Origin of the sequence: Variovorax palleresanus (assembly GCF_051144945.1) — a bacterium.
Classification (GTDB): domain Bacteria; phylum Pseudomonadota; class Gammaproteobacteria; order Burkholderiales; family Burkholderiaceae_C; genus Variovorax; species Variovorax paradoxus_S.
This window is the reverse complement of sequence record NZ_JBJNVP010000002.1, coordinates 3,067,605-3,968,003: the sequence shown is the minus strand read 5'-3', so window position 1 is coordinate 3,968,003 and position 900,399 is coordinate 3,067,605. Positions and strand designations below refer to the sequence as shown.

At 66.6% G+C, this 900,399-nt stretch carries 808 protein-coding genes, 7 tRNA genes, 1 other RNA gene, 3 pseudogenes and 1 riboswitch (2 of these 820 running past the window's edge); of the genes and pseudogenes, 332 read left to right on the top strand and 487 right to left on the bottom strand.

The window, feature by feature from the left end:
- The 5 genes from ACJ7Z0_RS22425 to ACJ7Z0_RS22405 form a co-directional block, all read right to left on the bottom strand.
- Positions 1-3,371: the 5' portion of a prealbumin-like fold domain-containing protein gene (locus tag ACJ7Z0_RS22425; RefSeq protein WP_434791594.1), read on the bottom strand. 1,882 nt of this gene lie to the left of the window's left edge; 3,371 of the gene's 5,253 nt are visible here — the first part of the coding sequence; it begins with the start codon at positions 3,369-3,371; its stop codon lies beyond the left edge, outside the window.
- Between the two features lie 65 nt (positions 3,372-3,436).
- Complete coding sequence (locus ACJ7Z0_RS22420) at positions 3,437-10,627, bottom strand: hypothetical protein (RefSeq protein WP_434791593.1); 7,191 nt, start codon at positions 10,625-10,627, stop codon at positions 3,437-3,439.
- A 252-nt stretch (positions 10,628-10,879) separates the two neighbouring features.
- Positions 10,880-13,786: a beta strand repeat-containing protein gene (locus ACJ7Z0_RS22415; RefSeq protein ID WP_434791592.1), complete on the bottom strand. Its 2,907-nt coding sequence runs from the start codon at positions 13,784-13,786 to the stop codon at positions 10,880-10,882.
- A 138-nt stretch (positions 13,787-13,924) separates the two neighbouring features.
- Complete coding sequence (locus ACJ7Z0_RS22410; protein WP_434791591.1) at positions 13,925-14,518, bottom strand: hypothetical protein; 594 nt, start codon at positions 14,516-14,518, stop codon at positions 13,925-13,927.
- 455 nt (positions 14,519-14,973) lie between these two features.
- Positions 14,974-15,867 carry a LysR family transcriptional regulator gene (locus tag ACJ7Z0_RS22405; RefSeq protein WP_434791590.1) on the bottom strand — a complete coding sequence of 298 codons (894 nt, stop codon included), beginning with the start codon at positions 15,865-15,867 and terminating at the stop codon, positions 14,974-14,976.
- 369 nt (positions 15,868-16,236) lie between these two features.
- Between ACJ7Z0_RS22405 and ACJ7Z0_RS22400 the strand changes: the two genes are divergently transcribed.
- Positions 16,237-16,926: a FadR/GntR family transcriptional regulator gene (locus tag ACJ7Z0_RS22400; protein WP_434791589.1), complete on the top strand. Its 690-nt coding sequence runs from the start codon at positions 16,237-16,239 to the stop codon at positions 16,924-16,926.
- On the top strand, positions 16,923-18,203 hold the full coding sequence (locus ACJ7Z0_RS22395) for a CynX/NimT family MFS transporter (protein ID WP_434791588.1): 1,281 nt from the start codon (positions 16,923-16,925) through the stop codon (positions 18,201-18,203). The genes ACJ7Z0_RS22400 and ACJ7Z0_RS22395 overlap by 4 nt, the downstream gene beginning before the upstream one ends.
- 57 nt (positions 18,204-18,260) lie before the next feature.
- On the opposite strand, the gene ACJ7Z0_RS22390 is transcribed toward ACJ7Z0_RS22395, so the two are convergent.
- A complete protein-coding gene (locus ACJ7Z0_RS22390) occupies positions 18,261-19,055 on the bottom strand; it encodes a hypothetical protein (protein WP_434791587.1) in 795 nt (264 codons plus the stop codon).
- Between the two features lie 119 nt (positions 19,056-19,174).
- Between ACJ7Z0_RS22390 and ACJ7Z0_RS22385 the strand changes: the two genes are divergently transcribed.
- Complete coding sequence (locus ACJ7Z0_RS22385) at positions 19,175-19,765, top strand: NADPH-dependent FMN reductase (RefSeq protein ID WP_434791586.1); 591 nt, start codon at positions 19,175-19,177, stop codon at positions 19,763-19,765.
- 27 nt (positions 19,766-19,792) lie between these two features.
- Here the strand turns inward: ACJ7Z0_RS22385 and ACJ7Z0_RS22380 are convergent, their stop codons facing one another.
- Entirely contained in the window at positions 19,793-20,410 is a 618-nt protein-coding gene (locus ACJ7Z0_RS22380; protein ID WP_434791585.1) for a DUF4329 domain-containing protein, read from the bottom strand.
- A gap of 111 nt (positions 20,411-20,521) precedes the next feature.
- Between ACJ7Z0_RS22380 and ACJ7Z0_RS22375 the strand changes: the two genes are divergently transcribed.
- Positions 20,522-21,271, top strand: coding sequence for an SDR family oxidoreductase (locus ACJ7Z0_RS22375; protein WP_434791584.1), 750 nt, complete (start codon positions 20,522-20,524; stop codon positions 21,269-21,271).
- 22 nt (positions 21,272-21,293) lie between these two features.
- Here the strand turns inward: ACJ7Z0_RS22375 and cynS are convergent, their stop codons facing one another.
- The 7 genes from cynS to ACJ7Z0_RS22340 form a co-directional block, all read right to left on the bottom strand.
- Positions 21,294-21,737, bottom strand: a complete 444-nt coding sequence (gene cynS, locus ACJ7Z0_RS22370; protein WP_093018895.1) for a cyanase — start codon at positions 21,735-21,737, stop codon at positions 21,294-21,296.
- A gap of 44 nt (positions 21,738-21,781) precedes the next feature.
- Entirely contained in the window at positions 21,782-22,609 is an 828-nt protein-coding gene (locus tag ACJ7Z0_RS22365; RefSeq protein ID WP_431123859.1) for an ABC transporter ATP-binding protein, read from the bottom strand.
- A gap of 22 nt (positions 22,610-22,631) precedes the next feature.
- Positions 22,632-23,492, bottom strand: coding sequence for a nitrate ABC transporter permease (gene ntrB / locus ACJ7Z0_RS22360; RefSeq protein WP_434791583.1), 861 nt, complete (start codon positions 23,490-23,492; stop codon positions 22,632-22,634).
- Positions 23,493-23,498: 6 nt separating this feature from the next.
- Entirely contained in the window at positions 23,499-24,857 is a 1,359-nt protein-coding gene (locus ACJ7Z0_RS22355; protein WP_434791582.1) for a CmpA/NrtA family ABC transporter substrate-binding protein, read from the bottom strand.
- 147 nt (positions 24,858-25,004) lie between these two features.
- Positions 25,005-25,673, bottom strand: coding sequence for a response regulator transcription factor (locus ACJ7Z0_RS22350; RefSeq protein WP_369652921.1), 669 nt, complete (start codon positions 25,671-25,673; stop codon positions 25,005-25,007).
- Positions 25,674-25,683: 10 nt separating this feature from the next.
- The gene (locus tag ACJ7Z0_RS22345; protein WP_434791581.1) at positions 25,684-26,871 is read right to left on the bottom strand and encodes a sensor histidine kinase; all 1,188 of its coding nucleotides are present in this window, start codon (positions 26,869-26,871) and stop codon (positions 25,684-25,686) included.
- Positions 26,872-26,917: 46 nt separating this feature from the next.
- Positions 26,918-27,340, bottom strand: coding sequence for a nuclear transport factor 2 family protein (locus ACJ7Z0_RS22340; protein ID WP_434791580.1), 423 nt, complete (start codon positions 27,338-27,340; stop codon positions 26,918-26,920).
- A 96-nt stretch (positions 27,341-27,436) separates the two neighbouring features.
- On the opposite strand from ACJ7Z0_RS22340, the gene ACJ7Z0_RS22335 reads away from it, so the two are divergent.
- The 3 genes from ACJ7Z0_RS22335 to ACJ7Z0_RS22325 all read left to right on the top strand — a co-directional run bounded on the left by ACJ7Z0_RS22335 (position 27,437) and on the right by ACJ7Z0_RS22325 (position 30,251).
- Positions 27,437-28,039 (top strand): TetR/AcrR family transcriptional regulator, encoded by a 603-nt coding sequence (locus tag ACJ7Z0_RS22335; protein WP_434791579.1) that lies wholly within the window; start codon positions 27,437-27,439, stop codon positions 28,037-28,039.
- A 20-nt stretch (positions 28,040-28,059) separates the two neighbouring features.
- Positions 28,060-28,944 (top strand): LysR substrate-binding domain-containing protein, encoded by an 885-nt coding sequence (locus ACJ7Z0_RS22330; protein ID WP_434791578.1) that lies wholly within the window; start codon positions 28,060-28,062, stop codon positions 28,942-28,944.
- 149 nt (positions 28,945-29,093) lie between these two features.
- On the top strand, positions 29,094-30,251 hold the full coding sequence (locus tag ACJ7Z0_RS22325) for an alpha-hydroxy acid oxidase (RefSeq protein WP_434791577.1): 1,158 nt from the start codon (positions 29,094-29,096) through the stop codon (positions 30,249-30,251).
- 13 nt (positions 30,252-30,264) lie between these two features.
- Here ACJ7Z0_RS22325 and ACJ7Z0_RS22320 read toward each other — a convergent pair whose 3' ends face one another.
- Entirely contained in the window at positions 30,265-31,617 is a 1,353-nt protein-coding gene (locus ACJ7Z0_RS22320) for an alpha/beta hydrolase family protein (protein ID WP_434791576.1), read from the bottom strand.
- An 87-nt stretch (positions 31,618-31,704) separates the two neighbouring features.
- Positions 31,705-32,265 (bottom strand): putative glycolipid-binding domain-containing protein, encoded by a 561-nt coding sequence (locus ACJ7Z0_RS22315; protein ID WP_434791575.1) that lies wholly within the window; start codon positions 32,263-32,265, stop codon positions 31,705-31,707.
- A 70-nt stretch (positions 32,266-32,335) separates the two neighbouring features.
- Between ACJ7Z0_RS22315 and ACJ7Z0_RS22310 the strand changes: the two genes are divergently transcribed.
- Both ACJ7Z0_RS22310 and ACJ7Z0_RS22305 read left to right on the top strand, forming a co-directional pair.
- A complete protein-coding gene (locus tag ACJ7Z0_RS22310) occupies positions 32,336-32,503 on the top strand; it encodes a C40 family peptidase (RefSeq protein ID WP_434791574.1) in 168 nt (55 codons plus the stop codon).
- 86 nt (positions 32,504-32,589) lie between these two features.
- A complete protein-coding gene (locus tag ACJ7Z0_RS22305) occupies positions 32,590-33,228 on the top strand; it encodes a hypothetical protein (protein WP_434791573.1) in 639 nt (212 codons plus the stop codon).
- A gap of 50 nt (positions 33,229-33,278) precedes the next feature.
- Here ACJ7Z0_RS22305 and ACJ7Z0_RS22300 read toward each other — a convergent pair whose 3' ends face one another.
- Both ACJ7Z0_RS22300 and ACJ7Z0_RS22295 read right to left on the bottom strand, forming a co-directional pair.
- Entirely contained in the window at positions 33,279-33,557 is a 279-nt protein-coding gene (locus ACJ7Z0_RS22300) for a contact-dependent growth inhibition system immunity protein (protein WP_434791572.1), read from the bottom strand.
- Between the two features lie 19 nt (positions 33,558-33,576).
- Positions 33,577-34,422: an RNase A-like domain-containing protein gene (locus tag ACJ7Z0_RS22295; RefSeq protein ID WP_434791571.1), complete on the bottom strand. Its 846-nt coding sequence runs from the start codon at positions 34,420-34,422 to the stop codon at positions 33,577-33,579.
- Between the two features lie 123 nt (positions 34,423-34,545).
- Here ACJ7Z0_RS22295 and ACJ7Z0_RS22290 point away from each other — a divergent pair, with 123 nt between their 5' ends.
- The 3 genes from ACJ7Z0_RS22290 to ACJ7Z0_RS22280 all read left to right on the top strand — a co-directional run bounded on the left by ACJ7Z0_RS22290 (position 34,546) and on the right by ACJ7Z0_RS22280 (position 37,894).
- Positions 34,546-35,796: a Y-family DNA polymerase gene (locus tag ACJ7Z0_RS22290; RefSeq protein WP_434791570.1), complete on the top strand. Its 1,251-nt coding sequence runs from the start codon at positions 34,546-34,548 to the stop codon at positions 35,794-35,796.
- A 7-nt stretch (positions 35,797-35,803) separates the two neighbouring features.
- A complete protein-coding gene (locus ACJ7Z0_RS22285) occupies positions 35,804-36,493 on the top strand; it encodes a TIGR02117 family protein (protein ID WP_434791569.1) in 690 nt (229 codons plus the stop codon).
- Positions 36,494-36,601: 108 nt separating this feature from the next.
- Positions 36,602-37,894, top strand: a complete 1,293-nt coding sequence (locus ACJ7Z0_RS22280) for a DNA topoisomerase IB (protein WP_434791568.1) — start codon at positions 36,602-36,604, stop codon at positions 37,892-37,894.
- Here the strand turns inward: ACJ7Z0_RS22280 and ACJ7Z0_RS22275 are convergent.
- From ACJ7Z0_RS22275 to ACJ7Z0_RS22255, 5 genes are all read right to left on the bottom strand, one after another.
- Positions 37,840-38,517 carry a hypothetical protein gene (locus ACJ7Z0_RS22275; protein ID WP_434791567.1) on the bottom strand — a complete coding sequence of 226 codons (678 nt, stop codon included), beginning with the start codon at positions 38,515-38,517 and terminating at the stop codon, positions 37,840-37,842. The two genes, ACJ7Z0_RS22280 and ACJ7Z0_RS22275, sit on opposite strands and share 55 nt — an antisense overlap.
- A 238-nt stretch (positions 38,518-38,755) precedes the next feature.
- Entirely contained in the window at positions 38,756-38,935 is a 180-nt protein-coding gene (locus ACJ7Z0_RS22270; RefSeq protein ID WP_431123909.1) for a DUF3606 domain-containing protein, read from the bottom strand.
- Between the two features lie 113 nt (positions 38,936-39,048).
- Entirely contained in the window at positions 39,049-40,545 is a 1,497-nt protein-coding gene (locus ACJ7Z0_RS22265) for a class I adenylate-forming enzyme family protein (RefSeq protein WP_434791566.1), read from the bottom strand.
- Positions 40,546-40,548: 3 nt separating this feature from the next.
- The gene (locus tag ACJ7Z0_RS22260; RefSeq protein WP_434791565.1) at positions 40,549-41,550 is read right to left on the bottom strand and encodes a Bug family tripartite tricarboxylate transporter substrate binding protein; all 1,002 of its coding nucleotides are present in this window, start codon (positions 41,548-41,550) and stop codon (positions 40,549-40,551) included.
- A 44-nt stretch (positions 41,551-41,594) separates the two neighbouring features.
- Positions 41,595-43,922, bottom strand: coding sequence for an acyl-CoA dehydrogenase family protein (locus ACJ7Z0_RS22255; RefSeq protein WP_434791564.1), 2,328 nt, complete (start codon positions 43,920-43,922; stop codon positions 41,595-41,597).
- Between the two features lie 106 nt (positions 43,923-44,028).
- On the opposite strand from ACJ7Z0_RS22255, the gene ACJ7Z0_RS22250 reads away from it, so the two are divergent.
- The 3 genes from ACJ7Z0_RS22250 to ACJ7Z0_RS22240 are packed head-to-tail and all read left to right on the top strand — an operon-like array spanning position 44,029 to position 47,355.
- Positions 44,029-44,814 (top strand): citryl-CoA lyase, encoded by a 786-nt coding sequence (locus ACJ7Z0_RS22250; RefSeq protein ID WP_434791563.1) that lies wholly within the window; start codon positions 44,029-44,031, stop codon positions 44,812-44,814.
- 6 nt (positions 44,815-44,820) lie between these two features.
- Positions 44,821-45,984 carry an acyl-CoA dehydrogenase family protein gene (locus ACJ7Z0_RS22245; protein ID WP_434791562.1) on the top strand — a complete coding sequence of 388 codons (1,164 nt, stop codon included), beginning with the start codon at positions 44,821-44,823 and terminating at the stop codon, positions 45,982-45,984.
- A 9-nt stretch (positions 45,985-45,993) separates the two neighbouring features.
- Positions 45,994-47,355, top strand: coding sequence for an MmgE/PrpD family protein (locus tag ACJ7Z0_RS22240; protein WP_434791561.1), 1,362 nt, complete (start codon positions 45,994-45,996; stop codon positions 47,353-47,355).
- A 23-nt stretch (positions 47,356-47,378) separates the two neighbouring features.
- Here the strand turns inward: ACJ7Z0_RS22240 and ACJ7Z0_RS22235 are convergent, their stop codons facing one another.
- The 6 genes from ACJ7Z0_RS22235 to yaaA form a co-directional block, all read right to left on the bottom strand.
- Positions 47,379-48,269, bottom strand: coding sequence for a LysR family transcriptional regulator (locus ACJ7Z0_RS22235; RefSeq protein ID WP_431123929.1), 891 nt, complete (start codon positions 48,267-48,269; stop codon positions 47,379-47,381).
- Positions 48,270-48,362: 93 nt separating this feature from the next.
- Positions 48,363-49,268 (bottom strand): SDR family NAD(P)-dependent oxidoreductase, encoded by a 906-nt coding sequence (locus ACJ7Z0_RS22230; protein WP_431123931.1) that lies wholly within the window; start codon positions 49,266-49,268, stop codon positions 48,363-48,365.
- 111 nt (positions 49,269-49,379) lie between these two features.
- Positions 49,380-50,255: an NADPH-dependent 7-cyano-7-deazaguanine reductase QueF gene (gene queF, locus ACJ7Z0_RS22225; protein WP_434791560.1), complete on the bottom strand. Its 876-nt coding sequence runs from the start codon at positions 50,253-50,255 to the stop codon at positions 49,380-49,382.
- Positions 50,252-51,151, bottom strand: coding sequence for an alpha/beta fold hydrolase (locus tag ACJ7Z0_RS22220; protein ID WP_434791559.1), 900 nt, complete (start codon positions 51,149-51,151; stop codon positions 50,252-50,254). Before ACJ7Z0_RS22220 ends, queF begins: the two co-directional genes overlap by 4 nt.
- 13 nt (positions 51,152-51,164) lie before the next feature.
- Complete coding sequence (locus ACJ7Z0_RS22215) at positions 51,165-52,007, bottom strand: 2OG-Fe(II) oxygenase (RefSeq protein ID WP_434791558.1); 843 nt, start codon at positions 52,005-52,007, stop codon at positions 51,165-51,167.
- Position 52,008: 1 nt separating this feature from the next.
- Positions 52,009-52,791: a peroxide stress protein YaaA gene (gene yaaA / locus ACJ7Z0_RS22210; RefSeq protein ID WP_434791557.1), complete on the bottom strand. Its 783-nt coding sequence runs from the start codon at positions 52,789-52,791 to the stop codon at positions 52,009-52,011.
- Positions 52,792-52,917: 126 nt separating this feature from the next.
- On the opposite strand from yaaA, the gene ACJ7Z0_RS22205 reads away from it, so the two are divergent.
- A complete protein-coding gene (locus ACJ7Z0_RS22205; RefSeq protein ID WP_434791556.1) occupies positions 52,918-55,815 on the top strand; it encodes a valine--tRNA ligase in 2,898 nt (965 codons plus the stop codon).
- 109 nt (positions 55,816-55,924) lie between these two features.
- A complete protein-coding gene (gene galU, locus ACJ7Z0_RS22200; protein WP_434791555.1) occupies positions 55,925-56,815 on the top strand; it encodes a UTP--glucose-1-phosphate uridylyltransferase GalU in 891 nt (296 codons plus the stop codon).
- A 43-nt stretch (positions 56,816-56,858) separates the two neighbouring features.
- Here the strand turns inward: galU and ACJ7Z0_RS22195 are convergent, their stop codons facing one another.
- The 3 genes from ACJ7Z0_RS22195 to cysM are packed head-to-tail and all read right to left on the bottom strand — an operon-like array spanning position 56,859 to position 58,572.
- A complete protein-coding gene (locus tag ACJ7Z0_RS22195) occupies positions 56,859-57,086 on the bottom strand; it encodes a sulfurtransferase TusA family protein (RefSeq protein WP_431123950.1) in 228 nt (75 codons plus the stop codon).
- Positions 57,076-57,654, bottom strand: a complete 579-nt coding sequence (locus ACJ7Z0_RS22190; protein WP_431123953.1) for an NUDIX hydrolase — start codon at positions 57,652-57,654, stop codon at positions 57,076-57,078. The genes ACJ7Z0_RS22195 and ACJ7Z0_RS22190 overlap by 11 nt, the downstream gene beginning before the upstream one ends.
- 15 nt (positions 57,655-57,669) lie before the next feature.
- On the bottom strand, positions 57,670-58,572 hold the full coding sequence (gene cysM, locus ACJ7Z0_RS22185) for a cysteine synthase CysM (RefSeq protein WP_337317029.1): 903 nt from the start codon (positions 58,570-58,572) through the stop codon (positions 57,670-57,672).
- Positions 58,573-58,614: 42 nt separating this feature from the next.
- Here cysM and ACJ7Z0_RS22180 point away from each other — a divergent pair.
- Positions 58,615-58,699, top strand: a tRNA-Leu gene (locus tag ACJ7Z0_RS22180).
- Between the two features lie 128 nt (positions 58,700-58,827).
- On the opposite strand, the gene ACJ7Z0_RS22175 is transcribed toward ACJ7Z0_RS22180, so the two are convergent.
- Positions 58,828-59,760 (bottom strand): SDR family oxidoreductase, encoded by a 933-nt coding sequence (locus ACJ7Z0_RS22175; RefSeq protein WP_434791554.1) that lies wholly within the window; start codon positions 59,758-59,760, stop codon positions 58,828-58,830.
- 63 nt (positions 59,761-59,823) lie between these two features.
- Here ACJ7Z0_RS22175 and ACJ7Z0_RS22170 point away from each other — a divergent pair, with 63 nt between their 5' ends.
- Both ACJ7Z0_RS22170 and ACJ7Z0_RS22165 read left to right on the top strand, forming a co-directional pair.
- The gene (locus tag ACJ7Z0_RS22170) at positions 59,824-60,888 is read left to right on the top strand and encodes a CDP-6-deoxy-delta-3,4-glucoseen reductase (RefSeq protein WP_434791553.1); all 1,065 of its coding nucleotides are present in this window, start codon (positions 59,824-59,826) and stop codon (positions 60,886-60,888) included.
- Between the two features lie 38 nt (positions 60,889-60,926).
- Positions 60,927-61,901, top strand: coding sequence for a Bug family tripartite tricarboxylate transporter substrate binding protein (locus tag ACJ7Z0_RS22165; protein ID WP_434791552.1), 975 nt, complete (start codon positions 60,927-60,929; stop codon positions 61,899-61,901).
- Between the two features lie 12 nt (positions 61,902-61,913).
- On the opposite strand, the gene ACJ7Z0_RS22160 is transcribed toward ACJ7Z0_RS22165, so the two are convergent.
- From ACJ7Z0_RS22160 to ACJ7Z0_RS22125, 8 genes are all read right to left on the bottom strand, one after another.
- Positions 61,914-62,696, bottom strand: a complete 783-nt coding sequence (locus tag ACJ7Z0_RS22160; protein ID WP_434792708.1) for an ABC transporter ATP-binding protein — start codon at positions 62,694-62,696, stop codon at positions 61,914-61,916.
- Positions 62,697-62,712: 16 nt separating this feature from the next.
- Positions 62,713-63,486: an ABC transporter ATP-binding protein gene (locus ACJ7Z0_RS22155; protein ID WP_431123969.1), complete on the bottom strand. Its 774-nt coding sequence runs from the start codon at positions 63,484-63,486 to the stop codon at positions 62,713-62,715.
- Between the two features lie 19 nt (positions 63,487-63,505).
- Positions 63,506-64,702, bottom strand: coding sequence for an ABC transporter permease subunit (locus ACJ7Z0_RS22150; RefSeq protein ID WP_434791551.1), 1,197 nt, complete (start codon positions 64,700-64,702; stop codon positions 63,506-63,508).
- A 13-nt stretch (positions 64,703-64,715) separates the two neighbouring features.
- Entirely contained in the window at positions 64,716-65,645 is a 930-nt protein-coding gene (locus tag ACJ7Z0_RS22145) for a branched-chain amino acid ABC transporter permease (protein WP_055803923.1), read from the bottom strand.
- Between the two features lie 238 nt (positions 65,646-65,883).
- Positions 65,884-67,176, bottom strand: a complete 1,293-nt coding sequence (locus tag ACJ7Z0_RS22140; protein ID WP_434791550.1) for a replication-associated recombination protein A — start codon at positions 67,174-67,176, stop codon at positions 65,884-65,886.
- Between the two features lie 20 nt (positions 67,177-67,196).
- Entirely contained in the window at positions 67,197-67,841 is a 645-nt protein-coding gene (gene lolA / locus ACJ7Z0_RS22135) for an outer membrane lipoprotein periplasmic chaperone LolA (RefSeq protein WP_434791549.1), read from the bottom strand.
- A 153-nt stretch (positions 67,842-67,994) separates the two neighbouring features.
- The gene (locus tag ACJ7Z0_RS22130) at positions 67,995-70,397 is read right to left on the bottom strand and encodes a DNA translocase FtsK (protein WP_434791548.1); all 2,403 of its coding nucleotides are present in this window, start codon (positions 70,395-70,397) and stop codon (positions 67,995-67,997) included.
- Between the two features lie 90 nt (positions 70,398-70,487).
- On the bottom strand, positions 70,488-71,162 hold the full coding sequence (locus tag ACJ7Z0_RS22125) for a Crp/Fnr family transcriptional regulator (RefSeq protein WP_093020152.1): 675 nt from the start codon (positions 71,160-71,162) through the stop codon (positions 70,488-70,490).
- Between the two features lie 186 nt (positions 71,163-71,348).
- Between ACJ7Z0_RS22125 and trxB the strand changes: the two genes are divergently transcribed.
- The 3 genes from trxB (at position 71,349) to rpmG (ending at position 72,898) form a co-directional block, all read left to right on the top strand.
- A complete protein-coding gene (trxB, locus tag ACJ7Z0_RS22120; RefSeq protein WP_431123980.1) occupies positions 71,349-72,308 on the top strand; it encodes a thioredoxin-disulfide reductase in 960 nt (319 codons plus the stop codon).
- Positions 72,309-72,479: 171 nt separating this feature from the next.
- Positions 72,480-72,713, top strand: a complete 234-nt coding sequence (gene rpmB, locus ACJ7Z0_RS22115; RefSeq protein ID WP_007830293.1) for a 50S ribosomal protein L28 — start codon at positions 72,480-72,482, stop codon at positions 72,711-72,713.
- Positions 72,714-72,724: 11 nt separating this feature from the next.
- Positions 72,725-72,898 (top strand): 50S ribosomal protein L33, encoded by a 174-nt coding sequence (gene rpmG / locus ACJ7Z0_RS22110; RefSeq protein WP_007830291.1) that lies wholly within the window; start codon positions 72,725-72,727, stop codon positions 72,896-72,898.
- A gap of 217 nt (positions 72,899-73,115) precedes the next feature.
- On the opposite strand, the gene ACJ7Z0_RS22105 is transcribed toward rpmG, so the two are convergent.
- From ACJ7Z0_RS22105 to ACJ7Z0_RS22095, 3 genes are all read right to left on the bottom strand, one after another.
- Positions 73,116-74,330, bottom strand: a complete 1,215-nt coding sequence (locus tag ACJ7Z0_RS22105; protein WP_431123983.1) for a DesA family fatty acid desaturase — start codon at positions 74,328-74,330, stop codon at positions 73,116-73,118.
- 133 nt (positions 74,331-74,463) lie between these two features.
- Complete coding sequence (locus ACJ7Z0_RS22100) at positions 74,464-75,735, bottom strand: RsmB/NOP family class I SAM-dependent RNA methyltransferase (protein WP_431123985.1); 1,272 nt, start codon at positions 75,733-75,735, stop codon at positions 74,464-74,466.
- A 28-nt stretch (positions 75,736-75,763) separates the two neighbouring features.
- Positions 75,764-77,617 carry a M48 family metalloprotease gene (locus ACJ7Z0_RS22095; protein ID WP_434791547.1) on the bottom strand — a complete coding sequence of 618 codons (1,854 nt, stop codon included), beginning with the start codon at positions 77,615-77,617 and terminating at the stop codon, positions 75,764-75,766.
- A gap of 46 nt (positions 77,618-77,663) precedes the next feature.
- Between ACJ7Z0_RS22095 and ACJ7Z0_RS22090 the strand changes: the two genes are divergently transcribed.
- Positions 77,664-77,909, top strand: a complete 246-nt coding sequence (locus tag ACJ7Z0_RS22090) for a DUF1653 domain-containing protein (RefSeq protein ID WP_434791546.1) — start codon at positions 77,664-77,666, stop codon at positions 77,907-77,909.
- Between the two features lie 2 nt (positions 77,910-77,911).
- On the opposite strand, the gene ACJ7Z0_RS22085 is transcribed toward ACJ7Z0_RS22090, so the two are convergent.
- Positions 77,912-78,241: an I78 family peptidase inhibitor gene (locus tag ACJ7Z0_RS22085; protein WP_434791545.1), complete on the bottom strand. Its 330-nt coding sequence runs from the start codon at positions 78,239-78,241 to the stop codon at positions 77,912-77,914.
- A 35-nt stretch (positions 78,242-78,276) separates the two neighbouring features.
- A complete protein-coding gene (gene purN, locus ACJ7Z0_RS22080; protein WP_434791544.1) occupies positions 78,277-78,873 on the bottom strand; it encodes a phosphoribosylglycinamide formyltransferase in 597 nt (198 codons plus the stop codon).
- A gap of 172 nt (positions 78,874-79,045) precedes the next feature.
- On the opposite strand from purN, the gene ACJ7Z0_RS22075 reads away from it, so the two are divergent.
- From ACJ7Z0_RS22075 to ACJ7Z0_RS22060, 4 genes are all read left to right on the top strand, one after another.
- Entirely contained in the window at positions 79,046-80,227 is a 1,182-nt protein-coding gene (locus tag ACJ7Z0_RS22075) for an acyl-CoA dehydrogenase family protein (protein WP_434791543.1), read from the top strand.
- A gap of 12 nt (positions 80,228-80,239) precedes the next feature.
- Positions 80,240-81,355 carry an acyl-CoA dehydrogenase family protein gene (locus ACJ7Z0_RS22070; RefSeq protein ID WP_434791542.1) on the top strand — a complete coding sequence of 372 codons (1,116 nt, stop codon included), beginning with the start codon at positions 80,240-80,242 and terminating at the stop codon, positions 81,353-81,355.
- 84 nt (positions 81,356-81,439) lie between these two features.
- Complete coding sequence (locus ACJ7Z0_RS22065; RefSeq protein WP_434791541.1) at positions 81,440-82,792, top strand: alpha/beta fold hydrolase; 1,353 nt, start codon at positions 81,440-81,442, stop codon at positions 82,790-82,792.
- A gap of 11 nt (positions 82,793-82,803) precedes the next feature.
- Positions 82,804-83,592, top strand: a complete 789-nt coding sequence (locus tag ACJ7Z0_RS22060; protein ID WP_434791540.1) for an enoyl-CoA hydratase — start codon at positions 82,804-82,806, stop codon at positions 83,590-83,592.
- Positions 83,593-83,600: 8 nt separating this feature from the next.
- On the opposite strand, the gene ACJ7Z0_RS22055 is transcribed toward ACJ7Z0_RS22060, so the two are convergent.
- Positions 83,601-84,161: an HNH endonuclease gene (locus tag ACJ7Z0_RS22055; RefSeq protein WP_055804374.1), complete on the bottom strand. Its 561-nt coding sequence runs from the start codon at positions 84,159-84,161 to the stop codon at positions 83,601-83,603.
- A 166-nt stretch (positions 84,162-84,327) separates the two neighbouring features.
- Here ACJ7Z0_RS22055 and ACJ7Z0_RS22050 point away from each other — a divergent pair, with 166 nt between their 5' ends.
- The 10 genes from ACJ7Z0_RS22050 to ACJ7Z0_RS22005 all read left to right on the top strand — a co-directional run bounded on the left by ACJ7Z0_RS22050 (position 84,328) and on the right by ACJ7Z0_RS22005 (position 96,636).
- Positions 84,328-85,365 (top strand): bifunctional riboflavin kinase/FAD synthetase, encoded by a 1,038-nt coding sequence (locus ACJ7Z0_RS22050; RefSeq protein ID WP_431124007.1) that lies wholly within the window; start codon positions 84,328-84,330, stop codon positions 85,363-85,365.
- Positions 85,366-85,486: 121 nt separating this feature from the next.
- Positions 85,487-88,336: an isoleucine--tRNA ligase gene (gene ileS / locus ACJ7Z0_RS22045; RefSeq protein ID WP_434791539.1), complete on the top strand. Its 2,850-nt coding sequence runs from the start codon at positions 85,487-85,489 to the stop codon at positions 88,334-88,336.
- The gene (gene lspA, locus ACJ7Z0_RS22040; protein ID WP_093020126.1) at positions 88,336-88,848 is read left to right on the top strand and encodes a signal peptidase II; all 513 of its coding nucleotides are present in this window, start codon (positions 88,336-88,338) and stop codon (positions 88,846-88,848) included. The genes ileS and lspA overlap by 1 nt, the downstream gene beginning before the upstream one ends.
- A gap of 155 nt (positions 88,849-89,003) precedes the next feature.
- Complete coding sequence (locus ACJ7Z0_RS22035; protein WP_434791538.1) at positions 89,004-90,014, top strand: LacI family DNA-binding transcriptional regulator; 1,011 nt, start codon at positions 89,004-89,006, stop codon at positions 90,012-90,014.
- Between the two features lie 42 nt (positions 90,015-90,056).
- Entirely contained in the window at positions 90,057-91,070 is a 1,014-nt protein-coding gene (locus tag ACJ7Z0_RS22030) for an ABC transporter substrate-binding protein (protein ID WP_434791537.1), read from the top strand.
- Positions 91,071-91,367: 297 nt separating this feature from the next.
- Positions 91,368-92,189, top strand: coding sequence for an ABC transporter permease (locus ACJ7Z0_RS22025; protein WP_434791536.1), 822 nt, complete (start codon positions 91,368-91,370; stop codon positions 92,187-92,189).
- A 12-nt stretch (positions 92,190-92,201) separates the two neighbouring features.
- Positions 92,202-93,002 carry an ABC transporter permease gene (locus ACJ7Z0_RS22020; RefSeq protein WP_434791535.1) on the top strand — a complete coding sequence of 267 codons (801 nt, stop codon included), beginning with the start codon at positions 92,202-92,204 and terminating at the stop codon, positions 93,000-93,002.
- A complete protein-coding gene (locus tag ACJ7Z0_RS22015) occupies positions 92,992-94,053 on the top strand; it encodes an ABC transporter ATP-binding protein (protein ID WP_434791534.1) in 1,062 nt (353 codons plus the stop codon). The genes ACJ7Z0_RS22020 and ACJ7Z0_RS22015 overlap by 11 nt, the downstream gene beginning before the upstream one ends.
- Complete coding sequence (locus tag ACJ7Z0_RS22010; protein ID WP_434791533.1) at positions 94,050-94,910, top strand: phosphodiesterase; 861 nt, start codon at positions 94,050-94,052, stop codon at positions 94,908-94,910. The genes ACJ7Z0_RS22015 and ACJ7Z0_RS22010 overlap by 4 nt, the downstream gene beginning before the upstream one ends.
- A gap of 64 nt (positions 94,911-94,974) precedes the next feature.
- Positions 94,975-96,636 carry a Na/Pi cotransporter family protein gene (locus ACJ7Z0_RS22005; protein WP_431124022.1) on the top strand — a complete coding sequence of 554 codons (1,662 nt, stop codon included), beginning with the start codon at positions 94,975-94,977 and terminating at the stop codon, positions 96,634-96,636.
- A gap of 6 nt (positions 96,637-96,642) precedes the next feature.
- On the opposite strand, the gene ACJ7Z0_RS22000 is transcribed toward ACJ7Z0_RS22005, so the two are convergent.
- Both ACJ7Z0_RS22000 and ACJ7Z0_RS21995 read right to left on the bottom strand, forming a co-directional pair.
- Positions 96,643-97,023: a response regulator gene (locus ACJ7Z0_RS22000; RefSeq protein WP_431124025.1), complete on the bottom strand. Its 381-nt coding sequence runs from the start codon at positions 97,021-97,023 to the stop codon at positions 96,643-96,645.
- Positions 97,024-97,149: 126 nt separating this feature from the next.
- Positions 97,150-98,133, bottom strand: coding sequence for a quinone oxidoreductase family protein (locus ACJ7Z0_RS21995; protein ID WP_434791532.1), 984 nt, complete (start codon positions 98,131-98,133; stop codon positions 97,150-97,152).
- A 103-nt stretch (positions 98,134-98,236) separates the two neighbouring features.
- On the opposite strand from ACJ7Z0_RS21995, the gene ACJ7Z0_RS21990 reads away from it, so the two are divergent.
- Positions 98,237-99,145, top strand: coding sequence for a DMT family transporter (locus tag ACJ7Z0_RS21990; protein WP_434791531.1), 909 nt, complete (start codon positions 98,237-98,239; stop codon positions 99,143-99,145).
- A gap of 25 nt (positions 99,146-99,170) precedes the next feature.
- On the opposite strand, the gene ACJ7Z0_RS21985 is transcribed toward ACJ7Z0_RS21990, so the two are convergent.
- Genes ACJ7Z0_RS21985 through ACJ7Z0_RS21970 form a run of 4 tightly spaced genes read right to left on the bottom strand, consistent with a single transcriptional unit; the run spans position 99,171 to position 103,578 of the window.
- Positions 99,171-99,974 carry an SDR family oxidoreductase gene (locus tag ACJ7Z0_RS21985; protein WP_434791530.1) on the bottom strand — a complete coding sequence of 268 codons (804 nt, stop codon included), beginning with the start codon at positions 99,972-99,974 and terminating at the stop codon, positions 99,171-99,173.
- A gap of 27 nt (positions 99,975-100,001) precedes the next feature.
- Complete coding sequence (locus ACJ7Z0_RS21980; protein WP_434791529.1) at positions 100,002-100,952, bottom strand: DMT family transporter; 951 nt, start codon at positions 100,950-100,952, stop codon at positions 100,002-100,004.
- A 24-nt stretch (positions 100,953-100,976) separates the two neighbouring features.
- On the bottom strand, positions 100,977-102,590 hold the full coding sequence (locus tag ACJ7Z0_RS21975) for a gamma-glutamyltransferase family protein (protein WP_434791528.1): 1,614 nt from the start codon (positions 102,588-102,590) through the stop codon (positions 100,977-100,979).
- 13 nt (positions 102,591-102,603) lie between these two features.
- Positions 102,604-103,578, bottom strand: a complete 975-nt coding sequence (locus ACJ7Z0_RS21970; RefSeq protein ID WP_431124039.1) for a Bug family tripartite tricarboxylate transporter substrate binding protein — start codon at positions 103,576-103,578, stop codon at positions 102,604-102,606.
- 95 nt (positions 103,579-103,673) lie between these two features.
- Between ACJ7Z0_RS21970 and ACJ7Z0_RS21965 the strand changes: the two genes are divergently transcribed.
- Entirely contained in the window at positions 103,674-104,600 is a 927-nt protein-coding gene (locus tag ACJ7Z0_RS21965) for a LysR family transcriptional regulator (protein ID WP_434791527.1), read from the top strand.
- Between the two features lie 51 nt (positions 104,601-104,651).
- On the opposite strand, the gene ACJ7Z0_RS21960 is transcribed toward ACJ7Z0_RS21965, so the two are convergent.
- From ACJ7Z0_RS21960 to ACJ7Z0_RS21930, 7 genes are all read right to left on the bottom strand, one after another.
- Complete coding sequence (locus ACJ7Z0_RS21960) at positions 104,652-106,166, bottom strand: tripartite tricarboxylate transporter permease (RefSeq protein WP_434791526.1); 1,515 nt, start codon at positions 106,164-106,166, stop codon at positions 104,652-104,654.
- Between the two features lie 12 nt (positions 106,167-106,178).
- Positions 106,179-106,667: a tripartite tricarboxylate transporter TctB family protein gene (locus ACJ7Z0_RS21955; protein WP_434791525.1), complete on the bottom strand. Its 489-nt coding sequence runs from the start codon at positions 106,665-106,667 to the stop codon at positions 106,179-106,181.
- A gap of 119 nt (positions 106,668-106,786) precedes the next feature.
- Positions 106,787-108,583, bottom strand: coding sequence for a type IV pilus assembly ATPase TfpB (gene tfpB, locus ACJ7Z0_RS21950; protein WP_434791524.1), 1,797 nt, complete (start codon positions 108,581-108,583; stop codon positions 106,787-106,789).
- Positions 108,580-109,362: a class I SAM-dependent methyltransferase gene (locus tag ACJ7Z0_RS21945; RefSeq protein WP_434791523.1), complete on the bottom strand. Its 783-nt coding sequence runs from the start codon at positions 109,360-109,362 to the stop codon at positions 108,580-108,582. Before ACJ7Z0_RS21945 ends, tfpB begins: the two co-directional genes overlap by 4 nt.
- Entirely contained in the window at positions 109,362-109,889 is a 528-nt protein-coding gene (locus ACJ7Z0_RS21940) for a DNA-deoxyinosine glycosylase (RefSeq protein WP_431124052.1), read from the bottom strand. The genes ACJ7Z0_RS21945 and ACJ7Z0_RS21940 overlap by 1 nt, the downstream gene beginning before the upstream one ends.
- Positions 109,890-109,968: 79 nt before the next feature.
- Entirely contained in the window at positions 109,969-110,361 is a 393-nt protein-coding gene (locus ACJ7Z0_RS21935) for a hypothetical protein (protein WP_434791522.1), read from the bottom strand.
- 130 nt (positions 110,362-110,491) lie between these two features.
- Positions 110,492-111,352: a TatD family hydrolase gene (locus ACJ7Z0_RS21930; protein WP_434791521.1), complete on the bottom strand. Its 861-nt coding sequence runs from the start codon at positions 111,350-111,352 to the stop codon at positions 110,492-110,494.
- Between the two features lie 91 nt (positions 111,353-111,443).
- On the opposite strand from ACJ7Z0_RS21930, the gene ACJ7Z0_RS21925 reads away from it, so the two are divergent.
- The 4 genes from ACJ7Z0_RS21925 to ACJ7Z0_RS21910 all read left to right on the top strand — a co-directional run bounded on the left by ACJ7Z0_RS21925 (position 111,444) and on the right by ACJ7Z0_RS21910 (position 115,547).
- Entirely contained in the window at positions 111,444-112,466 is a 1,023-nt protein-coding gene (locus ACJ7Z0_RS21925) for a S1C family serine protease (RefSeq protein WP_434791520.1), read from the top strand.
- Positions 112,467-112,529: 63 nt separating this feature from the next.
- Positions 112,530-113,543 (top strand): AAA family ATPase, encoded by a 1,014-nt coding sequence (locus ACJ7Z0_RS21920; RefSeq protein WP_369653001.1) that lies wholly within the window; start codon positions 112,530-112,532, stop codon positions 113,541-113,543.
- Positions 113,524-114,513, top strand: coding sequence for a DUF58 domain-containing protein (locus tag ACJ7Z0_RS21915; protein WP_434791519.1), 990 nt, complete (start codon positions 113,524-113,526; stop codon positions 114,511-114,513). Before ACJ7Z0_RS21920 ends, ACJ7Z0_RS21915 begins: the two co-directional genes overlap by 20 nt.
- Entirely contained in the window at positions 114,510-115,547 is a 1,038-nt protein-coding gene (locus tag ACJ7Z0_RS21910) for a VWA domain-containing protein (RefSeq protein WP_434791518.1), read from the top strand. The genes ACJ7Z0_RS21915 and ACJ7Z0_RS21910 overlap by 4 nt, the downstream gene beginning before the upstream one ends.
- Here ACJ7Z0_RS21910 and ACJ7Z0_RS21905 read toward each other — a convergent pair.
- Both ACJ7Z0_RS21905 and ACJ7Z0_RS21900 read right to left on the bottom strand, forming a co-directional pair.
- Entirely contained in the window at positions 115,531-116,190 is a 660-nt protein-coding gene (locus tag ACJ7Z0_RS21905) for a TetR/AcrR family transcriptional regulator (RefSeq protein ID WP_434791517.1), read from the bottom strand. The two genes, ACJ7Z0_RS21910 and ACJ7Z0_RS21905, sit on opposite strands and share 17 nt — an antisense overlap.
- Positions 116,191-116,255: 65 nt before the next feature.
- On the bottom strand, positions 116,256-116,858 hold the full coding sequence (locus tag ACJ7Z0_RS21900) for a phenylacetic acid degradation protein PaaY (protein ID WP_434791516.1): 603 nt from the start codon (positions 116,856-116,858) through the stop codon (positions 116,256-116,258).
- 149 nt (positions 116,859-117,007) lie between these two features.
- Between ACJ7Z0_RS21900 and ACJ7Z0_RS21895 the strand changes: the two genes are divergently transcribed.
- From ACJ7Z0_RS21895 to ACJ7Z0_RS21825, 15 genes are all read left to right on the top strand, one after another.
- The gene (locus tag ACJ7Z0_RS21895) at positions 117,008-117,811 is read left to right on the top strand and encodes an enoyl-CoA hydratase-related protein (protein WP_434791515.1); all 804 of its coding nucleotides are present in this window, start codon (positions 117,008-117,010) and stop codon (positions 117,809-117,811) included.
- Positions 117,812-117,815: 4 nt separating this feature from the next.
- Complete coding sequence (gene paaI, locus ACJ7Z0_RS21890; protein ID WP_434791514.1) at positions 117,816-118,259, top strand: hydroxyphenylacetyl-CoA thioesterase PaaI; 444 nt, start codon at positions 117,816-117,818, stop codon at positions 118,257-118,259.
- 12 nt (positions 118,260-118,271) lie between these two features.
- Positions 118,272-119,588 (top strand): phenylacetate--CoA ligase PaaK, encoded by a 1,317-nt coding sequence (gene paaK / locus ACJ7Z0_RS21885; protein ID WP_434791513.1) that lies wholly within the window; start codon positions 118,272-118,274, stop codon positions 119,586-119,588.
- A gap of 43 nt (positions 119,589-119,631) precedes the next feature.
- Entirely contained in the window at positions 119,632-120,645 is a 1,014-nt protein-coding gene (gene paaA, locus ACJ7Z0_RS21880; RefSeq protein ID WP_434791512.1) for a 1,2-phenylacetyl-CoA epoxidase subunit PaaA, read from the top strand.
- Positions 120,642-120,938, top strand: coding sequence for a 1,2-phenylacetyl-CoA epoxidase subunit PaaB (paaB, locus tag ACJ7Z0_RS21875; protein ID WP_434791511.1), 297 nt, complete (start codon positions 120,642-120,644; stop codon positions 120,936-120,938). Before paaA ends, paaB begins: the two co-directional genes overlap by 4 nt.
- A 172-nt stretch (positions 120,939-121,110) precedes the next feature.
- Positions 121,111-121,890, top strand: coding sequence for a 1,2-phenylacetyl-CoA epoxidase subunit PaaC (gene paaC, locus ACJ7Z0_RS21870; protein WP_434791510.1), 780 nt, complete (start codon positions 121,111-121,113; stop codon positions 121,888-121,890).
- A gap of 26 nt (positions 121,891-121,916) precedes the next feature.
- On the top strand, positions 121,917-122,420 hold the full coding sequence (gene paaD, locus ACJ7Z0_RS21865; RefSeq protein WP_434792707.1) for a 1,2-phenylacetyl-CoA epoxidase subunit PaaD: 504 nt from the start codon (positions 121,917-121,919) through the stop codon (positions 122,418-122,420).
- Positions 122,421-122,423: 3 nt separating this feature from the next.
- A complete protein-coding gene (paaE, locus tag ACJ7Z0_RS21860; protein WP_434791509.1) occupies positions 122,424-123,518 on the top strand; it encodes a 1,2-phenylacetyl-CoA epoxidase subunit PaaE in 1,095 nt (364 codons plus the stop codon).
- Between the two features lie 35 nt (positions 123,519-123,553).
- On the top strand, positions 123,554-124,699 hold the full coding sequence (locus ACJ7Z0_RS21855) for an ABC transporter substrate-binding protein (protein WP_434791508.1): 1,146 nt from the start codon (positions 123,554-123,556) through the stop codon (positions 124,697-124,699).
- 192 nt (positions 124,700-124,891) lie between these two features.
- Positions 124,892-125,920: a branched-chain amino acid ABC transporter permease gene (locus ACJ7Z0_RS21850; protein WP_434791507.1), complete on the top strand. Its 1,029-nt coding sequence runs from the start codon at positions 124,892-124,894 to the stop codon at positions 125,918-125,920.
- Positions 125,917-127,821: a branched-chain amino acid ABC transporter ATP-binding protein/permease gene (locus ACJ7Z0_RS21845; protein WP_434791506.1), complete on the top strand. Its 1,905-nt coding sequence runs from the start codon at positions 125,917-125,919 to the stop codon at positions 127,819-127,821. Before ACJ7Z0_RS21850 ends, ACJ7Z0_RS21845 begins: the two co-directional genes overlap by 4 nt.
- Positions 127,818-128,549: an ABC transporter ATP-binding protein gene (locus ACJ7Z0_RS21840; RefSeq protein WP_434791505.1), complete on the top strand. Its 732-nt coding sequence runs from the start codon at positions 127,818-127,820 to the stop codon at positions 128,547-128,549. The genes ACJ7Z0_RS21845 and ACJ7Z0_RS21840 overlap by 4 nt, the downstream gene beginning before the upstream one ends.
- 155 nt (positions 128,550-128,704) lie before the next feature.
- Complete coding sequence (paaZ, locus tag ACJ7Z0_RS21835; RefSeq protein WP_434791504.1) at positions 128,705-130,756, top strand: phenylacetic acid degradation bifunctional protein PaaZ; 2,052 nt, start codon at positions 128,705-128,707, stop codon at positions 130,754-130,756.
- A gap of 80 nt (positions 130,757-130,836) precedes the next feature.
- A complete protein-coding gene (locus tag ACJ7Z0_RS21830; protein WP_434791503.1) occupies positions 130,837-131,397 on the top strand; it encodes a methyltransferase family protein in 561 nt (186 codons plus the stop codon).
- Between the two features lie 125 nt (positions 131,398-131,522).
- Positions 131,523-132,326, top strand: coding sequence for a CPBP family intramembrane glutamic endopeptidase (locus ACJ7Z0_RS21825; RefSeq protein ID WP_434791502.1), 804 nt, complete (start codon positions 131,523-131,525; stop codon positions 132,324-132,326).
- 120 nt (positions 132,327-132,446) lie between these two features.
- On the opposite strand, the gene ACJ7Z0_RS21820 is transcribed toward ACJ7Z0_RS21825, so the two are convergent.
- From ACJ7Z0_RS21820 to ACJ7Z0_RS21780, 9 genes are all read right to left on the bottom strand, one after another.
- A complete protein-coding gene (locus tag ACJ7Z0_RS21820) occupies positions 132,447-132,881 on the bottom strand; it encodes a styrene oxide isomerase (protein ID WP_434791501.1) in 435 nt (144 codons plus the stop codon).
- Between the two features lie 55 nt (positions 132,882-132,936).
- Entirely contained in the window at positions 132,937-134,406 is a 1,470-nt protein-coding gene (locus tag ACJ7Z0_RS21815) for an N-acyl-D-amino-acid deacylase family protein (protein WP_434791500.1), read from the bottom strand.
- Positions 134,403-135,314, bottom strand: coding sequence for a MurR/RpiR family transcriptional regulator (locus ACJ7Z0_RS21810; protein WP_431124118.1), 912 nt, complete (start codon positions 135,312-135,314; stop codon positions 134,403-134,405). The genes ACJ7Z0_RS21815 and ACJ7Z0_RS21810 overlap by 4 nt, the downstream gene beginning before the upstream one ends.
- Before the next feature lie 10 nt (positions 135,315-135,324).
- Entirely contained in the window at positions 135,325-136,638 is a 1,314-nt protein-coding gene (locus ACJ7Z0_RS21805) for an amino acid deaminase (protein ID WP_434791499.1), read from the bottom strand.
- Positions 136,635-137,612, bottom strand: coding sequence for an ABC transporter ATP-binding protein (locus ACJ7Z0_RS21800; RefSeq protein ID WP_431124122.1), 978 nt, complete (start codon positions 137,610-137,612; stop codon positions 136,635-136,637). Before ACJ7Z0_RS21800 ends, ACJ7Z0_RS21805 begins: the two co-directional genes overlap by 4 nt.
- Before the next feature lie 139 nt (positions 137,613-137,751).
- Positions 137,752-138,786, bottom strand: a complete 1,035-nt coding sequence (locus ACJ7Z0_RS21795) for an ABC transporter ATP-binding protein (protein WP_434791498.1) — start codon at positions 138,784-138,786, stop codon at positions 137,752-137,754.
- Complete coding sequence (locus ACJ7Z0_RS21790; protein WP_434791497.1) at positions 138,786-139,625, bottom strand: ABC transporter permease; 840 nt, start codon at positions 139,623-139,625, stop codon at positions 138,786-138,788. The genes ACJ7Z0_RS21795 and ACJ7Z0_RS21790 overlap by 1 nt, the downstream gene beginning before the upstream one ends.
- 10 nt (positions 139,626-139,635) lie before the next feature.
- Complete coding sequence (locus ACJ7Z0_RS21785) at positions 139,636-140,577, bottom strand: ABC transporter permease (RefSeq protein ID WP_431124128.1); 942 nt, start codon at positions 140,575-140,577, stop codon at positions 139,636-139,638.
- A 30-nt stretch (positions 140,578-140,607) separates the two neighbouring features.
- Entirely contained in the window at positions 140,608-142,182 is a 1,575-nt protein-coding gene (locus ACJ7Z0_RS21780) for an ABC transporter substrate-binding protein (protein WP_434791496.1), read from the bottom strand.
- A gap of 190 nt (positions 142,183-142,372) precedes the next feature.
- Here ACJ7Z0_RS21780 and ACJ7Z0_RS21775 point away from each other — a divergent pair, with 190 nt between their 5' ends.
- On the top strand, positions 142,373-142,759 hold the full coding sequence (locus ACJ7Z0_RS21775) for a RidA family protein (protein WP_055803740.1): 387 nt from the start codon (positions 142,373-142,375) through the stop codon (positions 142,757-142,759).
- 12 nt (positions 142,760-142,771) lie between these two features.
- Here ACJ7Z0_RS21775 and ACJ7Z0_RS21770 read toward each other — a convergent pair whose 3' ends face one another.
- The 3 genes from ACJ7Z0_RS21770 to ACJ7Z0_RS21760 all read right to left on the bottom strand — a co-directional run bounded on the left by ACJ7Z0_RS21770 (position 142,772) and on the right by ACJ7Z0_RS21760 (position 145,416).
- Positions 142,772-143,365, bottom strand: coding sequence for an ATP-dependent Clp protease proteolytic subunit (locus tag ACJ7Z0_RS21770; RefSeq protein WP_434791495.1), 594 nt, complete (start codon positions 143,363-143,365; stop codon positions 142,772-142,774).
- Positions 143,366-143,459: 94 nt separating this feature from the next.
- Positions 143,460-144,167 carry a lipoprotein-releasing ABC transporter ATP-binding protein LolD gene (gene lolD / locus ACJ7Z0_RS21765; protein WP_431124134.1) on the bottom strand — a complete coding sequence of 236 codons (708 nt, stop codon included), beginning with the start codon at positions 144,165-144,167 and terminating at the stop codon, positions 143,460-143,462.
- Complete coding sequence (locus ACJ7Z0_RS21760; RefSeq protein ID WP_431124136.1) at positions 144,160-145,416, bottom strand: lipoprotein-releasing ABC transporter permease subunit; 1,257 nt, start codon at positions 145,414-145,416, stop codon at positions 144,160-144,162. The genes lolD and ACJ7Z0_RS21760 overlap by 8 nt, the downstream gene beginning before the upstream one ends.
- Positions 145,417-145,527: 111 nt before the next feature.
- Between ACJ7Z0_RS21760 and ACJ7Z0_RS21755 the strand changes: the two genes are divergently transcribed.
- Both ACJ7Z0_RS21755 and recJ read left to right on the top strand, forming a co-directional pair.
- Entirely contained in the window at positions 145,528-146,496 is a 969-nt protein-coding gene (locus ACJ7Z0_RS21755) for a hypothetical protein (RefSeq protein WP_434791494.1), read from the top strand.
- A pseudogene (gene recJ, locus ACJ7Z0_RS21750) lies at positions 146,493-148,216 on the top strand (single-stranded-DNA-specific exonuclease RecJ). Before ACJ7Z0_RS21755 ends, recJ begins: the two are co-directional and overlap by 4 nt.
- A gap of 16 nt (positions 148,217-148,232) precedes the next feature.
- Here the strand turns inward: recJ and ACJ7Z0_RS21745 are convergent.
- A complete protein-coding gene (locus tag ACJ7Z0_RS21745; protein WP_434791493.1) occupies positions 148,233-148,844 on the bottom strand; it encodes a DUF1003 domain-containing protein in 612 nt (203 codons plus the stop codon).
- A 195-nt stretch (positions 148,845-149,039) separates the two neighbouring features.
- Between ACJ7Z0_RS21745 and ACJ7Z0_RS21740 the strand changes: the two genes are divergently transcribed.
- Positions 149,040-150,053, top strand: coding sequence for an SDR family oxidoreductase (locus ACJ7Z0_RS21740; protein ID WP_434791492.1), 1,014 nt, complete (start codon positions 149,040-149,042; stop codon positions 150,051-150,053).
- Between the two features lie 26 nt (positions 150,054-150,079).
- Here ACJ7Z0_RS21740 and ACJ7Z0_RS21735 read toward each other — a convergent pair whose 3' ends face one another.
- Positions 150,080-150,904, bottom strand: coding sequence for a YoaK family protein (locus ACJ7Z0_RS21735; protein ID WP_434792706.1), 825 nt, complete (start codon positions 150,902-150,904; stop codon positions 150,080-150,082).
- A 155-nt stretch (positions 150,905-151,059) separates the two neighbouring features.
- On the opposite strand from ACJ7Z0_RS21735, the gene ACJ7Z0_RS21730 reads away from it, so the two are divergent.
- Positions 151,060-151,458, top strand: a complete 399-nt coding sequence (locus tag ACJ7Z0_RS21730) for a hypothetical protein (protein ID WP_434791491.1) — start codon at positions 151,060-151,062, stop codon at positions 151,456-151,458.
- Positions 151,459-151,477: 19 nt separating this feature from the next.
- On the opposite strand, the gene ACJ7Z0_RS21725 is transcribed toward ACJ7Z0_RS21730, so the two are convergent.
- From ACJ7Z0_RS21725 to petA, 6 genes are all read right to left on the bottom strand, one after another.
- A tRNA-Thr gene (locus ACJ7Z0_RS21725) sits at positions 151,478-151,553 on the bottom strand.
- 69 nt (positions 151,554-151,622) lie between these two features.
- The gene (locus ACJ7Z0_RS21720) at positions 151,623-152,204 is read right to left on the bottom strand and encodes a ClpXP protease specificity-enhancing factor (RefSeq protein WP_434791490.1); all 582 of its coding nucleotides are present in this window, start codon (positions 152,202-152,204) and stop codon (positions 151,623-151,625) included.
- A 30-nt stretch (positions 152,205-152,234) separates the two neighbouring features.
- Positions 152,235-152,846: a glutathione S-transferase N-terminal domain-containing protein gene (locus ACJ7Z0_RS21715; protein WP_431124154.1), complete on the bottom strand. Its 612-nt coding sequence runs from the start codon at positions 152,844-152,846 to the stop codon at positions 152,235-152,237.
- A gap of 95 nt (positions 152,847-152,941) precedes the next feature.
- Positions 152,942-153,715 (bottom strand): cytochrome c1, encoded by a 774-nt coding sequence (locus ACJ7Z0_RS21710; protein ID WP_434791489.1) that lies wholly within the window; start codon positions 153,713-153,715, stop codon positions 152,942-152,944.
- Positions 153,716-153,744: 29 nt separating this feature from the next.
- Positions 153,745-155,181, bottom strand: coding sequence for a cytochrome b (locus ACJ7Z0_RS21705; RefSeq protein ID WP_431124160.1), 1,437 nt, complete (start codon positions 155,179-155,181; stop codon positions 153,745-153,747).
- Between the two features lie 14 nt (positions 155,182-155,195).
- Entirely contained in the window at positions 155,196-155,813 is a 618-nt protein-coding gene (gene petA, locus ACJ7Z0_RS21700; RefSeq protein WP_431124163.1) for a ubiquinol-cytochrome c reductase iron-sulfur subunit, read from the bottom strand.
- 282 nt (positions 155,814-156,095) lie between these two features.
- Here petA and ACJ7Z0_RS21695 point away from each other — a divergent pair, with 282 nt between their 5' ends.
- The 3 genes from ACJ7Z0_RS21695 to ACJ7Z0_RS21685 all read left to right on the top strand — a co-directional run bounded on the left by ACJ7Z0_RS21695 (position 156,096) and on the right by ACJ7Z0_RS21685 (position 160,236).
- Positions 156,096-156,398, top strand: a complete 303-nt coding sequence (locus ACJ7Z0_RS21695) for a hypothetical protein (RefSeq protein ID WP_431124166.1) — start codon at positions 156,096-156,098, stop codon at positions 156,396-156,398.
- 134 nt (positions 156,399-156,532) lie between these two features.
- Positions 156,533-157,153 carry a YjbF family lipoprotein gene (locus ACJ7Z0_RS21690; protein ID WP_434791488.1) on the top strand — a complete coding sequence of 207 codons (621 nt, stop codon included), beginning with the start codon at positions 156,533-156,535 and terminating at the stop codon, positions 157,151-157,153.
- Positions 157,150-160,236: a YjbH domain-containing protein gene (locus tag ACJ7Z0_RS21685; protein ID WP_434791487.1), complete on the top strand. Its 3,087-nt coding sequence runs from the start codon at positions 157,150-157,152 to the stop codon at positions 160,234-160,236. The genes ACJ7Z0_RS21690 and ACJ7Z0_RS21685 overlap by 4 nt, the downstream gene beginning before the upstream one ends.
- Positions 160,237-160,317: 81 nt before the next feature.
- Here the strand turns inward: ACJ7Z0_RS21685 and ACJ7Z0_RS21680 are convergent, their stop codons facing one another.
- The 9 genes from ACJ7Z0_RS21680 to ACJ7Z0_RS21640 all read right to left on the bottom strand — a co-directional run bounded on the left by ACJ7Z0_RS21680 (position 160,318) and on the right by ACJ7Z0_RS21640 (position 171,055).
- Positions 160,318-161,544, bottom strand: coding sequence for a lipopolysaccharide biosynthesis protein (locus ACJ7Z0_RS21680; RefSeq protein WP_434791486.1), 1,227 nt, complete (start codon positions 161,542-161,544; stop codon positions 160,318-160,320).
- A gap of 3 nt (positions 161,545-161,547) precedes the next feature.
- On the bottom strand, positions 161,548-162,828 hold the full coding sequence (locus ACJ7Z0_RS21675; protein WP_434791485.1) for a glycoside hydrolase 5 family protein: 1,281 nt from the start codon (positions 162,826-162,828) through the stop codon (positions 161,548-161,550).
- Complete coding sequence (locus tag ACJ7Z0_RS21670; RefSeq protein WP_434791484.1) at positions 162,828-163,898, bottom strand: glycosyltransferase; 1,071 nt, start codon at positions 163,896-163,898, stop codon at positions 162,828-162,830. Before ACJ7Z0_RS21670 ends, ACJ7Z0_RS21675 begins: the two co-directional genes overlap by 1 nt.
- A gap of 11 nt (positions 163,899-163,909) precedes the next feature.
- Positions 163,910-165,058 (bottom strand): polysaccharide pyruvyl transferase family protein, encoded by a 1,149-nt coding sequence (locus ACJ7Z0_RS21665; RefSeq protein WP_434791483.1) that lies wholly within the window; start codon positions 165,056-165,058, stop codon positions 163,910-163,912.
- A gap of 14 nt (positions 165,059-165,072) precedes the next feature.
- Entirely contained in the window at positions 165,073-165,786 is a 714-nt protein-coding gene (locus ACJ7Z0_RS21660) for a sugar transferase (RefSeq protein WP_434791482.1), read from the bottom strand.
- Between the two features lie 341 nt (positions 165,787-166,127).
- Complete coding sequence (locus ACJ7Z0_RS21655; protein ID WP_434791481.1) at positions 166,128-168,380, bottom strand: polysaccharide biosynthesis tyrosine autokinase; 2,253 nt, start codon at positions 168,378-168,380, stop codon at positions 166,128-166,130.
- Positions 168,377-168,832 carry a low molecular weight protein-tyrosine-phosphatase gene (locus ACJ7Z0_RS21650; protein WP_431124188.1) on the bottom strand — a complete coding sequence of 152 codons (456 nt, stop codon included), beginning with the start codon at positions 168,830-168,832 and terminating at the stop codon, positions 168,377-168,379. Before ACJ7Z0_RS21650 ends, ACJ7Z0_RS21655 begins: the two co-directional genes overlap by 4 nt.
- Positions 168,829-169,992 carry a polysaccharide biosynthesis/export family protein gene (locus tag ACJ7Z0_RS21645; protein WP_431124191.1) on the bottom strand — a complete coding sequence of 388 codons (1,164 nt, stop codon included), beginning with the start codon at positions 169,990-169,992 and terminating at the stop codon, positions 168,829-168,831. Before ACJ7Z0_RS21645 ends, ACJ7Z0_RS21650 begins: the two co-directional genes overlap by 4 nt.
- A gap of 418 nt (positions 169,993-170,410) precedes the next feature.
- On the bottom strand, positions 170,411-171,055 hold the full coding sequence (locus tag ACJ7Z0_RS21640; protein WP_434791480.1) for a phosphatase PAP2 family protein: 645 nt from the start codon (positions 171,053-171,055) through the stop codon (positions 170,411-170,413).
- Positions 171,056-171,241: 186 nt separating this feature from the next.
- On the opposite strand from ACJ7Z0_RS21640, the gene mscL reads away from it, so the two are divergent.
- Positions 171,242-171,673: a large conductance mechanosensitive channel protein MscL gene (mscL, locus tag ACJ7Z0_RS21635; RefSeq protein WP_434791479.1), complete on the top strand. Its 432-nt coding sequence runs from the start codon at positions 171,242-171,244 to the stop codon at positions 171,671-171,673.
- A 10-nt stretch (positions 171,674-171,683) separates the two neighbouring features.
- Here the strand turns inward: mscL and pdxA are convergent, their stop codons facing one another.
- The 3 genes from pdxA to ACJ7Z0_RS21620 are packed head-to-tail and all read right to left on the bottom strand — an operon-like array spanning position 171,684 to position 174,858.
- On the bottom strand, positions 171,684-172,748 hold the full coding sequence (pdxA, locus tag ACJ7Z0_RS21630; protein WP_434791478.1) for a 4-hydroxythreonine-4-phosphate dehydrogenase PdxA: 1,065 nt from the start codon (positions 172,746-172,748) through the stop codon (positions 171,684-171,686).
- Positions 172,745-173,518, bottom strand: a complete 774-nt coding sequence (locus tag ACJ7Z0_RS21625) for a Nif3-like dinuclear metal center hexameric protein (protein WP_434791477.1) — start codon at positions 173,516-173,518, stop codon at positions 172,745-172,747. Before ACJ7Z0_RS21625 ends, pdxA begins: the two co-directional genes overlap by 4 nt.
- A complete protein-coding gene (locus ACJ7Z0_RS21620; protein ID WP_434791476.1) occupies positions 173,515-174,858 on the bottom strand; it encodes an MFS transporter in 1,344 nt (447 codons plus the stop codon). The genes ACJ7Z0_RS21625 and ACJ7Z0_RS21620 overlap by 4 nt, the downstream gene beginning before the upstream one ends.
- 281 nt (positions 174,859-175,139) lie before the next feature.
- Here ACJ7Z0_RS21620 and ACJ7Z0_RS21615 point away from each other — a divergent pair, with 281 nt between their 5' ends.
- Entirely contained in the window at positions 175,140-176,300 is a 1,161-nt protein-coding gene (locus tag ACJ7Z0_RS21615; protein WP_434791475.1) for a trypsin-like peptidase domain-containing protein, read from the top strand.
- Between the two features lie 4 nt (positions 176,301-176,304).
- Here the strand turns inward: ACJ7Z0_RS21615 and tatC are convergent, their stop codons facing one another.
- From tatC to ACJ7Z0_RS21570, 9 genes are all read right to left on the bottom strand, one after another.
- A complete protein-coding gene (tatC, locus tag ACJ7Z0_RS21610; protein ID WP_434791474.1) occupies positions 176,305-177,114 on the bottom strand; it encodes a twin-arginine translocase subunit TatC in 810 nt (269 codons plus the stop codon).
- Positions 177,115-177,193: 79 nt separating this feature from the next.
- A complete protein-coding gene (gene tatB, locus ACJ7Z0_RS21605) occupies positions 177,194-177,652 on the bottom strand; it encodes a Sec-independent protein translocase protein TatB (protein ID WP_307638773.1) in 459 nt (152 codons plus the stop codon).
- A 13-nt stretch (positions 177,653-177,665) separates the two neighbouring features.
- Complete coding sequence (tatA, locus tag ACJ7Z0_RS21600) at positions 177,666-177,917, bottom strand: Sec-independent protein translocase subunit TatA (protein WP_434791473.1); 252 nt, start codon at positions 177,915-177,917, stop codon at positions 177,666-177,668.
- 62 nt (positions 177,918-177,979) lie between these two features.
- Positions 177,980-178,339: a histidine triad nucleotide-binding protein gene (locus ACJ7Z0_RS21595; RefSeq protein ID WP_093019972.1), complete on the bottom strand. Its 360-nt coding sequence runs from the start codon at positions 178,337-178,339 to the stop codon at positions 177,980-177,982.
- Entirely contained in the window at positions 178,329-178,718 is a 390-nt protein-coding gene (locus tag ACJ7Z0_RS21590) for a DUF4870 family protein (protein ID WP_434791472.1), read from the bottom strand. The genes ACJ7Z0_RS21595 and ACJ7Z0_RS21590 overlap by 11 nt, the downstream gene beginning before the upstream one ends.
- Before the next feature lie 11 nt (positions 178,719-178,729).
- Entirely contained in the window at positions 178,730-179,110 is a 381-nt protein-coding gene (locus ACJ7Z0_RS21585) for a phosphoribosyl-ATP diphosphatase (protein ID WP_431124222.1), read from the bottom strand.
- On the bottom strand, positions 179,107-179,496 hold the full coding sequence (gene hisI, locus ACJ7Z0_RS21580) for a phosphoribosyl-AMP cyclohydrolase (RefSeq protein WP_369653062.1): 390 nt from the start codon (positions 179,494-179,496) through the stop codon (positions 179,107-179,109). Before hisI ends, ACJ7Z0_RS21585 begins: the two co-directional genes overlap by 4 nt.
- 31 nt (positions 179,497-179,527) lie before the next feature.
- The gene (gene hisF, locus ACJ7Z0_RS21575; protein WP_434791471.1) at positions 179,528-180,313 is read right to left on the bottom strand and encodes an imidazole glycerol phosphate synthase subunit HisF; all 786 of its coding nucleotides are present in this window, start codon (positions 180,311-180,313) and stop codon (positions 179,528-179,530) included.
- A 24-nt stretch (positions 180,314-180,337) separates the two neighbouring features.
- Entirely contained in the window at positions 180,338-181,174 is an 837-nt protein-coding gene (locus tag ACJ7Z0_RS21570) for a D-hexose-6-phosphate mutarotase (RefSeq protein ID WP_434791470.1), read from the bottom strand.
- 189 nt (positions 181,175-181,363) lie between these two features.
- Between ACJ7Z0_RS21570 and ACJ7Z0_RS21565 the strand changes: the two genes are divergently transcribed.
- Complete coding sequence (locus tag ACJ7Z0_RS21565; RefSeq protein WP_434791469.1) at positions 181,364-182,671, top strand: dicarboxylate/amino acid:cation symporter; 1,308 nt, start codon at positions 181,364-181,366, stop codon at positions 182,669-182,671.
- 8 nt (positions 182,672-182,679) lie between these two features.
- The gene (locus ACJ7Z0_RS21560; RefSeq protein WP_491851338.1) at positions 182,680-183,600 is read left to right on the top strand and encodes an amino acid ABC transporter substrate-binding protein; all 921 of its coding nucleotides are present in this window, start codon (positions 182,680-182,682) and stop codon (positions 183,598-183,600) included.
- Between the two features lie 15 nt (positions 183,601-183,615).
- On the opposite strand, the gene ACJ7Z0_RS21555 is transcribed toward ACJ7Z0_RS21560, so the two are convergent.
- The 33 genes from ACJ7Z0_RS21555 to ACJ7Z0_RS21395 all read right to left on the bottom strand — a co-directional run bounded on the left by ACJ7Z0_RS21555 (position 183,616) and on the right by ACJ7Z0_RS21395 (position 216,772).
- Entirely contained in the window at positions 183,616-184,803 is a 1,188-nt protein-coding gene (locus ACJ7Z0_RS21555) for an AAA family ATPase (RefSeq protein ID WP_434791468.1), read from the bottom strand.
- A 22-nt stretch (positions 184,804-184,825) separates the two neighbouring features.
- The gene (gene hisA / locus ACJ7Z0_RS21550) at positions 184,826-185,569 is read right to left on the bottom strand and encodes a 1-(5-phosphoribosyl)-5-[(5-phosphoribosylamino)methylideneamino]imidazole-4-carboxamide isomerase (RefSeq protein WP_431124237.1); all 744 of its coding nucleotides are present in this window, start codon (positions 185,567-185,569) and stop codon (positions 184,826-184,828) included.
- Between the two features lie 63 nt (positions 185,570-185,632).
- Positions 185,633-186,289: an imidazole glycerol phosphate synthase subunit HisH gene (gene hisH, locus ACJ7Z0_RS21545; protein WP_431124240.1), complete on the bottom strand. Its 657-nt coding sequence runs from the start codon at positions 186,287-186,289 to the stop codon at positions 185,633-185,635.
- A gap of 19 nt (positions 186,290-186,308) precedes the next feature.
- Positions 186,309-186,932 (bottom strand): imidazoleglycerol-phosphate dehydratase HisB, encoded by a 624-nt coding sequence (hisB, locus tag ACJ7Z0_RS21540; RefSeq protein ID WP_434791467.1) that lies wholly within the window; start codon positions 186,930-186,932, stop codon positions 186,309-186,311.
- On the bottom strand, positions 186,929-188,017 hold the full coding sequence (hisC, locus tag ACJ7Z0_RS21535; protein ID WP_434791466.1) for a histidinol-phosphate transaminase: 1,089 nt from the start codon (positions 188,015-188,017) through the stop codon (positions 186,929-186,931). Before hisC ends, hisB begins: the two co-directional genes overlap by 4 nt.
- A complete protein-coding gene (locus ACJ7Z0_RS21530; protein ID WP_431124249.1) occupies positions 188,014-188,388 on the bottom strand; it encodes a hypothetical protein in 375 nt (124 codons plus the stop codon). The genes hisC and ACJ7Z0_RS21530 overlap by 4 nt, the downstream gene beginning before the upstream one ends.
- Positions 188,389-188,392: 4 nt before the next feature.
- Entirely contained in the window at positions 188,393-189,160 is a 768-nt protein-coding gene (locus tag ACJ7Z0_RS21525) for a hypothetical protein (RefSeq protein ID WP_434791465.1), read from the bottom strand.
- Positions 189,161-189,266: 106 nt separating this feature from the next.
- Complete coding sequence (gene hisD, locus ACJ7Z0_RS21520; protein ID WP_434791464.1) at positions 189,267-190,589, bottom strand: histidinol dehydrogenase; 1,323 nt, start codon at positions 190,587-190,589, stop codon at positions 189,267-189,269.
- Positions 190,590-190,607: 18 nt separating this feature from the next.
- Positions 190,608-191,258 carry an ATP phosphoribosyltransferase gene (hisG, locus tag ACJ7Z0_RS21515; RefSeq protein ID WP_093019943.1) on the bottom strand — a complete coding sequence of 217 codons (651 nt, stop codon included), beginning with the start codon at positions 191,256-191,258 and terminating at the stop codon, positions 190,608-190,610.
- A 28-nt stretch (positions 191,259-191,286) separates the two neighbouring features.
- Complete coding sequence (gene murA, locus ACJ7Z0_RS21510; RefSeq protein WP_434791463.1) at positions 191,287-192,576, bottom strand: UDP-N-acetylglucosamine 1-carboxyvinyltransferase; 1,290 nt, start codon at positions 192,574-192,576, stop codon at positions 191,287-191,289.
- Positions 192,577-192,618: 42 nt separating this feature from the next.
- Positions 192,619-192,861 (bottom strand): BolA family protein, encoded by a 243-nt coding sequence (locus ACJ7Z0_RS21505; protein WP_055803616.1) that lies wholly within the window; start codon positions 192,859-192,861, stop codon positions 192,619-192,621.
- A gap of 18 nt (positions 192,862-192,879) precedes the next feature.
- Positions 192,880-193,644 (bottom strand): ABC transporter permease, encoded by a 765-nt coding sequence (locus tag ACJ7Z0_RS21500; protein WP_431124263.1) that lies wholly within the window; start codon positions 193,642-193,644, stop codon positions 192,880-192,882.
- Positions 193,641-194,588, bottom strand: coding sequence for an ABC transporter ATP-binding protein (locus ACJ7Z0_RS21495; protein ID WP_434791462.1), 948 nt, complete (start codon positions 194,586-194,588; stop codon positions 193,641-193,643). Before ACJ7Z0_RS21495 ends, ACJ7Z0_RS21500 begins: the two co-directional genes overlap by 4 nt.
- A gap of 88 nt (positions 194,589-194,676) precedes the next feature.
- A complete protein-coding gene (locus tag ACJ7Z0_RS21490) occupies positions 194,677-194,949 on the bottom strand; it encodes an STAS domain-containing protein (RefSeq protein WP_093019937.1) in 273 nt (90 codons plus the stop codon).
- A gap of 4 nt (positions 194,950-194,953) precedes the next feature.
- Positions 194,954-195,613 (bottom strand): MlaC/ttg2D family ABC transporter substrate-binding protein, encoded by a 660-nt coding sequence (locus ACJ7Z0_RS21485; RefSeq protein ID WP_434791461.1) that lies wholly within the window; start codon positions 195,611-195,613, stop codon positions 194,954-194,956.
- A 173-nt stretch (positions 195,614-195,786) separates the two neighbouring features.
- Complete coding sequence (locus ACJ7Z0_RS21480) at positions 195,787-196,533, bottom strand: MlaA family lipoprotein (protein ID WP_434791460.1); 747 nt, start codon at positions 196,531-196,533, stop codon at positions 195,787-195,789.
- Positions 196,530-197,027 (bottom strand): outer membrane lipid asymmetry maintenance protein MlaD, encoded by a 498-nt coding sequence (gene mlaD / locus ACJ7Z0_RS21475; RefSeq protein ID WP_434791459.1) that lies wholly within the window; start codon positions 197,025-197,027, stop codon positions 196,530-196,532. The genes ACJ7Z0_RS21480 and mlaD overlap by 4 nt, the downstream gene beginning before the upstream one ends.
- Before the next feature lie 37 nt (positions 197,028-197,064).
- Positions 197,065-197,847 (bottom strand): lipid asymmetry maintenance ABC transporter permease subunit MlaE, encoded by a 783-nt coding sequence (gene mlaE / locus ACJ7Z0_RS21470; protein ID WP_434791458.1) that lies wholly within the window; start codon positions 197,845-197,847, stop codon positions 197,065-197,067.
- A gap of 82 nt (positions 197,848-197,929) precedes the next feature.
- Entirely contained in the window at positions 197,930-198,787 is an 858-nt protein-coding gene (locus tag ACJ7Z0_RS21465; RefSeq protein ID WP_434791457.1) for an ABC transporter ATP-binding protein, read from the bottom strand.
- A gap of 66 nt (positions 198,788-198,853) precedes the next feature.
- Positions 198,854-200,332, bottom strand: coding sequence for a glutamate synthase subunit beta (locus tag ACJ7Z0_RS21460; protein WP_434791456.1), 1,479 nt, complete (start codon positions 200,330-200,332; stop codon positions 198,854-198,856).
- Between the two features lie 37 nt (positions 200,333-200,369).
- Positions 200,370-205,136, bottom strand: coding sequence for a glutamate synthase-related protein (locus ACJ7Z0_RS21455; protein ID WP_434791455.1), 4,767 nt, complete (start codon positions 205,134-205,136; stop codon positions 200,370-200,372).
- A 186-nt stretch (positions 205,137-205,322) separates the two neighbouring features.
- Positions 205,323-206,018 (bottom strand): transposase, encoded by a 696-nt coding sequence (locus tag ACJ7Z0_RS21450; protein WP_434791454.1) that lies wholly within the window; start codon positions 206,016-206,018, stop codon positions 205,323-205,325.
- A gap of 34 nt (positions 206,019-206,052) precedes the next feature.
- On the bottom strand, positions 206,053-206,934 hold the full coding sequence (locus tag ACJ7Z0_RS21445) for a class I SAM-dependent methyltransferase (protein ID WP_434792704.1): 882 nt from the start codon (positions 206,932-206,934) through the stop codon (positions 206,053-206,055).
- Positions 206,934-207,509, bottom strand: coding sequence for a DUF1415 domain-containing protein (locus tag ACJ7Z0_RS21440; protein WP_434791453.1), 576 nt, complete (start codon positions 207,507-207,509; stop codon positions 206,934-206,936). The genes ACJ7Z0_RS21445 and ACJ7Z0_RS21440 overlap by 1 nt, the downstream gene beginning before the upstream one ends.
- A complete protein-coding gene (locus ACJ7Z0_RS21435; protein ID WP_434791452.1) occupies positions 207,506-208,771 on the bottom strand; it encodes an MFS transporter in 1,266 nt (421 codons plus the stop codon). The genes ACJ7Z0_RS21440 and ACJ7Z0_RS21435 overlap by 4 nt, the downstream gene beginning before the upstream one ends.
- Positions 208,772-208,833: 62 nt before the next feature.
- Positions 208,834-209,964, bottom strand: a complete 1,131-nt coding sequence (locus tag ACJ7Z0_RS21430) for a deoxyguanosinetriphosphate triphosphohydrolase (RefSeq protein WP_434791451.1) — start codon at positions 209,962-209,964, stop codon at positions 208,834-208,836.
- Between the two features lie 22 nt (positions 209,965-209,986).
- Positions 209,987-211,099: a 3-dehydroquinate synthase gene (gene aroB, locus ACJ7Z0_RS21425; RefSeq protein WP_434791450.1), complete on the bottom strand. Its 1,113-nt coding sequence runs from the start codon at positions 211,097-211,099 to the stop codon at positions 209,987-209,989.
- Between the two features lie 33 nt (positions 211,100-211,132).
- Positions 211,133-211,681: a shikimate kinase gene (locus ACJ7Z0_RS21420; protein ID WP_434791449.1), complete on the bottom strand. Its 549-nt coding sequence runs from the start codon at positions 211,679-211,681 to the stop codon at positions 211,133-211,135.
- A 23-nt stretch (positions 211,682-211,704) separates the two neighbouring features.
- A complete protein-coding gene (locus ACJ7Z0_RS21415; RefSeq protein ID WP_434791448.1) occupies positions 211,705-213,849 on the bottom strand; it encodes a type IV pilus secretin PilQ in 2,145 nt (714 codons plus the stop codon).
- The gene (locus ACJ7Z0_RS21410) at positions 213,846-214,391 is read right to left on the bottom strand and encodes a pilus assembly protein PilP (protein ID WP_434791447.1); all 546 of its coding nucleotides are present in this window, start codon (positions 214,389-214,391) and stop codon (positions 213,846-213,848) included. Before ACJ7Z0_RS21410 ends, ACJ7Z0_RS21415 begins: the two co-directional genes overlap by 4 nt.
- The gene (locus ACJ7Z0_RS21405; protein WP_434791446.1) at positions 214,388-215,068 is read right to left on the bottom strand and encodes a type IV pilus inner membrane component PilO; all 681 of its coding nucleotides are present in this window, start codon (positions 215,066-215,068) and stop codon (positions 214,388-214,390) included. The genes ACJ7Z0_RS21410 and ACJ7Z0_RS21405 overlap by 4 nt, the downstream gene beginning before the upstream one ends.
- 7 nt (positions 215,069-215,075) lie before the next feature.
- On the bottom strand, positions 215,076-215,696 hold the full coding sequence (locus ACJ7Z0_RS21400; RefSeq protein WP_434791445.1) for a PilN domain-containing protein: 621 nt from the start codon (positions 215,694-215,696) through the stop codon (positions 215,076-215,078).
- Positions 215,693-216,772: a pilus assembly protein PilM gene (locus tag ACJ7Z0_RS21395; RefSeq protein ID WP_431124316.1), complete on the bottom strand. Its 1,080-nt coding sequence runs from the start codon at positions 216,770-216,772 to the stop codon at positions 215,693-215,695. Before ACJ7Z0_RS21395 ends, ACJ7Z0_RS21400 begins: the two co-directional genes overlap by 4 nt.
- Positions 216,773-217,010: 238 nt before the next feature.
- On the opposite strand from ACJ7Z0_RS21395, the gene ACJ7Z0_RS21390 reads away from it, so the two are divergent.
- Positions 217,011-219,419 carry a penicillin-binding protein 1A gene (locus tag ACJ7Z0_RS21390; RefSeq protein ID WP_434791444.1) on the top strand — a complete coding sequence of 803 codons (2,409 nt, stop codon included), beginning with the start codon at positions 217,011-217,013 and terminating at the stop codon, positions 219,417-219,419.
- A gap of 16 nt (positions 219,420-219,435) precedes the next feature.
- Here ACJ7Z0_RS21390 and cyaY read toward each other — a convergent pair whose 3' ends face one another.
- Entirely contained in the window at positions 219,436-219,768 is a 333-nt protein-coding gene (cyaY, locus tag ACJ7Z0_RS21385) for an iron donor protein CyaY (protein WP_055803549.1), read from the bottom strand.
- A 36-nt stretch (positions 219,769-219,804) separates the two neighbouring features.
- Here cyaY and lptM point away from each other — a divergent pair, with 36 nt between their 5' ends.
- Both lptM and lysA read left to right on the top strand, forming a co-directional pair.
- Positions 219,805-220,068, top strand: coding sequence for an LPS translocon maturation chaperone LptM (lptM, locus tag ACJ7Z0_RS21380; protein WP_434791443.1), 264 nt, complete (start codon positions 219,805-219,807; stop codon positions 220,066-220,068).
- Positions 220,068-221,345, top strand: coding sequence for a diaminopimelate decarboxylase (gene lysA, locus ACJ7Z0_RS21375; RefSeq protein ID WP_434791442.1), 1,278 nt, complete (start codon positions 220,068-220,070; stop codon positions 221,343-221,345). Before lptM ends, lysA begins: the two co-directional genes overlap by 1 nt.
- An 8-nt stretch (positions 221,346-221,353) precedes the next feature.
- On the opposite strand, the gene msrQ is transcribed toward lysA, so the two are convergent.
- The 5 genes from msrQ to ACJ7Z0_RS21350 all read right to left on the bottom strand — a co-directional run bounded on the left by msrQ (position 221,354) and on the right by ACJ7Z0_RS21350 (position 227,437).
- On the bottom strand, positions 221,354-222,013 hold the full coding sequence (msrQ, locus tag ACJ7Z0_RS21370) for a protein-methionine-sulfoxide reductase heme-binding subunit MsrQ (RefSeq protein ID WP_434791441.1): 660 nt from the start codon (positions 222,011-222,013) through the stop codon (positions 221,354-221,356).
- 28 nt (positions 222,014-222,041) lie between these two features.
- Entirely contained in the window at positions 222,042-223,052 is a 1,011-nt protein-coding gene (msrP, locus tag ACJ7Z0_RS21365; RefSeq protein WP_093019885.1) for a protein-methionine-sulfoxide reductase catalytic subunit MsrP, read from the bottom strand.
- Between the two features lie 117 nt (positions 223,053-223,169).
- On the bottom strand, positions 223,170-224,486 hold the full coding sequence (ccsB, locus tag ACJ7Z0_RS21360) for a c-type cytochrome biogenesis protein CcsB (RefSeq protein ID WP_434791440.1): 1,317 nt from the start codon (positions 224,484-224,486) through the stop codon (positions 223,170-223,172).
- The gene (locus ACJ7Z0_RS21355) at positions 224,483-226,651 is read right to left on the bottom strand and encodes a cytochrome c biogenesis protein ResB (protein WP_434791439.1); all 2,169 of its coding nucleotides are present in this window, start codon (positions 226,649-226,651) and stop codon (positions 224,483-224,485) included. Before ACJ7Z0_RS21355 ends, ccsB begins: the two co-directional genes overlap by 4 nt.
- A gap of 117 nt (positions 226,652-226,768) precedes the next feature.
- Positions 226,769-227,437, bottom strand: coding sequence for a c-type cytochrome (locus ACJ7Z0_RS21350; protein WP_434791438.1), 669 nt, complete (start codon positions 227,435-227,437; stop codon positions 226,769-226,771).
- A 70-nt stretch (positions 227,438-227,507) separates the two neighbouring features.
- On the opposite strand from ACJ7Z0_RS21350, the gene yihA reads away from it, so the two are divergent.
- Entirely contained in the window at positions 227,508-228,257 is a 750-nt protein-coding gene (gene yihA, locus ACJ7Z0_RS21345) for a ribosome biogenesis GTP-binding protein YihA/YsxC (RefSeq protein ID WP_434791437.1), read from the top strand.
- 80 nt (positions 228,258-228,337) lie between these two features.
- Positions 228,338-229,249, top strand: coding sequence for an alpha/beta fold hydrolase (locus ACJ7Z0_RS21340; RefSeq protein ID WP_434791436.1), 912 nt, complete (start codon positions 228,338-228,340; stop codon positions 229,247-229,249).
- Between the two features lie 18 nt (positions 229,250-229,267).
- Here ACJ7Z0_RS21340 and ACJ7Z0_RS21335 read toward each other — a convergent pair whose 3' ends face one another.
- Both ACJ7Z0_RS21335 and ACJ7Z0_RS21330 read right to left on the bottom strand, forming a co-directional pair.
- Entirely contained in the window at positions 229,268-230,152 is an 885-nt protein-coding gene (locus tag ACJ7Z0_RS21335) for an LpxL/LpxP family acyltransferase (protein WP_434791435.1), read from the bottom strand.
- Positions 230,149-231,045, bottom strand: a complete 897-nt coding sequence (locus ACJ7Z0_RS21330; protein WP_434791434.1) for a lysophospholipid acyltransferase family protein — start codon at positions 231,043-231,045, stop codon at positions 230,149-230,151. Before ACJ7Z0_RS21330 ends, ACJ7Z0_RS21335 begins: the two co-directional genes overlap by 4 nt.
- A 220-nt stretch (positions 231,046-231,265) precedes the next feature.
- Between ACJ7Z0_RS21330 and metK the strand changes: the two genes are divergently transcribed.
- Positions 231,266-232,447, top strand: a complete 1,182-nt coding sequence (metK, locus tag ACJ7Z0_RS21325) for a methionine adenosyltransferase (RefSeq protein ID WP_055803515.1) — start codon at positions 231,266-231,268, stop codon at positions 232,445-232,447.
- Positions 232,448-232,519: 72 nt separating this feature from the next.
- Here metK and ACJ7Z0_RS21320 read toward each other — a convergent pair whose 3' ends face one another.
- The 3 genes from ACJ7Z0_RS21320 to ACJ7Z0_RS21310 are packed head-to-tail and all read right to left on the bottom strand — an operon-like array spanning position 232,520 to position 236,037.
- Positions 232,520-232,699, bottom strand: coding sequence for a hypothetical protein (locus tag ACJ7Z0_RS21320; protein WP_434791433.1), 180 nt, complete (start codon positions 232,697-232,699; stop codon positions 232,520-232,522).
- Entirely contained in the window at positions 232,696-233,904 is a 1,209-nt protein-coding gene (locus tag ACJ7Z0_RS21315) for a PepSY-associated TM helix domain-containing protein (protein ID WP_434791432.1), read from the bottom strand. Before ACJ7Z0_RS21315 ends, ACJ7Z0_RS21320 begins: the two co-directional genes overlap by 4 nt.
- 30 nt (positions 233,905-233,934) lie before the next feature.
- On the bottom strand, positions 233,935-236,037 hold the full coding sequence (locus ACJ7Z0_RS21310; protein ID WP_434791431.1) for a TonB-dependent siderophore receptor: 2,103 nt from the start codon (positions 236,035-236,037) through the stop codon (positions 233,935-233,937).
- A 337-nt stretch (positions 236,038-236,374) separates the two neighbouring features.
- On the opposite strand from ACJ7Z0_RS21310, the gene ACJ7Z0_RS21305 reads away from it, so the two are divergent.
- The 7 genes from ACJ7Z0_RS21305 (at position 236,375) to groL (ending at position 245,008) form a co-directional block, all read left to right on the top strand.
- Complete coding sequence (locus ACJ7Z0_RS21305) at positions 236,375-238,612, top strand: LamG-like jellyroll fold domain-containing protein (RefSeq protein ID WP_434791430.1); 2,238 nt, start codon at positions 236,375-236,377, stop codon at positions 238,610-238,612.
- Positions 238,613-238,728: 116 nt separating this feature from the next.
- Positions 238,729-240,330, top strand: a complete 1,602-nt coding sequence (locus tag ACJ7Z0_RS21300; RefSeq protein WP_434791429.1) for a phospholipase D family protein — start codon at positions 238,729-238,731, stop codon at positions 240,328-240,330.
- A 90-nt stretch (positions 240,331-240,420) separates the two neighbouring features.
- Entirely contained in the window at positions 240,421-241,146 is a 726-nt protein-coding gene (locus ACJ7Z0_RS21295) for a ubiquitin family protein (RefSeq protein ID WP_434791428.1), read from the top strand.
- 32 nt (positions 241,147-241,178) lie between these two features.
- Positions 241,179-242,039 (top strand): fatty acid desaturase family protein, encoded by an 861-nt coding sequence (locus tag ACJ7Z0_RS21290; RefSeq protein ID WP_431124373.1) that lies wholly within the window; start codon positions 241,179-241,181, stop codon positions 242,037-242,039.
- Entirely contained in the window at positions 242,036-242,767 is a 732-nt protein-coding gene (locus tag ACJ7Z0_RS21285; RefSeq protein ID WP_434791427.1) for a metal-dependent hydrolase, read from the top strand. The genes ACJ7Z0_RS21290 and ACJ7Z0_RS21285 overlap by 4 nt, the downstream gene beginning before the upstream one ends.
- A gap of 268 nt (positions 242,768-243,035) precedes the next feature.
- Positions 243,036-243,326, top strand: coding sequence for a co-chaperone GroES (locus tag ACJ7Z0_RS21280; protein WP_021005834.1), 291 nt, complete (start codon positions 243,036-243,038; stop codon positions 243,324-243,326).
- A gap of 29 nt (positions 243,327-243,355) precedes the next feature.
- Entirely contained in the window at positions 243,356-245,008 is a 1,653-nt protein-coding gene (gene groL / locus ACJ7Z0_RS21275) for a chaperonin GroEL (protein ID WP_021005833.1), read from the top strand.
- A 165-nt stretch (positions 245,009-245,173) separates the two neighbouring features.
- Here the strand turns inward: groL and xylB are convergent, their stop codons facing one another.
- From xylB to tal, 13 genes are all read right to left on the bottom strand, one after another.
- On the bottom strand, positions 245,174-246,646 hold the full coding sequence (gene xylB, locus ACJ7Z0_RS21270; protein ID WP_434791426.1) for a xylulokinase: 1,473 nt from the start codon (positions 246,644-246,646) through the stop codon (positions 245,174-245,176).
- A 44-nt stretch (positions 246,647-246,690) separates the two neighbouring features.
- Positions 246,691-247,629: an AraC family transcriptional regulator gene (locus ACJ7Z0_RS21265; RefSeq protein ID WP_434791425.1), complete on the bottom strand. Its 939-nt coding sequence runs from the start codon at positions 247,627-247,629 to the stop codon at positions 246,691-246,693.
- A 12-nt stretch (positions 247,630-247,641) separates the two neighbouring features.
- Positions 247,642-248,610, bottom strand: a complete 969-nt coding sequence (locus ACJ7Z0_RS21260) for a carbohydrate kinase family protein (RefSeq protein WP_434791424.1) — start codon at positions 248,608-248,610, stop codon at positions 247,642-247,644.
- 20 nt (positions 248,611-248,630) lie between these two features.
- Positions 248,631-249,302, bottom strand: coding sequence for a transaldolase family protein (locus tag ACJ7Z0_RS21255; RefSeq protein ID WP_434791423.1), 672 nt, complete (start codon positions 249,300-249,302; stop codon positions 248,631-248,633).
- Between the two features lie 33 nt (positions 249,303-249,335).
- Positions 249,336-250,124, bottom strand: coding sequence for an L-iditol 2-dehydrogenase (locus ACJ7Z0_RS21250; protein WP_434791422.1), 789 nt, complete (start codon positions 250,122-250,124; stop codon positions 249,336-249,338).
- Positions 250,121-251,518 (bottom strand): D-arabinitol 4-dehydrogenase, encoded by a 1,398-nt coding sequence (gene dalD, locus ACJ7Z0_RS21245; RefSeq protein WP_434791421.1) that lies wholly within the window; start codon positions 251,516-251,518, stop codon positions 250,121-250,123. The genes ACJ7Z0_RS21250 and dalD overlap by 4 nt, the downstream gene beginning before the upstream one ends.
- A gap of 86 nt (positions 251,519-251,604) precedes the next feature.
- Positions 251,605-252,642, bottom strand: a complete 1,038-nt coding sequence (locus ACJ7Z0_RS21240; RefSeq protein ID WP_434791420.1) for an ABC transporter ATP-binding protein — start codon at positions 252,640-252,642, stop codon at positions 251,605-251,607.
- A 17-nt stretch (positions 252,643-252,659) separates the two neighbouring features.
- Positions 252,660-253,484 carry a carbohydrate ABC transporter permease gene (locus tag ACJ7Z0_RS21235; protein WP_431124399.1) on the bottom strand — a complete coding sequence of 275 codons (825 nt, stop codon included), beginning with the start codon at positions 253,482-253,484 and terminating at the stop codon, positions 252,660-252,662.
- A gap of 10 nt (positions 253,485-253,494) precedes the next feature.
- Complete coding sequence (locus ACJ7Z0_RS21230; RefSeq protein WP_434791419.1) at positions 253,495-254,352, bottom strand: carbohydrate ABC transporter permease; 858 nt, start codon at positions 254,350-254,352, stop codon at positions 253,495-253,497.
- A 136-nt stretch (positions 254,353-254,488) separates the two neighbouring features.
- Positions 254,489-255,799: an ABC transporter substrate-binding protein gene (locus ACJ7Z0_RS21225; RefSeq protein ID WP_434791418.1), complete on the bottom strand. Its 1,311-nt coding sequence runs from the start codon at positions 255,797-255,799 to the stop codon at positions 254,489-254,491.
- Between the two features lie 235 nt (positions 255,800-256,034).
- On the bottom strand, positions 256,035-256,364 hold the full coding sequence (locus ACJ7Z0_RS21220; protein WP_431124408.1) for a DUF805 domain-containing protein: 330 nt from the start codon (positions 256,362-256,364) through the stop codon (positions 256,035-256,037).
- 125 nt (positions 256,365-256,489) lie between these two features.
- On the bottom strand, positions 256,490-258,052 hold the full coding sequence (pgi, locus tag ACJ7Z0_RS21215; RefSeq protein ID WP_434791417.1) for a glucose-6-phosphate isomerase: 1,563 nt from the start codon (positions 258,050-258,052) through the stop codon (positions 256,490-256,492).
- Between the two features lie 2 nt (positions 258,053-258,054).
- A complete protein-coding gene (tal, locus tag ACJ7Z0_RS21210; RefSeq protein WP_434791416.1) occupies positions 258,055-259,014 on the bottom strand; it encodes a transaldolase in 960 nt (319 codons plus the stop codon).
- Positions 259,015-259,255: 241 nt separating this feature from the next.
- Here tal and ACJ7Z0_RS21205 point away from each other — a divergent pair, with 241 nt between their 5' ends.
- A complete protein-coding gene (locus ACJ7Z0_RS21205; protein WP_431124417.1) occupies positions 259,256-259,936 on the top strand; it encodes a lipocalin family protein in 681 nt (226 codons plus the stop codon).
- Here ACJ7Z0_RS21205 and ACJ7Z0_RS21200 read toward each other — a convergent pair.
- From ACJ7Z0_RS21200 to ACJ7Z0_RS21185, 4 genes are read right to left on the bottom strand one after another with little or no spacing between them, the layout of a single operon-like run.
- Positions 259,923-260,564 (bottom strand): HAD family hydrolase, encoded by a 642-nt coding sequence (locus tag ACJ7Z0_RS21200; RefSeq protein ID WP_434791415.1) that lies wholly within the window; start codon positions 260,562-260,564, stop codon positions 259,923-259,925. The two genes, ACJ7Z0_RS21205 and ACJ7Z0_RS21200, sit on opposite strands and share 14 nt — an antisense overlap.
- 12 nt (positions 260,565-260,576) lie before the next feature.
- Positions 260,577-261,629, bottom strand: a complete 1,053-nt coding sequence (locus tag ACJ7Z0_RS21195; RefSeq protein WP_434791414.1) for an ABC transporter ATP-binding protein — start codon at positions 261,627-261,629, stop codon at positions 260,577-260,579.
- 15 nt (positions 261,630-261,644) lie between these two features.
- Entirely contained in the window at positions 261,645-263,906 is a 2,262-nt protein-coding gene (locus ACJ7Z0_RS21190; protein ID WP_434791413.1) for an ABC transporter permease, read from the bottom strand.
- The gene (locus tag ACJ7Z0_RS21185; protein WP_434791412.1) at positions 263,907-264,920 is read right to left on the bottom strand and encodes an ABC transporter substrate-binding protein; all 1,014 of its coding nucleotides are present in this window, start codon (positions 264,918-264,920) and stop codon (positions 263,907-263,909) included.
- A 143-nt stretch (positions 264,921-265,063) separates the two neighbouring features.
- Between ACJ7Z0_RS21185 and zwf the strand changes: the two genes are divergently transcribed.
- Positions 265,064-266,530: a glucose-6-phosphate dehydrogenase gene (zwf, locus tag ACJ7Z0_RS21180; protein WP_434791411.1), complete on the top strand. Its 1,467-nt coding sequence runs from the start codon at positions 265,064-265,066 to the stop codon at positions 266,528-266,530.
- Positions 266,531-266,540: 10 nt separating this feature from the next.
- On the opposite strand, the gene ygiD is transcribed toward zwf, so the two are convergent.
- From ygiD to ACJ7Z0_RS21140, 8 genes are all read right to left on the bottom strand, one after another.
- Entirely contained in the window at positions 266,541-267,476 is a 936-nt protein-coding gene (gene ygiD, locus ACJ7Z0_RS21175; protein WP_434791410.1) for a 4,5-DOPA-extradiol-dioxygenase, read from the bottom strand.
- Between the two features lie 59 nt (positions 267,477-267,535).
- A complete protein-coding gene (locus ACJ7Z0_RS21170) occupies positions 267,536-268,567 on the bottom strand; it encodes an ABC transporter ATP-binding protein (protein WP_434791409.1) in 1,032 nt (343 codons plus the stop codon).
- Positions 268,564-269,634: an ABC transporter ATP-binding protein gene (locus ACJ7Z0_RS21165; RefSeq protein ID WP_431124440.1), complete on the bottom strand. Its 1,071-nt coding sequence runs from the start codon at positions 269,632-269,634 to the stop codon at positions 268,564-268,566. Before ACJ7Z0_RS21165 ends, ACJ7Z0_RS21170 begins: the two co-directional genes overlap by 4 nt.
- Positions 269,635-269,659: 25 nt before the next feature.
- Positions 269,660-270,571 carry an ABC transporter permease gene (locus ACJ7Z0_RS21160; RefSeq protein ID WP_307580062.1) on the bottom strand — a complete coding sequence of 304 codons (912 nt, stop codon included), beginning with the start codon at positions 270,569-270,571 and terminating at the stop codon, positions 269,660-269,662.
- 82 nt (positions 270,572-270,653) lie between these two features.
- Entirely contained in the window at positions 270,654-272,243 is a 1,590-nt protein-coding gene (locus ACJ7Z0_RS21155; protein WP_434791408.1) for an ABC transporter substrate-binding protein, read from the bottom strand.
- A 34-nt stretch (positions 272,244-272,277) separates the two neighbouring features.
- Positions 272,278-273,546 (bottom strand): M20 aminoacylase family protein, encoded by a 1,269-nt coding sequence (locus ACJ7Z0_RS21150; RefSeq protein ID WP_434791407.1) that lies wholly within the window; start codon positions 273,544-273,546, stop codon positions 272,278-272,280.
- A gap of 1 nt (position 273,547) precedes the next feature.
- On the bottom strand, positions 273,548-274,528 hold the full coding sequence (locus tag ACJ7Z0_RS21145; RefSeq protein ID WP_028259794.1) for an ABC transporter permease: 981 nt from the start codon (positions 274,526-274,528) through the stop codon (positions 273,548-273,550).
- A gap of 194 nt (positions 274,529-274,722) precedes the next feature.
- Positions 274,723-275,967 carry a porin gene (locus ACJ7Z0_RS21140; protein WP_434791406.1) on the bottom strand — a complete coding sequence of 415 codons (1,245 nt, stop codon included), beginning with the start codon at positions 275,965-275,967 and terminating at the stop codon, positions 274,723-274,725.
- Positions 275,968-276,247: 280 nt separating this feature from the next.
- On the opposite strand from ACJ7Z0_RS21140, the gene coq7 reads away from it, so the two are divergent.
- Positions 276,248-276,877 (top strand): 2-polyprenyl-3-methyl-6-methoxy-1,4-benzoquinone monooxygenase, encoded by a 630-nt coding sequence (gene coq7 / locus ACJ7Z0_RS21135; RefSeq protein WP_431124453.1) that lies wholly within the window; start codon positions 276,248-276,250, stop codon positions 276,875-276,877.
- Between the two features lie 12 nt (positions 276,878-276,889).
- On the opposite strand, the gene ACJ7Z0_RS21130 is transcribed toward coq7, so the two are convergent.
- Positions 276,890-277,339: an OsmC family protein gene (locus ACJ7Z0_RS21130; protein ID WP_431132309.1), complete on the bottom strand. Its 450-nt coding sequence runs from the start codon at positions 277,337-277,339 to the stop codon at positions 276,890-276,892.
- A 274-nt stretch (positions 277,340-277,613) separates the two neighbouring features.
- On the opposite strand from ACJ7Z0_RS21130, the gene ACJ7Z0_RS21125 reads away from it, so the two are divergent.
- Entirely contained in the window at positions 277,614-278,726 is a 1,113-nt protein-coding gene (locus tag ACJ7Z0_RS21125; protein ID WP_434792703.1) for a porin, read from the top strand.
- A 95-nt stretch (positions 278,727-278,821) separates the two neighbouring features.
- Here ACJ7Z0_RS21125 and ACJ7Z0_RS21120 read toward each other — a convergent pair whose 3' ends face one another.
- The gene (locus tag ACJ7Z0_RS21120; RefSeq protein ID WP_434791405.1) at positions 278,822-279,952 is read right to left on the bottom strand and encodes a site-specific integrase; all 1,131 of its coding nucleotides are present in this window, start codon (positions 279,950-279,952) and stop codon (positions 278,822-278,824) included.
- A 50-nt stretch (positions 279,953-280,002) separates the two neighbouring features.
- On the opposite strand from ACJ7Z0_RS21120, the gene ilvA reads away from it, so the two are divergent.
- Positions 280,003-281,616, top strand: coding sequence for a threonine ammonia-lyase, biosynthetic (ilvA, locus tag ACJ7Z0_RS21115; RefSeq protein ID WP_434792702.1), 1,614 nt, complete (start codon positions 280,003-280,005; stop codon positions 281,614-281,616).
- A 27-nt stretch (positions 281,617-281,643) separates the two neighbouring features.
- Here ilvA and ACJ7Z0_RS21110 read toward each other — a convergent pair whose 3' ends face one another.
- Entirely contained in the window at positions 281,644-282,270 is a 627-nt protein-coding gene (locus ACJ7Z0_RS21110; RefSeq protein WP_434791404.1) for a type II secretion system protein N, read from the bottom strand.
- Between the two features lie 49 nt (positions 282,271-282,319).
- Here ACJ7Z0_RS21110 and gspG point away from each other — a divergent pair, with 49 nt between their 5' ends.
- From gspG to ACJ7Z0_RS21035, 15 genes and pseudogenes are all read left to right on the top strand, one after another.
- On the top strand, positions 282,320-282,760 hold the full coding sequence (gene gspG / locus ACJ7Z0_RS21105) for a type II secretion system major pseudopilin GspG (RefSeq protein ID WP_307580078.1): 441 nt from the start codon (positions 282,320-282,322) through the stop codon (positions 282,758-282,760).
- Entirely contained in the window at positions 282,735-283,199 is a 465-nt protein-coding gene (locus ACJ7Z0_RS21100) for a GspH/FimT family pseudopilin (RefSeq protein WP_434791403.1), read from the top strand. The genes gspG and ACJ7Z0_RS21100 overlap by 26 nt, the downstream gene beginning before the upstream one ends.
- Positions 283,196-283,570: a type II secretion system minor pseudopilin GspI gene (gene gspI / locus ACJ7Z0_RS21095; RefSeq protein ID WP_431124468.1), complete on the top strand. Its 375-nt coding sequence runs from the start codon at positions 283,196-283,198 to the stop codon at positions 283,568-283,570. Before ACJ7Z0_RS21100 ends, gspI begins: the two co-directional genes overlap by 4 nt.
- A complete protein-coding gene (locus tag ACJ7Z0_RS21090; RefSeq protein ID WP_434791402.1) occupies positions 283,570-284,253 on the top strand; it encodes a PulJ/GspJ family protein in 684 nt (227 codons plus the stop codon). The genes gspI and ACJ7Z0_RS21090 overlap by 1 nt, the downstream gene beginning before the upstream one ends.
- Positions 284,250-285,263 (top strand): type II secretion system minor pseudopilin GspK, encoded by a 1,014-nt coding sequence (gene gspK / locus ACJ7Z0_RS21085; protein ID WP_434791401.1) that lies wholly within the window; start codon positions 284,250-284,252, stop codon positions 285,261-285,263. Before ACJ7Z0_RS21090 ends, gspK begins: the two co-directional genes overlap by 4 nt.
- A 136-nt stretch (positions 285,264-285,399) precedes the next feature.
- On the top strand, positions 285,400-286,611 hold the full coding sequence (gspL, locus tag ACJ7Z0_RS21080) for a type II secretion system protein GspL (protein ID WP_434791400.1): 1,212 nt from the start codon (positions 285,400-285,402) through the stop codon (positions 286,609-286,611).
- A complete protein-coding gene (locus tag ACJ7Z0_RS21075; RefSeq protein WP_434791399.1) occupies positions 286,608-287,141 on the top strand; it encodes a type II secretion system protein M in 534 nt (177 codons plus the stop codon). Before gspL ends, ACJ7Z0_RS21075 begins: the two co-directional genes overlap by 4 nt.
- An 11-nt stretch (positions 287,142-287,152) precedes the next feature.
- Complete coding sequence (gene gspN / locus ACJ7Z0_RS21070) at positions 287,153-287,953, top strand: type II secretion system protein N (RefSeq protein WP_434791398.1); 801 nt, start codon at positions 287,153-287,155, stop codon at positions 287,951-287,953.
- Between the two features lie 2 nt (positions 287,954-287,955).
- Positions 287,956-290,280, top strand: a complete 2,325-nt coding sequence (gene gspD, locus ACJ7Z0_RS21065) for a type II secretion system secretin GspD (RefSeq protein WP_434791397.1) — start codon at positions 287,956-287,958, stop codon at positions 290,278-290,280.
- 7 nt (positions 290,281-290,287) lie between these two features.
- Entirely contained in the window at positions 290,288-291,679 is a 1,392-nt protein-coding gene (gene gspE, locus ACJ7Z0_RS21060) for a type II secretion system ATPase GspE (protein WP_434791396.1), read from the top strand.
- Positions 291,680-291,697: 18 nt separating this feature from the next.
- Positions 291,698-292,933, top strand: coding sequence for a type II secretion system inner membrane protein GspF (gene gspF, locus ACJ7Z0_RS21055; RefSeq protein ID WP_434791395.1), 1,236 nt, complete (start codon positions 291,698-291,700; stop codon positions 292,931-292,933).
- 24 nt (positions 292,934-292,957) lie between these two features.
- On the top strand, positions 292,958-293,857 hold the full coding sequence (locus tag ACJ7Z0_RS21050; RefSeq protein ID WP_434791394.1) for a 5'-nucleotidase: 900 nt from the start codon (positions 292,958-292,960) through the stop codon (positions 293,855-293,857).
- 196 nt (positions 293,858-294,053) lie between these two features.
- On the top strand, positions 294,054-294,254 hold the full coding sequence (locus ACJ7Z0_RS21045) for a hypothetical protein (RefSeq protein WP_434791393.1): 201 nt from the start codon (positions 294,054-294,056) through the stop codon (positions 294,252-294,254).
- A 55-nt stretch (positions 294,255-294,309) separates the two neighbouring features.
- Entirely contained in the window at positions 294,310-296,496 is a 2,187-nt protein-coding gene (locus tag ACJ7Z0_RS21040; RefSeq protein ID WP_434792701.1) for a phosphocholine-specific phospholipase C, read from the top strand.
- A 13-nt stretch (positions 296,497-296,509) separates the two neighbouring features.
- Positions 296,510-298,752, top strand: a pseudogene (locus ACJ7Z0_RS21035) (phosphocholine-specific phospholipase C).
- A gap of 5 nt (positions 298,753-298,757) precedes the next feature.
- Here the strand turns inward: ACJ7Z0_RS21035 and ACJ7Z0_RS21030 are convergent.
- The 7 genes from ACJ7Z0_RS21030 to ACJ7Z0_RS21000 form a co-directional block, all read right to left on the bottom strand.
- A complete protein-coding gene (locus tag ACJ7Z0_RS21030; RefSeq protein ID WP_434791392.1) occupies positions 298,758-300,023 on the bottom strand; it encodes an MFS transporter in 1,266 nt (421 codons plus the stop codon).
- A 103-nt stretch (positions 300,024-300,126) separates the two neighbouring features.
- The gene (locus ACJ7Z0_RS21025) at positions 300,127-300,261 is read right to left on the bottom strand and encodes a hypothetical protein (RefSeq protein ID WP_431124502.1); all 135 of its coding nucleotides are present in this window, start codon (positions 300,259-300,261) and stop codon (positions 300,127-300,129) included.
- 72 nt (positions 300,262-300,333) lie between these two features.
- A complete protein-coding gene (gene phnX, locus ACJ7Z0_RS21020) occupies positions 300,334-301,161 on the bottom strand; it encodes a phosphonoacetaldehyde hydrolase (protein WP_434791391.1) in 828 nt (275 codons plus the stop codon).
- A 10-nt stretch (positions 301,162-301,171) separates the two neighbouring features.
- Complete coding sequence (locus ACJ7Z0_RS21015) at positions 301,172-302,308, bottom strand: TIGR03364 family FAD-dependent oxidoreductase (RefSeq protein WP_434791390.1); 1,137 nt, start codon at positions 302,306-302,308, stop codon at positions 301,172-301,174.
- A complete protein-coding gene (locus ACJ7Z0_RS21010; protein ID WP_434791389.1) occupies positions 302,308-304,023 on the bottom strand; it encodes a putative 2-aminoethylphosphonate ABC transporter permease subunit in 1,716 nt (571 codons plus the stop codon). Before ACJ7Z0_RS21010 ends, ACJ7Z0_RS21015 begins: the two co-directional genes overlap by 1 nt.
- Before the next feature lie 3 nt (positions 304,024-304,026).
- Positions 304,027-305,100 carry an ABC transporter ATP-binding protein gene (locus ACJ7Z0_RS21005; RefSeq protein ID WP_434791388.1) on the bottom strand — a complete coding sequence of 358 codons (1,074 nt, stop codon included), beginning with the start codon at positions 305,098-305,100 and terminating at the stop codon, positions 304,027-304,029.
- 22 nt (positions 305,101-305,122) lie between these two features.
- Positions 305,123-306,157 carry a putative 2-aminoethylphosphonate ABC transporter substrate-binding protein gene (locus tag ACJ7Z0_RS21000; RefSeq protein WP_434791387.1) on the bottom strand — a complete coding sequence of 345 codons (1,035 nt, stop codon included), beginning with the start codon at positions 306,155-306,157 and terminating at the stop codon, positions 305,123-305,125.
- 220 nt (positions 306,158-306,377) lie between these two features.
- On the opposite strand from ACJ7Z0_RS21000, the gene ACJ7Z0_RS20995 reads away from it, so the two are divergent.
- Complete coding sequence (locus tag ACJ7Z0_RS20995; RefSeq protein WP_434791386.1) at positions 306,378-306,938, top strand: phosphonate degradation HD-domain oxygenase; 561 nt, start codon at positions 306,378-306,380, stop codon at positions 306,936-306,938.
- 107 nt (positions 306,939-307,045) lie between these two features.
- Entirely contained in the window at positions 307,046-308,836 is a 1,791-nt protein-coding gene (locus ACJ7Z0_RS20990; RefSeq protein WP_434791385.1) for an ABC transporter ATP-binding protein/permease, read from the top strand.
- Here the strand turns inward: ACJ7Z0_RS20990 and queC are convergent.
- From queC to ACJ7Z0_RS20975, 3 genes are all read right to left on the bottom strand, one after another.
- Positions 308,833-309,537, bottom strand: a complete 705-nt coding sequence (queC, locus tag ACJ7Z0_RS20985) for a 7-cyano-7-deazaguanine synthase QueC (protein ID WP_434791384.1) — start codon at positions 309,535-309,537, stop codon at positions 308,833-308,835. The genes ACJ7Z0_RS20990 and queC overlap by 4 nt on opposite strands.
- A 101-nt stretch (positions 309,538-309,638) precedes the next feature.
- Positions 309,639-310,127: a cyanophycin metabolism-associated DUF1854 family protein gene (locus ACJ7Z0_RS20980; protein WP_434791383.1), complete on the bottom strand. Its 489-nt coding sequence runs from the start codon at positions 310,125-310,127 to the stop codon at positions 309,639-309,641.
- Positions 310,127-312,406, bottom strand: a complete 2,280-nt coding sequence (locus ACJ7Z0_RS20975) for a cyanophycin metabolism-associated ABC transporter (RefSeq protein WP_434791382.1) — start codon at positions 312,404-312,406, stop codon at positions 310,127-310,129. Before ACJ7Z0_RS20975 ends, ACJ7Z0_RS20980 begins: the two co-directional genes overlap by 1 nt.
- Positions 312,407-312,545: 139 nt before the next feature.
- Between ACJ7Z0_RS20975 and ACJ7Z0_RS20970 the strand changes: the two genes are divergently transcribed.
- From ACJ7Z0_RS20970 to ACJ7Z0_RS20950, 5 genes are all read left to right on the top strand, one after another.
- Complete coding sequence (locus ACJ7Z0_RS20970; protein ID WP_434791381.1) at positions 312,546-314,789, top strand: cyanophycin synthetase; 2,244 nt, start codon at positions 312,546-312,548, stop codon at positions 314,787-314,789.
- A gap of 13 nt (positions 314,790-314,802) precedes the next feature.
- Complete coding sequence (cphA, locus tag ACJ7Z0_RS20965) at positions 314,803-317,370, top strand: cyanophycin synthetase (protein WP_434791380.1); 2,568 nt, start codon at positions 314,803-314,805, stop codon at positions 317,368-317,370.
- A 170-nt stretch (positions 317,371-317,540) separates the two neighbouring features.
- Positions 317,541-317,948, top strand: coding sequence for a hypothetical protein (locus ACJ7Z0_RS20960; RefSeq protein ID WP_431124540.1), 408 nt, complete (start codon positions 317,541-317,543; stop codon positions 317,946-317,948).
- 82 nt (positions 317,949-318,030) lie between these two features.
- Positions 318,031-318,555: a hypothetical protein gene (locus ACJ7Z0_RS20955; RefSeq protein ID WP_434791379.1), complete on the top strand. Its 525-nt coding sequence runs from the start codon at positions 318,031-318,033 to the stop codon at positions 318,553-318,555.
- A 172-nt stretch (positions 318,556-318,727) separates the two neighbouring features.
- On the top strand, positions 318,728-318,982 hold the full coding sequence (locus ACJ7Z0_RS20950) for a hypothetical protein (RefSeq protein WP_012746204.1): 255 nt from the start codon (positions 318,728-318,730) through the stop codon (positions 318,980-318,982).
- Between the two features lie 41 nt (positions 318,983-319,023).
- Here the strand turns inward: ACJ7Z0_RS20950 and ACJ7Z0_RS20945 are convergent, their stop codons facing one another.
- The 10 genes from ACJ7Z0_RS20945 to ACJ7Z0_RS20900 form a co-directional block, all read right to left on the bottom strand.
- Positions 319,024-319,941 (bottom strand): dihydrodipicolinate synthase family protein, encoded by a 918-nt coding sequence (locus tag ACJ7Z0_RS20945; RefSeq protein ID WP_434791378.1) that lies wholly within the window; start codon positions 319,939-319,941, stop codon positions 319,024-319,026.
- Between the two features lie 10 nt (positions 319,942-319,951).
- Positions 319,952-321,703, bottom strand: a complete 1,752-nt coding sequence (locus ACJ7Z0_RS20940; protein ID WP_434791377.1) for an IlvD/Edd family dehydratase — start codon at positions 321,701-321,703, stop codon at positions 319,952-319,954.
- A 39-nt stretch (positions 321,704-321,742) separates the two neighbouring features.
- Positions 321,743-322,771 (bottom strand): galactofuranose ABC transporter, permease protein YjfF, encoded by a 1,029-nt coding sequence (yjfF, locus tag ACJ7Z0_RS20935; RefSeq protein ID WP_434791376.1) that lies wholly within the window; start codon positions 322,769-322,771, stop codon positions 321,743-321,745.
- Between the two features lie 61 nt (positions 322,772-322,832).
- Positions 322,833-323,879, bottom strand: coding sequence for an ABC transporter permease (locus ACJ7Z0_RS20930; protein ID WP_434791375.1), 1,047 nt, complete (start codon positions 323,877-323,879; stop codon positions 322,833-322,835).
- Between the two features lie 172 nt (positions 323,880-324,051).
- Entirely contained in the window at positions 324,052-325,572 is a 1,521-nt protein-coding gene (locus ACJ7Z0_RS20925; RefSeq protein WP_434791374.1) for a sugar ABC transporter ATP-binding protein, read from the bottom strand.
- 4 nt (positions 325,573-325,576) lie between these two features.
- Complete coding sequence (gene mmsB / locus ACJ7Z0_RS20920) at positions 325,577-326,794, bottom strand: multiple monosaccharide ABC transporter permease (protein ID WP_434791373.1); 1,218 nt, start codon at positions 326,792-326,794, stop codon at positions 325,577-325,579.
- The gene (gene mmsA, locus ACJ7Z0_RS20915) at positions 326,781-328,340 is read right to left on the bottom strand and encodes a multiple monosaccharide ABC transporter ATP-binding protein (RefSeq protein WP_434792700.1); all 1,560 of its coding nucleotides are present in this window, start codon (positions 328,338-328,340) and stop codon (positions 326,781-326,783) included. Before mmsA ends, mmsB begins: the two co-directional genes overlap by 14 nt.
- An 8-nt stretch (positions 328,341-328,348) precedes the next feature.
- On the bottom strand, positions 328,349-329,419 hold the full coding sequence (gene chvE, locus ACJ7Z0_RS20910) for a multiple monosaccharide ABC transporter substrate-binding protein (protein ID WP_434791372.1): 1,071 nt from the start codon (positions 329,417-329,419) through the stop codon (positions 328,349-328,351).
- A gap of 12 nt (positions 329,420-329,431) precedes the next feature.
- On the bottom strand, positions 329,432-330,397 hold the full coding sequence (locus ACJ7Z0_RS20905; RefSeq protein ID WP_434791371.1) for an ABC transporter substrate-binding protein: 966 nt from the start codon (positions 330,395-330,397) through the stop codon (positions 329,432-329,434).
- Positions 330,398-330,451: 54 nt separating this feature from the next.
- Entirely contained in the window at positions 330,452-331,903 is a 1,452-nt protein-coding gene (locus ACJ7Z0_RS20900; protein WP_434791370.1) for an aldehyde dehydrogenase family protein, read from the bottom strand.
- Positions 331,904-332,049: 146 nt separating this feature from the next.
- On the opposite strand from ACJ7Z0_RS20900, the gene ACJ7Z0_RS20895 reads away from it, so the two are divergent.
- Positions 332,050-333,009, top strand: a complete 960-nt coding sequence (locus ACJ7Z0_RS20895; RefSeq protein ID WP_055801935.1) for a LysR family transcriptional regulator — start codon at positions 332,050-332,052, stop codon at positions 333,007-333,009.
- Here ACJ7Z0_RS20895 and ACJ7Z0_RS20890 read toward each other — a convergent pair whose 3' ends face one another.
- Complete coding sequence (locus ACJ7Z0_RS20890; protein ID WP_434791369.1) at positions 333,010-333,786, bottom strand: SDR family NAD(P)-dependent oxidoreductase; 777 nt, start codon at positions 333,784-333,786, stop codon at positions 333,010-333,012.
- A gap of 136 nt (positions 333,787-333,922) precedes the next feature.
- Here ACJ7Z0_RS20890 and ACJ7Z0_RS20885 point away from each other — a divergent pair, with 136 nt between their 5' ends.
- Entirely contained in the window at positions 333,923-334,876 is a 954-nt protein-coding gene (locus tag ACJ7Z0_RS20885; protein WP_434791368.1) for an SMP-30/gluconolactonase/LRE family protein, read from the top strand.
- Here ACJ7Z0_RS20885 and ACJ7Z0_RS20880 read toward each other — a convergent pair.
- From ACJ7Z0_RS20880 to ACJ7Z0_RS20845, 8 genes are all read right to left on the bottom strand, one after another.
- Entirely contained in the window at positions 334,873-335,979 is a 1,107-nt protein-coding gene (locus tag ACJ7Z0_RS20880; RefSeq protein ID WP_434791367.1) for an aldose epimerase family protein, read from the bottom strand. The genes ACJ7Z0_RS20885 and ACJ7Z0_RS20880 overlap by 4 nt on opposite strands.
- A 20-nt stretch (positions 335,980-335,999) precedes the next feature.
- Positions 336,000-336,929, bottom strand: coding sequence for a prolyl oligopeptidase family serine peptidase (locus ACJ7Z0_RS20875; RefSeq protein WP_434791366.1), 930 nt, complete (start codon positions 336,927-336,929; stop codon positions 336,000-336,002).
- Positions 336,930-336,964: 35 nt separating this feature from the next.
- Complete coding sequence (locus tag ACJ7Z0_RS20870; protein WP_434791365.1) at positions 336,965-340,219, bottom strand: CapA family protein; 3,255 nt, start codon at positions 340,217-340,219, stop codon at positions 336,965-336,967.
- Positions 340,220-340,289: 70 nt separating this feature from the next.
- Positions 340,290-340,826 (bottom strand): GNAT family N-acetyltransferase, encoded by a 537-nt coding sequence (locus ACJ7Z0_RS20865; RefSeq protein WP_434791364.1) that lies wholly within the window; start codon positions 340,824-340,826, stop codon positions 340,290-340,292.
- Position 340,827: 1 nt separating this feature from the next.
- Positions 340,828-341,415, bottom strand: a complete 588-nt coding sequence (locus ACJ7Z0_RS20860) for a helix-turn-helix domain-containing protein (RefSeq protein WP_434791363.1) — start codon at positions 341,413-341,415, stop codon at positions 340,828-340,830.
- Positions 341,416-341,452: 37 nt separating this feature from the next.
- Positions 341,453-343,111 (bottom strand): alpha/beta fold hydrolase, encoded by a 1,659-nt coding sequence (locus tag ACJ7Z0_RS20855; protein ID WP_434791362.1) that lies wholly within the window; start codon positions 343,109-343,111, stop codon positions 341,453-341,455.
- 39 nt (positions 343,112-343,150) lie between these two features.
- Complete coding sequence (locus ACJ7Z0_RS20850) at positions 343,151-344,413, bottom strand: putative Na+/H+ antiporter (protein ID WP_434791361.1); 1,263 nt, start codon at positions 344,411-344,413, stop codon at positions 343,151-343,153.
- A gap of 123 nt (positions 344,414-344,536) precedes the next feature.
- Entirely contained in the window at positions 344,537-345,868 is a 1,332-nt protein-coding gene (locus ACJ7Z0_RS20845; protein WP_434791360.1) for a lytic murein transglycosylase, read from the bottom strand.
- A gap of 145 nt (positions 345,869-346,013) precedes the next feature.
- Here ACJ7Z0_RS20845 and ACJ7Z0_RS20840 point away from each other — a divergent pair, with 145 nt between their 5' ends.
- The 3 genes from ACJ7Z0_RS20840 to ACJ7Z0_RS20830 all read left to right on the top strand — a co-directional run bounded on the left by ACJ7Z0_RS20840 (position 346,014) and on the right by ACJ7Z0_RS20830 (position 347,321).
- Positions 346,014-346,214, top strand: coding sequence for a hypothetical protein (locus ACJ7Z0_RS20840; protein ID WP_434791359.1), 201 nt, complete (start codon positions 346,014-346,016; stop codon positions 346,212-346,214).
- A 158-nt stretch (positions 346,215-346,372) separates the two neighbouring features.
- On the top strand, positions 346,373-346,933 hold the full coding sequence (locus tag ACJ7Z0_RS20835) for a DUF4142 domain-containing protein (RefSeq protein WP_434791358.1): 561 nt from the start codon (positions 346,373-346,375) through the stop codon (positions 346,931-346,933).
- 58 nt (positions 346,934-346,991) lie between these two features.
- Entirely contained in the window at positions 346,992-347,321 is a 330-nt protein-coding gene (locus ACJ7Z0_RS20830; protein WP_431124598.1) for a four-helix bundle copper-binding protein, read from the top strand.
- A gap of 31 nt (positions 347,322-347,352) precedes the next feature.
- Here ACJ7Z0_RS20830 and ACJ7Z0_RS20825 read toward each other — a convergent pair whose 3' ends face one another.
- Positions 347,353-347,745, bottom strand: coding sequence for a hypothetical protein (locus ACJ7Z0_RS20825; RefSeq protein ID WP_434791357.1), 393 nt, complete (start codon positions 347,743-347,745; stop codon positions 347,353-347,355).
- Between the two features lie 135 nt (positions 347,746-347,880).
- Between ACJ7Z0_RS20825 and ACJ7Z0_RS20820 the strand changes: the two genes are divergently transcribed.
- Entirely contained in the window at positions 347,881-348,162 is a 282-nt protein-coding gene (locus tag ACJ7Z0_RS20820; protein ID WP_434791356.1) for a hypothetical protein, read from the top strand.
- On the opposite strand, the gene ACJ7Z0_RS20815 is transcribed toward ACJ7Z0_RS20820, so the two are convergent.
- From ACJ7Z0_RS20815 to ACJ7Z0_RS20800, 4 genes are all read right to left on the bottom strand, one after another.
- Complete coding sequence (locus ACJ7Z0_RS20815; protein WP_434791355.1) at positions 348,111-349,331, bottom strand: dihydrolipoamide acetyltransferase family protein; 1,221 nt, start codon at positions 349,329-349,331, stop codon at positions 348,111-348,113. The genes ACJ7Z0_RS20820 and ACJ7Z0_RS20815 overlap by 52 nt on opposite strands.
- Positions 349,332-350,345: an alpha-ketoacid dehydrogenase subunit beta gene (locus ACJ7Z0_RS20810; RefSeq protein WP_093019698.1), complete on the bottom strand. Its 1,014-nt coding sequence runs from the start codon at positions 350,343-350,345 to the stop codon at positions 349,332-349,334.
- 5 nt (positions 350,346-350,350) lie between these two features.
- A complete protein-coding gene (locus tag ACJ7Z0_RS20805; RefSeq protein ID WP_434791354.1) occupies positions 350,351-351,592 on the bottom strand; it encodes a 3-methyl-2-oxobutanoate dehydrogenase (2-methylpropanoyl-transferring) subunit alpha in 1,242 nt (413 codons plus the stop codon).
- A 125-nt stretch (positions 351,593-351,717) separates the two neighbouring features.
- Positions 351,718-351,984, bottom strand: a complete 267-nt coding sequence (locus tag ACJ7Z0_RS20800) for a GIY-YIG nuclease family protein (RefSeq protein WP_434791353.1) — start codon at positions 351,982-351,984, stop codon at positions 351,718-351,720.
- Positions 351,985-352,025: 41 nt separating this feature from the next.
- On the opposite strand from ACJ7Z0_RS20800, the gene ACJ7Z0_RS20795 reads away from it, so the two are divergent.
- On the top strand, positions 352,026-352,295 hold the full coding sequence (locus ACJ7Z0_RS20795) for a helix-turn-helix domain-containing protein (RefSeq protein ID WP_434791352.1): 270 nt from the start codon (positions 352,026-352,028) through the stop codon (positions 352,293-352,295).
- 118 nt (positions 352,296-352,413) lie between these two features.
- Positions 352,414-352,725: a hypothetical protein gene (locus ACJ7Z0_RS20790; RefSeq protein ID WP_434791351.1), complete on the top strand. Its 312-nt coding sequence runs from the start codon at positions 352,414-352,416 to the stop codon at positions 352,723-352,725.
- A gap of 12 nt (positions 352,726-352,737) precedes the next feature.
- On the opposite strand, the gene ACJ7Z0_RS20785 is transcribed toward ACJ7Z0_RS20790, so the two are convergent.
- Positions 352,738-353,229 carry a low molecular weight phosphatase family protein gene (locus ACJ7Z0_RS20785; RefSeq protein WP_434791350.1) on the bottom strand — a complete coding sequence of 164 codons (492 nt, stop codon included), beginning with the start codon at positions 353,227-353,229 and terminating at the stop codon, positions 352,738-352,740.
- An 86-nt stretch (positions 353,230-353,315) separates the two neighbouring features.
- On the opposite strand from ACJ7Z0_RS20785, the gene ACJ7Z0_RS20780 reads away from it, so the two are divergent.
- Positions 353,316-353,534 (top strand): hypothetical protein, encoded by a 219-nt coding sequence (locus ACJ7Z0_RS20780; protein WP_434791349.1) that lies wholly within the window; start codon positions 353,316-353,318, stop codon positions 353,532-353,534.
- Between the two features lie 159 nt (positions 353,535-353,693).
- On the opposite strand, the gene ACJ7Z0_RS20775 is transcribed toward ACJ7Z0_RS20780, so the two are convergent.
- The gene (locus ACJ7Z0_RS20775) at positions 353,694-354,617 is read right to left on the bottom strand and encodes a DUF3616 domain-containing protein (protein WP_434791348.1); all 924 of its coding nucleotides are present in this window, start codon (positions 354,615-354,617) and stop codon (positions 353,694-353,696) included.
- A gap of 95 nt (positions 354,618-354,712) precedes the next feature.
- A complete protein-coding gene (locus ACJ7Z0_RS20770) occupies positions 354,713-355,693 on the bottom strand; it encodes a YML083C domain-containing protein (RefSeq protein WP_434791347.1) in 981 nt (326 codons plus the stop codon).
- Positions 355,694-355,722: 29 nt separating this feature from the next.
- Here ACJ7Z0_RS20770 and ACJ7Z0_RS20765 point away from each other — a divergent pair, with 29 nt between their 5' ends.
- Both ACJ7Z0_RS20765 and ACJ7Z0_RS20760 read left to right on the top strand, forming a co-directional pair.
- Positions 355,723-357,513, top strand: coding sequence for a SulP family inorganic anion transporter (locus ACJ7Z0_RS20765; RefSeq protein WP_434791346.1), 1,791 nt, complete (start codon positions 355,723-355,725; stop codon positions 357,511-357,513).
- A 65-nt stretch (positions 357,514-357,578) separates the two neighbouring features.
- Complete coding sequence (locus ACJ7Z0_RS20760; protein WP_434791345.1) at positions 357,579-357,869, top strand: DUF1330 domain-containing protein; 291 nt, start codon at positions 357,579-357,581, stop codon at positions 357,867-357,869.
- Between the two features lie 150 nt (positions 357,870-358,019).
- Here the strand turns inward: ACJ7Z0_RS20760 and ACJ7Z0_RS20755 are convergent, their stop codons facing one another.
- Positions 358,020-358,478 carry a hypothetical protein gene (locus ACJ7Z0_RS20755; RefSeq protein ID WP_434791344.1) on the bottom strand — a complete coding sequence of 153 codons (459 nt, stop codon included), beginning with the start codon at positions 358,476-358,478 and terminating at the stop codon, positions 358,020-358,022.
- A 17-nt stretch (positions 358,479-358,495) separates the two neighbouring features.
- Positions 358,496-358,891: a hypothetical protein gene (locus tag ACJ7Z0_RS20750; RefSeq protein ID WP_434791343.1), complete on the bottom strand. Its 396-nt coding sequence runs from the start codon at positions 358,889-358,891 to the stop codon at positions 358,496-358,498.
- Positions 358,892-359,273: 382 nt separating this feature from the next.
- Between ACJ7Z0_RS20750 and ACJ7Z0_RS20745 the strand changes: the two genes are divergently transcribed.
- Entirely contained in the window at positions 359,274-359,675 is a 402-nt protein-coding gene (locus ACJ7Z0_RS20745) for a hypothetical protein (protein WP_434791342.1), read from the top strand.
- Positions 359,676-360,198: 523 nt separating this feature from the next.
- Positions 360,199-360,501, top strand: coding sequence for a hypothetical protein (locus ACJ7Z0_RS20740; RefSeq protein WP_431124640.1), 303 nt, complete (start codon positions 360,199-360,201; stop codon positions 360,499-360,501).
- A 15-nt stretch (positions 360,502-360,516) separates the two neighbouring features.
- On the opposite strand, the gene ACJ7Z0_RS20735 is transcribed toward ACJ7Z0_RS20740, so the two are convergent.
- The 3 genes from ACJ7Z0_RS20735 to ACJ7Z0_RS20725 form a co-directional block, all read right to left on the bottom strand.
- Positions 360,517-360,990 carry a GFA family protein gene (locus ACJ7Z0_RS20735; RefSeq protein WP_434791341.1) on the bottom strand — a complete coding sequence of 158 codons (474 nt, stop codon included), beginning with the start codon at positions 360,988-360,990 and terminating at the stop codon, positions 360,517-360,519.
- Positions 360,991-361,165: 175 nt separating this feature from the next.
- Entirely contained in the window at positions 361,166-362,287 is a 1,122-nt protein-coding gene (locus ACJ7Z0_RS20730; protein WP_434791340.1) for an ABC transporter substrate-binding protein, read from the bottom strand.
- A gap of 108 nt (positions 362,288-362,395) precedes the next feature.
- Complete coding sequence (locus ACJ7Z0_RS20725) at positions 362,396-362,782, bottom strand: hypothetical protein (protein WP_434791339.1); 387 nt, start codon at positions 362,780-362,782, stop codon at positions 362,396-362,398.
- Positions 362,783-363,363: 581 nt separating this feature from the next.
- On the opposite strand from ACJ7Z0_RS20725, the gene ACJ7Z0_RS20720 reads away from it, so the two are divergent.
- Together ACJ7Z0_RS20720 and ACJ7Z0_RS20715 are read left to right on the top strand one after the other, a co-directional pair.
- The gene (locus tag ACJ7Z0_RS20720; RefSeq protein ID WP_434791338.1) at positions 363,364-363,885 is read left to right on the top strand and encodes a hypothetical protein; all 522 of its coding nucleotides are present in this window, start codon (positions 363,364-363,366) and stop codon (positions 363,883-363,885) included.
- A gap of 3 nt (positions 363,886-363,888) precedes the next feature.
- Positions 363,889-364,695, top strand: a complete 807-nt coding sequence (locus ACJ7Z0_RS20715) for a DUF1266 domain-containing protein (RefSeq protein ID WP_434791337.1) — start codon at positions 363,889-363,891, stop codon at positions 364,693-364,695.
- Positions 364,696-364,765: 70 nt separating this feature from the next.
- On the opposite strand, the gene glmS is transcribed toward ACJ7Z0_RS20715, so the two are convergent.
- Positions 364,766-366,646 carry a glutamine--fructose-6-phosphate transaminase (isomerizing) gene (gene glmS, locus ACJ7Z0_RS20710; RefSeq protein WP_434791336.1) on the bottom strand — a complete coding sequence of 627 codons (1,881 nt, stop codon included), beginning with the start codon at positions 366,644-366,646 and terminating at the stop codon, positions 364,766-364,768.
- Positions 366,647-366,784: 138 nt separating this feature from the next.
- On the opposite strand from glmS, the gene ACJ7Z0_RS20705 reads away from it, so the two are divergent.
- On the top strand, positions 366,785-367,270 hold the full coding sequence (locus ACJ7Z0_RS20705) for an Lrp/AsnC family transcriptional regulator (RefSeq protein ID WP_434791335.1): 486 nt from the start codon (positions 366,785-366,787) through the stop codon (positions 367,268-367,270).
- A gap of 30 nt (positions 367,271-367,300) precedes the next feature.
- Here ACJ7Z0_RS20705 and glmU read toward each other — a convergent pair whose 3' ends face one another.
- Positions 367,301-368,740, bottom strand: coding sequence for a bifunctional UDP-N-acetylglucosamine diphosphorylase/glucosamine-1-phosphate N-acetyltransferase GlmU (gene glmU / locus ACJ7Z0_RS20700; RefSeq protein ID WP_434791334.1), 1,440 nt, complete (start codon positions 368,738-368,740; stop codon positions 367,301-367,303).
- Between the two features lie 31 nt (positions 368,741-368,771).
- On the opposite strand from glmU, the gene ACJ7Z0_RS20695 reads away from it, so the two are divergent.
- Complete coding sequence (locus ACJ7Z0_RS20695; RefSeq protein WP_434791333.1) at positions 368,772-369,617, top strand: DUF6279 family lipoprotein; 846 nt, start codon at positions 368,772-368,774, stop codon at positions 369,615-369,617.
- 19 nt (positions 369,618-369,636) lie between these two features.
- Here ACJ7Z0_RS20695 and ACJ7Z0_RS20690 read toward each other — a convergent pair whose 3' ends face one another.
- Positions 369,637-370,338 carry a Crp/Fnr family transcriptional regulator gene (locus ACJ7Z0_RS20690; RefSeq protein ID WP_434791332.1) on the bottom strand — a complete coding sequence of 234 codons (702 nt, stop codon included), beginning with the start codon at positions 370,336-370,338 and terminating at the stop codon, positions 369,637-369,639.
- A gap of 160 nt (positions 370,339-370,498) precedes the next feature.
- Here ACJ7Z0_RS20690 and ACJ7Z0_RS20685 point away from each other — a divergent pair, with 160 nt between their 5' ends.
- A complete protein-coding gene (locus ACJ7Z0_RS20685) occupies positions 370,499-370,903 on the top strand; it encodes a BLUF domain-containing protein (protein WP_434791331.1) in 405 nt (134 codons plus the stop codon).
- A gap of 51 nt (positions 370,904-370,954) precedes the next feature.
- Here ACJ7Z0_RS20685 and ACJ7Z0_RS20680 read toward each other — a convergent pair whose 3' ends face one another.
- Entirely contained in the window at positions 370,955-371,275 is a 321-nt protein-coding gene (locus ACJ7Z0_RS20680) for a DUF2917 domain-containing protein (protein WP_434791330.1), read from the bottom strand.
- 166 nt (positions 371,276-371,441) lie between these two features.
- On the opposite strand from ACJ7Z0_RS20680, the gene ACJ7Z0_RS20675 reads away from it, so the two are divergent.
- Complete coding sequence (locus ACJ7Z0_RS20675; protein ID WP_431124659.1) at positions 371,442-372,425, top strand: LysR substrate-binding domain-containing protein; 984 nt, start codon at positions 371,442-371,444, stop codon at positions 372,423-372,425.
- A 6-nt stretch (positions 372,426-372,431) separates the two neighbouring features.
- On the opposite strand, the gene ACJ7Z0_RS20670 is transcribed toward ACJ7Z0_RS20675, so the two are convergent.
- Positions 372,432-373,049 (bottom strand): 5-formyltetrahydrofolate cyclo-ligase, encoded by a 618-nt coding sequence (locus ACJ7Z0_RS20670; protein WP_434791329.1) that lies wholly within the window; start codon positions 373,047-373,049, stop codon positions 372,432-372,434.
- A 36-nt stretch (positions 373,050-373,085) separates the two neighbouring features.
- On the opposite strand from ACJ7Z0_RS20670, the gene ACJ7Z0_RS20665 reads away from it, so the two are divergent.
- The 7 genes from ACJ7Z0_RS20665 (at position 373,086) to otsA (ending at position 381,946) form a co-directional block, all read left to right on the top strand.
- A complete protein-coding gene (locus ACJ7Z0_RS20665) occupies positions 373,086-375,089 on the top strand; it encodes a lytic transglycosylase domain-containing protein (RefSeq protein ID WP_434791328.1) in 2,004 nt (667 codons plus the stop codon).
- A 1-nt stretch (position 375,090) separates the two neighbouring features.
- The gene (locus ACJ7Z0_RS20660; RefSeq protein WP_434791327.1) at positions 375,091-375,648 is read left to right on the top strand and encodes an MgtC/SapB family protein; all 558 of its coding nucleotides are present in this window, start codon (positions 375,091-375,093) and stop codon (positions 375,646-375,648) included.
- Between the two features lie 124 nt (positions 375,649-375,772).
- Complete coding sequence (locus tag ACJ7Z0_RS20655; RefSeq protein ID WP_434791326.1) at positions 375,773-376,456, top strand: glutathione S-transferase family protein; 684 nt, start codon at positions 375,773-375,775, stop codon at positions 376,454-376,456.
- Between the two features lie 45 nt (positions 376,457-376,501).
- Positions 376,502-377,761, top strand: coding sequence for a multifunctional CCA addition/repair protein (locus ACJ7Z0_RS20650; RefSeq protein ID WP_434791325.1), 1,260 nt, complete (start codon positions 376,502-376,504; stop codon positions 377,759-377,761).
- Positions 377,762-377,865: 104 nt separating this feature from the next.
- On the top strand, positions 377,866-378,642 hold the full coding sequence (gene otsB, locus ACJ7Z0_RS20645; protein WP_431132321.1) for a trehalose-phosphatase: 777 nt from the start codon (positions 377,866-377,868) through the stop codon (positions 378,640-378,642).
- Positions 378,639-380,564 carry a glycoside hydrolase family 15 protein gene (locus tag ACJ7Z0_RS20640; protein WP_434791324.1) on the top strand — a complete coding sequence of 642 codons (1,926 nt, stop codon included), beginning with the start codon at positions 378,639-378,641 and terminating at the stop codon, positions 380,562-380,564. Before otsB ends, ACJ7Z0_RS20640 begins: the two co-directional genes overlap by 4 nt.
- Positions 380,561-381,946: an alpha,alpha-trehalose-phosphate synthase (UDP-forming) gene (gene otsA / locus ACJ7Z0_RS20635; protein ID WP_093019650.1), complete on the top strand. Its 1,386-nt coding sequence runs from the start codon at positions 380,561-380,563 to the stop codon at positions 381,944-381,946. Before ACJ7Z0_RS20640 ends, otsA begins: the two co-directional genes overlap by 4 nt.
- 23 nt (positions 381,947-381,969) lie before the next feature.
- Here the strand turns inward: otsA and ACJ7Z0_RS20630 are convergent, their stop codons facing one another.
- On the bottom strand, positions 381,970-382,311 hold the full coding sequence (locus tag ACJ7Z0_RS20630) for a hypothetical protein (protein ID WP_431124672.1): 342 nt from the start codon (positions 382,309-382,311) through the stop codon (positions 381,970-381,972).
- Between the two features lie 174 nt (positions 382,312-382,485).
- Here ACJ7Z0_RS20630 and ACJ7Z0_RS20625 point away from each other — a divergent pair, with 174 nt between their 5' ends.
- The gene (locus ACJ7Z0_RS20625) at positions 382,486-384,006 is read left to right on the top strand and encodes an aminotransferase-like domain-containing protein (RefSeq protein ID WP_434791323.1); all 1,521 of its coding nucleotides are present in this window, start codon (positions 382,486-382,488) and stop codon (positions 384,004-384,006) included.
- Here ACJ7Z0_RS20625 and ACJ7Z0_RS20620 read toward each other — a convergent pair.
- The 3 genes from ACJ7Z0_RS20620 to hisN are packed head-to-tail and all read right to left on the bottom strand — an operon-like array spanning position 383,979 to position 385,949.
- A complete protein-coding gene (locus ACJ7Z0_RS20620; protein ID WP_434791322.1) occupies positions 383,979-384,905 on the bottom strand; it encodes an ROK family protein in 927 nt (308 codons plus the stop codon). The two genes, ACJ7Z0_RS20625 and ACJ7Z0_RS20620, sit on opposite strands and share 28 nt — an antisense overlap.
- A 47-nt stretch (positions 384,906-384,952) precedes the next feature.
- Positions 384,953-385,147 (bottom strand): DUF2905 domain-containing protein, encoded by a 195-nt coding sequence (locus ACJ7Z0_RS20615; RefSeq protein WP_431124678.1) that lies wholly within the window; start codon positions 385,145-385,147, stop codon positions 384,953-384,955.
- Between the two features lie 19 nt (positions 385,148-385,166).
- Complete coding sequence (gene hisN / locus ACJ7Z0_RS20610; RefSeq protein ID WP_434791321.1) at positions 385,167-385,949, bottom strand: histidinol-phosphatase; 783 nt, start codon at positions 385,947-385,949, stop codon at positions 385,167-385,169.
- 101 nt (positions 385,950-386,050) lie between these two features.
- Here hisN and ACJ7Z0_RS20605 point away from each other — a divergent pair, with 101 nt between their 5' ends.
- Positions 386,051-386,449, top strand: coding sequence for a DUF5329 family protein (locus tag ACJ7Z0_RS20605; RefSeq protein WP_434791320.1), 399 nt, complete (start codon positions 386,051-386,053; stop codon positions 386,447-386,449).
- A 24-nt stretch (positions 386,450-386,473) separates the two neighbouring features.
- Here ACJ7Z0_RS20605 and ACJ7Z0_RS20600 read toward each other — a convergent pair whose 3' ends face one another.
- Together ACJ7Z0_RS20600 and ACJ7Z0_RS20595 are read right to left on the bottom strand one after the other, a co-directional pair.
- Positions 386,474-387,358 carry a TauD/TfdA dioxygenase family protein gene (locus ACJ7Z0_RS20600; RefSeq protein WP_434791319.1) on the bottom strand — a complete coding sequence of 295 codons (885 nt, stop codon included), beginning with the start codon at positions 387,356-387,358 and terminating at the stop codon, positions 386,474-386,476.
- A 685-nt stretch (positions 387,359-388,043) separates the two neighbouring features.
- On the bottom strand, positions 388,044-389,156 hold the full coding sequence (locus ACJ7Z0_RS20595; RefSeq protein ID WP_434791318.1) for a class I SAM-dependent methyltransferase: 1,113 nt from the start codon (positions 389,154-389,156) through the stop codon (positions 388,044-388,046).
- A gap of 26 nt (positions 389,157-389,182) precedes the next feature.
- Between ACJ7Z0_RS20595 and ACJ7Z0_RS20590 the strand changes: the two genes are divergently transcribed.
- Genes ACJ7Z0_RS20590 through ACJ7Z0_RS20570 form a run of 5 tightly spaced genes read left to right on the top strand, consistent with a single transcriptional unit; the run spans position 389,183 to position 392,674 of the window.
- The gene (locus tag ACJ7Z0_RS20590; RefSeq protein ID WP_434791317.1) at positions 389,183-389,968 is read left to right on the top strand and encodes an SDR family oxidoreductase; all 786 of its coding nucleotides are present in this window, start codon (positions 389,183-389,185) and stop codon (positions 389,966-389,968) included.
- A gap of 7 nt (positions 389,969-389,975) precedes the next feature.
- Positions 389,976-390,350: a dihydroneopterin aldolase gene (locus ACJ7Z0_RS20585; protein ID WP_431124691.1), complete on the top strand. Its 375-nt coding sequence runs from the start codon at positions 389,976-389,978 to the stop codon at positions 390,348-390,350.
- 54 nt (positions 390,351-390,404) lie between these two features.
- The gene (gene ttcA / locus ACJ7Z0_RS20580) at positions 390,405-391,337 is read left to right on the top strand and encodes a tRNA 2-thiocytidine(32) synthetase TtcA (protein WP_434791316.1); all 933 of its coding nucleotides are present in this window, start codon (positions 390,405-390,407) and stop codon (positions 391,335-391,337) included.
- Between the two features lie 46 nt (positions 391,338-391,383).
- On the top strand, positions 391,384-392,004 hold the full coding sequence (locus ACJ7Z0_RS20575; protein ID WP_434791315.1) for a DUF4136 domain-containing protein: 621 nt from the start codon (positions 391,384-391,386) through the stop codon (positions 392,002-392,004).
- A gap of 22 nt (positions 392,005-392,026) precedes the next feature.
- Positions 392,027-392,674, top strand: a complete 648-nt coding sequence (locus ACJ7Z0_RS20570; RefSeq protein ID WP_434791314.1) for a histidine phosphatase family protein — start codon at positions 392,027-392,029, stop codon at positions 392,672-392,674.
- On the opposite strand, the gene ACJ7Z0_RS20565 is transcribed toward ACJ7Z0_RS20570, so the two are convergent.
- Together ACJ7Z0_RS20565 and ACJ7Z0_RS20560 are read right to left on the bottom strand one after the other, a co-directional pair.
- A complete protein-coding gene (locus ACJ7Z0_RS20565; protein ID WP_434791313.1) occupies positions 392,671-395,847 on the bottom strand; it encodes an efflux RND transporter permease subunit in 3,177 nt (1,058 codons plus the stop codon). The genes ACJ7Z0_RS20570 and ACJ7Z0_RS20565 overlap by 4 nt on opposite strands.
- Positions 395,844-396,974, bottom strand: a complete 1,131-nt coding sequence (locus ACJ7Z0_RS20560; RefSeq protein WP_431132324.1) for an efflux RND transporter periplasmic adaptor subunit — start codon at positions 396,972-396,974, stop codon at positions 395,844-395,846. Before ACJ7Z0_RS20560 ends, ACJ7Z0_RS20565 begins: the two co-directional genes overlap by 4 nt.
- Positions 396,975-397,343: 369 nt before the next feature.
- On the opposite strand from ACJ7Z0_RS20560, the gene ACJ7Z0_RS20555 reads away from it, so the two are divergent.
- The 9 genes from ACJ7Z0_RS20555 (at position 397,344) to ACJ7Z0_RS20515 (ending at position 407,484) form a co-directional block, all read left to right on the top strand.
- Entirely contained in the window at positions 397,344-397,694 is a 351-nt protein-coding gene (locus ACJ7Z0_RS20555; protein WP_431124701.1) for a hypothetical protein, read from the top strand.
- Positions 397,695-397,788: 94 nt separating this feature from the next.
- Positions 397,789-399,153, top strand: a complete 1,365-nt coding sequence (gene miaB / locus ACJ7Z0_RS20550; protein ID WP_434791312.1) for a tRNA (N6-isopentenyl adenosine(37)-C2)-methylthiotransferase MiaB — start codon at positions 397,789-397,791, stop codon at positions 399,151-399,153.
- The gene (locus tag ACJ7Z0_RS20545) at positions 399,153-400,580 is read left to right on the top strand and encodes a sensor histidine kinase (RefSeq protein ID WP_431124705.1); all 1,428 of its coding nucleotides are present in this window, start codon (positions 399,153-399,155) and stop codon (positions 400,578-400,580) included. The genes miaB and ACJ7Z0_RS20545 overlap by 1 nt, the downstream gene beginning before the upstream one ends.
- Before the next feature lie 68 nt (positions 400,581-400,648).
- Positions 400,649-401,308 carry a hypothetical protein gene (locus ACJ7Z0_RS20540; protein ID WP_434791311.1) on the top strand — a complete coding sequence of 220 codons (660 nt, stop codon included), beginning with the start codon at positions 400,649-400,651 and terminating at the stop codon, positions 401,306-401,308.
- Positions 401,309-401,339: 31 nt separating this feature from the next.
- The gene (locus ACJ7Z0_RS20535) at positions 401,340-402,728 is read left to right on the top strand and encodes a sigma 54-interacting transcriptional regulator (RefSeq protein ID WP_055801777.1); all 1,389 of its coding nucleotides are present in this window, start codon (positions 401,340-401,342) and stop codon (positions 402,726-402,728) included.
- Positions 402,729-402,921: 193 nt separating this feature from the next.
- Positions 402,922-403,125 carry a hypothetical protein gene (locus ACJ7Z0_RS20530; RefSeq protein WP_055801774.1) on the top strand — a complete coding sequence of 68 codons (204 nt, stop codon included), beginning with the start codon at positions 402,922-402,924 and terminating at the stop codon, positions 403,123-403,125.
- A gap of 7 nt (positions 403,126-403,132) precedes the next feature.
- The gene (mdoH, locus tag ACJ7Z0_RS20525; RefSeq protein WP_434791310.1) at positions 403,133-405,148 is read left to right on the top strand and encodes a glucans biosynthesis glucosyltransferase MdoH; all 2,016 of its coding nucleotides are present in this window, start codon (positions 403,133-403,135) and stop codon (positions 405,146-405,148) included.
- A gap of 300 nt (positions 405,149-405,448) precedes the next feature.
- The gene (locus tag ACJ7Z0_RS20520; RefSeq protein ID WP_431124712.1) at positions 405,449-406,348 is read left to right on the top strand and encodes an RNA ligase family protein; all 900 of its coding nucleotides are present in this window, start codon (positions 405,449-405,451) and stop codon (positions 406,346-406,348) included.
- Positions 406,345-407,484: an AAA family ATPase gene (locus ACJ7Z0_RS20515; protein ID WP_434791309.1), complete on the top strand. Its 1,140-nt coding sequence runs from the start codon at positions 406,345-406,347 to the stop codon at positions 407,482-407,484. Before ACJ7Z0_RS20520 ends, ACJ7Z0_RS20515 begins: the two co-directional genes overlap by 4 nt.
- A gap of 66 nt (positions 407,485-407,550) precedes the next feature.
- Here the strand turns inward: ACJ7Z0_RS20515 and ffh are convergent, their stop codons facing one another.
- Positions 407,551-408,939, bottom strand: coding sequence for a signal recognition particle protein (gene ffh, locus ACJ7Z0_RS20510; protein WP_021005679.1), 1,389 nt, complete (start codon positions 408,937-408,939; stop codon positions 407,551-407,553).
- Between the two features lie 116 nt (positions 408,940-409,055).
- On the opposite strand from ffh, the gene ACJ7Z0_RS20505 reads away from it, so the two are divergent.
- The 8 genes from ACJ7Z0_RS20505 (at position 409,056) to ACJ7Z0_RS20470 (ending at position 419,345) form a co-directional block, all read left to right on the top strand.
- Positions 409,056-409,865 (top strand): cytochrome C assembly family protein, encoded by an 810-nt coding sequence (locus ACJ7Z0_RS20505; protein ID WP_434791308.1) that lies wholly within the window; start codon positions 409,056-409,058, stop codon positions 409,863-409,865.
- Entirely contained in the window at positions 409,862-410,122 is a 261-nt protein-coding gene (locus ACJ7Z0_RS20500) for a PP0621 family protein (RefSeq protein WP_431124718.1), read from the top strand. The genes ACJ7Z0_RS20505 and ACJ7Z0_RS20500 overlap by 4 nt, the downstream gene beginning before the upstream one ends.
- A gap of 17 nt (positions 410,123-410,139) precedes the next feature.
- Positions 410,140-411,837 (top strand): two-component system sensor histidine kinase NtrB, encoded by a 1,698-nt coding sequence (locus tag ACJ7Z0_RS20495; RefSeq protein ID WP_434791307.1) that lies wholly within the window; start codon positions 410,140-410,142, stop codon positions 411,835-411,837.
- 4 nt (positions 411,838-411,841) lie between these two features.
- Positions 411,842-413,410, top strand: coding sequence for a sigma-54-dependent transcriptional regulator (locus tag ACJ7Z0_RS20490; protein WP_434791306.1), 1,569 nt, complete (start codon positions 411,842-411,844; stop codon positions 413,408-413,410).
- A complete protein-coding gene (gene ampD, locus ACJ7Z0_RS20485; protein WP_434791305.1) occupies positions 413,397-414,014 on the top strand; it encodes a 1,6-anhydro-N-acetylmuramyl-L-alanine amidase AmpD in 618 nt (205 codons plus the stop codon). Before ACJ7Z0_RS20490 ends, ampD begins: the two co-directional genes overlap by 14 nt.
- A 350-nt stretch (positions 414,015-414,364) precedes the next feature.
- The gene (locus tag ACJ7Z0_RS20480) at positions 414,365-417,277 is read left to right on the top strand and encodes a ribonucleoside-diphosphate reductase subunit alpha (RefSeq protein ID WP_434791304.1); all 2,913 of its coding nucleotides are present in this window, start codon (positions 414,365-414,367) and stop codon (positions 417,275-417,277) included.
- Between the two features lie 180 nt (positions 417,278-417,457).
- Positions 417,458-418,636, top strand: coding sequence for a ribonucleotide-diphosphate reductase subunit beta (locus ACJ7Z0_RS20475; RefSeq protein ID WP_434791303.1), 1,179 nt, complete (start codon positions 417,458-417,460; stop codon positions 418,634-418,636).
- Positions 418,637-418,832: 196 nt separating this feature from the next.
- The gene (locus ACJ7Z0_RS20470; protein WP_093021970.1) at positions 418,833-419,345 is read left to right on the top strand and encodes a histone H1-like DNA-binding protein; all 513 of its coding nucleotides are present in this window, start codon (positions 418,833-418,835) and stop codon (positions 419,343-419,345) included.
- Between the two features lie 83 nt (positions 419,346-419,428).
- On the opposite strand, the gene ACJ7Z0_RS20465 is transcribed toward ACJ7Z0_RS20470, so the two are convergent.
- From ACJ7Z0_RS20465 to ACJ7Z0_RS20435, 7 genes are all read right to left on the bottom strand, one after another.
- Complete coding sequence (locus ACJ7Z0_RS20465; protein ID WP_431124733.1) at positions 419,429-420,331, bottom strand: carbohydrate kinase family protein; 903 nt, start codon at positions 420,329-420,331, stop codon at positions 419,429-419,431.
- Between the two features lie 57 nt (positions 420,332-420,388).
- Entirely contained in the window at positions 420,389-421,786 is a 1,398-nt protein-coding gene (locus ACJ7Z0_RS20460) for a zinc-ribbon and DUF3426 domain-containing protein (protein WP_434791302.1), read from the bottom strand.
- 73 nt (positions 421,787-421,859) lie between these two features.
- Entirely contained in the window at positions 421,860-422,744 is an 885-nt protein-coding gene (gene prmA, locus ACJ7Z0_RS20455) for a 50S ribosomal protein L11 methyltransferase (protein WP_434791301.1), read from the bottom strand.
- A 13-nt stretch (positions 422,745-422,757) separates the two neighbouring features.
- Entirely contained in the window at positions 422,758-424,107 is a 1,350-nt protein-coding gene (gene accC, locus ACJ7Z0_RS20450; RefSeq protein ID WP_012746099.1) for an acetyl-CoA carboxylase biotin carboxylase subunit, read from the bottom strand.
- Between the two features lie 2 nt (positions 424,108-424,109).
- Positions 424,110-424,571, bottom strand: coding sequence for an acetyl-CoA carboxylase biotin carboxyl carrier protein (gene accB, locus ACJ7Z0_RS20445; protein ID WP_434791300.1), 462 nt, complete (start codon positions 424,569-424,571; stop codon positions 424,110-424,112).
- 98 nt (positions 424,572-424,669) lie between these two features.
- A complete protein-coding gene (locus tag ACJ7Z0_RS20440) occupies positions 424,670-425,215 on the bottom strand; it encodes a TlpA family protein disulfide reductase (protein ID WP_431124742.1) in 546 nt (181 codons plus the stop codon).
- A complete protein-coding gene (locus ACJ7Z0_RS20435) occupies positions 425,216-425,812 on the bottom strand; it encodes a hypothetical protein (RefSeq protein WP_431124745.1) in 597 nt (198 codons plus the stop codon). It abuts the gene before it with no gap.
- A gap of 100 nt (positions 425,813-425,912) precedes the next feature.
- Here ACJ7Z0_RS20435 and mpl point away from each other — a divergent pair, with 100 nt between their 5' ends.
- Entirely contained in the window at positions 425,913-427,316 is a 1,404-nt protein-coding gene (gene mpl / locus ACJ7Z0_RS20430) for a UDP-N-acetylmuramate:L-alanyl-gamma-D-glutamyl-meso-diaminopimelate ligase (protein WP_434791299.1), read from the top strand.
- Positions 427,313-427,822: a cupin domain-containing protein gene (locus ACJ7Z0_RS20425; RefSeq protein ID WP_434791298.1), complete on the top strand. Its 510-nt coding sequence runs from the start codon at positions 427,313-427,315 to the stop codon at positions 427,820-427,822. Before mpl ends, ACJ7Z0_RS20425 begins: the two co-directional genes overlap by 4 nt.
- 11 nt (positions 427,823-427,833) lie before the next feature.
- On the opposite strand, the gene ACJ7Z0_RS20420 is transcribed toward ACJ7Z0_RS20425, so the two are convergent.
- The 6 genes from ACJ7Z0_RS20420 to ACJ7Z0_RS20395 form a co-directional block, all read right to left on the bottom strand.
- Positions 427,834-428,952, bottom strand: a complete 1,119-nt coding sequence (locus tag ACJ7Z0_RS20420) for a 3-deoxy-7-phosphoheptulonate synthase (protein WP_434791297.1) — start codon at positions 428,950-428,952, stop codon at positions 427,834-427,836.
- Between the two features lie 224 nt (positions 428,953-429,176).
- Positions 429,177-429,713, bottom strand: a complete 537-nt coding sequence (locus ACJ7Z0_RS20415; protein WP_434791296.1) for a hypothetical protein — start codon at positions 429,711-429,713, stop codon at positions 429,177-429,179.
- Between the two features lie 44 nt (positions 429,714-429,757).
- Complete coding sequence (gene tldD, locus ACJ7Z0_RS20410) at positions 429,758-431,218, bottom strand: metalloprotease TldD (protein WP_055801721.1); 1,461 nt, start codon at positions 431,216-431,218, stop codon at positions 429,758-429,760.
- Between the two features lie 39 nt (positions 431,219-431,257).
- Positions 431,258-432,412: a rod shape-determining protein RodA gene (gene rodA / locus ACJ7Z0_RS20405; RefSeq protein WP_434791295.1), complete on the bottom strand. Its 1,155-nt coding sequence runs from the start codon at positions 432,410-432,412 to the stop codon at positions 431,258-431,260.
- Positions 432,413-432,444: 32 nt separating this feature from the next.
- Positions 432,445-434,289, bottom strand: coding sequence for a sensor histidine kinase (locus ACJ7Z0_RS20400; RefSeq protein ID WP_434791294.1), 1,845 nt, complete (start codon positions 434,287-434,289; stop codon positions 432,445-432,447).
- A 17-nt stretch (positions 434,290-434,306) separates the two neighbouring features.
- On the bottom strand, positions 434,307-435,035 hold the full coding sequence (locus ACJ7Z0_RS20395; RefSeq protein ID WP_434791293.1) for a response regulator: 729 nt from the start codon (positions 435,033-435,035) through the stop codon (positions 434,307-434,309).
- 367 nt (positions 435,036-435,402) lie between these two features.
- On the opposite strand from ACJ7Z0_RS20395, the gene ACJ7Z0_RS20390 reads away from it, so the two are divergent.
- From ACJ7Z0_RS20390 to mtgA, 5 genes are all read left to right on the top strand, one after another.
- Complete coding sequence (locus tag ACJ7Z0_RS20390) at positions 435,403-435,996, top strand: YqiA/YcfP family alpha/beta fold hydrolase (RefSeq protein WP_369653270.1); 594 nt, start codon at positions 435,403-435,405, stop codon at positions 435,994-435,996.
- Positions 435,997-436,062: 66 nt separating this feature from the next.
- Positions 436,063-438,126: a ribonuclease catalytic domain-containing protein gene (locus ACJ7Z0_RS20385; RefSeq protein ID WP_434791292.1), complete on the top strand. Its 2,064-nt coding sequence runs from the start codon at positions 436,063-436,065 to the stop codon at positions 438,124-438,126.
- Positions 438,127-438,211: 85 nt separating this feature from the next.
- Positions 438,212-439,063 carry an energy transducer TonB gene (locus ACJ7Z0_RS20380; protein ID WP_434791291.1) on the top strand — a complete coding sequence of 284 codons (852 nt, stop codon included), beginning with the start codon at positions 438,212-438,214 and terminating at the stop codon, positions 439,061-439,063.
- A 28-nt stretch (positions 439,064-439,091) separates the two neighbouring features.
- The gene (gene aroE / locus ACJ7Z0_RS20375) at positions 439,092-439,949 is read left to right on the top strand and encodes a shikimate dehydrogenase (RefSeq protein ID WP_434791290.1); all 858 of its coding nucleotides are present in this window, start codon (positions 439,092-439,094) and stop codon (positions 439,947-439,949) included.
- Positions 439,946-440,689, top strand: coding sequence for a monofunctional biosynthetic peptidoglycan transglycosylase (gene mtgA, locus ACJ7Z0_RS20370; RefSeq protein WP_434791289.1), 744 nt, complete (start codon positions 439,946-439,948; stop codon positions 440,687-440,689). The genes aroE and mtgA overlap by 4 nt, the downstream gene beginning before the upstream one ends.
- Here the strand turns inward: mtgA and ACJ7Z0_RS20365 are convergent.
- The gene (locus ACJ7Z0_RS20365) at positions 440,634-441,071 is read right to left on the bottom strand and encodes a ribosomal maturation YjgA family protein (protein ID WP_434792699.1); all 438 of its coding nucleotides are present in this window, start codon (positions 441,069-441,071) and stop codon (positions 440,634-440,636) included. The genes mtgA and ACJ7Z0_RS20365 overlap by 56 nt on opposite strands.
- Positions 441,072-441,078: 7 nt before the next feature.
- On the opposite strand from ACJ7Z0_RS20365, the gene ACJ7Z0_RS20360 reads away from it, so the two are divergent.
- From ACJ7Z0_RS20360 to ruvC, 3 genes are read left to right on the top strand one after another with little or no spacing between them, the layout of a single operon-like run.
- Positions 441,079-441,972: a lysophospholipid acyltransferase family protein gene (locus ACJ7Z0_RS20360; protein WP_434792698.1), complete on the top strand. Its 894-nt coding sequence runs from the start codon at positions 441,079-441,081 to the stop codon at positions 441,970-441,972.
- Position 441,973: 1 nt separating this feature from the next.
- Positions 441,974-442,963 (top strand): phosphatidate cytidylyltransferase, encoded by a 990-nt coding sequence (locus ACJ7Z0_RS20355; RefSeq protein WP_434791288.1) that lies wholly within the window; start codon positions 441,974-441,976, stop codon positions 442,961-442,963.
- A gap of 1 nt (position 442,964) precedes the next feature.
- Positions 442,965-443,513: a crossover junction endodeoxyribonuclease RuvC gene (ruvC, locus tag ACJ7Z0_RS20350; protein WP_013539450.1), complete on the top strand. Its 549-nt coding sequence runs from the start codon at positions 442,965-442,967 to the stop codon at positions 443,511-443,513.
- A gap of 1 nt (position 443,514) precedes the next feature.
- Here ruvC and ACJ7Z0_RS20345 read toward each other — a convergent pair whose 3' ends face one another.
- A complete protein-coding gene (locus ACJ7Z0_RS20345; RefSeq protein ID WP_434791287.1) occupies positions 443,515-444,837 on the bottom strand; it encodes an alpha-methylserine aldolase in 1,323 nt (440 codons plus the stop codon).
- A gap of 111 nt (positions 444,838-444,948) precedes the next feature.
- Here ACJ7Z0_RS20345 and ACJ7Z0_RS20340 point away from each other — a divergent pair, with 111 nt between their 5' ends.
- Positions 444,949-445,977, top strand: coding sequence for a LysR family transcriptional regulator (locus ACJ7Z0_RS20340; RefSeq protein ID WP_434791286.1), 1,029 nt, complete (start codon positions 444,949-444,951; stop codon positions 445,975-445,977).
- On the opposite strand, the gene ACJ7Z0_RS20335 is transcribed toward ACJ7Z0_RS20340, so the two are convergent.
- The 21 genes from ACJ7Z0_RS20335 to dksA all read right to left on the bottom strand — a co-directional run bounded on the left by ACJ7Z0_RS20335 (position 445,913) and on the right by dksA (position 470,067).
- Entirely contained in the window at positions 445,913-446,089 is a 177-nt protein-coding gene (locus tag ACJ7Z0_RS20335) for a hypothetical protein (protein WP_434791285.1), read from the bottom strand. The genes ACJ7Z0_RS20340 and ACJ7Z0_RS20335 overlap by 65 nt on opposite strands.
- 14 nt (positions 446,090-446,103) lie before the next feature.
- Positions 446,104-447,027: a UDP-3-O-acyl-N-acetylglucosamine deacetylase gene (gene lpxC, locus ACJ7Z0_RS20330; protein ID WP_307638897.1), complete on the bottom strand. Its 924-nt coding sequence runs from the start codon at positions 447,025-447,027 to the stop codon at positions 446,104-446,106.
- A 204-nt stretch (positions 447,028-447,231) separates the two neighbouring features.
- Entirely contained in the window at positions 447,232-448,458 is a 1,227-nt protein-coding gene (gene ftsZ, locus ACJ7Z0_RS20325) for a cell division protein FtsZ (RefSeq protein WP_434791284.1), read from the bottom strand.
- Between the two features lie 169 nt (positions 448,459-448,627).
- The gene (gene ftsA / locus ACJ7Z0_RS20320) at positions 448,628-449,857 is read right to left on the bottom strand and encodes a cell division protein FtsA (RefSeq protein WP_007832444.1); all 1,230 of its coding nucleotides are present in this window, start codon (positions 449,855-449,857) and stop codon (positions 448,628-448,630) included.
- Positions 449,858-449,880: 23 nt separating this feature from the next.
- Positions 449,881-450,669, bottom strand: a complete 789-nt coding sequence (locus ACJ7Z0_RS20315; protein WP_431124786.1) for a cell division protein FtsQ/DivIB — start codon at positions 450,667-450,669, stop codon at positions 449,881-449,883.
- 2 nt (positions 450,670-450,671) lie between these two features.
- Entirely contained in the window at positions 450,672-451,643 is a 972-nt protein-coding gene (locus tag ACJ7Z0_RS20310; RefSeq protein WP_434791283.1) for a D-alanine--D-alanine ligase, read from the bottom strand.
- The gene (gene murC, locus ACJ7Z0_RS20305; RefSeq protein WP_431124790.1) at positions 451,640-453,070 is read right to left on the bottom strand and encodes a UDP-N-acetylmuramate--L-alanine ligase; all 1,431 of its coding nucleotides are present in this window, start codon (positions 453,068-453,070) and stop codon (positions 451,640-451,642) included. Before murC ends, ACJ7Z0_RS20310 begins: the two co-directional genes overlap by 4 nt.
- Positions 453,067-454,128 (bottom strand): undecaprenyldiphospho-muramoylpentapeptide beta-N-acetylglucosaminyltransferase, encoded by a 1,062-nt coding sequence (murG, locus tag ACJ7Z0_RS20300; protein WP_434791282.1) that lies wholly within the window; start codon positions 454,126-454,128, stop codon positions 453,067-453,069. The genes murC and murG overlap by 4 nt, the downstream gene beginning before the upstream one ends.
- Positions 454,125-455,423: a putative lipid II flippase FtsW gene (gene ftsW, locus ACJ7Z0_RS20295; RefSeq protein ID WP_434791281.1), complete on the bottom strand. Its 1,299-nt coding sequence runs from the start codon at positions 455,421-455,423 to the stop codon at positions 454,125-454,127. The genes murG and ftsW overlap by 4 nt, the downstream gene beginning before the upstream one ends.
- Entirely contained in the window at positions 455,420-457,534 is a 2,115-nt protein-coding gene (murD, locus tag ACJ7Z0_RS20290; RefSeq protein WP_434791280.1) for a UDP-N-acetylmuramoyl-L-alanine--D-glutamate ligase, read from the bottom strand. Before murD ends, ftsW begins: the two co-directional genes overlap by 4 nt.
- A gap of 7 nt (positions 457,535-457,541) precedes the next feature.
- Positions 457,542-458,720: a phospho-N-acetylmuramoyl-pentapeptide-transferase gene (gene mraY, locus ACJ7Z0_RS20285; RefSeq protein WP_093021885.1), complete on the bottom strand. Its 1,179-nt coding sequence runs from the start codon at positions 458,718-458,720 to the stop codon at positions 457,542-457,544.
- Between the two features lie 15 nt (positions 458,721-458,735).
- Positions 458,736-460,166 (bottom strand): UDP-N-acetylmuramoyl-tripeptide--D-alanyl-D-alanine ligase, encoded by a 1,431-nt coding sequence (locus ACJ7Z0_RS20280; RefSeq protein ID WP_434791279.1) that lies wholly within the window; start codon positions 460,164-460,166, stop codon positions 458,736-458,738.
- Positions 460,163-461,716, bottom strand: a complete 1,554-nt coding sequence (locus ACJ7Z0_RS20275) for a Mur ligase family protein (protein ID WP_434791278.1) — start codon at positions 461,714-461,716, stop codon at positions 460,163-460,165. The genes ACJ7Z0_RS20280 and ACJ7Z0_RS20275 overlap by 4 nt, the downstream gene beginning before the upstream one ends.
- Before the next feature lie 2 nt (positions 461,717-461,718).
- The gene (locus tag ACJ7Z0_RS20270) at positions 461,719-463,467 is read right to left on the bottom strand and encodes a peptidoglycan D,D-transpeptidase FtsI family protein (protein ID WP_434791277.1); all 1,749 of its coding nucleotides are present in this window, start codon (positions 463,465-463,467) and stop codon (positions 461,719-461,721) included.
- Positions 463,464-463,811, bottom strand: coding sequence for a cell division protein FtsL (gene ftsL, locus ACJ7Z0_RS20265; protein ID WP_434791276.1), 348 nt, complete (start codon positions 463,809-463,811; stop codon positions 463,464-463,466). The genes ACJ7Z0_RS20270 and ftsL overlap by 4 nt, the downstream gene beginning before the upstream one ends.
- 1 nt (position 463,812) lies before the next feature.
- Positions 463,813-464,736 carry a 16S rRNA (cytosine(1402)-N(4))-methyltransferase RsmH gene (gene rsmH, locus ACJ7Z0_RS20260; RefSeq protein WP_434791275.1) on the bottom strand — a complete coding sequence of 308 codons (924 nt, stop codon included), beginning with the start codon at positions 464,734-464,736 and terminating at the stop codon, positions 463,813-463,815.
- An 8-nt stretch (positions 464,737-464,744) separates the two neighbouring features.
- The gene (gene mraZ, locus ACJ7Z0_RS20255) at positions 464,745-465,173 is read right to left on the bottom strand and encodes a division/cell wall cluster transcriptional repressor MraZ (RefSeq protein ID WP_055801648.1); all 429 of its coding nucleotides are present in this window, start codon (positions 465,171-465,173) and stop codon (positions 464,745-464,747) included.
- A gap of 268 nt (positions 465,174-465,441) precedes the next feature.
- The gene (hslU, locus tag ACJ7Z0_RS20250; protein WP_434791274.1) at positions 465,442-466,770 is read right to left on the bottom strand and encodes an ATP-dependent protease ATPase subunit HslU; all 1,329 of its coding nucleotides are present in this window, start codon (positions 466,768-466,770) and stop codon (positions 465,442-465,444) included.
- A gap of 2 nt (positions 466,771-466,772) precedes the next feature.
- Positions 466,773-467,318, bottom strand: a complete 546-nt coding sequence (hslV, locus tag ACJ7Z0_RS20245; protein WP_026283873.1) for an ATP-dependent protease subunit HslV — start codon at positions 467,316-467,318, stop codon at positions 466,773-466,775.
- 59 nt (positions 467,319-467,377) lie between these two features.
- Complete coding sequence (locus tag ACJ7Z0_RS20240; protein WP_434791273.1) at positions 467,378-469,111, bottom strand: STAS domain-containing protein; 1,734 nt, start codon at positions 469,109-469,111, stop codon at positions 467,378-467,380.
- A gap of 50 nt (positions 469,112-469,161) precedes the next feature.
- On the bottom strand, positions 469,162-470,067 hold the full coding sequence (gene dksA, locus ACJ7Z0_RS20235; RefSeq protein ID WP_431132329.1) for an RNA polymerase-binding protein DksA: 906 nt from the start codon (positions 470,065-470,067) through the stop codon (positions 469,162-469,164).
- 469 nt (positions 470,068-470,536) lie between these two features.
- Here dksA and ACJ7Z0_RS20230 point away from each other — a divergent pair, with 469 nt between their 5' ends.
- On the top strand, positions 470,537-472,003 hold the full coding sequence (locus ACJ7Z0_RS20230; protein ID WP_434791272.1) for a YdgA family protein: 1,467 nt from the start codon (positions 470,537-470,539) through the stop codon (positions 472,001-472,003).
- A 144-nt stretch (positions 472,004-472,147) separates the two neighbouring features.
- On the opposite strand, the gene ACJ7Z0_RS20225 is transcribed toward ACJ7Z0_RS20230, so the two are convergent.
- The 11 genes from ACJ7Z0_RS20225 to ACJ7Z0_RS20175 form a co-directional block, all read right to left on the bottom strand.
- Positions 472,148-473,194, bottom strand: a complete 1,047-nt coding sequence (locus ACJ7Z0_RS20225; protein WP_431124821.1) for a CobW family GTP-binding protein — start codon at positions 473,192-473,194, stop codon at positions 472,148-472,150.
- Between the two features lie 83 nt (positions 473,195-473,277).
- Positions 473,278-474,498, bottom strand: coding sequence for a class I SAM-dependent rRNA methyltransferase (locus ACJ7Z0_RS20220; protein WP_434791271.1), 1,221 nt, complete (start codon positions 474,496-474,498; stop codon positions 473,278-473,280).
- Positions 474,495-475,520: a tyrosine recombinase XerC gene (locus ACJ7Z0_RS20215; protein ID WP_434791270.1), complete on the bottom strand. Its 1,026-nt coding sequence runs from the start codon at positions 475,518-475,520 to the stop codon at positions 474,495-474,497. Before ACJ7Z0_RS20215 ends, ACJ7Z0_RS20220 begins: the two co-directional genes overlap by 4 nt.
- The gene (locus tag ACJ7Z0_RS20210) at positions 475,504-476,139 is read right to left on the bottom strand and encodes a YdcF family protein (RefSeq protein ID WP_434791269.1); all 636 of its coding nucleotides are present in this window, start codon (positions 476,137-476,139) and stop codon (positions 475,504-475,506) included. The genes ACJ7Z0_RS20215 and ACJ7Z0_RS20210 overlap by 17 nt, the downstream gene beginning before the upstream one ends.
- Positions 476,136-476,837, bottom strand: coding sequence for a DUF484 family protein (locus tag ACJ7Z0_RS20205; protein WP_431124830.1), 702 nt, complete (start codon positions 476,835-476,837; stop codon positions 476,136-476,138). Before ACJ7Z0_RS20205 ends, ACJ7Z0_RS20210 begins: the two co-directional genes overlap by 4 nt.
- Positions 476,834-477,718 (bottom strand): diaminopimelate epimerase, encoded by an 885-nt coding sequence (gene dapF / locus ACJ7Z0_RS20200; protein WP_434791268.1) that lies wholly within the window; start codon positions 477,716-477,718, stop codon positions 476,834-476,836. Before dapF ends, ACJ7Z0_RS20205 begins: the two co-directional genes overlap by 4 nt.
- A gap of 119 nt (positions 477,719-477,837) precedes the next feature.
- Complete coding sequence (locus ACJ7Z0_RS20195) at positions 477,838-478,686, bottom strand: glycosyltransferase (protein ID WP_434791267.1); 849 nt, start codon at positions 478,684-478,686, stop codon at positions 477,838-477,840.
- 131 nt (positions 478,687-478,817) lie between these two features.
- Complete coding sequence (locus tag ACJ7Z0_RS20190; protein ID WP_434791266.1) at positions 478,818-480,416, bottom strand: glycosyltransferase family protein; 1,599 nt, start codon at positions 480,414-480,416, stop codon at positions 478,818-478,820.
- Complete coding sequence (locus ACJ7Z0_RS20185) at positions 480,413-481,867, bottom strand: FkbM family methyltransferase (protein WP_434791265.1); 1,455 nt, start codon at positions 481,865-481,867, stop codon at positions 480,413-480,415. Before ACJ7Z0_RS20185 ends, ACJ7Z0_RS20190 begins: the two co-directional genes overlap by 4 nt.
- Before the next feature lie 427 nt (positions 481,868-482,294).
- Complete coding sequence (locus ACJ7Z0_RS20180) at positions 482,295-482,948, bottom strand: 2-hydroxychromene-2-carboxylate isomerase (protein ID WP_434791264.1); 654 nt, start codon at positions 482,946-482,948, stop codon at positions 482,295-482,297.
- Positions 482,949-482,970: 22 nt separating this feature from the next.
- Positions 482,971-483,348: an I78 family peptidase inhibitor gene (locus tag ACJ7Z0_RS20175; protein ID WP_434791263.1), complete on the bottom strand. Its 378-nt coding sequence runs from the start codon at positions 483,346-483,348 to the stop codon at positions 482,971-482,973.
- 233 nt (positions 483,349-483,581) lie between these two features.
- Between ACJ7Z0_RS20175 and ACJ7Z0_RS20170 the strand changes: the two genes are divergently transcribed.
- Complete coding sequence (locus ACJ7Z0_RS20170) at positions 483,582-484,148, top strand: hypothetical protein (RefSeq protein WP_434791262.1); 567 nt, start codon at positions 483,582-483,584, stop codon at positions 484,146-484,148.
- Positions 484,149-484,164: 16 nt separating this feature from the next.
- Here ACJ7Z0_RS20170 and ACJ7Z0_RS20165 read toward each other — a convergent pair whose 3' ends face one another.
- Positions 484,165-484,455 (bottom strand): putative quinol monooxygenase, encoded by a 291-nt coding sequence (locus ACJ7Z0_RS20165; protein ID WP_434791261.1) that lies wholly within the window; start codon positions 484,453-484,455, stop codon positions 484,165-484,167.
- 132 nt (positions 484,456-484,587) lie between these two features.
- On the bottom strand, positions 484,588-485,529 hold the full coding sequence (locus tag ACJ7Z0_RS20160) for an AraC family transcriptional regulator (RefSeq protein ID WP_434791260.1): 942 nt from the start codon (positions 485,527-485,529) through the stop codon (positions 484,588-484,590).
- A 369-nt stretch (positions 485,530-485,898) separates the two neighbouring features.
- On the opposite strand from ACJ7Z0_RS20160, the gene ACJ7Z0_RS20155 reads away from it, so the two are divergent.
- Positions 485,899-486,735: an alpha/beta hydrolase gene (locus ACJ7Z0_RS20155; RefSeq protein ID WP_434791259.1), complete on the top strand. Its 837-nt coding sequence runs from the start codon at positions 485,899-485,901 to the stop codon at positions 486,733-486,735.
- A gap of 42 nt (positions 486,736-486,777) precedes the next feature.
- On the opposite strand, the gene ACJ7Z0_RS20150 is transcribed toward ACJ7Z0_RS20155, so the two are convergent.
- The 8 genes from ACJ7Z0_RS20150 to ACJ7Z0_RS20115 all read right to left on the bottom strand — a co-directional run bounded on the left by ACJ7Z0_RS20150 (position 486,778) and on the right by ACJ7Z0_RS20115 (position 496,047).
- On the bottom strand, positions 486,778-487,815 hold the full coding sequence (locus ACJ7Z0_RS20150; protein WP_434791258.1) for a diguanylate cyclase: 1,038 nt from the start codon (positions 487,813-487,815) through the stop codon (positions 486,778-486,780).
- Positions 487,812-488,852, bottom strand: coding sequence for a chemotaxis response regulator protein-glutamate methylesterase (locus tag ACJ7Z0_RS20145; protein ID WP_434791257.1), 1,041 nt, complete (start codon positions 488,850-488,852; stop codon positions 487,812-487,814). The genes ACJ7Z0_RS20150 and ACJ7Z0_RS20145 overlap by 4 nt, the downstream gene beginning before the upstream one ends.
- Positions 488,849-491,092 carry a hybrid sensor histidine kinase/response regulator gene (locus ACJ7Z0_RS20140; protein ID WP_434791256.1) on the bottom strand — a complete coding sequence of 748 codons (2,244 nt, stop codon included), beginning with the start codon at positions 491,090-491,092 and terminating at the stop codon, positions 488,849-488,851. Before ACJ7Z0_RS20140 ends, ACJ7Z0_RS20145 begins: the two co-directional genes overlap by 4 nt.
- Positions 491,089-491,787, bottom strand: a complete 699-nt coding sequence (locus tag ACJ7Z0_RS20135; protein WP_434791255.1) for a chemotaxis protein CheW — start codon at positions 491,785-491,787, stop codon at positions 491,089-491,091. Before ACJ7Z0_RS20135 ends, ACJ7Z0_RS20140 begins: the two co-directional genes overlap by 4 nt.
- A gap of 3 nt (positions 491,788-491,790) precedes the next feature.
- Positions 491,791-493,056: a CheR family methyltransferase gene (locus tag ACJ7Z0_RS20130; protein WP_434791254.1), complete on the bottom strand. Its 1,266-nt coding sequence runs from the start codon at positions 493,054-493,056 to the stop codon at positions 491,791-491,793.
- Complete coding sequence (locus tag ACJ7Z0_RS20125; protein WP_434791253.1) at positions 493,053-493,517, bottom strand: chemotaxis protein CheW; 465 nt, start codon at positions 493,515-493,517, stop codon at positions 493,053-493,055. The genes ACJ7Z0_RS20130 and ACJ7Z0_RS20125 overlap by 4 nt, the downstream gene beginning before the upstream one ends.
- A 20-nt stretch (positions 493,518-493,537) precedes the next feature.
- On the bottom strand, positions 493,538-495,166 hold the full coding sequence (locus tag ACJ7Z0_RS20120) for a methyl-accepting chemotaxis protein (RefSeq protein ID WP_434791252.1): 1,629 nt from the start codon (positions 495,164-495,166) through the stop codon (positions 493,538-493,540).
- Positions 495,167-495,303: 137 nt separating this feature from the next.
- Entirely contained in the window at positions 495,304-496,047 is a 744-nt protein-coding gene (locus tag ACJ7Z0_RS20115) for a hypothetical protein (RefSeq protein WP_434791251.1), read from the bottom strand.
- 172 nt (positions 496,048-496,219) lie between these two features.
- On the opposite strand from ACJ7Z0_RS20115, the gene ACJ7Z0_RS20110 reads away from it, so the two are divergent.
- Positions 496,220-496,744, top strand: a complete 525-nt coding sequence (locus tag ACJ7Z0_RS20110; RefSeq protein WP_434791250.1) for a glycine zipper domain-containing protein — start codon at positions 496,220-496,222, stop codon at positions 496,742-496,744.
- Between the two features lie 69 nt (positions 496,745-496,813).
- Here the strand turns inward: ACJ7Z0_RS20110 and ACJ7Z0_RS20105 are convergent, their stop codons facing one another.
- A complete protein-coding gene (locus ACJ7Z0_RS20105; protein WP_431124866.1) occupies positions 496,814-497,047 on the bottom strand; it encodes a hypothetical protein in 234 nt (77 codons plus the stop codon).
- Positions 497,048-497,205: 158 nt separating this feature from the next.
- The gene (locus ACJ7Z0_RS20100) at positions 497,206-498,216 is read right to left on the bottom strand and encodes a Bug family tripartite tricarboxylate transporter substrate binding protein (protein WP_434791249.1); all 1,011 of its coding nucleotides are present in this window, start codon (positions 498,214-498,216) and stop codon (positions 497,206-497,208) included.
- 119 nt (positions 498,217-498,335) lie between these two features.
- Between ACJ7Z0_RS20100 and ACJ7Z0_RS20095 the strand changes: the two genes are divergently transcribed.
- The 5 genes from ACJ7Z0_RS20095 to ACJ7Z0_RS20075 all read left to right on the top strand — a co-directional run bounded on the left by ACJ7Z0_RS20095 (position 498,336) and on the right by ACJ7Z0_RS20075 (position 503,138).
- Positions 498,336-500,012 carry an MBL fold metallo-hydrolase gene (locus ACJ7Z0_RS20095; RefSeq protein WP_434791248.1) on the top strand — a complete coding sequence of 559 codons (1,677 nt, stop codon included), beginning with the start codon at positions 498,336-498,338 and terminating at the stop codon, positions 500,010-500,012.
- Positions 500,009-500,719 (top strand): RNA pseudouridine synthase, encoded by a 711-nt coding sequence (locus tag ACJ7Z0_RS20090; RefSeq protein WP_434791247.1) that lies wholly within the window; start codon positions 500,009-500,011, stop codon positions 500,717-500,719. The genes ACJ7Z0_RS20095 and ACJ7Z0_RS20090 overlap by 4 nt, the downstream gene beginning before the upstream one ends.
- 45 nt (positions 500,720-500,764) lie before the next feature.
- Complete coding sequence (locus ACJ7Z0_RS20085; protein ID WP_434791246.1) at positions 500,765-501,328, top strand: hypothetical protein; 564 nt, start codon at positions 500,765-500,767, stop codon at positions 501,326-501,328.
- A 155-nt stretch (positions 501,329-501,483) separates the two neighbouring features.
- On the top strand, positions 501,484-502,578 hold the full coding sequence (locus ACJ7Z0_RS20080; protein WP_434791245.1) for a hypothetical protein: 1,095 nt from the start codon (positions 501,484-501,486) through the stop codon (positions 502,576-502,578).
- 38 nt (positions 502,579-502,616) lie between these two features.
- Positions 502,617-503,138, top strand: a complete 522-nt coding sequence (locus ACJ7Z0_RS20075; protein WP_434791244.1) for a hypothetical protein — start codon at positions 502,617-502,619, stop codon at positions 503,136-503,138.
- Positions 503,139-503,222: 84 nt separating this feature from the next.
- Here ACJ7Z0_RS20075 and rnpB read toward each other — a convergent pair.
- An RNA gene (rnpB, locus tag ACJ7Z0_RS20070) (RNase P RNA component class A) lies at positions 503,223-503,570 on the bottom strand.
- A gap of 103 nt (positions 503,571-503,673) precedes the next feature.
- Between rnpB and cysK the strand changes: the two genes are divergently transcribed.
- The 5 genes from cysK to ACJ7Z0_RS20045 all read left to right on the top strand — a co-directional run bounded on the left by cysK (position 503,674) and on the right by ACJ7Z0_RS20045 (position 508,326).
- Positions 503,674-504,591 carry a cysteine synthase A gene (gene cysK, locus ACJ7Z0_RS20065; protein WP_434791243.1) on the top strand — a complete coding sequence of 306 codons (918 nt, stop codon included), beginning with the start codon at positions 503,674-503,676 and terminating at the stop codon, positions 504,589-504,591.
- Positions 504,592-504,742: 151 nt separating this feature from the next.
- A complete protein-coding gene (locus ACJ7Z0_RS20060) occupies positions 504,743-506,383 on the top strand; it encodes an NAD(P)/FAD-dependent oxidoreductase (RefSeq protein WP_434791242.1) in 1,641 nt (546 codons plus the stop codon).
- 12 nt (positions 506,384-506,395) lie between these two features.
- Positions 506,396-507,019: a flavin reductase family protein gene (locus ACJ7Z0_RS20055; protein WP_434791241.1), complete on the top strand. Its 624-nt coding sequence runs from the start codon at positions 506,396-506,398 to the stop codon at positions 507,017-507,019.
- Between the two features lie 51 nt (positions 507,020-507,070).
- The gene (locus tag ACJ7Z0_RS20050; protein WP_434791240.1) at positions 507,071-507,880 is read left to right on the top strand and encodes a ProQ/FINO family protein; all 810 of its coding nucleotides are present in this window, start codon (positions 507,071-507,073) and stop codon (positions 507,878-507,880) included.
- Between the two features lie 26 nt (positions 507,881-507,906).
- Positions 507,907-508,326, top strand: a complete 420-nt coding sequence (locus tag ACJ7Z0_RS20045) for a hypothetical protein (RefSeq protein ID WP_434791239.1) — start codon at positions 507,907-507,909, stop codon at positions 508,324-508,326.
- A 100-nt stretch (positions 508,327-508,426) separates the two neighbouring features.
- Here ACJ7Z0_RS20045 and htpX read toward each other — a convergent pair whose 3' ends face one another.
- From htpX to pyrC, 4 genes are all read right to left on the bottom strand, one after another.
- The gene (htpX, locus tag ACJ7Z0_RS20040) at positions 508,427-509,302 is read right to left on the bottom strand and encodes a protease HtpX (protein WP_431124887.1); all 876 of its coding nucleotides are present in this window, start codon (positions 509,300-509,302) and stop codon (positions 508,427-508,429) included.
- A 151-nt stretch (positions 509,303-509,453) separates the two neighbouring features.
- Entirely contained in the window at positions 509,454-510,197 is a 744-nt protein-coding gene (locus ACJ7Z0_RS20035; RefSeq protein WP_434791238.1) for a DUF3025 domain-containing protein, read from the bottom strand.
- Positions 510,194-511,003: an NYN domain-containing protein gene (locus ACJ7Z0_RS20030; RefSeq protein ID WP_434791237.1), complete on the bottom strand. Its 810-nt coding sequence runs from the start codon at positions 511,001-511,003 to the stop codon at positions 510,194-510,196. Before ACJ7Z0_RS20030 ends, ACJ7Z0_RS20035 begins: the two co-directional genes overlap by 4 nt.
- Positions 511,000-512,031, bottom strand: a complete 1,032-nt coding sequence (pyrC, locus tag ACJ7Z0_RS20025) for a dihydroorotase (protein WP_434791236.1) — start codon at positions 512,029-512,031, stop codon at positions 511,000-511,002. Before pyrC ends, ACJ7Z0_RS20030 begins: the two co-directional genes overlap by 4 nt.
- 145 nt (positions 512,032-512,176) lie before the next feature.
- On the opposite strand from pyrC, the gene ACJ7Z0_RS20020 reads away from it, so the two are divergent.
- The 9 genes from ACJ7Z0_RS20020 to ACJ7Z0_RS19980 all read left to right on the top strand — a co-directional run bounded on the left by ACJ7Z0_RS20020 (position 512,177) and on the right by ACJ7Z0_RS19980 (position 521,436).
- On the top strand, positions 512,177-513,121 hold the full coding sequence (locus ACJ7Z0_RS20020; RefSeq protein WP_434791235.1) for a LysR family transcriptional regulator: 945 nt from the start codon (positions 512,177-512,179) through the stop codon (positions 513,119-513,121).
- 55 nt (positions 513,122-513,176) lie between these two features.
- Positions 513,177-513,953, top strand: coding sequence for a 2-amino-5-chloromuconate deaminase CnbZ (gene cnbZ, locus ACJ7Z0_RS20015; protein ID WP_434791234.1), 777 nt, complete (start codon positions 513,177-513,179; stop codon positions 513,951-513,953).
- Between the two features lie 85 nt (positions 513,954-514,038).
- Positions 514,039-515,700: an ABC transporter substrate-binding protein gene (locus ACJ7Z0_RS20010; RefSeq protein WP_434791233.1), complete on the top strand. Its 1,662-nt coding sequence runs from the start codon at positions 514,039-514,041 to the stop codon at positions 515,698-515,700.
- 150 nt (positions 515,701-515,850) lie between these two features.
- Positions 515,851-516,804 (top strand): ABC transporter permease, encoded by a 954-nt coding sequence (locus ACJ7Z0_RS20005; protein WP_434791232.1) that lies wholly within the window; start codon positions 515,851-515,853, stop codon positions 516,802-516,804.
- 22 nt (positions 516,805-516,826) lie between these two features.
- Complete coding sequence (locus ACJ7Z0_RS20000; protein ID WP_434791231.1) at positions 516,827-517,729, top strand: ABC transporter permease; 903 nt, start codon at positions 516,827-516,829, stop codon at positions 517,727-517,729.
- Between the two features lie 11 nt (positions 517,730-517,740).
- Complete coding sequence (locus ACJ7Z0_RS19995) at positions 517,741-518,781, top strand: ABC transporter ATP-binding protein (RefSeq protein WP_434792697.1); 1,041 nt, start codon at positions 517,741-517,743, stop codon at positions 518,779-518,781.
- A gap of 35 nt (positions 518,782-518,816) precedes the next feature.
- Positions 518,817-519,806: an ABC transporter ATP-binding protein gene (locus tag ACJ7Z0_RS19990; RefSeq protein WP_431132335.1), complete on the top strand. Its 990-nt coding sequence runs from the start codon at positions 518,817-518,819 to the stop codon at positions 519,804-519,806.
- Positions 519,807-519,834: 28 nt separating this feature from the next.
- Positions 519,835-521,016: an amidase gene (locus tag ACJ7Z0_RS19985; RefSeq protein ID WP_434791230.1), complete on the top strand. Its 1,182-nt coding sequence runs from the start codon at positions 519,835-519,837 to the stop codon at positions 521,014-521,016.
- Positions 521,017-521,085: 69 nt separating this feature from the next.
- Positions 521,086-521,436 carry a TfoX/Sxy family protein gene (locus tag ACJ7Z0_RS19980; protein ID WP_434791229.1) on the top strand — a complete coding sequence of 117 codons (351 nt, stop codon included), beginning with the start codon at positions 521,086-521,088 and terminating at the stop codon, positions 521,434-521,436.
- Here ACJ7Z0_RS19980 and ACJ7Z0_RS19975 read toward each other — a convergent pair.
- Positions 521,433-521,951 (bottom strand): ureidoglycolate lyase, encoded by a 519-nt coding sequence (locus tag ACJ7Z0_RS19975; protein ID WP_434791228.1) that lies wholly within the window; start codon positions 521,949-521,951, stop codon positions 521,433-521,435. The two genes, ACJ7Z0_RS19980 and ACJ7Z0_RS19975, sit on opposite strands and share 4 nt — an antisense overlap.
- Before the next feature lie 114 nt (positions 521,952-522,065).
- On the opposite strand from ACJ7Z0_RS19975, the gene ACJ7Z0_RS19970 reads away from it, so the two are divergent.
- Positions 522,066-522,293 carry a hypothetical protein gene (locus ACJ7Z0_RS19970; RefSeq protein WP_434791227.1) on the top strand — a complete coding sequence of 76 codons (228 nt, stop codon included), beginning with the start codon at positions 522,066-522,068 and terminating at the stop codon, positions 522,291-522,293.
- Here the strand turns inward: ACJ7Z0_RS19970 and ACJ7Z0_RS19965 are convergent.
- Positions 522,278-523,198 (bottom strand): LysR family transcriptional regulator, encoded by a 921-nt coding sequence (locus ACJ7Z0_RS19965; protein ID WP_431124915.1) that lies wholly within the window; start codon positions 523,196-523,198, stop codon positions 522,278-522,280. The two genes, ACJ7Z0_RS19970 and ACJ7Z0_RS19965, sit on opposite strands and share 16 nt — an antisense overlap.
- A gap of 145 nt (positions 523,199-523,343) precedes the next feature.
- On the opposite strand from ACJ7Z0_RS19965, the gene ACJ7Z0_RS19960 reads away from it, so the two are divergent.
- The 12 genes from ACJ7Z0_RS19960 (at position 523,344) to ACJ7Z0_RS19905 (ending at position 538,731) form a co-directional block, all read left to right on the top strand.
- Positions 523,344-525,476: a 3-hydroxyacyl-CoA dehydrogenase NAD-binding domain-containing protein gene (locus tag ACJ7Z0_RS19960; protein WP_434791226.1), complete on the top strand. Its 2,133-nt coding sequence runs from the start codon at positions 523,344-523,346 to the stop codon at positions 525,474-525,476.
- 74 nt (positions 525,477-525,550) lie between these two features.
- Positions 525,551-526,741, top strand: a complete 1,191-nt coding sequence (locus ACJ7Z0_RS19955) for an acetyl-CoA C-acyltransferase (RefSeq protein ID WP_434791225.1) — start codon at positions 525,551-525,553, stop codon at positions 526,739-526,741.
- Positions 526,742-526,751: 10 nt separating this feature from the next.
- Positions 526,752-527,960, top strand: a complete 1,209-nt coding sequence (locus tag ACJ7Z0_RS19950; protein WP_434791224.1) for an acyl-CoA dehydrogenase family protein — start codon at positions 526,752-526,754, stop codon at positions 527,958-527,960.
- A 13-nt stretch (positions 527,961-527,973) separates the two neighbouring features.
- A complete protein-coding gene (locus tag ACJ7Z0_RS19945; protein WP_434791223.1) occupies positions 527,974-529,116 on the top strand; it encodes an acyl-CoA dehydrogenase family protein in 1,143 nt (380 codons plus the stop codon).
- On the top strand, positions 529,113-529,928 hold the full coding sequence (locus tag ACJ7Z0_RS19940; RefSeq protein WP_434791222.1) for an oxepin-CoA hydrolase, alternative type: 816 nt from the start codon (positions 529,113-529,115) through the stop codon (positions 529,926-529,928). The genes ACJ7Z0_RS19945 and ACJ7Z0_RS19940 overlap by 4 nt, the downstream gene beginning before the upstream one ends.
- A gap of 82 nt (positions 529,929-530,010) precedes the next feature.
- Positions 530,011-531,213: a CaiB/BaiF CoA transferase family protein gene (locus ACJ7Z0_RS19935; RefSeq protein WP_434792696.1), complete on the top strand. Its 1,203-nt coding sequence runs from the start codon at positions 530,011-530,013 to the stop codon at positions 531,211-531,213.
- A 36-nt stretch (positions 531,214-531,249) separates the two neighbouring features.
- The gene (locus ACJ7Z0_RS19930) at positions 531,250-532,251 is read left to right on the top strand and encodes a Bug family tripartite tricarboxylate transporter substrate binding protein (RefSeq protein ID WP_434791221.1); all 1,002 of its coding nucleotides are present in this window, start codon (positions 531,250-531,252) and stop codon (positions 532,249-532,251) included.
- Positions 532,252-532,298: 47 nt separating this feature from the next.
- On the top strand, positions 532,299-534,245 hold the full coding sequence (locus ACJ7Z0_RS19925; protein ID WP_434791220.1) for an acyl-CoA synthetase: 1,947 nt from the start codon (positions 532,299-532,301) through the stop codon (positions 534,243-534,245).
- A 54-nt stretch (positions 534,246-534,299) separates the two neighbouring features.
- A complete protein-coding gene (locus ACJ7Z0_RS19920; RefSeq protein WP_434791219.1) occupies positions 534,300-535,304 on the top strand; it encodes a Bug family tripartite tricarboxylate transporter substrate binding protein in 1,005 nt (334 codons plus the stop codon).
- Between the two features lie 120 nt (positions 535,305-535,424).
- Positions 535,425-536,006 carry a TRAP transporter small permease gene (locus tag ACJ7Z0_RS19915; RefSeq protein WP_434791218.1) on the top strand — a complete coding sequence of 194 codons (582 nt, stop codon included), beginning with the start codon at positions 535,425-535,427 and terminating at the stop codon, positions 536,004-536,006.
- Complete coding sequence (locus tag ACJ7Z0_RS19910; RefSeq protein WP_434791217.1) at positions 536,003-537,301, top strand: TRAP transporter large permease; 1,299 nt, start codon at positions 536,003-536,005, stop codon at positions 537,299-537,301. Before ACJ7Z0_RS19915 ends, ACJ7Z0_RS19910 begins: the two co-directional genes overlap by 4 nt.
- A gap of 392 nt (positions 537,302-537,693) precedes the next feature.
- Positions 537,694-538,731, top strand: a complete 1,038-nt coding sequence (locus ACJ7Z0_RS19905; RefSeq protein WP_434791216.1) for a DctP family TRAP transporter solute-binding subunit — start codon at positions 537,694-537,696, stop codon at positions 538,729-538,731.
- 34 nt (positions 538,732-538,765) lie between these two features.
- On the opposite strand, the gene ACJ7Z0_RS19900 is transcribed toward ACJ7Z0_RS19905, so the two are convergent.
- Positions 538,766-539,746 carry a GlxA family transcriptional regulator gene (locus ACJ7Z0_RS19900; RefSeq protein ID WP_434791215.1) on the bottom strand — a complete coding sequence of 327 codons (981 nt, stop codon included), beginning with the start codon at positions 539,744-539,746 and terminating at the stop codon, positions 538,766-538,768.
- Positions 539,747-539,872: 126 nt separating this feature from the next.
- Between ACJ7Z0_RS19900 and ACJ7Z0_RS19895 the strand changes: the two genes are divergently transcribed.
- Together ACJ7Z0_RS19895 and ACJ7Z0_RS19890 are read left to right on the top strand one after the other, a co-directional pair.
- Positions 539,873-540,685, top strand: a complete 813-nt coding sequence (locus tag ACJ7Z0_RS19895) for a dienelactone hydrolase family protein (protein WP_434791214.1) — start codon at positions 539,873-539,875, stop codon at positions 540,683-540,685.
- 69 nt (positions 540,686-540,754) lie between these two features.
- Positions 540,755-541,723 carry a nucleoside hydrolase gene (locus ACJ7Z0_RS19890; RefSeq protein WP_434791213.1) on the top strand — a complete coding sequence of 323 codons (969 nt, stop codon included), beginning with the start codon at positions 540,755-540,757 and terminating at the stop codon, positions 541,721-541,723.
- A gap of 72 nt (positions 541,724-541,795) precedes the next feature.
- Here ACJ7Z0_RS19890 and ACJ7Z0_RS19885 read toward each other — a convergent pair whose 3' ends face one another.
- The 6 genes from ACJ7Z0_RS19885 to ACJ7Z0_RS19860 form a co-directional block, all read right to left on the bottom strand.
- Positions 541,796-542,533, bottom strand: coding sequence for an amino acid ABC transporter ATP-binding protein (locus ACJ7Z0_RS19885; protein ID WP_018903696.1), 738 nt, complete (start codon positions 542,531-542,533; stop codon positions 541,796-541,798).
- A gap of 37 nt (positions 542,534-542,570) precedes the next feature.
- Entirely contained in the window at positions 542,571-543,260 is a 690-nt protein-coding gene (locus ACJ7Z0_RS19880) for an amino acid ABC transporter permease (RefSeq protein ID WP_021005559.1), read from the bottom strand.
- A gap of 1 nt (position 543,261) precedes the next feature.
- A complete protein-coding gene (locus ACJ7Z0_RS19875; protein WP_434791212.1) occupies positions 543,262-543,993 on the bottom strand; it encodes an amino acid ABC transporter permease in 732 nt (243 codons plus the stop codon).
- Between the two features lie 124 nt (positions 543,994-544,117).
- The gene (locus ACJ7Z0_RS19870; protein WP_434791211.1) at positions 544,118-545,020 is read right to left on the bottom strand and encodes an amino acid ABC transporter substrate-binding protein; all 903 of its coding nucleotides are present in this window, start codon (positions 545,018-545,020) and stop codon (positions 544,118-544,120) included.
- Between the two features lie 173 nt (positions 545,021-545,193).
- Positions 545,194-546,645, bottom strand: a complete 1,452-nt coding sequence (locus ACJ7Z0_RS19865; protein WP_431124960.1) for an aspartate ammonia-lyase — start codon at positions 546,643-546,645, stop codon at positions 545,194-545,196.
- 187 nt (positions 546,646-546,832) lie between these two features.
- Complete coding sequence (locus tag ACJ7Z0_RS19860) at positions 546,833-547,819, bottom strand: LysR substrate-binding domain-containing protein (protein ID WP_093021696.1); 987 nt, start codon at positions 547,817-547,819, stop codon at positions 546,833-546,835.
- Between the two features lie 61 nt (positions 547,820-547,880).
- Here ACJ7Z0_RS19860 and ACJ7Z0_RS19855 point away from each other — a divergent pair, with 61 nt between their 5' ends.
- The gene (locus ACJ7Z0_RS19855) at positions 547,881-549,323 is read left to right on the top strand and encodes an amidase (protein ID WP_434791210.1); all 1,443 of its coding nucleotides are present in this window, start codon (positions 547,881-547,883) and stop codon (positions 549,321-549,323) included.
- A 111-nt stretch (positions 549,324-549,434) separates the two neighbouring features.
- Here ACJ7Z0_RS19855 and ACJ7Z0_RS19850 read toward each other — a convergent pair whose 3' ends face one another.
- A complete protein-coding gene (locus ACJ7Z0_RS19850) occupies positions 549,435-550,373 on the bottom strand; it encodes a 2-hydroxyacid dehydrogenase (protein WP_434791209.1) in 939 nt (312 codons plus the stop codon).
- Positions 550,374-550,419: 46 nt separating this feature from the next.
- Entirely contained in the window at positions 550,420-552,285 is a 1,866-nt protein-coding gene (locus ACJ7Z0_RS19845; protein ID WP_434791208.1) for an ABCB family ABC transporter ATP-binding protein/permease, read from the bottom strand.
- A gap of 42 nt (positions 552,286-552,327) precedes the next feature.
- On the opposite strand from ACJ7Z0_RS19845, the gene ACJ7Z0_RS19840 reads away from it, so the two are divergent.
- Positions 552,328-552,747, top strand: a complete 420-nt coding sequence (locus ACJ7Z0_RS19840; protein WP_434791207.1) for an acyl-CoA thioesterase — start codon at positions 552,328-552,330, stop codon at positions 552,745-552,747.
- A gap of 10 nt (positions 552,748-552,757) precedes the next feature.
- On the opposite strand, the gene ACJ7Z0_RS19835 is transcribed toward ACJ7Z0_RS19840, so the two are convergent.
- The 13 genes from ACJ7Z0_RS19835 to ACJ7Z0_RS19775 all read right to left on the bottom strand — a co-directional run bounded on the left by ACJ7Z0_RS19835 (position 552,758) and on the right by ACJ7Z0_RS19775 (position 566,247).
- Positions 552,758-553,915, bottom strand: coding sequence for an ABC transporter substrate-binding protein (locus ACJ7Z0_RS19835; protein WP_434791206.1), 1,158 nt, complete (start codon positions 553,913-553,915; stop codon positions 552,758-552,760).
- A gap of 153 nt (positions 553,916-554,068) precedes the next feature.
- Positions 554,069-554,833 (bottom strand): enoyl-CoA hydratase, encoded by a 765-nt coding sequence (locus ACJ7Z0_RS19830; protein WP_431124969.1) that lies wholly within the window; start codon positions 554,831-554,833, stop codon positions 554,069-554,071.
- A gap of 39 nt (positions 554,834-554,872) precedes the next feature.
- Positions 554,873-555,466, bottom strand: a complete 594-nt coding sequence (locus ACJ7Z0_RS19825; protein WP_434791205.1) for a 2-hydroxychromene-2-carboxylate isomerase — start codon at positions 555,464-555,466, stop codon at positions 554,873-554,875.
- 39 nt (positions 555,467-555,505) lie between these two features.
- A complete protein-coding gene (locus ACJ7Z0_RS19820; RefSeq protein ID WP_434791204.1) occupies positions 555,506-556,246 on the bottom strand; it encodes an SDR family oxidoreductase in 741 nt (246 codons plus the stop codon).
- A gap of 11 nt (positions 556,247-556,257) precedes the next feature.
- On the bottom strand, positions 556,258-557,088 hold the full coding sequence (locus ACJ7Z0_RS19815) for an acyl-CoA thioesterase (protein ID WP_434791203.1): 831 nt from the start codon (positions 557,086-557,088) through the stop codon (positions 556,258-556,260).
- Between the two features lie 28 nt (positions 557,089-557,116).
- A complete protein-coding gene (locus tag ACJ7Z0_RS19810; protein WP_434791202.1) occupies positions 557,117-558,013 on the bottom strand; it encodes an alpha/beta hydrolase family protein in 897 nt (298 codons plus the stop codon).
- 156 nt (positions 558,014-558,169) lie between these two features.
- Positions 558,170-559,366 carry an acetyl-CoA C-acyltransferase gene (locus ACJ7Z0_RS19805; RefSeq protein ID WP_434791201.1) on the bottom strand — a complete coding sequence of 399 codons (1,197 nt, stop codon included), beginning with the start codon at positions 559,364-559,366 and terminating at the stop codon, positions 558,170-558,172.
- Positions 559,367-559,394: 28 nt separating this feature from the next.
- Complete coding sequence (locus ACJ7Z0_RS19800; protein ID WP_434791200.1) at positions 559,395-559,847, bottom strand: endonuclease domain-containing protein; 453 nt, start codon at positions 559,845-559,847, stop codon at positions 559,395-559,397.
- A 13-nt stretch (positions 559,848-559,860) separates the two neighbouring features.
- Positions 559,861-562,284, bottom strand: coding sequence for a 3-hydroxyacyl-CoA dehydrogenase/enoyl-CoA hydratase family protein (locus ACJ7Z0_RS19795; RefSeq protein WP_434791199.1), 2,424 nt, complete (start codon positions 562,282-562,284; stop codon positions 559,861-559,863).
- A gap of 36 nt (positions 562,285-562,320) precedes the next feature.
- Entirely contained in the window at positions 562,321-562,755 is a 435-nt protein-coding gene (locus ACJ7Z0_RS19790) for a DUF2147 domain-containing protein (RefSeq protein ID WP_434791198.1), read from the bottom strand.
- 41 nt (positions 562,756-562,796) lie between these two features.
- Positions 562,797-564,593 carry an acyl-CoA dehydrogenase C-terminal domain-containing protein gene (locus ACJ7Z0_RS19785; protein ID WP_434791197.1) on the bottom strand — a complete coding sequence of 599 codons (1,797 nt, stop codon included), beginning with the start codon at positions 564,591-564,593 and terminating at the stop codon, positions 562,797-562,799.
- A 62-nt stretch (positions 564,594-564,655) separates the two neighbouring features.
- Positions 564,656-565,357, bottom strand: a complete 702-nt coding sequence (locus ACJ7Z0_RS19780; protein ID WP_434791196.1) for a TetR/AcrR family transcriptional regulator — start codon at positions 565,355-565,357, stop codon at positions 564,656-564,658.
- Positions 565,358-565,488: 131 nt separating this feature from the next.
- Positions 565,489-566,247, bottom strand: a complete 759-nt coding sequence (locus ACJ7Z0_RS19775; RefSeq protein WP_434791195.1) for an SDR family oxidoreductase — start codon at positions 566,245-566,247, stop codon at positions 565,489-565,491.
- A 136-nt stretch (positions 566,248-566,383) separates the two neighbouring features.
- On the opposite strand from ACJ7Z0_RS19775, the gene ACJ7Z0_RS19770 reads away from it, so the two are divergent.
- Positions 566,384-567,268 carry a LysR family transcriptional regulator gene (locus ACJ7Z0_RS19770; protein ID WP_434791194.1) on the top strand — a complete coding sequence of 295 codons (885 nt, stop codon included), beginning with the start codon at positions 566,384-566,386 and terminating at the stop codon, positions 567,266-567,268.
- 72 nt (positions 567,269-567,340) lie between these two features.
- Here the strand turns inward: ACJ7Z0_RS19770 and ACJ7Z0_RS19765 are convergent, their stop codons facing one another.
- Genes ACJ7Z0_RS19765 through ACJ7Z0_RS19755 form a run of 3 tightly spaced genes read right to left on the bottom strand, consistent with a single transcriptional unit; the run spans position 567,341 to position 569,699 of the window.
- Entirely contained in the window at positions 567,341-568,189 is an 849-nt protein-coding gene (locus ACJ7Z0_RS19765) for a fumarylacetoacetate hydrolase family protein (RefSeq protein ID WP_434791193.1), read from the bottom strand.
- A 32-nt stretch (positions 568,190-568,221) separates the two neighbouring features.
- Entirely contained in the window at positions 568,222-568,968 is a 747-nt protein-coding gene (locus ACJ7Z0_RS19760) for an SDR family NAD(P)-dependent oxidoreductase (protein ID WP_434791192.1), read from the bottom strand.
- Entirely contained in the window at positions 568,965-569,699 is a 735-nt protein-coding gene (locus tag ACJ7Z0_RS19755) for an SDR family oxidoreductase (protein WP_434791191.1), read from the bottom strand. The genes ACJ7Z0_RS19760 and ACJ7Z0_RS19755 overlap by 4 nt, the downstream gene beginning before the upstream one ends.
- Positions 569,700-569,830: 131 nt before the next feature.
- Between ACJ7Z0_RS19755 and ACJ7Z0_RS19750 the strand changes: the two genes are divergently transcribed.
- The 3 genes from ACJ7Z0_RS19750 (at position 569,831) to ACJ7Z0_RS19740 (ending at position 573,325) form a co-directional block, all read left to right on the top strand.
- Entirely contained in the window at positions 569,831-570,538 is a 708-nt protein-coding gene (locus ACJ7Z0_RS19750; RefSeq protein WP_434791190.1) for a FadR/GntR family transcriptional regulator, read from the top strand.
- 56 nt (positions 570,539-570,594) lie between these two features.
- Positions 570,595-572,121: a UxaA family hydrolase gene (locus ACJ7Z0_RS19745; protein ID WP_434791189.1), complete on the top strand. Its 1,527-nt coding sequence runs from the start codon at positions 570,595-570,597 to the stop codon at positions 572,119-572,121.
- A 145-nt stretch (positions 572,122-572,266) separates the two neighbouring features.
- Positions 572,267-573,325, top strand: coding sequence for a malate/lactate/ureidoglycolate dehydrogenase (locus ACJ7Z0_RS19740; protein ID WP_434791188.1), 1,059 nt, complete (start codon positions 572,267-572,269; stop codon positions 573,323-573,325).
- Positions 573,326-573,345: 20 nt separating this feature from the next.
- On the opposite strand, the gene ACJ7Z0_RS19735 is transcribed toward ACJ7Z0_RS19740, so the two are convergent.
- The 4 genes from ACJ7Z0_RS19735 to slmA all read right to left on the bottom strand — a co-directional run bounded on the left by ACJ7Z0_RS19735 (position 573,346) and on the right by slmA (position 576,542).
- Entirely contained in the window at positions 573,346-574,233 is an 888-nt protein-coding gene (locus ACJ7Z0_RS19735) for a DMT family transporter (protein ID WP_434791187.1), read from the bottom strand.
- Positions 574,226-575,041: a DUF2182 domain-containing protein gene (locus ACJ7Z0_RS19730; RefSeq protein ID WP_434791186.1), complete on the bottom strand. Its 816-nt coding sequence runs from the start codon at positions 575,039-575,041 to the stop codon at positions 574,226-574,228. Before ACJ7Z0_RS19730 ends, ACJ7Z0_RS19735 begins: the two co-directional genes overlap by 8 nt.
- Positions 575,038-575,640, bottom strand: a complete 603-nt coding sequence (locus ACJ7Z0_RS19725; RefSeq protein ID WP_055801402.1) for a DUF1326 domain-containing protein — start codon at positions 575,638-575,640, stop codon at positions 575,038-575,040. The genes ACJ7Z0_RS19730 and ACJ7Z0_RS19725 overlap by 4 nt, the downstream gene beginning before the upstream one ends.
- Positions 575,641-575,885: 245 nt before the next feature.
- Entirely contained in the window at positions 575,886-576,542 is a 657-nt protein-coding gene (gene slmA, locus ACJ7Z0_RS19720) for a nucleoid occlusion factor SlmA (protein WP_434791185.1), read from the bottom strand.
- Positions 576,543-576,664: 122 nt separating this feature from the next.
- On the opposite strand from slmA, the gene galE reads away from it, so the two are divergent.
- From galE to ACJ7Z0_RS19705, 3 genes are all read left to right on the top strand, one after another.
- Positions 576,665-577,702, top strand: coding sequence for a UDP-glucose 4-epimerase GalE (gene galE / locus ACJ7Z0_RS19715; RefSeq protein WP_434791184.1), 1,038 nt, complete (start codon positions 576,665-576,667; stop codon positions 577,700-577,702).
- A 264-nt stretch (positions 577,703-577,966) separates the two neighbouring features.
- Positions 577,967-579,766 carry a glycosyltransferase gene (locus tag ACJ7Z0_RS19710; RefSeq protein WP_434791183.1) on the top strand — a complete coding sequence of 600 codons (1,800 nt, stop codon included), beginning with the start codon at positions 577,967-577,969 and terminating at the stop codon, positions 579,764-579,766.
- A gap of 59 nt (positions 579,767-579,825) precedes the next feature.
- Positions 579,826-584,223 carry a class I SAM-dependent methyltransferase gene (locus tag ACJ7Z0_RS19705; protein ID WP_434791182.1) on the top strand — a complete coding sequence of 1,466 codons (4,398 nt, stop codon included), beginning with the start codon at positions 579,826-579,828 and terminating at the stop codon, positions 584,221-584,223.
- A 30-nt stretch (positions 584,224-584,253) separates the two neighbouring features.
- Here the strand turns inward: ACJ7Z0_RS19705 and argB are convergent, their stop codons facing one another.
- Positions 584,254-585,147 (bottom strand): acetylglutamate kinase, encoded by an 894-nt coding sequence (gene argB, locus ACJ7Z0_RS19700; RefSeq protein WP_431125029.1) that lies wholly within the window; start codon positions 585,145-585,147, stop codon positions 584,254-584,256.
- A 59-nt stretch (positions 585,148-585,206) separates the two neighbouring features.
- Positions 585,207-586,304, bottom strand: coding sequence for a glycosyltransferase family 4 protein (locus tag ACJ7Z0_RS19695; protein WP_431125031.1), 1,098 nt, complete (start codon positions 586,302-586,304; stop codon positions 585,207-585,209).
- 45 nt (positions 586,305-586,349) lie between these two features.
- On the opposite strand from ACJ7Z0_RS19695, the gene ACJ7Z0_RS19690 reads away from it, so the two are divergent.
- A complete protein-coding gene (locus tag ACJ7Z0_RS19690; RefSeq protein WP_434791181.1) occupies positions 586,350-587,105 on the top strand; it encodes a glycosyltransferase family 2 protein in 756 nt (251 codons plus the stop codon).
- 82 nt (positions 587,106-587,187) lie between these two features.
- The gene (locus tag ACJ7Z0_RS19685; RefSeq protein WP_434791180.1) at positions 587,188-589,206 is read left to right on the top strand and encodes an acyltransferase family protein; all 2,019 of its coding nucleotides are present in this window, start codon (positions 587,188-587,190) and stop codon (positions 589,204-589,206) included.
- 42 nt (positions 589,207-589,248) lie between these two features.
- Here ACJ7Z0_RS19685 and ACJ7Z0_RS19680 read toward each other — a convergent pair whose 3' ends face one another.
- Genes ACJ7Z0_RS19680 through ACJ7Z0_RS19670 form a run of 3 tightly spaced genes read right to left on the bottom strand, consistent with a single transcriptional unit; the run spans position 589,249 to position 593,191 of the window.
- Positions 589,249-590,301 carry a glycosyltransferase family 2 protein gene (locus ACJ7Z0_RS19680; protein WP_434791179.1) on the bottom strand — a complete coding sequence of 351 codons (1,053 nt, stop codon included), beginning with the start codon at positions 590,299-590,301 and terminating at the stop codon, positions 589,249-589,251.
- 47 nt (positions 590,302-590,348) lie between these two features.
- Complete coding sequence (locus ACJ7Z0_RS19675) at positions 590,349-591,371, bottom strand: glycosyltransferase family 2 protein (RefSeq protein WP_434791178.1); 1,023 nt, start codon at positions 591,369-591,371, stop codon at positions 590,349-590,351.
- Complete coding sequence (locus tag ACJ7Z0_RS19670; RefSeq protein ID WP_434791177.1) at positions 591,368-593,191, bottom strand: glycosyltransferase family 2 protein; 1,824 nt, start codon at positions 593,189-593,191, stop codon at positions 591,368-591,370. Before ACJ7Z0_RS19670 ends, ACJ7Z0_RS19675 begins: the two co-directional genes overlap by 4 nt.
- Before the next feature lie 94 nt (positions 593,192-593,285).
- On the opposite strand from ACJ7Z0_RS19670, the gene ACJ7Z0_RS19665 reads away from it, so the two are divergent.
- The 3 genes from ACJ7Z0_RS19665 to ACJ7Z0_RS19655 are packed head-to-tail and all read left to right on the top strand — an operon-like array spanning position 593,286 to position 596,254.
- Positions 593,286-594,704 carry a mannose-1-phosphate guanylyltransferase/mannose-6-phosphate isomerase gene (locus ACJ7Z0_RS19665; RefSeq protein ID WP_434791176.1) on the top strand — a complete coding sequence of 473 codons (1,419 nt, stop codon included), beginning with the start codon at positions 593,286-593,288 and terminating at the stop codon, positions 594,702-594,704.
- On the top strand, positions 594,701-595,507 hold the full coding sequence (locus ACJ7Z0_RS19660; RefSeq protein ID WP_434791175.1) for an ABC transporter permease: 807 nt from the start codon (positions 594,701-594,703) through the stop codon (positions 595,505-595,507). The genes ACJ7Z0_RS19665 and ACJ7Z0_RS19660 overlap by 4 nt, the downstream gene beginning before the upstream one ends.
- A 3-nt stretch (positions 595,508-595,510) precedes the next feature.
- Positions 595,511-596,254 carry an ABC transporter ATP-binding protein gene (locus ACJ7Z0_RS19655; protein ID WP_434791174.1) on the top strand — a complete coding sequence of 248 codons (744 nt, stop codon included), beginning with the start codon at positions 595,511-595,513 and terminating at the stop codon, positions 596,252-596,254.
- A 48-nt stretch (positions 596,255-596,302) separates the two neighbouring features.
- Here ACJ7Z0_RS19655 and ACJ7Z0_RS19650 read toward each other — a convergent pair whose 3' ends face one another.
- Positions 596,303-600,355, bottom strand: a complete 4,053-nt coding sequence (locus ACJ7Z0_RS19650) for a glycosyltransferase (RefSeq protein ID WP_434791173.1) — start codon at positions 600,353-600,355, stop codon at positions 596,303-596,305.
- 402 nt (positions 600,356-600,757) lie between these two features.
- Between ACJ7Z0_RS19650 and gmd the strand changes: the two genes are divergently transcribed.
- The 3 genes from gmd (at position 600,758) to ACJ7Z0_RS19635 (ending at position 607,278) form a co-directional block, all read left to right on the top strand.
- Positions 600,758-601,795, top strand: coding sequence for a GDP-mannose 4,6-dehydratase (gmd, locus tag ACJ7Z0_RS19645; RefSeq protein ID WP_434792695.1), 1,038 nt, complete (start codon positions 600,758-600,760; stop codon positions 601,793-601,795).
- A complete protein-coding gene (locus ACJ7Z0_RS19640) occupies positions 601,792-602,673 on the top strand; it encodes an NAD-dependent epimerase/dehydratase family protein (RefSeq protein ID WP_434791172.1) in 882 nt (293 codons plus the stop codon). Before gmd ends, ACJ7Z0_RS19640 begins: the two co-directional genes overlap by 4 nt.
- A gap of 276 nt (positions 602,674-602,949) precedes the next feature.
- Positions 602,950-607,278 (top strand): glycosyltransferase, encoded by a 4,329-nt coding sequence (locus tag ACJ7Z0_RS19635; RefSeq protein WP_434791171.1) that lies wholly within the window; start codon positions 602,950-602,952, stop codon positions 607,276-607,278.
- Positions 607,279-607,366: 88 nt separating this feature from the next.
- On the opposite strand, the gene rfbC is transcribed toward ACJ7Z0_RS19635, so the two are convergent.
- Genes rfbC through rfbB form a run of 4 tightly spaced genes read right to left on the bottom strand, consistent with a single transcriptional unit; the run spans position 607,367 to position 610,835 of the window.
- Positions 607,367-607,915, bottom strand: coding sequence for a dTDP-4-dehydrorhamnose 3,5-epimerase (rfbC, locus tag ACJ7Z0_RS19630; RefSeq protein ID WP_434791170.1), 549 nt, complete (start codon positions 607,913-607,915; stop codon positions 607,367-607,369).
- Positions 607,912-608,814, bottom strand: a complete 903-nt coding sequence (gene rfbA / locus ACJ7Z0_RS19625; protein ID WP_434791169.1) for a glucose-1-phosphate thymidylyltransferase RfbA — start codon at positions 608,812-608,814, stop codon at positions 607,912-607,914. The genes rfbC and rfbA overlap by 4 nt, the downstream gene beginning before the upstream one ends.
- 51 nt (positions 608,815-608,865) lie before the next feature.
- Complete coding sequence (gene rfbD, locus ACJ7Z0_RS19620; protein WP_434791168.1) at positions 608,866-609,756, bottom strand: dTDP-4-dehydrorhamnose reductase; 891 nt, start codon at positions 609,754-609,756, stop codon at positions 608,866-608,868.
- Complete coding sequence (gene rfbB, locus ACJ7Z0_RS19615) at positions 609,753-610,835, bottom strand: dTDP-glucose 4,6-dehydratase (RefSeq protein ID WP_434791167.1); 1,083 nt, start codon at positions 610,833-610,835, stop codon at positions 609,753-609,755. Before rfbB ends, rfbD begins: the two co-directional genes overlap by 4 nt.
- 255 nt (positions 610,836-611,090) lie before the next feature.
- A riboswitch (glycine riboswitch) is annotated at positions 611,091-611,196 on the top strand.
- A 91-nt stretch (positions 611,197-611,287) separates the two neighbouring features.
- On the opposite strand from rfbB, the gene ACJ7Z0_RS19610 reads away from it, so the two are divergent.
- On the top strand, positions 611,288-612,589 hold the full coding sequence (locus ACJ7Z0_RS19610) for a D-amino acid dehydrogenase (protein ID WP_434791166.1): 1,302 nt from the start codon (positions 611,288-611,290) through the stop codon (positions 612,587-612,589).
- A 27-nt stretch (positions 612,590-612,616) separates the two neighbouring features.
- On the opposite strand, the gene ACJ7Z0_RS19605 is transcribed toward ACJ7Z0_RS19610, so the two are convergent.
- The 3 genes from ACJ7Z0_RS19605 to ACJ7Z0_RS19595 form a co-directional block, all read right to left on the bottom strand.
- Positions 612,617-613,897 (bottom strand): FIST signal transduction protein, encoded by a 1,281-nt coding sequence (locus ACJ7Z0_RS19605; protein WP_434791165.1) that lies wholly within the window; start codon positions 613,895-613,897, stop codon positions 612,617-612,619.
- A gap of 50 nt (positions 613,898-613,947) precedes the next feature.
- A complete protein-coding gene (locus ACJ7Z0_RS19600) occupies positions 613,948-614,688 on the bottom strand; it encodes a PhaM family polyhydroxyalkanoate granule multifunctional regulatory protein (protein WP_434791164.1) in 741 nt (246 codons plus the stop codon).
- Positions 614,689-614,789: 101 nt separating this feature from the next.
- Positions 614,790-616,205 carry an aminotransferase-like domain-containing protein gene (locus ACJ7Z0_RS19595; protein ID WP_434791163.1) on the bottom strand — a complete coding sequence of 472 codons (1,416 nt, stop codon included), beginning with the start codon at positions 616,203-616,205 and terminating at the stop codon, positions 614,790-614,792.
- 102 nt (positions 616,206-616,307) lie between these two features.
- On the opposite strand from ACJ7Z0_RS19595, the gene ACJ7Z0_RS19590 reads away from it, so the two are divergent.
- Genes ACJ7Z0_RS19590 through ACJ7Z0_RS19545 form a run of 10 tightly spaced genes read left to right on the top strand, consistent with a single transcriptional unit; the run spans position 616,308 to position 624,372 of the window.
- Positions 616,308-616,907 (top strand): LysE family translocator, encoded by a 600-nt coding sequence (locus ACJ7Z0_RS19590; RefSeq protein ID WP_434791162.1) that lies wholly within the window; start codon positions 616,308-616,310, stop codon positions 616,905-616,907.
- The gene (locus tag ACJ7Z0_RS19585; protein ID WP_434791161.1) at positions 616,904-617,851 is read left to right on the top strand and encodes a DMT family transporter; all 948 of its coding nucleotides are present in this window, start codon (positions 616,904-616,906) and stop codon (positions 617,849-617,851) included. The genes ACJ7Z0_RS19590 and ACJ7Z0_RS19585 overlap by 4 nt, the downstream gene beginning before the upstream one ends.
- Before the next feature lie 41 nt (positions 617,852-617,892).
- Positions 617,893-619,122 carry an aminotransferase-like domain-containing protein gene (locus ACJ7Z0_RS19580; protein WP_431125085.1) on the top strand — a complete coding sequence of 410 codons (1,230 nt, stop codon included), beginning with the start codon at positions 617,893-617,895 and terminating at the stop codon, positions 619,120-619,122.
- A 23-nt stretch (positions 619,123-619,145) separates the two neighbouring features.
- Complete coding sequence (locus ACJ7Z0_RS19575; protein ID WP_434791160.1) at positions 619,146-619,778, top strand: DJ-1/PfpI family protein; 633 nt, start codon at positions 619,146-619,148, stop codon at positions 619,776-619,778.
- 22 nt (positions 619,779-619,800) lie between these two features.
- Positions 619,801-620,472 carry a LysE family translocator gene (locus ACJ7Z0_RS19570; protein ID WP_434791159.1) on the top strand — a complete coding sequence of 224 codons (672 nt, stop codon included), beginning with the start codon at positions 619,801-619,803 and terminating at the stop codon, positions 620,470-620,472.
- Between the two features lie 4 nt (positions 620,473-620,476).
- Positions 620,477-621,118 (top strand): glutathione S-transferase family protein, encoded by a 642-nt coding sequence (locus ACJ7Z0_RS19565; RefSeq protein ID WP_434791158.1) that lies wholly within the window; start codon positions 620,477-620,479, stop codon positions 621,116-621,118.
- A 5-nt stretch (positions 621,119-621,123) separates the two neighbouring features.
- Positions 621,124-622,047: a PhzF family phenazine biosynthesis protein gene (locus ACJ7Z0_RS19560; protein WP_434791157.1), complete on the top strand. Its 924-nt coding sequence runs from the start codon at positions 621,124-621,126 to the stop codon at positions 622,045-622,047.
- 11 nt (positions 622,048-622,058) lie between these two features.
- Positions 622,059-622,751 carry a VOC family protein gene (locus tag ACJ7Z0_RS19555; protein WP_434791156.1) on the top strand — a complete coding sequence of 231 codons (693 nt, stop codon included), beginning with the start codon at positions 622,059-622,061 and terminating at the stop codon, positions 622,749-622,751.
- Between the two features lie 5 nt (positions 622,752-622,756).
- A complete protein-coding gene (locus ACJ7Z0_RS19550; RefSeq protein ID WP_434791155.1) occupies positions 622,757-623,389 on the top strand; it encodes a LysE family translocator in 633 nt (210 codons plus the stop codon).
- Positions 623,390-623,400: 11 nt separating this feature from the next.
- Positions 623,401-624,372 (top strand): threonine dehydratase, encoded by a 972-nt coding sequence (locus tag ACJ7Z0_RS19545; protein ID WP_434791154.1) that lies wholly within the window; start codon positions 623,401-623,403, stop codon positions 624,370-624,372.
- Between the two features lie 9 nt (positions 624,373-624,381).
- On the opposite strand, the gene ACJ7Z0_RS19540 is transcribed toward ACJ7Z0_RS19545, so the two are convergent.
- Positions 624,382-625,209, bottom strand: a complete 828-nt coding sequence (locus ACJ7Z0_RS19540) for a creatininase family protein (protein WP_434791153.1) — start codon at positions 625,207-625,209, stop codon at positions 624,382-624,384.
- A gap of 91 nt (positions 625,210-625,300) precedes the next feature.
- Here ACJ7Z0_RS19540 and ACJ7Z0_RS19535 point away from each other — a divergent pair, with 91 nt between their 5' ends.
- On the top strand, positions 625,301-626,098 hold the full coding sequence (locus ACJ7Z0_RS19535; protein ID WP_431125101.1) for an SDR family oxidoreductase: 798 nt from the start codon (positions 625,301-625,303) through the stop codon (positions 626,096-626,098).
- Here the strand turns inward: ACJ7Z0_RS19535 and ACJ7Z0_RS19530 are convergent.
- Positions 626,095-627,003 carry a LysR family transcriptional regulator gene (locus ACJ7Z0_RS19530; RefSeq protein ID WP_434791152.1) on the bottom strand — a complete coding sequence of 303 codons (909 nt, stop codon included), beginning with the start codon at positions 627,001-627,003 and terminating at the stop codon, positions 626,095-626,097. The two genes, ACJ7Z0_RS19535 and ACJ7Z0_RS19530, sit on opposite strands and share 4 nt — an antisense overlap.
- Positions 627,004-627,090: 87 nt before the next feature.
- Between ACJ7Z0_RS19530 and ACJ7Z0_RS19525 the strand changes: the two genes are divergently transcribed.
- Together ACJ7Z0_RS19525 and ACJ7Z0_RS19520 are read left to right on the top strand one after the other, a co-directional pair.
- Positions 627,091-628,101: a zinc-binding alcohol dehydrogenase family protein gene (locus ACJ7Z0_RS19525; RefSeq protein ID WP_434791151.1), complete on the top strand. Its 1,011-nt coding sequence runs from the start codon at positions 627,091-627,093 to the stop codon at positions 628,099-628,101.
- Positions 628,102-628,114: 13 nt separating this feature from the next.
- Positions 628,115-628,678, top strand: a complete 564-nt coding sequence (locus ACJ7Z0_RS19520) for a GNAT family N-acetyltransferase (RefSeq protein ID WP_434791150.1) — start codon at positions 628,115-628,117, stop codon at positions 628,676-628,678.
- A 20-nt stretch (positions 628,679-628,698) separates the two neighbouring features.
- Here the strand turns inward: ACJ7Z0_RS19520 and ACJ7Z0_RS19515 are convergent, their stop codons facing one another.
- Positions 628,699-630,057, bottom strand: a complete 1,359-nt coding sequence (locus tag ACJ7Z0_RS19515; RefSeq protein WP_434791149.1) for a PQQ-dependent sugar dehydrogenase — start codon at positions 630,055-630,057, stop codon at positions 628,699-628,701.
- A 136-nt stretch (positions 630,058-630,193) separates the two neighbouring features.
- On the opposite strand from ACJ7Z0_RS19515, the gene ACJ7Z0_RS19510 reads away from it, so the two are divergent.
- The 6 genes from ACJ7Z0_RS19510 (at position 630,194) to priA (ending at position 639,224) form a co-directional block, all read left to right on the top strand.
- Positions 630,194-630,943, top strand: a complete 750-nt coding sequence (locus tag ACJ7Z0_RS19510; protein ID WP_434792694.1) for an alanyl-tRNA editing protein — start codon at positions 630,194-630,196, stop codon at positions 630,941-630,943.
- A 53-nt stretch (positions 630,944-630,996) separates the two neighbouring features.
- Positions 630,997-633,225 carry a protein-disulfide reductase DsbD family protein gene (locus ACJ7Z0_RS19505; RefSeq protein WP_434791148.1) on the top strand — a complete coding sequence of 743 codons (2,229 nt, stop codon included), beginning with the start codon at positions 630,997-630,999 and terminating at the stop codon, positions 633,223-633,225.
- Between the two features lie 93 nt (positions 633,226-633,318).
- Entirely contained in the window at positions 633,319-634,011 is a 693-nt protein-coding gene (locus tag ACJ7Z0_RS19500) for a thioredoxin family protein (protein ID WP_431125115.1), read from the top strand.
- A 105-nt stretch (positions 634,012-634,116) separates the two neighbouring features.
- Positions 634,117-635,463 (top strand): MFS transporter, encoded by a 1,347-nt coding sequence (locus ACJ7Z0_RS19495; RefSeq protein ID WP_434791147.1) that lies wholly within the window; start codon positions 634,117-634,119, stop codon positions 635,461-635,463.
- 74 nt (positions 635,464-635,537) lie between these two features.
- Positions 635,538-636,641 (top strand): uroporphyrinogen decarboxylase, encoded by a 1,104-nt coding sequence (hemE, locus tag ACJ7Z0_RS19490; protein WP_434791146.1) that lies wholly within the window; start codon positions 635,538-635,540, stop codon positions 636,639-636,641.
- A 483-nt stretch (positions 636,642-637,124) separates the two neighbouring features.
- Positions 637,125-639,224: a replication restart helicase PriA gene (priA, locus tag ACJ7Z0_RS19485; protein WP_434792693.1), complete on the top strand. Its 2,100-nt coding sequence runs from the start codon at positions 637,125-637,127 to the stop codon at positions 639,222-639,224.
- Between the two features lie 18 nt (positions 639,225-639,242).
- Here the strand turns inward: priA and ACJ7Z0_RS19480 are convergent, their stop codons facing one another.
- Positions 639,243-639,455 (bottom strand): hypothetical protein, encoded by a 213-nt coding sequence (locus ACJ7Z0_RS19480; RefSeq protein ID WP_434791145.1) that lies wholly within the window; start codon positions 639,453-639,455, stop codon positions 639,243-639,245.
- 237 nt (positions 639,456-639,692) lie between these two features.
- Between ACJ7Z0_RS19480 and ACJ7Z0_RS19475 the strand changes: the two genes are divergently transcribed.
- Positions 639,693-640,346, top strand: coding sequence for a hypothetical protein (locus ACJ7Z0_RS19475; RefSeq protein ID WP_434791144.1), 654 nt, complete (start codon positions 639,693-639,695; stop codon positions 640,344-640,346).
- 25 nt (positions 640,347-640,371) lie between these two features.
- Here the strand turns inward: ACJ7Z0_RS19475 and ACJ7Z0_RS19470 are convergent, their stop codons facing one another.
- Positions 640,372-641,400, bottom strand: coding sequence for an AEC family transporter (locus ACJ7Z0_RS19470; RefSeq protein ID WP_434791143.1), 1,029 nt, complete (start codon positions 641,398-641,400; stop codon positions 640,372-640,374).
- Between the two features lie 121 nt (positions 641,401-641,521).
- Between ACJ7Z0_RS19470 and ACJ7Z0_RS19465 the strand changes: the two genes are divergently transcribed.
- From ACJ7Z0_RS19465 to ACJ7Z0_RS19455, 3 genes are read left to right on the top strand one after another with little or no spacing between them, the layout of a single operon-like run.
- Positions 641,522-643,627 carry an ATP-dependent helicase gene (locus ACJ7Z0_RS19465; protein WP_434791142.1) on the top strand — a complete coding sequence of 702 codons (2,106 nt, stop codon included), beginning with the start codon at positions 641,522-641,524 and terminating at the stop codon, positions 643,625-643,627.
- A complete protein-coding gene (locus tag ACJ7Z0_RS19460; protein WP_434791141.1) occupies positions 643,624-644,088 on the top strand; it encodes a hypothetical protein in 465 nt (154 codons plus the stop codon). The genes ACJ7Z0_RS19465 and ACJ7Z0_RS19460 overlap by 4 nt, the downstream gene beginning before the upstream one ends.
- Positions 644,085-645,257: a phospholipase A gene (locus tag ACJ7Z0_RS19455; RefSeq protein ID WP_434791140.1), complete on the top strand. Its 1,173-nt coding sequence runs from the start codon at positions 644,085-644,087 to the stop codon at positions 645,255-645,257. The genes ACJ7Z0_RS19460 and ACJ7Z0_RS19455 overlap by 4 nt, the downstream gene beginning before the upstream one ends.
- A 33-nt stretch (positions 645,258-645,290) precedes the next feature.
- On the opposite strand, the gene ACJ7Z0_RS19450 is transcribed toward ACJ7Z0_RS19455, so the two are convergent.
- The 4 genes from ACJ7Z0_RS19450 to ACJ7Z0_RS19435 form a co-directional block, all read right to left on the bottom strand.
- Positions 645,291-647,219, bottom strand: a complete 1,929-nt coding sequence (locus ACJ7Z0_RS19450; RefSeq protein ID WP_434791139.1) for a PAS domain-containing hybrid sensor histidine kinase/response regulator — start codon at positions 647,217-647,219, stop codon at positions 645,291-645,293.
- A 124-nt stretch (positions 647,220-647,343) separates the two neighbouring features.
- The gene (locus ACJ7Z0_RS19445; RefSeq protein ID WP_434791138.1) at positions 647,344-650,133 is read right to left on the bottom strand and encodes a sensor domain-containing diguanylate cyclase; all 2,790 of its coding nucleotides are present in this window, start codon (positions 650,131-650,133) and stop codon (positions 647,344-647,346) included.
- Positions 650,134-650,162: 29 nt separating this feature from the next.
- Entirely contained in the window at positions 650,163-653,135 is a 2,973-nt protein-coding gene (locus ACJ7Z0_RS19440) for a bifunctional diguanylate cyclase/phosphodiesterase (RefSeq protein WP_434791137.1), read from the bottom strand.
- On the bottom strand, positions 653,132-654,226 hold the full coding sequence (locus ACJ7Z0_RS19435; protein ID WP_434791136.1) for a TRAP transporter substrate-binding protein: 1,095 nt from the start codon (positions 654,224-654,226) through the stop codon (positions 653,132-653,134). The genes ACJ7Z0_RS19440 and ACJ7Z0_RS19435 overlap by 4 nt, the downstream gene beginning before the upstream one ends.
- Positions 654,227-654,409: 183 nt before the next feature.
- On the opposite strand from ACJ7Z0_RS19435, the gene ACJ7Z0_RS19430 reads away from it, so the two are divergent.
- Positions 654,410-655,318, top strand: a complete 909-nt coding sequence (locus ACJ7Z0_RS19430; RefSeq protein ID WP_431125140.1) for a LysR family transcriptional regulator — start codon at positions 654,410-654,412, stop codon at positions 655,316-655,318.
- Positions 655,319-655,404: 86 nt separating this feature from the next.
- Here ACJ7Z0_RS19430 and ACJ7Z0_RS19425 read toward each other — a convergent pair whose 3' ends face one another.
- Together ACJ7Z0_RS19425 and ACJ7Z0_RS19420 are read right to left on the bottom strand one after the other, a co-directional pair.
- Positions 655,405-655,782, bottom strand: a complete 378-nt coding sequence (locus tag ACJ7Z0_RS19425; protein WP_093023274.1) for an HU family DNA-binding protein — start codon at positions 655,780-655,782, stop codon at positions 655,405-655,407.
- Positions 655,783-655,936: 154 nt separating this feature from the next.
- The gene (locus tag ACJ7Z0_RS19420; protein ID WP_434791135.1) at positions 655,937-656,851 is read right to left on the bottom strand and encodes a LysR family transcriptional regulator; all 915 of its coding nucleotides are present in this window, start codon (positions 656,849-656,851) and stop codon (positions 655,937-655,939) included.
- Positions 656,852-657,036: 185 nt separating this feature from the next.
- Between ACJ7Z0_RS19420 and ACJ7Z0_RS19415 the strand changes: the two genes are divergently transcribed.
- A complete protein-coding gene (locus ACJ7Z0_RS19415; RefSeq protein WP_434791134.1) occupies positions 657,037-658,020 on the top strand; it encodes a Bug family tripartite tricarboxylate transporter substrate binding protein in 984 nt (327 codons plus the stop codon).
- Positions 658,021-658,136: 116 nt separating this feature from the next.
- Positions 658,137-659,672, top strand: coding sequence for an amidase (locus ACJ7Z0_RS19410; RefSeq protein WP_434791133.1), 1,536 nt, complete (start codon positions 658,137-658,139; stop codon positions 659,670-659,672).
- A 68-nt stretch (positions 659,673-659,740) separates the two neighbouring features.
- On the opposite strand, the gene ACJ7Z0_RS19405 is transcribed toward ACJ7Z0_RS19410, so the two are convergent.
- Entirely contained in the window at positions 659,741-660,487 is a 747-nt protein-coding gene (locus ACJ7Z0_RS19405) for a carbonic anhydrase (RefSeq protein WP_434791132.1), read from the bottom strand.
- Positions 660,488-660,678: 191 nt separating this feature from the next.
- Here ACJ7Z0_RS19405 and ACJ7Z0_RS19400 point away from each other — a divergent pair, with 191 nt between their 5' ends.
- The 3 genes from ACJ7Z0_RS19400 (at position 660,679) to ACJ7Z0_RS19390 (ending at position 664,458) form a co-directional block, all read left to right on the top strand.
- Entirely contained in the window at positions 660,679-662,904 is a 2,226-nt protein-coding gene (locus tag ACJ7Z0_RS19400; protein ID WP_434791131.1) for a copper-transporting P-type ATPase, read from the top strand.
- Positions 662,905-662,991: 87 nt separating this feature from the next.
- Positions 662,992-663,207, top strand: a complete 216-nt coding sequence (locus ACJ7Z0_RS19395) for a hypothetical protein (protein WP_434791130.1) — start codon at positions 662,992-662,994, stop codon at positions 663,205-663,207.
- A 147-nt stretch (positions 663,208-663,354) separates the two neighbouring features.
- Positions 663,355-664,458, top strand: a complete 1,104-nt coding sequence (locus ACJ7Z0_RS19390; protein ID WP_434791129.1) for an SMP-30/gluconolactonase/LRE family protein — start codon at positions 663,355-663,357, stop codon at positions 664,456-664,458.
- A gap of 22 nt (positions 664,459-664,480) precedes the next feature.
- Here ACJ7Z0_RS19390 and ACJ7Z0_RS19385 read toward each other — a convergent pair whose 3' ends face one another.
- On the bottom strand, positions 664,481-666,733 hold the full coding sequence (locus ACJ7Z0_RS19385; protein ID WP_434791128.1) for a LamG-like jellyroll fold domain-containing protein: 2,253 nt from the start codon (positions 666,731-666,733) through the stop codon (positions 664,481-664,483).
- Positions 666,734-667,015: 282 nt separating this feature from the next.
- Here ACJ7Z0_RS19385 and ACJ7Z0_RS19380 point away from each other — a divergent pair, with 282 nt between their 5' ends.
- Positions 667,016-668,329, top strand: coding sequence for a hypothetical protein (locus ACJ7Z0_RS19380; protein WP_434791127.1), 1,314 nt, complete (start codon positions 667,016-667,018; stop codon positions 668,327-668,329).
- A gap of 66 nt (positions 668,330-668,395) precedes the next feature.
- On the opposite strand, the gene ACJ7Z0_RS19375 is transcribed toward ACJ7Z0_RS19380, so the two are convergent.
- The 29 genes from ACJ7Z0_RS19375 to trpE all read right to left on the bottom strand — a co-directional run bounded on the left by ACJ7Z0_RS19375 (position 668,396) and on the right by trpE (position 696,710).
- The gene (locus ACJ7Z0_RS19375) at positions 668,396-668,779 is read right to left on the bottom strand and encodes a DUF427 domain-containing protein (protein ID WP_431125160.1); all 384 of its coding nucleotides are present in this window, start codon (positions 668,777-668,779) and stop codon (positions 668,396-668,398) included.
- Complete coding sequence (locus ACJ7Z0_RS19370) at positions 668,776-669,438, bottom strand: dienelactone hydrolase family protein (protein WP_434792692.1); 663 nt, start codon at positions 669,436-669,438, stop codon at positions 668,776-668,778. Before ACJ7Z0_RS19370 ends, ACJ7Z0_RS19375 begins: the two co-directional genes overlap by 4 nt.
- Positions 669,439-669,661: 223 nt before the next feature.
- Positions 669,662-669,737 (bottom strand) — tRNA-Phe (locus ACJ7Z0_RS19365).
- An 18-nt stretch (positions 669,738-669,755) separates the two neighbouring features.
- A complete protein-coding gene (locus ACJ7Z0_RS19360; protein WP_093023379.1) occupies positions 669,756-670,457 on the bottom strand; it encodes a response regulator in 702 nt (233 codons plus the stop codon).
- Positions 670,458-670,550: 93 nt separating this feature from the next.
- A complete protein-coding gene (locus tag ACJ7Z0_RS19355) occupies positions 670,551-672,881 on the bottom strand; it encodes a sensor histidine kinase (protein ID WP_434791126.1) in 2,331 nt (776 codons plus the stop codon).
- Complete coding sequence (locus tag ACJ7Z0_RS19350) at positions 672,878-673,525, bottom strand: DUF4390 domain-containing protein (RefSeq protein ID WP_434791125.1); 648 nt, start codon at positions 673,523-673,525, stop codon at positions 672,878-672,880. The genes ACJ7Z0_RS19355 and ACJ7Z0_RS19350 overlap by 4 nt, the downstream gene beginning before the upstream one ends.
- Positions 673,506-674,834, bottom strand: coding sequence for a 16S rRNA (cytosine(967)-C(5))-methyltransferase RsmB (gene rsmB / locus ACJ7Z0_RS19345; protein WP_434792691.1), 1,329 nt, complete (start codon positions 674,832-674,834; stop codon positions 673,506-673,508). The genes ACJ7Z0_RS19350 and rsmB overlap by 20 nt, the downstream gene beginning before the upstream one ends.
- Positions 674,835-674,966: 132 nt before the next feature.
- Entirely contained in the window at positions 674,967-675,590 is a 624-nt protein-coding gene (locus ACJ7Z0_RS19340) for a LemA family protein (protein ID WP_434791124.1), read from the bottom strand.
- 104 nt (positions 675,591-675,694) lie between these two features.
- Entirely contained in the window at positions 675,695-679,924 is a 4,230-nt protein-coding gene (gene rpoC, locus ACJ7Z0_RS19335; RefSeq protein ID WP_434791123.1) for a DNA-directed RNA polymerase subunit beta', read from the bottom strand.
- A 20-nt stretch (positions 679,925-679,944) separates the two neighbouring features.
- On the bottom strand, positions 679,945-684,069 hold the full coding sequence (gene rpoB, locus ACJ7Z0_RS19330; protein WP_431125170.1) for a DNA-directed RNA polymerase subunit beta: 4,125 nt from the start codon (positions 684,067-684,069) through the stop codon (positions 679,945-679,947).
- Between the two features lie 294 nt (positions 684,070-684,363).
- Positions 684,364-684,735, bottom strand: a complete 372-nt coding sequence (gene rplL / locus ACJ7Z0_RS19325; protein WP_198789614.1) for a 50S ribosomal protein L7/L12 — start codon at positions 684,733-684,735, stop codon at positions 684,364-684,366.
- 46 nt (positions 684,736-684,781) lie between these two features.
- Positions 684,782-685,324: a 50S ribosomal protein L10 gene (rplJ, locus tag ACJ7Z0_RS19320; protein WP_093023395.1), complete on the bottom strand. Its 543-nt coding sequence runs from the start codon at positions 685,322-685,324 to the stop codon at positions 684,782-684,784.
- Between the two features lie 248 nt (positions 685,325-685,572).
- A complete protein-coding gene (gene rplA / locus ACJ7Z0_RS19315) occupies positions 685,573-686,271 on the bottom strand; it encodes a 50S ribosomal protein L1 (RefSeq protein ID WP_434791122.1) in 699 nt (232 codons plus the stop codon).
- On the bottom strand, positions 686,272-686,703 hold the full coding sequence (gene rplK, locus ACJ7Z0_RS19310) for a 50S ribosomal protein L11 (protein WP_055801191.1): 432 nt from the start codon (positions 686,701-686,703) through the stop codon (positions 686,272-686,274).
- A gap of 137 nt (positions 686,704-686,840) precedes the next feature.
- Complete coding sequence (nusG, locus tag ACJ7Z0_RS19305) at positions 686,841-687,461, bottom strand: transcription termination/antitermination protein NusG (RefSeq protein WP_434791121.1); 621 nt, start codon at positions 687,459-687,461, stop codon at positions 686,841-686,843.
- Positions 687,462-687,845 carry a preprotein translocase subunit SecE gene (gene secE / locus ACJ7Z0_RS19300; RefSeq protein ID WP_007831049.1) on the bottom strand — a complete coding sequence of 128 codons (384 nt, stop codon included), beginning with the start codon at positions 687,843-687,845 and terminating at the stop codon, positions 687,462-687,464.
- A gap of 137 nt (positions 687,846-687,982) precedes the next feature.
- Positions 687,983-688,058, bottom strand: a tRNA-Trp gene (locus tag ACJ7Z0_RS19295).
- Positions 688,059-688,079: 21 nt separating this feature from the next.
- Complete coding sequence (gene tuf, locus ACJ7Z0_RS19290; RefSeq protein WP_012745744.1) at positions 688,080-689,273, bottom strand: elongation factor Tu; 1,194 nt, start codon at positions 689,271-689,273, stop codon at positions 688,080-688,082.
- Positions 689,274-689,346: 73 nt separating this feature from the next.
- Positions 689,347-689,421: transfer RNA gene (locus ACJ7Z0_RS19285), tRNA-Thr, on the bottom strand.
- A 40-nt stretch (positions 689,422-689,461) separates the two neighbouring features.
- Positions 689,462-689,535: transfer RNA gene (locus tag ACJ7Z0_RS19280), tRNA-Gly, on the bottom strand.
- A 69-nt stretch (positions 689,536-689,604) separates the two neighbouring features.
- A tRNA-Tyr gene (locus ACJ7Z0_RS19275) sits at positions 689,605-689,690 on the bottom strand.
- A 107-nt stretch (positions 689,691-689,797) separates the two neighbouring features.
- Positions 689,798-690,505, bottom strand: coding sequence for a uracil-DNA glycosylase (locus tag ACJ7Z0_RS19270; protein ID WP_434791120.1), 708 nt, complete (start codon positions 690,503-690,505; stop codon positions 689,798-689,800).
- Positions 690,502-691,302, bottom strand: a complete 801-nt coding sequence (gene trpC, locus ACJ7Z0_RS19265; RefSeq protein WP_434791119.1) for an indole-3-glycerol phosphate synthase TrpC — start codon at positions 691,300-691,302, stop codon at positions 690,502-690,504. Before trpC ends, ACJ7Z0_RS19270 begins: the two co-directional genes overlap by 4 nt.
- A 29-nt stretch (positions 691,303-691,331) precedes the next feature.
- A complete protein-coding gene (trpD, locus tag ACJ7Z0_RS19260) occupies positions 691,332-692,354 on the bottom strand; it encodes an anthranilate phosphoribosyltransferase (protein WP_434791118.1) in 1,023 nt (340 codons plus the stop codon).
- 21 nt (positions 692,355-692,375) lie between these two features.
- The gene (locus tag ACJ7Z0_RS19255; protein ID WP_434791117.1) at positions 692,376-693,038 is read right to left on the bottom strand and encodes a LysE family translocator; all 663 of its coding nucleotides are present in this window, start codon (positions 693,036-693,038) and stop codon (positions 692,376-692,378) included.
- 18 nt (positions 693,039-693,056) lie between these two features.
- On the bottom strand, positions 693,057-694,115 hold the full coding sequence (gene ltaE / locus ACJ7Z0_RS19250; RefSeq protein WP_434791116.1) for a low-specificity L-threonine aldolase: 1,059 nt from the start codon (positions 694,113-694,115) through the stop codon (positions 693,057-693,059).
- Between the two features lie 122 nt (positions 694,116-694,237).
- The gene (locus tag ACJ7Z0_RS19245) at positions 694,238-694,822 is read right to left on the bottom strand and encodes an aminodeoxychorismate/anthranilate synthase component II (protein WP_434791115.1); all 585 of its coding nucleotides are present in this window, start codon (positions 694,820-694,822) and stop codon (positions 694,238-694,240) included.
- On the bottom strand, positions 694,819-695,211 hold the full coding sequence (locus tag ACJ7Z0_RS19240; protein ID WP_434791114.1) for a GxxExxY protein: 393 nt from the start codon (positions 695,209-695,211) through the stop codon (positions 694,819-694,821). The genes ACJ7Z0_RS19245 and ACJ7Z0_RS19240 overlap by 4 nt, the downstream gene beginning before the upstream one ends.
- Positions 695,208-696,710 (bottom strand): anthranilate synthase component I, encoded by a 1,503-nt coding sequence (gene trpE / locus ACJ7Z0_RS19235; protein WP_434792690.1) that lies wholly within the window; start codon positions 696,708-696,710, stop codon positions 695,208-695,210. Before trpE ends, ACJ7Z0_RS19240 begins: the two co-directional genes overlap by 4 nt.
- Before the next feature lie 327 nt (positions 696,711-697,037).
- Here trpE and ACJ7Z0_RS19230 point away from each other — a divergent pair, with 327 nt between their 5' ends.
- A complete protein-coding gene (locus tag ACJ7Z0_RS19230) occupies positions 697,038-697,643 on the top strand; it encodes a chalcone isomerase family protein (RefSeq protein ID WP_434791113.1) in 606 nt (201 codons plus the stop codon).
- A gap of 15 nt (positions 697,644-697,658) precedes the next feature.
- Here ACJ7Z0_RS19230 and gph read toward each other — a convergent pair whose 3' ends face one another.
- Both gph and ACJ7Z0_RS19220 read right to left on the bottom strand, forming a co-directional pair.
- Positions 697,659-698,387, bottom strand: a complete 729-nt coding sequence (gene gph, locus ACJ7Z0_RS19225; RefSeq protein WP_434791112.1) for a phosphoglycolate phosphatase — start codon at positions 698,385-698,387, stop codon at positions 697,659-697,661.
- Positions 698,388-698,508: 121 nt separating this feature from the next.
- Positions 698,509-699,426: a LysR family transcriptional regulator gene (locus ACJ7Z0_RS19220; RefSeq protein WP_434791111.1), complete on the bottom strand. Its 918-nt coding sequence runs from the start codon at positions 699,424-699,426 to the stop codon at positions 698,509-698,511.
- Between the two features lie 71 nt (positions 699,427-699,497).
- On the opposite strand from ACJ7Z0_RS19220, the gene ACJ7Z0_RS19215 reads away from it, so the two are divergent.
- From ACJ7Z0_RS19215 to ACJ7Z0_RS19190, 6 genes are all read left to right on the top strand, one after another.
- On the top strand, positions 699,498-700,907 hold the full coding sequence (locus tag ACJ7Z0_RS19215) for an aminotransferase family protein (RefSeq protein ID WP_434791110.1): 1,410 nt from the start codon (positions 699,498-699,500) through the stop codon (positions 700,905-700,907).
- A 47-nt stretch (positions 700,908-700,954) separates the two neighbouring features.
- The gene (locus ACJ7Z0_RS19210) at positions 700,955-701,932 is read left to right on the top strand and encodes a Bug family tripartite tricarboxylate transporter substrate binding protein (RefSeq protein WP_434791109.1); all 978 of its coding nucleotides are present in this window, start codon (positions 700,955-700,957) and stop codon (positions 701,930-701,932) included.
- Positions 701,929-704,244: a N,N-dimethylformamidase beta subunit family domain-containing protein gene (locus ACJ7Z0_RS19205; protein ID WP_434791108.1), complete on the top strand. Its 2,316-nt coding sequence runs from the start codon at positions 701,929-701,931 to the stop codon at positions 704,242-704,244. The genes ACJ7Z0_RS19210 and ACJ7Z0_RS19205 overlap by 4 nt, the downstream gene beginning before the upstream one ends.
- 94 nt (positions 704,245-704,338) lie before the next feature.
- Positions 704,339-705,964 carry a sensor histidine kinase gene (locus tag ACJ7Z0_RS19200; protein WP_434791107.1) on the top strand — a complete coding sequence of 542 codons (1,626 nt, stop codon included), beginning with the start codon at positions 704,339-704,341 and terminating at the stop codon, positions 705,962-705,964.
- Positions 705,961-706,644, top strand: coding sequence for a response regulator transcription factor (locus ACJ7Z0_RS19195; RefSeq protein WP_434791106.1), 684 nt, complete (start codon positions 705,961-705,963; stop codon positions 706,642-706,644). Before ACJ7Z0_RS19200 ends, ACJ7Z0_RS19195 begins: the two co-directional genes overlap by 4 nt.
- A gap of 156 nt (positions 706,645-706,800) precedes the next feature.
- A complete protein-coding gene (locus ACJ7Z0_RS19190) occupies positions 706,801-707,286 on the top strand; it encodes an SgcJ/EcaC family oxidoreductase (RefSeq protein WP_434791105.1) in 486 nt (161 codons plus the stop codon).
- Between the two features lie 67 nt (positions 707,287-707,353).
- On the opposite strand, the gene ACJ7Z0_RS19185 is transcribed toward ACJ7Z0_RS19190, so the two are convergent.
- The 12 genes from ACJ7Z0_RS19185 to nac all read right to left on the bottom strand — a co-directional run bounded on the left by ACJ7Z0_RS19185 (position 707,354) and on the right by nac (position 717,230).
- Positions 707,354-708,196 carry an ABC transporter substrate-binding protein gene (locus ACJ7Z0_RS19185; protein ID WP_434791104.1) on the bottom strand — a complete coding sequence of 281 codons (843 nt, stop codon included), beginning with the start codon at positions 708,194-708,196 and terminating at the stop codon, positions 707,354-707,356.
- Positions 708,197-708,243: 47 nt separating this feature from the next.
- Positions 708,244-708,978, bottom strand: coding sequence for an amino acid ABC transporter ATP-binding protein (locus ACJ7Z0_RS19180; RefSeq protein WP_055801160.1), 735 nt, complete (start codon positions 708,976-708,978; stop codon positions 708,244-708,246).
- 81 nt (positions 708,979-709,059) lie between these two features.
- The gene (locus ACJ7Z0_RS19175) at positions 709,060-709,818 is read right to left on the bottom strand and encodes an amino acid ABC transporter permease (protein ID WP_434791103.1); all 759 of its coding nucleotides are present in this window, start codon (positions 709,816-709,818) and stop codon (positions 709,060-709,062) included.
- Between the two features lie 3 nt (positions 709,819-709,821).
- Positions 709,822-710,523 carry an amino acid ABC transporter permease gene (locus ACJ7Z0_RS19170; protein ID WP_319443232.1) on the bottom strand — a complete coding sequence of 234 codons (702 nt, stop codon included), beginning with the start codon at positions 710,521-710,523 and terminating at the stop codon, positions 709,822-709,824.
- Between the two features lie 38 nt (positions 710,524-710,561).
- Complete coding sequence (locus ACJ7Z0_RS19165; protein ID WP_434791102.1) at positions 710,562-711,314, bottom strand: SDR family oxidoreductase; 753 nt, start codon at positions 711,312-711,314, stop codon at positions 710,562-710,564.
- 179 nt (positions 711,315-711,493) lie between these two features.
- Entirely contained in the window at positions 711,494-712,261 is a 768-nt protein-coding gene (locus tag ACJ7Z0_RS19160) for a LamB/YcsF family protein (RefSeq protein ID WP_434791101.1), read from the bottom strand.
- Between the two features lie 16 nt (positions 712,262-712,277).
- Entirely contained in the window at positions 712,278-712,691 is a 414-nt protein-coding gene (locus tag ACJ7Z0_RS19155) for an acetyl-CoA carboxylase biotin carboxyl carrier protein (RefSeq protein ID WP_434791100.1), read from the bottom strand.
- 1 nt (position 712,692) lies between these two features.
- Complete coding sequence (locus ACJ7Z0_RS19150) at positions 712,693-713,682, bottom strand: 5-oxoprolinase subunit C family protein (protein ID WP_434791099.1); 990 nt, start codon at positions 713,680-713,682, stop codon at positions 712,693-712,695.
- On the bottom strand, positions 713,679-714,347 hold the full coding sequence (gene pxpB / locus ACJ7Z0_RS19145; RefSeq protein WP_434791098.1) for a 5-oxoprolinase subunit PxpB: 669 nt from the start codon (positions 714,345-714,347) through the stop codon (positions 713,679-713,681). The genes ACJ7Z0_RS19150 and pxpB overlap by 4 nt, the downstream gene beginning before the upstream one ends.
- Positions 714,344-715,696 carry an acetyl-CoA carboxylase biotin carboxylase subunit gene (gene accC, locus ACJ7Z0_RS19140; RefSeq protein WP_434791097.1) on the bottom strand — a complete coding sequence of 451 codons (1,353 nt, stop codon included), beginning with the start codon at positions 715,694-715,696 and terminating at the stop codon, positions 714,344-714,346. Before accC (ACJ7Z0_RS19140) ends, pxpB begins: the two co-directional genes overlap by 4 nt.
- Positions 715,697-715,709: 13 nt before the next feature.
- Complete coding sequence (locus tag ACJ7Z0_RS19135) at positions 715,710-716,144, bottom strand: acetyl-CoA carboxylase biotin carboxyl carrier protein (protein ID WP_434791096.1); 435 nt, start codon at positions 716,142-716,144, stop codon at positions 715,710-715,712.
- A 147-nt stretch (positions 716,145-716,291) separates the two neighbouring features.
- The gene (gene nac, locus ACJ7Z0_RS19130; protein ID WP_055802116.1) at positions 716,292-717,230 is read right to left on the bottom strand and encodes a nitrogen assimilation transcriptional regulator NAC; all 939 of its coding nucleotides are present in this window, start codon (positions 717,228-717,230) and stop codon (positions 716,292-716,294) included.
- Between the two features lie 163 nt (positions 717,231-717,393).
- On the opposite strand from nac, the gene ACJ7Z0_RS19125 reads away from it, so the two are divergent.
- Both ACJ7Z0_RS19125 and ACJ7Z0_RS19120 read left to right on the top strand, forming a co-directional pair.
- Positions 717,394-718,602 (top strand): aspartate transaminase, encoded by a 1,209-nt coding sequence (locus tag ACJ7Z0_RS19125; protein WP_434791095.1) that lies wholly within the window; start codon positions 717,394-717,396, stop codon positions 718,600-718,602.
- Positions 718,603-718,632: 30 nt separating this feature from the next.
- Positions 718,633-719,304: an RraA family protein gene (locus ACJ7Z0_RS19120; RefSeq protein ID WP_434791094.1), complete on the top strand. Its 672-nt coding sequence runs from the start codon at positions 718,633-718,635 to the stop codon at positions 719,302-719,304.
- 64 nt (positions 719,305-719,368) lie between these two features.
- Here the strand turns inward: ACJ7Z0_RS19120 and ACJ7Z0_RS19115 are convergent, their stop codons facing one another.
- On the bottom strand, positions 719,369-719,848 hold the full coding sequence (locus ACJ7Z0_RS19115) for a ferritin-like domain-containing protein (RefSeq protein WP_434791093.1): 480 nt from the start codon (positions 719,846-719,848) through the stop codon (positions 719,369-719,371).
- Between the two features lie 318 nt (positions 719,849-720,166).
- Here ACJ7Z0_RS19115 and ACJ7Z0_RS19110 point away from each other — a divergent pair, with 318 nt between their 5' ends.
- Positions 720,167-720,394, top strand: a complete 228-nt coding sequence (locus ACJ7Z0_RS19110) for a hypothetical protein (protein WP_431125230.1) — start codon at positions 720,167-720,169, stop codon at positions 720,392-720,394.
- 13 nt (positions 720,395-720,407) lie between these two features.
- On the opposite strand, the gene ACJ7Z0_RS19105 is transcribed toward ACJ7Z0_RS19110, so the two are convergent.
- Positions 720,408-720,860, bottom strand: a complete 453-nt coding sequence (locus ACJ7Z0_RS19105; RefSeq protein ID WP_434791092.1) for a DEAD/DEAH box helicase family protein — start codon at positions 720,858-720,860, stop codon at positions 720,408-720,410.
- Between the two features lie 154 nt (positions 720,861-721,014).
- On the bottom strand, positions 721,015-722,412 hold the full coding sequence (locus ACJ7Z0_RS19100; protein ID WP_434791091.1) for an aminotransferase-like domain-containing protein: 1,398 nt from the start codon (positions 722,410-722,412) through the stop codon (positions 721,015-721,017).
- A gap of 342 nt (positions 722,413-722,754) precedes the next feature.
- Here ACJ7Z0_RS19100 and ACJ7Z0_RS19095 point away from each other — a divergent pair, with 342 nt between their 5' ends.
- From ACJ7Z0_RS19095 to ACJ7Z0_RS19065, 7 genes are read left to right on the top strand one after another with little or no spacing between them, the layout of a single operon-like run.
- Positions 722,755-723,237, top strand: a complete 483-nt coding sequence (locus ACJ7Z0_RS19095) for an MSMEG_0572/Sll0783 family nitrogen starvation response protein (protein WP_431125235.1) — start codon at positions 722,755-722,757, stop codon at positions 723,235-723,237.
- A 15-nt stretch (positions 723,238-723,252) separates the two neighbouring features.
- Positions 723,253-724,308: a Nit6803 family nitrilase gene (locus ACJ7Z0_RS19090; RefSeq protein ID WP_434791090.1), complete on the top strand. Its 1,056-nt coding sequence runs from the start codon at positions 723,253-723,255 to the stop codon at positions 724,306-724,308.
- Complete coding sequence (locus ACJ7Z0_RS19085) at positions 724,271-725,353, top strand: MSMEG_0568 family radical SAM protein (RefSeq protein WP_434792689.1); 1,083 nt, start codon at positions 724,271-724,273, stop codon at positions 725,351-725,353. Before ACJ7Z0_RS19090 ends, ACJ7Z0_RS19085 begins: the two co-directional genes overlap by 38 nt.
- Positions 725,354-725,355: 2 nt before the next feature.
- Positions 725,356-725,916, top strand: a complete 561-nt coding sequence (locus ACJ7Z0_RS19080; protein WP_431125238.1) for an MSMEG_0567/Sll0786 family nitrogen starvation N-acetyltransferase — start codon at positions 725,356-725,358, stop codon at positions 725,914-725,916.
- Positions 725,913-726,911, top strand: coding sequence for a sll0787 family AIR synthase-like protein (locus tag ACJ7Z0_RS19075; protein ID WP_434791089.1), 999 nt, complete (start codon positions 725,913-725,915; stop codon positions 726,909-726,911). The genes ACJ7Z0_RS19080 and ACJ7Z0_RS19075 overlap by 4 nt, the downstream gene beginning before the upstream one ends.
- Positions 726,902-727,186 carry an MSMEG_0570 family nitrogen starvation response protein gene (locus ACJ7Z0_RS19070; RefSeq protein WP_434791088.1) on the top strand — a complete coding sequence of 95 codons (285 nt, stop codon included), beginning with the start codon at positions 726,902-726,904 and terminating at the stop codon, positions 727,184-727,186. Before ACJ7Z0_RS19075 ends, ACJ7Z0_RS19070 begins: the two co-directional genes overlap by 10 nt.
- A gap of 32 nt (positions 727,187-727,218) precedes the next feature.
- Positions 727,219-728,553, top strand: a complete 1,335-nt coding sequence (locus tag ACJ7Z0_RS19065; protein WP_434791087.1) for an MSMEG_0569 family flavin-dependent oxidoreductase — start codon at positions 727,219-727,221, stop codon at positions 728,551-728,553.
- Here the strand turns inward: ACJ7Z0_RS19065 and ACJ7Z0_RS19060 are convergent.
- On the bottom strand, positions 728,550-729,233 hold the full coding sequence (locus tag ACJ7Z0_RS19060) for a response regulator (RefSeq protein WP_431125246.1): 684 nt from the start codon (positions 729,231-729,233) through the stop codon (positions 728,550-728,552). The genes ACJ7Z0_RS19065 and ACJ7Z0_RS19060 overlap by 4 nt on opposite strands.
- A gap of 245 nt (positions 729,234-729,478) precedes the next feature.
- On the opposite strand from ACJ7Z0_RS19060, the gene ACJ7Z0_RS19055 reads away from it, so the two are divergent.
- Together ACJ7Z0_RS19055 and ACJ7Z0_RS19050 are read left to right on the top strand one after the other, a co-directional pair.
- Positions 729,479-730,807, top strand: a complete 1,329-nt coding sequence (locus tag ACJ7Z0_RS19055; RefSeq protein WP_434791086.1) for a DotU family type IV/VI secretion system protein — start codon at positions 729,479-729,481, stop codon at positions 730,805-730,807.
- 29 nt (positions 730,808-730,836) lie between these two features.
- Entirely contained in the window at positions 730,837-731,961 is a 1,125-nt protein-coding gene (locus ACJ7Z0_RS19050) for a type VI secretion system protein (protein ID WP_434791085.1), read from the top strand.
- A 17-nt stretch (positions 731,962-731,978) separates the two neighbouring features.
- On the opposite strand, the gene tssJ is transcribed toward ACJ7Z0_RS19050, so the two are convergent.
- Positions 731,979-732,491: a type VI secretion system lipoprotein TssJ gene (gene tssJ / locus ACJ7Z0_RS19045; protein ID WP_434791084.1), complete on the bottom strand. Its 513-nt coding sequence runs from the start codon at positions 732,489-732,491 to the stop codon at positions 731,979-731,981.
- A 71-nt stretch (positions 732,492-732,562) separates the two neighbouring features.
- Here tssJ and tssA point away from each other — a divergent pair, with 71 nt between their 5' ends.
- The 5 genes from tssA (at position 732,563) to ACJ7Z0_RS19020 (ending at position 736,957) form a co-directional block, all read left to right on the top strand.
- On the top strand, positions 732,563-733,594 hold the full coding sequence (gene tssA, locus ACJ7Z0_RS19040; RefSeq protein ID WP_434791083.1) for a type VI secretion system protein TssA: 1,032 nt from the start codon (positions 732,563-732,565) through the stop codon (positions 733,592-733,594).
- Between the two features lie 69 nt (positions 733,595-733,663).
- Positions 733,664-734,179, top strand: coding sequence for a type VI secretion system contractile sheath small subunit (gene tssB, locus ACJ7Z0_RS19035; RefSeq protein ID WP_093020920.1), 516 nt, complete (start codon positions 733,664-733,666; stop codon positions 734,177-734,179).
- Positions 734,180-734,211: 32 nt separating this feature from the next.
- Positions 734,212-735,708 (top strand): type VI secretion system contractile sheath large subunit, encoded by a 1,497-nt coding sequence (tssC, locus tag ACJ7Z0_RS19030; protein WP_093020918.1) that lies wholly within the window; start codon positions 734,212-734,214, stop codon positions 735,706-735,708.
- Positions 735,709-735,846: 138 nt separating this feature from the next.
- Positions 735,847-736,329: an Hcp family type VI secretion system effector gene (locus ACJ7Z0_RS19025; protein ID WP_431125257.1), complete on the top strand. Its 483-nt coding sequence runs from the start codon at positions 735,847-735,849 to the stop codon at positions 736,327-736,329.
- Positions 736,330-736,396: 67 nt separating this feature from the next.
- The gene (locus ACJ7Z0_RS19020) at positions 736,397-736,957 is read left to right on the top strand and encodes a hypothetical protein (RefSeq protein WP_434791082.1); all 561 of its coding nucleotides are present in this window, start codon (positions 736,397-736,399) and stop codon (positions 736,955-736,957) included.
- Positions 736,958-737,001: 44 nt separating this feature from the next.
- On the opposite strand, the gene ACJ7Z0_RS19015 is transcribed toward ACJ7Z0_RS19020, so the two are convergent.
- The 35 genes from ACJ7Z0_RS19015 to phnD (ACJ7Z0_RS18845) all read right to left on the bottom strand — a co-directional run bounded on the left by ACJ7Z0_RS19015 (position 737,002) and on the right by phnD (ACJ7Z0_RS18845) (position 786,172).
- Positions 737,002-737,826 carry a PP2C family protein-serine/threonine phosphatase gene (locus ACJ7Z0_RS19015; protein WP_431125261.1) on the bottom strand — a complete coding sequence of 275 codons (825 nt, stop codon included), beginning with the start codon at positions 737,824-737,826 and terminating at the stop codon, positions 737,002-737,004.
- Between the two features lie 32 nt (positions 737,827-737,858).
- Positions 737,859-739,607 carry a type VI secretion system-associated FHA domain protein TagH gene (gene tagH / locus ACJ7Z0_RS19010; RefSeq protein WP_434791081.1) on the bottom strand — a complete coding sequence of 583 codons (1,749 nt, stop codon included), beginning with the start codon at positions 739,605-739,607 and terminating at the stop codon, positions 737,859-737,861.
- 144 nt (positions 739,608-739,751) lie between these two features.
- Positions 739,752-741,005, bottom strand: coding sequence for a TIGR02270 family protein (locus ACJ7Z0_RS19005; RefSeq protein ID WP_434791080.1), 1,254 nt, complete (start codon positions 741,003-741,005; stop codon positions 739,752-739,754).
- 11 nt (positions 741,006-741,016) lie between these two features.
- Entirely contained in the window at positions 741,017-741,727 is a 711-nt protein-coding gene (locus tag ACJ7Z0_RS19000; RefSeq protein ID WP_434791079.1) for a hypothetical protein, read from the bottom strand.
- Positions 741,699-742,610, bottom strand: a complete 912-nt coding sequence (locus ACJ7Z0_RS18995) for a type VI immunity family protein (RefSeq protein ID WP_434791078.1) — start codon at positions 742,608-742,610, stop codon at positions 741,699-741,701. Before ACJ7Z0_RS18995 ends, ACJ7Z0_RS19000 begins: the two co-directional genes overlap by 29 nt.
- Positions 742,611-742,621: 11 nt before the next feature.
- Positions 742,622-743,494, bottom strand: coding sequence for a DUF4150 domain-containing protein (locus tag ACJ7Z0_RS18990; RefSeq protein WP_434791077.1), 873 nt, complete (start codon positions 743,492-743,494; stop codon positions 742,622-742,624).
- Between the two features lie 3 nt (positions 743,495-743,497).
- Complete coding sequence (locus ACJ7Z0_RS18985) at positions 743,498-744,565, bottom strand: hypothetical protein (protein ID WP_434791076.1); 1,068 nt, start codon at positions 744,563-744,565, stop codon at positions 743,498-743,500.
- Positions 744,566-744,567: 2 nt separating this feature from the next.
- On the bottom strand, positions 744,568-745,623 hold the full coding sequence (locus ACJ7Z0_RS18980; RefSeq protein ID WP_434791075.1) for a DUF2169 family type VI secretion system accessory protein: 1,056 nt from the start codon (positions 745,621-745,623) through the stop codon (positions 744,568-744,570).
- A gap of 13 nt (positions 745,624-745,636) precedes the next feature.
- Positions 745,637-746,125 (bottom strand): DUF6484 domain-containing protein, encoded by a 489-nt coding sequence (locus ACJ7Z0_RS18975; RefSeq protein ID WP_434791074.1) that lies wholly within the window; start codon positions 746,123-746,125, stop codon positions 745,637-745,639.
- Between the two features lie 3 nt (positions 746,126-746,128).
- The gene (locus tag ACJ7Z0_RS18970; RefSeq protein ID WP_431125278.1) at positions 746,129-748,474 is read right to left on the bottom strand and encodes a type VI secretion system Vgr family protein; all 2,346 of its coding nucleotides are present in this window, start codon (positions 748,472-748,474) and stop codon (positions 746,129-746,131) included.
- A gap of 100 nt (positions 748,475-748,574) precedes the next feature.
- Positions 748,575-748,970, bottom strand: a complete 396-nt coding sequence (locus ACJ7Z0_RS18965) for a DUF4150 domain-containing protein (protein WP_431125279.1) — start codon at positions 748,968-748,970, stop codon at positions 748,575-748,577.
- 23 nt (positions 748,971-748,993) lie between these two features.
- Positions 748,994-749,656 (bottom strand): DUF3540 domain-containing protein, encoded by a 663-nt coding sequence (locus ACJ7Z0_RS18960; protein WP_434791073.1) that lies wholly within the window; start codon positions 749,654-749,656, stop codon positions 748,994-748,996.
- A gap of 31 nt (positions 749,657-749,687) precedes the next feature.
- Entirely contained in the window at positions 749,688-750,740 is a 1,053-nt protein-coding gene (locus ACJ7Z0_RS18955; RefSeq protein ID WP_434791072.1) for a pentapeptide repeat-containing protein, read from the bottom strand.
- Entirely contained in the window at positions 750,737-753,331 is a 2,595-nt protein-coding gene (locus ACJ7Z0_RS18950; RefSeq protein WP_434791071.1) for a DUF2169 family type VI secretion system accessory protein, read from the bottom strand. The genes ACJ7Z0_RS18955 and ACJ7Z0_RS18950 overlap by 4 nt, the downstream gene beginning before the upstream one ends.
- 11 nt (positions 753,332-753,342) lie before the next feature.
- Positions 753,343-756,132, bottom strand: coding sequence for a type VI secretion system Vgr family protein (locus tag ACJ7Z0_RS18945; protein WP_434791070.1), 2,790 nt, complete (start codon positions 756,130-756,132; stop codon positions 753,343-753,345).
- Positions 756,133-756,155: 23 nt separating this feature from the next.
- Positions 756,156-758,885 (bottom strand): type VI secretion system ATPase TssH, encoded by a 2,730-nt coding sequence (tssH, locus tag ACJ7Z0_RS18940; RefSeq protein ID WP_434791069.1) that lies wholly within the window; start codon positions 758,883-758,885, stop codon positions 756,156-756,158.
- A 69-nt stretch (positions 758,886-758,954) separates the two neighbouring features.
- Positions 758,955-760,289: a methyltransferase domain-containing protein gene (locus tag ACJ7Z0_RS18935; RefSeq protein ID WP_434791068.1), complete on the bottom strand. Its 1,335-nt coding sequence runs from the start codon at positions 760,287-760,289 to the stop codon at positions 758,955-758,957.
- Positions 760,286-761,365, bottom strand: coding sequence for a type VI secretion system baseplate subunit TssG (tssG, locus tag ACJ7Z0_RS18930; RefSeq protein ID WP_434791067.1), 1,080 nt, complete (start codon positions 761,363-761,365; stop codon positions 760,286-760,288). The genes ACJ7Z0_RS18935 and tssG overlap by 4 nt, the downstream gene beginning before the upstream one ends.
- Positions 761,341-763,233: a type VI secretion system baseplate subunit TssF gene (tssF, locus tag ACJ7Z0_RS18925; protein WP_434791066.1), complete on the bottom strand. Its 1,893-nt coding sequence runs from the start codon at positions 763,231-763,233 to the stop codon at positions 761,341-761,343. Before tssF ends, tssG begins: the two co-directional genes overlap by 25 nt.
- Before the next feature lie 27 nt (positions 763,234-763,260).
- The gene (tssE, locus tag ACJ7Z0_RS18920; RefSeq protein WP_431125296.1) at positions 763,261-763,773 is read right to left on the bottom strand and encodes a type VI secretion system baseplate subunit TssE; all 513 of its coding nucleotides are present in this window, start codon (positions 763,771-763,773) and stop codon (positions 763,261-763,263) included.
- Positions 763,766-764,608, bottom strand: a complete 843-nt coding sequence (locus ACJ7Z0_RS18915; protein WP_434791065.1) for a type VI secretion system accessory protein TagJ — start codon at positions 764,606-764,608, stop codon at positions 763,766-763,768. Before ACJ7Z0_RS18915 ends, tssE begins: the two co-directional genes overlap by 8 nt.
- 22 nt (positions 764,609-764,630) lie before the next feature.
- Complete coding sequence (locus ACJ7Z0_RS18910) at positions 764,631-765,188, bottom strand: hypothetical protein (RefSeq protein ID WP_369653544.1); 558 nt, start codon at positions 765,186-765,188, stop codon at positions 764,631-764,633.
- 25 nt (positions 765,189-765,213) lie between these two features.
- On the bottom strand, positions 765,214-767,268 hold the full coding sequence (locus tag ACJ7Z0_RS18905) for a caspase family protein (protein ID WP_434791064.1): 2,055 nt from the start codon (positions 767,266-767,268) through the stop codon (positions 765,214-765,216).
- 125 nt (positions 767,269-767,393) lie between these two features.
- Positions 767,394-768,539 carry a hypothetical protein gene (locus ACJ7Z0_RS18900; RefSeq protein WP_434791063.1) on the bottom strand — a complete coding sequence of 382 codons (1,146 nt, stop codon included), beginning with the start codon at positions 768,537-768,539 and terminating at the stop codon, positions 767,394-767,396.
- Positions 768,540-768,567: 28 nt separating this feature from the next.
- On the bottom strand, positions 768,568-769,317 hold the full coding sequence (locus ACJ7Z0_RS18895) for a hypothetical protein (RefSeq protein ID WP_431125307.1): 750 nt from the start codon (positions 769,315-769,317) through the stop codon (positions 768,568-768,570).
- 34 nt (positions 769,318-769,351) lie between these two features.
- Entirely contained in the window at positions 769,352-770,959 is a 1,608-nt protein-coding gene (mltA, locus tag ACJ7Z0_RS18890) for a murein transglycosylase A (RefSeq protein WP_434791062.1), read from the bottom strand.
- A gap of 53 nt (positions 770,960-771,012) precedes the next feature.
- Complete coding sequence (locus ACJ7Z0_RS18885; RefSeq protein ID WP_434791061.1) at positions 771,013-772,920, bottom strand: protein kinase domain-containing protein; 1,908 nt, start codon at positions 772,918-772,920, stop codon at positions 771,013-771,015.
- 625 nt (positions 772,921-773,545) lie between these two features.
- On the bottom strand, positions 773,546-774,166 hold the full coding sequence (tagF, locus tag ACJ7Z0_RS18880; protein ID WP_434791060.1) for a type VI secretion system-associated protein TagF: 621 nt from the start codon (positions 774,164-774,166) through the stop codon (positions 773,546-773,548).
- Complete coding sequence (tssM, locus tag ACJ7Z0_RS18875) at positions 774,163-777,762, bottom strand: type VI secretion system membrane subunit TssM (RefSeq protein WP_434791059.1); 3,600 nt, start codon at positions 777,760-777,762, stop codon at positions 774,163-774,165. The genes tagF and tssM overlap by 4 nt, the downstream gene beginning before the upstream one ends.
- On the bottom strand, positions 777,759-779,087 hold the full coding sequence (locus ACJ7Z0_RS18870) for a DotU family type VI secretion system protein (protein WP_434791058.1): 1,329 nt from the start codon (positions 779,085-779,087) through the stop codon (positions 777,759-777,761). Before ACJ7Z0_RS18870 ends, tssM begins: the two co-directional genes overlap by 4 nt.
- 32 nt (positions 779,088-779,119) lie before the next feature.
- Positions 779,120-780,451, bottom strand: coding sequence for a type VI secretion system baseplate subunit TssK (tssK, locus tag ACJ7Z0_RS18865; RefSeq protein ID WP_431125319.1), 1,332 nt, complete (start codon positions 780,449-780,451; stop codon positions 779,120-779,122).
- Between the two features lie 103 nt (positions 780,452-780,554).
- Positions 780,555-783,524 carry a zeta toxin family protein gene (locus tag ACJ7Z0_RS18860; RefSeq protein WP_434791057.1) on the bottom strand — a complete coding sequence of 990 codons (2,970 nt, stop codon included), beginning with the start codon at positions 783,522-783,524 and terminating at the stop codon, positions 780,555-780,557.
- Entirely contained in the window at positions 783,521-783,871 is a 351-nt protein-coding gene (locus tag ACJ7Z0_RS18855) for a hypothetical protein (RefSeq protein WP_434791056.1), read from the bottom strand. Before ACJ7Z0_RS18855 ends, ACJ7Z0_RS18860 begins: the two co-directional genes overlap by 4 nt.
- A gap of 235 nt (positions 783,872-784,106) precedes the next feature.
- Positions 784,107-785,150, bottom strand: coding sequence for a phosphate/phosphite/phosphonate ABC transporter substrate-binding protein (gene phnD, locus ACJ7Z0_RS18850; protein ID WP_434791055.1), 1,044 nt, complete (start codon positions 785,148-785,150; stop codon positions 784,107-784,109).
- 8 nt (positions 785,151-785,158) lie between these two features.
- The gene (phnD, locus tag ACJ7Z0_RS18845; RefSeq protein WP_434791054.1) at positions 785,159-786,172 is read right to left on the bottom strand and encodes a phosphate/phosphite/phosphonate ABC transporter substrate-binding protein; all 1,014 of its coding nucleotides are present in this window, start codon (positions 786,170-786,172) and stop codon (positions 785,159-785,161) included.
- 257 nt (positions 786,173-786,429) lie between these two features.
- Between phnD (ACJ7Z0_RS18845) and ACJ7Z0_RS18840 the strand changes: the two genes are divergently transcribed.
- The 4 genes from ACJ7Z0_RS18840 to ACJ7Z0_RS18825 all read left to right on the top strand — a co-directional run bounded on the left by ACJ7Z0_RS18840 (position 786,430) and on the right by ACJ7Z0_RS18825 (position 792,334).
- On the top strand, positions 786,430-788,319 hold the full coding sequence (locus tag ACJ7Z0_RS18840; RefSeq protein ID WP_434791053.1) for an ATP-binding response regulator: 1,890 nt from the start codon (positions 786,430-786,432) through the stop codon (positions 788,317-788,319).
- 170 nt (positions 788,320-788,489) lie between these two features.
- Positions 788,490-789,551: an ABC transporter substrate-binding protein gene (locus tag ACJ7Z0_RS18835; protein WP_434791052.1), complete on the top strand. Its 1,062-nt coding sequence runs from the start codon at positions 788,490-788,492 to the stop codon at positions 789,549-789,551.
- Entirely contained in the window at positions 789,548-791,539 is a 1,992-nt protein-coding gene (locus tag ACJ7Z0_RS18830) for a hybrid sensor histidine kinase/response regulator (RefSeq protein WP_434791051.1), read from the top strand. The genes ACJ7Z0_RS18835 and ACJ7Z0_RS18830 overlap by 4 nt, the downstream gene beginning before the upstream one ends.
- Before the next feature lie 27 nt (positions 791,540-791,566).
- The gene (locus ACJ7Z0_RS18825) at positions 791,567-792,334 is read left to right on the top strand and encodes a hypothetical protein (RefSeq protein WP_434791050.1); all 768 of its coding nucleotides are present in this window, start codon (positions 791,567-791,569) and stop codon (positions 792,332-792,334) included.
- 3 nt (positions 792,335-792,337) lie between these two features.
- Here the strand turns inward: ACJ7Z0_RS18825 and ACJ7Z0_RS18820 are convergent, their stop codons facing one another.
- The 5 genes from ACJ7Z0_RS18820 to ACJ7Z0_RS18800 all read right to left on the bottom strand — a co-directional run bounded on the left by ACJ7Z0_RS18820 (position 792,338) and on the right by ACJ7Z0_RS18800 (position 802,596).
- Positions 792,338-796,153 carry a two-partner secretion domain-containing protein gene (locus tag ACJ7Z0_RS18820; RefSeq protein ID WP_434791049.1) on the bottom strand — a complete coding sequence of 1,272 codons (3,816 nt, stop codon included), beginning with the start codon at positions 796,151-796,153 and terminating at the stop codon, positions 792,338-792,340.
- Position 796,154: 1 nt separating this feature from the next.
- On the bottom strand, positions 796,155-797,867 hold the full coding sequence (locus tag ACJ7Z0_RS18815) for a ShlB/FhaC/HecB family hemolysin secretion/activation protein (RefSeq protein ID WP_434791048.1): 1,713 nt from the start codon (positions 797,865-797,867) through the stop codon (positions 796,155-796,157).
- Positions 797,868-797,926: 59 nt separating this feature from the next.
- Complete coding sequence (locus tag ACJ7Z0_RS18810; RefSeq protein WP_434791047.1) at positions 797,927-799,972, bottom strand: CHAT domain-containing protein; 2,046 nt, start codon at positions 799,970-799,972, stop codon at positions 797,927-797,929.
- 246 nt (positions 799,973-800,218) lie between these two features.
- Positions 800,219-802,405 carry a catalase HPII gene (gene katE, locus ACJ7Z0_RS18805; protein ID WP_434791046.1) on the bottom strand — a complete coding sequence of 729 codons (2,187 nt, stop codon included), beginning with the start codon at positions 802,403-802,405 and terminating at the stop codon, positions 800,219-800,221.
- Complete coding sequence (locus tag ACJ7Z0_RS18800; RefSeq protein ID WP_431125345.1) at positions 802,402-802,596, bottom strand: hypothetical protein; 195 nt, start codon at positions 802,594-802,596, stop codon at positions 802,402-802,404. The genes katE and ACJ7Z0_RS18800 overlap by 4 nt, the downstream gene beginning before the upstream one ends.
- A gap of 305 nt (positions 802,597-802,901) precedes the next feature.
- On the opposite strand from ACJ7Z0_RS18800, the gene ACJ7Z0_RS18795 reads away from it, so the two are divergent.
- Positions 802,902-803,720, top strand: a complete 819-nt coding sequence (locus ACJ7Z0_RS18795) for a transglutaminase-like domain-containing protein (RefSeq protein WP_434791045.1) — start codon at positions 802,902-802,904, stop codon at positions 803,718-803,720.
- 10 nt (positions 803,721-803,730) lie between these two features.
- Here the strand turns inward: ACJ7Z0_RS18795 and ligD are convergent, their stop codons facing one another.
- On the bottom strand, positions 803,731-804,630 hold the full coding sequence (ligD, locus tag ACJ7Z0_RS18790; protein ID WP_434791044.1) for a non-homologous end-joining DNA ligase: 900 nt from the start codon (positions 804,628-804,630) through the stop codon (positions 803,731-803,733).
- A gap of 187 nt (positions 804,631-804,817) precedes the next feature.
- Positions 804,818-805,834, bottom strand: a complete 1,017-nt coding sequence (locus ACJ7Z0_RS18785; RefSeq protein ID WP_434791043.1) for a M14 family metallopeptidase — start codon at positions 805,832-805,834, stop codon at positions 804,818-804,820.
- Between the two features lie 201 nt (positions 805,835-806,035).
- On the opposite strand from ACJ7Z0_RS18785, the gene ACJ7Z0_RS18780 reads away from it, so the two are divergent.
- Entirely contained in the window at positions 806,036-806,308 is a 273-nt protein-coding gene (locus ACJ7Z0_RS18780) for a hypothetical protein (protein WP_431125353.1), read from the top strand.
- A gap of 7 nt (positions 806,309-806,315) precedes the next feature.
- Here the strand turns inward: ACJ7Z0_RS18780 and rpe are convergent, their stop codons facing one another.
- Positions 806,316-807,011, bottom strand: a complete 696-nt coding sequence (gene rpe, locus ACJ7Z0_RS18775) for a ribulose-phosphate 3-epimerase (protein WP_434791042.1) — start codon at positions 807,009-807,011, stop codon at positions 806,316-806,318.
- Between the two features lie 71 nt (positions 807,012-807,082).
- Between rpe and apaG the strand changes: the two genes are divergently transcribed.
- The 4 genes and pseudogenes from apaG (at position 807,083) to ACJ7Z0_RS18755 (ending at position 810,305) form a co-directional block, all read left to right on the top strand.
- Positions 807,083-807,478 carry a Co2+/Mg2+ efflux protein ApaG gene (gene apaG, locus ACJ7Z0_RS18770; RefSeq protein ID WP_093020830.1) on the top strand — a complete coding sequence of 132 codons (396 nt, stop codon included), beginning with the start codon at positions 807,083-807,085 and terminating at the stop codon, positions 807,476-807,478.
- Positions 807,479-807,660: 182 nt separating this feature from the next.
- Positions 807,661-807,814 (top strand): annotated as a pseudogene (locus ACJ7Z0_RS18765) (hypothetical protein); the annotation flags it as partial.
- A complete protein-coding gene (locus tag ACJ7Z0_RS18760; protein ID WP_431125357.1) occupies positions 807,811-809,082 on the top strand; it encodes a cation:proton antiporter in 1,272 nt (423 codons plus the stop codon). The pseudogene ACJ7Z0_RS18765 and the gene ACJ7Z0_RS18760, both read left to right, overlap by 4 nt.
- Complete coding sequence (locus tag ACJ7Z0_RS18755; RefSeq protein WP_431125359.1) at positions 809,079-810,305, top strand: YbdK family carboxylate-amine ligase; 1,227 nt, start codon at positions 809,079-809,081, stop codon at positions 810,303-810,305. The genes ACJ7Z0_RS18760 and ACJ7Z0_RS18755 overlap by 4 nt, the downstream gene beginning before the upstream one ends.
- Before the next feature lie 10 nt (positions 810,306-810,315).
- Here ACJ7Z0_RS18755 and ACJ7Z0_RS18750 read toward each other — a convergent pair whose 3' ends face one another.
- Positions 810,316-811,293, bottom strand: coding sequence for a GlxA family transcriptional regulator (locus ACJ7Z0_RS18750; protein WP_434791041.1), 978 nt, complete (start codon positions 811,291-811,293; stop codon positions 810,316-810,318).
- Positions 811,294-811,396: 103 nt separating this feature from the next.
- On the opposite strand from ACJ7Z0_RS18750, the gene ACJ7Z0_RS18745 reads away from it, so the two are divergent.
- Positions 811,397-812,026 carry an isochorismatase family protein gene (locus tag ACJ7Z0_RS18745; protein ID WP_434791040.1) on the top strand — a complete coding sequence of 210 codons (630 nt, stop codon included), beginning with the start codon at positions 811,397-811,399 and terminating at the stop codon, positions 812,024-812,026.
- Positions 812,027-812,051: 25 nt separating this feature from the next.
- On the top strand, positions 812,052-813,011 hold the full coding sequence (gene thiL, locus ACJ7Z0_RS18740; RefSeq protein ID WP_434791039.1) for a thiamine-phosphate kinase: 960 nt from the start codon (positions 812,052-812,054) through the stop codon (positions 813,009-813,011).
- On the opposite strand, the gene ACJ7Z0_RS18735 is transcribed toward thiL, so the two are convergent.
- Both ACJ7Z0_RS18735 and ACJ7Z0_RS18730 read right to left on the bottom strand, forming a co-directional pair.
- The gene (locus ACJ7Z0_RS18735) at positions 813,012-813,722 is read right to left on the bottom strand and encodes a DUF3053 domain-containing protein (protein ID WP_434791038.1); all 711 of its coding nucleotides are present in this window, start codon (positions 813,720-813,722) and stop codon (positions 813,012-813,014) included.
- 96 nt (positions 813,723-813,818) lie between these two features.
- Positions 813,819-814,715, bottom strand: coding sequence for a LysR family transcriptional regulator (locus tag ACJ7Z0_RS18730; RefSeq protein ID WP_431125369.1), 897 nt, complete (start codon positions 814,713-814,715; stop codon positions 813,819-813,821).
- A 102-nt stretch (positions 814,716-814,817) separates the two neighbouring features.
- Between ACJ7Z0_RS18730 and ACJ7Z0_RS18725 the strand changes: the two genes are divergently transcribed.
- Positions 814,818-815,834 carry a Bug family tripartite tricarboxylate transporter substrate binding protein gene (locus ACJ7Z0_RS18725; RefSeq protein ID WP_434791037.1) on the top strand — a complete coding sequence of 339 codons (1,017 nt, stop codon included), beginning with the start codon at positions 814,818-814,820 and terminating at the stop codon, positions 815,832-815,834.
- Between the two features lie 15 nt (positions 815,835-815,849).
- Entirely contained in the window at positions 815,850-817,553 is a 1,704-nt protein-coding gene (locus tag ACJ7Z0_RS18720) for an FAD-dependent oxidoreductase (RefSeq protein WP_434791036.1), read from the top strand.
- Positions 817,554-817,566: 13 nt separating this feature from the next.
- Here ACJ7Z0_RS18720 and ACJ7Z0_RS18715 read toward each other — a convergent pair whose 3' ends face one another.
- The gene (locus tag ACJ7Z0_RS18715) at positions 817,567-819,045 is read right to left on the bottom strand and encodes an MFS transporter (RefSeq protein WP_434791035.1); all 1,479 of its coding nucleotides are present in this window, start codon (positions 819,043-819,045) and stop codon (positions 817,567-817,569) included.
- A gap of 182 nt (positions 819,046-819,227) precedes the next feature.
- On the opposite strand from ACJ7Z0_RS18715, the gene ACJ7Z0_RS18710 reads away from it, so the two are divergent.
- From ACJ7Z0_RS18710 to ACJ7Z0_RS18695, 4 genes are read left to right on the top strand one after another with little or no spacing between them, the layout of a single operon-like run.
- On the top strand, positions 819,228-819,752 hold the full coding sequence (locus ACJ7Z0_RS18710) for a phosphatidylglycerophosphatase A family protein (RefSeq protein ID WP_431132354.1): 525 nt from the start codon (positions 819,228-819,230) through the stop codon (positions 819,750-819,752).
- Complete coding sequence (locus tag ACJ7Z0_RS18705) at positions 819,746-820,300, top strand: CinA family protein (RefSeq protein WP_434791034.1); 555 nt, start codon at positions 819,746-819,748, stop codon at positions 820,298-820,300. The genes ACJ7Z0_RS18710 and ACJ7Z0_RS18705 overlap by 7 nt, the downstream gene beginning before the upstream one ends.
- A 1-nt stretch (position 820,301) precedes the next feature.
- Positions 820,302-820,796 (top strand): nuclear transport factor 2 family protein, encoded by a 495-nt coding sequence (locus ACJ7Z0_RS18700; protein WP_434791033.1) that lies wholly within the window; start codon positions 820,302-820,304, stop codon positions 820,794-820,796.
- Positions 820,793-821,107, top strand: a complete 315-nt coding sequence (locus tag ACJ7Z0_RS18695) for a GNAT family N-acetyltransferase (RefSeq protein WP_431125381.1) — start codon at positions 820,793-820,795, stop codon at positions 821,105-821,107. Before ACJ7Z0_RS18700 ends, ACJ7Z0_RS18695 begins: the two co-directional genes overlap by 4 nt.
- On the opposite strand, the gene ACJ7Z0_RS18690 is transcribed toward ACJ7Z0_RS18695, so the two are convergent.
- Positions 821,097-822,284, bottom strand: coding sequence for an MFS transporter (locus ACJ7Z0_RS18690; protein WP_434792688.1), 1,188 nt, complete (start codon positions 822,282-822,284; stop codon positions 821,097-821,099). The two genes, ACJ7Z0_RS18695 and ACJ7Z0_RS18690, sit on opposite strands and share 11 nt — an antisense overlap.
- Positions 822,285-822,330: 46 nt before the next feature.
- Positions 822,331-823,113 carry a UPF0149 family protein gene (locus tag ACJ7Z0_RS18685; protein ID WP_434791032.1) on the bottom strand — a complete coding sequence of 261 codons (783 nt, stop codon included), beginning with the start codon at positions 823,111-823,113 and terminating at the stop codon, positions 822,331-822,333.
- A gap of 60 nt (positions 823,114-823,173) precedes the next feature.
- Here ACJ7Z0_RS18685 and ACJ7Z0_RS18680 point away from each other — a divergent pair, with 60 nt between their 5' ends.
- Entirely contained in the window at positions 823,174-824,871 is a 1,698-nt protein-coding gene (locus ACJ7Z0_RS18680) for an FMN-binding glutamate synthase family protein (RefSeq protein WP_434791031.1), read from the top strand.
- Positions 824,868-825,782, top strand: coding sequence for a BUD32 family EKC/KEOPS complex subunit (locus tag ACJ7Z0_RS18675; protein WP_434791030.1), 915 nt, complete (start codon positions 824,868-824,870; stop codon positions 825,780-825,782). The genes ACJ7Z0_RS18680 and ACJ7Z0_RS18675 overlap by 4 nt, the downstream gene beginning before the upstream one ends.
- On the opposite strand, the gene ACJ7Z0_RS18670 is transcribed toward ACJ7Z0_RS18675, so the two are convergent.
- Entirely contained in the window at positions 825,779-826,222 is a 444-nt protein-coding gene (locus ACJ7Z0_RS18670; RefSeq protein ID WP_434792687.1) for a putative toxin-antitoxin system toxin component, PIN family, read from the bottom strand. The two genes, ACJ7Z0_RS18675 and ACJ7Z0_RS18670, sit on opposite strands and share 4 nt — an antisense overlap.
- 124 nt (positions 826,223-826,346) lie before the next feature.
- Here ACJ7Z0_RS18670 and ACJ7Z0_RS18665 point away from each other — a divergent pair, with 124 nt between their 5' ends.
- On the top strand, positions 826,347-826,769 hold the full coding sequence (locus ACJ7Z0_RS18665) for a surface-adhesin E family protein (protein ID WP_434791029.1): 423 nt from the start codon (positions 826,347-826,349) through the stop codon (positions 826,767-826,769).
- 28 nt (positions 826,770-826,797) lie between these two features.
- Here ACJ7Z0_RS18665 and ACJ7Z0_RS18660 read toward each other — a convergent pair whose 3' ends face one another.
- Positions 826,798-828,048: a THUMP domain-containing class I SAM-dependent RNA methyltransferase gene (locus ACJ7Z0_RS18660; protein ID WP_434791028.1), complete on the bottom strand. Its 1,251-nt coding sequence runs from the start codon at positions 828,046-828,048 to the stop codon at positions 826,798-826,800.
- An 84-nt stretch (positions 828,049-828,132) separates the two neighbouring features.
- Here ACJ7Z0_RS18660 and ACJ7Z0_RS18655 point away from each other — a divergent pair, with 84 nt between their 5' ends.
- The 4 genes from ACJ7Z0_RS18655 (at position 828,133) to ACJ7Z0_RS18640 (ending at position 831,901) form a co-directional block, all read left to right on the top strand.
- Positions 828,133-829,932, top strand: a complete 1,800-nt coding sequence (locus tag ACJ7Z0_RS18655; RefSeq protein ID WP_434791027.1) for an ATP-binding response regulator — start codon at positions 828,133-828,135, stop codon at positions 829,930-829,932.
- Between the two features lie 90 nt (positions 829,933-830,022).
- Positions 830,023-830,637 carry a cytochrome b gene (locus ACJ7Z0_RS18650; RefSeq protein ID WP_434791026.1) on the top strand — a complete coding sequence of 205 codons (615 nt, stop codon included), beginning with the start codon at positions 830,023-830,025 and terminating at the stop codon, positions 830,635-830,637.
- Positions 830,634-831,212, top strand: coding sequence for a YceI family protein (locus ACJ7Z0_RS18645; protein ID WP_434791025.1), 579 nt, complete (start codon positions 830,634-830,636; stop codon positions 831,210-831,212). The genes ACJ7Z0_RS18650 and ACJ7Z0_RS18645 overlap by 4 nt, the downstream gene beginning before the upstream one ends.
- 56 nt (positions 831,213-831,268) lie before the next feature.
- Positions 831,269-831,901 carry a YceI family protein gene (locus ACJ7Z0_RS18640; RefSeq protein ID WP_434791024.1) on the top strand — a complete coding sequence of 211 codons (633 nt, stop codon included), beginning with the start codon at positions 831,269-831,271 and terminating at the stop codon, positions 831,899-831,901.
- Positions 831,902-831,919: 18 nt separating this feature from the next.
- On the opposite strand, the gene ACJ7Z0_RS18635 is transcribed toward ACJ7Z0_RS18640, so the two are convergent.
- The 7 genes from ACJ7Z0_RS18635 to argS form a co-directional block, all read right to left on the bottom strand.
- On the bottom strand, positions 831,920-833,524 hold the full coding sequence (locus tag ACJ7Z0_RS18635; RefSeq protein ID WP_434791023.1) for a phospholipase D family protein: 1,605 nt from the start codon (positions 833,522-833,524) through the stop codon (positions 831,920-831,922).
- Between the two features lie 10 nt (positions 833,525-833,534).
- Entirely contained in the window at positions 833,535-835,130 is a 1,596-nt protein-coding gene (gene rpoN, locus ACJ7Z0_RS18630; protein ID WP_434791022.1) for an RNA polymerase factor sigma-54, read from the bottom strand.
- Positions 835,131-835,147: 17 nt separating this feature from the next.
- Positions 835,148-835,942 carry an LPS export ABC transporter ATP-binding protein gene (gene lptB / locus ACJ7Z0_RS18625; protein WP_434791021.1) on the bottom strand — a complete coding sequence of 265 codons (795 nt, stop codon included), beginning with the start codon at positions 835,940-835,942 and terminating at the stop codon, positions 835,148-835,150.
- On the bottom strand, positions 835,939-836,667 hold the full coding sequence (gene lptA / locus ACJ7Z0_RS18620) for a lipopolysaccharide transport periplasmic protein LptA (RefSeq protein WP_431125405.1): 729 nt from the start codon (positions 836,665-836,667) through the stop codon (positions 835,939-835,941). The genes lptB and lptA overlap by 4 nt, the downstream gene beginning before the upstream one ends.
- A gap of 154 nt (positions 836,668-836,821) precedes the next feature.
- Positions 836,822-837,469: a thiol:disulfide interchange protein DsbA/DsbL gene (locus tag ACJ7Z0_RS18615; RefSeq protein WP_431125407.1), complete on the bottom strand. Its 648-nt coding sequence runs from the start codon at positions 837,467-837,469 to the stop codon at positions 836,822-836,824.
- 174 nt (positions 837,470-837,643) lie between these two features.
- Positions 837,644-838,381 (bottom strand): SPOR domain-containing protein, encoded by a 738-nt coding sequence (locus tag ACJ7Z0_RS18610; protein WP_434791020.1) that lies wholly within the window; start codon positions 838,379-838,381, stop codon positions 837,644-837,646.
- A gap of 7 nt (positions 838,382-838,388) precedes the next feature.
- The gene (argS, locus tag ACJ7Z0_RS18605) at positions 838,389-840,074 is read right to left on the bottom strand and encodes an arginine--tRNA ligase (RefSeq protein ID WP_434791019.1); all 1,686 of its coding nucleotides are present in this window, start codon (positions 840,072-840,074) and stop codon (positions 838,389-838,391) included.
- A gap of 129 nt (positions 840,075-840,203) precedes the next feature.
- Here argS and ACJ7Z0_RS18600 point away from each other — a divergent pair, with 129 nt between their 5' ends.
- Positions 840,204-840,644 (top strand): PsiF family protein, encoded by a 441-nt coding sequence (locus ACJ7Z0_RS18600; RefSeq protein ID WP_434791018.1) that lies wholly within the window; start codon positions 840,204-840,206, stop codon positions 840,642-840,644.
- Positions 840,645-840,715: 71 nt separating this feature from the next.
- Here ACJ7Z0_RS18600 and ACJ7Z0_RS18595 read toward each other — a convergent pair whose 3' ends face one another.
- The 5 genes from ACJ7Z0_RS18595 to ACJ7Z0_RS18575 all read right to left on the bottom strand — a co-directional run bounded on the left by ACJ7Z0_RS18595 (position 840,716) and on the right by ACJ7Z0_RS18575 (position 846,390).
- The gene (locus ACJ7Z0_RS18595) at positions 840,716-842,758 is read right to left on the bottom strand and encodes a spermidine synthase (protein WP_434791017.1); all 2,043 of its coding nucleotides are present in this window, start codon (positions 842,756-842,758) and stop codon (positions 840,716-840,718) included.
- Positions 842,759-842,765: 7 nt separating this feature from the next.
- The gene (locus ACJ7Z0_RS18590; RefSeq protein WP_434791016.1) at positions 842,766-843,218 is read right to left on the bottom strand and encodes a DUF2214 family protein; all 453 of its coding nucleotides are present in this window, start codon (positions 843,216-843,218) and stop codon (positions 842,766-842,768) included.
- A gap of 74 nt (positions 843,219-843,292) precedes the next feature.
- Entirely contained in the window at positions 843,293-844,219 is a 927-nt protein-coding gene (locus ACJ7Z0_RS18585) for a LysR family transcriptional regulator (RefSeq protein WP_434791015.1), read from the bottom strand.
- A 37-nt stretch (positions 844,220-844,256) separates the two neighbouring features.
- Positions 844,257-845,459, bottom strand: coding sequence for a CaiB/BaiF CoA transferase family protein (locus ACJ7Z0_RS18580; protein WP_434791014.1), 1,203 nt, complete (start codon positions 845,457-845,459; stop codon positions 844,257-844,259).
- Positions 845,452-846,390 (bottom strand): hydroxymethylglutaryl-CoA lyase, encoded by a 939-nt coding sequence (locus ACJ7Z0_RS18575; RefSeq protein WP_434791013.1) that lies wholly within the window; start codon positions 846,388-846,390, stop codon positions 845,452-845,454. The genes ACJ7Z0_RS18580 and ACJ7Z0_RS18575 overlap by 8 nt, the downstream gene beginning before the upstream one ends.
- A 114-nt stretch (positions 846,391-846,504) precedes the next feature.
- Between ACJ7Z0_RS18575 and ACJ7Z0_RS18570 the strand changes: the two genes are divergently transcribed.
- Entirely contained in the window at positions 846,505-847,245 is a 741-nt protein-coding gene (locus ACJ7Z0_RS18570) for an IclR family transcriptional regulator (RefSeq protein ID WP_434791012.1), read from the top strand.
- 229 nt (positions 847,246-847,474) lie between these two features.
- Complete coding sequence (locus ACJ7Z0_RS18565) at positions 847,475-849,649, top strand: malate synthase G (RefSeq protein ID WP_434791011.1); 2,175 nt, start codon at positions 847,475-847,477, stop codon at positions 849,647-849,649.
- Between the two features lie 54 nt (positions 849,650-849,703).
- Here ACJ7Z0_RS18565 and ACJ7Z0_RS18560 read toward each other — a convergent pair whose 3' ends face one another.
- The 3 genes from ACJ7Z0_RS18560 to ACJ7Z0_RS18550 all read right to left on the bottom strand — a co-directional run bounded on the left by ACJ7Z0_RS18560 (position 849,704) and on the right by ACJ7Z0_RS18550 (position 851,027).
- Entirely contained in the window at positions 849,704-850,501 is a 798-nt protein-coding gene (locus tag ACJ7Z0_RS18560; protein WP_434791010.1) for a hypothetical protein, read from the bottom strand.
- Positions 850,502-850,503: 2 nt separating this feature from the next.
- Positions 850,504-850,722: a hypothetical protein gene (locus ACJ7Z0_RS18555; protein ID WP_434791009.1), complete on the bottom strand. Its 219-nt coding sequence runs from the start codon at positions 850,720-850,722 to the stop codon at positions 850,504-850,506.
- 113 nt (positions 850,723-850,835) lie between these two features.
- Positions 850,836-851,027: a hypothetical protein gene (locus ACJ7Z0_RS18550; protein ID WP_434791008.1), complete on the bottom strand. Its 192-nt coding sequence runs from the start codon at positions 851,025-851,027 to the stop codon at positions 850,836-850,838.
- Between the two features lie 93 nt (positions 851,028-851,120).
- On the opposite strand from ACJ7Z0_RS18550, the gene ACJ7Z0_RS18545 reads away from it, so the two are divergent.
- Positions 851,121-851,693 carry a fasciclin domain-containing protein gene (locus ACJ7Z0_RS18545; protein ID WP_434791007.1) on the top strand — a complete coding sequence of 191 codons (573 nt, stop codon included), beginning with the start codon at positions 851,121-851,123 and terminating at the stop codon, positions 851,691-851,693.
- Positions 851,694-851,730: 37 nt separating this feature from the next.
- On the opposite strand, the gene ACJ7Z0_RS18540 is transcribed toward ACJ7Z0_RS18545, so the two are convergent.
- Positions 851,731-852,657, bottom strand: a complete 927-nt coding sequence (locus tag ACJ7Z0_RS18540) for a LysR substrate-binding domain-containing protein (protein WP_434791006.1) — start codon at positions 852,655-852,657, stop codon at positions 851,731-851,733.
- Positions 852,658-852,739: 82 nt separating this feature from the next.
- On the opposite strand from ACJ7Z0_RS18540, the gene ACJ7Z0_RS18535 reads away from it, so the two are divergent.
- From ACJ7Z0_RS18535 to ACJ7Z0_RS18510, 6 genes are all read left to right on the top strand, one after another.
- Positions 852,740-853,063: a DUF2917 domain-containing protein gene (locus tag ACJ7Z0_RS18535; RefSeq protein ID WP_434791005.1), complete on the top strand. Its 324-nt coding sequence runs from the start codon at positions 852,740-852,742 to the stop codon at positions 853,061-853,063.
- A gap of 130 nt (positions 853,064-853,193) precedes the next feature.
- A complete protein-coding gene (locus ACJ7Z0_RS18530; protein WP_434791004.1) occupies positions 853,194-854,372 on the top strand; it encodes an acetyl-CoA C-acetyltransferase in 1,179 nt (392 codons plus the stop codon).
- Positions 854,372-855,178: an enoyl-CoA hydratase-related protein gene (locus tag ACJ7Z0_RS18525; RefSeq protein WP_434791003.1), complete on the top strand. Its 807-nt coding sequence runs from the start codon at positions 854,372-854,374 to the stop codon at positions 855,176-855,178. The genes ACJ7Z0_RS18530 and ACJ7Z0_RS18525 overlap by 1 nt, the downstream gene beginning before the upstream one ends.
- A gap of 99 nt (positions 855,179-855,277) precedes the next feature.
- Complete coding sequence (locus tag ACJ7Z0_RS18520) at positions 855,278-856,441, top strand: acyl-CoA dehydrogenase family protein (protein WP_434792686.1); 1,164 nt, start codon at positions 855,278-855,280, stop codon at positions 856,439-856,441.
- A 48-nt stretch (positions 856,442-856,489) separates the two neighbouring features.
- The gene (locus tag ACJ7Z0_RS18515) at positions 856,490-857,746 is read left to right on the top strand and encodes a 6-phosphofructokinase (RefSeq protein ID WP_434791002.1); all 1,257 of its coding nucleotides are present in this window, start codon (positions 856,490-856,492) and stop codon (positions 857,744-857,746) included.
- Entirely contained in the window at positions 857,746-857,985 is a 240-nt protein-coding gene (locus ACJ7Z0_RS18510; RefSeq protein ID WP_434791001.1) for a cysteine-rich CWC family protein, read from the top strand. The genes ACJ7Z0_RS18515 and ACJ7Z0_RS18510 overlap by 1 nt, the downstream gene beginning before the upstream one ends.
- On the opposite strand, the gene ACJ7Z0_RS18505 is transcribed toward ACJ7Z0_RS18510, so the two are convergent.
- Positions 857,976-859,370, bottom strand: coding sequence for a zinc-binding metallopeptidase family protein (locus ACJ7Z0_RS18505; protein ID WP_434791000.1), 1,395 nt, complete (start codon positions 859,368-859,370; stop codon positions 857,976-857,978). The genes ACJ7Z0_RS18510 and ACJ7Z0_RS18505 overlap by 10 nt on opposite strands.
- Before the next feature lie 127 nt (positions 859,371-859,497).
- Here ACJ7Z0_RS18505 and ACJ7Z0_RS18500 point away from each other — a divergent pair, with 127 nt between their 5' ends.
- From ACJ7Z0_RS18500 to ACJ7Z0_RS18490, 3 genes are all read left to right on the top strand, one after another.
- Positions 859,498-860,976 (top strand): MFS transporter, encoded by a 1,479-nt coding sequence (locus ACJ7Z0_RS18500; RefSeq protein ID WP_434790999.1) that lies wholly within the window; start codon positions 859,498-859,500, stop codon positions 860,974-860,976.
- A gap of 79 nt (positions 860,977-861,055) precedes the next feature.
- Complete coding sequence (locus ACJ7Z0_RS18495; RefSeq protein ID WP_434790998.1) at positions 861,056-862,195, top strand: ABC transporter substrate-binding protein; 1,140 nt, start codon at positions 861,056-861,058, stop codon at positions 862,193-862,195.
- A gap of 50 nt (positions 862,196-862,245) precedes the next feature.
- A complete protein-coding gene (locus ACJ7Z0_RS18490; RefSeq protein WP_434790997.1) occupies positions 862,246-863,013 on the top strand; it encodes a class II glutamine amidotransferase in 768 nt (255 codons plus the stop codon).
- A 12-nt stretch (positions 863,014-863,025) separates the two neighbouring features.
- On the opposite strand, the gene gshB is transcribed toward ACJ7Z0_RS18490, so the two are convergent.
- Complete coding sequence (gene gshB, locus ACJ7Z0_RS18485; protein WP_434790996.1) at positions 863,026-863,979, bottom strand: glutathione synthase; 954 nt, start codon at positions 863,977-863,979, stop codon at positions 863,026-863,028.
- 217 nt (positions 863,980-864,196) lie between these two features.
- Between gshB and ACJ7Z0_RS18480 the strand changes: the two genes are divergently transcribed.
- Together ACJ7Z0_RS18480 and ACJ7Z0_RS18475 are read left to right on the top strand one after the other, a co-directional pair.
- Complete coding sequence (locus ACJ7Z0_RS18480; RefSeq protein ID WP_434790995.1) at positions 864,197-864,631, top strand: nuclear transport factor 2 family protein; 435 nt, start codon at positions 864,197-864,199, stop codon at positions 864,629-864,631.
- A gap of 10 nt (positions 864,632-864,641) precedes the next feature.
- Complete coding sequence (locus tag ACJ7Z0_RS18475; RefSeq protein WP_434790994.1) at positions 864,642-865,565, top strand: polysaccharide deacetylase family protein; 924 nt, start codon at positions 864,642-864,644, stop codon at positions 865,563-865,565.
- 39 nt (positions 865,566-865,604) lie between these two features.
- On the opposite strand, the gene ACJ7Z0_RS18470 is transcribed toward ACJ7Z0_RS18475, so the two are convergent.
- The 6 genes from ACJ7Z0_RS18470 to leuS all read right to left on the bottom strand — a co-directional run bounded on the left by ACJ7Z0_RS18470 (position 865,605) and on the right by leuS (position 874,785).
- A complete protein-coding gene (locus ACJ7Z0_RS18470) occupies positions 865,605-867,476 on the bottom strand; it encodes a potassium transporter Kup (RefSeq protein ID WP_434790993.1) in 1,872 nt (623 codons plus the stop codon).
- 180 nt (positions 867,477-867,656) lie between these two features.
- Entirely contained in the window at positions 867,657-868,967 is a 1,311-nt protein-coding gene (gene gshA / locus ACJ7Z0_RS18465) for a glutamate--cysteine ligase (RefSeq protein ID WP_431125465.1), read from the bottom strand.
- A 121-nt stretch (positions 868,968-869,088) separates the two neighbouring features.
- A complete protein-coding gene (locus tag ACJ7Z0_RS18460) occupies positions 869,089-870,381 on the bottom strand; it encodes a glutamate-5-semialdehyde dehydrogenase (protein WP_434790992.1) in 1,293 nt (430 codons plus the stop codon).
- A gap of 134 nt (positions 870,382-870,515) precedes the next feature.
- On the bottom strand, positions 870,516-871,601 hold the full coding sequence (gene holA / locus ACJ7Z0_RS18455) for a DNA polymerase III subunit delta (protein WP_434790991.1): 1,086 nt from the start codon (positions 871,599-871,601) through the stop codon (positions 870,516-870,518).
- A gap of 20 nt (positions 871,602-871,621) precedes the next feature.
- Positions 871,622-872,143, bottom strand: coding sequence for an LPS-assembly lipoprotein LptE (locus ACJ7Z0_RS18450; RefSeq protein WP_434790990.1), 522 nt, complete (start codon positions 872,141-872,143; stop codon positions 871,622-871,624).
- A gap of 11 nt (positions 872,144-872,154) precedes the next feature.
- Positions 872,155-874,785 (bottom strand): leucine--tRNA ligase, encoded by a 2,631-nt coding sequence (leuS, locus tag ACJ7Z0_RS18445; protein WP_434790989.1) that lies wholly within the window; start codon positions 874,783-874,785, stop codon positions 872,155-872,157.
- 160 nt (positions 874,786-874,945) lie between these two features.
- On the opposite strand from leuS, the gene ACJ7Z0_RS18440 reads away from it, so the two are divergent.
- Together ACJ7Z0_RS18440 and ACJ7Z0_RS18435 are read left to right on the top strand one after the other, a co-directional pair.
- Positions 874,946-875,923, top strand: a complete 978-nt coding sequence (locus ACJ7Z0_RS18440) for a Bug family tripartite tricarboxylate transporter substrate binding protein (RefSeq protein ID WP_434790988.1) — start codon at positions 874,946-874,948, stop codon at positions 875,921-875,923.
- 117 nt (positions 875,924-876,040) lie between these two features.
- Complete coding sequence (locus ACJ7Z0_RS18435; RefSeq protein ID WP_434790987.1) at positions 876,041-877,117, top strand: NAD/NADP octopine/nopaline dehydrogenase family protein; 1,077 nt, start codon at positions 876,041-876,043, stop codon at positions 877,115-877,117.
- Here ACJ7Z0_RS18435 and ACJ7Z0_RS18430 read toward each other — a convergent pair.
- The 3 genes from ACJ7Z0_RS18430 to ACJ7Z0_RS18420 are packed head-to-tail and all read right to left on the bottom strand — an operon-like array spanning position 877,112 to position 879,729.
- Complete coding sequence (locus ACJ7Z0_RS18430; protein ID WP_434790986.1) at positions 877,112-877,708, bottom strand: peroxidase-related enzyme; 597 nt, start codon at positions 877,706-877,708, stop codon at positions 877,112-877,114. The two genes, ACJ7Z0_RS18435 and ACJ7Z0_RS18430, sit on opposite strands and share 6 nt — an antisense overlap.
- Entirely contained in the window at positions 877,705-878,226 is a 522-nt protein-coding gene (locus ACJ7Z0_RS18425) for a CMD domain-containing protein (protein ID WP_434790985.1), read from the bottom strand. Before ACJ7Z0_RS18425 ends, ACJ7Z0_RS18430 begins: the two co-directional genes overlap by 4 nt.
- Before the next feature lie 27 nt (positions 878,227-878,253).
- On the bottom strand, positions 878,254-879,729 hold the full coding sequence (locus tag ACJ7Z0_RS18420; protein WP_434790984.1) for an FAD-dependent oxidoreductase: 1,476 nt from the start codon (positions 879,727-879,729) through the stop codon (positions 878,254-878,256).
- A gap of 147 nt (positions 879,730-879,876) precedes the next feature.
- Between ACJ7Z0_RS18420 and ACJ7Z0_RS18415 the strand changes: the two genes are divergently transcribed.
- The 6 genes from ACJ7Z0_RS18415 (at position 879,877) to ACJ7Z0_RS18390 (ending at position 891,248) form a co-directional block, all read left to right on the top strand.
- On the top strand, positions 879,877-881,562 hold the full coding sequence (locus tag ACJ7Z0_RS18415; RefSeq protein ID WP_434790983.1) for an alpha-amylase family glycosyl hydrolase: 1,686 nt from the start codon (positions 879,877-879,879) through the stop codon (positions 881,560-881,562).
- A gap of 5 nt (positions 881,563-881,567) precedes the next feature.
- A complete protein-coding gene (gene glgB, locus ACJ7Z0_RS18410) occupies positions 881,568-883,739 on the top strand; it encodes a 1,4-alpha-glucan branching protein GlgB (RefSeq protein WP_434790982.1) in 2,172 nt (723 codons plus the stop codon).
- A 4-nt stretch (positions 883,740-883,743) separates the two neighbouring features.
- A complete protein-coding gene (gene glgX / locus ACJ7Z0_RS18405; RefSeq protein WP_434790981.1) occupies positions 883,744-885,822 on the top strand; it encodes a glycogen debranching protein GlgX in 2,079 nt (692 codons plus the stop codon).
- Between the two features lie 86 nt (positions 885,823-885,908).
- Positions 885,909-887,213, top strand: coding sequence for a glucose-1-phosphate adenylyltransferase (gene glgC / locus ACJ7Z0_RS18400; RefSeq protein ID WP_434790980.1), 1,305 nt, complete (start codon positions 885,909-885,911; stop codon positions 887,211-887,213).
- A gap of 17 nt (positions 887,214-887,230) precedes the next feature.
- Positions 887,231-888,712: a glycogen synthase GlgA gene (glgA, locus tag ACJ7Z0_RS18395; RefSeq protein WP_434790979.1), complete on the top strand. Its 1,482-nt coding sequence runs from the start codon at positions 887,231-887,233 to the stop codon at positions 888,710-888,712.
- Positions 888,713-888,764: 52 nt separating this feature from the next.
- Positions 888,765-891,248, top strand: coding sequence for a glycogen/starch/alpha-glucan phosphorylase (locus tag ACJ7Z0_RS18390; protein WP_434790978.1), 2,484 nt, complete (start codon positions 888,765-888,767; stop codon positions 891,246-891,248).
- Between the two features lie 30 nt (positions 891,249-891,278).
- Here the strand turns inward: ACJ7Z0_RS18390 and ACJ7Z0_RS18385 are convergent, their stop codons facing one another.
- Positions 891,279-891,722 (bottom strand): Lrp/AsnC family transcriptional regulator, encoded by a 444-nt coding sequence (locus tag ACJ7Z0_RS18385; RefSeq protein WP_369653640.1) that lies wholly within the window; start codon positions 891,720-891,722, stop codon positions 891,279-891,281.
- Positions 891,723-891,856: 134 nt separating this feature from the next.
- Here ACJ7Z0_RS18385 and ACJ7Z0_RS18380 point away from each other — a divergent pair, with 134 nt between their 5' ends.
- The gene (locus ACJ7Z0_RS18380) at positions 891,857-892,759 is read left to right on the top strand and encodes a DMT family transporter (RefSeq protein WP_434790977.1); all 903 of its coding nucleotides are present in this window, start codon (positions 891,857-891,859) and stop codon (positions 892,757-892,759) included.
- 19 nt (positions 892,760-892,778) lie between these two features.
- Here the strand turns inward: ACJ7Z0_RS18380 and ACJ7Z0_RS18375 are convergent, their stop codons facing one another.
- From ACJ7Z0_RS18375 to ACJ7Z0_RS18360, 4 genes are all read right to left on the bottom strand, one after another.
- Entirely contained in the window at positions 892,779-893,258 is a 480-nt protein-coding gene (locus tag ACJ7Z0_RS18375; protein WP_431125501.1) for an ExbD/TolR family protein, read from the bottom strand.
- Positions 893,259-893,278: 20 nt separating this feature from the next.
- On the bottom strand, positions 893,279-893,986 hold the full coding sequence (locus ACJ7Z0_RS18370; protein ID WP_434790976.1) for a MotA/TolQ/ExbB proton channel family protein: 708 nt from the start codon (positions 893,984-893,986) through the stop codon (positions 893,279-893,281).
- Between the two features lie 10 nt (positions 893,987-893,996).
- Positions 893,997-894,821, bottom strand: a complete 825-nt coding sequence (dapB, locus tag ACJ7Z0_RS18365) for a 4-hydroxy-tetrahydrodipicolinate reductase (protein WP_434792685.1) — start codon at positions 894,819-894,821, stop codon at positions 893,997-893,999.
- A gap of 134 nt (positions 894,822-894,955) precedes the next feature.
- Positions 894,956-895,516 carry an outer membrane protein assembly factor BamE gene (locus ACJ7Z0_RS18360; protein ID WP_431125505.1) on the bottom strand — a complete coding sequence of 187 codons (561 nt, stop codon included), beginning with the start codon at positions 895,514-895,516 and terminating at the stop codon, positions 894,956-894,958.
- 88 nt (positions 895,517-895,604) lie between these two features.
- Here ACJ7Z0_RS18360 and fur point away from each other — a divergent pair, with 88 nt between their 5' ends.
- Positions 895,605-896,024, top strand: coding sequence for a ferric iron uptake transcriptional regulator (fur, locus tag ACJ7Z0_RS18355; RefSeq protein ID WP_055800769.1), 420 nt, complete (start codon positions 895,605-895,607; stop codon positions 896,022-896,024).
- A gap of 13 nt (positions 896,025-896,037) precedes the next feature.
- Here the strand turns inward: fur and hprK are convergent, their stop codons facing one another.
- The 4 genes from hprK to ACJ7Z0_RS18335 all read right to left on the bottom strand — a co-directional run.
- Positions 896,038-896,997, bottom strand: a complete 960-nt coding sequence (gene hprK, locus ACJ7Z0_RS18350) for an HPr(Ser) kinase/phosphatase (RefSeq protein ID WP_093020694.1) — start codon at positions 896,995-896,997, stop codon at positions 896,038-896,040.
- 82 nt (positions 896,998-897,079) lie between these two features.
- Positions 897,080-897,547, bottom strand: coding sequence for a PTS sugar transporter subunit IIA (locus tag ACJ7Z0_RS18345; protein WP_055800763.1), 468 nt, complete (start codon positions 897,545-897,547; stop codon positions 897,080-897,082).
- Between the two features lie 184 nt (positions 897,548-897,731).
- Complete coding sequence (gene hpf / locus ACJ7Z0_RS18340; protein ID WP_012745566.1) at positions 897,732-898,061, bottom strand: ribosome hibernation-promoting factor, HPF/YfiA family; 330 nt, start codon at positions 898,059-898,061, stop codon at positions 897,732-897,734.
- Between the two features lie 339 nt (positions 898,062-898,400).
- On the bottom strand, positions 898,401-900,399 hold the 3' portion of the coding sequence (locus ACJ7Z0_RS18335; protein ID WP_434790975.1) for an ATP-dependent helicase. It continues 98 nt past the right edge of the window; only the last 1,999 of its 2,097 coding nucleotides appear in the window; the start codon falls outside the window, past its right edge; its stop codon occupies positions 898,401-898,403.

Below are 900,399 nucleotides of genomic sequence, written 5' to 3'. Positions count from 1 at the left end.
GTGCACGAAAGCGGCCTGCCGTACTGCACGCTGGCTGCGGGAATCGTGTAGGTGCGCGCATTGGTGCCGGTGCCCAGGCTGCCGACCGGCGTGCCGGCATCGGTACAGACCGCGCCCGCCAGGTTCCAGCCCGGCACCGCCGGCTCGGCAATGGTGATCGCGGCGCCCTGGGCCGTGGCCGAGAAGGGCTGCGTACCGGCCGTCGCCGTGTTGCCGTCGACCTGCACCGCCGTGCCCGCCGCCACGGTGCTGACCACGCCGTTGGTCTGGGTGGTGTTGCTCAGCGTGAAGTTGAAGGGGCCGCCAGCGCCGCCGGTGGTGGTCTTCGACAGGGTCAAGGTGGGTGGAGCGCAAACCGCGGTGGTGGTGGCCTGCGCCAGGAAGCCTTCGGCGTTCGCGCCGCTCTTGATGTGCACCACCACGGTGTTGCTGCCGGTGCGCCAGTTGCTGGACAGCGTCGCGCTTGCCTGGCTGCCCGCCAGGTACCCGCGAAAATTGTAGGGATCGCTGCCGCCTTGCGGCACGCCGGGCACGCTCTGCAGCACGCCGTTGACGAACACCTCGGCCACCGAGTTGTCGGAATAGAAGTCCAGCTTCAGCGAGAAGCTCGCCGGGTTCACCGACGCCGCCATGTTGAAAGTGAAGCGGTGGTAGACGTCGACGTTGCCCGTGTGGTTCGGGTCGTAGTTGGAATTCCAGTTGGCGTTGCCAAAGGGCGAATTGACCCAGGCGGTGGGAGCCTTGTTGCCCACGTAGGCACGCTGCCACGAGGCGACGGTGCCCGGGCCGCCGCTGGCAGCGCCCACGCCCGACTCCCACACCGTGTCGCGGCCGCTGGTGAGCGGCGGGCCGTTGACGCCGTTGTAGGCGGTGTTGAAGATCGCGGCGTTCGAGAGGCAACTCAACGTCGGTGGAATCGGCGGCGAGGTGGCGTCGGTGGCGCCGGTGTTGGTGAAGGTGCAGACCAGGTTGGCGCCCGGCGCGGTGGCCGCGGCATTGAGCGTGAGCGTGCGGCCCGAGAGCGTGGCGGTGCCGCCGGAAGGCAGGCCGGTGCAGGAGGCGCCCGTCAGCGTGTAGCCTGCCGGCGGCGCACTCTCGGTGATGGTGGTGGCGGTGCCCGCGGCCGTGAGCGTCTGCGGCGCCGCGCTGGCGGCGGTGCCGGCCACGGTGGTGGTGATGCTCTGCGCGGCCAGGCCGTTGTTGCCGGTGAAATCGAAAGTGCCGACGCCGTTGACCGAAATCGTGCGGATGGTCACCGTCGGCAGCGACAGGAACCTGTAGGCCTGCGGGCTCGGCAGGTAGCTGTTGCCGCTGGCCGTGAAGGTTCCGCCCAGTGCCACGCCGCCCAGCGTGACCGCGGTGGTGCTGTAGGTCGCGGCCACGGTGCTCGTTGCCGTCACCTGGCAGAGGCTTGAGGCGGTGGTGGTGCAGCTGGCCGCCGCGCCCACGGTGCCGCCGTTGAAGGCCACGTTGGGCGTGGCGCCGAAGCTCACGACCACGCCGGCGCCGACCGGGTTGCCGTTCGCATCGCGCACGAAGGCCTCCAGCACGTCTTGTGCGCTGCCGTTGGCCAGTTGGCCGTCGGTGGCGATGCGCAGACCCGACTGCGCGGCGCTCGGCGTGCCGACCACGAAGCTGTAGGTCGCCGGGCTCGCGCCGTAGCTCTGGCCGTTCGCGGTGAAGACGCCGGTCAGCGTGCCGGCCGGAATGCTGACCGCGGTGCTCTTTGCACCTGGCACGGTGCTGGTCGCGTTGACCTGGCAGATGCCGTTGGCGGCGGTAGTGCAAGTGCCGGCCGCGCCGACCGCGCCGCCGTTGAAGGCCACGCCGGTGGTGGCGACGAAGGTCACCACCGTGCCCGCCACCGGGTTGTCGGCCGCGTCGCGCACGATGGCTTCGAGCACGTCCTGCGCGCTGCCGTTGGCCACCTGGTTGTCGGTGGCGGTGCGTTCGCCCGAACGCGCCAGGGCGGCTGCGCCGGCGACCACGGTGGTGGCGGCGCTGGCGCAGCTCACGGTGGTGTTGGACACGCAGGCCGCGCCGGGCGCCGTGGCCGGCGTTCCGCTGCCGGCCACGTTGCTGTTCGCATAGTTGGTGAGCACCGTGCCCGCCGCCACCAGTGGCGCCGTGGCATTGAGCGTGAAGCTGCGAACCCCGCCGCTGGCGGGAATGCCGGCGGTAGGCAGCGTCATCGTGCAGGTCAGCAACGCGCCGGCTGCGCTCGGCATCGTGCCGCAGCTCACGGAGGTGACGCCGGTGCCGGCCGTGGCCCCAGTGGCGATCACGCCCGGCGGAAGCTGCTCGCGCACGACCACCGAAGTGCCGGTGGCGGCGGGGCCGCTGTTGGTCAGGCTCAGCACGTAGGCGATGGCCGCGCCCGGCGCCACCGTGGCCGGCGCGGTCTTGCTCAGCGTGATCGACGGCGGCGCGTTGAACTGGATCACCACCAGACCGTTGCCGCCGCTGGCATCGCCGCCTCCGCCAGTGCCGATGCCGGCCGCATAGTGAGCGTCGCCAGTGGTGGCCGCTGCGCCGCCGACATTGTCGGACGTCGAATTCAATCCCACGGCCGTGGTCGGACTGGTGACGCCACCGGTGTAGCCGGATCCGCCGCCGCCCATGCCGTTGGGTGAAGTCCCCTGGCACAGGCCGCCGCCGCCGCCGAAGAACCCGCCCCCACCACCGCCGCCGCCTTCGTTCTGGTTCTCGTTGGTGGAGCCGCCATTGCCGCCCTGCAGCGCGGTGCCGCCCGTCGGCGCGCCGAGGTTGCAGGTGCCGCCCGTTCCCGCCGCGCCGCCCGCTGCCTGGGTGCCGGGCCGCCCGCTGGCAGCCACGTTGTCGTCGCGTCCACTCGCACCGCCGCCGCCGCCGGCGGAGGGCGTGCCCACGTCCGCGCCCGGCGACGAACCGCCGCCGCCGCCGGCAATGAGCCGCGCGTTGCCCTGGGTGTAAGTCGTGGTGGCGAACACACCCGACAGGCCGCCGCCGCTTGCGCCGATGGCCGTGGCCTGCGCGTTGCCGCCCGCACCGCCGCCGCCGTAGGTCGTGGAGGCGTCGTTGACACCGCCGCCCTCGCCGACCCGAACGCCCAGCGCCGTGCCCGCCGTCACCGCCAGCGTGCCGGAGGAAAACCCGCCGCCGCCGCCGCCGCGCTGCGTGGGGTAGTAGCTGGTATTGGGTCCGCCGCCGCCGGCGCCCCAGGCCTTGATGAATACCGAGGTCACGCCGGCCGGCACGGTGAAGGTCTGGTCGCCGCCGGAGTAAGTCACCCGCACGCACGAGTTGAAGCCCGACTGCGGCGTGCAGGCGGTTTGTGCGGCCAGCGTCGGCGCCGACACGAACGACGCCAGCAGCACCAGCAGAACGCGCATGCGCCGGGCGATCGAAGATGGAAATCGAGTCATCTGTTCTGCCACTGCGGCCGAATCAATTCTTGTCATTTGGCGTTCGCCGAGGCCGCAGCGCCGGCAGAGGCGAAGCCCAGCCCCGTCTCGTCGAACTTGAAGCGCAGGCGGATGTAGGCGCCCTTGCTGGTGTACTCGTTGGCCGTGAGGTCGCGGTCCTTGAGTCCGACGAAGTTATAACCGGCCGACACCCACAGGTCCTTCATGACCTGGTAGCCCACCTCGGCGCCCAGCGTCTTCTGCAGCGCGCCGCCCTTGCCGTGGAGCAGGCCGGCCTGGATGCCGAAGTCCCAGTCCCTGTTGATGTCCTGCGTGTAGCGCGCCTGCAGCAGGTGGGCCCGGTAGGTGCTCTTGAGCCAGCCGTCGTCGGCGCGCGACCACTTGGCCGCATAGCGTCCGTTGATCACGGTGCCGGGCCGCGGGTTGTAGTTGAAGTGGGCCGAGACGATGTCGGCGCCCGTCGTGCCGGGCAGGCTGGCGTTGCCGGAGCCCGCGCCGAAGACGCTCGAACCGTCGAGCGCACCGGTCGTGCTGCCCGCGCCCACCACGCGCTCCGAACGGCGCTCGTAGCGCATCAGCGCGTTCCAGCGGTCGGTATCGACGGGGCGGTACGCCAGGCCGACCTGGTGGCGCGCGAGGTGGTGCGCGTTGCCGGCGTTGGTGCCCTGCCCTTCGCTGTCGCTCATCACGCTGCGCGCGAGCAGGCTCCACGAGCGGTCGATCTTGTAGCCGAAGCCGGCGCTGAAGAGCCGCGTGTTCGCATCGTCGCCGCGGCGGCCTTCGAGCACGCCGCTCGCCTTGATGCGCTCGGCGATGTATTCGACGCCGCCGGTGATGGCCGTCGACTGGCCGAGCCCGCCCGAATAGCCCGTGCCGGTGTTGCCGCTGTTGCGCAGGCCGCCGAGCTGGCGCGTGTGCTCGATGCCGCCGGTCAGGCGCCACTGGTCGTTGAGCTTGAAGGTGTTGCGCACGCCGGTGGCCGCCTGCGCGGCGCGGCCGTCGATGCTGTCGGCCAGGCGGTACTCGCTGTACACGCGCCCGCCTTCCATGTAGCTGCTCTCGACGCCCAGGATGCCGACGTTGTTCGAACCGGTCGTGCCGAGCTGGTCCTGGCTGTAAAGGCTGGAGACCAGCTCGTAGCGGCCGTAGATGCGGGTCTTGTCGGTCACGGCATAGTTGCCACCGACGGCCAGCACATGGCGGTCGGACTTGCGGATGTCCTGCTCGCCCTCGACGAACACGTTGGCCTGTGGCAGTCCCGGCACCTGCGCCGACAGGCGCGCACGCACGGTCGTCAGGTCTTCGGCATTCGCACTGGCGTTCGCGCTTGCCGCGCTGCCCAGCGCGGTGACGTTGCTGGCACCGACGCCGCTGCCGAGGTTCCCGCTGTAGGTCGAGATCTGGCCGTAGTCGAAGCCCGAGCTGGTGCCCAGGCCCGCGCCGCTCTGGCCATGGCGCAGGCCCACTTCGGCGGCCATCTGCTCGCCGAATTTCTTCTGCACGCTGGCGGTGAAGCCGCGCCGGCTGCCACCCTGCAGAGCGTCCTGGCTGAAGAGCGCTTCGCCGCGCACCGCGGTGGTGGCGTCGATGCGGTACTCGGCGCGCGCGGAAGCTTCGGTGCGGCCGGCGGAGAAGCTCGCGCCGGGGTTGTCGAAGCCGGGGCTGGTCTTGCTGGCAAGCGCGACCACGGCGAGGTCTTCGGTCTGGTGGCGCAGCTCGGCGCGGCCGCCGTTGCCCTTGCCGTTCTTGTCGGACTCGGTGCGCACCCACTCGCCGGCCATGGTGGTGTTGTCGCCCAGGCGCGCCACCGCGGTGAGCGCGCCGAGCTTGCGGCGGTTCTCGGGGTTCTCGTCGGTGCTGGCGACCACGCCCAGCTGCAGGTTGTCGCCGACCTTCACCTGCACGTCGGTACCGGCCACGTTGAACTTCGGCCCACCGGCATCGATTTCGTAGGTCACGCGGATCGACTGCGGATTGAGGTTCGCATCGACCGACGAGATCGCATGCGTGAACAGGATGCGGCGCGTGAGCGGCTCGATGGTGTAGTCCACGAAGCGTGCCACCGTCGTGCGCTGCAGCACCAGGTTGGGCTGGTTGCGGTCGCGCACCACAACCTCGACCTGCTCGCTGTTGTCGACGAACTCACCGCTCGTGGCGCTCAGGTAGTACGGGCCCGAGGTGCCGACCGCGCGGAACTCTTCCACCTGCTGCGTCTGCGCGGTGCGCGAGAAGAAGCTGGTGGCACGCACGGTGCCGTCGTCGTACACATGCTTGAGGCCGGTGAGCGCACGGTTGCTCTGGCTCAGGTTGCGCACCTCGGTGCTGCTGGCGGTCGTGAAGTCGCCGTACAGCAGGTAGGAGCGGTTCTTGTCGATGCGCACGTACAGCTTCTGCGTGCTCTGCGCGTCGAAGCCCTTGACCGAGGAATCGCCGTACACCGGGTAAAACTCGTCGGGGCGGATGTCGCGGAACAGGCGGTCGTCGCGCGTCTTGTTCGAGTCGTAGGCGGCCGTGAGCAGGTACTCGCCCTTGACGGTGCCCTTGAAGAAGAAGGCGGTGCGAGCGGCGGCGCGGCGGTTGCTGTTGCTCTCGTCGGCCAGGCCGGTGAGTTCCGCCTCGAAGGCGGCGCCCGCAGGCATCGCGCCCAGGGGCACGCCGCCGCGCCTGGTGAGATCGAGCACACCTTCGACGATGCCGACTCCGATCATCGGCCGCATCTCGGGCAAGAGCGCGAGGCGCACTTCCTTCACGAAGCTGCCTGCCGTCACGCGCAGACGTGCATCGCCGGGCTCCCCGGGCGGCAGCAGGCGGAACTCGGCCGCGCCGCCTTCCATGAACACCTGGGTGCCGGGTTCGGCGGGATTCAGGTCTTCGTCCAGCCAGCGGCCGCGGTCGGCTTCGAGCGTGAGCTGGGTGCGTGCGGTCACCGGCACGCCGGCCGCGTCGGTCAGGCGCACCTTCACGATCACCGGCGTGCGCAGGTCGGCCTTCGCCGATTCGGGCACGTCGATCCGGATGGCGCCGAGCTTGTCGGGCGCGATCACGCCGATCTGCTGCGCCGTGCCGCGCGCGTTGCCGAACGGGTCCACGCCCTCGAGCAGCAGGCGGTTGGCGCCGGGCTGCAGCACCACGCCGATGTATTCCCAGGCGCCGAGCTTCTTGCCGGCCAGCTCGGTCTTCTTGCCGACGCGGCGCTCCTCGATGGCCTTGCCGTTGACCGTGAGGCGCAGCGCCAGGCCGGCCTGGCCCTTGACGCGCACGTTGACCGACTGGCCCGGCAGCGTGTCGCCGTCCTTCAGGTCGATGAAGCCGAGCGCGTTGTCTTCGATCTGCGGCAACAGGGCTTCGAGTTCGACCGGGCTGGGCACGGCCTGCGGCAGCAGCGGTGCCACCGCGTTCTGGCGCGGCTCGAGCATGGCGGTGTTCGTGTTGACCGGACGGCTCGCGAATGCGCCCACGCCGGTGGCGCCGCCGCCCGTGGCCGATGCGCCCTGCGCGTTGGTGGGCAGGCCGCTCAGCGCCGCGAACAGGCTGCCTGCGGGCGTGGGCGCCGGTGCCGCACTGGCGCCGAGCGTGCCACTCAAGGTGCTCGATGCGCCGTTGACGAAGCTGCTCGCGTTGGCGGGCGCCACGGGCATCGCGATCAGCGGGGCCGAGTTGGAGAGCGTCGAGCCGGCGCTGCCTGTGCTGCCCGTCGCGAGCGCCTGGCCGCTGGCGGGCAGCGAGCGCGCGTCGCCCACCGGCACGATCTTGCCTTCGGGGTCGAGCCGCATGCGCACCTGCGCCTCGGCTTCGGTGTCGGGAATGGCGGCGATGGCGGCACGGCGTGCCGCCACCTCGTCCATCACCCCGGGCGTGTCGCAGTTGGCGACGATGAAGTTGGCTTTGTGGAACTCGCCCTTCTTCAGGTCGACGAAGCGGCTCTCGGGACGGCCGGCATTGCGGTTGTCGAGCGCCTCGAGCCGCGCGCCGGCGGGCAGCGTGGTCTGGTCGACGCGCAGCACGTGGGTGATCGGCTTCAGGCCGTAGAGGCTCCACTTGCCTTCCACGTCGGTGATGACGTGGGTGCCGTCTTCCATGTAGAGGCGCACGCCGGGCACGCCGATCTCGTCGTCACCCTCTTGCCGGCCGTCGCGCTTGCAATCCATGTGGACCTTGCCGAACAGGAAGGCGTCGTCGGAAAACACGCCGCCGGTCACGCGCACGGTCCAGTTGGCCAGGTTCGACTGCATCGGACCCGAACTCGCACGGGCGCGGTTGACGGCGTCGCCATTGGTGGGCGCGCCCACGCCGATGCGGACGCGATAGCGCACCGTGGCCGATTGGTCCACGCCCAGCGCCAGCGCCGGGTAGTCGAAGACCAGCTGCGGGCCCGCGCCGCCGGCCGGGTTGACCGCGGCCGAACCGTTCAGGCGCGCGCTGTTCGCAACGTAGGCAAAGCCCGGCGGCAGGCTGTCGGCCAGGCGCACGCCGGTGACCGGGAAGCCCGTCTTGTTGGTGACGACCAGGGCGTAGTCCATGAAGTCGCCGAACTCGACCTGGCGCTTGCTGCCTTCCTTGCGCAGCACCAGCCCGAGCACATTGCCCGGGTCGAGCGGGATGTGGTTGTGCACCACGTCGCAGGCGGCGCCGGATGCGTTGAAGCCCGCGTTGACCGAGAAGTAGTAGGTGGTCGGGTCTGCGCCCTGCGGCGGGCCGGCATTCGGCACGATGGCGCCGCAGCTGTTGAAGGTGCCGGCCGTGACCGGAATGAGCTGCGACGGCGTCACATAGCCGCTGGCTGCAGGCGGCACCACGCCGAGGGCGTAGGTGCACGAGCCGGTGACCGGCGGCGACTGCAGGAAGAACTGGTAGCCGCCGTCGGCGCCGGTGGTCATGGAGACGCTGCCGTTGGCGTTGACCGTGTAGATGCCCGACGAGCCGCCATACAGCTCTTCCGCGGTGATCGGCGTGACCGGCCCGCTGCTGCACGACTGGCGCGTGAAGGTGACGACCGCACCGGCCACGGGCTGGCGCGTGACGGCGTTGTAGACGGTGCCCTGCGGGTCGGCCAGCAGCGACTGCGCCGAGCTGGCGCTGGCGGCCACCAGCATGGCCGGCGTGACGTTGACGGTGTTCTGGTCGAAGGCCGCCGCCCAGGCCTTGTTGGTAAGCGCCATTCGGCCGCCGACGATTCCAGGCTTCTGCGTGACGCGCACGGTGAAGGAGAGTTCTTCGCTCTGGCCTGGCGCGAGCGGGCGGCTGCCGTCGGTGACGCTCAGCACGGCTTCGGTCGGCAGCCTGAAGGGATCGCTGCTTGCGAGCGCTTCGCGGTCGCAGGGGGCACGGCCGGTGAAGCCACCCGCGGCATGGAGGATGCCGTTGCGCGCCTTCGGCGGAGCGGCCAGTTCCCAGGCGGCAACGAGGCCGTCGGGCTTGTCCATGTCGAAGGTGCAATTGAGGTTGTCGATGATGCGCACGTTCGGCGCCGAGGCCACGCCGGTGTTGCTCACCTTGAGGCGGTAGTCGAGCTCGTACACGCCCTGCGACACGCGCCGCGGCGCCGAGGCGGTCTTGGCCAGCGTGAGCGCGGGCAGTTGCGTGGACACCGGCGTCGGCGAGCTGTCGTTGTTCGGATTGCCGTCTCCGTCGGCGTCGGGGTTGCTGCCGTTGACCGAGTCGTCGAAGGCCGCCGGCGAGCCGCCGGCGGTGAGCGCGCCCTGGGCGCGCACGGTGTTGTAGAGCGTGCCGGCGCGGCCGCCGACGTTGAAGCGCACATCGAAGCGCACGGTGAACTGCCCGCCCACCGGCAGAACGGCACCGGGCGCCAGCAGGTTCTGCGCGGCGGCGGTGCCGTTGAACGCGCTGTCGGCCGCGGCCACGGTACCACCCACGCCATTGCCCTGGTTGCCCGCGATGGCCAGCGTGCCGGGCACGATGGTGTACTGGTTGGCGGCGGGCACCGCGGCCGACGTGTAGGTGCCGAACTGCGTGGCGCCGCTGCCTTCGAGCAGGTCGGTCGCCTGCACGCCGTAGAGCCACACGGCGCCGTAGTTGCGCACGTTGACGCTGAAGCTCACGGTGGCGGTGCCGTCGAGCTGGCCGTCGGTGCCGCGGTTCAGGCGCGGCGTCGAGGCCGCCTTGGCCACCCCGATGCGGCTCTGGCTGGGGGTGATGACCACCGTGTTCGACGGCGACACCGCGGGCGCTGCGCCGTCGTTGTAGTAGCCCTGCGCGGTGTTGCGGATGTCGCCGCTCTGGTCGGCCTTGACCTGCACCGCGAACTGCATGGCGATCGATGCGTTGCGCGACAGCGCGGTCGGCACGCCGATGGCCACTTCGACGGCCGAGGCGTCTTCGGCGGTGCGGTAGCTGAAGTCCGGATCGCCCGGCAGGCGGAACAGGCGCACCGCGCCGGCTGCCGTGCTTTGCAGGCTGCCGGCGATGTAGCGCGTGCCCGCGGGCACGAGGTCGCGCAACAGCAGCAGGGGGGTGGGCGTGCCGTTCACCAGCACCGGCGTTCCGGCGGGTGCGGCGGTGTTGCCAGGGCGTGCGTCGCGCGCGCCGATGTTGGTGCCCGACACGGTGAAGTCGATGCGCGTGGTGCCCGGAACCACGAAGCCCGGATAGCTCGCGGACTTGGTGATGGCCAGCACCGCCACGTCGCCCACGGTGACGGTGTCGCGGTTGACCGCGCTGAGCTTCTGCAGCGCGGTGGTGGCGGTGAGCGCCACGCAGGCATTGCCGCTGGCCGCGGCAGGGACGGTGCCCTGCACCAGCAGCGCTGCGGTCTCGCCGGACTGCAGCGCGATGGCGCCGCCGGCGCCGAGCGGCAGCACCGGGTCGGCCGCATCGGCCACGCCGTTGTTGTTGGTGTCGCGCACCACGCGCAGCGCCGACATGTCGAGCGCGCCGGCCGGGCAGCCCGCGCCGCCGTTGACAAGGCCGATGGTGTAGCTCGACGGCACATTGCCGGTGTTGGCGAGCAGGTGGCTCAGCGTGACGACGACGGCCGGCGGACGGCTGACCGACTGGTCCTGCGTGAGCACCAGCGCCTCGACCGGCAGCACGGTGGCGCTGACGCCATTGGAGCTCGACGTCTCGGTCTGCGAAAGGCCGGCCGGCACGTAGGTGGCGGTGGCGACGTTGCGGATCACGGTGCCGCCGGACGGGGGCGCGGCGTGCGCGGCAGTTCCGGCGAGCGTGCAGCCGAGGACCGCCGTCGCCACGACGGCTGCGGCCATGCCGCCTCGCCATCGCTGCGAGCAGGTGCTCAGATACGCCAGAAGAAATTGCACGCCACGAACCTTCCGTCGGCCCGCGCGCGGCGCGGGCCGTCTAAACCTCAAAGAACTTTTTCCTCTGCCGCCTGCTGGTCAGGCGCGGTCGCGTGCTGGGTGAAAGCGGCAAGGGAAAAAAGCGAGGCATGCCGACAGGCAGCGCCTCGCGAAAAGCCGACGGACCCCGAGGCCCGCCAGCGACTCAAACCCTTGTCGTCACTCGTTGATCTTCACGGCGAAGGTCAGCGTGGCCGTGCCGCTCGGGGCCACGGTGTTGGCGGCGCTGCCGCAGCTCACCGCGGTGGCGGTCTGTGCGTAGACGAGCGCCGTGCCGGTCACGCCGGTCGAGGTGCATCGCGACGCGGCCGCGGGTTGCGTGGCGCTCAGCGAGGTGTACGCAGGCACCGCATCGTTGATGGCGATGTTGGTGACCGATGCCGTGCCTTCGTTGGTGGCGACGACCTTGTAGACGATGCACTGGCCGGGCTTCAGCGACAGCGGAGCTGCCGCGAATGCGCCGTCCGCCGTGCCATCGCAGGTGAGGTCGGCTGCCTGCGTCTTGAGGACGCGGATCTGGCCGGTGATCACGGTGCTGATGTCGGTGGCCGACGGTGCGCCGCAGCTCGCCGCGTCGGTGAAGGTCGCGGTCACGGTCGTGGTGTCGGTTGCGCCGGCGCTGGCGCCGCCCGGTGCGAACACGCGCACCAGCAGCTTCTGCGATGCGCCCACGGCCAGCGGGCCGGCTTGCGGGCCGGTCACCAGCGTGTCGCCCGCGTCGATCTGGCCGTCGCCGTTGACGTCCAGGTAGATCGCGGTGGTCCAGCCGAGCGTGGCGTCGGCCGCAGGCACGGTGGCCGTCAGCGTGTACGCACCGCAGCTCTGGTTGCCGGTGTTGGTCAGCGTGTGCGGGTACACCACGGTGCCGCCCGGTGCGACCTGGCCGCTGTTGTTCGGCGTGAGCGTGGCGCTCAGCGTCTGTGCAGCGGTCACGGTCACGGCGTCGGTCTTCGTGTCGGAAACGATCACACCGGTCGAAGCCACGGCGGTGGACTGCACCTGGAAGTAGACCTTCTGTGCGGTGACGGGCAACTGCGTGGCAGGCGGCGTCACGCAGGCAGCGACCTGCGCTTGTGCGCCGGCATTGACGGCCACGCTGGTGATCGCTGCCGATGCGCAAGTGCCGCCCGAGGCCACGAACTTCACCGTCCAGCCGGTCGGCAGGGTGCCGGGGAAGCTGGTCGACTGGCTGGCAGCCAGGTTGTAGGTGTTGTTGACCGAGTCGTTGTTCTTGACGAACAGCGCGAACACCGTGCCGGTGCCGGCATCCGTCGAGTTGGTCGTGGTCGGGTTCGGGCTCGGGCCAGGGCCGAGGTCGCCGCCTGCCGCCGAGCCCGTGCCCGTGCCTGCCGCGGTGTTGGTCAGGTCGACCAGCGAGCCGACGACGATGGTGACCGTGTCGCGCGTGGCGTCGATCTTGGTGGTGTCGCCCGCAGAGCGACCCGTCACCGTGGCCGAGAACGGACCCGCACCCACCGCCGTGGCGGAGGGCACGTTGGCCTGCACCACGATGTTGACGCTGCCGCCGGCCGCGATAGGGCCGGTGTCGGGCACGCCGTCACCGGTGGTGTCGAGCAGCGGCGTGACGCCGTCGGCCGCGAACAGCACGAAGGTCGTGCCCGCCGGGAAGGTGCCTGTTGCGATCGTGAGGTTCACGGTGTCGGTACCGGTGCCCGCGTTGAACACGGACTGCGCGAACTTGACGCTGCCGCCGGCCACGACCGAAGGACGCGTGGTCAGGTCGGCTGCGGTGCCGTTGGGCGTGCCGGCCGTCGTGTCGACGGCGGTGGCGGCGGTCGACGGGTTGGTACCGACCGCGATGCTGTAGCTCGCCACGACCGTGTAGGCCGACGGGTTGGTGCTGGAGCCAAGGGTGCCGATGGCCGCTGCGGTGGCCGTGGGCGAATCCGCCGGATTGAACTGGCCCACGTTGGTGGTGGTGGACGTGCCGATCGCGGCGGTGCTGTTCACCAGCACCACGAAGCTCACGGTCTGCGTCACGTTCTGGCCCAGCGACTTGATCACGGCATTCACGGTGTTGCCGCTGGCCTGAAAGTCGATGCCAGGTTGAGTGGCGGGAATGTCGCCATTGACCAAGCCCTTGCCGGGCAAGCTGCTCCACACCGCGGAACCCGCGACGTAGGTCATGCCGCTCGGCAGCGTGTCGGACATCGCGAACTTGCCTGCGGCGCCGCCCGTGTTGTTGAAGGTGAGCGTGTAGACCGTGTACTGGCAGGTCGCGCTGGAAGCGAGGCCGGCCGACCAGGTCGCGGCGCAAGTTGTCGAGGTCGAGCGCGGACCGCCGTTGGTCGCGGTCGGCCAGGCGCCATTGCCCGGACCGGCCACAGAAGGAATGCCGATCGACTTGGTGACGTTGAACGCCGCCGCTGTCGTCAGCGTGATCTGGTCCTTGTCGGCCGCCGAGGTATTCGGCGCGGTGTACAGCGCCGCGGTACCCGGAGTGGCGGTGATGGTCGCCGTGTCGAAAGCGCCGGCGCCGCTGCTGGCCGTACCGGGAATCGTGTAGGCCACGACGAAGCGGAACACGCCGTTGTTGCCGGCCACGCTCTGTGCGGGCACGGAGCAGACGCCCGCGGCTGCGGCCGTGCACAGCGGGGTGGTGCCGTCGGGCACGCCGTCGCCGTTGGCGTCGGGGTAGACCTCGACCTTGGAGAACTTGTCGGTGTCGGCATCGACCGTCAGCGTGAAGGTGTCGGTGCCGTTGCCGGTGTTGGTCAACGTGTGCGGTGCGTAGACGATGGAGCCTGCCGCGCCGATCTTGGTGTTGACGATGGCCGTCGTGACCTGGTTGACCGAGTCGAGCGTGAACGACCCTACCTGCTGAACCGTGGTCTGAACCAGGTTGGACGTGGCCAGCTGGGTGGTGCCGGCTGCGTCGGAATAAGTGGCCGAAGCCTGGTTACCGATGACGGTATTGGCTGGTGGTGCAGCGGCCAGTGCGGTCGAACTTCCGAACAGGAAGCCCAGCGTCAAGGCTGCGGCGCCGGCCCACGACGCAGACGGCCTGAGGCCGATGCTGCGCCGGGTTGGCAGGGTGGAAATCACGTGGTTTCTCCTCGGTTGTCAAAAAAGGTCAGGAACAGGAAAAAACCCGGCTGCCGTGTTTCGTTGCTCGAAAACGCGGCGAGCGGGTTGCACTCGAAAGAAATCAGATGGCACGGGTGGACGGAGCGAAGTGCCGGATCAGCGCGCAGCGCCGGACGCGGCCTGCACCGCCACAGCGGGCGGCGGCACAACCACCTCGACCTTGGCGCGCGCGCTCACGGCGGTGCTGCCGTTGGCGGGCAGTTGGCCCAGCGTCCAGCGCAGCGACCGGTAGTCGGCATAGGGCACCGGCTCGGACTTGTTGCCAGCGGCCTTGCGCATCAGCGGCTCGGCGCCGAACACGGCGTCCTTCGTCGCGGCCTGCACCAGGCCTGCGCCCGGCTTGGCGCTGCGCGGCTGGTACTCCAGGCCTTCGGGAATCGGAAGATCCGCCACAAGACCGGTGACCGGCTTGCCGGTGTTGTTGGTGTAGGTGGCCCGGTACTCGACGACATCGCCGGGCTTGACCGAGCTGGCGTCCACCAGCTGTTCCTTGCCCTGTGCGTCCTTCACCACCTTGGACTGGGTGAGGACGACGGCAACGGCCTTCTTCTGGGCGGCCTCGGCGGCGGCGGGTGCGGACTGGGCCGCGGCAGCACCGGCGAAACCGGTCAGCCCGGCCAGCAGGAACGCGCTGGCGCCCAGGCCGGCAAGGCGGCAATTCAGGATTTGAGTCAGTTTTTTAATAAACATGGTTGCTCCAGATTCAAGACACACAGGAGTTCACCCCGGCGCATGCCGGCATGAAATAAGCGGCTCGGGCCGCGGGAGGAATCGCCGGCATTGCAAGCGCCGGCATTTGGATGAGCGATCAGCGCCTTTTCGATTTGCATCGCTGCGGCGCTGCCCTCTGGACTGCTGCGATTTCTCTGTCGCGGTCAGTCGATCAACTGTTACCAACTATCGCTTTTTGGTTACTAAGTGTAGTTCAAAACTGATACTTTGGTACCAATCGAAACCGACAACCGTGCATTCGGAACAACAGTTCCGGTTTCGACAACCGGAGGCCGAGGGAGCCTCGCTTTCCCCTCGGAAGGCCATACGCGAGCGACCGAAAACCCTCTCGCGGCGTTCGACGGGATGCAAAGAAAAATGGGAAAAAAGCCCATGCCTGGCTCAGCGGTTGCGAGCCAATCGTCCTTGCCGTATCAAGAAAACTTGAAGATATTCAAGACGTAATCGACAAAAACCTTGATCTTTGGAGAATTGCGGCGAGACGGCAAATAGACAAGATTGATTTCCTGCGGCTTCAATTTGATCGCCGGCAGCACGGAAACCAGAAGTCCGCTGTCGATGTGCGGTTGGGCGATCGCCAGAGGGACCAGCCCGATGCCTTTGGCGGCTATTGTCAATTTCAGGATCAATTCCAGATCGTCGGATTGGAATACGCTGCCCGCGCGCACCCGGTGGATCTTGCCCGCGGTCGAAAGGCTGATTTCCTTTTTGCGTCCCTCGCCCTCGGTGACCAGAAAGGCATGCGACGCCAGATCGGGAACCCCCTCGAGGACGGGGTGCGCTGCGAGGTAATCGGGGGCGGCGCACAGCACCATCGGCTCGTTCTTCAGATGGCGCGCCACCATCTCGTCGCAGCCTTCCCGTCCGCGCCGGATGGCCACATCGGCCTCGTCGCGATACAGATCGGCCCTGTCATTGCCCGTTTCGACCACGACCTCGAGCTGCGGATAGGCGGCCATGAAATCGGGCAGATGCGCCCCGAGCAGTTCCCTGCCGTAGTAGTGAGGAACCGCCACGCGCAGCCGCCCGCCCACCGTACCGCTGCCGGAGGATAGGTTCAGCATGACGTCATCGAGGATGGTCAGCACATGCTGGGCCGCGACCAGAAACTCCCGGCCCTCCTCCGTGAGCGCGAAGCGCGTGGAGCCGCGATGCAGCAGCTGGTGTCCGACCGTCGCCTCCAGCCGCTGGAGCTGGCGCGATGCGGACGCCTTGGGCACGTTCAGCACGTCGGCTGCCGGAGTCAGTCCTCCGAGCTGGGCGGCTTTGGTGAAAAGCCGGACATCCGACAAAGAAAAATCCTTCATTTCGACTTCCGGGAACCCTGTTTGTTTTCTTAATGAACGCTCTCATCGGCGTTTTGGGCGGCCGCGCCGCTTCGCAAATGAAGCCCTCACGCAATAAGCGCAGCGGCCTTTAGTATCATTTTCGAACGATAAGACAAGATTGGTTAACCTTTGTAAACAAGGCTTTGCCGATCCGGGAATAGTTCACTGTTTGGCGGCAATTGTGTAAATCGCACTTGCAGAAGCCTCGGTGTCTGAGGCTGAAAAGCGACCGCACCGGCTGGAGCTCCCATCCCTGCGCCGGTCCCCAAACCCCTGCGGCCGACTGCGACAATCCATCTGCGCGAAAATTCGTCAAATGATTCAATGAATTAGGCCTTTCTTATTCATATGCTCCTCCAAGCTCCCCGCACCTCCCTGGCCGACAGCGCCGCCGACAGCATCCGCGCCGAGATCGCAGCCGGCCGGTGGACGGTCGGTTCGCGCATTCCCATCGAACCGCAACTGGCCCTGCTGCTCGGCGTGAGCCGCGGCACCGTGCGCGAAGCGGTCAAGACGCTGGTCTCGCGCGGCCTGCTCGAGGTGCGGCAGGGCTCCGGCACCTACGTGCGCTCCGGCTTCGACCCTTCGCTCAGCTTGCAGAAGATGCGGCGCGCGAGCCTGCGAGACCAGTTCGAAGTTCGGCGCGCGCTCGAGGTCGAGGCCGCGCGCCTGGCAGCGCTGCGCCACACCGCCAAGGACTTGCGCAACCTGAAAACCCTGCTCGAAAAGCGCGGCGTGCCCGACCCAAAGGACGGCGGCGCGAGCTTCATCGAGCGCGACCTGGCCTTTCACCTGGCGATCGTCGACATCTCCGGCAATCTCGCGCTGGCCGAGACCTGCCGCTTCATCGCCGGCTACATCAAGGAGACCATTGCGAGCACGATGAACACCGGCCTGCCGGAACCCGACACGGCCGTGCACACCACCATCGTCGAAGCCATTGCAAGCCGCGACCCCGACCGCGCCGCGGAGGCGGTGCGTGCCTTCATGTCGCCCATGATCGACGCGCTGGCGCAGGACGCGGCGCCCGTCCGATGAGCGCAGTGCCGATCGGGGCAGGCCGCGCGGCCGACGACCTGCTGATCGACGCCGAGGCCGACAGCATGCCCGCGCCGCGCGCCACGCCGGCGGGCAGCCTGGGCCGGCGCATCCTGCTGGGCGCAAGCGTGGTGCTGATCGCATTCAACCTGCGGCCGGTGTTCGCCAGCCTGTCGGTGGTGCTGCCCGAGATCATCGCGGCCACCGGCCTCTCCGCCACCGCCGCGAGCCTCTTGACCACGCTGCCCATCGTCTGCCTGGGCGTGTTCGCGCCGCTGGCGCCGGGCCTTGGCCGGCGCTTCGGCACCGAGCGCACGCTGCTCGCCTGCATGGTGCTGATCCTGGTGGGCACGCTGCTGCGGGGCACGGGCAACATCCCGCTGCTGTTCCTGGCCTCGGCCATCGCGGGCAGCGGCATCGCGGTGTCGAACGTGCTGCTCTCCGGCCTCGTGAAGCGCGACTTCGCCAGGCAGGCGGCGCTGATGATGGGCCTCTACACCATGGCGGTATGCGGCGGTGCGGCCAGTGCCGCGGGCCTCACGGTGCCGCTCGAACATGCGCTCGGCGGGAGCTGGACCTATGCGCTCGCCATGTGGGCGGTGCCGGCCTTGCTCGTCACGCTGATCTGGGCGCCGCAGGCCCTGCCCCTCAGGCCGGTGGCCAGCGAATCGGGCTTCACCGTGCGCGGGCTGTGGCGCGATCGGCTGGCATGGCAGGTCACGTTCTTCATGGGGCTGCAGTCGGCCCTGGCGTACATCGTGATGGGCTGGCTCGCGCCCATCCTGCGCGAACGCGGGCTCGGCGGCGAGACCGCGGGCTACGTGGTGTCGCTGTCGGTCATGACGCAGGTGGTGACCTGCCTCGTGGTTCCGGCCGTGGCGGTGAGGCTGCGCAACCAGCGCGGGCTGGCGGTGGTGCTGGCCGCACTCACCGTGGCCGCCATGCTGGCCATGCTGTTCGCGCCGCTCGGCGGCGTGTGGTTGTGGGCCGTGCTGCTGGGCATTGCGCAGGGCGGCACCTTTGCGCTGGCGCTCACGCTGATCGTGCTGCGCTCGCCCGATTCGCACGTGGCGGCGCACCTCTCGGGCATGGCACAGGGCGTGGGCTATGTCGTGGCGGCCTGCGGCCCGCTGATGGCCGGCCTGCTGCACGGATGGACCGGCAGCTTCCGCGCGTCGTCATGGCTCTTCATCGGGCTGGGTATCGCGCTGGTGATGGCCGGCATCGGCGCGGGGCGCACCATGCACGTGGGCACGGTCACGATTCCGCGGCACTGAAGAAGAAGAGGGAAGAAACGCAAGCGCGCCGCGCCGGGCAAAGCGGCCACCCGGCCGCTACTGCGGACCGCCGCAGAACCCCGCACGTTCGGTGGTCCTGGCGGCGAAATGCAGGCGCGTGGTGGTCGCGGCGCTCGCGGGCGTGTGCGCCGGCCAGTCGCTTTGCAGCCACGTGAATTGCCAGTTGTAGGGCTCGCCCGGCCGGGCAGGTTCGCCATAGGCGATGCGCAGGCTGCCGCTGCTCTCGTCGTGGCAATGCTTCGACTGCTTGTATTCCTTTTCGCTGAAGCAGGCACGGACCATCTTCGAGCAGGAAAAGGGAATGTCGTCGTACGCGGCCTTGCTTTCGCCGAGCGGAACGAAGTCGGCCTTGGTGAACGAGGCGCCGCCGCCCGAATACATCTCGGACACCGTCTGGAGCACGGCCACGGCCCATTGCCCTTCGGCCAGCGGGTAGAGGGCCGGCGCGAGCGAGACACGCGCCTCGGGCATGCCGGCGCCGTCTTTCTTCAACGCGGCGGCATAGCTGCTGAAGTCATGCAGGCGAGCCAGCTGCCAGGTTCTGGAATCTGCGCCGCGCTTGATGCGCACCATCGCCATGGCCAGCGGTTCGTCGGACAACACCGCGTAGTCGCCCGCGGCAGCGCCACGCGGCCGGTACAACCCAAGGGACTGCGGATCGCAAGGCTGCGGCAGCAGCGCACACAGACGGGCGCGCCATTCGGGGTCGACGGACTCCGGCTTCCTGACCACGTCGAACGGCTGCGCGGCGGGTGCGGCAAAGACCTGGCCGGCCAGCAGCAGGGCGAGCATCGGGGCGACGGTGCAAAGGGCTGGCGGCGGCTTTTTCATGGACGGGAATGGTAGCCAGACTGCCTGGAAGAAGCTGCTACCAAATGACCCATGAGGGAGGGCCTCGATGCTGTAGCCTTCGCTGCGTGGCCGCCCCCGGCCTCTCGAACGGAGCGAAGATGGCTGACAAGATCCTGGTGTTCTATGGCTCGTATCGATCGGACCGCATGGGCATTCGCCTGGCGGACTACGTGGTGGCCGGCCTCACCGCGCGCGGCGCCGAGGCCGAACTGATCGACGCCCAGGCCGTCGGCCTGCCGATGCTCGACCGCATGTACAAGGAATATCCCAAAGGTACCGCGCCCGCGGCGATGGAAGCGCTGGCGCAGAAGATACGCGGCGCCGATGCTTTCGTCTTCGTGACCGGCGAATACAACTGGGGCCCGCAGCCCGGCTTGAAGAACCTGACCGACCACTTCCTGGAGGAATGGTTCTGGCGTCCCGCCGCTGTGGCCAGCTATTCGGCGGGGCGTTTTTCGGGTGTGCGCTCGGGCACCTTGTGGCATTCGATCCTGTCCGAGATGGGAATGGTCGTCATCTCGAGCACCCTGGCCGTCGGCCCCATCTCGCAGACGCTGGATACGGACGGCAAGCCCACCGGCGGCCCGGGCGAATCGCTCGAGCGCTCGTTCGGCCGATTCGCCGACGACCTGGCCTGGTGGACCGAAGCCGCGCGCACGCAGCGGGCGCAGAAGGCTCCGCCCTATTGACCGGCGGCAGTGGGTTTTCGGTTGCGGCTACGTGGCGTTCAGCCGTGCACGCGTCCTCGATCTGGGCGTGACCTTGGGCGGATCGCGCAGGATCATTTCATCCCGGCAGTTCTTCAGCCTCGGCCCCGCGACTGCGGTCTTCTTCGTCCTGTGGTCGTATTTGAGGAACAGGCCCGACACGCTGCCGACATAGGCATCGATTCCGAAATCGTCCGCCACGCCCCGGTCTTCCGGTGAGAACTTGTTGGGCTCCATCTTGAAGCCGGCGCCTTTGACCGCGGGGTGCGTGTGGTAGTAAGCCACGGCGCTGGTGCCTTCGGGGCAGCCCTTGTTGCCACCGCGGTGGCCCACGTCGACGGTGTTGGTGTCTCCCTCGCGTGGGGGCATGGCGAAGTATTTGGTGCCCCACTGGCAGATCATGCCGCCGAACTCCTTGCGCCGTTCGATGGACTCGATGAGCACGGCTTCGAGCGCCGCGCGCGCGGCTCCGGTCGGCGTGTCGAAGAGTTGGATCTCGAAAGGGAATGGGGGCGGTGCGGTATCCATGCCCGGAGTGTCGCGGCTGCGCGCGCACGCGGCCATCTGCCAGAAAGCGTATGACACCCGGCCGGCCGCGGCGGGCACCACTTCTGCAGGATCAGGCAAGAACCTTGTTCGATCCGGATAACGCCCGAAGCACCATCCGCGCGAGACTTGCCTCCATGCCCGGCGCAGCGTTGCGCCATGGTTCACACCAACCCGCACGAGGAGTTTCTCATGAGCGCAATCCAGGAAAAAGTCGTCCTCATCACGGGCGCGAGCGGTGGCATCGGCGAGGCGGCCGCGCGGCTCTTGGCACGTCGCGGCGCCAAGGTGGTGCTCGGCGCGCGCCGCACGGAGCGGCTCGAGGCACTGGCCCACGACATCACGGCCGCCGGTGGAACGGCGAGCTTCCAGCGGCTCGACGTCACCTATCGGCCCGACGTGGAAGCCTTTGCCGAGTTCGCACTCGAGACGCACGACCGCATCGACGTGCTGGTGAACGCGGCGGGCGTGATGCCGCTCTCGCCGCTGTGGTCACGCAAGGTCGACGAGTGGGAACTGATGATCGACGTGAACCTGCGTGGCGTGCTGCTGGGCATTGCGGCGGTACTGCCGACGATGCAGGAGCAGGGCTGGGGCCACATCGTCAACGTGGCGCCGGTGCCCGCGCATGGCGTGTCGCCGAATTCAGCGGTGTATTGCGGCACGCAGTACGCAGTCGACGCCATTTCGGAAGGGTTGCGGCAGGAGCATGCGGGCCGCGTGCGCGTGACGGTGGTACGCCCCGACGTGAGCGAGGCGGACCGCACGCTGGCCGATCGCATCGCGGCCTGCAGCTCGTTCGAGCGCATGGTCACGCGGCGGCGCATCGCGGTGCCGGTGGAGGCCGTGGCCCGCTCGATTGCGGGCGCCATCGAAGGCAGCAGCATCTCGGCGCCCCGGCGCACGGCATGGCGCCCGCGGCCGGCCGAGCACGCGTTCTGAGGGGCCGCGTCAGTAGGTCTTATCAGTAGGTCTTGTAAGGCAGGAACTTGCCCGAGAGCACCACATTGACGCGGTCGCCCTTCGGGTCGGCCTGGCGCTGGATGTCCATGCTGAAATCGATGGCGCTCATGATGCCGTCGCCGAATTCTTCATGGATCAGTTCCTTGATGGTGGTGCCGTACACGCTCACCACCTCGTACCAGCGGTAGATGAGCGGATCGGTCGGCACGGGCGTGGGCAGCGAACCCTTGTAGGGCACCACCTGGAGCCACTTCTGCTCTTCGACGGTGAGGCCGAAGATCTTGCCGATGATCTTGGCCTGCTTGTCGTCGAGCGTCATCTGGCCGAGGCATGCGGCGGTGGTCCACTCTTTCGAGAGGCCCACCTTCCTGGCCACGTCGGCCCACTGGATGCCCTTGGACACCTTCACGGTGATGATCTTCTCGGTAACGTCGTTGCGGTTCATGCGGGTTGGCTCCTGATGAGTTGGATGAATGAATGAGGTGGGAATCACGACGCCTTGGCGCGCGTGACAAGAAAATCGACGATGTGGTTGCGCAGCGCGTAGTAGCCATCGAGGTGGTGCAGCGAAGCCCGCGTGCGCTCGCGCGGCAGCGGGTTGACCACGGTCTCGGCGATGTTGCCGGGCCGCCAGCCGCCACCCGGCTGGTCGACGCCGTTGGTCATCAGCAGGATGCGGTCGGCCAGCAGGATGGCTTCGTCCACGTCGTGCGTGATCATGAAAACGGTCTGCTGCGTCCGGCGCACGATGGCCATGAGCTCGTCCTGGATGGTGCCGCGCGTGAGCGCGTCGAGCGCGCCAAAGGGCTCGTCGAGCAGCAGCATCTTGGGCTGTATGGCAAAGGCGCGCGCAATGCCCACGCGCTGCTTCATGCCGCCCGAAAGCTGCGAGGGCTTCTTGTCGATGGCCGCCTGCAGGCCCACCATGTCCACGAAGCGTTCCACCTGCGTGTTGACCTGAGCGGCCGACCAGTCGGGCCAGCGCGAGACCACCGCGAACGCGATGTTCCTGCGCACCGTGAGCCATGGCATGAGCGCATGGCTCTGGAACACCACGCCGCGTTCCAGGCTCGGGCCGGACACCTCGCGGCCGTCCATGAACACGTGGCCCGCGCTCGCTTCGTCGAGGCCGGCCAGCACGTTGAGGATGGTGGTCTTGCCGCAGCCCGAGTGGCCGATGATGCAGACGAACTCGCCGCGGTCGAGCGTGAACGACACGTCGGCGAACACCGGCCGCGCGGGCGCGAAGGCCTTGGCCAGCCGCTCGATGCGCAGGAAGCCGCCGGCGGCGGGCAAAGGGGCGGGAACAGGTGTCATGAGAGCGCCTTGTGCCAATCGATCACTCCACATAGGTGACCTTTCTCTGCAGCCCGGCAAAGGCCTGGTCGAGCAGCATGCCGACGACGCCGATCACCAGGATCGCGAAGATCACGTTGGTGAGCGAGAGGTTGTTCCATTCGTTCCACACGAAGTAGCCGATGCCGGTGCCGCCCACCAGCATCTCGGCCGCCACGATGACGAGCCACGCGATGCTCATGCTGATGCGCATGCCCGTGAGGATGGTGGGCGCGGCCGCCGGCAATATCACGCGGAACGCGCGGCGCAGCGGCTTCACTTCGAGCGTGCTGGCCACGTTGAGCCATTCGCGCTTGACCGAGGCCACCCCGAAGGCGGTGTTGAGCAGCATCGGCCACACCGAGCAGATGAAGATCACGAAGATGCCGCTGACCGACGAATCCTTGATGGTGTAGAGCGCGAGCGGCATCCACGCCAGCGGCGAGATCGGCTTGAGCACCTGGATGAAGGGATCGAAGGCCTTGTGCAGCAGCGGCGACATGCCGATGACGAAGCCGAGCGGCACCGCCACCGCGCAGGCCAGCAGGAAGCCCAGCGCCACGCGGCCGAGCGACCAGGCAAGCTGGATCGCGATGCCCTTGTCGTTCGGGCCGTTGTCGTAGAACGGATCGGACAGGTGCCGCCAGGCCGCCCCGCCCATCTCGGCCGGCGACGGAAAGCCCGAGCTCTTCACCTGGCCCGGGTCCTTGCCGAGCATCTTCTGGTATTCGATCTGCTCGGCGGTCATGCCGGCGGCGGCCGTGGTGCCGGCAGCCGGCAGGGTGGCGAGCTGCCACACGGCCAGCACCAGGCCGAGCAGCAGCACCGACAGCAGCGCCGCCTTGAGCGTGAGGTTCTTGCGCATGGCGTGTCAGGCCGCCAGCTTGCTGATCGCAAAGCTCTTGACGTAGTCGTCCGGCTTCGCAGGGTCGAACACCTTGCCCATGATGGTGAACTTGGGGTATGCCCCCTCGGGCACCGGCTGGCCCAGCGCCTTCATCTGCTTCTTGGCATCGGTCAGCAGGAACACCTTCTCCGCGATCTGCTTGTAGTCGACGTCGCCCTTCACGTAGCCCCAGCGCTTCATCTGCGTGAGCATCCAGACGGCCATCGACTGCCAGGGAATCGGATCGAAGTCGGCGCGGTTGGGCACCGTGCGGATGTTGCCGAGTCCGTCCGCGAACTTGCCGGTCAGCACCTGGCTGATCACGGTCTCGGGCTGGTTCAGGTACTGCGCCGGCGCAATTACCTTGGCGATCAGCTCGCGGTTCTTCGGGTCGCGCGCCATGGCCGATGCGGTGAGCACCGAGCGAACCAGCGCCGCGAAGGTGTTGGGGTTCTTCTGGATGAATTCGGTCGAGCTGCCGAAGGCGCAGCAGGGGTGGCCGTCCCAGAGGTCGCGGGTCAAGAGGTGCAGGAAGCCGATTTCCTCGAACACGGCGCGCTGGTTGAACGGGTCGGGGCCCAGATAGCCGTCGATGTTGCCGGCGCGCAGGTTGGCCACCATCTCGGGCGGTGGCACCACGCGGATCTGGATGTCGGTGTCGGGGTTCAGGCCCGCCTCGGCCACGTAGTAGCGCAGCAGGAAGTTGTGCATGCTGTACTCGAAGGGAACGGCAAACTTCATGCCCTTCCACATCTTCGGGTCGCGCTTGTCCTTGTGCTTGTTGGCCAGCGTGATCGCCTGGCCGTTGGTGTTCTGGATGGTCGCGACATTCATCGGCACCTGGTTGGAGCCGGCCCCCATCGAAATGGCCAGCGGCATGGGCGACAGGAAATGCGTGGCGTCGTATTCCTTGTTGAGCATCTTGTCGCGGATGAGCGCCCATCCTGCCGTCTTGACCACGTCGACGTTGAGCCCCTGCTTCTGATAGAAGCCCAGCGGGTGCGCCATGATGAGCGGCGTGGCGCAGGTGATCGGAATGAAGCCGATCTTGAGGTTGGTCTTTTCGAGCGGCGCCTTGTCTTGCGCCATGGCCTGCAGCGCGCCCAGCGGCAGCACGGAAGCAATGGCGGCGCGCGCGGTGTTGGCACCCACGGCGCGCAGGAAGTTGCGGCGCACGCTGTCGACCGGAAACAGCGCCTTCATGAGGCTGGCCTCGAGCTTGTCGTCGGGGCTCACCTCGATGTCGGCGCCGCGGCCGTGGCTGCGGCCGCAGGCGCATCGCATGTTCAGTGGCCGGTCGGCATCGTAGAGATCGCAGGCGGTCGAATCGGATGGGCTGGACATGGTGGTGCACCTCGGTGAAAAGATGCTTGCACGATGCAAGGGCCGGGCCGAAAGCGAGGCCCAAAGGCTTGCCGACCGCAGATCGTGCCGCGCTTGTCGAGGCCTTGTAGGGCTGGCACTACAAGGCGATGCCCGCCGGCTTCGTTTTCATGCTGCGGGCGCCGCTTTGCCGTGGCGCTCGGCATACAGCGCGAGCTCCACGTCGTTCTTGGTGCCGGTCTTTTCGAGGATGCGGGCGCGGTAGGTGCTGACCGTGTTGGGCGCCAGGCCCAGCTGCGCACCAATTTCGCTCACGCTGTGCCCGGCGCTGAGCAGCCGGTACACCTGGTGTTCGCGATGCGAGAGCTGTTCGGGTCCCTGCCCCACGTTGCGGCCCACTGCGGCCGCCAGCGCTTCCGCCGTGGCCGCCGATACATAAAGGCCGCCCGCCGCCACCTTGCGCACGGCGCTCACCATGTCGTCGGCATCGGCGCTCTTGTTCAGGTAGCCCGAAGCGCCAAGCTTGATGCAGCGCACCGCGTACTGCTTCTCGGGATAGGTGCTGAGCATCAGCACCGGCAGCGTGGGCCAGTCTTTCCGCAGGGCCTGCAATACGTCGAGGCCGTCGCGCCCCGGCAGCGCGATGTCGAGCAGCACCACGTCGAGGCCCTCGGGGCCGCCGAGTTCCTGCACGGCGGCCAGCACCTCGGGGCCGGTCTGCGCTTCCGCGCGAACGGCCATCGAGGGCAGTCCGTTCGACAAATCGCCCAGCATCTGCTTCAGGCCCTCGCGCACGATGCGGTGGTCGTCGCCGATGAGCACGCGGATCTCGTTCATGCCGCCAAGCCTACACCGGCAGCGGAAGCGGCAGTTGCAGGCGGAAGGTGCTGCCCTCGCCCACCTGGCTGTGGATGTCGATGCGCCCGCCGAAGTGGCGCGCGCGCTCGCGCATGCCCAATACGCCATAGGAGGTGGCCGCTTCGAAGGCCTCTGCCGGTGCGCCAATGCCGTCGTCGCGCACGCTGATGTTCAGTTGCCGCTGTTCCACGCCGACGCGGATGTCGAGGCTGCGCGCCTTCGCATGGCGCCCGACGTTGCTGAGCATTTCCTGGAAGATCCGGAACACCGCAATGGCCGCAGGCTCGGGCAGCTCCACGCCCGCAGGCACGTCGAAGTGCCATTGCAGCGCCAGTTCAGCAGACTGCACGAACTCGTGCGCCTGCCATTCGAGCGCCGCCCACAGGCCCTGGTGGTCGAGGATGCTGGGGCGCAGGTCGGTGATGATGCGGCCCACGTTGTCGACCGCGCGCTCGATCAGCTGACTCATGTTGCCGCACTTGCCGCGCATCTGGTCGCGCATGGCCTGCGCGGCATCGGGTGCGCGCTCCTGCTGCTCGCCCAGGCGCTTGCCGATCCAGTTGACGTCCATCTTGAGCGCCACCAGCAGGCTGCCGAGTTCGTCGTGCACCTCGCGCGCGATGCGCGTGCGTTCGTCTTCGCGCACCTTGTCGAGCCAGGCCGAGAGCTCGCGCAATTGCACCAGCGCATCGCTGAGTTCGCGCGTGCGCTCCTGCACGCGCAGGCCGAGTTCGTCCTTGGCCTGCTGCAGCGCCTCAGCCTGGCGGCGGCGCTCGGTGATGTCGACAAAGGTGATGACGGCGCCGCGCACCTGCGCGCCGTCCATGATCGGATGGCTCGAATACTCCACCGCAAAGGCGCTGCCGTCGCGGCGCCAGAACACCTCGGTGTCGATGCGGCACGGCAGGCCGCGGCGAAAGGCATTGAAGATGGGACAGTCCGTGTCGGCGTAGTGCGAACCGTCCGGGTGCGAGTGGTGTGTGAGCTCGTGCATGTTGCTCCCGATCACGTCGCGCGCCTCGTGGCCCAGCATCTCTGCCCCGGCCCGGTTGATGAACATGCAGTGCCCGTCGAGGTCGACGCCGAAGATGCCCTCGCCGGTGGACTCCAGCAGCAGCCCCAATTGGTGCTGCCAGAGCGGGTGGCTGGCGGTGGGGTTCAGTACGGGCGTTTCCATGCACCAAAAGCAAGCAACAAATGTTCCTGAAGAAGGACAGGGCCGATCAGCGCTCCCAGCGGAACTTGCGCTCGGACTCCTCGATGGGCTGGTCGTTGATGCTCGCAAAGCGCTTTTGCATCAACCCGTTCTCGGCGAATTCCCAGTTCTCGTTGCCATGGCTTCGAAACCACTGCCCGGCCTCGTCGTGCCATTCGTATTCGAAGCGCACCGCGATGCGGTTGTCCATGAAGGCCCAGAGCTGCTTCTTCAGGCGGTAGTCGTGCTCGCGCTCCCACTTGCGGGTGAGAAATTCGACCACCTGCTCGCGGCCGTTGACGAAGTCGGCGCGGTTGCGCCACTCGGTATCGGGCGTGTAGGCCAGGCTCACGCGAACCGGGTCGCGCGTGTTCCAGGCGTCTTCGGCGGCCTGGACTTTCTTCGTGGCGCTTTCGAGGGTGAAGGGAGGCAGCGGCGGGCGGGATTCCATGAGCGTCTTTCGTTGAAGCGGAGTGGATGAAGGAGCGGTGCGAGCCCGCAATGTGCCACATGTAGACAGATCTGTCTACATGCCTACAATAGCGCCATGGACATCTCCGCACTGCCCGCACGCGAGCGCATCCTGCACACGGCGCACGACCTCTTCTATGCAGACGGCATCCGCGCCACCGGCATCGACCGCGTCATTGCCGAATCGGGCGTGACCAAGGTCACCTTCTACCGGCACTTCCCGTCGAAGGACGACCTGGTGCGCGAATTTCTCGACCATCGCCACGCGCGGTGGATGGCCTGGTTCGTCGACGCACTGGGACGCCGCGGCGCGCACGAACGGGCCGGCGATGCCGGGGCCTTGCTTCTGCTCGCCGACGTGATGGCCGAATGGTTCGCCGACCCGGTGTTTCGTGGCTGCGCCTTCATCAACGCGGTGGCCGAGGTGGGCGGCAGCGTCGAAGGTGCAGCGCAGCGTGCGCGCGAACACAAGCGCGAGATGGTGGAAGTCATCGCGGGCCTTTTGCCCGCGGAATCACCCTCGCGCATGGCGCTTGCACAGGCCGCCGCGCTCGGCGTGGACGGCGCCATCGTCAAGGCGCAGATGGGCGACGCGGCCCTGGCGCGCGAAGCCATCGACGACTTGCGGCGCCTTCTCCAGGCATTGGCCGCCGCGTCACACCCCGCAGTGCCCCGATAAGATCCAGCCCGGAACGACACATGGCTTCAACGCGACTCCCCTCGACCCAGGGCCTGCAGGCTTTCGAGGCCGTGGCACGGCTGCGCAGCGTGAACCTGGCGGCGGAAGAGCTCAGCGTGACGCCCAGTGCCGTGAGCCACCGCATCCGCCAGCTTGAAACGCTGCTCGAACTCAAGTTCTTCGTGGGCAACGACTTCAGCCTGAGCGCCGATGGCGTGGCCTACCTGGCCCGCGTGCGCGAGGCCATTGCGGCGCTGCAGCAGGTGCCCGGGCGAGAGCCCGCATCGCAGGTGCGGCGGCTGCGCGTGGCCGTGACGCCCACCTTCTCGCGCCAGATGCTGCTGCCCCGGCTGGCCGTGTTCCGCGATGCCTATCCCAACATCGAACTGATGCTGCAGGTGACCACGCCGGTGCGCAACATGACGGCCGAAGAGGCCGATATCGAGCTGCGCTTTGGCACCGGGCCCTTTCACGACCGGGAGTTTTTCCAGCTGCTGGCCGACGAGGTCTCGCCCGTGTGCAGCCCGGCCTACCTGGAGCGGCACGGCCCCTTCGACGGCTTTGCCACCGATGCGGAAATCTCGCGCGCCCAGTTGCTGCGTACGCCGCTGGAATCCTGGCGCACCTGGTTCAAGGCCTGCGGCATCGGCCTGCCCGAGCCGGCCACGGGCCACCAGTTCAACGACCTGGGCCTGGCGCTCGACGCGGCGGCCGAAGACTTCGGCGTGGTGCTCATGCACCTGAAGCTCGGCAGCGCGTGGCTCGACAGCGGCCGCCTCGTGCGGCTTTCGCCACGCAGCGTGCCCTCGCCCAACGCCTACTTCATCTGCTGGCGGCCGGGCGCCATGGAGCGGTGGGAGTGCGCGACCTTCGCCGAATGGCTGCGCCAGGCGCTGCGCGATTGAACTGAACTGAATTCTTTTCAGCCGCGGACCGGGTAATTTTCATATCGGCCGTGGCCGCGCGCATCACACTCGGGCCGCTGCGGGCCTGCCCATAATGGCGGGCCTTCGCAAAAAAACGAACAACCGAAGACCCCTCAGGAGACCGCCTCGTGCCAGACCTTTCCAAGATCACCTGCATCGAAGACCTGCGGGTGGTCGCCAAGCGGCGCGTGCCGAGAATGTTCTACGACTACGCCGACTCCGGCGCGTGGACCGAGAGCACCTACCGCGCCAACGAGAGCGACTTTCAAAAGATCAAGCTGCGCCAGCGCGTGGCCGTGAACATGGAAGGCCGCTCCACGCGCACCACCATGATCGGCCAGGACGTGGCCATGCCGGTGGCCATTGCACCCACCGGGCTCACCGGCATGCAGCACGCAGACGGCGAGATCCTGGGCGCGCGCGCGGCCAAGGCCTTCGGCATTCCGTTCACCCTGTCGACCATGAGCATCTGCTCGCTGGAGGATATTGCCGAGCACACCGGCCGGCATCCGTTCTGGTTCCAGCTCTACGTCATGAAGGACCGCGACTTCATCGAGCGGCTGATCGAACGCGCGCGCGCCGCGAACGTGTCGGCGCTGCAGCTCACGCTCGACCTGCAGATCCTCGGCCAGCGCCACAAGGACATCAAGAACGGCCTCTCGACGCCGCCCAAGCCGACCATCGCCAACATGATCAACCTGGCGACCAAGCCGCACTGGTGCATGGGCATGCTGGGCACCAGGCGCCGCACCTTCGGCAACATCGCGGGCCATGCCAAGGGCGTGAAGGACCTGTCGTCGCTCGCGTCGTGGACGGCCGAGCAGTTCGACCCGGCACTGAGCTGGGCCGACGTCGAATGGATCAAGAAGCGCTGGGGCGGCAAGCTGATCCTCAAGGGCATCATGGACGTGGAAGATGCGCGCCTTGCCGCCGCGAGCGGTGCCGATGCGCTCATCGTCTCCAACCACGGCGGCCGCCAGCTCGACGGCGCGCCCTCTTCCATCGCGGCGCTGCCCGCCATCGTCGATGCCGTGGGCAGCGAGATCGAGGTGTGGATGGACGGCGGCATCCGCAGCGGCCAGGACGTGCTCAAGGCCCGCGCGCTCGGCGCCCGCGGCACGCTCATCGGCCGCAGCTTTCTGTACGGCCTGGGCGCCTACGGCCAGGCGGGCGTGACGCGCGCGCTGCAGATCATCCACAAGGAACTCGACATCACCATGGCCTTCTGCGGTCGCACCGATATCGAGAACGTGGATTCGAGCATCCTGCTGCCGGGCACGTTCTAGGCCCGGGGGAAAATCAGGGAGCCCGCGCAGGCACGCGGGTTTCGAGCGCGGGCGCCTGCCACTCGGGCTTGATGTGGCAGCCGTTCTTGCCGTCGGTGTCGTAGCGCGGCATCAGCGCCGCGCAACGTTGCGCCAGGCTCGCGGGCGTGGGTTTTTCGCCCTTGTCGATCCAGTCCATCAATGCATCGAAGAGCGCCGGGTATTCCGAATCGCTCAGGTAGCTGTGCTCGCGCTCGGCGCTGAAGCTTTGCACCAGGGTGCCACCCGTGCCCGCAGCATCGCGAATGCGCCGGTAGGCGTTCTCGAGTTCGACGAAAGCCGTGGGGTCGTCGATGGCGTGCAGGGCCACGGTGGGCAGCGCGGTGCGGCCGGTGGGCTGGCTGTCGGCGGCGAGCGCGCCCTTGGCCTGCGGATCGGCGGCATAGCGCGCCACGCCGGCGTTGAGCGTCGCATCGTCCGCCGAGCCCTGATAGACCACGCCGATGTTGCCGAAGGGATTGCGTCCGCCCAGGCGCTGCTGCACCAGGTCCTGGAACAGCCAGGTGGCCCAGTTCAGGTGGCCCTGCAGCGAGCGCTCCTGGATCTTCACCACCGACAGGATGGTCTTGAGCCGCGCCGCCTGCTCCGGCGTGCGCTGCGCGGCGGGCAGGCCGACACCGGTGCACTCCTTGACGCGTGCAGCCAGTTCGGCGCGCGTGAGCTGCGAATCCATGGGGAGGCCCTGCCACAAGGGGTATTGCGGCTCGTCGGGCTTTGGATGGTTGCGGCACACGTACTGGTAGACCACGCGCAGGTCGAGCCGGAAATCGTAGGCACTGTTGCCCCCGCCGAGCACGCCGCTGGTGAGCAGCAGGCCGTCGTACGGGCTCTTCGCATCGCCCGCCGGCGCATGGAGTTCAGCGGCCTTTGCGGCCACGCCCGCGCCGTAGCTCTGGCCATGCAGCAGCGTGCGGCGCGGTGGGCCGAAGCGCTGCACGAAGATGCGGCGCAGGCGCTCGGTGTCCTCCGCGGCCATGGTCACGCCATAGCCGCCGCGCCGGTAGGTGGAGCCGGCCCATGCGTAGCCGGCTTTCACGGTGACGGCCCAGCGCTTCAGGTCTTCCTCGCTTCGCGACAGCTTGGGCGGACCGGTCTCGGGACCGCCATGGGCGTGCATCACGAGCACGCGGTTCCAATCCTTGGGGATCGCGATCCAGTAGAAGGCGCCCGTGCCGTCTTCGCCGGTATAGCAGCGCGTGGCCTCGGGCACCGGCGCCGGACAGGCCGTGGGCTTGGGCCCCCAGGCGGCGGCCTGGGCCGCCAGCGGGGCCAGGGTGCCGAGCAGCGCGAAAGCGAAGGTGCGAAGAAGTGGTTTGCCGTGACTCATCAATGATGTCAATGTCCTGCTCCGGGTTCCAGCGCCATGGCGGCCCCCGATGCGGAGACGAAGCCAGGCACCAGTTCGACCGAGGCGCTACGCCTCGGCGATCCAAAGGCCCGGATAGTCACGCACGAAGCTGTCCGCCGTGACGCGCAGTGTCGCCGCATAGTCGAAGCGCTTGGCCTCGTAGGCGTACGTGTCGTCTGCGGTCCGCTCGTAGTGCTGCATCAGTTCGCTGAGCACGCCGCCGTCAATATCGACCCAGGCGGCCGGCGCATCGGCGCCTTCGCCCTTGGCAAGATTGAGCCGGCGCAGCTGCAGCAGGTTGGTGGCGGGGGTGAAGCCCAGGTCGAGGTCGACGCAATGCGACAGGTCCGGCACGGCCTCGTCGTTGAGCTTCCAGTGGCCGCGCGCATCGCGAGCAATGGACAGGTCGATAGCGCTGCCGCCGATCCAGCCGCGCACCGTGCCCCACTGCGTGTGCCAGTGCTGGTCGCAGCGAACACGGTAGTGCAGTTGCGCGATACGGTGGTCCTCGAGGCGGAACACGGCAGCTCCGTCGAGCTGCCACGCGGTCGCGTTGCGCTCGAGCCGGCAGGCGTCATGGCCCGGTGCATCGAGCCTGCGCCACAGAATGGAAGCGACGGTTTGCATGGCGCGGATGATGACCCCAGCGGGCGCAACAGGCAAGCCTTGTCACAATGCCCCGGATCATGAAGAAGGCGTGCGCATCGGCGAACTGCAGAAGATTCGCAGCTTCAACCTGGACGACCCCGCGGTGCGCGCCAAGATGCGCGAGCGCTACGGCGACAAGGTGCCGATGGACGAGCCCGTGATCTCGCCAGTGGCGATGTTCGACTCGCCGCTGCTGACGACGGTGGAGACGCGCTGAGCGCAGGGCGGTCTCGCCGAAAGCCCCGTTCGCATCATCATGGAGAGCTGACGTTCGTAGGCTCGACCATTCAGAGGAGCACGCAAGTGGAACCCTGGTTCGCCCATGCCAAGCTGATCAACTCGCTGGAGCCGGAGATCGCGTTTCTTTTGTGGGACGAATTTCGTCCCGCGCCGGGCCATCAGCCCGAGCCGCTCGCCTTGCCGGAATTCCCGCGCGCTTCGCGCCTGCTGGCGCGCACCTCCGAGGCCATTGGGCACGAGGCGGAACTTGCCGCGTATTACGGCCGGGTGGCCACGCTGGCCCAGCAGCACGCGCTGAAACTCCATCAGGTGCGCCAGTATTTCTGGATGGATCTGCGGCTCGACAACGAGGAGGCGGACGTTCACCTGTCGTTCCCCTGGTACGACACCTTCGCCGCAATGGACCATTTCCTGGCCGCCGTGGCCGGGAATGACCAAGGCATGGTCTACGACGACCAGGACCAAGGGTGGGCGGTGGAGGTCTGGGCCTGCAACGGCACGCTCTACATCCGGGAGAGCAACCCCGATTCCGACGATGAGCCCGGCCAAGCCGTTGCACTGCCCAGGGCCGGTCTGCAGGCCCGCATTGCCCCGCTGCGCAAGCGCACCGCGAAGCTCGTGGCCTGTCTGGCGAAAGAACTTGGACCGGATGTGTGGCTTGGCGGCGAGGTGCAACCGGCCGGGACACTCGATCTGCGCTGATGAAAATTGCCCGCACCGCGCACCAAGGCAATCGGATGGGGCGCCCGCCGCTATTTCAGTGCGGCGAGCACGCTGTCCAGGAATTCGCGTATGGTGGTTCCGAAGTCCTCCGGCTGGGCTGGCCGCTCGAACCGGCGCGGGAAGTCGGTTTCCAGGTCCGGGTGCGAGCGCATGAAATCGACGATCTCGACGCGCAACGCCTCAAGTTCGGCGGGCGTGCAGGCCTTCCGGTATTCGGCCATGACTTCGGCACCGGTCTCGCCGAAGTATTCGTAATCCTGGCCGAAGTAAACCTTGGTGAGGTTGTCGATGAGTTCGTAGCGCTTCATGGCAATCCGGCTGCTGGTTTCAGAAGGGGTGCGCCGTGAGGATGTAGTACGGCATTCCGTTGTAGCTCTTCATGTTCAGGATCACGCGCACGTTGGTCAGCTGGCTGACGGTGGTGGCGCCCCGCTGCACGCCGATGCCCACCACGCTGCCCACGTTGTGGTCGAACGCCACGGGCTTGGAGCCCACGGCGGCCGAACGCGACCACGCCCTGATGGCTCTGGCGTTGGCACGAACAGTGGCGCTGATGGCGCGCTCTGCGACGTCGAGATTGTGGAACGACGACACTTTGGGCAGCGACGGCTTGTTCGCCAACCTCTGGAAAAGTTCCGCCTCGGTCTTGCCGACATGTTCCCGGATCGCGTGGCCGCCGATCTTTGTGCCTGGCGGTCCTTCATGCAGCCGCAGATTGACTGGCTCCAGGCGAAACCTGCTGGCGCGCACCGCGATCACGCGCGCGGCGACCAGCCCGGAAGCCACGACCAGCGGCACCGCCACATCCACCGCAAGGCCGATGCCGTCGGCCGTTTCGCGCGAGGCGCCCAGCGCCTCGGCCGCCGCGCTGGCAGTGACGGCGGTAGCCGTACGCTGCGGGGTGCCGGTCCAGACCTGGCGGCTCGAGGTTGCCAAGGTATCGTAGCCGTGCACGCCCAGCACCACGCAGCCGGCCTTGGTCACCATGGTGGGCTCGGGCGCCAGGCAGAGCACGCCGGCGCCGACCAGTTCCACCACCCCGCCCACCAGCCCGACGGTCCCCCAGAGCCGGTTGCTCAGGCTCGCGGATTCGGGCACGTCCTGCCCGCCCAGCACCGCCGCCATCTGCACCGGCGTCAGCGCGATGCTCAATCCTTCGACTTCGTCATCCATGCCAGATCCCCTTCCTTCCCATGTCGCAATTGCCATCGGACGGTCAAAAACCGCGGTCCGCCGCATTCTGGCATGCGTGCCCCGCGCGGGCGGACACAGCCCGGCCGCGAGACAATCGCAGCCGTGAGTTCCCAGCCCGTGACCAAGCCTCCGATCCGCCGCATCGCCCACCTCGACATGGACGCCTTCTTCGCGTCGGTCGAACTGCTTCGCTATCCGCAGCTCAAGGGCTTGCCGGTGGTGATCGGCGGCGGGCGGCGCAGCGTGGACGAGGCGATCCGCCATGTGCCCGAAGGCGGCACGCTGGCCGACATTCCGGTCGACGCCTTTCCGCGCCTACGAGACTACGTGGGCCGCGGCGTGATCACCACCGCCACCTACCCGGCGCGGCAGTTCGGCGTGGGCTCGGCCATGGGGCTCATGAAGGCCGCCAAGCTCTGCCCGCAGGCCATCATCCTGCCGGTGGATTTCGACGAGATCCGCAAGTATTCGCGCGCCTTCAAGCAGATGATCAGGGAGATCGCGCCGCTGATGGAAGACCGCGGCGTGGACGAGGTGTACATCGACTTCACCGACGTGCCGGGCGGCCAGCGCGAAGGCGGGCGCTCGCTGGCGCGGCTGATTCAAAAAGCGATCTTCGACGCCACCGGCCTCACCTGCTCGATCGGCGTGGCGCCCAACAAGCTCATCGCCAAGATGGCGAGCGAGTTCAACAAGCCCAACGGCATCTCGGTGGTCTACGAGAACGACCTGCAGACCCGCATCTGGCCGCTGCCCTGCCGCAAGGTGAACGGCATCGGGCCCAAGGCCGACGAGAAGCTCAAGCGCTTCGGCATCGAGACGGTGGGCGAACTCGCGGCGCGCGACCGCGACTGGCTGATCCAGAATTTCGGCAAATCCACGGGCGCGTGGATGCACGAGGTGGCCTGGGGCCGCGACGACCGGCCGGTGGTGACCGAAAGCGAGCCCGTGTCGATGAGCCGCGAGACCACCTTCGACCGCGACCTGCATGCCGTGCGCGACCGCGCCGAGCTTGGCGCCATCTTCACCCACCTGTGCGAGAAGCTGGCCGAAGACCTGCAGCGCAAGGGCTACGTGGGCAAGACCATCGGCATCAAGCTGCGCTATGACGATTTCAAGATTGCCACGCGCGACCAGACCATCGACCGCTTCACCGCCGACGGCAAGACGATTCGCCAGATCGGCGGGCTGTGCCTGAAGCGCGTGCCGCTCGAGCGGCCGCTGCGGCTGCTGGGCGTGCGCGTGGGCGCGCTCGCGAAGGCGGGAAGCCCGGAGGCGCTGGCACCGGCCGCCAGCAGCCCGGCCTCCCGCGCGTCCGTGGAGTCGACTTCGACCACGGCCTCGCTCTTCTGAAGCCGTGATGAAACGCTGGCTCCGGCGTCTCGCATTCACGCTGCTGGGGTTCACGGTTGCGGTATGCCTGTATGCGGCCGTGGCTTGCGCGATGGTGTTCTGGCCGGCCAATGCAAAACCCTCGGCGCAAGCACCCGCGGAGGCACCCGCCGTGGAGGCCTGGGTGCTGAGCAACGGCCTGCACACCGATCTGGTGTTCCCGATCCGCTCGGCGACCATCGACTGGCGGCAGCTCTTTCCGTTCGCGCATTTCAAGGCCGTGCCGCCCGATGCGGAATTCATCGCCATCGGCTGGGGCGACCGCGAGTTCTACCTGCACACGCCCACCTGGGCCGACCTGACGGCCGCGCGCGCCTTCGGTGCGCTGTCTGGCGGCAACCGTGCGCTGCTGCACGTGACCTACCTGCGCCGCGCGCAGCTGCGGCACGGCGCCTACCAACTGCCGCTCTCGCAGGCGCAGTACACGCAGCTCGTGGACTACGTGCGCACCTCGCTGCCCTCGGGCCGCGCGGTGCCCATTGCGGGCGCGCACTACGGCAACGACGACGCCTTCTATGAAGCCGAAGGCGGCTATCACCTCTTCGAGACCTGCAACACCTGGACCGGCCGCGGCCTGCGGCGCGCGGGTGTCACGGTGAGCCGCTGGACGCCGTTCGACTTCAACGTGACGTGGCACCTGCAGCCGGTGCGGCCCTGACGCACGGGAACAAAGAGCCTCCATCGCACCAGCGTCGATTGCGGCGTCCTACAGGAAGCAATGGCCGGTGCAGGCACAAGCGCTGGGTACAGTCACCACCCGAACCACATGCCGGCCCGCTCCACACCGCTCTCGTCGCCCACACCGCCTTCGAAGCCGACGCCGATCGCCAATGGCCTGGTCTACGTGAATCCGGACATGCCGGGCATCCGGCGCCTGAAGCAGGGCGACCGCTTTCGCTACCGCGATGCGGAGGGCCGCTGGGTGCGCGATGCGGACGAGCTCTCGCGCATCCGCATGCTGGCGATTCCGCCGGCCTACAGCCAGGTCTGGATCTGCCCGCTGCCCAACGGCCACCTCCAGGCCACCGGCATCGATGCCCGGGGGCGCAAGCAGTACCGCTACCACGCCGACTGGCGGCTCTTCAAGGACGAGACCAAGTTCGAGCGCCTCGAGGCCTTCGGGCTCGCGCTGCCGCGCATCCGTGCCCGCGTGGCGCGCGACCTGCAGGAAGGCGCGGGCGCGGCCACGTCGGCGCCCGGGCGCCAGCAGGTGCTGGCGGCGCTGGTACGCCTGCTCGACACCACGCTGCTGCGCGTGGGAAACGAGGAGTACGCGAGCAGCAACGGCTCCTACGGCCTGACCACGCTGCGCAACCGGCACGCGGCCGTGCGGGGGGCGGCGCTGCGGCTGCGCTTTCGGGGCAAGAGCGGCGTGATGCACGAGGCCCTGCTCGACGATCCGCGCGTGGCGAAGGTGGTGCGCCAGTGCCAGCAGTTGCCCGGCCAGGCGTTGTTCCAGTACCAGGAAGAAGAAGACGGGCAGCTGCGCAGCGTGTCGTCCACCGACGTGAACGACTACATCGCCGAAGCCTCGCCCGGCGAGCGCTTCACGGCGAAGGACTTCCGGACCTGGCACGGCACGGTACAGGCGCTGGAACTCACGCGGCTGGCCTGCGAGCCGGACCGTGTGGCCGCCGACGGCAACCGCTACAGCGCCAAGGAGATCCTGGCCGCGGTGGCCAGGCAGCTCGGCAACACACCCGCCGTGTGCAAGAAGGCCTATGTCCACCCGGCCGTGCTGGCGCTGGGCAGCGCGCTCGCGGGCGACCGCGAAGACGCCTCGTCGGAAGTGCTGCGAAAGATGACGGCCCGCAGCGCGGCACGCAAGGCGCGCGGACTCCACGCCGCGGAACAGCGCTTGCTCGCCTTCTTGCGGATGCATCGGCACACCCAGGCGCGCGAGCTTCGTGAACTTGGCAAGACGCAGAGGGCCAGCGCCAAGCGCAGCCCAAATCGCAGCGCAAAGGCCGCGCCGCCCGGGAGGCAAAGCGGAGCGCCGAGGCTTCAGGCCGTGGCGAGCGGGAACCGCACGCTGTCGCGCTCGAGCGCCACGGTGTAACCCAGGTCTTCGGCCAGGCTTTGCAGCGCGATCGCATCGATGGCCAGTGCGCGCGGTGCGCGGTGCGCGTCGAGCACGGGGCTCACGCCGCTGGACTCGCGCGGCAAGGCGCTCAACCGGAGCGCATCGTCACCGTCGGCCTCGATGCGGATTGCACCGGCGTCGGACGCGCCATCGTGCAGATAGCCGAGCCCGCCCAGGAACAGATAGCGCAGCGCAGCCCCTTGCGGCCGTCGAGGTTCGTGCGCCTGCGGTTCGAGCGCGGGGTCCACATCGAGCGCCACGCCGTGCATGTCGAAGGCAGCCCGCATCAGGCCCACGCATTGCGACACCAGCGCGCTGCGCGTGATGCCGTCGTCCACTGTGGCCAGCTCCCAGTCGCGCAGCGAACGGATGCCTTCCACCAATTCGGACACCTGGTTGTCGATGAGCGCGACGCGTTCCTCGCAGGCGGCCACATCGATGGACGGCGCGCTCATCTGGCGCTTGAGCATGAGCAGGGCCATGCGTACCACGGAGACCGGCGCCGCCATGTCGTGCCGCAATGCCGGCAAGGCGCGGGTGAGCAGTTCGTGCCGCACGCCAGCTGCAATCCAGCTGCGGGCTCCGGGCGAGGCCTTCATTGCGCGGCGGGAGACGAAGGCTTCGCCTCGTTGGGTGGGCAGGCCTGCAGGCGACCGGGGCCTGTGGGTCGGGGGTCGGCAATGGGCACGTTCGGCACGTTCACTTTTTCGCGTCCTGAAGCGGGGATGCAAGAAGTATCGGCCCCCCCTCCCTGACCGAGTGTAGGAGCGTACCTACGTATTCGGAAGCTGGGATCGCTCGAGGCTGCAGATCCGCGGCAAATGACCGCGATCGTGGTCAGGTCTTGCCGAGATAGACCCGCACGTCTTTCACTTCGACACCCGCGGCCGCGACGGCCGAGCGCAGCTGCGCCTCGGTCACGCCCAGCGTCTGGGTCCAGTAGCGCACCTCGTGCGGCTCGTTGACATTGATGCGGGTCCGGTCCTCGGGGCCGCGCTTGTTCGGGTCGTCTGCCATGGCGTGCGTCCTGTGTCTCCTGTATCGATGCACGAACGATGCGCGCTCTTCCTCCGCGGCACTGGCGGACGGCGGCGCGGCTCCTTGCAGGAAATGTCCGAAACCAGCGCGGGCTAACGACAGCGTGCCTGCAGTTCGCGCTTGAGCACCTTGCCGTTGGCCGTGGTGGGCAACGCCTGGACGGTCTCTATGCGCGCGGGCCGCTTGTACGGCGACAGATGCTCCGCCAGGTAGGCGCGCAACGCCGGCTCGTCCAGCACCGTGCCGGGCTTCATCTCGATGAACGCGACGATCTGCTCGTTGCCGTCGGCCTCGGGCACACCCACCACTGCGCAAAGGTGCACGCCTGCGAAGCGGCCGATCACGGTCTCGATCTCCGCGGGATACACGTTGAAGCCCGACCGGATGATCATCTCCTTGAGCCTGCCCACCACGAACAGCGCGCCGTCCGCATCGAAGCGGCCGAGGTCGCCGCTCGCATACCAGCCGCCCGGGCGCATGACCAGCGCGGTGGCCGCGGCATCGCGGAAGTAGCCCAGCATGAGGCCGGGTCCACGCAGCCATATCTCGCCCGTTTCGCCCGGCGCGACATCCTTGCCGCCGGGGCTCACGATGCGGGCTTCTCCACCTTCGACCACGTAGCCCGCCGACGTGTCCGCGCGCGGTGCCTCCACGCGCGTGAGGAACACCGAGCCCGCGTACTCCGACAGGCCGTAGCCATAGTGCAGCGGCTGGCCGAACAGTGCCTCCACGCGCTGCTTGAGCCCCAGGTCGAGCGGCGCCGAACCGGTATACACATAGCGAAGCGCCGGAAGGCGCGGCACGATGCGCTCCGCCTCGACGTGGGCCAGGAGGCGCGCATACATCGTGGGCGGCCCCAGCAGGTTCGACACCTCTTCATGCGCCAGCGCGTGCAGCATGTCGGCCGGCGAGAAGCTCGCGCGCAGCACCAGCGCGGCACCGCCGGTGAGCGCGGCCATGAGCACCGTCCCAATGCCGAAGATGTGCGTCATCGGCAGGAAGGCGTAGACCCGGTCGCGTTCAGTCAGCGAGCGCACGGCGGCCGATACGCGGCCGAAATGCAGCAGGCCGCAGTGCGACACCATCACGCCCTTCGGCGTGCCGGATGTGCCTGACGTGAAGATGATGGCGGCCGTATCCGCCAGCGCGGGGTCGGCTTCGGGCCGGGCCTCGGCGCGCACGGCCGAGCGCATCACGCCGGGCAGCGCGGAGGGCACCGCGCCGGCGCGGCCGGCATGCTGGCGCGCGGCGTCCGATGCGGCGGTGGTGAAGTAGCACAGCCGCGCGTCGGCGCGCTCGGCAATGGCCACGATCTCGCCGGGCGACATGCGCGCGTTGACGCCGCACGACCACGCACCGACGCGGCTGCACGCCATGAGCAGCGCAATGTGCGCGGCGCAGTTCTCGGCCACCAGCAGCACGCGGTCGGTCGGCCGCACGCCGGCGGCCAGCAGGTCTTGCGTGGCCGCTTCGGCCATGGCCTGCAACCCGGCATACGACACGCCGCCCGCCGGTTCGAAGAGAAAGACCTCTTCGGGCGTGCGCGAAGCGCGTGCCTCGAGCAGTTCGTGGATTCGCGTGATTGCCATCGGCTATTCCGCCTCGATGCCCTTGGACGCGGTAGCCCAGAGCTTGCGGTCGGCCTGGCCCTTGGCCGCGAGCAGGTCCGCACTGCCGCTCCAGACCTCGTAGCCCTGTTCGCGCAGGCGATTGGCAATGTCCTCGCGCGCCAACGCCTTGTGCGCGGCCGCGTTGATGCGGGCGACCAGCGCCGGATCCAGGCGCGCAGGGCCATAGAGGCCGAACCAGCCGCCCACGTCGTAGCCGGCCACACCCGACTCGATCATCGTCGGCACCTCGGGCAGCATGCGGTTGCGCTGGCGCGAGGTGACGGCCAGTGCGCGCAGCTTGCCCGACTGGATGAACGGCCGCGAGGTGGCGATGATGTCGAACATCATGGTCACGGTGCCGCCCATCACATCGGCCAGCGCAGGTGCGCTGCCCTTGTACGGCACGTGCGTCAGCTGCACGCCGGTCATCTTCTCGAGCAGTGCGCCGCTCAGGTGGTTCGATGCACCGATGCCGGCCGAGCCATAGAACACCTTGCCCGGCCGCGCCTTCGCATAGGCCAGCAGCTCGGCCACGCTGTGCACGGGCAGGTCCTTGTTGACCACCAGCACGTTGGTGTAGTCGACCAGCGGGGCGATGGGCACCAGGTCTTTCATCGGGTCGAAGGGCATCTTGCGCTGGACGTTCGGATTGATGGTGATCGTCGGGCTCGCGCCGAAGAAAAGCAGCGCGCCGTCGGGCGCGGCCTTGGCGACTGCATCGCCGCCCACCGAACCGCTGGCGCCGGGGCGGTTGTCCACGATGACCTGCGTGCCGAGCTCCTGGCCCAGCGCCGGCGCGAGCAGCCGTGCGGCGCCGTCCACCGGGCCGCCCGCGGAGTAGCCGACCACGAGCTTGATGAGCGGCGGCAGCTGCTGTTGTTGCTGCTGCTGCTGTGCCAGGGTGCGCGACGGCATTGCGGCCACCAGTGCGCTGCCTGCCAGCGCGGCCATGGCATGACGGCGTGTGAAGTCGATCGATTGCATGAGCGTTGTCTCCTGTTGTGTATTTCTTCAGCGGCTCGCATCGCTCAGGCCGGCAAGTCCAGAACCTGCCGCGCGAGGATGTTGCGCTGTATCTCGTTGGTGCCGCCGTAGATCATTGCGGCCGTCGAGCCGATCAACGGGGACAGCACGTTGAAGCTCTGCCCGTCCAGCACCTGGTCGCCGGCTACGGCCCCCTGCTCTTCGCCCGCCTCGACCAGCAGTGCGCCAATGCGGTGGTAGGTTTCGCTGGCCCAGATCTTCAGCAGCGAAACCGAAGCCGGCAGCGGCTTGCCCGCGCGCACGATGTCGGCAAAGCCCGTGTACGCCGCCGACAGGTCGAGCACGTCGAGCCGCAACGCCGCAAAGCGCTGCGCGAACACGGGGTCGGCAAAGAGACGCCTCGCCTCTGCCAGCCGCGCGAGCTGGCCCAGCGCGTACTGCGACTGCTTGGGACTGCCGAGAAAGATGCGCTCGAAGCCCAGCAAGGCCTTGGCAATGGTCCAGCCGCCGTGCAGCTTGCCCACGAGGTTCTCGGCCGGCACGCGCACGTTGTCGAAGAACACCTCGCAGAACTGGGGCTCGCCCGCGAGCGTGTGGATGGGCCGCACCGTGATGCCCGATGTGCGCAGGTCGCACAGCAGGAAACTGATGCCCTCCTGCTTGCGCGCGGCCTTGTCGGTGCGCACGAGCATGAAGATGTGGTTGGCATCCTGCGCGAGCGTGGTCCAGATCTTCTGGCCGTTGACGATGAAGTGATCGCCCTCTGCATCGCGCCCGGCCACGGCCTCCGTGCGCAACCCGGCCAGGTCGGAGCCCGCGTTGGGCTCCGAATAACCCTGGCACCACACATGCTCGCCACTCACGATGCGCGGCAGAAAGCGTTGCTGCTGTTCGGGCGTGCCGTGCTGGATCAAGAGCGGCCCGATCATCACGATGCCCTGGTCCGGAGCGCGCGCGACGCCGTACTGCTCGAGTTCCTCGATCCATGCAATGAGCTTGTCGGCCGGCAGCCCCATGCCGCCATGCGCCTGAGGCCAGGCCGGCGCGATCCAGCCCTGCCCCGACAGCGTGAGATACCACTCGCGGATCTCGCTCCAGCGCGCGCGGTGCGAGAGGTAGCGCAGCTGCTGCGGATAGCGCTGCTGCAGAAAGGCGCGCACCATGCGCCGGAACTCGGCTTCGGGCATCGCGGCCCAGTCGGCGCTGCGTGGGAACTCGCCCTCCCATACGGCGGTGGCCGGCCGCGCTTCCGCGCCATCGGCCAGCGCGGCATGGCGACGCTGGTGCGCGGCGACATTGCCGAGCCACGCTGCAAGGCACAGCGTGCGCTTGTAGTACAGGCTCAGGTCGCACTCCTGCGTATAGCCGATGGCGCCATGCAACTGCACCGCCGTGCGCGAGGCCTGCAGCGCCGCAGCGGTGCAGCGCGCATTGACGCGGCTGGCTTCGGCTTCGAGCCGCTCGGCGGAGAGCGCCTGGCCCGCCAGTGCCAGCACCTCGTCGAGCGCGGCCTGCGCCACTTCGAGATGAATGAACATGTCCACGCAGCGGTGCTGCAGCGCCTGAAAGCTGCCGATGGGTTTGCCGAACTGCGAACGGGTGCGCAGGTAGGCCAGCGTCTGCGCGAGCATGGCTTGCCCCACGCCCAGCAGCTCTGCCGCCTGCAGGATCTGGCCCGCCGCGAGCGCATGGCGCAGCGCGTCCTGCGCGGCCGGGCCTTCGGCCAGCACCGATTCCGCCGGCAGCGCCACCTGCTCGAAGCGCAGGTTCGCGGCCTGGCTGCCGTCCACCAGCGGCACCAGCGTTTCGCTCACGCCCTCTGTGCCGCGCGGCACCCACAGCAACACCGCATCGTCGCTGCCGCGCGCCGACACCAGCCAGCCACTGGCCGCCGCGCCGGGCAGCACCATGAGCTTTTCGCCCTGCAGCAGCACGCCGCCGGCGTGCCCCGCGCGCGGCTCGCAGCCGCAGGCCAGAGGCACCGCGCTCAGGTCGCCCGCGCTCTCCTGCCAGGCCAGTGCCGGCAGGCTGCGGCCCGCGACGAGTTCCACCAGCAGCGCGTGCGCGCCCGGTGTGCCGAGCCGCGCGAGCAACAGCGCGCTCAGGCCGGCCACCGCCAACAGCGGCTCGGGCGCGACGTGCTCGCCCGCGGCGCGGAGGATTTGCGCGGCGCCCGCCAGCTCCAGGCCCAGCCCGCCCGCGGACTCAGGTGCCAGCATGCCGGTCCACCCCAGTTCGGCGATGGCGCTCCAGCCCTGCGCCTCGTCGGCATCGGGCCGCTCCATGCGCTCGCGCCGCCGCTGGATCGAACGGCTGCGCACGAAGTAGTCGAGCGCGGCGTCGCGCATGGCTGAGAGTGATTCGATATCCATCGCCGCAGCGTGACAGAACACCCCGCCGCGCGGCATTTGCATTTGCCGAAGGGAGGGTTTCGCAATCACAGACCCACCTCGCGCGAGAGCGGCATAGATTCGGCGCATGCCTACAAAGATCAAGAAATCCCTGCACACCGAACTCGGCCACAGCACGCCCGACAAGATCACCGTGCGCGGGCGCGACCTGCCCTCCGAGATCCTCGGCCACCTGAACCTCGGCGACATGGCCTTCCTGGAGCTGACCGGCCGCATCCCGACGCCGCAGGAATCCGTCACCTTCAACGCCATCGTCGTCACGCTGGTCGAGCATGGCGTGACGCCGAGCGCGCTGGCCGCACGCCTCACCTATGCGGGTGCGCCCGAAGCCTTGCAGGCCGCCGTGGCAGCTGGCCTGTGCGGGCTGGGCACGGTGTTCGTGGGCAGCACCGAGGGCGCGGCGAAGATGCTCTACGAGGCCATTCCCTTCGGCGAGAAACCGACGCGGCCGCTCGCCGAGATGGCGCAGGAGATCGTCGGCGACCATCGCGCGCGCAAGCAGATCGTGCCGGGCCTCGGGCATCCGCTGCACAAGCCCATCGATCCGCGCACGCCGCGCCTGTTCCAGATTGCCGAGGAGAACGGCCTCTCGGGCCACTACGTGGCGCTGATGCAGGCGGTGCAGCAGGAGGCCGAGCGCGTCTCGGGCAAGTCGCTGCCCATCAACGCGACCGGCGCCATCGGCGCCATTGCCGCCGAGTTCGGCTTTCCGTGGAAGATCATTCGCGGCTTCGGCGTGATGGCGCGCGCCATCGGGCTCGTGGGCCACATCCTCGAGGAGATCGACGACCCGATGGCGATCGAGATCTGGCAACGTGTAGAAAAGGAAGCCGGCGGCCCGCGCCAGGATTGAGCACCCATGAACAGCCACAACGACACCCGCTTTGCCGACATTCGCGACGCCGTGCGCGACCTGTGCGCGCAATTCCCGAACGAATACTTCCGCAAGATCGACGAGGCGCGCGGCTATCCCGCCGAGTTCGTCGATGCGCTCACCCAGGCCGGCTGGATGGCCGCGCTCATTCCGCAGGAATACGGTGGCTCCGGTCTCGGGCTCACTGAAGCCTCGGTGATCATGGAAGAGATCAACCGCTCGGGTGGCAACTCCGGTGCCTGCCACGGCCAGATGTACAACATGGGCACGCTGCTGCGCCATGGCAGCGAGGCGCAGAAGCGCAACTACCTGCCGCGCATTGCCACCGGCGAGCTGCGGCTGCAGTCGATGGGGGTGACCGAACCCAGCACCGGCACCGACACCACCAAGATCAAGACCACGGCCGTGAAGAAGGGCGACCGCTACGTCGTCAACGGGCAGAAGGTGTGGATCTCGCGCATCCAGCATTCGGACCTGATGATCCTGCTGGCGCGCACCACGCCGCTCGCGGACGTGAAGAAGAAGTCCGAGGGCATGTCGATCTTCATCGTCGACCTGCGCGAAGCCATTGGCAACGGCATGACGGTGCGGCCCATCCTGAACATGGTGAACCATGAGACCAACGAGCTCTTCTTCGAAAACCTCGAGATCCCGGCGGAGAACCTGATCGGCGAGGAAGGCCAGGGCTTCAAGTACATCCTCGACGGACTCAACGCCGAGCGCACGCTGATCGCGGCCGAGTGCATCGGCGACGGCTACTGGTTCATCGACAAGGTAACGGCCTACACCAAGGAGCGCGTGGTGTTCGGCCGGCCCATCGGGCAGAACCAGGGCGTGCAGTTTCCGATCGCCGAGGCCTTCATCGAGATCGAGGCCGCGAACCTCATGCGCTACGAAGCCTGCAGACTGTTCGATGCGCGCGAGCCTTGCGGCGCGCAGGCCAACATGGCGAAATACCTCGCGGCCAAGGCCAGCTGGGAGGCGGCCAATGCCTGCCTGCAGTTCCATGGCGGCTTCGGCTTTGCGTGCGAATACGACATCGAACGCAAGTTCCGCGAGACGCGGCTCTACCAGGTGGCGCCGATCTCGACGAACTTGATCCTCAGCTACGTCGCCGAACACATGCTCGGCTTGCCACGTTCGTTCTGAAGGCCTCTCATGACTTCATCGAATCATCCCAGCCAAACCCTGGCCACTTTCGCTGCCGAGCTGAAGTTCGCGAACATTCCCGCCCCGGTGCTGCGCCGCGCCGAAGACCTGATGCTCGACTGGCTGGGCTCTGTGCTCGCGGCGCGCACGGCGCGGCCGGTGCGCAGCATCGAGCGTTTCGCGCAGATGATGGGGCCCGCCGAAGGGCCGAGCGAAATACTCACTTCGCGCCGCACCAGCTCGCCGGTGTTCGCCGCGCTGGTCAACGCGGCGGCTTCGCACTACGTGGAACAAGACGATGTGCACAACGGCTCGGTGTTCCACCCCGCGGCCGTGGTCATCGCGCCCGCGCTGGCCGTGGCGCAGAGCCTGGGTGCAAGCGGTGCGCAGTTGCTGACCGCCGTGGTCGCAGGCTACGAGGTCGGCATTCGCGTCGGCGAGTTCCTGGGCCGCTCTCACTACAGGACCTTTCACACCACCGCGACGGCGGGCACGCTGGCCGCCGCGGCTGCCGTGGGCAGCCTTCTCAAGCTCACGCCGCAGCAGATGCTGCACGCCTTCGGCTCGGCCGGTACGCAGTCGGCCGGCGTGTGGGAGTTCTTGCGCGATGCGGCTGATTCCAAGCAGCTGCACTGCGCGCATGCGGCCGCGAGCGGACTGATGTCGGCCTATCTTGCGCAGGATGGTTTCACCGGTGCGGCCAAGGTGCTCGAAGGTGCGCAGGGCCTCGGCGTGGGCATGTCGAGCGATGCCGATCCCGCGAAGCTTACCGACGGCCTCGGCACGCGCTGGGCGCTGGCAGAAACCTCGTTCAAGTACCACGCCTCGTGCCGCCACACGCATCCGGCGGCCGACGCGCTGCTGCAGGTGATGGCGCAGAACAACCTGAAGCACGATGACGTGGCGCACGTGACCACGCATGTGCATCAAGGTGCCATCGACGTGCTCGGCCGTGTCGCGGTGCCGGCCACCGTGCACCAGGGCAAGTTCTCGATGGGCACGGTGCTGGGGCTCATCGCAGTTCACGGCCGCGCGGGCCTGGGCGAATTCGACCGCGACTTTCTCGCGCCCGAGGTGGCCGCTTTCCGCGACAGGGTGGCGATGGAACTCGATGCCGAGGTCGACACCGCCTACCCCGCGCGCTGGATCGGCAAGGTCAGCGTGCAGACCCGTGACGGCCGCACGCTGCAAGGCCGCGTGGACGAGCCCAAGGGCGACCCGGGCAACAGCCTGAGCCGCGCAGAGCTCGAGGACAAGATGCAGCGCCTGGCGCACTACGGCGAAGGCGCCACGGCCGACGAGGCCAAGGCCTTGTGCCGGCGCATCTGGCAGCTGGCCGACGCACCGCGCGTGGAACGCTGGCTGCCCTGAGGGCAGCACGGCACAAGCGCCGGCTAAGGCGCGACGAGATGATCGAACAGCTCGCGCGCCGAGGCGGGCAGCTGTTCGCGGTCGCGCGCAATGAGCTTGAGTTCGCGCTCGGCCCATGCATCGCTGAGGGCGACGGTCGAGATCCGCATCGCCATCGACAGCCGCTGCGCGGATGAGGCCGGCAGCACGCCGACGCCCACGCCCGCCTCGATCATCAGGCAGATCGCCTCGAAGCTGCTGACCTGGATGCGCGGATTGAAGCCGCGGCCGGCCAGCTCGGCACGGCGCTGCAAGAAGCGGTGAATCGCGCTGCCGTGGTGCAGGCCCACGTGCTGCTCGTCGAGCGTGTCGGCAAAGGCCACCGAGGGTGCGCCCGCAAGGTGGTGGGTGACGGGCACCACCAGCACGAGCTGGTTGCGGCCGAAGGGGCGCGCATCGAATTCTCCGGTGTGAACGTCGCCGGCCAGGATGCCGATGTCGGCCTCGCCGTCGGCCACCGCGCGCACGATTTCTTCGCTCAGGTATTCACGCAAATCCACCTGCACGGCCGGATGCTGGGTGAGAAAGCCGGCCAGCTTTTGCGGCAGGTATTCGGTGATCGAGGTGGTGTTGGCGAACACGCGCACATGGCCCTTGATGCCCTTGCCGAAGTCCTGCATGTCGCAGCGCAGGTGCTCCATCTGCTGCATCACGCGCTTGGCGTGGTAGAGCACCGCCTGGCCCGCGGCCGTGAGGCTCACGCCCTGTGCGCTGCGGTGCAGCAGCTTGCCGCCCACGGCTTCTTCCATCTGCTTGATGCGCGTGGAGGCGGCCGCGAGCGAGATGCAGGCTTTTTCGGCGCCGCGCGTGAGGCTGCGCGCCTCCGCCACGTAGACGAACAGTTTCAGGTCGAACAGATCGAAGTGCAGGTTCACCGGACGAGCGCGCCAGAAAGAAAGGGAGCGTGCATTGTCCGGCGAATGGCGTTGTCTGCGCCCTTCTCAGGGTTTGACCTCAGATGCCGGGCTTCAGACGGGGTCCCAGCTGAACACGTCCGCCGAGCGGTCCAGCGGATAGAAGCTCGCGCGCATGGCGGGCATGGCGTGCTCGGCAATGCTCTCCGGCGTCCAGCCTTCGGAGCGATGAATGGAGCGCACCGGCCGCGGCTGGCTGATGAGCGAGATCTCGTTGTTGCGCACCGAGAAGATCTGGCCGTTGACCGCGCTGGCCGCCTCGCTCGCCAGGTACACCGCGAGCGGCGCCACCTTGGCGGGCGTCATCTGCTTGATCTTGTCGACGCGGGCGCGCTGCTCGTCGGTGTCGGTGGGAATGGCGCCGATCATGCGGCTCCACGCGAAGGGCGCGATGCAGTTGGAGCGCACGTTGAACTTGAGCATGTCGAGTGCAATCGACTTCGACAGCGCCACGATGCCGAGCTTGGCCGCCGCGTAGTTGGCCTGGCCGTAGTTGCCGATGAGGCCCGAAGTGGAGGTCATGTGCACCAGGGCGCCCGAGTTCTGCTCCTTGAAGTGCGTGGCCGCCGCACGGCTCACGTAATAGGCGCCGTAGAGATGCACCTTGAGCACAGCGTCCCACTCGTCGACCGACATCTTGTGGAAGAAGCGGTCGCGCAGGATGCCGGCGTTATTGACCACGGCGTCGATGCGGCCGAAGCTCTCGACCGCGCATTCGACGATGCGCGCCGCGCTGGCCGCATCGGCCACGCTGTCGGTGTTTGGCACGGCCTGGCCACCGGCGGCGCGGATCTCGTCCACCACCTGCTGCGCCGGGCCGGCGCTGCCGCCCTCGCCGTCGAGCGCGGCGCCGATGTCGTTCACCACCACCTTGGCGCCGTGGCTGGCCATGGCCAGCGCAATGTCGCGCCCGATGCCGCCGCCCGCGCCGGTGACGACGACTGTTTTTCCTTCAACCATGTGTGTCTGCTCCGGAAATCCGCCCGCGGTTCACGGGCAGATCCAGAATGCCACAGGGCCGGGACTGCGAGTTTCTGATTTCCGAAGAGGGGCTTCGGCGACGCGCTTTGCTTATTGCCGCGCGGTGCGGATGTTTGGCGGCAGCGCCTGCGGCCAGCTGGTGCGAAACGGATTGATGTCGAGCCCGCCGCGCCGCGTGTAGCGTGCGTACACGGCGAGCTTGTTGGGCTGGCACTGGCGCCAGATGTCGGTGAACATGCGCTCGACGCAGGGTTCGTGAAACTCGTTGTGGTTGCGAAAGCTCACGATGTACGCCAGGAGGCCGGCCTGGTCGATGGCCGGGCCGCTGTAGCGGATCTGCACGCTGCCCCAGTCGGGCTGGCCGGTGACGAGGCAATTGCTCTTGAGCAGGCGGCTGGTGAGCGTTTCGTTCACCGGCGGCTGGGTGGTGTCGCTGGACAGCAGTTCGGGCGCGGGCTGGTAGTGCGTGCACTCGATGTCGAGCCGGTCGAGATCCAGGCCGTCGAGTTCGTGCACCGGCTCGCGGTCGAACATGTCGGGCGCCAGCAGCTTCACGCCGATGCCGGCGGACTGGTCGCTGCCGCGCCAGAGCGCTTCGGACAGGTCGATGCGCAGGCGGTCGCGCACGGCATCGAGGCTCGCGAAAGCGGTGCTGTTGAAGCTGTTGAGGTACAGCTTGAACGACTTGCTCTCGACGATGTTGGGCGTTTCGCAAGGCACGGTGAAGTGCGCAATGGCCAGCTGCGGCTTACCGCGCAGGTTGAGCCAGCTCACCTCGAAGGCGGTCCAGAGATCGGCGCCGAAGAAAGGCAGCTGGGCGCCGATGATGCCCATGGCCTCGCGCTGGGTGGCGCGCGAAATCGGAAAGAGCAGCGAGGGGTCGTACTTGTCGGCGTAGGCCGAGGCACGGCCCAGTTGCGACTGCTCGGGGGTGTTGGGGTTGTCGGGGGCGTTGTCGAGGCTCATGGCTTTTCCTTGGCGTCCACGGCATGCGCGAACGGGGCAATGTGGTTGGCGAGGATGGTGCAGACCTGCGGCGGCAGGTCGTGGCCCATGCCGGGAATGCCGATGAACGTCGAGCCCGGAATGCGCTCCGCCGAATCCTTGCCGCAGGCAATGGGCACGAGGGCATCGGCTTCGCCGTGCAATACCAGCGTGGGTCTCTGGATGCGCGGCAGGATTTGCGGGCGATCGTCATCGGCGCCAATGGCCAGCATCTGCCGCATCAGCCCGGCCGGGCGGTACGAACGGCGCATGCTGAAGGTGAGGCGTTCGGCCAGCTCTTCGTCGGTCTGGGGATAGGCCGGGCTCTGGATCAGGCGCAGGAGCTTGATGCTGTGCGCCACGAGCTCGGCCTCGCTGCGGCCCAGGGGCCGGCGCATGAGCATGGCCGTGACTTCGCGGCGCGGGCCGGGCAGGCCGCGCGCGCCGCTCGAACTCATGATGCTCACGAGGCTGGCAGTGCGCTGCGGCGCACTGGCGGCAAGGCGCTGCGCGATCATGCCGCCCATGGAGGCCCCGACGATGTGGGCCTTGGCAATGCCCAGCGCGTCGAGCACGCCGATCGAGTCCTGCGTCATGTCCTGCAGGGTGTAGGGCGAGCGCACCTTCAGCCCGAGGCGGTGGCGAACGGTTTCCCAGACGATGTTGCCGGTACCGGCATGGTCGAAGCCCTGGCTCAGGCCGATGTCGCGGTTGTCGTGGCGCACCACGCGAAAGCCCGCGTCGACCAGTTGCCGCACGAAGCCGTTCGGCCATGCGACCAGCTGCATGCCCAGGCCCATGATGAGCAGGACGACGGGTCGTCCCTCGCCGCCGGTATCGTCGACCTCGATCTGCAGCCCGTTGGCGGTGACTTTCATCGGTTCCTTGCGGCTATTTGAATTCGCGTTCGCGCAGCCACTTGGTGGCAACCCACTTCTCGCCCGCGAGCACGGGCGCGCCGCCATGCAGCGTGCGGGTGGCGGGGTCGGGTTCGTCGTAGCTGAAGAACACGCCGGTGCCGCGCACGGGCGCCACTTCCAGGCCCACGTCGGGGAAGGTGGTGGCACCGCCCTGCTCGGGCTCCTGCAGGTACATCACGAGCGTGGCCACGCGCTGGCCGCCGCGCTTGAGGATGGTGGGCGTGCCGGGCTCGCCCGGGTCGAAGTAGTCGTAATGCGGGCGGTACTGGGCACCGGGCGCATAGCGCAGGATCTGCAGGCCTTCGCCGAATTCGACCGGCCAGCGCAGCAATGCGGCAATGCGCTGCTCCAGGCGCGCGACGATCTCGTTCTCGCCGCGCTCGAAGAACATGCCTTCGCTGGTGCGGTCGACGTTCAGCACTTCGCCGCCGGTGCGGGTTTCGACCGTGAGCGAGCGCGCCAGACGCACCCGCGCGGCGGCAATCAGGCCTTCGCATTCCTCGGGCGAGAGCAGGTTGCCGAACACCACCACGCGCGGATGCCGCATGGTGTGCAGCACCTGCACGCGGCGGTCGCCCGCATCGATGTAGAGCGGCGCGCCTTCGAGGTCGGGGCCGGGCATGTCGGTGCGCGGTGTCTTCGCAGCCACTTCCAAGTGCGGAAAGCCGGCTTCGAGCTGAGCCAGCGCGAGATCGGTGGCCGCATCCTTCCAGCCGGCGGCGCGCATCGACGCGCGCAGCGCGGGCACCGAATGCCCGGCCGCTAGCTGCGACACCAGCCACTCCCTCAGCTCGGGACTGATCGCCTGTGACATATCAAGCCTTCCTCCTGAACACCAGCCTTTCGGCCGTTGAAGCCTTGGCATCGAAACCATAACCCTCGAGATCGAATTTTTCCAGCGCCTTGGGCGTGGCCGCCTTGTGCAGCACCGCCCAGCGCGCGAGCAGGCCGCGGGCGCGCTTGGCGTAGAAGCTCACGATCTTGTACTTGTCGCCCTTCCATTCCTCGAACACGCATTCGACCACGCGGGCCTTGAGCGTCTTCAGGTCCACCGACTTGAAGTATTCCTGCGAGGCGACATTGACCACGACAGGCGTGCGGTCTGCCGCCAGGCGCTCGTTGAGGTGTTCCGCAATGCGCGAGCCCCAGAAGGCATACAGGTCCTTGCCATGGCGGTTGGCCAGTGCCGTGCCCATCTCCAGCCGGTAGGGCTGCAGCAGGTCCAGCGGACGCAGGAGGCCGTAGAGTCCGCTCAGGATGCACAGGTGCTCCTGCGCCCAGGCCAGCTGGGTGGGCGTGAGCGAGCGGGCATCGAGGCCGCCGTACACGTCGCCGTCGAATGCGAAGGCGGCCTGGCGGGCATTCTTCGGCGTGCTCTTGCCGGCCCAGGCCTGGTAGCGCGCCACGTTGAGGGCGGAGAGCTTGTCCGACAGGTGCATGAGCTCCGAAATCTGCAGCGGCGACTTCTCGCGCAGCAGCTTGATCAGTTCGACCGAAGGGCCGCGCGGGGATTCGAAATGGGGTTGGGTGGCGGGGATTTCGGCGGGAACGGGGGTGTCGTAGTCGAGCGACTTCGCAGGGGAAAGCAAGAAGAGCATCCCGGAATTATGTGGGGTGGGGCTCGCCCGGGGCCGCCCCGGTAAAATCGCCGGCTATCCCACCCTTGTCTCCACGGCTCCCCCGAAGGCGCCGTTCTGCATCTCCCTGCATCTCCTGCATCTCCAATGAGCGAATCCACCACCCCTTCCGCCCAGCCTGGTCTGGACAGCCTGTCCAAATCGTTCGAACCCGCCGCCATCGAGGCGGACTGGGGCCCGGAGTGGGAAAAGCGCGGCTATGCCAAGGCCGGCTTCCGCGGCACCCAGGAGCCGAAGGAAGGCGCCGATTCGTTCGCGATCCAGCTGCCGCCGCCCAACGTGACGGGCACGCTGCACATGGGCCATGCGTTCAACCAGACCATCATGGACAGCCTCGCGCGTTACCACCGCATGAAGGGCGACAACACGCTGTGGTTGCCGGGCACCGACCATGCAGGCATCGCAACGCAGATCGTGGTGGAACGGCAGCTGCAGGAGCAGAAGATCAGCCGCCACGACATGGGCCCGACGCCCGCCGAGGCCCGCAAGAACTTCGTCGCCAAGGTGTGGGAGTGGAAGGAAAAGAGCGGCAACACCATCACCGGCCAGATGCGCCGCATGGGCGATACGGTCGACTGGAGCCGCGAATACTTCACGATGGACGACGACCTTTCGCAGGTCGTGACGCAAACCTTCGTCTCGCTTTATGAAGAAGGCCTGATCTACCGCGGCAAGCGCCTGGGCAACTGGGACCCGGTGCTCAAGACCTCGGTGAGCGACCTCGAAGTCGAAAGCGAAGAGGAAGACGGCTCGCTCTGGCACATCGCCTATCCGCTGGCAGATGGCAGCGCCACGCTGACCGTGGCCACGACGCGGCCCGAGACCATGCTGGGCGACACGGCTGTGATGGTTCACCCCGAAGACGAGCGCTACAAACACCTGATCGGCCAGCGCGTGAAGCTGCCGCTGGTGGACCGGTTGATTCCCATCATTGCCGACGACTACGTCGACAAGGAGTTCGGCACCGGCGTGGTCAAGGTGACGCCCGCGCACGACTACAACGACTACGCCGTCGGCCAGCGCCACAAGCTCGAGGTGATCGGCATCCTCACGCTGGACGCCACCATCAACGACAACGCGCCTGAAAAATATCGCGGCATGGACCGCTTCGTCGCGCGCAAGGCCATCGTGGCCGACCTCGATGCACTCGGCCTCCTGGTCGAGGTGAAGAAGCACAAGCTGATGGTGCCGCGCTGCGCGCGCTCGGGCGCCATCGTCGAGCCGATGCTCACCGACCAGTGGTACGTGGCCATGACGCGGCCCGGCGCCGACGGCACCTCGATCGCGCAGAAGGCCATCGACGTGGTGAAGACCGGCGAAGTGCGCTTCGTGCCCGAGAACTGGGTCAACACCTACAACCACTGGATGGAGAACATCCAGGACTGGACCATCTCCCGCCAGCTCTGGTGGGGCCACCAGATCCCGGCCTGGTACGACGACGAAGGCAATGTGTACGTGGCGCACGACGAAGCCGAAGCGCAGGCCAAGGCCCCGGGCAAGACCCTGCGCCGCGACGAAGACGTGCTCGACACCTGGTACTCGGCGGCCCTGGTGCCTTTCTCCACCCTCGGCTGGCCCGAGAAGACGAAGGACCTGGAGCTGTACCTGCCCTCGAGCGTGCTGGTGACGGGCTACGACATCATCTTCTTCTGGGTCGCCCGGATGATCATGATGACCAAGCACTTCACCGGCAAGGTGCCGTTCAAGGACGTGTACATCCATGGCCTGGTGCGCGATGCGCAGGGCAAGAAGATGAGCAAGTCGGAAGGCAACGTGCTCGACCCGGTCGACCTGATCGACGGCATCGCATTGCCCGAGCTGCTCGACAAGCGCACGCAGGGCCTGCGCAAGCCCGAGACCGCGCCCGCGGTGCGCAAGAACACGCAGAAAGAATTTCCCGAAGGCATTCCGGCCTTTGGCGCCGATGCGCTGCGCTTCACGTTCGCTTCGCTGGCGTCGCTCGGCCGAAGCATCAACTTCGACAGCAAGCGCTGCGAGGGCTATCGCAACTTCTGCAACAAGCTCTGGAACGCCACGCGCTTCGTGCTGATGAATTGCGAAGGGCAGGACTGCGGCCTGCGCGAGCACACCAAGGAAGAGTGCGCGGTCGGTGGACCGGCCCACGGCTACCTCAAGTTCAGCCGCGCCGACTTCTGGATCGCCTCGCAGCTGCAGCGCGTCGAGGCCGAAGTGGCCAAGGGCTTCGAGGAATACCGGCTCGACAACGTGGCCAACGCCATCTACCAGTTTGCGTGGGACGAGTTCTGCGACTGGTACCTGGAGATTGCCAAGGTGCAGATCCAGACCGGCGACGATTCGCAAAAGCGCGCCACGCGCCGCACGCTGATCCGCACGCTCGAAGCACTGCTGCGCCTCGCGCATCCGGTGATTCCGTTCATTACCGAAGAGCTGTGGCAGAAGGTCGCGCCCGTCGCAGGACGCGAGGGCGAATCGATCATGGTGGCGGCCTATCCGAAGAGCCAGCCCGAGAAGATCGACGAAGCGGCCGAAGCGCACGTGGCGCGCCTGAAGGCGCTGGTGGATGCGTGCCGCACGCTGCGCGGCGAAATGAACGTGTCGCCCGCGGTGCGCCTGCCGCTCTATGCGGTGGCCGACGATGCCGAGGGCGCGGCTTTCTTGCGCGATGCGGCACCGGTGCTGCAGGCCCTGGCCAAGCTCAAGGAAGTGAAAGTGTTCGACGACGAGGCCTCATGGTCGGCAGCGGCCGAAGCGGCGCCCGTGGCCGTGGTGGGCACGGCACGGCTGTGCCTGCACATGGAGATCGACAAGGCCGCCGAGCGTGCGCGCATAGGCAAGGAAATTGCTCGCATCGAAGGCGAGATCCTGAAAGTGAACGGCAAGCTCGGCAATGAAGCCTTTGTAGCTAAGGCACCACCGGCTGTCATCGAACAGGAGCGCAAGCGCCTGAGCGATTTCAGTGCAACGTTGGAACGTCTTCGCGATCAGCTTGTGCGTCTTGGCTGACACACATGGATCGGGGCAGGGTTTAGCATGACAAAGACGGTATTTCGGTACCGTTTGCTGACTGTAAAACCTTCTTCTTCAACTGAACGAACAGACGCCCAAATTGTCCATGCCCACTCCCTCGACACGCATCCGCAAGGCCGTATTTCCTGTTGCAGGTTTCGGCACCCGCTTTCTGCCCGCTACCAAGGCGCAGCCAAAGGAAATGCTGCCGGTTGTCGACAAGCCACTCATCCAATACGCGGTTGAGGAAGCCTACGCGGCGGGCATTCGCGACATGATTTTCGTAACGGGCCGAAACAAACGTGCCATCGAAGATCACTACGACACCGCCTACGAACTCGAGAGCCAGCTCGAGGCCAGCGGCAAGCTCGAACTGCTCAACATCGCGCGCTCGGTCATGCCCGACGACATGACCTGCTCCTACGTGCGCCAGCCGCGCATGCTGGGGCTCGGCCATGCGGTGCTGTGCGCCGAACACCTGGTGGGCAACGAACCCTTCGCCGTGCTGCTGGCCGACGACCTGATGGTCGGCCCCGTGGGCGGTGCACCGGTGCTCGCACAGATGACCGCCGCCTTCGGCAAGCTCGGCGCCTCGCTGCTCGCGGTGCAGGAAGTGCCGCTCGAGCACGTGAAGCGCTACGGCATCGTGGCGGGCGAATCCATCGGCGACGATCTCGTGAAGGTCGATCGCATGATCGAGAAGCCCTCGCCGGACAAGGCCCCCTCGCGCCTTGGCGTGGCGGGCCGCTACATCCTCACGCCCGGCGTGTTCGACGAAATTCGCAACCAGCCCAAGGGCGCGGGTGGCGAGATCCAGCTCACCGACGGCATTGCGGCGCTGATGAAGAAAGAATCGGTCTATGCCTATGCCTACAAGGGCATTCGCTACGACTGCGGCAGCAAGGAAGGCTTTCTGCAAGCCTCGGTGGAGCTTGCGCTGGCGCACCCCGAAGTGGGCGCGCAGTTCCGCGAGTATCTGAAGAGCCTGGAGCTCTGAAAAAAAAGGGCCCCAACCGGGGCCCTTTTCTTTTTCTTTCTGGTCAGCGCCTCTTCAGCACATGGATGAAGTCGCTGCCGATGGTCTGCTGTTCGACCAGCTCGTTGCCGGTCTGGCGCGCAAAGGCCTGGAAGTCGCGCACCGAGCCCGGGTCGGTCGACACCACCTTGAGCAACTGTCCGCTCGCCATGTCGTTGAGCGACTTCTTCGCCTTGAGAATGGGCAGCGGGCAGTTCAGCCCGCGCGTATCGATTTCGCGATCAGCTTCCATGCTTGGGCTCCTCGGGCGGCAGATTGAGCCCGCGGCGGCGGTCGTCGTTCTCGGCTGCGGTGAAGAACACAGGCTCGTGGCCCCGCGTGCGCAGCCAGTCGGCCAATGCATAGCCGGTGCCCGCCGGCCAGCACTTGAGGTCGGGCAGGTCGTAGAGGCGATAGTCCACCAGCTCGGGCGAGAGCCTGACCTCGCCATCGGCCACCACATGGTAGGCGATGATGATCTGGTTCATGCGCTGGAAGTCGTACGCGCCGACGAGCTTGGCCGCGCTCACGTCGAGGTTGGTTTCTTCCTTGACCTCGCGCGCAATGCCTTCCTCGGGCGTTTCGCCGGCCTCCATGAAGCCGGTGATCAGCGCATACATCTTGACGGGCCAGGCCGCATTGCGCGCCAGAAGCACCTGGCCGCGGTACTCGACGATGGCCGCGAGCACGGGCGTGGGATTGTTCCAGTGCGTGTGGCCGCAGGACGGGCAGCGCAGGCGCTCCTTGGGACCGCCGTCTTCCATCAGCGCGATCCATTCGAGGGGCGTGGCGCAGGCCTGGCAGAACTTGGGATGGGGCATGGGGTTGTGGCTTTATCAGGCGGGGAACACGCCGGTCGACAGATAGCGGTCGCCGCGGTCGCACACGACGAACACGATGGTGGCGTTCTCCACCGTCTTGGCCACCTCGAGCGCCACCCATAGCGCGCCGGCCGCGGAGATGCCGCCGAAGATGCCTTCCTCGCGCGCGAGGCGTCGGCACATTTCTTCGGCGTTGTCCTGGCTCACGCTGATCTCTTCATCGACGCGGCTCGCATCGTAGATCTTGGGCAGGTATTCGGCCGGCCATTTGCGAATGCCCGGAATGCGTGAGCCCTCGGCCGGCTGCGCGCCGATGATGCGCACCGCGGGGTTCTTTTCCTTCAGGAAGCGCGAGACGCCGGTGATGGTGCCGGTGGTGCCCATGGCGCTCACGAAATGCGTGATCTTGCCCTTGGTGTCGGCCCAGATCTCGGGGCCTGTGGTCTCGTAGTGGATGCGCGGGTTGTCGGCATTGGCGAACTGGTCGAGCACGCGGCCCTTGCCCTGCGCCACCATCTGTTCGGCAAGGTCGCGCGCGTATTCCATGCCGCCGCTCTTGGGCGTGAGCACCAGCTCGGCGCCGAAGGCCTTCATGGTCTGGGCGCGCTCGACGGACAGATCCTCCGGCATGATCAGCACCATGCGGTAGCCCTTGATGGCCGCGGCCATGGCCAGCGCGATGCCGGTGTTGCCCGAGGTGGCTTCGATCAGCGTGTCGCCAGGCTTGATTTCGCCGCGCTCCTCGGCGCGCTTGATCATCGAGAGCGCCGGACGGTCTTTCACCGAGCCTGCGGGATTGTTGCCTTCCAGCTTGCCGAGGATCACGTTGCCACGCTTGGCATTTTCGGCCGCATCGATGCGTTGCAGTGCCACCAGGGGGGTCTTGCCGATGGCGTCTTCGATCGTCGGATAATTCATGGCAGCCACTGTGCCATAATTTTGGGCTTGCTTCAGAACCCTGCCCGGGTGGTGAAATTGGTAGACGCAGGGGACTCAAAATCCCCCACCGAAAGGTGTGCCGGTTCGATTCCGGCCCCGGGCACCACACTTTGACTCGCCCCCAGGCTGCGCGCACTTCGTGTCGCTTCGCCAACCCCCTACCGGGGGCGATACCGGCGGCCCGGCGAAGCCGGTTCCTCGGTATCCCTGAAAAAAGACCCCTTCCCTGGTAGCTCAGGCTTCCTCGCGCAGTCCCGTGTGCACCGTCGGATGCACAAGCCGCACGCGCAATTCGCGCTTGAGCCGCGTGTTGTCGAGCCGGCGCGATTCCCCCATGAAACTCAGCAGTTGCAGCGGCAGTTGGCGCTGGGCTTCGTCGCGCGCCACGCGTGGGGGACGCGGCATGCCGTAGAGGTCTGCGGCCAGGTCGATGTAGTCGCCCATGCGCAGCTCGGTGTCGTCCGAGGCGTGCACGATGCGCTGGGGCCGGCCGCGGAACAGCGCCGCCACGCAGGCGCGCGCCAGGTCGTCGGCATGAATGTGGCTGGTGAACACGTCGTCCTCGCGCCGCAGCACGGGCGTGCCGCGCGCAAGCCGCTGGCGCGGCGTGCCGCCTTCGCGGTCTGGCGCATAGATGCCCGGGATGCGCAGGATGCTCGCGCGCACGCCGGCGCTGCGGCCGAGCCAGCGCACCGCGCGCTCGGCATCCACGCGGCGATGGGCGCGGGGCGTGTCGGGCCGCACGGCCCGCGTCTCGCTCACCCGCGCGCCGCCGCAGTCGCCATAGACGCCGCTGGTGGAACCGTAGACGAATGCCAATGGCGTGGAGCGCAGCCGCAGCGCCCGGGCCAATGCGGTGGTGCGCTGGTCGCGCCACCACGAAGCGCCGCCGTCGCGCGCCGGCGGCGCCAGGTGCAGCACGCGGGTAGCCACGCCGGCCAGCCGCCGCAGCGTGGACGGGTCGTCGAGGTTGCCTACGAGCGGGCGGATGCCGGCTGCCCGCAGCGCCGGCACCCGGTTGGCCGACGAAGTGAGCGCCACCAGCTGCATGCGGCCGCGCAGGTCGCGTGCCACGCGCTGGCCGACGTCGCCGCAGCCGACGATCAGCAGGCGTTCGCGGCGGAAGCGGGCCGGCAGCGCGCCGGAAGGGCTATTGATTGAAGGCAAAATCCGGGTTCCTTTCCCTTTTTCTCTTTTCTGCTACAGGCTGAAACAAGCCGAAGAATACCGATGACTGTTGCAGCGCCGCATGACGCGGGCTTTTCCATCACCGTCGAGCCCAGCGGGCGTCACTTCGTGGTGCATGGCGATGAAACCATTCTCGCGGCCGGGATCCGGCAAGGCATCGGGCTCCCCTATGGGTGCAAAGACGGCGCCTGCGGCTCCTGCAAGTGCAAAAAGCTCTCTGGCGAAGTCGAGCTGGGCCCGCACCAGAGCAAGGCACTGAGCGCCGAAGAGCAGCTGGCGGGCTTCGTGCTGACCTGCTGCGCCCACGCAAAGAGCGACGTGGTGCTCGAGTCGCGCCAGGTCACCGAGGCCGGCGCCCTGCCGATCCGCAAAATGCCGGTGCGCGTGCTGGCGCTCACGCGGCTGTCGCACGACGTGATGAAGCTGCGCCTGCAATTGCCGGCCGGCGAACCGCTGCAGTTCCATGCGGGGCAGTACGTGGAATTCATCCTGCGCGACGGCGCGCGCCGCAGCTATTCGATGGCGAATGCGCCGCACACGCTGGCCGAGCCGGGCACGGGCATCGAACTGCACCTGCGGCACCTGCCGGGCGGCAAGTTCACCGACCACGTGTTCGGCGTGATGAAGGAAAAGGAAATCCTTCGCATCGAAGGCCCCTACGGCAGCTTCTTCCTGCGCGAGGACTCCGCCAAGCCGATGATCTTCCTGGCCTCCGGCACCGGCTTTGCGCCGATCAAGGCGCTGCTCGAGCACATGAAGTTCAAGCGTATCGACCGGCCCGCCACGGTCTACTGGGGCGGTCGCCGGCCCGAAGACCTCTACATGGACGGCTGGATGCGCGAGCAGCTGAAGGAGATGCCGAACCTGCGCTACGTGCCGGTCGTTTCCAATGCCACGCCCGAAGACAACTGGACCGGCCGCACGGGCTTCGTGCACCGCGCGGTGCTGGAAGACTTTGCCGACCTTTCCGGGCACCAGGTGTACGCCTGCGGCGCGCCGATCGTGGTCGACTCGGCCAAGCATGACTACGTGGCGCTGGCCGGCCTGCCCGAAGACGAGTTCTTTGCCGACGCATTCACCACCGAGGCCGACAAAGCGCTTCCCTGATCTCCGATCCGATTTCCGCGAGACGACAGAACGAAAAAATGAAAACGAGACACTTCCTTCTTGCACTGCTTGCCAGTGCCACGCTGATTGCCACCGGCCAGGCGGCGGCCCAGCAGCAACGCCCGATCCGCCTCGTGGTGCCCTACGCCGCGGGCGGGCCGATCGACGTCACGGCCCGCATGCTGGCCGAACGCGTGAAGGACACGCTGGGTACGGTCATCATCGACAACAAGCCCGGTGCGGGCGGCAACATCGGCGCAGACATCGTCGCCAAGGCCGCGCCCGACGGCCTCACCATCGGCATTGCGGCCACCGCCACCCATGCGGTGAATCCGTGGCTCTACAGCAAGATGCCGTTCAACGCGGCGAGCGACTTTGCGCCCATCACGCAGATGGTGCGCGTGCCGAACGTGCTGGTGATGAATGCAGAGACGGCGCAGCGCCTGAAGATCAATACCGTGGCCGACCTGGTTCGCTACGCCAAGGCGAACCCGGCCAAGCTCAACTACGGAAGCGGTGGCAACGGCAGCGCCGGCCACCTGGCGGGCGAGCTGTTCAAGAAGCAGGCCGGCATCTTCGCGCTGCACATTCCGTACAACGGCGGCAATCCGGCGCAGTTGGCGCTGCTCTCGGGCCAGGTCGATTTCAACTTCGACAACCTTGCCACCGCGGCGCCCAACATCCGCTCGGGCAAGCTCAAGGCCATTGCCGTCACGACCTTGCAGCGCAGCAGCGCCATGCCCGACGTGCCGCCGGTGGCCGACACGCTCAAAGGCTTTTCGATCGACACCTGGTGGGGGCTGGTGGCACCGGCCGGCACGCCGCACGACGTGGTCGTGAAGCTCAACCAGGCCTTCGTCGCGGCGCTGAATGCACCGGAAACGAAGACCCGTTTTGCCACGCTGCTGGCCGAGCCCGTGGCCAGTTCGCCCGAGCAGTTCGGCACGTTCATGAAGAGCGAGCTCTCCAAGTACGAAGCCGTCGTGAAGGCGACCGGCGCCAGGGTCGATTGACCCCTTCGAAGGTTATTCGCCGAGGTAGGCGGCCCGCACGCGCGGGTCGCGCAGCAGTTCCTTGGCGTCGCCGTCCATCGTGATGAGCCCGGACTCCATCACGTAGCCGCGGTCGGCCAGCTGCAGCGCGCGGTTGGCGTTCTGCTCCACCAGCAGAATGGTCACGCCCTGCGCGGCCACGGTCTGCACCACCTCGAAGATCTTGTCGCACATGATGGGCGACAGGCCCATGGTCGGCTCGTCGAGCAGCAGCACCTTGGGGCGCGCCATGAGCGCGCGGCCCATGGCCAGCATCTGCTGTTCACCGCCCGACATGGTGCCCGCGAGCTGGTCCTTGCGCTCGCGCAGGCGCGGGAAGGTCACGAACACGCGCTCCATGTCGCTGGCGATCTCGGCCTTGTCCGTGCGGATGTAGGCACCGATCTGCAGGTTCTCGGTGATGGTCATGCGCGTGAACACGCCGCGCCCTTCGGGCACCATCACGAGGCCCTCGCCCACCAGGTCCCACGCACCGCGGCCCTTGATGTTGCGGCCCAGGAATTCGATGGTGCCCGCCCCGGCCGGCAGCGTGCCGGTGATCGCCTTCATGGTGGTGGTCTTGCCGGCGCCGTTGGAGCCGATGAGCGACACCAGTTCGCCTTCGTGAACCTCGAAGTCCACGCCTTTCACCGCCTGGATGCCGCCGTAGCCGACCTTGAGGCCGCTGACCTTGAGCAGCGTCTTGCCGGTGGCCGTGGCCGCGGTCTTCGGCGGGGTTGCAGTTGCCGTTGCTGTTGTTTCTTCTGCGCTCGTCATCGTCGTCGTGGTCATTTCAGTGTCCTCCGGTGCCGAGGTAGGCCTCGATCACCTTCTCGTTCTTCTGCACGTCGTACGGCGTGCCTTCGGCAATCTGCTTGCCGTAGTCGAGCACGGTGACGCGATCGCACAGGCCCATGATGAGCTTGACGTCGTGTTCGATGATGAGAATGGTGCGGTCGTCCTTGCGGATGCGGTCGATCAGCTCGCGCAGCAGCACCTTCTCGGTCGTGTTCATGCCGGCGGCGGGCTCGTCCAGCGCAATGAGCTGCGGGTCGGTGGCCAATGCGCGCGCAATCTCGAGCCGGCGCTGGTCGCCGTACGACAGCGTGCGCGCCTTGTAGTCGGCGAACTTGCCGATGCCCACGTAGTCGAGCAGTTCCTGCGCGCGCTCGGCAATGGCCTTTTCCTCGGCCTTGAACGAACCGGTGCGCAGCATGGCGCCGAACACGCCCGAATGGGTACGGATGTGGCGCCCCACCATGACGTTCTCGAGCGCCGTCATTTCGGAGAACAGGCGGATGTTCTGGAAGGTGCGCGCGATGCCGGCCTTGGCCACTTCATGCACGGCCGTCGGCTGGTAGGGCTTGCCGGCGAGCTCGAAGCTGCCGCTGTCGGGCGTGTAGAGCCCGGTGATCACGTTGAAGAAGGTGGTCTTGCCGGCGCCGTTGGGGCCGATCAGGCCATAGACCTGGCCGCGCTTGATGGTGATGCCGACGTCGGAGAGGGCTTGCAGGCCGCCGAAGCGCTTGGAAATTCCGCGAACGTCGAGGATGGTGTCTGTCGTCATGTTGATTGCTTCCTTCGGCTCACGGATTGATCGACATGGGACGCGAAGCCGCACCCGGCAATTCGTCGGCGGGTGTCTCGATGCCGGGCGCATGGGTCTGGAGCGAACCCGGTGCCACGGGGGCGTCTGGGGCCACGCCCTTGCGCTGCAAGGTCTTGCCGTGCTCGGGCGAAGGCCAGAGGCCGCGCGGACGCATCAGCATGATGACGATCATGGCCAGCGCAATGAAGAGCTGGCGCAGGATGGACGCATCGAGGCGGCCGTCGGTCATGGCCTGGAGCGGACCGGCCACGTAGCGCAGCACTTCGGGCAACGCGGCCAGCAGCACGGCACCGAGAATCACGCCCGGCAGGTGGCCGATGCCGCCCAGCACGACCATGGCGACGATCATCACCGACTCCATGAGGCTGAACGACTCGGGCGACACGAAGCCCTGGAAGGCCGCGAACATGGCGCCCGACACGCCGCCGAAACTGGCACCCATGCCGAAGGCCAGCAGCTTCATGTTGCGGGTGTTGATGCCCATGGCCTTGGCGGCGATCTCGTCTTCGCGGATGGCCATCCAGGCGCGGCCGATGCGGGACATCTGCAGGCGGTGCGAGATGATGATGGTGGCGACCACCAGCGCAAGGAACAGGTAGTAGTAGAGCGTGACCGAGGAGATCGTGAAGCCGTCGAACTTCCATGCCTTGCCGAGGTCGAGTCCCCAGAACTTGACGGAGTCGATGGCGGTGATGCCCTTGGGCCCGTTGGTGATGTTGATCGGCTGGTCGAGGTTGTTCAGGAACACCCGGATGATTTCGCCGAAGCCGAGCGTCACGATGGCCAGGTAGTCGCCGCGCAGCTTGAGCGTGGGCGCCCCGAGCATCACGCCCAGCACGCCCGCCACCGCCAGCGCCAGCGGCACCACGATGAGCAGCGAGGTGTGCAGCCCGTTCGGGAACATGGCCTTGAACCACGGGAAGGTGTCGGACAGGTGGGACGAGCCCATCAGCGCGTAGAGGTAGGCCCCCACGGCAAAGAAGGCGACATAGCCCAGGTCGAGCAGGCCGGCGTAGCCGACGACGATGTTCAGGCCGAGCGAGAGCATCACGTAGAGCAATGCGATGTCGGCGATGCGCACCCAGGCGTTGCCCTGGCTCTGCAGGAAGATGGGCAGGGCGAGCACGGCGACGACGCCGAGCACGTAGAGAGCGAGGTTCTTGCTGTTCTTCATGGTGTTCTGCTCCTCAGGCCCGATCCGCCACGCGCTCGCCGAGCAGGCCCGAAGGCCGCAGCGTGAGCATGACGATCAACACGATGAACGCGAAGATGTCGCTGTAGTTGCTGCCCAGCACACCGCCGGTCAGCGAACCGATGTAGCCCGAGCCGATGGCTTCGATCAGCCCGAGCAGGATGCCGCCGACCACGGCGCCGGCCAGGTTGCCGATGCCGCCGAACACCGCCGCGGTGAAGGCCTTGAGGCCGGGCAGGAAGCCCATGGCGTGCTGCGCGATGCCGTAGTTGGAGGCGTACATGACGCCGGCGATGGCCGCTAGCACGGCGCCGATGATGAAGGTGGCCGAAATGACCATGTCGGGCCGGATGCCCATGAGCGCCGCGACGCGCGGGTTCTCGGCGGTGGCGCGCATGGCGCGGCCGAGCTTGGTGTAGTTGACCAGCCACATCAGCACCACGAGCGAGAACGCCGTGACGCTCAGGATCATGACCTGCGTGGGCGAGATCACCGCGCCGCCCACCTCGATGGGGGTGGTCGACAGCAGGTTGGGATAGGCCTTGTTGGTGGGCTTCCAGATGATCATGGCCAGCGTCTGCAGCAGGATCGACATGCCGATGGCCGTGATGAGCGGCGCGAGCTTGGGGCTGTTGCGAAGCGGCCGGTAGGCGACCTTCTCGATCACGAAGTTGAGCGTGGCGGCCACCACGCAGGCAATGATCAGCGCGATGATGAGGATCAACCAGCCGGGCGTGCCGGGCATCGATTCCTTCATGAGGCCGATGATGGTCCAGCTCGTGAGCGCCCCCACCATCAGCACTTCGCCGTGCGCAAAGTTGATCAGGTTGATGATGCCGTACACCATGGTGTAGCCCAAGGCTATCAAGGCATACATGCTGCCGAGAACCAGACCGTTGATGATCTGCTGCAGCAAAATTTCCATAACGCGTTCCTATTTGTTGCACCGTTGCGGGGTGCCGTTCACCCAGCGTGGCACCGGTTTGGCACCTTGGCTTGATAAGCAAAAAACCAGCCAGCATGTGTCGCTGGCTGATTTGTGGGCGGGATTGTAAGCACCCACCAGCGCCGATTTGGTGCGCCTTCACCGGGGTTTACCCGCTCACGCCATGCTGTATGCGAGTGAAGTCATGCAGGGCGTGCCCGCAGTGTGAAAAGACGTATCACCCTTCGCGCTGGGTGTTGAGCCGGCGGAGTTCGCGCAGCTTTTCTGCGATGCGGATTTCGAGTCCGCGTTCGACGGGCTGGTAGAAGACCTGCCCTTCGAGACCCTCCGGCAGGTAGCGCTCGCCGGCCGCAAAGCCGCCTTCCTCGTCGTGCGCATATCGGTAGCCCTTGCCGTAGTCGAGGTCCTTCATGAGCGTGGTGGGCGCATTGCGCAGGTGCATCGGCACCGGGCGCGTGCTGTCCTTCTTGATGAGGGCACGCACTGCGTTGTAGGCGGTGTAGACGGCGTTCGACTTGGGAGCGATGGCCAGGTAAACGACGCACTCGGCCAGCGCGAGTTCGCCCTCTGGCGTGCCGAGCCGTTCATAGACCTCGGCCGCATCGAGCGCCAGCCGGAGCGCGCGCGGATCGGCCAGGCCGATGTCTTCGCTGGCCATGCGCACCAGCCGGCGCGCCATGTAGCGCGGATCGGCACCGCCATCGAGCATCCGCACGAACCAGTAGAGCGCGGCGTCGGGGTCGCTGCCGCGCACGGATTTGTGCAAGGCGCTGATGGTGTCGTAGAACTGCTCGCCGCCCTTGTCGTAGCGCCGCATGCGCTCGCCGAGCACGCGCAGCAGCCATTCGTCGGCGATGTTGTCGAGCTTCTCGGCACGGGCCGCCACGGCCAGTGTTTCGAGCGTGTTGAGCAGGCGCCGCGCGTCGCCGTCGGCGTAGGCGACAAGCCGGTCGATGGCCGTGTCTTCGATGGCGGGAACCGCCTGGATGGCCTGTGCCTTGGCGACGATCTGCTTCAGATCACCCTCCGTGAGCGGCTGCAGCACGTACACCGCCGCGCGCGAAAGCAAGGCCGAGTTGACCTCGAACGAAGGGTTCTCGGTGGTGGCGCCGATGAAGGTGAACAGCCCCGATTCGACGTGCGGCAGGAACGCATCCTGCTGGCTCTTGTTGAACCGGTGCACCTCGTCGACGAAGACGATGGTGCGCTGCTGCTCCAGGCCGTCCCGTGCGGCCGTGGCGCGCTCCACCGCTTCGCGGATGTCCTTCACGCCGCCGAGGACGGCGCTGATGCTGAGAAATTGCGCATCGAAGGCATCGGCCATCAGCCGCGCGATGGTCGTCTTGCCCGTGCCGGGCGGCCCCCAGAGAATGCACGAATGCGGTTGGCCCGACTCGAAGGCGATGCGCAGCGGCATGCCCGGCCCCAGCAGGTGCTGCTGGCCAATGACCTCGCCGAGCGTCTTCGGACGCAGGCGTTCGGCAAGGGGTTGATGCGAACTGTTGGCCAAGCCTGCCTGTCGGGTTGCTGCTATTGCTTGATGACGTCGGCCCCGGCGGGCGCCTTGAATTCGAACACGGTGGCAGGGAGCGCCGGGTTCACTTCGACCTTGCTGAACTTGAGCACCGAGCGCTGGCCAAAGCTGTCGAGAATCTCGAGCGCGGCCAGCGCGTCGCCCTGGAAGCCGACATGCACGTTCTGCAATTGGCCGTCCTTGTTCTTGGGCGTAGCCTTGACCCACTGGAGCCCATCACGTTCGGGCGCGGCCTCGAGCGTGAAGTCGGCCTGCAGCGCACGCAGGTCGGGGGCCGCGGCAATCAGTGCCGCAGGCGTCGAGCCCAATGCCTGCGACTGGGCACGCTGCGTGACCTGGTTCAGGTCGGCGTCGTACAGCCAGAGCGTCTTGCCGTCGGCCACGATGCTCTGGGCAAACGGCTTCTGGTAGTCGAACTTGAATTTGCCCGGGCGCTGGAATTCGAAGGTGCCGTTCGATGTCTTGGCGCGGCCCGGCTGCCCTTCACGCGGCGGTGCGGTCACGGTCTGGGTGAATTCCGCGCGGCCCGACTTGACCGTCTTGACGAAGGTCTCGAGGCTTTCGAGGCCGCCGGCCCAGGCGTTGGCCGTTGAGAGAAGGGATGAGAGAAGGCCGATCAACAGCCAATGACGCATTTTCATTTTGGATTCCTTCAGCAAGCGATGCCGTTGACATGACCATACCCCGCGGCGCGTTGCGCCATGTGCGGGGCTTGATGAAGTTTTGCAACGCTAGCGCAGCTTTTGCAACGAGCTTGTCAGCGCGTAACTTCCGGGACGGCGGGTTTTCGCCGCCTATTCGGCGCGCGCCGGCACCAGGATCTCGCGCTGGCCGCTGCCGCTCATGGCACTGACGAGGCCCGCCTTCTCCATGTCTTCGACCAGCCGCGCCGCGCGGTTGTAGCCGATTTTCAGGTGGCGCTGCACGAGCGAAATACTGGCCTTGCGGTTCTTGAGCACCACTTCCACCGCCTGGTCGTACATCGGGTCTTTCTCGGCGTCGCCGCCCTCGCCCAGCATGTCGCCGTCGCCATCGACCGTGCCGCCTTCGAGCACGCCCTCGATGTAGTCGGGCTCTCCCTGGCTCTTGAGATACGCCACCACGCGGTGCACTTCCTCGTCGCTCACGAACGCGCCGTGCACGCGAATCGGCAAGCCGGTGCCGCTCGGCATGTAGAGCATGTCGCCCATGCCAAGCAGCGCTTCGGCGCCCATCTGGTCGAGGATGGTGCGGCTGTCGATCTTGCTCGACACCTGGAACGCAATGCGCGTGGGAATGTTGGCCTTGATGAGGCCGGTGATCACGTCGACGCTGGGCCGCTGCGTGGCAAGGATCAGGTGGATGCCGGCGGCGCGCGCCTTCTGCGCGAGACGGGCAATGAGTTCTTCGATCTTCTTGCCGACCACCATCATCAGGTCGGCCAGTTCGTCGATCACCACCACGATGTGCGGCTCGCGCTTGAGCGGCTCGGGATCGTCGGGCGTGAGGCTGAAGGGGTTGTAGATGAACTCCTCGCGCGCCTTGGCTTCGTCGATCTTGGTGTTGTAGCCGGCCAGGTTGCGCACGCCCAGCTTGCTCATGAGCTTGTAGCGGCGCTCCATCTCGGCCACGCACCAGTTCAGGCCGTGCGCGGCCTGGCGCATGTCGGTCACCACGGGCGCCAGCAGGTGCGGAATGCCTTCGTAGACCGACATTTCGAGCATCTTCGGGTCGATCATGAGCAGGCGAACGTCGCGTGCCTCGGCCTTGTAGAGCAGCGAAAGAATCATTGCGTTGATACCGACCGACTTGCCCGAACCGGTGGTACCGGCCACCAGCACGTGCGGCATCTTCGCGAGGTCGGCCACCACGGGGTTGCCGATGATGTCCTTGCCGAGACCCATCGTCAGGAACGACTTGCCCTCGTTGTAGACCTGCGAACCGAGAATTTCGCTGAGCTTGATCGACTGGCGCTTGGCGTTCGGCAACTCCAGCGCCATGTAGTTCTTGCCCGGAATGGTTTCCACCACGCGGATCGACACCAGCGAGAGCGAGCGCGCGAGGTCTTTGGCCAGGCCGACGATCTGCGAGCCCTTGACGCCGGTGGCCGGTTCGATTTCGTAGCGCGTGATCACCGGGCCGGGCGAGGCAAGCACCACGCGCACCTCGACACCGAAGTCCTTGAGCTTTTTCTCGATCATGCGCGAGGTCATCTCGAGCGTGTCGGCCGACACCGTTTCCTGCCGCACCTGCGCGGCGTCGAGCAGGTCGACTTGCGGCAGCTTGCTGTCCGGCAGTTCCTTGAAGAGCGGCTTCTGGCGCTCCTTGACGACGCGATCGCTCCTGGGCACCTCGGTCATCGCGGGCTCGATCTGCACCGGCGGCGACGGCGCCCGGCGCCTTGGGCGCGGCTCGATGCGCAACTCTTCATCGCCTTCGAGGCCTGTCGGCTCGATACTGCCGGCGGCTCCATGCGAGAACGGCGGCTCCTCGGCCTCGGCGCGTTCGCGTGCGGCTTGCTTGCCCAGGGCGATGTCAGCGGCCATCTCGCGCTTTTCGCGGCGCGACTCGAACAGCGAATAGGCCCGCGCGCCAATACGCTCGGCAATCTGGGTCCATGAAAAACGGAACACCAGCGCCGAGCCGATCACGCCGGCGGCAATGGCCACCAGCGCCGAGCCGGTAAAGCCCATCCAGCGCACGCTTGCGGGACCGACCAGGTAGCCCAGCGCGCCGCCGCCCGAGCCCGGCAGATGGGATTCGAGCCGATACAGCCGCGACCACTCGAGCACGGCGCTCGCGCACAGCAGCAGGACGAGGCCGAACCAGAACGCCAGTCGGCTGCGGTTGAAACGGCCGCGCACCGGTTGCTCGGCAGGCGCGGTCTCGCCGCCGCGCAGCCAGTTGGCGAGCGAGGAGAGCCACGCGCGCAGGCCCGCCGCAAGGCACCACCACACCGAATAACCGGCCAGGAAGTAGCTGCCGTCGGCCAGCCAGGCGCCGATGCGGCCGCCCCAGTTCTTGATTTCGCCTCCGGTGCCGGAGGTGGACCACGCCGCATCGGAAGGCGTGAAGCTCAGCATGGCCAGCAACCAGAACAGCAGCCCCGCGAATCCCGCGATCAGCGTGATTTCGTGGGCAAAGCGCATGGCGCGCATGCGCACCGGTTGCCCCTCGGCGGCGGAAGAAGATTGAAGCGTATTGAGCGAATAGGTCATGAAAAACACGGCATCCAGCCTTCGAAGTGGCGGCTGGAGGCCTGAACACTACAACAAAAGGCGGCCGCTGGAAGCGCCCGCCCCGTCGGCTCAAGTCAAAGACAGGAGCCGTTCCTTGACGATCATGGAGCCGTCGTCCTGGGACTGGACGAATCCGCGCTCCTCGAGATCCTTCATCACGCGGCTCACCATCTCGCGCGAAGCACCCACCATTTTCGCGAGATCCTGGCGCGAGATCTTGTCGCGCACCTTGAAATTGCCCGCGCCGTCGTCGATGGCGAACTCGAGCAGCGAACGCGCCACGCGCCCATAGACGTCCATCAGCGCCAGCGACTCGATCTTGCGGTCCGCATGGCGCAGGCGCTGCACGAGCCCGCGCATGATGTTGTAGGCCATCGAGGAGTTTTCGGGCAGGCAGCGTGCGAATGCGTCGCGGCCCAGCATGAGGACGTCGCACTGGATTTCGGTGCGCACCGTGGCCGAATGCGGCTCGTCGTCGATCAGGCTCATCTCGCCGATGTAGTCGCCGGTGTGTAGCGTGGCAAGGATCACTTCGCGGCCGCGGGTGTCGGCGCTCGTGACGCGCGCCCGCCCGGTCAGGATGATGTAGAGGGCATTGGACTTCTTGCCCTGCTCGACAATGACTTCCGCTCGCTTGAAGCGCTTTTTGATGATCGCATCCGCAATGCTTGCAGATTGCGAGGATGTCAGCGAGGCGAACAACGGAACGCGCCGCAACAGCTCAAGATTGGAAAGCATCGACATTTATCAATCCCTGATACCGCACGTGCAAGCCCTCCCCACCTTCGGTTTTCGATGGATTACTACAATCGCGCGCATTGAAAACACCGTGCACCCGGGCATTGAACCGGGCGGTGATACTCCATATATATCGGCTACCACCCTGAAAATGTACACGCTGACGCAGCGCAAATACTAGGCTTTCCAATCATGTCCGCTCCCCAACACGCCAAGGTTTTGATCCTCGGCTCCGGCCCTGCCGGCTATACCGCTGCGGTTTATGCAGCACGCGCAAATCTGCAACCCCTGCTCATCACCGGCATTGCCCAAGGCGGCCAATTGATGACGACAACAGAAGTTGACAATTGGCCGGCCGATGTGCACGGCGTCCAGGGTCCGGAGCTGATGCAGCGCTTTCTCGAACACGCCGAGCGGTTCAAGACACAGATCGTTTTCGACCACATCAACAAGGTCGACCTCGGCAAGCGCCCCTTCACCCTGACCGGCGACAGCGGCACCTACACCTGCGATTCGCTCATCATTGCCACCGGCGCTTCCGCCAAGTACCTGGGCCTCGATTCCGAACAGAAATTCATGGGCCGCGGCGTTTCGGCCTGCGCAACCTGCGATGGCTTCTTCTACCGCGAGCAAGAGGTGTGCGTGATCGGCGGCGGCAACACGGCCGTCGAGGAAGCGCTGTACCTCGCCAACATCGCGAACAAGGTCACGCTGGTCCATCGCCGGGACAAGTTCCGCGCCGAGCCCATCCTGATCGACAAGCTCCACGAAAAGGTCGCCGAAGGCAAGATCGTGCTGAAGCTGCACAAGGAACTCGACCAGGTGCTGGGCGACGACACGGGCGTGACGGGTATCCGCATCAAGAGCACGCAGAACGGCGAGACCGAGCAGATCGACCTCAAGGGCTGCTTCATCGCCATCGGCCACCACCCCAACACCGACATCTTCCAGGGCCAGCTGGAGATGAAGGACAACTACATCCTGACCCGCTCCGGCCTGCAGGGCTTCGCCACGATGACCAGCATTCCGGGCGTCTTTGCCGCCGGCGACGTGCAGGACAACGTGTACCGCCAGGCCATCACGAGCGCGGGCACCGGCTGCATGGCCGCGCTGGACGCCCAGCGCTTCCTTGAGCAGGACGGCACGCTCTAGACCGGGCTGCGGCCAAAAGGGCTATAATTCAAGGCTTTGCCGAAACAGCACCACTCCCCGTGGGTTCGGCAAGCCGGGGTACCGCCACCCGTTTCTGGCGAGGTCAAGCTGCAAAACACCTGCAATCTTCACGGTTGCGCCGGTGCCAGCTGTTCAAGAAAGAGTGTCCTCATGGCACGCGTATGCGACGTAACGGGCAAAGGCCCGATGGTCGGAAACAACGTTTCCCACGCCAACAACAAAACCAAGCGCCGGTTCCTGCCGAACCTGCAATATCGCCGTTTCTGGGTCGAGACTGAAAACCGCTGGGTTCGCCTGCGTGTTTCGAGCGCTGCACTGCGCCTGATCGACAAGAACGGCATCGACGCCGTGCTCGCAGACCTGCGCGCACGCGGCCAAGCTTAAGGAGCTGAATCATGGCAACGAGCAAAGGCGGACGCGAAAAGATCAAGCTGGAATCCACCGCGGGTACCGGCCACTTCTACACGACCAGCAAGAACAAGAAGACGATGCCTGAAAAGATGTCGATCATGAAGTTCGACCCCAAGGCACGCAAGCACGTCGAATACAAGGAAATCAAGCTGAAGTAATTCAGCGCTGGTTTACCCAAACAAAAAACCCCCGCCAGGCTTGCCCGGCGGGGGTTTTTTGTTGCCCGTCGATCCCTCATTTCAACTCGCGGGTTCTTCTATTTCTTTGCCCTCCCGCTCTCGCGCAGGAAAAAGACGGGCGTAAAAAAGCCGGCCTGGAAGCCGGCTTTTCAGGGAGCGCAGGTGCTGCGCGAGTCGCGCGATTCTTGAAGGACTCTCAGGCCCGCGCTGCGCGCAGGCGGGTCGAGAATTCGCGCAGGCCGGCAATGCCGCTGGCTTCCGCACGGTGGCACCAGGCCGCCAGATCGGCCGCCAGTTGCTCGCGCGACTGCGACGTGTTGAGCCACAGCTGGCGCAGTTCTTCGCGCATCGTGACCATCTTGTCGATGACCGGGTGGGCGGCGCGCGCCTGCACGAGGTGCGTGCGGGCCGATGCCGGCACCTTGTCGTCGTCGCGGTGCAGCCAGTTCTTGGCTGCCTTGAGCACCGAGATGTCGCCGCCCTTGGTCTTGAGCGCAACCAGCTCCGCCTTGGTGACACGGCGCATTTCGCGCGCATAGCCAGCCATGACTTCGTAGCGGTTGGCAATGACGGCCTCGAGCGTCTTCTCGTTGGCCACGGGCTGGATGTCGCCCATCTGCATCTTCGGCGGCACCTTCTTGACCTTGGCCCAGCCGATCTTCTGCATCATCTGGATATAGACCCAGCCGATGTCGAATTCGTACTTCTTGACCGAGAACTTGGCCGAGGTGGGATACGTGTGGTGGTTGTTGTGCAGCTCTTCGCCGCCGATGATCAGGCCCCAGGGCGAGACATTGCGGCTGGCGTCTTGCGCCTCGAAGTTGCGATAGCCCCAGTAGTGGCCAATGCCATTGATGATGCCGGCCGCCGTGATGGGGATCCAGAGCATCTGCACGGCCCAGACCGTGAGGCCCAGCCCGCCGAACAGCGCCAGGTTGATGACCAGCATCAGGCCCACGCCTTGCCAGCTGTAGCGCGTGTACAGGTTGCGTTCGAGCCAGTCATCGGGCGTGCCGTGGCCGTAGCGCTCCATCGTTTCCTTGTTCTTCGACTCGGCGCGATACAGTTCGGCGCCGCGCCAGAGGACTTCGTCGATGCCCTTGACCTGCGGGCTGTGCGGGTCGTCTTCGGTTTCGCACTTGGCGTGGTGCTTGCGGTGAATGGCCACCCATTCCTTGGTCACCATGCCGGTGCCGAGCCACAGCCAGAAACGGAAGAAATGCGAGGGGATCGGCCCCAGATCCATGGCCCGGTGCGTCTGCGTGCGGTGCAGGAAGATCGTGACCGCGGCGATCGTGATGTGCGTGGTGACGAGCGTGTACAGCACGACTTGCCACCATGTGAGGTCCCACAAGCCGTGTCCGAGCCAGTCGATGGCCGCGCTCAAAACGGCAGAGTCAGGAATCAACATTGAATTAAGTGCTCCATGGCCACACGAAGGTGCAACCTTTCAGTTAACCTGCGATTTTAAGGGGACAAGGCCAAAATGAGGCCTTTTGTCCTTCCACAAAAGCGCAGATTTACCCTAGTTTGGAGTGCCGCGCCTATTTGCGGTTCCACACCGCCGCAAAGAAGCCGTCGGTCGCATGGCGATGGGGCCAGAGCCGCAGGAAGCGGCGGCCGTCCGGCCCGCCGGCGCAGAGCTTCTCGAAACCCTCCACCTTGAGGCCCTGCAGCAGTTCCGCCGCGTCCTGCGGCACGAAATCCGGGTTGGCCGCGCTGAAAGCCTCGGCAATGGCCTCGTTTTCTTCCGGCAGCACGCTGCACGTGGCATAAATCAGACGACCGCCGGATTTCAGCAGGCGCGCCGCGCTTTGCAGGATGGCGGCTTGCTTGACCGTCAGTTCCTCGACCGATTTGGGCGACTGGCGCCATTTCAGGTCCGGATTGCGGCGCAGCGTCCCCAGGCCCGAGCAGGGTGCGTCGACCAGCACCCGGTCGATCTTGCCGGCCAGGCGCTTGATGCGATCGTCGCGCTCGTGCGCGATGGCGGCCGGATGGACGTTGGAGAGCTTGCTGCGCGCAAGCCGCGGCTTGAGCGCATCGAGCCGGTGCGCCGAGGTGTCGAAAGCATAGAGCCGGCCGGTGTTGCGCATGGTGGCACCAATCGCCAGCGTCTTGCCGCCCGCGCCGGCGCAAAAATCGACCACCATTTCGCCGCGCTTGGCGTCCAGCAGCAGCGCGAGCAGTTGGGAGCCCTCGTCCTGCACCTCGACGGCGCCGCGCGCAAAAGCATCCAGCTTGGTCAGCGCCGGCTTGCCTTCGATGCGCAAGCCCCAGGGCGAAAACGGGGTTGCTTCAGATTTGATAGCAGCCTTGGCAAGCTCCGCCTTCACTTCTGCCCGCTTGTCGGTCAGTGCATTGACCCGGAGGTCAAGCGGAGCGGGCTGCTGCAAACTCTCGACCAACGGCCAGAAGCCGTCGCCCAACTGGGCCTTGAGCGGCGTGACCAGCCATTCGGGCAGGTTGTGGCGGTGGCGCTCCAGCAGGTCTTCCTGCTTGACGGCATCGCAGTTGTCGAGCCAGCGTTTTTCGGTGTCGTTGAGGGCGCTCTTCAAGAAGTCGCGCGGGCCGTAAAAGCCCAGGATCGCCATGCGGCGCTCTTTTGAACCGGTGCCCGAGGGCGAGAGATGGTCGAACAGGAGCTTCTTGCGCAAGACGGTGTAGACGGTCTCGGCAAGCGTGGCTCGCTCGCGCGGGCCGAACTCGCGGTGGTCGCGGAAAAAGCGCGAAACGACCTGGTCGGCCGGGTGATCGAATTTCAGGACAAGGCCGACCAGATCGGCGGTGGCCTCCAACAGGGCTTTGGGGTGCATGCCCCGATTGTCTCAGCCGGGCGGCTCCCTACGCCGTGCGCGTCCAGATCGTCCCGAAAGCCTGCCGTTCAATGTCCTCCAGCGTCGGCGAATGGCCGGCCCAGAGAACCAGCGCCGCCCCCGGCAGGCTCAGGGTCTGCTCGAGTTGCCGGCAAAGCTGCCAGCGGTCGTCGTCGTCCATGCCGGGCAGGTCGACGAACACGATGTAGGCCCGGCGCCACGGAAACTCGCGCAAAGTCTTGCGCACCAGCCAGGCCCTCGAGATCGGGAGGCAGCGCGACAGGTCAGCCCGCAATTCGCCCAGCTCATGGTCGTTCAGGTCATGCCGGACGATCTGGCTGAAGAAAGGCGTTTCGGTGATTTCTTCCCAGGCACGCGCCTCGGCTTCTTCGGCCTCCTTGAGCCGGCCGCGCCACAGCTTGAGGGCTTCCTCGTCGTGCGCCCCCGCATCGGGATCCTCGAGCGCCGCCACGGCGTTTTTCGCAGCCCACCAGCGGCTGGCCGCACTGGATCCGTGCAAGCGGTCGAGCACCGCCAGGCGCGCATCGCGGTCTCGCGTGGGCAGCATCTGGGCCACCCCCCGCAAGGCACCGGGATGTTCGGGGGCGAGCCGCAGCACGCGTTCATAGCGCTCGCGCACCGGCGCGGCCGGATCGAGCCGGCGTTCGGAATCGGCCCACTCGACCATTTCGTCGGGCGTGTTGCGCTCGCCCCGAGCGGCAAGAAGTTCGATGCGTTCGCGGATGCGCGTCCGGTGCGCATGGTGCTGCTTCCAGTCGCTGGCGTGGGCGCGGCGCCATTGGTTGTCGAAGTGCTCGATCCACTTCGCGCTGTCGGCGAGCATGCCCAGCGCCGGTTCGGTGGACCACGGCGGCACCACGGCTTTCTGGCCGAGCGCCTCGAGGCGGTCACGCAAGACGGGGTGGGTGTCGTCGAGGTCGCTGACGCGCCGCATGGCTTCGCGCAGGGCCTGGCGCGCGAATTCACTGCTGGGCGGCGTTGCGGCAAGCTCCCGCAGCGCCTTGAAGGGACCGGGCGGCTGAGGCTCGCGTTCGGCGCGTGCCCAGTGCGAAGCCCAGAATTCATTGGCGTACCAGTTGCCCTTGATGGCTATTTCCGTCAGCGCGGCCGCTGCCACGGGCGTGCCCAGGAGCCGCCCGGAAATGCGGTCGGCTTCGTACTCATCCTGCCGGGCGAGCGCAAAGGTCCGGGCCGCAAAGCGCGGAAAGTACCAGCGGAAAAAAGCCTGCGACACGAGCGCCATCACGCTTTCGTCGCGCTGCAGGCTGGCGTCCAGCTTGAGCCACGACAGCCGCGTGCGGTAGATCCAGGCACTGAGCCTGCCGTGGTTGCCGCGCAAGTGCCCGTACTCGTGTGCGAGCACCGACAGCAGCCGCCGCCGGTCCAGCATCATCAAGAGCGGCAAGCCGATGGAGAGGGAATTGACGGCCCCGCCGAACAGGCCGAAGCGCGGCACCTGCCGAATGCTGGCGTTGAACTCGTCGTCCAGGTAGACGCGATGGACCGGCGGCCCCTTGATCTTCTTGCGGATGCGGTCGAGTGCCTCGAACAGCGCCGGCGCATCCGCGCGCGAAAGCTCGCGGCCGTCGGGTTCGTCGAACCGCACCCACAAGGCGCGCAGCGTGGCCCAGAGAAGGCCGAAGGCAAACAGCAGCAGCCAGCCGCGCGAGAAACCGAAGCGTCCGCGCCCGGCGGCCAGCGCCACCCAGGCAATGATGCCGATCGACAGCGCCAGGCAGGCCATCACCCAGGCATAGCCGAGCGCTGCAAACGCCGCGACGTTGCGCCGGTAGCGCGCGCTGTCGTCAGCGCTGGCATGCTCGCTCAGTCGGACGAGGTGAACAAAATCAGCGCGATCCATCCGTCTTTCCTCCAACCGGACACCACAGTTTGAAAGAAGCAACGCCGTGAATGACAACGACCTGCCACCCCTGATAGAGACGCCTCCCGGCCGCTATCGCCACTACAAGGGCGGCGAATACGAGGTGCTGGGCACCGTGCGCCATAGCGAGACCCTGGAGCCGATGACGCTCTACCGCGCGCTTTATGGCGCCCGGGGACTCTGGGTCCGCCCGGCCGCGATGTTCGGCGAAACCGTGGAGATCGAGGGAATTCGCCAATTGCGCTTCGCCCCGGTCCAGATCCTGGCGTAGCCTCAGCCGCAGCGAACGTCGGTCACCCGGCCGCGCGCATCCACGTCGAGGTTGAGGCGTCCGCCGTTGAGTTCCATCGTGACCACTTCGCCGGGCTTCAGTGCCCGCACCGTGCCCGCACCGGCGCGCACGCGGGCGGCGGCTTCGAGTTGCGGTGACAACGGCTGTCCGACAGCGAACCGTGCGCCATCCGCATTGCACTGGTACACCGGCTCGGCCGCCGCCGCGGCGGATGCGGATGTGGATGCAGCGGTGGGTGCAGGGGCTGGCGCGGCGCAAGCCGCCAACAAGACGGCGGCGGCGACCGTGGACAGTAGCGATTGGGTTTTCAATGGATGCTCCCGAAAACCCGCGAATATAAACAAATTTAAGGTATGTGACTTGATGTATCGGCAAGCCATTCCGCAATGGCGCGTGGATACAACTGATGCTCTTGCGCGAGCACCCGGCCGGCCAGCGTGGCCGCAGTGTCGTCCGGCAGCACCGGCACCACGGCCTGGGCCAGGATCGGGCCATGGTCGAGTTCGGTGGTCACCTGGTGCACCGTGACGCCGGCCACCTTGCAGCCGGCGTCGATGGCCCGCTGGTGCGTGTTGAGCCCCGGAAATGCCGGCAGCAGCGAGGGATGGATATTGACCAGGCGGCCCGAATAGCGGCCGACGAAGGCGGGCGTCAGGATGCGCATGAAGCCCGCCAGCACCACCAGCGCGGGCGAATGCGCATCGACGACCTTCGCCAGTGCCTCGTCGAAGGCCTCGCGGCTCGGATAGTCCCTGTGCGGGACCACGGCGGTTTCGATGCCGTGCGTCTTGGCGAGCGCAAGCCCTCCCGCCTCGGCCTTGTTGCTGACGACGGCGGCAATGCGCGCACCAAAGCGCTCGGACCAGCGGTCGCGCTCGGCGGCGCGCACGATGGCCGCCATGTTGGAGCCGCCGCCGGAGATCAGGATCACGATGTTCTTCATGGGAGGCCGGGATTATCTGTGCTCCGCCTGGCGCGCCCGAAAAACGGTGCGAGGGGCTGCTTGTCGCCGCGCGGACACCGTTTCACAGCACGACCGTGCTAAAACTCGAAACCCCGGAGACAAGCCGCTTTTCTTCGCGATGGCGGCGACCGATCAACACAGCGAGGCACGCATGGATTTGAGCTTCACGCCCGAAGAACAGCAGTTCCGCGAAGAAATTCGCGCCTGGGTCAAGGAAAACCTTCCCAAAGAGATTTCGCACAAGGTGCACAACGCGCTCGAACTGACGCGTGACGATTTGCAAGGCTGGGCCAAGATCCTCGGCAAGAAAGGCTGGCTCGGCTACGGCTGGCCGAAGGAATTCGGCGGCCCCGGCTGGACCGCCATCCAGCGCCACCTGTTCGAGGAAGAAACCGCCCTTGCCGGCGCGCCTCGCATCGTTCCGTTCGGCCCGGTGATGGTCGCTCCGGTGATCATGGCCTTCGGCAACGCCGAGCAGCAAAAGCGTTTTCTTCCTGGCATTGCGAGCGGTGAAGTCTGGTGGAGCCAGGGTTACAGCGAACCGGGTTCGGGCTCCGACCTTGCATCGGTCAAGACCAAGGCCGAGCGCAAAGGCGACAAGTACATCGTCAACGGCCAGAAGACCTGGACCACGCTCGGCCAGTACGGCGACTGGATGTTCAACCTCGTGCGCACCAGCAACGAGGGCAAGCCCCAGACCGGGATCAGCTTTCTGCTGCTCGACATGAAGTCGCCCGGCGTCACGGTGCGGCCCATCAAGCTGCTGGACGGCGGCCATGAAGTGAACGAGGTGTTCTTCGACAACGTCGAAGTGCCGGCCGAGAACCTGATCGGCGAAGAGAACAAGGGCTGGACCTACGCCAAGCACCTGCTTTCGCATGAGCGCACCAACATCGCCGACGTGAACCGCGCCAAGCGTGAACTCGAGCGGCTGAAGCGCATCGCCAAGAGCGAAGGCGTGTACGACGACCTCCGTTTCCGCGACGAGATCGCCAAGCTCGAAGTCGACATCGTCGCGCTCGAGATGATGGTGCTGCGCGTGCTCTCGGCCGCTACGTCGGGCAAGAACTCGCTCGACGTCGCGGGCCTGCTCAAGATCCGCGGCAGCGAAATCCAGCAGCGCTACAGCGAACTGATGATGCTGGCCGGCGGCGCCTATTCCCTGCCTCTCATCCGCGAAGCGATGGAAGCCGGCTGGCAAGGCGACTTCCCCGGCGGCAACCCGGCCCTTGCGCCGCTCGCATCGACCTTCTTCAACATGCGCAAGACCACCATCTACGGCGGCTCGAACGAAGTGCAACGCAACATCGTTGCTCAAACCGTTCTCGGCTGAGGAGACAAGAACATGGATTTCAATTTCTCGGACGACCAGGAACAACTGCGCGACGCCGTTCGCAAGTGGGTCGACAAGGGCTATGACTTCGAGCGCCGCCGCAGCATCGAGGCCGGTGGTGGCTTCTCGCGCGAGGCCTGGGACGATCTGGCCGAACTCGGCCTGGGCGGCCTCTACATCGCCGAAGAAGACGGCGGCCTGGGCATGGGCCCCGTGGCGGGCATGGTCGTGATGGAAGAACTGGGCCGTGGCATCGTGCTGGAGCCCTTCGCGCAGACGCTGATTGCCGGCGCGGTGCTCAGCGGCTATGCCGGCGAGGACATCAAGGACAACTGGCTGCCCCGCATTGCGGGCGGCCAGGCCATCGTGGTGCTGGCCTACCAGGAGCGCAAGGCGCGCTATCGGCTCGACGTGTGCGAAGCCAAGGCCGTGAAGGCCGGCGATGGCTGGTCGCTGACCGGCGCCAAGAGCGTGGTGCCCGTGGGCGACGAAGCCGATGCCTACATCGTGCCCGCGCAGGCCGACGGCAAGATCGCCCTCTTTCTCGTCGAACGCAGCGCCAGCGGTGTCGAGGCCCGCGGCTACGGCACGCAGGACGGCAGCCGTGCGGCCGAGGTCGTTTTCGACAAGGCAGACGCCACGCTGATCACCATCGACGGGCTGGCGGCACTCGAGTACGCGGTCGACGTCGGCATTGCGGCCACTTGCGCCGAAGCCGTTGGCGTGATGGACAAGACGCTCGCCCTGACGGTCGACTACATGAACCAGCGCAAGCAGTTCGGCGTGACCATCTCCACCTTCCAGGCACTGCGCCATCGCGTGGCCGACATGAAGATGCAGCTAGAGCTCGCACGCTCGATGAGCTACTACGCCACGCTCAAGCTCAACGCGCCGGCCGAAGAGCGGCGCCAGGCGCTGGCGCGCGCCAAGTACCAGTTGGGCGTGTCGATGCGCTATGTCGCCGCCAACTCGGTGCAGCTGCACGGCGGCATCGGCGTGACGGACGAATACATCGGCAGCCATTACTTCCGCAAGCTCACGCAGCTCGAAATGACCTTCGGCGATTCGCTGCACCACCTGGGCGAAGTGTCTGCCCGTATGCAGGACACCGCTGGCGTCTTCGCCTGACGATGTTTTTCTCATAGCATCCAACGCCCGCCCGCTTTGCGCCGGCGGGCGTTTTTACTTGGACCTTCAGCCAGGAACAAAAACATGCCATCACGCCGCACCCTTCTTGCCCTCGGGCTCGCATCGACCGCCATGCTGACGGCCTGCGCCACCGCGCCCTCGCCCTCTTACAGCGAGCGCCCGCCGATCGTTTTCATGCATGGCAACGGCGACTCGGCCGCGCTCTGGCAGACCACGATCTGGCGTTTCGAATCGAACGGCTGGCCGCGCAACCGGCTCTTTGCGGTCGACCAGCCCTATCCGTTGGCGCGCGACGACGACGCCGTGGCGCAGCCGGGCCGCAGTTCGACGACCGACTCGGCCGTCTTCCTGAAGGCCGAGGTCGACAAGGTGCTGAAGGCCACGGGCGCCAGCAAGGTGGTGCTGATCGGCAACTCGCGCGGCGGCAACACGATCCGCAACTACGTGCAGAACGGCGGCGGCGCGGATGCGGTGAGCCACGTGGTGCTAGGCGGCAATCCGGCGCACGGCATCTGGGTCGTGAAGGGCTTTCGCGAGAACAACGAGTTCTCGGGGCTCTCTGGCTTCATGCAGCAGCTCAATGCGCCGAAGGGGCCGAACGGCGAGGAGGTCACGCCGGGCGTGAGATGGCTCACGCTGCGCTCCGACAACAACGACAAGTACGCGCAGCCCGACGGACTGTGGATCGGCGTGCCGGGCCAGCCGACGAACATCGGCTTCGACGGGCCTGCGCTCAAAGGCGCAACCAATGTCGTGCTGCCGCGCGTCGATCACCGCGAGACCTCGTTCTCCCCGGCCGCCTTCGCGGCGACATGGCAATTCCTCACGGGCGAGCCGCCACGCAGCACGGCGATTGCGGCCGACGCGAACGTCGTGCTCGACGGCCGCGCGATCGGTGCGGAAAACCTGTCGCTGAATGGCGGCCAGGTCACCGTCTATGCCGTCGACCCCGCCACGGGTGCACGTCGCGGCAACGCCGTGCACAGCAGGAACATCGGCGCCGACGGCCGATGGGGCCCTTTCAGCGCGCGCGGGGACACGTCCTACGAGTTCGTTCTTAGCGCGCCGGGCTATGGCATCACCCACATCTACCGCAGCGCATTTCCACGCAGCAGCGGTTGGGTGAACCTGCGCCCCGAGCGCCTCACGCCCGCCGATGCCAATGCCCAGGCGGTCGTCGTCTTCACGCGCCCTCGCGGCTATTTCGACGCGCAGCGCGACACCATGCGTCTCGACGGCCAGAGCCCGCCAGCGGGCGTGCCGCCCAAGGGTTCCGGCGTGTCGAGTTCCAGGTTGCGCATTGCCGCCGCGGAGCCCCAGCGCGCGGTGACCGGTGAGTTCAACAGCGAGCGCATCACCGGCCTGACCTGGCCCGCCGCGCAACAGCACGTGACGGTGCTCGAGTTGACCTACTGAGGGCTGCGGACATGAACGATGCGGCCTCCCCCTTCGTGCTGAAAGCGCGCGATGCGCGCGGCGTGGTTACGCTGACGCTGAACCGCCCGGCCTCGTTCAACGCACTCTCGGAGGGCATGCTCGGCGCGCTCGAGCAAGCCATTGCAGACATCGCGGCGGACGAGAGCGTGCGTGCGGTCGTCATCGCGGCAGCAGGCAAGGCCTTCTGCGCGGGCCACGACCTGAAGGAAATGCGCGCGGAGCCCTCGCTCGGCTACTATCAGCGGCTCTTCGAACGCTGCGGCGCCATGATGCTGTCGATCCAGCGCCTTGCCGTGCCCGTGATTGCGCGCGTGCACGGCATCGCGACGGCCGCGGGCTGCCAGCTGGTCGCGGTGTGCGACCTGGCGGTGGCCTCGAGCGAAGCACGCTTTGCGGTCAGCGGCGTGAACGTGGGGCTGTTCTGCGCCACGCCGAGCGTCACGCTGTCGCGCAACCTCGGGCGCAAGCAGGCTTTCGAGATGCTTGTGACGGGTGAGTTCATCGATGCGCAGGAGGCCAAGCAGAAGGGCCTAGTCAACCGGGTTGCCGCGCCGGCCGAACTCGATGCCGCAGTCGAAGCGCTGGTCGCCAGCATCGTCGCCAAGCCGCGCCAGCCGCTTGCGCTGGGCAAGGCCCTCTTCTACCGCCAGCTCGAAACCGGCATCGAAGCCGCGCTGGCCGACGCCAGCCAGACCATGGCCTGCAACATGATGGACGAGAGCGCGCTCGAAGGCATCCAGGCCTTCATCGAGAAGCGCTCGCCGGACTGGAAGCGCTGAGCGAGCTGCTAACTGTCGTGCAGCCGCGAGCTCTGCGGCAGGTGCGCCATCAAGAATTCCATCTGGTCCGCCAGGATGCGGCGGTTTCGCAAAATGAAATCTTCCCAGAGGCTGGGCACATAGGGCGCATACAGGAGCGGCATGTTCGCCTGCTCGGGCGTGCGGCTGCTCTTGCGGTGGTTGCAAGGCTTGCAGGCCGTGACCACGTTCATCCAGGTGTCGATGCCCTTCTGGGCGAACGGAATGATGTGCTCGCGCGTGAGCTCGTCTTCGTGGAAATGCCCGCCGCAGTAGGCGCAGACGTTGCGGTCGCGCGCAAAGAGCTTGCTGTTGGTGAGCCCCGGGCGTTGCGTGAAAGGATTGATGCGCGGCACGCCCTTGGTGCCGATGATGCTGTTGATCGCAATCTGCGATTGCTCGCCCGTGATGGCGTTGTGGCCGCCACGGAACACAGCCACCTGCGCGCCCACCTCCCAGCGGACTTCGTCCGCTGCATAGTGGATGACCGCCTGTTCGAGCGATATCCATGACTGGGGCAGCCCTTGGGCCGACAGCTTCAAGACCTTCACCACACGCCTCCTCAAAAAGGGAAGAATCACGGAAAGACCAGGGACACGGAGCGCGCCGGAGACCACTTCAGGCAACGCACTGAGTCACAATATACCGGCTTTGTGACAAAACGGCCTGATTCGCCCAATTGACGGGCGCGAGGCGCTATCAAAAAGATATCCACCCATGCAGGTTTTCCGTGGCTTCCGGCACCCGGGCGTGGCTCCGGCCTGCGCCCTCACCATTGGCAATTTCGACGGCGTGCACCGTGGCCACCAGGCCATGCTGGCGCTGTTGCAGACCGAGGCGCGCCACCGCGGGCTGCCCAGTTGCGTGCTTACCTTCGAGCCCCACCCGCGCGACTATTTCGCCGCCGCCACCAAGAAACCCGACCTGGCGCCGGCGCGCATCGGCACGCTGCGCGACAAGCTGACCGAGCTCGCGGCCTGCGGCGTGGCGCAGACCATCGTGCTGCCCTTCGACGGCCGGCTGGCCTCCCAGTCGCCCGAGCAATTCATCCAGAACGTGCTGATCGACGGCCTGGGCGCGCGCTACGTGCTGGTGGGCGACGACTTTCGTTTTGGCGCCAAGCGGGCCGGCGACTACGCCATGCTCGACGCAGCCGGCGATACGCATGGCTTCGACGTGGCGCGCATGAACAGCTACGAGGTGCATGGCTTGCGCGTTTCCAGCTCGGCCGTGCGCGATGCGCTGGCCGAGGGCCGCATGGCCGACGCCCAGCATCTGCTCGGCCGGCCGTACACGATCTCGGGCCACGTGGTCCATGGCCGCAAGCTCGGCCGCGCGCTGGGCGCCTCGGCCCCGGGCAGGGATGACGGGTTTCGCACCCTCAACATGCGCTTCAAGCACTGGAAGCCGGCCGCCAGCGGCATCTTCGCGGTGCTGGTGCACGGCCTGGCCGACCAGCCGCTGCCCGGCGTGGCCAACCTCGGCGTGCGCCCCTCGCTGGACGCCAACGACGTCAACGCGGGACGGGTGTTGCTGGAGACGCATTGCCTGGAGTGGCCCTCGCATCTGGGAGCCGAAGGGGCCTACGGTAAAATCGTCCGCGTGGAACTCCTGCACAAACTGCACGACGAATTGCGCTACACCAGCCTCGAGGCCCTCACTGCGGGCATCGCGAAGGATGGGCGCGACGCGCGCGCGTTCTTTGCATCGACCCACGCCGAAACCCATCGCCAGACGACGCGCGACCGAATTTAGCCCTGCACGCACCGTGCTGCCGCCCTTCGACAAGCTCAGGGCGAACGGCTTTTCTTCCGCACCGACCGCTCAATGCAGTTCGGGCTGAGCCTGTCGAAGCCCCTCTGTTTCGCACCCCAACATGTCTGACGCCGCTTCCCCCACCGACTACCGTTCCACGCTGAACCTGCCCGACACCCCCTTCCCGATGCGCGGCGACCTGCCCAAGCGCGAACCGGGCTGGGTGAAGGAATGGAACGACGAAGGCCGCTACCACCGCCTGCGCGACGCCCGCCACGGCGCCCCCAAGTTCATCCTGCACGACGGCCCGCCGTACGCCAACGGCCAGATCCACATGGGCCACGCGGTGAACAAGATCCTGAAGGACATGATCACCAAGGCGCGCCAGCTCGAAGGCTACGACGCCCTCTACGTGCCCGGCTGGGACTGCCATGGCCTGCCGATCGAGAACGCCATCGAAAAGCAGTACGGCCGCAACCTGAGCCGCGACGAGATGCAGGCCAAGAGCCGCGCTTACGCCACGGAGCAGATCGCGCAGCAGATGCTCGACTTCCAGCGCCTGGGCGTGCTGGGCGAATGGGACCATCCCTACAAGACGATGGATTTTGCGAACGAAGCCGGCGAACTGCGCGCGTTCAAGCGCGTGATCGAGCGCGGCTTCGTGTACCGCGGCCTGAAGCCGGTGTACTGGTGCTTCGATTGCGGTTCGTCGCTGGCCGAGTTCGAAATCGAATACGCCGACAAGAAGAGCCAGACCCTGGACGTGGCCTTCAAGGCGCACGAGCGCGAGAAGGTGCTCAAGGCCTTCGAGACCGACCACACGATCCTCGGCGACATCTTTGCCGTGATCTGGACCACCACCGCGTGGACCATCCCGGCCAACCAGGCGATCAACCTGAACCCGGAGATCGAGTATTCGCTGGTCGACACCGAGCGCGGCCTCCTGATCCTCGCCAATTCGCTGGTCGAGATGTGCATGACGCGCTATGCGCTCGACGGCAAGGTGCTGGCCACGGTCAAGGGCGAGAAACTCGGCGGCCTGGAGTTCGAGCATCCGTTGTACGACGTGGATGCTGGCTACAAGCGCCTGTCGCCGGTGTACCTGGCCGACTACGCCACCGCCACCGACGGCACGGGCCTGGTCCACTCCTCGCCTGCCTACGGCGTGGACGACTTCAACTCCTGCATCGCCCACGGCGTCGCCTACGACGACATCCTGAATCCGGTGCAGGGCAACGGCAGCTACGCGCCCGACTTTCCGCTCTTCGGCGGGCAGAACATCTGGAAGGCGGTGCCGGTCATCATCTCGGCGCTGCGCGACGCCAACCGCCTGCTCACCACCGAGACCATCACCCACAGCTACCCGCACTGCTGGCGCCACAAGACGCCGGTGATCTACCGTGCTGCGGCGCAGTGGTTCGTCCGCATGGACGAAGGCGAGGGCGTGTTCACCAAGGACAAGGCGCCCAAGTCGCTGCGCCAGACCGCGCTCGAAGCCATCGAGCAAACGAGCTTCTATCCGGAGAACGGCAAGGCGCGGCTGCACGACATGATTGCCAACCGGCCCGACTGGTGCATCAGCCGCCAGCGCAGCTGGGGCGTGCCGATCCCGTTCTTCCTGCACAAGGACTCGGGCGAGCTGCATCCGCGCACGATGGAAATCCTCGACCAGGCCGCCGACATCGTCGAGAAGGGTGGCATCGAGGCCTGGAGCCGTGTCACGGTAGAAGAAATCCTGGGTGCCGAAGACGCGCCGCACTACACCAAGAGCACCGACATCCTCGAGGTGTGGTTCGACTCGGGCTCGACCTTCCATCACGTGCTGCGCGGCACGCACCCCAACGTGCACCACGAGACGGGGCCTGAAGCCGACCTGTATCTCGAAGGCCACGACCAGCATCGCGGCTGGTTCCACTCGTCGCTCCTGATCGCCTGTGCGCTGGAAGACCGCGCGCCGTACCGCGGCCTGCTCACGCACGGCTTCACGGTGGATGCCAAGGGCATCAAGATGAGCAAGTCGCTCAAGAACGGCATCGACCCGCAGGAAATCAGCAGCAAGCTGGGCGCCGAAATCATCCGCCTCTGGGTGGCTGCGAGCGACTACTCGGGCGACATCGCGGGCGACGACAAGATCCTGGCGCGCGTGGTCGACTCGTACCGCCGCATCCGCAACACGCTGCGCTTCCTGCTTGCGAACACCAGCGATTTCGACATCGCGAAGGATGCGGTGCCGCTGGGCGAGCTGTTCGAGATCGACCGCTATGCGCTTGCGCGCGCGGCGCAGTTCCAGGCCGAGATCCTCGCGCACTACAAGGTGTACGAGTTCCACCCGGTGGTGGCCAAGCTGCAGATCTACTGCTCTGAAGACCTGGGCGGGTTCTATCTCGACATCCTGAAGGACCGGCTCTACACCACGGCGCCGGGCTCGCTCGCTCGCCGCAGTGCGCAGACGGCGCTCTGGCACATCTCGCAAGCGATGCTGCGCTGGATGGCACCGTTCCTGAGCTTCACGGCCGAAGAGGCGTGGAAGTTCGTGAGCACGGGCAAGCCGGGCGAGTCGATCTTCGCGCAGACGTACAGCGAATTCGCGGCGCCCGACGAAGCCCTGCTCGCCAAGTGGAGCCGCCTGCGCGAGATCCGCGACGTGGTGAACAAGGACATCGAGGCGGTGCGCGCCGAAGGCAAGGTCGGCTCGTCGCTGCAGGCCAACCTGCAACTCAGCGCACCGGCGGACGACCTTGCGCTGCTGGGCACGCTCGGCGACGACCTGAAGTTCGTCTTCATCGCTTCCGCCATTGAACTGGCGGCGAGCGAAACCCTGTCTACCGTGGTGACGCCGAGCACGGCGCAGAAGTGCGATCGCTGCTGGCACTACCGCGACGACGTGGGCCACGACCCGGCGCATCCGACGATCTGCGGCCGTTGCACGAGCAACCTGTTCGGCGCCGGCGAATCGCGGAGCTTTGCCTGATGGCGGCCGCACGCACCATGTCGGCATCGCGTTCCCGCAGCGGCAGCATCTGGCCATGGCTCGGGCTGGCGGCGATCATCCTGATCATCGACCAGTTCACCAAGACGCTGATCTTGGGCTATTACAAGCTCGGCGACGCGACCTATGTGACGAGCTTCTTCAACGTGGTTCGCGCGCACAACACGGGCGCCGCGTTCTCGTTCCTGGCCGACCATTCGGGATGGCAGCGCTGGTTCTTCACGGCCATTGGCGTGGCGGCTGCGGTGTTCATCGTCTGGATGCTGAAGTCGCACGCGGGGCAGAAGCTGTTTTCGTTCTCGATGGCCTGCATCCTGGGCGGCGCGATCGGCAACGTGATCGACCGGATGATGCACGGCTATGTCGTGGACTTCCTGAGCTTCCACGCCGGCAACTGGTACTTCCCGGCGTTCAATGCGGCCGACAGTGCAATCACGCTGGGTGCCATCTGCCTGATCCTGGACGAGATCCGGCGGGTTCGGCGGGGGAAGTAGTTGGTCATTCGTTAGAGGCCGCCTGCCCTCACCCCAACCCTCTCCCAGAGGGAGAGGGAGCAAACCCCACGCGAGGGTTTTTCCCGGCTTTCTTGCCTGTCATAGCGGGGTCATACTGCCGCGGTGAAATGTAATCGATTACATAACACCGCACGATGAGCATTCAATCCGTCGCAGCCAAGGCTGGGGTCTCCGTGGCCACCGTGTCGCGGGCCTTCAATTTCCCCGACAAGGTCACGCCCGCTACAAGGGAGTTGGTGGAACGCGTCGCACGCGAGCTTCACTATGTGCCGAATGCCAGCGCGCGCACTTTGCGCACCCAGCGCAGCCGTGCATTGGGTGTCGTGCTTCCCACGCTTCTGAATCCGACCTTTGCCGAGTGCCTGCAAGGCATCGCACGTGCCGCCATCGCAGGCGGCTACGCGATCATTCCTGTGACCACGGGCTACCAGCTCGACGAAGAAGAGCGTGCAGTCCACCTGCTGCTTGCCGGCAATGTCGACGGGCTGATCCTCGTGGTCTCCAACCCCTCCACTTCGGCGGCCCTCGCACGGCTTCGCACCACCGACACGCCTTATGTGCTGGCCTACAACCGGCATCCCGACCATCCCTGCGTGACCGTCGACGGCGAAGCTGCCGTAGCGGATGCCGTCGCACGCCTTGTGCTTCTGGGGCATCGCCGGATTGCGATGGTCAGCGGCACGCTGGCCGCGTCCGACCGCGCGCAACAGCGCTACCGGGGTTATCAAAAAGGCATGGCCGATGCCGGGCTCGATGCGCCGCCGCTCATCGAAGTACCTTTTGTCGAAAGCGCAGTGGACATGCTCGCGCACTTGCTGCAGGCCAAGACCCGTCCCACCGCGCTGATCTGCTCGAACGACCTGCTCGCCATCCGCAGCATCAGGGCCGCGCACCTGAGCGGCCTCTCGGTGCCCCACGATCTCAGCGTGGTCGGCTTCGACGGCATTGCGCTCGGCGAAGACCTCACGCCGGCACTCACCACCATCGCGCAGCCCAACAGCGACATCGGCCGCCACAGCGTCGAGTTGCTGATCCAGGCCATGGCCGGCGGTACCGCGCTGCAGGCCGATGCGAGTCTGCTGCTGCCTCACTTCTTCCGCGACGGCGAATCGTGCGCATCCGCGTGCGACATCGCCACCGACTGATCACCCCGCTTCCGCCTCTCACATCCATCCAAGGAGTTCTTCATGTCCCTCCGCATCTCCCGCATGGCCCGCCTGGGCTTGCTCGCCGCCACGCTCGTTGCCGCAGGCAGCGTCATGGCCCAGACCGCCATCTGCTACAACTGCCCCACCGAATGGGCCGACTGGGGCACGCAGCTCAAGGCCATCAAGGCCAAGACCGGCATCACCGTGCCGGCCGACAACAAGAACTCGGGCCAGTCGCTCGCGCAACTCGTGGCCGAAAAAGGCAGCCCCGTGGCCGACGTCACCTACCTGGGCGTGACCTTCGCGGTGCAGGCGCAGAAAGAAGGCGTGGTCGAGCCCTACAAGCCGGCCGCCTGGAAAGACATTCCCGATGGCCTGAAGGACCCTGCCGGCAACTGGTTCACCATCCACTCCGGCACGCTCGGCTTCATGGTCAACGTGGATGCGCTCAAGGGCAAGCCGATTCCGAAGTCGTGGGCCGACCTGCTCAAGCCCGAATACAAGGGCCTCATCGGCTATCTCGACCCCGCCTCGGCCTTTGTCGGCTATGTCGGCGCGGTGGCCGTGAACGAGGCGCGCGGCGGCACGCTCGACAACTTCGGCCCGGCCATCGACTACTTCAAGGCACTGCAGAAGAACGAGCCCATCGTGCCCAAGCAGACCTCCTACGCGCGCGTGCTGTCGGGCGAGATCGCGATCCTGCTCGACTACGACTTCAACGCCTACCGCGCCAAGTACAAGGACAAGGCCAATGTCGCCTTCGTCATCCCGAGCGAAGGCACGCTGGCCGTGCCCTACGTGATGAGCCTCGTCGCCAAGGCGCCGCACGCAGCCGAAGGCAAGAAGGTGCTCGACTTCGTGCTGTCCGACGAAGGCCAGGCGATCTGGGCCAAGGCGTACCTGCGGCCGGTACGCGCCGGTGCAATGCCGAAGGACGTAGAAGCGCAGTTCCTGCCTGCTACCGAATATGCCCGCGCAAAGAGCGTCGACTACGCGCGCATGGCTGAGGCGCAACGGTCGTTCTCTGATCGGTATCTGAAGGAAGTGCGCTGATCTTGTTGTGTTCAGGGCGCGCTCCCGCCGACGGCGTACCTTTCTCCGCGAATGTCCCCCGCCCTTCGGGCTCCTCCTTTATTTCGCTGCGCAAGGCACCCCGCCAGCGGGATCGTTGTTCAGGGCACTGGTTGATCGGCCAGCACGACAGCCGCGCCCGGCGTGCACAGGGCGCCGGGGGCTCCCCGCAGCGAAATAAAGGAGGAGCCGAAGGCGGGGGACATTCGCGGAGGGGAGTACCCGGTGGCCTTCACACGCGCCCTGAACAGCAGCACTCCAAACACAAGCACAGCTGAAATGAAACCCGACAACGCCTGGAACCCACGCTGGCGCCTGCTCGCTTGCTCAGCGCCCGCAGCCGTGTTCTTCGCGGCCTTCTGGCTGCTGCCAGTGGTGCGCCTGCTCACATTACCTGCAACCAAAGGGTGGGCCACTTACTTTGCAGTGCTCACCGACGCGCGCTACCTGCAGAGCATGGCCAACACCGTGGCGCTGTCGGTGGGCGTAACGCTCGCAACGCTGGTGCTCGGCGCGGCCGTGGGCATCTATCTCGCGCGCCATGCCTTCACGGGCAAGCGCATGCTGCTGTCGCTGCTCACGCTGCCACTGTCCTTTCCGGGCGTGATCATCGGCTTCTTCGTGATCCTGCTCGGCGGTCGGCAAGGGCTGGTGGCCGACATCGGCGACAGCCTGTTCGGCGAGCGCATCACCTTTGCCTACGGCCTGCTCGGGCTGTTCCTGGCCTACCTGTACTTTTCGCTGCCGCGCGCCATCGCCACCTATGCGGCAGCGGCCGAGGCGATGAACGTGCAGCTCGAAGAGGCAGCGCGCTCGCTCGGCGCCTCGCGCCTGCGGGTGGCGCGCGACGTGTGGATGCCAGAGCTCGCGCCCACCACGCTCGCCTGCGGCGCGATCCTGTTCGCCACCTCGATGGGCGCCTTCGGCACCGCGTTCACACTGGCCAGCAAGTTCGAGGTGATTCCGATCACCATCTACAACGAGTTCACCAACTACGCCAACTTCGCGCTCGCCGCGTCGCTGTCGATCGCGCTGGGCCTCGTGACCTGGCTGGTGCTGTTCGCGGCGCGGCGCTTCGGCGCCAATCCGGTGGCGCGCTGAAGGAAACGCTTCATGCGAAAGAACATGCAACCCAAGGCACCCTTCCTCCTCGCCGTGACCGTGCTGGTGAGCCTCTTCATGATCGCGCCGATGCTGCTGTCGGTGATGGCAGGCCTGGTCAACAACTACAGCGCGGGCCTGAAGAGCGGGCTCACGCTGCGCTGGCTCGGCGAGGTGTGGGAGAACTACGGCGGCACCGTCGGCTGGTCGCTTGCACTCGCGCTGGCCTGCGTGGTCGGCACCGTGCTGCTGGGCGTGCCCTGCGCCTACGCGCTGGCGCGCAGCCGCTCGCGGGCCGCGCACATCTTCGAGGAGCTGCTGACGCTGCCGGTCGCGGTGCCGGGCCTCGCGACCGCGCTGGCGCTCATCCTCGCCTACGGCCAGCTCACCGCCTTCCGCCAGAGCTTCGCCTTCATTCTCGTGGGCCACATGGTGTTCACGCTGCCGTTCATGGTGCGCACGGTGAGTTCGGCCTTCCAGCGTGACGACCTGCTCGCGCTGGAGGAAGCGGCCCGCTCGCTCGGCGCGAACTTCCGCCAGCGCTTCATGGGCATCCTGGTGCCCGCCGTGTTCCCGGCCATCGTGGCCGGCAGCCTGATGGTGTTCACGCTTTCGGTGGGCGAGTTCAACCTCACCTGGATGCTGCACACGCCGCTCACGCGCACCCTGCCCGTGGGGCTGGCCGACAGCTATGCGTCGATGCGCATCGAGATCGGATCGGCCTACACGCTGGTTTTCTTCGCAGTCATTCTCCCGATGCTGTGGGGCCTGCAATATCTTGCCAACCTGATGCAGAAACGCCATGGAACTTGAACGCATTCCCATCGACATCTCGCGCTGCGCCAAGACCTATGCCGACGGCACGCGCGGCCTGTTGCCGACCGACCTGCACGTGGAGGCCGGCGAGGTGCTCGCCCTGCTCGGCCCCTCGGGCTGCGGCAAGACGACGCTGCTGCGGCTGATCGCGGGGCTCGAGGCACCCGACGAAGGCAGCCGCATCTTGTTCGGCGGCCAGGACGTCACCGACCGGCCGGTGGAGCACCGCGGCGTGGGCATGGTGTTCCAGAGCTACGCGCTCTTTCCGCAGATGACGGTGGCGGCCAACATCGGCTATGGCCTGCGCATCCGCGGCGTGGCGCCGGAAGAAGAAAGGCGCGCGGTCGGCGAACTGGTCGACCTGACGCGGCTCGACGGCCTGGAGAACAAACGCCCCGCCGAGCTTTCGGGCGGCCAGCGGCAGCGCGTGGCGCTGGCGCGCGCCGTGGCCGTGCGTCCGCGCGTGCTGCTGCTGGACGAGCCCTTGGCCGCGCTCGACGCCAAGCTCAAGGAGTCGCTGCGAGATGAACTGGCCGAGCTACTGCGCCGGTTGCACATCACGGCCATCCACGTCACGCACGACCAGCAGGAGGCACTGGCCATTGCCGACCGGCTGGCGGTGATGAGTGCCGGGCGCATCGTGCAGATCGGCCGCGGCGAGGATCTGTACCGCGCGCCGGCGCATCCCTTCGTGGCGGAGTTCCTGGGCCGGGTCAACCGGCTGGAACGCGAGGCCGACGCCATTGCGCAAGGCATTGTCCGACTCGGCGGAAGCACCCTGCCTTGCCCACCCGCCTGGCAGAGCCATGCGATGCTTCTGGTCCGACCCGAAGACGTCGAAGTGAGCGCGCCGCGGCCCGACTGGGGTGCGGCCACGGTCGAACGCCGCACCTTCCTCGGCGACCGCGTGCAATTGCAACTGCGCCTGCAGGACCAGCCCTTGCTGACGGCCGATGTAGGCCGCGACACGCCGTTCGGCCCGGGCGATCCGGTCGGGCTTCGCATCCAGCCCGACCGCCTGATGACGTCGCAGGAGACCAGCGTATGACGACAACGGCAGAAGACAACAGCACTTTCCTCGTGCAGCTCACCGACCTGCACATCCGCGAGCCGGGACGCCTGGCCTACGGCCGCATCGACACCGCGCCCTACCTGGAGCGCGCGGTGCAGTCGGTGCTGCGGCTGCCGCAGCGGCCCGACGCCGTCGTGATCACCGGCGACCTGAGCGACTTCGGCCGCGCCGCCGAATACGAGCACCTGGCGCGCCTGCTGGCGCCGCTCGCGATGCCGGTCTACCTGATGCCCGGCAACCATGACGACCGTGACCAGTTGCGCCGCAGCTTTCCCGGCCACGCCTATCTGACGCCGGGCGTGGGCACGGCCGGCTTCATCCAGTATTCGGTGCGCGTGGGCGCGCTGCGCCTGCTCACGCTGGACACCTGCGTCCCGGGCGAGAGCCACGGCGCCCTGTGCGACGAGCGCCTGGCCTGGCTGGAACAACAGCTCGACGCCAGCCGCGGCGAGCCCGTCGTCATCGCCATGCACCACCCGCCTTTCCAGACGCTGATCGGCCACATGGACGAGATCGGCCTGCTGCAGGGCGCCGAGGCTCTGGAAGCGCTGGTTGCGCGACATGGCAACGTCGAGCGCGTGATCTGCGGCCACCTGCACCGTGCCATCGACGTGCGCTTTGGCGGCACCATCGCATCGACCTCGCCCGCGCCGGCGCACCAGGTCTGCCTGGACCTTTCGGCCAACGCGCCCTCGGCCTGGACACTGGAGCCGCCCGGCTTCCGGGTCCACGCCTGGTCCGCACGGAACCGAAGGCTTGTGACCCATTTGGCGGCTTCCGGCACGTTCGAGGGCCCTTTTCCGTTCCATGACAACGGCGCACTGATCGACTGAGCCCACAGATGTGGAAAATGGGGTCGAAAACGAACCGAAACGAAAAGGATAGAACCCGCCCCCCATGAAGCATCTCCTGAACCTGCTGGCCGCCGTTGCATTGCTGGTGTGGGGCACGCACCTCGTGCGCACGGGCGTGCTGCGCGTGTTCGGCGCCAACCTGCGCAAGATCCTGGTGCAGAGCATGCGCAACCGCTTCACGGCCGCGCTTTCGGGCATCGGCGTCACGGCCCTGGTGCAGTCGAGCACCGCCACCTCTCTGATGACTTCCTCCTTCGTGGGGCAGGGGCTGGTCACGCTGCCGGCGGCACTGGCGGTGATGCGGGGGGCCGATGTGGGCACAGCCCTCATCGCGGTGCTGTTCTCGGCCGACCTGTCCTGGCTTTCGCCGATGTTCATCTTCGTGGGCGTGGTGCTGTTCATTTCGCGCTCGGCCAGCATGGCGGGCCGGGTGGGCCGGGTGCTCATCGGCCTGGGCCTGATGCTGCTGGCGCTGCAGCTGGTGGTGGAAGCCACCGAACCCCTGTTCTCCGCGCCGGCCATGCGTGCGTTGCTGGCCTCGCTCACCAGCGACGTGCTGCTCGAAATCACCATCGGCGCCGCGCTGGCCATCATGGCGTACTCGAGCCTGGCCGTGGTGCTGCTGGTGGCGGCCATGGCCAGTTCCAACGTGGTGCCGCTGGACGTCGCGCTCGGGCTCGTGCTCGGCGCCAACCTTGGCAGCGGCCTGCTGGCGGTGCTGACCACGGCCAAGTCGGCCGTGTCGGTGCGGCAGGTCACGATGGGCAACCTGCTTTTCAAGGCGCTGGGCGTTGCCATCGTCACGCCATTCGTCGGGCTCTGGCTGCGCTACGTGCAGCCGCACGTGCCAAATGCAACCCACGGCGTGGTGCTGTTCCACCTGGCGTTCAACGTGGTCATCAGCGTGGGCTTCATCGGCCTCACGCAATGGGTGGCCACGCTGGTCACGAAGATGCTGCCGGTGCCGCAGCAGCCTGCCACTTCCATGCGGCCGCACCACCTCGATCCGTCGGCGCTCTCGACGCCTTCGCTCGCCATTTCGAATGCCGCGCGCGAGGCGCTGCACCAGGCCGACGTGGTGGAGACCATGCTCATCGGCATGCTCGACGTGATCCGCCACAACGACCTGCGCCTGGCGCAGGAACTGCGGCAGCTCGACGACACGGTGGACGAGCTCTACTCGGCCATCAAGTACTACATGACGCGCATCTCGCGCGAGGCACTGGGCGAGGAAGAAAGCCGGCGCTGGACCGACATCATCAGCTTCACCATCAACATGGAGCAGATCGGCGACATCATCGAGCGCGTGATCATCGACATCGAGGACAAGAAGATCAAGCCGCAGCGCAACTTCTCCGAAGCGGGCATGGCGGAAATCGTCGAACTGCATGGGCGGCTGGTGGCCAACCTGCGGCTGAGCATGAGCGTCTTTCTCAACGGCAATGTGCGCGATGCGCAAAAGCTGCTGCAAGAAAAAGCCCGCTTTCGCGACCTCGAACGGGCCTATGCCACCACCCACCTGGACCGGCTCTCCGACCGCACCACGCTGAGCATCGAAACCAGCTCGCTGCACATCGACCTGATCAGCGACCTGAAGCGGATCAACTCGCACATCTGCTCCATCGCCTACCCTATCCTGGAGACGGCGGGTGCACTGGCCCCAAGCCGGCTGCGCGAATCGCGGCTGGGAAAAATAGAAGGCTGACCGGCTTCAAGATTCCTGCCGGCGGCGCAGGCAGAAGTCGACCAGGTCATCGATCTCGGTGGCCTTGTCGAACACCCCATCGGCGCCCAGCTGCGTGCATTTGCGGCGCGTCTCCGGCGTCAGGTGGTTGCTGAGCACCACCATCTTCTGCGTGGGCTCGCGGTTGCGGCAGGCTTCGAGCACGCTGAAGCCCGTGCCGTCCTTCAGGAACAGGTCGACGACGGCCAGATCCCACTGCGACAGATTGCTGGTGAGCCAGCGTATGCCTTCGAGTTCCGTCTCAGCCTGACCCACCGGATCGACCCGGGCCACTTCGCGCAACGTGCCGGCCAGGGCTTCGCGGATGGCCGGGTTGTCCTCGACGATGAAGGTTCTGACGGTGTCCATGGCGCTGGCCTTCCCAACTTTGTTGAAGGCTACAAAGTGCACTCTTGGCAAGACGAAGGCATGACACCCCACCGAGGGTAGGACAAGGCTGGCCCGCCGCCATCGGCGCGCCAGCCGTGCACGGCTTCAGAGCGTGAGGATGGTGCAGCCGGTGGTCTTGCGCGCTTCCAGGTCGCGATGCGCCTGCTGTACGTCGGCCAATGCATAGCGCTGGTCGATCGGTATCTTCACCGCGCCGCTCTGCACCACGGCAAACAGGTCGTCGGCCATGGCCTGGGTGCTTTCGCGCGTTGCGATGTGCGTGAACAACGTGGGCCGCGTCACGTAGAGGGAGCCCTTGGAGGCCAGCGTGCCGAGGCTGATCGGCGGCACGGGGCCCGAGCCGTTGCCGAACACCGCCAGAAGGCCGAACGGGCGCAGGCACTCGATGGAGCCTTCCCAGGTGTCCTTGCCCACCGAGTCGTAGGCCACCTTGACGCCCTTGCCGCCGGTGATCTCCTTCACGCGGGCCGCGAAGTTCTCGGTGCTGTAGTTGATGGCATGCGCCGCGCCGTGGTCGAGCGCGAGCTTGCACTTGGCGTCGCTGCCCGCGGTGCCGATCAGCTGCAGGCCCAATGCCTTGGCCCACTGGCAGGCGATCAGCCCGACGCCGCCGGCCGCCGCATGAAAGAGGATGAAGTCGCCGGGCTGCAGGCCCTCCACCGGCAGCGTCTTCTTCAGCAGATATTGCGTGGTCAGGCCCTTGAGCATCATGGCTGCGCCGGTCTCGAACGAGATGGCGTCGGGCAGCTTGCACACGTTCTTGGCCGGCATCACGCGCAGCTCGCTGTAGGCGCCGGGCGGCTGGCTCGCGTAGGCGGCGCGGTCGCCGGCCTTGAGGTGCGCCACGCCTTCGCCCACGGCCTCGACCACGCCCGAGGCTTCCATGCCCAGCTGCAGCGGCATCTGGAACGGATAGAGCCCGCTGCGCTGGTAGGTGTCGATGAAATTCAGGCCCACGGCCTTGTGGCGGATGCGTATTTCACCAGGGCCGGGTTCGCCGACCTCCACGTCGACGATCTTCAGTTCTTCGGGACCGCCGTGGCGGTCGATACGGACGGCTTTGCTCATCATTTTTGCAGTCTCCAGGCACGCGGAAAAAAGAAGAAGCGCATCCTGCCACGTTTGGCCTTGCCGCGGCGGCAGAGGGCAATGCCCGGTAGAGTCGGCGGCCATGCAGACACAGCAGCAGCGCCTCACGCCTTCCACCATCCTCCTGCTCACCGTGCCGCCGCTGCTGTGGGCCGGCAATGCCGTGGTCGGCCGGCTGGTGCGCGACCTGGTGTCGCCGCTCACGCTGAACTTCGTGCGCTGGGTCATCGCCTTCGCGCTGCTGCTGCCGCTCGCATGGCCGGTGGTGCGGCCGACCAGCCCCTTGTGGGCGCACTGGAAGCGCTACGCCGTGCTGGGGCTGCTCGGCATCGGCTGCTACAACGCGTTTCAATACCTGGCGCTGCAGACCTCCAGCCCGATCAACGTCACGCTGGTGGGCTCCAGCCTGCCGCTGTGGATGCTGGCGACGGGCGCCATCTTCTTCGGTGCCCGCATCAGCGCGCGCGAGATCGGCGGCTCGCTGCTTTCGATGCTGGGCGTGCTGCTGGTGCTGAGCCGCGGCGAATGGCGGCAGCTGCTCGGGCTGCGGCTGGTGCCGGGCGATCTCTACATGATCCTGGGCACCATCGCCTGGGCCTTCTACAGTTGGATACTGGCGCGCACGCGCGAGCCGCAGGCCGTGCGGCAGGACTGGGCCGCGTTCCTGATGGCGCAGCTGGTGTTCGGCCTCGCGTGGTCGGGCGTGTTCGCGGCCGGGGAATGGACGCTGACCGACGCCCGCATCGTGCCCGGCTGGCCGCTGTTCGCGGCGCTGGCCTTCATCGGCATCGGCCCCGCGGTGCTCGCCTATCGCTGCTGGGGCAGCGGCGTGCAGCATGCGGGGCCGCAGGCGGCGAGCTTCTTCATGAACCTCACGCCGCTGTTCGCCGCGCTCTTGTCCGCGGCCTTCCTGGGCGAGCCGCCGCACTGGTACCACGGCGCGGCATTCGCGCTGATCGTGGGCGGGATCGTGGTGTCGTCGCGGCGCTGATTCACCAGCTCCCCTGTGGGCGAGCTCAGTACGTGCCCGGGTAGGCGCCGCCGTCGGCCAGTATGTTCTGACCCGTCATGTAGCCGGCCTGCATGCTGCAGAGAAAAGCGCAGATGGCGCCGAACTCGGCCGGCGTGCCGAAGCGCCTGGCGGGAATGTTCTTCTTGCGGGCTTCCCACACGGTGTCGAAATCCTGGCCGGTCTTCTGGGCCGCGCCGGCCATCGTGCCCTTGAGGCGGTCGGTGTCAAAGGAACCGGGCAGCAGGTTGTTGATGGTCACACCCTGCGCCGCGATGGGCGTGCGCGCCACGCCGGCCACGAAGCCGGTGAGGCCGCTGCGCGCACCGTTCGACAGGCCGAGGATGTCGATCGGCGATTTCACCGAGCTCGACGTGATGTTGACGATGCGCCCGAAGCCGCGCTTGGCCATGCCGTCGACCGTGGCCTTGATAAGCTCGATGGGCGTGAGCATGTTGGCATCGACAGCCTTGATCCAGGCCTCGCGGTCCCAGTTGCGAAAATCGCCGGGTGGCGGACCGCCGGCGTTGGTGACGACGATGTCGAAGTCATGGCCCAGCGCGAACACCGCTGCACGGCCGGCTTCGGTGGTGATGTCGGCGGCCACGTGCTTGACGAAAGGCGTTGGCGAACCGGCGGCCGCGACGGTCGCCACGGCCAGCTTCTTCGCTGCCGCTTCCAGCGCCTCGGCGCCGCGTGCCACGATGACCACGTTCACGCCTTCGCGCACCAGCGCTTCGGCGCAGCCGTAGCCGAGACCCTTGCTCGCGCCGCACACCAGCGCGGTCTTGCCTGCAATGCCCAGATCCATTTTTGTTGCTCCTGATCTGCAGGGGCGCTAGCGCCCCGTGCGTGTGAAAACGAAGATGCCCGCAATCACGAGCACCGTGCCGGCCGCGATCCACGCGGTGAACGGCTCGCCGAGTATGACCACGCCCATGAGGATGGTCGACAAGGGCCCGATCATGCCGGTTTGCGCGGCCATGGCGGGGCCGATGCGCTCGATGGCCATCATGACCATCAGGACAGGCACCGCCGTGCACAGCGTGGCGTTGAGCACCGAGAGCCAGATCACCTCGGGCGCCACCTGCATGGCCACGCTCATCGGCCGCGTGAGCACGAACTGCAGGATGCACAGCACGCAGGCCACGGTGGTGGCCAGCCCCACGAGCCGCAGCGACCCCAGGCGCTTGACGAACTCTCCGCTGTAGACGAGGTAGCCCGCATAGCTCACCGCGCTCAGGAACACCAGGAAAGCGCCCCAGGCCGCCGCCCCGCCGCCCTTGCCGCCGCTGCCGATCCAGAGCTCGTGCCCGAACACCAGCAGCACGCCGGCATAGCTCACGATCATGCCCAGCACCTGCGGCCGCGTGGCGCGGCGCCGGTACAGGAGCCAGCCGAACAGAAGCACCAGCGTGGGGTTGAGATAGAGGATCAGCCGCTCGAAGCTCGCCGAGATGTAGGCGAGTCCCGCGAAGTCGAGAAAGCTCGCGAGGTAGTAGCCCGAGAAGCCGAGCCCGACCACCCCGAGCCAGTCGCGGAAGGTGAGTGCAGGCTTGCCGCGGCCGGCCCACCACGCCATGAGCGCGAACAGCGGCAGCGCGAACAGCATCCGCAGCATGATCAGCGTGATCGCATCCACGCCATAGCGGTAGGCCAGCTTGACGATGATGGCCTTGCCGCTGAAAGCGACCGCACCCAGCGAGGCAAGGACGAGGCCGGCCCCAATGCTCTTTTTTGCGCCGCTTGCTGAAGAGGGAAAGCCGGTCTGTGCGGCGGACTTGTTCATCCCTCGATCATCATTGCGCGGCCTTCAAAAGCCTGCAGCCACGCCATCGCGGCGCGGATCGCTGGCGGCGACGTAGCCTTCCACCGACGGATCGCCCGCGCGCCAGATGAACTGGCCGGCGCCGAAGTCCTGGTAGGAGTCGTCGATCACATCGAGGTGGTGGCCGAGCTCGCGCAGGCCCTGCACGGTGTTCGGGTTCATCGCGGCCTCGACGTTGATCTCGAGCCCCGCGTTGAAGCGCCAGCGCGGTGCGTCGCAGGCAGCCTGCGGGTTCTGCTTGTAGTCGAGCATGCGCACCAGCGTCTGCATGTGGCCCTGCGGCTGCATGTTGCCGCCCATCACGCCGAAGCTCATCACCGGCTGTCCGTCCTTGGTGAGGAAGGCCGGGATGATGGTGTGGAACGGCCGCTTGCCCGGTGCCACGACGTTCGGGCTCTCGGCCTTGAGGCTGAAGCCGTGGCCGCGGTTCTGCAGGCTGATGCCGAATTCGGGTTCCACGCAGCCCGAGCCGAAACCCATGTAGTTGCTCTGGATGAAGCTCACCATCATGCCGCTCTCGTCCGCGGCCGTGAGGTAGATGGTGCCGCCCTTCACGGGGTTGCCGGCCTTGAAGTCCTGCGCCTTTTTCACGTCGATGAGTTTCGCACGCGATGCGAGGTAGGAGTCATCGAGCATTTGCGCCGGGGTCACCGTCATCGACGATGGCTCCGAGACATAGCGGTACACGTCGGCAAAGGCGAGCTTCATCGCCTCGATCTGCAGATGCTGTGAAGCGACCGAGTCGACCGGCAGCGACGCGATGTCGAATTTCTCGAGAATGCCGAGCGCGATCAGCGCCGCAATGCCCTGCCCGTTGGGCGGAATCTCGTGCAGCGTGTGGCCGCGGTAGTCGCGCGAGATCGGCTTGACCCATTCGGGCTGGTAGGCCGAGAGGTCTGCCACCGTGAGCGAGCCACCCTGCTCGGTCGAGAACTTTGCAAGCGCCTCGGCGATCTCGCCGGTGTAGTAAGCCTCGCCCTTGGTGCGGGCAATGGCCTTGAGCGCACGCGCCGCCGCGGTGAAGCGGAACAGCTCGCCGACCTCGGGCGCGCGGCCCCAGGGCAGGAAGGTCTGCGCAAAGCCGGGCTGCGACTGCAGCAGCGACGTGGCTGCGGCCCACTTGCCCTGCACCACCGGCGGCACCAGGTAGCCGCGCTCGGCGATGTCGATGGCCGGCGCCAGCAGGTCGGCGAAAGGCAGCTTGCCGAAGCGATCGCTCAGTGCAACCCAGCCGCGCACCGCGCCTGGCACGGTCACCGAATCGATGCCGCGCATGGGCGGCGTGGCGGCGTCGGCACCGTACTTGGCCCTGAAGTATTCCGGCGTCCAGGCCTTGGGTGCGGGACCCGAGGCGTTCAGGCCATGCAGCTCCTTGCCATCCCACAGGATGCAGAAGGCATCGCTGCCAAGGCCGTTGCTCACGGGCTCGACCAGGGTCATGACGGCCGCCGTGGCAATGGCCGCATCGACGGCATTGCCGCCTTGCTGCAGCATGCGCAGTCCGGCCTGCGAGGCGAGCGGGTGCGAGGTGGACACCACGTTGCGCGCAAAGATTGGAATGCGGGTGGAAAGGTAGGGATTGCTGAAGTCGAAGTTCATTGGAAAGTGCTTGCTATTCGTTGCTGATCTTGCGCTCGACGATGATTTTTTTCCACTTGGCGGCGTCCGCGGCCACCATCTTCGCGAACTGCTCGGGCGTTCCGGCAGCCGCGGGTTCGATGCCCAGGCGCGAAAGCTTTTCTCTCACTTCGGGATCGGCCAGCGCCTCGTTGGCGGCCTTGTTGACGCGCGCCACGATGTCCGCCGGCAATCCCTTCGGGCCATAGAAGCCGAACCAGGTGTTCGACTCGAACCCGGGCAGCGTGTCTGCGATCGGAGGCAGTTCGGGTGCGAGCGGGCTGCGCTTCAGCGTGGTGACGCCGAGTGCGCGGAGCCGGCCGTCACGCACGTGCGGCATGCCGGTGGGCAGCGAGTCGAAGAGCACGTCGACCTTGCCGCTGATCAAGTCGGGAATGGCGAGCGCGGTGCCCTTGTAAGGAATGTGCGTCACGAACACGCCGGCCTGCGCCTTGAAGAGCTCGGCGGTGAGTTGCACGATGGTGCCGTTGCCGCTCGACGCGTAGTTGAGCTTGCCGGGGTTCTTCTGTGCGTAGGCGATCCATTCGCGCACCGTCTTGGCGGGCGAGTCGACCGGCACCAGCATGATGCTCGGCGCATCGCCCACGTGCGCGATGGGCGAGAAGTCGCGCACCGTGTCGTAGGGCAGCTTGCTGGTGATGGAGGGGCCGATCGAATGCGTGCTGGTGGTGGCCAGCAGCAGCGTGTAGCCGTCGGGTGGCGCCTTGGCGGCCATGTCGGAGCCGATGGCACCGCCGGCGCCCGGCTTGTTGTCGACGATCAGCGTGGCGCCCAGCTTTTCGCTCATCTTCTGCCCGAGGGTGCGCGCAAAAAGATCCGTGGCGCCGGCCGCCGGGAACGGCACGATGAGCCGCACCGGCTTGTTCGGGTAGCCCTGGGCCAGGCTGGCCGTCGATGCGGCCATGCAGAGCGCAACGGCAACCCCTTGAAGGAACTGGATTCGTTTCATGGTCTGAATTCTGGCCCCGGTGGAAAGCTTGCATGCTATGCAGCGGCCGGACATCAAGCCAGATAATTCTGCTTATTCAACTATGAGCGCTGTTTATGACAAGAAACGCCTCGGAAGAAATCTCGCTGCAGCAACTGCGGGCGCTGGCGGCCGTTGCCGAATCGGGCAGCTTCACGCTCGCGGCGGAAACCCTGCAGCTGACCCAGCCCGCCATCAGCCACCTGGTCAAGCGCATGGAAGAAGAGCTCGGGCAGCCGCTGGTGGTGCGGGGCCGCCGCATCCGCTTGACGAGCGCGGGCCAGGTGATGGTCGAGACGGCCGTGCGTGCACTGCGGCTCATCGATGAATCCGTGGACGCCTGCCGCTCGCAATCGCAGTTGCGCGAAGGGCGGGTGGTGCTGGCGGTGGGCCACCTCACGGCGGGCGCCCTGCTGCCGCCGATGCTCGGCCGCTTTTCCCGCAAGCATCCCACGCTCGCCACCACGCTGCTCGACAGCACGGCGGAGCAGATGATCTCGCGCATCCTCTCGCAGGAGGCCGACCTGGGCTTTGGCTCCGACATCGGGCAGAAGCACTCGGAGCTGGCGACCGAGCCGCTTTTCTCGGAACGCATGGCCCTGTTCGTGCGCGACGACCATCCGCTGGCGCAGCGCGTGGTGGTCGACGCCAAACACCTGGAGGCGCTGCCCTTCATCCACGTCAATCCCGATGCCAATGTGTGGCGCGCCGTCAGCCGCCAGCTCTCGAGCGTGGCCAACGTCTATCCGCGCGTGGTGCACCACGTGTCGATGCTGTCGACGGCGTTCGGGCTCATCCAGGCGGGCGCGGGCGTGGCGCTGCTGCCGCGCTACGTCGAGGTGTTGATGCCGGGCAACCTGCGCGCCGTGGCCGTGACACGCCCTGTCCTCGAGTACCCGGTGGTCGCGATCCGCCTGGCCAAGCATCCCCTCAGCCCGGCGGCGATGGCCTTCCTCGCGATGGCAAGACAGCACATGAGCCCGCCACGCGCTGCCAAGCCCTGAAAAAAGAAACGGCGCCCGAAGACGCCGTTTTTTCGCTAGGGTGCGCGAGGCTCAGTCGACTTCGACGAAGGCTTCTTCACGCTTCGATTTGACGGCCGGCAGCAGCACGATCACCAAGAGCAGCGCCGCGGCGGCCAGCAGGCTGGCGGAGATCGGGCGCGTGACGAACACGCTCCAGTCGCCGCGCGACAGCAGCAGCGAACGGCGCAGGTTCTCTTCCATCATCGGCCCGAGGATGAAGCCCAGCAGCAGCGGCGCAGGCTCGCAACCCAGCTTGAAGAAGGTGTAGCCCACCAGGCCGAAGATGCCCACCATCCAGATGTCGAAGGTGTTGTTGTTGGTCGAGTACACGCCAATGGCGCAGAAAAGCACGATGGCCGGGAACAGGTACTTGTAGGGCACCGACAGCAGCTTGATCCACATGCCGATGAGCGGCAGGTTCAAGACGATCAGCATCGCATTGCCGAGCCACATCGAGGCAATGAGGCCCCAGAACAGCTCAGGGTTGCTGGTCATCACCTGCGGGCCCGGCTGGATGTTGTGGATCGTCATGGCGCCCACCATCAGCGCCATCACGGCGTTGGGCGGAATACCCAGCGTCAGCAGCGGGATGAAGGAGGTTTGCGCGCCGGCGTTGTTGGCCGACTCGGGAGCCGCCACGCCGCGGATGTTGCCCTTGCCGAAGGGCACTTCGCCCGGCTGCAGCTTGGTCTTCTTCTCGATGGTGTAGGCCGCAAAAGCTGCCAGCAGCGCACCGCCACCAGGCAGGATGCCGAGCGCAGAGCCCAGCGCCGTGCCGCGCAACACCGCGGGAAGCATGCGCTTGAAGTCTTCCTTGGTCGGGAACAGGCCCGAGACCTTGGCAGTGAACACTTCGCGCTCGTCATCGGGGCGCGAGAGGTTGGCAATGATTTCGCCGTAGCCGAACACACCCATGGCAATGGCCACGAAGCCGATGCCGTCGGTCAGTTCGGGAATGTCGAAGCTGTAGCGCGCCACGCCGGAGTTCACGTCGGTGCCGACCAGGCCCATCAGGAGACCCAGCACGATCATTCCGATGGCCTTGAGCAGCGAGCCCGAGGCCAGCACCACGGCGCCGATCAGGCCCAGGATCATCAGCGAGAAATACTCGGCCGGGCCGAACTTGAAGGCCAGCTCGGTCAGCGGCGGTGCAAAGGCCGCCAGGATCAGCGTGCCCACGCAGCCCGCAAAGAACGAGCCCAGGCCGGCAGCGGCGAGCGCGGGGCCTGCGCGGCCCTTGCGCGCCATCTGGTAGCCGTCGATCACGGTCACCACCGAGGACGATTCGCCCGGCAGGTTGACCAGGATCGCGGTGGTCGAGCCGCCGTACTGCGCGCCGTAGTAGATGCCGGCCAGCATGATCAGCGCCGACACGGGCGGCAGCGCGTACGTGGCGGGCAGCAGCATCGCGATGGTCGCGACCGGGCCGATGCCCGGCAGCACGCCGATCAGCGTGCCCAAAATACAGCCGGCCAGGCAGTACAGCAGGTTGGTGAAGGTAAAGGCAACGCCAAAACCCATCGAGAGGTGTTCAAACAATTCCATTTGCGCGCTTTCTCAACCGGTGATGAAGGTCGGCCAGACCTGGATCTGCAGCTTGAGCGCCCAGATGAAGGCCACATAGCTGCCGATGGCCAGCGCCGTGGCCAGGACCAGCACGCTTGGCAGCTTGAACTCGTGGCCCGCGAGGCTCGAGATGATCACAAGCGCGTAGATCGCGATGATCATTCCCATGGCCGGCACGCCGATGCTCGGCAGGCCGCCCAGCAAGATGCCGAATGCGAGGTTGGCGCCCAGGATGAACACCACCTGCTTCCAGGCCCACTTGCCGATCTTTTCGCCGTCGGCGGTTTCAACCGTCAGGCCACTGAACATGATCCCCAGGCCAATGACGGCCATCAGGATGCCCAGCATCAACGGGAAGTAACCCGGTCCCATGCGGGCGCCGGTGCCTACGCTGTAGGTGGTGGCGCCCCATGCGAACGCCGTTCCTACGACCGTAAACATCAGGCCCGAGAAAAAGTCTTTCTGACTCTTGATTTTCACGAACAGTCTCCTCGAACAAATTTCGATGCGAGATTGTCGAGTCAGCCGGTGGTCAGCCCGATGTGGATTCCACTAACCGAAGGGCTAGGGATAACCCCCAGGGCTCGGGCCATCGGCCCTCACTCGAGCGGAGGGGTCGCGCTCAGCACTTCCTCGATGGTGGTGACGCCTTCGGCCACGCGCAGCGCGCCCGCCAGGCGCAACGGCCGCATGCCGTCGATCACGGCTTGCCGCCGCAGCCCTGCGAGGTTCGGCTCCTTGGTGACCTGGGCCTTGAAGTCTTCGCTGATGCTCAGCAGTTCGTACAGGCCCATGCGGCCCATGTACCCGGTCATGCGGCAATCGACGCAGCCCACGGGCTTGTAGGCGCGCACCGAGCCGGTGATCTGCCATGGCTTGACGATGGTTTCGAGCTTCTCGCGCGTGACCGTGTCGTCGGGCTGCTTGCAGTTGGGGCACAGGGTGCGCACCAGCCGCTGGGCCAGCACGCCGAGCATCACGGCATTGATGAGGTACGACGGCACGCCGAGTTCCATCAGCCGCGTGATGGCGCTCGGGGCATCGTTGGTGTGCAGCGTGCTGAACACCAGGTGGCCGGTGAGCGCGGCCTGCACCGCCATTTCGGCCGTGGCCAGGTCGCGGATTTCGCCGACCATGATGATGTCGGGGTCCTGCCGCATCAGCGCGCGCAGGCCTTCGGTAAAGCCGAAGTCGAGCTGCGGCTGCACCTGCGTCTGGTTGAACGAGGGCTCGATCATTTCGATCGGGTCTTCGACCGTGCTCACGTTGACTTCTTCGGTCGCCACGCGCTTGAGCGTGGAGTACAGCGTGGTGGTCTTGCCCGAACCCGTGGGGCCCGTCACCAGGATGATGCCGTTGGGCCGCGTGACGAGCTGCTCCCAGCGATGCGCATCGTGCTGCGCGAAGCCGAGCGCGTCGAGGTCCTTCACGGCCGTGTCGGGGTCGAAGATCCGCATCACCATCTTCTCGCCGAAGGCGGTCGGCAAGGTGGACAGGCGCATCTCGACCTCGTCGCCGCGCATGTTGCGGGTCTTGATGCGGCCGTCGAGCGGACGGCGCTTCTCGACCACGTCCATGCGGCCCAGCAGCTTGATGCGCGAGACCATCGCGTTCATCACGCCCATGGGCATCTGGTAGGCCGGGTGCAGGATGCCGTCGATGCGGAAGCGGATCACGCCCTGCTCGCGGCGCGGCTCCAGGTGGATATCGCTCGCGCGCTGGTCGAAGGCGTATTGCCAGAGCCAGTCGACCACCTGCACCACGCTCTGGTCGTTGGCGTCGAGCTGCTTGGTGCTCTTGCCCAGTTCGACCAGCTGTTCGAAGCTCGCGCCGCCGGTGTTGCCGCCGGCCTTCTGCGCGGCGCGCACCGACTTGGCAAGCGCAAAGAACTCGGCCGTGTAGCGCTGGATGTCGGCCGGGTTGGCCACCACGCGGCGCACCGTGCGGCGCGACTGGCGCTCCACTTCGGCGATCCAGTCGGTGAGAAAGGGTTCGGCCGTGGCCACCACCACCTCATTGGGCAGCACCTGCACCGGCAGCACCTTGTGGCGCTCGGCATAGGCCGCGCTCATGGTGTCGGCCACCTTGCCCACGTCGACCTTGAGCGGATCGATGCGCAGGTAGGCCAGCCCCGCGCGGCCGGCGAGCCACTGCGTGAGCATTTCGAGGTCGAGCGGCTTGCCGTCGCTTTCGCGCGTCATGGCCACGTTGGCCAGCCGCACCAGCGGCGCCTGCCGGCTCTCGGCCTGGGCGCAGCGCGCGATGGTGCGCTTGGCTTCCACTGGAGAGATCACGCCGTCGGTGGCGAGCCATTCGATCAGGCGGCGCAGGTCGAGCGGGCCTTCGTGGCGCGCGGCCAGCGGGGCGGGGGCGGAAACAGCGGGAACAGCGCTCATGGGCCGGAAGGTCGGGTGAGAGTGGGATTCAGCGGTTTGAAGACACGCAGCCATTTAGGCGCGGGCAGGGCCCATCGAGTCTGGATCGTTTGGGCGCGCTCGGCAAGGGCTTCGCGCTTCGGGCGGCTCGGCGAGCGCTGCGCCAGCACCACCGTGTTGCCTTCGCGCGTCGGCTTGAAGGCCCAGACCGCATCGGGCCCGAATGCGCCGGCGATTTTCTCCAGGCTGCGCTCGTAGCTCGACGAGCGGCCGAAGAGGTTGACCGTCATGCAGCCGTCTTCGGTGAGCAACGCGCGGCAATCGGCGTAGAAATCTTCGCTGTCGAGCACCGGCGCAGCCGCTTCATGGTCGTACAGGTCGACCTGCAGGGCATCGACCGTGCCATGCCATTCGGGCTTGCGGATCTCCAGCGCCGCATCGGCAATGACCACGCGCAGCTTCGGATCGTCGGCCGGCAATTTGAACCAGCCGCGGCAGGCCGACACCACCTGCGGATTCAGTTCGACCGCGGTGGTCCGCATGCGCAGGGTCTTGCGGCAGAACTTGGTGAGCGTGGCCGCGCCGAGGCCGAGCTGCATCGCGTGGCGGCTTGCCACGCTCTTGGGGTCGGCGAACAGCAGCCAGGCCATCATGCGCTGCACGTATTCGAGCTCGATTTCGAAAGGCGCATCGAGCTTCATGGAGCCCTGGACCCATTCGGTCCCGAGATGCAGGTAGCGGATGTCGCCCCAGTCGGAAAAATTGACTTCGGGGAGAACGGGAGTTTTGCTCGTGGCCATCAAAGAAGGTGGTGGGCGACAAAGACCTCGCGCCAGGCTGCGAGCTTGCGCTCGAAGCTCCACGACGCGTTGGCGGGGCTGGTGGAGGGCAGCTGGTAGACCGGCACGCCCAGGGTGCGCGTGTGGCGCGCATGCTTGAAGCTCTCGCCGCCGTTGTGCACGATGGCAGCAAGCCGCGGCAGGTGCAGCCCGGCGATGTCGTTGGCCACGGGTGCGCGAATGGCCGAGTCGAGGCTGCCCTCGCGCTCGCAGGCGGCGTACACATCCCACACGCCCAGGCCGCGGTCGAGCAGCCACGCCTTCTTTTTCACGTAGCTGTCTGCGCCGGTCGGCAGCGGGTGGTCGGGCCAAACGGCTTGCAAGATTTTCCAGAACTGATTTTGCGGATGCGCATAGTACTGCTGCAGCTCGAGCGAGCGAGCGCCCGGGAAGCTGCCCAGGATCAGTACGGCGGTAGCGGGCGAGACGATGGGCGCAAGGCCGGTCAACACCGCGCTGCCCGCGTCGGGTGCGGCTGGTGGATTCATGAATGGGCTCTATCTTGGCACTGTCGACCGCCCATGAAAAAACCCGCCGAAGCGGGTTTGTGCTGAAGGCGAAGGCCGATTATTTCTTGGCGGCTTCGTTTTCGGCCGTGCCGGGCACCTTTTCACCGATCGCCTTGCCGGTGCTGCGCATGCCGTCGGCCGTCTTGTGGCCGGCGGTTTCAACAGCGTCGCCAGTCTTGACGGCGGCATTCTTGGTGGCGGTCGTGGCCTTCTTGGTGGTGCGCTTGGTGGCGTCCCAGGCCTTCTTGGTGCCGCGTTCGGTGGCATTCACGGCCTTCTTGGTCGTAGTCTTGGTCGCATCGACCGCGTCCTTGCCGGCTTCCTTCACCTTTTCAGTGGTGGTGGGTTCGGCGGTTGCGGGCGCCGCGGTTTGCGCCACGGCGGAAACGCCGATGGAGGCAAGCGCGAGGGCAAGGACAACGGGCACGGTGCGAATGAAAGATCTGCTCATGTGAAGACTCCTTTTGGATGAAGTGTTGGAGTGACGGAGTTGCCACTGAACAAGCAACGCCACGTCGAACACCAAGGATGACAGTAAAAAGGCACGCTCCGCTTGCGCAACCGCAATACGGGACATCGGCCTACGCGTGGTGCGGCCTGGCTTCCGACAAGGGGAGAAGACTTTGGAGCGCCGGCAGCGCTTCAAGCGCATTCGCGGTGGTGGCCTGGGCCAACTCGTCGAGTCCGATGCCGCGCAATTTCGCCACCACTTCGGCAATGCGCGGCAGTTCGCCGGGTTCGTTGCGGCCCTGCGGTTCGCCGGCCGCGCGCTGTGCCTGCGTGCGGTAGATCCAGTGCGGCTGGATGTCGGGCGCATCGGTTTCCATCACCATCGATTCGAGCGGCAGCGTGGCGGCCAGCCGCCGCAGCTGCAACGCACGCTCGAAGGTCACGGCGCCGCCGAAGCCCAGCTTCAGACCGATGTCGATGCAGGCCTTGGCCTGCTGCTCGCTGCCGTTGAATGCATGGGCAATGCCCCGCCAGGGCCGGCCGCCCGCGGTCTGCCGCAGATGCTTGAGCACCTTGTCGACCGAGCGGCGCACATGGATGAGCACCGGCAAATCGTATTTGCGCGCGAGTTGCAACTGAGTGTGAAAAAAGTGCTCTTGCTTGTCGCTGTCGAGCCCCGGGACGAAGTAGTCGAGCCCGATCTCGCCGACCGCGACCAGCCGGGGATCGCCGCGGCGCGCGGCGAGTTCGGCGTCCAGCGTTTCCAGATCGGACTCTTGCGCGTCGCCGGTGCACAGCGGGTGGATGCCGAGCGCGTACGCATCGCCTTGCACCCGCGCCAGTTCGCGCACCGTGGCAAAGTTGAAGACGGCCACGGCAGGAATGACACACAGTGCCACACCCCGCTCGGCGGCCCGTGCGCGGATGACTGGCATCTCTGCACCGAATTCGGGCGCATCGAGGTGGCAGTGGGTATCGACGAATGCAGCCATGGCGAGATGATGCCCGAAGGGATGCAAGGCAGAAGAAAGCGTGCTACTGTGACTCCCTGATCACCCGTCATCCCTTGCCGGAGGTGCCCCGATGCGCAGGCCCGCTTTGTACAGCCGTTCGCCCGGCACGCAGCCGCAAGCGGCCGACTCCACGGCCGACCAGGCTGCCGTGCCATCGCCCGAGGGCGCAGGCAACGGCGCGCCGCCCGGTTCTCCAGACTCCCCTCCTCCTTCTTCTGCAAAACCCGCCAAGGCCGGCTGGCAGCCGGGCCGGCGCAGTTTTGCGTTCATGGTGGTGCTGAGCGCCGCGCTCGCTGCCGGCGGCGCCACCTGGTGGCCCCGGCACAGCGTCAAGGCGCTGACGCAAAAGGACATCGATGCGGCGGTGCTGCGCACGCTGCAGACCCAGACGCTGCCCTCCCCGGCCGCGAAGGCGGCCGAAATCGTGCGGCCCTCCATCGTACGGGTGGTCGGCTACGGCCCCGAGAAAGCCACGCCCGAGGCCAAGATCCAGAAGCGCGGCCGCAATCTGGCCAACGGCAAGCCGCCTGAAGCCGACGCCCCGCCGGGCGAAGTCGAGCGCGGCGTTGGCACCGGCGTGGTCATCGTCGACAAGGGCGTGATCCTGACCAACCTGCACGTGGTGGCCGGCGCCGAAACCATCAAGGTGACGTTCTCCGACGGGCTCGAAGCCGTGGCCACCATCACCGGCGTGCAGCCCGAGAACGACCTCGCCGTGCTGCAGGCCCAGAAGATTCCCGACGACCTGATTCCCGCGGTGATGCGCTCGACCGGCGATCTGCAGCCCGGCGACCAGGTGGCGGCGGTCGGCTTTCCGTTCGGCATCGGGCCATCTGTATCGGCCGGCGTGGTGTCGGGCCTCAAGCGCTCGTTCCGCTCGCCCGAGGGCAAGCAGGAGCTTGGCAACCTGATCCAGTTCGACGCGGCAGCCAACCCCGGCAATTCGGGCGGCCCGCTGATCAACATGGATGGCGAGGTGCTCGGCATCGTCACCGCCATCCTCAATCCCACGCAGCAGCGCACCTTCATTGGCATCGGATTTGCTGTGCCGATTGAAAACGCGGCCTCGGCCGCCGGTTCGCCGCCGTTCTAGGAACGCAGGACCTGCACCACGTACCAGCTTTCGATCGTTCATTCATCCAAGAGAGACCATCGCATGAGCACCGAGACCCCCTTTTCCACGTCTTCCGCCACGGCCGAGCTGATGGAGCAGATCCTCTACGAGGTCAAGCGGGTGGTGGTGGGCCAGGATCGCTTCCTGGAGCGCGTGATGGTCGCCATGCTCGCGGGCGGCCACCTGCTGGTCGAAGGCGTGCCGGGCCTTGCGAAAACGCTCACCGTCAAGACGCTGGCCGACACCGTTCGCGGCCAGTTCAAGCGCATCCAGTTCACGCCCGACCTGGTGCCGGCCGACCTGGTCGGTACACGCATCTACAACCAGAAGACCGGCGAGTTCAGCACCTCGCTCGGCCCGGTGTTCGCCAACCTGCTCCTGGCCGACGAAATCAACCGCGCCCCGGCCAAGGTGCAGAGCGCGCTGCTCGAGGTGATGCAGGAGCGCCAGGTCACCATTGCCGGCGAAACGCACCGGGTGCCGCGGCCCTTCCTGGTCATGGCCACGCAGAACCCCATCGAGACCGAGGGTACCTATCCCCTGCCCGAGGCGCAGGTCGACCGCTTCATGATGAAGGTGCTGGTCGACTACCCGAGCGACGAGGAAGAGTTCGTCATCGTCCAGCGCGTGATCGGCCCGCAAGTCGGCGCCAGCCCGGTCGCGACCACCGAACAGCTCGCAGAGTTGCAGGCCGAGGCGCGGCGCGTGTACGTCGACCCTTCGCTCATCCAGTACGCCGTGAAGCTGGTCTCCGCCACGCGCACGCCCGACAAGCACGGCCTGAAGGACATGCGCCGCTTCATCACCTTCGGCGCCAGCCCGCGCGCGAGCATCAGCCTCACCGAAGGCGCGCGCGCGCTTGCGCTGCTGCGCGGCCGCAGCTATGCCCTGCCCGAAGACATGACGGCGCTGGTGCCCGACGTGCTGCGCCATCGCGTGACGCTTTCCTACGAAGGCTTGTCCGAAGGGCTCACCCCCGACAGCCTGATCGAGAAGATCATGAAGGCCGTCCCCGCTCCCCCAAAACCGCTCGAACATGAAAAGCTGGTGGCGTAAGGCCCCCGCGGCCGCGAACGACGAACGGCTCATCGCTGAAGCCGGCGGGACAGACCGCGCGCTGCGCCGGCTCGAATGGACGGTGATCCGCCGCCTGGACGGCCTGCTGCAGGGCGACTACCGCACGCTGATGCGCGGCACCGGCCTCGACCTGGCCGACCTGCGCGAATACCAGCACAACGACGACGTGCGCCACATCGACTGGAACGTGACCGCGCGGCTGCAAACGCCGCATGTACGCGTCTTCACCGAAGACCGCGAGATGTCCGCGTGGTTCGTGCTCGACCTGAGCCGCTCGGTCGATTTCGGATCCGGCCAGAGGGCCAAGCGCGAGATCTCGGCCGGCTTCGTCGGCGTGCTCGCGCGACTGCTCACGCGCCATGGCAACCGGGTCGGCGCGCTGGTCTACGGCACCGACCTGGAGGCCGTGATCCCGCCGCGCAGTGGCCGCCGGCATGTGCTGCACCTGCTGCACGCCATGGAGCGCCGCGCCGACAAGATCGAGGCCGCGCCCACGCAAAAAGGCATGACGCGGCTGGCCGACCTGCTGAAGTCCGCCGGCACACTGATGACGCGCCGTTCCACCGTCTTCGTGGTGTCCGATTTTCTGAGCGAGCCCGGCTGGGAACGCCCGCTCGGCCAACTGGTGCAGCGGCATGAGGTCATTGCCGTGCGCCTGTTCGACCCGCTCGAACTCGACCTGCCCGACCTCGGCCTGGTGCCGCTGCGCGATGCCGAAACCGGCGAGCAGCTCTGGGTCGACACCCACGATGCGGGCTTTCGCAAGCGCTTTGCGCGCCTGGCGGCCGAGCGCGAAGCAACCCTGCGCGCCTCGCTCGCAAGGGCGGGCGTCGACGCGCTCGAGCTTTCGACCAGTGACGACCTGGTGGAAGCCATCGTTCGATTTGCCGACATGCGCAAGCGCCGCACGCGCATCGGCATCAGCGGAGTGAAGGCGGTGGCAGCATGACTTTTCTCTGGCCTCAATTCCTTTGGTTGCTGGCGGCCCTGCCGCTGCTGGTGTTGCTCTACCTCTGGCTGATCCGCCGCAAGAAGAAGCTGGCGGTGCGCTATGCGAGCCTGTCGATCGTGCGCGAGGCCATGGGCACCGGCCAGAGCATCCGACGGCACATCCCCCCTTTCCTGTTCCTCCTGGCCATGGCCGCCATGCTGGTGGCGGCCGCGCGGCCGTTGGCCGTGGTGATGCTGCCGTCGAACCAGCAGACCATCATCCTCGCGATGGACGTTTCCGGAAGCATGCGCGCGGCCGACGTGCTGCCCAACCGCCTGGTCGCGGCGCAGGAGGCGGCCAAGACCTTCATCAAGGACCTGCCCCGGCATGTGAAAGTGGGCATCGTCGCCTTTGCGGGCAGCGCGCAGGTGGCGCAGTTGCCCACAACCAACCACGACGACCTGATCACCGCCATCGACAGCTTCCAGCTGCAGCGCGCCACGGCCACGGGCAATGCGATCGTGGTGTCGCTCGCCACCTTGTTCCCCGACGCGGGCATCGACGTCTCGCAGTTCAGCGCGCCAAGCCGCCAGCGCGGCACGCCCATCGACCAGACGGAGAAGCAGGCCAAGGAATTCACGCCGGTGGCGCCGGGCTCCTACACCTCGGCCGCCATCATCATGCTGACCGACGGCCAGCGCACCACGGGCGTCGATCCGCTCGACGCCGCCAAGGCCGCGGCGGACCGCGGCGTGCGCATCTACACGGTGGGCGTGGGCACGGTCGATGGCGAGACCATCGGTTTCGAAGGCTGGTCGATGCGCGTACGGCTCGACGAGGAAACGCTCAAGGCCGTGGCCAACAAGACGCAGGCCGAATACTTCTACGCCGGCACCGCCGCCGACCTGAAGAAGGTGTACGAAACGCTGAGCTCGCGGCTCACGGTCGAGAAAAAGGAAACCGAGGTCTCCGCGCTCTTCGCGCTCGGCGCGGCCATTCTCACGCTGCTGTCGGCGGGGCTGTCGCTGCTCTGGTTCAACCGGATTCTTTGACCGCGTCCGGCCGATTTGCCGGCGGCGCCGCATCGGCGCGCGGCGCAGGCGCCTTCACCGCGCCGATGCCGCCCAGGAACAGGTCGGCCACGATCGGCGCAATCGACGCATGGTCGAGCCGGCCGCCGGGCTTCATCCACGTGAACATCCAGTTGATCATTCCGAACAGCAGCATGGTCAGCGGCTTGGCGAGGTCGTCGCTCGGAGCGCCGGGACGCAAGGCCGACACCGCGCGTGCAAAGCCCGCCACCACCTGCCGTTCCTGGTCGAGCACGCGTTCGCGGTCGGCTTCTTCCAGAAAGCGCACGTCGTCGGTCAGCACGCGGTGCGCGTCTTGCGCGCCCGCATATTCCTCGACGATGCGGTAGATGAAGCGGCGCAGCCGCTCTTCGTCGGTGTGGGTCGAGGCCTCTTCCTCGGCCACCAGCGCGGCCAGCCGCGAGACGTGCGTCTCGGCAATGCTGATGAGGAGGCTGCTCTTGTCCCTGTAGTAGTGGTAGAGCGTGGCCTTCGAGAGATTGCAGGCCTCGGCCACCTGGTTCATCGACGTGGCCGGGTAGCCGCGGCGCGCGAACAGCTGGGCGGCCTGCGCGAGGATCAGTTCACGCTGGTCGTCGTAGGTGGCGGATCTTCCACGCGGCATCGGGTCTTCTTTCTTCCTTGATTGGCGGTTGCGGGCAACCCTCGATCTTGCATGAAGCGCGCCGGCTAACCGCGCCGGGTCGCAATCAGCGAGCGCACGTCCGTGGCGGGCAGGCGCGGGCGGCCCGGCTCCGTCTGAGCCAGCGGCGCCACTTCGCGCAGGCTTGCCAGGCTGCGCACGGTCAGCGCCTGGTAGGTCTGGGTGCCTTCGAGCTTCCAGGCAATTTCCTCGTCGCTCAGCATCTTCTTCACCTTGGCGGGAATGCCGGCCACCAGTGAGCGCGCCGGCACCTTCATGCCGGCCGGCACGAAGGCGCAGGCCGCAACGATCGCCTGCTCGCCGATCTCGGCCTCGTCCATCACCACCGCGTTCATGCCCACCAGCGCGTCGCGCCGCACGATGCAGCTGTGCAGGATCGCGCCGTGGCCGATGTGGCCATTGACCTCGACCACCGTGTCCTGGTCGGGAAAGCCGTGGATGCAGCAATGGTCCTGCACGTTGGAGCCCTCCTCCAGCACGATGCGGCCGAAGTCGCCGCGCAGGCTGGCGCAAGGGCCCACGTAGCAGCCGGGGCCGACGATCACGTCGCCAATCAAGACGGCGCTGGGGTGCACGTAGGCCGTCGGGTCGACGACGGGAATCACGCCGTCGATGGAGTAGCTGGGCATTCGTTCGGTCTCCTTGGATGCGGGCTCAGGGTTTGCCCCGACTCAACCCGCTTGTGTCGTCACGGGAGACGATCTTAAAATCTACCGGACGGTCGGTCAATAGTGTTTGCAGGCCGATTCACCCCTCTTCAAGGATGAGAGCCAAGCCCATGCCTGAACCTTTAGTTCTCACCAGCAATGCCGGCGCAGTGCGCACGCTGAGCCTCAACCGCCCCGCGGCGCTCAACAGCTTCACGACGGAGTTGCATGCCGAGTTGATGGCCGCGCTCGACCTTGCGGCGCGTGACGAGACCGTGCGCTGCGTCGTGCTCACAGGTGCGGGCCGCGGCTTCTGCGCCGGGCAGGACCTCGCCGACCCTGCGGTCGCGCCCGACCCCGCGCCCGGTGCCGCGCCCAAGGACCTGGGCGACGTCATCTCCACTTACTACGCCCCGCTGGTAGCGCGCCTGCGCTCGATGCCCGTGCCCGTGATCGCAGCCGTCAACGGCGTCGCCGCCGGAGCGGGCGCCAACATCGCGCTGTGTTGCGACCTGGTGGTGGCCGCGCGCTCGGCCAGCTTCATCCAGGCCTTCACCAAGATCGGTCTTGTGCCCGACACCGGTGGCACGTGGCTGCTGCCCCGGCTCGTGGGCTCGGCGCGCGCGCTGGGGATCGCGATGCTGGGCGACAAGCTGCCGGCCGAAGAAGCCGCGCGCATCGGCCTGATCTGGCAGTGCGTGGACGACGCGGCGCTGGCCGAGACGGCCGCCGCGCTCGCGCTGAAGCTGGCGGGCATGCCGACGCGCGCTCTCATAGCCACGCGGCTCGCCATGACTGCGGCGCAGGACTCGGACCTTGAAACGGCACTGGCCGAAGAAGCCCGCATCCAGCGCGACCTGGGCAACGCCAACGACTACCGCGAAGGCGTCGAGGCCTTCCGCGCCAAGCGCGCGCCGGTTTTCAAGGACCGCTGAAGCCATGACGGACACCACCCGCACACCCCAGCAAACCGCGGAGTACGTCCGCGACGGCATGTTCGCGAACGACAACGCGAGCAAGGGCCTCGGCATGCGCATCGTCGAAATCGCACCGGGCGAGGCCACGCTCGAGATGCGCGTGCGCCCCGACATGCTCAATGGCCATGCCATCTGCCACGGAGGCTTCATGGCCACGCTGGCCGATTCCACCTTTGCCTTCGCCTGCAACTCGTACAACGAGCTGACGGTGGCCTCGGGCTTCTCGATCGACTTCATTGCGCCGGCGCGCGAAGGCGACGTGCTCACCGCGCGCTGCTTCGAGGTTTCAAAAGCCGGCCGCACCGGCGTGTACGACGCCGAAATCACCAATCAGCGCGGCGAGCGCATCGCGATCTTTCGCGGCCGCTCCTACACCGCCAAGGGCCGCCCCGCCGTTGCCGCCTGAGGAGACAAGACCATGACAGCCAGACATCCCGCGCCCGGTGAGCTCGAACCCATCGAAACCGCAAGCCGCGACGAAATCACCGCGCTGCAGATCCGGCGCCTGCGCGCCACGCTGCAGCGCGCCTACGACAACGTGCCGCACTACCGCAGCGCCTTCGATGCCAAGGGCGTGCACCCGGAAGACCTGGTGTCGCTTGCCGACCTGTCGAAGTTTCCGTTCACGGTGAAGAGCGATCTGCGCGACAACTATCCCTTCGGCATGTTCGCCGTGCCGCGCACGCAGGTCGCGCGCGTCCACGCGTCGTCGGGCACCACCGGCAAGCCGACCGTCGTGGGCTATACGCTGAAGGACATCGACACCTGGGCCGACCTCGTCGCGCGCTCCATCCGCGCCGCGGGCGGCCGCGCGGGCGACATGATCCACGTGGCCTATGGCTACGGCCTCTTCACCGGCGGCCTTGGCGCGCACTACGGCGCCGAGCGCGCGGGCTGCACGGTCATTCCGATGTCGGGCGGCCAGACCGAGAAGCAGGTGCAGCTGATCCAGGACTTCAAGCCCGACATCATCATGGTCACGCCCAGCTACATGCAGGTGATCATCGAGCAGTTCGAACGCCAGGGCCTCGATGCGAAGGACAGCTCGCTCAAGATCGGCATCTTCGGCGCCGAGCCTTGGACCGAAGCCATGCGGCGCGACATCGAGGGCAAGGCCGGCATCGATGCGGTCGACATCTATGGCCTCTCAGAAGTGATGGGCCCGGGCGTGGCCAGCGAATGCGTCGAGAGCAAGGACGGCCCGGTGATCTGGGAAGACCACTTCTACCCCGAGATCATCGACCCCGACACGGGCGAGTTGAAGGCCGACGGCGAAGAAGGCGAACTGGTCTTCACCTCGCTCAGCAAGGAGGCCATGCCCATCGTGCGCTACCGCACGCGCGACCTCACGCGCCTGCTGCCACCGACCTCGCGCGCCTTCCGCCGCATGGGAAAGATCGTCGGGCGCAGCGACGACATGATGATCATCCGCGGCGTCAATGTCTTTCCCACGCAGGTGGAAGAAATCGTGCTCGCGCACGAGCATCTGTCTGGCATCTACCAGGTGCATGTGCGCCGCGACGGCCTGCTCGACGAGGTCGAGGTGCACTGCGAACTCGACCACCGCAACGCCGCCATCGACGAGGCCGAGCGCAAGGCCATCGCCGCCTGGGTGCAGGAACGCGTGAAGACGCTGGTCGGCATCTCGACGGCGGTGCGCGTGTTCAACCCCGATTCCATCGAACGCACGCAGACCGGCAAGGCCCGCCGCGTGATCGACACGCGCCCGCGCTGAGCGCGCGCCGTTCCAACACAACCTTTTTTCAAAGGACACGCACATGTACACCCAGGCAATGGACACCATGGGCAAGGATGCAGGCGACGACGGCAAGAAGAAAGCCGTGCGCTCGGCTGACGAAATGCGGCTCGAGGAGCGCTTCGACGCGCACATCGACGCCGGCGATTTCATCGAGGCGAAAGACTGGATGCCCGAGCACTACCGCAAGACGCTGGTGCGGCAGATCAGCCAGCACGCGCATTCCGAGATCGTCGGCATGCTGCCCGAAGGCAACTGGATCGGCCGCGCGCCCACGCTCAAGCGCAAGGCCATCCTGCTGGCCAAGGTGCAGGACGAAGGCGGCCACGGGCTCTACCTGTATGCCGCCGCCGAGACGCTGGGCACTTCGCGCGACCAGATGTTCGACGCGCTGCACACCGGCAAGGCCAAGTACAGCTCGATCTTCAATTACCCCACGCTGACCTGGGCCGACATGGGCACCATCGGCTGGCTGGTGGACGGCGCGGCCATCATGAACCAGGTGCCGATCTGCCGCTGCTCGTATGCGCCGTATGCGCGCGCCATGATCCGCATCTGCCGCGAGGAAAGTTTTCACCAGCGCCAGGGCTATGAAGCCCTGCTGACCATGATGACCCGTGGCACCGAGGCGCAGAAGGCGATGGTGCAGGACGCGGTCAACCGCTGGTGGTGGCCCTCGATCATGATGTTCGGCCCGCCCGACGACCAGTCGCCCAATTCGGCGCAGTCGATGCGCTGGGGCATCAAGCGCTTCAGCAACGACGAGCTGCGCCAGAAGTTCATCGACGCCGCCGTCGAGCAGGCGCGCATCCTCGGCGTGACCTTGCCCGACCCCGACCTGAAGTGGAACGAAGAGCGGCAGGCGCACGACTTCGGCGCCATCGACTGGAGCGAGTTCTGGCGCGTGATCGGCGGTGACGGTCCGTGCAATCGCGAGCGCCTGCAGGCCCGCGTCGACGCGTGGGAAGAAGGCGCGTGGGTGCGCGAAGCCGCGATGGCCCACGCCAACAAGCAACCGATCAAGGAGGCCGCATGAGCGCCGATATCCAACAAGAGTGGCCCCTGTGGGAAGTGTTCGTGCGCAGCAAGGCCGGCCTCGACCACAAGCATTGCGGCAGCCTGCATGCGGCCGATCCGAAGATGGCGATCCAGATGGCGCGCGACGTGTACACGCGCCGCCAGGAAGGCAGCAGCATCTGGGTGGTGCGCTCCGACCAGATCGTGGCAAGCGATCCGGGTGACAAGGACATGTTCTTCGATCCGGCGGAGGACAAGGTGTATCGCCATCCGACGTTCTATTCGCTGCCCAAGTCAGTCGACCACATGTGAGACCGTGATGAGAGCCCGCGAATGGACTTCGTGTTGTCCCCTCTCCCTCTGGGAGAGGGTCAGGGTGAGGGCCGCCGGCCTTCGCTACCGACAGGTTTCTTCCACCGCCCACGCCCTCACCCCCACCCTCTCCCCATGGGGAGAGGGAGCAAGACAGAGTTGGAGCCACTGAATGCAAGCCTCTATCGAACTGAACCGCACCCCCGCCGTGCAATACCTGCTGCGCATCGGCGATACCTGCCTGGTGCTCGCGCAGCGCCTGGGCGAATGGTGCGGCCATGCGCCCGTGCTGGAAGAAGACATCGCGATGGCCAACATCGCGCTCGACCTCGTGGGGCAGGCACGCGCGCTGCTCACGCACGCCGGCAAGCTCGAGGGTGCTGCACATGCGCATGACGAAGACCAGCTCGCCTACCTTCGCGACGAGCGCGACTACTTCAACCTCACGCTCGTCGAACTGCCGCGCGGCGACTTCGCCTTTGCCGTGGTGCGCAACACCATGGTCGCCACGCTGCTCAAGCTGCTGTGGCAACGCCTTGCCGCATCGAACGATGCCGAGGTGGCCGCCATCGCCGGCAAGGCCGTGAAGGAAGCGCGCTACCACCAGCAGCACTCGGGCGACTGGGTCGTGCGGCTCGGCGACGGGACCGACGAATCGCGCCGCCGCACCGAGCGCGCCTTGAAGCAGCTCTGGCTCTACGTGCCGGAGCTGTTCGAGAGCGATGCCGTCGATGCAGAAGCCAGCGCAACAGGCCTCGGCCCCGCGTGGAGCGAGCTGCGCGAGCCCTGGTTCTCGGAGATGCAACAGGTGCTCGACGCCGCCGGCCTCGAGATGCCGAAGGAGGCCGCCTTCCGCAGCACCGGCAAGCAGGGCGTTCACACCGAACACATGGGCTACATCCTGGCCGAGATGCAGCACCTGCAGCGCTCTTACCCCGGGGGTGTGTGGTGAACAACACCGTCGCATCGCGCGTCGACATGGCCTGGGCCGTGCTGCACACCGTGCCCGATCCCGAGGTGCCGGCCGTGTCGGTCTGCGACCTGGGCATCGTGCGCGAGGTGATCGAACATGACGACGGGCTGGAGATCGTGCTCACGCCCACCTACTCGGGTTGCCCCGCGACCGAAGCCATCGAGCACGACGTGCTCGCCGCCATCGAGAACGCCGGCCTTGGCCGCGCACGCGCCACCTTGCGCCGCGCGCCGGCCTGGACCAGCGACTGGATCAGCGAAGAAGGCCGAGCCAGGCTCAAGGCCTATGGCATCGCGCCGCCGGCTCACCTCACCCCCGAAGCGGCCGCCGGCACCGCGATGCCCATCCGCCTCTTCGGCCGCATCGCCGGCGTGAAAGAAAGCATCGCCTGCCCACGCTGCGCGAGCGAGCGCACCGAGCGCCTGTCCGCCTTCGGCTCCACCGCCTGCAAGGCGCTCTACCGCTGCATGGGCTGCCGCGAACCCTTCGAACATTTCAAGCCGATCTAAGCGATGAGCACCCTCTTCCACCCGCTGCGCGTGAAGGCTGTCGAGCCCGACACCTCGGAGGCCGTCGTCGTCTCGTTCGAGGTGCCACCCGAGCTTCGGGAAGTCTTCGGCTTCACGCAGGGCCAGTACCTCACATTGCGCCGCGACATCGACGGGCAGGACCTGCGCCGCTCGTACTCGATCTGCGCCGGCCTCGACGACGGGGAGCTGCGCGTGGGCGTGCGCAAGGTGCGGGACGGCGTGTTCTCCAACTGGATCAACGCGCACCTTCAGCCCGGCGACACGGTGCAGGTGATGGCGCCGCAGGGCCGCTTCTTCGTACCCATCGAGCCGGCTTCCGCGCGCCATCACGTCGGCATTGCCGGCGGCAGCGGCATCACGCCGATCCTGTCGATCATGAAGACCGTGCTGGCGCGCGAACCCCGAAGCCGCTTCACGCTGATCTACGGCAACCGCCAGTTGCACTCCACGATGTTCAAGGAAGAAATCGAGGACCTGAAGAACCGCTACATGACGCGCCTCGTGCTGCAGCACGTGTTCTCCGACGAGCACACCGATTCGCCGCTGGGCTTCGGCGTGATGAACCGCGAGAAGATCGGCGAGTTCCTCAGCACGCTGGTGCCGGCCGCAGGCATCGACCATGTGTACATCTGCGGCCCGTTCCAGATGAACGACGAGGCCGAAGCGGCGCTGCTCGCCGCGGGCGTGCCCGAAGAGCGTATTCACATCGAGCGCTTCGGCGTCGCATCGCCTTCCGGCGCTTCGGCCGGCGAGGTCGGCGCGGTGGTGCACGAGGCCCTGCCCGGCGATGCCAAGCAGGCGCGCATCACCATCGTGCGCGACGGCCTGCAGCGAGAGATCACTTTCACCGAAGGGCAGCCGAGCATCCTCGACGCGGCTTCCGCGGCCGGGCTCGAGGTGCCGTTCTCTTGCACCTCCGGCGTGTGCGGCACTTGCCGCGCCAAGCTCGTGGCGGGGGAAGTCCGCATGGAAAGAAACTTTGCACTCGACAAGAATGAAGTAGCCGCGGGCTTCGTGCTGACCTGCCAGGCGCACCCTCTCACCGAACGCGTGACCCTGTCCTTCGACGAGCGCTGACCCCATAACAACTTTTCAACCGGAGACAAACCCAAATGAAATTCTTCAAGCCCCTGCTGATCGCAGCGCTGTGCGCCACCGCCGTGGCCGCATGGGCCGACATCAATGTCGGCGTGACGCTCTCGGCCACCGGTCCGGCCGCCTCGCTCGGCATTCCCGAAAAGAACACCATCGCGCTGATGCCCAAGACCATCGCCGGCCAGAAGATCAACTACATCGTGCTCGACGACGCCTCCGACACCACGGCGGCCGTGGCCAACACGCGCAAGCTCATTGCCGAGAACAAGGTCGACATCGTGCTGGGATCGACCACCACGCCCAACTCGCTTGCGATGATCGACGTGGTCAGCGAAGCCAAGACGCCGATGATTTCCATCGCCGCCTCAGCTCGCATCGTCGAGCCGATGGACCCCAAGAAGCAGTGGGTCTTCAAGACGCCGCAGAACGACATCATGATGTCTCTCGCCATTGCCGAACACATGGCCGCCAACGGCGTGAAGACGGTGGCCTTCATCGGCTTCTCCGATGCGTACGGCGAAGGTTGGTCGCAGGAATTCGCCAAGGCGGCGGAACTGAAGAAGCTCAAGATCGTCGCCAACGAACGCTATGCGCGCACCGACACCTCGGTGACCGGCCAGGCCTTGAAGATCATGGCCGCCAAGGCCGACGCGGTGCTGGTCGCGGGCTCGGGCACGCCGGCCGCGCTGCCGCAGAAGACGCTGAAAGAGCGCGGCTACACCGGCAAGATGTACCAGACCCACGGCGTGGCCAATGCCGACTTCCTTCGCGTGGGCGGCAAGGACGTGGAAGGCACCTTCCTGCCGGCCGGTCCCGTGCTCGTGGCCGAGCAACTGCCGGCCAGCCATCCCGTGAAGAAATCGGCCATGGCCTACGTCACCGCCTACGAGGGTGCCAACGGCAAGAACACGGTGTCGACCTTCGGCGCGCACGCCTGGGACGCGGGCCTCCTGATGACCTCGGCCGTGCCGGTCGCACTCAAAAAGGCGCAGCCCGGCACGCCCGAGTTCCGCGCGGCGCTGCGCGACGCGCTGGAGCAGGTGAAGGACGTTGCAGGCGCTCACGGCGTATTCAACCTGACGGCCAACGACCATCTGGGCCTGGACCAACGCGCCCGCGTCATGGTGAAGATCGAAAACGGCGCCTGGAAATACCAGCCCTGAAGGATCCCGGCTCCCTCCCCTTTGGGGGAGGGTTGGGGTGGGGGCACGCCGGCATAGACGTCCACGCGGCGTGAACGCAGGGGCTGCCCCCATCCCAACCTTCCCCCAAAGGGGGAAGGAGCAATGCAGCGTGGCTGTAGGCGTTTGCGGCAAACACTGATTCGATACAAGGGCCGAGCCCGAAGGTTTTTTATGGATCTGCAGATCGCCCTTTTGCTGGGGCAGGACGGCATCGTGAACGGTGCCGTCTATGGATTGATGGCGCTCGCCTTGGTGCTGGTGTTCTCCGTCACGCGCGTCATCTTCATTCCGCAGGGCGAGTTCGTCGCCTTCGGCGCGCTGTCGATGGCCATGCTGCAGACCGGCCGCGTGCCGGCCACGCTGTGGCTGCTGATCGCGCTCGCGGCCATGGTGCTGGTGGTGGAAGCCTGGCGCTGGAAGCGCGGCACGGTGGTGGACTGGGGCTCGGCGCTCACCTGGTGCGTGGCGCTGCCGGGGCTGGCCTCTGCACTCGTGTTGGGGCTCAAGCCGACTTCGATGGCGGCGCAGTCGATCACCACGCTGGTGCTGATCGCGCCGCTCGGTCCGTTGCTCTATCGTCTCGCCTACCGGCCGCTGGCGGATGCCAGCGTGCTGATGCTGCTGATCGTCTCGGTCGCGCTGCACGGCGTGCTGGTGGGACTGGGCCTGCTCTTCTTCGGCGCCGAGGGCTACCGCACCACCGCGTTCTCGGAAGAGCGCTTCGACATCGGCGGCATTCCGGTCAGCGGGCAGTCGCTGGTGGTGATCGGCATCACGCTGCTGCTGGTGATTGCAATGTTTCTTTTCTTCGGCCGCTCGATGGTCGGCAAGGCGCTGCGCGCCACCGCCATCAACCGCGTGGGCGCGCGGCTGTCGGGTATTCCGACGGAGTTGTCGGGCGACCTGAGCTTCGCGCTCGCGGCGCTCATCGGCGCGGTGTCGGGCCTGTTGATCGCGCCGCTCACCACGGTGTACTACGACACCGGCTTCCTGATCGGCCTGAAGGGCTTCGTCGCCGCCATCGTGGGCGGGCTCGCGAGCTATCCGCTGGCGCTGGCCGGTGCACTGCTGGTCGGGCAGCTCGAAGCCTTTGCTTCGTTCTGGGCCAGCCCGTTCAAGGAGGTGCTGGTCTTCACGCTGATCATCCCGGTGCTGTGGTGGCGCTCGCTGCACAGCCGCCATGTGGAGGACGAGGAATGAGCGCTCCGTCGAATCCCATCACCGCCCACCTGCCGCCCGCTGGCAAGCCGCTGGTCACCTCGCGCCAGCTCACGCTGGTGCTCGTCGTCGCAATGGCGCTGGCCTGGGGCTTCCTGCCCGAGTTCACGGTTTCTGTGCTCAGCAACATCGGGCTCTATGCGCTGGTCGCGGCCGGCCTGGTCATGCTGACCGGCGTCGGCGGCATGACCTCGTTCGGCCAGGCCGCATTCGTCGGCGTGGGCTCCTACGCCACCGCATGGATCTGCACCTCGCCCGCCGCGGCGGCGTGGATGGGCGGCTTCGTGGCGCCCGCCTTGCTGCCATGGGCGGGGCTGCTGCTCGGCCTGTTGCTGACCTTCGCGCTCGCATGGGCGCTGGGCGCGGTCACGCTCAAGCTGCAGGGCCACTACCTGCCGCTGTGCACGATCGCCTGGGGCCTGAGCCTGTACTACCTGTTCGGCAACATGGATTTCCTTGGCGGGCAGACCGGCATCACCGGCGTGCCGCCGCTGGTCATCGCGGGCTTCTCGCTGGCCACGCCGCGCGCACTCGGCGTCGTGATCTGGGCCGTGCTGCTGCTTGCGCTCTGGGCCCTGCACAACCTGCTCGACTCGCGCGAGGGCCGCGCCATCCGCGCGCTGAAGGGCGGCCGGCTCATGGCCGAATCGATGGGGGTGGATACAGCCCGCCACCGCGTGAAGCTCTTCGTGCTCGCGGCCCTGCTCGCCGCCGTGTCGGGCTGGCTCTATGCGCACCTGCAGCGCTTCGTGAACCCCACGCCTTTCAACCTGAACATCGGCATCGAGCTGCTGTTCATGGCGGTGGTCGGCGGTGCGGGCCACCTGTGGGGCGCGGTGCTGGGGGCCGCGCTCATCACGCTGCTGAAGGAGAAGCTGCAGGACGTGCTGCCTTCGTTGCTCGGCAGCAGCGGAAACTTCGAAGTGATCGTGTTCGGGCTGCTCATGCTGTTCGTGCTGCAGCGTTTTGCAGAAGGCCTGTGGCCCACGCTGGCGCGAATCGCGGGCCGCTGGGTGCGCCCGCATGCGGCTGCTGCACCCGATGCCGCGCGGCCTGCGACCTCCACCATGCAGCTTGTGCAGCGCAACCTGCCCGCCAAGGGCGAGGTGCTGCTCCAGGCCACCAGCGTCAGCAAGCGCTTCGGCGGGCTGGTGGCCAACAACGACATCTCGATGACGCTGAAAGCCGGCGAGATCCACGCGCTCATCGGACCGAATGGCGCGGGCAAGAGCACCTTCTTCAACATGATCTCGGGCGTGGACGACCCGAGCGCCGGCGAAGTACGGCTTGCGGGCCAGACGATGACAGCAAAGCCTTCGCGCGTGTTCGCGGCGCTCGGCCTCGGGCGCACCTTCCAGCACGTGCGCCTGCTCGGCCAGCGCAGCGTGGTCGAGAACGTGGCGCTCGGCGCGCACCTGCGCGCGAAGCGTGGCTGGCTTGCCGCCATGCTCAGGCTGGACCGTGCCGAGGAAGCGGCACTGATGGCCGAAGCCCGCCGCCAGATCGAGCGCTGCGGCCTCGGCGCGCATGCCGACACGCCGGCCGCATCGCTCTCGCTGGGCCAGCAGCGCGTGGTCGAAATCGCGCGCGCCCTGGCCGGTCAGCCCTCCGTGCTGCTGCTCGACGAGCCCGCCGCGGGTCTCCGGCATCTGGAGAAGCGCGCGCTCTCCGTGCTGCTGGGGCAGCTGCGCGCCGAAGGCCTCGGCATCCTGGTGGTGGAACACGACATGGAATTTGTGATGAACCTCGCCGACCGCATCACGGTGCTCGAATTCGGCACCGTGATTGCGACCGGCACGCCGGCCGAAGTGCAGGCCAACCCGCGCGTGCTGGAGGCCTATCTTGGCGGCGCGGACGACGAACTGCTGGAGGACGCGAGATGAGCACTCCTATCCTCGAACTCGACGGCTTCTGCGTCGCCTACCGCGCCGTCGAAGCGGTGCACGGCGTGCGGCTGCATGTGAACGAAGGCGAGATCGTCACCGTCATCGGCCCCAACGGCGCGGGCAAGACCACGTTGCTGTGCGCGACGATGGGCCTGCTGCCGTCCACCGGCAGCCTCGCGCTGCATGGCGAACGCATCGCGCGGCCGGGCGTGGAGACCATGGTGGCGCGCGGCGTGGCGCTGGTGCCCGAGCGGCGCGAGCTGTTCGGCGACATGTCGGTCGAAGACAACCTGCTGCTGGGCGGCTTCTACCAGTGGCGCAAGGGCAAGCGCGACCAGCGCGCGCGCATGGACGAGGTGTTCGAGATCTTTCCGCGCTTGCGCGAGCGGCGCCCGCAGCTGGCCTCGACGCTTTCCGGCGGCGAGCGCCAGATGCTCGCCATCGGCCGTGCGCTGATGGCGCGTCCGCGGCTCCTGATGCTCGACGAACCCTCGCTCGGCCTGGCGCCGCTGGTGGTGCGCGAAGTGCTGCGCGTGGTTTCGCAGTTGCGCAGCCACGGCGTCTCGGTGCTGCTGGTGGAGCAGAACGCGCGCGCCGCATTGCAGGTGGCAGACCGCGCCTACGTGCTCGAGATGGGCGCCGTGGCGCTCGACGGCAACGCGCGCGAATTGATGCACGACCAGCGAATCATCGATACCTACCTGGGCATCGGAAGGAAGGAATGACCCGGGGGTTTTTCTCCCTCCCCTTCCGGGGGAGGGTCGGGATGGGGGCAGGCGGCGTTCGATAACGCACTGCGCCGAATGAGCGCCGCCTGCCCCCATCCCAGCCTTCCCCCGGAAGGGGAAGGAGCAATACCAAGACAGCGAAAGGACACCTTATGACCATTCTTCAAAGCTACATCGCGGGCCGCTGGATCGGCAAGGAAAGCGCGCAGCAACTGCGCAGCGCCATCAACGGGAAAGCCGTGGCCAGCACGCATGCCGAAGCCATCGACTTCGCCGAAGCACTGAACCACGCGCGCCGTGTCGGCCTCCCCGCGCTGATGGCGCTCGACTTCCAGCAACGCTCGGAGCGCCTGAAGGCCCTCGCCAAGTTTCTCGCCGCGAACAAGGAAACGCTCTACGCCATCTCGGCCCACACGGGCGCGACCCGCGCCGACAGCTGGATCGACATCGAGGGCGGCGCCGGCACGCTCAGCGCCTATGCCGGCATCGGCACCAACGAGCTGCCGTCGGGCAACCTGTTGCACGAAGGTCCGGCCTTCGCGCTCGGCAAGAAGGGCGGCTTCGCGGGTACGCACATCCTGGTGCCGCGCGGCGGCGTGGCGGTGCACATCAACGCGTTCAACTTTCCGGTGTGGGGCCTGCTCGAAAAGTTCGCGCCCAGTTTTCTCGCGGGCATGCCCTGCATCGGCAAGCCGGCCACGGCCACCAGCTATCTCACCGAAGCGCTGGTGCGGCTCATCGTGCAGTCGGGCATTCTCCCTGAAGGCAGCCTGCAGCTGGTCGTCGGCGGCACCGGTGACCTGCTCGACCGGCTCGAGGGCGCCGACGTGGTCACCTTCACCGGCTCGGCCGACACCGCGGCCAGGCTGCGCGTGCATCCGAACCTGGTGCGCCAGTCGATCCCGTTCAATGCCGAGGCCGACTCGCTCAACTGCGCGATCCTGGCGCCCGACGTGACGCCCGACGACGAGGAGTTCGATCTCTTCGTGAAGGAGGTGGCACGCGAGATGACCACCAAGGCCGGCCAGAAATGCACGGCCATCCGCCGCGCGATCGTGCCGCGCCAGCATCTCGACGCAGTGGCCGAACGCCTGCGGGCGCGGCTCGCCAAGACCGTCGTCGGCGACCCGTCGCGCGAAGAGGTGCGCATGGGCGCCCTCGCTTCGCACGCACAAAAGGCCGACGTGGCGGAGCACGTCGCCACGCTGCTGCAGGAGGCCGAGCTGGTCCATGGCGAACGCGACGGCTTCTCGCCGGTGGGCGATGGCGTTGGCGAAGGCGCCTTCTTCGCGCCCACGCTGCTCTTGAGCCGCAAGCCACTCGAACACGATGCCGCGCACGACGTCGAAGCCTTCGGCCCGGTCAGCACGCTGATGCCCTATGACGGCATCGACGAAGCGCTCGCGCTGGCCGCGCGCGGCCGCGGCAGCCTCGTCGGCACGCTGGTCACGCGCGACCCGGCCATTGCGGCCCGGGCCATTCCCGTGGCCGCCGCATGGCACGGCCGGCTGCTGGTGCTCGACCGCGAGGCCGCCGCCGAATCGACCGGCCACGGCTCGCCGCTGCCGCAACTCAAGCACGGCGGCCCGGGCCGCGCGGGCGGCGGCGAAGAGCTGGGCGGCCTGCGCGCCGTGAAGCACTACCTGCAGCGCGCCGCGGTGCAGGGCTCGCCCACCATGCTGGCCGCCATCACCGGGGAGCATGTGCGCGGCGCGGCCGTGCGCGAGAGCGAGGTGCATCCGTTCCGCCGTTACTTCGAAGACTTGCGGATCGGCGACTCGCTGCTCACCCATCGCCGCACCGTCGGAGAGGCCGACATCGTGGCCTTCGGCGGCATCTCGGGCGACTATTTCTACATGCACTTCGACGAGGTGGCGGCAAAGGAGTCGCCCTTCGGCAAGCGCATCGCGCATGGCTACTTCGTGCTGTCGGCCGCGGCCGGCCTGTTCGTCTCACCCGCGCCAGGGCCGGTGCTGGCCAACTACGGCCTCGATACGCTGCGCTTCGTCAAGCCCGTGGGCATCGGCGACACCATCCGGGCACGGCTGACCTGCAAGCGCAAGACCGACCGCAACAAGAAGGACGCGAGCGGCCACGGCCAGGGCGTGGTGGCATGGGACGTGGAGGTGACCAACCAGGACGGCGAGCTCGTCGCGAGCTACGACATCCTGACCCTCGTCTCCAAGAAACCGCACGCCACCTGAAGACCGGCACAGCGATTCCGGTGGTCGGCGGGTTTTCTACCTCTGGCTGAAGCCGGGCAGGCCGTGTAAATTCGGCCGCCATGCTTCTCTGGTTCCAGATCTTCCTTTTTATCTCCGGCACGGCCGCGCTGCTGTACGTCTCGCGCGGGCCGTTGAGCCAGCCCGGCTCGCACGGCTTCTACCGCTTCTTCGCCTGGGAATGCATGCTGGTGCTGATCATCGTGAACCTGCCGGTGTGGCATGTCGATCCGCTGTCGCTCACCCAACTGCTCTCCTGCGTGTTCCTCGCGCTGTCGATCTGGCTGCCGATCCACGCGGTCAAACTGCTCAAGGCCCAAGGCAAGCCGACCGAGGCGCGCAACGACGACCCGGCCCTCTACGGTTTCGAGAAGACTTCTTCCATCGTTTCCACCGGCGCCTTCCGCTACATCCGGCATCCCATGTACACGGCGCTGATGCTGCTCGCCTGGGGCGCCTTCCTGAAGCAGTTCACCTGGCTCACGCTGGCGCTGGTGCTGGCCGCCACGGTGCTGCTGTTCCTGACGGCGCTGCGCGACGAGCAGGAATGCATCGCGCATTTTGGCGACGCCTACCGCGAGTACATGCGCAGCACCCGGCGCTTCATTCCGTTCGTGCTGTAGCGGGTTGCGGCGGGCTGTAGCGGGCTGTAGCGGGCGATCCTGCGGTGGCGGAGCGCCGCCCGCGAGCCGTCCGGGGGCGCTCAACGGTAATATGCGTCTATCCCCCTCGGCGCCCGAAGACCCCCATGCCCTCCCCGAAAAGCACGGCTTTTCCTTCTGCCACGCAGGCCGCGCTGCTGTTCCTGGCGGTGTTCCTCTGCGAATTCGTCATTGGCGTTGCGCTGCGCGACGCCAACCGTTGGCTGGGCCTGAACGGCATGCAGCTCGGCGTGCTGTCCGCGGTGCTGGGCAACGGCTGCGTATTCGCCGTGGTCATGCACCACCAGAAGCTCACCTACCGCGAACTATTTCACGAGTCGCCGGCTTCCGCGAGGGCCACGCTGATGCTGGTGGTGCCGCCGGTGCTGCTGCTCGTGCCGGGGCTGATGGTGGTGATGACGGCCGTGCTCAACCTGCTGGTGTTCATCGCGCCGCTCTCGGCCTGGGAGGAGTCGATGTTCAGCCGCATGGCGGATGGCAGCGTCGCGGCCACGCTGGCGGTGTGCCTCATGGCCCCCCTGCTGGAAGAAATGCTGTTCCGCGGCATCGTGCTGCGGGGCTTTCTGCTGCGCTATTCGCGGTGGCAGGCCATCCTGGGCTCGGCGCTGCTCTTCGGCGCCGCGCACCTGAACATCTACCAGTTCGTCGTGGGGCTGGTCATGGGCACAGTGCTCGGTTGGCTCTATGAGCGGACCCGTTCGCTCATTCCGTGCATCGCGCTGCATGCGGCCTACAACAGCGGCACGATCTTCATCGGCGACTGGCCGGAATCCGCCTCGACGGCGGACGCGGCGTGGGCCTTGCTGCTGGTCTTGCTGGCCGGTGGGTGCGGCGTGCTGGCATTGCGCCGCATGCTCGTGGTGCCGGTGGCACGCGGGCCCGTGCCCTGACGGACCCGGAACCGGCCGTCCGAGAAAAACCTAGGGGCGCGCGGGCGGCAGCGGCCGCGCATCGACGGCCTCGCCATCGACGATGAAATGCCCGCCCGCGACGTGTTGCCGATCCGCCCGTCAGAGCGCAACGAACGCCGCCCAGAGCAACGCGACGGCACCGACGATCGAGCCCCACGCACCGACCATGTTTCCAGCATAGACGAGCTTGCCCAGGCCAGCGCCATCGGAAGACAGCCCGCGCTGGCCCGTGATCGCGGCCAGGGGCGTGGAAACGCAGAAGCCGTAGCCTGAAACGATCAGCGCAACGGCAATGACCCAGATGACCGGCGCGGAGACCGCAAGCAAGGTCAGCACGGCAGCTGTCGCGAGCATCAACGTTGCACCGATGGGCAGGCTCAAGTGCGCCACGCGCCAGGAGTTGACGATGTGGGCCGGCGCATTGCGCTTGATGGCCTTCGCATAGGGTGCGCCCAGCAAAAGTCCGAAAAGCAGGATCACTGCTGCGTGAAAAACGAGATGGCGTGCGGCTGCGTGCATGGAAAGGAGGAACATGGAGATGGCGCACATCCTATCCGGGGCTTGTTGTTCCCGAACGCGTTGTGTTCGCCTAACTCCCGCGAGTGAGCATCCGTCCCGCCCGCGCAAGCACCTTCGCTTCAGCGCCGCCACCGCAATACGCCAGCACGCCGTTCACGAACACCCGCTCCACGCCCAGGCTCACGCCGTGCGGCTTGTCGTAGGTGGCGGTGTCGGCAATGGTCTCGGGGTCGAACACCACCACGTCGGCCATGGCGCCCACGCGCAGCAGGCCGCGGTCGGCAATGCGCAGGTTGCGCGCGGTCATGCCGGTCATCTTGTGCACGGCCTGCTCCAGCGTGAACAGGCGGCGCTGCCGCCAGTAGCGCGCGAACACGCGCGGAAAGGCACCCCACAGGCGCGGATGCGGATGGCGGTCGTGCGGCAGGCCGTCGCTGCCGATCATGGTGAGCGGGTGCGCGATGACGCGCTCCACGTCTTCTTCCTGCATCTGGAAATAGCAGGCGCCGCCGGGCTTCAGGCGCAGGCAGGCCTCCTGCTCGGTGGTGCCCCATTCGCGGGCGATGTCGGAGATCAGGCGTCCTGTCATTTCCGGGTGCGGGTCCGACCAGGTCAGCAGCACGTCGATGACGCCGTCGACCAGGTCTTCGCGCAGCACGGTGGAGCCGGCCACGTAGGGGTACACGTCCATCGAGATCTTCTGCCGCTCGGCGAGCGTCTCGATCAGCGGCAGCGTTTCCTTCGTGCGGCCCCAGTTGGCGGGGCCGGCGCACTTGTGGTGCGAGATGACGAGCGGCACGCCGGCGCTGAAGGCCGTGTCGCCGGCTTCGTGCAGCGCCTCGATGATCTGCTGCATCTCGCTGCGCAGGTGCGTGGCGTAGATGCCGCCGTGCCTTGCCACGATGCGCGCGAGCGCAGTCACTTCTGCGGCCGGAGCGGCAAACGCTTCTTCGTAGAACAGCCCCGACGACAGGCCATGCGCGCCTTCGGCCATGCAGCTGTCGAGCAGCGCCGCCATGCGCGCGAGTTCGTCGCCACTCGCGGGCCGGTCGAGCACCTCCATGGCCGCGAAGCGCAAGGTGGTGTGGCCCACCAGCGCCGCCACGTTGAGCGCTGGCTGCGCAGCATCGACGGCCGCGCGGTACTCGGCCATGGTGGCGTGCTTGAACGACTCCGCACCCAGCAGCGTGAGCGGCGGCTTGGACTGCGGCGTGCGGTAAGGCGCAAGCGAAATGCCGCAGTTTCCCGTCACCACCGTGGTGATGCCCTGCGACACCTTGGGCAGGCACAGCGGGTCGCGCAGCACGATGGCGTCGTCGTGCGTATGCGCGTCGATGAAGCCGGGTGCAATCACCTTGGTGCGGCAATCGACGACATCGATGTCGGCCAGCGTGAGCCCTTTTGGCAACCGCTCGCGCAGCCCTTCGCCGAGCGCCAGGATGCGGTCGCCCTGCAGCAGCACGTCGCCGGACCACGAGGGTCCGCCCGAACCATCGACCACGAGGCCGGCTTCGAGCAGGATGGCTTTGGCGTCGCTCACGATGCGCGGCCTCCGGTGTTGATGCCGCCGCCGTCCCAGCTTTGCAGCGGGTGCGTGGAGGCGTCGATGCCATGGCGCTGAAAGGCCTCGCGGGCGCGCTGCAGGCGCTGCACGGCGGGTTCGCCACGGCGCTGGGCCACCAGCACCGTGAGAATTTCGATGGCAGTGAGGTGCGTCAGGTAGGCGTCGATGCCCACGTGCATCACGGCGTCGTCGGGCACCGAGAGACCCAGCAGGAAGTCGGCCTTGGCCGCCAGCGCGGTGCCGGGCCGCGTGAGCGCGACCACCTTGGCGCCTTGTCCGCGCGCGATGTCCACGGCATCGAGCAGCGAGGGCATGCCGCCCACGTGCGAGATGGCAATGACCACGCCACCCGGACGCTGCGCCGCGCCCGCCACCTGCTGCAGGTGGTAGTCGGCCCAGGCGTTGGCCGAGAGGCCCAGCCTGAAGAGCCGCGCCTGAAGATCGTTGACCATGAACCACGACGTGGCACCCGCGCCATACAGGTCCACGTGAGGCGCGGCCGCGATGGCGGCCACTGCCCCTTCGAGCACTTTCATGTCGAGCTGTCCGCGCACGCCCGAAACCGAGGCCGCGGCGCTGCGCGCGATCTTGCTGACGACCTCATCGGCCGCGTCCTCGATGTTCACGCGCCGGTGCAGGGGCGAGCCGCCGAGCGCCAGCTCCTGTGCGAGCGCGAGCTTGAACTCGCGCAGCCCCGCAAAGCCGAGGTCGCGGCAGGTGCGCATGATGGTGGGCACCGAGCTGCGCGAGCGCTCGGCCAGCTGCTCGAAACTCTCTTCGAGCGCGCGGTCGGGGTCTTCGAGGATCAGGTCGAGAATCGCGCGCCGCGTGGCGGGCGCGCTGCTGCGGAGCTCGGCGATCTTCTGAAGCAATGAGGGAGTCATCGGCACGTGTTCAAAAGTGCATGGCGACGGCGTCGCTCACGCGGTAGTTCTCTTCGACCACCGGCATCCAATGCCATTTGTCGAAGGTGGTGCACGGATGCGAAATGCCGAGGCCGACGCGGTCGCCAACCACCGGGGCCTGCGCTTCTTCGTTGGTATCCCATCGCAGGTAGGCGTGCTGGTCGTTAAGGGCGGTGATCTTCCAGCCGGCGGGCACGGCCTCTGCTTCGAGCATGCCGCGTGCGGCGCGCGCGATCGGCACCGGCATCGAGAGGTCGAAGGAGATGTCGCGCTTGCCGACGGCAAGAATCGCAAGGCCAGGCTCGGGCCGCGACTGCACCGTGGCCCACACTTCCATCGCGGGGCGCAGGCTCTCGCCGCAATCGCAGCCCAGGCGCTCGTCCACTGCGCTCACCATGCGCTTGTAGAAGCCATGGTCGTGCGTGACATAACAGCCCGAACGCAGCAGGCCGCGCACCGGCGCACCGAGCGCGGGCTTCAGGCGGCCGGCCACGAGATCGAAGATGGCCGAACCGCCGGCCGAGACCAGCACCTCGTCGGTCTCGAACAGCTGCTGCACGTCGCAGTGGCGTGCGATGGCTTCCACACGGTCCATCAGCGCGTTGGCGTAGGTGGTGTCGGGTTCGCTGGCGCCGGTGGCGCCCTGCCCTTCATACGTCTCGATGCCCACGAGCTTGACCGCGTCGCTGGCGCGCAGGCTCGTGGCGAGCGCCACCGCCTCTTCATGCGTGCGGCAGCCGGTGCGGGCGCCTTCGACGCCGATTTCGAGCATCACCTCGAAGGGCACGCTCTCGGGATGGCGCTTCGACCAGTCTTCGATCAGCGCGAGCTGCGCGAGCGAATCGACCAGGAACACCACCCGCAGGTCGGCATGCGCCTGCAACAGCAGTTGCATGCCCGCCAGGTCTTCGTCGCTGACCACCTGGTTGGCGATGAGCGTGCGGCGCGCGCCGGCCGCCACGCCCACGGCAAGCTGCGTCACCGTGGCGAAAGTCAGGCCCCAGGCGCCCGCATCGAGCTGGCGCTGGAAGAGCTGCGGCGACATGGTGGTCTTGCCGTGCGGCGCGAGGTCGATGCCCCACTCGCGCACGCGCGACTGCATCCACGCCAGGTTGTGCTCCAGCGCCTCGCGCTTGAGCACGGCCAGCGGCAGCGGCAGGTCGCCGGCGAGCACGTTCCAGCCCGCGGCGCCGACCTCGCTGCGGCGGCGCGGCGGCTGCGTGCGCGGGTAGCCCTTGAAGTTGCTGCCCAGCAGCGGGTCGGTGAAATCCTTGTCGGCGGCGGTGATGTCGGTCATGGTCATGCGGCAATGTTGGAGAGCAGCTCTTTGCGGATGCAGGCGCTGTAGTGTCCGACGGAAATCTCATCCAGCGCGGGCACGGTCTGCGCGCAGGCCTCGATGGCATGCGGGCATCGGGTGCGGAATACGCAGCCCGATGGCGGCGAGATCGGGCTGGGAATGTCGCCCTTGAGCGCGATGCGCTCTGTGGCGAGCGTCGGGTCGGGCTTCGGGCTCGCGGCCAGCAGCGCCTGGGTGTAAGGGTGCGAGGGCCGTGCGAAAAGCTCGTCGGTAGTGGCCACTTCCATCACCTTGCCCAGGTACAGCACCACCACCCGGTCGCACAGGTACTCGACCACGTCGAGGTCGTGCGAGATGAAGAGCATGGTGAGGCCGAGCCGCTCGCGCAGATCGGCCAGCAGGTTGATGACCTGCGACTGGATCGACACGTCGAGCGCCGATAGCGGCTCGTCGGCCACGATGAATTCGGGCTCGACCGCAAGCGCGCGCGCCACGCCGATGCGCTGGCGCTGCCCGCCCGAGAACTCGTGCGGAAAGCGGCTCGCATGCTCGGCGCGCAGGCCCACGGTTTCGAGCAGCTCCGCAATGCGCTTGTCGCGCGCGGCGGCACCCTTGTGCAGGCCGTGCGTGGAGAGCGCCTCGCCGAGGATGGCGCTGATGCGCATCTTCGGGTTCAGGCTCGCATACGGGTCCTGAAAAATGATCTGCAGCTTGCTGCGCAGCTTGCGCATGCGCTCGCCCGAGAGCGCACCGATGTCATCGCCGCGATAGAGCACCTGGCCCTCGGTGCGCTCGACCAGCCGCAGCACGGTGCGGCCGATGGTGCTCTTGCCGGAACCGGATTCGCCGACGAGGCCCAGGGTTTCGCCGGGTTGGATGGCGAACGAGACATCGTCGACCGCGCGCACCGGGCGGTCGCTGCTGCCGAAGTACTTCTTGAGTCCGCGGACTTCGATGAGGGGGGCGGCGGTGGTCATGGGGATGTTGTATTGGCTCCTTCTCCCGCTTGCGGGAGAAGGCGGGGGATGAGGGTGCTCGCGAGGGATGCGGGGGCCGCCCTCACCCCAGCCCTCTCCCGCACGCGGGAGAGGGAGCAAGACAGGAGCAGCGCGCCCGTCATGCGACCCTCGCAAGTTGGGCGTCGGGTTGTACACGGATGCATCGCGCCTGGCGGTCCTGACGGATCTCGATGAGCGGCGGAATCGCTTCCCTGCACCCCGCCAGCGCAAGATCGCAACGCGGCTCGAAAGCGCAACCCGGCGGCGGCGCGAGCGGGCTCGACACCTGGCCGCGAATCGCGAACAGGCGCTTGGGCTTGGGCTGCCCCGGCAGGCGCGCCTTGCCCGGCAGGCAGGCCAGCAGGCCCTGCGTGTACGGGTGCTCAGGCTGCGCGAACAGCGGCCGCACGGGCGCGCTCTCGACCACGCGGCCCGCATAGAGCACCACCACGTCGTCCGCATGGTGCGCGACCACGCCCAGGTTGTGGGTGATGAACAGGATGCTCATGCCGGTTTCGGCCTGCAGCCGGCGCATGAGTTCGAGGATCTGCGCCTGGATGGTCACGTCGAGCGCGGTGGTGGGCTCGTCGGCAATCAGCAGCGTCGGGTCGCAGGCCATGGCCAGCGCAATCATCACGCGCTGGCGCATGCCGCCCGAAAGCTGGTGCGGATACTCGTGGATGCGCTGCGCCGCGGCCGGAATCTCGACCAGCTCCAGCATGCGCAGCGCATGGGCCATGGCCGCCTTGCGGTCCAGCCCCTTGTGCAGCCGCACGCTCTCGGCAATCTGCTCGCCGATGGTGAAGACCGGGTTCAGGCTGGTCATCGGCTCCTGGAAGATCATCGACAGCTGGTTGCCGCGCAGGCTTCGCATCTCACGCTCGCCGATCTGCAGCAGGTCGAGCGACTTGCCTTCCCGCGTCACGAAGGAAGCCGAGCCGCTGACCTGCGCATTCGCGGTCTTGGGCAGGAGGCGCATCAGCGTAAGGCTGGTGACCGACTTGCCCGAGCCCGATTCGCCGACCAGCGCCGTGGTCTTGCCGGGCTGGATCGAAAAGCTCACGTCGGCCACCGAGCGGATCAGGCCGTCCTCGGTGGGGAAGCTGGTGCTCAGGTTGCTGACCTGGAGACGCGGTGTTTTCGTGGTCGTCATCACAGGGTCTTCTTCAGTTTGGGGTCGAGCAGGTCGCGCACGCCGTCACCCAGCAGTTGCAGCGACAGGGCCGTGAAGATGATCGCGAGCCCCGGGAACAGCACCACCCAGAAAGCCTGGTGCGCGTACTGCTGGCTGCCCGCGACCATGGTGCCCCACGTGGGAATTTCGGGCGGTACGCCAACGCCGAGGAACGACAGCCCCGCCTCGGCCAGGATGGCGTAGGCGAAGATGAACGACACCTGCACGAGGATGGGCGACATCAGGTTCGGCAGGATGTGGCGCCACAGGATGCGCGAGGTGCGCACGCCCAGGGCACGAACGGCCTCCACGAACAGCAGCTCGCGCACCACCAGCGTCGAGGCCCGCACCACCCGCGCCACGCGCGGGGTGTAGACCAGCACCAATGCAAGCACGGTATTGATGAGCGAAGGCCCGAGGATGGCCACGAGCGCAATGGCCAGCAGGATGTCAGGGAACGACATCATCGCGTCGACCACGCGCATCAACGGCGCATCGAGCCGGCGAAAGAAGCCGGCCATGAGGCCCAGCACCGTGCCCGCGATCACCGCACCAAGGGCGGTGAGCGCGGCAATGGCCAGCGAATAGCGCGCGCCGTGCACGATGCGCGAGTACATGTCGCGGCCGAGTTCGTCGGTGCCCAGCAAGTGTTCGGCGCTCGGCCCTTTCAGGCGTTGCAGCACGGCCGTGTCGTTGGGGTCGATGGAGGCGAACAACGGCGCGCCGATGGCGAGCACCGCGATGACCAGCAGCACCAGCGCGGAGACCATCACGATGCGGCGGTGCATCAGCTGGCGGAGCATTCGGGGCATTTGCATGGTGTTGCTCTCAGACCTTCACACGCGGATCGACGACGGCGTACAGTAGGTCGATCGAGAAATTGATCAGCACGTAGATCGCCGCGATCACGAGCAGCGCGCCCTGGATCACCGGATAGTCGCGCCGCAGCACCGCGCTCACGACCAGGTTGCCGACGCCCGGCAGGCCGAACACGGTCTCGGTGATGACGGCGCCGCCGATCATCAGCGCGACCGTGAGGCCGATCACCGTGACGATGGGCACCAGCGCATTGCGCAGCGCATGCTTGAGCACCACCGTGCTTTCGCTCAGGCCCTTGGAGCGCGCGGTGCGTACGTAGTCTTCGCCCAGCACGTCGAGCATCGAGGCCCGCGTGAAGCGGATGATGAGCGCCGAGTTCAGCAAGCCCAGCACCGTGGCCGGCAGCACCAGCGCATGCAGCCGCTCGGCGAACGGCGCATCGGGCGCGCCATAGCCCGACACCGGAAACCACCCGAACGACACCGCAAAGATCTGGATCAGCACGATGCCGAGCCAGAAGCTCGGAATGCTCGCGCCCAGCATCGCGATGCCGGTGAAGAGCTGGTCAACCATGCGCCCGCGAAACACGGCCGAGACGATGCCGCAGGGCACGCCGATCAACGCCGCGATGGCCACGGCCATCAGCGCAAGCAGCGTGGTGGGTTCGGAGCGCTCCCACAGCGCTTGCGTCACCGGCCGCTGCAGGAAGATGGAGGTGCCGAGGTTGCCCTGCAGCACTTCGCGCAGCCAGTAGCCGAACTGCACGGGCAGCGGCTTGTCGAGCCCGTATTCCTTCTGCACGCGGGCGATGTCGGCCGCGGTGGCCTGGTCGCCCAGCAGCACCGAGACCGGATCACCCGAGGCCGCGCGCGTGAGCACGAAAACGAGCACCGCCACGATGGCGAGCACGACGAGCATGCCGGCGGCGCGCGAGGCGAGATAGCGAAACATGAGTGGTTGGCTCCGTGGCGACCCGGGGGCTTACTTGATTCTTGCGTTCCAGAAGAACGGCCACGTCGCGGGCTGGTAGTTGTCCAGCGCCGGGCTCTTGGCCGACAGGCCGTTGAACTTGCCGACGTTGATGTACGGCACTTCTTCGTAGACCACCTGCTGCACCTTGCCCCACAGCGCGCCGCGCTTGGCCGGATCGCTCTCGACATTGAAGGCCTGCAGTGCCGACTTCTTGGCGGGCGAATCCCACCAGCCGGGCGCGCCGTCGCCGAGCTGCGGCGGCGAGAGCATCGGCTCGGGAAACTGGCCCGAGTGGGTGACGTAGATGTCCCACAGCTTCGGGTCGTTGCGGCGCTGCACCAGCGTGGCCCAGTCGACCACGTTCAAATCGACCTTGAAGCCGGCGCGCTTGAGCTGCTCGGCCATCAGGAGCGACATGTTGTAGTGAAAGTCGTACTGGCGGCTGGTGAGCACGCGGATCGGCTCGCCCTTGTAGCCGGCCTTGGCCGCGGCCTCCTTGGCCTTGGACGCGTTGCGCTCGTTGTAGAGCGTGGTGCCGGCGGTCGAATAGAACGGCGAGCCCTTGGGGAAGTGGTTGCCTTCGGCGACAAAGAAGCGCGTGTCGCCGAAGCCGGCAGCGAGCATTTCGCCTTCGCCGAGCGCGGACTGGATCGCCTGGCGCAGGGCCTGGTTGGCGGCCACGCCTTCCTTGGTGTTGAGCACGAGGTACGGAAAGCCGAACGACGGCGTCATGATCGGCACGGTCTTGCCGCCGGACTTCTCGAGCCGCGGCAGGGCCTCGACCGGCAGCAGGTCGGCAAAGTCGTACTGGCCGGCCAGGGCGCCTTCGACCCGCGTGCTGGCGTTGGGCACGGGCACGAAGCGCAGTTCTTCGATGGCGGCTTCGCGCTTGCCGCCGTAGCCGCTTGCCGGCTCCTTGCGCGCGGCGTACTTGTCGAAACGCGTGAGCAGCACGAACTGGTCGGGACGGCGCTCCTTGAACTTGTAGGGGCCGGTGCCGATGAACTCCTTCAGCGGCGAAGCGATGGAATCCTTGGCCATGATGGCCGCCATGCCGCTGGGCAGCGCGAGCTGCGAGAGCAGCGGCGCATACGGCGCCTTCAGCACGATCTCCACGCCCAGCGGGCCCTTGGCCTTGAGGCTCTCGATTTCCTTGCCCACGGCCTTGCCGCGCGGCGACTGGTCCATCCAGCGCTGCAGGCTGGCCACCACGTCGTCGGCGTTGAGTTCGCGGCCGTTGTGCAGCATCACGCCCTTGCGCAGGGTGATGGCGTAGCTCTTGCCGTCGGCGGAGATCTTAGGGCTGCTCTCGGCCAGCATGGGCACCACGTTCCACTTGGCGTCGAAGGTGTAGAGCGTCTCGTACACGTGCTGCATGATGGTTCCGACCAGGTCGGCCGTGGAGGCCATCGGGTCGAGCGTCTGCGGTTCGGCCACCATGGCCAGCGTGGCGAAGTTGCGCGGCCCCTGGGCATGCGCTTGCTGGTGAGGCAACGCGGCACACAGCATCGCGAGCAGGGAAGCGCCCAGCAGGCTGCGCTTCGACAGCTTCGGCAGGCGCTGGACAAGACCGGCGTGGAACATGGGGAACTCCTTCATGGGGCAGGCGGTTTGTGAAAGAAATTTTCTCTTCGGCCCGCACTTTGAAGCACTATCCATGCAAAATCATCCGTGTTAACCCTTGTTTGAGGGTTATTCTGAAAGAGATTTTCAGATTGGGCCGATACTTGCGATCCCCCTTTTTCTTCTTTGTCTTCACTTCAGGAGTCCTCTCATGCCGCTCGAATACCTCGGCGCCCCGCCCGTCGCCTCTGACCGCCAGGCACGTCCTTTCTCCCCGGCCGTGCGCGCCGGCGATTTCATCTACGTGTCGGGCCAGGTGCCTGCCAATGCCGAAGGCGAGATCGTGGTGGGCGGCATCGAGGCGCAGACGCGCCAGGTGATGGAAAACCTGAAAAAGGTGCTGGCGCTGGCCGGCGCCACGCTCGACGACGTCTGCAAGAGCACCGTCTGGCTGCAGGACGCGCGCGACTTTGGTGCCTTCAACCGCATCTACATGAGCTACTTCGGTGAAAACAAGCCGGCGCGCTCGACCACCGAAGCGCGGTTGATGGTCGACGCCAAGGTCGAGATCGACGTGGTGGCCTACAAGCCCAAGTAACTACAGCAGCAACTACAGCAGCTCGGTCTTGCGCTGGATGATGCGCGAGACCAGTCCGTATTCGACCGCCTCCGCAGCCGAGAGCCAGCGGTCGCGCTCGATGTCGGCCAGCACCACGTCGATCGGCTTGCCGGTTTCGCGCGCGATCTCGTGCGCGACGCGATGGCGGGCCTTGATGATTTCCTGCGCCTGGATCGCGATGTCGGTCGCCTGCCCGCCCGCGCCGCCGCTGGGCTGGTGGATCAGGAAGCGCGTGTTGGGCAGGCACACGCGCCGCTCGCGCGGCGCCGCCAGGTAGAGGTGCGTGGCGGCGCTGCCGACCCAGCCGGTGCCGATCATGTTCACCGGTGCGCTGATGAAACGCACGATGTCGTGGATGGCATCGCCCGACTCCAGGTGGCCGCCGGGCGAACTCACGAGGATGTCGATCGGTTTTTCGGGACTGTCGGCATCCAGCGCGATGAGCCGGCGCGTCACGTCGGCGGCCACCGCGTCGGTGATGCTGCCGAAAATCAGCAGCGTGCGCGACTTGAAGGCCTTCTCTTCCAGGTAGGAATTGCGCGGTTCCGCAGTGGCCGCGGGTGGGGTGTCGTCGTCGGTTTCCATGATGAAGCAGCGCTCCTGTGATTGAACGGCATCTTGCCGGACAGGCAGACAGTTTCGCGACATTGCAGGCACCGTGGCAAGCGGCAGCTGCAACTCAGCCGGCGAGCCGCCCCGCCACCAGCTGCAGCACGCGGTCGCAGCGCTTGGCGAGCTCCTGGTCGTGCGTGACCATCACGAAGGCCGTGCGGTGCTTGTGCGCCAGCTCGATCATCAGCTCGAACACCGTGTCGGCCGTGTTGCGGTCGAGGTTGCCCGTGGGCTCGTCGGCCAGCACGCAGGCCGGCTGCGTGACCAGCGCACGCGCAATGGCCACGCGCTGGCGCTCGCCGCCCGAGAGCTCGGCCGGGCGGTGGTGCAGTCGCTCACCCAGGCCCACGCTTTCGAGGATCTTCGTGGCCGCGGCCGCCGCCTGCGCGGGCGCCATGCGCCGGATCTTGAGCGGCATCGCCACGTTGTCGAGCGCGCTGAATTCGGGCAGCAGGTGATGGAACTGGTAGACGAAGCCCAGGTGCTGGTTGCGCAGCCGGCCCTGCTCGGCCGCATCGGCATGCGCGATGTCCTTGCCGAGCAGCTCGACCCTGCCGGCCGTGGGGCCGTCGAGCCCGCCCATCAGGTGCAGCAGCGTGCTCTTGCCGGAACCCGAGGCGCCGACGATGGCCAGCGTTTCACCGGCGCGCACGTCCAGGTCAACGCCGTGCAGCACGGTGAGGTCGATGCGCCCTTCATGAAAGCGCTTGGTGAGGCCGCGCGCCTTCAGCACCACGCCATTGCCCGGCGTGGCGGCATTTTTTTGTTCACTCATAGCGCAGGGCCTCGGCGGGGTTGACGCGGCTCGCGCGCCAACTCGGGTACAGCGTGGCCAGGAAAGCCAGGACCAGGGAAATGATGGCAATCGGCATGATGTCGCTGCGCTGCGGATCGCTCGGCATCTTGCTGATCAGGTAGATGTCCTTCGGCAGAAAGCTGGCATGGAAGAGCCGCTCGAGCGCCGGCACGATCACGTCGATGTTGTAGGCAATGCCCAGCCCCAGCAGCAGCCCGCCCACGGTGCCGATCACGCCGACCATCGCCCCCTGCACCACGAAGATGCCCATGATGCTGCGCGGCGAGCTGCCCAGCGTGCGCAGGATGGCAATGTCGGCGCGCTTGTCGGTCACGGTCATGACCAGCGTGGACACCAGGTTGAAGGCGGCCACCGCCACGATGAGCGTGAGGATGATGAACATCATGCGTTTCTCGACCTGCACGGCCGCGAACCAGGTCTTGTTCTGGCGCGTCCAGTCGCGAATGAGGAACTGGCCCGGCAGCGTGACGGCCATCTGGTCGGCCACCTCGCGCGCCTCGTTCAGGTCCTTGAGCTTGATGCGGATGCCGGAAGGCCCGTCGAGCCGAAACACGCGCTGGGCGTCTTCCTCGTGAATCATGGCCAGCGCGGAGTCGTATTCGTAGTGGCCCGAATCGAAGGTGCCCACCACGGTGAACTGCTTGAGCCGCGGCACCACGCCCGCGGGCGTGACCTGCCCGCCCGGCGCCACCAGCGTGACCTGGTCGCCCGGCTGCACGAACAGCGAGCGCGCCAGCTCGCCGCCGAGCACGATGCCGAACTGGCCCGGCACCAGCTTGTCGAGCGTGCCCTTCTGCGCCGTGGAGTCGATGTCGGTCACCTCGGGCTCGAGCTTGGGCACGATGCCGCGCACCAGCGTGCCTTTCATGTCCTCGCCGCGCGCGATGAGCGCCTGGGTGGCAATGAAGGGCGCAGCGCCGATCACCTCGGGGTTCTTGCGCGCGGCCGCCGTGATGGCGTCGATGTCGGGCAGTGCCTGCCCGTCGCGCGAAATGATCTCGATGTGCGACACCACGCCGAGCATGCGGTCGCGCACCTCTTTCTGGAAGCCGTTCATCACGCTCAGCACGATGATCAGCGCCGCCACTCCCAATGCGATGCCGAGCATCGACACGCCCGAGATGAAGGAGATGAAGCCGTTGCGCCGCGTCGCCCGGCCTGCGCGGGTATAGCGCCAGCCGAGCTGCAGTTCGTAAGGAAGTCGCATATTTTCAGTTTGAGCTCAGCCAGGTGCACCCGCCGGGTGCGCCCTCCAGTGGGAGGAGCGCCAAAGGCGCTTCGGAGGGCGTTTCATCCTAGCATCCCGGACAATAGGGAAATGGCCGAACCTCTCCCACGTCATCTGTTGATCCCCTTTGCCGGCCGCGGTTCCCCGGCATGCCGCGCGGCATTGCCTTCGCTTCGTCTGCCCAACCTCGAAGCACTGCTCTCCCGGCTCTCGCTGGCGGAGACCGATACGCAGGACGAAAGCACGCGCTCACCACCTCACGAACGGGCGCTCGCCAAGGCGCTGGGCATCTCGGCGCCCGACGGCTGCGTTCCCTGGGCCGCGCTGGAAGCCAGGCAGAGCAGCATCGCCGAACCCGGCGACAGCGAAGGCTGGGGCCTGGTTTCGCTGTGCAACTGGCAGGTGGGCATCGACGACGTGGTGCTGGGCGACCCGTCCGCCATCGAGATCGACGCCGCCGAATCGGCGGCGCTGCTGTCCGCCGCGCATCCTTTCTTCGAAGAAGACGGCATTGCCCTTCACCCCTCCGCGACGCCCGGCCGATGGTTGGCGCGCGCACCCATCTTCAATGGACTGGCCACGGCGTCCATCGACCGCGCAGTGGGCCATCCCATTTCGCAATGGTCCCCCCTGGCCGAAGCGGCGCGGCCGCTGCGCCGGCTCCAGAACGAAATGCAGATGCTGCTCTATACCCAACGCGTGAACGACGACCGCGCCGCCCGCGGCGTGCCGCCGATCAACTCTTTCTGGCTCAGCGGCACCGGCGCGCTGCAAACAGGCATTCCTCCGGCCGACACGACCCCGCCGACCGTGAGCGAAGCGCTGCGCGTGGCCGCGCTGCGCGACGACGGCCCGGGCTGGGCCGAAGCCTGGCACGCGCTCGATGCAAGCACCCTCGCCAGCCTGCTGGCCGACTACACCGCCGGTGCCGACGTCACGCTCACGCTGTGCGGCGACCGCGCGGCGCAGCGCTACGCGGTGCAGCAGCGCGGCCTGGTGGGCTGGGCCCGAAGCCTGTTCGACCGGCCGCGCGCCGCCAGCGTGCTCGAGGCCCTATGAAGATCATCGCCAGGGAGATCCCCCCCGCACGGTCTGGGCGCTCGAGCAGGCGGGCGTGCATCCCCTGCTCGCCCGCCTCTTCGCCGCGCGCGGCGTGCTTGCCAAAGACGAGCTCGACGACGGCCTGGCGCGCCTGTTGCCACCCGACACGCTGCACGGCGCGCGCGAGGCGGCGGTGTTGCTGGCCGATGCCATGGCACAGGACAAGCGCCTGTGCATCGTGGCCGACTACGACTGCGACGGCGCCACCGCCTGCGCCGTCGCCGTGCGCGGCCTGCGCCTGCTCGGCGCGAAGAACGTGAGCTACCTGGTGCCCGACCGCGTGGTCGACGGCTACGGCCTCACGCCGCCGATTGCCGAGCGCGTGGCCGACAGCGGCGCCGACATGCTGATCACCGTCGACAACGGCATTGCCAGCGTCGAGGGCGTGGCTGCCGCCAAGGCGCGCGGCCTGCAGGTGCTGGTGACCGACCATCACCTGCCGGGCCCCGAACTGCCGGCCGCCGAGGTGCTGGTGAATCCCAACCAGCCCGGCTGCGGCTTCGAGAGCAAGAGCATCGCCGGCGTGGGCGTGATGTTCTACGTGCTGCTGGCGCTGCGCTCCGAACTGCGCGCACGCGGCCTCTTCACCGCAGCCACGCAGCCCAAGCTGGACGTGCTGCTTCCTCTGGTGGCGCTGGGCACCGTGGCCGACGTGGTGAAGCTCGACGCCAACAACCGCCGCCTCGTCGCGCAGGGCCTTCGGCGCATTCGCGCCGGTGCGCTGCCTGCGGGCATTGCGGCGCTGTTCAAGGCCGCGGGACGCAACGCCGCGGTGGCCACCACCTTCGACTTCGGCTTTGCACTCGGCCCGCGCATCAATGCGGCCGGACGGCTGGCCGACATGACGCTGGGCATCGAATGCCTCTTGACCGACGATGCCGGACGCGCCGACGAACTGGCGCGCATGCTCGATGGCATCAACCGCGAGCGGCGCGACATCGAGGGCGGCATGCGCGACCAGGCGCTGCTGCTGGCTGAGTCGCTGTTCGGCCCCACGGCCGATGGCGGCGAGGCACCTCCGGCCGCCATCAGCGTGTTCGATGCCGACTTTCACGAGGGCGTGGTCGGCATCGTGGCCTCGCGCATCAAGGACCGTTTTCATCGCCCGACCTTCGTGTTTGCCGCGAGCGGCGCGCCGGGCAAGGCGCATGAGCTCAAGGGTTCCGGCCGCTCGATTCCGGGCTTTCACCTGCGCGATGCGCTCGACCTGGTGGCCAAGCGCCACCCGGGCGTGCTGCTGCGCTTCGGCGGCCACGCGATGGCAGCCGGCTGCACCGTCGCGCGCGAGAAGTTCGAGGTGTTCGAGCAGGCGCTGGCCGAAGTGGCGCACGAGTGGCTCGACGCCGCCACCCTGACGCGCCGCCTCGACACCGACGGGCCGCTGGCCCGCGAGTACATGCGCATCGACCTGGTCGACACGCTGCACCGCGAGGTGTGGGGCCAGGGTTTTGCCCCGCCCACCTTCAGCGAAGAGGTGGAGGTGGTGTCGCAGCGCTTGGTGGGCGAGAAGCACCTCGCGCTCAAGCTGCGGCACCAGGGGCAGCCGGTCGACGGCATCTGGTTCGGCCATACCGATCCGCTGCCCGCGCGCGTGAAGCTGGCCTTCCGGCTCGATGCGGACGAATGGCAGGGCGTGCGGCGCGTGCGCTTCCTGGTCGAAGGCGCGGAACTGCCCTAGCGGCGCCGGTTGCCCGTCAGCGGCGCTCCTCGTGCGAAGCCTCGGCCTCCACGATCTGGTGCAGCACCTTGCCGGGGTCGGTGCGCTCGGTCAGCGCCCTGACCTCGCTGTGCGACTCCTGCGGCACCTCCATCTTTTCCGCCATGCGGGTGGCGAGGCGCAGCAAGGCGGTCATCTCGCGCTCGTTCAGCAGGTTGATCTGCAGGTCCAGGTGGTGCCGGCGCTCGCTTTCTTCGGCAGACATGTTCTGGCTGATCAGGATCATGATCGCCAGCACGATGGCCTCGATGGAAACCAGGCAGAGCAGGAAGGTGAAGGGATAGGGATCGATCTGCCAGACAAACTGGTTGAGCAGGATCCATGCGGCAAAGAAGGCCAGGTTCCACCACAGGAAAGCCACCGTTCCGCAGTAGCGCGCTACGCGGGAGACCAGCCTGTAGAGCAGCGGCTTGGCGCGCCGGTTTTCTTCTTCCAGCCTCAGAATCGACTCGATGTTCCGGTGCGTCAGTGCCTGGAGCGAGGGATGCTTGCGGCGGGGCGGCCGGTGCGGCTTGCCGTTGCCACTGCTGCTTTCGCCGTTGCCATTGCGTTTGCCGGCGGATTCCTTCGTGTCCTTTTCAGGCTGCATCGCCCCTGCTCCAGAGTCGGGAAGCCATGACAATGCGCACGCCGCCATGGCCGGTGCGTAGGCGTGCATCGTTACCCTTTGCAAGCGAAGCGGAAATCGCCGCGCGACACGGCGGGCGCGCATTCGAGACGGATTCCTACGCGAGCCGAGCCCCGGAGTTTTACGGTGGTCGTTCACATGAGGAGCCCAAGCACCATGAAATCGACCACCGCATCCCCCTCCGGATCCGCCAAATCCCGAGGCGCAGCCCACACGGCCTCCAGGCACCGCGCGGTTCAGCGTGCACAAGACGCAAAGGACAGCGCAAAGCCGGCCTCCAGGAAATCCAGCCAACCCGCTCAAGCGGGGCCGCGGTCCCAGCCGGTCAATCCCATGCCGGCGCAGCACCTCCGCAAGCCGGGCGTGGAAGCGGAGATGGCGCTGCGGCCCCGTTTCGAGGCGCCGGATTACAAGGGCAGCGGCAAGCTCGAGGGCATGACGGCGCTGGTGACGGGCGGCGATTCCGGCATCGGCCGCGCGGTGGCAGTGCTCTACGCACGCGAAGGCGCCGACGTGGCCATCGTCTACCTGGAAGAAGACCAGGACGCCGAGGAAACGCGGCGCCATGTCGAGAACGAGGGCGCGCGCTGCATCATGATCAAGGGCGACGTCTCTGACCCGGCGTTCTGCCGCGAGGCGATCGACAGGACGCTCGAGGCCTTCGGCAAGCTCGACATCCTCGTGAACAACGCGGCGTTCCAGTTGCACGCGGCTTCGATCGAGGACATCACCGACGAGCGCTTCGACCTCACGCTCAGAACCAATGTCACCGGCTACTTCCAGATGGCGCGCGCCGCGGTGCCGCACCTGCGCCAGGGCGCGTCGATCATCAATACCGGCTCGGTCACGGGCCTGGAAGGAAGCGCCCACCTGCTCGACTACTCGACCACCAAGGGCGCCATCCACGCATTCACCAAGTCGCTGGCCAGCAACTTGCTGCCCAAGGGTATCCGCGTGAACGCGGTGGCGCCCGGACCGGTATGGACCCCCTTGAACCCCGCCGACAGCCCGCCCGAAAAGGTGAAGGACTTCGGCAAGCACACCGACCTGCAGCGACCGGCACAACCAGAGGAACTGTCTCCCGCCTATGTGTTCCTTGCGGCGCCGAGTTGCGCCAGCTATATCACCGGCATCGTGCTGCCGATCACGGGCAGCGTGGGCGGGATCTGAGGCCCGCAGTTGACCCGGGAGAGCCTTCAGCTTTCGGGCGACGAATCGGCGTGCGCCGGCGGGTGCCTGGAAGGCACCTTCACACCGATGGCGGCAAGAAGCTTCTGCAGCGTCCGGGAGCGCGGCAGGTCGCGCATGAGCGGCGGTATCGAAATGGCGAGCAGCAACGCCGCGAGCGGCACCACGCACACGAAGCCGATAGAGCTGAAACCGAGCGCGCCGACGATGCCGCCCAGCACGAACATGCCAATCAGCCCGCCCGCCATCCGCATCCTCCGGCGGTCGTGCCGAACCATGGCATGCGCCGGCGTGGCATGCCGGTTCCAGTAGATCAGCTTGCCCAGCTCCATGCCCATGTCGGTGATGTTGCCCGTCATGTGGGTGGTGCGGACGCTGCCTCCGGAGGTCTTGGAGCCGACCGCGTTCTGCAGGCCCATGATGAAGGAGAGCAGCAGCACAGTGAGCGGCACGGCAAACGGCGTCGACCAGGTCAACGTGATGGCGCCCATCAGGCCGAACGGAAACATGAGTGCCGCCTCGAGCAGCAGCGGCACCGCGTAGACGCTGCGCAAGCGGTGCTGGCGGCCCCAGTTCACGAGAATTGCACAGACGGCCGCGCCCGACAGAAACGCGAGGATGGCGCCCAGCGCGTTCAACAGGAGCTTCGTGTTGCCGAGCACCAGCCCGTCCGCAAACTGCGACGCGAAGCCCGTCATGTGCGAGGTGTACATGTGCAGCATCAGGAAGCCCCCCGCATTCACCGCGCCGGCATTGAAGGCCAGCAGCAGGCCGAGCACCCGGTTTGTGGAAGGGGCGCGGTGGCGGTGGGTCAGGAAGCGTAGTCTGCGCATCGGCATGCAGCGTGCGCCTGAACTCTAGCACCTGATGAAACGGGCGCGGCCTTTGCGTACCACGGTTCGGCTGCCCAAGGCCCTGAGGAATGTTCTGATTACACTTTGCGCCGGCCCGCGTTGTACATGCGTGTTCTCATCTTCAAGGGTTTCAAATGAAAATCTCGGCTCTCCTGATTGCCACAGCGCTCGCCGCCTGTGCCCTGCCCGCCGCGGCACAGGTCTCGGTCAATATCCATGTGCCTGGCCTGATCCAGGTCGCACCTCCCGCGCCCCGCTACGAGCCCATGCCAGGGCCGCGCGCAGGACAGGTCTGGGTGCCCGGTCATTGGCGGTGGAACGAACGCGCCTACGCCTGGCGCTCCGGCTACTGGCAGGCGGCTCGGCCCGACCACGCGTATGCACCGGGCCGATGGGTCCAGGCAGACGGTGGCTGGCGATGGATGGAGGGCAACTGGCGGCGCGCGGAGCAACCGCACCATGCCGAGCGCGAAGGCCATGGCGGTGGTGGTCACCACTGCCCACCGGGACAGGCCAAGAAGGGCCGTTGCTGATCCCCAGTGGGGAAATGTATGGTGCCGCTTGTCGGAATCGAACTGACGACCTTCCGCTTACAAGGCGGGTGCTCTACCAACTGAGCTAAAGCGGCACGGAATTCTCTTTACGGATTTTAACGGGGCGGCAGAAGCCGCCCTTTCAGGTCCGTCCTGCTGTTGTCCTATTTCACGCGCTTGAGCGACGGACGGCTGCCGCCTCCGGCCGGCGGGCGCGGCGGCTCGTCGTCGGGGTCGACGGGCGAGCCGATGTCGTTGCCGCCATCGGCCGCTTCGTCCGTCACGAGGTGAACGATCTTGCTGGCATCGCCCTCGCTACCGCGCGACGCGTCGCGCAGCGGCATGCGGGCAGGCCCCTGGACTGCCGGCACACCGCCTGCCGGCGATGCGGCGCCACTGCCATCGGCATTGCTGCCGGTGGGTACAGGCGCCGGAAACGCCATGCCTTGGCCGTTCTCGCGCGCGTAGATGGCAATCACCCGGCCCACGGGCACGACGATTTCGCGCGCGCTGCCCGCAAAGCGGGCCTTGAACTCGATGAAGTCGTTGCCGAGCTTGAGCGAGCTGGTCGCGTCGAAGCTGATGTTCAGCACGATCTCGCCGTTTTTCACGTACTCGCGCGGCACCTGGACGGTGTCGTCGACCTGCACCGCAACATAGGGCGTGAACCCGTTGTCGGTGCACCATTCGTACAGCGCCCGGATGAGGTACGGGCGGGTGGAGGACGACTCGAGCGCGTTGATCATGAAAGCAGCGGAGAACGGTTGGACGCAGTCTTACTTGCGCATGACCTTTTCGGACGGGGTGAGCGCTTCGATGTACGCGGGGCGCGAGAAGATGCGCTCGGCGTACTTCAGCAGCGGCGCCGCATTCTTGCTGAGGTCGATGCCGTAGTAGTCCAGGCGCCAGAGCAGCGGCGCAATGGCCACATCGAGCATCGAGAAGTTGTCGCCCAGCATGTACTTGTTCTTGAGGAACACCGGGGCAAGCTGCGTCAGGCGGTCACGAATGTGCGCGCGGGCCTTTTCGAGCGCCTTCTCGTTGCCCTTGGTCGTGCGGTTCTCGAGCGTGGCCACGTGCACGAACAGCTCCTTCTCGAAATTGAGCAGGAACAGGCGCACGCGCGCGCGGTCGACCGGGTCGCCGGGCATCAGCTGCGGATGCGGGAAGCGCTCGTCGATGTACTCGTTGATGATGTTCGATTCGTACAGGATCAGGTCGCGCTCGACCAGGATCGGCACCTGGCCGTACGGGTTCATCACGCCGATGTCTTCGGGCTTGTTGTAGAGATCGACGTCGCGGATTTCGAAGTCCATGCCCTTCTCGAACAACACGAAGCGGCAGCGGTGGGAAAAGGGGCAGGTCGTTCCTGAATACAAGACCATCATGGCGAGAGACTCCTAAAAATCAAAAAGAGTGGGTCGCGTTGGCAACCCACTCTGTGGGACCGGGCGCGCATGGCGTCCGGTCGGCGTGGACGGAACTACTTGACGTCTTTCCAGTACGAGGCGTTCAGTCGCCACACGAAAAGCAACGACATGAGCAGGAACAGCAGCACCCACACGCCGATGCGGATGCGCGTGTTCTGCGCCGGTTCGGCCATCCATTGCAGGTAGCTCACCAGGTCGCCGACCGCCGTGTCGAACTGCAGCGGCGTCATGGTGCCGGGGGTGACTTGCTCCCAACCCTTGAACACTTCGGTCTCGTGGCCATGCTGCACGACCTTGCTGTAGACCGGACGGCGTTCGCCTTGCAGCTCCCACAGCGGATTGGGCATGGCGACGCTCGGGAACACGAGGTTGTTCCAGCCGGTGGCCTTGGTGTCGTCCCGGTAGTAGGTGCGCAGGTAGGTGTACAGGTAGTCGGCACCGGTACCGCCGTGGCCGGCGCGCGAACGTGCCACCAGCGTCAGGTCGGGCGGCGTGGTGCCGAACCAATCCTTGGCCTGGCGCGCGTCGATGTTGGCCTTCATGGTCTCGCCGACCTTGTCGGTCGCGAACAGAAGGTTGTCCTTGATCTGCTGCTCGGTGATGCCGATGTCCTGCAGGCGGTTGTAGCGCATGAAGGCTGCCGAATGGCAGTTCAGGCAGTAGTTGACGAACAGCTTGGCGCCGTTCTGCAACGAGGCCACGTCGGTGGTCTTGTTGGGCGCCTTGTCCCAGGCAAGGCCGCCGGACTCGGCCGATGCGGCTGCGGAGAAGGTCAGGCCCAATGCCAGGCCCACAACCGCGAGCCAGCCAGAAATGCTTTTCTTCATCGTGTTTCTCTCAAGCTCTCTTGGGCTTTTCAGTGGGCGGCGAAGGTCACGCGGTCGGGCACGGTCTTGAACTCGCCCTTGCTGCTCCACCACGGCATGAGCAGGAAGAAACCGAAGTAGAAAAGCGTGCCGATCTGCGAAATGGTCTGCGCGATGTCCAGCACGAACGAACCGATGACCAGGTTGCCCCAGACGCCAGGCGCCTGGATACCCAGGTAGCCCAGGATCAGGAAGAGGAACACGAAGACGCCGTAAACATACTTGTGCCAGCTCGGACGGTAGCGGATCGACTTGACCTCGCTCTTGTCCAGCCAGGGCAGGAAGAACAGGATGATGACCGAGCCGCCCATCACGAGCACGCCCCAGAACTTGGCGTCGAAGGCCTTGAGCAGGAAGATCGCCACGGCCGCCACCACGACGAGCGCGATCTTCAGTGCCGTGCTCGACTTGCCCTTGACGAAGTTCAGCACGGCGGCCAGGCCGATGATCAGCGCGAACACGTTGACCATGTCGTCGGTGGTTGCGCGCAGCATCGAATAGAACGGCGTGAAGTACCAGACCGGAGCGATGTGGTTCGGCGTCTTGAGCGAATCGGCCGGAATGAAGTTGTTGTACTCGAGGAAGTACCCGCCCGCTTCCGGCGCGAAGAAGATCACGGCCGAGAAGATGGTGAGGAACACCACCACGCCGAAGATGTCGTGCACCGTGTAGTACGGGTGCGAAGGAATGCCGTCGAGCGGATGGCCGTCGGGGCCGCGGTTGGCCTTGATCTCGATGCCGTCGGGGTTGTTGGAACCCACTTCGTGCAGCGCGATCAGGTGGGCCACCACGAGGCCCAGCAGCACCAGCGGCACGGCAATGACGTGGAAGCTGAAGAAGCGGTTGAGCGTGGCGTCGCTCACCACGTAGTCGCCGCGGATCAGCAGCGCAAGGTCAGGGCCGATGAAGGGAATGGCGGCGAACAGGTTCACGATCACCTGGGCGCCCCAGTAGCTCATCTGGCCCCAGGGCAGCAGGTAGCCCATGAAGGCCTCGGCCATCAGGCACAGGAAGATCGCGCAGCCGAAGACCCAGATCAGCTCGCGGGGCTTGCGGTAGCTGCCGTACATGAGGCCGCGGAACATGTGCAGGTAGACCACGATGAAGAACGCCGAGGCACCCGTCGAGTGGATGTAGCGGATGAGCCATCCCCAGGGCACGTCGCGCATGATGTACTCGACCGAAGCGAACGCCTGGTTCGCATCGGGCTTGTAGTGCATCACGAGGAAGATGCCGGTCACGATCTGGATCACCAGGACCAGCATCGCGAGCGAGCCGAAGATGTACCAGAAGTTGAAGTTCTTCGGCGCGTAGTACTTGCCCCACTGGTCGTTCCAGAGCTTGGTCAGCGGGAAGCGGTTGTCGACCCAGTTGAGCAGCTTTTCGCCCGTGGGCGCATTGGGGGAAATTTCGTGGAATTCAGCCATGTTCTTCTTCTGCCTCAGGCCTTCTTGGAGTCTTCACCGATCAGGAGCTTGGTGTCCGACAGGTACATGTGCGGGGGCACAGGCAGGTTGTCGGGCGCGGGCTTGTTCTTGAAGACACGGCCGGCCAGGTCGAACGTGGAACCGTGGCAAGGGCACAGGAAGCCGCCGTCCCAGTCGCTTGGCAGCGAGGGCTGCGGGCCGGACTGGAGGCGGTCGACCGGCGAACAGCCGAGGTGGGTACAGATGCCCACCACCACCAGCACGTCGGGCTTGATCGAACGGTGTTCGTTCTGCGCGTACTTGGGGGTGAATTCGTCGGGGTGCCGCTTGGAAAGCGGATCGGCCAGCTGGCCGTCGAGCTTGGGCAGCCCAGCCAGTTGCTCGGGCGTACGCTTGAGGATCCACACCGGCTTGCCGCGCCATTCGACGGTGATCTTCTCGCCGACCTTGAGGCCTGCAATGTCCACCTCGACCGCAGCGCCTGCGGCCTTGGCCTTCTCGGAAGGCTGGAACGTACTCACAAAGGGAATCGCGGTGGCCACGCCTCCCGCTACGCCGGCACAGCTGGATGCGATCAACCACGTCCGCTTGCTTGTGTCGATCCGGGGGGAGCCGGAGGTCATGTCACTCATGGGGATCCTCTAAGTCTTCTTCGCTGGAGCAGGGTCAACCGGCGATTGTAGCGGGCTGTTGCGCGCATATTCAACGGCGCCGGCCGGAGCGTGTGCGAATGCCCATCTCGACCCCCCGCAAAGACCAATTAAGAACAATGAATTAATTTTGATTTGCAAGACATTTGGACACAAGGAATTGCACGCACATCGATTGTAAAAAAGGCTAACTTAGTTGCGGCACACTTCGCTAGCTGCTAATCTTGACGCAACTGTCAATTGCTAATTACGAGGATATCCGCCATGAAAATTAAGTCATTGGTTTCCGCAGCCTTTATTGCCGCCCTGGGTATTTCTTCGGCGCTGGCTCAAAACCCACCCCAGAATCCGCCACCCGTTCAAACGCCCGGCCCGCAGCCCGCCAGCGCCACGGGTGCAGCCAATTCTTCATCCGGCCGCATCACGGCCCAGCAGGCCGGGGGCGTCGCAGCCAGCGTCGGATTGGCCGCTGCCATTGGCAGCGGCAATGGCGGCAACAGCGGTGGCGGCAGCGGTACGGGCGGCACGAGCGGCACAGGCGGCACGGGCACGACCGGCACGAATTAATCGTGCGGGCCCTCCTGCCGGGAGGGCATTCGCTGAAGGCTCCGCGCGTTGGTCTCGCCACGCGACTTATTGAATGCTGTCTTTTGTCAGCATTTCTTTTGGGCGTTGGCGGCTGTTCTTCCGGATCTTCGGCCATGCTGGCCACGGCGCGGCATATCTATAGCGGCGGCGCCGCGGCGCCCGGGCCCACTTTCAACCCGAATTACCGTTACCTGCGCGTAGTCGTCGGCGGCCAGACGGTCTACATGGTGCTTGGCTACATCGACAAGCGCCCCGAAGGTGCCGTCGAGGTCTGGTACAGCAATGCCGGCGAAGTCGTCAGGCTGCTCGACGGGCGCCTCATGGGAACGACCGGCCTCACCACCGACTGGCGCGAGGTGCGCTTTTCCAGGCTGCCGGCGTGGGCCGACGCCGCGAACGCCTCGCAGCCCAGGGCCTATCAGCGTGAGCGCGACATGATGCCGGGCTACCGTTTCGGCATTCGCGACGAGATCGTGCAGACGCCCATTGCCGTGCCGCAGCAAGCCGCCGTGGCCGGCGCGGCCGCCTCGTCCTTGCGCTGGTACGAGGAGCGCAGCGTTTCGCATCCTTCGAGCGCCTCGCTGCCTCCCGCGCGCTTTGGCGTTTCGCAGGCGGGCGGCACGCCCCGGGTCGTTTATTCCGAGCAATGTATTTCCAATGACCTGTGTATGAGCTTCGAGCAGTGGACGCCTTCCCCCCCAGCACCCGTCGCAGCGGCGAGCGCTGGTACATGAGCAGTTTGCTTCCCCGTGGCTTTGGCAGACATCCCTGGCCCCTTCGCGCCGCGGTGGCCTGCGCACTGGCGGCGAGCTGCGCCGCCGGGGCCCAGCCCCTCGGCAGCAGCCCTGTCGACAACAAGACCCCGGCCAACGACGCCGACATCCGCCCCGGCGAGCGGCTGAGCGCCTGGCTGCTGCGCCAGCCGGCCGAAACCGCGGCGCCCGGGCTGGCTTGGCGCATTCCGCAGGAGCGCCTGGCGCAACAGTTTCTGAAGAACCAGCTGCTGCTGCGGCTCGACGCCGCCACCCGGCGCGCGCGCCCGGAACAACGGGGCCAGCGCCAGCAGCTGATCAAATGGCTGCAGGGCCTCCCCGTGACCGGCCGCGTCGCGCTCGGCATCGTCGACCCGCGCTGGCTCGAGGCGCATCCGGAGGAAGACCCGGTGCTGAAGGCCGGCCAGCAGCTCGTTGCGCCTCCGCCCGTCCTGAAGACGATCTCGGTCGTGCAGCCCGACGGGCAGCTCTGCCAGGTGGTCCACGAACCGGGGCGCACGGCATGGGACTACGTGACGGCCTGCGACCCCGGGGGCAAGCACGACTGGGCATGGGTCGCGCAACCCGACGGCCGCATCGCCCGCGTGGGCGTGGCGGGATGGAACGCACATCCCTCCGATGAACCGGCACCTGGCGCATGGGTCTGGGCAGCGCCTCGCGGCATGGATGACCTGAACGCGATTTCCGAGGGCCTGATCAAGTTTCTGGCCACGCAAGGGCCGTCGCCGCAAGGCGGCAACACGATGTCGGGAACGCCCGTTGCGGCAGTACCCGTTGCCGCTCCGGCAGAAGCCCCAGCCGCGCCCTCGGCCGAGGCCTCGCCCGCCCCTGTGGCCCCGGCACCGGCACCGGCCGATGCCTTCGCGCCGACCGCCATATCGGTCCGCCCAGAGGCGGCGCCGCAGTACCGCGCGCTCCAGTCCAGCGGCAACGACTGGGGCGAAACCGGCTTGCTGCAGACACCCACGGCCCGCATGGGCCAGGCGGGGGACATGCGCACGTCCCTCACGCATGTTTCGCCCTACACGCGGCTGAACGTGATGTTCCAGCCGCTGGACTGGCTGGAAGCGGGTTTCCGCTACACGTCCATCAGCAACCGGATCTACGGCATCGGCCTCAGCAACCAGGGCTACAAGGACAAGAGCATCGACCTCAAGGCGCGGTTGTGGAAAGAGTCGGCCTACCTTCCTGAAGTGGCCCTGGGCTTTCGCGACATCGGCGGCACCGGCCTCTTTTCGTCCGAGTACCTGGTGGCGAGCAAGCGCCACGGCGACCTGGATTTCAGCCTCGGCATCGGCTGGGGCTACATGGGAAGCAGCGGAAACATCGGTAATCCGTTCAATCTGCTGAGCAGCCGTTTCAAGACCCGCGTCAGCGAGACCACATGGGGTGGCGCCAACTTCGGCCGGCTCTTTCGCGGACCCGCCGCGCTCTTTGGCGGCGTGCAATGGCGCACGCCCTGGGACCCGTTGACGCTCAAGCTCGAGTACGAAGGCAACGACTACAAGAACGAGCCGCTCAACAACGCCCAGCCGCAGCGCTCGCCCTTCAATATCGGCCTGGAGTACCGCTACGCCCCCGGCGTGACTTTCTCGGCCGGCTTCGAGCGCGGAAACAAGGTGATGGTCGGCCTCACGCTGCAGACCAACCTCGCGACGATGCAGATGCCCAAGACGGCGGACCCTCCGGCGCCGCGCTTTTCGCCGACGCCCCCCACCACGTCACCAGGTTGGGCGGCGACCGCGGCCGATATCGAAAGCCGCACCGATTGGGCCGTTCAGCGCATTGCGCCGCAAGGCCCGATGCTGCACGTGTGGATCACCGAAAGCGCCACTGTCTACCGGAGTGCCCGGGTCGAGCAGATCATTGCCGTGCTGCATCGCGATGCGCCCGCTTCGATCAAGAATTTTGTTCTTCACTACTCGGAACGGGGCCTGGCGCTGCACGCGCAAGTGGTCGACCGGAACGAGTGGGTGACAGCGCACTATCAGGCGCAGGCGCCAAGTGAACTTCGGGCGGCGACCCAGCGCGACTATGCGCCCCCGCCGCTCGGCGCCGACGCACCCGCCCTCAATGTTGCGAAGGGCGCCGGCACTCCGGCTACGGCCAAGGAGGCCGCGGACGACAAGGCGCTGGCCCCATGGGAGCGCCCGGTGCAGAAGTTCAGCATCGGCCTCACGCCCAGCCTCGGCCAGATTCTCGGCGGCCCCAACTCCTTCGTGCTTTTCCAGGTCGGCGTGCAGGCGGTTGCGGAATACCGCTTCACGCCGAGCACCTGGGTCAACGGCGCGCTGAACCTGCGCCTCGTCGACAACTTCGACAAGTTCACCTATACGGCGCCCAGCAACCTGCCCCGCGTGCGAACCTTTCAGCGCGAGTACGTCACCTCGAAGCGGCTGACCATGCCGGTGCTTCAGCTGACCCACGTCGGCCGGCTGACGGACAACCAGTACTACAGCGTCTACGGCGGCGCACTCGAAAGCATGTATGCGGGCGTCGGCGGGGAATGGCTCTATCGCCCGTGGCGCAGCCGGATGGCGATTGGCGTCGACTTCAACCACGTGCGGCAACGCGACTTCGAACAGGACTTCGGCCTGCGCGACTACAAGGTCAACACCGGCCACGCAACCCTCTACTGGGACACCGGCTGGAACGGCGTCCTGGCCAAGGTCAGCGCGGGCCAGTACCTGGCGGGCGATCGCGGGGTCACCATCGACATCAGCCGCCGCTTCGACAACGGCGTGGTGCTTGGCGCCTACGTCACCAAGACCAATGTGTCGGCCAGGCAGTTCGGCGAAGGCAGCTTCGACAAGGGCATCTATCTTTCCATCCCCTTCGACGCGCTGCTGCCGCGCTCGAACAAGTTCACCGCCAATTTCGCGTGGGCGCCCCTGGTGCGCGACGGCGGTGCGCGACTGGCCCGGATCCACCCGCTCTACGAAATGACTTCCGCGCGCGACCCGAGCGCCTACAAGTTCGAGCCGCCCGACACTGGCAGCCCGAAGGCGGGCGACAACATCCTGAATTTCGAACGCCCACGGTGATCGGCGAGCGATTGCGCCCGGTTGCCCGGGCGCAATCGGGCGCAATCGCCTACCCCCGCAGCGGAACCTCTGGAAGAACGGTCAGCGGACCTGCGCGGCGACCCTGGGGCCGCGCATGATGACGAACAGCCAGCCGATCATCATGGCCGCCATGCAGGCAAAGCCAATCGTCATGGCGTTGATGGTCTGGATGTAGGAGATGGGCGGCTTGGCCACGAGCATGCACGCCGCGAAGACCAGCGCGCCGAAAATCGAGCACCACAGAAGAGCCCCGGGCCGCGCAGCCGCCCTGAAACCCGTTCGGAGGCACATCGTGAGGCCGAAGATCGCGGGCGCGTAGAAGAACGGCGAAAAATCCATGCCGCTGTAGTTCTTGCCGAACGCCAGCACCACCAGGTAGGGCCCGAGCAGGCCCAGCAGCACACCACCGAGCTCGGCCACCATGAAGCCGAAGATCACGAACTTGACGAAGAGACGGAAAGCGTCCCTTCGGCCCTCGGAATTCCAGCTGGCCGCCAGCTTGGGCAGGATGTAGTAGCCCAGCGCGAGCAGCACGTACTGCATGGGCAGCAAGAACGTGATGTAGATCTTCAGCAGGCCGCCTTGCACAGAATCTGCCGAGGACCCCAGCAGCAGGATCGCACCTCCCGTCATGATCCAGCTCATGAGCTGCGAAAGACTGGCCTTCCAGCCATAGCTGGCGGCTTCCTTCACGGTCAGCGCCTGGGCATCGGCGGGTGCCGGCAGCGGGGCGATCACGCTTTTCAGCGTCCTCACAATCAAGAGGGCAAAAGGCAGCTGGATCACGGCGATCCACAGCAGCGCCTGCGTCCACGTGGCCGGCTTCAACCCGATCAAGACCGCCACGTATCCGATGCTGATCAGGACGCCGGAGATGCAGAGAACCAGGTATCGGCGTCCCACCAGCAAGACGCTGCGGGAGAGCCAGAATATTTCGTAGCCCACGATGAGCGCCACGCCCGCCCAGCGCAGCGGCCCCGGGAAGCTCGTGAACTGCCAGGCCAGGAAGCCGGCCAACGAGACGGCAAGCACGAGCGCCCAGCTCCACCAGGCGGCGGACCGATTTGCGTAATGGCGCTTGATCAGCAGCGGCTCATGAACCACCGCGGTATGCAGGATGTACTGGAAACTGACGATCGCCAGGAACGCCGACGCAATACCGAAATCCGAGGGCGACAACGCCCGTGCGAGCGCAAAGCTCAGCAGCAGCTGGCTTGCGCTATAGATGCATTGGTCTGCAACGGCATAGATCGGACCTCCGAGGCGCTTTCGAATTCCGGACGCCATCCCCTAGTCCGCAATGGAGAACAGGACCGGATAGCTCGAAGCCTTGGCAGCAACGCCCCCCTCCACCGGACTGCCGCAGGTTCCGTGGCGCACCTGCGGAAAGAAGTCGACCCGCGTGCACTTCTTTCCCTTGGCTGCGGGAATCAGCACGTCCTGCTCGGAGCTTTGCGTCCACACCACGTGCAGCAAGGTCGTTCCACGGCTCAGCACCAGCTTGTTCAGGCTTCCGTTGCTGTCGTACGAAACCTTCTTCGAAGTCCGGGCGATCTTGAGGAATTCGGTCAGGCTCGAAAACGCCTCCTTCTTTTCGCCGGCCTTCGACTTGAGTCCGAAGTTGTCTTCTCTCGAAATGACGGACGTTCCCCGGTCCTTCCAGGCATAGAGGTTCAAGAGCTTGATGCCGGCGGCCACGTTGGTCAGGTATTCACGCAAGATCAGCGAAGCCTGCGTGTTGCGGTCCCTGACCGGCAGGTACGACGCGTAACCCCATTCGGAGGCAACGATGCCGACCTTGCCGAGTTGCATCTGGTCCAGCTTGGCGCGCAGCTTTCCGTAGTCGGCAATGGCCGTTTCCGGAATCGAGCGGTAGGGGTGGATCGATATGTCCGTCAGGCAATTATTGGCCTTGGCCCCCAATACGAAGGCATTTTCGAGTTGCGGCGGAACCTGCCCCTGGTTGAAGGGAAGCTTCGCAAAGCCGAACCCCATGACGATCTTCGGCGGGTTCTTCAGCTGCGCGATGCTGCTGCAAAACTCCGCGGTCGCGGTTTCGAAGTTCGAGAAAAGCGCCGGGTTCAGAAAGGTCTTGTAGTCGGGCTCGTTCCACAGTTCCCACATCGCCACATCGGCGATGTGGGCGTTCATGAATTCAGCGGCGAAGTTCGCGAACAGCTTTTCCCGTTGGCCGCCGCCGAGCTCCCCTGGTTCGTGGCCCCAGATCTCCCTGCCTCCGAACAGCGTCACGATGGCGTCGAGCCTCGCGTTCCGCACGCGCCGGATCAGTTTCGAGTAGTCGATCCGTCCGGGGTTGACGCTCTTCAAAGGCGGCCGCACGCCGAATCGGACGAACTCGAATCCCGCCGCCCTGATTTCGTTCAGGTCTTCATCCGAAATGTCGCTCGGGTCGATCTGCACGCTCAGCGCCGTCGGGTAATCGGTGCTCAGTTCGCTGATCCCCCGGGCCTGGGCCGCGCACGAAAAAACAGCAATGGCCGCCGAAGCGCAGAGCAACCTGAAGAGACCGGCGAGGCGCTCCGAGACGGGAACAACGGAAGAAAACTTCATCAGAGTACCGACTCCCTGTACAAATCGACGATGGCGGAGTTCATCCGGTCAGCGGTGTATTTCTTTTCGAAAATCTCCCGCCCTGCCCGGCCCATCCGCACCATGTCTTGGTCGGAAATCTGGTCGATCTCGCGCAGCATTTCGTCGAGCCGATCGAGCGGAAACAGCCGTCCGCTCCGGGTGTCTTCGACGATATCGACGAGCCCACCCACCGCCGATGCAAACACCGGCTTGCTCCGCGCCATGGCTTCGACCGCGACAAGGCCGAAGCCCTCCCATCTCGAGGGAACGATGATCGCGTCGCAAGACCTGTAGGCAGCGTCGAGCTCGTCTTTTTCGAGCCATCCCTTGAACTCTATGTCTTCGGAATGGGCGAGAGAAAGATCGTTTCGAACGGCGCCGCCGACGACGATCAGCTTGAAGTCGGGCCTAACCCGCGCATAGGACTCGAGCAGTGCATCGATGCCTTTTTGCCGGTCCAGCCGGCCCACGAACAGGATTCTTCTGGGGTGCGGCGAAGAAGCCTTGGGAAGGGCGACCTGTTCCTGGGTGGCCAGCGCAGGGGTGATTCCGTTCGGAATGCAGGTGCAGCGCTTGATGCCGAACTTCTCCGCAATCCGCAGTTCATGGTGGCTGATGCAGATGATGGCGTCGCTCCAGTACGAAAGCAGCCATTCGATCCACCGATAGATCGACTTCTTGTACGAAGGCCCGATCTGGTCGAACGCCCATCCGTGAGAGCAATAGACGATTTTTGTCTCTTGCGGCACCTGGCCCAGCAGCGCCATGGCCCGAACGATTCCGCCCGCAATCGAGCTGTGCAGATGAAGCACCGCGGGACGTTCCCTGCGGATGATCTTGCGAACTTCGGCGGCGTACGTGGCAAGGGCCAACGGACTGCGCGCCGTGGGGACCACGTGGGTGTCCTGCGAGCTCAGCCAGTCCACGGGGCCGGGAAGAATGAACTTCGCCTGGCTGATCACCGGAGAGTTCTGCTGGAAACCGGAGACCATCCGAAGATAGGTTTCCAGCCCGCCCTTGAGTGTTTCGGCAATGTGCAATATTTTCATGGCCCGCTCCATCAGATCAAGGCATGAACTCCGGCAACCACTTCGCCTCTCAGCAAATCCAGTGTTTGTCGGTCCGGGGTCTTTTCGCTCAACACGCTCAGCACCGAAGCCTCGATTTTTTCGATGCGGGGCGACAAATCGAAGAGATAGCGCTTTCGCTTCGTCAATTCGAAGAACGATTCGACCTTTTTGTCCCAGTTCATTCCTATGGATGGAATGTTCAAGCTGTAGGCAACGATGTTTGCATGGAGCCGATGGGCAACAATGCAGGAACAGGCGCTGATCAGTGAAACGAGTTCATCGGGATGCCGGGGAACGAAAAACCCCGATTTCATGGCCCCGGTTCCCGAAGAAATCTCGCTCAATACCTTGTTGTCTTCGGACGCGCCATTGGTGAAATAAAGCACCCGCTTCCCTTGGGCCTGCAATGATTCGGCAAGCGTCGAAAAAAACCTCGCGGACTCCGTTGAATTGGAGTTCGAGTATTCGGAGTTCATGACCAGCGCATCGAGGCTGCTCACGCAAATTCCGATATCCCAGTTCTTTTCGGGCGAGAGCTCTTCCGAGAACGCATCGGCGCAAACAAGCGCCGGATCTGGAACGACCCGTATGCTGCCCCTCGGAATTCTGAAGTGGGTGTGCAGGTTGCTTGCCGATTCCTTGTCGCGAGTCGCGTAGAAAACCGGCCTTGCATTCCTGATGAAGCGCTTGACGAGGAAGCGGCCCCAGAATGACCATTTGGCCGTGACGCCGACCGAAACGACCACCACGCGCTTGCCGCGCAGCAGCCTGCTCAAAAGAAACAGCTTGGCCGGAAAATTGAGCGCCACATCGCAGAAGAGCTGTCCGCCGCCAATGACGATCAGATCGGCGTCGCCGACCGCGGCCTTCCAGTTTTTTCGCCAAGAAAGAAAATAGCCCTTGAGGCAGTACAAGAAGACGATCAGCGAACGCAGCAGCGACGGCAGTTTTGCAAAAACCTCGAATGCGCCGCCGCCCCGCAGGTTTTCTTCCTGGAAGCCGACGCGGCCGGCAATATCCAGAAACTCGACCTTCGCTTGCGGATACTTCAGGCCGGCAATATGGGCCAGGGATGCGGCAATGACCCCGTCGCCGAGGTTGTCGCTGAAGGGCACCGCGCAGATCAGGATCTTTTTCATCGTTGACCTGGGTTTCACCGTGAACCATGGCCGACGGCCACCACCCAGATGGTTTTGATGAAGATGCCGATGTCCCTGCCGACGGAGAGCGTCTCCACGTAAGTGACATCCAGTGCCACGCGCTTCTTGTAGCTGAGCTGGTTGCGGCCGCTGACTTGCCACAAGCCGGTGATTCCGGGCCGCACGGCGCAATAGAACGACCAGTCCGCGCCATACAGGCTTTTCTGGTCGAGCATGCAGGGCCGGGGGCCGACCAGGCTCATGTCGCCCACGAGCACGTTCCAGAACTGCGGCAGTTCGTCCAGACTGGTCTTGCGGATGAACCTGCCGAAGCGGGTGATGCGCGGGTCGTTCTCGAGCTTTTGATAGTCGTCCCACTGCTGGCGCGCCACGGGGTCGTTCCTGAGGTGTTCCTCGAGGATCTGGGCCGAGTTCGGCAGCATCGAGCGGAACTTGTAGAACTTGAACACCCGCCCGCCTCGCCCGAAGCGCGGCTGCGAGTACAAGATTGGTGCGCCCGAACTGATGAATACACCGATGGCGATCAGCACATAGAGCCAACCGAAGACGCAGAAAAAGAACAGGGATGCACTGATATCGACCGCTCTTTTTCCGGCACGCAGTATGGCCGGATGACGAACCTTGATCCAAGCCAGGTCGTCCGCAATTGCGCCGCCCACCGCTTCGCCTGGAGGTGCCATCGACTCCTCGCGAGAGAAATTGGTCATACGTACGCCCCGTTTCCACATTTGTAACGAAAGCGAATTGATAGTTTGAGAACTCTCATTGCAGGAGCACCTTTCGTCTTACAAGCAAGCGCTTGCCCCTTTCGGGTTCAGTGACACGTGTCGACTCCATGCCAAGCCCAAAAGGGCTTTGCAGCGTGGGGCCTTGAAAGTTGCAGCGCGGAAATCAGCGCGCTGGCGGAGCGATTGAAATACCTAATACAAAAGAATGACGCATATGGTCGTAGGCCTTTTTTATTAGCATTTAATCGGCAGCACCGAATTAGTGCATCACGTGAAAATCATCACAATTTCAATGAATTTTCTCAGAAACCGCCTTTGGACTAGGTGGTATCCCTGTTGTTTTTGTATTTATAGTGTGTGTAACGGTAACCGCCATATTTATAACTGCTGCTGCCGGCATGTCTCCGAGATAAGTCCATAGCATTCAAAATTACGCCATTGGCAGTGCAGCCTGCGTGCGCCAATCTCCTGACGCTCTCGTTCAATTCGCCGAGTTGGGTCTTTTCCGCCCGTGCAACGAGGAGAAGAGAACCCGCCAGCGGCGCCACCGAAGCGGTATCCGCAGCGACCAGCACCGGGGCGGTGTCGATAATCACAAGGTCGTAATCGGGCGACAGTTTTTCCAGGATCTGCGTGAAGGAATCGCTCAGTAGCAATTCCGCTGGATTGGGGGGAAGCATCCCGGTCGTGATGACGTCCAGATTGGGCAAGACCGACGGGCGAACGGCTTTGTCGTAGCTCAGCGTGCCCGCAATCAATTCCGACAGGCCGGACGATCGCGACATGGAGAAGAATTGATTAACCCGGCCCTTGCGCAAATCGGCGTCGATCAGAAGAACCTTTTTTCCTGACGCGGCGGTGATCGCCGCGAAATTCACAGAAACAAAAGTTTTCCCGACCCCGGGTGTCGCGCCCGAAATGAGCAGGCGATTGTTGGCGGCTTCCAGCATGGCGAACTGCAGCGCGGTCCGCAGGCTGCGCAAGCTTTCCACCGCGGGATCCTCGGAATGCTGAAGCGCGAGGATGTGCGTGCCGGGCGCCCTGTTTTCGATGTTCTTGTCGATCGTCCGCTGGGCGGGGCTCAGCGGAATGCTGCTGTAGACGTTGAGCCCCGTGTGCATTTCGATCTCGCTCGGATTGCGGATGCCGCCGAAGAGCGCGTTCTTGGCAATGGCGGCGGCCGCGCCCGCCATCAGCCCCAGCAGCAGCGCCACCGCGATGATCAGCGGCCTTTTCGGCCACACGGGTTCTTCGGGAACGATGGCTTCGTCGAGCAGTCGCACGTTGCCGACCTTGCCTTCCTTGGCCAGCCGCATCTGCAGCGAGCTGTTGAGCAGCGACACGTAGAGGTCGGTGTTGACCTTGATGTCGCGCTGCATCTGCACGGTGTTCTGCTGCAGCAGCGGCATTTTCCGGATGCGCGAATCGACCGAGGCGATTTCGCCCTTCCAGGCCGAGATCTGCGTATCCAGCGTCTGGAGGGCCGGATGCTTGTCGGTGAAGCGCGCGGAGAGTTCGCGCCGCTTCTGTTGCGCCTCGAGCAACTTGGACTGCAGGTCGACCGTCTGGGTCAGGGCGTTCTTGGCCTCGTCGTCCAGGCTGACCGTGCCGTTCTCGTTTCTGTAGCGGTTGTAGAGATCCTCGGATTGCTCGAGCTGCTTCTTGAACTGGGGCAGAGCCGTATCGAGGAAACCCAGGGTTTTTTCGGCCTCGGCCGCCTTGCGCTCGATGTTCTGGCGCACGTAGAGGCGCCCGATTTCGTTGAGGAGCTGTGTCAGCTTTTCAGGACTCGGGCTCTTCCAGCCCACGTCGAGCACGCCCGACTGCTTGCCTTTTTCGACGACCTTGAGGCTGTCCTGGAGCGTCAGGAGCGTCAGTTGCTTCGAATAGCGAACGAGCTGGAACTGCGCGCCGGGCTTGGCACTGATCGAACTCACCAGCAGCCGCAGATTGCCGCTCGGCAGGTTGGCGAGCAGCGGAGTTCCCACCGTGCCCTTGAGCGGGGCCTTGAGCTCGGGGTTGGCAAGCTCGTAGCGGTTGTCCGGCCCCAGGGTCAGCGTGAATGGCTTCGCCTCGAAATCCGCGGGCACGTCGAACTGGGGAACCATGATCTTCTCGGCCCCGGTGACGTAGCCCGAAAGCCCCATGAAGCCGGGGTCCGACAGATCGGTGGCGCGCCGTGCAAGCCAGCTGCCCACCACGGGCGCATAGCGGGGCACGGCGCTGATGTACAGCTTGGTGTTCTCCACCGCCTGGCCGAGGATGGCGCGCGACTTGATGATTTCGATTTCACCCGCGGCCGGCGTCTTCACGCTCAGCAGCGACGATGCGGCATCGCCCAGGAAGCTGCCGGCCGAATTGCCCGAGTCCTCGACCTGCACGGCCACGTTGGTTTCGTACATGGGCCTGCCGAAGAAGGCGTAGGCCACGCCCAGCAACAGCATCACGCCAACCACGATGGCAATGAGCCAGCGGTTGTCGATCAGGATGTCCAGGTACTCGACGAGGCTGAACTTTTCGCCCTCTTCTTCCAGCGCTGGCATCGGCAGGGCGGCTTGCTGGGTTGCGTTCATGTCGGTTGCTGCTCGGGTTTCGTAATTTTCAGAATGCGGTCGATCCACGTTCGGGCGCCCACATCGATGAGCGACAGGGCGTGCGCGAAGGCCGCCTCGTCCTCCTGGTAGGGATCGGGCACGTCCTGCTTGGCGGCCTCGGCAATGCGAAAGACCTTGCCGCGCACGAAGGGATAGGTCGACTCGAGGTAGCGGCGCTGGGCCATGTCCATGACCAGGATCAGGTCGGCCTGCCGGCACAGCATCTGGCTGACCTGCTGCGCGACGTGGCCCGAAATGTCGATGCCGCGCGCCTGCATGAGCTTCTGCGCCGTGGCATCGGCCGGCTTGCCCACGAGGGCGCCGGTTCCAGCGGACACCACGCGAAGATGCGGCAGGCCCGCGGCCAGGATGCCTTCGGCCATCGGGCTTCGGCAGATGTTGCCGATGCAGACTGTCAGGATCGATTTCATCTGTGGCGGCTCCAGACTTCGTCGCCCGCATTGATGACCTGGGCCGCCGGCAGGATCAGGCTGGCCAGGCGGTTCCAGGTGACGAGCGGCACGGAATCGATGTAGACCACGTCGCGCGGCTGCAGCGGAAAGCGCTCGGCCAGGGCCAGTGCCGCCGGATTCTTGGCGTTCAGGTGGAAGATGGCCGGCAAGCCTCTCGCGTTGTTGCGGATGACGAAGATCTGGCCCGTGTGGGCCGAATTCAGGTTGGGGCCGCCTGCCTCGCCCAGCGCCTCGTTGAGGCTGAGCCGCCCGTTGTGCATGAGCAGCGCCGAAGGCCGCGCGATTTCGCCCATCACGAACACCTTGCTCTCGTCGCGGTGCCGCACCTGGATCCGGTCGCCGTTGCGCAGCGGAATACGGCTGGCATCGGAACCCAGTTCCTGGAGGTTGGGCAGGTTGATCAGCGTGGTCTTGTCGCCGCGCGTCAAGGTCACGAACGAGCGGTCGCCGCTGGCGGTGATGCCGCCCGCGCGGCTGATGGCCTCCGCGAGCGTCATCGGCACGTCGGTGAAGATCTGCAGCCCGGGGGTGCGGACCTCGCCTTCGACGAATGCGCGGCGGCTTCTGAAGGACTGGATGCGCACCGTCACCTGCGGATCCTTGATGTACGCGGCAATGCGGCGCGCAATGAGGTCGGAGGCCTCGATTTCGGTCAGCCCCTGGAGCTTGACGCGGCCGATGTAGGGAAAGGAGATCTGCCCGTCCGCACCGACGATGAAGCCGGGCGCCACGCTGATGCCGGTCGGGTCGGCCTGCTGCGAGATCACCGCGCCCGCGTTGGGCAGCAGTTCCGGATGGTCGTAGACGACCACGCCCACCACGTCGCTCGGTCCGATGGTGTAGACCGGCGCTTCGCCGAAGAGCGACTTCACGTCCGGCGAAACGGAGGCCGGCTGCGCCTCCGCCATCGCGCGGATGAGCGCGGGCGAAATGGAGGTGATGACTCCATCCGGCGCGCCATCGGCTGGCAGGTACTGGAACTCCGGCGGCAGGCTCTGGTCTGCCTCATAGGCAGCCACAGAACTGAAGCCCGGTGCGCAGCCCTGCAGCAATAACGCGCCCATTAGGGCAAAACCCCACCCCATCGGGTACACGAAGCGTGTCAAATTGATCCCCATTGCACAAATTGGTTTTCGGCAACCGCGATTTCATATGCAAGGCCCGAGCCCAGTTGGTATTTGGGCCCACCCTTTTTGTCACGGTTCGTCAAAGCAAGCCTGCGCATGAACGGCAGACGGGCTGGGCCGAATTGTCGCTGCGGCCGTGGCACCCACTTTCCGTGCAATAGGTGCAAAAAATGTGTCCATTTGCGGATCAACCCCAAGGCCCTAGGGGTTATCCCGAAGATCAATAGCTGAGCCCCCTTTTTCATTGGGAGCGAAGCCTTGGATTGCACAAGCGAAGCCGCGCCTTGCGATTTGAAAATGTGAACTATTAATTAACAGCTCAAATCGGCGAATTGTGGCGCTGAAACTACAAAAGCCGGGCCCGATCGGCTTTGCGAAAAGGTTTGCTCTTTTGTAAACAGTTGTTTGCTCAGGCCGGGCTGCGGGCGGGCTCGCGGGCCTGCAGCAGGTCGGCGCGCATGAACGGACGCTCGATGCCCGCCATCCAGACCGCCATCCTCTCGAGCACGAACTGCGTGGGTGCCGGCCGCCCAATGATCAAAAACAATAGCGGCAGCACCAAGCCCAGCGCGAGCCATCGAGGTGTTCGCACCCGCAGGTGCCGGTGCCACTGCAGTCTCAGAAAGCCTGCGCTCACCAGGGTCCCGAGTGCGGCACCGGCGACGACTTCGGCCGGGGAGTGAACTTCGAGCGCCAGTCTCGACACGCCGATGAAGACGGCCCATACCCATCCCGATATCGCGGCAGCCATGCGCACCAATGGTGCGCGCCGCAGCGCCACGAGCCAGAAAATGACCGGCCAGACGCTGGTCGCCAATGCGGTATGTCCGCTGAAGCCAGTGAAATCAAAGCGGGCGCTGCCAATTCCCCAGCCCATGAAAGCGAGCTTGGAAAGCATCACGACAAGACCGCAAGCGCCAAATAGAAGCACCCAATGCACCGCCGCCGGGCGTGTGCCCCGATCTATTGCGAGCCAGATTGCAACCCCAAATGCGGCAGGCAACAGAAAGCCGCTGTCACCGAATCCGGTGGCAATTAACCAGAAACTATTCATTTATTTGAAGAGGGATTGCGCGCCTTTATTGGTGCGCCGGCGCCGATCGATCAGGCACCATTAAAGAAGATCATCGAAGAAAAGAATTCTTTTGCATTACCCACCAAGGGGCTTCACGATTCGAACTGGCGAATCCGCAGGCATACTGGCGGCAGTTCAACACCAGCGTCCCGGAGCATATTGATCATGAGCATCATCAGCGAGTTCAAGGAATTTGCCGTCAAGGGCAACGTCATCGATCTTGCCGTGGGCGTGATCATTGGTGCGGCCTTCGGGAAGATCGTCGACTCCCTGGTGGCCGACATCATCATGCCGATCGTCGGTCTGGTGTTCGGCAAGCTCGATTTCTCGAATCTCTACCTGGTGCTGGGCAGCGTGCCGGCGGGCGTGCCCAGCACTCTGCCCGACCTCAAGAAGGCCGGGGTGCCGGTGCTCGCCTATGGCAACTTCATCACCATCGCGGTCAACTTCGTCATCCTGGCCTTCATCATCTTCATGATGGTCAAGCAGATCAACAAGCTGCGCAAACACCAGGCGGATGCGCCCGCGGCACCGGTGGCGCCGCCTGAGGACATCGCCCTGCTGCGCGAGATCCGCGACAGCCTGAAGCGGCCCTGAACGCGTCTTCTCAGCCGCCCGACAGCTTTCTGGCCATGCGCAGGGCCTCGACGAGGCTCGAGGCATCGGCCCGGCCGGTGCCTGCAATGTCGAACGCGGTGCCGTGATCGGGGCTGGTGCGCACCAGTGGCAGGCCCAGCGTCACGTTCACCCCCTTTTCCACGCCAAGGTACTTGACCGGAATCAGGCCCTGGTCGTGATACATCGCGATCACCACGTCGAATTCGCCGCTTCCCGGCACGCCGGCCTTGTCCCGCGCGCGCATGAAGACGGTGTCGGGCGCGTGGGGGCCATCGGCGTCGATGCCTTCGGCGCGCGCAGCCTCGATGGCCGGCGCAATGATGTCGCGCTCTTCGGAACCGAACAATCCGCCCTCGCCCGCATGCGGATTGAGGCCCGCCACGCCGATGCGCGGCGCCCGTCCGAGCACGCGGTGCAAGGCACGGTGGGTGATGCGCAGCGTCTCCAGCACGCCGGCGAAGCTCACCGCGGCGATGGCGTCGCGCAGCGACATGTGGATGCTCACCAGCACGGTGCGCAACTCGTCGTTGGCCAGCATCATGCGCACCGGCATGCCGTCCACCGCGAGGCCCGCATGCGCGGCAGCTTCGGCCTGCAGCAGTTCGGTATGCCCGGGATACGGAAAACCCGCCGCGGCCAGCGCCTCCTTGTGAAGCGGCGCGGTCACGATGGCGGCGATCTTGCCTTGCAAGGCGGCCCGTGCGGCCCAGACCACGCAATTGCCAGCCACGCGGCCGGCTTCGGCGCTGATCCGGCCGGGCACGATGTCCTTGGGCGGCGCCACCACCTGCAGCACGGGGATGCAGCCCGGCGGCACGGCGGCCGCTTCGGCGATCTGCTCGATTTCGGCCACCGGCCAGGCCGGTTGTCCGGGCAACGCCAAGGCTTGCGATGCGCGGCGCATCGTGGCCACGTCGCCGGCCACGAAGGCGCCGCGGGTGGCGTCGGGTGCCTCGCGGAAGGCCTTGGCAATGATTTCCGGCCCGATGCCCGCGGGATCGCCGAGCGTGATGGCGACGGGAGTGGTGGGAGCGATGGGAGCCTGTCCGGTCATGCGGGATTGTCGATGTCGATGAACTCGTGCTTCAGCCCGAGCTGCGCCGCCACGTGCGCGGCCACCGCCTGGGCGCCGTAGCGCTCGGTGGCATGGTGCCCGCACGCGAGGAAAGCGACGCCCATCTCGCGCGCATAGTGGGCCTGCGGCTCGGAGATCTCCCCGGTGATGAAGGCATCGGCACCGGCGGCAATGGCGGCTTCGAAATAGCCTTGGGCGCCGCCCGTGCACCATGCGATGTTCTTGAGTGGGCGGTGCGCCGTGTCCACGAGGGTGACGGGCCGCTTCAGAACCTTTTCGGCGTGGGCGGCCAGTTCCTTGGCGCTGGCAAAGCTTTCTCCGTTGTCGCGCGCGCCAAGAAAACCGAGCTCCTGGTCGCCGAAGCGCCCGGTCGACCCGGCATGCGCGAGCAACCCGAGTTGCAGCCCGAGCTGCGCGTTGTTGCCGAGTTCGGGGTGCGCATCGAGCGGCAGGTGATACGCGAACAGGTTGACGTCGTCACCCAGCAGCAAGCCCAGGCGCTGCTTCATCCAGCCGGTGACGCAGCCGTCCTGGCCGCGCCAGAACAGGCCATGGTGGACGAAGATGGCATCGGCCTCGGCATGAATGGCGGCTTCGATCAGCGCGCGGCTCGCGGTAACGCCGGAAACGATCTTCCGCACCACGGTGCGGCCCTCGACCTGCAGGCCGTTCGGTCCGTAGTCCTTGAAGCGCGAGGGCGCAAGAAGCAGGTCGAAGGCATGCAGCAATTCATGGCGGGTGGTGCTCATCGCGACATTGTCGCGCTCCCGTCTGCGTTGCGCATGGCATGGCCGCGTGCCGCGAGTGGCCACAGGGCCAGCAGGAATCCCAGCCCCGCCAGCACGGCGACGTAATGCGCCGGCGCCATCGTGTCGTGCTGCAGCCAGAGCGTGAGGATGACGGGCGTGAGGCCGCCGAACACGGCATACGACATGTTGTAGGCAAACGAGAGCCCGGTGAAGCGCACCGGCGCCGGGAACGCGCGCACGCCGGCGATCGGCACGGTGGCGATGGTGCCCACGAACAAGCCCACCAGGCCGTAGTGCCAGAACAGCGTGGCCGGCGTGCCGGGCAGCCCCGTGTAGAAGAGATAGGCCGTCGCGAACAACCCGCCCCAGCCGATGAGCATCACCGCGCGCGTGCCGATGCGGTCGCTGGCCCAGCCGACCAGCACGCAGCCGATGGTCAGGGTCAGCGTGGCGAGGGCATTGGCTTCCAGCGCCAGGGCCGCCGGAATGTGGTGCACCTTCTGCAGGTAGGTGGGCGTGTACAGCACCACCACCACGATGGCGGCCGACAGCACCCAGGTCAGCAGCGCCACGTAGACGCTGGCCGCGCGATGCTCGCGCAGCACGGTGCGCAGCGGCAGCTCGCGCGCCACGGCCTTGCGGCCCGCCAGCTCCCTGAAGACCGGCGTCTCGTGCAGGAAGCGGCGCAGGTACACCGAGACGAGGCCGAACACGCCGCCCAGCACGAAGGGAATGCGCCAGGCAAAACCGCTCACCTCCGCCGGCGAATAGTGGCGGTTGATGGCCACGGCCACCAGCGATCCCAGCAGGATGCCGCCGGTGATGCCCGAAGTCAGCGCGCCGATGCCGAAACCGTAGCGCTGCGCGGGCACGTGCTCGCCGACGAACACCCACGCGCCGGGCATTTCGCCGCCGATGGCCGCGCCCTGCAGCACGCGCATGGCCAGCAGCAGGAGCGGCGCCGCAATGCCGATGCTGGCGTAGGTGGGCAAGAGGCCGATGACCAGCGTGGGTGCCGCCATCAGGAAGATCGACAGCGTGAACATGCGCTTGCGCCCGAGCAGGTCGCCAAAATGCGCAATGACGATGCCGCCCAACGGCCGGGCCAGGTAGCCGGCGGCAAAGATGCCGAAGGTCTGGAGCTGCCGCAGCCAGTCGGGCATGTCGGCGGGAAAGAAAAGTGCGCCCAGCACGGTGGCAAAGAACACGTAGATGACGAAGTCGTAGAACTCCAGCGTTCCGCCAAGGGCGGAGAGGCCCAGTGTCTTGTAGTCGCGCGCATCGAGCGTGCGGGCCGGCGCCGGCTGGGCACCGTCCGGGGAAATTGCGTGAGAAGTCATGGCTGGCAGGAAGGTCGTTGCCGCACGCCGGCCGCAGAAGGATCCATGCGGAAGGCGGCGCGCCGGCGAAACACCTCGCCGCGTGAGCCGGGTAGGCGATGCGGAAGGCCGGAGCTCGGAGCCGTGTGGGCTCGCACAGCGATGCTAAGGGTTATCCCTTATTGGTGCTGACGGCTTTGCCAATCTCGACCGCAGCGCGCGGTTTATGCAATTGGGGGTTGAGGGACAATGGGCCGTGGCGCCGCGTGGGCGGCGTGTCCTCTTCGTTCAATCAAAGTTTCATGAAACGCACCTGGCTGCTCTTTGCCCAAGCCGTGACCGTCCTCCTGGCGGCCTACTTCGTCGTTGCAACACTCAAGCCCGAATGGATCAATCGGCGCTCCACCTCACTGGGCGGCGTGGTGTCGATCGTCGAGGCACCGGCCGGCGCCTCGTCCGTACCGGTCCCCGGCAGCCTGAGCGCGGCGGCCAAGAAAGCGTCGCCGGCCGTGGTGAGCATCAACACCAGCAAGGCCGCGCAGCGCCATCCGCGCAGCAACGACCCGTGGTTCCGGTTCTTCTTCGGCGACCAGGGCGACCAGCCCCAGGTCGGCCTGGGCAGCGGCGTGATCGTGAGCGCCGAGGGCTACGTGCTCACCAACAACCACGTGGTCGAAGGCGCTGACGAAATCGAGGTCACGCTCAACGACAGCCGCCACACGCGCGGCAAGGTGATCGGCACCGATCCGGACACCGACCTGGCCGTGCTCAAGATCGAAATGGATAAGCTGCCCGCGATCGTGCTGGGCAATTCGGACGAGCTCCAGGTAGGCGACCAGGTGCTGGCCATCGGCAACCCCTTCGGCGTGGGCCAGACGGTCACCAGCGGCATCGTCTCGGCGCTGGGGCGCAACCAGCTCGGCATCAACAATTTCGAGAACTTCATCCAGACTGACGCGGCCATCAACCCCGGCAATTCGGGCGGTGCGCTGATCGACGTCAATGGCAACCTGCAGGGCATCAATACGGCCATCTACTCCCGCTCGGGCGGCAGCATGGGCATCGGTTTCGCGATTCCGGTTTCCATGGCCAAGATCGTGCTCGAAGGCATCGTGAAAGAGGGCCAGGTGCGCCGCGGATGGATCGGCGTGGAGCCGAACGAGCTCTCGCCGGAGCTGGCCGAGACCTTCGGCGTGAAGGCGAATGCCGGGGTCATCATTACCGGCGTGCTGCAGAACGGCCCTGCCGCCAAGGCCGGCATCCGCCCGGGCGACGTGATCACCTCGGTCGGCGAGAAAAAGACCGACAACGTGCAGGCCCTGCTGACCGCCGTGGCCGGCCTGAAGCCCGGCAGCACCGCCCGCTTCGCGCTGCAGCGCGGCACCGACAAGATGGAGCTGGACGTGACGCCGGGCCTTCGGCCCAGGAGCCCGGTGCGGCAGATGCCCAACCAGCCAGAATGACCGATCAGGAAGAGGCCGATGAATCGGCGCTTTCTTCCTCTTCCGTCTTCTTGCCGCCTGTGAAGTAGCGGGCGCCGATGATTCCGACCTCGTAGAGCAGGCACATCGGAATCGCCAGCGCGAGCTGCGACACCACGTCGGGCGGCGTGAGCACCGCGGCGATGATGAAGGCCACCACGATGAAGTAGCCGCGGAACGAGCGCAGCTTTTCGACTGTCACCATCTCGAACTTCACCAGCAACATCACGACGATCGGCACCTGGAACGCCACGCCGAACGCGATGTAGAGCGACAAGATGGCCTCCACGTACGACGAGATGTCAGGCGTGGCACTCACGCTCGGAGGCGTGAATTTCTGAATGAAGCCGAACATCTTGTCGAGCACGAAGAACTGCACAAAGGCGATGCCGACATAGGCCAGCAAGCTGCCGAACAAGATTAGCGGTAGCGCGAATCTCTTTTCATGGCTATAGAGCCCCGGCGCCACGAACATCCAGATTTGGTACATGAGCCAAGGCAGCGCCAGCAGCACGGCCGTCATACCCAGCACCTTCAGCGGCACGAAGAAGGGCGAGAACACGCCCACCGCGATGAGCTTGGCGCCCGGCGGCATGTGGGCCTGGATCGGCATGGCGATAAGGTCGATCAGCCCGCTCGGCCCGGGCCAGATGGCCAGCAGCACGCCCGCGGCCACCAAGCCGTAGACGCAATAGAGAAGCCGGTCGCGGAGCTCGACCAGATGCTGGACGAACGGTTGTTCGGTGCCCGCCAACTCGTCTTCTGCGTCTTTGTTCTTGTTGTCGGAATCGGCCATTGGGAGAGAAAAAGAGCAGGAGAAAGCGTGGCTTCGGCCGGCGTGCGGCGCACGAGGAACGCGGGGAGTGGGAAAGCCGCTAGTTGATCTTGTGGGGGCGGAAACGCGCAACCCGCGCGGCACCCGACAACGCCTTGGTGCGCACGCCGTTGCGCGCCTTGTACCACTGCGGCGTGGCGCCCTGCTTCAGGCGCCAGTTCTTGCGGGGATGCCGGTACTCCGGCACCGAGGGCTCGGGTTCGGCCAGGGCCGAAAGCGTTTCGCCCGAGCCGGAAAACTGCTTCTCGAGATCGCTTGCGCCGGTCTGGATGCTGTGCTCGACGTCGCGCGCCGCATCCTCCACGGTGCTCTTCATCTTGCGCAGTTCGTCCAGCTCCATGGAGCGATTGACTTCGGCCTTGACGTCGTTCACGTAGCGCTGCGCCTTGCCCAGCAGGGTGCCGACCGTACGCGCCACGCGAGGCAGCTTTTCCGGTCCGATCACGATCAACGCCACGACGCCGATCAGCGCCAGCTTCTCAATGCCAAGGTCGAGCACTTATGACCCGCGCTCAGGACTTCTGACGCGCTTCGACGTCGATCGCCGACTTGTCGCTGTTGGCCGGCTGACCGGTAACCTGGGCAGCAGGGGCCGACGAAGCGGCAGGCGCATCGGCGGTGGTGCCGCCGTCCTTCACGCCGTCCTTGAAGCCCTTCACGGCGCCACCAAGGTCGGAACCCATGTTCCGCAGCTTCTTGGTGCCGAAGATCATGACCACGACGAGCAGCACGATCAGCCAGTGCCAGATTGAAAATGAACCCATGGAAGACTCCTAAGAATGTGTCCGATTTTAGTCGGGCGGAATGTGACAGTTTGGCCTAATGTTCAGCCGCGAAGCCAGGGCCTGGGACCGCCCATGACATGGACATGGAGATGGTGAACTTCCTGCCCGCCCTCGGCGCCGGTGTTGACCAGCACACGGTAGCCGCCCTCCGGATAGGGCCTGCAGCCCAGCTCCAGCGCGAGCTTGGGCGCCAGCGTCATGATCTTGCCCATCAGCGCGGCGTCTTCGGGGGTGAGCTGCGCCATGGAGGCGATGTGCCGCTTGGGCACCAGCATGAAATGCACCGGCGCCCAGGGCGCGATGTCGTGAAAACCAAACAGTTCGTCGTCTTCGTAGACCTTGCGCGAGGGGATCTTGCCTTCGATGATTTTGCAGAAGACGCAGTTCGGATCAGATGACATCTTTGGGTTCCATGGGGCGGTTGTCTTTCATGCGGATCATGCCCTTCACGATCCGGTAGAGAAACCACAGCGAAATCAGGCTCCAGGCAATCCAGCCCGGCACGAGAAACAGCAGCCAGAGCCACGAAGTGATGATGTACAGCAGGCCGGCCCACAGCACCGACCGGATGCGCCAGCTGAAGTGCGTGGCCTGCCAGGTCCCGGCGGCATCGTCGCGCTTGATGAAGTCGATCACCAGGGCGACGAGCAAAAGGACCACGGAAGCCTGCGCTCCGGGCAGGACGGCGCCGATGGCCACGATCAGGTGCAGGATATAACTGACCCAGCCCCAGGTCTTGAGGGAGTCGTCGGGTTCCACGTTCACGATGTCGTTGGCCATTGGATGTCCTTTCAATCGTTGGATGCCTCGCGGGCCTCTGCCTTTCGCAGGGCTTTTTCCTCGATGCCGCTGGTGCCCTCGCGGCGCTCGAGCTCCGCAATCACCTCTGCGGGCGAGAGGCCGTAGTGGGCGAGCGCCACCATGGTGTGGAACCACAGATCGGCCACTTCGTTCACTATTTTCGTGCGGTCGCCGCCATGGTCGGCGTCCTTGGCGGCCATCACCACTTCGGTGGCTTCCTCGCCGATTTTCTTGAGGAAGGCATCGGGGCCCTTGTGCAGCAGGCGCGCCACGTAGCTCTTCTCGGAGTCGCCGCCGCGCGCGGGCAGACGGCTTTCGATGACCGCGGCAAGGCGTGCAAGGGCGTCCGAGGTGTTCACTGTGGCCGTCATTTGTAGATCGACTCCGGGTCTTTCAAGACCGGCTCGACCGCGGTCCATTGGCCGTTCTCGTATTTGCTGAAAAAGCAACTGTGGCGGCCGGTGTGGCACGCAATGCCGGGCTCGTGGCCGAGTTGCGTGACCTTGAGCAGCACGACGTCGTTGTCGCAGTCCAGGCGGATCTCGTGCACCGTCTGCACGTGGCCCGATTCCTCGCCCTTGAACCAGAGCTTGCTGCGCGAGCGGCTGAAATACACGGCGCGGCCCAGCTCGGCGGTCTTTTCGAGCGCCTCGCGGTTCATCCAGGCAAACATCAGGACGTCGTTGCTGCCCTGCTCCTGCGCGATCACGGGCACCAGGCCGTTCGCGTCCCACTTCACTTCATCGAGCCAATTCATCGCGATATTGTCGGGGATAGGCAAAGACCCCTCAGGACTCGATTCGCACCGGAATTCCCCGCGCGGCCATGCGGGCTTTCGCTTCGCCGACCGTGTGTTCGCCGTAGTGGAAGATGCTGGCGGCCAGCACCGCATCTGCGCCGCCCGTCTGGATGCCGTCGGCCAGGTCGTCGAGGCTGCCGACGCCGCCCGAGGCGATCACCGGCACGTTGACGGCATCGCTCACCGCGCGGGTGAGCGCCAGGTCGAAGCCGCTCTTGGTGCCGTCGCGGTCCATGCTCGTGAGCAGGATTTCGCCGGCGCCGCGGCGCACCATCTCGGTCGCCCATTCGACGGCGTCCAGGCCGGTGTTCTTGCGGCCGCCATGGCTGTACACGTCCCACCCTGCGCCGCGCGTGGCGGCTTCTTCGGGGCTGCGGCGCTTGGCGTCGATGGCCACCACGATGCATTGCGAACCGTATTTCTGCGATGCGTCGTTGATCACCTGCGGATCGGCGATGGCCGCGGAGTTGAAGCTGGTCTTGTCGGCGCCCGCATTGAGCAGCCGGCGCACGTCGGCCACGGTGCGCACGCCCCCGCCCACCGTCAACGGAATGAAGACCTGGGACGCCACCGCCTCGATGATCGGCAGGATCAGGTCGCGTCCGTCGCTGGTGGCCGTGATGTCGAGAAAGGTGAGCTCGTCGGCGCCCTGCGCGTTGTAACGCGCGGCAATTTCAACCGGGTCGCCGGCATCTCGCAGCTCGAGAAAATTGACGCCCTTGACGACGCGGCCGCCGGTGACGTCGAGACAGGGAATGATGCGTTTTGCGAGCATGGTCGGTCGTAAGGAAAAGTTCATTCAGAGGACGCGGAGCTGCTGCCAGCCCTGCCATTGCGCGCCCGGCAGGAGCAGCACCTGCTCGTCGATGCGCGCGGCCTCGACGCACAACATGTGCCGATACCCATCTTCGGGCATGTCGGCGAGTTTCGCACCGAGCACCGCGCCGGGGTTCCACACCACGGTTTCGCTGCAGCTCGCACTTTGCGTGATCTCGAGCGTGCCGCTCGGCTGCACCAGCCGCATCGGCTTCGCGGGAGCGGCATAGACGCTGTCGAACTCGGCATCGAAGCACAGCGCCGGCGCCGTCTCCACGTGGCGGTCGTCGCGCAGGGAATCCCAGCGGTTGGCACCCTGGAGGCCTTCCAGCCGCACTTGGGCAATATCGTCGACGCGCAGGTAGGTGTGCAGCGCCGCGGCAAAGCTGAAGGGTGCATGGTCCACATTGAGCAGCGCCAGCGTGGTGCGCAGCCGTCCCGGGCCCATGCCGATCTGCAGGCGCGCCTCGAAAGAGTGCGGCCACAGCTTGCGAGTGGCCGGGTTGTCGCGCAGCCGCAAGACCAGTTCGCCCGAAGCGGCGTCGGCACCCCGGTTTTCCCAAGGCAGATTGCGCATGAATCCATGCTTGGGCAGCATGCCTCGCTGGTTGAACTGGGGGCAGCAAATGGGCACGCCGCCGCGTATCGCAGCCTGCCCGTCGAACACCGCGCGCGGGCTCAGATAGAGGCGTTCCACCCTGTCCGCCGTGGTCCAGGAAAGCAGCTGCGCCCCGTGCAGCGACACGATGAAAGCACTGCCATCGGTCCCGGCGGCACGAAGCGCGGGCTGTCCGCAAAACTCGATCGAGCTGATATCCATCGGAGAATTGTAGGCAGCGAAATCGCGTGGCACGGAATTGGCATTGGACACTTAAGGCTTCATCGCCAATGCGCCCGCGCCGGTTGCACGCAAGGGACCTTCTTGGATACCCTTCGCCTGCCGCACAAGAAGAGGCTGCCGGCCGATGCGCCCGCGCCCCGGAACCACACATACGTCAAAGGGACAAACATGAGAAAGAAACTGCCCGCCGCGGCCTGGATCCTGATTGCCATGATGCTCGGCATTCTTGTCGGCTACATGATCTTCACGAGCTTTCCCGACAAGAAGGCGGCCGCTCAGATCGCGGGCTACGTGTCGATCATTTCGGATGTATTCCTGCGCCTCATCAAGATGCTGATCGGCCCGCTGGTGTTCTCCACCCTGGTGGTGGGCATCGCGCACATGGGTGATGCCAAATCGGTGGGCCGCGTGTTCGGCAAGTCGCTCGGCTGGTTCTTTACCGCTTCGCTGATTTCGCTGCTCATCGGCCTGGTGATGGCCAACCTCCTGAAGCCCGGCGAGAACCTCGGGCTTCCGCTGCCGGACATCGGCTCTTCGGCAAACCTCGCCACCGCGAAGTTCACGCTCAAGGACTTCGTGAGCCACCTGGTGCCCAAGTCTTTTGCCGAGGCCATGGCCAACAACGAGATCCTGCAGATCGTTGTGTTCTCGATGTTCTTCGGCGTGGCGCTCGCCTCGCTCGGCGACAAGGCCAAGACCCTGGTGTCCGCCATCGACGAGCTCTCGCACGCCATGCTCAAGATCACCGGCTACGTGATGAAGCTGGCCCCGCTGGCAGTGATGGCCGCCATGGCCGCCACGGTTGCGGTCAACGGCCTGGGCATCCTGCTCAAGTTCGCCGTTTTCATGGGCGACTTCTACCTGGGCCTCTTCGTGCTGTGGGGCGTGCTGATCTTCGCGGGCTTTTCGTTCCTGGGGCCGCGCGTGTTCAAGCTGCTGACGCTCATCAAGGAAGCCTTCCTGCTTTCGTTTGCCACCGCCAGCTCCGAAGCGGCGTATCCGAAGATCCTGCAAGCGCTCGACCGCTTCGGCGTAAAGCGCAAGATCTCGAGCTTCGTGATGCCGATGGGCTACTCGTTCAACCTCGACGGCTCGATGATGTACTGCACCTTTGCCGTGCTGTTCATCGCGCAGGCCTACAACATCCACATGCCGCTCAGCACGCAGATCACGATGCTGCTGATCCTGATGCTCACCTCCAAGGGCATGGCCGGCGTGCCGAGGGCGTCGCTGGTGGTGATTGCCGCCACGCTCAACCACTTCGACATTCCCGAGGCCGGCCTGCTGCTGATCCTGGGCGTCGACACCTTCCTGGACATGGGCCGATCGGCCACCAATGCGGTGGGCAACTCCATCGCCACGGCCGTGGTTGCCAAGTGGGAGGGCCAGTTGCTCTCCGAAAGCGACGCGGCGGTCAATGCCAAGGCGCTGGACGCCGAGGCTGCGGCCACCCTGGCCCATCCAGCGCACGCGTGAGGCCAACCGTGAAGCCCAAGGCCATGCTGTCGGTTTTCCTGGCCGGCCTGCTGGCAGCCGCTGCGCTGGTTTCCGCTGTGCCTGCGCTGGCACAGCCGCAGGCCCCCGAGACATTGACCGGCACCCTCGCCAAGGTGCGGGAGACCGGCGCCATCACCATCGGCTACCGCGAATCGTCGGTGCCGTTTTCCTTTCTCAACGCGCGCAAGGAACCCATCGGCTACTCGATCGAACTTTGCCGCGCGCTGGTCACGGCCATCGAAGACGCGGTGAACAAGAGCCTCACGATCAAGTGGGCACCCGTGACTTCCGATTCGCGCATCGATGCGGTCGAGAGCGGCGCGGTCGATCTCGAATGCGGCTCGACCACCAACAATCTCGAGCGGCAGAAGCGCGTGAGTTTTTCGCCCACGATCTTCGTCTCGGGCACCAAGGTGCTGGTGAAGAAGGGTTCGCCGATCAAGTCGTTCCGCGACCTGGCCGGCAAGCGGGTGGCGGTGACCGCCGGCACCACCAACGAGAAGACGCTGCGCGAGCTTTCGCAGAAGTTCAAGCTCGGCATCAACCTGCTGGTGGCGCGCGACCACGCTGATTCCTTCGGGCTCGTGAAGAGCGGCCAGGCCGACGCCTTCGCCACCGACGACGTGCTGCTCTACGGCCTGATCGCGCGGGACGCCGCCAAGGCGGAGTACGAAGTGGTCGGCGACTATCTCTCCTACGACCCCTACGGGATCATGTACCGCAAGGGGGATGCACAGCTTCGCAAGGTGATCAACGACACCTTCCAGGTGCTGGCCGAGGACGGCGAGGTCGAGCGCCAGTACAAGCGCTGGTTCCTGCGCAAGCTGCCCACCGGAGAGAGCATCAACCTGCCGATGAGCGCGCAGCTGGAAGCGATCATCCAGACGATGGCGGTGAAGGCCGAGTAGGCCTTCGCTTTCCCGCTACCGCGTTGGCCACTCCCAGCGCGGGATTTCGCCCATGTCCAGATTCGCGATGCGGGTCTCGCCGAACTGCTTTTCAAGCACCACTTGTCGCAGGCCTTCGCTGTCGTCCAACGCGGCGATCAAGCGCGCGGCATGCGACACCACGATCACCTGCGATTCGCGTGCAGCTCGGGCGATGAGGCGGCCGAGCGCAGGCAGCAGGTCCGGGTGCAGGCTGGTCTCGGGTTCGTTGAGAACCAGCAGCGCAGGCGGTCGCGGCGTCAGCAGCGCGGCAATCCAGAGCAGGTAGCGCAGCGTGCCATCCGAAAGCTCTGCGGCCGTCAGCGGGCGCAGCAGGCCGTGCTGGTGCATCAGCGTCTCGAACCGGGCTTCGGCCACGCACACTTCGATGCGGGCGCCCGGAAAGGCATCGTCCACGGCACGATCGAGCGCCTCGCCGTCGCCGATCTCTCGAATGGTCTGCAGTGCGGCGGCAAGGTCGGCGCCGTCGTTGGCGAGCACTGGCGTGTAGGTGCCGAGCTGCGGCTGGCGCGCGGGCGCATCGGCGTCGGAGCGGAAGTGGTCGTAGAAGCGCCAGGAGCGCATCTGTTCGCGCAGCGTGAGCATCTCGGGCGCGGTGTGCGGATCGGCGTACTCGGTCATCATGCTGGCGAAGGCGGGGATGGGGCGGCCGACGGCCTGCCAGCTCTTGCCTTCGCGCAGACGAAGCGCCGCGCCCCTGCGGTCGACCAGCTGCGCGGCAGGCCGCAGCACCGGGCCGCTCCAGATCACCTCGCGCTTGATCTCGGGATCGTGCGAGAAAGCTGTGGGAGTGGGCGGCGGAGGCGGGGGCGGCGGGGGCAAGCCGATGTCGATGGCGTAGCCGAATTCGTCGGATTCGCTGCTGGCGAACCCAAGCTTCAGGGCGACGGGGTCGTTGCGTCTCGTCCCCTGCACCGGCACCTCGCCGCGCAGCATGGCGGCTGAAAAGCGCTCGGGCCCGGCCCAGAGGGTGGAGGAAAGCCCGCCCTCGCGCACCAGTGAGCGGATCACGCCACCATTGGCGATATCGGCCAACAGGCGCATCGCGCGGTAGACGCTGGATTTGCCGCTGCCGTTGGGCCCGGTCACCACCGTGAGCCGACCGAGCGGCACCGTCAGCTGGCGCAGCGAGCGGTAATTGGCAATGGCGAGCGCGGAAAGCACGCGCTGCTGCTGTGGGAAGGCGTCAGGCGCCGGCGAGTTCGTCGGCGCGGGCCTGCGCGGCGGCGAAATCGAGGTCGCCCGAATAGATGGCGCGGCCGCAGATCACGCCTTCGACGCCTTCGGGCTCGACGGCGCAAAGCTGGTCGATGTCGGCCATGTTCGACAGGCCGCCCGAGGCGATGACCGGAATGGTCAGCGCCTGCGCGAGCTTGACGGTGGCATCGATGTTGATGCCCGACAGCATGCCGTCGCGGCCGATGTCGGTGTAGATGATCGATTCGACGCCGTAGTCCTCGAACTTCTTGCCCAGGTCGGCCACTTCGTGGCCCGTGAGCTTGCTCCAGCCGTCGGTGGCCACCTTGCCGTCCCTGGCGTCGAGGCCCACGATGATGTGGCCGCCGAAGGCCACGCAGGCGTCTTTCAGGAAGCCGGGATTCTTGACCGCGGCAGTGCCGATGATCACGTAGCGCAGGCCGTCGTCAATGTAGCGCTCGATGGTGTCGAGGTCGCGGATGCCGCCGCCCAGCTGCACCGGAATGTCGTCGCCCACCTCGCGCAATATTGCCTTGATGGCCGCGTGGTTCTGCGGCTTGCCGGCGAACGCGCCATTCAGATCGACCAGATGGAGCCGCCGCGCCCCCGCCTCGACCCACTTGCGGGCCATGGCGGCGGGGTCTTCGCTGAAGATGGTGGACTGGTCCATGTCGCCCTGTTTGAGGCGAACGCAGTGGCCGTCTTTGAGATCAATGGCGGGAATGAGGAGCATGGAAGTGACGCGAGTGTGCGGAATCCGGGCTGAGGAAGGGTCGGCCCGGGCGGGAATATAAGTTCAGGGATTCCAGTGGAGGAAATTTCGGTAGAGCTGCAACCCATGGTCCGCACTCTTCTCCGGGTGGAACTGGGTGGCAAAAATGTTATCGCGTGCGATGGCTGCGGTAAAGCGCGCACCGTAATCTGCCTCGCCCACACTGTGCCGGGCGTCGGCCGGCCGCGCATAGAAGCTGTGAACGAAATAGAAATAGCTCATGTCCGGCACGCCCGCCCACACGGCATGCGGCTGGGCCTGGCGCACCTGGTTCCAGCCCATCTGGGGCACCTTGAAGCGGCTGCCATCGGGCTGCAGCCGGCCGGCCAGTTCGAACTTGACGACCTCGCCCGGAATGAGGCCCAGGCCGTCGGTGGGGCCCTCGTCGCTGCGGGAGAGCAGCATCTGCATGCCAACGCACACGCCGAAGAGCGGCTTGTTCGCCGCGGCCTCGAGAACCGACTCCTGCAAGCCGGAGTCGCGCAGTTCGCGCATGCAGTCAGGCATGGCGCCCTGCCCCGGCAGCACCACGCGCGTGGCCTTGCGCACCACCTCTGGGTCCGACGTGACGAAGACCTGCACGCCCACCTGGTCGGCCGCGTGCTGCACCGCCTGCGAAACGGAGCGGAGATTGCCCATGCCGTAGTCGACGACCGCGACGGTATTTGCTACAGATTTCATAGCTGTTCGCTGGAGGAATTCAGAGCGAACCCTTGGTCGAGGGAATGACGCCCACGGAGCGTGGGTCGAGTTCGAGCGCGCCGCGCAGCGCGCGTGCAAAAGCCTTGAACACCGTTTCGCACTGGTGGTGCGCATTGACGCCCTTGAGGTTGTCGATGTGCAGCGTGACGAATGCGTGGTTGGCAAAGCCCTGGAAGAATTCGTAGGTGAGCTGGCTGTCGAAGGTGCCGATCATGCCGCTCGTGAAAGGCACGTGCATCTCCAGGCCCGGGCGGCCCGAGAAATCGATGACGACGCGGCTCAGCGCCTCGTCGAGCGGCACGTAGGCATGCCCGTAGCGGCAGATGCCCTTCTTGTCGCCCACGGCCTTGGCAACCGCCTGGCCGAGAGTGATGCCCACGTCTTCCACGGTGTGGTGGCCGTCGATGTGCAGGTCGCCCTGGCAATCGATCTCGAGATCGATCAGCCCGTGGCGGGCGATCTGGTCGAGCATGTGGTCGAAAAAGCCGATGCCGGTGGAGAGCCTGGCGCGGCCCGTGCCGTCGAGGTTGACGCTGACGGTGATCTTCGTTTCGGCGGTGTTGCGCGTGACCGATGCGGTGCGCGCAGCGGTGCCCGTGTCGGCTGTTTGGGGGGTGGTCATAGTGAGGCTTCGAGTGCCGCGAACATCCGCGCATTCTCGTCGGCCGTTCCGACGGTGAGGCGCAGGCAATTTGCCAGCAGTTCGTGCATTTTAGAAACGTTCTTCACCAGTATGCCGCGGGCCTTCATGCCCTCGAAGGTCTTGGCGGCATCCGGAACGCGCACGAGGATCATGTTGGCGTCGCTCGGCCACACCTTGACGCCCGAAAGGCGGCCCAGTCCCATCATGAGGCGATGGCGCTCCTCGCGGATCTGCCTCGCCTGGGCTTCGAACACCTCGGCGTGCTCGAGCGCGAAGAGCGCGCATTCGCAGTTGAGCACGCTGACGTTGTAGGGCGGGCGGACCTTGTCGATCTCGGCGATCAGCGCGGCCGGGCCCATGAGGTAGCCAAGGCGGATGCCGGCCAGGCCCAACTTGCTGAGCGTGCGCATCAGGAGCACATGGCCGTGCCGTGCGATGCGGTCGATATAGCTCTTGGCGGCGAAGGGCTGGTAGGCCTCGTCGATCACCACCAGGCCGCCCTGCTCGCCCTGGGCCTGCACGATCTTTTCGACCGCGGCGTCGTCCCAGAGGTTGGCGGTGGGATTGTTCGGATAGGCCAGATACACGATGGCCGGCTTCTCCCGCGCGATGGCGGCGAGCATGGCGGCTTCGTCGAGTTCAAAGTCGGCCGTGAGCGGCACGCCAACGAAGCGCAGGCCCTGCAGCTTGGCGCTCATGGCGTACATCACGAAACCGGGCACGGGCGCAAGAACCGTGGCGCCGGGCACGTCGCAGGCAATGGCCAGGAGCGAGATGAGCTCGTCGGAGCCGTTGCCCAGCATCAGCGCAAAGCCTTCGGGCATGTGCGCGTGCGCGGCCAGTGCGCGCTTCAGATCGCTGCCCCGCTCACCGGGATAGCGGTTGAGCGCCAGCGCGCCGAGCCGGGCGCCCAGCTCGGCCTGCAACGCGGGCGGCAGGCCGAACGGGTTCTCCATGGCGTCGAGCTTGACGAAGCCGCGTGCGTCCTGCACCGCATAGGCATGCATGGACTGCACATCGGAGCGGATGCGATCGATCGGGCGGACGGTGGAAGAAGTTGTCATCGGGTGCAGCGGAAGCTGTTTTTAAGGGCGCCGGACATGACCAGTTGCACGGGCATGTCGGCTTCATAGCTGTCGGCGTTGCGCGTCAGCTCGGTTTGATAAAGGGAGCGCGCCATCGATGGCTCGATGCGGCGGCCTTCGACGCAGAAGATCGGCTTCTGGCCGTTGCGCTGCGATGCTTCCACGCCTTCGCGCAAGCCCTCGAGCACGCCGACGAGGTAGTAGCTCGCGTACGCCTTGCCGTCCTTCTCGTTGGCTTCGAGCAGCCGCAGTTCGCGGATGCTCATCGCCTGCGCACCGGCACCGGCCGCCAGTGCGAACAACAGCACCGGCAGGCGCGGCAGCAGCAGCAGGACGGCAGCACGGCTCATGGCGTCACTTGCGATAGCGCGGCGGCGGCGCGTACGAGGCGTCGGCCGGAAAGGCGCTGGGCTGCGGCGGCGTGGCGTCGCGGCGCGGGCGGCGTGGCGCCTCGGGCTGCTCGAGCTCGAACAATGCGGCGCCGATCACGCCGATGTTGCGCACGTCGCCGGCTTCGGTGTTCGCCGCATAGGCACGGCCCGGTGCGGCGAAGCGGAAGGCAGCGACCTCGCTCTGGCTCTTGCGGAAGCCTTCGATGTCGAGCACCTGCTGCGGACGCAACACATAGCCGCCATTGCGCAGGCTGCCGGGCTTGCCATTCAGCACGTCGAGGCCGTCGACCGTGGCGATCACTTCGTAGCTTCGGTCGCTGAGATTGCGAAAGCGCAGCGTGTAGCGCGCGCCTTCGATGCCGGCGAGGCGGAACATGTCGGCGCTGCGGCGCGCGCGCTGCATCGGCAGGGGGCGGTCGGTCTCGTCGAGCACCGACCATTCGACATCGCCCTGGGCCAGCAGCAGGTTGAGCCGGCGCTCGGGATTGTGGCCCGCGTCGCGACGCACGCTGGCCGCGTCGTTGTAGCCCAGCGAGGCCACTTCGTCAGGCTGCGCGGACAGCCGCTTGGCGCTGACCGCGCGGGTCTTCGACTCGATGCCCTCGCCCCACTGGGTGCCGAGCTGTGCCGGTGCGGGCGCGGCGGCGGCGGCGGCGACGCTGGGCGTTGCGGACAAGGCGGCCGACTCGTTGCGCGGCGCCTGCGGCATCTGGCTGCAAGCGGCGAGCAAGGCTGCGCCTGCAACGAGGCCTGCGGCGAATCTGAAAAAACGCGACCTGCTGTATAGACGGTGAATCATCTGGCTGGCTCCTCCCCGAAGCGGTTTTTGTAAAGTCTCAGATCTTATGCAAGCGCATTCGCGCGGCTTCGGCGTGCGCCTGCAGGCCCTCGCCTTCGGCAAGCGTCACCGCGATGGGGCCTAGTACCTGTGCGCCGGCTTCGCTCACTTCGATCAGGCTCGAACGCTTCTGGAAATCGTAGACGCCCAGCGGGCTCGAGAAGCGCGCCGTGCCGCTGGTCGGCAGCACGTGATTCGGCCCAGCGCAGTAATCGCCAAGGCTTTCGCTGGTAAAGGCACCAAGAAAGATCGCGCCGGCATGGCGCAGCAAGGGCTCCCAACGCTGCGGCTCACTGCTGCTCACTTCGAGGTGCTCAGGCGCGATGCGGTTGCTGATCTCGCAGGCCTCTTCCATGCTCTTCGTGTGGATCAACGCGCCACGGCCATTGAGCGAGGCCGCGATGATTTCGGCGCGCGGCATGGTGGGCAGCAGGCGATCGATTTCGGCCTGCACGCGATCGATATAGGCCGCGTCGGGGCACAGCAGGATGCTCTGCGCGAGCTCGTCGTGCTCGGCCTGGCTGAACAGGTCCATCGCCACCCAATCGGGCGGCGTGGTGCCATCGGCCAGGACGAGGATTTCGCTCGGGCCCGCGATCATGTCGATGCCCACGGTGCCGAACACGCGGCGCTTGGCGGCGGCGACGTAGGCGTTGCCGGGGCCTGTGATCTTGTCCACTGCCGGGACGGTGGCGGTGCCGTAGGCCAGTGCGGCCACGGCCTGCGCGCCGCCGATGGTGAAGGCGCGGGTGACGCCGGCCACGTAGGCGGCTGCGAGCACGAGCGGGTTCTTTTCCCCTTTGGGCGTGGGCACGACCATGACGATCTCGCCGACGCCCGCGACGTGCGCCGGGATCGCGTTCATCAGCACGCTCGACGGATAGGCCGCCTTGCCGCCCGGCACGTAGATGCCGACACGATCGAGCGGCGTGACCTTCTGGCCGAGCAGCGTGCCGTCGGCATCGCGGTAGCTCCAGCTCTCGCCGCTCGCCTTCTTCTGGGCTTCGTGATAGCTGCGCACACGGCGGGCCGCAGATTCGAGCGCATCGCGCTGCGCGGCAGGCAGCGAATCGAACGCGGCCTTGAGTTCGGCCTGCGTCAGCTCCAGTTCCGGCAGTGTCTTCGCATCGAGCTTGTCGAAGCGGTTGGTGTACTCCAGCACCGCATCGTCGCCGCGCTTCTGCACATCGGCCAGGATGTCGGCCACCACCTTCTCGATGGCCGCATCCGCATCAGCGGACCAATGCAGCCGCGCCTTGAATTCAGCGTCGAAGCCGGCTGAAGCCGTGGAGAGGCGGATGGGTGCTGCTTTCAGTGTCATGGCGCTGCGGTGAAGAACTCAGGGCGTGGCTGCCGCGGGAATGGCGGAGGCGAAGGCGTCGATGATGCGGCGGATCGGCTCGCGCTTGAGCTTGAGCGCGGCCTGGTTGACGACCAGACGGGCGCTGATGTCCATGATGCGTTCGACCTCGACCAGATGGTTGGCCCTGAGCGTGTTGCCGGTCGAGACCAGGTCGACGATGGCATCGGCAAGGCCGGTAAGCGGCGCGAGCTCCATGCTGCCGTAGAGCTTGATCAGGTCGACGTGCACGCCCTTGCTCGCGAAAAATTCACGCGCCAGGCCCACGTACTTGGTCGCGACCCGGAGGCGCGAGCCCTGCTTCACGGCCGACGCGTAGTCGTAGTCGGCGCGCACGGCCACGCTGAGGCGGCAGGCCGCAATGCGCAGGTCGAGCGGCTGGTACAGGCCCTGGTTGCCGTGCTCGAGCAGCACGTCGGAGCCGGTCACGCCGAGGTCGGCGCCGCCATACTGCACATAGGTGGGCACGTCGGAGGCGCGCACCAGCACCACGCGCACGTCGGGCCGCGTGGTCGCGAGAATCAGCTTGCGCGATTTTTCGGGGTCTTCGGTGACCTCGATGCCGGCCGCGGCCAGCAGGGGCATCGTCTCTTCGAAGATGCGGCCTTTGGACAGAGCAAGCGTGATCACGATTGCGACTCCTGTGATGCCAATGTGATCATGCGGCGGTTCCCGAAACCCGTTCGATGTCGGCGCCCAGGCCGCGCAGCTTGGCTTCCATGCGGTCGTAGCCGCGATCCAGGTGGTAGATGCGGTCGACCAGCGTCTCGCCGTCGGCCACGAGCCCGGCAATGACGAGGCTGGCGGAGGCGCGCAGGTCGGTGGCCATCACGGTGGCGCCCGACAGCTGCTGGACACCCTCGACCATCGCCACCTTGCCCTCGACATGGATCGTGGCACCCAGGCGCACCATCTCGTTCACGTGCATGAAGCGGTTCTCGAAGATGGTTTCGGTCACCATGGAGGCCCCGCGCGCGATCACGTTCAGCGCCATGAACTGGGCCTGCATGTCGGTCGGGAAGCCAGGGTATTCGGTGGTGCTGAAGCTCTGCGCCTTGAGGTGCTCGCAGGCCGGGGCCTTGGAGCTGATGCGCACGCCGCCCTCTTCCGGCGTCACCGTGCAGCCGGCTTCACGCAGCTTGTCGATCACCGCGTCCATGTGGTCGGCTCGTGCGTGGCGCAGGAACACCTCGCCGCCCGTGGCCGCAACGGCGCAAAGGAAAGTGCCGGCCTCGATGCGGTCGGCCACCACGGCGTGCTCGCAGCCGTGCAATTTTTCGACGCCCTGCACGCGGATGTGGCTGGTGCCGTGGCCTTCGATCTTCGCGCCCATGCGGATCAGCATTTCGGCCAGGTCGACGATCTCGGGCTCCTGCGCGGCGTTTTCGAGCAGCGTCTCGCCCTCGGCCAGCGCGGCGGCCATCAGGAAGTTCTCGGTGCCGGTGACGGTGACCATGTCGGTCAGGATGCGCGCGCCCTTCAGGCGAGTGCGGCCCGCCGGCAGGCTGGCGATCATGTAGCCGTGCTCGACCGCGATCTCGGCACCCATGGCCTGCAAGCCCTTGATGTGCTGGTCGACCGGCCGCGAGCCGATGGCACAGCCGCCCGGCAGCGACACCTTGGCATGGCCGAAGCGCGCCAGCAGCGGGCCCAGCGCCAGCACCGAAGCGCGCATGGTCTTCACCAGCTCGTAGGGCGCCTCGGGGTTGCTGAGGTCGCCCGCATTGAGTTGCACCGTGCCGTTGTGGTCGCGCTCGGCGGTCACGCCCATGTTGCGCACCAGCTTGAGCATGGTCGACACGTCCTGCAGGCGGGGGACGTTGTGCAGCGTCACGGGCTGGTCGGTGAGCAGCGCGGCGCACAGCTCAGGCAGCGCGGCATTCTTGGCGCCGGAAATGAGTACCTCGCCGCGAAGCCGGCGCCCGCCGCGAATCAGAAGTTTGTCCATCAGGAATCCAGCGAATTTAGGGCCGCTTCGGCCGCCAGTTACTTACTTGTCGATCGCCGCCCATTCGGCGGGGGTGTAGGTTTTCATCGAGAGCGCATGCACCTCGTCGGTATGCATTTTCGCACCCAGGGTGGCGTAGACCCGCTGGTGGCGCTGAATGGCGCGCTTGCCCTCGAATTCGGCCGAGACGATGGTGGCGTACCAGTGTCGGCCGTCACCCTCCAGCGAGATGTGCTCGCACGGGAGGTGGGACTGGATCAAGGCCTGGAGTTCTTCGGCGGTCATGGGATTTGAAAGGGCCTTTCAGCCTCTGATTTTGTAGCCGATTCTCAGCAAATGGACGGCGATGGCGCTCACGGCCAGCCAGGCGGCGCCGACGATGCCCAGGCTGAGCCAGGGCGAGGCGTCGCTCACGCCAAAGAAGCCGTAGCGAAAGCCGTCGATCATGTAGAAGAACGGGTTCAGGTGGCTCACGCCCTGCCAGAACGGGGGGAGCGATCCGATCGAATAGAAAACGCCCGAGAGAAAGGTCATGGGCATGATCAGGAAGTTCTGGAACACCGCCATCTGGTCGAATTTCTCGGCCCACAGGCCTGCGATGAGCCCCAGCGTGCCCAGCATTGCGGAGCCCAGCAGCGCGAACACGAGGATCCAGAGCGGTGCAACGAAGCTCGGCATCGCAAAGAACATGGTGACCAGGAACACGCCGAGCCCCACGGCCAGCCCGCGAATGACCGACGAGCCCACATAGGCGAAGAACCAGCCCCAGTGCGACAGCGGCGTGAGCAGCACGAACACCAGATTGCCCATGATCTTGCTCTGGATGATCGACGAAGAGCTGTTGGCAAAGGCGTTCTGCAGCACGCTCATCATCACCAGGCCCGGCACGAGGAAGGCGGTGTAGCCGACCGAACCGTAGACCTTCACGTGGTCTTCGAGCACGTGGCCGAACACCATCAAATACAGCAGCGCGGTGAGCACCGGCGCACCGACGGTCTGGAAGCCGACCTTCCAGAAGCGCAGCGTTTCCTTGTAGAGCAGCGCGCGCCAACCAGTAACCGCCATCATCGCGAGACCTCCAACGGCGTCTGCTCGCCCGCCATCAGGTCGATGAACACGTCTTCCAGATCGGCCTTGCGCATTTCCACGTCTTCCACCGCGACGCCGGCTTCGCGGATCGCGGCCAGCAATTGTTCGACTTCATGGGCGTTCTGCGCCGGCAGCTGCACGATGCGTCCGGTAATTCGCGCATGCTGGGCAATGGCCCACGGCAGCATGGCGTCGGTCTTGAAGCGCAGCACGTTGCTGGTGGCCGATTTCAGCAGTTCGCTGGTGCGGTCCAGCGCAATCACGCGGCCCTGCTTGAGCATCGCGATGCGGCTGCACAGCGCCTCGGCTTCCTCGAGGTAGTGCGTGGTGAGTAGCACGGTGCTGCCCTCTTTGTTGAGCCTGGCGACGAACTGCCAGAGCGTCTGGCGAAGTTCGACGTCGACCCCGGCGGTCGGCTCGTCGAGCACGATGACCGGCGGCTTGTGGACCAGCGCCTGCGCCACGAGCACGCGGCGCTTCATGCCCCCCGACAGCTGGCGCATGTTGGCCGTGGCCTTGTCGGCCAGGCCGAGGCTTTGCAGCAGCTCGTCGATCCAGGGCTCGTTGTTCTTGATGCCGAAGTAGCCCGACTGGATGCGCAGCGATTCGCGCACATTGAAGAAGGGGTCGAACACCAGCTCCTGCGGCACGATGCCGAGCTGGCGCCGGGCCTCGGCATAGTCGCGCTGCACGTCGAAGCCGTGGACGCTGATCGCGCCGGCCGTAGGACGGGACAGGCCGGCCAGCATGCTGATGAGCGTGGTCTTGCCCGCGCCATTGGGGCCGAGCAAGCCGAAGAACTCGCCCGGCTCGATCTGGAAGCTGACCTCGTCGACGGCGCGCAGGCCCTGCTTGCCTTGGGCCCGTTGCTGTCTGGAGGGAGGGTAGGTCTTGGAGACCGATTGGAATGAGATCGCGGGCATGAGAGCCGGCGATTTTACGGGCCTGCGTTACAAGCCGCTGGGCGGCGCCGGGATGCCCTGACGCGGCGCCCGCCGGGGCCACCCGCCCTCAGGGTGCGGCCGGCAGGAGGCCGGCGATGCCGTACAGGGCAGCAAGCTCGCGCAGCCGGGGGGAAAGCCCCTTCACGGCAAAGCCGCGGCCAAGCGCGCTCGATTCACGCCGGCACTCCAGCAACACCGCCAGCGCCGAGGAATCGAACTGCGTCAGGGCGCTGGCGTCCACGACGGTGGAGGTGTCGGTCTGTCCCTTCAACCCCTGCTGCAGCATGCGCATGCAGGCCGGGGCATCGTCGTGGGTGAGTTTGGTCGGCAGCACCAGCATGGCGTCAGCTCTTGCCGTTGTTGCCCTTGTTGCGCGCGGCCAGCGCGGCAATCAGCCCGTCGATGCCGCGGGCGTTGATTTCCTGCGCGAACTGCGTGCGGTAAGTGTCGACCAGCCAGACGCCCAGGACATTGAGGTTGTAGACCTTCCAGCCGCCGCCCTGGCCGGGCGTCTTCTCGAGGCGGTAGTCGAGCTGGACCGGGTCGCCGCGGCCCTTGACCTCGGTGCGCACCAGCACTTCGGTGTCTTCCGGCGAACCGCGGAACGGACGAACCGTGACGGTCTGGTCGCTCACCTGGTCGAGCGCGCCCGCATAGGTACGAACCAGCAGGGTCTTGAATTCTTCCTGCAGCCTCTTTTGCTGCTCCGGCGTGGCCTGGCGCCATGCCGGGCCCACGGCGGAAGCCGTCATGCGCTGGAAGTTGACGTTGGGCATGATCTTGCTGTCGACCAGCACCATGATCTTGCTGACGTCGCCCGACTTGATGGAGGTGTCGGCCTTGATGGTTTCGAGCACGTCGGTCGACAGGCGCTTCACCAGCGCGTCAGGCGCTTCGTCGGCCGCGAGGGCCGGGCGCACGAAAGCGGTGGCAGCGCCGAAAAGGAGTGCGCTGGCCAGTACCAGGCGGCCAAAGCCGCGTCGTTGCAAGATATTGTTGTTCATGGCAATTCCCTTAAATTTTTGAAATCGGCAGGAGACACGCGATAGATCGACGCGGCTCCTGGAAAGAACGTGTTCGACGGGTTCCACGCCGACCGGGTTCCTGAAGCACAGGTGAAGCCTTGAAACCGGATGCAAGCAAAAGCTTTTCTACCGGCCGCCATCACCCCGGCCCCTTACTTGCCGCCTTCGTCGTCGGGCGGATTGCCGTCGTAGACGTCGTTGCGGCGGTGTTGCAGGAAAGCGTCGCGCGTGAAGGTGTATTTGTCGAGTGCCGCGTCGTCGAGCAGGCGGCCGGCGCGCAGGTACTTTGCGCGTGTATCGACAGCTTCCAGGAACGACAGCGAATTGCGCCAGGCCACGTCGTTCATGTTCGAGACGATGCCGCCGGCACGGTCGACCGGCAATGCCGCGGTGTCGCGCAGGGTCGAGGGGCCAAAAACAGGCAGCACGACGTACGGGCCGGCACCCACGCCCCAGCGGCCGAGCGTCTGGCCGAAATCTTCCTCATGGCGATCGATGCCGGCTTCGGTGGCCACGTCGAGCAGGCCGCCCAGCCCGAAGAAGGTGTTCACGTTGACCCGCATGAAGGTCTCGGCACTGTTCTGCAGCTTGAGCTGGGCCACGCTGTTGGCAAAGCTCCAGACGTCGCCCAGGTTGCCGAAGAAGTTGCTCACGCCGGTGCGCACCATGGAAGGTAGCACGCGCGTGTAGGCCGTGGCCACGGGCACCAGCACCGCGTCGTCGACCGTGTCGTTGAAGCGGGTGACGCCGCGATTGAACGGCTCGAACGGATCGGCCGGATTGGCGTGGGGGCCGCTCGCGCAGCCTGCAAGCAGCACAAAAGTTGCTACAGCGCCCACCACGCGGGCGGAGTTTGCTACCTTCTTGATAGCAATGGACGAAAAAAGACTGGTTTTCATTTCTTGTTGGCTGTTCCCGGCGTCGAAGGCGTATTGCTTCCTTCGGCGGCCTTGCTATAGAGGAACTGGCTGATCAGGTTTTCCAGCACCACGGCCGATTGGGTCGCGGTGATGGTGTCGCCGGCTTGCAGACTCTTCTCCTCGGCACCCGGCTCGATCCCGATGTACTGCTCGCCGAGCAAACCACTGGTCAAGATCTTGAGCGAGCTGTCCTTGGGAAAACTGTAACGGTTTTGCAAAGCCAGCGTCACGCGGGCCTGAAAGGATTTGTCGTCAAACGAGATGGATTCCACACGTCCGACCACCACGCCAGCGCTCTTGACTGCGGTTTGCGGCTTGAGTCCGCCGATATTGTCGAAGCGGGCGGTGACGTTGTAGGTCTTCTGGAAGCTCAGGCTCAGCAGGTTGGCCGACTGCAGCGCGAGGAACAGCAGTGCCGCGCCGCCGATCAGGACGAACAGGCCGACCCAGATGTCGCTATTGGAACGTTGCATGGTTTGCACTCTCTAGAACGATTGGAGCGGAGCTCCTTCAAATACTGAACATCATGGCGGTCAACAGGAAGTCGAGGCCGAGCACCGAAAGCGACGCCATCACCACGGTGCGCGTGGTGGCACGCGACACGCCTTCGGGGGTCGGCTGTGCCACGTAGCCCTGCAGCAGCGCAATGAAGGTCACGGTGAAACCGAACACGATGCTCTTGATCACGCCGTTGCCCACGTCGCGCCACACGTCGACACCGCCCTGCATCTGGCCCCAGAACGCCCCCGGGTCCACACCCAGCATCAGCACGCCGACCACGTAGCCGCCCATGATGCCGACGGCGCTGAACACCGCCGCCAGCAGCGGCATGGTGATGACGCCGGCCCAGAAGCGCGGCGCCAGAATGCGCTGCACCGGGTCGACCGCCATCATCTCCATGGCACTGAGCTGCTCGCCGGCCTTCATGAGTCCGATCTCCGCAGTCAGGGACGTGCCCGCGCGCCCGGTGAAGAGCAAGGCGGCCACGACCGGCCCGAGTTCCCGCACCAGGCTCAAGGCGACCAAGAGGCCCAAAGCCTCGGAAGAACCGTAGCGCTGCAGCGCGTAATACATCTGCAGACCCAGCACGAAACCGACGAAAAGACCGGACACCGCGATGATGGCGAGCGAGTAGTTGCCCAGGAAATGGATCTGGTCGCGTACCAGCCCGAAGCGACGCAAGCTTTGTGCCCCCTGTACCAGGAGGCGCAGGAAAAGCTTGGCGCCATAACCGAGGTCGGCCAGTTTGCTGCGCACGGCAAATCCGGCATCAGCGGGCTTCAACCAGCTCATATCTGCCCCCACTCTCGGCACTTCGTGTCCTCGCTGCCCCCCGAGGGGGCCTTCGCTTGCTCGGGGCGGCCCAGCGCTGCGCTCATGTCCGCCCCCCTTCATTGCCGAAATCTTCTTCAATGCCGACGACCGGGTAGTGAAAATGCACGGGCCCGTCGGGCAGCGCGTTCACGAACTGATGCACCAGCGGATCGGCGCTTTCGCGCACCTCGCTCGGCGTGCCCTGCGCGGCGATGCCGCCGTTGGCCAGGATGATCACGTGATCCGCAATGCGGAAGGTTTCTTCGAGGTCGTGCGACACCACGATGCTGGTCAGCCCGAGCGTGTCGTTCAACTGGCGAATCAGCCGTGCCGCCGTGCCCAGGGAAATCGGGTCCAGGCCGGCAAACGGCTCGTCATACATGACGAGGTCGGGGTCCAGCGCAATGGCGCGTGCCAAGGCGACGCGACGCGCCATGCCGCCTGAAACTTCGCTGGGCATCAGGTCGCGCGCGCCGCGCAAACCGACCGCGTCGAGCTTCATGAGCACGATGTCCCGCACCAGCGCTTCCGAGAGCTGCGTGTGCTCGCGCAGCGGAAAGGCGACGTTGTCGAACACGCTCATGTCGGTGAACAAGGCACCGAACTGGAACAGCATGCCCATGCGGCGCCGCGCCAGATACAGGCCGGCGGCGTCGAGTTTGCCGACATCGCGGCCGTCGAAAAGAACCTCGCCGTGCTGCGCCCGCTGCTGCCCGCCAATGAGCCGCAGCACGGTGGTCTTGCCGCCGCCCGAGGCGCCCATCAACGCAGTGACCTTGCCGCGCGGGACCGCGAACGACACCCGGTCGAGGATCGCGCGCGCGCCGTAGCCGAACGAAACGTCGCGAAACTCTACAAAAGGGTGTGGCAGTGCGGCTGGGTCCATCTCAATAAAAAAGCCGGGCGCCTTCTCAGGCATCCCGGCATGCGGTTTCCGCGAATGATAGCGGGGCCGTGGGGGGCCTCCGCCAAACTGAAACAAAATTCAGCGAGGTAAGTCGCTAAAACCCATCAAGAATTCATCCACGGAGCGCGCCGCCTGGCGCCCCTCGCGAATCGCCCACACGACGAGCGACTGGCCGCGGCGAATGTCACCAGCGGCAAACACCTTGGGCACATTGGTAACGTAGCCGCCGATGAAATCGACCGTGGCCTTGGCGTTGCCACGTGCGTCCTTCTCGACACCGAAGGCATCGAGCACGTTGGCCACCGGGCTCACGAAGCCCATGGCCAGCAGCACGAGGTCGGCCTTGAGGATCTGCTCGCTGCCGGCCACTTCCTGCATCCTGCCGTCCTTCCACTCCACGCGGACGGTCTTGAGGCCGGTGACCTTGCCCTTTTCGCCGATGAATTCCTTGGTGGAGATGGCGAACTCGCGCTCGCAGCCTTCTTCATGGCTGGAGCTGGTGCGCAGCTTGATCGGCCAGTAGGGCCAGGTCAGCGGACGGTTTTCTTCCTCGGGTGGCTGCGGCATCAGTTCGAACTGCGTGACGCTGGCTGCGCCATGGCGGTTGCTGGTGCCCACGCAGTCGGAGCCGGTGTCGCCGCCGCCGATGACGATGACGTGCTTGCCGTCGGCGCGCAGTTGGCCCTTGACCTTGTCGCCCGCGTTGACGCGGTTCTGCTGCGGCAGGAACTCCATGGCAAAGTGAATGCCGTCGAGGTCGCGGCCCAGCACCGGCAGGTCACGCGACTGCTCGGCACCGCCCGTGAGCACCACGGCGTCGAACTCTTTCTGCAGTTGTTCCGGCGTGACAGTTTCCTTGGCGAGGTTGGTTACCTTGGAGCCCTTGCCCAGCGGGTCTTTCGCGGCGCCGACGATCACGCCGGTGCGGAAGGTCACGCCTTCGGCCTTCATCTGCTCGACGCGGCGGTCGATGTGCGTCTTCTCCATCTTGAAGTCGGGGATGCCGTAGCGCAGCAGGCCGCCGATGCGGTCGTTCTTCTCGAACAGCGTCACGTCGTGGCCGGCACGCGCGAGTTGCTGCGCCGCGGCCATGCCGGCCGGGCCCGAACCCACCACGGCCACCTTCTTGCCGGTCTTGTGCTTGGCAACGCGAGGCGCCACCCAGCCTTCGTCCCAGGCGCGATCGATGATCGCGTGTTCCAGCGACTTGATGCCGACCGGGTCGTCGTTCACGTTGAGCACGCAGGCCGCTTCGCAGGGCGCGGGGCAGATGCGGCCGGTGAACTCCGGAAAGTTGTTGGTCGAGTCGAGCACCGCGAAGGCGTTCTGCCAGTCGTTGCGGTACACGAGGTCGTTGAAGTCCGGAATGATGTTGTTGACCGGGCAGCCGCTGTTGCAAAACGGCGTGCCGCAATCCATGCAGCGTGCGCCCTGCACCTCGGCCTGCTCGACCGTCAGGCCGACAACGAATTCCTTGTAGTGCTTGACGCGCTCGGAGGCGGGCTTGTAGCCCTCTTCGACGCGCTCATGCTCCATGAAGCCGGTGATCTTTCCCATCGTGATGTCCTTTTTCTCTCTGCGTTCTCGTGGGCGCTCAGACCGAAGCCGGCGACGTCTGCGGTGCGGGAGCCAGCGCGTGCGGCTCAAGGCCCACGTGCGCGTTGTTGCCGCTGCTCGTGAGTTCGACCTTGCGGTCGTGCAGCTCGGCGAGCGCGCGCTTGTATTCGTTCGGGAACACCTTGACGAACTTGGTGCGCGACACGGCCCAGTTGTCGAGCAGTTCGCGCGCGCGCTTGCTGCCGGTCCAGCGGTGATGCTCTTCGAGCAGCTTCTTGAGCTGGGCCTCGTCGGTTTCGCCGCCGTGCCAGATCTTGCGGTGCACGCTTGCCAACTGCTCGGCCGAGGTCAGCACCTTGTCGAGCGACACCATCGAGAGATTGCAGCGCGTGGCGAACTGGCCGTCTTCGTCGTAGACGAAAGCCACGCCGCCGCTCATGCCGGCCGCGAAGTTGCGTCCCGTCTTGCCGAGCACCGCGACCGTACCGCCGGTCATGTATTCGCAGCCGTGGTCACCGGTGCCTTCGATGACGGCCGTGGCACCCGACAGGCGCACCGCGAAGCGTTCGCCGGCCACGCCGCAAAGATACGCTTCACCGGTGGTCGCACCGTAAAGCGCCGTATTGCCGACGATGGTGTTGCGCGCCGCTTCTCCGCGGAAGTCGAGGCTCGGGCGCACCACCACGCGGCCGCCCGAGAGGCCCTTGCCGGTGTAGTCGTTGGCATCGCCGATCAGGTAGAGCGTGATGCCGCGCGCCAGGAAGGCGCCGAACGACTGGCCGCCCGTGCCTTCGAGCTGGATGCGGATCGAGTCGTCGGGCAGGCCTTGCGGATGCACCTTGGTCAGCGCGCCCGACAGCATGGCGCCCACCGAGCGGTTGACGTTGCGCGCCACCTCGATGAACTGCACCTTCTCACCGCGCTCGATCGCCGGGCGCGACTTCTCGATGAGCTTGACGTCGAGCGCACGCTCGAGACCATGGTCCTGGTTCTCGACGTGGTAGCGCGGTACGTCGGCCGGCACGATGGGCAGCGCGAACAGGCGGCTGAAGTCCAGGCCCGAAGCCTTCCAGTGCTCGATGCCCTTGCGCATGTCGAGCAGGTCGGCGCGGCCGATCAGGTCGTCGAACTTGCGGATGCCGAGCTGGGCCATGATCTGGCGCACTTCTTCGGCCACGAAGAAGAAGTAGTTGACGACGTGCTCGGGCTTGCCCGAGAACTTCTTGCGCAGGATCGGGTCTTGCGTGGCCACGCCCACCGGGCAGGTGTTGAGGTGGCACTTGCGCATCATGATGCAGCCTTCAACCACCAGCGGCGCGGTGGCAAAGCCGAATTCGTCCGCGCCCAGCAGCGCGCCGATGGCGACGTCGCGGCCGGTCTTCATCTGGCCGTCGGCCTGCACGCGGATGCGGCTGCGCAGGCGGTTGAGCACCAGCGTCTGCTGCGTTTCGGCCAGGCCGATTTCCCACGGGCTGCCCGCGTGCTTGATCGACGACCAGGGCGATGCGCCCGTGCCGCCGTCATGGCCCGCGATCACCACGTGGTCGCTCTTGCACTTGGCCACGCCGGCCGCGATGGTGCCCACGCCGATTTCGCTCACCAGCTTGACGCTGATGCTGGCATGCGGCGCGGCGTTCTTCAGGTCATGGATCAGCTGCGCCAGGTCTTCGATGGAATAGATGTCGTGGTGCGGCGGCGGCGAGATCAGGCCCACGCCCGGCACCGCATAGCGCTGCTTGCCGATGTATTCGGTGACCTTGCCGCCGGGCAGCTGGCCGCCTTCGCCGGGCTTGGCGCCTTGCGCCATCTTGATCTGGATCTGGTCGGCCGAATGCAGGTATTCGGCCGTGACGCCGAAGCGGCCCGAAGCCACCTGCTTGATGCGCGAACGCAACGAGTCGCCGTCCTTGAGCGGCAGGTCGACCTCGACGTTGGCCGCGCCGATCACGCTCTTGAGCGTATCGCCCTGCTTGATCGGGATGCCCTTGAGCTCGTTGCGGTAGCGCGCCGGGTCTTCGCCGCCCTCGCCCGTGTTGCTCTTGCCGCCGATGCGGTTCATGGCAATGGCGAGCGTGGCGTGCGCCTCGGTGCTGATCGAGCCGAGCGACATCGCACCGGTGGCAAAGCGCTTGACGATTTCGGCAGCGGACTCGACCTCGTCGACCGGGATGGCCTTGGCGGGATCGATCTTGAACTCGAACAGGCCGCGCAGCGTGAGGTGGCGGCGGTTCTGGTCGTTGATGAGCTGCGCGTATTCCTTGTACGTGTTCCAGTTGTTGGAGCGCGTGCTGTGCTGCAGCTTGGCGATGGCGTCGGGCGTCCACATGTGCTCTTCGCCGCGGGTGCGCCAGGCGTATTCGCCGCCGGCATCGAGCATGTTGGAAAGAATCGGGTCGTCGCCGAATGCCGCCTTGTGCATGCGGATGGCTTCCTCGGCAATCTCGAACACGCCGATGCCCTCGACGCGGCTCGCGGTGCCGGTGAAGTACTTGTTCACCGTCTCGGTGTTGAGGCCGATGGCTTCGAACAGCTGGGCGCCGCAATAGCTCATGTAGGTGCTGACACCCATCTTCGACATGATCTTCGAGAGACCCTTGCCGATGGCCTTGACGTAGTTGTAGACCGCCTTCTCCGCGCTCATGTCGCCCGGCAGGTCGGCATGCATGGCCGCCAGCGTTTCCATCGCGAGGTAGGGGTGCACGGCTTCGGCACCGTAGCCGGCCAGCACGCCGAAGTGATGCACCTCGCGCGCCGAGCCGGTTTCCACCACCAGGCCGGCCGTGGTGCGCAGGCCCTCACGCACCAGGTACTGGTGCACGGCCGACAGCGCCAGCACGGCGGGGATCGCGACCTGCGTCGGGCTCACGCCGCGGTCGCTCACGATCAGGATGTTGTGGCCGCCCTTGATGGCATCCACCGCTTCGGCGCACAGCGAGGCCAGCTTGGCCTCGACGCCTTCGTCGCCCCAGGCGAGCGGGTAGGTGATGTCGAGCGCATAGCTCTTGAACTTGCCCTGGGTGTACTTGCCGATGTCGCGCAGCTTCGCCATGTCGGCAAAGTCGAGGATCGGCTGGCTCACTTCGAGCCGCATCGGCGGGTTGACCTGGTTGATGTCCAGGAGGTTGGGCTTGGGGCCGATGAAGGACACCAGCGACATCACGATGGCCTCGCGGATCGGATCGATCGGCGGGTTGGTCACTTGCGCGAACAACTGCTTGAAGTAGTTGTAGAGCGGCTTGTTCTTGTTCGAGAGCACGGCCAGCGGGCTGTCGTTGCCCATGGAGCCGATGCCCTCTTCGCCGGCTTGCGCCATCGGGCTCATCAGGAACTTGATGTCTTCCTGCGTGTAGCCGAAAGCCTGCTGGCGGTCGAGCAATGCCACCTGGCTCACGGGCGCCTTGATCGTCGATGCGGCCGGCTCGGCCTTGACGCTGTCGAGCTTGATGCGCAGGTTCTCGATCCACTGCTTGTAGGGCTTGCTGTTCGCGAGGGTGGCCTTGACCTCCTCGTCGTCGATCATGCGGCCCTGTTCCAGGTCGATCAGGAACATCTTGCCGGGCTGCAGGCGCCACTTGCGCACGATCTTCTGCTCGGGCACGGGCAGCACGCCCGATTCCGACGCCATGATGACCAGGTCGTCGTCGGTCACGCAGTAGCGCGAGGGACGCAGGCCGTTGCGGTCGAGCGTGGCGCCGATCTGGCGGCCGTCGGTGAACACGATGGAGGCCGGGCCGTCCCAAGGCTCGAGCATGGCGGCGTGGTACTCATAGAACGCGCGCCGGCGCGGGTCCATGGTGGCGTGCTGTTCCCAGGGCTCGGGAATCATCATCATCACGGCCTGGCTGATGGGGTAGCCGGCCATCGTCAACAGCTCGAGGCAGTTGTCGAAGGTGGCGGTGTCGGACTGGCCGGCGAAGCTGATGGGGTAGAGCTTCTGCAGGTCGGCGCCCAGCACGGGCGAGGACATCACGCCTTCGCGTGCCTTCATCCAGTTGTAGTTGCCCTTGACCGTGTTGATTTCGCCGTTGTGGGCGACATAGCGGTACGGGTGCGCCAGCGGCCATTCGGGAAAAGTGTTGGTCGAGAAGCGCTGGTGCACGAGGCCGAGGGCCGAGATGCAGCGCTTGTCCTGCAGGTCGAGGTAGTAGGTGCCGACCTGGTCGGCGAGCAGCAGGCCCTTGTAGACCACGGTGCGGCTCGACATGCTGGGAACGTAGTATTCCTTGCTGTGCTTGAGCTTCAGGCGCTGGATGTTGGCGCTGGCGGTCTTGCGGATCACGTAGAGCTTGCGCTCCAGCGCGTCCTGAACGATCACGTCGTTGCCGCGGCCGATGAACACCTGGCGCAGCAGCGGCTCCTTGGCGCGCACGGTGGGCGACATCGGCATGTCGCGGTTCACCGGCACGTCGCGCCAGCCCAGCAGCACCTGGCCTTCCGCCTTGATGGCGCGTTCCATCTCTTGTTCGCAGGCTTCGCGCGACGCGTGCTCCTTGGGCAGGAAGATCATGCCCACGCCGTATTCGCCGGGCGGCGGCAGCGTGACGCCCTGCTTGGCCATTTCTTCGCGGTACAGATGGTCGGGCAGCTGGATCAGGATGCCCGCGCCGTCGCCCATCAGCTTGTCAGCGCCCACTGCGCCGCGATGGTCCAGGTTTTCGAGGATCTTGAGGCCCTGCAGCACGATGGCATGGCTCTTCTCGCCCTTGATGTGCGCCACGAAGCCGACGCCGCAGGCATCGTGCTCGTCGGCACCGGAATACAGACCGTGTTGTTGGAGATGTTCGATCTCGGCAGCCGTCGTCATGGCGCACTCCTTCATCAGTTTTTCGCAGGGATGTGAAGGATATTGCGATGCACAAAGAATGCCAAATACTTTATTGGGGGTCAGATTCCCATTAAATCCTGAGTCTTCTTGTCAGAAATAAATTAGGGACATATCAAAAAAAATAGCAAAAGGCCGACCACTGCAGCCCAACAGGCGCCAATCGAATCAGGAACGGGAGGCGGAAGGCGGACGCCCGGCCTTGGTCTTGGCCACCCGGCGCTCGGTGGATTTTTGAAGCGACGCGAGAAAATTTGCATCGCCAGCCGCCCATCCCCGCAAAGTGGCCTCGGTGAGGGCACCTTGGTCGGCAGGCCGCACACCGGCGCGCACCAACTCCGCATACGCCGCTTCACGCGCGAAGGGCGTGTTGCCGAGTTCCCAGTACAGCGGGTGCGGTGTCAGCAGCTTGTCGTGCCGCAGCCCCGCGTAGTGCCCGTGGCTGGACCACGGAAAGTCGCGCGCGTCGGATACCAGGCCGGCCCGCACGGGGTTGAGGTCGATGTACGCCATGCAGGTCAGCAGATAGCGGTCGGTCTGGATCAGCGTCGATCTGTAGCGCCCTTCCCAGAGGGTGCCGCTGCGGCCGTGGCGGTCGTTGAAGTAGCGCACATAGCTGCGCCCTACCGCCTGCATGAACTGCGGCAGCCCGGTGGTGGTGCTGGGCGTTGCCAGCAAATGGAAATGGTTGTCCATCAGCACGTAGGCGTGCAGTGCCACGCCAAAGCGCGCGGCCGCGTCCGCCAGCAGGCCGAGCAGCCGCTCGTGGTCCGCGCGGTCGACGAAGATCACCTGGCGGTTGTTGCCGCGCTGGATCACGTGGTGCGGCATGTCGGCGAGCGTGAGGCGGGGCAGGCGGGCCATGGCGTCAATCGAACGAGCGCGCTCTCGCGGGTTTTCAGGACAGGCGAAACCGCGTATCGCCCAAGGCATCGAGTCCGAATTGCGACAGCAGCTCGCCGAGCCGCGTCGCGGCGGCGGCCTTGCGCTGCCCGGTGTGGCGCGCCAGGATCAGTTCGTTCTTCATGCTGTGCTCCCAGCCCACCAGTTCGGTGACGGTGACGCTGTAGCCATTGGCTTCGAGATAGAGGCAGCGCAGCACGTTGGTGAGCTGGCTGCCTATCTCGCGCGTGTGCAGCGGATGGCGCCAGAGTTCGGCCAAGGGCGTTCGCGACAGGGCTAGCGCCTTGGTTTCGCGCAGGCACGCCGCCACCTCGGCCTGGCAGCAGGGCACCAGCACCATGCAGCGCGCCTTCTTCGCGAGCCCGAAGGCGATGGCGTCGTCGGTCGCGGTGTCGCAGGCGTGCAGCGCGGTGACCACGTCGATCCGCTCCGGCAGCTCGCTCGCCTGGGCCGATTCGGCCACCGTGAGGTTCAGGAACGACATGCGATCGAAGCCGAGTTGCCGTGCCAATGCCCGCGACTTCTCGACCAGTTCGCTTCGCGTTTCGATGCCATAGACATGGCCGCCCTGGCGCGCCCGGAAGAACAGGTCGTAGATGATGAAGCCGAGGTACGACTTGCCGGCGCCATGGTCGGCCAGCGTGGCCTCGGCTCCGCCACCGGGCAGCTCGCGCAGCAATTGCTCGATGAACTGGAACAGGTGGTAGACCTGCTTGAGCTTGCGCCGAGAATCCTGGTTGAGACGGCCCTCGCGCGTGAGGATGTGCAGCTCCTTGAGCAGCTCGACGGACTGCCCCGGACGCAGAACCTCCGCCAGCTCGGCTTCGGCCTTGGAGGCCTTGGCGGTCTTCACCGCCTTGGTCGCTTGTGCATTCATCATGATCGGGCGCTCCCTGGGCCCACGTCGAGCGCGGCCCAGCCATGCGGACCCAATGCTTCGAGCGTTTCGATGTTGCGCTCGAAGATGGCTTCGGCCTCTGGAAACGCCTCGACCGCGCGGCTCACGCTGTCTTCGCGCAGCAGGTGCAGCGTGGGGTACGGCGCGCGGTTGGTTGCGTTCGTGATGTCATCGCTCTGCGATCCCGCAAATTGAAAGTGCGGATGAAAGCTCGCGAGCTGGAACACGCCGTCGAAACCCGCCCGGGCGAGCTTGCGTTCGGCGCGCGCCGTGAAATCGTTGAAGTCCAGAAAATCCGCCAAGGTGTTGGGTGCTATCAGCAAGGTGGTGTCGCGCACGGAGGCATCGAGCGCGGCGAGTTCATCGGCCTCTGCCAACAAAGCGTCGCTCAGCGCGGCGTCGTCGGCAGGCAGGTACACGGCATAGTGGATCTGCGCCTTCACATGCACCGCCTTCGCGAACGGACACAGGTTGAGCCCGATCACCGCGCGCTCGAGCCAGCGCCGCGTATCGGCTTCGGCCTGAATGGCGTCGATTGTCGCCGCGCCGCTCATGCCACCTCCGCCGCCAGGCGTATTCGCCCCAGGCGCCGCGCAATGGCCATGCCGGCCAGCGAGCATGCCAGCGTGGCCGCCCACGTCCAGTGCCAACCGCCGACACGGTGAGCCACCCACGCGACCGCAGGTGGCGCCAGGAATTGCCCCAGCGAAGAGGCCTGCTGCATGAGCCCGACCGTCGTGGAAACGGTGGTGGGCCCCGGCGCCAGGCGAACTCCGAGCAGGAACAGGGTGGCGGGCACCATGCCCCCGCCCAGCGAAAAAGCGCAGACCGCGGCATAGCGCAGCGCTGGCGGCAGGCCGATTGCGTCGGCCCCCTGCCCCACCTGCGCGAAGGCGGCCACGCCGCCCAGCGCCATCGCCAGGAAGCCCCATTGCAGCAGGCGCTCTGGCGCAATGCCGCGCTGAAGCCAGCGTCCGCCCGCCAGGTTGCCGACGATGTTCATCGCGGCCGCGATGGCAGTGAGTACCGCGTTCCAGCCGGCCGGCACGCCGGCGCCGGCATAGATGGCTGGCAGGAAGCCGATCACGGCCATCCATTGCGCCGAATACACCGCGAAGCTCGACGCGACCATCCAGGGTGCGCGGGCGCCGACGGTGGCGCGCAGGCGCGACGACCAGCCGCCCGGCATGCCGCTGCCTGCCGCAACGGAACGAAGCCCGTCCGCCGGCACGGCCGACCAGAGCCAGAGCGCCGCGGCGGCCGAAACGGCGGACAGCGCCCACCACCAGTCGCCCCATCCGCCCCAGGCGATCAAGGCCGGCCCCAGCAGCAGCGCGAGCGCCACGCCCAGCGGCATGTATGCGCCCCACACGCCCAGCGCTGCCTTGTCGGCGCCCGCCGGAGTCAATGCGCGGATCAGCCCCGGCCCCGGCATGACCGCCAGGAGAAAGCCGATGCCTTCGACGGCACGCAAGAGCAGCAGCCATTGCACCGCATGCGCGCTGCCGAAAAGGCCGGCGCCCACGCCGCCGCCGAGCAGGCTGGCCGCCGTCAGCACCAGGAGCCCCGTCAGCATGCTGCGGCGCAAGCCGATGGTGTCGGCTGCCAGCCCGGCCGCGAGCCCCAGCGTCATGCTCGCCACCTGCACCAGCGAGAGCAGAAAACCCGCCTCGACAAGACCGATGCCGAGCGAAGCCTGAAGCGCCGGCACAGCGGGCGGCAGCTTGCCCAGGTGCAGCGCTGCGCTGACGCCGCCCAGCACCACCGCGAAGGCAGCGGCGGGAACGCGAGCGGGCACCACGGCCGTTGCGCTCATCGGAGCACCTTCGCCCTGACGGGCTGCGGTGCGAGCCCCCTTCGGAACGGCCGGGCGGGCGCTCATGCAATGCCTCGCCGGCCGGTCAGCCTTTCATGCTCGCGCATGGCAAAACGGTCGGTCATGCCGGCGATGTAGTCGGCCACGGCACGGTGCCGGTCGCGGCGCTCGGCATAGGAACCGGGCATCTCGGCGGGGCGCTCGAGGTAGGCGGAGAACAGCTCCCGCACCACCTGCTGCGCCTGCTCGGTGGTCTGCCTCACCTGCGGATGCCGATAGAGGTTGCGGAACAAGAAGCCCTTGAGCGCGTTGGACTGCACCTGCATGGTGTCGCTGAACGCGACGAGCGGCGGGGAGTTCCGCACTCCGTCCGCATCGGCCGGCTTCGCCGTTTCGATCGCTGCGCGGGTGGCATCGATCACGTCGTAGACCTGGGCGCTCAGCATGCGGCGGATCGTTTCGTAGAGCACGCGCCGCCCTTCCAGATGGGGATATTCGGCCAGCGCCTCGCAGCGGTAGCGCTCGAACAGATCCACCTCGCCGAGCTGCTCCACGCTGATGAGCCCCGAGCGCACGCCATCGTCGATGTCGTGCGCGTTGTAGGCAATGGCGTCGGCCAGGTTGCAGAGCTGCGCTTCGAGCCCCGGCTGCGTGCGGTCCAGGAAGCGCCGCGCCACGCCGTTGGGTTCTGCGGCTTCCAGGCGTTCCGCATTTGCGCGAGAGCAATGCTTGAGGATGCCCTCGCGGGTCTCGAAGCTGAGATTCAGGCCGTCGAATTGCGGATAGCGCAGCTCCAGGGCGTCGACCACGCGCAGGCTCTGCAGGTTGTGCTCGAAGCCGCCCTCGCCTTCCATGCAGGCGTTGAGCGTGTCTTGTCCGGCATGGCCGAAGGGCGTGTGGCCGAGATCGTGCGCGAGGGCAATGGCCTCGACCAGGTCTTCGTTGATTCGCAAGGCCCGCGCGATCGAACGGCCCAGCTGCGCCACCTCGAGTGAATGAGTGAGCCGCGTGCGGAACAGGTCGCCCTCATGGTTCAGGAAAACCTGGGTCTTGTAGACCAGCCGCCGAAACGCGGTGGAATGCACGATGCGGTCGCGGTCGCGCTGGAAGGCATCGCGCGTGGGCGCCGGCGGCTCGGTATGCCGCCTCCCGCGCGACCGCGCAGGGTGGCAGGCATAGGCCGCGAGGTTCATGGCTGCACCCTTGGCGCTGCGCTCATTCCGCGCGGCAGCACTGCGCGAGCACTTCGCGCACGAGCGCATCGGGCGCGCTGCTGACCGCGGCTGAGCCCGGCTTGTCGATCACCACGAAGCGGATCTCGCCGGCTTCGGATTTCTTGTCGACCCGCATCAATTCGAGATACCGGTCGGCACCCAGCGCGGGGCCGACGGTCGGCAGACCAGCCCGCTCGATCAGCCGCGTGAGCCGCTGGACGAATGCCGCATCGATGCCGCCCAGCCGCTGCGACAGGTGCGCCGCCATGACCATGCCGCAACCGACCGCTTCGCCGTGCAGCCATTCGCCGTAGCCGAGGCCCGACTCGATGGCGTGGCCGAAGGTGTGGCCGAAGTTGAGAATGGCGCGCAGGCCGGTCTCGCGCTCGTCCTGCCCGACGACCAGCGCCTTGATCTCGCAGCTGCGCTTGACCGCGTAGGCCAGCGCGGCCGGGTCGCGGGCCACCAGCGCATCGACATTCGCCTCGATCCAGTCGAAGAACGCCATGTCGTGGATCGGGCCGTACTTGATGACTTCGGCCAGGCCCGCGCTCAACTCACGCGGCGGCAAGGTCTGCAGCGTGCCCAGGTCGCACACCACGAGCTGCGGCTGGTAGAACGCGCCGATCATGTTCTTGCCAAGCGGGTGGTTGATGGCGGTCTTGCCGCCCACCGACGAGTCGACCTGCGCCAGCAGCGTGGTCGGCACCTGCACGAAAGGCACGCCGCGCATGTAGCTGGCGGCCGCAAAGCCGGTCATGTCGCCCACCACGCCGCCGCCCAGCGCAAAAAGCACCGTCTTGCGGTCGCTGCCGTGGCCCAGCAGGGCGTCGAAGATCAAGTTGAGGGTCTGCAGGTTCTTGTGCACTTCGCCGTCGGGCAGCTCGAGCATGTGCACCGTGCGGAAGCGGCCGGCCAGCGCGGTGCGCAAGGCGCTGGCGTAGAGCGGTGCCACGGTGGTGTTGCTGACGATCAGCGCGCTGGCAGCGGTGGGAACGACGGCAAAGCTCTGGGGATCGTCCAGCAGGGCGGTGCCGATGAGGATGGGATAGCTGCGCTCGCCGAGCTGGATGTCGACGCGTTCGGGCGTGGCGGAGGGTGCGGACAATGACATGGCAGCGAGTTTAGGCGCTGCAGCCAGGCCAGCTCAGCCCGTGGGCTCTTCGGGCCGGGATCCCGGCACGACGATGCCGGCAAGCTCGAGCTGCATCACGATGATGTTCACCAGCATGGCGATCGACGGGCGCCCGGTGTCGACTACGTCGTGGGCCGTCTCGCGGTAGAGCGGGTCGCGCGCATCGTGCAGCTCGCGCAAGCGGCCGAGCGGATCCGCCACCTGCAGAAGCGGCCGCTTGACGTCGTGGCGCAGGCGCCGGAACAGATCTTCCGGGGAAGAACGCAGGTAGATCACGTGGAAGTGATCCCGCAGCTGCTTGCGGTTGGCCTCCCGCAGGACCGCGCCGCCGCCGGTGGCCAGCACGCCATGGGAATGCGCGGCCAGGTCGGCGATGACGGTCTCTTCGAGATCGCGGAAGGCGGTTTCGCCCTCGCGGTCGAAGTAGTCGCGGATCGAGCAGCCGATGCGCTGCTCGATGACATGGTCGGTATCGACGAAGGGAAGATCCAGGCGCGCGCCAAGGCGCCGGCCCACTGCGGATTTGCCGGCGCCGGGCAACCCGACGAGTGCGACCGCCACGCGGTGGCTGCTACGCCCGCGCGTCAGCGCGCGGCGTTGCGGTCGGTAATCATCTTCGGAGTGATAAAGACGAGCATTTCGGTCTTGTTGGCAACGCGTTCGCGCTTGCGGAACAGTGCACCCAGGTAGGGCACTTCACCCAGCACCGGCACGCGCGATTCGTCATTGGTTTCGGTGAGTTCGAAGATACCACCGATGACGACTGTGCCGCCGTTCTCGACCAGCACTTCGGTCTGCACGTGCTTGGTGTTGATGGCCGGACCTGCCGAAGTATTGACGCCGCGTGCGTCCTTGCTCACATCCAGCGTGAGGATGATGTTGCCTTCAGGCGTGATCTGCGGCGTGACTTCGAGCTTCAGGACGGCCTTGCGGAACGAAATCGACGTTGCGCCGCTCGACGTGGCCTGCTGGTAGGGAATTTCTTCGCCCTGCTCGATCAGCGCCTTCGTCTGGTCGGCCGTGATGACGCGCGGGCTGGACACCAGTTTGCCCTTGCCGTCGGCTTCGAGTGCCGAGATTTCAAGGTTCAGCATGCGCGAGAAGCTCGAATTGAAGAGCGAGATCGCGAAGGTGCCTGGAGAATTACCAGTACCACCGGCATCGCCCGAAGGCAGGTTGATGAAGTTGGAGTTGGTCCAGGTGGTGGTGGCGGTGTTGCCGCTCGCACCCGAGGTCACCGCCGGCATCATGCCCAGGTTGGCAAAGGCGCGGTTGCCCGACGACGAGGCGAAGCGCTCGCCGGCAATGCCGCCGCCCAGCCGCACGCCCAGCGACTTGCCGAAGGTGTCGGAGGCTTCCACGATCCGGGCTTCGATCAGCACCTGGCGAACCGGAATGTCGAGCTTCTGGATCAGGTCGGCCACTTGTGCCAGTCGCGACGGGATGTCCGACACGAACAGCTGGTTGGTGCGCGACTCCGCGATCACGCTGCCGCGCGGGCTCAGGATGCGCGTGGTGGTGCCGGAGCCGCCACCGCCGCCTGCCGAGGCGCCGGTTCCGGTCAGGCCTTGCGCAATCGCAATCGCCTTGGTGTAGTTGAGCTGGAACGACTGGGTGCGCACTGGCTCCAGGTTCTCGATTGCGGCCTTGGCCTCGAAATCGAGCTTTTCCTTGGCGTTGATTTCATCCTTGGGCGCGATCCACAGCACGCTGCCGTTCTTGCGCATGCCCAGGTTCTTCGCCTGCATGATGATGTCCAGCGCCTGGTCCCAAGGCACGTCCTTCAGCCGCAGCGTCAGCGAGCCGGTGACCGAGTCGGAAGTCACGATGTTGAAGTTCGTGAAGTCGGCGATCACCTGCAGCAGCGAACGGATTTCGATGTTCTGGAAGTTCAGCGAGAGCTTCTCGCCGTTGTAGCCGACGCCTTGGGTCAGCTTGGCCGGGTCCACCTTGCGGGCGCGGACTTCGACCACGAACTGGTTTTCGCTCTGGTAGGCGCTGTGCTCCCAGTCGCCCTTGGCCTCGATCGTCATGCGCACGCGGTCGCCCGACTGCTGCGAAGTGATCAGTTGGACCGGAGTATTGAAGTCGGCCACGTCGAGGCGGCGGCGAAGCCCCTCCGGCAGGGTCGACTTGGTGAACTCCACGACGAGGTTCTTGCCCTGCTGGCGCACATCGACGCCCACCTGGTTGTTGGGCAGATCGACGATCACGCGGCCGGTGTTGTCCGTGCCCAGGCGGAAGTCGACATCGCGCAGCGGCAGGGTGTCGCGATTGCGGTTTTCCGCAAAGACGTTGGGCGTGGACGAAGCCAGGGCCGTACCGGCCACGGGCTCGAGAATCACCAGCAGCGACTTGCCCTGGATCTCGGCCTTGTACGCGGTTGCCTGTTTGAGGTTCAGCACCACGCGGCTGCGTTCGCCGGCCTGAACCACGTTGACGGAACGCAGGTTGCCCTGGTTCACCTCGATGGAGGAGCGGCCGATGGCGTTCGTCACGCCCGGGAAATCAAGCGCGATGCGCGCCGGCGTCTGAACGGCAAAACCGGTCGGCACGGCCGTGAGCGGCTGTGCGAGGTCGATGCGGATCACCTCGGCGCCGGATTGCGTCGAGCTGGTCACCGCTTCGATGGCGTTTTGCGCATGGGCAATCGCGAACGCGCCAAATGCCAAGAGACCCAGCCCGGCGGCTCGCAGCCGCTGTGCCATCGTTGATTTTTTGTGATTCATTTGTTCGCACTCTCTTGCAGCTGCAATGTCGCCACGCGTTCGATCCATTCACCGGCAGCGTCTTGCACGATTTCACGCAAGGCGACTTCGGTTTCGTTGATACGGGTGATGCGCCCGTAGTTGAGCCCCAGGTACTCGCCGACCCGCACCTTGTAGAGCAGCTTGTCGACCCGAACCAGCGCCACCGGCTGGCCGTTGCGGTTCATGCTGCCCACCATGGCCATCGAGTCGAGCGGGAAAGCTTCGAGCGCCTCCTTGCGGCGCACCAGTTCAGGGGCGATCAGTTCCGACGTGCTGGGCTGGTTCGAATCCCGGCGCAGCGCCTGGGTCAGCTTCAGCAGGTTGAACGGCTCGAACGCCGACCCTTCGGTGTAGGCCTGGGGCGTGAACTTCTTGGGTTCGGTGATCGGCGGCACGTTGGGCTTCACCTGGGCGCGCTGCTCCACCATCCAGCGGCGCAGGTCTTCCTGCTCCGAATCGGCGCAGGCGCTCAGGCCCAGGGCTGCCATGACCAGCCACAGGATTTTGGCGGTCGTCCTCATTTCTGGGCCTTTGGCGCCGCGGCGCGTTTCTGGGCCGCCCGCTCTTCGTCATCGAGATAGCGGTAGGTGCGGGCCGTGGCATCCATCGTCAGCGTGCCGTCCTTGTCTTTTTGCGGAGCGATCGTAAGGTTGTTCAGCGTCACGATGCGCGACAGGCTCGCAACGTCGGCCGCAAAAGAGCCGATGTCGTGGTACCGGCCGGTCACGCGCACGGCGATCGGCAGTTCGGCGTAGTAGTCCTTCACCGAAACCTGTCCCGGACGGAACAGTTCGAACTGCAGGCTGCGCCCGAGGCCGGCCTGGTTGATGTCGGACAGCAATGCATCCATTTCTGCCTTGCTGGGGAGCTGCTTTTCGAGCAGCGTCACGTACTGCTGCACCTGCTCGCGCTGCTTCTTCAGCAGGTCGAGATTGGCGGCCAAGGCCACCTTCTTCTGGTAGTCGGCGCGGAGCGTGACTTCCGTGGCGCGCTCGCTCTCGAGCTCGTCGTTCGAATTGGTCAGCCACACGAACCACAGTCCGACCAACACCAGCGCGGTCACCACCAGGCACAGGACATAGCGTGGCACCGGCGGCCAACTGGCCGGGTCGTTCGCGTTCAGGTTGCGAAACTGATCGCCGAAGCCGCGCATTGCCGCGGCGACGTCGATTTTTTGGGAGGGGCGATTGCTTGCCATGATCCGTCTACCCCTTGACTTGCGCCGATGCGGCCAGCGCCTTGTCAGCCGCGGCCTTCTGCGCGTCGGTCGGCCGCTTCAGGCCGATGCGCATCGTGAAGTTCGCCACCCGGCGCTGATCGCGCTGGCTCAGGCTCACCGTCGCAGAAGTAATTTCGACCAGCTCGGGCTTGACCAGCCAGGGGCTGTTGTTGCCCAGGTTGCGCAGCAGTTCAGAGACGCGCTCGTTCGACTGCGCCATGCCCTGCAGCGTGACGGTCTGGTTGTCCTGCTTCATGCTGGTGAGATAGACGCCGTCGGGCAACTGCCGGACCAGCTCGTTGAGCAGGTGCACCGGCAGGTTGCGGTCGCCCTGAAGATCTTCGACTGCCTGCTGGCGTGCGCGCAGGGCTGCGATTTCCTGCTGCAGCGTCGAGATCTCCTTGATCTCGGCGTCGAGCTTGGTGATCTCGGTCTTCAGGAAGGTGTTCTTGGCTTGCTGGGCCGAGATTTGCGCCTCGAACCAGAGAAAGGCCAGGCCGGCGATCAGTACGCCCAGGACCGCGGCTGCGCCGAGCGTGCCGTAGAAGGCCTCGCGACGCCGCTTTCGCGCGGCCTCGCGGTGCGGAAGCAGATTGATGAGAATCACTGCACGAACCTCCGCATGGCCAGACCGCAGGAAGTCAGATAGGAAGGCGCTTCGCGCCGAACCTTCTTCTCGCGGATGTTGGAGCCCATTTCCATGCCATCGAACGGGTTCACCAGCGAACAGGCGAACGAGGTCTGGCGCGTGACGGCGCTGGTCAGGCTGGGCAACGAAGCCGATCCGCCTGCAAGCAGCACGTAGTCCACGCGGTTGTGGGGCGTGCTGGTGAAGAAGAACTGCAGCGCGCGTGCGATTTCCTGCGCGATGCTTTCAACGAAAGGCTTCAGAACGCCCGAGCCGTAGTCGTCGGGCAGGTCGCCGCTGCGCTTCTTGGCTTCGGCCTCTTCGGCGGAAAAACCATACTGGCGCACGATGAGCTGGGTCAGCTGGGCGCCGCCGAAGGCCTGGTCGCGGTCGTACAGCACCTCCTGGTTGCGCAGCACCTGCATGCTGGTGGTGAAGGCGCCCACTTCGAAAAGCGCCACGACGGCATCGACGCCCTTGCCCGGCAGCTGCTCGATCAGGCGAGCGGTCGCGAGGCGGGAGGCATAGGACTCGACGTCGAGGATCACCGCCTTCAAGCCGGCCGCTTCGGCCAGGCCTTCGCGATCCTGCACCTTTTCCTTGCGCGACGCGGCAATCAGCACTTCGACATCGCCGGCGGAGGCGGTGCTCTGTCCGGTCACGCAAAAGTCGAGGCTGACCTCGTCGAGCGAAAAGGGAATGTATTGGTTGGCTTCGGACTCGACCTGGATTTCGAGTTCCTGCTCGCTCATGCCACCAGGAAGAATGATCTTCTTGGTAATGACGGCCGAAGGGGGCAGCGCGAGCGCGACGTTGCGCGTTCGGGTGCCGCTCTTGCGCACCACCCGGCGAACGGCTTCGGCCACTTCGTCGAACTTTTCGACGTTGCCGTCAGTGATCCAGCCCCGTTCCAGGGGTTCGATCGCGCAGCGCTCCAGAACCAGCTTGCCGCTGGCTTCTCGGCCGAGCTCGACCAGCTTGACGCTGGACGAGCTGACGTCCAGGCCGAGCATGGGAGCGTTCTGACGGCGAAACAATGATCCGAAAGCAGCCAAGTTAGGTCCCTTTACCCCTGCATTTGTAACTATTGGAAAAAAGTGCGTTCGGTTGCATGCTAGCAGCAGGCGTTGCGGCAACCAAGCAACCCGAGCCGGCAAATCCTGGGAACGTTGTCAAAAGCTGACGTTGAAGCCACATTCAGTAACTTTTGGTTTAGGCCGCAACGATGCACCTAAGTTCGGCTCCCGGCAAGAGGGCGGCTTTTTATAATGTGCGGTGACTCTCCGGGCCCACATGCAAGAAACTTCACGCCCCAAAGGGCCAGCCAAGACTCCTCCACCCGCACGACCAGCCTGGCTGAAATGGCTGCTGCGTTTCACAGTGTGGGGATTCGGCATCGTCGCAGCCAGCGCTTTGGCGGTCCTGTGCGTCATCGCGGTTGCCCTTGCCGTTGCCTACCCCAACCTTCCTGACATCTCGGAACTGTCGGACTACCGTCCGAAGCTGCCGCTGCGGGTGTTCTCCGCCGAAGGCATCCTGATTGGAGAATTCGGCGAAGAGCGCCGCAATCTAACCCCGATCGCGGCAATCCCCAAGCTGGTGAAGGAAGCGGTGTTGGCCGCTGAAGACACTCGCTTCTATGACCATGGCGGCGTCGACTACAAGGGCATGGTGCGCGCGGGCCTGGCCAACATGAACCGCGTGAAGAGCCAGGGAGCGTCGACCATCACCATGCAGGTGGCGCGCAACGTGTACCTGAGCTCCGAGAAAACGCTGACCCGCAAGATCTACGAGGTACTGCTCACCTTCAAGCTGGAGCACCTGCTCACCAAGGACCAGATCTTCGAGATCTACCTGAACCAGATCTACCTGGGCAATCGCGCCTATGGCTTTGCCGCCGCCTCCGAGGCGTATTTCGGCAAGCCGCTGCAAGAGCTCTCCATTGCGCAGGCAGCGATGCTGGCGGGCCTGCCCAAGGCCCCGGGTGCAAACAACCCGGTCAACAATCCGCAGCGCGCGCGCGGTCGCCAGTTCTACGTGATCGACCGCATGCAGGACGCGGGCTTCATCACCGCCGAGCAGGCGGCCGAGGCCAAGAAAGAAGAATTGCACCTGCGCGACGCGGCCGACCCGAACCGGCTGCATGCCGAGTACGTGGCCGAAACCGTGCGCCAGCTGATGTACGCGCAATACGGCGACAGCACCTACACCCGCGGGCTCAAGGTCTACACCTCGCTCGTGGCCGCCGACCAGGCCGCCGCATACAAGGCGCTGCGCAAGGGCATCATGGATTACGAGCGGCGCCAGATCTACCGCGGTCCCGAGAAGTTCGTCGACCTGCCCAACGATCCCAAGGAACTCGACGAAGCGGTGGACGACGCACTGACCGACCATCCCGACAACGGCGACGTGATGGCGGCCGTGGTGCTCAAGGCCACCGCCAAGGAAATCACGGCCGTGCGCGGCAATGGCGACCCGGTGCAGATCACGGGCGACGGCCTCAAGCCCGCCCAGTCCGGCCTGTCCGACAAGGCGCCGCCCAACATCAAGATCCGCCGCGGTGCGGTGATCCGCGTGGTCAAGACGCCCAAGAACACCTGGGAAATCACCCAGCTGCCCGAGGTGGAAGGCGCTTTTGTCGCCATGGACCCGCGCGATGGCGCCATCAAGGCCCTGGTGGGCGGGTTCGATTTCGGCAAGAACAAGTTCAACCACGTCACGCAGGCCTGGCGCCAGCCGGGGTCGAGCTTCAAGCCGTTCATCTACTCGGCGGCGCTCGAAAAGGGCTTCACGCCATCCACGGTCATCAACGACGGGCCGCTCTTCTTCGACGCCGGCACCACCGGCGGCCAGCCCTGGGAGCCCAAAAACTACGGCGGCGGCTACGACGGCCCGATGTCGATGCGTACCGCACTGATGAAATCGAAGAACCTGGTGTCGATCCGCATCCTGCAATCGATCGGCACGCGCTACGCGCAAGACTGGATCACCAACTTCGGCTTCGACAAGGACAAGCACCCCGCCTACCTGCCGATGGCGCTGGGTGCCGGCTCGGTCACGCCGATGCAGATGGCCGTGGGCTATTCGGTGTTCGCCAACGGTGGCTACCGTGTCAATCCGTACCTCGTGACCCGCATCACCGACCACAAGGACAAGGTCTTGGTCGACAAGCAGCCGCCGCTGCTCAACGAGACGATCCGCGCCATTCCCCAGCGCAATGCATTCATCATGGACACGCTGCTGCAATCCGTGACGCGCGCCGGCACCGCGGCCAAGGCCCAGGCCATGCTGAAGCGGACCGACCTCTACGGCAAGACCGGCACCACCAACGACTCGCTCGACGCCTGGTTCGCCGGCTTCCAGCCGACGATGACGGCCATCTCGTGGATCGGCTACGACACGCCGCGCAACCTGGGCGACCGCGAGACCGGCGGCGGCCTGAGCCTGCCGATCTGGATCAACTACATGGAGACCGCGATCAAGGGCGTGCCCGTGACCGAGCTGTCGGCCACGCCGCCGCAAGGCGTCGTGAGCGTGGGCGGCGAGTGGTACTACGACGACTACGCGCCGGGCCGCGGCGTTGCCAGCCTGGGTGTGGACAGCGCGGCCACGCCGCCTGCGGAGTCTCTGAGCGGGGTTCCGGTGAGCCCGCCCCCGCCACCGGAAGAGCGCAATCGCATCCTCGACCTCTTCAGGAACTGAAAAAGAAAACGGCGGTTCAGGCGGCCGCAAACTCCAGCGGCTGCCCCGCCTGCGAGCTCGCTTCGCGCGACAGGTTGCCAAAGAATTCTTCACCGGTCTTGGTGTCGACCCAGGCCTTGCCGTCGTACCGGTAGTGATACCCACCGGAGCGCGCGGCAAGCCATATCTCCTGCAGGGGCTTCTGCAGATTCACGATCAACTGACTGCCGTTCTTGAATGAAATCGTGATCATCCCGCCCACGCGCTGGTTGTCGATATCGGCATCGGTCGCGTCGTTGATGCGGTCGCAGCCTTGCTCGATGGCGGCGAGCGCGGCTTCGGCGCGGTCCATGTATTCGGAGTCGGTCATTACAATTTCGCTATGTTGAATGTTCGTCAAATTCTAGTGAGCGCCCCCAGCCGCGCTGCGCTCATGGTCTGCCTCGCTGCCGCAGCGGGCGGTTTGGCTGCTTGCGGGCAGCGCGGGCCGCTTTTTCTTCCGACCGATCCGGCAGCCGCCCAGCGCGCCACCTTGCCGCAGCTGCTCACGCCGGGCGGGCCGCGCGCCGCCACCTCCGACGCCGACGCCGCAGCGCCCAAGCCTGCCGCGGCCAGCAGCGCACCGGCACCGGCCACCGGCGCCACCACCGGCAGCGGAGCGCCCAAATAATGACGAACGCATCTCTCCCCGGACATCCCCATATCGCGCACCGAGACGACTCGCTCCACGTCGAGGGCCTCCGCCTGGATGCGCTGGCGCGCGAACACGGCACGCCGCTGTTCGTCTATTCGAAGCAATGGATGCTGGACGCGCTGGCCGCCTACCAGCGCGGGTTCGAGGACCGCGACGCCCTCATCTGCTACGCGATGAAGGCGAATTCATCGCTGGGCGTGCTGCGCGTGTTTGCCGAGGCCGGCTGCGGCTTCGACATCGTGTCGGGCGGCGAACTGGCGCGCGTGCTGGCGGTGGGCGCCGATCCCGCAAAGATCATCTTCTCGGGCGTGGGCAAGACTCGCGCCGAAATGCGGCAGGCGCTCGCGGCGGGCATTGCCTGCTTCAACGTCGAGAGCGAAGCCGAACTCGACGTACTCAACGAGGTGGCACTGGCCGAAGGGCGCCGCGCGCCCATCAGCATCCGCATCAATCCGAACGTCGATCCGAAGACGCACCCCTACATTTCCACCGGCCTCAAGGGCAACAAGTTCGGCATTGCCCATGACCGCGCGGTCGAGGCCTATCGCCACGCCGCGAAGCTGCCGGGACTCGAGGTGGTCGGCATCGATTGCCACATCGGCTCGCAGATCACCGAAGCCTCGCCCTACCTAGATGCCTGCGACCGGATACTCGATTTGGTCGAGGCCATCGAGGCGGCCGGCGTGCCCATTCATCATCTGGACTTCGGCGGCGGCCTGGGCATCGACTACAACGGCGAAGTGCCACCCAAGGCCGATGCGCTCTGGCAGCAACTGCTCGCACGGCTCGATGCGCGCGGCTTCGGGCAGCGCAAGCTGGTCATCGAACCCGGCCGTTCGCTGGTCGGCAACGCGGGCGTGTGCGTGACCGAGGTGCTCTACACCAAGCCTGGCGAAGACAAGAATTTCTGCATCGTCGACGCGGCAATGAACGACCTGCCCCGGCCCGCGATGTACCAGGCCTTCCAGAAGATCGTGCCGCTGCGAATCCGCGCCGGCAACGCAACGACCTACGACGTGGTCGGGCCGGTCTGCGAAAGCGGCGACTGGATCGGCCGCGACCGTGCGCTCAACGTGGTTGCCGGCGACCTGCTGGCCGTCCTGTCCGCGGGCGCGTACTGCATGAGCATGTCCAGCAACTACAACACGCGCGGCCGCGCCGCCGAAGTGCTGGTGAGCGGCCAGCGCGCCACGCTGATCCGCCGCCGCGAGACGATGGAAGACCAGTTGCGCAGCGAGCAGATCGAGAGCTGATCCGCCGGTCAGCCGGTGCTGCGCAGCGACTTCTCGCTGCTGCCGCGCACACCGGCGGACGGCTTCGGCTTGCGCTTGCTCGCGTAGTTCCACACCCGCCACCCGAGCAGCACCGCAATGATCGCGGCGTAGACGAACACCTCGGCGAAGTCGTTCTTGCCCGCACGCATCCAGAAGAAGTGCAGCAGCCCAAGGCCGGAGATCAGGTAGACCAGCTTGTGCAGCATCTGCCATCGCTTGGCACCCAGTGCCTTGATGGCGCGATTGAACGAGGTGGCGGCCAGCGGTGTCAGCAGCACGAAGGCCGAGAACCCCACCAGGATGAACGGCCGCTTGGCGATGTCCTTGGCGATGTCGCCCCATTCGAAGCCCATGTCGAACCAGCTGTAGCACAGCAGGTGCAGCACCACGTAGAAGTACGCGAACAGCCCCAGCATGCGGCGAAAGCGCGCGAGCGCATTGGCCTTGGCGATCACGCGCAGCGGCGTCACCGCCAGCACGATACAGATGAAGCGCAAGGTCCAGTCGCCGGTGGCGCGAATCAGGAACTCGGCCGGATTCGCGCCCAGTCCGTCGGTGAACGCGCCGTAGGTGAGCCGCGCGAACGGCAGCAGGCACAACAGAAAAATGACCGGCTTGGCCGCCGGGTGCATGAGCAGCTTGTTCATGGGGCAAAGGCCGGATGGCGGTGCGGGCTCAGTAGTTCTTCTTCAGGTCCATGCCTGCATAGAGCTGGCCGACCTGGGCTTCGTAGCCGTTGAACATCAGCGTCTTGTTGCGCTTGGCGAAGAGCCCACCGCCGTCGCCGATGCGGCGCTCGGTCGCCTGACTCCAGCGGGGATGGTCGACGTTCGGGTTGACGTTCGAATAGAAGCCGTATTCCTGCGCCGCGGCCTTGTTCCAGGCCGTGCTCGGTTCCTTTTCGACGAAGCGGATCTTCACGATCGACTTGGCCGACTTGAAACCGTACTTCCAGGGCACCACGAGGCGCACCGGCGCGCCGTTCTGGTTGGGCAGCACTTCGCCATACATGCCGAAAGCCAGCAGCGTGAGCGGATGCATGGCCTCGTCCATGCGCAGGCCTTCGGTGTAAGGCCAATCGAGCACGCGCGAGCCCACGAAGGGCATGGTCTTGGGATCGGCCAGGGTCACGAATTCCACGTACTTGGCGTTGCCCTGCGGCTCGACCTTCTTGATGAGCTCGGCCAGCGAATAACCCACCCACGGAATGACCATGGACCAGCCCTCGACGCAGCGCAGGCGGTAGATGCGCTCTTCCTGCGCACTGAGCTTCAGCAGGTCTTCGATGCCGTACTTGCCGGGCTTCTTGACCAGGCCTTCGACTTCGACGGTCCATGGACGCGTCTTGAGCGTGCCGGCGTTCTTGACCGGATCGCCCTTGTCGGTGCCGAACTCGTAGAAGTTGTTGTAGCTCGTCGCGTCCTTGTACTCGGTGAGCTTTTCCATGGTTTGCGCGCCCGGCACGGCCGACTTGGCGCCCGGAAGCAGTGCCAGCTTGTGCGGACCCGTGGCCTGGGCGAAGGCTTCTCGCCCGGCAAAGCTCGCAAGCGCGGCGCCCGCCGCACCGCCGGCCATCAGCTTCAGCAGGTCTCGCCGGCCCTCGTAGACGGCGCGCGGCGTGATCTCGCTCGACAGCGGATGAATGAAACCGCTGCTGCGACCCTGCGGACGGGAATGAAACGACATGGTGGTGGCCTTTCGCGTGAATCGTTGTGCTCAGGGTAGTTCGTGCAATTCCCTGATTCGGTTACGCGCAATGGCGGCGCGTGGTTTCAATTCTTCGCGAAAAGCCGGCCGCCCGCGCTACAAGGTACCGTAGCTGTGCAGCCCGCTCAGGAACATGTTCACACCCAGGAACGCAAAGGTGGTCACGGCCAGGCCGCCCAGCGCCCACCATGCGGCCACCGTGCCCCGCAAGCCCTTGACCAGCCGCATGTGCAGCCAGGCCGCGTAATTGAGCCAGACGATCAGGGCCCAGGTTTCCTTCGGGTCCCAGCTCCAGTAGCCGCCCCAGGCATCGGCCGCCCACAGGGCGCCCAGCACGGTGGCAATGGTGAAGAACGCGAAACCGACCGTGATCGACTTGTACATCACGTCGTCGAGCACCTCGTTGGCGGGCAGCCTGGCGGCAATGCGTTTGCGCCCCAGCAGGATGCCCGCGGCGATGAGTGCGGAAATACCCGCGTAGATCACCCAGTAGCTGCCGCCGGCCTCCTGCACGCGCTGGCGGAACGCCACGGGCACGAAGCACAGTGCCACGCCCAGCAGCCAGATCGGCGTGAGCTTGTACCAGCGCGTCTCTTGTGCTTGCTCCTTGATGAGGTAGGCAAACGCCACCATGGCCGCGAGCGCGAAGGTGCCGTAGCCGATGAAGTTGGCGGGCACGTGAAGCTTCATCCACCAGCTCTGCAGCGCGGGCACCAGCGGCTGGATCTCGTGCGCGTTGCGCACCAGCGTGTACCAGAGCAGGAAGCCGACCGCCGCGCTCACCACCAGCATGACGAACGCGCCGAGCGTGCGCGTGCCGTAGCGCGATTCGAAATAAAGATAGAAGGCCGTCGTGAGCCAACAGAACAGCACGAACACTTCATACAGGTTGCTGACCGGGATGTGGCCGATGTCCGGCCCCAGCAAATGACTCTCGTACCAGCGCACCATGGTGCCGATCAGCGCCATGGCAACGGCGGCCCAGGCCAGTCGGGAGCCGATCAGGTCGAAGGTGTCGCCCTGCTTGCCGCCGAAGAAACCGAACCAGTAGAACAGCGTGCTCATGAAGAACAGCACGCTCATCCAGAGAATGGCCGACTGGCTGGACAGGAAGTACTTGAGCCAGAACACCGTGTCCGCGCGCGCCAGGTCGCCCTGGTAGGACACGATGGCCAGCAGCGAGGCCGCGGCCACCACGATGGCCAGCACCCGCAGCGGACGCCAGAACCAGCCGATGGCAATGACCGAGATCATGGCGGCGGCAAGAATGGGCTTCTCGTAGGAGTCCATCGCGCCCGCATACCGGGCAAAGGCAAAAAGGCCGCCTGCCAGCACCAGTGCCGCAAACACCCAGTCGAAAAGGTTGCGGCGCGAAAACCAGCTTTCGTGGAGCGTGAGGGTGGTGGTGTTCATGGCGTGGCCTGTCCTTCTTTCTTCAAGGCAAGCAGTTTGTGCTTGAGGTGCTCGAACTCGCGATCGCTGTCCATGGTCTTGCGGTTGACCGAGAACGCCATGGTGGCGGCAGTGGTGTTGTCTCCGGAGCTCGCGCCATGGGGTGTAAGCCACACCCAGAGCCGGCGTTCGCGCACGTACAGCATGGCAAAAATACCGACGATCAGCAACAGGCAGCCCAGATAGACCACGTTCTTGCCGGGCGCGCGCGCCACCTGGAACACGCTGGCCTGCACCTGGGTGAAATCGGTCATCATCATGGCGACCGGCGCGGGGTAGAAGTACGCGTCGCTGATGGCCAGCACCGCCTGGGTCAGGAAGGCCTGCGACTTCTGGTCGCTCGACAATGCCGCCAGGCCGGCCCCCTCGCGGCTCAGGTTGAGCACTTCGAACAGCACGTCATTCAGGATACGCACCAGCACCGCGCCGGCACGTTCGCGCTCGGTTTCGGGCACGTTGGCTTCCATGAACTCCGCAATGGCCTGCCAGCCGCCCTTGGTGGTGGCTTCGGCCTTGGCGCGCTCGCTGCCGGCAAACAATGCCAGCGCGCGTGCGGCCGATACGCGCAATTGCTCGGCCATTTCGGGCCGCTTCGGGTCCACGGCCTTGGCGACGTAGCGTTCGACGGCCCGGGTGCGGGTATCGGCGTCGGCCAGCGCGGTGCGCATGCGCACGAAGCTGTCCATCGAGCCCTGGTCGTCGGCCGGCACGCGCAGGTAGCGGAACGGCTCCTCGGGTTTCTCGCGCATGCCGAGCAGGAACACCGGCTGGCCGTCGCCGGTGTCGACCGGCACCATGTAGTTTTGATACTCGCGCGCCTGGCCCGCCGCGTCGCGCAGCTTGTAGCCGATGCTCGGGCCGATGTTGCGCAGCACCTTTGGCTTGCTGGTCTTGTTGGCGGCGCCCAGGCGGGATTCGATGTCGTGGCGCAGGTCGACCTTGCGCACGTCGGCGCCGCTGCCCATGGCGCCGCCGTCGGCAAAGTTCTCGACGTTGATCACCCGCAGCGCGGCATATTCGAGCGTGAGCTTTTCCGTGCCGTTGGTAATTTCAGTGCTCGGCCCGCCGATGACGCCCTCGACCTCGAAGGGCTTGGCCGCGGCCGCCATCGGCACCGCCTTGAGCTTCACCTTGGAGCCGCCGTCGTCGAAGCTCGACTGGTAGATTTCCACGCCCTTGTAGCTGGCCGGGTGGTTGACCTCGATGCGCGCCGGCACCTGGGCGCCGGTTTCTCGGTCATGCAGCACCACCTCGCTCGCAAAGAGCTTGGGCATGCCGGTCGAGTAGTAGTCGACGATGAACTTCTTGAGCTCGATCGAGAACGGCAGCTCCTGCAGCAGCACGCCATCGGATTGCTGCAGGATGGCCACGCTGCCCTGCGCGCCCTCGGGCACCAGGATGTTCCCGCGGAAGGTCGGATTGCGCGGCGACAGCCGGTGCTGGGGCGGCACGTCGGCAATCATGCCGCCGCCCGTGAACACGCTCTTGCCGTTGAACCAGGTCTGGGCGCGCACCACCAGGTCGCCGTCGAGCAGGCCGCCGATGCACACGAGCACGATGGCGCTGTGGGCGGCGATGTAGCCGAGCTTGTGGGCGCCGCCCGCGCGCGCGGCGACCATCCAGCCGGCGTCGGCCTGGCCGTCCGCGGCTTCGCGCTGCTGGAGCTTGACCTTCCAGCCGCCGCTTACCAGCAGCTGGCCAATGCGGTTGGCCGCCGCGGCGGGCGCCTCGTCCAGACGGGTTTCGGCGCGCTGGCCAAAGGCCTTGAGGCTCTGCGCGCGAATCCCTTCCTTGAAGGTCTTCAGGTCCACGAAGATGCGCGGCGTGTTGCGCGCAATGCAGAGCGACGTGCTGATCACCAGGAACAGCAGGATCAGCAGGAACCACCAGGCGCTGTAGACCGAATCGAGCTTGGCCGCGCGGAACAGCTCGGCCCAGAACGGGCCGAACTGGTTGATGTAGTTGTTGATCGACTCGTGCTGCTTGAGCACGGTGCCGATGATGGATGCGATGCAGATGATGGTGAGCAGCGCAATCGCGAACCGCATCGACGAAAACAGCTCCACCGCGGCGCGAAGCGCTTGCGGGCCGCGATGAACGCGAAGGCCATGGGTGGAGACAGACATCGGCGGGCGGAAAGAAGGGAATAGGGGAAAAAGCAAAGGGCGGGCCATCCAGCTGGATCGGCCCGCCCTTTGTTTGGGGTTTTTATCGGCGGTTAGTTCACGCTGAAGGGCGTGGCGTCAGCGCAGGCCGGCGATGTAGTCTGCGACGGCCTTGATTTCGCGGTCGTTGAGCTTTGCGGCTACGCCCGTCATGGGAGCGCTGTTCTGGCGCACGTTGTCCCGGAAGGCAACAAGCTGTGCCACCGTGTACTCGGCGTGCTGGCCGCCCAGGCGCGGGTATTGCGCGGGCATGCCGGCACCGTTGGGGCTGTGGCAGCCGGCGCAGGCCGGGATCTGGCGATCGGCAATGCCGCCGCGGTAGATCTTTTCGCCCAGCACCACCAGATCCTTCTCCTTGGAGAAGCCGGACTTGACCTTCTTGGAACCCACGAACCAGGCGATGTTGCGCATGTCCTCGTCGGACAGCTTGGCGGCCAGGGGCTGCATGATCGGGCTCTTGCGCTTGCCGGACTTGAATTCCTGCAGCTGCTTGAGGATGTATTCGGGGTGCTGCTGCGCCAGCTTGGGGTTTGCCGCAATGGCCGAGTTGCCGTCTGCGTTGTGGCAGGAGGCACAGGCCTGGGCGGCCGAGTTGAACACCGCGTCGCCCTTGGCGGGATCGGGCTTGGCCGGCTTGGCCGCCGCGGGTGCAGCAGCCGGTGCGGCGGCATGATCGTCAGCCGCAAGGCTCGCGCTGGCTGCGACACCCATGAGGGCTGCAAGCAGAAAATTGGCAAACAACTTCATATCGGGGGCTCGATTTATTGGCGCAAAACCCCGCGATTCTACAATGGCAGCCCGTTCCGAAAGCTCATTGATGACCTCCCCGTCGCGCAAGCACGCCGCTCCCCCTTCCCGCGCGACCCCTGCCGTGGACCCTCTTGTCGCCGAGCGCGAGCGCATTGCGCTCGGCTGGATGCACACCGCCCACTTCCTGACCAGTGCCCCGCAACTGGAGCATTTGCCTCCGCTCGATCTGCCCGAGATCGCCTTCGTCGGCCGCTCCAACGCGGGCAAGTCGACCGCGATCAACACGCTCACCCAGCAGACGCGCCTGGCCTTCGCCTCCAAGACGCCCGGCCGCACCCAGCACATCAACCTGTTCGGCGTCGGCAAGCAGAAGGCCGACGACGCCGTGCTGGCCGACCTGCCCGGCTACGGCTATGCCGCGGTTCCCAAGGAAGCCAAGCTGCGCTGGCAGCGGGTCATGGGCAACTATTTGATGACGCGCGAAAACCTCCGCGGCGTGGTGCTGATGTGCGACCCCCGCCACGGCCTCACCGAGCTCGACGAGATCCTGCTCGACGTGATCCGCCCGCGCGTGCAGCAGGGGCTCAAGTTCCTCGTGCTGCTGACCAAGGCCGACAAGCTCACCCGCAGCGATGGCGCCAAGGCGCTGTCCATTACGCGACTGCAAGCCGGCGGCGGCGAGGTCAAACTGTTTTCCGCCCTCAAGAAACAGGGTGTGGGGGAAGCCGCCGAGTTGCTCTGGCGCTGGGCGCATCCACCCGGAGACACAAAGGCAGAAACAGAAGCGGCGGAACCGGCGGCTCCGGAAGACACCTAGGGAAAAGCCGGCTCGCCGGCGTTTCATCAGCGTGATCCACTATCAAAACAATAGCGACGAAAGTCGAAGGAGACAAAAGCATGATCGAGACGTTCCAGCGCAGCCTGCCCAACGGAACCACACTGAGCTGCCGCGCCACCGGCACGGCCGGCCGGCCGCTGATGGTGTTTCTGCATGGCTTCCCCGAGGCCGCTTTCATCTGGGACGAGCTGCTCGAATACTTTGCCGACCCCGAGCACGGCGGCTACCGCTGCGTCGCGCCCAATTTGCGCGGTTTCGAGAAATCGAGCGCGCCGACCGACGTGGCCGCGTACAAGGCCTACCTGCTGATCCAGGACATCCAGCAACTGGTGGCCACCGAAAGTGCCGATGGCACCATGGCCGCACTGGTGGCGCACGACTGGGGCGGCGCTTTCGCCTGGGGCTATGCCAACGCCTTTCCCGAGCAGGTCGGCCGGCTGGTCATCATCAATTCGCCGCACCCCGGCACCTTTACGCGCGAGCTGCGCAACAACCCGGCGCAGCAGCAAGCCAGCGCCTACATGAACTTTCTCGCGAGGCCCGATGCCGAGGCCCTGCTCGCGGCCGACGACTTCAAGCGCATGTGGCCCTTCTTCACCTTGATGAAGGCCGGGCCCGAAGGTTTCGGCTGGCTCACAGAAGACGTGAAGCAGCAGTACCGCGAAGTCTGGAGTGCGGGCCTCACGGGCGCCTGCAATCTCTATCGCGTCACGCCGATGAAGCCGCCGTTGCCGGGCCAGGACATCGAGGGCATTCCGGTGCTGCCGCACGAACGGCTCAGCGTGAACGTTCCCACCTTCGTCTTCTGGGCGCTCGACGATGCCGCGCTGCTGCCCGGCCTGCTCGACGGCCTGGAAGAGTACGTACCCCGGCTCGAAGTCAAGAAGGTGCCCAACGCCACCCACTGGATCGTGCACGAGCAGCCGCAGCTCGTCGCGCGCGAAATCGAAGGCTTCCTGCAACGGAGCTGAGGCGCCCTCCCCGGCCGCTCAGTAGATGGGCGGCTCGCCTTCGGGACGCGTCTTGAAGCGGCGGTGCACCCAGTAGTACTGCGAGGGCATGGTGTCGATGTAGCCCTGCAAACGCTGGTTCATCAGCGTCGTGTCGGCCTCGACGTCGTCCGTCGGAAAGTTCTGCCAGGCCGGCAGCACTTGGATCTCGTAACCCTCGGGGGTGAGCCTGGAAACCACAGGCACCACCTTGGCCTTGCCCAGCCGCGCAAAGCGCGACAGCGAGGGCACGGTCGCGGCCTGCACGCCATAGAACGGCACGAAGATGGTCTGGTCGCGGCCGAAGTCCATGTCCGGCAGCAGGTACAGCAGGCCACCCTTGCGCAGGCCTCCGAGCACCGGCTTGATGCCATCGACCCGATTGAGCGCCGCCACGTTGCCGAAGCGCGTGCGGCCTTCACGAATCCACTCGTCGACCATCGGGTCGCGCTGGGTCGTGTAGATGGTGGCCGAGGGCCGCGGGGTGTGCATGGTCAACGCCGTGGCCGCGGCATCGAGGCCGTAGAAATGCGGCGCGAACAGGATCATCGGCTCGTCGCCGTTGGCGATTTCGTCGATCTCCTGCGCCGCGCCCACCACCTTGAGCCGGCTGGCCACCACCTTTTCAGGCGCATGCCAGAGCCAGCTGCGGTCGAGCCACGACTGCGCCACATAGACAAAAGTCTCGCGCGCGATGCGCCGGCGTTCGTCTTCGGATTTGTGGGGAAAGCACACCGCGAGATTGGTGTCGACCACGCGGCGGCGCGGCACGGCAATGGTGTGGAGCACCCGGCCCAGCACCGCGCCGAATCCGCGGATCAATGGCAGGGGCAACGGGGCGATCGTGCGCATAAAGCCGATGCCCAGGCGGGAACCGAAACTCATCGTGCCTGCTCCCCGCTCGGGGCGGCCGCCGCGGTTTCGCCGCGCGGCTCCTTGTAGCGCGCGTAGTCCCACACGTACTGTCCCGGCAGGCTGCGGATCAGGCGCCCGATGGCGTCGTTCATGGCGGCAGCCGCGGCTTCGATGGGCGCGGCCGGATCGGTGAGCGGCGTGCCCACGATGGGCTCGAATCGAATCACGTAGCCCGCACCGTGCGGCAGCCTTTCGCACACGCTCAGGAAACAGGCGGCGCCGGTCTGCTGAGCGAGGCGCGGCAGCAGCGTCATGGTGTAGGCCGGTCGGCCGAGAAATGGAGCCCACACGCCCTGCCCCAGCGGCGGCACCTGGTCGGGCAGGATGCCGGTGTAGCCGCCGCCCCGCAACGTGCGGATGAGGCCGCGCACGCCGGTGTTGTTGGTCGGCAGGGTTTGCAGGCCGGGCCGGTCGCGCGAGCCTGCGGCGATCAGCTCGGCCATCCATTTCTTGCGGGCGGGACGGAACAGCGCCGTGATCGGGCCGTAGGTTTCGAGAAAGCGCTCGCCGATGGCCTGGCCGCACATCTCCCAGCTGCCCAGGTGCGGCGCCACCAGGATCACGCCCCTCTTTGCCTGCATGGCGGCCTCGAAGGCCTCCACGCCTTCCCATCGCACCACACGGCGCAGCACGCTTTCGCCTTGCGGGCGCAGCCAGAGCCAGGGCAGTTCGGCGGCCATCTGGCCAGCCGCTGCGATGGCGGGGCGGTACTGCTCGGGGGTGACGCCCGCGCTCTCGGCATTGGCCTTGAAGCGGCGGCGGTAGTCCGGTGCGCACCACCAGACGATCCACCCCAGCAACGCGCCGAGCCGATGCATCAACGGCATCGGTACGCGGGCAAGCAGGCGGAACAAGGTGACCATGGGCTGACAGGGAGTGTGAATACCAGGACGCGCGCGCACGGGTTTGGCGCGGCTCGAATAGAATGCAAATTGTCGCCGAGTTACGGAACAACTTGCAGGGCGACAAACACAAGCGCAAGAGCGATTGTGCCCCGCCGATTCATCGGCATCTGCTAAAGCGTTCGCCAGGGCTCCGCAGAGTTGGCAACGCGCCAAATCACTTCAAGGAGCTTTGAACAAAATGGCGAACGACTTCCTCTTCACTTCCGAATCCGTTTCCGAAGGCCACCCCGACAAGGTCGCCGACCAGATCTCGGACGCCATCCTGGACGCGATCTTCGAGCAGGACCCGCGCAGCCGCGTGGCCGCCGAGACGCTGACCAACACCGGCCTCGTGGTGCTCGCCGGCGAGATCACCACCAATGCGCACGTCGACTACATCCAGGTGGCGCGCGACACCATCAAGCGCATCGGCTACGACAACACCGAGTACGGCATCGACTACAAGGGCTGCGCGGTGATGGTCTGCTACGACAAGCAGTCCAACGACATCGCCCAAGGCGTGGACCATGCGTCCGACGACCACCTGAACACCGGCGCCGGCGACCAGGGCCTGATGTTCGGCTACGCCTGCGACGAAACGCCCGAGCTGATGCCCGCGCCCATCTACTACGCGCACCGACTCGTCGAGCGCCAGGCCCAGCTGCGCAAGGACGGCCGCCTGCCCTTCCTGCGGCCGGACGCCAAGAGCCAGGTGACGATGCGCTACGTGGACGGCAAGCCGCACAGCATCGACACCGTGGTGCTCTCCACCCAGCACAGCCCCGACCAGAGCGAAACGCCGACCAAGATGAAGGCCTCGTTCAACGAAGCCATCATCGAAGAGATCATCAAGCCGGTGCTGCCGAAGGAATGGCTCAAGGACACGCGCTACCTGATCAACCCGACCGGCCGCTTCGTCATCGGCGGTCCGCAGGGCGATTGCGGCCTCACGGGCCGCAAGATCATCGTCGACACCTACGGCGGCGCCTGCCCGCACGGCGGCGGCGCGTTCTCGGGCAAGGACCCGTCGAAGGTCGACCGCTCGGCCGCCTACGCCGCGCGTTACGTGGCCAAGAACATCGTGGCGGCCGGCCTGGCGCGCCAGTGCCAGATCCAGGTGGCCTACGCGATCGGCGTGGCCCAGCCGATGAACATCACGGTCTACACCGAAGGCACCGGCGTGATCCCCGACAGCAAGATCGCGGAACTCGTGCGCGAGTTCTTCGACCTGCGTCCGAAGGGCATCATCCAGATGCTCGACCTGCTGCGCCCCATCTACCAGAAGACTGCGGCCTACGGCCACTTCGGCCGCGAGGAGCCCGAGTTCACCTGGGAAGCGACCACGCAAGCAGCCGCGCTGCGCGCCGCGGCTGGCCTGTAAAGCCTGGGGCTTTCAGCCCCTCTTCAACGCAAATGCCGGCCTCGCGCCGGCATTTGCGCTTCCGGGCGCAGCTCAGTTCCTGCGCCAGCCGTACCAGGCGCACACGACGACCGGCAGGCCCAGCGCGAACCAGGCCAGCACGTCGCCCATCCCGCCATCGCTGAACAGCGCGGAAACCAGGCCGACGGCGGTCAGCACGCCCAGCGCGATCGGCCCGCCCCACATGCGCCGGAACGCGTGCCGGTGCTTCATGCCTGCGCCTTCATGGCAGGGGCCGGGTCGGGCTGCTGGCCGCCATGCTGCGGCGCGCGCCCCGCACTGCCCGCACTGCCCGCACTGCCCGCAGCGGCCGGCGACGTCACGGTGTTGCCGCGCTTGAGCCACAGGTAGAGCCCGCTGCCCAGCACGATGATGGTCGCAATGTCGAGCAGCGCCCAGATGATCTGCATCGGCATGCCGCCGTAGTCGCCGAAGTGCAGCGGCTGCGACACGAGCAGCCCCGTGAGGTACCAGGGCATCTTCGGCGAAGCGGTCACCTGCGCGGTCTTGGCATCGACCAGCACCGGTTGCAGCAGCTTCGAAGTGAAGGGCTCGTTGCCGCGCATGAAGAAGGTGACGTGGTGCGGGCTCGAGAACGAAGTGCCCGGGAACGCGATGAAGGACAGCTTCATGTCGGGCGCCTGCTGGAGGGCGACGTCCATCGAACGCTGCACCGATGCGCGCTGGGCCACGGGCACGGTCGGTTCGTTCTTGTAGGGGGCCAGCAGCGTGCTGAGCTGGTCGTACTGCCAGTATTTGATGATCAGGTCGGCCCAGGTGTTGATCATGCCGGTGGAGCCCACCACGAACAGCCACACCAGCGTGACGATGCCCAGCAGGTTGTGCAGATCGAGCCACTTGAGGCGCGGGCGCTTCTCGCGCCGCACGGTGCCGAAGTCGAGCTTGCGCATGAACGGCGCATAAAGCACCACGCCGGAGACGATGGCCACGAGAAGCAGCAAGCCCATGAAGCCCAGAAAGAGCTTGCCCGCGAGCCCCGCGAACAGGTCGATGTGCAGCTTGAACATCACATACATGAAGCCCTCATCGAACTTCGGCTGCGCAAGGACGACACCCGTGCGCGCGTCGACGGCCACCGTCTTGAAGTCTTCGGTGGGCTCAGGCGTGGGTGTGAGCGTGACGAGCCAGAGGCCGTCGTCGTCCTCGGGCTGGGAGACGAACTGCACCACGCGGTCGGGATGCTTGGAGCGCGCGGTTTCGAGCACGCGGTCCAGGCTCACGCGCGGCGTGTTCGCGGGCATCTTGGGCGCCTCGACCTCGGTGCCCAGCAGATGCCCGATCTCGTGATGAAAGATCAGCGGCAAGCCCGTGATGCACAGCAGCAGCATGAACACGGTGCACACGAGGCTGCTCCACTTGTGCACCCAGGCCCAGGTCTTGATCTTTCGGCTGTTCATGTCGTTGCTGCCCTCGTCGAAAGTTGAAAATTAAAAGCGATAGGTTGCGCTGGCCACGATGTTGCGGCGCGCGCCGTACCAGCAGTCACCGCGCGAGAGACAGGTGCTGAAATACACCTTGTCCGTCACGTTGTTGATGTTGAGCGCATAGCGCCAGCGATCGGTTTCGTAGGCAAACACGAGGTCGGCCAGTGCAACGCCCGGCACGCGCGGGCCGACACCGAACTGCAGGTCTTGGAACGAACTCATCAGGCGCACGCCCGCACCGGCCGAGAAGCCGCTGAGGCCGCCGATCGAGAAACGGTACTTGGCCCAGACGCTTGCCTGGTGCTTGGGCAGGCCTTCGATCTGTTCATCCGCGTCCGTGTAGTTGTAGTGCGCGACCAGATCGAGATTCGAGCCGATCGAGCCCTTGGCTTCGAGTTCAAGGCCCTGGGTCTTGGTCTTGCCGACTTGCGTGTACACGTTCGGCGACGGCGAGGTGATCTGGTTCTTCTCGCGCAGGTCGTAGACCGCCGCGCTGAACGCGAGTGCGCGGTCCTTCGGCTCGTACTTCACGCCGGCTTCCCACTGCTCGCCGCGCAAAGGCGTGAATATCTGTCCGTTGCGCGGCGACTGCGGCGTGAACGATTCGCTGTAGCTCAGGTATGGCGACCAGCCCGAGGGCGATGCGTACATCAGGCCGAAGCGCTTGGTCGTTGCGCTGCTTTCCTCGGCCTCGCTGCCCGCCGCGCTCGACACCGCCTTGTCGTGGCGCAAGCCCGCCACGAAGATCCAGTTGTCCAGCTTGATCTGGTCCTGCAGGTAGAAGCCGTTCTGGCGCTGGCGGGTGCGCGGCAATGCGGTGCGCTCGGGCACGTCGACGTGGCCATAGACAGGGGCGTACACGTCGATGGTGTCGAAGGTCGTTCCGCCCCAGACGTTCTCGCGCTGGCGCGCAAAGTCTGCCCCCACGAGCAGCGTGTGCTTGAGCGCGCCGGTCTGGAAATGCCCTTCGACGTGGTTATCGAGCGTCTGCGTGCGGTTGCGCGTCAGGTAGCTGTCGTAGTAGCGGCCGAGCACGCGCTTGAAGATCGGATCGGTGGCATCCCAGCTTTCGGCCCCGCTGAACGCGGCGCCATAGTGGTAGCGGTTGTCGTTCTCGTTCTGCGCATAGCGGAAGTTCTGCCGCAGGGTCCAGCTGTCGTTGAACTTGTGCTCGAACTGCCAGCCGAAGGTCTTGCGCTCGCTGTCGTAGTAGTCGAAACCCGGCTCGCCGATGAAGCGGCTGGTGGGCACGCGCCCGTTCGGGTTCGGCAGCAACGTGCCCTCCCACGGCAGGAACTGCGAGCTGCTGCCGCTCTTGTCCTTCTGCCACAAACCCTGCAAGGTGAGCGAAGTGGCTGCATTCGGCCGCCACGTCAGCGACGGTGCGATGACGCTGCGGTCGTCGGGCACGTGGTCGACCTGGGTGTCCGACTTGCGTTGCAAGGCGATCAGCCGGTACGACAGGGTGCCGTCGGCGTTCAGCGGACCGGTCAGGTCGGCCTGGATCTGCTTGCGGCCGAAGCTGCCGAACTGCACGCCCACTTCGCGCTGCGTCTCCTGCAGCGGCCGCTTGCTCACCATGTTGACCACGCCCGCGGCCGTGCCCGCGCCGAACAGCATGCCCGAGGGCCCGCGCAGCACTTCGAGCCGCTCCAGCGTGTAGGGCTCGGTGCGCGTGGTGCTGGTGTAGTAGCCGTAAGCCTGGCGCAGTCCGTCGAGGTAGACGTCGGGCGTGGCGCCGCGCACGCGCACGGAGTCGGTCCGCGAATCGAGGCCATAGGCATCGGAGCGCACGCCGGCGGCGTAATTGAGCGCGTCCTGCAGGTTGTAGGCGCCCTGGTCGACCATCTGGTCGCGCGTGACCACGGTGACCGATTGGGGGGTTTCAGCCAGCGGCGTGTCCGTCTTGGTCGCGGTCGCGGCGTTCCGGGCACGGTATCCGATCACCGGCGACGTCGCGGTTTCGGCCTCGGCATTCGCATCGACCTTCACTTCGGGCAAGGCGCCGGGCGCCGTGGTCTGGGCCAGAACCTGGTGATGCACATGGATTGCCAAGCAACCTGCCAGCACTGTCGCGACCCTGCGCCCCGCCACGAATCCCGTCATTCCTTCTCCACTCCGAAACATTATTAAGAACGATTCGCATTCTAATAGTTATAAAGTCTCATTTGTTTCAATTTCCCTGGATCGGCGAGGGGCGTTCGGCCTTGACGGGCGCGGGTGAAGCACGGGCACATCGACGAAGCTCTCCGGAAGCTGGTTCATGACCGCACTTGCCGCTGACATTTCTGGCAGTGCTGACCACCATGTGACAACAAACGTCACCTCAAGCGCGTTACAGCGCATGCAATGCATCCATCCGTGCTACCGATCTCGCTCTGTGTAGCGGCACAAGCAAATGGCACGTACCTTGCAGAATCAACTTTTTACATATTTCATATAAATGACACATTTGCCGAGTGACGACAAGAATGGCTTGTTGCTGGACCGCCGTGTTTTCTTTCTCAGCACCGCGGGCGCACTGGCTCTGGGGGTCACGGGTTGCGGCGGCGGAGGTGGGGAGTTTTCGACGGCGGGAGGGCCCCTCGCGCAGCAGCAGCCGCAAGACCAGATGCCGGGTGCTGCTCCCGGTGCCACCGACACTGTCGATGCCATCGATACCACCGATGCCGCCGCGCCTGACCCGATGGCCCCTGTGACGCAAGTGGGCAAGCTCACCCACCCCGGCCTGCTGAGCACAGAGGCCGACCTGACCCGCATTCGGGACAAGCTTGCCGCCAGCCAACAGCCATGGGTCGCCGGCTGGGGCGCACTGCTCGGCAGCGGCCGCTCGCACCTCTCCACGGCGCCGCGCCCCCAGGAAACCGTGATCCGCGGCGTCGACGGCCAGAACTTCGGCCTGATGTTCTCCGACATGCAACGCGCCCATCAACTCGCGCTGCGCTGGAAGATCTCGGGCGACGAAGACTACGCCAAGAAGTCGGTGGAGTTTCTCAATGCCTGGTCGTCGACGTTGACCAAGCTGGGCGGCAACTCCAACGTCTTCCTCGCCTCGGGCCTCTACGGCTACCAATGGGCCAATGCCGCCGAACTGATGCGCACCTATCCCGGCTGGGCGAACGAGGACGTTGCACGCTTCCAGGCCATGCTGCTGAACGTGTTCTATCCGTTGTGCCACGACTTTCTGGTCAATCACAATAACAGCGAGGTCAGAAAGGTCACCCACTACTGGGCCAACTGGGATCTGTGCAATATCTGCTCGGTCTACGCCATCGGGGTGTTCTGCGACCGGCCCGACCTGACCGCCGAAGCGGTCAGCTACTACAAGTCGGGGCGGGGCAACGGCGCGAGCGCCCACAACGTCTATTTCGTGCACCCCGGTCATTTGGGCCAATGGCAGGAAAGCCACCGCGACCAAGGCCACTCGACCCTGGGCATCGCGCTGGCCGGCGCGTTGTGCGAGATGGCGTGGAACCAGGGCGAAGACCTCTACGGGTACTGGAACAACCGCCTGCTGGCCGGCGCCGAATACGTCGCCAAGACGAACCTCAGCGACCCCAACGGCAACCCGTACACGATGCCGTTCACCCCGTACACCGGTGTCCACGGCACAGGCACCGCGACGGCCGGGACCGGGCACTTCCGGCCCTGCTTCGAACTGATCTACAACCACTACGTGAACCGCAAGGGCTTGTCGGCGCCGTGGACCAAGGCGACGGTCGAGAAAGTGCGCCCCGAGCGCTTCGACGGGACAGGCGACAGCCCCGGCCTGGGCACGCTGCTCTATTCGCGCGATCCGGCCCCGCCCGCAAAGCCCAGCGGCCTGAGCGCATTCCTCAGCGGCAGCAAGGTTCTGCTGTCGTGGTGGGGCAGTGCCGACGCCACCCACTACCTCGTTCAACGAGCGAGTTCGTCCAATGGGCCGTTCACGACCATCGCTCAAGTGAACGACCCCCGCACCTACACCGACGCCCCCGCCCAGGGCACCTGGTACTACAGGATCACCGCCGTGACCGCCAACCTCGACGAGCGCGTTGGCGCCGAGACGGCTCGCGTGGCCGTCCCCGGCGAACTGTGGCTGCACATGCCGCTGAACGGCAACGCCAGCGATGTCAGCGGCCACGGTCGGCACGGCAAGCTGACGGGCAGCGCAAGCCTGGGCGAAGGGCGTGCGGGAGGAGGTTCCGTGCTGCTCGATGGCGACAGCGGTCACGTGGTCCTCCCCGACGGGGCGGTGTCAGCGCTGGGCGATTTCACGGTCGCGGTGTGGGTCTATTCGGAAACCACAGCCATCAACACACGCATCTTCGATTTCGGCTCCGACGACGTCGCATACATCGCGCTTTCCCCCCGCAGTGGAGAGAACCGGCTCCAGTTCATGGCCTCGCGCGAGCAGTTCTGGCCCGAACAACCCTTGTCCGCGGACCCACTGCCCACCGGCCGTTGGGTGCACGTGGCCGTCACGCTGTCCGCAACGGTGGGCACGCTCTACGTGGACGGCTCGCCGGTCGCGAGCAACAACGAGATCTGGATCACGCCTTACCAGCTCGGCCACACCACGCGAACCTGGCTGGGCCGATCGCAGTACGGGGGCGATCGATTCTTCAAGGGCCGCATGCAGGACCTGCGCATCTACAGCGGGGCGCAGGACGCAGCTTTCATCGCGGACCTGGCTCGCTGACAGTCGCCGGGTGGCGGGTGTTAGCCAGTCCTCCACATTCGAACCTTGGCGGGCGCCGGAGATACAGCGCAAAGCGGCTACGATCCGGCCGCACGTTTTGTGCGTCGGCAGGCCCCATGCTCCAGTTCATTGCTTCTTCGTTTTTCGCGTTGCGCGGCCTGGCGCTTCGGCTGATGGTTCCTGGACTTGCGCTGGCTCTCGCAGGTTGTGCCGGCCTTCCTCCGCGCGCAGCCGAGCCGCCGACGCTCTCGATTGCGGCCTCGCCCGCCACCACGCTTGGCCGCGCGGCGGCCCGCCTTGACGCCGCGAGCGACGGGTTGTCCAGCATCCGGCCACTGGTCGAGGCATCTTTTGCGCTCGATGCCCGCATCGAGCTGATGCGGCGGACACAAACCTCGCTCGACGTTCAGACCTACCAGCTCGGCAACGACAAGACCGGCCGGCTGCTGCTGCGCGAACTGCGCGATGCCGCGCGGCGCGGCGTGCGGGTGCGCCTGCTGCTCGACGACTTCTATACCGCCGGCATGGACCGCCTGCTGCTCGGCCTTGCCGCGGAACCCAATGCCGAAGTCCGGCTGTTCAACCCTTTCGTGAACGCCCGCGACCACTCGGCCACGCGGTGGCTGGAGTTTTTCGGCGATTTCCGCCGCCTCAACCATCGCATGCACAACAAGCTCTTCGTGGCCGACGGTGCCATGGCGATTGCCGGTGGCCGCAACCTGGCCGACGAGTATTTCTTGCGCAGCGAGGGCGCCAACTTCATCGATTTCGAACTGCTCATGGCGGGGCCCGTGGTGCCGGAAGCGGCGCGCATCTTCGACACCTACTGGAACAGCGACGTGGTCTATCCGCTTCAGCGGATTGCCGGCGCCAGCGACACCCCGGAGACGCTGAAGTCCCAGTTCGAAGCCGCCACCTCACCGGTCCATGCACCCCTGCCCACCCCTCTTTCCGGCACCGACCTGCTGGGCGACGCGACGCTCGGCACGCAACTGGCCGACATTGACCGGGTGAAGTGGATGCGCGCCGACGCGCATGCCGCAGCCGACAGCCCCAACAAGGCGCTTGGCACTCTTGCGTCGCCGGCCGAATCACTTGCGGCGCGGTTCCATGAAATGACGGCGAGCGCGCGCTCGGACGTGGTGGTGATCTCGCCCTATTTCATTCCAGGCGAGGACGGCATGGCGCGCATCCGGGAAGGCCGCGCACGCGGCGTGCGCATCAGCGTCATCACCAATTCGCTGGCCGACAGCGACGAACCGCTGGTGAACATCAACTACAACCGCTACCGCGTCGACATGCTCAAGCTGGGCGTGAACCTCTACGAGGTCAGTACCCAGCAGCTCAAGCGCAACCGCCAGTTCCGCACCCTGCTCAAGAAAGCGCGCGGCCGGCTGCATGCCAAGCTGGCGCTGGTCGACCGCGAATGGGTGCTGCTTGGCTCCATGAACCTCGACCCCCGCTCGGCCCGGTTGAACACCGAATTCGGGGTTCGCGTGCGCAGCTTCGAACTGGCCCAGGCGCTGCTGTATGCCTACCAGCTGGACGACATCGAGGGCGTCTACCGCGTGGTGCTCATGCCCGACGGCGAGAACGTGCAATGGATTGGCACCGGCGACGTGGACAACGAGGTGCTGGACAGCGAACCCGACTCCAGCCTGCTCACGCGGCTGCAACTGCTGCTGTTCTCCTGGTTCGTGCCGACGGACCAGTTGTGACTGTCGATTCGTTGTCACAAGGCGGTCACCGCGACGTAACCTGACACAAGCGTAATCGGCATCCCGATCCGGAACCTGCTCTCACGCCCAGTGTTGTCAACGTCCTCTTCCGTCTCCCTGTCGCACTCGCCGTTCCCTCTTCTCACACATGCCCGGTTCCTGACCCGCCGCGACCTGCCGGCCCTGCTCACGCTCGAACGCGAAAAGTGGGACACCGTCCAGGCAGCATCGCCAGACGATCTCATGCAGCGCCTCGAGGACTATCCGAGCCTTTCGGTAGGCGCGTTCTGCAAGAACACGGACACGCTGCTCGCATCGCTCTTCATGCGTCCTGTCCACGCGGATTTCTGGTGTCATGCCGCGTCGTGGGTTGACTGCGTCGACTCGCCCCGGCCCGCGCGCGGCCATTCGCTGTTCGGCATCAGCCTCAGCAGCAGCCATCCGAGCGGCGTCGAAGCGCTGCTCGAGTTCTTCTGGCCCCACGCGCTCAAGAGCGGCTGGCGCCACATCTACCTCGGCTCACCGATCCCCGGCTTCGAAGGCTGGCTCCGGTCCCATCGCGATGGATCGGTGCAAGACTACGTCGCGCTGCAACGCGCCGGCGTACCGGTCGATCCGCAACTGCGCTACTACCATGGCCGCGGCTTCAAGGACATCGTCTGCGCGAAACCCGATTACTTCCCTCACGCACGCTCGCTCGACCACGGCGTGATCCTGCGCGGCACCGTGCCGCTGTCGCTGCTCAAGCCCGTCTGGAAGATGATGCCGCTGACGTCTACGCAGCGCGTCACCCGCCACCTGGTGACGATGCTGTGAGTACGGGCCGCGCGACAACAACTGGCCCGGCGATGGGCCTGCGACTCACCTGCGACCTGGCCGGCGGGCTGTTCCTGCTCGCCGTCGTCGTCAACACCACCTTGCTGGCGACGGTCCGCTCGGTGTGGATCGACGTGCCACTGGCCATCGTTCAGGCCTTGCTTTTCCTCGGTTGCCAGGAGGTCAAGCACCTTGCGGCGCATCGAAGCTTCCTGAGCCACCGGGTCCTGAATGACTTGGCCGGCAATGCCTGTGCGTCCTTGATCGGTGAGAACTTCACCGCATTCCGCTACTTTCATTTCAAGCACCACCTCGCGACCTGCAACGACGACGATCCGGAAGGGAGCTTGTACGCGCTGAGTTGGCGCACGCGCTGGATCTGGGCACTGGCTCCGCTGGAGGTATTCTGGGTTGCGTTCCATATCAACCGCGTGGGCGGCGGCCTTGTGCCACTAGACCGTCGAGCGGCGCGTCGCCTGTCGACGGTCTCGTGGCTGCTGTGCGCCAGCGCGGTCGCGCTGGCCTGCTGGCTCGCGCCGCACGCCTTCTTCTGGGCCTATGCGATCCCGCTGTGCATATCGGGGTGGATCGACTTTCCGCTGACGCAGGCCGAGCACTACGGCACCGCAGTGGCGCCGGCCGGCACGCGGCGCGTCGCGAGCGAACTGGCTCATGACGTCACACTCCCGTTCGGACTGGGATGGATCATGCTGCATCGGTCGCTGCACCGCGTGCATCATCGCCAGCCGAACGCGGTGTGGATCGCCGCCCCGGACCGCCTTCGTGAAGACGCATCCGCCGTGCCGGTCGCCTATGCAGATTTCGCGCGGCGCTGGCTGCGCGAAGGACCACGTCTGTGGTTGCCCCCCAGCGTCGCAAAGGCCGACTCATGACCGCGCCCACCTCCGGCGAGGCCGTCATCTGGAACCGCACGATTCCCCGCAGTCGCCTGTTCGATGCGCTTTCGCTGATCTTGCCCACCGGCGAATCCTTCGTCATCGCGACGATCGAGGAATGGCAGCGCGTCGCTGGCAGCTCCGCCAGCACCGCGTTGCATGCCGAGGTCAGCCGGCTGATCCGGGAAGAACGTGCGCATCAACGCGCGCATGATCGCTACAACGCTGCACTGATCAAAGCCACGCCCGGTGCGGCGCCCGCAGCCGAGCGCGCGATGCGCGTCACCGACGAGATTGCAAAGTGCAGCTTGACGATGCGATTGGCGCTGGTTGTGGCCTTCGAGCATCTGACGATCGTGCTCTCACGCGAGATCCTGGCGCATCCCGACCTGCTGCCAGACGATGACTCCGCTCACTCTCGCATGTGGCGCTGGCACGCGCGCGAGGAAATCGCGCACGGCCACGTCGCGGCCGACGTGGCGGCGCACCATGGGATTGGACGCGCGCGCACCGTGCTCGCACTCGGCTTGGCTGCGACCTTCCTCTCGCTCGACGTGCTGCGCTGCTGGTGGTCGCTGTGCCGCTGCGACCTGAACTCAGGCTTTTCCGGCTGGCGCGTCGCGCGCGACACTGGCGCCTTCCTCATGCAGGGCCTGCCGTCGTTCGGGCGGATGGCGGCGGGTGTGCTGGCCTTTCTCGTGTGGCGACCGAAAGCTTTTCGCTGAAGCACAAGCAACGGACATGAGGCTGTTCGCCTCCTGAGAAAGCCCTTAAATAGCACGGTCGTGCAGTCCGAGTCGGATGAGAAGAGTTCGGAGTCAGCAGCAGAGAACCGACAGCACCCACCCACCCCCGGCCTTGAAAGTCCGCCGATTGCCCTTATCATTAGCACTCGCTGCTGATGAGTGCTAACAAGCCTCGCTTCCAGTCGATGGGTCGCCGGCCTCGGGTCCGGCGCCCGACCACAACCCCGTTTCTTATCCAGGAGATGCAATGAAACTTCGTCCTTTGGCCGATCGCGTGATCGTCAAGCGTATTGACAGCGAAACCAAGACTGCCTCCGGCATCGTCATCCCCGACGCAGCCGCCGAAAAGCCCGATCAGGGTGAAGTCCTGGCCGTGGGCCCGGGCAAGCGCACCGACAAGGGCGACCTGACCGCACTGACCGTCAAGGTCGGCGATCGCGTCCTGTTCGGCAAGTACAGCGGCCAGACCGTCAAGGTCGACGGTGACGAATTGCTCGTCATGAAGGAAGACGACCTGTTCGCGGTCGTCGAGAAGTAATCAATCCATCCCATTCGGAGTAAATCAACATGGCAGCAAAAGACGTCGTCTTCGGCGGAGAAGCCCGCGCACGCATGGTCGAGGGTGTCAACATCCTGGCCAACGCAGTCAAGGTGACCCTGGGCCCCAAGGGCCGCAACGTGGTGCTCGAGCGCTCGTTCGGCGCCCCCACCGTCACCAAGGACGGTGTGTCGGTCGCCAAGGAAATCGAACTCAAGGACAAGCTCCAGAACATGGGCGCCCAGCTCGTGAAGGAAGTGGCCTCCAAGACTTCGGACAACGCCGGTGACGGCACCACCACCGCGACCGTGCTGGCACAAGCCATCGTTCGCGAAGGTTTCAAGCTGGTGGCTGCCGGCATGAACCCGATGGACCTGAAGCGCGGCATCGACAAGGCTGTCACGGCCCTCGTCGCCGAGCTGAAGAAGGCTTCGAAGCCCACCACCACGTCGAAGGAAATCGCGCAAGTCGGCTCCATTTCGGCCAACAGCGACGAAACCATCGGCAAGCTCATCGCTGACGCGATGGACAAGGTCGGCAAGGAAGGCGTGATCACCGTGGAAGACGGCAAGTCGCTCGACAGCGAACTCGACGTCGTCGAAGGCATGCAGTTCGACCGCGGCTACCTGTCGCCCTACTTCATCAACAACCCCGAGAAGCAATCGGCGCTGCTCGACAACCCCTTCGTGCTGCTGTTCGACAAGAAGATCAGCAACATCCGCGACCTGCTCCCCACCCTGGAACAAGTCGCCAAGGCTGGTCGTCCCCTGCTGATCATTGCCGAAGAAGTCGAAGGCGAAGCCCTGGCTACCTTGGTCGTGAACACGATCCGCGGCATCCTGAAGGTTGTGGCTGTGAAGGCTCCTGGCTTCGGCGACCGCCGCAAGGCCATGCTCGAAGACATCGCCATCCTGACGGGCGGCAAGGTCATCGCTGAAGAAGTGGGCCTGACGCTCGAAAAGGTGACGCTGGCCGACCTCGGCCAAGCCAAGCGCATCGAAGTGGGCAAGGAAAACACCATCATCATCGACGGTTCGGGCGCTGCGGCCGACATCGAAGCCCGCGTGAAGCAAGTGCGCGTGCAGATCGAAGAAGCCACGAGCGACTACGACCGTGAAAAGCTGCAAGAGCGCGTGGCCAAGCTGGCCGGCGGCGTTGCAGTGATCAAGGTTGGCGCTGCCACCGAAGTCGAAATGAAGGAAAAGAAGGCTCGCGTCGAAGACGCCCTGCACGCCACCCGCGCTGCAGTGGAAGAAGGCGTTGTGGCTGGCGGCGGCGTGGCTCTGCTGCGTGCCAAGCAAGCCGTGGGCGACTCGATCAAGGGCGACAACGCCGACCAGGACGCCGGCATCAAGCTGGTGCTCAAGGCCATCGAAGCCCCCCTGCGCGAAATCGTGAACAACGCCGGCGGCGAAGCCTCGGTGGTCGTGAACGCTGTGCTCGCAGGCAAGGGCAACTACGGCTTCAACGCTGCCAACGACACGTACGGCGACATGCTCGAGCTGGGCATCCTGGACCCGACGAAGGTCACCCGCACCGCGCTGCAGAACGCAGCATCGGTCTCTTCGCTGCTGCTGACGACCGAAGCCATGGTCGCCGACGCACCGAAGGACGAAGCCGGTGCCGGCGGCGGCATGCCCGACATGGGTGGCATGGGCGGCATGGGCGGCATGGGGATGTAAATTTCGCTCGCCCCCAGGCTGCGCGGCACTTCGTGTCCGCTACGCCCACCCCCTACCGGGGGCAACACCTGCGGCCCGGCAAACCCGGTTCCGCGGTGTTCCGCGAAATAAAAAAGCCCGTCTTGCGACGGGCTTTTTTTATGGGCGCTCGGAGCGTTGTATCCGTTATCGGAACTGGTCGCGCAGCGCCATATAAAGCTCCCGGAATCGCGCATGCCGCGTGCTGTGCAAATCCACATCGACCGCCGACGGCGCGAGCTGCTGCCTCACTGGCGGCAGCGTGCACACCTCGGCCACGGTGCCGCCGTCGGCCAGCCAGGCAAGGCGCGCCGCGCCGAGCGCGCCGCCCGTTTCGCTGCCCGCATACAGCGTGAGCGGCACCTGGAAGATGTCGGCCAGCAACTGGCCCCACCACACGCTGCGTGCGCCGCCACCGACCAGCGCAACTTCGCGCAGCGGCATGTCGGCAGGCAGGCGCAGGGTGTCGAACCCGTCGCGCAGCCCGAAGCTCACGCCTTCGACCACGGCGTAGGCGATTTCCGCCGCTCCATGTGCATGCGTCAATCCGAACAGCACGCCCTGCGCATCGGGGTTGTTGTGCGGCGAGCGTTCGCCCGACAGGTACGGCAGGAACAACGGGCACCGCTCGCGCCGTGCCGGCTCGACCGACGCGGCCGCTTCGAGCAGCGCGGCCTCGTCGGCAAACTTGAATGTGCTGGCGGCCCAGCTCACCGCGCTTGCGGCCGAGAGCATCACCGACATCTGGTGCCAGCGCTTCGGCAGCGCGTGGCAGAAGGCATGCATGGCCTGCGCCGGGTTCGGCAGAAAGCGGTCGGTCGAGACGAACACCACGCCCGAGGTGCCGAGCGAGACGAAGCCCTGCCCCGGCTCCACCAGACCCATGCCGACGGCGCTCGCGGCGTTGTCGCCCGCGCCACCGGCAATGAGCACAGCAGCGCCGCTGCCGACGCCCCAGCGCGCCGCAAGTTCGGGCTTGAGCTGCGCCGACACTTCACTGCCCTCGACCAGCCGCGGCATGTGGTCGCGCGTGAGCCCCGTGGCCGCAAGCAGCTCGTCGGACCAGTCGCGCGCGCCGACGTCGAGCCACAGCGTGCCGGCGGCGTCGGACATCTCGCTGACGGCCTCGCCGCTGAGCATGAAGCGCAACCAGTCTTTTGGCAGCAGCACGCGCGCCGCGCGATTGAAGATTTCAGGCTCGTGCTCGCGCACCCACAACAGCTTGGGTGCGGTGAATCCGGGCATCGCCAGGTTGCCCGCGATCTCGCCCAGGCGCGGCACAGCGCGCGTGAGCGCCTCGCACTGCGCGCCGCTGCGCCCGTCGTTCCAGAGGATGGCGGGCCGCAGCACCTCGCCCGCCGCATCGAGCAGCGTGGCGCCGTGCATCTGGCCCGAGAGGCCGATGGCGCGCACGGCCGACAGCGCCCCGGAGTGCACCTCCCGCAGCTCGGCCATGACCTGCTCCAGCGCCTGCCACCACTGGCCCGGTGCCTGCTCCGACCAGAGCGGTTGCGGCCGATCGACCGTGAGCGGTGCGCGTGCCAAGCCAACGATGCGGTGATCGCCTGTGAGCAGCAGCGCCTTGAGCTCGGACGTGCCGAGGTCGAGTCCCAGATACAAGATGGTGCTCCCTGATTGCGTCTTGAAAGCGGGGCGTCCCGACCTCAGCCGAAGCGGGTGTCGGCCTGGCGCCTGAATTCACTCGGGGTCATGCCCTTGATTTCGAGAAAGCGGCGGTTGAAGTTGGCGACGTTGTTGAAGCCGACCTGGTAGCAGATGTCGGTCACGTAGTGGTCGGTCTGCATCAGCAGATGGCAGGCGCTGTTGATGCGCACGCGGTTGACGAAGTCGGTAAAGCTGTTGCCCGTGGAGCGCCGGAAGAAGCGGCTGAAGCGGCTCTCGCTCATGCCGAGCTCGGCCGCCACGTCGGACATCGAGATGGGCTCTGCCAGGTTGGCGGTGATGCGGTTGACGATGCCGTTGATCTGGTCGACCTGCGCATCGCCATCGGCGCCGTGTGCCCCTTGCATCTGCACGCTCGACAGCAGCCGGTAGTCGGTGCATTGCGCCAGATCGGCCATGAACTCGAGGAACAGGCCGAGCCGGCGCATGCCGCGCGCGGCCTTGATGCTGTCCCAGTGCATTTGCGCCTGCTGCGACATGCCGAAGAACTCGATACCGTGCCGCGCCCGTTCGAACAGCTGCATCACCTCGCGCAGTTCGGGAATCTCCTCCGCCGCACGTTCGATGGGCTCGTGGCGGAACTGGATCACCCGGTCGCGCCCCGCGGCGCCGCCTTCGGGTACATCGAGAGAGATCCAGTTGTGCGGAAGCCGCGGCCCGCACAGCACCAGGTGCCCGGGCTGGAACGGCCCGATCCAGTCGCCGATGAAGGCCTTGCCCGAGGTCTCGGTGATCAGGTGCAGTTCGTAGTCTTCATGAAAGTGCCATCGCACCAGCGGGCTGGGAAAGCCGTGCGCAAGGCAGCGCACCAGGCCGGTTTCGGGGGCTTCGTAGCCCAGCGACGGGGAGCGCGCAATGTCGCGTTCCAGCTCGGGTTGGCGCTGACGTGGAATCGAGCGTTTGCGTGTGGACGTGGTCATGGCAGCACGGAGTCAGGACCGGGAAGCGACGGCTCCATTGTCTTCCTGCGCCAGCGCGGCGTGAACCGCTGCTAGCGTGGGTGGATCGGCCCCTTCGCGGGTGCAGTTCAGGGCGGCCGCCGTCGCGGCGAAGCGCATCACCTGGCGCCAGGCTTCGTCCGCCAGCTGGCCGAGTTGGGCCGGGTGCTCGACGCCATGTGCCAGCAGCGCGACCGAAAGGCCCGCCGTGAAGGTGTCGCCCGCGCCGATGGTGTCGACCACCTCGACGCGCGGCGCCGCCACGGTGAGCGGCTCGTGTCCCGTGCGCCAGAGCGTGGCACCCGCGCCGCCGCGCGTGACGATCACCGCATGCGCGCCGGCTCGCAGGCACTGCGCCGCCAGTGCATCGGCCGGCTGGCCCGGTGCCAGCAGTTCGGCATCCTCGTCGCTGAGCTTGACGAGGTCGGCCATTGCAAACCAGTCCATGACGCGCACGCGGTACTCCGCCATGTCGGGAATCAGGCTCGGCCGCACGTTGGGGTCGAACACGATCACGCGCCGCCCCGCGTTGGCCGTGACGAGTTCGGCGATGCGCGTGGCCGCCGGCTCCTGCAGCAGCGAGATGGAACCGAAATGAAGAAAGCGGCAGTCGGCCGGCAGCTGCGGCAGCGGCTCGGGGGCCCAGGTCGCGTCGGCGCTGCCGCGCGTGTAGAACGCATAGCGGTTGGTCTGCGGCGTGCGCTCGACAAAGGCCAGGGTCGACGGCGCATTGCTGCGCAGGATGAAGCTGGTGTCCACGCCATTGCGCTCGAGAAAGCGCATCAGCCGTTCGCCGAACAGGTCGGTCGACAGCTGGGTGAGAAACCCGGTGGGCTGCCCGAGGCGCGCGCAGGCCACAGCCGTGTTGAGTGGCGAGCCGCCCTCGTGGCCCAGGAACGCGAGCGTGCCGGCCTCGCTGGCGGTGAAATCGATCAGGGCTTCGCCCGTGAGTGCAATGCGCATGGTTCTCGGATTCTCTTCTTTCAGGACAAGGCGCGCGCGTCGGCCAGGAAGCCGCGCTCGGCCGCCAGCGTGGCGGGATGATCGAGCAGTTCGGCAAAAAGGCGCGGCGGAATCGTGATTGCCCCCACGCCCAACCCCAGCAACGAAAGATACGCCTCGCGCGATCGAATGCTTGCCACCAGGAGGCGCGTGCCAGACGAAGGCCGCTGAGCGACCAGGCCCTGCATCTGCGCGATCAGCGCCAGCCCGTCGATGCCGGCATCTTCCAGCCGCCCCAGGTAAGGCGCCGCATACGCCGCGCCCAGCTGCGCCGCAAAGTGCGCCTGCTCGGGCGCATAGACGGCCGTCCACGTCACCGGCACGCCTTGCGCAATGAGCCGCGCGCCGGCATCGAGGCCCTGGCGCGTGGCGGGAATCTTCACGACCAACTGGCCCAGCTCGAAGTGCGACAGCAAGGCGCGGGCATCTTCGAGCATGCCGTCGACCTCGCTCGAATACACCTGCGCCTGCACCTGCCGTGCGCCCAGATCGATGCAGCGCTTCAGCAAGCCCGGCACTTCGCCGCGGCCGACTCCCGCGCGCTGCAGCAACGTCGGGTTGGTCGTCACGCCGTGCACCACCGGATGCGGCAGGCAGGTCTGCAGTTCGGCGATGTCGGCGCTGTCGAGGTACAGATGAAAATCTTCGTTCATGGATTGCGTGCCGGGAAGAAGCAGGCCTTCAGTTCAGCTCATGACATTGCCGCCATCGACATTCAAGGTCTGCGCCGTGATGTAGCGCGCCTCATCGCTGGCGAGAAACACCGCCGCACCCGCAACGTCCGCCGGCACGCCCATGCGGCCGAGCGGCACCTCCAGGCCCACGCGGCGCTTCTTCTCGCCGGGCGGCAGCCCTTCGGCCTTGGCGAACAAACTGTCGACATGGTCCCACATCGGCGTGTCGACCACGCCGGGGGCGATGCCGTTGACGCGAATGCCATGCGGCGCCATGGCCAATGCGGCACTCTGGGTGTAGCTGATGACCGCGGCCTTGGTGGCGCAGTAGTGCGACACCAGCGCCTCGCCGCGCCGCCCCGCCTGCGAAGCCATGTTGATGACCGAAGCGCCCTGCGTGCCGGCCTCGACCATGTGACGCAGCACGCCCTGCATCACGAAGAACATGCCCTTCACGTTGACGGCAAAGAGCTTGTCGAAGGATGCCTCGTCGCTGTCGAGCAGCGGCGCGAGGTCGAACACCGCGGCATTGTTGAACAGCGTGTGGATGGGCCCGAAGGCGACCTGCGCCTCGGCCAGCATGTGCGCGATGGCCTGCGTGTCGGTCACGTCGGCCGCGATGTAGGCGAGCTTGTCGGGGTGTTGCTGCTGCAGCGCCCGCACCGCCTCCGGTGCCGCCGCCACGCGGTCGACCACGCTGCAGCGCGCGCCCTCGGCAATGCAGGCTTCGGCCACGGCCAGACCGATGCCGCCACCGGCGCCGGTCAGCAGTACGTGGCGGTTCTTCAGACGTTCACTCATATCGTTGCTCCTGAACTCACAAAATTTGCCACACGACCGCTCGCACCGCGCACGGCGTCGATCAGCCGCACATTGCCCGCGACGGGGCCCCACAGTCCGGCGTCCGAACACAGCGCAAGCACCGGATCGGCGGCATCGCAGATGGCGTGCGCCACGGCCTCGTCCATGCCCTGGTCCTGGTAGGCATAGGGCAACGCCCCGCGATGCCAGAGTTGCAGGAAGGCAAGGAACAGCGCCGGCAGCATCGCAACGCTGTCGATCGGCTGCCCCGCGGCAAGCCGCTCGCGCACCGTGGGGGCGATGAAGCCCGGGATCTTCGAGAAACCGTCGGCCGCCACGCGCTGGTTGGTGTCGCGGATCGCGGGGTTGCCGAAACGGTCGAGCACCACGTCGCGGTAGGCCGCAAGGTCGATCGGGCTTGGGCTGAGGCACGGGATCACGTCGTCGGTCACGTAGTCGTGGGCCATCTTCCGGATCGCCGCGTGGTGCGTGCCCTCGTGGATGAAGCCCAGCCCGGCCAGCGTGCCGGCCCAGGCAATGCAGCTGTGCGTGGCATTGAGGATGCGGATCTTGGCCTCTTCATAAGGCTGCACGGAGTCGACCAGTTCCACGCCCACGCGGCCCCAGTCGGGACGGCCGGCCGCAAAGTTGTCTTCGATCACCCACTGGATGAAGCTCTCGCCCGTGATCGCTGCCGCATCGTCGCGTCCGGTGGCGGCCTGCACGCGCGCGCGCAATTCGGGCGGCGGGCGCGGCGTGATGCGGTCCACCATCGCGTTGGGGCAGGCGGTATTCGCTTGCACCCACGCGAGCAATTCGGCATCGCCGGCACGCTCGATGAACTCGAGCAAGCCGGCATGAAAGCGGTCGCCGTTGTGGCGCAGGTTGTCGCAGTTGAGCAGCGTCACGGCACCGGCCTCTGCGGCCTTGCGCGCGCGCAGGATCGCGCAGACGGCGCCGTAGATGGTCACGCCCTCGCCGCCCTCATCCCATGTCACGCCGCGGCGCGCGCGCTCGATGTCGGCCGCAAGATCGCCGAAAGACAGGTCCAGCTTGCCCTTGGTGTCGAGGTAGTAGCCCGCCTCGGTCACGGTGAAGGACACGATGCGCGTGGACGGCGCCGCGCCGCGCGCGATCACCGCGGCCAGCGAGCGCTCCCACGGCAGCACTTCGCGAATGGCTTCGATCTCTTCGTAGCGGTACTCGCCCGCAGGCGACACGGTTTCGAGCGTGTAGCGTCCGCCCTGCGCCTGCAGGGCTGCAACGACATCCGCCATGTCGGGCCGGATGTTGGCGCCCGAGAGCGACCAACGGGTGTCGCCCGCATCGATCAGCCGCTGAAGGTAGACGGCCTGGTGGGCCCGGTGGAACGAGCCGAGTCCAAGGTGAAGCACCGTGAACTCCGAAAGAACCGGTGGAGTGGGCGCAAGAGGCGCTGCTGCAAGGATCACGGTAAATGTCCGGAAGAAAAATAGAAAAATCAGGCGGAAACCGCGCGGCCTTCGCGGTTGAACAGATGCAGCACCGAGGGATCGAGCTCGACCGCCACGTCATCGCCCGCATGCAGCGGCGTGCGCTCGTTCTGGCGCGCAATCAGCGGCACGCCGCCCACGTCGACGTGGATCAGCGTGTCGGCGCCAAGCGCCTCGATCAGCTCGACACGGCCGGGCACGCCTGCAGCAGCGGCCTGCTTCGGATGCACGCGCAGGCCTTCGGGTCGAACGCCCAGGAAACCGTCGTTCGGCAGGCGCCCGCCGGTCGCGGCCGAGAAACTCGGAATCGCGCTCGCCGCCACCATGTTCATCGACGGCATGCCGATGAACTGCGCAACGAACTGGTTGGCCGGATGGTCATAGAGTTCGAGCGGCGTGCCGACCTGTTCGATGAGACCGTCCTTGAGCACCACCACGCGGTCGGCCAGCGTCATGGCCTCGACCTGGTCGTGCGTCACGTAGATGGTGGTGGCGCCGAGCGACCGATGCAGCTTGTGGATCTCGACGCGCGTATTGCCGCGCAGCGCCGCATCCAGGTTGGACAGCGGCTCGTCGAACAGAAACACCTTGGGCGCGCGCACGATCGCGCGGCCGATCGCCACGCGCTGCCGCTGCCCGCCCGACAGATCCTTGGGCGTGCGGTCGAGGTATTGCGTGAGATTGAGCGTCTTGGCCGCGTACTCGACCTTGGTCTTGATCTCGCTCTTCGGCACGCCCGCGAGCTTGAGCGCGAAGGACATGTTGTCGTACACGCTCATGTGCGGATAGAGCGCGTAGCTCTGGAACACCATCGCCAGGTCGCGCTTGCCCGAAGGCGCCCAGGTGATGTCCTTGCCGTCGAGCAGCAGGTTGCCGCTGGTGATCGGCTCGAGCCCCGCAATGAGGCGCAGCAGCGTCGACTTGCCGCAGCCCGAAGGCCCGACGAAGACGATGAACTCGCCCTTCTGGATTTCGAGGTCGACGCCCTTGATGATGTTGACGTCGCCGAAGCTCTTCTTGATGTCTTTGAGTTGCAGGTAAGCCATGAGGTGTCTCCCTTTCTTTACTTGACGGCGCCGAAGGTCAGGCCCTGGACGAGCTGCTTCTGGCTGAACCAGCCGAACACGACGATGGGCGCGATGGCCATCAGCGAGGCAGCCGACAGCTTGGCCCAGAACAGGCCCTCCGGGCTGGAGTACGAGGCAATGAGCGTGGCCAGCGTGCCGGCCTTGGCCGAGCTGAGGTTGAGTGCCCAGAAGGCCTCGTTCCAGCTCAGCACCAGGCACAGCAGGCCGGTCGATGCCAGGCCGCCGACCGACAGCGGCAGCACGACGTGGCGGAACTCGGTCCACAGGGTCGCACCGTCCATGCGCGCGGCCTCGAGGATCTCGTTCGGAATGTCCTTGTAGGCGCTGTAGAGCATCCACACCATGATCGGCAGGTTCGACAGCGTGAACACGACCGTGAGCGCAGTGAGCGAATCCAGAAGGCCCGCGGTCTGTGCGAGCACGTAGATCGGCACCAGCGCGCCGACGGCCGGCATCATCTTGGTGGAGAGCATCCACATCAGGATGTCGCGCGTCTTCTTCGTGCGAAAGAAGGCCATCGAATACGCGGCGGGCGCCGCGATCAAGAGGCCGATGATGGTCGAGCCCAGGCTGGTGATGAGCGAGTTGCGCGCATACAGCAGGTAGTCGCTGCGGCGCTGCACTTCGCTGAAGTTGCCCAGGGTGGGCTCGAAGATGAAGAGCGGCGGCACGTGGATGGCCTGCAGCTCGGTCTTGAAGGCCGTGAGAAACAGCCAGCCGAGCGGGAAGAACAGCAGCAGTGCGAGCGCCCACGCACCCGCGGTGCGCAGCAGTTGCGGAAGGAAATTGCTGGGTTGCATGGTCGTTCCTTCAATCAAGGTTCTTGCCGATGATGCGGATCAGGAACACGGCCACGATGTTGGCCAGCACCACCGCGAAGAGCGCACCGGCCGAAGCCACGCCAACGTCGAAATTCATCAGCGACTGCTTGAAGATCAGGTAGGTCATGTTGGTGCTCTCGTTGCCCGGGCCGCCATTGGTGGTGATGGCGATCTCGGCGAACACGCTGAGCAGAAAGATCATCTCGATCATGATCACCACCGCCATCGGCCGGCCGAGGTGCGGAATGGTCAGGTAGAAAAAGCGCTGGAATGCGCTTGCGCCGTCCATGCGCGCGGCTTCCATCTGCTCGCGGTCGAGCGACTGCAGCGAGGTGATGAAGATCAGGCAGGCGAACGGCAGCCACTGCCATGCCACCATGATGATCACGGACAGCAGCGGCACGTCGGTGAGCCAGTCGACGGGCTGCGCACCGAAGAAGCGCCACACGTCGGCCAGGATGCCGTAGATGGGATTCATCATCATGTGCTTCCACAGCAGCGCATTGACCGCGGGCATGACGAAGAACGGCGAGATGAGCAGCACCCGCACGATGCCGCGGCCCGGAAAGGGCTCGTTCACCAAGAGGGCGAGCAGCACGCCGAACACCACCGTGATGACGATCACGCTGCCGATCAGCAGCAGCGTGTTCCAGGTCGCGGGCCAGAAGTCCGGGTCGGTAATGAAGTAATGAAAGTTCTCGATGCCCGCGAACGTGCGCTCGCCGGGTTGCATGAGGTTGTAGTTCACGAACGAGAAGTACAACGTCATCGCAAGCGGCACGATCATCCACAGGAAGAGCGTGAGCACGGCGGGCGCCATCAGGGCCCGGGGCAGGAGTCGTTTCATCTTGTGTTCCTCTCAGGCTGTTGCCCCCTCTCCCGCTTGAGGGAGAGGGTTGGGGTGAGGGCATGCGGCGGCGCTCATGGACACGCTGCCCCCTCACCCTGCCCTCTCCCCGGGGGGAGAGGGGAAAGACGGCTTGCTACTTGTAGTACCCAGCCTTCTTCATCTCGCGCTCGGCCGCCGTCTGCGAAGTCTTCAGCGCCTGGTCGACCGTGACCTTGCCCGACAGCGCCGCGCTCATCTGCTGGCCCACCGCCACGCCAATGGCCTGGAACTCGGGGATGGCCGCGTACTGCACACCGACGTACGGCGACTTGGGCAGCGTGCTGTCGCTGAGGTTGGCAGTGTCGATGGCCTTCTTCTCGGCCGCGGCAAACTTGGCGACCTTCTGGAACTCGGGGTTCGCATAGGTCGACTTGCGCGTGCCGGTGGGCACCGTGCCCCAGCCGTGCTCCTTGGCCACCAGGTTGACGTACTCCTTGGAAGTTGCCCACTTCACGAAGGTCTGCGCGGCGGCGCCCTTGGTCGAGCTTGCCGGAATGGCCAGGTTCCAGGTCCACAGCCAGTTGGCACCCTTCGGCGTCACGGCCACCGGGGCCTGTGCGAACGCGACCTTGTCGGCCACCTTCGACTGCTTCGGATCGCTGATGAACGAGGCGGCAATGGTCGCGTCCACCCACATGCCGCACTTGCCTTCGTTGAAGAGCGCAAGGTTCTCGTTGAAGCTGTTGGCCGATGCACCCGGAGGGCCGTAGGACTTCATCAGGTCGACGTAGAAGTTGATCGCGTCCTTCCAGGGCTTGGTGTCGATCTGCGGCTTCCACTGCATGTCGAACCACTGGCCGCCGTTGGTGTTGACCAGCGTGGTCAGGAAGGCCATGTTGTCGCCCCAGCCCGGCTTGCCGCGCAGGCACATGCCGTACACGCCGGCCTTCGGGTCATGGATCTTGCCGGCGAGCTCTTTCACCTGCGCCCAGGTGGGCTGCTCGGGCATCTGGAAGCCGACCTTGTCGGCCAGGTCCTTGCGGTACATGAGCATCGAGCTCTCGCCGTAGAACGGCGCGGCGTAAAGCTTGCCTTCGTACGACAGGCCGGCGCGGATGGCGGGCAGCAGATCGTCCGCGTCGTAGGCGGCGTCGGTGGCAATGGGCTGGAGCCAGCCCTTCTTCGACCAGATCGGCGCTTCGTACAGGCCGATGGTCATCACGTCGAACTGGCCGCCCTTGGTGGCGATGTCGGTGGTTACGCGCTGGCGCAGCGTGCCTTCTTCCAGCGTCACCCACTTGAGCTTGATGTCGGGGTTGGCTTTTTCGAAGAAGGGGGTGAGCTTCTGCATCTCGATCATGTGGCCGTTGTTGACGGTGGCAATCACGAGTTCGGTGGCGGCGTGGGAGGCGAGCCCCGTGCCGGCGAGTGCGAGGACGAGGCCCGCTTTCAGAAAACGCTTCATGTTGTCTCCTAGAGGTGAGCGACGCCCTCTTGTCGGGTCGCCGTGGCCTGAATTCTGGAGAAGCACGCTTGCGGTTTTGGTACTGCACCGGGTCATGGTGGTACTTTCATGCACCAGTTGGCTAGGATATTCCCTAGTTAACGCAATACAGCATGTAAGAAGCCATGAAAAAGGGCCGCTTGCGCGGCCCTTGATGATTGTTCCCTAGCGCGCGCAGCGGGCGCTGTGCCCCGCTTCAGGTGGCGGGCACCCCGTGCGGGTTGGTCTCGGGCTGCGATGGCTGCACGAAGAAATAGATCAGCACCAGGTTGACGAGCGGAATGATCATCAGCAGCTGGAGCCAGCCGCTCTTGCCGATGTCGTGCAGGCGGCGCGCGCCCACGGCCAGCGCGGGCACCAAGAAGCCCAGTGCCGCAATGACGTAAACGTACTGGTGGATCAGGCTCGCCACGATCAGAACGATGAGCTCAGCCAGCACGAACCACCAGTATTCCGAACGCGATGCACGCCCCGTGAAATCGGCGTATTTGCTGAAACAGGTCTTGACCGCTGTTTGAAAGTCCATTGATCGACTCCTCTTGATTGTTCCCAGGGAAACTTCCCCGGGCTGATCATATCGGCGGGTCTTTCAACTGCAAATTCGGCCATTGGTTCTCAAACCAACGGCCTATTGCCTCGCACTTCAGAGACTCAGGCCCGGCTACCCAGCCGTTTCAGCAGGCCCGCCGTCGAGGCGTCGAGCCCCGTGACGTCGCCGGAGGCCAGCCGCGGCTCGATGTCTTTCGCGAGCACCTTGCCCAGCTCCACGCCCCACTGGTCGAAGCTGTTGATGCCCCACAGCGCGCCGCTGGTGAACACGCGGTGCTCGTACAGCGCGAGAAAGGCGCCGAGCGATTCGGGCGTGAGCTTGTCGAACACGAAGAAAGTGCTCGGCCGGTTGCCCGGAAAATTCTTGTGGCCGCCGGCGTCGAGCTTGCCGACCATCAGCGCCTGCGCCTGCGCGAGTGCATTGGCCAGCAGCTTGGGGTGGTGGCCGTCCAGGTCGTGGGCCGCATCGCGCACCGCCACAAATTCGAGCGGAATCACGTCGGTGCCCTGGTGCAGCATCTGGAAGTAGGCGTGCTGGCCGTTGGTGCCGGGCTCGCCCCAGAGCACGGGCGAGGTGCCCAGGCTGGCGGGCAGCGGCGCGCCGCTGGCATCGACCTGCTTGCCGTTGCTCTCCATCTCGAGCTGCTGCATATACGCCGGCAGGCGCTTCAAGGCGCTGTGGTACGGCGCGATGCCGCGGCTCGTGAAGCCGTGGAAATTGCGGTACCAGACGTCGAGCAGGCCGAGCCGCACCGGAAGGTTCTGCGCCAGCGGCGCGGTGCGGAAGTGCTCGTCCATGGCGTGCGCGCCCGCCAGCAACCGGCGGAACCCATCGGCGCCGATGGCCAGCGCAATCGGCAGGCCGATGGCCGACCAGAGCGAATAACGGCCGCCCACCCAGTCCCAGAACCCGAAGGTGGTGTCGATGCCGAATTGCTTCGCGGCCTCGACGTTGGTGGTGAGCGCCGCGAAGTGGCCGGCGATGTCGGTGCCGCCCGACTGCTCGTACCAGCGCCTGGCCGAGAGCGCATTGGCCATGGTCTCGGCCGTGGTGAAAGTCTTGGACGCGATCAGGAACAGCGTGTGCTCGGGCGCCAGGTCGCGCAGCACGCCCGCCAGTTCGTGGCCGTCGACGTTCGAGACGAAGTGAAAGCGCTTGCCCGGCGCCGCGAACTCGGCCAGCGCGAGCACCGCCATCTGCGGCCCGAGGTCGGAGCCGCCGATGCCGATGTTGACCACGTCGGTGATGGTGTGGTCGCTGCGCACCGTCTCGGCGTAGGCCAGCATCGCGTCGAGCGTGGCGTGCACTTCGCGCAGTTCGGCCGCGGTGCTGCCCACTGCGGCGCCGGCTGGTGCGCGCAGCAGCGTGTGCAGCACGGCGCGGTCTTCGGTGTTGTTGATGTGCTCGCCGGCAAACATGGCGTCGCGGTGCGCTTCGAGCCCGCACTCGGTTGCCAGCGCGAGCAGCAGTTCTTCGGCGTGCGCGTCGATCAGGTTCTTCGACAGGTCGGCAAAGACATACGGCGCCTCCTGGCTGAAGCGCTCGAAGCGCCCCGCGTCGTCGACGAAGGCGTGGCGTACGTCGAACTGCCGGCCCGCAGTTTCGAAGTAGCTCCGCAGTTGCGCCCAGGCGGGCGCGCGGTCGCAGCGAAGGGTCATGGCCATGTTTATTTGCCGCTTTCCTGCATGAGTCTTTCGAGCTTCACGGCGTCGGCCGCAAAGGCGCGGATGCCTTCGGCGAGCTTCTCGGTGGCCATGGCATCTTCGTTCAGCGCGAAGCGGAAGCTTGCCTCGTCGTAGCTCAGCTTCTGCACATTCGCCGTGGCGGCAGCCTTGGCAGCGTCGAGCGCGTGTTCGAGCGGGTCGTTGTTCGCGGCCAGTTCGGCCAGCAGTTCGGGGCTGATGGTCAGCAGGTCGCAACCGGCCAGGGCCTGGATCTGTCCCACATTGCGGAAGCTCGCGCCCATCACCTCGGTCTTGATGCCGTGCTGCTTGTAGTAGTTGAAGATTTCGCGCACCGACTTGACGCCCGGATCGTTTGCGCCCGCACTGGCGGCCTCGTCCCATTTGGCGCCGGCCGACTTTTTGTACCAATCGTAGATGCGGCCCACGAAGGGCGAGATGAGCTGCACGCCGGCGTCGGCGCAGGCCACCGCCTGCGCGAACGAGAACAGCAGCGTCAGGTTGGTGCGGATGCCCTTCTGCTCGAGTACGCGCGCCGCCTGGATGCCTTCCCAGGTCGAGGCCACCTTGATCAGCAGGCGCTTGCCGGTGTCGATGCCTTCGGCCTTGTAGAGCGCCACGATGCGCTCGCCGCGCGCAATGGTGGCGGCGGTGTCGAACGAGAGGCGGGCGTCGACCTCGGTCGACACGCGGCCCGGAATGATCGAAAGGATTTCGGCGCCGAAGCGCACCAGCAGGCGATCGATGACCTCGTCCAGCGGCTTGCCCGCATGCTTCTTGACGGCATCGTCGAGCAGCGGCCGGTACTCGGGCTTCTGCACTGCCTTCAGGATGAGCGACGGATTGGTGGTCGCATCCTGCGGCTTGGAAATGCTGAGTTGCTTGAAGTCACCGGTGTCGGCGACCACGGTGGTCCATTGACGGAGAGCATCGAGTTGATTCATGTCGAAGATTATCCTGTGCGGGTGATGACAAGTCCTGCACGCAATTGCGCTGGGGCCGATGTTTTGATGCGCACCGTAGCACGGGTTTTCACCGCGCTGCATCGGCCTGTAACCGGCCGTGTCGTGCGCCGGCCGCCCTGCCCTACAAATGCTGTGGTCCGCCGCTGACGAGAGCGATTCCGTCGGCGGGCTAGCCTGCGGCTTCCCGCCTTGATGCTTTCGACCACAGGAGTGCCTTTCCATGCCTTGCCGACATCGCACCGCAGTGCCCGCCGCTGCAGCAAACCGCGCTCCTTTCGACGACCGCCGCACCAGCGCCGCCATCGGCACGCTGGCCACCGCTTTCGTCGTCGGCGGCGTGGCAACCTGGATCGCCCTGGGCGCGGGGCGCACCGCACGTGCGCAGCTGGCCGGCCCCGCCGACGGCGCGCCGCTGATGCGCGCGCCGCTGCAGGTGGTGGCGCCGGTCGACATCCAACGCTATGCCGGCATCTGGCACGAACAGGCCCGCTTGCCAAACCGCTTCCAGAAGCAGTGCGCCGGCCCGGTCACCGCCGAGTACATCCCCCAGCCCGACGGCACGGTGCAGGTGCTCAATCGCTGCGTGCGCCCCGACGGCAACTTCGACGAGGCCGTGGGCACGGCCCGCGTGGTGCCGGTCGCCGGCCAGCCCGGGGCAGGCCGGCTCGAAGTGTGCTTTGCGCCGTCATGGCTCAGCTGGCTGCCGATGGTGTGGGGCGACTACTGGATCCTGAAGCTCGACCGCGACTACCAGGTGGCGCTGGTCGGCACGCCCGACCGCGAATACCTGTGGGTTCTTTCGCGTGCGCCGCGCCTGGAAGACGACGCGCTGCAGGCCGAACTGGACTACGCCGCCAGCCTGGGATTCGACACCGCCAAGGTGGTGCTCACCGGCCGATAGGCGAAGCAGCCGGCACGTAGCGCGCCAGCTGCGCCGCCAGCGCGGCGGGGTGGGTGCAATGGATGGCATGCCAGCCGAAGGCGCGCGCGGCCTCCACATTGGCGGCCGAGTCGTCGATGAACACCGTCTGCTGCGGATCGAGTGCATGGCGCACCGCCAGCAGTTCGTAGATTTCGCGGTTCGGCTTGATGAACTTCACGTCGCCTGAAAAGACGCCGCCATCGAAACGCCGCATGAACCCGTGCCGGCGCTCGAGGGCGCGAGCGTAAGGCAGAGGCATGTTCGAGAGGTAGTAGAGCCGCAGCGCCTCGCCGGCATCGCGCCGCGCGAACAGCCCTTCGAGCAGGTCGACCGTGACGGGAATCGGCTCCAGGCGCTCGCCCAGGTTGCCGAGCATGGCGTCGAGCCGTGCCGCCGGAAGCGACAGGCGCCGGGCCATGCGCGCAATAGCGTCTTCGAGCGAACGCGTGCCGCAGTCGAAGCACATCCAGTCGTCATGGTGAAAAAGCGCCCGGCCCAGCGCCGCTGCGGCAAGCTCAGTGGGAGCGTGCTCGGGAAGATGGGCCTGCACCAGCCGGGTGGGCTCCCATGCCAGCAGCACGGCGCCAAGATCGAAAACCACGTTCATGGCGCCATTGTTTCATGCGCCGGGCACCACGCTGACGCCGTGCGCCGCCAGCGACAGCGTGGCCTGCGCGCCCGCGGCAAGGGGGCGCGAAAGATCGGTCGACACCACGAAGACCGGCCCGAGCGATGTATCGAAGCCGTATTCGTAGAAGCTGCCGAGGTAGGCCGCCTTGCGCAGCGTGGCGGCAAGGCCCCCCGCCGCGTCGGCGGCGCCGATTTCCCAGGCTTCGGGCCGCACCGCTACTTTCACCGTGCCGGGGCCCACCGCATAGCGCGGCTGCAGGCGCAGCGGGCCGAGCACCACGCTGCCATCGGCCTGCGCAACGGCCGGAAACACCATCGCCTCGCCCATGAAGCCGGCGACGAATTCACTCTCGGGCCGGCCATAGAGTTGCTCGGGCGTGCCGCGCTGGGCGATCACGCCGTGGTCCATGACGATGATCTGGTCGCTCACGGCCAGGGCCTCGCTTTGATCGTGCGTGACGTAGGCCACCGTGAGTTTCAGCCGCTGCTGCAGCGCGCGGATCTCCTCGCGCATTTCGCGCCGCAGACGGGCATCGAGGTTCGATAGCGGCTCGTCGAACAGCAGCACTGCGGGCTCCAGCACCAGCGCGCGCGCCAGTGCCACGCGCTGCTGCTGGCCGCCGGAAAGCTCGCTCGGCAGCCGCTCGTCGAAGCCGACCAGTCCCACGCCCTTGAGCGCATCGCGCGCCCGCGAGGTGGCCTCGTCTTTTTTCACGCCGCTCATGCGCAGGCCGTAACCCACGTTCTCGATCACGTTCATGTGCGGGAACAGCGCATAGCTCTGGAACATCATGCTCACGTTGCGCTCGGCCGGGCCCAGCGTGGTGACGTCGCGCCCGCCCATCAGGATCGAGCCCGAGGTCGGCGATTCGAGCCCCGCGATCATGCGCAGCGTGGTCGTCTTGCCGCAGCCCGAAGGGCCGAGGATGGTGGTGAGCGTGCCGACCGGTACCTCGAAGCTGATGCCCTTGACCGCCAAGGGCCCGTTCCTGTCGGTGCCGTAGCGCTTGGTGACATTGCGGAATTCGATGCCGTTGCTCATGTGTTCTTTTCCCGATCAATGCACCACGGGCGCAGCCACCATCGGCACGCCCGCCCTGCGCCGCCCCAGCTTGCGCTCCCCGACCACCCACTGCACCAGCGCAATCGCCAGCGACATCAGGATCATGAGCACCGTGCAGTAGGCCAGCGCAATGCCGTAATCGCCGTTGCCCACGCGGCCGATGATGTAGGTGGTGGCCAGTTCATTCTCGGCCGTGACCAGGAAGATCACCGCGCTCACCGTCGTCATGGCGCGCACGAAGCTGTAGACCAGCGCGGCCACCAGCGCAGGTTTCAGCAGCGGCAGCACCACGTTGAAGAGCGTCTGCGACGTGGAGGCCCGCAGCATCAGCGAGGCTTCGTCCAGCGAGCGGTCGAGTTGCTTGAAAGCCGCCGTGCCGGCCCGCACGCCCACCGGCAGGTTCCGGAACATGAAGCACAGCACGATGATGAGCCCAGTGCCCGTGAGCTCGAACGGCGGCACGTTGAAGGCCAGGATGTAGCTCACGCCCAGCACCGTGCCTGGAATGGCAAAAGCCAGCAGCGCGCCAAACTCGAAAACGCCCTGCCCCTTGAACTCGTTGCGCGCCAGCAGCCAGGCGATGAGCAACCCGAGCGCCGCGGTGATCGGTGCCGAGATGCCCGCGAGCTTGAGCGTGGTGATCAGCGAGTTCCACGCCGTACCGGCCCAGACCAGGCCGAACTGGCCCCATTCGAGCGCAAAGGCGTTCTTGAAGTGGTTGAGCGTGAAGGTGTAGTCGCGGCCCCAGGTCTGCACGAACCCACCCGCGAAGGCAAACAGGTAGACCACCGCAGTGAACGCGATCCACGGGAGCGCGATGCAGTAGATGGTGCGGCGCACGCCGTCGGGCAGCGCCATCGCGATGCCCGCGTCGCCCTTGCCGCTCACGGTGGTGTAGTTCTGCTTGCCGAGCACACCCCGCTGCAGCGCGAAAACACCCAGCGCGAAAATCGTCAGCACCCAGGCGAGCGAGGCCGCGCGGCCCTGGTCGTACTGCGCGCCGACAATGGCAAAGAAGATGTCGGTCGACAGCACCGAGAACTGGCCGCCCACCACCACCGGGTTGCCGAAGTCCGCAATGCTCTCGATGAAGCCCACCAGGAAGGCATTGGCCAGCCCCGGTTTCAGCAGCGGCAGCGTGATGGTGAAGAAGGTGCGGCGCCGGTCGGCGCGCAGCATCTGCGCGGCTTCCTCGAGGCTGGGCGCAATGCCCTGCACCACGCCGCGCATGATCATGAAGGCAATGGGCGTGAACGCGAAGAGCTGCGCCACCAGCACGCCCGGCATGCCGTAGAACCAGCGCGTCGGCTCGATGCCGAAGACGTTCTCGAGCAGCTGGTTGACGATGCCCGCACGGCCGAACAGCAGGATGAGCCCCAGGCCCACCACGAAGGGCGGCGTGATGATCGGCAGCAAGGCCAGCACCCGCAGCGCGCCCTGCCCGCGCTTGCTGCCGCGCTCGGCCATCAGCGCCATCAGCGTGCCGAGGAAGGTGGTGCCAGCGGCGGTGAGCAAGGCCAGCACCAGCGTGTTCCAGGCCACGCCGCAGCGCACCCCGCCGGCAATGCAGCCCAGCCCCCAGATGCGCTCGGTGAACACGCGCGCGATGAACGCGGTGACCGACCATCGCCCGTCTTCGTCAAGGAACGCACCGGCCAGCGCCTTGCTCACCGGATAGGCGATGAACAGCGCCATCAGCACGCCACAGCCGATGACCGCCGCAGCCACGAACAGGTCGCCCTTGAAGAGCCCGAGCCGCGCAATGCCGAAGGCCGCCAGCAGCGTGAGCGCGGTAAGCGCCATGAAGCCGCCCGCGCCGATGCCGAACTGGTTGACGGCCAGCTCGCCGAACTGCGCGTTGAGTGCCGCGAAGCTCCAGCCGCGCGCGCCGATGGCAAAGCCTGCAACGGCAAGGCCGATGGCGCCGATCGCACCGCCCGCCAGCAGCCAGCGCCCCTGCGCGCGGCCGGCCGGCAGCCAGGCGCCGATGGCGCACATCGCCAGGCCCGCGAGGCCGACGAAGAGCCAGCTGCGGCCCTGCATGGCCGCCTGCATCAGCCCGTTGGCGCCCTCGGCCTGGCCGAACACTTGGGGAACGGCCTCGTACCAGGTCGAATCCTGGATCGCGTACCAGGGCAGCAGGAGATAGGCCGCGAAGCCGAGCGCCACCCAGGCCCAGATCCAGCGCTGCGACCGCCGGGCCGAGGCCGCAGCGGCCGGATTGACCGGCGCGGCGCCGGCAGCGACGGTGCCCACTTAGCGCGGCAGCGAGTTGACGTCTTTTTCCCAGCGCGCAATCAGGCGCCGGCGCTCGGCGCTGGCGCCGTACTTGGCGTAGTCGTAATTGATGAACTTGATCTTCTTGAAGTCGGGGATGCGCGGATCGAGCTTGGCCGTTGTGTTGCTCGGCAGCTGGAACTGCTTGTTGGCGGCGCCGAGTTCCTGCGCGCTGGGCGTCAGCGCCCATTCGTAGAACTTCTTCGCGGCCTCGAGGTTGCGGGCGCCCTTGATGATGCTCATGGAGCCGATCTCCGCGCCGGTGCCATCGCTGGGGGTGATGGTCTCGACCGGGAAACCCTGCATCTTCTCGCCCGGGCCGTCATGCACGAAGCTGATCGACACGGCCGTTTCGCCGCGTGCCACCGCCTTGATGGGACCGGTGCCGGAGCGGGTGTATTGCCCCACGTTCTTGTGCAGCGCCTTCAGGTAGTCGAAGGCCTTGTCTTCGCCCATGAGCTGCACCAGCGTGGCGATTATGGTGTAAGCGGTACCGCTCGACGCGGGGTTGGCCACTTGGACGTCGCCCTTGTATTCGGGCTTGAGCAGGTCGGCCCAGGTCTTGGGCACGGGCAGCTTCTTCTTGGCGAGCAGCTCGGGGTTGTAGCCGAAGCCCAGCGGGCCCGAATAGATACCCACCGTCTTGTAGCCCGACTGCCTGGCCTGCTGCTGGGCCCAGGGGTGAAGCTGCGCCAGCGTGGGCGACTTGTATTCGAGCGTGAGGCCCTGTTCGGCCGCCTGCAGGTGCGGATCGCCGGTGCCGCCGAACCAGATGTCGGTCTTGGGGTTGTCCTTCTCGGCGATGAGCTGGGCCAGCGCCTCGCCCGAGCCCTTGAGCGACATGTTGATGCGGGTGCCGGTGGTGCGTGCATACACGGTGGCGATCACGTTGCACCATTCGGCCTGGACCGAGCAGATGACATTCACCGTGCCCTGGGCCGATGCGGCGGCCGACAAACCCAGCAAGGCCGCAGCGGCAAATAGCTTCTTCATGTGAAAACCTCGCCTCCAAAACAAAAATAGGCCTCCCGGCCGGGGTGCAGCGTAGCTTTCGTACAGGTTTCATGAATTGGTACAAGTACCATTCGGTTGAAACAGACAGCCCCTCGGCACCAAGACAAAAGGAAATTCGACACATGAGCTTCGATCTCGTTCTGTTCGGCGGTACTGGCGACCTTGCATGGCGCAAGCTGATGCCCGCGCTGTTCCAGGCCTTCAGGCACGGCAGCCTGCCGAAAGACGGACGCATCGTCGGCGTGGCGCGGGACGACCTTTCGGACGACCAGTACCGCGAACTGATCCAGTCGCGCTTCAATGCCGTCGAAGGCGCCAAGCGCCCTTCGGCCGAAGAGTTCGAGAAGTTCGCCTCGCTGCTGTACTACCTGCGCATGGACTTGTCCAAGCCAGCCGACTACACGCGGCTTTCCGACCTGCTGAAGCAGCGCAACGCCGACACGGTGGTGATGTACGTGGCCACGGCGCCAGCGCTCTTCACCCAGGTGGTAGAGCAGATTGCCGCGGCGGGGCTCAACGGCCCATCGACGCGGGTGGTGCTCGAGAAGCCGCTGGGCCATGACCTGGCGTCCAACCGCGCCATCAATGCCGCGGTGTGCAAGGTGCTCGAAGAGAAACAGGTCTTCCGCATCGACCACTACCTGGGCAAGCCTTCGGTGCAGAACCTGTTTGCCATGCGCTTCGGCAATGCGCTGTTCGAGCCGATCTGGCGCCGCGAGCACATCGCCAATATCCAGATCACCATCGCGGAAGACCTGGGTGTCGAAAAGCGCGGCGCCTTCTACGACCAGACCGGCGCGCTGCGCGACATGGTGCAGAACCATGCGCTGCAACTGGTCTGCGCCATCGGCATGGAGCCGCCGATCAACTCGCATGCCGATGCCATCCGCGACGAGAAGCTCAAGGTGCTGCGCGCGCTCAAGCCCTGGACACCCGAAACGCTAGGCCTGCATGCCATTCGCGGCCAGTACACGACCGGCACGGCCTACGGTGAACGCGTGCAGGGCTACAGGGACGAGCCCGGCGTCGACCCCGAGAGCCGGACCGAAACCTTCGTGGCGCTGCGCACCGAAATCGCCAACTGGCGGTGGGCCGGCGTGCCGCTCTACATTCGCACCGGCAAGCGGCTCGCGTCGCGCGATGCGCGCATCGAGGTCAACTTCAGGCCGACGCCGCACGCGATCTACCGCGCGCCCTCGGGTGCGGTCAACAAGCTGGTGATCAACCTGCAGCCCAAGGACGGGCTGGAGCTGCACATGCTCGCGCAGGCACAGGACAACCGCCGCAGCAACGGCCACCAGAGCGCCGCGCAGCTGGCGCCGGTGCAACTCGACCTGGACTTCGACAAGCGCTTCGGCGCCGAGCGCGTGGGCGCCTACGAGCGGCTGCTGCTCGACGTGATCGATGGCCGCCTGAACCTGTTCGTACGCAGCGACGAGCAGGAAGAAGCCTGGCGCTGGGTCGAGCCGCTGATCGACAGCTGGGCATCGGACGGTGGACCGCGGCCGTACGCCGCAGGCACCTGGGGCCCGAGCGCATCGAGCGCGATGATTGCGCGCGATGGTTTCTCGTGGGGCGAGGAGCAGTAGGCCGGCGCGCTCAGCCGAATTGGACGCAACGCATGCCGAGCGTGCCCGACTGGAACCCTTCGTAGATCGTTTTCGCGCGTTCGCCCGTCCCCGCAGCACCGAGCGCGTAGAGAAATGGAAAGTAGTGGTCCGGCATGGCGACCGCAGTGGCGGCGCCCTCGAGTTTTTCGTAGCCGACCAGCGCCCGGTCGTCGCGGCCCGCAAGCGCGGCCTTCACCGCATCGTCGAACGATTGCGCCCATGGCCGGCTTGCCTTGAGCCCATCGGGCGTGCCGCGGTCGGTGGCCCGCAGGTTGTGCACCACGTTGCCGCTGCCCATCACGAGCACGCCCTTGTCGCGCAGTGCCGCAAGGTCGCGGCCGACGGCGTAGTGAAAAGCCGCCGGCTTGTCGTAGTCGATGCTGAGCTGAAAAACGGGGATGTCGGCCTTCGGATACAGGTGCTTCAGCACCGTCCAGGTTCCGTGGTCCAGGCCCCATTGTTCCGTGCCGATCACCGAGGTCTGTCGCACCGCGCCCAGGGCTTCGCGTGCGAGCGCAGGATGGCCCGGCGCCGGATACTCGATGTCGAAAAGCGCCTGTGGAAAGCCGCCGAAGTCGTGGATCGTCTTCGGCCGCTCCTGCATTCCAACGCCAGTGGCACCGCGGCTCAGCCAGTGGGCTGAAACGCTCAGGATGGCCGAGGGACGCGGAAGCTCCCGGCCCCATGCTGACAGCCGGCGCGTGAAGGCGTTGTCGGCCAGCGCGTTCATGGGCGAGCCGTGGCCGATGAAGATGGCCGGCATCCGCTGCGATGGGGCACCGGCGGCGGCGTGCGACAACGAACACAGCGAGGCCAGCGTTGCGGTCGCCCCGAGCGCGGAGCCCATGAGAAAGCCGCGGCGGCCGAGCTCCGGCCGAAGCGTGTGGCTGCTGTCTGTGCTGTCTGCGCGTGGGGGCTTCTTCATCGTCATCACCGCACTCTGCACCGGTTTCCCGCGCGCCTCAGTGCGTTTGCGCACGCTTTTCAGCCGATGCGCCCCTCTTCCACCGCATGGCAGGCCACCTGCACGCCCTTGATGCTCAACAGCTTCGGCCGCTCGGCCGAGCAGCGTGCATTCGCATGCGGGCAGCGCGGATGGAACGCACAGCCTGTGGGCGGATTCAGCGGATTCGGCACTTCGCCCTGCACCGGCGTGCGCGAGCGGCCGGTGTGCTTCATCTGCGGAATCGCGTCGAGCAGCATGCGCGTGTACGGATGCTGCGGCTTGGCGAAGAGCTTCTGCTTGTCGGCCACCTCGACCAGCCGGCCCAGGTACATCACGCCGACCTGGTCGGCCACGTGCCGCACGACCGCGAGGTTGTGCGAGATGAAGAGATAGGTGAGGCCCCGCTGGCGCTGTAGATCCTTCATGATGTTGAGCACCTGCGCCTGCACGCTGACGTCGAGCGCGGAGGTGGGCTCGTCGCACACCAGGAACTCGGGCTCTGTGGCGAGCGCGCGCGCAATCGAGATGCGCTGGCGCTGGCCGCCCGAGAACTGGTGCGGGTACTTGCTCATGTCCAGCGGCGAAAGGCCGACGGACTTGAGCAGCTCGCCCACGCGCTCGCGCAGCTCGGCCTTGTCCCTGAGGATGCCGTGCTCGCGCAGCGGCTCGCCGATGATGTCCTCGACGATCCAGCGCGGGTTGAGGCTCGCGTAAGGGTCCTGGAAGATCATCTGGATGCGGCGGCGCAGCTTGCGGCCTTCGGGGGTCTTGAACGCGGCATGCGCGTCCTGCCCGTCGAACTGCAGCCCGCCGCGCGTCGGCGCATAGAGGCCGACCAGGAGGCGCGCCACCGTGCTCTTGCCGCAGCCCGATTCACCGACCAGCGCCAGCGTCTTGCCGCGCTCGATGGAAAAGCTCACGCCATCCACCGCATGCAGCAGCACGCGCGGCTTGCGTTCGAGCACGCGGTTGAGCCAGGGCGGCGACACGTCGAAGGTGCGGGCCAGGTCGTGGGCGACCACGAGCGGTTCGCCGCCTTCTGCCTTGCGGGGTTCGACCACTGCGCTCATCGGGTCACCTCCGCAATCGGTGCGGCTGCGTCGGGCGTGGCGCGTTCGCCGGCGCGCTGCGCATCGTGGTGCCGCGCTGCGAGTTCGGCCTGGCCCTGGTGCGGATCGGTGGCATCGTGCAGCCAGCAGGCGGCGCGCGTGGCGCCCGCGTGCATGAGCTCGGGCCGCTCGGCCAGGCAGCGCGCAAAGGTGCGCGGGCAGCGCGGGTTGTAGGCGCAGCCCTTCGGAATGGCATTGAGCCGCGGCATCGCGCCGTCGATCTGGTTGAGCCGCTCGCGGTCGCTCGTCATGTCGGGGATCGAGGCCATCAGGCCGGAGGTGTAGGGATGCGCGGGCTGGTGGATCACCTCGTGCACCGGGCCGATCTCGGCGATGCGGCCCGCGTACATCACGGCCACGCGGTCGCAGGTTTCGGCGATCACGCCCATGTCGTGCGTGATCAGCATCACCGCCGCGCCGCGCTCCTTGCAGATGCGCTTGAGCAGCTGGATGATCTGCGCCTGGATCGACACGTCGAGCGCGGTGGTCGGCTCGTCGGCGACGATGAGCTTGGGCTCGGCCGCAAGCGCCAGTGCAATCACCACGCGCTGGCGCATGCCGCCCGAAAACTGGTGCGGAAAATGGTCGATGCGCTGCTCGGCGGCGGGAATGCCGGTGTCCTGCAGCAAGCTGATGGCGCGGCGCCGCGCCTCGGCGTCGGTCACCGGCAGATGGGCGCGGATGGTTTCCACCAGCTGCCGGCCGACGGTGTAGAGCGGGTTCAACGAAGTCAGCGGGTCCTGGAAGATCGCGCCGATCTTGCGGCCCCGGATGGGGCGCATGGCATCGAAACCGAGGTTGTCGATGCGCTGGCCTTCGAGCACGATTTCCCCGCTGGCCACGCGGCCCGGCGGCTCGAGCAAGCCGATGATGGCCGCACCGGTGAGCGACTTGCCGGCACCGGACTCGCCGACCACGCCGAGGATTTCACCGGGTGCGATGTCGAAGGAAATGCCGTCGAGCGCGCGCAGCGTGCCGCGGCGGTGCGGAAACTCGACGACGAGGTTTTTGACCTGGAGCAGCGTCATGTTGGCGTTGTCCTTTTTATTTACTTCAGCGCAGGCGCGGGTTCAGCGCGTCTCGCAGCCAGTCGCCCAGCAGGTTCACGCTGAGCGCAATCAGCACCAGCATCAGGCCCGGGAACACGGTGATCCACCATTCGCCGGAGAACAGGTACTGGTTGCCGATGCTGATCAGCGTGCCCAGCGAAGGCGAAGTCGGCGGCACGCCCACGCCCAGGAACGACAAGGTCGCCTCGGTGATGATGGCGGTGGCCACCTGAATGGTGGCCAGCACCATCACCGGCCCCATCACGTTGGGCAGCACGTGGCGCAGCATGATGCGCAGCGGCGCCACGCCGGTCACGCGCGCGGCCTGCACGTATTCCTTGTTGCGCTCCACCAGCGTGGAGCCGCGCACCGTGCGCGCGTACTGCACCCAGCCGGTCAGCGAGATGGAGATGATGAGCACGCCGAAGGCCAGCGACTCATGCGCATTGGGGAACAGCGCGCGGCCGACACCGGCAATCAGCAGCGCCACCAGGATGGGCGGGAACGACAGCATCACGTCGCACAGGCGCATGAGGAACGAGTCGAGCCAGCCACCGAGAAAACCGGCGAGCAGACCGAGCACCACGCCGACCGTGATCGAGAGCATCACCGACACGATGCCGACGATCAGCGAGATGCGCGCGCCATAGATCACGGCCGAGAGAATGTCGCGGCCCTGGTCGTCGGTGCCGAGCAGGTATTTGGAAGAGCCTTCGGCGCTCCACGCGGGTGGCAGGCGCGCATCGCCCAGTTCGAGCGTCGCGAGGTCGAACGGATTGTGCGGCGACACCCATCCTGCAAAGACCGCGCAGAACAGGCAGGCCAGTGCGATGAGCGCAGCCACCATCGCCACGGGCGAAGTGCGAAAGCTGTAGCCGACATCGCTGTCGAGCCAGCGGGCAAGTGTTTTTTTCATCGTGAGAAAAAAGGATGGGCCCGCAAGAAGCGGGCCCAGGATCGAGCCACTCAGGCCGCCCATCGGCGGGCGGCCGACGGGATCACGGCTTGATGCTCATCCACTTGAAGGGCATGTAGTTGTCGGCCATCTGCGTCAGCGCCACCTTCTTGCTCACACCCCAGGCGAGCGCCTGCTGATGCAGCGGCAGGTGGCCGACGTCCGCGGCGTGCAGGTCGAAGGCTTCCTTGATCATCGCGTCGCGCTTGGGCTTGTCGGTTTCCGACTGGATCTTCTTGGTCAGCTCGTCCACCTTGGGATTGCAGTAGGCACCCAGGTTGAACTGGCCGGCACCGGTCTTGTCGTCAGGGCACGCCGTCAGCGCGGTCAATGCGTTGTGCGAGTCGTAGGTGGTCGGGGTCCAGCCCAGCAGGTAGAAGCTGGTGTCGCGGCGCAGGATCTTGGGGAAGTAGGTGCCCTTGGTTTCCGCGGCAAGATTGATCTTGACGCCGATCTTCGCAAGGTTGGAAGCCACGCTCTGGCAGATCTGGCCGTCGTTCACGTAGCGGTCGTTCGGGCAGTTCATCGTCACCTCGAAGCCGCTCGGATAGCCGGCTTCGGCCAGCAGCTTCTTGGCGGCCTCGACGTCGTAGGGCAGGCGCTTGTCCTGCGCTTCGGTCCAGCCGTTGATGCCGGGGCCCACCATCAGGCCGGTGGGACGCGAGGCGCCGCGCATCACGGTGCGCTGGATGCCGACGATGTCGATGGCCTGGTAGAAGGCCTGGCGCACGCGCTTGTCCTTGAACGGGTTCTTGCCCTTGACGCTCGAGTACAGCAGCTCGTCGCGCTTCTGGTCCATGCCCAGGAAGATGGTGCGCAGTTCGGGGCCGGAGATGACGCGTGCATTGGGGCTGGCGTTGATGCGCGCCACGTCCTGCACCGGCACGGGTTCCATCACGTCGATTTCGCCGGACACGAGGGCCGCGACGCGGGTGGCCGGGTTGGCAATGGGCGTGAAGACGATCTCTTGCGCGTTGCCTTCGATCTTGCCCCAGTAGGTGGGATTGCGCACGAACACCGTGCGCACGTTGGGCTGGCGCTCGCGTACGCGGAACGGGCCCGTGCCGTTGGCCTTGAACGAAGCGGTGTTTTCGATGCCCTTGCGGCGGTCGACCGGCGTGACGGCCTTGTTCTCTTCGCACCACTTCTTGCTCATGATCATGAGCTGGGTGATGACGTCGGGAAGAATGGGGAACGGACCCTTGGTTTCGATCTCGATGGTGTGGGCGTCGACCTTGCGGACTTCCTTGATGTCGGTGGTGTTCGACTTCATGTCGGAGCCTTCGCCGGCGGCGCGGGCAAAGCTGAAGAGCACGTCGTCGGCGGTGAAGGGCGTGCCGTCGTGGAACTGGACGTTCTTGCGCAGTTCGAAGCGCCACACGGTGGGCGAGGTCTGCTTCCAGCTGGTGGCCAGCAGGGGCGCAACGCTCAGGTCCTTGTTGCGGCCGACCAGCGTTTCATAGACGTTGGCGGTGGTGCTGAGCTGCAACGATTCATTGAGCGAATGCGGGTCGAGCGACAACGCATCTCCCTGGTTTGCGATGCGGATGGTCTGCGCGCCGGCCAAGAGGCTGGTGGTGCCCAGCACGCACAAAACTGCGACCGCGGCCGCCTTCTTCTTCTGGAAACTCATTGAGAACACTCCTCGGGTTGGAATCGGAAATACATCAAGGCGCCGCGGTAGCGGCGTCTTTCCTTGGCTGCTCGCTGCGGGTAGCAGCCAGCGGCATGCCCTGCTCGATCAACCCCGCATGCAATGCGGCGCCAAGCGGCAGGATCTCGTCGTTGAAGTCGTAGCGGCTGTTGTGCAGGAAGGCACCGTTCCTCGCGTCCTGGCCGATGCGCAGGTAGGCGCCGGCCTTCTTCTGCAGCATGAAGGAAAAATCTTCGGCGCCCATGCTGGGCTCCATGCTGCGGTCGACGTTGGAAGCACCCACGAGCGACTCGGCCACGTCGGCCGCGAACATCGCCTCGGGGGCGGTGTTGATGGTGGCCGGATAGATGCGCTCGTACTTGATGGTGGCGGTGGCGCCGAAGCCCGCGGCAATGGCCGTGCACAGCTCGGCCAGGCGCTGCTCGACCTGCGCCTGCACGCGGGCGCTGAAGGTGCGCACGGTACCGACGAGCGTGGCCTCGCCCGGAATCACGCTCATCGCGCCCAGGTCGCCGGCCTGCACCGCGCAGATGCTGACGACCGCAGCATCGATGGGCCGCACGCTGCGCGAGACGATGGTTTGCGCGGCCGTGATGATGTGCGCGGCCACCACCACGGGGTCGATGGTCTGGTACGCATGGGCGCCATGCCCGCCCTTGCCCTTGATCTCGATGGTGACGCGGTCGGCCGCGGCCATCATGGCGCCGCGGTTGATGCCCACGGTGCCGGCCGGCATGCCGGGCCAGTTGTGCATGGCATAGACCGATTGCACCGGAAAGCGGTCGAAAAGGCCGTCTTCGATCATCACGCGCGCGCCAGCAAAACCTTCTTCGCCGGGCTGGAAGATCAGCACCGCGGTGCCGTCGAAGCTGCGTGTTTCGGCAAGGTAGCGCGCGGCACCGACGAGCATGGCGGTGTGGCCGTCGTGTCCGCAGCCGTGCATCAGGCCATCGTTGGCGGAGCGCCAGCCGAAGTCGTTGTCTTCGCGCATGGGCAGCGCGTCCATGTCGGCGCGCAGCCCGATCATCCGCCCGCTGGCTGCGGACCTGCCGCGGATGACACCCACCACGCCGGTCTTGCCTATGCCGTCGTGGATCTCGTCCACGCCGCAGGCACGCAGCGCTTCGCGCACGCGGCGGGCCGTGTAGACCTCTTCGAAACCGAGCTCGGGGTGAGCGTGCAGGTCGCGGCGAAACGCCGTGATCTCCGGGTAGAAGCTCGCGATGTGCGCAAACGCCCGGCCGGAGGCTTGCAGCCGGGGTGCTGCTGCGGCAACCGTCATCTCAATGTCCTCCCGCCTTGCCGACGCGCAGCCGCGGGTCGACCACGAAATACAACAGGTCGACCACGAGATTGATCACCACGAAGATCAAGGCAATGAGGCACAGGTAGGCCGCCATGACCGGGACGTCGGCAAAGGTCACCGCCTGGATGAACAGCAGTCCCATGCCCGGCCACTGGAACACCGACTCGGTGATGATGGCAAAGGCAATGAGGCCGCCGAGCTGCAGGCCGGTGATGGTCATCACAGGCACCAGCGTGTTCTTGAGCGCGTGGCCGAAATGAATGGCGCGGTTCGTCAGACCGCGGGCGCGTGCAAACTTGATGTAGTCGGTGCGCAAGACCTCGAGCATCTCGGCACGCACCAGCCGCATGATCAGGGTCAGCTGGAAGATCGCGAGCGTCACGGCCGGCAGGATGATGTGATGCCACCCATCAGCCCGGAAAAGACCGCTGCTCCACCAACCGAACTGCACGGTTTCTCCGCGCCCGAAACTCGGGAACCAGCCCAGCAGCACGGCAAAGACGAGGATCAGCAGGATGCCGATCAAGAAGGTGGGAAGAGACACGCCGAGCAGTGACACGGTCATGAACACCTGGCTCAGGAAAGTGCCCCGGCGCAGTGCGGTGTAGACGCCCATCGGGATGCCAATGAACAGGGCCAGCACGGCGGCCACGAGCGCGAGTTCGAGTGTGGCCGGAAAGCGCTCGCCGATGAGGCGCGAGACTTTCGCACCCTGGCGCAGGCTCAGCCCGAATTCGCCCTGTGCGGCGTTGACGAGAAAGTGCCAGAACTGCACAAAGAAGGGCTGGTCGAGCCCCAATGCGGCGCGCAGATCACGAATCTGCTCAGGCTTGGCGTCTTGGCCAAGCAGAAAGACGACGGGATCGCCTACATATTGAAAGAGAAGAAAGGCGATGAACGCGACCGCGATCATGACGATCACGGCTTGGATCAAGCGGCGCAGGACAAAGGCAATCATTCAACAAACAGAGTGAACCGGCATGCTAGCAGTGCAAGGTGCGTGCCCGCACGGGGGTTCCCCGGGGGGGGCACGCCGATGGTGCGTATACCTGAGCCGATGCATCAGCTGCGCACCAAATAAAAAAGCCACCCGACTTTCGTCGAGTGGCTTCTTAGTCTTTCGATTCAAAGCTGGCTCACGCCAGCCTCAAATTAGAAAGCGTGACGGATACCGAAGTCGTAGCCGGTGGAGTTCTTCGGGGTGAAGACGGCGTTGCTGATGAAAGCCGGGCCACCAACAGTGTAGGCTGCACCGTTCTTGTTGCTCACGCGAGCGATCGTTGCGTACAGAGCCGTGCGCTTCGACAGGTTGTGCACGTAGCCCAGAGCCAGCTTGCTGGCCTTCGGGTCAGCAACGGAAGGTGCGAACAGCACTTCAGGAGCGTTGAAGTCGGTCTTGACGCGCGAGTACGAAGCGCGGATCAGGCCAGCACCGACGGGAACGGTCACACCCAGGAGGTAGCCGGTCAGGTCGATGTCAGGACGGCCGCCCAGGAACGGCTCGACTTCGAAGTCCATCTTGTTCTTGGCGCGCGACACTTCACCGAAGAGCTTCACGGGACCGAAGTCATACGAAGCGCCGAGGTTCAGCGTGTTGACCTTGGTGGTCGTGCCGACGTAGAACTGATCGCCAATCGTGCTGCTGCCATAGGCAACTGCAACGTCCAGAGGACCGTTTGCATAGCCGAAGCGGCCACCGATGTAACGGCCAGCGCGCGAGTTGTTCGCGACGTTAGGCGTAGCGGTGCCCGGATCGTACTTGGTCTTTTCGCTGAAAGCGTACTGCAGCTGGCCGTAGAAACCACCCAGGTTCGGCGGCAGGAAGTAGCCGATGCTGTTGCTTGCGCGCACGTAGTTGCTGTTGGCAACGTTGGTGAACGGAGCGGTCGAAGCAGCCGGGGTCAGGAAGTTGCCGAAGGCGGTGTTGGCCGTCGAAACCAGGTTGGTACCCACGCCGTTGGTGCCGAACGGATCGAACACGGTGTCGTTCCAGAAGGTCGGGGTGTAGTCACGGCCGAGGCGGACTTCACCGAAACCACCCGACAGGCTCACGGTCGAACGACGAGCGAACGTCGCGATACCTTGCTGGCCGTCGTCGTTGGAGATCGGGGCTTCGAGCCAGAAGCTGGCAGCCAGGCCACCGCCGAGGTCTTCCGTACCACGGAAGCCGATACGGCTGGAGTTGTAGCCCGAGTTCGCCAGTTCACGACGGCTCGTCTTGACGCTGCCCTGGTTCAGGTAGAACGGGTTCAGGATCGTGGCACTGTTCAGGTCACGCGAGGTGCTCGAGTAGCCGCTGATCGACGCGTCGACCACACCGAAGAGCGTGACGGACGACTGAGCCGAGGCAACACCGGCAACAGCCAGGGCAGCCAGAGCAACTAGAGATTTTTTCATTGCAAGTTTCTCCAAGGTTAAACATAGGGCTCCGGTGCGAAGGGCTCACTGTGACTGGCACTTAGTGCTCCCACCGGACCCCGGGCCAACCTCCTTTTGGGAAGTTGATGCTATTGCACCAGAGCCGCTGCGGCAGGGCAAAACAAATCGCCCGAAAAGTCGGGTGGCCCGTGCGTTTCGTTGCAGTCCTGCAACAAAGGCTTGGGCCGCCTCACGAACCACAATGTGAAATGAAGCAAGTGTTTCGCCTGGTCTTTTCCCCATACGTTCAAATAGAGGCATGACTTCTTCGCTCGATCCCGTCCTGACCGCGGCGGATGCGGCATTGCGTACCCTTTTTGCCCGGCCGCATGCCACGCGTGCCATGCCTGCCCCGCTCCAGGCGCCCGGCGAAATGACCGACTCGGAGCGGCGCGAGGCCGGCGCACTGATGCGGGTGAACCACGTGGGCGAGGTCTGCGCGCAGGCGCTTTACACCGCGCAGGCGGCGGTGGCGCGCGATCCCGTCCTCCGGAACCGCCTGCTCGAAGCCTCACATGAAGAAACAGACCATCTGGCCTGGACCCGCCAGCGGCTGGACGATCTGGGTGCGCGGCCTTCGATCTTGAATCCGCTCTGGTATGCGGGCGCCTTCGGGCTGGGCCTGGTGGCTGGACGCCTGGGAGATCCGCTCAGCTTGGGCTTTGTCGCGGAAACCGAGCGTCAGGTGGAGGCCCACCTGGACAGCCATCTGGGCCGTCTGCCGCCTGCCGACAGCGCATCGAGGGCGGTGGTCGAGCAGATGAAGGTCGATGAAGCACGGCATGCCGCGCAGGCTATCGACGCCGGTGCGGCGGAATTGCCGGCGCCCGCGAAGGCCCTGATGCGGTTCGCCTCCCGCGTGATGACTACGCTGGCGCACCGGATCTGAAGCTTTCGCGGCTCAGGTTTCGATCAGATCGAAGCTGGTGGTGATCTCGGCCGTCTTCGCGAGCATGATGCTCGCCGAACAATAGGTTTCGTGGCTCAGAGCGACGGCACGCTCGACGGCAGAAGCCGGAATGCCCTTGCCGGCCACGGTGAAGTGCATGTGGATCTTCGTGAAGACCTTGGGGTCCTTCTCGGCGCGTTCACTGGTCAGCTTGACGCTGCAGCGCTCCACGCGGTGGCGGCCACGCTTCAATATGAGGACCACGTCGTAGGCCGTACAGCCACCGGTTCCGGCAAGCACGGTTTCCATGGGGCGGGCAGCCAGGTTCTGCCCACCGTTCTCCGGTTTTGCCGTATCCGGCGCGCCGTCCATCGTCAAGACATGGCCGCTGCCCGTTTCGGCCACAAAACCCATGGCCGAACGGGTGCCGGCGTCGCCGGTCCAAGTTACTGTGCATTCCATCTTCGTCAGGTCCAATCAGGGTGTTCAGCAAAAAAAGTCGCTGAAATCAACTTGTGTGTGGGAAAAGTGTCACTTGCTTGTTGCAACGCAACAAACAGTCGATATACTTTATTTCATCGCGCACGAACATGTGCGCACCGGTTGTCTCCTCCACCCTTCCAATTGGTGGATTTAGCCCCGAGCTGCAAAGCTCGGGGCTTTTTTCTTGTCGGCGTCGCCGCTCCCGGCTCGGGCCAGGCCCACTCTAGGTTTTCGCGCCCGAAGGGCAGTTGCTCTGGCTGCCCTGGCTGTTGCCGGTGTTGCCTCAGCTCAGTCGTCCGTCACGCTCTTCGGTGTGGTCGACGCGTCGATCAGCCACTACGAAACCAGCAGCCGTTCCCTCATCACCGGCTCCAGCTTCAAGCAAAGCCAAACCGCGCTGGCCAACTCGGGTTACAACTCGAGCCGCCTTGGCTTCCGTGGTACCGAAGACCTCGGTGGTGGCCTGGCAGCGAGCTTCTGGCTCGAATCGCCGATGTCCAACGACGACGGCGCTTCCTCCACCGGTATCAGCTTCTCACGTCGTTCGACCGTGAGCCTGTCGGGTGGTTTCGGTGAAGTCCGCCTCGGCCGTGACTACACCCCGACCTTCTGGAACGACACCGTGTTCGATCCGTTCGGCACCAACGGCGTTGGCACCAATGTCATTAACTCATCACACAGTGCCATCCTGACGGGCTTGGGACTCCCCTCCGACTCGAACTATGTCCGTGCAAACAACACCATTGGCTATTTTCTGCCGCCCAATCTGGGAGGCTTCTATGGTCAAGTGCAATACGGACTGCACGAGAACGTGAAGACCAGTGGCGTTCAAGTAAGCAAGACGGGCCGCTACGTGGGCGGTCGAGTCGGCTACGCAAACGGGCCGCTGGACGTTGGGCTTGCATATGGCAAGAGCGATGTCTTCAACAACGGCGCAGGAACGGGTATCGACGCAAGAACATTGAACCTTGGCGCTTCGTATGACTTCGGTGTTGTGAAGCTCTTCACCGAATTGTCCCGCGTCACCAACGAATTCTATGCATCTCAGCTGGGCTCTGAAAAGATCGGCCTCAATGGATTCTTGATCGGTGCCACTGCACCGGTCGGCGCTGGATTGATCCGCGTTGCCTACTCCCAGGCCAAAGCGAACTTCGATGGCAACGACGATCCACGCAGCCGCAAGTTTGCAATCGGCTACGTGCATAACCTGTCGAAGCGGACCGCGCTGTACACCACGGTTGCCCGGGTCGCGAACAAGAACGGCGCGCCGATCACCGTCGGTGGTGCCCCCCGATTCTCCACTGCCGCTGGCTACGAACCCCGCAATTCGACCGGCTACGACTTCGGCATCCGCCACGCCTTCTGATCGATCACGGGTCTGATCCGATGCTGGCTCCAGCCAGTTCGAGTCGATTCAGTGTCAAGCCGCCCAGCGCAAGCCGGGCGGCTTTTTGGCTTTGTTCAGCTTGCACGGCCACGCCTGCTTTGCAGCAGGCCCACATTCATTTCACCGTTCAGAACCGACGCATAGAACCGCTCGACCATGTTCACGCTCGTGCGTGCATTGCGCGCCAAGGTCAGCATGTCGATGCCCTGCCCGTACAACAACCGCAATGTGATCGCGGTGTGGCGCAGGCAATAGAGCGTTCTCGATTGACCGAGCGGCCCCTTCTCGAGCGCAATCACCTCGAGCGCCCAATGGAAAAGAAAGTTGAGCACCGCCAGCGCGTGTTCACGGTTCTTCAATTGCGGCATGAAGATGTAGTCTTCCGCGCCACCAGAGCCTTGCTCGCGACGACGATCGAGCAAGCATTCATAGACCCGCACAGCGGGACGCAAGCTCACGATGGGCTGGCTGTGCCGCTTGGTTTCGGGCAAGTTCATTCGCAGATAGACGTGCTTGCCGCGCACGATTTCTATGTGCTTGTGCTTCATGAGTTTGATATCGCTCGGACGAACAAAGGTGTTCACCATCCAGCGAATCAACCAGGGCAACTCCTCCGGCATGACGAGCAACTCGCGCGCAATCCAGAAGCGCTCGCCGGATGTCAGCTGGTCGAGCACGGGATGCGACTGCCCGCGCAATCTGCGCGCAGCTGCCACGACGGCCCGGTATTCCGCAACGCTGAAGCTGCCGCGCGGCTGGCTGCGCACCTTGACCTTCGGAAAGGCCGGCGCAACGCGAAGCACACCGATGTTGACGCCGTGCGTCACCACCTTTCGCAGCAACACAAGGTATTGCGCAATCGTCGTGCTGGTGAAGCCCTGCTCTCCGAGATGGTCGATCAGGCGTTGCGCATCGGCGGTGGCAAACGCCTGTGCTTGAACGGCACCCAGCAAAGGGACGACATGGGCCCGCAATCTGTTGCCCATCACTTGCCAGGTAGGTCGCCCAATTTCGCCGCGCTGTACACGCGCCGCTTCTGCCTGCATCAATCCTTTGGAAAGGTCGCTGACAGAAACTGATAACAAATTTTGCTCATTTGTTAACTGACTGGCGGACGGATGGATCGCGGGATAGGTGCGCTCAAAAAAACCGGAATCGTTCGCCGCTGGGGCTCTCAGGATGAGGTTTATGACATTTGTGTCCATGTCATGGCCCGTATGCAATCCCGATGCCTCTTATCATCGTCATTTATCAATTGAAACTCCCCTTGGAAAAAACCGTGCGCGACGTCCCTGTTCCGGCACTATCGCCCGCCGACTATCTCAGAAAAATTCTGAACGCCCGCGTTTACGACGTGGCGGTCGAATCCGCGCTGGAGAAAGCCAACGCGCTCAGCGAAAGGCTCGGCAGCACCGTGCTGCTCAAGCGCGAAGACCAGCAACCGGTCTTCAGCTTCAAGCTGCGCGGCGCCTACAACAAGATGGCGCACCTCACGCCCGAGCAGCTCGCAAGTGGTGTCATCTGCGCATCGGCCGGCAATCACGCGCAGGGCGTGGCGCTGGGCGCTCGCAAGCTGGGTACGCGCGCCGTGGTGGTCATGCCCGTGACCACGCCTCGCCTCAAGATCGATGCGGTGCGCGGATTCGGCGGCGAGGTGGTGCTGCATGGCGACAGCTATTCGGATGCTTATCTGCACGCGCTGGAACTGCAGGCCCAGCAAGGCCTGACCTTCGTGCATCCGTTCGACGATCCCGACGTGATCGCAGGCCAGGGCACCATCGCCATGGAGATCCTGCGCCAGCACCAGGGCCCGCTCGACGCGGTCTTTGTTGCGATCGGTGGCGGCGGGCTCATCTCGGGCGTGGCCAACTACATCAAGGCGGTGCGTCCGGAGATCAAGGTGATCGGCGTGCAGATGAACGACTCTGACGCGATGATGCAATCGGTGGCGGCGCGCCAGCGCGTGAGCCTGCCCGACGTCGGGCTGTTTTCAGACGGCACCGCCGTCAAGCTCGTGGGCGAAGAGACATTCCGCATTGCCAGCAACCTGGTCGACGAATACATCGCGGTCGATACCGATGCGGTTTGCGCGGCCATCAAGGACGTCTTCGTCGACACACGCAGCATCGTCGAGCCGGCCGGCGCGCTCGCGGTGGCCGCCATCAAGCAGTACGTGGCCGGGCATGGCCGCCACGGCGAGACCTACGCAGCCATCCTGTGCGGGGCCAACATGAATTTCGATCGGCTGCGCTTCGTGGCCGAACGCGCGGAGGTCGGCGAGGAGCGCGAGGCGCTGTTTGCGGTGACCATTCCCGAAGAGCGCGGCAGCTTTCGCCGCTTCTGCGAACTGGTCGGCGAAATGCCGGCCATCGAATCGAAGGAAACCGACTCCACCGGCGGCGCGCCACGCAACGTGACGGAGTTCAACTACCGCATCAGCGATGCGACCAAGGCCCATGTGTTCGTCGGCTTGACCACGTCCACACGCGGTGAATCGACCACCATCGCGCAGACCTTCATTGACCACGGTTTCGATGCGCTCGATCTCACGCACGACGAGCTTGCCAAGGAACATCTGCGGCATCTGGTGGGTGGGCGCACGAGCCTTGCGCATGACGAGCGGCTGCTGCGCTTCGTCTTTCCGGAGCGTCCGGGCGCGCTGCTCAAGTTCCTGAGCCTGATGCGGCCCAACTGGAACATCAGCCTCTTTCACTACCGCAACCAGGGCGCCGACTACGGCCGGATCCTGGTGGGGCTGCAGGTTCCTGCCAGCGATGCGGCGGCCTTCGATGCGTTCCTCGAAACGCTGGGCTACCCGTACGTCGAGGAAACGGCGAACCCGGCGTACCGGCTGTTCCTGCAGGCCTGACCGAGCGGCGGCCTGCGCCCCCTCGCCCTACTGCGCGAGTTGGGCAGGAGGTTGCGGCGCAGGCGCCGGTGGAGGCATCTGCTGCGGCGCAGCAGCCGCATCGGCAGACGGCGGCGCCACCACGGCGGGCACCGTGGCAGGAAACAGCCCGCTGGGACGCGGCGATGGCGTCATGCCCGGCTGAATCGGGCTCCCGACGCTGATCGGCGCCCGCACCGGCAATTGCAGCGTGAAAGCCGCCGGGCCCCCAACGCTGGCGCCCAGCGTCGCCGAGCGCACCCCCACCGACTGCAGCACATAGTTGTCGCCGACACGCGAACCGACGCGAAACGGTCGCGGGGGTTTGCCGTCGATGGAGATCAGCGCCGCTCCCTGGTTGAACGGATCCGCCACCACGCCCGACAACGCAAAGCGGCTGGCGGCCTCCGGCATCGTAGGTGCCGCTTCCGATGCCGAAACCGCGCCGAGCAGCCGCGCCACCGCATCCGCATCGGCCGAAACCGACGCCCGGGGCATCGTGGCCGCCGCCGCCACGGGCTGGGCCGGACTCGCGAGCCGCAGTCCCCAGAACACCGCCGCACCGGCGGCCAGCGCCCAGAGTCCCGTGGTTGCAACGGGGGCGTGCCAGCGCGCGGCGGAATAGGGACTTGTCATGGCCGCGGATTATCATGCAGCGCGCCTTCCGAACCATGTCATCCAAGCTATGAAAAAAATCCTTCGCGCCGCCACCCGCACCGCCCAGCGCGGATTCACGCTGATCGAATTGATGGTGGTTCTGGTCATCATCGGCGTCCTTGCCGCGCTGATCGTGCCAAACGTGATCGAGCGCGCGGACGACGCCCGCGTGACCGCCGCAAGGACCGACATCAACAACCTGATGCAGGCGCTCAAGCTCTATCGCCTGGACAACCAGCGCTATCCCACCGCCGAGCAAGGCCTGCAGGCGCTGCTCGTGCGCCCCACCGCCGGCCCGGCCGCGCCCAACTGGAAGCCGTACGTCGAAAAGCTGCCCAACGATCCGTGGGGCCATCCGTACCAATACATGAACCCGGGCATCAAGGGCGAAATCGACGTGCTCTCGCTTGGCGCCGACGGCCAGGCCGGTGGCGAGGGCAAGAATGCCGACATCGGCAGCTGGCAGTAGGCGCACCGGCGGCTTCACGCTGCTCGAGCTGATCGTGGTGATCGCGATCATCGCGATGGCCACCGCCAGCGTGACCTTCGCGATGCGCGACAGCAGCGCGGCCCGGCTCGACCGCGAGGCCGACCGGCTGGCGGCGCTGCTCGAATCGGCGCGCGCCCAGTCGCGCGCAAGCGGCGTCGCGGTGCGATGGCGCCTGGTGGAAGGCGGCAGCTTCGTGTTCGAGGGCCTGCCGCCCGACGCCTTGCCCAACGGCTGGGCCACCAGCGGCATCAGCGCCCAGGCCGCGCTGGCCAACGGCGCGCCGATTCCGGCCGTGCTGCTCGGGCCCGATCCGATCATTGCCGCGCAGCAGATCGTTCTTTATTCCGAAGGCCCGCCCGCACGTTCGCTGCGCGTTGCCACCGACGGCCTGCGACCCTTCACCGTGAGCACGCCATGACAACCGGGCGCCGGTCGGCATGCGGCGGATTCACGCTGATCGAAGTGCTGATTGCGCTCGGCATCGTCGCGCTGGCGCTGGCGGCCGGGTCGCAGGCCACCATGTCGCTGACCCGCAACGCGCAGCGCCAGTCCGACCTGCTGCTGGCCGACCTGTGCGCAGAAAACGAACTCGCCAAGGCGCGCCTGGCTCGGCAAATGCCGGCCGTGGGCGATTCGGGCTCCATCTGCGTGCAGGCCGGCGTTTCCTTCAACGTGACCACCTCCACCATCGCCACGCTCAACCCGAACTTCCGGCGCGTCGACGTGCAGGTGCGCGATGAGGCCAACGCGCCGGTGCTGCGCATCTCGACCGTGGTGGGCCGCTTCTGATGCACCGCTTCGCAAACCGGCGAACCCGCGGGGGTTTCACCCTGATCGAGCTGCTGGTGGCCATTGCCGTCATGGCGCTGCTTGCGATCGTGAGCTGGCGCGGGCTCGACGCCATGTCGCGCGCCACCACGCAGAACCAGCAGCGCGCCGACGCGGTGCTGACGCTGCAGACCACGCTCGCGCAATGGAGCGCCGACCTCGACGCCGTGACCGCGCTCGCGCAAACCCGCCCCATCGATTGGAACGGCCGCGTGCTGCGGCTCACGCGCCGCAGCAGCGATGCGGCCGCACCGGCCATGCTGGTGGTGGCGTGGACGCTGCGCTCGGGAGTCGACGGCACCCGCTGGCGGCGCTGGCAATCGCAGCCCTTCAGCACGCGCGGCGAATGGCAGCAGGCCTGGAACATGGCCGCCTCCTGGGCACAGGAAGGCGGCGGCGGAGAAACCGCCCTGATGCCGGTCGACGGCTGGCAGCTCTTCTATTTCCGCGAGAACACCTGGACTCCGGCGGGCGAATTGCCGAGCGGCACGTCCAACCCTGCGAACCCGGCCAACCCCACAGGCGCCATCGTGAACATGCCCGACGGCGTTCGCCTGGTGCTGAACCTGTCGCCCGGCGACGGACTGGCGGGCGCCATCACGCGCGACTGGGTCAAGCCGACGGTGGGAGCGCCGCGATCGTGACGACGCCTCTCCCTTCCTCTGCGAGCCGCCCGCGCGCAAGTGCCGGCCGCCAGTCCGGCGCCGCGCTGCTCGCAGCCATGCTGACCGTGATGCTGGTCGCCACCTTTTCCGCCGCCGCGCTGTGGCAGCAATGGCGCTCGTCCGAAGTCGAGGCCGCCGAGCGCGGACGCGTGCAGGCGGCGTGGGTGCTGGTCGGCGCGCTCGACTGGTCGCGCCTGATCCTGCGCGAAGACGCCCTCACCGGCGGGCCCGACCACCTGGCCGAACCCTGGGCCGTGCCGCTCGCGGAAGCAAGGCTCGCCAGCTTTCTCTCGGCCGAGAAAAACGTGGCCAGCGACAACCTCGAAGGGCTGCCCGACGCCTTTCTGTCGGGCCGCATCGTCGATGCGCAATCCAAGCTCAACGTGCTGTCGCTGGTCGACGGCAACAAGCCGGTGCCCGCGAGCGTCGCCACCTTCACCAAGCTGTTCAACATCCTCGGCCTGCCGGCTTCGGAGCTCAGCGTGATGACCGCCTCGCTGGTGCGCGCGCTCGCCACCGGTACCGACGCCGCGGGCGGCGGCGATGCCGGCGCGGCGCCGCTGATGCCGCAGGAGGTTTCGCAGCTGGTGTGGCTCGGCCTTTCGCCCTCCACCGCGGCCGCCCTCGAGCCCTACGTGACGATCCTCCCGATACGCACGCCGCTCAACATCAACACCGCGAGTGCCGAGGCCATCAGCGCCAGCCTGCCTTCGCTGAGCATCAGCGATGCGCGCCAGGTGGTGGAAAAACGCACCCGCTCGTTCTTCAAGCAGATCGCCGACGCCAACACCGCCCTTCCCAACGGCGGCACCCAGTTCAACGCCAACCAGCACAGCGTGAGCACCCAGTTCTTCGAGGTCTACGGCAAGCTGCGGCTCGACCGCACCTGGGTGGAAGAACGCTCGCTCCTGCAACGCGACGGCATTACCGTGAAGACGATCTGGCGCAATCGCGGGGCCGGCATGACCGCCTCTCCGGCTAAACCCTGAGTCACGGCTTCCTCTGCCAATTTCTTGCACCAAAAAAATCGTCCAACCCCCGTCGCATCTACGTCACACGCTACAAATAAAGTAGCACTCATGCAATAAGCGCGACCCTACAATCACCCGCCCTTCCCAAATCGAAATGACCCCGCTGCTGCTCATTGCCCCCCTTCCTCCGGCCGATACCGCCGGCGAGTACGACTGGGCCCAGGCAGGGGACGACGGCATCGCGTTGCACGACCACGGCCGCGCGTTGCTCGCGCTGTTGCCGGCAAGCACGGAAGTCATGCTCGGCATTCCCGCGGCGGCGCTTTCCTGGCACCGGGTCACCCTGCCCAAGGGCAGCATGGGCAGCACCTCGAAACTGCGCGCCGTGCTCGACGGACTGCTCGAGGAGCAGTTGCTGGACGAGCCCGAAGCCTTGCATTTCGCGCTCGAACCCGAGGCCAAGGCCGGCCCGCCGGTCTGGGTGGCGGCCTGCAACCGCATCTGGCTGCGCAGCCTCGTCCAGGGCCTCGAATCGGCGGGGCGGCGCGTGGTGCGCATCGTTCCTGAATTCGCGCCGCAGCCTGCGGACGGCCCGCCGCTGCTGCAGGTCACCGGCGAGGCCGAGGCGCCGCAGCTCACGGTGTGCGATGCCGACGGCGTGGTCTCGCTGCCGCTGGCGGGTGCCGGGCTGGCTCTCGCCGGCAGCCTGCCGCTCGACACCGCCGTCATCGCCGCCGAACCCGCCGTCGCCGAGGCCGCCGAGCATCTGCTCGAGCGCCGCCTGCCCATCGTGCAGGCACCGCAACGCTGGCTCCAGGCTGCGCGCTCGCCGTGGGAGCTCGCGCAGTTCGACCTTGCCGTCACGGGCCGCGCCCGCGCCGGCAAGAAATTCGCATCCGTGGTCCAGACGCTGCGCTATGCACCCGAGTGGCGCGCCGCGCGCTGGGGCGTCATCGCCTTGCTGCTGACCCAGCTGATCGGCCTCAACGCCTGGGCCTGGAAGGAGCGCAATGCACTCGAGGCCAAGCGGCAGGCCGTCAAGACCATGCTGACCCAGACCTTTCCTGCCGTGAAACTGGTGGTCGATGCGCCGGTGCAGATGGCACGCGAGGTCGCGGCGCTGCAGCAGGCGGTGGGCGACGTCGCGGGCAGCGACTTCGAACCGATGATCGGCGCGCTCGCCACCAACCTTCCGCCGGGCCGCACGCCCAGCGCCATCGACTACAGCGCCGGCCAACTGCGCCTGCGCGGCCTGGCCCTGCAGCCTTCGGAGCTCACGCGGCTTTCGGGCGCCATGGGCCCGCGCGGCTACAGCGTGCGCGCCGAGGGCGATCTGCTGCTGGTGCAGGCCGAGGCTTCCCGATGAACTTCGCCGAACAACTCCGCGCCCGCTGGGCTTCCCTCGATCTGCGCGAGCGGCGCATGCTCGCCATCGCGGCCGGGCTCGTCGTGCTCGCGCTGCTGTGGTGGATTGCGCTCGCTCCCGCACTGCGCACGCTGGCCGCGGCGCGGGCCGAACACGCGCGGCTCGATGCGCAATTGCAGCAGATGGCCACCTTGCAGAACCGCGCCAAGGCGCTGCAAGCCCAGCCCCGCCTGACCCGCGACGACGCACTGCGCGCCCTCGAAACCTCGGTGCGCCAGAGCCTGGGAAGCAATGCCCAGCTCATGACGGCCAGCGGCGACGGCGCCGCCACCGTCACGCTGCGCGCGGTGCCGGCCGATGCCCTGGCCCAATGGCTCGCGCAGGCGCGCGGCAATGCCCATGCCGTGCCGCGCGAAGCCCACCTGACCCGCGCGGCCGCCGCGCCGCCGGCCGCGAGCAACAAGGACCCCGAACCCGCCAAGGTGCGCTGGGAGGGCACGCTGGTGATGGCGCTGCCCGCGGCCCGTTGAGCACACCCGCCATGGTGACGCGCCCTTCCCTTTCCGATCCGGCGCCGCGCCGCGGCTGGCGCTGGGCCCTACTCGGCATCGTGATTGGCGCACTGCTCGCGCTCGTTCTGTTCGCACCGGCCCGGTGGCTGGCCGCGGCGCTGTCGAGCTGGAGCCAGGGCCGGCTGCTGCTCGTCAACCCGCGCGGCACGGTCTGGAACGGTGCGGCCGCGGTGGTGCTGGCAAGCGGTACCGGCGGCGCCGAGGCGGTGTCGCTGCCCGGGTCGCTCAACTGGCGCATGCGGCCCACCTGGAACGGCATGTTCGCGGTGCTCGACCTGCCCTGCTGCACGGCCCGGCCGCTCGAACTCAAGGCCAGCCCACGCGCGGACGGCATGCAGCTGCAATGGGGCGACGGCAGTTCGCGCTGGCCCGCCACTTTGCTGGCCGGCCTGGGCGCGCCCTGGAACACGCTCAAGCTCGAGGGCACGCTCGACCTTTCCACCAAGGCCCTGTCGATGCAGTGGGACGGCCCCGTGCTGCGCATCGCGGGCCAGGCGACGCTCGACGCCACCGACGTGTCGTCGAGCCTTTCGACCCTGAAGCCGATGGGCAGCTACCGCCTCACGCTCGAAGGCGGCAGCCGGCCGAGCCTGCTCTTGAGCACGCGCGAAGGCAGCCTGCAGCTGAACGGCAGCGGCAGCTGGAACGGCACCGCCTTTCGCTTCAATGGCGAAGCCAACGCTGCAGCCGGCCGCGAAGACGCGCTTTCCAATTTGTTGAACATCATCGGGCGGCGCGAGAACGCGCGTTCGATCATCACCCTGGGTTGATCATGAAGAAGCCACTGACTTCGCACGGCAGCCGCCTCGGCATCGTTGCACTCGCAGCGCAGATGCTGATTGCCGCCACCTTCATGCAGGCCGTGCCGACCGCGTTCGCACAGGCCGGCAGTCCCGATGCGCCGCGCCGGGGCGAGCCCATCACGCTCAACTTCGCCAACGCCGACATCGAGGCCGTGGCCCGCACCATGGCCGTGGTCACCGGCCGCGACGTGGTGGTCGACCCGCGCGTCAAGGGCACGATGAACCTCGTCACCGACCGAGCCATCGCCCCGGCCGCCGCGTTCAACCAGTTCGCGTCCGCACTGCGCCTGCAGGGCTTTGCGGTGGTGGAGGCCGAGGGGCTCTACAAGGTGGTGCCCGAAGCGGACGCCAAGCTCCAGACCCAGACCGTCAACACCGCCACGCCCAGCGCAGGCTCCGTGGGTGGCAACCAAATCGTCACGCAGATCTTCAGGCTCAACTACGAATCGCCGAACAGCCTGCTGCCGGTGCTGCGCCCGCTCATTCCGCCCAACAACACTATCAACGTGAACCCGGGCAACAACTCGCTCGTGATCACCGACTACGCGGACAACATGCGCCGGCTGGCACGCATCATCGCGGCGCTCGACGTGCCCAATGCGTCCGACATCGAGGTGATCCCGCTCAAGCACTCCGTCGCCACCGACATGCTGCCGCTGATCACGCGGCTGGTGGACGGCAGCGGTTCAGGCGCAACGCCGGGCGCCGCCGCACCGGGCGCGGCCGACGCGTCGTTTCGCACCACTTTGCTGGCCGATCCGCGCAGCAACTCGCTCATCCTGCGCGCAGCCAACCCGGCGCGGGCCTCGCTGGTGCGCACGCTGGTCGAGAAGCTCGACCGCGCCCCGGCCGAGAGCAGCAACGGCGCGGCCGGCAACATCTACGTGGTCTACCTGAAGAACGCCGACGCGGTGCGCCTCGCGGCCACGCTGCGCGCCGCCATGGCCGCCAACCAGCTGCCGGGCACACAGGGCACGCCGGGGGCCGCAGGTGGCGGCGGGCAGGTGCAGCCGCAGGCCAGCGCACCGCAGGCCATGCAGCAGGCCAGCCTCGGCGGGCAAAGCGGCTCGGCGGCCGCCAATGCGCCGCTGAACAACGCCAACCAGCCGTCGACTGGCGGACAGATCCAGGCCGATCCGTCAACCAACTCGCTGATCATCACGGCGCCCGAGCCGCAATATCGCCAGATGCGCGCGGTGATCGACAAGCTCGACGGACGGCGCGCCCAGGTCATGATCGAGGCGCTGATCGTCGAGGTCAGCGCCAAGAAGGCCGCCAACTTCGGCGTCCAGTGGCAGAGCGCGCTGGGCAACAACGCGGTCATCGGCACCAACTCGAGCCTGGCCAGCGCCAACATCCTCGCGCTGACGCAGGCCCTGGCCACGCGCGACGTGGCCAACGTGCGGCCATCGACCGGCCTGAACCTCGGCATTGCCGGCAAGATCGGCGGCCAGTACATCCTGGGCGCGATCGCCAATTTCTTCAACAGCGACGGCGACGCCAATGTGCTCTCGACGCCCAACCTGCTGACGCTGGACAACGAAGAGGCCAAGATCGTCATCGGGCAGAACGTGCCCTTCGTCACCGGCCAGTACGCGAGCACCTCGGGCTCGGTGGGCATCAACCCGTTCACCACGGTGGAGCGCAAGGACGTCGGCCTCACGCTGCGCGTGCGACCGACCATCAACGAGAACGGCACCGTGAAGATGACGATCTTCCAGGAGACCTCGACGGTCGACCAGAACACGGTCAGCAACCCCAACGGCCCCACCACCAACAAGCGCTCCATCGAGTCCAGCGTGCTGGTGGAAGACGGCGGCCTCATCATGCTCGGCGGCTTGCTTTCGGACGACTACAACAACACGATCGAGAAGGTGCCCGTGGCCGGCGATATTCCGGTGCTCGGCAACCTGTTCAAGAACGAAATCCGCTCGCGCACCAAGAGCAACCTGATGATGTTCCTGCGCCCTGCCGTCATGCGCGACGGCGCCTCCACCGAAGCGTTTGCCTACGATCGCTACGACGAGATCCGCGGCATGCAGCAGCGCACGCAGCCGAACACCGACAACATCATGCTGCGCGGCGTCGACTCCGCGCCCGTGCTGCCCGAAGCACCGCCGCCCCGCTCGGCCGATCGCACCAGCAGCAGCAACACCAGCAGCGAGCGCATCCAGGGCACGCAGCTCATTCCGCCGCCGCGCCCGCCGGCCGACACGCGCACCCTGCGCCCGAGCCCGTTGCGCGGCGCCCTGCCGCCCACGGCCGACCCGACCACCTCGCGCGAACTGCCCTGACCCGCCCATGCGCCATCCTCTGCCCTACGCATTCGCACGCAGCCAGCAACTGTTGCTCGAGGAAGCCGACGACGGCCACTACACGCTGTGGATGTCGAGCCATCCCTCGCGCAGCGCACTCGGCGAGGTCACGCGCAAGTACGGCGTGCAGGCTTTCGAGGTGCTGGCCGACGGCCCGCTGGCGCAGCGCATCAGCGCGGCCTATGCACAGGGCGAGTCGAGCGCAGCCGCGGTGGTGAGCGAGGTGCAGAGCGACGCCGACCTCTCGCGCATGATGCAGGAACTGCCGGCCGTCGAAGACCTGCTGGAAAGCGCGGGCGACGCGCCCATCATCCGCATGCTCAACGCGCTGCTCACGCAGGCCGCGCGCGACGGCGCGAGCGACATCCACATCGAGCCCTACGAGCGCACCTCATCCGTGCGCTTTCGCATCGACGGCACGCTGCGCGAAGTGGTGCAGCCCAACCGCGCGCTGCACGCCGCGCTGATCTCGCGCCTGAAGATCATGGCCGACCTCGACATCTCCGAGAAGCGGCTGCCGCAGGACGGGCGCATCTCGCTGCGCATCGGCACGCGCGCAGTGGACGTGCGCGTCTCCACGCTGCCCAGCGCCCACGGCGAGCGCGCGGTGCTGCGCCTTTTGGACAAGACCGAATCGAAGCTCACGCTCGAATCGGTCGGCATGCAGGGCGACACGCTCGAGCGCTTCGAGCGCCTCATCGCGCAGCCGCACGGCATCATCCTGGTGACCGGCCCCACCGGCTCGGGCAAGACCACCACGCTGTATGCGGCGCTGGCCCGGCTCGACGCGGGCCGCAGCAACATCATGACGGTGGAAGACCCCATCGAATACGAGCTGCCAGGCGTGGGCCAGACGCAGATCAACGCCAAGATCGAGCTCACCTTCGCGAAGGCCTTGCGCGCCATCCTGCGGCAAGACCCGGACGTGATCATGATCGGCGAGATCCGCGACTTCGAAACCGCGCAGATCGCCATCCAGGCCTCGCTCACCGGCCACCTCGTGCTGGCGACGCTGCACACCAACGACTCGGTCAGCGCCGTCACACGCCTCACCGACATGGGCGTGGAGCCCTTCCTGCTGAGCTCGTCGCTGCTGGGCGTGCTCGCGCAGCGCCTGGTGCGCAAGGTCTGCACCAGCTGCGGCGGCGCCGGCTGCGAGACCTGCGGCCAGACCGGCTACCAGGGCCGCACCGGCATCTTCGAGCTGCTGGTGGCCAACGATGAAGTGCAGGCGCTCATTCATGGCAAGGCGGCCGAGAGCCTGCTCTTCGAAGCCGGCGCGCGCGGCGGCCTGCGCTCGATGCGCGAGGACGGCGAACGGCTGGTGCAGGGCGGCATCACCTCGCGCGCCGAGCTGCTGCGGGTCACGCGCGAATAAGCAGTCCTTCACTTCGCCATGCCCGCCTATTCCTTCGAAGCCATCGATGCCAGCGGCCAGTCGCGCGAAGGCGTGCTGGAGGCCGACACCGCGCGCAGCGCGCGCAGCCTGTTGCGCGCGCAGGCGCTCATTCCGCTGTCGGTCACGCCAGTCGGCAGCAGCCACGTCAACGGCACCGGCAACGGGGGCTTGCGCCGATGGCTCGGCGGCGGTGCCAGGGTTTTCAGCTCCACCGGCCTCGCGGTGTGGACGCGCCAGCTCGCGGGCCTCGTGTCCTCCGGCCTGCCGCTCGAACGCGCATTGACCGCACTGACCGACGAAGCCGAGACCGAGCCGCAGCGCAACCTGGTCGCATCGCTGCGCGCCGAAGTCAACGCGGGCTCGCCGTTTGCACGTGCGCTGGCGGCTCACCCCCGCGAGTTTTCGCCCATCTACACCGCGGTGATCGGCGCGGGCGAGCAAAGCGGCAACCTCGGCCTCGTGCTCGACCGGCTCGCCGACGACCTCGAGGAACGGCAGGCGCTGCAGCAGAAGCTCGTCGGCGCGGCGCTCTACCCGGCCATCGTCACTCTCGTGGCGATCGTGATCGTGATCTTCCTCGTGAGCTATGTGGTGCCGCAGGTGGCGCAGGTGTTCGCGGGCACCAAGCGGTCGCTGCCTTTTCTCACCACGGTGATGCTGTCGCTGAGTGCGGCGGTGCGCAATTACGGGTGGTGGATGCTCGGCGGCGTGCTGTTCGCCGCAATTGCCGTACGGCTCGCGCTGGCGCAAGAGGCTTTCCGGCTGAAGTTCGATGCCGCCTGGCTCAAGCTGCCGCTGGTCGGCAAGCTCGCGCGCGGCTACAACGCGGCGCGTTTTGCCAGCACGCTGGCCATGCTCGCAACCGCCGGCGTGCCGATCCTGCGCGCGCTGCAGGCGGCCTCCGAAACCTTGGGCAACCGCGCCATGCGCGCGGATGCGCTCGATGCGCTGGTGCTGGTGCGCGAAGGCGCGCCGCTGGCCTCGGCGCTGGCGCAGAAAAAACGTTTTCCGGGACTGGTCTCGATGTTCGCGCGGCTGGGCGAACAGACCGGCACGCTGCCGCTGATGCTGCAGCGCGCCGCCAACCAGCTGGGCGCCGAAGTGCAGCGCCGCGCGATGCACCTGGCGACCATTCTCGAGCCCTTGCTGATCGTGGCCATGGGCGGCGTGGTGATGCTCATCGTGCTGGCGGTGATGCTGCCTATCATCCAGCTGAACCAGTTCGTCAAGTAACGCCGCCAGGAAGCACCGCACCTCATGCCCGTCACGCTCGAAGACAAACTCGTGGTCGCGATCTCGTCGCGCGCGCTGTTCAACCTCGAAGAAGAAAACAGGATCTTCGAGGCCGGCGACAACGAGGGCTACATGAAACTGCAGCTCGACCGCATCGACGTGCCGGCCGCGCCGGGCATCGCGTACTCGCTGATCCGCAAACTGCTGCGCTTCAACGACGACGGCGTGCAGCGCGTCGAGGTGGTGATCCTCTCGCGCAACGACCCGGTCTCTGGCATGCGCATCTTCCGCTCCAGCGCGGCGGCCGACATCAAGCTGCAGCGCGGCGTGTTCACGCAAGGCCGCCCGCCCTTCGGCTACCTGCGGCCGCTGCGCGCGCACTTGTTCCTGTCGGTCAATGCAGAAGACGTGCGCGAGGCCCTCGTCGCAGGCTTTCCGGCCGCACGGGTGCTCGTCGAATCTGTGAAGGCCAGCGATGCGTGGCCCAACGAAGTACGCATTGCCTTCGACGGCGACGCGGTGCTGTTCTCCGACGAAGCCGAGCGCGTGTTCCAGGCGGAGGGCCTCGATGCCTTCCAGGCCCACGAACTCAGCAAGGCCGATCTGCCCTTGCCCGAAGGTCCCTTCAAGCCCTTGCTGACCGCGCTGCATCGCCTGCAGATGGCCGGCAATGCGCAGATGCGCATACGCACCGCGCTGGTCACCGCGCGCAGCGCGCCCGCGCACGAGCGCGCGATCCGCACGCTCATGAAGTGGAACATCCGCGTGGACGAAGCCATGTTCCTCGGCGGCCTGCCCAAGGGCGAATTCCTGCGCGAGTTCGAACCCGATTTCTTCTTCGACGACCAGACCGGCCACGTCGACGCCGCGGCACGCCACGTGCCCGCCGGCCACGTCTCCAGCGGCATCAGCAACGAGCATTGAGCCTCGTCCGGGGCGGGCACCTTCGCAGTGCTTCGTCCTCCTGGCGCCTTCGGCGCCTTTCGCCTTGTCATCGCTCGTTCATGGCGATGTAACGGGTTCTCCCTAGTCTTGTGTCTGTCCGGTGCGCGGTGCCTTCGAGGCGCCATTTTTCTGCCGCATCCGAGTGCCCACACGCGACAACTCCAAGGAACCCACCATGCGACTTTCATCCCTGCCCGTGCGGCTCGTTCCCGCACTGATCCTGGCTTGCGCTCTTTCCGCCTGCGGCGGCGGCGATGGCGGCGGCGGCTTCTCGGGCTTCCTGCCCGGCTCGGGAACGCCGGCTACCGGCACGCCGGCAACGCCCGGCAACCCGCCCGACACCGGCACCAAGCCCGACATGCGCTGCGCGCCTTGAGCGTCCATCGAAGCGCCCATTGCCAAACCTCATGACCGAACACGACAACAAGACCATGAACTCACGCCGCAGATTCCTGCAGGGCACGGCCACCACCGGTGCCGCCGCGCTCGCCATCGCCGCCTTTCCGCCGAGCATTCGCCGCGCGCTCGCCATTCCGGCCAACAACAAGACCGGCACCATCCAGGACGTCGAGCACATCGTCATCCTGATGCAGGAAAACCGCTCGTTCGACCATTACTTCGGCACGCTCATGGGCGTGCGCGGCTTCGGCGACCGCTTCACCATTCCGCTGCCCAAGGGCCGCAACGTCTGGCAGCAGGGCGATGCCACGGACAACCCGGTGCTGCCCTACCACCTGGACAGCCGCAAGGGCAACGCACAGCGCGTGAGCGGCACGCCGCACTCGTGGATCGATGGCCAGAACGCCTGGGACGGCGGGCGCACCTACCAGTGGTCGCGCTACAAGACCAACGCGGCCATGGGCTACTACAAGGAGGCCGAGCTGCCCTTCCAGTTCGCGCTCGCCAACGCGTTCACCCTGTGCGACGGCTATCACTGCAGCATGCACACCGGCACAAATTCGAACCGCATGTTCCTCTGGACCGGCACCAACGGCCCCACCGGCGCGAACGTGGCTTCGGTCAACAACGAGTGGGACTCGATCGACAGCTCGGCCAAGGGCTTCGAGTGGAAGACCTACCCCGAGCGGCTGCAGGAAGCCAAGGTGAGCTGGATCGTCTACCAGAACATGCCCGAGAACTTCGGCGACAACCCGCTGGCCGGCTTCAAGCAATACCGGCTCGCCAACGAGGCCTCGGGCAAGCCCGTGAGCAACGACGTGGCCTCGCCCGCCTACGACCCGGCCAGCGACGACGCCGGCAATCCGCTCTACAAGGGCATTGCCAACACCATGCCCGATGGCGGTTTTCTCGAGCAGTTCCGCCAGGACATCAAGAAGGGCAAGCTGCCGCAGGTGTCGTGGATCATCGCGCCGGCAACCTATTCCGAGCACCCCGGCCCGTCGAGCCCGGTGCAGGGCGGCTGGTACATCCAGGAAACGCTGGACGCGCTCACCGCCGTGCCCGACGTGTGGAGCAAGACCGTGCTCTTCATCAATTTCGATGAGAACGACGGCTACTTCGACCACTACCCCTCACCCGCGGCGCCATCGCTCAACGCCGACGGCACGGCCGCCGGCAAGACCACGCTGCCCGCATCGGACGTTGCCTTCGAGCGCTTCAACCATCCGAACCCGCCTGGCACCACCAGCCAGCCTGCGCCCGACGGCCGCGTCTACGGCCCGGGCGTGCGCGTGCCGATGTACGTGGTGTCGCCCTGGAGCCGCGGCGGCTGGGTCAACTCGCAGGCCTTCGACCACACCTCGGTCATCCGCTTCATCGAATCGCGCTTCGGCGTGATGGAGCCCAACATCGGCGCCTTCCGCCGCGCGGTGTGCGGCGACCTCACGAGCGCCTTCAACTTTGCCAACCCCAACGGCGAGCCGCTGCCCACGCTGGCGGGCCGCAAGAGCAAGGCCGAGGCCGACCAGCTGCGCGCGTCCCAGGAAGCCCTGGCCCAGGTTGCGCTGCCGCTCGATCCGCAGCTGCCGCGGCAGGCGACGGGCACTCGCCCCTCGCGCGCGCTGCCCTACGAGCTGCACACCAGCGCGCGCGCCGACAGCATCGGCGGCAAGGTGCAACTGCTGTTCGCCAACACCGGCAAGGCGGCGGCGGTGTTCCACGTCTACGACAAGCTCAACCTCGACCGGCTGCCGCGCCGCTACATGGTCGAGCCCGGCAAGACGCTCGACGACACGTGGAGCGCGGCGACCGATAACAGCGGCTTCTACGACCTGTGGGTGCTCGGCCCCAACGGCTTTCACCGCCACTTCAAGGGCGACCTCAACCGGCTGCGCGCGGGCGATGCCGCCGCGCCCGAAGTGCGCGTGTGCTACGACATCGCCAATGGCAACGTCTACCTGGAAATGCGGAACGGCGGCAAGAGCGCCTGCAAGTTCACCGTGCGGGCCAAAGCCTACCGAAGCGACGGCCCGTGGACCGCGACCGTGCAGGGCGGCGCCAAGGCCGAGCTGCACTGGGACCTGGCCTCGAGCGGCGCGTGGTACGACTTCGAAGTGGCCTGCGATGCCGACGCGGGCTATGCGCGCCGCTTTGCCGGCCGGGTGGAAACCGGCAGGCACACGGTGAGCGACCCGGCCATGGGCCTGGCCGATCTGTGATGGCTGCACGGCAATGACCTCCCGCCGCCAATTTCTCGCGGGCACCGCCACCACCGGTGCCGCCGCGCTCGCACTCTCGGCCTTTCCGCCAAGCATTCGCCGCGCGCTTGCCATTCCCGCCAACAACAAGACCGGCACCATCCAGGACGTCGAGCATGTCGTCATCCTGATGCAGGAGAACCGATCGTTCGACCACTACTCGGCACGCTCATGGGCGTGCGCGGCTTCGGCGACCGCTTCACCATCCCGTTGCCCAAGGGATTGAACGTGTGGCAGCAGACCGATGCCGGCGGCAAGCTGGTGCTGCCCTACCACCTGGACAGCAGCAAGGGCAACGCGCAGCGCGACGGCGGCACGCCCCACGACTGGGCCGACAGCCAGAACGCCTGGGACAGCGGCCGCATGTACCAGTGGCCGCGCTACAAGACCGCCAAGGCCATGGGCTATCACAAGCAAGCGGAGATCCCGTTCCAGTTCGCGCTGGCCAACGCCTTCACGCTTTGCGATGCGTACCACTGCAGCATGCACACCGGCACCGACGCCAATCGCTCGTTCCATCTCACCGGCACCAACGGCGCGGGCGCGACCAGCACGGCCTTCGTGCGCAACGAGTGGGACTGGATCGACGGCCTCCCCGGGTCGGTGGGCACCGGCTACACGTGGAAGACCTATGCCGAGCGTCTCGAAGCAGCAGGCGTACGCTGGATCAGCTACCAGAACATGCCCGACGAATGGGGCGACAACATGCTCGGCGCCTTCCGGCAGTTCCGCCAGGCAAACCTCGATTCGGGCTTTCCGGTGTCGAGCGGCGGCGAGCCGAACACACCCTATGCCGATACCGGCCAGCCGCTGCCCTACCGCGCCTACGACGCGGCGACGGACAACGCGAAGAACCCGCTGTACAAGGGCGTGGCCAATACGCTGCCGGGCACCCGGCCCGAGAACTACCTCGACGCCTTCAAGCGCGACATCCGCGAGGGCAAGCTGCCCCAGGTCTGCTGGATGAACGCGCCGTCCATCTACTGCGAGCACCCGGGCCCCTCCAGCCCGGTGCAGGGCGCGTGGTTCCTGCAAGAGGTGCTGGATGCGCTCACCGCCGTGCCCGAGGTGTGGAGCAAGACCGTGCTCTTCGTCAACTTCGACGAGAACGACGGCTACTTCGACCACCTGCCCTCGCCCTCGGCCCCCTCGCCGGTCGGCGATGGCAGCCTTGCCGGCAGGACCACGCTGCCCGATTCGGACCTGGGCCCCGAATACTTCACGCATGCGGCGCCGCCCGGCAGCATCGTGCAGCCTGCGCCCGACGGCCGTGTCTACGGCCCGGGCCCGCGCGTGCCGATGTACGTGGTGTCGCCATGGAGCCGCGGCGGCTGGGTCAACTCGCAAGCCTTCGACCACACCTCCGTGCTGCGTTTCCTGGAGGCGCGCTTCGGCGTGAAGGAGCCCAACATCAGCGCCTTCCGCCGCGCGGTGTGCGGCGACCTCACGAGCGCCTTCAACTTTGCCAATCCCAACGACGAGCCGCTGCCCACGCTCGCCGGCCGCAGCACCCGCGACCAAGCCGACCAGCTGCGGCTCAGCCAGGAGGCGCTGGGCCAGGTCCCGCTGCCGCTCGATCCGCAGTTGCCGCGCCAGGCCACCGGCACGCGGCCCTCGCGTGCGCTGCCCTATGAGCTGCACACCAGCGCACGCGCCGACGCCGCGGCAGGCACCGTTCGATTGCTGTTCGCCAACACGGGCAAGGCAGGCGCGGTGTTCCATGTGTACGACATGCTCAACCTCGGCCGCCTGCCGCGCCGCTACATGGTCGAGCCCGGCAAGACGCTCGACGACACATGGAACGCAGCAACCGACAACAGCGGCTTCTACGACCTCTGGGTGCTCGGCCCCAATGGCTTTCACCGCCACTTCAAGGGCGATCTCAATGCGCTGCGCACGAACGGCGCCAACCCTGAAGTGCGCGTGTGCTACGACATTGCCAACGGCAACGTCTACCTGGAAATGCGCAGCGGCGGCACCAAGGCCTGCAAGTTCACGGTGCGCGCCAAGGCCTATCGCGATGACGGCCCGTGGATCGCGACAGTCGCCGCCGGCGCCGCCGCCGAACAGCACTGGGAGCTTGCCGCCAGCGGACAGTGGTACGACTTCGCGGTCACCTGCGATGCCGACCCCAGCTACTCGCGCCGCTTCGCCGGCCGGGTGGAAACCGGCCGGCACACGGTGAGCGATCCGGCGATGGGCCTGGCCGATCTCTGAGGGCGCTACGCCGCGGCGGTGCGAAGCCGAAGATGCCGAACCCTGAACAGCAGCATCGCCGCGATGCTCACGTTCAGCAGGTTCCATCCGATGCCGTTCAGGAACGCCGCGTGGTAGCTGCCGGTCAGGTCGAACACCTTGCCCGACATCCAGCCGCCCAGCGCCATGCCGAAGAGCGTGAACATCAGCACCGTGCCCACGCGCGCGCCGGCTTCGGCGGGCGGAAAGTGCTCGCGCACGATGATCGCGTAAGACGGCACGATGCCGCCCTGGAACAGCCCGAACAGCGCCGAGATCACGTAGAGCGGCACGAGGCCGTCGAAGGGAAGGAACAGCAGCAGCGCCACGCATTGCAGCACGCCGCCCAGGAGCAGCGTGCGCAGGCCGCCGATGCGGTCGCAGATGGCGCCCGATACCAGCCGGCTCACCACGCCGAAGGCCAGCATCAGCGACAGCATCTGCGCGCCGCGCGCGGCCCCGTAGCCCAGGTCGCTGCAATAGGCCACGATGTGCACCTGCGGCATCGACATGGCCACGCAGCAGGCAACGCCGGCCACGCACAGCAGGCCTTGCGCCGTGCCCATGCTAAGGCCGAATGGCCGCGTCATGTCGCGCTTGCGCACTGCGCCCACCCCCATGGCAGGCGCCGAACCGGCAGGCTCGATAGCGATGCCCGGCGGCCGGGCTCGCATGAAGAGCGCAAGCGCCGCCATCGCCAAGCCACAGAACACACCCATGCCGATGTAGGTCTGCCGCCAGCCCACGGTTTCGATGAAATGCTGCGCAATAGGCGGCCAGATGGCGCCGGCAACATAGTTGCCGCTCGCGCACACCGCCACCGCAATGCCGCGCCGCTTGACGAACCAGAGCGAGGTGTCGGCCACCAGCGGCGCAAAGGCCGCGGCACTGCCAAGCAGGCCGACCAGCACCGCCTGCGCCACGGTGAAGGCCACGATGCCGTCGGCCATGCCGCAGGCGACGTACCCGAGGCCCAGGCTGACAGCACCGCCCAGCAGGGGCCACATCACGCCGAAGCGATCGGCCAGCCGTCCCATCAGCACACCGCCGACGCCAAAGCCCAGCATCAGCAGCGTGTACGGCAGCGAAGCATCGGCGCGGGCAACGCCGAACTCGGCCTGCACGGCAGGCAGCATCACGGACACCACGTACATGCCGCTGCTGCCGACCGTCATGATCAGCAGCGTGAGGCCGAGCCGCAGCATGGCATAGCGCGAGTCCGCCTGATGGGTGGTCGTCTCCGAGGTCTTCATTGTTTTTCTCCGCGCCGAGGATACCCCCGGAAGCGCAGGCGCATAGGCGCGGGCGCGCAATGGCAGGCGGCACGTGGCCGCCCGCGCGCCCGATGGCGGCGAATCAACCCACGATCCGCGCCGGCATCACGACATCCACCGAAGCCTTGGGCACCGGCCCGCCCGGCTTGGGCTTGTCGTTGCAGCCGGCCATCACCAGGCCGATGCAGAACAGAAGAACAAAGGCTGTGCTTCTCATGCGGCGGATGCTATGCCCGCCGCCCTGCAAGTCAAGTCGGACGCCGTGCCGAATCGGAACGTCGGGCGACCGTCAGGCGGCTGCCGGCCGCTCGCCGCCTTGCAGCCGGCGCTCGATGTCTTCGAGCACGTTCGGCAGGTTGGCAACGCTGTCGATGACGTAGTGAGCGCCTGCGGCCTGGAGCTGGTCGGTGGCGCGCTCGCGGTGCTCCTGCTGCTGTGCAGCATCGAGCGCCAGCCATTCGGTGAGCGTGAGGCCGACCGCGTTGCCGCTCACCGCAAGGCCCACGGTCCAGGTGCCGGCATTGAGGCCTTCCTGCAGGCCCACGCCGGTGTCGTCGACCTTGACCACGGTGTGCGGCGGCCATACGCCAAGGTCGGCGAAGCAGCGGTACATCATGAGCGGCGACGGACGGCCTTCCGCGAGGTCGCCGGCGCACACGAGGTTGTCGGGCGCGTAGCCGCCGGCCGCCGCGATGGGCGCGACCACTTCCATGATCGGGCGGTTGTAGCCGGTGGTCGAGCCGATCTTGAGGCCGCGTTCGCGCGCGGCGTTCACCGCGTCGAGCGCGCCGGGAATGAAGTCGGCATGGTCGCGCACGCTGGCGGCATTCATCGGCGTGAACACTTCATGGAGGTGGTCCACGTCCGCATCGTTGAAGGCATGGCCCTGCTTCGCTTCCCACTGCGCCCCGATGCGCGGCAGCGTGCCCAGCGCCTTGATATGGTCCCACTTGGCCATGCCCATGGGGCCGCGCGCTTCAGCAATGCTGATGTCCACGCCGAACTGCTCGAACAGCTTCACGAAGGCGCCCATGGGCGCGCAAGAGCCGAAGTCGATGATGGTGCCGGCCCAGTCGAAGACGACGGCCTGGAGCTTGGAGTGGTTGTGGGCGTTCATATGAAGATACTTACCAAGTCATGAATACGTCGTGCGCAATGCCGAAGCCCGTGCTCGCGCCGGTGCCGCTGGTGACCAGCACCACGCGCGTGGCCTCGTCGGGCGCATCGATCACGCAGGGCGTGGTCTTGGACGAGGGGTACACACCGGTCCAGCGTTCGGTGATCTGCGCTGATTCGAGATTCAGTGTGCCGCGCAGGTGGCGCAGGATGAGCCGGTCGACTTCTTCCATTGCAAACGGCTCGGGCGCGTCGCCATAGTGATGCGAGTCGCCGACCACCAGCGAGCCGTCGGCGCTCTGCACCACGATCAGGTGAATGCCGTGCGCGAGGGATGCGGCCTCTTCCTCCTGCAGCCGCGCGCGCAATGCGGCCGCCTCGGGCAAGGTGCTATAGCCCTCGTAGCGCACCAGGCTCAGGTCCATCATCACCGAGCCCGGCAGGCGAAAGCCCGCCTCGGGTTTCACGCGCAGCATCTGCAGGCGGCACAGGGTGAGGTCGTGGGCGGCAATGCGGTCGGCAAAGAGGCCGTGCAGATCGGTGTTGGTGCAGACCACCACGCGCTCGCCGCGGAGCAGGCCACGCGAGGTGCGCACGCGCGGCGTTTCCACCTCGTGCACGGTCTCCCCGAAGCGGAACACCACGCCGTGCACTTCGGCCAGCCATTTCGCGAGCAGGCCGATGGCGGTGCGCGATTCGACGCGCAGCTCGTGCGGGCTGAAGAGAACCGAGCGTGCATCGGCCAGGCTCAGCGCCGGCGCCTTGGCCTGCGCGTCGGCCGCATCGAGCAGCTGGCAGGCTTCGCCCATCGGCGTTCGCATGAAGGCTTCGAGCACGTCGTGTGCCTCGCTGCGGTAGGCCGCAAGCCAGAGATTGCGGTGCACGATGTCGATGCCGGCCTGCGGTGCGATGTCCTGCCAGACCTCGCGGGAATGCATGGCGCGGCGCCAGGTGTCGCCCGGCGCCTGGCCGGTGATGGTGATGAACCCGAAGTTGCGGATCGATGCGCCGATGCAGGCCGCATCGCGCTCGACCACGCAGACCTTGAGCCCACGCTGCGCGGCGGTGTAGGCATGGGCCAGGCCGACGATGCCGGCGCCGACGACGATCAGGTCGAAACTGTCTTTGTTGTCAGGTGTTCCGGGCATTACCGGTTTCTCCAGGCTTGGGTGCGTTCGAGCGTCCAATGTCCGGCCAGCGCGAACACGCCGCGGCCGACGGCGGCCGTGAGCATGATCAGCGAGGCCATGGCGGCAGCGGGCGCCACGTCGCCGGCATCGTCCATGTTGAGCACGGCGATGGCGGCCAGCGTGGTCTGCGGCGAGTAGAGAAACACCACGGCCGACACGGTGGTCATCGCGTTGACGAAGAAGTAGCCACCGACGTTGAGCACCGTGGGCAGCGCCACCGGCAGGTGCACGCGCCAGAGGGTGCGCCAGAAGGGCACGCCCATCGACTCGGACACCAGCTCGTATTCGCGATCGAGCTGGCGCAGCGCGGTGAGCGAGGTGAGGTGCGCCACCGAGAAGAAGTGCGCGACGGTGCAGACGACGAGGATCGTCATGCCGCCATACAGCCCGTGCAGCGGATTCGACGGCGAGATGAAGAAGAAGATGTAGCCCACGCCCAGCACCAGCCCCGGCACCGCGAGCGGCAGGTTGGCGAGCAGGTTGAGCAGCTCGCGCAGCAGGCCGAAGTGCCGCGGCTTCTCCACCAGATAGGCCGAGATGAAGGTGACGAGCGCGCCCGCGACCGCGGCGCACAACGCGAGCCGCAGCGAGTTGAGGTAGCTGCCCCAGCCGCCGCCGTCCATGTTGCTGAAGTCGTAGTTCTTCAGCGACGGCGCGAGCTGGTAGGGCCAGTAGGTGGCGAGCGATGCGAACACCGCCATGCCGATCATCACGAGGATGGCGCAGGCCGTGAGCCCGCAGAACACGAACAGCGCGCGGTCGCGCGATGCCACGGGCTCGGGCTGGTAGGGCGTGGCGCGTGCGGAGAGCGCCGCGGCCTGCCTTATGCGCACGCGGCGTTCGACCAGGAACGAAAGCACCGCCGGTATCAACAGCACCAGACCGACCACGGCGCCCATCTGAAAGTTCTGCTGGCCGACCACCTGCTTGTAGATGTCGGTGGCGAGCACGCCGGTCTGGCCGCCGACCACCTTGGGCACGCCGAAGTCGGTGATGACCAGCACGAATACCACCATCGCGGCCACGATGAGCCCGTAGTGAGAGGAAGGCAGCGTCACGGTGCGGAAGATGCGCCAGCGCGAGGCGCCAAGCGTCTGCGCCGCTTCATAGAGACGGCCATCGGAAGTGGCCATGGCGGTGGTGAGAATCAGCAGCGCATGCGGCAGTGTCCAGAACACCGAACCGAGCACGATGCCGAGCGGGCCATAGATCGACACGTCGCCCAGCAGCCCCTTGAAGAGCCCCTGGTTGCCGAACAGGTAGACCAGGCTGATGGCCGGCAGCAGCGAAGGCGCAAGCAGCGGAATGAGCGCCACGGCACGCAACATGCCCCTGGCCGGCATGCACGACAGCGTGAGCGCATAGGCGTACACATAGGCGATGGCCGTGCAGATCACGGCGCTCACCGCCGCGAGCCACAGGCTGTTGAAGGCCGACTGCACGAGCGCGGGGTTGTCGAGGTAGCGCGCGAAATTCGCGAGGCCGACGAAGGCGCCCGCGCGGTCGAAGAAGCTCTGGCCGACCAGCGCGCCGACGGGCAGCGCGACGATCACGACCAGCAGCAGCACGAGCAGCGAGACGGCCGCGCCCGTCAGCCAGCGCTCGCGGTCGAAGGCGCTGCTGCGCGCCATCGCCATCGGCCGAGCGGCGATGGCTTCGGGGAGGCTGCTCATGGCTCAGTGCGCCAGCACCGAGAGTGCATTCAGGGGCAGTTGGATGTGCACCATGCTGCTGGGCACCAACGGCTCGTCGCCACCGTTGCGCGCATCGGCGGGCAGCTCGGCCTCGATCTCGATGCCGAGCGGTTCGCAGACCAGCCGCGCGGAGGTGCGGTTGCCGAAGAATTCGGTATCGACCAGGCGCGCCGCGAAGCTGTTGGCGCCGAGCTCGGTGCCGAAGCGCCTGACCACCACGTGCTCAGGGCGAATGCCCACGGTGGCCTGCGAACCGACACTCAGGTTGCCCGGTGCACAAAACAGTTCGCTGTCGCGCACGCGCACCTTGCCATCGGCCAGCACGGTCGCGGGCAGCATGTTCATGCGGCCGACGAAGCCCGCCACGAAGCGGGTGCGCGGCTGGCGGTACAGCTCGTCGGGCGTGCCGGCCTGCTCGATGCGGCCGTTGTGCATCAGCACCACGCGGTCGGCCATCGAGAGGGCTTCTTCCTGGTCGTGCGTGACCATGATGGTGACGATGCCCAGTCGCTTCTGCAGCGAACGGATCTCGCTGCGCAGGCTGGCGCGCACCTGTGCGTCGAGCGCGGAGAGCGGCTCGTCGAGCAGCAGCAGGCGCGGGTTGGGCGCGAGCGCGCGCGCCAGTGCGACACGTTGCTGCTGGCCGCCCGAAAGCTGCACGGGGTACTTGTCGGCGTGCGCGGCGAGGCCGACCAGGTCGAGCATCTCGCGCGAGCGCTTGGCCATCTCGCGTGCGAGTGCGCCGGTGGGGTGCAGGCCGTAGGCGATGTTCTGCGCCGCCGTGAGGTTGGGGAACAGCGCATACGACTGGAACACCACGCCAAAGCCGCGCGCCGCGGGCGGCAGGCCCGCGATGTCCTGCCCGCCGAGCAGGATCTGCCCGCCGTCGGCACGCTCGATGCCGCACACGATGCGCAGCAGCGTGGTCTTGCCGCAACCCGAGGGACCGAGCAGGCACACGAATTCGCCGGGCTCGATGTCGAGATCGATGCCGTCAAGCACGCGGGTGGCGCCAAAGGACTTGCCGATGCCGCGAAGGGAAAGGAAACTCGTCATGTGCTGCAGCCGGGACGCACGATCACATCGGCTTCTTTTCCGACTTCGATTCGTAGCGCTTCGACCACTCCGTCAGGATGCGGTCGCGGTTTGCGGCAGCCCAGGTGAAGTCGTTCTTGGCGAGCAGCTTCTCGACGTCGCCCGGCACGAACTCGAGCTTCTCCTGGATGCCCGGCAGCGCGAGCACGGCGAAGTTCTTCGCGTAGAGCTCGTTGGCCTGCTTCGTCACGGCCCAATCGGCGAGCGCCTTGGCGGCGTCCTGCTTCTTGCTGGTCTTCATGATGCCGGTGGCTTCCATGTCCCAGCCGAGGCCTTCCTTGGGCAGCACGATGTCGATGGGCGCGCCGTCGCGCTTGGTCTTGTTGGCGCGGTATTCGAACGACATGCCGAGCGCGAACTCGCCGGCACCAGCCTGGCGGCAGGGCTTGCTGCCCGACTGGCTGTAGATGCCGATGTTCTGGTGCAGCGCGTCCATGTACTTCCACGCCTTTTCTTCACCCATCATCTGGATCCAGCCCGACACCATCAGGTAGCCGGTGCCCGATGCGGCCGGGTTGGGCATGGTGATCTGGCCCTTGTAGACCGGGTTGGTCAGGTCGGCCCAGCTGGTGGGCTTGGGCAGGTTCTTCTTCGTGGCTTCGGCGGTGTTGAAGCAGATGGCCGACGACCACACGTCCATGCCGACCCACTTGGGCGGGTTGGCCGGATCGCGCATCGTCGGCTTGATGGCGTCGAGCCCCTTGGGCGCGTAGGGCTGGAGCATGCCTTCCTTGTCGAGCAGCATCAGCGAGGTGGCGGCCAGGCCCCACACCACGTCGGCTTGCGGGTTGGCCTTTTCGGCCAGCAGCTTGGCGGTGACGATGCCGGTGGAGTCGCGCACGAACTTCAGTTCGACACTCGGGTTCTCCTTTTCGAAGGCCGCCTTGTAAGCCTGCACCTGGTCGGCTTCGAGCGCGGTGTAGACCAGCAGCTCGGTGCGGCCTTGGGCCGAAGCGGCAAAGGCCAGCGAGAGCAGAGCGGCTGGCACGCAAGACCAGCGGATAGAACGACGCAGCATGGGGAAACCTCGGAAAAGAAGACGGAGCGGGACGTACGCGGAAGAAAGTACCCACGGCAAGCGCCATGAACGCGGCGATGCTGGCAGCGGCGTGTGACAGGCATTTGTCAGAAGGCACGCGCCTGCGCGGCGCCTGTGGAGGCTTCGTCATGTCCTTGTCACTGCAATGCGCGAAGCTGGGGTGCTGCCGCCTCGCGATTCCCGCCTTCGTTTCAGATCCATGACACTCGACCTCGCCGAGATCGCACGCCTGTTCGCCGAGCGCGGCGGGGTCGCGTATGCGGGCGAGCCGGTGTCGCAGCTCGAACACGCACTGCAGTGCGCATGGCTTGCCGAGCAGGCCGGTGCGGGCGATGCGCTGGTCACGGCCTCGCTGCTGCATGACCTCGGGCACCTGCTGATCGCCGAACACCAGACGCTGTCGGGCTCGCCCACCGAACTCGGCATCGACGACCGCCACCAATACATCGCCATGCCCCTGCTGCGCGGAGCCTTCGGCGCCGAGGTGCGCGAGCCGATCCGCCTGCATGTGGACGCCAAGCGCTATCTTTGCGCGACGCGGCCCGGCTACTTCTCGCGGCTCTCCCCGGATTCGGTGCGCAGCCTCGCGTTGCAGGGCGGCGTGATGGACGCCCAGGCCGCGCAGCACTTTGCCGAACAGCGCTGGGCCGGCGACGCGGTGCGGCTGCGCCTTTGGGACGACGACGCAAAAGTGGCCGGACTCGAGACGCCAACGCTCAAGCACTTCCTGGAAATCGCGGCGCGGGTGATGCTGCGCTGAGCACTTTTCGAGGTTCCGGGACGGGCTTCAGGCCCGTTTAAGGAACATTTGACTACCATGGTTCCTCACGAAGTCTCGGCGCACCCGCGCCCACCGAGGAAATCTGCATGTCTTTATCCGTCACGGCGCGTGCCGCCACGTTCGCCCAGGTTTTGCGCCGCGTTTTCGCGCTTGCGGCGCCCTACTTCCGTTCCGAGGAGAAATGGCGCGCACGCGCCATGCTGCTGGGCATCGTCGCGCTGAACCTGTTCTATGTGTACGTGGCCGTGCTGGGCAACCAGTGGTACGGGCGCTTCTACGATGCGCTGCAGAACAAGGATTCGGCTGTCTTCTGGCGCGAGGTCGGCGTCTTCGGCTGGATCGCCTTCGCCAACATCGCGGTGCAAGTGCTCAAGTTCTATGTGACGCAGCTGCTGCAGCTGCGCTGGCGCACCTGGATGACGCGCGACTACCTGTCGCGCTGGATGTCCGACCGCACTTTCTATCACCTCGAACTCGCGCGCTACGCCCAGAACGACGGGACTCCGGACAATCCCGACCAGCGGATCCAGGAGGACATGCAGATGTTCACCGACTACACGATGTCGCTGTCCATGGGCCTCCTGAACGCGGTGGTCACGCTCGTGAGCTTCGTGGGCATTCTCTGGGGGCTGTCGGGCAACTTCGATCTCACGCTGAGCGGAACCACCTACCAGATCGCGGGTGCGATGGTCTGGCTGGCGGTGGTGTATTGCGTGGTGGGCACGGTCATCACGCACTACATCGGCCGCCCGCTGATCGGCACCAACTTCCGGCAACAGCGCTTCGAGGCCGACTTCCGGCACCACCTGGTCCGGGTACGCGAGTACAGCGAAGCCATTGCACTGGACAAGGGCGAGAAGGTCGAGCACGGCCAACTCGACCTGCGCTTCGGCAGCGTGCTGCGCAACTATCTGGTGCTCATCAAGCAGCAGAAGAACCTGATCACCTTCACCGCCTTCTTCGGGCAGGCCGCGGTGATCTTTCCGTTCATCGTGGCCGCGCCGCGGTTTTTCAGCGGCGCGATCCAGCTCGGCCAGCTGATGCAGATCTCGTCGGCCTTCGGCAAGGTGCAGGATTCGCTCAGCTGGTTCGTCGACAACTACGACCGCGTCGCCGTCTGGCGCGCCACCACCGATCGGCTCACCAGCTTCGACGATGCCATGCGCGCCCATGCGGCCCAGAATCAGGCGCTCGACCGCGACGGCACGGCGCCCGCGCTGCAGACCGGCGATCTCGCCGTGGCACTGCCCAACGGCACCTCGCTGCTCTCGGGCGCAACGCTGGCCGTGAAGCCGGGCGACAGCGTGCTGCTGCAAGGCCCATCGGGCAGCGGCAAGTCGACCCTGTTCCGCACCTTTGCCGGCATCTGGCCGTTTGCGCGCGGCCACGTGAAGGTGCCGGAAGGCGCGGTGTTCATGCCGCAGCGGCCCTACGTGCCGGATGGCACCCTGCGCAATGCCCTGGCTTACCCCAATCCGGCCGAGAACTACAGCGACGCCGAGCTGCGACAGGCCCTCGTTGACGCGCTGCTGCCCGACCTGGTGAACCGGCTCGACGACAGCGACGTCTGGAGCCAGAAGCTCTCGGGCGGCGAGCAGCAGCGCCTGTCCATCGCGCGCGTGCTGCTGAAGAAGCCGTCATGGCTCTTTGCCGACGAGATCACCAGCGCGCTTGATGCCGAGGCCGAGGGCGTGCTCTACAAGCGGCTCTCCGACCGGGTGAAGGCCGCGGGCGGCGCCATGGTGTCGATTGCGCACCGCGCGGCGGTGGGCGACTTCCACAACCAGCGCTGGACACTGGTGCCCCAGGCCGACGACGCACCGGCCGGCAGCGCGCGCTACCGGCTCGAAACCTCGGTCTCCCCAGCCGCCGCCTAGGCGCGGGAGACGTAGCGCTCCCAGCCCTTCTTGCGCAGGTCGCAAGCGGGGCACTCGCCGCAGCCATAGCCCCAGGCCTGGCGATGCTCGCGGTCGCCCAGGTAGCAGGTGTGGGTTTCTTCGACGATGAGGTCGACCAGCGCCGCGCCGCCCAGGCGCTCGGCCATCTGCCAGGTCTCGGCCTTGTCGATCCACATCAGCGGCGTCTCGATGACCAGGCGGCGCTCCAGGCCCAGCGACAGCGCGAGCTGCATCGCCTTCATGGTGTCGTCGCGGCAGTCGGGGTAGCCGGAAAAGTCGGTCTCGCAGACGCCGGTGACGATCACCTGCAGGCCGCGCCGGTAGGCCAGTGCACCGGCCAGGGTCAGAAACAGCAGGTTGCGTCCGGGCACGAAGGTGTTGGGCAGGCCGTCGGCCTGCATTTCGAAGGCCACCTCTTCCGTCAGCGAGGAGCCGCCGAGCTGGGCCAGCGCCGCCAGCGTGAGCACATGGTCTTCGCCCAGGCGCGGCGCCCAATCGGGAAAGCGCTCGCGCATCTTCGAGAGGATGGTGCCGCGCACGTCGAGCTCGACACGGTGCCGCTGGCCGTAGTCGAATCCGAGCGTCTCGACGCGCTGGTACTTGGAAAGCGCCTCCGCGAGGCAGGTGGTCGAATCCTGGCCACCGGAAAACAGGACGAGGGCGGTGGTGTGCAAGGGCATTTCACTTCAACGGAGAGCCGTTGCCGGTTCAAAAACTGCAATTTTCGCAGCCTGCGCGGTACGGCGCCTGCCGTCGCCTGCTCGCCCAGGCCGGCCGTTTGCTAGAGAAAGCGCTCGAGCAGCTTGCGCGAGGCGCGGTCGAGCACCTTCACGTCGGGAATGCGGAACTGCACGCCGTGCGCGCTGGCGATCAGCAGTGCGCCGCCCTCGAGCCGGCGGATGTCTTCCTCGGCCTTGAGCACGAAGCTGGTGTCGCCGCGGTCGGTGCTCACCGTCCAGGTGCTGGGCACGCCGAAGCTCGACACGCCGTGCAGCTTCAGCAGCGTGGGCGCGAAATCGCGCACCGCCAACTCCTCCTCGATCAAAGCGCGGGTCTGCGGAGGCAGCGCGTCGACGCGATCGATCCAGACCAGCTCGCGGCCCTCGCTGCCGACCAGCGACACGCCCTCGCCGGGCGCGCTGAGCGGAAAGGCCCGCACCGGCGTCACACCCGCGTGGCGCTCGCCCTCCGCATCGGTCAGCACCAGGCGGCCAAAGCTGTCGCGTTCAAGGCCGAAAACGGGAATGGGGGTGTTGTCGTCGTTGCTCATCACGCGTCTCCCGCCGGGTGGGCCGCATGGCTGACCAGCGGCAACTGGGCGCCGGCGCGTTCGTCGATCGCACCTTCGCTCGCTTCTTCGTCGGCCTGGCGCAGCTGCGCCTGGTAGAGCCGCCAATAGGCGCCCTGCTTCGCCATCAGGGCGTCGTGCGGGCCCACCTCGACCACCTCGCCCCGGTCCATCACCACCAGCCGGTCGGCCTTGCGCAATGTCGACAGGCGGTGCGCAATGGCAATGGTGGTGCGGCCCTGCACGAGGTTGTCGAGCGCCTTCTGGATCTCTTTCTCCGTCTCGGTGTCCACGGCCGAAGTCGCTTCGTCGAGGATCAGGATGCGCGGGTCGATCAAGAGCGCACGCGCGATGCTGATGCGCTGGCGCTCGCCGCCCGAAAGCCCCTGCCCGCGCTCGCCCACGAGCGAGTCGTAGCCGTGCGGCAGGCGCAGGATGAAGTCGTGCGCATGCGCGGCGCGCGCGGCGGCCACCACCTCCTGGCGCGTGGCGTCGGGCTTGCCGTAGGCGATGTTCTGCGCAATGGTGCCGAAGAAGAGAAACGGCTCCTGCAGCACCAGCCCGACATGGCGCCGGTAGTCGGCCACGGCAAAGCGGCGGATGTCGGTGCCGTCGACCTTGATGGCGCCATCGGTCACGTCGTAGAAGCGGCAGATCAGGTTGACCAGCGTACTCTTGCCCGAGCCGCTGTGGCCCACCAGGCCGATCATCTCGCCGGGCTCGATGGTCAGGTCGAGGTCGCGGATCACGGCGCGCGACCCGTATCGGAAGCCCAGGCCGCTCATGTCGATGCGCCCCTGCACGCGCTCGATCTTCACCGGGTTGACCGGCTCGGGCACGTTGCTCACGTGGTCGAGGATGTCGAAGATGCGCTTGGCGCCGGCCGCCGCCTTCTGCGTGACCGACACGATGCGGCTCATCGAATCGAGCCGCGTGTAGAAGCGGCCGATGTACGCGATGAACGCGGTGAGCACGCCCACGGTGATGCTTCCGCGCGCCACCTGCCAGATGCCGAAGCCCCAGACCACGAGCAAACCGATTTCGGTCAAAAGCGACACGGTGGGCGTGAACAGCGACCAGGTGCGGTTGAGCTTGTCGTTCACCTGCAGGTTGTAGGCATTGGCCACGCGAAAGCGCTCGGCCTCGCGGCGCTCCTGTGCAAAGGCCTTGACCACGCGGATGCCGGGGATGGTGTCGGCCAGCACGTTGGTGACCTCCGACCACACGCGGTCGATCTTCTCGAACCCGGTGCGCAGGCGATCCCGCACCACGTGGATCATCCAGGCGATGAAGGGCAGCGGCACCAGGGTGACCACAGCGAGCAGCGGATTGATCGAGACCAGGATGACCGCGGTCATCACGATCATCAGCACGTCGTTCGCAAAGTCGAGCGCGTGCAGCGACAGAAAGACGTTGATGCGGTCGGTTTCCGAGCCGATGCGCGCCATCAGGTCGCCGGTGCGCTTGCCACCGAAATAGTCGAGCGGCAGCGTCAGCAGGTGCTCGTAGGTGGTGGTGCGCAGGTCGGCGCCGATGCGCTCCGACACCAGCGCCAGCAGATAGGTGCGCGCCCAGCCCAGGCCCCAGCCGACCAGCGCCGCGCCGAGCAGCCCGCTCAGATAGAGGCCCACTCGCGCCGGATCGATCTTCTGCCCGTTCTGGAACGGAATCAGGATGTCGTCCATCAGCGGGATGGTCAGGTAGGGCGGCACCAGGGTCGCCGCGGTGGAAATCAGCGTCAGCAGAAAGCCCGTGATCAGCTGCTTGCGATAGGGCTTGGCAAAGCGCCCCAGCCGCAGCAGCACCCAGGTCGAGGGGGGTTTCTGCAGCTCGGCGTCGGCACCGGCCAGTTCGTCGCCGTCGGGCTCGGCTGTCACCTCGGCGACAGTTCCGTTTTCGCGCTGGCCGAAAAGCTTCAGCAGCCGCAGCGCGGCCGGCTGGTTGGCCAGCGTGTAACGCCAGCGCGCCAAAAGCCCCCCGGCACCCACCAATTCGAGCGTTCCGACGCCCGAATGGTCGCTCAATTGCAAACCGAGCGACAAATCCGATAGTGTCCACTCACACCACTGGCCGCCCGGTTGCAGCGCCAGCAGGCGCCGATCGGTGAGAGCCACGAGCCCAAAGGTAAACAGAAGTTCATCGTCGAGGTCAACCGGTAATGTGACCAGAACGTTTTCCGCGACTGCGAGCCGGCTTTTCAGCGCGTCTGAGGCCGCCTCGGTTTCGCCCTCCCGGGCGCCGACTGGATCGTGATGTTGCATTGTGTTTCTTTGACTCTTGCCCGTCGCGGGCCGCATGGACCGCTTCATGGCGTCCTTTGTCGGGCGCCGATTCTGACCGATTGCCATGGGCGCGCTTGAAGGCGCCGTGGTGCTCGGCCAAAGCACATCGAACGTTTGCATGACCCGTTTCGACGACATCCGCCTGCTGCGCATCAATTATTTGCGCGGTCCCAACCTCTGGACGTACCGGCCCGTGCTGGAAGTCTGGCTCGATCTGGGCCAGCTGGAGGATTTCCCGTCCAACAAGATCGACGGCTTCACCGACCGCCTCACGGCCCTGCTGCCGGCGCTCATCGAGCACCACTGCGGCGTGGGCGAGCGCGGCGGCTTCATCGAGCGGCTGACCGAAGGCACCTGGTCGGGCCACGTGCTCGAGCACGTGGTGATCGAGCTTTTGAACCTGGCCGGCATGCCGACCGGCTTCGGCCAGACCCGCAGCACCTCGGAGCACGGCGTCTATCGCATGGTGTTCCGGGCGCGCGACGAGCAGGTGGCCCGCGTGGCGCTGGCCGAAGGCCACCGCCTGCTGATGGCGGCCATCAACAACGACCCGTTCACTGCCGCTGACGTGCAAAAAGCCGTCGATGCGGTCAAGGCCAAGGTCGAAGACTGCTACCTCGGCCCGAGCACCGCGGCCATCGTAGCCGCCGCCACAGACCGCGGCATTCCGCACATCCGGCTCAATAGCGGCAACCTGGTTCAGCTGGGCTACGGCGCCAACCAGCAGCGCATCTGGACCGCCGAGACCGACTACACCAGCGCCATTGGCGAATCCATTGCCAGCGACAAGGAGCTGACCAAGTCGCTGCTCGCGAGCTGCGGCGTGCCGGTGCCCGAGGGCCAGGTGGTGGCCAACGCCGAAGAAGCCTGGGAAGCCGCCGAGGACATCGGCCTGCCGGTGGCGGTGAAGCCGTCGGACGCCAACCACGGCCGCGGCGTGTCGCTCGAACTCACCACGCGCGAAGAAGTCATGGCCGCCTTCGCGGTCGCCGAGCCCGAGGGTAGCGACGTGATGGTCGAGCGCTTCATCCGCGGCCACGAACACCGCCTGCTGGTGGTGGGCGGCGAGGTGGTGGCGGCCGCGCGCGGCGAAATCATCACCGTCACGGGCGACGGCAAGAGCAACGTGGCCGAGCTGATCGAAAAGCAGCTCAACAGCGATCCGCGCCGCGGCGCCGAAGAGGAATACCCGCTCGACCTGATCGTGCTGGACACCGACGCCAAGCTGCAGCTCGAACTCAAGCGCCAGGAACTCGACGGCGCTTCCGTGCCGTCCGCCGGCCGCGTGGTCACGATCCAGCGCAACGGCAACATGGCCAACGACTGCACCGACCAGGTCCACCCCGAAGTCGCGCACGCCGCCGTGCTGGCCGCGCGCGTGGTGGGCCTCGACATCGCGGGCATCGACCTCGTGGCGCAGGACATCGGCAAGCCGCTCGGCCCGCAGCGCGGCGCCATCGTCGAAGTGAACGCCGGCCCCGGCCTCTTGATGCACCTGAAGCCGGCCGTCGGCTCGCCGCGCCCGGTGGGCCGCGCCATCTGCGACCACCTGTTTCCCAATGACGCACCAGGCCGCATTCCGGTGGTCGGCGTGGCCGGCTCCAAGGACACCGCCGTGCTCGCGCGCCTGGTCGCCTGGCTCATCAACCTGGGCGGGCGCCACACGGGCCTGGCCTGCCGCGACGGCCTGTTCCTCGAGCGCCGCCGCGTCGATGCGCGCAACAGCGCCAATTGGGAGGCGGGCCACCGCCTGCTCGTGAACCGCGCCGTGCAGGCGGTGGTGATCGAGAACGGCGCCGAGACCATCCTGCGCGACGGCCTCGCCTACGACCGCTGCGAAGTCGGCATCGTGACCGACCTCGAAGGCGCCGAAGCACTGGCCGACTACGACATCACCGAGAGCGACCAGATGGTCAAGGTGCTGCGCACGCAGGTCGACGTGGTGCTCGGCGAAGGCACGGCCGTGCTGAACGCGGGCGATCCGCGCGTGGCCGGCCTGGCGCCGCTGTGCGACGGTGCCGTCATTCTTTACGCCGCCGATCCGCAAGCCGCCGCGCTCAGCGCGCACCAGGCCGCCGGCGGCAAAGCCGTGCTGGTGCGGCAAGACCGCGTGGTGCTGGCCAACGGCAGCAGCGAATCGTTCCTGCCGGGCCTCGGCCGCCTGACCATCTGGCGCGCCACCCACGCGGGCGTCAGCCTGGAGAGCCTGCTGGCCGCGGTGGCCGCCGCCTGGGCGCTGGGCATTCCGCTGAACCTCATCGGCGCCGGCGTCGAGGCTTTCGAGGCCGACCTGCAGGCGGCGCTGGCCTCGCTGCAGCTCTCGCAGACGCAGCCGCTTTCGTCACAACCACAATTTGCCTGATGCGCGTCGCCCCATGAAAGTCACCCGTACCCGAGCCCTGCGCGGTCCCAATCTCTGGAGCCGCCACACCGCCATCGAAGCCGTGGTTGCCTGCGAAGGCAACGAGAACGCCATCAGCCGGCTGCCGGGCTTCGAAGGCCGCCTGCGCGCGCGGTTTCCCACCATCGGCGAACTGCATCCGATGGTGCTGGGCCAGCCGCTGGCACTCGCGCACGTGCTCGAGAACGCCGCCGTGGCGCTGCAGTCGCAGGCCGGCTGCGCCGTCAACTTCGGCCACACCGCACCCACGGTCGAAGATGGCGTCTACCAGGTCGCCTTCCAATACAGCGAAGAAGCCGTCGGGCGCCGCGCGCTCGAACTGGCCGAAGAGCTGATCACCGCCGCGCTGGCCGATACGCCCTTCGACGCCACCGCCGCCATCACCGAGCTGCGCGACCTCGACGAATCCGAGCGCCTCGGCCCGAGCACCGGCTCCATCGCCGATGCCGCTGTGGCGCGCGGCATTCCGTACCGCCGCCTCACCAGCGGCAGCCTGGTGCAGTTCGGCTGGGGTTCCAAGCAGCGCCGCATCCAGGCCGCCGAGATCGACAGCACCAGCGGCGTGGCCGAATCGATCGCGCAGGACAAGGAACTCACCAAGCAGTTGCTCAATGCCGCGGGCGTGCCCGTGCCGCTGGGCCGCCCCGTCTCCGATGCCGAAGACGGCTGGGCTGCGGCCATGGAAATCGGCCTGCCCGTGGTAGTGAAGCCGCAGGACGGCAACCAGGGCAAGGGCGTCACGGTCAACATCACGACGCGCGAGCAGCTCACGGCCGCCTACGACTCGGCCGCCGTGTACGGCGAAGTCATGGTCGAGAAATTTCTGCCGGGCTTCGACTTTCGCCTACTGGTGGTGGGCGACCGCCTCGTGGCCGCCGCGCGGCGCGACCCGCCGAACGTGATCGGGGACGGCAGCTCCACCGTGCGCCAACTGGTGGACGCCGTCAACCTCGACCCGCGCCGCGGCGAAGGGCATGCCACGTCGCTCACCAAGATCCGGCTCGACGACATCGCCGTCGGCCGTCTCGAAGCCCAGGGCCTTACGCCCGACAGCGTGCCCGAACGCGGCCAGCGCGTGGTGCTGCGCAACAACGCCAACCTGTCCACCGGCGGCACCGCCACCGACGTGACCGACACCGTGCACCCCGAAGTGGCCGCACGCGCGGTCGATGCCGCGCAGATGGTCGGGCTGCACATCTGCGGCGTCGACATGGTGTGCGAGAACGTGCTGCGTCCGCTCGAAGAACAACATGGCGGCGTGGTCGAAGTGAATGCCGCGCCGGGCCTGCGCATGCACATCTCGCCTTCGTTCGGCCGCGGCCGCGCGGTTGGCGAGGCCATCATGGACACGCTCTTCGCACCCGGCGACGATGGCCGCATTCCGGTGGTGGCCGTCACCGGCACCAACGGCAAGACCACCACGGCGCGCCTCATCAACCACCTGCTCGCATCGAGCGGCCTGCGCACCGGCATGACCAATACCGACGGCGTGTACGTCGACGGCCGGCAGACCGACAGCGGCGACTGCAGCGGCCCCAAGAGCGCGCGCAACGTGCTCATGCACCCCGACGTGGACGCGGCCGTGTTCGAAGTGGCGCGCGGCGGCGTGCTGCGCGAAGGCCTCGGCTTCGACCGCTGCGAGGTGGCCGTGGTCACCAACATCGGCAGCGGCGACCACCTGGGCCTGAACTACATCACCACGGTCGAAGACCTCGCGGTGCTCAAGCGCGTGGTGGTTCGCAACGTCGCGCCCGATGGCTATGCGGTGCTCAACGCCGCCGACGCCAACGTGGCCGCCATGGCCGCGGGCTGCCCCGGCCACGTGATCTTCTTCACCGCCGACCGCCAGCACCCGGTGATGGCCACGCACCGCGCGCAGGGCAAGCGCACCGTCTATGTCGACCAGGACACGCTGGTGGCGGCCGAAGGCTCGTGGCGCGAACGCATTGCGCTGCGCGACGTGCCCATCACGCGCAACGGCACCATCGGCTTCCAGGTCGACAACGTGATGGCCTCGGTGGCGGCAGCATGGGCCGTGGGGCTCGACTGGGACACCATTCGCAGCGGCCTCGCGAGCTTCATGAACGACGCGGCCGGCGTGCCGGGACGCTTCAACGTGATGGACTACCGCGGCGCCACCGTGATCGCCGACTACGGCCACAACACCGACGCGATGCGCGCGCTGGTGTCGGCCGTGGACACCATGCCGGCCAACAAGCGCTCGGTGGTGATCAGCGGCGCGGGCGACCGGCGCGATTCCGACATCCGCGACCAGACCGCCATCCTGGGCCAGGCCTTCGACGACGTCATCCTGTACCAGGACGCGGCCCAGCGCGGCCGTGCCGACGGCGAGGTGATGGCGCTGTTGCGCCAGGGCTTGCAAGACGCGGCGCGTACGCGCTACATCGACGAGATCCGCGGCGAGTTCGTTGCCATCGACACCGCGCTCGCGCGGCTGCAGCCTGGCGATTTGTCGCTGATCCTGGTCGACCAGGTCGAGGAAGCGCTCGCGCACCTCGCGCAGCGCATCGCGGCGGGCTGACCCGCCACGGGCCGGCTGCCGCCGGCCCCATGCCGGACACGTCCCACACACAGGGGCGAGTCTGGCCGGGTCTGCTGTCTGCGCAGTCCCACACCCTGCAAGGGGTGCACCGGACCACACTGCGGGTCCGGTCGCGCTTTCGGAGGGCGCGCCTCAATCAGGAGCACCCGATGACAACAACAGTTCGTTCCACCCTTTCTGCTGCCGCGCTTTTTGCAGCAGTGTTCGGCGCGTCGATTGCACAGGCACAGGCACCCGAGCCAGGTTCCGCCGCGCGTGCGCAGCAGGAGCGCGCCACCTGCGACGGCGTGCAGCAGGACCGCGCCGCATGTTTGCGCGAAGCCGGCGCCGCGCGGCAGGAAGCAGGCCGCAACGGGCTCACCAGCGTTGGCCCCGGCCGTGCCGATGCCAACGCCATGGCGCGTTGCCGCGAACAGCCAGCGGCCGACCGCGCCGATTGCGAAGCGCGCCTGCAGGGCGGCGCACGCACCAGCACCGAAGGCAGCGTGATGGGCGGCGGCATCATCCGCGAAACGGTCACGCCGCTGCCGCCGCAACCCGTCTCACCCACGCGTTGAACGTCGGCCGCGCGGAACCTGGCGCGGCCCGCCCCTTCCAACTATTTCACCTCATGTTTCAGGTCACTCCAAGGAGCACACCATGAACAGCACCACCCGTTCGATGATTGCCGCCCTCATTGCCGTGGGCGGTATTGCCGCGGCCACGTCGGCCTCGGCCCAGCCGCGCCGCGGCGATTCCACCTACCAGCAGGAACTCTCGGTCTGCGGCCGCAACCAGCAAGACCGCGCAGCCTGCATTCGCGAGGCCGGCGCCGCACGCCATGAAGCTGCGCGCGGCGGGTTGACCAGTGCGCCCGACTACCGCCGCAATGCCCTCGCGCGATGCAGCCTGCAGCCGCCGGCAGATCGCGCCGACTGCGAAGCCCGCGTGCTCGGCGGCAGCGGCAACACCAGTGGCAATGTCGATGGCAGCGTGATGGGCGGCGGCGTGATTCGCGAGTCCGTCACCACCGTGGTCATGCCGGCACCCGCCGTGATGCCGCCTCCGGCGCCCGAGCCTTCGCGCCTGCCGCCACCGGCCATGGCGCCGATGGCCCCTGTGGCACCCATGGCTCCCGCCCCCATGGAGCCGATGCCGGCCCCGATGCCCACGCCGATTCGCTGACGCGCAGAGTTGCCTCTTCGTGCAGCACCGCCGCCCATTCGCGTGGGCGGTGGGCCGCATCCATCATTGCGCAAGCCGCGCAGTGATAACCTCGTTTGTCACACAATTGTCACAAAGCAAAGCGGCGTGCTAGCTATAGTTCGCGGTCTCTGCCTACGAGGAACTCTTTCCCATGAATGCCATCAAGGTCGCTCGCCGATTCATCGAAACGGACCCGGCCAACGAATCGGCCAAGATCCTGGCGCAGCTCGTGTTGGCGCTCGAATCCGAACGCAGCTTCGAGCTGGTCACGCTCTACAGCCTGGACTACAAGAGCTTCGAACTCGCCATGGACATCCTGAAGGAATGGCGGCTCGACCGCTATTACGCGAGCAAGTCGAAGCTGTTCGACCTGTCGCTGCAGGTCAGTGAACTCGAGAAGAGCTGAGCGCCCTTTTCTCTCTCTTCTCGTTCAGTCCTTCTCGCTCTTCAACGCGCCCAGCGCAGCACCAGCGGATCGAGCCGTTTCGCGGTTTCGATCAGGCCTGCGCGCGTGTCGGGGTGCATCGTCGGCAGCGGATGGCGCGGTGCCTCGCAGGCGATCACGCCGCCCTCCTTCATCAGCGCCTTGCACGCCAGCAGGCCAGCCTGCCGGTTCTCGTAGTTGATGAGCGGCAGCCACTGCTGGTAAAGCGCAAAGGCCTTGTCGCGGTCGCCTGCGCGGTGGGCCTCGATGATCGGGCGGATGCCGTCCGGGTAGCCGCCGCCGGTCATTGAACCTGTCGCACCTGCATCCAGGTCGGGCATCAGCGTGATGGCCTCTTCGCCGTCCCACGGGCCTTCGATGGCATCGCCGCCAAGGCGGATCAACTCGCGCAGCTTCGAGGCCGCACCGGGGGTCTCGATCTTGAAGTACGCGACGTGTTCGATCTCCTTGGCCATGCGCGCGAGGAACGGCGCCGACAGCACCGTGCCGCTGGCCGGGGCATCCTGGATCATGATCGGAATGCCCACCGCATCGGAAAGACCGGCGTAGAACTCGAAGATCTGCGGCTCCGGTACGCGGAAGGTGGCGCCGTGATAAGGCGGCATCACCATCAGCATGGCGGCGCCCATGTCTTGCGCACGCCGGCTGCGTTCAGCGCAGATGCGGGTGCTGTAGTGGGTGGTGGTGACGATCACCGGCACGCGGCCGGCCACGTGCTCGAGCACCGTGCGCGTGAGCACCTCGCGCTCTTCGTCGGAGAGCACGAACTGCTCCGAGAAGTTGGCGAGGATGCAGAGGCCGTCGGAGCCCGCGTCGATCATGAAATCGACGCAGCGCTTCTGGCTTTCGAGATCGAGTGCGCCCTGTTCAGTGAAGGTGGTGGGCACCACCGGGAAGATGCCGCGGTATCTGGGAGTCATGATGGATGGATCAGTGTGAGTGACGGGGGACGGCGGAACCTCTGCAGCCCACCAGAAAGTCGAAGTCGCAGCCTTCGTCAGCCTGCAGCACGTGGTTGACGTAGAGCTTCTGGTAGCCGCCGCCGCGCGTGCTCATGGGCTGCGCGTCGGTGTTCGACAGCGAAGCCAGGCGCGATGCAAGTTCTTCGTCGCTGATGTCGAGGTGCAGCCGACCCGCATCGCAATCGAGCTCGATCCAGTCGCCGTCGCGCACCGCGGCCAAAGGCCCGCCGTCCGCGGCTTCAGGAGCGACGTGCAGCACGACGGTGCCATAGGCCGTACCACTCATGCGCGCGTCCGAGATGCGCACCATGTCCTTCACGCCTTGGCGCAGCAACTTCGGCGGCAGCCCCATGTTGCCCACCTCGGCCATGCCGGGATAGCCCTTTGGGCCGCAGTTCTTCAACACCATCACCGAACTCGCATCGACATCCAGCGATTCATCGACGATGCGCGCCTTGTAGTGCTCGAGGTTCTCGAACACCACCGCGCGGCCCCGGTGCTTCAGCAGCTCGGGCGACGCCGCGGAAGGCTTGAGCACCGCGCCGCGCGGCGAGAGATTGCCGCGCAGGATGCGAATGCCGCCGTCGGCGATCAGCGGCTTGTCGAGCGGACGGATCACCTCGTCGTTGAGGCTCGGCGCTTCGCGCACGTTGTCCCAGATCGACTGGCCGTTGACGGTGAGCGCGCCGGGGTGCGGCAGCAGGCCGTTCTCGCCGAGGCGCCGCAGCACAGCGGGCAGGCCGCCCGCGTAATAGAACTCCTCCATCAGGAAGCGGCCCGAGGGCATCAGGTCGACAATGGTGGGGGTATTGCTGCCGATGCGGGTCCAGTCTTCCAGCTCGAGGTCGACGCCGATGCGACCGGCAATCGCCTTCAGGTGGATCACCGCATTGGTCGATCCACCAATGGCCGCGTTGACCCGAATGGCGTTTTCGAAAGCCTCGCGCGTGAGGATCTTCGACAGCGTGAGCCCTTCCTTCGCCATCTCGACCGCGCGCATGCCCGACATCTGCGCGAGCACATAGCGCCGCGCATCGACCGCCGGAATGGCCGCGTTGTGCGGCAGCGAAGTGCCCAGCGCCTCGGCCATGCAGGCCATGGTCGAGGCCGTGCCCATGGTGTTGCAGGTGCCCGCCGAACGCGACATGCCGCCTTCGGCCGAAAGGAACTGGTGCAGATTGATCTCGCCGGCCTTGAGCGACTCGTGAAGCTGCCACACGGCCGTGCCCGAGCCGATGTCCTTGCCGTCGAGCTTGCCGTTGAGCATCGGCCCGCCCGTGACCACGATGGCCGGGATGTCGCAGCTTGCGGCACCCATCAGCAGTGCGGGCGTGGTCTTGTCGCAGCCCGTGAGCAGCACCACCGCATCGACCGGGTTGCCGCGAATGGCTTCTTCCACGTCCATGCTCGCGAGATTGCGCGTGAGCATGGCCGTGGGCCGCAGGTTCGATTCGCCGTTGGAGAACACCGGAAACTCGACCGGAAAGCCGCCCGCTTCCGAGATGCCGCGCTTCACATGCTCGGCAATCTTGCGGAAGTGCGCATTGCAGGGCGTGAGCTCCGACCAGGTATTGCAGATGCCGATGATCGGCCGGCCATCGAACTCGTGGTCCGGTATGCCCTGGTTCTTCATCCAGCTGCGGTACATGAAGCCGTTCTTGTCGGCCGAGCCGAACCATTCGGTCGAGCGAAGCTTCTTCTTGGGGGTATCGTCCGGCATGCGGGGGTGTCCTGAAAAGCGAGAGAGAAAAAGAAAAAGTCAGCGCCGTGGCGTGCGCGAAGTGAAGAAGCGCTGCAGCAGGCAGAACACGAAGAGCAGCGCGCCCACGACGATGCGTGTCCACCACGAGCTCAGCGTGCCGTCGAAGGAAATCAGCGTCTGGATGATCCCGAGCATCAGCACGCCGAAAAGCGTGCCCGCCACGTAGCCCACGCCGCCCGTGAGCAGCGTGCCGCCGATCACCACCGCCGCGATGGCATCGAGCTCCAGCCCGAGCGCATGCAGGCCGTAGCCCGACAGCATGTAGAAGGTGAAGATCACGCCCGCCAGCGCCGAGCAGAAACCCGACAGCGTGTAGACGCCGACGAGCGTGGAACGCACCGGCAGGCCCATCAGCATGGCCGAATGCTCGCTGCCGCCAATGGCGTACACCGTGCGGCCGAACGGTGTGCAATGCGCAATGAACACCGCCGCCAGCAGCACGACGATGGCGATCACTGCACTGATCGACAGCGAAGCCTCGCCCCATACCGGAATGCGGATCTGCGAGACCTCGGAATAGAACGCGTTGGTGATGCTGATCGAATCGATGCTGATCAGATAGCACAGCCCGCGCGCCAGGAACATGCCCGCCAGCGTGACGATGAAGGGCTGCAGCCTGAAGCGTTCGATGAGCAGCCCCATGAACGCGCCGAAGGCCGTGCCCATGGCCAGCACCAGCGGAATCACCACCAGGGGGCTCCAGCCGTGCTTCTCGACCAGCGAGGCCGACACCATCGTGGTGAGCGCGATCACCGAGCCCACCGAGAGATCGATGCCGCCCGAAAGGATGACGAAGGTCATGCCCACGGCAACGACGATCAGGAAGGCGTTGTCGATCAGCAGGTTGAGGAACACCTGCGCCGAAAAGAAGCCGTCGTAGAACACCGAGCCCAGCGTGGCCATCAGCACGAACAGCGAGATGGTCGCCGTCAACGGCAAGTACTTCGGATTGAGCCCTGCCTTGCCCCCTCTCCCGCGCGCGGGAGAGGGCTGGGGTGAGGGTGCCGTTTCGATCACCGCGCTCATTGGGTAACCTCCGTGCTGCGCACTGCGGTGCGAGCCCCCTTCGGAACGGCCGGGCGGAGGCTCATGAACTTGCTCCCTCATGCGCAGGCCGCTGAACCAGCGTCCGCACTTCAGCCCTGAACTCCGGCGACTGCAGCAGCATCACCGCGAACACCACCACCGCCTTCACGACGAGGTTGATCTCCGGCGGAACTCCGAGCGAATAGATTGCATAGGTCAGCGTCTGGATGATCAGCGCGCCGATCACGCTGCCCATGAGGCTGAAGCGCCCGCCGGTGAGCGCCGTGCCGCCCAGCGTCACCGCCAGGATCGCATCGAGTTCGAGCAGCTGTCCCGCGTTGTTGCCGTCCGCGCTCTTGACGTTGGAGCTGATCAAGAGGCCCGCAATGCCCGCGCAGACGCCGCAGAACGCATAGGCGCCGACGACGAGCCGGCGTGCCTGCACGCCCGCCACGCGCGCGGCCGTCGGGTTGATGCCCACCGCCTGGATGAACAGGCCCAGCGCAGTGCGCGTGATGGCGAGATAGAGCAGCACGAAGACCGCCGCCACGATGAACAACGAGAACGGCAGCCCCAGCAGGTAGCCGCTGCCGAGGAAGAAGAACGGCTTGTAGTAGATCGTGATGATCTGCCCATCCGCGATGAGCTGCGCGATGCCGCGGCCCGCCACCATGAGGATCAGCGTCGCGATGATCGGCTGCATGCCGACTTTGGCGACCAGCATTCCGTTCCAGAGGCCGCACAGCAGCGCAATGCCGAGGGCCGCCGCAATGGCCAGCCACATCGGAAAGCGGCTCACGTCGCTCGCCACCGAGCCGCCGATCATCCAGGCCGCCAGTGCCGCGGCAATGGCCACCACCGCGCCCACCGAAATGTCGATGCCGCGCGTGGCAATGACGAGCGTCATGCCGAGCGACACCAGCACGAGCGGCGCCGCGCGGTTCACGATGTCGATCAGGCTGCCGTAGAGATGGCCGTCGCGCCATTCGAGGTGCAGGAAGCTGGCGTTGAACGCGGTGTTGACTGCGAGCAGGAGCAGCAGCGTGACGATGGGCCAAGCGAGGCGGTGGCTCATCGCGCGGGCCAAGAGATTTCTGGCGTTGGTCATGTCAGGCTCCACCGAACACAGCGCAACGCATCGGTCTTTCTCCCTCTCCCGCTTGCGGGAGAGGGTTGGGGTGCGGCCCACGCAAAGGCCTTTGGCTTGTCGAGGGCCTCTGCCCTCACCCTAGCCCTCTCCCGCAAGCGGGAGAGGGGACAACGCGGAGACAGCGCGTGCATCATGCTGCTGCAATCATTTCGTATACCTCGTCCTCGGTCGAGCCGCCCGGCAGCTCGCCCACCTTCTTGCGATCGCGCAGCACCACGATGCGATGCGCCACGCGTACCACTTCGCTGATCTCGGAAGAAATGAAGATCACCGCCATGCCCGCGCGTGCGAGCCGCAATATCTCCTCCATGATTTCCTGCTTGGCCGCCACGTCGATGCCGCGCGTCGGCTCGTCGAGGATCAAGAGGCGCGGCTCGGTCGCGAGCCAGCGCGCGATCACGGCTTTTTGCTGGTTGCCGCCCGAGAGCAGGCCGATGGGTGTTTCCACGCTCGCGGTCTTGATGCCCAGCGACGCCACAAAACGCTCGGCCATCGCGGTCTGCTCGGCGTGCGACAGAAAGCGCCGCGTGCCTAGCCGCGCCTGCAGCGCCAGCGCGATGTTCTCGCGCACCGACAGCTCGGCCACGATGCCGTCGGTCTTGCGCTCTTCGGGGCACAGCGCCAGCCCTTCGCGGATGGCGTCGGCGGGGTTCGAGAAGCTGACGGAACGGCCGTCGATCCTCAGCATGCCGCGATCCGGTGTTTCGAGCCCGAACAACAGGCGCGCTAGCTCGGTGCGTCCCGCGCCGAGCAGGCCCGCGATGCCGACGACCTCGCCGGCGCGCACGCGCAGATCGGTCGCCTGCAGCTGCCCGGCCTGTCCCAGTCCCTCGGCCTGCAGCAACGCTGGCGCCGCCTCGTCGAGCGCGGGAAGCGCAGCGGGCCGTGCCGACTGGGCCGCGAGTTCCCGCCCGAGCATTGCGGCAATCAATGCCTGCGGGCCAAGGTCCGCTGCGCGCCATTCACCCACCCAGTTGCCGTTGCGAAGCACCGTGATGCGGTCCGACACCGCATACATCTGGTTGAGAAAGTGCGTCACGAAGACGATCGCAAGCCCTTCGCCGCGCAGGCGCCGCAGCACTTCGAACAGCTTCTCCACCTCGTCATCGTCCAGGCTCGAGGTCGGTTCGTCCAGGATCAGCACCTTCGACGACACGCCGAGCGCGCGCGCAATCGCCACCATCTGCTGCACCGCGACCGAGTAGCTCGACAGCAGCCGGGTCACGTCGATGTCCAGGCCGATGCGCGCCAGCAGTTCCTCGGCACGGCGGTTGACGGCCGCCCAGTCGATGCGGAAACCCTGCGCCGCACCACAGCGCGGATAGCGGCCCGCAAACACGTTCTCGGCCACCGAGAGGTTCGGACACAGGTTGACCTCCTGGTACACCGTGCTGATGCCCAGCTTCTGCGCCTCGAGCGGCGACGCGGGGTGAATGGTTTTTCCGTCCAGGCATATCTCGCCGCCGCTCGATGGCAGCACGCCCGTGAGCACCTTGATCAGCGTCGACTTGCCTGCGCCGTTTTGCCCCATGAGCGCATGAATCTCGCCCGGATAGAGCCGCAGCTGCACGTCGCGCAGCACCGGAATGCCGCCGAACTGCTTGTGGATGCCCCGCAGTTCGAGCACGGGGCTGATGCTGCTCTGGCTCATGCGATCACTTGTTCTTGTTGTAGACGTCGATGAACACCGCGGCCAGCAGCACCAGGCCCTTGATGACCTGCTGGTAGTCGATGCCGATGCCAAGGATCGACATGCCGTTGTTCATCACGCCCATGATGAAGGCGCCGATCACCGCCCCCATCACCCGGCCCACGCCGCCCGAGGCCGAGGCGCCGCCGATGAAGCAGGCCGCGATCACGTCGAGCTCGAAGCCGAGGCCGGCCTTGGGTGTGGCCGTGTTGAGCCGCGCCGCGAACACCAGGCCCGCGAGAGCGGCCAGCGCGCCCATGTTGACGAAGGTCAGGAACGCGAGCCGCTGCGTCTTCACGCCCGACAGCCGCGCCGCCTTCTCGTTGCCGCCGAGCGCATAGATGCGCCGGCCGATGGTGGTGCGGTTGGTGACGAAGTCGTACACCACGATCAGCACCGCCATCACGATCAGCACGTTGGGCAGGCCCTTGTAGGTCGAGAGCAGGTAGCTGAAGAAAAGGATGATGCCCGCGAAGAACAGGTTCTTCACGAGGAAGAACGCATAGGGCTCCGTTTCCATGCCGTGCGCCGCGAGCTTGGCCCGGCCGCGCAGCTTGAAGAACACCAGCGCCGCCGCGGCCAATGCGCCGACCACCAGCGAGGTGGTGCGCAACGTGTCGCCGCCCAGCGGATCGGGAATGAAGCCCGAGCTCAGCCGCTGGAACTCGACCGGAAAGGGCCCCACCGACTGCCCCGCCAGCAGCGCCAGCGTGAGCCCCTTGAACACCAGCATGCCCGCGAGCGTGACGATGAACGACGGAATCTTTCGGAACGCCACGAACCAGCCCTGCGCCGCGCCGATGACCGCGCCCGCCGCAATGCTGATGATGGCCGTGGGCACGAAGTGCCATTCGTACTCGACCATCAGCACCGCCGCCAGCGCGCCGATGAAGCCGCAGACCGAGCCCACCGACAGGTCGATGTGGCCCGCCACGATCACCAGCAGCATGCCCAGCGCCATGATGACGACGTAGCTGTTCTGCAGCAGCAGGTTGGTGAGGTTCAGCGGCCGCAGCAGCGTACCGTCGGTCAGCACCTGGAACAGCACCATGATCGCGACGAGCGAGATCAACATGCCGTATTCGCGCAGGTTGTTCTTCAGGAAGCCGGCGTGCAGCTTGGGGCCAGCCTCCGAGATGGGGACGGCGGCGTTCACCGCCGCGTTGACTTCAGGCTGCGACATGAACGGAACTCCCCGCGCTCACGATGGCGTGCATGATGCGTTCCTGCGAAGCCTCGGCTGCCGTAAATTCGGCCACGAAGCGGCCCTCGTTCATCACATAGATGCGGTCGCACATGCCGAGCAGTTCCGGCAGTTCGGAAGAAATCATGAGAATGCCTTTGCCCTCGCTCGCAAGCTGGTCGATGATGGTGTAGATCTCGTACTTGGCGCCCACGTCAATGCCGCGCGTGGGTTCGTCAAGAATCAATAGTTCGGGCTTGGTGAAGAGCCATTTGCTGAGCACCACCTTCTGCTGGTTGCCGCCCGACAGGTTGACCACCAGCTGTTCCACACCCGAAGAGCGGATGTTGAGTGCCTTGCGGTAATCGACCGCGACCTTGAATTCGCGTGCGTCGTCGATCACCATGGCGTTGGAGACCGCCTCCAGGTTGGCCAGGCTCACGTTCTTGCGAATGTCTTCCTCGAGCACGAGCCCCAGGCCCTTGCGGTCTTCGGTGACGTAGGCAATGCCATGGTCGATGGCCTTGCGCACCGTGCCCACGTCCACCGGCTGGCCGTGCATCAGCACCGTGCCGCTGATGCGCTGGCCGTAGGACTTGCCGAAGACGCTCATCGCGAGCTCGGTGCGCCCCGCACCCATGAGGCCCGCGATGCCGACGATCTCGCCACGCCGCACATGCAGGTTCACGCCCTTGATCTGCTCGCGGTCGGCGTGCAGCGCATGGTGCACGCGCCAGTCGCGCACCTCGAACACCGTCTCGCCGATCTTCGGGTGGCGCTGCGGATAGCGGTGCGCCATGTCGCGGCCGACCATGCCGCGGATGATGCGGTCTTCGCTGATCGGCCGGCCGCGGCAGTCCATCGTCTCGACCGTGGCACCGTCGCGCAGCACGGTGATCGAGTCGGCCACCTTGGCAATTTCGTTGAGCTTGTGCGAGATCAGGATCGACGCGATGCCCTGCCGCTTCAGTTCGAGCAGCAGCATCAGCAATGCATCGCTGTCGTTCTCGTTGAGGCTGGCGGTGGGCTCGTCCAGGATCAGCAGCTTGACTTCCTTTGCCAGCGCCTTGGCAATCTCCACCAGCTGCTGCTTGCCCACGCCCAGGTCCGTCACCAGCGTGGTGGGCGGCTCCTTGAGGCCCACCTTGGCGAGCAGGTCGCGGGTCTTCGCATAGGCGGCGAACCAGTCGATCACGCCGCCATGCGCAATCTCGTTGCCGAGAAAGATGTTTTCGGCAATGGACAGCAACGGCACCAGCGCCAGCTCCTGGTGGATGATGATGATGCCGAGCTTCTCGCTGTCGGCAATGCTCCTGAAGCGGCGCAGCTCGCCCTCGAAGTGGATCTCGCCGGTGTACGAGTCGCACGGGTAGACGCCGCTCAGCACCTTCATGAGCGTCGACTTACCCGCGCCGTTCTCGCCGACCACCGCGTGGATCTCCCCCGCGCGCACCGCCAGGTTGACGTCGGAGAGCGCCTTCACGCCCGGAAACGTCTTGGTGATGCCGCGCATCTCGAGGATGCTGCGCGTGTCCACTGCCGCCATGCCGATGCTCACTTGACCTGGCTTTCCTTGTAGTAGCCGCTGTCGACCAGCACCTGCTTCCAGTTGCCGCCGTCCACGCTCACGGGCTTGAGCAGGTACGAGGGCACCACCTTGATGCCGTTGTTGTAGGTCTTGGTGTCGTTCACCTCGGGCGTCTTGCCCGACAGCATGGCGTCGACCATGGCCACCGTGACCTTGGCCAACTCGCGCGTGTCCTTGAACACGGTCGAGGTCTGTTCCTTGCGCAGGATCGATTTGACCGACGGGATCTCCGCGTCCTGGCCCGAGACGATGGGCATCGGCTGCGAAGCCGAGCCGTAGCCCACGCCCTTGAGCGACGACAGGATGCCGATCGACAGGCCGTCGTACGGCGACAGCACCGCATCGACGCGGTCCTTGGAGTAATAGGCCGACAGCAGGTTGTCCATGCGGGCCTGCGCCACCGCGCCGTCCCAGCGCAGCGTGCCGACCTTTTCCATGCCCATCTGCTTGCTGCGCACCACCAGCTTGCCGCTGTCGATGTAGGGCTTGAGGACCGACATCGCGCCGTTGTAGAAGAAGAAGGCGTTGTTATCGTCGGGCGAGCCGCCGAACAGCTCGACGTTGAACGGGCCCTTGCCGCTCTTCAGGCCGAGGGCCGCCTCGATCGACTGCGCCTGCAGCACGCCGACCTGGAAGTTGTCGAAGGTGGCGTAGTAGTCGACGTTCTTCGAGCCCTTGATGAGGCGGTCGTAGGCGATGACCTTCACGCCCTTGTCGGCGGCTTTCTGCAGCACGTCGGACAGCGTGGAACCGTCGATGGCCGCAATGACCAGCACCTTCGAGCCCTTGGTGACCATGTTCTCGATCTGCGCGAGCTGGTTCGGAATGTCGTCGTCGGCGTACTGCAGGTCGGTCTTGTAGCCCTTCTCCTTGAAGTACTTGACCATGTTGGCGCCATCGGCGATCCAGCGGGCCGACGACTTCGTGGGCATGGAGATGGCGATCGGTCCCTTGTCCTGTGCATGCGCGAGCGGTGCGATACCGGCGACGGCCAGCGCGATGCCTGCGAGCGAGGCCTTGAGGAAGTTGCGTTTCATGGGTATGGGCTCTCAGTACTTGCGATTGGGAAACTCTTTGGCGGCGACTTCCATCGGGAAGATGCCTTCTTCGGTCACGATGCGCTTGGGCAGCGCCTTGCCGGCCTTGATGTCTTTCACGGCGCTCATCAGCTGCGGCCCGAGCAGCGGGCTGCATTCCACCGACACGTTGAGCTTGCCGGCGATCATGGCTTCGAAGGCGCCCTTCACGGCGTCGATCGAGATGATGGTGATGTCCTTCGCAGGCTTGAGACCAGCCTCTTCGATGGCCTGGATGGCGCCGATGGCCATGTCGTCGTTGTGCGCGTACAGCACGTTGATCTTCTTGCCCTCGGCCTTCAGGAAGGCTTCCATCACCTCCTTGCCCTTGGCGCGCGTGAAGTCGCCGGTCTGCGAGCGCACGATCTTGAACTTGGGATCGGCCTTGATGATTTCCTCGAAGCCCTTCTTGCGGTCGATGGCTGGTGCCGAGCCCACGGTGCCCTGCAGCTCGACGATGTTCACGTCGCCCTTCTGGTCCTTCATCTTCTCGACCAGCCAGCGACCCGCCTTGCGGCCTTCCTCGACGAAGTCGGAGCCCATGAAGGTCACGTAGAGCGTGTCGTCCTTGGTGTTCACGGAACGGTCGGTCAGCACCACCGGAATCTTCGCGGCCTTGGCTTCGCGCAGCACGGTTTCCCAGCCCGACTCCACCACAGGCGAGAAGGCGATCACGTCGACCTTCTGCGCAATGAAAGAGCGGATGGCCTTGATCTGGTTCTCTTGCTTCTGCTGCGCATCGGAGAACTTGAGCTCGATGCCGGCTTCCTTGGCCGATGCCTTGATCGACTCGGTGTTGGCGGTGCGCCATTCGCTCTCGGCCCCGACCTGGCTGAAGCCCAGCACGATCTTCTTCTGCGCCAGCGCGGCGGCGGGAAGAAGCCCGCCCAGCGAGGCGGCGGCGAGTGCGATGTTGAGGGTGCGGCGATTGAGTTTCATGGGAATGTCTCCTTCTTTCTCTGTTTGCTTGCTGATGAAAACCGTCCGTGGTGGTCAGGCCAGCATATAGCCGGTCTTGACCGTCGTGTAGAACTCCGCGGCGTGGCGCCCTTGTTCGCGCGGCCCGTAGCCCGACCCCTTGCGGCCGCCAAAGGGCACGTGGAAGTCCACGCCCGCGGTCGGCAGATTGACCATCGTCATGCCGACCTCGGCATGGCGCCTGAAATGCATCGCGTGCTTGAGCGAGTTGGTGCAGATGCCCGCGCTCAGGCCCGAGGGCGTGTCGTTGCACAGCGCCAGCGCCTCGTCGTAGTCGGCAACGCGCAGCACACAGGCCAGTGGGCCGAAGATTTCCTCGCGCGCGATGCGGTGCCCTGGCTCGGCCAGGAAGAGTGCCGGACTCATGTAGTGGCCTGCCGTCGCGCGCTTGAGCGGCTCGCCGCCCCAAACGTGCTCGGCACCCTCTTCTCGCGCAATGGCTACCCAGGCCAGGCTGCGCGCCAGCCGCTCTTCGTCGACCAGCGGCCCGATGTCGATTCCGCGTTCGAGCGCATGCCCGATCTTCAGCGCCTTGAGCCGCTCACGGAGCCGCGCGACGAACAGGTCGTGCACGGCGGCCTCGACGATGAGCCGGCTCGACGCCGTGCAGCGCTGGCCATTGGAAAAGTAGGCGCCCTGCACCGCGCAGTCGACCGCGTGGTCGATGTCGGCGTCGGCCAGCACCACGAGCGCGTTCTTGCCGCCCATCTCGAGCTGCACCTTGGCGCGCCGCGCGGCGGCCGCCTGGAGAATGCGTTCGCCGTTGCGGGCCGACCCGGTGAAGCTCACCGCATCGACCAGCGGGCTGTCGACCAACGCCTGGCCGGCCTCGCGGCCGCTGCCCATCACCAGGTTGAACACGCCCGCGGGCAGCGCGGCGCGGCTGATGATTTCGGCCAGCGTCCAGCCGCAGGCCGGCACCAGTTCGGCAGGCTTGAACACCACGCTGTTGCCATGGGCCAGAGCGGGCGCAATCTTGGTCGCCGGCACTGCAAGCGGCGAGTTCCACGGCGTGATGAGGCCGGCCACGCCGACCGGTTCGCGCGTGACGTCGACCTGCACACCAGCGCGCAGCGATGCCATGTTCTCGCCCCCGCCGCGCATCGCCTCGCCCGCAAAGAACTTGAACACCTGCCCGGCGCGCGTGGCTTCGGCCACGGCTTCGGGCAGCGTCTTGCCGACCTCGCGCGCCAGCAGCAGGCCCAGGTCGTCCCTGCGCGCCAGTAGCTCGGTGCCGATGCGGTCGAGCACGTCGGCCCGGCGCTGCGGCGTGCTGTGGCTCCAGTGCGGAAAGGCGTCGGCCGCCGCGCGGATCGCGGATTCGACCTGGCGGCGATCGGCACGTGCGTATTCGGCCACCACTTCGCTGGTGTCCGAAGGATTGGCACTCACACCCGTGGTCGCGCTGGTTTCCCAGCGGCCGTTGATGTATTGCCGCACGTTCTGATGGATCTCGCCGTGAATCACCTGTGCGCCGACCTTGTCTCTGGTTTTTGGAAGTGGGGCGAAGTCTAGGAACAGAATTGATATCGATCCAATCATTTTTTCGACAAAATGGATATCAATCGCCGGATTCTGGAAAACCCTTTCAGCCCAAAGCCTTAACAACAACCATGACCAACTACAACCACTGGTTCATCCGCGCGCGCCTCAAGACGCGGCAACTGCTTTTGCTGGTGGCGCTGGCGGAGGAAGGCAACATCCACCGCGCGGCGCAGGTGCTCAACATGACCCAGCCCGCCGCCTCCAAGCTGCTGAAAGACCTGGAAGACGTGCTGGAGGTGCCGCTGTTCGACCGGCTGCCGCGCGGCATGCGCCCCACCTGGTACGGCGAAACCATGATCCGCCACGCCCGCGTGGCGCTGGCCAGCCTGAACCAGGCGCACGACGAGCTCACCGCGCTCAAGGCCGGCCGCTTCGGCCAGGTGGGCGTGGGCGCCATCACCGCGCCCGGCCTCACGCTGATGCCGCCGGCGGTGGCCATGGTGAAGCGCGAACAGCCCGACCTGCGCGTGTCGCTGGAGATCGAGACCAGCGCGGTGCTGATCGAGCGGCTCGAACAGGGCAAGCTCGACATCCTGGTGGCGCGGCTTTTCGCCGAGCACGACAAGTCGCAGCTTCGCTACGAAGCGCTGGCCGAGGAGCCCGTGTGCGCGCTGGTGCGCCCCGGCCATCCGCTCCTGGGCGTGAGCGGCCTCACGCTGCGCGACGTGGTGGGCGCCGGCTGGATCGTGCCGCCCGCGGGCAGCGTGCTGCGCCACCGCTTCGAGCTGATGTTCCAGGAAGAAGGCCTGGTGCCGCCGAACAACATCATCGAAAGCTCGGCCCTGCTCTTCATCACGCGCATGCTGCAGCAGAGCGACATGGTGGCCGTGCTCGCCTCCGACGTGGCGCGCTACTACGCCGCACACGGCATCGTGTCGCTGCTGCCGCTGGACATGCCCTGCCACATGGACGCCTTCGGCATCATCACCCGCACCGACCGGCTGCCGTCGCCGGCTGCCAAGGTGATGATGAAAGCGCTGAAGACAGCCAGCCTCAGCGTCTACGGGCGCAAACTCGAGATGGACTGATCAGGTCCAGCCTGCATCGACGGTGAACTCTTGCGCCGTGCACATCTTCGCGTCGTCCGACGCGAGGAACAGCACCATGCGCGCGATGTCCTCAGGCAGGAGCTTGTCGGGCAGGCACTGGTTGCGCTTGAGCGATTGTTCGCCCTCGTCGTCGAGCCAGAGCTTCACCTGCCGGTCGGTCATCACCCAGCCCGGTGACACGGTGTTGATGCGGATGCGGTCCTTGCCCAGCTCCACGGCCAGGCCGCGCGTGAGGCCATTGACCGACGACTTCGCAATGGCATAGCAAGGATAGCCCGAGCCCTTGGTCTGCCAGCCCGTCGAACCCAGGTTGACCACCGAGCCGAAGCCCAGCCGACGCATGCCCGGCACCACCGACTGGATCGCGAACAGCGCCGGCCGCTCGTTGATGGCCATGCGGTTGTCGTAGTAGTCGGGCGTGACCGATTCGAGCGTGTGGCGGTCGTCGCTCGCCACGTTGTTGACCAGCACGGCGAAGTCGCCCAGCTCGCCGGCCGCGTCGTCGATGGCCTTCTGCAGCGCGCCGATGTCGCGCACGTCGCAAGTGCGCCACCACGGCGCGGCGTGGCCTTGCTCGACGATCTGTTGCACGAGCGCGGCGCTGGCGCTTTCGGCAATGTCGACGAACGCCACGCGCGCGCCCTGCGCCGCAAACGCCGCCACAATGGCCGCGCCAATGCCGCTGCCGCCGCCGGTGACGAACACGGTGCGTCCCTTCAGGCTGGGATGAATCGAAAGCTGCGGGGAATCCTTCAAGATGTGCGTCTCCAGAGAGCTGGCTGTGACATTGCAAAATGAATATCACTTGATGCCAAATAGTTTGGTTTCTATTATCAATATGCCTTGATACGATCCGCCGCGTCAAGGACCGAGACAACGAAGGCGCAAAACAATGACTCAGAACGGCAGCTCCGCATCTCCTCTTGCACCCCTGGGTGCACCCACCGTCCTCGGCCAACCCGAGTGCCTGTGGCCCGCCGGCGCCACGCTCGGCGAGGGCACGCTGTGGTCGCAGCGCGAACAGGCGCTCTACTGGCTCGACATCCTCGGCCGTCGCCTGTACCGCCACGACCCGGCCGGCGGCGCGCGGCAGAGCTGGCAGTTCGACGAGGAGATCACCGCGCTCGCCGAGCGCGCCGATGCGCCGGGGCTGATCGTCACGATGCGCCGCGGCTTCGCCTACTTCGACCCGGCCGTGGATGCGCCGCCGCGCTACCTGCACCAGCCCGAGCCCGACCGGCCCGGCAATCGCTTCAACGATGGCAAGTGCGATCGGCAGGGCCGCTTCTGGGGTGGCAGCATGGACTTCGATTGCGTGGCGCCGACCGGCGCGCTCTATCGCTTCGACGCCGACGGCCGCTGCACGCGCCACGACGACGGCTTTGCGGTGACCAACGGTCCGACCTGGTCGCTCAACGAACGCACGATGTATTTCAACGCCACCGTGGAAGGCTGCGTGTATGCCTACGACTTCGACAGCGCAGCCGGCACCGTGAGCAACAAGCGCGTGTGGCTTCGCTTTGCGAAAGGCGACGGCCTGCCCGACGGCATGACGACCGACGCGGCCGGGCGGCTGTGGATCGCGCGCTGGGGCGGCCATTGCGTGAGCTGCCACGACCCGGTGAGCGCCGCCGAGCTGTGCCGCATCGAACTTCCCGCGAGCAACGTCACGGACTGCGCCTTTGGCGGCGACGACCTGTGCACGCTCTACATCACCACCGCGCGCAGCGGGCTCTCGGACGAAGAACTGAAGGCAGAGCCGCTGGCCGGCGCACTGTTCTCGGTTCGCATCGCAAGCCCCGGCCTGCCCGCTGCCGAGTTCGGCGCCGACGCGGTCAAAGCCTAGGCCGAAATGCCGAAGCGGTGAACCGTGGCACTGCTGAACACTTCTCCCGGCCGGAGCACCGTCGAAGGAAAGTCCGGCTGATTCGGTGAGTCGGGGTAGTGCTGCGTTTCCAGGCACAGCCCGGCGCCCCGCTTGAAGCTCTCGCCTTCGCGGCCGCGAAGGGTGCCGTCGAGAAAGTTGCCCGAATAAAACTGCACCGCCGGTTCGGTCGTATGCACTTCCATCACGCGCCCGGAGGGCTCGTGTTCGAGGCGTGCCGCCAGCGCCATGCCCGTCGGCTCGCGGTCGAGCACCCAGTTGTGGTCGTAGCCGCCGGCCACCCGCAGTTGATCGTGCGGATCGTCGATGCGCTCGCCGATTGGCGTGGCCGCGCGAAAGTCGAATGGGGTTCCGGCCACCGGCGCCAGGCTCAGCGGAATCAGGCCCGAATCCACCGGACAGAAGCGGCTTGCGGGGATCGACAGGCGATGGCCGAGCACCGCGCCGCCGCCCGCCAGGTTGAAGTAGTCATGGTGGCTCAGGTTCAACACGGTGGCGCGGTCGGCCACGGCGCGGTAGTCGATGCGCCACGCGTTCTCTGTGGTGCTGAGCGCGTAGCGCACGGTCACCTGCACCTCGCCGGGATAGCCCTCTTCGCCGTCGGCGCTGGTGTAGCAGAGGTCGATGGCGACCTCATCGCCATCCTCGCGCGCCGGCACCGCTTCGATCTGCCAGAAGCGCGTGCCGAAGCCGTTGTGCCCGCCATGCAGCGAGTTGGCGCCGTTGTTGAGCGGGAGTTGATGCCCAACACCGTCGAGCGTGAAGCGCCCGCCCGCGATGCGATTGGCATAGCGGCCGACGATGGTGCCCAAGTGCGGATGCGGCTTCAGGTACTCATCGAGCGAGGGCAGGCCGAGCACGACGTTGCCGCTTTGGCCGTGGCGGTCGGGCACGTGCAATGCGGTGACGATGCCGCCAAGGTTGATGGCACTAAGGTGAAGGCCGCGACCGTTGTCGAGCGTGTATTCGGTCACCGCGCGCCCGTCGGGCATGCGGCCGAACTCCTGCGTGGCGATGCGGGCGGTGGAGCTGCTATTGCTAGTGCTGCTGTTCGGCGAGGGCATTGTCTTGAAGGTCTCTGTCGTTATTGAAACATCGCTTCGCGTGCGCAGATCGATGCGGTCTGCAAGCCGATGCGGTCCTTGAGGTCGTGATTCTGCGGCGGCTCTGCCGCATGGGTCTTGACTTCCACGCGATGGCCCGCCTTGGCGATCACATCGGCAAACCGCTCCTGCAAGTCGAAGGGCGTGTTCCTGTCGTCACGGCTGCCGATCAGCACGATGCGCCGCAGCGGATCGCGCGCAATGCCGTCGATGTGGTCGAGCGGATCGTAGAACTGCGTGCTGCCGGTGGTGTCGCTGCGGCCGTCGCGCGATTGCCCCAGCCGGCGTGCACGCTCCAGCAGGCCGTAGGCGCCGGAGGTCAGCACCGCGCAGGCGATGCGCGTGCGGCCGAGCGTGAGCAGCGCCGCGCCGGCGGTCGCGCCGCCACTGTGACCGAGGATCACGATGCGCTGGATCCGGTGCCGCTGCATCAGCGCATCGAGCGCCGCATCCAGCGCGTGGAACTCGGCCAGTTCGCGCCGCCTGCGATGGTCGCCCGACGATCCGTAAGTGCCGGGCCGCGCCACGAAGACCCATGGCACGCCCGCGCGATCGCGGCTGCGCTGGGCGTCGAGCATGCGCAGGGCCTCGGTGTTGCCGGGAATGCGCTCGGGCGACTGGTTCATGACACCGTCGCGGTCACCTGAAAACTGCACGATGGCCATGCGCGCATCGTCGATGTCGCTGCTCGCGAAGTAGCGGATGCAGGCCGGCCCTTCGACCGGCTGCACCCAGAGATAGCCGGCGCGGTCGGGGCAGTTGGCGCGCACGGCGGGCTGGTTCCACCGCAGTGTTCCGCCTTCGGCTGCAAGCACAGGGACCTGCGGCTCCGGGCCGCCGCGTTGCGCGCATGCGGTCTGTGCCAGCGCCAGCAGCGCGAGGGGAACAAGCCGCCAGCGTCCGGCAGCCATGCCTTCGGTTCCGCTGGCTGTGGAGCTCTCGCGCCTCATGCCGCCACACGGTCCGCTCGCACCGCGAACGAAACGTCCCTTGGCAGTCGGACCCGCTCCACCCGACCGGCATCGCCCACCAGCCCGACTTCGATCTGGAGCCGCGCATCATGCAGAAGCTTGCCCGCTGGTGGCCGCAAGCCATGCAAATCGCGATAGATGCGGCCGGGCTGCCAGCGGCTCGTGGGCCACATCCAGTCGCAGGGGTCGTGATCCATCGCGACGCCCCAGGCCGGCATGGTGGCCGGCGCTGCCGGCACGGCGCGGATGTCGAGCCGCCAGTCGGTGCCGGTCGCCTCGTCGATTTGCCAGAAGGTCTCGACGTACAGCATGCCGCGGCCTGCAATGGCCGCTGGCGTGGTTCGCACGCCGAGCAGGCGCAGCGGCCCCAGCGACAGGGGCTGCTCGAGCGCCGCCTCTGGCGGCACCACCGCCGGCAGCCACTCTTCGCGTGGCTGCTGCAGAGGCTGGATCGCCTCGGGCCTGCGCGCCATCTGCGGCAGGGCCGGCCATGGTGGCGGCCTTGGCGTCCTGGCGGGCGGATGCAGGTCGAGCGTGCACTGGCCGTTGGGTGCGAGCGCGAAGTCCGATCCGAGCGCGGCGGATTTCTGCAGGAAGCGGCCGGCCGCCGCCACCGCGCGCTCGCCTTCCAGCTGCATCGTCTGGCCGAAGCCCGTGGCGACCGGTGTGAACACCACGCGCCGCACGCCGTCGATGCCCAGGTGCAGCGAGAACACCCCGCTTTCGTCGCTGTCCTTGCTGCTGCGGCCGATGGCGTCGAACAGGAGATCGCCGGCGTCATGGAGGATGGGCCGGCCCTTGTGTATCTCGACGCCTTGCACGACATGCGCCGAAGCACCCAGCACCGCGTCGGCGCCGGCCTCGATGATGGCGTGGCCCACGGCGATTTCTTCGGGACTGGGGCAAGGCTCCCGGTTCTTTCCCCAATGCACGGCCACCAGCACCACATGCGCCTTTTGGCGCGCGGCGACGATGCGGGGCGAAAGGCATGCCGTCCACTCCGCGGGCGATGACAGCGGCAGGTAGGCGTTGCCGGCCGTGGCCTTGCCGGCGGCAAAGCGCCGCTGCGTGGTGTCGATGGCGAAGAGCGCCACGTTCAGGTGCCCTGCACGCCGCAGCACGGGCGCGAGCGCGGCGTCCAGCGTCGGACCCGAACCTGTATGCGCGATGCCGGCGGCATCGAGCAAGGCCGCCTGCTCCGCGAGCGCCGCTGCGCCGTAGTCGCCACTGTGGTTGTTGGCGGTGGCGACCATGTCGATGCCGGCGCCGGTGAGCACGCGCAGCATTTCAGGCCGCGCGCGGTAGTAGTGCGGGCCGGCCTCGCCTTTCGGCACCCCCTGCTCGCCGCGGCTGGAAACCACGCACTCCAGATTGACGATGCGCAGGTCCGCCTCGGCCAGCACCGGCACGCCGCCGAGCACCGACGGCACGCCGAGTTGCGCTGTCAGGTAGTGCTGCCTGCGGCCAATGTTGACGTCGCCGCCCCATGCCACCACCGGTGCGGGGGCGCTCCCCTCCGCATGGCCGGCATCGTCGTGGGAGTCGTCGTTCTCCCGCGCTTGCAGGAACTTGAGATAGGCCACGTAGCCGGAGAGATAGTGCTCCACGTCGTCGATGCGCACGCGAAAGCTGTGGTGCTTGATGAAGAACGAGCCGGCAACGCGTTCGGGGTTGCGAAAGAACATCGCCAGCTCGGGCCAGAAGTAGCCGTTGGCCAGGTAGCGCGCGCGGTGCTCGAGCGCACGGTCGAACTTGTCGCGGTCGAAGCCTTCGAGCAGCGGGCGCAGCGCGGGGTCGGCGGCAAGCCGCGCCACCATGTCGCGCGCGGCCATCATCAGTTCCAGCAGCGTCGGAAAGGTGGTGATGCGCTCGAGCACGAAGTCCAGGTAGTCGGCCACGTTCTGCAGGCCGAAGCGGTAGTAGCGTGTTTCTGGCCGATGGCGGGTGAGCTCGTTCACGCAATAGCTCAGCCAATGGTCGTGCGCGCGCCAGTGCTCCGCGGCAATGAAATGGTCGAAGGCTTTCTCGACGACCGCGAGCCAACGCGGATCGCGCGTGAGCCCGTAGAGGCGCATGAGGCCGAAGGCGGCTTCCCCGTCGTAGTAGATGACGCGGAACGCATCCTTCACGTCGAGCGCCGGGTGGTTCAGCACGTGGACGAAGCGCCCGCTCGCCGGGTCCTGCATGGCCTGGATGCCGAGCGCGAGCTGCTCCATCAGCGGCAGGTATTGCGTATCGCCCGTGAGCTCGGTGTATTTGACGAAGGCCAGCAGGCACACCGCGTTGCCACCGAGCTTGATCTCGTTGCCGACATCCAGCAGGTACGCCGCGCGCGTGCCGCCGGGCAGTTCGACCTGGCGAATGAGCCGGGCCGTCAGGAAGCCCAGCGAACGGTCGATGGCCGCCTTTTGCGTATCGCTGCGGGTCAGCTCCCAGGCTTCGAGCAGCGCATAGGTCGAGCTGGCGTGGCGCAGGGTGTTGTAGGTGGGAATCGCGCGGTCGAAGCACGGGAACCAGCCGTAGTGGAACTCGCCCGTGGGCTGGACCTGCGCGGCGAGATAGTCGCTCGCGGTGTCGACGAGGCGGCGCACCTGGCCCGCGTTCCATTCGGGCAGCGTGCGATAGCCCGCGGCCTGCCCCTTGGCCGTCAGCGGCCAGGCGCCCTCGGCATCGGCATAGGCACCGCGCGTGACGAAGCACCACACCGGCACCGCATCGTCGGACGGAAAATCGATCTCGGCGCCGAAGCGCCTCTGGGCGTGCAGGCGCAGGTTGCCGGCGTTGGGCTCTGCGTGTTCCACGGTGCCGTTGTAGAAGATGGCGCTGCCGCTGATCTCCTGCGCGAGCAGCGCCGCTTCGAACCTCGCGTCGAACGACACGCCCTGGTTGAAGTAGTTGCGCTTGGTTCGCGAGAGGCGAGCCTTCAGCGCGCCCCAGGTCATGGCCTCGACCTGTTCGACGAGCTCCACGCGCACGCGGCCAGGCTGCATGCCGATGCGCTGGATGAGCGCGAGCGCCGCATTGCATGCCTCGCGCCAGGCCTCCTCGGCGCTGCCCCCGCGCCCCACGACCACGCGTGCGCGGCTCGCCTGGTCGCCGAGGGCGATGAACACCACGCAGCCGGCTTCGGGCGTGGCGGCGGCGCACTGCAGCGTGCCGTCCGTGCCCGCCAGCACCTGCCTGGCGCGGTTCAACAACAGATCGATGAGGGGCGTCGGTTCTTGGGTCATTCAGCCGCGAATGATGACAGGCTGCGCCGCGTCCGCAAATCCCGGGCTACCGCATTTTTGGCGCCATGCGCTAGGCCAGCGCGCGATAGAAGTAGGTGGTGTCGCACGGCTCGCCGCCCGGCAGCAACGCAAAGCCCGGGATCACGCCAAGGCGGGTCCAGCCGAGTCGGGCATACAGGCGCTCGGCCTCGGCACTGGAGGTGTCGAGCACGAGCAAGGTCTTGGCGCGTTCGCGGCCGAGCTGCTCGGCGGCCTGCATCAGCAGCGCGCCGATACCCTGGCGCCTGGCGCGCCGGTGCACGAGCATCTTTGCCACTTCGGCGCGATGCGGCTGGTTCTCCGGCATTTCGAGCAGCAGCTGCACGGTTCCGACGATGCCTTGCGCGTCTTCGGCCACCAGCAGCACGCGGTCGCCGCATGCCACGCCCTCGCCCACGCGTCGCCAGAACGCCGAAGCGCGCTCGCGGGTCAGCGGCAGCATGAAGCTGACCGATGCGCCGCCCTCCACGCAATCGACGAGCACGTCGGCCAGCTGCCGGGCATGTGCGTCGTCCATGCTGGAAAGAACGCGAATGCTCGGCGCGGAGGTTGCAAGGTCGAGCGTCATGTCATCTCCACGAAGAGGGCAAGGTTGCGATCACGACGGCATAGCGTGCGGCCTGCCGGGTGGGGTTGTAGTAGCTCATGGGGCGGTCGAGCACCAGTGCCAGGCAGTCGCCCGCGCCGAGCCGGTGCTGGTCTTCGCCGACAGTGACTTCGATGGTTCCTTCGAGCACCCACACCTGCTGGTGAACCTGGGGTTCCCGCGCACCGGTTTCGTAGGCCACGCGCGCCTTGGGCGGAAACAGAACCTCCACGATGTGGATGGGCGATGCAGCGCTGCTGGGGGACACGTTACGGCGCACGTAGCCGGAATGCGGATCGCGCCATTGGGGCTGGTCGGCCAGGCGGGCTACAGGGCCGCCGTCAGGCTGTGGCGCCTCGAACAACGAGGCCAACGGAACACCGAGGCCCGTCGCCAATTTCTCGAGCAGCACCGCCGTCGGGCTGCTTTCGCCGCGCTCGATGAGCGAGATCATCGAGCGGCTGACGCCGCAATGCGCAGCCAGCGCATCGAGAGAAAGGCCGCGGTCGGCGCGCAGGTCTCGCACCCGCTGCGCGATGCGCTCATTCAGGGTTGGTGACTGCTTATCCATGATGTCAGACCAAATATCCAACATACCGGATAAGAAGTCAAGGCGAGCCGTTGACAGGCTTCGGCCGGGACGAGGACTCCCACGAGTCGGGCGTGGTCGCGACCAGCTCCTTGAGGTTGGACCACGGCTTTGCGCCCGGCACCGTGGTGCCGCCCGCAATTGCCACCTTGGCGAAGGCAATCATCCGCTCGCGCAGGTACTGCCGGTCGCTTTCGGGCCAGGTCTCGATCGAATGGGGGGCGCGAGCCACCACGATCTCGCGCGCGCCGCGGATGCGGTCGTAGGCGGCCACGGTGCCTTGCAGCGTTTCCGCGCGATCCCACAGGCCCTTGCCGAAGAACGCGGCCGGCCACTTGTGCATGCCCGCCAGGGGCGCCGAGTTGGGATAGAAAAGGATGTGATGGTCCGCCGCCATGCCGCCCAGAAACAGGTTGCGGTCGGCCAGGTCTGGCGACGCGGGCAGGTACCCCGCGCCGCTGGCAAACGAAGACAACAGGATGGCGCCCTTGATGTTCGAGAGCCCTTTGGGCGGCACGCATTCGGGCACCGGCATGTCGTAGCTGCACGAGCCCGAGAAATTCTTCGCCATGGCCCATGCGGTCGACATCGACCCGCGCGAATAACCGCCGAGCAAGATGGGAATGCGCGTCGACGCCATGCCGCCCAGCAGCTTGCCGGCCGCCTCGCTGCCCGCGAGCACGCGCGCGTCGGGCGTGAGAAGGCGCAGGCCGTTTCCGGTGTCGAGCTGCGCCAGCACGCGAAAGACGTCCTCGCCCTGCTCCAGCGTGTTGGTGTCGCTGAATCCCCCCGAAATGCCCTCGCCGCGCCGGTCGTAGGCCAGCACGTCGAAGCCCGCCTGGTTGAGCGCATCGAGGTTCTCGCGCCACCAGCGCTGGCCCATGGTCTCCGTGGTGGCGTTCGGAAACTTGACGTCCACCGCCCTGCCCGTGGCCGGGTCGATGCGGTAGGCCTTCTCGCCCGGGTGCTGGATGGCGGTGAGCTGACCGCCGCCACCGGGCGCCATGACCACCAGCGCGCGTATCTTGCCGCCCTTGCCGTCGTCGACGCCGCGGCCTTCGATGTACCAGCCGCGCAGCTTGATCGGATCGGTCATCTTCAGGTCGATGCGCTCGAAGGTGTCGCGCGGCACGGTGAACTCGACCACGTAAGTGCTGGCATCGGCGCGCGCAATGCCTTCCTCGTAAGGCGCTTTGGCAAAGAAGGCCGGGCGTCGGATCTGCCGCAGATCCACGGTGCCCTCGGGATCGATCTTTCCCGAAGGATCGACCATGCCGGTCGTGCGGGTCGAGCGTGCCTTGTTCGGCGGCAGCCAGCGCTGCATTTGCGCATCGATGCGCGCAAAGCAGGCGGTGTCGGCCTTGCACGCGCGCCAGCGCTCCTTCAGGCGCGCATCGGTGAATTCGTCGACGTGGTAGTCGCCTCCGGCATACCCCGCGGGCGGGCGAAAGGCGTTGACGCCGAGCGGCACGCACACGGTCTGGCCGTTGGACTGCGGCAGCCGGTAGCCGGGCAGTTCCTGGTTGCGGTCGGTGCCCACCCAGGCGCGGCAATCGGTGGGCGGCGGCTCCGCCCTGGCGCTGCTGGAAACGGCGTTCCCGTGCGAGGAGCAACCGCCGATGGCCAGGGCCACGAGCATCGCGCCTGCGGCCAGGCCCGTGCGAGAGAACGCGTGCATGTTCTTGTCTCCTTTGGTTCCGCGCGCAGCGCGCGCCCGCTACAAAAGCATGAACGCCGCGCCGGCCACCAGCGTGGGTCCGAGCGCGCCGAGCAGCAGTCCGCCGGCGCCGATGCTCTCGTCGGCGAAGCCGCGCTTCAGCAGCGCGACGCCGGCGGGATTGGGCGCGTTGGCAATCACCGTCAAGCCGCCGCCAGCCACCGCGCCGGCCACGAGCATGTATTTCGATTCGTCCGAGATGGTCGCGATCAGCGAGCCCAGGTAGGTGAGCGCCGCGTTGTCGGTGATGGCCGTCAGGCCCAGCGCGCCGAAGAACAAGGCCAGCGGCTCCAGGCTGGAGACGACCGGCTCGAGCCACCAGCGCTGCATGCCGCCGAGCACCACCAGGCCGGCAAGAAAGAATCCGACGAGGAGCGCTTCCTTGATGATCAATGGACTCTGGTGGCGCTCATAGGCCTGGGTGAAGCCGAGGAACATCAGGAACAGGCCGAGGAATGCCACCGGATGATGGGCGAACAGCACGATCCCCGCGAGCAATGCCAGGTGCGCGAGGGCCACGGCCGCCGGCACAGGCACCTCGGACAGTTCGGGGTTCGCTGGCGACGGCGCGGCGGCCAGATGTTTGCGCAGCACGAAGGTGGCCACGGTGGCATTGACGAGAACGGCCACGGCGGCCTTCCAGCCGAAGGTGGCGAGCATGAAGGCGCTGTCCCATTGCCAGGTCGAGGCCACCATCAGCACCGGCGGCGCGGCATACGACGTGAGGGTGCCGCCGATCGATATGTTGACGAACAGCACGCCCAGGGCCAGGTACTTCACCGCTTCGGGCAGCTGCGGCCTGAAGATCTGGGGCGCGAGCATCAGCGCCGCGATCGTCATGGCCGCGGGCTCCGTGACCAGTGAGCCCAGCAGCGGAACAGCCGCAAGCCCGAGCCATGCCGCGGCAACGGGCGTCGGCAGTGGCAGCACCCGGGCGACGATGCTCACCCCCGACATGACCGTGCGCAGCACGGGCCGGGAGGCAGCCACCACCATCACGACAAAAACGAACAGCGGTTCGGTGTAGTTGCGCGACTCCGCATAGCCGAGCGCGCCGTCGCCGCCGCTCACCAGGCCCATCGCCAGCACGAGCACGATGGCCCAGAACCCGAAGACGACTTCAACCTCGCCCAGCAGATGGAACAGGCCGGCGTGGCGTGGATAGCGATGCGACAGCCGTTCGAACTGCTTGACGGCAAAGGTATGGACGAGGGCCACGGCAAAGATGGCTGCGGCAATGTACTGGATGGCGGGTTCTTGCATGGGATTGGCGTGACGAATCCGCGTGGCGGCCCGACCATCGCATGAACCTGCGGCACCGCATGGAAGACAAGCGGCTCCGCACCCGGCCCCAGTTTAACGGGCGCGGAACGCGCGGCGGGCCCGCTACGGCCGTTGCAGGCGCTGCAGCAGCTCTGCGCTCGGATACCCATCCGCGGGCAAACCGACGCTGCGTTGGTAGCGGCGCAGCCCGTCGCGCGTGGCGGGCCCCACCACACCGTCGGCCGCGCCGGTGGCAAAGCCGCGCTGGTTGAGGGCGGTTTGCAGCTCGACCATCTGGCTGCGCGAAAGCGCCGCCGAATCTCTGGGCCACGGCGACTGCACGCCCGGCCCACCGCCCAGGCGTTGCGCAAGAAGGCTGACCGCGAGCGCGTAGTTGGTCGAGTTGTTGTAGCGCAGAACAGCGCGAAAGTTGGGCCCGATCAAAAAGGCCGGGCCACGGGCACCCGCGGGCAGCAGGATGCTGGCATCGGCAAGCTCTGGCAGCGGCTGGTCGTCGATGGCGCGCAGCCCCTCGGCCGCCCATTGCGCGCTGGACTGGCGCACAGCCATGTCTGCGCGGCCGTAGTCGAAGCCCGCCGGCAGCCGCACCTCCGCGCCCCAGGGCACGCCGGCCTGCCAGCCCGAACGAGAGAGAAAGTTCGCAGTCGATGCGACGACGTCGGGCATGCTGCCCCAGATGTCGCGCCGACCATCCCCGTCGGCATCCACCGCATAGGCGAGAAAGTTCGACGGCAGGAACTGGGTCTGGCCCATGGCACCGGCCCAGGAGCCGATCATCCGGTCGCGCGCGATGTCGCCGCTGTCGAGAATCTTCAGCGCCGCAAGCAACTCGCGGCGTGCCCAGTCTTCGCGCCGCCCTTCGAAGCCGAGCGTTGCCAGCGCATCGATGACCGGGGTGTTGCCGTAGTTGCCGCCGTAGTTGCTTTCCATGCCCCAGATCGCAACCACCACGGCGGGCGGTACGCCGTAGCGCGCGGCGGCCGCATCGGCTTCAGCGCGAACCTGCTGCAACTTGTCCTGACCGGTGGCCACGCGCTGGGGCGTGATGGCGTTGTCGAGATAGTCCCAGACGGTGCGCGTGAACTCGGGCTGGGCGCGGTCCAGTTCAATGACCCGCGGCAGATATTGAACCTGATCGAGCGCGCTTCGCAGCGTCGCCTCGCCGATGCCTTGCGCACGCGCGGTGGCGCGGAAATCGGCAACCCATTTTGCGAACCGCTGTTCGATGGCCGCATCGTCCGGCGCCGCCTGCCCTGGCACAGCGGGCGCAATTGCAGGCCGTGCACCTGTTGTCGATTCCGCCGGCTTGGCGCCTGAGGCGGCCGGTGTCGACGGAGCGGCCGCGCAGCCTGCCAGCAGCGCGGCCATGGCCGCGGACGCAGCCAGGAGCGCGAAGCTGCCGGAACGCAGAAAGAGGGTACTGATTGGATGCATCGATGGATTTTCACCGCTGGCTCGCGGGCGCTGTTACCAGACGCTGCGCAGGACATCGCCTGCACCGCGTGCTCATTCCGTCCGATTGCCCGTACAGCCCCGCGGCAGAGAGGATGGTTACTGGCGATCAACAGGAGCACCAGACATGAATCGGAAACAAGCGCCCGCCACATCGGCGGACCCGATGACGCACCAGCCGGCATCCGGGCTGCCGCTCGAAGCCGAGGTGCGCGCGAGAGACCTCGAGCTGGATGAGTCCACCAACGTGGAAGACACGGCCAGCGACGAAGCGCAGCCCGGCAAGGGCGAAAACGCGCCGGGCTTTCTGAAGCACCGGAAGCCCTGAGGCGCGTCCCTGCCCTCCGCAGTGAGCGAAGTGCGGCAACCACGAGTGGTTGTCAGGCCACAGATGCAGCTACCGTCCGACAGGGCACCGGGCGTGCCTGGCTTAGATTTTCTGCGTCTCGCCGAGAAGGCTCGCATTGCGGGCTGACAAGGAGAACCATGAAAACGCTCGAAACCCTTCTGCGAGCGCTCACGCTCGTTGGCATGGCGGCGCTCGCCGCGGGGTGCTCGACTCTGCCGGAGCCCCTTGCGCGCGCCGGCACCGCGGGCGCGGCGCGGACGAGCGGCCTTCAAGACCCGCAGTTCATCACCGCGGCGGTGGGCAATGGCCGGTACGAAATCCAGGCCTCGCGGTTGGCCATGTACCGCGCCGCCAGCCCCGAGGTGCGAGGCTATGCGCAGATGCTCGTCGACCACCACACACGCGCCAACAACGAACTCAGGGCCCTGGTGCGCGACAGGGGAATGCGACTCCCCGGCGTGCTGCCGCGTGGCAAATACGCCAAGCTGAACCGCCTGGCTTCGGCCACGGAAGACGAGTTCGATCGCACGTACATCCGGCTCGTGGGTATCGAAGACCACCAAACGGACATCGCGCTCTTCGAGCGTGCGAGCCGCGAGGCCCGCGACCCCGAGTTGAGGGCCTGGGCAGGCAAGACGCTGCCGACGCTGCGCTCGCATCTGGAGGCCGCCCGCTCGCTCAGCTCGACATTGCGTTGATCGCTGCTTCCTGCAAGTCCCTTGCCGTCGCCAGCGTCCAACCCAAAAGGAGAAAGCAATGCCACATGAAACCTACGCCGCATGCATCGAAGCCTGCAACGGCTGCGCCACCGCGTGCAACCACTGCGCCGCCTCCTGCCTGAAGGAAGCCGACGTCAAGATGATGGCCAGGTGCATCGCGCTCGACATGGACTGCGCGGCCGCCTGCCAGTTTGCGGCTGCCACCATGGCACGTGGCAGCGAGTTTGCCAAGGCCATCTGTGCGCTGTGCGCCGACATCTGCCAAGCCTGCGGCGACGAATGCGGCAAGCACAAGCACGACCACTGCCAGGCGTGCGCCAAGGCATGCCGGGACTGCGCGGCCGCTTGCCGCGCGATGGCGGGCTGAACCGCGCGGCGGACGGACGGGCGGTGCGCCCTCAGCGCTTCTGGCGCAGGAACTCCGCCTTTTTGGCCAGCTCAATCGCTTCGACGATCTGCTGGATGGAAAGCGGCCCGGCCAGCTCCACTTCGCCGGCAAGAACGCTTTTTAGCGCGGCGCTTCCCGCAGGCCCGGTCAACCATGTGAACACCGAAGTGATTGAGCCACCGCCGAACTTGGCGTGCAGCGCCTGGGACGCTGCGCGGCTGACCTCGACAAACGCGGCGTGATCGACTGCGGCCGAAGCCGCGCGAACGACGACACAGAATGCTTCGAGCTTGTCGGCTTCCGCGCGCAGGCGGCCGGCCTTGGCTGCGCTTTGCGCGTCGGAATCGTGAGGCGTCGGTTCGACGGGATCGGTGAACTGATCGGGAGGCATGGAGGCAATCATTGCAAGGAGCCTTCGATTGTCGCGGCACCGGGTGCCAATGCCTCAATTCACGACGATCTTGTTACTCACCGCTGCGCTCCAGAGTGCATAGAGTCGCCTCGCGGGCCATCCAGGGCGCGCTACAAGGAGCCGGCGATGACCCGCAAGAGCAGCACCACCGACAGCCGAGTCGCACAGGCGATCGGCCTCTACCGAAGCATTGCCGCGTGCGATGAATGCATGGCGCGCGGCGACGGCGTTCATGCGTTCACGGCGGCGCTGATGCTGCCCTGCTACCGGGCTGATTTCAGGCGCCTGGTGCTCGAGCTGAACCCTCTGGAGGAGAACGAATTGAGGCTCGCGCTCCAGCCTCCCTCACTCGACGCTCACTCGATAAAAAGCAGCGCCGGGCATTCGAGCGAAGCCCGCACGGCCTGAATGAATTCAGCCGCGAGCTGCCCGTCGACCACGCGGTGGTCGAAGGAGGAGGACAGGTTCATCATGCGGCGCGCGACCACTGCGCCGCCTTGCATCACCGGGCGCTGCACGATGCGGTTGACGCCGACGATCGCCACTTCAGGCGCGTTGATGATCGGCGTGGAGGCGATGCCGCCCAGCGCGCCGAGGCTGGTGAGCGTGATGGTCGAGCCGCTCAGTTCGTCGCGCGTGGCCCGGCCGGCGCGTGCGGCATCGGCCAGGCGCGCGATCTCGGTTGCGCTGGACCAGAGGTCGCGTGCTTCCGCGTGGCGCAGCACCGGCACCATGAGGCCGGCCGAAGTCTGGGTCGCGATGCCGACATGCACCGCGCCGTGGCGCGTGAGCACGCCCTTTTCGTCGTCGAATCGGGCATTGACCTGCGGGAAGCGCGGCACCGCCAGCACCACCGCGCGCACCAGCAGCGGAAGCAGCGTCAGGTGCGCCCGCTCGGCGCCCCAGCGTTCGTTGATCCGCGCGCGCAACAGCTCCAGCTCGGTCACGTCGACCTCTTCGACGTAGGTGAAGTGCGGGATGCGGCGCATCGCATCCTGCATGCGCTGCGCGATGCGGCGGCGCACGCCTGCCACGGGCACGGCCTCTTCGTCATTGCGCTCTGCATGGCGCGCCGCACCCGGCGCCTGCGGACCGGGCCGCCGCACCAGCCAGGCATCGAGGTCCTCGTGCAGGATGCGGCCCTCCGCGCCGCTGGCCGGCACCTGCTGGAGATCGATGCCGAGGAGCGCAGCACGATGGCGCACCGCGGGCGAGGCGAGCGGCTTGCCAGCCGATGGGCGCGCACGCGCGGCCGGCGCCGGGGCCGGCACTTGCGTTGGTGCAGGTGCAGATGCCGGCGCTGGTGCACCCCGCATCGCCTCCGCCCCGCCGCGGTCCACCACGTCGATCCTGATCAGCTCCGCGCCCACCGCCATCTGCTTCCCCACTTCGCCGCCGAGCGCGAGCACCTTGCCCGCAACCGGCGAGGGAATCTCGACGGTGGCTTTGTCGGTCATCACGTCGGCCAGCACCTGGTCTTCGGCCACCGTGTCGCCGGGCTGCACGCGCCACGCCACCAGTTCCACCTCGGCAATGCCTTCGCCGAGGTCCGGCACCTTGATTGCATGCGTGGCCATTCAGTTCTCCATGGCGCGCCGGAATGCGGCGCCGACGCGTGCCGGGCCCGGGAAATAGGCCCACTCCTGCGCATGCGGATAGGGCGTGTCCCAGCCGGCCACGCGCCCGATGGGTGCCTCCAGGTAGTGGAAGCAATGCTCCTGCACCAGCGCCGCCAGCTCGGCGCCGAAGCCGCTGGTGCGCGTGGCCTCGTGCACGATCACGCAGCGGCCGGTCTTCTTCACCGAGGCGACGAGGGTCTCCAGGTCCAGCGGCCACAGGCTGCGCAGGTCGATGATCTCGGCATCGATGCCGGTCTCTTGCGCGGCCGCTTCCGAGACGAAGACCATGGTGCCGTAGCTGATCACCGTCAGGTCGGCGCCAGGGCGGAACACGGTGGCCGATTCGAGCGGCACCGTGTAGTACCCCTCGGGCACCTCGCCCAGCGGGTGGGCCGACCAGGACACCAGCGGCCGGTCGTGGTGGCCGTCGAAAGGGCCGTTGTACAGCCGCTTGGGCTCCAGAAAAATGACAGGATCGTCGTTCTCGATGGAGGCGATCAAAAGGCCCTTGGCATCGCGCGGATTGGAGGGCATCACCGTGCGCAGCCCGCAGACGTGCGTGAACAGCACCTCGGGGCTCTGGCTGTGCGTCTGCCCGCCGTAGATGCCGCCGCCGCAAGGCATGCGAATGGTGATCGGCGCGGTGAAATCTCCCGCCGAGCGGTAGCGCAGGCGCGCCGCCTCGGACACGATCTGGTCATAGGCCGGATAGACGTAGTCGGCAAACTGCACCTCCACCACCGGGCGCAGGCCGTAGGCGCCCATGCCGATGGCCGAGCCGACGATGCCGCCCTCGTTGATCGGCGCATCGAACACGCGCGAGCGGCCGTACTTGGCCTGCAGGCCCTCGGTGCAGCGGAACACGCCGCCGAAGTAGCCCACGTCCTGCCCGTAGATGATGACGTTGTCGTCGCGCTCGAGCATCACGTCCATGGCGGAGCGCAGGGCCTGGATCATGGTCATCGAGGCCATGGGCGTCATCCCTCCGACGACAGCTGTTCGCGCTGCCGCTTCAAGTGTTCAGGCATGTCCTTGTAGACGTCCTCGAACATGGTCGCGGCGCCGGCAACGTGGCCGTCGGCCATGGAGCCGAAGCGCTCGGCCTCTTTCAGTGCGGCACTCACCTGCGCCTCCAGGTCTGCCCGCGTCTGGTCGTGCTCCTGCTGCGACCAGGCGCCGATCGTTGTCAGGTGCTGCGCCAGGCGAGGGATCGGATCGCCCAGCGGAAAGTGCGCCCAGTCGTCGGCCGGCCGGTAGCGCGAAGGATCGTCCGAGGTCGAGTGCGCGCCGGCGCGGTAGGTCACCCATTCGATCAGCGTCGGCCCGAGGTTGCTGCGCGCGCGCTGTGCGGCCCAGCGCGAGGCGGCCAGCACGGCAAGGAAGTCGTTTCCGTCGACGCGCAGCGAGGCGATGCCGCACCCCACGCCGCGCGCCGCGAAGGTGGTGGCCTCGCCGCCGGCGATGGCCTGGAAGGTCGAGATCGCCCACTGGTTGTTGACCACGTTGAGGATCACCGGCGCGCGGTACACGTGGGCGAAAGTCAGCGCGGTGTGGAAGTCGGACTCGGCCGTGGCGCCGTCGCCGATCCAGCCCGAGGCGATGCGTGTGTCGCCCTTGATCGCCGAAGCCATGCCCCAGCCCACCGCCTGGATGAACTGCGTGGCCAGGTTGCCCGAGACCGAGAAGAAGCCGGCCCTCTTCATCGAATAGCACACCGGCAGCTGCCGCCCCTTGAGCGGGTCGCGCTCGTTGGACATCAGCTCGCAGATCATCTCCACCATCGTCACGTCTTCGCGCGCCAGCAGCAGGCCCTGCTGGCGGTAGGTGGGAAAGCACATGTCGCCCTGCTGCAGCGCGAGCGCGTGGCCGGTCGCGATGGCCTCCTCGCCGAGGCACTGGATGTAGAACGAGATCTTCTTCTGCCGCTGCGCGATCAGCATGCGGGCATCGAAGGCGCGCGTCTTCATCATTGCGCGCAGGCCTCGGCGCAGCAGTTCAGGGTCGGCCTCGGGCACCCATGGGCCGACGGCGCGGCCCTCGTCGTCGAGCACGCGCACCAGCGTGTAGGCCAGGTCGCCGGTGTCGGCTGGCAATGCATCGATCGGAGGTTTTCGCACCTCGCCGGCACGCGACAGATGGAGGTAGGAAAAATCGGTCTCGTGCCCCGGCCGCCCGGTGGGCTCCGGCACATGCAGACGAAGAGATGCGCCCTGGCTCATCGCGTTGTCTCCGCGCTCGATGGGATCGCTCGCCAGCAAAGCCTAGCGAATTTCAGGCGAAAGCGCAGTCGGTCAATCGCGTATTTCTCGGGATGCAGAGGGGCTGCAGACTCGAATCCGGCGCGTCACGCCAGGGCTTCGAAGAAGGCAAGCTTCCGGGCGCGAGGAAGTGCCTTGACCTTGATTTCCGCCCGCAGCGCAGCCCCCTTGTCAGGGTAGGCGCGGGCTGCGAGCACTCGCAACGGAGGACGCGCGCGCGTGAATTTGGCGCCCAGTCCAAAGACATGCTGAAAGAAGCGCTGCTCCACATCGAGCGCGATCCCCGTGTAGTACACGCCGCCTTCGCATTCCAGGAGGTAGAGCCAGTAAGGCACGGGCCCGGTGTCGGTCAAGGTTCGAGGCATGGCCCGGATTGTGCAGCGACAATATTCCTATGGCCCAAGGCAAACGCATCTCGGCGGACATCGACAGCGGCGCCCTTCAGGCGATCAAGCACATGGGTGCTGCGGCCAAGTTGGCTCGCACCAATGCCGGCGAGGGCCAGGCCGCAGCGGCCGCCCGACTTGGCGTGCATGTCCAGACGGTTGCGCGAATCGAATCGGGTGAACCGGGCGTCGCCATCGGGCACGTGCTGGGCATGCTTGCGCTCTACGGCATCGAAACGAAGTTGCTGCTCACTGGCGATGACCCGCCCACCTCCTGATTGGGTTCATCTGCCGAGTGCGAGCAAGCGGGAGCTGGCGTACAGTCGATGATCGAGCCCACCGGTGCCGGCAGCCGCCGCGGCCATGTCGGGGCTCTCCACGAATGGAGGTCGAAAGATGTCCCAGCATGCGATTACCGCTGTTCACTTCAAAGACGAAAAGATCGATCTCGTCGCCATTCACCCGGTTGTGGAGAAGGAGTTCGGTTCGACAGAGTTCGCCCTTGGCACGGCACAGCGAATCAGCGTCGGCGAGTGCGCAGAGCTCATTGCCGCCGGTGAGGAAGTGTGTCTTGCACGGCGCACTGAAAGCCACGCCTGGGAAGTCATTTGCGACGTCAACCTCTTGCCGGGCGGAACCGGCATCACCGGCGTCGACATTGTCGGCCGCCCCAACGACGCGTTGCAGAACCTTCCTGCGTGGGGCTGAGGGCCAACCGGCCTATCTCATGGTTCCCAGATCCCGGACATCGGCTCGGAGAGACACCCGGTCGCCCTTGGTCAGCGGCAGGTTGACGAACAACTCGAGTCTTCGACGCAGAGCGTAGAGGGCCTGGATCGCACCGTAGGCCGTCTTTTCTGGATCTCCCGATGCGGCAACGTCCGGCATCGACCAAAGTGCGGTATCCGGTTGCCCCGGCCATGCCGGCTGGGCCCCGATCGTCTCCTCGTCCAGCGTGATGATGAACGCGGCTCTGGCGGCACCCCGCTCCTTCAACCTCTCCCAACTTATTGGAATTCCGAGAGGCGGTCGCATCCGGGCGCTTGCCAGCGCGCCGAGCGCAGCGGGATGAATTTCGCTGGCGAGGTGCTTTGGAGAGCCGCACGACAGGGCCGCATAACGGTCACCGCCTACGTGTTCGAGGCACGCATGTGCAAGAACGCTTCGAAGCGAGTTGCGCTTCGAAACAAAAATGACTCGGACCTTGTCCACTGTTGACATATAGAGTGGAGCTTAGCGCAGGGGTGGCAGTTCAATCTCGCCGGGAACTTTCCCATCTTTCCCATAAGGACGATTCGATGAGCAAGGATCAAGCCCGCCTGCAGCACCTTCTCGTGCGAATGCAGGCCTTGTACGGAGCAGACGATGCCGATGTTCTTCAGCTTCGTGACGCGGTGCAGCAACTGCAGCTCGACGAGTCCCGCACGTGCGGAACCCTGCGCTATTCCAATGCGCCCCTGTTTTCCGACCGGGCAACGCGCCTGGCGCGCGTGAGCCAGGACAGAGACTTGTTGTAGAGACGGCCGCGAACATCGGGAACCTCAGGATTCGAGGTGCAAATTGCATTCCCTACCAGCGTCCGCGACCGTCAATGCATATCCTCGCATTGCACTCTGACGTGCATGTGACTTCGACCGCCCGGCGGCAAGATGCGAGGCTCCTGCCGAGCCGCCCATTCAATGCGCAGTTTGCAGCTGATCGAGGTCCAGCAGAAGATAATTCGCAGATCGTCCTGCCTTCCGGCTCCCGTCGTCGCTGACGATGATGATTCGGTCGACCCCGTCGATGACGGCCGGGCTCACCCCTTCTGCGCGCCCCAGGCCCTGAAGGCCTGGAACCGTGACTCGACGCGCCGCGCCACCTTGCCGACCATTCCAGCGCCAAAGGGCGAACTGGCCCGGGTCGCGCGAAATCGGCCCGCTGATGACCAGGTACTCGCCAATGGCGGGGACGTAAGACAACCCACGAATTCCGTGGCCGCCCAGATCCAGCTCATCGAGATCAGCCGCCACCCGGGGGGCCTCATCCGCCTCGAAGAGGCCTTGCGGATTTTCGACGCTGGCGATGATCGCGCGGCCGTTGCGCAACGGGCTGCGAAAGCCGATCAGCAGCCGTTGCTGGTCCGGGCCGATCTCCAACGCTTCGATATTGAGCCCGCCGCCGGTCTTGACGTCGCGGATCTGGGCTGCCGAGGCCAGTTCAGGATGCTTTGCCATCAGGGCGCGCTTCAATCCGTCGACGACTTTGGGGTCCTCGACGCGATTCCCCTCGATCCGGAACCGGACCAGCCGTTCACGTGACTTCTTTTCGTTGCCTTCGTCGTCTCGGGAATGCGATGTGATCGCGTAGACGAAGCCTGCGCGGTCCAAGGCAAGTCCCTCGAGATCATCCAGTTTCCAGAAGTCGCTGAAGATCTGAAACAGCCCGGCGGTGAGTTCGGTGCTGTCGACACTTCCGTCGGCGCCGAGCACGACCAGGCTGAAGGGATGGCCCTTTTCGTCCTCGACCACAAGAAAGCGCCCATCCGGCAACTGCTGGATCGCCGACGGCTCATAGATGCCGGTCAGGGGCTGGAAAGCGGGAGGTTTCTTCTGCGCCATGAAAGCATTGTGTACCCACGCATCCGCTTTTCCCAGGCCCTCCTGGCACAGGCATCGCCGATGCCGGGAGGAACGCCGCGCGGCCTTCGGTTGGCTTACTTCTTCGGGCGCCCAGCCTTCAGCGGCGCCAGCGAATCCAGCGCACCGCGCAGTTGGGTGTCGGTGAGTTGCTGAAGCGCGTACAGCCCGGCTCGCAGCAGCTCGCTCTTCTTGGCCGGGCGTTTGAAACCTAGCGCGCGGTCCTTGAGGACGGCAATCAGACCGAAGTCCTGCTGGGGCATCGTGAAGCTGTCTCGCACGAGTTTGCCTTTGGTCTTGGCCGCGTCGCGGGCGGACTCGGAGGAAGTGGCCTGGAAAGACGTCGCCAGTTCCTTGCGGGGGGCAGGCCGGGTGACCTGAGGCGGCGCGACGACGGCCTGCACCGTCTTGGCCTTCAGCGGCCCGGTCTTCTTTGCCACTGTCTTCTTTACTGATGCTTTCTTTACTAGTGCCTTCTTCACGGATGCTTTCTTCACTGACGTCAACTTTTTGGGTGCGGCGGTGGTCTTGGCGCCGGCTTTGGTCGGCGTTGCCTTCTTGGTGACTGCGGCCTTCTTGGTCACCGCTGCCTTCTTGGTCACCGCTGCCTTTTTTGCCGAGGACTTCGTAACCACCGGTTTTGCCGGCGTGGCCTTCCGAGGCGAGACCTTCTTGGCGGCCGCCTTCTTCGTTGCGGCTGCTTCAGGTTCGCGCACTGGCGCCTTCTTGGCCGCTGGCCTTTTGCGTGCAACCGGCTTGGCGGTTGGCGGGTTCGACGGCAGTTGCGGCGCGGCAGGCGTTGTCGACTCTGCCGGTGGCTGGACCGTCGAGGCGGTCACTGTCGGGTCGGTTGCGTCGCTGGGCGCGGAAGTCATTTCGTTGTTGGTCATGCCAAAGTCAGTCATTGAGGATTTTCGATTATGGTGTAAATGATTTACACCATTATTTTCAACGCAATCGGAATCTTCATCAAGACCCTGTCCGTCGATGGACCATCGCGTCGAAGCGGAGGGGCCGGCAGCACCCGGATCTTTCCTCTTGTCTTTCTTTGCGCGCATCTGCACGCTCTACCAAGCGGCAGCGGCTTATGAGCAATACGGATCCTTCGTCCCCCCTCCCCGAACCGGGCCGTATTGCGCGGCGGACGAAGGCCGCCGATCAGGCCGGCTGGAGCCGCTGGTTGCCGGGGCTGCGCACGCTGCGCGAGTACCAGGTGGCCTGGCTGCGGCACGACATCGTTGCCGGACTGGTGCTGACCACGATGCTGGTGCCCGTCGGCATCGCCTACGCGGAGGCATCGGGCGTACCCGGCATCTATGGCCTCTACGCAACCATCGTTGCGTTGCTCGCGTACGCCGTGTTCGGGCCCAGCCGGATTCTGGTGCTGGGCCCGGATTCCTCGTTGGCTGCCGTCATTCTGGCCGTCGTCCTTCCATTGTCTGGCGGGGACCCGCATCGCGCGGTCGCCCTGGCGGGCATGATGGCGATCGTGTCGGGAACGGTGTGCATCCTTGCCGGAATCGCGCGCCTGGGCTTCGTCACCGAGCTTCTCTCCAAGCCGATTCGCTACGGCTACATGAACGGCATTGCGCTGACAGTATTGATCAGCCAACTGCCCAAGCTTTTCGGCTTTTCGATCGAGGGCGACGGACCGTTGGGAAACCTGAGGGCCATCGCTACGGCCGTGATGGATGGCAAGACCCACTGGACCACCTTCATGGTCGGCGCGGGCACCCTGGCCGTCATCCTGCTGCTCAAGGGCCGCAAACGCTTGCCGGGCATCCTGATCGCCGTGGTGGGAGCGACCGTTGTCGTTGGCGTGCTGGACCTTGCGGCACGCGCCGGGGTGTCGGTCCTCGGCGAGGTCCCGCAAGGCCTGCCTGCGTTCGCCATTCCGTGGATCACCACCGCCGACATCGTCCCCGTCCTGATCGGCGGTGGTGCCGTCGCTCTCGTCTCGTTCGCCGACACCAGCGTGCTCTCTCGTGTCTATGCGGCGCGGACCCGCAGCTATGTCGACCCGAACCAGGAGATGGTGGCGCTCGGCGCCGCCAACCTGGCGGCCGGACTTTTTCAGGGCTTTGCCGTCAGCAGCAGTTCGTCACGCACCCCCGTGGCCGAGGCCGCAGGCGCCAAGACCCAGCTGACCGGAATCGTCGGCGCGCTGGCTGTTGCCCTGCTGCTGGTGGCGGTGCCGGACCTGCTGAAAAACCTGCCCACCAGCGCACTGGCCGCGGTGGTGATCGCATCGGCCATCGGCCTGATCGAGGTCTCCGACCTGCGGCGAATTTATCGCATCCAGCGCTGGGAGTTCTGGCTGTCGATCGCCTGTACCGCCGGCGTGGCCGTGCTGGGCGCGGTCGAAGGCATCGGCCTGGCCATCGTGATTGCGATCATCGAATTCCTGTGGGATGCCTGGCGCCCGTACTCCGCGGTCCTGGGGCGCGCCGACGGCGTCAAGGGCTACCACGACATCACGCGCTATCCCGACGCGCGCCTTATCCCCGGCCTCGTCCTGTTTCGCTGGGATGCGCCGCTGTTCTTCGCCAACGCCGAGCTGTTCCACGACCGGGTGCTGGACGCCGTGGCTTCGTCGCCTACGCCTGTGCGCTGGCTGGTCGTTGCGGCAGAACCAATCACCAGCGTCGACGTAACCTCCGCCGACATGCTGGCCGAGTTGATCGAAACCCTGCACGCGACCGGCATTCAGTTGTGCTTTGCCGAGATGAAGGATCCCGTCAAGGACAAGCTGAAGCGGTTCGGGCTTTTCGAGCGGCTTGGGGATGCGGCGTTCTTTCCGACCATCGGTACCACCGTCAGCCGATATCTCGAGACCCATGCGGTGGATTGGGTGGACTGGGAGGACGAGAAGCGCTGACGGATGGCAGCAGCCAACGTCAAGCGCAGGCTATATTGCTCGCTCAGCAACTGAGAGAAATCACCATGGCAAAAGCCTATTGGGTCAGCGCGTACCGTGCCATCAAGGACGCCGACAAACTTGCGGCGTACGCAAAACTGGCCGGGCCGGCACTCACCGCCGCCGGCGGGCGCTTTCTTGCGCGCGGCCTGCCCGCCGAGGTCTACGAGTTCGGTCTGCTCCAACGCACCGTGTTGATCGAGTTCGACAGCGTCGAGCAGGCCAGAGCCGCGCACGACAGCCCCGACTACCAGGCCGCACTGGCCGCGCTGGGCGACGGGGCCGAACGGGACCTGCGGATCATCGAAGGGGTCTGAGCCGGCAGTTGAGCGGCCTCTCCCCACCAACGGCTGTTGGCAAAGTTGCGTTTTGGACCATTCGCTGCAGCCGTTGACCTGGTATGCCTTGAGACCCGGAGATTCAGATGCTTCCTGTGGTCATTGCGCTTGCCCGCCCATGCGGCCGAATCACCGGGACGGAACACTGGTTCGCCAGATTCCCTTCACGATCAGCACTGCGAGCAGTACGCCTCCTCCGGCAAAGACGGCACACGCGAGCAGGAATTGCAGTGGCGCCTGCGCCAGCACGATGTCCGGAGCGCTCCACGGAGCGGGGATGATGCCTTTGAAGAGGCCTCGCACGGCAATGTAGACAGGCGCTCCCCCGAAGAGGAGCGCCAGGAAAATGCCGAAGACCTTCAACTGCCACGGCGACAGCACGGTGCGCTCGAAACCGCTGTCCTCGAACCGGGCTTGTCCCAGGATCGGGAGGTTGAATATGACGACGGCGAGCGCAAAGAAGGCGACAAGCACTGCGGGGATGAAAAAGATCCCTCCCAGCGCAGAACCGCCCGAACGCATCTCGATCGCGACGTAGGTCGCACCGAGGAAGATGACAAGCGCAATTGCCCTGCGAAGCAAATCCATCGTTTGGTCCCAATGTGTCAATCAAGAAGGTCAACATCCACGTCGTCGTCATGCCAACGGCGCTCGATCAGCCAGGCGCCCAAAGCGGCGGTTGCCAGCCCCAGCAGGATGCTGCTCCAGCCCCATGGTCCCGCGCGCCAGCGAGGCACCATCAGCAGGCATAGCGCCCAGAGCAGCGGCGCGCGCACCAGTGCCCGGACGATCGCGCCGGGCACGAGGATCGTCATCAGGAAGACGAACCCCAGCCCCAGCGCCCAAGCCACGATCTCTCCCAAACCCATGGCCACAGTCCAGCCCAGCACGCGAAAGAAATCCACGGCGGGATCCGCATGCACGGACAGGCTTGTGAACGCCAGAAGGGCACCCACCCAGCGGGCGGGCCGAAGGTGCGATATCAGGGACGGCACGAGCATGGGCGCAGTATGCACACCCTCGCCGTGTGCAGGATATCCAACGCGAGAAGGCGCAACGGCCGCGACCGGCGGGTGCATGGGTCGATACCGAGACAAGTCGATCGGCCGCAACAACCGGCCGTTGTTTGCCAATAAATAAAGTCTGAGACGCTGTGGCTAGCGCTCGTTTGGCTTGCTTTGTGCAGCGAGGTTCTATATGGAGCACACGAGCGGAGCATCTTCCGCCGCCGTGCGATCTACTCTCGCCCGATCTATCAGTCGTTTGAATGGCAATGTCGAGTTAGAACGTTGGCAACGAGCCCTTTGCGCCGACCTTTCGTGAGGCTACAGTCGGCCAAAGTCGGACGCTCAAGTCGTCCTTCAATCATTCAAAATTTCGCACATGTACGCCTTGGAAATCGCGATTAACGGACAGAAGACGGTGACGGGTGGCGCCTCTGACCTGTGTGTGCTCTCTGCCGGCATTTCCCTATTGGGAAAGCTGGGTCCTGAAGCGGCGCCTCGGCGATCTGACGGAACCGTTGATTTCACGCTGCGCGTGGGCGGACTGACGGCACGCGCGAACGGTGCGGCGGACGAGCATTTGGACTGGCTGCGTGCCGATTTGCAGACCGGAGATGTGGTGACGATACGCATCCTCGAGACTGACCAAGCTGACCCGGTGATTTCGGGGCGCGAGGCTGAGCGCATGGCGGATGACGAGCGGGCGTACTTCGAACATTGCAAGAAGGCATATCTCGAGATGCGCGAGAAATTTGAGGCGGACCCGCAGCCTGGGGGCTAAAGGCTGAACCCGGCCGGCCAGGCGGTCATCAAGGAGATCATGAAGAATCGTGCTGAGAGCCTTGCCGCTCCCTCAGGGGGCAGCACCAACCTATCGGCTTTCCGCCGATCACTTGCGGCAGTTCTGTTAGCAGCACCCGCATGCGTTCTTGCGTGCATGCCAGCGATGCACAGCGAACCGACCGCGTCGCTGAGCGACTTCTACGAGACCGATGCGCTGGTCGTTCTGGTCACAGGCCATCCGGCATCTCCGCAAGCGTCATAGCGGCAAGCGGCCAGAACCCGTCGGTTACCGCTGCGGCCTAGGCGGCCGCAAAGCCGACCTTCGCGAGTAGTGCCAAAGCCAAGTCCGGTTGAGGAGAACGAATGTCTGCAGCAGGCCCGAAACTCCGAGGTCGCGACCGGCCGCTACCAGGCGAGCAACTGATCAGTAGATACGCGCCCCTAATCGCAACCTGAATGACGGTCGAACGGCCACCGCGCCGATAATTGTTTCACCTCTCTACGCGGAAAGGAACATTCGCATGAATGCAAAGCTGGTGCTCAAGTCCCTCATTGCATGCGTCGCACTCGCTGCGATCGTCGCGGTGGCAGGGGCCGATCTATTCCCCGCTACCCCCACCCTCACGGTGATCGCCTATGCCGGATGCGCGATCGTGATCGTGCTGGCGTTGTTGGCGATGGCCATCGTCATAGGGCAAGGCTGGAATCAGTTCGGACTTAACCACGGTGGGACCGATCCGAAATGGATGTGGTTCGGAGGGGAACCGCCGGGGCTGCAAAAGGAACGCGAGAACAGCGCGGCCCAATCTCGCGACGCTGGCTAAGGCATCGCTGAAGTACTACCGGGCCATGACTGGATTTGGGTACTTGGAAGCCTGCTCGGGCTGCCCCTCGGGGGTCAGCCTTGCCCTTGCGAAGCAATCAACCTCGGCGGGCAGAGCGACTCCTGACTGAGCCGAGCGGGTCCATATGTTCGAAGTTACGTCCACCACGTTGGGGTTGTCGTAGCAGCCCCGCGACACTGCTCGGAGATCGGGCCAGCGCTCAAAGGTAAGGCCGATGGTGGTTCCGCAAGTTGGGCAAAACTCAACGTAGACCTTCCTGCCGCTTCCATCGGATGTGTGCTCGTACTTGCGTACCTCGCCATCGTTGAACTCGACTGCCTCAACGGGGAACACAGAGTTGGCGTAGAACGAGGAGCCTGTCATCCGCTGACAGAAAGTGCAGTGGCAAACAAGGGTTTTGAGCGGCGCCTGATTGACGTGGAACCTGACCGCTCCGCAGAGGCAGCCACTGTCAAGGACGAACGACATGGTGAAGCTCCTGGTTTAACTCTTTGGCAACGTGAGGCGGCATCCTCGGATGCGACTTTACCGCCCGATGCGTCCGCTCATTGGCCGAGAGGTCCACCTCAAATGCCATGCGCCCTCTGCGCCCGGTTGTCATCGATGGCCTCGACCTCGCCTGCCGATGATGAGATCACCAACCCTACCGACACTCGTCCCAGTACCAATCAGGATTCGCCTCCAGCGGCGTGGCGATCCGCTTGAGCGACGCGCGGCCCTGCGCGTCCTTCGCAACAACGAAGACGTGCCCGTCCTGGACCGGGAAACCGTTGCGTAGAAACTTGAAGCCACTTCGCACCGACGAAAAGTCGGCTTCGTTGAGTGCATTGCGCAAGGCATCGCGATCGGCGACAGAGCCCTTGGTCTCCTTCAGCGCGCTGTCGATCAAGAGCGCCGCGTCGAAACCTTGCGCAGCGTAGTGCGATGGGATGCGTCCGTGTTTCTTTTCGAAGGCGGCAACGAAGGCCTTGCTGGTCGGACTCGGCAGGTCGGGGCCCCAGACCGCGCCTGCCAGCACATTGAGCGCGGCGTCCTTGAGCAGCGGCAGTGTCGTGCCATCGACCGTGCCGACCGTCAGCAGGGGCACCTTGTTCAGGAGGCCCGAGCGATTCATCTGCTGGATGAAGTTGACGCCCATGTCGCCAGGCAAGAAGGCAACCACCGCATCGGGCGCGACGCGCTTGATCTGCGCCAGCGCTGCCGCGTAGTCGGTCTGGTGGGGCTGGACGTAGATTTCGCTGACCACCTCGCCCGAGTAGTAGCGCTTGAAGCCCCGCAGCTGATCCTTGCCCGACGGGCCGTCGGGCGCCAGGAACAGCGTCTTCCAGTAACGCTGATCGACCGCGTACCGTCCCACGATCCCGGCCTGGTACTCGTCCTGATACGAGGCGAAGACGAATTTTCTGTTGCACTGCTTGCCGGCAATCGACGCAGGGCCGGCATTCGAGCCGACGAACAGCATGCCCGCTCTGGCCATCGGCTTGGCCATGGCCATCATCACGTCGGAGAATGTCACGCCGGTGATGAAGCTGACCTTGTCTTTCTCGATCAGGCTCTGCGCCAGCTGCGCCCCGAGCTCAGGGTTGTGCTGGTCGTCTTGCTTGATGACCGTCACGGGGACACCGCCGAGCATTCCTTGTCGTTGCTCGACCGCCAACATGAAGCCGTCGTACTGCTCCTGCCCGAGCGCTGCCGCCGGTCCGGACAGCGTGCCGATGAAGCCAATTTTTATCTGGGCGGAAGCAGCCAGCACCGTGGTGCCCAATGCGCAGGCCACGAGGACCGTACGAACGTGATGGATCAAGGTGGTCCTTGTGTATGAGTGGGGCGAGTGGTCAGAAGGAGAAATGGAACTGTGAATGACGGCTGTTGCTCACTCTCCGTTCACTAGAGACACCCCGTCCACCGGCTTGAGCATCCATTTCGCAACGTCCGCACCCAACCCGTGAATCACTTCATCCATTGAGCTGCATTCGGTGGTGTCCGCCGTGATATCAGAGTATTGGGTGTGCATCTGGCGCAGGCCTTTGAACTGCGCAGTTGGCAGTCCCGGTCGTTCGAGCACAGCATGGATGACCACCATCGTGGGGCCGCCGGCGCTGACGGTCACCATGTCCATGATTTCGATCCTCAGCAAAGGGGCCGCATCCCTACCGGGACTCAGCACGGGGAGCACGACCTCATCTCGCGCCTTCAACTGATCTTGCACCGCCTGACGCAACAGGTCCGGCACGCCGCACGCGTCATCGGATTCAGACATCTGGCGGCCTTGGTAATACCCGTACGCGACTGGCGCCACTATCACCGTGTTGTAGGCCGCAGGCGCGGGTGAGATTCGCTCGGGCGGCTGGGGATCGTGTGAACCGCAAGCAGCCAGAAGTGAGCTCACCGCCATCGCGATGCACATATTGCGCACGGATCGTCTTACTGTCATTGATCAACAGGGGAGACGTGAAGAAATCGACCATGGTCTCGCGTTGCGCTGACATGAGTCTTGGCAAAGGCAATGCTGCCAGTGGATAGCTTTCTCATTGGGTGTTCCTGGTGTCTGGCGGTCGACATGAGCGGCATGCGGAGGTGGGCGAAGCCTCTGCCGGAGCATGTCCGCTCAATCCAGGGGCTAGGCACGTTCTCCGGCGACCCCAGGGTTGTCTGCACAGGCGCAACGTTCTTGGCCCAGCCCTGCATGAACTCTTCGTCGCTGAGCTTGTAGGCGTGTTGGAGGTACAGCAGGCTGGCGGCACAGGGACGCGATTTGTTACATTAGTCTGCGGTTTTCAGGACCGATTACCGACCAGGCCAACCGCCCAGTCAAAATCACAATATAAGTAAATATACTACATGCAAACCATTAACTATAAAATGGAATACTCGATTCTCGAGTATGTTTTCGGTCTTATTGGCCCGGCAATTATCATTGCCGCAATTTTTTATCCGATTGCCGATCTGAAAATAGGAACCCTGCGGCTTCACCTGCCGGCAGGCGTGGCCAATGGCGCCCTCATGCTATTCGGGGTTTATGCCACGTATCTTACAGTTGGAACACTTTTCAAGAAGCGCGCCGCCAATAGCCAAGGCGCCAGCATTGTTCTTGATGAGAAGAGCATGTCTTTCACGACCGTTAAAAAATTCGCTGGCGTACTGACTACTCTGAGCTATGACGCAATCGATAAAATCACCATCACAGATATCCCGGAAACCTCAACATCGAGCGCAGAGAAAACAGTAGAAATTAGTGCGCCGTCAATGGCATCTAAAAAGCATGAATTCGATGCCATTCACATGGCGAAAGATTCGGACTTTGATATTCTTGTGAATGCACTCAAGCATCGCGCCGTTAATGCCGCCTTCAAGCAAATCTAATTTATGGGTTTCTTGAAGAAACTATTCCAGATAGTTTCTGGGAAAAAATACAGAGGTTGCCCCGACGGGGCCGCGGTGGATCCGATAGCGCAGCGAGCACTTCAAGCTGGGCTCATCAACTCCGAGCAGATCATGGCGTATTGCGACAGTTGCACAACTGGACTGTCTCACAATACTCTCGCCGAGGGGCTTGGCTCACATTGGAATATAAGCTCACCTCAGCAGGCTGCTGAAACTCTGGAGTCACTCGGTCGCTATGGCCATCGCTTTTTTTACGACATTGTTTTTCGAGTTTACAGCGATGGTGCTTCAGGAGAGGGGCGCCAAGAGGTTCTCGAGGCATTGATCGCCAGCGGTCGATACGGCTCCCCGGAAACAGTGCGCAATCGGATTACGGCACAGGGGCCATGCGAGGAAAAAGATCTCGTTTTCTCGGCCTTGGAGCAGGCTATGGAGATGCTGGAGAATCTGCGATCCGTTTTTCGCCTTCTCGAAGACAAGGTTAATGGCTCGTACCTTCCCAAGGATTACGGTGCTGGAATACTTGCCTGGGATCTCGGCCGACTCGTCACTGTTGCAAGAATGGCACTGGACTGCAAATACATTGAACCGAATGAATTCAGCCGTATTCTTGCGCATGTGGATAAAGAATTACGTTCGAATTTTTCGTCTTGGCCACAATTTGCAAAGAGCTACATCATTGGTCGGGCCAGTTGGGCAGGCCAGAACATGACGCTAGGCGGAATTACCGGTATTGCTGAAGATCTCATGACTGATGACAGGAGCCCTTGGGTGTTGTCTCCCCTGTAAGTGGACCGCTCCCTGCCGCGGACGCAGGTGGCAAAGAACAACCACCCGGCCCACCCACCGCCCCTCGCAATCACTCCACCGTCACGCTCTTCGCAAGATTGCGCGGCTTGTCGACATCGGTTCCGCGCGCGCAGGCCGTGTGATAGGCGAGCAATTGCAGCGGCACCACGTGCAGCAGCGGCGAGAGTGCGCCGTAGTGCTCGGGCATGCGGATCACGTGCAGGCCTTCGCTGCCCTTGATCTTGGTGTCGCCGTCGGCCAGCACATAGAGCACGCCGCCGCGTGCGCGCACTTCCTGCAGGTTGCTCTTGAGCTTTTCAAGCAGCATGTCGTTGGGCGCCACGGCCACCACGGGCATCTCGCTCGTGACCAGTGCGAGCGGGCCGTGCTTGAGTTCGCCGGCGGCGTAGGCCTCGGCGTGGATGTAGGTCACTTCCTTGAGCTTGAGCGCACCTTCGAGCGCAATCGGATAGTGCAGCCCGCGACCGAGGAACAGCGCGTTGTCCTTGCGCGCGAAGTCTTCGGCCCAGCCGATGATCTGCGGCTCCAGAGCGAGCACCGATTGCAGCGCAACGGGCAGGTGGCGCATCTCCTTCAGGTAGCGCGCCTCGTCGGCTTCGCTCAGGCGGCCTTTGCTCTGTGCAATCGCCAGGGTGAGCAGAAAGAGGCCGGCCAGCTGCGTGGTGAATGCCTTGGTCGACGCCACGCCAATTTCCACGCCGGCACGCGTGATGTAGGCGAGCTTGCACTCGCGCACCATCGCGCTGGTGGCCACGTTGCAGATGGTGAGCGTCTGCTCCATGCCGAGCGAGCGCGCATGCTTGAGCGCGGCCAGCGTGTCGGCGGTTTCGCCAGACTGGCTGATGGTGACCACCAGCGTCTTGGGGTCAGGCACTGAATCGCGATAGCGGTATTCGCTCGCGATCTCGACTTGCGTCGAGATCTTCGCGATGCCTTCGAGCCAGTACTTGGCGGTGCAGCCGCTGTAGTAGCTGGTGCCGCAGGCGAGGATGAGGATCTTGTCGATGTCATTGAAGACTCGGTATGCACTGGCACCGGTGGCGCCGTCCTGCCCGATGCCGTCGAACAGCTCGGGCACGATACCGGCCACGCCTTCGAGCGTGTCGCCGATGGCGCGCGGCTGCTCGAAGATTTCCTTCTGCATGTAGTGGCGGTACGGGCCGAGCTCGGCCGCGCCGCTGTGCGCCTGCACGGTGCGCACCTGGCGCTCGACGGGCTTGTGGTCGCGGTCGACGATCCAGTATTTGCCGGGCTGCACGTCCACCACGTCGCCTTCTTCGAGGTACACGATCTGGTCGGTCACACCGGCCAACGCCATGGCATCGCTCGCGAGAAAGTTCTCGCCGCCCTCCTTGCCCGCTCCCAGGATGAGCGGCGAACCCGCACGCGCACCAACCACGCGCTGCGGCTCGTCGCGGCAGATCACGGCAATGGCGTAGGCGCCGTGCAGCTGCAGCACCGCGGCCTTCACAGCCTCGAACAGGTCGCCGTCGTAGAGGCTGTCGACCAGGTCAGCGATGACTTCGGTGTCGGTCTGGCTCTCGAACACGTAGCCCTTGGCTTCGAGCGCCGCGCGCAGCACTTCGTGGTTCTCGATGATGCCGTTGTGCACCAGCGCGATACGGCCGGGCCGCGTGCCCTGCGCGTCGGTGCCGGGGCCGTGGCTGAAATGCGGGTGCGCGTTGTGCACGGCAGGCGCGCCGTGCGTCGCCCATCGCGTGTGGGCGATGCCGGTCAGGCCTTCGACATGGTCTTCGCGCACCTGGGTGACGAGATCCGCCACGCGCGAGGTGGTTCGCGCCCGCGCCAGGCCGCCCGCATGAACCGCCACGCCGCAGGAGTCATAGCCGCGGTATTCGAGCCGCTGGAGGCCCTGGACGAGGACCGGAACGATGTTGCGATGGGACGCTGCGCCGACGATGCCGCACATGGTGAGCTGCCTTTGAATGAAGAGGAGGCCTGATGGTAGAGAGCAGCGTGAAAAATATGCGCTCGCAATTTCATTGATTTTGAATTTTTATTTCACCCGTCCATCTTCCCGGTTTTTTATTCCATAATTTGTTCATTTATGGAATCAATTTCCCTCGATGCAATAGATCTCCGCCTGCTCGACGCCTTGCAGCAGGACGCCTCGCAGACCAATCAGCGTCTGGCCGCCGAGGTCGGCATTTCGCCGCCCACCTGCCTGCGCCGCGTTCAGCGGCTGCGGCAAGAGGGGCTCATTGAGCGCCAGATTGCACTGCTCTCACCCGATCGGCTGGCCGCGGTGCTGGGCCACGGGCTGCAGGCGGTGATCGAGATTTCGTTGGACCGGCAGGACGCGGCGGCGCTCGACGCCTTCGAGGCGCGCGTGATCGCGGACGACGCCGTGCAGCAGTGCTGGCGCGTCTCGCCGGGACCGGATTTCGTGCTGGTGGTGGCCGCCCGCGACATGCCGGGCTACGGCGCGCTGGCGCAGCGGCTCTTTACCGCCGATGCCAACGTGCGCAACGTGAAGGCTTTTTTCAGCCTCAAGCGCGCGAAGTTCGAACCCAAGGTGCCGCTCGCGCCCTGAGCGCGCAGCTTGTTCGCTTGCTGCAGGCGATCAGGCCTTGGGCGTCTTCTGCGGGCGTTTCCAGTTCGGAAAGCTCACCTGCTTGCCGCGCGCCACGGTGAGCGCACCGGGCTCGGTCGACTTGTTGACCGTGGAGCCGCCGCCAATGGTGCCGCCCGCGCCGATGGTGACGGGCGCCACGAGCACGCAGTTGCTGCCCACGTGCACGTCGTCCTCGATGACGGTGCGGTGCTTGTTGGCACCGTCGTAGTTGGCGGTGATGCTGCCCGCGCCGTAGTTGACGCGCTGGCCCACGCTGGCGTCGCCCAGATAGGCCAGGTGATTGGCCTTGGCGCCGTCGGCCAGGGTCGAGTTCTTGACCTCGACGAAGTTGCCGATGTGCACCTCGGCACCCAGTTGGGCGCCGGGCCGCAGCCGGGCGAAGGGGCCGACGAGCGACCTTTCGCCCACGGTCACGCCGGCCTTTTCGCCGTCGATGTGGGTGAAGGGATGGATCACCGCGCCCGCTTCGATGCGTGCATTGGCAATCACGCAGTTGGCGCCGATGCGCGCGCCTTCGCCCAGGTACACCGAGCCCTCGAACACGCAGTTGACGTCGATCTCGACATCGGCCTCGCAGGCCAGTGTGCCGCGCACGTCGAAGCGCGCCGGGTCGGCGAGCCGCACGCCTTGCGCCATCAGCGCATCGGCCTGGCGCAGCTGCCACGCCCGCTCGAGCGCCGCCAGCTGCGCGGGGCTGTTGATGCCCGCAACCTGGAGCGCATCGCCGATGACGTGCGCAACCACCGGCACGCCGTCGGCAGCGGCCAGCTTGACGATGTCGGTGAGGTAGTACTCGCCCTGCGCGTTGCGGTTGTCCAGCCGCGAGAGCCAGCCCTTGAGGAGGCCCGCGGGCACGGCCATCACGCCGCTGTAGATCTCGCGGATCTGGCGCTCTGCCTCGGTGGCGTCTTTCTGCTCGACGATGGCCGTGACTTCGCCGGCGCCCTGCCCGTCCTGCCCTTCGGCCCGGACGATGCGCCCGTAGCCCGTGGGATCGTCGAACTCGATGGTCAGGAGCGCGAGCCGCTCGCCCGCGCTGGCGGCGATCAGCGCGCGCAGCGTTTCCTCGCCGATCAGGGGCACGTCGCCCGACAACACCAGCACCGTGCCGTCGTCGGGCAGGAGCGGAACCGCCTGCTGCACCGCATGGCCGGTGCCAAGCTGCGGCTCCTGCCGGGCAAACTGCAAGCCGGCGCCCACGGCGCTGGCGGACATGGCGGCCTCGACCTCGGCTGCGCCATGGCCGGTCACCACCACCACATGGCGGGCGCCGATGCGGGCGGCAGTGTCGGTCACGTGCGCAAGGAGTGCACGCCCGGCCAAACGATGCAACACTTTAGGCAGCCTGCTCTTCATGCGCGTGCCTTTGCCGGCCGCCATGATGACGACGTCGATGGGTCCCTGGTTGTCCTGCGGAATCTGATTCATGCTTCTTTCTACCCGAATGAGTGGCGCCAACTTGGCGCGAATTATCGGTGTGCTGCTGGTGGCCGCCGTGCTCGGGGCGTGCAGTGCGGTCAAGCTGGCCTACAACAATCTTCCCGAGGTGAGCTATTGGTGGCTCGATGCCTACCTCGACTTCGACGGTTCGCAGACGCCCAAGGTGCGCGACGAACTCGCGCAACTGTGGGCCTGGCACCGGCAGAACGAGCTCCCCCGCGTGGTCGGCCTGCTGCAGGAAGCGCAAGCAATGGCGCCGGGCGACGTGACGGCGGCACAGGCCTGCCGCATGGCGGACCAGATCCGCGAGCGCCTGCTGGCGGTGACCGAGCGCGCGGAGCCCGCGGGCACCGAGCTGGCCCTGAGCCTGACCGAGGCCCAACTGTTGCAGCTGGAACGCAAGTACGCCAAGAACAACGCCGAATACCGCAAGAATTGGCTCAACCGCAGCGTGGCCGAGGTCCACGAGAAACGCTATGAGAAATATCTCGATCGCCTGGAAGATTTCTATGGCCGGCTGACCCCGGAGCAGCGCGACCTGGTGCGGCGTCAGGTGGCGCAATCGGCGTTCGACCCGCGGCTGATCGATGCCGGGCGCCGCAGGCGGCAGCAGGAGGCGCTGGAACTGCTGCGCGGCTTCAATGCCACCAAGCCCCCCGCGGCTGAAGCGCGTGCCGCCATCCGTGCCTACGTGATGCGCATGGCCGACCCGCCGCCAGGACCCCAGCAGGGCCTGCTGCAGGAAGGCTGCCGCAACCTGGCCGCCCTGCACAACACCACCAGCGCCAGCCAGCGCGAACGGGCGGTGCGGCGGCTGCAGGCCTACCAGGACGATTTGCAGCAGCTGGCGATGGCCGCGCGATGAATGCGAAGCCGCCGCGCTGCTAGATCAGCGGCGTCGGGCGCATGGGCCGCTCGAAGTAGTCGCCAAGCGCTTCGAGTGCGCGGGGCTCCAGTATGCGCAGCCATCCCGCATCGAGCTTGTAGAGCCCGAGGTTCTGCAGCCGGCGCAGCGTCTTGTTGGTGTGCACCAGCGAGAGCCCCAATGCATCGGCCAGGTGCTGCTGGTTGAACGGAAACTCGACCCAGCCGTCGCGCTCCATGCCCACGCGCTGGGCCCGGCGGTACAGGTGCATCAACAGCATGGCGACGCGCTCGCTTGCGTTGCGCCGGCCGGCGGTGACCAGGTTGTCGTCGACCAGCTTTTCCTCACGCGCGGCGAGCCAGGTGATGGCGTAGCCCAGCCTGGGCTGCGCATGGAACAGCTCCCAGAGCTTGTCGCGCGAAAACGCGCAGAGCGTGGTGTCGGTCACGGCCTCCACGCCGTGCGTCTGGCCGTCGGCAAACTCGTCCTGCAGGCCGATGAAATCGCCGGGCAGCAAGAAGTTGAGAATCTGGCGACGTCCGTCGCCCAGCGTCTTGTAGCGAAACGCCCATCCCGCATAGAGCGTGAACAACTGGGCGCTCGGCCGATGCTCTTCGATGATCGCGCCGCCGGCCGGAACACGGCGGGAGCCGATGCGAAACGACTCGATGGTCTTCAGTTCTTCCGCCGAGGCCGGCAAGAAGGCTTCGAGTTGGCGCAAGGCACAGTCGTCGCAGGGATTCGGGCCCTGGGGCGGCGACGCTGTAGGCAGATAGTCCTCGAATTTCACGCACCACTATAGGCTTTTCGGCTGTGTCTTTTTACATTTCGCACGGGACCGGAGGTTCATACACTTCGCACGTTTTCCGCTCTCGACCGCAATGACAGAAGAAGCAACTCTCCACGAAGTCTTTTATTGCAGCATGCTCACGCAGGACCTGCCGCCGGCCACGGTCGGCTCGATCGTGACCCAGGCCCGCGCCCGCAACGCCCAGCACAGCATCACCGGCCTGCTCGTTTTCGACGGCATGCGCTTCTGCCAGCACCTGGAAGGACCGCAGGGCGCGGTGGAAACCTTGATGCACCGCATCGCGCAAGATCCCAGGCACACCGGCGTCAGGGTGGTCTACCGCGGCCCGCTGGCCGCCCGCCGCTACACCGGCTTCGGCATGGGCCTGGCCGAAAGCGAGGGCCCCGACCTCATGGCGGGCGTCCATGCGCTGGAGGGCGAAGCCGCGCTCAAGCACTTCCTGGCGCTGCGGTCCAGCTTCGACATCAGCGTCTGAAAACAAAAAAGGCGGCCGAAGCCGCCTTTCCGTCTGTGGGAAACCTGGCACTCAGGCCGGATCCCACGAGTAGGTGGCGCCGTAGCCGTCCCACGCTTCCATGACGATGCGCTGGCCGGCGGCCACGGTCATCGACTCACCCGGTGCCAGCGCCAGGTCTTCGCTGGGGGCGGCCGAGGTGGCGTCCGGCGTGATCCAGACGCGGCCCTGCTTGACGCGCAGCAGGCTGGCCGACCGCGCCTTCAGGCTCATCGCCTCGCCGGGCGCAATCTGCCAGGCACCGCGGCGCACGGCCGGCGGAACGGCGGTAGCGGTACGGGCGGCGGGCGCCAGGGTGGCGAGCGATTGGTTGGTGCAGACAGCGGTAGACATATGAAACTCCTTGGCGTTGCCGAATTGCGATGGCACAGACGGAGGCAATAGCGCAGTTCGGGAATGAATGATCGTTTTTGTGCCGTTGGCAGTCCAATGAAAACGAGGTAGCCTACTGATTCCGAATTCGCATCAATCGAAACCGAGGCCGCCGCCGCCGTCATCCATGCAGCATTCCCAGACCCACCTGCGCTCCCGGCCCATCTCGGCCGGCCACCTGCGCGCCTTCGAGGCCGTCGCCCGGCATCTCAACTTCCGGGCCGCCGCCGAAGAAATGGCGCTCACGCAGTCGGCCGTGAGCCGCCAGATCCAGTCGCTCGAGGAAGAAGTGGGCGTGTCGCTGTTCCTGCGCCACACACGGGCGGTGGAACTCACGAGCGCGGGCGCGCAGTTGCTGCTGGCGGTGCAGCAGTCGCTGCCGCGCATCGATACGGCCGTGCGCCAGATCCGCCAGAGCGCCGGGCGCAAGAGCGTGTCGCTCACCACCTTTGCATCTTTTGCATCGATGTGGCTCATTCCGCGGCTCGAGGCCTTCCAGCGCGACAACCCGGAGATCGACATCCGCATCGACGCCAGCGACGTGGCGGTCGACTTGGACGTGGCCGACGTCGACATTGCCCTGCGCTACGGCCCGCGCGAAGCCATGCCGGCCACGGCGGTGCGCCTGTTCGGCGAAACCCTCACGCCGGTGGCGAGCCCCTGGCTCTTGAAAAGCAGCCCGCCCATCAAGACGCCCGCCGACATCGCCGGCTTCACGCTGATCGAGGCCGGCGATGCGCACCGCACGCACCTCGAATGGCTGACCTGGCGGCGCTGGTTCGAAGTCAATGGCCTGGAACGGGCGCAGCCCAAGCGCTGGCTCTATTTCAACTATGCCTACCAGATGGTTCAGGCCGCGCTCACGGGCCAGGGCGTGACGCTCGCGCGCAGTTCACTCATTGCCGAAAGCCTGGCCAACGGCGACCTGGTGGAGGTGCTGCCGCAGCACCGCATGGATTCGCCGATGGGCTACTGGCTCATCGCCGGGCCGCGCAATGCGCTGCGGCCGGAGATCAAGGCCTTCTGGGACTGGCTGCAGACCCAGGCCGTCACCACGCGCGAGACCATCGGCGAGGTGCCCGACCCGGATACGGTCGACAACATCGACTGAAATCGGTCAGGACGTCGGCCAGACCACGCCGTTGTCGTTCAGGATGGCGTCGAGCGGCAGGTCGTGCGCCTCGGGCTCGAAGTCTTCGAGAAAGCCGTTGGTGAATCCCAGCCCCACGGTGAAGGGGCGCGGCTCCAGCGCGGCCAGCGTGCGATCGTAGAAGCCGCCACCGTAGCCCAGCCGGTAGCCGCCCGCGCTGTAGCCCACGCAGGGCACGAACAGCAGCGTGGGCACGATCAGCTCCGTGTCCTTGGGCTTGGGAATGCCGTAGGCGTCTTCCTCCATCTGGCACCCCGGGTACCAGGCATGGAAGGTCAGCGTCTTGTGCACCTTGTTCATCACCGGCAGCCCGATGCGGCGGCGCTGCGGTTCGTCGATGAGCTCGCCGTCTTCTTTCCAGCGGTGCAGGGCGGGCAACGGATCGAACTCGCCCTTGATCGGCCAGTAGGCGCCGATCACGGTGTCGGGCCGGCCGACCAGCCAGATCCGCATCACCCGCTGCAGCAGGTCGGCCCTGGCGAGCCGGTCGGGCATGGCCAGGCGCTGCTCGATCAGCGCTTTTCGCACCTGACCCTTGAGAAAACTCGTGGTCGCCGAGGTGTCGGCATCCTTTGACTTGTCCATAATCCCCCGATGCAGTTCCCAAGCATTTTGGCACCCATGCGCCGTCGCCCGCGCAATGCAGCGCCCGCGCTGGTTTTTTCCGCCGTTCTGGCCGCCGCCGCGCTGCTTTCGCAGCAGCCCGCGGCAGCACAAACCAACAGCAACGACGACGTGCTGGTCCAGATGAAGCAGGCGTTCCAGCGCGGCGACAAGGCACGCCTGGCCGCCTTGCTGCCGCAGGCGCGCGGCCATGCGCTCGAACCCTGGGCCGCCTACTGGGAGCTCAAGGCCCGCCTGCAGGAGGCCGCGCCCAACGAGGTGCAGGACTTCTTCGCCCGCTACCCCGGCACCTACCAGGAAGACCGGCTGCGCAACGACTGGCTGCTGCTGCTGGGCCAGCGCCGCGACTGGGACGGTTTCTCATCCGCCGTGGCCGGCTTCCGCATGGGCGACGACGCGCAGGTGCGCTGCTACGCCATCCTGGTCGAATCCCTGCGCTCCGGCAATGCCACGCAAGCCCAGGCCGACGAAGTGCGCCGCAGCTGGTTCAGCCAGAAAGAGGCGGACGACGGCTGCCTGACCGCCGCCGACCGCATGGTCGCAGCCCGGCTGATGTCGCCCAACGACGCGTGGAAAAAAGCACGCCTGGCCATGGAGGCCAATCGCCCGCAGGCCGCGCGCGGTGCCGTGACCATTGCCGCGCCCGATGCGCTGCCTCTGTTCGAAGAGCTCAATGCCAGCGCGGCCAAGTTCCTGACCGGCCGCGCCTTCGTGGCCGCCAAGTCGCGCAAGGAACTGGTGGTGCTGGCGCTCATCAAGATCGCCATGGCCGACCCGGACCAGGCCGCCTCCCAAGTCGACGCCAAGTGGGGGCCGATGCTGTCGGCCGAAGAGCGCAACTGGCTCTGGGGCGCCATCGGCCGCCAGGCTGCCGGCAAGCTCTCGCCGCTGGCCGGCAGCTACTTTGCCAACGTCACGAAGAACGGCGACCTGTCCGACGACATGCTCGGCTGGCGCGTGCGTGCCGCGCTGCGCGCCGGCCAATGGAAGGAAGTGGCGCCCGCCATCAATGCGATGAGCGAAACCGCCCAGCAAGAGCCGACCTGGGTCTACTGGAAGGCCCGCGCACTCAGCGCCGCCGGCGGCGACGACCGCCGCGCGCAGGCACGCGAGCTCTACCAGACCATTGCCGGCACGCGCGGCTTCTATGAAATGCTGGCGCTCGAAGAGCTCGGCCAACGCATCGTGGTGCCCACCCGGCCGGCACCGCTCACGCCCGAAGAGAAAGGCGCCGCGCGCAGCAACATCGCGCTCAACCGCGCGCTCTATGCCATTGCCATCGGCCTGCGCCCCGAGGGCACGCGCGAATGGAACTACGCCACCAACCTGCACGACAAGGGCGGCATGGACGACCGCGCGCTGCTGGCCGCGGCCGACTTCGCCTGCCAGCGCGAGGTGTGGGACCGCTGCATCAACACCAGCGAACGCACCAAGGGCACGATCGACGTGGAGCAGCGCTTCCCTATGCCGTTCCATGACACGGTGCTGCGCAAGAGCCAGGACATCGGGCTCGACCCGGCCTACGTCTACGGGCTGATCCGCCAGGAAAGCCGTTTCATCATGGATGCGCGCTCGGGCGTGGGGGCCTCGGGCCTGATGCAGGTGATGCCGGCCACCGCGCGCTGGACCGCGCGCAAGATCGGCATGAACGACTTCACGCCGGGGCAGATCAACGACCGCGAGACCAACATCACCATCGGCACCAACTACCTGAAGCTCGCGCTCGACGACTTCGACGGTTCCATGGCGCTGGCTGCCGCCGCATACAACGCCGGCCCGGGCCGGCCGCGCAACTGGCGCAACGGCCCGGTGATGGAAGCCGCGATCTGGGCCGAGAACGTGCCCTTCAACGAGACGCGCGACTACGTGAAGAAGGTGCTGGCCAACACCACCAACTACGCGGCGCTGATCAGCGGACGCCCGCAGTCGCTGAAAGAACGCCTTGGCCGGGTCGGCCCGCGCGACGCCTCGGAGCCGGAACCCAACAAGGACCTCCCCTGAGATGAGCTGGGCCCGCGAGGTACTCGACACCGTTGCGGCCGAGTTCTCGGACGTGGGCGACGTCGCCCAGCTCACGCGCATCGTCGTTCGCCTGATGCTGGCGGCGGTGCTCGGCTTCATGCTGGGCTTCGAGCGCGAGCAGCACGGCAAGGCGGCGGGCGTGCGCACCCACATGCTGGTGGCCATCGGCTCGGCGTTGTTCGTGCTGATTCCGCAGCAGACCGGCATCGTGCCGGCCGACATGAGCCGGGTGATCCAGGGCCTGGTGGCGGGCGTGGGCTTTCTTTGCGCAGGCACCATCCTCAAGCAAGGCCGGGACGAACACCAGGTGCAAGGCCTCACCACCGCCGCCGGGCTGTGGATGACGGCCGCCATCGGCATGGCCTGCGGGCTCGGCCGCGAGGTGACCGCGGTGTTGAGCGCGCTGCTGGCGCTGGCCGTGCTTTCGCTGGTGCCGCGCCTGGTGAGCCTGATCGAGCGCATGGTCGGGCCGCCCCGCGGCAACGGCAATGGCAAACCCCGTGTGATCGCCTCGCCTGAAGACCAGCCGCCGCGCTGAAGAAGAGAAAGAGAGAAAGCGGCGCACGGCATGCATCAATTCGCCCGCGCTTCGGCATCAATCCGCACGCACGGCCCGGCTAGCATTGAAGGCTTTCTCCTTATCTGAACCGCAGGATCACACGATGCGCAAGCTCTACGTCGGCAACAAGAACTACTCTTCCTGGTCCATGCGGCCCTGGGTGCTCATGAAGCAGGCCGGCATTCCGTTCGAAGAAGTGAAGGTGCGCTTCGACTCGTTCGACGCCAATTCGCAGTTCAAGAACACCATCGGCGCCCTCAATCCCGTGGCGAAGGTGCCGGTGCTGGTCGACGGCGACCTCGTGGTGTGGGACACGCTGGCCATTGCCGAATACCTGGCCGAGACCTTTCCGGAAAAGCAGCTCTGGCCCCGCGCCATGGCCGACCGGGCCCGCGCGCGCAGCATCTGCGCCGAAATGCATTCGGGCTTCGGCAGCCTTCGCAGCCTGTGCGTCATGAACATCGAGGCCTCGCTGACCGACGTCGGCGCCCGGCTGCTGAAGGACAACCCCGGCCTGCAAGGCGACGTCGACCGCATCGTGCAGATGTGGACCGGCCTGCTCGACGCCCATGGCGGCCCGATGCTGTTCGGCGAATTTGGCATTGCCGACGCCTACTTCGCGCCGGTCGGCACGCGCATCAAGACCTATGGGCTGCCGGTGCCGGCCGCCGTCTCGGCCTACATCGAGCGGGTGCAGGCCCTGCCCGGCATCAAGGCATGGATCGACGACGCCCTGGCCGAGAAGGACTTCCTGCAGTTCGAGGAGCCCTACCGCACCGCCCGCTAATGCGCGTCGGGTTCAGGGGAGCCTGAGTATCCCTACACTGGGCGCATGAAAACCTATCTCGTCGGCGGTGCGCTGCGCGACCGGCTGCTCGGGCGGCCGGTGTCGGACCACGACTGGCTGGTGGTGGGCGCCACGCCCGAAGAAATGGTCTCGCGCGGCTACCTGCCCGTGGGGCGCGACTTTCCGGTGTTCTTGCATCCGCGCACGCGCGAGGAATACGCCCTGGCCCGCACCGAGCGCAAGAGCGCTCCCGGCTACCGGGGCTTCACCGTCCACGCCTCGCCCGACGTCACCCTGGAACAAGACCTGGCGCGGCGCGACCTCACGGTCAACGCCATTGCGATGCCTGCGGAGTTCGTGCAGGCCGATGGCAGTTTCGAGCCCGACCCCGGCAAGCTGGCCGACCCTTTCCATGGCCGGCGCGACCTGCAGCAAAGGCTGCTGCGGCATGTCACCGATGCGTTTCGCGAAGACCCGGTGCGCATCTTGCGGGTGGCCCGCTTTGCGGCACGCTTCGACGATTTCTCGGTCGCGCCCGAAACCATGGCCTTGATGCGCGAGATGGTCGAGGCCGGCGAAACCGATGCGCTGGTGGCCGAGCGCGTGTGGCAGGAACTGGCGCGCGGTCTGATGGAAACCCGCCCGTCGCGCATGTTCGAGGTGCTGCGTGCCTGCGGCGCGCTGGCCGTGCTGCTGCCCGAGGTCGACCGGCTCTGGGGCGTGCCGCAGGCCGCGGAGCATCATCCCGAGGTCGACACCGGCGTGCACCTGATGATGGTCGTCGACACCGGCGCCCGGCTCGAGGCGCCGCTGCCGGTGCGTTTCGCCTGCCTGATGCACGACCTTGGCAAGGGCACGACGAATCCCGAGGAGCTGCCGCGCCATGCCGGCCACGAGAAACGCAGCGTCGATCTGCTGCACGCGGTGTGCGATCGCTGGCGCGTGCCGGTCGACGTCCGCGAACTGGCCGAGGTGGTGGCGCGCGAGCACGGCAACATCCATGGCAGCGGCGAGCTCGAGGCGCCGGAGCTGGTGCGCCTGCTGGAGCGTTGCGACGCCTTCCGCAAGCCGGCGCGCTTTGCCGACGTGCTCCTGGCTTGCGAGTGCGACTCGCGCGGCCGGCTCGGATTCGAAGACCAGCCCTATCCGCAGCGCGAGCGACTGCTTGCGGTGCTCTCCGCGGCCGCCGGCGTGGCCACCGACGCGGTGGCTCGGGCGGCGCAGCAGTCGGGCGCCACCGGGCCGCAGATCGGCGAGGCGATCCATCGCGCCCGGGTCGAGGCCGTGGCGGCGTCGCTGGGCTGAAGCCCGGTTCGAATGCGCCGGCGCCCTGTCGCCGTCCCAACGCGCGCGGGACTTTGGCCGACACGGCAAATGCCAGGCCCGTGTTATGGTTTTCACCGATGCCAATGCCCTCTCAGACGCCTCCCCCGCTGGGCCGAGACACCGCCCTCTTTCTCGACTTCGACGGCACGCTGGTCGCGCTCGCGCCCACCCCGGAAGCCATCGAGGTCCCCCCTGCGCTGGTGGCACTGCTGCAAGACCTGCGCGACCAGCTCGGCGGTGCCCTGGCCGTGGTGTCGGGACGCCAGATCGACGCCATCGACCGTTTTCTTGCGCCGCTGCGGCTGCCGGCGGCCGGCGAGCACGGCGTGCAGCGCCGCGACTCGCAGGGCCGCATGCAGGAACAGCACGCGCCCGACCTCGTGCCCATTCTCGACATCGCCAACGAGCTGGCGCGCGTGCACGAAGGCCTCTTGGTCGAGCGCAAGCACGCGGCCATCGCGCTGCACTACCGGCTGGCGCCGCAGTTGGAGGCCGTGTGCAGGGACGCCATGTCGCGCGCCATCGCGGGCCGGCCGTATCTCGAGCTGATGCACGGCAAGTTCGTGTTCGAGGTCAAGCCCACGGGCGTCAACAAGGGGATTGCCATCGAGGCCTTCATGAACGAGGCTCCGTTCGCGGGGCGCGTGCCGGTCTTTGCGGGCGACGACACCACCGACGAGAGCGGTTTCGCGGTCGTGCAGCCGCGCGGCGGCGTCGGCATCAAGGTCGGTTCGGGCCCGAGCCTGGCACTGCACCGGCTGGAGTCGCCCCGCGCCGTCTACGAATGGCTGGTGCAGATGCGCGACCTGCTGGCCGCACCGAAAAAGAAGAAAGACGAGTCCCCAAGGAACCCTGAATGAGCGAGATGCAATTGTCGAAGGCACCCGAAGATCGCGCAGGCGCTTCCCTTTCCGGCGCAGCCAGGCCCGCCGAGACGGCGCCCGTCGACCCGCATGCCGCGGTGCAGGCCGTGCCGCGCGGCGGCTTCGGGCCGTCGGCCGAGCCTTCGCTCAACGTGGGCGTGATCGGAAACTGCGCCTACAGTGCGCTCATCGACGCCCGCGGGCGCGCCGTGTGGTGCTGCCTGCCGCGCTTCGACGGCGATCCGGTGTTCAACGCCCTGCTGCACCCCGGCGAAGATGCCGCCGCCTGGGCCATCGAGATCGAGGACTTCGCCTCCAGCAAGCAGTGGTACGAGCCCAATACGGCGGTGCTGCGCACGCAGCTTTACGACAGCGCCGGCCAGGGCATCGAGATCACCGACTTTGCGCCGCGCTTCTACAGCCGCTCGCGCTACTTCCGGCCGCTGATGATGGTGCGCCGCGTGCGGCCGATTGCCGGCGCGCCGCGCATCCGCGTGGCGCTCGACCCGCGCTTCCAGTGGGGTGCCACGGCACCGCTGGAGGTGACGCGCGGCAGCAACCACATCCGCTACGTGGGGCCCGACGTGACGCTGCGGCTCAACACCGACGCCTCGATCTCGCACATTCTTTCGCGCCAGCCTTTCGTGATCTCGCGCGAATACAACTTCATGTTCGGCGTCGACGAAACCCTGCTCGACGGCATTGCCGACACCGCGCGCACCTTCGAGCAGGAAACCATCGCCTACTGGCGCACCTGGAGCAAGCGCCTGGCCATTCCGTTCGAATACCAGGACGCGGTGATCCGCGCGGCCATCACGCTCAAGCTCTCGCTCTATGAAGACACCGGCGCCATCGTCGCCGCCATGACCACCAGCATTCCCGAGGCGCCGGGCAGCCAGCGCAACTGGGACTACCGCTACTGCTGGCTGCGCGATGCCTTCTTCGTGGTGCGCGCGCTCAACTCGCTGAGCGAGGTGGGCACCATGGAAGACTACCTGCGCTGGCTCGGCAACGTGGTGATCGGTTCGCACGGCGAGCACATCCAGCCGCTCTACGGCATCGGGCTGGAGCGCGAGCTGCCCGAGTCGATGGTGGGAGGCCTGCAGGGCTACCGCGGCATGGGTCCGGTGCGCGTGGGCAACCAGGCGCAGGAGCACTTTCAGCACGACGTCTACGGCAACATCGTGCTCGGTGCGGCGCAGGCCTTTCACGACCACCGCCTGCTCGCCCGCGCGGGCGTGGCGGAGTTTCCGCATCTGGAAGCCGTGGGCGAACAGGCGATCCGCGTATACGGCACGCCCGATGCCGGCATGTGGGAGCTGCGCACGCGTGCCCGCGTGCACACCAGTTCGGCACTGATGAGCTGGGCCGCCTGCGACCGGCTCGCCAAAATCGCACGTGCGCTGGAATTGCCCGAGCGCGCCGCCTACTGGCACGGCCATGCCGCACGCATGAAGGAAGAAATCCTCGCCAAGTCATGGTGCGAAGAGCGCCAGGCCTTTGCCGAAAGCTTTGGCGGCCACGAACTCGATGCCAGCATCCTGCTGATGGTGGAGGTGGGCCTGATCGACGCGCGCGACCCGCGCTTCATTTCCACCGTCGACGCCATGGAAAAGTCGCTCTGCGACGGCCCCTACATGCGCCGCTACGAAGCGGCCGACGACTTCGGCAAGCCCGAGACGGCCTTCAACATCTGCACCTTCTGGCGCATCGACGCACTGGCCAAGATCGGCCGCAAGGCCGAGGCCCGCCAGATCTTCGAGACCATGCTCGCGGCGCGCAACCCGCTCGGCCTGCTCTCTGAAGACACGCACCCGGTCACGGGTGAGATGTGGGGCAACTTTCCGCAGACCTATTCGATGGTCGGCATCATCAATGCGGCCGTGCGGCTGTCGGCTCCCTGGGACTCCTGCATATGAGCCGCTTGGTTGTGGTTTCGAACCGCGTGGCGGATCCACGCAAGCCGGCCGCGGGCGGCCTGGCCGTTGCGCTCGGCGAAAGCCTGCAGCAAAGCGGCGGCCTGTGGTTCGGCTGGAGCGGCCAGATCGTCGAGGACGGCCCCACGGGCGAAGGCGAGCTGCACGTGCTGCAGGCCGGCAAGGTCACCCTGGCCACCATCGACCTGAGCCGCGAGGACCACGACAGCTACTACCTGGGCTACAGCAACGACGTGCTGTGGCCGGTGTTCCACAACCGACTCGACCTCGCCCATTTCGATGCCGGCTTCATCGGCGGCTACCGGCGCGTGAACCAGCTGTTCGCGCGCAAGCTGATGCCGCTCCTGAAGGACGACGACATCATCTGGATCCACGACTACCACCTGATGCCGCTCGCGGCCGAGTTGCGCGCCATGGGCTGCAGGCAGCGCATCGGCTTCTTCCTGCACATTCCGCTGCCGCCGCAGATCATCATCGCGGCCGTTCCGCAGCATGAATGGCTCATGCGCTCGCTGTTCTCCTACGACCTGATCGGCTTCCAGGCGCAGCAGGACGTGCAGCATTTCGAGCACTACGTGCGCAACGAGGCGCATGGCGAATACCTGGGCGACGAGATGTACCGCGCCTACGGACAGACGGTGCGCTGCAGTACCTTTCCCATCGGCATCGACGTCGACGAGTTCGCGGCGCTCACGCACGCGAAAGAGTCGCGCGACATGTTCGAGACCATGAAGCGCGAATATTCGCAGCGCCGGTTGCTGCTGGGCATCGACCGGCTCGACTACTCCAAGGGCATTCCGCAGCGGGTGCGGGCTTTTCGCGAACTGCTGGCCAACTACCCCGAGAACCGGCGCAGCGCCACGCTGATCCAGATTGCGTCCCCCACGCGCGAAACGGTCGATGCCTACGGCGACATCCGGCGCGAGCTCGAGTCGCTGTGCGGCGCCATCAATGGCGACTACGGCGAGCTCGACTGGATGCCGGTGCGCTACATCCACCGCATGGTGGCGCGCAAGCGCGTGCCGGGGCTGTGCCGCGCGGCGGCGGTCGGCCTGGTGACGCCGCTGCGCGACGGCATGAACCTCGTCGCCAAGGAATACATCGCGGCGCAAGACCCGGCCGACCCGGGCGTGCTGGTGCTGTCGCGCTTTGCCGGCGCGGCGGAGCAGCTGAAGGAGGCGCTGCTGGTGAATCCGTACGACACGCACGGCACGGCCGAAACCGTGCAGCAGGCGCTGCAGATGCCGCTGGAAGAGCGGCGCGAGCGGCACCAGAAGCTCTTGTCGCGCATTCGCGAGCAGGACATCCATTGGTGGCGGCGCACCTTTCTCGAAGCGCTGCGACACGCCGCGAGCCAGCGCTAGCCAGACAGAACGCGGCAGCCCGTTCAGGTGCCGGTCAAGAGCCGCACCAGACGCATCACGGGCCGGGTCTCGGCAGGCCGGGCCGCCGGTGCCGGCGCCTGTTGCGGCGCATGAACCCGCAGCCGCACCGGCGTGAGCGCCGACAGCTCGATCCAGCCGCCGCGTTCCAGGCGATGCACGTCGCCTTCGGCCAGCGCGGTCTTCACGGTGAACACGGTGTCGCCGAACCATGAAGGCGGCGACACGAGCTGGGCGCTGCCCTCCAGCATCTCGAGCCAGGTGGCGGGATCGAGCGAGGTGCGCAAGGCCTGGCCCGGTTGCAGGGAGACCGTATCGGGCAGTCGGTCGAGAGTGAGGGGGGACATGGACGCACCTTCCGGAGTTGATGCGGTCATCGTAGGAATTCGGGCGCTCAAAAAACAGGCACACGGCAAGGCGATTCGCACCGGAACAGTGGCGGGCACGGCGCATCTGTTATGGTCGTTTTCCTTTGCAACTGCATCTGTTTTCCGATGCGCGATAGAGGGAGCATCGACGCCATGGACTCGCTACCGCTCTACCGCCAGCTCGCCGCGCACTACGTGGACGCGATCCACACCGGCTCGCTCAAGCAAGGCGACAAGCTGCCTTCGCTGCGCAGCCTCATGCGCCTGCACGACATCAGCCTTTCGACCGCGCTGCAGCTGTGCCGCACGATGGAGAGCGACGGATGGGTCGAGGCGCGGGACCGCTCGGGGTACTTCGTGCGCCGGCCGCGGCGGCTGGCCATTGCGCCGATGGAGGAGCCCGCAGCCGGCGTGCCGCCGGATCCGGCGCAGTACGTGGGCATCCACGCCAAGGTGTCGGACTTCGTGGCGCGCCGGCGGCAGATTGCCGAAAAGCTCAATCTCTCGATCGCGCGCGGCGCGCCGGAGCTTTACCCCGCCGAGGCGCTGCGCAATGCGATGACGCGCATGCTGCGCCAGCAGCCCGAGATGCTGACAGTCGCGTCGCCGCTGAAAGGCCATCGCCAGTTCCGCGAGGTGCTCGCGCAGCGCAGCCTGCGCGTGGGCATGGCGATCTCGCCGGACGACATCCTGGTCACCAACGGCTGCATCGAGGCGCTCAACCTCGCGCTGCGCGCCGTGGCGCAGCCGGGCGACACGGTGGCGGTGGAGTCGCCCACCTTCTATGGCCTTTTGCAGGTGCTCGAAAGCCTCGGCATGCGCGCGCTGGAGATCCCGACCAGCCCGCAGACCGGCCTGTCGATCGAGGCGCTGGAGCTTGCGATCAGCGCCTACGACAACATCAAGGCCGTGGTGGTGGTGCCGCACCTGCAGAACCCGCTGGGCAGCGTCATGCCCGACGCCCACAAGGCCCGGCTGGCGCAACTGTGCGAGCGGCATGCCATTCCGTTGATCGAGGACGACACCTACAGCGAACTGGTCGACGCCCCAACGCCGCCGCGCGCGCTCAAGTCGTGGGACACCAGCGGCAACGTGATCCATTGCGCCTCGCTGCACAAGATTCTTGCGCCCGGCCTGCGGCTGGGCTGGATCACGGCCGGACGCTGGCAGGCGCGGGTGGAGATGCTCAAGTTTGCGCAGACGCGCAACAACGAAGGGCTCTCGCAAGGCGCGGCGGGTCTTTTCATGGGCACCGGCGCCTACGACCGCCATCTGCGCCATCTGCGCGGCTGCCTCAAGACGCAGCGCGAGCAGACCGCCGATGCAATTGCCAGCTACTTTCCCGCCGGCACGCGCATCAACCTGCCGCCCGGCGGACTGCAACTGTGGGTCGAGCTGCCTGAGCGGCTTTCATCTTCGAGGGTCTTCGATGCAGCGCTGGTCGAGCGCATCGTGGTGGCGCCCGGCACGCTGTTCTCCAACTCGTCGCGCTTCGACCACTACCTGCGCATCAATTGCGGCTGGCCTTACGGTGAAGCCGTCGACACCGGCCTGCGCCGGCTGGGCCAGATCATCGAGACGCTGAGCCGCGGCGGCACCGGCGCAGGGACGGCACCGTCCCCCTCACCGCCCGAAGCACGCAGGCTTCAGTCGAGCAGCGCAAGAGCGGCGTAGTCGCCGACCTTTTCGCCGAGCCCGGCGGGCACCAGCATCACGCCGCGCGTGAGCGGCAGCAGCTTGCCGTCGACCTGCGCCTGCAGCCGCGGCAGCAGAAAGTCCCGGTGGTGCCAGAACACGCTGCCGCCCAGGCTGATGCGCTGGAGATCGAGCGTGGCCACCAGGTTGTAGATCATCCGGCCCATGACACGGCACAAGGCATCGACGATCTCGACGGCGTGGGCTTCTCCGCCCGACGCGGCCGCGAACAGCTCGGGCGCCGGCTGCCCCAGGCGCCGCGCAATGGAATTGCCCGCCACCAGTGCCTCCACGTCGCCGAGGTTGCCGCAACCGCAGAGCGCACCACTGGCGTCGTCCGCCACGAAACTGTGGCCTGCATGCCCCGCGTTGCCGTTCTTGCCGCGCAGCGCACGGCCATCGACGCACAGGCCCACGCCCACGCCGGTGCTCCAGGTGACGTAGGCGCAGTGGTCCAGCCCTTGCAGAGCGCCCCACTGGCGCTCGGCCTCGAGCGCCGCCACCGCGTCGTTCTCGACCCGCACGCTGCCGAAGCGCCGGGCCAGCGGTGCTTCGATGATTGCCGTCATCCAGTTGTTGGGCAGGCCGCGCGCCGGGCCCGCAATGCCGCCGCAGATGTTCGGCGTGGCGAGTTCCACCAGGCCGTCACGCAGCTCGAAGGGCCCGGTCGACGACACGCCCACGCGATCGATCGAGGCGGCATCGACGCCGTGTTCGGCGCAGGCTTCCTCGATCATCCGGATGATCTGCACGGCGACGGCATCGTTGTCGCCGGTCTTGGCGGTCGGCTCGCTGCGGCGGCCAAGCAGCGGCGCATCGCTCGAGGGGGAAAGGCTCACGGCCACCTTGGTGCCGCCGATGTCGACGCAGACTCTCATTGCGTGGTTCTTCTCTTTTCGGACGTTGGGTTCATCGGTTGCGCTAGCTAAATGAAGCGCGCCACCAGCGCCGCGATCATGCTGAGCACCAGGGTGCTCGAGATCGGCAGCTGCCAGTCTCGGCCGAAGGCGTGAAATTCGAAATCCCCGGGCAGCCGCCCAAAGCCGAACCGGCGCAGCCAGGCGGTGAGGCCGCTCATGAGCACCAGGGCAAGGACGACGACGATCAGCCAGCGGATCATGGAAACAGTCTAGGCCGATTCAAGCCTGCGCCGCGAGGATGGCCATCGCCTGCGCGTGGAGTTCGGGCGTGGCGGCGGCAATCACGCGGCCGTCGGATTCGAGCCCCAGCGGCTGGCCATGCCAGTCGGTGATGACGCCGCCCGCGGCCTCGATCAGGCCCGCGGGGCCGAGGTAGTCGTAGGGCTGCAGGCCGGTTTCCACCACCAGATCGATGGTGCCTCCGGCCAGCTGGGCGTAGCCATAGCAGTCGCCGCCGAAGCGCCGCATCGCGCACTGCCGGCTGAGCCGGTCGAAGGCCTGCCAATCGTCCGGCGCGAAGATGTCGGGCGAGGTGGTGACGATGCGCGCCTTGGCTACCTCGGTGCAGCTGCTTGCGCGCACCGGCTGGCCGTCGCGCGTGGCGCCCTTGCCGGCCTGGCCGATCCAGCGCTCTTTCAGTACCGGCATGTCGACCATGCCAAGCACCACGCGCTCGCCTTGCAGCACGCCGATCAGCGTGCCCCACAGCGGTGATCCGGTGATGAAGCTGCGCGTGCCGTCGATCGGATCGAGCACCCAGACGCGCTCGGCGTCGAGCCGCTCGAGGCCGTGCTCCTCGCCGAAGATGCCATCGGCCGCGGCACGCTCGGCCAGGATCTCGCGCATGGCCGTTTCGGCGGCGCGGTCGGCCAGGGTCACGGGGCTCGCATCGGCCTTGGTGACGATGTCGAGCGGCGTGCGGAAGTAATGCATCGATTGCGCGGCGGCCGCGTCGGCCAGCGCATTGGCAATCGACAGGAGATCGGGGGTCGGGGGGCTCATTGAGAAGTCACGCGTGCCAAAAACTGCAATTAGACCCGAGGCGGGCCGGTTTGACATGCCAGGGGCCCTGGACCTAGCATGGGCCGAACTCCCGCTTATCCATGCCGTCCTCATTCCGACTTTTTCGCACCGCCCTGTTCGCAATTTTGCTCGCGGCGGTGGCCGCGCTGGCGCAGGCCACCCCTTCCGCATCGGAGCAGAAGCTCATCGACACGCTGATCCTGCGCGTTTCGAACATGAAGACGATGACCTTCATGCGCAATGGCGACGAGCACAACGCCGCCGACGCCGCGAAGCACATGCAAGCCAAGTTCGACCACTTCAAAGACGAGATCGTCACCGCGGAAGACTTCATCGACCGCTGCGCGTCGCGCTCCGAGATAACCGGCAAGCCCTACCAGGTGAAGATGCCGAACGGTGCGGTGAGGGACGCCAAAGAATTCCTCACCGCTGAGCTGCGCACGCTGCGCAAGGGCGGTGGCAAGCCTGCCGCCAGCTGAAAACGATCGGGCCGGCGTCCCTTTTCAGAACGGCGTGTCGCCAGCGATGGTGGTGCGGTTCAGCCGGCGGCGCAGGTGGTCGGGCGTGCCGGCCGCCAGGTGCATCAGCGAGCGGTTGTCCCAGAACACCAGGTCGTGCGGCGCCCACCGGTGCCGGTACACGAACTCGGGCTTCACGCTGTGCGCGAACAGCTCGGCCAGCAGCGCGTCGCTCTCCTCTTGCGGCAGGCCGACGATGCCCGTCGTGAAATGCTCGCTGACGAACAGCGCTTTTCGGCCCGTCTCGGGATGGGTGCGCACCACCGGCTGCACGGCGGGCGTGACCTGGTCGACCTGCGCCTGCGAGAGCTTCGGCCGCCACGGGTTCTTGGCGCGCAGCTCTTCATACTTGGCAAGGTAGCTGTGCTCGGCCTGGAGCGGCAGGATGCGTTGCTGCAGATCCGGGCCGAGCGCTTCCCAGGCGAGGTGCTGATCGGCGAAGAGCGTGTCGCCGCCCTCGCTCGGCAGCTCCTGCGCATGCAGCAGGGAGCCGAGGCTCGGTTGGGGCTTGTAGGAGAGGTCGGAGTGCCAATAGGCACCCGCGTCACCGAGGCCGACGGGCTCGCCGTTTTCCTTGATGTTGGAGACGATCAGGATCTCGGGATGGTTCTTCAGATGGAACTGGTGCAGCACGTGGATTTCGAGCGGGCCGAAGCGACTGCTGAAATCGATGTGCTCGGCGGGGGTGATCTGCTGATTGCGGAATACCAGGACGTGGTGGTCGAGGTGAGCGCGATGGATCCGGGCGAAATCTTCGTCGTTGATGGGCTTGGAGATGTCCAGGCCTAGGATTTCTGCGCCTACGGGGGCGGGGAAGGGGCGCACTTCGAAGTGCTGCGGAGGGGCTTCGGTCTTTGAAGAAGCGGTCATTCCGCCAATGTAGGTTTCGCGGGGCGTTTGATCAACGAACTCTTCGTTGGTAGCTTATTTGCGGATCTTTTTTTTGGGTTCCGAGGCCGGGACTCGCCCCGGCGGGCGACTCACTTTCTTTGCTTCGCCAAAGAAAGTAAGCAAAGAAAGGCGACCCCTACTGTCTGCGTCCCTCCGCTGCGCTGCGGGCAACCTGCGGTGCTCGACTCCGGCGGGGGTCCGCAGAACTCGCTTCGCTCAAACAGCTGCGGCCCTGATCCCGCCTGCATCTGCGCTCCTCGGCGCATACAGAAGGGGTGGGAGCCGACAGGCCATCGCTTCGCTCGGCCCCAACCCCAACAGCCAATACCGAAGCCCACGCCAATACCAACCACCGCGGCGCATAGCGCCGCGGTGGCCTGGTGGCCGAGCGAAGCAAAGGCCCGTTCGGTCTCCAAGCCCCTCTGTATGCGCCGAGGAGCGCAGGGTTTCGCGGATCAGGGCTCGCAGCTGTTTGAGCGAAGCGAGTTCTGCGAGACCCCGCGAAACCCGAGCACCGCAGGTTGCCCGCAGCGAAGCGAAGGGTCGCAGACAGTGGGGTCGCCTTTTCTTTGCTTACTTTCTTTTGGCGAAGCAAAAGAAAGTGAGTCGCCCGCCGGGGCGAGTCCCGGCCTCGGGAAGCAAACAAGGCCAACAGCCCAAAGAGTCAGAGCGTATGACTCCGATCCCCCTCCACAAACCCCATCGCATCCCAAGGCTCACCAACAGCAAACCCCACCACCTTGAACAGTTCCCCCATCTCATGCTCATGAATGAGCCGAGCCGCCATTCCCCGCTCCGCAGTAGAGCCCTGCTCCATCCTCGCAAGCAACCCGCAGTTCAGCAGAAACCGCGCCTGGCTCGTGTAGCCCAGCACCTCGAACCCCGCTTCCTGTCCCGCGAGGGCGATGCCAGTGAAGTTGACGTGCGCCGTGATGTCCTTGTAGCCCACGTCGGACAGCGGATCGCCATCGGCCTGGTGCGCACGGTGGCACATCACCGTTCCCATGTGGCGCTGCGGGTGGTAGTACTCGCGTTCCGGAAAACCATAGTCGATGAAAAAGGCCGCGCCTTTCGCCAGACGGTCCGCCAGTGTGGCGACGAAGGCCTCGGCCTGCGGATGAATTTCGGTCAGGTAGTCGTGGTCGCCCAGCACCTCGAACGGCGGCCGGAGTTCGGTGGTGCGATCGGCCCAGGTCCAACCATCGGCGCTGGCATTGCGCACCACGCCGCGCTCGTGCCACTGGCCGCCCACGCGCGCCAGCAGCTGCACCGGCATTGCGTCGAGCACTTCGTTGCCGACCACCACGCCCTGCATCGACTCCGGCAGCTCGCCGAGCCAATCGACGCGGTCGGCGTAGCGCACCAGCGCCTGCTGCTGCCGTTCGCGCAAGGTGCCCGAGAGGTCGACGATGCGGTAGCGCACGTCGCCGCGGCCCATTTCGTCGAGCGCGTGCAGCAGCTGCACCGCCAGCGCGCCCGAGCCGGCGCCAAATTCCCAGACGGTGTCGGTACCGGTCTTTTCCAGTGCCTCGGCCACCTGGGCCGCGAGCGCCTGGCCGAACATGGGCGTGAGTTCGGGCGCCGTCACAAAGTCGCTGCCCGAAGACGGCATGTGGCCGAACTTGGCGGAGCTGTTGGCGTAGTAGCCCAGCCCCGGCGCGTACAAGGCCAGCGCCATGAAGCGGTCGAAGCCGATCCATCCGCCGGCGCGATCCACGGCGCGGGCAATCAAGGTATCGAGGGCGATGGGTAAACTGTTCGTCGTCTTTGTCGTCACCCCCCGATTCTCCCTTCTCTCTCCGCATGAGCACAGTGCCTCCATCTCCTGTTACGCCGGCCCGCCGCATCGTCCTGGTCACGGGTGCCGGACGGCGGCTGGGCCGCGAGATCGCACTGGCGCTCGCCACGGGGGGCTGGCAGGTGGCGGTGCACTTCCGCAGCTCGCGCGCCGAGGCCGAGCAAACGGCGGCCGATTGCGCGGGCCTCTCGGGCAGTTCGGCGGTCTTCGAGGCCGACCTCCTCGACGAAGGCGCCACCCGCGCCTTGCTGCCGCGCGTGGCGGCGCATTTCGGCGGGGTCGATGCCGTGGTCCACAGCGCGGCCCTCTTTGAGCACGACGATGCGGCCAGCTTCAGCTACGCGCTGATGGAGCGCCACGCGCGCAGCAACACCGGCGCGGCCATCCTGCTGGCGCAGGCGCTGCGCGACCATCTGGCGCTGCGTGACGCGCAGGGCGCGGTGGTGCACCTGCTCGACCAGAAGCTCTGGAACCCGAACCCCGACTTTCTCAGCTACACGCTGTCCAAGGCCGCACTCGAAGCGGCCACGCCCATGCTGGCCATGGCGCTGGCGCCGCGCGTGCGGGTGGTGGGCGTAGCGCCCGGCCTCACGCTGCCGAGCCACATGCTCGATGAGGCCAAGTTTTCACAGCTGCACAAGCTGTCGCCGCTGGGCCGCTCTTCGACGCCGGCCGACGTGGCGGCCACGGTGAAGTTCGCGCTGGAGAACAACTCGATCACCGGCACCACGCTCTTGGTGGACGGGGGCCAGCACCTCATGAAATTCGACCGCGACTTCTCGCTGATGTGAGCCCCCCATGCCCTCTACCCCCATCGGCCGCCAGACCCTCACCCTTCAAGGGCTTCGCTTCGACGCCAACCTGGGCATCCTCGACCGGGAAAAGACGGCGCCGCAGCCGATCCAGGTCGATGCCGAGCTGCATCTGGGCGCGCAGCCGCTGATGCCGAAGGACGACGACATCTTTCACGTGCTGGACTACCGCAAGGTGCGCCGCATCATCATCGACGAGTGCACGGCCGAGCACGTGAACCTGCTCGAAACCCTCATCGGCAAGCTCGCCCAGCGCCTGCTGCAGCTGCCCGGCGTGGTCGGCGTTCGGGTGAAGATCGCCAAGCTCGAAATCTTCGACGACTGCGAGGTGGCTATCCGCATGGAAGCCGGGGAATGGTGATCCAAGGCAAAATCGGGGCCCTCCTCCCCCTGTCCTGCCTGAAGTAGCCCACCCATGAACGCCGTCTGGATCGACGAGGCGCCCGTCGCCGGCGCCACCCCTGCCAATTCGCTGAAGATCGAACGCGAGACGCACAAGCTCGAAAAGCGCCTGTGCCGCGAGGTGGGGCGCGCCATCGTCGACTACAACATGATCGAAGAGGGCGACAAGGTCATGGTGTGCGTCTCGGGCGGGAAGGACAGCTACGCCATGCTGGACATCCTGCTCAAGCTCAAGGCGCGCGCACCGATCCATTTCGACATCGTCGCGGTCAACCTCGACCAGAAGCAGCCCGGCTTTCCGGAAGAAGTGCTGCCAAAGTATTTGAGCGAACTCGGCGTGGACTTCCACATCGAGAACCAGGACACCTACAGCATCGTCAAGCGCGTGATTCCGGAGGGCAAGACCACCTGCGGCCTGTGCAGCCGGCTGCGCCGCGGCATCCTGTACCGCGTGGCGGACGAGCTCGGCGCCACCAAGGTGGCGCTCGGCCACCACCGCGACGACATGCTGCAGACCTTCTTCCTCAACATGTTCTTCGCGGGCAAGCTCAAGAGCATGCCGCCCAAGCTGGTGAGCGACGACGGCAAGCACATCGTGATCCGCCCGCTCGCCTACGTGGCCGAGAAAGACCTGGTGCGCTGGGCGCAGCACCGCGAGTTCCCGATCATTCCGTGCACGCTGTGCGGCAGCCAGGAAAACCTGCAGCGCAAGCAGGTCGGCGAAATGCTGCGCGAGTGGGACAGGAAGCACCCCGGCCGCGTGGAGAACATGTTCACCGCGCTGCAGAACGTGGTGCCCTCCCACCTGCTCGACGGAACGCGGCACGACTTCAAGGGTCTGAAGGCCACCGGCGTGGCCGACGAAGACGGCGACAAGGCCTTCGACACGCCTTCTTTCGACCTGCTCTCCCAGGCACCTGCAGCCCTGCGCATCCTCCAGGGCTGAGCGGGCAACCCAGGGGAATTTTGGGCCACGGAGCCCGGAGATCCTCATGAAACGTGCGTTTTTTGCTCTCTTTTTGGCAGCATTGCTGAGCGGCTGCGCCACCTCCTGGGTGGTCGACAGCGATGTGAAGAGTTTTTCGTCGCTCGCCGCGGTGCCGCCCGGCGCCACCTACCGTTTCGATCGCCTGCCGTCGCAGCAGGCCGACGCCGCCCGGCAGGAATCGCTCGAGGCGATGGCCGCCGCGGCACTCGAGAAAGTCGGCCTGCGCCGCGACGACGCCAGGCCGCAGTACAGCGCGCAGATCGGCGCGCGCGTGTCGGTCGGCCTTTCGCCCTGGGCGGACCCGTGGCTCTTCGACGGCCCCTGGGGAGGTTATGGCTATGGCTACCACGGCTACGCGCGCCGCTGGTATGGCGGCGGCTGGTACGGTGGACCTGGCTTCATCCCGCCCGCGGCCAACCCCTGGTATGAGCGCGAAGTGAGCATCGTGCTGCGCGACATCGGCTCGAACCGCGTGGTCTACGAAACGCGGGCCCGCAACGACGGGCCGTACAACGTGAGCTCGACCATCCTGCCGGTGATGTTCCAGGCCGCGCTGCAGGGGTTCCCGAATCCGCCGCAGGGCGAGCGCCGCGTGAACATCGAGCTGTCGACAGCGAAGAAATGACGCGCTTCTAGAATCCCGGCAGATGGAAGAAATCACCCGCCTGATTGCCGTTCGCCATGGCGAGACCGCCTGGAACGTCGACACTCGCATCCAGGGCCAGCTCGACGTCGGACTCAACGCCACCGGCCTCTGGCAGGCCCGGCGCGTGGGGCAGGCGCTGGCGCACGAAGACATCGGCGCGATCTACGCGAGCGACCTGTCGCGCGCCTGGCAGACCGCGCAGGAGATCGCCCAGCCCCACGGCCTCACGGTGCACCCCGAGCCTGGCCTGCGCGAACGCGCCTTCGGCCGTTTCGAGGGAATGAGCTTCGCGGAGATCGAGGCCACCCTGCCCGACCAGGCCAGGCGCTGGCGCGAGCGCGATCCCGAGTTCGAACCCGAGGGCGGCGAGAGCCTGCTGGTGTTTCGCGAGCGCGTGACGCGCATTGCGTCGAAACTGGCCGCACGCCATCCGGGCCAGCTGGTGGCGCTGGTGGCGCACGGCGGCGTGATGGACGTGCTCTACCGCGCCGCCACGCGCCAGGAGCTGCAGGCGCCGCGCACCTGGCAGCTCGGCAACGCAGCCATCAACCGCATGCTGTGGACGCCCGAGGGCTTCAGCCTGGTGGGCTGGAGCGACACCGCCCACCTGGCGGCGGACGACGACATCCTCGACGAAACAACGACCTAGGCGTGCGAGGAGGCCGCGTGCCCCGCGGCGGCACCACCGGCCTCGGCCTTTGTCGCCTCGCCCGGCAGTTCGACCATCGGCCCGGTACCGCTGTAGCGGTCGAGCGCAAGATAGATCGCGGGCGTGATGTAGAGCGTGATCACCTGCGAGAAGATGAGGCCGCCCACCACCGCCACGCCCAGCGGCTGGCGCAGTTCGGCGCCGGCGCCCAGCCCCAATGCGAGCGGCAGCGCACCCATGAGCGCGGCCAGCGTGGTCATCATGATGGGGCGGAAGCGCAGCCGGCAGGCCTCGCGGATCGCATCCACCGGCTTCATGCCTTCGGTGCGCTGCGCGTCGAGCGCGAAGTCGATCATCATGATCGCGTTCTTCTTCACGATGCCGATCAGGAGCAGGATGCCGATAGTGGCGATCAGCGTCAGGTCGAAGCTGAAGAGCTTGAGCGAGAGCAACGCGCCCACGGCGGCCGACGGCAGCCCGGCCAGGATGGTCAGCGGGTGGATGTAGCTTTCGTACAGCACGCCCAAGAGCACGTAGATCACCAGCACGGCCAGCACCAGCAGCACGGCCTGGCTCGACTGCGAGCTCTGGAACACCGCCGCATCGCCGCCGTAGGTGGTGATGATCGACGGCGACATCTTCAGCTCTTCCTTGAACTGGTCGATCTTCGCGGTCGCGTTGCCCAGCGGCACATCGGGCGCGAGGTTGAACGACACCGTCACCGCCTGCAGCTGGCCCTGGTGGTTGACCGAGGTCGGTCCCACGGTGCGCTGGACGGTCGAGAAGGCCGAGAGCGGCACCAGCCGGCCCGTGGTGCTGCGCACCGACAGGCGCGACATGTCGTCCTCGAACTGGCGGTCATTGTCGGAGGCCGAGAGAATCACCTGGTAGGTGTTGCTCGCGCCGTAGATGCTGCCGATCTGCCGGTCGCCGTAGGCGTTGTAGAGCGCGGTGCGAAGGTCGCCCACGGCCACGCCCAGCACGCCGGCCTTGTCGCGGTCGACCTCCAGCGTGGCCTGCAGGCCGCGGTTCTGCGAATCGCTGGTGACGTCGCGGAAGACAGGGTCGGCGCGCATGCGCTCCATGAGCCGCGTGGCCCAGGGCACCATCTCGCCCGCGTTCACGCTTTGCAGCGTGTACTGGAAGCGCGCCTTGCTCTGGCGGCCGCCCAGGCGCAGGTTCTGCACCGGCTGCATGTAGACCGCAATACCCGGAATCTCGCGAAAACGCTGGCGCAGCGACTCGAGCACCACGGCCATCTTGGGACGCTGGCCGCGCGGCTTGAGCACGGCGAACAGGCGGCCGGCGTTCTGCGTGGCCGTGGGGCCACCCACGCCGACGAACGAGTTCACGTAGGCCACGCTCGGGTCGGCCAGGAGCGACGCGGCCACCCGTTCCTGCAGCGCGTTCATGGCGGTGAAGGAAATGTCCTCGGCCGCTTCGGTGGTGATCTGGATCTGCCCGATGTCTTCCTCGGGAAAGAAGCCCTTCGGAATGGAGACGAACAGCCACGCGGTGACGATGAAGGTGCTGCCGGCGATCAGCAGCATCACCATGCGGTGTCCCAGCGTCCAGTCGAGCGTTCGCATGTAGCTGCCATGCACCCAGCGGTAGCCGCGCTCGAAGGCGCGGCCAATGGCGGTGCCGGGCTCCGGATGCTCCTCTTCATGGTCGAGCACGCCTTCCTTGCGGGGCACGTGCTTGAGCAGCCGGCTCGCGAGCATCGGCACCAGCGTGAGCGAGACGACGGCCGACACCAGCACCGCCAGCGCCACCACCACCGCGAACTCATGGAACAGCAGGCCGATCACGCCCGGCATGAAGAAGATGGGAATGAACACCGCCACCAGCGAGATCGAGATCGAAATGATGGTGAAGCCCACCTCGCGCGCGCCGCGCAGTGCCGCGGCAAAGGGCTCCATGCCCTTCTCGACGTAGCGCATGATGTTTTCGAGCACCACGATCGCGTCGTCCACCACCAGGCCCACGGCCAGCGTGATGCCCAGCAGCGAGACGTTGTCCAGGCTGTAGCCGAAGGCATAGAGCAGCGCCACCGCGCCGATCAGCGAGATGGGAATGGTGGCGGCGGGAATCAGCGTGGCCACCAGCCGGTGCAGGAACAGGAAGATCACCAGCACCACCAGCGCAATGGTGCCCAGCAGCGTGAGCTGCACGTCGTGCACGGCCTCGCGAATGGACAGCGAGCGGTCGTTCACCATGTGGATCTCTACTGATTGCGGCAGCTCAGCCTTGAAGCGCGGAATGAGCGCGCGCACTGCGTCCACCACCTCCACCGTGTTGGCATTGGGTTGGCGCTGCACGGCGAGCGAAATGGAGCTCTGGCCGTTGAAGCTGCTCGCGGTCTTGACCGATTCGAAGCTGTCCTCGATGGTGGCCACTTCGTCGAGCCGCACCGGCGCGCCGTTGCGCTGCCCGACGATCAGCTTGGCGAAATCTTCCGCCTTGGTGAGCTGCCGGTTGGCCTGGATGGTGAGCGTCTGGCGCGGTCCGTCGAGCGTGCCGACCGGCGTGTTGGCGTTGGCCGAGTTCACGGCCTTGGCCAGTTCGTCGAGCGTGATGTTGCGCGCATTGAGCAGGTCGGCATTGGCCTTGATGCGCACCGCGAAGGCCTTGCGGCCATACACGCCCACCTGCGCCACGCCGTCGATGGTGGAGAGCGTGGGCGAGATCAGGTTCTCGGCATAGTCGTTGAGCTCGGACGGGTTCATCGACGGAGAGATCAGCGCGATGAACAGCACCGGCGCATCGGCCGGATTCACCTTGCGGTACGAAGGCAGCTGCGTAAGCTCTTGCGGCAACTGGCGCTGGGCGCGCAGCAGCGCGGCCTGCACGTCGACGGCGGCGGCGTCGATGTCGCGGCTGCTGACGAATTCCAGCGTGATCGAACTCACGCCCTGCGTGTTGACCGAGCTGATGGTCTGCAGGCCCGGAATGGTCGAGAACTGCTTCTCGAGCGGCAGCGCGACCGACGACGCCATGGTGTCCGGGCTTGCGCCCGGCAGCTGCGCGTTCACGTTGATGACCGGCGTGTTGTAGCTCGGCAGCGCGGCGACCGGGATGCTGAAGTACGCAAAGATGCCCGCCACCACGACGGCGGCGGACAGCAGCACCGTCATCGCGGGACGACGGATGCAGAGCTCCGAGATGTTCATGCGCGTTCCCGCGGAGTCTGGGTGTCCGAGGAGGCCGCGCTGCCCGGCGTGGCCCCGGTGGTGCCGGCCGGTGCGGCCTTCTTGTCGATGCGGACCTTGCCGCCCGGGCGCACGTTCTGGCTGCCCTCGATGACCACCTGCTCGCCCGGCGCGACACCGCTCACCGCCACCTTGGTGCCGAAGGTGTAGAGCACCTGCACCTTGCGGCGCTTGGCGTCCTTGGCCTCGTCGACCACGTAGAGCGAAGCACCGTCGGACAGCATCATGAGCGCCGCCGCCGGCACCACCGTGGCGCCGGACAGGGTGCGCACCGTGATGCGCGTACCGACGAACTGGCCGGGCCAGAGGCTCTGGTCGGCGTTGTCGAACACCGCCTTGGCGCGCACGGTGCCGATCTGCGGGTCGACCGTGTTGTCGACGAAGTTGAGCACGCCGGTCAGCGGCTCCTTGCGCCCGCTGACGAGCGCCTCGACCTTGGAGCGGCTGCGCGCCGCCGCCAGCAGGTCTTGCAGGTTGGCTTCGGGCACCGGGAAACTCACCGCGATGGGGTCGAGCTGCGTGATGGTGACCAGCGACAGCGTGGGCTGCACCAGCGTGCCGGGGTAGATGTTGACGGCGCCGATGCGCCCCGCGATGGGCGCGCGCAGCGTGGCATAGCCGAGCGCCACCTGCGCCGACTGCACGGCGGCGCGGTCGGCCGCCACCGCGGCGCGCTGCGCCTCGAGCTGCGACAGCGTGGCGTCCGTAGCGCTCTTTGAAATGAAGTTCTGCGCCAGCAGCTCCTGGCTGCGCTTGTATTGGCGCTCGAGGTCGGCCATGGTGGCCTCGTCGCGCTTCTGCTGGGCGCGGGCGCGGGCCAGGTTGGCCTGGTCGTTGCGGTCGTCGAGCGTGAAGAGCAGTTGGCCTTCCTTGACGAACTGCCCTTCCTTCACGTGCACCGCCGCCACCGTGTTGGTCACCTGCGGCCGCAGGTCGACACTGTTGAGCGACACCACGCTGCCGTTGACCTGCACCGTCACCGGCACGTCCTGCCGCTCGGCCGTGGCCAGGGTGACGAGCGCGGGCGGTGCACTGCCCGCAGGCGCTCCGCCGGCCGTGCTGGCCGGCTTGGCGTTCTTTGCCGACATGCGCTCGCCAGCCCCGTTCCACCACCATCCCGCGACGGCTACGATCAACACACCTGCAAGGGCGAGAACGAGTTTTTTCTTCATGGTTTTTTGAGCACTTTGGGCTGACAGCAGCTATTGGAGCAGCGGTCGGCTTGCAGTGTCCACGAGTGCCGTAAAGATAAGTAAAGCCGCCTTTCAAGGGCCCATGCACAACCCGCTGTGGCGGGCGCCAAGGGGGATTTCACCCCCTCGGTAAAATCGCCGCTCCACAGCCTCTGGATATACCCCATGAACCGCTGCAAGAAACCCACGAATGCTCTCACTTTCATAGCGCTTTGCACAGTAGCTGCAAGCCTTTTTTCCCTTGACGCGGCCGCCCAGGCCGACGTGCCCCGGCCACAGACCCAGAACGAGTCGCTGGTGGGCGGGCGCACCTTCCCCATCGGCACGCTGCGCGGCAAGTTCATGGTGATCAGTGCGCCCGACGTCGAACTCGACGGCCACGCTGACCGGCTGGCGCCCGGCGCCCGCATCCGCAGCGAACAGAACATGCTGGTGATGGCGGGCGGCATCGTCGGCCAGAAATACCTGGTGAACTACACGCGCGATGCCGCGGGCCTGCTGCGCGAGGTGTGGATCCTCACGCCGAGCGAGGCCACGGCCAGCCGCGAGTCGCTGAGCAAGCCGTTCCTGAACATCTGGCCGTTCACGTCGAACGACACCGTCAACACGCAATGAAGAAGCCGGCGGGCCGTCGCCCGCCGCGCCGCAGGAGCGATTGCCCCGCCCTGCATTTCGCCTTTCCCGTAGCGGGAGGCCCAGAGAGCACCCCATGAGCAAAAAAGTCTTTATCAAAACCTTCGGCTGCCAGATGAACGAGTACGACTCGGACAAGATGGCCGACGTGCTGAACGCCGCCGAAGGCTACGAGCCGACGCAGAACGTGGACGAGGCCGACCTCATCCTCTTCAACACCTGTTCGGTGCGCGAGAAGGCGCAGGAAAAGGTGTTCTCCGACCTCGGCCGCGTGAAGCACCTGAAGGCCAAGGGCGTGAAGATCGGCGTGGGCGGCTGCGTGGCCAGCCAGGAGGGCGAAGCCATCATCGCGCGCGCGCCCTACGTCGACATCGTGTTCGGCCCGCAGACGCTGCACCGCCTGCCCGAGATGCTGAAGGACCGCGAGCGGCTGGAGCGCCCGCAGGTGGACATCAGCTTTCCCGAGATCGAGAAGTTCGATCACCTGCCGCCCGCGCGGGTCGAGGGCGTGACCGCATTCGTGTCGATCATGGAGGGCTGCTCCAAGTACTGCAGCTACTGCGTGGTGCCCTACACCCGCGGCGAAGAAGTGAACCGTCCGCTGGACGACGTGCTGGTGGAAATTGCGGGCCTGGCCGACCAGGGCGTGCGCGAGGTCACGCTGCTGGGGCAGAACGTGAACGCCTATCGCGGCCGCATGGGGGACACGGCCGAGATTGCCGACTTCGCGCTCTTGATCGAATACGTGGCCGAGATTTCCGGCATCGAGCGCATCCGCTACACCACCAGCCACCCCAACGAGTTCACGCCGCGGCTGATCGAGGCCTACGCCAAGGTGCCGCAACTGGTGTCGCATCTGCACCTGCCGGTGCAGCACGGCAGCGACCGCATCCTGATGGCCATGAAGCGCGGCTACACGGCCATGGAATACAAGAGCACGGTGCGCAAGCTGCGCGCCATCCGGCCCGAACTCGCGCTGTCGAGCGACTTCATCGTGGGCTTCCCGGGCGAGACGGACGAAGACTTCGCCAAGATGATGAAGCTGATCGACGACTGCCAGTTCGACAACAGCTTCAGCTTCATCTTCAGCCCACGCCCCGGCACGCCGGCCGCCGCGCTGCACGACGACACGCCCCATGCGGTGAAGCTGGCCCGCCTGCAGACGCTGCAGCGCGTGATCGACGGCAACGTGCGCCGCTTCGGCGATGCGCTGGTCGGCACCACGCAGCGGGTGCTGGTCGAAGGCGCCTCGCGCAAGGACGCGAACGAACTGATGGGCCGCACCGCGTGCAACCGGGTCGTCAACTTCGAAGGCGATGCACGCCTCGTCGGGCAGATGGCCGACCTGCGCATCACGCGCTCGCTGGCCTACACGCTGCGCGGCGAAGTGGCCACGCGCGAATCGTCGACGGCGCCGGCTCCCGCCGCGCTCGCCGCCTGATGGCGAAACGGCCGTCGACACGGGGCTCGTTCCAGCAGCTCCTTCTTTTCGCTTTCCTCTTGATCACCGCGCTCCTGGTGGGCGTGGCGTTGCGCTCGGTGTTCCAGTACGACGCGCTCATGACCCAGAGCCGCGATGCGGCCGCGCGTGCGCTGCGGCTTTCGGGCGCGGCCCAGTCGCTGGCCGAGCGCAGTGCGGCCATGGAGCGTGCCGGGCGCCAGTCGCTGGTGCTGAACGACGCCGTGCTGCGGCGCCGCTTCGACGACGCCGCGCGCGAGGCGCACCAGGTGCTCGATCGGCTCGAGAGGAACGGCCTTGCGCCCACGGGCATCGAGATGTGGCGCACCCAGCTCGGCGTGATCGAGGGCCTGATGAGCGGCAGCGCCGATACCGCGCTCTCGCGCGAGAACAGCATGGCCATCCAGTTCCGCGATCTCGATTCGCTCAACACCAACATCGCGCAGCAGGCCCAGTTCCTGATCGAGATGCAGAACGACGCGCTCGCCAAGCGCATCGAGAACGCGCGCCGACGCCTGATGCGCGAGGTGGTGGCGGCGAGCGTGCTCGCGGTTTCGCTGGCGCTGGCTTTCGGCATCTGGCTCGCGCGCCCGTTCAAGCGGCTCGAGCACGCCATCGTCGGGCTGGGCCAGAACCGGCTCGACGAACCGATCGACATCCGCGGCCCGGCCGACGTCCGGCGCGTGTCGCAGCAGCTCGAATGGCTGCGCCTGCGCCTGACCGAGCTGGACGCCGACAAGGCCCGCTTCCTGCGCCATGTGTCGCACGAGCTCAAGACGCCGCTGGCCGCGCTGCGGGAAGGCGTTTCGCTGCTCGAAGACGGCGTGACGGGCCCGCTGAATCCGGCGCAGCTCGAAGTGGCGCAGATCCTGAACCAGAACACCGTGTCGCTGCAGGGGCAGATCGAGGCGCTGCTGCGCTTCAATGCGGCCGCCTTCGAGGCGCGCGAACTGCGCCGCGAACGCACCGAGCTGCTGCCGCTGATCGAGGAACAGATCGAGGCCCAGCGACTGCAATGGCAAGCCCACGGGCTGCGCGTTCGGGCCGAAGGCGAGGCGCTTGCGCTCACGGTCGACCGTGTCAAGCTGGGTACCGCGGTGGCCAACCTGCTGTCGAACGCCATCCGCTATTCGGCGCCCGGCGGCGTGATCACCATCACGGTGTCCGGCACGGCGGATTCGGCGTGCATCGATGTCAACGACGCCGGCCCGGGTATTGCCGAAAGCGACCGCGACCGCATTTTCGAGCCTTTCTACAGGGGCGAGCGCCAGCCCGAGCACGCGGTCAAGGGCACCGGCATCGGTCTTTCCATCGTGCAGGAGTACATTGCTGCCCATGGGGGCCGCATCACCCTGCAGCCAGGCGGGCCCGGCGCGCGCTTTCGCATCGAACTGCCGCGCACGGCCTGATCCCTTCCTGAAGCTCCGCGAACCCGGGCACCCACCTGAAACACCGCCTCTTGTCCTTTTTTCGACCCATGCTTTTTCCGTTCGTCCGCAGTTCGACCCTGTCCAGCGCGGTGGCCATGCCTTTGGTCCTGCTGCTGGCCGCGTGTACGACGCAGCCCAAGCCAACCGCCGAGGCCGATGCCCTGCCTCCGCCGCCCGCGGCGCCGCGCGTGGTTCCGGTCGAGGCCGAACCCAAGGCGCCCGCCACCCAGCCGGCGTCGCTCTTCACGTTGATCACCCAGGGGCCCGTGGCGGCCATGCTGGCGTACGCCGACAAGATCCGCCCGCTGGGCGGCACCGAGCTGAGCGCCGAAATCACCCGCGCCGGCGACCCGGGCGATTCGCCCCCCGCGCAGATGCAGCTTGCGCTGCTGCTGGCGCAGACGCGCGTTCCGGCCGACCTGGTGCGCGCCCAGGGCCTGCTGCAGCGCGTGATGTCAAACCCCTCGCCCGAGGCCCAGCCGCTGCAGCCGCTTGCGCGCGCACTGGCCGCGCGCTACGTGGAGCAGCGCCGCGTCGAGGACGATCGCGACAAGCAGGTGCAGCAGCTGCGCGAGAGCCAGCGCCGCATCGACCAGCTCAACGACCGCATCGAGGCGTTGCGCGCCATCGAGCGCAGCTTCGCCCGCCCCAACAACGCACCGGTGCCGACCCTTCCGCCACCCAGCAGCACCAAGCCCAGCCCATGAACATCCAGCGATCGCGCAAAGGGCCCCTCCGATGAGCACGACCGGCGCGCGCCTGCTGGTGGTCGACGACGACCCAGACATGCTGCGGCTGCTCTCGATGCGGCTGAGTTCGGTGGGCTACCAGGTCACGGCCGTGACCTCGGCCGAAACCGCGCTCACGCAGTTGGAAATCGAGCATCCGCAGCTGGTGCTCAGCGACGTGCGGCTGCCCGGGCGCGACGGACTCCAGCTGTTCGACGAAATCAGGAAGCGGCACCCTTCGCTGCCGGTGATCCTGCTCACCGCCCACGGCACCATTCCCGACGCGGTCGAGGCCACGGCGCGCGGCGTGTTCACCTACCTCACCAAGCCCTACGACGGGCGCGAGCTGCTGGACAAGATCGCCCAGGCGCTGGCGCTCGGCGCACCGGCCAGCACGCCCGCCAAGGCCGGCGACGAAAGCTGGCGCGCCGAAATCGTGAGCCGCAGCAACCGCATGTCCGAGCTGCTGGCCGAGGCCCGCATGGTCGCGAAGTCGGACGCCTCGGTGCTGCTGCGCGGCGACAGCGGCGCCGGCAAGGAAATGCTGGCGCGCGCCATCCACCGCGCCAGCGCCCGCGCCGACAAGCCCTTCGTGGCCGTCAATTGCGGTGCCATTCCCGAGGCGCTGCTCGAATCGGAACTGTTCGGCCACATGAAGGGCGCCTTCACCGACGCGCATGCGAACCACAAGGGGCTGTTCCAGCAAGCCGACGGCGGCACGCTGCTGCTCGACGAAATCGGGGACATGCCGCCTGCCCTGCAGGTCAAGCTGCTGCGCGTGCTGCAGGAGCGCGCGGTGCGGCCGCTTGGCGCCAGTCAGTCGATCGAGGTCGACGTGCGCATCATCTCGGCCACCCACCGCGACCTGGACGCGGCCATGGCGGCGGGCCAGTTTCGCGAAGACCTCTACTACCGGCTCAACGTGGTCACGCTCACGCTGCCGCCGCTGTCGGCCCGGCGCGAAGACATTCCGCTTTTGGCCAACCACTTTCTGCAGAAGCTGTCGACCAAATACGGCAAGCGGCTTTCCGGCTTCGCGCCCGAGGCGCTCAAGGCCCTGGCCACCGCGGCCTGGCCCGGCAACGTGCGCCAGCTCTACAACGTGGTGGAGCAGGTCTGCGCGCTGTCCAGCTCCCCGCTGATTCCGCTGGCGCTCGTGCAGCGGGCGCTGCGCGTGCCGACGGTCGAGGTTCAGACCTATGCCGAGGCCAAGCAGCGCTTCGAGCGCGACTACCTCGTCGGCCTGCTCAAGCTGACCGACGGCAACGTGGCCGATGCCGCCCGGCTGGCGGACCGCAACCGCACCGAGTTCTACCGCCTGCTGCAGAAGCACGAACTCACGCCGGGGCACTTCAAGGCCGACGCTGTCGCTCCCGGCAGTGAGCCTGTCGCCGAGTAGCGACGCCCCTAAGTCGTTGATTCAAAACGCTATTTTCCACCAGCCTCCCGGGCTTGTCGGGATTCGGCGACAAAAACAGGGGTTTCGGGGCCTTCCAAACGGCCCGAGCCGCCAAAACCGCATTCAGATCGACGTAAGTCATTGATCTGAAAGCATTTTTCCAGCCTGGCACAGGGTTTGCCCCTGTACAGGCATGACAGCACTCACCAGCCCATCTTTCGCACTGCGCCAGCAGCGCGACGGCCTGCGTCAAAAGCAGTTTTCCCTCTCGCGGCCCCGTGCCGCGGGTCATTCGGCGGCCGCACTCGCAAGCGCAGGCGGCGCCGAACCGGATTGCGTCATCAAGCGCTTTCCTGCCATTGGCGACACCCCTTCCCTCGACAAGCAACGTTGGTAAATCACACATGAAGCCAAACGACTTCTCCCAACTGAACGTGCTGACCGAAGCCGACTTTTCGCACCGCAGCCCGGTGCGCGAAGAACGCCATCCCAATGCCGTGACCGCTCCGCCGGTCAACCGCGGCTCCATGGCGCCCCGCCCCTGGCGCGGCTTCTGGAACAGCCTGGGCACCGCCGTGCTGGTCAAGCTCGGCGCCGGCGGCAAGCCGGAAGCCGAGACCGCCGAAGCCGGCGCACAGATCAAGCAGCCGTGGCAGCGTGCCGCGGCGCAGCGCCGCTTCGCATTCATGGCGCTCACGCTGCTGAGCACTGTGATCGCGTCCGCGCTGTTTGCCGGCGTGCAACCCGACTACGACAACGTCTGGCTCGAATACGGCCAGATCGGCCTGTACGGTCTGCTTTCGGGCTGGGTCGTCACCGGCTTCGTCACCGCACTGATGGGCTTCTACGTCTCGGTGCGCGGTGACAAGCACGCGCTCTCGGTCAAGCAGGTGGCCCACCACCCGATGAACCCCGAAGCACGCACCGCGATCATCATGCCGATCTGCAACGAAGACGTTGCCACGGTGTTCGCCGGCCTGCGCGCCACTTGCGAATCGGTTGCGACCACCGGCCACGCCAGGCAGTTCGACGTGTTCGTGCTGTCCGACAGCTACAACCCCGAAACCGCCGCCGCCGAGCGCGCCGCCTGGGAAGACCTGCGCGCCGCGCTGGCCGACAGCCCGAACCAGCCGCAGGTCGAGGTCTACTACCGCCTGCGCACCCGCCGCACGCACCGCAAGGCCGGCAACGTGGCCGACTTCTGCCGCCGCTGGGGCAAGGACTACCGCTACATGGTCGTGCTCGACGCCGACTCCGTGATGAGCGGCGACTGCCTGACCTCGATGGTCAAGCTGATGGAAGCCAATCCGACCGCCGGCATCATCCAGACCGCCACGCAGGCCATCGGCCACGTGACGCTGCATGCCCGCGCACAGCAATTCGCTTCCCGCGTGACGGGCCGCCTGTTCACGCTGGGCATGCAGTTCTGGCAACTGGGCGAATCGCACTACTGGGGCCACAACGCGATCATCCGCGTCGAGCCCTTCATGAAGCATTGCGCACTGGCTCCCATCAAGGGCACCGGCGGCATGTCGGGCGGCATCATGTCGCACGACTTCGTCGAAGCCGCGCTGATGCGCCGTGCCGGCTACAACGTGTGGCTCTGCGCCGACCTGGTCGGCAGCTACGAACAGCAACCGCCAGACCTGCTGGCCGAACTGCAGCGCGACCGCCGCTGGTGCCAGGGCAACCTGCAGAACGCCCGCCTGATGGCCGAGCCCGGCATCCACCCGGTGCACCGTGCGATGTTCGTGACCGGCACCATGGCGTACGTCTCGGCACCGCTGTGGCTCGCGTTCCTGACGCTCGGCACCGCGCTGTGGCTGAGCGGCTCGAGCCTGATCTCCAGCTGGAGCGTGCTGCCGGCGGAACTGGCCGGCCTGTGGGTCTGGACCCTGTGCCTCTTGTTCCTGCCCCGCGTGCTCGGCATCGCTGCCGTGCTGATGCGCGGCGAGCAACGCCAGTACGGCGGCTTGTGGGGCCTGGTGAAGAGCTCGGCGCTCGAAAGCGGCCTGGCCATCGTGCAGGCGCCGGTTCGCATGCTGGCCCACTCGCTGTTCGTGCTGGTCGCCCTCACCGGCATCAAGCTCGACTGGAAGTCGCCCCCGCGCGAAGCCGCTGCGGTGCCGTGGAAGGTCGCCATGTCGCAGCTCGCTCCCATGAGCCTGGTGGTCGGCGCGCTGGCTCTCGGCGTCGCAATGATCGATCCGAGCGCGCTGATCTGGCTCATGCCGGTGGGCCTGCCGCTGCTGCTGGCCATTCCGCTCACGGTGCTGACCAGCCAGATCGCACTGGGCACGTCGCTGCGCGACCGCGGCTATCTGCTGATTCCCGAGGAATCGCGTTCGCCGGCCGTGCTGCGCCGCGCCTGGATGCATGCGCTGCGCCTGGCGCGCCCCGCGGCGCTGGCGACTGCCTGATGCGCTGAAGACACAAGCTCGCAAAAAGCCGACCTCAGGGTCGGCTTTTTTCATGGCGCGTGGCTAGAATCGCGCCTTTCTTTTTCAACCCACGGATCCCTCGATCCCCTGGAGCGCCAAGTGCCCCGATTCGCCGTCACCACCTTCTGACGCCGACAACACCACTTCACTGGTCATGTCGGGCGCCAAGCTGCGCATCCCGCTGACCAGGCACGGCCCACCGGCCGCTGAAGTCGACCCTCTTTCCAGCTTCGCTCCCGCACGTTGTCGGTTCTTCCTGATTTGCATCTGGAGAACAACGTGTTCCCTCTCTCTTCTCTCTCATCGATTCCGCTGCTCAAGTACCCCCGTACCGCGCATCTGGAAGGCTCGCGCCTGCAGGCCGGCGATACCGACGACGGCCAGACGCCGTTGTCCGCGCTGCACGGCCAGCACGTGGTCATCGAGGAAAAGCTCGATGGCGCCAACGCGGCGGTGTCGTTCACCTCGGCGGGCGAACTGCTGCTGCAGTCACGCGGCCACTACCTTGCGGGCGGCGCCGGCGAGCGCCAGTTCAACCTGTTCAAGCACTGGGCAGCCGCGCATGAAGCGGTGCTGCTGGAGCGGCTCGAAGACCGCTACGTGATGTACGGCGAGTGGTGCTTTGCGAAGCACAGCTGCTGGTACGACCGGCTGCCCGCGTTCTTTCTGGAGTTCGACCTCTACGACCGGCAGGCACAGTGCTTCCTGTCGACGCCGGCGCGGCATGCGCTGCTCGAGGGCAGCCCGGTCCTTTCAGTTCCGGTGCTCTACGACGGCGAGATGCCGCGCCACGCGAAAGCATTGCGCTCGCTCGTGCAACCGTCGCTCGCGCGCAGCGCTGGCTGGAAGGAGGCTTTCGAACAAGCCGTGACGCAGGAAGGCCAGCCGCTCGACCTGGTGCGGCAACAGACCGACCTGTCCGACCTGGCCGAGGGCCTGTACCTCAAGACTGAGTCGCACGGCCAGGTGACCGGCCGCTACAAGTGGGTGCGTCCGGATTTCGTTCAGACCATCCTCGACTCGGGCTCGCACCACAGCCGCCGGCCGGTACTGCCCAACCAGCTCGCGCCGGGCGCGGATCTCTATGCACCGGCGCCGCAAGTGCGCTGGCAAGACCTGGGGCTGCGCACGCTGCGCGACCCCATCGATCTGACAACAACGACAAGGAGGCCGCGATGACCTACGACGATCTGCGCGCGCTGGTCCCCATGCGCACGCAGGGCTATGACTGGGCCCAGTGCTGCGACCTGCTGCCGGCCCTGCTGCGCCTCGAAGAGACGCCGCAAGACCCGTACTACCACGCCGAAGGCAACGTCGGCATTCACACGCGCATGGTGCTCGATGCGCTGACGGCAGACGCGCACTTCCAGCGCGCCGACGCCGACGGCCGCTTCGTGCTCTTCATGGCCTGCCTGCTGCACGACATCGCCAAGCCCGACACCACCGTGATCGACGAAGCCAGCGGCCGCATCGGCCAGCCCGGCCATTCGCGCCGCGGTGCAGTCGACGTGCGCGTGCTGATGTGGAAGGCCCGCGTGCCGTTCGCGCTGCGCGAAGCCGTGTGCCGGATCATCGCGGTGCACCAGGTGCCGTTCCACGCCTTCGCCTCGCGCAAGGGCGAGCGGCCCGAATGGCTGGTGCACAGGCTCTCGTGGGAGCTGAGTCTGCCCGACCTGTGCTGCGTGGCGCGCTGCGACATGCTCGGGCGCCACTATGAAAAGCGCGCCGACAGCCTGGCCGACATCGCGCTCTTCGAGCAACTGGCGCAGGAAGAAGGCTGCTGGAACGGCCCGCGCAAGATGGCCGATGCACACACGCGCCTTGCCTATTTCCGCGGCGCCGACACCAGCCCCGACTACCCACTGTTCCAGCAGCCGGGCGCGCAGGTCACGGTGATGTGCGGCCTGCCCGCGAGCGGCAAGAACCACTGGGTGGCGCAGCACCGCAAGGGCTGGCCGGTCGTGTCCTTCGACGATGCGCGTGCCGAGTTGGGCCTCAAGCATGGCGAAAACGATGGCATGGCCGCGCACCATGCCGTCGATCAGGCCAAGGCGCTGCTGCGCAAGCACGAGCGCTTCGTCTGGAATGCCACGCACCTGAGCCAGCAGATGCGCACCAAGACGCTGGACCTGCTCTGGGCGTACCACGCGCAGATCGAGCTGGTGTACCTGGAGGTGCCGCACCCGGAACTGATGCGCCGCAACCGCGAGCGCGACACGACGCTCTCGAACGCGGGCATCGAGCGGATGCTGCATCGCTGGGAGCTGCCGGCGCCGATCGAGGCACACGACATGGTCTACGAAGTGCAGACCTGAAAGCGACGAAGCCCGCCGTGGCATGCCCCGGCGGGCTTCTGTCTATATATATGTGTGTGCGGAGACTCAGAACGGCAGCTTCGGACCGCCCGGGCCGCCCATCCCGCCCATCCCCTTCATGCCGCCCATGCGCTTCATCATCTTCATGAGGCCGCCGCCCTTCATCTTCTTCATCATGCCCTGCATCTGCTCGAACTCGTTGAGCAGGCGGTTCACTTCCTGAACCTGCACGCCTGCGCCGGCCGCGATGCGGCGCTTGCGCGTGGCCTTGAGCAACTCGGGCTTGCGGCGCTCGAGCGGCGTCATGCTCTGGATGATCCCTTCCTTGCGGCGGATGTCGCGCTCGGCACGGGTCATGTCGGCCTCCGTGGCCTTGGCGGCCATCTGCTGCGGCAGCTTGTCCATCAGGCTCGAGAGGCCGCCCATCTGCTTCATCTGCTGCAGCTGGCCGAGGAAGTCGTTCAGGTCGAAGCCGGCGCCGCTCTTGACCTTGGCCGCGAGCTTCTGCGCCGCCGCCACGTCGACGCCGGCCGTGACCTGCTCCACCAGCGCGACGATGTCGCCCATGCCCAGGATGCGGCCCGCATGGCGTTCGGCGTCGAACACCTCGAGGCCGTCGATCTTCTCGCTGGTGCCGGCAAACTTGATCGGCACGCCCGTCACCTGCCGCACCGACAGCGCCGCGCCACCGCGCGAATCGCCGTCGGTCTTGGTCAGGATGATGCCGGTGAGGGGCAGCGCGTCCTTGAAGGCCTTGGCGGTGTTGATCGCATCCTGGCCCTGCATCGCGTCGACCACGAACAGGGTTTCGACCGGATCGAGCGCGCCATGCAGCTGCTTGATCTCGGTCATCAGCACTTCGTCGATCGCCAGGCGGCCTGCCGTGTCGACCAGCAGCACGTCAAAGAAATGGCGCTTGGCATGGTCGAGCGCGGCGCGCGCGATGTCGAGCGGCTTCTGGTCCGGCGTGCTCGGGAACCATTCGGCACCGGCCTGCTTCGTGACCATCTTGAGCTGCTCGATGGCGGCGGGACGGTAGACGTCGCCGGACACGGTGAGCACTTTCTTCTTGCGCTTCTCGATCAGGTGCTTGGCCAGCTTGGCGGTGGTGGTGGTCTTGCCCGCGCCCTGCAGGCCGGCCATCAGGATCACCGCGGGCGGCTGGGCTGCAAGGTTGATGTCCGACACGCCCTCGCCCATGGTGGCGGCGAGTTCGCGGTTCACGATGCCGACGAGCGCCTGGCCCGGCTTGAGCGAGCCCAGCACTTCCTGACCGAGCGACTTTTCCTTGACGCGCGCCACGAAGTCGCGCACCACGGGCAGCGCCACGTCGGCCTCGAGCAGCGCCATGCGCACTTCGCGCAGCATGTCCTGCACGTTGCTTTCGGTGATGCGCGCCTGGCCGCTCATCGTCTTGACGAGGCGGGAGAACTTTTCTGTGAGGGCGGTGGCCATGAAAGGGATGCCTTGCTGCCCGCCGCGGCGGGTCAATGGAAAGTCGGAAACTGGAGATCGGCCGGTTACTGCGGCACGAGGAAAGTGCGCACGCCTGGGGGAGATAAACTCTAGCGATGATTTTAGCGATCCCCTCCCCACTCGCGGTGGCGCTGGGCATCGCCACCGCGGCTGCCTACGGGTTTGCCGCTGCCGCAGGTGCCCGGCTGAGCCGAAAAACCACCCAATGGGCCCTCGGGCTGGCGTGGCTGCTGCATGCCGCGGTGCTGGGCCACGGCCTGGTCGGCAGCCAGCCCCACTTCGGCTTTGCGCCCGCGCTCTCTGTTACCGCCTGGCTGGTGCTCACCGTCTATGCGGTCGAAAGCAGCATGTACCCGCAGATGAAGGTCCGCCGCGCGCTGGCCGGGCTGGGGGCGGCGGCCGTATTGCTCGGCGTGCTGTTTCCAGGCACGCCGCTGCACGTCTCGGCATCGCCCTGGCTGCCGCTGCACCTTGCGCTCGGCATTGCGTCCTATGGCTTGTTCGGCGCCGCCGTGGTCCATGCGTGGCTGATCACGCGGGCCGAAAAGCAGATCCGCCTGGCCACCGAGCCGCAGGCGGGCCTGCCGCTGCTCACGCTCGAGCGGCTCACCTTCCGCTTCGTGATGGCCGGCTTCGTGCTGCTTTCGGCCACGCTGCTCGCAGGCTTGCTGTTCAGCGAAACGCTGTATGGCGCGTCGTTCCGCGGGTGGAAGTGGGACCACAAGACGGTGTTCTCGGTGCTCGCCTGGATCAGCTTTGCGGTGCTGCTGATCGGCCGCGTGCGCTTCGGCTGGCGCGGCCGCACGGCGCGGCGCGTGCTCTACGCCGGCTCCGTCCTGTTGCTGCTGGCCTACGTGGGCTCGCGCTTCGTGCTCGAAGTGGTGCTGGCGCGCGGCACATCATGAAGTACCTGCTCGTTTTGGCGGTGCTCTGGGTGGCCATCTGGCTCTGGCGCAAGAACCGCCGGGAGGAAATGCGCGAGGCCCAGCGCGAGCAGGAGGCGGCCCGCGCCCAGCGGCCGCCTGCCGCACCGGCGGCTCCGCAGGCCATGCTGCGCTGTGCCCATTGCGGTTTGCACCTGCCCGCGAGCGACGCGATCGGGGGCCCAGGCGACGCGGTCTACTGCAGTGCGGCGCACCGCCAGGCCGCCGAGCGCGGCTGAACGAGCGCCGCGCCTCCATGAGTTCTTCCCTCTGGCCGCAAGGCGAGGCCGCCACCGACTGGGACTTGCTCGAGCCGGGGCGCAGCGAGAGCGCCGCGCTGCTGCGCTTGTGGCGCGGCTTCATGGCGGCGCGCTGCTTCGTTGCAGTGGTGCTCGTACTGCTACAGGGCGTGGCACTGGCGCTCGGCCAGACGATGCAACCGTTGGCCATCGCGCTTTCGGCCGGCTACCTGATCGCCACCTGGCTGGGCGCCCGCTACGCGCATTTCGCGCCACCGATCCGGGGCTTCGCGGCGCTGTGGTTCATCACCATCGGCATCGACCTCGGCACCTTCACCGCGCTCCAGGTGCTCCAGGGCGGCAACATCAACTACACGCCGCTGTTCGCGCTGCCGGTGCTCATGAGCGCGGTGCTCGGCACGGTGACCGTGGGCCTGGGCACCACGGCCACGGTCACCCTGCTGCTGCTGGCCGACGCGGGCTGGCACTGGCTGCAGCAGCCCGGCGATTCCTCCACCCGCTTCGTGCAGGCGGCGCTGACCGGCACCGGCCTTTTCGTCGTGGCCCTGCTGGCGCACGAGTTGGCGCGCCGGCTCGCGCGCGAAGAAGAAACCGCGCTGCGCAACCGCAGCAGCGCGCAGATGCAGGCGCAGGTCAACGACCTGGTGATCGAGACACTGAGCGAAGGCGTGCTGGTGATCGACGCCGAGGGCATGGTGCATGCGGCCAATCCGGCGGCCGACGCCATCCTCGGACAAGGCCTGGCCCGGCTCGCCCTCCCGTTTGCACTGCATGCGCAGCCGGCCTGGCACGCACTGGCGGCGTTGGCGCGCCAGACCTTTGCGCGCCGCGCCCCGCAAAGCGAAGAAATCCCCGTGGCGCAAGCCCGCGGCGCCGCGCGCGAAGTGCGGGTGCGCACGCGGCTCACGCCCACCAGCGACCAGCGCGTCGACAGCCTGTGCGTGATGTTCCTGCAGGACCTGCGCGAACTGGAGGCCCGCATCCGCACCGAAAAGCTCGCCGCGATGGGCCGCATGTCGGCCGCGGTGGCGCATGAAATACGCAACCCGCTGGCCGCGATCACGCAGGCCAGTGCCCTGCTCAACGAAGACCTCACTGATCCCGCGCACCGCAAGTTGACCAGCATGGTCCAGCACAACGCGCAGCGGCTCGCTCGCATCGTGGACGACGTGCTCGATGTTTCGCGCGCGCGCCAGCAGCGCGTGCTCTCGCTCGGCGAGCAGGTCGCGCTCGACCCTGCGGTGCGCGCGCTGGCCGAAGAATGGGTGCGCCAGACGCACCGCCAGGGCGTGCTGATCACGCTCGATGCCGCCGACAGCGAAGTGCGCTTCGACGTCGAGCACCTGCGCCGCCTGCTCGTGAACCTGCTGGACAACGCGGCGCGCTACGCCGGCAACCGGGAAGGCTCGATCCAGGTCGTCACCACCATGCAGCGCGGCAGCTCCAGCCGACCCAGCCTGCAAGTTTGGAGCGACGGCGCGCCGCTGGAGCCGGCGGTGCAACGCCACCTGTTTGAACCTTTCTTCTCATCCGAGAGCCGCTCCAGCGGGCTCGGCCTCTTCCTGTGCCGCGAGCTGTGCCGGCGCCATGGCGCCACCATCGGCTACGAACGGCGCGCGCTCGTCGCGGGCGGGCCTGAAGGCAACGAATTCTTCGTCAGCTTTGCGCCAAGCGAAAACCGGCTGACACAATAGCGCCGTGAGCACTCCTCCTCCTTCCCTGCAGCGTCCGGCCAACATCCTGGTCATCGACGACGAACCCGACCTGCGCACGCTGTACGAGCTGACGTTGCTGCGCGAAGGCTATCGCGTCGAGGCCGCCGGGAGCGTCTCCGAAGCCTGGCAGCATCTCGAGGCTGCGCATTTCGATGCGGTGATCACCGACATGCGGCTGCCCGATGGGCAGGGCATGGAAATCATCCATCGCATCCAGAAGAACCAGCGCAGCGAGCGTTGCGTCGTGATGACGGCCTATGGCTCCGCCGAGAACGCGGTCGAGGCATTGAAGGCCGGCGCGTTCGACTACCTGACCAAGCCGGTCGATCTCAAGCAGTTCCGCGCGGTGGTCGCCTCCGCCGTGCAGGCGCAGCAGGCGTTGCCCACCAAGGCGGTGCGGGCCGCGCCCGCGGAAACGGGCGAACGCACCGATGCGCCCGCCATTCCGGGCAGCGGCATCGCGGCGCTCCAACGGCTGGTGGGCGACTCGGAGCCGATGCGGCTCGTCAAGTCGCGCATCGCCAAGGTGGCGCGCGGCATGGCACCGGTGCTGGTGCGCGGCGAATCGGGCACCGGCAAGGAACTGGTGGCGCGCGCCGTGCACGCCTGCAGCCAGCGCAGCGAAGGTCCCTTCGTCGCGGTCAACTGCGGCGCCATTCCCGAGAACCTGCTCGAGGCCGAATTCTTCGGCGCCCGCAAGGGCTCCTACACCGGATCGTCGCAAGACCGCGACGGCTACTTCCAGGCCGCGCGCGGCGGCACGCTGTTCCTCGACGAGATCGGCGACCTGCCGCTCGCAATGCAGTCCAAGCTGCTGCGCGCCATCCAGGAGCGCAGCGTGCGCTCGATCGGTTCCACGCAGGAAGACGCGGTCGACGTGCGCATCGTGAGTGCCACGCACAAGGATCTGCATGCGGGAGTCCAGGCCGGCCGCTTCCGGCAAGACCTGTTCTACCGGCTCAACGTGATCGAGATTGCGGTGCCCGCGCTGCGCGACCGGCGCGAAGACCTGCCCGCGCTTTGCGCCGCGCTGCTCGCGCGCATTGCGCAGGACGGCGGCTTGCCGGTGCCCCACCTGTCCGCCGATCTGCTGCGCCGCCTGGCACAGCATCCGCTCGACGGCAACGTGCGCGAACTCGAGAACCTGCTGCATCGCGCCGTGGCGCTGAACGACGGCGACGAACTGCACCTCGACCTGACGGCGGGAGGACAGCCTGCCGCGGCGCCGGCCGATTCGACCGGTGCGGCAACCGCGCCTTCGCCCCTGTCTTCTTCGCTGGCGGCCGACGGCGAATCCCCTCCCGCACCCGCTACGGCCGCAAGCGCGGTTGCGGAGTCCAGGCCCGCCGCCCTTCCCTCCGACCTGCAGGCCTACCTCGACCAGCAGGAGCGCGAGATTCTCGTGCGCGCGCTGCGCGAAAGCGGCTTCAACCGCACGGCGGCCGCGGCGCGGCTCGGCATGAGCCTGCGCCAGATCCGCTACCGCATCGCGCGGCTGGGCATCACCACGCCCAACGGCGACGAAGGTGCCGCCAGCCATGCCGACGACTGACGCACCGGCCAGCGCGGGCAGCCACGGCGACGGCCTCTGGCACGCCGGCTGGTATCGCTTCGCCAAGGCGCTGCGCTCGCCGAATTTCGGTCCGCGGCCCGCGGGCGCGCAGACCGATCTGATCGTGCTGCATTCGATCAGCCTGCCGCCCGGCGAATACGGCGGCGATGCGGTGCAACAGCTTTTTGCCAACCAGCTCGACTGGGACGCGCACCCCTACTTCCAATCCATCCGCGGCCTCGAGGTTTCCTCGCATTTCTACGTGCGGCGCAATGGCGAGCTCTGGCAGTTCGTGAGCTGCGACGACCGTGCCTGGCACGCCGGTGCGTCGTCGTGGCGCGGCCGCCAGAACTGCAACGACGATTCGATCGGCATCGAACTCGAAGGCCTGGAAGGCGAACGTTTCGAAGAGGCGCAATACGAAACGCTGGCCAGCCTCTGTGCCGCCATCGCGCAGCACTACGCCATTGCCCACATCGCCGGCCACGAGCACATCGCACCGGGTCGCAAGCAAGACCCTGGCGCGGGCTTCGACTGGCAGTTGCTGCGCGGACAACTCGGCTGGGACTTGCAAATGTTTCCCGAGCAGGCGGTCCCGCGTTAATTTTTTTAATCGCGCGGCGCCCTGCGATGCGCTGTGCTTGCGTCGACTCCGTTTCTCAAACGCCGACGCGCAGCGTAGCAACCATGCGCCTTGCAGGCCCAAATCGTCCGGCAGGCCACGCCCCATGCGGCCTGCGCGACCATAAGCCAGTATTCACGCGGCACCGATGGCCGTATGCCGAATCCTAGAGAAATACCCGTAGGGGTTAAACTTCCACAAAACACTACCTGTAGTGGCTTGTAGACCCTCTACACCCTAGATATAGTGTCCTCCGTCCGGCCAACAACGCCGGCGCAACGCCCGACCAAGGCGCTGCCACCCAACAAGAATTGCCAACCGAGAGGAAGCGAATGCAAACTGCCCTGAACACCCCATCGACCCCGCGTGCCGTTCCCTCCACGCCGTCCCAGCAACGCGACACCGCGGGCTCCACCACCGCCCAGAACCTCGCGAACTACCAGATCATTCGCCGCAACGGCGCCGTGGTTCCCTTCGAACCCAACAAGATCGCCATCGCCATGATGAAAGCCTTCCTGGCGGTGCACGGCACCCAGGGCGCGGCTTCAGCCAGCGTGCGCGAGACGGTCGACGCACTCACGCAAGGCGTGATCCGCGCCATGGTCCGCTCGCGTCCGGGCGGCGGCACCTTCCACATCGAAGACGTGCAGGACCAGGTCGAACTCGGCCTGATGCGCGGCGGCCACCACGAAATCGCGCGCGCCTATGTGCTGTACCGTGAACGCCGCACGCAAGAGCGCTCCAAGCAGGTCGCGCAGGAAGCGCCGGCCACGCCGCTGCTGCACGTGCTGGACGGCGGCGAACGCGTCGCGCTCGACCTGAACGAACTCAAGGGCCTGATCGAATCGGCCTGCGAGGGCCTCGGCGACGGCATCACCGCCGCGCCGATCGTCGCCGAGACGATGCGCAACCTGTATGACGGCGTGCCGCTCGACGAGGTCTACAAGGCCTCGATCCTGGCCGCCCGCACGCTGATCGAGAAGGATCCCGACTACACCTTCGCGACCGCCCGCCTGCTGCTGCACACGATCTTCAAGGAGATCATCGGCCGCGAAGTCATGCCCACCGAGCGTGCGCAGACCTACGCCGATTACTTCCCGCAGTTCATCAAGAAGGGCGTCGAGAACGAGCTGCTCGACGAAAAGCTGCTGCAGTACGACCTGCCCCGCCTGGGCGCCGCGCTCAAGGCCGAGCGCGACAACCAGTTCGACTACCTCGGCCTGCAGACGCTGTACGACCGCTACTTCCTGCACGTGCGCAAGAACCGCATCGAGCTGCCGCAGGCCTTCTTCATGCGCGTGGCCATGGGCCTCTCGCTCGGCGAAATCGACCGCGAAGCCCGCGCCATCGAGTTCTACGAAGTGCTGTCGTCCTTCGACTTCATGTCGAGCACGCCCACGCTGTTCAATGCCGGCACGCTGCGCTCGCAGCTGTCCAGCTGCTACCTGACCACCGTGCCCGACGACCTGGACGGCATCTACGAGTCGATCAAGGAAAACGCGCTGCTGTCGAAGTTCGCTGGCGGCCTGGGCAACGACTGGACCCGCGTGCGCGCGCTCGGCAGCCACATCAAGGGCACCAACGGCGAATCGCAGGGTGTGGTGCCGTTCCTGAAGGTGGTGAACGACACGGCTGTGGCCGTGAACCAGGGCGGCAAGCGCAAGGGCGCGGTCTGCACCTACCTGGAAACCTGGCACCTCGACATCGAGGAGTTCCTGGAGCTGCGCAAGAACACCGGCGACGACCGCCGCCGCACGCACGACATGAACACGGCCAACTGGATCCCCGACCTGTTCATGCGCCGCGTGATGGAAAAGGGCACCTGGACGCTGTTCTCGCCCTCGAACGTGCCCGACCTGCACGACCTGTTCGGCGCCGACTTCGAGAAGGCCTACGTGGCCTATGAAGAAAAGGCCGCGCGCGGCGAGATCAAGCCCGCCCGCACCATCCAGGCGTCGGACCTCTGGCGCAAGATGCTCACGATGCTGTTCGAGACCGGCCATCCCTGGATCACCTTCAAGGATGCCTGCAATGTGCGCTCGCCGCAGCAGCACGCCGGCGTGGTTCACTCGTCGAACCTGTGCACCGAGATCACGCTGAACACCAGCGACACCGAAACCGCCGTCTGCAACCTGGGTTCGGTGAACCTGCTGCAGCATCTGAAGGACGGCAAGGTCGACCAGGAGAAGCTCAAGCGGACGATCTCGACCGCGATGCGCATGCTCGACAACGTGATCGACATCAACTACTACGCCGTGAAGAAGGCGCGCGACTCGAACCTGCGCCACCGTCCGGTGGGCCTCGGCCTGATGGGCTTCCAGGACGCGCTGTACGAACTGCGCATTCCCTACGCCTCGCAGGAAGCCGTGCAGTTCGCCGACGAGTCGATGGAAGCCATCTGCTACCACGCCTACTGGGCATCGACCGACCTGGCCCGCGAACGCGGCAAGTACTCGAGCTACAAGGGCTCGCTGTGGGACAAGGGGATTCTTCCGATCGACACGCTCGACCTGCTCGAGCAGGCCCGCGGTGGCTACGTCGAGGTCGACCGCTCGTCCACGCTCGACTGGGACGCGCTGCGCCAGAAGATCAAGGCCGACGGCATGCGTAACTCCAACTGCGTGGCCATCGCACCGACCGCGACCATCTCCAACATCATCGGCGTCGACGCGTCCATCGAGCCCTGCTTCGGCAACCTCTCGGTCAAGTCGAACCTGTCGGGCGAATTCACCGTGATCAACCACTACCTGGTGCGCGACCTGAAGCGCCTGGGCCTGTGGGACGACGTGATGGTCATGGACCTGAAGCACTTCGACGGTTCGCTGCGCCCGATCGACCGCGTGCCGCAAGACGTGAAGGCGCTCTACGCCACCGCGTTCGAAGTCGAGACCACGTGGCTGGTCGAAGCCGCCTCGCGTCGCCAGAAGTGGATCGACCAGGCGCAGTCGCTCAACATCTACATGGCCGGCGCATCGGGCAAGAAGCTCGACGACACCTACAAGCTCGCATGGCTGCGCGGCCTGAAGACGACCTACTACCTGCGCACACAGAGCGCGACGCACGCCGAAAAGTCGACCGTGCAATCGGGCCGCCTCAACGCGGTGTCGTCGGGCAGCGATGCATCCTCGGGCATGAGCGCGCTCGAAGCCGCAGCAGCCGCAGCAAAGGCGCAGATGAGTGCGATGCCTGCGACCGACATCGCGTTCTGCGGCGTCGACGATCCGACTTGCGAAGCATGCCAATGACGCGTCAGTGAAGTCAGAGAGAGGTGCATGCACGACGCGCGAACTCTCAGTCGATCACGGCATCGACTGACATCGCGCGATGCATGAGAGCAACATAACAACCACATAAATGGAGCGCGATGTGAACGAGCACTTTGCAACTCACATCGTTGCTCCGATAATCGAGCATTGGATTTTTCTATGTTGACCTGGGACGAAGAAGTCAAGCCCTCCTTATCAAAGGATATGCAACAAGGATTGCAGCAACACCACGCATCGACCAGCGGCATGACCGCAGGCCGACCGGTGGACGCTCCGACTTCGTCGATTGCACAGCAGCCCACCGCAGCCCCCGTCGCTGCGCAGCGCGTCAAGGCTTCCGACAAGCGCATCATCAACGGCCAGACCGACGTCAACCAGCTGGTGCCGTTCAAGTACAAGTGGGCCTGGGAAAAGTACCTGGCCACCTGCGCCAACCACTGGATGCCGCAAGAGGTGAACATGACGCGCGACATCGCGTTGTGGAAAGACCCGAACGGCCTGACCGAAGACGAGCGCCGCATCGTCAAGCGCAACCTCGGCTTCTTCGTGACCGCCGACTCGCTGGCCGCCAACAACATCGTGCTGGGCACCTACCGCCACATCACGGCGCCCGAATGCCGCCAGTTCCTGCTGCGCCAGGCATTCGAAGAAGCGATCCACACGCACGCATACCAGTACATCGTCGAGTCGCTCGGCCTGGACGAGAGCGAGATCTTCAACGCCTACAACGAAGTGCCGTCGATCCGCGAGAAGGACCAGTTCCTGATCCCGTTCATCGACGCCATCAGCGACCCCCACTTCAAGACCGGCACGCACGAAACCGACCAGACGCTGCTCAAGTCGCTGATCGTGTTCGCCTGCCTGATGGAGGGCCTCTTCTTCTACGTCGGCTTCACGCAGATCCTCGCGCTGGGCCGCCAGAACAAGATGACCGGCGCCGCCGAGCAGTACCAGTACATCCTGCGCGACGAATCGATGCACTGCAATTTCGGCATCGACCTGATCAACCAGCTCAAGCTCGAGAACCCCGGCCTCTGGACCAACGAGTTCAAGGCGGAGATCAAGGCCCTCTTCATGAAGGCCGTCGAGCTCGAGTACAAATACGCCGAAGACACCATGCCGCGTGGTGTGCTCGGCATGAACGCCTCCATGTTCAAGGGCTACCTGCGCTACATCGCCAATCGGCGGGCACAGCAGATCGGCCTCGAAACGCTCTTCCCGAACGAGGAAAACCCGTTCCCCTGGATGAGCGAGATGATTGACCTGAAGAAAGAGCGCAACTTTTTCGAGACCCGCGTGATCGAGTACCAATCGGGCGGCGCGCTCTCGTGGGATTGAATCTTTCCGACAAGAATTAATGAATTCAAGAATTGCCCTTGCCACCGATCGCGCCGAAGAGCGCGGCATGGACGAGGGCTCAGGTGTTCATGGTGCTGGGGCTCAGATTCCAACGCCATGAATCGCTTCACGCTACCAACGTGCGTGGAGTGCTTCAATAGGTTGATTTTTTCAACTTGATCAAGGAGAAATAGAAATGGCAACTGCAAAGAAAGCGCCGGCTAAGAAAGCCGCTGCAAAGAAGGCTCCGGCAAAGAAGGTCGCGGCCGCTAAGAAGGCTCCCGCCAAGAAGGTAGCTGCGAAGAAGGCTCCGGCCAAGAAGGTCGCAGCGAAGAAGGTAGCCGCCAAGAAGGCGCCTGCGAAGAAGGTAGCCGCGAAGAAGGCAGCTCCGGCCAAGAAGGCCGCTGCCAAGAAGGCTCCGGCGAAGAAGGCTCCTGCCAAGAAGGCGGCGGCGAAGAAGGCTCCGGCAAAGAAGGCCGCTGCCAAGAAGGCCCCTGCGAAGAAGGCTGCCGCCAAGAAGGCTCCTGCCAAAAAGGCTGCGGCCAAGAAAGCCGCGAAAAAGCCCGCTGCCAAGCCTGCCGCTGCTGCCAAGAAGCCTGCTGCGAAGAAGGCTGCAAAGGCAGCCCCTGCCGCAGCGCCTGCTCCTGCTGCGCAAACGACGCTGAACCCGCAGGCAGCCTGGCCGTTTCCTACGGCCAGCAAGCCCTGAGCTTCTCAGCGGCCTTGTCGGCAAAAAACCCGGCACCTCACGGTGTCGGGTTTTTTTTTGTGGGCGCCTAACAGAGAGGCGACTCAGAGGCCGAGCGCCTGCCTGTCGATCTGGTAGTTTTGCGGCCCGCGCTGCGCGATCTTGAGCGCGCCGATACGGTTGCCCAATGCCGCGCACTGTGCGAGCGGCCATTCCTTTTCCAGGCCGAACAGCAGCGCGCCACGCCAGGCATCGCCGCAACCGGTGGGCTCGACCACGGCGGTGGGCGTCACGCCCGGCACATGCTCGCGTTCGCCGTCGGTCCAGACCTCGCACCCCTCGCCCGCCAGCGTGACCACCAGGCCGCGCACGCGCTTCGAAATCTCGGCCAGGCTCCAGCCGGTGCGCTGCGACAGCATCTTTCCTTCGTAGTCGTTGACGACGACCCAGCTCGCCAGCTCGACGAAATGCTTCAGCGCCTCGCCATCGAACATCGGCAGGCCCTGGCCCGGGTCGAACACGAACGGGATGCCGGCGGCGGCGAACTGTTCTGCGTGCTGCAGCATCGCCTCGCGGCCGTCGGGCGCGATGATGCCGACGCGGATGTCTTCTCGGGCGGCGATCTTGGTGAGGTGCGCCTGCTGCATCGCGCCGGGGTGGAACGCGGTGATCTGGTTGTTGTCGACGTCATTCATGATCATCGCCTGCGCCGTGAAGGTGTCGTCCAGCTGGCGCACGAACTCGGTGCTGATGCCCAGCCCGCGCATGCGCTCCAGGTAGTCGGCCCCATCGCTGCCGAGCGTGGCCATCGGCAGTGCCGTGCCGCCCAGCGCGTTCAGGCTGTAGGCAATGTTGCCGGCGCAGCCGCCGAAGTCACGCCGCAGGCCCGGCACCAGGAACGACACATTGAGGATGTGCAGCTGGTCCGGAAGGATCTGGTCGGCGAACCGGCCCTCGAAAGTCATGATGGTGTCGAACGCGAGGGAACCGCAAATCACTGCTGCCATGGGTGAACCGTTGGTTGGGAAGGGATGAAAAAAGAGCGGGGCGAACGCGAGCCCGGCTCAAGGATAGAACGCTTCGACGCGGTAGCCGGCAATGGGCGGCAGCGTTGCCGCCTCCGTGGCGGACAAGGCCAGCGGCAGCGACGCGGCCTGCTCGGCGCGCGGCGGAAGCACCGCCGGCGCGCCATAGTCCGTGGCCGTCAACACGCGGCGCAGCACGGCGCGCTCCTGCGAGTCGAGCAGCGAAAGCTCGACCGCCGGCATGGCCAGCGGAACCGTGGCGCCGTTGCGCAGGGTGAAGCTCAGCCGGTAGTCGTTGTTGCCGGTCTTCTCGCGCGCGAAGGCGGCGCCCTCGATCACGACGTCGCCGATCTGGCGCAATGCCGTGAGCTCGCAGCCGGTAAAACCGCACAGCGCGGCAAGCGCCGGACGAAGGTTCGGCTGGCGGGCCACGATGCCGTCGCGCTCGTGCCGCAAGACCTGGACGGCAAACAGCAGGACGGCAAGCACCGCAAGAAGCCAGAGCCAACGCCGCACCGCGCTGCGCTGCCAGAAACCCGTGGCATCGCGACCCGGCTCCTCGCCGCCGAAGAGCGGAAGCCGTTCGGAATCTTCTTCTGCGTCGTCGCGCAGCGATGGGAGCGGCAAGAGGACCGGGTCGGGCTCGCTCGCCTCGCGCACCATCGAGGCCGATGCCTTGGCGGCGGCGCGCTCGTCCCGCGCCTTGGCGCCGGCGATCTTGGCGGACTTGATGCGCGCCCGGCGCAGCGCCTTCTGCATCTGCACCTGGTCGCGGTCCAGCGCAGGTTCGTGCTTCTCGTTCTCGTCGCTGGCCGAGGCCACCAGCTCGCGGGCCTTGAGGCGCAGGGCCGGCAAGGGCGGCGACGGAGGCGGCGGGGGCGAGGGAGGAGCCCCAAGATTCAGGTCGATGTTCGGAAACGGCGGCAGCGAGCTGGGCGGAGGACGCCACTCGGGCTCGTTGGCTTCGAAGTCGGACCACAGCTCGTCCGCGACGATGCCGTGTGCCGGCAGGACCGAGGCAGAGGCCAACGCGGAAGCCGAAGCGGATGCGGGCGCTGGAGCCGGCGATGATTCGGACTCGGACACCGGCGCCGCCGATGGCGCCTCGATCTGCTCGCCGGGCGGCACCGGGGCGGAAGCTCCCAATGCCTCGCCACGCTCGGGCTCGTCGTCAAAGAAGTCCGCGTCTTCGACTGCGCGCCGGGACTCCTCGGAAGGCCGCTCGAGTGGCTCGGGTTTGGCAGCAGGCGCCGACGATGGCGGCAGCGAAGCCGCGCCGGCCACCGGGGTGGCGTCGGGTGCCTCGTGCAGATCGAGCGTGGCGTCGAACACGTGGCTGCACCGGCCGCAACGCACCCAGCCATCCGAGATGCGGAGCTGGTCGCGAACCACCTTGAAGGTGGTGGTGCAGGCGGGGCAGCGCGTGACAAGGCTCATGACCGGGCGATTGTAGGGTTGGGCCCTCGCCGCGCCAGGGGAATCAGGGCGACACGAACGGCTCGCTGCGTCCTCAGCAGCGCGCCGTCATGAGGATCCAGCCGTCCTCGCTGTCGCTGACTTCGAGCGCTGCATACGGCGCATAGGCCTGCTTCAGCTCGTCGGCCTGGCGCTCGAGGATGCCGGCCAGCACCAGCGATCCACCGGGCGCCACGTGGCTGCACAAAAGTGGCGCAAGCACCTTGAGCGGCGTGGCCAGGATGTTGGCCAGCACCGTGCCGTACTGGCCCTTGGCTGCTTCAGGCAGGCCGGCGTTCAGGCGCACGCCGTTGGCTTCGGCGTTGAGGCGGGTCGACGAAACGGCCGCTTCGTCGATGTCGACGGCGTCGATGTCGGGCGCACCGAACTTCGCCGCGCCAATCGCGAGGATGCCGGAGCCGCAGCCGTAGTCGAGCACGCGCTGGCCGGCAAACGCGCCCTGCTTGGCGATCCAGCGCAGGCACATGCGCGTGGTGGGGTGCGTGCCGGTACCGAAGGCAAGCCCCGGGTCCAGGCGGATCACCTGCTTTGCCTGTTCGGGCGGCTCGTGCCACGTAGGGACGATCCAGAACTCGGGCGTGATCTCGACCGGCGCAAACTGCGATTGCGTGAGCCGCACCCAGTCTTGCTCGGGCACCGACGCCACGCCGAGCACCTGGCAGCCTTCGAAGAAATCCTGCAGCGCGAGCACCGACGCAGCCTCTTTGGCAAGCGCTTCGTCGGCAAACAGCGCGATCACGCGCGAGCGCTGCCAGCCTTCCTTGGGCGGCGGCATGCCGGGCTCGCCGAACAACGCCTGCTCGGCATCGGTCTGGGCGTCGGCGTCTTCGACCGACACGCTCAGCGCATCGAGCGCGTCGAGCGCATCGCCGAGCATCTCGACCCGGTCTTCCGGCGCCATGAGGCGTAGTTCAAACATGCCGTGGTGCCATTCAGCGCTTGTGCGCCGCCAGCCACTCTTCCAGATAGTGGATGTTGGTGCCGCCGCTCATGAACTTGGCGTCGACCATCAGCTCGCGGTGCAGCGGGATGTTGGTCTGAATGCCTTCGATCACGGTCTCGTTCAGCGCCGTGCGCATGCGGGCCATGGCCTGCTCGCGCGTGTCGCCGTAGACGATGATCTTGCCGATCATCGAGTCGTAGTTCGGCGGCACGAAGTAGTTGGTGTACGCATGCGAATCGACGCGCACGCCAGGGCCGCCCGGCGGGTGCCACATGGTGATGCGGCCCGGCGACGGGGTGAACTTCCAGGCGTCTTCGGCGTTGATGCGGCACTCGATGGCGTGGCCGCGCATCTCGATCTGGCGCTGCGTGAACGGCAGCTTCTCGCCCGCCGCCACCATGATCTGCGTCTTCACGATGTCGATGCCGGTGGTGAACTCGGTCACCGGGTGCTCCACCTGCACGCGCGTGTTCATTTCGATGAAATAGAACTCGCCGTTTTCGTAGAGGAACTCGAAGGTGCCGGCGCCGCGATAGCCGATCTTCTTGCAGGCCGCGGCGCAACGCTCACCGATCTTCTCGATCAGCTTGCGCGGAATGCCGGGCGCCGGCGATTCCTCGATGACCTTCTGGTGGCGGCGCTGCATGGAGCAATCGCGCTCGCCCAGGTAGACCGCATTCTTGTGCTTGTCGGCGAGGATCTGGATCTCGACGTGGCGGGGGTTCTGGAGAAATTTCTCCATGTACACGGCCGGATTGCTGAATGCAGCGCCAGCTTCCGCCTTGGTCATCTGGATCGCGTTGATCAGCGCCGCTTCGGTGTGCACCACACGCATGCCGCGGCCACCGCCGCCGCCGGCCGCCTTGATGATGACCGGATAGCCGATGGCGCGGGCAATGCGCTTGTTGGTGGTGGCGTCGTCCGAGAGCTCGCCCTCGGAGCCCGGCACGCATGGCACGCCGGCCTTGATCATGGCCTGCTTGGCCGAGACCTTGTCACCCATGACACGGATGTTTTCAGGCGTCGGGCCGATGAACTGGAAACCGCTCTGCTCCACCCGCTCGGCGAAGTTGGCGTTTTCGCTCAGGAAGCCGTAGCCGGGGTGGATGGCCTCGGCGTCGGTCACTTCGGCCGCCGAGATGATCGCCGGCATGTTGAGATAGCTGAGCGACGACGGCGCCGGGCCGATGCAAACGGCCTCCTGCGCGAGCTTGACGTACTTCGCGTCGCGATCGGCTTCCGAATAGACCATCACGGCCTTGATGCCGAGCTCACTGCAGGCGCGCTGGATCCGGAGGGCAATTTCCCCCCGGTTTGCAACCAGGATCTTCTTGAACATGGTCACTCGATGATGAACAGCGGCTGGCCGTATTCAACCGCCTGACCGTTTTCGCCGAGGATCTGGGTGATCGTGCCGGACTTGTCGGCTTCGATTTCGTTGAGGATCTTCATCGCTTCGATGATGCAGATGGTGTCGCCCTCGTTGACCTTGCTGCCGATCTCGACGAAAGCCGGAGCGCCCGGGCTGGACGAGCGGTAGAAGGTACCGACCATCGGCGACTTGACCGCGTGGCCTGCAGGCGCGGCTTCGGGCGCCGGCGCGCTGGCAATCGCGGGCACCGCCGGAGCGCCTGCCGCGGGGGCCGCTGCCGGTGCTGCCGCCACGGTTTGCACATACTGCACGGGGGCGGCACCGCCGCCCTTGACGATGCGAACCTTGCCTTCAGTTTCGGTGATTTCCAGTTCGGAAATATTGGATTCCGACACCAAATCGATCAGTGTCTTGAGTTTGCGCAGATCCATGAGGCTCCAGTGCCGACTTTGCCGGTCATTAGGATGTAACTGGGCTAAAAATCGGTGATTTTTAGCGATTGGCGGCGAATGCCGAGGTGTATCTGATTCTAACCGTGAACCAGTTCACGCCGCCAAGCATCCAAGTCAGCGGATTCGAGCTTGCCCATTTTACGAGCCGCCACGGTTCCATCACTGCCGAGAACCAGCGTGAAGGGCAAACCGCCGGCCGTATTTCCGAGGCTTTTTACCAGTTCGGTTCCCTGCAGGCCAGCCAATCCGGTGGGATAGCTGACTGGCATCTTCTGGAGAAACTTGCGGACAGCGCTCGGTTGATCGATTGCCAAGCCAACAACTTGCCAGCCGTTCGCGCCATTTTCGCGAAAGAAGCGGTCGATCATCGGCATTTCCTCCACACAGGGAGGACACCACGTTGCCCAAAAATTAAGCAGGAGCGGCTTGCCGCGCAGATCGGCAAACACCAGTTCGCCGCCCTCGGGACGCTCGAAACGCTGGGTCCAGAAAGCGGCGTCGAGGGCTTCGCCCTTCGCGCCGCTGCCGCGCTCACGCCACCACGCGCCGCCCAGGCCCGCCGCTGCGGCCGCAACCGCCACGCCGCCGTAAAGAAGGCGGCGCCGTGTGGGCGAAGAAGTCATTCACTTGTCCTTTTCTCTTTCAATCAGCCGGCGCAGCGCAGCCAGGTCGCCACGCGGCACGCGGCCCTGGGCGTCGGGCCGAAGCGCTCCGCGCAGATCGTCGAGGTCGTACACCAGCAGGTGCACCCCGATCTCCTCACCCAGCGCACGGCTCGCGGCGTGCACGCTGAGCGCCTCCACCTGTTCGCCATGAAAACCGGTCACCATCCGCGGCTCGTAGTCCACGTGATGGTCGATCAGTGCAATTTCGGCGGACTTGGAATCATCGCAGAACAATTGAATATAAATGTCTGACAGACGCGTGGCGGTACCGTGCCAGACGGCGCCTCCAATATGCGGACGGAACGCGGCCATGCGCTCCATCCATTCGAGCGCGAGCAGCCGCAAGGCATGCAGTTCTTGCGGCTGGGTGTCGGCGCAGTAGAGCGCGATGTAATCGCGGACCTCGGCCTCGACCTCGTCGTTGTTGGGCAGCGAAGTGCGTGACGACAGGCCCAGGTCGCGCAGCGCCCTGCGCTTGGCCGGGCCGTACTCCAGCCCCTCTTCGACCACGAGGCGGGCTGCTGCAGCGGCAATCTCACGCTTGGACGTGTCCATCGACACATTTTGCCCGCAGATGGCGCGCTTCACACGAACATCGGTACAAAGGCCAGGCCGCAGGCCGAGGCGGTGCATGCGGCCTCCCTAGAATCACCTGATGCACATTCATATTCTTGGCATCTGCGGCACGTTCATGGGCGGATTGGCCGCCCTGGCGCGCGAAGCAGGCCACCGGGTCACCGGCTGCGACGCCGGCGTGTACCCGCCCATGAGCGACCAGCTTCGCTCGCTCGGCATCGACCTGATCGAAGGCTTTGCAGCCGACCAGCTCGCACTTTCGCCCGACATGTTCGTGGTCGGCAACGTGGTGTCGAGGGCCCGGCTTCCCGACGGCACGCCCAAGTTTCCGCTGATGGAAGCCATCCTCGATGCCGGCAAGCCCTACACCAGTGGTCCGCAGTGGCTGGCCGAGCACGTGCTGCTGGGCCGCCACGTGCTGGCCGTAGCCGGCACCCACGGCAAGACGACCACCACGTCGATGCTGGCCTGGGTGCTCGAAAAGGGCGGCAAGGCGCCGGGCTTCCTCGTGGGCGGGGTCCCGCTCGATTTCGGCGTCTCGGCACGCCTCGGCGACGGCCCGGCCTTCGTCATCGAGGCCGATGAATACGACACCGCCTTCTTCGACAAGCGAAGCAAGTTCGTGCATTACCGCCCGCGCACCGCGATTCTCAACAACCTCGAGTTCGACCACGCGGACATCTTCGACGACCTTGCCGCCATCGAGCGACAGTTCCACCATCTCGTGCGGACGGTGCCCGGCACCGGCCGGCTGGTGGTGAACGCGACCGAAGAAAGCCTGCAGCGCGTACTGGCGCAAGGCTGCTGGAGCGGGCTCGCGCGTTTTGGCGCGGGCGGCGAATGGCAGGCTTCCGGGTCGCATGACGCCTTCGACGTGCTGCGCAATGGCGAAGCAGTGAGCCGGGTCGAGTGGGAACTCTCGGGCCTGCACAACCAGATGAACGCGCTGGCCGCCATCGCGGCCGCCGAGCACGTGGGCGTGGCGCCGGCCGATGCGGCCCGCGCGCTGGCAAGCTTCAGAAACGTACGCCGCCGGATGGAACTGCGCGGCACCGTCGAACGCAGCGGCGGCGCGATCACCGTGTATGACGATTTCGCCCATCACCCGACCGCCATCCGCACCACGCTCGACGGCCTGCGCAAGAAGCTCGATGCCGCCGGCAAGCAAGGCGAGCGCATCCTTGCCGCCTTCGAACCGCGCAGCAACACGATGAAGCTGGGTGTCATGGCCGCGCAGCTGCCGTGGAGCCTGGAGTCGGCCGACCGGTCGTTCTGCCACACGGCGGGGCTCGACTGGGACGCCGCGGCAGCGCTCGCGCCGATGGGTGACCGCGCTCAGGTGGCCGGCGCCATCGAGCCGCTGATCGCGCAGATCGTCGCCGCGGCCCGGCCCGGCGACCACATCGTCTGCATGAGCAACGGCGGCTTCGGCGGCGTGCACGACAAACTGCTTGCGGCGCTGCGTGCCACGCCGGCATCATGACCGCCATGCGCGCGCGGGAACTGATCGAGAGCCTGAAGCTGCAGCCTCACCCCGAAGGTGGCTGGTACAGCGAGGTCTTCCGCTCGGCCGCGAGCGTGGTTCCCACCGATGGCCGCGCGCCGCGCAGCGCGCTCACCAGCATCTACTTTCTGCTCGAGGCGGGGCAGCATTCGCGCTGGCACCGGGTGCTGTCGGACGAAGTCTGGGTGCACCTGGAAGGCGTGCCGCTGGCACTCTGGACCTGCGACGCCGCCCTGCGCACCGTGCCGGCCCACGTGCGGCTGGGCCCGGTCGATGCGCACGGCACGCGGCCCCAGCACGTGGTGCCGGCCGGCCAGTGGCAGGCTGCCCGCCCGATCCAAGGCCACACCAGCGGCGACTACACGCTGGTCGCCTGCATGGTCGGGCCGGGCTTCGACTTTGCCGACTTCTCCCTGGTGCCGCCCGACAGCGACGAAGCCACTGCCATGCGGCACCACTGGCCCGAGCTGGCCGGGATGCTTTGACCCCCGTTTAATTAACCCCTGCGCTGCTTGACGGCCTGCGACAGGGTGTCGAGCACCTGCACGGAGTCGTCCCAGCCGATGCACGCATCGGTAATGCTCTTGCCGTATTCGAGGCCCGAGATCTGGTCCTTGCCCGGCGAGAACTTCTGGGCGCCGGCCTGCAGATGGCTTTCGACCATCACGCCGAAGACGCGGTTCGAACCCCCGGCGATCTGGTCGGCGATATCCTTCGCCACGTCGATCTGCTTCTGGTGCTGCTTGGAGCTGTTGGCGTGGCTGCAATCGACCATCAGCGTGGGCGGCAGCTTGGCGGCCTCGAGATCCTTGCAGGCGGCCTCGACACTCGCGGCGTCGTAGTTCGGCGCCTTGCCGCCGCGCAGGATCACGTGGCAGTCGCGGTTGCCGTTGGTCTGCACGATCGCGACCTGGCCGTTCTTGTGCACCGACAGGAAGTGATGCCCGCGCGCCGCCGCCTGGATGGCGTCGGTCGCGATGCGGATGTTGCCGTCGGTGCCGTTCTTGAAGCCGATCGGTGCCGATAGACCCGAGGCCAGTTCGCGGTGCACCTGGCTTTCGGTGGTGCGCGCGCCGATGGCGCCCCAGGAAATCAGGTCGCCGATGTACTGCGGCGAGATCACGTCGAGAAACTCGCTGCCCGCCGGCAGGCCCAGGCGGTTGATGTCGATCAAGAGCTGGCGCGCGATGCGCAGGCCCTCGTCGATGCGAAAGCTCTCATCGAGATACGGATCGTTGATCAAACCCTTCCAGCCGACCGTGGTGCGCGGCTTCTCGAAGTACACGCGCATCACGATCTCGAGCGTGCCGGCGTATTTTTCGCGCTCGACCTTCAGGCGGCGGGCATATTCGAGCGCCGCGGCCGGGTCGTGGATCGAACAGGGTCCCATGATCACCAGCAGCCGGTCGTCCTTGCCGGCCATGATGTTGTGGATGTTGCGGCGCGTGCCTTCGATCAGCGTTTCGACCGGCGTGCCGCGAATCGGGAAGAAGCGGATCAGATGTTCAGGAGGGGGCAGCACGTTGATGTCCTTGATGCGTTCGTCGTCGGTCTTGCTGGTTTTTTCGACGCTCGCATACCAGCTGTCGCTGGTCGGGGCAGTGTTCGTGCTCATGGTGCTTTCCTTGTGGGTGTGAAGATCGTCAGGGCATAAAAAAACCGCCGGGGCTGGAAGCGCCGGCGGTTTTGGGAGGGTGTTCGTTTGCTTTACGCGCTCGCCTCTCGTCCGCCGGAAACCGGGAACCAAAAGAAAGCAAAAAAATAAGCGCGGAGGGCGGACATGTGGGCGAAATGTAGCACGGAAAATAGGAGGCCCGGCAAAAGCCGGGCTTCCGAAGGTCAGCGGTAACCGGATTCGTTGGGGTTGTGGATGATCCAGATCAGGTTGCCGCCCGAGTAGTCACCCATGCCACCGCCCGCGAAAACCAGCCGGCCCTGGCCCTTGTAGGTCATCTCGTAGCGGTGGCGGTCGCCGCCGAAATAGAAGGGGATGAAGGCCTTGCCCGTCACATAGCCGCCCTGGTCGGTCGGCTGGCCGGCAATGTCGGTGACCTGCCTCGCGCTCATGCCGATCTGCAGCCGGTTGAACCTGCTGTTGCGCGTCGGGTTGCCGGTGATCTCGCCTTCGTAGCCGTTCAGGCCCTTGACCGTGCGGCCGCTGCCGGCTTCGACCTTGGAGGATTCGATCACGTTGCCCTGGGCATCCATGCCGGCCTTGGCCCCTGCACGGGCCGGTGCAGCAGGCGCGGCAGCGGGTGCGGCCGAGGGTTGGCTGGTGCCCGAACCGCCGCGCGATGCGCAGCCGGCCGTTGCCAGCAATGCCACTGCAGCAGTCGCGGCCCACAGGGCCGCGGACGAATTGATCCTGATCCTCATCGAATGCTCCTCTTTGTAAAAATAAGGAGCGGAGCTTAGCAAGCTCAGGCCGTTCCGCCTACGGTCAAACCATCGATGCGCAGGGTGGGCTGGCCCACCCCGACCGGCACGCTCTGGCCTTCCTTGCCGCAGGTGCCCACGCCGGAATCGAGCGCCATGTCGTTGCCGATCATCGTCACGCGGGTGAGCGCGTCCGGGCCGTTGCCCACGATGGTCGCACCCTTCACCGGGTACTGGATCTTTCCGTTCTCGACCCAGTAGGCTTCGCTTGCGGAGAACACGAACTTGCCGCTCGTGATGTCGACCTGCCCGCCGCCGAAGTTGGTGGCGTAGAGGCCCTTCTTGATGCTCGCGACGATTTCCTTCGGGTCCTTGTCGCCGCCCAGCATGTAGGTGTTGGTCATGCGCGGCATCGGCACGTGGGCGTAGCTCTCGCGGCGGCCGTTGCCCGTGGGCTTGACCTTCATGAGGCGCGCGTTGAGCGAATCCTGGATGTAGCCCTTGAGAATGCCGTCCTCGATGAGCACGTTGCGCTGGCTCGCGTTGCCTTCGTCGTCGACATTGAGCGAACCGCGGCGGTCGGCAATGGTGCCGTCGTCGAGCACGGTCACGCCCTTGGCCGCCACACGCTGGCCGATGCGGCCCGAGAACGCACTGGAGCCCTTGCGGTTGAAGTCGCCCTCCAGGCCGTGGCCGATGGCCTCGTGCAGCAGGATGCCGGGCCAGCCGGAACCGAGCACGACGGTCATCTCGCCAGCCGGGGCCGGACGCGCATCGAGGTTGGTCAGCGCGGCCTTCACGGCATGGTCGACGTATTCAGCGATCTGCTCGTCGGTGAAGTAGGCCAGCCCGAAGCGCCCGCCCCCGCCGCCTGAGCCGACTTCGCGCCGGCCGTTCTGCTCGGCAATCACGGTGACCGACAGGCGCACCAGCGGCCGCACGTCGGCCGCCAGCGTGCCGTCGGCGCGTGCCACCAGCACCACGTCGTACTCGCTCGCGAGGCCCGCCATGACCTGCGCCACGCGCGGATCGCGCGAACGGGCGAGCTTTTCGACCTTTTCGAGCAGCTTGACCTTGGCCGTGCTGTCGAGCGTGGAAATGGGGTCGATGCCGCTGTAGAGCGAGCGGCTCGACGCAATCTTGCGCGTGGCCGTCTTCACCCGGCCGGTGCGGCCCGCGGAAGAAATGGAGCGCACGGTGCGCGCGGCATCGAGCAGCGACGCCTCGGAAATGTCGTCCGAATAGGCAAACGCGGTTTTTTCGCCGCTGACCGCACGCACGCCGACGCCCTGGTCGATGCTGAAGCTGCCTGTCTTGACGATGCCCTCTTCGAGGCTCCAGCCTTCGCTGCGCGTGTACTGGAAGTACAGGTCGGCGTCGTCCACCTTGTGCGCGGTGATCTCGGCCAGGGCCTTGCCCAGGTGCGATTCGTCGAGGCCGAACGGCGTGAGAAGAAGCTGTTGCGCCGTGGCAAGGCGCTCGATGGTGGGTTCGCGAGAGATCATGAAGGGATTATTGCTCGCTCCCACGCTTTGCGTACGGCCCTAGTTCTGGGCGAGCTTGCGGGCCCTGGCGATGGACATCAGAATGCCCAGCCCCAGCCCCAGCGTGACCATGGCGGTGCCGCCGTAGCTGATGAACGGCAGCGGCACGCCCACCACGGGCAGGATGCCGCTCACCATGCCCATGTTGACGAAGGCATAGGTGAAGAAAATCATCGTCACCGCCCCCGCCAGGAGCCGCGAGAACAGCGTCGTGGCGTTGGCCGCGATGGCCAGCCCGCGGAAGATCAGCAGAATGAAGGCCGCGATCAGCGCCAGGTTGCCCACGAGGCCGAATTCCTCGGAGTAGGCCGCAAAGATGAAGTCGGTGGTGCGCTCGGGGATGAATTCGAGGTGCGTCTGCGTGCCCTGCATGAAGCCTTTGCCGCCCACGCCGCCGGAGCCGATGGCGATCATCCCCTGGATGATGTGAAAGCCCTTGCCCAGCGGGTCCTTGCTCGGATCGAGCAGCGTGCAGACGCGCTGCTTCTGGTAGTCGTGCAGCACGCGCCAGTCGACGCCGTCGGCGCACAGCTGCGACTCGAAGCCCACGATCAGCGTCACGGCAATGGCGCCGATCACCACCGGCGGAACGATCAGCTTCCACGACAGCCCGGCGAAAAAGATGACCGCCATGCCGGCCGCGAGCACCAGGAGCGAGGTGCCCAGGTCGGGCTGCTTCATGATGAGCCCCACCGGCACCGCCAGCAGCACCGTGGCCACCACGAAATCGAGCGGCCGCAACTGGCCTTCCCGGCGCTGGAACCACCAGGCCAGCATCAGCGGCATCGCGATCTTGAGGATCTCGCTGGGCTGGATCACCACGCCGATGTTGATCCAGCGGGTGGCGCCCTTCTTGGTGATGCCGAATAGCGCCACCGCCACCAGCAGCGCCACCCCGGTGGCATAGAGCGGCACCGCGAAGATCATCAACCGCTGCGGCGGCACCTGGGCCACCACGAACATGATGAAGCCGGCCAGCAGCATGTTGCGGCCATGGTCGGAAAAGCGCGAGCCGTGGTCATAGCCCGACGAATACATGGTGAGCAGTCCGGCAAAGGCCAGCAGCAGGACTGCAAAGGCCAGAAAGCCGTCGAAGCCCTGGAAGATGGGCGCGACTCGGCGCGCCAGGGAGGGCTGATTGAACACGGCGGACATGGGGGCGGATTATCCGCGCCCCGCGAGGTACCTCAGCCGAAATCGAGCCGAACGACCGTGCGCCCCGGTCGGCTTTCGAGCGCCAGCCGGGCGCCGACCGTGACGGCGCGCTCCGAAAGCGCCCTGGGCACGCGCGATGTGTCGAAGCCCTGTCCGTCGTCGACCACGCGCAGCTGCACGGCACCGGCCAGGTTTTCGGCCTCGATCCGGAGCGTCTTGGCGTGGGCGTGTTGCAGCACGTTGGAAATGGCCTCGAACAGCAGGAACTGCAATTGCCGCATGCCCTGCGCGTCGAGCCGCTTTACCGCGGGCACCTCGTCCACCGCCCACTCGAATGCGATGCCGGCGGCCGCCAGCCGCGGCTCCAGCCGGTAGCGCAATGCCGCCAGCAGGGCGCCGACGTCGCCGGGCGGCAAATGGATCGAATCGATCGACAGCTTGAGCTTGTCGAGCGAATCGCGCAGCGTGCGCAGCAGTTCATCGGAACTCGCCTGGCCCGACTGCAGCTGCCGGATCGCCGAGCTGATGTGCGAACCCACGCCGTCGTGCATGTCGCGCAGGATGCGTTCGCGCTCGTGGGTGCGCGCCTGGTCGCGCGCCACCTGCTCCAGCGCCGCGAAGGTGGACGCGAGTTCGCGCTCGCGCTGCGCCACGCGCTCGGCCAGGGTCGCGACCCAGCCACGCGCCTCGACGCTCGCGGCATGGAAGCGCCGAAGCACGATCAGGAGCAGCGCAATGCCGAAGAACACCGACGAATACCGCACCCAGGTGGTCTCGCCGTAGGCATCGCTCAGGCGGATCACGAGCCAGTCGCGGGTGCCGAAGCCCAGCGTCACCAGCGCCGCGGCCGCCACCAACAGGCGCCCCACGTTCGGCCGCCTGACCGTCGCCACCGCAAAGGCGCCGACGAACAGCGTAACGAGCACGATTTCCAGCGCGAGCCAGCCGGTGAGCCAATAGGGCTGCTCGCGGTACAGCGCCATGGCACTCGCCGCGAAGGTTCCGGCCACCACGGCGGCCATCGGCCAGCGCAGCCAGCGCATGCGCGGGTTGCCGTCCCAGCCGGCCAGGTGGTAGCAGAACATCATGGCGGACGCGGCCCACCCCGCATAGCAGGTGGCCATGAGCACACCCCAGAAGCCCCAGGAAAGAGGCGGTTCGGCAATCACGCCGTCGGCCACCCGCAAGGCCCAGCAGAACTCGGCCAGCGCGGCCCAGAAATAGATGCCGTCGCGCCGCCGCCGTCCATCGGCACCGGCATCGACCTGCGTGAGCCACAAGGCCAGCGCGATGCCGCCGACGATGAGGCTGAAGGCGGTCAGCAGCACGGAGCCGGTAAAGCGCCAGGCATAGGCGCGCTCGAAAAGCTCGGTGCGCACCGGCGTCGCGGGCCCGATGGTCACGCGCGAAAGCCCGGCGCGGCGGGCGCTGTCGGCGCGGATGCGAATCTGCAGGCGGTTGTCGCCCGCCTTCAGCAGGTGCCCCGGCACCGGCACATAGATGGGCGCCTTGGCGTAGTCGGCGCCGTTGCCCCGGGCCAGGTCGCCAAAAGCCTGCAGCAAGGCGTCGTTGAGCCGCACCTCGAGCACGTTGCCGGCGCGGGGAAGGAAGATGCCCCAGGGCGTCGCGGGCTCGGCCGCCAGCGTGAAAGGCAGCTCGAAATCCGCAAGACCCGGGCGTCCGGCGTGCCGGCGATCCCAGTGGTAGGACAGCTCGACGGGTGCCTGGTGCGTGACGCCGTCGATGGTGGTAGTGACGGTGCCGCGCCGCAATTCGATCGGGATCTCCGCCGGCGCAGCCGCTGCGGCACGCGCCGCGACCAGCAGCATCACCGCGAGCCCCATGGCGAGAAGAGCCCGTGCCGGGCCTCCGAACATGCGCCCGGCCACGTGGTTCAGCCCGGGTGGGACAGCAGGCCGAGGCGCGTGGCTTCGAACACGGCCTCACTCTTGGAATGCACCGCCAGCTTGCCGTAGAGATTCTTGATGTGCGTCTGCACCGTGTGAACGCTCAGCCCCTTGAGCCGCGCAATTTCCGCATAGGAGAACCCGCGCGCGATCAGCGTCAGCACTTCATGTTCGCGGGCCGAAAGCAGGCTCGGCGCCGCGATGTCGGCGGCGGCCTCGGGCGCAGCCACGGTGGCGGGGGTGCCCGCCAGTTGCAAGCTGCGGTATTTGGCGAGCACGCGCCGCGCGATCATGGGCGAGATCGGTGATGCGCCGGCCTTCATCTCGACGATGGTTTGTGCAATGTCCTCGGGGGCGGCGTCCTTGTGGATATAGCCGACGGCACCGGCCTCGATGCTGGAGAGCACGTTTTCTTCATCGCCGAAGACGGAAATCACCAGCGGCTCGCAGCCGGGAAAGCGCGCCACGGCCTCGCGGATCACGTCCAGCCCGCTGCCATCGGGCATGCCGAGGTCGACCAGCAGCACGTCGGGAATGGTGCTGGTCTGGGCCAGCCAGGCCAACGCCTCTTGCACCGTGCCTGCGCTTCCCAGCCAGAACAGGCGCGGGCTGCGCTGCACGCTGGCCTCGAAGAAGGCGCGCGCGCGGCTGTCGTCCTCGACGACGAGCACGCCCCAACGGCGTGTCAGTCCCGCATCCAGAGCCTCGATGTTCATGGCGTGAGCATAAGCCTCGGCGCTAGGCCGCACGGCCGCGAAGCCTCCCGTTTTCATGGGATGCCCCCCGCCTCCGCGGGCCGCGAAACTGAGGCTGGCTTGCCACACCTGCGGCCCGGCCGAAATCGCCGCAGGCGAAAGTTGAATACTTTCGATTTCCCGAAGGCAGACGCCGAGCAGATCGAGCAAAGAAAATCCCCGCGCTCAGGGGGCCACAGTGGTACACCGACACCTTCCTGCAAGAAGCCCGCATCCCGGAGACCTGGGCTCCGGAGGGCGCTTTGCGCCCATGGACCTCATGCAAAATTACCCGGCTCCTTTACCGAAGGAGTTGAGTCGACCGCACCACTTTCAGTCTCCACCACGCATGGACCCGCAAACCACTCATCTGTTGTACCTGCACGGATTTCGCTCCTCGCCCCGGTCGACCAAGGCGCGGCTCATGGCACAGCGCGTGGCACGGGAGCATCCGGACCTGCAGTGGTGGTGCCCGCAGTTGCCTCCCTCTCCGCGCGAAGCCATCGACATGATCATGAAGGGCATCGCGGACTGGCCGCGCAAGTCGATGGCGGTGGTGGGTTCTTCGCTCGGCGGCTTCTATGCCACCTATGTGGCGGGCATGACGCGATGCCGCACCGTGCTGCTCAATCCGGCGGTGCATCCGGCGCGCGACCTCGCGCTCTACATCGGCGACCAGACCACGTGGCAAGACCCGGCCGAGCATTTCTATTTTCGGCCCGAGTACATCCAGGAGCTGCGCACCATGGAAGTCGGCGCGCTCACGCGCCCCGAGCGCGTGCTGGCCATCATCGCCAAGGGCGACGAGGCGCTCGACTGGCATGAAACCTCGGCGCGCTACCCCGACAGCAACATCAAGCTGCTCGAGGGAGGCGACCACGCGCTGTCCGACTTCGAGGAAAACCACCTCGACGACGTGATGGCGTTCATCAACCCCATCTGAAGTCCGGACAACACGCCGCGGAAGCGGGCAAGCCTGGGGGTGTACCAAGTCTGGGACAATCCGGGCATGTTTGTATTGTTTGAAGAAGCCGGCAAGTACCTCGGTGGCCGCGTGCTGTCGGAGGCCGAAGCATCGGCGCAGGTCGAGCTCGACACGGGCAAGCGCGTCAAGGTCAAGGGCGCCAACATCGTCCTGCGTTTCGAGAAGCCGGCGCCGGCCGAGCTGATCGCCGAAGCGCGCGCCCTCGCCGCCGCGATGGACCTCGACCTCGCCTGGGAATTTGCGCCGGAGGGAGAGTTCGGCTACGGCGAGCTTGCATCCGACTATTTCAGCGACAAGCCCACGCTCGCGCAGCAGGCCGCCGCGCTGTTTGCGCTTTTCGAGGCGCCGCACTACTTTCGCCGCGCGGGCAAGGGGCGCTTCAAGAAAGCGCCCGCCGAGATCCTGCAGCAGGCGCTGGCCGCCATCGAGAAGAAAAAGGTCATCCAGGCGCAGATCGTCGAATGGGCTGGTCAGCTGGCCGAGGGCGTGTGCCCGCCGCCGATCCGCGAACAGCTCTACAAGATCCTGTTCAAGCCGGACAAGAACGCGCCCGAATACAAGGCCGTGGTCGATGCCGCGCGCGCCACGCAGCGCCCGCCGCTCGATTTGCTGGAGCGCGCGGGCGCCATCGACTCGGCCTACCAGTTCCACTGGCGGCGCTTCCTGTTCGAGAACTTTCCCAAGGGCACCGGTTTTCCGGCGCTCGCCGCACCGGCCATCGTGGACGACCTGCCGGTTGCCACAGGCGTGGAGGCATTCTCGATCGACGATTCGCAAACCACCGAGATCGACGACGCGCTGTCGGTGCAGGGCCTGGGCAGCGGCACCGTCACGGTGGGCATCCACATCGCGGCGCCCGGCCTGGCGCTGACGCCGGGCAGCCCCATCGACCAGGTGGCGCGCAATCGCATGTCCACGGTCTACATGCCGGGCTACAAGATCACCATGCTGCCCGACGAGGTGGTCAACGCCTACACGCTGCTCGAAGGCGGTGACCGGCCCGCGGTGTCGCTCTACGTGCGCTTCGACGAAGCCACGCTCGAACTGCAATCGAGCGAGACGAAGCTCGAACGCGTGCCCATCGTGGCCAACCTGCGGCACGACCAGCTGGACAGCGTCGTCACGCAGCCCTGGCTCGAGGACGCCTCGTTCTCGAACGGGAACACGCCCGAGGCGGCTGCGAAGCTGCGCGCCCCGCTCTCCTTCCTGTTCCGTCTCGCAAAGCAGCTCAAGGCCCAGCGCGAAGTGGTGCGCGGCAAGCCCGAGAACTTCAACCGGCCCGACTACAACTTCCGCCTGGTCGGCAACGACGGCGAGCCGAACGGCAGCGAGCAGGTGCAGATCACCACGCGCCAGCGCGGCGCGCCGCTCGACCTGATCGTGTCCGAAGCGATGATCCTGGCCAACAGCAGCTGGGGCGGCTGGCTCGGCGAACTCGGCGTGCCCGGGCTCTACCGCAGCCAGGCCAGCCTGGCGCCCGGCATCAAGGTGCGCATGGGCACGCGGGCGCTGCCGCACGCGGGCCTCGGCGTGAAGAGCTATGCCTGGAGCACCTCGCCGCTGCGCCGCTACACCGACCTCGTGAACCAGTGGCAGATCATCGCGGCCGCGCGCCACGGCAAGACCGCCGCGCTGGCCGCGCCCTTCAAGCCGAAGGATGCCGACCTGTTCTCGATTCTTTCGGGCTTCGACGCTGCCTACGCGACCTACAACGCCTACCAGGGCGGCATGGAACGCTTCTGGACGCTCAAGTACCTGGAGCAGCAGGGCATCACCGAGATCGAAGCGACCGTCATCAAGGACATCCAGAACGGCGCCCTGGTGCGCGCGGACACGCTGCCGCTGGTGTTTCCGGTGGCGGGCCAGCAGGAACGCGGCGCACGCCTGCGCGTCAAGCTCGGCGAGATCGATGAAATCGCGCTCGACGTGCACGGCACGGTGCTCGAGCGCCTCGACGCCCCCAAGGCCGATGCCGCGGCCGAGGAAGAAGAAGGCGGCGACGAAGATCTGGAAGAAGTCGCGGGCCCCATCGCCATTGCCGTCGATTTGACCGACAGCGAGGCGGCACCCGAGAACACGCCGGCATGAGCACCGCCCGGCCACCCGAAGGTGCCCAGCACCGCAGCCCGCAGGGCAGCAGAGGCCATTCAATGAGCCCGGAGGACCGTCGTCCATGAACTTCAGGGATCTGAGCACGCTGCAGATCGCACTCGGCGTGTCGGTCATTCTGCACGCCGCACTTCTCGCGGTGCGCTTCGTCGACCCCGAGTCGTTCAACCGGGTCTTCAGCGAAACGCCGCTCGAAGTGATCCTGGTCAACAGCAAGACGCACGACAAGCCCGACGCCAAGACCCGGGTGATGGCGCAGACCTCGCTCGCGGGCGGTGGCGACCTCGAACGGGGCCGCGCCACCAGCCCGCTGCCGCCGTCGAGCTTCACCGCCGTGGGCGACTCGGTCGAGGAAGCGCGGCGCCAGGTCGAGGCCATGCAGGCCCAGCAGATGCAGTTGCTCGCGCAACTCAAGCGCGACTTGGCCGCCATGCCCGCGCCGGACCCGCGCGCCTCGGGCGATCCGAAGGAATCCGTTGCGCGCGAGGAAAAGCGGCGCCAGATGGTGGAGCTGCTGGCCGAAATCGAACGGCGCGTGAACGAAGAAAACGCACGCCCCAAGAAGCGCTACCTGAGCCCCTCCACCCGCGAGGCGGCCTATGCCATCTACGTGGACACGCTGCGCCGCCGCGTCGAGCTGCGAGGCACCGAGAACTTCCCCACGGCGGCCGGCAAGAAGCTCTATGGCGAGCTCAAGATGACGATCACCATCAACCACGACGGCAAGCTGCTCGATACCGTGGTGGATGAAAGCTCGGGCGACACCACGCTCGACCGCCGTGCCAAGGCCATCGTGCACAGCATCGGCAACTTCGGCAAGTTCACCGACGCGATGCGAAAAGAGACCGACCAGATCGTGCTGCAGTCGCGCTTCAAGTTCACGCGCGACGAAACCATCGAGATCTCCTCCCAATAGCATCGCAACAACGGCGAATCACGGCACCATGGACCTGTACTGCGTAGTGGGCAACCCCGTCGAGCACAGCCGCTCGCCCCGCATCCATGCCCGATTTGCCGAACTCTGCGGCCAGCAGATGGACTACAGCCGCCGGCTCGTGCCGATCGGCGCTTTTGCCGACGGCATTGCCGGCTTCAGGCGCGAAGCCGCAGAGCGCGGCGACACCGCACGCGGCTGCAACGTCACCGTGCCTTTCAAGTTCGACGCCGCCGCCATTGCGCAGCACACCAGCGAGCGGGCGCTGCTCGCCCAGGCGGTCAACACGCTGCGCTTCGAAGCCGACGGCAGCATTCACGCCGACAACACCGACGGCATCGGCCTCGTCAACGACATCGTGCGCAACGCCGCCGTGCCGCTCGCAGGCTGCGAACTGCTGCTCATCGGCGCGGGCGGCGCGGCCGCCGGCGTGCTGGGGCCGTTGCTCGATGCGGGCGCCTCGCGCATCGTGGTGGCCAACCGGACCGTCGGCAAGGCGATGGCCCTGGTGCAGCGCCATGCCGCCCTGGCACTGCGCCACGGCGCCACGCTCGAAGCCTGGGCGCTCGACGAAGTACCCGGCAATTTCGACGTGGTGGTCAATGCCACCGCCTCCAGCCTGGCGGGCGATGCGGTGCCGGTGCGCGCGCAGGTGCTGCGCGCGGGCGCGCTCGCAGTCGACCTGATGTACGGCCCCGCCGCCGCCGGCTTCATGGCCTGGGCCGAGGCGCACGGTGCCGTGCCGCGCGATGGGCTCGGCATGCTGGTCGAGCAGGCGGCCGAAGCTTTCGAGATCTGGCGCGGCGTGCGCCCGCCCGCCGCAGAGGTGCTGGCCGAGCTGCGCGCCTCGCTCGCCGCCGGCCAATGAAGGGCCTGCTGCGCCTGGTCGCCTGCCTGCTGTTGGCGGGCCTGGCGATGGAGCTCTTCTTCGTGGCGCGCATCGCGGCCATGGCGGTGGTCGATCCGCAGAGCACCGCATTCCAGCGCTCCGAAGCCTGGCAGATCGCCATCCATCAGGGCAGCAAGGGCGCATGGCGCCAGGAGTGGGTGCCCTACACGCAGATCAGCGACAACCTCAAGCGTGCCGTCATCGCCAGCGAGGACGCCGACTTCATCGACCACAACGGCGTGGAATGGGAAGCCATCGAGCGCGCGCGGCAGCGCAATGCCAAGGCCGAGGAGCTGGCAGCCCGGCGCGCCGCGCGTGCCGTGGCGCGCGGCAAGCCGGTGCGCCCGGTGCAGCTGCGCGGCGGCTCCACCATCACGCAGCAGCTCGCGAAGAACCTGCTGCTCTCCGGCGAGCGCACGCTGCTGCGCAAAGGCCAGGAGCTGGTGCTCGCCACGCTGCTCGAGGTGCTGCTCGACAAGCGCCGCATCCTCGAGATCTATCTCAACAACGTCGAATGGGGCGAAGGCGTGTTCGGCGCCGAGGCGGCGTCCCAGTACTACTTCAGGAAGCCCGCCTCGCGCTTGAGCGCCGGCGAGGCCGCGCGCCTGGCCGTGATGCTGCCCAGCCCCAAGTTCTTCGAGCGCAGGGTCGGCTCGTCCTATCTCAACGGGCGGGTTTCGACCATCGTGGCGCGGATGCCGGCGGCCGAGCTGCCCTGACGGCGCCGCACACCGCCTCGACGGCCAGCACCGCCGCGAAGCCGATCACGTAGGCCAGCACATCCCACCAGTCGGCCGTGCTGCCGAGCACGATGCGCAGGGCGCGGTTCGGAATGTGCAGGTGCCAGGCCGATGCCAGGAACTGCCCCAGTTCGACCGCCAGGCCCACGCCGAGCGCCGCCAGCGCGAGCGGCAGCACGCGCGCGGCAACGAAGCTCTTGAAGACGAGGTAGACCCACGCCACGGCCAGCACGTCGCCGAAGAAACTCCGCAACCAGCCCCAGCGCGCACCGACGGTGGCCAGCAGCACGAGAACAAGCAACAGGGCCACCGCCCACACCAGAGAAAGAGGATCGAAACGCCATCGCATGCCCCGTATCATCGCGCCCATGCTGGCAAAGCTCACGGGTTGGTTGTTGTTGGGGATCGTCCGCTTGCTCACGGGGGCCCAGGCACGCTGGTATGGCTGTCCGCCGAAGGCCGAGCAGCGCATCTATTTCGCCAACCACCAGAGCCACGCCGACCTCGTGATGATCTGGGCCGCCCTGCCCGAAGAGTTGCGCAGCATCACGCGGCCGATTGCGGCGCGCGACTACTGGGCCAACACGCCGTTCAAGCGCTGGATCACGACCGAGGTGTTCAACGCGGTGTACGTGGAGCGCGCGGCCACGGCGCCGGCGGGTGCCACGTCGCCAGCCGCGCCGCCAGCGCCCGAGGCTCCGCCAGCGCCAGTGCCTGCGCCCGCGCGGAACGTGGCTGCAGCGCAAGCCGAGCGGATCGAGCCTTCCATGGAGCCGCTGCTGCCGATGACGCCGTTCCTGGTCGACGTCACCCCCGAGGCGGTGGACGAAGTTCAGGGGCGGCTCGACCTCCCCGCTCCGCCACCACCACCTCCTCCCCCGCCCCCTCTCCCACCGGTACAGCCGCCGGCCATGGAAGCAGCAACGGAGCCGCCCGCGCCCGATCCGCTGGCACCGCTGGTCGAGGCGCTGCGCAGCGGCGACTCGATCATCATCTTTCCCGAAGGCACGCGCGGCCACACCGGGGAGCCGCAGAAGTTCAAGTCGGGCCTCTACACGCTCGCGACGATGTTTCCCGAAGTGGTGCTGGTGCCCGCTTGGATCGACAACGTGCAGCGCGTCATGCCCAAGGGCGAGATCGTGCCGGTGCCCATCCTGTGCTCCGTCACTTTCGGTGCGCCGATCCGCGTCGAGGAAAGCGAAGAGCGCCGTCCCTTCCTCGATCGCGCACGTGCCGCGGTGATTGCATTGCGCGACGCCTGACATGAACCAGTTCCTGCGCAGCCTCACCCCGACCCAGCAGGTCGCGGCCCTTTTTCTCATCGTCTTCGGCCTGCTCGTGATCGTCAGCACCACGGCCTTCTTCCTGACCTTCAGGGAGCGCCGCAACCCCGTGCACGACGCCGCCTGGCAAGCCGAGCTGGCGCACTACCGAAAACTGCTGGGCACCACCTGGTTCATGGTGATCGTGTTCTGGGTCGGCTGGGCCTTGGGCGAAACCGTGGCCACCGTGCTGTTCGCGCTCATCGCCTTCTTTGCGCTGCGGGAGTTCATCACGCTCTCGCCCACGCGGCGCGGCGACCACCGCAGCCTGATCCTGGCGTTCTTCGTGGTGTTGCCAATCCAGTTCTGGCTCGTGGCCACCGCGCGCTTCGACCTGTTCACCGTGTTCATTCCGGTCTACGTGTTCCTCGCGATCCCGGTCGCGAGCGCGCTGGCCGACGACCCAAGCCATTTTCTCGAGCGCAATGCCAAGCTGCAGTGGGGCATCATGGTCTGCGTCTACGGCATGAGCCATGTGCCGGCGCTGCTGCTCCTGAGCTTTCCGGGCTACGAGGGCAAGAGTGCCTTTCTCGTGTTCTTCCTGGTGTTCGTGGTGCAGACCTCGGTGCTGGTACAGCACGTGATTTCGCGCCGCACGCAGCGCACGCCCTTTGCGCCCAACGTGAGCCGCAGCTTCAACTGGACCAGCTGGGGCATCGGCATCGGGGTGGCCAGCCTGGTGGGCGCGCTGTTCTCGTTCATCACGCCTTTCAAGTTCGGCCAGGCGCTCGCGGTGTCCGTCATCGCCTGCATCGCGGGCTCGATGGGCCACCTGGTGATGAAGGCGCTCAAGCGTGACCGCGGCATTCCCAACTGGGGCAAGAAGGGCGTGGGCGTCACGGGGGCGAACGGCCTGCTCGACCGCGTCGATGCGCTGTGCTTCGCGGCGCCCATCTTCTTTCACTCGATCCGCTGGTACTTCAACCTCTGACATGCGCATCCTCGGCATCGACCCCGGCCTTCTGACCACCGGTTTCGGCGTGGTGGATGCGGACGGCCATGCGCTGCGCTATGTCGCGAGCGGCACCATCAGCACGCGGCACCTGGGCAGCGGCAATCTTCCGGCGCGCCTCAAAGTGCTGTTCGACGGCATCGCCGAAATCACCGCGCGCTACCAGCCCGATGCCTCGGCGGTCGAAATCATCTTCGTCAACGTCAACCCGCAATCGACGCTGCTGCTGGGCCAGGCGCGCGGCGCCTGCGTCACTTCGCTGGTGAACAGCAATCTCACGGTGGCCGAATACACGGCCCTGCAGATGAAGAAGGCGGTCGCCGGCCACGGCCAGGCCGCCAAGGCCCAGGTGCAGGAGATGGTGAAGCGGCTGCTCGACCTGCCGGGGCTGCCTGGCGCCGATGCGGCCGATGCACTGGGCATTGCCATCACGCATGCGCAGGTGGGCCGGTCGATGGCGCGGCTGGCCGAGGCTGCCGAGCTGTCGAAGACCCACGCCGGCACCTACCGGCAAGGACGTTCGCGCTGACTCAGCGAACGATGTAGCGCAGGCCGCCCTGGCGTGTGCGGCGCTCGCGCACCTCGGCGGCAACGGAGACCGCGTCCCCTTCGAGCGCCCGGGCGATCCACGAGGCGAGCTGCGGCATGTCTTCAGGTGTGAAACCGAGCCGCACGATTTCCGGTACACCGAGTCGCAGGCCGTTGACGTCGCCTTCGACCGGCGCCATGGGCAGGCCGATGCCGCAGGCCAGCAGGCCGCCGCGGGCGAGCTTCTTCGCGGCCTGCTGACCCCCGCCCCAGCGCGCGGCCGCTACAGCGAACTGATGCGATTGCGTGAAGCCGCGCGCCTTGGCAAACACCGGCAATCCCTCGGCATCGAGGGCACGCGCAAGCGCCTGCGCGGTGTCGCGCATGGCTGCCGCGTAGGCTTTGCCATGCACCTTCCAGTCAAGCAGGCCGCGGGCCAGCGCCGCAGCGCGCCCCGCATCGGAATTGGCGGTGAGGCCTGGGTAGGCGATGGCGTCGATGCGTTCCATCAGCGCTGCGTCGTTCGACACGATCAGCCCGCCCGCCGGGCCGCCGAGGCTCTTGTAGGTGCTCATGGTGATCGCATGCGCGCCCTCCTCGAGCGGCTGCGGCCAGGCCTTGCCGGCCACCATGCCCGAGAGATGCGCGGCATCGAAGAGCAGCTTGGCACCGACGCTGTCGGCAATCTCGCGGATGGCCGGCACCGGGTGCGGAAAGAGGTTCAGGCTGCCGCCGATGGTGATGAGCCTGGGCTTCACCTCGCGTGCGAGCCGTGCCAGCGCGGCCACGTCGACCGTGTAGCCGTCGGCATCGACCGGCGCGGGCACGGTCTTCAGTCCATAGAGGCCGGCCGCGCCAGCCGCATGGTGGGTGACATGGCCGCCAATGGCCGGCGGCGGCGCAATGATGGTGTCGCCCGGCTGGCAGGTCGCCATGAACACGTAGAGGTTCGACAGCGCACCGGAACTCACGCGCACTTCGGCGAAGGTCGAGCCGAACACCTCGGCAGCCAGCTCGGCCGCGATGACCTCGATGCGCTCGATGGCCTCCAGGCCCACCTCGTACTTGTCGCCGGGATAGCCGAGCGACGCGCGCGAACCCAGCCCGCGCGACAGCAGCGCCTCCGCGGCGGGGTTCATCACGTTGGTGGCGGGGTTCAGGTTCAGCCCTTCCCGGTCGTGGATGCGGTGGTTGTCGTCGACCAGCCTCTCGATCTCGGCCACCACGCCCGCGGCATCGCGCGCGGCGGCATCTCCGGCAATGGCGAGCACATGCTCTTCGCTGGCGGCGGGAACCCAGGGTCGGCGTTGGAGGGCGGCGGGCATGCGGCGTGTCTCGCTGGAAGTGGTGAGTGGCCGCATCGTCGCCTGCCCTTTCTCGAACGGCAACACGGATAATCTGGGCCTGAGCCATAGAAATACTTGCCCTCCTTTTTCATGCCGCTCGCACCACCCCGCCCTCGCCTGCCACCGCACACGGCCGTCCGCGCCTTCGAGGCCGCGGCGCGCCACGGCAGCTTCGCGCGTGCGGCCGAAGAGCTGTTCGTCACGCCGGCTGCCGTCGCGCAGCAGATCAAGGCCCTGGAAACCTGGGCCGGCGGCGCGCTGTTCGAGCGCCACAGCCAGGGCATTCGCCTCAGTGCGCACGGACGGCGCGCACTGCCCGCGCTCAGCGCTGCGGTCGACCAGCTCGGCCTTGCGGTTCAGTCGCTGCGCCACGAAACCCAGACCGCCGCGCGGCGCAGCACCCTGCAGGTGGCGGCCTTGCCGGCCGTGGCGCAGCTGTGGCTGTCGCCCCGGCTCTCGCGGCTGAAGGCGGCGCTGCCGGGCGTGCAGGTCTCGGTTACGGCGTTGGAGCAGCCGCCGAACTTCCGGCGCGAGCCTTTCGATCTGGGGCTGTTCTATGCACGTGCCGGCGATCACGTCGAAGCAGCCGTCGGTGCGCAAGGCATCGCTCTCGCACGCGACCGGCTCGTGCCGGTGTGCAGCCCGCGCATCCAGCAGGCGTTGCAGAGCGGTCGCCCACGTCCGCTCGATGACCTGATCGATGTGCTGGCCCGCTGCGGCGGATTGCACGACACCGTGTGGCACGACGACTGGGCGCGCTGGCTGCAGGCCGTGCGTCCCGGCACTACCGCGGCAGAGGCCGACGCACTGGCCGCAGGTCCGGACTTCTCGCTCTACAGCCTTGCGCTGCAGGCGGCGCTCGATGGCGAAGGTGTGCTCATGGGCCGCGAACGGCTGGTGGCCCCGCTCCTGGCGCAAGGCAAGCTGCATGCGCCGTGGGGACGGCCCAAGGCATTGGGAGACACGGTCGTGCTGCTGGCTCCGCTGCATCGCAGGGGACCCTTGCTGGCGCAGCAGCTACAGGCCTTGCAGGCCTTGGCTTCCTGGCCTGGGGCTACACCACCCGTTCGGCGATCAGCACCGCGAAGAAGCCGAACGCCGCGAGCAGCGTCCACTTGAGCACGATCCAGCCAAGGCGCCGGTACTTGACCTTCCCGGTTCCGGCATAGAACGCGAACGACACGCCCGCCACCAGCAGAAGCAGCAGGATGGCCCAGCGGAAGAGAAGCATCGGCCGAAGGCGCCCTACCAGGCCCGCGCCACTTCGCCGAAACCGCGCGGTGCGCGCTTCTCGTCCTCGAAGGTCACGACCTCGTAGGCGTCGCTGTTCGCCAGCAGTTCGCGCAGCAGCTTGTTGTTGAGCGCATGGCCCGATCGGAACGCGGTATAGGCCGCGAGCAGCGGCTTGCCGATGATGTACAGGTCGCCCATGGCGTCCAGGATCTTGTGCTTCACGAACTCGTCGTCGTAGCGCAAGCCCCCGGCATTGAGCACCTTGGTGTCGTCCATCACGATGGCGTTGTCCAGGCCGCCGCCGAGCGCCAGGCCCTTGCTGCGCATGTATTCGACTTCCTTCGTGAAGCCGAAGGTGCGCGCGCGCGCAATGTCGCGGCTGTAGGAGTCCTTGCCGAGATCGAACTCCACGCGCTGGCCGGTGGAATTGACCACGCGATGATCGAAGTCGATCTCGAAGCTCAGCTTGTAGCCGTGGTACGGCTCCAGGCTCGCCCACTTCTCGTTGGCGCCCTCGCCTTCGCGCACCTCGACCTTGCGGGTCACGCGGATGAAGCGGCGGGGTGCCTTCTGCAGCTCGATGCCCGCGCTTTGCAGCAGGAACACGAAGGACGAGGCCGATCCGTCGAGGATCGGCACTTCATCGGCCGTGATGTCGATGTAGAGGTTGTCGATGCCGAGGCCGGCGCAGGCCGACATCAGGTGTTCGACCGTCTGCACCTTCGCCCCGCCGGTCGAGACCGTGGAAGCCAGGCGCGTGTCGGTCACCGCTTCGGCAGTCATGCGGATGTCGACCGGCTCGGGCAGGTCGACGCGGCGGAACACGATGCCGGTGTCCGCCGGAGCCGGACGCAGCGTCAGCTCCACGCGTTGTCCGCTGTGAAGCCCCACGCCCACGGCGCGGCTGATCGACTTGAGTGTTCGTTGTTGCAGCACGCGGGGGATTTTAGGCGCGCTGCGCGCATGCCGGCCTATTCCCCTCGCTATGGCACCGATAGACATAGGTTCTATTTCAAGCGCCCGATAGTGGACGCAAAGGGCACGAAGCGGACGCAGCGCCTAGAGCCGGCAGAAGTCCCTTTCAGGTCTTCCCCGTACCCCTTGCGAACCTTCGTGCCCTCTGCGTTCGGTGGCCTGGCGTCAATCAGCTTGACGGCGCAGGAATGCGGGAATCTCGAAGTCGTCCATGCCGCCCGAAGACAGCGCGTCCACCTTGGCGGCCGCCATCGTGCGGTTGGTGCGCCACACGCTGGGCACCGCCATGCCGTCGTAGTTTGGCTGGCTCACGCTGTGGCCGCCATGGCCTGCATGGCCTGCATGGCCCGCGCCGAGCGTCGGCACGTTGAACGGGATGTTGTCGGTGCCGGTACGGATCACTTCGAGCGTCGGTGCCTGGCGGCGTGCATCGGCGCGCGAGAGGCCGGTGGCGACCACCGTCACGCGCATCTGGTCGCCCAGGCTTTCGTCGTAGGCGGCGCCGTAGATCACGTGCGCGTCGGGCGAGGCATAGGCGCGGATGGTGTTCATCGCCAGCTTCGACTCGTTCAGCTTCAGCGAACCCTTCGATGCGGTCACCAGCACCAGCACGCCCTTGGCGCCCGAGAGGTCGATGCCTTCGAGCAGCGGGCAGGCCACGGCCTGTTCGGCGGCGATGCGCGCGCGGTCCGGGCCGGCGGCGGCGGCGGTGCCCATCATGGCCTTGCCGGGCTCGCCCATCACAGTGCGCACGTCTTCGAAGTCGACGTTCACGCCGCCGTACTCGTTGATGATTTCCGAGATGCCGCCCACGGCGTTCTTGAGCACGTCGTTCGCATGCGCGAAGGCTTCGTCCTGGGTGATGTCTTCGCCCAGAACGTCGAGCAGCTTCTCGTTGAGCACCACGATCAGCGAATCGACATTCGCCTCGAGCTCGGCCAGGCCGTTGTCGGCGTTGGTCATGCGGCGGCCGCCTTCCCAGTCGAAGGGCTTGGTCACCACGCCCACGGTGAGGATGCCCATCTCCTTGGCAACGCGCGCAATCACGGGTGCGGCGCCGGTGCCGGTGCCGCCGCCCATGCCGGCGGTGATGAACAGCATGTGCGCGCCGTCGATGGCGGCGCGGATGTCGTCCACCGCGGCTTCGGCTGCGTCACGGCCCTTGTCGGGCTTGCTGCCCGCGCCGAGGCCGCTGGTGCCCAGCTGGATGATCTTGTGGGCATTGCTGCGCTGGAGCGCCTGCGCATCGGTGTTGGCGCAAACGAACTGCACACCCTGCACGCCACGTTCCATCATGTGCGCGACGGCATTGCCGCCGCCGCCACCGACACCAATCACCTTGATCTGAGTGCCTTGATTGAATTCTTCGACTTCGATCATTTCGATGGTCATTTTTAACTCCTTGAATTTGCAGTTGCCGTTGTGTATGTATGAATCTTTTAAGTGTCTTGACGAGTTCAACGAAGCTGTCGTCGCGGCGGTGGACCTGTGCGCCGCCATCGCTCGTTGAAATGCAAGGGCGGACCGCCGCGTGCGAGCCAGAGTGGGGAGTGATTCATGGTCAGAAGTTCCCCACGATGAAGTCTTTGAAACGTCCGAACGCAGTCTTTACGGACCCGTTCTTCTGCGCGACCTTGAAGCCGCGCATGCGTGCGAAGCGCGCTTCCTCGAGCAAGCCCATCACCGTGGCGGCGCGCGGCTGTGCCACCATGTCGGAGAGCGCACTCGAATACTTCGGAATGCCGCGCCGCACCGGCTTCAGGAAGATGTCCTCGCCAAGCTCGACCATGCCGGGCATCACCGCGCTGCCGCCCGTGAGCACCACGCCCGACGACAGCACCTCTTCGTAGCCCGACTCGCGCACCACCTGCTGCACCAGCGAAAAGATTTCTTCGATGCGCGGCTCGATCACGCCCGCCAGCGCCTGCTTGCTCAGCATGCGCGGGCCGCGGTCGCCGAGGCCGGGCACTTCCACCTGCGTGTCGGGGTCGGCCAAGAGCTGCTTGGCGTAGCCGTTCTCGACCTTGATGTCTTCCGCGTCCTTGGTGGGCGTGCGCAGCGCCATCGCGATGTCGCTGGTGATCAGGTCGCCCGCGATCGGGATCACGGCCGTGTGGCGGATCGCACCGTTGGTGAAGATGGCCACGTCGGTGGTGCCCGCGCCGATGTCGACCAGCACCACGCCAAGCTCGCGCTCGTCTTCGGTGAGCACCGCCTGGCTGGAGGCCAGCGGGTTGAGCATCAGCTGGTCGACCTCGAGCCCGCAGCGGCGCACGCACTTGATGATGTTCTCGGCCGCGCTCTGCGCACCGGTCACGATGTGCACCTTGGCTTCGAGCCGCATGCCGCTCATGCCGATCGGCTCTTTCACGTCCTGGCCGTCGATCACGAACTCCTGCGGCTCCACCAGCAACAGGCGCTGGTCGCTCGAGATGTTGATGGCGCGCGCGGTTTCCACCACGCGGGCCACGTCGGCCGGGGTCACTTCCTTGTCCTTCACCGCCACCATGCCGCTCGAATTGATGCCGCGGATGTGGCTGCCGGTGATGCCGGTGTAGACGCGGCTGATCTTGCAGTCGGCCATCAGCTCGGCCTCCTTCAAGGCCTGCTGGATGCTCTGCACGGTGGCGTCGATGTTCACCACCACGCCGCGCTTCAGGCCGTTGCTCGGCGCAATGCCGAGGCCGGCGAGCTTGAGTTCGCCGCCGGGCAGCACCTCGGCCACCACCACCATCACCTTGGCGGTGCCGATGTCGAGTCCGACAACCAGGTCTTTGTATTCTTTGGGCATTGAATGTCCTCGGTATTCGCTATTTATTTCTTCTTGGTCTTGGGGTCGGTCACGACCGTGGTGACACCGCGAAGACGCAACGCATAGGCGTCGTTGTGGCGCAGGTCGGCCCCTTCGACGTCCGCCGCGGTGCGGTGGTATTGGCCCGCGACCTGGGTCACGGTTTTCAGGAAACGCTGCGTGCGGGCCGCCACCTCTTCGGGCTGGCCGCGGCCAAGCTCGATCTCGGCGCCGGTATCGAGCACCACCTTCCAGCTGCCCCGGCTCGACAGCGTGAGTTCTTCCATGCCGAAGTCGTAGGGCTGGAAGATCGGCGCCAGCACGCGGTACATGCCCAGCACCTGCCCGGCCTGCTCGACGGGTCCATCGAGCCGCGGCAGCCGGTCGTCCACCTCGGCCACGTTGGCGTCGAACACCTCGCCAAAGCCGTTGATCAGCTTGGACCCGGCCTCGTCGCCCCAGGTGGCCACCGGGACCTGCTCGGTCAGCGTGACGCGCAGCTTGTTCGGAAACTCGCGCCGCACCACCGCCTTGCGAACCCACGGCACCGACTCGAAGGCCGTGCGTGCGCGCCCCAGGTCGACCGTGAAGAAGTTGCCGGCCAGTTGCGGCGCCACGTTGGCACGCAGCGTCACGGCGTTGTTGTGCGTCACGTCGCCGTCGACCTTGATGCCGCCGATGGGGAAGAAGGGCTGGCGCAGCACCCACCATGCGCCCGCCGCCAGCAGCATGAGCGCCACCACCACGAACGCCAGGTTCGCGACGATGTTCATGAGCTTGACGTCAAAAGGCACGGGAATGCTATCGGCCATGGCTAGTGCGCTCCTCCCTTGGCGTCCAGCGAAGCCGAGGCCAGCACGCTCAGGCACAGGTCTTCGTAGGCAATGCCCGCCGCGCGCGCCGACATCGGCACCAGCGAATGGCCGGTCATGCCGGGCGAGGTGTTCATCTCGAGCAGGAAGGGCTTGCGATCGCTCGCGCGGATCATCACGTCGGCGCGGCCCCAGCCGCGGCAACCGAGCGTGTGGTACGCGGCCAGCGTGATGCGCTGGATCTCGTGTTCCTCGGCTTCGGGCAGGCCGCTCGGGCACTGGTACTTCACGTCGTCGGTGAAGTATTTGTTCTGGTAGTCGTAGGCGCCCTGCGGCGCGGCGATGCGCACCACGGGCAGCGCGCGCGCTTCGAGCCCCTGGCCGAGAACGGCGCAGGTCACTTCCTCGCCCTCGATGAACTCCTCGCACAGCACGTCGGCGTCGTACTTCGCCGATAGCGCCACCGCGTCCTGCATCTGCGAGTAGCCCTCGACCTTGGTCACGCCGATCGACGAACCCTCGCGCGGGGGCTTCACGATCAGCGGCAGGCCCAGCACATCGGGCACCGCCCTCACCTGCTCGCGGCTCTGCTGGTCGAAAGCCAGGCGCACGTACCTGGGCGTCGGCAAGTCGTCGGCCTGCCAGATGCGCTTGGTCATGACCTTGTCCATGGCCACGCTCGACGCCATCACGCCCGAGCCGGTGTAGGGAATGCCGAGCAGTTCAAGCGCGCCTTGCACCGTGCCGTCTTCGCCATGCCGCCCATGCAGGGCGATGAAGCAGCGCGCGAAGCCATCGCGCCGAAGCTCGACCAGATCGCGCTCGGACGGATCGAAGGCATGCGCGTCGACGCCGCGCGAGCGCAGCGCCTCGAGCACGCCCGTGCCGGACATGATCGAGATTTCGCGTTCGGCGGAGCTTCCGCCGAACAGCACGGCCACTTTGCCGAATTGTTTTAGATCCTGAAGGGTCATGGGGTAACCTCCGCGCCGCGCGCCGTGGCGGCAATTTCAACGACCCTGCCCGGCACCGCGCCGATGGAGCCCGCGCCCATGCAAAGCACTACGTCGCCGTCGCGCGCGTTGTCCAGAATGGCTTGCGGCATGGCATTGATGTCGTCGACAAATACCGGCTCCACCTTGCCCGCCACGCGCAGTGCGCGCGCCAGCGTGCGGCCGTTGGCCGCCACGATGGGCGGCTCGCCCGCGGCGTACACCTCGCCCAGCAGCACCGCGTCGGCATTGCCGATGACCTTGACGAAGTCTTCGAAGCAGTCGCGCGTGCGGGTGTAGCGGTGCGGCTGGAAGGCCAGCACCAGCCGACGCCCCGGGAACGCACCGCGCGCGGCGGCAATGGTTGCCGCCATCTCGACCGGGTGATGTCCGTAGTCGTCGATCACGGTGAAGCTGCCGGGCTGAGACCCCTGCACCGCCACCTCGCCATAGCTCTGGAAGCGGCGGCCCACGCCCTTGAAGCCGGCCAGACCGCGCTGCACCGCCTCGTCGGGAATGCCGAGTTCGACCGCCACCGCGATCACCGACAGCGCGTTGCGCACGTTGTGCTCGCCCGGCAGGTTCAGCACGATGGGCAGGTCGGGCAGCGTCACGCCGTTGCGCCGCTGCGCCGTGAAATGCATCTGCCCGCCCACGGCGCGCACGTCGACCGCGCGCACTTGGGCGCCCTCGTCGAAGCCGTAGCTGGTGACTGGGCAGGTGACGTGGCTCACGATGTCGCGCACCGCCGGATCGTCGGTGCACAGAATGGCCACGCCATAGAACGGCATGCGGTGCAGGAAATCGACGAAGGCTTTCTTGAGCTTTTCGAAGTCGTGCCCGTAGGTTTCCATGTGGTCGGCATCGATGTTCGTGACCACCGCCATGACGGGCAGCAGGTTCAGGAACGAGGCGTCCGATTCGTCGGCCTCCACCACGATGTAGTCGCCGCTGCCCAGTTGCGCATTGGCGCCGGCGCTGTTGAGGCGCCCACCGATCACGAAGGTCGGGTCGAGCCCGGCGGCGTCGAGCACGCTGGCCACGAGACTCGTGGTGGTGGTCTTGCCGTGCGTGCCCGCAATCGCGATGCCTTGCTTCAGGCGCATCAGCTCGGCCAGCATCAGCGCGCGCGGCACCACCGGAATGCGCTTCTCGCGCGCGGCCAGCACCTCGGGGTTGTCCGACTGCACCGCGGTGGAAGTGACCACCGCATCCGCGCCGTCGATGTGCGCCGCCGCATGGCCCACGAAGGTGCCGATGCCCAGGCCCGCAAGCCGGCGCAGCGTCGCGCTGTCGGCCAGGTCGGAGCCGGTGATGCGGTAGCCAAGGTTGAACAGCACCTCGGCAATGCCGCTCATGCCCGAGCCGCCGATGCCGACGAAGTGAATATGACGGATAGCGTGCTTCATTTGGCAAGCTCCTCGCAGGCGCGGACGACCGCGTCGACCGCTTCGGTCTTCTGCATGGTTTTGGCCTTGGTGGCCCGTTCGATCAGCGCGGTGCGCTCGGTTTTCTGTAGCAAGTCAGCCAGCAATTCAGGTGTGAGGTCGGTCTGCTGCACCAGCCAGCCACCGCCCGCGTCGACGAGGAAGCGCGCGTTGGTGGTCTGGTGGTCGTCGACCGCCGAGGGAAAAGGCACGAACAGCGCTGCTGCGCCGACGGCCGCGATTTCTGTGACGGTGCTGGCCCCGGCGCGCGCGACGATGATGTCGGCGTCGGCGTAGGCCTGCGCGGTGTCTTCGATGAACGGCGTGAGCTCGCCTTCGACACCGGCCGCCGCGTAGTTGGCGCGCAGTTCATCGATCTGCTTGGCGCCGCTCTGGTGCAGCACGTGCGGACGCGTGCCCGGCTCGATGCGCGCGAGCGCCTGCGGCACCACGGTGTTGAGGCCGCGCGCGCCGAGGCTGCCGCCCACCACCAGCAACTTGAGCGGCCCGGTGCGGCCAGCGAAGCGCACGGCCGGATCGGGTTGCGAGGTGAACGCCGCGCGCAGTGGATTGCCCACCCACTGCGCCTTCTTGAGCACGTTGGGAAAGGCCGTGAACACGCGATCGGCCACGCCTGCCAGCACCTTGTTGGCAAGCCCGGCCACCGAGTTCTGTTCGTGCAGCACCAGCGGCTTGTTGAGCAGCACGCCCATCATGCCGCCCGGAAAGGTGATGTAGCCGCCCAGGCCCACCAGCACGTCTGGCTTCACACGGCGCACCACGCGCAGGCTCTGCCAGAAGGCACGCAGCAGCTTCAGCGGCAGCAGGAACAGCGTGAGCGGACCTTTGCCACGCACGCCGCCGAACTGCACCGGCTCGAACGCGAAGCCGCGCGGCGGCACCAGCTTTTCTTCCATGCTGCCGGGCGCGCCCAGCCAGTGCACGCGCCAGCCGCGGTCGCGCAGCGCCTCGGCCACGGCAAGGCCGGGGAAGATGTGACCACCGGTTCCGCCAGCCATCACGAGTGCGGTCCGCGTCATACGCGACCTCCCCGCATCAGCACGCGGTTCTCGTAGTCGATACGGAGCACGACAGCCAGCGCCACCAGGTTCATCAGGATGGCCGAACCGCCGAAGCTCATCAGCGGCAAGGTCAGCCCCTTGGTCGGCAGTGCGCCAAGGTTCACGCCCATGTTGATGAAGGCCTGGAAACCGATCCACACGCCCACGCCCTGGGCGACGAGACCCGAGAACACGCGGTCGAGCGCAATCGCCTGGCGGCCGATGTGCATGATGCGGCGGGTCAGCCAGAGGAACATGCCGATGATCAGCAGCACGCCGACGAGGCCGAACTCTTCGCCGATCACGGCCAGCAGAAAGTCGGTGTGCGCCTCGGGCAGCCAGTGCAGCTTCTCGACGCTGCCGCCCAGGCCCACGCCGAAGATCTCGCCGCGGCCGATGGCGATCAGCGAGTGCGAGAGCTGGTAGCCCTTGCCCAGCGCATGCTCTTCGCTCCACGGATCGAGATACGCAAAGATGCGCTCGCGCCGCCATGGGCTGGTCGCGACGATGGTGCCGAAGGCCACCACCACCAGCGCGGCAATCACGAAGAACATGCGCGCGTTCACGCCGCCCAGGAACAGGATGCCCATGGCGATCACGGCAATCACCATGAAGGCGCCCATGTCGGGCTCGGCCATCACCAGCATGCCCACCACCACCACCGCGATGCCCATCGGCAGCACGGCGCGGAAGAAGCGCTCCTTGATCTCCATCTTGCGCACCATGTAGCTGGCGGCGTAGAGCACCATCGCGAGCTTGGCCAGCTCCGACGGCTGGAAGCGCATGAAGCCGAGCGGCAGCCAGCGCCGCGCACCGTTCACGTTGATGCCGACGTGCGGAATGAGCACCGCCACCAGGAGCAGCAGCGAGGCGACGAAGAGCCAGGGCGCGGCGCGCTCCCATGTCTTCATCGGGATCTGGAAGGCGAGCAGCGCCGCGATGAACGCGAACGCCACCGAGGCCGCATGCCGGGTGAGAAAGAACGAGGCGCTGTAGCCGGCGCGCGCGAAGCGTGGGTTGTCGGGCAGCGCGATCGAGGCCGAATACACCATCACCAGGCCCCAGGTGAGCAGCGCGACGGTGACCCACACCAGCGCCTGGTCGAAGCCCAGCACGCGCATCGGCGCGGCCTTGGTCTGCGTGATGCCGGCGCCGCCCAGCCGCACCGGCAGGTGCACAGGCAGCGAATCGATGCCGCTGCGCGCGCGCTTGAACCAGCCACCGAAGCGGCTGGTCTTTGCATTGGGCGTGGCGCCGGCGGCTGCGGTGTTCAAACCGGGTCTCCCGAAGAAAAGTCGGCATCGTTGGACGAGGCGGCTTCATGCGGATCGTCCGCAAGCGCCTGCACGGCCTCGCGGAACACGGCCGCGCGATGTTCGTAGTCCTTGAACATGTCGAAGCTCGCACAGGCCGGTGACAGCAGCACGGCATCGCCAGGGTTGGCGCGCGCGGCCGCGAGCTTGACGGCTTCTTCCATCGAGCCGGCATGCATCAGCGAGACGCCGGTGGCGGCCAGGGCCTGTTCGATCAGCGGCGCATCGCGGCCGATGAGCACCACGGCGCGCGCGCAGCGGTGCACGGGATCGGCGAGCGGCTCGAAATCTTGCCCCTTGCCTTCGCCGCCCAGGATGACGACCACGCGGCGGTCTTCGCCAAGGCCGCTCAATGCGGCCACCGTGGCGCCCACGTTGGTGCCCTTGCTGTCGTCGAAGTATTCGACATCGTCCACCAGCGCGATCGGCTCGACGCGATGCGGCTCGCCGCGGTATTCGCGCAGGCCGTAGAGCATGGGACCGAGCGGGCAATCGGCGGCGCTGGCCAGCGCGAGCGCTGCCAATGCGTTCATGGCGTTGTGGCGCCCGCGGATGCGCAGCGCATCGGCGGGCAACAGGCGCTGCAGGAAGATCTCCTCTTCGACCACGGCGCCGCGCTTGCGCTTCTGCGTCTCGTCGGCTTCCAGCGCGCGCACCAGCCAGGTCATGCCGTTGACGCGCTCGATGCCGTAGTCGCCGGGACGCAGCGGCATCGCGCTGCCGAAGGTGATGTGCGCACGGATCTGCGGGCGCTGCAGCTTCACCTTGATGGGCGGAGGCAACATCGCCATCACGCCCGGGTCGTCGCGGTTGAGCACCATGAGCCCCTTGGAGCCGAAGATGCGTGCCTTGGCCGATGCATACGACGGCATGTCGCCATGCCAGTCGAGATGGTCCTGCGTGAGGTTGAGGACCGTCGCGGCGGTCGGCTCGAAGCCCTGCACGCCGTCGAGCTGGAAGCTCGAGAGTTCGAGCACCCAGACATCGGGCAGCGTCTGGGCGTCGATGTGCGCGGCCAGCGTGTCGAGCAGCGTGGGGCCGATGTTGCCCGCCACGGCCACGCTCTTGCCGGCGCGCTCGACCAGCTGGCCGGTCAGCGCGGTGACGGTGGTCTTGCCATTGGTCCCCGTGACGGCGAGCACCGCGGGCGTGTAGCCCTTTGGCGCCGGCGGTTCCTCGATCGGCACCAGCGGGAGCTGGGGCGTGGGCTCTTCCTCGACGGCCGCGGAGGCCGGGTTGGAGGCAGAGAGCTCGGCAATCTTGGCGACGAACTCGGCCGCTTCCCTGGCCGCGGTAGGAACGTAAGGCTTGCCGGTGCTCGGCAGGCGCGAAACGGTGGCGGGCGCGGGCGCTGCGGCTTCCGGGTTTTCTGGCGTCTCTGCCGACGGTGCGGCCGGCGCTTCTTCCGCAGGCTGCGCCACCGGAACGCTCAGCGAAGGATCACGCGGCATGGCTTCCGCCATGGCGGGGGGCGCGGGTTCGGCCTCGGTCGGCTCGGCCGTTGGCGGGGGCTCGACTGCTTCAGGTGTTTCAGCTGCCGAGGCATGCTCGCCAGCTTCAATCGACTCAGGCACCGGGGTCGGCTCGACCGCGTCGGCCTGCTCAGGCTCGGCCTGTGCAGCTTCCGCAGCTTCGACGTCCAGGTCCAACTCGGCCTGCGCCTCTGGCTCGACAGCTTCCGCAGCGGCTTCAGCCTCGGGCTCCGCTTCCACCGCCGGCAGCTCGACGGCCTGCAGATCCCGCAGCGCATGTGCGAAGAGATCCAGTTCGCCGCCGACCGCGAGGCCCACGGCCCGTGCCGCATCGACCACCGGCGCGATGGTCGCGGGCGACAGGCCCGGCGAGCGGTACACCGCGCGGATCGGCGTGCCTTCGATCAGCGCGGCCGAGAACGGACCGCCGATGAAAGCGACCTCGGGCAGCTCGGCCTGCAGCGTGGCGAGTGCGGGGGGCGCCTCGCGCGTGTCGGCCACGGTCACCTGCGCGCCGTGGCGTGCGCACCAGCGCGCCATCGCCAGCCCGGACGCACCGAGGCCGAGGACGAGGACGGGGAGGTCTTTCAGATGACGCATGTGCCTGTTACCGCAGCTTCAGCGTTGAAAGGCCCACGAGGCACAGCAGCATCGTGATGATCCAGAAGCGCACCACGACCTGCGTCTCGCGCCAGCCGCTTTTCTCGAAGTGGTGGTGCAGCGGTGCCATCTTGAGCACGCGGCGGCCTTCGCCGTAGCGCTTCTTGGTGTACTTGAAGTACATGACCTGCGCCATCACCGAGATCGCCTCGACCACGAAGATGCCGCCCATGATGAAGAACACGATCTCCTGGCGCACGATGACCGCGATGGTGCCCAGCGCGCCGCCCAGCGCGAGCGCGCCCACGTCGCCCATGAAGACCTGCGCCGGATGGGTGTTGAACCAGAGAAAGGCCAGGCCCGCGCCGGCCATGGCCGAGCAGAACACCAGCAGTTCGCCCGAACCCGGGATGTTGGGGAACAGCAGGTACTTGGAATACACGGCGCTGCCCGTGACGTAGGCGAACACGCCCAGCGCCGAGCCCACCATCACCACCGGCATGATCGCCAGCCCGTCGAGGCCGTCGGTCAGGTTGACCGCATTGCTCGCGCCCACGATCACCAGGTAGGTCAGGATCACGAAGCCGATGCCGCCGAGCGGATAGCTCACCTCCTTGAAGAAGGGCACCAGCAGGTTGATCTTGGGCGGAAAGTCGAGATCGAAGCCCGACTGCACCCAGGCGAAGAACAGCTGCAGCACGCGCCAGTTCGAACTTTCCGAGATGCTGAAGAGCAGGTAGAAGCCCGCGATCAGGCCGACCACCGACTGCCAGAAATACTTCTCGCGCGAGCGCATGCCTTCCGGGTCCTTGCGCACCACCTTGCGCCAGTCGTCGACCCAGCCGATGGCGCCGAAGCCCAGCGTCACCCACAGCACGATCCAGACGAAGCGGTTCGAAGCGTCGAACCACAGCACGGTGGCAAAGGCGATGGCAAACAGCACCAGCACGCCGCCCATGGTGGGCGTACCGCTCTTGGTCAGGTGCGTTTCCATGCCGTAGCCGCGCACCGGCTGGCCGATCTTGAGCGCGGCAAGGCGGCGGATCACATAGGGGCCGGCCACGAGGCCGACCACCAGCGCCGTGAGCGCGGCCATCAGCGCACGGAACGTGAGGTACTGAAAAACGCGCAAGAACCCGAATTCGGGCGAAAGTGTTTGCAGCCATTGGGCCAGGCTCATCAGCATGTTGTCTTGCACGGCTCATGCGTCATGACCGGCCTCCTTTTGTTGTTGTGATTGCTCGATGGCTTGCACCACCCGCTCCATCTTCATGAAGCGCGATCCCTTGACGAGCACGCTGGCAACCTGCGGCAGCCGCGCCAGCACCGCGGCGTTGAGCGCATCCACGTTGTCGAAATGGCGGCCGTTGCCAGCGCCGTTGAAAGCGGCCACGCCATGCGCGGTTTCGGCGCCCAGGCCGTACAGCGCCTCGATGCCGCGCTGGCGTGCCCAGTCGCCGACCTCGGCATGGAATTCGGGTCCGCGGTTGCCGACCTCGCCCATGTCGCCGAGCACCAGCAGGCGCGGGCCCGGCAGGGCCGCGAGCACGTCGATGGCGGCGCGCACGGAATCGGGGTTGGCGTTGTAGCTGTCGTCCACCAGCGTGAGCGCATGCCCGCCCACCAGCACCACCTCGCTCGCCTTGGAGCGGCCTTTCACCGGCTCGAAAGCCGTGAGGCCCGCGCCGATGGTTTCGAGCGAAACGCCCGCAGCGAGCGCGCACGCGGTGGCCGCCAATGCGTTGACCACGTTGTGCCGGCCCGCAATGTGCAAACGCGCATCGCAGTTGCCCAGCGGCGTGTGAATGCGGACTTCCCACGCGCCGTGCTGCCATTCGGCCCGTACCAGCGAAATGTCGGCGTCTGCCTGCTCGCCGAATGTCATGCAGCGTCGCATCGCGCCGGAATGCGCCATGTCGTTCCACAGCGAAGTGAAAACGTCGCCGTGCGGAAACACGGCCGTGCCGTCCTCCGGCAAAGAGGCAAACACCGCGCCGTTCTCGCGGGCCACTGCTTCCACGGTGTCCATGAACTCCAGGTGCTCGCGCTGCGCGTTGTTGACCAGCGCGATGGTCGGGCATGCAATGGCGGCCAGCCGGGCAATCTCGCCTGGGTGGTTCATGCCCAGCTCGACCACCGCATGCTGGTGCTTCGCGCGCAGCCGCAGCAGGGTGAGCGGAACACCGATCTCGTTGTTGAAGTTGCCGGCCGTCGCCAGCGCGCGGTCGGCCCGGAACGCGACCAGAATGGCCGCGATCATCTGCGTGACCGTGGTCTTGCCGTTGCTGCCCGTGACCGCGATCAGCGGCAGGTCGAACTGCGCGCGCCAGCCCGCGGCCAGCGCACCGAGTGCGGCCAGCGAGTCGGGCACCTCGAGCCCCGCGAGGCCCGCTTCCTGCAGGCCGTGGTGCGCAATGGCCGCAACGGCGCCGCGCGCCTTGGCATCGGCCAGAAATTCGTTGGCGTCGAAGCGTTCGCCCTTGAGCGCCACGAACAGGTCGCCATTGGCGAGCGTTCGCGTGTCGGTGTGAACGCGGGTGATGAGCGTGGTGGGCTCGCCCACCAGGCGCGCACCGGGAATCCATTGCTGCACCTGGGCCAGGGTCAGCATGAGTGGCGTCGATTGGTTCATGCCCCACCTCGATTCGCGAGCGCTTCGAGCGCATGGGTCCGGTCCGAAAACGGGATGCGCTGTCCGGCAATTTCCTGCCAGGCTTCATGGCCCTTGCCGGCGATGAGCACCACGTCTTCGGGCGCAGCCTGCGCAATGGCGTCGGCAATGGCGGCGGCGCGGTCGGGCTGCACCTGGGCCGCCTCGGGGCGCGCGAGGCCGAGCAGCATCTGGCTGATGATCGCGTCGGGGTTTTCGCTGCGCGGGTTGTCGCTGGTCACGATGACGCGATCGGCCTGGCGCTCGGCCACGGCCGCCATCATCGGGCGCTTGATCGGATCGCGGTCGCCGCCGCAGCCGAACAGGCACCAGAGTGCGCCGCCACGCTGCCGCGCCAGGGGGCGCAGGCCCGCCAGCGCCTTGTCGATCGCGTCGGGTGTGTGGGCGTAGTCCACCACCGCCAGCGGCATACCGATGCCGGTGCCCACGCGCTCCATGCGGCCGGGCACGCTGGTGAGGTTGGCACAGGCCGCCACGGCCCGCGCCAGCGAAAGCCCCAGCGCCCGCAGTGTGCCGAGCACGCCCAGCAGGTTGGCCACGTTGTACTGTCCGATCAGGCCGGTCGAGATGCGCTCCACGCCCGGGACGCCGTGTTCGACCACGGAGAACTGCAGGCCCTGCGCGCCATAGCCGACGTCCCGCGCCATCAGCCGCGCGGGGCTGCCTGCCGCCGAGACGGTCCAGACGTCGAGGGCACCGATGCCGGCTTCGATGAGGTTCGCGCACAGGCTGGCGCCATGCACATCGTCGATGTTGATGACCGCGGCGCGGAGGCCGGGCCAGCGGAACAGCTCGGCCTTGGCTTGCCAGTAGGCTTCCATGCTGCCGTGGTAGTCGAGGTGGTCCTGCGTGAAATTGGTGAACACGGCCACCGCGATGCGCGCGCCGTCGAGCCGGCGTTCGGCAATGCCGATCGACGAGGCCTCGATGGCGCAGGCGCCGAAACCGCGCTCGACCAGGGAGCGCAGTTCGCGCTGCATCATCACCGGGTCGGGCGTGGTGAGGCCGGTGTAGGTGAGCTCCGGCGGCACGCCGATGCCCAGCGTGCCCATGACCGCGCACGGCGACGGTACGCAGCGCTCGGTCGAACCGTCCGGCTGCAACGGGCGAACGCCGCCGGGCACGGCCAGCGTGGAAAGCGATTCGGCGAGCCACCAGGCGGTGGAGGTCTTGCCATTGGTGCCGGTCACGGCCAGCACCTCGAGCGCGGCCGACGGGTTGTCGTAAAAAGCCGAGGCGATCGGGCCGGTGGCGGCCTTGAGGCCGGGGTAGCTTGCAATGCGGTCGTCGCCGTGGAAGTCGAAAGCCTCGACGCCGTCGTGCTCGACCAGGCAGGCCGCCGCGCCCTGCGCCAGCGCGGAAGCCACGTGCTTGCGTCCGTCAGTGGCGGCACCGGGCCACGCAATGAAGCCGTCGCCAGCGCCCACCGGCCGGCTGTCCGCATGCAGCGCACCCTGCACGCGCTCCTTGAGCCAGAGCGCGGCGAGTTGGGGAGAAGTGAGTGTCAGCATGCTCAGAAGCTCTCGTCGACGCCTTGCGTCATCACCAGCGGTTTGACGGCGAGATCGGGCGGAACGTTCATCATGCGCAGGGTCTGCTGCACGACTTCGCTGAATACCGGCGCGGCGGCCACGCCGCCGAAATACTGGCCGTCGCTCGGCTCGTCGATCATCACGGCCACGATGATCCGCGGCTTCTCGATCGGTGCCATGCCGGTGAACCAGGCCCGGTACTTGTTGCTTGCATAGCCCTTGCCGACCTGCTTGTGCGCCGTGCCCGACTTGCCGCCCACCGAGTAGCCGATGGTCTGCGCGCGCGTGCCGGTGCCGCCCGGCCCGGCGGCCATCTGCAGCATCTTGCGGACCGCCAGCGCATTCGACGGCGAGAACACCCGCACGCCGGCGGGCGGCTCTGAATTCTTGAGGATGGTGACGGGAATGATGGCGCCGTCGTGCGCAAAGGCGGTGTACGAATGTGCCATTTGAAACAGCGACGCCGACAGGCCGTAGCCGTAGGCCATGGTGGCCTGCTCCACCGGCTTCCAGGTCTTCCAGGGCCGCAGCCGGCCGCTCACGGCGCCGGGAAACTGGAGCTGCGGCTTCTGGCCGTAGCCGAGCGCGGTGTAGGTGTCCCACATCTCGTGCGGAGACATCTTCTGCGCGATCTTGAGCGCGCCCACGTTGCTCGATTTCTGGATAACGCCCTCGACCGTCAGCGTGCCGTAGTTGTGGGTGTCGCTGATGGTGAAGCCGCCCATCTGATAGCGGCCCGGTCCGGTCTCGATCAGGGTCGAGGGCTTCACGCGGCCCGCTTCCAGCGCCATGGCGACGGTGATCGGCTTCATGGTGGAGCCGGGCTCGAAGGTGTCGGTGAGCGCGCGGTTGCGCAGCTGCTCGCCGGTGAGGTTCTGGCGCTTGTCCGGCACGTAGCTCGGGTAGTTGGCCAGCGCCAGCACTTCGCCGGTGACCGCGTCGAGCACCACCACGCTGCCGGCCTTGGCCTTGCGCGCGGTCACGGCGTCGCGCAGCTTCTGGTAGGCGAAGAACTGCACCTTGCTGTCGACACTGAGCTGGATGTCCTTGCCGTCGACCGGCGGCACCTGTTCGCCCACGCCCTCGACCACGCGGCCCAGCCGGTCCTTGATGACGCGGCGCGACCCGGCCTTGCCGGCCAGGTCCTTGTTGAAGGACAGCTCGATGCCTTCCTGCCCGTTGTCCTCGACGTTGGTGAAGCCCACCACGTGCGCCGCGGCCTCGCCCTCCGGGTACTGGCGCTTGTATTCCTTGCGCTGGTAGATGCCCTTGAGGTTGAGCGCGGCAATCTGCTTGGCAATGGGCTCGTCGACCTGGCGCTTGATCCAGACGAAGGTCTTGTCCTCGTCCTCGAGCTTCTTGTCGAAGTCCTTCTGCGGCATTTCGAGCAGCTTGGCCACCTGCTTGAGCTTGGCGCGGACTTCGGGGTCGTCGCGTTCGACGTCTTCCGGAATGGCCCAGATGCTCGGCGCCACCACGCTCGAGGCCAGGATGAGCCCGTTGCGGTCGAGGATGCGCCCGCGGTTGGCCGGCAGCTCGAGCGTGCGCGCAAAGCGCACCTCGCCCTGCCGCTGGAAGAAACTGTTGTTGAAGACCTGCACGTACGCAGCCCGGCCCGCCAGCACGACGAAGCCGAAGGCAATGCCCGCGACGATGAACTTGCTGCGCCAGACCGGCGTCTTGCTCGCGAGCAAGGGGCTGGTGGTGTAGCGGACGCTGCGGCGGCTCATCGCTGGGCCCTCGCGGCGGGCTTGGTCGCCGGACCCGCCGGCGGGGCGGGCGGCGGCGCCACCACGGCCGGAATCACCGAGCCGTCGGGCCGCACGTACTGCGTGATGGCCGGCGTGGTGGTGCGCATCTGGAGCTGCTCCTTGGCGAGCTTTTCCACCCGCAGGGGCGTGGCCTGGGCGCGTTTCTCCACCTGCAGCCGGTCGCGGTCGAGTTCGAGCCGGCGCGCCTCCTGCTGCGAGCGGTCGAGCTCGGTATAGAGCTGCCGCGACAGGTATTGCGTGTGCACGAGGTAGAGCGCGGAGGCGACCACCGCGAGCATCAGGAGCAGGTTGAGGCGTGCCATGTCAAGCAGCTTCCGTGCGCTCTGCCACGCGCAAGATGGCGCTGCGCGAGCGCGGGTTGCCTTTCACCTCTTCGGCCGAAGGCTTGATGCGCTCGAGCGCGCGCAGCTTCATCACCTTCGGGGCGGCGAACGGCGCGCGGCGGTCGTACACCTCCTTCGAATGCTTGGCGATGAACTGCTTCACGATGCGGTCTTCCAGCGAGTGGAAGCTGATCACCGCGAGCCGGCCCCCGGGCTGCAGCACGGAGAGGCTCGCCTCTAGCGCCTGTTGCAGCTCTTCAAGCTCGGCGTTGATGAAAATCCGAAAAGCCTGAAATGTGCGCGTTGCAGGGTTCTGGCCCTGCTCGCGGGTTTTGACCGTGCCAGCCACGAGCTCGGCCAGTTCGGTGGTGGTTGAAATTGCGCCCCGTTCTTGTCTGCGAGCAACAATCGCCTTTGCAATCTGAACAGCAAACCGTTCTTCGCCATAGTCACGGATCACCTCTGCAATCTGCTGAAGTTCGGCTGTTGCCAGCCAATCGGCCACGCTCTCGCCGCGCGTGGTGTCCATGCGCATGTCGAGCGGGCCGTCGAATCGAAAACTGAAGCCGCGCACCGGGTTGTCGATTTGCGGCGAACTCACGCCCAGGTCCATCAGCACACCCGCCACGCTGGCATCGGGCAATTCGCCCAGCGAACGGAATCCCTGGTGCCGGATGGAAAAACGCGCATCCGAGATGCGCGCTGCTTCGGCCACTGCTTCCGCATCCTTGTCGAATGCGATCAGCCTGCCTTCCGGTGCCAGCCTCGCGAGGATCGCGCGCGCATGCCCTCCGCGCCCGAAGGTCGCATCCACGTAGGTGCCCGTGGCCGCGGCGCTGCCTGAAAGAAGGGCTTCCACCGCTTCGTTCAGCAACACGGTGGTATGGATCCATGGAGTGTTCACACGAGTCCTCAGAACGCGAAGTCCTGAAACACATCGGGCATCTCGCCCTGGGTGGCCTCGGCCTCCTTGGCTTCGTAGCTGGCCTTGTCCCAGAGCTCGAAATGATTGCCCATGCCCAGCAACAACGTCTCGCGCGTGATGCCCGTGGCCGCACGCAATTCGGGCGAAACGAGGATGCGGCCGGTGCCGTCCATCTCGACGTCCATCGCATTGCCGAGGAATACGCGCTTCCACCACTGTGCCGACATTGGGAGCGCGGCGATGCGCTCGCGGAATTTCTCCCACTCGGGACGCGGGAACACCATCAGGCAGCCGTGCGGATGCTTGGTGATCGTGAGTTGGCCGTTCGCCGTCGCGCTCAGGACGTCACGATGCCGGGTCGGCACGGAGAGCCGCCCCTTGGCATCCAGACTGAGCGATGAAGCGCCTTGAAACACGACCAGAACCCCTGTGTTGGGAGCGCCGCAGCACCCGAAAGAGGCACCACCCGCACTTTTTCCCACTTAACTGCACTTTTTTGCACTGTAGCAGGAAACACTTCAGGCGCAACTGGTCGTTGGTGGTATTTTTTGTAATGGAATCAACGACTTAGCGCCGATTTCCAAACCTGGAAACCGGTGAATTTCGTTGAGAATGAAGCACTTAGCTCACGCAGTGAATGTGATGCGTGAAGCGCGGCCCCGTTACAGGGGCCGCAAAGCAGCTTCAGAGGATGAAGCGCGAAAGGTCTTCGTCGTGACTTAGTGCCGCAAGGCGCTCGTCGACGTAGGCGGCATCGATGCGGATGGTCTGTCCTTCGATGCGCGCTGCGTCGAAGCTTACCTCATCGAGCAGACGCTCCATCACGGTGGACAAGCGGCGGGCGCCGATGTTTTCGGTGCGCTCGTTCACCTCGAAGGCAATGGCCGCGAGGCGGTTGACGCCTTCGGGCGTGAATTCGAGCGTCACGCCTTCGGTCGCGAGCAGCGCCTGGTACTGCTTCACGAGCGACGCGCGGGTCTGCGTGAGGATGCTTTCGAAGTCCGACACCGAGAGCGATTGCAGCTCCACGCGGATCGGAAAGCGCCCCTGCATCTCGGGAATCAGGTCGCTCGGCTTGCTGAGGTGGAACGCGCCGCTCGCGATGAACAGTATGTGGTCGGTGCGCACCACGCCGTACTTGGTGCTCACGGCCGTGCCCTCGACCAGCGGCAGCAGGTCGCGCTGCACGCCCTGGCGCGACACGTCGGAGCCCTGGGCTTCGCTGCGCGTGGCCACCTTGTCGATCTCGTCGATGAAGACGATGCCGTTCTGCTCGGCATTGGTGATGGCCTGCATGCGGATCTCGTCCTCGTTGACCAGCTTGGCGGCTTCCTCGTCGATCAGGAGGCGCATGGCCTCGGCGATTTTGAGCTTGCGCGTCTTGCGCTTGCCGCCGCCCAGTTGGCCGAACATGCCGCGCAGCTGCTCGGTCATTTCCTCCATGCCCGCCGGGCCCATGATCTCGAGCGGGGCACGGGTTTCGGCCAGGTCGAGCTCGATCTCCTTGTCGTCGAGCTGGTGCTCCCGCAGCTTCTTGCGGAAGGCCTGCCGAGTGGGGTTGGGGCCATCGAGCGCCGGCGTGGTGCCATCGGCGCCGCGCGCGGGGGGCAGCAGCACGTCGAGGATGCGGTCTTCGGCGGCGTCCTCGGCACGGGCGCGCACCTTGGCGCTTTCGGCTTCGCGCGTCTGCTTGACGGCAATCTCGGCCAGGTCGCGAATGATCGAGTCGACGTCCTTGCCGACATAGCCCACCTCGGTGAACTTGGTCGCCTCGACCTTGATGAACGGCGCATCCGCCAGGCGTGCCAGGCGGCGCGCGATCTCGGTCTTGCCCACGCCCGTGGGGCCGATCATGAGGATGTTCTTGGGCGTGATCTCGGCGCGAAGCTTTTCTTCGACCTGCTGGCGGCGCCATCGGTTGCGCAGCGCAATGGCCACGGCGCGCTTGGCGGCGGGCTGGCCGACGATGTGGTTGTCAAGCTCGGAGACGATTTCCTGGGGGGTCATGGACATGGTCAGAGCGCTTCCACGGTGTGGTTCATGTTCGTGTAAATGCAGATTTCGCCGGCTATCGCGAGCGATTTGCGCACAATCTGCTCCGCCGTGAGATCGGTATTGTCGATCAGCGCCTTGGCCGCGGACTGCGCATAGGCGCCGCCCGAACCGATGGCGATCACGCCGTCTTCGGGCTCCAGCACGTCGCCGTTGCCGGTGATGATGAGCGAGGTGGTGGCGTCGGCCACGGCCAGCATGGCCTCGAGCTTGCGCAGCACCCGGTCGGTGCGCCAGTCTTTCGTGAGCTCGACGGCGGCGCGGGTCAGGTGGCCCTGGTGCTTTTCGAGCTTGGCCTCGAAGCGCTCGAAGAGCGTGAAGGCGTCGGCCGTGGCGCCGGCAAAGCCAGCCAGCACCTTGCCGTGATAGAGCCGCCGCACTTTGCGCGCCGTGCCCTTGATGACGATATTGCCGAGAGTGACCTGCCCGTCCCCGCCAATGGCGACCTGATCGCCTTGGGGGGTCTTGCGGCGCACGCTCACGATGGTGGTGCCGTGAAACTGTTCCATCGAAGCCATCTGGGGATGGCCGGGGCCAATACAACCCCGCGCTTTGCTCTGGATTGGGCCTAGTTCTTTCGGAGCGCCACGGTCGCGTGGTCGGCAATGCCGACGATGTCGAACAGCGCCGCAATCAGCCGGTGCGCATCGACGAACTGGACCCGGTCGCCCTGGGCGTCCCGCGCCCGCACCCAGCTCAGCAGCGTGCCGGCGGCGGCAAGGTCCATGCGCAGCAGTGCGGCACACGAAATGACAGGCGCCGTCGTGTTGCGCAGGTCGGTGTCGAGCCGCTGCAGGCTCGAATGCGTTTCTCCGCGCAAATCGCCCGCCAGTGCCGCAAAGCCGCTGTCGGTGGACGGAAAGCTCTCCGATTCGCCGCCGACCGACAACAGCGACCACACGGAGCCGGCGCCCGAGCGGCTTCCCTCGGGGGGAGCCAGCAAGGCGCATTCCCCCTTCGGGTCTTGCCAGGCGGGCGGCGAGACTTCGAAGGTGATGCAGTAGTTGAGCGCCACCAGCTCGAAATCGTCGGGCATGTTCATCATGCGCAGCGCCGCCAGATGCAGCTGCCACCAGACGTCTTCGGTACTGCGCTCGTTGTTGGGCGTGGCCTCGGCCAGCACGGCCTGCAACTTGGCGGCACCGATGAAACGCAGTTGCACCGGCGAATCGGCCCAGTGCGCGAACAGCACGCGCAGCGGCGCAGCGGCATCGCGCTCGATGGCGGCCAGCGCACGCCAGTCGAGCGTCCAGACCGAACCGGCCTTGGACAGCGCCCGCGTGAGATTCATCAATCCGTCGCGCGCCAGGCGTGGCGGGCTGGTCCAGTCGGCGCCGGCCGGCGCCAGTTCGGCGTATTCACTGGCCACCACGGCCTTCACGTTGCGCGCCAGTTCATCGAGCGGCACCCAGTCCGGGCCCATGCGCTTCATGCGTTGCGCATAGCGCATGCGGGCGGTGGCAAAGCGGGTGGCGTCGCCGGTGGCGCGATACAGGTCGAACAAGGCATGCCAGCGCGCGTCGTCGCGCTCGGCGGTGGCGTGGTCGCCTTCACCCCCGACCGCCACACTCTCCGAGGCCAGCGCCTGCAGAAGAATGGCCTCGGCACCGGCATCGTCGCCGTGCGCGAAGCGGATCACGGCCTCTTCGAGCGCGCCGTCTCGCGCCAGCCGCGCCGACAGCAGCGAGGGGACGCTCACCTCGGCGCTGGCAGGCCCAGGCCCGACAGGGGCGGGAGCCGAAGCTGGCGCCACGGCGGCGGCGGGCGCAGGCGTGGATACCGGCGCAGGCGCAGGCGCTGGTGCAGGTGCCGGCGCCGCACGGCCAGAAGGCGTCCCGAGCAAGCTGGCCAGCTCGGCCGCATCCACCGGCGGCGGCAGGGTTTCGGCGCCGGCGTCGGGGGGCTCATTGGCCAGCACCTCGCCGTTGGGGCCGCGGCCCTTCCACCACTGCTGCGACATCTGCTCTTCGATCTCGTCGATCTTCTTGAGCGTGAGGGCGCGACCCTCCGATTTTTCGGTGGTGCTGTTCAGGTTGAAGGAAGACGGTGTGACCGTTCCTTCGAAGGCGTGGGCGGCCGCTTCACGCTGGCGCAGCTTGCGGAGCATGTCGAACTCGCGCCGGCGAACGAAATCGTTGCGCTGGCGCCGCTCGATCATCTCCTTGAGCATTTCCCGGCTGTAGGCCTGGTCCACGGGCAGCGTGGAATCGGCGGTCGCATTCAGCTCCGACCAATCCTTGAGCGGATTGCGGACGAACTTCGCCACCTTCGAAAACAGGCGGCCCGACTCTTCCTTTGGCATCGACAAAAACTTCGAGGCGATCAGGTTCTCTCTTTTTTTGTGTTGCCGGCTCAGTCCCCGAACATCTTCTGCTTGAGTTCGCGGCGCTGCTGCGCTTCGAGCGACAGCGTGGCGGTGGGTCGGGCCAGCAGGCGGCCGACACCGATGGGCTCGCCGGTTTCGTCGCAATAGCCGTAGTCGCCGGCGTCGATGCGCTGGATCGACTGCTCGATTTTCTTCAGCAGCTTGCGCTCGCGGTCGCGCGTGCGCAGCTCGAGGGCGTGCTCTTCCTCGATGGTGGCGCGGTCGGCCGGATCGGGCACCACCACGGTGTCTTCACGCAGGTGCTCGGTGGTTTCGCCGGCGTTTTCGAGGATGCCGCGCTTGAGTTCGACCAGCTTCAGGCGGAAGAACGCCATCTGCTTTTCGTTCATGTACTCGGTGTCGGGCATCGCGATGACTTCGGCGTCGCTCAACTCGTCGACCGACTTGGTTTTCCAGTTGTTGGCGAGCTTCGGGTCTTTTTTCACCGCCACGGGCGGCGGCGGCACCAGCGCATTGGAGGGCGCCTGCGAGAACGAAGACTTGGCAGCGGTCGAAGCCACCGATTGCGGCATGGAAGGCACGGTCAGCTGCGACAGCCGGGACACGCGGCCACCTCGCGCGGGCGCGGGTGCAGCGGTCTGAACGGGCATCGAAGGTGTCGCCGTGGCGGAAGAAGAGGCGGCAGCCGTTTTTTTCATTGGGATCGGAGGGGCAGAAGGAACGGCAGCAGTGCGGCCGACGGTTTTGGATGGCGGTAGACCCGCAACTGCAGTTTTGGTTGCACTCTTGGCCGGGGCGGATGCCACCGGCGCCGCAACGGACTTTGCAGGCTTGACGGGCTTTGCAACGGTCGCGGCCTTGGCCGATGGCGTTGCTGGCTTCTTTGGAGCGCTTTTTTCTTTCGTGGCCGGAGCTTTTGCAGCGGAAGAGATTTTTTTCGCCGCGGTTACAGCCGGCTTTGCAGCCACCGCTTTTTTAGCGGCGGGCTTGGTTGCTGGCGTGGCCTTGGCGGCGGGTTTCTTCACGGTGACTGGCTCCTTGAACGAACTGGAACGCGCTTTCACTGGGTGTCTCCTCCCAAGGGAGCCTTTGCGGGTTTCAGGCCGCCTGGGCTCCACTCGTCGGAGTGCTCGCAGTGACGAACCCCGGGGTTATACCCCCGAAAGCCCGCCAGAAACGTGCGGCGCCCCGTGCCGTAAGCCACATCCCGTCGTTCGGACGAGGGCGTGGCTGCCGGAACAGGCGCGCGATTGTATAGAGAACTCGAAATGAAGGGGGATGTGCCTGCAACCGGGCCGCCTCCGGTAGCATCGCCAGCGTTGCCGGAGGGGGCAACGAAGGCCCGCCAAGCCGCCGAGGGACGGTGCGGGTCGACCAACAATTCATACAAGAGAAGAAATCGTGAGCAAAAAAGCAGTTTTGGGCGCGCTGGCAGCCGCCATTGCGCTTGCCTATGGCGGCAGCACCTGGTGGGCCGGCACAAAAATAAAGTCCAGTTACGACACCGCGCTGGACGAGCTGCCGAAGCAGACCGCGCTGGTACGCGTGGTCAACCGCAGCTACGAGCAGGGCTTTTTCGGCGCAGTGAGCACCGTGACGCTCGAGCTCGGATGCGCAGCCGATGCCGCGGCGCAGGTGCCCGCCGTCAATCCCGCCGAGGGTGACGACGAAGACGACGATGCCGCCACGCCGTTCAAGCCCGTGCGGCTCACCTTCCGCGACACCATCCGCCACGGCCCGCTTGCAGGCGGCACGCTGGCCGCAGCCACCATCGACAGCGAACTGGTGCTCGACGTGAAAGGCCAGGCCAAGGCCGAACAGCTCTTCGGCAAGGCCAAGCCCCTGACGGCGCACACCAAGGTGGCGTTCGACGGCGGCTACACCAGCGACCTGACCGTGGCGCCGGCCAAGGTGACCGACGAAGGCAAGGCCCAGTTCACCTGGCAAGGCGCGCAAGCCCGCATCGAGGTGAACGGTGCCCGCACCCAGGTGCACTACGACCTGACCATGCCGGGGCTGGACGTCAGCGACATGCGCACCGGCGCCACCATGAAGATGGGCAAGCTGACCGGCAAGGCCGACATGGACAGCAGCGCGGGCTGGATCCTGGCCACCGGCAAGACCGAAGGCCGCCTCGAAAGCTTCGAATTTGCCGCCCCCAAGGGCCTGGGCACCGCCGAAGGCGCCGAGGGCAAGGCCCTGCCGACCGTGCTGTTGCAAAACATCGACATGCTTGCCGATGCCAGCATCAAGGACGGGCTCTACGCATCGACCGGCACGATCAAGGGTGCCGGCAAGATCGGCGAAACCAAGATCGACAAGTTCGAGATGAGCAGCGGCGGGCGCCGCATTCACGCCGCCGGCTACAAGAAGCTGGCCGATGCCTGGCTGAAGTCGAGCGCCATCAATGGCTGCGGCAAGGGCGGCGCCAAGGCGTCGCAAGCCGCCATGCAGACGCTGATGGACCAGCTGGCGCCCGACCTGAAGGCCATGGCCAAGTACAACCCCGAGATCGGCCTGGACAAGATGCTGGTCGAAATCGGCGGCAAGCGCGGCGAGATCAGCTACACGGCCGGCATGGTCGGCGTGACCGACGAAGACCTGCAGGCGCCGGGCATGGCGCTGCTGATGAAGCGCGGCGTGCTCAAGGCCAATGCGCGACTGCCGATGCAATGGCTCGAGCAGATTGCCGCCACCGGCGCCGAGAGCGGCCAGACGCCCCCGCCCGAGATGGTGGCGGGGCTGGTCGAGCAAGGCGAAGGCATGGGCTTCGTCAAGCGCGACGGCACCGACATCACGAGCCAGGTCGAGTACAGCGAAGGCAGCCTGAAGGTCAACGGCAAGCCGCTGGGCGGCATGGGCAAGTAAGCCCCGGGGTGTTCCTCCCCCCTCCCCCTCTGGGGGAGGGCCGGGGTGGGGGGCACGACGGCCTCCCAAAAAAGCGCGGCGCCCGATCGAGGGCCCGCCCCCATCCCAACCTTCCCCCAGCGGGGGAAGGAGCAAGTCAGAGCCTCAGACCAAGCACTGCTCCAGGCCTTGCTCGAGGATTTCGCGCGGCAGCTCGATGCCGATGAACACCATGCGGCTCTGGCGTGCCTCGTCCTTGCCCCACTCCGGGCCCAGGTCGCTGCCCATCAGCTGGTGCACGCCCTGGAAGATCACCTTGCGCTCGGTGCCCTTCATGTTCAGCACGCCCTTGTAGCGCAGCATGCGCGGGCCGTAGATGTTGACGATGGCGCCCAGGAAGTCTTCGAGCTTGGCCGGGTCGAACGGACGGTCGGCCTTGTAGACGAAGCTCTTCACGTCGTCATCGGTGTGGTGATGGTGGCCATGCCCCTCGTGCTTGTGCGAGGGATGGTCGCAATTTTCGCCATGCGCATGGTCATGGTCGTGCGCCTCTTCTTCCTTCAGGAAGTCGGGATCGATGTCCAGCTTGGCGTTCAGGTTGAAGCCGCGCAGGTCGAAGATGTCTTTCAGCGGCACATCGCCAAAATGCGCCTTCTGCTGCGGCGCGCGCGGGTTCATGTGCTTCAGGCGGTGAATCAGCGCCTCGGTTTCTTCGGCCGACACCAGCTCGCTCTTGCTGATGAAGATCTGGTCGGCAAAACCCACCTGGCGGCGCGCTTCCTGGCGGTCGTTGAGCTGCTGCGGCGCGTGCTTGGCATCGACCAGCGTCAGGATGGAGTCGAGCAGGTAGCTCTCGGCAATCTCGTCGTCCATGAAGAAGGTCTGCGCCACGGGGCCGGGATCGGCGAGGCCCGTGGTCTCGATCACCACGCGGTCGAAGTCGAGCAGGCCCTGGCGCTTCTTGGCGGCCAGGAGCTGCAGGGCTTCGCGCAGGTCTTCACGGATGGTGCAGCAGACGCAGCCGTTGCTCATCTGGATGATCTGCTCTTTCGATTCGGTCACGAGGATGTCGCTGTCGATGTTCTCTTCGCCAAACTCGTTCTCGATCACGGCGATCTTCTGGCCGTGGGCTTCCGTCAGGATGCGCTTGAGCAGCGTGGTCTTGCCCGAGCCCAGAAAGCCGGTGAGGATGGTGGCGGGAATAAGGGCCATGGTGTGCTCCGAAGGCGGAAAACAGGAAGAAAAAGAATTGGCCGGCAGTTTAGCCAATGCCACTCAGTTGCGTTGGCGCGGGGTCAAGCGGGCTTTCGCACCACCACCAGGCCCTTCAAATATTCGCCCTCCGGAAACTCGATGGTCATCGGGTGGTCGGGGGCCGCGCCCAATCGTTCGCTGATGTAACCGTCCACTTGGGCGTCGATGCCGGCCGAAGCCACGATCTTGTGGAACAAGTCCGCGCTGATGCCGCCCGAGCAGGAAAAAGTCAGCAGCACGCCGCCGGGCTCCAGCAGCTTGAGCGCGAGACGGTTGATGTCCTTGTAGGCACGGGCGGCGCGCTCGGCATGGGCCACCGTGGGCGCAAACTTGGGCGGGTCGAGCACGATGGCGTCGAAGGTGCGGCCCTCTTCGATGAACTCGCGCAGCACGGTGTTGACGTTGGCATCCAGAAACTCGGTCTTCACGCCCGAGCCCTCGCCGCCGAAGCCGTTCAGCGCCAGGTTGGCCCGTGCCTTTTCGAGCGCCGGTTGCGACGAATCGACCGACACCAGTTCGGCGCCATCCATCGCGCCCGCCGCCTGCAGCCCCGCGAGCGCAGCCACCGTGAAGCCGCCGGTGTAGCAAAAGCAGTTGAGCACGCGCCGAAAGCGCCGGTGCTCCGCCAGCTCGGCAAAGCGCTGGCGGCTGTCACGCTGGTCGAGGTAGAAGCCGGTCTTGTGCCCGGTCGCGATGTCGAGCGAGAGCTTCCAGCCGTGCTCGCGGATCGTGATTTCGGTGGCGCCCTCCCCGCGCAACCAGCCCGTGACGGGTTTCAGGCCTTCGCGCTCGCGGCCGCTGGCGTCGGAACGCTCGTAGAGCTTGTGCAGGCCGGTGGCTTCGAGCAGCGCATCGGCAATGGCGGCCTTCCAGCGCTCGACGCCGGCCGACAGGAACTGCGCCACCAGCGTGTCGCCGTAGCGGTCGACGATGAGGCCCGGGAGCCCGTCGGCCTCGCCGTGGACCAACCGGACACCGTCGCTCTGCAGGTCGAAAAGCGACCGGGCCGCCACCGCGCGGGCGCACACCGAGGCAAGAAAGGCCGCGTCGATGCGCTGCGTTTCGACAAAGCTCCAGGCCCGCGCGCGGATCTTGGAAATGGGGCTGAACGCAGCCCAGGCCAGGAAAGCGCCGTCATGCGATTCGACGCGCACCGTCTCGCCCGAATCGGCACCGCCGCGTGCAATGGCGGATTCGAAGATCCAGGGATGGCGGCGCTGCAGCGAGCGCTCCTTGCCGGGCTTGAGGCGGAGGGTTTTCATTTGTTGTCGATGTCGTCTTTTTTGGGCTTGGCGCGCGATTCTTCCGGGCGCGCCTGCGCGCGCGGATGTGCCGCGTCATAGGCCTTGGCCAGGTGCTGAAAATCCAGCCGGGTATAGATCTGCGTGGTGGAGATGTTGGCGTGGCCCAGCAGCTCCTGCACGGCGCGCAGGTCGCTGCTCGACTGGAGCACGTGGCTCGCAAACGAGTGCCGCAGCATGTGCGGATGCACCGGCGCCGCCAGGCCGGCCTTGAGGCTGCGCTCGCGCAACAGCTTCCACACCGCCTGCGACGACATCCGCACGCCCTTGCTGTTGATGAAGAGCGCCGCCGCGCCCGCGGGGTCGCGGAGGCCCGCCGTTGCCAGCGCCGGGCATTCGCCGCGCACCGCGAGCCAGTCGCGCAGCGCTTCGGCCGCCTTGCCGCCGATCGGCACCAGGCGCCGCTTGCTGCCCTTGCCGAGCACATTGGCTTCCAGCGCGTCGAGGTCGACCCAGCCGCGGGCCGTGTTGCTGGCTTGCGCGTCGAGGCCGGTGAGCTCGCTCACGCGCAGGCCGCAGCCGTAGAGCACTTCGACGATGGCGCCGTCGCGCGCCTCGGTCCAGGGGTCGGCCTCGGGGTCGTACATTTCGGCGAGCCGCACCGCGTCGTCGACTGCCAGCGCCTTGGGCAGCGGCCGCGCGGCCTTGGGCGCATGCACGTCCTTCACCGGGTTGAAGCCCACCAGCCCTTCGTTGCCGAGCCAGCGGTAGAAGCTGCGCCAGCACGACAGCACCAGCGCAATGCCGCGCGGCTCGCGCCCGGCGCTGTGCAGCTGCGCCATCCAGCGCCGGATGTGCGCCGTCTGCACGCGGTCGAGCGAGAGCCCGGCGTCCGAGGCGTTGGCCGCAAGCGCTTGCAGGTGGATGGCATAGAGCTCGACCGTTCGCGCCGCCAGCCGGCGCTCCACGCGCACGTGCTCCAGGTATTTCTCGACCCAGGGCGGCGTGGCGGCCGTTTCCGCCGTCTCAGTAGAGGTAGCCATTGAATGCATTGTTCACGACAGCCAGCGGCTCGCGCAACGCGCCCTTGAAAACCATGCCCCAGCGGCGCCAGCAGCTCGTGTCGGCGGCCGCATACTGAACATCGAATTCCTTGTCGAAACCGCTGGCCCGCACCAGGCGCTCCACGCGCCACAGGTGGTAGGGCTCCGACACCACGATGACGGCGCGCACGCCCGCGGCCTTCAGCATCGGCCGCGACATCGCCAGGTTCAGGCGCGTCGACGTGGAAGCCGGCTCCAGCAGCAGCGGACCGGCATAGCCCTCGGCGCGCGCATGGCGCTCCATCACCTCGGCTTCGATGCGGCCGTCTTCCTTGTCGACGCCGCCCGACAGCACCAGCTGCTTCACGCGGCCTGCGTTGGCCAGCGCAATGCCGGTGTCGACGCGGCCCGTGAGGCACGGGTTGGGCTTGCCCTTGAGGTAGGCGCGGTTGCCCAGGATCAGCGCGGCATCGGCCGGCTGTTGCGGCGGATTGGCAAGTGCCTCGTCCGCGTGCCGCCAGATGACCGCGGCAATGGCCAGGTAGGCCAGCAGGCCTGCCACCAGCACCGTCCACAGCACGGGCCGCGCGGCCCGCCAGGGCCGGCGCCGGACGCTCAAGGCCGCAGCCGCGACAGCGCGCCCGAGGCCAGTTCGGCAATGCGCTCGAGAAAGTCGGTGCCCATTTCGGCGTTGAAGCGCTGTGCATCGGGCGAGGCCAGCACCAGGAGGCCGAAGGCCGGCGACTCGGCATCGGGCCGCAGCGGAATCAGCGCAATCGACGCGGCCCCGGTCGGCTCGGGCAGCCAGTTGGCCGCCTCGAAGCCCGAATTGAGCCCGCAATAGGGCGAAGTGAGCGAGGTGGCCAGCGCCTTCACGTCGTCGCTCACCCACTGGGCATAGGCCTCGTTGAGGTAGTCGGCCCCGCAGTCCCACACCTTGATGGCGGTCTGCGGCACCAGGAACAGCGACTGCAGATCGACCGCGATGCGGTACGGCAGGCTGCGCGGGTCGCGCGTGGTCAAGAGGCCGCGAGTCCAGCGCTGCAGGCGGTCGGCAATCACCACGTTCTCGGTGCCGTGGCGCACCATGTCCATCAGCCGATGCTCCAGCGCCTTGATCTTTTCGCGCAGCATTTCGGCCTGGCGCTCCTGCAGGCTGACGGCGCGGTTGCCGTGCGGGCTGGTGAGCTGCACCTGCGCCAGCAACTGCGCATGCCGCTCGAAAAAGTCGGGCGTGTTCGCCAGGTAGTTGGCGATGTCGTCTTCGGTGATCGGGTTCATGGCGTCGTCTTTGTTGTTTCTGATGTTGGTGGTCATGGCAGCTCGGGCACCTCGATGTCTCCCTCGAAAACCGTGGTGGCCGGCCCGGTCATGAGCACCGGGTTCCCCTCGCCCTCCCAGCCGATGGTGAGCACGCCGCCGTGCGTCTGCACGTCGACCCGGTTGTCGAGCAGGCCGAGCCGGATGCCCGCCACCACCGCCGCGCAGGCGCCCGTGCCGCAGGCCAGCGTTTCGCCGGCACCGCGCTCGAACACCCGCAGCTTGACGTGCGTGCGGTCGATCACCTGCATGAAGCCGGCATTCACCCGCTGCGGAAAACGCGGATGGTGCTCGATCTGCGGTCCCTGCCGGGCCACCGGCGCGGTGTCGACGTTGTCGACCAGCTGCACCGCGTGCGGGTTGCCCATCGACAGCACCGCCACGGAAACAATGGCCGAATCGGCGTGCGTGCCAAGCGCCAGGTGCCACGTGTGCCACGAACCCGTGGGCTGCGGGTCGAGCCCGGCGGTGTCGAAGGGCACGCGGGCCGGCTCGAAGATCGGCGGGCCCATGTCGACCGTGACCCGGCCGTCTTCGCCCATGCGCGGTTCGATGATGCCGGCCAGCGTTTCGACGCGCACCGTCTCCTTCTCGGTCAGGTGGTGCTCGCGCACGAAGCGCATGAAGCAGCGCGCGCCATTGCCGCACTGCTCCACCTCACCGCCGTCGGCGTTGTGGATCACGTACTGAAAATCGACGCCCTCGGCCGCGCTCTTGGAAGGCGGCCGCACCGTGAGGATCTGGTCGGCGCCGACACCGAAGTGGCGGTCGGCCAGAAAGCGGTATTGCGCGGCCGTGAGGCCCAGCGAGCCGCGCGTTTCGTCGAGCACGACAAAATCGTTGCCGGCCCCCTGCATCTTGGTGAAGCGAATTCGCATTGGGGGATTATCGCCACCGGCACCGCACCTGACGACCCGGCGCCGTTAAACCCGCTACAGCGCTGGGACCGCGATCGGCGTGCGGCCGTTTTTCGGGTTCAGGGGATGTCGCAGCAGGTTCAGGCCGCGAACGGATTGGCCAGATGCTTCTGCCGCAGCCGCAGTCGCCGGTGAGCGGCACGGTCCTCTTTCGAGATCGGCCGGCCGTCCGAGTAGGTTCCGTAGTGCCACCATCCCGGCGGAACGTCCTTGACGAAGTGGGCCTTCAGGCGGCTTTTGTACCAGTGCATCAGTTCGAACACTTCCGGACGCCCCCCCGCATACCGGGCCAACATGGTTTCACCGACATGCGTCACCTTTGTGAAGTGAAAAAACTTCAACGGATCGCCGCCAGCGGTGATCCTGCCGTCCGGTGAAATTTGGATGCGGCGCTGACTGAGATTCCAGCTCGCAACGTTGTAGCCGCGGTGCCGCAATATGGCGATCTCGGGAAAGAAAACGGGCGCGTGGTTGCACCACTTCTGGTCGGTGAACAAGCCGTTTTCAATGTCGTCGAAACAGAACTCCAGCAACCGATCGCGCCACCAACGCGCGAAGGCCCTGCCCGGCGCGCTATTGCGCACCGCAACAAAGCCCAGATTGAAGATGCCGTACTTCAGCGAGCCGATCTCGTTGTCTACGATAGCTGAGCGCTCCGTGTCGGGATCGATCTGGTGCGGCGTGAGCGCCGCGCTGTGCTCGTCGAGCAGCTTGAGCACTTCGTCGAGCGATCCGAACAAGGCAATGTCGGGATCGAGGTAGATGACCTTGTCGATGCCCTGCTCGAGCATGTGGCACAGCATTGCGCCCTTTACGGCCGTGCACAGCTCGACCACATCGTGCTCGAAAGCCCATGCGAGCGGCTCTTTGACACCCAATTCATCCAACTTCACCACTCGATCGATGTCTTCGGCGTCGATGTCGAACACGAAATTCGCCGGCTCTTCATCGACCAAGCAAAACCAGTTCTCCCATTCGGGATGAAATCTCCGAACAGTCTCGAAGAGCACCCTCGCCCGGTCGAGATAGCTGAAGGAAGCACTCGTGAAACAGGCGACTCTCATGCACGTACCTCTGCTTCAAAGACGGGATGCAGCAACTCCGCGCTTCCCAGGGACGGCACCAGGCAGCCATGCCGGCGCGACGACCGTGCGACATCGATCAAGACATCTCCGCCGCGGAAATAGCGGTGCAGCGCTTCTTCGTCGTCGACATTGCGCGAGGCCTCCGGTGCATGCCTATGGATGGCCGCATTCACATGGCCCTGCTCGCGTCTGGCCACTACAAACGCGCCGCCAGCCATCGCCTCGTGCGCGGTGAAGCAGAAAGTTTCGGGCCAGATGCTCCAGGAGATCACCACATCGATATCTTGTCTGGCTATTGCGTGCACCATGGCATCACGTGCCGATGCTTCGACCTTGACCGGTATGTGATGGATGAACGACGGAGTGGCACCGGGTGTTCCGAGTTGGAAGAATTCATACCGGTCATCAGTTTGGAAAGCACCCGCCAGGCGCTGGTAGGTGTCCCAGCCCTTGTGAAAAACCTGTGAGCCCAGGTAAGCAATGCGCAAACGCGGTCTGGAACCTTTGGCCCGTATTCGATTCGACTGCGTTAGCCTGGCAGGTTGCAGCACATGCGTATCAGGCGCCTCGACCCCGCTCGCACGGCGCCATAGTTCCAAGGCGGACTGCGATGGCGCGACCAGCGAAGGCCGGACCGCGCGCAGGAACGCCTGGATGCGCTCTTGGTGAACCGGCCGCTCCTTTCCGTAGGCGCAGATCTCGCATGCCGTCGAGTTCACCAGCGGTGCGCCGCAGTAGGCGGTGTCGTTTCGCAGCAGCGTGTAGCTCGGACACAGGGCGAAGTAGTCATGCGCCCAGAAAAGCGGCGGCCGCGCGCTGTTGGTTGCGATCAACTTCTCGAGCAATTCGGGCGAATGGCTCATGAGGTGGTGGATCACCCACATGGCCCGCGAACCGGTTGTTGCGAGGCGCTTAAACGCCTGCTGCAGCGTCACGCCATTGGCGCGGCCCAGCGCTTCGCCATCCAGGCGCAGCGCAAAGACGAAGTCGTCGCTCGACGCATCGGCAAGCCATCGAATCGGGCGGGCCGAACACAGGTGCAGGTAGCCGATGCCCCTATCGCGGAATTCCGCGAGTTCATCGCCGATGATGTTCTGGATGCCGCCAACGCTGAGTGCATAGTCGTCGTGACTGACGGAGATGACGAATTCTCCATTTCTCGCGCTCGATGTGAGCGCCGCGACGAGGGTGTGGACATCGAGGTCACGCGGCGCACCCAGCACAGGTTCACCGTCTTCGGCGCCAAAGCGATCAGCAGCAGCGCTCCAGGCATTCAGCAGTTGCCTGCGCATGCCGGCCATCTCTGGTACGGGCTTGCGATCTTCGTGTCGCCCGCTTCCGATGAAGTGGGCGAATGGGTTGATGCCAGCTGCCGCGACATCCCGGTTCTCGCGCAGGTAGTAGCTCGTGTCGAATGCCGCGGACGGATCCCGGCCCTCCTTCCAACCGAACACGCAGTAGTGCCAGACCGGATCGACATTCGCCGACGCAACGTCAGGATATCGAGACAGGTAGTAGCCGCGATCGAAAAACGGCGCAATGGTGCCGAACTCTTGTTCGTTGGGCTCGGTCATGACTGCGCCCCAGCCACCTTGCGACGCAGCAGCCCCTTGGCGACCCGCTTGAGGAGAGGGATATGGTCAGCCAGGCGGGAAGACCGGGAAGCGATTCGCCACGTCAGGCTGCTCCGGATGCCATGCAAGGCATTCGAAAGGGTATTGTTCTGCTCGAGCAGCACGGCAACCTGCCTTGCAAGCACGGAGCCATGCCGTTCGTGCAATACCTGGGATTCTTCGAGTTGCGCCGTCAGAGCGGCGAGCTGCTCCTGATGCAATGCATGCAACTTGCTGGTCAGTTCGCGGGCGAGCAGTTCGTTGGCGTTGGCGGCAGCAACCGCCAAACTTTCCGCCCGCTCCATTTCGAGGCTCTGGCTGACGAGTTCGGCCAACCTGCTTTCAAGCTTGGCGACCCTGGCATCTCTGAACGCGATGAGTCGAGCGTTCGTGTCCGGATTCGCGCTCGCCTGCCTGGCCGTGGCCTCTTCCGCGCAGCCCCCGGTCATCGGTCCGGCCTCGGCCAAGAAGCGCTCCCGCTTTTTTCCCAGCCAGAGATGCGTCGCAATTGCGGCGATCTCATTGCGGTCGAGCACATCCCACTCCCTTGGAGCCCACCGCGGCGTGAGCCACAGCGCCTCTCTCAGGTCCTCGACTGTATGAATGCTCCTGATCAGGCACCCGGCGCGCTGCTGCTGCGGCGTCAGGGGCGTGGCTTGCGCGCCGAGCAGAAGACCCGCTTCGTAGGCAAACGGAAACATCTTTCGCTGGACGCCCCGATAGTTGTCCGGGTTGTGCGACGGCCATGCAAAGTAAGTGACCGGCCGTCCCGCATCGATCAGCGTCTGCGCGAGGGCGAGAGAGCCACGGGTCTCGTTGCATTCGAGCCAAAGCAAGACGGACTTGTCATGCAGCAACAATGGATGATCGGCGAGCAGTTGCGCCTCCATTCCTTCGACATCGAGCTTGATGAGGTCAAGCGGACCGAAGCGCTCCACGAGTGCCCGGAAGTTGATCGTCGTATCGGGCAGCGGAACGGGGACCGCGCCGCTCGCTTTTTCTCCGAACGATGCGGATCCTGCATTGTCCGCGTCGGCCCACCCTGTCTCGACCGGAGGCGCATCCGAATTGACGACAAGCGCGTTCAGGACTTCGTGTGTGCAACGCAGATTCCGGGACGCATTCGCCGCCAGGTGTGGCGCGATGGCCGGATTGCCCTCGACCATTGCGATGAATGCGGCATTTGCTGTTTGCGCAATACCCAACCCGAACGTGCCCACATAGGCGCCGACGTCCAGCACCCGTGCCTTCAATGGCAGCAACGACGCAAGGTACTCCACTTCAAGCGACGCCCACTCTCCATAGTGCTCGAGAAAATCGGTGATCAGATCACTCTTCCCGGCCGGGACGCTGACGTTTCCGTAACGGGTGTCGAGCAAACGCGCTGAAGGCGATTCTGGTAATTCGGTCATAAGTGATTTCACAATCTGCGCGAACTGCCAGTCCTTGTGGACAGGCTGGATCGAAAGAGATCAAGAGCCAGGAGATGCATGAACACACGCCATTCTTCGTTGGGCGTCATCAACCGCTCGCCACGAGGCATGACGCTGTTGAAGATCTGACTTCAAGTATCAGTTGGCAAATCGTCAATGCACCGGTGGACCGAACGCGAGCACTGATGCGAAGGAGGCCGCACCGTGAAATTCTTGGCGATGCAATGCGATCAATTGCAAACTTCCCGTTTGCAATTAAATGAAACCGATGAGAAAGGCCAGGGCTGCGTAGAACCGTGCGTATTTCTGAGGTGTTCGATAGGTCCGCGGCAGAACATGCGCGCGGCGGCTACCGCAACGATCGAGGCAGTGCGGTCGATCCTCGCGGCCGCACTACAAGACCGCTTCAGCGTGCCGCGCGCAGTTTGTCCAGGGCCCTGTCCAGAAAAACCAGCCGGTCCTGACCCCAGAAACGCTCGCCGTTCAGGATGAACGTGGGTGCGCCGAACACCCCCGCCTCGATGGCCTCCGCGCTGTTGGCGCGATACGTCGCCAGCGTCTCGGCCGCCTGCTCCAGCGCCTGCAGCGACGCGCCGTCGTAGCCGTTTTCTTCGGCCACCGCGATGCGGACCTCGGCCTCGGAGGTGTCGCGCTCCTCGGCCCACAGGGCACGCAGCAGCGCGTGCGAGAGCGGCTGCGCATCGAGCCCCTGCAGCTGGGCGGCAATCACCATCCAGCCCGGGTACTTGTTCCAGTGCGGATCGACCGGCGCGCCCTTGGGGTAGTAGGCCGGCTCCAGGTTCAGCGGCATGCCCAGGTAATCGCGCCAGCGCGCCAGTTCGAGCGCGTGGTACGTGCGGCGCGGCTCGGGCCGCGTCTTCAGTGGAATGCCGCCGGTTTGGGGCACCACCGCCTGAAAGTCGTAAGGCTTGAGCGTGAGCCGCACATGGTGGCGCCGCACGATGTCTTGCAGCTGCGGGCCGCCCAGGTAGGCCCAGGGCGAGGAAAGACTGTAGTAGCAGTCAAGCGCGATGGGGGTGGAGATGGTCGTCTTCGTCATCGCGGAATTATTGTTAATTCCGTCAGCCGCAGCGAGCCCCGATTATTCGGCCCTGGGGATCGACGTCGACATTGAGCCGCCCCGGATCGGCCGGCGCCGGCAATGGCGTGCCGGCTGGCGCGGTGCGCGCCGACCTGGAACCGGTGCGGGCGCGCATTTCCTCCAGCAGCGGCGCGTCGATGGCCCTGCCGAGCGCATAGCGCGCCTGGGCCACCTGGCAATCGGCATCGCCGGTCACGGTCACGAAGACCGGCGGGGGTGGGGCGTCGGAGGTGAGCGGGCGGAATCGCGGTTTGGTCTCGCAGCCGGCCATGAAGAGCGAAGCGGCGCAAAGGGCCGCCGCCATGACGCCACGCGCATGCGTGAAGATGAAACCGGGGTGCTGCGGGTGGATGCGCATGGTGTCTTCCCTTCCTGTTGGCGTGAATGCAGTGAATCGTAGCGCTGCAATCGGAGTGCCCGCTGCGCGCAAACGCGGCTTTCGTGCATCGTTGGCAGGTCGCGAGGGTTTCTCGTCCGCCTGCCTGTGCCGCCTGGCGGCCTATGCCTCGGCACCCCCCAACGACATATAGCCGCAGCGGACTGGACTCGCCAGACTTCCGGCCTGTCTTCAATTCACTGGGGGGCTCTTGCATGACACTCAAATCGGACATCGTCAACTTCCTGAAGCGCGACACCACCATTCCCCGGCTGAACTTCGCCTTCAAGTCTTTCAAGGTGTACCCGAGCGCCTACCAGAACGACGTGGCCGATGCGATCGACAGCGAGGCCATCAAGCTTGCCGGTGCCGTGAAATCGGGCGCTGGCGCCAGCTACTACATGGGCTTCGACACGCTCGATCTCAAGCCCGGCTTCTCGATTTCGAATTCCAGCGACCAGGCCTACCTGGTGCACGAATGCACGCATGCCCACCTGGACATGCAGAACACCGGCGTCCATTCGAGCCATGAGGACGAAGCTGCGGCCTACATTGCCGAGGCCATGTACCTCGAAGCATTGGGAAAGCCGCCCCTCGGGCCGCAACCCATTCGAACCATTGCGCAAGGCATCGCCAAGGGCCTGCTTGCGGGCGGCTACGCCGTGGGAGGAGCCGATGTCGTTATCTTGACTGCGGTCATAGCAGCCCACCCGATCTACAAGGAACCCACCTACGACAGCAATGGGTTTCGCCGCAACTTCCTAAAAAACTGGATCCGGTGACGCGCCTGCCACAGGCTCAAAGCTCCTTGCAATAGCAGCTGACAGGCGCACAAGCCAGCTGCGCCGCCAGCGCATCCCAAGCCCCCGACGCCACCGCCCCCGCGATATGGGCCTGATGATGGCTCTGCGATTCCCACGACTCGACCAGCGTGAACACGCAGGCGTTGTCGCTGCGCCCGAACAGCTGCACGCCCCGGCAGCCATCCGCCGACGGCAGCGACTGCTTGACCTGGTGCATGAGCTCGGCGAAGGCGGAGGCGCCCTCGGGCTTGGCTTCGAAAGTGATGATGACGTTGATGGGGTCCATGGAAATTTCGCGTTGGCTTGAAAAGAAAAAGGGAAGCCGGCAGGTTAGCCAGCCCCCTTTCCCGCGCCAAGGCGCGAAGCTGCGAAGAAATTGACCATGGCTGCGAAAGAAGAAAGCAGCCGCGCGTCGGCATCAGCCCGACTGCACGCGCCGCACGTACTCCGCGGGCGTTGCCTCGAACCGCCTGCGGAACGCGCGGTTGAAGTGCGCCGCGCTCTCGAACCCCACCTTCGCCGCCGCATCGCCCGGCCGCAGCCCGGTGCCCAGCATCAGCATGCGCGCCTCTTCCAGGCGCAAGTCTCGAATGCAGCGCATCGGCGTGACCCCGGCCACCTCGCGAAAACTGTGCGCGAAGTGCGATGGGCTCATGTGGACATGGCCGGCGATCTCGGCCACCGACAGCGGCCGACCCAGATGGCGGCGCATGAAGGCGATGGCCGCCTGTATGCGTGCGCCCGCCTTGGTGACGGCGCCCGCGCTGCGGATGGCGGCTGCGGCCTCGGAGCGCAGCAGCCGCAGCACGATCTCTTCGACCGCCAGCGGCGCGAGCGTGCGGCGGTCCACCGGGTCGTCGGCCGCCAGCAGCAGGCGGGCGAAGGCCTCGACCACCTCCGGCCCCACCGGGGCCGTGAAGCTCTCGGTCACGCGGTCGGGCTCAGCTATCAGCGTGCCGCTTTCCGCCAAGGCGACGAAGGATTTGACCAGCACGTCGGGCGGCAGGTCGAGATGGATGGCGAGGTACGGCTCCTGGGCGCTCGCCCCAACAACCGTGCCGAGGCACGCGACCTCGGCCCCGAGCACCAGGCACTGCGTGGCGCCGTAGTCGAGTGAGCGACGGTCGCCGCCGAGGTGCGCCGTCTTGCGGCCCTGCAAAACCACCACCACGCCCGGCGCGAGGCGCTGGGTTTTCTCGTAGCGGATTGGACGCGAGAAGCGATAGCAGCGCAGGCCCGGATACAGCGCATCGGTGCGGCCGTCCGCAGGGGTTCGCGCCGCGACCATATCGCGCAGGCGAGCCCAGGCGGCGGGAACGGCTTCGTCGGGCTTGTTGTCGGCAACGGGCGGGGCTGGCATCGGCTTTGTAGTGGGGAAAGGAAAACGAGACGCGCAGGGTAGCCGGTCGACGCGCGCCCGCCGGCGGGGCGAGCCGCTGACCGATCCGGCCGGCCTCTCGCCCGCTTGGGCCTGATACGACTTTTGCGCTTTTCATCTACCTCGATCAGCGCCGGAATTTCGGTGTGCCATGGCATCCTGAATGAAGGGAGGCCGCACCCGGCCGGCGCAGCTTTTTTGGCATGGCGTCGATGAGCCTCTTCTTCACACCGCAAGGTTCGAGGAACTCCGATGCAGCTTGGGCGTGCGTTTGTCGTATTTGCTGGAAGCTGGGCACTTGTGCTGGTCATGTCGAGTTGCGGGGGTGGTGGAGGTGGTGGCGGCGGCGCCATGCTGCCTGTTGCAGCAGTGCCGCCCACCGCGCCGCCGGCCGATACGCCGGCCGCTCCTCCTCCGGCCGCACCGCCCGCACCCGCTGAGCCGGCGCCTCCGGCTGAACAGCCGCCTCCCGCAACCAGCCGCGTCGTGACCGACACCATCACCTCGGCCAAGACGGGCGCCACCTATCCGCTCGACATCTACCTGCCCGCCTCCTACGACGGCGGTTCGGCGAGCTATCCGGTCATCTATGCCATGGACGGCGACGCGATCTTCAATCCGCCCGGCTCGCGCTTTGCCAACTTCAAGGACATCCTCGACAAGCGCGGCACGCAAGCGATTCTGGTCGGCATTGGCGGCTCGGCGCGGCGCGAGCAGGACTACACCCTGCCCGGCGCTCGGCCGTACCACGACTTTCTGACGCTCGAACTGGTGCCGTTCATCGAAACAAAGTACCGCGCCGATGTAAAAAAGCGTCTGCTGACCGGGCTCTCGCTGAGCGGAAGCATGGCGGGCATTGCGCTCTTTCTCGAAGGAGCGGCGGGCAACCTGACGTTCTCGCACTTCCTCTCGTTCGAAAGCGCCTTCGCCTTCCAGCAGGCCGAGTACGAAGGCCTCGAGCAGCAAATGCACGACGGGCTCGGCGGCAGGCCTTTGCCCGCACCGCTCGTTCTCACGCATTGCGGCAACCCGAGCGAGTGCAACTTCGCGCCTGTCGATGCGATGTACAGGCGGCTGCTGGCGCGCGGGTATGAGGGCTTGTCGGTCACGGAGATGACGTATCCGGCGACCCACACCCAAACCGACATTCCGTCGTTCACCGACGCCGTCGCCAAGCTGTTGCCGTAGCTCCGCGAAGCGCCGGCAGATAGACGCTCCAGGGCGCAGCCGTCACCCTGCGGCCTCGCCCTCGTACATCGCCTCCTGGTTCTTGCCCGCTCGCTTGGCCTCGTAGAGCGCCTTGTCGGCGGCTTCGATGAGATCGAGAAAGGAGCCGCCGCGCGAAGGAACCATCGATGCGCCGCCGATGCTCACGGTCAGGTACCCGGCCACCGAGGAACGCCCGTGCACCAGCCCCATGCCCTCCACCGACATGCGAAGCCTCCTGGCCACGGCGAGAGCGCCCTCGTGGGGCGTGGTCCTCATGATGAGCGCGAACTCCTCGCCGCCGAAGCGGGCGACGAGATCGGTCGATCGGCTGACATTCAGCTGCAAGGTGTTTGCCACCTTCTTCAAGACCTCGTCGCCGGCCAGGTGGCCGTAGGTGTCGTTGTATTGCTTGAAGTCGTCGATGTCGATCATGAGCACGGAGAGCGCGCTCTGGTCGCGCATCGCCCGGCTCCATTCCTCCTGGATGTATTCATCGAAACGGCGCCGGTTGCAGACCCCGGTGAGCCCGTCCGAATGGGTCATGCGCTGCAGCTCGATGTTCTTTTCCATCAGCTGCCGCTGGCTCTCGCGCAGTGCGCGATAGGCTTCGTCGCGCTCCAGCTGATTCAGGTACGCCCTCGAGTGGTAGCGGATGCGCGCGATCAGTTCGACCTGGCTCGGCAGCTTGACGAGATAGTCGTTGGCGCCGGCCGCAAAGGCGTCGCCCTTGGCCGCCGGGTCTTCCTTGGTCGACAGCACCACAATGGGTATCTCCGCGGTGGCCGGATTGGCGCGGTACCTGCGAACCAGCGTCAACCCGTCGATGGTGGGCATGACCAGGTCTTGCAAAATCACCGTCGCCCGGACCTGCTCGGCCACCGCGAGCGCTTCGGCCGGATCGGAGCAGTAGTGGAAATCCATGTTCGGCTGATTCAGCAGCGCGCGCCGCACCGCCTCGCCCACCATCGCCTGGTCGTCCACCAGCAGCACCATGACCCGGTAGACCTTGCCAGTAGGCGCTCTTGGCACGCCGTCGTCCTGCGATTCGGTTTCGATCATGGTGACCCCCCGGGTTCAATCTGGGTGGAAAGAACATTGCACAGTTGCGCCGCAATCGCTTCGATCGGCAGCACGTCGACCGCCGCATCCATTGCGACGGCCGCCTTGGGCATGCCATAGACGGCGCTGCTGGCCTGGTCCTGCGCGATGGTGTAGTGGCCCTTGTCGCGCAAGGCTTTCAGGCCGTGCGCACCGTCGCGCCCCATGCCGGTCAGCAGCACCCCGACGATCTCGCCGCGCCACAGCGTGCAGGCACTGTGAAAGAACACGTCGACCGACGGGCGGTACACATAGCTCTGCGGGGCGCGCGTGTAAGCGAGCCGCTCGCGCGCGACCAGCCGCAGATGGTCGTTGGTCGCCGCCAGCAGCACCCTGCCGGGCGATGGCCGATCGCCCTCCCGGGCCAGCTCGACCGGCAGCGCCGAATGCTGCGCCAGCCAGTGCGCCATGCCGGCGGCAAACTGCTCGTCGACATGCTGGACGATGACGATGGCCACCGGAAAGTCGGCCGGCAGCCCGCGCAGCAGCGTGGCCAGCGCCGCCGGCCCACCCGCCGACGCGCCGATGGCGACCAGGCGTTCCGGCCGGTGCGCTCCAGGTTCTGCTGCCACCCTCGCGCCGCCGACAGCGGACGGGCTGCGGTCGCCGATCAGCCGGGCGATGATCTCGATCTTTGCCAGCACGGCCGCAGCGCCGGCCCGCGGATCGCCGTTGCCGATGGCCGGCGCATCGACCACATCGAGCGCCCCGTGGCCCATCGCCTCAAAGATGCGGGCGGTGTTGGCGCCCATGTCGGCGGTCACGAGCAGGATGGCGCACGGCGTCGCGGCCATGATGCGGCGCGTGGCCTCGACGCCGTCCATTTCGGGCATCAGCAGGTCCATGAGGATGAGGTCCGGCTTCAGCTCGGCGCAGCGCTGCACGGCCTCTGCGCCGTTCCCGGCCACCCAGACCACGTGGTGCTCGGGCCGCAGCGCCAGCACGCGCCGCAGGGCCTCCACCGCCATCGGCAGGTCGTTGACGATGGCGATCTTCATGCGACGGCCTCGCCGATCAGGTCGACCACCGCCTGGAGCAGCGTCTCGTCGTGAAAGCTGCCCTTGGTCAGGTAGTGGTCGGCGCCGGCCTCCAGCCCGCGGCGGTGATCCTCGGCGCGATCCTTGTACGACATGATCATGACCGGCAGGGACTTCAGGTTGGGGTTCTTCTTGACCAGGGCCACCAGTTCGATGCCGTCCATGCGCGGCATGTCGACGTCGGTCACCAGCAGGTCGAAGTGGCCGGTGCGCACGGCGTTCCAGCCGTCCATGCCGTCGACGGCAACCTCGACCTCGTAGCCATGCTGCGCAAGCAGCTTGCGTTCGAGTTCGCGCACCGTCAGCGAGTCGTCGACCACCAGCACGCGCTTGCGCCTTCTTCCATCGACGGCGGCATGGCCGCCAGGCTGGGCCTGGCTCAGATGGCCGGATGCGATGAGCTTCTGCACGGAGCGGATCATGTCCTCGACGTCGATGATGAGCACCGGCGAGCCGTCTTCCATCAACGCGCCGGCGCTGATGTCCTTGATCTTGCCCAGGCGCGGATCGAGCGCGTGCACCACGAGTTCGCGCTCGCCGAGGAAGCGGTCCACCACCACGCCATAGGTCTCGCCGTGGTCGCCGATGACGACCACCGACAGGTCGCCGCCGGCGGCCTGGGACTCCTCCGCCTGCAGGATCTGGTGCGCGGTCACGAGCCCGATGCGCCGCCCGTCGACCTCGATGTGCTGCCGGCCTTCGAGCAGTTCGACCTGCCCGGGCGCGACCTTCGAGGCGCGGACGATGCGGGCCAGCGGAAAGGCATAGGGCTCGCCGCCGACGTCTGCGAGCAAGGTGCGCATGACCGAAAGCGTGAGCGGCAATTGCAGCTGGAAACGCGTGCCCTGCCCGGCCTCTGTCGACACGCGCACGCTGCCGCGCACCTGCTTCACCATGTCCTGCACGGCGTCCAGCCCGACGCCGCGGCCCGACATGTCGGTGACGCGGTCGCTGAGCGTGAAGCCGGGCAGGAACAGGAACTCCAGCAGCTCGGCCTCCGACAGCTCGGCCGCAAGCTCGGCCTTGGTGTGATTGCGCTCGACCACGGCGCGGCGCATGGCATCGAGGGAAATGCCCCGTCCATCGTCGGAGACGGAAATCTCGAGCGCACCGGCGCTGTGGCGCGCTTCGAGCCGGACGACGCCTTCCGCGGGCTTGCCCGCGGCACGGCGCTGCTCGGGCGACTCGATGCCGTGGTCGATCGCATTGCGCAACAGGTGGCCCAGCGGGGCGTCCAGCCTCTCGAGCACGTCGCGGTCCACCGGCGTCGCGGCACCGACGATCTCGAGCCGGACCTGCTTGCCGAGCGAGCGGCCGAGGTCGCGCAGCATGCGCGGCGTGGCATGGACGCCGTCGGCAAAGGGCCGCATGCGGCAGGCCACCGCCTCGTCGTACAGCCGGCGCGACAGGTCGGCCGAGCGCCGCTCGAATGTCTCCACGTCGGCGAGCCCCTCCGCCAGCAACTGCTCGCACTCGACGACGCGCCGCTTGATCTCGTCCAGTGCAATCCGGGCGCGCTCGTCCGGAGATGCCATCGGCACGGCGGCGTGATCGTGGAGCGCCTCCAGCCTTTGAACGGCCTCGTGCTGCAGCCGCTTGAGCCGCAGCAGCGAGTCGGCGAAAGGCCGAAGCCAGCGCGCGGCCACCAGCGATTCGCCGGCCAGGCCGAGCAGCCGGTTCAGGTTGTCGGCGCTGACGCGTACCACGCGGTCCGAGCCGATGCTTTCGGCCATGGCGGCAGGCGCCCTCGGGAGAGCCTCCTCGGATGCCGGCACCGCCGCGTCCGGCGCCGGATCGCTCTTGCCATCGTCCTGCATCGCACTTTCCAGCGCCAGGACGAAGGCCTTCACCTGGGGCGAGTCGAGGGGCTCCATCTCCGGGGAATGGGCAAAGCGCGCGAGCAGGTCCACGCCGCCGAGCAGCAGGTCGATGTGGCCCTGGCGCAATCGCAGCCTGCCCTCTTGCGCGGCGACGAAGCAGTCTTCCATGGCGTGGGCCACGCCGACTGCGGCGGCGATGTCGACGATGCGTGCGGCGCCCTTGAGCGAATGGGCGGCGCGCATGCAGGCCTCGAGCTGATCGGCGGCCTCCGGGTCCCGCTCCAGGGCGAGCAGCCCCTCCGTCAGCATGGGCGCCTGGTTCTCCACCTCGACGCGGAACAACTCCAGCATCGACAGTTCGCTGAGATCCTTGGCGGTCACGCCAGGCTCCGGTGAAGTGTGTAGAACAGCAATTGCTCGTCGAGCAGGCCGACCGAATGCCCGTGCCACGCGAGGATCGCCTTCGAGTAAGGGGCGGTGGCGCGGGCGACGGTGGCCGGCACCTCCTTCAAGGTGCCGGGATCGAAGCGCGCGATACCGTGCATCTCGTCGACCGCGAAGCCGAGCCGCTGGCCGTCAAGACCAATCACCACCAGGCGCCGCAATACCTCGCGCTGCCGTCCGTGCCCGGCCTCGGCGACGCGCGCCAGGCCCAGCATGCTGCCGAGCAGCACGCAGACCAGCAGTTCGCCGCGAACGTTGGCCACGCCTTGCACGATGCCTCCGCGCCGCCCGGGCAGCGAATGGATCGGAGGCAGGGCCGCAACTTCCAGCAAGACCTGCGTCGGCAGGGCCAACCATTCGGTCCCGATGCGAAAGACGATCGCCGAGCCCACATCGGCCTGGCCGGCCTTGGGCGCCTGTGCCATGTGGCGCGTGCACTCGGCGAGGTAGTCGGGCGGCGCCTCCCGGTCCAGCAGGGCCAGCGCGGCGGCGCCATGGACGGGACACCGGTTGCAGTGCACGTGCTGCCTGAGTTGCGGGCAGGTGCCGTCGCCCTGCACGCCGATGCGATTCCAGCAATCGTCGATGGCGGCCTGCGCGGAGCCTTCGGCAAGCATCGGTGCGGCATTCATCGATCAGGCCCCGCCGCCCTGGTGCAGCCGGCTCGCACGCCGCTGCAGGCGCTGCGCACCGGCTTCGTCGCCGCGCTTGCGCAGCAGCAGCGCGAGGTGGATCAGCGCTTCATGATGGTCGGGCTCCAGGTAGAGCGCCTTGCGGTACTGCTCGGCGGCATCTTCCGCGTTGCCGCTTGCGTCGCGCACCAGGCCGAGCAGGTGGAACGCCTCGGCCGAAGGACCGTGCTGGCGCAGGTGCGCCTCGCAATGTGCCGCGGCATCGGCCAGGTGTCCCTGGTCGGCCAGACGACGCGCGCGGTCGATGCCGGTCGGCGCTTCGGCCGGCGCCGCAGGCCGCGGCGTCGCGGCAGGCGCGGGGACGAGTCGAGGCCGGGCGGCGGGTGGAAATGGGGCCGCGACCACCGGCGTCGGCCTGCGCGCGGGCGTGTTTGGCGCATGCACCGCGCGCAGCAGCTTCGCGTCACCGACGGCCGGCGGCCCCTTGTGGAAGGCGAACGCGAGCGGAAGCTTCGCGGAGATGAAGCCATGGTCCGACAGCAAGGCCGTTTCCGACGGACCGACGAACAGCCAGCCGCGCGGCTTGAGCAGCCGCTTCAACACCGCGATGGCGCGATCCTGCGTGGCGCGATCGAAGTAGATCAGCACGTTGCGGCAAAAGATGACGTCGTAGAGCTCCGCCTCGGCCATGAGGCCCTCCAGCAGGTTGCCGTGCCGGAATCGCACCGGCCGGCGCACCGCGTCCACAGGGCTGTGGCCGCCCGCGGTTTCGGCGAAGTAGCGATCGCGGAACGCCAGGTCGCTGCCGCGAAACGAGTTGCGGCCGTACACCGCACGCTGCGCCCGCTCCAGCGCGCGGGTGCTGATGTCGACGGCGTCGATGCGCAGCGCGCTTTCCGGAAAACCGGCATCCAGCAGCGCCATGGCCATCGAGTAAGGCTCTTCTCCCGTCGCGCACGGCACGCTCAGCAGGCGCAGATCCATCGGCCCCTGCGTGGCACGCGCGTCTTCGCCAACCAGGCGCGCCAGCGCCGCGAAGGACGCCGGATCGCGGAAGAACCAGGTTTCCGGAACGACCACGGCCTCGATGAGTTCCTGCAGCTCGGGCGCGGAACTGCCGAGCCGTTCCCAGTAGGCCTGTGCGTCCGGCAGCTGGCAGGCGGCCAGCCGCTCCTGCACCGCGCGCCGGACGACCGCCGAGCCGATCGAGGCGGCGTCCAGGCCCATCGCCTGCTTCAGCAGCTGCTCGAACGGAGCGACGTCGATCACGCTGGCATCGCCTCGTTCTTGAACAGCAGCGCCTGCAGCGTCGGCGGCAGCAGGTGCTGCACCTCGATGCGCTGGATCAACCCGCGCGCGTCGGCCGTGACCGGGCCCAGGTAGGACGCCGCATCGATGCTGACGCCCGCCGGAACGAAGTCGCTTTCATCGCGCCGCAGCGTTTCGGTCGCTCGTTCGGCCAGGAGGCCCAGCAGGTGGGGGCCGTGGCTCGGGTCCGGAAAATGGACGAGCACGATGCGCGTGCTCAGGCGGTTCGCACAAGGGCGGCCGAGCGCCAGTTGGCCGAGGTCGATCACCGGCGCCGGGCTCCCGCGGTAGTGGCACAGGCCCGCCACCGCCGGGGGCGCGTGGGGGATCTCTTTCAGGCCGAGCCGCGGCAGCACGGCGACGACCTGGCCCGCGTCGAGCGCGTAGCGTTCAGTGCCGAGTTGAAAGAGGAGGAACAGCATCTGGCCGGCCCTCGCTTGCCTCACGCCTCCGCCAGTTTGAAGCGCGAGACTCCGTTGCGCAGGCCGCCGGCGGCCAGGTGCAGGCCGTCGATCGCCTGGCCGGACTGGCGCAGCGAATCGACGGTCTGCTGGGCGGCTTCGCTCAACTGCGTGAGCGCCTGGCTGATCTGCTCGGCGCCGGTGGCCTGCGCCTGCACGCCCTCGCTGACCGCCACGAAACGCGGCGCCAGCGCCTGCACCTGCGCGATGATCTGCGACAGCTGCGTGCCGACCTGCTGCACCTCCTGCATGCCGCGGCGCACCTCCTCCGAAAACTTGTCCATGCCCATGACGCCGGCCGACACGGCCGACTGGATCTCCTTGACCATCTGCTCGATGTCGTAGGTGGCCACGGCCGTCTGGTCGGCGAGCCGGCGGATCTCGGTTGCGACCACGCCAAAGCCGCGCCCGAACTCGCCGGCCTTCTCGGCCTCGATGGCCGCATTGAGCGACAGCAGGTTGGTCTGGTCCGCCACCTTGGTGATGGTGGTGACGACCTGGTTGATGTTGCCGGCCTTTTCGCTCAGCACCGCGAGCTTGGCATTGATCGACCCGACGGCTTCCATCACCTTGTGCATGGTCTCGCCCATGCGCAGCAGGCCTTCCTGCCCACCGCCCGCCAGCGTGGCGGTTTCCTCGGCCACCTCCGACACCTCGCTCATGGTCCGCACCAGCTCGCGCGAGGTGGCGGAAATCTCCCGCGACGTGGCGCCTATCTCGGTGGTGGTGGCGGCGATCTCGCTGGCGGTGGCTTGCTGCTCCTTGGACGTGGCGGCAATCTCGGTGGCGGAGGTGTTGACCTGGATGCCGGACTTCTGCACCTGGCCGAACAGCACCGTCAGTTGCTCCGTCATGCGATTGAACCCCTGCGCCAGCGAGCCGAACTCGTCGCGCCGCTCCAGGTCCAGCCGCTGGGTAAAGTCGCCGGTGCTGATCGCATCGGCGGCCGTGAGCAAGCGGCCCAGCGGCCGGGTGATCGACTGCAGCAGCGCGTAGCCGAGCACCAGCGCGAGCAGAAGGCCAGCGGCAAGACTGATCACGATGGCTACGATGGCAGTCGTCACATCCCCCATGATCTGCCGGGCGGCCTCCTCGCCATTCGAGGTGTTGAAATCGGCAACGGCCTGGAGGGCGGTACGGATTTTTGCGAACTGCGGATCGAGCTGGTCGTGCAGCAGCGTGCGAGCCTCGGAGTTCTTGTTTTCCGTGCTCAACCTCAGAACGTCGTCCTGCACGCGCAGATAGGGCGCGCGAAGGTTCAGGAATGCGTCGAAGTTCTCCCGGTCCTTGGCGGTATGGATGGTGGTTTCATAGTTGCGGGACAGCTTCTCGAGACTGGCCCGGTTGACCTGCAACTGCGCAACGATACGGCGCATGTCGGCATCCTCGGTTTCGAGAACGTGCTTCTGCGTGAGCGCGAAATTGTCGAGCCAGGCGGCCGTCAACTGACCGCTGACCGCCATCCCCGGCACGGCATCCTTCTGGATGATGGTCGCGTCCTCCGCCACGCGCGCGAGGCAGGCATAGGCGACAGCGCCCATGACGATCATCAGTGCCAGCACGGCGGCGAAGCTGGCAAGAATGCGCTGTCGTATGGTCCAGGTGTTCATCAGGTTCGTGGCGTGGCGACTCGTCGCGTTCGGCAACTTCGGAAGATGGCAACTGGGCGCGACAGTGGGCGCAGGCCAAGCCGTTGTCAAGCTGGGGTTTTAGGCAGCAGTCTTTATGCTTCGTGTTCCAGCCAGGCTCAGCCGGCCCGGCGCCACCGGCCGGACGCCGGGCACACGCTGGCCCGTTCGCCGTTCACCCACACCTGCTCTTCATTCGGCGGCACCGACGTTGGCGCGCCGACATCGAAGGCGACCTGAAGCGCGCGCGCCACGTGGGCGTCTTCGATGGGAAACTCCCAGGTCAGGAACAGCTGGCTGCAGTCCTGCTCGGGCCCGAAGTCGTCCGCACGAAACTCGCTACTGCCGCGCCGAACCACGGCATGAGGCTGGCCCGTGTCGAAGACGAGCACCGTGCCCCGCGCAAGAGCAATCCGATGGCCGGTGTGGGGAAAGTGCACGTCCAGCCCCTTGTCCTCGCTCACGAAGAGATTGCAGAAGGCCGCAGCGCCATATTGCGCGCCGTCGTGGTGGTACCGCGCGCCGCGGCAGGCCATGAGGGCGACGTCGCTGGAGGCAAGCACCTCGCCGAGACCGAGCGTGCGCGTCCAATCGGCCACCGCCTGTACGCAGCGCTTGTAGTCCGGCCAGCGCGCACGCGCACGCGCCAAGGGCAATGCCTCGACGTCTCCGGGCTCCAGGCGCAGGTGCGACGAGATCTCGCGTTCCCAGTCGGCCGCCAGCCTCGCGGGCGGCACGGGCACGTCCACCACTCCCGACAGCACCACGTCGCTCACGCTCCGGCTGCGCATGGCATCGCCGCTCCGGAAACAGGAGACGAGGCAATCCCGCACGGCTTGCTGCGGTGGCGTGGAAGGGCTCATTGCGGCGAGTGTAGTAAGCCACGCCGACGCGGCATCGGCGGTCGCAACTGTAGGTGCGCACTGTCACGCCGTGCCGCCCGCCCCCTTCATGCCGACAAGCGCATTGGCGCTGTCGGCCACGGGGTAGTGAGTACAACTTTGGTTTCCCTTCAACGTGATAAGGAGACATTCAATGGTTGATCTCAAAGACACCCGCAAGCCCGGCGTCAAGGAAGATTCGCATCCCGCTGCGACCGGCGCCGGGGCCGTGATCGGCGGCACTATCGGTGGTGTGGCGGGCGGCGCGGCCGCAGGCGCGGCGGTGGGCGGCGTGACCGGCCCCGTGGGCGCTGCCATAGGCGCGGCAGTTGGCGCAGCAGCCGGGGCCCTGGCCGGCCGGCGCATGGCAAAGATCGATCCCGACGTCGAGGATGCGTACTGGCGCGACAACTACGCCGGACGTTCCTACGTGACGGGCGGATCGAGCTACGACGACTATGCACCCGCGTACCGCTACGGTGTCGATGCCTATTCGCGCTACCCGAATCGCAGGTTCGAAGACGTCGAGCCCGAATTGAGCCGCGATTGGGGCACGGCCCGTGGGCGCTCTTCGCTGGAGTGGGAGCGCGCCAAGCACGCAACGCGCGACGCATGGCAGCGCGTGAGCGACAAAGTGGAACGCGCCGTACCTGGCGACTCGGACCGCGACGGGCTCTGAGCCGCGAGGGTGCAGGAGGAGAAGAAAAAAACGGCCCGAAAGGGCCGTTTCTTCAGTGCTTGCGCCGGCTTACCGGGAATGCCATTCGGCCAGCCACGCTTCGACGCGGCTCTTGATGCGCCGCAGGGCCTCGGCGCGATCGCTGTCGAGGCTGGCCAGCGTGAGGTAGCACATGTCCACGCCACGCAACCGGAGCAGCCCGGTGCCGATCAAGTCGCCCGCCACGTCGCGGTGCAGACGAAGCTCGAACGCCCAGCCCGCCGGTAGCCTCGGGTTGCATTCCAGACCCAGGTCTGTGTCCAATTCAAGCCCTTTCGCCGCCCAGCGGGACGGCGACGCCAGCATACGGCCTCGCGGCCGGAATCCGCCCCAAGACCTTTCTGTCAACGGCTTTGTTGTTTGTAAGCAGCTCTCCCGTGCATGCGATGCGGCAGAGGCGGCGGGGATGGGACTTCCCGCCCTCAGTCGATGCTGATGTTCGCGGTCTTCGCCACTTCGGCCCACTTCACGCGGTTGTCGTGCACGGTCTTCTTGAACTGCGCGGGCGACTCGATGCGCACGGTGTTGCCCTGGCTTTCGAAGCGCTCGCGGATCTCGGGCTGCTCGAGCACCGTCTTCACGGCGGCGTTGAGCTTGTCGACGATGTGCGCATCGGTGCCCTTGGGGGCGAAGATGCCGAACCAGATCGAGCTGTCGAAACCCTTGGTGCCTGCGAGGCCGCTCGAGGCAATGGTGGGCACCTCTTTCACGGCGGCCACCGGGTTGGCGGTGGTCACGCCCAGGAGGCGCACCTTGCCGGCCTTGTAGTGCGGCAGCACCGTCTGCACCTGGTTCATGATGCAGCAGGTCTCGCCGCGCACCACCGACGTGATGGCCTCGGGGCCGCCCTTGTAGGGCACGTGCACCATGCTCAGGCCGAGGCGCGAATTGAATTCGGCAAAGGCCATGTGCGTACCCGCGCCGTTGCCTGTAGACGCATAGTTGTACTTGCCGGGGTTGGCCTTGACGAGATCGACGAACTCCTTCAATGTCCGCGCGTTGATCACGTCCGGGTTGATGGTGAGCACGTTCGAAACGTCGAGCACCGGCGCCACCGGCACGAAGTCGGCCTCCACGTCGAACGGCAGCTTCTTGTAGAGCGCGGCGTTGCTGCCGTGCGTGGCGGCGGTACCAAACGAGAGCGTGTAGCCGTCGGGCTTGGCATGCGCCACGTACTCGCTGGCAATGTTGCCGGCCGCGCCCGACTTGTAGTCGATGATGACCGGCTTTCCGAGCTGCCTGGACAAGGGCTCCTGGATGGCGCGGGCCACCACGTCGACGCCCGAGCCGGCCGGAAAACCCATGATCAGCGTGACCGGCTGCTGCGGCCAGTCGGCCTGCGCAAAGGCGCTGGACGACAAGGCTGCGCACAGGGCGGCGCCGGCCGCGAGCAGGTTGTGCTTGAAGGAATGCGAAAAGGGAGAATGGGTCATGACTGTCTTTCCTCGATGCGGGCGTTGCAGCCCGGGATTGTGGCGCGCGGCTCATGCCCGATCGGGAATGAGCTTATGCGCAGCGCAGACGCGCCGCATGACCTCTCCATAATCGCCGCATGGTCCGCCCCACCCAACAACTACACCCCGCACGCGAGCCCGCGCCCGTGCGCGCGGCAGCCACCGTGCTGCTGCTGCGCGATTCCGAGGCCGGCATCGAAGTGCTGATGACGCGCCGTTCCGACACTGCAAGCTTCGCGCCAGGCGCCTATGTATTTCCCGGCGGCCACATCGATGAAGCCGACGAGGCCGCCAAGCGCATCGCCGCCCACCGCCCCACCCAAAGCGGCATCCAGCTGACGCAGGCCATCACGGCCATTCGCGAAGGCTTCGAGGAGCTTGGCGTGCTGCTCGCGCGCCATGCCGATGGCAGGCCCGTGCGGATGGAAGACATCGCATCGATGGACCGCAGCACCACGTCGCCCATCTCGTTCGCCCTGCAATGCGAAGAGCGCCAGTTGGTGCTCGCGGCCGACCAGGTGTTCAGCCTCGCGCACTGGATCACCGACCGCGATCTGCCCAGGCGATTCGACGTGCCTTTTCTGGTGGCGCGCATGCCCGAGGGCCAGGCGCCCACGGCCGACGAGAGCGAGCAGTTCGAGCCCTGCTGGGTGCGGCCGGCCGATGCGCTGGCGCGCCACGACGCCGGCAGTTTCTTCATGATCTTTCCGACCGTTCGCACGCTGCAGCGGCTGGCGGCCTATGCCAGTGTCGATGCGGTGCTGCAGGCCTGCGCGCCCAAGGATGGCGCCGAGAACCCGCTGTGGACCAGCTGCCCGCGCGCCGGGCTGCTGCGCGGGCAGGAAGCGCGCTACATGGAAACCGAGTCGCCTTATGGCGAGCTCGCGCTGGTCTGCCCCGACGGCCAGATGCTGCACGCGCTCGACTGGCAAAGCGAGCGCCCGGTGCCGCTGCTCGGCAACGTGCAGCGCCTCACGGCGCCCAACCCCGGTGCCATGACCGGTCCGGGCACCAACAGCTACATCGTGGGCGACGCGGCCACGGGCTACCTCGTGATCGACCCGGGACCGAACGACGCCGAGCATATCGGCCGGCTCTGGCGCGCTACGCAAGGCGACATCCGCATGATCGCGTGCACCCACTCGCATGCCGATCATTCGCCCGGCGCGGCGCCGCTGCAGGCGCTGTGCAAGGAGACGAAGCCGCCGATCCTCGGACTGTCCTCGGCGCCCACGGCGCGCTCGTCGGCACGCTTTGCCGCCGAACGCGAACTGCAGGGCGGCGAGCGCCTGGTGCTCTCGGGCACCACGGCCGAAGGCAGGGGCATCACCCATACGCTGCGCGCCATCCATACGCCGGGCCACGCGGCCAACCACCTGTGCCTGGTGCTGGAGGAAGATGGGCTGCTGTTCTCCGGCGACCACATCCTGAACGGCAGCACCACGGTGATCGATCCGCCCGACGGCGACATGAACGCGTATCTCGATTCGCTCGACAAGCTCGACGCGGCCTGCGAAGCGGGCGGCATCGATTTCATCCTTCCCGCGCACGGCTACGTGATCGGCAGCGCGCGCGCCGCCATCGCCCAGCTGAAAGCGCATCGCCTGAAGCGCGAAGCCAAGATTGCATCCGCCATGAAGAAACTCCCCCAAGGCACGCCGGAAGACTGGCTGCCCCTTGCCTACGACGACGTGCCCCAGCGCATGTGGCCGGTGGCTGCCCGCTCGCTGGCAGCGCACGTGGCGCGCATCCGGCAACTGGCATCCGCCCCATGACCGGCCCCGGCGAAGAAGGCATTCGCCTTGCCAAACGCGTGGCCGCGCTCGCAGGCTGCTCGCGCCGCGAGGCCGAACTGCTCATCGAGAACGGCGCGGTGCGCGTCGATGGCGTGCCGGCACTGCTGCCGCAATCGCGCGTGCAAGACCATCAGAAGGTCGAAATCGAACCCGGCGCCAAGCCCGAGCCCGTGGTGCCCGTCACGCTGCTGCTGCACAAGCCGGCCGGCATGGCGACCGACACCGCGCACCGGCTGCTGGTGGCCGCCAACCACCACGAGCCCGAACGCGCGGGCATGCGCTTTCTGCCGGCGCACGCCAAGGGACAGAACTGCATGACGCCGCTCGAAACAGGCGCCAGCGGGCTCGTCGTCTACACGCAGGATTGGCGCATCGAGCGCAAGCTGCATGAGGACGCGGGCGTTATCGAACACGAGGTCATGGTCGACGTGGCGGGAACGGTCAGCCCCGAGCAGCTGGTGCGCTTCGAGCGCTCGCCCGCGCGCGTGAGCATCGGCCGCCAGACCGACGACCAGACCGGCCTGCGATTTGCGCTCAAGGGCGCGCGGCCCGGGCAGATCGCGCACCTGTGCGACGAAGCGGGCCTGCGCATCCTTGCGATGCGGCGCATCCGCATCGGCCGCGTGCCGCTGGCCGGGCTGGAGCCCGGGCAGTGGCGATATCTTTCGCCGCACGAACGCTTCTGACGAGAGAACAACAAAGAGGCTATTGACGAAAAGGAGGCAAGAGCCATGAAGTTCCGAGGACCCAGGACCGCAGCCGCACTCGCGTGCACCGCTACCCTGGCGCTGGCGCTGGCGGGTTGCAGTTACCTGGCACCGCTGCTGCCTGCATCCATGCAGCCACCGCCCGCGGCGCCGCCGCCGCCCGTGGTGTCGCCCAGCGGGCTCGCGCCCATCACCGAGGGGCAGGTGGAACGCATTCGCGAGGAGATCGCCACCAACCCGCCCACGCCGGCCGTGGCCAGGATCGTGCGCAGCGCGGCGCCCACCATCGAGTCGTTCGTGCGGACCGAAGGCTGCATCACCGCGCGCAACGGCGCCGTGCTCAACCCCTTCGCGGCGCCGGGCCGGCTGTTCGACAGCGGCAGCTTCCAGGGCGGCCCCATGGCCGAAATGCAGTACCACGACAAGACGGCCTGCGTGACCGTCAAGCGCATCCAGAACTGGAAGATGGTGTCGCCGAAGCTGCTGCGCTTCGACGTGGTGTACGTGGGCGACGACGGTGAAGAGCGCTCCGTCAGGCGCCATGAACTGACGCGCCAGCCCAAGGGCGGCTGGCTGTTCACGCGTTGACTCGGAAAAATCGAAGAAAAGTGCCTTTCCGCACAGTTTGGACGATCGGACCAGCGCACACAAAGTAACGACACGTACGATTCCCACCGGCCACAGGACGAGAGCCCTGGCCGAGGTTCATCGCCGCCAATATCCGCAAAAAAAGGTGCGCGGCGATGCATTCGATTCAATCGTTTGGGGAGGAATCCATGTTTGCTATTCGCTGCGCCGCGATCCCGGTATTGGTGTCGCTCGTATTCACCGGCTGTACGCATTTGCCGGCAACACAGCCAGTCCAGCCCGAGGTATTGGCCGCCATGCAACCCGTCGAGGTGAAGGTCGGCATTTCGCAGTCCGAGCTGTACGCCGCTTTCGTTCGATCGAACGCAGCGGCATCGGGCGCCGCCGCCTGCGCGGCCGTTCCGGGTCTGGGCATTCTTCTGGCCGCGGCATGCGGTGGTGCAATGGGTGCCGTAGATGCGAGCGTCAACGCAACGCGAGCAAAGGCGGCGGAAGAAAGTGTTCGTCCACTGAAGGACGAAATGGTCGACATGAAATTCGACCAGCTCATGAACGAGTCGCTGGCACAAGCACTGCAGTCGGTGTCAGGCATGCAGGTCGCGAACGTGGCGGTGACGAAGGTGGTCAACACCCAAGCGTACGAAAAGACGTTCACGGCAGCGACATCGAATGCCGTCATGTTCGTCAATGTCGACTATCACATGTCCGTCGATTTCTCGACACTCGAAGTGTCCGCCCGCAGCCTGCTCTATCCGCGTGGAACCAGCGCGCGCACGGCGGCCAAACAGCCGGCGACGCTGTCAACGACACCCTCGGAGCCGGTGCTTGCGCCGAAAAATGCGGTGTATCGCAGCAGCATCGTGTACCGGGCCAAGCACCCGGCGGCCAGCGCGGACGCAACGAAGAATATCGAAGCCTGGAAAGCCGACAACGCGCGCATGCTGAAAACGGCCCTGCAGGATGGCATCACACAGGCGGGCGCACTGCTGGCCGCCGACCTCCAGCGCAAGTACCCCGCTTATGAAGCCACGACGGCCAAGGCTGATGCCGGCAACGGCCTGAAGGCCAACTTGGTATCACAAAGCAACGGCGGCAGACTGCTTCGCTATCCCGACGGTTCGCTCAATCTCGATGCCGTGCCGATCATGGCCGCTGCGACGCCTGTGCTGCCGACAACGCCCGCTTCCAACACCGCGGCGCCTGCGGCGGTTTCTGCTGCACAGCCCGCCATGGAAACGGTTGCCAAGTGAGATGCGCGCCCTGGGGCAAGGCCGCTGGCTGCGCCCTGTTGGCGCTGCTGTTTCTGGTGGGCTGTGCGTCGGACAAGGTCGCAGGCGTACAACGCCGTGCAGGCACTGCGCAGCCGGGCGACGCAGCTTCGGCTTGCCCGTTCACCTTTAGCGCAATCGACGATCAGCGCGATGTTCGTAGCCTGGGCCAGTTGGGCCGCACGCACATCGACGGTGAAGATTTCAACGAATGGTTCATCGGCGGCATCACGTCGATTCCCGGCTACACGCGCGATCCGACCGCACCTGCGATCCGGGTTTCAGTGCTGAAGGCCTATCTTCAAGGTCTGGCCACGTTGAAGTCGGCCAATCTCGTCGTGCGCGTGCAGTTCGCGATGGATGACGCAGCCGCAGCAACCCGGACCTACCGTGGCTTCGACGACTCGATGAATTGGTCCAACTCCGAGGGAGAAATCCAGACTGCATTCGATCGGGCATTGACCGATCTGACAAGGCAGATTGGCACGGATCTGAAGAAGCGCTGCGGGGCTGAGACTGTGCTGCAGGTCGAGGCGCGCTGAGTCAAGCACCCTTCGAATCGGGAACGACACAGAGGCGCCCGCGGCTACGCCCGCGAGCGCCGATCGTCGGACCGGGGAAGAAAAGTGTGAAGCCCGCCGATAAGCCGGATTCTGTGCGTTGAGGTTGCCCCCAACGTGACCGCCATTACTCTGGGCCGTTTGTCGCCAAACGGCTCGATGCCACCTACCCGCCAGCTCAGCGGAACCACCTCGATACTGGCCTACTTGGTGTTGCTGCGCGCAGAGATTGCCCGTTTCACCCGAACTGAATCGGCTCGTCTCTGTTGCTCTGATCCTCACCTCACGGTGGAGAGTCGTTAACTCCTGCGCTGTCCTGTGCAGTCCGGACGTTCCTCCAGTGCGGTCTTTCGACGCGGCGCCTTGCGGCGTCGCCCCTTTCGGGCTTGCACCAGCGGCGGTCTGGCGTGCTTCACGGGCGCAATTATCGCCTGATCCCCTCGCATCCGCTGGCGGCCCGTTCCACAATGGCACCTCGACCGACCTGCCCTGCCCCAACAAAGCCCAAGGAGATCCAGTGAAAGCCCAGAACATCCTCCAGACCATCGGCAACACGCCGCACATCCGCATCAACCGCCTGTTCGGCAATGCGAAGCAGCAGGTGTGGATCAAGTCCGAGCGCGCCAATCCGGGCGGCTCCATCAAGGACCGCATCGCGCTGTCGATGGTCGAAGACGCCGAAAGATCGGGCGCGCTGAAGCCCGGCGGCACCATCGTCGAGCCCACCTCGGGCAACACGGGCATCGGCCTGGCGATGGTTGCGGCGGTCAAGGGCTACAAGCTGATCCTGGTGATGCCCGACAGCATGTCGATGGAGCGCCGCCGCCTCATGCTCGCGTATGGCGCCACCTTCGACCTGACGCCGCGCGCCGGCGGGATGAAGGCCTCCATTGCCCGCGCCGAAGAAATCGTGGCCGGCACGCCGGGCGCGTGGATGCCGCAGCAGTTCAACAACCCGGCCAACGTCGACGTGCACATGCGCACCACGGCCGAGGAAATCGCCGCCGATTTTCCGGACGGCATCGACGTGCTGATCACGGGCGTGGGCACCGGCGGCCACATCACCGGCGTGGCCAAGGTGCTCAAGAAGAAGTGGCCGAAGCTGCAGGTGTTTGCGGTGGAGCCGGTGGCCTCGCCGGTGATCTCGGGCGGCGCGCCCTCGCCGCATCCGATCCAGGGCATTGGCGCGGGCTTCATCCCGAAGAACCTCGACACCTCGCTGCTGGACGGCGTGCTGCAGGTCGACGCCGAACCGGCGCGCGAAATGGCCCGCCGCTGCGCGGTCGAGGAAGGCATGCTGGTCGGCATCTCCTCCGGCGCCACGCTCACGGCCATTGCGCAGAAGCTGCCCACGCTGCCGCCCGACGCAGTGGTGCTGGGCTTCAACTACGACACGGGCGAGCGCTACCTCTCGGTCGAAGGCTTCCTACCGTAATCTGGCTCGCCCCCAGTCTTCGCGCACTTCGTGTCGCTACGCCAACCCCCTACCGGGGGCAACACCAGAGGCCCGGCAAAGCCGGTTCCTCGGTGTTCCACGAATGACACGTAAAATCGCAGGTTGCTTGATAAATACAAGCCCCACCGACATGCTGCGAATTTCCGAAATCAAACTGCCGCTCGACCACGACGACGCGGCCCTCCCCCAAGCCATTGCCACCGCCCTCGACACGCCGGTTTCCGGCGTGCGCGAGTTCAAGGTGTTCAAGCGCAGCTTCGATGCGCGCAAGCCGCAGCTGCTGCAGGTGTACATCGTCGACGTGCAGCTCGCCGATGCGAAGCTCGAGGCCGCGCTGCTCGCCCGGCATGCCGGCCATCCGCACATCCAGCCCGCGCCCGACATGCGCTACACGCCGCCGGCGCAGGCGCCCGAAGGCGCGCCCCGGCCCGTGGTGATCGGCTTCGGCCCCTGCGGCATCTTCGCGGCGCTGATGCTCGCGAAGATGGGCTTCAAGCCCATCGTGCTGGAGCGAGGCAAGACCGTGCGCCAGCGCACCCGCGACACCTGGGGCCTGTGGCGCAAGAGCGTGCTCAACCCCGAATCCAACGTGCAGTTCGGCGAAGGCGGCGCCGGCACCTTTTCCGACGGCAAGCTCTACAGCCAGATCAAGGACCCGCGCTTCCTCGGCCGCAAGGTGATGGAGGAGTTCGTGAAGGCCGGCGCGCCGCCCGAGATTCTTTACGTCGCGCATCCGCACATCGGCACCTTCAAGCTGGTGAAGGTGGTGGAGAACATCCGCGAGCAGATCGTGTCGCTGGGCGGCGAGATCCGCTTCGAACAGCGCGTGACCGACGTGCAGATCGAAAACGGCCAGCTTCGCGGCCTCACCGTGCTCGACCAGACCACCGGCCAGACGAGCGAACTGCGCGCCGACCACGTGGTGATGGCGCTCGGCCATAGTTCCCGCGACACCTTTGCCATGCTGCACGAGCGCGGCGTGCACATCGAGGCCAAGCCCTTCTCCATCGGCTTTCGCGTCGAGCATCCGCAGGGCCTGATCGACCGCGCACGCTGGGGCCGCCACGCGGGCCACCCGCTGCTCGGCGCGGCCGACTACAAGCTGGTGCACCACGCCAGCAACGGCCGCTCGGTCTACAGCTTCTGCATGTGTCCCGGCGGCACCGTGGTCGCGGCCACCAGCGAGCCGGGCCGCGTGGTCACCAACGGCATGAGCCAGTACTCGCGCAACGAGCGCAACGCCAACGCGGGCATCGTGGTGGGCATCGATCCGCGCGACTTTCCCGGCTGGACGGCCGAGACCGCCGGCGACGCGCTGGCCGGCATCGCACTGCAGCGCGATCTCGAATCGAACGCCTTCGTGCTCGGCGGCGGCGACTACCGCGCGCCGGGTCAGCTCGTGGGCGACTTCATCGCGGGCAGGCCCTCGACCGCGCTCGGCAGCGTGCAGCCTTCGTACAAGCCCGGCGTCACGCCCACCGACCTGCACCAGGCGCTGCCCGCCTATGCCATCGAGGCGATGCGCGAAGCCTTTCCCGCCTTCGGCCGCAAGATCAAGGGCTTCGATCTGCACGACGCGGTGCTCACCGGCGTGGAAACGCGCACCTCGTCGCCGATCCGCATCACGCGCGGCGACGATTTCCAGAGCCTCAACGTGCGCGGGCTGTATCCGGCCGGCGAAGGCGCGAGCTACGCGGGCGGCATCCTGTCGGCCGGCGTGGACGGCATCAAGGTGGCCGAAGCCGTGGCGCGCAGCGTCGCGGGGGCCTGAGGAACCGCAGCCATGTCGAACGACGATTTCCACTTCTACGAACCCGCCAAGGGCCATGGCCTGCCGCACGATCCGTTCAACGCGATGGTCGGTCCGCGGCCGATCGGATGGATCTCTTCGCAGGACGAGAACGGCGCGCTCAACCTCGCGCCCTACAGCTTTTTCAACGCCTTCAACTACACGCCGCCGATCGTCGGCTTTGCGAGCATCGGCGCCAAGGACAGCCTGCACAACATCCGCCAGACGCGCGAGTTTGGCTGGAACCTGGCCACCCGGCCGCTGGCCGAGCAGATGAACCAGTCGTGCGCGGCCGTGCCGCCCGAGGTGAACGAGTTCGAGCTCGCGGGCCTCACGCCCGCGGCCTCGCGCCACATTGCGGTGCCGCGCGTGGCCGAGAGCCCGGTGTCCTTCGAATGCCGGCTCACGCAGGTGCTGCAGCTCGAAGGTGTCGACGGCGTGCCGGTGCCCACCTGGCTGATTCTTGGCGAAGTGGTGGGCGTGCACATTGCACGGCACCTGCTGAAGAACGGCATCTACGACACCGCCGCGGCGCAGCCCATCCTGCGCGGAGGCGGCCCCGCCGACTACTTCGAGATCAGCCCCGACAATCTCTTCAAGATGTTCCGCCCGCGCTGAGCGCGCGGAATCCATTTTTTCCGCCGCTGCCAACCTGACAAGAACCGACCGATGACCGACACCGCCACGCCTCAAGAAGAAATCCAGGAAGTCCAGCCGACGGAAGCCGAGGGCGCCGCCCCGCAGCAGCCGGCCGCCGACGGACGCCCGCCCCGGTCGCCCCGCCCGCCGCGCCAGCCACGGCAGCAGCAGCAACAGCAAAAACAGAAGCCGAAGCAGGCGGCCCAGCAGCCGCAACAGCCGGCGCGTTCGCGCAAGGTGCATCCCGCGCTGGAGAAACTGTTCGAGCTCTACCCGAACATGTTCGGCGCGCGCTTTCTGCCGCTCAAGCTCGGGGTGTTTCAGGACCTGCTCGAAAAGCACCCGGACGACTTCAAGAAGGACGACCTGAAGGTCGCGCTGGGCCTGCACGCACGCTCCACGCGCTACCTCGAAGCGGTGGCCGCGGGCCTTGCGCGCCACGATCTCGATGGCAATGTGGTGGAACCCGTTGCGCCCGAGCATGTGCACCACGCCATCCTTGAACTCCACCGCCGCCGCACCCAGCGTTCCGGTGAAGACCTGCGCCCGCAGTTGGTGGCGCGCATCGCCCGGGCCGTGGAAGCCTCCGGCCTCGACCGCGAAGCCTATGCGGTGCTGGTGCGCTCGCGCGACGAAGAAACCAATGCCGTGCTCGACGAAGCGCTGGCCGAACTGGCCCGTCAGGCCGCCAAGCGCGAGGCGCTGTTGCGCGCCTTCGAGGCCAGCGGACGCGGCAGCGAGCATGAATTTGCCGAGATGTACGGCATGGACGCCGACGAGGTGGCGCGCACGCTCGCACGCGCACGGGCCGAGCGGCCACAGGTTCCTCCGGCGGCCTGACCGGCCCGCTTGTTTCTTCGGCGCCCGTGACCGACTTCGCAGACTTCGTCGCACCACCGGCGCCCGGAGGCGCGGCCGAGATGGAAGCAATCCGCGAAGCCTCCGCCTGCCTCGACCGTTTCACGGAACGCTTCAATGCCTGCGACACCGCGGGCATGGACGGCGAGCTTCACTTCCCGCATGTGATGCTCTCGGGTGCCGACCGCCTCGAATGGCAGGCGCCCGGCAACCATCCCGCCGACTTCTTCGAGAAACTCAGGGCCTCGGGCTGGCGGTGCACGCGCTACCAGTCGAAGGAAGCGGTGCTGGCAAGCGCCGACAAGGTGCATTTCGTCGTCACCTACACGCGCGAAGACGGGGCGGGCATGGTGCTCAGCACGCACCGCAACCTCTGGATCGCCACCCGCGTGGCCGGGCGCTGGGGCATCTCGCTGCGTTCGTACTGAGTTCGTACTGAGTTCGTACTGATGATGCCGCCGCGGCACCCATAAAAAAAAAGCCGCCAGGGCCAAACCGTGGCGGCTTTTTGCTATCCGAGCGGAACGATCAGCCGCGCGCGTTCTGCAGCGCCGCAATGCGCTCTTCGATGGGCGGGTGCGTGGCAAACAGCTTGCCGATGCTGCCCGTGATGCCCATGGCTTCCACCGCCTTGGGCAGCTCGCCGGCCGGCAGGCCGCCGAGGCGGGCCAGCGCGTTCATCATCGGCTGTTTCTGGCCCATGAGCGCGGCCGCGCCGGCGTCGGCGCGGAACTCACGCTGGCGCGAGAACCACGCCACCACGATGGCGGCGGCAAAACCCAGCACGATGTCCAGCACGATGGTGCTCACGTAGTAGCCGATGCCGGGGCCCGACGAACGGTCGTCGCCGCGGCGCAGGAAGCTGTCGACCGCGTAGCCGATCACGCGCGACAGGAACACGACGAAAGTGTTCATCACGCCCTGGATCAGCGTCATGGTGACCATGTCGCCGTTGGCGATGTGCGCCACCTCGTGCCCGATGACGGCCTCGACTTCTTCGCGCGTCATGCCCTGCAGCAGGCCGGTGGACACCGCCACCAGCGACGAGTTCTTGAACGCGCCGGTGGCGAAGGCATTGGGCTCGCCCTCGAAGATGCCGACCTCGGGCATGCCGATGCCGGCCTTGTCGGCGAACTTGCGCACCGTGCCGACGATCCAGGCCTCGTCGGGCGTCTGGGGGTTGTCGATCATGTGCAGCTTGGTCGTCCACTTGGCCATGGGCTTGCTGATCAAGAGCGAAATGATCGCACCGCCAAAGCCCATGATCAGCGCAAAGCCGAGCAGCGCCGTGAGGTTCAGCCCGTTGGCCGTCAGAAAGCGGTTGACGCCGAGCAGGCTGGCGACGATGCCGAGCACTGCAACGACCATCACATTGGTCAAAACGAACAGAAGGATACGTTTCAAGTTGAATTCTCCGTGGGGAATGCTGCCGCATAGATGAGGACCGGATGGCCCTCTTCAAGCCGTGCAGAAAATGACGCTCTTCCTGTGTTGTTTGGGTTCTCGATGAGCCGCACCGCGGCTGGCGGGTAGAGCGATGATAGGAGCAAAAGTTCTACGGACCGGGCCTGAAGACCTTCGGATCGTCGTAGAAATCCGCCGCGGCGTTGTCCGCGCACCAGCCCGGCACGCCGAGCACCGGCAGCGGGACGAAAGGTTTCTGCGCCAGGTATTCCGCATCGAGGCTGCGCGCCAGCGCCCGGTCATCAAGCGCCTGCGGTCCGCCGCCGTTCGGTGAAGGCGGCAGCAGCAGCACATGCGCGGTGATCGCCTTTCGCGGGGTGGCGAGTTTTTCGAGCAGCGCATGGCCGAACACGATCAGGCGCACCTCGGACCACAGCGCGCGCTGCGTCACGAAAAGGCTCTGCCAGTCGCGCGCGGCCAGCGCTTTCCACAACGCAGCGGGTGCATCGAGCACCGCGCCGTTCTCGTCGAAGAGCGTGAGCGCATCGCGCACCGGACCCCGCGTGGACGTGACACCGTTGCGGGCGATCTCCGCGGCTTGCAGTTCATTGAGGCGGCGCTTGGTTTCGGGAAACGCCAGCCAGACCAGCCCGTTGAAGAAGTCGTGCAGGTTGTCGCGGGTCGGCACGGTGCCGGTCTGGAAGATGTGGGCTTCGTAGGCACGGCCCGCGGGCAGGTCCAGTTGCGGCACGAAGGTGGGCGCGGAAGCCGGCTTGGCGCCCTGCGCCAGCGCCGCGGCAACGGAGGTGCAGAGCGCGGTGTGCGCCGCCGCTTCGCCAATGGCCCGATAAGGCGCGAGCCAGGGCTGTGCCCAGTCGATCGCCTCCAGGCTCAAGGCGCGGGGGCTCCGGTCCAGCGGATGCGGTCGGGGTGCTGCAGCACGGCAAACTCCGCCGGGAGCTTGTCGAACAGCTTGAGCGAGCTGCCGTGCTTGCCGAGCAGCCCGGCCGCGCGCAATGCCTGCGCGACGTCGTTGAGCGGCACGTCGGCACCGCTGCGCAGGGCGGGCGCCGCCTGCAGGATGAACTCGGCCGCTTCGGAAGGCGGCTGCACCGGCTTGGCGGCCTTGGCCGTCTTTCGGGCCGGTGTTGTCTTGGCCGCGGTCTTGCGGGCTGGCGTGGTCGCGCTCTTGCCGGTCTTGGCGGGAGGTGCGCGCTTCGCGGCCACCTTGGCCGCGGCCTTCTTGGCCGGCGCAGCGGCCGGCGCAACCGGCGCGCCATGGTGCCGCAGGTCGGTGAACTCGTCGTACACCGCCACGGTCTCTTCGCCGGTCTTGCCCTGCTGGCCGAGGCCGCAGACGCGGCAGCCCTTTTCGCGCAGTCGGATCACGAGCGGCGCAAAGTCGGAATCGGAGGACACCAGCACCACCACGTCGGGACGCTCGGCAATCACGAGGTCGATGGCATCGACCGCGAGCGCGATGTCGGTGCTGTTCTTGCCGGCCGAGAGATTGACCATCGGCCGCACCGACAGGCGCTTGAAGAGCGTCTGCTGCTTGAGCGCGGTTTCGGCATTGCAGTAGGCACGCCGCACGTGTATGGCGCCATGCTCGGCCATGGTCCGCTGCACGGCCTGCTCGATCACGTCGGGCGAGACGTTGTCGGCATCGATCAGAAGCATGACACGCAGCGTGGGTGTCATGCAAGTCTCCAGGCGATGGTTTCGCCGCCGCGCAGCGGCTTGAGCGTGGCGTCGCCGTAGGGCACCGTCTCGGGCACGGTCCAGCTTTCGCGCTTCAGCGTGATGGTGCCGGTATTGCGCGGCAGGCCGTAGAAGTCTGCGCCGTGGAAGCTGGCAAAGCCCTCGAGCTTGTCGAGCGCGCCCACGCTGTCGAAAGCCTCGGCATAGAGCTCGATGGCGGTCAGCGCGGTGTAGCAGCCGGCGCAGCCGAGCGCATGCTCCTTCAGGTGGGCCGGGTGCGGCGCGCTGTCGGTGCCCAGGAAGAAGCGGTCGCTGCCGCTGGCAGCAGCCTCGACCAGCGCCACGCGGTGCGTCTCGCGCTTGAGCACGGGCAGGCAGTAGTAGTGCGGGCGGATGCCGCCGGTGAAGATGGCGTTGCGGTTGTAGAGCAGATGGTGCGCGGTGATGGTGGCGGCCGTGAAGCGGCTGGCGTCGCGCACGTAGTGAGCGCCCTCTTTCGTGGTGAGGTGTTCGAACACCACCTTGAGCTCAGGGAAGTCGCGGCGCAGCGGAATCATCACGCGGTCGATGAAGACGGCTTCGCGGTCGAACAGGTCGATGGCCGGGTCGGTCACCTCGCCGTGCACCAGCAGCAGCAGGCCGTGCTTCTGCATCGCTTCGAGCGTCTTGTAGGTGTGGCGGATGTCGGTCACGCCGGCATCGCTGTTGGTGGTGGCACCGGCCGGGTAGAGCTTGAGCGCGCGCACACCGGCAGCGGCGGCCAAGGCGATTTCTTCGGGCGGCAGCTTGTCGGTCAGGTAGAGCGACATCACGGGCTCGAAGGCCGTGCCTTCGGGCACCGCGGCGCGAATGCGGTCGCGGTAGGCCATGGCCTGCGCCGCGGTGGTCACCGGGGGCCGCAGGTTGGGCATGATCAGCGCGCGGCCGAACTGGCGCGCGCTGTGCGGCACCACGGCTTCGAGGGCGGCGCCGTCGCGCACGTGCAGGTGCCAGTCGTCCGGGCGGGTGATGGTGAGGGTATCTGTCATGGGAAGGCGATTGTCGCATCGGCCCCGCTCGGGCGCCCTCGCGGCCGCCGTCCCCAAGGCACGCCCGTTGCTTGACGTCCGGGGCCGATCGGCCCAAGGTTCGGCCGGCACAGGCCACCCGCAAGACAAAGAGGAAACCCCCGCGATGCTGTCCACAGCGATGCTCTACTTTCGCGAGACCGCCAAAGCCGGTTCGCTGCGCCGCGCTGCGGAACAGCTGGACGTGGCGCCAAGCGCCATCAGCCGCCAGATCGCCAAGCTCGAAGGCGAGCTTCAAACCGCCCTGCTCGACCGCCGCGCCAACCGGACCACGCTCACGCCGGCCGGCGAGCTGGTGCTGGCACATGCCGACCAGGCGCTGCAGAACAGCGAGGCGCTGCGCGGCGCGCTGCAGGAGCTGACGGGCCAACCCGCAGGCATCGTGCGCGTCGGCAGCATCGAGGGCATGGTCGGCCACTTCCTGGCAAACAACCTCGCGCGCTTCCAGAAGCGGCATCCGCAGGTGAAGGTGCAGGCCTCGGTGGTGGGTTCGCGCGCGGTGCTCGAAGCGCTGCAGGAAGGCCGCATCGACATCGCACTGGCCTTCAACCTGCCCGAGCGCCACGCCTTCCGCGAGCACGCAAGGCTGGAGCAGCCGCTGTGCGCCATCGTCGCGCCCACGCATGCGCTGGCGCGGCGGCGCAGCGTGTCGTTCCGCGAGCTCGAGGGCCACCGCGTGGCGCTGCCCGACCGCTCGTTCCAGATCCGCCACCTGGTCGACCGCATCGCGTCGAAGACGCAGGTGTCGCTCGATCTGGTGATCGAGACCAGCACGCTCGACATGGCCAAGGGCGTGGTGCGCAACAGCGATCTCATCACCTTCCTGCCGCGCTATGCCGCGCTGCACGAGGTGTCCAACGGCGACCTGTGCGCCGTGCCGCTGCAGGAGCGCGACTTTGCCGCCACCGCGACCAGCCTGCTCACGCTGCCGGGGCAGCGCCAATCGCTGGCGGTGCGCGCGCTGCTCGAAATGCTGGCCACCAGCATGGGGCGATACGGCGGCAACGCCACGCCGCGTTCTGATTCCGGCAACACACGCGTGCAGAAATGAGACTTCCTGTCTGACCCTGCACTCCCTACATTGGGCGCTGAACAGGAAAGACGGCATGACCACCCCGACCACCGAAACCATTGCATTCCCCGAAGGCGGCTACCGCTACGCGAACGGCGTGTTCCAGTACTCCGCCGGCGTGGCCGCGCTGCCCGGCTTTGCCATCGAGCGGGTGCGCTTCCAGCAGGCCGTGCCGCTGGCCGACGGCTTCGACGCCATCGCGGCGCACCTGAGCGCCATCGGCCGGCCGCCCACCGCGCTGTGCGCCTGCGAACTTCGCTCGCCCGCACCGTTCTCGGAGCGCGGCTTTCACGACTTCAATCGCCTCTATGCCGGCACGCTCGAACGCTGGCAGCTGGTGCGCGGCGGCCGCAATCCGGTGGCGCGCACCAACGTGTGCCCACGCGTCGGCGCACCGGCCACGCCGGCCTTCCAGGCCTTCTCGTACACCGTGCCGGCCGACGAAGATGCCGGCCCGCCGAGCTTCGTGGTCTCGGGCGGCGGCGAGGCGCCCGACGGCCACGCGAGCTACCGCGACGTGATGGTCCGCCTGGGCGACACCAGCCCCGACGGCCTGCGCGCCAAGCTCGGCTACGTGATGACCGAAATGGAGCGCCGCCTCGCCGCGCTGGGCTTCGGCTGGCACGATGCTGCCGCGGTGCAGGCCTACACGGTGCATGACATCGGCGCGCTGGTGTTCGACGAGATCGTGCAGCGCGGCGGGCTCACCACCGGCCTGACCTGGCACCTTGCGCGGCCGCCGATCGTGGACATGGAAGTCGAGATGGACCTGCGCTGCGCAAGGCGCGAGATCGCGCTGTCATGGCCCTGAATCGGCCAGGGCTTCTGGCCCGGCTGGCACATGTCGTGCTTGAGAGTTTTTTCGTCCTTTTTGTCATCCCACACCGGAGTTCCATGTGAAGCGTGCTGCCCCCGCCCTGTCCCTGAAACCCCTCGCCGCCTGCCTGGCGCTGGCCGCCCTCGCTGGTGTCGCGCCCACGGCGCTGGCACAGGAAAAAACCCTGCGCATCGCCATGACGGCCGCCGACATTCCGCGCACGCTCGGCCAGCCCGACCAGGGCTTCGAGGGCAACCGCTTCACCGGCATTCCGATCTACGATTCCCTCACGCAATGGGACCTGTCCAAGGCCGATGCGCCCAGCGTGCTGATCGCCGGCCTCGCCACGTCGTGGGCCGTGGATGCCAAGGACAAGACCAAGTGGGTCTTCAAGCTGCGCCCCGGCGTCAAGTTCCATGACGGCTCGCCCTTCAGCGCCGATGCCGTGGTGTGGAACGTGCAGAAGGTGCTCGACAAGGACGCACCGCAGTTCGACCCCAGCCAGGTGGGCGTGACCGCCTCGCGCATGCCCACGCTGCGCACGGCGCGCAAGATCGACGACCTCACGGTCGAGTTCACCACCAGCGAACCCGATGCCTTCCTGCCGATCAACTTGACGAACCTGTTCATGGCCTCGCCTGCGCAGTGGCAGAAGAAGTTCGACGCCGCGGCCGGCGCAACGCCCGCCGACAAGGCCAAGGCCGCATGGACCGCCTTCGCGGCCGACCCCGCCGGCTCGGGCCCGTTCAAGGTGACGCGCTTCGTCGCCCGCGAGCGGCTGGAGCTGGCGGCCAACAAGACCTACTGGGACGCCAGGCGCGTGCCGAAGATCGACAAGGTCGTGATGATCCCGATGCCCGAGGCCAATGCGCGCACCGCCGCACTGCTTGGCGGCCAGGTCGACTGGATCGAGGCGCCTGCGCCTGACGCCATGGCCCAGATCACGCAGCGCGGCTTCAAGATCTATTCGAATGCGCAGCCGCACGTGTGGCCGTGGCAGCTCTCGTTCGCCGAAGGTTCGCCGTGGCTCGACAAGCGCGTGCGCCAGGCCGCCAACCTCTGCATCGACCGCGGCGGCATGAAGCAGCTGCTGGGCGGCATGATGGCCGAGCCCAAGGGCACGGTGCCGCCGGGCCACCCCTGGTTCGGCAAGCCGGGTTTCGACATCAAGTACGACGTGAAGGCCGCGCAGGCGCTCATGACGCAGGCCGGCTATTCCGCCGCCAAGCCGATCAAGGTGAAGGTGCAGATCTCCGCCTCGGGCTCGGGCCAGATGCAGCCGCTGCCGATGAACGAGTTCGCGCAGGAGTCGCTCAAGCAGTGCTTCTTCGACGTGCAATTCGACGTGATCGAATGGAACACGCTCTTCACCAACTGGCGCAAGGGCGCGAAGGACCCATCGGCCAACGGCGCCAACGCCACCAACGTGAGCTTCGCGGCGATGGACCCGTTCTTTGCGATGGTGCGCTTCGTGAGCACCAAGGCCTTCCCGCCGGTGTCGAACAACTGGGGCTACTACGGCAACGCCGAGGTCGACAAGCTCGTGGCCGACGCGCGCACCAGCTTCGACGACAAGGCGCGCGACACGGCGCTGGCCAAGCTGCACACCCACATCGTGGACGACGCGCCCTTCGTCTGGATCGCGCACGACGTGGGTCCGCGCGCCATGTCGGCCAAGGTCAAGAACGTGGTGCAGCCGAAGAGCTGGTTCATCGACATTGCCACCATGGCGATGGATTGATGCAATGAGCTCTCCCCCAAGCTTCGCGCACTTCGTGTCGCTGCGCCATCCCCCTCACCGGGGGCAACACCAGCGGCCCGGCAAAGCCGGTTCCGCGGTGTTCCCCGAAGGGGCTTCGCTGCGCTTGCCACGTCCTGATAACAAAGCTTCATGTTTTCCTATTTGATTCGCCGCATCGTCTACGCCGTGCCGATCATGATCGGCGTGGCGCTCGTGTGCTTCCTGCTCGTGCACATCGCGCCGGGCGATCCGCTGGTGTCGATCCTGCCGCCCGATGCTTCAGCCGACCTGCAGGCGCAACTGCGCGAGCTGTACGGCTTCAACCGTTCGCTGCCCGAGCAGTTCGCGATGTGGATCTGGCGCGCGCTGCACGGCGACCTGGGCGTGTCCATTGCCAGCAACCGCGCCGTGGCGTCGGAGGTGCTCACGGCCGTCGGCAACACGCTGCGGCTGGCGGTGGTGGCCACCTTCATCGGCTTCGTGCTGGGCTGCCTGTTCGGGTTCGTGGCAGGCTACTTCCGCGGCTCGTGGGTGGACCGCTTCGCCTCGATGCTGTCGGTGCTGGGCGTGAGCGTGCCGCACTACTGGCTCGGCATGGTGATGGTGATCGTGTTCTCGTCGCAGCTCATGTGGCTGCCGGCCACGGGCGCGGGCCCGAGCGGTTCCGACGACTGGGCCTGGGACTGGGCGCACCTGCAGTTCCTGGTGCTGCCGGCGCTCACGATGTCGGTGATTCCGATGGGCATCATCGCGCGCACGGTGCGCGCGCTGGTGGCCGACATCCTCGACCAGGAGTTCATCGTGGGCTTGCGCGCCAAGGGGCTCACGCACTTCGGCGTGTTCCGCCACATGGTGAAGAACGCGGCGCCCACGGCGCTGGCTGTGATGGGCCTGCAACTGGGCTATCTGCTCGGCGGCTCGATCCTGATCGAGACCGTGTTCTCATGGCCCGGCACCGGCTTTCTGCTGAACTCGGCCATCTTCCAGCGCGACCTGCCGCTGCTGCAAGGGACCATCCTCGTGCTGGCGCTGTTCTTCGTCGTGCTCAACCTGCTGGTCGACGTGCTGCAGACGCTGCTCGATCCGCGCATTGCGCGTGCCTGAAGAAGAAGGAACCGGAAAAGCCATGTCCACCGTGCTCGCTTCTTCTCCTGTCGCGGCCGCCGTCGAGCCGCTGCCGGCCCAGCGCTCCCGCGGCTACTGGGCCTCCGTCTGGCTGCGCTTCCGGCGCGACCCCGTGGCCGTGGGCGCGGCCGTCGTCGTGCTGCTCTTGATCGCGCTCGCGCTGATCGGCCCCTGGATCGCACCCGCCGACGCTTATCAGTCGTCGATGCTCAAGCGGCTCAAGCCCATCGGCACCGCGGGCCTGCCGCTGGGCAGCGACGAACTCGGGCGCGACATGCTCTCGCGGCTGATCGTCGGTGCGCGGCTGTCGCTCTTCATCGGCATCACGCCGGTGCTCTGCGCCTTCGTGCTCGGCACGGTCATCGGTTTGGTGGCCGGCTATGCGGGTGGCCTCACCAACACGCTGATCATGCGCACCATCGACGTGTTCTATGCCTTCCCTTCGGTGCTGCTGGCCATTGCGCTGTCGGGCACGCTGGGCGCGGGTGTGGTCAATTCGCTGATCTCGCTCACCATCGTTTTCATTCCGCAGATTGCGCGCGTGGCCGAGAGCGTGACCACGCAGGTGCGCAACCGCGACTACGTGGAGGCGGCCCGTGCCTCGGGTGCGAGCCCGTTCACCATCGTGCGGGTGCACGTGCTGGGCAATGTGCTCGGGCCGATCTTCGTCTACGCCACCAGCCTGATCGCGGTGTCGATGATCCTGGCCTCGGGCCTCTCGTTCCTGGGCCTGGGCGTGAAGCCGCCCGAACCCGAATGGGGCCTGATGCTCAACACGCTGCGCACGGCGATCTATGTTCAGCCCTGGGTGGCCGCGCTGCCGGGGGTGATGATCTTCATCACGTCGATCTCTTTCAACATCCTCTCCGACGGCCTGCGCTCGGCGATGGACAACAAGGGCTGACCATGGACCGCATGGATGCACCGAAGGACGTCGGCGGCCCCGCGCAGCCGCTTCTCACCATCACCGGACTGGTCAAGCATTTTCCGCTCAAGAAAGACCCGCTGGGCCGTGGCGGCGGCGTGGTGCGCGCCGTGGACGGCGTGGACTTCGAGGTGATGAAGGGCGAGACGCTGGGCGTGGTCGGCGAATCGGGCTGCGGCAAGTCGACCACCGCGCGGCTCCTGATGCAGCTCATCGAGCCGACGCGCGGCGAAGTGGTGTTCGACGGCCGAGAGGTCGGAAGCCGCGACCTGCCGCTGAAGGAGTTCCGCCGGCAGGTGCAGATGGTGTTCCAGGACAGCTACGCCTCGCTCAACCCGCGCCTCACCATCGAGGACTCGATCGCCTTCGGCCCGCAGGTGCACGGCGTGTCCCGGCGCGACGCCGTGGCCCGCGCTCGCGACCTTTTGTCCCGCGTCGGGCTCGAGCCGCAGCGCTTTGCCGAGCGCTATCCGCACGAGCTTTCGGGCGGCCAGCGCCAGCGCGTCAACATCGCGCGTGCGCTGGCGCTGCAGCCGCGCATGGTCATTCTGGACGAGGCCGTGTCGGCACTGGACAAGTCGGTGGAAGCGCAGGTGATCAACCTGCTGCTCGACCTGAAGGCCGAGTTCGGCCTGACCTACGTCTTCATCAGCCACGACCTCAACGTGGTGCGCTACGTGAGCGACCGCGTGATGGTGATGTACCTCGGCCAGGTGGCCGAGATCGGCCCGGCCGAAGCGCTCTACGATGCGCCGGCCCATCCGTACACGCGCGCGCTGCTGTCCTCGATGCCCTCGATGGACCCCGACAACCGCACCGAGGAAGCCGCACTGACCGGCGACCCGCCGAACCCCATCAACCCGCCCACCGGCTGCCGCTTTCATCCGCGCTGCGCGCTGGCTGCGCCGGTGTGCAGCCAGGTCGTTCCCGAACGCATCGCCACGGGCTCGCGGCACGCGGTGAGCTGCCTGGTCCACGAGCCGGGCAGCGGGCATCCGCTGGCGCAGCAACCGATGAGTCAAGCAGCATGAGCACCAACGGCAGCATCATTCCCGACGGCGAACCGATGGTCCGCCTGCGCGACCTCAGCGTCACCTTCTCCGGCGGGCGCAAGCCCGTGCATGCCGTCAGCGGCGTGAGCCTGGAGGTGCAGCGCGGCGAAGTGGTGGCGCTGATCGGCGAATCGGGCTCGGGCAAGAGCGTGACCATGCGCACGCTGCTGCGCCTGCATCCGGAACGCCGCACGCGCATGGGCGGCCAGGTGCAGGTGGCGGGCCGCGACGTGCTCGCGATGCCGCAGCGCGAGCTGTTCGACTTCCGCGGCAAGGTGGCGTCGATGATCTTCCAGGAACCCTTGCTGGCACTCGACCCGGTGTATTCGGTGGGCGCGCAGATCGTGGAATCGATCCGCCGCCACGAAGCCGTGAGCGAGGCCGAGGCGCGGCAGCGCGCACTCGCGCTGTTCGAGCGGGTGCGCATTCCGAGCCCCGAACGCCGGCTTGCGGCCTATCCGCACGAGATGTCGGGCGGCATGCGGCAACGCGCCATGATTGCGCTGGCGCTGGCCTGCAGGCCCCAGCTGTTGCTGGCCGACGAGCCGACCACCGCGCTCGATGCCACGGTGCAGATCCAGATCCTGCTGCTGCTGCGCGAGCTGCAGCGCGACCTCGGCCTGTCGGTGATCTTCGTCACGCACGACATCGGCGCGGCGGTCGAGGTGGCCGACCGCATCGCGGTGATGTATGCCGGGCGCATCGTCGAGGAAGGCACCGCCCGCGAGTTGATCCGCTCGCCGCGCCACCCCTACACCATTGCGCTGCTCAAGAGCCGTGCACACGGTGCGCTGGCGCGTGGTGCGCGGCTCGAAACCATTGGCGGCGCGCCGCCCGATCTCTCCGCCCTGCCGCCAGGCTGCGCCTTTGCCGAGCGCTGCGCGCTCGCGAACGACATGTGCCGGGCCGCGCAGCCCGCGGCCGTGGAGCTTGCACCGAACCATCGCGCGCGCTGCATCCGCACGGATGCCGCAGCGGCCACCGCGCCCGTCCTGGTCGCCTGAAATTTCTTCGTCCACCCCCTTCATCGCCATGCCGCTGCTCGACCCCGCACATGCCTTCGTTCCCTACCCCGACGTGCCCGTGCCGCGCGCCGGCACCGGTCCGCTGGCCGACCTGAGTTTTGCCGCCAAGGACTTGTTCGACGTGGCGGGCTACCCGACGGGTGGCGGCAGCCCCATCGTGCTGGCCATGTCGGGCATCAAGGCGCGCACCGCGCCCACCGTGCAGAAGCTGCTCGATGCTGGCGCCCGCTTTGTCGGCAAGACCGTGACCGACGAGCTCGCTTTCTCGATGAACGGCAACAACGCGCACTTTGGCGCGCCCGTCAACGGCGCGGCCAAGAACCGCATCACGGGAGGCAGCTCGTCGGGCTCCGCGTCGGCCGTGTCTTCGGGCCTGTGCGACTTCGCGCTCGGCACCGACACCGGCGGCTCGGTGCGTGCGCCGGCCAACCACTGCGGGCTGTACGGGCTGCGCCCGACGCACGGCCGCGTGAGCCTCGAAGGCGTTCTGGACCTGGCGCCCAGCCTGGACACCTGCGGCTGGTTCGCGCGCGACATCGGCACCTTCGCGCGCGTCGCCGACGTGCTGCTGGGCGACGACACGGCCGCGCTGCCGCAGCGCGTGCGGCTGCTGCGCCCCGAAGACGCCTGGTCGCTCGCCGTGCCGGCGGCGGCCGCCGCGCTCGCGGATGCCGCTGCGCGCGTGCAGGCTGTGCTCGGCGAAGCGAAAGGCACGACCGTTGCGCTCGACTCCTTCGATGCGATGTACTGGAACTTCCGCTACGTGCAGTCGCACGAGGCCTGGCTCACGGACGGCCCGCTGATCGAACGCTACGCGCCGCCGCTGGGCCCGGGCGTGGCCGAGCGCTTTGCGTGGTCGCGCGACGTGACCGATGCGCAGATCGCCGCCGGCCGCACCTTCCGCGCCGCCTTTCGCAGCCACCTGGCGGAACTGCTCGGGAGCGACGGCGTGCTGCTGATGCCGACCATGCCCGACATTGCGCCGCTGCGCAGCGAGGGCGAGGCCGGGCTGGAGGACTACCGCAACCGCGCGATCCGGATGCTTTGCATCGCCGGCCTCAGCGGCTTTCCGCAGTTGTCGATGCCGCTCGCGCAGCGCGAGGGCGCACCGCTCGGTATCTCGCTGCTCGGGCCGGCCGGGTCGGACCGCTCGTTGATTGCATTGGCGGAGCGCATTGCCGCAGGCTGACGCGCCGCGGCTTCGCTGGACTCGGCGACACTGCGCTCTTTCCATCCAGCGCCTGGCGCCAGCAACATCATGTCGGAAGCCTCGTCGCAGTTCGTCGATTTCATCGTGGACCGGCTCTCCGGAATCCCGCGCATCGCCAAGAGCCGTTTCTTTGGCGGAACGGGGCTGTCGGCCAATGCGACCCAATTCGCGATGATCATGGGCAGCACCGTGTACTTCGTCGTGGACAAGGACACCCGGCCGAAATACGAGAAGCTGGGCAGCAAATGCTTTGCCTACGACACGAAGGCCCGGCGGGTCCAGGTCAAGAAGTACTTCGAGGTCCCCATCGAGATCATCGAAGACCACGAAGCGCTGACGGCACTGGCAAGGGAAGCCGTTCTGGTGGCGCAAAGCCTTGCCAGGAAGAAACCCGCCTAGCCGTTCCAGTCGACGACCGCCGGCGCCGCCAGCGCGCAGGTGTCGCAATCGACCGCATCGCCGGCGCGCTCCACCACCACGAAGTCGCCGGCGTCCACTGCCAGCAGCGCGTGGTGCCAGGTGCCGGGCGCGAGCGTCACGCCCTGCAGCCCATCGGTGATGAACGCGGCGAGCGCGGCGGCCGAGGGAGCTTCACCAGGCGGTGCCACGACGATGACGAAGCGCCGCTCGCCCAACGGCACGAAGGTCTGGCTGCCGAGCGCGTGGCGCTCCATCTCCGTGACCTCGTGCGGAAAACGCCGCGCCTCTGCGCGGAACAGCGCGAGCATCGGCCGGCCGCCCGCGGCGCCAAGCTGCAGGTCGGCCACCAGGTCGAAGCGCTGCGCGTTGCCGCCGTTGATCGGGCGGCCTGTGCCGGCGGGCGCCGCCAGCACCGTGCCGTAGGGCGCGAAAGCTTGCGCTGTCAGCGGTTGCGCCGCAAGCGGCAGCAGGGCGTGGGGAGCACCATCGTTCATGCGGCGAGTACAGCAGAAAACATGCCGCGGGTCATCCCATCCCTGCCGGCGCCGGACCGGCAGGCGCTAAAGTCGCGGACTTCTTGTTCCTCCGCGCAGCCCTGCGCCTTCCCGATGCGACGCTCCCTCACCCTCTGCCTGCTCATTCCGGCCGCGCTCCTCGCGGCATGCGCAACGGGGCCGGCACCCCTCGTCACACGGCTGGGGGACGGCGTGTACAAGTCGCCCACGGCAAAGGACGCGGAGGCCTACTGCCGCAACTTCGGCGCCCCGCTGCGCTACCTCGACCCGAAGGCGGCAGCCCGCGCGCCGCAGGGCGAAGTCACCTACCGCTGCGACTGATCGGCCGGTTCGGCGCCAGGCGCCCGCACCCGCTCCAGGATGAAATCGATGAAGGTGCGGATCGCGCGCGTGTGCTGCCGGTTGGGCATGTAGAGCATGAACATCTGCGTGCCGAAGATGCTGAGGCGCCAGTCGTCGAGCGTGGTCACCACGTCGCCCTTGCGCACGTCCTCCTGCACCACGTAGTCGGGCACGAGGCCGATGCCCAGGCCCGCAAGGACGGCCTGGCGCAGGAACAGAAAGTTCTCCGAGATCAACGTCGGCTCCAAAATCACCTCGCGCCGCGTTTCCCCCTGGTAGGCCGACACGCGCAGCTGCCGGCCGATGACGGCCGCCGTGACCACCGGCGCGCCCTGCAGTTCGTCGAGCTGCACCGGCAACGGATGTTTTTCCGCATAGCCGCGTGAGGCGCAAGCCACATAGCGCACCGGCCCCAGGTCGCGCGCCACCAGGTTCTGCGGCGGCTCGGGCACCACGCGGATCGCAATGTCGACCTCGTCGCGCAGCAGGTCCTCGATGCGGTTCTCGAACACCACGTCGAGCACGATACCGGGGTATTGGCGCTTGAAGTCGATCAGCCAGTCGGCCATGACCAACTGGCCATAGCCGCTCGGCACGCTCAGGCGCACCCGGCCCTGCAGGCCCTGGCCCAGCGTGGTGACCGATTCTTTCGCGGCCAGCAGCTCAGTCTGGATGGCCACGCCGTGCTGGTACAGGCGCAGGCCGATCTCGGTCGGCTCGGCGCGGCGGGTGGTGCGCCGCACCAGCTGCGCGCCGACCGAGCGCTCCAGCTGGTTCAGGTGATAGCTGACGTTGGCGCGGCTCATCTTGAGCCGGCGCGCCGCCGCGCTCAGGTTGCCGGCGTCGAGGATTTCCACCAGCAGGGTCAGCGATTGGACGTCCATGCCCCGATTGTGTCAAAAATTCTTTGACAGTCTGTCAATGGACTATGCAATTGTCAAAGCGGCGGCGCGGACCAAGAATGCGAGGTTCACCCCAGAGCCTCGAGCCCCTCGCGTTGCAGGGCTCGCCACGCAAGAGACAAAGCACATGGCCACCTCAAGCTCCAGCCCCTCCACGTCTTCCGGTCCCGTCACCTTCGAACGTCGAGGCGACGTGTTCGTGGTGACCATCGACAACCCGCCCGTCAACGCCCTGGGCGTGGACGTGCGCCGCGGCCTCGTGGCTGCGATCGACGCGGCCGAGGCCGACAACGGCGCCGCCGCGGTGCTGATCGTCGGCGCGGGCCGCAACTTCATCGCCGGCGCCGACATCCGCGAGTTCGGCAAGACCCCGCAGCCGCCATCGTTGCCCGAGGTGTGCCTGAAGATAGAGAACTGCAGCAAGCCGGTGGTCGCCGCCATCCATGGCGCAGCCCTCGGCGGCGGTCTCGAAGTGGCGCTCTCGGCGCACTACCGCCTTGCCGCGCCTTCCGCCAAGCTGGGCCTGCCCGAAGTCGCGCTCGGCCTCCTGCCGGGTTCGGGAGGCACGCAGCGCGCGCCGCGCCTGATTGGCGTGAAGCCCGCGCTCGAACTGATGCTGAGCGGCCACCATGCGGGCGCGAAGGAAGCGCTGTCGCTCGGCCTCGTCGACCGGCTCGGCAACGAAGCCGACGCGCTCGCCGAAGGCCTCGCCTACGCGAACGAACTCGTCGCCGCCAAGGCCCCGGTGCGCCGCACGCGCGAAGCCACCGCGCTGGCCGATGCCGAAGCCAGCCGCGCCGCACTGGAGGCCGCGCGCACCGACACCGCCAAGAAGAGCCGCGGCCTGTTCTCGCCGATGAAGATCATCGAAGCGGTCGAAGCCGCGCTCACGCTGCCCTTCGCCGAAGGCATGGCGCTCGAGCGCAAGCTCTTCCTGCAATGCATCGATAGCCCGCAGCGCGCGGGATTGATCCACGCCTTCTTTGCCGAACGCGAAGTGCTGAAGGCGCCCGAAACCAAGGCGGCCAAGCCGCGCGCGCTCGACGCGGCCGGCATCGTCGGCGGCGGCACCATGGGCGCGGGCATTGCGGTGGCGATGCTCGACGCGGGCATGCCCGTGACCATGATCGAGCGCGACGAGCCCAGCCTCGCGCGCGGCCGCGCGCATGTCGAAAAGGTGTACGACGGCCTGATCAAGAAGGGCCGCATGACGCCCGAGGCCAAGGCCGCGGTGATGGCGCGCTTCTCGGGCTCCACGAGTTACGACGCGCTGGCGCAGGTCGACATCGTGGTCGAGGCCGTGTTCGAGGACATGGGCGTGAAGAAGGCTGTGTTCGCCGAACTCGACCGCGTGTGCAAGCCCGGTGCCGTGCTGGCCACCAACACCTCGTACCTCGACATCGACGAGATCGCGGCCAGCGTCTCGCGTCCGCAGGACGTGGTGGGCCTGCACTTCTTCTCGCCGGCCAACATCATGAAGCTGCTCGAGATCGTGGTGCCCGCGAAGGTGAGCGCCGACGTGGTCGCCACCGGCTTCGAGCTCGCGAAGAAGCTGAAGAAGGTGCCGGTGCGCGCCGGCGTGTGCGACGGCTTCATCGGCAACCGCATCCTGGCCGTGTACCGCCAGGCGGCCGACCACATGATGGAAGACGGCGCCTCGCCCTACCAGATCGACGAGGCGGTGCGCAACTTCGGCTATCCGATGGGGCCGTTCCAGGTGTCGGACCTGGCGGGCGGGGACATCGGCTGGGCCACGCGCAAGCGCAAGGCCGCCACGCGCGACCCGAAGGCGCGCTACGTGCAGATTGCCGACCGCATTTGCGAGCGCGGCTGGTTCGGCCAGAAGACGCAGCGCGGCTACTACCTGTACCCCGAAGGCGCGCGCACCGGCGTGCCCGACCCCGAGGTGCTGGCGATCATCGACGCCGAGCGCGAACGCGCGGGCATCACGCCGCGCGCCTTCACCGAGGAAGAAATCATGCGCCGCTACATGGCCGCGATGGTCAACGAAGGCGCCAACGTCGTGCACCAGCGCATCGCGCTGCGCCCGCTCGACGTGGACGTGACCTTTCTCTATGGCTACGGCTTTCCGCGCCACCGCGGCGGCCCGATGAAGTACGCCGACACCGTGGGCCTGCCCAAGGTGCTGGCCGACATCCGCGAGTTCGCGAAGGAAGACCCGTTGTTCTGGCAGCCCTCGCCGCTGCTGGTGGAGCTGGTCGAACGCGGCGCCGATTTCTCCAGCCTCAATCAAAACTGAAAACCTTGCGGGACAGACCAAGAAACTGCGCAGCAGTTTTTGCTCTGTCCTCAACTGACTAAGGAGCCCTCCCCATGCGCGAAGCCGTCATCGTTTCCACCGCCCGCACCCCGCTCACCAAGGCGCACCGCGGCGAGTTCAACATCACGCCCGGCGCCACGCTGGCCGCCTTTGCCGTGCGCGCGGCGGTCGAGCGCTCGGGTCTCGACCCGGCGTTGATCGAGGATGCGATCCTCGGCTGCGGCTACCCCGAAGGCACGACCGGCCGCAACATCGCGCGCCAGAGCATCATCCGCGCGGGCTTGCCGATCAGCATCGCCGGCACCACGGTGAACCGCTTCTGCGCTTCGGGCCTGCAGGCGATTGCCATGGCGGCGGGCCGCATCGTGGTGGATGGCGCGCCGGCCATGATCGCGGGCGGTGTCGAGAGCATCTCGCAGATCCGCGGCCGCAGCCCTGGCGACGGCGGCGACCTCAGCCTGGATCCGTGGATCGTCGAGCACAAGCCTGCGCTCTACATGGCGATGATCGAAACCGCCGACATCGTGGCGCAGCGCTACGGCATCAGCCGCGAGGCGCAGGACCGCTTCTCGGCCGAGAGCCAGCGCAAGACCGAAGAAGCGCAGCTCGCCGGCCGCTACAAGGACGAGATCGTCGCCTGCACCACCACGATGGCCGTGACCGACAAGGAGACCAAGGAAGTCAGCTACCGCGAAGTCACCGCCACGGAAGACAACTGCAACCGCCGCGGCACCACCTACGAGGCGCTTGCCAAGCTGAAGCCGGTGCTGGGCGAAGACAAGTTCATCACCGCGGGCAACGCCTCGCAGCTCTCCGATGGCGCCTCGGCCTGCGTGCTGATGGAAGCCAAGGATGCAGAACGCGCCAACCTCAAGCCGATGGGTGCGTTCCGCGGCCTGGCCGTGGCCGGCTGCGAGCCTGACGAGATGGGGATCGGCCCGGTGTTCGCGGTGCCCAAGCTGCTCGCGCGGCACGGCCTCAAGGTCGAGGACATCGGTCTGTGGGAACTCAACGAAGCATTCGCCTCGCAGTCGATCTACTGCCAGGAGAAGCTGGGCATTCCGCCGGAACGCCTCAACGTGAACGGCGGCGCGATCTCCATCGGCCATCCCTTCGGCATGACCGGCGCGCGCCTCGCGGGCCACGTGCTGATCGAGGGCAAGCGCCGCGGCGCGAAATACGCCGTGGTGACGATGTGCATCGCCGGCGGCATGGGCGCCGCGGGCCTGTTCGAAATCTACTGAGGAGCCGGCAATGGACCTGAACTTCACCCCCGAAGAAGAAGCCTTCCGCAGCGAGGTGCGCGCCTTCCTCGCCGACAAGCTGCCCGCTCGCCTCTCGGCGAAGGTCAGCGGCGGCAAGATCCTCGCCAAGGCCGACATGGAGGCGTGGCACGCCATCCTCAACGAGCGCGGCTGGCTCGCGAACCACTGGCCCGAGCAGTACGGCGGCCCGGGCTGGACGGCGGTGGAGAAGTTCATCTTCGAACACGAATGCGCGCTGGCCTTTGCGCCGCGCATCGTGCCCTTCGGCGTGAACATGCTCGGCCCGGTGCTCATCAGGTATGGCAACGAGGCACAGAAGCAGCGCTGGCTGCCGCGCATCCTGAACGGCGACGACTGGTGGTGCCAGGGTTACTCGGAACCCGGCGCGGGCTCCGACCTTGCGGCCGTGAAGACCTCGGCCGTGCGCGGCATCGATGCCCAAGGCGACCACTACATCGTGAACGGCCAGAAGACCTGGACCACGCTGGGCCAGCACGCCAACATGATCTTCTGCCTGGTGCGCACCAACCGCGAGGCGAAGAAGCAGGAGGGCATCAGCTTCCTCTTGATCGACATGCGCTCGCCGGGCGTCGAAGTGCGCCCGATCATCACGCTCGACGGCGAGCATGAGGTGAACGAGGTGTTCTTCTCCGACGTGCGCGTGCCGGCCGAGAACCTCGTGGGCGAAGAGAACAAGGGCTGGACCTGCGCCAAGTACCTGCTCACCTACGAGCGCACCAACATCGCGGGCGTGGGCTTCTCGGTGGCCGCGCTCGAACAGCTCAAGGGCATTGCCGCCACGCAGACGAAGAACGGCAAGCCGCTGGCGGAAGACCCGGCCTTCGCGGCGCGCATGGCGCGTGTCGAGATCGACCTGGAAAACATGAAGACGACGAACCTGCGCGTGATTGCGGCCGTGGCCGGCGGCGGCGTGCCGGGTGCGGAGAGCTCGATGCTGAAGATCCGCGGCACCGAGATCCGGCAGGAGATTTCGTCGCTCGCGCGCCGCGCGATGGGTGTGTACGGTCGGCCCTTCATCGAGCAAGCGCTGCACGACGGCTTCGACGGCGAGACCTTCGGCCCGGCCTACGCATCGGCCGCCGCGGCGCGCTACTTCAACAACCGCAAGCTGTCGATCTTCGGCGGCTCCAATGAAATCCAGAAGAACATCATCTCCAAGATGATCCTCGGGCTGTAAAGGAGACACGCACATGAACTTCGAACACACCGAAGACCGGCGCATGCTCGCCGACAGCCTGAACCGCTTCATCGCCGAGCAGTACGCCTTCGATGCGCGCGACCGCATCGCGAAGTCCGAGCACGGCTTCAGCAAGGAGATCTTCCAGCAGTTCGCCGAACTGGGCGTGATCGGCGCGCTGTTCAGCGAAGCCGACGGCGGCTTCGGTGGCGGCGGCTTCGACATCGCCGTCGTCTTCGAGGCGCTGGGCCGAGGCCTCGTGGTCGAGCCGCTGCTGGGCGCGGTGATGGTCGGCGAGGCGCTCAGCGCCGCCGGCAGCGATGCGCAGAAGGAGAAGCTCGGCGACATCATCAACGGCCTCACCGTCGCGGCCTTTGCGCACGACGAAGCCGACACGCACTACGAACGCACGCGCGTGGCGACCCGCGCCGAGCACAGCGGCGATGGCTGGGCGCTGAACGGTGCCAAGGCTGTCGTTCCGCAGGGCGAGCAGGCCGACCTGTTCCTGGTCTCCGCCCGCACTTCCGGCAACGTCGACGACGAAGCCGGCATCTCGCTGTTCCTCGTGCCCGCGAAGACGGCAGGCCTCACGGTGCGCGGCTGCCCCGCCATCGACGGAGGCCGCGTTGCCGAACTCACGCTCGACGGCGTGACGCTGGGCGCCGACGCGCTGCTCGGCACCGAAGGCCAGGGCAGTGCGACGCTGGAACGCGCCATCGGCCGCGGCGTGCTCGCGCTGTGCGCCGAAGCCGTGGGCGCGATGGAAGCCGCCAAGACCGCGACGCTCGACTACCTGCGCACACGCAAGCAGTTCGGCATCCTGATCGGCAGTTTCCAGGCGCTGCAGCACCGCATGGCGGATCTGCTGCTCGAGATCGAACAGGCCCGTTCGGCCGTGATCAATGCCGCGGCCGCCATCGACGGCACCGACCGCGTGGCGCGCGAGCGCGCGCTGTCGGCCGCCAAGTTCAGCATCGGGCGCATCGGCGCGCTGGTGGCAGAAGAAAGCATCCAGATGCACGGCGGCATCGGTATGACGTGGGAGCTGCCGCTGCCGCACTACGCCAAGCGGCTCGTGATGATCGACCACCAGCTCGGCGATGAAGACCACCACCTGCAGCGCTACATTGCGCTGGGCAAGGAGCTGGCAGCATGACGGAAAAGACCGTTCTCATCAGCCAGCAAGGCGCCGTCCGCATCCTGACCAACAGCAACCCCGACGCGCGCAATGCGATCACGCCGACGCTGTACGCGGAACTGAGCGCCGCGCTCACCGATGCGGAGAACGACCCGGAAGTCGGCGCCATCGTCTTCACCGGCGCGGGCGATTTCTTCTGCTCCGGCGGCGACCTGAACCTGCTGGCCAAGCGCCGCGAGCTGCCCGCCTCGGAGCGCCGCGAAAAGCTCGAAGGCCTGCACGACCTGATCCGTGCGATCCGCGATTGCGGCAAGCCCGTCATCGCGGCGGTCGAAGGCGGCGCGGCCGGCGCGGGCCTTTCGATGGCGCTGGCCTGCGACATGCTGGTGTCGGCGCGCGATGCGTTCTACACGGTCGCCTACGTCAAGGTCGGCCTCACGCCCGACGGCGGCGCGACGGCCTTCCTCTCGGAGTTCGTCTCGCGCCAGGTGCTGACCGAGATGTGCCTGACCGGCGACCGCATGCCGGCCGAGCGCCTGCATGCATTGGGCGCGGTCAACCGGTTGACCGACAAGGGCGCCGCACTGGCCGAGGCCATTGCGCTCGCGGCCAAGGTAGCCAATGGCCCGCAGCGCGCAAGCGCACGCATCAAGACGCTGTGCCGCCAGGCCCACCGCGCCACGCTCGAAGAGCAGCTCGAAGCCGAGGCCGTGTACATGGTCGAGTCGCAAGCGGATGCCGAAGCGGCCGAAGGCATCGGCGCTTTTCTCGGCAAGCGCACGGCGGATTTCTCCGCGCTGCGCCGCCAGAAGCCCAACCCGTCGTCCTGACGCCGCCGCCCCGATCCACCCGACTTCACGCCTCGCACACGCTGCGGGGCTTTCTCGTTTTCAGGGAGTTGCCCTCATGCCCATGCTCAATTCATCGCTGCCGCTCGCCGGCGTGCGCGTTCTCGATCTGTCCCGCATCCTGGCGGGCCCCTGGTGCGGCATGGTGCTGGCCGACATGGGCGCCGAAGTGATCAAGGTCGAGCACCCGGGCCGCGGCGACGACACGCGCGACTGGGGCCTGCGCGTCGGCAAGACCGAGACTGCCTACTTCAACAGCGTGAACCGCAACAAGCGCTCGGTCACGCTCGACCTGCAGACGCCCGAAGGCCAGCAGATCGCGCGCGACCTTGCGAAGCAATGCGACGTGGTGATCCAGAACTTCAAATTCGGCGGCATCGACAAGCTCGGGCTCGGCTACGAGCAACTCAGCAAGGCGCAGCCGGGGCTCATCTACTGCTCGATCTCGGGCTACGACCGCACCGGCCCCGAGGCCGCACGGCCCGGCTACGACCTCGTGGTGCAGGGCGAAGCCGGCCTGATGGCGCTCAACGGCGAAGCCAACCAGCCGCCGCTGAAGTTCGGCGTGGCCATGGTCGACCTGTTCACCGGCATGTATTCGGCGCAGGCCATCCTCGCCGCGCTCTACCAGCGCGAGAAGACCGGCAAGGGCCGTCACGTGGAGATGGCGCTGTTCGACTGCGGCCTGATGATCACCGCCTACTACGGGCTGGAGGCGCTGCTGATGGGCGAAGACCCGCCGCGCTACGGCAACTCGCATCCGTCGATCGTGCCGTATGGCGTGTTCGATGCGGCCGACGGCCCGCTGGTGATCACCGTGGGCAATAACGCGCAGTTCGCGCGCTTCTGCACCGAAGTGATCGAACGGCCCGACCTCGCCGCCGACGAGCGCTTCAAGACCAACATCCTGCGTTCGGCGAACCGTGCGGTGCTGCTGCCCGAGCTGCACGCCGAACTGGCCAGGCGCCAACGTGTCGACCTGCTCGCGAAGCTCACGAAATCGGGCATTCCCTGCGGCGAGGTGCTCGGCCTGCTCGAAGCGCTCAACTCCAAGCGTGCCACCGATGCCGGCCTTGTCACCGAGCAGCCGCATCCGGTGGCGGGCAAGGTCGACGTGCTGGCTCCCCCCTATCGCTTCGACGGCGAACGCCTGCCCGTGCGCAGCGCGCCGCCGCAACTGGGCGAAGGCACGCACGAGGTGCTGCAGTCTCTGCTCGGCCTCTCCGACGACAGGCTTGCGCAACTGAAAGCGAACGGCGTCGTCTGAAGACGCCCCTCTTCTTCCGATCCCTTGAACAAGTCCATGGCATTTCCTTCTTCTTTTCGTTCCCTTCGCAATCCCGCACGCCGTGCGCTCATCGCTCTGGCCCTTCCTCTGGTGGCCGGCGCAGCGTTCGCGCAGGCCTGGCCGACCAAGCCGATCACCGTCATCGTGCCCTTTCCGCCCGGCGGTCCGACCGACGTCGCCACGCGCATCGTGGCGCAGAAGATGTCGCAGGGCCTGAAGCAGAACGTGCTGATCGACAACCGCAGCGGCGCCTCAGGCACCATCGGCGCCGCGGTGGCCGCCAAGGCGGCGCCCGACGGCTACACCTTCGTGATGCTGGCCACGCCCACGCTGCTGGCCGCGCACCTGTACGGCCAGGCGCCCTACGACATCTTCAAGAGCTTCACGCCCGTGGGCACCGTGTACGACCTGCCGATCGTCATGGTGGTCAATCCCAAGTCGCTGCCCGAAGTGACCGGCCTGCAGGGCCTGATCGCCAAGGCCAAGGCCGAGGGCGGCAAGCTCAACTACACGACCGCGGGCGCCGGCAGCTTCGGCCACCTGACGACCGAGCAGCTCAAGAACATCGGCAAGTTCGAGATGCAGCACGTGCCCTACCGCGGCAGCGCGCCGGCGGTGACCGACCTGATCGGCGGGCAGGTGCCTGCGATGTTTTCGGACCTCGTGGCGGTGATGCCGCACATCCGCGCCGGCACGCTGCGGGCCATTGCGGTCGGCTCGGGCAAGCGCGTGAACCTGCTGCCCGAGGTGAAGACTGTCGCCGAGCAGGGCTTTCCCGGCTTCGATGCGACCTCATGGGGCGGGCTGCTGGCACCGACCGGCACACCCAAGGACGTGGTCGACCGCATGAGCGTCGAGCTGAAGTCCGCGCTGGCCGACAAGGAGGTGCAGGACAAGCTCGAAAGCGTCGGCTCCTTCGCGGCCTATCGCACGCCCGAGCAGACCGGCGTGCGCATGCGCCAGGACTTCGAACGCTGGGGCAAGGTCATTCGCGACAACAACATCACGAACCAGTAAAACAGCGATTCGCGCGCGGCCGGCCAGAGACAACATCAGGAGACGACATGACAGGCAACGACAAGAAGACAAGTCCGGGCGGGGCACCGTTCCGCCCCCTGTTGCCGGTTCGCAGCCTGGCAGACATCCGCAAGCTCGAAGAGACGCCGCTTGCGCAGGCGCTGACGGTTCGCAGCACCTACGAGATCTTCCGCAGTGCGGGTGCGGCCTTCGGAAACAAGACTGCGCTGACCTTTCTGCGCACCGGCAACCCGGCCGACGAGCCGATCCGCTGGTCGTATGCCGAGCTGCTCGCGCGCATCCACCAGACCGCGAACATGCTGCACGCCCTGGGCGTGGGCCCCGATGACGCGGTGGCGGTGCTGCTGCCGGGCTGCCTGGAGTACCACCTCGCGCTCTGGGGCGGCGAGGCGGCCGGCATCGTGCAGCCGCTCAACCCGCTCTTGACCGACGAGAAGCTGGTGGCGCTGATGACCGCCGGCCGCGCCAAGGTGCTGATCGCCTACGGCTCCGACAGCGAGGCGGGCATGTGGTCGAAGGCGATGCGTTTGCGCGGGCAGGTGCCTACGCTCACGACCGTGCTGCGCGTGGCGCCGCACGACGAGGCGCCGGGCAAGGCGGGCGCGCTGCCCGTCGGCGTGGCCGAGTTCGACGTGCTGCGTTCGGCACAACCGTCTGATCGCCTCGTGAGCGGCCGCGACATCGCACCGACCGACATCGCCGCCTACTTCCACACCGGCGGCACCACCGGCGCCCCGAAGCTCGCGCGCCACAGCCACGGTGCGCAGGTGTTCACCGCATGGGCCAGCGTGCAGGTCGCGGGCATGAACGAGCAAGGCATCTCCATCAACGGTTATCCGCTGTTCCACGTGGCGGGCGTGTTGCCGGCCTCGCTGGCGTCGCTCTCGGCCGGTGTGGAGGTGATCATTCCGACGACCTCGCTGCTGCGCAACAAGGAGGTGCTCGCCAACTACTGGAAGCTGGTCGAAAAGTACCGGCCGACCTCGCTCTCGGCCGTGCCCACGGTGCTTGCCGCGCTGGCGAACGTGCCGCTCAATGGCGCCGACATTTCATCGATCGGCTATTGCCGCACGGGCGCCGCCGTGCTCTCGCCGGAACTGGCCGCGCGCTTCGAGCGCCTGTTCGGCCTGCACGTGCACGAGAGCCTGGGCATGACCGAGATGGCGGGCATCTCGACCATCACGCCGCCCGGCGTGGACGGGCCCGCGGGCTGCGTCGGCTTTCCGCTGCCCTACATGCGGATGCGCATCGTGGCGCTCGACGAGAACGGCAACGCCAGCGACCGCGACCTGCCGCCGGGCGAGCAGGGCATGGTGCTATTCGAGTCGCCCAACCTGTTCTCGGGTTTCGTCGATCCGGCCGACAACGCCAAGGCCTTCACCGCCGATGGCTGGCTTGCGACCGGCGACCTGGGATGGATCGACGGCGAAGGGCGGCTCAACCTCAGCGGCCGCTCGAAGGACCTGATCATCCGCAGCGGCCACAACATCGACCCCAAGGTGATCGAGGACGCGCTGGGCGCGCATCCCGCGGTGCAGCTGTGCGCGGCGGTGGGCGCGCCCGATGCGTATGCGGGCGAACTGCCGGTGGTCTTTGCCACGCTGGTGCCGGGCGCATCGGCCACCGAGGACGAATTGCTGGCCTTCACGGCCGCGCGCGTCGACGAGGCGCCGGCCAAACCCAAGTCGGTGATCGTCATCGAGAACATGCCGATGACCAACGTCGGCAAGATCTACAAGCCCGAACTTCGCGCGATGGCCGCGAGCCGCGTGGTGGCGGCTGACGTGGCGCAAATCTGCGACGAGCTCGGCGTGGCGGAAGCCGCACGGCCGAGCGTGCGCGGCGAGGGCGAGAGCCTGGTGCAGGTGCGCATCGATGCGGGGGCTGCAGGCGCGCTCGCTGCATTGCTGGAGGAGCGGATCCGCACGGCGCTCGAGCCGCTTCCATTCAAGACGCGGGTGCTCGTGGAATAGCCACGCCCCGTTTCCTTCGCCAACCAAACAACGACATCCGGAGACATCGCAAACATGAACGCAACTTTCACCCCTCGCGGGCTCACCCGCCGCGCCCTGCACTGCGGCATCGCCTCGCTCGCGCTTGCGGCCGCCGGCGCCAGCTGGGCGCAGACCTATCCGAACAAGCCGATCCGCATGGTGGTGCCCTTTGCCCCTGGCGGGGCGACCGACGTGCTGGCCCGCGTGCTGGGCGAGAAGATGGCGGCCGGGCTGGGCCAGCCCGTCATCATCGACAACAAGCCCGGCGCCGCCGGAATCATCGGCACCGATGCCGTGGCCAAGGCGCCGGCCGACGGCTACACCATCGTGCTGTCGCTGAGCAACTCGCTTCTGACCAACCAATTCCTGTACGAGAAGCTGCCCTACGACACGCAGCGCGACCTCACGCTGGTCTATCAGATTGCCACTGCACCGCTGGTGCTGGTGGTTCACCCGAGCGTGCCCGCCAACACCGGGCCCGAACTGCTGAAGTACGTGGTCGCCAACAAGGGCAAGGTGGCTTACGGCTCTTACGGCGTGGGCGCCTACCCGCACCTGGCGGGCGCGCACATGAGCCTCACGCAGAAGGCCGAGATGAACCACATCGCCTACAAGGGCGAATCGCCGATGCTGCAGGACCTGATCGGCGGCCAGATCCAGATGGCCTTTGCGAGCGCGCTGGTGGCCAAGCCGCACATCGAAGCCGGCAAGCTCAAAGCCATCGGCGTGAGCGGCGAACGCCGCATGGCAACGCTGCCCAACGTGCCCACGCTGGCCGAGCAGGGGCTGAAGGACGAGGCCTACCGCGTGACCGGCTGGCTCGCCATCGCCATGCCGGCCGGCACGCCCAAGCCGATCGTGCAGCGCATTGCCGACGAGGTGGGCAAGGCCACCCGCCAGCCCGACGTGCAGGCGCGCGTGGCGGCCATGGGCTTCGACCTGAAGGAGAGCTCGCCCGAGGCTTTCAACGCGGTGTACAAGAAGGAAAGCCCGGTCTGGGAGCGCCTGATCAAGGACTCGGGCGCCAAGCTCGAGTAGCCCGCCAAGGGCCTCGAGGGGTCGAAGGGAACTGAGGAACGGGGCCGCAGCTTAGGAAAACCCCGATGAACGGATGGTCATGGATCGTTACCATTCATAGCTGCTTCCCCTTCTCCCTCGATGACCACTCCCAACGAGTCCGGCCCGCTGCTGGACGCCGCCAGCCCCCTTCCCCCAGACATCGAAGCCGCCGACGAGCCCACCAAGGTGCCGCTCGCCATCGAAGACTGGCTCACCGTCATCATCATGGGCGCGCTGGCGCTCATCACCTTTGCCAACGTGCTGGTGCGCTACTTCACCGACTCTTCGTTTGCGTGGACGGAGGAGTTCTCGGTTTTCCTGATGATCATGCTGGCGCTGGTGGCCGGCTCGGCCGCAGTGGCGCGCGACCGGCACATCCGCATCGAGTATTTTTCCGAGAACGGATCGATGGCACGCCGCAAGCGGCTCGCGCAATTCGGCGCGCTGATGATCGCCATCCTCTTCGCGCTGATCGGCGCGCTCAGCATTCGCATGGTGTGGGACGACTACCGTTTCGACGAAACGACGCCGGGTATCGGGCTGCCGGCCTGGTGGTATTCGATGTGGCTGCCGATCGTGTCCTTTGCCATCGCGCTGCGCGCGGTGGGCCTGATGATCCGCCGCGGCCGCAAGGAATACGGCGACAACGAAAACCGCACCGGCAAGGGCGACGCATCGTGATCGCCACCCTGCTCTTCGTCGCCTTCGTCGCGATGATGCTGGTAGGCGTGCCCATCGGCGCCGCGCTGGGCCTGGCCGGCGCCGCCTGCATTGCACTTGCCAACAGCGACGCCCAATGGTTCGGCCTACTGGCCGTGCCGCAGAACTTCTATGCCGGCCTCGGCAAATATCCGCTGCTGGCCATTCCGATGTTCGTGCTGGTGGGCTCCATCTTCGACCGTTCGGGCGTGGCGCTGCGGCTCGTGAACTTTGCGGTGGCCATCGTCGGGCGCGGCCCTGGCATGCTGCCGCTGGTGGCCATTGCGGTGGCGATGTTCCTCGGCGGCATCTCCGGCTCGGGCCCGGCCAATGCCGCGGCCGTGGGCGCGGTGATGATCGCGGCCATGTCGCGCGCGGGCTACCCGGCGGCTTTCTCGGCCAGCGTGGTGGGCGCCGCGGCGGCCACCGACATCCTGATTCCACCCTCGGTCGCGTTCATCGTGTATTCGGTGCTGGTGCCCGGCGCCTCGGTACCGGCGCTGTTCGCGGCCGGCATGATCCCCGGCGTGATGGCCGGCTTGGCGCTGATGATTCCGGCCGTGCTGCTGGCCCGCCAGCACAAGATGGGCGCGCTCGAATCGACGCTGCCGCGCCCGCCGTTCTGGAAGAGTTTTCGCGAAGCGATCTGGGGCCTGGCGGCGCCGGTGCTCATTCTGGGTGGCATGCGCGCGGGCTGGTTCACGCCGACCGAAGCGGCGGTGGTGGCGGTGTTCTACGGACTCTTCGTGGGCATGTGCGTGCACCGGACCATCAAGGTGCGCGACCTGTTCGTCATATTGCGCGAATCGGGCGAGCTCTCGGCGGTGATCCTGCTGGTGGTGTCGCTCGCGGGCATCTTCGCGTACTCGCTCTCGACGCTCGGCATCATCGACCCGGTGACGCGCGCCATCGTGAATTCGGGCCTGGGCGAATACGGCATCCTGGCGCTCCTGATCCTGCTGCTGATCACGGTGGGCATGTTCCTGGACGGTGTGTCGATCTTCCTGATCTTCGTTCCGCTGTTGCTGCCGATCGTGCAGTACTACAAGTGGGACCCGGTGTGGTTCGGCGTGATCCTCACGCTCAAGGTGGCGCTCGGCCAGTTCACGCCGCCGCTCGCGGTCAACCTCATGGTGTCGTGCCGCATCGCGAAGGTGCGCATGGAGGAAACCGTGCGGTGGGTGGGCTGGATGCTGTTCTCGATGTTCGTGGTGATGGTGCTGGTGATCGCGTTCCCTGAGCTCGCGCTTTGGTTGCCGCGCAAGCTGGGGTATTGAGATGACGCCCTGCGCTGTTCGTGAAGTGCTTCGTTCGGCGTGTGGTCACGCTTCAGGGCGCGCTCCCGCCGACGGGGTACCTTGCTCCGCGAATGTCCCCCGGCCTGCGGCCTCCTCCTTTATTTCGCTGCGCAAGGCACCCCATCGACGGGATCGTTGTTCGGAGCGGTGGTTGATCGAGCGGAACAAGAGCAGCGCTTTGTGTGCGCAGGGCGCCGGGTACTCCCCGCAGCGAAATAAAGGAGGAGGGCGAAGCCCGGGGGACATTCGCGGAGGGGAGTACCCGGTGGCCTGTGCACGCGCCCTGAACGTTCCCGACCCCATAGCGCCGCTCAGTACCGTTCCCCCAAACATCCATGCTTAGTTGTGTTCAGAAAACAAGGAGACCTCTCATGAAATTCCGCCGTACTCTGCTCGGCCTTGCCGCCGTTGCCACCACACTCGGCTTCTTTTCGACCGGCGCCATGGCGCAGGCCGCCTACAAGCCCGAATACAAGATGTCCCTGGTGCTCGGCCCGCCGACCCCTTGGGGCCAGGCCGGGAAGATCTGGGCCGACCTCGTGAAGGAGCGCACCCAGGGCCGCATCAACATCAAGCTCTACCCTGGCGTGTCGCTCATTCAAGGCGACCAGACCCGCGAGTTCAGCGCGCTGCGCCAGGGCGTGATCGACATGGCCGTGGGCTCGACCATCAACTGGTCGCCGCAAGTGAAGCAGCTCAACCTGTTCTCCATGCCCTTTTTGATGCCCGACTATGCGGCCATCGACGCGCTCACCCAAGGCGAAGTCGGCAAGGAAATGTTCAAGACCCTCGACAAGGCCGGCGTGGTGCCGCTCGCCTGGGGCGAGAACGGCTACCGCGAAATCACCAACTCGAAAAAGCCGATCAAGTCGCCCGAAGACCTGAAGGGCATGAAGATCCGCGTCGTCGGCTCGCCGATCTATTCCGACATGTTCACCGCCCTCGGCGCCAACCCCACGCAGATGAGCTGGGCCGACGCACAGCCCGCGCTCGCCAGCGGCGCGGTCGACGGCCAGGAGAATCCGCTCTTCCTGTTCACCGTGCTCAAGATGCAGAACGTGGGACAGAAGTTCGTGACCACCTGGGGCTACGTCGCCGACCCGCTGGTCTTCGTGGTCAACAAGGAAATCTGGGCCTCGTGGACCCCAGCCGACCAGGCCATCGTGCGCCAGGCCGCCGTCGATGCCGGCAAGCAGGAGATCGAACTCGCGCGCAAGGGCCTCGTCGAAGCCGACAAGCCGGTGCTGAAGGACATCGCCGGCATGGGCGTGACCGTGACGCAGCTCACGCCCGCCGAGCGCGAAGCCTTCGTGAAAGCCACGCGCCCGGTGTACGACAAGTGGAAGAACACGGTGGGCGCGGACCTGGTGGCAACGGCCGAGAAGGCGATCGCGGCGCGCAAGAAGTAGCAAGTCAGCGCAGCACGCCGATATTGCGGGCGCGTCAGGCGCCGTAACCGCCTTCGCGGTAGCGGCTCGGATTGGCGCCCGCCATCTTCTTCATCAGGCGCCTGAGGGCCGTGGCGTCCTGATAACCCACGGCGCCGGCCACCTGGTCGACCGTCATCCGGCTGGTCTCGAGCAGCACGCGCGCGCGCCGCAGCCGCACGCTCTGCACCAGCGCCTGCGTGCTCTTGCCGGTGGCCTTGCGGATGTGGCGCGCCAGCGTGCGCTGCGACATGCAGAACTCGCTCGCCAGCACGCTCACCGCGGGCGCATCCGGCAGCGCCGACGCGACCCGCGCGGCGAGCCGCGCCACAAGGTCGTTGCCGTTGGCCAGAACCTCCGGCACGATGAACGGCGCCTGTGCCTGCCGCCCGTCGATCAGGAGCACGCGCGAGACCAGGTCGGTGAGGGCACTGCCGCAACGCTCGCGCAGCAGGTGCAGCATGAGGTCGGTCTGCGCGAACGCGGCGCCGGCCGTGACCACCGGCCCGTCGGCACACACCATGCGGTCGGCATCGACAGTGCAGCCGGGCGCCATGCGCGCGAGCAGCGGCGCATACCACCACGAGATCGTCGCGCGGCGTCCTTGAAGCAGGCCTGCGGCGTTCAGCAGGAACACCGCCGAGCACGAGGCCGCGACCTGCCCGCCGGACTTCACATGCCGCGCGAGGCCCGTGATGGCCTTGGCCGCATCGTCGCTTTCGAGGCACTGGTGAATCTCGCCGGGCGTGTTGAGCCCGAGCCCCGGCACCACCCATGTCGAGCGGTCGTCACGGGGCCGCGCAGGCAAGCGGGCGGTGTCCAGGCTCATGCCGGCCTGCAGCCGCACCGGGCCGCCTTGCACCGAGCATATCCGCCAGCGCGGCGGCGCCACGCCGGCTCGGGCGGCCACCGCCCGCGCTGCGCGCAGGATGTCGAGCGTGACCGCCACGCTGGAGTTGAAGGCGCCCGGCAGCACCAGCACCGTGAAGTCGTTCATGTCCGATACAGCCTGAAAACAGTCAAATTCGACACTGTCATTCTCTGGAGGCCGGCGGCCCAATGCAAGCTTCAACCGCTTCACGGCCGCCGCACGCGGCGGCGCCCCATGACACCGACCCGCTCCATGAAAGAAGACGATCCGCTCGACGACTTCACCCCGCGCCAGATCACGCTCGACGGCATCGAGAAGAAGGTCTACACGGCCGGCCGGGGTCCTGCCGTGGTCGTGATGACCGAGATGCCCGGCATCAGCCCGCATGTGGCGCGCTTCGCCCGCTGGGTGCGCGACGCGGGCTTCACGGTCTACATGCCCTCGCTGTTCGGCCGCGACGGCGCGGTGCCCCAGGCCGGGGAAGGCGCCGCCGTGTTCAAGCGGGCCTGCGTGAGCGCCGAGTTCCGGGCCTTCGCATCGAACGCGTCGAGCCCGATAACGCAATGGCTGCGCGCGCTCGCACGGTTCGCGCACGAAGCGTGCGGCGGCCCGGGCGTGGGCGCGATCGGCATGTGCTTCACCGGCAACTTCGCGCTCTCGATGATGATGGAGCCGGCCATGCTCGCGCCGGTGGTCTGCCAGCCTTCGCTGCCGCTGGACGATCCGGCGGGCACGAACGTGGCGGCCGACGAGCTGGCGGCGGTGCGCCAGCGCCTGGAGCGCGAAAACCTGAGCGTGATGGCCTACCGCTTCGAGGGCGACCGGTTCTGCAAGGCCGAGCGCTTCGCGGCGTTCTCGCTGGCGCTGGGCGAGCGCTTCGTCGCGCGCGTGCTGCCCGACAGCGCCGCGAACCCCGACACGCCACCCTTCTTCGCGCAGCTGGTGGCCAGCCCGCACAGCGTGGTGACGGCGCATCTGATCGACGAGGCGGGCCAGCCGACAGTGGCTGCGCGGGACGAGATCCTGGCTTTCTTTGCGCGGCGGCTGCTGGGCAGGCCCGGCTGACCGTCGCACGGGCTCTGGCAGACTTGCCCGGCAGAGGCGCGCTGTCCGCGCCCGCCACGGAGCCTTGCCATGCCGCCGAACCCACCCGCCGACGCCACCGTGCACACGCTCGTCATCGACACCGATCCGGGCGCCGATGACGTGATCGCACTGCTGTTCGCAATGGCGGCGCCCGAGCGTCTGCACATCGAGGCGCTGACGACGGTGGCGGGCAATGTGCCGCTGTCGAAGACTTCGCGCAACGCGCGCTTGGCGTGCGAATGGGCCGGCCGGCCGGAGATCCCGGTGTACGCAGGCGCGGAACGGCCCCTGGAACGCACGCCGATCTATGCGGCCAACATCCATGGCCACGAAGGCGTCACGGGCGTGAAGGTGCATGAACCCGCCGCGCCGCTGGCCGAAGGTCATGCGGTCGACTACCTGGTCCGCACGCTGCGCGCCGCACCGGAGAAGAGCGTGACGCTTGCCATGCTCGGCCCGCAGACCAACCTGGCGCTCGCGCTTGAACAAGCCCCCGACATCGTGCGCGGCCTGCGCGAACTGGTGCTCATGGCCGGCGCGCATTTCAATGGCGGCAACATCACGCCCACCGCGGAGTTCAACGTGTTTGCCGATCCGCATGCAGCCGAGGCCGTGCTGAAGTGCGGCGTGCCGATCACCATGCTGCCGCTCGACGTGACGCACAAGATCCTCACGAGCAGCGAGCGCATCGCGCGGCTGCGCGCCATCGGCAACCAGGCTGGCAGGATCGTTGCCGACATCCTGGACGCGTATGCGCCGCAGGAGATGCGGCACTACGACATGCCCGGCGGCCCGGTGCACGACGCCACCGTCATTGCCTACCTGCTGCAGCCCTCGCTCTTCAGGGGCAGGCTGATCAACGTCGAAGTCGACAGCCGCGAAGGCATGGGCTTTGGGCAGACGGTGGCCGACTGGTACGGCAGCCTGAAGCGCCCTGCCAATGTGAACTGGATCGTGGACGGCGATGCGCAGGGCTTCTTCGATCTGCTGACCGAGCACATCGCGCGGCTGCCATAAGCTCCGGACAAATTAATAAAAAAGCCACGCTGCGAACAGCGTGGCTTTTGCTTTGGCGCCGCAGCGAATCGATCAGTGCTGCAGAATCTTGTTCAAGAAATCCTTGGTGCGCGGCTGACGATTTTCCGGGTGGCTGAAGAACTCGTCCTTCGGGCAGTCTTCCAGGATCTTGCCGCCCACGTCGATGAAGATCACGCGGCTTGCCACCTTGCGGGCAAAGGCCATTTCGTGCGTGACCACCATCATGGTCATGCCGTCCTTGGCCAGGCTCACCATCACGTCGAGCACTTCACCGACCATTTCGGGGTCGAGCGCCGAGGTGGGTTCATCGAACAGCATCACGATCGGGTCCATGCTGAGCGCGCGGGCAATGGCCACGCGCTGCTGCTGGCCGCCAGAGAGCTGGCCCGGGAACTTGTCCTTGTGCGCCATCAGGCCCACGCGGTCGAGCATCTTGAGGCCGCGGGTCTTGGCTTCGTCGGGGCTGCGGCCGAGCACCTTGATCTGCGCGATCGTGAGGTTCTCGGTGACCGACAGGTGCGGGAACAGCTCGAAGTGCTGAAACACCATGCCGACCTTGGAGCGCAGCTTGGGCAGGTTGGTCTTGGGGTCGTGCAGCGGAATGCCGTTGACGGTGATCTCGCCCTTCTGGAAGGGTTCGAGCGCGTTCACGGTCTTGATGAGGGTGGACTTGCCCGAGCCCGAGGGCCCGCACACCACCACCACGTCGCCCTTGGAGATGCTCACCGAACAATCGTTGAGCACCTGCACCGGGCCGTACCACTTGGACACGTTCTTGATTTCAATCATTTTTTCGGACATTTCTTTCTCCGGTTCAGCCACTCGATTAGCGAATGATGGCAATCTTCTTGTGGAGGCGCTTGACGAGCCACGACAAGGCATAGCACATGATGAAGTAAACGACGGCCGCGAGCAGGTAGGCCTCGATCGGGCGGCCGAAGTTCTTGCCCGCGGTCTCGAAGCCCTTGAGCATGTCGTAGGCGCCGATGGCGTAGACCAGCGAGGTGTCCTGGAACAGGATGATGGTCTGCGTGAGCAGCACCGGCAGCATGTTGCGGAAGGCCTGCGGCAGCACCACCAGGCGCATGTTCTGCCCGTAGGTCATGCCGACCGCCTGGCCCGCATGCACCTGGCCGCGCGGGATCGACTGGATGCCCGCGCGCATGATCTCGCTGAAGTAGGCCGCCTCGAACGCGATGAAGGTGATCACGGCCGAGATCTCGGAGCGGTAGTTCGAGCCGATGGAGCCGAAGGCCGCGTAGAACGAAGCCGGGACCAGGAGGAAGAACCACAGGATCACCATCACCAGCGGAATGCTGCGCATGCCGTTGACGTAGATGGCGGCCGGCGCGTCGAGCCATTTCTTGCCCGACAGGCGCATGAGCGCCAGCACGGTGCCGAAGAGCACGCCGCCAATGGTGGCGACGATCGTCAGCATGATGCTGAAGTAGAAGCCCTTGACGACGAAGTTGCTGATGACGTCCCAGTTATAGAACGACAGGTCGAGATTCATCATGTCAGTGTCCCCCGCCGCCGCTGGCCGAGACGATGAAGCCCGGCACGCGCGTCTTCTTCTCGACGAAAGCCATCAGGCGATTGATCGTAAAGGCCGAGATCACGTAGAGGCCCGTCACCGCCAGGTACACCTCGATGCCGCGCGAGGTTTCTTCCTGCGCCTGCATGGCGAACATCGTGAGTTCGGTCACCGACACGGCAAACGCCACCGACGAGTTCTTGAAGATGTTCATCGTTTCGCTGGTGAGCGGCGGAATGATGATGCGGTAGGCCATTGGCAAGATCACGTAGCGGTAGTACTGCGGCGTGGTGAAGCCCACCGCCATGCCCGCATAGCGCTGGCCCTTGGGCAGCGCCTGGATGCCCGAGCGCACCTGCTCGGCAATACGCGCCGAGGTGAAGAAGCCCAATGCCAGCACCACCAGCACGAAGCTCGGCACGCCCTTCATGACCGGCACCATCGCCGGGATGACGTGGTACCAGAGGAAGATCTGCACCAGCAGGGGGATGTTGCGGAACAGCTCGACCCAGGCATTGCCGAAACGCACCAGCCACGGGCTGTTGGGCAAGGTGCGGATGATGCCGACGAGCGAACCCAGCACCAGCGCGACGACGAGCGCCAGCAGGGCGACCGACACGGTCCAGCCCCATGCGGACAGCATCCACTCCCAGTAGGTCGGGTACTTCCCGCCCGGGTCTTGCAAGAAGACCTGCCAATCCCAGTTTGATCCCATCGGGGACTCTCCTTCTTTCAGATTTCCAGACTGCTAGCTTGCAGAGGCCGTGCCCGCGCGCCGCATTTGCGAAAACAAACGCCCGCCGGGGGCGGCGGGCGTTGCGCGGATGACCTTGCCGTGTTTACTTCTTGGCGGCGTATTCTTCCATCGGCTTGTCGTTCGGGTTGGCCCAGGCCGACTTGGTGGCGTCGGACAGCGGCAGGTTCACCGTGACGTTGGCCGGGGGAATCGGCTTCAGGAACCACTTGTCCCAGAGCTTGGCGAGGTCGCCGTTCTTGATCTGCGACTTGATGCTGTCGTCCACCACCTTCTTGAAGGCGGGGTCGTCCTTGCGGATCATGATGGCGATGGGCTCGACGCTGAGCACTTCGCCGACGATCTTGTAGTCGGCAGGCGACTTCGACTTGGCGATGTTCGAAGCCAGGATGGAACCGTCCATCACGAAGGCGTCGGCGCGGCCCGATTCGAGCAGCAGGAAGCTGTCGGAGTGGTCCTTGCCATAGAGCTCCTTGAAGTCGATGCCGCCGGCGCGCTCGTTCTTGCGCAGGGTCTGGACCGACGTGGTGCCGGTGGTCGTGGCCACGGTCTTGCCGTTGAGGTCCTTGATCGAGGTGATGCCCGAATTGGCCTTGACCGCGATACGCACTTCCTCGACGTAGGTGGTCACTGCGAAGGAGACGTCCTTCTGGCGCGTGGCGTTGTTGGTGGTGGAGCCGCACTCGAGGTCGACCGTGCCGTTCTGCACCAGCGGCACGCGGTTTTGCGAGGTCACGGGCTGGAACTTGGTTTCCATCTTGGCGAGGCCCAGGTGCTTCTGGATGTCGCGGATGATGTTGGCGCAGACGTCGTAGTGGAAACCGGTGTACTGGCCGTTGCCCAGCGTGTACGAAAGACCGGAGGACTCGCGCACACCCTCGGTGATGCTGCCCGAGGCCTTGATCTTGGCCAGGGTGTCAGTGGCCTGTGCAAAGGCGCTGCCTGCGGCCAGTGCCGCGATTGCCAATGCCAATACTTGCTTGTTCATATGGAAAACTCCTGAGGGTGACTATGAGATACAGATACAACGAAATTCTAGACATTCACGTCATGGGGAATACCCGGGCCAACCCGGTGCATTCTCGATGACGACCGCACCGGCCGCGCGCATCGAAGCGCTGTGGTGGTGCAGGTGAACCCTTTGGCATTGTCCGACTTTCACTAAGCAGCCTTTGTGCCCGAGGGCTCGGCAGCCGGCGGCACCGGCGCGGACAGGCGCACGGGCTGGGTCAGGTTTTCGGGCACGAGCAGCGCCTCCATCTCGGCGCGCGTCATGATGCCGAGCGATTCGGCCACCAGGTCGATGGGCCCGCCGGTGGCCAGCGCGGTTTTGGCAATCAGCGCCGCCTTTTCATAGCCGATCAGCGGATTGAGCGCGGTGACCAGCGTGACCGACTCCCGCACCCGCTTGGCCAGGAACTCGCGGTTCGCCTCGATGCCGTCGACGCAGTTCTGCCGCAGCGTGGTGCAGGCGTTGCCCAGGTGCTGGATGCTCTTGAACAGGCTCCACCCCATGATCGGCTCGAAGGCATTGAGCTGCAGCTGGCCGGCCTCCGACGCCATGGTGACCGTGATGTCGTTGCCGATGACCTCGAAAGCCACCTGGTTCATCACTTCGGGGATCACCGGGTTTACCTTGCCGGGCATGATCGACGAGCCGGCCTGGCGCGCCGGCAGGCGGATTTCGCCGAAGCCCGCCTGCGGCCCGCTCGACAGCAGGCGCAGGTCGTTGCAGGTCTTGCTCAGTTTGCACGCCACGCGCTTGAGCACGCCCGACAGCTGCACGAACGCGCCAGTGTCCTGCGTGGCCTCGATGAGGTTGGCCGACTGCTTGAGCGGCACGCCGGTCTGCTCGGCCAGGTACTGGCAGGCGAGGTTGGCGTAGCCATGCGGCGCGTTGATGCCGGTGCCGATGGCGGTGGCGCCGAGATTGATTTCCTCGATGAGCGCGCGCGCCTCGCCGAGCCTGGCCTCGTCCTCGCCGATCATGATGGCGTAGGTCAGAAACTCCTGGCCCAGCGTCATGGGCACGGCGTCCTGCAGCTGGGTGCGGCCGATCTTGAGGATGTCCTTGAACTCGAGCGCCTTGGCCTCGAAGCTCTTGCGCAGCGCGGCCATGGATTCGAGCAGCCGGCCAATGGCAAACCACAGCGCCAGCCGCACCGCCGTCGGGTAGACGTCGTTGGTGCTCTGCGAGGCATTCACGTGGTCGTTGGGGTGCAGCACGTCGTAGCGGCCTTTTTCGTGGCCGAGCTTCTCCAACGCGAGGTTGCAGATCACCTCGTTGGCGTTCATGTTGGTCGATGTGCCCGCGCCGCCCTGGATCACGTCGACCACGAATTCGTCCAGCAGCTTGCCGTCGATGAGGTCCTCGCAGGCCAGGATGATCGCGGCGGCGCGGTCGCGGTCGATGGCGCCGAGGTCGGCATTGGCGCGCGTGGCCGCCTTTTTGACGAAGGCCAGCGCGCGCACCAGCTCGGGCATGGCCGAGACGCGGGTCCCGGAAATGGCGAAGTTCTCGACGGCGCGCGCCGTGTGCACGCCCCAGTAGGCAAGGGCAGGAATCTGCTTCTCGCCGAGAAAGTCGTGTTCGGTCCTGAAATTGGGGCTCATACAGATTCCTCGGCTAAAAAAAAGCACGCGTGTGGCGCGTGCCGGAAGATTGCTGTGTGACAGCGGCAAAAACTGCCGCGACTGTAGGGGCGACACGCCCGCAACGCCAATGCCGTTTGCGGGGGGTGCCATGCGCGGCATTTATAGATTGTGCAGCGCACAAATCCAGCCCGTCAATCGATCGACGTCAGCGCGGCGGCTGGGCGCCGACCAGATACGACCACAGCGCGTCGGCCGTGCGCTTGGGCTGCAGGCTGTCGGAGGGCGAAGCCTTCGCGGAGCGGCCGCCACCGGTCTTCACGGGCGCCGGCGCGCCGGGTCGCTCGCGGTAGGCGCGGATCTCCATCGTCGCCTCGAGGCTGTCGATTTCGGGCGGCAGCGCGCTCACGAGCTTGCGCGACTTGATCTCCTTGCGTACCGCGCTTTGCGGCAGAAAGGCGATGCCATGGCCTTCGAGCGCCATGACCTTCAGGCCCTCGGCCATGTCGGTTTCATAGACCCGGTCGAGGTGGATGGCGGTGCCCGACTCCTTCAGCAGCTGGTCGACCACGCGGCCCAGGTAGGCGCCGGGCGCGTAGCCCAGGTAAGGCAGCGGCTGGCCCGGCCGGCCGGGCAGGCGGAAGCGCGGCGCGCCGTCGGCATCGGCCTTGACCCAGGGCGCCACGGTTTCCTCGCCCAGGCTGACCATCTCGTACTTGTTGGCGTCGAGCTGCAGCGGCTGCGAGGGGTGGTGGTAGGCAATCAGCAGGTCGCAGCTGCCTTCCACCAGGCGCAGCACGGCGTCGTGCACGTTGAGCGCGATGAGCCGGCTCTTGATGGGACCGAAATGCTCGCGCAGGCTGGTCACCCAGGAAGGGAAGAAAGTGAAGGCCAGGGTGTGGGGCACCGCGATCTCGATCACGTCCTGCCCGGCCGCCGAATGGCCGCGCAGCATGGCGCGGGTGCTCTGCAGCGATTGCAGCATCTCGATTGCCTGGCTGTAGAGCGTCTGGCCCGCGGGGGTGAGGCGCGTGGGGTAGGAACTGCGGTCGACCAGGTCGGTGCCGGCCCAGCCCTCGAGCGCCTGGATGCGGCGGGAGAACGCGGGCTGCGTCACGTGCCTCAATTGGGCCGAGCGGCTGAAGCTGCGCGTTTCCGCCAGGCTGATGAAGTCTTCTAGCCACTTTGTTTCCATACGCGGCGATTATGCGAGCGTCGCGCCATACTGGGCTCCCCCTCCTTTTCCCGCATTCGCCATGGCTCCAGCCGATCTGCTCGACCTCAGCGCTACCGAACTTTCCCGCCGCATCGCGGCCCGCAGCGTGTCCTGCCTTGAGCTGATGCAGGCCTCGCTGGCCCGCATCGAGGCGCTCAACCCGCGCTTCAACGCCATTGTTTCGCTGTGCGAACCCGAGGCGCTGCTGGCCGAAGCAGGCGAACGCGACGCCGAGCTGGCGCGCGGCGAACGGCGCGGCTGGATGCATGGTTTTCCCCTGGCGGTGAAGGACCTGAGCCACGCGGCCGGCCTGCCGACCTCCATGGGCTCGCCGCTTTCGCCGCGCTCCCCGGCACGGGCCGACAGCCTGCACGTCGCGCGCATGCGCGAGGCCGGCGCCATCGTGATCGGCAAGACCAACACGCCCGAATTCGGCCTCGGTTCGCACACCTACAACACGGTGTTCGGCATCACCCGCAACGCCTATGCGCCCGAGCGCAGCGCCGGCGGCAGCAGCGGCGGCGCTGCCGTGGCGCTGGCCCTGGGCATGCTGCCGGTGGCCGACGGCAGCGACATGATGGGCTCGCTGCGCAACCCGGCCGCATTCAACAACGTCATCGGCATGCGGCCCTCGCGCGGACGCGTGCCGGGCGATCCCGAACAGGAGCTCTTCTTTCAGCAGCTGGGCACCGAAGGGCCGATGGGCCGGACGGTGGAAGACACCGCGCGGCTGCTGGCGGTGCAAGCGGGCTTCGACGCGCGCGTGCCGCTGTCGTCGCCGCAGCCGCTGCCCTCGCCCGATGCGCTGCAGCTCGATGCCGACGCGCAGGGCCTGCGCATCGGCTGGCTCGGCAGCATCTGGCCCGAGCTGCCGCTCGCGCCCGGCATCCGCGAACTGGGTGAACGCGCGCTGGGCGCCTTCCGCACCCTCGGCTGCGAGGTCGAGCCCTGCACGCTCGACGTGCCGCGCGAGCACAACTGGAGCGCCTGGCTGCGGCTGCGGCAATTGCTGGTCGGCGGCAAGCTCGGCGCCTACCTGAGCGACCCGAAGCTGTTTGCACAGCTCAAGCCCGAGGCGCAATGGGAAATCGAGCAGAGCCGGCATCTCGATGCGGCCTCGCTGTACCAGGCCTCGCTCTATCGATCGAACGTGTACCGCGCGTTCCTCAAGCTCTTCGAGCGCTTCGATTTCGTGCTGGCGCCAACGGCGCAGGTGTTCCCGTTCGATGCCGAACTGCACTGGCCCGCCGAAGTGGCCGGCGTGCCAAGCGACACCTATCACCGGTGGATGGAGATCGTCACGCCTTTCACGCTGGCAGGGTTGCCGACGCTGAACGTGCGCGCGGGTTTCGGCGAGGGTGGCTTGCCGATGGGGCTGCAGCTCGCGGGGCCGATCCATGCGGATCTCGACGTGCTGCGGCTCGGGCATGCGTATGACCAGGCGTGCGGCTGGGCGTCTCATCGCCCTCCGGCCCTGGCTTGATCACTCCCTCCCCTTCCGGGGGAGGGCTGGGGTGGGGGCAAGCGGCGCATCCATCGGGCGCCCTGCCCGCCCCCATCCCAGCCTTCCCCCAGAGGGGGAAGGAGCAAGACCTCAGATGGGGGAAATGACCCCGCGCCCCGCAAAGTGCCCATCGGCATTCGCGAGGAAGCGGTTCACCGATGCCTGCGTGGCCTCCGGCGACCAGCCCGCCATGTGCGGCGTCAGCAGCACGTTGTCCAGGCCGACCAGCGGCTCGGGCCGCTTGGGCTCGCTTTCGTACACGTCGAGGCCCGCGCCTGCGATGCGGTTCTGGCGCAGCGCAGCGGCCAGCGCCTCGGTATCGACCACGCTGCCGCGCCCGATGCTGACCAGAAAGCCCTGCGGCCCGAGCGCGTCGAGCACTTCGGCATTGACGAGGTGGCGCGTGGCCGGACCGCCGGGCGCGGCCAGCACCAGGAAGTCGGCCCAGGCGGCAAGCGACTTCAGGTCGCCGAAGTAGCGGTGCGTTGCGCCTTCGCGCGGCTTGCGGTTGTGATAGCCGATCTCCATGTCGAACGCAGCCGCGCGCCTGGCGATCTTCTGGCCGATGGTGCCGAGCCCGAGGATGCCGAGCTTCTTGCCCGACACGTTCGGCGGCTGCGGAATTTCTTCGCGCCACACGCCTTCGCGGCACAGCCGGTCGAGCTGGCGAAAGCCGCGAACGATGCTGATCAGCATGCCGAAGGCGTGGTCGGCCACGCAGTCGTCATTGGTGCCGGCGCCATTGGCCGTGACGATGCCGCGTGCACGCGTCACTTCGAGCGGAATGCCCTCGTAGCCCGCGCCCATGCAGCAGATCAGCTCGAGCGCCGGCATGGCCGCGATCTCTTCGGGCGTGATGCCGATCACGCCGATGGTCAGCACCGCACGAAATTTCTTGCCGTGCTCCGCGATGGCGGCGGCGCGCGCGGCGGCGTCGAAGGCATAGGTCATGTCGTAGACCTCGGCAATCTGTGCCTGGTGGGCGCTCGAAAGGCTGTTGAGCACCAGCAGGGGAATCTTGGTCGACACGTCTGAACTCCTGGATCGGTAAAAAACAAAGGAACGAATGATCGGGCTACAGCATCGGTACCGCTTCGCTCTTCTGCAAAGCCCACATCTGCGCATACCGGCCCTGCCTGGCGAGCAGCTCGGCATGCGTGCCGCGCTCGACGATCACGCCCGCCTCGAGCACCAGGATCTCGTGCGCATCGACCACCGTCGACAGGCGGTGCGCGATCACCAGCGTGGTCTTGTCCTGCGCCGCGCTCCTGAGCTCCGATTGAATGGCGCGCTCGTTGGCCGAATCGAGCGCCGAGGTGGCCTCGTCGAAGATCACGATCGGCGGGTTCTTGAGCAGCGTGCGCGCAATGGCCACGCGCTGCTTCTCTCCGCCCGACAGCTTGAGGCCGCGCTCGCCCACGGTGGTTTCATAGCCCTTGGGCGTGGCCGAGATGAAGTCGTGGATGCGCGCCGCACGCGCGGCGTTTTCCACCTCTTCGCGGGTGGACCCGGGGCGGCCGTAGGCAATGTTGTATTCGACCGTGTCGTTGAACAGCACCGTGTCCTGCGGCACGATGCCGATGGCGCGCCGCACGCTCGATTGCTGCACTTCGCGGATGTCTTCGCCGCCGATGGTGATGCGGCCCTGCTGCACGTCGTAGAAGCGATACAGCAGCCGCGCCAGCGTGGACTTGCCCGAGCCCGAAGGGCCGACCACGGCCACCGTCTTGCCCGCGGGAATTTCGAAACTCACGTGCTTGAGGATGGGGCGCGCGGGCTCGTAGGCAAAGCTGACGTCTTCGAAGCGCACGGTGGAGTCGACGCCGTTGCGCTCTCCCGGAGGGAGAGGGTGCAAGGACAAGGGCTGCGCGCCCGGCGCATCGCGCACCTCGCGCTCCTTCTCCATCAGCACGAACATCTTATCCAGGTCGGTCAGGCTCTGCTTGATCTCGCGGTAGATCACGCCCAGAAAATTGAGCGGAATGTAGAGCTGGATCATGAAGGCGTTGACCATCACCAGGTCGCCGAGCGTCATGCGCCCTTCGACCACGCCCGAGGTGGCGCGCCACAGCATCAGCACCAGGCTGACCGCGATGATCAGCTGCTGCCCGGCGTTGAGCATGCTCAGCGTACGCTGGCTCTTGATGGCCGCCTTGCGGTAGCGGTCCAGGCTGGCGTCGTAGCGCTTCGCCTCGAACTCCTCGTTGTTGAAGTACTTGACGGTTTCGTAGTTCAAGAGCGAATCGACCGCGCGGCTCTGGGCCATCGAGTCGAGCTCGTTCATGGTCTTGCGGAACTGGGTGCGCCACTCGGTCACCGTCACCGTGAAGGTGATGTACAGCACCAGCGCCGCACCCGTGATCCAGACGAACAGCGAGTCGAACTTCACGCCCAGGATGGTGAGCACCAGCGCCAGCTCGATGATGGTCGGCACGATGCTGTAGAGCGACATCGAAATGAGCGAGTGCACGCCGCGCGTGCCGCGCTCGATGTCGCGCGTCATGCCGCCGGTCTGGCGCTCCAGGTGGAAGCGCAGGCTCAGCGAGTGCAGATGGCCGAACACCTCCAGCGCAATCTGCCGTGCCGTGCCCTCGGTGGCCTTGGCGAAGATCAGCTCGCGCAATTCGCCGAAGAGCGCAGTCGAAAACCGCAGCAGGCCGTAGGCCAGCAAGAGCCCGATGGGTACGATCAAGAGCGCCTGGGCCATGTCCGGCTTGGGCGTCATCGTGTCGATGAGGTTCTTGAGCAGCACCGGCACGCCCACGTTGGCCACCTTGGCGCCCACCATGAAGCCGAGCGCGGCGATCACCCGCCACTTGTATTGCCACAGATAGGGAAAGAGGCGGCGCAGCGTCGCCCAGTCGGAGCGGTCGCTGCGCGCCGGCGCGTGGCCGGCGACGGGATGGGAAGGAGGAGGTAGGGCTTCGCCGCTGCGGCGCATGGGGGACAATCGTGGTTGCTTTGTTTGTTCCAGATTGTGCCCATGTCCGATATTTCCAGCGCCGCCGCCGCCCTCAAGAGCCTGCCCACCGACATGGAGCTGGTGCTCAAGGTCATTCCGATGCCGGCCGACTGCAACGCCAATGGCGACATCTTCGGCGGCTGGGTCATGGCTCAGTGCGACCTGGCCGGCTCGGTCATTCCCGCCCGCTATGCCAAGGGGCGCCAGGCCACGGTGGCGGTGAACGAATTCATCTTCAAGCAGCCAGTGCGCCTCGGCGACATTCTTTCGTTCTATTCGAAGCTGGTGCGTGTCGGGCGCACCTCGGTCACGGTCACGGTCGAGGTTTTTGCCGAGCGTTTCCTGGCCCAGGGTGAGTACATCAAGGTGACGCAGGCCACCTTCACCTACGTGGCCATCGACGACAACGGCCGCCCCAGGCCCATCGAACAGCAGCCCTGAGCGCGCTCGCTCAGAGGCCCGGGTCGTGCACGCGCTCGAAGCGCTCGAACTCGCGGTTGATCCAGCGCCCGTCGCGCCGTTCGGTGCGGCGGATGTAGACGGCCTGCACGATGTCCCGGGTGTGGGCGTCGATTTCGATCGGGCCGCGCGGGCTCTCGAGCCGCAGCCCCCGGAAAGCATCCACCAGCCGTTCGCCGCCGATGCCGCCGCGCGCGGCCGGCGAACTCATCGCGGCGTCGGCGGCGGCGAGCGCATCGTGGGCCGCCACGGCGAAATAGCCGGGCCGCAGGTGGCTGCCGTACTCGGCCTCGAAGGTGCCGGTGAAGCGGCGGTTGGCCGCGGATTCGTGGGCTGACGAATAGTGATGGCTGGTGACCAGCCCGTCGGCCAGCTCGCCGATGCCTTCGAGGTAGTGGTCGTCGGTGGCGTCCCCGGTCGCGAGCAGGCGGATGCCGGTGTCGGCCATGCCGCGGTCGCGCCAGAACTTGAGAAAGGTGGTGGGCATCTGCCCCGAAGGCAGGAAGAAGAACACCGCCTGCGGCTTGAGTTCGCGCAGGCGCAGCATGTAGGCCGAATAGTCGAGCGTATTGAGCGGCACGCGGAGCATCGCGCCGACCTGGCCGCCGCCGGCGGTGATGCCCGCGACAAAGGTGCTTTCGGCATCGAAGCCCGAGGCGTAGTCGGCCACCACGGTGCAGACGTTGCGCAGGCCCTGCTGGAGCGCCCAGCTCGCCAGCGGCAGCGTAACCTGGGCGATGGTGAACGACACCCGCACCGCAAACGGGCAGCGCGCCGTGAGGCCCGAAGAGGCCGCATTCATCACCAGCAGGGGCACCTTGGCCTGCGTGGCCACGGCGCCGACGGCATAGGCGTTGGAACTGAAGTCCAGGCCCGCCAGCAGGTCGACCCGTTCGCTCTCGACCAGGTCTTGCGCATGGCGGCGCGCCTGCTCGGGCGCGCTGCCCGGCACGTCGCGGCGCAGCAATTCGACCGGCCTCCCGGCGATGGTCTGGTTGTGGGCCGCGAGCCAGACCGACATGCCGGCATCGAACTGGCGCCCACCGCCCGAATAAGGACCGGACCAGGAGCCGATGAGCCCGATGCGCAGGGGACGCACGCGCGCCAAGGCCAGCGAAGGCGCCGCCAAGGTGCCCGCAAGCACACCCAAAGTACGCCGGCGCGCAAGGTCGATTGCTACTTTTTCAGTAGCATCACTCGCCGATTGGACGGGCGTTTCAAGCGATCTTGTCTCGAAGACTTGCACGCCGGACAGTGTACGCGGCCACTGTCTTCGGGCCAACGCGGAGTGACCCTCACTCCATCAGACCTTGGAGAAATCCGGCTTGCGTTTCTCCATGAAGGCGCCGAAAGCCTCGCGCGCGGCGGGTTCGCGCAGCATGCGGCCGAAGCTCGCGCCCTCTTCGCCCATGCGCTCGAGCACGGCGGGCATCTGGGCCTTCTTCAGCAGGCGCTTGGTTTCGACCAGCGCGCTCAGCGGCTTGGCCGCGAGCTTGCGGGCCTGCACCTGCGCGATGGCATTGGCTTCGGTCGGCGGCACGATGCGGTTGACCAGGCCCACTTCGAGCGCGGCCTCGGCCATGAAGGGCTCGCCCAGCAGCAGTGCCTCGGCCGCGCGGTGGTAGCCCAGCATCTGCGGCACCAGCAGGCTCGACGCCGCTTCGGGGCACAGGCCCAGGTTCACGAAAGGCATCGAGAAGGCCGCGTTGTCGCCCGCGTAGACCAGGTCGCAATGGAACAGCATCGTGGTGCCGATGCCCACGGCCGGGCCGCAGACGGCCGCGACGATGGGTTTGGGGAAGGTCGCGATGCCGCGCAGGAAGCGGAACACCGGCGAATCCTGGCCGGCGGGCGGTGCATTGAGGAAGTCGCCGATGTCGTTGCCCGCGCTGAAGATCGTCGGATCGCCCTGGATCAGCACGCAGCGCACGGCCGCATCGCTCTCGGCCGCAGCCAGCGCGTCGGCCAGCTCGGCGTACATGTTGCCGGTGATCGAGTTCTTCTTGTCGAGGCGGTTGAAGGTCAGGGTCATCACACCGGCTTCGGTGTGGACGAGGATGTCGGTCATGGGAATGGTCCTTGGGTAAAACGGGTGATGGCGATGCAATCAGGCGTCGAGGGCTTCGCGCACGAAATCCAGGCGGTCCTGGCCCCAGAACATCTGGTCGCCGACGAACATGGTGGGCGCGCCGAACACGCCGCGCTCCACGGCCTCCTGCGTGACGGCTTTCAGGCGGTCTTTCACTTCCTGCGAGGCGGCCAACGCCAGCAGGGCAGTGGCGTCGAAGCCCGCATTCTGGAGCACGGCGCCGACGGTGGCGGGGTCGTTCATGTTCTTCGGCTCGACCCACATCGCATCGAAGATGGCGTCGACGTAAGCGCCGAAGCGCGCCGGCTCCTTCATCTGGATGCCGGTGGCGCCGCGCATCAGCAGCAGCGTGTTGATGGGGAAATGCGGGTTGTGCACGAAGGGCACGCCGTAGCGTTTGGCAAAGCGCTGCAGGTCGATGGTCATGTACGGCGCCTTGGGCACGATCTCCGCCGGCGAACGGTTTCCCGTGGCCTGAAACACGCCGCCGAGCAGCATGGGCTTCCAGACCAGTCGGGCGCCGGTGTCGGCGCACACGTGCGGCAGCTGCGTGGCGGCCAGGTAGGCGGCGGGGCTGCCGAAGTCGAAATAGAAGTCGACGGATTGGGTCATGGGTGTCTCCTTATTGCGCACAAGGCAACGAGCGGCATCTCAGAACTTCTCGGACCAGGGACGCAGGTCAAGCTCGTGCGTCCAGGCATCGCGCGGCTGCGAATGCAGCATCCAGTAGCTGTCGGCAATGTGCTCGGGGTTCAGGATGCCGTCGCTCTCCTTCAGTGCATAGCGCTCGGGAAAATTGCTGCGGATGAACTCGGTGTCGATGGCGCCGTCGACCACCACGTGCGCGACGTGGATGCCCTGCGGCCCCAGCTCGCGCGCCATCGACTGCGCCAATGCGCGAAGTGCCATTTTCGCGCCGGAGAAGGCGCCGAAATTGGCCGCGCCGCGCAGCGATGCCGTGGCGCCGGTGAAGATGATCGTGCCGCGATGCCCGCCCTTCGGGAGTTCGCGCGCCACCATGCGCTTGGCCACTTCGCGCCCATTGAGAAAGCCCGAGAAGCAGGCCATCTCCCACACCTTGAAGTACTTGCGCGCGGACTCGGTGAGGATGCTCTCGGGCACGTTTGCGCCAATGTTGAACACCATCACCTCGATCGGCCCGATGGTCGATTCGATCTGCTCGACCAGCGCGACCACTTCTTCTTCCTTGCGCGCGTCGCAGGCAAAGGCATGGGCGCGGCCGCCGTCGGCCTCGATCTGCGCGACCAGCGGCTGCAGCTTGTCCAGGCTGCGGCGCGTGACGCACGCGGCGAACCCTTCGCGCGCGAAGCGGCGTGCGATTGCGCCGCCGGTGGCGTCGCCGGCGCCGACGATGAGTGCGGTCTTTTGCATGGTCGTTCTCGCTATTCCTTGTAGTAGACGATCTGATTGGAAGTCGCGAGCAACGTGCCCTTCTCGCTCCACAGATGCGCCGCCTGGTCGAAGAAGCCGTTGAAGAACTGCTGCCCCGCCGCCCGGCCCAGCAGGTAGCCCGTGCCGGCCTCGGCCAATTGCGCCGGTCCGGCATGGAAGTAGGTGGTGATCGAGACCGTGCCCGCCGGTACGCGCGTTGCGCGGCGCAGCCAGACGCGCGGATAGAACACGTCGCTCATCGCCGCCAGCGAGCAGAAGTCGAGCGGCCGCTCTTGCGCTTCGCGCAGCCACATCCGGGTTTCGCTGTGATGCAGGCTCTCGTCCCATTTGGCAGGAATGCCGCCGCTGAACGGACGCATCTCGTACCGGTCGAGCCAGGCCACGCCCGAAGGTCCGATGCTGAGGCGTTCGACTGACTCAGGGCTGGGCGCCTCGGGCATCGGCATGTCGCTTGCGCCCCAGGTGTCGCGCCGCGCGGCGGTGACCACCGTGGCGGTGGTCGTCATGTTCGGCACGCCGCCGGCGCCAGCCTGCGTGATCTGCACGGTCCAGTGCTGGGTCGAACGGTTGGTGCGCACGGCCGTGGCCTGCACGTCGAACGCGCCGGCTTCGAGCGCGGCCGCGAAGTTGACGGTCAGCGCAATGGGCGTACCCAGCAGGTCCGGATGCCGCAGCACCGACTGCAGCGCAATGGCCGCAGTGGCGCCGCCGAAGGGCCCGACCATGTTCCAGTAGTCCGGACTGGTGGCGCCGGTGAAATGGCCGACGCGGATGTCGCTGTGCTGCAGCGCGATGGCTTTGTCGAAGGGGTGCGTGCTCATGGCTGCAGTGTGCCTCCGGTGAATGGCGTCACGCAGTCGTGTGCGGGACGCTGGCTTGCTGCACCGCGGTAAGCGCAGCCAGCCGGTGCAGCTTGTCGAGCATGCTCGGCCAGAGGCTCTGGCTGAACTGCTCGCGAAAGAAACCGAAGTGGCCGATGCGCCGCGCCTGCACGTCGGCCGGCGCGATGCGCTCGATCACGCTCGGCGCGCCCGCGTAGAAGCTCACGAGGCTCTCGGTGCCCGCGAGCGTCATGAGCTCGTCATCGGTGATCGACAGCGCGAGCACCGGAAAGCGCACGCGCCCATAGCTCTGCAACGCGCGCTCGCCTTCGGCGCCGACGCTGTAGCGCGGATGGAGGCACCAGCGCCGCCACTGCAGGATCACGCCGCGCGGCAGGTCGCCGACCTTCTTGAGCTTGCGGCCCGGGAAGTAGCCGCACAGCCGCGTGACGAGCGGCACCAGCACGAACCAGAAGTAGAGGATGCTGCGCTTGAGCTTCGGCGCGTTCTCGCGCCAATAGCCGCTGCCCGCGGCGATGCTGACGAGGCCGTCGACCTGCTCCGGCCGCTGCAGGAAGCCCGGCAGCTGCGCGCCGAGGCTGTGGCCGAGAAGATAGAGCGGCTGCCCGGGCAGCGCGGCCTTGGCGGTGTCGATGACCGCCTCGTAGTCGCGCGCCCAGTCGAACAGGTCGGCCTCGAAGCCGCGCAGCGAGGCGCCGCTGCGCGAATCGCCGCTGCCGCGGTAGTCGAAGGTCCACACCTGCAGCCCCTGCTGCGCGAGCCACTGCGCAAAGGGCTCGTAAAAGGACTGCCGCACACCCATGGCACCGCCGATGACGATGCTGGCACGGGGTTCGCCAGCCGGCTCGTAGCGGCGCACCGCCAGTTGCACGCCGCCGTCGCCCGAAAGTTTTTGCGCTTGCATGGGTTTGCCTCTTTCTTCGTGATCGATCACCGCCCCGCGGCGTAGCGAGCGGGATGAGATGCAAGGCGCGGGTGGCGGAAAACCGGAGCGACCTTCAGGGTCGTGAGGATTTTCCGACGGGCCCCGCAACGCCGCAGATCGCCCGCGCAGTAGCCGCTAGACGCGTTCGAAAATGCCTGCTGCGCCCTGCCCCATGCCCACGCACATCGTGACCATGCCGTACTTCAGGTTTTCGCGCCGCAGCGCATGCACCACGGTCGCCGCGCGAATGGCGCCGGTCGCACCGAGCGGATGGCCCAGCGCGATCGCCCCGCCCATGGGATTGACCTTGCTTGGATCGAGCCCCAGCGTGTTGATGACTGCGAGCGATTGCGCAGCAAAGGCTTCGTTGAGCTCGAACCAGTCGATGTCCTCGTGCTTGAGCCCCGCATAGCGCAGCGCAGCCGGAATCGCCTCGATCGGGCCGATGCCCATGATGTGCGGCGGCACGCCCTTGCTCGCAAAGCTCACGAAGCGTGCGAGCGGCGTGAGGCCGTACTGCTTGACCGCCTTCTCGCTCGCGAGGATGAGTGCGCCCGCGCCGTCGGAGGTCTGCGAGCTGTTGCCCGCCGTGACGGTGCCGCGCGCGGCAAACACGGTGCGCAGCTTGGCCAGGCCTTCGAGGCTGGTGTCGGGGCGTGCGCCTTCGTCGAGACTCACCGTGCGCGTCTTCGCGATCGACTCGCCGGTCTCCAGGTTCGGCGTGCGGTCGGTCACTTCGATGGGCGTGATCTCGTCCGTGAACTTGCCGGCCTTCTGCGCGGCCAGTGCCTTCTGGTGCGAGGCGAGCGCGAACTCGTCCTGCGCCTCGCGGCTCACCTTCCACTGCTGCGCGACCTTCTCGGCCGTGAGGCCCATGCCGTAGGCAATGCCCACGTCGCCTTCGCGCTCGAAGATCGAGGGCGACAGCGAGGGCGCGTTGCCCATCATCGGCACCATGCTCATGCTTTCGACACCGGCCGCGATCATCACGTCGGCCTCACCGACGCGGATGCGGTCCGCCGCCATCTGCACGGCCGACAGGCCCGATGCGCAGAATCGGTTCACGGTGATGCCGCCGATGCTCGTGGGCAAGCCCGCCAGCACCGCGCCGATGCGCGCAACGTTCAGGCCCTGCTGGGATTCGGGAATCGCGCAGCCGCAGATGATGTCTTCGATAGCCTTGGGGTCGAGGCCCGGCACCGCGGCAAGCGCAGCCTTGAGCGTGGTCGCGAGCAGGTCGTCGGGGCGGTAGTTGCGGAAGTAGCCGCGGTGCGACTTGCCGATGGGCGTGCGGGTGGCGGAGACGATGTAGGCGTCTTGGATTTGTTTCATGACCTTCAGTCCTTGTATCTTGTCTTGCTCATTCGTCCGATGCGACGATGGTTGGCTGTCTTGCTCCCTCTCCCGCTTGCGGGAGAGGGCTGGGGTGAGGGTTGTCTGCCTGCAGCGCTTGCAGAATCCGTTCTCGAACTGCATCCGTCTGCGCCAGCACTTCGTTGTTCCAGAACCGGAGCACGCGAAAACCCTGCGCTTCCATGAAACGAGTCCGGCTCTCGTCGTACTCGGCAGCTTCCACATGTTGCCCGCCGTCCAGTTCAACGATCAGCTTCGCTTCGAGGCACGCGAAGTCTGCGAAGTACGGGCCGATCGGGCGCTGACGGCGGAACTTGTGATTGGCCAGGCGGCGGTCGCGCAGGTGGTACCAGAGAAGGGACTCGGCGTCGGTGGGGGCTTCGCGCAAGGCTCTTGCCCTCACCCTAGCCCTCTCCCGCTCGCGGGAGAGGGGACCAGAGGCGCCGAGGTCTTCGCTCATGGTCTTTGCTGCGTCAGTTCCGCACCGGCTTCCCCGTACTCAGCATCCCCATGATCCGCTCCTGTGTCTTCGGATGCACGATCAGCGAGCAGAACGCCTTGCGTTCCAGCGTCATCAGGTATTCCTCGGTCACGAGCGAGCCCGCGTCCACGTCGCCGCCCGTCACCACATTGGCGATCAGACTCGCGATGTGGAAGTCGTGCGCGCTGATGAAGCCGCCGTCGCGCATGTTGACGAGTTGCCCCTTGATGGTCGCGGCGCCGCTGCGGCCCGCCACGCGGAAGCTGCGGCGCAGCGGTGCGCGGTAGCCGGCGTCGGCCATGGCCTTGGCCTGTTGCAGCGCCACATAGAGCAGCTCGTCCTTGTTCGGCACGATCACGTCGCTATCGAGCAGGTAGCCCAGCTTCTTCGAATCGAGCGCACCGGTGCCGACCTTGGCCATGGCCGCGGCGGTGAAACCTTCGGTGAGGAACGGCAGCAGGTCGGTGCCGGTGGAAGCCGCGGCGTTCTCGGCCGCACGGCGTGCGATGTAGGTCAGGCCGCCCGCGCCGGGGATCAGGCCCACGCCCACTTCGACCAGGCCGATATAGCTTTCCATCGCCGCCACGCGCCGGGCCGAATGAACGGCCAGCTCGCAGCCGCCGCCCAGCGCCATGCCGCGCACGGCCGAGATCACCGGCACGCTGGCATAGCGAATCTTGAGCATCACGTTCTGCAGCTCTTCTTCCGCGCCTTCGACCGCGCCGATGCCGGCGACCACGAAGGCCGGCAGCATCGCCTGCAGGTCGGCGCCGACCGAGAACATCTCGTCGGGCGACCAGATCACCAGTCCCTTGTATTCGGCTTCGGCCAGGTCCACCGCGGCGCCCAGCGCTTCGGCCACGTCGGGGCTGATGGCGTGCATCTTCGAATGGATGCTCGCGATGAGCACTTCACCGTCGAGCGTCCACACGCGCACATCGCCTTCATCGCTGATCGTGATGCCCGCCATGTTGGCATCGGCCGCGTTCGCGCCCAGCACGCTTTCGGGGAACAGCTGGCGGTCATGCACCGGCAGCTTGCGCTGCGGTACGAACTTGTTCTGCGATGCGCTCCACGAGCCTTCGGGCGTGTGTACACCACCCGCTTCGGCCACAGGGCCTTCGAACACCCACTTCGGCAGCGGCGCGCTGCTCAGCGCCTTGCCGGCGTCGATGTCTTCCTGCACCCACCTGGCGACCTGCGCCCAGCCGGCCTCCTGCCAGAGCTCGAACGGACCCTGCTTCATGCCGAAGCCCCAGCGCATCGCATAGTCGATGTCGCGCGCGCTCTCAGCAATGGTCTCCAGATGCACAGCCGAGTAGTGGAAGCTGTCGCGCAGAATGGCCCAGAGAAACTGGCCCTGCGGTCCTTCGCTCTCGCGCAGCAGCTTCAGGCGCTCGCCCGCTGGCTTCTTGAGCATGCGGCCGTACACCTCGTCAGCCTTGGCGCCGGCGGGCACGTACTCGCCGCTCTGGAGGTCGAAGCGCAGGATGTCGCGGCCGGCCTTCTTGAAGAAGCCCGCCTTGGTCTTCTGGCCGAGGTTGCCCAGTTCGAGCAGCTTCGCGAGCACCGGCGGCGTCGAGAAGTTGGCGTAGAAGGGATCGGCCTCTGCGTCGAGGTTGTCCTGCAGCGTCTTCACGACGTGCGCCATGGTGTCGAGGCCCACCACGTCGGCGGTGCGGAAGGTGCCCGAGCTGGCGCGGCCGAGCTTCTTGCCGGTGAGGTCGTCCACCACGTCGGGCGTCAAACCGAACTTCTCGACTTCCTTCAGCGTGGCCAGCATGCCGGCGATGCCGACGCGGTTGGCGATGAAGTTGGGCGTGTCGTGCGCGCGCACCACGCCCTTGCCGAGCGTGCTGGTGACGAAGGCCTCGAGGTCGTCGAGCACCTGCGGCTCGGTGGTGGGCGTGTTGATCAGTTCCACCAGGAACATGTAGCGCGGCGGGTTGAAGAAGTGAATGCCGCAGAAGCGCGGCTTCAGCGCTTCGGGCAGAGCCTCGCTGAGCTTGGTGATCGAAAGGCCCGAGGTGTTGGATGCCAGGATCGAGTGCTTCGAAACGTGCGGCGCGATCTTCTTGTAGAGATCGAGCTTCCAGTCCATGCGCTCGGCAATGGCTTCGATGATGAGGTCGCACTCGCCGAGCTTGGCGAGGTCGTCCTCGTAGTTGGCTTGCTCGATCAACACCGCATCGGCCACGTCGCCGAGCGGCGCGGGCTTGAGCTTCTTGAGGTTGTCGATGGCGCGCGTGACGATGCCGTTCTTCGCGGCACCTTGAGCGACCGCACCGGTCGCGTCCTTGGCCGCCAGGTCGAACAGCACCACAGGCACGCGCACGTTGACGAGGTGGGCGGCAATCTGCGCGCCCATCACGCCGGCGCCGAGCACGGCGACCTTCTTCACTTGAAATCGGGACATGTTGATTGGTATTTCTTGGATTGAAAACGCGGCGGTCTACTGGACGCGGAGCCAGGTCTGGGTGCGCCAAAAGGGGCCGAGGTAGCCGCGCACTTCGAGCTTCTTGCCGCCGTCGATGGGCGTGAAGCTCGCGCGGTATTCCTTGCCGTTCTCGGGGTCGAGGATCTTTCCGCCTTCCCAGACGTCCTTGCCCTCGGCCTTTTTGCCGCCGCGGATGATGTCGAGCCCGGTGATGGGCTTGCCCTTGCGGTCGTCACTGCATTCGTCGCAGATCGCGTCGGGCTTGGCGTCCCTCCGGAGCGACTTCTCGATGCGGCCGATGAGCGCGCCGTTGGATTCGCCGATGCGGATCTCGGCCTTGGCCTCGCCGGTCTTGTCGTCGACGTTGCGCCACAGGCCCACCGGCGTGCTCTGCGCCATGGCCGAGGCAGCGGCGACGGTGAACAAGACGGCTGCAAGCGTTGCTTTCATGAGCGGCTTTCGGTTGAATGTCGAGGAAAGACCCGTGGGCCTCAAGCCAGTGCCGCTTCGGTGTCCATCAACACTTTGCTGCCGGCGCGCGCGGTGCGCATCAGCGTCGCGGTCTCGGGGAACAGCTTGGCGAAGTAGAAGCGCGCGGTCTGCAGCTTGGCAACGTAGAACGGGTCGGTGTTGCCGGCGGCAATTTCGCGCAGCGCCACCTGGGCCATGCGGGCGAACAGGTAGCCGAACACGAAGTGGCCGGCCACGCGCAGGTAGTCCACCGCGGCGGCGCCCACTTCGTCGGGGTTCTGGAAGCCCTTGAAGCCGATTTCGGTCGTGAACTTGGTGAGCTGGTCGCCCAGGCCCGCGATCGGGTTGATGAACTCGGCCATCTTCTCGTTCACGCCTTCTTCTTCCACCAGCTTGGCAACCAGCTTGCCGAACTTCTTGAGCGACGCGCCGTTGTTGCCCAGCACCTTGCGGCCCAGCAGGTCCAGAGACTGGATGGTGTTGGTGCCTTCATAGATCATGTTGATGCGGTTGTCCCGCACGAACTGCTCCATGCCCCATTCCTTGATGAAGCCGTGGCCGCCGAACACCTGCATGCACGAATTGGTCGCGATGTGGCCGTTGTCGGTGATGAAGGCCTTGACGATGGGCGTGAGCAGCGCGACCAGTTCGCCGGAGTCCTTGCGCACCTTCTCGTCGGGGTGGTTGTGTTCCTTGTCGAGCAGCAACGTGCAGAAGATCTGCAGCGCGCGGCCGCCTTCGGCATACGCCTTGGCCGTGAGCAGCATCTTGCGCACGTCGGGGTGCACGATGATCGGGTCGGCTTCCTTGTCCTTGGCTTTCGTGCCCGAGAGCGAACGCATCTGCGTGCGGTCCTTGGCGTAGGCCAGTGCATTCTGATAAGCCACTTCGGTCAGGCCGAGCGACTGGTTGCCCACGCCCAGGCGTGCAGCGTTCATCATCACGAACATCGCGGCCAGGCCCTTGTTGGGCTCGCCCACCAGCGTGCCGGTGGCACCTTCGATCACGATCTGCGCGGTGGCGTTGCCGTGGATGCCCATCTTGTGCTCCAGGCCGGCGCAGAAGATCGGGTTGCGCTCGCCGAGCGAACCGTCGGCCTTGACCTTGAACTTCGGCACCACGAACAGGCTGATGCCTTTGCTGCCCTTGGGCGCATCGGGCAGTCGGGCCAGCACCAGGTGAATGATGTTGTCCGTCATGTCGTGCTCGCCGGCCGAGATGAATATCTTGCTGCCGGTGATGCGGTAGCTGCCGTCGGGCTGCGGCTCGGCCTTGGTGCGCAAGAGGCCCAGGTCGGTGCCGCAATGGGGTTCGGTCAGGCACATGGTGCCGGTCCATTCGCCGCTCGTGAGCTTGGGCAGGTAGGTCTTCTTCTGCTCGTCGGTGCCGTGGGCTGCCAGCGCCTCATACGCGCCGTGCGAGAGGCCGGGGTACATGGTCCAGGCCTGGTTCGCGCTGTTGAGCATTTCGAACAGGCACTGGTTCACCACGAAGGGCAGGCCCTGGCCGCCGAAGGCCGGGTCGCACGACAGCGCGGGCCAGCCGCCTTCAACGTACTTGGCGTAGGCGTCCTTGAAGCCCTTGGGGGTCTTCACTTCATGCGTGGTCTTGTCGAGCTTGCAGCCCTCTTCGTCGCCGCTGATGTTGAGCGGGAACGTGACTTCGGCGGCGAATTTGCCGGCTTCTTCGATCACCGCGTTGATGGTGTCGGCATCGGTCTCGGCATGGGCCGGAAGCGCCTTGAGTTCATCAGCGACGTTGAGCACTTCGTGCAGCACGAACTGCATGTCGCGTACGGGTGGGTTGTAGGTAGGCATCCGGAACTCTCCTGGTCGAAAACTGGAAAAAAAGAAAAGGGAAGAACGAAAAAAACGGGCGCTCAGCGCACCGGCTTGAGCCGGCGGGAAGCGGAAGGCTTGGCCTTGGCGGAGGCCGTTTCGGCCGGCGGTGCTTCGGGCGTGGCGCTGCGCGCCAGGATGTTGTCGAAGCCAACGTTGGCGCGGCCGATGGAGCCGGGCACTTGGAGAAAACGCGCTTCGTAGTGCAGCGCGAGGATCAGCCCGTGGATCTCGAAAGCGAGCTGGCGCTCGTCGGCGTCGGCGCGCAGATGGCCTTCGCTCTTGGACTGCACGATGGCGCGCAGAACGGCCGCCTGCCAGATGCTGACCGACTCCACGAGCGCATCGCGCACCGGGCCGGGACGGTCGTCGAATTCGGAAGCGCCGCTGATGTAGATGCATCCCGAGTCGATTTCGGCTGAGGTGCGCTTCATCCAATTGGCGAACATGGCGCGCAGCCGCGGCAGGCCGCGCGGCGCCTCAAGGGCCGGAAAGAACACCTCTTGCTCGAAGCGCGCGTGATACTCGCGCACCACGGAGATCTGCAGTTCCTCGCGCGAGCCGAAGTGGGCGAACACGCCCGACTTGCTCATTTTGGTGATCTCGGCCACGGCACCGATCGACAGGCCCTCCAGTCCGATCTGCGCTGCCAGCGCCAGCGCCGCGTCGACGATGACGGCCTTGGTCTGCTGGCCCTTCTGGGCGGCGCGGACCGGCTTGGCGGAAACGGCATTGACGGACATCGTGGAAGCTCCGAATAAAACGAACGGTCGTTCTATTTTGCAGGGGCTTTGCACTTTTTGCTGTCAATGTCCTTCCGCGGTTGAAGGTTAATCGATGCGGGGCGGGGCCGCCACTGCCCCGATCGCCCGGATCAGAATTCCTGCGACACGGGCCGCAGCACCACCTCGTTGATGTCCACGTTCGCAGGCTGCTCCACGGCGTAGACCACGGCGCGTGCCACGGAGTCGGCCGGAATCTGGTTCGCCTCGTAGAACGCCTTCACGCCGGCCGCGCTCTCGGCGTCGCTGCTGCCGAACTTCAGCTCCGAATCCACCGCGCCGGGCGACACGATGGTCACGCGCACGCCGCTGTTGCCCATTTCAACGCGCAGCCCTTCGGAGATGGCGCGCACCGCGTGCTTGGTTGCGCTGTAGACGGTGCCGATCGGCGTGAACACCTTCAGCCCCGCGATGGACGCCACGTTGACGATGTGGCCGCTGCCCTGCGCCTGCATGTGCGGCAGCACCGCGGCAATGCCGTAGAGCACGCCCTTGATGTTGACGTCGATGGTGCGGTCCCACTCGTCGACCTTGAGCTTCTCGAGCGGCGACAGCGGCATCACGCCCGCGTTGTTGACCAGCACGTCGATGCGGCCGAAGGCTTCGACGGTGGCGGCCGCGAGCTTTTCCAGGTCGGCGCGCTTCGCCACGTCGGTGGCGACGGCGATGGCTTCGCCGCCGGCTTCGCGGATTTCGGCGACCACCTTGTCGAGCCGGTCGGTGCGGCGTGCCGCGAGCACCACCTTTGCGCCGCGCGCGGCCAGGTGGCGCGCGGTCGATTCGCCAAGCCCGCTGCTCGCGCCGGTGACGATGGCGACCTTGCCGCGGATGTTGTCTTGAACGGATGTCATGGGAATTCCTTTCGGGTGTGTTGAAGAAGAACAAGAAGTGCATGCAGTGTGGAAAATCCACACGTTCCCGTAAATGAAACTCTGGCGACTTCAGAATTCCCCATTTCGGAATACACCTCCTCTTGAAAGTACCCCCGTGGCCAACCGTCTCGAAGCCCTGCGCGTGTTCTGCACCGCCGCCGCTGCCGCCAACTTCCGCGAAGCCGCCGCGCGCCTGTCCGTCTCGCCGCAGGTGGTGACGCGCGCGGTGCGCGAACTCGAAGAAGAGCTGGGCGAGCCCTTGTTCCACCGCAGCACGCGCGGCGTGCAGCTCACCGACTTCGGGCGGCAGCTGGCGGAGCGTGCGCGCGCGGCCGTGGGCGGCGTCGATGAGCTGTTCCACCAGATCGACCGGCGCACGCTGTCCCGCCACGCGGGCACCGTGCGGGTCACGGCCCCGCACATGTATGCGCGGCTCATACCGCAAGCGCTCGCTCCGCTGCTGGCAACGCACCCCGGGCTGGTGCTCGACCTGCGCCTGTCCGAGCAGCATGCCGATGTGGTGGACGAGCAGATCGACATCGGCATCCGCGTCGGCCCGATGCGCGACGCGCGCTTTGTTGCGCGAACCGTCGGGAAAATGCCGCTGCATGTGGTGGCGGCACCGGCGCTCATCGAAAGGGTCGGCACGCCCCAGAGCCTCGATGCGCTTTCGGCGCTGCCGCTCACCGCACTGATCGACCTGAGCTCGGGTCGTCCCTGGCCGTGGGCGTTCAGCAAGCGGCGAGTCGTCACTGTGACGTCACCGGCTTTCGTGACTGACGACATCGATGCCGAATGTGCCGCCGTGCTGGCCGGTGTGGGCTTCGGCCAGCTCATTGCGCCGCTGGCCGAACCCTGGCTGCAATCGGGCGCGCTGGTGTCCGTGCTGGAGGCCGAAGCGCCGGAGCCATGGCCGATCAACGTCTACCGTCCGCAGCGTGCGCCGGTGCCCGCGCGCGTGCGGCTGGTGTATGACGAGCTGATCCGGGTGCTGCGCTGAGGGCGTTACGGCGCGCAAACAAAAAAGCGCAACGAGCTCCCGCCCGCCGCGCCGTTTTATGGGCCTATTTATTTAAAGCTTGAAAGGCACCACTTCCTGGCGCTGCTCGCCCAGGCCTTCGATGCCCAGCGTCATCACGTCGCCCTTCTTCAGATAGAGCGGCGGCTTCATGCCAAGGCCGACGCCGGGTGGCGTGCCGGTGGTGATGACGTCGCCGGGCAGGAGCGTCATGAACTGGCTCAGGTAGCTCACGATCTTGGCAATGCTGAAGATCATGGTTTTGGTGCTGCCGGTCTGCATGCGGTTGCCGTTGAGGTCGAGCCACATCGACAGCTTTTGCGGGTTGGGCACTTCGTCGCGCGTGACAAGCCACGGGCCGAGGGGGCCGAAGGTGTCGCAACCCTTGCCCTTGTCCCAGGTGCCGCCGCGCTCGATCTGGAACTCGCGCTCGCTCACGTCGTTGATGGTGCAGTAGCCGGCCACGAAGTTGAGCGCATCCTTTTGCGAGACATAGCGCGCGCGCGTGCCGATGACCACGCCGAGCTCGACTTCCCAGTCGCTCTTGACCGAGTTCTTGGGCAGCATGACGGGATCGTTCGGGCCCTGGATGCAGCTGGTCGCCTTCATGAAGACCACCGGCTCCGCGGGGATCGGCAGGCCCGATTCGGCCGCGTGGTCGGCGTAGTTCAGGCCGATGGCAATGAACTTGCCGACATTGGCCACGGGGCTGCCGAAACGCGGCTTGCCCCTGACCAGCGGCAGCTTGTCGACCTTCTGCTTCTGCAGCTTGGCAAGCGCAGCATCGCCGAGTTGCTCGGGCCCGATGTCCTTGACCACCGCGCTCAGGTCGCGCAGACGGCCTTCGCTGTCGATGAGGCCGGGCTTTTCCTTGCCGGGGTTGCCATAGCGAACGAGTTTCATGTTGTCCTTTCTTGTGAGACTGATTTAACTGGTTAGTAGGTGGAGCGGCCGCCGGAGAGGTCGAACACGGCGCCGGTGGAGAACGAGCAATCTTCGGTGCAAAGCCAGCCGACCATCGCGGCCACCTCCTCCACCGTGCCGAAGCGGCCCATGGGAATTTTCGAGAGCATGAACGCGATGTGCTCGGGTGTCATCTGGTCGAAGATGGCGGTCTTCACTGCCGCGGGCGTCACGCAGTTGACGCGGATGCCGGTGTCGGCGAGTTCCTTCCCCAGCGACTTGGTGAGCGCAATCACGGCGGCCTTGCTCGCACTGTAGGCGCTGGCGTTCGGGTTGCCCTCTTTTCCTGCGACGGAAGCAATGTTGACGATACGGCCGTAGCCCTGCCTTCGCATCTGCGCCACCACTTCGCGGCAACAGAGAAAGACGCCGTTGACGTTGACGTCCATCACCTGCCGCCAGTCGTCGACCGGGTAGTCCCACAGCTTGACGTTGGGGCCGGTGATGCCGGCGCTGTTGACCAGCGCATCGATGCGCGGCGCGTGCGCCAGCGTGGCCGCCACGGCAGCGGCGACCGAAGGCTGCTGCGCCACGTCGACCTTCACCGCGAAGGCCTTGCTGCCCAGCGCAGTGCAAGTCTGGCGGGCCGCGGCCTCGTCGCGGTCCCAGAGGGTGACGCTGCCGCCCGATGCGATCAGCCGCTGTGCAATACCGAAACCCAGCCCCGCCGCGCCGCCGGTCACCACCGCATGGCGGCCGGCGAAGTCGAGCTGGTTCATATGGTGAGGCCGCCGTCGACCGTGAAGGCCTGGCCGGTAGCGAACACCGATTCATCGCTCGCGAGGAACACCACCACGGGCGCGATTTCTTCGGCCTGCGCGAGCCGCCCCATGGGTTGGCGTGCGATGAACGCCTTGCGCGCCGCCTCGGGATCGTCGTTGGCGTTGATGCGCTCGCCGAGGGACGGCGTATCGACTGTGCCGGGGCAGACGGCGTTGCAGCGGATGCCACGCGTCACGAAGTCGGCCGCCACGCTCTTGGTGAGGCCGAGCACCGCCGCCTTGGTGGTGCCGTACACGAAGCGGTTGGGCAGACCCTTCATGCTGGAGCAGACGCTCGCCATGTTGATGATGCTGCCGCGCCCGGCCGCCAGCATGCCGGGCAGCGCGGCCTGGATGGTCCAGAACTGCGCGCGCACGTTGAGGTTGAACGCGAACTCCAGGTCTTTGTCGGTGGCGTCGAGCGCAGTGCCGTTGTGCACCACGCCGGCGCAGTTGAACAGCACGTCGAGCGCGGGAAGACTCTTGAAGAAGGCGCCGATCGCATCCTTGTCGAGCACATCGAGCCTGGCGGTGTGCACGTTGGCCACGCCGGCGTAGCGCTCGAGCAGCTTCTCGTTGACGTCGGTGGCCCACACCTGGGCGCCCTCGGCGGCCATGGCGAGCACGCTCGCGTGGCCGATGCCTTGTCCGGCCGCCGTGACGAGCGCGGTCTTGCCCTTGAGTCTCATGCATGTCTCCTTGAAAGGTGGAAGCGGCCGTTCAGGGTTTGGCCCGATGGCGACGGCGCGGTACGGACCGTATTCTGAATTGGCCTTACCACTTGTCCAATTCAGGACAACCCTTAACGCCTGCCCACCCCGTGCCGCTCCAGACCGTCGAACCCCAGCGCCTGTACCGCCAAATTGCCGACCAGCTCCGAGGGCTGATCGGCAAGGGCGAATTCGCGGTCGGCGCGCGGCTGCCGGCCGAACGCGACCTGGCCAAGCAGCTCGGCGTGAGCCGGCCTTCGGTCCGCGAGGCGCTGATTGCGCTCGAGGTCGAAGGCTGGGTCGAGGTTCGCACGGGTTCGGGGGTGTACGTGCTCGACCGGTCGCATCGCGTGAGCAAGCCGGTGGCGCCCACCGAATGGGGCCCGCTGGAGCTGATTCGCGCGCGCCGCGTGATCGAGGGCGAGACCGCCGCCATTGCAGCCACCGTTGGCAAGCGCAAGGACATCGACGCCATGAGCCGCGCCATCGAAACGATGCGCGGGCTCGCCGACCGCGAAATACTGCCGCTCGAAGGCGACCGCGCATTCCACGTGGCCATCGTCAACGCCAGCGGCAACACGGTGCTGGTGGAAACGGTGCAAAGCTTCTGGGATTCGCGCAACGGACCGATCTTCACGCGGCTGGGCGGCTACTTCGAAACGGTGGCCTCCTGGCGCTCGGCCATTGCCGAGCACGAGGCCATCCGCGACGCGGTGGCCGCGCGCGACGCCGAGGCTGCGCGCGCCGCGATGCACGCCCACATGGACAACTCGCACCAACGATTCAGCGCGAGCTGGCGCCGCGCAAAAGCCTCCTGAATCGCCAGCATTTCCTTCATCAAGATGTTCTTCCAACCCCACAACACGAGTTCACGATGAATCCCTTCATTCGCCTGCATCCGGCCGACGATGTCGTGATCGCGCGCAGCCAGCTGGTCGGCGGCGCCAAGGTCGAAGACTTCGCCGTGCGCGGCCTGATTCCCGCCGGGCACAAGGTGGCAACGCGTGCCATTGCCGCCGGCGAACCGGTGCGCCGCTACAACCAGATCATCGGCTTTGCGAGCAAGCCGATTGCGGCCGGCGAGCACGTGCACACGCACAACCTCGACATGGGTCCCGACAAGGGGGACTTCGAGCGCGACTATGCGTTTGGCGCCGACGTGAAGCCCGCGCCCCCGAAGCGCGAGGCGACCTTCATGGGCATCAGGCGCGCCGACGGACGCGTGGCCACGCGCAACTACATCGGCGTGCTCACGAGCGTGAACTGTTCGGCCACCGCGGCACGCGCCATTGCCGATCACTTCTCGCGCAAGACCAATCCCTCGGCGCTGGCCGACTACCCGAACGTCGACGGCATCGTGGCGCTCACGCATGGCACGGGCTGCGGCATGGACACGCAGGGCATGGGCATGCAGATCCTGGAACGCACGCTCACGGGCTATGCCACGCACCCGAACTTCGCGGGCGTGCTGGTGGTGGGCCTGGGCTGCGAGGCGAACCAGATCAACGCCTGGCTCGCGACCGGCCACCTGGCCGAGGGCGAGAACTTTCGCACCTTCAACATCCAGGACACCGGCGGCACACGCAAGACGGTGGAGAAAGGCATCGCGCTGATCAACGAGATGCTGCCGCGCGCCAATGCGGTGAAGCGCGAGCCCTGCAGCGCGGCGCACATCACGATCGGGCTGCAATGCGGCGGCTCTGACGGCTACTCCGGCATCAGCGCCAATCCGGCGCTGGGGGCGGCAGTCGACCTGCTGGTGGCGCACGGCGGCACGGCCATCCTCAGCGAGACGCCCGAGGTCTATGGCGCCGAGCATCTGCTGACGCGCCGGGCCGTCAGGCGCGAGGTCGGCCAGAAGCTGGTGGACCGCATCAAGTGGTGGGAGCACTACACCGAGATCAACGAAGGCGAGATGAACAACAACCCCTCGCCGGGCAACAAGGCGGGCGGCCTCACGACCATCCTCGAAAAGTCGCTTGGCGCGGTGGCCAAGGGCGGCACGAGCAACCTCGAGGCGGTGTACGAATACGCCGAACCTGTCACGGCGCACGGCTTCGTCTACATGGACACGCCGGGCTACGACCCTGTGAGCGCCACCGGACAGGTGGCCGGCGGCGCGAACGTCATCTGCTTCACGACCGGGCGCGGCTCGGCCTACGGCTGCGCGCCCTCGCCTTCGCTCAAGCTCGCGACCAACTCGGCGCTGTGGCAGCGGCAGGAAGAGGACATGGACATCAACTGCGGCGAGATCGTGGATGGCAGCAGCTCGATCCAGGAGATGGGCCAGCGCATCTTCGAACTGGTGCTCGCGACAGCGTCCGGCGAACCCTCGAAGAGCGAGAAACATGGCTACGGCCAGAACGAATTCGTGCCGTGGCAAGTCGGCGCCGTGATGTAGCTCACCCCCAGGCTGCGCGCACTTCGTGTCGCTTCGCCCTCCCCCTCTCCGGGGGCAACACCAGCGGCCCGGCAAAGCCGGTTCCGCGGTGTTCCACGAACGGGCGTTGCTGCGCAGCCCTTGAACAAACCCATGGAGTCAATTGATGCCCAAGACCCTTCCCGCCGCAGCGTTGCGATCGCAATGCGCCCAAATTCTGACTGCCGCCGGCAGCACACCCACCGAAGCCGCGCAGGTGGCCGGCAACCTGGTGCTGGCCAACCTGAGCGGCCATGATTCGCACGGCGTGGGCATGCTGCCGCGCTATGTCGATGCGGTGGCCGAGGGCGGGCTCGTGCCCAATGCATCGGTCAAGGTCAATGCCGACATCGGCACGATGCTCGCGATCGACGGCCAGCATGGCTATGGCCAGATCGTCGGCGTGCAGGCGACGGAGCTCGGCATCGCACGCGCCAAGCAGCACGGCAGCTGTATCTTCACGCTTGCGAATGCGCATCACCTGGGCCGCATCGGGCACTTTGCCGAAATGGCGGCGGCCGAGGGCCTGGTCTCGATGCACTTCGTCAACGTGCTGTCGCGGCCCGTGGTGGCACCATGGGGCGGCGGCGACGGGCGATTCGGCACCAATCCTTGCTGCATCGGCATTCCGCTGGCGGGGGCCGAGCCCTTCCTGCTCGACTTTGCGACCAGCCGGGTCGCCCAGGGCAAGATGCGCGTCGCCCACAACAAGGGCGAACGGGTGCCCGACGGCTACCTGATCGACGAGCGCGGCGCGCCCACCAACGACCCCGGCGTGGTGGTGGTGCCGCAGGCCAACGGCCTCTTCGGCGCGCTGATGACCTTCGGCGAGCACAAGGGCTACGGCATGGCGATGGCGTGCGAACTGCTTGGCGGTGCGCTCAGCGGTGGCGGAACCTGGCACCGCCCGGCCGACACCGCCCGCACGGTGCTCAACGGCATGCTGACGATCCTGATCGACCCCGGCAAGCTGGGAACCCAGGCCAGCTTCGAGCAGGAGGCGACCGCCTTTGTCGACTGGCTCAGGCAGAGCCCGCCGGGCGCCGGCTTCGACCAGGTGCAGATCGCCGGCGAGCCGGAGCGCGCGGCGCGCGTCGCACGCGAGCGCGAAGGCATCTGGCTCGACGATGCAACGTGGGGAGAAATCGTCGCGGCCGGTTCGAAGGTGGGCGTGGCCGTCGCGTAGAAACCAGCCTGCCTGCGCGGCTAACGGCGTGCGCTGCGCGACTTCTGGCTCAGCACGATCGCAATGCCGCCCAGGATGGCCACCGACGCAGCCGCCAGCCGCGGCGTGATCGCCTCCGACAGCAGCAGCACGCCGCCGATCGCGGCCAGGAGCGGCACCGACAGCTGCACGGTGGCTGCCTGCATGGCCGAAAGCCGGGCCAGCGCCGCATACCAGACGACATAGCCCAGGCCCGAGGTCAGGGCGCCGGACGCCACGGCCAGCGCGATGCCGGTCGCGTCGGCATGGGCGCGGGCGATGAAAACCAGGCTCAGCGCCAGGGCCAGCGGCACGGCCCGCAAGAAGTTGCGCGCCGTGGCGGCCAGCGGGTCGGCCACGCCGCGGCCGCGCAGCGAATACACGCCCCACGCCACGCCGGCGACGGCCATCAGCACGGCGCCCAGGAGCGGCGGCGCGGCGACCCCCGGCAACACCAGGTAGACGAGCCCGCCCGCGGCCAGCACGAAGCCGAGCCATGCAACCGGTCCGAAGCGCTCGCCGGAGCCCAGGCCCGCGCCGAGCATGGTGAGCTGCACCGCACCGAACAGGATCAGCGCGCCCGTTCCCGCCGGCAGGCTGAGGTAGGCGAACGAAAAAAACGCGACGTAGGCGAACAGCATGGCGGCGGCGAGCCAATCGACACGGGCGGGCGAAGGCGGCCGCGCCCTGAGCCGCACGACGAGGGCCAGCGTGAGCGCGCCTGAAACCAGCCGGATGCTGCCGAAGCTGGCCGGATCGATGCCCTCATGCTGCAGCGCCAGCCTGCACAACAGCGAATTGGCCGCGAACGCGACCATGGCCGCCGCGGTGAGGACGATGGTCTGCAGGAGGGACGGGGCGCCGCGCGCCTCGGACACGGCTTCAGACATGCGATGCCACCATGAAGACGGCCCAGCCCAGCAGCGCGAACCCGAGCGGCGCGCTCAGGCGATGGCCCCAGGGAACGTTCTTTTCCAATGCCATGACGACGGCCAGCAGAAGCATCCAGCCGAGGCTGCCGGTTCCGAGCGCGAACATCAGCAGCATCAGCGCCCAGCAGCAGCCGACGCAAAACAGGCCGTGGTGCATGCCCAGCGCAAAGGCGTGGCGTGTCTGCGCCTGTCCGCGCCAATGCTCGATGACGAAGCTCAAAGGCGTGCGGCATTTTTCGAGGCACTGGTGCTTGAGGCGGCTGAACTGGAAAGCGCCCGCCAGCGCGATGGTCGCGGCGCCGATCACCCAGCCGTGCCAGGCCAGCGTGGGCGCGCTCGCGAGCAGCGCCAGCACCGCGCTATGGAGCCCGTGCGCCAGCAGCCCGAAGGCACCCCACACCGCCATGTAGCCGAGCCCCAGCATCACGAGCAGGCGCGCATGGTCCGGGCGCCCCGTGGTCAACCGATCGAAGGCGTTGAACAGCGGCAGCGTGGTCGGCAGCATCATGGCCGCCGTCATGAGGATCCATGCCGCGGCGTAGAGCACCGCGGGCACGATCACGCCGCCGGCGGGAATGGCCTGGCACAGGAACGCAGCCGGGCCCGAGACGGTCCAGTCGCCGTGTTCGAGATAGCGCCCGTAGGGGCTGCGCGCCCAGGCCCACAGCACGAGCCACGCGAGCGTGGCGAGCGCGGCAAGAACCGGCAGGAACACGCGGCGGTGGCGGACGGCGTGGCGCAGCGGCGAGCCGGCCATCGGGATCATGAGTCGAAGACGAAGGTGCTCTGCAGGGCGTTGTGGTTCTTGATGTCGAGATCGATGCCGAGGGCGGCGTTCTTCGAGCGGTAGGTCGGGGCCTTGCCGACGAACACCGGCGCGCCCGGAACCGTCGAGAACACGGTGTCCGAAAGCGTGGTCTGTCCGCCGGTCGCGCCGCGGTAGGGTTCGAGTTCGGCGTAGTAGTCCTTGCCGATTTCCAGCTCGCCCTTGCCTTCGTTCACGGTGAAGCGAATGGGCGCCCGCTCGACCGACACCACCTGGCCGATGAGCGCGGCCAAGTCGGCGATCGGCCCGCCGGCCTTCCCGGTGTAGACCTTGAGGAGCGCTTCCTCTTGCTCCTTGGAGGCCTTGTCGTCGACGAAGATCGCCGCCGTCCAGTTGCCTTCGAGGATGTTTCCGGGCACATGTGCCACGGCGGCGATGGTGTTGCCGCCCACATCGACGCCGTCGATGGTTCCCTTGTCGATGCGCCAGGCGACGATGGTGTCGCAGGTGCCGTTGTCGGGGTCCTCGCCGATCCAGCAGGGACACAGGACGTTGCAGTTGCACACTTCCAGCAGGCGACCTTCCAGGTGATAGCTCATACGAACCTCCGTTCAGAAGCCACACAAACACGGACTTGTCGCCGCGATTCAGCGGCAAGGGGGCACTGATCGTACGCTTCGCAACAAGGCAAGTCGAGTGCGGCGCGCGGTCCCGCGCCATCCCCTGGGTACCCTCCCGGGCCGCCGCGGGTCAGCTGGGGCGCGGGCTAGTCAGCTGCATCGCAACGAGCTGTCGTCTCGATAGGCGGCCGATCGCCAGGATCGCCACCTGGCTGCGCCTCGCCTTAGCCGACGATCAGCGCGATCGTGGCTTCGAGATGCTCCGAAGGCGCGCGTCGGAAGCCCGAGCGGGTGAAGCGCTGCAACTGGCCGACCACGAAGGCCGTGAGCGCCGCAGCGCGCACCTGGGCGTCCACCGTGGGCGTGGTCGAGCCGTCCGCCGTGGCGGCGCCGCGCAACACCTGGCGCAAGGTGGCTTCGATCTTGTCGAAGAACTGGTTCATGCGCTGCTGGAGCCGCTCGTTCTCGAACACCAGCGCATCGCCCACCATGACGCGCGTCATGCCGGGGTTGCGCTCGGCAAACTGCACCAGCAGCGTCAGGATTCTTGCGGCCTGCTGGCCCCCCGTTGCACCCTCGCGCTCGAGGATCTGGTTCACCAGCGTGAAGACGCTTTGCTCGATGAAATCGATCAGGCCCTCGAACATCTGGGCCTTGCTCGCGAAATGGCGATAGAGCGCAGCTTCGCTCACGTCCAGCCGCGCAGCCAGTGCCGCGGTCGTCACCCGCTCGGCGCCGGGTTGTTCGAGCATGGACGCCAGCGCCTGCAGTATCTGCACGCGCCGCTCCCCAGGCTTGGGTCGCTTTCGCACCGGAGCGGCAGTGGTCAGCGTCTCTGTCTGGGTTTCTACGCCGGGATAGCTTGTCTCTTCGTTCTGCATGGGAGCGCGTGCAAAGATGTAATCAATTGATTCTCGCACAGGGGCGCCTGCAGTGAGCGCGTGCAAACCAATCCCCAAAAAGCTCGTACAGAATCAGGCTCTGCAAACAGGAAAGAGTTCACATGGCCCAAGGCAGCGTTCTGGTGACCGGAGGTGCAGGCTTCATCGGCAGCCACACCTGCGTGGCGCTGGCCACTGCGGGATACACGCCGGTCATTCTCGACAACCTTGGCAACAGCGACGTCCGCGTGCTGGAGCGGTTGCGCCAGATCACCGGCAGCGCGCCGCGGCTGATCGAGGGCGACGTGCGCGACAGGGCTCTTCTAGACGGCGTGCTGGGCAACGAACGCTTCTCGGCCGTGATCCATTTTGCGGGCCTCAAGGCCGTCGGCGACTCGGTGGCCGACCCGCTCACCTACTACGACAACAACGTACATGGAAGCCTGGTGCTCGCCTCGGCGATGCAGCAGGCAGGCGTCCATACGCTGATTTTTTCGTCGTCGGCCACGGTGTACGGCGAACCCGACCATTCGCCCATTCCGGAAGACGCGCCCTGCAGGCCGGCCAACCCCTACGGGCGCTCGAAGCGCATGGTGGAAGAAGCGCTGATCGATCTGCACCGCGCCGAGCCAAGCTGGCGCATTGCGCTGCTGCGGTATTTCAACCCAGTGGGCGCGCATGAGAGCGGCCTCATCGGCGAACATCCGCAAGGCAAGCCAAACAACCTGATGCCCTTCGTGTGCCAGGTGGCGGTGGGGCAGCGCGACAAGCTGCTCATTCACGGCAACGACTATCCGACGCCCGACGGCACCGGCGTGCGCGACTACGTACACGTGATGGACCTGGCCGAGGGGCACGTCGAGGCCTTGCGGTACGCGGAGAAACAAGCGGGCCTGGTCACGTTGAATCTCGGCACCGGCCGCGGTGCCTCGGTGCTCGAGGTGGTGCATGCGTTCGAACGCGCGAGTGGGCGGATGCTGCCTTACGAGATCGGCCCGCGCCGGCCGGGCGACGTGCCCGCGTACTGGGGCGATCCGTCGCTCGCAGAAGCAACATTGGGCTGGCGTGCGCAACGCGGGCTCGATCAGATGTGCGCGGACAGTTGGCGGTGGCAGCAGGGGAACCCGAACGGGTACGACACTGCAGCCATCGATCGCTGACCACATTGGCGGCATTGCAGCGAGAGCCGACGAGGCACGCGCTGGGATCAAAACGGCGCGTTGTCCTTCAGGCTGCGGTACTTCGAATTGATTACGCTGGTAACGAACGCATACCTCCGTATCGAGTAAGCCAAGGCTCAAACAGCCTGTTACCCCCTGCAGCTCTTTCATAGCTGCTTCTCTCGGTATTCTGAATCGACGGGATTTCTGCACGCCAGAGAACCCCAGCTACCGCTTCACCTTTGAACACTTGGGAGAATGACTTTGTCTATCGATCAAGCACGATATACCCATTGGGCCGCAGCGCGCCGGTTTCCATCTTTTGCGGATGACGCATACCGGGCCTGGACTGAAGAAGGCGCATCGTGTCTGCAAGCGCAAAAGGCGGCGCTGGGTATCGAACTGGCGAGTCTCCCCTACCAGCACGGCATCAGCTTCGCCATCGCTGACAACGGCGATGACGAAGAACTACGCGACTCGTTGGCGTCGCTTTCAGTCCAATGGTGCCATCGATTCGATGCGGTGGTGGCGTGCCAGCCCTCGCGTGCCGCAACTGTCAACGCGGCGCTCCTGTGCGTCAAGGATTCGGTCAATGTTCGCCTCGTCGTTTCGGGCGCATCGGCAAGCCGCACCGAGTTGCTGAAAATCGCGCTGGAGCATTCGGCTGAAACCTTTTTCGGAGTGATCCTGGCAGGCGACCGGCTCGCTCCGTCAGCCGTTTCCTCCCTGCAGCTCGCATTGGCAAACCGGCCGGAGGCGGTGGTCGTGTATTCGGACGAAGACTGGATCACCGAGGACGGCATCCGCTGCAAGCCGCGGTTCAAATCAGCTTGGGATCCGGAGGCGCAACTGGGGTTTGATCTGCTGGATGGCCTGTGCGTGATGAAGCGCGCAAACGCTCTGGACGCCGGGGGTTTTGGCTCCGAGTTCGAACCGGCCGCACTCTACGATCTGCATTGCAGAGTGGCCATGCCATTGCATTGCAGCCAGATCCGTCATGTGCCCTCGGTGCTGTATCACCGGCGGATACCACCGGTCCTGAATGCGCGCGACACCGCGGACGCCATCGAGACCTACGCGGCGGCCGCCAGGCGGGTCGCCTCGGCAGCGGCCTTCCAACAGACAGGGACCGCAGTCGATGTTCGGCCGTCGCCCATCGCGGAGTTTGTCAACCACGTTCGCAGGCCGCTACCCAACCCTGCGCCCCGGGTGAGTGTGCTTGTGCCGACCCGCGACCGTGCGAGCCTGGTCAGGACCTGCCTGAATGGTTTGCTCGAGCAAACCGACTATCCCGACTTCGAAGTCATCATTCTCGACAACGACAGCATCGAGCCGGCGACCATGGCCTTGTTCGCGGAACTACGCGGTGATCCTCGCGTTCGCGTGCTGCGCGTTCCCGGCCCTTTCAATTTTTCGGCCATCAACAATGCAGGCGCACAAGCTTCGACTGGCGAGGTGCTGCTTTTCCTGAACAACGACATCGAAGTGCTGGATGCCGGGTGGCTGCGCGAAATGGTTGGCGAAGTCATGCGGCCGGACATTGGCTGCGTGGGCGCAAAGCTCCTCTACGGCAACGGCACCGTCCAGCACGCCGGCGTCATCCTGCAGCGCGGACCGCTCGCAATGCATGTGTGCCGCACAGACGACGCCACGGACTCCGGAGTGGACGGGCGTCTTGCGGGCACGCGAGGGTACCTGGCGGTGACCGGGGCCTGCCTCGCCGTTCGCCGCGCGGTGTTCGAGCAGGTCGGGGGATTTGACGGCGAGCATCTGGCGGTGGCCTTCAACGACGTTGACCTTTGCCTCAAGGTGAGCGATGCGGGGTACCGCAACATCTGCACGCCATTTGCATCCCTGCTGCACCTTGAAAGCGCGTCGCGCGGACACGACCACGCTTCGGAAGAAAAGCAGAAGCGAGCCCGGCGCGAGCAGGACTACACCAGCGCCAAGTGGATCGATCGCTTCGAAAACGACCCCTATCACAACCCGAATGTGCTGCTGGACTGGCTCACCGGCGCCCAGTTGGCAAACAACGTCGATCCACGCTGGCAGCTCGCACGCTGACACCGGCAGTTTCATCAAACCGAATCTAGCGGAGGCTCGGACGCGTCTGGGCGAGAACAATGAAAGAACCCACCATCATTCTTCCGACGATCGACAAATCGCTCGACGTTCTGACGCACCCTGTGCTGGATCCACTCTTCTGGACACCGCACCTGCTCGGCAAGGCGAGCGCCTGGTGGACCCATACGCCGTTTGCGTTCTGGATCGTGGCCGCATGCAGGCCAGGCTTGCTGGTGGAGCTCGGCACGCACAACGGCGTGTCGTATGCCGCCTTTTGCGAAGCCGTGGCCCGGCTCAAGTCGGCGACGCGCTGCTACGCGGTCGATACCTGGGCCGGCGACGAGCACGCCGGACATTTCGACTCGCAGGTCTACTACGAGCTCCGTGATTTTCACGACAAGCACTTCAGCTCGTTCTCCGAACTTCTCAAGTCGACCTTCGACGACGCACTGCCCTATTTCCCCGAGGGCTCCATCGACCTGCTTCACATTGACGGCTTCCATACCTACGAGGCGGTCAAGCACGACTTCGAGACCTGGCTTCCCAAGCTGTCAGACAAGGCCGTGGTCCTGTTCCATGACACGAATGTTCGCAGTGGCAATTTCGGAGTCTTCCGCTTTTTCGCAGAGCAGTCACAAAACTACCCCTCTTTCGAGTTCCTGCATGGGCATGGCCTCGGCATCCTGGCGGTCGGAAAGCACGCACCTGCGGCAGCCATGGCGTTGTGCAACCTGGAACCGGAACAGGCAGATGCCGCCAGGACCCGCTTTGCGCATCTGGGCGCGCGCTGGTTCGTCACCACACGCGAGCAGCTCGGTTCGGCCGAACTGAATCAGCGCATCCATGAGACCAATGCCCTTCGGGCCCCTGTTGAAGCCGAACTTGCCCAAGTGGCGGCAGCCCGGCTCGCCGAAGCCGAAGCCCGCGCACGCGCCGAGGGTGAAGTAATCGCGTTGTCCCATGAGGTTGCCGATAAGGCCGCTCAACTGGAGGCGTTGACAAAGCAGGCGGGCGATGCGGGAGCCAAGGCGGCCCAGGCGGAAGCTGCTGCTCGGGCGACGAGCTTCGCACACGAGCAGGCAAGCAGGCGCGTGGCGGAGCTACGGAATGTCGTGACCCAGTTGGCAACCGACCTCAACAAGGCGCGAGAAGATTTGAAGGAAGCCGGCGAAGAGATCACTATTCAAAAGCGGGCGGTGCTCGCACGGAAAGACTTCGCCAACTCCCTGATCGAACGTTTTACGCGCCTTCGGATCGATCCCTCTTTGAGGGTGAAGGCCAAGATGCGTAAGCGTCTCCGGCTGCTTGCCAAGCGCCTTGCCGGCCGGCGTGTCGATCTTGCGACAGTAGAGACCGTTAGATTCTCACCCTACTTCGATCGGGACTGGTATCTGAACACCTACCCCGACGTGGCGACCTCTGGCGTAGACCCTGCGGAACACTACGTCGCCTACGGTGCAAGCGAAGGTCGCGACCCTGGTCCGTGGTTCTCCGGCTCCGAATACACAGCGCACTACGCGGACGCAGCGGGCTTCAATCCTCTGCTTCACTACATGCTGGTCGGTGCGCGGGAAGGCCGGCGCGCCGGCCTGCGCGGGGACGACAAGGAAGACTCGGTTCTGCCCCCGTTGCCGAGCCGGGCCTTCTCGATCTTCTACGTTTCCGGCGAGGCGGATACGCCAGGCCATCAATATCGCGTGGCGCGCTACCTGGAGGCAGCACGCATGAATGGCGTCGCGGCCGAGTGGGTGCGGCAGGACCAGCTCGAAACGCAGCTCCAGCTGACTTCAAGGCACGACGTGATGATCCTCTGGCGCACTCAGTGGAGTCCCGTTCTCGAAAAAGCCATAGGGCTGATGCATACGCAAGGCAAGAAGGTGGTGTTCGACATCGACGACCTGATGATCGAACCGGATCTGGCCGATACCAAGGTGATCGATGGCATCAGGTCCAACGCCCACCCGGAAGAAGCGGTGCGCGAGCTCTTCGCAAGCGTGCGCAGGGCCATGCTCGCGGCCGACGTGTGCGTTGCGAGCACCCAGGAGCTGGCCTACCACATGCGCTGCGCGGGCAAGACCACCCATGTGTTGTTGAATGGTTTCGACGACCAGACTTTCGAACTGTCCAGGCGCAGTGCAACGCAATGGCGTAGCGCGCGGCCCGACAACCTGGTGCGGATCGGCTACGCCGGCGGATCGCGAACGCATCAGCGCGACCTGGGGCTTGCCATCGAGGCGATTGCGCGCCTGCTCCGCGAAAACGAGCTGTGCCGCCTGGTGCTGTTCCAGACCGAATCGGGCATGCGCCTGGTCGACGTGGAGGAATACCCCGCGATGGCCGGCCTGGAGCACCGCATCGAGTGGCGGCCCTTCCAGACACTGGAAACGCTGCCGCGGGAAATAGCGCGCTTCGACATCAACATTGCGCCGCTCGAATTCGGCAATCCATTCTGCGAAGCCAAGAGCGAATTGAAATTCTTCGAAGCCGCGCTGGTCGATGTTCCGACCATCGCTTCTCCGACCGGCCCCTTCACGCGGGCGATGGAACATGGCGTCTCGGGTTTTCTGGCGACCACCGCCGACGACTGGTATCACTACCTTTCAACCCTTGCCGGGGACCAGGCGCTCAGGGCGAGCATCGGTTCGGCGGCCTTCCTGCGCGCCATGGCTTCGTATGGACCTCTGCAGCGCGCCGCGCAGTTCGGCCGCGTGCTTGACCAGCTGCAAGGCGACGCCCTGGCCGCACGGGCCTTTGCGCTCGACGCACGCGTTCGCTCGGCGCCGGTTCGCCGGCCCAGCCTGATGCCTCTGAAAGTGCTGTTCGAACACAGGGCCGGCGAGAGCGAGCTCGCAGAGGTCTCGGTCGTCATTCCGCTCTACAACTACGAACAGTTCATCACCGAAGCACTGGAATCCGTCCGGGCACAGACACTGGCGGTACTGGACCTCGTGGTGGTGGACGACTGCTCGACCGACGATTCGCTGAACACAGTGCTGGCATGGGTCCGGCAGCACGCCACGCGCTTCAACCGCGTGGTGGTCGCGCAGCATGAGTCGAACTGCGGCCTGGGCTTGACGCGCAACGCTGGCTTCCATCTGGCGGACAGTTGCTACGTGCTTCCCCTGGACGCGGACAACCGGCTGCGGGCAAAGTGCTGCGAAGAACTGCGCCGCGCCCTCCGCGCCGAGCGCGTCGCATTCGTCTATCCGACCATCCAGCACTTCGGCGCCTCCAGCGCCATGCTCGGCGAAGCCTCCTACGAGCCGCAGCGCTTCGTGGCGGGCAACTACATCGACGCAATGGCGCTCGTCTCGAAGGAAGCGTGGGCGATCGTCGGTGGCTACAACCACGTTCGCCACGGATGGGAGGACTACGACTTCTGGTGCCGGCTCGCCGAGCAAGGCCAGCGCGGATTCCGGGAACCGCAAACGCTCGCGGACTACCGCGTGCATGCGGGTTCGATGATCAAGGCCGAGACGACGGTTCCAGAGAACTATCGCCGCCTGATCGAGAACTTCAAGGCCCAGCATCCCTGGGTGTCGCTGATCGACGAGCGGCTTGCCCGCAAACCGCCGGCCCTGCAGGTGCGCCTGGGCGACGACACTGTGAAGTCGCGGCTTCAAACGCTGCTTCCGATACTTCGCTGTCCCAAGACGGGACTCAAGTTGGCGCACGACGCGGAGCGGGGCACCCTGGTGACCGTGGACGGCTGGAGGACCTGGCCCATCTTCCAAGGCCGACCGGTTCTTTGCGAGGAACTCGGCGAGCCCGAGGTGAAGCCCGTCGATCATGTCAGCAACCCGCTGCCGCCCGAAGCTCTGAAGCTTGCAAAGAGCACCAAGGGATGGGTCCTGAATCTCAGCGGCGGAGGCTCGCAGGAGAAAATCGAGAACGTGGTCGAGGTCGAGTACAGCCTGTTCAGGCATACGGACGTGGTTGCGGACGCCCACGTGCTCCCGTTCGACGACGGAGTCTTCGACGCGGCGATCGTCATGAACGCCTTCGAGCACTATCGCGAACCGCAGAAGGTGGCGGCGGAGCTCCTGCGGGTACTGAAGCCCGGTGGCCGCATCCTGGTTCGGACCGCGTTCATGCAGCCGCTGCACGAACGGCCGTGGCACTTCTTCAACTGCACCCGGTACGGGCTGGAGCAGTGGTTTCGGGAGTTCGAAGCCGAGCGAGTCCGGGTGTCGGAGAATTTTTCGCCCAACCACGCCGTCAGCTGGCTCGCGTCGGAGTGCGAGCAGGCGCTTCGCGCCAACGTGTCCGACGAAGCCGCCGAGCGCTTCCGGGATGCCTCCACGGGCGAACTCGTGGACTTGTGGCGCGATCCCTCGCTGCGCAGCACGCCCCTCTGGACCGATTTCGAAAAGCTGCCCCAGTCGGTGCAGGAAGTTGGCGCCGCGGGCTTCGAATTCCTGGGCCGGAAACCCGCGGTTGCCAGGGTGAACGGCTAGATCCGACGGCCCACCAGCCCGGAAGCGCCCTCAGCGCGCGCGAATCATCGTGCCGTAGGCCTGGTCGGTCAGAATTTCGAGCAGCATGGCGTGCGGCACGCGGCCGTCGATGATGTGCACCGCGTTCACGCCGCTCTTGGCCGCATCGAGCGCGCCCTCGATCTTGGGCAGCATGCCGCCAGAAATGGTGCCGTCCGCGAACAGGTCGTCGATTTCGCGTGCGCTCAGGTTGGTGAGCAGCTTGCCGTCCTTGTCGAGCACGCCGGGGGTGTTGGTCAGGAGCATGAGCTTCTCTGCCTTGAGCACGGTGGCGAGCTTGCCGGCGACGACGTCGGCATTGATGTTGTAGCTCTCGTTCTCCTCGCCAAAGCCGATGGGGCTGACGACGGGGATGAAGGCGTCGTCCTGCAGTGCCTTGACCACGCTGGGGTCGATGGAGACGATGTCGCCCACCTGGCCCACGTCATGGTGCAGGTTGGGGTCAGAGCGGTCCGCCATCTTGAGCTTTTGCGCCCGGATCATGCCGCCGTCGCGCCCGGTCAGGCCCACGGCCTTGCCGCCGGCCTGGTTGATCAGGCCCACGATATCCTGCTGCACTTCGCCGGCCAGCACCCACTCGACCACTTCCATGGTTTCGGCGTCGGTGACGCGCATGCCCTGGATGAAGCTGCCCTTCTTGCCCAGGCGGTTGAGCGCCGCCTCGATCTGCGGGCCGCCGCCGTGCACCACCACCGGGTTCATGCCGACCAGCTTGAGCAGCACCACGTCTTCCGCGAAGTCGGCCTGCAGTGCCGGGTCGGTCATGGCGTTGCCGCCGTACTTGATGACGATGGTCTTGCCGTGGAACTTGCGGATGTACGGCAAGGCCTGGGCCAGGATCTCGGCCTTGTCGCGCGGGGGGATGTTGAGGACGGGGTCGGTCATGGGCGATCAGGCTCCAAAGCGAAGGACGATGAGAAGAAATTCTCGCAAAGAAAGCGCGGTCAGGGGCGCAACCAGCGCGGCACCTTGAAGCGCACGATCATGAGGTAGGCGCCCACATAGGTCGTGACAAACAGCAGGCAGAACAGCATGAGCACGATGGTGTTGTTCCAGAACAGCACGGCCGGCACCACCGACAGCGCCGCAAACATCCACAGATACGGCGAAGTCCTGTTGTTGCGTGCAAGCAATTGCCGGGCTTCGTCGTCGGCAAATGCCACCCGCACGATGCGGCGGAAGATCAACTGGTGAAAGTGCAGGGCATCGGCCGTGCCGGGCGACTGCCCGCGCGCCAACTTGCGGTAGATGGAAAACAGCGTCTCCCACACGGGGTAGATCAGCAGCAGCATCGGGAACCACGGCGAAACGACGCGGTGCCGCTGCACCAGCGTCACGCAGGCCACGGCAATGACCATGCCCCACACGTAGGCGCCGCCGTCGCCGGCAAAGATCTTGCCGCGCGGATAGTTCCAGATCAGGAAACCGACGGTGGCGCCCACCAGGCACACCATCATGGCCGCCAGTTGGCGATCGCCCACCTGCAGGGCCACGTGCGAAATGGCCAGGCAGACCAGCACCGCCACGGTGCCCGCGAGGCCGTTGTAGCCGTCGATGATGTTGAAGGCATGCGGCAGGCCTCCGATGGCCAGGGCCGCGAACAGCACGGCGCCATACGGAACCATGGCCAGCCACCCGTCGACCGTCTCGATGCCGGTGCGCGACAGGCTGAGCCCGAGCACCCAGCAGGCGAGCAAGGCGGATCCGATGGTGAGCCCCAGCCGGTAGCGCACCCTGACGTTCTGGGTGACGTCTTCGACGATGCCCGCGAGCACCGCCGGCGCAATGCACAGCAGCGTGAGCATCGACGTCTTGACCGGCCAGGACACGTTGAACGGATCCGTCCCGGTGATGCCGGAAGCCAGCCAGGCCGCGCCCATGCCGAGCAGGATGCCCGCCCCGCCGAGCCGCGGCACGTGCCCCCTGTGGAAGCGCTGGGGCATGTCGGTGCCGTAGAGCCGGGCATGCCTGCGCGCGCGGCGCATGAACAGCTGGACCGCAAAGGCGGAGACGAAAAAACTGATGACGATCAGAGCAATCATGTGTGGGTGTTGGGGAACCCTAGAATTCCCGAGCGAAATTAGACCATGCCAGCGCCCTCCCCCTCCCAACCCCCGATCACCGTCTCGATCGTCAGCCACGGCCAGCTCGCGCTGGTGCTGCCGCTGCTCGAGCAACTCGACCGCTTCAGCCGGGCCTCGACCGCCAAGGTAGTGCTCACGCTGAACATCCCCGAACCCGACCTGCTGGCCGGCCTGGAATGGGGGTTTGCCATCGAGCGCATCGAAAACGCGAGCCCCAAGGGTTTTGGGGCCAACCACAACCAGGCGTTCGAGCGCTGCGACACGCCATGGTTCCTGGTGCTCAACCCGGACATCCGCTTCGATGGCGACGTGCTGGCCCCGCTGCTCGCACAGGCCGCGCCGGATGCCGGCCTCTTGACGCCGCGCATTCTGGAGCCGGGCAAGCGCACCCCCGAGCAGCACCGCGCGATCATCACGCCGCTCGAGATCCTCACCCGGCGCAAGCCCGGTTATGTGCGCCCGGCGGTGCCGGCCTGGATTCCGGGCCTGTTCATGCTGTTTCGAAGCGACGCCTACCGCCAGATCGGCGGCTTCGACGAACGTTTCTTCATGTACGGCGAAGACTTCGACATCTGCGCAAGGACCCAGCTGGCAGGCTGGAAGCTGCAGGTGGGGGAAGACCTGCTCGCACGCCACGAGGCCCAGCGCGCCAGCCGCAGCAGCAAGAAGCACCTTTACTGGCACGTGACCAGCCTGATAAAGGTGTGGAGCTCGGCGGTGTTCTGGCGCTACCTGCGGGCGCGCCCTCGCCAGCCCTGAAAAAGGCGCTTCTGCGTTTGCGAAGACAATCCGGGGCCGGGAAGCCCGCAGCAGAGCCGCTTTCCCATCCCACACGACAACGATGACGACAACCAGCAGCCCGACATCCCCGCAGGAACACGCCCACCTGGTTCACCCCAAATACCGACCCGACATCGACGGCCTGCGCGCCGTCGCGGTGCTTTCGGTGCTCGGCTACCACGCGTTTCCGCAGTGGATCAAGGGCGGCTTCATCGGTGTCGACATCTTCTTCGTCATCTCGGGTTTCCTGATCACGACGATCATCCTGGGCAGCTTCGAGGGCGACGGATTCAGCTACCGCGAGTTCTACGCGCGGCGGGTGAAGCGCATCTTTCCGGCGCTGGTCCTGGTGCTGGCGGCAACCTTTGCCTTCGGCTGGTATGCGCTGCTGCCGCACGAATGGGAGCAGCTCGGCAAGCATGTGGCGGCGGGTGCCGGCTTCGTCTCGAACTTCGCCTTCTGGAGCGAGGCCGGCTACTTCGACAATGCGGCCGAGACCAAGCCGCTGCTGCATCTCTGGTCGCTGGCCATCGAAGAGCAGTTCTACATCTTCTGGCCCGTGCTGCTGGGCCTGGCGTGGAAGCGCAAGTGGCGCGTGCTCGCGGTCGTGGGGGCCGTGGCGGCCCTGTCGTTCCTGTTGAACGTCTCGACGATCCACAGCCACCGCACGGCGGCGTTCTATTCGCCGCTGTCGCGCTTCTGGGAACTGATGATCGGCGGCATGCTGGCGTACATGCGGCTGCACCGGCCCCTGCCTAAGCCGGGCTGGGGCCGCCATGCGCAGTCGATTGCCGGGCTGGTGCTGATCGGCCTGGGTCTCGCCTACATCCGCGGCAACAAGGCTTTTCCGGGGTTCTGGGCCATCCTGCCCACGCTGGGTGCGTTCTACTGCATTGCGGCCGGCCCGACCGGCGTGCTCAACCGCTACGTGCTCGCCTCCAGGCCGATGGTGTGGATCGGCCTGATCAGTTATCCGCTCTACCTTTGGCATTGGCCGTTGCTCGTGTTCGCGCGCATCGTGGAAGGTGGCCTGCCATCCGAAGCCCTGCGCGCCTTTCTGTTGGCGACAGCGGTTCTGCTGGCCTGGATCACCTACCGATTTGTCGAACGCCCGGCACGGGCCTCGTCAGCGCCGCGCATGGTGCGCACGCTCGGCGCAGCCGTGGCCTGCTTGGCTGTGCTCGGTGTCTTCGCTCTGACGAGCCGGCTCACAGGCCGCCTGGACGACTCTTACTTCGACACGGTCGAGGCGGCACGAAAGAACTGGGTGTTCGGGGAGGGCCTAACCCCGGCAAAACTGAAAAGCGGACAGACCGTCTTTCGGGTTGGCTCCGGCAAGGAGCGTGTCTTGATCATGGGCGACAGCCACGTCCAGCAATATGCGATCCGTGCCGCACAACTGGCGAAGGATCCAGCGCAGCAGCTGAACTCGATCACGTTCGCAACCGCACCGGGATGTCCTTTCGTTCCGGGTATTTTTCGCGATGCCACGCCGGGCTGCGACGAGTTGCGAACGGCCTTCATCGATTACGCTTTGACCGACGATGTCGACACCGTCGTGATCGGGGGATGCTGGAACTGCTATTTCATGGACCAGGCCCAGCCGGCCACGGGCGCGCTCAGCGAAGAAGGGTTCTACTTCCGCGCAGGCCCACAAAAACTCCTCTTCCGCGAAGGCAGCGGGGTGGACGCATCGCTGGCCTCGCTGGAGATTCTGCTGAAACGCATCGCTTCGAGGAAGAAGGTCTACCTGCTGCTGGACAACCCGATCGGGCTGGAATTCAGTCCCGAGCATCTGATCAGCGGCCATCGGCTCGGCACCATGCACGTCGGGCGGATGACCCCTCACATTGCGCTTCGCACAACGCAGAACAACCTCAACCAGCGCATGGCCGAGATCGCCAACAGCAGCGGTGCATCGATTGTTGATCCGCTGCCTTTCCTGTGCCCCGAGAATCACTGCATCCGGGCACTGGCCGACGGGACGCCGGTGTACAAAGATCGCGACCATTTTCGATCGGACTACGCTCGGACATTGCCCTACCTCGACGACATCCTGCTCGAGCGCCACGGCCGATGAAGGCAAGGTCGGCCGCTCAGTTCGCCCGGACACCAGGCGCCATCAGTCGAGCAGGCGCCTGACCGTGCGCAGCCCCGGCACCTTGGTCAGGGAACCGATCGCCGCCACCGTCGAAGGCGAAACGCGGCGCAGCAGGAAGATGACCATGCGCAGCTTGAGCTTGGACTTGCGGCCCACCGATGGATTGGCGAGGACCACCGTGGCGTACTGCTCCAGGATGTCGAGCATCTCGGCGCGGTATTCGTTGTCGTGCTTGGCCGAATCGATCGCGTGGTCGACGAAGTACGCCTGGAAACGCGGCACCAGGTAATCGCGCAGGTAGTACAGCGAGCGCCGCGGCTCGTCCGGAAAGGCCGCGGCCAGCTTCATGAAATACCTGAAACGGCTGCGGACCATGCGAACGCCGAACGAAGTGCTGGCGGTGTGGATGCACCAGACCGTCACGGCCCGATCGACGAAATGGTTGGTGTAGCCTTTCCTGAAGATCCTCAGAAAAAGATCATCGTCTTCATACCCCGTGAACTGCGGATCGAACCCTCCAACAGCATCGAAGGCGGTTCGGCTGATCAGGCTGGCCGATGGCAGGACGAACATGTCGTGGCGCAGCAGGTCGAAGAGATCCGTTTTGGGGTGCGATTTGGCGCCCAGCTTGACCACACCAGTCCGGACCACATTGGCGTCCGCATCGGCCTCGTAGAGATCCGCATAGACAAAGCCGAACCGCGCCTCCTTAGCGGGAATCGCTTCGACCAGTATCTCAATGTGATTAGGCAGATAAAAATCATCCTGGTCGAGAAAGCAGATGTACTCGGACGTGGAAGCAGCCACTCCGGCGTTGCGCGCCGAGCCCTGGCCGCCGTTCTCCTTGTCCAGGATGCGGAAGGGATAACGGGCCGCGAGTGTGTCAAGCGCCGCGCGCTCTTCAGGCCGGGAGCCGTCGTTGACCACGATCACTTCGTTCGCCGGCACGGACTGTTCGAACACGCTGCGAACCGAACGCTCGATGAAATCGGCGCCGTTGTAGAACGGGATGATCACCACCACGGTGGGCGCAACCCCGGTGCCGCTGGCGACGGATGTTGGAGAGGAATTCATTGGGGTCATTGTTTTTCTGGAAGAACGCGGTTCGGTGGCAGGCGAGCCTACACAGATTCGAACAGATCGCGAACCACACCCCGAAAGCCGCGGCCGAACTTGTCGTAGCGCCCGGTCATGGCTTCGCGAAGGATCGGCAGGCAACGGGCGATCCGCGATGCGGGCAACGCGGCGCGAAAGCGCTGATGTTCGATCTTGCTGCGCACCTTCGCGAGAATCTCTGGCGAGACCGCGTCTCCGAATTCCTGCAGCCGCGCGAGGAGCAATTCGGCCTTGAAGGCCCGCTCGACGTGCGTGCTGCCCCTGGAAGCCAGGGCCTTTCGCACCTTGGCTGCAAAGGTGTCGCGCCGCGCCCCGATCTGGTTCGACTCGTGCTGGCGATAGTCGATCAGCGGCTGCTCCAGCAGGTCGACTCGCCCGATGGCCGAGGCGATGATTCCCAGCCATTCGTCGTGCACCCATTCGACTGGCAGGGGCAGTGCGTGCTCGAGCAGCGAGCGGCGAAACACCGTGGTCGCGCCGGTCACGAGGTTGCGCCGAAGGAACACGTCGAATGCGTTTCCGCCATGGATGCGCTCGATTTCGGATGGCGTGACCTCGAGCGCATGAAAAAGCGTATGGCCCAGGTCGCGACGTTCGGCATCGACCAGGCGTGCATCGGTGTGCAAGAGCAGCAGCTTCGGATCGCGTTCGAAAAGCGGCACCATCTGCGCGAGGCGGTCAGGGAGCCAGACGTCGTCCTGGTCGCTGAGCGCGATGAGGCCGCTGGTGCAGGCGCCGATCGCCTGCTCGAAGTTCTTGACCACGCGCAACGCCGGCCTGTTCTCGAAAATGCGCAGGGCCACAGGATGCTCCGGCCGCTCGGCTGCGCACTCGGCCACCGCAGCGCGCACCACCTCCACCGAGCCGTCAGTCGATGCGTCGTCGGACAGCACGATTTCCACCGGTGGCAAGGTCTGCAGGCAGATGCTTCGCACCTGTTCGCGCAGGAAACGCGCGCCGTTGTGGGTGCAAAGGGCGACGGAAACAAAGGGGGGTGTTGGCGCGGCGGCGTTCGGGCCTGCTGTCATGTCGAAGGGGGGAGCCAAGGGGTTCGGGGCGGCCAAGCGTAGCTGAAATCCTCGGCGGCGAGGCTCAGGTTGGGGTTGTAAGCGGGGTCGGCCTTCAGCAGCGCGCCCCAGCGCCGGCGCATGAACTGCTCTTCACGAAGAAAGCGCTGCAGCGCCGGCCCGGAGAAATCCGAAACACGCGTCGCCGATTCGTGATGGAACAGTTCGGCCTCAGGCGTCCAGACGTTGCGGTAACCGGCTTCGCGAAGGCGCAGGCAGAAGTCGATGTCGTTGAAGGCCACCGTGAGGTGTTCCTCGTCGAGTCCTCCCACTTGCTCGTAAAGCGCCTTGCGCACAACCAGGCAGGCGGCAGTCACGGCGCTGAAAGACTGCGCAAGCTGCGCACGCCCGCCATGGCCGGGATCCGAACGAGCCAAGTGCTTGTGGGCGTGGCCTGCGATGCCGCCGACACCCAGAATCACGCCCCCGTGCTGGACAGTCGTGTCGGGATAAAGCAGCTTCGCGCCGACAGCGCCCACTCCCGGCTGCAAGGCAATCGACACCATCTCCGCGAGCCAGCCGGGCGAGATGACCTCAATGTCGTTGTTGAGCAGCGCGACAAGTTCGCCCTGCGCCCTCGCAACTGCCGCGTTGTTCAGCGCCGAATAGTTGAACGCACGATCGTCACGGATGACGGTGATGCCCTGCTGCGCATTCAGCGCGGCGAAGTAGGCAAGCGCTTCAGGGTCGTCCGATCCGTTGTCGACCAGAAGAATTTCGTAGTTCGGATAGTCTGTCTCGAGCACGATGCTCTCGATGCACTGCCGTACCAGCGGCAGCGCGTTGCGCGTCGGGATGATCAGCGAAACCAGCGGCGGCGAAGATGGCAACGCATAACGGGTGCGATAGCCAAACTGCGTGGCCTCGGCCCTGGCTGCGGTGGCCGTTCGCATGAAATGGGCATTCAATACGGCAACGCCTCCAGGCCGACCACCGAACTCGACCTCAGAAGCACGGCGGTGGGCGAGCACGTATGGGATGTGGCGTATCTGCTCGCTGCCAACCCGCTCCACACAGCGCAGCGCGAGGTCATAGCCCTGCTCGGGGGGCGGCAGCTCCGCACGAACTCCGCCGGATTCATCGAACAGGTGGGCCTCGATGGCAACCCACGAAGCAAAGAGATTGCGGCTGAGGAAAAGGTCCGGATTCCAGTCGGGCTTGAAAAAAGGATTGATGCGCCGACCGTTCGCATCCAGCTCGTCTTCATCGGCATAGATCAGGCGGGCCTCGGGGTGCGCAGTGCTCTGTTGGGCGATGACCCAGAGTGCATGCGACGGCAATGTGCAGCCTGGTTCGATCCAGATGACCCAGTCGGCGGAGGCCGCCGCATTGAAGCCCTGGGGCAAGGATCCGGCCGGCATTTGCGTCCATTCGCTGTACAACTGCGCGTCGAGTGTGCCTTCGCTCAGTTCGCCTGCGGGCAGCAGCAGCAAACGCTGGCGTTTCGGCGATGCATCGATTTCGCGGCGCCTGCGATCGGTGTCGGCCAGATCGATCCTGTCGTAACGCTCGACCCAATCCGCGTAATCTCCTCGTTCTTCGACCTGCGGCAAGGGTGCACCGCGCACGACCCGCTGAAGATACCGGCTGGCCCAGCGCAGCGGCGCCGTGATGCGCCAACTGGTGGACTGCTGCATCTCCAATAACCGCGTTTCGAGGGACTGCGTCTCGTGCTCGAGCAAGGCGATCCGGCGTTGAAGCTGCGCACTGCTCAAGCCGTTTTCAAGCCCTCTTCGCCGAATATGGGGCTGCGCGGCTGGCAGCGTGGGCTTACTGAACATTGCTCGAGGTCACAAAAATAGAGGCTTCCACTGGTTACGGGCCCTTTGGAGCAAGGCCGGTAAAATTATCCCCTTCTTCACACTCCTATAAAAAATGCACGTACTTTCAGTTGTGCTCTCGGGGGGGGCAGGCTCCCGACTTTGGCCAGCATCACGGCAGGCGTTTCCAAAACCTTTTATGAAGCTGGGCGGCTCTACGCTGCTGCAGCAGGCCATCGAACGCGGCCAAGCCTGCGGCACCGGTGATCTGATGATTGTTACGAACAAGGATCATCTCTTCCTGACCAAGGACGTGCTGGGCCAAATGGCCGACCCGCCGGACGCCACGCTGCTTCTCGAGCCGAAGGGCCGCAATACGGGTCCCGCCATCGCGCTCGCGGCGCTGCAATGCATCGAGAAATTCGGTGGCGAAACCGTGATGCTCGTGCTGTCCGCCGATCACCTCGTGCCCGATGTCGAAGCCTTCGTCGCGAGTGCCAGTCAGGCTTTCAAACTTGCCACGCAAGGAGCGCTGGTTGTATTCGGCATCAGCCCGACGAGTCCGGACACCGGCTTCGGCTATATCGAAGTGGCCCAGGTCTCGCGGTCGAGTCAACCGGCCAAGCGCTTTGTCGAGAAGCCTGATTTGCAGACCGCACAGGAGTATCTGGCTACCGGACGCTATTACTGGAACAGCGGGATGTTCTGCTTCACGGCAAACGCCATAGTGGCCGCCTTTGAGAAGTACGCGCCCGAACTGCTGGACGCCGCCAAAAAAGCGCTGAAGAGCTCGGCGCACCAAGGCAACACCATCCAGTTCGATTTGCATGCCTTCGGACTCCAGCCCGACATCAGCATCGACTACGCAGTGATGGAGCCGGCCGACAACGTGCACGTGGTTCCGGCCAAGTTCCAATGGAGCGACGTGGGCTCCTGGCCTGCGGTGGCAAAAGCCCAGCCCCAAGATGCGAGCGGCAACACCATGCCATCAGACGTCGTGGCGATCGACACCACCGGCACCCATGTGCAGGTCGACAGCCATATTCCGAAACTGGTGGCGACGCTGGGCGTTCACGACCTCGTCATTGTCGACACTCCCGACGCGCTGCTGGTTGCCCACAAGAACAGCGCCCAGGAAGTCAAAAAGATCGTCGACACGCTGAAGTCTCGCAAGCACGAGGCGGTTCATCTGCCCTCCGTGGTGCACCGCCCATGGGGCACCTATGCAACACTCAAGGAAGAAGATAGCTACAAGGTCAAGCGAATCACGGTCAAACCCGGAGAATCGCTGTCTTTGCAGTATCACCACCAGCGCTCCGAGCATTGGGTGGTGGTGCAAGGGCGGGGCATCGTGCAGATCGGCGACATCGAACATGTCACCGGGCCGGGCGAATACCGCCATATCCCATTGAAGGAGAAACATCGTTTGACCAACATCGGCGAAGAACTATTGGTGCTTATCGAAGTCCAGTGCGGTGTTTACCTTGGCGAGGACGATATCGTCAGGCTCGCAGACACCTACGGACGCGCATGACCCAAGAAATTCACTCAAATCTCCACCGTAGCGCCCTATCCGACTGGTGGGAAGGGACGCGCCGCACCGACATCTGGTGGACGCTGGCCTGGTTTGACATCGTTCTTCGCTATCGGCGTTCGATGCTCGGCCCGCTCTGGCTCACGCTGAGCATGGGAGCAATGATTGGCGGCATGGGTCCGCTCTATAGCTCGCTTTTCGGCACGGAACTTTCAAAGTTCTTTCCTCACCTTGCACTCGGAATCATCTTCTGGGCCTTTTTTTCCAGCGTGGTCTCCGAAGCGTGCAACGCGTTCGTGGGCTCGTCCAACTACCTGAAGCAGGGCTACTTTCCGATCAGCCTTTTTGTCTGGCGAAGCATTGCGCGCAACCTGATCCAGTTTGCCCACCAGATCATCCTGTATGTGCCGGTCGCTCTCTGGGCGGGCATTTCGCTGTCTTGGTCGGCACTGCTGATCGTTCCCGCGATGGTGATCGCGGTCATCAATGCACATGCGATCGGCCTGCTGCTTGGGCTGATCTGCACCCGTTTTCGCGACGTGACGCAGATCGTGAACAGCATCATGCAGATGCTGATGTTCCTGACACCGGTTTTTTGGCTGCCCGAAAGCCTGCCGCAACGCGCCCAATACGTTTTGTGGAACCCTTTTGCACAAATGCTTGATCTGCTGCGTACGCCGCTGATGGGCGGCGTGGCGGAGATGCACAGCTGGTTCGGCATCCTGGCGTGGACCGCGGTGAGCGTTGTTGGGTCCACACTGCTCTTCATCAAGTACCGCCGCCGCGTTGTTTACTGGCTCTGATCTATGGCATCCATTTCACTCAAGAACGTCGCCGTCAATTTCCCCATTTACGGTGCGGGCGCAGCCTCACTGAAGAAGACGCTTGCGGCCTCCGTGACGGGCGGGCGTTTTGGCAAAGAGACCGGTGTTACCGTGGTCCAGGCCCTCAGCGACATCAATCTCGAACTGCGCAGCGGTGATCGGTTGGGTCTCATTGGGCACAACGGCGCCGGCAAGTCGACCTTGCTGCGCACCCTGGCGGGCGTTTACGAACCCTCGGCAGGTGAGTTCCGGCGGGAAGGGAGCGTGTCGAGCCTTATCGATCCATCACTGGGCATCGAGATGGACGCGACGGGTGTAGAGAACATCATGCTGCGCGGCCTGGTGATGGGCATGAGCAAGAAGGAGATCGACGAGCGTACGCCCGAGATTTGCGAATTCAGCGGACTCGGCCAGTATGTGGACATGCCTGTGCGCACCTACTCCACCGGCATGATGATGCGCCTGGCTTTTTCTATCTCGACCAGCGTCGAGGCAGACATCCTGCTCATGGACGAATGGCTGTCCGTAGGCGACGCCGAGTTCACCGAGAAAGCCGAGCAGCGCATGCGAGACGTGGTGTCCAAATCGGGCATTCTGGTGCTCGCCTCGCACTCGCCTGACCTGATTGCCAAAGAGTGCAACAAGGTTGTGAAACTAAACCATGGCCGCTTGGAGGCGGTGGACATGGAAGCGTATATGGCCGAGCGCGCACGACTCGCGGCTTGACCGCGTAAGTGGTAACGGGGCCGCGAACACGCCCCGTAGCTCCTTTACTCAGCTCTTCGAATCTGTCCGGAGCGTCGCTCGAATTTCGGCCAGCCGTGCCGCGGCCTTCTGGCCCGCCATTTTCAAAGACAGATCAATGGCCGCGCGCGCTTTGCCGCGTGCACCGACCTCCTTGGCCCACACCCGGTCTTCATACAAGCGCCGCATGAGTTGGGCCGCGTGCTCTGTGGATGGCTCGGCCCACTCCAGCTTCTCGTCGTAAGGCGGAATCGGACGACCGAGTTTCACCAGCTTGTAGGGCACCAGCAGGCTGTCATCCTCGCTCATGAAATCGACGTTGCCAGAGTAGTTGGTGGCAATGACCGGCTTGCCCATCAGCATCGCCTCGGCCATCGTCAGGCCTAGACCTTCGCTGCGATGCAGTGATACGTAAGCGTCGCACGCATCCATCAGCGACAGCACTTCGTCGGGGCTGTAGACCTGATCGATCACCACGATGTTATGGCCCGCTGCAGCGGCGCGCAGTTCCTTCAGTTGCGCCGGATGACGGTCACCGAATGACGTCTTCAGCACCAGCGTGGCGTCTTCCTGCGGGGAAAACGCGGCCTTGAATGCGTTGATCAAGCCAAGCGGATTCTTCCGCTCCATGACGCTCATCATGTGGAACGTGAACAGGAACGTGAAGCTTCCATCCTTCAGGCCGAAGTACTTGCGCTCTCGCTGCTGGTAAGCACCCAGCGCAACGCCGGGGAATATGGTGCGCACCGGGATGGAGAGCCGATCACGCAGGCCCTTGGCAACGAATTCAGTGGCCGTCCACACTTCATCGACCTTGGCAGCCGCATCGAGCCACGAATCCGGAATGGAGTCGAACTCCCAGTACCAGTAGGCAATGCGATAAGTGCGCGGCAAGTGCTCGTTCAGATCGCTGCGGCTATAGGCCTCGTTGAAGAACGGCTCGGGCTGTGTGTGGATGATGGTCGTTTCAAAATCTTCAAAATCGCGGAACTGCGCGTGAACCGGATCGTCTTTCTTGTCGGTTCGAAGGTCACGCAGCGCGGTCTGCACGCCGACTTCTCGCAGGCCCTTGACCAGCGCCTCCACGGAGACCCGAAGACCAGACGGATACGAAAAATGTCCGATGACATTCACGCCGAGCGTCGTCATCTCGGCTGCCACGGCCTCTTTGTCGAGGCCGGCGCACCATGCCCGCACTTCTTCAGTCTGCATGGCTTCTGACGACTGCAGCCAGTCGATCAACGCCTTCGCGGACTCGATATCGTCAAGGGCTTCGGGGTGGACACGCTGCCATTGCTCGCGCGCCCGATACGCAGACCGAAGCTGGCGGGCAGGCGCCATATCGATCGGCCAACGCACCGGGTCGGCCCACAGATCAGCCACGCGATAGTTGGCGCGGAACCATGCGGCAAAGGCGCGGCGGCCGAAAACCGTCAGGCCATCCGGATAGAGTTTTTGCCATTCCGGGGTGAACTCATAGGCCTTGACCAGTTCGGCCTCCGGCCTTTCAGCGGCTGTCCAGAACAACCACCAGACTTCTTCGAGCCTCAAACCCGCGCTGCGCCGGCCATGCTGCATGAACCAATGGAACAGCTCGCGCCTTCCAATCGGCAGCAAGCCGTGCGGCAGCAACGCGCGGACGTCCGAGTGAAAGAGAAACGCCTGCCGCGCCCGGATCGCCAAGTCCTCCGACCACATCGCACGAATCGCGGCGAGCGCATCCTTGCCCAGTCCGAAACGATCCGTACCCTCTGCTTCGAGCCAGCCGACAAACGCACCTTCCGGGCCTTCGGACAGTGCAGCTGGGAAGCGCAGGCGGATGTCGGGGCATGTACGCAAGAGATCCAGGCACCATCGCGCTGCAGACCAGACATCGCGCACGCCATGCGCCGGCTGGGGCGTCCAGATCACGCATTCGCGCGGCAGCATGGCAACCGCCAGGCATGCGCCATCGCTCGAAAGGTCGAGCGTCTGCACCTGCGGCCTGGGCGAGCCGAATTCGCGAAGGCTGGCCTTGAGCTTCTCGCGAACCGAGGGCGCTGCGCCAACTCGAAGGGTCGGAATCGCGTGGTTAGCGTCAAGCTCGGGGTGAAGATAGGGGTCTTCGTCGATACCCAGGGTGCGAATGTCATCGGCCATTCGACGCATATCGATCTGGGGGTTACTGTTGCCCCGTGTCGCGCCTTCGTGGTGCACAAGGCGTGCCTGCGGTACATATGCAATGCGATAACCAGCTCGCCAGACCTGCAGGCAGAGTGCGACGTCGCTCATTGCAATCAGGTACGACTCGTCGAATCCGCCCACTCGCTCAAAGGCATCGCGCTGCACCATCTGGCAGGCGCCCATGATCGAAAGCCAGTTCCGGGCGTGATCCGGCGAACCGAACACGCCCCAACCAAGCCGTTCAGCACTGCGATACATCAGGCCGCAAAGGTGAATGCCGACGCCCACACCGCCGTGCTGCAGTTCGCCTGACGGGAACACCAGCTTGGCACCGACCACGCCCACGCCGGGCCGCATTGCCACGCGCACCATTTCGTGCAGCCAATCGGGCGAAACGATTTCGATGTCGTTGTTCAGGAACAGCAGGATTTCGCCGCGCGAAAACGCCGCCCCATGGTTGCACGCGGCAGAGTAGTTGAAGGTCTTGTTGAAATGAACGATGCGGACGCTCGGCTCAGCGGCAAGTTCGGCGTAGTACGCCAGCGTTTCCGGCTCGTTAGAACCGGTGTCCACTATGATGATTTCCTTGTTCGGATAAGCCGTTTCCCGGAGCAGCCCACCCACAGACATGCGCAGCAGGTGGTCCTTGTTTTTCGACGGAATCACGATCGAGACGAGCGGCGGCTTATCGATGGCCCAGGTCGCGTGATGGGTACCGTCGGGCTGCGTCTGGACTGATGCGTCAATGCCTTTCTGCGCCCAGTATTTGCGCAGGGCCACGCGCTGCATCGCAGCCTCGGCCGAGTCAGCGGATGGCCGTTCCCGGCGACCGCCACCGGTCGCGCGATGGCACAGCACCTTGGGAATGCGGGTGATGGCCTGGGAGAAATCGCTCACGCGAAGGTTCAGATCCCATTCGGAACCGGCGCCCAGCGCGGGGTCGATTCCTCCCGCAGCCTCGACCAGCTGCCGGCGCAACAGCGTCAAGCGTCCGAAGTAGTTGAAGGCATAAAGCAGCTCCGGCGACCAGTTCGGCTTGAAGTAAGGCTGGGCGCGGCCGCCTTCGACCGACCACTCGTCTTCATCGCAGTAGAGGATGTCGCTGGCCGGCGATTCAATGAACGCATTGGCGATTTCGACTGCGGCGCCGGGTGCGATGACGTCTCCGGCATCAAGCACTGCGACGAAATCACCATTGACGAGCGAAAGGCATGCGGCAAGCGCTTCGGCGCCGTTCTTGCCAGAAGCAGATACCGAGACGATGCGAGGCTCTTCATCCTGCAGCACTCGCAGCGCGTTATCGAGCGCTCCGGCGTCATCACCGGATACAGCGATGACGAGCTGCCACTCGGGAAAGCTTTGCGCCTGGATCGACTTCACCGTCGCGGTCAGCATCTCAAGCTGTGCACTGCTTGCACAAAGCAGAAAGCTCAACCTGGGTATTGCCGATAGGTCACCGAGCAAGGCAGAGCGCCTTTCGTGCTCGTCAATCCATTGCCGATAGGAGTTCTGGGAGCTGTGGCTGGCTTCAGCGCCGACCACGGGCACGAAAAAGGACGCATTCGCCTCACCCGTACTGCGGCGCTCCTTGAGAAAATTAAGCCGTTGCGGCATGCGCCAGGGCGTCGCAACCCACCAGGTGGCCTTAGCCGCGCGGCGCAGATGACCTCGCCACGCAGGAGGAATCGCGGCAGACACTTTGCGCAACGGTGCCGTCAGCCGCCAGGATGCCGAGTTGAGCAGCGCGTTTTGATGCTGCAGTGCCAACGCCGCGCGCTCATTTGCCGCTTCGATCTGAGCCTCAATCGATTCATCGCTGCTTTGCACGAGTCGTTCCTGCAACTCCAGCCGCAATTTAAGGGCGGCTATCTGCCGCTCTGCTTCGGCGAGTTTTTCTGCGTCTCGTGGTGTGTGGCTCATACTTGCTTGTATATCTCGATCATTTGTCGGGCTGTCCCGTCCGATGAGCCAGTCCTTGCTCCCTGCGTCGGACACGCCACCTTCGAGTCATGTCAGGCGCGCTACACATTTATTATCCCCATGGACCGTTGGCTTTAAGCCACACACGCCTTCAACTATGTTGCACTTTTGGCCTCCTGGCCTTCTGTGTTACCTGAGGTATCCGCGCATCTATGCGAGTGCTCTCCGCGATAGGCGCACATCCTTGTTGGGAGCAAGTTACGTAACCAAATATGCGTTGGAGAGGCGCCGTTTTGATTTGGCAGAATCCAGTCTTCAACCCGTCGACCGTTCAACGCTCCCCAGATGGATGGCTCGATTCGCCGCGCGCGCGGCCATTTAGACAATACAGAGAAGGTTCTCATGAAAAAACATGCCGTTGTCACGGGCATCACGGGCCAAGACGGCGCTTACTTGGCCGAGTTGCTGCTTGCCAAAGGGTACGTCGTCTACGGCACCTATCGGCGCACCAGTTCGGTCAATTTCTGGCGCATCGAGGAACTTGGGATTCAGAACAACCCCGACCTGCACCTGGTGGAGTACGACCTGACCGATCTGGGAAGCTCGATCGAACTGCTCCGCCAAGCTGAACCCGTCGAGGTCTACAACCTCGCGGCTCAGAGCTTCGTAGGGGTGAGCTTCAATCAACCTGTGGCAACTGCCCAGATCACCGGCGTTGGGGCCCTGCATCTGCTGGAAGCCATTCGCCTCGTCAACCCGAAGATTCGCTTCTATCAAGCGTCCACCTCCGAGATGTTTGGCAAGGTGCAGGCCATTCCGCAGGTGGAAGACACACCTTTCTATCCGCGCAGCCCCTACGGCGTTGCCAAGCTGTATGCCCACTGGATGACCATCAACTACCGCGAGAGCTATGACATCTTTGGCTGCAGCGGCATTCTCTTCAACCACGAAAGCCCACTGCGCGGCCGCGAATTCGTGACGCGGAAGATCACCGACAGCGTCGCCAAGATCAAGCTTGGCAAGCTAGACGTGCTGGAGCTCGGAAACCTCGATGCCAAGCGGGATTGGGGCTTTGCAAAGGAATACGTCGAGGGCATGTGGCGCATGCTTCAGGTCGACACACCCGACACATACGTGCTAGCGACCAACCGTACCGAAACCGTTCGCGACTTCGTTCGCATGGCATTCAAGGGCGCAGACATTGCCGTGGACTTCAAGGGCAGTGGAGAGGGCGAATCGGCCGTAGACACTGCCACGGGTAAGACCGTCATGCGAATCAACCCAAAATTCCATCGCCCTGCGGAAGTCGAACTGCTGATCGGGAACCCGGCCAAGGCCAAGACCCAACTCGGCTGGGAACCGAAAACCACGCTCGAGGAACTTTGCCAGATGATGGTTGAAGCAGACCTGCGCCGCAACCGCCAGGGCTTCTCGTTTTGAGAATCCTGCTCACCGGTGCCGAGGGTTTCACCGGCCGGCATTTCATCGAACGCGCATCGGCCAGGGGACACTCGGTCATTGCGCTGCGGTCTGATCTCATGGACGACGAAGCACTTCGCCAGGAGGCGCTCGAGGTTTCCCCTGACGCGGTGGTCCACCTGGCGGCGATCAGCTTCGTCGGGCATGCGGATGAAAAGGCTTTTTACGCCGTCAATGTGGTCGGTACCACGAACCTGCTCGATGCGCTTGCCAAGCTGCCCGTTCGGCCCCATCGCGTGCTTCTGGCCAGCAGCGCGAACATCTATGGCAACACGGAAGCATCGCCGATCAGCGAAATGCAACCACCCGCGCCCGTCAATCATTACGCCATGAGCAAGCTCGCCATGGAATACATGGCCCGGACATATGAAGATCGCCTGAATCTGGTAATCACTCGCCCTTTCAACTACACAGGGCCAGGCCAAGATGTGAACTTTCTAATTCCCAAATTGGCCAAGCACTTCGCTAGCCGAGCACCTTCTATCGCGCTCGGCAACATCCATGTGGAGCGCGAGTTCAACGATGTTCGCATGGTCTGCAGTGCGTACCTGGCTTTGCTCGCGCATGGTGAGCCGGGCACCGCCTACAACGTCTGCTCAGGTCAACCCTACGAACTTCAGCATGTTATTGACGCTTTCACTCACATCACGGGTCACAAACTGCAAGTTTTGGTGAATCCGGCCTTCGTCCGAGGCAATGAAGTACATCGGCTTTGTGGCAACCCCGCAAGGTTGAATGCATTGCTATCAAAACACGGAGTCGAGCTAGAAATGCCCGCCTTGACGGAAACGCTGCAGCGCATGCTCTCAGCTTTCGATGGAAATCTCACAACCATATAGTCTCCCCGCGAGGCGGTGATGTGCCTCTTGCCCGCATTCAATTCGGGCCAAGAATCACCTGCAGACTGGCGGGTCAAGACGCCAGATGCAGAGGCACCGACGTTATGAAGCGATGACGAATTCAGAAGTTGCTGCGCCGCGCCGTTTGCGTCCTCATTGCTCTGCGTGACCTCGCGAGTTCCTCCAACAGGCACCACGCGGTCCATGAAATTCGGCCGGCCTCTTGAATGTTGACCGTTGCCCGTAGTTTTACCGTGCAAATTCTCCTCATCACAAATGACATATCCCGACCCCGGTAACCTCTTGAAGAGATATACGACTATTGTCGATCTTGATGAAAAAAGAGTTGCTGAGCTTTCCGATTGCCATGGACTGCCTAAACTTGCGGAATCGCTAGAAAACATTAACTTTAGCTCTGCTTTCGTGGATGGCACATGCATCAGAAGATATTTGGCCGACTGTCTTCAGCAAGGAAGCTTCGAGATAATCTGCCCTCGAAGCGGCCGAAGGATTGCTGCCGAATTTTCCGTCGTACTTCGTGACAAAAGTACATTCGTTATTTTCGACGGGCTTGTTCTTGGAATAGGACATTTGGGACTTGGATTTCCCATCATGGCAATAATCTTCCCTGAGGAAGGTTTATTTCTGAAACTCATTGACGACTACTGGGGAGTGCAGGAACGGCATCTCCCAATGCTAGCCGACGTAATATCCGCCATGCGCCCGGGTCCAAGTAAAGGCATTACTTTGGTATCGGGAGACGCAAACTTCGCGCATCACGCGTGGAATCAGTTATCAGTACTTCAATCCATCGTTGATGGTGGAGTGAAGTGCACGGCTCAACTTATCAGCACACATGAACCGCTAGGGCCCATGCCCAAGCTTTTTCCAGAGTTGTCGCACTGGACTATGCATCGAGTTCCCGATTGGGAATTGGAACATATAAATCAATTCGGAAAGATGGTCTTGCCCCTTGGCGGCACCTTCGTACAACAAAGGTTGGTCGAACGGTTGCTGCATTTTGCTGTCACGCTACCCAAGGCAAGCGAAATCGAATCCCTTTTTTCTCGCGTCGAGAAGTATGAAGGACCAATATTATGGATGAGCGTTCGGACCCGAAATCGTACAGCACTCAATCAAACAGAAGCGTTGATTGAGATAGGGACACGCTTTCTTTCCATTTGTCCAACAGGATCGATTATCTTAGATGGCCACTCTTTTGCGGATGATCTCGCAACCAACCCGGGCTATGCCCCCGCGGCTCAGAGAGAAGTTGTCACAGAAGATCTCCAAGTTGCGCACATCGTAGCAAACAAGCTACGCTCTGAGAAGGGCGCGCATGTTCGAGTGGAATTTGCGGTGGGTTTGACGATTTCCGAAACAATATTGCTGGCACAGTACGCCACCTTTTATTTCTGCCATCATGGGACCGTTCAGCACAAAATAGGCTGGTTCACTTCATGTTCAGGCGTGGTGCACTGCAACAGGCGAACCACGCAAGCTTTACCGGCTCATTATGTTAAAAATCAGTCCGAAATAGCTTCTCTTCCCGCCTACACCCCTCTCGAACTGATCGATGCGCCAGACCACATTCAATCTGAGGAGGCATTGCAACAAGCGTTAAAAACGGAAAATTATCGATTTGTAAGCATCGCCGCAATCGGTGATTTTGTCGTAGACGAGATGGAAAAACATTGGGCCACATTAACCAAGGGACGGGTTATGCAAAATCAAATTCAAAATAACATTGAACTTCACGCCGAAGGTTACGCCGAAAAGCAGCAACCACCGCGTAGAAACAGTCTACGTCTTGGGCTGAAGCGCTTGTACAAGAAATTAAACGGATCCAGTCAATCGACAGCGCTTGGGCAGGCACCCTTGAAAGAATTGCGTCGCGAAATCCTAGACTCCGGTGAGTTTGATTGGAAGTTTTATGCTTTGTCCTACACAGATGTGCCACACGACGCGGAAGCCGCGCTAAGCCATTTCATCACGATCGGGCTGGAGCAAGGCCGACATCCAAGCCTCAGGTTCAGTCCCGCTGAATACTTAGCGGCAAACTCGGACGTCGGGTCTATTGCGAAGACATTTTTGCACTACATCCGAAGCGGCCATAAAGAATCTCGAAGCCTGGGAAGGGTGCCTGCGGCTTTGGATTATGAACGTGCGGCAACCCAAATTCGAGACAGTGGCCTATTTGACGAGGAGGAATATCTCAGACGACTGCCAGCCGCCAAAGCAACACCGTGGGATCCAGTGATGCACTATTTAGCCGTCGGGTCTAAATTCAGCGTCGAACCGCTTAAAGAATATTCCCTGAATCGATATGTCGCACTCTATCCCGACTTGCGCAACGCCGAAGTTAATCCGTTGATTCACTGGCTGAGCCATGGTTGCATAGAAGGCAGGAAACTACCCACCCATTCGGAAATTCATAAGTGGGTGGACAGTAGGTGGACGTACCCGCTGCCCGATGATGAGGTGAACTTCGAAATCATGGCCGGCGAGGCCTTTTTCTGCGCGCACGGCTTTAACTTTGTTAATCGCGAGACGAAGGGTCATTTCAGAGAGTGCATTGAAACTCTTATGCAAAAATTCCCGGGATCAAGCACGACAAAGAAGCCAGTAAAAGCATCAATAATAATTCCCGTTTATGGGCAGCTTGATTATGTCTTGAATTGCCTAGACTCCTTGGCGGGTCATAAATCGGAACATACCTTCGAAATTATTGTTTGCGACGACGCGTCTCCTGACGAAGGCCAGATGCTCGAGCTCAAAAGGATTCCATGGATACGGTATGTTCGCCGGCCTGAGAATGGCGGATTCATAGAGTGCTGTAATTTTGCCGCCGCGCTCGCAGAGGGTGAAATCTTTGTTTTCCTGAATAGTGACACGCGCGTAGTTGATGGTTGGCTCGACGAACTCATCTGGAGTCTTGAAAACTTGAAAGATGCAGGGCTGGTTGGTTCAAAATTATTGAATGCCGACGGGAGTCTACAAGAAGCAGGTGGGATCATTTGGCGAGATGGTTCTGCTTATAACTACGGTCGCGGCGACAATTCAAATCAGCCGCGCTATTGCTTCGCCCGCCCAGCAGACTACATCTCGGGTGCATCAATTGCTATTCGAGGAGTACTCTGGCGGCAATTGAACGGGTTTGACTCGCATTTCAGTCCCGCCTACTGCGAGGACGTTGATCTTGCATTCAGGGTGCGCGAACAGGGGCACCAGGTCTGGTTTCAACCGCTCTCTCGTGTAATTCACTACGAAGGAATTACGCATGGCCGAAGCACCGCCACGGGTGTCAAAGCATATCAGGTGGAAAATCTAAGGAAAGTGCGAGAGAGATATAGCGATGTCATATCGACCCACCCTGCTGTAGGAGCAAGTCTTTATGAGGCTTCAATGCACCGCTCCCGCAAGCGGATGATAGTTTTGGATGCATTAACGCCGACTCCAGACCAGGATTCCGGCTCAATTATGACGTTCGAAACCATGCAGATTTATCGGGAACTAGGCTTTGAACAGCATTTTTTACCCATGCATTCTCCGTTTTGGATGCCGAAGTACACCTTTAATCTTCAGAGAGCGGGGGTTTGCTGCCACTACCAACCATTTACAAGCCGCGTGGCGGAGATCGGCGCACAATGTGGCGGCTTCGATTTAGCGCTCATTTATCGACATGAGGTCGCTAATATGACCTATGACGACGTACGAGAATTTATGCCGACAGCGCCTGTAATTTTCGCGAACGTGGATCTACACTATTTGCGCGAGTCGAGAGGCGCTCAAATGACTGGGGATGAGCGCGGAACCTTTCGCGCTCAAATCACGAAATCCAGCGAGCTTCGAATGTTTGCCGAAGCTGACGCGTCATTCGTTCATACGGCAGTGGAACGAGAAATCGTCAACACAGAATTACCGAAAAGCCCGGAAAACATCATTTTATTTCCGTGGCTGGCCGAGTCGGTTGAAGTTCTAACTGATTTTCAACAGCGAAAAGACATCATGTTTTTAGGGAATTTTCCTCATACACCGAATGTGGATTCAATTCTCTATTTCGTTCAGGAGATGTGGCCGCATATAGAACCGAATCTTCCTGCGGACGCGAGGTTGCTGGTGGTTGGCAACAAACCTCCTCCAGAGGTCATGGCACTTGCATCCGATCGCATCATCGTTACCGGATTTGTGGAGGACTTGACACCTCACTTTGCAATGTCAAGAGTCTTCGTGGCGCCCCTGCGTTTTGGGGCCGGCATTAAAGGGAAGATCATAAATTCCTTCGCGCATGGAGTGCCTTGCGTGGCGTCTACTATTGCCGCTGAGGGCATTGCAGGAGCAAAGGACTCTCACCTGTTGGTGCAAGATGACCCACTTGATTTTGCGAGGGACGTTATTAATCTGTATTCAGACGAGGCCAAATGGCACTTTATGCAGGCGGCGGGGCTCGAGTTTTTGAGAAAAAATTACTCTCGCTCGCGTGCCACTGAGATATGCACGGAGGGTCTGCAAGTCGCCAGTCGTGTTTGGATGCGCCGACAGGAGCATCAACGATCTGCAGCATTGCGAAAAATAATGATTAAGAACGGAGATTTAACCGAATAAAGCTTCTCGTCGCTCGATGGACAGTCCGCCCCTCAATCTGCGCTTGGGGCTGGTGCCCCATCGCATGGAGGATTACAAGGGTCTTCGACTAATCGAAGATCTCGGCTTGCTTCAACGAAACACCGGCCTGATCCTTCGCGGACAGCACAGGCGCCATTCCAATTTCCGGCCACTCGATACCAATGTTCGCGTCGTTCCATGCAATGCAACGTTCGTACGCCGGCGCGTAGTACTCAGTGGTCTTGTAGAGAAAATCCGCGCTCTCGCTGAGCACCAGGAACGCGTGCGCGAATCCGGCCGGCACCCAGAGCTGCTTATGATTTTCTTCGGTCAACTCGACGCCAACCCATTTGGCGAAGGTGGGCGACGATCTGCGAATGTCGACCGCCACATCAAACACCGAGCCGCGCACAGCCCGCACCAGCTTTCCTTGCGGCTGCTGCACCTGGTAATGCAGTCCCCGAAGCACGCCCTTCACAGAGCGCGAATGGTTGTCCTGCACGAACTCGACATGCCGCCCGACGGCCTCATCGAACGCCTTGCCGTTGAAGCTCTCGTAGAAAAACCCGCGCGCATCGCCGAAGACCTTCGGCTCGATGATCAGCACTTCAGGAATTGCGGTGGGTGTGGCCTTCACGAGCGCACCTCCTCAGCCAGCAGGTGGTTCAGGTACTTGCCGTAGCCGTTCTTCTGCAGCGGCGCAGCAAGCCTTGCCAACTGTTCCCGGTCGATGAAGCCATGGCGCCATGCGATTTCTTCCGGACAGGCGATCTTCAGGCCCTGCCGGTGCTCCAGCGTTGCGATGAACTGCCCCGCTTCCAGCAGGCTCTCGTGCGTGCCGGTATCGAGCCACGCATAACCGCGTTGCATGATCTGCACGTTCAGCTGGTTGCGATCCAGATAGGCTTGGTTGACGGCCGTGATCTCGAGCTCGCCACGCGCGCTGGGCTTCACGGCCTTGGCAATGTCGACCACCTGGTTGTCGTAGAAATAGAGACCGGTCACCGCGTAGCTGCTCTTGGGCTGGGCCGGTTTTTCCTCGATGCTGCTGGCCTTGCCCTCGGCATCGAAGGCCACCACGCCATAGCGCTCAGGGTCGTGCACGTGGTACGCAAACACGGTGGCGCCGGATTGCTTCGAATCGGCATCGGCGAGCAGATGCGCAAAGTCGTGGCCATAAAAGATGTTGTCGCCCAGCACCAGCGCGCTCGGCGAATTTCCTACGAATTTGTCGCCGATGATGAAGGCCTGTGCCAGGCCATCGGGGCTCGGTTGCACCGCGTACTGCAGGTTGATGCCCCACTGGCTGCCGTCGCCCAGCAGTTGCTGAAAACGCGGCGTGTCCTGCGGCGTGCTGATGATCAGGATGTCGCGCATTCCACCGAGCATCAGCGTGCTGAGCGGGTAGTAGATCATCGGCTTGTCGTACACCGGCAGTAGTTGCTTGCTGAGTGCGAGCGTGGCCGGGTGCAGCCGGGTTCCGGAGCCGCCGGCCAGGATGATGCCCTTGCGTTGCGTTGTCGTCTTCGTGGTCATTGTTGTATTTCTCTCCTTGCTTTCTTTGCTTTGCCGCGCTCGGCGTGTTGTTTAAAGGGTTTCGCGCAGCATGCGGGCCACGCCCTGCTGCCAAGGGGGCAGCATCAGGCCGAAGGTGGCCTGCAGCTTGCGCGTGTCGAGCCGCGAGTTGGCGGGGCGCGTGGCGGGGGTGGGAAAGGCGCTGGTGGGCACAGCATCGACTTCCGCGGGGCCGGCCTTGAGTTCGGCGCCGGCCTGCTGGGCCTGCTCGAGCACGAAGCGCGCATAGCCGCACCAGGTGGTCTCACCGCCGGCTACCGCGTGATAGAGCCCGGCCTTGGCCGGGTCTTGCAGGGTGGCGCGGATTGCGTGTGCCGTGACATCGGCCAGCAGTTCGGCGCCGGTGGGGGCGCCAAACTGATCGTCGATGACGGTCAGGCGATCCCGCTCCTTGGCGATCCGCAGCATGGTCTTGGCAAAATTGCCGCCGCGCGCCGCATACACCCAGCTGGTGCGAAGGATCAGGTGTCTGGCGCAGTGAGCGGCCACCAGCTGCTCGCCTTCGAGCTTGGTGCGCCCGTACACGCTGAGGGGGCCGGTGGCGTCGTCTTCTTTCCAGGGCTTGCTTCCGCTGCCGTCGAAGACGTAGTCGGTGGAGTAGTGCACCATGAGCGCGCCGATCTGCTGGGCCGCCTGGGCCACCACGCCGGGCGAGGTGGCGTTGAGCTTGCGCGCAAAGTCGGGCTCGCTCTCGGCCTTGTCGACCGCGGTGTGGGCCGCGGCGTTGACGATGACGTCGGGACGAACCTTGAGCACGGTCTCGGCCAGTTGCTCGGGGCGGCTGAAGTCGGCATGCAGGTCGGTGCTGTCGAAATCGAGCGCCACCAGTTCGCCCAGCGGTGCGAGGCTGCGCTGCAGCTCCCATCCAACCTGCCCACCCTTGCCCAGCAGCAGCAACTTCATGCCGCGGCCTTGGCCGCGGGCGCGGCGTCGTATTGCTTCTCGACCCATTCGCGGTAGGCGCCGCTTTGCACGTTGCGCACCCATTCGGCGTTGGCAAGGTACCACTCAACGGTCTTGCGAATGCCGCTGTCGAAGGTTTCGGCGGGCTTCCAGCCGAGTTCGCGTTCGAGCTTGCGCGCGTCGATGGCGTAGCGGCGGTCGTGGCCCGGCCGATCGGTGACGTAGCTGATCTGCTCCTTGTAAGGCTTGCCGTCGGCGCGCGGGCGCAGTTCGTCGAGCAAGGCGCACACGGTGTTGACGATCTCGATGTTGGGCTTCTCGTTCCAGCCGCCGACGTTGTAGGTCTCGCCGAGCTTGCCGCCCTCGAGCACGCGGCGGATGGCGCTGCAGTGGTCCTTCACGTAGAGCCAGTCGCGCACCTGCATGCCGTCGCCGTACACCGGCAGCGGCTTGCCGGCCAGGGCGTTGACGATCATCAGCGGGATGAGTTTCTCGGGAAAGTGGAACGGCCCGTAGTTGTTGGAGCAGTTGGTGGTGACCACTGGCAGGCCGTAGGTGTGGTGCCAGGCGCGCACGAGGTGGTCGCTGGCGGCCTTGCTGGCCGAGTAGGGGCTGTTGGGCTCGTACTTGTTCTCTTCGGTGAAGGCCGGGTCGGTCTTGGAAAGCGAGCCGTAGACCTCGTCGGTCGACACATGCAGGAAGCGGAACGCGGCCTTCTGGTCGGCCGGCAGCGCGCTCCAGTAACCCCGCACGGACTCGAGCAGGCGGAAGGTGCCAAGCACGTTGGTCTGCACGAAATCTTCGGGGCCGTGGATGGAACGATCTACGTGCGATTCCGCGGCAAAGTTCACGATAGCGCGCGGTTTGTGCTCAGCCAGCAAGCGGTCGACCAGGGCGCTGTCGCCGATGTCGCCCTGCACAAAGATATGCCGTGGATCGCTTTTGAGCGACGCGAGCGTTTCGAGGTTGCCGGCGTAGGTGAGTTTGTCGAGATTCACGACCGGCTCGTCGCTCTGCGAGATCCAGTCGAGTACGAAATTGGCGCCAATAAAGCCGGCGCCGCCGGTTACCAGAATCATGAGTCCCCCGAAGTTGTCGAACAATCGCCCTCAGGCGAATCTGTCCCGTGATTATCCCATTGGACCGAATTACCAAAATCGAGGGGTAGGCAGCTCGGCGCGTGCGCCTACAATAGCCCCACTGCAGGAGAGCAGGTAGCGCTTTTTGCTACCTCACCGAAGGCGCAAACTCCCATAAACGCTCAGGTCGGCCCCACGGATTCTTGAAGTTCTTCTTTCAAAGAGTTTCGGCATGGGGCCTGTACTGCACCAACTGATACGCCGTCTGGAGAGCCATCACCTTGCGTGATGCACCGAAGGAGCAAACCCGCTGCGGGCGCAGCGGGTGAATCTCTCAGGTACCAAGGACAGGGGGAGCGGCAACTTGGACGGCGGTCGTCCGGTTGCTTGCTATTGAATCAGTAGCACACCAAGCCCGCCGTTCAAGCGCCAACTTCCAAAAGGTACTTGAAATGCGCGTGATCGTTCTCGGCGCCGGCTTGCTCGGCGTGACCTCGGCTTACTACCTCCAGCAACTCGGCCACGAAGTGACCGTCATCGACCGGCAGGCCACGCCGGCCGCCGAAACCAGCTTTGCCAACGGCGGGCAGATCTCCGTGAGCCACGCGGAACCCTGGGCCAACCCGAGCGCACCGCTCAAGGTGCTGCAATGGCTGGGCAGGGAAGACGCCCCGCTGCTCTTTCGCATTCGCGCCGACATGCGCCAGTGGCTCTGGGGTTTGCAGTTTCTGCGCGAATGCACCCCGGCACGCACGCGGCACAACATCGAGCAGATCGTGCGCCTGGGCACCTACAGCCGCGAAATGTTGCAGCAGTTGCGTCGCGATACCGGTCTCAGCTACGACCAGCGCACGCAGGGCATCCTGCACTTCTATACGACGCAGAAGGAGTTCGACGGTGCCCTCGCGCCTGCCGAGCAGATGCGCGCATTGGGCTGCGAGCGGCTGGTGATCTCGGCCGACGAGGCGGTGAAGATCGAGCCAGCGCTGGCCCACATCCGCCCGAAGCTGGCCGGCGCGACGTATACCGCCGAGGATGAATCGGGCGACGCCAACCGCTTCGCGCGCGAACTGGTCGCGCTGGCGATGGCGGCCGGCGTGAAGTTCCTCATGAGCCACACCGTCACTGCGCTGCGCGAGACCGGCGGCAGCATCGACCACGTCGAAGCCACCGACAGCGAAGGCCGTTTCCAGCGCATCCGCGGCGATGCCTTCGTGCTGGCGATGGGCTCGCTCAGCCCGATCGTTGCCGCGCCGCTGGGCATCCGGCTGCCGATCTATCCGGCCAAGGGCTATTCGGTGACTTTGCCGGTCAAAGACGCCTCCAAGGCGCACCAGGTTTCGCTGACCGACGACGAATACAAGCTCGTGTTCTCGCGCTACACCTCGGCCAGCGGCGATCGCCTGCGCATCGCCGGCACGGCCGAGCTCAACGGCTACGACCGCGATCTGAACCGCGTGCGCTGCGAAGCCATCGTGCGGCGCGTCGAAGAACTCTTTCCGGGTGCCGGCGACACCACGCAGGCCCAATTCTGGACTGGCCTGCGCCCCGCGACGCCCAGCAACGTACCGATGATCGGCAAGACAAAGCTGCCCAACCTGTTCCTCAACACCGGCCACGGCACGCTCGGCTGGACGCATGCCTGCGGCTCGGGCAAGTCGATCGCGCGCATCGTGAGCGGGCTTGTGCCGGAGGTGGATTTCGCGTTCACAGGAATGCCTGCGCCCGCGGCGCGCGTGCTGCAGCCGGCTTGAACGAGCGCCAAGCGGCGGTTCCGGGGTTCAGTCCTTGCCGGTAAATACCGTCAGCACCCCCGTATACCCATACAGGTGGTGCCGGGCGATCTCGCCCGCCGCAAAGAAACCGACCAGCGGCACGTCGCCCAGTGCATGCCGCACGATCTGCAGTTCGGCGCCTGGCGCGCCGAAGTGCGGTCCGCCGCGTCCCGAGCAACTCACGTACACGGCCCCAGCAATGCGGCGCGCCGGATGCGGCGCTGCCTCGGCCTCGCCGGCCGCCACGGCGCGGGCGGTGGCCAGCGTCTGCTCCTCGGGCTCCAGCTCTTCGCGGATTTCCGCGCAGATGCGCATCAGGTCGGCGCGTGCGGCCTGCGCATTGCGCCGGCAGAAGGTCAGGCGCATGCCGGCTTCGGCCACGTCGGCAATGGCGATGCCGCGGCGCGTGGGGTCCAGGCCGATGATGTGGCGCACCAGCACGTCGGCGCCCAGATCACCGGTGCGGCGGATGCCGTCGCTGCCCGCATCGGAAAGGCCCACCAGGGTGGCGCGCACGGCGTCGATGGCTTCCTGCGGCCGCTCGAGCGACACCTGCAGGTCGGCCAGCAGCACGTCGAGCGCCGGTTCGCCGTCGAGCTTGAGCAACAGATTGCCGTCCGCCTCGGTGATCTCGCGCTCGCGCCCCGCGCCCGCGCGCAGCGGCTGGCAGCCTTGGGTGACACGCGACACCAGCCGCACGCCCTCGCCGAACACCACGCCCGACAAGCCACCCGAGAACACGCCGCCCGCCGCGCCGTGCCCGCGGATGTTGCCGTTGCCGCCCACCGCGAACTGCAGCGCGCCCGCGCGGCCCGACGAGAGCCCGCCGAACAGGTAGCCGGTGTCGGTGCGGCCGGCCATTTCGCCGATGAGTTCCGTCAGGTCGGGCGTCGCGGGGTCCGCATGCACCAGCGCCGTGTGCGCCTCGAAACCGCTCATCTCCGAATTGCCCAGCGGCGCCACGCCCGAGAACACGCGGTACTGGTCGCTTGGCAGCGCGCAGAGCATCAGGCAGAGGCCGGGCTCGTCGAAATACTCGGCATTGTTGGCCGACACACCGATGCCGACCGTGCCCGACCAATCGGTGACCTCGGGAAGCTCGGCGCTCAGGTGATCGAGGATGTCTTGCGCGTCGGACGCGTAGTGGTCGGTGATGTACAGCAACCCCAGCGTCGGCGACGACGCGTAGTCGGGCAGTGCCATCTGCGCCCGCAGCTGCGCCAGCACGAGGCCGGCCGCCATGCGCCATTGCGGATGGGTGGCATGGCCGGAAGGAAACAACTTCATGATGCGTGCCAACCCGTTCTCTTCAAACAAAAATGCGTTCGTGTATGGCGTCAGCGCCGGCTGGCCGTTCGCTTTCGCGCGGCGCCCGGCGCCTTCTTCTTCGCGGCGGGCGTTGCTGCCGCTTTCTTGGCCGCAGGCTTGGGAGGAGCGGAAGCCGCCGGCTTGCCCATCACCTTGTCTACCGCATCGGCCACGGGCTGGGCCATGGCCGGCACCTTGAGCTGGGCTGCATCCTGCAGCGCCGAGCTGGCAATCTGCTGAAACTGCTCGGTCAGCGAGCCCCACCATTGCATCGGATCCACCACCCCGCCGTTGCCGGCCGAAGCGCCGGTGGACGACGCCGGCTTGCTGCGCGCCTTCCTGGCGGGCGCCGGTGCTTCCGTCGGTGCGTCTTCATCCGGCTCGGCTTCGGGCTCGGGCTCGACCGGCGCAGCAGCAGCGGCAGGCGCCACGGCGGCCGCCTGCTTGGTGAACGCGTTGGCGATATCTTCCATCCGCACGTTCATGCCGCGCAAGGTCGAAAGTGTCATCTTTTGCACCTCGAGCGCCTGGATGGTGGCCTTGAGCGCATGACCGTTCTGTTCGAGCCAGTACTGCACCGTCTTGAGCTCCTGGATGCGCTTGTCGACTTCTTCGACGCTTAGCGTGGGCGCCACCCAGCTTGCAAGCCCGGGCAACCCTGGCGCTGCGCCGCCACCCGAACCACCGGCTGCACCGCCGGCAAGATTCTTCAGAAAATCGAATCCAGGAACAAATTGGCTGAAGTCGAAGGGTTGGCTGGCGTTGCTCATGCGGCGGTCTCCGGGTTGGGTTTTCTTGTGATGCCAGCTTACTCCAAGGCATCCCTCTTTTGGACTCGCGAACGCTCACGTCATGCGAGGCAAAACCCCCGTCAAAGCTCGGCGCGGACCTTGCTGAAGACTTTCCAGAATGCCGCGTCCTGCGAGGTCGCGAAATTGATCCGCATCATCGTGCTCGGCGGCCGCCGCGCATGGAACAGCGAACCCGGCGCCAGCAGGTAGCCCTGGTCGAGCATGCGCTGCGTGAGCGCGTCGGTGTCCACGCCGGTATCGACCCAGCCGAAGAGGCCCGCCGGTTCCGATGCGAAGGTGCAGCCGTGCGACATGGCGAGCTTCACCGCACGTCCGCGCGCGCCGTCGAGCCGGATGCGTATGCGCTCGGCATGCCGCCGCAGTTGCCCCTGGTCGATGCACCATGAAAGCGCCCGCTCGAACAGGGTGGGCGTGGTGAGGGTGGCCAGCAGCTTGGTTTCGAGCAGCCGCTCTTTCAGTTCAGGCGAGGCGGCCAGGAAACCGATGCGCCAGTTGGGCGCCAGGATCTTCGCAAAACCGCTGACGTAGATGGTGCGCTGCAGCCCGTCGAGCGCGCTGAGCCGCGTGGCGTGCTCGGGCGCCAGATGGCTGTAGGTGTCGTCCTCGACGATGTGAAAGTCATGCGCGTTGGCCAGCTTGAGCACGCGGTGCGCACTGCCCGGCGTGAGGCTGTAGCCGGTTGGGTTGTGCAGCACGCTCACGCTCACGAAGAGCTTGGGGCTGTGTAGCGCGCAGTACTGCGCCATCACATCCAGGTCGGGGCCGTCGGCACGGCGCGGCACCGGCAGGATCCGCATGCCCAGTGCCTCGAGCCGCGCGAACTCCAGCGCCCAGCCGGGCTCCTCGACCATGACCGGATCGCCCGCGCGCAGCAGCGTGCGGCTCACGATGTCCAGCGCATGCGTGGCGCCCACGGTCGTCACGATCTGGTCGGGCGCGGCGGGCACGTTGATGCCCATGAGCTTGTTCGACAGGCTGCGGCGCAGCGCGGCGTCGCCGGAGGGCTCCCCGTACTGGAGCGACAGCTCCTGCAGCACGGCTGTACTGGTCATGCGGCGCACCGCCGTCGGCATGAAGGTCGACGACATCCACTCCGGCGGAAACACGCCCATGCCCGGCTGCGGCTTGTCGCTCGGCCGGTGAAACATGCTGCGGATGAGCGAGCTTGCATCGGCCGGCACGCGCGAGGCCATCATCTGCGCGACCATGGGGGCCGCGTTGGGCGGTCGCCCTTCCTGCGCGGGCGCCGAATCGCGCACGTAGAACCCGCGCTGCCGGCGCGCCTCGACCAGGCCCTGGGCCAGCAACTGGTCGTAGGCCGCCACCACCGTGTAGGGGCTCACGCCCTGCTGGCGCGCGCATTCGCGCACCGAGGGCAGGCGCGCGCCAGGCGGCAGCAGCCGGGTGCGGATGCGTTCAGCCAGCCGGCCGGCCAATTGCCCGGTGAGCGACTGGGTGGAGGTTCGTGTCAGCATCGGCTTGGGCTTCTGTGTCGAAAGGCAGACCAATACAGTTTTGGAATATGTTCGATCAACTGTATTGGAACTGTAATGGTCGCAAAGTTTAGAGTGTATGCAATGAACTGGCAAGAATTCACCGCGCTGCTGGTGCTGGCCACGGCGATGAGTTTCTCGCCCGGCCCCAACACCACGCTTTCCACCGCTCTGGCGGCCAACGGGGGCCTGCCGCGCGCCATGCGCTTCGTGGTGGCGGTGCCGGTCGGCTGGACACTGCTGCTGGTTCTTTGCGCGGCCGGCATCGGTGCGTTGGTGGTGGCGGTGCCTCCGCTGCGCCTGGGCATCAAGGCGCTGGGCGTGGGCTACCTGCTGTGGCTGGCCTACAAGCTCAGCGGCAGCGGCACGCTCGGCCGCGCGGACAGCGCCAGCCTGAATATCGGCTTCGGCCAGGGCGTGATGCTTCAGTTCGTCAACATCAAGGCCTGGCTGCTCGCGCTCACACTGGTGGCGGGCTGGATCGCGGGGCAGCCCGACGCGCTCGGCCGCTTCGCCATCGTCGCGCCGGTGATGCTGGTCTACGCCTTCGCCAGCAATTTCGTCTACGCACTGGCGGGTGCGCTGCTGCGCGACTGGCTGTCCAAGGGCAAGCGCCTGCTGTGGTTCAACCGTGCGATGGGCCTGGTGCTGGTGCTCACGGCCTGGTGGATGCTGAGCGTATGAGCCGCATCAAGGACGAGACCCTGGGCATGTGGCTCGGCGTGATCGGCGTGGCGTTGTTCGCTGTCACCTTGCCGATGACGCGGCTGGCCACCGGCACGCAGGGCGCACCGCAGCTCTCGCCCTGGTTCGTCACGCTCGGGCGCGCCGCCTTGGCGGGCATTCTCTCGACGGTCTTCCTGCTCGCCACGCGCTCGCCCCGGCCCGCGCCGCAGCAGTGGAAGCCCCTGGGCATGGCGGTGCTCGGCAACGTGATCGGCTATCCGCTGCTGCTGGCCTATGCATTGCGCGTGGTCACGGCCAGCCATGCGGCGGTGGTGACGGCGCTGCTGCCGCTCGTCACCGCGGCGGTCGCCGCCCTGGTGCTGCACCAGCGGGCACGGCTCGGCTTCTGGCTGTGCGCTATCGCTGGCAGCGTGCTGGTCGTTCTTTTCTCGCTGCTGCGTGCCAGCCAGAACGGCCATGGCTTCGGTTTCGAGTGGGCCGACCTGCTGCTGGTGGGCGCGGTGATCGCGGCGTCGTTCGGCTACATCTACGGCGCGCAGGTCACGCCGTCGCTCGGCGCCGAGCGCGTGATCTGCTGGGTCTGCGTCATGGCGCTGCCCGTCACCTTGCCGGCCACGCTGGCCCTGTGGCCGGAGGAACCCATCGCCACGTCGGCCTGGCTAGGCTTCGTCTATGTCGGCGTGTTCTCGATGTGGATCGGCTTCTTTGCCTGGTACCGCGGCCTGGCGCTGGGCGGTGCATTGCGCGTGAGCCAGACCCAGCTGCTGCAGCCCTTTCTCTCGATAATTGCCTCCATTCCGCTGCTGGGCGAGCCGCTCGATGTGGTTACCCTGGGCTTTGCCATTGCCGTGGTCTGCACGGTGATGCTCGGCAAGCGCCTTTCGCAGCCGCAGCCCGCACAGGCCGTTTCGCCGCGCGCTGCGCGTGCCGAACAATCCTGAACACTTTCGCCTCTCACCTCACCCGCCTGAAAGAAGAACCCATGAACTGGAAACTCGCCGCCCGCGCCGCCAAGATGAATCCGTCGGTGCTGCGTGAAATCCTCAAGGTCACCGAGCGCCCCGGCATCATCAGCCTGGCCGGCGGCCTGCCCTCGCCCAAGACCTTTCCGATCCAGGCCTTTGCCGACGCCTGCGCCGAGGTGCTGCACAACGACGGCCAGGCGGCCCTGCAATATGCCGCGAGCGAAGGCTATGCGCCGCTGCGCCAGGCGGTGGCCGACATGCTGCCGTGGAACGTCGATCCCGCGCAGGTGCTCATCACCACCGGCTCGCAGCAGGGCCTCGACCTGGTGGCCAAAGTGCTGCTCGACCCGGGCAGCAAGGTGCTGGTCGAAACGCCCACCTACCTCGGCGCGCTGCAGGCCTTCGGCCCGATGGAGCCACAGCCCGTGAGCGTGGCCAGCGACGACGACGGCGTGATCGTCGATGACCTGATCGCCAAGGCACGCGCGACCGGCGGGCGCGCTTCGGATGACGCCGCGCGCTTCGTCTACCTGCTGCCCAATTTCCAGAATCCCACCGGCCGCACCATGACCGAAGAGCGCCGCGCGGCCGTGTCGGCCGCTGCGGCCGCAGCCGGCCTGCCGATCGTCGAGGACAACCCCTACGGCGAACTGTGGTTCGACGAAGCCCCACCGCTGCCGCTGACCGCTCGCAACCCCGAAGGCTGCATCTACCTGGGCTCGTTCTCGAAGGTGCTGGCACCGGGCCTCCGCCTGGGCTTTCTCGTCGCACCGAAGGCCATCTACCCGAAGCTGCTGCAGGCCAAGCAGGCGGTCGACCTGCACACGCCCATCTTCACGCAGCGCATGGTCTCGGCCGTGATGAAAGACAACTTTCTCGAGCGCCACGTGCCCACGATCCGCGCGCTCTACAAGCGCCAGCGCGACGCGATGATGGCGGCGCTCACGCGCGAGATGGCCGGCCTGGACGTGAAGTTCAACGCACCCAAGGGCGGTATGTTCCTGTGGGCGCGCCTGCCCGAGGGCATCGACACCGTGGCGCTGCTGCCCAAGGCGGTGGAGCGCAACGTGGCCTTCGTGCCGGGCGCGCCCTTCTATGCCGGCCAGGGCGATCCGCGGACACTGCGCCTGTCGTTCGTCACGGCCAGCGTCGAAGAAATCGATGTCGCCATCGCCGCGCTGGCCCTGACGCTGCGCGAAGAACTCGCGCTACTCGGCGAGCGCAAGCTCGCGCCCGAACCCGTCTGAGCCACGATACGGGGCAGACCACGATGCACATCGCCATCCTCACATTCGACGGCTTCAACGAACTCGACTCGCTGATTGCGCTCGGGGTGCTCAACCGCATCAAGAAGCCGGGCTGGCGCGTGACGCTGGCCGCGCCCAGCGCCACGGTCACTTCGATGAACGGCGTCACCGTGCATGCGAGTTCCACGCTCGAGGCGGCCATTGACGCCGAGGCGGTGCTCGTCGGCAGCGGCATCCGCACACGAGAAATTGCGGCCGATCCCGCCATCATGGGCGTGCTGCGACGGCTCGACGCCGGGCGGCAGCTGATCGGCGCGCAATGCTCCGGCACCCTGCTGCTCGCCAAGCTGGGCCTGCTGGGCGCGGTGCCGGCGTGCACCGACCTCACGACCAAGCCCTGGGTGCAAGAGGCCGGCGTCGAGGTGCTGAACCAGCCGTTCTTCGCCAAGGGCAACGTGGCCACCGCCGGCGGCTGCCTGTCGGCGCCCTACCTCGCGGCCTGGCTCATCGCGCGCAGCGAAGGCATCGAGGCCGCGACGAGTGCGCTGCACTACGTCGCGCCGGTCGGCGAGAAAGAAGACTACGTGGCACGCGCCCTGCGCAACATCGAGCCCTATCTCCCCTCGGTTCCGGCAGCCACGGCCGCAGCTGCCTGAAGTAAGCATTGCAGGGCACCCCATGATCAGCCTCGCCACGCTCGCGCTCTTCCTCCTGGCCGTCCTGGCGTTGTTCCTGTCGCCGGGGCCGAACATGGCCTTCGTGCTCTCGCACGGCGTGGCGCATGGACCGCGCGGCGGTTTCGCGGCGGCGCTCGGCATCTCATCGGCCGACCTGGTTCACACGCTCTTCGCCGCCACCGGCGTCACCGCGCTGGTGGCGGCCTGGCCGCCCTCCTTCGACCTGCTGCGGTATGCCGGCGCGGTGTACCTGCTGTGGCTGGCGGTGCAGGCCCTTCGCAGCAACGGTGGCCTCCCGGCGGGTGCGCGGGTGCAGCCGTCCGCCTTCGCGCGCATCGTGCGCATGGCGTTCCTCAACAACCTCGTCAATCCGAAGGCGCTGCTGTTCTTCATGGTGTTTCTGCCGCAGTTCGTCGACCCGGCGCATGGCAGCGTGCCCTTGCAACTGGTGCAGCTCGGCGTCATGCTCTCGGCAGCCGCGCTCGCGTTCAACACGCTGCTCGGCGCATGCAGCGGGCAGGTCGGCCGTTGGCTGCAGCGCCGACCGGGGGCTGAAAAATTCCAGCGCGGCCTGCTGGCCCTGGTGATGGTCGGCCTGGCGATTCGCCTGCTGCTGCTCGACCGTCCTTCCATGCCATCTGCCCTGTCCGCCACACCTGTCCAAGGAAGCTGAACACATGCTCAACATCTGGGGCCGCATCAGTTCGATCAACGTGCGCAAAGTCGTCTGGTGCGCGCAGGAGCTCGGGCTCGACTTTCAACGCACCGAAGCCGGTGGCCGGTTCGGCGTGGTGCAGACGCCCGAATACCTTGCGCTCAACCCGAACGCGATGGTGCCCACCATCGACGACGGCGAAGGCAGCGAGCGCGTCACGCTCTGGGAATCGAACGTGATCGTGCGCTACCTGTGCGCCAAGCACTCCCACGGCAAGCTCTACCCCAGCGACCTGCCCGCGCGCTTCGACGCCGAGCGCTGGATGGACTGGCAGCAGACCACGCTGAACCGCGCGAGCCGCGACGCCTTCGTGCAATGGGTGCGCACGGCCCCGGCCGAACGCGAACCGGCGCTCATCGCCGCCTCCGTCCATGCGAGCGAAGCCCTGTTCGCGATGCTCGACGCCCACCTTGCACGGCGGCCCTTCATGGCGGGCGACCGCTTCACCATGGCCGACATTCCCATCGGCTGCGAAGCCCACCGCTGGTTCGGCCTGCCACCGGCCGAATACCAGCGCCCCAGCTGGCCGAACCTCGAACGCTGGTACGGCGAACTGATCTCCCGTCCGGGCACGCGCGGCGTGCTCGATCTCCCGCTCGAATGACACCCATGAAACCCCGCCCGTTCAAACAAGTCGACGTCTTCACCGCAACGCCTTACCTCGGCAACCCGCTCGCCGTGGTGCTCGACGGCACCGGGATCGACGACGCCGCGATGCAGCGCTTCGCTCAGTGGACGAACCTGTCCGAAACCACCTTCCTGCTGCCGCCGACCGACCCGACGGCCGACTACCGCGTGCGCATCTTCACGCCCGGCGGCGAGCTGCCTTTCGCGGGCCACCCGACCATCGGCAGCTGCCATGCCTGGCTGCAGGCCGGCGGCAAGCCCAAGGCGGCGGGCCGGGTCGTGCAGCAGTGCGCGGCCGGCCTGGTGCCGCTGCGCCGCGAGGGCGGGCGCCTGGCGTTCTCGGCCCCGCCGCTCAAGCGCAGCGCCCCCAGCCCCACGCTGCTGGCCAAGGTGGCGGGTGCGCTGGGCCTGAAGGCGCAGCAGATCGTCGCGGCCCAGGTGCTCGACAACGGCCCCGTCTGGTTCGGCCTGCTGCTCAGCGATGCGGACACCGTGCTGCGCCTGGCGCCGGACCACCGCATGCTCAAGGAACTGGGCGTCAAGGCCGGCGTGGCGGGCGTGCCCGTGGCAGAGGGCTCGTCGATGCTGATCGGCCGGTCGAACCGCGAGGCACGCGCTTTTGGCGGCAAGGCCTCGGCCGAAGCCGACGACGGCCCGAAGATCGACCTGGAGGTGCGAGCCTTTGCCGCGCCCATCGGCGTCGAGGAAGACCCGGTCACCGGCAGTCTCAACGCCAGCCTCGCCGAATGGCTGATCGCCGACGGCCACATGCCGGGGCGCTACGTGGCCGCGCAAGGCCAGTGCCTCGGACGAGCCGGGCGCGTGTACATCGAGCGCGACGGCGACGGCAAGGTGTGGGTCGGCGGCGATGCCGTGACCTGCGTCGACGGCCAGGTAACGCTGTAAGGCAAGGCACCATGCACGCGCAACTCGACCACCTGGTGATCGCCGCCGCTTCGCTGGCCGAGGGCGTGGCGTGGTGCGAGGCCACCCTGGGCGTGACGCCGGGCCCCGGCGGTTCGCATCCGCTGATGGGCACGCACAACCGGCTGCTGAACATTGCGAGCGCGGCCTTTCCCCAGGCCTACCTCGAGATCATCGCCATCGAGCCTGGCAAGCGGCCGTCGCGCCGCGGCACGCGCCGCTGGTTCGACCTGGACGACGCCGCGCTGCAGGCGGGCCTCTTGCAGCACGGGCCGCGGCTGGTGCACTTCGTTGCGCGCGTGGCCGACGCGCACGCCGCGCTGCGGGCGCTGGCGCACGACGAACACGCGCACATCGACCGCGGCCACTTGCTCGAAGCCTCACGCGACACGCCCGCCGGCCGGCTCGAGTGGCAGATCACGGTGCGCGACGACGGCCAGCGGCTGTTCTATGGCGCGCTGCCCACGCTGATCCAGTGGGGGCCGGTGCACCCCACCGACGCCATGCCCGCCTCGGGCCTGGCGATGCGATCGCTGCACGCCACGCATCCGCGCGCGGCCGCCCTGGATGCCGCACTGTCGGCCATCGGCATGTCCGGCATGGCCGTGCAGTCCGGCGCACCCAATCTCGTGGCCGTGCTCGACACGCCCCACGGCCCCGTCACGCTTCAATCCGAAGGGCTCTGACCGACATGCTGACCTTGACCGAAATCGCCTGGTTCGCGCTTGCCTCCATGCTGCTCGCGCTCACGCCGGGGCCGAACATGATCTATTGCGTGTCGCGCACGCTGATCCAGGGCCGCCGCGCCGGGCTGGTCTCCCTCGGCGGCGTGATGATGGCTTTCCTGGCCCACCTGTTCGCGGCCGCGCTCGGGCTCACCGCGCTGCTGCTGGCCGTGCCGGTCGCGTTCGACGCCATCCGCCTTGCCGGCGCCGCCTATCTGCTGTGGCTGGCATGGCAAGCGGTCAAGCCCGGCGGCAATGCGCCCTTCGAGGCGCGCGCGCTGCCGGCCGACCCGCCGGGCAAGCTGTTTCGCATGGGTTTTCTCACCAACCTGCTGAACCCGAAGGTCGCGATGTTCTACCTCTCGTTCTTTCCGCAGTTCATCCATCCCGAGCGGGGCTCGGTGCTGCTGCAGAGCATGCAGCTGGGCATGGCGCAGATGGCGAGCAGCGCCGCGGTCAATACCGTCGTGATCTTCGGCGCCGCAAGCATCACGGCCGTGCTGTCGCAAAGCGCCGGCTGGCTGCGCGCGCAGCGGTACGTGATGGGCAGCGTGCTGGCCGCGCTGGCGGTGCGAGTCGCACTGACAGAACGCAAATAAAAAGGCCGCCCGTGAGGTTCACCCGCGACGAAATCGAATCCGCGCAGCGCACCGTCGGCGCCGCCATGCCGCCCACGCCCCAGTACGCATGGCCGCTGCTCGCGCAGCGCCTCGGCAGCGCGGTGTGGGCCAAGCACGAGAACCACACGCCCGCAGGCGCCTTCAAGATCCGCGGCGGGCTCACTTACTTCGAAACGCTGGCGCGCGAGCAGCCGGGCGTGCGCCATGCCATCAGCGCTACGCGCGGAAACCACGGCCAGTCGGTCGGCTTCGCGGCCCGGCGGCACGGGCTCGCGGCCACCATCGTGGTGCCGCATGGCAACTCGATCGAGAAGAATGCCGCCATGCGCGCCCTGGGCGTGCAGCTGGTCGAGCATGGCGACGACTTCCAGGCGGCTGCCGAGCATGCGGCCATGCTCGCCGAGCGCGACGGCATGCATCGCGTGCCGTCGTTCCACCGCGAGCTGGTGCGCGGCGTGTCGACCGCGTACGTCGAATTCTTCAGCGCACTGAAAGACGCGCCGCCCGACGTGCTGTTCGTGCCCATCGGTCTGGGCTCCGGTTTTGCCGCCGCAGCCGCCGCGCGGGCGCATTGCGGCGTGTCGACCAGGCTCGTCGGCGTGGTGTCGGCGCATGCCACGGCTTACCGCGATTCCTTCCGCGCCGGCCGGCCCGTCGAGTCGCCGGCCAACACGCGGCTGGCCGACGGCATGGCCTGCCGCACGCCGGTGCCCGAATCGGTCGAGGTGATCCTGCGCGAAGCCGACGACGTGATCACCGTCACCGACGACGAGATTGCCGAGGCCATGCGCATTCTCTTCAGCGACACCCACAACGTGGCCGAAGGCGCCGGCGCCGCGGCGCTGGCAGGCGCGCTTCAGCAGCGGGAGCGCTGGCGCGGCAAGACGGTGGGCATCTGCGTGAGCGGTGGCAATGTCGATTCCGGCATGTTTGCCGGCGTGCTGGCCCGCAACAATTCCTGACCCAGAAAGTCAGGGCAGCGGCTGCGTATTGGCCGTGTCCAGCGGCAGGCGCGACACCTCGGCCAGCAGCAGCGCGAGTTGCTGCGCCGCCGCATCGACCACCGCCTGCCCGCGCGGTGCCGTCGCGGCGGCCGCGTTGCCCGCGGCGCCCTCTGCGTTGTAGTCCTCCATGGCCCAGCCGAGCTTGGCGCTCTTGCCGTTGCCGAGGATCGCGTAGTCGGCCGCGCGCTGCTGCGAGGTGGAGCGGAAGTTCTTCGCCTCGCCCATGCGCACCTGCTGCGGCGCGAGCGCCAGCATCATCGAGGTCTCGATGTCGCCGGCATGCACGCCGAAGCGGTGTTCGTCCGCGCCGAACTGCGCGCCCGCATCGCCCAGCGGCAGGTTGAACCAGCTCACGCTGTAGACGATGAGCCCGTGTGCCGCGCGCAACTCGCGCGCCACCATGTCCATCGCACCCACATGGCCGCCGTGCGCGTTGAACAGCACCAGCTTCTTCACGCCGGCGCGCGCCACACCGGCGCCGATCTCGTTCCACATGCGGATCACGGTCTCGGCCGACAGCGTGAGCGTGCCCGCGAAACGCGCGTGCTCGGGGCTCAGGCCGATCTGCTGCGTCGGCAGGAACAGCACCGGCAATTCCGCCGGCAGCAGCGGCAGCGCCGCCGCCACGATGCCGTCTGCCAGCACCGTGTCCACGCCCATCGGCAGATGGGGCCCGTGCTGCTCGGTGGCGCCGAGCGGCAGCACCGCGACCGTGGCTGCCACATCGAGCGCGGCGAAGTCGCGCGTCGTCAGTTGAGACCAGTAGCGGGGCAGGGATACCGGGGATGCGTTCATCCGCCGATCTTAGAGCGGTGATTCAATCCACGCGACCCCGCGCCACGCGGCGCTCTTCCCTCCTCTCTTTCAACGCTACAAGGACTCTCACATGGACCTCCAGCTCCAGGACCGGCACGTTCTGATCACCGGCGGCAGCAAGGGCATCGGCCTGGCTTGCGCGTTGGGCTTCCTGCGCGAGGGCGCGCGCGTGAGCCTGGTGTCGCGCGATCTGCAGAACCTGGAACAGGGCCGCAAGACGCTGGTCGAGGCGTTTGCCGAGGCCGAAGGCCGGGTCTCGGTGCATGCCGCCGACCTCAAGGACCCGGCCGGTGCTGTGGCCGCGCTCGATGCGGCCGAGCAGGCCTTCGGCCCGGTCGACGTGCTGGTCAATTCCGCCGGCGCCGCGCGCCGCACACCGCCCGACGAGCTGAACGCCACCGCCTGGCACGACGCCATGGACGCCAAGTACTTCACCTACATCCACATGATCGATCCGGTGGTGAAACGCATGGGCCAGCGCGGCCGAGGCGCCATCGTCAACGTGATCGGACAGGGCGGCAAGGTGGCGAGCCCGGTCCACATGGCCGGCGGCGCGGCCAACGCCGCGCTGATGCTGGTGAGCGCCGGCATGGCCGCGGCCTACGCGGCCAAGGGCGTGCGCGTGAACGCCGTAAACCCCGGCCTCACGCTGACCGAGCGGCTGCAGGAAGGCCTGAAGGCGGATGCGAAGCTGCAGGGCATCGGCAGCGACGAGGCGCTGGAGCGCGCCAAGGCCCGGCTCCCGCTCGGACGCATCGCCGCGCCGGAAGAGATTGCCAATGCCGTCGTGTTCCTGGCATCGCCAAAGGCGAGCTACATCACCGGCGCGATCGTCGCGATGGATGGCGCGGTCACGCCCATGATCTAAACGGCGGCGGTCAGCGCCTCGAACTTCAGCGCCAGAAAGTCCACCAGCGCCCGCACGCGCGCCGGCACGAAGCGCCCGCTCGGCAGCAACGCATGCAGCGGATAGGGCTCGGTATCCCACTCGGGCAGCAGGTGCACCAGCCGGCCGCTGCGGATGTCGTTGCGCACGTCGAGCGCCGACTTCAGCGTGATGCCGCGCCCCGCCACGGCCCACTCGCGCGCCAGCGAGGCGTCGTCCACGCTGCGGTCGCCCTTGACCCGCACTTCGGTCCACTGCCCGTTCTGCGCAAAGCGCCACGTGCGGTGGCGGCGCCCGCCGCGGTCGAAGGTGAGGCAGTTGTGGTGCACCAGGTCTTGCGGCGTCTTCGGCGCGGCATGGCGGCGCAGGTAACCGGGCGACGCGGTGAGCAGCGGATTGGTCAGGGCAAAGGGCCGCGCCACCAGGCGTGAATCGGCCAGCGCACCGTAGCGCAGCGCCACGTCGACCTCGTCGCGGGTCACGTCGAGCAGCCGGTCGCCCACGGAAAGAGAGAGCTGGACGCCCGGGTGCAGCGCGAGGAATTCGTCGAACCAGGGCAGCAGCGTGCTGCGCGTGAGGTCCGACGGAGCGGCCACGCGCAGGGTGCCGACCAGTTCGCCGCGATCGGCGGTGACCAGCGATTCGCCTTCGTCGAGCAGTTCGAAGGCGCGCACCGCGTAGTCGAGCAAGGTCTGGCCCTGCGAAGTCAGGCGCATGGCGCGGGTCGAGCGCTCGAAGAGCCGCGCGCCGAGCTGCGTTTCCAGCCGCTTGAGCGTGGCACTGGCGGCGGCCGGCGTCATGCCCAGCGCATGGGCGGCGGCCGTGAGCGTACCGCCGCGCGCCGTCTGCACCAGCACCTGCAGGTCCGAGAGATTTTCAATCTTCATTTGAAAGTGTTGCTGATCTGGACGGTCTTATCAATTTTTGATTGCCATCCTACAGTGACGCCATCCATTCAAGAAAGGTCACCCGACATGAAAGCCATCGGCTACTACCAAGCCCTCCCCATCGACAACCCGGAGTCGCTGCAGGACATCGAACTGCCCGCGCCCGTGGCCGGCCCGCGCGACCTGCTGGTGCGGGTGAAGGCCATCTCGGTCAACCCGGTCGACACCAAGGTGCGCAAGAACATGGCGCCCGAGGCCGGCCAGGCCAAGGTGCTGGGCTGGGATGCCGCCGGCACCGTCGAGGCCATCGGCGCCGGGGTCGAGAACTTCAAGGTCGGCGACCGCGTCTACTACGCCGGCTCGATCGTCCGGCCCGGCGCCAATTCGGAACTGCACGCGGTCGACGAGCGCATCGCCGCCCTCGCGCCCAGGAGCCTCGACGACGCGCAGGCCGCCGCGCTGCCGCTCACCACCATCACCGCGTACGAGCTGCTGTTCGACCGCCTCAGGGTGCCGAAGAACGGCGGAGCGGGACAGACGCTGCTCGTGACCGGCGGGGCCGGCGGCGTGGGTTCGATCCTGATCCAGCTTGCGCGCCAGCTCACGCAGTTGCGCGTGGTGGCCACGGCCTCGCGGGCCGAGACGCGGGCCTGGTGCCTGGCGCTCGGCGCGCACGTGGTCATCGACCATTCGAAGCCGCTCGCGGCCGAACTCAAGGCCGCCGGCATCGGCGAGGTCGACATGGTTGCGAGCCTCACGCAGACCGGCCAGCACTACGCGCAGATCATCGAAAGCCTCAAGCCCCAGGGCCAGCTCGCGGTGATCGACGACCTGCCGTCGCTCGACGTGATGCCGCTCAAGACCAAGTGCATCTCGCTGCACTGGGAAATGATGTTCGCGCGCTCGCGCTTCGAAACGCCGGACATCGCCGAGCAGGGCGCGCTGCTGGCTGAAGTGGCGGCGCTGGTCGATGCGGGCCGCATCCGCACGACCGCCAACGCGAGCTTCGGCACCATCAATGCGGCCAACCTCAGGAAGGCGCATGCGCTCATCGAGAGCGGCACTGCGCAGGGCAAGGTGGTGCTCGCGGGGTTCTGAGCACAATCGGCATATGGCCGACAGCATCCAGCCCCCGATCGAATTCGAAACCCCGCGCCTGCGGTTGCGCCAGTGGCGCGAGAGCGATTTCGCGCCTTTTGCCGCGCTCGCGGCCGACCCGGAAGTCATGGCATTCCTGCTGCCGCTTCCCACTCGCGCCGACAGCGATGCGCTGGCGGCGAGCCTCCAGGCACGCATCGCCGCCAACGGCTGGGGCTTATGGGCCGTCGAGCACAAGGATTCGGGCGGGTTCGCGGGGTTCACGGGCCTGAACGCGCCGCTGGCCACGCTGCCCTTTTCACCGTGCGTCGAGATCGGCTGGCGCTTCGCGCGCCAGTGGTGGGGTCAGGGGCTCGCGACCGAGGCGGCGCGCGGCGCCCTGCAAGTCGGCTTCGAGCGGCTCGGGCTCGACGAGATCGTGGCGTTCACGGCGCTCGGCAATCTCCGCTCGGCGGCCGTGATGGAACGTATCGGCATGCATGAAGACCTGCCCGGCGCTTTCGATCACCCGAGCGTGCCCGAGGGGCACGCGCTGCGCCGGCACCGGCTGTTTCGAATCGGCCGCCCGCGGCGCTAGAAGCCAGACGCCATTGCGGCCTACTGCGGCTTTGCCCGCGTGACGCGCCAGACCACGTTGCCCACGTCGTCCGCCACCAGCAGCGCGCCGTTCTTGTCGAGCGCCACGCCCACCGGCCGGCCCTGCGCCTTTTCGTCTGCCGTGAGAAAGCCGGTCAGCACGTCGACCGGCGGCCCGCTCGGGTTGCCGCCGATGAAGGGCACGAACACCACCTTGTAGCCCGACTTGGGCTTGCGGTTCCACGAGCCGTGTTCGCCGATGAAGGCGCCGCTCGCGAATTCGGCGGGCATGCCGCGGCCGTCGGAAAACACCAGCCCCAGCGGCGCAACGTGCGAGCCGAGCGCGTAGTCGGGCACGAGGGCCTTGGCCACCAGGTCGGGCTTCTGCGGCGTGACGCGCGCATCCACGTGGTTGCCGAAGTAGCTCCAGGGCCAGCCGTAGAAGGCGCCGTCTTTCACGGAGGTCAGGTAGTCGGGCACGAGGTCGCTGCCGATTTCGTCGCGCTCGTTGACCACGGTCCACAGCGCCTTGGTCTCGGGGTGCCAGGCCAGGCCGTTCGGGTTGCGCAGGCCGCTCGCGAACAGGCGTTTTGTGCCGGTCTTCACGTCGACCTCCCAGATGGCGGCGCGGCCTTCTTCGGCCGCAAGCCCGTTCTCGCCGATGTTGCTGTTGGAGCCGACCGTGACGTAGAGCTTGGTGCCGTCGGGATTGGCGATCACGTTCTTGGTCCAGTGGTGGTTGATGCCCGCCGGCAGCGGCGTGACCACCGTGGGCGTGGCGCTGGCCGAGGTCTGGCCTTCGGTGTAGGGCACCTTGACGAGCGCGTCGGCGTTGGCGATGAAAAGCTCGTTGCCGACCAGCGCCATGCCGAAGGGCGAACTCAGGTTCGACAGGAATACGTGCCGCACTTCGGCCGCGCCGTCTCCGTCGGCATCGCGCAGCAGCGTGATGCGGTTGGGGCTCGGCACGCCCGCGCCTGCGCGGCTCATGACCTTGCCCATGACCCAGTTGCGGATCTTGGCCATAGGACCGCCGCCGTCGCCGCTGCCTTCGGGCTTGGGCGGCTTGTTGCTTTCGGCCACCAGCACGTCGCCGTTGGGCAGGGTATAGACCCAGCGCGGATGGTCCAGCCCGCGCGCCAGCGCATTCACGCGCAGGCCGTCGGCGGCCTTGGGCCCGGCGGCGTCCGACCACCCTACCGCGGTGGCCACGTTGACGGTGGGAATCAGGGTCCTGTTGGGCTGGGCCAGTTGCGGCCGCGGTCCGATGGTGGCTTCGGGGGGCAGCTTGGCGGCTTCGCCGCAGCCCGCCAGCGCCAGCGCCGCGGCCACGGCGGCCATGGAGACCAGGGAAGAAACGGCGATGTTCGGTACCTTCATTCGCTCTCCTCGGTTGTCGCGGCATGCCGGCCGCTTTGAAGCAGATCATGCGGACGGCGCCGGCAAGGGCTGTCGGTCATGGGCGCTTTTTGGCGTGGGCGCACCCCATTGGCGCATCGCCGCTACCATCGGCCGCATGACCGACGACCTGTTCCGTGCCGACGCCTACCTGCGCACCTGCGAAGCCCGCATTCTGCGCATCGACGAGACCGGCGTCGTGCTGGACCGCACCGTGTTCTATCCGCTGGGCGGCGGGCAGGCCGGCGACTCCGGCGTGCTGGCGCTGGCCGATGGCCGCGAAATCGCCATTGCCGACACCCGAAAGGCGAAGAACGAGGAAGGCCAGCCCACCGCCGAGTTCGTTCACGTGCCGGCCCCTGGGCAGGCCGAACTGCTCGCCGCGCTGAAACCCGGCGACACGGTGACGGCGCGCCTCGACTGGGAGCGCCGCCACCGGCTGATGCGCTTTCACACCGCCAGCCACCTGCTGTGCCACCTCGTGCCGGTGCCGGTCAACGGCTGCTCGATCACGCCCGACTACGCGCGCATCGACTTTCACATGACCGATCCGCTCGACAAGGAAGCGCTGACCGCCGGCCTCGCGCGGCTGGTGGGCGCGGCGCATCCGCTGACCGTGGGCGCCATCACCGACGAGGAGCTCGACGCGAATCCGGCGCTGGTGAAGAGCATGAGCGTGCAGCCACCGCGCGGCACGGGCACCGTGCGCACCATCCGCATCGGCGGCGAGGGCGGTGCGCAGATCGATTTCCAGCCCTGCGGCGGCACGCATGTTGCAAACACTTCCGAGATTGGCGCGGTGGTGGTCACCAAAATCGAGAAAAAGAGCGCCAACAGCCGCCGCGTGGTGCTGGGCTGGGCCGCTTGAGGCCCCATGAATACCCGGAACTTCGCACCGCCCGCCTGCTCCGACTCACCGGCATGATCTTTTCCCGCTTCTTTCATCTGGCTACGTTTCTGGTAGCAACCGCCGCAGCCTGCATGCCGGCTGCGGCCCAATTGGCATCCAAGCCGGGTGCCGTGGTCACCACCCCCCACGTGCGCGCCGAACTGGTCGCGCACGCGCCCCAAGGCGTGGCGCCGGGCGCGCCGGTCTGGGTCGGGCTGCAGATCACCCACCAGCCCGAGTGGCACACCTACTGGAAGAACGCCGGCGATTCCGGCCTGCCCACCGAACTGAACTGGACGCTGCCGCCGGGCGTGGCGGCCGGCGACATCGCCTGGCCGGTGCCAAAGAAGATTCCGGTCGGCAGCCTGGCCAACTACGGCTACGAGGGCACGGTGCTGCTGCCGGTGCCGCTCGAGGTGTCGAGCAATTTCAAGCCGCCGCTGGCCCTTGGCACCGGGGCTTCAGCGCTCGACGTCCGGCTCAAGGCCACGTGGCTGGTGTGCCGCAAGGAATGCATTCCCGAGGAAGGCGAATTCACCCTCGCGCTGCCGCTGCAGGGCTCGACTGCGCTGCACAAGGCCGATTTCGACGCGGCCCAGGCGGCCCAGCCGCAACCGCTCGCCAAGCCGGGCGCCGTCGAGGTCAATGGCAACAACCTGCAAGTGCGCCTCGAAGGCCTGCCCGCCGCCGCACAGGGCAAGACCCTTGGCTTCTTCCCCGAAACGCCCGAACTGATCCGCACCGCCGCGGAGTCGGGCAAGGACTGGAGGCAAAGCTGGCAAGGCGCCACCTGGACCGCCACGCTGCCGCTGGCCGAACAGCGCAGCGCCAGCCCGGCGACGCTGCCGCTGGTGGTGGCGCTGGCCGAGCCCGACCGGCAGCCGGGCCAACCGGTGGCCTGGCGCACCGAGGCCCCGGTCGGCGGCACCTGGCCCGCGGCCGCCGCGCCGCGCGCCGAAGTGTCGCCCGCGCTGCAGGCCGCGCTGGCCGCCAATGCAGCGAACGCGGCCAATGCCGGCGCGCCGGCCTCGCCCACGGCGTTGCCGCCCCAGCCCGCGGGCACCTTCGTCCTCGCGTTGCTGGGCGCCCTGCTCGGTGGCCTGCTGCTGAACCTCATGCCCTGCGTGTTCCCGATCCTGGCCATCAAGGTGCTGGGCTTCGCACGGCAGGCCGGCAATCGCAGCGCCCACCGCACGGCGGGGCTGGCCTACACCGCGGGCGTGATGCTCTCGTTCCTCGCGCTCGGCGGCGCCATGCTGGCGCTGCGCGCGGCGGGCGCCCAGCTCGGCTGGGGCTTCCAGCTGCAATCGCCAGCCGTGGTGGCCGCGCTGGCGGCGCTGTTCACGCTGATCGGGCTCAACCTGGTGGGCGTGTTCGAGTTCGGCCGTGCGGCGCCTTCGTCGCTGTGTTCCGCGCAGGCCAAGCACCCGATCGCCAACGACTTCCTGTCGGGCGTCCTGGCTGTGGTGATCGCATCGCCCTGCACCGCGCCGTTCATGGGCGCTTCGCTCGGCTTTGCCATCGGGCTCCCGGCCGTCCAGGCCCTGCTGCTGTTCGCGGCGCTGGGCCTGGGGCTGGCGCTGCCGTACCTGGTCGCCGGCTTCATTCCGGCCGTGGCGCGGCTGCTGCCCAAGCCCGGCCCGTGGATGGGCACCCTGCGCCGGCTGCTGGCGTTCCCGATGTTCGCCACCGTGGCCTGGCTGGTCTGGGTGCTGGGCCAGCAAAGCGGCATCGACGGTGCGGGCACGCTGCTCGCGCTGCTGGTGTGCATGGCCGCCATCGTCTGGGCGCTGACGCTGCGCGGCCGCACGCGGCTCGTGATTGCCACGGTGCTGGTCGCCTTCACGGCGGTGCTCACCGCGGCCATCGGCCGCAACGTGATGCAGACGGTGGAGCCCGCCAGGCTCGCGTCCAATGCCGGCCAGCGCTGGCAGCCGTGGTCGACCGAGCGCGTGGCCGAACTCACCGGCGCCGGGCGGCCCGTGTTCATCGACTTCACCGCCGCATGGTGCGTGACCTGCCAGTACAACAAGAAGGCCACGCTCGCGGATGCCGATCTGCTGGCCGACTTCGACAGCAAGAAGGTCGCGATGCTGCGGGCCGACTGGACGCGCCGCGATCCCGCCATCACCGCCGCCCTGACCTCGTTCGGGCGCAGCGGCGTGCCGCTGTACGTGCTGCAGGCGCCCGGCAAGCCGCCGATCGTGCTGACCGAGATTCTGGGCAAGGACGAGGTGCGCGCGGCGCTCGCCGCGCTTTGACCCCGGCGTGACATGGGTTGTCACATGCACGTGAGCAAAGCGCTCTAAGCTGTCGCCGTCGTTCGTTTTTTTCTTTTGGAGTTCAAGCTGGCCATGTCACTTTCGCCATCGTCCGACTCGCGTTCCATTCGCGCCGCGCGCCACGCCCGCGCCGCCCTCAGCCGCGCCTCGCGCCGCGCCGTGGTGGCCGCCGCCGTGGCCCTGGGTGCCACCTTCCTGATGGGCAACCACGCCTTCGCCGCGCCCGCCGTGGGCCAGCAGGCGCCCGACTTCGTTGCCGTGGACACCAGCGGCGCCAAGCACAAGCTCTCCGACTTCGCGGGCAAGTTCGTGGTGCTCGAGTGGACCAACCCGGGCTGCCCGTTCGTGCGCAAGCACTACAACAGCGGCAACATGCCCGCCACGCAGAAGGCCGCCACGGCCCAGGGCGTGGTCTGGCTGTCGGTCAACTCCACCGAGCGTGCGGCCAGCGACTACCTGCAGCCCGCCGCGCTCGACGCATGGATGAAGTCGCAAAAGGCGTCGCCCACCGCGGTGCTGATGGACGAAGACGGCGTGATCGGCCAGGCCTACGGCGCGCGCACCACGCCGCACATCTTCATCATCGATCCCAAGGGCATGCTGGTGTACGCGGGCGGCATCGACAGCATCGCGTCGGCCCGGCCCGACGACATCAAGGCCGCGACCAACTACGTGAACCAGGCGCTGGGCGAAGTCTTTGGCGGCAAACCGATCTCGGCGGCCTCGACGCGGCCCTACGGCTGCTCGGTCAAGTACAAGAGCTGAAGCAGAACAGTCGCGCAGTGACAGCTACCTGACTCGCACGGTCAGGCAGCGGTCGGGAACCCCGGCCTACCCTTGGCGCATTACATCGCCCAAGGGGACAACGAGATGAATCCTGCGCACTCCGACGCGCAACCGGGCACGGCCGCCCGCGCCCTTTCTTCAAGCACCGGCTCCTCCTCGAAACTGGCCACCGTCCTGCGCGTGACGGGCGGCAATTTCATGGAGATGTTCGACTTCTTCCTGTTCGGCTTCTACGCCACGCAGATCTCGAAGGCATTCTTCCCGGCCGGCGACGAGTTCGCCTCGCTGATGCTGACGTTCATGACCTTCGGCGCGGGCTTCCTGATGCGGCCGCTGGGCGCGATTTTTCTCGGTGCGTATGTCGACCGCGTGGGGCGGCGCAAGGGCCTGATCGTCACGCTCGCGCTCATGGCGCTCGGCACGCTGCTCATCGCCTGCGTACCGGCCTACGCCACCATCGGCTTCGCGGCGCCGCTGCTGGTGCTCGTCGGCCGGCTGCTGCAGGGTTTTTCGGCCGGCGTGGAACTGGGCGGCGTCTCGGTCTATTTGTCGGAGATGGCCACGCCGGGGCGCAAGGGCTTCTACGTGAGTTGGCAGTCGGCCAGCCAGCAGGTGGCGATCATCGTGGCGGCGGCACTGGGCTATTGGCTCAACGTGACCTTCACCTCGCAGCAGATCGGCGACTTCTACTGGCGCATTCCGTTCTTCGTCGGCTGCCTGATCGTGCCGGTGCTCTTCGTCATCCGGCGCTCTCTGCAGGAGACCGAGGAGTTCATGGCGCGCAAGCACCGGCCCGACGCACGCGAGATCTTCCAGTCGATGGTGGCCAACTGGGGCCTCGTGGTGGCGGGAATGATGCTGGTGTCGATGACCACGGTGTCGTTCTACCTGATCACGGTCTACACGCCCACCTTCGGCAAGTCGGTGCTGCACCTGAGCACGACCGATGCGCTGATTGTCACGCTGTGCGTGGCCGTCTCGAACTTCATCTGGCTGCCGGTGATGGGCTCGCTGTCCGACCGCGTCGGCCGCAAGCCGCTCTTGATCCTGTTCACGGTGCTGACCATCTTCACCGCGTACCCGTCGCTCAAATGGCTGGTGGGCGCCCCGAGCTTCGGGCGCATGCTCGAGGTCGAGCTGTGGCTGTCGTTCCTTTATGCCAGCTACAACGGTGCGATGGTGGTGGCACTGACCGAGGTGATGCCGGTCAATGTGCGCACCGCGGGCTTCTCGCTGGCCTACAGCCTTGCGACGGCGCTGTTCGGCGGGTTCACGCCGGCCATTGCCACCGGCCTCATCGAGATGACGGGCGACAAGGGCGCGCCGGGGCTGTGGATGACGGCGGCCGCCGTTTGCGGGCTGGTGGCAACGCTGGTGCTGTACCGGCGCAGTGCGGCCAAGTCGCCGCCCGTGGGAGTGCCGGCGGTCTGAGCGCACGGCCGCCACCGGTCGGCTTCCGGGATAACCGCGGGCGCGCGGGCACGGGCCCCTGCGACAATCGGGACATGCCTTTCGCCCCATTGCAAAACGACACTTTCCTGCGGGCCTGCTGGCGCCAGGCCACAGACCACACGCCCGTCTGGCTCATGCGCCAGGCCGGGCGCTACCTGCCCGAATACGTGGCCACCCGCGCCAAGGCCGGCAGCTTCATGGGACTGGCGACCAACGTCGACTACGCGACCGAAGTCACGCTGCAGCCGCTCGCGCGCTATCCGCTCGATGCGGCCATCCTGTTTTCGGACATCCTCACCGTGCCCGACGCCATGGGCCTGGGCCTGTCGTTCGAGGCCGGCGAAGGCCCGCGCTTCGCGCGCCCGGTGCAGAGCGAAGCGGCCGTTGCGGCGCTCGAAGTGCCCGACATGGCCAAGCTGCGCTACGTGTTCGACGCCGTGGCGTCGATCCGCAAGGCGCTCGATGGCCGGGTGCCGCTGATCGGCTTCTCGGGCAGCCCCTGGACGCTCGCCTGCTACATGGTGGAAGGTGCGGGCTCGAGCGACTACCGGCTCGTGAAGAGCATGCTCTACGGCCGCCCCGACCTGATGCACCGCCTGCTCGCAGTGAATGCCGATTCGGTGGCCACTTATCTCAATGCGCAGATCGACGCCGGCGCGCAGGCCGTGATGGTGTTCGACAGCTGGGGCGGCGTGCTGGCCGACGGCGCGTTCCAGGAATTCAGCCTCGCCTACACGGCGCGCGTGCTGGCCGGCCTGAAGCGCAACGGCGCCGACGGGCAACCCGTGCCGCGCATCGTGTTCACCAAGGGCGGCGGCCTGTGGCTCGAGGCCATGCGCGCGCTCGACTGCGAAGTGCTCGGCGTCGACTGGACCGTGAACCTCGCGGCCGCGCGTCGGCTGGTGGGCGAAGGCGACAAGGCCAAGGCCCTGCAAGGCAACATCGATCCCAACGTGCTGTTCGCGCCGCCCGCGCAGATCGAAGCCGAGGTGGCCAAGGTGCTGAACGCTTTCGGCAAGCCGCACACCGATGCCGGCGTGCCCGGGCCGACCCACATCTTCAACCTGGGCCATGGCATCAGCCAGTTCACGCCGCCGGACCACGTGGCAGCGCTGGTGCAGGCGGTGCACGCCCAATCGCGCGCCCTGCGCGGCTGAGGGCTGAGGGCTGAGGGCTGAGGGCTGATACTTGTGTAACCGCGCGGGCGGGCTGCGCCAGGACGCTCGCGGCGTTGAAAATCCAATCCAAGCCGTTTGTCAAGCGTAAAAACGGTGTAGGAGGCCCGACTTATGCACAAAACATGTGCTGCACTGCGCCAGAACATCTGAAGAGCCTCGCTCTTTGCTTCCAAACCAATAGCAGCCGTAAGTTGTTGATTCATATAGGATTTGGATTTTGCTTTTTTTGAGGGCAACCCAGTCAGACGCTTGATCTGTAAGGCTTGCGGGCGTGTCGAGCCCTGTTGTCAACAAAGTTATCCACAGAAACTCTGGACGACTGTCAAACCGCTGAAAAATCAACAACTTAAGTGGTTTTGCTCAAAGTCGCATTAACAAACCTTGCCAACAAGGACGCCCATTTCTCCCCCCGTCGAAGCCCCCGAAACGGAAACAGCAACACCGGCCAGCGCACCCGCAGCGATGGCCTGGCGGCTCGACGTCGCGGTGCAAACGCCCGCGCATGCCGCCCTTGGCGATCTGCTGAGCTACACCGGCGCGGCGCCGCTCGCGCCCGGCACGCTGGTGCGGGTGCCGCTGGGCCGGCGCGAGGTGCTGGGCGTGGTCTGGAACGAGGCAAGCTCGCTGGACGGCGCCGAGCCCGACATGGCGCTCAAGCCCGTCGGCGCGGCTCTGGATGCGCTGTCGCCTCTCGGTGAAGCCTGGCGCGACCTGGTCGCCTTTGCCGCGCGCTACTACCAGCGCTCGATCGGCGAAATCGCCCTGGCCGCCCTGCCGCCGCAACTGCGCGACCTGACGACGACCCAACTGGCGCGCCGCCTCAAACGCAAGGCGACGACCGGCCCCGTGGCCGCCACCGACGAAGCCGCCAACCTGATCGCGCTGAGCCCCGAGCAGACGGCCGCCCTGGCCCGCATCGAAGCCGAGACGGGCACCTTCCTGCTGGTCGGCAGCACCGGCAGCGGCAAGACCGAGGTCTACCTGCGCTGCGTGGCGGACCTGCTCGCGCGCGATGCCGGCGCGCAGGCGCTGGTGATGGTGCCCGAGATCAACCTGACGCCGCAGCTCGAAGCACGCTTCAAGGCGCGTTTCGGCGACGAGGCGGTGGTGTCGCTGCACAGCGGCATGACCAACCCGCAGCGGCTCGCGAGCTGGCTCGGGGCGCACAGCGGCGCCGCGCGCATCGTGCTGGGCACGCGCATGGCGGTGTTTGCGTCGATACCGGGGCTGAAGCTCATCGTGGTCGACGAGGAGCACGACCCCAGCTACAAGCAGCAGGAAGGCGCACGCTATTCGGCGCGCGACCTTGCCGTGTGGCGCGGCCAGCGCGAAGGCGCAAAAGTCATCCTGGGCTCGGCCACGCCCTCGCTCGAAAGCTGGCACCAGAGCCGCCCCGCCGAGGGCGAAGACCCGGGCGGGCGCTATGTGCGGCTGGCCATGCCGTCGCGCATTGGCGCGGGCGAGCTGCCCGCGGTGCGGCTCGTGGACACGAACCTGCAGCCGCCCAAGACCGTGCTCTCGGGCGCGCTGCTCGACGCCATCGGCCAGCGCATTGCGCGCGGCGAGCAGAGCATGGTGTTCCTGAACCGCCGCGGCTACGCGCCGGTTCTGGCCTGCGCCGATTGCGGCTGGAAGAGCGAATGCCCGCATTGCAGCGCCTACCGTGTGTTCCACAAGATCGACCGCACGCTGCGCTGCCACCACTGCGGCTTTACCGAGCGCGTGCCGCGCGCCTGCCCGTCCTGCGGCAATCCCGACATCGCACCCGTCGGCCGCGGCACCGAGCGGCTCGAAGAACACCTGGCCGAACTGTTCGCGGCGGTGAAGCGGCCCGACGGCACTGCGGTGCGCATCGCGCGCATCGATGCCGACAGCACCAAGAAGCAGGGCGCGCTCGAATCGCAGCTGGCGGCCGTGCATTCGGGCGAGGTCGACGTGCTGGTCGGCACGCAGATGATCGCCAAGGGGCATGACTTTCGCCGCATCACCCTGGTGGCGGCGGTGAACCCCGACGGCGCGCTGTTCTCCAGCGACTTTCGCGCACCCGAGCGGCTGTTCAGCCTGCTGATGCAATCGGCGGGCCGCGCCGGCCGCGACGCTGCGTACCTGGCGGCCCAAGGCGCCACGGCCGAGATGTGGATCCAGACGCACCATGCGCAGCACCCGCTTTTTGCCGCGCTGCGCAGGCACGACTACACCGCTTTCGCCCGGCAGCAGCTGGAGGAGCGGGCCGCGGCCGGCATGCCGCCGTTCGCATTCCAGGCCCTGCTGCGGGCCGATGCGCGCACGCAGGAGGCCGCCCAGGCTTTCTTGAATGCCGCGAGCGCGGCCGCCGATGCCCTCGAAGGCGCCGACCGCGTGGTGCGCTATCCGGCGGTGCCGCTTGCCATCCAGCGCGTGGCCAACGTGGAAAGAGCCCAGATGCTCATCGAAAGCCCCTCGCGCGCGGCGCTGCAGCGCCTGCTGGCCGGGTGGCAGCCGCTCTTGCACGCGTTGCGGCGCACGCCCGAAGGCAAGGGCGTGATCCGCTGGCTCGTCGACGTCGATCCGCACAGCATCTGAGCCGTGCGCGCCGCGCGGTCAGTGGTGCAGGCCTGCGGGCTCCTTGCCGACGTCGATATAGCGCAGTTCGGAGCTGCGGCGCCGCGCGATGCTGCCGGGCCATGCGAACACCACCAGGCTGAGGGCGCCCAGGGCCAGCGAAGTGCCGGTGCCGAGCTCGCCGGCGTGCCAGAACCAGCTCACGCCAGCAACCCATGCCAGCCACAACAGGACACGAACAAGTATTGTCATCGTGCTACCCATTCATACTTTGATTTGCAAACACTCTAGCAGGTGCAATGAAAACACAAGTATTCATCTGAAGTAATAACGGTAATACCAGTAGGTATGTCTTACGGCCAGTCGCAAAGCGGGAAATATTCTGAAAAAGAAGTTGACTGACCCCTCGCGCGCTGCGCAAGCTGTCGCTGTGCGAAGCCCATTTCGGCTCCGCGCATCAAGCAAGCACGCTGGTTTGCAGGGGTTGTCGTGAAACTGCCTTTATCTCTCGGTTCGGCTCTTTTGTTCGCATGCCTCGCATGCCCGGCGGCCGAACTCGAACTGCAGGGCAGCCGGCTGGTGGTGTCGGGCATGCTCGACGGCAGCACCGTCAAGACCTTCACCCAGTACCTTGCCAAGGGCACCGTGCGCACCGTGGTGTTCGAGGATTCGTTCGGCGGCACCGCCGAGGCGGCCGGCGCCTATGCCGACGCCATCCGCTCGAGCGGCGTGGACACCGAGGTCCGCGGCCAGTGCATGGCCGCATGCGCCTACGCCTTTCTGGCCGGCAAGACGCACCGCTTCGACTACGGCCTGCAGGTGAACGGCGTGCTGCTGCCCGTGGCAACCAGGCCCTCGGCGACCGAACTGGCGTCGCGCTGGCGCGGCGACGAAGCCCACAAGACGCTGGCGGAATTCACGCCCATCTCGGCGGCAATCCCGGCCAGGCAGCCGGAGGCCAGCACCGGGTCGGCCAAGGACAACTGGCAGCCCGACCATGGCGTGCTCTTCACGGCCAGCCCCACGCTCTTCGGGCTCGTCTACAACGCGTTCTATTGCGACGGCAGCCAGGGCCGCGATTTCTCCAAGTGCGAGCGCCTGCCGGACGCCGACCCCTTCAAGCTCGGCGTACTGACCCCCTGACGGCCTGAGGCCGGGGCGCGCCGGTTCAGCGCAGCAGCCCCACCGCCAGCGGAAAACTGAAGAAGGTCGCCACCGTCGTCCACAGGATGATGCGCGCGATGCGGCCGTTGTCGGCTCCGAAGCGCTCGGCCAGCATCGACACGTTGCTGGCGCTCGGCAGCGCCGCCACCAGCACGATGACCACCAGCGCCGACGACGAGAGCGGCAGGCCGAGTGCGATGGCGCCCTGCCCCAGCGCCCAGACCAGCACCGGATGCGCGAGCAGCTTGACCAGCACCACCGGCAGCACGTCGGCCAGCGGCGCCTTGGGCGGAACGGCCGACCGGGTGCCCATGGCCGCCGCCACCGCCGCGCTGGCCCCGTGCTCCCGCGCAAGCAAGGCCGACCGCGCCAACACCGCGCCAATGGTGAAGAGCGCCACCGGCGAAGCCGCATCGGCCAGCATGGCGATGGTGCGCTCCACCGGCCCCGGCAGGCGCCAGCGCGCGGCCGACAGCAGCACGCCCAGCAGGATCGACCACGGCATCGGATTGACCAGCACGCCGCGCAGCGCCTGGCGTGCCGCCTGCCGGGGGCCGCGCTGCGCCGCACCGCCGCCGCCACTGACTCCGTCGAGGCGCGACAGCGCAATGCACAGCGACGAGGTCACGACCAGATCGAAGGCGATGGTGATGATGATCGGTCCCGCGGCCTCTGCACCGAGCAGCGCCACCAGGAGCGGCACGCCCATGAAGCCGGTGTTCGGAAAGGCGGCCACCAGCGCGCCGAAGGCACCGTCGTTCCAGCCGATGCGTGCATTGCGGGTGAAGACCACCACGCCCGCCACCACGGCCAGCGCGCTCAGGCCCCAGACCAGCGCGACGCTGCCGTCGAGCAGCTGCCCGATCGGCGTGCCGGCGCCAAATCGCAACAACATGCAAGGCAGCGCGAAGTACAGAACGAAGGTGTTGAGACCCGGAATCGCATCGAGCGGCAGGACGCGGGCGCGCGCGGCGCCATAGCCGGCCGCGATCAAGGCGAAGAAAGGAAAAGTTACGAGAAATACAGCGAGCACGGCCCCATTGTCGTTGCGTCTCGCATCGTGAACTCTGGCGGCCCCTCCGGAAACATGCGCCCCGTATCATTGCGCGCTTTGCGTCCGCCGTTCTCCCGCGGGCCTTCCGTTCCCACTCTCCATGTCTTCCGGTCTCAATCTCGCGCAACAAGAAGCGGTCAATTACCTGCACGGGCCCTGCCTCGTGCTGGCGGGCGCGGGTTCGGGCAAGACGCGCGTCATCACGCACAAGATCGGCCGGCTCATCCAGGCCGGGCTGGAGCCCAAGCGCATCGCGGCCATCACCTTCACCAACAAGGCCGCCAGCGAAATGCGCGAACGCGCCAAGGGGCTGATCGGGCGCGACGCCAAGCACGTGGTGATCTGCACCTTTCACGCGCTGGGCGTGCGCATGATGCGAGAAGACGGCGCCGTGCTGGGCCTGAAGCCCGCCTTCAGCATTCTCGACGGCGACGACGTCACCAAGATCCTGAAGGACGCCGGCGGCACGACCGATACGGCCACCGCGCGCATCTGGCAGTGGACCATCAGCAAGTGGAAGAACATGGGCCTCAATGCCGCAGACGCCGAAGCGGCCGCGGCGGACGACAACGAGCGCATCACCGCGCGCATCATGTCGCGCTACGAAGAGCGGCTCACGGCCTACCAGAGCGTCGACTTCGACGACCTCATCGGCATGCCGCTCAAGCTGTTGCGCGATTTCGACGAGGTGCGCGCCAAGTGGCAGGCCGCGCTGGGCCACATCCTGGTGGACGAATACCAGGACACCAATGCCACCCAATATGAAGTGCTGAAGGCGCTGGCCGGCGAGCGCGGCCGCTTCACCGCGGTGGGCGACGACGACCAGTCGATCTACGGCTGGCGCGGCGCCACGCTGGACAACCTGCGCAAGCTGCCGGTCGACTTCCCGACCCTGAAGGTCATCAAGCTCGAGCAGAACTACCGTTCGACCAGCGCGATCCTCCGTGCGGCCAACAACGTGATCGGCCCCAACCCCAAGCTGTTTCCGAAGACGCTGTTCTCCGAGCTCGGCGAAGGCGAGCCGGTGCGCATCGTCGATGCCGACTCCGAGGCGCACGAGGCCGAGCGCGCCGTGGCGCGCATCGTCAGCCTGCGCGCGGGCGATGCCGTCACGCAAGGCAAGCAGTACAAGGAGTTCCGCGATTTCGCGATCCTCTACCGCGCCAACCACCAGGCACGCGTGTTCGAGCAGGCGCTGCGCAAGGCGCAGATCCCCTACAAGGTGTCGGGCGGCCAGAGCTTCTTCGACCGCGCCGAAATCAAGGACCTGTGCGGCTGGTTCCGCCTGTGGGTCAACAACGACGACGACCCCGCGTTCCTGCGCGCCATCACCACGCCCAAGCGCGGCATCGGCCACACCACGCTCGCGAGCCTCGGCACCTTTGCCAGCCAGTACAAGCTGAGCCTGTTCGAGGCGCTGTTCAGCCCGTCGCTGCCGAGCGTCATGCCCAAGCGCACACTCGAGGGCATCCACGAGTTCGGCCGCTACATCAACGACCTGGAATACCGCGCGCGCCGCACCATGGGCGCCGAAGATTCGCGCACCTTCATGCTCGACTGGTTGAAGGAGATCGACTACGAGAAGCACCTGTACGACGGCGAGGACAGCGAGCAGGCAGCGGCAGCGCGCTGGACCAACGTGCTGGAGTTCGTCGACTGGATGTCGCAGCGCGCGGGCGGCGGCCTCGACGATGCCTCGGGCGCCAACGACAACATTGAAGGCGAGCGCAAGAGCCTGCTCGAGGTGGCGCAGACCATCTCGCTGCTCTCCACCATCAGCGAGCGCGAGCAGGACCAGAACGTGGTGACGCTCTCCACGTTGCATGCATCCAAGGGCCTCGAATGGCCGCACGTGATGCTGATCGGCGTGACCGAGGGCCTGCTGCCCTTCAAGCTCGAAGACGACAACGGCCGACAACTCAAGGTGAGCGACGAGACGCTGCAGCGGCTGCAGGAAGAGCGCCGCCTGATGTACGTGGGCATCACCCGGGCGCAGCGCAGCCTGGCGGTGAGCTGGACCAAGAAGCGCAAGCAGGGCCGCGAGATGGTGCCCTGCGTGCCGAGCCGCTTCATCGCCGAGATGGGCCTGGACAAGACCACCACCCGCGAAGACCCGCGCGAAAAACTCAAGGCACTGCGCGCCGAGTTCGCGCGCAAGGCCCAGGACAGCGCGGCCGCCGCCGCAGCAGCCGCCTCCGCACCATGAAGACACCGTTCGCTCTTCTCCTCGTGGCGGCGCTCTGCACGGCATGCGCCGGCCCCGCGGGCCCGCACACGGCAGAGGCCGGCTGCCCGGCCACCGCGCGGGACCTGCCCATCGAGGCGCTCTATGGCGACTGGCAGGCGCGCTTCGACGGCCTGCCCGATGCGGCCCTGGTGCGGCTCGGCAAGCACCCCGAGTACGCGGGCGTGCGCGGCACCATCACGCGCACGGCAGCCCTACCTTCGGCGCGCACTTCCGTGGCCCAGCTCGCGGGCGACGTCGACGACGAGGGCGAACTTGCCATCGACGAATCGCTCGACGGCCGCAGCATCAGCGGCGTGTGGTCGGGCTCGCTGCAGCCGGACTCGTGCGGCCGCGAGTTCAAGGGCACATGGCGCAATGCCGCCGACGACAGCACACATCCCTTCACTCTGAAAAAGACGGAACGGACCCGAGAGAAATGAACGCAATCCATCTACGCACCACGCTGGCCGCAGGCCTGCTGCTGGCTCCCGGCCTCTTTGCGGCGCCGGTGCACGCACAAGCGGTCGACAGGCCGCGCAGCCCGCTGGCCGATGCCCAACTGACCTGGCAGCAATGCGCCGCGCTCAGCAACAACAAAGAAGCGCGCCTGGCCTGCTTCGACCGCTGGACCCAGCAGCAGACGCTGCCTTCGGTCTCGGTGCCGGTGGCGCCGCCCGTGCTGGCCAGCACGCAGCCGCCTCCGCCGGTGGACGCCTCGATTCCGGCCACCCGCGTGGTTTCGGTCGCCACCAGCGAAGGCTGCCGCGACCGGCAGTATTCGATCCTGTCTCGCTTCTGGGAACTCGAGAACGGCACTGATTGCGGCGCCTTCGTGTTCCGCGGCTATCGGCCGCTGAACGTGTCGGCCTCGGCCGCCAGCAGCAAGCCCGAGACGCCCACGTCGCCCTCCAACGGCCACACCGCGTCCGACGTGGCCTACCAGGCCAACGAAATGCGCATCGGCCTTTCCGTGCGTACCAAGGTCGCTCAGGGCCTGCTCACGCAGAACGAGCCGGCCAAGAAGGACTCGCTGTGGTTCGCGTACTCGCAGCAGTCGACCTGGCAGCTGTTCAACGGCTCGGTCTCGCGGCCGTTCCGCACCACCGACCACGAGCCCGAGCTGATGTACGTCTATCCGCTCGACTTCAACCTGCCCGGTGGCTGGCGCTGGCGCTACGCGGGCGTGGGCGTGGTGCACCAGTCGAATGGCCAGAGCCTGCCGCTGTCGCGCAGTTGGAACCGCGTGTACCTGATGGGCGGTGCCGAGCTCGACGACCGCTTCAGCATCACCGGGCGCATCTGGCAGCGGATGTCGGAAGATGCGGCAAAGGACGACAACCCCGACATCTCCAACTACATCGGCCGCGCCGAAGTCACGGGCCGCTGGAACTTCAACCGCGACAACACCCTGGGCATCACGGTGCGCAACAACCTGCGCGACACCGGCCGCGGATCGGTCCGGCTCGAATGGCTCAAGGCCATCGGCGACTCGACCGCGAGCAACCTGCGCTTCCACACGCAGCTGTTCCATGGCTACGGCGACACGCTGGTCGACTACAACCGCAAGCGCACGGTGCTCAGCATCGGCCTGAGCCTGGTGGATTTCTAGTCCGCCTCAAGAGGAGGTGTCGCCGGCGGCGTGCTACGCCGCCTTCGACTGAAGCGGCGGCTCCAGCAGGCGTTCGAGCAATGCCGCGAGCTTGTCGACGTCGACCGGCTTCGTCAGGTGGGCGCGAAAGCCGGCTTCGAGGCTGGTTTCCCGGTCGCTGGCCTGGCCGTAGCCGGTCACGGCGATCAGCGGCGGCGGGTTGATCAACTCCGCGCGCAAGCGCCTGGCAACCTCGTGGCCGCTCAGGTCCGGCAGCCCGATGTCCAGCAGCACGATGTCCGGGTCGTGCGCCTTGACGGCCTCGATGGCGGCGAGCCCTCCATGCGCAATGCTGGACGTGTAGCCGAGCGCCTCCAGCAGCAGCGCCATGGTCTCGGCCGCGTCCACGTTGTCGTCCACCACCAGCACGCGCTGCTCTCCCAAGGGCCGGGGCTGCGCCTCGAGCGTGGCAATCGGCGCCTGTGCGATGGGAAACTGCACCACGAACTCGCTGCCCTCGCCCGTTCTTCCGGTGCTGAAGGCGCTCACCCGGCCTCCATGCAGCGTCGTCAGCTGCTGCACGAGGCTGAGCCCCAGGCCCAGTCCGCCCTGGGTTCTTGCCATGTTCTGCTCGCCCTGCACGAAAAGGTCGAAGATGCGGTGCAGGTCCTTGGGCTGGATGCCGGGCCCGTCGTCGCGCACGCTGATGTCGGCATCGGTGCCGCTCTGCGAGAGCGACACATGGATGTTGCCGCCGTCCTGCGTGAATTTGGCCGCGTTGTGGATCAGGTTGCTCACGATCTGGATGACCCGAGCGCTGTCTCCGGCAATCCATGGATCCGCGTCCCGCATCTCCAGGTGCAGGGCCTGCGCCTTGCCTTCGATCAGCGGGCGCGCTGCCTCGATGGCCTGGGCAATGGCGTCGCGCAGCCGCACCGGCTTGTTTTCGAGCAGGATCTTGCCGCTCGTGATGCGGCCCACGTCGAGGAGATCATCGACCAGCCTCGTCATCTGCCTGAGCTGCCGGCCGATGATGTCGCGGGTGTGCGCAACCACCGCTGAATCCGTCTTTTCGCGCTTGAGGAGCTCGAGCGCATTCGAGATCGGCGCCAGCGGATTGCGCAGTTCATGCCCGAGCATGGCAAGAAAGTTCGTCACGCGGCGCCCCTCGTCCTCGAGCGCCGTGACGCGGCGCCGCTCCGTCAGGTCGCGCGTGACCTTGGCGAACCCGCGGTGCTTGCCGGTGGCGTCGTGCAGCGCGGTGATCACCACGCTGGCCCAGAACCGGCTGCCGTCCTTGCGGATGCGCCAGCCTTCGTCCTCGAACCGCCCGTCCCGAAGCGCATAGCGCAACTCCTGTTCCGGCCAGCCGCTCGCGGCCAGCTCGGCCGGGTAGAACTTGGAAAAGTGCTGCCCGATGATCTCCGACGCCTCGTAGCCCTTGTTCTTCTGCGCACCAAGATTCCAGCTCACGATGTGGCCACCAGGGTCGAGCATGAAGATCGCGTAGTCCTTCACGCCTTCGACCAGGAGCCGGAACCGCTCCTCGCTCAGGCGCAGCATCTCGTCCTGGCGGCGCCGCTCGCTGAGATCCCGGGTGATCACGGAGTAGCCGCGGATTTCGCCGCCCGGACCGGTCATCGGCGTGATGACGACGCTGGCCCAGAACCGCGTGCCGTCCTTGCGCAGGCGCCAGCCCTCTTCTTCGAGATGGCCGGCGTCACGCGCCGTCGCCAGCGCGTGGTCCGGCCGGTTCTGGTCGAGCAGCTCGCTCGGGTAGAGCAGCGAGAAGTGGCGCCCGAGCACTTCCGGCGGCTCGTACCCGTTGAGCTTTCTCGCTCCGTCGTTCCAGCTGACGAAGATGCCGCCGGGATCCAGCACGGTGATGGCGTAGTCGGTGACCGTCTCGACCATCAGCCGGTAGTCGGCGTCGGTCAGAGTGCGTTGGTTGAGTGGTGCACCCCCACCGCCGTGTTCTGCCATTGCTTTTTGTCCGTGAAAGTACTGCCCGTGAAAGTACCGCCGCCAATTCTGTGCAGCAGCAGATACCTTCCGCGTAGGACAAGGCCGAGATTGCGGGCGGTGTCGGCCCGACGGGCGCGCGGCCTCAGGCGCTGTAAGGCTCTTGGCGCGGCCACGAGGCGCCGGGCCTGGCTTCAGCCCTGGGCGCGGCCATCATGAAGCGGTTCTTGCCCTCTTTCTTGGCCGCATACAACGCGGTGTCGGCGCGCACGAACAAGGAAGCGAAGTCCTCGTCTTCTTCCGACAGCGCGACGCCGATGCTGGTCGTCGCATGCAGGGTGCGGCCGGGCAGGTTGAAGGCCGGCCGCATGGCGGCCAGCACCTTGCCCGCGACCACCTGCGCTTCGGCGGCACCGGCCACGCCTTCGAGAAGGATCACGAATTCGTCGCCGGCGTAGCGTGCCGCCATGTCGGTGTCGCGCACGCTCTGCCGGAGCCGGCGGCCGAACTCCCTCAGCACCGCATCGCCCGCCGCATGGCCCAGCGAATCGTTGATGGTCTTGAAATAGTCGATGTCCAGGAACAGCAGGCACACCGACAGCCCCGCGCGCCGCGACCTGGCCATGGCGTCGCGCACATGCTCTTCGAACGACCGGCGGTTGGGCAGGCCCGTGAGCGCATCTTCGCGCGCAAGAACGTCCAGCTGCAGCTGCTTTTGCTTCAGGTCGCTGACGTCGTTCGCCAGCACGTACAGGCCGACGACCTCGCCCTCGGCATTCTTCTGCGGCAGATAGGTTGTCTGCAGGGTCCGCTCGCCGATCAGCAGCCGGGCCGTCTGCTCGAAAGACACCACCTCGCCCGCGAAGGCGCGTGCCAGCAGGGGCTTGCGCATTTCGTAGTGCGCATCGCCGATGAACTCCCGGATGGGCCGGTTCATCATCGCATCCGGCGATATGCCGAGCCAGGTCTGGTAGCGGCCGTTGCAGAAGACCACCCGCTCCTCGCGGTCCAGTTCGGTCAGGAGCGCCGGGACGTTGTCGGTCAGGCCCCGCAGGCGGCGCTCGCTCTCGGCGCTTCGCATTTCGGCCTGCTTGCGCTCGGTGATGTCGAAGGTCATGCCATAGAAGCCGCGCACGGTGCCGTCGGTGTTGCGGTCGGGGACGTAGTGCGACTGGTACCATTTTTGGCCGACGCCGCGTGCGGGATCACCCTTCTTCTCGAAGGTGACCGCTTCTCCGGCGAGCACGCGGCGGACGTAGGGCTCGACCACCTCGAAATCCTCGGCGCCGCGCACGTCGGGCAGCAGCTTTCCCACCAGCTCGATGCCGTCGAACAAGGCCCGCAGATGCGCGTTCACGAAGGTGAAGCGCAGCGACGCATCCACGTGGGACACCAGCGCCGGAAGGTTGTCGGTGATGGTGCGTACCCGGGCCTCGCCGGCCGCCCGCTCGCGCTCGGCCACCTTCTGGCGCGTGATGTCGAAGGTCATCACGTAAAAGCCGGCCAGCACGCCGTCGTCGCGAATATCGGGCGCAAGATGGCACTCGAAGAAGCCTTCCTTGCCGTTGCGGTCGTAGGTGCCCTCCGCACGCGTCGGCGTTCCCGCGAGCACCTTGGCAATGTGCGGAACGAGCTGCTGGTAGACCGGATCGGGCAGCGACTCCTGCATGGTCATGCGCCCGATGTCGGCCCGCGTCCTGCCGCGCATGCCGAGCCCCGCCTTGTTGGCGAACAGGCAGCGCTGCTCGCTGTCGAAGTAGGCAACCACCGCCGGCAGGTTGTCGGTCACGTCGCGCAGGAATCTTTCGCTCGCCTGCACCCGTTCCTGAGATGCCTGGCGCTCCTGCATCAGCGAATCGAAGGTGTGCGACAGGTCGCCGACCTCGTCCCCGGGAGGCGCCTCCTTCATGGGCGCATAGGCCGCAGCCGCGCGCGAGACCTGCATGTGCTCGCGCAGCCGGGACAAGGGCGCGAGCTGCGAACGCGCGGTCACGAAGGCAATGGTGCCGGCCACGAACGTCAGCAGCAATACGCCGGCCCATGCGAAGCGCTCGATCTGCTCGATCCGGGCAAAGGCTTCGTCGCGCGGATACATCGCGCCCAGCACCCAGTTGGTCTGGCGGATCGGCTTGAAGGCGTAGAGCCCGCGCACGCCCTTGCGGTTCACGGCATCTATCGTGCCCTCGTGGCCGGCAATGGCGCGCTCCGCGGCGGCATTGCTCCTGCCATCGGCGTTGACGTGCTGGAGCAGCCTGGACTTGTCGGGATGGTCGACGACGATGCCGTCCGTGTTGGTGATGAACATGTAGCCCGTCTTGCCGAATTTCACGTTGGCAAGTTCACCGAGGAAGTTCTGCTCCTTCAGGTTGATCGAGGCGGCGATGACGTAGGCCACGTTGCCCTGCCGGTCCAGCACCGGTTCGGTCATGGCGATCTGCGCCAAGCCGTTCAGCCGATTGCGGTAGGGCTCGGAGATCACGCCGGCCTTGGCTGCCATCGTGCGCTGGAAGTACTCGCGGTCCTTGATGTTGACCCGCCCGATCTGGTGCGCGCCGTTCAGGTTGGCGACCAGCTTGCCGTCGACGTCCACGAAGGCGACGTTGTCGAAGGCCTCTTTCAGCGACTCGTGCCGCATGACGAGGTCCTGCAGCCCGTCGGCACTGGTGAAATTGTGGCTCTCGACGCTGTCGCCAAAGGTCTTGAGCAGGGTGCGGCGGCTCAGGAACTTCTGGTCCACCGCGTCGGCAATGGCCGATATGCGTTCGAGCTGCTCGTCGGCAATGGCGGCCTGCATGTTCCGCTTGATGAAGTAGAGCGCAGCGGTGGTCACCCCGAAGGTCGTCAGGAAAACGATCGCAACCACGCCCGCGGACAGACGAGCGCGCAGGCTGAAACGCGGCTGGCTGGAGCGTGGGAGGCTGAGAGGAAGGCGCATCGTGTGAACTCGCTCAGCGCGGCATGCGTTCAGTCGGCCATCGCGAGGTCCAGCTGTGCTTCGAATTGTTCGATCGGCACCGGCCTGCTGAACAGATAGCCCTGGCACAGCATGGCTCCGTGTGCCTGAAGAAACTCGAACTGCTGATGCGTTTCGACGCCCTCCGCCACGATCTGGAGGTCCAGGTTGCGGGCCATCCCGATGATGGCCTGGATGATCAGTTCGACCTTCGGATCGACCCCGATGTTCTGCACGAAGAACTTGTCGACCTTGATCTGGTTCAACGGCAGCTGCGTCATGTAGGAAAGCGACGAATACCCGGTGCCGAAGTCGTCCATGGAGAAGTGGATTCCCATGGCCGCGAGCAGCTGCATCTTGCCGATCGTTTCGGTCACCTTGTCCTGCAGCAGGCTTTCCGTGAGCTCCAGTTTCAGCCTCGTCGGGTCGGCGCCGGTTCTCCGGATCACCTCGCAGACCCGGTCGGCGAAGTCGTCGGTGCGGAACTGGCGCGCGCTGACATTGACCGCCAGCTGCAGGTGCCGGCGCCTCGGATCGTGGCTCCAGCGCTCCAGTTGCACGCATGCGGTCTCGAGCACCCACATGCCGATCGGCACGATCAACCCGGTTTCCTCGGCCAGTTCGATGAAGCCTCCGGGATTCACCAATCCCTTCACCGGATGCTGCCAGCGGATGAGCACCTCGGCGGCCACGATGTGGCCTTCCGACGTGACCTGGCTTTGGTAGTGCAGCAAGAACTGCTGGCCTTCCAGCGCCGCATGCAGTTCGCTCTCCAGCGTCGCGCGGGCCGTGATGGCCGTCTGCATGGCGACCTCGAAGAACCGCAGCGCGTCGCCGCCCGCCGACTTGGCGTAGTACATGGCGATGTCCGCCTGCTTCAGCAGGTCTTCCAGCGATTGATGCGTGGCGTTGAAGACCACGGCACCGATGCTGCACGTGCTGTGGTACTGGTGGTTGTCGAGCTGGAACGACTGGTTCAGCGCCGTGAGAATGGCCTCGCCGCTGGCGTTGGTCTGCATCGCGGCAACGGCCGGGTCTTCGCTGAGGTTTTCGAGCAGCACCACGAATTCGTCGCCACCGAGCCGCGCAACGGTGCTGCCTTCGCCCAGGCAGCCCTGAAGCCGGACGGCAACCTGCTTCAGCAGCTCATCGCCGATGGTGTGCCCGAGTGCATCGTTGAGCGTCTTGAAGTCGTCCAGGTCGAGAAACAGCAATGCCCCGTGCCGCGACCGCCGGGTGTTGGAGTCGATGCTGGCTTGCAGCCGATGGAGCAGCAGCCGGCGATTGGGCAGGCCCGTCAGGATGTCGTAGAAGGCGAGGTGCTCGATCTCGCGCGCCGCCAGCTTGCTGTCGGTGATGTTGCGCAGGATGACGATGAACCGCGCGTCGATGCCTTCACCGATCAGCTTGCGCGAAACGGAAATCTCGAACCAGAGCGCGCCTTTGGGGCCCCTGCTTTCGAATTGCCTGCCGGACGAGAATCCGAACTCGAAAGCGTCGCGCAGCGCCACCATCACTTCGGCGGCGGCATTGGCCGGCAACAGTTCGGACATCAGCTTGCCGACCGGCTCTCGCACTTTGATGGAGGACCTCGGGCGGCGCGGCGAATGGAAGTGGTAGCACCGGCCATCGATGCCGGCTTCGAGCAGCACGTCGGGCAATGCGTCCAATGTGGCCTGCAACTGCGCCTTGCCTTCGAGGATGTCCGCGAGATGGCGCCTCTTCTCGGTGACGTCGCGGTAGACGCACACCAGGCCGCCGTCCGGCGTGGGACTTTTCACCGCAAGAATCACCTGGCCATTCGGCAAGACGAGTTCCTGCTCGTTTTGTGCCTGCAGGTGGCGCACGTTCTGGTCGTCGATCTCCTGGAACGTCGCCCGCGGCAAAAGCAATGTCTCGGTCCAGGGAAAATAGTCCACGAAGCGGCGGTTCCACGTGACGATGCGGCCGTCGGGGTCGAGCAGCACGAAGCCGTCCACCATGGATTCGAGGGCCTGGTCCAGCGTGGCCTTGGAGCGAAGCAGGTCGCCCCGGGCACGCCATTGCCGGCGCAGCTGCAGATGGGCGAAGTAGCTGACGGCAAGAATCATCAGCGTGAAGGCCAGCGCCGTACCCAGGATCAGATCGCGCTCCCTGCGCCAATCCTCCAGCGCAAAAGTGAGCGGGATGCCCGCGACGATCAGCAGGTTCCGTTGCAGCGTGGGGCGGGCCACGACGATGGCGGGAGTGCCGCTGAGCCGTGCAAGCATCCGCCGCGGACTCCCGTCGCTGATCTGGTCGGTCACCGCGGGGCTGATGGACCGGCCGGCAAGGTCGTCGCGCGGCGGCATGCTGGCCAAGAGCGGCCCCGCTTCGCGCTCCAGCGTGACCTCGAGCCCCTTGATACTCGCGCCCTGCGCAAGAATGGTGGTGAGCATCGACACCTGCACTTCGGCCACCGCCACCAGCCGGCTGCCGTCGGCGAGCCGGAGCACACGCCCGAAGTACAGCACCTGCTGCGATGTCGCCAGGCTGACCGAAGGCGCGCTGATCGCCAGCAGGGATCCCGGCCGGTTCAGGAGCTCTTTCAGGAATCCGTCGGGCAGCTGTACCGCCAGCCCGGCGCCCCGGCGATCGGAAGACCCGACGACCGCACCGTCCGGCTTCAGGAAAGCAAGGTACCGCACCAGCAGGCTCTGGCGCACGATGGTCTCGACCAATTGCGCCGTCTCGGGTTGCGCAATATCCGCCGCAACGTTGGCTTCGGTGGATTTGCGCAGAAACTGCCCCATGCCCGCGAGCAGCATGTCCACGGCCAGAAGGCTTCGGTTGAGCGCGGCTTCCGACGCGCCGACGAACCGCTTGGCCTCGATCTCGCTTTCGGCAATCGCCTTCTGGTAGGTCTGCCACATCGTCAGGGCGGCAATCGACAGAACGGCGCCGAGAAACAGCGCCGCAACCCCATAGACGAAGGCGGTGATGCGGCGGGGCAGCGGCTTGTTCACTGTCCGACGGGTGCCTTGATGCCCACCACGGGGCCGGCGGTCTGGTTCCAGACCTCCGCGCACACCGCCCCGCACCGCTGCACCCATCGCGTCAATACGCTCGTGGCGAAGATGTCGCGCCTGCGGCGCTCGTCATCCGCCGAAGGGCGTGCCTCCACCATGGCGCCCTTGGTGCCTTTCACGCATGTCGAAGCGCCTGTGTTGCACGCAATGCCGTTGCCGGTGTCGCGCTCCGATTCGGCCCACACCGCGGTCTCGAGCTTGGGAAGTTCGCTTTTCAACAGGAGCTTCAAGTCCGGAGGAAGGGCGTTCCATGCATCGATGTTGGCGCCGAACACGGCGATGCCCCAGCTGATGGGCATTGTGTAGAGAGAGTTGGTGATCTTGTGCAGGCCCAGCGTGTTGCCGGACATGGCACCGGTGATCGCGCATTCGGTGTTTTCCGAACTCATGTTGGCCATGAGTTCGGCAAATTCGGTGAACACCGGGACCCCCTTCAGGGCTCGGACGAAGTCGGCCTGCGTGCTGCCCGAAACGCGAATGCGCCGCCCTGCCAAGTCCGAGAGCTGCTTCACGGGCTGCTTGCAGAAGATCACCTGGGCCGGATAGACATACACCGCAAGAACCTCGACGCCATGGCGCTCGCGCAGCGTTTTTTCCAGATAAGGCCTGAAAGCGGCGATCACCCGGCGCAAGGTCGGCATGTCGGGGTTCAGGCCCGCGATGTCCGGGGTACCCAGTTCAGGGTACTCATTGCTGATCTGGGTCAGCAGCGCGGTCCCGAACGGAATGACGCCCAGCCGCATGAGGTTGAGCATTTCCGGGCCGGGAACGCCGGCCTGGTTGAACGGAACAATGCTCGCGCTGTATTTGCCGCCGCTCAATCGCGCCAGATCCTTGCTCCAGAAGGGTTCCTCCTGAAGCGTGTACTGGCTCACGCTGGCCAGGCCACCCACGATCCGCAGCCTTTGCGCGGGCGCGGCCTGCTGGGCCTCGCTGTTTGTCGCTGCGAAAGCCAGAAAAAGAGCGGCAACCTGCGCCATCCACACGACGCGTTGCCAAGCAGCAGAAGATGCTTCGCCGGACTTCATGGCCCGGATCATGATGCCGAATTGCGCCTTAAGTCACAATTTTTTTACAAAAGACCACGATTCTGGCATCCCGCCCATCGATGTTCGCGAGAGCGCGTTGCGTACAGGGCACAGGGCTACCATCCGCAGGCCCGGGAGCCGAAATTCCGGAACCGCGGACCATTTCATCCAGATTCCAGACCGATGCCAGCGCCCGACCTTTCCAGCCGCCAGTTGCGCGCGTTCACCGCCCTGGCCGAGCAGCGTAATTTCACGCGGGCGGCACAGACCTGCCATCTGTCGCAACCCGCGTTCAGCGCGCTGATCCGCACGCTGGAAGAGACGCTCGGCGCCCGCCTGTTCGACCGCGACACCCGCAGCGTGCAACTCACGCCCGAGGGCCGGCTGTTCGAGCCTTCGGCGCGGCGCCTGCTGGACGACATGCAAGGCGCCATCGGCGACCTTGCCGACCACGCCCAGCGGCGCAAGGGCCGCGTGAGCGTGGCGGCGCTGCCCTCGCTCGCGGCCGGATGGCTGCCCGCCATCCTCGCGGAATTCATGCACCAGTGGCCCGGCATCACGGTCGAGCTGCACGACGCGCTGTCGGACGCCTGCATTGCGCAGCTTCGCAGCCACCAGGCGGACTTCGCGCTGGCGGCCACGGGGGCCGGTGCGGCCGCGGCCAGCGACCTGCGTGGGCGCAAGCTCTGCGACGACCGTTTTCACCTCGTGTGCCGCAAGGACCATCCGCTGGCCGGCGCACGCAGGCTCACGGCAAAGCAGCTCGCGCCCTGGCCCTTCATCCAGATGGCTCGCAACAGCAGCGTGCGCCAGTCGCTCGATGCGGCCCTGCACCCGCTCCGGCTCAACGCGGTGTTCGAGGTCGAGCACCTGGCCACGGTGATGGGCCTGGTGGAGGCGGGCATCGGCATCAGCGTGGTGCCGGAGCTCACGCTTTTTCACTTCCGGCGCGACACCCTGGTGACACGGCCGCTGCCGCTGCCCGGCCTGACGCGGTCCATCTACCTGGTGCAGCGGCGGGAAGGGAGCCTGTCGGTGGCGGCCCAGACGCTGCACGATTTGATCCTTGCGCGGCTGGGCACCCTCAACTGAAGAAGTCCTGAAAAAGAAAACGGCCCCGAAGGGCCGTCGTCGCAGCAGCAGCCTTGCAGCCGCCGCGAACTTGCGCGTTGCGCGATTTACTTCTTGGCCTTCTTGGCGGGAGCGGCGGCCTTCTTTGCCGGCGCTGCCTTCTTGGCGGCAGGCTTGGCTGCTGCCTTGTCGGCCTTGCGCTTTGCAGCCTTGGGGTCGATGGCGGCCTTGAACGCTGCGCCCGGCACGAACTTGGGCACCTTCTGCGCGGCGATCTTGATCTTCGCGCCGGCTTGCGGGTTGAAGCCGGTGCGCGCGGCGCGGGCCACTTGCTTGAAGGTGCCGAAGCCGATGAGCTGCACGGGGTCGCCCTTCTTCACTGCGGCGATGATGGAGCCGGTAACGGTTTCCAGGATGCGGGCGGCTTCAGCCTTGCTGACGGTGTGGGCGGTGGCGATCTTTTCGACCAGTTCGATACGGTTCACTTGAAAATTTCCTTTGGATTGTTCTCGTCATGTTGCCAATGACGGCGCAGCGGCTGAGGCCGTCTGCAAGCGGCGCGGAGTGTAGCGCACGCGGCGGCCTCCAAAGATCGGAGGCGCTTTTGCAGCCCCGCAAAGACCGCTTTCCCGGGTGCTTTCAGATTGCTTCCTTGATGGCATCCGTCAGGTATCGCACGAAGGCTTTTCCCGCATCGGGCAGCGAACGGCCCGCCAACGTCTCGACCTCCAGGTGGCGCTCGTTCATTTCGCGGTCTTTCAGCGCAATGGCGACCAGCGCCTTGGATTTCAGCTGCGTGCGGATCGACAACTCGCCATAGAAGGCGATGCTGCCGCCGCCCGCGGCCGCAAAACTGACCAGCGCATTCGCATGGTTGCTGGACATGGCCTGCACGTAGCGCAGCCCTTGCCTGCTGCAGCTGATGTCGAGCAGTTGGCAGATGGAGCTGTCCTGCGGCGGCAGCCCGAGCGGATAGGCCACCACCTGGCGCAAGGAGAGCTGGCGCTGCGCCGCCAGCGGATGGTCGTTGGCCATCACCGCGAGGATCGGGCTCGGGTGGCGCAGCTCGATCTTGATGCCCGGCTCGGGCAGCGCGCTCAAGGTGATGCCGACATCGGCCTCGCCATCGCGGATGCGGCCGGGAATCTCGCGCGGCGAGCAGACTTCCAGATGGAAGCGGATGCCCTCGTGCTTGCTGCGAAAGCGCGAGATCAGCGTGGGCAGGAAGTCGAACGCGAAGCCTTCGGTGCTGGCCACCCGCACACGCCCGCTGCGCAAGCCGCGCAAGCCCTGGATGTCGCTCGCGACCCGCTCGATGTCTTGTTGCACCCGCTTGGCATGCGCGGCCAGCAGCTCGCCGGCCGCGTTGGGCACCATGCCCCGTGCGTGCCGGTCGAACAGCAAGGTGTCGAGCTCGCGCTCCAGGCGCGCCACCTGCCGGCTCACGGCCGAAGGCGCCACGTTGAGCCTGGTTGCGGCCTCCTTCACCGAGCCGGTTCGCACGACCTCCAGAAAGTACCGGACCGCCGTCTCCTGAAGTGCGTGAAGCGACATGGATTCTCCTGGGCAGCTGTTATCGGAAACCGCGGTGCGTGGATTGCCAAAACGGCAATCCACAATTCTAAACATTGCGCTTGTGGCAGGGGACTTCGGCTCCTAGGATGAAACTGCCTTCCCGCTTCACGCTTTCGCAGCCTCGCCTTTTATTGCAGCGTCCCGTCCCCTCAGGAGAACTCTTCATGAAACGCTTTCCCGCTTTCGCCAGCATGGTGCTGATGTCCTGCCTCGCACTGTCGACTCTGGCAGCGGCTGCCGCGGAGACCGGATTTCCGACGCGGCCGGTCACGCTCGTGATTCCCTTTCCGCCCGGCGGCGCCACCGACGTGAACGGGCGCGTGATCGCCCAGCGCCTGGGCAAGGAGCTCGGGCAGCCCGTGGTCATCGAGAACCGCGCGGGTGCCGGCACGGTGATCGGGGCGAGCTACGTTTCCAAGGCCGCGCCGGACGGCTACACGCTGCTGATCAGCTCGGGCACCACGTTCACCGTCAACCCGGCCATCCGCTCGAATCTTCCGTACGACCCGGTCAAGGGCTTCGACCAGATCGGCCTGGTCGGACGCGTCGGCCTCATCCTGCTCGCGAACAGCGAAGTGCCGGTGAAGACGGTCAAGGAATTCGTCGACTACGTGAAGGCATCGCCCGGCAAGTATTCGTACGCGTCGTACGGCACCGGCACCACATCGCAGTTCACGGGAGAAACCATCCTCCACGTCGCGGGCCTCAAGATGACGCACGTTCCGTACAAGGGCAGCGCCCCGGCCATGACGGACCTGATGGGCGGCCAGGTTCCGTTCAGCATCGACACGGTGAGCGCCGCCATCCCCCAGCTCAAGAACGGCAAGATCAAGGCCATTGCGGTGACCACGGCCAAGCGCTCCGCCCTGTTGCCCGACGTGCCCACCCTGGCGGAAAGCGGCTACCCCGACATCAACATGGACAGCTGGCTGGTGGTGTCGGCGCCGAAGGGCCTGCCTGCCGAGGTGAAGGCCAAGCTCGAGAAGGCGCTGGCCGCAACCATGGCCGACGCCGACACCCGGGCCAAGCTGACCGCCCAGGGCCTGGAGCCGGCCTACAGCAATTCGGCCGCCGTGAGCGAACTGATCAGCAAGGAACTGCCCTTGATGCGCGCCATTGCCGCGCGCGCCAACATCACCTCCGACTAGATGAACGCCCCCCGAAGCGCCTTCGGCGCCTCCCCCCACTGGGGGGCGCACCCGGCGGCCGGGCAAAGCCCGATCCGCGGGTGCACTGGACCGGGCCCCTTGGAACAACCACCGACATGAGCACTCGCACCGAATTGATCGAACAATCCGCCGTCGAACTGCGCCGCCTCATTGGCAGCAAGGCGGTCTCGCCGGTCGAGCTACTGGAGGCCTGCATCGCGCAGATCGAGCGAGTGAACCCGTTCGTCAATGCCGTGACTGCCACCTGCTTCGATCGCGCGAGAGCCGAAGCCAAGGCCGCTGAAGCGGCCGTGATGCGCGGCGACTCGCTGGGCCTGCTGCACGGCCTTCCGCTCGGCGTGAAGGACCTGGAGCCCACCGAAGGCCTGCTCACCACCTGGGGCTCCGCGATCTTCCGCGACCACGTGCCGCAGGAAGACATCGAACTGGTGGCCCGCCTTCGCAAGGCCGGCGCCATCGTGGCGGGCAAGACCAACGTTCCCGAGATGGGCGCCGGCGCCAACTCGCGCAACGACGTGTGGGGCGCCACCGGCAACCCGTTCAACCCGAACCTGAATGCCGGGGGCTCTTCCGGCGGTTCGGCGGCGGCGCTGGCCTGCGACATGCTGCCCGTGTGCACCGGCTCCGACACCGGCGGCTCGCTGCGGATACCGGCCGCCAAGTGCGGCGTTGTGGGCTTTCGGCCTTCACCAGGCATCGTGCCCAGCGTGCGAAAGCTGCTGGGCTGGACACCCATCTCCGTCGTCGGCCCCATGGGGCGCACCGTAGCAGACGCCTGCCTGCAGATGGCGGCCTCCGCGGGCATGCACGCCGGCGACCCGCTGAGCTACCCGCTGGACCCGCTGTCTTTTTTGAAGCCGGCGGACGTCGACCTGAGCAGGCTTCGGGTGGCGTGGACCGAAGACTTCGGCGTCTGCGCGGTGGACGACGGCATCCGCGCCACGATGCGCCGCAAGATCGACGCCATGCGGCACCTGTTCAAGCGCTGCGACAAGATCGAGCTGGACCTGGGCGAAGCGCACCGCTGCTTCGACGTGCTGCGTGCCGAAGCCTTCGTGGCGGGCATGCAGGCCGCCTACCAGCGCGACCCGGCCAGCCTGGGACCCAACTCGCGCGCGAACTACGAGATGGGCGCGCAGATGAGCCTGCTCGACAGCGCCTGGGCGCAGGCCGAGCAGACCCGGCTCATCAAGCGCTTTCAAGCGACCTTTGCCGACTACGACCTGATTCTTTCGCCCACCACGCCCGTGTCGCCGTTCCCGTGGACGCAGCTGTACGCGGACACCATCAATGGCGAGAAGCAGGCCAACTACTACCGCTGGCTGGCGTTGACGTATGTGGTCACGCTGACGACGCATCCCGCGCTTTCGCTGCCCTGCGGCATCGATCACGCGGACATGCCGTTCGGGCTGCAGATCATCGGCGGTTTCCGCGCCGACCACCAGGTGCTGGGCGCCGCGCATGCCATGGAAATGGCATTCGCAGCCGATGGACAACTGCGCCGCCCGCGCCCCGACCTTTCGGCTTTGCGCATGGCGGAACCTGCGCTCACCTCCATCGTCACGACACCGCCGGGCCCGCATGGCGGCAGCCCTGCGGCTGTGGCCCGGCCAGCAGTTTCCGCCGTCTGAGAAAACCGCGCCAAACTGAAAAAGCCCCCGGCTCTGCGAAGAACCGGGGGCTTTTTTTGGCTTGGCGTTCAGCGGCTGGCGGGGGCTGCGCGATTGGACGTCAGCGACACCGACGGAAAGCGGATCAGCGGACGCCCGTTGAGCTCCTGCAGCTTCCGGTTGTTGTGGGCATAGCGCGCGCGGAACTGCGCAATCTGTGCCGGAGACAGCGACACCGGCGTCTGCAGCACATACCACTCGACGTTCTCAGTCAGCGGCGGCGTGGTCAGCGAGCCCAGGTAGTGGTAGTAGGCCTTGTCCTTGGGCAGGAGAACGGAGATGTCGGCCTTGGACAGCTCGCCGTGGCCTTCCTTCTCGAGCGCCGTCAGCACCTTGGCCGCCAGCGGATTGGCCGCGCCTTCGCGGTACATGACACCCACCACGGCCAGGCGACCGTCCACGGCACGGAACACGAAATGCCCCTCGAGCGGGAAGTGCTTGCCGTCCACCGTGTGCTCGCTCTCGGCATGGAAGTGGAACTGCAGCAGTTTGAAGTGCCGGCCGCGAATCATGGCGTCCGGCCCCTTCGCCTCGACCTCCACCGCATGGCCGTTGTCGACGACGTCGAGCTCCGCGCGAGCGTTGCTCAGGCGAATGTCTTGTGGCTCGAGCGCATCGCCAGCCTTGGCTTCACCGGTAGGAATATCGATCGGCGACTGGGCGCTGTCGTGAACCGCCTTCCAGTTTTCCTGGTGGTCGTAGTCGAGCGCCTGGGCGTGGACCGTTGAAGTCGCGAGCAGCGCAACCGTCAGGAGATGGCGAAAAACAGGAGGCATGGGCAGGGGTTTCAAGAGAGTTTGCGAGATCTAGAGGTGCAAGTTCGGGCAGCGCCAGGGCGCAGCCTCTTGACCTTGACATGATGTCAACCGTGAAACTGACGATTGTCCGGATGCCAACCTGACCCGAGGCTGACCGCAAGCGCGACTGCGGCACGCGCAATTTCATGGTTTCCCGCTGGAGAATTCGAATGAACGACACGCGTTCCAATTCCAAAGATCATCATCATCACGAAGGCCATCGTGCGCCGGTGAACCGAGGAAAGCCAAACGCGCCGGACGCGGCGGTCGGATCGCCGGGCACCATCTACACCTGCCCGATGCATCCGGAAATCCGGCAGGACCACCCCGGCAACTGCCCCAAGTGCGGCATGACGCTGGAGCCCGAGATGCCGAGCCTCGATGAAAAGGAAGACCCGGAGTTGCGCGACTTCAAGCGGCGATTCGTCTGGACCTTGCCGCTCACCATCGCGGTCACCGTGCTCGGCATGGCTGGACACCGCCTGCAATGGTTCGAAATGGCGACGCAGAGCTGGATCGAACTGGTGCTTGCCGTTCCCGTGGTGCTGTGGGGCGGGTGGCCCTTCTTCGAGCGTGCGGTGCAATCCGCGGTGAACCGAAGCCCGAACATGTGGACGCTCATCGGCCTGGGCACCGCCGCCGCGTTCGTCTACAGCGTGGTGGCCACGGCGGCGCCGCGCGTGTTTCCCGATTCGTTCATGTCGATGGGCCGCGTGGCGGTGTACTTCGAGGCGGCCGCGGTGATCATCTCGCTCACCCTGCTCGGCCAGATTCTCGAACTCAAGGCGCGTTCGCAAACCTCGGCGGCCATCAAGTCGCTGCTGGGCCTTGCACCCAAGACGGCACGCCGCATCAAGGCCGATGGCGTTGAAGAAGATGTTCCTATCGCGCATGTGCATGTCGGCGACAAGCTGCGCGTCCGGCCCGGCGAAAAGGTGCCGGTGGACGGCGTGGTGGTCGAGGGCATCAGCGCTGTCGACGAATCCATGCTCACGGGCGAACCGCTGCCGGTCACCAAGCGCGTCGGGGACAAGCTCATCGGCGCGACGCTGAACACCAGCGGGTCGCTGGTGATGCAGTCGGAGAAGGTCGGCTCGCAGACCTTGCTCGCAAGCATCGTGCAGATGGTGGTGCAGGCCCAGCGCTCCAGGGCGCCGATGCAGCGCATGGCCGACCGGGTGGCCGGCTACTTCGTCATGACCGTGATCGGCATCGCGGTGCTGACCTTCTTTGCATGGGGCTTCTTCGGGCCGGCTCCGAGCTGGACCCACGGGCTCATCAATGCCGTGGCGGTGCTCATCATCGCCTGCCCCTGTGCACTCGGCCTGGCCACGCCGATGTCGATCATGGTGGCCACCGGCAAGGCGGCCACGCAGGGCGTGCTGTTCCGCGATGCGGCCGCCATCGAGAGCTTCCGCAAGGTCGACGCGCTCATCGTCGACAAGACCGGCACACTGACCGAGGGCAAGCCGCGGTTCGACCGCGCGGTGGCCACGTCCGGCTTCACCGAGGACGAAGTGCTGCGCCTCGCGGCCAGCCTCGACCAGGGGAGCGAGCATCCATTGGCGCATGCCATCGTGCAGGCGGCGCGCGAGCGCAACCTTGCGCTGGGCACGGCGGACGAGTTCGAATCCGCCAGCGGCATCGGCGTGAGCGGCAGCGTCGGCGGCAAGAGGCTGGCGCTCGGCAACACTGCGCTGATGGATCAACTGGGCGTTGCGGTCAGCGATCTCAAGCCGCAGGCCGAGGCCCTGCGCGCCGAAGGGGCCAGCGTGATGTTCCTCGCCGCCGACGGCAAGCTGGCCGGCCTGCTCGCCGTGTCCGATCCGGTCAAGGCCACCACCGCGGAGGCATTGCAGGCGCTCAAGGCTTCGGGCATGCGCGTGATCATGGCCACCGGCGACGGCCTGACCACCGCCCACGCGGTGGCCGCCAGGCTGGGCATCGACGAGGTGCACGGCGAAGTCAAGCCCGCCGACAAGCTGGCGTTGGTGGACCGGCTGCAGCGCGAAGGACGCATCGTCGCCATGGCCGGCGACGGCATCAACGATGCGCCCGCGCTCGCCAAGGCCGACGTGGGCGTGGCGATGGGGACCGGCACCGACGTGGCCATGAACAGCGCCCAGGTCACGCTGGTCAAGGGCGACCTGCGCGGCATCGCGCAGGCGCGCATCGTCTCCGAGCAGACCATCGCCAACATGAAGCAGAACCTGGGCTTTGCCTTCATCTACAACGCGCTGGGCGTGCCCTTGGCCGCCGGCGTGCTGTATCCGTTCACGGGATGGCTGCTGTCGCCGATGATCGCGGCCCTGGCGATGAGCCTGAGCTCGGCGTCGGTCATCACCAATGCGCTGCGGCTGAGAGCGAGCGGGCCCGTCAAGCTGCCGGTCGAGTAGCGCCTGCCGAGGTGCCGAACGGCCAATTCAAGCAGCATTCGAATTCCGCCTACAGACATTCCGCCGCAACTTGTGCAAGTTGAGCGCATGACACAACCCATCGAACTCATCATCGAGGAGCCAACCCTCGGTTCATATGTCTGGCGCCTGCTCGAAACCGACACGGAGGGAGCGAATCCCAAAGTGCTGCGCGACGCCTTCGACGCGGCGGACACTTATGAAGCCGCACTGGCCGCCGGGCAACGTGCGCTGCAGACTGAAATTCGACGACGAGCCGCACCCGCCCACGCCGAGAACGCATGATCCGCCGGCAGGCCTCATGAAGCGGTGAGGCCTGCCGCGCGTGCTGGAGCGGCACTTGATTTCCTTCGATACGTAAGATCGGACTGGGCCCTCGCCTGCGAGCACAGGCGAGCCGCCCCCTTTCACAACGACAAAGGAGATCTACCGATGCAGAACGGAAACCGTCATCGCCGCCAATTCCTGAAGTCCGCTGCGGGATCAGGATTGGCGGCCCTCACGGGCCTGGCCGATGCGCAATCTTTTGAATTCAAGCCCAACCAGCGCTATCCGGATCCGTCGGTGCTGATCCTGGATCCGAGCTTTGCGAAGTACCGCATCTACAGCAGCACCATCGAGCAGGTGGGCACCGGCATGCGCTGGGCGGAGGGCCCGGTGTACTTTCCCGAGGGCGGCTACCTGCTGTGCAGCGACATTCCGAACAACCGGATCATGAAGTACGACGAGAAGACCGGCAGGTTCACGGTGCACAAGCAGAACGCCAACTTCGCCAACGGCAACACCCGCGATCGCCAGGGCCGGCTCGTCACCTGCGAACACTCGGTCACGCGCCGCGTGGTGCGCACCGAGAAGGACGGCCGCATGACGGTGCTGGCCGACAGTTTCGATGGCAAGAAGCTCAACGCGCCCAACGACGTGGTCGTGAGGTCGGACGACACCGTGTGGTTCACCGATCCGATCTTCGGCATCAACGGCGAGTGGGAAGGCTCCAGGGCGGCGCCGGAACAGCCGACGACCAACGTCTATCGCATCGCCACGGACGGCAAGCTCACCGCGGTGATCACCGATCTCGTGAACCCGAACGGCCTCGCGTTTTCTCCCGACGAGAAGAAGCTCTACGTGGTCGAGTGGAAAGGCACGCCTCACCGCAGCATCTGGAGCTACGACGTTTCATCCGACGGTGCCAGCGTGTCGAACAAGACCAAGCTGATCGACGCGGACGGCCCGGGTGCGCTCGACGGATTTCGCGTCGACCGCGACGGCAACCTCTGGTGCGGCTGGGGCTTCAGCGGCGCATTCGCGCCGGAGCCAACCGACATCGGCGGCGGAATGAAGGCCCATCTGCCGCTCGGAAAGTCGGAGGAGCTCGATGGCGTGAAGGTCTTCAACCCACAGGGCAAGCCGATCGGCTTCATCCGGCTGCCGGAGCGCTGTGCCAACCTCGAGTTCGGCGGGCCGAAGCGCAACCGCCTCTACATGGCGAGCAGCCATTCGCTCTATGCGCTTTACGTGGAGTCGCACGGAGCGGTTTAGCCATGGGCGGCCCGATGCGGTGCTACGCCACCAGCGACGCAATCTCCGCCGCACTCAGCGCACCGTGGTAGATCCGGAAGTCGTCGAGCCGGCCGCGCAGGAATGGATCGGCTGAATACTGCGAACGACCGAGAAAGTTCTGCGTGGTCTCTCCGAGATCGAAGGGCGCCAGCGTCATCTGCGCATTGCTCCCGGCCACGGCGCCGTCGACATACAGCGTGCCGAGCGCGCCGGACAGAGTGACGGCCACATGCACCCAGCGGCCGGTGGGCAGCGGCGACGAGCCTTCGATCATCTGCGTGTTGTAGCCGTGGACGGTGGAGATCGCATAGCGCACCGTGCCCGCGCCGCTGCGCGGCGTCAGCATCATGTAGCGGCGCTCGCCGGAGCCCAGATCGAACACACGCGACCACGTCGAGATGGCGTCCAGGTACACCCAGCACGCGATCGTGAAGTCGGCCAGGTTCTTCACCGGCGCCGCCGGCAGGTTGACGCTGGCCGCCGCGCTGGCCAGGGCGACCGCGCCGCCCTCGTGCCCAGCCACCCATCCCGCACCGCCCGCGAGTTCGCTTGCGGCGAAGCGGCCCGCCGTATCGGCGGCCGAAGTGCCCTGCGCCTCGTCGAACTTGAGCTGCATCAGCAGCTCGGCCTTGATGGCGGCCCTTGCCTCGGTGGAAGGGGCGCTCTCTCCGCCCGCGTTCACGGCCACCACCACGTAGTGCCACACCTCTCCCGCAGCGACGGCACCGTCGGTGAAGGTGAGCGTATCGGTGATGCCCGAGGTCACAGTGGCGTAGGGCCCGCCCGCAACGGCCGCGCGCTTGACCGTGTAGCTCAGCGCACCGGTGCTGCCCCACCAGGACAACACGACCTGCGCTCCGCGCACCCGGGCCGTGAGCCCGGTCGGCGGCACGAGCGTGGCGAGCGGGTCGCGCGTGTAGGTCAGCGTTCCGAAGCCCAGTTGATCGCCGTTGTTGCCGTCTCCCTCGGGACGCATCTGCGCGACTTGCAGGGCGGTGTAAGGGGTCGCGATGCCCAGGCGGTTCGCATAGTGGTTGTGTACGCTCTCCCAGATTCCTCGGCGGTGCCCCTGGCCTCCGGTCGACAACACGGACTGCGTGCCCTGCCTGTTGACGTTGGTGAAGAAGGGCACCGTGTAGAAGGCGCCGGCGCCATCCAGAAGATTGGACTTGGCCACGTACTCGGCGCCCGCGAGGAAGCGATTGTTCTCGTAGCCGTAGATGTCGTCGCCCTGGTTCCACGCCATCTCGCAGAACGCCCCGGCAAGGCCGATGCCGAGCGTGCAGTGCCCCTGGTCGCGCCCGCTCTCCTGCCACTGGCCGAGGTAGCCGGGATGCACGTGATAGACCGCCTGCAGGCCCGCGCCGTTGCCCTGGCCCGTCTTGTAGTAACTCAGCGCCTCGTCGTAGATGTCCGGCCGGTCGCAGAGCACGCCGATGGCCAGCATCGAGGCCATGGCGCACTGGTCCCAGTTGGCCCAGTAGTTGGTGATCTGGGCGCCGTTGTGGACGGTGAGGAAGTGGTGGTTGATCGGATAGAAGATGTCCAGCATCATGGTCTGGAAGCGCGCGAAATCGGCCGGCGCCCAGCCTGGGTAGGTGCGCATGATCTCGGCCGCGTTCGCGAATTGGTAGCCGTAGATGCCCGCCGCGAGAAAGCGGTCCGCATTGCCCGTGACCTCTTTGAGCGTGGAGGACCACTCGTTCAGGAAGACCACGGCCAGGTCGGCATAGCGCGTGTCCTGCGAGACCTTCCAGCGCAGCGCGAGTTGGTAGGAGCGTGCGACGTCGATGAAGAACTGCGCGAAGTTCTGGCCCTCGCCACCTCTCACCACCGTGACCAGCGGACGCGGTTTCGCACCGAGTTGCGCGCGGCCGCTGCCTGTCAACGCATTCCAGCCGGCCAGCCATGGTTGCGCCTTGTCCTTGACCTTCTGGCGCATGCGCTCGAAGTCGGCCTCCGTGTGAAGAAGGCCGGGGTGGACGAACTTTCGGAGTTGGGATGGAGATGGCGACGGTGCCGGAGCGGGTACTGATTCGGCAGCGGAATCCGTTGCCGCAGCGGGCGCAGCAACTGGCGCCGCCGAGGCGTCCTGCGGCGCCGCGGCCACGGTGCCGAAGCTGCCCGCCCCCAGGCCACCGCCTCCTCCGCCGCCGCCACACGCGGTCGTGCCGAGCGCGACCAGGCTCACCGCCCCCATGCAGAAAGCACGTCGATCTAGAGGAATGTTGTTTTCGCTGTCTTGTGGATGCATGTCGAATGGCGATGGTTAGAAATTGTTACTGCAACATGCATGCCAATCGGCCGATGAAATCTTTTCCATTCGTTGATCGCGCTTGGCGAGCATGACGACGTGCCGCGGGCGCGTCAGAAATGACAATCGGCGTCACATCGAGCCGCCGATGGGCTCAGGAATGTCACTTGGCGGAGCCAGGGGTAGAGTGAGCCTGCAGCTTTTGTCTCGAGTTCGAATCGATTGCCACACCTCGACGCGCTTCTTCTCGCCGCCTTGCGTACTGCACCGCGCCGGTACCGCATGCTGTCTTTGCCACACAACGCTGAAGCAGCCGTGGCAAGCGGCGCCGACGTCGCGCTTGCCTTCGCGATCGAAGACGCCTGCCTCGCGGTACGGCGGCATCTACCGCCGTCGCCGCACTCGCAAGAGACGTTCACCTGGGCACTGGCGCAGTTGATTCGGCAGGCACTCGCAACGGACGGCGGCGACCCGGCCTTTCAGGCGATCGTGCTGCAGGCGCGGGATGCAACGGTTCACGAACACGTGCAGCTGCGCAGAAGGCGCGCGGCCGATCAGCGCGCCGTGAGAACCGCGACCGATGCGATCGCGCATCCCGGCAAGCTGCGCCGCATGCCCACCGGCGAGGCGCGCGAGGCACTGGCGCGGCTGCACGCGCGGGCAGCGGCGGGCTCCTGGGCAGCGCTGGCGCAAGCTGTCGAACGCGCGCTCGCGCAGGATCTTTCCGAACAGCCGGAACTGCGGGCACCACTCAACACCATGCTCTCCAGCCCGGCGCTGGCACGACTCCAACGCGGCGACGAATTGCTTCGCCTCGACGCCGTGCAGCGCTACCAGGCACTGTGCGAACGGCGTGGGCCGCTGGCGGGCAGCCATGCCGCTGCCGCCGAAGGCCGCACGTCGGCGCGCGAGGGCGAAAGGGCCGAGCAGGCCGCCGCCGAGGCATTCGGCAAGATGGCCGAGTTGCTGAATCGCCACCACGAAGGGACAGCTGCCTACCGCGTGGTGCGCAGTCTTCGAACGCCGCGCGGGTTTCCGGGAGCGGCGAACAAGGCCAAGGAAGAGTGGGACGCCGCCCTCTTGCGGAGTGAACCGGGCGCTGCTGCCGAACTGGTTCTTCTCGCCGAGATCAAGGCGTCGCCCAGTGCGGCGGCATCCGACTTTCCTCGCCTGCTGCGCGGACTGCGACGGCTCGCGCACGCAAGTGCCGACGCGGTCTACGCCTTTGCATCGGTCGATGGCGAGGCACGCGTTCTCGGAGCCTCGCTTCGCGAGCTCGAACCCGCCGGCCATTCACTGCCGGGGCACGTGATCTATTGCTGCTCGGCTGCGGCCGAGCCGCCGCCGCAGGTATTGAGTGCAGCGAGCAAGGCCGTGCTGCTCGCCGAGCCCGCGAGCCTCGCCTTCGCGGAGCAAATTGCGCGCGGTGAATCGCCGCCGCATGCCGCTCTCGCTCCCGTATGGAATGAACTCCAGAATGCGCCGCGCTTGCGGGCCGCGCTGCATCAGTACGAAACCGCGGTAAAAGCCCGGGCCGCGATGCTGCGTCCCGACGACCTGCTGGCGGCCGTGGAGCGAAGCCTTGGTCAATCCTGAGTGGCCAGTTCCCCTTCGCCACGGCGCGACGGCCCTCGCTGGGCGCAACGTACAAGTCCCAACGGCTCAGGCCTTCGGGCGAATGTGGATCTCCGGAAACCTGTCGTCGTAAAAGGCGATGCGGTCCTTCAGGGCCTTGTGTTCGTCGTACGGGCGTTCATAGGTCCAGCCCGCGTCGTCGATCTGCCGTTCGCCCAGGCTCAAGCTGTAGTAGCTCGCATGGCCCTTGAACGGACATTCTGAAATGGTCTGCGAGCGCTTCAGCTTGTCCATGCGAACGTCAGTGCGCGGAAAGTAGTAGCGATCCGGAGACCTGTCTTCGACCACCTTGATGACGTCTCGCGAATTGGCGACGACGACGCCTTCAACCTCGACTTCCATGGGCTGTTGAAGCTGCTCCTCCCGCACTTGGTGATCGGGCCATTTGCGGTGTCCTGGCGATTTGCTCATTTCGCACTCCTGGGTTGTTCGAGATACCTCTTGAACCAGTCGCGTGCCAACACGGAAACGGCGCCGAGCGCGTCGGGCTCCTCGAACAGGTGGGTTGCGCCGGGCACGATCGACAGCCGCTTCTCGCTGTGCAGCGCCGCGAGCGCTTGCCAGTTCATGTCGATCACCGGCCCATCGTTGCCGCCGACGATCAACAGCGTGGGCGCCCGCACGCGCACCAGAGCCGCTCCGGCGAGGTCCGGCCGGCCGCCGCGCGACACCACCGCATCGACCGTGTCGGGCCGCTCGGCGGCGGCCACCAGCGCAGCGCCGGCACCGGTGCTGGCGCCGAAATAGCCGATCCGCAGCGCCGCGGTTCTTTCATGCACGCGCAGCCAATCGGTCAACCCGACGAGCCGATCGGCCAAGAGGCCGATGTCAAAACGCAATTCGCGCGTGCGTTCATCCACGGCTTCTTCGTCGGAGGTCAGAAGATCGACCAGCATCGTCGCGAGCTTGGCGTCATTGAGCCGCTCGGCGACCTCCCGGTTGCGCGGACTGAAGCGGCTGCTGCCGCTGCCGTGCGCGAACAACACGATGCCTCGGGCCGCGACGGGCAAGCTCAGATCGGCTTCGAGCGAGACAGTTTTGACGCGGACTCGAAGCGTCTGCCGTTCGATGAGGCTGGCTTGGGAAGACATTTCGATTTTCTCGTGCGCGAAACAACCTTGCCTCGCACATGAGCCACTCTATTTTTCAGGCGCACGCTTTCTGTAGGGTGATGCTCACATCGGCGTAGGTGAAGCGGACCGTTGCATCTTGAAAAAGGGCGAAGGCCGAACGGCAGCAGCGAGCGCCAAAGCAAAAAGCCCTTGATCCTGGGAGGATCAAGGGCTTCGAATTTGGTGGCCTGGGGCGGAATCGAACCACCGACACGCGGATTTTCAATCCGCTGCTCTACCAACTGAGCTACCGGGCCTTGGTGTGCAGCCTTAAATTATACAGCGCTTCTGCGGCCTCTCGAAAGATCGACCCCAAGTTGTTTGAGCTTGCGATAAAGATGGGTCCGCTCAAGGCCGGTCTTCTCGGCCACGCGGGTCATGGAACCGTTTTCCATGGCAAGGTGGAATTCGAAGTAGGCCTTCTCGAAGCCGTCGCGCGCATCGCGCAGCGGGCGGTCCAGGTCGAAGCTCTGGGTCGATTGCGGCCCGGCATCGGGCACCGGCACGGCCGCCAGCGAGGCCAGCAGCAGGCTGTCGCCCGTGGTGGTGATGGCGGCCGACGGGTTGACGCCCGCGGCCGGGGGAACAACGCCCGCGGCTGCGCGCCTTGCACTCTCGCGCGCGAGCCCCTGCTCCACGGCCTTGAGCAGCTTCTGCAGGGTGATGGGTTTTTCGAGGAATGCGAAGGCGCCGATGCGCGTTGCATCGACCGCCGTGTCGATGGTGGCGTGGCCACTCATCATGATGACGGGCATGCTCAAGAGCCCGGCCGTGGACCACTCCTTGAGGAGCGTGACGCCGTCCGTGTCGGGCATCCAGATGTCGAGCAGCACGAGGTCGGGTCGTGCGCGTTGCCGTGCGGCGCGTGCTTCGGCCGCGTTTTCGGCGAGCTCCACGTTGTGGCCTTCGTCATTGAGAATTTCGAAGAGCAGGTCCCTAATACCCAGCTCGTCATCGACCACGAGAATGTTTGCCATGAGTGCTGCTTGTCTTGTGCGCTGGTATCTGAATGATGTGTATGGGTGTCCGCCAGCCTATCCGTCGCCTGGAGGCGATGGATTCTTTCGCGCTCAGGCGGCGGAAGACTTCGAATCTTCGGTGTGAGCGGCCGCTGCCTGCGACTCGCCTGCCAGCGCGAATGATAGCGAGACTTGCGCCCCTGCTACAGCCCCATCGACAACACGGTTGGAAAGCTCGATGCGCGCGCCGTGTTCGTCCGCGATTTTCTTGACCACGGCCAGCCCCAGACCGGTACCTTTTGTTTTCGTGGTGACGTAGGGCTCGAAGGCGCGCTTGAGGATGTTTTCGGCAAAGCCGGGGCCGCTATCTTGCACGGTGAGGCGCACGCGCTGGCCCGAATCGCCGAGGCGGGTGCGAATGACGACTTCGCCGGCACGCCCGGTGCTGCTGGCGGCGGCCTCGGCGGCGTCCTGCGCGTTCTGCAGCAGGTTGTGGATGACCTGGCGGATCTGCTGCGCGTCGCCGCGGATCGGCGGGCAGCGCTCGTCCAGCTCGGAGCGCAGCGCAATGGGGGCGTTGTCGGCGCCGTAGAGCTGGAGCACGTCGACCAGCAGGGCATTGAGGTCGACCGGCTTGAGATCGGCCGCGGGCAGGCGGGCGTAGTCGCGGAACTCGTTGACCAGGCGCTTCATCGCGTCGACCTGGTCGACGATGGTCTTGACCGACTTGACCAGCACGGCCTGCTCGGGCGGAGCGACCTTGCCGGAGAGCTTCATCTCGAGCCGCTCGGCCGAAAGCTGGATGGGCGTCAGCGGGTTCTTGATTTCGTGCGCCAGGCGGCGCGCGACTTCGCCCCAGGCCTGGGCGCGCTGGGCCGACACGATCTCGGAGATGTCGTCGAACACCAGCAGCCGGGCGGCGCCGGGCAGCTCGGCGCCGCGCGCAACGATGTTGATGGCGCTGTCCTGCTGCGGCAGATCGATGCCGGTGGCGTGCAGCTCGAAGGCGTGCTGCCAGTGGTCGAGGCCGTGCTGCAGGCGCTCGACCTGGAATTCGTCGAACTGCTGCTGCACGCTGTTGCCGAAGTCGGCCAGCCCGGGCACCTGGGCGAGCGGCATGCCCTCGTAAGCCGCCAGCGGGGCGCGCAGCACACGCGTGGCACCGGGGTTGGTGGACAGTATGGTGCCCTTGGCGTCGAGCACGATCACGCCCGAGGTCAGGTTGTCCAGAATGGTCTGCAAGTTGGCGCGGGCGGCGTCGAGCTGGCCCATGGTTTTTTCGACCGCGCCGCGGGCATCGGCCAGTTGCTGGGTCATGACGGCAAAGGAGCGCGTGAGGCCGCCCAGCTCGTCCTTTCCTTGCAGCACGGTGGTGGGCCGCAGGTCGCCGGCGGCCACCTGGCGAACACCGTCGGCCAGCACGAGCAGCGGCCGCGCCAGCTGGTTGCCGAACAGCACCGCCAGCAGCACGGCGCCGAACACGGCCAGGAACAGGCTCAGCGTGAGGGTGCCGATGTACATCCGCCTGAGGCCTTCGCGAGCCAACGCCCGCTCCTGGTATTCGCGGTTGGCCTCCTGCACGGCGAGCGCATTGGCCACCACGGCGGGTGGCAGCGGCTGCGTGACCTGCAGAAAGCGCGGCGCGGTGTCGAAGTCGAAGCCCGGGCGCTGCACCATGGCCAGCGCGCGCACGCTGGCGGGAGGCAGGGTGGCGCCCGGCGGTGCCGTTTCGTCCAGGCCTTCGATGTGGGCGATGGCGCGGTCGCCCCGCGCCTGCCGCAGCTGCTGGCTGGTCGGCCGCTCGGGGTTGAGCTGGAAGCGCGAGGTACCCGCACTGGCCACGAGCTGCCCGGTGCCGGTCCAGAGCACCACGTCGGACGCCTGGAGCTGGTCGCGAATGCGCTCCAGGACCAGGCCGGCGCTCGCGTCGGGCACCTGGACCAGCTGCGCGCTGGCCACGCGCGTCTTGGCGGCCAGATCGTCGGAGAGCGAATCGAGCGTGGCGCGGCCCAGGTTCAGGCCGGCATCGAGCGCGCCTTCGACCTTGACGTCGAACCAGCTTTCGATCGACCGTGCGACGAACTGGTAGGACACCACGTAGACCAGCGCGCCGGGCACGACGCCCACCAGCGCGAAGATGGCCGCCAGCTTGATGAGCAGGCGGCTGCCGAACTTGCCCTGGCGCAAGCGCCGCAACAGGCGGAACGCGACCCAGCCGATCACCAGCACCAGCAGCACCGCCACCACCACGTTGATACCGAAAAGCCGTACGTAATAGCGCTCGTACAGCGCGCGGTTATTGGTGGCTTGCGCCAGCAGGAACATCAGCACCAGGCCGATGGCCGTGACCAGCGCGGCGCCCACGCCAACGGCCCAGCGGATCGCGCGCGCGCGGCGGGCGGCGGGGCTGGCCGCTGCGCCGCTGCGCGGTTTGGTGCTCACCGCTGCTTCTCCAGGGTCAGCTTGGCGCTGCGCTCGGCCACGATGTTCCAGTCGGCCTGCCCGACCACGCCGATCTGGAACGGGCGCGGCAGCTGCGAAGTGTCGAGCCGGAAGCGGAACACGACCTGGTGCGTGGGATCGTCGCCGATCTCGGCCGCATCGCCCAGCCGCAGCCGGCCTACGCGCTTGACGGCGTCCATGGCGTCGGCAAGGCTGTCGAAGTTCTGGTTCAGCGAGACGCCGAATCCTGCGGTGCCGGTGATGGGCACGGGCGACACATTGAGCCGCCAGCGGCGCGTGAGAGGCTGGTAGGCAAGCCGCATGTGGCGCGTGACCTGGGCCACCTTGCGGTCGGTCCAGTACCAGCGCTCATGAAAAACCTCGGCCTCGGCCACGAAATAGATGGCAATGCCCTTGTCGAGCACCTCCTCGACCAACGAGGGCAGCTCGAACTGCACGGCCGCGGTGAGGTAGACACCGTCGTCGGCCTGCTCGAGGCGCATCTGGGTGACCGACGCAGCGGCGCGCCCTTGCGCGGCCGCGGTGAGGGGCAGCCAGCTCAGCAACAGCACGCAGGCCATCAGCAGCGCCGCCAATGCCGTGGCGCCGCGCCACCCGCGGGGCTCAGCGCGGGCGTTTTTCAAGCAGGGCGTAGAAGAAGCCGTCGTGGTCACCTGAGGCATTGTCCGGGACGGCGCGGGCATTCGCCCCGCTTTGGGGAAGCAAATGGCCTGGCGATGCCTTCAATCGGGCGTCGGTGTTGTGCGCAAGAAACGCATCGATTTGTTGCGAGCCCTCTTCCCGGAACACGGAACAGGTGCAATAGAGCAGCCGCCCGCCGGGCCTGACCAGCGGCCAGAGCGCCGCCAGCAAGGCCGCCTGCTGGACGGCGAGCTGGGCCGTGTCGCTCTCGCGGCGCAGCCAGCGCACGTCGGGGTGGCGCCGGACGATGCCCGACGCCGTGCAGGGCGCATCGAGCAGAATGGCGTCGAAGAGCGTGCCGTCCCACCATGCGGACGGCCGCGCGGCATCGGCCACCACCACCTTGGCGGACAGCCCGAGCCGGCCCAGGGTTTCGTCGATGCGCCGGCTGCGTACCGCGTCGACTTCGAGGGCCGTCACCTCGACGGCCTCCGGACCGGCAAACTCCAGCAGGTGCGCGGTCTTGCCGCCCGGTGCCGCGCAGGCATCGAGCACGCGCAGCGGCGCGGCGCCGGCCGCGGGGAGCATCCCTTCGAGCAGCAGCGGCGCCGCCATCTGGGCGGCTGCGTCCTGCACCGAGCATTCGCCGTCCGCGAAGCCCGGCAGCTGCTGCACCGGCCGGGCGCGCACCAGCTGCAGGCCGGCCGCTCCCACGCGCACCGCCGCCAGGCCGACGGCCTCCAGCGCGAGCTGGTATGAGGCAACCGTGGTCTTCTGCAGATTGACGCGCAGGGTCATCGGTGCGTGGGCGTTGTCGGCCGTGAGCACGCGCTGCCAATCGCGCGAGTGGTCGCGCTTGAGCCGCTCGATCCACCAGCGCGGGTGGTTCCACTGTGCGACCGGTTCATGGTCGGTGGCGGCCACGAGCTCATCGCGTTCGCGCAGGAAGCGGCGCAGGCAGGCGTTGATGAAACTGGCCTGTGCGCGCGTGGCCGGGTTGCGCTTTGCCGCCTCGACCGCCTGGTCAACCAGCGTGAAGGGCTCGTAAGGGGCGTGCTGCGCATCCCAGGCCAGTGCCAATGCGGTGCACAGCAAGGCGTCGGGCAACGGCGGCGGCGTACGCTTGGCGAGGTGGCGGCGCAACGCCTCTGCGCGGCCCAGCCAGCGCAGCACCTGGAAGCCGAGCGCCTGCACGCCCGGCCGCATGGCCGGCTCCACCGCTTCGAAGGCGACGGTGCCCGAGCTGCCGGCGCGAATCGACGCCAGCGCCACGGCAGTCAACTGCAGCTGGCGCCAGAGCGGGGGTTGCAGCAGCGGCGAGGGGCTGCTGCCTGGATGATCGGAAGATAGTTCTGGCAAGTTGGGGCGATGGTAACGGGCCGGCAAGACGCACAAAGCCGCGCGGATCAAGAAAGAAGAAGGCGTTTCCCGGCGATTCGAAAATCAGAGCAGGGGCGCGGCCGGTCGCAAACGCACCATCCATGCAACCAGCAAGGCCGGAAACTGGACGATGGCTGCGTTGTACTGTTCCACCGCCAGGTTGAATTGGCTGCGAGCGATTTCCGCCGCGGCCGAAGGCTCAGGCCAGGCCACGGGCTCCGCCGTGCCGGACGACGTGGCACCAGCCCCGTTTCCGGTACTGCTCGGCAGCAGCGGCGCGGGCCGCGAGAGCGTTCCGTCCGCGTCGAAGACCGTGACCGCATCCGGATGCTGGCGCTGCCATGCGGAGATCAGCACCTGCAGCGCCGTGGCCAGCGCGGCCATGCCGCCCGGATCGAGCGGATGCAGCCGGGTCGCGCCCAGCAGCGTGGCCAGCTGGGTGGCGGCGGCCTGCAGCGGTGCCACCGCCGAAGAATGGCCGGGCGACGGCGCATCTTTTTCGGGCACGGTGGCCGCGATGCTGGCCAGGACGAAGTCCAGCTGCTTTCGAAGCGCTGCATCGAGCGTGGCGTAGGCCTGGAGCACGGCGGCGCGCAGGCGCACCAGCCTGTTGTAGGCCCCCACGAACCAGAACAACAGCACGGCAACGACGATCCAGCTGGCAAGCGAATCGGGCAATGCGCTCATCGGCAAAAACACTTCATGGAAAAAACGGCTCAAAGAAAAACGCCCCCCAACCGGATTCGGTCGGGGGGCGTCGGATACCGGTCATGGCCGGTGATGCTAACCAGTTATTCGGACGCGGCGCCTTCGCTGGCGTCGGCCGTGCTGGAAACATCGCTGGTCGAACCGGCCAGTTCAGCGGCTTCGGATTCGGCGATGGCGCGGCGCTCGGCCTCGTCCATCTGATCCTTGACCTTGCGTGCCTGGTGGTACGCCATGCCGGTGCCCGCGGGAATCAGGCGGCCGACGATGACGTTTTCCTTCAGGCCGCGCAGCTCGTCGCGCTTGCCCATGATCGCGGCTTCGGTCAGCACGCGCGTCGTTTCCTGGAACGAAGCGGCCGAGATGAACGAGTCGGTCGAGAGCGATGCCTTCGTGATACCCAGCAGCAGGTTGGTGAACGTGGCGGGCAGCTTGCCGTCGGCGCGCAGGGCGTCGTTGGTGTTGAGCATTTCGCTGCGTTCGACCTGTTCGCCGGAGATGTAGCTCGTATCGCCGATGTTGTCGACCACGACGCGGCGCAGCATCTGGCGAACGATCACCTCGATGTGCTTGTCGTTGATCTTCACACCCTGCAAACGGTACACGTCCTGCACTTCGTCCACGATGTAGCGCGCGAGTTCTTCCGAACCCAAGAGGCGCAGGATGTCCTGCGGGTCCGCCGGACCGTCGACCACGCTTTCGCCCTTGTTCACCACCTGGCCTTCGTGCACCAGGATGTTCTTTTCCTTCGGCACGAGGTCTTCCCAGACCGTGCCTTCCGGATCGGTGATCTGCATGCGGATCTTGCCCTTGGTCTCTTTACCGAACGACACGGTACCGGTCATTTCGGCCAGCATGCCCTTGTCCTTCGGCGAACGGGCTTCGAACAGCTCGGCAACGCGCGGCAGACCGCCGGTGATGTCGCGGGTCTTCTGGCCTTCGACCGGAATACGCGCCAGCACTTCGCCGGGGCCCACGTCCTGGCCGTCGCGGATCTGCACCAGCGAGCCGATCGGGAAGCCGATGGTCACCGAGTGATCGGTGCCCGGGATCTTCACTTCGGCGCCGGAGGCGTCGATGAGCTTCACCTGCGGGCGCACGACCTTGGCAGCGCCGCGGCGCTTCGGGTCGATCACGACCAGGGTCGACAGGCCGGTCACTTCGTCCACCTGCTTGGCAACCGTGAGGCCTTCCTCGACGTTCTCGAACTGCGTCTTGCCGGCGAACTCGGTGATGATGGGCCGCGTCAGTGGATCCCAGTTGGCGAGCACGTGGCCGGCCTTGATCTGCTGGTCGGCCTTGACGGCCAGGGTCGCACCGTACGGCACCTTGTGGCGCTCGCGCTCGCGGCCGTGTTCGTCATGGATGACGATCTCGCCCGAACGTGCAATCACCACCAGCTCGTTCTTGCTGTTGGTCACGTAGCGCATCGTGGCGTTGAAGCCGATCGTGCCGTTGGACTTGGCTTCGACGCTCGAGGCCACGGCCGCACGCGATGCCGCGCCACCGATGTGGAACGTACGCATCGTGAGCTGCGTGCCGGGTTCGCCGATCGACTGCGCCGCGATCACACCGACGGCTTCGCCGATGTTGATCAGGCCGCCGCGGCCCAGGTCGCGGCCGTAGCAGGTCGCGCAGATGCCGAAGCGGGTTTCGCAGGTCAGCGCGGTACGCACCTTGACCTCGTCGACGCCTTGCGCCTCGAGCTCTTCGATGTTGTCCTCGTCGAACATCTCACCGGCCTTCAGCAGCACCGAACGGTTTTCCGGGTGCAGCACGTCGTCCGCCGCCGAGCGGCCGAGGATACGGTCGCGCAGCGATTCGATCACTTCACCGCCTTCGACGATGGCGCGCATCAGGTAGCCGCCGTGCGTGCCGCAGTCCTGCTCGGTCACCACCAGGTCTTGCGTCACGTCGACCAGACGACGGGTCAGGTAACCCGAGTTCGCGGTCTTCAGTGCCGTGTCAGCCAGACCCTTACGGGCACCGTGGGTGGAGATGAAGTACTCCAGCACGTTCAGGCCTTCGCGGAAGTTCGCGGTAATGGGCGTCTCGATGATCGAGCCGTCCGGCTTGGCCATCAGGCCCCGCATACCGGCCACCTGGCGAATCTGCGCCGCGGAACCGCGGGCGCCGGAGTCGGCCATCATGTAGATGGAGTTGAACGACTCCTGCTCCACTTCCTTGCCGTGGCGGTCGATGACCTTCTGCTTGGACAGCTTGGACATCATGACCTTCGACACTTCGTCGCCGGCCTTGCCCCAGATGTCCACCACCTTGTTGTAGCGCTCGCCGGAAGTCACGAGACCCGAGACGTACTGCTGCTCGATCTCCTTCACTTCCTTGGCGGAGCGCTCGATGATGCCGTGCTTTTCAGCAGGCACCAGCATGTCGTCGATGGCGATCGAGATACCGGCCTTGGTTGCCAGGCGGAAGCCGTTCTGCAGCAGCTTGTCGGCAAACACCACGGTCTCTTTCAGGCCGCACTTGCGGAACGAGACGTTGATGAGCTTGGAAATTTCCTTCTTCTTCAGCGCCTTGTTGATGTTCGAGAACGGCAGGCCCTTCGGCAGGATCTCGGACAGCAGCGCGCGGCCCACGGTGGTGTCCACCAGCGACGTGGAAGGCGTGAACTCGCCCGTTTCCTTGTCCTTGGTGTACTCCGTGATGCGCACGGCGACCTTGGCGGTCAGCTCGACCACGTTGGCGTCGAGCGCGCGCTGGACTTCACCGATGTCGGAGAAGATCAGGCCCTCGCCCTTGGCGTTGATGCGGTCGCGGGTCGTGTAGTACAGACCCAGCACCACGTCCTGCGAAGGAACGATCGACGGTTCGCCCGAAGCCGGGAACAGCACGTTGTTGGAGGCCAGCATCAGCGTGCGGGCTTCCATCTGCGCTTCCACCGACAGCGGCACGTGAACGGCCATCTGGTCGCCGTCGAAGTCGGCGTTGAACGCCGCGCAAACCAGCGGGTGCAGCTGGATCGCCTTGCCTTCGATCAGGATCGGCTCGAACGCCTGGATGCCCAAACGGTGCAGCGTAGGCGCACGGTTCAGCATGACCGGGTGTTCCTTGATCACTTCTTCCAGGATGTCCCAGACCACCGGCGTGCCGGATTCGACTTCCTTCTTGGCAGCCTTGATCGTGGTCGCGATGCCCATGGCTTCGAGGCGCGAGAAGATGAAAGGCTTGAACAGCTCGAGCGCCATCAGCTTCGGCAGGCCGCACTGGTGCAGCTTGAGCGTCGGGCCCACCACGATGACCGAACGGCCCGAGTAGTCGACGCGCTTGCCCAGCAGATTCTGGCGGAAGCGGCCGCTCTTGCCCTTGATCATGTCGGCCAGCGACTTGAGTGCGCGCTTGTTGGCGCCCGTCATGGCCTTGCCGCGGCGGCCGTTGTCCAGCAGCGAGTCGACAGCTTCTTGCAGCATCCGCTTTTCGTTGCGCGCGATGATTTCCGGAGCCTTGAGCTCCAAGAGGCGGCGCAGGCGCGAATTGCGGTTGATGACGCGGCGGTACAGGTCGTTCAGGTCGGAGGTCGCAAAGCGGCCGCCGTCCAGCGGCACCAGCGGACGCAGGTCCGGCGGCAGCACGGGCAGCACGTCCAGCACCATCCACTCGGGCTTGATGCCCGACTTGCGGAAGGCTTCCAGCACCTTGAGGCGCTTGGAGTTCTTCTTGACCTTGACTTCGGAGCCGGTCAGGTCGCCGCGCAGGCGTTCGATCTCGCTGTCGAGTTCGATCCCTTCGAGCAGGTCCTTGATGCCTTCGGCGCCCATCTTGGCGACGAATTCGTCGCCGTATTCCTTGCGCTTCGCGTCATAGTCGTCCTCGGACATGATGCCGAACTTCTTCAGCGGGGTCATGCCGGGGTCGGTGATCACGTAGGCTTCGAAGTACAGCACGCGTTCGATGTCGCGCAGGGTCATGTCGAGCACGAGGCCCAGGCGCGACGGCAGCGACTTCAGGAACCAGATGTGCGCGCAGGGCGCGGCCAGGTCGATGTGGCCCATGCGCTCGCGGCGCACCTTGGTCTGCGTGACTTCAACGCCGCACTTCTCGCAGATCACGCCGCGGTGCTTCAGGCGCTTGTACTTGCCGCACAGGCACTCGTAGTCCTTGATGGGGCCGAAGATCTTGGCGCAGAAGAGACCGTCGCGCTCGGGCTTGAACGTGCGGTAGTTGATCGTCTCAGGCTTCTTCACCTCGCCGAAAGACCACGAACGGATCTTCTCGGGCGAAGCCATGCCGATCTTGATGGCATCGAAATGCTCATCGGGTGTGAACTGCTTGAACAGGTCGAGTAGCGATTTCATGTGACTCTTTCCTCTTCTGATTACGAACGCTCGAGCTCGATGTCGAGACCCAGCGAACGGATTTCCTTGACCAGCACGTTGAACGATTCCGGCATGCCGGCTTCGATCGTGTGCTCGCCCTTGACGATGCTTTCGTACACCTTGGTACGGCCTTGCACGTCGTCGGACTTCACGGTCAGCATTTCCTGCAGGACGTAGGCGGCGCCGTAAGCTTCCAGCGCCCACACTTCCATTTCACCGAAACGCTGGCCGCCGAACTGCGCCTTGCCGCCCAGCGGCTGCTGCGTGACCAGCGAGTACGGGCCGGTCGAGCGGGCGTGCATCTTGTCGTCCACCAAGTGGTGCAGCTTCAAGAAGTGCATGTAGCCCACGGTGACGGGACGCTCGAACTGGTCGCCGGTGCGGCCGTCGTACAGGTAGGCCTGCGTGCGCGTATCGGTCAGGCCCTTGAGCTTGGCGATGTCGTCCGGATAGGCGAGCTTCAGCATGCCGCGGATTTCTTCTTCCGAGGCACCGTCGAACACCGGCGTCGCAAAGGTTGCGCCGCTGGTGAGGTTCTCCGCCATCTCGAGCAGGTCGGTGTCGCTCAGCTTGCTGAGGTCTTCCTTGCGGCCCGAACCGTTGTACAGCTGCTCCATGAACTTGCGCAGCTCGGCCACCTTGGCTTCTTGCTGCAGCAGGTCGCCGATGCGCTGGCCGATGCCCTTGCCGGCCCAGCCCAGGTGCACTTCGAGCACCTGGCCCACGTTCATCCGCGAAGGCACGCCCAGCGGATTCAGGCAGATGTCGCACGGCGTACCGTCGGCCATGTGGGGCATGTCTTCGACCGGAACGATCTTCGACACCACACCCTTGTTGCCGTGACGGCCGGCCATCTTGTCGCCGGGTTGCAGGCGGCGCTTGACGGCCAGGTAGACCTTGACCATCTTGAGCACGCCCGCGGGCAGCTCGTCGCCCTGCGTGAGCTTCTTGCGCTTTTCTTCGAACGCGAGGTCGAAGCTGTGGCGCGTCTGCTCGAGCGAGTTCTTGATCGACTCGAGTTGCGTTGCCACTTCGTCGTCCGCCGGGCGGATGTCGAACCAGTGGAACTTCTCGACCGACGACAGGTAGGCCTTGTCGAGCTTGGTGCCCTTGGCCAGCTTGTTCGGGCCGCCGTTGGCGACCTTGCCGGTCAGGAGCTTCTCGATACGGTCGAACGCGTCGGCTTCGACGATGCGAAGCTGGTCGTTCAGGTCGAGGCGGAAGCGCTTCAGCTCGTCGTCGATGATCTGCTGGGCGCGCTTGTCGCGCGTGATGCCTTCGCGGGTGAACACCTGCACGTCGATCACGGTGCCTTGCGAGCCCTGGTCCACACGCAGCGAGGTGTCCTTCACGTCGGAAGCCTTCTCGCCGAAGATGGCGCGAAGCAGCTTCTCTTCAGGCGTCAGCGTGGTCTCGCCCTTCGGCGTGACCTTGCCCACCAGCGTGTCGCCCGGCTGCACTTCGGCGCCGACATAGATGATGCCGGATTCGTCGAGGCGGTTGAGCTGCTGCTCGGCCAGGTTCGGAATGTCGCGCGTGATTTCTTCGGCACCCAGCTTGGTGTCGCGAGCCATCACCACCAGTTCCTCGATGTGGATCGAGGTGTAGCGGTCTTCGGCGACGACGCGTTCCGAGATCAGGATCGAGTCTTCGAAGTTGTAGCCGTTCCAGGGCATGAACGCGATCAGCATGTTCTGGCCGAGGGCCAGTTCGCCGAGGTCGGTCGATGCACCGTCGGCCACCACGTCGCCCTTGGCGATCTTGTCGCCGCGCTTGACGATCGGACGCTGGTGGATGTTGGTGTTCTGGTTCGAACGCTGATACTTGATCAGGTTGTAGATGTCCACACCGACTTCACCGGCTGCCGCTTCGGCGTCGTTCACGCGCACCACGATGCGGGTCGCGTCGACGTAATCGACGATACCGCCACGGGTGGCCGTGACCACGGTGCCGGAGTCGACCGCGGAAACGCGCTCGATACCGGTACCGACCATCGGCTTCTCTGGGCGAAGCACGGGCACGGCCTGACGCTGCATGTTGGCGCCCATCAGCGCGCGGTTCGCGTCGTCGTGCTCCAGGAACGGCACGAGGGAGGCGGCCACCGACACGATCTGCGCGGGCGACACGTCCATGTACTGGATGCGCTCGGCACCGACCAGGATCGATTCGCCGGCTTCACGCGCCGAGACCAGGTCGCCGGTCAGCTTGCCGTCCTTGTCCAGGACCGCATTGGCCTGGGCGATGACGTACTTGCCTTCTTCGATGGCCGAGAGGTAGTCGATCTCGTTGGTGACCTTGCTGTCGGCCACGCGGCGGTACGGCGTCTCGATGAAGCCGTATTCGTTCAGGCGGGCGTACAGGGCCAGCGAGTTGATCAGGCCGATGTTCGGGCCTTCAGGCGTTTCGATCGGGCACACGCGGCCGTAATGGGTCACGTGCACGTCGCGCACTTCGAAGCCTGCACGTTCGCGCGTCAAACCGCCCGGGCCAAGGGCCGACACACGGCGCTTGTGGGTGATTTCGGACAGCGGGTTCGTCTGGTCCATGAACTGCGACAGCTGCGAGGCGCCGAAGAATTCCTTCAGCGCGGCCGAGATCGGCTTGCTGTTGATCAGGTCGTGCGGCATCAGCGGCTCTTGCTCCGCCTGGCCCAGACGTTCCTTCACGGCCTTCTCGATGCGGGCGAGGCCGGTACGGTACTGGTTCTCGGCCAGTTCGCCGACGCAACGCACGCGGCGGTTTCCCAGGTGGTCGATGTCGTCGACTTCGCCGTTGCCGTTGCGCAGGTCCACGAGGATCTTGACCACGGCCAGGATGTCTTCGTTGGTCAACACCATCGGGCCGGTCGATTCGTCGCGGCCGACCTTGGCGTTGAACTTCATGCGGCCGACGCGCGACAGGTCGTACGTGTCCGGGTTGTAGAACAGGCGCTGGAACAGGGCCTGCACGGCGTCTTCCGTCGGCGGCTCGCCGGGGCGCATCATGCGGTAGATGGCCACGCGGGCTGCGAACTCGTCCACCGTCTCGTCGATGCGCAGGGTCTGCGAGATGTACGCGCCCTGGTCGAGTTCGTTGGTGTAGATCACCTGGATGTCCTGCACGCCGGCCGTGCGCAGCTTCTTCAGCAGCGCTTCGGTCAGTTCGTCGTTGGCCTTGGCCAGGATTTCGCCGGAGTCAGCGTCGACGATGTTGCGGGCGATGACGCGGCCGACCAGGAAGTCTTCCGGCACGCTGATGTGCGTGGTGGCCGACTGCTCGAGTTCACGGGTGTGGCGCGCGGTGACGCGCTTGTCCTTGGCGACCACGACCTTGCCCGACTTGTCGGTGATGTCGAAGCGCGCGACTTCGCCGCGCAGGCGCTCGGGAACGAATTCCATCTGCGCGCCGCTGTCCATCAGGCGGAAGTTGTCGTTCACGAAGAAGTTCGCGAGGATCGACTCCGGGTTCAGGCCGATGGCCTTCAGCAGGATCGTGACCGGCATCTTGCGGCGGCGGTCGACGCGGAAGTACAGCATGTCCTTCGGGTCGAACTCGAAGTCGAGCCACGAACCGCGGTAGGGAATCACGCGGGCCGAGAACAGGAGCTTGCCCGAGCTGTGCGTCTTGCCCTTGTCGTGTTCGAAGAACACGCCGGGCGAACGGTGCAGCTGCGAGACGATCACGCGCTCGGTGCCGTTGATGATGAAGGAACCCTTTTCGGTCATGAGCGGCACTTCGCCCATGTAGACCTCTTGTTCCTTCACTTCCTTGACCACCTTCGACTGCGAGGTCGACGACTCGCGGTCATAGATGATGAGCTGCACCTTGGCGCGCACGGCCGAGGCGAAGGTCAGGCCACGGGTCTGGCACTCGCGCACGTCGAAGGCGGGCTTCGCGAGGTTGTACTCGAGGAACTTCATCTCGACAAAACCGTTGTGCGAGACGATCGGGAACGCGGCGTCGAACGCGGCCTGCAGGCCTTCGACGGTGCGTTGTTTGGGAGGAATGCCAGCTTGCAGGAACGCGGTGTACGCGTCTTTCTGCATCTGCAGCAGGTAGGGAATTTCTACGACGCTGTCGCGGTTACCGAAACTTTTTCGGATGCGCTTGCGTTCGGTGTAACTGTACGCGGACGATTGGGCCATGAGAGCTCCGGAGCTTGAGATCTTCAGCGACTTGTCAGCAGTGCCGAGGCACCACTGCTTGGCGGCTGGCCACTACCAGCCGTTGGCGGACAGCGATGCGTTGCACATCGCCCGAACCAAGGGGTCTTCTGCAGTCGGGGTCAGAAGACACTCAAAAACGTCTTGGCTTTTGCTTTTCCGTCGACCTGAAGGTCTCCGGGAAAGCCGGCGCCAAGCCGGCTTTTGGGTGCGCTCTGAAAGCGGCAAAGGCTGGAGGGCCTTTTCAGGCACCTCCAGCCCTCTAGGGGGTCTGAATTACTTCAGTTCCACCTTGGCGCCGGCTTCTTCCAGCTTCTTCTTGGCGGCTTCAGCGTCAGCCTTGGACAGGGCTTCCTTGACAGCCTTGGGAGCGGCTTCCACCAGGTCCTTGGCTTCCTTGAGGCCCAGGCCGGTGATTTCGCGCACGGCCTTGATGACCGACACCTTGTTCGCGCCGACATCGGCCAGCACGACATTGAATTCGGTTTGTTCTTCGGCCACTGCGGCGGCGGGGCCTGCAGCTGCGGGACCTGCCATGGCGGCAGCGCTCACGCCAAACTTCTCTTCGATGGCTTTCACCAGTTCGTTGAGTTCCAGGACCGTCATGCTGTCAAGCGCGGTCAGAAATGCGTCTTTATCGAATGCCATTTTTGTTTCCTAACAATTGGGTTGAATATTTCAAACGCAAGCCGGCTTATGCGGGCTGCGCCTCGGCTTCTGCCGGTGCATCGGCTGCGGGTGCTGCTGCGCCTTCCCCACGCTTCGCGGCCAGCGCCGCGAGAACGCGTGCCGTACGGGAAATCGGGGATTGCATCAAGCCCAGCAACTGCGCCAACAGCACTTCCTTCGAAGGGATGCTTGCGAGCTGCTTCACGCCGTTCACATCCAGGGCCTTGCCGCCGAACGCACCACCGCGAATCACCAACTTGTCGTTGGTCTTCGCGAAGTCGGCCACCACCTTGGCGGCGGCCACTGCGTCTTCGGAAAAGCCGTAGATCAGCGGGCCGGTCATCTGGTCGCCAATGACTTCGAATGCGCTACCAGCGACAGCACGGCGTGCCAGCGTGTTCTTCAACACGCTGAGGTTCACACCCTTGCTGCGCGCTTCGCTGCGCAGTTTGGTCATATCGGCAACCGTGATGCCACGGTATTCCGCCAGCACGAGCGTTTGAGCTTTTGCGGCGAGGCTGGTCACATCACTGATGACCGCTTCTTTCTCACTGCGATTCAGACTCAAGGTCTACTCCTTTTAATGCGACCTTCGGCCGGGGCCTCGGATCGCGCTTCATGCAGCGACCAACTGTTAGGAACAAAAAATCAAATTCCTTGCAGTGGGGTCGCCATCTGCGCTGATTGCCGGACAAAAGGTCCGGCTATTAAGTGCAGGCAACCCTGCACACCAGCGGTCTTGGATGGCTCACGGCAACCGAAGCTGCCGCGACCCACCACATTCGCCCTGCTCCTTTCGGAGCCGGGCCAATCTCTTTAGCTCGCCGAGATGGTTTGCGTGTCCACGCGGACACCCAGACCCATGGTCGACGACACAGCCACCTTGCGCAGGAACACGCCCTTGCTGGTCGCCGGCTTGGCCTTGACCAGCGCGTCGATCAGCGCAACCAGGTTGCCTTGCAGCTTGTCGGTGTCGAACGAGCGACGGCCGATCGTGCCGTGGATGATGCCGGCCTTGTCGACGCGGAACTGGACCTGGCCAGCCTTGGCGTTCTTCACGGCCGTGGCGACGTCCGGGGTCACCGTGCCAACCTTGGGGTTGGGCATCAGGCCGCGCGGGCCGAGGATCTGACCGAGCGTACCGACCACGCGCATGGCATCGGGGGCAGCGATCACGACGTCGAAAGGCATGTCGCCAGCCTTGACCATGGCAGCCAGGTCGTCCATGCCGACGATGTCGGCGCCGGCGGCCTTGGCTTCTTCAGCCTTGGCGCCCTGGGCGAACACAGCCACGCGCTTGGTCTTGCCGGTGCCGTTGGGCAGCACGACGGCGCCACGCACGACCTGGTCCGACTTCTTCGCGTCGATGCCGAGCTGCACGGCCACGTCGATCGATTCGTCGAACTTGGCGGTGGCGGCGTCCTTCACGAGGCCGATGGCTTCAACGAGGGCGTACAGCTTGTTGCTGTCGACCTTGCCTGCGAGCGCTTTTTGCTTCTTGGTGATCTTGGCCATTTACACGCCCTCCACATTCACGCCCATCGAACGGGCAGAGCCGGCGATGGTGCGAACTGCTGCGTCCAGATCGGCTGCAGTCAGGTCCTTCATCTTGGCCTTGGCAATTTCCTCGAGCTGTGCGCGCGTGATCTTGCCGACCTTGTCAGTGTGCGGACGGGCCGAACCCTTGTCCAGCTTGATGGCCTTCTTGATCAAGGTGATCGCCGGCGGCGTCTTGATGATGAAGGTGAAGCTCTTGTCAGCGAACGCGGTGATGACCACCGGCAGCGGCAGACCAGGCTCGACGCTCTGGGTCTGCGCGTTGAACGCCTTGCAGAACTCCATGATGTTCAAACCACGCTGGCCCAGTGCGGGACCGATGGGTGGTGACGGGTTGGCCTTACCAGCTGGCACTTGCAGCTTGATGAAGCCGACGATTTTTTTCGCCATGCTTTGCTCCTTGCGGGTGATATCGCCTTGGCTCTCGCCGCAGCTCCCCGGGGTTTAACGACTCTTCGATCAAGGCCGCGCGCCGAGTCGGACAACGCGCAGCCGGAAATGGTTCCGGCCCGAAGACCGGAAGGGGCTCAGGTCTTTTCGACCTGGCTGAATTCGAGTTCCACAGGCGTTGCGCGGCCGAAGATCATGACCGACACGCTGACCTTGCTCTTCTCGTAGTTGACTTCTTCGACCGTGCCGTTGAAGTCGGTGAACGGGCCTTCCTTGACGCGCACGAATTCGCCGACGGTGAACTCGACCTTGTGGCGCGGCTTCTCGGTGCCCTGCTGCATCTGGTTGACGATGTCCTCGACCTCTTTCTGCGAGATCGGGGCCGGGCGATTCTTGGCGCCGCCCACGAAGCCCGTCACCTTGTTGGTGTGCTTCACCAGGTGCCAGCTCTCGTCGTCCATGATCATTTCGACCAGCACGTAGCCCGGGAAGAAGCGGCGCTCGGTGGTGCGCTTCTGGCCGTTCTTGATTTCGACCACTTCTTCGGTCGGAACCAGGATGCGGCCGAACTTGTCCTGCATGCCGGCGCGGTTGATGCGCTCGGTGATGTTGCGCTCGACAGCCTTCTCCATGCCCGAATAGGCATGCACCACGTACCAACGCAGATCGGGGTTGGCGGCGGGAGCCAGCACGGAAGTGCTTTCTTCTTCCGGCGTGCCCGGGGTGGTGTCAACTGCGTTCACTGGATCAGCGGTCATTTATTTTCTCCAGCCCAGAATGAGGTCGAAAAACACCCATTCGAGCGTCTTGTCGGTGAGCCAGAGGAAGACGGACATGATTGCCACGAAGGCAAACACATAAGCCGTCATCTGCATCGCTTCCTTGCGGGTCGGCCAGACGACCTTCTTGACCTCGCGCCATGAGTCGCGGCCAAAGGCCCACAACTGGCGGCCATTCTCCGAACTGCCGAATGCGCCCACGGCCGCGGCCAGACCGACCAGCAGCGCAGCCCATTGCACCAGCGAGCCTTGGCGCGACAGCAGATAGAACGCCACGATGGCGCCCACTGCCAGCACCACCGCCGCAGCCAGTTTGGCTTTGTCGGCACCCGTGCTCACGGTTTCGATTTGAGAAGTGGCCATGTTCGGCTGATTTCCTGTGGCCTTTCGGCCTTCAATTCAATGCGTCTTTTTGAGACGCCGAAGCCCATCGGGTTGCGATGGGCTTTTTTTGCCTTCCGCCGGTGCACGACGGGGCTTTTTCGGAGGCGCCACCTAGGTGGCAGGGGCAGTAGGAATCGAACCTACAACCTTCGGTTTTGGAGACCGACGCTCTGCCAATTGAGCTATACCCCTCCGGTACTCTTTACGCTCGGCTTAGATGTCGAGGATCTTGGCCACGACGCCCGAACCCACGGTACGGCCGCCTTCGCGGATGGCGAAGCGCAGGCCTTCTTCCATCGCGATCGGGTTGATCAGCTTCACGGTGATGCTGACGTTGTCGCCAGGCATGACCATTTCCTTGTCCTTGGGCAGCTCGATCGCGCCGGTCACGTCCGTCGTGCGGAAGTAGAACTGCGGACGGTAGTTGTTGAAGAACGGCGTGTGACGGCCACCTTCGTCCTTGGACAGCACGTACACCTCGGCGGTGAAGTGGGTGTGCGGCTTGATCGAGCCGGGCTTGCACAGCACTTGGCCGCGCTCGACTTCTTCGCGCTTGGTGCCGCGCAGCAGCACGCCGACGTTGTCGCCCGCCTGGCCTTGGTCCAGCAGCTTGCGGAACATTTCCACGCCGGTGCAGGTGGTCTTGACGGTCGGGCGGATGCCGACGATCTCGATTTCCTCGCCGACCTTGATCACGCCGCGCTCGACGGCGCCGGTCACGACGGTGCCGCGGCCGGAGATCGAGAACACGTCTTCCACGGGCATCAGGAAGGTGCCGTCCACGGCGCGCTCGGGCGTCGGGATGTAGGTATCGAGGGCTTCGGCCAGCTTCATGATGGCTTCTTCACCCAGCTTGCCCTTGTCGCCTTCCAGGGCGAGCTTGGCCGAGCCGTGGATGATGGGGGTGTCGTCGCCCGGGAATTCGTACTTGTCCAGCAGCTCGCGCACTTCCATTTCAACGAGTTCGAGCAGTTCGGCGTCGTCGACCATGTCGCACTTGTTCAGGAACACGATGATGTAGCCCACACCGACCTGACGGGCCAGCAGGATGTGCTCGCGGGTCTGGGGCATGGGGCCGTCGGCGGCCGAGCACACGAGAATGGCGCCGTCCATCTGGGCCGCGCCGGTGATCATGTTCTTGACGTAGTCGGCGTGGCCGGGGCAGTCGACGTGAGCGTAGTGGCGGTTGGCCGTTTCGTACTCGACGTGGGCGGTGTTGATGGTGATGCCGCGGGCCTTTTCTTCGGGCGCCGCGTCGATCTGGTCGTAGGCCTTGGCTTCGCCGCCGAACTTGGCCGACAGCACCGTGGCGATGGCCGCCGTCAGCGTGGTCTTGCCGTGGTCGACGTGACCGATCGTGCCCACGTTCACGTGCGGCTTGGTGCGGGTGAATTTACCTTTTGCCATTTTTCGACTCCGAAAAAAACGATTTCAACGTATGCAGATGGGTTGCAAACCTGCTGTTGCAACCCCCAGAAACTGGTGCCCTTTGCGGGAATCGGACCCGCGACCTCTCCCTTACCAAGGGAGTGCTCTACCACTGAGCCAAAAGGGCTTTTGTCTAACCAATCGCTTCCGGCGTCGAACCGGGTCTCTGGAGCGGGAGACGGGAATCGAACCCGCGTCATCAGCTTGGAAGGCTGGGGTTCTACCATTGAACTACTCCCGCATCGGGGGCACTCCAAGGCACCCAAAGCGCTAGATCCAATCGCTCTTTCTTAGAAACCAAATTCATCGCTGGTGGAGAGGGCTGGATTCGAACCAGCGTACTCGTAAGAGGGCAGATTTACAGTCTGCTGCCATTAACCACTCGGCCACCTCTCCGGCGAACCTCGAAATATAGCACGGTTTTGTGACTACACAGAACCCCCAGCACCAAGAAGAAGCGTGAGGAACTGCACGAGGCGGAACTGCGGGGATTATCCGCGAATTCAGCCGGCCGCCTGGCGCGCCTCCCGCCACGCACGCGCCTCGCCGAAATGTCCGCAGCCGATGAAGGGCGCAGGCGGGCGCAACGCGGAAAGCGGCGACGGATGATTCGATATCAGCACCTTATGGCGCCCAACATCGATCAACGCACGCTTACTTTGTGCGTGCGAACCCCAGAGCATAAAAACAACAGGTTTCTCGCCGGCTGATACATGGCGGATGACCGCATCGGTCAGCACTTCCCAGCCACGGCCCGAATGGCTGGCGGGCTGCCCTTCCTCGACCGTGAGGCAGGTGTTGAGCAGCAGCACGCCGTGGGTCGCCCATTTCACCAGGCTGCCGCCCGGATTCGGGAATGGCGGAGGCGGCGTGCCGAGGTCGCGCTGGAGCTCCTTGAAGATGTTGCGCAGCGAGGGCGGCAGCGCCACGCCGGGCGCCACCGAGAACGCGAGCCCTTCCGCCTGGCCGCGCCCGTGGTACGGATCCTGGCCCAGGATGACGACGCGCACGTCCTCGGGCGGCGTCAGCTCCAGCGCCCGCAGCGGTTGCGGCGGAAAGATCACGGCGCCGGCATCGAGGCGCTCGCGCAGGAAGCTGCGCAGCTTCACCCCCACGACGCTGCCGAAAAACTCGTCGACCAGCGGCTGCCAGCCCGGTGCCACGGGCCAGTCGGCCGGATCGCTGCTGGACAGCTGGTCCGGCCGGCTCATTTGAACAATGCGGCGAGCGCCTCGCCGGGTTCCTTGGCACGCATGAAGGCCTCGCCGACCAGGAAGGCGTGGACGCCCGCCGCGCGCAGCGTGGCCACGTCTTCACGCGTGGCAATGCCCGATTCCGTTACTGCCAGCCGGTCGGCCGGCAGTTGGGGAAGCAAATCGATGGTGGCCTGGATCGACACCTCGAAATTGCGCAAGTTGCGGTTGTTCACGCCGACGAGCGGCGTCTTGAGCTTGAGTGCGCGCTCGAGTTCGGCCGCGTCGTGCACTTCGACCAGCACCGCCATGCCGAGGCCGCGCGCAATGGCTTCGTAGTCCTTCATCTGCGCGTCGTCGAGCACAGCGGCAATCAACAGGATCGCATCGGCGCCCATCGCACGCGATTCGTAGATCTGGTAGGCGTCGACGATGAAGTCCTTGCGAAGCACGGGCAGGTCGCACGAGGCACGGGCCTGCTTCAGATAGTCGACGCTGCCCTGGAAAAACTGCTTGTCGGTGAGCACCGAAAGACAGGCGGCGCTGATCTCGCCGTCGCCCTCGGCATAGCTCTGGGCAATGTCGGCCGGAATGAAGTCTTCGCGCAGCACGCCCTTGCTCGGGCTGGCTTTCTTGACCTCGGCGATCACCGCGGCGTGGCCGGCAGCGATCTTGGCGCGCAGCGCGCCTTCGAAATCGCGCGTCAGCACGCGGCTCTCGGCGTCGAAGCGCACCGCTTCGAGCGGGCTTCTTTTTTGCGCCGCAGCAATTTCCTGCCGCTTGACGGCAACGATCTTGTCGAGGATGTCGGACATGTTCTGTGTTCCCAGCAATCTGTTGCGGCTCAAACGGCCGTGGAGGCCTTGACGAGTTCGGCCAGCTTGGCCCGGGCGGCGCCCGATGCAATCGCCTCGCGTGCGCGTTCGATGCCCTTGGCGATCGAATCGACCACGTTGGCCGCATACAGCGCCGCGCCGGCGTTGAGCAGCACGATGTCCAGCGCCGGGCCGGCCTGGTTGTCGAGCACCCCCAGCAGCATGGCCTTCGACTGCTCGGGCGTTTCCACGCGCAGCGCGCGGTTGCTCGACATGGCAAAGCCGAAGTCTTCGGGGTGCAGTTCGTATTCGCGGATCTCGCCATCCTTGAGTTCGCCCACCATGGTGGCGGCGCCGAGCGAGATTTCGTCCATGCCGTCGCGACCGTACACCACCATGGCGTGCTCGGTGCCCAGGCGCTGCAGCGCACGCACCTGGATGCCCACAAGGTCGGGGTGGAACACGCCCATCAGGATGTTCGGCGCACCCGCCGGATTGGTCAGCGGACCGAGGATGTTGAAGATGGTCTTGATGCCCAATTCCTTACGCACCGGCGCGACGTTCTTCATGGCCGGATGGTGGTTGGGCGCGAACATGAAGCCGATGCCCACCTCTTCGATGGAGCGTGCGATCTGCTCCGGCTGCAGGTTGATGTTGACCCCGAGCGACTCCAGCACGTCGGCGCTGCCCGACTTGCTCGACACGCTGCGCCCGCCATGCTTGCTCACCTTGGCCCCCGCCGCGGCCGCGACGAACATCGAGCAGGTCGAGATGTTGAAGGTGTGCGAGCCGTCGCCGCCGGTGCCGACGATGTCGACCAGGTGCGTGGTGTCCTTCACCGGCACCTTGGTCGACACCTCGCGCATCACCTGCGCGGCCGCCGTGATCTCGCCGATGGTTTCCTTCTTGACGCGCAGGCCGGTGATCAGCGCCGCCATCATCACGGGCGAGCACTCGCCGCTCATGATGAGCCGCACGATGTGCAGCATCTCGTCGTGGAAGACCTCGCGGTGCTCGATGGTGCGCTGCAGCGCTTCCTGGGGAGTGATCATGGGAAGTCTCCTGGGTGTTTGTCAGTGTCCGGCGCGAACCGCCGGCGCGTCCGTGAACGCAAGCTTGAGGCCGAAGCCGATGAAGAGGACGCCCGCCGCGCGATCGAGCCAGTGCATGCCTTTTTGCACGGCGCCGCGGCGCGCCATCCAGCCAGCCGCCACGGCCCAGCCCACGTTGACGGGGATCGCATTGAGGTTGAACAGCACGCCCAGCAGCACGAAGTACAGGGCCTTGTTGTCCGCACCAGGCGCGATGAACTGCGGCACGAAAGCCAGGAAGAACAACGCCACCTTGGGGTTGAGCACGTTCGTCCAGAACCCGCCGAGGAAGATCGCCTTGAGGCTGCGTTCCCCGCTCACCGCGGCCGCGGCCTTGTCCAGGTCTGCGGGCGGCGCCGCGCGAGACAGCACCATGCGCACGCCAAGGTAGAGCAGATAGGCCGCACCGACGTACTTGAGCACCGTGAAGGCCGCCGCAGACGTGGCCATCAGGGTGCCGACGCCGACTGCGGCGGCAAAGATGTGAACGAAGCAGCCGGCGGTGATGCCGAGCCCGGCGACGGTGCCGGCGCGCACGCCGGAGCGCAGCGAATTCGTCACGACGTAGAGCACGTCGGGGCCCGGAGTGAGGTTCAGCAGCCAGCCGGCGGCGATGAAAGCGAGCAGATGCGGGAGATCGGGCATCGCACGGCTCCTCGAGGTTCAGGCGTTGAAGAAGCCGCGGATGGCGGCAACGGCGCGGTCCACGCCGGCGGCATCGACATCGAGGTGCGTGACGAAGCGCAGCCGATAGAGCCCGGTCGCAAGAATGCCCTGCTGGTTCAGGTGCGCCAGCAGCTCCGCCGAACGCGCCTGCGCCGCGCCCGTGAGATCGACGAACACGATGTTCGTGTGCGGCGCCTCGACCTTCAGGCCCTCGATGCCTTCGAGCCCCTCCGCCAGGCGCCGGGCCGATGCATGGTCTTCAGCCAGCCGGTCGACGTGGTGGTCGAGCGCATGCGAAGCCGCCGCGGCAAGCAGGCCGGCTTGCCGCATGCCGCCGCCCGCCATCTTGCGGATACGGTGCGCCCGCGCGATGAACTCGCGCGAACCGGCCAGCGCCGAGCCGATGGGTGCCCCAAGGCCCTTGCTGAAGCAGACCGAGGCGCTGTCGAAGCATTGCGCGATGCGGCGTGCTTCGGCGCGGATGTCGCTGCGCTTGTTCAGCGCCGCCTGCGCCGTTGCGGCGTTGAAGAGGCGGGCCCCGTCCAGGTGCCGCTGCAGCCCCTTGCTCCTGGCCAGATCGGTCGCGGCCTGCACGTATTCAAAAGGCAGCAGCTTGCCGCCCAGCGTGTTCTCCAGCGCCAGCAGCCGCGTGCGTGCAAAGTGCGCGTCGTCGGGCTTGACGGCCGCTTCGATCTGCGCGAGCGGCAGCGTGCCGTCGGGCGCATGGTCGAGAGGCTGCGGCTGCACGCTGCCGAACACCGCAGCGCCGCCGCCTTCCCAACGGTAGCAATGCGCCTGCTGGCCGACGATGTATTCGTCGCCCCGACCGCAATGGGAGAGGATCGCGCACAGGTTGCTCTGCGTGCCGGTGGGCACGAAGAGCGCCGCCTCGAAGCCCAGCAGCGCGGCGATCTTTTCCTGCAGCGCGTTGACGCTCGGGTCGGTGCCGAAGACGTCGTCGCCGAGCGGCGCCGCCATCATGGCCTCGCGCATCGCCGGGGTGGGCTGCGTGACGGTGTCGCTGCGCAGATCGACGATGGAATGAGAGGTCGACATGTCTTTGGATCCTTAGCGGGAATACCGCGGAACCGGCTCTGCCGGGCCGCTGGTATTGCCCCCGGCGAGGGGGTTGGCGAAGCGACAAGAAGTGCGCGAAGGCTGGGGGAGAGCCATGCTGGTCAATCCAGGAAGTTCTTGAGCATGGCGTGGCCGTGCTCAGTGAGGATCGATTCGGGGTGGAACTGCACGCCCTCGATGCGCACGTCGTGTGCAAAGCCGGTGTGCCGCACGCCCATGATCTCGCCGTCGTCGGTCCAGGCGGTGATCGCCAATTCCTTCGGGCAGCTTTCGCGCTCGATGGACAGCGAGTGATAGCGGTTGACGGTGAACTTCTCGGGCAGCCCCGCGAACACGCCTTCCTGCGTGGTCGTGATCTCGCTGGTCTTGCCGTGCATCAGCTGCTGCGCGCGCACGATCTTGCCGCCGAAGGCCGCGCCGATGGCCTGGTGGCCGAGACACACGCCAAGAATCGGCAGCTTGCCCGCGAATTCCTTGATGGCCGCCACCGAAACGCCCGCTTCCGCCGGCGAACAAGGGCCCGGCGACACCACGAGCCGCGTGACACCCGAGGCGATCAGCTCGCCGATCTGCGCCACGCTGATCTCGTCGTTGCGGTGCACCTGAACATCCGCACCCAGCTCGCCCAGGTACTGGACGATGTTGTAGGTGAAGGAATCGTAGTTGTCGATCATCAGCAGTTTCATGGCTTGCTCACAATCCGGTGCACGCCCTTGACGACGGGGAACACGTTGAAGTTGATCAATAGGCCCAGCTTGAGGCCCGAGAGCCGCAGCGCGGCGAGCACCTGCGCGCGGTGCAGGTCGGTCAGCACGTCGACCGCCTTGAGCTCGACGATGACCGACTGCTCGACCACGAAAGCCGCGCGATACACCTCGCCAAGCGAACGGCCCTTGTAGCTCGCCGACAGCGCCACGCCCTGCGCAAAGCCGATCTCGCGCTCGGCGAGTTCGATGGCCAGGGCCGCGGCGTAGGCGTCTTCACTCAGGCCCGTGCCGAGCACGCGCTGAACCTCGACGGCGGCGCCGATGATTTCGTGCGAGAAATCGTTCTGGATGTCCGGTACGTTGCTCATTCCAGTCCCTCCTCGACCAACTCGGCGGCGCGCAGCAGTGCGCGCGCCTTGGCTTCCGTTTCTTTCCACTCCAGCTCGGGCACCGAATCGGCGACCACGCCGGCCGCGGCCTGCACGTGCAGCATCTGATCCTTCACGATGCCGGTGCGGATGGCGATGGCCACGTCCATGTCGCCCGCATAGCTGATGTAGCCGCAGGCGCCGCCGTAGAGGCCGCGCTTGGTGGGCTCCAGCTGGTCGATGAGTTCCATCGCGTGCACCTTGGGCGCGCCGGTGAGCGTGCCGGCCGGGAACGTGGCCTTGAGCACGTCGATGGCGGTCATGCCGTCTTTCAGCGTGCCCTCGACATTGCTCACGATGTGCATCACGTGGCTGTAGCGCTCCACCGCAAAGGCCTCGGTCACCTTCACGGTACCGGTCTTGGCGATGCGGCCGATGTCGTTGCGCGCGAGGTCGATCAGCATCACGTGCTCGGCGCGCTCCTTCGGGTCGTTGATGAGTTCTTCCTCGGCCGCCTTGTCGAGCTCCAGCGAGGCGCCGCGCGGGCGCGTGCCGGCCAGCGGGCGGATGGTGATCTTCTGCTCGCCCTCGCCGGTGTTCTCCTGGCGCACCAGGATTTCGGGCGAGGCCCCCACCACGTGGAAATCGCCCAGGTGGTAGTAGTACATGTAGGGCGACGGATTCAGCGAACGCAGCGCGCGGTACAGCGACAGCGGCGACTCGGTGTAGCGCTTGCTGATGCGCTGCCCCACCTGCACCTGCATGAAGTCGCCGGCGGCGATCATCTCCTTGGCGCGCTCCACGGCCGCGAGGTAGTCGGCCTTGGCAAAGCTGCGCTCGGGCGGATGCGGCTGCGTGGGCTTCACCACGGGCGCGCTCACCGAATACTTGAGCTTTTCCTTCAGCTCGCGCAGGCGGCGCTTGCCCGTCGCATAGGCCTCGGGCTGCTTCGGATCGGCATAGACGATCAGGTAGAGCTTGCCCGAGAGGTTGTCGATGACGGCAAGCTCTTCGCACTGCAGCAGCAGGATGTCGGGGCAGCCCAGCGCATCGGGCGGACAGCTTTTTTCGAGCTTGCGCTCGATGTGGCGCACCGTGTCGTAGCCGAAGTAGCCAGCAAGGCCGCCGCAAAAACGCGGCAGGCCCGGCCGCAGCGCCACCTTGAAGCGCTTCTGGTACTCGGCAACAAAATCCAGCGGATTGCCCGCGGCGGTCTCGACCACGTGGCCGTCGGTCACCACCTCGGTCACGGCCTCGGCGCCGAAGCCCGACGCGCGCAGCAGTGTGCGAGCCGGCAGTCCGATGAAGCTGTAGCGCCCGAAGCGCTCGCCGCCCACCACCGATTCGAGCAGGAAGCTGTGCTTGCCGCCGCCCTGCGAATGAGCCAGCTTGAGGTAGAGGGAAAGAGGCGTTTCGAGGTCGGCAAAGGCCTCGGCCATCAGCGGAATACGGTTGTAGCCCTGGGCGCTGAGGCTCTTGAATTCAAGTTCGGTGATCACGGATTCGTTCTCCAATTGCCTCCGGCGCTCGAGTTCGGCCGGTGGCAAGGTCATTCACTGGTGGTCCGGAGTCGATGAGCGATCCGGTACCGCGGGCGCACGGCGTGCGCCGTGCAATCAAACAGTCAGCGATGTATGGCGACGCCAGGGCCAGGCTCCCCGGCTGCCTTCACCTGTTTGAATGATGTGATGAACGAACATGGAACGTGGAGTTTAGCCCACGAAAACGCCGCCGCGTGCAACAGCTCGCTTCAGGGTTCCCCCGAGGGGGACGGGGTAGAACGAAAAGATACATTAGCACGATCGTTCGCAAATCGAGGAGATCCTTTGGCCGCACCTTCGCTCCCGACCCCGTCGTTCTCCCGCCTGGCCGCCCTGGCCTTCGCTTCGGCCGTGCTCGGCGCCTCGGCCGCCCAGGTCGACGTGGCCGGCGTCAAGCTGAACGACACCCTCGACCTGCGCGGCAGCACCCTGCAGCTCAATGGCGCGGGCGTGCGCTACAAGGCCGTGTTCAAGGTCTACGCGGCGGGGTTCTACTTGGGCAAGAAAGTCTCCACGCCCGAAGAAGCGCTGGCCGCGCCGGGCCCCAAGCGCGTGGCAATCACCATGTTGCGCGACATCGAGGCCAACGAGCTCGGCAAGCTCTTCACCAAGGGCGTGGAAGAAAACTCGCCCAAGAGCGAAATGGTCAACCTCATTCCGGGGCTGCTTCGCATGGGCCAGATGTTCGCCGACCAGAAGCAGCTCAAGGCCGGCGACACCTTCACCATCGACTGGCTGCCCGGCACGGGCACGGTGATCACCGTGCGCGGCGTGGCGCAGCCCGACCCGATCAAGGAACAGGCCTTCTTCAACGCGCTGCTGCGCATCTGGCTCGGCCCCGTGCCGGCCGACTGGAAACTGAAGGACGCGCTGCTCGGAAAGCAGCCGTAGCCGCGGCCTTCCGGCTCAGGCCGCCGCGCGATCGAGTTCGGCGAGCGAATCCACGAAGCCGTCGGCATCCACGCCGCGCACCGGCTCGCCATGGTTGTAGCCATAGGTCACGAGCAGCACCGGACAGCCGGCCGCACGCGCGGCCTTGGCGTCGTTGCTCGAGTCGCCGATCATCAACGTGCGCGCAGGAACGGTGCCCAGCGCTTCGCAGGTCTTCAAGAGCGGCAGCGGGTCCGGCTTCTTGCGCGCGAAGGCATCGCCACCGAAGGCGAACTCGAAGAAGCCATCGAGCCCCTTGGTGGCCAGCAGCGGCTTGGCGAACGAAGTCGGCTTGTTGGTGAGGCAGGCCAGGCGCAGGCCGCGCGACCGAAGTGCCTTGAGCCCCTCGACCACGCCCGGGTACACCGCCGAGTGCTGTCCGTTGATGGCCAGGTAGTGGTGCTGGTAGCGCTCCCAGGCCCGGTCGAACAGCGCTTGCGCCTGTGCCTGCAGCGCCTCCGCGCCGGCACCCGCCGCGGCGCCTTCGCTGGAAGACATCACATGCGCCAGCGCCGAAAGAATCAGGTGCTCCGAACCCTTGCCCACCATTTTCTCGATGGCTGCCGGAGCCACTGGCGGCAACGAGAGGTCGGCGAGCATGTGGTTCAGCGACACCGCAAAATCGCCGAGCGTGTCGACCATGGTGCCGTCGAGATCGACGATGGCGGCATCGAAGCGGGTGGGGTCGAAGCTAATAGAGTTCAAGACAAGCGAATGGAGTTGCGAAAACCATCCGTCACTTTACAGAACATCGAAAAGCAGAGTTCGGAGCATGTCGAGGACCCCGGACCATGGACAGAAGCGGCGCGACCCCGGCTTGGCCTGTTCAGGCCGATGGCCGGAACCCGGAAAGGGCAAACATCCTTGCCTTGAGGGCCTCGATGAATGCGATCACGCGCGCGGGCCTGTAGATGCCGGGAGGCAGCGCGACATGAATGGCGATGGGTTCGAGCCACCAGTTCGCCAGCACACGCTGCACCCGGCCGGTCTTGAGGTCTTCCTGGCACATCCAGGGGGCCGCCGCGCCGATACCGGCTCCATTGAGAATCGCGCGGTAGCTCGACAGCAGGCTGTCGGTCTGGATCGGCGTGTCGAGCATCACCATGCGGGAGCGGCCCGATCGATCCAGCATGCGCACGTTGCCGGTCACGTAGGGCACGAGCCCGACGCAGGGCAACTGCGAAAGGCGCGCGATGCTGACGGGCCCCAGCTTCCTGAGCAATTCAGGCGTGGCGATCAGCACGCGTTCCATCGTGCCGAGCTTGCGGCTCACCAATCCAGGATCGCGCACCTCGCCCACGCAGACCCAGCAATCCGCTCCCCATGCGGTCAGGTCGAGCACCCGATCGGTCAGCGTGAGTTCGACGCGCAACGCGGGATGTGCCGCGCGCAGGTCGGTCACCGCGTCGGTCAGGAAGCCCGTTCCGTACCCCGAAGGGCCGATCACGCGCAGCGTGCCTTCGGGCCGGCTCTGCCCGCCCTTCAGGCGTTGCGACAGGCCTGACCAGCGGTCGCCGAGGTCGCGGGCCTCGACGAGCAGCGAGCGCCCTTCGTCGGTGAGCGAAAAGCTTGCGGTCGTGCGCAGCGCAAGCTTGCAGCCGAGCAGCCGCTCCAGTTCGAGCAGCCGCCGGCTGACCGTGGGCTGCGTCGTGCCCAGCAGCCGCGCCGCCTTGCTGAGCGATCCGCTCTCGCCGATCTTCTGGAAAGTGTCGAGCAGGTCGAGCCGGTCATGTACGTGCTTCATACGGCGAACGTATAGCACTTCATCACTCCATGCGTCTACCGCAAAGCGGCCGCGATTCGTATCGTCGGGTCATGAACACCTCGAACTCCCCCGCGACCGGCATCGCCCGGATCGGTGACGAGCCCAAGGGCGGCTCCGTCCTCGGCTTCTACGCACCCAAGGGGTCGGCCCGTCCGCCGCGCGTCGCCCGCGGCGAAGGCATCTTTCTGTGGGATGCGAACGGCAAGCGCTATCTCGACGCAACCGCCGGCGCCGTCGTCGCGAACATAGGCCACGGCAATCCGCGCGTGCTGGCCGCGATGACCGAACAGGCATCGAAGGTGACCTTCGCGTATCCGCGCTTTTTCGAGAGCGAGCACAACATCGCGCTGGCCGACCGCGTCTGCGGACTCGCGGGCGAAGGCTTCGACCGCGCATTTTTCGTATCGGGTGGATCGGAGGCCAACGAGGCTGCGATCAAGCTCGCGCGCCAGTACGCGGTCGTGACCGGCCAGGGCAGCCGCTCGAAGGTGATCTCGCGCGATCCGAGCTACCACGGCTCGACGCTCGGCGCGCTGGCGGTCACGGGCGATGCCAACACGCTCAACCTGTACGGCCCGATGGTCCGCCCGATGCCCAAGGTGCCGGCGCCCTTGTCATACCGCTTGCCCGATGGCCATACGGTCGAGTCGCACGAGAAGGCATGCGCCGACGCGCTCGAACAAACCATCCTGCGCGAAGGCCCGGAGACGGTGCTGGCCTTCATCCTCGAACCCATCGGCGGCCTCTCGACCGGCGCGGTGGTTTCCTCGGCGGCGTACTTCCAGCGCGTGCGCGAGATCTGCGACCGCCATGGCGTGCTGGTGATCTTCGACGAAATCATGAGCGGCGCCGGCCGCACCGGCGCCTTCCTTGCCGCGCACCACTGGGAGGGCGCGCGCCCCGACCTCGTCACGCTCGCCAAGGGCCTGGCCGCCGGCTACACGCCGCTCGGTTGCCTGCTCGCACCGAACAGGGTGGTCGATGCGATTGCGGGTGCCGGCGGCTTCGTGCACGGCCACACCTACTTCACGAATCCGCTGTCGTGCGCGGTCGCGCGCGCGGTGGTCGACGAGGTCGTGCGGCAAGACCTCGTGACCCGCGCGCGCGACATGGGCGAACTGCTGATGGCACGCCTGCGCGACATCGCATCGCACTCGCCGATCGTCGGCGACGTGCGCGGCAAGGGCCTGCTCACGGCCATCGAGATCGTCTCGGACAAGGCCACGCGCAGCCAGCTGCCGGTCGCTTTCAACGCACCTGCGCGGCTCACCGAGCACGGCTTGAAGCATGGCATCGCGCTCTACAACCGCCGGGCGAACCTCGGCGCTTTCGGCGATTTCCAGATGATCACGCCGCCGCTCACGATCACCGAAACGGAGATCGACGAGCTGGCCGACCTGCTCGAAAAGTCGCTGGCCGATCTCGCCGACGAGATCGCACGCAAGGGCCTCGCGCACTGAACCCGGCGACCGCACCGATTTCGCAACCCCACCCAGGAAAGCCTCCGATGAAGCTCTCGTTCACTCTCAGGGCCACGCTCGCCTGCGCCGCATTGGCCTTCGCCGCCGCGGCCGCGGCACAGATCAACACCGCGCACGGCCCGCTGAAGCTCATCGTCGGCTACCCGGCTGGCGGCTCGGCCGACGTGCAGGCACGCACGCTCGCCGACAAGCTGGCCGCCGAACTCGGCACGACCGTCGTCGTCGACAACCGCACCGGCGCGGGCGGCGCGATCGCGGCCGACTACGTTCGCACGGCGCCGGCGGACGGACTCACCGTGTTGCTCGCCAACATGCACATGATGGTCATGCTGCCGCTCACCACGAAGTCGGTGCGCTACGACCCGGTCAGGGACTTCAAGCCCGTCGGCCGCATCGCGAGCTTCTACGTAGGCATCGCTGTCCCCGCGGAGCTGCCGGCCAAGGATGTGAAGCAATGGCTCGACATTGCCGCCAAGGACCCGAAGAAGGCCAACTACGGCGTGCCCGCTCCGGGCAGCGTCGCGCAATTCATAGGCTACCGCTTGGGCAGCGATGCCAAGGCGGGCCTCGTGGCCGCGCCCTACCGAGGGGCGGCGCCGCTGGTGCAAGACCTGCTCGGCAACCAGATCTCGGCCGGCATCATTCCCATTGCCGATCTCGTCGCGCACCAGCAGTCGGGCAAGCTCAAGGTGCTGGCGGTGAATGGCGCCAAACGCGCCGCATTGCTGCCCGACGTGCCGACGCTCAAGGAACTCGGCCAGCCGCACTTCGACAACCTGGAATGGACCGGCCTCTTCGTGCCGGCCGGCACGCCGCGGCCCATCGTCGACCAGCTGCATGCGGCACTCGGCAAGGCGCTTGCCAACAAGGACGTGCAGGAACGGCTGCTGAAGCTCAGCAGCGATCCGAATCCGAGCACGCCCGAAGAACTCTCGGCCCTCATCGCCGACGACATCAAGCGCTGGGGACCGGTGGTGAAGGCCTCGGGCTTCACGTCGGAATGACAGCGACCGCCCCGCACCCGATCCCGCCGCACAAACCGCTGCAGCTGCCCGGCCTCCACGGCTACGCCGATGCCAAGACGGTGGCGGCGGGCGATCTCGTCCGCTTTCACGTCAGCAGCGACGTGCCTTACGAATTCGCGGTCTGCCGGCTGGGCAGCGACGTCGAAGGACGCAGCGACGACGTGGCGCTCGAAGCGTTCGCGCCGCATCGGGCGCGCGTTCAGCCGATCCACCCCGGCTCCTACGTGCATGTCGAACGTGGTTTGCCGGCCGGCCTGCCGCTGCGCGGATTGAGCTTCGAATGCTGGATCAAGCCCTGGACGGTCGACGTCAGGCAGACCATCGTCAGCCAGCACGACGACCTCGCGCACCGCGGCTTTGCGCTCTTCATCGAACCAGGGGGCGCGCTGTCGTTCCACCTGGGAGACAACGCCGCGCCATCGCACGGCCGGCTCGCGACGCGTCGTTGGCAGCACATTGCCGCCACGTGGAACGGCGAGTTCGCGACGCTCTGCATCGATGGGGTGTGCGTGGCGGAGTGGCCCGCACTGCAGGCCGTCGAGCCCGCCACCGCGCCGCTGCGGCTCGGCGCAAGCGCCATCGACGGCCAGGCCGACCTGTTCCTCGAGGCCGACCTCGTCATGCCGGCGCTGTACGACCGGGCGCTGTCGGCCGGCGAAATTGCCGCGCGCCGCGAGCAACGCGGCTTGCAGATCGCAACGGGCCGTTCGGTGCTCGCCTGCTGGCCGCTGCGGGAAGAGCGCGGGTCGCAAGTGGCCGATGCCAGCGGGCATCAACGCACCGGCCGCATCGTCAACCACGCAACCTGGATGATCGTCGGCCCGGCCTTCGAGCCCGGCAAGGTAGGCCACTGCGAAGAAGACGAATCTCCCTACGACCCGCTCCACGATCCGACGCGCGGGCACGGCCTGCGTTTTGCCGGCGACGATCTCTACGATTGCCGCTGGGACGCGGTGCACGAATTCCGCGTTCCCGGCGACGCCAGGTCGGGCGTGTACGTCGGACGCGCGCGCTTCGACATCGAAGGCCGCAAGGCGGATTACGACATCACCTTCATCGTGCGCAAGCCGGCGCACGCGGCGCCGGCCCCCATCCTCGTGCTGTGCGCGGTCAACAGCTGGCTCGCCTACGCCACCACGCCATTCGCGAAGAACGTGGTCGACGATCCGGTGTGGCCGCGCCGTTCGGAGGGCCTGGAGAACAGCCATCCCGAAGCGCCGGCCTACAGCAGCTACGTCTACCACCGCCACGGCCAGCCCTGCTACCAGGTCGGCCTGCGCATGCCCTGGCCCAATGCCAGCCCCAATGCGCTCTACGACCCGGCCGCGAGCGGCTTCAGCCAGTGGACGCGGCTCGAACGCCACCTGCACGTGTGGCTCGACAAGCAGGGCTACGACTACGACGTGATCGGCGACATCGACCTGCACCGCGACCCGTCTCTGCTTGCGCGCTACAAGACCGTCTTCATCAACGGCCACAGCGAATACTGGTCGCTGCCCGGCGTGGAGGGGCTGGACGATTTCCTGAGGCGCGGCGGCAGCGCGGTCGTGCTGTCGGGCAACACCATGTACCTGCGCGTGAGCTACGACGAGGACTTCACCGTCATGGAACAGCGGAAGGTGAACGGGCCCGATCACGACGACGCCAGGCCGCCCGTCGGCCCGCCGGCAGGCGCGTTCGGCGAGCAGTACCACAGCCAGGACTGGGCGCGCGGCGGACGGCTCAAGGCATCGGGCCGGCCGGCCGCCGGCATCATCGGCCTCGAAACCGCGGGTTGGGCCTTCGCCGATGGCGACGACTTCGGCGTCTACCACGTCGAGCTGCCGGCGCATGCGCTCTTCAACGAGCCGCAGCCGCTGGGCCTCGGCAAGGGCGAAACCTTCGGCCACGCGCCCGGCGGCGGGTTGCCGCGCGCCATCGGGCACGAGTGGGACCTGACCCTCTCGAGCCTCGCGAAGATGACGAAGCGGCTCCCCACGGGCGCTTCCCTGCCCGTCGCGCAAGAGGGCATCGAAGTCATCGCCAAGGGCATCCGGCGCGTCCCGGGCAAGTCGGACGCCTATCTCGACTACTACTCGAGGCTCACCGAATCGCTCGACGGACTCTCGGCCGAAATGATCTATTGGGAGCGGCCGCAAGGCGGGCGCGTGTTTCATGCGGGCGCAGTCGGCGCGGCCTGGGTGATCGGCAGCGACCCGCTCTTCGGAAAACTGCTCGGCAATGTGCTGCATCGTTTCGGCGTGGCACCCACGAATCTCACGCGAGCCCGCACCAGCAAGACTGCACCGTGACCAGGGCGCGGAACGATGCCGGCCAATCCGCGCTGGACGAGAACGTTCATCTGATGTTCATGCAGAAGCCCGCACCGCGCCGCTACAGTGCCTCATGTTCCGACTCCGCCTTTCCCTCGCATTTGCCGTTCTCGTCGCGCTGGTCTGCATCCAGGCCGGCTTCGTCTACTGGGGATCGAACCGGGTCAACGACTACGCCCAGCACAGCCGGCTGGCCAGCGACATCCTGTCGGAACTGCTGGAACTCTCGGCCAGCAAGCAGCGGCTGCGGGTCTGGGCGTCCCAGCAGCTGATGGGTGCGAACGCATCGCCCGAGGTGCGCGACAGCCAGCTGGCGCGCATGCAGGCCAGCACGGAAACGCTCAGGCAGTTCGCGCGCCGCGACCTTTCCCTGTGGGGCGGGATCGCGGAACGCGAAGGCGTGCCCATCCCGCCGGAAGTCGTCGAGCTGGTCGCCGTCAGCGACCTGCTCAACGACAACATCGCCGCGGTCCGCGCCCGACTGCTGAAACTCGCACCGCTGGAGCGTGGCGCCGAGTTCGCCAGCGTCTGGCAGGAGCTGAACGAAGTCTTCGACAAGGCACGCGGCCGTGATCTGCGCGAGTTGATCAACGGCGCCATCGAGCGGCAGCGCAACGTGATGCCGGTTGCCCGCGCGGCGACCGAGCGGGGCCTGGACCAATTGCGCCAGCAGGCCATCGGCCTCGCGGCCCTCACGCTGGCGGCCGCCGTCCTGCTGGCGCTGTACCTGAACCAGCGGCTGCAGCGGCCGCTGGACCGTCTGCTCGAAGGCACGCGGGCCTTGCGGGCCGGCGCACTCGACCACCGCATCGCGCTGGGTTCGCGCGACGAGTTCGACCGGGTTGCCGAACATTTCAATGCGATGGCCGCCGAACTGCAGCGGCACCGGCTCGACGCCGATGCCGCGCGCCGCCGGCTCGAGGAGGCCGTTCTGGAGCGCACCAGCGAGCTGAGCGCCGCGCACGAAACCCTGCAACAGATCGACCAGCGGCGCCGCCAGCTTCTCGCCGATCTCAGCCACGAGCTTCGCACGCCGGCCACGGCCATCCGCGGCGAGGCGGAGATCGCGCTGCGCGGCGCAGACAAGCCGCTTGCCGAGTACCGGCAGACGCTGACGCGCATCGTGGGTGGCGTGAAGCAGCTCACCGGCGTGATCGACGACCTGCTCCTGGTCGCCAAGGCCGAGGCCGACCAGCTGGCGATGCACGTCGACGCGGTCGACCTCTCGGAGCTGCTGGGCGACGCCACCGAAATGGCCGAGGCGCTGGGTGCGCGGCACAACGTTCGCGTTCAGCTCGAGCCCCCCGGCGCCGAGGCGCCCGCGGTCACGCTGCAGGCCGATGCCGACCGTCTCCGGCAGGCCCTCGTCATCGTGCTCGACAACGCGGTGCGCTATTCGCGCAGTGACGGGACGGTGCAGGTGAGCTGGCAGCTGATCGACGGCCGCGTGCAGGTGGTGGTGGCCGATGAGGGGATCGGCATCGACGAGGACGAGTTGCCGAAGGTGTTCGATCGCTTCGTCCGCGGTCGCCGCGCACGCATTCATCGGGCCGACGGCACCGGCATCGGGCTGTCGATCGCGCAGGCCATCGTGCATGCCCATCACGGCCGCATCGACATCGCTAGCATTCCCTCGCACGGCACCACGGTGCGGATCGAACTGCCGTGCCAATTTTCCGTCCGGACCCAACGAACATGAACATCCTGGTTGTCGAAGACGACGCGCGCGTCGCCGACTTTCTGCTGCGGGGCCTGAGCGCCGAGGGTTACCGCGTGCAGCTGGCGCGCACCGGCCCCGAAGGCCTCGAACTCGCGCGCAGCAACGAGCTGTCCGTGCTCCTGCTGGACCTGATGCTTCCCGGCCTGAGCGGCCTGGAGCTGTGCCAGACGCTGCGCGCCGAAGGCAACCATGTGCCGGTCCTGATGCTCACGGCGTTGAGCAACACCGAGGACAAGGTGAGCGGCCTGCGCCTGGGCGCCGACGACTACCTCACCAAGCCCTTTGCGTTCGAGGAGCTCCTGGCGCGCATCGAGGCCCTGCTTCGCCGCGGCCGGGAGCAAAGGCCAAGGGCCACCACGCTGCAGGTGGCAGACCTCGTTCTCGACCGGGAGCGCATGGAGGTGACCCGTGCCGGCAAGCTCGTCCCGCTCACGGCCAAGGAGCTTGCCTTCCTCGAACTGTTGATGGCGGCGCCCGGCCGTGTCTACAGCCGGGAGCGCATCCTTTCCAATGTGTGGGGCACGAACGAAGATCCGCTCACCAACATCGTCGACGTGTATGTACGTCGCCTGCGCGCCAAGATCGACGACGGCCATCCCGTTGCGTTGTTGAAGACGGTGCGCGGCCTGGGCTATCGGCTGGACGCGGAGCCGGGCTGAGGCGGTTCATCCGATATTCATGTGCGCGTCACCCGGGGTTCATCGCGAAGCCCCGGTGGCGTTCATGGAGAGACCGAAGAATGAAGTCCTGTATCGCAAGACGATGCAGCGCCGGTGATGCCGGCGATTGACTACCCATTGCAAAAGGAAAACTCCATGAATGTGCTTCGTACGCTCTCCCTCTCGGCAACCACCGCGGCAGTCCTCGCCATTTCAACCTCTGCCTTTGCGCAGACGCCGGCAGCGGGGATCTGCGTGCCAGCGACCGAGCCGCAGATCGCGGCGCTGTTCGACCGCTGGAACGACTCGCTGCGCACGCTGGATGCCGACAAGGTCGTTGCCAACTACGCAGTCGACGGCGTACTGCTGCCGACCGTCTCGAACCAGCCGCGCACCAATCCGGCCGAGGTCCGCGACTACTTCGTCAAGTTCCTGAAGGACGCGCCGCAGGGCACGATCGACCACCGCATCATCAAGATCGGTTGCAACGTGGCGCAGGACGTCGGCACCTACACCTTCAAGTTCAAGGACGGCAAGAAAGTGCATGCCCGCTACACCTACGTCTACGAGTGGGTCAACGGCCAATGGCTGATCGCTCACCACCACTCTTCGGCGATGCCCGAGGTCACCGCGCGCAAGTAACCCCCTTCATCCCTGGCGCCCGGAGGCCGGGCGCCAGGGAGATGCTTTCCGCCGGGCGTGAGCGCGGTCAGGGCAGGAGTTCGAACTTGAGTTCCGCCAGCGGCATGACCTTTTCTTCGCGCGTCATCTTGTATTCGGTGTTCGGGCCGAGCCACTTCGCCCAGATCTTGTCGAGCTCGCCCGACTTCTCCAGCGCGTAGAGCGCGCCGTTCACCTTGGCCAGCAGCGCCGGCTCGTCCTTCTTCATGCCGACGCCGATGGGCTGCAGCACCATCGGTTCCTTGATCATCTTCAGCGCCACGCCTTCGGTCTTCGACTGGTTGACCAGCTTGGTGATGGTCATCGTGTTCGCAACCATGCCGACCGACTTGTTTTGCTGCACCGCCATGAAGGCCGAGCCCGTGTCCTGGAAGGTGACCGGCTCGGAGCCGTTCATCTTGATCGACAGCTCGGAGGTCGAGCCCTTGGTCGAGCTCAGGCGCTTGCCCTTGAAGTCGGCCTTGGCCGTGCCCGGGTCGGAAGCCTTCACCGCCAGCATTTCCTTGGCCACGTAGTACGGGTCGCTGAACTGGATCTGTTCGCCGCGGCTCTTGGTGTAGGCCAGGTTGGCGACGGTCACGTCGACGCGCCCGAGCTTGACCTCGGGCACGCGCGCCTCCACCGACAACGGCGTGACCTTGGCCGCGAGGCCGAGTTCCTTGGCCAGCGCATTGCACAGGTCGACGTCGTGGCCCACCATCTCGCGCGTCTTCGGATCGGGGGCGGCGAAGGGCGGCACGTCGGCGAAGGTGCCGCAGCGCAGTTCCTTGCGCTGGCTGATGTCGCTCCACTGGTCGGCGAGGGCCAGCAAAGGCGCGGCGCAAAGGCAGGCGCCAATGGCGGCAAGACGGAAAGCGGTTCTGTTCGACATGCTGGACTCCTGGATAAATTCGAGGGGATGAAGAAAACGACGATCAATCAGTGCGCGCGCAAGTCCGACAGGAAGCGCTGCGCGCGCGGATGCTGCGGGCTGGTGAAAAAGGTCTCGGGGTCGGCCTTCTCGAGAATGCGGCCCGCGTCCATGAACCAGACGCGGTCGGCCACTTCGCGGGCGAAGTTCATCTCGTGCGTGACGCACATCATGGTCATGCCGTCGTTGGCAAGGCTGCGCATCACCGACAGCACCTCGCCCACCATCTCGGGGTCGAGCGCGCTGGTGGGTTCGTCGAACAACATGGCGGGCGGCTCCATGGCCAGCGCGCGGGCAATCGCCACGCGTTGCTGCTGCCCACCCGAAAGCTGCGCCGGGTAGGCGCCGGCCTTGTTCGACAGGCCCACGCGCTCGAGCAGCTGCGCCGCCCTTGCCTTCGCCTCGGCCCGCTTAACGCCGAGCACGCGCACGGGCGACAGCATGATGTTCTCCAGCACCGAGAGATGCGGAAACAGGTTGAAGCTCTGGAACACGAAGCCGATGCGGCTGCGCAGCTTGTTGAGCGCCGCGCTGCTCATGGGCGCGTGGATGTCGTGGCCGTCGAACAGCAGCTGCCCCGACTTCACTTCTTCCAGCCGGTTGACGGTGCGGATCAGGGTGGACTTGCCGGAGCCCGAAGGCCCGCAGACCACCACCACCTCGCCCTTCTTCACCTCGGCGTTGACGTCGGCGAGCGCCTGGTAGTCGCCATACCACTTGTTGATGTTGGAGAACAGGATCATGGTGTCATCCCCTGCGGGATGTGGAACGGGTTTCATGGATCTGTCTCCTTGTTTTCCTGTCGATGGCCGTCGGGCGCGGCCTTACGGATTCACCACCACCGGTGGCGGCAGCGACACACCGTCTTCGGATGTCTTCGCAGTGGCTGCGCCGAGCCGCTTGTGGGCCACGCGCCGCTCCAGCCACAGCGCCAGCTGGGTCAGGCTGAAGCAGACGACGTAGTACGTCATCGCCAGGATGAAGAACACCTGGAACGGCTTGGTCAGCAGCTGGTTGTTGATCTGGTTGGCCGCGAAGGTCAGCTCCTGCACGTTGATCACGTAGCCCAGCGTGGTCTCCTTGATGGTGGAGATGAACTGGCTCAGCATGCTCGGCAGCATGTTATAGAGCGCCTGCGGCAGGATCACGAACCACATGGTGCCCAGGTGGCTGTGGCCGAGCGCGCGTGCCGCTTCGGTCTGTCCCTTGGGCAGGGCCTGGATGCCGGCGCGCACCACCTCCGACAGGTAGGCGCCCTCGTAGATCACCAGCGTGCACAGCATGGTGGTGAAGCCCGACACATCCCGACCGATCAGGATCGGCACCAGGAAGTAGACCCACAGGATCACCATCAGGAGCGGCACGCCGCGCACCACGTAGACCAGCACCGTGGCCGGCCAGCGCAGCAGGCGCCAGGGCGACAGCCGCGCGAGCGCCAGCAGCACCGAGAGCGGAAACGCCAGCACGATGCCCAGCACCGACAGGATCAGCGTGGCGACGATGCCGCCGAGCGGGCCGCTCGGATACTGGCCGATGAGCAGCAGTAGCCAGTTGTCGCGAAGGATTTCAAAGACGCTGAACATGGCCTACCTCGCTCCCACGATGCGGTAGCGCCGCGACAGCCAGCCGCCCACCGCCATGATGAGCAGCGAGCACACTAGGTACAGCACCGTTGCCATGCTGTAGGCCTCGAAGGTGCGAAAGCTCTGGCTTTCGATTTCCTTCACCGCATGGGTCAGCTCGGCCACGCCGATGGCCATGGCCAGGCTGCTGTTCTTGAACAGCGACACGCTGTGGTTCACCAGTGCTGGCACCGCGTTGCGGATGGCCTGCGGCAGCATCACGTGGCGCATCGAGCCGATGTAGCCATGGCCCAGCGCGCGCGCGGCCTCGGCCTGGCCGGCCGGGATGGAGCGCAGGCCCGAGCGCATGTCTTCGCTGAAATAGGCGGCCTGGCAGAGTCCGAGCGCGACGATCGAGAGAATCGTTTCCGCGTTGTGCGCCGAGAGCCAGCCCTGCAGCGCATCGGGCAGCAGGCTGAAGATGCCGAAGTACCAGAGCATGAGCTGCACCAGCGTCGGCACGTTGCGGTGATAGGAGACATAGCCGGCCACCACGCGTTCGGCCAGCCGGCTCGGCGTGAGGCGCACGACCAGCAACACGACCGCCATGGCCATGGCCAGCAGCCAGGAACCGGCCGCGATCTTCAGCGTCTCCTGCAGCCCGTGCCAGAGCATCGCACCGAACTCCGGTTTCAGCAGGATCGCCAGCAGGTCGAAGTCCTTCATGCGCGGTTCCTTTGCCTGGCTTGTGGACGTGGTGCCACTCAGGCCTGCGGCGCTTCCGGCCGCGTGGTCGAGAGCCCGCCGGGCACCTGCAGCGTGGGCGTGATTTCCATGTGGCCCACGTTGACCGCAATGGGCGCCGCAATCGCAAAGGCGATGGCGTTCGCGATGTCCTCGGCCTGCGGCAGCTCGTAGCCTTCGACGAAGCGCTTGTAGGTTTCTTCGGAGTCGCCGTGCACGTGCGCGAAGATGTCGGTGGCCACGCGCCCCGGACAGATCTCGGTCACCCGCACCCGCTTGCCGAAGACGTCGATGCGCAGCTGGCGCGACAGCATGCTCACGGCCGCCTTGGTCGCGTGGTAGGTGCTGTTGCCGCCGAAGTTGTAGGCCGCTGCAATGGAGCTGATGTTGACCACGTGGCCGCGGTCGCGTGCGGCCATGCCGGGCACCACGAGGCGGCACAGGTGCAGCACGGCGCGCAGGTTCACGTCGACCAGCAGGTCGATGCCCTCGGCGTCGGCCTTGAGGATCGAGCCGGGGCGGTCCACGCCGGCGTTGTTGACCAGCACGTCGAACTCCACCTCCTGCGTGAGGCGGGTGATGCCGGCGAGGTCGCTCACGTCGATGGCGTGTGCAATGCAGCCGGTGCGCGCGGCCAGGTCGGCCAGCTTGTCGGCGCTGCGCGCCAGCGCATGGACCTGGAGGCCTTCCTTGCAGAGGCGTTCGACGACGGCGGCGCCGATGCCCGAGGAGGCCCCCGTCACCAGCGCGGTCTTGTAGTCAGAGAACGGCATCTTTGTTTCTTTCGTTGGAACTGGAGATCGCTGCTTTGCGTTGAATTCACTGTATCGACCGCTTCTTCGCGGCGCCAAGACGGATTGGCTGTGGAGCGATAAGCCGCCCTTATGTTGCCCCGTGTTCGTGCGTACGACCTAGGGTAAGCACCATGTCCGGGCTCCGGAGCTTTCTGTGGCTATTGGTCCGACTGCTTCGAGATGGGCACCACGCGCCCCGCCTGCTCGACCACGCCGCGCACGGCCCGGGCCAGGTCCACCGCCCCGGGCGTGTCGCCGTGCAGCAGGATCGAATGCGCGCGCATCGGGATCTTCCGGCCGCTGTAGCTGGTGACGGTGCCCTCCTCCAGCAGCTGGCGCACGCGCGCCAGCACCGCGCTCCGGTCGTGGATCACCGAATCGGGCAGCTTGCGCGGCACCAGGAGGCCGTCGTCGTCGCAGGCGCGGTCGGCCAGGAAGGTGGTGCGCACGCGCAGGCCGCAGCGCGCGGCGGCATCCTCGATGGCGCGGCTGGCGGAAGAGCTGACGATGAGCGTCGGATCGAAATCCGCCACCGCGCGCACCAGCGGTTCGGCAAACGCCGCATCGGCCGCGGCCATGTTGCCGAGCGCGCCGTGAAAGCTCATGTGCGTCATGCGGTGGCCGGCGGTGCGCGCCATGCCGTCCAGCGCGCTCAGCTGGTAGAGAACGTAGGCGACGAGTTCCTTCGGCTCGATCTGCATCGGCCGGCGGCCGAACCCGAGCAGGTCCGGAAAGCCCACGTGCGCCCCCACGTCGACGCCCCGCGCGCGCGCCATGCGCACGGTGCGGTCCATGATGACCGGATCGCCCGCATGAAAGCCGCAGGCCACGTTGGCGGAAGAAACGATGTCCAGCAGCGCTTCGTCCTCGCCCATGCGCCAGGGGCCGAAGCCCTCGCCGAGATCTGCATTCAGGTCGATGTCCATGGGGTGTCCTTGCTCGTCAGAGGGGATGCAAATGCAGTTCGACCAGCGGCGTGCCGTAGCCGACAGGGAGGCCATGGCCAACGCACATGGCGGCAATCTCGCCGGCCTCGGCCGTGACCACCGGCAGAAAGAGCGGCCCGATCTGCAGCAGGCCGACGGTCTGCCCGGCCGGCACGTGCTCGCCGATGCGAGCCAGCGGTGCGCCGGCCAGCGGGTGGCCGTGCAGGAACACCCCCACCGAGGGCGCCCGGACCACGGCTGGCTCGACGGCAGCGGCCTCTCGCGCATCGGATGCCGGCAGAACCACGATGTCGTCGCCCTGCCGCCCCAGCCGCAAGCTTCCGTGCGGCGTGCGCAATTCGAACAGGCCGATGTCCGTGTCGGCCAGCCACGCGGCGAACTGGCTGGCTTGCAGCACGACGTCTTGCATGTCAGCGCCTTGCCGCGGGTGCGCCGCGGTGCAGTTCCACCATGCGCGCCACCTTGTCGAGCCAGGCGCGCACTTCGTCGAGGGCGGCCACGGCCTCGTCCCAGCCGGTTTCGATGAAGCGCACGCGGCTGCCGATCGGCGCCTGGCCGAGGCGCCACATGTCGGCCTCGATCACCGTGCCGAACTTGGGGTAGCCGCCCGAGGGCTGGGCGTCTCGCATCTGGATGATCGGCTGCCCGCTGTGCGGCACCTGGATCACGCCCGGCACGATGCCGTGCGAGCGCAGTTCCATCGGCGCGATGGGGCGCAGCGCCTCGCCCTCCAGGCGGTAGCCGTAGCGGTCGCTCTGCGAGGTGATCTTCCATTCGCCGGCCCAGAAGGCGGCACGCGACGCGGGTTCGAAGCCCATGTATTCGGCCGCTGGCAAGACGCGCACCGCCGCCACGCCGCCCTGCTGCAGCGGCAGTGCGAGCGCGGGCGGCACCAGGCCGAAGCCGGTCTTGCACGCGGCGCCCGCGCCTGCCGCGCGCAGCACGTCGCCCCGGCGCAGCGCGCGCCCTTCGTGGCCACCGAAGGCGCCGCGCAGCTGCGTGCTGCGCGAGCCCAGTACTTCGGGCACGTCGACCCCGCCGGCCAGGCACAGCATGGCGCGGCTGCCGCGCTGCGCGCCGCCTTGCGGCAGGCCCAGCGTCAGCACCTGCCCGGCCCGCGCCTGGTGGACCCACCAGGGCAAGAGCGGCTGGTCGTCCAGCCGGGCCGCGCAATCGGCGCCGGTCAACGCAAAGGCGCAGTCCTCGCCGAAGCGCACCTTGAAGGGAAACACCGGCACTTCGATGGCGGCCGCGTCGAGCGCATTGCCCAGCAGCAGGTTGCCGGCCGCGAGCGCCAGGTTGTCCATGGCGCCCGAGGTGCCGACGCCCCAGCGCAGGCTGCCGGTGCGCCCCAGGTCCTGCACGGTGGCGAGCGCCGCCGATGAAAGCACTTCGATCATCGGACGATGCCCTCCACGCGAAAACGGATCATGTCGCCCGGCTGCAGCGCCGCCGGCGGGTCCTGCGCGGGATCGAAGAAGGACATCGAGGTGCTGCCGATGGTGTTCCAGCCGCTGGGCCCGGCCGAGGCCGACACGCCGGTCTGCGCGCCGCCGATCGACACCGCGCCGCCCGGAATGCTCAGCACCGGCACCTTGCGGCGCGGCGTGGCGATGCGCGCGTCCATGCCGCCCAGGTAGCAGTAGCCCGGATGGCTGCCGAGCGCGTACACCGGATAGAGCGGCGCGCTGTGCAGCTCGACGATCCGCTCGATGCTGAGGCCCGTGTGCGCCACCACGTCGGCCATGTGCGGACCGCCCGCGCCGCCGTAGACCACGGGCAACTCGACCACCCGGCCCTCCCGCGGCAGCGCGATGGCCGCATCCCACGCATCGCGCAGGCGTGCCTCCAGGGCTTCGAGCGCGCCGAGGCCGCGCGGCGGGCGCAGGAAGGTCAGCATCAGGTTGTTCATGCCCGGCACGGCTTCGCGAATCTCAGGCCAGGCCTGTGCCTCGTGCGCCAGCGCCCAGATGCGCTGCTGCGAGTCGAGGTTCATCTCGCCGGGCGCCTCGAAGAGCAGCGCGGTCGTGCCCAGCAGGCTGAGGGATGGGCGCTGCGCGATCACGCCGCATTCCTTTGCTGCAGCCAGCGTTCGAGGTGATGGATGTCCACGCCGCCGACGGCAAAGCCCTCGTCGCGCAGCAGTTCGCGGTGCAGCGGCACGTTGGTGGCGATGCCGTCGATGCGCATCTCGGCGAGCGCCAAGCGCATGCGGTCGAGCGCATCAGTGCGCGTGGCGCCGTGCACGATCAGCTTGGCGATCATCGAGTCGTAGTAAGGCGGCACGCGGTAGCCGGCGTTGGCATGCGAATCGACACGCACGCCGAAGCCGCCCGGCACCTGCCAGCCGGTGATGCGGCCGGGCGCGGGTGCAAAGGTCTCGGGGTTCTCGGCGTTGATGCGGCACTCGATCGCGTGGCCCTGGCATCGCACCTCGTGCTGCGCCAGCGCAAGGCGCTCGCCGCGCGCCATGCGCAACTGCTGCTGCACGATGTCTACCCCGGCGGTCATCTCGGTCACCGGGTGCTCGACCTGCAGGCGGGTGTTCATCTCGATGAAATAGAAGGCGCCCTTCTCGTAGAGGAACTCGAAGGTGCCCACGCCGCAATAGCCGATCTGCCGGCAGGCGGCGGCGCAGCGCTCGCCCACCTCGGCCATCAGCGCGTCGTCGATGCCGGGCGCCGGCGCCTCCTCGATCACCTTCTGGTGGCGGCGCTGCAGCGAGCAGTCGCGGCTGCCCAGCCACACGGCATTGCCGTGGCTGTCGGCCAGCACCTGGATCTCGACGTGGCGCGGGTGCAGCAGGAACTTCTCGATGTAGACCTCGGGGTTGCCGAAGGCCTGGCGCGCTTCCTCGCGCGTCAATGCCATCGCGTTCAGCAGCGCCGCCTCGTCGTGCACCACGCGCATGCCGCGCCCGCCGCCGCCGCCCGCCGCCTTGACGATCACCGGGTAGCCGATCTCGCGGGCGATGGCCTGCACGGCGGCCGGGTCTTCAGGCAGACCTTCGTCGGGCCCCGGCACGCAGGGCACGCCAGCCTTGCGCATCGCGCGCTTGGCCGAGACCTTGTCGCCCATGGTGCGGATGCAGGCGGCGCTGGGGCCGATGAAGACCAGGCCGGCCTCTTCCACGCGCGCAGCAAAACCCGCGTTCTCCGACAGGAAGCCGTAGCCCGGGTGGATGGCCTGCGCCCCGCTGACTTCAGCAGCGAAGAGGATGGCGGACTGGTTCAGGTAGCTCTGCCCCGGCGCGGAGGGCCCGATGCACAGCGCCTGGTCGGCCTGCGCGACGTAGCTGGCTTCGCCGTCGGCTTCGGAATGCGCGACCACGGTCCTGAGGCCCAGGCCGCGGCAGGCGCGCAGGATGCGCAAGGCGATCTCGCCGCGGTTGGCAATGAGGACGGTATCGAACATCGCGCGCCCTTCCTCAACCGAAGCGGAACAGGGGCTGCCCCGCATCCACTTCCTGGCCCGACCGCACCAGCACGGCCTGCACGGTGGCGGCAGCGTCGGCGCGGACTTCGTTGAACATCTTCATGGCCTCGATCACGCAGAGCAGCTGCCCGGCCTCGACGGCCTGACCCGGCTGCACGAAGGGCGGCTCCCCGGGGGCGGGCTGCAGGTGCGCCACGCCGTAGAGCGGCGCGAGGCATTCGGCCGGGGCGGCCTCCGGCAGCGCCGGTTCCGCGGACACCGCGGCGCGCGCCTGGCGCGCAGCGGCCGGGCGCCGCGCGGTGGGCGCGGCCCTCAGGGCCGACTGCTTCACCAGCCGCAGCGTGCTGCCGTCTTCGCTGTACTCCAGCTCCGCAAGATCCGATGCGGCGAGTGCGTCGATGAGCGTCTTGATCTGTTCCTGCTTCATGCCGGGCCTGCCTGTGGCGACAGAACATCCTTGGTGGCCGACGCATTCCGCGAACGCGTGACGGCAGGCATGAAAGGTAACGGGCCGCGGGCGCAAAGCCCAAGACGGAATGGCTGTGCCGGGATAAGGCCGGCTTATGACGGCACGTTACGACAGCGCGGCGAGACCGGGTTCGGGCGTGGCCGCAAAGGTGCCTGCGAGGTCGACCACCAGCTCGAGCAGGATGCTCTTCACCGCCTGCGCCGGCTCCGAGAGCGGCAGGTGGTCCGACTGGCACAGCGCCAGCGGCGCCTCGATGACCGGGTCGACGATCTGGAATTGCCAGGCACCGCAGGACGCCACCACTTCGCGCGCCATCGATGCCGGCAGGATGGTGGCGCCCAGCCCGTCGGCAATGGCCGCCGTCAGGGTGAAGGCCGATTCGATCTCGGCCACCACGCGCGGCACCATGCCCGCACGCACGAAAGCCGCATCGACCAGCTTGCGCACCACGTTGTAGGGGCGCGGCAGGAAGAGCTCGATGTCGCGCAGGTCGGCCAGCTTCACCGGCTGCGCCGGCGCCGGCATCGCGGCCGGCCCGACCAGGAACAGCGGCTCCTTGAGCAGCGGCTGGAAGCTGAGGCCATGGATGGCCTTGTCGCCGTAGAGCACGGCCAGGTCCATGCGGCCGTTCATGATGAGCTCGCTCAGCGTGGTGCCGTAGTTCTCGTTCAGGTAGAGCAGGATGCCGGGGTGGCGGGCGCGCACGGTGCGCAGCAGCGGCAGCGAGAGCGCCGAGGCCGCCGTGCCGGGCGCAAGACCGACCGACACCTGGCCCGACAGCCCTTCGCCGGCCGCTTCCATGTCGACGCGCGCCTGCTCGCACTGGCGCAGGATGATCTGTGCATGCCGGTACAGCACCTTGCCGGCCTCGGTGGGCGTGACGCCGCGCTTGGTGCGCACGAGCAGCTGCTGGCGCACCTCGCCCTCGAGCGTGGCCAGTTGCTGGCTCAGCGCGGGCTGGGCGATGAAAAGAACCTCGGCCGCCTGCGTCAGGCTGCCGATGTCCACGATCTTCACGAAATATTTGAGGCGTCGCAGGTTCACGCCTTGTCCCCCAAGCAAAAGCCGAGCCTAGCACCGCCCCCGCATGGCCGGTATAGGCGCTCACCATAAGCTGCGCCTATACGACCAGTGAAAAGTCGTCTTGGCCTCGCCTGTTCGATCTGCGTACCGTTCGGTCCATGCAATCCCAGACACAGGAAGTCACGTGACCACGTCCCGCATTGCCGCCCGCGTGCGGCGCATCAAGCCCTCGCCCAGCACATCGGCCGCCGACCGCGCCAACGAGCTGCGCCGCCAGGGCAAGTCGATCGTGAACCTCGTGGTGGGCGAGCCCGACTTCGACACGCCGCCCCACATCCGGCAGGCCGCGGCCGCCGCCATCGAGAAAGGCGCGACGCGCTACACGCTGATGGCCGGCACGGTGGAGCTGCGGCAGGCCATCGCCGCCAAGCTGGAACGCGAGAACGGCCTGCGCTATGCACTGAACGAGATCATCGCCACCAGCGGCGCCAAGAGCGCGATCTACAACGCCTTCGCGATCACGCTGGAGCCGGGCAACGAGGTGATCATTCCCGCGCCCTACTGGGTGTCGTACCCCGACATGGTGCTGGCCTGCGAAGGCACGCCGGTCACCGTGGCCTGCCCCGAAGCCAACGGCTTCAAGCTGGCGCCCGCGCAGCTGGAGGCCGCGATCACGCCGCGCACGCGCTGGCTGCTGATCAACTCGCCCAGCAACCCGACCGGTGCCAGCTACACGGCCGACGAATACCGCGCGCTGGCCGAGGTGCTGCAGCGCCATCCGCACGTGATGGTGATGACCGACGACATCTACGAGCACATCCGCTTCGACGGCCAGGCCACGCCGCATCTGCTCGCGGTGGCGCCCGCGCTGCGCGAGCGCACGCTGGTGGTCAACGGCGTCTCCAAGACCTATGCGATGACGGGCTGGCGCATCGGCTATGCGGCCGGGCCGGCGGATCTGGTCCAGGCGCTGGACACGCTGCTGTCGCAGTCCACCGGCAACTGCTGCTCGGTGAGCCAGGCGGCCGCCGCGGCCGCCATGAATGGCGACCAGGGTTTTGTGGCCGAGAGCGTGGCGGTCTACAAGCAGCGCCGCGACCGCACGCTCGCGCTCATCAACGACATCCCCGGCCTGCGCTGCACCCCGCCACCCGGCGCCTTCTACCTCTACGTCCACTGCGGCGGCCTGATCGGCAAGACCACGCCCCAGGGCAAGCGCCTGGAACAAGACGGCGACGTGGTGATGTACCTGCTGGAGAGCGAGGGCGTGGCCGTGGTCGCGGGCACCGCCTACGGGCTGTCGCCCTACTTTCGTCTTTCCATCGCCACCGCCATCGAGACGCTGGAAGAAGGCTGCGCGCGCATCGCGCGGGCCGTGGCCGCCCTGCGCTGAAGCGTGCCTGAATTACCGAGGACAACACCCATGCCCTACAAAGCCATCCGCAAGAACCCGTCGGCCCCGCAAGTGGCACCGGAGATCATCGCCGCGCTGCACGACATCCCGGTCGCCGCGCTGAGCGACAACATGCACCGCAACATCGGCAGCGTCGGCCTTGAGCCCTACCACCGCCCGGGACACAAGACCATGGCGGGCACGGCAGTCACCGTGAAGACGCGCGGCGGCGACAACTTCACGATGATGCGGGCTTTCGAGTTCTGCCGCCCCGGCGACGTGCTCGTGATCGATGCGGGCGGCGACGTGACCAATGCGGTGATCGGCGGCATCCTGTCGTTCTATGCCGCAACCATCGGCACCGTGGGCGTGGTGCTCGACGGCGCCATCCGCGACGTGGCCGAGATCCGCGGTCGCGACTTTCCGGTGTACGCGCGCGGCGTCAACCACCGCGGCCCGTACAAGGACGGCCCGGGCGAGATCAACGTGCCCGTCTCGGTGGGCGGCATGGTGGTGAACCCCGGCGACATCGTGGTGGGCGACCAGGACGGCCTGATGGCCTTCGCGCGCGACGAAGCCGAGTTGCTCATCGAGAAGGCCCATGCGCACCTGGCCACGGAGGCCCGCACGATCCAGGCCATGAAGGAAGGCCGGTGGGACCGCTCCTTCCTCGATGCGCTCGAGGCCCGCTGCGCCAACTGAGGCGCAACAGGGCGCGCATCCCGGACGGTCGCGAGTTGGTGCGGAGCCGTCCCTCTTCGTCAAATCACGACTTCTTCGTCTGATCGCGCAACTGCTTGATCTGGTCGTGGTTGCGCTTGGCACCATCGGCCTGCTGCTGGATCAGGGCGCGCACGTCGGCCGGCAGATCGGCCTTCAGCGCCTTGCGGTAGCGCGCCACCGCAGCGTCTTCGCCGCGCTCGCACTCTTCGAGCATCGAGTGCGCGCTGTTGGCGCCCACCGCGCCCTTCACGTGCACCCAGCCGCGGTGCATGGCGCCGGTCACCGTGCCGCCTTCGTCGGGCGAACCGCCGAAACGCCGGATGAGCTGGACCAGTTCTCCCGCAGCCTTGGCGCAATCGGCCGAGCGGCCCTGGAAGACCTGCTTGAGCTGCGGCGAGTCGACCTCCTCGGCGCAAACGCGGAAGCCGTATTCACCGTCGCGCGAGGTTTCGAGCAGGTCGTTCAGCACCTTGACCACGTCTTCGGTGGTGGCGGTGTCGGCAGTGTTCGTGAAATTGGCCATGTCATGACTCCTTCATTCATGGGCCTCGTTGAAATCGAGGCGGGTTGAAAAATCGCCAGCAAAAGGGGGTGCCGGGAGGCAGCCGCAATGCGCTGGTTCCAAATGAAATGGTGGTCGAGCGAACAGGGGCCGGTGTCGGTTTCGCCCGACGTCCGCTGTAAGCGTTCTTCGGGCACAGCCAGGGTCGGCTCGTTCCTGCACTGCGAGCGAATCGCTCGCAGGCATGCAACCGGCGCGGGAATGCTGTCCCTGCCTACAGCGGCGCACCGGCATGCGGAAGAAAAGGGTTTGCAGCGTTCTTTCTTTTCGAGGATTCCTATGACTTCCACCACGCAGATTGACGGCCGTATCGTGGGCACTGTCGAGTTCCGTGCGGGCGACGGTCCGAACCTGAAGATCCCCGAGGGGAACTGCCAGATCCTCATGGCCGACGACAGCGTCGTGGTCACCTGGCAGGAAGGCGGCCAGTCGCTGACCGCGGCCATTCCCAAGATCGAATTCGATCGCTACATCCAGGAGGGCGCCGTCGTGCTGGGCCGGGGCTGACAGCGCAGCCCGCTCACTCCTCGCGCATGCTGCTGGCCCGCGCGTCGAGTGCCTGCGTGTAGGACGCGGCTTCCTCCGGCGACATGGAGCCTTCCAGTTCGGCCAGTTCAAGCCGCTCGAAGTCGTAGGAAATCCATTCGAACAAGTGGGACTTCGGCATGGTGCCGAGGCTGTCGCTGTCGCTCCACGATTGCAGGCGCATGGGTGCGCTTTCCAGCAACATGCGCAGATAGAGCGCTCGCCTGACCTTGACTCTTGCAATCTGGCGCGGATCGTCGATCAGGAGCCGCAACTCCGCGAGCACCCGCTCCCAGTGCAGCACCCGGCGGTGCGCCTCGTCCATCAGGATGTCGTAGGGCGAAAGCAGATCCGGCCCCTGCTGCCTGGCGCGAAGGAATTCCCGCGCGATGCGTGCATAGGCAAGCTGCTGGAGACTCTGAAGCGCGCAATCAAGAGGGCCGTGCATGGTGCGACACACCGGACTCGCCTCCATCGGGCTTGTCCATGGCCTCCTTCGGTGGTGAAAAAGAATGGATGGGCTCGACCGCCAGACTGGACGTTCGAAGCACTGACTTGCGTAGGAAAGGGGCGCATCCGGGCAGCAGTCATTCGCGGAGATTTCACACCCCGCGCAACGTGGCGTGCGGATGCAGCGGATGCGCCAGCGTGTCGGCGATGAGCCGCAGCGCCTGGTCGCACTGCTCGCGCGACATCGGGCCGCCCAGGCAGATGCGCACGGCATCGGGCGGATCGCCATCGGTCGAAAACGCCGCGCTCGCCACCACGCCGACGTTCTGCGTGCGCAGGTAGGAGGCAAACTCCACCGGGCTCCAGCCGGGCGTGAGCGGCAGCCAGGCGTGAAAGCCTTCGGGATGCGCTTGCAGCCCGCTGGCGCCCAGGTGGCGTGCCGCCAGTGCCTGCCGCGCCGCCGATTCGCTTCGCACCGCCTGCAGCATGGCCTCGGCGGTGCCGTCTTCCACCCACAGCGTGGTCAGCGCATTGGTGATGGGCGAGGCCATCACGGTGGTGGCTCGCATCGCGCCGGCCAGCCGCTGCGACTGGACCACCGTGGGCGAACAGACGTAGGCGCTGCGCAGGCCCGCGCCAAAGCACTTGGAGAAGCCGCTCACGTAGTAGGTGAGCCCCGGTGCCAGCGTGGCCAGCGCGGCGGGGGTCTGGCGCGGCAGCATGCCGTAGGCGTCGTCCTCGATGATCGGCACCGCATAGCGCAGCGCCACGTCGGCCAGCGCCTCGCGCCGCGCGCGCGAGACGGTGCCGGCGGTCGGGTTCAGCAATGTGGGGTTGCAATACAGCGCCTTGGGCTTGAGCGTCTTGCAGGCGTGCTCGAAGGCGTCGGCAATGGGGCCGTCGTCGTCCAGCTGCAGCGCCTGCAGTTGCACGCCCAGCTGCGCCGCGATGGCCTTCACGCCCGGATAGGTGAGCGACTCCACGCAGACCAGCTCGCCCGGCCGCGCCAGCTGCGAGAACAGCGCCGTGAGCACGCTGTGGATGCCCGGGCACACGAGGATGCGATCGATGCCCGCGCCGGGCACGAAAGGCCGCAGCCAGCGCATCGCGGCCTCGCGGTCGTGCGCAGTGCCGCCGAAGTCCTGGTAGCGCAGCAGGTCGTGCAGGTCCGCCCCTGCAAAAGCCCTGCTTGCGCTGTCGTGCAGGCGCGCCATCAGGTGCTCGTCGTCGGGCTCGGGCGGCATGTTCATGGTCATCTCGGCCCCGCTGCCGCCGCGCAGCCGCAGGCTCGGGCTGCCCGAGCGGATGAAGGTGCCGGTGCCGGCGCGCGAATCGATCAAGCCGCGCTTGCGCGCCTCGGCATAGCCGCGCGCCACGGTCGTGTAGTTGAGCCCCAGGTCGGCCGCGAGTTCGCGCAGCGTGGGCAGGCGGTCGCGCACGGCAAGGCGTCCGGTCTTGATGTCGTCGGCAATCAGCTCGGCCAGCAACAGGTAGGCGGGCCTGGTGGTGTTGCGCAGCTGCTTGCGCCAGTGGGTGGTGATCGTATTCATCGGAGGAGTTGATTGCATCCATTGATTGCATCCAGCCACCGGTCGGCACGCAGGAATCGCGCCCGCTCCATAGGAACCGAATGCTTCGATCAGGTGCGATCAACCCCATTGATCGGGTGCATTGATCGCATGGCGGATGCGTCTTTCCGGTGCGGAGAGCGCCTTGCCGAAGGGTTGCGCACCGGTCTTTTCGGGTGCCGAAAAAATTTCTATCCACTGGCGGCCCGCGCCGCCGCGTGTTGATCGCGCGTTGATCGCACGCCCCGCTCCGGGCGCTGGCACATCGCCTGCGAAGAGTAGGACACGCAAGACCTGCGTTCAACCCCTCAACCGGAGTACCCCATGCCCAAAGTCACCCGCCCCCGCAACGAGAAAGGCGAGTTCCTCGTCGACTACGAAGAGAAGGTGTTCGAAGACGTCAAGGCCGAGCCTGGCGAGAAAGCGCTCGTCACCTTCCACACGGTGGCCTTCGAGGGCTCGATCGGCTTCGTCAACCTGCTGCAGGCCACGCGGCTCAGGCGCAAGGGCTACGAGACGTCGGTCCTGCTCTACGGCCCCGGCGTGACGCTGGGCGTGCAGCGCGGCTTTCCGACGCTGGGCGACGAGGCCTTTCCGGGCCACCAGAACTTCAACAAGCAGATCAGCAAGTTCATGGAAGAAGGCGGCAAGGTCTACGCCTGCCGCTTCGCGCTGCAGGCGCTGTACGGCCATGGCGAAGGCGCGCTCATCGAAGGCATCAAGCCGATCAATCCGCTCGACGTGCTGGACATCGTGCTGCTGCACAAGAAGGCCGGCGCGGTCATCCTCGACACCTGGACGCTGTAAGGCGGGACCCGAGCGATGGCTTCCCCACCCCGCATCGTGCGTGCCGCGGCGATCCAGATCGCGCCCGACTTCGACCGCCCCGACGGCACGCTCGACCGGGTGTGCGGCGCCATCGACGAGGCCGCCGCCAAGGGCGCGCAGCTGGCGGTATTTCCCGAAACCTTCGTGCCCTACTACCCCTACTTCAGCTTCGTGCTGCCGCCGGTGCTGCAGGGCGCGCCGCACCTGCGGCTGGCGGAGCGCGCGGTCGTCGTGCCGGGGCCGGTCACACAGGCCGTGGCCGAACGTGCGCGTGCGCGCCACATGGTCGTGGTGCTGGGCGTGAACGAGCGCGACCACGGCAGCCTCTACAACACGCAGCTGGTGTTCGACGCCGACGGCACGCTGCTGCTCAAGCGCCGCAAGATCACGCCCACTTATCACGAGCGCATGGTGTGGGGCCAGGGCGACGGCGCCGGCCTCAAGGTGGTCGACACCGCCGTCGGCCGCGTCGGCGCGCTGGCCTGCTGGGAGCACTACAACCCGCTCGCGCGGTACGCGCTGATGGCGCAGCATGAAGAAATCCACTGCGCGCAATTCCCGGGCTCGCTGGTGGGGCCGATCTTCGCGGAGCAGATGGAAGTGACCATCCGCCACCACGCGCTCGAGTCGGGCTGCTTCGTGGTGAACGCCACCGGCTGGCTCAGCGACGAGCAGATCCGCAGCGTCACGCCCGATGCCAACCTGCAGAAGGCGCTGCGCGGCGGCTGCCACACCGCCATCGTCTCGCCCGAAGGCAAGCACCTGGCGCCGCCGCTCACCGAGGGCGAAGGCATGGTGGTCGCCGACCTCGACATGGCGCTGATCGCCAAGCGCAAGCGAATGATGGATTCGGTCGGCCACTACGCGCGGCCCGAGCTGCTGTCCCTCGCCATCAACGACCGGCCGGCAGAGACCACCGTGCCCATGCATGCCGCTTTCCCCACCCCCACCGTTCCACGGAGCCCCGACCATGACCATCGCCACGACGACCCCGCCGGACAGCCGGCAGCTGATGACCGAGCTCCAGTCCTTCGGGTTGCGGCTGGTTGATCCTTCGGCCGGCGCGGCCAGCCGCCGCGGCGGCGCGGGCCCCTCCGACCACAAGGCCGTGACCGTGGACGGCCACACGATCATGGTGCCGGTCCACACCTCCAGCGCCTGGCATTCGCCCTTCACGGCCGAGGCGCCCGATGCAGAGGGCATGAGCCGCGTGATGCGCGGCAGCATTCCCATTGCGCGCATCAGCTTTCCGAAGCAGCCGCGCTTCTACGCGATGCAGACCTTCGACGGCGTGCCCTATTCGCACATCGCCACGCTGCACGGAAGCGACGTGCTCGCCACCACCGTGCTGCAGACCTGCATCCGCTACGAGAGCCGCAAGAAGAGCTGCAAGTTCTGCGCAATCGGCCAGTCGCTCGCGGCCGGCCGCACCATCGCGCGCAAGACGCCCGAACAACTCGCCGAGGTGGCGCGCGCCGCCGTGCTGCTCGACGGCGTGAAGCACATGGTGATGACCACCGGCACGCCCAACGCCACCGACCGCGGCGCGGCCATCCTCTGCGAGAGCGCCTTCGCAATCAAGGCCGCGGTCGACATTCCGATCCAGGGCCAGTGCGAGCCGCCCGACGACGACCAGTGGTTCCACCGCATGAAGGCCGCGGGCATCGACACGCTGGGCATGCACCTCGAAGTGGTCACGCCCGAGGTGCGCGAACGCATCATGCCGGGCAAGGCCACGGTGCCGATCTCGCGCTACATGAGCGCGTTCGAGGCGGCGGTGGGCGTGTTCGGGCGCGGCCAGGTCAGCACCTACATCCTGGCCGGCCTGGGCGACACGCGCGAAGCCATCCTCGACATCTGCGACCAGTTGCTCGCGCGCGGCGTGTATCCCTTCGTGGTGCCCTTCGTGCCGATCAGCGGCACGCCGCTCGAGGACCATCCCGCGCCTTCGCCGGAGTTCATGAGATCGGTGCTCGCGCCGCTCGGCGAGCGCGTGGTGAATGCCGGCCTGCGGTCGGCCGACATCAAGGCCGGCTGCGGCAAGTGCGGCGCGTGCTCGTCGCTCTCGATCTACGAAAAAGAAAGCGAAAGCTGAACATGCTGTGCATCGACGACCTCAGCGAACTCGACCTGCACTACGCCCCAGTCGAATACCTGGTGCGGGAAGCCGCGCAGCAGTGGGAGCGCGACGAAGCCATGGCCCTGCGCCGTGCGGTGTTCTGCATCGAGCAGGGCATCTTCGCGCGCGACGACCGCGATGCCATCGACGGCCATGCCCACCTGCTGGCGGCCATGTCGTGCAACGGCGGCATGCCCGAACAGGTGGTCGGCACGGTGCGCATCCATCGCGGCGCAGCACCCGGCGAATGGTGGGGCTCGCGCCTCGCGGTGCATCCCGCCTTCCGCAGCCAGGGCCACCTGGGCGCCACGCTGATACGGCTCGCGGTGTCGCGCGCCAACGCGCTGGGCTGCAGCACCTTTCTTGCGCAGGTGCAGATGCAGAACGTGCCGCTCTTTCGCAAGCTGGGCTGGCAGATGCTCGAGGAGACCTCGATCCACGGGCGCCCGCATGCGCGCATGCAGGCCGACCTGGACTTCTATCCGCCCTGCCACGATCCCGTGAGCGGCTTCGTCACGCGCGCGAAGGTGCTGTCATGACGAATGTCCACGCCATTGCCGAAGCCCTGCGCGCCTCGCGCGGCTTTGCGCACAAGCGCGACATCAGCGACGTGGTGTCGGCCCTCGGCCGCTCGCTGCCGGGCGGCCACGCGGCGCTGGCACAGGCCGTGCCCATCGGCGACGACTGCGCGGCCATTCCCGACGGCCACGGCGGCTACCTGCTGTTCGCGATCGAAGGCATGGTGGAAGACTTCATTGTGCGCATGCCGTGGTTCGCAGGCTACTGCGGCGTGATGGTCAACGTGAGCGACATCTATGCGATGGGCGGCCGACCGACGGCGGTGGTCGATGCACTGTGGAGCACCGGCATGAGCCCAGCCGACGACGTGCTGCGCGGCATGGCGGAGGCGTCGGTGCGTTACGGCGTGCCGGTGGTGGGCGGCCACAGCAACAACCGCAGCGAACGGCCGCAGCTGGCGGTGGCCATCCTCGGCCATGCGCGGCGGCTTCTGACGAGCTTCGATGCGAAGCCCGGCGACCTGCTGGTGATGGCGGCCGACCTGCGCGGCGCCTACGAGGAGCCCTTTCCCTACTGGAATGCATCGACCTCGGCACCGGCCGCGCGGCTGCGCGCCGACCTCGAAGTGCTGCCCTCCATTGCGGAGGACGGCCTCAGCCGCGCCGCCAAGGACATCAGCATGGCCGGCGCGGTGGGCACGGCCATGATGCTGCTCGAATGCTCGGGCGTCGGCGCAACCATCGACATCGATGCGCTGCCCAGGCCCGCGGGAGTTCCGCCGATGCGCTGGCTCTCGTCCTTTCCGAGCTACGGCTTCGTGCTCAGCGTGGCGCCGGCGCAGGTGGCGCAGGTGCTGAGCCGCTTCGCCGCGCGCGACATCGCCTGCGCGGTGGTCGGCGAAGTCGATGCGACCCGGCAGGTGCGATTGCGGGCCGGCGGCGAGGAGGCCCTGCTGTGGGACTTCGGCAGCGATGCCTTCATCCAGCCGCCGCAGGAGGCGCTCGCATGCCCGTGATGCACTTCCGGGTCCGCTGGCCCGATGCCAGCGAAACACGCTGCTACTCGCCCTCTTCCGTGGTGCAGGACTTCCTTGCGCCCGGCCGGCGCTATGCGCTCGACGATTTTCTCCAGCACAGCCGCGAAGCGCTCGCCATGGCCTCCGAACGCGTGCGCGCCAAGTACGGCTTCGCGTGTTCGCAGGCCATGGACCAGCTCGCCGAGATCGAGCACATCGCCGCGCGCTTCGCCGATGCGGCCAACGCCGAAGTCACCGTCGTCGCTTTCGACTGATGTCTCCCCTCCTCCAGAGAAAGAAGAATCCCATGTCCTATCCCTATGGCGGGCGCAGCCACTACAGCGTCATCATCGTCGGCGGCGGCCAGGCCGGACTCTCGCTGAGCCACTGCCTGCAGCAGCGCGGCATCGACCACCTCGTGATCGAGAAGCGCAGCCTGGTGCACAGCTGGCGCACCCAGCGCTGGGACTCGTTCTGCCTGGTCACGCCCAACTGGCAGTGCCAGCTGCCGGGCTGGTCCTACGGCGGCGACGATCCGCACGGCTTCATGGTGAAGGACCAGATCAACGAATGGCTGGCCGGCTTCGTCGCGCAGGTGAAGGCGCCGGCCATCGAAGGCGTCACGGTCGAACGCGTGTCGCGCGTGCCGGGCACGGGCGAGCGAAGCCATGACCGCTTCGCCGTGCAGACCGATGCGGGCAGCTACACCGCCGACCAGGTCGTCGTGGCCTCGGGCGGCTACCACCGCCCGATCGTGCCGCGCCTGGCCGAGAAGTTGCCCGCGAGCGTGGTGCAGTACCACTCGGCGCAGTACCGCAACCCCGCGCAGCTGCCCGAAGGCGCGGTGCTGGTGGTGGGCTGCGGACAATCGGGCGCGCAGATCGCCGAAGACCTGCACCTGGCCGGACGCAAGGTCTACGTGGCCACCGGCGACGCACCGCGCTGCGCCCGCTTCTACCGCGGACGCGAAGTGGTCGACTGGCTCGCCGACATGAAGTATTACGACATGCCGGTGACCGAGCATCCGCTGCGCGAAGGCGTGCGAGACAACACCAACCACTACGTGACCGGCCGCGACGGCGGGCGCGACATCGACCTGCGGCGCTTCGCACTGGAGGGCATGGAACTCTTCGGCCTGCTCGAGGGCCTGGATGGCGGCGTGCTCGCGTTCAAGCCCAACCTGCGCGACAACCTCGACCGCGCGGACAGCGTCTACAACCGCATCAACGCGTCGATCGACGGGCACATTGCGGCCCGGGACATCGAGGCACCGCCGCCTTCGGTCTACACGCCGGTGTGGGAACCGCCCGAGGAACGCACGCGGCTCAACCTGGAGGAGGCGGGCATCACGAGCGTGCTGTGGTGCATCGGCTTCTCGCCCGACTTCGAGTGGGTGGATGCGCCGGTGTTCAACGGACGTGGCTCGCCGGTGCACCAGCGCGGCGTCACGGCCGTGCCCGGCCTCTACTTTTTGGGCTTGCCCTGGCTGCACACCTGGGGTTCAGGCCGCTTCTCGGGCGTGGCGCGCGATGCGGAGTTTCTTGCTGAAGCGATTGCGCAGAAGAGGACGTTGGCGGCAGCGGGAGGTCAACCCGGCGATGAAGACGCAGCCGAGGCCGCCGCGCAGCTGCGCGCGGCTTAGGCCTGCTGCGCCTCGGTCAGCGCCTGCGCAGCCACCACCGCTTCGGTGCGGTTGCGCACATTCAGCGCGCGGAAGATCGCGGCCAGATGGATCTTGACCGTGCCTTCGCTGATGCCGAGGCTGCGGCCGATGAGCTTGTTGGGCTTGCCCTGCGAGAGTAGCTGCAGCACCTCGACCTGGCGCTCGGTGAGCACGCTGCGCAGGTGCTCCAGCGTTGCCGATGATGCGCCCGGGGAGCGCGCCTCGCCGTTCTGCGTGGGCGCCACGCCGGCCACGATGCCCGGCGGCAGCGCCGTCAGCATCATGGGCGGCACGTAGACGCCGCCGGCCAGCACCAGCCGCACGGCCGACAGCATGACCTCGGGCGAATACGCCTTGGGAATGAATCCGAGCACACCGCGTTCGAGCGCGCTGCGCATGATGGCCGGGTCTTCGTAGCCGGAAAGCACGATGACGGGCACGGCCGGATGGCGGCGGCGGATTTCGTCGATGTGGGCCTGCCCGTCGGCGCCGGGCATGTTGAGGTCGATCAGGGCCAGGTCGAGCTCGTCGGTTGCACCGGCAAGCAGTTCGTCGACGCTCATCGCCAGGACGAACTCGATGCCGGGCTCGAGCTCCGACAACTTGGCTTTGACCGCCTCGATGACGAGCCGGTGGTCGTCGGCGATCAGAATTTTCATGGCATGTCCCAGTCCCAGCGTGCATTGAACTCAGCGGAAGCAGAAGATACCGGCGATTGCCCCGCACAGCAAGGCCGGTTTGCCCGACGAACGGCATAGACCCCAAGCGATATGGCGCCCGCCGCGCCGCGTTTGGAAGAATGAACGCCTATTCGAAGGAACCGGGGACATGCGCATGTGCCATCGCTGCAGACGCCGGTGCAAGGCATCCCTCGCCATGCAAGCGCAGTGAACGGGCGCGGTTCATGGCCCGGCTGCTCGACTGTTTTTCGGCATTCTTTTCATTCGGCCTGGCTCTCGACGCATCGATTGCCGCCGGCCGCAGCACGCTCTCCCATGACGCCGCGCAGCAACAGGCCCGCCACCTGCTGGATGCGGCGCGCGCCTGTGCCGCCGCATCGGACACGCCCGCGCCGCAGGTCGAATCGGCCGCCTTTGCCATGGTGGCCTGGATCGACGAGATCCTGGCGCGCCATCCCGCGGCGGCAAGCAGTGCCGCACCGCTGCAGGTGCAACTCTTCAATTCGAACAACGCGCACAGCGAGTTCTTCCATCACCTGTCGGCACTGACCGCGCAGGACGACGAGGTGCGCGAGGTCTACTGGCATGCGCTGGTGCATGGTTTCAAGGGCCAGTATTACTTCGAGAACGGCGACCGGGGCGAGCTCGGCAAGCTGAAGGACCTGCACGCGCGCCAGCTGCGGCTGCGGCCGCTGGCGCTCGGCAGCCTGGTGCAGGACCGCATCACGCCGCAACCCTACCGCGTGGCGGACCCGCCCGGGCCGCACGACACGCGGCGCCGCGACCGCGCATTGCTGCGCGCCAACGCCGCGCTCGCGTTGCTGCTGCCGCTTGTCTATCTGCTGTGGTGGCTGTGGCCGGCCGGCCCGGCCGCGGTGGAGCCGAGCCTGGGCCAGCGCATCGAGCAGCACCTGCAGACCTACGCATGCGCCGACCTCGCGGCCGCCGCGGACAAGGACGGCAACCTGCGCGTGAGCGGCTTCGTCTCGCTGCCCGCGGACCTGAAAAGAGTCGAGCACGAGGTGGCCGCGATGCCGGGGGTCAAGTCGCCCGCGTTCGACGTCGAGCTGCGCCTGTGGCCGCACTGCGAGGTGTTCGCCATCCTGAAGCCCTACCAGCTGCGAAACCGCGACAAGGCCTACGGACTGGATGTGGAAGCCCTCACGGCCCGGAACGGCCAGCTGCGCGAAGGCGACAGCGTGCGCGTGCAGGTGGCGGCACCGAACCACGACAGCTACCTGTGGGTCGACTACTACACGGTCGATGGTTCGGTCATGCACCTGAACGCCGGCCAGGTGGCCACGCGGCTGCGCGCCGGCGAAAAGCTCGAGCTGGGCCGCGAGGTGCCCTCCAGCTGGCTCGTGGGTCCGCCCTTCGGCAGCGTGCTGATCACGGTGCTCTCGTCCCCCACGCCGTTCAACGAAACCGCCGACCGGCCGCCTTTCGAACTGGCCTCGGCCTATCTGCTGCGCCTGCGCGAGGCACTCGCTGCCAACAAGGGCGGAGACCGGCTGATCGCGGATTTCGTGTCGCTCGACACCGCCGCGCGCTGAGAAGAAGCAAGAACCGCCAAGCCATCGCCATGACCGCCGCGCCGTCGCCCGCCCTTCTCTTCTGGCTGCTGCTGTTGCTGTGCCTGATCGGCTTCATGCTGCTGTACGGCACCGTGCGCGACGCGGGCCGCGGTGCGCGGCGGCGCGCACTGCGGCGGCGAATCGATGCCCTGGGCCCGCCGGCCGCCGAAACCGACGAGGCCGCCGTCGAAGCCGTGCGCGATGCCATGTCGCAGGCCCGTCAGGCCCTGCGCCAGCCTCCGCGGCAGCGCAGCGGCCCGGCGCCGTGGTTTCTCTTCCTGGGCGACGCGGCGGCCAATCTGCCGGGCCTGCTGGCGGCGGCGCACGCCGAGCGGCTCGTGCCTTCGGGCAGCGAGCCTTTCGGCGAACCGTACTGGCGCTGGTGGCTCACCGGTTCGATGGCCGCCATCGAACTCCATCCGACGGCTGTCAGCGAAGCGGCCGCGGCGCCGCACACGCGCGGCCTCTGGTTGCAGGCGTTGCTGGCGCTGGCCGAGCGGCGCGACCGCCTGCCGCTCAACGGGCTGGTGGTGTGCGTCGCCGCGAGCGAGCTGCAGCGCGCGGACCCCGGAACGATGAAGCCACTCGCGGCCCGGATACGCCGCCAGCTCGAAGAGGCCGGCGACACCCTGCGCCTGCAGTTGCCCGTCTACCTCGTCGTGACCGGCCTCGAACAGCTGGCCGGCTATGCCACGCTGCGCGGCGCGCTGCCTCCCGAGGTGCTGGCGCAAGCCATCGGCCATCGGCTGGCCGAGCCGCATGGCGGCAACGACGCGGCGGCCGCGCGGCTCGATGCCTTGTTCGACCCCATGGCGCGGCAATTGCACGCGCTGCGCATGGCGTTGCTGCGCGAACAGCCGAGCGCTTCGGGCCGGCTTGCGATCCATGAATTCGTCGAGGCGATGCGGGCGCTGCAACCCGCGCTGCGCCAGGTGGCGGACGCCTTGTTCGAAAGCCAGGGCCGGGGTTCGCGCGGGCTTCGGTGGCGCGGCCTCTACTTCACGGCCGCTGCATCAGGGGCCGCCGGCGGCGCGTTCGTGAACGATCTGTTCGCGCACTTCCTGCCGGCCGACCAGCCGCTCGTGCGGCCCGGCCGGCCTGCGGCTTCGAGCGGAAGCGCGGCACCCCCATGAACGCTCCGCGCGCGGGGCTATTTGCTTTCGACGCGGATCTGGCGGGCGCCGAAGGTCACCGTCATGGCCTGGGCTTTGCCGGTTTGCACGGGGCGCACTTCGCGCCAGCGCGCACGATCCAGATCACGGAACGCCGCCATGACGCCAATGGCCTTGGCATCGGGCGGCAGGGTGAGATCGAGCTTGCGGGTCTCGCCGGGGCGCAGCAGCATTTCTTCGCGCTGCACGAGCTCTGCGCCCAGCGTGGCCTGGTCTTTTTCGAACAGCGAGAAGAAATCCGCGCCTTCGAACGGGCCGGGCGACTTCAATGCATACACGCGCACCGTGAGCGGCGAAGCGCGGCCGCGCGCATCGGGGTTGGCATCGGCACCTGCAGCCAGCGTGATCGACACCGTCGTGACCACGGGCTTGGGTGCGCAGCCTGCGAGCAGCACACCCGTCAACACCAGGCCAGAGGCCAGTGCAAGGCGCCGCGAAACCGCGGCAGGAGTGCGTCCATAGGACGAATGGTGTGTACCCAGCGTGCGCATGCTATTCCCTTCGTTGCATTGACCGGTTCCGACGCATCTTTGATTATCACCAGCCAACTCGAACAGGCAACATGCTGACCAACGAACTTGTCGAAGCCCTGCTCACGCCCATCGGCGAGGCATCGCCGTGCGGCGACGACCTGGAGTACGACGCAGCCTTTACCGCGCTGGCGGCGTCCTCGCAGGGCAAGCCCGAGCAGCAGTTCGGCGACACCGTCATACCGGCGGTGGAGCCGGAGTGGCGCGACGTGGCCGAACAGTCCGACGCGATCCTGCGCCGGAGCAAGGACGTGCGCGCCGCGGTGCTGCTCTTGCGCGCCTCCACGCGGCTGCAGGGCGTGGCCGGCTTCATCGCGGGCCTTCAATTGCTGATCGGTTTGTTCGACCGCTTCTGGGACGGCATACATCCAACGCTCGATGCCGACGACGACAACGACCCCACGATGCGCCTCAACGCGCTGGCACCGCTGTGGGACGAGAACATGGTGCTGCGCGACCTGTACGACGCGCAGGTGGGCGTGGCGCCCGGTGTCGGCCCGATCCGCGTACGCGACATTGCCATTGCGAGCAACGCGCTGACCGCCGTCGGCGGCGATCCGACCTATTCGATGTCGCAGATCCAGGGCGGCCTCGAAGCGATCCAGGCGGAGCGCCCCGAACTCCTGCAGGCGGCCGTGAGCGTGCCCGCCCTGGTGGAGCGCCTGCAGGCGCTGCTGGTCGAGCGCACCGGCCGCGCCGACGCCGTCGACCTCGCCCCGCTGCGCAGCATTGGCCGCGTGCTGCAGCGGGCCTGCAGCCTTGCGAGCGGCGCCCCCGAAGAGGTGGACGCCGCCGGCGATGCCGGCCCCGATGAAACGCAGGGCGCGGCTTCTCCGCGCTCGGCCGCCGCGCGCGGCGAGATCCAGAACCGGCAGGACGCCGTGCAGATGCTCGACCGCGTGATCCGCTATCTCGAACAGGCCGAGCCCGGCAATCCGGCGCCGCTGCTGATCGAGCGCGCGAAGAAGCTCATTGGCGTGAGCTTCCTCGAGATCATGGCCAACCTCGCGCCCAACGCGATGGACACCATCGAGAACGTGACCGGCAAGCGCCCGTCCGAATAAGCCCGCCTCATTCTTTCCGTTTGCCAGTTTTATCGACCCGTCCCATTCACACCCGCAAGGAGCACTTCCATGGCCAAGAGCAGTCAGAAATTCATCGCCAGAAACCGGGCGCCCCGGGTACAGATCGAGTACGACGTCGAACTCTACGGCGCCGAGAAAAAGATCCAGCTGCCCTTCGTGATGGGCGTGCTGGCCGACCTCTCCGGCAAGCCGGTCGATCCGCTGGCACCGGTAGCCGATCGCAAGTTTCTCGAGATCGACACCGACAACTTCGACTCGCGCATGAAGGCCATGAAGCCGCGCGCGGCGTTCTCGGTGCCCAACACCCTCACCGGCGATGGCGACCTGAAGGTCGACATCACCTTCGAGAACATGGAGGACTTCTCGCCCGCCGCGGTGGCGAAGAAGGTCGATGCGCTCAGCAAGCTGCTCGAAGCGCGCACGCAGCTGTCGAACCTGGTGACCTACATGGACGGCAAGGGCGGCGCCGAAGACCTGCTGGCCAAGGTGCTGGAAGACCCGGCGCTGCTGGCCACCCTGGCTGCCAGCAAGAAACCCGAAGACGGCACCGCGCCCGCCGCCTGACCAACACCACCGGACCACCAGGAGAAAGCATCATGGCAGAAGCACTCGAGCAGCAGAGCGCACTCAAGGACGTTGCGTACGCGGGAAGCGACTTTTCATCGCTCCTGCAAAAGGAATTCAAACCCCGCAGCGACGAGGCCAAGAGCGCCGTCGAGGCGGCCGTTCTCACGCTCGCGCAGCAGGCGCTGAGCAACAGCACGGTCATCGGCAAGGACGTGACCAAGTCGATCCAGGCCATGATCGCGGCCATCGACAAGAAGCTCACCGACCAGGTCAATGCGATTCTTCACAACGAGGATTTCCAGAAGCTCGAAAGCGCCTGGCGCGGCCTGCACTACATGGTGAACAACACCGAGTCGGACGAGCACCTGAAGATCCGCGTGATGGACATCTCCAAGAAGGACCTGAGCAAGACGCTCAAGAAATTCAAGGGCGCCGCCTGGGACCAGAGCCCGCTGTTCAAGAAGGTCTACGAGCAGGAGTACGGCCAGTTCGGCGGCGAGCCTTTCGGTGCGCTGGTGGGCGACTACCACTTCGACCAGAGCCCGCCCGACGTCGAGCTGCTGGGCGAGATGGCCAAGATCGCGGCCTCCGCGCATGCGCCCTTCATCACCGGCGCCAGCTCCAACCTGATGCAGATGGAGTCGTGGCAGGAGCTCGCCAATCCGCGCGACCTGACCAAGATCTTCTCGACGCCCGAGTATGCCGGCTGGCGGTCGCTGCGCGAATCGGACGACGCCAAGTACCTGGGCCTGTGCATGCCGCGCTTCCTGGCGCGCACGCCCTACGGCGCCAACACCAATCCGGTGGAAGAGTTCGACTTCGAGGAAGACACGGCCGGCGCCGACCACAGCAAGTATGCCTGGGCCAATGCGGCCTACGCCATGGCCACCAACATCAACCGTTCTTACAAGCTCTACGGCTGGGGCTCACGCATCCGCGGCATCGAGTCGGGCGGCGCGGTGGAGAACCTGCCGCTGCACACCTTCCCGAGCGACGATGGCGGCGTGGACCAGAAGTGCCCGACCGAGATCGCCATCAGCGACCGGCGCGAGGCCGAACTCTCCAAGGCCGGCTTGCTCTCGCTCATCCACCGCAAGAACTCCGACTTCGCGGCCTTCATCGGAGCCCAGTCGCTGCACAAGCCCGCGGAATACGACGACCCGGACGCCACGGCCAACGCCAACCTGGCGGCGCGCCTGCCCTACCTGTTTGCCTGCAACCGCTTTGCGCACTACCTGAAGTGCATCGTGCGCGACAAGGTCGGCAGCTTCAAGGAGCGCGACGACATGCAGCGCTGGCTCAACAAATGGATCATGAACTACGTCGACGGGGACCCGGTCAACTCGTCCGAGGAAACCAAGGCCCGCAAGCCGCTGGCCGCGGCCGAGGTGGTGGTGGAAGAGGTCGAGGGCAACCCCGGCTACTACACCTCCAAGTTCTTCCTGCGCCCGCACTACCAGCTCGAAGGCCTCACCGTCTCCCTGCGCCTGGTGTCCAAGCTGCCGTCCGCCAAGGGCGGCAAATAACCGGCGGCATATGCCTTTGGTGGGCCTTTGAAAACCAGGCTCATCGCTCGTTCTCTCCATAGCTCCCGGGCAACAACGCTCTCGCACCGCCCGGAAGCCCTGTCTTTTTCTGACTCACACAACTGAAAGGTAAGCATCATGGCTGCAGACATGTTTTTGAAGCTCGAAGGCGTCGACGGTGAATCCAAGGACGATTCGCACAAGAAGGAAATCGACGTTCTCGCCTGGAGCTGGGGCGCGAGCCAATCCGGCACCGGCCACGTGGGCGGCGGTTCGGGCGCCGGCAAGGTGAGTGTGCAGGATCTCTCGGTCACCAAGTACGTCGATTCCTCCTCGCACCTGCTGCTTCTGGACTGCTGCAACGGCCAGCACATCAAGAAGGGCACGCTGGTGGTCCGCAAGGCCGGTGCCACGCCGCTCGAATACATCAAGCTCACGATGGAAGACATCATCGTCAGCAACGTCCACACCGGCGGCAGCGGCGGCGAAGACCGCCTCACCGAAACCGTCACGCTGAACTTCTCGAAGTTCAAGTACGAGTACACGCCCCAGAAGTCCGACGGTTCCGGCGACGGCACCAAGGAAACCGGCTGGGACATCGCGGCCAACAAGAAGGTCTGAACGCGCGTCTCCGGCTGCCGCTCGCGGCCGGAGGCCGCTTCAACAACCTTCGAGCCGGAGACACGCGATGGCAACACTCAACGCCAAGGCCCTGCAGTGGGCCAGTGCACAGGTCGGCAAGCAGATCGGCGCGGGCGAATGCTGGGACCTGGCCAACAAGGCCCTGCTCCAGGCCGGCGCCGGCACCTCGTCGGACTTCGGTCCGATGGGCGACGACGCCGACTACGTCTGGGGCGACGAGGTCGCGCTCAAGGATGCCCTGCCCGGCGACATCCTCCAGTACCGCGACTACGAGATGACGACGACGACCACCACCGACGTCACCTTTTCCGACGACTCGGGCTGGGTGGACAGTCCCACCGTGACGGTCGGCCACCCGCACCACACCTCGATCCTCTCCAAGAACCCGGGCACCGGCGCCATCACGGTGCTGGAGCAGAACTACATGGGGAACAAGGAGGCGGTGCGTTCGAGCACGATCCGCTGGAAGGGCAACTCGACCTCGACCACCACCCGCAAGCAGATGAAGCGCCAGGACAACGGCAAGCTGGAATCGGCCCTGGTGGTGGTGACGGTGGACGTGACCGTGACGGGCACGCTCAAGGCCTACCGGCCCAAGAAGCCCTGAGTCTCTGAGAACGCCTGCCGACGGACAGACGCGGCACTGCGCGTCTAGTCCGCCGGCTTTTCAGTCGGTTCCAGGCCCGCCGGCATCGTCACTTCGCCGCCCGCCGGCAGCAGGCGCGTCGCATCGCCGTCGTCCGCAATCACCCACAGCGTGAGCACCGTGTAGTTGTCGTGCCCGGGCTTGGCGTGCGACTTGATCTGCGTGTCGAGCAGTTCGGTCCACTGGCTGGGCGTGCGCGAAGCGTGCAGCGTGTCGACCAGCGCTTCGTCGCCCAGGGGCTCCCAGACGCCGTCGCTGCACAGCAGCAGCACGTCGCCGGGCAACAGGCGCATGCGGTCCGACACCGTGATGTCGGGCGCCTCTTCCACCGAGCCGAGCGCCGACAGCAGCATGTTGCGCTGCGGGTGCAGGCGCGCGCCCTCCTCGTCGAGCATGCCCCCTGCCACCATCTGCTGCACCAGGCTGTGGTCGGTGGTGCGCGCCACCACCGCGCCGCCGCGGAACAGGTAGGCCCGGCTGTCGCCGCTGTGCACCCAGGCGAGCACCTGCTGCTCCAGGTCGATGGCCGCGAACACGATGGTCGAGCGCATGCCGGCCAGCTTGCCGCCTTCGGCCTGCCGCGCGACCACGTCGAGGTTGGCCTGCTCGACCAGCGCGCGCAGGCTCGCTTCGTCCAGGCTCGGCGCGGCCGAGAAGCCGGCCAGCATGCTGGTGCGCGCCGTGGCCGCCGCCACGTCGCCGCCGCCATGGCCGCCCGCGCCGTCGGCCACCAGGCACGCGACATAGCGCTCGTCGTGCCAGTGGCCATGCACGTCTTCGTTGTAGTTGCGGCCGCCCTGCCGGGACAGCGTGACGATTTCGATTTCCAAGCGGAGTGCCTTTTGCTTCTGTGTCGGGGGGGTCAGTTGCCAGCGGGCGGCACGTCGGCTTTCAAGCGCGCCATCTGTTCTTCGTAGGCCTCCAGAAAGGCCTTGCCGAAGAGGTTGTGGAAGTCGTCTTCGGCCTCGCTCGCGATGCCACCATAGAGCGCCACGAACTGGTCCCAGAGCTTGGCCTTCCGGTTGGCGCTGAACAACGCGTCGAGCGCCGACCTGGAAGCGATCTTCTTCTCGAGTTCTTCGGGCTCGAAGCGTGCGATGACGTGCGCCAGCGCCGCGCGCATGCCCACCATCACGCCGAACTGGTGGGCGCGCAGGTCGTTGAAGGCATCGCGCATCGCGGCTTCGGGTGGCATGAAGCCGCGCACGCCCGGGCCCAGCAGGTGCGCGAGCGCGACCTCCACCGTGGGCGAGAACTTGAGCGGGTTGTTGGCCTGCGACGCGATCATGGTGACCTCGGCGCGCACCTCGCGCTTGAACTCCTGGCGCGTGAGCAGCAGCTGCAGTGTGCCCTCGGTGGCGCTGCGAAGAATCGAGCCGATGCGCTCCATGAGGCCGGGCGTGAGCATCTCGGGCGGCTGGTGCGTGCTGGCAAGGCCGCGCAGGAAGGCGGCGAGCAGTTCGTCGTCAGAGGCCATGCGCTGCGCTGCCGGCGCCGCAGCCTTGGCGGCTGGCGCTGCCGCGGATTGCGGCAGCGATTGCGGCTGCGGCCGCGGCGCGGGAGGCGCCGGTTGCGGCAACGGCTCGATCGGGTCGAGCAGCGAAACCTCCGGCCCGCTGATGCGGATCGGCTGGCCCGTGATGTCGTCGAACTGCGGCAGCTCCGCCCTCGGCGTGGCGGGTGGTGGCGGCGGCGGAGGCGCGGTGATCGCCTTCGGCGGCGTGAAGCCGAACTGGTCGATGGGGAGGTGATCCGCGCGCGGCACCGGGGTGGCCGGCGCGGCGCGCTGCAGCGCCGCCAGCGGATCGGCGTCCGAGGCCGTGTTGGGTTGCAGCAGCGGGTCGGCCAGCGGAGAGAGCGCGAGCGGATCGCCGCCGATGCCGCCTCCACCGCCCATGCCGCCGAACAGCTCGTCGATGCCGGCGGCCTTGCCTTGCGCGGGCGGTGCGCCCAGGTCCGAAAAATCATCGAGCGCACCGAAGTTCGTGCCCGGTGCCGACGACGGCGATGGAGAAGAAGACGCAGGCCCCAGCAGATTGGCAAAGGGATCGATCTGCGCGGCTTGCGCATTGCGCGAGCCGCTTTGCATCGGATCGGGGAACAGCAGCGAGTCGGCGGACGCGGCCGAAGCAGCGGCAGGCGCCCTGGGCGAGGCGGCAGGTCCCGACGGTGGCGGCGGAGGCGCAAGCCCGGCCAGCAGGTCCGCAAAGGGATCGTCACTCGACACCGCTGCCGTGGATGCGGGGGCTGCTGCTTTCATCACCGTGTTCGGCACCGCCAGCGACGGAGGTGCGACGCCAGCTACCGCGCGCACGCGAAGCTCGAAGCTTCCCACCACGAGCTGCGTGCCGTCGGTGAGCGCCGCCTCCTTGCCCGAGCCCAGCGGCACACCGTTGCACTGCATCGGATTGCTGCCGCGGTCGATGACGAAATACTGGCCGTCGCGGCACAGCACCTGCGCATGCACGCGCGACACCGTGCGGTCGGGATCGACCAGCACCAGCGTGTTGGTGTCCGCACGTCCGATGGTGCCCCCGTTGGGGCCGAAATCGGCGGCAATGGCCTGCCCCGCCGGGGCGCCTTGCCGGGTGATGACAGCAATATGGATCATGAATCGGCCCCCGAGGCTCTATGCCCTTCTACGCCCGAACACAGCCCGCGCGTGCACGGGCGAAAAAACTCAGAAGGAGTATTCATTCCGTGGGGCGGGTTGGCAATCTCGCCTTAAGAGGTATGTCTTTATTGCGATGGCGCCTTACGCCACCTTGTCGAGCCAGCGCTGCTGTCGCCAGGCAGGCGCGCTGGTCGCAAAAAGCGGCGCTCCGGCGTCGAGCAGGCACAGGTGCAGCGCTGCCGCCACGCGCTGCCGCTGGAAGCCCTCGCGCAGCACGCCGGCGCATGAGGAGGCCGACACCGGCTGCCCCATGAAGTGGCGCCCCCCGGGCACGAACCGCGACTGGTTTGCAAGCCACCATTGGCGGATCTTCCCTACATCGGGCCAGGGCAAGGCAATGTCCTCCGGGAGTTCGACGTTTTCATCGTCGGGGTCTTCGGTGGGGCCGTCTTCGAAATCATCGGGCGGCGGGATTTCCATCTGCTCCAGGTTGAAGTCGACGCCGGTGATGGTGACGAACGCTTCGGCCGCAATCCGCGCGATGGCAGGATGCGCCATCTGCTCGATGAGCCATGGCACGTAGCGCGCGTCGCCGATGAATCCCGAACCGATGATGCGCAGGCGCTGCGCCTCGGGCAGTGTGGCACTTTCGAGCAGCAGCGCGTGGCCCGGCGCGACCTCCATCGCCTGCAGCGCAAGCTGGAACGCACGCGGCTGGCGCGGCCCGCTCTTCAGCGCGAAGGCCGCGAGCACGTCGAGTGCCTGCCCCCGGTCGCCGAACAGCACCGCCGCCCATGCGGCCCAGAAGCGCAGCTCGGGCTTGGTCTCGCCGAGCAGCGACTGCACCTGCGGCAACAGATCGGCACGGCCCAGCTCGCCGGCTGCGCGCAGCGCACGGATGCGCACGCTGTCCGGCGCACCCGCGATCAGTTGCCCGAGCACGGGCCCCGGATCGCGTCGATGCAGCGCGCAAGCCGCCAAGCCGAGCTTCTGCCGCAGCGGCGAGGCGTCGTCGAGCAACGCCTTGGCACGGCCGCCGAGATACTTCGGCTCGACCCAGCCGAGCGCGGAGACCAGGCCGGGCACGACCTCGGGCAAATCTTTTGCACGTTCGACCAGATCGTCGAAGCGGCCATCGACCGCTTCGATGGCGAGCACGGCGGCAACGAAGAAGTCTTCGGGGCCTTCGTTGTCGGTGAGCGCCAGTGCATGCTCCCAGCCTTCTTCGCCGGCAACGCGCAGGCCGTCGATGTGAGCGGCGAGGCGTTCGTCGAGGTCGGCGAATTGCTGGGGCGAGTAGTTGGGCGCGTGAACCGCGCTGGCGCGTTGCAGCCAGAGGAAGGCGGCTTCGTCGGCGTGCTCGGCGACGACTGGAAGCAGCGTGTCGGATTCCACGGGACGGGCTCCTACTCGAAGTGCAGCCGCACGATGGGCAGCGTCTCGTGCCAGGCGCAGCAGAGATTGACGATGAGATCCCACGCCTCGGCGTCCGCGTTGTCCCAGATCCATTCGTGATAGTGGATCGTGCGCGGATCATTGAACATGGCCTGCGCGCCGCTGACTTCCACCGCCTCGTCGGGATCGGAGGGATACGCAAGCGTGAGCGCATCCCACAGCGCAAGGGTTTCGAGCAGGCCCTGCCGGGCTTCGGGCGGCACCGGCTGCGCGAATTCGATCTCGACCAGCAATGCGTAGTTGCCGCCCATGTCCTCCGGAAACTCGACGACGAATGGCAGCTGCGGGACGGCTGCCGGGCGCAAGCCGCTCTCGGTCATCAGATCGAGTCCGTCGCGGCCCAGCACGGCATGTGCCGATCGGAAGAATATCTCGTGATGGTGGCAATCCGCCAGCATGCCGCCCAGCACGGCGAAGGCCGCGATCGCGATGTCGTCGACCTCCAGCCTTGCGTGGACCGATGCGGTGCTGGTCCGAACTTCAACGCGCACGGGATGGCGCAGGCGCCCCGGGAAGAAGTATCCCGCGCCGACGGCCTTGAGGAAGACTCGGATGCGGCGCTCCACGAGTTCGATGGCGCCCTCGGGTCCTTCGGCCACTGCAACATCGATTGCGATGGGGCCGGAGTAGCGTTCAGACGAAGAAACGTCGAAGCCAGTCATGCGCATCCTCTTCGGACATGCCGTTGATCGCCAGATCATCGAGCGCTTCGTCGGGTGCCGTCACGGGTGCGACGAGCTGGCCTGCGGCGTGGTAGGCGGGCAGCAGATTCTGGCGGTTCACGTCGCCGAGCTGCGGCGCATCGCCGGCACGCAACATCACACCGCCCTTGCCGAGAGGAAGCACGGACACATCGGCGGGAGCGCGGTGTGCCAGTGCTGCTTGGCCGCCAAGAATCTCGGCCATTTCGGCCTCAAGGAACGTCAACCAGTTCACCGCGACCAAGCCCCGGTCGGCCGCATTCGACAACGTGATGGCATCGCCATACCCGAGACCCGGATGGCGGCGAAGAAGCGGTGCAGCCCATGCGCAGACCTCCCGCTCCAACGAAATATCCGTCTCCTCCCAGACAAGAGAGTATCCGCAGTGGCCACCCTTGAACGGAAACTCCGCCAGGGCGTTCTGGACCAGCCCCATCACTTCCTCCGGCTCGCTGCCCCACTCGACCGGCAGCATCATTCGCACCACGAAGCACGGCGGCTTGAAGACGCCTAGCAGCGATATCTTCACGGCCGGAGGACGGATGTTGCGCGCCGATTCGCCAGAGTGAGCCAAGAAACCAAGCATCTTGGTGGCAAAAAGGCGTGGGTCGGAGAACCAGTGATGGGGGCCATCGAGCACGCCCGCGTCGAAGGTCCGGGAGCGCTTCATGTCGCCGGTGCGATAGAAGCGAAGGTGATCGCTGAACGCCTCGGTGAACGCGCGCAGGAATCTCTCGAAACCCGCACCGCTGGCCGGCGCGCCGTAGGCGAACGCGACGACCTCGAGGCACGGCATCGCCAGGACATGATCGCCCTTCTCGAACGTGAATCGGGACCAATCCATGGTTCTACCTTTCATGTGCAAACGCAGTCATTTTCAACATCCATGACCGTCACCTTCTTCGCTGTGCCCGACTTCTTCATCATGGCTGCCTGATTGTCCGTAAGGGAGTCTCCCGGAAACTTGACCTCGATGATCTTGGTCACCTTGCTGAGTGCCACCGTCCCTTTTTCCACGGCCTTCTTGGCACCGGTCAGCACGATGTCCCATTTGACGAATCCCGATCCGCTGCCGGTTGCCGCGCCCCACTTTCCGATGAAATCCCCGCCGATCTCCTGCGAAGCCTCGGTGATCAGTCCCGCCTGGCGCCCGCGCGGCTTGGGGTCGAGGCGATTGCGCATGAGATTCTGGAATTTTGACGTGGGCGTTTTCCCTTTCTTCACGTCTGCCGCGTCTTTCTTCTTCTTGTCGTCCATCGCCTTGCAGGCCGCATCACAGAGCTTGTCGGCCAACGCCTTGCCGACCGCATCGGCGAAGGGCTGCTGCGCCTCTCCCCCCAGATTCGCCGCGTTCTCCGAGTTGTGGAACATCTTGTCCGAGAGGCGGGCGGTGTTCTTCCCGTCCATCTTCACATCGAAGGAGTAGAGGATCCAGGTCGCCTCCTTCATGAAGGTGCTGGACTTCACTCCGCCCGCCACGCCCGCGTTGTCGCCGTTGGAGATGGCGAACTTCGAACCTTTGTTCGCAGCCATCGCCTTGTCGCCCTTGACGGTCGTGGTGCCGCTCGACAGCGTGATCGAGTTCGCAATGTTCGGATAGGGAACGGGCACGGGCCCACCGGGGCTTGGCGTTTTGCACACATCAGGAATCGTCGCTGTGCTGATGCCGATGCTGAACTTGTGGACCAGCGTGAGACTGGTGCCATTGACCCTGATGGTGACTGGCACGGCTCAGCCCCCTACTGGATCGGCGCAGCGCACCAGCACTGCCCCGCGTTCGCCCGACTCGGAACTGCCCCACACCATCGACAGCGGCCCCTTGGCGTAGCGCTTGCGATTGGCGATGATCGCCAACGCGACGTGCAGCAGCGAGCCCGCCGCACCCACGTCGCCCCAGCAGTCGGCTGGCGCGACAAAGCCCGACGCTGCACGAAAGTGCTCCCCAGTGCGCAGCGCGGCGAAGCCGAACTCGTCGGCGCGGTAGGGCTCCCCGTTGAGATCGCAGAACACGTTGTGCACCTGCTCGCCAGGTGCCAGGGCCTGAAGCGCCGCACGAAAGGCCTGGGTCAGGCCCTCGCCGATGCACACCGCCTCGGTCTTGATGAGCTTGGACTCCATGCCGATGCCGACCGAAACCACCTCGCCCAGTGGCGCGAGGCCACAGCGCTGCACCAGGTCGGATGTGCCGAGGAGTACCGCGCCCGCAGCCTCCCCGGGGATAAAGCCCCAGGCGTTATTGAGCGGCCCACCGCCGTGCAACTGATCACAGGCTTCCACCCATTCCAGCGTCTCGGGCGACAGGTAGGAATCGACGCCGGCCACCAGGCAAGCATCGAAGGCCCCGCGGGCGCAACCCACCTCGGCGGCAGACAGCGCCAGACAGCCAGCGGCGTGCCCCAACTCGAAGAGCGCGGTGCGCCCGAAGTCGCCGGGCAGTTGCTCTCCGATGGCTTTCAGCAACTCTCTGACGAGGGTGTCGGGCCGGCCCGGTCGTGATGGCGGCAGTGCCAATGCAAGGCCAAGGCACAACGGCAAGTCTCGTCCTGCCTGCGCCAGCGGCACCAATGCTTCGCCCATGGCTGGCAACAGCAATGCGGCCAAGCGCGCGGCACCGTCGAGGCCCACATCGAGCCAGGGTGCCCGCGCGACACGCATCGGCTCGCCAGCCGTGTCGACCATGAACGGATGCTCGGAAAAGCCACACACGCCGGCCCTCGTTGCCGCGGCGCTGGCCCACACGTTGCGCCCGATCGGCGTACTGGCGCCGAGCCCGAGGATGTGCAATGTGCTGCCGGCCATGCTCAAGCCACCATTGCCTGCCCGGACGCGATCTCGCCCAGGCGCAGCAGGCGCTTCTCCACGATGCGCGTCTCCAGCAGCTTGTGCACCTTGGGATGGCAAGGCAACGCGCTGTGCCAAACCAGTGCTACGCGCGATCGATCCGGCTCGACGATCACCGTGTGCAGCACAGGGCGTTCGTGCGGCATCCGCTGACCGTCGGAGAAAAAGGTCTCCAGGCCCAGAATCACCCGCGGCAGTTCGAAGCGCAGCACCTCCCCATGCGGCCACACATTGATCAGCACGACCGGCTCACCGCCCACCAGGAACTGCGGCGCCTGCTGATCCCCCGGCGCGCACTGATAGTGCCGGTCATCAAAATCCACCGGCAGCAACGGCAACCGATCCCGCTGCCACGCCTCGTCGTACGTCCCCGCAAACCCCGCGCGCGGCTGCCAGTGGTTGCACAGCGGGCCGAAACCCGCAGGCTCGGGCCGGTCGCTCCACGTCCGCACGCATTGGTCCGGGTACTCGATGTTGGGCAGCCGCAGGCCTTCCGCATGCATAGCCTCCGTCACAAAGCCCGTGCCCACGGGGTTGCGCACGTCGAACTGCGGCAACGGCGCGTTGCGCGTCCACGGATCGACGCCGCCGTATGCGCGCTCCCACACCAGCGGCATGGCGCTGAAAGGCTCGGGCTCCGATGGCGCGCCGCCCAGCCACACGCGGTCGCCGGTCACGCGCAGTCGCTTGGCGATGGGGCCGACGCGCAGGCCCACGTCGAGCTGCGTCACGGGCGCGCCGCCGGGCGCATGCGCGTGGCCGATCAGCACCACGTCGGTCGTCTGCTTGGTGCGCACCAGGTCCATCTCGTAGAGCAGGCTCGGCTGGGGCGCGGCCTCGTCGACGAAGACGGGCGCCTGCGCGACGGGTGGCTGCTCGGGTGCGACGCTTGTCTCGCCATCGGGTGAAATGTCGAAGCTGCACTTCACCGCCACCAACCAGATCTCCGCACCGTCGCGGTCGCGCACCCAGGTGCGTTCGGCGGCATAGGGCGTTCGGTTGTCGAGCTGCCACATGGCGCATGCCTTTTCAGTTGATGCCCACGTAGGCGCCCTTGACGCGATTGGCGCCGCGCGAGCGCGAGAGCACGTAGTTGCCGTTGATCAGTACCTTGCCCGCGCGTGTGAGCACGATGCTGGCGTCGCCGCAGCGCAGCTCGATGCGCTCGCGCGCCTGGAGCACGACGCGCTCGCCGTCGACGTTGGCGTAAGCGCCCGCCTCGCGCGCTTGCGATGCGTCGGTGTGCGGCGGCTGCACGCGCCCGACGATGACGGGGTGCCGCGCTTCGCCCTGCTCAAAGGCCACGACGATGGCCGCGCCGGCATCGCCGGGTGCCAGGCCGACGGTCGAGAGCGCCTGCACCGGCGCCATGCCTTCGCCCAGGGTGACCAGGAAGCGCCCCTCGGCATCGAAGCCTGCAAAGATGGCCACCGCCACGCCTTGGCCCGACAGCTTCGACCAGGCCGCCACGCTCTGCAGCACGCTGCGCGCGCTCTGGAGATCGGTGTGGTCTTCCACGGCTCAGTCCTCTCCCAGGTTGGAGCCCTTGATCTTGATCGAGCCGCCGGCCTTGAAAGACGCGCTGCCGTCGGCCTTGATGGTGATCTTGGCGCCCTTGATGGTGATGCCGCTGGCGTTCATGACGATCTTGCTGCCGCCGGCCTTGAGCATGATGGTGGGTGCCTCGACCATGCAGATGGCGCCCGCCTTGATCTTGATCGGCCCCTTCGATGTCTCGGAGATCACCGCAGCCGACAGCTTGTGCGGACCGCCGACGGAGATCGACTGCAGGGCACCCACGCTGACTTTCTGCACGCCGCCCACGCTGACGATCTGCGCGCCGCCCACCGTCACGGCCTGCACGCCGCCGACGTTGATGGCCTCGCCGGCGCCCACGCTGTGCATGCGCCCCGCGCCCACGGTGTGCGCCTCAGCCACCGAGATGGTGGTGGTCTGCATGCCGTTCACGGTGTGGCTGCGCCCGCCGTTGATGGTCACGGTTTCGCCGCCGTTCACGGTTTCGGTCCGGTGGCCGCCAATGGTGATGGTTTCAGTGCCGCCCACCGACTCCTCGCGGTTTGCACCCACGGAAATCGTCTGGTTGGCCCCGATGCTCTGGGTCTGGTTGCTGCCCACGGTCTCCGAGTCGTCGACATCGACGGCGTCGGTGCGGTTGTTGTGCACGGTCGTCGTCTGGTCGTGCTCCACCGTGGTGTTCATGTCGTACTGGCCGTGGATCGTCACCTTCTCCTTGCCGGCGGTATCGTCCATCGACAGTTCGTTGTAGCCCTTGCCCTTGTGCGTATTCGACTTGATGCCGCTCACCACGGCGCCCGCCGGCAGGCCATAGGGCGACATCGACTCGCCGTTGTAGAAACGCCCGACGATGATGGGCTGGTCAGGATCGCCATCGAGAAAGTCGACGATCACTTCCTGGCCGATGCGCGGGATGCTGATGGCCCCCCAGCTCTTGCCAGCCCATGGGTGCGACACGCGCACCCAGCAAGAGCTGTTCTCGTCGTTCTTTCCGTAGCGGTCCCAATGGAACTGCACCTTCACGCGGCCATGCTCCTCGGTCCAGATCTGTTCGCCGCTTCGCCCCACGACGATGGCGGTCTGCGGTCCGCGCATGGCGACACGCGGCGTGAGACGCGGGGGGCGCCAAGGCGCGTCGAGCGGCATCACGGTCATGAGAAAGGCGCTGGTGCCGCGCTCGGCAGCATGCAGGGCGGGCGTCCCGGCCACCATGTCGCGCAGCATTGCAAGCATTCCATCGTTGACCGGATCGTCTTCGAGCGCCTCGTGCAGCACCTCGTCAACCGGGCGCCGGATCTCGTCGAAGGCGATGGACTCATAGCCAGGGTGGCTGGCCGCGAAAGTGCAGGCGCCGATGATGTAGTCGCCATTGCGCGTGGTGTCGGGGTCGCCCTCGAAGGTGAAGCTGCGGCCCGCCGTCACATCGGGCCAGGTGGTCAGCGCCCAGTGGCGCTGACGGCGGCCGATGAGTTCGTCCAGCCGTACCTGCGCCAGGTTGTCGGTGTCGTCGGTCGCGGTGTAGCCGCCCGGAAATTCGAACACCTCGAGATCGGACAGCTCGTGCGTGTCCGGGTCGCCCCTGTCGGCTCGCAGTTCCTTGCTGATGACCTTGAAGTCGCGATCTCGCGAAGCAAAGCGGCCCGACTCGAACTGGCGCGCGCTGACCCAGCGCGTGATCTCGTTGAAGCGCGCCTCGGTGGCGTGGGTGGCTGCGTATTGCAGCGTGTCCGCGGCGGGGAGTTTGTCGTGCGCGAGCGTGCTCGTGTCCGACAGATGCATGGTGCCGGGCGCATCGTGCGCGTCGAACCAATAGTAGATTCCCTCCTCTTCCAGAAGCCGCGAAAGGAACTGGTAGTCGCTCTCCTGATACTGCACGCAGTAGGTATGCGGCGTGTGCGAGCCGATCACCTTGCCCGACTTGATCTTCTTGAGACCGCTGATCCTGCTGTCCTCGAGCACCGCGTCGACCACGCCGAGCACCGGCTTTTCCTGCAGGATGCGCGAATTGATGCGCTTGGTCAGCAGCCAGAACCACGAACGCAGGCTGATGCGGTATTCGAAGTAGCGCCCGATCTGCGCCACGCGCGAGAAGCGCACCGCGTGGCCCTGGCAGTGGCGCTCGTGCTTGCCGTTGTCCTTGTCGGTGAATTCGATCACCACGTCGAACGATCGGCCAAGAATGTCCTTGGCGTCGATCGTCTCGTTCTCGGCCAACACCGTCAACTCGTAGGCCGACGGGCGCGCGAGCACTTCGTGCCCCACAATGCGCCAGAACTTCAGCTTGTCGCTGACGGGCGAATCGCTTTTTATGCTGAACTCGTGGTCGGCCATGGCGTTCGGCTCTGAGCCTCTCCTTTCCGTCCCTATCTCCCACACTTTCTAGTTGTCCGGCGCACCCCGCATGCGGCGCGCCGTGGCGGCACCAGGCCCCTCAGGGCGCCAGCAATACAACGAGCGGTTGGCTCGGCACGGTGCGCACGCCCGGGCAGTTGGTGCTGTTCTGCAGCGAGACGCTGGTGAGCCGTGTGGCGGGCATGCCGTTCCACAGCACCGTGAAGGCGCCGGTGAGATGGCGGCTCGGTCCCATCACGGTGCCCGACGCGACGCCCAGCAGCACGCCGGAGTTGTCGCCGTTGGTCATCGGAATCGTGGTGCCCAGGTTGTGGGCCGGGCCGCCCATGATCAGGATCGTGGGGCAATTCGGAATCGCCATCGGCCCCATGGCGATGTTCGGATAGGGCACCGGAATCGGCGACGGCGCGGCGGGCGTGATGCAGACATCGGGAAAGCCCATGTCGGTCCCCATCAGTTGGCAGTTGGCGAACATGCTGTGCTCCGCTTCTTTCTTCTTCAGCCGAAGTGGATCTGCGCGCCGCGCGCCTTGATGAGCTCGCGGCCGTTCACCAGCGTGTGCTCGCCTTCGAGGCGAAGCAGCTGCTTCGCCTCGCACTCGAGGTGCGTGGCTGCCACGCGGTCGATGCCGTCGGTGGTGCGCAGGTAATGCCGGCTGAAATGCTGCACCCGCTCCATGACTGACGACAGCACCGAACCCACCACCTTGATGCTGGTGCCGATCAGGTGAAACTCGCGGCCAACCAAGTCGGCGGTGTCGGTGGCCACGCGGGTCTTTTGCGCCGCGATGTCGAGTTCCTCGGACTTGAGGCCGACGCGCGCGGCCTCAAGTTCCAGCGCGCCGCCGTCCACCGCGATGCGCAGGTTGCCCGCGCAACGCAGCACGTTGGCGGTGCCCTCCTCGCGCTGCAGCACCGCCATGATCCAGACCTCTTGAGGGGCGATGCGCAGGCAGGCCACGCTGTCGCCGGCAGCGGGCTCGAGCAGGCAACTGGCAGCGCGCCGCGCGCGCAGCTGCAGGTCGCCGCTGATGACGACCTGCGCGCCGCCGGCATCTGTGCCGACGATGCCCACGCACCATTCGCCGGTGATGGCCTTGGAGGGTTCGCGCCGCCGGCGGGCTCGAGGCGCGGCATGTTCGAGTGTGGTGGTTTCGGTCATTGCATGTTTCCCTATCTGTCGATTCGTCGGATCAGGCGGCCAGCGGCTGCCATCGCTCGGATTCCGCCAGCTCCGGGTCGGATTCGAGCGCGCGTGCGCGGTCGGTCATTTGTGCGTTCCCGGTGTTGGCGCCATGCAGCACCGTGCGCAACAGGGTGGCGCCTCGCAGGTCGGCCCCGCCGAGGTCGGCATGGCGGAAGTCGGCATAGGTCAACTCCGCGCCGGTGAAGTTCGCACCGCGCAGTTTCGCGCCCGCGAAATGCGTCTGGTAGAGGTCGCAGCCGGCGAAGTTGGCCTCTGCCAGCGCGGCGCCGGTGAAGAGTGCTTGCCGCATGCGCGCGCCCGAGAAATCAGCACCCTTGCCCGTGGCTTCGCAGAAGATGGTCGACGGTGCCACCGCCTTCGCGAAGCTCGCGCCTTCGAGGTTCGCATTCTGGAAATTGCACTGCTGCAGCGTGATGCCGCCGAGATCCGCCCCGCGGAGGTCGGCCGACGCGAACTGGCATCCGTCGAGCGTCAGGCTCGCGAATGACATGCGCTTGAGCGAGGTATTGGAGAACACGTTGCGCAGCATTCGCGCCCCTGCCCACGTGAGGTGCGAAAGGTCGCATTCGGTCACGGCGGTGTATTGCCAGCTCGTGTCGTCGGCGCACACGTCAAGCAAGACCGACTGACTGAACACCGCCGAATCGAGGCAGGCGCCGCGCAGGTTGGCATGGCCCATCTTGCATTTCGACACCGTAGCCATCGACAGCACGGCCTGTGCGAGTTGCGCATGCGTCATGTCGCATTCGGTGAACACCGCACCATGAAGGTTGGCCTGGCGCAAGTCCGCATGGTCAAGCACGCAGCGATTGAACAGCGCCTTGCGCAGGTTGGCGCCCGAAGCGATCGCACCGCGCAGGTCGCACTGGTCGAACACGGTTTCGCGCAGGTCGGCCCCACGAAAATCGGCCTCGGCGAACCTGACCTTGGAGAAAGTTGCTCCGCCCAGCACAAGCCCGGCGTACCGCCCCTTGCCGAGATCGAGACCTTGCAGGGCCTCCCCGATGCCGACGGCAATGCTCAACAGTTCCGGACTCATGCGACCGCCTGTTGTTCGTGCGTCAGACGGGGCCAGGTACGCGCCCTCTTCAGCAGCGCACCGTCGAAACTGGTCGAACCATCGAGCCGCACGCGGCTGAGGTCGGCGCCGAAGAGGTTGCTACGCCGCAGATCGGCACCGCGCAGATCGGCTTTCTGCAATATCGCGTCGGTGAAATTCACGCCAGAGAGCAATGCCTTCCTGCAGTCGGCCTTGTGCATCAGGGTGCCTTTGGCGCTTGCAAGCCGCAGGTCCGCCCCCTCGAGTCGTGCGCCGCCGAAATTGGCGCCATCCAGCACCGCGCGAACCAGCTTCGCGCCGCGCAGGTCCGATGCGCCGAAATTGAACTGGCGCAGGTTGGCCCCGCTCATGTCCGTGCCGACAAGACTGGAGTCCTTGACCGCTACGGCGCCGGCACATTGCGCAGCCACCATGTTCGCCCCATCCAGCTTGCAGGTCGCGAAGGTGGCGCTTGCGATGCTCGCGGCATGCATATCGACGCCCGAAAGGTCCGATTCCAGGAAATTGCAGACAGACAGATCCGCACCGGGCCAACGCATCCCCCTGATATCCAGCTTGTAGAAAGTCTGACCCGCAAGTTGGGCACCCTCCCAATCCGCGTCACCCCAGGTCGTCTCCAGCAGATTGGCCTTGGCGAACCGGGCCCGGCGCATCTGCGTGCCGGCGAATGCGCAATGCATCAGCACCGCCTCGGTGAAATCCGAGTCGTCGAAAACGCCGCGGGCCAGAATGGCCTTTCCCAGGTTGGCCTTGTCGAATTTCGCACCGATCGCAATCACGCCTTCGAGATTGGCGTGGGCCAGCACCGCGCCCGACAGATCGGCGTTCGACAGGTTGGAATTCCTGAAATCGACACTCTCCAGCCAGGCGCCTTCGAAGTTCGCCTCGCGCAGATCGAGGCCGGACAAATCAGCACCGGTGAAGTCGATGCCGGCAAAGAACTTGATGCCGGCTTGAACGGCACGCGACACCTCGTCCCGCAGCGTTGCCGCCTCATCGGGCGGCATTGCAAACGCCGGTAGCTGCATGTGCGCGGACTGCAGGTAGCCCATGCGGTGAGCGTCTTCGATCTGGCGCAGCTTGGGAAGCACCGGCTGAAGGTCGATGGGCCGGGTACCGGCCGCGGCCTGCGCGTGCATCTGGGCCAGGTGCTTCTCGGCGTCGTACCGGGGCGGCCCGCGATGCTGCAGCTTCGCCAGGTCGATCTTGTTTTCTTCCGATATCGCCAGCGCTTTCTCCAGCACCGTGACGGCATCCTCGACGGCAGCCCACTGCTGCGCCTGCGCTTCCTGCATCTTCTTTTCGAGGTACGGCGGTAGCTCGTCGCCCGTCGGAACCTTTTCGCGCGGAGGCATCCGGATGCCCAGGGCATCCGGGTCTTTCCCCAATGCGGTGGCCTTTTCACGCGCGAGCTCCACATCGATCTGCGCACGGCGGTACTGGGCTTCTCCCTGCAGGCCCGCCATTTCGAAAGGCGCCTTGGCGGCTTCCACGTCGGGGTCCAGGGTGCTGACACCAGCGGGCAGCAGGTCGCTGTCGATGATGGCGTAGATAGCCCCCATTTTCGGGTCGGCCCGTTTCGCCGCAGCATCGATGTAGTGGTGATCGTCCCTGGCTTCCGCCAGGCGCTCGACCGCGCCCATCAGGCTGACCACGTCGGAACCATCGTCAGTGTCCACCTCGGCAAGCCCCTGGAAGATCGCGATGCAGCGCTCCGCGTGCGGAAAGAACCACACCGTGGTCAGCCGTAGCGGCACTTCCCGGATCTTGGGTTCAGCGCCTTCGACCTTGTAGCCGGCGAACACGCGTGCCCGCATGCCCGGCAACCGACCCTCGATGCGCGGCTTTTCGGGATGCATGTGATCGAACGCGAACGCCTCGTCGCCGATCAGCGCCGTGTCCATCCACTGATCGGCCGGCGCCAGATTGAAATAACGCCAATCGGTATCGGGAGCGAAGCCGGGCGCGTGCTCGCGCAGGTAGTCCGCGTCATAGGTGCCGCGATACTGCACGCGTTGCGGATGCATCACATCCAATGCACCGAAACCCGCCGGAACGATGGCCTGGTCAGGACGCTGCAACCGGTCTTGCGGCAGTTCGGTGTTCGGCAGCCAGGTCACGCTGTCCTTGGCTTGCCTCCCTCTACCCTGGCTGTTGGATGCGAAGTCTGGGCCGCCATAGGCCGCGGACCAATCCAGCGAAAGAGACTCGAAGGCCTGCGGCGCACTGGCACGCCCGCCGTCCCAGTAGCGCTCGCCAAAAACCAGTACGGTCTTTTCCCGTGCACCGAGGCGGGCGCGTACCGCGCAGGCCTCAGGCCTGTCGCGGGGCGGAAAGGCCTTGCCGTGCACCAGGAACTCCGGGGTCAGCTTGGCAACGCCCTCGTCGATCAGGGGTTGTGCCATTTCCTTCCCGAGGAACGACCACATCGATTGCTCCGACCAGAGGGTGCCGTTCTTGTCCTGCGCAAAAGGCAGGTGCAGGCAAGCAGTGATGGACAAGCCGTAGCGCTTGCGGAATTCGATTGGCCGCGTCGAGAGTCCGAGGGCTTGAGGCTTGAGCACTTGCATGAGGCGTGGGCTCAGTTGGCATCGGGGTCGGGCATCGCTCTGCCGAGCGCATCCGCTTGCGAAGCGGCACCTTGGCCGCCCAGCATGTCGGAGCCGACCTGCGCCACCACACCGATGCCGAGTGTTGCAACAAGACCCACCTTGGCGTCGGTTGCACGGCGCCGCGTAATGCGGGAAAGGGCCGACAGCCTGTCGGCAAGTCCCGGCACCGCCGGGTCCTGAGCCGCCGCCTCTTCCGCGGCTTTCTGCAGCTTGTCGGCCGCCTTCGCATACTGCTCGAAAGTGGCAAGCACATCGACGATGGCGGATCCGGCGCCTGCCACGGCGCCGAGCCCAGCGGCCACCGCAGCGCCCATGCCCGCAGCCGCACCTCCGGCTCCGGGTGTGAAGCAGGCCAGCGCGGACTGTCTGAAGCTGGACGTCTTCTGTTCGATGCCGGCGGCAGCGACCGTCTCCAACTTCAGACCCGCGGTGTTGTCCATCTGCAGCCCCAGGAAGTTGGAGAGGCTCGCCGCAAGCGCGGTTTCCATGTTCAAGCCAATGAAGGTGGATCGGGCCATGCCGATGTTCGCTTCGCTGTTGTTGCCGATGTACCCGCTGCTGTTGGCGCCAAGCACCGTGGTGTTGGAGCCGATGGAAACGGCGTCGATGTCGCCCGCGGCCATCATGTCGATGCCGGTGTTGCTCATCAGCTTGATCTTGTTGGCCATCAAGGCCAGGGGCCCGGTGGGCACCGTGATGTACTTCGAGCTCGATCCGGTCACCAGCCAATCGATGTGCGCGGCCTCGAAGCTCATCTTCGCAGCCTTGTAGGTCAGGTTGCCGCTGACGGTGATGGTCTGGTTGCCGGTCACGCTGCGGGTTTCTCCGGCGCGCGAGATGTCGCTGCGCGCGCCGATCACCTCATGCGTGCCAGTGCCCTTCACTTTGAGCATGTCATTGGCATCGACAAAGGTGTCGCGGTTGCCCACCACCTGGTTGTTCTGCTTGCCCTTGACCGTGTTCGTCTGGTCGACCGCCACCATGTTGGTGTCGTTGCGCGTCACCGTGCTCTTGCGGTCGCGGTCCACGTGGTTCGTCTGGTCGCGCTTGACGGTGACCGACTGGTCGCGGTCGACCGTGGTCGAATCATCCAGCTCCACGCTGCGGCTCATGTTCCGCTCGGCGTGGATGTTGATGTTCTCTTCGCCCTTCTTGTCCTCGAACATGATCTCGTTGTAGTTCGAGGCGCCGCCGCCGGGCGTGGAGCGGGTCTTGAAGCCGCTTTGCGAGGGCGACTTGTACGGGATCGGCTGGTCGTCGTTGTAGACGCGGCCCACGATGATGGGGCGGTCGGGGTCGCCGTTCAGAAAGTCGACGATCACTTCCTGGCCGATGCGCGGAATGAAATAGCCGCCCCAGCCCTTGCCGGCCCAGGGCTGCGACACGCGCACCCAGCAGGTCGACTTCTCGTTGCTCTCGTCGTAGCGATCCCAATGAAAGTGCACCTTCACGCGGCCGTGGTCGTCCACGTGGTACTCGTCGCCCTTGGGGCCCACCACGATCGCGATCTGCGGGCCGGGCATGGTCACGCGCGGCGTGAGGCGCGGCGCGCGGTAGGGGCGATCCACCGGAATCACGGTCAGCAGGAAGGCGCTCGTGCCCGGTTGCGCGGTGTGCAGCATGGGCGTGCCGGCAATCAGTTCTTCCAGCACCTGCAGCGTGTCGGCGTTCACCGCGTCGTCGCGCAACGCCTCGGACAGCACGCTGTGGATCGGCTGCTCGGCGGCGCTGGCCGCCACGCTCTCGTAGCCGGGATGGCTGGCCATGAAGGTGCAGGCGGCGATGATGTAGTCGCCGTCGCGCGCGCCATCCGGGTCGCCCTCGAACTTGAAGCTGCGGCCCGCGGCCACGTCGGGCCAGTTGGTCAGGGCCCAGTGGCGGTCGCGGCGCGCGTTGAGTTCGTCGCCGCGCAGCTTGGCCCGGTTCTCGGCGTCATCGCCGCTGAAGTAGCCGCCGGGAAACTCGAACACTTCGAGGCCCGCCAGCTCATGATCGTCGGACACGTCGATGGCGGCGCCCAGCTTCTTCTTGATGGCCTTGAAGTCGCTGTCGCGCGAATCCTGCTTGCCCGTATGGAAATGGCGCGCACTCACCCAGCGCGAGATCTCGTTGTAGCGCGCCTCGCTCGCATCGCTGCCCGCATGGCGCAGGGTGTCGGCCACGGACAACTTCTCGTGCGCCATGTCGCTCGCGTCCGACAGGTGCATGGTTCCCGGTGCATCGTGCGCGTCGAACCAGTAGTAGATGCCTTCGTCCTCGAGCAGTCGCGAGATGAACTGATAGTCCGTTTCCTGGTGCTGTACGCAGTAGCGCCGCGGGTTGTGCGTGCCGATGACGTTGTCGGACTTGGTCTTCTTGAAGCGCTTGATCGGACTGTCTTCGAACACCGCATCGAGCACCTCGAGCACCTTCTTGTCCTGCAGGATGCGGGAGTTGCTGCGCTTGGTGAGAAGCCAGAACCACGAGCGCAGCGTGATGCGGTATTCAAAATGCCGGCCCACGTGCCCCGCGCGCACGAAACGCACCGCATGCCCCTGGCAGTGCCGCTCGTGCTTGCCGCCGTCCTTGTCCTGGAATTCGATGACCACGTCGAAGGCTCGGCCAAGGATGTCCTTGGCGTCGAGCGCCCGGTTCTTCGACAGCACCGTGAGCTCATAGGCCGAAGGCCGCGCGAGCGCCTCGTGGCCCACGATGCGCCAGAACATCAGCTCCTTGTTGGCGGGTGAATCGCTCTCGATGCGGAACTCGTGGTCGGCCATTTCGGGGGTCTCTTGTTGAAGCTTCAATCGAAGGCGTAAGTGAAGTCGGCGTCTTTCACGTCGAGCGCCACGCGGCGGATCTCGCCGCCGGAAGCCAGCCGCTGCAGGTACTCGACCGAGATGGTCGGCAGCACGGTGTTGGTCAGGATCGCGTCGATCACGCGGCCACCCGACTCCGGGTCCTGGCAGCGCGCGACCACCTGCTCGACCACCGCCTCGCTGTACTCGAAGGGCACGCCGTGGTTGGTCTCGACGCGCTTCTTGATGCGGCCCAGTTGCAGCCGCACGATCTTCTTCATCATCTCGGGCGACAGCGGGTAATAGGGAATGGTGACGATGCGGCCCAGCAGTGCGGGCGGGAACACCTTCATCAGCGGCGCCTTCAGCGCATCGGCCAGCGCGTTGGAATCGGGCAGCAGCTCGGGGTCGCGGCACATGCTCATCACCAGCTCGCTGCCGGCATTGGTGGTGAGCAGGATGATCGTGTTCTTGAAGTCGATCATGCGGCCCTCGCCGTCTTCCATCCAGCCCTTGTCGAACACCTGGAAGAAGATCTCGTGCACGTCGGGGTGGGCCTTCTCCACCTCGTCGAGCAGCACCACGCTGTAGGGCCGGCGGCGCACGGCCTCGGTCAGGATGCCGCCCTCGCCATAGCCCACGTAGCCGGGCGGCGCGCCCTTGAGCGTGGAGACGGTGTGTGCCTCCTGGAACTCGCTCATGTTGATGGTGATGATGTTCTGCTCACCGCCGTAGAGCGCCTCGGCCAAAGCCAGCGCGGTCTCGGTCTTGCCGACGCCGGAGGTGCCGCAGAGCATGAACACGCCGATCGGCTTTTGCGGGTTGTCGAGCCGCGCGCGCGAGGTCTGGATGCGGCGCGCGATCATTTCGAGGCCGTGCTTCTGGCCGATGACGCGCTGGTTGAGCGTGTCCGCCAGCTTGAGCACCGCCTCGACTTCGTTCTTCACCATGCGGCCGACGGGAATACCGGTCCAGTCGGCGACTACCGAGGCCACGGCCTGCTCATCGACCGAAGGCAGGATGAGCGGCGACTCGCCCTGCACCGCATGGATCTTGGCTTGCAGCACATGCAGTTCTTCAAGCAGCGCGGCCCGGTCTTCGCTCCCTCCCCCACTGGGGGAGGGCTGGGGTGGGGGTACGTCGGCCTTTGCACCGCCCTCGGCGGATGCAGTGTCCACCGGCTTGCTGCCCGCACGCAATTTGCTGCGCAACTCAAGCAACCTGTCGACCAGCCCCTTCTCCTCCTGCCAGCGCGCATTGAGCGCATCGAGCTGCACCTTCGATTCGGCCAGCAGTGCCGACACCTGCGCGGCGCGCTTGGTCACATCGATGCCAATGGCTTCTTCGCGGCCGATGATCTCCTGCTCGACCGTGAGGCCCTCGATGCGGCGCATGCAGTCTTCCACTTCAGGCGGCGTGGCGTGCTGCGACACGGCCACCCGGGCGCAGGCGGTGTCCAGCAGGCTCACGGCCTTGTCGGGCAACTGGCGCGCAGGAATGTAGCGGTGCGACAGCTTCACAGCCGCCTCGATCGCCTCGTCGAGCAACTGCACGCGGTGGTGCTTCTCGAGCACGCTGGCCACGCCGCGCAGCATGAGAATGGCCTTCACCTCGTCGGGCTCGGGCACCTGCACGACCTGGAAGCGCCGCGTGAGCGCCGGGTCTTTCTCGATGTATTTCTTGTACTCGGCCCAGGTGGTGGCGCCGATGGTGCGCAGGTTGCCGCGCGCGAGTGCAGGCTTCAGCAGGTTGGCCGCATCGCCGGTGCCGGCCGCGCCGCCCGCGCCCACCAGCGTGTGGATCTCGTCGATGAAAAGAATGATGGGCGTCGGCGAGCTCTGCACTTCGTCGATCACCTGGCGCAGGCGCTGCTCGAACTCGCCCTTCATGCTCGCGCCCGCCTGCAAGAGGCCGATGTCGAGCGTGAGCAGCTTCACGTCTTTCAGCTGCGGCGGCACGTCGCCGCGCGCCAGGCGCTGCGCGAAGCCTTCCACCACCGCGGTCTTGCCGACGCCGGCCTCACCCGTCAACAGCGGGTTGTTCTGGCGGCGCCGCATCAGGATGTCGACGATCTGGCGGATCTCCTCGTCCCGCCCGGTCACCGGATCCATCTCTCCCTTCTTCGCCTTCTCGGTCAGGTCGACAGCAAATTTCTTGAGGGCATCGCCCTTGCCCATGGCGGCGGGCGCCATGGCGCCGGAATCTTCGCCGGGCGCTCCGCTGCCCATGCCGGTGCCGTCCTGCGCACGCATGTGCGATTCGGGCGAAGGGTCGCAGATCTTCACGAAGTTGTCGGCCAGGTCCTCGACCTTCACCTTCTCGAACTGCTTCGACAAACCGAAGAGCGGGTTGCGCAGGCTCTGCGTCTTCAGCATGCCGACGAGGATGTAGCCGGTGCGCACCTGCGCCTCGCCGAACTGCAGCGTGGCGTAGGTCCATGCACGCTCGATGGCGTTCTCGATGTGCGGAGAAAAATCGCTGATGGCGGTGGCGCCGCGCGGCAGGCGGTCGAGCGCGGCCGTCATGTCCTTGGCAATCACCGACACGTCGAGCCCGTAATGCTGGATCACGCGGTGCAGGTCGGAGTCCTGCACCTGCAGCAGCTGGGCGAACCAGTGCTCCAGCTCCACGTACGGATTACCGCGCATCTTGCAGAACACCGTGGCGCCTTCGATGGCCTTGTAGGCCAACGAGTTGAGCTTGCCGAAAAGGGCGGTGCGACTGATTTCACTCATGGAAGACTCCGTATCTGTTGAAGACGATTCATGCTGGAAAATTCGAAGTTCTGCGAGCCGTGCCCGGCGTCAATGTGCAGAAAGCCTTGCGCTGGCCAGCCAACCCTGCACGTCCTGCCCCGCTTCACGGCGCGGAACGATCGGCTCGATGCGAACGGCACCGAATCCGGGGGCCGCAAGACAGGCCTCCACATGCGCAGCCGCATGGCGGTAGCGGCCGCTGCCTTCGAGCCTGAAGTCGTCCCGCCCCCCGGACATGGCCTCGACCGTGAACACCACTCCGCCTCCCGGACGCAGCGCGCGCGCGGCTGCCGCCAGCACCTCGTGCAGGTCGCCGAAGTAGCACAGGGTGTCAGCCGATATCACCAGGTCGAACCGGCCGGGCTGGGTGTGCAGGTAGTGGGTGAGCTCGGCCTTGTGCAGCACGTCGTAGCCGCCGCGTTGCTCCGCGCGCTGCAGCATGCCGGCCGACAGGTCGCAGCCAGCCAGGTGCGCGGCCCAGGGCCGCAGCAGCGGGGCGCAGAGTCCGGTGCCGCAGCCGGCATCGACCACGGCCAGGCTCGCGGCCGGCGCGCCATGCATTTCCTGCACCGCGTGCGCCACCAGCTCGGGCGCGCGGTAGTGCAGCTTCTCCAGGCTGGCGTCGAAGCTTCCGGCGTAGCTGTCGAACACGGTCTCTACATAGCCGTCGCTGGCGCGCGCGGGCGCATGCCCCTCGCAGGCGGCCAGCAGGTGCGTGACCACGGGATTGCCTGGATCTTCGGCCAGCCACTCCCGGTACATGCCGAGGGCCTGCTCGTTCTCGCCGAGCAGTTCCAGAGCACGAATCACCTGCGAGCGGGCGCTCAGGTTGCGCGGCTGCAGCAACACCGCCCGGCTGTTGGCGATGACGCTCTCATGGATGCGTCCCTGCTCCATCAGTGCGATCGACAAGTTGTACCAGGCCTCGCTGAATTCCGGCCGCAGTTCGATCGCCTGCCGGCTGACGCGCTCGGCGGCTTGCCAGTGGCCCTTCCGGCGTTCGAGCGATGCGATATTGCTCAGCGCATGGGCGCCTTCGTCGCCTCCTTTCGCGAAGGAGACGCTGTTGCCGTAGGCGAGCATCGCATCGTCGATGCGGCCCGTCTCGACCAGCAGGTTGCCCAGGTTGTTCCAGGCACCGCTTTGCGCGGGTTGCAGCGTGAGCGACCGCCCGATCAACGCGATGCTCTCGTTGCTGCGGCCTTGCGCATGGCGCAGCAGGCCCTGGTAGTGCAGGGCGTCGGGGTCGGCCGGCTCGGCCTCCAGGATGCGGTCGAGCAATTCGCCCGCCGCGTCCAGCTTTTGCGCCTTGATCAGGGCCGCGGCTTGCGCCAGCGCGGCCGCGTGCGTCATCGTGTCCGGAAGCGCGGGCGTCGTTGTCATGCGGCGGCTCCCACGGTGGCCTGGGCGGTACGGGCGGCCATCGGGCGGCTGCCTATGCGCACGTCCGCCGCATCCTTGGCGCGCGGGCGCTGTCCGAGCCAAGCGATCCATCCGAGGCGCGGCGCGTTGCCCTTGGCTTGCCCGAGACGCGTAGGCGGCACCTGCGCGCCTTGCAGCGCAAGCTGTGCGTCCCACTCGAGTTCGTCGCCGAGCAGCTGCTGCATCCAGCGCTGCAGCACGGGCTGCGCATCGCCGGTGGGAAGAAACATGCGGTACTGGTCGATCGAGAGCGGACCCACATGCAACCGCACACGATGCTGCCGGTCCCATGCGCGCGTGCCGAGCATGGCGCCCATGCCCATCGAGCGCGACGCCTCGCCCTGGCCGAGTCGGGTGAGTTCGCCGGCGGGCAGGCTCATCCAGTGGCCGACCCAGCGCTCCAGCTTCACCGGCACGCCGAAGTAGCTGCACAGCACCGACTCGACGCTCTCCGCGTTGTGCACGCGGCGCGCCAGCCAGCCCGAGAAATGCAGCCGCGCATCGTCATGGATCTCGTCGCGGCCGGTGCGCCCCGGCATGCCCATGCCCACGAGCGCGCCCACCTGCAGCCGAAAGCGGTCTTCGCCCGGACGGTCGAGCGCCACCGCCGGCCGCGCCTGGGCCCAGGCACGGTAGAAATGCAGCGAGAAGCGATGCAGGAAGCTGTCGAGAAAAGCCAGCCACGTCGGATCGCCATGGTTCAGGCTGCGCTCGCGGATGAAGTCGCTCAGGTGCACCGGCAGCGGACCGTTGGGCCCCACGTAGCTGAAGAAGTGCTGCCGCAGGCGCGGCGGCGAGTCGGCGGTCGCGGGCTCGAAGCGGCTGAAGCTGGCCGGCGCGAACGACAGCGAGGGCTCCTGCCCCACGCGCACCGGCTCGGCACTCGGCAGCAGCGCGCGGCCCCAGCGCGGCGTGGTGCCGGCCACCGATTCGAGCCGCCGCATCACCGCGAAGTAGTCGAAGGACCAGGGCTCGGCCGACCACGCGCGCAGCGCGCCGTCGACGCGGCCGGCTACAGAATCTGGCGTGTCCCGCACAGCGGCCTCCATCGCATGTTCTCGCCCTTGCCCGCCACGCGCAGCACGGTCTCGACGAAGTGATTGACCTCCACGTGGCGCGCCAGGTAGCGCGACAGCACCGCGCCGAACAGGAAGACGCTGTGGCCGTGAAAGGCGTCCTTGTCGACCTCGACCGTCACTTCGAGCCCGCGTCCGAACGCGATCGGTCCCTTGAGCGGCAGCCGGCGCGCCACGGGCTTGCTCTTCACCGACAAGAGGCCACGCACCTGGCCCTGGCGCATCTCGTCGGCATGCACGGCGTAGAGCATCAGCGTTTCGCGCAGCGCGGCCGCGCCCTGCTCCGGCGTGCTGTCGGAGATGGAAAGGTAGTTGAGCGCCAGGTGGTCGAGCACGCGCCATCCGAGCCCCTGGCTCACCACCGGCGACACCGGGCGCGAAGGCCCGCGCACCATGCGCACGCGCTGCGCCGGAAACGAATCGATGCAGTCGAAGTCGTTCTCGCGGCCGAGCGGCATCAGGAGCGGCAGGTCGCGGTTGGTGCACAGCGCGGACACGGCCAGCTGCCGCAGCGCGGCCGAATAAGGCGCTTGCTGCGGATCGACGATCTGCATGTAGACCTCGGAGCCGATGTGGCTGCTGCGATGGCCTTCGGTGCGCTGCCGCACCGAGAGCATGCGCGGCTCGCGCGTGGTCGTGAAGTAGGCCGGGTGGCTGTGCCGCGTGCCGTGAAAGGCCGAATAGAAAGGCCGGAAGAGCTGCTCTGCCGCGGCGGCATCGGCACCGGGCGCGCCGTGGCCGACCACCTCGGTCACCGTGTGCACCTCGAAGTCTTGCGGCCGCGTGCGGTCGGGCACCAGGTGGAACTGGCTCACGCCTTCGGTCAGCGGCACGCGGTCGAGCCGCTTGTTGAACAGGTTGACGATGGGTACGCAGTGCAGCTGCACGTTGTCCACGCCCACCAGCTTTTCGAGCGCCGCATCGCCGCGCGAGAACAGCAGCACCAGCTCGACGTCGGACACCGCCATGGTGGACAGCAGCGCCTGCAGGCCCGAGATGCGAATGAACTGGAAGCGCTGCGGAAACGCGAAGTACTCCTGCAGCAGCCGGAAGCCCGAGAAGCCGGTGGCGGTGACCGGCAGCAGCGCCTCGTCGTCCTCGAAGCCCACGGCGCCGATGGCGCTCGCCGGCAGGTTCTGCGCCGCGCCCTGCAGCGCGCCGGTGGGCGACAAGGGCCGCACCATCACGCCGATGGGCTGCCCCAGCGCGCATTCGTGCAGCTGCCACGCCACGTCTTCGGCGCCGCCCAGGTGCAGCACCAGGTCGTCGATGACGATCTGGTTGAACTTGAGGCCCGCGGTGGCATGCAGGCCGATGCGCAACCCGCCGCGAATCGCACGCGACTGCGGGTGCGTGTTGAGCGGCAGGTCCGGCGCATAGGTGAAGTACTGCGCGCGCTGCACCTCGATCGGCCAGAGCCGCAGCGCGCTCGCGGTGCGGAACTCGCAATGCGTGTTCTGCCCCACCGCCTGCCGCGCGCGCAGCCCGCTGCCGCGCGGCAGCGTGGGCCCGGTGGCCAGGTTGGCATCGTCGGGGTCGTTCGCGAACGAGGCCACGGCCATGGCCGGCGTGGGCGCCAAAAAGTTGGGGTAGACGATGTCGAGCAGGTGGCCCGTGAAGCGCGGGTATTCGGCATCGAGCTTGAGGTTGACGCGCGCCGAGAGAAAGGCCGTGGCCTCGATCAGCCGCTCCACATACGGATCGGCGACCTCCTGGCCCTCGATGCCCAGGCGGTGCGCGATCTTGGGAAACGCGCGGGCGAACTCCGAGGAGCTCTCGCGAAAGTAGCGCAGCTCCTGCTCGTAGAGGTTCAGCAACCGGGGGTCCACGGCATCACTCCAGTAAAAGCCGCGGGCTCATGATCTTTGTGTCATGTCCACGATCTCGATGCGGCCTTCCTCGAGGTCGACGCGGCTTCGCATCAGGAATTCGAGCGGCACGGGCTGCGCCCAAAGCATGCCGCGGATCTGCAGGCCAATGCTGTTGTGGGAGTCCAATGCTGAGCCTTCCATGACGAGTTCGACTTCGAGGGTGCGGGGCAGGATTCGTGGCTCGAACTGCAGGATTGCGTTCTTCAAAGCCTGTTCCATGCTGACACGCTGCACCGACGAGGTGAACTGGCCAGACAGCATAGGCAATCCGTAATTGATGACCGAGCGCGCGGCATTCGGGTACTGCCTGTCGTCCATTGCAAGGCCGTAGCCGGTGGCGTTGAACAGCCAGCTCAGGTCGCGCAGCACGGCCTGGCGCAGCGCCTGCTTGGTCAGCGTGCGCTTGTCGTCGCTCTCGCGCTTTTCGTCGGGCGCATGGTCCACCAGCCGGTCGAGCAGCGAGGGCTGCAGGCGCTCCTGGGCCGTGAGGTCAACCACGTTGGCCGCCTTGTTCCGACGCGCCCTCCTCCTCCACCGGCACCGCCGGATTGAAGAGAATCTCGCGCACGTCCATCAGCGCGTATTCGCCCGCATCGCTGCCGAGCACGCGCTGGCCGCTCCCTGCCCACACCTCGGGCCGCAGCTCGCGCCACTCGGTCTTGCGCGCAAGCAGCAGTTCGCCGTCCTGGCTCTTCTCGGTGCCTTCGTAGCGGGTGGGAATGAGCGCCAGCGTCTCGCCGCCGTTTTCGAGCAGCAGGTGTGCGGGCATCCAGACGCAGTCGCGCAGGTCTTCGGGCGCTTCGATCTTGATGTGCGCGAGGCGCGCGTACGGAATCCAGTAGTACTTGCCGTTGACGAAAGCCTCGAGCACGGGGCCCAGGCGCATGTCGGCATCGGCCAGCCATTCGAAGGGCACGCCGTCGATGGTGCCGCCGATGGCGGGCGCGGCATCGAAGGCGCGCTGGCGCAGGTCTTCGGCCAGCTCGACTTCGCCGCGGCCCTGCCGCAACAGCGATTCGATGAGAAGGGCCAGCCATTCGTCCGGCTGGCCGAAGATCATGGGCGTGCGCGTGCCCGCGAACACTTCGGCGCGCAGGCCCTCGCAGCGCACGGCCTCGCCGTAGACCTGCTTCATGGGCACGGCCAGCGCGTCGAGCTCGGCCGCCACGGTGAGCTGGTTGAGCGCGCGCTCCCACTGCCCCAGCACGCAGAGCAATTGCGCCATGAAGACGCGCTGCTTGCTGTCTGATGGCTTGGCGCGAACCTCGTCGCTCAATGCCTTGAGGGCAGCGGCGGGGTCGGCAGACTTGATGAGTTCGGCAGAGGTGCTCATGGTGTTCTCCGTTTCGGCCGGCTCAGTTGCCGCTGAAGGTGCAGGTGCGCACCGCGCCGCGCGCACCGGTTTTCTGCTGCGGCGCCGAGCGGATTTCCAGCTTGGTGTAGTGGAAGAAGATGATGTCGCACGGCCGCTTGGGCGTGCCGCCCGTGACGATGGCGTGGCAGTCGACCCGCGCGCCTTCGAGCACGAACTCCAGGTGCGACTGCAAGTCCTTGGAGCTGTCGCCGCCGGCCTTGAAGACCGACACCGTCACCTTGAGGTCGCTTTCCTGGTTCTTCAGCAGGCTGGCGATGGAGGCCGTGGCGGCATCGCAGTCGCGGATGACGATGAACGAATAGCTGCGCAGCTTGCCCTTGGTCGAGCCCGGCGGAATGACCACGTCGGACTTGTACGAGTAGCCGCCGATTTCCATGCGCTGCTTGCCGTCTTCATACGTGCGCGCCGACTCGCCTTCGATCGGCGAGCCCTTGCTCTCGATCATCATCGAGAAGTCGTTGCCCGATTCGCCCGACAGGTAGTCGAGCAGGCGCAGTGCCTCGTCGGGGTCCAGTTTTCCATCGTAGGTCCAGCTCATGTCGATCTCCTGAGAACAAAAACAGTTACTTGGCGGGCGGCGCATCGCCCGCCCAATGCACCATGGCGGCAAAGGTCTGCCGGGCCTTGCCCTCGGACAGCTGCCCGCGCACGCGGACTTCGGGCGCAGCCGCTTCCACCGGCCCCGCGCCGAAGAGGCGCGGGCTGCTGTAGGGGCTGGCCGTGGAAGCCAGCACCAGCAGGCGGCCCCCGGGTGCGTCGAACCATGGCAGCTCGAAGCGTTTGTTGGCGGGCGCGCCCTGCGTGCCGCGTTCGAAGCGGTTGGTCTCGCCCGGGTCGTCGGGGTAGACCGCGCGCAGGCCGCCCTGCGCGTCGACGCCCACCACCACCATGTCGATTGAATGGCCGCTGGCATTGCGCACACTGAGCGCCGCACGCTCGCCACTGCGAAGCGGCAGCAGCGACGCGCCGGCCTTCTGCACCGGCTCGCTGCGCACCAGGCGCTCGCTGCTCCAGATTTCGAGAACGGCCTCGAGTCCGTCGACCTGCGCACTGCTGCCGTTGCCGAGTGCGGAGAGCTGGGTCCACCACTTCAGGCGGGCCAGGGCCTCGAGCCGGCGGCGCAGTGCGGCCTGGTCGGGCAACACCTGGATGGCAGCCTCCGAGCCGCTCCTGAGTGCGGGCGAAAGCACTTCGATGCGCTGGCCTGCCGCGCCGAGATCGGTCCAGCGCACATCGGCCGGGGCCTCTCCGGGCGCCGGGGCATGGCCGGCCGAAACGACCGAAGCCGGATAGTCCAGGTTCATGCGCGGCGGCAACAAGCCCTTGTCGCTGCGCACGCGCAGTGCGAGCGCGGGCGGCGGTGCGAGCGGCGCGGCGCTCCAGGAAGCGGCGCCCGAGAGGGCGCGCAGCGCGGGCGGCACCGCCACGCGCGCGGAGTCGATATTGGCCTGGAGCAGCCGCGCCTGCGCGCTGCGAACGGTGCCGTCTTCCATCGTGGCCGCGAGCCGCACTTCCTGCTGCGGCTGCAGTCCGTCGATGAGACCGGCCTGCAGCGTGAGGGTGTCGCCGCTGCGCTGCGCGCGCCACACCGGCCGCGTCGAGGCGGCCACGGCGCTGTTGGCGAACAGCTGCGCATCGAGATTGCCTTCGGCCACCGGCGAAGGCAGTTCGCGCGTGGGAAAGCGCTGCGCGAGTTCGTCGATGACCGGCGGATAGAAGGAGAGCACGCCGTCGAAAAGCTCGCGCCAGGTGGCGGGCCTGCGCTCGAGCGCGCCGACCACGGCCCAGGTGAGCAAGCCCTGCGGCTGCGCGCCGCGGCTCTTGCGCGGCAGGCGAAGCTCCGGCGTGATCTGGTGGCTCTCCGACGCGAAGAACGCCACATAGCGTGCCCGCGCCACCCTCTCCGAAGCAGGCGGTGCGGATGGCGCAGGCGCCTCGGCCGCTGCCGTTGCCGTTGCCGTTGCCGTGGGTGCGGCGCCGCGCAGCTGCGCGGCGCGCAGGCCGCGCCAGCGTACTTCGTCGTCGGCCGGGCCTTCGGCCGTGGCGGTTGCCGCGCCGGCATTGGCGCTGCGTGTCATCGAGGTGGCGGCGCAGGTGTCGAACACCGACCACACGAACACGTTGCGCGCGAGAAAGGCCTGCACCCAGGCGTCGAAGTCCACGTCGCGCACGCCGCCGGCCAGCACGGTGTCCACGCCCACCGCGCCGCGCACGTCGCGCGCCAGGAAGTTCTCGGCCAGGCCGTCGGGCTCCTGGTAGCGCTTGGTGCCGTCGCGCCAGCGTGCGCCATGGCCGGAGAAATACAGCAGCACGAAGTCGCCGCTTTTCGATTGCGCGAGCAAGCGGCCCAGCGCCTCGTGGATGGCGCGGGATTCAGGCAGCGCCGCGCCGCTGACGCCATCGGCCAGCACCGTGATGTCGGGCGCCGCGAAGCCCTGCTTCAGCAGGGCCTCGCGCATCAGCATCACGTCGTTGCGGGGCGCCTGAAGCCAGAGCGACTGCGGTTGATTGACGAGCTCGGAAACGCCGACGAGCAAGGCGCGTTGGGCAGCGAAGACGGCGTTGCCGGAGACCAGCAGCGCCAAGGTCAACAGCAGCCGCGAGAAAAGCGATCGCATGGCTCCTTCCCCTTCCGGGGGAAGGTTGGGATGGGGGCAGGCAGAGCGCCCGATGGATACGCCGCTTGCCCCCACCCCTGCCCTCCCCCAGAGGGGGAGGGAGAAAGACAAGTGCGCCGTGCACGTCATGGACGCTCCGTGGCCGGGCCGGCCGACTGCACCAGCGGCGAAGCCGCCAGCACCGCCTGGGCTTGCACCGGATCGGACACCCGCAGGCGCCATGCGCCCTGGGTGCCGGGGCCGCCCACCACCTCGGCCGAGATCGACTGCAACAGCCGGCCGGCTTCGTCGATGCGCACGCCGTCTTTCCAGCGCACGACCAGGTTCGCCGGCGCAGCCGCAGGCGCGGCCGGCACGGCGCGAAAGCGCACTTCCTCGTCTTCCGCCGGGCGTCCGCCGGGCAGGCCGACGTTCTGCACCACCACGACCAGCGCAAGCACCGCGAACGCAGGCCGCACCCAGCCCTCGGCGCCGAACCAGCGGCGGATGCTGCCCCACCAGCCGCCCTCGGGCCTGGGCTGCGGCGTTGCGCGCGGCGCGGTTGGTGCAACCGATGCGCTGCTCGAACCCGGCTGCAGTGCCGTGCTCAGCTGCGACGCGGCATCGCGATAGATCGCCTGGTATTCGGCGCGCGGGTCTTTCTCGCCCAGCGGCGTGCCGCAGAGCACCGAGAAGACGCCGCCCACGGTGCGCAATGCGATGCGTCCCGGTTCGGGCGCAATGGCCAGCGGCACTTGCGCGGCCCATTCGTCGTGCACCGCGCGGATGGCGGCCAGCCGCGTGGCCGAGACCTCGCCGAGCACGCGCGCGCAAAGCTGCGGGCTGGGTTCGAGCGTGAGCACGTTCCACGCCTGGATCAATCCGAAGGCGGGCTCGAAGGGCTCGTCGTCGGGCTCGAGCAATACGTCGTACGCACCGGCCCAGTCGGCCTCGCCCGCAGCCATCCAGCCCTGCCAGAGCTGGCCGTGGATGCAGCGGTCGAGCAGCACGCCGAGCAGGCGCCCTTCGACCACCACGCTGACGAGGCGGCCCGGCGCCCAGCGTGCCGTAAAGGCGCGCTGGGCGACAGCCTCGCGGCGCCGGGCCAATTCGGAGAGCGGAAGCACGAGATCGAGCACGGCGCGCGGCGTGCCGGCCGCGGCGCGGGCGGCCGTGCCCGGCATGGCCACGACGGCGTCGCGGCCGGAGGCGTCGGGCACCGGGGGCGCGGCGCCCCCGGACTGGAACGCACTTCGGATCACGCTGAGGGGGGGCCAGAGGTCGGTGTGCATGGCGGTCTGTTCCTGAATGGCTATGTCTTCAGGCATAAGACGCTTCAGCACCGAGGATTTTGAAAACCTGCAGGATCGCCGCCATGTTCCCGGGCTCGATGGCAATGCCCAGCGTCTGCTGGATCCAGCCGCCCAGGCGGGTCTTGGCGTAGTCGGCGGTCAGTCCTTCGCGCTTGTGCACCAGGCCCAGCCGGCCCGCGCGGTAGTGGTAGGAGGCAATGGCATGGCGCGAGGCAATGCCCGAGAGGCCGCCTTCGGCTTCCTTGCCGAAACCCTCGCACAGCAGGATGCGCTCGGGCTCGGGCAGCTCGGCGATGAAGGCACGCGCGGCGAGCTGCACCGCGCCCGCACTCAGGCCGTGTTCCGCCAGGCAGCCGTCCGGATCTTCATCCGCGCCCAGCGCGTCTTCGAGCTGCGCCTCGGTGACCTGGTCGCCGATCGACAACTTGCGGCGGAACGAACTCGCGCGCGTGCAGTCGATCAGGTAGCGCCGGAAGTAGGCGCACAAGGCAAAGGCGCTCGAGGGCGCGCTGTGGCCCGCGCGTTCGTCGGCCTCGTCGGGATCGGCATCGAGCCGCAGCACCTTCACATAGATGAACTGCGCCACCAGCTCCTGCCGGCCCTCGCCCAGCACCTGGAGCTCGGGCGGATTGCAGGCCACGAGCGCATCGCCGACGATGCGGTACATGGTGCCCATGTCGTCCGGGGACAGCGTCTGCCGGCGCCGCCAGAGGCGGACGAGCGCAGTGCTTTCCGCGGACGAAAGGGTTTCTTGCATGGCGAAGCGAACCAGGCGATCGGGAGCGATCGGACTAGTCGTCCACGCACACGCCTTCGGTCGGCACCAGGCATTGCGGCAGGCCGGCGCCCACCGGGCCGCCGCGCGTGCGGATGGCCGAGGACACCGCCGCGGAGGCCACGGCCAGGCCGCGCGGCAGCAGGATCCAGAGCTGGCCGCGCTCCTTCATGCGGCGCGCGTTGGTGGCGGCCTGCTGGCCGTTGCCGAAGAAATAGTCGGCCCGCACCGCGCCGCGAATCGCGCCGCCGGTGTCCTGCGCAATGGTCAGCCGCTGCATGGGCGCGCCGGTGCCGGGCGCGCGGGTGGAGACGAACACCGGGTAGCCGAGCGGCGTGCTGCGCGGGTCCACCGCGATCGAGCGGCCCGCCGAAAGCGGCACGCCGAACGCACCCACCGGCCCGCCCGAAGGCGACGTCGACTCCTTGAAGAACACGTAGCTCGGGTCCTGGATGCCGGAGCCGATGACCGGACCGGCCGCGCGCCGCCCCGGCACCACGACCGCGCCGCTGGCGACGGGCCGTGCGAGCGTGAAGCCGCGCGTGCGGATGGTGCTGGTCGAGGTGCCGCCCACGTCGTCGTCCTCGTCGCCGTCGTCGAGCTGCAGCTCGATGGACGAACCGCGCACCTTGACCGGCGTGCGCGGCTTTCCGTTGGCCGCCTGCGCCAGGGTGGGACGGAAGGGCTGGCCGTTCTGCTCGGCATAGGCCACGCGAATGATGTCGCCGTTGGCCAGCTTGATGCGGCCCGAGCCCTGGATCTGCATTTCGTAGAGCGCGGTGGCGCTGCTCACGAAGGCCAGCACCTTGGCATTGGGCGCGCCCTTGGTCTCGATCTCTTCGCGCGTGTAGTAGGGCAGCAGCTGCTTGCCCTCGATGCGCAGGCGGACCTTGCGGTCGAGCGTGTCGCGCGTGAGGGCCGAGAGGTCGAGCGCATAGAGGCCCGGCGCGCCCATGTCGCGCGTGCTGAGGCCGGTCTGCACCACCACGTTGCGGCCTTCCACACGCGCCGCCACGGTGCCGCTGCCGGCCGGCAGCTTGCGCACGTCGGCAAACAGCATGTCTTCGGGCTGGCCGTAGACCGGATAGATGTACGGCGCCGCGTACTGCCGGCTGCCCGGGATCTCGGGCTCGAAGTAACCGGTGACCACGCCGTCGGGCTTGCGGTCGTCATCGCGGATCTGGTAGGCCGAGAACTCCTGCTCGAAGAAGGCGCGAATGGCGGTGCTGTTCTTGCTGTCGACCCGAAGAGCCCGCGCGCACACGTCCTTCCACTCCGCGCCGCGGCCGGTGAGCACCTTGCAGCTGCCGAGGAAGGCGGGCCAGCTCTCGGAGAAATCGTCGCGCGCCCAGCCCGGCACGGCATCGAAGCTGACCGAGGTGTAGGTGGCCAGCTGGGTCGAGAAGGTGCGCGCCTGGCCGGCCACGCTCGACCCGGTGGAGGCCGGCCGTGGCGTGCCGGCCGATGCCGCCGTAGTGTCGGGCGCAGCGGTGCCTGCGTTGGGATTGACGTTGGCGTTGGCATTGGCTGCAGGCGGCGTGTTGGCGCAGCCCGCGGCAAGCACGGCCGCGGCGGCGGCAACCCAGCGAAGGGCGGAAATGAAAATCGGCGACTGCGTGTACATGAAAGCCTCCTTGTCCGAAAAGACGGCCCAGCGGGCCAACGCTCTACAGACGATTACTTCTCGACGATTTTGAAATTCGCGACGCCGTAGACGTCGTTGCATGGGGTGCTGGGCGCGCAAGCGGGCTTGCCCAGCAAGGGCGACGGCCCTGTGCCGCGGCTGGCTTCGAGCGCCGCCAGCACGGGCAGCGGAAACTGCGGAAACACGCCGTCGTTCTGCATGCCCGAGGCGCTGAAGTCGCGCTCGTGCTGGCTGACGAGCACCGCGAACTGGTTGGTGCCGGCCGGTCCGCCGGCATCCATCGGCCATGAGGCGCGCGGCAGCGACAGCGGGCTGTTCGCGGTGATCTTGTTGTACTTGTCGAGCAGGTTGGGGAACAGCAGGAACATCTCGCCGCCGCTGGACAGCAGGAACACGTAGACGAAACCCTCGCGCTTGCTGCGGACCTCGAAGGCCAGCTTGTCCTTGCCTATCGCCACTTCGGGCTTCTTCGGCGTGGCCGTCACGTCGAATCCCGGCGCCGCGCCGGCCGCGAGCGACTGCAGGGATTCGAGCGGCGTACGGGGCGTGGGCGGAGGCGGGGGAGGCGGCGGTGGGGGCGCCTGGGTCACACGGGGCTCGGGCGGCGGCGGTGTTGCAACTGCCACCTGCTTGCCGCCATCGCCCTCCGCGCCCGCGGTGCGGCCCTGGTACCACCACCAGCCACCACCCGCCACAGCGGCGAGCACGGCCACCGAGGCGATCGCGGCCACGGCCTTGCCGTTCTTTGCGTTCGCACCGGCACCCGCGCCTGGAGCGGGTGCAGGCGCGGGTATCGCCTTGCCGCGGCCGATGGTCGTCGGCAGGTCGGCGTTGCTGTTGGTGCGAGCGCCCGAGCCCGGCGGCGTGGTCCGCGGCGTCGGCGCGATGCTGTGGCCCACCTCCAGGTCGAGCGCGGCGCGAAACTCGGCCATCGACTGCGGCCGCGACTCGGGCCGCACGCCCAGGCCCGCGTCGATGGCCTGCAGGAGCCGCAGGCTGTAGCGCTGGCGCAGGATCTCGTTGCCCGCCAGCGGCACATAGCTGTCGGACAACAGCCGCGCCACCGAAGGCGGCGGCGCGCGGCCGCACACGGCCACGTGCATCACCGCCGCCAGTGCGTAGACGTCGGTCCATGCGCCCTGCGACATGTCGGGCATTTCGGCGTACTGCTCGATGGGCGCGTAGCCGGGCTTCAGGATGACGGTGATCGCCTGCGTCTTGTCGGTGATCACGCGGCGCGCGGCCCCGAAGTCGAGCACCACCGGCCGGCCGGAACCTTCGAGCAGGATGATGTTGTCCGGCGCGATGTCGCGGTGGTAGCAGTTGGCGCTGTGCATCACCGCCAGCGCCTGCGTCACGCCGTCCATGATGCGGATCAGCCACGCCTCGTCCACACCCGCGGGAATGGACACCAGCGCCTGGCGCAGCGTGTCGCCGCGGTAGAACGGCATCACCATGTAGGTGGTGCCGCGCTCCTGCCAGAAACGGTAGACCTTCAGCAGCGAGGCATGGTCGAACTGCGCGAGCAGGCGGGCTTCGTTGATGAAGCTGCGCATGCCGAGGTCGAAGGTTTCCCTGTGTCGCTCAGACAGGGGGACCACTGTTCCGTCCTGCTGCCTGGTCGACAGCGAAGTCGGCAGGTATTCCTTGATGGCGACGACGCGCTCGAGGGTGTGGTCCCAGGCTTCGTAGACGACGCCGAAGCCGCCTTGGCCTACGACGCGGGTGATTTCGAATTCTGCTAGGCGGCTGCCTACGGGGAGGAGGCCGGCTTCGTTGGCTTCCGTGGCGGGGCCGGTGACCGGGGCGTTGGACAAGGTTGTCGGCTTGGCCGTGATGACGGTGGCCGAGGTGTCTTGTTCGTTGCCCGCGGGTTGTTGGGCTGGCCTTGACATGACCTGTGTGCGGTCGTCTTCGGGGGGCGTGTTTTCTTCGGTCATTGGCTGGCTCCCGTTTGAACGTCGACGGGTGCTTGATTTCCGAGGCCGGGTGTCGCCCCGGCGGGCGACTCACTTTCTTTTGCTTCGCCAAAAGAAAGTAAGCAAAGAAAAGGCGACCCCACTGTCTGCGACCCTTCGCTGCGCTGCGGGCAACCTGCGGTGCTCGGGTTTCGCGGGGTCTCGCAGAACTCGCTTCGCTCAAACAGCTGCGAGCCCTGATCCGCGAAACCCTGCGCTCCTCGGCGCATACAGAGGGGCTTGGAGACCGAACGGGCCTTTGCTTCGCTCGGCCACCAAGCCACCGCAGGCGCGTAGCGCCTGCGGTGGTTGGTATCGAATTGAGTTTTGTATTGGGGCCGAGCGAGAGCGAAGGCTGCCCGCTCCCACCCCTTCTGTATGCGCCGAGGAGCGCAGATGGAGGCGGGATCAGGGCCGCAGCTGTTTGAGCGAAGCGAGTTCTGCGGACCCCCGCCGGAGTCGAGCACCGCAGGTTGCCCGTAGCGAAGCGAAGGGACGCAGACAGTAGGGGTCGCCTTTCTTTGCTTACTTTCTTTGGCGAAGCAAAGAAAGTGAGTCGCCCGCCGGGGCGAGACCCGGCCTCGGACAACAAAAGAAAGCAAGGACTTCATTCCCCACCCCCAACAAACAAAGCCTCGAACTGCCCATCCAAAGGCAACCCGGCAACCACCATTCGAGCAGTCCCATCAGCGCCCGGATCACTCATCCACAACGAACCCCCAGCCCCCGGCAACACCAAAGACTCCACCGCACCAACGTGCACGTCACCGGCAGCAGCAGCAGCAACAAACAACCGCTCAAGCACAGCATCGAACCGCAGCGCATCCAGATCCCCCTCAAGCCCTTCGAGCGCAGCCAGAGTCCCGCGCGACCACCAGCGCAACGCAACTTGCAGCGCATCCCCCCGCAGCACCTCTCCCGCAGAAGCATTCAGCTCGACAGCGATAGTGAACGGAAAGTACCGCCCCACCCCATCCACCGAAGGCATCAACACACCAATCCACGCCCCCTCGCCGGCAACCTGCGGCCCCAAAGCAAAACACCAGATCGGCGCCTCCAGGTAGTGCGCAGTCCAGTCAGCATGACGATCCTTCAACCGCGCCAAACCACGCTGCAGCCACTGGTCCCACACGGAACGAAACGACTCAGGCAAGCGCCGATGCGCAAAGTCCCCCATGCCCGGCAACTTGCCGAACCACCCCGGCAGCGCATCTGGAGAAGAAGTCACAACCCCTCCGGACAGGAGAACTCGCGCAGTTCCTTCAAACGGATCGGATGCTGCACGCTGTTCGTCGTCACCTCGAAGCGCGTCTTGCGCGGACCGACCTGGAAAGTGATGAAGAATTTTTCGGGTGCATCGCCGGCTTCGAGCTGGCCGTCGTCGAGCGCGCGGAACAGCGCCCACGGCCCATCGACTGCCGACCCCGAACTGCCGGTGGTCGAAGGCGGGCTCACCTGGATACGTACCTGGTTGCTGCCCTTCGGGCCGGGCCACTGCACGGCCATGGGCACCACGGGGCCGTGCGCGTACTTCACCAGTTGGCCGTCCACGTCCAGAATGAATTGCGTGATGCCCGCATCCATCTCCACCGGCTTGAAGTCCAGCCGCATCGAAGGGCCGCGGCCGCCGCCGCGGAAGAAGATGTCCTTGATGCGCGCGGCACGCTCGAACTGCGCCAGCGCCTGCGTGGTGACGGCGCCGCGCTCGGCCACGGGCTTGTAGCGCCACGGCTTGGTGCTGGTGTCGACCAATGCGGCCAGCCGCTTCTGGAAGAAATCGTCCATCAGGCCGCCGGCGCCGAACATCTGGCCGAAGTCTTCGGGCAGCACGTCGCGCTTGCTGCTGCCCACGAAGGGGTAGCGGCCTGCGATGGCGCGGTTGCAGAACTCGGTCACGGGGCGCAGGTCCTGGCTCAGGTTGCCGCGCTCGGCCACCTGGGCCTGCGCGGCGCCCGACTGGCTCAGGTTCTCGACCATCGTGCGCACCGGCTCGGGCAAGCGGCCCGCGTCGGACTTGAGCTTGCCGGCCACGTCGCCGGGCGGCGGCGAGGTGCGGCCCTTCACGGCCGTGTCGACGGCGTTGAGGTACACGTACACCTCGTTGAAGAGCTTGAGCGCGTCATCGATGGGCGCAGGCTGGTTCGGCGCAACGGGCGTGACCAGGCGGCGCAGCGGTTCGAAGCGGTCGTCCACGATGCTCTCGATGCGCTTGCCGCTGGCCACCGCCTTGTTCGGATCGCCGCCGAACAGGTCTTCCAGGCCCTTGCGGGTGTTGGCGACCGTCGCGGTGGCCTTGCTCACCACGTCCTTGGGCTGGTCGGCCGGAATGAGCGTGGTTTCCTTCACCACCGCACGCAGAAAGTTCGCAAGCGGAGAGCCCACGCCCGAGAGAATGCGCGCGGCCTCGATGTTCTTCTCGAGCCCGCTGGCGCGGATCAGCCGCACGTCGGCCAGCAGCGTCTCCCACACCTTGACGTATTCCGCCAGGTAGAGCCGGCGCACGCGGTCGGTCAGCGCGCCAAGGGCGGCCACGTCGCGCATGCGGTCGGCGGCGCCGCGGTCTTGCCCGAGCACCCACGGGTCTTCCTGCGCGAGCAGGCCGGTGAGCACCGTCACCTCGTTCTGGAAGCGCTTGTGGTATCCGTCGTAGGTAAACATGCCCGGCACGCCTTCGGTCAGCGGCTTGCCGCTGATGCGCTCGAACACCAGCGGCGCCGAGGGGCCCGCGGCGGTGGCGATGCTGAACCCCGGAATGTCCTTGGTGGCGCGCTGGCGTTTGAGGCGGCTGAACACGCGCTGCTCCAGCGGATAGCTCGCGAGCACGGCGCGCACGCTGCGCACCAGGTTCTCGTCCATCTTGAGCGGCGAGCGCGGCGGGCCTTGGGCGATGAGCACGTCGAGCTGGTCTTCGAGCGCCTGGCGCTGGTCTTCGGGAATGCCGCGGTCCAGGCTGCGCGCCCAGTCGAGCGTGATCCAGGCCTTGAGCGCCTCGGCATCGAAGTGCTCGGGCTGGTAGAGCATCAGGTAGCTCTTGAGCGCCTCGTACGTGTATTCGAGGTTGTCCTTCTGCGCGGTGCGCAGCTGGTCTTCGATGCGCTTGGCAATCTGCGGCAGGAAGGCATCGTTGAGCGCGCGCTGGTGCGTGAGCATGGCGGCCGCATCGAGCTTGTCGCCCTGGTAGAGGCCGAGCGTCATCGACAGCGGCTCGTTGCCCTGGCGGTTGTCGGGCGTCTTCCAGATGTCGCGCAGGCCCTGCAGCACCGGCGCCACCTCGACCAGGTTCTGCACCCGCGAAGGCAGAGCCGCGAGGTTCTGGCGCGCGGGCTCGACACGCGCCTCGACCGACTTCAGGTAGTTGACGTTCTGCAGCGTGCTGTAGCCCCAGCTCGCGAGCAGCGCGAGCGTGACCAGCGTCATGGCCGCCACGCCGGCCATGCGCAGCGTGTGGCGCCGGCGTTCCAGCTTCACGTTGGCGCCGGCCAGGCGCTGCTCGGGAAACACCACCTCGCGCAGCAGCGCGGTGAGAAAGTAGCTGCGGCCGCTCGACTTCTGCGGCGCCAGCATGGCGCGCTCCAGGCCGAAGCTGCGCGCGAGGCTGCCCATCACGCGGTCGATCGGGCTGCCTTCCTGCGTGCCGCTGGTGAAGTACACGCCGCGCACCCACGGCGGCTGCGCAAAGCGCGAGCCGGTAAAAACCTGGTCGAGCAGGTCGGACAGCATCGAGCCGATGGAACCGAACTGCGCCGGAAAGCCGAAGATCGCCGCGCGGCGCGTGCCATCGGTCTCGCGCTGCATGCGGGCAATGAGCCCGTCGTTGACGCGGTTGTGCAGCAGCGCGAACTCGCGGTTGAAGGCGGTGGAAAGGCCCTTGTCGTCGGCCTGCACGTTCTCGTCGGCCGGCAGCGTGAAGCCGAACACCTGCGCGCGCTGCTCCTTTCCGAGGTCGTCGAAGTAGTCGGTGAAGCCGTACAGCAGATCGCTCTTGGTGACGAGCACATACACCGGCAGCCGCGTGGTGAGCTTCGCATCGAGCTCGAGCAGTCGCGCTCGGATCGACGCCGCCAGCTGCGTGCGCTGCTCGGGGCCCTGGCTCAGCAGGTCGGCCACGCTCACGGTCAGGAACACGCCGTTCAGCGGGCGGCGCGGGCGCGCTTTCTTCAAGAGGCCGAGGAAGCCTTCCCATGCGCTCTTGTCTTCCGATTGGTGGCTGTCCTGCGTGGTGTAGCGGCCGGCGGTGTCGATGAGCACGGCCTCGTCGGTGAACCACCAGTCGCAGTTGCGCGTGCCGCCCACGCCGCGGATGGCGCCGGGGCCGAACTTCTCGGCCAGCGGAAACGAAAGGCCCGAGTTGACCAGCGCCGTGGTCTTGCCCGCGCCGGGCGCGCCGATGAAGACGTACCACGGCAGGTCGTACAGGTAGCTGCCGCCGGAAATGGAAAGCCAATCGCGCCAGCCGGGCTTCTTGCCGGCCGCATGCAGGCGCATCTGCTTGAGTGTGGCCACGGCGTCGCTGAAGCGCGTGTCGAGGATCTTCTGCTCGCCGTTGACCGGCGCATCGGTCTTGGCGGCAGGCGCCTTCATGAGGCCGTCGGTCAGGTGCTGGCTCGCACGGCGCGCGCGCCACCGGCGGTAGAGCGCGCGCAGCACCACGATGAGCACGATGGCGCCGATCAGCAGCGCGCGCGCAAGCTCGCTTTCGAGCGGCGCCCATGCGCCGATCTTCACCAGCGGGCCGATCCACCAGATCAGCAGCGCAACGATGACCAGCGCGAGGATGGTCAGCAGCACCGGGCTGAACAGGAAGCCGAAGATTTTCTTGATCATTTCGTCACTCCCGCCGCAGCGACCCGGTCCGGCTCGGACAACAGAACGATGTCGACGCGCCGGTTGCGCGCGCGGTTGGCCGGCGTGTCGTTGGCGGCCACGGGTTCGGCGTCGGCCTTGCCGTCGGAGCGCATGCGCGCCGGGTCGACCAGCGTGGTGAGCGCGCCCTTCACCGCATCGGCGCGCGCGGCCGACAGATGCCAGTTGGACGGATAGCGCAGCGAACGGATCGGCTGGTTGTCGGAGTGGCCGGTGATCAGCACCTCGCCCTTTACTTCAGCCAGCGCCTGGCCGATGCGGCGCAGCACCGGCAGCGAAGCCGCCATCGGCTCGGCGCTGCCGGAGCCGAAGAAGGAATCGCCGCGCAGGCGCACCACGCTGCGGTCGGCCTCGTCGGTCACGGTGACCAGGCCCTGCTTGATCTCGGGCTCGAGAAAGCGCGCAAGCCGCGGCGTCTTGGCCGGCGCGGCGGGCGGCGCGATCTGGAGGTTGGGCACGCGCAGGCCCAACACGGCGGCATAGGTGGTGTCGGAGCGGTAATTGAGCGTGAGCCGCAGGCCGAACCACGCCAATGCCAGCAGCAGCGCGAAGCCGGCCGCGAACACCCACAGCGGCAGCGATTCGCGCAGCCGCACCGTGCCGGCGCCCTGCCCGCGCCAATGCGGCGAAAGCTCGGCTTCGAGCGGCGGGCGGTCCTTCGCAATGAGGTCGGCCAGGCGCTGGCGCACCGAGTCGAGCTGCGCGCGACCGTTGTCGACCACGCGGTAGCGGCCCTCGAAGCCGAGCGCGAGCACGCTGTAGATCAGCTCCAGCAGCTGCCGGTGCGTGGGCACGTCCTGCGCGAGCTTGGCGAGCAGCTGGAACACCTTCTCGCCGCCCCAGGTCTCGTTGTGGAACTGCACCAGCAGGCTCTGCTTGTTCCAGCCGGCCTGCACGCCCCAGGGTGTGTTGGCCACGGCTTCATCCAGTGCGGTGCACAGCACGTAGCGCGCGGCCAGCACCGACTCGTTGCTCACGCCCGCGCGACGCGCGGCGGCATCGAACTGGTTCACCGCTTCGGCGGTGGAGGCGCGCAGGGCTGGCACGTTGGGCGGCTGCACGAGGTTGCGCAGCTTGCCGATCAGCACCAGCAGCTTGCCGGCCGCCGACACCAGCGGATTGAGCAGGCCGATCTCGCCGAGCTCCACCGCGGGCGTCGGATCCGCGCCGCCGAAGAAAGGCGCAGGCGCGGCAGCGGGCGGCGGCGTACCCGCCGGCGTGCGCGGCTTGGGCTTGATGACCGTGCGCTCCGACTCAAAAGCGGCGAAGGGGTCTGGTGTGGTCATGATGGTGTTCCGTTTCCGTCAGCCCGGTGCGGCTAGGAACGAATGGCCCAGAACGCGAGGTCGAGGCCGGGAAAGTCGCCCGCGATATGCATCGCGATGCCGCCCGATTGCTCCAGCTGGCGCCACAGGTCGCTGTTGCGCGTTTCGAGCTCGAAGTAGTTGGCACCGGTGTGGAAAGGGATCTGGCGCGGCGCCACTGGCATGGGCGTGAGCGTGACGCCCGGGAGCGCCAGGTTGACCAGGTCGCGGATGCGCTCGACCGGGCCGATCTTGACTTGCGTGGGAAAGCGCGCGCGCAGCGCTTCGCTCGGCATGTTGGCGTTCACCGCGAGCACGAAGGTGGCCTTGCGCTGCAGCTCGACGTCGGTGACCACCGCCACGCGCACGCCGTGCTTGCGGTCATGCAGGTCGATGCGGATGGCCGACTGCTCCAGCACCATCGAGAGGCTGCGCCGCAGGTCGTCCATCAGTGGACGGAAGCTCAGCGCCAGGTCGTCGTGGATGTAGGGGCCAAAGCGCGCCACGCGGCGCGAATCGCGAAAGCTCGCGAGATCGCCCGCCAGCCCGAGCGCATGCTCGAAGAAATGCTGCGGGTGCAGCATGGCGCTCTTGGCCAGGTGCGCAAAGATCGCTTCATTGCGGTTGACCGTCTGCAGCAGCATGAAGTCGGCGATCTCGGCCACGCCGCCGGTGCCACCCTGCGTCATGCGACCGGCCAGCGCCTCGCCGCGCTGGCGCATGAGGCCCAGCAGCTCGTCGAGCCAGGCCCGGATCACGGCATGGCCCGCCACGTCGAGCAGCGGCGGCAGCATGGCGCGGTCGAGCTGCACCTGGTTGTCGACCCGGCGCTCGACCACGCGGGCCACGCCCAGGGTGGTCCACGCGTCGGTCGCTTCGCTGGCGCGCATCAGGCGCGTATGAAGCTGGCCCAGTTGCAGCATGGCGGTGCGCTCGCCGGCGGTGTTGGAGTCGGGCACTTCGGACTCGAGCACGCGGTGGCGCACCAGCTCTTCGTATTCCTCGGCATCGGCCTCGCGGGCACCGGCGCGGCGCAGCGGCAGCGCCAGCATCACGGCCTCGTCACGCATGGTGGGCGGAATGTCGATGGGCTCGGGCAGCGGATCGACCGCCGGCATGTCGAACACGGTGCCGTCGCCGAAGATGCCCACCGCGCGCACCAGTGCCAGCTTGCCCAGCGTGAGCGCGGCCTGATCGATCTCGATCTCCGCGAAGCCCCAGGCATAAGGCGTGGTGGAACGCAACAGCACATGCCGCGCATGGTCGCCATGACGCTCGCTCTGCTGCAGGTGCTGGGGCTGCAGCAGCATCCCCTCGCTCCAGACCACTTTTGTTCGCCAACTCATCCGCACTCCGTCAAAGGCAAGGGCTGCCCGAAAGAAGCACGGAGTTTCCGGCGCAGAGGGCCGGCGGCAAATCCGCCTAACGGCCTAGGCGGGGCATTTGGAGCTACCGCGAAGGGACTAGATGCTCGTTCCCCTGTTGCTGCGCCCGCTGGTGCTCCTGCTGCTCCTGGTGTTTGTCAGCCTGCTGCTGTTGCACGAACTGCTGCGCCTGCGCCCATCCCTGGCTCGTCTGCTGCACCGAAACATCGGCACTCTCCACCGGCACGCCCGCCACCTTCATCCACACCGTGCCCAGCGGCCCCTGCGCCATCCAGACGTCCTTGCCACTGGTGCCGATGTCCACGCCATCGATGCGCTCCAAGCCGCTGCGGCAGGCCTGCACCGCCAGGCACGCGGCCATGTTGTCCGTGCGCTGGTCGGAGGAGCGGCCCATCCTGGCATCGAGCGCGCGCATGTGTTCCCGGGCCTGCTGGAACAGTTCGTAGCCCGGGTGGCCGGGGTGGTCGATCCGAAGCTCAGGGCGAGAAGCGGCCGCGGGAGGTTGCGCGGCCTGCCTCTGGTCGCTCTCATCGCGCCGCTCCAGGCCGCTTTGCCCGCGCTGGCCGGCCATGCGTGCCATCTGCTCCCGCATTTCAGCCAATTCGGCCTGCGCCGCGGCCACCTGGGCTTGCGCCGCCGCAATGTCTGCGGCAGTGGATGGGGCCATCGGCTGGGCATGTGTGGGCGTGGCGGCTCGCCGTTCGGCAGGGGCAGGCCGCACAGGGTTGGCATGATCCTGTGCCACAGGCGCCATCGCATGCTCCCCTCGGGTTGGGGGCGGAGTCTGTATGGCGGGGACAGGCGGCGCGGGCTGTCTCTGCACCGGCGCCTCCTCCAGCAGATGCCTGTGCGTACGGTCCTGCGTGCGTTCCACCGAAGGCTGCAGCGTCCTTTGAGGGCTCGGCTCGTTCCTGAACCGCTCCCTGTCCTGCGCCTGCGCGATGCCCAGGCCACGCATCAGGTCCTGCTCCTGCGCCTGGTGCATCCGGTACAGCGGGCTGCCTTTGGCGTGGTGGGTCGCATCGAGCTTACCCACCGGCTGCAATGAGCCCTGAGAAATCTGCTCGGGTTCGTCGCGGCGCTTGTGCGCCTCGGCAAAGCTCATGCCGCCGGGCGTGCGTGTCACGCGCTGTTCGTGCGTGGTGATGCGTTCGATCTGCTGAGGTGTCAGATGGCCGCTCGTGGGCTGAGGCGGTGTGGGCATCTGCTGGCGTGTGGCATTGGGCTCCTCGCGCGCATGGCCTTGGGCGGCGTGGGTGAAGGCGGCCGGCACCGGGCCGTGTTGTTTCCATCCATACTGAGCGTAGGCGTCCAGATAGCGCTGCGCGATGGCTTGTGGGCTGTGGACGATGTTGTCCGCGATGACGCGCTGTGCCGCTGCGTCCAGTTGCCGGCCCTGCTCCGGGCTGGCCGTGACCGTGCGCTGAACCGGCATGCCGTGGGTCATGGGCGTGGGCGCTTCGGCGGTCTGCCGCGTCCAGGCATGGCTTTGCGGATCGCGTGTCCACGGCTGGCCGGCGCCGATGCCGGGGCGCACCGTTTCGCCGATGCTCTCGGGCGCTTGCCTGAACGGGTCTTGGGGTGCGGGCGGGTGGGCCAGCGCCAGTTCGACGGCGGTGCTGCTGGCCTTGTAGTTCAGCTCGTCGGCCAAGCGGGGCGCGGCGTGCAGCAGGTGGTTCCTGTAGCCTGCACCCTCAGGAGGTCCCTGAGGGCCGAACTCACCGGGCCGGGGCAGACGGGTCCAGCCCTGCGCGGGCTGGCTGGGGTCGAGGTTCCAGTCGTTGCCGTCGCTGCCGCGCTGGTTGTAGATGCGGGCGCGATCCACCACATCCATGATCTTGTCGCCGGCCACGGCGCCCACGAAGCCGCCGGCCAAGCCTGCGACCAGGGCCCCGGGGCCGGTCTCGATGCCGGCTGCCGCTGCTGCCGAACCCACGGCCATGGCGCCACCGGCCATGCCGAGGTTGCGGCCCGCGAAGTGCATCACCTGCGACTGGGCACCGGTGAGATTGTTCTGGTCGAGCAGGTTCTTGGTGTCTTGGCCGGTGGTGACGGCGTCGTGGGCCAGAGCGGCGGTGCCGAAGACCTTCAGGCCGAGTGCAACACGTGCAGCGCCGGGCTCGATGCGAACGCTGCGGTCGACCGCGGCGGTTTCGGTGGCGACGCGCTCTACTCTTGGCGCCACACCCTGCGCCTGGCGCTCGGGCGGGAGGTTCTTCGCTGTCTCCAAGTTGATCTTGGGGTTGCGTTCGAGGGTGTCGGGCAACCTTCTATGGAAGTCCTGCTGGGTGCGAGCGTCCTTTGCTGTGTCGCGCGTGATCTTGGGGTCGGCCATGCGGGCCTCGCGCGCCTGCTCCAAAGCAGCACCGGGCTTCAGAGGGCTGGTGTGGCTGTCGTACAGCTGCGCGCCTTCCCGGTTGTAGATGCGAATGCGCGCGCCGGTTTGCTCCTGCACCTTGTCGAGGTTGGCTGGCAGTGCCTTGTAGGCGGCATCATGAAACTCGCCAGGAACGTGGCGGCCGTAGCCTTTCTGGTCGAGTGATTCTGTGAAGCGCCGATCAACACCCAGTTCGCTCTCCAGCCGGTGCGTGGCAACAACGCGCACCTCGACGCTGTAGCCCTTGGCCTGCAATCCTTTGATGGTCTGGATGGCGCCGTCTGCATTGCCCAATGTGGTGTCAACGATCAGGTTGCGCCGTCCCGCGACGGCAGCATCGCGCAGTTCACCGGCCCAGCGGCTCGCGTCGTAGTGCGTGTGGCCCGACCAGGTGTAGGGATGGGCTTCGCGAAGCTTCTTGAAGTCGGGATGGAGTTCGCGCTGGGCATCCGGGTCGATGGGGACGATGTTGTCGGAGAACTCAAACTGCGCAGCCTTGACAAGATTGCCCTTGCCGGCGCCGGGCTGGCCCGCCAGAACGATGGCGTGAGGGCGTGCTTGAGGTGTTGTTTCAGGCAGAGCGCTTCTGGGTACAACACGTTCCGCGAAGACACGGCGATGGGTTTCGGGATCGAGTTTGCCGGTGGGGTCGCTCATTCGAACGCCCCCTTATAGGTCTCGAAGTAGTCCCGCAATTCGGGGAGGCTCCGGGGGCGGCCTGCGACTACCAGCGCGTCGTACTTGATCTTGGCCCGATAGATTGCCTGCGAATCGCCGGTTTGCTCGGCCTCCTTGAGGGCTTCGTAGGCGTCGGAATAGAGGGCGCTGAGGGTGTCTTCGAGGCGCCAGATGGCCCATTCAAAGGGCGGAATCGAGGCAGGGCCGTCCATGACGACCTTGGTAAGAACATCCTGAATTTCCTGAATCAGCTCCGGATAGTCCTTGAGCGTCTCGCGCAGGAACTGCGGCACAGGAGGCTGGGGAATTGAATGTGTCCAGATCATGAATTTCCCTTTCCGCGCTCATTTGCGCGGCTGTTTTATTGATGGATGTGTGACGATCAAGCGTACATCCGAGAAGACGCTGCACGATCTCATCGCCTGCCTAACCAGCCGCGTTGCGCGGATGGATTTCACGATCACGATCACGATCAATCGTTCATTGGCGCGAGTAGGTTCCAGATCCCGATAAGTCCGATGCTGTCAACGGAGATATCCAGCCAAGCGCCGTGCGCCTTGCTCAGCGCGGGGCGGTAGAAGCCGCGCGCAATGCCTCGACCTGTTCCTTATAGGTCTGCTCGACGCGCCGCAGCCGCTGCTCGCGCGCCGCCTCGTTGACCCACGCGGCGGCCATGGCGCGCTGTTTGCCGAGCTCGTATTCGAGCAATGCCTCGGGCAGCAGCGCGCTGTCGTCGGCCGGGGCATAACCGTAGGCCGCGCGCAGCGTCTTGAGCACCTCGCGCTCGGCGTCTCCGCGCGGGCCCTTGCCCTGGCCATAGCCGACCAGGAAGGCTTGCAGCCGGGCCTGGAACTCGGGCGGATAGGCGCGCCGCACCACCATCTGCGCACCGGGCGGCGGCTCGGACTCCCAGACGACGTGAAGCCGCGCGGCCTCGACCGGGAACTGCTCCCTGAAGCGCTCGAAGTCCGTCGTGTTGTTGGTGGCCACGTCGGCGTCGCCATTGGCCACGGCGAGCGCGGTGGCCTGGTGGTTGCCGACGACCTCGCCACGGAAACGCGTCTCCAGTTCGATGTTGCGGGGCAGGAAGAGCTGGCTTTGCGGAACGAGGAATCCGGTCACCGAACGGCTGTCGCCGCGCGCCAGCCGCCAGCGCTCGGGTTCGGCCAGCACGGCTTCCAGCGTGTTGGGCACGCCGGCCTTGCGCGTCAGCAGCACCGCGCGGTGCATCGGCATGCCGGGGCGGCGCGCGATTTGCGCCACCACTTTCATGCGCTGCTGCATCACGGCGTCGAGCGCCATCTTGGCCGACAGAAAAGCCATGTCGATCTCGTCGCGCTTGATGGCGCGGTCGAGCTCTTCGTAAGACGCCACCGAATAGGCGCTCACGGGTACGCCGATGGCCTGGCTCAAGTCGGCCATCAGCGGCATCCACAAGGCGCGCGATTCGACGGTGCCGCCCAGCGGCAGCACGCCGAAGCGGATCGACGCGACCGGCGCCGCCTTGTGAGCGCCCACTGCGCCGCCCTGCGCCAGAGAACCGGCGGCCGCGGCGGCCAGCGCCGTCGCCACCGCAAACAGGCGGAGGACGCGCGAAAACGCCATGGGCAACATCAGGGCGACAGATCCCGCAAGACGGTGACCTGCTCCGCGTAGCTGGTTTCGATGCGCTGCAAACGCGCCTGTCGCGCCGCGTCGTTGACCCACTGCGCGGTCATGGCGTTTTGCTTGGCCAGCTGGTAGGCGAGCTTGGCGGCGGGCTGCAGCGAACTGTTGTCCGCGGCCACGAAACCGGCCAGGTCGTGCAGCGACTTGAGCACCAGGCGTTCGCCGTCGCCGCGCGGGCCCTTGGCGCGCCCGTAGCCGATCAGGAAGGCCTGCACCCGGCTGCGCAACTCGGGCGGGTATTCGCGCCGCACCACGATCTGCGCATGCGGAATGAGCTCGGATTCCCACAGCACCTCCAGCCGCTGGGCCTCGGCCGGAAAGCGCTGCTTGAAGCGCTCGAAATCGGCCGTGTTGTTGGTGGCCACGTCGGCTTCGTTGTTGGCCACGGCCAGCGCCGTCGTCTGGTGGGTGCCCACGATCTCGCTCAGGAAGCGCGTCTCCATCGCGATGTGGTTGGGCAAAAAGAACTGCAGCTGCGGCACGATGAAGCCCGACACCGACTGCCGCTCCCCGCGCGCGAGGCGCCAGCGTTCCGGCTCCGCGAGCAGACTTTTCTTGGTGTTGAACGGCGGCGTCTTGCGGGTCAGCAGCAACGCGCGGTAGCCGGGCAGCCCGTCGTGCCGCACCACCTGCGCCACCACCTTCATGCGGCGCTGGGTGACGGCGTCCAGCGCCATCTTCCCGGACAGGAACGCCATGTCGACCTCGTCGCGCTGAATGGCCTGCTCGAGCGCTTCGTACGAGTTGACCGACAGCACGCTCACGGGCCGTGCAATGGCGCGGCTCAATTCGGCCAGGAGGGGATCCCAGTCGCTGCGCGATTCGAAGGCGCCGCCGAGCGGCAGGATGCCGAAGCGCACCGGCGCATCGGGCAGGAGCGCAGGCTGGGCCGCTGCCGGCAGAGATACCAGGGGCAGCACGGCGAGCAGCGTCAACAGGGCGGCGCCTCTTCGCACCACGGCGGCGGCACGCCAGAATCGCGCGCAACGGCGGGTGGCGCGAAACGCGTCAGGAGTGCCGGAAGCCTTCCGGACGCTGCATAAGGAGGCCTGCATTTTTTGACACGTAGACAGGGGGCCGCTGCGGACCAGCGGGTCTAACATCCGTAAAGCGACGCAATTAGATACCAAGTACGGGTTATTTTCGTGATGTTTTTCCCATATTTCGCTAGCGCAGCCAGTCCCCTAAGCTTGACAGCCATGCTTCCAATGCCCTCATGAACTGGAACTTCCACGTCCTGCGAGGGCTCGCCCGCCTCACGTTCGCGCAGCAGCTGATCCTGCTCGCGCTGGTGCCTGCCACCGCGGCCACGCTGGCGGCCATTGCCGTTCTGACGCGCCAGCACCTGGACAACCTGACCGAGCTGATGCGCGCCAATGCCCAGACGGTGGCACTGCAGGTCGCCACGGCGGCCCAGGCCCCGCTGGTGCGCATGGACCGCCGCATCCTGCAGCGCACGGCCCAGTCGGGTACCTACCAGCCGCACGTGCAGCAGGTGCAGATCTGGTCGGACGACGGCGAGATCGTGGCCAACTCCGAAACGGTCGACCGCGCTCGCGGCGAAGGCCTGCAGGTGGTGGTGCCGATCGTGAGCGAAGAGGGCAAGCAGAGCGGCAAGGTGATGGTCGAGATGAGCCTGGACGCCGTGCAGCACGCACGGCGCTCGGTGTGGCTCAACGTGGTGCTGGTGCTGGCCGTCAGCCTGGTGGGCGTGGGGCTGGCGGGCTGGTGGGCGGCGCGGCGCATCAGCGAGCCGATCCGCGCGCTGGGCAAGGCCGTCGACCGCCTGGGCGCGGGCGAGGCCGCGAGCGTGGCCATCGAGGGCACCTCCGAAGTCCGACATCTGCAGCATGGCTTCAACCAGGCGGCGCGCGCGCTGGCCGAAAGCCACCGGCTGCTGCAAAGCCGCATCAGCGAGGCCACGGCCGAACTGGCGCGCAAGAACCAGCAGCTCGAAGTCGCGAGCCAGGCCAAGACCCGCCTGCTGGCCGCGGCCAGCCATGACCTGCGCCAGCCGCTGCACGCGCTCACGCTGTTCTCCGACGGCCTGGCCAACGGCGAGACCGACCCCGTGCGCCTGCAGCGCATCGGCCACATCCGCGAATGCGTGGATTCGCTCGACCGGCTGTTCTCGGAACTGCTCAACCTCTCGCAACTCGATGCCGGCGTGCTGCAGCCGCAGTGGGCGGACTTTCCGCTGGATCAGCTGTTCGACGAGATCAGCCGCAACTTCCGGCCGGTGGCCGAGCAGCAGGGCCTGCGCCTGGTGGCGCGCAAGACCGACCTCTGGGTGCGCTGCGACTACGTGATGCTCTCGCGCATTCTCAACAACCTGGTGTCGAACTCGCTGCGCCACACCATCGAGGGCGGCGTGCTGATCGGCGCCCGGCGGCGCGGCCGGGGCGTGCGCATCGACGTGGTCGACACCGGCGTGGGCATCGCGGTGCAGCACCAGGCACGGGTGTTCGAAGAGTTCTATCAAGTGGAAAGCACCGGCCGCCAGGCGCCCCGTGGGCAGCGCGGCATGGGCCTGGGGCTGGCCACCGTGCAACGCCTGGCCGACCTGCTCAACACCCGCGTGGAGCTGACCTCCAGGCCGCACAAGGGAACCTGCGTGCGCGTGGTGGTGCGTTCGGCACCCGCCGCGCTGCCGGCGCTCGATGCCACGCCCGCCATCGGCGCCATCGAGGAGGAGGCCAGCCTCGAGCAGCTGCGCATCCTCGTGATCGACGACGAGCGCACCATTCTCGAAGGCCTCACCGTGGTCCTGACCAACTGGGGCGCCGAGGTCATGGCGGCGCAGACACGCGCAGAAGCGCTGGCGCTGGCCGATGCGTGGGAGCAGCCGCCCGACGTGGTGGTGAGCGACCTGCTGCTGCAAGGGGGCGACAACGGGCTCGACGTGATCGCCGCGCTCGAGCGCCACCCGCGCGGCATCGGCCCGGGCACGGCGCGCCTGCTGGTCACGGGCGAGACCAAGCCCGACCGGCTGCGCGAAGTGGCGAGCGCCGGCATCGCGGTGCTCTACAAGCCGGTTTCGCCGCGCGTGCTGCGCCAGGCGATCCAGGCGCAACGCGCGGTTGCACTGCTGAGCGCCGACGCCTGAGGCCCCTTCGCGGGGCCCTAGTCCATCGGACATAGGCCAAGCAGCTGCCGCACTGTGCACTTCGTCACGCTGGCAAGCGGTGGCGGGTGCCGACATAAGCCCTCCGCCTTATCGCGCGAAGCAGAGGGCTTCCGTACATTGGGTACTGCCCCTTGCTGCAGAGGCAGTCCATGTTTGTCGCCGTGAACCCTTTCATCTCGCTCTTCCGGAAACGGCTGCACCGCGGCGCCCGCATCGCGCTCGCCATGGGCGCGGCGCTGCTCGCCGCCCACACCCCGGCCGCCGCTCTCACGGTGTTGATGGGGGACGAGCTCGCGGCGCACTCGGAGTTCGTTCAGTATCTTCGCGCGGGCCAGGAGCCCGGGTCCCGCTTCGACCTGGTGCGGCTTTCGCCGGGCGGCGCGGACACGCCGCAAGCCACGGAGACGGCCAGCACCGAACCCGAGCGCAGCGCCAATGCCAGCGTCAACGCCGGCGTGCGCACGCGCAGCCTGCGCGCGCTGGCGTCGGACGCCAACCTCACGATGGCGGTCGGCATGCCGGCCGCGCGCGCCGCGCTCGAACGGCCGGGCCAGCAGCCGCTGGTGCTCGCCATGCTGAGCCGGCTCGACTACGAGAACCTGCGCGCCACCAGCCCCGCGCTGCGCCGTGGCGACCGTCGCGTGGGCGTGCTGCTGCGCGACCCGGCCATGGCCGACCAGCTCGCCCTGGTGGGCGCGGTGCTGCCGCAGAAGCAGCGCATCGGCGTGGTCGCCACGCCCGAATCGGAGCCGCTGGTGCGCGAGCTGCAGCGCGCCGCGCAGGGCGGCAGCCCGCCGTGGGACGTGCAGGTCGAATACGCGCCCGACGCCAAATCGCTGGCCGCATCGCTGCGCGCGGTGGTGCCGCGCAGCGATGCGCTGATGGTGCTGCCCGACCTGATCGGCGACAGCCAGGCCGCCACGCTCTCGGTGCTGCGCGCCGGCGCGGAGGCGGGCCTGCCGGTGTTCGGCGCCAGCGAAGGGCTGGTGCGCTCGGGCGGGCTTGCCGCGGCGGTGTCGACGCCCGCGCAGCTGGCGCAGCAGGCGCGGCTGCTCGGGCAGAAGCTCGCCAGCAGCGGCGGCGGCGCGAGTCCGCTGGTGGAGTCGGCCACGCCCGCCGCCGTGCGCGTCAACGCCACCGTGGCGCGCGGACTCGGACTGCGCTTGCCGGAGGAGCGGGAACTGGCCGAGCGGCTCACCGTCACGCGATGAGCGACAAGCTGCCGCCCGAAGGCACGCGCGCCGACATCACCTCGCCGCCGCCACAGTCCGCGCCCAAGCTGATGGTGCGCGGCAACCTGCAGCGCGACCTGTTCCGGCTCGGCGTGGTGCCGTGCGCCGCGGTGGCGCTCGCGCTCACCGGCTGGTTCACCCACAGCCGGCTGCAAACGCTCGAGGCGGCCTTCGACGCCGAGGGCCAGGCCGTGGCGCGCCAGGTGGCGGCCATGTCCGACCTGAGCCTCTATGCCGGCGACCTGCCGGCGCTGCAGAACGTGGCCAACGCCGCGCTGCGCGGCGGGCAGGTGATGCGGGTCGAGATCAGCAACAGCGCCGGCGTCTTCGTGACGGCCGGGCCCAAGGCGTCGTCGCTCGCGCAGCTGCGCATGTTCACCTCGCCGGTCACGCTGCGCGAAGCCTCGCGCGCCAGCGCCTTCGCGCCCGCGGGCTCCACCGCGGCGGGTGAAACGCCCATCGGTCTGGTGCAGACCTTTCGCGACACGACCGCCTATGCACGCGAGCGCAGCCGCTCCCTCATGGCGGGCATCGGCATTGCGCTGGTCGCCCTGCTCGCGGCCTGGGCCTCGGTGCGCCACATGGCGCGCACCGTGGCACGGCCGCTGCGACGGGTGTCGCGCACGGTGGCCGCGCTGGAGGCCGGGCATTTCGAGGCGCGCTGCGACGTGGTCGAGGGCGATTCGCACCACGCGCCGCCGGTGGCCGGCAGGGGCGACTCGCACGAACTCGCGGTGCTCGCGCGCGACATCGACCGGCTGGCCGAGCGGCTGCAGAGCAACCGCCGCATCAGCGAGGAGCGCGTGCGCGAAGCCACGGCGGTGGCGCTGCAGCGCATGGCCGAGGCCGAACAGGCGGCGCTGTCGCGTGCTCGGTTCCTGGCCGCAGCCAGCCACGACCTGCGCCAGCCGCTGCATGCCATGGGGCTTTTTATCGACGGCCTGCTGCCGGGCGCCAGCCCCGCGCAGCGCCCGGCCGTGCTGCGCCTGCAGGAGAGCACCGAGTTCATGGGCGTGCTGCTCGACGACCTGCTCGAAATCTCCCGCCTCGATGCCCAGGTGCTGACCCCCACGATCACCAAGGTGCCGCTGGCCGCGCTGTTCGACCAGCTCGATGCGCAGCATGCGGCCACCGCGTCGGAAACCCGCGTGCGGCTGCGCTGGAGCGACCGCGGCCTTGCGGTGCGCAGCGACGCGGCGCTGCTGCAGCGCATCGTCGGCAACCTGGTGGCCAACGCGCTGCGCCATGCCCCTTCGGGCGGCACCGTGCTGGTGGCCGCGCGGCGCAGCCGCAAGGACGGCGACAACGTCCGCATCGAGGTGCGCGACAACGGCGTGGGCATTGCGCCCATCCACCAGGGCCGGATCTTCGAGGAGTTCTACCAGGTGGCCAACACCGAGCGCGACCGCCGCCGCGGCTTCGGGCTGGGCCTGGCCATCTGCGCGCGCATTGCCGCGCTGCTCGGCACCCGCATCACGGTGCGATCGGCGCTGCAGGCCGGCAGCACCTTTGCGCTCACCGTGCCCGCGGCCCATGCCGACGAGGCCACCACGCCCGCGCCGCTGCCCGTGGCGCTCACGCCCCTCGCAGGCCTGCACTGCATGGTGATCGACGACGACCCGGTCATCCTCGACGGCAGCCGCGCCCTGCTGGAGCAATGGGGCTGCCAGGTCGAATGCGTTTCCACCGGCGCCGAGGCCATCGCGCGGCTGGGCACGGGCGACCTGCATTTCGATGCCGTGCTGTGCGACCTGCAACTGGCCGGCGACGACGACGGCATGGACGTGATCACCGCCGCCAAGCGGCTGCAGCCCGACGCGCTGGCCGTGCTCGTCTCCGGCGCCACCGGGCCCGAGGTGCTGCAGCGCCTGCGGCATGGCGGCGTGATGCTGTTGACCAAGCCGGTCGCGCCGGCCAAGCTGCGCGCACTGCTCACCACGCGGCGGCATGCGGCCACACCGGCCTGAACGCCCACCTACCGAATCTCATCACCGATGCTCGACCTTGCCGCCCTGAAAGACATCCGGCCCTTCGTCGCCACGCCAAACTACAACGGCGCGCTGACCTCGATCTACGTGCGCAGCCTGCTCGGCCTCGTGAACCTCGCCTGGACCCACGGCTTTTCGATGCAGACGCGCTTCCTCGACGGCGACAGCCTGATTCCGCGCGCACGCAACCGGCTGGTCGCCGAGTTCATGGCCGACACGCGCTGGACGCATCTGTTCTGGATCGATGCCGACATCGGCTTCGAGCCCGCAGCGGCGTTGCGGCTGCTGCTGGCCGGCCGCGACGTGGTGGCCGGTGTCTATCCGCTCAAGGAGGACGGCTGGCCCGCCGGTGGCCTGCGCGAGGCCTTGCCCGCGGGCAGCACGCGCGCCGACTTCGAGGCTCGGCATGCGCGCTTTCCGGCCAACGCATGGACCGGCGCGCGCGCAATCGATGACGACGGTTTCGTCGAGGTGCTCGATGCGCCCACGGGCTTCATGCTGATCGCGCGCTCGGTGTTCGAGCGCCTGGCCGACGCCCGGCCCGACCTGCGCTACACGCCCGAGCCGTCGCGCGATGCCGCGGCGCAAGCGTGGCCGCACTACCGGTTCTTCGACCTGCTGGCCGAGCCCGGCAATGGCCGCTACCTGAGCGAGGACTATGCGTTCTGCCGTCGCTGGCAGGCGCTGGGCGGCAAGGTCCACATCGATGCGCAGTCCGACCTGGCGCACCAGGGCCTGCGCACCTACACGGGCCGCTTCGGCGCTGCGGGCTAGCCCCTAGAAATCGGCGCAGCCGTTGCGCTTCTCGGAGTCGACGCAACTCGTGAGATTCGGCCGCGAGCGCACGCGCGACCATTCGCGCGCCAGCACGTCGTTGCCCTGCGAAGCGCGGTCGCCTTCCAGCGGGCCCGTCGCGAAGCAGATCGGTGGCGGACCGATGTTGCGGTCGTAGAGCCAGGTGGTCGGCAGTTCGCGGATCACGTCGACCTGCGGAATCTGCGGAAAGCCGCCGACCGTGAGCGTTCCCGGCACCACATTGACCAGATAGCCTTCGGCCGAGGTAAAGCTGCCGTTGATCGCATAGGCGCCGGGCGGGCTCGACCGCGTGGCCGCGGTGCCCACCGCACCGTTGAAGCCGGCGCCGCGGTCGCCGAGGATCAGGCCCGTGATGCTCCAGGTGAAGAGCGGGTTGTTCAGGCCGGCCGGTCGGGACGCATTGCCGATCACGACGGTGGCGGTCGGCCGCTGCGCATAGATGAAGTGGTTGTCGCCCGGCGACACGGTCACGCCGCACAGGCCCAGGTAGGCGCAGTTGTAGAGATTCGGCAGCAGGCCCGAGCCGGCGATGCCGCCGCGCGTTTCACCGACCCAGGTGTCGGCCCACACCCGCCACGGTGCGCCGCCCAGGCTGGCACCACCCACGTTCTGGAAGCGCGCCGCGGCAACCAGGTCGGTGCCGGAGGTGCTGCTCACCGCCGTGCCGAGTTGCAGGTCGCCGCTCAGCGTGCGCACGAACACCGTGTCCGCGGCCATCGAGCCGGCCGACACCACCTGCGGCGCGTTGCCGGCCGCGTCGTAGCCGATGATCGACACGGGGCCGACGCGCAGCTCGTCCACATCCTGGTAGCGGAACGCGCCTGCCGCCCCCCCGCCCAGCGTGTTCGCGCTCACGTTGTTGGCCGCCCGGTCGAGCAGCACGCTGCCGCCGGTGGAAAGGGCCAGCAGCGTGCCGGCCGTGATCGGCGCCGCCGCGGTCTGCGTGATGTTGCCGGCCGACACCAGGCCCACGCGCGGCGCCGTGATGGGGGCCTGCAGTGCGATGTTGCCGCCGCCCCCATTCTGCAGCGTGAGGCCCGAGGCCAGGGCGAGCGGCCCCACGACGTTGATGTCGGCCGCATGCGCATTGCTGCCCGCCACCACGGCGTTGCCGGCCGAGATGCGGGAGAACTCGTCGGCCGACACCGCGAAGCCCGTGCTGGCCGTGCCGCCGAGCGTGATCGGCGTCGCAACCTGGTCGAAGGCCGTGCCGTCGGCAGCCACGCCGCCGGGACGAAGGTTGACGACGTTGCCCGCGCTCGCGGTGCCATCGATGACCAGCGCATCGGTGCTGCCGTCGTTGCTGGCGCGCAGCACGACGTTGCCGCCGGCCGAAGACACGGAGACGCCCGCGAGCACCGTTGGGAACACGCCCGGCACGGGCGCCACGGGCCCGAGCCGCACGCCGGCGCCGTTGCCCTCGGCCTGGCCCGTGATCTCGATGCTGCCGCTGCCGGTGGTCGCGATCCGCGAGCCGTTGCGCAGCAGCACTCCGTCCCCTCCAGTGCCCGGACCGGCTGCGCCGGCCTGGCGCAGGCCGCGCACCGCGATGTTGCCGTCGACCGAGCGAAGCACCGCGTTATTGAGCACCACGCCATGGCCCGGGTTCTCGCTGCTGTTGCCCGAGAAGTTACCGATGCCGCGCAGCGTGATGTTGCCGCTGGTGGTCGAGATGTCGGTCTGCCGGTTCGGCGAGCCGGTGACCGTGAAGCGCGAGCCGAGCCGCACGCCACTGGTGTTGGCGCCGATGCCCGTGATGTCGACGTTGCCGGTCGAGGTGGCGATCTGCACGCCGCTGATGTTGACCGCCGCTTCCGTGAAGCCGCCGCCCGATGGCCCGCTGGTGTTGCCGAAGATCGTCACGGAGCCGCCCGCACCGGCATCGGTGCGGCCGACGCGCGTGTCGATGACGTTGCCGTTGAGGTTCACGCTCGGGCCCGCCCCCGAGGCCGACCAGGCGCCGTTCATCACCACATTGCCGCCGTTGGTGTAGATGTCGCCGCTGTAGCTCACCTGTCCGCCACCGGTCGCGGCACCCCCGCCGTTGACGTCGGTGTTGAACACCACGTCGAGCGGCCCGCCGGCGCCCGAGGACTCGATCACCACGTTGGCGTCGCCGCGCACGCTGCGGTGGGCGTCGAGCTGGAAGGTCAACGGACCGTTGGCGGTGCTGTAGTTGATGCGCACGCCGTTGAACATCCGGATGTCGCCATCCGTGGGCGAACCCGCCCCGGGATCGCCAGTCGTGATGCGCACGCTGGTGCCGCCGTTCAGGGCCGCATTGATGTCGCCGTCCTGGATCGTGCTGGCCGCGAGCGGTTCGAAGGGGTTGGTCGGCAGCGTGCCGGCCGCGGCACCGGGAACGATGTCGACATTGAACGGGTCGATGAGCCAGGTGCCCGCGGTGCCGGCAGGCGCGGCGGCGTCCACGCGCAGCCCGTCGATGCTGAAGCCGCCGCCGAGCCCATCGGCGGGCGCGGCGAAACCACCGGAAGTTTCGATGAAGCCGCCGTTTCCGCCGCCCGCGCCGCCGCGCGCCGAGATGCTGCCGAAGGCACGCAGGGTGCGCTCGGCCAGCACGCGAACGTCGCCGCCGCTGCCGGATGCAACGGCGTCTGCGCGCAGGATCGAACCGGCGCCGAACGCGATCGCGCCGGTATCGCCGATTTCGGTCACCGCGTTCGCATAAAGGCGGATGCGCCCGCCGCCCGCGCTGCCGCTCGCGTCGAGGACGCCGCGGTCGTCGTTTCCGGGCGGCGGTGGCGGTGGCTCCACGGGCGCGGAAACGTCGATGATGAGCGGAGGCGTGTAAGGCACCAGACCGATCGCGCGGCCCTTGATGTCGATGGTGCCACCCGTGAGGCCGGCGCCATTGCCCGCCGCGGACACCAGGCCGCCCGTCATGCGCACGCCCTCGGACGACAGGCCGCTGTCCAAGATGATTTCGCCGTTGCGCGAAGCCATGGAGTCGGCTCGCAGCACGCCGCGGAAATTGACCACGCCGTTCGACACTTCCGAGCCGCTCGTCGCCACCAGCGCCACACGGCCGCCGTTGGCCTGCATGGTGCCGCTGTTCGCCACGCCGCTGTATAGGCCTGGCGTCACCCGCAGCGTGGTGAGCCCGTCGCCGGCAAAGTCGAGCGTGACGGTCTCGCCCGACGCCATGGCGGCCGTGCCGCCGTCGGCAATGATGCTGCCGCTGTTGAATACCCGCGATCCGATGAGCGCCGCGGTGCCGCCGCTGCCCACCAGCGTGATGTTGCCCTGGTTGTCCACGGTGCCGAATGCGCCGTCCGGCTGCCTGAACTCAAGTTTGGACGCACCGGCCATGAAATCGGCGTTGCTGGTGGACATGTCCAGTGTCGAAGCGACCAGCCCGCCGACGCTGACCGACGAACCCTTCGAGAACGTCACGCCGGCCGGGTTGACCAGGAAGACGCGGCCATTCGCGTTGAGCGATCCGGCAATGGTCGAGGCCTCTCCGCCGATCACGCGGTTCAGCAGCACGCTGCTGGCGCTCGGCTGCGCAACGTTGACCGTGGCGCCCGTCGAAATGGAGAAGGTGTTCCACTGCGCGATGGCACGGGCCGTCGTCTGGTTGATGTTCATCGTCGCGGCGTTTGGCGTCGCGGTGGTCACGCCTCCGGCAATGGCCGAGAAACCGGTGGGCAGGGTCTGGGCCAGCGCGGGCGCCAGGCCCAGGCACACCAGCGCGAGCGCGACGGGGCGCAGCTGCAGGCGCGGTTGGAATCGTGGGGAACGGTTGTGCATTGCCATGTCAGAACACCTTTTGCGCCTGCACGTACAAACGCGGGTTGCGGCCACCGCCATCGGTCTGCGCGGGCCGTGTGCCGTCACGCCAGGCGAGCGTCGCGCTGATCGAGAAGTTGCCGGGCCGGGCCCATGAGAGGCCGATGCCGAAACCCCGCAGGCTGTGGCGGTTGGCGGAGGTGTCGAACGGTGAAGGATCGCGCACGATCTTTCCGCGCGCGGCGTCGTAGAACACGAAGGGCGTGAGCTCCGAGTTGAGGGACCAGCGCCATTCGACGATGCCGATCGCGCCCTCGTCCACCAGCAACTCCCCGGACGGGTAGGCGCGCACCGCGCGCGCACCGCCCAGCGAGAGCTTCTCGGAGGCATCCAGGTTTTTGCTGGCCCATTGCCCGCCGACCGACACATAGAGCGAATGGTTCGGCACGATGGCCTGCAGCCGCGAGAGCTGGAAAGTCAGCTTGGTGTAGCCGCCCTCGGTGTGATTGCCTGCGATGCTCTGGTCGAACGCGCGGCTCTGCTCATCGCGGATCGAGAGGTCGCCGCGGTAGAGCGTGCCCGAGCTGGCCCAGTAGCCGCCGCCGAACATCTCGTCGCGCCGCTCCCAGGCCCAGCCGAGGCCAAAGCCGTGCACGCGCTTCTTCGAGGTGAAATCGACCGCATTCATCTCGTCGGTCAGGTTCTTTACGTCGGCACCCAGGCGCAGGAACAGGTTCTGCTGGCGCTGGCGGATGAGCGGGTAGTTGAGCGAGAAATCGAGCACGTCCGCCTTGCCCTGCGCGCCGAGCTCGGCGAACTCGCCGCCAAGCTCGTAGTTGACGCGCGCGAGCCCGAGGCCGGCGCGCAGGCCGCTGGTGCCGATGGGTGCCTCATAGGCCACGCGGCCGAATTGCAGCCCGCTGTTGTTGGACACCATCGCACGCATGTCGAGGTTGTCGCCGATGCCGAAGGGGCTGAGCCAGCGCGCGGTGCCGCCGACGCGAAAGCGCCCCGATTCCTTGGTGCCGTGGTTGTCGGCCTCGGCCGTGAAGGCCCAGCGCGGCGCCGCGACGACTTCGACCGAAAGATCGGTGGTGCCAGGCTGCGTGCCTTCCTGCAGCCCCGACGAAACCTTGATGCCCGGCTGGTCCGACAGCAGCAGCATCGAGCGCTCGTAAGCCGGTGCGCTCACGGCTTCGCCAGGCCGCAGCGGCGCGAGGAAGCCGCGCACGCGCGCCTCGCTGAGGGGCGCATCGGGCGCTACCGTCACGTCGACCTTGCCGAGCCGGCCTTCGATGACGCTGATCTCGACGACGCCGTCGCGCACGGTCTGCACCGGCACCACGGCCTGCGCGAGAAAGTAGCCGCGCTCCTTGTAGCGCGCGGTGATGGCTTGCGCCAGGCTTTCGAGATCGCCGAGCGTGACATTGCGTCCGATGTAGGGCGCGGTGATCGACTGCAGTTCCTCGTTGGTCAGTGCCTTCGCGCCGTTGAGGCGCAGGTCGTTGAGCTTGAACGAGGCGGCGGGCGGTTGCGGCGGCGCGGGCAGGCTTTGCGGCGCGACAGTGCCCGTGGCCTGGGCGACCGGGCGGTCGCAGGTGCCGCATGGGTCCTTGGTCGGCAGCAAGGTATTGACTTCGGGCTCGGCCGCGTGCGCGCGCTGGGCTGCGACCAGCAACGTTGCCCCCACCAGGGCAGTGACCGCAAAGGCAATGGGCGTGGATCGTTGGCGAACGCGCATCTCAGTGCTCCACCGCGTGTTGTGCTGCGGATTGCTTGTGTTCTGGGTGCTTTTTCATGTCAACTCCCCACCGTGAGGCGCCAGTTGCCGATCAGGTTGAACGGGGCCCAGAAGAAGGGATGGGACATCTTGGGATCCTTCAGCACGGCCAGCTGTCCGGCCTGCATCGCCTTCTGGATGTCGCGGCCCTTGGACAGCTCGCCGTAGAGCGTGCCCATGAGCACGGCGGTCGCGTCGTCCGACACGGGCCACAGCGAAGCAATCAGGCTCGAACTGCCGGCGGAAAGAAAGGAGCGCGTGAAGCCCAGCACCTCATCGCCCTGCGCGATGCGCCCCAGCCCCGACTCGCAGGCCGAGAGCGTGACCAGCGCCGTGCCGTCCATCGGCAGGCCGAGGATTTCGTGCGCCTCGAGAAAGTTCTGCTTGCCGCCTTCGTTGGCCAGCAGGATGCGCGAGTACAGCGGATCGACCGCGTCGGCCTCGGCATGGGCCGCCACGTGCATCAGCGGCGAACGCGCGGACATGTCGCGGAACTGCGTCTTGGTGGCCGCGGCGCCCATGTACACGGTGTTGCGCGGGAACAGTTGCGCGAGCTGCTTCACTTCGATCTCGGCGCCCGGCAGGTCGTACTTGTCTTCGATGCGCGGATTGCCGAAGGCAGTGAGCGATGCGCTCACGCGCGGCGTGCGCTGCGCCAGCTGCACGGCGATGCTGATCGACGGTGCGACGGCCACTGGATGCTGCTCAATGACGTAGCGGCCGTTCAAGCGCAGCGCCTGGAACGGCAGGTAGTGCAGCGGCCCATGGGGCACCACGATGAGCCGCTGCCCCGGCACGAGGCCGAGCGGGCCGAGCAGCGCCGCGCCGAGCTTCTCGGCATTGGTGATGGCGGTGCGGCGGCCGCGCACGATCGAGTTGCGAAACACCTCGACCAGTTCGGTGAGTTCGTCGCGGCGCACCGCCACGGTCTTGGCCTCGATGCCGGAGGGGCTCACGACCCACACCAGCAGCCGGTCGGGCAGCGAATGGAACTGCACCACGCGCTCGTCGGGCGCCAGGGCGCCCTGCAGCGTGGCCAGGTCGACGATGTTCGCGGCCCGGTCGCTGATCTTCGCGCGGCCGCGCACCGCGTCGAGCAGCGCGCGCGAGCGGCTGCGCTCGCTCACTTCGAAGGCCTGGCGCGCATCGCCCGCGTCGCTGTAGATCGACACGCCGCGCTCGAACACCGATTGCAGGTCCGAGAACAGGCCCATCTTGAATTCTTCGCTGCGGAATCTCGCGCGCACCTGGTCGACGCCGCCCAGCGCGCGCGCCATGGCTTCGGCCGCGGCCTGCTTCTGGCCCAGCGCGAGTTCGCTGCGCGCCACGCCGTCCCAGGCCCAGAGGCGGTAGTACTCGGTGTCGGTGCCCACTTGGCGCGCGGTGAGCGCGCGGTACAGGTCGCGGGCCTCGGCCGGCTTGTTCTCGGCCAGCAGCAGCCGCGCGCGGGTGCGGTCGAGCTGCGCGGTGAGCGGCGCATCCTTGGGCGGCGCCATGCTGCCGAGCGTCTCGCGCGCCCTTGCGGCATCGCCCGATTCGATGAGCGCATTGACGAGCGAGGCCTGCACCAGCGGCGCATAGCGCGGCGAGCTGTTGGCCAGCGCTTCGTCATAGCTGAGCACGGCGCCGGCGTAGTCGCCGCGGCGCGTGCGCACGTCGCCGATCACCTTCTGCACCGGGCCGACCACCAGCTTGGGGTCGCGCGCCGGGTGCCTGAGCGCCTCGCGCGCAAACTCCTCGGCCTTGTCGAGCTGGCCCGAATAGCTGTAGACGATGGCCAGGTCGCGGTTGGCCATGGCCATGAGGTTCGGATCGCGCGTGGCATTGGCCAGGTGCAGCGCCTTGCTCGCGGCGCGCACGCTCTGGCGGAATTCACCGGCCTCGGCCAAGGCCACCGCCTGGCTGCAGTACTGGTAGCCGGAGAGCTTGACGGCGTCTTGCCCGTAGAGCACCGCGCCCTCGCTGGTCAGTGCCAGCAAAGTGTCGGTGTCCTCAAGCCGGGCCTGTTCGGCCTTGCTGGCCGCGGCCTCGGCGTTGGGCGCCTGCTGCTGTTGTGCCGATGCCAACGGCCCATGGCCCAGCAGAAGAATGCCAGCCAGCCCGAGGGCACCCGCGACTCCTGCACGACGTGCCGAGCGCCCCCATCCCGTTCTCGAAAACCACGTCATTGGACCCCCGCGCGCGGCCCGTGTGCCCGCGGTTGCGGGGGTCGACGTCGCGGAAGTGCGCGCCGTTCAGGCCTCGTGGGGAAAGTCTAGAAGCGGCCCTGCGCCCCGCCTATTCGCAAGACGGTCTAGCGCAAAAGGACTATTTCATGCGGGGACCGAATCGATGTCGGTGCGGTCCCAATGGCGATGCTTGGCGATCGCGGCAATGAAGTCCTGCGCGATCTGCGTGGCCGCAGTGGCGTCTCCGAGGTTGGTCACCGGGGTGGCGGCCACCACCACGCCGGGAGGCAGGCTGCCCGGTGGCGTGTCGGCGGCAATGCCCAGTGTCGACAGCAGCCGCACGCCCTCGCCCACGGTGCAGATGGCCTTGCAATGCTTGTAGGCCTCGAGCACGAAGTGCACGGCATCGCCCGTGCCCGCGAGCGCCGCGGCGCCCAGGCTGCCGCCGGGCACCAGCACGGCATCGAACATCACCGAAGGTGCGTTGGCAAAGGTCATGTCAATGTCGATCTGCCGCTTCGATGCGCTGGCAACAGTGCCCAGGCGCGGGCCGACCACCTTGCAGCGCGCGCCGGCCTGCTCGAGCGCATCGCGGATCGGCTTGAGCGATGCGGAGTCGATACCGTCCGCCACCAGGATCGCGATCTTGCGCGTGCGGATCGAGCCGTCGCCGGTGTCGGCCATGCTGAGCGCGGGCGATTCCTCGATCGGCAATGTCATGCGGTGTTCACGAAAGCCTGCGCGGCCCGCGGCGGCCTTGGCGTCAGGCGCACCGATGCCCAGCGGCTCGGCCACGCGGCGCGCGAGCTTCTCGTCGACGTGCGCGAGGTTGTCGACCATGCGCTGCCGGATCGCCGGCACATCCACCTTCGAAAGCTCGAAGCGGAAGGCCGCCACGATGTGCTCCTTCTCGGCTGCGCTCTGGCTGTTGAAGAACAGCCGCGCCTGCGTGAAGTGGTCGTCGAACGTGGGGCTGCGCCGGCGCACCTTGGTCCCCCCGGTCTCATCGGGATACGCCTGGAAGCCGACGCTGCCGCCGTCGACCCTGAACTCCTTGCCGTCGCCGAGCGAATTGGGCTCGTAGGCCACCTGGCCGCGCGAGATGGTCTGGCGGTGCATGCCGTCGCGCTGGAAATTGTGGAACGGGCACACGCTCTTGTTGATGGGCAGCTCGTGAAAGTTCGCGCCGCCCAGCCGCGAGATCTGCGTGTCGGTGTACGAGAACAGGCGGCCCTGCAGCAGCGGATCGTTGCTGAAGTCGATGCCGGGCACCACGTGCCCCGGATGGAACGCGACCTGCTCGGTTTCCGCAAAGAAGTTGTCGGGGTTGCGGTTGAGCACCAGCCGGCCGATGCGCTGCACGGGCACCATCTCTTCGGGAATGAGCTTGGTCGGGTCCAGCAGGTCGAAGCCGAGCGACTGCGCCTTGTCCGGCGCGATGAGCTGCACGCCCAGTTCCCATTCGGGAAAGTCGCCGCGCTCGATGGCCTCCCACAGGTCGCGGCGGTGAAAGTCGGGGTCCTTGCCCGCGATCTTCTGCGCTTCGTCCCACGCCAGGCCATGGATGCCGAGCTTCGGCTTCCAGTGGAACTTCACGAAGTGGCTCTCGCCGCGGTTGTTGACGAAGCGGAAGGTGTGCACGCCGAAGCCTTCCATCATCCGCAGGCTGCGCGGAATGGCACGGTCCGACATCGCCCACATCAGCATGTGGGTGCTCTCGGGCATCAGCGAGACGAAGTCCCAGAAGGTGTCGTGCGCGCTCGCGGCCTGCGGCATTTCGTGGTGCGGCTCGGGCTTGACGGCGTGGATGAGGTCGGGGAACTTCATCGCGTCCTGGATGAAGAACACCGGCATGTTGTTGCCCACGAGGTCGTAATTGCCTTCGCGGGTGTAGAACTTGACGGCAAAGCCGCGCACGTCGCGCACCGTGTCGGCCGAACCGCGCGAGCCGGCCACGGTCGAGAAACGCACGAAAACGGGCGTTTTCGCATCCGGGTCCTGCAGGAAGTCGGCCGAGGTGAACTGCGACATCGACTTGTAGACCTGGAAGAAGCCGTGTGCCGCGGAGCCGCGCGCGTGCACCGCGCGCTCGGGAATGCGCTCGTGGTCGAAGTGCGTGATCTTCTCGCGCAGGATGAAATCTTCGAGCAGCGTGGGCCCGCGCAACCCGGCCTTGAGCGAGTTGTGGTTGTCGGGAATCTGAAGACCCTGGTTGGTCGTCAGATTGGGCGCATGATCGGTCGCGAAGCCATCGAGTTGCTGCTGCTTGGCATTGCTGCCATCCGTGGCCTTTGACCGGCGTCCGGCGGCGGCCTTGTTCTGAGGCGTCATCGATGATCTTTCATGGGAGGGTCAACTTCGTTGTCGATAAAAAGGTCCAGCACGTTCACCAGCGCAATCAGGCAAATGAAGCCCGCCACGGCGGCCACCACCCAAAAAAGGATTTCATCTCCCCAGGCACCGGTGAGTGAATCGAACAGCGAAGAAAACTCCATGATTCGCTCCAGCAGATCAGATTTCAATGACTCGATGCTTGCGCTGCAGCCTCCATGAAGCGACCAAAGCGAGATCGCGAGGCGGTTGCGAGCGAATCCAAAGGTTATGTTTTTCTCACACTGTTACCCGTAGTGGCGGCTCGCCCTCGGGTGTGGGAGAGGCGGCGCCAAAAAGGTAGGAGCGCACCGACACCCCCTGGCCCCCGCCTACGGCGCCTGGCGTATCCGCCCGCGTGCCGCGGCACGAGGCTCTCGATAGCATCGGCGCAGACGGCATGAAGCCTGCTTGCACGACACCGACAACACACGATTCACACACAGGGAAAAAGCAAATGCAGATCAGGATCGGTTTCGACATCGAGCTCGCCGTCACGGCACCCACGGCCTTGATCTACATGCTGCAGGTTCATCCCTCGCGCGCGGCGGATCTCCAGGACGGCGAGCACATCACCATCACCCCGGCGCTGCACACCGACTACTTCATGGACAGCTTCGACAACCACTGCGCGCGCGTGCGCATTCCCGCGGGCGTGACGAGCGTGCGGCTGCGCAACCATGCGGTGGTGTTCGATCCCGGCTGGGCCGACCCGGTGGACTACGGCGCCGTCGAACACGCGGCGGCCGACCTGCCGGTGTCGGCGCTGCCCTTCCTGCTGCCGAGCCGCTATTGCGAGGTCGACAGCGAACTGCTGCAGTTCGCATGGGACACCTTCGGCAGCGTGGCGCCGGGCTGGCACCGCGTGCAGGCCATCTGCAGCTTCGTGCACGAGCACCTGCGCTTCGACTACCAGACCGCGCGGCCCACGCGCACCGCGCTCGAGGGCTTTCGCGAGCACACGGGCGTGTGCAGGGACTTTGCCCACCTGGCCATCACGCTGTGCCGCTGCATGAACATTCCGGCGCGCTATGCCACGGGCTATCTCGGGGACATCGGCATTCCGCCCGTGCCGTATCCGATGGACTTCAGCGCCTGGTTCGAGGTGTACCTGGGCGAGCGCTGGCACACCTTCGACGCGCGCCACAACGTGCCGCGCATCGGGCGCATCGTGATTGCGCGCGGACGCGATGCGGCCGACGTGCCGATCACCATGGTGTTCGGCGTCAACTCGTTGCAGCGCTTCGAAGTGACGACCGACGAAATCCCGCAGTAGGCCCCGTGCGCTACGGCAGGTAGCCCAGCGTCCGCATCGCAGCGCCCAGCGCCGTGCGGCTGCGTTCCATCGCATTCCAGGGCGTGTTGCCGACGGCCAGTCGCTCGCCGATGTTGGCAACCGTCCAGTGCGCGGCACTACCCAGGTCCGGCAGCTCTTCCCAGGCCAGCGGCACCGACACGCCCAGGCCCGGGCGGGCGCGCGCCGACCAGGCACTGGCGGTGGTGGCCCCGAAGCCGTTGCGAAGATAGTCCGCAAAGATCTTGCCCACGCGGTTGCGCGGACCGCTCTTGGCGACGAATCGCTCCGGCACGGTGCGCGCCAGGTGCTCGACGATGGCGCGCGAGAAGCCCCGGACCTCGTCCCAGCCGAACTGGCGCCGGAGCGGCACCACCACGTGCAGCCCCTTGCCGCCGCTGGTCTTCACGAACGCCGGCAGGCCCAGTTCGTCCAGCAGCACGTGCACCAGCAGTGCCGCCTCCTGCATCTGCTGCCAGTCGACGCCTTCGCCCGGATCGAGGTCGAAGGTCATGCGGTCGGGCTTGCCGAGGGCGCGCGAGGTGGCGTTCCAGGTGTGCAGCTCGATGGTGTTGAACTGCGCGGCGCCCAGCAATGCCTGCGCGGTGTCGATCTGCAGCAGCGGGTCGTGCCCCGGATCCAGTGCCGGATCGAGCAGCTTGATTCCGGCGATGTCGCTGTGCTGCGCGTGTTTCTGGAAGAACAGCTCGCCGCCCACGCCCTCCGGCGCGCGCACCAGCGCCACGGGGCGGCCCTCGAGGTGCGGCAGGATCAACGGCGCCACGGTGGCGTAGTAGGCCGCGAGCTCGCCCTTGGTGATGCCGCTCGCGGCATCGATCACGCGCTCGGCATGGGTGATGCGCGGCAGAGGTGCCTTTTTCGAGACTGCCATGGCCTCCAGACTTTCGCCCGGGGCCGTTGCGCGATGTAGGAGCGCGGCGGCGCGCGCCGTAGGGCCCAGGCCGGTATTTTTTCCCTCCCCTCCCGGGGAGGGCTGGGATGGGGGCATGCGGCGTGCCCACCGAGCGCTCTGCCTGCCCCCATCCCAGCCTTCCCCCAGAGGGGGAAGGAGGGATGCTTCAGGCCGATGCGACGTTGGCGGCGCTGGCCACGGGGCCGAGCACGCGTTCGCTCGGACGCGCGAAGTAGAACCATTCGGCGCCGGGCAGCGCCAGCGCATTGGGAAAGACGATGAACCCGTCGTCCGGCGCGCTCACCAGCGTGCCGTCGTGGCGCATGCCGATGGGCTCGCCGCGCTGCACCGGATCGAAGGTGGCCCAGTCGCGCACGAAGCTGTCTTCCTCATCGAGCCGGTCCGTCACGCTCGAAAGGCGCAGCAATTGGGGCGGCCTGGGCGGCTCGATCGCCAACCCTGGCGGCAGCGGCGCCATGCCGAGCAGCGCGAGGGCGCGGCGAATGGCGCGCCACGCCACCTCGGGCGCCTGCGGGTCCCGGTGCTGGCCGCATTCGAGCGTGACGCCATAGCCGCCGCAGTTGCGGATGTATTCGTTGGTGCCGCGGCCGAAGTCGAGCGCGTCGTCGCCGACCGCAGCGCCGGCCGCGCGCTGCGCGAGTCCGGCGGCGTAGATGTCGAGCCAGCCTTCCACCACGATGGGCGTGCCCAGGTGCAGTGCGAGCAGCCCCTCCTCGCTGGCGCGGGCAAAGGGCTCCAGCTGGCCGGCGTTGTCTCGCGGGCCAATCATCGCGAAGGCCTCGCCCTCGCTCTGGAAGGAGTGCAGGTCGAGCAGCACGTCGTGCCGCTCGATGACCGGACACAGCAGGTTGGTCACGCGGCCTTCATAGTCGGCAGGCGCCTCGCTCGGCTTGAACAGGCGGTTGAGGTTGCGCTCGCCTTCGCGCTGCAGGCGCCGCCGCGCGAGCGGATTGGCCACGGGCACAAGGGTGAGCTGGCCTTGCAGCAGCTGGAGCGAGCCGCTGTCGAGTTCGGCCAACACGCGCTCGATGCCCACGGTGCCGCAGGTTTCGTCGCCATGCACCCCGCCCATCACGAGCAGCCGGGGACCGGGGTTCAGCGAGGCCACGGTGTGGATGCGCAGGCTGTCGGTGGCGGCGCCGGCAAAAGGATCGGAGGACATGCGGGCGATTATTGCGGAGGCCTTGCCCTTGGCGCAAAGCTGCTACTCGTTTCATAGCGGCGCAATCATCCACATGACCCGCAAGCAAGGCCGCCCGAGGTCCGGCGCGGGGGGCCTACAGGGCATGCCTCGCCTGTCCTACCGGAAGCGCGCCGGGTGCCATGCAGGCTTCAGCCTGACCCCATCGAGAAGGAAAGCGCCATGACCAGCAGCAAGCCCCGTCCGAAGGAACCCAGCACCCCGGAAGACCCGGTGCGGGACGCCGGCGGCGGCGACACCAAGATCGAACAGGGCGGCGATTCGGCGCCGCGCCTGCCCCACGAACATGACCAGTCTTCGGACAGCCAGGAAGCGCAGGACGGGCAGCCGCCCGAGGTGGGCCGCAGGGGCCATGACGACATCGAGCGCGGCACGGTCGACACCGACCGCGGCCCCGTGACGGACCGCGTCTACAACGACAAGGTCAAGCGCTGAGCCGGACTTACTTCTTGCCCACGCCGGCGAGCTGCTCGCGCATCGACGAGATCACCGCGCCGTAGTCCTTGGCGTTGAAAATCGCGCTGCCGGCCACGAAGGTGTCGGCGCCGGCCGAAGCCACGCGCGCAATGTTGTCGGCCTTGATGCCGCCGTCCACCTCCAGGCGGATGTCGCGGCCGCTCTGCTCGATGCGCTTGCGCGCGAGTTCGATCTTGCGCAGCGCCGAATCGATGAAGCTCTGCCCGCCAAAGCCGGGGTTCACCGACATGATCAGGATCAGGTCGATGTCGTCGATGGCCCAGTCGAGCGCTTCCAGGCCCAGGCCGGGGTTGAACACCAGCCCCGCCTTGCAGCCCGCGCCCTTGATGGCCTGGATGCTGCGGTTCACGTGCGGCGAGGCATCGGGGTGAAAGCTGATGTAGTCGGCGCCCGCTTCCGCGAAAGATGCGGCCAGCGCGTCGACCGGCTGGATCATCAGGTGCACGTCGATCGGCACCGGCTCCCCGTCCGCCGTCTTGGCGTAGGGCTTCAGGGCCTTGCAGATCATCGGTCCGAAGGTCAGGTTCGGCACGTAATGGTTGTCCATCACGTCGAAATGGATCCAGTCGGCGCCGGCGGCGATGACTTTGCCCAGTTCGTCGCCCAGATGGGCGAAATCGGCGGAAAGAATGGAGGGGGCGATGCGGAACGGCGTGCTCATGCGCCGATTGTCGCAGCCGGCGCAAAACCCGGAAAGCAGCGCAAGAGAAGGCTCCAGTTACCATCGCGCGCATGCCGCAAAGCCCCATCAGTGTCCAAGTAGAGCCGCGCTATCTCGCGGACCAGTCCTCGCCGAAGGACAAGATCTACACCTTTGCCTACACCGTCACCCTGACCAACGTGGGCGAAATCGGTGCCCAGCTCATTGCCCGCCACTGGCTCATCAACGACGCCTCGGGCCATGCCCAGGAGGTCAAGGGCCTGGGCGTGATCGGCCAGCAGCCGCTCCTGGCGCCAGGCGAATCGTTCCGCTATACCAGCGGCTGCCGCCTGCAGGCGCCGAGCGGCACCATGCACGGAAGCTATTTCGTGGTGACCGAGGACGGCGAGCGCTTCGACGTGCCGATTCCGATGTTCGTGCTGGAGGCGGACATCGGCGGCGCACCGGTCTCGCGCGTATTGCATTAGTACTCTCGGGGGCAACACCAGCGGCCCGGCAAAGCCGGTTCCGCAGTGTTTCTGGCCTGACTCCTTTCTTCATCAGGGGATCGGCAGAAACCGCCTTTGTCCTGCATCGCCGGGATGGCACCATGCGACACTGTCGGCCGGGCAGCCCTCGCTTCGGTGAGCGGTGGCGCCCATTCCAGGGAGTGGGCGCGCTCGACGTGCGCGTGGGTTTTCTATTTCGCTTTTCGTCTGGCGCTGCGCGCGCACGGCGTCAACCTCGGTGACTGCGTGCGCATCCGCGGCGCGATCCGTGCACGCTGGCGCAGCCGGTCCATCAGCTTTTTTCTACCTGCATGAATCTGACGAGTCTCTTCAACGACCTGCTGGGCTTCTGGTCCGAGTGGCTGCGCCCTTCGGCGGGCCTGCCGACCGTGCTGTGGTCGCTCCTCTTGGCCGCGGCCGCCGCCTCCGGTCACCTGGTGCAGCGCTACCTGGGCTTGCCCAAGGTGGTGGGCTATTCGGCGGTCGGCGCGGTGGTCGGCCTGGCCGGCTTCGAAGGCGCCATCTGGCCGCTGCGCGGCATCAGCCTGTTTCTGCTGGAACTGGGCGCGGCCGTGGTGCTGTTCGAGGCCGGTGGCCGGCTGCCGCTGCGCTGGTTCCGCCACAACCCGATGGTGCTGGTGCAAAGCCTGCTCGAAGCCACGCTCACCTACTTCGGCGTGTTCTGGATGCTGCAGCTGCTGGGCCTGCCCGATCCGGTGGCCAACCCGATCGCGCTGATGGCCATCGTGGCATCGCCGGCGGTGCTGAGCCGCGTGATCATCGACACCCGCGCCTCGGGGCCGGTGACCGAACGCGCCATGACGCTGGCCACGCTCAACACCTTCTATGCGCTGACGCTCGGCTATGCGCAGGCCGGCCTGATCGAGCGGGCGCCGCAGACGCTGCTGCAAAAGCTCTATCCGGTGGCGGTGGTGCTCGGCCTTTCGTTCGTGATCGGCGGCATCCTGGCGCTGGCGCTGCGCACGGCCCTGCGCTTCATGAGCCCGACGAGCGAGAACACCTCGATCCTGCTGCTCGCGCTCATCGCCGCCGCCAGCGCCCTCACGGCCCACGTCGGCGGCTCCGCCCCGCTGGCCGCGCTGATCGGCGGGGTGCTGCTCAAGACGCTCAACCCCAAGCCCTGGGCCTGGCAGCGGCAGCTCGGCACGGCCTCGTCGCTGCTCACCATGCTGATGTTCGTGCTGGTGTCCATCGTGGCGGCGCAGGCCGACTGGACCCTGCCGGTGGCCAGCGTGGTGCTGGCGGTGATCGGCATCCGCCTGTTCGCCAAGATCGCCGGCGTGGCCATTGCCAACCCGGGCAGCGGCGCTAGCTGGAACCAGGCTTTCTGGGTCGGCTGCGCGATGTCGCCACTGTCGTCGATCGCGCTGCTCATCGCTTCGAACTTCACCACCGCGTCGCCACTGCTCGGCACCATGATCACGCAGGTGGCCCTGCCCTCGATTCTCCTGATGGAAGTCCTGGGTGCCGTGATCGCCACCGTGGCCATCCATGCGGTGGGCGAAAGCTCGGTGCCCTGGACGCCCCAGGCCTTCAGCACCACGGAGGACACGCAGCGATGACCGCGGCCATGGCTTTTCCCGACAACTCCAACATGTCCAACGCGGCGGACAGCGACGACTTCCGTTCCGCACCGCTGCCCGTGGACCCCGCGCGCCGCGTGGTCAAGCTCGAGCCCTTCAACCACTCCGAAGCGCTGTCGCTCGGCGTGGAGCTGGAGCTGCAGCTCGTCAACACGCACGACTACGACCTTGCGCCCTACGCCGAAGACATGCTGCGGCTGATGGCGCAGACGCCGCTCCCCGGCAGCGTGGTGCCCGAGATGACCTCGAGCATGATCGAGATCTCGACCGACATCTGCCACTCGGCGCAGGACGTGATCACGCAGCTCTCGCCCATTCGCGAGGCGCTGATCAAGAATGCCGACAAGCTCAACATCGCGGTGGTGGGCGGCGGCACGCATGCGTTCCAGCAATGGCACGAGCGGCGCATCTACGACAAGCCGCGTTTTCGCGAGCTGTCGGAGCTCTACGGCTACCTGAGCAAGCAGTTCACCATCTTCGGGCAGCACGTGCACATCGGCTGCCCCGACGCCGATGCGGCGCTGCTGATGCTGCACCGCATGTCGCGCTACATCCCGCACTTCATCGCGCTGTCGGCCTCGTCGCCGTTCGTGCAGGGGCAGGACACGCAGTTCGACTCGGCCCGGCTCAATTCGGTGTTCGCGTTTCCGCTCTCGGGCCGCGCGCCCTTCACCTTGAGCTGGAAAGAGTTCGAGGCCTATTTCGAGCGCATGACCCGCACCGGCGTCGTGCGCAGCATGAAAGACTTCTATTGGGACATCCGGCCCAAGCCGGAGTTCGGCACCATCGAGATCCGCGTGTTCGACACGCCGCTCACCGTCGAGCGCGCGGCCGCGCTGGCGGGCTACGTACAGTCGCTTGCCGCGTGGTTTCTGCAGGAGCAGCCCTTCGAGCCGACGGAAGACGACTACCTCGTCTACACCTACAACCGCTTCCAGGCCTGCCGCTTCGGACTCGACGCGGTGTACGTGGACCCGGCCAGCGGCCAGCACATGCCGCTGCGCGACCACATCCTCATGACGATGACGCAGCTCGAATGGCACAGTGAGGCGCTCAACGCCACGCAGGCCCTGGGCGAACTGCGCACCAGCGTCGAAGCCAACCGCAACGATGCGCGATGGCTGCGCGAGAAGCAGGGCAAGGAGCGCCTGCTGGCCGAGGTGGTGCGGCAGGCAGCGCTGCGCTTCCGCGGCGCCGCCTGATCGATCTGATTCAGGCGGCCACGACCTCCTGCGAGAACTGCCTGCGGTACGCGGTGGGCGAGGTCTTGAACGCCGCGACGAAGTGCTTTCGCAGCGATACCGCCGAGCCGAAACCCGCATCGGTGGCCACGCGCTCGACGGGGTGGCCGGTGGTCTCCAGCAGCCGCTGGGCCAGCGCCAGGCGCTGGTTCTGCAGCCATTGGCCGACCGTGGTGCCGGTGGCTTCACGAAAGCGCCGCGTGAAAGTGCGCCGGCTCATCAGCGCACGCCTGGCCAGGCTGTCCAGCTCATGCGGGCTGTGGAGATGGCGGCCCAGCCATTCGAGCAGCGGCGCGAGGCGGTCGCTCTCGGCCGCGGCAGGCACCGGCCGTTCGATGTACTGGGCCTGCCCACCCTCTCGGTGCGGCGCAACGACCATGCGCCGCGCGGCACGGTTCGCCGCCTCGGCGCCGTAGCGTACGCGCAGCAGGTGAAGGCAGCAGTCGATGCCCGCGGCCGTGCCCGCGGAAGTGAGCACGTCGCCATCGTCGACATACAGCACCTCGGGTTGCAGCATGACCTTCGGATATTGCCTTGCAAAGGCTTCGGCCAGGTTCCAGTGCGTGGTGGCCGGGCGGCCGTCGAGCAGGCCCGCCTCGGCCAGCACGAAGGCCCCCAGGCACAGCCCGACCACGATGGCGCCGCGGCGGTGCGCCGCCTGCAATGCACGAATGAGCGCGGGCGGTGCGGGCCTCCCATCGTCGCGCCATGAAGGCACCACCACGATCTGCGCCCGCCGGATGGCTTCGAGCCCATGCGTCACCACGAGTGTGAAACCCGCGTTGGTTTGCAGTTGGCCTGGCTGAGCGGCGCACACCTGGAGACGAAAACGCGGGGCGCCCGATTCGGTACGGTCTTCGCCGAAGACCATGCACGGCACGGACAGGTGGAAGGGGCTGATGCCGTCGAAAGCCACGACGGCGATGGTTTCGGCGGGTTTGCGTTGCATGGCCCGATCTTATCGATGAATGGCTTCCGGGCCACTTTCTCGCATGCGCCCCGGCGGGAACAATCACCTCATTCCACAACACATCCAACGGAGCAGAAAGACCATGAGCAACACCACCGCACCGCGCCGCGCCCTCGTCGTGATCGACGTGCAGAACGAGTATTTCGAAGGCGGCGGATTGCCGATCGAATACCCGCCCGTCGAGCAGTCGCTGCCGAACATCGCCCGGGCCATGGACGCGGCCCATGCCGCCGGCACGCCCGTGGTGGTGGTTCGCCACCATGCGCCCAAGGGCGCCCCGGTGTTCCGGGCCGACACGCACAACGGCCAGCTGCATCCGGAAATCGCCAGGCGGCCGCACGACCACCTGATCACCAAGGCCTTCCCGAGCGTCTTCACCGGCACCGACTTTGCCGACTGGCTCGCGCGCCACGAGATCGACACGCTGAGCGTGGCCGGCTACATGACCCAGAACTGCGATGCATCGACCGTGTTCGAGGCGATGCACCGCGGGCTGAACGTGGAGTTCCTGTCGGATGCCACCGGCGCGCTGCCTTATTCGAATGCGGCCGGTCAGGTGAGCGCCGAGGAGATCCACCGCGTGTTCAGCGTCGTGTTCCACAGCAATTTCGCAGCCGTGACGAGCACCGAGGCCTGGATCGCTGCCATGCAGGGCGGGCAGGCGATCGAGAAGGACAACGTGGTGATGTCCAACCGGCGCGCGCGGGCATGAGTGTCGTAGCGCTTATGCTCGCCCCATGGGTGAATTCGACCTGATCGCACGCTACTTCAAACGCCCCGCCAAGCGCTCTCCGCTCGGCGTGGGCGACGACTGCGCATTGCTCGCACCGGCGCCCGGCATGCAGCTCGCCGTGTCCTCGGACATGCTGGTCGAAGGCCGGCACTTTCTCTCGACCGTCGATCCGGTGCGGCTTGGCCACAAGGCGTTGGCCGTGAACCTCAGCGACCTTGCAGCCTGCGGCGCCAGGCCGCTGGCCTTCACGCTCGCGCTGGCACTGCCCGGTGTCGACGAGCCCTGGCTCGAAGGCTTCTCGCGCGGGCTCTTTGCGCTGGCCGACGAACACGGCTGCGAACTCGTGGGCGGCGACACCACGCGTGGGCCGCTCAACATCTGCATTACGGTGTTCGGCGAGGTGCCCACCGGCGCGGCGCTGCTGCGATCGGGCGCGCGCACCGGCGACGACATCTGGGTCAGCGGCACGCTCGGCGACGCACGGCTCGCGCTCGAGGTGTTTCGCGGCACGCTCGCACTGCCGGGCGATGTGTTCGCAGCGGCGCGGATGCGCATGGAGCAGCCCACGCCGCGCGTGGCACTGGGCCTCGCCCTGCGCGGCACGGCTTCCGCGGCGGTGGACGTGAGCGATGGGCTCGTCGGCGACCTGGGCCACATCCTGGCGTCGAGCCGGGTGGGCGCCACGCTCGACGCCGATGCGGCCGCGTCCGTCGTGGCGGCCGCCGCGGGCTCGGGCCTCGGCACCGACGTGCTGCGCACCTGCGCGCTCTCGGGCGGCGACGACTACGAGCTGGTCTTCACCGCGGCGCCTTCAGCGCGTGCCGCGGTCGAGCAAGCCGGCAAGGAGAGCGCCACGCGCGTCACGCGCATCGGCCGCATCGAGGCCGATGCCGGCCTGCGCATCGTGGACGCCAGCGGGGCACCGATTGCCCAGCGATTCGGCTCCTTCGACCACTTCGCGTGATCAGGATCCGCGGACCATTGCCTGCATTTTGGTCTGGGCAGCGTTGATGGCCTTCGAATGGCCATTGAGGTCCTGCAGCATCTTGTTGAGTTCTGCCTGCACGGCCGGATCGCTCACGGTCATGGACGCGCCCGACACCTGGATCTTCGACTTGTTCTTTTCGAGATAGTCGCCCACCGCGAGCGCGCCGTCGAACACGGAATCGAGCGCGGGGAACACCTCCTTGAAGGTGGCGGCCGGTGCCGCGACGGTCTTTTCATAAGCCTTGTCGTAGACCTGCTTCAGGTCGTCCGGCTGCTTGAGCCCGGCATGCGCGGCGTCGGCCTTGGCCAGCTCCTTGTCGAGCGCGGTGCGCAGGCCGCCCAGGCCGTCCTTGGCAGCCTTGAGGTCGTCGCGGCGCGATGCCAGGTCGGCCACCGATCGCAGCGCGCCCTTGGCCATCACCTGGCTCATCGGCTGGCCGACCGACTTGTTCATGCCTTCGTTGAAATCGGCAATCACCGCGTAGTGCTGCGCATAGTCGCCGAAAGAGGCTTTCTCGTCGGCCGTGAGCGTGGGCACGCGCAGGCCCGGCTTGTCGAGCACGCGGGTCTGCAGGAAGCCGATGAAGGCGGTGCGCTGTTCCGCCTCCTTGCTGCCGCAGGCGGCGAGCAGCACGCTGAACGCGAGGCACAGCCACAAGGCGTTGAAACGGACCAGGGTTCTTTTCATGATGACCATGCCTTCGCTTGAGAATGAGCCGCCGAGCATACGATGGCCGACGACGCCGGCGAATACGTCGGACGGCATGCAGCGGTCTACGGTGGCCTACAGCGATTGCTTCAGCACGTCGATGAAGCTGCGCGCCGCGGCCGACAGCGAATGCCCGCGCTTGGTGACCACCGAGACGTCGCGCGACACGCGCGGCGCGCTGAGCATCTTGATCACCAGCGACGGATCGCCCGCCGCCCGTGCAAAGGCCGAGGGCATGATCGACGCACCCATGCCGCAGGCCGTCATCCACAGCGCGGTCGAGAGGAACGACACCTCGTTGACCACGTCCAGCGCCACGCCGGCTTCGGCCGCGGTGCCGTCGATGAGCGGCCGAACGCCATAGCCGGGACGCACGGTGATCACGGGGTGGCGGCCGAGATCGGTCCAGCGGACCACGCGCGCCTTGGCCAGCGGATGGTCGCTGCGGCACACCAGCGCGAGGTGGTCGCGCATCAGGCGCTCCGTCTCGACCTCGGCGCCGGGCCGCTCGGGCGTGCCGATGCCGAAATCCACATGCTCGCCGAGGATGCGCGAAATGAACTGGTCGGGCGCGCAGTCGTTCACCAGCACGCGCACCTTGGGGTGCTGCTGGCTGAATATGCGCAGCGCGTCGGGCAGCAGCATCGCGGCGAGCGTCGGCGTGATGGCCAGCGTCACGCGCCCGCGCTCGAGCGTGGCCAGTTCGCGAAAGTCGGCCGAGAGCGAATCGACGTCGCGCAGCACGCGCTCGACCGTGGCGAGCATCTCTTCCGCCGCGGCCGTGGGCTTGAGCGAGCGCGTGGTGCGGTCGAACAGCCGCGTGCCCAGTCCTTCCTCCAGCTGGCGGATCAGCATGCTCACCGCCGACTGCGTCACGAACAGCCGCTGCGCCGCAGCGCTGAGCTTGCGCAGCTGGTGGACGGCGAGAAAAGCGCGCAGCTGGCGGATCGTAGGACTGAAGTTCGTATTCATCAGAAAAGATGATATTTCATTCGGAATTTCTTGATTTACGAATGAATGCGGGCATCGTTCAATCCGCATCAAACCAAAACTACATGACATCAAGGGGATGCGATGACGGCAACGACGGCCCGCAGGGCACGGCACGAACTTCGCCGGCAGATGCTGCTGGCCGCGGCCTGCGCGCTCTTCGCCAGCCCCTTGCCCGCGCAGGCCCAAGCCCCGGCCGGCGACTTTCCGAACAAACCGATTCGCGTGGTGGTGACCTTTCCGCCCGGCGGCAGCGCCGACGGCGTGGTGCGCATGCTGGTGCCGCGGCTGAACGAGAAGCTCGGCCAGCAGGTGGTGGTGGACAACCGGCCCGGGGCCGGCGGCAACGTGGGTCTCTCGCTGGTGGCCAAGGCGCCGGCCGATGGCTACACGCTGGGCGTGGGCGCGGCCGGTGCGCTGTCGGCCAACACGAGCCTGTATCCGCAGATGCCCTTCGATCCGCTCAAGGACTTCAAGCCGGTGGGCATGCTCGCGGCCATTCCCTTCGTGATCGTAGGTCACCCCTCCGTGGGCGCCAGGACGCAGGCCGAACTGATCGCGCTTGCCAAGGCCAAGCCGGGCTCGCTTTCCGTGGGCCACGGCGGCAACGGCACGGCCATGCATCTGTCGGCCGCGTTGTTCTCGCAGATGGCCGGGATCAAGCTGGTGGAAGTGCCCTACCGCGGCTCCGGGCCGGCCGCGCTCGATGCGCTGGCGGGCCAGGTTCCGCTTGCGGTGGTGGACCTGCCCTCGGCGCTGCAGCAGATCAAGGCGGGCAAGCTGATCGCTTTCGCGGTGACGAGCCCCGAGCGGCTGCCGATGCTGCCCGACGTGCCGACGGTGGCCGAGGCCGGGCTGCCCGGCTATGACTCCACCGGCTGGTTCGGCGTGGTGGCTCCCGCGGGCACGCCGGCCGCCGTGGTGGCAAGGCTCAATGCCGAGATCAACGCCGCACTGGCGGACGAACAGAACAAGGCCGCGATGCGCAACCTGGGCGTGGAACCCGCGCCGGGCTCGCCCGAGGCCTTCGATGCCTACATTCGCGCCGAAACGAAGAAGTGGGCCAGGGTGATCCAGGACGCCCGCATCAAGCTCGACTGAAAGCCTGGAGAAGCCATGACAGACAAGACGCTCGATGCCGACGTGCTGATCGTCGGCGCCGGCCCGGTGGGGCTCACGCTCGCGATGGACCTGGCCTCGCACGGCGTCTCGGTGGTCATCTGCGAAACCCGCCATTTCGCCGAGCCGCCGAGCGTGAAGTGCAATCATGTTTCCTCGCGCACCATGGAGCAGTTCCGGCGCCTTGGCGTGGCGCAGCAGTTGCGCGATGCGGGGCTGCCCGCGGACTATCCCAACGACGTGGCGTTTCGCACCAGCGTGACCGGCATGGAGCTCTCGCGCATTCCCATTCCGTGCCGGCGCGACCGCTACACCGAGACCGAAGGGCCCGACGCCTGGTGGCCCACGCCCGAACCGCCGCACCGCATCAACCAGATCTACCTGGAGCCGATCCTGCTCAAGCACACGGCCGCCCTGCCCGGCGTGCAGCTGCTCAACCGCACCCAGTTCACGGCGTTCACGCAGGACAGCGATGGCGTGAGCGCGGTGGCCACCGATCTCGACAGCCACGCGACGCGCCACATCCGCTGCCGCTACCTGGTGGGCTGCGACGGCGGTGGCTCCGCGGTGCGCAAGCAGATCGGCGCCAGGCTCGAGGGCACGGCCGTGATCCAGCGCGTGCAGTCGACCCTCATCCGCGCACCGCAGCTGCGCGCGCTGATTCCCGGCAAGCCGGCCTGGTCCTACTACGCGATGAACCCTCGCCGCTGCGGCACGATGTTTGCCATCGACGGGCATGAGACCTGGCTGGTGCACAACCACCTGAACGCCGAGGAGCCCGAGTTCGATTCGGTCGACCGCGACCAGGCGCTGCGCAGCATCCTCGGCGTCGGGCCCGAGTTCTCGTACGACCTCATCAGCAAGGAAGACTGGATCGGCCGCCGCCTGGTGGCCAACCGGTTCCGCGAAGGCCGCGTGTTCCTGGCGGGCGATGCGGCGCACCTGTGGGTGCCGTACGCGGGCTACGGCATGAACGCAGGCATTGCCGATGCGCTCAACCTCTCGTGGCTGCTCGCGGCCTCTGTGAGGGGCTGGGGCGACGAAGGCATTCTCGATGCGTACGAAGCCGAGCGCCTGCCGATCACCGAGCAGGTGTCGAACTTCGCGATGGACCATGCGCAGAAGATGATCCGCGCGCGCCGCGCCGTGCCGCAGGACATCGAGGCGCCCGGCCCCGAAGGCGATGCGCTGCGCGCCGAGCTCGGACGCGAGGCCTACGAACTCAACGTGCAGCAGTTCTGCTGCGCAGGCCTGAATTTCGGCTACTTCTATGGCGGCTCGCCAATCATCGTGGCCGATGGCGAGCACGCGCCGCCGGCCTATTCGATGGGCGGCTTCACCCCTTCCACCGTGCCGGGCTGCCGCGCGCCGCATTTCTGGCTGGCCGACGGCCGCTCGCTCTACGACGCGTTCGGCCCGGGCTACACGCTGCTGCGTTTCGACCGCAGCGCGGACGTGTCGGCGCTCGAGCGCGCGGCACGCGCCTACGGCATGCCGCTGGCCGTGGTCGACATCGACGCCGCGGAGGTGCCGCGCGCCTACATGCACCGCCTGGTGCTGTGCCGCGCCGACCAGCACGTGGCCTGGCGCGGCGCCCATGTGCCACCCGACGCCTACGAGCTGGTGGCGCTGCTGCGCGGAGAAGCGCGGCGCCTTGCGGGCCAGAGGCGGCAGCTCCGATGGGAAGGCGTGGTGGCCTGAAGGGCGCCGTCCGTCATCGGCGGCGTGGCGCAACGAAGCGGGCAACCAGCCATGCCGCCAGCGCGGGCGCGACTGCAAAGCTCGCGAACAACCATAGCGCGGCCGATCGGGCGCCCGCGGCACCGCCCGGCTCCGAGAGGCCGGCTGCGTTTGCCACCAGCCCCGCCACCGCCGCGCCCACGGCCATGCCGTAGAGCTGCACGGTCGTGATCGAGGCGGAGGCCAGGCCCTCCTGTCCGGCCGGAGCGAGCGACATCACGCGCGTGACCAGGTGCGGCCATCCGATACCCACGCCCAGCCCGACGGCCGCCAGTGCAAGGCCGGCCAGCAGCGCTTCGAGTCCCGGCCCGAAGCGGCCGGGCGCGGGCAGCAACAACGCGAGCGCGGCCAGCCCCAGCGTGCAGGCCACCGGCCCCGCGCGCAGCATGCGGTCGGCGCCCGCGCCGCCGCGGCCCGACGACAGCAGCGAACCCACGCTCCAGCCGCCGGCCATCGCGGCCGTGAGATAGCCTGCCGACAATGGCGAATGGCCGTGCAGCAATTGCAGGAAGTACGGCACGAAGATCTCGGTGGTGGTGCCGATCAACAGCAGCACCACGCTCGCATAGATGGCGCCCATGGGCGCGCGCACCGCGTAGGCGCCGGTGGGCAGCAGCCGCACCGCGGCGTGCCGGTCGATCCGCGTGGCGGCCACGCCGAGCGCCAGACCCAGCGCCACGCCCGCGGCCTGCCAGGCGAGCGCCGGCAGGAACTCGCTCGCCGCAATCACCAGCACCGATGCCGCGAGCAAGCCGATCTGCACTGCGGGAATGCGCGGCATGCGGGCCGCGCGCTCGTGCCGTACGCCGGCCGCGGGCCGCAGCTGCACCATGACCAGCAGCGCCTGCAGCGCCGCCAGCGGCAGCAGCGACCAGAAGGCCCAGCGCCAGTGCCCCGCCTCTGCGAACAGGCCGCCCACCGCGGGCCCGCAGAGCGTGGCCACGCCCCACATGCCCGACACCAGCGCCACCGCGCGAGGCCACAGCCGCGGCGCGAACACCAATTGGATGAGCGCATAGCTCAGCGCCGCGAGCAAGCCACCGCCCAGCCCCTGCACCGTGCGGCCCACCAGCAGCCAGGACATGCCCGGTGCGAGCGCGCAGGCCATCGAGCCCGCGGTGAATGCCGCCAGCGCCACCAGGCAGGCGCCGCGCGGCCCCAGCCTGGCGAGCAGCCGCACGGACAGCGTGGCGCCGAGGATCGATCCCACCACGAACAGCGTGGTGCTCCAGGCATACCAGTCGAGTCCGCCGATTTCGTTCACCACCGACGGCAGCACGGTGGTCACGATGTGCACGTTGACCGCATGCAGCGCGACGCCGCCCGTGAGAGCCACGGCGCGCCAGCCGTTGCGCCCGCGGAACAGGTCGCTCCAGGCGGCGGTGGCAGGCAGCGGGCGCAGCCGCGAGGAAGGGTCGGCGACGGCAGGGGAGTCGGATGAGGCAGCGGTCATTTGGCGCGGTCCGTGGCGGACGATCGGGAGCGAAGCAAGGCCCGGATACTAGGCCTCTGCCCTGAATTAAACAAGCTATTGCTTTGATAAATAGAGGGTCTTGGACAGGCCCCCGAATGCGCGACACTCTGGCCTTGATGCAAGCTGCCTCTTCCCCTTCTTCTTCCTCCTCCGCAGGCGCCATGCCGCAAGCCACGCCCCGCCCGACAACAGGCTTCCTGCTGTCTCACCCGGCGCATTTCATCGCCCTCGGCTTCGGCTCGGGGCTGCCGCGCATCGCGCCCGGCACCGTCGGCACGCTGTGGGCCTGGGCGGCCTTTGCCGTGATGCAGCTCTGGCTCTCGCCCGCCACCATCGGTTGGGTCATCCTGGCCTCGCTGCCCATCGGCTGGTGGGCCTGCAGCGTCACGGCACGCGACATGGGCGTGGCGGACCCGGGCAGCATCGTGTGGGACGAGGTGATCGCGTTCTGGATCGTTCTCTGGCTGGTCACGCCGGCGGGCCTGCTCGCGCAGGCGGTGGCGTTCGGCCTGTTCCGCTTCTTCGACGCGGCCAAGCCCGGTCCGGTGGCCTGGGCCGACGGGTTGTTCAAGCAACGCGATGCCACCGAGGTGCGCTGGTGGCGCGCCGGTTTCGGCATCATCCTGGACGACCTGGTGGCGGCGTTCTGCACGCTGCTGGTCATCGCGCTCTGGCGCGCATGGTGAACTTCATGGAACCGTCCTTGCCGTCGAACTTTCTTGCCGACCAGGCCACGCCCGCGCTGGTGGCGACCACGGCCGACCTGCTGCTGAAGAAGGGCTGGATGCTGGCCACGGCCGAAAGCTGCACCGGCGGACTCATTGCGGGCGCGTGCACCGAACTCGCCGGCTCCAGCACGTGGTTCGAGCGCGGCTTCGTCACCTATTCGAATGCGGCCAAGACCGAGCTGCTCGGCGTCGATGCGGCGCTGATCGAAGCCCATGGCGCGGTCAGCGAAGCGGTGGCGCGCGCCATGGCCGAAGGCGCCATCGCGCGATCGGCGGCCCAGGCCGCAGTGGCGGTGACCGGCGTGGCCGGCCCGACCGGCGGCAGCCCCGAAAAGCCGGTCGGCACCGTGTGGTTCGGCTGGTCGGTCGGCGGGCAGGTTCGCACCGAGCGCCGCCGCTTCGAGGGCGACCGCGCCGCGGTGCGCGCGGCCACGGTGCACTACGCGCTCCAGACATTGGTGGGCCTGCTCGGCCCGCACCCCGACACAACAAAAGAGGCCCCATGACATGACAGCAGCAGCCAATGCCCAGACCATCGAACGCTTCTACGAGGCTTTTGCATGGCTCGACGCCCCCGCCATGGCCGCCTGCTATGCCAGCGACGCGGCGTTCGACGACGAGGCCTTTTCGCTGCGCGGCCGGCGCCAGGTGGGCGGCATGTGGCGCATGCTGTGCGATGCCACCCGGGCCAAGGGCGCCGACGTCTGGCGCCTGACCTGGCGCGACGTGCACGCCGACGAAACCAGCGGCCAGGCCCACTGGGACGCGCACTACCGCTTCAGCGCCACCGGCCGGCTGGTCGACAACAGCGTGGATTCGCGCTTCGGCTTCACGCCCGACGGGCTGATTGCCACGCAGCGCGACAGCTTTGCGTTCTGGACCTGGTCGCGCCAGGCCTTGGGCGCCCCCGGTCTTCTGCTTGGCTGGACACCGATGCTGCGCACCAAGGTACGCACCACCGCGGCCGCCAACCTCGCCACCTATCTCGCACGCCAGCCATGAGCAACAGCAACCTCGTCATCACCAACAACGAAGCCCAGCACCGCTACGAAGCCACGCTCGAGGGCCAGCTCGCGGCCTACGCCGAATACAACCTGCTGACCGACGCCATCATGTTCACCCACACCGAGGTGCTGCCCGAGCACGAGGGCAAGGGTGTGGGCTCGGGCATTGCGCGCTACGTGCTCGATGAGGCACGCGCCAAGGGCCTGCACGTGATCCCGGTGTGCCAGTTCATCGCGGGCTACATCCGCAAGCACCGCGAATACGCGGACCTCGTGCGGCCCGACATCCAGCGCGCCTTCAAGATCTGAGGACTTGGGCCTTTGGCGCGGGCAGCCAGGCGAAGGCCGCGATGCCCAGCACCAGCAGCAGGGCAATGGTGGCCAGCACGGCCGTGAGCGGATCGCCGCCATGCGCCGCGGCCACCGAGGCCGCCACGCCGGTGCCCCACTGCATGAGCGCCACGCCGAGGAACATCGCCATGGTGAACACCGCCATCGCGCGGCCCGTGAGCGTGACCGGATAGGCCACGCGCACGTCGGCGTATTGCCAGACGATGAAGCCCGAGAGCATGCCGATGAGCACCATGCCGCCGATGTCCAGCCAAGCCGAATGCGTGAAGGCGATGAGCGCAAACAGGCCCGCATAGCCGAGCGCGCAGGCCACGATCCAGCGGCGGCGCGCAGGGCCGTCGCGGTCCAGGCGCCCGAACAGCGGCGCACCGAAGAGCGAGATCACCGACACTGCCAGCGCGACGTTGCCGCTCTGCACCAGCGAATAGCCGTGGCGCTCCATCATGAGCGGCCCGAGCCACAAGCCGCGCAGCGAGATGAACGCCGCGTAGGTCACGGCGCCGAGCAGGACGATGCCCAGCGTGTGCGGCATGGCCAGCAGCGCGCCGAACTGGCGGATGGCCTCGGGAATGGATTCATTCGTCCGTGGAACGGCCGACGCGGGCTCGTGCACCCAGTGCCAGATCGCGAGCCAAGCCAGCGCCGAGGCCACGGCCAGCACCAGGAACCCGGCGCGCCAGGAATACGCCTGCACCAGCCACGCGAGCGGCGTGCCTGTCACCAGCATGCCGACGCCGCCGATGGCCAGCACCAGGCCCGACACGGTGGCAAAGCGTGCCGCCGGAAAGTGCCGCGCGATGAACACGGTGCACACCAGGAAGGCCGGCGCGCAGCCGATGCCGATCAGCGCCTGCCCCGCCACCAGCACCAGGTAGCTGGGCGCCACCGCCGACAGCAGCGCGCCCGCAATGGCGATCGGAAAGGCGACGAGCACCGTGCGCCGCACGCCGTGCAGATCGATGCCGATGCCCATGAAGAGCTGCATCGCGCCAAAGGCGAAATGGAATGCCCCCGAGAAAATGCCGAGTGCCTGGGCCGAGAGCCTGAAGTCGGCCTGCAGCGGGCTCGCCATGATGGCGCCCACGGTGCGAAAGGCCTGGCTCAGCGCCACCCCGGCGCAAAGCGCCAGCACCATGGCCCACGCCGCGCGCGGCGTCAGCGCTGCGCTGGCCGGCCTGGTGTCAGGCACCGTGGCACTTCTTGTATTTTTTTCCGCTGCCGCAGGGACAGGGATCGTTGCGGCCGGGGGTCGCTTCCTTGCGGATGGTCTCGACCTTCGGCCCCAGGCTCTTCCAGAGCTGGCGCAGGTCGTACACGGCCCAGATGGCGGCGCCGAAATCGTCCAGCCGCTGCTGGCTCACGCTGGGCGGGCCGTCGTCGCTGAACATCGAGAGCGTGGGCTTGGCCTTGTCGTCCTCGGTCAGCGCGACGATGTTGTCGAGCGCATCGTCGAGCATCTGCGCGGCGTCCTTGTCGCGCGGGGTGGCCCAGTCTTCGGGCCAGTTTTCGACCGCGTACATGAAGCCCAGCGCCCAGACCTGCGCGAAGGAGGGAATTTCGTCGCCCTCGACCGCGGCGCGCTCTTCCTCGGGCAGCGAGGCGATGGCGCCGCGGGTGTCGAGCACTTCGGGCTGCCAGCTGCGTTCGTCGTCGAGCGACTGCACGTCGGCGTCCAGCCCCTCCTCGATTTCGAGCCAGCGGCGCTTCCAGTTCCAGACGAACTCCATGTGCTGGGCCGGCACGAAGCCGTCGCCCAGCAGCACGGGCCAGTATTCGGCGGGCTCGATGGGCCGGCGGGTGCAGATCAGCGCGGCCATGAAGCCTTCGCAGAACTCCCACTGGGGAATTTCCTCGTCATGCTCGCGCATGGCGTCGAGCGCCTGGTCGAGGGCGTCGAAATCGTCGGGGCCGAGGGGGGCGGGGGCGGGTGCTGCGGCCTGGGGGGTGTCGTTGGTGGTCGTCATCATGGCAAGTTCGGGGCAGCCCTCTATGATGCAGCAGGCTCCGGCAGTCCACTCATCTCCATGCCCACGATTATTCCGTTTCCAACGCGTTACAGCGCCTTTGCCCTGTGCGTGGCGGGCCTGGCCGCCAGCCTGGTCGCCGTGCTGGTGTCCCCGCACCTGTGGGCCGCCTGGGTGGCGCTGGTGGTTTTTGCGGTACTCAGCGGCACCGGCGTGCACGACCTGCGGCAGACGCGCCACGCGATCCTGCGCAACTATCCGGTGATCGGCCACCTGCGCTTCCTGCTGGAATTCATCCGGCCGGAAATGCGCCAGTATTTCATCGAGAGCGATTCCGAGGCGGCGCCGTTTTCGCGCGCGCAACGCTCGCTGGTGTACCAGCGCGCCAAGGGCGACCCCGACAACCGCCCTTTCGGCACGCAACTCAACGTGACGATCGCGGGCTACGAGTGGATCAACCACTCCATGCAGCCGACCCGGCTCGATAATCACGATTTCCGCATCGTGATCGGCGGCACGCCGCAGCCGGCGGAGGCCAATCCGGCCCAGGTTTGCACCCAGCCCTACAGCGCGAGCGTGTTCAACATCTCGGCCATGAGCTTCGGCGCGCTGTCGGCCAACGCGATCCTCGCGCTCAACCAGGGCGCCAGGATGGGCGGCTTTGCGCACGACACCGGCGAAGGCTCCATTTCGCAGCACCACCGCGTGCATGGCGGCGACCTGATCTGGGAAATTGGCTCGGGCTACTTCGGCTGCCGCAACGAGGACGGCAGCTTCAACGCCGAGCGTTTCAGCGCCAACGCGCGCGATCCGCAGGTGAAGATGATCGAGCTCAAGCTGAGCCAGGGCGCCAAGCCCGGCCACGGCGGCGTGCTGCCGGCACCCAAGGTCACGCCCGAAATTGCGGCCGCACGGGGCGTGCGGGTGGGCGTGGACTGCATCTCGCCCGCCTCGCACGGCGCTTTCTCCACGCCGGTCGAGATGATGCATTTCATCGCCAGGCTGCGCGAGCTGTCGGGCGGCAAGCCCACGGGGTTCAAGTTCTGCCTCGGCCATCCGTGGGAGTGGTTCGCGATCGTCAAGGCCATGCAGGCGACCGGCATCACGCCCGACTTCATCGTGGTCGACGGCGCCGAGGGCGGCACGGGCGCGGCACCGGTCGAGTTCAGCGACCACGTGGGCGCGCCGCTGCAGGAGGGCCTGCTGCTGGTGCACAACACGCTCATCGGCGTGAACCTGCGCCACCGCATCAAGCTGGGCTGCGCCGGCAAGGTGATCACGGCCTTCGACGTGGCGCGCATGATGGCGCTGGGCGCCGACTGGTGCAACGCGGCGCGCGGCTTCATGATGGCCCTGGGCTGCATCCAGGCGCAAAGCTGCCACACGGGCCATTGCCCCACGGGCGTGACCACGCAGGACCCGGTGCGCCAGCAGGCGCTGGTGGTGCCGACCAAGGCCGACCGCGTTCGCAACTTCCATCGCAGCACGCTGCACGCGCTGCAGGAGCTGGTGCAGGCCGCCGGCCTGGACCATCCGCAGCAGATCACCGCGCACCACATCGTGCGGCGCATCTCCGACACCGAAGTGCGCCTGCTCAGCAACCTGGTGATGCAGGTGCAGCCGGGCGCGTTGCTGGGCCCGCTCGACAAGCAGCACAACGTGTTCCGCACCTACTGGCCGCTGGCCAGTGCCGAGAGCTTTCAGCCCGTGACGCAGGGGCCGCACGGCCTGGTGTCGAACCTGCCGCTGGCCGCATGAATCCCCTGCGACGCGGCGCTTCGGCGCGGCCGCACAGCGCCAAGGGGGCGGCCTCGGCGCCCGCCCCCCTCGACGCGCAGCCCTTTGCACCGGCACCGGGCGACTACGCCGAGTTCCTGCGCGTCACGCTGCCCAAGCAGCAGAAGAACGTGGCCAGCCACCGCCTGGGCAGCGAGCGAGTCTGGCTCAAGAAGGCCGGCCCGCGCCATGGCAAGTGGGGCTACCGCGTGATGGCGGCGGTTGCGCGCATGGCGCGGCTGGACATCATCAAGCCGGTGCCCAACCCGGGCGGCGAGGCCGCCATTGCCACCGAGGCGCGGCGCCTCAGGCAGTTGGCGGCCGCGGGCCTGCGGGTGCCCGCGGTGCTGGCGCAGCAGCCGGACGGCCTGCTGATCTCCGACCTGGGCGAAAGCGGCCGCACCACCGTCGTGCTGCAGGAGCGGCTCGACCAGGCTGCGGCGGCCGGGCCCGCCGCGCTGCTCGCGGTCTGGCGCGAAGGGCTGGCCGCCATTGCGCAGGTGCACGTACGCGGCCAGCACCTGAGCCAGGCCTTCGACCGCAACCTGGTGCAGTGCCCCGACGGGGTCATCGGCTACATCGACTTCGAGGACGACCCGGCTGAAGTCATGACGCTGGCCGAGTGCCAGGCGCGCGACTGGCTCAGCTACCTGCACTCCACGGCCATGATGCTGGAGGCCGCCGCGCCCGAAGCCGCCGGCCTGCACTGGCACGCCGCGCTCGCCGACGTGGGCGAGGACGTGCGCCAGCGCATCGCCGAGGCGGCGCGGCGCATGAAGTGGGCGCAGAAGCTGCCAGCGAGCCGCCGCTGGGGCCGCGACACGCAGCGCGTGCGCGCGGTGGCGCGGCTCCTGGGGCGCTGGCACGGCGCGCCGCCGCCCTCCGTCGGCTAGGGCGCCAGCACCGCCTGCACCACCACGCCTTGCGCGGCGAGGCGCTTGCGCATGGTCAGCACGGCCTGGTCCTTGCTGAGCAGCCGTGCGCGCCGCGCGACCGCGAGGTCGATGAAGACCTGATCGTCGGGGTCCTTGCAGACGCAAGAGGCGCGTGGCGGCGCCTCCGCAACCAGTTGCACCCGCTCGTCGAAGGACGCGAGAACGGCCTCTGCCGCCAGGTTCCTGCGCGCCAGGCGCGCCGCGATGAGCGGATAGCCGAGCACCCGCGCAAGCTCGCTGCGCATGGCGGCAGTCGCCAGCCAGCGCAGTTCGCTGGCCGCAAGAGCGGCGGCCAGCGGCAGGCAGTCGGGGTTGTCGAACACCAGCAAATCGAGCGCGATGTTGGTGTCGATGACAACGAAGGCGCCCGGCGCGGCGTTTGCTTCTTCTGGAGAAATGAAAATTTGTGCGTTTGGAATAACCCCGATGTTGCACCATGCGCCATCGCAAGGCACAAACCGTATCGTCCATTCACAATCTGCTGCCCCGGGCCGTCACGGCGCCTTTCGAGACTTCCGAATGATGAAACGACCTTCCCTGCTGTTGCTTGCCCTTCTGGCCGGCCCGCTGGCCCATGCGGAGTGGCTCACCCTGACCGGTTCGGCCGGGGAAGCGACCAACAGCTATGTGCAGGTCGACCCCACCAGCGTGGTGGTGGACGGAAGCAAGCGGCTCGTGGCGGTACGCATCAGCCTGGCCGAGCCCCGCACCAGCCAGGAGGGCCTCAAGTTCCGGTCTGTCGCGGCAAAGGCGAGCGTGGACTGCGACGCCCGCAAGGCACGCTACGTGAGCGCCACCTACTTCGGGCAGCCGAATTTCGTCGGGCCGCCGCTGGCGGTGCGGGAGTTCGACGAAACCGATGTCCGTCCGATGAAATTCGACGGCCTGCCGGGGGACCTGGCGGCCAGGACGGTGAACGCGGCGTGCGGCGTGGGCGTGAAGTAACCGCCCACCGGATCGCCCGCTTACCTACCTACTTTCTGGCCGAGCCGGCCACCATGTCGAAGCGGAACAGGCGGCATTCGATGGGCCCGTTCCACATCGGCACGCGGCGCGACTCCTTGAGCCGCATGCGCTTGGGCAGTTTCAGGTCGGGCGTGAGCACCCAGGCGGTCCAGCCGGGGTAGTTCTTCTTCCAGTGCGTGGCGAGCTGCGGAAAGAACTCGCCGCCGTCTTCACCTTCGCCGCCGCCTTCGCCATTCTCATTGCCGGCCGTCTGCGCGGCCTCGCGGGCGCCGAAGCGCGCGACGCCGCCGACCTCGATCCGCTCGCCGTAGGGCGGGTTGAGCATGATCACGCCGCCCTCGGCCGGGGGCATGCGTTGCAGCGCATCGCCGCCGCGAAACTCGATGGCGTCGGCCACGCCGGCACGCTCCGCGTTGCGCTCGGCAAAGTCGACCATGCGGTGCGACACGTCGGAGCCGAAGATCGCGACCTCTCGCACGGAGGCCGACGATGCGGCGCCCTGCTTGATCGCCTCCCACACGTGGGCCTGGAACGGCAGCAGCTTCTCGAAGCCGAAGCGCCGCAGCGATCCGGCCGGGATGCCGCGCGCAATCTGCGCCGCCTCGATGGCGATGGTGCCGCTGCCGCAGCAGGGGTCGTACAGCGGCTCGGCGGCCACCTGGCCGGTTTCGGGGTTCCACCAGCCGCTGGCAGCCAGCATGGCGGCGGCCAGCGTTTCCTTCAGCGGCGCGTCGCCCTTGTCCTGCCGCCAGCCGCGCTTGAAGAGCGGCTCGCCCGAGGTGTCGATGTAGAGCGTGCAGTGCTCGGTGGTCAGGTGGGCGAACACGCGGCAGTCGGGCCACTGCGTCTCGATGCTGGGGCGCACGCCGTTGGCCTTGGCGCGAAAGCGGTCGGCAATCGCGTCCTTGATGCGCAGCGTGGCGAAGTTCAGGCTCTGCAGCGGGCTGTGCTGCGCCGTGGTCTCGATCTTGAAGGTCTGCTTGGGCGTGAACCAGATCTCCCAGGCCACGCCGCTCGCGATGGCGTACAGGTCGTTCTCGCTGCGGTAGGGCGCATGGGCCAGCTCGACCAGCACGCGCTGCGCGAGCCGGCTGTGCAGGTTGAGCTTGAGCGCGTCGCGCCACTCGGCGCGCACCCGCACGCCCCCGCGCAGCGTGAGCAGGTCTTGCCCGACGCGGCCCGTGAGCGCGTGGACTTCCTGCGCCAGGAATTCCTCGACGCCGGCGGCGCAAGGCAGAAAAAGAGAAAGATCGTTCACAAGGGGTTTGCCATCATCATCGGCCGGCTGGGGAAACGCCATTGTCGCCGCGCCCGGCCGCTTCTCTATATAGTGGCTCGGCCGATGAATTCCACCACCGCGCCCATGGTTGCTCCGGTTGTTGCCGGAAACGACCGCTTTGCGATCGAGTGCGAGGTGCTGCGGCTCTCGGTCCGGCCCATCGGCCCGGTGCTGCTGGTGCAATACCTGCTGAACTGCGGCGTGGCGGCCCTCTTCGCCTGGCAATACTCGCTCGCTCATGCGCTGGTGTGGATCTCGCTGATCACGTTGGTGACGGTCATGCGCGGCTTCTTTCCCCAGCGCCTGCCCGATCCCTTCACGCCCGAGAATTTGCGCGAGGCACAGCGCCTGCACACCGTGCGCACCGGCATCTGGGAGCTGGCGCACGGACTGGCCGGCGTGCTGCTGTTCAACACGGGCCACGCCGAGCAGCAGCTGCTGCTCGCGCTGATGCTGATGGGAATGACGCTCTCGTCGGCGTTCTCGGTCTCGTTCTACACGCCGGCCACGCAGCTGGCGATCACGCTGCTGCTGGCGCCCGTGATCCTCACCGGGCTGTGGCTCGGCGCGCCGACGATGATGGCCGTGTCGGTGATCGGCATCGGCCTGACCGCGATGATGTGGAAGCTGGTGGCCGAACGCTCGCGCCAGCTCGAGGAAAACATCGGCCTGCGCCTCAACGAGCGCAGCTTGCGCGAGCAGGCGCTGGCCGGCCTGCGCGCCTCCGAACGGGCCCAGGCCGAGCGGCTGCGCTTCTTCTCGGCCGCCAACCACGACCTGCGCCAGCCGGTGATGGCCATCGGCCTGCAGACCGAGGTACTGCGCCAGCAGCTGAACAACGGCGCCGACGCGCCGCTGGTGCAGCACACGGTGGCGTCGCTCGCGCGAGCGCAGCAGGCGCTCGAAGGCCTCACCAACCAGCTGCTCGAAATCGGCCGCATCGAGGCGGCGGCCGATCCGCTGCAGCCGGTGGCGGTGTCGCTGGCGCCGCTCTTGCGCGAGCTGGCGCGCCAGTTCGGCCACGGCCGCGTCAGGTTGCGCTGCCCGGCCGACGCGGTGGCCTGGGCCGATGCCGTCTCGCTGCGCCGCGTGCTGGCCAACCTGGTCGACAACGCCGTCAAGTTCACGCCGCGCGGCCGGGTGCTGCTGGCGGTGCGGGCGCGCCGGCGCGACACCGGGCGCGCCTGGCGCGTCGAGGTGCGCGACAGCGGCATCGGCATTCCCGTGGACTCGCAGGAGCGGGTGTTCGGCGACTTCGAGCAGGTCGGCAATGTCGAACGCAACCTGCAGCGCGGCCACGGGCTGGGCCTGGCGATCGTGCGGCGGCTGGCGGGGCAGCTCGGCATCGAGGTGTCGCTGCGCTCGGCGCCGGGGCGTGGTTCGGTGTTCGGCTTCGAGCTGCCCGCGGCGCCTGCCGATGCGCCGGTGCCGCCGGCTCCTTCGCCGCTGCCGCAACCACCGTCCGACGCGGCGGCGCGCGCATTGCATCCGGGCCTTGCCGTGCTGGTGGTGGAAGACAACGCCGTGGTGGCCGAAAGCCTCAGTGCGCTGCTGAGGCAATGGCAGCTTGCGCCGCGCGTCTACGGCAGCGCGGCCGAGGCGCTGGCGCTGGCCGACCTGCGCGCGCTCGACGCGGCGCTGTGCGACATCCGGCTGCCGGGCGGGCTCGACGGCATCGCGTTGGCGGAACGGCTGCAGCGGCAAAAGCCGTCGCTCACCATCGCGCTGATCTCGGCCGACATCGGCGAAGCCACCCATCGGCTGGCCGCGGAGCGCGGCTGGCACGCGCTGCGCAAGCCGGTGCAGCCGGCCGAGCTGCATGCGGTGCTGCTGCAGGCGCAGCAGGCGTCATCGGGGCACTGACCCCGCCGGCCATGGGCCTGGCACGGCTCGTGCGGTGCCTTCGCCGCTTCCGATATATGCTCCGCGCACAGGCCGCTGGTCCTGCTTCCGATGCCTGCCTACATACCTCCATCTTCCGCCACCGCCATTGCCGAAACGCCCGCGGACCTGCGCTATGGCCCGGTGGCCATGGCGCTGCACTGGCTGCTCGCGGCCATGATCGTCGGCTCGCTGGGTGTCGGGCTCTACATGACCGGCCTGCCGCTGTCGCCGGCCCGCATCAAGCTCTACAACTGGCACAAATGGGCCGGGGTGACGATCCTGCTGCTGTCGGCCCTGCGGCTCTTGTGGCGGCTGCGCCATCCGCCGCCGCCGCTGCCGTCGCATGCGGCCGCCACCATGCCGCGCTGGCAGCGCACTGGCTACCGGGCGAGTCACGCGCTGATGTACCTGCTGTTCCTCGCGGTGCCGCTGTTCGGCTGGGCCTACAGTTCGGCGCTCGGGTTTCCGGTCGTGTGGTTCGGCGTGCTGCCGCTGCCGGATCTCATGCCGGTCGACAAGGAACTGGCCGAGGCCGTGCTGAAGCCGCTGCACAAGGGCAGCGCGTTCACGCTGGCCGCGGTGGCGCTGCTGCACGTGGCGGCGGTGCTCAAGCACCACTGGATCGACCGCGACGGCATCTTGAAACGCATGTGGCCCGCGCCACGCCAGGAATCCGCCAGATGAACCGAGTCTTCCGTCTCTTTCTCGCGGCCGCCGCGTTCGCCGCCCTGGCGCCCGCAGGTGCCGAGCCCGCAACGGCGACCCGGCTCGTGGCCGACAAGAGCCAGATCGCCTTCGTCAGCAAGCAGATGGGCGTGCCGGTGGAAGGCACGTTCAAGAAATTCGACGCGCAGGTGGCATTCGACCCGAGGAAGCCCGAAGGCGGCACCGTCGCGCTGCAGATCGACACGGGGAGCGCATCGCTCGGCGTGCCGATGAGCGACGCCGAACTGCCCAAGGCCCCGTGGTTCGACACCGGGCATTTTCCGCAGGCCAGCTTCCAGTCGAGCGCCATCAAGGCGCTGGGCGAAGGCCGGTTCGAGATGGCGGGCAAGCTCACCATCAAGAACATTTCGCGGCAGGTCACGGTGCCGGTGACCATTGCGCCATCGGGCGGCTACGCGGTGGCGACCGGAAGCTTTACGATCCAGCGGCTCGACTACAAGGTGGGCGACGGCGAATGGACCGACACCTCGGTGGTCGGCAACGACGTGCAGGTTCGCTTCAAGTTCACGCTCGCGGGCCTCGCTCCGCTTTGAGCCCCTTTTTTGTCCTCTCAACTGATTTTGTTTTCACGCCAAGCACGCCCATTGCCATGAAGAAGCTCTTCCTCGCTGCCGCGCTGTCTGCAGCGACCCTTGCCACCCCCGCCCTGGCGCAGGAATACACGGCGCCGCCCGTGGCCGCCAAGCCCGCGGGCGGCCCGGTAAAGAACGCCAGCTACGTGATCGACCCGACCCACACCTTCGTGATGTACGAGATGGGGCACTACGGCACCACCACCAACCGCGGCCGCTTCAGCACCAAGGACGGCTCGGTGCAGATCGACGGCAGCGGCAGCAGCGGCAAGGTCGACATCACGATGGACATCAGCTCCATCAACACCGGCGTCGACCTGCTCAACCGCCACGTGCAAAGCAAGGACTTCTTCAACGTGGCCGAGTTTCCGACCGGCCGCTTCGTGGCGGACCGCATCGAATTCAGCGGCGACAAGGTGGTCGACGTGCCGGGCACGCTCACGCTGATGGGCCAGACCAGGCCGGTCACGCTCAAGGCCGTGCGCTTCAACTGCTACCTGAACCCGCTCATCAACCGCCAGGTCTGCGGCGGCGACTTCGAAACCACGGTGCAGCGCAGCGACTGGGGCATCACCTGGGGGCTGAACTTCGGCTTCGAGAACAAGGTGAAGCTGCTGGTGCAGGTCGAAGCGGTCAACGTGCAGCAATAGGGAACATGAACGGCCGGCCTACAGCAGGCTCTCGGGCGTGAGCGGCGCCAGCAGCTCGAGCATGGCGCGGTCCCAGAAGCCGGAGTCGGGCTCTTCGTTCAGCACGGTGGTCTTGCCGGCGTCCTCGCTGATCCACTCGATGCGCGACTTGCTGCCGTCCTCGGCAAAGCGCAGGCGATAAGCGCCCTGCTGCTTGAGCACGTCGATGAGCTTGAGCGCCTGCTGCGCCATCTCGGGGCTGCGGATGAAAAGGCCGATCTCGGTGTTGTGCGTTTCGGAGCGCGGATCGAAATTCATCGAGCCGACGAAGAGAATGCTCCGGTCGATCACGGCCGACTTGGCGTGCAGCCGGCCGACCGAGGTGCCGAAGAGGCCGAGCCGCACGCTGCGCCGGGTGCGCGTGGTGCTGAGCTCGTACAGGTCGGCCCCCAGCTTCAGCATGTCGGGCCGGTAGCGGCGGTAGGCCGTGTGAACCAGCGGCTCGTCGGTGGCGGCGAGCGAATTGGTGACCACGCTGATCTTCACGTTGCGCCGGCGGATCTCGCGCATCACCTCCAGGCCGGCCTCGCCCGGAATCAGGTAGGGCGAGACGATGGTCACCTCGGAGCGCGCGCGGCGCATCTGCTCCACCACGTTGTAGCGCACGCTGTCGACGTCGAGCAGCGGCACGCCGCCATAGGACGCCGTCTTGCCGATCACGCGGTCGGGCGAATCGGCGTAGGCCTCGGCAAGGGCCCAGATCAGGCCGAGCTTGCCGGTGGCAAGGTCCTCGGCCATCGGGCTGTAGCCGAGCAGGTCGTTGGGGGCGGGCCGCGGCGGCGGCGGCGTGGTGTCGGGGCCGGTGGCGGCTTCGAAGCGCTTTTGCAGTTCTTCGCGCGAAAGGCCCGTGGCCACCACCGACTGGATCGGCCGCACGTACACGCTGTTCCAGTACTGGTCGAACAGGGTGCCGAGACGCGGCATCAGCGCGCCGGTCACGAAGGTGTCGAGATCGAGAAAATTCTCGCCCGCCGTGCGCCTGAAGTACTGGTTGCCGATGTTGCGGCCGCCCGCCACCGCCATCGCGCCGTCGGCGATGAAGAGCTTGTTGTGCATGCGCCGGTTGACGCGGCTGAAGTCGAAGAGCGAGGCCGCGAAGCGCTTGAGCAGACTGCCGCGCCCGGCTGGAAACGGGTTGAAGAGGCGCAGTTCGACGTTCGGCGTGGCGGCCAGGCCGAGCAGCAGTTCGTCCTCGCCCGAAGTGTAGAGGTCGTCCATCAAGAGCCGCACGCGCACGCCCCGCTCCGCCGCATCGCGCAGGGTGCGCAGCAGGTAGCGGCCGGTCTCGTCGTTCTCGATTTGGTAGTACTGCACGTCGAGCGTGCGCTGGGCGCGCCGCGCGAGTTGGATGCGCGTGTCGAAGGCGAAATCGCCGCCCGGCATCAGGCGAAAACCGCTGAGATCGAGGTCGGGCTGCGCGGCCAGCGCGATCTTGCCGAGCGCGGTGTCGGCCGACACCGCCATGGCCCGGGTGGGTGGGCGCGGCGCTTCGTCGGGCAGGGTGGCGCAGCCGGCAACGAGCAGCGCCACCGCCACGGCCAAGACCCAGTGCCCACAGCGCGACAGCAGGCGGCGAGGGGCCATCGACGGCTTTCTACAGCGCCTTGCGGAGGTTGGCGGGCGCGATGCGCAGCGCCTCGCGGTACTTGGCCACGGTGCGCCGCGCGCATTCGATGCCCTGCTCCTTGAGCATCTCGGAAATCTGGCTGTCGGACAGCGGTTTCTTGATGCTCTCGGAACTCACGAACTGCTTGATCAGCGCGCGCACCGCGGTGCTCGACGCATTGCCGCCGGTCTCGGTGCCAAGCGCGGAGCCGAAGAAGTACTTGAGCTCGACGGTGCCGAAGGGCGTGGCCATGTACTTGGCGGTGGTCACGCGCGAGATGGTCGATTCGTGCAGGCCGAGCTCGTCGGCGATCTCGCGCAGCACCAGCGGCCGCATCGCGAGTTCACCGTGCACGAAGTAGCTCTTTTGCCGCTCGACGATGGCGTTGGAGACGCGCAGGATGGTGTCGAAGCGCTGCTGGATGTTCTTGATGAACCAGCGTGCCTCCTGCAGCCGCTGCGACAGCGCCTGGCTGCCCTCGCCCTTGTGCGACTTGAGCGCCCCGGCATAGATGTCGTGCACGCGCAGGCGCGGCATCACCTCGGGGTTGAGCATGACGCGGAACTTGACGTTGGTGCCGCGGCCGATCTTGGTGACGATCACGTCGGGGATCACGATGTTGCGCTCGACATCGACAAAACGGCGGCCCGGCTTGGGCTCCAGGCGCGAAATGATCTGCAGCGCCGAGCGAACCAGCTCTTCGTTGGTGCGGGTGAGCGTGGCCAGGCGCTTGAAGTCGCGCCGCGCGAGCAGCTCCATCGGCTGCTTGCAGATGGCGATGGCGGTCTTGCGGACCAGGGCGTGTTCTTCGGTTTCGTCTTCGCTGGCGAGCGCGCGCAGCTGGATGCCGAGGCATTCGCCCAGGTCGCGCGCGCCGACGCCGGCCGGCTCCAGGCTTTGCAGCAGGCCGAGCGCCACCTGGAAGTGATGCACCAGCTCGTCGAACTGGTCGTTGTCGTCGCCCGCGAGGCCCGAGGCCAGCGCCGGCAGCGAATCTTCGAGGTAGCCGTCGTCGTTGAGCGATTCGATCAGGAAGCGCAGCGCGGCGCAGTCGTTCTCGTTGAGCCGCAGGCTCAGCGCCTGCCGGTGCAGGAAGGACTGCAGCGACTCCTGGCTGCGCGCGAGTTCGGTGGCGTCGGCGCGCTCGTCGTCGCCCAGGTTGTTCTGGCGCGCGGGAGCATCGCTGCCCCACTCGCTGTCGTCCGGCGCCATGTCGACGGTGCCGTCGCCTTCCCAGTCGGGCTCGCGCTCGGTGGCGTCGGCGGCGGGAACGTCGGTTTCGGCCGCGGCCGTGGTTTCGCTGGAGGTGGTGGCCGCGCTGCTCGCCGGAGCCGAGGCGAAGTCGCTCTCGCCGGCCTCGCCCGATGATTCATCGCGCGGCATCGGGGTATCGATGGCATCGAGGCCGAATTCCTCGCGCGCCGCTTCTTCCGCGGTGCGTTCGAGGAACGGGTTCTCGTCGAGCATCTGCTCGACCTCCTGGCTCAGTTCGAGCGTGGAGAGCTGCAGCAGCCGGATCGACTGCTGCAGCTGCGGTGTGAGCGCCAGATGCTGCGAAACGCGAAGGGACAGCCCTTGCTTCATGGAGACCGGCTCCTCCCTTACATCCGGAAGTGCTCGCCAAGGTACACCCTGCGTACTTCGGCGTTGTCGACGATCTCCGAGGGTGTGCCTTGTGCCAGCACATGCCCGTCGCTGATGATGAACGCGTGATCGCAGATGCCCAGCGTTTCACGCACGTTGTGGTCGGTGATGAGCACGCCGATGCCGCGCTCCTTCAGGAAGCTGATGATCCGCTGGATCTCGATCACCGCGATGGGGTCGATGCCGGCAAAGGGCTCGTCCAGCAGGATGAAGCGCGGCTGGGTGGCCAGCGCGCGGGCAATTTCGACCCGGCGCCGCTCGCCGCCGGAGAGCGCGAGCGCGGGGGAATCGCGCAGATGGTCCACGCGCAGGTCGGCCAGCAGCCCCGAGAGCCGCTCTTCGGTGCGCTGCTTCGACAGGGGCGCGGGCTTGCCGTTGCCATCGGGCTCGCGCTGGAGCTCGAGCACGGCACGCACGTTTTCCTCGACCGTGAGCTTGCGGAAGATCGAGGCTTCCTGCGGCAGGTAGCTCAGGCCCATGCGGGCGCGCCGGTGGATCGGCATGTGCGCAATGGGTTCGCCGTCGATGGTGATCTCGCCGGCGTCGGCCCGCACCAGGCCCACGATCATGTAGAACGAAGTGGTCTTGCCGGCGCCGTTGGGGCCCAGGAGCCCCACGACTTCGCCCTTTTGAACGTCGAGCGAGACATCCTTGACGACCTTGCGGCTACCGTAGCTTTTTTGCAGGCCGCGCACCACCAGGCGGCTGCCCGGCGTGCCATCGGCGGTGTGGCTTCCAGCGGTTTCTATCACTTGCGCCCTTCCCCTTCGCTGCCGCTGAGCGTGGTGCTCGGCCGCAGGCCGGCACCGGGTGCCGGCTGGGGCGCTGCTGGCGCGGCCCGTCCGCCGGCCGGCGCCGAGGCGCCTGGCGCGGGCGCCGTGGCGCTCTTGGGCGTCAGGATGGTCTTCACCCGCCCACCGCCCGCGGGGGCATTCACCCCGGTGTTGGGCGGCACGGTGGAACCGTTGACCGTGTAGGTGTCGTTGCTCTGGTCGTAGACGATGAGCGCGCCGCTGCTTTCGTCGTTTGGCGTGGCGCCCAGCAGGCGGCGCATCACGGCATTGCGGATGAACTTGACGTTGTCGGCGCGGCTGTCGTACTCGATGACCTCCGATTCGCCCTCGATCCACTCGTCGGGCGCATTGCGCTTCTGCTTGTAGTAGGCCCGCTTGCCGGGAGCCGCCGTGACCACCCCGTACTGGTAGCCCTCGGCGTCCTGCCGAACGTCGATGCGCGCGCCGCGGATGATGATCGTGCCCTTGGTGACCAGCACGTTCCCCGTGAACACGCTCGTCTGCTTGAGGTCGTCATAACGCATGGCGTCGGACTCGATGTTCATCGGCTTGGTGCGGTCGGCCGTCTCGGCCAGGGCGCCCGAGGCGAGACCGGCCAGCAACAGCGCGCCAACACTCAGGCGAGCCAGGCGGCCGAAGCGGCGAACAAGAGGAGTGGTGTTGGAGTAGGAGTGCAATGTCATAGAGGCACGAAACTTGCTCTGCATTGTATGCGGCAGATGGCGCCAGCCCTGCACGCACGGATGAAAAAGCCCGCCAAAGCGGGCTTGACATCCATCCGGAAACACCGCGAAACCGGCTCTGCCGGCCGCAGGTGATACCCCCTGCAAAAGGGGGTCAGCCCTTCTTGGCTTCGCCGATCAGGAAGTTGGCGACCTGGAGCGCCTTGGTCATGTTGCCGGCCGTTTCGCCGTCCACATACCAGCGGCCGGCAATTGCCAGGGCCGGAACGCCGGCCACCCTGTAGGCGTCGGTCATCTGCGAGGCGCGCTTCGCCTTGCTGGCCACGCCGAACGAAGTAAACACCTCCTTGAACTTGGCGCCGTCCAGGCCGTTGGCGGTGGCCCAGGCAATGATGTTGGCGTCGCCGTTCACGTTCTGACGCTGCTTGTGGATCGCGTCGAACACCTTCGGCTGGAATTCGTCGACCTTGCCCAGCGTTTCGAGCGCGTAGTACAGGCGCTGCTTGGCTTCGACGTCGTTGCCCACGAAAGGCACGGGCACGCGGCGGAATGCCACTTCCTTCGGCGCCGTCTTGAGCCAGGCTTCGAGCTGCGGCTCGAAATCGTTGCAGTGCGGGCAGTTGTACGAGAAGAACTCGATCACTTCGATCTTGCCCGCGGGCGCATCGACCGCCACGCGCTTGTCGAGCACCAGGTACTCGGTTCCGGCCTTGGGCACGCGCGCCTGGGCGTGCGCGGTGTTGCCGGCCAGGGAAAGCAGCCCGAGCGAGGTGGCGGCCAGCGAAAAGTCACGACGTTTCATTGAAAGAGTTCTCCTGTTGGGTACGGCAGACTGAGCCGGCGCGCCGCGCGGAGTTCCCGCATGCGGCTTGCCCAGGACAATCCGGGTTGGCGGCGGCCCGTGCCGCGCGGCAAAGCTTAAAGAATATTCGTGACCGCCGCTCGCGGAGGCCGCGGCCGGCGGTTCGCGGGGGCGTCAGCGCTGGACGCGCACCAGCGCGGATTCGAGGCCGCCGCCGTCGAGCCGCTCTTTCAGGCGGTCGGCATCGTCCTTTTTGCTGAACGGACCCGCGCGCACCCGGTAGACCGTGCGACCGGCCTGCTCGCGCTCGGTGACCCGGGCCTCGACACCCATCAGCGACAGCTTGGCGCGCTGGGCCTCGGCGTCCTCGGTGGTGCGGAAGGCGCCGGCCTGCACGAAATACATGAACGGGTCGGCCCCCGCTGCGGCGCCGTTGTTGCTGCTTGGCGCGGCGGAAGCAGTGGTGGTGCTGCCATTGTTGCCACCGGCGCGCGCACGGGCAAGGTCGCCCAGCGGATCGTTCGAAGGCGGCAGCGAATTGGCTTCGGCCGGCACCGGCGCCGGACGCGGGGGCTTGGGCGGCGCCACGACCACCGGCACCGGGGGAGCAGGCGGCGGCGCGGTGGCCGGTGCCACGGCCGTGGTGTCGCCGCCGGCCGGCGCGGCCGGAGCGGGGGCGACCGGCTTGGGTGCGCCAGCCTTGCCTGCCAGGGGCGCGTTGGGATCCCAATCGCGGTTCTTGCGGGCCTCGGCTTCGTCCTGCTCGGCGCCGCCGCGCTGGGTCTTGGTCACGAACGGGATCGGCACCTTGGTCACGTAGACCGCAATGCCCAGCGCGACACCCAACCCCAGCACCAGGCCGATGATGAGCCCGATGACGATGTTGCCGCGTTGTCTGGTTGTCTTCTTCATGGTGTTTTCACATCTTGCTCGGCGCACTGACGCCGAGAATCGCGAGGCCATTGTGCAGCACCTGCGCGGTGGCGGCGACGAGCGCGAGCCGCGCCAGCTTGACCGGTTCTTCATCGACCAGGATGCGCTCGGCGTCGTAGTAGCTGTGGTAGCAGGCCGCCAGTTCGCGCAGGTAGAAAGTGACGTCGTGCGGCGCGAAATCCTTCGCGGCGGCCGTGAGCATGGCGGGGTACTTGGCGAGCAGCAGCATGAGCGCCTGTGCGGCCGGGCTCTCGAGCGGCGACAGGTCGACGTTCTTGAGCGTGGCGGGGTCGCCGCCCCAGCCGGCCAGCACCGAGCAGATGCGCGCATGGGCGTACTGCACGTAGTACACCGGGTTATCGTTGTTCTTGGTCACGGCCAGGTCGACGTCGAAGGTGTATTCGGTGTCGGGCTTGCGGCTCAGGAGGAAGAAGCGCACGGCATCGGTGCTGGTCCACTCGATCAGGTCGCGCAAGGTGACGTAGCTGCCCGCGCGCTTGCTGATCTTGACCTCTTCGCCGCCCTTCATCACGCGCACCATGGTGTGCAGCACGTAGTCGGGATAGCCCGCGGGAATGCCGACGCCCGCGGCCTGGAGCCCGGCGCGCACGCGCGCGATGGTGCCGTGGTGGTCGGTGCCCTGGATGTTGACCACCTTGTGGAAGCCGCGCTCCCACTTGGCGATGTGATAAGCGACGTCAGGGACGAAGTACGTATACGTACCGTCCTGCTTCTTCATCACGCGGTCCTTGTCGTCGCCGTAGTCGGTCGACTTGAGCCACAGCGCGCCGTCCTGCTCGTAGGTCTTGCCGGCGGCCACGAGCTTTTGCACCGCGGCCTCGACGCGGCCGCTGGTGTACAGGCTGGACTCGAGGTAGTAGTTGTCGAAGCGCACGCGGAAGGCCTGCAGGTCGAGGTCTTGCTCCCGGCGCAGGTAGGCCACGGCAAATTCGCGGATCGAGTCGAGGTCGTCGATGTCGCCGCTGGCGGTGTATTCGCGGTCGTCCGACTTGACGGTCTTCCTGGCCTTGAAGTCTTCGGCGATGTCGGCGATGTAGTCGCCGTTGTAGGCCGGGGCCTTTTCGCCGCTCGGCCATTCGGGGTCGCCGGGCTTGAAGCCGCGGGCGCGCAGCTGGGTGCTGTTGGCCAGCGTCTGGATCTGCACGCCGGCGTCGTTGTAATAGAACTCGCGCCAGACGGTGTCGCCCTGGGAAGCGCGCAGGTTGCAGATGGCGTCGCCCAACGCGGCCTGGCGGCCGTGGCCGACGTGCAGCGGGCCGGTCGGGTTGGCGGAGACGAACTCGACCAGCACCTTTTCGCCGGTGGCGGGCTGCTGGCCGAAGGTGTCGGCCGCGTTCAGCACCTCGCGCACGATCTGCTGCTTGGCAGAGGTCTTGAGGCGGATGTTCAGAAAGCCGGGGCCGGCGATCTCGATGGCTTCGACCCACTGGCCGAACACGGGGGTGGCGAGCAGCGCGGCGCTGAGCTCTTCGGCGAGTTCACGGGGCTTGCGCCCGAGCGGCTTGGCGAGTTGCATGGCGGCCGTGCTGGCGAAGTCGCCATGGGCGGCCACCTTGGGCGACTCGAACGCGGCTTTGGAGCCGGCGCCGGGCGAGAGGGATTCGAGCGTGTTCGCGAGCGCCGCGAGCAGCTCCTGTTTGACCAATAGCATCTGCGGATTTTACCGGGGGCAAACCCGGGCGCCGGCGGCGATGGTCATCCGGCGGCCGATGTGGACCGTTAGTGTGAGCAGCCCCGGGGCGGGGCACCTGTCACAAACACCCTGCAAGGACATATCACCATGAAGAAGCTCCTTTCCCTGGTCGCCCTGGGCGCCTGCCTTTCGTTCGGCGCCGCACAGGCACAAGACAAGGCCCCCGCGCCTGCGGTCGCCCCGGCTGCCAAGCCCGCCACCCCGGCAACGCCAGCCACTCCGGCCATGCCGGCCGCCAAGGCGCCGGCAGCACCCGCCACTCCAGCAACGCCAGCCACCCCCGCCACGCCGGCGGCCAAGGCCCCGACCGCCCAGCAAAGCAAGATGACGACCTGCAACCAGGAAGCCGGCGACAAGAAGGGCGACGAGCGCAAGGCCTTCATGAAGAGCTGCCTGAGCGCCAAGCCGGTCATGACTGCCAAGCCGACCCAGCAGGAAAAGATGAAGACCTGCAATGCCGACCAGAAGGCCAAGACCCTGAAGGGCGATGCCCGCAAGGCCTTCATGAAGGAATGCCTGAGCGCCTGAGCGCCAGGGCCTGATCGCTCCCACAAAGGGCCCCGCACGCGCTTCGCGCCGGCGGGGCTTTTTCATGGGCGCTACTTGAGCACGCCCAGGAGATTGTTGAAATCGTCGGTCCAGGGGCGGGCGTCTTCGGGCATCGCGATGGGCGAGGCCACCGCGCGCAGGGGTTCGCGCGCCAGCACGGCGGGATCGCGCGCCACCAGCACCCAGTCGGTCGGATTGAGCCACTTCGAGGCTTCCGCGTCGTCGCTGACCAGCACGGCGTGCAAGCCCTTGACCTGCGCGATCCGCGCCACCACCGGCGCCAGCCCGAGGAATCGGTTGGTCACGTGAAAGGCCACGATGCCGTCCGGCTTCATGTGCCGCAGGTAGACGTCCATGGCCTCAGCCGTGAGCAGGTGAACCGGCACCGCGTCGCCCGAGAAGGCGTCGACCGCGAGCAGGTCGAAGCCCTGCGGCGGCTCGCGCTCCAGCGCCAGCCGCGCATCGCCGAGCACGCGCTCGATGCGCGCGGGGCTGTCGCGCAGAAAGGTGAATTCGCTGTCCGCCAGTTCGAACACCTGCGGATTGATCTCGTAGATCCGATAGACGTCGCCGCTGCGGCCGTAGCTTGCGAGCGTGCCGGCGCCCAGGCCGATCAGCCCGACGCGGCGCGGTCCGGCCGGCGCGGCGGCCATGGCGCGGCCGACGCCCGAGGTGGCGCCATAGTAGGTGGTGGGCTCGCTTCGGCGCGACGGCGCGAGGAACTGTTCGCCATGCTTGATGGAGCCATGGGACAGCAGGCGCACGTTGTCCGCCGGGTCGGTGCGGCGCACGTCGAAGGTGATCAGCGCGCCATAGAAATTGCGCAGCAGGTGGCGCGCGTCCGATCTGTCGCTGCCGATCTGCACGATCAGGAAGAAGGCGCAGCAGGCGGCCAGCGCCACGCTGAACACCCGCAGCCAGGTGCGCCGGCGCAGCACGGCGGCGGCCGCCAGCGCCGTCAGCATCAGGCCGATGCCCAGCTCGTAGTACGCCGGCAGCACGTGCGGCGCCACCAGCCCCACCGTCGCGCCGCCCATGGCGCCGCCCAGCGAGAGCATCAGGTAGAAGCGGGTGAGGTAGCGCGGCGCCGGCCGCAGCCTTGCCGTTTCTCCGTGCAGGAACATGCACAGCACGAACAAGCCGCCGACATAGATCGGCAGCCCCGTGCGCACATCGGAGCCGATGTGGTGCTGCAGGCCAAAGGCGCAAAGCAGCAGCACGCCCGCCGCCAGCGGCAGGAAGACGCCGCGCCGGTACCAGCGGTCGCTCTCGAAGCACAGCACGAAAGTGAACAGATACAGAGAGAGCGGCAATATCCAGAGAAACGGAACCGCGGCGACGTTCTGCGTGATGTGGTTGGTCACGGCCAGCAACAGCCACGAGGCCAGTGCCGGCAACACGAGCCAGAGCACGCCGTCGGTCCAGCGCGGCGGCCGGTCGCTGCCGTCGGCCGCGGCCTGGCCCGCCGCTGCCGGGGATGGCGCGGCCTCCGGCCAGCGGCGCGCCACGAGCAGGGTCGTGCCGGCGCAAAGCACCACGAACACGCCGTAGCCCCACGACCATCCCAGCGCCTGCTGCAGCAGCGAACTGCGGGGCTCGATCAGCACCGGATAGCACAGCAGCGACAGCAGCGATGCGAGGTTCGACAGCGAGAAGTACCGGTACACCTGCGCGCCCCAGGGCGTGCGCGCCACCCACGACTGCACCAGCGGCCCGGTGGTCGAAAGCAGGAAGTACGGCAGGCCGATGGTCGCGAACAGCAGGCCCAGGATCAGCCACGTCGGGTCTTCGGTGCCGGTGGGCTTCCAGGCCGCGCCCACCACGAGCGGAAGGAACGCCAGGCTCGCGAGCAGCAGTCCCACGTGCAGCGCGGCCTGCGCCCGCACGCGAAGATGGCGCGTGATCCAGTCGGAGTACGCATAGCCCGCGAGCAGCACGACCTGGAAGAACACCATGCAGATCGACCACACGGCGGCCGAGCCGCCGAACCAGGGCAGGATCTGCTTGGCGATCAGCGGCTGGACCAGGAACAGCAGGAACGCGCTGCTGAAGATGGTGCCTGCAAACAGAAGCTGGATGCCGGCGCGTCCCATGGGGGGCCTACTTGCCGAAACCGCGCGCGAGGAACACGGCCACCAGCGGGATCAGCGCGATCAGGTGCGCCTGCACCATGACCAGCTTGCGCGTCTTCTTGATGTCGTCCTCGGCCGGCAGCGTGCCGTTGGCGCGCAGCGCCTTGCGCCAGCGCAGGTAGGTCAGTGTCGGAAAGATCGAGAGCACGCCGATGACGATGAACAGCCCCAGCTTCACGTGCAGCAGCGGATTGGTCCAGTACCAGGCCGTGCCCTTCACACCCCACACGGTGCGCGCGATGCCGGTGGCCAGCACGGTCACTGCGGCCATGCCGTAGACCATGTCGATCCTGGCGAGCCGCTCCACCACGGCGGCATTGAGCCACTGCACGCGGCACAGCGCCGCTTCGCTGGAGATGAACACGACCATTGTGAGAATGGCCAGCAAGTGCAGGTAGGCAAGGATGGCTTCGAGGGTCATCGTCGGCTTTCTTCTCTTCCGTTCTCTTCAGTGGGGTTGCAAATGCTTGCACATTGTGCCGCCCCTCGCGCGCTTTACCCCCGTCCGCCCCAGAATTCCGGACGTCCGTAGTGCGCCTTGAGGAAATCAAGCCACAGTCGCACCCGAAGCGGCAGGTGCTTGGTGCCGGTGAAGACTGCGTAGATGCCGTTTGGCGGCGCGGCAAATTCATCGAGCAGCGGCACCAGCAGGCCGGCATCGATCTCGGCCTCCACCTCCCAGGTGCTGCGCCACGCAATGCCGTGCCCGGCCAGGCACCAGTCGTGCAGCACCTGGCCGTCGGAACAGTCCAGCGGGCCGTCGGGGCGCAGATAGATCAATTCCTCGCCGCCGTCTTCGGTGGGGACACGGAATGCCCAGCCGCGCGTTTGCGAGGCATCGCTCGAGAGCGTGAGGCAGGCAAAGCGCGAGAGCTCGCTCGGATGCCGCGGCATGCCGTGGCGGCGCACGAACTCCGGCGTGGCGACGCAGCGGCGGCGGTTGTCGGCAAGCCGCACGCTCACCAAAGACGAATCGGGCATGTCGCCCACGCGCACCGCGCAGTCGAAGCTTTCGCCGCGCACGTCGACCACGCGGTCGCTCAGGTTGAGCGAAATCGTGACCTCGGGGTGCAGCGCATGAAAGCGCGGCACCAGCGGCGCCACGTGGCGGCGGCCGAAGCCGGCCGGCGCCGTCACGCGCAGGTGGCCGCTGGCCTTGACGCCGCCGGCGCTCACGCTGGCCTCGGCGTTGGCGAATTCGGTCAACAGGCGCTGGCAGTCCTCGAGAAAGGCGCTGCCTTCGTGCGTGAGGGTGATGCGCCGTGTGGTGCGCACCAGCAGCTTCACGCCCAGCCGCGCTTCGAGCGCGTCGAGCCGCCGCCCCATGATGGCGGGCGCCACGCCCTCGGCCTTGGCCGCGGCCGTGAGACCGCCGCGGGTTGCCACCGAGACGAAGGATTCGAGTTGCTTCAGGCGGTCCATGGCGCCCGAACTATATCGCCCGGGGTTTCGCGCGGGTTCAGCGGGCGACGCCGGCCCTGCGCGCTTCGAAGGCGGAAATCTCCTCGTCGCTGTAGCCCACCTCGCGCAGCAGCTCGCCGGTGTGCTCGCCGATGTGCGGCGGCTGCATGCGGATGCCCGGGCGCTCGCCACCGATCGTGAACGGCATCAGCGGCACCTTGGCCATGTCGCCGTCGTTCATGCGCACGGGCGCGAGTCCGCCGGTAGCGTTGAGGTGCGGGTCGTCGAACAGGTCCTGCGGCTTGGTGATGGGCGCGAAGGGCAGCTCGTTCTTCTCGAACACCGCGCTGAGCTCGGCCGCGCTGTAGCCTGCGAGGTGCGAGCGCAGGATCGGCATCATCCAGTCGCGCGCGAGCACGCGGTCGTTGTTACTCTGCAGGCGCGGATCGGCCAGCATCTCTTCCAGGCCGAAGGCCTTGCAGAAGATGGCCCACTGCTTGTCGCTCACCACGGCGAGGAAGATCTGCTCGCCGTCCTTCACGGTGAACACGTCGTACACCGCCCAGGCCGAGATGCGGCTGGGCATCGGGTCGGCCGCCTTGCCGGTCGCGGCGAACTGCATCATGTGCTGCGCCACCAGGAACACGTTGTTCTCGAACAGCGCGGACTGCACCTCGCAGCCCTTGCCGGTGAGCTCGCGCTGGCGCAGCGCGGCCATCGCACCGATGGCGCCGAACATGCCGCCCATGATGTCGTTGACGCTGGTGCCCGCGCGCAGCGGGTCGCCGGCGCGGCCGGTCATGTAGGCCAGGCCACCCATCATCTGCACCACCTCGTCAAGGGCCGTGCGATGGTCGTACGGGCCCGGCAAAAAGCCCTTGTGGCTCACATAGATGAGGCGCGGGTGGAGCTTGGCGAGCGTCTCGTAGTCGAGCCCCAGCTTCTTCATGGTGCCGGGCTTGAAGTTCTCGCTGACGATGTCGGCGGTGGCGACGAGGCGCAGCGCGGCCTCCACGCCTTCGGGCGATTTGAGGTCGAGCGCGATGCTTTTCTTGTTGCGGTTGAAGGTCGGGAAGAAGCCTGCGCCCGAGCCGAGCAGGCGGCGCGTGCTGTCGCCCTCGATGGGCTCGACCTTGATGACTTCGGCACCCAAGTCGGCCAGCAGCAGGCCGCAGGTCGGGCCCATGACCATGTGGGTGAACTCGACGACGCGAATGCCGGCATAGGGCAGAGGATTTGGCAAAGCTTGGGATTCAACCATGTGCAGAGGTTTCCTGTTGGACAAAGCCCTTGGGCAGGCCGGCTTCGGGCGTCATGCCATAGACCGGTTCGCCGGGCAGGCCGGCCATGAGCGGCGCACGCGCCGCGATGAGTTTCTGGATGTCGATGCCGGTGCGCACGCCCATGGCCTCGAACATGAACACGAGGTCTTCGGTCACGGCATTGCCCGAGGCGCCCGGCGCATAGGGGCAGCCGCCGAGGCCGCCGAGCGAGGCGTCGAAGGTGCGCACGCCTTCGTCCCAGGCGGCAAGGCAGTTGGCAATGCCGAGGCCGCGCGTGTTGTGCATGTGGGCGGCGCCGGCGTGGCGGCCGAGCTCGGCGCGCAGCCGCTTGAAGAGCCGGCGCACCTGCGCGGGGTTGGCATAGCCCACGGTGTCGGACAGGCCCGACTCGTCGGCACCAGCCTCGATGCATTGCGCGGCCAGGCGGATCACGTCGTCTTCGGGCACCAGCCCCTGCAGCGTGCAGCCGAAGGCGGTGGAGATGCCGGCTTCGAGCTTCACACGCGGCGCGATGGCGCGGCGCAGATCCGAGATGGCACGCACTTCATCGACCATTTCGGTCGGCGTCTTGCGCACGTTGGCCAGCGAATGCGCCACGCTGGCCGACACCGGCATCGTGAGCTTGTGCACGCCGGCTTCGAGCGCCGCCTCTGCGCCCTTGCGGTTGGGCACCAACGCCATCACCACGAGGCCGGGCAGCGTGACGGCGTGGCGCACCACCTCGGCGGCGTCGGCCATCTGCGGCAGCAGCTTCGCCGGCACGAAGGACGCGACCTCGATCTCGCGCACACCAGCGGCGTAGAGCGCATCGATCCAGCGCAGCTTGTCGGCCGTGGGCATGGTGGCCTTGACCGACTGCAAGCCGTCGCGCGGGCCGACCTCGCTGATGAGGACGTCGGGGGGTGTCATCGGATTTGTCTCCTTGCAGGATCGCTTGACTGTTCTATCTTACAGAACTATATTCCGTTAAACAGAATTAGACCGTCGATCCACAAGGCTGTCAAGCCGATCCCTTCCCTTCTCATGCCCCGCAAAGCCCAAGCCGAATCCGTGTCCGACCTCAACGCCGCCCCCGGGGGTGCCGCCGCGGTCGACCGCGCGCTGAGCCTCCTCTCGGCCTTCCAGCCCGGCGACGAGGCGCTGTCGCTGGCGCAGTTTGCGCAGCGCACGCAGCTTTACAAGAGCACGGTGCTGCGCCTCCTGGCGTCGCTGGAACATGCGCGGCTGATCCGCCGCCAGGAAGATGGCCGCTATGCGCTGGGCGCAGAGGTCGCGCGCCTGCATGGCCTGTATGCGGCGTCGCTTTCGCTCGACCGCGTCGTGCTGCCGGTGCTGCGCGCGCTGGCCGCCGCTACCGGCGAGAGCGCGGCCTACCACGTGCGGCAGGACCAGGGCGAAAGCTGGGTTCGGCTGTGCCAGTTCCGCGTCGATTCGTCGCACGTGGTGCGCGACCACGTGCGCGCGGGCGACGTGCTGTCCAACGACCGGGGTGCCGGGGCGCGGGTGCTGATCGCCTTCGGGCCGGAGGCCGAGCGGCCGAGCGGCGGCAGGGAACGCAAGCTGTACGACACCATTCGCGCGCAGGGCTACTGCGCATTGGTGGGCGACCGCACCGCCGAGCTGGCAGGCATTTCGGCGCCGGTGTTCCATGCCGACGGCCGCCTGGCCGCGGCGCTCACGCTGACGATGCCCACGCACCGCTACGACGAGCGCCACATCGAGCCGGTGCGCGCCGCGGCACGCGAACTCAGCAGCCTGATCTGACACCGGAATGCAGGCAGCCTCCTGCGATTACCTTCATTTTTGTCACCGATAAATCCCACTTTCGGCCCTTACTCACCGACAAAGTATCGAATAAAGTCACTGCATCGAAGACTCCGGGCCGATCGCATCGACAGCAGCCAGTACGAATGCGCTCGTGTTCTTCTTCTGACAGACACCGTCCCTCAACTGATCCAGCATCCGAATTGCACCGCTTTCCAGGAGAAAAAACATGACCGCCCGCACCACCGCCCACGGACTCCAGGTTGCGACCGAGCTCCACCGCTTCATCGAAGACAAGGTCCTGCCTGCCAGCGGCGTGGCGAGCGACGTCTTCTGGAAGGGCTTCGACGCCATCGTGCACGACCTCGCGCCGAAGAACGTCGCGCTGCTGGCCGAGCGCGACCGCCTGCAGACCGAGCTCGACGCCTGGCACAAGAAGAACCCCGGCCCGATCACCGACATGCCGGCGTACCGCGCCTTCCTCGAGAAGATCGGCTACCTGCTGCCTCAGCCCAAGGGCGCGAAGGCCACCACGGCCAACGTCGATTCCGAACTCGCCTTGCAGGCCGGCCCGCAGCTGGTGGTGCCCATCCTCAATGCCCGCTACGCGCTCAATGCCGCCAACGCGCGCTGGGGCTCGCTGTACGACGCGCTGTATGGCACCGACGCCATTCCCGAAACCGATGGCGCCGAAAAGGGCAAGGGCTACAACCCCGTGCGCGGCGCCAAGGTGATCGAGTTTGCGCGCAACGTGCTCGACCAGGCCGCGCCGCTCGAAAACGGTTCGCACAAGATGGCGACCGGCTACAGCGTGAAGGACGGCCAGCTGCACATCGCGCTGCAAAGCAGCGGCACCGCGCTGCGCGATCCCTCCGCCTTCGTCGGCTACCAGGGCGACGCGGCATCGCCGTCGTCGGTGCTGCTGAAGCACAACGGCATCCACCTCGACATCCGCATCGACCGCACCACGCCCATCGGCAAGGGCGACGCGGCGGGGGTGAGCGACCTCGTGCTCGAAGCCGCGCTCTCGACCATCCTCGACCTCGAAGACTCGGTGGCCGTGGTCGATGCGGCCGACAAGGTCATCGCATATGCGAACTGGCTCGGCATCGTGCAGGGCACGCTCACCGAAGACGTGGCCAAGGGCGGCAAGACCTTCACGCGCGGCCTCAACCCCGACCGCGAATACACCGGCGCCGACGGCCAGCCCGTGAAGCTGCACGGCCGCTCGCTCATGTTCCTGCGCAACGTGGGCCACCTGATGACCAACCCTGCCGTGCTGTATGCGGACGGCAAGGAAATCCCCGAAGGCATCCTCGATGCCGTGGTGACGACCACCATCGCGATGATCGACCTGAAGCGCAAGGGCAACTCGCGCACCGGCAGCATCTACATCGTCAAGCCCAAGATGCACGGCCCGGCCGAAGTGGCCTTTGCGAGCGAGCTGTTCGGCCGCGTCGAGCAGTTGCTCGGCCTCGCCGCCAACACCGTGAAGCTCGGCATCATGGACGAGGAGCGCCGCACCAGCGTCAACCTCAAGGCCTGCATTGCCGAGGCCGCCGCGCGCGTGGCCTTCATCAACACCGGCTTCCTCGACCGCACCGGCGACGAGATGCACACCGCCATGCACGGCGGCCCGATGATCCGCAAGGGCGACATGAAGTCGAGCGCGTGGATCGGCGCCTATGAAAAGAACAACGTGCTGGTCGGCCTCTCGTGCGGCCTGCGCGGCAAGGCCCAGATCGGCAAGGGCATGTGGGCCATGCCCGACCTGATGGCGGCCATGCTCGAGCAGAAGATCGGCCACCCCAAGGCCGGCGCCAACACCGCCTGGGTGCCCTCGCCCACCGCCGCCACGCTGCATGCGCTGCACTACCACCAGGTCAGCGTCACGGCCGTGCAGCAAGAGCTCGAGAAGATCGACGCCGATGCCGAACGCGACAACATCCTGAACGCGCTGCTGCAGGTGCCCATCGCACCGCAAGCCAACTGGACCGACGCCGAAAAGCAGCAGGAGATCGACAACAACGTGCAGGGCATCCTCGGCTACGTGGTGCGCTGGATCGACCAGGGCGTGGGCTGCTCCAAGGTGCCCGACATCCACAACGTGGGCCTGATGGAAGACCGCGCCACGCTGCGCATCTCGAGCCAGCACATCGCCAACTGGCTGCTGCACGGCGTGGTGACCAAGGCGCAGGTCGACGAGACCTTCCAGCGCATGGCCAAGGTGGTCGACGAGCAGAACGCGGGCGACCCGGTGTACCAGCCGATGGCCGGCCGCTTCGACACCTCGGCCGCGTACAAGGCGGCGCAAGACCTGGTGTTCAAGGGCATCGAGCAGCCGAGCGGCTACACCGAGCCGCTGCTGCATGCATGGCGCTTGAAGGTGAAGGGCGAAGCCTGAAGCCACCGCGCCGATGACTGAATGAAAGCCGGGCTCCTGCAGCCCGGCTTTTTTTTATTCGAGCGCCCGGTCGCCGAGACGGGCCCGCACCTCGCGGCGGCCGAGCTGCCGCTTGGCCGCCGCGTACACGTCGCCGCGCCCGTACATGCCGACGTGGGTGGGCAGGCCCGGCGCGGGACGCTGGGTTGCGCCACTGCGCGTGACGAGGCAGCGGCGCAGCACGTCGTAGCATTTTTCTTCCGGCTTCGCGCCGCCCGACCTTTCGGGAAACGCGGCGAGCGTGACCTCGAACCAGCAGCCGTCCAGGCGGTGCCACTGCGTGGCCTCGTCGATCACGTGATAGACCGCGTAGGGCGTGTCACCCCGCCGCTCGGCCCAGCTGCCGTAGCGTGCCTTTCGCGCCGCACGCGCCTCGTGCAGCCGCCGGTTGGGCAAGAGGATGCCCGTGAGCGGGTGCACGAACAACTCGACGCGTGCAGCTTCGCCGAGCGGCACGCGGCCACCGCGCCCCCACCGGGACTCGCTCACCCACACCTCGCAGCCTCGCATCGCAGCGTCGCGCGCGACGAAATCGTCGATGTGCTCGAAGATGTGCGCCTGCACCGTGCTGCGGCGGTCGATGCCGCTGCAGAGCTCCGCATACACCTTGTCCCACGGCCGGTGCACCTGCTTGTGCAGCCAGCGCTTCAGGGGTGCGAGGTTCTCGTTGAGCCACTTCGGATGGCCATAGCCCTGCGTCATGCCCAGGTGCGAACCGCGTTCCCTGCTGTTGCGCCACTTGCGCCCGTCGCCCTGCACACCGCCGCCTCGGCGCGGCCGCTCGACGATGACTTTGTCCATGTCTTCACGCATGGTCAGCCCTCCCGCCCGAGGCTTCGCGCTGCCTTCTGCAATGCGACCTTCTGCGCACGCCGCTCCGCGCGGTGCGTGCGCAGGTGGCGCCCTGCGCCCTGGCTCGATTCGCGGTGCGCCATCGCGGCCACCACAGGATTGCGCGGCGCCGCGGACGGCACCGAAAAGTAAAACCGGCCCAGGCGCTTCTGATCGTCGCGGGCCTTTCGTTGAGCACTCATGTGCGCACACTCCAAAAACAAAAAGGCCCCGGCGAATGGCTGCGCGGGGCCTTTGTCGATGGGCCTCGGCGGATGCGTGGATGCACATCCGGCCGGGGCGGTCGGTGTGCGGGTCAGGTGTTCAGAAAACGGTTCATTGAATGCAGTTGTCGCCCAGGAGGTTGGTCGTCGCCAGGCGCGGATGGAAAACTGTTGCTGAAAAACGAAGGGCGGATTCTGGCGAGCACGCGCGCGGTGCGCAAGCGGCGCGTGAATGGCTGTGGCGCAAAGCCGACGCGGATGCGTTCGCGAATCCAATCGCGCATTCGCTCCGTATGGGTGTTGAGCGCATCGCGCTTCCGAACTGTCGGCGGTCGCCGCAGAGGTCTTTCGAGAACATTCTTACCAGGAGCCTTTCAATGAAAAAACTCGTGATTGCAGTGGGCGTTTCGGTCTTGCTCGGCGCTTGCGCGGGCGGCATGGGCATGAGCGGCAGCAACGCCACGGCGCCCCACCCCATGGTGGGCGGCGCCGCGATGCTTCCGACAAAAGACATCGTCGACAACGCCGTGAACTCGAAGGACCACACCACGCTGGTCGCCGCGGTGAAGGCCGCGGACCTGGTGGGCACGCTGAAGAGCCCCGGTCCCTTCACCGTGTTTGCGCCGACGAATGCGGCCTTTTCCGCGCTGCCGGCCGGCACGGTCGACACCCTGCTCAAGCCCGAGAACAAGCCCACGCTCACCAAGGTGCTGACCTACCACGTGGTGCCCGGCAGGATGGACGGTGCGGCCCTCATGAGCGCCATCAAGGCAGGCGGTGGCAAGGCCACGCTGAAGACCGCGAGCGGCGGCATGCTGACCGCGACGATGAGCGGCAGCAACGTGATGATGAGCGATTCCAAGGGCGGCACGGCGACGGTGACCATCGCCAATGTCTACCAGTCGAACGGCGTGATCCACGTGGTCGACAAGGTGCTGCTGCCGGGCTGAACGTTCTCCCGCAGGAGGCTTTGCGCGGCGGGCCTGGTCAGGTTCGCTGCGCCGCCTCGGCTTCGTCGCGCAGCCACTGCGCGAACTCCTGCGCATCGCGGTTGCCCGCTGCGCGCCGCGAGGTTTCGATGAAGTAGCCGCGATGCGAGGCCACGCCTTCGCCAAGCGGCGCCACGAGCCGCCCGCCCTGCACCAGTTCGCGCAGCAGCGGCAGCCGGCCGATCACCACGCCCTGGCCCGCCACCGCGGCGGCCACCGCATCGGCGTACTGGGTGAAGCGCAGCGTGCTCTTCATGCGCAAGTCGTCCAACCCCATCACCCGGAGCCAGGGCTCCCAGTCAACGGTGGGGGCCTCGCCGTGGTCGGGGTATTCCACGGTCAGCAAGGTGAGCTTCGAAAAATCCGATGGCTCGCGCAGCGAGGCGGCGAGTTGCGGTGAACACAGCGGGATCACCGATTCCTCGAACAGCGCCGGACCGATGCCGCGGCCGATCGGCACGAAGCGCACCGCCAGGTCGATGCGGCTGCTCTCCAGGTCGAGCACGTCCAGCGTGGCCGACACCCGCACGTCGACCTGCGGATGGCTGACGGTGAAGCGTGCCAGCCTCGGAATGAGCCAGAGCGAGGCGAAGCCCGGCGTGCTGGTGATCGCCACCTGCCGCGGCGCGGAACTGGCACGCACCCGCGCCGTGGCATCGCGCAGGCGCTCAAGACTGTCGGTCACGGCCCGCTGCATGACGCCGCCGGCCTCGGTGAGCGCCAGCGCGCGGTGGCGCCGCTCGAACAGCAGCACGCCCAGGCTGGCTTCGAGCTGCTGGATCTGCCGGCTCACGGCCGACTGGGTGAGGTGCAGCTCGCCGGCCGCCAGCGTGAAGCTCAGCCGGCGCGCCGCGGCCTCGAAACTGCGCAGCAGATCGAGCGGCGGAAGTTCGCCGGTCGGCGTTTTCGCATTCTCTGGATGCATGCAACGAGTTCCGAATGACCGCGTGTAAGAGGGAGGTCAACTCACTATATTCATTCGTATCACGAATGCAATGGAGCTTGCCATGAGCACCCACCCGAACCCTTCTTCCCGTTTCCACGTCAGCCTGCCGACCCGTTCCATCTTTGCCGTGCCCGACGGCGCCGGCGTGGGCATCGAATGCCGCAGCGGCTCGGTCTGGGTCACGCTCGACCGCGACCCGCGCGACATCGTGCTGGCGCCGGGCGAACGCTTCGAGGGCACCGAACACCGGCGCGTGCTGGTCTCCGCGCTGGAGGCTTCGTGCATCACCGTCTCGGACGCGCAGCCCGCGGCCATGCCGCTGCCGGCGCCGGCAGGCCGCCGGTCGCCTTGGCGACTGCGGCCTCTCGGGTTGTCCCCGGCTTGACCTGAAGACCCCCGGCATCGAACCTCGATGCCATGGACTTTCCACGCACCGAACGCCGCCGCCCCGATGGGCGGCTTTTTTGCGTTGGGAGCGCGGATCCGGCTGTTTTCTTATCGAGAAGGACATGACCATGGCAGAGGCATACATCGTGGCCGCCGCGCGCACGGCCGGCGGCCGGCGCGGCGGCAAGCTCGCGGGCTGGCATCCGGCCGACCTGGCGGCGCAGGTGATCGACGCATTGATGGCGAAGAGCGGCATCGACCCGGCGGCGGTGGAAGACGTGATCCTCGGCTGCGTGAGCCAGGTGGGCGAGCAGGCGACCAACGTCGCGCGCAACGCGGTGCTGGCATCGAAGCTGCCCGAATCGGTGCCGGGCACCTCGGTCGACCGGCAATGCGGCTCGTCGCAGCAGGCGCTGCACTTCGCGGCGCAGGCCGTGATGTCGGGCAGCATGGACGCGGTGATTGCGGGCGGCGTCGAAAGCATGACGCGCGTGCCCATGTTCACCCCCAACGCGCTGCCAGCCAAGGCGGGCCTGGGCACCTACATGAGCCCGGCCATGAAGAGGCGCTACCCGGGCGTGGAGTTCAGCCAGTTCGCGGGCGCCGAGATGATCGCCAGGAACTACGGCATCGAGAAAGAAACGCTCGATCGCTATGCGCTCGAAAGCCACCGCCGCGCGATCGTCGCGAGCCGCGAGGGCGCCTTCGACGACGAGATCGTGCCGATCGAGATTCTCTCGGCCGATGGCACGGGCACCGGCGAACGGCACGCGGTGGACGAAGGCATCCGCTTCGACGCCACGCTCGAAGGCATCGCGGGCGTCAAGCTGATTGCCGAGGGCGGGCGCTGCACGGCCGCCACCGCGAGCCAGATCTGCGACGGTGCGAGCGGCGTGCTGGTGGTGAACGAACGTGGCCTGAAGGCCCTGGGCGTGAAGCCGCTCGCGCGCATCCACCACATGAGCGTGATGGGGCACGACCCGGTGATCATGCTGGAAGCACCGCTGCCCGCCACCCTGCATGCGCTGAAAAAGGCCGGCATGCGCATCCAGGACATCGACCTCTATGAAGTGAACGAGGCTTTCGCGCCCGTGCCGATCGCGTGGCTGGAGGCGCTGGAGGCCGATCCGGCGCGGCTCAACGTGAACGGCGGCGCCATTGCGCTCGGCCATCCGCTGGGCGCCTCGGGCACCAAGCTCATGACCACGCTGATCCACGCACTGGGCCGGCGCGGCAAGCGCTACGGCCTGCAGACGATGTGCGAAGGCGGCGGCATGGCCAACGTCACCATCGTGGAAAGGCTCTGATGAACACACAACAGCCTTATGTGCTCTACGAGCTGGCCGACGGCATCGCCACGCTCACGCTGAACCTGCCGGCCAAGCTGAACCCGATCGCGCGCGAACTGCAGATCGAACTGCGCGACACGCTGGAGCGCATCCGCGATGACCGCGCGGTGCGCGTCGTGATCCTGACCGGCGCCGGCAAGGCCTTTTGCGTGGGCGCCGATCTGAGTGCGATGGCGCCCGCAGACGAAGGCAAGTCGCTCGGCACGCAGACGGCGGAGTGGATGCAGTCGCTCAGCAACCCGCTGATCGAAACCCTGCGCACGCTGCCCGTGCCCGTGGTGGCCGCGGTCAACGGCGCCGCAGCCGGCGCGGGGGTGGGCCTGGCGCTTGCGGCCGACGTGACGATTGCCGCGCGCAGCGCCTACTTCTACCTGCCCTTCTTGCCCAAGCTCGGCATCGTGCCGGATCTGGGCTGCACCTGGGCCATTCCGCGGCGGGCCGGCAGGGCGCGCGCCATGGGCATGGCGCTGCTCGACGAGCGCCTGAGCGCGGGACGCGCGGTGCAGTGGGGCCTGATCTGGGCCTGCGCCGACGACGAGCAGCTGCTCGACGAAGCACGCGCGATCGCAGGGCGGCTCGCACGCCTGCCGGCGCATGCGGTGCTGGAAGCGCGCGAAGCCTTCGAGGCCTCCGAACGCCACACGCTGAAGGAACAGCTGCACTATGAAAGCGAACGCCAGCGCGAGCTGATCGACCGCCCCAGCTTCCGCGAAGGCGTGAGCGCGTTCCTGCAGAAGCGGCCTCCGGTCTTCGAGAGCCGGTGACATGCGCCCCCACGCTCGTCACTTCGTGTATTCGCTGCCCCCCGAGGGGGCGCAGGCCTTCCTTGGGGCGGCCCGGCGGAAAGCCTGAGCACCATGACCCTGATCCAACGCACGCTTTTCGACGCCGACCACGAAGCCTTTCGCGACAGCTTCCGCCGCTTCATGGACAAGGAAATCGCGCCCTTCCACGAGGCGTGGGAGGAGCAAGGCTACGTGGACCGCGCCGTCTGGTCGAAGGCCGGCGAGAACGGCTTTCTCTGCATGGCGCTGCCCGAAGAATATGGCGGCGCGGGCGCCGACCTGCTCTATTCGGTGATCCAGTTCGAGGAACTCTGGGCGCGCGGCTTCACGGGCATCGGCTTCGGGCTGCACAGCGAGATCGTGGCGCCGTACATCCTGCGCTACGGCACCGAGGAACAGAAGCAGCGCCATCTGCCCAGGCTCGCGAGCGGCGAGATGGTCGGCGCCATCGCAATGAGCGAGCCCGGCGCGGGCAGCGACCTGCAGGCGGTCAAGACCAGCGCGTTGAAGCAGCCCGACGGCAGCTACCTGCTCAACGGCAGCAAGACCTTCATCACCAACGGCTGGCATGCCGACCTCGTGATCGTGGTGGCCAAGACCGACCCGGCCGCCGGCGCGAAAGGCACCAGCCTGTTCCTGGTCGAGCGCGGCACGCCGGGCTTCGAAAAGGGCAAGCGGCTCAAGAAGCTGGGGCTGAAGGCGCAGGACACTTCCGAGCTGTTCTTCAACGACGTGCATCTGCCGGCCGATGCGCTGCTCGGCGATGCCGCGCAGCTGAACCGCGGCTTCGTCTGCCTGATGGAGCAGTTGCCGTGGGAGCGGCTGCAGATCGCGATCAGCGCGGTGGCCGCATCGCAGGCCGCCATCGACCAGACCGTGGCCTATGTGAAGGACCGCAAGGTGTTCGGCCAGCCGGTGGGCAACTACCAGAACACGCGCTACACGCTGGCCGAGCTGCAGACCGAGGTGCAGGTGGCGCAGGTGTTCGTCGACAAGTGCATCGAGCTGCTGATGGCCGAAAAGCTCGATACCGCCACTGCCAGCATGGCCAAGTACTGGACCACCGACCTGCAGTGCAAGGTGATGGACGAATGCGTGCAGCTGCACGGCGGCTACGGCTTCATGTGGGAATACCCGATCACGCGCGCGTATGCCGACGCGCGGGTGCAGCGCATCTATGGTGGCACCAACGAGATCATGAAGGAAGTGATCACGCGCTCGATGGGGCTCGGCGGGCGCTGAAACCGAGGGGCACTGGCGCCCGGCGAAGGGCTGCGGGAGAATGGCCGCATGCCCATCCTCAACGCCTTCTACGCCCAGTCGGGCGGCGTCACCTCGGTCATCAACGCGTCCGCCTGCGGCGTGATCGAGACGGCACGAAAACACCCGGACCGCATCGGCCAGCTCTATGCCGGGCGCAACGGCATCATCGGCGCGCTGACCGAAGACCTGATCGACACCGGCGCCGAACCGGCCGAAGCCATTGCGGCGCTGCGCACCACGCCCGCGGGCGCTTTCGGCTCATGCCGCTACAAGCTCAAGTCGCTCGAAAAGAACCGGCGCGAATACGAGCGCCTCATCGAGGTGTTCAAGGCGCACGGCATCGGCTACTTCTTCTACAACGGCGGCGGCGATTCGGCCGACACCTGCTTCAAGGTGAGCCAGCTGTCGCAGTCGCTCGGCTATCCGCTGCAGGCCATCCACGTGCCCAAGACCATCGACAACGATTTGCCGCTGACCGACTGCTGCCCCGGCTTCGGCTCGGTGGCCAAGTACGTGGCGGTGTCCACGCTCGAAGCCTCGTTCGACGTGCGCTCGATGGCGGCCACCTCGACCAAGGTGTTCGTGCTCGAGGTGATGGGGCGGCATGCGGGCTGGATTGCCGCGGCGGGCGGGCTGGCGGCGGACCACGGCATTCCGGTGGTGGTGCTGTTCCCCGAGATCGAATTCGACAAGGCCCGCTTTCTCGCGCGGGTCGATGAGCTGGTGAAGCAGCACGGCTACTGCTCGGTGGTGGTGTCCGAGGGCTGCCACTACCCGGACGGCACCTTCCTGGCCGAGCAAGGCACGCGCGACGCTTTCGGCCATGCGCAGCTCGGCGGCGCCGCGCCCGTGGTGGCGCAGATGGTCAAGGACGCGCTGGGCCACAAGTTCCATTGGGCGGTGGCCGACTACCTGCAGCGCGCGGCACGGCACATTGCCTCGGCCACCGACGTGAAGCAGGCCTACGAGTTGGGGCAGCGCGCGGTCGAGCTCGCGCTCGAAGGCCGCAACGCGGTGATGCCGACCATCGAGCGCACCTCCGACGCGCCCTATGCCTACCGCATCGGCAGCGCGCCGCTCGATGCGGTGGCCAACGTCGAGAAGCCGATGCCGCGCGACTTCATCTCGGACGACGGCTGGGGCATCACCGACAAGTGCAGGCTCTACCTGCTGCCGCTGATCGAGGGCGAGGATTACCCCGCCTACCGCAACGGACTGCCGGTGTACACCACCTTGCGCAACGTCGCCGTGGCGAAGAAGCTGCCGGTTTTCGAGCTCGCCTGATGCGCACGGTAGCCGCCCTGGACACCATCGACGCCACGCGCTGTCCGCTGTGCGGCGAAGAAAACCGCTGCGCCATGGAAGTCGCGCGCGAAACCGGCCAGGCGCAACCACCCTGCTGGTGCATGGCGACCGACTTCCGCAATGCGCCGCTCGCATCGCTGCCGGCAGCATCGCGCGGCAAGGCCTGCATCTGCGCCCGCTGCGCCGCGGGAACGCCTGCCGCCGCGTCTCAGGACTGAGCGGGGTTCTGCTGCTGGCCTTGCGCCTGTGACTGCCCCTGCGCCGGGGCAGGCCCGGCGGCCGGCGCGGGAGGCTCGGGCTGCGGCGGAAGCGGCACGTCCGGAGCGGCCGCGGCCGATACCGTCGTGTCGCGCTGCTGCGTGACCACGCAATGGATGAACTGGAGCTTGCCCACGGCCGCGCGCGGCAGCACGAAGGGGTAGTAGTCGGGCTGCCCCATGCTGCGTGAGAGTTCGTTGAGCACGTTGGTGAGCAGCACCCAGCCGTTGAGAAAGTCCAGGAACTTGGTCGCGCCGGGGTGCTCGGGCTGCCATAGGTCGTCGGTGGAGAACAGGTCGCTCGCGAGCTCCACGTTGGTGGCGTCCACGCCAAAGCTCATGGCCGTGTCGGTGGTGTCGGCCATGTGCAGGTAATGGGCCCAGGTTTCGGCCCAGTCTTCCCACGGATGCATGCTCGCGTAGCTGCTCACGAAGCGGTTGAACCAGTCGGTTGGGGGGCCCTGTTCATAGTGCGTCTGCAGTGCCGCGGTGTAGTCGGCCCGCTCGTCGCCGAAGAGCGCGCGAAACTCCTCGAGCCAAGGCGTGGGCTGCACCAGCAAGTCCCAGTAGTAGTGTCCGATCTCATGGCGGAAATGGCCGAGCAGCGTGCGGTAGGGCTCGCGCATCTCGGCCCGGATGCGTTCGCGCACCGCGTCTTCGGCCTCTTCGGCGTTGAGGGTGATCACGCCGTGTTCATGCCCCGTCATCACATGCGGGGCGCCCGGCATGTTGCCGAGAAAGTCGAACGCCAGGCCGTGCACCGGATCGGCGTGGCGGCTGACCACTGGCAGCCCGAGCGCCAGCAACTGCGAGATGAGCCTGCGCTTCGCGTGCTCGAGCTTGCGCCAGAGTTCGCCGTTCCGTTCCACCGACAGATCGGGAATGGTGCGGGTGACGCTGCAGGACAGGCAAAAGCCGGGCGCGAGCCCGTCGGTGTTGAAGGCAGGGTCGTCGCCTTCGCGCGGGGCCGGCACCATCCAGTTGCAGCTGGCGGCGGTCAGGAGGTTGGCGCAGCGGCGGTATCTCTTGCCGTCCGGATTGCCGAACACGGTGAAGGTGTCGGGCTCGACGGCTTGGCCTTCGCTCTCGCTCTCCCCCTCGCCCTCGCCCTCCGTTCGGGCTTCGGCCTCGCCCTGGACCGGCGACAACGGCACCACGCCGAGCCGGTCGATCACATACCCGAGCGGCGTGTGGCAGGCCAGGCACTGGCTGTTGCGCAGGAACACCGGACGCCCGCACTGGCAGCGGTAGGCGCGGCTGACGGTCGGCGCCGCAAGCTCGGACGCGAGGTTGGGCGCCGCGACCGGATCGGAGGCATTGGCTGGAGCGCCGGGTCGAGGGTTCATGTCGTTGTTCTGAGGGGCAAGGCGGGACAGCGCATGCATTGTGGAGCGGCCGGGCGCATGCCTCGCCGCGCAAAGACCGATATGCTTGTAGGACGACGGACCCGCATCCAGGCCGGGCCGCCGTCTCATGACCCCCAATCCCCCGCCAGAAGCCGCACCGCCGGCCCCGCCCACCCTTGGAACGATGCGCGAACGCTACGGCCCGCGCTACCGCTGGTACCTGCTGCTTTCGGTCATGGTGGGGGTGATGGCGTCGATCATGTCCTCGACCATCGTCAACGTGGCGATCCCGGGCATGAGCCACCACTTCTCGCTCGGCCAGGAGCGGGCGCAATGGGTGAGCTCGGGCTTCATGGTGGCCATGACAGTCTCGATGCTGACCACGCCCTGGCTGCTGTCGCGCTACGGCTACCGGCGCACTTACTCGGGCACCATGGCGCTTCTGCTCGCGGGCGGCATTGCGGGCGGCGTGGCCAACGACTTCTCGCTGGTGCTACTGGCGCGCGTGGCCGAAGGGCTGGCGGCGGGCGTGGTGCAGCCCATTCCCGCCATCATCATCCTGCGCGCCTTCGAGCCCCATGAGCAGGGGCGCGCCAGCGGCATCTTCGGCATGGGCGTGGTGCTGGCGCCGGCCATCGGCCCCAGCATCGGCGGCGTGCTGGTCGACCTGTTCGGCTGGCGCTCGATCTTCTTCATGGTGGTGCCCTTCTGCCTGGCCTCGCTGTGGCTGGCCTACAAGTTCGTGCCCACCACGGCGCCCGGCGGTGTGGCTGCCACGCGCGGCAGCGGGCTCGACTGGCGCGGCCTGGCGCTGGGCACCGTGGGCACGCTCTGCTTGCTGAACGGGCTGGTCGAGCTGCGCGGCGATTCGCCGCTGCAGGCCGGCCTGCTGCTGGCCGGCGCGGTGCTGGCTTTTGCCGGCTTCGTCTGGTGGCAGCGCCGGATCGCGGCCGGCGGCGGCGAACCGCTGATGAACCTGGGGCTCTTCCAGTATCGGCAGTTCGCCATGGGCAGCGTGGTCGCCTTCATCTACGGCACGGCGCTGTTCGGCTCGACCTACCTCTTGCCCGTGTACATGCAGGTCGGGCTGCAGCTGTCGGCCTCGCACGTGGGCACCATCCTGCTGCCGGCGGGCATCGTGCTGGCCGTGACCATTGCCGGCGTGGGCCGGCTGGCCGACCGGCAGCCGACGTGGCTGCTGGTGAGCATCGGGCTGGCGCTGCTGGCGGCCTCCTTCGCGCTGATGATGGTGCTCCGGCTCGACAGCGCGCTCTGGCTGCTGGTGGCGTTTGCCATCATCGGGCGCATCGGGCTCGGCTTCATCCTGCCTTCGCTCAACCTCGGCTCGATGCGGCCGCTGGCCAAGCCGCTGATTCCGCAGGGCGCCAGCGCGATCAACTTCCTGCGCATGCTGGGCGGCGCGGCCGGCGTGAGCCTGTGCGCCATCGTGCTCGAGTGGCGCCTGGCAGCGCATGGCGATTCGCTGGCCAATGCCGCAACCAGCCCCGCGCGGCTGGCGGCCTTCGACGAGGTGTTTCTGATGCTGGCCGCGCTGTGCGCGCTGGCCATTTGCGCTGCGTGGCAGTTGCGCCGACCAAACAGCTAGGGTTACTCCCAATGTAATACCTAAGCATCCATCGTTTCTAATTGTTAATGTTGTTAGTTAATGATGGAATGGGCTACTCATGCAACGCAGAAGTTTTGTCGCCTCCACGGCGGTTTTCGCCGCGGGCCTGGCTCGTCTGTCATCCGCACAAGCCGCCGAAGTTGGCGTGAGCGACAGCGAGATCCTGCTCGGTAGCTCGGCCGTCCTGAGCGGCCCGCTCGGCTCGCAGATCAAGGTGGTGCACAACGGCGCGGCGCTGGCCTTCGACGCCATCAACGAACAGGGCGGCGTGGGCGGACGCAAGATCAAGCTGATCGCGCTGGACGACGAACTGAAACCCGAGAAAGCGCTGGAGAACTACGGCAAGCTGCTGAGCGACCACAAGGTGTTCGCGTTCTTCGGCTGCGTGGGCTCAGGCACCACAGCCGCCGCATCCAAGCTGCTGCAGCAAAGCGGCGCCCCCAGCGTCGGCGGCTATGGCGTGGGCGACAGCGCCCGCGAACGCGTGGCGGGCTCGGCGTACTTCGTGCGCGCCAGCAATGCACGCGAGGCGCAGGCGCTGGTCGAGCACCTGATCACCATCGGCGTGAACAAGATCGCGATTGCCCACCTGGACAATCCCGGCGGCGTCGAGGCTGTGAAGCTGATCGAGGCGGCCATGGCCACGCACAAGCAGACTCCGACGGCGGTGGTATCGGTCAAGGGCGACGGCTCGACCTCCGCCGCCGCAGGCAAGGCACTGGCGGACAGCCGTCCGCAGGCCGTGCTGATGTACCTGGCCGGCACGGTGGCCGGCGAGGTGATCAAGTCCACCTACGAGGCCGGCAGCAAGCCGATGTTCTATGGCATGTCGGTCGTCCCGGGCGAGATCACGGCCAAGGTGGTGCAACTGCAGGCCAGCGGGCTGGCCATCTCGCAGGTCATGCCGTACCCCTGGGGCGAAGTCGAAACGGTGACGCGCGACTACCGCCGGCTGGCCGAACGCGCCCAGGTGCCGGTGGGCTACGGCAGCTTCGAGGGCTATCTGAACGGCCTGGTGATGATCGAGGCGCTCAAGCGCACCGGGCGCGACCTGACGCGCGCGCGCCTGCACGCGACGCTGCGCGCGTTCAAGCTGCGCCTGGCCGGCATGGACATCGACTTTTCGACCGGCGCCACCACCGGCTCGCGCTTCATCGAAATGGTGCGCGTCACGCCCGAAGGCCGATTCGTGCGCTGAACGGGCGGGCGGGTTCGCCCGGCGGCTGGCACACGCGCTTTAATAGCGCCATGTGCCAACTGCTTGGAATGAACTGCAACACGCCCACGGACGTGACCTTCAGCTTTACGGGCTTCGCCCAGCGCGGGGGCCGCACCGACCACCACGCCGACGGCTGGGGCATCGCGTTTTTCGAGGACCGGGGGCTGCGCCACTTCGTGGATCACATGCCGGCGAGCGAGTCGCCGGTGGCCGAGCTGATCCGGCGCTACCCCATCCAGAGCCGCAACGTCATTGCGCACATCCGCAAGGCGACACAGGGCGCCATCAACCTGCAGAACTGCCACCCCTTCGTGCGCGAGCTGTGGGGCCGCTACTGGGTGTTTGCGCACAACGGCGACCTGAAGGACTTCAGGCCGCGCCTGCACGGCAACTTCCACCCGGTGGGCAACACCGACAGCGAGCACGCCTTCTGCTGGCTGATGCAGGAACTGGCCAAGTCGCACGCAGGCGTGCCGAGCATCGAGGAGCTCACGCTCACGCTGCGCGAACTGGCGCCGCAGCTTGCGGGACACGGCACCTTCAACTTCATGCTGTCGAACGGCCAGGCGCTCTGGGCCCACGCTTCGACCCACCTCTGGTACGTGGAGCGCCGCCATCCGTTCGTGACGGCGCAGCTGTCGGACGAAGACCTGGAGATCGACTTTGCCAAGCACACCACGCCCAATGACCGCGTGGCGGTGGTGGTGACCGCGCCGCTCACCACCAACGAGCACTGGACCGCGTTCGCGCCCGGCGAACTGCACGTGTTCGTGGACGGACAGCGGGCGCCGTTCTGAACCGGGCCGGCCTCAGCCGCCGGCCAGCTGCGCCTCCAGCGCATCGATGAACATGGCCGGCACGTCGAAGCCGGTCTGTTCGGTGATCTCCTGGAAGCAGGTCGGGCTGGTCACGTTGATCTCGGTCACGGAGTCGCCGATCACGTCGAGCCCGATCAGGAGCAGGCCGCGCGGCGCCAGGGCCCGGCCCACGGTTTCCGCGATCTCGCGGTTGCGCGGCGTGAGCGGCTGCGCCACGCCCTTGCCGCCGGCCGCCAAGTTGCCACGCACCTCGGAGCCCTGCGGAATGCGCGCCAGCACGAACGGCGCCGGCTCGCCCGCGATGATCAGGATGCGCTTGTCGCCCTGCACGATGTCAGGCACGAAGCGCTGCACCATGATGGTTTCGGCGCCGTTCTTGTTGAGCGTCTCGACAATGGAGCCGAGGTTCAGCCCGTCCTGCCGGACGCGGAAGATGCCCATGCCGCCCATGCCGTCGAGCGGCTTCAAAATGATGTCGCCGTGCTCGGCATGGAAGTCGCGCACGGCCTGGGCGCTGCGCGTGACCAGCGTGGGCGTGGTGAACTGCGGAAACTCCATGATCGCGAGCTTCTCGGGGTGGTCGCGCAGCGAGCGCGGCTTGTTGACCACGCGCGCGCCTTCGCGCTCGGCCTGTTCGAGCAGGTGGGTGGCGTAGATGTACTCGGCGTCAAAGGGCGGGTCCTTGCGCATCAGCACCGCGTCGAATTCCTTCAGCGCCTTCGATTCGCAGATGTCCTCGCGGTACCAGGCCTTGCTGTCTCCGGTGAGCGTGATCTGCTGCACGTTGGCCGTTACCATGCCGCCCGACACCCACTGCAGGTCTTCCGGCAGGCAGGCCGCGATGCGGTGCCCGCGGCGCTGCGCCTCGCGCATCATCGAGAACGTGGTGTCCTTGTAGATCTTGAAGTGGTCGAGCGGATCGGCGACGAAGAGAATGTTTTTCATCTGGGAGTCTTTCCGGCGCCGGGTGTGGCCGCCATGTTGATGTCTGGCGCGATGTTGCCGGAAGCGGCGATGCCCTTGCCGGCGGAGGCCTTTGTGCGCCATCGGGCGATTGTGCCGGGGCCGCCGGGACCGCAACGCCGAAGAGATTCGGCGCAGGATTTGCTTTGGCCCCTCATGCCTTCCGCCATGCACTGCCGTGGCTCCAAATGGAGAACCCATGACCGCCCTTGCTTCGCTCGATGCACTGCCCGTCCCTTCCACGCCGGCCGAGGTGGTCGACGAATTCCTTCGCCTGGTGATGATCCCGGACCCGCAATCGGCCTCCCGCCACACCGCGCCCGGCATCCGCATCCGCTTCACCGGCAACCGCGAAATGCATGCGCCCGGCGACACCTCGGCCTTCAATGCGAAGCGCTACGCCTGGGTCAAGAAGAAGATCGAACGCACCGAAGTGGTCGCAGGCGGCACGCCCGACGAAACGGTGGTCTACAGCCTCGGCACGCTCTACGGCGCGTGGCCCGACGGCACGGCGTTCGAGGGCAATCGCTATGTCGACCGCTACGTGGTGCGCCACGGGCTCATCGTGCAGATGGACGTGTGGAACGACAGCGCCGAATGGCTGCTGGTGCGCGCCGGGCTCGCGGTACTGTGAGGCACGGCACATGACGGCACGCTGGCCCAACCTGCTGCCCGCGCACGGCCGCTTCGACTACAGCCCCATCACACGGCGGCCCGACTATGCGTGGCCCAACGGCGCGCGCCTGGCCGTGTACCTGGGCTTCAACATCGAGCATTTCGCGTTCGGCGACGGCTTGGGCGCATGCATCGGCCCGGCCTCGCCAGAGCCCGACGTGCTGAACCACGGCTGGCGCGAATACGGCAACCGCGTAGGCGCGTGGCGCTGCCTCGAACTGTTCGATGCGCTGGCACTGCCGACGGGCGCGCTCATCAACACCGCGCTGTACGACCATTGTCCGGAGGTGGTGCGGGCCTTCGTCGCGCGCGGCGACGAACTGATCGGCCACGGCCACAGCAACGCGGAGCGCCAGGGCGCATGGGACGAAACGCAAGAGCGCGCACTGCTGCTGCGTTGCCGCGAACGCATGCAGCAGGAGAGCGGCAAGGCACCTGCCGGATGGTTGTCGCCGTGGATATCGGAAAGCGCGGTCACGCCCGACCTGCTGGCCGAAACCGGCTATGGCTACACGCTCAACTGGTGCCATGACGACCAGCCGGTGCGCATGCGCACACGGGGCGGCGGCTCGATATGGTCGGTGCCCTATCCGCAGGAGCTCAACGACATCCCGATGATCATGGGCCGCTCGATGGATGCAAAGGACTTCGCCGCGATGGTCGTCGACAACTTCGACGAGATGCGCGAGCAATCACGCGCGCAGCCGCTGGTGATGGGGCTCGCGCTGCATCCCTACATCGTGGGCCAGCCTTACCGGCTGCGCCATCTGCGCACGGCGCTCGCGCACATCGCGCGTGCCCGCGACCGCGGCGACATCTGGGTCACCACGCCGGGCGCCATTGCATCGCACATGCAGCAGCTGGCGGCGGATCGGCCCGCGGACTTTGCATGAGGAAGGCGGCGCGCGTGAACACAGCGGCCGCGCAGTCCCTCAGATCTCGATCTTCGACCCGAGCTCGACCACGGCGTTGTTCGGCAACCCGAGGAATGCCGCCGCGCCGCTCGCGTTGTGATGCATCTGCGCGAACAGCTTTTCGCGCCACGGCGCCATGCCGCTGCCCAGCGTGGGAATGACGACGTCGCGCGAGAGGAAGTAGCTCGTCGTCATCGGCTCCAGCTGGCAGCCGCGCATGCGCGCGTTGTCGAGCGCACGCGGCAGGTCGATGTCGTTCTTGAAACCGTAGTGCACGATGACCTGCCAGCAATGGTGGCCTAGGGCGTCGATCTCGATGCGCTTGTTCATCGGGATCCAGGGCACTTCGTGGTTGCGCACCGTGACGAACAGGTTCTGCTCGTGCAGCACCTTGTTGTGCTTCAGGTTGTGCAGCAGCGCGTTGGGCACCACGCCGGGTTCGGCGGTGAGAAACACCGCGGTGCCGTCGACGCGCGCGGGCGGGTTCTCGAACACCGAGTCGAGGAAGGCCTGCAGCTCGATGGCATCGGCGCGCTGCACCTCGCCCATCAGGCGCCGGCCTTCCTTCCAGGTGATCATGAGCGTGAACACCGCGCCGCCGATCACCAGCGGGAACCAGCCGCCCTCGAACAGCTTGAGCAGGTTCGATGCAAAGAACAGGAAGTCGACCACGAAGAAGACCGCGGTCGATGCAATGCACAGCGCCAGCGGCAGCTTCCAGGCGTAGCGGATCACGAAGAAGGTCAGCACCGTGGTGATGAGCATGTCGGTGGTCACCGCAATGCCGTACGCGGCGGCCAGGCTGCTCGACGAACGGAACATGACGACCGCGAGCACGATGGCGACGAACAGCCCCCAGTTGACCAGCGGAATGTAGATCTGGCCCGCCGTGCGCACGCTGGTGTGCTCGATGTTCAGGCGCGGGAGGTAGCCCAACTGGATGACCTGGCGCGTGACGCTGAAGGCACCGGTGATCAGCGCCTGGGAGGCAATGACCGTGGCCGCCGTGGCCAGCAGCACCAGCGGGATGAGCGCCCATTCGGGCGCCATCATGAAGAAGGGGTTCTTCACGGCCTCGGGGTTCTCGAGCAGCAGTGCGCCCTGGCCGAAGTAGTTGAGCGTGAGCGCCGGCATCACGACCGTGAACCACGCCACGCGGATCGGCCGCTTGCCGAAGTGGCCGAGGTCGGCATAGAGCGCCTCGGCACCCGTCACGCACAGCACCGTGGCGCCCAGCAGGATGAAGGCCGTGCCCGGGTTGTCCCACATGAACTTCAGCGCGAACCAGGGATTCAGCGACTTGAGGATCTCGGGATGGTGGATGATCTGCGACACGCCGAGCACCGCGATGACGAGGAACCACACCAGCGTGATTGGGCCGAAGAACTTGCCGATGCCCGCCGTGCCGCGCTTTTGCACCACGAAGAGGCAGAACAGCACCACCAGCGTGACTGGCAGCACATAGTGCTTGAAGTGGGGGGACACCACTTCGAGACCCTCGACGGCGGAAAGCACCGAGATGGCCGGCGTGATGACGCCGTCGCCATAGAAGAGCGAGGTGCCGAAGATGCCCACCAGCAGCAGCACGTTGCGCAGCCTTGGCTTGTCGGCCACCGCGCGCGAAGCCAGCGCCAGCATGGCGACCAGGCCGCCCTCGCCTTCGTTGTCGGCCCGCAGCACCAGCACCACGTACTTGATCGACACGATGACGGTGAGCGTCCAGAAGAACATCGACAGGATGCCGTAGACGTTTTCGACAGTGAAAGGCAGGTGGCCGTGGCCGAACACTTCCTTGACTGCATACAACACGCTGGTGCCGATGTCGCCATAGACGACACCGATGGTGCCGATGATCAAGGCGGCGGCGGAAGAAGATTTGGGAGGTGACACGAAGTCGATGGGAAAAAGGGCAGGCTGCAAGCGCGTAACCGGAGGTCACACGCACCGAGACGCAGCAGCGGTGGAATCAATTTCCAGTCGCCGCGCACATCCCTTCCGCCCTTTTGTTTCCTTTGCTGTGGGGCCGCTATTTTGCCGCCGACCGCCGCCGCCGCAAGCCGCCCCGGAAAATCATTCGTAGATTTCGGCGTCCGGATCGGTGGCTTCCATCTCGTAACTCGCCGCAACCATGGCCAGGCGGCCCACCACGCCATACATGTAGAAGCGGTTCGGCGCGCTCGCGCCGGGCTTGGCGCCGGGCTGCGGCAAGTGCGCACTCTCGGAAAAAGCCAGCGGCACGAAGCTCGCGCCCGGAGACTTCAGGTTCTCGTCGGGGTTGCGCTCGGCATGCACGCGGTAGAAGCCGCCCACCACGTAGCGGTCCATCATGTAGACCACCGGCTCGGCCACGCCGTTGTGCACCCGCTCGTTGGTCAGCACGCCTTCCTGCACGATCACCTCGCCGGGCTCGCGCAGTTCCCGGGCCGCACCAGCAGCCTTGCCCAACGAAGCGCCGCGTGGCTTGCCGACCAGGGCTTCGACCTCCTTGGCGTCCCGGATCGTGATCACGCCCGGGCCCTCGGCGCCGGTGTCGCCCTTGACGACCACGAAGGGCTTTTCGTTGATGCCGTATTCCTTGTACTTGCGCCGGACCTTGGTCAGCACCGCATCCACGTGGCTGGTCAGCACGTCGATGCCGCGGCCTTCGGCGAAATCGACGCTATCGCCCCGCGCATAAATGGGGTTGATCAGCCAGGGATCGATGCCCAGCAGCTTGCCGAAGCGCTTGGACAGCTCTTCGTAGCTGTGCAGGTGGTTGCTCTTGCGGCGCACCGACCAGCCCGCATGCAGCGGCGGCAGCAGGTATTGCTCGTGCAGGTCTTCGAGGATGCCCGGCGTGCCGGCCGACAGCTCGTTGTTGAGCAGGATGGTGCAGGGATCGAAATTCTTGAGCCCGAGGCGGCGCTTGCTGCGCACCACGGGCTCCAGGCACACCGTTTCGCCGTTGGGCAGCTCGATCTTCTTGGGCGACTTGATCGCCGGATCGATGGAGCCCACCCGCACGTTGAGTCCCGCCATGTGGAAGATGCGCACCAGTTGCGCGACGTTGGCGAGGTAGAAGGTGTTCTTCGAGTGGTTCTCGGGAATGACGAGCAGGTTGCGCGCTTCCGGACAGATCTTTTCGATGGCGGCCTGCGCGGCCTGCACCGCGAGGGGCAGCATCTCCTTGGTGAGATTGTTCCAGCCGCCGGGGAACAGATTGGTGTCGACCGGCGCCAGCTTGAAGCCGGCGTTGCGGATGTCGACCGCGCTGTAGAACGGCGGCGTGTGCTCCATCCATTCGAGCCGAAACCAGCGCTCGATGGCGGGCGTCGAGTCGAGTACCCGCTGCTCCAGTTCGTTGATCGGGCCGGTCAGGGCGGTGACGAGATGCGGAACCATGCGGCGGCCTTGTTGGATTTGTACTTGAAAGGTAGAGCGGAATTGTAGGATTTGGGGGTGGCCGCCCCAATGACAAGACTACGTACAGCGGACTTGGTTCAGTCCGCCTGCTCACCGGGCATCAACTGCGCACTTCGCCCTGCCCCAGCACCACGTACTTGAGCGAGGTCAGCCCTTCGATGCCGACCGGTCCGCGCGCGTGAAATTTGTCGGTGCTGATGCCGATCTCGGCTCCCAGGCCGAACTCGAAACCGTCCGCGAAGCGGGTGCTCGCATTGACCATGACGCTGGCCGAATCGACCTCGCGCAGGAAACGCTGCGCATGCACGTGGTCGCGCGTGACGATGGCGTCGGTGTGGTGGCTCGAGTAGCGGTTGATGTGCGCAATGGCCTCGTCGACCCCTTCGACCACCTTGATGCTGATCACGGCGGCAAGGTATTCCTCGGACCAGTCGGACTCGACCGCGTCGATGATTCTTGCGCCCGAACCGAGGGTGTCGTCGGCGCGCAGGATGCGGGCCGCGACCGGGTCGCAGCGCATTTCCACGCCCTTGGCCGCGAAGATGGCCGCGATGCGGGGCAGGAAATCTTCCGCCACCGCGGCCGACACCAGGAGGCCTTCGGCCGCATTGCAGGGGCTGTATTTCTGCGTCTTGGCGTTGTCGACGATGCGCAGCGCCATTTCGAACTCGGCCGTGTCGTCCACATAGACATGGCAGTTGCCGTCGAGGTGCTTGATGACCGGCACCTTGGCATCGCGGCTGATGCGCTCGATCAGGCCCTTGCCGCCGCGCGGAATGATCACGTCCACGAACTCGGGCATGGCGATCAGCCGTCCCACGGCCTCGCGGTCGGTGGTCTGCACCAGCTGCACCGCATCCACCGGCAGGCCGGCTTCGGACAGCGCCCCGGACACCAGCAACGCCAGCGCCTTGTTCGACTCGATGGCTTCGGAGCCGCCGCGCAGGATGGCTGCGTTGCCGCTCTTGATGGCGAGGCTCGCGGCCTCGATGGTCACGTTGGGGCGGCTCTCGTAGATCATGCCGAAGACGCCGATCGGCACGCGCATCTGGCCCACGCGGATGCCGCTGGGCTGCTGCTTCATGCCGATGATCTCGCCGATCACGTCGGCCATGCCGGCCAGCTGCTCGCAGCCCAGGGCCACGGTCTCGATGACCTTGGGCGTGAGTTTCAGGCGGTCGACCATCGGCGCGGAAAGGCCGGCGGCCATGGCGCGCGCCAGGTCTTTCTCGTTGGCCTCGGCCAAGGCCGGGCCGGCTTCGCGCAGGCGCCGGGCCAGCGCCTTCAATGCTCTGTTTTTGGTAGCTGCATCCGCACGGGCCATGAGGAATGCAGCGGCTTTTGCCTGCAGGCCGAGGGCCTGCATGTGCTCGCTGACGTTGAACGCATTCATGCCGGCATTTTCCTGCATTTGGATCAACCCCGGGCTTTGGACCCTTGCCGTGTTGTCCCCTCTCCCTCCGGGAGAGGGCTAGGGTGAGGGCCGCGGCACTCGAAAACGCGCGATGTGATGACGGCCGCCGGCCCTCATCCCAACCCTCTCCCGGAGGAAGAGGGAGCTGGACCGCTGCTGCAGGCGCGGCACAACATCAAGGCCAATCGCTGCAAAGCCTGCCAGCCGCTCGCGGGCCAGTCGGGCTGCTTCAGCCCCTTGCAGATGCCGTCCACCACATGCGCGGCGCGCAGCAGCCGCGCCAGCATTCGGTCGTCCAGCCGCGGCAGCACGCGTTCGAAGGCGCGCTCGCGCGGACCCCAGATGCGGTTTTCGCGCAGCGCCATGGGGAGCGGCCGGCCCGAGGCCATGGCATCTTTCACGCGCTTGAGCGCGCGGATGTCCTCGGCCAGCGTGTAGTGCACCAGCACCTCGGCCTCGCCCTCGGCCTGCAGGCCGTCGAGCATGCGCGCCACCCGCTGCGGATTGCCGGCCAGGACGGCCTCCGAGAGCTTGAACACGTCGTAGCGGGCCACGTTGTTGACCGCGCCTTCGACCTGCTCCCAGCTCAGCTCGCCCGCGGGGTGCAGCAAGGCGAGCTTCTGGATTTCCTGGTGCGCGGCCAGCAGGTTGCCCTCGACGCGGTCGGCAAAGAACTGCAGCGTGCGCTGCCCCTCGTCGCCCGGCATCACGCGCTGGCCCTGCAAGCCCAGGCGCTGCGCGATCCATTGCGGCAAGGCTGCGCGTTCGATCGGGTCGACCTGCAGGGTCGCGCCGTTGTTCTCGAGCGCCGAAAACCAGGCGCCGGTGCGCGTGGCCTTGTCCAGCCGCGGCAGCATCACCAAGGTAAGCGTGCTGTCGTTGCCCTGTGCCGCCTCGGCCAACTGCTGCAGCGCCGTGCTGCCGTCCTTGCCGGGCTTGCCCGAGGGAATTCGTATCTCGACGATCTGCTTGTCGGCAAAGAGCGAAAGCGAGCCGCCGGCCGCGAGCACCGCGCTCCAGTCGAAGTGCGCGCCGGCCACGGTGTACGAGCTGCGCTCCGTGTAGCCCTGCACGCGCGCCGCGGCACGGATGGCGTCCGCCGCCTCTTGCGCGAGCAGCGGCTCGTCGCCGTGGATCGTGTAGAGGGACTTCAGCCCCTTCTGCAGATGGGAGCCCAGTTGGGCGCTGGCAAGTTGCATCGCAGGGCAGAGGCCTCGGCCTAGATTTCCTTGACGGCCGCCAGGCGGCGCATCAGCTGCTGCGCGATGTCGGCCTGCATGTCGCGGTACAGCAGCTCGGCCTCGCCTTCCTTGGCGAGCGCATTGGTTTCGTTGAAGCTCAGGTCGCGCGTCTGCGAAACCTCGGTGGGCGCCAGCAGAACCTTGCCGCCCGGCGTGCGCAGGCTGAAGCGAACGCGCAATTGCAGCTGCAACTCGCGCAGCAGGCCCGCCGAATTGGTCGAGATCACGATGCGGTCGCGGTTCTCGCCCAGGATCTCGAGGATCGCGTCGGCGGTCTGCGCCTCGGTGGCCGGCACCAGCGTGACGGTGCCCGCGGCCCGCATTTCGCGCCGCACCCGGTTGATCAGCTCCGAATTGCCCGACAGCGACAGCGTCTTGAACGCGAACACCGGCGCCTTGCGCAGTTCGAACCCGCAGCCGGCCAGGCCGAGGCTGGCGCCCGCCGCGGCGAGACCCAGGAAAAAGCCGCGGCGCGGCAGCGAGGCGATGCGATTGTTCATGCTTCTATCGTTCAAATGACCACGTTGACCAGGCGTCCGGGAACCACGATGACGCGCTTGGGCGACGCACCTTCGGCGAACTTGACGAAGTCGTCGCACGAAAGCGCGAGTTCCTCGATCTCGGCCTTGGAGGCGCCGGCCGGCACGCGCAGCGCGCCGCGCAGCTTGCCGTTGACCTGGAGCATGAGTTCGATCTCGTCCTGTTCGAGCGCACCGACGTCCACCACCGGCCAGGGTGCGTCGAGCAGATCGCCCAGCTCCTTGTCGTAGCCGAGCTGTTGCCAGAGCTGGCAGGCGATGTGCGGCGTGGCCGGGTAGAGGCAGCGCAGCAGGATGCCGAAACCTTCGCGCAGCGCGGCCGCATCGGCAGGGCTGCCGTCCGGCTTGAAGCCTTCGAGCGCGTTGAGCAGCTTCATCGCGCCCGACACCACGGTGTTGTATTGCATGCGCTGGTAGTCGTAGTCGACCTGGCGCAGCAGGGTGTGCACTTCGCGGCGCAGCGCCTGGGCGGCCTTGCCGAAGGCCTTGCCCTTCACTGCCGCGGGCTGCACGTCGGACTGCGCCACGCCGAAGTTCCAGACCCGGCGCAGGAACCGGTAGCTGCCTTCGACGGCCGCGTCGTTCCACTCGAGCGTGGCTTCGGGCGGCGCGGTGAACATGGTGTACAGGCGCGCGGTGTCGGCGCCGTACTTTTCGATCAGGTCCTGCGGGTCGACGCCGTTGCGCTCGCTCTTGCCCATCTTGCCGACACCGCCGTACTCGACCTTGGTGCCGTCGGCGGTGGTGCCGCCGACGATGCGGCCCTGCGCGTCCAGCACGGGAGTGACCTCCAGCGGCGGGTGGTAGTTCTTGCCACCCTTCTCGTCGCGGTGGTAGTAGATGTGGTTCAGCACCATGCCCTGCGTGAGCAGCTTGCTGAAAGGCTCGTCGACCTTCACGAGGCCCAGGTCGCGCATCACCTTGGTCCAGAAGCGCGCATACAGCAGGTGAAGAATCGCGTGCTCGATGCCGCCGATGTACTGGTCCATCGGCATCCAGTAATCGGCACCCTCGGCGACCATGGCCTGGTCGTTCTTCGGGTCGCAGTAGCGCATGAAGTACCACGACGAATCGACGAAGGTGTCCATCGTGTCGGTCTCGCGCCGCGCGGCCTTGCCGCAGACCGGGCACACCACGCCGGCGTGGAAGCCTTCGTGCTTGGCGAGCGGGTTGCCGGAGCCGTCGGGCACGCAGTCGGTCGGCAGCACCACGGGCAGGTCCTTCTCGGGGACCGGCACCGCGCCGTGCTCGTCGCAATGGATGATCGGGATCGGCGTGCCCCAGTAGCGCTGGCGGCTCACGCCCCAGTCGCGCAGGCGCCAGGTGGTCTGCATTTCGCCCAGGCCCCTCTGGCTCAGTGCATGCGCCACGGCGGTCACGGCTTCCTTGTAGGTCATGCCGCTGAAGTTGTCGGAATTGATGGTCACGCCGCGCTGCTTGTCGCCGTACCAGTCCTGCCACTTGTGATAGTCGAAGTGCGGCTCGTCGTCGACCAGCACCACCTGGATGATCTCGATGCGGTACTTGTTGGCAAAGGCGAAGTCGCGCTCGTCGTGCGCGGGCACGCCCATCACGGCGCCGTCGCCGTAGTTGATGAGCACGTAGTTGCCGACCCACACCGGCACCTGCTCGTCGGTGATCGGATGCGTCACGGTCAGGCCCGTGGGCACGCCCTTCTTCTCCTGCGTGGCGAGCTCGGCCTCGGTGGTGCCGCCGGCCTTGCATTCCTCGATGAAGGCCGCGACCTTGGGATCGAGCGTGGCGGCGTGCACGGCCAGCGGATGCTCGGGCGCCACGGCGCAGAAGGTGACCCCCATGATGGTGTCGGCGCGCGTGGTGAACACGTACATGCGGCCATCCTGGATCAGCTTGCCGCTCGCATCCTTGATGTCATGCGTGAAGGCGAAGCGCACGCCCTCGCTCTTGCCGATCCAGTTCTCCTGCATCAGCTTGACGCGCTCGGGCCAGCCCGGCAGCTTGTGCTGGGTGTGCTCGAGCAGTTCCTCGGCGTAGTCGCTGATCTTCAGGTAGTAGCCCGGGATCTCGCGGCGCTCGACCGTGGCACCGGTGCGCCAGCCCTTGCCGTCGATGACCTGCTCGTTGGCCAGCACGGTCTGGTCGACCGGGTCCCAGTTGACGACCTGGGTCTTGCGGTAGGCAATGCCCTTTTCGAGCATCTTCAGGAACAACCACTGGTTCCACTTGTAGTAGCTCGGATCGCAGGTGGCGATCTCGCGGCTCCAGTCGATGGCCAGGCCCATGGCCTGGAGCTGGCCGCGCATGTAGTCGATGTTCTCGTAGGTCCACTTGGCCGGCGGCACGCCGTTCTTGAGCGCCGCGTTCTCGGCCGGCAGGCCGAAGGCGTCCCAGCCCATGGGCATCAGCACGTTGTAGCCGCTCATGCGCAGGTAGCGCGTGAGCATGTCGTTGATGGTGTAGTTGCGCACATGGCCCATGTGCAGCTTGCCGCTGGGGTACGGCAGCATCGAGCAGGCGTAGTACTTCTTGCGGCTCGCGTCCTCGGTGACGCGGTAGGCATCGGCGGCGCTCCATTGCGCCTGGGCAGCGGACTCGACGTCGCTGGGTTTGTAGCTGGGGTTCATGACGGTTCGGCAGAGCCCGGCTCGGAGCGGCCGGGGAAGGCGGATTATCGCGCCCGGGCGGCCTCCCGGGCCGGCAGACTCTAGACTTGAGGCACGTAACCTGCGTGTTGCGCGGGTAACGCCTGCCCTCCGGCAGGTTTTTCGCACCGCCTGGAATGCCATGAAACTGCTCCTGAAATACCTGACACTGGGCCTCGCGGCCGCCGCCAGCCTGGCCGTGATGCCGCTCCACGCGCAGCAGAACAACGACAAGCCGCTGCGCATCGTGGTGCCCTTCGCGGCCGGCGGGGCGCAGGACGTGATCGCCCGCTACCTGGGCGCCAAGCTCGGCGACAAGCTGGGCGCCACCGTCATCGTGGACAACAAGGCGGGCGCGGGCGGCATCGTGGCGGCCGACGCGGTGGCCAAGGCGACCGACGGCGCCACCGTGCTGCTGGCCACCGGCGGCGCCATCACCATCGCGCCTCATCTCCAGGCGAAGCTGCCCTACGACCCCGTGCACGACCTGGCGCCCGTGGCCCTGGTCGGCGACACGCCGATGACCCTGGCCGTTCGCGCCGAAAGCCCCTACAAGACCTTGGCCGACGTGCTGCGCGATGCCAAGGCCAAGCCGGGGCAGGTGACCTATGCCTCCACGGGCAACGGCACGGTGTCGCACCTCACGGGCGCGCTGCTGGCACAGGCGAGCGGCGTGAACCTGCTGCATGTGCCCTACCGCGGTGCGGCACCGGCGCTGACCGACCTGCTGGGCGGCCAGGTGGCGCTGATCGTCACCAGCGCGGCCTCCATCGAGCCGATGGTCGCGAGCGGCAAGGCGCGGGTGCTCGGCACCTTCTCGCGCGCGGCGCTGCCCAGCCTCGGCACGCCGCCCACCGTCGCCGAGGCGGCGGGGCTCGCGGGCATGGACGTGCCGGTATGGGTCGGCGTGATGGCGCCCGCGCGCATGCCGGCGGCCAGCGTCGAGAAACTTTCCGCGGCGCTGGTCGAGGTGTGCAACCTGCCCGAAACCAGGCAGCGCTTCGCCCAGCTCGGCGCGGTGAACACCTGCGGCAGCGGCGCGGCGCTGGGCAAGGTGATCGCCGAAGACAGCCAGCGCTGGGCCAAAGTAATCAAGCAGGGCGGGATCAAGGTTGAGTGACGTGGCTCTCCCCCAGGCTTCGCGCACTTCGTGTCGCTTCTCCCTCCCCCTCACCGGGGGCAACACCGGCGGCCCGGCAGAGCCGGTTCCGCGGTGTTCGCGAAGGGGGCCCGCAGGATGACGGTGGCTGGCGGCCTGTATCGGGTCGGCATCGCGGGCACCGGAGCGATTGCGTTGGCCAGTGCGGCGTGGCTCCGGCAGGCAGGCCACGACGTCATGCTCTGGTCGCCGGGCGGCCGGGGCGCTGAGGCCTTGCGCACGCAACCGCTGGAAGCCATCGGCGTGCAGCCGTGCAGCGTCACGGTCGACGTCGCCGACGATGCAGCGCAGCTTTGCCACGCCTCGGACGTGCTGCTGCTTGCGCTGCCGGTCAATGGCCACCGGCGCGTGATGGATGCGCTATTGCCCTTCCTGCGCGATGGGCAGACGGCGATCGTCAGCTCGATGGCCTCGCTGTCGTCGCTCTACCTTTACGAAAGCGCACGGCGTGCGGGCCGGCGGATCACCGTCGCGAGCTTTGGCACCACGGTGCTGACCGCGCGCCGGGAATCGGGCACCGAGGTGCGGGTGATGACGCGGCGCCAGGCGGTCGGCGTGTCCGCCCTGCCGGGTGCCGGCATCGCCGGGGTGCTCGAACTGTGCGCCGCGTTGTTCGGCGGCGGCTTCTTCGCGCAGCAAAACACGCTCGCCAGCGCGTTGGCCAACGTCAACCCGCAGTCCCACGGCCCACTGGCCGTCTTCAACTGGACCCGCATCGAGCGTGCCGAAAACTGGCCGCAGTACCACTGCATGACGCCCGGGGTGTCCCGCGCGATCGAGGCGCTGGACCTGGAACGACGCGCCGTGGCCCAAGCCTTTGGCATCGAACTCGGTCCCATCGAAGAACACTTCGGGCGCTCCTTCGGCACCACGTCGACGCGGCTCGAAGACATCGCCGCCGAATTGCATGCGAAGCGCGGCGGCCCGCCCGGGCCCGTGCGCACCGACACCCGCTATGTGTCCGAAGACATGCCCTACGGCCTGGCTTTCGTGGAGGCGTTGGGCAGGATTGCCGGCGTGCCCACGCCAGCGACCCGCACCATCGTGGATGCCGCCTCGCTGGTCAACGGCATCGACTACCGGCAGCAGAACGACCTGCTGGAGCCGCTCGGCCTCGCCCGTGAGACCGTGGCCGGGCTGCTCGCCCGCCTATGACGCTGCCGCCGCGGGAAAGACCGGCTCGCCCAGGTTGAGCATCAGGCGGTTGGCCCAGGCGAAGAGTGCCACGGAGTGGATCAGGTCGAGGATCTCGAGTTCGCTCAGCCCCGCTTCTTTCAGCGTCCGCACGTCCTCGGCCGACACCTTGTCGGGCTCGGCGCCGAGACGGATCGAGAATTCGACGATCGCCTTCTCGCGCGCCGTGGTGCCCGCGGAAGCCGGCTCCTCGAACACCTGCGAGATCACGTCGTTGCGCTTGGCAAGCTGCTCGAAGCGCTGCGCATGCACCGAGGCGCAGTACACGCAGCCATTGACGCGCGACTCCACCGTGGCACCCAGCTCGCGTTCGGCCCGCGGCATGCCTCCCGGCGCAAACATGATCGCGTTGAAGGCGATGGAGCGCTGCAGCAGCATCTCGGGCTGGTGCGCCAGCACCAAAAAATAGGGCGAGGTGCGCGCTTGCGGGCTCATCTCGTCGAGCGCTGCCAGCTGAGCCGGCGTGGCCGTGGCGACAACGACCGGATCGAGCCAGGGCTTCCAGCTCAGCACCTCGTTGGTGAAACCGTTGATGCGAATCGGCGCGGTCATGGCGATACCTCCGCGGCGGCCAGCGCCTGAAGGCCCGCGACCACGCGGACCTGGTAGGACAAGAAGGCGATCAGCTGGCCCAGCGCGACGATGGCGGGCGTCGAAAGCCCCGCCTCGGCCAGCGCGTCGACCGAGGCCTTGTCGCCCTCGATGGGACGCTCGATCAGGCTGGCGGTGAATGCCAGCACCGTGCCGAGGCGCGCATCCGCCACCGGGGCGCCGCTTCCCACGGCCGCGACCAACTCGCGGTCCGCGCCCTCGGCCAGCAGTCGCTCGCGGTAATGCGCGGCAAGCGTCGCGGCTTTGGAGACGCTGCAGGCGTGCAGCGCAACCAGCAGGCGCTCTGCCACCGACAGGCCCTCGACGGTGGGTGAAAACATCGCGTCGTAGCTGCCCTGCGTGGCCGCCACGACCTTGTCGCGCTGCAGCCGCAGTGTGCGGGTGGCCTGGCCGGGCGCCAGCGGCACCGTGGCGTCGATCACGTCGATCGAAGGAGATGCGTCGTAGGAAGTTGTCATGCGCTTCGAAAAATGAGGGTCTGCAATTCAGGTCCGTTCGGCGGGCGGCGGCGCGGGCACCCATTCGTCGCCGAACAGTTCGGGCTCGCTGTAGGCCTCGAGGTTGGCGAAGTGGTGCTCGAAGTCTTCGCGGTAGAACAGGCTGGCCACGCCGCTCGCGAGCCGCCTGGCGCCTTCGCTGATCGCGGGAATGTCGCCCGACACCGTGCCGTGCGACAGGGCCGCGGGGTAGCAGAAGCAATGGATGCGGTCGAGCCCCGGGCATTCGCCCGCCGCGCGCGGCTGGAATTCGAACGCCGGCCCGAGATCGGGCGAATCGGCCAGTTCCTGATCTTCGTCGCCGGGCGCCGGCACGAAGCGGTCTTTCCACGTGCGCACGTGCGACGCAATGGCGTCGAACTCGGGACGGCCGTTCCAGTCGATCTTGAAGCCGGTCGAGACAATGAGAAAGTCGAACACGAACTCGCCCTTGGGCGTGGCCACGCGCATCGACGTGCCCTGCGGCTCGATTGAGAGCACGGGGCAGCCGAAGTTGAAGAACGCGTTCGGAAACCGGGAGACGCGAAGCGTGCTGCCATGCGGCGGCGGCACGTTCGCCACGTTGATGTAGTGGCGGATGCGCCACTTGAACTCATCGGGCAGGTCGTAGTGGCCCTGCGTCAGGCCCGGCACGCCGGCGCCCTTGCCCTTGTTGACGCGCGGCAGGTCGGGCCGGCGGATCAGCAGTTCGACGCTGTGCGCGCCGGCCTCCAGTGCGGTGGCCGCGCTGTCCATGGCCGACGAGCCCGCGCCGATCACGCCCACGCGCAGCCCGGCCAGCCTGCCGTAGTCCATGGCGTCGGACGAGTGCGCCCATTGCGAGCGCGGCAGCGCGTTGACAAAGGCGGGAACGGCGGGGCCGCCAAGGCCATCGCGGCCGGTGGCAAGAACGACGCGGCGTGCCAGCACCTGCTGCGTTCCGGCGGGGGTGCGCAGTTCCAGCCGCACCAGCGCCGCATCGGGCAGCGGCCGAATCCCGGTGACGGCGGTGTCGTTGCGCACGTCCACGTTCATCACGCGGCGGTACCAGGACAGGTAGTCCATCCACTGGAGACGCGGGATCTTGTCCATCGCCTCCCAGGCCTCGGCACCGAACTGGGCCTCGAACCATGCACGGAAGGTCAGCGCGGGCAGGCCCAGCGCCGGCCCGGTCAGTTCCTTGGGGGAACGCAGGGTTTCCATGCGCGCCGTGGTGGCCCACGGGCCTTCGTTGCCCGCCGGCGAGCGGTCGAAGACGACGGCCCGGATGCCTTGCTGCGCCAGGGCCGCGGCGGCCGCCAGGCCCGCCTGCCCACCGCCGATGATGGCCACGTCCAGCACCGGCTGGCCCGCGTGCTCGCGAACGGGCAGCCAGGCGCGCGCGGGCCAGCCGAGGCACTCCAGGTCCTTGGCAAGCCGCTGCTCGAGCGCGGCAAGGCCTTCTGCCGATGGAGAAAGTGCGGGGGAAGCGGAGTCGGTGGTCATCTTGCGGAAACGGAACTGAAAGCCAGGGTTCACATTCTGGAAACCCGCGCCCAGTGTAGAAAGCTTTTTGAGGAGCGCCGGCCGAGCCTTGCATGGATCGGGCCCGGATCTCGCATGCCACAATGATTTTCAGACCACAGGGACAGCATGCGCAGCAATCACGGCAGCAACAGCGAATGGTGGCGCGGCGCGGTGATCTACCAGATCTACCCGCGCAGCTTCATGGACAGCAACGGCGATGGTATCGGCGACCTTCCCGGCATCACTTCACGGCTCGAGCACGTCGCGGGCCTGGGGGTCGATGCGATCTGGGTGTCGCCCTTCTTCCGCTCGCCGATGAAGGACTTCGGCTACGACGTGGCCGACTACCGCGACGTCGATCCGATCTTCGGCACCCTGGCCGATTTCGATGAAATGCTGGCGCGCGCCCATGCGCTGGACCTGAAGATCATCATCGACCAGGTGCTCTCGCACACCTCCGACGAGCACGCCTGGTTCGCCGAAAGCCGCGCGAGCCGCGACAACCCCAAGGCCGACTGGTACGTGTGGGCCGACCCGCGGCCCGACGGCACGCCGCCCACCAACTGGCTCTCGGTCTTCGGCGGCTCGGCCTGGCAATGGGATTCGCGCCGCCGGCAGTACTATCTGCACAGCTTCCTCAAGGAACAGCCCGACCTGAACTTCCATTGCGCCGAGGTGCAGGAAGCCTTGCTGGGCGAAGTGCGCTTCTGGTGCGAGCGTGGGGTGGACGGCTTCCGCTTCGACGCCTGCAACCACCAGTTCCACGACGCGCTCTTGCGCGACAACCCGCCGGCCAGCGCCGCATCGGTCGATGAAGTGAGCACCGTCCGGGCCGACAACCCCTACGCGATGCAGCAGCACCTGTACGACAAGAGCCAGACGGAGAACCTGCTCTTTCTCGAAAACCTGCGCCAGCTCCTCGACGGCTACGGCGCCGTCGCGCTCGGCGAGGTGGGCGACGAGAATGCGCCGCCGGTGATGGCGCAGTACACCGAACTGGGCAGGCGCCTGCATCTGGCCTACAGCTTCAGCCTGCTGACGGCCGAGCACAGCGCCAGCCATCTGCGCCACCAGGTCGAGACGCTCGACCATGCCCTCGCGCCCACGGGCGGCTGGGGCTGCTGGGCCGTGTCCAACCACGACGTGCCGCGCGTGGCCACGCGCTGGAGCGGCGGTGCGTCCGAAGACACCCGGCGCGACCGGCTCTGGCTCACACTGCTGCTCACGCTGCGCGGCAGCGCCAGCATCTACCAGGGCGAGGAACTGGGCCTGCCCGAGGCCGAGGTGCCGTTCGAACTGCTGCAAGACCCGTACGGCCGCGCGTTCTGGCCCGAGTTCAAGGGCCGCGACGGCTGCCGCACGCCCATGCCCTGGAAGGCGGACGAGCTGCACGCCGGCTTCACCACCGGCGGGCCGTGGCTGCCGGTCCACGGCCGCCACTTGCCGCTGGCCGTCGACCGACAGACCAGCGACCCCGACTCGATGCTCGTGTTCAGCCGTGCACTGCTGCGCTGGCGCCGCAGCCAGCCGCTGCTGCGCACGGGCAGCATCACCTTCTTCGATGCGCCCGAGCCGGTGCTGTGGTTCGAGCGGCGCGACGGGAAGCGGTCGCTGCAGGCGATCTTCAACCTCGGGGGCGAGTCCGTGTCGGTCGCGCTGCGCGAGCCGCTAGAGCCGCTGCCGGGCCATCCGCATCCACCGTCGGCCGACGCGCGCCTGCAGGCCGATGGCGAAAAAAGGCGCATGCTGAGGCTGGCGCCCTACGGCGTCTTTTTCGGTCGACCCGCTGGCGAAGAAGAACAACGGATTTGAAGGACATGCCCCCGATGCAACTGCCCGAACGCGAAGTCCACGCGCTGATGCGCGCCGAGCATGGCGATCCGTTCGCGGTGCTGGGTCCTCACGAGACACGCGACGGGCTGGCAGTGCGCGCGCTCTTGCCCGGCGCGCAGAGCGTGGCCGTGATGCACACGCGCACGGGCTGGCCGCTGTCCGTGCTGTCGCGGCATGAAGGCTCCGACCTGTTCACGGGCCTCGTGCCGGCGGCCGAGGCGCTGCTGGGCTATTCGTTCCAGGTCGACTGGGGCACGCACACCTCGCGGCTCGACGACCCCTACCGCTTTCCTTTCGTGCTCGGCGACACCGACGTGTGGCTGCTGGCCGAGGGCACGCACCTGCGGCCCTGGGAGCGGTTGGGCGCGCATCTGCGCGAGATCGACGGCGTGAAGGGCGTGGCCTTTGCGGTCTGGGCGCCCAATGCGCGGCGCGTGTCGGTGGTCGGCGACTTCAACAACTGGGACGGCCGGCGCCACATGATGCGGCTGCGCCGTGAATGCGGCGTGTGGGAAATCTTTGCGCCGCAGGTGGCCACGGGCGACAGCTACGAGTTCGAGATTCTCTCGGCGGAGGGCGAGGTGCTGCGCAAGGCCGACCCCTTCGCCTTCTCCGCGCGCCTGCGGCCCGAAACGGCCTGCGTGGTGGCGCCGCTGCCCGCGCCGGTGGCCATGCCGCCCGAGCGCGCCGCCGCCAACGGCCGCCATGCGCCGATGAGCATCTACGAAGTGCACCTGGGCTCGTGGCGGCGCAAGAACGGCCATGAATGGCTGGACTACCGCGAGCTGGCCGACACGCTGGTGCCCTACGCGCGCGACATGGGCTTCACGCACATCGAGCTGCTGCCGGTGAGCGAGCACCCGTTCGACGGCTCATGGGGCTACCAGCCCATCGGTCTGTATGCACCCACCTCGCGCTTCGGGACGCCCGGCGACTTTCGGCATTTCGTCGAAGCCGCGCACGCCGCGGGGCTGGGCGTGATCCTCGACTGGGTGCCCGCGCACTTTCCCACCGATGCGCACGGCCTGGGTCGCTTCGACGGCACCGCGCTGTATGAATACGCCGATCCGCGCGAAGGCTTCCACAACGACTGGAAGACGCTCATCTTCAACTACGGCCGCACGGAGGTGCGCAACTACCTGGTCGGCAATGCGCTCTACTGGCTCGAGCGCTATGGCGTGGATGGCCTGCGCGTCGATGCGGTGGCCTCCATGCTCTACCGCGACTACAGCCGCAAGCCCGGCGAATGGGTGCCCAACGCATACGGCGGGCGCGAGAACCTCGAGGCCATCGACTTCTTGCGCCGCATGAACCGCGTGGTGGGCGTGGAGCGCCCGGGCGCCGTCACGCTGGCCGAGGAGTCGACCAGTTTCCCCGGCGTGACGCGGCCGCCCGAAGACGGCGGGCTGGGCTTTCACTACAAATGGAACATGGGCTGGATGAACGACACGCTGGCCTATGCCGGCACCGACCCGGTCCATCGCAAGCACCATCACCAGCAGATCACTTTCGGGCTGATGTATGCGCACAGCGAGAACTTCGTGCTGCCGCTCTCACACGACGAAGTGGTGCACGGCAAGGGCTCGATGTTCGGGCGCATGCCCGGCGACGAGTGGCAGAAGTACGCGGGGCTGCGCAATCTCTACGGCTACCTCTGGGCCTACCCCGGAAAAAAGCTGCTGTTCATGGGTGGCGAATTCGCCCAGGGGGCCGAATGGAACGCCGACCGCAGCCTCGATTGGCACCTGCTGGAGCACGCGTCGCACCAGGGCGTGCGGCGGCTGGTGCGCGACCTGAACAACGTGTACCGGCACTTCCCCGCGCTGTACGAGCTGGACACAGAAAGGGCCGGCTTCGAGTGGATCGTGCACGACGACTGGGAGCAGTCGGTGTTCGCCTTCGTGCGAAAGGCCCGCGACGGCTCCTTCGTGGTGGCCGTGTGCAACTTCACGCCGCTGCCGCGGCATGGCTACCGGCTCGGGGTGCCCGCCGCGGGCGCGTACCGCGAAGCCATCAACACCGATGGCGCGGTGTACGGCGGCAGCGGCGTGGGCAATGGCGTGGTCCAGAGTTTGCCGGCTCCCTGGCACGGCAAGGACCATTCGATTTCCATCAGCGTGCCACCGCTGGCGACCGTGATGTGGGTGCTGGCCTGACACGATGCTGAACACGGGTGCTCCCTTTCCCCTTGGCGCGACGCTCTCGCCGAATGGCGTGAACTTCGCGCTCGTCGCGCCGAACGCCGAGGCCGTCGAGCTCTGCCTGTTCGACGGCACGGGACAGCACGAGCAGCAGCGCATCCGGCTGCCTGCTTTCACCGATGGCGTCTGGCACGGCCTGCTGCCGAGCGGACGCGCCGGGCTGGTCTATGGCTATCGCGTGCACGGCCCGTGGGCGCCGCACGCGGGGCAGCGCTTCAACGCCGCCCGGGTGCTGCTCGATCCGCATGCGCGCGAGATCGTCGGCCGCTACGACGGCAGCGATCTGTTCCTGGGGCACGACCCTGCCGATCCGCATCAGCGGAACACGCGCGACAACGGCGCCGTCGCGCTCAAGGCCCGCGTGGCGTTGCCCGCCGGCAGCTCGGCCGTACCGGGCCATGCCCGTATCGCGGCCGGAGACCGCGTGCTTTACGAACTGCACGTGCGCGGGCTGACGCGCCTGCATCCCGGCGTGCCCGCCGCCTTGCGCGGCACCTACGCTGGCCTCGCCGAACCCATGGTGCTCGACCATCTGCAGCGCCTCGGCGTCACCACGCTGAGCCTGATGCCGGTGCAGCACCGGGCCGACGAACAACGGCTGCTCCGCATGGGGCTCAGCAACTACTGGGGCTACAACACCGTCGGCTGGTTCGCGCCCGAGGCACGCTACTGGAGCGGCCGCGCCGGCACCACGCCAGCGAGCGAGTTCCGCGCCATGGCCGACGCGGTGCATGCGCGCGGCATGGAGCTGGTGATCGACGTGGTCTACAACCACAGCGCCGAGACCGACGAGTTCGGCCCCACGCTCTCGCTGCGCGGCATCGACAACGCGCTGTACTACCACCTGCGCTCCGACGACCGCGCGCTCTATGCCAACTGGACCGGCTGCGGCAATTGCCTCAACCTGGCCGAGCCGCGCGTGCTGCAACTGGTGATGGACAGCCTGCGCCACTGGACCTGCGAGCTCGGCGTCGACGGCTTCCGCTTCGACCTTGCGCCGGTGCTGGGGCGGGGCACGAGCGGCGATTTCGATCCGCGCGCGCCCTTCTTCGCGGCCGTTGCGCAAGACCCTGTGCTGTCTCGCACGCTGCTGATCGCGGAGCCCTGGGACATCGGGCCGGGCGGCTACCGGCTCGGCGAATTCCCGCCGGGCTGGCTCGAATGGAACGACCGCTACCGCGACACGCAGCGCGGCTTCTGGCTGCGGCAAGGGCGCGACGGCGCCACCGGCCTGGGCGACTTCGCGCACCGCTTCACTGCGTCGAGCGCGCAGTTCGCCCACCATGGCCGCGCACCCACGGCCAGCGTCAACTTCATCACCGCGCACGACGGCTTCACGCTGCGCGACCTGCTGAGCTACGAAAAGCGGCACAACCTGGCCAACGGGGAGCACAACCGCGACGGCCATGCCCACAACCTGAGCAACAACTGCGGCATCGAAGGGCCGACCGACGACCCCGCCGTGCAGGCCGAGCGCAGCCGGCTGCAGCGCGCACTGCTCGCCACCCTGCTGCTCTCGCAGGGCACGCCCATGCTGCTGGCGGGTGACGAGCTCGGCCACAGCCAGCAGGGCAACAACAACGCCTATTGCCAGGACAACGAAACCACGTGGCTCGCATGGATCGGCACCCACGACGCCGCCAGCGAAGCCGCGCACCTGAGCGCCTTCGTGGCCCGGCTCATTGCGCTGCGCCGGGAAGCGCCCGCCCTGCGCAGCACGCACTGGTGGCCGGCCGAACCGCCCGAGGGAGCGGCGGGCATCCGCTGGCTGCGGCCGGACGGCGCGCCGATGCAGGGGGCCGACTGGAACGGCGGCACGGCACTTGCAATCCATTTCGAAGCCCCGGTCACGAACGAGGGCCACTGGCTGGTGCTGGTGAACGCGGGGCCGGAGGCCATGTCTTTCGCGCTGCCCGCGGGCGCCTGGCAGTGCCGGCTGGCGACCGATCCGGCGCTGGACCCCGGCGCCGCCTCGCAGGCGCCCCAGGCCGGCACGGTAAAAGTACCTCGTTCAGGCCTCTGGATTGCAAGAAGGTAGGAGCCAGCCGCGCGGGGCGGTGCTAGGCTGATCGCGAAACCCTGACGACGAAACCGAACGAACCGAAGAACGAACGGAGACACAAGATGGACAACAACAGCAGCACCACGCCGCAGGCGCCCCTGCAGGCGCATCAACTGGTCCGCCGCACCATCGCACTGGTGCTGGCCGGCGGACGCGGCTCCCGCCTCAAGCAGCTGACCGACCGGCGCGCCAAGCCGGCGGTGTACTTCGGCGGCAAGTTCCGCATCATCGACTTCGCGCTTTCGAACTGCCTCAACTCGGGCATCCGCCGCATGGCCGTGGTCACGCAATACAAGTCGCACTCGCTCATGCGCCACCTGCAGCGCGGCTGGAGCTTCCTGCGCGCCGAGCTCAACGAAATGGTCGACGTGCTGCCCGCGCAGCAGCGCACGGGCGACGAGCACTGGTACCGCGGCACGGCCGATGCGGTGTTCCAGAACCTGGACATCATCCAGACCCGCTCGACCCGGCACGACTACGTGGTGGTGCTGGCCGGCGACCACATCTACAAGATGGACTACTCGATCATGGTCAAGGACCACGCCGAGCGCGGCCTGGGCTGCACGGTCGGCTGCATCGAGGTGCCGCGCATGGAGGCCACGGCCTTTGGCGTGATGGCCATCGACGACGGCCGCCAGATCACCGCCTTTCTCGAAAAGCCGGCCGATCCGCCCGCCATGCCGGGCCACCCCGACGTGGCGCTGGCCAGCATGGGCATCTACGTGTTCGATTCCGAATACCTCTACCAGCTGCTCGAGGAAGACGCCGCCAACCCGAATTCGAGCCACGATTTCGGCAAGGACATCATTCCGCGCGCGGTGGCGCAGGGCCGCGCGCTGGCGCATCCCTTCGGCATGTCGTGCGTCACGCGGGCCTCGCGCGGGCCAGGCGCCAAGGCCTACTGGCGCGACGTGGGCACGATTGATGCATTCTGGGCAGCCAACCTCGATCTGGCCTCGATCACCCCCGAACTCGACATCTATGACACAGACTGGCCCATCTGGACCTACCAGCGGCAGTTGCCGCCGGCCAAGTTCGTGCTCGATCGCGACGGCAAGCACGGCATGACCGTCAACACCATCGTCTCGGGCGGCTGCATCGTCTCGGGCTCCAAGGTCAGCAGTTCGGTGCTGTTCTCGGGCGTACGCATCCATTCGTTCTGCGAAATCAACGAGGCCGTGCTGCTGCCCGACGTGGAAGTCGGCCGCGGCTGCAAGCTCAACCGGGTGGTGATCGACCGCGGCTGCGTCATTCCCGACGAGATGGTCATCGGCGAAGACGCCGAGGCCGATGCCGCGCACTTCGAGCGCACCGAGGCCGGCGTGGTGCTGGTCACGCGCGAGATGCTCAAGCGACTGGCCGCCTGAGGCCGCACCGTCCCACGATGCGAATACTCCAGGTCAGCGCCGAACTTTTTCCCCTGCTCAAGACCGGCGGCCTTGCCGACGTGGCCGGTGCCTTGCCGATCGCCCTCATGGCGGCCGACCAGGACGCGCGGGTGCTGCTGCCGGGCTTCCCGGCCATCCTGGCGGGCCTGCGCGAGCCGGCGCCGGTGGCCGAGTTCGACGCGCCCTGGGGCGAGCGCTTCGTGCTGCGCGCGGGCCGCATCGTCATCGACGGCAACCCGCCGATCCCCGCCTACGTGATCGACGCACCGGCGCTGTACGACCGGCCCGGCAATCCCTACGAAGACACCACACGCCAGCCCTATGGCGACAATCACCGGCGCTTCGCGCTGCTGGGCTGGGCGGCGGCGCTGCTTGCACAGGGGCTCGATCCATCGTGGCGGCCCGAGGTCGTGCATGCGCACGACTGGCATGCGGGCCTCGCGCCGGCCTACCTGCACTTTGCGCGCGAGGCCGGTGCGCCCCATGTCGGCAGCGTGTTCACCGTGCACAACCTGGCCTACCAGGGCATCTCCGCGCCCTGGAACTTCGTCGATCTCGGCCTGCCCGCGCCGGCCTTCCACATGGACGGACTCGAATACCACGGCCAGCTGTCGTTCATGAAGGGCGGCCTCTACTATGCAGACCGCCTGACCACCGTGAGCCCGACCTACGCGCGCGAGATCCAGACACCCGAGCAGGGTTTCGGCCTGGACGGCCTGCTGCGGCTGCGCGGCGACGCGCTCACGGGCATCCTCAATGCGGTCGACGACCAGGTCTGGAATCCGTCCACCGATGCAGCGCTTGTTCAGGGCTTCCACACGCCCGAAGGCCGCCACATGGCCGGCAAGGCGCGCTGCAAGGCGGTGCTGCAACACCAGTTGGGCCTGGCCGAACGCGCCGACGCGCCGCTTTTCATCCTCGTGAGCCGGCTCACCGAGCAGAAGGGCCTGCGCCTGGTGCTCGGCGGCCTCGACGCGCTGATCGCCCAGGGCGGCCAGCTGGCGCTGCTGGGCAGCGGCGACGCCCGGCTGGAGCATGCTTTCCGCGAGCGCGCGGCAGCGGCGCCGCAGTCGGTCAGCGTCACCATCGGCTACAACGAAACGCTGGCGCACCAGCTCTTCGGCGGCGGCGACGTGACGCTGGTGCCATCGCTCTTCGAACCCTGCGGCCTCACGCAGATGTATGGCCTGAAATACGGCTGCCTGCCGCTGGTGCGTCGCGTCGGCGGCCTGGCCGATACGGTGGTCGACTGCACGCTCGAAGACATCGCCAGCGGCGACGCCACCGGTTTTGTCTTCGACCGTTTCGACGACGCTGACTACGGCCGTGCGCTGCGTCGTGCCTTCGCGCTTTACCAGCACGCGCCAGACTGGCGCCGCGTGCGCGGCACTGCCATGCGGCGCCCGGCCGATTGGGCCACCGCGGCGGCCCAGTACATCGAGGTCTACCGGCAGGCGCTCGAGCCAGCCGGCACCTGATCTGCACCACGGCGCCACAACCCCTGAACCCCACAACCTTTCATCGAAGCCCATGACCATCAAAGACTTCGCCTACGACCATCCCGACCGCGACGTGGCCGCGTTCAAGCGCGCAGTCGCCAACAAGCTCATCTATGCCGTCGGCAAGGACCCCGTCGCCGCCAGCCAGGACGACTGGCTGCACGCCACGGCGCTCGCGGTGCGCGACCAGCTGGTCGAGCGCTGGATGGCGACCACGCGCGCCAACTATGCGCAGGACCTGAAGCGCGTCTACTACCTCTCGATGGAGTTCCTGATCGGGCGCACCTTCACCAATGCGCTGCTGGCGGTCGACCTCTACGACACCGTGCGCGATGCGCTGGCCGACTTCGGCGTCGACGTGGCGGCGCTGGCCGAGCGCGAGCCTGACGCGGCGCTCGGCAACGGCGGCCTCGGCCGGCTCGCGGCCTGCTTCCTCGACTCCATGGCCACGCTCGGCGTGCCAGGCATGGGCTACGGCATCCGCTACGAATACGGCATGTTCCGCCAGCGCATCGTCGACGGCCAGCAGGTCGAGACGCCCGACTACTGGCTCACGCGCGGCAACCCCTGGGAGTTCCAGCGGCCCGAGGTGAACTACCGCGTGCGCTTCGGCGGCCACGTGCAAAGGCGCGAGGGAAAGAACGCCCCCTACGGCGCGGCCGACTGGGTCGACACGCACGATGTGCTGGCCGTGGCTTACGACACCATCATTCCGGGCTACGGCACACAGGCCACCAACACCTTGCGGCTCTGGTCGGCGCGGGCCACCGAAGAAATCGACCTCTCGGCCTTCAACCGCGGCAACTACATGGCGGCGGTGGAGAGCAAGAACCACTCCGAGAACGTCTCGCGCGTGCTCTACCCGGACGACTCCACGCCCTCGGGCCGCGAGCTGCGGCTGCACCAGGAGTATTTTTTCTGCAGCGCGAGCATGCAAGACCTGCTGCGCCGCTACCTGCGCAACCACAAGACCTTCGACCAGCTGGCCGAGAAGGTCAGCATCCACCTGAACGACACGCACCCGGTGCTCGCGGTGCCCGAGCTCATGCGCCTGTTGCTCGACGAGCACGGCCTGGCGTGGGACGTGGCGTGGACCCACACGCAGAAGGTGTTCAGCTACACCAACCACACGCTGATGCACGAGGCGCTGGAAACCTGGCCGGTCGAGATGCTCGGCCGCATCCTGCCGCGGCACCTGCAGATCATCTACGACATGAATGCGAAGTTTCTCGCGGCCGTGACGCAGAAGGCGGGAAACGACGTCGAGCTGCTGCGCCGGCTGTCGCTGGTCGACGAAGCGGGCGAGCGCCGCGTGCGCATGGCCTACGTGGCGGTGCTCGCAAGCCACTCGATCAACGGCGTGTCGGGCCTGCATTCGGAACTCATGAAGCAGTCGATCTTTGCCGACTTCGCGAAGATCTTTCCCGAGCGCTTCAACAACAAGACCAACGGCGTCACGCCGCGGCGCTGGCTCGCGCAGGCCAACCCGCCGCTCGCCGGCCTGCTCGACCAGCGGCTGGGCAAGGGCTGGCGGCGCGACCTCTCGCAGCTCGAGGCGCTGCGGCCGATGGCGGCCCAGCCCGCCTTCGCGCGCGCCTTCAGGCATGCCAAGCGCGAGAACAAGCTGCGGCTGGCCAACTGGGTGGAGCAGCACATGGATATCGTGGTCGACACCGACGCAATGTTCGACGTGCAGGTGAAGCGCATCCACGAGTACAAGCGGCAGCTGCTCAACGTGCTGCACGTGATCACGCGCTACCACCGCATCCTCGATGCGCAGGCGGCGGGCGGGCCGATCGACATCGTGCCGCGCGTGGTGGTGTTCGCGGGCAAGGCCGCCTCGGCCTACCAGATGGCGAAGCTCGTGATACGGCTGATCAACGACGTGGCCAAAACCATCAACAGCGACACGCGCGTGGGCAAGCTGCTGAAGGTGGTGTTCCTGCCCAACTACAGCGTGAGCCTGGCCGAGGTGATCATGCCCGCGGCCGACCTGTCGGAGCAGATCTCGACGGCCGGCACTGAGGCCTCGGGTACCGGCAACATGAAGTTCGCGCTCAATGGCGCACTCACCATCGGCACGCTCGACGGCGCCAACGTGGAAATGCGCGACAACGTGGGCGCCGAGAACATCTTCATCTTCGGCAACACCACGCCCGAAGTGGCCGACATCCGCGCGCACGGCTACCAGCCGCGCGACATCTACGAAGAGAACGCCGAACTCAAGCGCGTGCTCGATGCGATTCGCGATGGGGAGTTTTCCGCCGGCGAGCCCTCCCGCTACCAGGGCATCTACGACGCGCTGGTGAACTGGGGCGACCACTACCTGCTGCTGGCCGACTACGCGAGCTATGTCGCGAAGCAGGCCGAAGTCGATGCGCTCTACCGCGACCCGGATGCCTGGACGCACATGGCCATCCTGAACGTGGCGGGCATGGGCGCGTTCTCGTCGGACCGCACCATTGCGCAGTACGCGCACGAGATCTGGCACACCAAGCCGGTGGTGCTCGGCTGACCACGCGGCGTTGCGGCGCCGGCCGGTGCTTCAGCCGATGCGCAGCGGCGGCGCCCGCCGCCGTATCGGCTGCGTCTTGACGATGGCCGTGTGCGTCTCGGCCTTGTCGACGATGCGGTCCAGCACCTGGTCGAGCTGCTCGATGGAGCGCACGAACAAGCGCGCGATGTAGCAGTCTTCGCCCGTGACCTTGTCGCACTCGCTGAATTCGGGCGTGCTTTCGATCAATGCCTGAACGGCATGCAGGTGGCCGGGCAAGGGCCGGATGCGAACGATGGCCTGCAGCTGGTAGCCCAGCGCCTTGGGATCGATCTCGACCGTGTAGCCGCGGATGACCCGGCGCTCTTCGAGCCGCCGAAGGCGCTCCGAGACACTTGGCGAAGACATGCCGACCCGGGCCGCCAGGTCTTTCAGCGAGATGCGCGCATCCTGCTGCATGACCTCGAGAATCTTTTGTTCGACTTCGTCCAGCATTTTTTCGATCCTTTGGCGATATCGCGGCCCCGCCTTGTTTTGTGAGCCTCGAATGGATTCTTCCCTTCGAAAAATCATAGGCTCGATGCGGCTTCGATGGCAACCTGAGACTTGCTCCAACAAGACCCCGGATCATGCAAAGACAACTGCGCGGCGCGCTCGAGATGAGTGCGGCCATGGTCATTTCCGGAACCATCGGCTGGTTCGTCATCCGCTCGGGCCAGCCGCTGGTCGACCTGCTGTTCTGGCGCTGCGCTTTCGGCGCTGCCACGCTGCTCGCGGTCTGCGCCGCGCTCGGCCTTCTTCGCAGGCGGCTGCTGACGCTTCGCGTGGTGGCGCTGGCCGCCTTGGGCGGCGCTGCGCTGGTGCTCAACTGGCTGCTGATCTTCGCGTCGTTCTCGCATGCGTCGATTTCCATCGCAACGGCGGTCTACAACACCCAGCCCTTCATGCTGGTGGGTCTCGGCGCGCTGTTCTTCTCGGAGCGATTGACGGCGACCAAGCTGGGCTGGCTGGGCATTGCGTTTGCCGGCGTCCTGCTGATTGCCGAGGCCAAGCCGGGTGGCGGCGCCAACGGTGCCTCGTATTTCCTGGGCATCCTGATGGCCCTGGGCGCTGCGTTTTTCTATGCCATTGCGGCCGTCGTCGCCAAGCAGCTCGACGGCACGCCACCTCACCTGATCGCGCTGGTACAGGTCTGTGTGGGCATCGTGCTGCTCGCCCCGTTCGCCAACCTGGCAGAGCTGCCCACGGATGCGGGCGTGTGGGGCACGCACCTGGCCATGGGCGTCGTCTACACCGGGCTCGTCTTCACGCTGCTCTATGGAGCGATCCAGAAGCTTCCGACGCACATGGCCGGCGCGCTGTCCTTCATCTATCCCGTGGTGGCCATCGGCGTGGATTACCTGGCGTTCGGCCAGCGGCTGCATCCCGCGCAGCTTTTCGGCGCGACCGCGATCCTGCTGGCGGCCGCGGGCATGACGCTGGGCTGGACGCTACCGGGTCTGAAGAAGCGCGAAGCCCCGGCGCCCGATTGAATCGATCGCCCTTTTGGCTTCAGCGCGGATTCGGCGGTGCCGGGTTTGCGGCACCCGCATCGGTCACGAACCCGATGCGGCTCAAGCCTGCCTTGTTGGCAATGCCCATCAGCGCCACCACCCTGCCGTAGGGCACGGTCTGGTCGGCGCGCAGCTGAACTTCAGTGTCCTTGCTGTCGGCCGCGGCTTTCTGCAGGCGGGCGGCCAGCTCTTCGTCGGTAACCGCCTGGTCGTTGAAGAAGATCTTGCCCGAGGCATCGACCGACACGCTCACGAACTTGGGCGTGTCGTTGGGCTGGCCGGCGTCGGTCTGCGGCAGGTCGAGCTTGATCGAACTGGCCATCAGCGGCGCGGTGATGATGAAGATCACCAGCAGCACCAGCATCACGTCGACCAGCGGCGTGACGTTGATGTCGGACAGCGGCCGCTGTCCACCGGCGCCCGTCGCGCGCCCTCCGCCAGCGGCACTGCTGCCCAGCGAGGTGCGACCGAAGGCCATGGCTCTGCGCTCCGCCGGGGTTAGGCCGAGACCGGCATGGGCCGCGCGGGCGGCGGCGCAGCGGGTACCGGCGCGCTGCCGAAGCTGCCGAGCAGGTCGTGCGCAAAGCCCTCGAGCTCGGCTTCGATGCGGCCGATGACGCGGCCGAAGACGTTGTAGGCCAGCACGGCCGGAATGGCCACGGCCAGGCCGAACGCCGTCATCACCAGGGCCTCGCCCACGGGGCCGGCCACCTTGTCGATGGTGAAGCCGCCGGTCTGGCCGGCAATGCCCGACAGCGCGCCGTAGATGCCCCACACGGTGCCGAGCAAACCCACGAAGGGCGCGGTGGCGCCGACGGTGGCCAGCAGGATCTGGCCGGACTGCAGTCGCCGCAGCGCGCCGTGCAACGCGCCGCGCAGGGCTCGCGTGAGCCGCTGGTTGCGATCGCCGGTGGTGCCGCCGAGCGTTGCACCGCCTGCCTCTGCAGTTGCCGCATTCTTGATGGCGCTTACCGCAGGCCCCACCAGCGTGGCGCGGTCGAAGGCCTTGAGCCGCTGCTCCGCATCGGTGAGCGTGGCCGATTGCCAGAACGCGGCAATGCTGCGCAGCACGTCGCGCGTGCCGCCGCGCAGCAGCCAGGCCTTCCAGAGAATCACCACCCAGCTGGAGATCGACATCGCCAGCAGCAGCGCCGCCACTGAACGACTGACGCCGTCGCCCTGGGTCAGCAGTTCGAGCACGCTCATCGGGTTTGTTTCAGCGCAGGCCGAGCACGTCGAACATGTCGAACAGGCCTGCCTTCTGGCCGGCCAGGAAGCGCACCGCACGCAGCGCGCCCTCGGCGTAGGTGACGCGGCTGGCCGACTTGTGGGTGATTTCGATGCGCTCGCCGGTGCCCGCGAACAGCACGGTGTGGTCGCCGACGATGTCGCCGCCGCGAATGGCGGAGAAGCCGATGGTGGAAGGGTCGCGCGCGCCGGTGATGCCTTCGCGTGCGTAGACCGCGCATTCCTTCAGGTCGCGGCCCAGCGCCTCGGCGATGACCTCGCCCATCTTGAGCGCGGTGCCCGAGGGCGCATCGACCTTGTGGCGGTGGTGCGCCTCGATGATCTCGATGTCGTAGCCGGTCGACAGCGCCTTGGCGGCCATTTCGAGCAGCTTGAAGGTGACGTTGACGCCCACGCTCATGTTGGGCGCCATCATGATCGCGATGTCCTTCGCGATTTCGGCGATCTCGGCCTTCTGCTCGTCGCTGAAGCCGGTGGTGCCGATGACCGCCTGCACGCCCAGTTCGCGGCAGATGGCGAGGTGCGCGAGCGTGCCTTCGGGACGGGTGAAGTCGATCAGCACCTGCGCGTCCTGCAGGCCGGTGCGCAGGTCGGACACGATGGGCACGCCGCTCGTGAAGCCGAGGAACGCGGCCGCATCGGCGCCGATGGCGTTGCTGCCCGCCACGTCGAGCGCGCCGGCCAGGCGGCAATCGGGCGCCTCGCGCACTGCCTCGATCAGCATGTGGCCCATGCGGCCCGACGCTCCCGCGATCGCGATGCGCCGGAGGGCAGGCGTGGAAGACTCGGAAATGGAAGAAGAAGAGGAAGAAATGGTTTCAGTCACGCGGATTCAGCCTTCGAAATGGGGCATGGAGACCGGGACGCGCCCGCCCGACTCGACGGGTGAGCCCGCCCTCGCTCGCTCGTTCGCTGTCTGGCGCGTGCTCAGCGCGCCGCTTCGAGCGGGGGGTATGCGGCCGGCAACGGCGGCAGGTTGGTGGCCGTCGTGGTGGCGTCGGCCTTCTTGGCGTCTTCCTTGGGCGTAAATTTCTTGAGCTCTTCTTCCGACGCCTCGAGCGGCGGAACCTTGCCGCTCTTCTTGCGGGTGTCGAGCGTGGCGACGAATTCTTCTTCGCTGGGCATCGAGTCGCCTTCGTAGCGGTCGAGCAGCTCGCCCTTGAAGAAGACGGTCAGGCGGCGTTCCTGCGGATCGACGCCCTGGCGCTTGATCGTGAAGACGTAGTCCCAGCGATCCTTGTGGAAGACATCGGTCAAGAGCGAGGTGCCGAGAATTTCACGCACCTGCTGGCGCGACATGCCGGGCTTGAGCGCCTCGACCTGTTCCTTGGACACGAAATTTCCCTGGACCACTTCGACCTTGTAGGGCGTGATGGCCGACAGCGCACCACGCGTGCGGTCGCTGAAGCCGCTGCAGGCGCCGAGGCAGAACGTCGCGGCGACGGCCGCAGCCAGCAGCCAGGGACGGCGTTGGAGAATGGCAGGCATGGGAGAAAAGGGGGGTAGCGATATGATCGGCCATTGTAGCGGCTGGCCCTTTTAGGGCCCATCCGCAGCCCAGGGCGCAGGAACCATCATGGCCAACATCGACGAACTCAAGAATACCGGCCTCAAGGCCACATTGCCACGCCTGAAGATCCTCGAGATCTTCCAGACCGGCAGCCAGCGCCACATGACGGCCGAAGACGTGTTTCGCGTGCTTTTGAACGAGCACTCCGACATCGGCCTGGCCACGGTCTACCGCGTGCTGACCCAGTTCGAGCAGGCCGGCATCCTGGAGCGCAGCCATTTCGAAAGCGGCAAGGCGGTGTACGAGCTCAACGAAGGCACGCACCACGACCACCTGATCTGCACGTCGTGCGGCAAGGTCGAGGAGTTCTACGACGCCGAAATCGAGCGCCGCCAGCAGATGATTTCAAAGGACAAGGGCTGGATCCTGCAGGATCACGCCATGTCCCTCTACGGCCTGTGCGGCGACTGCGCGAGCAAAAGGTAGCGGCAAACGCCCCTCAGTCCCCGTCGCGGCCGTTTTCCATGGCCTTGTGGTGGCGCGCCACGAAATCGGCATAGGTGTCGATGCCGCGCAGCTGCAGGATCGAATTGCGCACCGCCGCTTCCACCAGCACGGCGATGTTGCGGCCGGCCACCACCTGGATGATGACCTTGCGCACCGGGATGCCCAGCACGTCCTGCGTGAGCGGCGCCGAGGGCATGCGCTCGTAGTCGCGCTCGAAGCTGTCGCGCCGCACCAGGTGCACGATGAGCTTGAGCCGCATCTTCCGGCGCACGGCCGTCTCGCCGAAGATGGCGCGGATGTCGAGCAGGCCGATGCCGCGCACTTCCAGCAGGTTGAGCAGCAGGTCGGGGCAGCGCCCCTCGATGGTGTTCTGGTTGATGCGGTAGAGGTCGACCGCGTCGTCGGCAACCAGCCCGTTGCCGCGCGAGATCAGCTCCAGCCCGAGTTCGCTTTTGCCGAGCCCCGATTCGCCGGTGATCATGACCCCCATGCCCAGGATGTCCATGAACACCCCGTGCATCGAGGTGCGTTCCGCGAAATGCTTGGACAGGTAGGCCCGCAGCAGGTCGATCACGAAGGCCGAAGACTCGCGGGTGGCGAACAGCGGCAGCTGGGCGCGCTCGCAAATCGATAGCAACTCGTCCGGCGCGGCCTGGCCGTCGGCGAGCACCAGCATCGGCGGTTCGAGCGTGACGATGCGGGCGATGCGACGCGCGCAGTCTTCCTGGCTGCCGCGCGTCAGGTAGGTCACCTCGCGGGCACCGAGGATCTGAACGCGATAGGGATGGATGTAATTGAGGTAACCGACCAGATCGGCAGCCGACTGGGCGCGGCTGATGACCTCGGGGTCGAATTGGCGTTCGGAAGCACCCAGGCCGGCGAGCCATTCCCAGCGGAGCGATCCGCGGAATTCCTCGAACATGGCGTCGGCACTGATGACGGTCGGCTTCATGCGTAGGGGAGTCGGCGCTCAGCGCCCAGTTTGGAGCAGCCCAGAATACCGCGAAGCGGCTCTGCCGGGGCGACGACCACCTCTACGCGACCTGCGTCGATTGCCAGTTGGCAATGAGTCCGTGCAGCGCAGCCGCATCGGTGCTCGACTTGATCTGCTCGCGCAGACCGGCGTCGCTCAGCAATTCGGCAATTTCGGAGAGGATTTCGAGGTGTTTCTGCGTGGCCGCTTCGGGCACCAGCAGGAAGATCAGCAGCCCGACGGGCTGCTCGTCCGGCGCATCGAACCCGATGGGGTTGGCGAGCTGGAAGACCGCGGCCATCGGCGCCTTCAGGCCCTTGATGCGGCCATGCGGAATGGCAACCCCGTGCCCGAGACCGGTGGAACCGAGGCGCTCGCGCGCAAACAGGCTGTCGGTGATCAGGGCGCGGCCGAGGCCATGAAGGCTTTCGAACAGCAAGCCCGCTTCTTCGAAAGCACGCTTCTTGCTGGTAGCGTCAACGCTCACAAGCACTTGAGCGGGCGGCAGGATGGACGCGAGGCGATTCATGGTGGGGGAAGTCGGGGGCGATTATGCACCCGCTTGGTAAAAACCCCAATCCTGTTACTTACTTTTAGGCTACATGTTGCCCAGAGGCCTCGCGGCGCCGGGGCGCAAGAACAAAAACCGGGCAACAAAAAGCCGCCCGAAGGCGGCTTGTCGCAGGGGCCGCGAAGCCCTTGCCCGTGGCTACCTACATCACGCGCTTGGGTGCCGCGTGATGGTGGTCCTGCAGACGGTCCTTGTGGCGCACCACTTGGCGGTCGAGCTTGTCGACCAGTTCATCGACCGCAGCGTAGAGATCAGCGTGGCTCGACTCCGCGAACATGTCATTGCCCTTGACGTGAATGTTGCATTCCGCCCGTTGGCGGCGTTCCTTTTCCTTCTGCTTTTCCACCGTGAGGAGCACCTTCACATCGACCACCTGGTCGAAGTGCCGTGTGATCCGATCCAGCTTGCTCGTGACGTAAGTCCGCAAAGCAGGTGTGACGTCGAGGTGATGACCGCTGATCGTCAAATTCATGAATGACCTCCTGAGAATTGACGGTTGGGAAAATGACCCCGCTCCGGAATGAAGCGTGGCCGGCGAAATCAGATGTGGGTCGGGGGGAGAAGAGAAAAGAGGGGAAAGGAAAAGAGGGGAAAGAGGGGAGGAAAGAGGCAAGGTCGATTCACTATGCCCAAGCTGTCACGGTATTGCAATAGTCGGGCTTTCCACCGGGGCATGCGCAAGCGGCCCGGCGCCACTTCGCTACAGCTTCCATAGCTGCCGGCGCACGCGGGCCCGCCGCTGCGGCGCTTTGGCAGCAAGTGTTTCAGTGCGTCACCAGCGGTGACCCTGCCAGGCGGAGGGCCTGCGGTTTCAGCTCCAGGCGGCGCGCATGCGGTTGCGCAGATCGATCACGGCGGCCGGTGGCGGCACGGCGGGTGCACGCGCGGGCGGCGCGGGCCAGGTCTGCTGTTCGAAGCCCGCAAGATCCGCCTCGGTGATGAAGCGCGTGCGGTTGGCGTACAGATGGCGGTCTCCCCGCACGGCCTGCTGCGTCACGTAGAAACGCTGCGGCACCAGCAGGTGCAGATGGTCGCGTGCGCGGGTCATCGCCACGTAGAGCAGCCGCCGTTCCTCTTCGAGTTCATGCGCGCCCTGCGCCACGTCGGCCGGCAGGCAGCCGTCGACCACGTTGAGCACATGCACGGAGTTCCATTCCTGCCCTTTCGCCGAGTGGATGGTGGAAAGGATGAGGTAGTCCTCGTCGAGCGAGGGCGGGCCCGGCCGGTCGCTCGTCGCCTCGGGCGGATCGAGCGTGAGCTCGGTCAGGAAGCGCTCGCGCGAGGCATAGCCCGACGCCAGCCGCGCCAGCTGCTCGACGTCGCCGCGCCGCACGCCGGAAGGGTCGTCGTAGAGCCGCTCGAGATGCGGCAGGTACCAGCGCACCGCCAGTTCCACGTCGGCCGGCCATGCCAGCGCAGGCGCGCACAGCGCCGCGTAGGCCTCGGCGAACACCGCCCATTCGGCGCGCGCGGCCGAGGGCGGCACGAACTCGCGCACCGCCGCCACCGGGTCGGCCGCCTGGTCCATGGCGTCGAGCAGCCGCGCGCCCGTGGCGGGCCCGATGCCCGGGATGAGCTGCGTGACGCGAAAACCCGCCATGCGGCCGCGCGGGTTTTCGGCAAAGCGCAGCACCGCGAGCAGGTCCTTCACATGCGAGGCCTCGAGGAACTTGAGGCCGCCGTATTTCACGAACGGGATGTTGCGGCGGGCCAGCTCGAGTTCGAGCGGCGCACTGTGCGTGGAAGCGCGAAACAGCACCGCTTGCGACTTGAGCGCGAGGCCGCCCTCGCGGTGCGCCAGCACCTTGTCGGCCACCCAGACCGCCTGCTGCGCCTCGTCGGGCACCAGCACCAGTTGGGGCCTGCCCGCCGAGGGCTTGTCGGTCCAGAGGGTCTTGGCATGCCGCTCGGCGGCCTGCGCGATGACCCGGTTCGAGACGTCGAGGATCGGCTGCGTGGAGCGGTAGTTGCGCTCCAGCGTGACCACCCGCGCGGCCTGCGAAAACTGCAACGGAAAGTCGAGGATGTTACGCACCGTTGCGCCGCGAAACGAGTAAATCGACTGCGCGTCGTCGCCCACCACCGTCACGCCCCGGCCATCGGGCTTGAGCGCAAGAAGAATCGAGGCCTGGAGCAGGTTGGTGTCCTGGTACTCGTCGACCAGCACGTGGTCGAAACGCGCGCCGACCAGTCCGGCGAGCGCCGGCTCGGCCACCATGCCGGCCCAATAGAGCAGCAGGTCGTCGTAGTCGAGCACGTTCTGCTGCTGCTTGGCCTCCACGTAGGCGCCGAACAGGCGCTTGAGCTCGGCCTCCCATTCTGCGCACCACGGAAAAGCTTCCGCAAGCACATCGGCCAGCGGGGCGCGCGTGTTGACGCAGCGCGAGTAGATCGAAAGGCAGGTGCCCTTGCGCGGAAAACGGTTCACGCTCGACGACAGGCCGAGCTCGTGCCGCACCAGGCCCATCAGGTCCTCGGCGTCGCCGCGGTCGTGGATCGTGAAGTGGTCGTCGAGGCCGATGTGCGCGGCGTACTCGCGCAGCAGGCGCGCCCCGATGCCGTGGAAGGTGCCGGCCCACGGCAGCGCGGGTGGCTTTTCTGACTTGAGTCCGAGGACGCGCGCCAGCACTTGGCCCGCGCGGCGCTCCATTTCAAGCGCCGCGCGGCGCGAGAAGGTCAAAAGCAGCAGGCGCTGCGGGTCGACGCCGCCGGCGATCAGGTGCGCCACCCGGTGCGCCAGCGTGCTGGTCTTGCCGGAGCCCGCACCGGCAATCACCAGCAGCGGACGTTCGTCCAGGTGTTCGACCGCG

Excerpts from the sequence above, each read along its gene's own strand:
- ACJ7Z0_RS19055 (WP_434791086.1), top strand. The coding sequence starts at position 729,479 with ATGGCCCGGCTGCTCGACTGTTTTTCGGCATTCTTTTCATTCGGCCTG.
- ACJ7Z0_RS21200 (WP_434791415.1), bottom strand. The coding sequence starts at position 260,564 with ATGAACGTGGTTTTCGATCTTGGCGCCGTGCTGCTGGCATGGGAGCCC.
- ACJ7Z0_RS19380 (WP_434791127.1), top strand. The coding sequence starts at position 667,016 with ATGCTGTCTTTGCCACACAACGCTGAAGCAGCCGTGGCAAGCGGCGCC.
- ACJ7Z0_RS20475 (WP_434791303.1), top strand. The coding sequence starts at position 417,458 with ATGTTGACCTGGGACGAAGAAGTCAAGCCCTCCTTATCAAAGGATATG.
- ACJ7Z0_RS18705 (WP_434791034.1), top strand. The coding sequence starts at position 819,746 with ATGGTGAACTTCATGGAACCGTCCTTGCCGTCGAACTTTCTTGCCGAC.
- ACJ7Z0_RS22105 (WP_431123983.1), bottom strand. The coding sequence starts at position 74,330 with ATGTTGATTCCTGACTCTGCCGTTTTGAGCGCGGCCATCGACTGGCTC.
- rfbA (WP_434791169.1), bottom strand. The coding sequence starts at position 608,814 with ATGACCACGAAGACGACAACGCAACGCAAGGGCATCATCCTGGCCGGC.
- ACJ7Z0_RS19480 (WP_434791145.1), bottom strand. The coding sequence starts at position 639,455 with ATGACAATACTTGTTCGTGTCCTGTTGTGGCTGGCATGGGTTGCTGGC.
- ACJ7Z0_RS19760 (WP_434791192.1), bottom strand. The coding sequence starts at position 568,968 with ATGAACCAGCTCGACTTCGCCGGCCGCCATGCGGTGGTGACCGGCGGC.
- ACJ7Z0_RS18390 (WP_434790978.1), top strand. The coding sequence starts at position 888,765 with ATGACCATCAAAGACTTCGCCTACGACCATCCCGACCGCGACGTGGCC.
- otsA (WP_093019650.1), top strand. The coding sequence starts at position 380,561 with ATGAGCCGCTTGGTTGTGGTTTCGAACCGCGTGGCGGATCCACGCAAG.
- ACJ7Z0_RS18450 (WP_434790990.1), bottom strand. The coding sequence starts at position 872,143 with ATGAACAATCGCATCGCCTCGCTGCCGCGCCGCGGCTTTTTCCTGGGT.
- ACJ7Z0_RS18505 (WP_434791000.1), bottom strand. The coding sequence starts at position 859,370 with ATGAACCCTCGACCCGGCGCTCCAGCCAATGCCTCCGATCCGGTCGCG.
- ACJ7Z0_RS21075 (WP_434791399.1), top strand. The coding sequence starts at position 286,608 with ATGAACTTCGCCGAACAACTCCGCGCCCGCTGGGCTTCCCTCGATCTG.
- ACJ7Z0_RS21690 (WP_434791488.1), top strand. The coding sequence starts at position 156,533 with ATGCTGGCCACGGCGCGGCATATCTATAGCGGCGGCGCCGCGGCGCCC.
- ACJ7Z0_RS19000 (WP_434791079.1), bottom strand. The coding sequence starts at position 741,727 with ATGACTGGCTTCGACGTTTCTTCGTCTGAACGCTACTCCGGCCCCATC.
- accC (WP_012746099.1), bottom strand. The coding sequence starts at position 424,107 with ATGTTCAAGAAGATCCTGGTTGCAAACCGGGGGGAAATTGCCCTCCGG.
- ACJ7Z0_RS20225 (WP_431124821.1), bottom strand. The coding sequence starts at position 473,194 with ATGGCCCTTATTCCCGCCACCATCCTCACCGGCTTTCTGGGCTCGGGC.
- tal (WP_434791416.1), bottom strand. The coding sequence starts at position 259,014 with ATGAATCAACTCGATGCTCTCCGTCAATGGACCACCGTGGTCGCCGAC.
- ACJ7Z0_RS19075 (WP_434791089.1), top strand. The coding sequence starts at position 725,913 with ATGACGAATGTCCACGCCATTGCCGAAGCCCTGCGCGCCTCGCGCGGC.
- ACJ7Z0_RS18980 (WP_434791075.1), bottom strand. The coding sequence starts at position 745,623 with ATGTGGCAGCTCGACAACCGAACGCCCTATGCCGCCGAACGCACCTGG.
- ACJ7Z0_RS21445 (WP_434792704.1), bottom strand. The coding sequence starts at position 206,934 with ATGAATGCACAAGCGACCAAGGCGGTGAAGACCGCCAAGGCCTCCAAG.
- rpoB (WP_431125170.1), bottom strand. The coding sequence starts at position 684,069 with ATGGCCCAATCGTCCGCGTACAGTTACACCGAACGCAAGCGCATCCGA.
- ACJ7Z0_RS19805 (WP_434791201.1), bottom strand. The coding sequence starts at position 559,366 with ATGAAACAAATCCAAGACGCCTACATCGTCTCCGCCACCCGCACGCCC.
- ACJ7Z0_RS21820 (WP_434791501.1), bottom strand. The coding sequence starts at position 132,881 with ATGTTCCTCCTTTCCATGCACGCAGCCGCACGCCATCTCGTTTTTCAC.
- leuS (WP_434790989.1), bottom strand. The coding sequence starts at position 874,785 with ATGAACCCCAGCTACAAACCCAGCGACGTCGAGTCCGCTGCCCAGGCG.
- ACJ7Z0_RS19150 (WP_434791099.1), bottom strand. The coding sequence starts at position 713,682 with ATGATCGAAGTGCTTTCATCGGCGGCGCTCGCCACCGTGCAGGACCTG.
- ACJ7Z0_RS21530 (WP_431124249.1), bottom strand. The coding sequence starts at position 188,388 with ATGAGCCGTGCTGCCGTCCTGCTGCTGCTGCCGCGCCTGCCGGTGCTG.
- cynS (WP_093018895.1), bottom strand. The coding sequence starts at position 21,737 with ATGAACCGCAACGACGTTACCGAGAAGATCATCACCGTGAAGGTGTCC.
- paaK (WP_434791513.1), top strand. The coding sequence starts at position 118,272 with ATGACAGCCAGACATCCCGCGCCCGGTGAGCTCGAACCCATCGAAACC.
- ACJ7Z0_RS21120 (WP_434791405.1), bottom strand. The coding sequence starts at position 279,952 with ATGGACACAAATGTCATAAACCTCATCCTGAGAGCCCCAGCGGCGAAC.
- tatC (WP_434791474.1), bottom strand. The coding sequence starts at position 177,114 with ATGGCCGATTCCGACAACAAGAACAAAGACGCAGAAGACGAGTTGGCG.
- ACJ7Z0_RS21450 (WP_434791454.1), bottom strand. The coding sequence starts at position 206,018 with ATGGCCCGCCTGCCCCGCCTCACGCTCGCCGACATGCCGCACCACGTG.
- ACJ7Z0_RS18515 (WP_434791002.1), top strand. The coding sequence starts at position 856,490 with ATGCCCATCCTCAACGCCTTCTACGCCCAGTCGGGCGGCGTCACCTCG.
- ACJ7Z0_RS20590 (WP_434791317.1), top strand. The coding sequence starts at position 389,183 with ATGAGCACAGTGCCTCCATCTCCTGTTACGCCGGCCCGCCGCATCGTC.
- ACJ7Z0_RS19840 (WP_434791207.1), top strand. The coding sequence starts at position 552,328 with ATGTCCGATATTTCCAGCGCCGCCGCCGCCCTCAAGAGCCTGCCCACC.
- ACJ7Z0_RS20725 (WP_434791339.1), bottom strand. The coding sequence starts at position 362,782 with ATGTCTGAATCCGATGACGCGTGCGGCGTGCCGGACCTGTTGCGTCAG.
- ACJ7Z0_RS21940 (WP_431124052.1), bottom strand. The coding sequence starts at position 109,889 with ATGAATCCACCAGCCGCACCCGACGCGGGCAGCGCGGTGTTGACCGGC.
- ccsB (WP_434791440.1), bottom strand. The coding sequence starts at position 224,486 with ATGAACACCACCACCCTCACGCTCCACGAAAGCTGGTTTTCGCGCCGC.
- ACJ7Z0_RS19810 (WP_434791202.1), bottom strand. The coding sequence starts at position 558,013 with ATGCAAGCGCAAAAACTTTCGGGCGACGGCGGCGTGCAACTGGCGGTG.
- ACJ7Z0_RS20205 (WP_431124830.1), bottom strand. The coding sequence starts at position 476,837 with ATGACCACCAACATCAGAAACAACAAAGACGACGCCATGAACCCGATC.
- yjfF (WP_434791376.1), bottom strand. The coding sequence starts at position 322,771 with ATGAGCGCGGTGATCGAAACGGCACCCTCACCCCAGCCCTCTCCCGCG.
- ACJ7Z0_RS19595 (WP_434791163.1), bottom strand. The coding sequence starts at position 616,205 with ATGCTGACACGAACCTCCACCCAGTCGCTCACCGGGCAATTGGCCGGC.
- rpoC (WP_434791123.1), bottom strand. The coding sequence starts at position 679,924 with ATGAAATCGCTACTCGACCTGTTCAAGCAGTTCACACCCGATGAGCAT.
- ACJ7Z0_RS19550 (WP_434791155.1), top strand. The coding sequence starts at position 622,757 with ATGCTGACCTTGACCGAAATCGCCTGGTTCGCGCTTGCCTCCATGCTG.
- ACJ7Z0_RS22270 (WP_431123909.1), bottom strand. The coding sequence starts at position 38,935 with ATGGCAGACGACCCGAACAAGCGCGGCCCCGAGGACCGGACCCGCATC.
- ACJ7Z0_RS20180 (WP_434791264.1), bottom strand. The coding sequence starts at position 482,948 with ATGACGAAGACGACCATCTCCACCCCCATCGCGCTTGACTGCTACTAC.
- ACJ7Z0_RS19885 (WP_018903696.1), bottom strand. The coding sequence starts at position 542,533 with ATGATTGAAATCAAGAACGTGTCCAAGTGGTACGGCCCGGTGCAGGTG.
- ACJ7Z0_RS22075 (WP_434791543.1), top strand. The coding sequence starts at position 79,046 with ATGGATTTGAGCTTCACGCCCGAAGAACAGCAGTTCCGCGAAGAAATT.
- ACJ7Z0_RS21855 (WP_434791508.1), top strand. The coding sequence starts at position 123,554 with ATGAAATTCTTCAAGCCCCTGCTGATCGCAGCGCTGTGCGCCACCGCC.
- ACJ7Z0_RS22395 (WP_434791588.1), top strand. The coding sequence starts at position 16,923 with ATGAGCGCAGTGCCGATCGGGGCAGGCCGCGCGGCCGACGACCTGCTG.
- ACJ7Z0_RS19410 (WP_434791133.1), top strand. The coding sequence starts at position 658,137 with ATGAGCACTCGCACCGAATTGATCGAACAATCCGCCGTCGAACTGCGC.
- ACJ7Z0_RS19855 (WP_434791210.1), top strand. The coding sequence starts at position 547,881 with ATGGCTCCAGCCGATCTGCTCGACCTCAGCGCTACCGAACTTTCCCGC.
- ACJ7Z0_RS20875 (WP_434791366.1), bottom strand. The coding sequence starts at position 336,929 with ATGGCTGCCGGACGCTGGCGGCTTGTTCCCCTCGCGCTGCTGGCGCTG.
- ACJ7Z0_RS20385 (WP_434791292.1), top strand. The coding sequence starts at position 436,063 with ATGTTTGTATTGTTTGAAGAAGCCGGCAAGTACCTCGGTGGCCGCGTG.
- ACJ7Z0_RS19155 (WP_434791100.1), bottom strand. The coding sequence starts at position 712,691 with ATGCAAGACGTCGTGCTGCAAGCCAGCCAGTTCGCCGCGTGGCTGGCC.
- rfbD (WP_434791168.1), bottom strand. The coding sequence starts at position 609,756 with ATGAAGTTGCTGCTGCTGGGCAAGGGTGGGCAGGTTGGATGGGAGCTG.
- ACJ7Z0_RS19860 (WP_093021696.1), bottom strand. The coding sequence starts at position 547,819 with ATGGAAACAAAGTGGCTAGAAGACTTCATCAGCCTGGCGGAAACGCGC.
- ACJ7Z0_RS19215 (WP_434791110.1), top strand. The coding sequence starts at position 699,498 with ATGAACACCTCGAACTCCCCCGCGACCGGCATCGCCCGGATCGGTGAC.
- ACJ7Z0_RS22350 (WP_369652921.1), bottom strand. The coding sequence starts at position 25,673 with ATGAACGAGATCCGCGTGCTCATCGGCGACGACCACCGCATCGTGCGC.
- ACJ7Z0_RS21780 (WP_434791496.1), bottom strand. The coding sequence starts at position 142,182 with ATGTTCCACGCCGGTCTTGTCCAGCGCCTGCCGAAGCTGTCGAAGCGC.
- ACJ7Z0_RS18855 (WP_434791056.1), bottom strand. The coding sequence starts at position 783,871 with ATGATCTGGACACATTCAATTCCCCAGCCTCCTGTGCCGCAGTTCCTG.
- ACJ7Z0_RS22355 (WP_434791582.1), bottom strand. The coding sequence starts at position 24,857 with ATGTCCAGCCCATCCGATTCGACCGCCTGCGATCTCTACGATGCCGAC.
- ACJ7Z0_RS19120 (WP_434791094.1), top strand. The coding sequence starts at position 718,633 with ATGCCCTACAAAGCCATCCGCAAGAACCCGTCGGCCCCGCAAGTGGCA.
- ACJ7Z0_RS20860 (WP_434791363.1), bottom strand. The coding sequence starts at position 341,415 with ATGGATAAGCAGTCACCAACCCTGAATGAGCGCATCGCGCAGCGGGTG.
- slmA (WP_434791185.1), bottom strand. The coding sequence starts at position 576,542 with ATGCAGAACGAAGAGACAAGCTATCCCGGCGTAGAAACCCAGACAGAG.
- ACJ7Z0_RS20400 (WP_434791294.1), bottom strand. The coding sequence starts at position 434,289 with ATGTTCGGAGGCCCGGCACGGGCTCTTCTCGCCATGGGGCTCGCGGTG.
- ACJ7Z0_RS22245 (WP_434791562.1), top strand. The coding sequence starts at position 44,821 with ATGAACAGCCACAACGACACCCGCTTTGCCGACATTCGCGACGCCGTG.
- ACJ7Z0_RS21800 (WP_431124122.1), bottom strand. The coding sequence starts at position 137,612 with ATGACCACCGCCGCCCCCCTCATCGAAGTCCGCGGACTCAAGAAGTAC.
- ACJ7Z0_RS18360 (WP_431125505.1), bottom strand. The coding sequence starts at position 895,516 with ATGCCTGCCATTCTCCAACGCCGTCCCTGGCTGCTGGCTGCGGCCGTC.
- ACJ7Z0_RS21740 (WP_434791492.1), top strand. The coding sequence starts at position 149,040 with ATGAAATCGACCACCGCATCCCCCTCCGGATCCGCCAAATCCCGAGGC.
- ACJ7Z0_RS19065 (WP_434791087.1), top strand. The coding sequence starts at position 727,219 with ATGTCCTATCCCTATGGCGGGCGCAGCCACTACAGCGTCATCATCGTC.
- ACJ7Z0_RS21665 (WP_434791483.1), bottom strand. The coding sequence starts at position 165,058 with ATGAAAAAGATCCTGATCTGCGCGGTGCCCTTCAGCGACAACCTCGGC.
- ACJ7Z0_RS21305 (WP_434791430.1), top strand. The coding sequence starts at position 236,375 with ATGACACATTTGCCGAGTGACGACAAGAATGGCTTGTTGCTGGACCGC.
- ACJ7Z0_RS21735 (WP_434792706.1), bottom strand. The coding sequence starts at position 150,904 with ATGCGCAGACTACGCTTCCTGACCCACCGCCACCGCGCCCCTTCCACA.
- hslU (WP_434791274.1), bottom strand. The coding sequence starts at position 466,770 with ATGTCCATGACCCCCCAGGAAATCGTCTCCGAGCTTGACAACCACATC.
- murD (WP_434791280.1), bottom strand. The coding sequence starts at position 457,534 with ATGCGTCATCTGAAAGACCTCCCCGTCCTCGTCCTCGGCCTCGGTGCG.
- ACJ7Z0_RS19925 (WP_434791220.1), top strand. The coding sequence starts at position 532,299 with ATGACAGGCAACGACAAGAAGACAAGTCCGGGCGGGGCACCGTTCCGC.
- ACJ7Z0_RS18460 (WP_434790992.1), bottom strand. The coding sequence starts at position 870,381 with ATGAATGCGTTCAACGTCAGCGAGCACATGCAGGCCCTCGGCCTGCAG.
- ACJ7Z0_RS20465 (WP_431124733.1), bottom strand. The coding sequence starts at position 420,331 with ATGGCAGCAGTGATTTGCGGTTCCCTCGCGTTCGACACCATCATGACT.
- ACJ7Z0_RS19665 (WP_434791176.1), top strand. The coding sequence starts at position 593,286 with ATGCACGTACTTTCAGTTGTGCTCTCGGGGGGGGCAGGCTCCCGACTT.
- mltA (WP_434791062.1), bottom strand. The coding sequence starts at position 770,959 with ATGTACACGCAGTCGCCGATTTTCATTTCCGCCCTTCGCTGGGTTGCC.
- ACJ7Z0_RS20825 (WP_434791357.1), bottom strand. The coding sequence starts at position 347,745 with ATGATTGCCTCCATGCCTCCCGATCAGTTCACCGATCCCGTCGAACCG.
- ACJ7Z0_RS21915 (WP_434791519.1), top strand. The coding sequence starts at position 113,524 with ATGAAAAGCTGGTGGCGTAAGGCCCCCGCGGCCGCGAACGACGAACGG.
- hslV (WP_026283873.1), bottom strand. The coding sequence starts at position 467,318 with ATGGAACAGTTTCACGGCACCACCATCGTGAGCGTGCGCCGCAAGACC.
- ACJ7Z0_RS19685 (WP_434791180.1), top strand. The coding sequence starts at position 587,188 with ATGACGACAACCAGCAGCCCGACATCCCCGCAGGAACACGCCCACCTG.
- hisB (WP_434791467.1), bottom strand. The coding sequence starts at position 186,932 with ATGACCACCCCCCAAACAGCCGACACGGGCACCGCTGCGCGCACCGCA.
- ACJ7Z0_RS18595 (WP_434791017.1), bottom strand. The coding sequence starts at position 842,758 with ATGGGACGCGCCGGCATCCAGCTTCTGTTTGCAGGCACCATCTTCAGC.
- ACJ7Z0_RS19745 (WP_434791189.1), top strand. The coding sequence starts at position 570,595 with ATGAATCCCTTCATTCGCCTGCATCCGGCCGACGATGTCGTGATCGCG.
- ACJ7Z0_RS19680 (WP_434791179.1), bottom strand. The coding sequence starts at position 590,301 with ATGAATTCCTCTCCAACATCCGTCGCCAGCGGCACCGGGGTTGCGCCC.
- ACJ7Z0_RS19730 (WP_434791186.1), bottom strand. The coding sequence starts at position 575,041 with ATGATCCCGATGGCCGGCTCGCCGCTGCGCCACGCCGTCCGCCACCGC.
- lysA (WP_434791442.1), top strand. The coding sequence starts at position 220,068 with ATGACGAACGCATCTCTCCCCGGACATCCCCATATCGCGCACCGAGAC.
- ACJ7Z0_RS21390 (WP_434791444.1), top strand. The coding sequence starts at position 217,011 with ATGCAAGAAACTTCACGCCCCAAAGGGCCAGCCAAGACTCCTCCACCC.
- ACJ7Z0_RS21795 (WP_434791498.1), bottom strand. The coding sequence starts at position 138,786 with ATGACGACCACGAAAACACCGCGTCTCCAGGTCAGCAACCTGAGCACC.
- ACJ7Z0_RS20440 (WP_431124742.1), bottom strand. The coding sequence starts at position 425,215 with ATGACTTCTTCGCCCACACGGCGCCGCCTTCTTTACGGCGGCGTGGCG.
- ACJ7Z0_RS19105 (WP_434791092.1), bottom strand. The coding sequence starts at position 720,860 with ATGCACGGCCCTCTTGATTGCGCGCTTCAGAGTCTCCAGCAGCTTGCC.
- ACJ7Z0_RS18500 (WP_434790999.1), top strand. The coding sequence starts at position 859,498 with ATGACCCCCAATCCCCCGCCAGAAGCCGCACCGCCGGCCCCGCCCACC.
- ACJ7Z0_RS18760 (WP_431125357.1), top strand. The coding sequence starts at position 807,811 with ATGAATCTGACGAGTCTCTTCAACGACCTGCTGGGCTTCTGGTCCGAG.
- ACJ7Z0_RS19635 (WP_434791171.1), top strand. The coding sequence starts at position 602,950 with ATGACATATCCCGACCCCGGTAACCTCTTGAAGAGATATACGACTATT.
- ACJ7Z0_RS20275 (WP_434791278.1), bottom strand. The coding sequence starts at position 461,716 with ATGCTGACACTCACTTCTCCCCAACTCGCCGCGCTCTGGCTCAAGGAG.
- ACJ7Z0_RS20745 (WP_434791342.1), top strand. The coding sequence starts at position 359,274 with ATGTACGCCTTGGAAATCGCGATTAACGGACAGAAGACGGTGACGGGT.
- ACJ7Z0_RS19655 (WP_434791174.1), top strand. The coding sequence starts at position 595,511 with ATGGCATCCATTTCACTCAAGAACGTCGCCGTCAATTTCCCCATTTAC.
- ACJ7Z0_RS19435 (WP_434791136.1), bottom strand. The coding sequence starts at position 654,226 with ATGAAGTCCGGCGAAGCATCTTCTGCTGCTTGGCAACGCGTCGTGTGG.
- ACJ7Z0_RS21625 (WP_434791477.1), bottom strand. The coding sequence starts at position 173,518 with ATGAGCACCACCCGCCATGAATTGCTGCATGCCTTCGACCTGCTTCTT.
- ACJ7Z0_RS18955 (WP_434791072.1), bottom strand. The coding sequence starts at position 750,740 with ATGAGTCCGGAACTGTTGAGCATTGCCGTCGGCATCGGGGAGGCCCTG.
- ACJ7Z0_RS20390 (WP_369653270.1), top strand. The coding sequence starts at position 435,403 with ATGGACCCGCAAACCACTCATCTGTTGTACCTGCACGGATTTCGCTCC.
- ACJ7Z0_RS21000 (WP_434791387.1), bottom strand. The coding sequence starts at position 306,157 with ATGCTGCGTCGTTCTATCCGCTGGTCTTGCGTGCCAGCCGCTCTGCTC.
- hisH (WP_431124240.1), bottom strand. The coding sequence starts at position 186,289 with ATGAAATCTGTAGCAAATACCGTCGCGGTCGTCGACTACGGCATGGGC.
- ACJ7Z0_RS18945 (WP_434791070.1), bottom strand. The coding sequence starts at position 756,132 with ATGGCCGACCACGAGTTCCGCATCGAGAGCGATTCACCCGCCAACAAG.
- ACJ7Z0_RS20705 (WP_434791335.1), top strand. The coding sequence starts at position 366,785 with ATGGAATCAATTTCCCTCGATGCAATAGATCTCCGCCTGCTCGACGCC.
- hprK (WP_093020694.1), bottom strand. The coding sequence starts at position 896,997 with ATGAAGCCGACCGTCATCAGTGCCGACGCCATGTTCGAGGAATTCCGC.
- ACJ7Z0_RS20630 (WP_431124672.1), bottom strand. The coding sequence starts at position 382,311 with ATGTCCCCCCTCACTCTCGACCGACTGCCCGATACGGTCTCCCTGCAA.
- ACJ7Z0_RS21845 (WP_434791506.1), top strand. The coding sequence starts at position 125,917 with ATGAGCGCTCCGTCGAATCCCATCACCGCCCACCTGCCGCCCGCTGGC.
- ACJ7Z0_RS21720 (WP_434791490.1), bottom strand. The coding sequence starts at position 152,204 with ATGATCAACGCGCTCGAGTCGTCCTCCACCCGCCCGTACCTCATCCGG.
- gspL (WP_434791400.1), top strand. The coding sequence starts at position 285,400 with ATGACCCCGCTGCTGCTCATTGCCCCCCTTCCTCCGGCCGATACCGCC.
- rplA (WP_434791122.1), bottom strand. The coding sequence starts at position 686,271 with ATGGCCAAGATCACCAAGAAGCAAAAAGCGCTCGCAGGCAAGGTCGAC.
- ACJ7Z0_RS18785 (WP_434791043.1), bottom strand. The coding sequence starts at position 805,834 with ATGTCCTCCGATCCTTTTGCCGGCGCCGCCACCGACAGCCTGCGCATC.
- ACJ7Z0_RS21260 (WP_434791424.1), bottom strand. The coding sequence starts at position 248,610 with ATGCGCATTGCACTCACGGGCGAAGCCCTGATCGATTTCACCGCCAGC.
- ACJ7Z0_RS19605 (WP_434791165.1), bottom strand. The coding sequence starts at position 613,897 with ATGAAGTTGTTTCCTTCCGGCCATGCCACCCATCCGCAATGGCGCATG.
- ACJ7Z0_RS20790 (WP_434791351.1), top strand. The coding sequence starts at position 352,414 with ATGTCCCAGCATGCGATTACCGCTGTTCACTTCAAAGACGAAAAGATC.
- ACJ7Z0_RS21030 (WP_434791392.1), bottom strand. The coding sequence starts at position 300,023 with ATGAAGACCTCGGAGACGACCACCCATCAGGCGGACTCGCGCTATGCC.
- otsB (WP_431132321.1), top strand. The coding sequence starts at position 377,866 with ATGCCCTCTCAGACGCCTCCCCCGCTGGGCCGAGACACCGCCCTCTTT.
- ACJ7Z0_RS21650 (WP_431124188.1), bottom strand. The coding sequence starts at position 168,832 with ATGAAATCGATCCTGACAGTCTGCATCGGCAACATCTGCCGAAGCCCG.
- ACJ7Z0_RS21570 (WP_434791470.1), bottom strand. The coding sequence starts at position 181,174 with ATGGATATCAGCTCGATCGAGTTTTGCGGACAGCCCGCGCTTCGTGCC.
- ACJ7Z0_RS20685 (WP_434791331.1), top strand. The coding sequence starts at position 370,499 with ATGACAGAAGAAGCAACTCTCCACGAAGTCTTTTATTGCAGCATGCTC.
- ACJ7Z0_RS22035 (WP_434791538.1), top strand. The coding sequence starts at position 89,004 with ATGAGCATTCAATCCGTCGCAGCCAAGGCTGGGGTCTCCGTGGCCACC.
- ACJ7Z0_RS20055 (WP_434791241.1), top strand. The coding sequence starts at position 506,396 with ATGTCGAACGACGATTTCCACTTCTACGAACCCGCCAAGGGCCATGGC.
- ACJ7Z0_RS20125 (WP_434791253.1), bottom strand. The coding sequence starts at position 493,517 with ATGCTGTTCCTCCTCTTTCAACTCGGCACTGAACGCTACGCGCTCGAC.
- ACJ7Z0_RS19080 (WP_431125238.1), top strand. The coding sequence starts at position 725,356 with ATGCTGTGCATCGACGACCTCAGCGAACTCGACCTGCACTACGCCCCA.
- ACJ7Z0_RS19050 (WP_434791085.1), top strand. The coding sequence starts at position 730,837 with ATGACCGCCGCGCCGTCGCCCGCCCTTCTCTTCTGGCTGCTGCTGTTG.
- ACJ7Z0_RS21320 (WP_434791433.1), bottom strand. The coding sequence starts at position 232,699 with ATGAAGCACCGGCACGCGTTCCGGCGCATGTGGGGCGGGCCGATCGCG.
- ACJ7Z0_RS21090 (WP_434791402.1), top strand. The coding sequence starts at position 283,570 with ATGCACCGCTTCGCAAACCGGCGAACCCGCGGGGGTTTCACCCTGATC.
- ACJ7Z0_RS21775 (WP_055803740.1), top strand. The coding sequence starts at position 142,373 with ATGCCGCTCGAATACCTCGGCGCCCCGCCCGTCGCCTCTGACCGCCAG.
- thiL (WP_434791039.1), top strand. The coding sequence starts at position 812,052 with ATGGGTGAATTCGACCTGATCGCACGCTACTTCAAACGCCCCGCCAAG.
- ACJ7Z0_RS21265 (WP_434791425.1), bottom strand. The coding sequence starts at position 247,629 with ATGACCACGTCCACACGCAAACGCTCGATTCCACGTCAGCGCCAACCC.
- ACJ7Z0_RS20110 (WP_434791250.1), top strand. The coding sequence starts at position 496,220 with ATGGTTGATCTCAAAGACACCCGCAAGCCCGGCGTCAAGGAAGATTCG.
- ACJ7Z0_RS19025 (WP_431125257.1), top strand. The coding sequence starts at position 735,847 with ATGGCTGCAGACATGTTTTTGAAGCTCGAAGGCGTCGACGGTGAATCC.
- ACJ7Z0_RS18905 (WP_434791064.1), bottom strand. The coding sequence starts at position 767,268 with ATGCGATCGCTTTTCTCGCGGCTGCTGTTGACCTTGGCGCTGCTGGTC.
- ACJ7Z0_RS18950 (WP_434791071.1), bottom strand. The coding sequence starts at position 753,331 with ATGCAAGTGCTCAAGCCTCAAGCCCTCGGACTCTCGACGCGGCCAATC.
- ACJ7Z0_RS18755 (WP_431125359.1), top strand. The coding sequence starts at position 809,079 with ATGACCGCGGCCATGGCTTTTCCCGACAACTCCAACATGTCCAACGCG.
- ACJ7Z0_RS19830 (WP_431124969.1), bottom strand. The coding sequence starts at position 554,833 with ATGACCGACATCCTCGTCCACACCGAAGCCGGTGTGATGACCCTGACC.
- ACJ7Z0_RS21900 (WP_434791516.1), bottom strand. The coding sequence starts at position 116,858 with ATGCCCAGCTACTCCATCGACGGCGTGATTCCCGTCGTCGACCCGACG.
- ACJ7Z0_RS21925 (WP_434791520.1), top strand. The coding sequence starts at position 111,444 with ATGCGCAGGCCCGCTTTGTACAGCCGTTCGCCCGGCACGCAGCCGCAA.
- ACJ7Z0_RS21785 (WP_431124128.1), bottom strand. The coding sequence starts at position 140,577 with ATGTTTCGCTATCTCGCCTCGCGCGCCGCCGGCATGCTCGTCGTGCTC.
- ACJ7Z0_RS20885 (WP_434791368.1), top strand. The coding sequence starts at position 333,923 with ATGACTCAGAACGGCAGCTCCGCATCTCCTCTTGCACCCCTGGGTGCA.
- ACJ7Z0_RS20945 (WP_434791378.1), bottom strand. The coding sequence starts at position 319,941 with ATGACTCCCAGATACCGCGGCATCTTCCCGGTGGTGCCCACCACCTTC.
- ACJ7Z0_RS19515 (WP_434791149.1), bottom strand. The coding sequence starts at position 630,057 with ATGAAGGTACCGAACATCGCCGTTTCTTCCCTGGTCTCCATGGCCGCC.
- ACJ7Z0_RS20240 (WP_434791273.1), bottom strand. The coding sequence starts at position 469,111 with ATGCCAAAGGAAGAGTCGGGCCGCCTGTTTTCGAAGGTGGCGAAGTTC.
- ACJ7Z0_RS18585 (WP_434791015.1), bottom strand. The coding sequence starts at position 844,219 with ATGGACCGCCTGAAGCAACTCGAATCCTTCGTCTCGGTGGCAACCCGC.
- dapF (WP_434791268.1), bottom strand. The coding sequence starts at position 477,718 with ATGCGAATTCGCTTCACCAAGATGCAGGGGGCCGGCAACGATTTTGTC.
- mscL (WP_434791479.1), top strand. The coding sequence starts at position 171,242 with ATGAGCATCATCAGCGAGTTCAAGGAATTTGCCGTCAAGGGCAACGTC.
- ligD (WP_434791044.1), bottom strand. The coding sequence starts at position 804,630 with ATGGCAGTCTCGAAAAAGGCACCTCTGCCGCGCATCACCCATGCCGAG.
- ACJ7Z0_RS20175 (WP_434791263.1), bottom strand. The coding sequence starts at position 483,348 with ATGCGCATCCACCCGCAGCACCCCGGTTTCATCTTCACGCATGCGCGT.
- ACJ7Z0_RS18680 (WP_434791031.1), top strand. The coding sequence starts at position 823,174 with ATGCCCACGATTATTCCGTTTCCAACGCGTTACAGCGCCTTTGCCCTG.
- ACJ7Z0_RS21045 (WP_434791393.1), top strand. The coding sequence starts at position 294,054 with ATGCGACTTTCATCCCTGCCCGTGCGGCTCGTTCCCGCACTGATCCTG.
- ACJ7Z0_RS21675 (WP_434791485.1), bottom strand. The coding sequence starts at position 162,828 with ATGAAGTTTTCTTCCGTTGTTCCCGTCTCGGAGCGCCTCGCCGGTCTC.
- ftsL (WP_434791276.1), bottom strand. The coding sequence starts at position 463,811 with ATGGCACGCCTCAACCTGCTCCTGATGCTCGCGGTGGTCGCCTCCGCG.
- mpl (WP_434791299.1), top strand. The coding sequence starts at position 425,913 with ATGCACATTCATATTCTTGGCATCTGCGGCACGTTCATGGGCGGATTG.
- ACJ7Z0_RS20000 (WP_434791231.1), top strand. The coding sequence starts at position 516,827 with ATGTCCACCGTGCTCGCTTCTTCTCCTGTCGCGGCCGCCGTCGAGCCG.
- ACJ7Z0_RS19395 (WP_434791130.1), top strand. The coding sequence starts at position 662,992 with ATGACACAACCCATCGAACTCATCATCGAGGAGCCAACCCTCGGTTCA.
- ACJ7Z0_RS21310 (WP_434791431.1), bottom strand. The coding sequence starts at position 236,037 with ATGACGGGATTCGTGGCGGGGCGCAGGGTCGCGACAGTGCTGGCAGGT.
- glgC (WP_434790980.1), top strand. The coding sequence starts at position 885,909 with ATGGACAACAACAGCAGCACCACGCCGCAGGCGCCCCTGCAGGCGCAT.
- rpmB (WP_007830293.1), top strand. The coding sequence starts at position 72,480 with ATGGCACGCGTATGCGACGTAACGGGCAAAGGCCCGATGGTCGGAAAC.
- ACJ7Z0_RS19110 (WP_431125230.1), top strand. The coding sequence starts at position 720,167 with ATGACTTCCACCACGCAGATTGACGGCCGTATCGTGGGCACTGTCGAG.
- ACJ7Z0_RS19510 (WP_434792694.1), top strand. The coding sequence starts at position 630,194 with ATGACCGACGACCTGTTCCGTGCCGACGCCTACCTGCGCACCTGCGAA.
- ACJ7Z0_RS21975 (WP_434791528.1), bottom strand. The coding sequence starts at position 102,590 with ATGAACTTCGACTTCAGCAATCCCTACCTTTCCACCCGCATTCCAATC.
- petA (WP_431124163.1), bottom strand. The coding sequence starts at position 155,813 with ATGAGTGACATGACCTCCGGCTCCCCCCGGATCGACACAAGCAAGCGG.
- ACJ7Z0_RS20855 (WP_434791362.1), bottom strand. The coding sequence starts at position 343,111 with ATGCACGCGTTCTCTCGCACGGGCCTGGCCGCAGGCGCGATGCTCGTG.
- ACJ7Z0_RS18475 (WP_434790994.1), top strand. The coding sequence starts at position 864,642 with ATGACGGCACGCTGGCCCAACCTGCTGCCCGCGCACGGCCGCTTCGAC.
- ACJ7Z0_RS19875 (WP_434791212.1), bottom strand. The coding sequence starts at position 543,993 with ATGGGATCAAACTGGGATTGGCAGGTCTTCTTGCAAGACCCGGGCGGG.
- ACJ7Z0_RS20930 (WP_434791375.1), bottom strand. The coding sequence starts at position 323,879 with ATGACCAACGCCAGAAATCTCTTGGCCCGCGCGATGAGCCACCGCCTC.
- lolD (WP_431124134.1), bottom strand. The coding sequence starts at position 144,167 with ATGAGTGAACAAAAAAATGCCGCCACGCCGGGCAATGGCGTGGTGCTG.
- ACJ7Z0_RS18525 (WP_434791003.1), top strand. The coding sequence starts at position 854,372 with ATGAACACACAACAGCCTTATGTGCTCTACGAGCTGGCCGACGGCATC.
- accB (WP_434791300.1), bottom strand. The coding sequence starts at position 424,571 with ATGGATCTGCGCAAACTCAAGACACTGATCGATTTGGTGTCGGAATCC.
- ACJ7Z0_RS21480 (WP_434791460.1), bottom strand. The coding sequence starts at position 196,533 with ATGAAAACCAGTCTTTTTTCGTCCATTGCTATCAAGAAGGTAGCAAAC.
- ACJ7Z0_RS21620 (WP_434791476.1), bottom strand. The coding sequence starts at position 174,858 with ATGACTTCTCACGCAATTTCCCCGGACGGTGCCCAGCCGGCGCCGGCC.
- lolA (WP_434791549.1), bottom strand. The coding sequence starts at position 67,841 with ATGAAAATGCGTCATTGGCTGTTGATCGGCCTTCTCTCATCCCTTCTC.
- ACJ7Z0_RS18580 (WP_434791014.1), bottom strand. The coding sequence starts at position 845,459 with ATGGTTGAATCCCAAGCTTTGCCAAATCCTCTGCCCTATGCCGGCATT.
- ACJ7Z0_RS20960 (WP_431124540.1), top strand. The coding sequence starts at position 317,541 with ATGACAACAACAGTTCGTTCCACCCTTTCTGCTGCCGCGCTTTTTGCA.
- ACJ7Z0_RS19270 (WP_434791120.1), bottom strand. The coding sequence starts at position 690,505 with ATGAGCCGGCCGGACCAGCTGTCCAGCAGCGATCCGGCCGACTGGCCC.
- ACJ7Z0_RS18910 (WP_369653544.1), bottom strand. The coding sequence starts at position 765,188 with ATGAGCTGGACCTACGATGGAAAACTGGACCCCGACGAGGCACTGCGC.
- ACJ7Z0_RS19255 (WP_434791117.1), bottom strand. The coding sequence starts at position 693,038 with ATGCCCGATCTCCCGCATCTGCTCGCTTTCATCGCCGCCGGCTGGCTG.
- ACJ7Z0_RS20425 (WP_434791298.1), top strand. The coding sequence starts at position 427,313 with ATGACCGCCATGCGCGCGCGGGAACTGATCGAGAGCCTGAAGCTGCAG.
- ACJ7Z0_RS20625 (WP_434791323.1), top strand. The coding sequence starts at position 382,486 with ATGGACTCGCTACCGCTCTACCGCCAGCTCGCCGCGCACTACGTGGAC.
- ACJ7Z0_RS21255 (WP_434791423.1), bottom strand. The coding sequence starts at position 249,302 with ATGAACGAAGATTTTCATCTGTACCTCGACAGCGCCGACATCGCCGAA.
- ACJ7Z0_RS20080 (WP_434791245.1), top strand. The coding sequence starts at position 501,484 with ATGCATTCGATTCAATCGTTTGGGGAGGAATCCATGTTTGCTATTCGC.
- glgB (WP_434790982.1), top strand. The coding sequence starts at position 881,568 with ATGCCCCCGATGCAACTGCCCGAACGCGAAGTCCACGCGCTGATGCGC.
- ACJ7Z0_RS21010 (WP_434791389.1), bottom strand. The coding sequence starts at position 304,023 with ATGAGCAGCCTCCCCGAAGCCATCGCCGCTCGGCCGATGGCGATGGCG.
- mlaE (WP_434791458.1), bottom strand. The coding sequence starts at position 197,847 with ATGAGCTGGTTGAAGCCCGCTGATGCCGGATTTGCCGTGCGCAGCAAA.
- ACJ7Z0_RS19420 (WP_434791135.1), bottom strand. The coding sequence starts at position 656,851 with ATGTCGCTTCACGCACTTCAGGAGACGGCGGTCCGGTACTTTCTGGAG.
- ACJ7Z0_RS18555 (WP_434791009.1), bottom strand. The coding sequence starts at position 850,722 with ATGAGTGCTCAACGAAAGGCCCGCGACGATCAGAAGCGCCTGGGCCGG.
- ACJ7Z0_RS20830 (WP_431124598.1), top strand. The coding sequence starts at position 346,992 with ATGCCACATGAAACCTACGCCGCATGCATCGAAGCCTGCAACGGCTGC.
- zwf (WP_434791411.1), top strand. The coding sequence starts at position 265,064 with ATGAGCTTCGATCTCGTTCTGTTCGGCGGTACTGGCGACCTTGCATGG.
- phnX (WP_434791391.1), bottom strand. The coding sequence starts at position 301,161 with ATGAACGCCCACAACCACTCCAAGCTCCAGGCCGTCGTCTTCGACTGG.
- ACJ7Z0_RS21315 (WP_434791432.1), bottom strand. The coding sequence starts at position 233,904 with ATGAACAGCCGAAAGATCAAGACCTGGGCCTGGGTGCACAAGTGGAGC.
- ACJ7Z0_RS18440 (WP_434790988.1), top strand. The coding sequence starts at position 874,946 with ATGAAACTGCTCCTGAAATACCTGACACTGGGCCTCGCGGCCGCCGCC.
- ACJ7Z0_RS20545 (WP_431124705.1), top strand. The coding sequence starts at position 399,153 with ATGGCGAAACGGCCGTCGACACGGGGCTCGTTCCAGCAGCTCCTTCTT.
- ACJ7Z0_RS18610 (WP_434791020.1), bottom strand. The coding sequence starts at position 838,381 with ATGAAGAAGACAACCAGACAACGCGGCAACATCGTCATCGGGCTCATC.
- ACJ7Z0_RS20805 (WP_434791354.1), bottom strand. The coding sequence starts at position 351,592 with ATGAGCCAGGGCGCATCTCTTCGTCTGCATGTGCCGGAGCCCACCGGG.
- ACJ7Z0_RS22340 (WP_434791580.1), bottom strand. The coding sequence starts at position 27,340 with ATGGAATCCCGCCCGCCGCTGCCTCCCTTCACCCTCGAAAGCGCCACG.
- ACJ7Z0_RS18570 (WP_434791012.1), top strand. The coding sequence starts at position 846,505 with ATGCCCCGCAAAGCCCAAGCCGAATCCGTGTCCGACCTCAACGCCGCC.
- yaaA (WP_434791557.1), bottom strand. The coding sequence starts at position 52,791 with ATGCTCTTCTTGCTTTCCCCTGCGAAGTCGCTCGACTACGACACCCCC.
- ACJ7Z0_RS20215 (WP_434791270.1), bottom strand. The coding sequence starts at position 475,520 with ATGGCTACCTCTACTGAGACGGCGGAAACGGCCGCCACGCCGCCCTGG.
- hisI (WP_369653062.1), bottom strand. The coding sequence starts at position 179,496 with ATGAATTGGCTCGATGAAGTGAAGTGGGACGCGAACGGCCTGGTGCCC.
- ftsA (WP_007832444.1), bottom strand. The coding sequence starts at position 449,857 with ATGCCCAAAGAATACAAAGACCTGGTTGTCGGACTCGACATCGGCACC.
- ACJ7Z0_RS19905 (WP_434791216.1), top strand. The coding sequence starts at position 537,694 with ATGAAATTCCGCCGTACTCTGCTCGGCCTTGCCGCCGTTGCCACCACA.
- ACJ7Z0_RS18550 (WP_434791008.1), bottom strand. The coding sequence starts at position 851,027 with ATGCGCGATTGGATTCGCGAACGCATCCGCGTCGGCTTTGCGCCACAG.
- gspF (WP_434791395.1), top strand. The coding sequence starts at position 291,698 with ATGCCCGCCTATTCCTTCGAAGCCATCGATGCCAGCGGCCAGTCGCGC.
- ACJ7Z0_RS18835 (WP_434791052.1), top strand. The coding sequence starts at position 788,490 with ATGTTTGTCGCCGTGAACCCTTTCATCTCGCTCTTCCGGAAACGGCTG.
- ACJ7Z0_RS19525 (WP_434791151.1), top strand. The coding sequence starts at position 627,091 with ATGAAAGCCATCGGCTACTACCAAGCCCTCCCCATCGACAACCCGGAG.
- ACJ7Z0_RS20680 (WP_434791330.1), bottom strand. The coding sequence starts at position 371,275 with ATGTCTACCGCTGTCTGCACCAACCAATCGCTCGCCACCCTGGCGCCC.
- gspG (WP_307580078.1), top strand. The coding sequence starts at position 282,320 with ATGAAAAAAATCCTTCGCGCCGCCACCCGCACCGCCCAGCGCGGATTC.
- nusG (WP_434791121.1), bottom strand. The coding sequence starts at position 687,461 with ATGACCGCTGATCCAGTGAACGCAGTTGACACCACCCCGGGCACGCCG.
- ACJ7Z0_RS18380 (WP_434790977.1), top strand. The coding sequence starts at position 891,857 with ATGCAAAGACAACTGCGCGGCGCGCTCGAGATGAGTGCGGCCATGGTC.
- ACJ7Z0_RS19995 (WP_434792697.1), top strand. The coding sequence starts at position 517,741 with ATGGATGCACCGAAGGACGTCGGCGGCCCCGCGCAGCCGCTTCTCACC.
- ACJ7Z0_RS20120 (WP_434791252.1), bottom strand. The coding sequence starts at position 495,166 with ATGAACACCTGGACCATACGACAGCGCATTCTTGCCAGCTTCGCCGCC.
- ACJ7Z0_RS18960 (WP_434791073.1), bottom strand. The coding sequence starts at position 749,656 with ATGACCGAAACCACCACACTCGAACATGCCGCGCCTCGAGCCCGCCGG.
- secE (WP_007831049.1), bottom strand. The coding sequence starts at position 687,845 with ATGGCCACTTCTCAAATCGAAACCGTGAGCACGGGTGCCGACAAAGCC.
- rpmG (WP_007830291.1), top strand. The coding sequence starts at position 72,725 with ATGGCAACGAGCAAAGGCGGACGCGAAAAGATCAAGCTGGAATCCACC.
- ygiD (WP_434791410.1), bottom strand. The coding sequence starts at position 267,476 with ATGAAGAAGCCCCCACGCGCAGACAGCACAGACAGCAGCCACACGCTT.
- ACJ7Z0_RS19815 (WP_434791203.1), bottom strand. The coding sequence starts at position 557,088 with ATGAGCACGCACCCCTTCGACAAAGCCATCGCGCTGCAGCACAGCGAC.
- ACJ7Z0_RS20515 (WP_434791309.1), top strand. The coding sequence starts at position 406,345 with ATGACCTACGACGATCTGCGCGCGCTGGTCCCCATGCGCACGCAGGGC.
- glmS (WP_434791336.1), bottom strand. The coding sequence starts at position 366,646 with ATGTGCGGCATCGTCGGCGCAGCGTCCCATCGCAACATCGTTCCGGTC.
- galU (WP_434791555.1), top strand. The coding sequence starts at position 55,925 with ATGCCCACTCCCTCGACACGCATCCGCAAGGCCGTATTTCCTGTTGCA.
- ACJ7Z0_RS21920 (WP_369653001.1), top strand. The coding sequence starts at position 112,530 with ATGAGCACCGAGACCCCCTTTTCCACGTCTTCCGCCACGGCCGAGCTG.
- ACJ7Z0_RS18825 (WP_434791050.1), top strand. The coding sequence starts at position 791,567 with ATGCTCGACCTTGCCGCCCTGAAAGACATCCGGCCCTTCGTCGCCACG.
- ACJ7Z0_RS20090 (WP_434791247.1), top strand. The coding sequence starts at position 500,009 with ATGACCGGCCCCGGCGAAGAAGGCATTCGCCTTGCCAAACGCGTGGCC.
- ACJ7Z0_RS20655 (WP_434791326.1), top strand. The coding sequence starts at position 375,773 with ATGCGCAAGCTCTACGTCGGCAACAAGAACTACTCTTCCTGGTCCATG.
- ACJ7Z0_RS19795 (WP_434791199.1), bottom strand. The coding sequence starts at position 562,284 with ATGTCCCGATTTCAAGTGAAGAAGGTCGCCGTGCTCGGCGCCGGCGTG.
- ACJ7Z0_RS20615 (WP_431124678.1), bottom strand. The coding sequence starts at position 385,147 with ATGATCCGCTGGCTGATCGTCGTCGTCCTTGCCCTGGTGCTCATGAGC.
- tldD (WP_055801721.1), bottom strand. The coding sequence starts at position 431,218 with ATGATCTCTCGCGAACCCACCATCGAGCGCCTTGCCACGGCGCAACAG.
- ACJ7Z0_RS20155 (WP_434791259.1), top strand. The coding sequence starts at position 485,899 with ATGCTGCCTGTTGCAGCAGTGCCGCCCACCGCGCCGCCGGCCGATACG.
- murA (WP_434791463.1), bottom strand. The coding sequence starts at position 192,576 with ATGGACAAACTTCTGATTCGCGGCGGGCGCCGGCTTCGCGGCGAGGTA.
- ACJ7Z0_RS22005 (WP_431124022.1), top strand. The coding sequence starts at position 94,975 with ATGAAGCATCTCCTGAACCTGCTGGCCGCCGTTGCATTGCTGGTGTGG.
- ACJ7Z0_RS22230 (WP_431123931.1), bottom strand. The coding sequence starts at position 49,268 with ATGGTTGAAGGAAAAACAGTCGTCGTCACCGGCGCGGGCGGCGGCATC.
- ACJ7Z0_RS20760 (WP_434791345.1), top strand. The coding sequence starts at position 357,579 with ATGGCAAAAGCCTATTGGGTCAGCGCGTACCGTGCCATCAAGGACGCC.
- ACJ7Z0_RS19405 (WP_434791132.1), bottom strand. The coding sequence starts at position 660,487 with ATGCCTCCTGTTTTTCGCCATCTCCTGACGGTTGCGCTGCTCGCGACT.
- ACJ7Z0_RS21410 (WP_434791447.1), bottom strand. The coding sequence starts at position 214,391 with ATGAGGACGACCGCCAAAATCCTGTGGCTGGTCATGGCAGCCCTGGGC.
- ACJ7Z0_RS21350 (WP_434791438.1), bottom strand. The coding sequence starts at position 227,437 with ATGAAGTTGTTTGCCAATTTTCTGCTTGCAGCCCTCATGGGTGTCGCA.
- ACJ7Z0_RS18970 (WP_431125278.1), bottom strand. The coding sequence starts at position 748,474 with ATGGCCGACCACGAGTTCAGCATAAAAAGCGATTCGCCCGTCAGCGAC.
- ACJ7Z0_RS21960 (WP_434791526.1), bottom strand. The coding sequence starts at position 106,166 with ATGGAATTGTTTGAACACCTCTCGATGGGTTTTGGCGTTGCCTTTACC.
- ACJ7Z0_RS22385 (WP_434791586.1), top strand. The coding sequence starts at position 19,175 with ATGGCTGACAAGATCCTGGTGTTCTATGGCTCGTATCGATCGGACCGC.
- gmd (WP_434792695.1), top strand. The coding sequence starts at position 600,758 with ATGAAAAAACATGCCGTTGTCACGGGCATCACGGGCCAAGACGGCGCT.
- ACJ7Z0_RS20505 (WP_434791308.1), top strand. The coding sequence starts at position 409,056 with ATGATTTTAGCGATCCCCTCCCCACTCGCGGTGGCGCTGGGCATCGCC.
- ACJ7Z0_RS21595 (WP_093019972.1), bottom strand. The coding sequence starts at position 178,339 with ATGTCATCTGATCCGAACTGCGTCTTCTGCAAAATCATCGAAGGCAAG.
- ACJ7Z0_RS18510 (WP_434791001.1), top strand. The coding sequence starts at position 857,746 with ATGCGCACGGTAGCCGCCCTGGACACCATCGACGCCACGCGCTGTCCG.
- miaB (WP_434791312.1), top strand. The coding sequence starts at position 397,789 with ATGAGCAAAAAAGTCTTTATCAAAACCTTCGGCTGCCAGATGAACGAG.
- mraY (WP_093021885.1), bottom strand. The coding sequence starts at position 458,720 with ATGCTGATGAGCCTGGCCCAATGGCTGCAAACACTTTCGCCCGAATTC.
- ACJ7Z0_RS21970 (WP_431124039.1), bottom strand. The coding sequence starts at position 103,578 with ATGAAACGAATCCAGTTCCTTCAAGGGGTTGCCGTTGCGCTCTGCATG.
- ACJ7Z0_RS19385 (WP_434791128.1), bottom strand. The coding sequence starts at position 666,733 with ATGCATCCACAAGACAGCGAAAACAACATTCCTCTAGATCGACGTGCT.
- ACJ7Z0_RS18600 (WP_434791018.1), top strand. The coding sequence starts at position 840,204 with ATGAAGAAGCTCCTTTCCCTGGTCGCCCTGGGCGCCTGCCTTTCGTTC.
- ACJ7Z0_RS21760 (WP_431124136.1), bottom strand. The coding sequence starts at position 145,416 with ATGCGACTTCCTTACGAACTGCAGCTCGGCTGGCGCTATACCCGCGCA.
- ACJ7Z0_RS19445 (WP_434791138.1), bottom strand. The coding sequence starts at position 650,133 with ATGCGCCTTCCTCTCAGCCTCCCACGCTCCAGCCAGCCGCGTTTCAGC.
- ACJ7Z0_RS22280 (WP_434791568.1), top strand. The coding sequence starts at position 36,602 with ATGCCGGCCCGCTCCACACCGCTCTCGTCGCCCACACCGCCTTCGAAG.
- ACJ7Z0_RS19165 (WP_434791102.1), bottom strand. The coding sequence starts at position 711,314 with ATGCCGTTCTCTGACTACAAGACCGCGCTGGTGACGGGGGCCTCCTCG.
- ACJ7Z0_RS21505 (WP_055803616.1), bottom strand. The coding sequence starts at position 192,861 with ATGACCGCCGAAGAACTCCAGGCCTTGATCCAGTCCCACCTCCCGTGC.
- accC (WP_434791097.1), bottom strand. The coding sequence starts at position 715,696 with ATGTTCGATACCGTCCTCATTGCCAACCGCGGCGAGATCGCCTTGCGC.
- ACJ7Z0_RS20470 (WP_093021970.1), top strand. The coding sequence starts at position 418,833 with ATGGCAACTGCAAAGAAAGCGCCGGCTAAGAAAGCCGCTGCAAAGAAG.
- ACJ7Z0_RS21670 (WP_434791484.1), bottom strand. The coding sequence starts at position 163,898 with ATGAAAATATTGCACATTGCCGAAACACTCAAGGGCGGGCTGGAAACC.
- ACJ7Z0_RS22420 (WP_434791593.1), bottom strand. The coding sequence starts at position 10,627 with ATGGCCGCAGCCGTCGTGGCGACGGCGGTCCTCGGCTGCACGCTCGCC.
- ACJ7Z0_RS21355 (WP_434791439.1), bottom strand. The coding sequence starts at position 226,651 with ATGTCTGTCTCCACCCATGGCCTTCGCGTTCATCGCGGCCCGCAAGCG.
- ACJ7Z0_RS21585 (WP_431124222.1), bottom strand. The coding sequence starts at position 179,110 with ATGACGGCCACAGTGAACACCTCGGACGCCCTTGCACGCCTTGCCGCG.
- ACJ7Z0_RS22145 (WP_055803923.1), bottom strand. The coding sequence starts at position 65,645 with ATGGAAATTTTGCTGCAGCAGATCATCAACGGTCTGGTTCTCGGCAGC.
- ACJ7Z0_RS21495 (WP_434791462.1), bottom strand. The coding sequence starts at position 194,588 with ATGCCCGCGATCTCATTCCAATCGGTCTCCAAGACCTACCCTCCCTCC.
- ACJ7Z0_RS19090 (WP_434791090.1), top strand. The coding sequence starts at position 723,253 with ATGGCTTCCCCACCCCGCATCGTGCGTGCCGCGGCGATCCAGATCGCG.
- ACJ7Z0_RS19095 (WP_431125235.1), top strand. The coding sequence starts at position 722,755 with ATGCCCAAAGTCACCCGCCCCCGCAACGAGAAAGGCGAGTTCCTCGTC.
- ACJ7Z0_RS19585 (WP_434791161.1), top strand. The coding sequence starts at position 616,904 with ATGAGCCGCATCAAGGACGAGACCCTGGGCATGTGGCTCGGCGTGATC.
- phnD (WP_434791055.1), bottom strand. The coding sequence starts at position 785,150 with ATGGCGTTTTCGCGCGTCCTCCGCCTGTTTGCGGTGGCGACGGCGCTG.
- mtgA (WP_434791289.1), top strand. The coding sequence starts at position 439,946 with ATGAAGGGCCTGCTGCGCCTGGTCGCCTGCCTGCTGTTGGCGGGCCTG.
- ACJ7Z0_RS19020 (WP_434791082.1), top strand. The coding sequence starts at position 736,397 with ATGGCAACACTCAACGCCAAGGCCCTGCAGTGGGCCAGTGCACAGGTC.
- ACJ7Z0_RS21590 (WP_434791472.1), bottom strand. The coding sequence starts at position 178,718 with ATGGCCAACGACATCGTGAACGTGGAACCCGACGACTCCCTCAAGACC.
- ACJ7Z0_RS19765 (WP_434791193.1), bottom strand. The coding sequence starts at position 568,189 with ATGAAACTCGTTCGCTATGGCAACCCCGGCAAGGAAAAGCCCGGCCTC.
- rodA (WP_434791295.1), bottom strand. The coding sequence starts at position 432,412 with ATGTCCGCCGTGTTCAATCAGCCCTCCCTGGCGCGCCGAGTCGCGCCC.
- ACJ7Z0_RS22260 (WP_434791565.1), bottom strand. The coding sequence starts at position 41,550 with ATGCAATCGATCGACTTCACACGCCGTCATGCCATGGCCGCGCTGGCA.
- ACJ7Z0_RS18565 (WP_434791011.1), top strand. The coding sequence starts at position 847,475 with ATGACCGCCCGCACCACCGCCCACGGACTCCAGGTTGCGACCGAGCTC.
- ACJ7Z0_RS18840 (WP_434791053.1), top strand. The coding sequence starts at position 786,430 with ATGAACTGGAACTTCCACGTCCTGCGAGGGCTCGCCCGCCTCACGTTC.
- ACJ7Z0_RS19070 (WP_434791088.1), top strand. The coding sequence starts at position 726,902 with ATGCCCGTGATGCACTTCCGGGTCCGCTGGCCCGATGCCAGCGAAACA.
- ACJ7Z0_RS20030 (WP_434791237.1), bottom strand. The coding sequence starts at position 511,003 with ATGACACCCACGCTGCGTGTCATGCTTCTGATCGATGCCGACAACGTC.
- ACJ7Z0_RS21280 (WP_021005834.1), top strand. The coding sequence starts at position 243,036 with ATGAAACTTCGTCCTTTGGCCGATCGCGTGATCGTCAAGCGTATTGAC.
- ACJ7Z0_RS19985 (WP_434791230.1), top strand. The coding sequence starts at position 519,835 with ATGCCGCTGCTCGACCCCGCACATGCCTTCGTTCCCTACCCCGACGTG.
- ACJ7Z0_RS20185 (WP_434791265.1), bottom strand. The coding sequence starts at position 481,867 with ATGACCGAATTACCAGAATCGCCTTCAGCGCGTTTGCTCGACACCCGT.
- yihA (WP_434791437.1), top strand. The coding sequence starts at position 227,508 with ATGACCTCCCCGTCGCGCAAGCACGCCGCTCCCCCTTCCCGCGCGACC.
- ACJ7Z0_RS22255 (WP_434791564.1), bottom strand. The coding sequence starts at position 43,922 with ATGGATATCGAATCACTCTCAGCCATGCGCGACGCCGCGCTCGACTAC.
- ACJ7Z0_RS19940 (WP_434791222.1), top strand. The coding sequence starts at position 529,113 with ATGACGGAAAAGACCGTTCTCATCAGCCAGCAAGGCGCCGTCCGCATC.
- ACJ7Z0_RS21040 (WP_434792701.1), top strand. The coding sequence starts at position 294,310 with ATGAACTCACGCCGCAGATTCCTGCAGGGCACGGCCACCACCGGTGCC.
- ACJ7Z0_RS18915 (WP_434791065.1), bottom strand. The coding sequence starts at position 764,608 with ATGAGCACCTCTGCCGAACTCATCAAGTCTGCCGACCCCGCCGCTGCC.
- ACJ7Z0_RS22220 (WP_434791559.1), bottom strand. The coding sequence starts at position 51,151 with ATGAAAGTCACCGCCAACGGGCTGCAGATCGAGGTCGACGATACCGGC.
- ACJ7Z0_RS21500 (WP_431124263.1), bottom strand. The coding sequence starts at position 193,644 with ATGATGGCGGTTACTGGTTGGCGCGCGCTGCTCTACAAGGAAACGCTG.
- ACJ7Z0_RS21005 (WP_434791388.1), bottom strand. The coding sequence starts at position 305,100 with ATGACGAGTTTCCTTTCCCTTCGCGGCATCGGCAAGTCCTTTGGCGCC.
- ACJ7Z0_RS18700 (WP_434791033.1), top strand. The coding sequence starts at position 820,302 with ATGACAGCAGCAGCCAATGCCCAGACCATCGAACGCTTCTACGAGGCT.
- ACJ7Z0_RS19600 (WP_434791164.1), bottom strand. The coding sequence starts at position 614,688 with ATGAGCAACGCCAGCCAACCCTTCGACTTCAGCCAATTTGTTCCTGGA.
- ACJ7Z0_RS18895 (WP_431125307.1), bottom strand. The coding sequence starts at position 769,317 with ATGCAAGAAACCCTTTCGTCCGCGGAAAGCACTGCGCTCGTCCGCCTC.
- ffh (WP_021005679.1), bottom strand. The coding sequence starts at position 408,939 with ATGGCCACCGCCCTCACAGAAAAGTTCTCCCGCCTCGTCAAGACGATG.
- paaB (WP_434791511.1), top strand. The coding sequence starts at position 120,642 with ATGAGCGCCGATATCCAACAAGAGTGGCCCCTGTGGGAAGTGTTCGTG.
- ACJ7Z0_RS22335 (WP_434791579.1), top strand. The coding sequence starts at position 27,437 with ATGGACATCTCCGCACTGCCCGCACGCGAGCGCATCCTGCACACGGCG.
- ACJ7Z0_RS21905 (WP_434791517.1), bottom strand. The coding sequence starts at position 116,190 with ATGCCGCGTGGAAGATCCGCCACCTACGACGACCAGCGTGAACTGATC.
- ACJ7Z0_RS19390 (WP_434791129.1), top strand. The coding sequence starts at position 663,355 with ATGCAGAACGGAAACCGTCATCGCCGCCAATTCCTGAAGTCCGCTGCG.
- ACJ7Z0_RS20955 (WP_434791379.1), top strand. The coding sequence starts at position 318,031 with ATGAACAGCACCACCCGTTCGATGATTGCCGCCCTCATTGCCGTGGGC.
- ACJ7Z0_RS19900 (WP_434791215.1), bottom strand. The coding sequence starts at position 539,746 with ATGAACGACTTCACGGTGCTGGTGCTGCCGGGCGCCTTCAACTCCAGC.
- ACJ7Z0_RS19790 (WP_434791198.1), bottom strand. The coding sequence starts at position 562,755 with ATGAAAGCAACGCTTGCAGCCGTCTTGTTCACCGTCGCCGCTGCCTCG.
- ACJ7Z0_RS21745 (WP_434791493.1), bottom strand. The coding sequence starts at position 148,844 with ATGCAGCCTGAAAAGGACACGAAGGAATCCGCCGGCAAACGCAATGGC.
- ACJ7Z0_RS20820 (WP_434791356.1), top strand. The coding sequence starts at position 347,881 with ATGACCCGCAAGAGCAGCACCACCGACAGCCGAGTCGCACAGGCGATC.
- ACJ7Z0_RS20605 (WP_434791320.1), top strand. The coding sequence starts at position 386,051 with ATGCCGTCCTCATTCCGACTTTTTCGCACCGCCCTGTTCGCAATTTTG.
- ACJ7Z0_RS22010 (WP_434791533.1), top strand. The coding sequence starts at position 94,050 with ATGACGACAACGGCAGAAGACAACAGCACTTTCCTCGTGCAGCTCACC.
- ACJ7Z0_RS18870 (WP_434791058.1), bottom strand. The coding sequence starts at position 779,087 with ATGACCACACCAGACCCCTTCGCCGCTTTTGAGTCGGAGCGCACGGTC.
- gspE (WP_434791396.1), top strand. The coding sequence starts at position 290,288 with ATGCGCCATCCTCTGCCCTACGCATTCGCACGCAGCCAGCAACTGTTG.
- ACJ7Z0_RS19960 (WP_434791226.1), top strand. The coding sequence starts at position 523,344 with ATGGCCACCTCAAGCTCCAGCCCCTCCACGTCTTCCGGTCCCGTCACC.
- ACJ7Z0_RS19825 (WP_434791205.1), bottom strand. The coding sequence starts at position 555,466 with ATGACCCAATCCGTCGACTTCTATTTCGACTTCGGCAGCCCCGCCGCC.
- ACJ7Z0_RS19540 (WP_434791153.1), bottom strand. The coding sequence starts at position 625,209 with ATGAACGCATCCCCGGTATCCCTGCCCCGCTACTGGTCTCAACTGACG.
- ACJ7Z0_RS18645 (WP_434791025.1), top strand. The coding sequence starts at position 830,634 with ATGAACCGAGTCTTCCGTCTCTTTCTCGCGGCCGCCGCGTTCGCCGCC.
- ACJ7Z0_RS20005 (WP_434791232.1), top strand. The coding sequence starts at position 515,851 with ATGTTTTCCTATTTGATTCGCCGCATCGTCTACGCCGTGCCGATCATG.
- ACJ7Z0_RS20600 (WP_434791319.1), bottom strand. The coding sequence starts at position 387,358 with ATGACCGCTTCTTCAAAGACCGAAGCCCCTCCGCAGCACTTCGAAGTG.
- ACJ7Z0_RS22070 (WP_434791542.1), top strand. The coding sequence starts at position 80,240 with ATGGATTTCAATTTCTCGGACGACCAGGAACAACTGCGCGACGCCGTT.
- ACJ7Z0_RS19775 (WP_434791195.1), bottom strand. The coding sequence starts at position 566,247 with ATGACATCCGTTCAAGACAACATCCGCGGCAAGGTCGCCATCGTCACC.
- ACJ7Z0_RS19800 (WP_434791200.1), bottom strand. The coding sequence starts at position 559,847 with ATGAGCGAAGACCTCGGCGCCTCTGGTCCCCTCTCCCGCGAGCGGGAG.
- gspI (WP_431124468.1), top strand. The coding sequence starts at position 283,196 with ATGACAACCGGGCGCCGGTCGGCATGCGGCGGATTCACGCTGATCGAA.
- ACJ7Z0_RS20050 (WP_434791240.1), top strand. The coding sequence starts at position 507,071 with ATGACCGACACCGCCACGCCTCAAGAAGAAATCCAGGAAGTCCAGCCG.
- ACJ7Z0_RS22195 (WP_431123950.1), bottom strand. The coding sequence starts at position 57,086 with ATGGAAGCTGATCGCGAAATCGATACGCGCGGGCTGAACTGCCCGCTG.
- ftsZ (WP_434791284.1), bottom strand. The coding sequence starts at position 448,458 with ATGACCATCGAAATGATCGAAGTCGAAGAATTCAATCAAGGCACTCAG.
- ACJ7Z0_RS19210 (WP_434791109.1), top strand. The coding sequence starts at position 700,955 with ATGAAGCTCTCGTTCACTCTCAGGGCCACGCTCGCCTGCGCCGCATTG.
- ACJ7Z0_RS21705 (WP_431124160.1), bottom strand. The coding sequence starts at position 155,181 with ATGGCTGAATTCCACGAAATTTCCCCCAATGCGCCCACGGGCGAAAAG.
- ACJ7Z0_RS19890 (WP_434791213.1), top strand. The coding sequence starts at position 540,755 with ATGCCGCCGAACCCACCCGCCGACGCCACCGTGCACACGCTCGTCATC.
- ACJ7Z0_RS22000 (WP_431124025.1), bottom strand. The coding sequence starts at position 97,023 with ATGGACACCGTCAGAACCTTCATCGTCGAGGACAACCCGGCCATCCGC.
- ACJ7Z0_RS20585 (WP_431124691.1), top strand. The coding sequence starts at position 389,976 with ATGCCCTCTACCCCCATCGGCCGCCAGACCCTCACCCTTCAAGGGCTT.
- ACJ7Z0_RS22400 (WP_434791589.1), top strand. The coding sequence starts at position 16,237 with ATGCTCCTCCAAGCTCCCCGCACCTCCCTGGCCGACAGCGCCGCCGAC.
- ACJ7Z0_RS19530 (WP_434791152.1), bottom strand. The coding sequence starts at position 627,003 with ATGAAGATTGAAAATCTCTCGGACCTGCAGGTGCTGGTGCAGACGGCG.
- ACJ7Z0_RS21290 (WP_431124373.1), top strand. The coding sequence starts at position 241,179 with ATGGGCCTGCGACTCACCTGCGACCTGGCCGGCGGGCTGTTCCTGCTC.
- ACJ7Z0_RS21935 (WP_434791522.1), bottom strand. The coding sequence starts at position 110,361 with ATGAGCAGATCTTTCATTCGCACCGTGCCCGTTGTCCTTGCCCTCGCG.
- paaZ (WP_434791504.1), top strand. The coding sequence starts at position 128,705 with ATGACCATTCTTCAAAGCTACATCGCGGGCCGCTGGATCGGCAAGGAA.
- ACJ7Z0_RS21830 (WP_434791503.1), top strand. The coding sequence starts at position 130,837 with ATGCTTCTCTGGTTCCAGATCTTCCTTTTTATCTCCGGCACGGCCGCG.
- ACJ7Z0_RS22285 (WP_434791569.1), top strand. The coding sequence starts at position 35,804 with ATGAAACGCTGGCTCCGGCGTCTCGCATTCACGCTGCTGGGGTTCACG.
- ACJ7Z0_RS19085 (WP_434792689.1), top strand. The coding sequence starts at position 724,271 with ATGACCGAGCTCCAGTCCTTCGGGTTGCGGCTGGTTGATCCTTCGGCC.
- lptA (WP_431125405.1), bottom strand. The coding sequence starts at position 836,667 with ATGACATTGCACTCCTACTCCAACACCACTCCTCTTGTTCGCCGCTTC.
- rfbB (WP_434791167.1), bottom strand. The coding sequence starts at position 610,835 with ATGATTCTGGTAACCGGCGGCGCCGGCTTTATTGGCGCCAATTTCGTA.
- ACJ7Z0_RS18530 (WP_434791004.1), top strand. The coding sequence starts at position 853,194 with ATGGCAGAGGCATACATCGTGGCCGCCGCGCGCACGGCCGGCGGCCGG.
- paaE (WP_434791509.1), top strand. The coding sequence starts at position 122,424 with ATGAGCACCCTCTTCCACCCGCTGCGCGTGAAGGCTGTCGAGCCCGAC.
- ACJ7Z0_RS21405 (WP_434791446.1), bottom strand. The coding sequence starts at position 215,068 with ATGGCAAGCAATCGCCCCTCCCAAAAAATCGACGTCGCCGCGGCAATG.
- ACJ7Z0_RS19175 (WP_434791103.1), bottom strand. The coding sequence starts at position 709,818 with ATGTTCAGCGTCTTTGAAATCCTTCGCGACAACTGGCTACTGCTGCTC.
- ACJ7Z0_RS21490 (WP_093019937.1), bottom strand. The coding sequence starts at position 194,949 with ATGCTGGTGCTGCCGACCAAACTCACCCACGACGATGCCCCGGCCTGC.
- ACJ7Z0_RS20770 (WP_434791347.1), bottom strand. The coding sequence starts at position 355,693 with ATGCGCGCAAAGAAAGACAAGAGGAAAGATCCGGGTGCTGCCGGCCCC.
- ACJ7Z0_RS21230 (WP_434791419.1), bottom strand. The coding sequence starts at position 254,352 with ATGAAACGACTCCTGCCCCGGGCCCTGATGGCGCCCGCCGTGCTCACG.
- ACJ7Z0_RS21300 (WP_434791429.1), top strand. The coding sequence starts at position 238,729 with ATGCTCCAGTTCATTGCTTCTTCGTTTTTCGCGTTGCGCGGCCTGGCG.
- metK (WP_055803515.1), top strand. The coding sequence starts at position 231,266 with ATGGCGAACGACTTCCTCTTCACTTCCGAATCCGTTTCCGAAGGCCAC.
- tssA (WP_434791083.1), top strand. The coding sequence starts at position 732,563 with ATGCTGACCAACGAACTTGTCGAAGCCCTGCTCACGCCCATCGGCGAG.
- paaI (WP_434791514.1), top strand. The coding sequence starts at position 117,816 with ATGACGGACACCACCCGCACACCCCAGCAAACCGCGGAGTACGTCCGC.
- ACJ7Z0_RS20145 (WP_434791257.1), bottom strand. The coding sequence starts at position 488,852 with ATGAAGATCGCCATCGTCAACGACCTGCCGATGGCGGTGGAGGCCCTG.
- ACJ7Z0_RS21980 (WP_434791529.1), bottom strand. The coding sequence starts at position 100,952 with ATGAACAAGTCCGCCGCACAGACCGGCTTTCCCTCTTCAGCAAGCGGC.
- ACJ7Z0_RS19965 (WP_431124915.1), bottom strand. The coding sequence starts at position 523,198 with ATGGACGTCCAATCGCTGACCCTGCTGGTGGAAATCCTCGACGCCGGC.
- ACJ7Z0_RS18640 (WP_434791024.1), top strand. The coding sequence starts at position 831,269 with ATGAAGAAGCTCTTCCTCGCTGCCGCGCTGTCTGCAGCGACCCTTGCC.
- ACJ7Z0_RS20735 (WP_434791341.1), bottom strand. The coding sequence starts at position 360,990 with ATGTCGTTCGTCCTTGACAGTGGCTGCCTCTGCGGAGCGGTCAGGTTC.
- ACJ7Z0_RS22125 (WP_093020152.1), bottom strand. The coding sequence starts at position 71,162 with ATGTCGATGCTTTCCAATCTTGAGCTGTTGCGGCGCGTTCCGTTGTTC.
- chvE (WP_434791372.1), bottom strand. The coding sequence starts at position 329,419 with ATGAAACGCAACTTCCTCAAGGCCTCGCTCGCAGGCATCGCGCTGGCC.
- ACJ7Z0_RS19780 (WP_434791196.1), bottom strand. The coding sequence starts at position 565,357 with ATGTCCGTCAATGCCGTTTCCGCCAAGCCGGTCCGCGCCGCCCAGAAG.
- ACJ7Z0_RS20335 (WP_434791285.1), bottom strand. The coding sequence starts at position 446,089 with ATGCTTCTCTTCCGCTGGGCCATCCTGCTGCTTCTGCTGGTGGCGGGC.
- ACJ7Z0_RS21455 (WP_434791455.1), bottom strand. The coding sequence starts at position 205,136 with ATGACGACGGCTGCCGAGATCGAACATCTCCAACAACACGGTCTGTAT.
- ACJ7Z0_RS21850 (WP_434791507.1), top strand. The coding sequence starts at position 124,892 with ATGGATCTGCAGATCGCCCTTTTGCTGGGGCAGGACGGCATCGTGAAC.
- ACJ7Z0_RS19895 (WP_434791214.1), top strand. The coding sequence starts at position 539,873 with ATGAAAGAAGACGATCCGCTCGACGACTTCACCCCGCGCCAGATCACG.
- ACJ7Z0_RS21145 (WP_028259794.1), bottom strand. The coding sequence starts at position 274,528 with ATGATTGCCTTTGTCCTGCGCCGCTTGATCCAAGCCGTGATCGTCATG.
- ACJ7Z0_RS20100 (WP_434791249.1), bottom strand. The coding sequence starts at position 498,216 with ATGACCCATTCTCCCTTTTCGCATTCCTTCAAGCACAACCTGCTCGCG.
- ACJ7Z0_RS19920 (WP_434791219.1), top strand. The coding sequence starts at position 534,300 with ATGAACGCAACTTTCACCCCTCGCGGGCTCACCCGCCGCGCCCTGCAC.
- ACJ7Z0_RS22410 (WP_434791591.1), bottom strand. The coding sequence starts at position 14,518 with ATGTTTATTAAAAAACTGACTCAAATCCTGAATTGCCGCCTTGCCGGC.
- ACJ7Z0_RS21235 (WP_431124399.1), bottom strand. The coding sequence starts at position 253,484 with ATGCAACCCAGCAATTTCCTTCCGCAACTGCTGCGCACCGCGGGTGCG.
- ACJ7Z0_RS19245 (WP_434791115.1), bottom strand. The coding sequence starts at position 694,822 with ATGAAACTGCTGATGATCGACAACTACGATTCCTTCACCTACAACATC.
- ACJ7Z0_RS19740 (WP_434791188.1), top strand. The coding sequence starts at position 572,267 with ATGCCCAAGACCCTTCCCGCCGCAGCGTTGCGATCGCAATGCGCCCAA.
- pyrC (WP_434791236.1), bottom strand. The coding sequence starts at position 512,031 with ATGACAGATACCCTCACCATCACCCGCCCGGACGACTGGCACCTGCAC.
- ACJ7Z0_RS19935 (WP_434792696.1), top strand. The coding sequence starts at position 530,011 with ATGCTCAATTCATCGCTGCCGCTCGCCGGCGTGCGCGTTCTCGATCTG.
- ACJ7Z0_RS19675 (WP_434791178.1), bottom strand. The coding sequence starts at position 591,371 with ATGACAGCAGGCCCGAACGCCGCCGCGCCAACACCCCCCTTTGTTTCC.
- ACJ7Z0_RS22155 (WP_431123969.1), bottom strand. The coding sequence starts at position 63,486 with ATGACGACAGACACCATCCTCGACGTTCGCGGAATTTCCAAGCGCTTC.
- ACJ7Z0_RS21985 (WP_434791530.1), bottom strand. The coding sequence starts at position 99,974 with ATGGATCTGGGCATTGCAGGCAAGACCGCGCTGGTGTGCGGCGCGAGC.
- ACJ7Z0_RS18725 (WP_434791037.1), top strand. The coding sequence starts at position 814,818 with ATGACGGCAACGACGGCCCGCAGGGCACGGCACGAACTTCGCCGGCAG.
- ACJ7Z0_RS21945 (WP_434791523.1), bottom strand. The coding sequence starts at position 109,362 with ATGGCCACGAGCAAAACTCCCGTTCTCCCCGAAGTCAATTTTTCCGAC.
- ACJ7Z0_RS19100 (WP_434791091.1), bottom strand. The coding sequence starts at position 722,412 with ATGAATACGATCACCACCCACTGGCGCAAGCAGCTGCGCAACACCACC.
- ACJ7Z0_RS21025 (WP_431124502.1), bottom strand. The coding sequence starts at position 300,261 with ATGAGAAGCACAGCCTTTGTTCTTCTGTTCTGCATCGGCCTGGTGATG.
- ACJ7Z0_RS20345 (WP_434791287.1), bottom strand. The coding sequence starts at position 444,837 with ATGCCCGCCGCCCTCCAACGCCGACCCTGGGTTCCCGCCGCCAGCGAA.
- ACJ7Z0_RS21825 (WP_434791502.1), top strand. The coding sequence starts at position 131,523 with ATGCCCTCCCCGAAAAGCACGGCTTTTCCTTCTGCCACGCAGGCCGCG.
- ACJ7Z0_RS19690 (WP_434791181.1), top strand. The coding sequence starts at position 586,350 with ATGCCAGCGCCCTCCCCCTCCCAACCCCCGATCACCGTCTCGATCGTC.
- ACJ7Z0_RS19820 (WP_434791204.1), bottom strand. The coding sequence starts at position 556,246 with ATGCAAAAGACCGCACTCATCGTCGGCGCCGGCGACGCCACCGGCGGC.
- ACJ7Z0_RS19555 (WP_434791156.1), top strand. The coding sequence starts at position 622,059 with ATGCACGCGCAACTCGACCACCTGGTGATCGCCGCCGCTTCGCTGGCC.
- ACJ7Z0_RS20060 (WP_434791242.1), top strand. The coding sequence starts at position 504,743 with ATGCTGCGAATTTCCGAAATCAAACTGCCGCTCGACCACGACGACGCG.
- ACJ7Z0_RS18435 (WP_434790987.1), top strand. The coding sequence starts at position 876,041 with ATGACGGTGGCTGGCGGCCTGTATCGGGTCGGCATCGCGGGCACCGGA.
- hpf (WP_012745566.1), bottom strand. The coding sequence starts at position 898,061 with ATGAATTTGACGATCAGCGGTCATCACCTCGACGTCACACCTGCTTTG.
- ACJ7Z0_RS21755 (WP_434791494.1), top strand. The coding sequence starts at position 145,528 with ATGGCCGAACCTCTCCCACGTCATCTGTTGATCCCCTTTGCCGGCCGC.
- ACJ7Z0_RS22390 (WP_434791587.1), bottom strand. The coding sequence starts at position 19,055 with ATGAAAAAGCCGCCGCCAGCCCTTTGCACCGTCGCCCCGATGCTCGCC.
- ACJ7Z0_RS20415 (WP_434791296.1), bottom strand. The coding sequence starts at position 429,713 with ATGAGGATCAGGATCAATTCGTCCGCGGCCCTGTGGGCCGCGACTGCT.
- ACJ7Z0_RS18490 (WP_434790997.1), top strand. The coding sequence starts at position 862,246 with ATGTGCCAACTGCTTGGAATGAACTGCAACACGCCCACGGACGTGACC.
- ACJ7Z0_RS19400 (WP_434791131.1), top strand. The coding sequence starts at position 660,679 with ATGAACGACACGCGTTCCAATTCCAAAGATCATCATCATCACGAAGGC.
- ACJ7Z0_RS19915 (WP_434791218.1), top strand. The coding sequence starts at position 535,425 with ATGACCACTCCCAACGAGTCCGGCCCGCTGCTGGACGCCGCCAGCCCC.
- mdoH (WP_434791310.1), top strand. The coding sequence starts at position 403,133 with ATGAAGCCAAACGACTTCTCCCAACTGAACGTGCTGACCGAAGCCGAC.
- ACJ7Z0_RS19135 (WP_434791096.1), bottom strand. The coding sequence starts at position 716,144 with ATGAAGCAGGAACAGATCAAGACGCTCATCGACGCACTCGCCGCATCG.
- ACJ7Z0_RS21640 (WP_434791480.1), bottom strand. The coding sequence starts at position 171,055 with ATGAATAGTTTCTGGTTAATTGCCACCGGATTCGGTGACAGCGGCTTT.
- ampD (WP_434791305.1), top strand. The coding sequence starts at position 413,397 with ATGCCGACGACTGACGCACCGGCCAGCGCGGGCAGCCACGGCGACGGC.
- ACJ7Z0_RS20270 (WP_434791277.1), bottom strand. The coding sequence starts at position 463,467 with ATGAGCCGCCGCAGCGTCCGCTACACCACCAGCCCCTTGCTCGCGAGC.
- ACJ7Z0_RS19695 (WP_431125031.1), bottom strand. The coding sequence starts at position 586,304 with ATGATTGCTCTGATCGTCATCAGTTTTTTCGTCTCCGCCTTTGCGGTC.
- ACJ7Z0_RS20845 (WP_434791360.1), bottom strand. The coding sequence starts at position 345,868 with ATGCATCCAATCAGTACCCTCTTTCTGCGTTCCGGCAGCTTCGCGCTC.
- ACJ7Z0_RS18995 (WP_434791078.1), bottom strand. The coding sequence starts at position 742,610 with ATGGATTGGTCCCGATTCACGTTCGAGAAGGGCGATCATGTCCTGGCG.
- ACJ7Z0_RS22030 (WP_434791537.1), top strand. The coding sequence starts at position 90,057 with ATGTCCCTCCGCATCTCCCGCATGGCCCGCCTGGGCTTGCTCGCCGCC.
- ACJ7Z0_RS20395 (WP_434791293.1), bottom strand. The coding sequence starts at position 435,035 with ATGAACATCGAGGCTCTGGATGCGGGACTGACACGCCGTTGGGGCGTG.
- ACJ7Z0_RS21440 (WP_434791453.1), bottom strand. The coding sequence starts at position 207,509 with ATGAGCGGCGCGGCGACAATCGACGCCATTCAGGCCGAAGCCGATACG.
- ACJ7Z0_RS21715 (WP_431124154.1), bottom strand. The coding sequence starts at position 152,846 with ATGATGGTCTTGTATTCAGGAACGACCTGCCCCTTTTCCCACCGCTGC.
- ACJ7Z0_RS20170 (WP_434791262.1), top strand. The coding sequence starts at position 483,582 with ATGACACTCAAATCGGACATCGTCAACTTCCTGAAGCGCGACACCACC.
- ACJ7Z0_RS20640 (WP_434791324.1), top strand. The coding sequence starts at position 378,639 with ATGAGCGAGATGCAATTGTCGAAGGCACCCGAAGATCGCGCAGGCGCT.
- ACJ7Z0_RS20115 (WP_434791251.1), bottom strand. The coding sequence starts at position 496,047 with ATGAGCCCTTCCACGCCACCGCAGCAAGCCGTGCGGGATTGCCTCGTC.
- ACJ7Z0_RS18575 (WP_434791013.1), bottom strand. The coding sequence starts at position 846,390 with ATGACACCCCCCGACGTCCTCATCAGCGAGGTCGGCCCGCGCGACGGC.
- ACJ7Z0_RS18375 (WP_431125501.1), bottom strand. The coding sequence starts at position 893,258 with ATGGCCTTCGGTCGCACCTCGCTGGGCAGCAGTGCCGCTGGCGGAGGG.
- ACJ7Z0_RS21130 (WP_431132309.1), bottom strand. The coding sequence starts at position 277,339 with ATGGAATGCACAGTAACTTGGACCGGCGACGCCGGCACCCGTTCGGCC.
- ACJ7Z0_RS18420 (WP_434790984.1), bottom strand. The coding sequence starts at position 879,729 with ATGACCACCGACTCCGCTTCCCCCGCACTTTCTCCATCGGCAGAAGGC.
- ACJ7Z0_RS22095 (WP_434791547.1), bottom strand. The coding sequence starts at position 77,617 with ATGGATCGCGCTGATTTTGTTCACCTCGTCCGACTGAGCGAGCATGCC.
- ACJ7Z0_RS22240 (WP_434791561.1), top strand. The coding sequence starts at position 45,994 with ATGACTTCATCGAATCATCCCAGCCAAACCCTGGCCACTTTCGCTGCC.
- katE (WP_434791046.1), bottom strand. The coding sequence starts at position 802,405 with ATGACGCCTCAGAACAAGGCCGCCGCCGGACGCCGGTCAAAGGCCACG.
- ACJ7Z0_RS18345 (WP_055800763.1), bottom strand. The coding sequence starts at position 897,547 with ATGAATCGCCTCGCGTCCATCCTGCCGCCCGCTCAAGTGCTTGTGAGC.
- ACJ7Z0_RS21660 (WP_434791482.1), bottom strand. The coding sequence starts at position 165,786 with ATGACCAATTTCTCTCGCGAGGAGTCGATGGCACCTCCAGGCGAAGCG.
- ACJ7Z0_RS22205 (WP_434791556.1), top strand. The coding sequence starts at position 52,918 with ATGAGCGAATCCACCACCCCTTCCGCCCAGCCTGGTCTGGACAGCCTG.
- trpD (WP_434791118.1), bottom strand. The coding sequence starts at position 692,354 with ATGATCACTCCCCAGGAAGCGCTGCAGCGCACCATCGAGCACCGCGAG.
- cyaY (WP_055803549.1), bottom strand. The coding sequence starts at position 219,768 with ATGACCGACTCCGAATACATGGACCGCGCCGAAGCCGCGCTCGCCGCC.
- ACJ7Z0_RS19650 (WP_434791173.1), bottom strand. The coding sequence starts at position 600,355 with ATGAGCCACACACCACGAGACGCAGAAAAACTCGCCGAAGCAGAGCGG.
- ACJ7Z0_RS18735 (WP_434791038.1), bottom strand. The coding sequence starts at position 813,722 with ATGAAAAGAACCCTGGTCCGTTTCAACGCCTTGTGGCTGTGCCTCGCG.
- ACJ7Z0_RS20495 (WP_434791307.1), top strand. The coding sequence starts at position 410,140 with ATGAGTTCTTCCCTCTGGCCGCAAGGCGAGGCCGCCACCGACTGGGAC.
- ACJ7Z0_RS20540 (WP_434791311.1), top strand. The coding sequence starts at position 400,649 with ATGCTTTTTCCGTTCGTCCGCAGTTCGACCCTGTCCAGCGCGGTGGCC.
- ACJ7Z0_RS21730 (WP_434791491.1), top strand. The coding sequence starts at position 151,060 with ATGAAAATCTCGGCTCTCCTGATTGCCACAGCGCTCGCCGCCTGTGCC.
- ACJ7Z0_RS18710 (WP_431132354.1), top strand. The coding sequence starts at position 819,228 with ATGCCGCAAGCCACGCCCCGCCCGACAACAGGCTTCCTGCTGTCTCAC.
- ACJ7Z0_RS22295 (WP_434791571.1), bottom strand. The coding sequence starts at position 34,422 with ATGGATGACGAAGTCGAAGGATTGAGCATCGCGCTGACGCCGGTGCAG.
- ACJ7Z0_RS18730 (WP_431125369.1), bottom strand. The coding sequence starts at position 814,715 with ATGAATACGAACTTCAGTCCTACGATCCGCCAGCTGCGCGCTTTTCTC.
- ACJ7Z0_RS19240 (WP_434791114.1), bottom strand. The coding sequence starts at position 695,211 with ATGAGCAACGTACCGGACATCCAGAACGATTTCTCGCACGAAATCATC.
- ACJ7Z0_RS19845 (WP_434791208.1), bottom strand. The coding sequence starts at position 552,285 with ATGCGCCGCAGCGGCGAAGCCCTACCTCCTCCTTCCCATCCCGTCGCC.
- ACJ7Z0_RS18415 (WP_434790983.1), top strand. The coding sequence starts at position 879,877 with ATGCGCAGCAATCACGGCAGCAACAGCGAATGGTGGCGCGGCGCGGTG.
- ACJ7Z0_RS19360 (WP_093023379.1), bottom strand. The coding sequence starts at position 670,457 with ATGGCAAACATTCTCGTGGTCGATGACGAGCTGGGTATTAGGGACCTG.
- ACJ7Z0_RS20315 (WP_431124786.1), bottom strand. The coding sequence starts at position 450,669 with ATGGCCGATAGCATTCCCGTGCCTTTTGACGTCAAGCTCATGAACATC.
- ACJ7Z0_RS19500 (WP_431125115.1), top strand. The coding sequence starts at position 633,319 with ATGTCACTTTCGCCATCGTCCGACTCGCGTTCCATTCGCGCCGCGCGC.
- ACJ7Z0_RS21220 (WP_431124408.1), bottom strand. The coding sequence starts at position 256,364 with ATGGACTTTCAAACAGCGGTCAAGACCTGTTTCAGCAAATACGCCGAT.
- ACJ7Z0_RS18560 (WP_434791010.1), bottom strand. The coding sequence starts at position 850,501 with ATGCGTGAAGACATGGACAAAGTCATCGTCGAGCGGCCGCGCCGAGGC.
- ileS (WP_434791539.1), top strand. The coding sequence starts at position 85,487 with ATGTCTGACGCCGCTTCCCCCACCGACTACCGTTCCACGCTGAACCTG.
- ACJ7Z0_RS22150 (WP_434791551.1), bottom strand. The coding sequence starts at position 64,702 with ATGAAGAACAGCAAGAACCTCGCTCTCTACGTGCTCGGCGTCGTCGCC.
- tssJ (WP_434791084.1), bottom strand. The coding sequence starts at position 732,491 with ATGCGCACGCTGGGTACACACCATTCGTCCTATGGACGCACTCCTGCC.
- hisD (WP_434791464.1), bottom strand. The coding sequence starts at position 190,589 with ATGACACTGAAAGCAGCACCCATCCGCCTCTCCACGGCTTCAGCCGGC.
- tssM (WP_434791059.1), bottom strand. The coding sequence starts at position 777,762 with ATGATCAAGAAAATCTTCGGCTTCCTGTTCAGCCCGGTGCTGCTGACC.
- ACJ7Z0_RS19170 (WP_319443232.1), bottom strand. The coding sequence starts at position 710,523 with ATGAAGGACTTCGACCTGCTGGCGATCCTGCTGAAACCGGAGTTCGGT.
- hisF (WP_434791471.1), bottom strand. The coding sequence starts at position 180,313 with ATGCTCGCAAAACGCATCATTCCCTGTCTCGACGTCACCGGCGGCCGC.
- fur (WP_055800769.1), top strand. The coding sequence starts at position 895,605 with ATGGCCAACATCGACGAACTCAAGAATACCGGCCTCAAGGCCACATTG.
- tuf (WP_012745744.1), bottom strand. The coding sequence starts at position 689,273 with ATGGCAAAAGGTAAATTCACCCGCACCAAGCCGCACGTGAACGTGGGC.
- ACJ7Z0_RS18695 (WP_431125381.1), top strand. The coding sequence starts at position 820,793 with ATGAGCAACAGCAACCTCGTCATCACCAACAACGAAGCCCAGCACCGC.
- ACJ7Z0_RS19945 (WP_434791223.1), top strand. The coding sequence starts at position 527,974 with ATGAACTTCGAACACACCGAAGACCGGCGCATGCTCGCCGACAGCCTG.
- gshB (WP_434790996.1), bottom strand. The coding sequence starts at position 863,979 with ATGAAAAACATTCTCTTCGTCGCCGATCCGCTCGACCACTTCAAGATC.
- gspD (WP_434791397.1), top strand. The coding sequence starts at position 287,956 with ATGAAGAAGCCACTGACTTCGCACGGCAGCCGCCTCGGCATCGTTGCA.
- ACJ7Z0_RS18665 (WP_434791029.1), top strand. The coding sequence starts at position 826,347 with ATGAAACGACCTTCCCTGCTGTTGCTTGCCCTTCTGGCCGGCCCGCTG.
- ACJ7Z0_RS19735 (WP_434791187.1), bottom strand. The coding sequence starts at position 574,233 with ATGTCTGAAGCCGTGTCCGAGGCGCGCGGCGCCCCGTCCCTCCTGCAG.
- ACJ7Z0_RS21710 (WP_434791489.1), bottom strand. The coding sequence starts at position 153,715 with ATGAAGAAAAGCATTTCTGGCTGGCTCGCGGTTGTGGGCCTGGCATTG.
- hisC (WP_434791466.1), bottom strand. The coding sequence starts at position 188,017 with ATGACAACTTCTTCCACCGTCCGCCCGATCGATCGCATCCGCTCCGAT.
- ACJ7Z0_RS19705 (WP_434791182.1), top strand. The coding sequence starts at position 579,826 with ATGAAAGAACCCACCATCATTCTTCCGACGATCGACAAATCGCTCGAC.
- ACJ7Z0_RS19865 (WP_431124960.1), bottom strand. The coding sequence starts at position 546,645 with ATGAGCCCCAATTTCAGGACCGAACACGACTTTCTCGGCGAGAAGCAG.
- ACJ7Z0_RS19535 (WP_431125101.1), top strand. The coding sequence starts at position 625,301 with ATGGACCTCCAGCTCCAGGACCGGCACGTTCTGATCACCGGCGGCAGC.
- ACJ7Z0_RS19450 (WP_434791139.1), bottom strand. The coding sequence starts at position 647,219 with ATGGCAGAACACGGCGGTGGGGGTGCACCACTCAACCAACGCACTCTG.
- ACJ7Z0_RS21165 (WP_431124440.1), bottom strand. The coding sequence starts at position 269,634 with ATGACGCTGCTCCAGGTCAAAAACCTCGTCGTCGAGTTTCCGCACCGC.
- ACJ7Z0_RS19990 (WP_431132335.1), top strand. The coding sequence starts at position 518,817 with ATGGTCCGCCTGCGCGACCTCAGCGTCACCTTCTCCGGCGGGCGCAAG.
- ACJ7Z0_RS20310 (WP_434791283.1), bottom strand. The coding sequence starts at position 451,643 with ATGACCCTTCAGGATCTAAAACAATTCGGCAAAGTGGCCGTGCTGTTC.
- ACJ7Z0_RS18545 (WP_434791007.1), top strand. The coding sequence starts at position 851,121 with ATGAAAAAACTCGTGATTGCAGTGGGCGTTTCGGTCTTGCTCGGCGCT.
- ACJ7Z0_RS20895 (WP_055801935.1), top strand. The coding sequence starts at position 332,050 with ATGACCAACTACAACCACTGGTTCATCCGCGCGCGCCTCAAGACGCGG.
- ACJ7Z0_RS20190 (WP_434791266.1), bottom strand. The coding sequence starts at position 480,416 with ATGACCGAGCCCAACGAACAAGAGTTCGGCACCATTGCGCCGTTTTTC.
- tssK (WP_431125319.1), bottom strand. The coding sequence starts at position 780,451 with ATGAGTTGGCGAACAAAAGTGGTCTGGAGCGAGGGGATGCTGCTGCAG.
- ACJ7Z0_RS19590 (WP_434791162.1), top strand. The coding sequence starts at position 616,308 with ATGAACTGGCAAGAATTCACCGCGCTGCTGGTGCTGGCCACGGCGATG.
- ACJ7Z0_RS22160 (WP_434792708.1), bottom strand. The coding sequence starts at position 62,696 with ATGACGAGCGCAGAAGAAACAACAGCAACGGCAACTGCAACCCCGCCG.
- ACJ7Z0_RS19580 (WP_431125085.1), top strand. The coding sequence starts at position 617,893 with ATGAACTGGAAACTCGCCGCCCGCGCCGCCAAGATGAATCCGTCGGTG.
- ACJ7Z0_RS22275 (WP_434791567.1), bottom strand. The coding sequence starts at position 38,517 with ATGAAGGCCTCGCCCGGAGCCCGCAGCTGGATTGCAGCTGGCGTGCGG.
- ACJ7Z0_RS22060 (WP_434791540.1), top strand. The coding sequence starts at position 82,804 with ATGAACGATGCGGCCTCCCCCTTCGTGCTGAAAGCGCGCGATGCGCGC.
- ACJ7Z0_RS20280 (WP_434791279.1), bottom strand. The coding sequence starts at position 460,166 with ATGAACCAATCGACGCCACTCATGCTGACCCTGGCCCAGGTGCAGCAA.
- ACJ7Z0_RS20620 (WP_434791322.1), bottom strand. The coding sequence starts at position 384,905 with ATGAGAGTCTGCGTCGACATCGGCGGCACCAAGGTGGCCGTGAGCCTT.
- ACJ7Z0_RS21645 (WP_431124191.1), bottom strand. The coding sequence starts at position 169,992 with ATGGGGATCAATTTGACACGCTTCGTGTACCCGATGGGGTGGGGTTTT.
- paaC (WP_434791510.1), top strand. The coding sequence starts at position 121,111 with ATGCAAGCCTCTATCGAACTGAACCGCACCCCCGCCGTGCAATACCTG.
- ACJ7Z0_RS20660 (WP_434791327.1), top strand. The coding sequence starts at position 375,091 with ATGAGCTGGGCCCGCGAGGTACTCGACACCGTTGCGGCCGAGTTCTCG.
- ACJ7Z0_RS18750 (WP_434791041.1), bottom strand. The coding sequence starts at position 811,293 with ATGCAACGCAAACCCGCCGAAACCATCGCCGTCGTGGCTTTCGACGGC.
- ACJ7Z0_RS21930 (WP_434791521.1), bottom strand. The coding sequence starts at position 111,352 with ATGGCTGCATTCGTCGATACCCACTGCCACCTCGATGCGCCCGAATTC.
- ACJ7Z0_RS18830 (WP_434791051.1), top strand. The coding sequence starts at position 789,548 with ATGAGCGACAAGCTGCCGCCCGAAGGCACGCGCGCCGACATCACCTCG.
- ACJ7Z0_RS21435 (WP_434791452.1), bottom strand. The coding sequence starts at position 208,771 with ATGAGCGCAACGGCCGTGGTGCCCGCTCGCGTTCCCGCCGCTGCCTTC.
- ACJ7Z0_RS20840 (WP_434791359.1), top strand. The coding sequence starts at position 346,014 with ATGAATCGGAAACAAGCGCCCGCCACATCGGCGGACCCGATGACGCAC.
- ACJ7Z0_RS22190 (WP_431123953.1), bottom strand. The coding sequence starts at position 57,654 with ATGCCCCATCCCAAGTTCTGCCAGGCCTGCGCCACGCCCCTCGAATGG.
- trxB (WP_431123980.1), top strand. The coding sequence starts at position 71,349 with ATGTCCGCTCCCCAACACGCCAAGGTTTTGATCCTCGGCTCCGGCCCT.
- queC (WP_434791384.1), bottom strand. The coding sequence starts at position 309,537 with ATGCCCTTGCACACCACCGCCCTCGTCCTGTTTTCCGGTGGCCAGGAT.
- ACJ7Z0_RS18650 (WP_434791026.1), top strand. The coding sequence starts at position 830,023 with ATGCCTGCCTACATACCTCCATCTTCCGCCACCGCCATTGCCGAAACG.
- ACJ7Z0_RS20560 (WP_431132324.1), bottom strand. The coding sequence starts at position 396,974 with ATGTCGGCAAAGAACGCCAAGCCGGCCAGCACGGCCGGCGGAGCGCCT.
- rpoN (WP_434791022.1), bottom strand. The coding sequence starts at position 835,130 with ATGAAGCAAGGGCTGTCCCTTCGCGTTTCGCAGCATCTGGCGCTCACA.
- ttcA (WP_434791316.1), top strand. The coding sequence starts at position 390,405 with ATGAACGCCGTCTGGATCGACGAGGCGCCCGTCGCCGGCGCCACCCCT.
- ACJ7Z0_RS21335 (WP_434791435.1), bottom strand. The coding sequence starts at position 230,152 with ATGAGTTTCGGTTCCCGCCTGGGCATCGGCTTTATGCGCACGATCGCC.
- ACJ7Z0_RS19930 (WP_434791221.1), top strand. The coding sequence starts at position 531,250 with ATGGCATTTCCTTCTTCTTTTCGTTCCCTTCGCAATCCCGCACGCCGT.
- ACJ7Z0_RS19970 (WP_434791227.1), top strand. The coding sequence starts at position 522,066 with ATGCGACGCTCCCTCACCCTCTGCCTGCTCATTCCGGCCGCGCTCCTC.
- cnbZ (WP_434791234.1), top strand. The coding sequence starts at position 513,177 with ATGACCACCCCGACCACCGAAACCATTGCATTCCCCGAAGGCGGCTAC.
- ACJ7Z0_RS20085 (WP_434791246.1), top strand. The coding sequence starts at position 500,765 with ATGAAGTTCCGAGGACCCAGGACCGCAGCCGCACTCGCGTGCACCGCT.
- ACJ7Z0_RS19755 (WP_434791191.1), bottom strand. The coding sequence starts at position 569,699 with ATGAGACTCAAGGGCAAGACCGCGCTCGTCACGGCGGCCGGACAAGGC.
- ACJ7Z0_RS21150 (WP_434791407.1), bottom strand. The coding sequence starts at position 273,546 with ATGACGGTTGCCGCAGCAGCACCCCGGCTGCAAGCCTCCGGCCGGGCG.
- ACJ7Z0_RS18815 (WP_434791048.1), bottom strand. The coding sequence starts at position 797,867 with ATGCGCGTTCGCCAACGATCCACGCCCATTGCCTTTGCGGTCACTGCC.
- ACJ7Z0_RS18590 (WP_434791016.1), bottom strand. The coding sequence starts at position 843,218 with ATGACCCTCGAAGCCATCCTTGCCTACCTGCACTTGCTGGCCATTCTC.
- ACJ7Z0_RS19220 (WP_434791111.1), bottom strand. The coding sequence starts at position 699,426 with ATGAAGCACGTACATGACCGGCTCGACCTGCTCGACACTTTCCAGAAG.
- ACJ7Z0_RS20865 (WP_434791364.1), bottom strand. The coding sequence starts at position 340,826 with ATGACGCTCGACCTTGCAACCTCCGCGCCGAGCATTCGCGTTCTTTCC.
- ACJ7Z0_RS20435 (WP_431124745.1), bottom strand. The coding sequence starts at position 425,812 with ATGGACACGTCCAAGCGTGAGATTGCCGCTGCAGCAGCCCGCCTCGTG.
- paaA (WP_434791512.1), top strand. The coding sequence starts at position 119,632 with ATGTACACCCAGGCAATGGACACCATGGGCAAGGATGCAGGCGACGAC.
- ACJ7Z0_RS18795 (WP_434791045.1), top strand. The coding sequence starts at position 802,902 with ATGCAGATCAGGATCGGTTTCGACATCGAGCTCGCCGTCACGGCACCC.
- ACJ7Z0_RS18720 (WP_434791036.1), top strand. The coding sequence starts at position 815,850 with ATGACAGACAAGACGCTCGATGCCGACGTGCTGATCGTCGGCGCCGGC.
- ACJ7Z0_RS20095 (WP_434791248.1), top strand. The coding sequence starts at position 498,336 with ATGGTCCGCCCCACCCAACAACTACACCCCGCACGCGAGCCCGCGCCC.
- ACJ7Z0_RS20355 (WP_434791288.1), top strand. The coding sequence starts at position 441,974 with ATGAACCAGTTCCTGCGCAGCCTCACCCCGACCCAGCAGGTCGCGGCC.
- ACJ7Z0_RS22165 (WP_434791552.1), top strand. The coding sequence starts at position 60,927 with ATGAAAACGAGACACTTCCTTCTTGCACTGCTTGCCAGTGCCACGCTG.
- rpe (WP_434791042.1), bottom strand. The coding sequence starts at position 807,011 with ATGAGCACGCCGTTCCGCATCGCCCCCTCCATTCTTTCCGCCGATTTC.
- ACJ7Z0_RS19415 (WP_434791134.1), top strand. The coding sequence starts at position 657,037 with ATGAAACGCTTTCCCGCTTTCGCCAGCATGGTGCTGATGTCCTGCCTC.
- ACJ7Z0_RS20815 (WP_434791355.1), bottom strand. The coding sequence starts at position 349,331 with ATGGCCACGCATGCAATCAAGGTGCCGGACCTCGGCGAAGGCATTGCC.
- ACJ7Z0_RS22345 (WP_434791581.1), bottom strand. The coding sequence starts at position 26,871 with ATGGAAACGCCCGTACTGAACCCCACCGCCAGCCACCCGCTCTGGCAG.
- ACJ7Z0_RS19160 (WP_434791101.1), bottom strand. The coding sequence starts at position 712,261 with ATGGACATCGACCTGAATGCAGATCTCGGCGAGGGCTTCGGCCCCTGG.
- ACJ7Z0_RS22020 (WP_434791535.1), top strand. The coding sequence starts at position 92,202 with ATGCGAAAGAACATGCAACCCAAGGCACCCTTCCTCCTCGCCGTGACC.
- ACJ7Z0_RS22170 (WP_434791553.1), top strand. The coding sequence starts at position 59,824 with ATGACTGTTGCAGCGCCGCATGACGCGGGCTTTTCCATCACCGTCGAG.
- ACJ7Z0_RS21015 (WP_434791390.1), bottom strand. The coding sequence starts at position 302,308 with ATGCCCGGAACACCTGACAACAAAGACAGTTTCGACCTGATCGTCGTC.
- ACJ7Z0_RS18745 (WP_434791040.1), top strand. The coding sequence starts at position 811,397 with ATGAGCAACACCACCGCACCGCGCCGCGCCCTCGTCGTGATCGACGTG.
- ACJ7Z0_RS18425 (WP_434790985.1), bottom strand. The coding sequence starts at position 878,226 with ATGACAACTTCCTACGACGCATCTCCTTCGATCGACGTGATCGACGCC.
- ACJ7Z0_RS20850 (WP_434791361.1), bottom strand. The coding sequence starts at position 344,413 with ATGCAAGAACCCGCCATCCAGTACATTGCCGCAGCCATCTTTGCCGTG.
- ACJ7Z0_RS21790 (WP_434791497.1), bottom strand. The coding sequence starts at position 139,625 with ATGCAAATGCCCCGAATGCTCCGCCAGCTGATGCACCGCCGCATCGTG.
- ACJ7Z0_RS20460 (WP_434791302.1), bottom strand. The coding sequence starts at position 421,786 with ATGAGCCTTGTCACGCGCTGCCCCGCCTGCACCACCACCTTCAAGGTG.
- ACJ7Z0_RS19880 (WP_021005559.1), bottom strand. The coding sequence starts at position 543,260 with ATGATGAATCTCGACCTGTCGTTCTATAACTGGGACGTCATCAGCAAC.
- ACJ7Z0_RS18685 (WP_434791032.1), bottom strand. The coding sequence starts at position 823,113 with ATGACGACCACCAACGACACCCCCCAGGCCGCAGCACCCGCCCCCGCC.
- ACJ7Z0_RS22330 (WP_434791578.1), top strand. The coding sequence starts at position 28,060 with ATGGCTTCAACGCGACTCCCCTCGACCCAGGGCCTGCAGGCTTTCGAG.
- ACJ7Z0_RS19955 (WP_434791225.1), top strand. The coding sequence starts at position 525,551 with ATGCGCGAAGCCGTCATCGTTTCCACCGCCCGCACCCCGCTCACCAAG.
- ACJ7Z0_RS19465 (WP_434791142.1), top strand. The coding sequence starts at position 641,522 with ATGTCTTCCGGTCTCAATCTCGCGCAACAAGAAGCGGTCAATTACCTG.
- pgi (WP_434791417.1), bottom strand. The coding sequence starts at position 258,052 with ATGGCCATGACCCTTCGCTGCGACCGCGCGCCCGCCTGGGCGCAACTG.
- ACJ7Z0_RS20940 (WP_434791377.1), bottom strand. The coding sequence starts at position 321,703 with ATGCCGGACGATACCCCCAAGAAGAAGCTTCGCTCGACCGAATGGTTC.
- ACJ7Z0_RS18675 (WP_434791030.1), top strand. The coding sequence starts at position 824,868 with ATGAATCCCCTGCGACGCGGCGCTTCGGCGCGGCCGCACAGCGCCAAG.
- ACJ7Z0_RS18965 (WP_431125279.1), bottom strand. The coding sequence starts at position 748,970 with ATGTTCGCCAACTGCCAACTGATGGGGACCGACATGGGCTTTCCCGAT.
- ACJ7Z0_RS19975 (WP_434791228.1), bottom strand. The coding sequence starts at position 521,951 with ATGAACGATGGTGCTCCCCACGCCCTGCTGCCGCTTGCGGCGCAACCG.
- ACJ7Z0_RS21910 (WP_434791518.1), top strand. The coding sequence starts at position 114,510 with ATGACTTTTCTCTGGCCTCAATTCCTTTGGTTGCTGGCGGCCCTGCCG.
- ACJ7Z0_RS20750 (WP_434791343.1), bottom strand. The coding sequence starts at position 358,891 with ATGCTCGTGCCGTCCCTGATATCGCACCTTCGGCCCGCCCGCTGGGTG.
- ACJ7Z0_RS19725 (WP_055801402.1), bottom strand. The coding sequence starts at position 575,640 with ATGAGCTATCACCTGGAAGGTCGCCTGCTGGAAGTGTGCAACTGCAAC.
- ACJ7Z0_RS21430 (WP_434791451.1), bottom strand. The coding sequence starts at position 209,964 with ATGAACCTCGCGGCCTATGCCTGCCACCCTGCGCGGTCGCGCGGGAGG.
- ACJ7Z0_RS20775 (WP_434791348.1), bottom strand. The coding sequence starts at position 354,617 with ATGGCGCAGAAGAAACCTCCCGCTTTCCAGCCCCTGACCGGCATCTAT.
- ruvC (WP_013539450.1), top strand. The coding sequence starts at position 442,965 with ATGCGCATCCTCGGCATCGACCCCGGCCTTCTGACCACCGGTTTCGGC.
- ACJ7Z0_RS18535 (WP_434791005.1), top strand. The coding sequence starts at position 852,740 with ATGAGCACCCACCCGAACCCTTCTTCCCGTTTCCACGTCAGCCTGCCG.
- ACJ7Z0_RS21565 (WP_434791469.1), top strand. The coding sequence starts at position 181,364 with ATGAGAAAGAAACTGCCCGCCGCGGCCTGGATCCTGATTGCCATGATG.
- hisA (WP_431124237.1), bottom strand. The coding sequence starts at position 185,569 with ATGCTCCTCATTCCCGCCATTGATCTCAAAGACGGCCACTGCGTTCGC.
- ACJ7Z0_RS21995 (WP_434791532.1), bottom strand. The coding sequence starts at position 98,133 with ATGAGCAAAGCCGTCCGTATCGACCGCCACGGCGGTCCCGAAGAACTG.
- ACJ7Z0_RS20925 (WP_434791374.1), bottom strand. The coding sequence starts at position 325,572 with ATGAGCCAGAGCAGCATCAGCCCCGTGCTCGAACTGCGGGGCATCCAC.
- ACJ7Z0_RS19430 (WP_431125140.1), top strand. The coding sequence starts at position 654,410 with ATGCCAGCGCCCGACCTTTCCAGCCGCCAGTTGCGCGCGTTCACCGCC.
- ACJ7Z0_RS22250 (WP_434791563.1), top strand. The coding sequence starts at position 44,029 with ATGCCTACAAAGATCAAGAAATCCCTGCACACCGAACTCGGCCACAGC.
- ACJ7Z0_RS20755 (WP_434791344.1), bottom strand. The coding sequence starts at position 358,478 with ATGGATTTGCTTCGCAGGGCAATTGCGCTTGTCATCTTCCTCGGTGCG.
- ACJ7Z0_RS21990 (WP_434791531.1), top strand. The coding sequence starts at position 98,237 with ATGCAGACACAGCAGCAGCGCCTCACGCCTTCCACCATCCTCCTGCTC.
- ACJ7Z0_RS18860 (WP_434791057.1), bottom strand. The coding sequence starts at position 783,524 with ATGAGCGACCCCACCGGCAAACTCGATCCCGAAACCCATCGCCGTGTC.
- argS (WP_434791019.1), bottom strand. The coding sequence starts at position 840,074 with ATGCTATTGGTCAAACAGGAGCTGCTCGCGGCGCTCGCGAACACGCTC.
- ACJ7Z0_RS22265 (WP_434791566.1), bottom strand. The coding sequence starts at position 40,545 with ATGGCAATCACGCGAATCCACGAACTGCTCGAGGCACGCGCTTCGCGC.
- mlaD (WP_434791459.1), bottom strand. The coding sequence starts at position 197,027 with ATGCAACGTTCCAATAGCGACATCTGGGTCGGCCTGTTCGTCCTGATC.
- ACJ7Z0_RS20165 (WP_434791261.1), bottom strand. The coding sequence starts at position 484,455 with ATGGACCCCATCAACGTCATCATCACTTTCGAAGCCAAGCCCGAGGGC.
- rplL (WP_198789614.1), bottom strand. The coding sequence starts at position 684,735 with ATGGCATTCGATAAAGACGCATTTCTGACCGCGCTTGACAGCATGACG.
- groL (WP_021005833.1), top strand. The coding sequence starts at position 243,356 with ATGGCAGCAAAAGACGTCGTCTTCGGCGGAGAAGCCCGCGCACGCATG.
- ACJ7Z0_RS20765 (WP_434791346.1), top strand. The coding sequence starts at position 355,723 with ATGAGCAATACGGATCCTTCGTCCCCCCTCCCCGAACCGGGCCGTATT.
- ACJ7Z0_RS21170 (WP_434791409.1), bottom strand. The coding sequence starts at position 268,567 with ATGAGCGCAGTGGTCGAACCCCGCAAGGCAGAAGGCGGCGAACCGCTC.
- prmA (WP_434791301.1), bottom strand. The coding sequence starts at position 422,744 with ATGTTTGAACTACGCCTCATGGCGCCGGAAGACCGGGTCGAGATGCTC.
- ACJ7Z0_RS21680 (WP_434791486.1), bottom strand. The coding sequence starts at position 161,544 with ATGGCGTCCGGAATTCGAAAGCGCCTCGGAGGTCCGATCTATGCCGTT.
- ltaE (WP_434791116.1), bottom strand. The coding sequence starts at position 694,115 with ATGTCGACCTCTCATTCCATCGTCGATCTGCGCAGCGACACCGTCACG.
- glmU (WP_434791334.1), bottom strand. The coding sequence starts at position 368,740 with ATGAATCAGATTCCGCAGGACAACCAGGGACCCATCGACGTCGTCATC.
- ACJ7Z0_RS19785 (WP_434791197.1), bottom strand. The coding sequence starts at position 564,593 with ATGCCTACCTACAACCCACCCGTACGCGACATGCAGTTCGTGCTGCAC.
- murG (WP_434791282.1), bottom strand. The coding sequence starts at position 454,128 with ATGACGCGGACCGCACTCGTGATGGCTGGCGGAACCGGTGGTCACATC.
- ACJ7Z0_RS21770 (WP_434791495.1), bottom strand. The coding sequence starts at position 143,365 with ATGGAAACCGACGACGACACCCCACCCGCGGCCACTGCGGAACCGCGC.
- ACJ7Z0_RS19870 (WP_434791211.1), bottom strand. The coding sequence starts at position 545,020 with ATGAACAAGCAAGTATTGGCATTGGCAATCGCGGCACTGGCCGCAGGC.
- ACJ7Z0_RS22130 (WP_434791548.1), bottom strand. The coding sequence starts at position 70,397 with ATGACCTATTCGCTCAATACGCTTCAATCTTCTTCCGCCGCCGAGGGG.
- ACJ7Z0_RS19560 (WP_434791157.1), top strand. The coding sequence starts at position 621,124 with ATGAAACCCCGCCCGTTCAAACAAGTCGACGTCTTCACCGCAACGCCT.
- ACJ7Z0_RS19460 (WP_434791141.1), top strand. The coding sequence starts at position 643,624 with ATGAAGACACCGTTCGCTCTTCTCCTCGTGGCGGCGCTCTGCACGGCA.
- ACJ7Z0_RS22320 (WP_434791576.1), bottom strand. The coding sequence starts at position 31,617 with ATGAGTCACGGCAAACCACTTCTTCGCACCTTCGCTTTCGCGCTGCTC.
- ACJ7Z0_RS19190 (WP_434791105.1), top strand. The coding sequence starts at position 706,801 with ATGAATGTGCTTCGTACGCTCTCCCTCTCGGCAACCACCGCGGCAGTC.
- cysM (WP_337317029.1), bottom strand. The coding sequence starts at position 58,572 with ATGAATTATCCGACGATCGAAGACGCCATCGGCAAGACCCCCCTGGTG.
- ACJ7Z0_RS22025 (WP_434791536.1), top strand. The coding sequence starts at position 91,368 with ATGAAACCCGACAACGCCTGGAACCCACGCTGGCGCCTGCTCGCTTGC.
- ACJ7Z0_RS21110 (WP_434791404.1), bottom strand. The coding sequence starts at position 282,270 with ATGACAAGTCCCTATTCCGCCGCGCGCTGGCACGCCCCCGTTGCAACC.
- ACJ7Z0_RS21340 (WP_434791436.1), top strand. The coding sequence starts at position 228,338 with ATGATCGAGACGTTCCAGCGCAGCCTGCCCAACGGAACCACACTGAGC.
- ACJ7Z0_RS20670 (WP_434791329.1), bottom strand. The coding sequence starts at position 373,049 with ATGGACAAGTCAAAGGATGCCGACACCTCGGCGACCACGAGTTTTCTC.
- ACJ7Z0_RS20950 (WP_012746204.1), top strand. The coding sequence starts at position 318,728 with ATGAATGCCATCAAGGTCGCTCGCCGATTCATCGAAACGGACCCGGCC.
- ACJ7Z0_RS20570 (WP_434791314.1), top strand. The coding sequence starts at position 392,027 with ATGGAAGAAATCACCCGCCTGATTGCCGTTCGCCATGGCGAGACCGCC.
- ACJ7Z0_RS20990 (WP_434791385.1), top strand. The coding sequence starts at position 307,046 with ATGTCTTTATCCGTCACGGCGCGTGCCGCCACGTTCGCCCAGGTTTTG.
- ACJ7Z0_RS22365 (WP_431123859.1), bottom strand. The coding sequence starts at position 22,609 with ATGACACCTGTTCCCGCCCCTTTGCCCGCCGCCGGCGGCTTCCTGCGC.
- ACJ7Z0_RS19200 (WP_434791107.1), top strand. The coding sequence starts at position 704,339 with ATGTTCCGACTCCGCCTTTCCCTCGCATTTGCCGTTCTCGTCGCGCTG.
- ACJ7Z0_RS18690 (WP_434792688.1), bottom strand. The coding sequence starts at position 822,284 with ATGGTGCTGGCGCTTTGCGCCGGGGTGGCGCTGAGCCAGGCCTTTCGC.
- ACJ7Z0_RS19340 (WP_434791124.1), bottom strand. The coding sequence starts at position 675,590 with ATGAGCGCATTGCCCGATTCGCTTGCCAGCTGGATCGTCGTTGCCGTG.
- ACJ7Z0_RS20650 (WP_434791325.1), top strand. The coding sequence starts at position 376,502 with ATGAAAACCTATCTCGTCGGCGGTGCGCTGCGCGACCGGCTGCTCGGG.
- ACJ7Z0_RS21285 (WP_434791427.1), top strand. The coding sequence starts at position 242,036 with ATGACCGCGCCCACCTCCGGCGAGGCCGTCATCTGGAACCGCACGATT.
- queF (WP_434791560.1), bottom strand. The coding sequence starts at position 50,255 with ATGAGCCTCGACAACGCCCCCGACAACCCCAACACCCCCGAGCAGTCG.
- apaG (WP_093020830.1), top strand. The coding sequence starts at position 807,083 with ATGCCGCAAAGCCCCATCAGTGTCCAAGTAGAGCCGCGCTATCTCGCG.
- ACJ7Z0_RS20135 (WP_434791255.1), bottom strand. The coding sequence starts at position 491,787 with ATGAATGCCGCACCGATGCTTGCCGAAGGCTCCGCGCAGGCCGCCATC.
- ACJ7Z0_RS20420 (WP_434791297.1), bottom strand. The coding sequence starts at position 428,952 with ATGAGCACGAACACTGCCCCGACCAGCGACAGCTGGTATGCGAGCGTC.
- ACJ7Z0_RS18655 (WP_434791027.1), top strand. The coding sequence starts at position 828,133 with ATGAATTCCACCACCGCGCCCATGGTTGCTCCGGTTGTTGCCGGAAAC.
- ACJ7Z0_RS21140 (WP_434791406.1), bottom strand. The coding sequence starts at position 275,967 with ATGAAAAAATCTCTAGTTGCTCTGGCTGCCCTGGCTGTTGCCGGTGTT.
- ACJ7Z0_RS20740 (WP_431124640.1), top strand. The coding sequence starts at position 360,199 with ATGAATGCAAAGCTGGTGCTCAAGTCCCTCATTGCATGCGTCGCACTC.
- ACJ7Z0_RS18935 (WP_434791068.1), bottom strand. The coding sequence starts at position 760,289 with ATGACAACGACGCCCGCGCTTCCGGACACGATGACGCACGCGGCCGCG.
- ACJ7Z0_RS19205 (WP_434791108.1), top strand. The coding sequence starts at position 701,929 with ATGACAGCGACCGCCCCGCACCCGATCCCGCCGCACAAACCGCTGCAG.
- ACJ7Z0_RS19060 (WP_431125246.1), bottom strand. The coding sequence starts at position 729,233 with ATGAAAATTCTGATCGCCGACGACCACCGGCTCGTCATCGAGGCGGTC.
- mmsB (WP_434791373.1), bottom strand. The coding sequence starts at position 326,794 with ATGTCGCAGCCTGAAGTCAACGCGGCGGTGAACGCCGCCGTCCCCATC.
- ACJ7Z0_RS22065 (WP_434791541.1), top strand. The coding sequence starts at position 81,440 with ATGCCATCACGCCGCACCCTTCTTGCCCTCGGGCTCGCATCGACCGCC.
- mmsA (WP_434792700.1), bottom strand. The coding sequence starts at position 328,340 with ATGGCGGCAGTGGACACGCGCAGCATCCTCGAGATGCGCGGCATCACC.
- pdxA (WP_434791478.1), bottom strand. The coding sequence starts at position 172,748 with ATGACCGGACAGGCTCCCATCGCTCCCACCACTCCCGTCGCCATCACG.
- msrP (WP_093019885.1), bottom strand. The coding sequence starts at position 223,052 with ATGTCGTTTCATTCCCGTCCGCAGGGTCGCAGCAGCGGTTTCATTCAT.
- priA (WP_434792693.1), top strand. The coding sequence starts at position 637,125 with ATGGCCTGGCGGCTCGACGTCGCGGTGCAAACGCCCGCGCATGCCGCC.
- ACJ7Z0_RS20360 (WP_434792698.1), top strand. The coding sequence starts at position 441,079 with ATGCTGGCAAAGCTCACGGGTTGGTTGTTGTTGGGGATCGTCCGCTTG.
- ACJ7Z0_RS19115 (WP_434791093.1), bottom strand. The coding sequence starts at position 719,848 with ATGGCCAATTTCACGAACACTGCCGACACCGCCACCACCGAAGACGTG.
- ntrB (WP_434791583.1), bottom strand. The coding sequence starts at position 23,492 with ATGCGCAAGAACCTCACGCTCAAGGCGGCGCTGCTGTCGGTGCTGCTG.
- ACJ7Z0_RS20340 (WP_434791286.1), top strand. The coding sequence starts at position 444,949 with ATGCCGCTCGCACCACCCCGCCCTCGCCTGCCACCGCACACGGCCGTC.
- aroE (WP_434791290.1), top strand. The coding sequence starts at position 439,092 with ATGGACCTGTACTGCGTAGTGGGCAACCCCGTCGAGCACAGCCGCTCG.
- ACJ7Z0_RS20220 (WP_434791271.1), bottom strand. The coding sequence starts at position 474,498 with ATGAAAACCCTCCGCCTCAAGCCCGGCAAGGAGCGCTCGCTGCAGCGC.
- ACJ7Z0_RS21810 (WP_431124118.1), bottom strand. The coding sequence starts at position 135,314 with ATGACTCCCTCATTGCTTCAGAAGATCGCCGAGCTCCGCAGCAGCGCG.
- ACJ7Z0_RS20665 (WP_434791328.1), top strand. The coding sequence starts at position 373,086 with ATGCGCCGTCGCCCGCGCAATGCAGCGCCCGCGCTGGTTTTTTCCGCC.
- ACJ7Z0_RS19950 (WP_434791224.1), top strand. The coding sequence starts at position 526,752 with ATGGACCTGAACTTCACCCCCGAAGAAGAAGCCTTCCGCAGCGAGGTG.
- ACJ7Z0_RS18540 (WP_434791006.1), bottom strand. The coding sequence starts at position 852,657 with ATGCATCCAGAGAATGCGAAAACGCCGACCGGCGAACTTCCGCCGCTC.
- ACJ7Z0_RS19980 (WP_434791229.1), top strand. The coding sequence starts at position 521,086 with ATGTCGGAAGCCTCGTCGCAGTTCGTCGATTTCATCGTGGACCGGCTC.
- ACJ7Z0_RS20380 (WP_434791291.1), top strand. The coding sequence starts at position 438,212 with ATGAACTTCAGGGATCTGAGCACGCTGCAGATCGCACTCGGCGTGTCG.
- ACJ7Z0_RS20795 (WP_434791352.1), top strand. The coding sequence starts at position 352,026 with ATGGCCCAAGGCAAACGCATCTCGGCGGACATCGACAGCGGCGCCCTT.
- hisN (WP_434791321.1), bottom strand. The coding sequence starts at position 385,949 with ATGAGCCCCCCGACCCCCGATCTCCTGTCGATTGCCAATGCGCTGGCC.
- purN (WP_434791544.1), bottom strand. The coding sequence starts at position 78,873 with ATGAAGAACATCGTGATCCTGATCTCCGGCGGCGGCTCCAACATGGCG.
- ACJ7Z0_RS22405 (WP_434791590.1), bottom strand. The coding sequence starts at position 15,867 with ATGAAGGATTTTTCTTTGTCGGATGTCCGGCTTTTCACCAAAGCCGCC.
- tfpB (WP_434791524.1), bottom strand. The coding sequence starts at position 108,583 with ATGAGCGCTGTTCCCGCTGTTTCCGCCCCCGCCCCGCTGGCCGCGCGC.
- ACJ7Z0_RS21615 (WP_434791475.1), top strand. The coding sequence starts at position 175,140 with ATGAAACGCACCTGGCTGCTCTTTGCCCAAGCCGTGACCGTCCTCCTG.
- ACJ7Z0_RS20150 (WP_434791258.1), bottom strand. The coding sequence starts at position 487,815 with ATGATCGAAACCGAATCGCAGGACGACGGCGTGCCAAGAGCGCCTACT.
- ACJ7Z0_RS20020 (WP_434791235.1), top strand. The coding sequence starts at position 512,177 with ATGCTGTCCACAGCGATGCTCTACTTTCGCGAGACCGCCAAAGCCGGT.
- ACJ7Z0_RS18370 (WP_434790976.1), bottom strand. The coding sequence starts at position 893,986 with ATGAGCGTGCTCGAACTGCTGACCCAGGGCGACGGCGTCAGTCGTTCA.
- ACJ7Z0_RS20160 (WP_434791260.1), bottom strand. The coding sequence starts at position 485,529 with ATGCCAGCCCCGCCCGTTGCCGACAACAAGCCCGACGAAGCCGTTCCC.
- ACJ7Z0_RS20535 (WP_055801777.1), top strand. The coding sequence starts at position 401,340 with ATGAGCACGACCGGCGCGCGCCTGCTGGTGGTCGACGACGACCCAGAC.
- ACJ7Z0_RS18820 (WP_434791049.1), bottom strand. The coding sequence starts at position 796,153 with ATGGCAATGCACAACCGTTCCCCACGATTCCAACCGCGCCTGCAGCTG.
- ACJ7Z0_RS18780 (WP_431125353.1), top strand. The coding sequence starts at position 806,036 with ATGACCAGCAGCAAGCCCCGTCCGAAGGAACCCAGCACCCCGGAAGAC.
- ACJ7Z0_RS21100 (WP_434791403.1), top strand. The coding sequence starts at position 282,735 with ATGCCGACATCGGCAGCTGGCAGTAGGCGCACCGGCGGCTTCACGCTG.
- lspA (WP_093020126.1), top strand. The coding sequence starts at position 88,336 with ATGGCGGCCGCACGCACCATGTCGGCATCGCGTTCCCGCAGCGGCAGC.
- ACJ7Z0_RS22100 (WP_431123985.1), bottom strand. The coding sequence starts at position 75,735 with ATGCACCCCAAAGCCCTGTTGGAGGCCACCGCCGATCTGGTCGGCCTT.
- ACJ7Z0_RS22315 (WP_434791575.1), bottom strand. The coding sequence starts at position 32,265 with ATGCAAACCGTCGCTTCCATTCTGTGGCGCAGGCTCGATGCACCGGGC.
- ACJ7Z0_RS21485 (WP_434791461.1), bottom strand. The coding sequence starts at position 195,613 with ATGAACAACAATATCTTGCAACGACGCGGCTTTGGCCGCCTGGTACTG.
- holA (WP_434790991.1), bottom strand. The coding sequence starts at position 871,601 with ATGCAACTTGCCAGCGCCCAACTGGGCTCCCATCTGCAGAAGGGGCTG.
- tssB (WP_093020920.1), top strand. The coding sequence starts at position 733,664 with ATGGCCAAGAGCAGTCAGAAATTCATCGCCAGAAACCGGGCGCCCCGG.
- ACJ7Z0_RS19195 (WP_434791106.1), top strand. The coding sequence starts at position 705,961 with ATGAACATCCTGGTTGTCGAAGACGACGCGCGCGTCGCCGACTTTCTG.
- tatA (WP_434791473.1), bottom strand. The coding sequence starts at position 177,917 with ATGGGTTCATTTTCAATCTGGCACTGGCTGATCGTGCTGCTCGTCGTG.
- ACJ7Z0_RS20870 (WP_434791365.1), bottom strand. The coding sequence starts at position 340,219 with ATGACCCAAGAACCGACGCCCCTCATCGATCTGTTGTTGAACCGCGCC.
- gspN (WP_434791398.1), top strand. The coding sequence starts at position 287,153 with ATGGTGACGCGCCCTTCCCTTTCCGATCCGGCGCCGCGCCGCGGCTGG.
- ACJ7Z0_RS20720 (WP_434791338.1), top strand. The coding sequence starts at position 363,364 with ATGCAAACCATTAACTATAAAATGGAATACTCGATTCTCGAGTATGTT.
- ACJ7Z0_RS21205 (WP_431124417.1), top strand. The coding sequence starts at position 259,256 with ATGCCTTGCCGACATCGCACCGCAGTGCCCGCCGCTGCAGCAAACCGC.
- ACJ7Z0_RS19455 (WP_434791140.1), top strand. The coding sequence starts at position 644,085 with ATGAACGCAATCCATCTACGCACCACGCTGGCCGCAGGCCTGCTGCTG.
- ACJ7Z0_RS21195 (WP_434791414.1), bottom strand. The coding sequence starts at position 261,629 with ATGAGCAACGGCATCGAATTCCGCAATGTCACCAAGCGCTACGGCACC.
- ACJ7Z0_RS19670 (WP_434791177.1), bottom strand. The coding sequence starts at position 593,191 with ATGTTCAGTAAGCCCACGCTGCCAGCCGCGCAGCCCCATATTCGGCGA.
- ACJ7Z0_RS20530 (WP_055801774.1), top strand. The coding sequence starts at position 402,922 with ATGACAGCACTCACCAGCCCATCTTTCGCACTGCGCCAGCAGCGCGAC.
- ACJ7Z0_RS22050 (WP_431124007.1), top strand. The coding sequence starts at position 84,328 with ATGCAGGTTTTCCGTGGCTTCCGGCACCCGGGCGTGGCTCCGGCCTGC.
- ACJ7Z0_RS22215 (WP_434791558.1), bottom strand. The coding sequence starts at position 52,007 with ATGTCACAGGCGATCAGTCCCGAGCTGAGGGAGTGGCTGGTGTCGCAG.
- gshA (WP_431125465.1), bottom strand. The coding sequence starts at position 868,967 with ATGGTTCCGCATCTCGTCACCGCCCTGACCGGCCCGATCAACGAACTG.
- msrQ (WP_434791441.1), bottom strand. The coding sequence starts at position 222,013 with ATGAACAAGCTGCTCATGCACCCGGCGGCCAAGCCGGTCATTTTTCTG.
- ACJ7Z0_RS20715 (WP_434791337.1), top strand. The coding sequence starts at position 363,889 with ATGGGTTTCTTGAAGAAACTATTCCAGATAGTTTCTGGGAAAAAATAC.
- coq7 (WP_431124453.1), top strand. The coding sequence starts at position 276,248 with ATGACTTCTTCGCTCGATCCCGTCCTGACCGCGGCGGATGCGGCATTG.
- ACJ7Z0_RS19505 (WP_434791148.1), top strand. The coding sequence starts at position 630,997 with ATGATCTTTTCCCGCTTCTTTCATCTGGCTACGTTTCTGGTAGCAACC.
- ACJ7Z0_RS20365 (WP_434792699.1), bottom strand. The coding sequence starts at position 441,071 with ATGATACGGGGCATGCGATGGCGTTTCGATCCTCTTTCTCTGGTGTGG.
- ACJ7Z0_RS21250 (WP_434791422.1), bottom strand. The coding sequence starts at position 250,124 with ATGAGTGAACGTCTGAAGAACCGCCACGTACTGCTGACCGGCGCCGGT.
- ACJ7Z0_RS21895 (WP_434791515.1), top strand. The coding sequence starts at position 117,008 with ATGCCTGAACCTTTAGTTCTCACCAGCAATGCCGGCGCAGTGCGCACG.
- murC (WP_431124790.1), bottom strand. The coding sequence starts at position 453,070 with ATGAAGCACGCTATCCGTCATATTCACTTCGTCGGCATCGGCGGCTCG.
- ACJ7Z0_RS21655 (WP_434791481.1), bottom strand. The coding sequence starts at position 168,380 with ATGAACGCAACCCAGCAAGCCGCCCTGCCGATGCCAGCGCTGGAAGAA.
- ACJ7Z0_RS20675 (WP_431124659.1), top strand. The coding sequence starts at position 371,442 with ATGCAGCATTCCCAGACCCACCTGCGCTCCCGGCCCATCTCGGCCGGC.
- ACJ7Z0_RS18385 (WP_369653640.1), bottom strand. The coding sequence starts at position 891,722 with ATGCTGGACGAAGTCGAACAAAAGATTCTCGAGGTCATGCAGCAGGAT.
- ACJ7Z0_RS19575 (WP_434791160.1), top strand. The coding sequence starts at position 619,146 with ATGCACATCGCCATCCTCACATTCGACGGCTTCAACGAACTCGACTCG.
- ACJ7Z0_RS21460 (WP_434791456.1), bottom strand. The coding sequence starts at position 200,332 with ATGGGAAAGATCACCGGCTTCATGGAGCATGAGCGCGTCGAAGAGGGC.
- ACJ7Z0_RS19610 (WP_434791166.1), top strand. The coding sequence starts at position 611,288 with ATGCGCGTGATCGTTCTCGGCGCCGGCTTGCTCGGCGTGACCTCGGCT.
- ACJ7Z0_RS21965 (WP_434791527.1), top strand. The coding sequence starts at position 103,674 with ATGACAAGAAACGCCTCGGAAGAAATCTCGCTGCAGCAACTGCGGGCG.
- ACJ7Z0_RS22375 (WP_434791584.1), top strand. The coding sequence starts at position 20,522 with ATGAGCGCAATCCAGGAAAAAGTCGTCCTCATCACGGGCGCGAGCGGT.
- ACJ7Z0_RS20980 (WP_434791383.1), bottom strand. The coding sequence starts at position 310,127 with ATGAGCAACGACGACAACACCCCCATTCCCGTTTTCGGCCTTGAACGC.
- ACJ7Z0_RS21050 (WP_434791394.1), top strand. The coding sequence starts at position 292,958 with ATGCCCGTCACGCTCGAAGACAAACTCGTGGTCGCGATCTCGTCGCGC.
- ACJ7Z0_RS21160 (WP_307580062.1), bottom strand. The coding sequence starts at position 270,571 with ATGAAAAAAACACTTGCCCGCTGGCTCGACAGCGATGTCGGCTACAGC.
- ACJ7Z0_RS19495 (WP_434791147.1), top strand. The coding sequence starts at position 634,117 with ATGAATCCTGCGCACTCCGACGCGCAACCGGGCACGGCCGCCCGCGCC.
- ACJ7Z0_RS19660 (WP_434791175.1), top strand. The coding sequence starts at position 594,701 with ATGACCCAAGAAATTCACTCAAATCTCCACCGTAGCGCCCTATCCGAC.
- rplK (WP_055801191.1), bottom strand. The coding sequence starts at position 686,703 with ATGGCGAAAAAAATCGTCGGCTTCATCAAGCTGCAAGTGCCAGCTGGT.
- ACJ7Z0_RS21225 (WP_434791418.1), bottom strand. The coding sequence starts at position 255,799 with ATGAAGCGTTTTCTGAAAGCGGGCCTCGTCCTCGCACTCGCCGGCACG.
- ACJ7Z0_RS20995 (WP_434791386.1), top strand. The coding sequence starts at position 306,378 with ATGACACTCGACCTCGCCGAGATCGCACGCCTGTTCGCCGAGCGCGGC.
- tssC (WP_093020918.1), top strand. The coding sequence starts at position 734,212 with ATGGCAGAAGCACTCGAGCAGCAGAGCGCACTCAAGGACGTTGCGTAC.
- ACJ7Z0_RS20780 (WP_434791349.1), top strand. The coding sequence starts at position 353,316 with ATGAGCAAGGATCAAGCCCGCCTGCAGCACCTTCTCGTGCGAATGCAG.
- ACJ7Z0_RS19375 (WP_431125160.1), bottom strand. The coding sequence starts at position 668,779 with ATGAGCAAATCGCCAGGACACCGCAAATGGCCCGATCACCAAGTGCGG.
- tssH (WP_434791069.1), bottom strand. The coding sequence starts at position 758,885 with ATGAGTGAAATCAGTCGCACCGCCCTTTTCGGCAAGCTCAACTCGTTG.
- ACJ7Z0_RS18480 (WP_434790995.1), top strand. The coding sequence starts at position 864,197 with ATGACCGCCCTTGCTTCGCTCGATGCACTGCCCGTCCCTTCCACGCCG.
- ACJ7Z0_RS20810 (WP_093019698.1), bottom strand. The coding sequence starts at position 350,345 with ATGGCCTCGATGACCATGATCCAGGCCCTGCGCTCCGCCATGGACGTG.
- ACJ7Z0_RS20835 (WP_434791358.1), top strand. The coding sequence starts at position 346,373 with ATGAAAACGCTCGAAACCCTTCTGCGAGCGCTCACGCTCGTTGGCATG.
- ACJ7Z0_RS21240 (WP_434791420.1), bottom strand. The coding sequence starts at position 252,642 with ATGGCTTACCTGCAACTCAAAGACATCAAGAAGAGCTTCGGCGACGTC.
- ACJ7Z0_RS21840 (WP_434791505.1), top strand. The coding sequence starts at position 127,818 with ATGAGCACTCCTATCCTCGAACTCGACGGCTTCTGCGTCGCCTACCGC.
- galE (WP_434791184.1), top strand. The coding sequence starts at position 576,665 with ATGGCCCAAGGCAGCGTTCTGGTGACCGGAGGTGCAGGCTTCATCGGC.
- ACJ7Z0_RS18900 (WP_434791063.1), bottom strand. The coding sequence starts at position 768,539 with ATGCACACCGACCTCTGGCCCCCCCTCAGCGTGATCCGAAGTGCGTTC.
- ACJ7Z0_RS18985 (WP_434791076.1), bottom strand. The coding sequence starts at position 744,565 with ATGGCCGGCAGCACATTGCACATCCTCGGGCTCGGCGCCAGTACGCCG.
- ACJ7Z0_RS21415 (WP_434791448.1), bottom strand. The coding sequence starts at position 213,849 with ATGAATCACAAAAAATCAACGATGGCACAGCGGCTGCGAGCCGCCGGG.
- ACJ7Z0_RS21805 (WP_434791499.1), bottom strand. The coding sequence starts at position 136,638 with ATGACCATGACCGACATCACCGCCGCCGACAAGGATTTCACCGACCCG.
- ACJ7Z0_RS19565 (WP_434791158.1), top strand. The coding sequence starts at position 620,477 with ATGCTCAACATCTGGGGCCGCATCAGTTCGATCAACGTGCGCAAAGTC.
- ACJ7Z0_RS20565 (WP_434791313.1), bottom strand. The coding sequence starts at position 395,847 with ATGAACATCTCGGAGCTCTGCATCCGTCGTCCCGCGATGACGGTGCTG.
- ACJ7Z0_RS21330 (WP_434791434.1), bottom strand. The coding sequence starts at position 231,045 with ATGGTCACCTTGTTCCGCCTGCTTGCCCGCGTACCGATGCCGTTGATG.
- ACJ7Z0_RS18430 (WP_434790986.1), bottom strand. The coding sequence starts at position 877,708 with ATGACCGCGCCGATTCGCATCAACGGTTTCACCAACGAGGTGCTGAGC.
- ACJ7Z0_RS20970 (WP_434791381.1), top strand. The coding sequence starts at position 312,546 with ATGACCCGTTTCGACGACATCCGCCTGCTGCGCATCAATTATTTGCGC.
- ACJ7Z0_RS21695 (WP_431124166.1), top strand. The coding sequence starts at position 156,096 with ATGAAAATTAAGTCATTGGTTTCCGCAGCCTTTATTGCCGCCCTGGGT.
- ACJ7Z0_RS21685 (WP_434791487.1), top strand. The coding sequence starts at position 157,150 with ATGAGCAGTTTGCTTCCCCGTGGCTTTGGCAGACATCCCTGGCCCCTT.
- ACJ7Z0_RS19180 (WP_055801160.1), bottom strand. The coding sequence starts at position 708,978 with ATGATCCTGTTCTCCAACATCAACAAGTGGTATGGCGACTACCAGGCG.
- ACJ7Z0_RS20905 (WP_434791371.1), bottom strand. The coding sequence starts at position 330,397 with ATGAAACTCAATCGCCGCACCCTCAACATCGCACTCGCCGCCGCCTCG.
- ACJ7Z0_RS18495 (WP_434790998.1), top strand. The coding sequence starts at position 861,056 with ATGCAACGCAGAAGTTTTGTCGCCTCCACGGCGGTTTTCGCCGCGGGC.
- ACJ7Z0_RS19570 (WP_434791159.1), top strand. The coding sequence starts at position 619,801 with ATGATCAGCCTCGCCACGCTCGCGCTCTTCCTCCTGGCCGTCCTGGCG.
- ACJ7Z0_RS20480 (WP_434791304.1), top strand. The coding sequence starts at position 414,365 with ATGCAAACTGCCCTGAACACCCCATCGACCCCGCGTGCCGTTCCCTCC.
- ACJ7Z0_RS20880 (WP_434791367.1), bottom strand. The coding sequence starts at position 335,979 with ATGCCCTCGCCGAACAGCAGCACTAGCAATAGCAGCTCCACCGCCCGC.
- ACJ7Z0_RS22300 (WP_434791572.1), bottom strand. The coding sequence starts at position 33,557 with ATGAAGCGCTACGAACTCATCGACAACCTCACCAAGGTTTACTTCGGC.
- ACJ7Z0_RS20975 (WP_434791382.1), bottom strand. The coding sequence starts at position 312,406 with ATGCAACATCACGATCCAGTCGGCGCCCGGGAGGGCGAAACCGAGGCG.
- ACJ7Z0_RS19520 (WP_434791150.1), top strand. The coding sequence starts at position 628,115 with ATGGCCGACAGCATCCAGCCCCCGATCGAATTCGAAACCCCGCGCCTG.
- ACJ7Z0_RS20500 (WP_431124718.1), top strand. The coding sequence starts at position 409,862 with ATGAAGTACCTGCTCGTTTTGGCGGTGCTCTGGGTGGCCATCTGGCTC.
- ACJ7Z0_RS20575 (WP_434791315.1), top strand. The coding sequence starts at position 391,384 with ATGAAACGTGCGTTTTTTGCTCTCTTTTTGGCAGCATTGCTGAGCGGC.
- glgA (WP_434790979.1), top strand. The coding sequence starts at position 887,231 with ATGCGAATACTCCAGGTCAGCGCCGAACTTTTTCCCCTGCTCAAGACC.
- ACJ7Z0_RS21155 (WP_434791408.1), bottom strand. The coding sequence starts at position 272,243 with ATGAGTTTCCAGAAGAAGAAGGCGGCCGCGGTCGCAGTTTTGTGCGTG.
- ACJ7Z0_RS22015 (WP_434791534.1), top strand. The coding sequence starts at position 92,992 with ATGGAACTTGAACGCATTCCCATCGACATCTCGCGCTGCGCCAAGACC.
- paaD (WP_434792707.1), top strand. The coding sequence starts at position 121,917 with ATGGCCTGGGCCGTGCTGCACACCGTGCCCGATCCCGAGGTGCCGGCC.
- ACJ7Z0_RS21185 (WP_434791412.1), bottom strand. The coding sequence starts at position 264,920 with ATGAAGAAGCTATTTGCCGCTGCGGCCTTGCTGGGTTTGTCGGCCGCC.
- ACJ7Z0_RS18885 (WP_434791061.1), bottom strand. The coding sequence starts at position 772,920 with ATGACCGAAGAAAACACGCCCCCCGAAGACGACCGCACACAGGTCATG.
- ACJ7Z0_RS18615 (WP_431125407.1), bottom strand. The coding sequence starts at position 837,469 with ATGAAACGTCGTGACTTTTCGCTGGCCGCCACCTCGCTCGGGCTGCTT.
- tagH (WP_434791081.1), bottom strand. The coding sequence starts at position 739,607 with ATGATCCATATTGCTGTCATCACCCGGCAAGGCGCCCCGGCGGGGCAG.
- trpC (WP_434791119.1), bottom strand. The coding sequence starts at position 691,302 with ATGTCCGACATCCTCGACAAGATCGTTGCCGTCAAGCGGCAGGAAATT.
- cphA (WP_434791380.1), top strand. The coding sequence starts at position 314,803 with ATGAAAGTCACCCGTACCCGAGCCCTGCGCGGTCCCAATCTCTGGAGC.
- hemE (WP_434791146.1), top strand. The coding sequence starts at position 635,538 with ATGCCTTTCGCCCCATTGCAAAACGACACTTTCCTGCGGGCCTGCTGG.
- ACJ7Z0_RS18635 (WP_434791023.1), bottom strand. The coding sequence starts at position 833,524 with ATGGCCCCTCGCCGCCTGCTGTCGCGCTGTGGGCACTGGGTCTTGGCC.
- argB (WP_431125029.1), bottom strand. The coding sequence starts at position 585,147 with ATGACCGACCCCGTCCTCAACATCCCCCCGCGCGACAAGGCCGAGATC.
- glgX (WP_434790981.1), top strand. The coding sequence starts at position 883,744 with ATGCTGAACACGGGTGCTCCCTTTCCCCTTGGCGCGACGCTCTCGCCG.
- ACJ7Z0_RS19185 (WP_434791104.1), bottom strand. The coding sequence starts at position 708,196 with ATGTCGAACAGAACCGCTTTCCGTCTTGCCGCCATTGGCGCCTGCCTT.
- ACJ7Z0_RS21465 (WP_434791457.1), bottom strand. The coding sequence starts at position 198,787 with ATGCCTGAGAAGGCGCCCGGCTTTTTTATTGAGATGGACCCAGCCGCA.
- ACJ7Z0_RS18715 (WP_434791035.1), bottom strand. The coding sequence starts at position 819,045 with ATGACCGCTGCCTCATCCGACTCCCCTGCCGTCGCCGACCCTTCCTCG.
- aroB (WP_434791450.1), bottom strand. The coding sequence starts at position 211,099 with ATGTCATTGTCCGCACCCTCCGCCACGCCCGAACGCGTCGACATCCAG.